Source organism: Lacticaseibacillus parahuelsenbergensis (assembly GCF_030770265.1).
Classification (GTDB): domain Bacteria; phylum Bacillota; class Bacilli; order Lactobacillales; family Lactobacillaceae; genus Lacticaseibacillus; species Lacticaseibacillus casei.
In genome coordinates this window covers 1902101-2824846 of sequence record NZ_CP132482.1, presented here as the reverse complement: position 1 = coordinate 2824846, position 922746 = coordinate 1902101, and the positions used below count along the sequence as shown (strand labels likewise).

Below are 922746 nucleotides of genomic sequence, written 5' to 3'. Positions count from 1 at the left end.
GGTTCATTGTCTTACTTGGGTACATTTTGGAACGCAAGCCGTTGTATGAATCAATCGCCGGTTTTCTCAAAGCGGTGATCGGTTACATGATCCTGATGGTCGGCTCAGGCGGCTTGGTCAATAGTTTTCGCCCGATCCTGACTGGCTTAAAAGATAGATTTAACTTAACTGCGACTGTCATTGATCCGTATTTTGGGCAAAATGCGGTGACGGAAGGCTTGGAAAAAACGTTTGGGCGAACCTTTGGCGATGTCATGCTGCTGTTGCTGTTTGCCTTTGTCTTCAATATTTTACTGGTCCGCTTCCAAAAATGGACAAAATTGCGGGCGGTTTTCACTACCGGTAACGTTCAGGTGCAACAAGCTGCCACGGCCTTTTGGATTCTGCTCTTCTGTTTCCCGCAGATGGGACGGATTGAAGTGTTAGTGGTAATGGGCGTTATGCTGGGGCTTTACTGGGCTGTCGGGTCTAATATGACAGTGCGGTATACCCAGGATTTGACCGATGGCGGCGGCTTTGCGGTTGCCCATCAACAAATGTTCGGCATTGCGTTTGTATCTTGGCTGGCTGATAAGTTCAAAGCACATGAAGTCAAGGCGCAGAAAAAAGCCCGGCGCTTGGAAGACATCGAATTGCCAGGCTTTCTCAAGATTTTCAATGAAAACATGGTAGCAACTGGAATTCTGATGCTGTTCTTCTTTGGGATTATCATGTTGATTCTCGGACGCCCGTACTTCAATGGTGTCTTTGCTGCGACAAAAGGTGCTTCGGGATTGGCACCGAATGGCAGTTTTCTGTTTTACATTATGACGACATCGCTAGGCTTTGCCGTCAACCTGACAATTTTGCAGCTCGGGGTGCGGACATTCGTTGGTGAACTGACGGAAAGTTTCACCGGTATTTCCGACCGGTTATTGCCTGGTTCGGTTCCGGGGATCGATGTTGCGGCCACCTTTGCGTTTGGTGAGCCTAATGCAGTGACCATCGGCTTTCTGTTTGGCGCACTGGGGCAGTTTTTGGCAATCGGGGCATTGTTGCTGTTCCATTCACCCACAATTATCATTGCCGGCTTTATCCCGCTCTTCTTTGATAATGCCGCTTTCGGGGTTTTTGCCAACCGACGTGCCGGCGCCAAGGCAGCTATGATTCTGCCGTTCTTGAGCGGTTTGATTCAGGTCTTTGGCGCAGCACTGATCGCCACGTGGATCGGATTGTCGAAATTTGGCGGTTATCTGGGAATGTTCGACTGGGACACAGTATGGCCATTCTTCACCGTCTTAATGAAGTTCCTTGGCATTGTCGGTATCGTTGCCGTTGTGATCATTTTGATTTTGATCCCGCAACTTGAATACCGGCATGATCCGAAGAATTACTTCTTGATGGTAACCGACTATGAACAGTACAAAGAGAATATGACGAAGAAAAAAGCATCGTGACATGCTCACAGAACATTAGGAGGAGATTTGATGAATATCTTAGTATCGTGTGCCAATGGATCAGGGACCAGTTTGATGATGATGCGCAGTGTTCAAAAGGCCTTCAAACGGCTGAATATTCCTATTTCTAAAATCGAACATACTAACTTGGCAGAAGGTAAAAGCACTGCCAAACAATATGACATGGTGTTTACCACCACCAATTTTGTCGACATGTTTAAAGATGCCAAGGACAAAGGCGTGCAGGTGATCGGCGTTAAAAACGTGATGAGTGATAAAGAAGTCGAACAACGGGTACGTGAAGAGACAGACCTTGTAGGGTAATGGTTGTAAATTTTGAGTGTATGGTGGCGAGTTTGTCACCAAGAATTTTCGGTTGGGCGTACAGGAGGAAAACATTTTGACGAAACCAAACTTACAGGTGGCACTAGACAATAATACGTTAGCCAGTGCCTTGGCGGATGTTCGGGAAGTTGGCCCGCTGGTTGATATTGTGGAAGCAGGCACGATTCTGATCTTGCAGGAAGGGACGATTGCAGTGCGGGCATTGCGCGCCTTGTTCCCGGACAAAGTCGTGATTGCCGACACCAAGTGTGCCGACGCAGGATCCACGGTTGCCAAGAATATGGCTGATGCCGGTGCGGACTGGATGACGTGCATCTGCTCAGCGACCATTCCGACCATTCAGGCAGCACAACAAGAAGTGGCCGACATTCAAATCGAACTTTATGGTCAGTGGACCAAGGAAGATGCCCAATCATGGCTGGACATTGGCGTCACCCAGGCGATCTATCACCAGAGCCGGGATGCCTTGCTTTCCGGTGGGTCATGGGGTGCCGCGGATCTGGCCAAAGTGCAAATGCTGGTCGATATGGGCTTTCGGGTTTCGGTGACCGGCGGCTTGAGTATTGACACGTTAAAACTGTTTTCCGGCGTGAATGTTTATACGTTTATTGCCGGGCGGGCGATTACCCAGGCACCGGATCCCGCCAAGGCCGCAGCTGATTTTCAAGCGGAAATTGTCCGAATCTGGGGTAAATAAGCAACGTAGGGTTTGGTTATGGGGTGACAATGGTGAAAAATTCAATGGCGAATGTGCAAGCGCGCCGGGAGAAAGTTCTGGTCGTTGTGGATCAAGCCGAATCGGTGGCGGTTGAAGAATTGGCCCGCCAGTTTGATGTATCGATCACAACGCTGCGTCGGGACTTAAAAGCGTTGTCAGATATGGGTCAGGTCAAGTGGCATCATGGGCTCGTTGAAAAAGCCAAACTGCCCACAACCGCCAATCATACCTCGCGTTCGGGCATCGAATTGCTAAAGGACACGATTGCAGAGACGGTACCAGGCTATATTGTCAAAAATAGCACCTTGTTTGTTAACTCAAGTTCGCTATGCTGGCGAGCGATTAATCAGTTGGCGACAATGCCGCTGACGATTATCACAAACAATATCCGGGCGACAGAATGTGTCCGTCACCCTGAAACATCAATTATCCTGACCGGTGGCGAAATCCGCTATCCCAAGGAATCACTGGTCGGCACCGTGGCTATTCAAATTCTTGAAACCATGCAATCGGATTTTACTTTAATCGGTTGTGATGGCATTAGTGAAGGCGGCGGGGTCACGACGCAAAATATTTTTGAAGCGCAGGTGAACACCACCATGATTGCCCGTACCAAGCAAAAGGTGATTTGCGTGGCGGATTACCGCAAAGTAGGCGTTACCAGCAACTATCATGTGGCCGATTTAACGGCGGTGGATGTGCTCATTACCGATAATTTTGCCAACGAGAAAACGGTTCGTGAACTGCGGCGTCACGGGATTGATGTGGTTCAAGTGGTCAATTAACGCGATTGATGTGGAAATACGCGCTGGCGAAGGCCTGTCGCCTGGCCGATCCAGCCTGAAAAACTGGTTGAATGGGCAACGGACTCAGGAGGTCTCGCCAGTTTTTTGTTGCCAAAAATCGCGTCAAGGAGGGAAATTTTTGAACTCATTGGGAATTTATGAAAAGGCACTACCTAAGACCGATTCTTGGTTGACACGATTGCAACTGGTGCGGGACTTGGGGTTTAACTTTTTAGAATTGTCGATTGATGAAAGCGATGAGCGGTTGGCGCGTCTAGATTGGACCAAGGACGAGCGGGCGGCTGTTCGCGATGCGTGTTGGCAGACCGGCGTGCGGATTCATACGCTGATGTTAAGCGGTCATCGCCGGTATCCGTTGGGCTCGTCCGATCCGGCAGTGCAGCAGAAAAGTTGTGACATGTTGGGTAAAGCGATTGATTTGGCCAGCGATCTGGGCATCCGCAACGTGCAGCTGGCCGGCTATGATGTTTACTACGAACCCAAAACGATCATGTCCCGCGAATGTTTTATTGAAAATCTGCAACGCGGCGTGGCGTACGCAGCGACTAGGGAAGTCACTCTTGCGATTGAGACGATGGATGATCCGTTTTTGAATTCGTTAACGAAAATCCGGGCACTCAAGGAGCAAATTCATAGTCCTTGGTTACAGGCCTATCCCGATGTCGGCAATCTGTCAGCGTGGCCGGAAAACGATGTTGGCCGCGAACTAGAGTTGGGCATTGCCAATATTGCATCCGTTCATCTGAAAGATACTCAGGCCGTCACGGCAAATCATCCTGGCCAGTTTCGCGATGTGCCGTTTGGGGATGGGGTTGTCGACTTCGCCGGCTGTCTGCACACCCTCAAGCGCCTTCATTACGGTGGTGCCTTCACGATTGAAATGTGGACTGAAAAAGCTGCCGATCCGATTAAAGAAGTGAAACAAGCCAAAGCGTTTTTTGATAAGCTATTCAATCAAGTCGGCTTGACGCAGGAACCTGTGAGCGAGGCAAATGTGCGGTCTTAAAAAGGGGTTTGTCTCGCTTCTCATAAAGGCCGGTTCACGCTCACATAAAAAACAGCCGACCCAAGCTGCCGGCTGCCAACTCAATCTATTCTTATAACCGAATTGCGGTTGGACTGATCTGGAAGTAATCGACTAAGTAACTTGCGACCCCATCGTCATCGTTGGATGGCACGGTAATGTCCGCGATTTTCTTAATTGACGGGATGGCATTGCCCATGGCGACACCGATGCCGGCGTACTCGATCATGTCCTTGTCGTTTTCCTCATCGCCAAAAGCAGCAAGCTGCTCACGCGGAATGCGGTAGAAGTTAAGCGCTGCTTTTAAGCCATTCATCTTATTGACGTTTTCCGGCATGATTTCCAGTAATGTTCGGCGTGAACGGGCGACGTTGAGATTCTTCAGCGATTTTGCAGCAGTTGCGGCGGCATCGACCATGTCAGGCTCACCGGCGATCACAACCTTGAAAATCGGCAACTTAGCCGGAACCTTATCAAAGGTCGTGTCTGTAAACGGCATCAGCTTAGGAATCAGCGTCTGATAACTCGATTTACCAAACTCGGTCAGTGAATAAACTTTATCTTCACCGACAATGTCCAGCTTGAAGCCATTTTCCTTAACCAGATCATAAACCGGCTCAACTTGTTCCTTGGTCAAAGCCGTTGCCTTGATCACGGTATGCTCGCGCACGAGCCGAACCAAGCCGCCATTGAAGCAAACGCAGACATCGTCATTTTTGGTGACATGCAGTTCCTCCAAGAATGGCTTCAACGTGGCAAACGGCCGGCCTGAGCAAAGAATAATGCGGATGCCTTTACGATTCAGGTAACGAAGTACGTCGCGATTCGTGACGCTGAGTTCCTTCTTGCTGTTAAGTAACGTGTTATCCATATCAAGTGCGATGGCTTTAAGCATAATTAACTCCCTTTCCAACTTTACGTGGTTAATGCTTATTATATCAGAGTTTCCCAATGTAAAAACGTTTTCAGAACGAACCGGACCAAAATGAATTCATGACAAAGGAGGCAATCATCATGCTCGAACAATTAAAACAAGATGTTTATGAAGCCAATATGCAGCTGCCAAAATTGAATCTCGTCACCTTCACGTGGGGCAATGTTTCCGGTATTGATCGGGAACGCGGCTTATTCGTGATCAAACCGTCTGGCGTTGCTTATGAAGACTTAAAGCCGGCAGACATGGTCGTCGTTAACTTAGATGGCGAGGTAGTGGAAGGCGCGCTGAATCCATCAAGCGACACGCCCACCCACACGGTTTTATACAATGCTTTTCCGGATATTGGCGGCATCGTGCACACCCATTCACCGTGGGCAGTGGCTTTTGCCTCGGCGCATATGGACGTGCCTAATCTCAATACCACGGCGGCGGACACTTTTTATGGAAATGTCCCGGTTTCCGAAGCCTTGAGCCAGCAGGAAATCGAGGACGCCTACGAAGAGAATACCGGCAAAGTGATTGTGAAGACATTCCACGATCGCGGACTCGATTACAATGCGGTACCGGCAGTCCTGGTAAGCCAGCATGGCCCATTCAGCTGGGGTGCGACGCCAGCGAAAGCAGTTTATAACGCAAAAGTCTTGGAAGTAGTCGCGGAAATTGATTATCACGCGCTGACACTGACGCACCAAGACGCCCACTTGCCGCAATACTTATTGGACAAACACTATTATCGCAAGCATGGCGCCAATGCTTATTATGGACAGGATGGCGCGAAGTCGCAGGAGCATGCGGCGAAAGCATAGGTGGGTTAGTTAGTTTTATAAAAGTTAAAAGGAGAACCGGTCGGAATGGTGCATTGTCCATTCTCGCCGGTTCTTTTTATTGGCACAAAAGTGGTGTGGTAAATGGCCTTAGTTGATGAATGGCGACTTCTAACAAGTTGACAAGTCTCTATACCAGTGTTCCTACATAACCTAACACACAATGCCTCCTACCATGGTGCACGATTTTTCATCCACAACGGAAAATCACTGGATTAAGCTGCGTTCAAGTAAACGCTACCATGAGTATCGAAAGATGAAAAGGAGCGATATTTATGACTGATTGGTTAGGCTTGGACGGTAAGACGGTTGTTGTGACAGGCGGTTCGTCAGGAATTGGCGCTGCCATTGTTGAGGAGCTGATTCACAACGGGGCTAACGTCGTCAATGGCGACCTTAAGGAAGGCAACTTCAAAGATCCAAAACTGACTTATGTTGCGACCGACGTGACTGACTCGGCTGAAGTTGAGAAGCTCGCAGCAACTGCCGAAAAGATCAACGGCGAGATTTGGGGCGTTGTCAATAATGCCGGTATTAACAAACCGCGGGTACTGGTTGATCCTAAAGCGCCGCATGGCAAATACGAGTTGGATGTGCCGACATTTGAACAAATCTTCAGCGTCAATGTCAAAAGTGTGTTTCTGGTCTCGCAGGCAGTGGTGCGGCGGATGATCAAACAAGGCCATGGTGTGGTGGTCAACATGTCATCTGAAGCTGGCTTGGAAGGTTCTGTTGGCCAAAGCGTTTACGCTGCCAGCAAGGGTGCGATTAACGGATTTACCCGTTCTTGGGCCAAAGAGCTAGGCAAGTATCACATTCGGGTGATCGGCGTTGCGCCAGGCATTATGGAAGCAACTGGCTTGCGAACACCTAGTTATGAGGAAGCCCTAGCTTATACTCGGGACACAACAGTTGAAGCGATTCGGGCAGGTTATAGTTCCACTTCAACCACCCCACTTGGGCGCAGTGGCAAACTGAGTGAAGTAGCTGATTTGGTTAATTATTTCTTGTCGAATCGCGCCAGCTACATCACCGGCGTAACGACCAATGTTGCAGGAGGCAAATCCAGAGGGTAAGCATTTGTTAGGAGGAGGTCAACCTGATTGAATAGTTTGGATTATCGACTTTTGCGCTATCTTCTGGCAAATGGCACCTCCAGTTTGGATGAATTGGCTGAAAGCGAAAATGTTTCAACCCGAACGATGCAAAAATATATTCATGAACTAGGCGAGTCACTAGGAGACGCAGCGGAAATCCGCATCAACAAAAACGGTTATTTCTTGCATATTTTAAATTACCGCAAGTTTTCGCTGATTCAATCAGGCGTCTTCAAACAAAATATTGACAATAATGACAAGCAAAAGAGGCAGGCAGAAATCTTGTTTCGGCTGATTCAAGAGCGTGAGTTTGTACCGATGGACGACATTGCCGATCAACTAACGGTAAGTCGCGGGACGCTATTAAAGGATTTAGCAGCATGTCGCGTGTGGTTGAAGCCTTATGATCTCAGCATCGAAAGCGCCACTAGTCGTGGAATTAAGCTTCGGGTTGGTTCGACCGTTGATTTAACGATGCTGATTTACAATCGGTTGTTTGACTATCTCCAGGCGCGGTTGTTCAGTGATCAAACGCTTGTGGCAGTTGTCATTGATCGTTTGAATGCAGCCAAAATCAAAACAAGTACGACTCAGATCTTTGAAAAGGTGATGCAAATTGTTGTGTTTCTCAAACAACATCATTATAAACTCAGCGGTATCAGTCCATATTATACGAATTTAATGGAAGCATCGCCGTTGTTCATTAATATCATTGAGGATATCGAAGATCGTTGTCATGTGACGTTTACTCAAGAAGAGTACAATTTCCTGGCTTTCCCATTTAACCTTTATGCCAACAAATTGCTGTCATCGGAAAAGTTAAAGCAAAAAGTCGAGGCTAACAAAGTGATTTTCGATCAGGTTGCTGACGAGATCCGCAATTTGGTCGATGCCAAAATCGATTATGAGCAGTTTTATCAAGCAACCAAGTATCATCTAATCTTTTTGATTAATCGCGGCATTTTCCATATTTCGCCGTCTGATTATTTAACCAATAAAATGTTACAGCGGTTTCAGTTAGCGGCGGACATGGCGATGGTGATGATTGACAAGCTTGAAGAAATTCTAGGGATTCACATTGCTGATGTCGAGATTAATTATCTGACGGTTTACTTTGAAATGGCACTGCAACATGCGGATAGTGTGTCGCCGGATCAGCCACAGGTCGGATTCTTTTCCAGTATGGGGCAAAGTGTTTTGCGTTATTTACAAAATCAACTGGATACGATGTTTGAATCCAAGGTGAGCATTCGCACTTTTCAGGATGAGACGGATATTTTGACGCATCAGGATCAACTGATCATGGTTTTTACCGATCGGCCGCTGGCATTTCGGTTGAAGATTCCAGTGGTGATGATGGGCGATATTTTCCGCGATCGAGTGTTGGAAACGAAGGTGCGGGCTTCGGCGGTACAACATGAAATCGATGCCGGGCGGATTATCTGGCGGGCCCAGACGTATGCGAACCAAACGAATCAATCCTATGAAGCGGTCTTACGGGCGACGTTGAAGGCTGACAGTGAAGCTGGTTTGGTCGACGCCGGGTTTATTGATCGCTTGATTCAACATGAATCCACAACGAAATTTGTGTTGGATAATGGTGCAGCCATTCCACATGCCATCGCTGACATTGATCAAAATCGCCTGTTTTTGCATCTTAGTGTGTTGACGCATGCGATGACGATTGGCGGGAAGTCTGTGAGTTACATTTTTGTGATCGGTATTCCCCGCGTGTTAGGTAAGAAGGCCTTGGAAGATTTATCGATGCTTTATGACTTACTCTTTTTGCTGGCAGTCAATGAAACTGCAATGGCAAATTTACGCAAGATTTCCGATAGCCACGATCCTTTAACCGTTGTGACGGAGGGCTTATAAAATGAATGTTTTGATACTTGGTATTTTCGTTGCCGCAGCATTTTTGTTGCAAGCTTTGATGGGTTATTTTCAAATTCGTAACTTTGCCCATAACTATCATGAGGTGCGCCAAGGCGGTCGCGTGTTGATCGGCAAAAATCCGCGGCGGTTTCGGCAAGGCAGCTTGATGCTAATCGGACTGGATCACGATGATCGGATTCAGGAAATTCGGATTATGAAGGGGCTCACGGTTTTCAGTCGGTTTCGCGAGGTTGACCGGTTCGATGGCGAATCGGTTGCTGAAGTCGGTGCTGATTACACGGCATTGCATAAGCTGAGTCGCACCGAACGGGAATGTTTTCTCAACGCGTATCGCAATTATGTGAATTACAAAACGAACAATCTCAGTTTTGAAGACTTTGACACCAGTCGCGTCAGCATGTTTTCGTTGCCGATTTTCAGCGAAATCAGCATGAAAATGAAAGCGATTCCGCAGACGCTGAAGCATGTATTCAAGAAAAAGATAATTTAGGGGGATGACATCATGCAATATATTTCTGATTTTGCCGCTGGCTTCATGAAGCTGTTTCAAACCGGCGGAAAGACGTTTATTAGCTGGATGACCAGCATTGTGCCAGTGGTTTTGCTGCTGTTGGTTCTGATGAATACGATTATTGCATTCATTGGGGAAGCGCGTATCGAACGGTTTGCGCAAAAAGCTAGCCGTAATGTATTGATGCGCTATCTGGTTTTACCGTTTCTAGCGGCGTTTATGTTGGGTAATCCGATGTGCTTTACATTGGCCCGGTTCTTGCCGGAATATTACAAACCAAGTTATTACGCGGCCCAAGCGCAGTTTTGCCACACCAGTAATGGCGTCTTTCCTCACATCAATCCAGGCGAATTATTTGTCTGGTTAGGGATTGCGCAAGGCGTGCAGAAGCTTGGTCTGAATCAAATGGACCTTGCCATTCGCTACATGTTGGTCGGCATTGTCATGAACTTCATCGGCGGTTGGGTCACTGATTTCACAACAGCCTATGTATCTAAGCAAACCGGAATTACGCTCAGCAAGACGGTTGACTTGTCAACGAGAGCATAAACGCGGCAATTACAGTAGCACTTTCAAATCAAGGAGGCTCGATCAATTATGGCCGAACAAAAATGGCATAGCATTCAAGTGGTCAAAGGATCAGGTGGTTATGGCGGTCCATTGACGATCACACCGACCGAACAGAAGCATAAATTTATCTATGTAACCGGTGGCAACCGCCCCGCCATCGTCGATAAGATTGCGGAATTAACCGGGATGGAGGCCGTAGACGGATTCAAAACGTCCATCCCTGAAGATGAAACAGCGCTGGCGATCATTGACTGCGGCGGCACGCTACGTTGCGGCATTTATCCAAAGAAAAATATTTTAACGATTAATGTTTTACCGACTGGAAAGTCCGGTCCGCTGGCAAAGTATATTGTGCCGAAATTGTATGTTTCAAACGTTGATGTCGATCAGATTACGGCATTGCCTGATGATGCTGTTCCTGATCAGTCCCTAAACGGCGTGCCGTTTGATCAGCGCGGTGAAGCAGGTAAGCAACAGGAAGCCACTGCTGAACCAACCGCTGCGCTTTCTTCGCCGAATACCACGTCAGAAGCAAAGGCAGACGAAGCGGCCGCTGAAGCCCGCGAAGCCAAGTTTGATACCAACAAGACGATTACGGCGCAAATGAAAAAACCTAACTTCATCGCGCGAATCGGCATTGGCGCTGGGAAAGTAATCGCAACTTTTAACCAGGCCGCTAAAGACTCAGTTCAGACGATGTTGAATACCGTTATTCCATTCATGGCCTTTGTTGCTTTGCTTATTGGGATTATTCAAGGATCAGGCTTAGGTAACTGGTTTGCCAAATTAATGACGCCGTTAGCTGGCAATGTTTTTGGCCTGATTGCGATTGGCTTTATCTGCTCACTGCCATTTCTATCACCAATTCTCGGTCCAGGCGCGGTCATTGCTCAAGTTATCGGTACGCTCATCGGGGTCGAAATCGGTCGCGGCAACATTCAGCCACAGTATGCGCTGCCAGCCTTGTTTGCGATCAATACGCAGAACGCGGCGGACTTTATTCCGGTTGGATTAGGACTCGAAGAAGCGGATTCAAAGACGGTTGAAGTCGGGGTTGTTTCCGTTTTGTATTCGCGCTTCCTAAATGGTGTACCACGAGTTGTCGTTGCATGGCTAGCAAGTTTCGGGCTGTATGCAAAGTAAGCAGTATTTTTGAGAGGTGAGGATAGTGTCGTCAGTAGCAGAAAAAACAAAATATGAAACAAAGATTCTAGAGGTTGGTTCAGACGCGCGGGATTTCAAAGATATTAACATGGCTATTCTTTTCGGTGATGAGGCGCCGGATGCGTTGCGCTCGTCTTGCTTCATCATTCAAGTCACCAAAATTCTGGAACCGATCCAGGCGGGAGACGTGATGGTATTTGGCGATCAGGCTTATACCATTACGGCAGTTGGTGATGAGGTGAATACAAATCTAGGCAACCTCGGCCACACAGCAGTGGTATTTGATGGCTCAATCACCCCTGAGCTTGCCGGGTCGCTTTATTTGGAATCCAAACCGTATCCACAACTAGACGTGGGCACTGTCATCAAAATTATGAAGGGGGGTCTAGGCCATGTTCATTGATACAGCCAATCTCGCACAAATTAAGGAAATGTTGGGATTTAACCAATTTGAGGGCGTTACCACAAATCCCAAGCTACTTCTAAAAGAAGGCAATCCACGATTTGAACAATTGACTCAGATTCGGGCGTTAAAACCGGGTGTTCTTTTTGTCCAGCTGGTAGGAGATACTGAAGCAGAATTATTGGCGGATTATCACGAATTACGTAAACGTTTTCCAGACACTGACGACACGCGAATGGCGTTTAAGGTGCCATTATTTGAACCGGGATACAGAGCGATTTCGACAATCCGCTCTGAAAAACCAGATGAGTGTCTATTAGGCACGGCCGTTTATTCCGTTCGCCAAGGTTTCATGGCATGCGTGGTTGACTGCGATTACATTGCCCCGTACGTGAACCGCATGGAGCAGTTGGACATCGATCCATATCGCATGATTGCCGAGACTCACGCTTTTTATCAGAAAACCGACACGCACATTAAGATTATGGGTGCAAGTTTTAAAAATGCCTCACAAGTGATGGCGGCGATTAAAGCTGGCGCGGAAAACGTTACGATCAGCTATGATATTTTCAAACAGTTGATGACTAATGCTGCAGCAGATGATGCCATCAGGGTCTTCAATGAAGAAGGCCGGCAGCTGGATCAAAAAACGGGTGTCTGAAGTATAGACGGATGCGTTAAGAGAAAAAGGATTAAGCACCTGTAAAGCATAAGAAAGCGCCATGGAGTTCCGAGTAGTTGGGACTGCATGGCGCTTTTTGCGTGCCAGCATCAAGTTTAAATGGTCGGATCATATGGGAAAGCGAATGGCGTTATCATCTTTGATAAACCAAATATTAACAACTACTTGATTGATTCCACCTGTTATTTTATAAAATTAAAGCAGAAATTTTGCACGAATTGAACGGTCGCATTGTGAAACCAACAAAGCTGCCAATTTTTAATATTCTAAAACAAAGACAATTCCACCAACCTGTTATACGCCGGTTAAATGCCGTTTTATAAGCATCTTAATAATAAACCGCCGAACCATAATCAGACAGCCACTTTCATAAATGGAACAGACCAATCAATTTTTTGTTGACCCGATCACATATTCTTGCACGATTAATCGTGCAAACATTTCCTGTTGTTTCGTTTGAGAAAGCGCTTTACAGTAATGATAGACATTAACAGCAAAGGGGGTGAACAGATGACATTGAGTAACCGGCAGCGACAACTTGTTTTGCAGTTGTTGAATGCCGAAGGGGCGGTGACCGCTAAGCAATTAGCTGAATCGGCAGGGGTCAGCGTCCGGACCGTGAAGTATGATTTGGCCGACATTCGCGATTGGTTGGCGGCGAAGGGCTCGGCGTTAAAGAGTGCGCCGCGCAAAGGGATTTGGATTGAAGCCGGTGATGCTGCCAGAGCGGCCTTGCGTGAGAAAATCGATGAACAAATTGCCGATCATTATTTAGCGCCGAATGAGCGCATCATCCGCATGATTTTGATTCTTGCGCAAACCGGTGATTATACGACCCAGCAACAGTTTCAAGCGCGGGTGAATGTCAGCCAGACAACCGTCAACAATGATCTTAAGAAGCTGGCGGTTTATCTACAGCAGTTCAACGTGAAGCTGACCAGTAAAAACTACTATGGCTATAAGCTCAATGGCACTGAATTGGACATTCGCCGCTTACTGGAACAGTTGATTACCCAGCAGCTGAATCGGAAGACACTCATGGCGGAACTGGTTGACAGCCTGAGCACCAAAACCGAGCCGAAACGGGCAGTGATTTTAACCGGCGAGGCAACGTTTGACCACGCGTTTAATACGATTTTGAAAGAAGCCATTCGCTTGGGCAAAACGGAAGCACACATGCCGGATCCGAGCGAGCTGATTGCGACGATCATTCGGTTGACGATCGGTGTGATTCGCCAAGGTTTTAATCAACTGGTGAATAGTTATCATCGCGTTGCGCAGTCCCAAGCTGAGCAACACTTTACTGACAAGCTGATCATGAACACGCTAGCCTTTTATAATCTGCCGGCGCTGACAGATGATATCGCATATTACCTTGGCCAGCGTGATCACGACCAGCCGGCTGCTCAGGATCACAATCTGGTGGCGATGACGCATCGCATCATTTTGGCGGTTGGCGCGTTGGTTGATCATGATTTCAGTCATGACAGTCAGTTGCAGGAGAATTTGTACCTGCACCTGAGCCAGTCTTTAGGCAAGCACAGTCAGCTTCTGGAATATAGTCCATTCACGCAAGACATTAAGCAAGAATATCCGGGCTTGTTTGCGGCTATTGAAAAAACCGTCAATAAGGAATTGGCCAATGATCAAGCCGTGTTGAGCGAGGCGTTTGTTTCTTTCATTGCGTTGCATTTCATGGTCTCGCTGAATCGAGACAGTCAAATGCGAACGGTGCGGGTTGCTTACGTCTGTGCGACGGGCATCGGGATTACCAATCTGATTCAGCAACGAATCGCTTCGGCCATTCCAAACATTGAACTAGTCGGCTTTGCTTCCATTGACGATGCGCGGGCCTTGATCGCACGTGAACAACCGGAATTGGTCATCAGCGTTTTTCCACTCAAAAATGTGGATGTTCAGGTGATCGAAGTGCAACCATTGCCTAATGCCACCGACATTGCCGCGATTCGCCAGGCGGTCGCCAAAAAATTACAGGTACCGCTGGCACAAATCAAATCGCAGCATCCCGTCGTACCGATCAAACCGAAGCCGAATCTGGAGCAGCAGACTCAGCAGACGATTTTGACCATGTTCAGCATCTATTCGGAACTCAAGCTGCAGTTGCCGACCAAAATCGATCCGTATTACGGCGATGCGTTCATGATGCACGTTTTCCTGGCGGTGCAACGCATCATGTTTAACAAACAGTATCAAGGTAAGCCGAATCATGATGATCCGAAACTGGTCGGGACCGTCGAGCATGTCTTTTCGGATCATGGGTTGGCGATTAATCGGGCTGAGGTGCATGCGATTCTGGAATATTTGAGCCTAAGTCACGCAACATCTTAGAAAGGGGATGACACCACTGGAAGCCAACGATGAATTACCGGAAGAAGTTCAAACAATGATCCAACAAAGTAGTGATGCGCAGGCGGCGGAAGCGCTGGTTCGTTATGTCATTGGACTAGCAGCAGCCGCGGAGATTCGATTTACCGATGTTCAGCTACAGGTGCTCACGAATCACTTAATCGAAATGCTGAACCGTTCTCAGTCTGGTGAACAACTCCCAGCGGTCGATCCGCAAATGTTTGCCGATGTTTCCCAAAAGTCGCTTGACTTGGCGGATCAGGTTGTTCGGCACATCGGGCATTTGGCCGTCGCCGAGAAGTATATTTTATCGATTCATTTTGAAGCAGCACAGAACAAAATATAGGAGGATTTAACCATGGTTAAAGTCGTTATTGCAGATCGAATGGGTAAAGGTCAAAACGTTGCTAAAGGTGTTGAAGCCGCTGGCGGTACCGCTGTTGTCGTACCGGGCATGGGCGCTGATATGCGTTTGGGTCAGGTCATGGACAAAGAAAAAGCAGATATGGGCATTAGTTTCTGCGGTTCTGGCGGTGCCGGTGCGATCACCGCACATACGCAATATGGCTGGCCGGAACGTCACGGCATGCGCTCAATTCAAGAAGGCGTGACCGCGATTGAAGAAGGCACCAAGGTTCTCGGCTTTGGGTTTATGGATCAGGAAGCATTGGGGAAGGCCTTGGTCGAGGCGTGGAACAAGAAGTATCCAGAAGCTTAAGGAGTGAGCAAGATGACGGTCGTGAATGAAACCAAACGTCAGGTGGTCACCGTTTCCGGCAAAGGCGAAACCAAACAACAGGCATTTGCCGCCGCTTTTAGCAGCATTCAAAAACAGCTGGTTGGTAACGGAGATGAAGCCATTTTACGGATTATTCCGGAAAAAGTTGAGCCGCTTAAGTTAGTTAAATCCAATTATACCGAGAAGTTCCTGTTCTTCTTTTTCAAGCGGACGCGAACGACTTATGCTGTTACGCTGGCCGTGACGGTTGCCGTGAGTGCGATCGATCTTGACGCTTTGGCGTTTGAAGATGTCACGACGCCGTCACCGGATGCACTTTCATTGCCAAATTTGAAAAATATGTTGAAGGGTGTGAAATGAATTGCCAATATTAACAATCTTATTCCAGTCGATCATTATTGGTGGACTGGTAGGTTTTGCGGCAGGCGTTGGGGCAGCGCGGATGTTTACGGCACCGAAAACCCAAGCCTTGGGCGCATTCCGTACTTTGGGGGAAATGAATGCGGCAGAAGGCGATCCGGCTTCGCATTTTAGCTTCGGACTTGGGTTCTTCTTCAATGCTTGGGCATCAACGGTTGGTGCCGGCGCGTTTACCCAGGATATTACCCACCGTGTGATTCCGAACTGGGCAGCGGCTGGCTTGTTGATGAAGAATCGCAATGTCGAGCAGACCATGCATAACCCGAAGAAAATGGGGATTGCAGGTGCGATTGTCGGCGCAGTGGTTGTGGTGTTCCTGAATGTCACTTCCAGCTCGATTCCGGAATCGTTGCAGGTAACGGCGGTTAAGGTGCTGGTACCAGCAGCCAATCAGCTGATCAATCTGATCATGCCGATTCTTTTCTGGCTGGCTGCAATTGATGCAGGCCGCCGCTCAGGATTATTCGGCACGGTCTTTGGCGGACTGTCTGCAATGATCATGGGTAATGCGGTGCCAGGCGTGGTGCTGGGCATTTTAATCGGAAAAGGGGTCGACGAACTCGGCTGGACGCGGATTACGAAGTCCATTTTGGCGGCGGCGATTCTGCTGTTCGTCCTATCCGGCTTCTTCCGTGGCTTTGATCTTAACTTGTTGAAGTCCTTTAACCTGAATGCACCAGGCTGGTTGTCGAATGTCCATCAAATGATAGGCGGAAAGTAGAGGTGTTGACGTATGGCGGATAAACAAACCACCGCAACTGCGGATGAAGAATTAAAGGCAGTTGCAAACGAACATGACTTTTGGCACGCAGACTGGGGCTTCGTTGTGATCGTCGCATTGATGTCGGCAGGGGTCTTTGCCGGGACGTCCATGTATTTCAATTATGGCGTCGGTGCCTTCAACGAAGTCGCGATCGTGGCGATGTTGAAGGCGGGGATGACAGGCGGATCTTACGGTGCCGCCGCGGCGTTTGGCGCCAGCTTCCTGTTTGCCCGGATCTTGGAAGGCTCGCTGGTTGGGATTCTGGATCTCGGCGGCTCGATTTTGACCGGTGTCGGCATCGGGATTCCGGCCATCCTGCTTTCTGTTGGTGCTAAACCTTTGGTGGCCAACTTCGGACTGGCGCTTTTAACCGGCGCTGTGTTGGGCATTATCATCGGGGTCATCATTTTCCTGGTTCGGAAATTTACCATTAATCAAAGTAATGCCACATTTGGCGCGGACGTCATGATGGGCGCCGGGAACCAAACCGGTCGTTTCCTCGGTCCGCTGATCATCCTGAGTGCGGTCACCGCCAGCATTCCGATCGGGATCGGCAGCACAATCGGCGCAGCACTTTTCTACGCATGGAAAAAGCCAATCCCGGGCGGTGCGATCATTGGGGCTATGATTATGGGATTTTTCTTTCCAGTCAAACTTTAGAAGAAGTTTTAGAAAGGCAGGTCATCACTTGTGTTTGATGTTTTAATCAAGAACGGCAAAACAGAACGCGAACAGCCGATTGAAGTCGGCATTAATGGCGATCGAATCGCGGCGATCGCGCCAAAGCTCGAAGGGGCCAGCGGACAAAAAGAAATCGACTTGCATGGCCAGTCGTATGTCAGTGCAGGCTGGATTGACGATCATGTGCATTGTTATGAAAAACTGACCTTATATTATGACGATCCCGATGCCGATGGGTATAAGTCCAGCGTGACAACGGTTATCGACGCCGGGTCAACCGGTGCGGACAATATTCGCGATTTTTACAACATCACCCGGGACAAAAAGACCAACGTTTTCGCTTTGATTAATATCGGGCGTACCGGCATTTTAGCGCAAGACGAATTAGGCGATATGGAGAAGGTCAACAAAGAAGCCTTGTTTGACGCAGTGGTTGATCTGCCTGATTTTATCGTCGGCATCAAAGCACGCGAAAGCCATTCGGTGGTGATTGACAACGACATCAAACCGTTACTGGCAGCGCGGTCATACGCAGCACTGCTCGGGCATCTGCCGATTATGGTGCATGTCGGTGCGAATCCGCCAGAGCTTCAGGACATTTTGCAGGCGATGGGCGCAGGCGATGTCTTAACCCACGCATACAACGGCAAGCCGAACGGGATGATTGACGAAAATGCGGAGATCAAGGATTTCGTCTATGATGCGTATGATCGTGGCGTGGTCTTCGATGTCGGCCACGGAACTGATTCGTTTAATTTTAAAACCATGAAAATTGCCCGCGACCATGGGCTGGATCCGAAGTCGCTGAGCACCGATATTTATCACCGCAATCGGGAAAATGGGCCGGTTTATGACATGGCAACCACGATGGAGAAAATGCTTCAAGTTGGCTACACCTTGCCGGAAGTGATTCGGATGGTCACGTTTGCGCCGGCTGATACTTTCCACCTGCTGAACAAAGGACGCCTGCGCCCGGGCAAAGATGCTGACATTACCATTTACAATGTCACGCCGGGTGATAAAGTATTAACGGATTCTAATGGCAATACGGAAGCCGGCCATCAATTGATCACCCCGATTTGCACCATTGTTGGCGGGACGGTATACGACTTGGAGGCACAGCGAGCATGACAGACTATTACAGCACTTATGATTTAAAACACGTGATTAACGCCAGTGGCAAAATGACCATTTTGGGCGTTTCCAAAGTTCCGGAGGCCGCGATTCAGGCGCAGCAATTTGGCGACACCCACTTTTTTGAAATGAAGGATTTGACCGACAAAACTGGCGCCTTCATCGCTAAAAAGTTAGGGACAGAAGGCGCGCTGGTGGTGAACTCGGCGTCTGCGGGGATTGCGGAAGCGGTGGCCGGCATCATCGGCCAAGGCAGCAAGTATCACGCTTACCATCCGTTTTCACCGCGCTACACCAATCGCGAGATCATTCTGCCAAAAGGCCAAAATGTGGACTATGGCACGCCGGAAGAAGTCATGATCGAACTTGGCGGCGGCCAGGTGGTTGAAGCCGGCTATGCCAACATGTGCACGTCGGAACACGTTGAGATGATGATCAATGAGAACACCGCAGCTATTTTCTACGTGAAGAGCCATCATGCCGTGCAAAAGAGCATGTTGACGATTCAAGAGGCGCTGGAAGTGGCGCATAAGCATGAACTGCCGTTAATTCTTGATGCTGCGGCGGAAGAGGATCTGAAGAAATACGTCGACATGGGCGTTGATGTGGTTCTGTTCTCCGGTGCCAAAGCGATTGAAGGCCCTGCTTCCGGGCTCGTCTTCGGTAAGGAGCCGTATATCAGTTGGACCAAGTTGCAAGGCCTGGGCATCGGCCGCGCGATGAAAATCGGCAAGGAAAATATTCTCGGCTTCACCACCGCGCTCGTTCAGTATCTTGACAACGGTCCGGAATCCGGCGAGGCAATGAAAGCTCGGCTGCACCCATTCGTGGCGGCGCTCAATGATGTCCCGCATCTGAACGTTAAGGAAGTTCAAGACGGTGCCGGGCGGCCAATTTTCCGCGCTGCCGTGACCGTCGAAGCATCCAGTCCTAAAGACGCCAAGCAAGTGACCGCCGAACTCAAAGCCGGCAACCCGGCAATTTACACCCGCGAATATCGCGCCAACGAAGGCATCATCGAGTTCGACATCCGCGCCGTTGATCAAGCAGAAATGGACCTGATTGTTCATCGCCTCAAGGAAATTCTTGCCTAGAAAGGATCGTTCCCATGAATCTAATCCCAAACTATTACAAAAATCGCGTTGCTCTAAACGTTTTGGCTGGCTCCGTTGAAAATGCCAAAGCGATCTACGAAGCCGCAGAAGGTCATGTGGTCGTGGGCGTTTTGACCAAAAACTACGATACCGACGAAGCCGCAATTGACGATATGAAAAAATACCAGGAAGTCACCGACAACGGATTGTCAGTCGGCCTCGGCGCCGGCGACCCGAACCAAAGCACGATGGTCAGCCGCGTTTCCAAGGTCTTGCAGCCGCAGCACGTTAACCAAGTCTTCACCGGCGTCGGCACCAGCCGGGCACTTTTGGGCCAAGCCGACACCGTGATTAACGGGTTGGTTTCGCCAACCGGCAAAGTCGGCGTGGTCAACATCGCCACCGGTCCTAAAAGTAGCCAAAAAGCAGCCGCAGAAGTACCAGTCGAAACTGCCATCGCCTTGTTACAGGACATGGGTGGCACCAGCTTCAAGTTCTTTCCCATGGGTGGTTTGAAACATGAAGCCGAATTCCGCGCTGTCGCTAAAGCCTGTGCGGCAGAAGGCTTCAACCTCGAACCGACCGGTGGTATTGATTTGGAAAACTTCGAAGCTATCCTCCAAATCGCATTGGATGCTGGCGTTAAGCAGATCATTCCGCATGTTTATAGTTCGATTATCGATAAGGCGACTGGTTTGACGCGCCCGGAAGATGTTGCTGCGTTGTGGCGGATTACCAAGCGGCTGGTGGATGCTAGTGAGTTGGTAGCAGCGGAGTAGGAAGTTTTTATTTAGTCATTAGAGAAAGTTAAAAGCCTACAGACCAAAAAAGCGGTCGGTAGGCTTTTTATCTTGTTGATTTTTAGACAGTGTCAGCGCATCTGTGAATAGACAATGTGGTATCGATGCCACATCGGTTGGAAAGTTTTAAGCGAAGTGACATTTTGTTCCATATCTGTTAAAGACTAGTCCGATAATTTACGAAGTGATCGAGATTTTTAGCTTAAGGCCAAGCCCAGCGGCAGAGCTGAGTCGAATGGAGGAGGGGAAACCGTTTACATAACTTTTGTGTTTCTGTACAATCAAAAATAACGACTATAACTTTTCGGCTTATCAAAGCCTGAAATAGTTTATTGGCGAAGAAGAGGAGGATCACTGATGTTTGGTTTATTCAAGAAAGAAAAGCGCGAAGTTTATGTGGCTCCGGTGACTGGTCGACTAATGCCATTGGAGGATCTCAAGGATGGTGTTTTTTCAGAAAAAATGATGGGCGAGGGGTATGTTATTGTACCGGAAGAAAACATAGTTTATGCACCAATTTCAGGTATCATAAGCTCGGTCTTTCCGACTAAGCATGCAATTGGCATAACATCGGGAACAGGATTGGAAGTTTTAGTGCACATGGGAATTGATACCGTTGAGATGGATTGTACGCCGTTTGAAACCAGAATCGCGGCTGGTGATGAAGTTAAAGCAGGTGACGAACTATCCACGATTAACACTACCGAAATCAAAGATTCAGGACGTAATCCGGCAATTTTAGTAGTCTTCACGAATATGAATAAGGTGAAGGATTTTTCGACTATCAGTGCAAAACAGGTGGTGCATGGTGACCCTGTAACAACGCTGACCTACGCCGATTAATTGTCCAGGGTGTCTGATCTTTAGGGAACCTCCTTAAGAGACTATTTTTCGATTAATTACTAGCTTTGTCGAAAGGACAACTGATAAGAGTGAAATTAGAGAAGTTGGTTGCGAGTAAGCATCTGTCCGAAACCGAACTGACAGTATTGCAATACATGATCGCTAACATTGACCGTGTGCTGGACATGGGTGTTCGCGAGGTGGCGAAGGCAAACTATACTTCAGCAACCACGGTGATGCGATTGGCACATAAAATGGGCTATCGTGGTTTTATTGAACTCCAATACAAATTAATGACGATGTTACGTAATGGTGAAACTGGAATTCAGGCGACACACGATTCTCAAGATCCGCTGCTCTCTGAAGCAACCAAGAAAAATAACATCATCAAGTTTCAAACTGTGGCGCAACAGATCGCATCTGTCGACAACAAGTGTCTATACGTTTACGCTGCAGGTTTTTCAAGTGTCATTGGAAATTACATGTTTAAAAAGTTTCAGATTCTGGGGAAGCGTTGTTTCTTCTCGACACCAGGTGACTCTGCAGCCTTGTTAGAAAACTGCTTGGAAGATTTGGGCCTTTTTATCGTTGTTTCAAAATCTGGAGAAACACAAACTGTTATTGATAAAGCGACTTTGGTTAGCAGTCTGTCGGTACCTATTGTGGCTTTTACGGGCAAAGATGATAGCTCGTTGGCGAAAATAGCAAATTGGGCCATCGCGGTTCCAGACGAATTTCCATTAGATGATCTAAATCAACGTGCATCATTGTTTTATCCTAGAATGTTGACGGCGTTTGAATTGGTAATTAGCGAAGTGGAAAAGTTGGCTTGATGTTTAATAGCCGTAGGAAGTTATTAATAGTTGTGTATACGCACTAATTAACCAGACGATAGGGAACCTGTTCCGAGTGAACAAAACGGGTTCCCTATTGTTGTGTAAGGGTTTTCAACAGGGGAACATTTTGCTAAATTAAGGCCATCAACAATGAGGCTTGCTTAGTTGAGAAACTTGTTTAGCAGATTTGAGAGGTGAAAAGAATGAAACAAAAGGTCATGGATGGCTTACAGCGATTTTCGAAAGCGATGTTTGTTCCTGTATTGATATTACCGATTGCTGGTATTTTGATAGCAATCGGTAATATCTTCACGAATCAGAAGCTTCTCGAAGTTGCACCCTTTATGAATAATCCGGTGACCAAAGGATTTGGGCTAATTCTATCAGGTTCCTTGGTATCAATTCTGACGAACCTTGGGGTGATTTTCTGTGTGGGGTTGGCAGTTGGCCTGGCAAAGAAAAAGAAAGCGGAAGCCGGTTTTACCGCATTATTGACGTTCCTTGTCTTCATCAATGCGATGAACAAATTTATGGAATTGCGCGGTATTCTTTCTAAGGCAGAAAATCTTCAAGGAACAGGTCAAGCATCAGTACTCGGTGTTCAAATTTTAGATATGGGCGTTTTCCTGGGCATCATACTTGGTATCACCGTGGGTTACATCCATAACAGGTTCGTCGATATAGAGTTCCGCAGTGCGTTTCAAATATACGGTGGGAGTCGATTTGTTTTTATTGTTCTAATTCCGGTGACCGTTTTATTGGCGGTCGTGCTTACGTATGTCTGGCCTTTCATCCAGATGGGTATTTCCGGATTAGGTGGGGTCATCAATAAGACTGGTAACTTTGGACTGTTCCTCTACGGCTCGTTGGAACGTTTACTAATCCCAACCGGCCTGCATCATTTAATTTATACACCATTCTTATATACCTCACTTGGTGGCGTTCAAGAAATTGGTGGGCATATTTTTGAAGGAGCAAGAAATATTTATTATGCTGAAATGGCGGATCCGAGCATCCACTTGCTGTCCCGCTCCGTTATATGGGATGCTCGGGGAATCTCAAAAATGTTTGGTTTGATCGGTGCATGTTTAGCAATGTATCAGATGGCTAAACCAGAAAATAAGAATAAAGTAAAAGCCATTTTGATCCCGGCAGTAGTCACTTCGTTCTTGGCTGGTGTTACAGAACCAATTGAATTTTCCTTTATGTTCATTGCCCCATTGTTATTTGTTGTACACGCAGCGCTGAGTGGCCTTAGTATGGTGGCTCTGAATATCCTTAATGTCAGGGCAATTGGTCCCAATGGTTTCCTTGATTTTCTACTTTATAATCTGCCATTGGGTATAGGAAAAACTCATTGGCCAATGTACATTCTCGTTGGAGTTGTGTTCTTCTTTATCTACTATTTCACGTTTAGATTCTTGATTAGTAAGTTTAATTTGAAGACGATCGGACGTGAAGATAGTGATCAAGAAACAAGACTTTACAGCAAATCAGATTATCAAGAAAAACAACAGGCAAAACCTGTTCAGACACCAAAAGATGATCGCCGCGTACCAGCTACAACTATTATTGAAGCGCTTGGTGGCGCGGATAATGTTGAAAGCGTCACGAATTGTTACACAAGACTGCGAACCGTTTTGAGAGATCCGAATTTGGTGGATGAGTCTACCCTGAAGAATGTTACAGGTGCCAGTGGCGTCATCAAGAAAGGGAACAACGTGCATGTCGTTTATGGCTTAGCAGTGACAAAAGTGCGAGCTGCAGTAGATGAAGCTTTAGGTATTGATGCAGCAGAAGTTGAATAGGAGTGGTTATAATGAACGAATCAAAGAAGTTTTCAGTTGTTATTGCAGGTGGTGGCAGTACTTATACGGCTGGTATTGTGATGATGCTCTTAGCAAACATAGAGCGTTTTCCGTTGCGAGTTCTAAAACTTTACGATACTGATGCAAATCGCCAGGCAACAATTGCAGAAGCGATTGCGATTGAACTTAACGAGAAAGCCCCGGACATTGATTTTACTTGGACGACTGATCCTGAGTCAGCATTCACAGATGTTGATTTTTGCTTCGCGCACATTCGTTCCGGTGGTTATAAAATGCGTGAACTGGACGAAAAAATTCCTTTAAAGCATCATGTGGTGGGGCAAGAGACATGCGGCCCCGGTGGTATTGCATACGGGATGCGCAGTATTGGCGATATCATTGAACTAATTGACTTCATGGAGAAATATTCACCGGATTGTTGGATGCTAAATTACTCCAACCCAGCATCAATTGTGGCCGAAGCCTGCCGTCGATTACGACCTAATGCAAAAATTATGAATATATGTGACATGCCAGTTGGCACGCAACGGAGAATGTCACAAATTGTTGACTTAAAGCCACAAGACTTGGAGGTGCGCTATTTTGGCATGAACCATTTTGGCTGGTGGACGAGTGTGAAGGACAAAGCTGGGCATGAGTATCTGCCGCAAATTCGCGATTATGTGGCTCATCATGGATACCTGACTCAAGTAGAAGTCGATACCCAGCACATGGATGCGAGTTGGCAAGCAACCCATAAAAAGGCACAGGATTTGCTTGCGGTGGATCCAAATTATTTGCCTAACACTTATTTGAAATATTATTTGTATCCAGACTATGTGGTGGCACATTCAAACCCTGATTATACGCGAGCAAATGAAGTTGAAGATGGGCGTGAGAAACGGGTCTTTACAGCGGCTCAAAAAATCATTGATGCAGGTACCAGCAAGGTTGGAGAATTTCAGATTGACAGTCATGCCTCCTTTATTGTTGATCTTGCACGCGCCATTGCATTTAATACTCATGAACGGATGCTACTGATAGTTGAAAACAATGGTGCAATTGCGAATATTGATGACGACATTATGGTTGAAGTTCCATGTATCGTCGGCAAAGATGGTGCCGAACCATTAACCCAAGGCAAGATTCCTTTATTCCAGCGCGGGATGATTCTCAATCAAGCTATGGTTGAAAAGCTTGTTGTAGATGCGTGGATCAATCATGATTATCAGGAACTATGGCAGGCATTGACATTGTCAAAAACATTGCCCAGTGCTCAAGTTGCCAAGGAAGTGCTAGATGATCTAATCATTGCAAACCAAGCATATTGGCCAGAGTTAAGACATGCCAAACATGAAGTACGGTTGATGAGTGAAGAAGAGGTTGCAGAGGTATAACAATCTTAAAAAAGTCGCGGGAAAAACCGAGGCTTTTTTTGATGCAAACAAGGCACAAATTAGGGGATTTTAAAAATCAGAGATTGCATGCTTACCTGATCACTTTAAAATTCGCCACAGGGTGCTTCTGCTAATGCCAAGTTCTTTTGCAGTTTTCGTTCGGTTATCAGCGTTTTGTTTTAGCAGAATCGTGCAGATTTGCTTTTCGATTTTGGCTAATGTTTCTCCTTTGAACATTGAAATGTTTGATAAATCGCCACGTTGGGTTTGGTGGTATGCAAATTGCGCTTCCTCATTAAGGATCATTCGCTTGACCGAGTTACTTGAGATAAACGGGCCGTTAGTTTGTAAGACAAGTTGTTCCAGAACCCGTTTGAACTGGAAAAGGTTTTCTGGCCACGAATACGATTCAAGGATTGTCATACCATCTTCACTGATACCGACCACACTTTTCTGGTACCTTTTGGAAAATTGATAGAGGTAAAGACTGACCAAAGATCCAATATCAGCTTTACGTTTTCTAAGAGGCGTAGTTGTAATCTGAAAGGTCGTATGGAAGCGACTTGCAACCGAATTTTGATGAGAGCCAGATCGATAAATTAGAAGAAAATGATTGTCGGTTGTTTCTGACATGTCACAGAAGCTCTGGAGAGTTTTCAGATATAAAGCATTCAATTTTTCAACACCAATAATAATGAAGAGAGCATGGTGGTCGAGCAAAGGTGAAGTGGCATTGTTGAATAACGCCCAGAATGCTGATTCTGACTTCATCTTATTTAAGTCAATTTTCCAATAATGATTAGCCTGTATCATTGACGCAAGATGCTCAGCAGCTGTTAACTTTGCCGTCCCTTTTTCGCCTATGAACAAAACATTCCTTCCTGATTTAGCGGCTAATTGGACGTCTTTCGACAAGTTGCCAATGTTAACTGAACTTACATCCTGATTAGAAGCAGGAACAAAGCTTTTGATGGAGGAATCATTGTCAACTAAAGACTTAAGAGGTGTTACGAGAACATACCAAAGCCTATTTCGGAACCTTGCGTTGATTTGATATAGTTGTTCTTCAACACGTGAAAAGAGTGTGAACGCTTTGGTAGAGCCAGACAATACTTGTGGCTTTATTGTGTGAAGAATTGCTTGCTCATGTGCTTTTAAAAGCCCGTTATGATGCTGAGACTGTAAATGACAATTTTGATCAAGAACTAAGACTGACTGATCAAATGCACTCAGGGCATTAACAACCGCTCTATTGCGATCATCTACCTTTTTCAGCTCTGTACCGAGATAGCGTGCTGATGAAAAGGCATTGTAAATACTCTCGTCGCCGGATTCAATCAAAATAGAATTGAGATTTGACTTCCGTGCTTCTTTAAAGGTGATGTTGTCGCCAATGATCATAGAGTAGTCCTGAGCTTTAAGCTGCTTGATGATGTTAGGCAACTCGGCAGACTTTGAAATAGTGACAATGTGCAACTCCTTTTCCAAAATCTGCCCCAGTATCTTAATCTTATCAGTCACGTTAGAGAATCCTATAAATGCATAATTATATTTGTATACTTCAACTAATCGAATGACTCGCAGGATATCCAGTAATGACAAGTCAATTTCGATGAGAGGCTTGTCTAGATTTTCACGAATGAGTTTTGCAGTTCCACCTCGGGAAACAATGACGTCAAAATTCGCACTCTTTTTCTGCGCGATTTCCAATCCCTCCGTAAGATCGCCAACGTAGGATTCAATATAGAGTGTTTTGAACTTCTGCGCGATTTCGTCCATTTTGTTTTTTAAGTTTGGATATGGTGCAATAGCTAGCACTTTAAGCATCGTTAATGCCCCCTGAACGTTTAAAAATTGAACGATTTTTATAATTACAGCTGTTTATTTGAGACGTGTTTCAAAAACGAACACAATCTGACCATATCCCGTTTGTTGATTTTTTGCAAGCGCTTTACATTATAAGAAATGTAAAGGAGGAGGAAGCACCATGAACATCTTAAAAACAGTCAAGAAGTTACCAGGAGGCATGATGGTTGTTCCGTTACTATTAGGGGCATTAACAAATACCTTTTTTCCACAATTTTTTGCATTAGGAGGCTTTACAGAAGCATTATTCAAAACTGGAGCAATGGCGTTGTTAGCCGCATTCTTATTTTGCAGCGGAGCGCAAATTAGTGTTAAGGAGGCGGGTGTCTCAGTTTACAAAGGTGTGGTTTTGCTCGTCACTAAGGTTGGTATTGGGGCTATTTTGGGAGTTCTAGTGAATCATTTCTTTGGACTTGCCGGAGTCTTGGGATTGAGCCCATTAGCAATTGTGTCGTCTATGACCAATAAAAATGGGGGTTTATATGCGGCTTTGGCTGGCGAATATGGGGATGCCACTGATGTTGGTGCAACCTCAATCATTGCATTAAGTGATGGTCCATTTTTTACAATGATTGCTTTTGGCGCAACAGGATTGGCAAAAATTCCTTTGACCGCTTTAATTGCTGCCATCATGCCTATTTTAATTGGATTTATTCTCGGTAATCTGGATTCGGAGATTCGTAAATTTCTAGCACCTGGAACGACACTGCTTATCCCGTTTTTTGCCTTTCCGTTAGGCGCTGCGTTGAATCTCAGTCAACTTGTAGATGCAGGACTGAGCGGTATTATTCTGGGAATATTCTGTACGGTTGTGACAGGCATAGCAGGGTATACTGTCTATAAAGTATTAAAGATGAAATTCCCGCAAGTGGGTGCGGCAGTTGGCGCCACTGCAGGTAATGCTATCGGAACACCTGCTGCAGTTGCAGCTATTGATCCGGTCTTTAAGCAAGTTGCAGCTCAGGCGACTGCACAAGTTGCAGCTGCCATCATTGTGACAGCGCTGCTTTGTCCGTTACTTGTCAGCCTGCTAGATCGCCATGAGAAAAAGATCCATCCCGAGCGACGTGAAGAATCGGCGGCTGAAAAGGAGATGAAGGTGATTGAAAATGAGTAGGGAAAAGTACCTGATTATCGCGGATGATTTTACCGGAGCAAGTGATACAGGCGTTCAACTTAAGAAGAATGGTTATCAAGCAGAGATTCAGCTTTTCCCAACAGGTGGATTAGTTGACCATTCTGTGGTGCTTGATACGGAGTCACGAACAATTTCTCCGGTAGCAGCATCCCGTAAAGTTGCTGAACTGGTTAAAAAAATAACCGAGAAAAATCAGTTTAATCTCGTTTACAAAAAAATAGATTCAACGATTCGCGGCAATATTGGAGAGGAAATTCATGCGATCTCGGACCTTTACCAACCTGATCTGATCGTTGTTGCCCCTGCGTTGCCTAATGCAAATAGAACGACCATTAACGGCATTCAGATGCTAGGAGGGAAACCGTTAATGGCAACTGATATTGCTAATGATCCTTTAAATCCTTTATGGACAGATAACATTGTTGAACTGCTGCAAAAAGAATTCGGTCGTGATGTTGAGCTGGTAAGCTTAAAGACTAATAAAAGGGCATTGCCATCAAAAGCTAAAGTCCTCGTGTTTGATGCCGAAACTGATTCGGACCTGGAGGCTGTTGTAGCAAGTACGCGAGCAAAAGAAAGGCGCATACTTTATGTGGGATCCGCAGGCTTGGCGAGTATATTATTTAAAAAAAGCAAACGCGTTCTTCCAAGCCTAGCTGTTGTCGGGTCAATTAGTGAAACGAGTCTAAGTCAGATGGAATACGCGGCTGAAAATGGTATCCCAATTGTTACGATTCAGCTAAACGACCTCCTAAAGCCAGATAGATTAACGCTTATCTCAAAATATCAAGAACTGGTACACTCGTCACTTAGCAAAGGGGATACCATTTTGACAGTCACCCGAAAGAAAGAAGATTATCAGAAAACAATTGAAGCTTTTGAGAGCTTAGGGACGGTTGACAGATCAGAAATAAGCAGAATTGTTCGTGAAAACCTTGCTGCCATTGCGTCAGAAGTTGTGAAAGCCCAGCGATTGAGTGGTTTATTTTTAACTGGTGGCGATACAGCCATAGAAATGATTCGAGCGCTTGAAGCCAGTGGGTCAGAGATTCAGGAAGAGATCACACCCGGCGTTGTTTTAGGTACTCTAATCGGTGGAATCGCAGATGGATTGAAGATTGTGACGAAAGCAGGTGCATTTGGCCAACAAGATACGCTTTTGGAAAGCATGAAAAGACTTAGTGGAGGAGAATAAGAATGACAAACTATATTGGAATTACAATTGGCGACCCTTCAGGTGTTGGACCGGAAATTTCATTGAAGGCATTGATGAAAAATAAAGACTATCTGAGTGAGAGCATCATCTTCGGCAGTAAAGAAATTATGGCCTATTATGCGGATCTCTTAAAAATAAAGACACCATTAAATTTCATTACAAACGTGGATCAATTCGAACCAGGAAAGATTAATGTTTATAATGTCATGGATATTCCGTTAGAAAAGATTCCAATTGGGAGAGTGAGTCCCATCTCAGGAGATGCTGCTTTTCAGTTTTTGAGGGTAGCCATCGACCTAGCGATGAAGAAAAAAATAGGTCCAGTCGTTACAGCGCCTTTAAACAAAGATGCTCTGCATAAGGGAGGACATAACTTTGATGGACATACGGAAATATTTGCAGAGTTCACTGGCACAAAAAAATATACTATGATGCTCTGGAGCCCAAAATTAGCGGTTGTTCATGTGTCAACGCATGTACCGTTGAGAAAAGCATGTGATCTCGTCAAAAAGAACAGAGTAGAGGAATGCATTGATCTAGCCAATAATGCGATGAAACGGTTAGGCATAAGGGAACCTAAAATAGCGGTTGCAGGCTTAAATCCGCATGCTGGAGAGGACGGGCTCTTTGGTGATGAAGAGATTAAAGAGATTAATCCTGCTGTCAAAGAAAAACAAGCTCAAGGAATCAACGTGAGCGGCGCACTTCCGCCTGACACGGTATTTTTAAAAGCAACGCAAGGTAAGTTTGATATTGTGGTAGCAATGTATCATGATCAAGGCCACATTCCCATGAAACTATTGGCGTTTGACGAAGGCGTTAACGTCACGCTAGGCCTGCCGATTATTCGAACCTCAGTAGATCATGGTACAGCGTTTGATATTGCTGGAAAAGGCATTGCAAATGAATCCTCTATGTTAGCGTCAATTGCACTCGCTATGAAGTTTGAGCACAATGCTTAGTCTTTCGAACAATAATGCGGTATTAATGCTGAATAGACAAGAGACTAGGGTAACAGCGTTGAAATTAAGCAAGCACTTACGTAAAGAGTAGGTGCTTTTTGTTTTGCGGACATCTTGTCCATGTCCAGAAACAGCGTGTCCGAACCTCTGGACACTAGTTTATGTGGATCAATCCAGTACATCCGTATACTGTAACTGTAAGCGGTTGCACAGGTGAGGAGGTGTTTACAGTGAATCACATTGGCGATCTTGATCGGGCATTGTTGGATTACTTGTCCCAGAGTGCCGGATTTGTGAATGCAGGTGAGGTCGCAAAGGCTTTGGGAACATCCACGAAAACTATTTATCGTCACATTGATCAAATTAATGAACGGTCTGACGAGCCTGTTATTCAAATGATTCGGGGTAAAGGGGCACGGCTTTTACCCAGTGCACTGCCGGATCTAAAAGCTCCAAACGAGTCCGCCGATGGGACCAATCAAAGTAGTCTTGAGCGCAGAAATCAAGTTCTAGAGCAGCTGTTGTTTCGGGCACCGCTTAAAATCTCGCTGTCTGACTTGTATGCCGATCAATATGTCAGCGATGCCACGATTGACAATGATCTCCTTTATCTTAAGCGCAGATTGCTTAAGCAAAAATTGCAACTTGTCCGAGTCAACAACACCGTCCATCTCGAGGGTGAGGAGACCCGTATTCGGGAACAACTTAGCAGCGTTTTACAAAATATGTCAGCGATTACAAACGGTGGCAAGATCGAAGGCATTACAGATTACGATCAGCAGTTTATTACGACGCAGGTTCAGGTCATTGAACAAGCCACCGGTGGCAAGCTGGCTTATCCATACAATGTCAACATTTTGTCTCATCTGTATATATTGATTCAACGAGTTCGTCGTCAAGGTAAAGCTGAACAGCTCAAAATTGTCAACGGCGGTGAGGTACGGCGACTGATGTTGAAAAACATGCATCTTTATCGGTTGGCAGAAATCGTGATTAATAATACGGAGAAATATTTAGCCAAAAAGTTGCCACCTGAAGAAACAGACTACCTTTTTCAATATTTGATTTCGTCGCGAATTGATGAAGGAACCCCGAATGTCAAAATGCTTTCATATAGCCAAAAGGTTCATGATGTCTCGCAATTTTTAATTCATTATGTCAATGAACATCTTCCGACCGCGCATATTCAGTTAAAGACTTGGCGAGAGTTGGCTGGACACATCGCCCCGCTCATTAATCGCTTGGAAAACAATATTGCCGTCACAAACGGGTTGTTGACCGACATTCAGCGTGAATATGCCAAGTTATTTGAGGTTTTGACATCGGGAACCCAGGCTGCAGCGAAGAAGTTCCAATTACCTGAGATATCGGCTAATGAAGTTGGCTTTATTGTCATGTATTTCGCGCGTTTCTTGGAACAACAGGATCATAAAATCCAAACGCTCGTCATTTGTTCCAGTGGTATCGGTACTTCAGAGTTGTTGCGGGTGAAGCTAGAGAAAACTTTTCGCGAGTTAAAAATTGATCAAACAGCGACAGGATTGTTGTCTGACATTGATCTCAATTCGCTGAAAAATACGGATCTGATCGTCTCAACGATTGATCTCAAAGATTCCCAGTATGACAAGCTGGCAATTCCTAAAGTGTTAGTTAGTGCAGTGTTGTCGAACTTGGATAAGGAGAAAATTCGCCATGCCATTAAAGAAATCAAGTGATGTGCCATTAGTTAGTTTGGAAGACCCAGTAAATCAGAAGCGCCTATTCGAACTGATTGCCAAGGTGTTGCAACCTGACATACCTGATCTGACGCCTGCCTCAGTCAAAAAGATTGTGACTGAACGTGAACGTGAAGGGGAGACGTATATCGGCTATGGGACGGCCATTTTGCACTTGATTTCGGAGAAGATTGCGCAGACGATGGTGCTCTTGGTAAAAACCGATTCGCCATTGAACTGGCGCTCAGACTACTCTGGCGAAGTGCACCAGATAGATAAATTCGTTGTATTAGCCATCTCACCACATGACCAGAATGGTGAACGTTTTCGTCCAGTCATGCAAAAACTAGCAGACGAAGATTCAATTAATCAATTGTTTGAAATGGAGTGAACGTTATGGAGGAGACACGTATCAATCATTTCTTCTCGGATCAGGTGATTACCTTTAACCAGGTTTTCTCTGATCGAAATGCAGTATTAAAGGCAGTTGCAAGTCGTTTAACTGCCGTTGGTGCAGTTAGACCGACTTTTGGCGATGCCATTATTGCACGTGAGCAAACTTATCCAACAGGGCTGCAACTGAATGATGGTGTGGGTGTTGCGATTCCGCATACTGATGCCGATCAGGTGCTTCACGACCAGATCGGTTTTATCGCTTTAAAAACCCCAGTTACATTTCGACAGATGGCAAGTGCAACTGAAGTGGTTTCGGTTAACTATCTGTTTGTATTGGCATTGAAGACAGCTCACCAACAGTTAGATATGCTCCAGAAGTTAATGGGCTTGTTTGCAGACGACAAAGCTATGGCAGAATTTCAACAAATAACCACGGTAGCAGCGTTCATTAAGTTTATGACTGAACGTGGTATCGGGTAACAGCTGGTATTGAAAACAAAGGAGGAGAGCTCAAATGCAAGTGATTCAATGGATCGTCAACTTAGGCGCAAGCGTCTTCTTGCCCATATTGCTATTTCTTTTCGGACTAGCGCTGCGGATTAAACCAGGTAAGGCATTTAAGTCTGCGTTAACGATTGGTATTGGTTTTATCGGATTAAATCTTGTTATTAACCTACTGACAACAAGCTTAGGACCGGCAACAAAAGCCATGATCAGTAATTATGACTTGCACCTTAGCAGTATTGATGTTGGGTGGCCAGCAGCCTCGGCGATTGCTTATGGTACGGCATTGGGTGCTATGGCGATTCCAGTAGGCGTTGGCACGAATATTATTTTGTTGATTTTGGGCTTAACCAAAACGCTGGACGTTGATATTTGGAATTACTGGCATGTGGCATTTGCTGGCTCCATTCTTTATACGCTGACCGGCAACATGTGGTTAGGACTTGCCACGATGGTTGTCGTTACCATGTTCACTTATTTCTTTGCTGATCTGAGCGCGCCCACTGTTGCCAAGTATTATGGTCTGGAAGGTATTTCGTTTCCTCACGGTTTATCTGCACCAGGTTACGTCTTTGCGCTTCCTTTCAACTGGTTGTTTGATCGTATTCCCGGAATTAACAAAATTCATCTTGATGCCGAAACCATTCAAAAACGCCTAGGTGTTTTTGGCGATACGACCGTTATCGGAGCCATTATTGGGTTGGTTATTGGGTTATTAGCGCAACAACCGATCAATAAAGTATTGAACTTAGCTGTCAGTATGGCTGCAGTCATGATGCTCATGCCACGTATGGTTTCGCTGCTTATGGAAGGCCTGACCCCCATTTCGGAAGGCGCTAACGATATGATCAAAAAGCACTTCCCAGGCCGAAAATTATACATTGGGATGGATAGTGCGTTAGCTATCGGACAAGGTTCGGTTCTATCTTCAGCCTTACTGTTGGTGCCAATCACATTGCTCCTCGCAGTTGTCCTGCCAGGGAATAAGGTATTACCCTTTGGTGATCTAGCAACAATTCCGTTCTTTATTGCGTTGTTTGCTGCTGTGTTCAAGGGCGACATCTTTAGAACCGTCATTGCCGGGACTGTCGATATCGCAATCAGCCTTTACGTTGCCAGTTGGGCAGCGCCACTGATCACCAAACTGGCAAAAGCGGCAAGTTTCAACATGGGCGGTAACAATTCGATTTCTGCATTAAGTGATGGCGGTTTGTGGACGAACTTTATTTACTTGATGATGGGTGAAAAGTTTCAGTGGGTCGGCATTGCAGTTTTGTTCCTGATTGCATTGGGATTACTATTCTGGCTTAACAAGATTCGCGATAAGGGTACAAAAGTAACAGCATAATATCTAGAAAGAGGAGAACAAACATGACCAAAAAATTATTAGTTATCTGCGGTACCGGTGTAGCAACTTCAACTGTTGTAATGGGTAAGCTAAAAACCTGGTTGGATCAACAAGGACTCACGCAGAATGTCAAGCTGTATCAAAGCAAAGTGGCCGAAGAAGTGAACCACATTGATGATTACGACATTGTGGTCTCGACAACGTTGGTGCCAGATTCGATTAAAGAAAAGGTTATTGATGGGGTACCGTTGTTGACAGGTATTGGTGCAGATAAGGTTTATGCCGAAATTAAACAGGACATTGAAGATGGGGAGGCTGCTAAATAATGCTCATTTCTTCAAAAAATTTGTTGCTGACGGCACGCGCAGGTGGTTTCGCGATTCCGCACTTCAACTTTTGGGATGAAATGTCAGCTCGCGCACACGTTGCGGCTGCCGAACAAAAACAAGTACCAATTTTACTCGCGTGGGCACAAAAGCACGAGGCAGATATCGATATTGATGAAGCTTTGAATTTAGGCAAGTTTTATGGTGCTCAGGCAAAAGTGCCGATAGTTTTGCACCTAGACCACGGATTTTCTCCGGATTTAGTGAAATATGGCGTTGACCATGGCTTCACATCCGTCATGATTGATGCTTCGGCAGAAAAGTTCGATAAAAATATCGCAGTGACCAAAGATGTGGTTGATTACGCACACCAACGCGGCGTTGTGGTTGAAGCTGAAATTGGACATGTTGGTACCGGTTTGAGCGAGGACGATGCCAATCAGTATACCGAAGTCGATGCGGCAGTTGAGTTTGTAAAACGTACGCAAGTTGATTCTCTAGCGGTTTCAATTGGGACTTCACATGGTGTTTACAAAAGTGCACAAACACCGCATCTGAACTTTGAGCGTCTTAGCGAGCTTAGAAAGGCGGTTTCTGTTCCTTTGGTTTTACATGGTGGATCTTCATCAGGGGATGAAAACTTGCGTAAAGCAGCAACGTTGGGAATCACTAAAGTCAATATCTATACCGACTTAGCTAATGCTGCACTTCACGCTGCGCAAGCTCAAGAATATGAAAATGTCCTTAAGATGATCGAAGCTGAACAACGCAGCGTTGAGTTGCTGGACGAACACTATATTGATGTTTTTAACACGGTCAAGCTGAATCAGGCTGAACATGCGATCGCACTTGGCACCTTATAGTTGTCATTTTCTGAAAGGGATGATGTTGGTATGACAGGGATCAGAAAACCATTTTTCATTGTGAACCCTAAGTCTTATCTTTACGGTGATGACGTGGTGAAGCTCGCAAAGATCGCGGATAAAGTTGCAAGTCAGAATCAATTGGATTGTTTGTTTACCGGTCAACTGATTGACCTACCGCGCATCAAAGCTGCAACGAGTCACCTAATTATCGCGGCGCAACACATGGATCCGTTGCGACCGGGACGGGGAATGGGCCATGTGTTACCGGAAGCGTTAAAAGCAGCAGGTGTTGAAGCAGTTGTGTTAAATCATGCAGAAAAGCCGCTTGGGATCGGTGTCTTGGATCAAACGATTACTCGTGCCAAGGAGGTGGGTCTCATGACCATTGTGTGTTCAGATACACCATCGGAAAGTAGGGCAATCGCGACACTGCACCCTACAATGATGATCTGTGAACCCACCAGTCTGATCGGTACTGGTAGCATCAGCAATGAAGACTATATCAAGGCAACGAATGAAGCAGTGCGTGATGTTGACGCCAATATTTTAATCATGCAGGCAGCTGGTGTCAGCACCGGCGTTGACGTTAAGAAAGTGCTGCAACTAGGCGCTGATGGTACAGGTGGCACGAGTGGGATCATTAAAGCACCAGATTGGCAGGCAAAACTAGAAGAAATGATGGGTGCAATGGCTGCTTATAAGGAGGCACAATTAGCATGACGGTTAAAAGCGAAGTATTGGACTTAACGTCGAATGGGCATAGAGTTACTTTTCATAATGTGACTGACCAAGTCAAACAGTTTGTTAAGGATAGTGGCGTTCAGAATGGCATATGTGTGGTTCAATCACCCCATACCACTTGTTCGGTCATATTTGAAGAATTTACCCATGATCGCGACTTTAACGGTGATGAATATCTACTGGTTGATATGAGTCGCCTGTTAGACAAAATCGTGCCACGAGAGCTGACCGAAAATACTAATTACAAATATCCAGGCCCGAAGCATATTGATTTTCTACACAGCATTCAAGACAATCCTGCATACAAAGGCGACGACGGAACTGTGCTGAACGGGGATGCCCATATTCGTGCGTCGATGTTCGGTGCCAGTGAAACCTTTGTTATTCGCGATGGTGAGCTTCAAACGGGTACAGTTGGATATATCTATTTTGTTGATTGGGATCAGAATAGAGTTCGGACGCGGCATTGCAATGTGTTGGTGGAAGGCGAAGCGTAAGTGAAAATTTAACTACAAGCACTACACACATAATTACGGTAATGCGGGAAAATTGCGCGCAAATAGACTGTTTCACCGGTTGAGACACGAGAAAAGAACCTTCATAGAATTAAGAACGCCTGAGGTCTGGCCTCAGGCGTTTTGCTTTGAAATAAAAAACGGCTCCCTTTCAAGGAAGCCGCCAACCGTTCGAACGATCTTACTTAATGCAGGTGGTTAATCTGCGGTGACCGTCAAATGGCACGATTCATTTTCATCCTGTAAAGAGCTTATCACTTGTAACACTTTTTGTCACCGCAGTGTTAAATATGGGCATATATCTTGGAGGATTGAGTTAGGTGATTCAAAAGCGATGTAGCCACTTGGACTTTTCGTTGAAAAACTATTTGTTAGTGTATCTTGAGTCGCACTTCAAATGTGAGTTGTTAGTAAGCATTCTCGTCATTGAAGTCATCTGGTTTTGCGCTCTACATTCAGTTCCTGACAACGGGCAGCGTGTCCGTTTCGTATAAGAAATCCAGTTCTTTCAAATCGTTGTAACGGTCTTTACTGACCAAAACAATTCTTCTATCGAAGTCGGTACGTCGGTTGAGGGAAATTTCTATTTCTTCGTTTCCTGTTGCCACTTTGTTCAGCAAATCAAACAAATTTTTTCGCAGAGCTTCGGGGGTATATGTCTTCATAATAATTCTCCTGGTTTGTCAGCTTAGAGAGCTGGTATGGCATCAAGGTTACGGGAATGTGAGCTGATCATCAATTTAAATGTACTGTAAACCGAAAAATTCTGATAAGATTAAAGAGGCAGGTAGCTCGATGTTGCACTATTACATTGACAGAGTGGAGAGAACCGGCGTATTCTACCTATTGTAGAGAGTAATGGTTACTATTTAATTGCTCAGAGTTGAACGCTTTGAAGACGCCCAACTCTAATGGTTGTTTCTGGCGTAAAAGCGGCTAACAAAGCGAGGGTGTTAAAAATGAAGGACTTATTGATCAGGCACCAACTGGAAGAAAGTCACCCGATTCGTGAATATAAGGCACAGATGATCCTGAAGGCATTAACAGCGACTGCAACAATGTCCGAACCCAATGCAAAACTCGAAGCCTTGCGTCAAGCCAATCAACGCACTAATGCAGTCATCGAGAGGGTTGTGGACGAAGTTAAAAAGGACCGCACCGTATTTTGTCGTGAACAATGTGGCCTTTATCAGCTGCGAGAACAGAAGGTAAATCGTATTCTTGATGACCTTACGGCGGAATCAAAGTAACGTGAATAAAAAGTGCGGTGACAGATTTCTTCGTCTTGTGAAGAACGAGGGTAGCTGAACATACCAACATGGAATCACAGGTAAGCGTCAGGAGAAATACTTAGCGGGGAGTCAAGCACGCCTAGAATTGGTGAAATTCTGGGCGTGCTCTTTTTTTGTAAACATGATGACGAAACACCAGCAAACTCCACATGCAGTCTGATAATCGATTATATGCGATGTTGACCCGCGGTCTGGCGGCTATTTGAGCGTAGTGACGATGAGGGGGTAAAGGCGATCGGCTATTTTTTGTCAGTCAGTTGTTGAATGGAGGCGCGTTCAACAATTTTGGGCGGAAATTCAACGCTGCCAACTTTTTGATGGGCAATTTGCTTCAACAGCATTTCGGCAGCGGTACCTCCCATTTTACGTTTAGGGTGACTAGCTGTCGTCAGCTTGGGGGTAATATACGCTGACATGGTGTAATTGTCGAAACCGACAATTGAGATATCTTTTGGAATCACATAGCCTTGGTCTTGCAACCAAGCGATCAATTGAATGGCTAATTGGTCGTTATAAGCGGCAATGGCCGTGGGTGGGTTGGTAGCATTGAGGAAACCCTGCAACTTGAGGGTGAGATTTTCAAATGACTCTTCCGACTGGTAAAGAATCAGGTTGCTGAAGGTGGCTAACTCAGGATGGTCTTGATAGGCCCGGACGAAGCCATGCATGCGGTTAACCCCTTGTTGATCATCAATTTGGAACATGCCGAGAATGTATTTGTGGTTGGCGTTAAAAAGCAGTTGTAATAGATCATACTCCGACTGTTCGTCAGCCGTTTTGATGACTGGCACATCTAGCTCGGGATATTTTGCATGAATAAAGATGATGGGGATGCGACGCCGTAACAGTTCTCGATAGATATCAAGATTCGGACTTGGCGTCGCACTTTTGGTTGGTTCAACGATCAGGCCATTAATCGGGCTATCCAGAAAGGTCATTAAACTTTGACGTTCGCGGGCAACGTCATTATGGGTGTTGCTTAAGATAATCGAATAGTCTTGTTTAGATAGAACCTGATCGATTCCGGAAATAATTTTGGGAAAGATATAATCGGCTAAATGCGTGGTCAAAACACCAATGAGCTTTTGGCTACTGGGCGGGACAATCGGTTGACTAGGATCTCCAACATAAAATCCACTCCCTTGACGGGAAACAATGTAACCTTCAGCTCTCATTTTCTTTAAGGCTTGTCGTAATGAATAGCGCGTCACTTTGAACATGTTTAACAGCTCATGTTCGGTTGGCAATTTGTCTCCAACTTGATAGTCACCAGAAAGAAGTTTTGCTTTTAGCGCTTTTTCGACCTTTGTGATATCTGATTTCATGATTTGATCCTTTCGGAAAAGGTTTATTTTTAATTAATTCGAATTAATTTTAACACAATAAATTAATGCAATAAAGTTGTTGGGTTTCGTAAGCGGTTGCGCAAAATGTTCATATGAGAACGATGTTTCCTGAAGAGAAATGGGTGGTCTATTTGATTGAGATGGTGAGAATCGACGAGCGACTTGTCCACGGTCAGGTGGCGCTTGTCTGGAGTCGCAATTTGGGCGTTGACAATATCTTGGTGGTTAACGATAAAACGGCAGCCAATCCGGTTCAGACTGATATTTTCAATCACTTGGCCATGATCTGGCAGTCTGCCAGCGTCCGGAAGTTACGCGATTGACTTTGCAAGGCTTTCAGTGGGCTGCGCGGTAATTACCCCGCAGCTACACTTAAGTTTTTGTGTTTGCGAATTTATTCGAATTAATTTTAAAAATTATATTTGATTCGAACAAAAAGCTGCGTTAGGATAAATGAAAGTGCTTCAATATTTTTAGTGATGTAGCAGAACTATTGAATATAGTTGCACTTTGATGAACACTGTCGAACGTTTTTCAGGCAAGTTCCGGTACACAGACGTCAATGACTAACGGCAACATTTTTCACGTTGACTGAAGATGTGTACGCAGTTTGCAAAGGCTCGCGTGTAAAGGCTAGCTGGCTAAAGATCCACCACAAAATTGCCGAGTCACATACATTCCGTTACCTCAACATCCTGACTTGCGTTCTAAAAAATGGAGGTTTTCAGTATGATGACATTATCGCAAAACTATGAATTCTGGTTCGTTGTTGGCAGTCAGTCACTTTATGGCGAAGAGACCTTGCGTGAAGTTCAATCTGATGGTCAAACGATTACTGATCGATTAAACAGTGAAGGCAAATTGCCTTATCCGGTAGTCTTCAAAGGTGTCATGACAACTGCTGACGGCATTACCAAGTTTATGAAAGAAGCTAATTATCACGATGAGGTGGCCGGTGTGATCACTTGGATGCACACGTTCTCTCCTGCCAAAAACTGGATTCGCGGTACGGAGTTACTTCAAAAGCCGCTTTTGCACTTAGCGACGCAGTTTCGTAACAACATTCCTTATAGCACGATTGATTTTGATTATATGAATCTTAACCAAAGTGCTCACGGTGATCGGGAATACGGCTATATTAATGCTCGTCTCGGTGTTCATAACAAAATTGTTTATGGTTATTGGGATGATCCCGAAGTTCAGGAAGAAATCGGTCAATGGCAAGACGTTGCCGTGGCTTACGATGAAAGCTTCCATACTTCAGTTGCCCGATTTGGCGATAACATGCGTCATGTCGCTGTAACTGATGGCGACCGGGTTGAAGCCCAAATCAAGTTAGGATGGACCGTTGACTATTATGGAGTCGGTGATTTGGTTCAGGTTGTGAATGCGGTGAGCGACAAAGATATTGATGATGCTTATACCAAGTTGGCTGCTGAATATGACTTTGTACAAGGCGATAACAGTGCTGACAAGTTTACGCATTCGATTAAATACCAGTTGCGGGAATATCTGGGGATTAAAAAATTCCTGGATGACCGCGGCTATAACGCATTTACAACGAATTTTGAAGATTTGTGGGGTCTGGAACAGCTGCCGGGGCTTGCCGCGCAGTTGCTGATGCGAGATGGTTATGGCTTTGGCGCGGAAGGTGATTGGAAAACTGCCGCTTTAAGTCGCATTATCAAGGTCATGGCTCATAATGAGAAGACATCGTTTATGGAAGACTACACGCTTGATCTGCGCAAAGGTCATGAGGCTATCTTAGGCTCGCATATGCTGGAAGTTGATCCGACGATTGCCAGCACCAAGCCGCGAGTTGAGGTTCATCCGCTCGATATTGGCGGTAAAGCTGATCCGGCACGTTTGGTCTTTGATGGTTCTGAAGGGGACGCCGTTGATGTGACGCTATCTGATTTTCGTAGTGGCTTCAAGCTAATCAGTTACCCCGTCAATGCCCACAAGCCTGAAGCTGAAACTCCACACCTGCCAGTGGCAAAACAGTTATGGACACCCAAAGTCGGGTTGAAAAAAGGCGCCACGGACTGGATTCAAAGTGGTGGTGGTCACCACACAGTCTTCTCGTTTGGCATTAATGAACAACAGATTCAGGATCTAGCAACATTGTATGGTATTGATTCGGCTGCCATTGATTAAGCCCAGAGCTTTTGCAACGTTTGTTGGATAGGCGTGTCATCGGAAACATGGTGAGCGGTTTAATGATGTTGAAGATAAAACCATCCATTAACATGCGGTGGCAGTCCACGCACATTGTATGCGTCACATAGCACCGGTACCTATAACTGTTGGAATCTTCCATCTATACTTGGTTTATCAAGAAGATTGGAGGATTTTTTATGACCCAAACCAACGATAAGGTGCCGATCCAAATGGTGAACCGCGATGGTGCCTCGGTTGTCGTAAAGCCAAAACTTGGCGCTAAGGTTAAACTCAAAGAAGCTGAGGTTCTTTTTTACAACGGCATTGATAAGGTGATGGCACGGATTATTCTGCAGGAGTTGATGGCCCATGATCTCCAACCTGTCCAAAGCTAATAGCTACATCGTTTGTGCTCGCATTGACTTACGCAAAGGCATTGACGGTTTGGCGGCGTTCGTCACAGAAGAGTGCAACATGAATGCTGCGGAGTTGTGCGAAATGCACGACTCTTTTTTCTTTTACAATATGATGCGTGGTAAAAACTCCGGATCTTTTCAAGGCTGCTGATAACCGTGAGAAGTGAACTGTCCATCAAGTAACTTGTAAATTAATCAAGCAAATAAAAAATTTGATTTATATTTTCAACAGCCGATGCAATATCAAAGGCATTTTAAATCAACGCAAGCGTCCATATTGTTTGCGCTTTCAACCTCTGCATGTTAACCTCACAAAGGTTATTTCATGACGTTCTCGGTGAATCTAACAGTTGATTCTTATCCTGAGATTGTCGTGAAATAAGATGCTTTTGAAGGACAAACAGGTGGGAGAGGTCTATGAGGAGATACATATTGAGCATAAGCGTGATGGCACTTACGCTGGGTTTGATTGGGTTGCAACCCAGCCAAGCAAGCGCCAGTGACACGCTTGATCAGCAGTCTGCGGTGAATGTGAGCGATGACAATGGCCAGGACACGAAAAAACTGGATCCGAATGTGGCAACTGAATTGCCAAAGCAGACAACAGTTAGCACGAGCGATGAGCAGACAGCACGACCGGAATATGCTTTGATGCGAACGCGCTGGCGGGATCGATTGATGGCGGCACATCCGGATTTGAACAATCCCAATGTTACTGCCTATTTGACCGATTTGGCTAAGCAAAGCCAGACGTTATGGGACACAATGGATCGCAGTGCTGGTCGAACGCGGTTGTGGCCCAAAAAGGCTGCCGATACAACGTCGGCGGATTACACAACAATGTTTACTAACCTCAAACTGCTGACGCTGGGGTACTATAATCCGTTGAGTGCCCAGTATCAAAAGACTGAGGTTTACCAAGCCATTCTTGATGGTATCGATTTCATGATTACGATTAAGAAGTACAATGGCGTGTATTCAACCGGCAATTGGTGGGATTGGCAGATTGGCGCGGCTCAACAACTGGATGATACGTTGATTTTGTTGTATGACGACCTGCATCAACAAGATCAACAAAAATTAGTTAAATTTGTTCAACCGTTGCTAGGTTATGCCAAGGATCCCAATATTCAATGGCCAAAATATACCGCAACCGGAGCGAATCTGACCGATATTTCGATTTCCGTGTTAGCCAGTGGTTTGCTTTTGGAGAATGATACCCGCGTTGCATTGGTCCAAAAGAACCTGCCAAAAGCGATGGGGTTAGTGACGTCCAAAGACGGTATTTATGCAGATGGTTCCTTTATTCAGCATACTTTTTTCCCATACAACGGCAGTTACGGGAATGAAATGATTAAAGGCATTGCCCGTATCTCGTCAACCCTTGTCGGTACGCCTTGGGCCATTAGTGAAGTTCAATTTGCCAATGTTTTTAATTTGATTGACAAAGGATTTTTGCAGCTAATGGTTAATGGGCGGATGCCGTCGATGGTTTCCGGCCGGAGTATTTCGCGAGCACCTGGAACCAATTCGGAAACAACTGAGCTAGAAACAGGCAGGGAGACGTTAGCTAATCTGACATTAATTGCTGATGCCGCACCAGCAACACTAAAACAGAAAATTTATCAGGCAGTCGCAACGTGGGTAGGGCAAGTGGGTAAACAGTATAATTTTTATCACAATCCGCGTGATTACGCTGCCCTTAACGGACTGCAAACAGCACTGAGTCATGCCACTGCGCAACCTGATGATGTGAGCTCGCTGAATGTTTATGGTTCCATGGATCGCGTGATGCAGAAAACGCCAACTCACTCAGTTGGCATCGCGATGTACTCCAAGCGGATCGCCAATTTTGAGTTTGGCAATACTGAAAACGGTCACGCTTGGCACACAGCTGACGGGATGCTTTATCTGTACAATCGTGATTTGAATCAGTTTGGTGAAGGCTACTGGACAACGGTCGATCCTTATCGATTGCCGGGAACTACAGTTGACACTATTAAACTTGCAGACGGTGCCAAGTCATCTTCACGGAGTCCGGAATCCTGGGTTGGCGGTGCGACGGATGGTCTTACCGCCAGTGTCGGTATGGCCTTGAACAAAGTAAATGAAGGCCAAAATCTCAAGGCCAAGAAATCCTGGTTCTTGTTGAATGATCAAGTGGTGAATCTCGGTGCCAATATTACCGGCACCACCACAGCCGATATTGAAACAATTCTTGATCAGCGACAAATTGATCCGGCTGCCACCAAGATAACGGTAGACGGGCATGCCTATACGAGCCAAAAAACGGTAGGGCAGTGGGCCAATTTGAATACTGCCGATCCTGCCAATAATGTCGGGTATATCGTAGCGCCCGGCAATAGTCCGGTTAACATCAGCCAGGCAACGCGCACCGGAACGTATAAGGACATTAACGGGTATTTCCCATCTGATACCGTTTATCGACATCATTATGTCACATTAGCTGCCATGCACGGCTCGGCTGTTAATAACGGTCATTATGAATATGTCACGGTGCCAGGCGCGAGTGATGCCAAAATCGCAGCCCTAGCCAAAGATCCAACCTATCAAGTGCTGGCCAACACTGGTGATGTTCAAGCCATTAAAACGGAAAATCAACTGATGGCTAACATCTGGACCAAAGCTTCACAACTGGATGGCTTGGTTTCTGTTCAGCAACCGGCCGCACTTGTCATTAAGGATCTTGGATCAAATCGTTATCAGCTCACGATTGCGGATCCGCAACAAACCAATCAACCCATTCACCTTGATTTCAAGTATCCTGTACAAATTGACGGAGATGACGCAGCCAACTTTTCCACGAATGGGCATCGGCTCGTTTTTGAAACATCAGGCTTGGCCGGTGCGAGTCGTACCGTGACATTCACGCTGGATGTACCTGCCGATAAAACCGATCTGGACAACGTGATTAAACAGGCTGAACAGATGAAAGCGGCCGATTACACGAAAACCAGCTTTGCGGCGTTCGCATCGGCACTAACAGCGGCCAAAGAGGCTCAGTCATCAGACAATGTTTCCCAAAAAGTCGTGGATGCGGCAAAGGTAAAACTAGTCGATGCCATGAACGCATTGGTCAAGGTTGCTGATAAACGCGCACTTGCAACAGCTTTGGCAGATGCCGCGAAGTTGCATGAGAAAGACTATACCGACGATACATGGCAAAACCTACAAATTGCTATTGCTGCTGCCAACCAGGTGTTGAGTCAGTATGAGCCGACGCAAGCTGAAGTAGATAAGGTCACCCAACAACTGAAGGATGCACAGGCCAAGTTAGTGAAAATTGAAAAAGCCCCGGATATTAATCAAGGGACCGGAGGACAGGCAACGTCAGCCAAACCCCATGCATCACAAAAAGGCCAACATCAACCGAAGAACGGCGATGAAATGCCGGAGACAGGGGAAACAAGTAACGTGAATATGAGCTTTGTCGGCGTGGCAATTCTCGGGTTGATTGCCGGTGCGATGCTATGGCAAAAGCAGCGAAGGGTATGAGCGGGTCAATATTGTTTGAATATCGGAACATTTCCGCATAACTGGTTAAATAAAAATTAATGTGCTTATGCGAGAAATTCCTTGTGAGTGAAAATACAGACGGTGCCACTTCATGAAAATGGAGGGTGCCGTTTTTTAATACCAAATAATGCTTAATAGCCTATTATAACGGAACTCAATGAAAACGTTGGTGCTCAGCCAATAAGATTAAAAAGAAAGATAGAAAGTGACAATCAGCGCTAGAAAAAGGCAGCACATAATGTACGTTATTTCTTTATAAGAAATGAAATTACCAATTTAAACCAATCTAATATAGCACGAAAATAGAAAAATACAAGTGCTGAAATTTAGCATGAATTTGCCCTTGACATTCTGTATGCGCTTGCAATAATATCAAGATGTTTGATAAATAAAAAACGTTATTTCTTTTTAGGAAATATAAGGCCTTTCGGTTTTAAATATAGAAGGCGGCGTCTGCCTTTTCTTGTGAAAAAAGTATCAAGCAAATGCTAACCAGTGTGTCGATAGACAGCTAAAGGAGGTTCAAAAACAGATGGGTGCATATACCAAGAATCAGCTAGAGACAAAAATTGATTTACTAATTGACAATGAGATCCACCTTAGCGATCCAACAGGCGAGTTCTTCGTAAAGGTTGCAGATGGTTCCCTTATAGACAATAAGAGTTTTAACTTCTGGGAATGGACGTCAGGAGTTGGATTGTACGGCATGATGAAATACTACCAGCTTAGTCGCAAACCAGAGGTGCTTAAAGTCATTAAAGACTGGTTTGACAGCCACTTTAAAGAGGCGCCTGTTGAAAAGAATATCAATACCATGGTTCAAATGTTGACATTGGCATACTTGTACGAAGAAACCGGAGATCGAGCCTACTTGCCTCATTTAGAAGCCTGGGGTGATTGGCTTTATTACCGATTGCCGCGGACAGAAAAAGGCGGGTTTCAACATGTCACATATGGCGACCTCAATCCAGGAGAAATGTGGGCGGACACTTTGATGATGAGCGTTTTGACACTCACGAAACTCGGAAAGGTGTTGAAGAAGCCGGAGTACATTCAAGAAGCCAAAAAACAAGTTTTATTGCACATCCAGTTTTTGCAGGATAAGCGGACCGGACTCTGGTATCACGGCTGGTCATTCAAACGGCGGGACAACTTTTCTGGAGCTTTTTGGGGACGAGGTAATTCATGGATTACGATTGCTTTCCCGGAAATCTTAGAGTTGCTGAATTTGCCTGAAGGGGATGCTTTTCGTGAGTTTGTTCGAATGAATCTTCAATATCAAATTGATGCATTGAAGAAGTATCAAGACAAAAGCGGACTTTGGCACACGCTGATTGACGATCCGACTAGCTATCTGGAAGGGTCAGCAACAGCAGGTTTTACTTACGGCATTTTGAAAGCGGTTCATAATCATCTGATTGATAACAGTTATCGGGAGGTGGCGCTTAAGGGTATTGATGCACTTTTCGCTAACATCGACGAAAATGGTGCGCTTGCGATGACGTCTGGCGGAACACCGATGGGCGAAACAAAGGAATTCTATAAGCAGGTCAAAACTTCAGTGATGCCTTACGGACAGTCAATGGCGGAGTTAGCACTGACTGAATATCTGAAGGAATTCTACTAAAAATTTAAAAGCAAGTTTTGCCTGGTCTATTCATAATGACCGGACAAAACGGATGGTAAGGAGTGTTTAATGATGAAAGCATCTTCGATTGACACACCGGCTGATGCGGCGTCCGGGCTTGAAATGGTGCAAACACATGCCCACAGCTTTGATTGGCGCGACAAGATCGGTTACGCATTTGGTGATTTAGGTAATTGTTTTATTCTTGGTTTGGTTAACAGCTTTTTGACCATTTATTATACGAATGCACTTGGTATTTCCGGTGCGATCGTGGGCGGATTATTTCTTTCGGCGCGCTTTATTGATGCCTTTGCGGATGTCACGGTTGGACGTATAGCCGATATAACGCCGTTGACCAAAAATGGTCGGTTCCGTCCTTGGATTAAATGGGTTAAATATCCGTTTTGTGCGATTACTGTCATTCTTTTTCTTCCGTTTGTCTCGAACTGGCCGATGATTTGGCGGGTCGTTTATATTTTCGTCACTTACCTAGTTTATGGGATCTTAAATTCTTGCATCAACATTCCTTATGGTTCAATGGCCAGTGCAATTTCGGAAAATCCTGATCATCGAGCATCATTATCTACTTCTCGTTCAGTGGGTGCAGCGATTGGTGGCGCAGCAACTGGGTTCATCATTCCATTATTGGTTTATCAAACGGCCGCAAATGGTCAAAAAGTGGTTTCAGCGAATCGCTTCTTTATGGTTTCAATCATGTGTGCCGTCATTGCGTTTGCTTGCTACAATGTGATTTATCGGATGACCACGGAAAGGGTTCAGGTCAAGAAAACCGAGCGTGTTTCTGCTTCTAAACTCATCAAAGGCTTGTTTACAAATAAAGCTTTGATGGCGTTGGTCTTCGCCGATTTCTTCCTAGTCATCAACCAGAACTTGTCTGGCACGTTGGCAACCTATCTCTTTACCGATTATTTCCAGAACAGCACGGCACTTTCGATTGCTTTGCTCTTCACTTATGGCACAGTGGTTGTACTGGCACCGTTTGCAACGAAGCTTATCAAGAGTTTCGGTAAGAAAGAGGCAAGTATTGCTTGCTTAGCGTTTGGAACGTTCATGTATTTGCTGATGTATTTCTTGCATCTCACAAATCCTTGGATCTACCTCATTCTTTTGTTCTTGGCAACGCTTGGTTCCGGAATGTTCAACTTGATGGTTTGGGCATTTATTACTGATGTTATTGACTATCATCAATACTTAACCGGTTTTCGGGAAGATGGCACTGTTTATGGCGTTAATTCATTTGCGCGAAAGTGTGCGCAAGCTGTCGGTGGTGGCCTTGGTGGGTTCATGTTAACAGCGATCGGGTATATTTCTTCAACAACCGGTGGGGCTACTCAAAGTGCTGTGGTTATCAATCGGATATACGCGATCGGTAACCTGATTCCGGCTGCCTGCATGTTACTTGGCATGTTGACATTGATTTTCTTCTACCCGCTTAACAAGAAAAAGATTGATGCTGTCGATGCAAAATTAGCCGCCCGGCGCGCTGAAGAATTGAACGCTCAAGACCAAGAGGCCTAGAGAGCTAAAGAAAAGAGGAACTGATGACATGGCGAAAGACAAACTACAAATCGATCGCGAAAAGTTTGCCTACGCGGTTGTTGCAAATTATCAACCGGATGAAAAAACCGATCTTAAGGCTTCCAAGGCTGTCCTTAGACGCTTTTTGATCGCATATTATTTGGCAGACCAGTTTAACACTTTGGAAAGTAATCATTTTGATCAGGATAAAGGCTGGAATTTCAGCCTACTGGCAAAAGGATTAGACCAAATCAGTTTACATTGATATTTAGAAATCGGAGGATAAGCTCCGATTTCTTTGCGTTAGGAAGGAGTTTATCATGCGAAAAGATTTTGCAGTTCGTGCTCACGACATTCCCGGAACAGATGATCTTGAATTGCTAACTCGAAATATTAAAATGCGAAACATCCACACGTTGGCGTTTGCGCCGGCCATTAGTTTAGCGGCAACGACTCACGGAGGTGATAAAGTCAGCACAGGGCTGGCAAATTACGTCCGTCGGCTATTTGCTGCCGACGATATTGAGATTGGCACCTTAAGTTGTTATGTGAACCTGATTGATCCTGACATCAATAAACGGGCAAAGGTTATTAATCGATTTCAACATTACTTACAGCTGGCACCGAGTTTTGGTACAAACATTGTTGCGACTGAAACTGGCTCGGTGGATCCCGCATTTGCGTTCACCGAAGCGAATTTTAAACCAGAACCGTTTGAAACGTTACTTGATACGATCGCCCAACTATTGCCGGTTGCCCACGAATTCGGCACCTTGATCGCTTTAGAACCAGGCGTCAATCATCCACTGTATTCGTTGGAACGAACGGAGCAACTATTGACACATTTCAATTACGATCCGGCATTAGCATTGATTATTGACCCGGTTAACCTGATTTTACCGGAAAAAGATAATGTTGAGGCAATTTTGAAGGAAGCATTTGAACGGTTTAATTCGAGAATTGTTGCCGTACATTTAAAAGATTACGCATGGACACCTGATGCACCCCGTCTGCTTAAAACGGTTATTCCGGGTACGGGTCAGGTTAACTTCCGCCAGATGCTTGAGATAGCCGAGCACTATCAGCCATTCGGGTTAAAATGTTTAGATGAATTACCGAAAGGGCATCTTGACGAGACGCTTGAGTTACCTGTTTTAGCGCCTTATCGAAGCTGAACAGCAGACGCTTGATGGGAGTCGGCAAAACACAAACAGGCACCGGAGATGATGGTTATCTCCAGTGCCTGTTGTCTATTTGTAATAAGGAACAATCAAGTTGTGTGCTTAATTTGGAAGCTCGAAATCTACCGCGTCAGATAACCACCATCAACCGGAATGATCGCACCGTTGATATAATTAGCAGCATCACTCGCCAAGAAGACGGAAACCCCCATTAATTCATAAGGCTCAGCCCAGTGTCCAGCCGGGATGCGGTCGAGGATTTCTTGGTCGCGGGCTTTGTCGGCGCGGATTGGGGCGGTGTTTTCGGTCTTGATGTAACCTGGCGCAATGGCGTTGACCTGAACGTTGTAGGCGCCCATTTCGGAGGCAAAGGCTTTGGTTAAGCCGGCCACGCCGTGTTTACTTGCTGTGTAGGACGGAATGTATTTGCCGCCTTGGAAGGAGAGCATGGAGCCGATGTTGATGATTTTGCCGGATTTTTGCTTGGCGAAGACTTTTGAAACAGCTAGGGACATGTGATAAACGGCGCTGAGGTTGATCGCGATGACTTGATCCCAGTCTTTATCCTTGGATTCGAGAAGGGGATTACGGCGAATCATGCCGGCATTGTTGACCAAGATATCAACGTGGCCCATTTTGTCGACGGCTTCGGCAACGACTTTATCGGCGATGCCCGGTTCGGTTAAGTTGACTTGCATGAATTCAACTTTGTGGCCGCGTTTTTCGATTAAGCGACGGGTGTTGTCCCATTCGGCGGTGCCAAAAGTCGGGATGAAAATATCGGCGCCGGCTTCGGCCATCGCAACGGCGTAACCCTGGCCGAGGCCGGTATTGCCGCCGGTGACAATGGCAACTTTGCCGGTCAGGTCGAATTGCTTCATTTTAAAATGATCGAGTTCGGCTTCGTGTCGTTTGATTTCTTCTTCGGTTTGATGAATTTCTGCCATTTTTTAAACGCTCCTTTAATGAGTTTAAATGTTAACGTAATTCAGACATTGGTACCTGATCCATATCATCGTAGGTTTGGTTTTCACCGCACATTGCCCAGATGAAGGCATAGTTGGTGGTGCCGACACCGCAATGAATAGACCAGCTTGGGTTGACCACCGCTTGTTCGTTAAACAGTGCAATGTGCCGAGTTTCGTTCGGTTCGCCCAGGAAGTGGAAGACGCGGGTATCAGGTTCAGCGAATTCAAAATACATATAAGTTTCCATCCGCCGTGCGTGGGTATGGGCCGGCATCGTATTCCAGGAAGAGCCGGGTTCGAGGACAGTGTAGCCCATCTGCAACTGGCAGGTGTCCATTTGTGAAGCGTCAATGTATTTGTAGATCGTGCGCTTATTCATATGCGCCTGATCGCCCATTGGCTTTGCCAACGCATCGGCAAATGGCAACTTTTTATTCGGATAGGTTTTGTGTGCCGGCGTCGAAACGACATAGAACTTAGCTGGGTTAGCCGGATCGTTTGATTTGAAAATAACATGCTTGGTGCCCATGCCCACATAGTAACCGTCGTGAGTCGTCATTGGCTCTTCGGTTCCGTCGATGGTGATACTACCTTCGCCGCCAATGTTGATGAGCCCTAATTCGCGGCGTTGTAAGAAGAAATCAACGCCTAATTCTTTTGATAGCGCAATTTCCAGTGGCTGATCAGTTGGGGTTACCCCGCCAAAAATCATCCGATCGTTGTAAGTATAGGTGAGTAAAATATCGCCAGGCGCAAAGATCTTTGGCATCAAGAATTCCTCACGCAGCTTATCGGTATCGTAATGTTTAATGTCTTCAGGGCTATGCGCGTAACGCGTGACCATATTGAATGACAATGAAAAAGCCTCCATTTCTTTTAAAGAAACAATGTTTATTATTTTGCACAAGTCCAATATAGCATGACTAGTCAAAAATGCAAGCGCTATTATGAAATTTCGGCCACCGTTTGACAGCACACATTCGCTTGCCATACGATACAGTTGCCTTTTGTTAAAAACGGTCTTTCTTAATCGGAAATTTCGAGCTGGCAAAAGGACATGGTTTGCTGAGCCTAACGTTTGGCTACCGAGTTAGCAGTTAATGACTTTGAGGAGGCACATGATGACTGAAATAACCTTGCAATTAAGACATGAAGATCAAACGCTTAAAACCGCGACGAGTGAGACTAGAACCTATTTGGCCTATCACAAACAGTATGCTTTGGGCGATTACTATCAGGTTCGAGTCAGTGACGCACCCGCTTATGTGTGGGTGCAATTGGATGCGAGTGTGGCACCATCGCTGGTGTATCTGAAACAAACCACGTGGGATTTTCGGATTCCGTTTAACTTGCAGAAGGAATGGCCGTATCCGGATGGGGCATTTTTAGGAACGAACCACTATGCCTGGGTGCGGGTGGCACATGAAGATGAGCTAACTGTTTCACGCAATTTGGCGTTGAACACCTATGACCAGCATGAAGCAACCGGTGCCTATCCCCATGCGTCAGCCAATGCGGAGACGCGGGATGAACTTGTGTTTTATGCCAAGAATATCATTGATGGGGTGATTGCTAACGAAAAGCATGGCAGTTACCCATTTCAGTCGTGGGGAATTGCCGAGCGCCCTGACGCTGAATTGACATTGGACTTTGGCCGGGAAGTTTTGTTGAATCGCCTTGTGCTGATTTTGCGGGCTGATTATCCGCATGATAGTTATTGGCAGGAAGTCACCGTCGAATTTTCCGATGGCAGCAGCGAAAAGCTTGAACTTAAGAAGACGGCAGCACCGCAGCAGTTTGACATCACGCCGCGGAAAGTGACGTGGCTGAAACTTACGCAGCTGGTAAAGGATCAGGATAGCTCGACTTTTCCGGCGCTTACTGAGCTGGAGGCGTGGGGTAAAGAGGCGTTCGCAAAATAGTGACGATCACAATATTCAGCATGAAAAATGGCAGCCACTTTGCTTATGGTGATAAGCAAGGCGGCTGCCATTTTTGCATCTTTAAAGGTCTTAGCTTAAATTTACAGCGTTTGTTCAATAGCATGCTGCGTATTCAGCAACAAGCGGATGAAATTGGATTGACGTTCTTTGTTAACCCGGTATTTAGGTGAACTGATACTGAAAGCACCGTAAATGCGGCCGGCTTTCATGATCGAGGCGCCTAGGCAAAGGACTTCCGGCTGATTTTCCTCGTTGTCGATGGACACGCCCATTTCCTGAATAGTCTTCAGATTCTGGCGGAGTTTCGGCAAGCTGGTGATTGTATTAGGCGTCAGGGGCTTGAGTTTATGTGTCTCAAGGTAATCGTCTAAATGCTTGCGCGAATAGTTGGCCAGCAGCGCCTTGCCCATCGCGGATGAGTACATGTTCATGGTGCCACCGATGATGGATTCCAGTTTGATGCTGTTAGGACTCTCGAGTTTTTCAACCAAGACGATTTTGTCATTGCGGACAATGCCGAGATTAATGGTCTCGTTGGTTTCGTCGCGCAGATTCTCGAGAAACGGGCGCGCGACTTTGGCAATATCAAAACTGTCGAGTGCTTTTTGCGCATAGGGAATCAGCTCAGTGCCGAGATAATAGCGTTTGGTGCTTTCGTCGCGCCGAACGAAGCCGATCATGTCAAGCGTGTTGAGAATTTTCAAAATCGTGGGTTTCGACGAACTTAACGCCGCACTCATATCTGCCAGTGACGGCGGATCGTCAGCTTTCATGAGATAGTCTAAAATATCTTTAGCTTTGATAAGCACAGTGCCATAAGGTTTTTGCTGTTTTGGTTTTACTTGTTCCAATGGAAGGCCTCCAAACGAAATTTTGCGAAGTTTATTATATAGAAATATACAATGGTAAAAATGGTTTGTCCAGTTTTGGTTTGGGTTAGCTCAGGTGAAATTGTGTAAAGCTGTGATCAGCAATCACTGATATGCTGGCGCTTACATGATAAGTTAACAAAACCACGAGACTTTTTAAAATATTTTGTTTCATTTTTGGAAATTGATAGACTGTTATAGGAAAAAGGTCCTGTGATAATCAGAAAACAACTTGTCAATTTGCCGATAAGTCTTGTGACAACCCGCTCATCTTCCGGGGAATCAGATATAATAGAGTTATTAAGCGAAAAGGATGGTTGGCCATGGATCAGAACAAGTTGAAGCAGGAGGCTGCTCAAAAGGCAGCTGAGTTTGTTGAAGATGGCATGACGATTGGCTTGGGCACCGGTTCAACGGTGTATTACTTGGTTGAAGCGATTGCGCAGCGGGTCAAGGAAGAGCACCTGAATCTGACCGGTGTTGCGACCAGCGTGCGGACACGCAAGCAAGCTGAGTCGCTCGGCATTCCTATGAAGGATCTGGATGAAGTTGCGCAAATCGATTTAACGATTGACGGCGCCGATGAAGTGGATAAGCATTTTCAAGGCATTAAGGGCGGCGGACGCGCACATTTGATCGAAAAGATTGTGGCGATTAATTCTGCGCGGAATATTTGGATTGTGGACGAGACTAAGTTGGTGGATACGCTGGGCAAGTTCCCGTTGCCGCTTGAAGTCATTCCGTTCGGCAGCGGCAAGTTGTTGCAACGGCTAAAGGATGAAGGCTTGAAGCCGGCGTATCGCCTAAACGACGATGGCACCAAGGCGCTGACGGATTCAAAGAACTACATTATCGACCTGCACCTTGGCCGGATCGAGCATCCGCATTTGCTGGCGGAATGGCTTAACAAACAGGTGGGCGTGGTTGAACACGGCCTGTTCCTTGATCTCGTCAAAACGGTGGTAGTTGGCACGACACATGGTCCGGAAATTCTGGATGCGCACCGCGGCTAATCGTTAGCCAAAGTAAAAAGCTAACAAGTTGAATAATCTGAATAGCGTCAACGCAAAACCCTCAAAGTTGCAACCTGACTTTGAGGGTTTTAGGTTGGCGTTTTTTGCTGGTCTCATCAGCTGTCTAAAGGGCGAACATCGATAACTGACTTAAAAGTGATTATGAATGTTTATATTTGTCGCTTGTAAATCCCTATAAAAATAGCGTTTACAAGCGCTTATTGGTTTTTGAAGCCGTTAATTTGGGGAAAATTGTTCGTAAATGATTTACATTAAAGCGCTTGCATGTTATAGTCTTTTTGGAAATAAAAAGAAAGGACGTTTATTATAAAGAAATAAATGAGCAGTTCAACAATGTCCTTTGTTTTTAACGGCTTTATGAAAATAGTTAAGTTTCCCTATATGACGGGGCACGAGTGCAACAATTGGATTTTTCAGAAAGCCTTTTTGCCTAGAATGTCACAAGATGGAAACATTATTTCCAAAAAGTATACATACCTATCGATTCCAAACGATTCGTAACAAAGCACCAAGGAGGCAAACATTGAAAATTGAAAATTTAACGAATGCCCAGCGATTTTTCAACGCTGGGATTGTCGACAGGCGCATGGTGACCACGGCGTTGGATAATGTCGTTGCGCATCTTGATTTAAACATTAAGGTGTTCGGCGAGAATTTTCCCGAGCCGTCAACGGTCAACAACCGCTATGCACCGATGAAAAACACGGAATGGACCAATGGCTTTTGGACCGGGATGTTGTGGTTAGCTTATGAATACACTGGCGAGCAAAAGTATCGCGCACTGGCCGAGAAGAATGTCGCCAGTTTTGCCGATCGAATTGACCGCAAGATCTCGGTCGATCATCACGATTTAGGCTTTCTGTATTCGCCGTCAGTTGTCAGCGCGTATCGACTAACGAACAGTCAACTGGCAAAAGACACCGGGATTAAAGCGGCGGATCAATTGTTAACCCGATTCCATGAAAAAGGCGGCTTTATCCAAGCCTGGGGTGCAAAAGGCGCTAAAGATGAAAATCGGCTCATCATTGATGCGTTGCTGAACATTCCGTTGCTGTATTGGGCAACGTCTGTGACTGGGGATGCTAAGTATCGGCAAGTTGCCGATCAGCATTATCAAACGGCATTGAAGACGGTGTTTCGTCCGGATGGCTCCACTTTTCATACTTATTTCTTTGACGATGCCGGCAAACCATTGCGCGGGGCGACAAAGCAAGGGTACGCCGACGATTCCGACTGGGCGCGCGGGCAGGCATGGGCGATCTACGGGACGGCCTTGCATTACTATGACACGCATGATGCGGCCGCTTTTGACAGTTTCAAAGCCGTGACCAACTTTTTCCTGAATCGGTTGCCGCAAGATGACGTGCCGTATTGGGATCTGATCTTCCAAGAAGGCAGTGATCAGAGTCGTGATTCTTCTTCGGCGGCGATTGCGGTGTGCGGGTTGCATGAGATGCTGAAATATTTGCCGGAAGCGGATCCGGATAAGCCGGTTTATCGCGCGGCCATGCATGCCCAGCTGAAGTCGCTGATTCAACATTATGCGACGCCGGTGGATGGACAAACCGCAGAACCGCTATTGGTTCACGGGGTCTATTCCTGGCATTCCGGTCATGGCGTGGATGAAGGCAATCTATGGGGCGACTATTTCTACATGGAAGCGTTGATCAGGTTTTATAAAGATTGGCAACTATATTGGTAGGGGGCTTTTAAAATGACGGAACCAAATATTAAGGCAGTACGTCTGGATGAGCGGTTGATTCATGGACAAGGGCGATTGTGGATTTCCAACCTTGGTGTCAACTTGGTGATTGTTGCCAACGACGAGGTTGCGAAAAGCCATATTCAGCAACAGTTGATGTCCTCGTTAATGCCGGAGTCGGTGGGCATTCGTTTCTTTTCACTTCAAGAGACGATCGATAAAATTTTCAAGGCTTCGCCGCGGCAGACGATTTTCATCATTGTGAAAACGGCGCAGGACGCGTTGACGTTGGCGGAAGGCGGCGTGCCGATCAAGGAACTGAATGTGGGTAACATTCATATGAAGGAAGGCAAAACGCGGCTGACGAATTTTATTGCGGTGGATGCTGATGATCTGCACGCTTTGAAGACGTTGCATGAAAAGTATCACGTGGATTTGAACACGCGCACGACGCCACTGGGTAACGATGTTGGGTCGGATTTTGATCTGAATGATTATGTTGCTAAGCACTAACTGACACTAACGATAACGCGTTCACCGGCGCAGAAAACTGCGTGTAAGGATCTTGGTTGCAATGGCCTAAACCCGGGCCATCACGCCCCAGGCCACTTATACTCCGGTTTCTAAGCGCGCCGGTTCACGCTCAAAGGGGAGAAAAGCATGACCTATTCTATAGTTCAAGCGCTCTTGGTGGGTCTCTGGGCGGCATTTTGTTTTGCTGGTCAACAATGGGGCATTTATACCAATCGGGCATTATTTATTTCATTTGGTATCGGATTGATTTTGGGTGATTTACAAACGGCGGTTGTCTTTGGCGCAACGGCTGAACTGGCCTTCATGGGCTTTGGTGTTGGCCCCGGTGGTTCGACACCGCCTAATCCGTTGGGGCCAGGCGTGGTCGGCACGATCATGGCGATTTCGATTCATGGGTTGAAACCAGCTGCGGCATTATCACTGTCTTATCCATTTGCAATTTTGATTCCATTCGTCATTACCTTCATTTTCTCTGTGAATGCCAATAACCTGGCATGGTCACGAAAAGCGATTGAAGAGGGCAAGTATCGGCGGTTCCATTTCTTGGCAAATACGACCTTGTTAGGCTTCATTTTATTCGCCTTTTGCTTCGGTTTTGCCGCGACCTTGAGCACTTCAGCATTGAAGGTGTTCGTTCAGGCGATTCCGCAATGGCTGATCAGTGGCTTGACCGTTGCCGGCGGGTTGCTTCCGGCAGTCGGGTTCGCGTTGATCATGAGCACGATGGTCAAGAAGGAATACATCCCGGCGCTGATTCTGGGTTACGTCTGCGTTGCCTATCTGAAGATGCCGGTCATCGGGTTAGCCTTCGCCGGTGCCGTACTGGCGTTCAACAATTACTACAACGGTCGCCGTGCCGATAAGAAGGATCATGGGACCAACGGCAACGATGACGGCAGTAACCAGGATGAAGGGGGTATTGAAGATGGCATCTAGTCGCAAACCGGTTTTAACCAAAAAAGATTATTTAAACTCCATTCTCCGTTCGTATGTTCTGCAAAATGCCCAAAACTACGGCACCATGCAGGGAACCGGGATGGCTAACAGTATCATGCCGCAGCTGCGGAAAATTTATAAAGACGATGACGCGGAATTTAAACGGGTCACAACGTCTAACTTGGAATTTTATAATACGAATCCGCAACCTTATCCATTTGTGACCAGCATCATGCTGGCCATGTATGACAGCGGTCAGGATGAAGACGATGTCCGGGCGATCAAGTTTGCGTTGATGGGACCTTTAGCCGGGATTGGCGATGCCCTTTCGCAATTCGGGTTGGCGCCATTGTTCAGTTCGATTTTTGCTTCCTTGGCACTTCAAGGGATGACCTGGGCACCGATTCCATTCATTCTCTGCTTGTTCGGAATCACGTTTGGCGTCCGGATGCTGATGGGGTACTTAGGCTGGAAAGTCGGCACGAGCATTATCGATACGTTGTCGGACCGAATGGCAGCCATTGCCGATGTTGCCAGTATGTTGGGCTTGACTGTGATCGCCGGGCTGTCGGTTTCCTTTGTGAAAGTCAACCTGGCATGGCAGTACACGCAGGTCATTAAAGGCAAAACCCAAGTCGTCGCGATTCAGACGATTCTGGACAAGATCATGCCATACATGCTGCCGATTGCACTCACGTATTTTGTTTATTGGCTGATCACCAAGAAAAAATGGACCATTTACAAGATTGTTATTTTGCTTTTTGTCGCCGGGGTACTGCTATCAGTGCTGGGGATCTTAAAGTAATCAGATGATGAATTCGGCCGTCGCAAACTTTTGGCGACGGCTGTTTTAGAAATAAGCATGGTAAAAAATGGAGGATTTGAACACATGAATTATGCAATGGCAGTTGTTGGGCACGGGCGTTATCCAGAAGGGGTATTGTCCGCCTTGAAGTTATTGATTGGAACCACAGACGGCATGACCGCGTTTAACCTGGATGAAACCACGACCCACGAGCAATTCGAACACAAGGTAAAAACATTTCTTGATGAAAATGACCATGCTTTGGTCTTTGCCGACATGACCGGTGGCGCGCCGCATCAAATCGTTGCGCGGCTGATGCTGGAACAAAATCGTCCGCATCAGTACATTATTTCCAGTGCGCCATTGAACTTGATTCTGGATCTATATGCCAAAAACATGGGCGGCTTTGACGATGCTAACGTTGATGAAACACTCCGGCATACCGTTACCTTGTCAAAAGAATTGATTGAAATTTTACCAGACAGGATGAAGACCAACTCTGACGAAGTGCCGGTGCCGGATATTAAGCACGAAGATGAAGGAGATGGCATCTGATGACAATATGGCAAATTGCATTGATTGTTCTGTTAGTCATCGTATGTGCACTATACTTGGTCGCAATTCCGTTGGCTAAGCGGTCGGCGATGCGCAAACAGGCCAAGATGGTTAATCAGATGCACGCGAACCTGAAACCCGGCGATCAGATTCTTTTGATTGATGGGATTGTCGGCAAAATCAAACATTTGAATCAGGAAGACGTTCAAGTTGAAATTGCGGCGAATACCGTGATCACGGTCAAGCGGATGGGGATTGCTGGTGTTGTGAAGGAGGCGGTGACAAGTGACGGACACGAGTTGGACCACGTACATTCAGCAGTTGAGTCAGCAACAGCATCTCACGGATGATGCCCGTAAAAATGCTGACCGGTTATTAAAGAACCAATTTTTATTTGATAGTCCCTATGCGATGGAGCCGACGCAAGTGAGTTACACCATGAATCCGATTACGTGGCAGCAGACGCCAAATGGTGATCCGGAATGGCTTTATATGTTAAAACGCCAAGAGTATTTGCTGGATCTTTTGGAAGCTTATTACGAAACCGGTCGTAGTGACTATCAGGCGAAAATGAAAGCTTTACTGTTCAGTTGGATTGATGAAAATCTGGCGGTGCCGGCCACCTGGCGAACGATTGATACCGGCATTCGGTTGCTGAATTGGACGGCTGTTGTCGCAAACTTGCTGGAAGATCAGCAGTTAAGCCAGGAAGAGCAAGCTCGTATTGAAGAGGTGGTTAATGTTCAGGCGGCGTACTTGCAACAGAACTATACGGAAAAGTTTGATATCAGTAACTGGGGTGTGTTGATTACCACGGGTATCTTGGTATACGCGGCGCGCTTTCCCAAGGTTTTGCCGCCAACGATTGTCCAGTGGGCGCAGCAAAAATTTGAAACCGAACTGGACTTGCAGGTTGATGCGCAAGGAATGCAATGGGAACAGTCGCCGCTTTATCTGCTTGAAGTTTGGCGGAGTACTTTGGCTGTCATTGCGGCGCAACAACGGGCTGGGTTGGCGGTGGCGCCGGTTGTGCTGACAAAAGCCCGTGCCATGCAGCAGATGATCACACAGTATGTGAAGCCGGATTTGTTGCTGTTGCAACAAGGGGATACCGATGCCATTCGGATTGATAGTCTGTACAATGCGTCAGCGGCTATTTTGCAGCAGGCGTCGCCGTTGCAGCAACGGTTAGCGCCGATTGTTGATTTCGGACTTTTGGAACTCGCCCATCAGCAGTGGCAGCTGCCAGCCAAAACTGAAACTAAAACACCGCTGCCGAAGGAGTTCGCCGCGCATACTAGTGGTAATTACTTCTGGCGCTCCGATTGGGGCCAACATGCGGACTACTGGCATGTCTTTAATGGCGATTTAGGCAGCGGTCACGGGCATGCTGCGCTGGGACATGTGGATTTGACGATCGGAGGTCATGATGTGCTCGTTGATCCGGGTCGCTACACCTACGTTGATGGCACGGAGCGGCGGCAGCTCAAGTCGGTGGATGCGCACAATACGGTGATGCTTGACCATCGGGCGTTTAGCTTGCCGAACGATTCGTGGAAGTATCGGTATGTTGCAACACCGTTGAATCATGCGCTAGTGGATTTTACCGGTGGTCAGGCGGTTAAGCTAACGTTTCTTGATCAATCGCAGGTAGTTCCAGCGGTGGTCACGCGCTTGTTTATTAGCTTAAGTCATGAGCGGTTGTGGCTGATTGTTGATATGATTCATCATCCCGGTCAGCATTCCCTCAAGCGTTTTTGGCAAGTGGCGCCGCAGTTAAGCGTGACGCAGCACGACACTGGGTATCAATTAGGCGACGTAGCGAATTTTGCGATGAGTGATGATCAGGTTTGGGCCAGTCAGCAATTATTTTCACCGCGGTACAACACGCTCGAACATTTGACGCGACTGGAAAGTGAAACGATGTTTACCGACTTCACGGTTCAAGCAGGGGTTTTGTCGCCGCAGCAACAGCCGGTGACTGTCACGCCGATCGCGGCACAGCAGTCTGGTGATCGCGATGCCTTGGTACCGCAGCAGTTGGCGGCTGGGTTCCGGGTAGATTTGGATAACGATCGTAATTTTCTGGTGACGTTGCAACCGGAAAATACGATCGTTGGCCGCAAGCTTTACTGGTTTGACGGGACTGAAGCCTATGGCAGTTTGAACATTTTCGAACGGCAGGGGCAACAGGTGGAACAACATTTTCAGGTGCTTTAGCGATGAAAAAGATGAAAGCGAAGCGATGGATGTGGGTGCCGCTTTTTCTACTCGGCATCCTTGCCAGTTTAATCGGCGGCTGCGATGTGCTTAAACCAGCCGACGCGCTATCCGTTGCGGGTACACCGATGTCGGCAAAAGTTTATCGCCTCTTTTTGCAGAATGAAAAAGCGCTGACGGTCAATCGTTATGTGACGAAATATCACGCTAAGTACAACGCACAATTTTGGCAGACCAAGTACGGGCACCAGACGCCACAGCAGGCTGCTCAAGCCCAAGCCATGAATAAACTGAAGCAGTTTGTGATTGAGGATCAGGCATTGGTGAAGGCCAAGCTGCTGACGAAACCGCTGGCGGAGTTTGATGGCTTGAAGAAGACGCAAGGAACCGGTGCCGATCTGACGGGGATGGCGGCAGCGCAGAAACAACATCGCGAGTTGATGCTCAAGCTGCAGGCGCAATACGTCAAGGCGCATCGCAAGTCGGTGACGGGTCAGCGGCAAATTGCTTTTTATCGGCAAAACAAAAGCAGGTACTGGGCGCGGCCTGATCTGATTCATTATGAGACGCTGACTTTTGAGCGCGGGAAGATTGGCAACCTTAGTGAGTTCACGGATTTGATTCAGCGGTTTAATGGGCAGCAAACCGATCTGGCTAGTGTGCAAAAAGCATTTGGTGACGCAGGTTTTCAAGGGCAGCTTGGGCAAAATGACTCGTTGCATGATGCTGACCAATACTATGGTGCTTACTTGCGGGCAACCAACGATCAGACCGGTCATGTCGGACAGATTTTTGCAGCGTGGTTGTCGGATCAAAAAATGAGTTTGGTGCGGGTCACAGCATCAGCGAAAGGTGGTTTTGTTCCTTTTTCCGATGTGAAAGAAGATGTGACGGCTAAGATTTTACAAGCGCAACTGGCAAAGACGTTAGAAAAACGGGCTAAACGAGTCGAGGTGCAAGGCGATCCGGCGCAGCTTGCCAAGGAAACCCTTGCCTGAAATGGAGGGACATCATGAAACGATGGCGGGTGACACAAGGAAAAGTTTGGGTATTTTTGGTGGCGTTGCTGGGGTTGGCGGTGATGATCAACGGGCAGGCGCCGCAACGTTCGTTAGCTGCCGGGCCGCGAACATTTTATGTGGCCAACAACGGCAGTGACAGTCATGACGGGCTATCTGCCGATCAACCGTGGCAATCGCTGGAGAAGGTTGCGGCGACGAAATTTCAACCGGGCGATCGCATTCTTTTTGATGCCAATAGTGTTTGGAATGGCCAGCTGATTCTGGATGGCGCCAAGAACGGCGATGGCACAAGCACAGCGCCGATTACGATTGGCAGTTACAACCAAGGCAGCACAGGCAAAAAGGCGATTATCAATGGTTTAGGGACGACGGCTAACAAAAATCCCTATCACGAGCGCAAGTTGAGTAATCTCAATTTAATGACCGGGACCGTTGAGCTGTGGAATGCGAATCACTGGACAATTTCTGACTTGGAAGTGACGAATACTGCGGGTGATGGCAATCGGCAAGGGATGCGGATTGGCATTTTGGTCGCGTCAGACATTCAGACCGCATATCCGAGAGGGAACGATGCCGCGGCAGTTCAGCAAAAGCTGGCGATTTTTAAAGCATCGCATCGCACGGGGATCACGATTACCAATAACAACGTGCACAACGTCGATGGTGCTTATCAAAGTGACCTGATTCCCGATCAAACCGGGAAAATGGTAGCGGCCGGTAAGAATTCTGGGGGCATTATCATTGTCGGCAATACGGATGTGACTGCAACACATAACGTGATCACTGACGTTGCCAATGAAGGCCTGCGCAACGATGCCAACGCCTCGGTTTTGCCCGGCGGTTGGGATCAATATTCTTTTCAGGCCAGCGCCAAAACCATTTTTAGACATAATTACATCCGCAACAGCGCCGGTGACGGGATTGTCATTAGTTCCAGTGAAAATGGCACTGCCGAGTATAATACGGTGCAGGCTGCCAATAGCATGCCGAACTCCAAAAACGCAGCCGGTGCCAGCAAAAACTTTGCCGGATTGTGGTTCATGGGCGGGGAATACAATTTAGCCCAATATAATGAAGTGTTTGACATTCCCAACCATTACCTCGATGGTGCGGCGTTTGATTTTGACGGGTTTGCATCCAAAGGGGTCTATCAGTACAATTACTCCCACGACAATTCTGGTGGGTTCACGCTATTTATGGGCGACCACCAAACGGACAATGTTTTTCGTTATAACCTCAGTGTGAACGATGTGAAGGACGTGCCATCGCCTGCATTGAATCATCTGATTTTCGTAGTTTCAGGTAAGGCTGATGGCATCGATGGCTTTCCGCTGTTCAACAACAACACGTTTATTGTCGGCAAAGCCGTGAAGAACCTGATGATTTCCAACAATGGCCAGACCGGAATTCGATTCGTTAATAATCTGGTTTACGCACCGGGTGGCAATGTGCCGCGCTTTGTGGTGAACCAAAATGGCACCAAACGACCGGTCTTTACCGAAGGACGCTTGGATCACAACCTGTTTTACCCACAGGCGCTGATGGACGAGAGCCATGCAGGAACCGTTGATGTGAGTGGGAATATTTTTGCGGATCCGCAGTTGGTGGATGCTGGAGCTAAGCCAAGTGGCGTGATTCAGCAGGCGGATGGCACTTTTGATCGCACTGGATTGGCAGCCTTTATTCCGCAAGCCCAATCGCCGGCCGCCAACGCCGGCATCAATGTCGATGAACTGACGCCAGCGGCAGTGAGGGAGAAGTTCCCGATCAGTCAAGACTTTGCCGGCAAGCCGATCAATTTGCAACATCCGACGATCGGCGCCTTTGAAGCAGCAGAGGCAGTTCCGGTGGTGCAAAAAGATAATTTAAAAAAGTTAATCGATCAGGCGCTTGATGCTAAGAAGACCGATCGTTATTCGTTGGCAAGCGTGGTCAAAAAGCAGGCGTTCGATCAGGCGTTACAGGAAGCTCAGCGGATTTTAGCCGATTCGCAGGCCGACCAGTCAGCTGTTGATCAGGCAGTAAAAGCATTGCAAACCGCATTGGATCAGCTTGACGGTCACCAAGCTGCAGAAGCCTCGTCAGCCTCTCAGGAAGTGTCTTCTGGGCAGAAAACCGGGGATGATAAAAAGTCGAAGCAGGATCATGAAGACCAGTCGTTACCGCAAGCTGGCGACTTGATTTTTAAGAGCCTACCGATCATTGGTGGCGTGATCCTCATGAGCGTCGTGATCGGCGGCTTGTATTTTAAGCATGTTAGAGAAAAGTAAAACCGCAAAATTGCGGTGAATAAAAAACGCCTGTAACCTTTATGGCTGTAGGCGTTTTTGCTGTTCATATGATATGATGGCTGTAACAGAGAAGTTAATATGACGGTTTGGCAAATCCAACGTATTGTGAGGTGGTCGCCTATGCGCGATGATCAAAATCTATACGGAAGGAGGTGTCTCGTTGTCCGTTGCTGACGCATTAATGCTGATGCTGACCTTTGCTATGTTCACGCTAGCACTGGCTGCATTCATCATTGATGTTGTGAAAGCGATTTTAGACAATCAAAAAGACCGTCAATAGATTTTTGGCCCGAAGTCTAACGGTCTTTTGATTGTTTTTACTTTAATGCCAGCTGTCTGAAACAACTGACTCTGCCAGAGGAGGAGTGCTGGGCCTAACCAGTGCTCCTCTTCGTGTTTTATTGTAGCATGAAAATTTGGCTAGGCGCAATTATTCTTGACTACACCTTTGACACTTCCGCTCTCCATAACGCATTCGCAGTCGCAGAAATCTACGTGTAAGCGCTCCTGCTCACGCTCACACAAAAACCCGCTGTCTCAGCAAACAGCGGGCTTTGTTATGTATTGGCCGACCGGCTGGGAAACCGGTCGGCGATTTCTACTTTGGAGGAGTAAAAATGAAAAAGTTGGGTTGGGGTTTGTAGGAATGAGTGGGTGGCTCATTTCTATGTTGTTAATACTACCGAGCAGTTGTGACGAAATTGTGACGTTGTTATGTTGTTTATGTTATTCATGTGGGGTGAAAGCGTGACCGCATACGAAGCAACTTGGCGCGCTTATGCTTCTACCTTCAAGATCGTTGCTCGCCCAGATATGCCTTAACTTCATAAGGCCGTAACGTATCACCGGCGTCATCAGCATAATTGCTAATCAACAACTGGGCAGCTTGCGGCTGGCGTTCGGCGATGTTCCGCGTGAGTGTCTGGTCAGTGAAGTTGCTGACAACCAGCAATTCCTGATCAGCGGCGTGCCGTTGATACATATAGACCTCGGCGTCATCTGGATCGAGTAAGGTGTAGTCGCCATAAACGATCAAATCCGGATACTGTTTGCGCAGGCGGTTGAGTTTTTGATAAAAGAAGAAGACCGAGTCTGGATCGGCTAGGGCCGCAGCGGCATTGATTGTGGTGTGATTCGGATTCACTGCCAACCACGGCGTGCCGCGGGTGAACCCGGCTTGCTTTTCAGCCGTCCATTGCATCGGCGTACGGGCATTATCCCGCGAACGGCGGTGGATTCTTTTCAGCATATCGTCCGGTGCTAGGGCATGTTGCTGTTCAACGAGCTCGTGCCAGGCATTCAGTGTGTCAAGGTCGCGATAATCGTGAATGGACGGAAAAGCGACATTGGTCATACCGAGCTCTTCACCTTGATAAATGTATGGGGTGCCTTCGAGAAAATGCAATGTGGCGGCGAGCATTTTGGCGGAACGTACCCGAAAAGCCGGGCGATCATCGCCAAAGCGGGAGACGGCACGGGCTTGATCGTGATTGTCCCAGTAGAGGCTATTCCAGGCTTTCCCATGCAAGGCGGTTTGCCAATCGGACAAGACGCGCTTGAGGTCAGTCAGTTTTGGCCGATGCAACGACCACTTACCGAATTGCGGATCATTATCGAGGCCGACATGTTTGAATTGAAAGACCATCTCCAGTTCGTGGCGGTCAAAACCGGTATACTTGAGTGCCAGTGCCGGCGTGACACCGGGCGCTTCGCCAACCGTCATGAGGTCATACTTGCTCAGCACCTTTTGATTCATCGCCCGTAAATAATCATGCACGTGCGGACCGTTGGCAATCAGACCGAGCGAGTTGCCGTTGGGCTGTTCAAAGAGGTGCGGATCGTCTTCAAATACGTCAGGTTTGGAGATCAGATTAATGACGTCCATCCGAAAACCGTCAATGCCTTGTTGGCACCACCATGTCATCATATTGAACACGGCGTCGCGTACAGCCGGATTTTGCCAGTTGAGGTCCGGCTGTTTGACGGCGAAAAGATGGAGATAATACTGGCCGACTTCCGGCACATAAGTCCATGCTGAGCCACCAAAATCCGCGCGCCAATTGGTCGGGGTATGCCCATCAACCGGATCACGCCAGATATACCAATCGTGGTGGGGATCCGTGTGGCTTTGCTTGGCCGCCTGAAACCAGGGGTGTTCGTCGGAAGTGTGGTTGACAACCAAGTCCATCATAATCTTCAAGCCGCGCGCATGGGCTTCTTTCAGCAACCGCTTAAAGTCCGCCATCGTTCCAAACTCCGGCATGATCTGCTGGTAATCCGCAATGTCGTAACCGTTGTCGGCATTGGGCGATTTGTAAATCGGGTTAAGCCAAATGACATCGGCTCCGAGTTGCTTGATGTAATCCAGATGTTGAATGATTCCCGGCAAATCACCGACGCCATCGCCATTGCTATCCTGAAAACTACGCGGATACACCTGATAAACCACTGCTTCCTGCCACCAACTTTTATGCATTTAAAAAAGCCTCCTGAGCGTGAGCCAGCCCTTACGCCAGCCCCCCACGTAAATATGTTGTCAATTTCAGTATAAAGGTTTCATCCACCAACGCAGGTAAAAATGGTGTAAAACCAGCTGACTCAAGGCAGTTGCACCGCCAGTCCAAATCTTTTCAAAAAAAATCCGGCAAGCAGCTGGTTAAAACCAGTCCTTGCCGGAACGTTACTTTGCTAATTGAGGGGGCATGTGGCGGGGTGTGACTTGACCGGGCTGAAACAAACAGATAAAACAGTCGGCACCGTCTTAATCACAGGTCTGCGCAGTTTGCATACTAGCAGGTTTTTGTTTCAGCCACCAATCTTAGTGTTTAAGGAGCGCTTGATCAGATTATCCTTGATCGTTATGAAGATGCGGATCGGCCGGCTTGAATGTCGGCACACCGCCCATGGCTTCAGGATCTTCCTGGTAGGTGAACTTTTCGCCATCTTTGGCGACTTGACCTTCAAAGGCCCGCGAGCCGTCACCGTCCGAGAAGTTCATCAACACGTGGGAGAATTTGGTGTGTTCGATGTCTTTCATGTCACCTGGTACCACGACACCGTACTTGTCCTCCAGCTCTTCCTGTGCCTTCATAAATTGCAGCTGATGTTGGGTTTCGCGTGCCAAAAGGAACTTGAGCATATCGCGGATCCCTTCATCGCGGGTCATGTAATACAGGCGGCTAACTTGCAGGCGGGCTTCGGACTCACGGACAACGTTGAATCGCATATCCGCCACTAAGTTACCGCTGGAAGTGGCGTAACCCGCATTCCACGCAGCACCATTGGGGTTGTTCAAACTAGCGGTCAACCCGTGCACAATGGCGTGCTCAGGATCCATGCCGCCCATGACCGCAGCCAATGCCGGATCAGACTTGTACGCATCAGCTTCCGCATAAATCGGGGCGCCTTCCAGCAGCCGCGCGATCATTGTCGAAATCATTTCGACGTGAGCGATTTCTTCGGTACCGGTATCCAGCAGCAGATCCTTATACTTTTCACTGCCGGTAGACGACCAGCCCTGCGACAGGTACGACATCATCCCTGTCACTTCACCCCACTGGCCACCAAGTGATTCCTGCAGCCGGCGAGCCATCAATGGATCCGGACGATCTGGTTTCGCGTTGTATTGCAACTTTCGAGTGTGCTTAAACATGAAATACCCTCTTTCTTGAAAGACCAAGGCAAATGTGAAAAATGTTTTGCGCGACAATACGCGCATGCGATTTTTCACTGCCAAGATGACAGTTGCGTTCAAAAGAAAGCGAAAATTCCCCCGCCACATCATGCACAACGTTTACGCCATTAACATTGTACACAATTAAATATACCGTGTCATATTATGATGTCAATAAGGAAATTATTCATGAATAGCTGAAAAAAGCCGGTGAAGCTTGTTAATCCGGCTTCGGTTTGAAAAGGTTAAAAATATCTAAGGAAGCTAGAGAAACGAGAAAAGGCGAAGACAATTTTCTGCCTTCGCCCTGTGTGTTCGCGTTAATAGTCTGTTAGAAGGAACAGATAATACGTTGAAACTACTTATTACCGAACCTGAGTATCCACTTTTTTAATCCTGTCTCGGCGATTGACCACGGTCACTTTGGGTCCTGCATTTAAAAAAGCGCGCATTTCTTTTACCGATTCTTTATACTCGCGCGTGTCAATTGGACGAATTATTTTAAGCGCCTCTTTAAAGAATTGAGTGTCTTTAAATTTTAAAACATGATTCGCTGGTATTTTTGCCATGAGTGCACCCCGGTTAAAGTTATCTTTCCGTCTTAAATGTCGAACTTAAACATCTAAATTCTCCCACATGGCTTCCGGCGAATGATACTTCTTTAGAAGCTCTGGGTTCTTTGCTTCCTTCAGTGCCTGCAGAGTTTCAGCTGGTAAGCTGGTTGGCGTAAATGGCAAGGCGCGATCTTTGACCATTTTGGCAAGAAACATATTAACGGCAGTGGATAAATCCATGCCCATGTCGTTCGCGACGTTTTGGGCAGCTTCCTTTAATGCCGGATCAATTCGAATGCTTAATCGAGTTTCTCTTTTTTCGGTTGACATCGGTGGTTGCCCCTTTCTGTCTGGTAGCCGTATTGTATCATCTGCATATGCCATCGCAAAGCAATTAGATGTGAAAACTTCGGCAATTATCAGGGAAAATTGATTCATCTGTGCAACATACTGCTATCTCAAATGGCGAAGATTTAACGAAACCCAGATCGCCACTACTTATTAACAAACTTGCTAACATAAGCCGTCACAAACAACAAAACCAAAAAAATCAGGCCCAGCACTAAATCCCGCTTCAGATTAATCTTTTTCCCTGGGGTAAAGACGCGCGCGTCATAAGCAAAGTAAGCGATGAAAGCCAGTCCTGAAATCACCAGTAATCGATATATGTATTGCAACATGGTTAAGCACCTATACCAGTTTTGTGTGAGGTGCCAAAACCGGTCTTCACAGCTAGCAATTGCTGAACTTTGAGTTTTACATTAGCGAGCATAAATCATTGCCTTCGTTAATAAACAAAATTAAAATATTGAACCGATACTAACAAACAAAAATTATAAAAGTCAACCGCAGTCACTAAATAAACAGGAAAATCGAGTCACTTAAATTGACAAAATGAAAGCGCTGTTATAAGCTTCAATTGGTTAGAGAGAAGAAGAGGGATAACCGCTGGTATTTCGTGTATACCAGTTTAGGTTATCTCTCTTTTTTAATGAGCGCGAACCGGCGCGGTTAGGAGCCGGTGAGCGCGTTAATGCCAAAGGTTTAAGAAAGAGGAGGATCATAACCATGGCTAAGTTCAGTAAGGATACCAAGTTGTCGGAACTGTTGGCTGATAAGCGGTACATGAAGGTTGTCGATAAGTATGTTGCCGGCGCATCAACCAACCCTGGTGTTGTAATGGTCAAGAATCTGTCGCTGGAGCAACTGATTGCCATTCCGCAAGTGCACAGTGACGAAGCAAGCATGAACAAATTGATTGATGAACTCAACGAGACATTTGGCTGATTCAGGAGGCGCGAGTGATGCAAATCGATTTGCCGAAGATTTTTATCAGTCCATCGAATTATATTCAGGCTAAGAACATTTTGTTTAACGCGGATCCGTATTTAAGCCGGTACGGTTCCAAAGCGGTGATTGTCGGTGATGAGAATGTGTACGGTTTGGTTGGCGATCGGTTCATTGACTATCTGAAAGACAATGACTATACCGTCACCAAGCTGATGTTCGGCGGTGAGGCTTCACCGGAAGAGATCCAAAAGGCAATTGATGAAATCAAGGATACGCCGGACTTTGTGATCGGTATTGGCGGTGGCAAAACGCTTGATACTGCTAAAGAGATTGGCCAGCATTTGAACATTTACACCGTGATCATCCCGACACTGGCGTCAACGGATGCGCCGATTTCTCGGCTATCAGTGTTGTACAACGAAGATGGTACGTTTAATGCCTACCAGTTCCACACCAAGAGTCCGGATTTGGTTTTGGTCGATCCAGCTGTCATCAGTCAGGCGCCTCCGCGGTTCTTGGCTTCTGGCTTTGGTGATGCGCTGTCGACTTATGTTGAAGCCAAGGCAGTTGGCGACATCCACGGCTTTACCAATGCGCAAGGCATCGGCACGATCACGGCGATGAAAATTGCCCAGGCGTCGACGGATACGATTTTTGAGTTTGGCGCCCAAGCGTTTGAAGCTAACAAAGCCAAGGTGGTCACGCCAGCGCTGGAAGCCGTCATTGAGGCCAACATTTTAATGAGCGGCTTAGGCTTTGAAAGCGGCGGCACCAGCCTAGCGCATGCCTTGCAAAACTCATTCCCGGCGTTGAAGAAGGGTAAGCATTTGATGCACGGAGAGAAAGTGGCGTATTCACTACTGACGCAACTGTTGATGGAAAATGCCGAGACTGCTGTGATTAATCATTATCTGCACTTCTTCTTGCAGGTTGGGCTGCCAACCACGTTAGAAGATCTTGGTTGGGAAGATGCGACCGATGATGAGTTGATGTTGGTGGCCAATGATGCCGCAGCGGCTTGGACTGGCATTGACCAATTGCGGTTTGATACGTCACCAGAGGCAATCGTTGCGGCCATGCGTGCGGTGGATCAGTATTCAAAGGATTATCAGGCTCACGCATTAGCAGAGTAACCACAGTCAGTCATGGGGAAAAGTTTAGCAACGTGGGGTATGCCATTTGGCGGTTTGAAGGGAGCGCATCATGCAACTGCAAGATGTTGTCGCGGCTAATCCGGTGATTGCCGGGATTCAGGATGATAAAGGCTTAAATGCTGCCTTGACCGCAGATGTCAAAGTTGTTTTTACCTTGTATGGGTCAATTCTCAACATTGGGGATATCGTGGCACAGCTAAAATCAGCCAAGAAGATCGTGTTTGTCGACGTGGATCTGGTTGAAGGGCTGGCGAGCCGCTCCAGTGCCGTTGAATTCATTGCCAAAACAACCGATGCAGATGGCATTTTGAGCTCCAAGGGACACTTGCTGGCCGTGGCCCGGCAGAAGAAAATGTTGACCGTTCACCGTTTCTTTTTAATCGATTCGCGGACGCTGTATACGATGCAGCGGCAGTATGATGTCGGGCATGCCGATATGATTGACGTGATGCCAGGCATTATGCCTCAGGCGGTTTCCTGGATTACCCATGAAACCGACGTGCCGCTCATCAGTAGTGGTTTGATTAGCACAAAGGAAGCGATTATGGCCGACTTGGCGGCTGGGGCAACGGGCATTTCCACCACGAATACCACCTTATGGCAAAATTAGCGCAGAGCAAAAAGAGAGCGCGCAATCCTTGAAGATAGGGAGGCGCGCTCTTTTTACGGTTAAAAGCCGAAACGGACTGGCAGATTTGGTAATTTTTACGAGACGTTTGCTGCCGATCGCACATGTTTCGGCTGCATCCGAAAGGGGTGAGTTGAATGGATCGCTATATACTGGCCATTGATCAAGGAACGCAGAGTAACAAACTGACGATTTTTGATTTACAGGGAAACGCATTGTGGCAGGAGCATCAGCCGCTAAAACCGTTGCATACCGCAGCTGGCGGGGTGGTTGAGCATCCTGATGATGATTTATGGACGTCGCTGCAAACCGCCAGCAAAGCGTTGATGGCTAAGTTTGACGGTGACGTGAATGAAATTCTGGCGATTGGCTTAGGCAGCATTCGTTTCAATCGATTGGTTTTAAAGGTAAATGGTGACCTAGCCCAACCGGCCATTAGCTGGATGGACGACCGGGCGCACCAGATCTATGAAAAGACGACCGACGATGCGGTGTATGTGACCGCAAGCACGGGATATCTGGCTTACCGACTGACCGGGAATCGCATTGACACGGCGGCCAGTTATATTGGCACGTGGCCGATTGATATGGACAAATGGGACTGGACCGATGAGGATATGATGTTTGATTTCCTTAATCTACCGCGGACTTCCTTGTTCAAACTGGTTAAGCCAGGTGGCATTTTAGGCAATGTGACGGAAGAAGCAGCCGCGGCAACCGGTTTGCCAAAGGGCTTGCCGGTGATCGCCACTGCCAATGACAAGGCGGTGGAAGCACTGGGCGCAGGGCTGAAAACCGGGCCGGATCTCCTATTGTCGCTAGGCACCTATACCACTTCCATGTTGCAAGGCAATGAGAATCATCCGTTCGGGACAACCCGCTACTACTGGACCAATTTTGCGGATGTGCCAAATGAATATTTGTATGAAAGTAACGGCGTTTATCGCGGTATGTGGACGGTCAGCTGGTTCGCCAAGCAATTTCAGGGGATTGGGGATGCGACTCATGAATCCACTTTGGATGTGCTGACCCGAGAAGCGGCCACGGTTCCGCCTGGCAGTGACGGGTTGTTGACCATTTTGGACTGGCAGCCGGCTGCGGATCGCCCGTTTAGAAAAGGCGCGTTTATCGGCTTGGATGAACGCCATAACCGGGGGCACATGTTCCGTTCGATTCTTGAAGGGCTTGCTTTTAATTTGCTGGATTACTCAACGGCGATGCTGAAGGAATTGGATCGCAAGGTTGATCGGCTGGTAGTCACAGGCGGTGGCGCGCAGAATGACATTTTCATGCAGCTAATTGCCGACATTTTCAACTTGCCGGCGCAGCGCAACGTGATCACCGACGCGGCTGGGTTAGGAGCGGCGATCAATGCGGCAGTCGGCATTGGCGAATATCGCACGTATGACGATGCCATTGCGGCGATGGTGAAGCCGGCCGATAGCTTTGTACCGCAAGCAGATGCGGTGGCGCAATATGCCAAAGTATACGAAAAGTACAAGAACCTGCATCAATTAACCGATCCAGTGTTTAAAGACCTTCAAACCATTAACGGCGTTGCCGAACGCGGCAAGGTCGGCGAACCGTTGATTGCCAGTTGGGATTGAAAGTAGACGAGGTGAATCTAATGGATACCGTTACAAAAGATGCAATTGTGCAACAACTGATTCAGTTAACCAGTCGTGATCAGGTCAATGTGGATCCAGACCAGCTAAACTATGCCAGCCTTGACTTTTACCGGAAATATCCCCGGGCCCGAAAAATTTACCAAGCACCGATCCCGGTCGCGATTGTTTATCCGGAAAATGTTGAACAGGTGGCGGCGGTGTTGAAATATGCCAATGACACAGGCGTCAACGTGATTCCGCGTACGGGCGGGTCAGAGATTGAGCGGGGATTGGAAAGTGCGCGCGAACCGCACATCATTGTGGACGGATCACGCCTAAATCAAATCTTGAAGTTTGATCCGGAAGACATGCAACTAACTGTTCAGGCCGGGGTACCGCTGAAGCAGGCCGAAGATTGGCTGAATGAAAAAGGCTACACCACCGGCCACTTGCCGCAGTCGCAGCCGTTAGCCGATTTTGGCGGTTTGGTGGCCACCCGCAGCATTGGGCAATTATCAACCTTGTATGGCGGAATCGAAGACATGGTGGTCGGTTTGGAAGCCGTCATGCCAGATGGCCGCATCGTGCGGATTAAAAATGTCCCACGCCGATCAGTCGGCCCGGACATTCGTCATGTGTTTATCGGCAACGAAGGCAGCATTGCGTTCATCACTGAAGTCACCGTCAAGCTGTTCCCGTATTTACCGGACACGTATCATTATCTGGCCTATACCGTTGACACCATGCGCGAAGGTTTCCGCCTGTTGCGTGACATTGTAGCAGCCGGCTATCGGCCATCGGTTATTCGCCTTTACGATGCGCAGGATTGGAGTCAATTTTATCCAAAACACGCCGAAAAACCGGTGCTGATTTTCCGAACAGAAGGCCCGCAACCACTTAGCGACGCCACAGCCGGCGCCATCAAGGCCATGGTCGAAGCATCCGATCAGACACAACCATACGAGCCGCTAGATGAAATCATTGATTGGTTCAAACATCTAACGTGGACGCAAAAAGAAGTCGACGCTGAAGTCAACCAACTTGAAAAAACGCCATTCGTCGGCTTCACGACCGAAGTTGCTGCTAACTGGCATGAAATTGCCAACATTTTTGAAGCCGTGACAACACGCGTGAAAAAAGAAATCCCGAACCTATACGGCATCGGCGGTCACTCTTCGCACAGCTACGTCAACGGCACGAACTTGTACTTTGTCTATGCCTTCATCGATGCAGAAGACGACCCCGCCGGCGAAATGGTCCGCTACCACGATCCGATCAACAAAATCATTGTGGAAGAAACCCTCAAACGCGGCGGCACCATGTCCCACCACCACGGCGTCGGAAAAGCCCGCGCCCCATTCATCAAAGAAGAATACGGCAGCTCCTACTGGGTCCTCAAAACACTCCTTAAGAGCTTCGACCCCAAAAACACAATGAACGCCGGCAATATCATTCCGCTAGAATTCTGGAACGAACCAGACTAAGCAAGTCACTGCAAAAACTAGAACAAAAAGCCTGCCATCTCGCAAAAAGATTTGCGAACATGACAGGCTTTTTCGTTGGATTTGGATGAGGGGTAAAAATACAAGGATTAAATGTTTTCGCAGATAGCTAAGAAACTTATCTAAAAGCCCAAGCGCCAAAGCGTAGCAATCGGAGGCCAGAGGGGGCTCAGTGGTGCCCACCACGTTCCAGCCCCCTCTGGCCGGAGATTGCGGAGTTTGGCCCGATGATAGAACAATCAGCCTAAACTGTTATTTCCCAGGCACATAATCCTTATCAATAATCAGCACTGGCTTGATCGTCTTACCAGAACGAGAATCAGCGTTAGCTTCGTTGATCTGATCGAATGAATAGAACTTCTCGGTCTTGTCAAAGTCAAACATGCCTTGCTTGTAGAATTCAATCAACCGCGGCACATCAATTTGCGGAATCGAGTCGCCCATGTTAACCCCGACAATCTTCTTGTCATTGACGCACAAATCGTTCCAGGTATCCACATCAATATGATGCGGCGTAACCGCAATCGTTGCTGTGGTACCGCCTTGAGCCAGCATCTGGATCGTATCTTCCATAACCGCCTTAACACCGGTCGTGTCAACCGCCCAGTCAACCCCGAGGCCGCCTGTCAGCTTCTTAACGGCTTCAACCGGATCCTCTTCCTTGCTGTTAACAACATCCGTCGCACCCAGTTCTTTAGCCAGCTGCAACCGCGAATCAACAATATCGATCGCAATGACCTTAGTGCAGCCAGAAATCTTGCCAGCCATCATGGCAGCCAGGCCAACCGCACCAGTGCCGGTAACCGCAATTGTATCACCAGGCTTTGGCTTCAACGTGTTCAAAACGGTACCGGAACCGGTGACATAGCCGCAGCCCAACGGTCCAAGCTTACGTAAATCGAGATCCTTGTCGACTTTAACAGCGTTCCGTTCGCGAACAACGGTCGTGGTGGTGAAGGAGCTTTGGTCGAACATGTCAGCCACCGGTTTGCCGTTTTCCGTGAAGTGCGCCGAGCCGTCCGGACGGGTACCGGACAGGTTGTTATGCGCATAATTCAAGCACTGTGTTGGAATGCCGCGCAAACAGTTCTTGCAGTTACCGCAAGCATAGAAACTTAAGACAACATGATCGCCCGGCTTGAACTGGGTAACTTCCGGACCGACTTTCTCGACAATACCGGAACCTTCATGGCCAAGAACGATTGGATAACCGATAACCGCGTCACCAATCCGCAACGCTTCGTCAGAATGGCAAATGCCGGTAGCAACCATGTGCACTTGCAAATCATCAGGACCCATCGGCGCTAATTCAACATCATCCCGAATTTCAAAATCGGCACCTTTTTTATCAACAACAGCTGCTGTGATCTTCATAAAAATCGCTCCTTCAATCGCTATAAATTGATTACACGTTCATTCTTTCACAATTCATATTTTTATCAAGAGCAACATCTAAACATATGAGAATATGTTCCAGAATTTAGTTGACTTTTCCCGTTTCACATTGAAAGCGGTTTATAGAGGGCTTTTCGGTACCAAAATGTGAAACATTTCGGAACATATTTACAGAATGGTTAACGGCGGGTTAGTGTGGCTAGGTGAGATGTAGCCATTGGTGTGCTGGCGATCGTCCTTAGGCGTATTGCCGAAAAGATCATGATACTTGTGATAAAAGAAGCTCTTGTTGCTGATGCCGACTTCGAGACAGATTTCACTGATCGGCTTCTTAGTGTTTTGAATCAACCGGCGCGCATTAATGAGCCGCTCTTGGGTCAGGGCTTCGGAAAAAGTTTTGCCAACTTCTTTGGAAAATAAGTTACCCAAATAGTTTTTATTGTAGGCGTATTTGTTGGCAAGGTCTTCCAGGGTCAGGTCGCGGTAATGCTCGTGAATGTCATTAAGCAGCTTAACTGCAAGTTTTTGGGCCGGCGATGGGTCAGCGATAGTCGGCTCTTGACCGCGGACCAGTTCGGCAATCAGCACAGTTAATTCTGCTTGAATAATGGTGTCGGAAAAGGCTCGCGGGCGGAAATATTCTTCAATGATGCGCTCCAGCGATGTACGAATATCGTGCATGCCGCTGCGGAAAATCATGTAGCGCTTCTCGGTTTTCTTTTCCCGTAAGTGGTTAATCATGAAGTCGTAGAGGACACTTTGTTGACTTTGAATTTGGTTAAGAAAATCAAGCGAAATGTTGCGGTCGCGGAAAAGGACGTTAATGAGGATGTCATTTTCGCCAAGTGCGTCAATCGAATGTTCGCTGCCGATGTCCAATAGGAGCACATCGCCTTGTGAGAGATGAATTCGCTCGCCGTTAACGGTTTCGTTGGCGTTGCCTTGCAACATATAGTTCATTTCAAAGAATTGGTGGGTGTGCAGCGGATACGGCGCAAAGCGATTGTGCTTGCTGACGTAAATGGCGTGGTTACGAAAGAAGTAGTCGTTTAAAACCGGAACATTAAACTCTTTTGACTCCTGCAGGTCGATGGCAGTCGGCGGGATATCGTCACTGAAGATCTGCCGGTTTTTTTGCTGCTTTTCGATTGTCGTTAGGCTTTCCAGTTGCTTTAAGACTGATAGTTCCATGATGGCCTCCTGTGTTTATGTTCCACTCCTGATATTTATCTGACATTGTGACCATACCATGTAAGCGGTTAAATGTTAACTGTAAGCGATGACAAAATTATAAATGTTCAGGAGGTAACACAATGGCTTCAGAGAAAAGCTCGTTAAAATCCACGGTTCGTGTTTCGATCACGAACTTCCTGGATTCTGGCAGCATCGTAGCCGGCGCCAGTGGCTTGACACTGTGGACCCAACATTTTGGGCTTAGCAGTTTTCAAGTCGGCTTGCTCGGTGCACTCTCGGCGAATGCGTTCGGGGCGGCACTAGGCGCGCTGATCGGCGGTCCGCTGTCAGATAAGTTTGGGCGTAAATTAATTTACACCTATGACATGTTGGTTTACATGCTTGGAACGATTTTAGTGATGTTTGCAGTTAGTTTTCCAATGTTGCTCACTGGATTTCTGATTACTGGTTTAGCAGTTGGTGCCGGTGTTCCTGCTAGTTGGACGTATATTTCCGAAACATCGCAAAATGATAATCGTGCTAAGAACATCGGGGTATCACAGTTTGCTTGGTCGTTAGGACCAGCCGTTATTTTCATTCTTGGAACCATTCTTGCACCAATGGGTCTTTTAGGTAACCGGATATTGTTTGGCTTGCTAACGGTGATTGCCTTTGTTGCTTGGTTATTACAACGTGGTCTTGGCGAATCCAAGGCATGGCAGGATCGCAAGGCGTTTGAAAAGTCTTCCGGTCAAAAATCCCATCCATATCGGACCCTGTTCTCCAATAAAACTTCGCTTAAGTGGTTGTTCTTCTTAATCGGCGTTTACATGTTCTGGAACTTGGTTGCCGGCGCAATGGGCTTCTTCATGCCGTATGTTTACGAAACGGCGGGCGGCTTGTCCAACCAGGAAGCCAACATGTTGCAGGCAGTTCTATGGATCCTGACCGCGGTTGCAACCTACTTCGGCTTTGCTAAGTACGGCGACCGAGCTAACCACCGAATCTTCTTCTTCGTTGGCGCGGCAATGGCTGCCGCTTCATGGATCATCCTGACTTATGCCGGCATGGCACAGTCATGGAGCTTATGGGCATTCGTTGCTTTATGGGGTATCAGTGCCGGCATTGGTGCTCAGGCATGGTACGCACTGTGGGCAACCGAACTCTTCCCGACCCAGTTCCGGGCAGGTTCACAAGGTGTGATGTTCTTCGTTGTTCGGGCAAGCGCCGGTGTTTGGTCCATTATTTTCCCGGCCATTCTCAGCAGCTTGGGCTTCACCGTCGCTGGTACTTTCATGATCGGCCTGTTGCTCGTTTCCTTGGTCATTGGGACGATCTGGACACCCAAGACGCGTGGCAAGAGTCTTGAAGAAATCACCCGTGAACAATATGGGGATAAATTCCTCACTGATGATGAAAAGGCGAAAGCTGATCGCGATACCGCGGCTAAAGATAAAGCTGCCGGCAACTCGGTCGCTCAGCAGATGATGAATCCAGACAAATAGTTTTGAAAAATGAACGCGTGCCGTAACAAGAAACGCGGTCGTCAATGTTGTTGGTAAGAGAGGTGCAATTTTATGAAAGCATACGTCGCAGTTGACATCGGTGCTTCAAGCGGACGCCTGATGCTCGGTGCTGTCGTTGACGGACAATTAAAAATTAAAGAAGTCCACCGCTTCAAGAACGGTTTTAAAAAGGAAAATGGGCATGATCGGTGGCAAATTGATCACATTATCGATGAAATCTTCGCTGGCTTGGAAAAAGTCAAAAAGATGGGTTATACGCTGATTGATATGGGCATTGATACCTGGGCCGTTGATTACGTCTTGGTTGGGGCTGATGGTAAAAAGATGCACGATCCGGTAAGCTACCGGGATGCGCGAACCAACAGCGCCATCAGTAAGCTCACATCAGAGCTGCCTAAGTCGTATATCTACGAAAAAACCGGCATTCAGTTCCAGAACTTCAACACGCTCTATCAGCTGTACACAGAGGAACGTGACGATCTGGCTAAAGCCGATAAGATTTTGATGATTCCGGATTATATCGGGTACGTGTTAACCGGTAATGCGGTCACTGAAGTCACGAATGCGTCAACCACGCAGATGCTCAACTTGCGCCAAGGCCTGTTCGACAAGGATTTGCTAAAAGAAGTCAACGTCGCGCAAGATCAATTCCCTGAGTTGGTCGAATCCGGCACGCCGCTGGGCAAGATCAGTCATAAGTGGCACATGAAGTATGACATTCCAGACACAGATGTTATTACGGTTGCCACTCATGACACCGCCAGTGCCGTTGTTGGTACGCCAGGTCTTGGTGATCACTGGGCATTCTTGAGTTCCGGCACTTGGTCCTTACTCGGAGCAGAACTAAACACGCCGGAAAATGGTCAGGATGCCTTCAAAGAAAATTACACCAACGAATGGGGCGCCTATGGGACGTACCGGTTCTTGAAGAACATCATGGGCTTGTGGATCGTGCAGTGCATCAAGCGCGAACTCAAGGATCAATACAGTTTCAATGAATTGGCAGAAATGGCTGATAAAGTCGCACCATTCCGAGTTTTCATCGATGTCAACGACAAGCGTTTTGAGAATCCGAAGAGCATGATCAAGGAGCTGCAGCAATACGTTGCGGAAACCGGTCAGGCCAAACTTGAAACGCCGGGCGAACTCACCCGGGCAGTTTATGAAAACCTGGCACTGTACTATGCCAACGAGATTCAGAAACTTAGCACCATCATTGCCGATCCGATCGACACCCTCAACATTGTCGGCGGTGGCTCAAACGTCACGCTGATGAATCAACTGACCGCTGATCTTGCCGGCATCAAAGTGGTCGCCGGCCCTAGTGAAGCAACCGCGATCGGTAATTTGCTGGTTCAAATGATTACGACTGGTGCGGTTAAAGACGTGGTGGCAGGTCGCAAGTTAATCAGGGAATCCTTTGACTTGAAGACTTATCAACCGAATGCGACAGCCTATCCCGATGTGTTGACGAAGTACAAAGCATTTATGAAGACAGCAAAGCCGACAAAGGCAGCTGCAAAATCTAAGGAGGCGGTTTGATCATGGCACGCATTGGCCAAGTCATGTATGTCTATCCTGACAAGTACGACGAATACGAAAAGCGGCACCATGAGTTGTGGCCGGAAATGAAGGCAGCACTCAAGGAATACGGCGCCACCAACTATTCCATCTACTTGAACAAAGCAAACGGTGAATTGTTTGCTTATCTGGAAGTGCCGGATGTTGACAAGTACAACCAGATTGCCAACACCGATATTTGCAAAAAGTGGTGGGCTTACATGGAGCCACTCATGAAGACCAATCCGGATAACAGTCCGGTAGCAGTTGATCTGCATGAAGTTTTCCACTTGGATTAACTCGGTTTTTCATTTTGGTAACAAGTAGTTTCAAATCATTTTCAAAAAAGGAGCGTTTATCACATGGTTAAACCAGAAGAAGTCGATAAGGCATATGAAGTTGCCAAGCAACGTTACGCAGAAATCGGTGTCGACACAGACGCCGCTATGAAGGAATTGGAAAAGGTACCTTTGTCAGTCCATTGCTGGCAAGGCGATGATATTCATGGTTTCCTGTTCCCGAACCAGGCACTGACAGGTGGCATCGGGGTTTCCGGTAACTATCCTGGCATCGCCCGCACACCGGATGAATTGTCCGGCGACTTACACGAAGCTCTGAGCCTGATTCCAGGCAAGCACCGGGTTCAATTGCACGCTATCTATGCCGTTACCGACAAGAAGCGTGACTTGGATACTTTGGAGCCTGAAGACTTCGATTATTGGATTGATTGGGCAAAGCAAGAAGGCATCGGCCTTGACTTTAACGGCACCTTCTTCTCCCACCCAATGGTTAAAGACAACATGACCGTTTCATCACCGGATCCAAAGGTTCGCGATTTCTGGATCCGTCACGGCAAGATCAGCCGGGAAATTTCCAACTACATCGGTGAAAAATTAGGCAGCCAGGTTGTCAACAACTTCTGGTTCCCAGATGGTTTCAAAGACAACCCAATTGACAAGAAGACCCCCCGTCTGCGCTTGTTGAAGGCTTTGGACGAAATCATCAAGGATCCACTTCCGGAAAAGAATACGATTGAATCCTTCGAAGGTAAGCTCTTTGGTACCGGGATTGAATCCTACACCACCGGTTCACACGAATTCTATCAAAACTATGCGATCAGCCGGAACAAACTCTGGACCATCGATGCCGGACACTTCCATCCTACTGAAGATGTGTCTGACAAGTTCAGCGCATTCTTCCCATTCGGCAAAGGTTTGTTCATGCACGTTTCTCGTCCGGTTCGTTGGGACTCTGACCACGTTGTCATCATGGACGATGCTTTGATTCGGATCACCCGTTCCTTGGTTCGTGACGGTTATCTTGATCGCACCCACATCGGCCTTGACTTCTTCGATGCAACGATCAACCGGGTTGCTGCTTGGGTTGTCGGCGCTCGCGCAACGCAAAAGAGCTTGCTGCAGGCAATGCTGGCACCGATCGACCAGTTGAAGAAGAGCGAATTGAACGCTGACTTCACCACTCGTTTGATTGAAACCGAAGAATTGAAGTCCTTCCCATTCGGTGCTGTTTGGGACAAGTTCTGCCAGGATCACAACACCCCGGTTGGCTTCGACTGGATGAACAACATTCATCAGTATGAAAAGGATGTTCAGTTCAAGCGCGACACCAAGTTGGTTCACTAATTCAGCAGATTCTGAAAGGAATACCTCTAATGGATAACAAGAAACAATTTCTGAATCCAGAATATACCCAAAGTTTTACAGAATCCCCTTATGTGACGCAGATGCGTAAAGTGACATGGAATCTCTACCAACACGGTTGGGACGAACGCAATGGCGGTAACGTCAGCTATCGGCTGACCGAAGCTGAAATTGCTCCTTATGGTGATGTTCACGAGGTCAAGCGCAACATTCCGATCAAGTTTGATGCCAGCAAACTTGCCGGCCAGTATTTTCTGGTTACCGGAACCGGGCGCTACTTCAAGAACGTGAAGGACTTTCCGGCACGTGATACCGGATTGGTTCAGATCGCCCAAGATGGTCACAGCGTTAATCTGTTGTGGGGCTTCAATGACGGCGGGCAACCAACCAGTGAGTTCCCGGCACACTTGATGACCCACATTCAGCGCCTCAAGGTTGATCCTAACCAGCGCATCGTGATGCACTGTCACCCAACCAATCTGGTCGCCATGTCCTTCACCTTGCCGCTAGAAGAGAAACTGTTCTCCCGCATTTTGTGGAAGATGCAGGCCGAATCCATCGTTGTGTTCCCCGAAGGCATTGGCGTCTTGCCATACATGACCCCGGGAACCAATGAAATCGGGCAGGCTACGGCCGATAAAATGGCCAAATTCCGCCTCGTGATGTGGCCGCAGCACGGCATCTTCGGTGCTGGCGACTCCATCGACGAAACCTATGGCCTGATCGAAACCGTTGAAAAAGCGGCAACCATCTACACCGCCATTCAGGCGCAAGGTGGCCGCATCATCAACGAAATCACGGATGAAAATCTGGAACAGTTAGCCAAACGTTTTGACCTAACACCAAATCCGGAATTTCTCCATGGTGATACCTTGATCAGCAAGGTGACACTCAAAGTCTGAGCCAACAAGTTTGTTTGCGATACCTCCCATGAATTTAAGAAAAGCACCTCGTTCGCTGCAACGAGGTGCTTTTTGTGCTTTTCTAATGATTTTGATGCGGATACGTGAGCTGAATATGGTGGTTTTCAAACAAAGGTTGATAGGCTGAAGACGGCTGTTTGTCGGTGACGATTTCGTTGATTTGATCCATGTTGGTAATGCGGATGTAATCACTTTGGTCGAATTTAGTTGAATCAATCCCAAAAATCACACACTTAGCAGCATCAATCATGGCTTCTTTGACTGCTGCCTGTTCCGGATCGGCGACGTAAATGCCGTCAGCATCAATTGAACCGGTTGATAGCAGGGCAAAATCAGGGTGAAAACTTTGAATTTCGCGAATGGTTGTCGAGCCGAGTGTCGTAGCCGTTCGTGGCACCATCTTTCCGCCAGCAATGATAGTCTCAACATTATTCAGCGAATTGAATTGGAGACCCATGTTGACGTTATTGGTGATGACGTGAAGACCAACCTGTTCATGGAGTAACTCAGGCAGACTGAAGAAAGTTGAACTGCCATCAATGAAAAAAGCGGCATTGCTGGGGATTCTGGCAGCAATTTGCCGACTAATCGATCGTTTAAGACGCGCGTTTTCGTTGCGTCTTTTTTCATACGTAAATTCAAGGTTATTGCCTTGCAGCAGTTGAATCATCCCATACTGTCGGCGAATGACATTGCTTCTTTCAAGCTCGATCAGATCGCGGCGCAGTGTTGATTTGCTGGTGAACATTTGCTTGCTGAGATCAGCAATGCTAATTTGCGGCGTATCACGCAAAATTTGAATAATTTCGTTTAACCGCTCAAATTTAGCTGGACTTTGTGACATAGTAAACGCTTCCCTCAATTGATTTTTGTTGAATCATTTTGGACCAGTTTGGCTGAGTTTCGTGAACGATTCTCAACCTCGATGAACCTTGCTAAATACCGTAGACATAGGCCTGTAAGCGCTTTAGCATTAATAATGTGATGAGGGGAAAGATTCAAGAAGGTTCAAAACAATTGATTCAACTTTTCATATTGAGGGGAGCTAGTTATGGATTATAGCACAATGATTCACAAAGACTTGATTTTTTTGAATGAGGATGCTGCTGATCGCAAAAGATTGTTCAGAGATGTGGCAAAAAAGATTCAGGCCGCTGGGTACGTTAAGGATACGTATGAGGCGGCACTGAACCGGCGAGAGGACGCTTTTCCGACCGGCATTGTTTTTCCGGAAATATCCGTGATGTTGCCACATGCCGATCCTGTCAACGTCAACCGACCATTTATGGCAATTGTCAAAAATGCCCAGCCGGTGCGGGTTTTACAGATGGGCTATAACAAGCCGGAAGATGCGACCGCGATGTTCTTTCTAGGTATCACGGATTCAAGCCAGCAAGTTGGACTCTTGCAGATCTTCATGGATTTGTTACAGAACGGAAAATTTGTCGCCAAGTTCAAGGCGATCAGTGATCCGGAAGCGATGTATGAGTTCTTTGTTAACACGTTTAAAGCACAAGTTGCAGGAAAATAATTTAAAAAAGGAGCGCAATTATTATGGCAAAGATTGTTGTTGCATGTGGATCAGGCGTTGCATCAAGCGAGGCTACGGCCAGTCGAATCAAGGATTTCTTTGAATCTCATAATGTCAAAGGTGTGTCGGTGGATGCAACCGATTTTAAGCAGTTACCTGAAGTATTGCACAACTACGACGTTTACGTTTGGATCGCCAAGCCGAATCAGCAATTAGAGGACTTAGCTAAAGAAAACCATATTGCGGTGGTTAATGGCATGCCGATTTTTATGAATATGAATCCGGAGAAGTCTTACAAGCAAATCATTCAGGCTTTGAAGAATATGCAAAATGCTGGCAAGTGATGTCTTATGTCATGCGCACGGATGCAGCAGGTTTTGGACTTTTAAGTGAAACGATCAACTGCATCGCGGGTTAAGTTGTGAGGAGGTAAAAATCGTGACGATTCTAAAAGACGTCTTTAATTATATCCTGAATCTCGGGGGACCGGTGTTTGTTCCCTTAATCATGCTGATTCTGGGATTGGTTGCCGGCTTGAAGTTCAAAAAATCGATTGTGGCTGCGTTGACATTAGGGGTTGCCTTTTCTGGGATGACCTTGGTTGTGAACTACATGATGGATGCCATTTCACCAGCCGCCAAATCCATGTCTAAGCTATTCCACCTGAGTCTTAATGCGATTGATGCAGGTTGGACAGGCGTAGCGGCGATCACATGGTCGTATAAATCAGCCTTTCTGTTTTTCCCGTTATTATTAGCCATTAATTTTGTCATGTTGACCTTTAACTGGACCAAAACGTTAAACGTTGATATGTGGAATGTATGGAACAAAATTTTCACTTACGTTGTTGTATTGTACTTTACGCATAATGCCTTCTTTGGTTTTTTGGTTGCCGGGATTCAGATCGTATTTGAATTGAAGGCCGGCGACATGTGGCATCGGCATATCGAGGATCTGACAGGGATGCCGGGGGTCACGGTGCCACATTTCATCACATTGTTTGCGGTGATCTTACAACCGCTGAATAAATTGCTTGATTTTATTCCGATCATGAACAAGCCATTTGATGCTGATGCCTTGCAGAAAAGAATCGGTGTCTGGGGCGACAACACCGTGATGGGTGCGTTGATCGGGGTACTGCTTGGATTTGGTGCTGGGTATTCCATTTCCGGCTCACTCAACTTAGCGGTTAAAGCGGCGACAGCTATGACGCTGTTTCCAATGATTTCCAAACTTTTCATGACGGCGTTGCAACCCATTGCCGATGCGATGAGTGGCTTCATGCAAAAACACTTTAAAGGCCGTGAAGTTTATATCGGGCTTGATTGGCCGATTCTTGCCGGGCGCAATGAGCTGTGGGTCACCGTGATTATCCTCGTGCCGATTATGTTGATTTTTGCGATGATCTTACCGCATAACACAGTGTTACCATTTGCCGGCATCATCAATCTGTCCTTTGTTAATGCGGCTCTGTTACTGACAGGGGCGAATCTGTTACGCATGATTACGTTGGGTATCATTACAACACCGATTTTCCTGTATGGCGCCACCTATTTTGCCCCGGTGATCACGAACCTGGCGAAGACAACCGGAACGGTCAAGGTTCAAGCCGGACAACAGTTGTCATGGTCAACTTTTGAAGGACCTGATTTCCGCCTCTTCTTTGCCCAAGCCTTTAATGGCAAATGGTGGGCGATCGCATTAGCAATTCTGTGGACACTCGGGTTCATCTGGTTGTACCGGGATCAAAATAAAATCAAATTGCCTAGTCAACGTTATGGCACCTTGGCCCCGGCTACTGCGGCGGCAGCACCAGCAGTGTCAGATACGAATGACAATGCCGATGACGTGGATTTGAATGACTTGAGTGGCTTGGACTTCAGTGATGCCAAAGCTTCTAACGAAAGCAAGAAAACGTCATCCCCGCAAAATAATGAAGCAGACGATGTTGATTTAAATGATCTTAGCGGTTTGGATTTCAGTCGAACCAGTCACGAGAAGAATAAGGGTGATAAGCATGAGTAAAACCTCTGCGTCATTACTTGTTTTCCTAGATACAATTGGCGTCTCGATTGCCTTGTTAGGCGGCAATACCCTGTTATGTCTCTTGATGGGCCTCATTACTTTGATTCTGTACAGAAAAGTTAATCCAATCCTGTTCGGTGATTATGATCGAAAACGGGAAAAACGGTTGGCACAGCGTCGCAAAGTTTTGCTGGCGCAACGTGCAAATAACGGAGGAAATACAAAATGACGGAACAATATGTTTTTGAAGAAGAACGGAAGGATTTAGCAGCAGTTGCGCGGGAGATGTTTGTCCGCAAGAACACCAATGTGGCTGGCGGTAATATTAGTGTCCGGATTACCGCTGACAAGGATTTTGACTATGGTTCAATTCATATTAAAGCAGGGAAGGATTATCTGATCATGACGCCAACGATGATGTCAGAAGCTTGGTACGCAAAGCTTCAACCGACTCAGATTTTGGTGGTGGATCTTGAAACCGGTCAGCAGATTGATGGGGTTGGTCGCTTAACCCGCGAAATCAATATGCATGAAGAAGCTTATCGGGCTAATGACAAAATCCGCTGCGTGTATCATTCACACGCCGAAGAGTCGATGTTCTGGGCAACGGCTGGATTGGACATGCCGAACGTTACCGAAGTCACCGGAGAAGTCGGGCCGATCCGCGTGCTGCCGTACGCGCCGGCCTGCTCCAAGGAACTTGCCGATACCGTCTACAATGGACTCAAAGAGGTTGGGGACGCGGCAAAAGAGCATATTTTCCTGCTAAATAGCCATGGCGTCCTGATTACCTCTGAAGACTTGCATCACGCTACCGAAATCTTGGAGACCGTCGAATGGAACGCGAAGATTGCGTATCAACAAACCGTCTTCATGAAGTTGGGTTTGCTGGATAGCTACCAATCATGCGGCAAGCCAAGTGATGGGATGTTGAAGCAGCCGTTAAAAGCTTAGAGTTTTAAAATAATAAATTGGACGAATTAAAAAAAGTCGTTGGCACTTCATTGCGAAGATGCTAACGACTTTTTGTTTTCTTTGTAACGGCACATTAAGAGATACTGATCCAACAACTTGTGACCTCAAACAACAGTATCACCCCAAAAAATTTGGCAATTTTCGGTGAATGTTTAAAACAAACCGGGAATGATCGTGAATGAACCGCGAAACCGAGTATTCGAATGCGTGGCCCTTTTGGTCGTATGCTGTTTGTTCAATGACGAGTACCGGGCTGCCTTTTTTGATATCAAGGGCGTCGGCGGTTTCGGCATCGGCTTCGGTTGCGTATAGAATGCGGCGGGCATCGGTTAGCTGGATGTTGCGGTTGCCGAGATAATCGTAAATCGAGCCTTTCAGAATATCCTTGTCTAACGGCGCGATATTGGTGGGCATAATGGTGTGTTCAAGGCTGTAATAGCGGTCATTGATGAGACGAACCCGTTTGATGTCATAGACAGGTTCATTACTTTTAATGGCAAGGTTTTTCTGCTCGGTTTCGTTGGGCAAGCGCGCATCAAAATACAGCAGTTTACTGGAGATGTTTTGATCGCGGTGTGAATAGGTCGCTCCAATTGGCGCATCAAGCGGTAACAGTTCCTTGTCGTCTTCAGTTGTCCGTGCGCGCACAAAACTACCTGATCCTTGCTGACTGTAAATCAGGCCTTCATCCTGTAAGAGTTTTAGCGCTTTTTTAATGGTTAAACGGCTGGTGTGGTAAGTTTCCGCCAGCTTTTTTTGTGTGGGCAGCGGCTTACCGGCGCGATAGTGGTTCGTTAAAATGTCTTTTTTAATGTCTGAATAAATTTCCGAATAAAGATACAACACCGTCACCTCAATGGCTTACTTGTTAAGCGATTATAACATAAGCGAATGATTTGATAAGCCATATTTTCAAGCTAGTCAAGATTGAGCCAGCGTTATCTGACAGCATCGCATAATTTGTATATATAAAATGTAAATAAGACTTTACAAAAATTAGGGAAACCGGTAAACTGACGATTTTGGAAAACGTTTTCTTTTTAAAACTACTTAGGGGTGATGCATGATGAAGTTCAATGTGGATAAGCTTCAGGAGCCGTTGCTGAAGGCTTCGATGTGGGTGCAGAACAACACGATTCTCCAAGCTGTTAAGAATGCTTTTGTTCGGACGATTCCATTTACGGTGATTGGATCGTTTTCGAACCTGATCAAGATGCAACTGGATGCGTTGATTAAGTCACAACATTTAAATTGGGGTTGGTTGACGAGTCTGAGTCAACTTTTTGGTTATCTCGGCGTCGCTACGCTTGGCATTGTTGGCTTGATTGTGGTGGTTTCCAGCGCCTATTCCTACGCGGTTGAATTAAAGCGGCGTGATGAGAACAAAGGTATGAATGTCATTATTGCCACCTTGTTGGCCTTTTCCGCCTATTTTGTCATGGTACCGAACAACGTCAACTTCGCCGATCCTAAAGCTAAAGTCATTGAAGGATTTGCGGCGTCGCTGTTCAGTTATGAAGGGATGTTTACCGGCTTGATTGTCGGGATGTTAGCCGTTGCGCTGTTTGCTTCCTTCAGCCGGTCCAAGTTCACCATCAGGATGCCGGGGAGTGTCCCGCAAAATGTGTTTGACTCGTTTTTTGCCTTAATTCCAATGTCCGAAGTTTTGCTGTTGTTCGGATTGGCCCGGATCGGTCTTCAGGCCATGGGCTACACCAGTTTAATTCAGCTGATTTCAACGGTCATCATTAAGCCGTTACTGACAGTCGGCACCGGATTACCAGCTATTATTGTTGTCATTTTATTAGAACAGATCCTGTGGTTCCTTGGGTTGCACGGCTTCAACATTGTCTGGGGGATTGTTTCCGCGTTTTGGCTGCCGTTATTCCTGCAGAATGTGGCGAAGTTTGCGGAAACCAAAAGTTTTGCCGGCATCTCGATTGCGCCGAACACGATGACCAACGTTTACGCGATGATCGGCGGTTCAGGGGCAACATTTGGCCTCATCATTGCCATGCTGATTTTTACCAAAAAAGGTGAAAAAGAACGGGAAGTGGCTAAATTGGCCTTGGTGCCGGGGTGCTTTGGGATCAACGAACCGGTTATCTTTGGCTTGTCGATTGTCTTGAATCCGATCATGTTCATTCCGTGGATTTTCGTGCCGCTGTTTAATGCGATTGTGGCTTATGTGGTGACTTCGATTGGCTGGGTAGTGCCGCTCGTGGTTTTAAACTCGGGTAATGAGCCGATTTTTGTCAGCACCTGGATCCTTGGCGGGTTGCATATGAGTCCGGTGATTCTGACGGCCGTTTTAGTTGTCATCGATATTTTCCTCTACGCACCGTTTGTCATTATGAATCAACGCAGTGAACGGCGGTTGGCTGCGGCATAGTTGGTAGACACGGCATGAAGACAGAAAGAAGAATTTGATTAATGCAAAAAGTTCACGTGATTGCCCACACGCACTGGGATTTTGAATGGTACTTCACGCGTCAACAGGCCCGGGTTCAGTTTGCGTATCATATGGCGGAAGTGTTGCAAGCACTTGAGACGAATCAACTGGATGCGTATTTACTGGATGGTCAGATGGCGATTGTCGATGATTATTTGCAGACCAATCCCGAACAACGCGATCAAATGCGCAAATTTATTCAGGCGCGGCGGCTGTTTGTCGGCCCGTGGTATACGCAAATTGACGAGATGGTCACCAGTGGCGAATCCATTGTGCGGAACCTGCAACTTGGCCACAAACTGGCTGCTGATTTAGGCGGCGTTATGAAAGTCGGCTATCTGCCTGATTCGTTCGGGCAGGGGCAGGACATGCCGAAGATTTATCACGGATTTGACATCAGCTCGACTGTCTTTTGGCGGGGGATGCCGCATGAAAAGAACGCGCGTTACTTTTACTGGACCGCCAATGACGGCTCCAAAGTGTTGGCCGCCAATATTAAAAACGGCTACTATGCCGGCGTTGAGCTGATTGAAAATGACGATATGGCGAGTTTACTTCACCGCATTGCCACCGATACGCAGGCGCATGATTTGGTTTTGCCGGTGGGCGGTGACCAGCGCGCAGTTGATTTCAATTTGAAGGATCGGCTGCAAATCGCCAATGCGCAACAAGATGAATTTGACTTGGTAGAAGACAATTATCCGGACTTTTTCAAGGACTTGGCGAAAACGCCGGACTTACCAACTTATCAAGGCGAGTTTGTGGATCCGTCCGCCTCGAAAATTCATCGCGGTATTTACTCATCACGGGCTGATTTGAAAGAGCTGTATGATCGGCTGGAACATCTGATGGTCGATGTCGTTGAACCGCTGATGGCCGTTGCGGCGCATCACGGCATTGAAGCCCAGTCCGGCATCGTCGAAACCATCTGGAAAAGCATTGCCCGCGGTCAGGCGCATGATTCTTCCGGCGGTTGCAATTCGGATGAGACGAATCGCGACATCGCCCAGCGCGGCGTTGATGCCTTACAGTTGGCGGAATCGCTTCGTGACTATTTATTACGCAAGTTGGCTAGCAATGCCCCGGATTCGTTGAACGTTTTCTTTTGGAACTCGACGATTCAATCGGTTCACCAGACTGGCCAGATCACCGTTGCGACGCGAGAGCCGCATTTTACGCTGAAAAATGAAACCGGCGAACCGGTGGCGTTTGAGGTGCTGAAGCAAGAACAAGTCGATAATGCCGTTTTGCGTGGTGATCCCGCTCAAGAGACGCCGGACATCTATTATCGCACGACCATTGCGGTGCCAGTAGTCATTGATGCGCTGGATTGGGTGGGCTTGACGCTTGAGCCGGCGCACCAGCAGCTGCCGTTGCGAACCAAAAGTACCACGATTAGCAACGGGGTTTACACGCTGACTTTTGAGGGTGGCAAGCTCTTGTTGACGGATCATCGCACGCAGCAAACCTTTATCGATCCGCTTCATTTCGAGGATGGCGGCGATGCCGGGGATACGTATGATTACTCGCCACCTGATGAAGACTGGCTGCTTGGCTTGTCGCTTGCGCAGGCCGAGGTGACTGGCCATCAGGGTAAGTTGGTGAGTGACCTGATTTTCCGCGGAAGCTGGCAGTTACCAGGCAAGTTGGCCGATCGCAAGGTGCAAAAGGCCGACGTTGCGATGCCATATACGCTGGTATTGCAACTGGCCGCTGATGATCCCGTGATTCGATTTGATTTGACGGTCGAGAATACGGTACGCGATCACCGGCTGCGGCTGGTGCTTAAGACGCCGATCAAGGCAAAAGATAGCTATGCCGATACTCCCTTTGGCGTGGCAATGCGTCCGGTCGTTGATCCACATCTGAAGGACTGGCAAGCCATCGGTTATCATGAGGAGCCCACTGCGCTGCGACCGCTGATTCATTTTGCCAACAGCCACGACCAAAAGACCAGTTGGACATTCCTTGGCTTAGGTGAAAAAGAGTGCCAAATTGTCGGCGAGCAGTTTGATCAGTTGGCAGTGACGATGTTTCGTGGAGTCGGTTACCTCGGACGGCCAGATTTGAAGCGTCGGCCGGGGGATGCGTCTGGCTTGCAAACCCGGTATGTGCCAACCCCTGACAGTCAGCTGTTGGGAACGCGGCACATGCGCGGCGGTATTTGTTTGGATGCCACCTTTGATCCGGTTGAATTACAGCGCCGGGTGCAGGCACTGGCGATTGGCAGTCTGGGTTACCAAAACCAGACAATTGATCGCTTCACCACGTCGTTGCAATACTTCCCGATTAACGCAAATCAAACGCCACTGCGACATCACTCTGCGATTGAGTTAATCGGTTCGGACTTGGTCGTTTCCAGTGTTAGCGCTACTTCGGATGGTACGGGATATCTCGTCCGGCTTTATAATCCGACCGATCAAACCTGCACGGAAACAGCAACGCTTCATTTGGCCCAACCCGCCAGCGTTCGCTTGTTGAATCTCAATAATGAGGTTCGGCAAACAGTCGCAACGGATGTGACAGCATTCGAGTTGCCTGCATTTAAGCCGGGTGAGATTCGGACTTATGGCATCTACCCGCGCCAATCGCCATCAGTGGCAGAAAAGGAGCACGCATAATATGGAAGAAAAGTCAGCGTTGGCAACAGCCTTAACGGAATATGCTGAAGCCCATCCACTACCGGATACAGCGACCCAGACAATGTTTCGGACATTATTACCCGACGCGCTGGTTAAAGCGACCCGCCGTCAGCCTGATGGTACGTATTTTGTTGCGACTGGCGATATTCCGGCAATGTGGCTGCGGGATGCAACGTTTCAGGTGCTGCCGTATGTGCAACTCATCAAGGACATCCCTGACCTGAAGCCGATACTTGAAGGGGTACTGCGCCGCGAACTGGCTTTTGTGCGGCTTGATCCTTATGCGAACGCCTTTAATGAAACGACTAGTGGCGCGCATTGGCGGGCGGATGACGAAAGCGATCGGCCGATGTCGCCCCAAGTTTGGGAACGAAAATTTGAAATCGATACTCTGTGTGCGCCGTTGCTGTTGGCGGTGAATCTTTACGCCGAAACCGGGGATGCCAGCATTTTTGACATCGACTTTTGGGCCACGTTCACGCTGATTCTGACGATTTTTGAACAGGAGCAGCATCATGAGCGGTCGCCATATTTCTTTCGGCGGTCGGACGCGGATGAAAACGATACGCTTCCCAACAACGGATTAGGCAATCCAATTGGCGAGACCGGCTTGATCTGGGACGGTTTTCGACCCAGTGATAATCGGTGTGAATATGGTTTTCATATTCCGGCCAACCTGTTAGCCAAAACGGTTTTGACCCACTTATTGCCATTGATGCCGGTTGATGAGCGGTTACTGGCCAAGCGGACACAGACGTTGGTGGCAGCGATTGAGCAAGGCGTCATGACATACGCGATTCAAACGTTGCCGAGTGGGGAACAAGGCTTGGCCTATGAAGTCGATGGCCTTGGGCACGCCCGCCTGATGGATGATGCCAATGTCCCAAGCTTGTTGAGTCTGCCGTTTTTAGGCGCCATCGCCGCGGACGACCCACTTTATCTGGCCACAAAGGCATTTGTACTCAGTCCGCAGAATCCTTATTACTATGAAGGAAAAATGTTGACCGGTATCGGTAGCGAGCACACGCCGCCAGAATATGTCTGGCCGATTGCGGTGGCAATGGAAGGCTTGGTCGCAACGACCGCCGCGGATAAAATGGCCAAGCTGTTATTGCTGGTGGCGACAACCGGCGGAACCGGTCAATGTCACGAAGGTGTTCAAAAGGATGATCCGTTGCAATATACCCGCACGTGGTTTTCGTGGGCGAATATGACGTTTTGTCAGTTGGCGCTTGATGTGATTCAGCAACAGGAACAGGAAGGATTGCGATGAGTTTAGCGGTGATCGATATTGGCGGCACCACGATCAAATTTGGTGGCTACAGTGCCGAAACCGGTCTTTTTCAGCAAACCAAGGTTGCAACGCCGAAAACGTTGGCAGCCTTTTATCAGTGCCTGCAACAACAGGTGGCGGCGTTGCGGCAGATGACCGAGGTGACTGGCGTGGCGATCAGTAGTCCCGGCGTTGTTGATCAAGCGGCCGGCATCATTCGGGGTGCCAGTGCGGTGCCTTATATTCATCATTTTCCGATCGTGACCGAGTTAACAAACCGCTTGGAGCTGCCGGTCACAATCGAAAATGATGCGAACTGCGCGGCGTTGGCTGAAGTGCAGGCAGGTGCGGCTGCCGATGTGCGCGATGCGATTTTTCTGGTGCTTGGAACCGGCGTTGGTGGGGCGGTGATTCTGAATGGTCAGCTGCATCGGGGCCGTCATCTGATGGGTGGCGAATTCGGTTATATGTGGCACGGCGATGACGATTCCGTCAGCCATCTTGGCACGCTGGTTAACACGGTGGCACGTTACAATCGGCGCCACGGTACTCACCTGGATGGCAAAACGCTATATGAGCAGGCACACAAGGGTGGTCAGGAAGCCAAAAAAGCCGTTCAGCGCATGTTCAATGTTCTGGCCACGACCATTTTCAATTTGCAATATAGTTTTGATCCAGACTGTTTCGTCATTGGCGGCGGGATTTCCCAAAATCCACATTTATTGGCCGATTTGGAAGCGGCGCTGGATGCGGTCATGGCGCAAACCGAACTGGCACCGGTGCGGCCGGTTATTCGGATTGCCAAGTTTCAAGCCGATGCCAATCTGTATGGCGCGGCGGTTCATTTTCAACAACAACGTCAAGCCGGTTTGATCCGCTAGAAAGGAAGTGATGGCCATCCAATTTGCAGCTGATTTTACCTGGGGTGCGGCCACAAGCGGTCCCCAAGCAGAAGGTACGTTTCACAAAAAGCATGAAAATATCTTTGATTATCATTATCACACGCGGCCGCAGGATTTTTATCACAATGTCGGCCCGGATGTAGCGTCAAACTTTTACAACGATTATGAGCAGGATTTGAAACTGTTGAAGCAGGCGGGGGTTCAGGCGCTGCGGATTTCGATTCAGTGGACGCGGTTGATTGATGATCTTGAAGCGGCCACGGTGGATCCGGCAGGCGCGGATTATTATCGACGCGTGTTTGACGCGATGCATGCGCTGGGGATCACGCCGTATGTGAACCTGCATCATTTCGATCTGCCTATTACCTTGCAACAGCGTTATGGCGGCTGGCAGTCCAAGCACGTTGTTGATCTGTATGTGAAATTTGCCCGGCAGTGTTTTGAACTTTACGGCGATCAGGTGACGCACTGGTTTACGTTTAATGAGCCCAAGGTGATTGTGGACGGCCAGTATTTATATCAATTTCACTATCCCAATCTAGTTGACGGTAAGGCGGCAGTTCAGGTTGCGTATAACCTTAATTTGGCTAGTGCCAAGGCGGTGGCGGCATTTCGCGAGATCAACCAGCATCCGGATGCAACCATTGGCACGATTATCAACTTGACGCCGGTTTATCCGGCTTCCCAGTCCGCTGATGATCGGGAAGCGGCGCGATTCGCGGAGCTGTGGGCCAATGATTTGTATTTGGAACCGGCCATTCATGGGCGTTTCCCGGAAGCGCTGGTCGAACGACTCAGGCAGGATCATGTTTTGTGGGCGTCAACGCCTGAGGAATTGGCGGTCATTGCGGCCAATCACATTGATGTGCTCGGCGTGAATTATTACCATCCTTGTCGTGTGCAGGCGCCGGATGTGGCACCTGACAGCCTACAGCCGTGGTTGCCGGACATTTATTTTGACGAGTACAAAATGCCCGGACGCAAAATGAATCTCGACAAAGGCTGGGAAATTTATCCCGACGCGCTATATGACATTGCGATGACCATCAAAAAACGTTACGGCAATATCGACTGGTTTGTGGCGGAAAATGGCATCGGCGTTGCTGACGAGGAGCGCTTTTTGCAAGACGAGGTGGTGCAGGATGATTACCGGATTCAATTTATGACCAATCACCTGCGTTTCCTGCATCAGGCGATTGAAGCCGGCGCCAACTGCCATGGCTATTTTGTCTGGACCGGGATTGATTGCTGGTCGTGGCTCAATGCCTATAAAAATCGATACGGCCTGATCCGCAATAATTTGCGCAATCAAACGAAATCGTTGAAAAAATCCGGCTACTGGTTCCGCCAAGTTGCGGCCATCGGTTATGTGCCGGACGCCGATTCCTGACAAGCGCGCGTTGAAGAATCGACATAATAGAAAAGAGGAACTTCATCATGGCTGAAAATCCGAAAACAATCATGCTGGTTTGTGCGGCAGGAATGTCGACCAGTATGTTGGTTAGAAAAATGACGGACGCTGCTGAACAAAGCAAGGCGAACGTCAAAATCTTTGCAGCTTCGGCAGCAGATGCAAAAGACAAGTTGGCAGCCGAGCATCCTGACGTTTTACTGCTCGGTCCCCAAGTGCGCTATTTGGAAGGCGACTTTAAAGCAGCTTTGTCGATACCGGTCGCTGTCATCAATATGTCCGATTACGGCTTAATGAAAGGCGATCGGGTTTTACAGACCGCGCTTGATTTAATGGCTTAAGGGGGGACGAGGCTCATGAACGAACAACAACAATTGGTCGTGATGCAGCTGATTATGGCTGGCGGCAATGCGAAGAATGCCGCATTTGAAGCCATTCGAGCTGCGAAAATCGGCGACTTCAACCAAGCAAAAGCTAAACTCAAAGAAGCCGATCACTTCTTAGCCGATGCACATCAAGCTCAGACCGGCATGTTGACCGCGGAAGCAAATGGCCAGCATCAAGCTGTGTCACTTTTGATGGTCCACGGCCAAGATCACGTCATGACTGCCATTACATTTCGCGACTTGGCTGAGGAAATCGTGGCGTTGTACGAACGGTTGGGTGAGAAGTCAGCAAGCTGATTTTGCTTGATTGGGAGGGGCACGACAATGAAAAAGGGTTTTAAGATACGGTGGGTAAGCTGGCTGATCATCGCCAGCGGGATCTTTTTAAGTCTGATGATGAAGCCGCAGTCAGTGTGTGCGTCAGCGGAAACGCCGCAAAAGACGTTCATGGTTTATTATCGCGCGTGGCGGGACCAAGCCATGCACGGGGTTAATACAACAATTTTGGATCCGAATCCGCAAAGCATGCTGGATTTGCCATATGGGATTGATATTATCAACGTGTTCAGCTACGTTCCAGCCGGTCAAGAGGCCAAGGCGCAACCGTTTTTCGATAAGTTGAAAACCGTCTATGCACCGGAAATGCATCGTCGGGGCGCAAAACTGGTTCGCGCTTTGGATTATGGGCGTATGGTCGATGGCTTAATTCAGCAATATGGCAAAAATCCAACCGCAAGCGAGATTGATGATTATGTGCAGACATTGATCTATGAATTGTCCGGTCAATGGGGACTGGACGGCATCGATATTGATATGGAACAGTACCCAGATGCCGAAAAAGTTGCGTTGTCAGATCGTATTATTCAGACAATGGGACAGTATCTAGGCCCCAAAGCGGGAAATGGCACCTTATTGATTTATGATACCAATGGCAGTTACCTTGCCCCGTTTGAAAATGTCATGGGCTACTTTTCCAAGCTCGGGTATCAACAATATGGCAGTGGGCCAAGTCGAACCGAGAAAATGCGCCAAACGTATACGATGGCTGGGTTTCCACAAGATCGGTTGCTGGCTGGATTAAGTTTTCCAGAAGAGGGCGATCATAATCGCTGGTATGACACCGATCCCAATCATTTTTTACGCTCGAACATGCATACGGTTGCAACGTTTTCGCGTGAAAATTTAGGCGGTATGTTTGTCTATGCCGTTGATCGCGATGGCCGAACGTATGAAGAACCGGATTTCAGTCACATTCGCAAGACGACCTATCGCTGGACGAAAACCGCGATTCTAGAAACAAAGGGTTATCCATTAAATGAGATTAAGGCAGCGGCATATCGCCACTTGAAAAAGATAGCGCCGAGGATCTCACCGATACAATATCAACTGCTTCACCGGCAAATTAACCAAGCAACCAATGCTTTTGAAGTTAACAGCGTCTTCATGAAGGATGACTTTAACGGTGCGGTTGATCCTACTTTTGATGCTGTTAAGCAGATTCAGACGGATAGGTGAATGCGTCGACAGTTGTATCCAAGATTACATTTTTAACGATATCGAGTTATTGCTGAGATTGGCGTAACCTTCACATTAGCTTAATAAGACGAGTGAAATTTCTGTAGATCGGAAAATTCACTCGTCTTTTGTTGTCTCAGAGGATAGTTAGTCGACTTCTTTAAATGAGTAAGTGCCAAGGGGGAGCAATCGGAGGCTGGAGGGGGCTCAGCCGTGCAAACAACACAGCGACTGGGCTTGTCGCTGATGTTGTTAGGCGACTTTGAGACAGCGGGTTTCTGGCTCAAAGCGCCGTCACAGCGTTCCAGCACCCTCTGGCCGGAGATTGCGGAGTTTGGCACGGCAAGGAACTCATTGGGCTAGATCTTTAGTGCCTTTTTTCTCCCCAAGCAAAAACCCATAACCACGCGCTTGAGGCAGACATAAGTTCACCTTGAACATTCCGGATCCGAATGGGGTGGACAAAAGCCGGAATGAAAGCGCCGTCATACGGGCGGTTTGTCCCGTACAATTGATATTGGACCTGGAGGTGAGGGTTGAGTGAAGAAACGCAATCTGCAAATCCTTTCAGAAATTATTCGGCATCCTAATTTGAAAAGTGGTGATTTGGAAAAACAATTTAAAATTACGCGGCGCCAACTTGCTTACGCCTTGGCCCAAATTAATCAGGAGCTAGTGGATCATCAGCTGCCCAAGATTACCCGGACCCCGCGCGGTGAGTTTGTTACCCCAAGCGAAGTAGCTGACTTTTTCAACGTCCAGGCAACTGAAGCGCCGCAACCTTATGTATATCGCGAAGAAGATGAGCGCATCTTGCTCATTTGCCTGTATCTACTGGTCAGCGACGAGTTGTTATCACTGGTGCACATCTATGATTTCAGCGGGGTGAGTCGGACAACCACGTCAGCTGATTTAAAAGCAGTTGCCCGATTCCTCGACGAGCGCCAATTGACGCTGAAGTACACGCGGCAGGCAGGCTATTTTATCGCCGGTTCCGAACAGGTGATGCGTAACCTGTTGAATTATCTGGTCACCCAGCTGTTGACGTATGACGATGGTCGCAGCTCAATCGAGCAGTTAGGCAAGGTGCCCACAGAGCAAGTCATTCATTTTATTCACAAAATCGAAAATGTCCGGAATGTCACGTACTCCGATGAATCGTTTAGCTTTTTAATGCTGGCAGTGCTGATGAACGTGACGCGCAATCTATCGCATCGCGCCAAAGATACACCATACTTTGAGCATCAGATCAGCGATACGCAGGAGTTTGCACAGCTAAAACCGCTGATTCCGCAGTCGTGGCTAACGAGTGATTCGGATGCGGAGTGGTTGGTGATTCTGCTGTTATCGGCCAACACGATTCGTGGGGATGTCGGGGTCGCGGATCAAGCGTTGGTTGCGGCGATTCGTACCATGGTTGCCAAATTTGAACAACAGACGTTCATCAAAGTGGCGGATCAGGATGACTTTGTGAAACGGCTCCTCGCCCACTTGCGACCGGCGATCTTCCGCGTCCGCTATGGCTTGCATCTGCGCGATATCGGCGTCGGGCAGGTGATGGCCGCCAATCCCCGTCATCGGTTTCTGGTCGACACCATTGATGCGATTATCGAACCGCTCGAGAAGCTGACGGGCAAAACCATCCCCGAAGATGAGCGCAACCTCATTGCCTTTTATTTCGACGGTGAGCTGGAAAAGTCCGCCGACTTACACGTCAGTAAGGAGCGCGCCGCAGTGGTTTGTACCAACGGCTTGATCGTTTCCAAGCTGATGATTCAGAATCTGCGCCGGTTATTTCCGGAAATCAGCTTTTTATCCGCTACCTCTGCGCGCGAATTCGAACACTTTTCCGGTGACTACGATCTGGTTTTCACCACGGTACCGTTAAAAACGTCGGCGCGGCAATATATCATCCACCCGTTGTTAAGCGAAGATGAGCAAGTTCAATTGCGGTACCGCGTCTTGAATGATATCGGCGTGAAAAATATCCAAACGGGCATTTCGGCATTGACCGCGATTGTGCGTAAACACGCCAAGATTACGGATTCTGCGGGTTTAGATCATGCCTTGCGCCGGTTTTTAGCCGATCAAGGGGTTGAGGAAATGCCGGAAGTTCACCAGCCGCGCTTGTCAGCGTTGACGGCGCCGAATCTGATTCAGATCGGTCAAAGTCGCGATTGGCAAAACGCCTTGCAGCAGGCAATTGAACCGTTGGAACGACTGGATTATGTGACTGATCCGTTTCGCCAAACGTTGATCGACGAGACAGCAGCTGCGGATAATTACAGCTTTATTGGAACGGAGGTCGCCATTCCCCACACAGTTCCGGAAAACGGGGTGCTCAACAATGGCTTTGCCTTTTATATTCTGAAACAACCGGTGATTTATCCAAACGGGTTTCACATTCGCATGATCGTGCCGATCGCCGTTAAAGACACCGATCAGCACCTGCAAGCGATTCAAGAACTATCGGAGATCATTGCTGACACTACCACTTTGAAGCAGTTGTTGAATGCTAAAAGTGGCCAGCAGGCTTATGAAATCTTGCAACGTTACGAAAGCAAATCAGGCGCAAACCTGAAATAAAAAAATTAAGCAACACGTTACGAAATACAAGGAGGGCACCATGGAATTATCTGAATATCCAACTTTTACCGTGATTATGCGCAGTTACACGCCGGAGCAGGCCGATGCGATCATGCAGGCCATGGCCGGTTTTGAAAATCAGTTCGGTGTTGAAGTCACGATGAATACGCCACATGCGCTCGACATTATTGAGAATGGCAATGCCCAATATGGCGATCGTATCCACATCGGGGCCGGAACCGTCACAACGCTGGACGAAGCAAAGGCAGCGATTGCCAAAGGTGCCAAGTTCATGCTGAGTCCGATCGAATTCACGGACGACATTTTCGCTTATGCTAAGGCGCATGACGTCATCACGGTGCCGGCAGCGATGACGCCGACTGAAGTGCACGACATGTTTGAAAAAGGCGCCGACATTGTCAAAATTTTCCCGGCAACCACGGTTGGATCAGACTTCTTCAAAGCGATTCAGGCGCCACTTGGTAAGTTGCCATTAATGGCAGTTGGCGGTGTGTCGCTGGCAAATGCCAAAGACCTGTTGACGCATGGGACCAGTTACTTGGGCATCGGTTCCAAAATGTTCAACGCTGAAGATTTGGCTAACCGGAATGTGGACGGGTTGGCGGCTTCTATGCAAGCCTTTGTCGATATCAAATACGCACTATAGAAAGGGGCTTGGATCTGTGGCGGTTGATTTAGTCATTGATAAAAAATTATTACTGCCTCACTTGGAGGCAACGGACAATCTGGACGCGTTGAGCCAGATTGCCGACAACTTGTTTGCGCAAGGCTACGTCAAGGAAGGGTATAAACAGGCGATTCTTGATCGGGAAGCCACGTATCCGACCGGCCTGCCATCACCGCGACCGACCGTAGCGATTCCCCATGCAAATTATCAGCTGGTGAAAAAGACCACCATTTCGGTCGCCACCTTGGCTCATCCGGTTAAGTTTCACGATATGGGGGATGTCAACAACGTCCTGGACGTAGACGTCATCATCATGATGGCCATTGGCGAACCGCATGGCCAGGTTGAGATGCTGCAGAAAATCGTCGATGTCATTCAAGACGATCAGTTACGCCACGCCATTGCGGACGCAGCGGATGTGGATGGTTTGTATCAATTGTTGGCGAAAACGTTTGAATAAAAAATGGAGGTAAAGAAATTATGGCTGCTCATATTTTAGTTGCATGTGGTAATGGTATCGCAACGTCAACGGTGGTTGCGTCGAAGATTAAGAGTTTTTTGGCAGAAAAAGGGGTTGATGTTGAAACGACCCAGACGAAGTTAATGGAAGTGCCGGGCAAAGTCGAAAACTACGATTTGCTGGTAACGACTGGCCAGTTTGAAGGGCAAACGCACGGGGTTCCGTATATTCATGGTCTGCCATTGTTAACCGGCGTTGGGGCGCAAGAGACTCTCAACAAGATTTACGAGACGGTTAAAGACAAGTGAGCAGGTGCGTCAACAAGGTCGGGTCAATCCGACCGAATTGGAGGGATAACGTTTTATGAATATCGTAATGGACGTCTTTAACTGGTTAATTGCCGCCGGTCCAACGGTGTTACTGCCAGTTATCATCACGATTATCGGCATGATTTTTGGCCTGCGCATCGACAAAGCGTTTAAATCCGGGCTGACGTTGGGAATTGGTTTTGCCGGGATCAAATTGATTCTGGACTTCATGACCACCAATGTCGGACCGGCTGCCAAAGCCATGGTTGAGCGAACCGGTGCCCATCTGACCGCACTTGATGTCGGCTGGGGTTCCATTGCCGCTGTGACTTGGGCATCACCGATTATCGCGATTCTGATTTTTGCTATTTTGGCCGTTAACATTGTGCTTTTGATCATCAAGCGCACGCATACGCTTGACGTGGATATTTGGAACTATCACCACATGGCCATTGTCGGCGTCATGGTTTACTTCGTCACGAAGAACATTGCGCTTGGCGTAGGTTCATCAATTGTCATGGCGCTGGTCACTTTCAAGCTGGCCGACTGGTCACAGCCGATGACCGAAAAATTCTTCGGCATGCCTGGCGTGTCCTTGCCAACCGTCTCGGCACTGTCGTCATTGGTGATCGCATGGCCGTTGAATTGGTTGTTGGATCGCATCCCATTTATGCGGCGCAATAAGTTCTCCATTCGTGATGCCCAGAAGTATTTAGGCTTCTTCGGTGATTCGATGATCATGGGGCTGTTAATCGGGATGGCCATTGGCTTTTTCGCCGGGTATAACCTCATGAAGATTATGCAATTAGGTGTGTCAATGGCGGCGGTTTTGGTCCTGATTCCAAAAATGACCTCGCTGTTCATGGAAGGCTTGATGCCAATTTCCGACTCCGCGCAAAAATGGTCAGAAAAACGGTTCAAAGGCCGCAAGCTGTTTATCGGCTTGGACGCCGCCGTGGTTGTCGGGAATGCCGATGTTATCACGACTGCTTTGATCATCATTCCATTGACCATCCTGATGGCATTGGTTTTGCCTGGTAACCAGGTCTTGCCATTTGCTGACTTGGCGGTTGTGCCATTCCGGGTGGCCTTGGTTGTGGCACTGACAAACGGCAATTTGCTGAAGAACATCATCATTGGCTTGGTCGTCACCGCTTCGCTTTTGTGGTGCGGGACTTCGACAGCGCCGGTTTTGACGGAAATTGCCAAATCAGTCGGCATTAAACTTGGTGCCAACTCGCTGTATATTTCATCATTTGCGGCCACTTCGATGATCCAAAGCTTTGCGGTTTACTTCGCCTTCACTTGGCATCCACTGATTTCGATTCCGGTATTGTTAATTATTTTCGCCGGTGTCTGGTACTTCTTTGACGGGATCAAACATGTCAATGCGGCGATGGACGCCCAGAACCAGAAAAGTGCCCAAGCTTAATCGTTAACGACGTTGAAACTGTTTTGAAGGGAGCATTTTTGAATTGAAACTGTCAGATATTAAAGTTTACAAAGTTAAGCCACGATGGATTTTTGTTAAATTGTCAACCGATGAAGGCATCACGGGCTGGGGGGAAATGATCTCCGGAACCAAAACGGAAACCGTTGTCGCTGGCGCCTATGAAATGGGCAAAAAGTTAATCGGCCGTGATCCGTTCGAAATTGAACGGCTGTGGCAGGAAATGCACCGCTCCTTCTTCCGTGGCGGTCCAATTAACGGCACCATCATTTCTGGTTTGGAGATGGCACTTTGGGATATCAAAGGCAAAGCGCTTAATCTGCCGGTGTATGAACTACTCGGCGGGGCGGCGCGCGATCGCATTCGGGTATACTCCTGGATCGGCGGCGATCGGCCATCCGATGTTGCCGAACAGGCGCAAGCGCGGGTCGACAAAGGCTTCACCGCGATTAAAATGAATGCCACCTCAGAACTGCACTATATTGATTCCTACAACAAGGTGCAGGCCGTCGTTGATCGCGTTGCTTCCATCCGTGATCAGGTCGGCGATAAGCTCGAAATCGGCATTGACTTCCACGGACGGGTTCACCGGCCAATGGCAAAAGTACTGGCGCATGCGCTGGAACCATATCATCCGATGTTTCTGGAAGAAGTCGTGTTACCGGAAAACTGGGATTCGTTTGATGACATTGCCCGCGAAGTTTCCATTCCGCTGGCAACCGGCGAACGGCTTTACACGCGCTGGGACTTCAAGAATCTATTTCGTCAAGGGGCCATTGATATCGTGCAACCGGATGTAGCGCTGTGTGGCGGTATTTTGGAAACCCGCAAAATTGCGGCTATGGCTGAAGCCTTTGACATGGGCGTTGCCCCGCATGCACCGTATGGACCGGTATCACTCGCAGCAACCCTGCAAGTTGACGCCTGCACGCCAAATGTGTTCATTCAGGAACAAAGCCTGGGCATTCACTACAATCAAGGCTTTGACCTGCTCGACTTTGTGAAAAATAAAGAAATTTTCCAATACAAAGACAGTTATGTTCAGTTACCAAAAGGTCCGGGTCTCGGAATTGATATGGACGAAGACAAGATCAAAGAAGTTGCCCAGGAAGGCTTGGTTTGGAACAACCCGTCTTGGAAGAACTATGATGGCACGATTGCCGAATGGTAAAAGTCGCGGATTGAAAGCTTGGGGGCACGTGAGATGACAGATGTAACAGCAACGGCACTCTTGTTAGGCGGACTGCTTTATCTCGAGTGGCAGCAGCAACGACAGCTGCAAATCAAAACCAAGTCCTCTTGGCTTAAAGTCGTGGTCGCCATCGTTGCAGCACTATTAATCGTTGCGCTGTTCTGGTCGACAAACACCATCAGCAACCTCCGCCTCGTGATTTTGGCGATTCTGGTGGCAAGTGTCGGGCTGTATCGCCAGGGGTTAGGCAAAACCAAAGTGATCACGTATGGCTCGGTCGCGCATGCAAGTGACTACCGGCGCTACGATCGGATCATCACTGAAACCATCAAGCAAGGTACCATGGTCACCTTTTGGTCTAAAAAAGGCGGTAGCTACTCCTTGATGTTTGATCAATCTGAGGCCCAGATCCGCCAGTTCTTCAAGAAAAACCTGCCGCAAAACGTGGCACTGTTAACTGCGGAAGAATGGGCCACGTTGGAGAACCGCGACGCTCAAGATGATCGTCAGCGTCAGGCAGACATGTTGGCCGCGATTCGTAATCGGCCGCAGCGGAATCGATTGCCGTGGCAGAAACGAGGACGGCGGTCTGAAGCGACGCGCAAAAGTTGAATAAACAAAGAAAGTCCCGAGTGATCGGGGCTTTTTACGTATTGTGATGAAGATACTTGGATAACATGAGAATTGATTCTCATAAGTAAGCTCAAATTATTCCAGCAACAGCGAATATTTCACATAATGATTCGCCGTCGGCACTAAAAAACTGAATCTCATCTTCTGATTGCGTAACGCATAATTTGCTTGCGTTGTCGTGAAATGCAGCGTGATGGGTTGTTTGGCAGCTAAAAGATGTTCGGTTTTATGAATGCGCTGGTTGTCTTTATCCGTGACATCAGCCGTTGCAGTGCTGATGCTATAGGGGATGTTCAGCCACATATTTTCCAAAAAATTGGGGTTATTTTTCTTATGCCCATAATCGGCCGGGCCGGTTTGTTTGATTGTCAGTTTAATCGGTACCAAGATTTGACTTTTGCCTTTTGAGACATGGGCGCTGCGAATCATGAAGTCGACATTCTTGGCATGAATGAATTGATTTTGATGAATGAAGACTTCTTTGGTAACGCCGAGTGATTTGGGGTTGGCATTGACTTCGTGGTAACGGAAAATACCGATCAACATCACTAAGATTAAGACCAGAAAAGTCATTATCAAAAGTTTATGTTTAGTGCGCATCACTGATCGTCCCTTCCTTCACCAATAGTTTTTGAGTCGCCACCTGCTCCACGAAATCGTGGTCATGCGAGGCGATGATGAAAGTGGCGCCTTTGGCATGATAATCTTGAATGAGTTGGACCAACTTGCCGATGGCGTCATGATCTAACGCATTGGTGGGTTCGTCCAAGACGATCAGCGGATAGCCGCCTAAAAATGCCTCCGCAATGCCCAGTTTCTGCTTCATGCCTAGAGAAAACTTGCGAACTTTTTGCTTGGGAAATCTTGTGAGGTCAAAATAAGTCAGCAAATCCTGAATTTGCGATGATTGGATACTGGGGTCTAGTCTAGCCAGTAATTCCAGATTTTTAGCCGCTGTGAAGTCCTCGATCAGGCTGGGGTTTTCGATTAAGATGCCGGCTTTGATCGGGTAAGCATCTTGCATCCGCACGGTTTTGCCGGCGACCATTACATTGCCGGTGACGGCGATAAGACCTAGCAACGCTTTTAAAATCAACGTTTTTCCAGAGCCGTTGATGCCTTCAAGTGTTGCAATGTTGCCGCGGTCAATGTTGGCATTGACTTGGTGCAAGAGTTGCCGATGCTTGATGACTTTAGCTACCTGATGTAATTCGATAAATGTCATGAAGTCCTCCTCAAGCTAACTTGATGTTGCGGTCAACGATGATGTAACTTAGCGTCATTACGATGGCGATGCCGAGCCAAATCAGAATAGCATTCCATGTTCCTGTGGCTGGAAGTCGGCTGAGCATCAGGAAGCCGAACGGGTTGTGACGATTTGCCGAATAAGCGGTCGCAATGAGGATAGCGGCAGGGATAACCAAAGCGAGTGGTGGGTTAAGTCGATTGACAATGGCCTGAATTAACAAAAGTGTGAAAACGCCTAGCCAAGTAAGGTAAAGAAGTTCGCTGAAGGTCCCTGGGGTGGTGGAAAGCCCCGCTCGCGATGTGGCGATTGAGGCTAGGAACGTTGAGGTCATTGTCGACGCACAATAGGTCGTTGTGATGAAACCCAGCAATAGCAAATTGACATTGGCAAACTTCCGCGGGGGTATTTGTAATCCACGCAGGTGCATCGTGCGCGCCTGCCACAGCTGCTTGAAGCTGTTGAGCGAAATTAAAAGCGGGGCAAAGAAATAAACAAACCACAAGACCGGCAAAACAACATGATGGGTTTCCACCATGGCGTAACTGGTACCATCAAAAAACAGGTTGATGACGGATGTGTGGGGATTGCCAGCGATCTGGAAAGCGAGCGTGATAATGGCGAGGTTCATAAAGATTAACCAGAAAAGCAAGCGAATCCGAATGATGTGCCAGTAAAAGAAAAACTGATTTTGGAACAGTCGCCACACTATAAATCCCTCCTCCCGATAATCTGTGTCATGACTGCAACGAAGAACAAAGTAGCGCCTAACATGATGGTTTCTTTGCCAAGCAAGACGAAATTAGTATCTGCACTGGTAAAGTCGAAGAATAAAGAAGGCATTGTGGCAGTGGCAAGGTAAAAAGATAACGCGCTGATGGAAAAGCTGATAAGAAATGCGATTAACTTACTTTTGGTTGCAAAGGTGAGTGTGATTGCAATTAGCCCTAGCAGAAAACACGCTGTCCACAAATAAACGGCGCGTACCAAAATCGTAAGCCAGATTGCCGCCAAAAAGTAAAAACGGTGGCTGACAGTCATGATCAAAACGGTGCCAACAGTCCAAACGCCAGCCATGATGATGGTGATTAAGCAAAGCCGATATAGCGCTTGAAGAACGACCACTTTTCGCGATTGGTGAAGCAGAATATCTTGTGAACGAATCTGGATAGTGGCGAGTAATACAAGCAGGTAAGTCGGAATCAGTCCGCAAAAGATTAAGTAGCGAGGGAAAATAATTACGATCAGATTTTCCGGTGACATAAGTTCTTGGTTTAAGCTGTTGCCGCCGATTAAACTGATGATGAGCGTGATCAACGCACAGACGACGTAAATTTTGAGAAATGCATGCGTGAGTAGATTCTGTTGACGGATGACATTACGGTACAAGATGCTTCACCCCGATTTGGGAAAAGGCAATGCAATAGATCAGCATCAGCAAAGTGACAATGCCAGTGACCGCGAGACTGACATTGGTTGGGGCCATTTCATGTAAAAAGTCAGCGGGAGAGTAACTGACAGAATTAGGTAACTTGATGAAGCTATTGAGCATCAACACAACAATTTGCGCAACCAGTCCTAGACTCATGGCAACAAAGGCGTTTTTGATCCAAATCGCCGTCACCGTCACAAAGACAGAAAAAAGACCTGCCCAAGTGCTTGCAAAAAGGATAGAGATAGCGGCGTGTAATAATGGGTGGGCGTAGTAAAGACTGACCAACAGCGTGCTTTGGTTAATTAACAGGATATTACTGTTCAACAGGTTGTCCGGTTTTATATTGGGCAAAACGGTAAAGTAAAACGCAAAGTTAAGCAACAATGCCAATGTAATGATGGCAAAACCGGTTAAAAAGGCAATACCAATATAGGACCACATGACCTTTTGCAATGAGGATTGCAATTTAACCTTTGCAAATAAGCCAGAATCAACATCGTTTTTCAACAAGGTTCCGGCGGGGATGCTGGCGATCAAAGGCAACAAAATAAAAAAGATGACTGGTAAAAAACTGAAAGGGTCAATCGACAGCCAACGGGTATAAGGAGAATTGCCGGCGGGGATCGGTTTTAATAGTTGAATCATCTGTAATGCACAGATCGATACGGCGATGACACCGGCTAAAACCACTCGTTTCTTGGGTAAACGCAGCCATAAAAATGCCAATGTATAAACACCTCGTTAGGAACAAACAACGCTCGGCCGAACATTTTGATGAGATCTTGTCCGAGTGCCACTTGCCTAGGTTTTAGATTCACTTGTTGCGGTCTTTTTGCTCGCAAATTTCTTCATTGAAGCGTACGTTTATTGTGAAACGGGTAAATTTTTACTTATCATCAACACGTCCGCGATGCTAAAAGCATACGATGGGACATTGACGATGACAATTTTTTTGGAACTTCGCTTGCATATATGAAAATCTGAAGAGGTGAATGCCGTGACAGATACATTTGCAAATTTTGGGTTGTTGCTGGCAGCTATGCGCAAACGGCGACAGCTGCGGATGGCAGACATTGCCGGTAACACTAGTTTGAGCACCATTTCGCGATTTGAACGAGGCAGTCAGACCATTTCGATTAAGCTTGCCAGCGACTTGTTCCGGCGCGTTCATGCTTCATTGCCAGAAACTGCCGAACTCGTGGATGGCTCAACCGAAATTCCCGAGATGTGGCAAACATTAGCTGAGGCTGCGCTTACTGAAGACACCCGCGAGTTAGACAAAGTGATTGTTGCGTTTGAAGAAAAGCCGGATACTATCAATGCAATGATCGTCACTGTTCTCAAAACATATCGGAGTATGTTCAAACACGAAAAGTTGGATCGCGGTCACGCAATTGCGCCGGTGATTCACTATTTGCTCGGCAATGGCCGGTGGTTCCTGCTAGAGTTCCAACTATTTGCGGCTTCAATTTACTTAGCCAATCCCGAAGATAGCAGGCATTGTCTGATCAGAGCCATTCACGAAATTGAACACGCCCATGCCCACATTTTTCTGGAACCATTCACCAGCGGCTTGTTCTACGCGGCAGTCGCAGCCATTGAAAAGCATGATGTACCAACGGCAAACGTCTTGTTAGGTAACTTGCGCGGACTTGTTGCCACCGCCGACACGATTTTCCTCAAATACCGCATCAGGATGATAGAGGCAGCATTACGGTGTTCACTCCGCAACGAACCGCACGAGTATCAACATATCGTGGAGATGCTCACTTTTCTACATACCATCGGCGCCGATAACTATTGTGTGGCCGATCGTCATTGGTTGCGAAAGATGGGGATTGAGGTTCATTTGAGTTTTGATTAGTGGGTTGACGCATTGTCGGACATTAGGGCTGTCAAACAAAGAGGCGCATGAATTTTCCGTTTTGAAAATTCATGTGCCTCTTTGTTTGATTCTGGCTTAAAGATTAACGGGCCTCGCGAGGAACGATGGATAAATGGATCTTTTTACCCAAGCCTCCTGCATATCGGTTGAGCGTTCTTAACGTTGGTAAAGAATCCAAGCGTTCAATTTTGGCCAGTTGAGGTTGTTTCATGCCAATCATATCTGCAAATTGTTTTTGGGAAATACCACGTTTGATTCGTTCGCTTTCCAATTCTGCCAGAGCTTCGATGATCGCTACTTTATCTGGATGATCGCGTTTCAACTGCTGTGCGTAATCGTCCCACGTTGTCATTTTTCACCTCTTATGAAAATTGTTCTGCGATTTAACTCGGTTTCTATAGAGACTATTACATGATTGCTGTGACAGATGCAACTATTAATTTGAAGTAACCCTCTGTTCAAGACGGTTTCTATTTCGTCTCTTCTTCATCTGATCGCCTCAGACTTCTGGATTGACTATTTAAATGATTGAAAACATGGATAGCACAGCAAAGAAATTCATGAGGGCATGCAGCACAATCGAATTTTGCAGTTTGCCACTTTTCCAGTAGACAAATCCAAGCGCTATTCCCGAAGCGGCGTAAAGCAAGAATCCGAAAATTGTGTTGCTTTCGTGAACGGATGAGAACAAAAGCGCACTTAGTATAATTTTAAGCCAGGCTTGGTTTGAATTGAAAAATAGGCTAAACACCATTCCTCGGAATACCAACTCTTCAACGATGGGCGTTATGAAAATCATGTTGATGATAAGCATACCAACCATTAGCTGATGATGGCTAAATAAAAACCTTTCGAGGACTTGGTTATTTGGGGTTTGCATTTGACTGGACGTTATGTAGTTTAGATATGCAAAAAAAGCATTGCTCACTGATTGAAATACAAAACCGCCAAAAATATATAAAAGGTCATGAAAGCTGGCTTTTTGTAGCAAGTTAGTGTTTGTGTACTTGCGAACAAATCTGTATGCAACAAAAATAATGACCGCATCAGCCACAATGAAGGTGCTCGCAAGTTCAATTAATCCTAAGCTAGTTTTGGCATCAGCCATAAACATCAAAAAAATAACTGGGAGCGGCTCCAAGAAGTACATCAGTGCCATATAGGCGATCCTTTTGAGCAAAGGATCCCTTTGAATCGTCACGGGTTATCACAGTCTCTCATAATTGTTTGTTTTCCAACGCATTAGCGCTTTTTGCTTTCATTTAGTGGCGTGCGGAAGGCACCAAACTCATCAGTAGCGAGCAACACAACTGCCTGTTACACTCTCACGAATCCAGATAACTGCTCAACGTCCCTAATGCTCCGCGATTGGTACCAAAAGGAAGGTTTTGATCATAGAGAACTTGAAAATCATCATAAAATTTACCTGCATCACGTGACAGACCGAACCGCATTGACTCTCTCTGTAAACTAACGAGCGTCTGATGAAGAACCGCAACGTTGTATCTACCTTTTTCCATATCGGCTTTTGCCATGAGCCCGATTTTTCGCTCACGCTCCTTGATATCAGGATCGAGGACAAAATCGTAGAGCTTGTTTAGCATCTCTTCGTTTATTTGAGCATTCTTTTGATGTTTCACTATGTCTACCACCTTTATCAATATAGCTTCGACGTTGACGACCATCTGTATCTGCAATGTTAACAACAGTTATGATACCACTAAAAAGGATTGGTTTATTCTTCACGTATATTTTCCTGCTGGTAAGTGTTGCTTAACTAGCATCCTACTAACACTCAGAAGAATTTATATTAAATAATTTATTTTGAAGTGCTACAAACATTCCTGATACTATCAGCAAATTCACATCAAGAAATCGCCTGTATAAGATACAGTGAAGTGCCATCAGTTTTACAAGCATGAACCCCCCAGCAGCACGCTTCTGATTGAGTCACCCCACCAACCATTTTCTTTTGGTATACCCACCCTAGCGAAGAAAAGTTCACAAGCTTGATGAACTATGACGAAAATTGGCGCTTTTTTTGACGAAGTTTCAATCACTTTGCCAACCCTTGGCGCGTGGAATGAAAGCGCTTATCATAAAAGCCGTAGTCAGCTGATGAAATTAACGAGATGGTAACTAGACAAGCAGCACATGTGGAGGCAAAAACAAATGACAAACATGACATTCCCGAAGATTGGTATTCGTCCGACGATTGATGGTCGGCGGCGTGGCATTCGTGAATCATTGGAAGATCAGACGATGAAGATGGCGCATTCAGTGGCGGATCTTTTAGCGGCGACGCTTAAATATCCGGATGGGTCGCCGGTGCAGACGGTGATTTCTGACACGACCATTGGCGGGGTTAAAGAAGCCGCGATGTCGAAAGAGAAGTTCGATCGCGCCGGAGTTTGTGGCACGATTACGGTGACCCCATGCTGGTGCTATGGCAGTGAAACGATGGATATGTCACCGGACCTGCCGCACGCAATTTGGGGCTTTAATGGTACCGAGCGTCCCGGCGCCGTTTATCTGGCAGCCGTGTTGGCGGCGCATGCCCAGAAAGGGATTCCGGCGTTCGGTATTTATGGTCATGATGTGCAAGACGCGGACGATACCAGCATTCCTGACGATGTCAAAACCAAACTGATTCGGTTTGCCAAAGGTGCGCTGGCGACCGGCATCATGCGCAACAAGAGTTACCTGTCGATCGGTAGTGTTGCGATGGGAATTGCCGGCTCGACCGTTGACCCTGATTTCTTCCAGGAATACTTAGGCATGCGTAACGAATATGTGGACATGACGGAAATTGTTCGCCGCTGGGACGAAGGTATTTACGATAAGGAAGAATTCGAAAAGGCCTTGGCCTGGGCTGAAAAGAATACGCCGATTGGTCCGGATCTTTACAATGAAGACGATCCGAACAAATTTACCGATGAACAAAAGCATGAGCAACTTGTTGCCTGTGTGAAAATGACCATGATTGCTCGTGACCTCATGGATGGCAATAAGAAACTTGCCGACATGGGCTTCAAGGAAGAAGCCGAAGGGCACAACGCGATTGCGGCTGGGTTCCAGGGACAGCGGCAGTGGACGGATCATTTTCCTAATGGCGACTACATGGAAGCCTTCATGAATTCCCAGTATGACTGGAATGGCATTCATCAGCCGCATGTTTTTGCGACCGAAAATGATTCATTGAATGCGACATCCATGTTGTTCAACTACCTGTTGACCAACACGCCGCAGATTTTTGCTGATGTGCGGACGTACTGGAGCCCTGAAGCCGTTGAGCGTGTCACTGGCACCAAACTTGAAGGGGTAGCCAAGAATGGATTCTTGCATCTTTCTAACTCGGGTGCCCAAACGCTTGATGCAACCGGTCAGGAGACAATTGACGGCCAGCCGGCGATCAAGCCGTTCTATGACTTAAGCGAAGAAGAAGCTCAGGCCAATCTTGATCATACCCGCTGGATTCCGGCTAACATTGGCTACTTCCGTGGCGGCGGCTTCTCATCTAACTATGTGACCCGCGGCGGTGAAAAGGGCATGCCAGTCACCATGGCGCGTCTGAATCTGGTCAAGGGTGTGGGTCCGGAATTACAGGTGGCAGAAGGCTATGCCGTTGATTTGCCGGAGAATGTTTTCGACATTATCAATAAGCGGACCGATCCGGGTTGGCCATCAACGTTCTTTGTACCGATTTTGACCGGACATGGCGCGTTCAAATCGGTTTATGACGTGATGGACAACTGGGGTGCCAATCATGGAGCCATCAGTTATGGGCATATCGGTGCTGATTTGATTACCTTAGCTTCGATTTTGCGGATTCCGGTGAATATGCACAATGTTCCTGAGTCCGACATTTTCCGGCCGCGGGCATGGTCGTCACTAGGCACGGAAAATCTAGAAGCGGCAGACTTCAATGCCTGCAAGAACTTTGGCCCGTTATACAAATAGCTGGGGAAATGAGTGATAACCATGGCAATAACAAATTTAATTGCCGTTGATCTGGGCGCGAGTTCCGGTCGCTTGATTTCCGGCCAGTTTGATGGTGACCAAATTCACTTAAAAGAACAGTTTCGCTTTTCCAATCAACCAGTGGCGGTGAATGGTCATCTGTATTGGGATTATCTGAAAATTTTCCAGGAAATCAAGTATGGCCTAGCCATTGCGCGGCGGGATCTTGGGCGGATCGACGGCATGAGTATTGATACTTGGGGCGTTGATTATGGCATCTTGAGTCAACGCGGTGAGCTGTTATTTGCCCCGCACAGCTATCGGGATTCACGAACCGACGCCGTCAAAAAGGCATTTTACCAGCGCATGAGTCCGTGCAAGTTGTTTCTGGAAACAGGTAATCAGGCGGCCATGATCAATACCAATGTGCAGCTTTTTGCTGATGTGACCCGTTATCCGTTTTTGCTGACAGAAGGCGCGGATGTGTTGATGATGCCGAATCTGATTGGGTATTTCTTTACCGGTGTCAAACAGACCGATTTTACGATTGCCAGCACCAGTGGTTTGCTTGATGTTGCCAATCGTGACTGGGATGAAGCGGTTTTGCACAAGTTGGGTATTCCGCGGAACTGGTTTGGTCATCTGGTGACAGGTGGCGCTGTGCTGGGACCATTGCGGCCGGAGATTCAGACGGAATTGCAGTTGAATGATGATACGCAGGTCATCAATGGTGTTGGGCATGATACCGCCGCGGCGGTGTTGGCGCTGCCGCTGACGTCGGAAGATTGGCAACAAACCGCGTTTATCAGTTGCGGTACCTGGTCCATCATCGGCCGCAAAACCGTCAAGCCGATCGTGTCGCTGGCGGCAGCCGATGCCGGCTTGACCAATGAGGGCTGTTTTGACGGCAGCAATCGCCTATTACAAAACGTGACCGGCCTGTGGATCGTGCAGGAGTTACAACGGGAATGGTCGTATCAAGGCGAGATGGTTGATTTTGGCAAAATGACCGCAGAAGCGCAGGCGGCTGAGTCCCTGCACAGCTACATTGACCCGAATCATCCGTTGTTCACCGGTCCGAGTCGGATGGAAGAAAAGATTGAAGCCTTCCTGCACCAAACCGGCCAGCCGTTGCCGCAAAGTCGCGGTCAGTTGGTGCGTATCGTTTTGGAAAGTCTGTCCATGACGTATCGGCAAACTATTTTCAACTTGGAGCAGGCTACGGAAACGCCACTGACGAAGATTCATATGTTTGGCGGCGGGATCCAGAATCAGTTGTTAGTGCAGCTAACGGCGGATCTGACCCAAATGCCGGTCAGCGCCGGGCCGATCGAAGCCAGTGTAACCGGAAACATTGTGTCGCAGTTGCTGGTGCTGAAAAAATTAGCGCCGGAAGACGTGGCCGCAACCATGAAGCGGACGTACACCGTTTCGACCATTCAGCCGCAAGCAGTGCCGGATCTTGACGCGCACTTCAAGGCGTTTCAACAGATGGTAGAAAAAGGCAAGGCAGTAGTGGCTGAGTTACCACCAAAAATGGAGGCGAAGTGATATGGGGACGACATCGAAGCAACCTGTCACCAAACCGGCAACGAAACCGATTGTGTACCTGTTTGCCATTCTGGGCGGCTTTGCAGGGCTGTTATATGGCTACGATTCAGGCGCCATTTCGCTGGCCTTGCCGTCGATAACCACCGCATTCGGCTTAAATTCAGCAGAAAAAGGCCTAGTTGTTTCGTTTCTGCTGTTCGGCGCGTTGCCGTCTATCGTTGTTTTTACCGCGATGGAAAAGAAAATTGAACGACGTAATGTTTTAGTCCTCGGCGGGATCATTTTTATCGCCGGCAGTATTTTCAGCGCGTTATCAACGGATACGGTGATGTTGATGATTGCCCGCTTTGTCCTCGGGGTTGCGGCGGGGATCGCCAATATGTATGGCCTGATCTATCTTTCTGAATTGGCGCCAGCGCATATTCGCGGGTTAATGTCGTCGCTTTACCAATTGAGTGTCAATGTCGGGATTCTGGCGGCTTATGCTGTTGGTGCCTATAACCTGCCGACTGATAGTTGGCGGTGGACGCTGGGTCTCGGGGCAGTGCCGGCAGCGGTTTTTGCGATTGGCATGATGTTATCGCCGCAAAGTCCGCGTTGGTTGATTCGTGATCAGAAAGTTGACAAGGCGCGTAAGGTTTTAAAACGGGTCCGTGCCACTGACGATGAAGTCGAATCGGAAATTCAGGATATTCAAGATAGTTTGAAGTCCCAAGAAGCCGGGATGCGTGAGCTGTTTGGCGCCTTTAGACCAGCGATGTTGTTGCTGTTTACCTTGACCTTTTTCCAGGTGTTTACCGGTATCAACGCTGCGGTGTATTATGCCCCTGAGATTTTCCACAACTTAGGGATGGCTAATGCCAGTATCATTGCCGATTTTGCAGTCGGCAGCGCGTTGGTGATTTCAACCTTGATGTCGCTACCGTTTATTGATCGGTTGGGGCGGAAGAAGTTATTGGAGATCAGTCTCGCCGGTCAAGTGCCGCCTGCCATTGTGCTATGTCTGTGGTCTAACGATGCCACGATTGCGATCATTGCGATCTTCGTGTATGTCTTTGCTTTCGGGTTTGGATTAGGACCGGTCTTTTGGTCATATGTTCCGGAGATTCTTCCATTAAAAGCGCGGGCGTTGGGGATGGGGGTCATTACGTTTACGCAGTATCTGTTTAATGGCCTACTGTCGTTGATTTTCCCGATGATGCTGGAAGCGTTAGGGATTAACGTCTTTTACATTTTTGCGGCGTTGTCGGCGCTGGCGGTGGTTTATATTCACCGGAACGTCTTGGAGACTAAGGGACGGACACTGGAAGATATCGAACATTATTGGGAAACCAAGCATGCGTGAGAGGGTGAAGTGATGCTGAAGCATATTCCAAAGCAGTTGTCACCGGCGCTGGTTGAGGCGCTGATGGAGATGGGGCATGGCGACGAGATTTTGTTGGCGGATGCTAATTATCCGGCGCGAACGAATAATGCGCGGGTGATTCGGGCTGATGGGTTGGCGATTCCGACGTTGTTGCAAGGCATTTTGACGCTGATGCCACTGGATCCGTACGCGGATTATCAGGCGGTGGTTCAAGCGGTGGTGCCGGGTGACAAGAATGTTCCGGAAGGTGAGCCGCCGATCTGGCACGACTATCGCGCTGAGCTCGCCAAGTCGTTTCCGGATTTTCACCTGAAGTCGCTGGAGCGGTTTGACTTTTACGACCATTCCAAGCAGTGCTTCGCCATTGTGCAAACTGGTGAGCAGGCGTTGTACGGGAATTTGATTTTGAAAAAGGGTGTCATTGCGTAGCGGTAAGGTGATGTACTGAAAAGCGTAGGCTGTAGATTACTTGTCGTGCCAAACTCCGCAATCTCCGGCGGGTGCTGGGCTGGAACGTGGTGGGCACGACTTAGAGCCTCTGCAAGCCCGGCAGAGTCTCTAAGCTCGGCCTTGTACTACGCCGGGAAGATCACCCGGCTAGTACAATCTCACCACTGAGCCCGCCCCCGCCTCCGATTGCTTCGCCTTGGCACTACTAGGTCTTTCTAGCTTCTCGAATTAGCAAGTGAAACTTTTGATAATCAAAAAGACCGAACATTTCCATCTGGGAGTGTTCGGCTTTTTGCGGCTTAGCACAATTGAGCCGTTGCCGCTGAATTAAAAAAGCCGCTTCATCCTGGGTGTCTTTTGACACAACTGGGATAAAGCGGCAGTGGGGCTGAATCATCGCCTATTTTACGGTGCTGGCTGGCGTGACTTCGCCTGGCTGCATTTCGCTGGCTGGGCGTTGGGGATTTTTGGGTAGTGGGACTTGCTTGGCTTTGATCGGGATGCCGGGGACGGCGATGGGTGGGACTTCTTTGTAGGGTTTTTGATAATTTTGGCCGCAGGAGTGGTAGTCGTCGAGTAAGCCCAATTTAATGAAGATAGCTTGCTGATAGGCGATGCGGGCGTTCCATTCCAAGGTTTCCATGATGCGTGCCGCAATGTGGAGGTCGGTGCTGGTGATCAAGATGCCGTGGCTGTCTAATAGGAAGACATTCTCCATTGCCTTGTCGCCGATTTCTTTTAAAGCCGTGTAGACGGTGTTGGCGAGTTCCATGGACGTTGCCGGGGCAAATGGCAGCACGCGGATGCGGCCTAACTCGCGGGTGGCTTCGGTGACGTTGGGCATGTCAAGTCCGGCGGTGGCCCAGAACATGGACTCTTCTGCGTGCGAGTGATAGATGCAGCGAATGCCCGGATGTGCGTTGTAGGCTTTCTCATGCATGTTGACTTCGCGCGTCACGTCACCGACACCATCGATTTTTTGGCCGGTTTCGGCATCGATGACCAGAATCTGCGCCGGATGTAGTTCGGAGTAGTAGGTTTCGGACATAAACGTCGGCGTCATGAGGATGTAGGGATGTTCCTGTTCGTCAAAAACCTTGACCGACATGTTGCCGCCTGCGACGTTGGTATCTTTGCGATCGAACATGACTCTGACTGTGTGGGCAAGATCGTCACGTTCCGCCTGAAACATCATTTCCATTTTGAATAACTTCCTTCCATGATTGATTACCGTCATTATAGTTGAAAACGCTGTCGTAGCGGCGCTTGGCGAACATTCTGGCTAAAGCGCGGGAAACGCGTCGAAGAAGCTTCATAATTCGTCACAAAGCGTCATTTCTTGCAACCGCTTTCGCAGCCCTTTAAACTGGTTAAGGGTGAATAGGGGGACGATATTGTGTTTAAAAATGAAAGGCTCAATCGGATCATGACGATTCTGGAGCATAAAAAAGTGGTGAGCACGACGGATTTGGAGAAAACCTTATTTGTCAGCAATTCCACATTGCGCCGGGATTTAATGACTTTAGAGCGATTGGATAAGGTGCATCGTAGTTTTGGTTATGTTGAGTTGGTGAAAGCAGATAATCTGGAATTGCCGTATCTGTTTCGGGGACAGGAGCGAGCGCCGGAGAAGCATCGAATTGCCGCCACGGCGAGTGTATTTCTCGGGGATAATCAGGCTATTTTCATTGATTCAAGCTCAACAGCGTCCTTTTTGGCACCATTCCTTGCCAAGCTGAACCATGTCATCGTGATTACCAATGGGTTGCGGGTCGCGGTTGAACTTGACGGTCTGCCGAGCATCAAAACTTTTGTCACTGGCGGCCGGCTGCGCAATGGTGCGGGCTCGATTATCGGGGATGATGCGATTGGGTTTCTCAATAATTTTCGGGCAAACCTGTTCTTTATGTCGTGTGTCGGGTTGACCAACGATGGCGTCTTCATGTCCAGTCAGGAGCAGTCCAGCGTTAAGCGTGCCATGATGCAACATGCGGAAAAAACGATCCTGCTGTGCGATCACTCAAAATACAATGTGAAAAGTTATTACCGCCTGTGCCATGAAGATGAGCTGGAAGCCGTCGTCTCGGACGCGCGCCCGGATCAACCACTGGCGACGAGTTTGGAAAAAGCGGGTGTTGAGGTGTTGGTTTAAAGGCGCGTGAAAATGCCTGCCAAGCGAGCCGTTTGCTTGAATAATCCTTATCATTGAATAACAATGGTTGTGCACAATCTAATGACTGAATAATAGCGTCTAGCCGGTTTCTAACCGCGCCGGTTCACGCTCACACATTAACGCGTTCACCGGCGCAGAAGTCTGCGTGTAAGGACCTTGATCGCAATGGCCAAGACCGGGCCATCACGCTCAAGGCCGCTTACACTTCGACTTCTAACCGCGCCGGTTCACGCTCAGGAGGGATTTTTAATGACAGATAAACTAACCACAGGCGAAGGTCAGGCGTGGGCGGATAATAATCATAGTTTAACCGCTGGCGAACGCGGGCCGGTGTTGTTGCAGGATTATCAATTGCTGGAGAAATTGGCACATTTTAACCGGGAACGCATTCCGGAACGTGTTGTGCATGCGAAAGGCGCAGGTGCCAAAGGTGTGTTTAAGCTGACGCATGATATGAAGGCGTACACAAAGGCGGATCTGTTTAATGGCGTTGGCAAAGAAACACCGATTTTATTGCGGTTCTCGCAGGTTGCCGGTGAAAGCGGGTATCCCGACACGATTCGCGATGTTCGCGGGTTTGCGCTGAAGTTTTACACGCAAGCCGGTAATTATGACATCGTCGGCAACAACACGCCGGTCTTTTTCGTCAATGATCCGTTGAAGTTTCCTGATTTTATTCATTCGCAAAAGCGGGATCCGCGCACGCATAGACGCGATAACAACATGCAGTGGGATTTCTGGGCGCATTCACCGGAAAGCACCCATCAAGTGACTTATCTGATGGGCGACCGCGGCAATCCTGCGAGCTATCGCACCATGAACGGTTATGGCAGCCACACCTTTAAGTGGGTCAACGCGCAAGGTGAGGCTTTCTGGGTTAAGTATCACTTCATCAGCCAACAAGGGGTTCAGAATATGACCGATGAAGTAGCTGCCAAAATAGCCGGAACCGATACTGATTATCTGCAAAATGATTTGTTTAGTGCCATTGAAACTGGCAACTTCCCCAAGTGGACGGTCTATGTCCAGATTTTGCCGTATCAGGAAGGCCTGGAATATAAGTACGATATTTTCGATGTCACCAAAGTGGTTTCTCACCACGACTATCCGTTGATTGAAGTCGGTGAGTTTACCCTGAATGAAAATCCGGAAAACTATTTTACCGATGTCGAAGAAGCGGCTTTTTCACCGGCCAATTTTGTTCCTGGGATTGAAGCATCTCCGGATAAGCTGCTGCAAGGGCGATTGTTTGGCTACAAAGATGCGGAGCGCTATCGACTTGGGGCCAATTACGAGCAGCTGCCGGTCAATCGGCCGTTGAACCCGGTGCACAATTATGCGCGTGATGGTTTCATGGCTGCCAAGCAGGATCGGTCGGTTAATTACGAGCCTAATTCACATGGCGGTCCTGAAGAAGACCATAGCGCCCAGATCCATCAAGATGCTGTCAATGGCAAAATCGGCAACTATAAACCTTACGACGAAGATAACTTCTCGGCAGCAGGCCGCCTGTATCGCGTCATGAGTGAAGACGAGCGTACCCGCCTGGTCACAACGATTGTCAATAACCTCAAACAGGTAACGAGCCAGGAAGTCCGCGTTCTTGCTGCGCATAATTTCTACCAAGCCGATCCTGAATATGGTAGTCGCATTGCTGAGCAACTCGGGCTGTCGCTGGAAGACGTGAAGGCGGGTAAAGCCGAAGCCTAAAGCCAGGATTTATGCAACCAAGTGTCAGCGAATGATAGCAAAAGAAAAAGCTGAGATAAAAAGTCACACCTGTTCACTTTCGACAGGGAGACTTTTCATCTCAGCTTTCTTTAGCTTTCGAGATTAGCCGCTATGACGATTAAGCATCGTAACTTGCGGCCTGGGTTTGGGCATGTCTGGTTTTTAAGCCGATCGCAATCGCAAGATCACCGATGATTGCCAGGATTAATAAGAACCAAAAGGCGTGTAACCCGCCAACCGCGGTTGTGTGTGCCGTGGTCTTAGGCACCTGCGCCAAGGCAACAATCAAAGAGACACATGCGGTTCCCAAGGCAGCGGCAAACTGCTGCAAGGTGTTGAAAATCGCATTGCCATCTGTTGTTTCGGCTTTGGTTAGCTGCGCTTGGCCACTGGTCATGATATTACCCATGGCAAAGCCGGTCCCTAACATGACAGCTGCATAACCAAGCATTAACATGACCGGCGTGGCAGTCAAGGCAGTGACTAACAAAAGCAGAATCCCAACCAGCTGCAAAGCTAAGCCAATGAAAATCGGCTTGGCCGGCCCCAAATTGTCATATAATTTACCACTCATTGGCGCCATTAAAGCTCCTAATGCCGCGCCGGGAAGCAGGAGCAGTCCGGCGATTAATGAACTTGTGTGGTTGACTAATTGCAGGTAGTTAGGCAACACAAACGCAAAGCCGACGTTCACGATCTGAATGATAAGAAACGTGATAACGTGCCAATCAAACGAGGCGTTGGTCAAAAGGCGTAGATTGATTAAGGGTTCTTTGACATGCAAGGAACGCAAGGTGTAACCGATGAGGCCTAAGATGACAACGACGCCGTAAATCGCAGCCTGGCCGGGATCATTTTCAATGCGGTTAAGGCCTAAAATGGCACCGGCAAAGAAGATCGCGATCAAGAGCCAAGCGATGAAGTCCAAATGAACATGGACCGGTTTGGTGACTTGCGTAATCGAAAACAGCCCGAGAAACAAGGCAATCACCATGACGACTAGCAGGAAAATAAAGATGAGATGCCAATTTAAATCCACTAAAACCCCGCCATAAGTCGGCCCGAGTGCTGGCGCAATGGCCGTTACCAACGTGCCAATGCCCATCAAAAACCCGATTTTATCCAGCGGTGCCTGCTCCAGAATAATGTTGAACATTAAAGGTAAGGCAATCCCCGTGCCGCAGCCTTGAATCAGCCGACCAATCAGTAAAAGCGCAAAATCATTTGCGACACTACAAATAGCTAAACCGAGGATGAAAAAAGCTGTTGCGGTTAAGAAAAGCTGCTTGGTGGTGAAGCGGCGTTTTAAAAATCCGGAAATAGGGACGATGATTGACACGACTAGCAAATACCCAGTGGTTAACCATTGAATTGTGCCCGTATTGACCTGAAATTGTTTCATTAAAGTCGGGAAGGTGACATTCATGGCGGTTTCGATTAAGACACCGCAAAACGCCATGAGGCCAGTGGCGAGAATCGAAAGATACAATTTAGCTGATACTTTTCTTGTCATAAAAACCTCCGTTGTGTATAGTTCTATATAGAACTATATGCTACTATAGCGACTTATTTTTCTGAAAGCAAGTTATTCAGGCAGATGACTGGTTCTGAACCAGTAGCGATTCAGATAATGGAGGATATGATGACAGATTCGATAGGTATCTTGGTCAAGAAATTGAATAATGACCTGCAACGATAAGCAGATCGCGAGGCCAAACAAATGGGATTAACGCAGGTGCAGATGAGCATCATCGATTTTTTGGCGCGCCACGGTTCGCACCGCAGCCTTTACCAAACCGATGTTGAGCGGGAATTCAATATTCAAAAGTCATCAGCGACAGCACTGCTACAGCTCATGGAACGTAAGGCGCTGATCGTTCGAACGGCATCAAAAGAGGACGCCCGGTATAAAACGATTCAGCTAACCCCTAAGGCGCAACATGATGCGGCGCATATTCGTGCGTACTTTGAACAGAATGATGCTTTTTTGCGGGAAGCTTTGGGTGAGAATGCGGATGTCGTGGTGACGGCGCTCAAGCAATTGCAGCAAGTGATGGCCGGTAAGCTTGCGCAGGTGGACGGGTGATAGCCTAAGAGGCAACAGACTGAGATTATCAAAAGAACATTTTAAGCTAGCCGCTTCGCTGGCATTTTCACATATGCAAGTAACGGGTGAAAAAAATTGCAAATATCAATCTGTCATCATAATATTTGAGCATGAAGAAACTGAACCAAGTTTACTGACATGGTGGTATTTTGTGATGGTTATTGATTGGAAAAGGGGGGCAATGAATCATGGCGCGTACGAAGAAAATGCTGCTCGTCGTCGGCGCACTTATTGTGATCAGTGTGGTAGCGCTGCTTTCGATTCACAATGAATGGACGGATCGAATCAATCCGTTTATCAGCGAAGAAACAAGCTTTGCCAAAGTTCCTTTAAAGACCCAGACCTATCAGGACGTTAAGATTTACTCGAAAACGGGTCAAAAGCTTTCTTATACGTTGAAGCATGTCAAAGGCTATGATGCCACGCAGCAATATACTGCCATTCAACACAAAGGCCAGTACGTGAAGCATCTTTCGTACGTTGCTAAAGCGCCGTTTGTCGAATGATTTAAATGGTACATCGGAATGAAACAAGCCCTCTGGTCGAGCGCCGTTACGGCATCTCGATCAGGGGGCTTGTTGCGTTACTTTTGGAGGATTTTCAGGTTGCTGACTTTACTTAAGAACGTTTGCGTTTTTTACCTGTCAGCGCAAAGCCAAACATGCTTAGGATGAACGCACCCAGGGCAGCTAAGCCGGTTGCTGGTTTATCACCGGTTCGCGGTAATGAGGAGGTTGGCGTTAGCGTGGTTGACAGTGAGTGGGTTGTTGTTGGCCGTGGCGTAGTATTCATTGGATCTGGTTTAGGAGCGGAGGTTGGTGATTTTATTGTGCCTGGCACGTACTGGGCATCGATTTTCTTGATACCGTCAGCTAGTGCTGCATTTAAAGCATCGGCGTTAACCGCTTTTGCTAGTGCATCCTTGGCCAGTGCTGCTTCGTGGTCCACATTGGCCTTTTGCGTGGCCTTTTCCGTATCGGTCAGCACTGGGTCATTGTCGATTTGTTGTTTGACTTTTACGGTTTCTTTGTCAATCTCGGCAATGGCAGTCACGCGTTGTTCTTCCAGCGCTTTACCTGGCTGGTGCGCGTTGTTGATGTTTGCTTTGCCGGTTTCAAACGCTTGGTTGATGGCGTTTGCATCCTTGGCGGCGTCAATGGCGGCCTGGCCGTCTTTTCGCGCCTTGTCAACGTTGTCGGTTTGTTGTTGCTTTTCGGTCGTCGTCAACGTTGGGTCGTTTTGGATGTCCTGCTTAACTTTGGCCGCTTCCTCATCCAGTGATTTCTTTTGGGCAGCTTTTTGATCATCGAGCGATTTGCCAGGTTTGTGAGCATTGTCAATGTTGATCTTGCCGGTTTCAAACGCCTGGTTGATATCATCGACATTAGTAGCGGCATCAATCGCAGCTTGGCCATCTTTGCGCGCTTTATCCACGTTATCGGCTTGTTGCTGCTTTTCGGTTGTCGTCAGCGTTGGGTCATTTTGGATGTCCTGCTTAACTTTGGCGGCTTCTTCATCAAGTGACTTCTTCTGGGCGGTTTTTTGATCATCAATCAGTTTGCCCGGCTGATGAGCGTTGTCGATGTTGGTTTTACCAGTGTCAAAGGCCTTGTTAATGTCGTCGGCGGTTTTGGCGGCGTCAATGGCTGCCTTGCCGTCCGTTAGTGCCTTGTCAACATTGGCACTTTGTTGCGTCTTTTCCGCGGTTGTGAGTGTTGGGTCATCTTGAATGTCTTTTTTAACTTTGGCGGCTTCTTCATCGAGTGCTTTCTTGCGAGCGGTTTGCTGATCGTCAATCGCGGTGCCCGGTTGATGAGCCTTGTCGATATTTGCTTTCCCGGTGTCAAACGCCTGGTTGATTTCATCAGTGTTCTTAGCGGCGTCAATGGCTGCTTCACCGTCCTTGAACGCCTTGTCGACATTTTCGGACTGTTGTTGCTTCTCGGCAGTCGTTAGCGTTGGGTCATCTTTGATGTCCTGCTTCACTTTAGCAGCTTCATCGGCTAGTGACTTCTTTTGGGCGGCTTTTTGATCATCGATACTTGTGCCTGGTTGATGGGCGTTGTCGATGTTGATTTTGCCAGTGTCAAAGGCCTTGTTGATGTCGTCAGCATTAGTGGCGGCGTCAATTGCAGCGTTGCCGTCTTTGAGGGCCTTGTCGACATTTTCTGTTTGTTGCTGTTTCTCGATAGCGGTCAAAGTTGGATCGTTTTGAATGTCCTGTTTAACTTTTGCCGCTTCCTCGTCCAGAAGCTTCTTCTGGGCATTCTTTTGATCTTCAATGGATTTGCCTGGTTGGTGGGCGTTGTCAATGTTCACTTTGCCAGTATCGAACGCTTTGTTAATGTCATCGGCATTGGTGGCGGTGTCAATGGCGGCTTCACCATCTTTCAGCGCTTGATCAACATTGGCGGCTTGCTGGTCCTTTTCCGCTGTCGTTAGGGTAGGGTCGTCTTGAATATCCTTTTTAACTTTGGCGGCCTCATCGACCAGTGACTTCTTTTGAGCGGCTTTTTGATCATCGAGACTGGTGCCTGGTTTGTGGGCGTTGTCAATATTCACTTTGCCGGTATCAAAAGCCTGGTTGATGTCGTCAGGATTCTTAGCCGCGTCAATAGCCGCTTCACCATCTTTCAGCGCTTGATCAACATTTTCGCTTTGCTGCTGCTTTTCAGCGGTGGTCAGCGTCGGATCATCTTGAATGTCCTTTTTGACCTTGGCAGCTTCATCAACCAGTGACTTCTTCTGCGCGGCTTTCTGATCATCGATACTTGCCCCTGGTTGGTGAGCGTTATCGATATTGGATTTGCCGGAGTCGAAGGCTTCATTGATGCCGTCCGCATTCTTGGCGGCGTCAATCGCGGCCTTACCATCTTTGAGTGCTTTATCAGCATTTTCAGTTTGTTGCTTCTTCTCAGCACTGGTCAAGGTCGGATCGTCTTGAATCGCTTGTTTGACTTTAACCGCTTCTTCATCGAGTAGCTTCTTCTTAGCGTCCTTTTGGTCATTGATGTCCGTGCCGGATTTGTGGGCTTGGTCAACGTTTTGCTTGGCATCCGTGAATGCTTTGTTGATCTCGTCAGTGTTGGTTCCGGCGTCAATCGCAGCGTCGCCATCTTTGACTGCTTTATCCACCTCAGCAATTTGCTGGTTTTTCTCAGCCGTTGTCAACGTCGGATCGTCTTGAATCGCCTGTTTGACTTTCTCGCCTTCTTCATCGAGGGCTTTCTTTTGATCCTTCTTTTGCTCGTCAAGCGTTCGGCCCGGCTGATAGGCATTGTCGATATTCGTTTTGCCGTCTGAAAATTCCTGGTTGATGCTGTCCGCATCTTTGGCAGCGTCAATGGCAGCTTTGCCATCCTTTAGCGCCTTGTCGACGTCATCGGTTTGTTGCTTTTTCTCGGCAGTGGTCAGCGTCGGATCGCCTTGAATGTCCTTTTTAACTTTGGTGGCTTCATTGTCAAGTTCCGTTTTCTTGGCGTCCTTTTGCTCATCAAGTGGTTTGCCAGGCTGATGGATCTTACCGATGGCGGTGATCGCGGTGTCTGCGGCAGTGTTGATGGCGTCAGCATTGGTTGCGCCGTCAACAGCTGTTTTGCCGTTTTCGGCAGCTTTATCAACTGCATCAGTTTGCTGTTGCTTTTCAGCAGTTGTTAAAGTTGGGTCGTCTTGAATGGCTTTCTTTGCATTGGTTGCGGCATTGTCAATGGCCGTTTTCTGATCCTTTTTTTGGTCTTCAAGCGATTTGCCGGGCTGATGTGCTTTATTGATGTTGGTAATCGCGGCATCAGCGGCAGTTTTGATGTCATCGGCATTGGTTGCAGCATCGATAGCATCTTTGCCGGCCGTGACAGCCTTATCAACCGCATCAATTTGCTGTTGCTTTGTGGCGTTGGTTAAGGTTGGGTCATCTTGAATGTCTTTTTTGACTTTAGTCGCGGCATTGTCAATAGCCGTTTTCATGGCGGCTTTTTGGGCATCAAGCGGGGTGCCGGGTTGGTAGGCCTTATCAATATCAGTGATACCAGCGTCAGCAGCGGTGTTAATGTCATCAGCGGTTTTAGCGTCATTGATTTTTTTTAAGCCATCTGTCAAGGCCTGATCAACTGCGGTAGTTTGCGTGGCCTTTTGCGCTTTTGTCAGCGTGACATCATCTTGAATCTTTTTCTTGACTGCAGTGGCTTCATCCGTCAGCCGTTTTCGTTGGGCGTTTTTCTGATCCTCAAGTGGTTTGCCGGCTTGATGGGCGTTGTCGATGTTGGCTTGACTGGTTGTGGCTGCCTGGTTGATCGCATCAGCTGTGGCGGCGTTATCAATATCTTGGTTACCTTGATTAAACGCATCAGAGGCATTCTTAATTTGTGGTTTTTTCTGTGCGGTCGTCAAAGTAGGGTCATTATTAATGTCGTTAACAACTTGATTGTATTTGTCCTGCAGGGCTTTCTTTTGAGCCGTTTTCTGCTCATCCAAGGAGAGGCCAGGTTGATGGGCTTTTTGAATATTGGCCAAGCCAGTATCGGCAGCGGTATTGATAGCATCGGCGGTGTCGGCCTTATCAATCGCGTCTTTGCCAGCGGTCAAGGCTGTGTCGACGTTATCGGTTTGGGTCTTTTTCTTGGCAGTAGTTAAAGTTGGATCTTTCTGAATGTCTTGTTTAACTTTTATTGCCGCGTCATCTAACGCTTGCTTTTTTGCGGTTTTTTGCGCATCAAGCGTGGCGCCGGGTTGATGGGCGTCGTCAATCGCTTTTTTCCCATTTAAAAATGCTTGGTCAACTTGATCCGCATCAGTTGCACCGTCAATCGCTGTATTGCCATTGGTAAGAGCCGTATCAGCATTACCCCGCTGCTGGTTCTTCTGGTCGGAAGTCAGCGTCGGATCGTTGTTGATCGCGGTGATGATGTTATCGTGTTCTGTTTTCAGCTCCGCCTTTTTATTTGCTTTTCGTTGATCTAGTGGTAGCCCAGACTGGTGAACCGCAATAATGAGTGGCTTATTGGTATCAAAAGCGTTAACGGCATCAGGTGTCGTGGTGGCGGCATCAATTGCATCCTGTCCTGTTTTGAGAGCAGTGTTAATGTCGGTGACTTGTTTTTCACGTTCCGGAGTCGTTAACGTCGGGTCGGTAGTCACAGCTGTTTTTTGAGTATCTGCTTCAGTTACTAATCGGTTTTTCAAATCAGCTTTAACTGCGTCCAGTCCAGGAGTGTACGTGAATGATTCAAAGTCGAACAGATGTTGATTGGACTTTTCGCCGGTTGAACCAATAATAAACATGGAGAGCTGATCGTTTTGAATATATGGTCCAGCATCAAATGAAATTGATTTGCCGCCATAAGTGACCGTTAACCGCTTAGAATCGCCATTGTAATCGACGATCAATGGTAAATATTGGCCCTTGGGATCATCGAGTTTTTGATAAAATTCGCCTTCTGCTCCTTCGATGCTTTTAACTTTACCCAGTGGGCCTACTGTTTGAATAACGCGCATCTGAGGATAGTCGGTTTCAACACCTGGGTCTTTGAAATAAGCACCAGTGTCTTCCTGGCCATTGTAATACTCGTCAAATTTGACCCCAAATGCATTCTTTAATGTGCCGATGCCAAATGCGTTCCCAGCCTTACCGGTTTTACCCGGATCTTCATCAGCAAAGCCGAATGCAACGCCATCTGCCGCGTTAGCTTTGGTGCCAAGAAAAAGCCTGCCTTGAAATTTAAAACTTTTATTCATATCAATTTTCGTCTTTAACGCGGCAGTCCCTATTTGACCTGGTACGTCAGGGGTTAACTGAACCTGAAAACCTAATTGACCTGATGGATAGGCAATGGCAGAGCCTTGGCTTGGATCCGTGCCTCCTCCCAAACGGAAAAAGTTCAAGAACTCATCAGGTTTAACAGTAGCGGTGATATCAGTCGGTGTGGTATCTGCGCACACCGGTACAGCTTCAAAAATCTGCGGAATGGTGATAACCCCAAACGTTCCGAGTGAAATCGAAATCAAAGCGGTCACCCAGAATTTACCGCTCTTATAGCGTTTATAGTGCACTTTACTTTCCATTTTTTCTACCCCTCATTAAAGTTGTGATAATGCGTTGCTGTCTGTTTTTATACAAGTAGAATAGCACATATTATTTTTATATGGAAGCGCTTTATAATATAAAATATTATTAAGTAGTATATTTAGGAAACTATATTATATGCTAATTTCCGAACAGCTTATTTTGCAAAACTGATATATCCGAAAGCTTTCGCAGAACATGCCATTAATGACAATAATGAATAACTATAATCGAATACTGATTAACCGAGTTGCTATAAAAGTAACCATGAGAATCTCGATAATAAATAAGTCAAAATTTTCAGAGCCGTTGACGAAAATTTGCGAGCATGCAATATAATGGCCAGTACGAGAAGCATCTTTCGTACGTTACCAAATCGCCGTTTGTCGAATGACAGAAGCGGTAACTTGGAATGAAACAAGCCCTCTGGTCGAGCGCCGTTATGGCATTTCGATCAGGGGGCTTGTTGGGTTACTTATGGAGGGTTTTCTGGTGTCTTTACGTTAAGAACGTTTACGTTTTTTACCTGTTAGCGCAAAGCCGAACATGCTTAGGATGAACGCACCTAGAGCAGCTAAGCCGGTCGCTGGTTTTTCGCCGGTTCGTGGCAATGGGGAGGTTGGCGCTTGCGTGGTTGATAGTGGCTGGGTCGGCGTCGGGCGTGGATCAACCGTTATCGGCCCTAGTGTTGGATCGGGGGCTGGGGCTGTGCTTGGTACGTACTGGGCGTCGATTTTCGTGATGCCGTCAGCAAGTGCAGCATTGACAGTCTCTGCATCAGTTGCTTGCGCCAATGCTTCCTTCGCCAGTGCTGCTTCGCGATCCACGTTGGCTTTTTGTTCGGCTTTCTGGGCATCGGTTAGCAGCGGGTCGTTGTCGATTTGCTGTTTGACTTTGGCCGCTTCTTTGTCAATTTCGGCGGCTGCTGCCAAGCGCAGGTCTGCCAATGATTTGCCAGGTTGATGCTGAGCATCGATATTGGTTTTGCCGGTTGCAAATGCCGTGTTGACGCTATCGGCATCCTGCGCTTGATCGATTGCCTTTTGGCCGTCTACCAGTGCTTTGTCAACATTTTCCGACTGTTGCTGCTTTTCGGTTGTCGTTAGGGTCGGGTCGGCTTGGATTTCCTTTTTAACTTTGGTGGCTTCATCGGCCAGCGATTGCTTTTGGGCGGCCTTTTGCTCATCAAGCTTGGTTCCCGGTTGGTGCGCGTTGTCAATATTGATCTTACCGGTAGCAAATGCTTGGTTGGCTTCATCGGCAGTGGTGGCGGCATCAATGGCTGCAGTGCCATCTTTGAGCGCCTTGTCGACGTTTTCGGTTTGCTGTTTCTTTTCCGCGGCGGTCAGCGTCGGATCATTTTGGATGTCCTGCTTAACTTTAGCGGCTTCTTCATTAAGTGACTGCTTCTGCGCGGCTTTTTGTTCATCGATCGTTTTGCCTGGTTGATGAGCGTTGTCGATGTTGATTTTACCGGTCTCAAACGCCTTGTTGATGGCATCAGCGTTCGTCGCCGCATCAATGGCTGCCTTGCCGTCTTTGAGAGCCTTGTCAACATCGGCAGTTTGTTGTTGCTTTTCGGCCGTTGTTAGGGTCGGGTCATCAAGGATCGCTTGTTTAACTTTGGCAGCTTCCTCATCGAGGGCCTTCTTCCGGGCGGATTGCTGATCGCTCACAGCGGTGCCTGGCTGGTGGGCGTTGTCGATGTTGATCTTGCCAGTGCCAAACGCTTTGTTGATGTCATCGGCGTTCGTCGCCGCATCAATCGCCGCTTCGCCATCTTTGAGGGCTTCATCAACATTTTCTGACTGCTGTTGTTTCGCCGCGGTTGTGAGCGTTGGGTCATCTTGGATTTCCTGCTTCACTTTAGCGGCTTCATCGGCCAGTGACTTCTTTTGGGCTTCTTTTTGGCCATCGAGACTTGTGCCCGGTTGATGGGCGTTGTCGATGTTGGTTTTGCCAGTCTCGAACGCCTTGTTGATGTCATCGGCATTGGTTGCGGCGTCAATCGCAGCGTTGCCGTCTTTGAGCGCCTTGTCGACGTTTTCTGTTTGTTGCTGTTTCTCCACGGCAGTCAGCGTCGGATCATTTTGAATGTCCTGTTTAACTTTGGTAGCTTCCTCGTCCAGAAGCTTCTTTTGGGCATTCTTTTGATCATCGATAGACTTACCCGGTTGATGGGCGTTGTCAATGTTGATTTTGCCGGTGTCGAACGCTTTGTTGATGTCATCGGCATTGGTCGCGGTGTCAATGGCATCTTCACCATCTTTGAACGCTTGGTCGACATTGGCAGCTTGCTGATTCTTTTCCGCTGTGGTTAAGGTTGGATCATCTTGAATCTCTTGTTTAACTTTGGCGGCTTCTTCAGCAAGTGACTTCTTCTGAGCATCTTTTTGGTCATTGACTGCTGTGCCGGGCTTGTGAGCATTGTCGATGTTGATTTTACCGATGTCAAAGGCTTGGTTGACTTCATCAGCAGTCGTGGCCGCGTCGATGGCAGCTTCGCCGGCTTTGAGGGCGTCAGCAACATCTTGTATCTGCTTTTGCTTTTCAGCAGTTGTCAAGGTTGGGTCGTTTTGAATTTCCTGGGTCACCTTGGCGGCCTCATCGTTCAACGACTTTTTCTGAAGGGTCTTTTGATCGTCAATCGTTTTGCCTGGTTGATGGGCATTATCGATGTTGATTTTACCCGTGTTGAAGGCGTCATTGACTTCATCGGCGTTTTTAGCGGCATCAATAGCAGCTTCGCCATCTTTGAGTGCTTGGTCAACATTGGCAGTTTGCTGGTTTTTCTCCGCCGTGGTTAGGGTCGGATCGTCTTGGATTTCTTGTTTAACCTTGGCGGCTTCATCGGCCAGTGACTTCTTCTGGGCGGCCTTTTGATCATCGAGATTGGTACCCGGTTGGTGGGCGTTGTCGATGTTCACTTTGCCGGTATCAAAAGCCTGGTTGATTTCGTCAGCATTCTTGGCCGCGTCAATGGCCGCTTCACCATCTTTCAGTGCTTTATCGACATTATCGGTTTGCTGCTGCTTTTCAGCGGTGGTGAGGGTAGGGTCGTCTTGAATTTCTTGTTTAACTTTAGCGGCTTCATCGGTCAGTGACTTCTTCTGGGCGGCCTTTTGATCATCGATACTTGCGCCTGGTTGATGAGCGTTGTCGATGTTGGTCTTGCCGGTGTCAAAGGCTTGATTGATTTCGTCAGCATTCTTGGCCGCATCAATGGCCGCTTTGCCATCCTTGAGCGCTTTGTCGACATTATCGGTTTGCTGCTGCTTCTCGGCAGTCGTCAAAGTTGGATCATCTTGAATGGCTTGCTTGACTTTGGTTGCTTCATCATCAAGCAGCTTCTTCTGGGCATCCTTTTGATCATCGACAGCCGTGCCAGGTTTGTGGGCTTGGTCAACGTTATTCTTGGCATCCGTGAAGGCCTTGTTGATCTCGTCAGCGTTTGTTCCGGCGTCAATCGCGTCTTTGCCATCCTTGACCGCTTTATCCACCTCGGCAATTTGCTGGTTTTTCTCAGCAGTCGTCAGGGTTGGGTCGTCTTGAATAGCTTGTTTAATCTTAGTAGCTTCGTCATCCAGGGCCTTCTTTTGATCATTCTTTTGGTCATCAAGTGTTTGCCCCGGCTGATGGGCGTTTTCGATCGTCGTCTTACCGTGTGAAAATGCCTGGTTGATGCTGTCGGCATCTTTGGCCGCATCAATCGCGTCTTTAGCATCTTTGAGTGCTTGGTCGACATTGGCGGTTTGCTGCTGCTTCTCAGCCGTCGTTAAGGTTGGGTCGTCTTGAATAGCTTTCTTGACTGTGGCCGCAATATCGTCCAGCGCCTTCTTTTGATTGGCTTTTTGGTCATCGACTGAGGTGCCAGGCTGATGAGCATTGTCAATATTCGTCTTGCCGGTGTTGAACGCCTGATTGATTTCGTCAGCATTCGTGGCATTGGTAATGGCCGCTGTCCCGTCTTTCAACGCTTGGTCGACATCGGCAGTTTGTTGCTGCTTCTCGGCGGTTGTCAGCGTCGGGTCGTCTTGAATGGCCTTTTTGACGGTGGCTGCTTCATCTTCGAGAGCCTTCTTTTGGGCAGCTTTTTGATCATCGAGCGTTTTGCCAGGTTGGTGCGCCGCGTCGATAGTTTGCTTACCATCGGAAAAGGCCTGGTTGATGCTGTCGGCATCTTTGGCGGCGTCAATTGCGTCTTTTGCATCCTTTAACACCTTGTCGACATTGTCGGTCTGTTGCTGCTTCTCGGCCGTTGTCAGGGTTGGATCATCTTGAATCGCTTTTTTGACGGTGGCGGCTTCGTCTTCAAGTGCTTTCTTTTGAGTAGCTTTCTGGTCATCGAGCGTTTGACCGGGCTGATGTGCCGCGTCTATCTTGGCTTTACCATCAGAAAATGCCTGATTGACGCCATCCGCGTTTGTTGCGGCGTCAATCGCATCTTCGGCATCTTTTAGCGCCTTGCCAACGTTGGCCGTCTGCTGTTGTTTTTCGGCAGTCGTTAGCGTTGGGTCATCCTGAATAGCTTTTTTGACTGCAGCAGCTTCGTCCTCGAGTTTCTTCTTTTGATCAGCCTTTTGGTCGTCAAGCGAGGTGCCGGGCTTGTGGGCGTTGTCGATGTTGGTTTTGCCAGTGGCAGTGGCGGTGTTGATCTCGTCAGCGGTTGTGGCCTTATCAATGGCAGCTTCGGCGTCTTTTAGCGCTTTATCGACGTTATCGGTCTGCTGTTGTTTTTCAGCCGTCGTCAAAGTCGGGTCATTTTGAATGGCCTCTTTGACGGTCTTAGCTTCTTTTTCGAGTGCTTCTTTCTGCGCCTTTTTCTGGTCGTCAATTGAAGTGCCAGGTTGGTGGGCATTGTCGATGTTGATTTTAGCAGCATCAGTAACCGTGTTGATGTCATCGGCGTTAGTTGCGGCGTCAATGGCTTTCTTACCGGCGTCAAGGGCCTTGTCAACTGCATCTAGTTGCTTATTCTTTTCATCGGTGGTCAAAGTCGGGTCGCCTTGAATCGCGGTTTTGATCTTGGCCGCTTCATTGTCAAGTTCCGTCTTCTTGGCGTCTTTTTGTTCATCGATCGATTTCCCAGGCTGATGGATTTTACCGATGGCGGTGATGGCGGTGTTAGCTGCATTGTTGATGTCATCCGCGTTGGTGGCAGCATCGACAGCTTTTTTACCGGCATCGGCGGCGTTATCGACGGCATCAGTTTGCTGCTTCTTTTCAGCCGTCGTTAAGGTTGGGTCGTCTTGAATGGCTTTTTTGGCAACAGCTGCGGCATTGTCGATGGCGGCTTTTTTGGCTTCTTTTTGGTCGGCGATTGATTTTCCTGGCTGATGGGCCTGATTGATCGTGGTGATCGCCGTATCGGCAGCTTTGTTGACGTCATCCGCGTTGGTAGCGGCGTCAATCGCCTTTTTGCCGTCTGTGACAGCTTTGTCGACCGCATCAGTTTGCAGCTTCTTTTCAGCCGTTGTTAAAGTTGGGTCGTCTTGAATGGCTTTCTTGGCAATGGCGGCCGCGTTATCAATCGCCGTTTTCTTGGTGGTTTTTTGGTCATCAAGGGGTGTGCCGGTTTGATAAACCTTATCAATAGCAGCAATGCCGTCATCGCCGGCTGCAATGATGCCGTCAGCGGTGGTTGCGGCGTTGACGGCGTTTAAACCGTCTGTCAGTGCTTTGTCAACGTTAGCGGTTTGTTGGTTTTTTTCCGCGGTTGTCAGCGTGACATCATCTTGAATCTTTTTCTTAACCGCAGTGGCTTCATTGTTCAGCCGTTGTCTCTGCGCGTTTTTCTGATCCTCGAGCGGTTTTCCGACTTTATGCGCATTGTCGATGTTTGCTTGGCTAACAGTCGCTGCCTGGTTGATCGCATCAGCTGTGGCGGCAGTGTCAATGGCAGCATTGCCATCGGTGAGTGCCTGATCCGCATTAGTGATTTGCGTTTTCTTCTCGGCGGCCGTCAATGTTGGATCTAGGGTAATGTCATTGACAACCTGATCGTGTTTAGCTTTTAACGCCTGCTTTTGGATGGTGCGCTGGTCAGCCAAGGACGGACCCGATTGGTGGGCATTTCTAATATTGGCTAAACCAGTATCCGCAGCGGCGTTGATCGTGTCAGCTGTTGTGGCATTGTCGATGGCGGATTTGGCATCGGTTAAGGCTTTATCAACGGCGTCTGACTGGGTTTTCTTTTCGGCTGAGGTTAGGGTGGCGTCATCTTGAATGGCTTGCTTGACCGTGGCCGCTTCTTTATCTAATGCGTCCTTTTTGGCTGTTCTTTGCGTGTCAAGAGTAGCGCCGGTTTTATGAGCGCCATCAATCGCAGTTATGCCATCTGAAAATGCTGAGTCAACATGATCTGCATCGGTCGCAGCATCGACTGCTAAATTAGCGTTAGTTAGTGCTGTATCAGCATTAGTGATTTGTAGCGGCTTCTCCGCAGCAGTCAGGGTTGGGTCGTTCTTGATGTCATTTACAATTTTGTCATGCTCAGCCTGCAATTTGGCCTTTCTATCCGCTTTTCGATCTGCTAGCGGTTGACCGGGCGTGTGTACAGCTTGGATGAGGGGCTTGTTGGTATCAAAAGCGTTAATCGCATCAGGTGTCGTGGCTGCGGCATCAATCGCATCTTGTCCTGTTTTGAGTGCAACATCAATTCTGCCTGTTTGAATCTTGCGATCGTCAGTTGTTAACGTTGGATCAGCGTTAACTGCTGCTTTTTGCGTGTTTGCTTCAGTGAGCAATCTGTTTTTAAGATCGGCTTGAACTGCTTTTAGTCCTGGGGTGTATGTGAACTTTAGAAAATCGAACAAATGCTGGTTAGTGACGCCACCAGTTGAGCCAGTGAGAAACATGGCTAATTGTTCGTTTTTAATATACGGGCCTGCATCGAAAGTAATTCCCACGGTGCCATACTTCACGGTCATCTGTTTAGTTTGGCCATCATAGGTGATCACCAGGTCTACATGTTGTCCATTTGGCGCGGGGATGTTGTTGTAGAACACTCCTTTTGCACCTTTGACTCCCACGACCTGTGTTGGATTGTCACCTGGACCCGTATGAACCACTCGCATTTGAGGGTAGTCACCTGGGTCCAAATCTGCTGCAGCATATTTGTCGCCACCGCCGTTGTAATATTCGTCGAATTTAACCCCAAACGCCCTCGGCAATCCGCCAATACCGAACGCATTACCTGGTTGACCGATATCGCCAGGATTGGCATCGGCAAAACCAAAAGCAACACCGTCACCGCCCTTAGCGTTTTTGCCAAGATAAAGCCGACCTGTAAGTGTGAAACTTTGCGTCATATCGATTTTTGTTTTTAAGGCAACGTTTCCTGCTTGTCCTTGGGCATCAGCGGTAAGCTGAACCTGATAACCTTGTTGCCCGGCTGGATAGGGAATTGCTGGCTGTTTACCCGCTCCTGTAGATCCACCTAATTTGAAATAATTTAAGAAGTCATTAGGATCAACCGTGGCGGTAACGTCAGTCGGGCTGGCATCCGCATAGACCGGTACGGCCTCATAAATCTGTGGAATGGTAATAACCCCAACCGTTCCGAGCGACACTGAAATGAGGGCGGCAACCCAAAATTTGCCGCTCTTGTAGCTTTTGTAGTGTACTTTTCTTTCCATTTCTCTTCTCCTTGTTTAAAGCGAGGGGCAATGTTCATTTATTCACTTTCTCACAAGAAGAGTATCATGTTTCGTTCTTTTTGGTAAAGTAATTTGCATCATAAACAATCTAAAATAGTACTATACAGAAACACATTGGTATCTTAGGTTAATCAAAGTTACAATTGTTAATAATTGTTAATAATGCGGCAGCCTAATTATTTGAAAAGCTCATCATATTATTAGTTAACTATAAAAACGAGAGCGTTCATTGTTAGAAAAATTGACATTGACACATAAAAAACGATTCTACGCATTTTGGCTAATCGTGCAAAATGCGTAGAATCGTTTTTATAAATTTGATGATTTCCGGCTAATATTCGAGAATTTAAGACTTTCCAATAATCCCAAAAGCACCTAAAACAATGCCGAGAATCAACACCAGAACAATGAGGCGTGTTGAATTCATCTTTTTCTTGCCAAGCAGCCAGTAACTTAATGCAACCAACGCCACCGGAACCAGCGACGGCATGATTTGGTTAAGTACCGTCTGTGCCTTCAAAACGACTTTGCCGGTTTTGAAAACAAGTGGCACGTTGGCAGAGACGACGGTGGGAATTAAGGCTCCGACAACGGTGACACCAAGAAGGATCGCTGCATCGGTGATGCGATTGAGCTTATCGCCAGCTGCGTAAATTAATTTTTCACCTTGCGAATAGCCCAGCGGTAGTAAAAAGAAGCGCAGGATCAGGACGGCAAAGTTAACCAATAACCATAAGATTGCACCGGTCGGATTGCCTTTCAACCCCATGTAAGCACCGATAGAACCGAAAATGGTTGGTAGAATGACGCCGACAATGGTATCGCCCACGCCAGCGAATGGCCCCATCAGACCAGCCTTCAGCCCGGCGACAGTTTCTTCGGCTTTGCGGCCTTTCTTTTCCTCGATGGCCATGTCCATGCCAACGATGAAGCCACCAACATAAGCATTTGTGTTGAAAAATTGATTGTGCATCTTCATCATTTCAATGAGATCTTGATCATTTTTGTACAGCTTCTTCAGCGTTGGCAGCATGGTAAACAGATAACCGGTTGACATCATCCGTTCATAATTCCAACAAATTTGGCTGCTCCATAGCCAGCGCCAGTTTGCCTGAAAGAGATCATGTTTGGTTAGTTTGACAGGCTGATCAGTCTTCGTATTCGCCGATGGCATTTTCAAAACCTCCTTTGTGCGTGTCGTGTTGATCGTGGTCATTGCTCGCTGAATGACCGCTTTGCTTGTAGTAAATAATCGCTAGTGCCAAGCCCAGTAAGGCGACACCGAGCATTGGAATTTTGAGATAGGCTGCGGCTAGGAAGCCGATCACTAAGTATGAAATAAATCTTTTTGTTGGTAAGAACCGTAGAAGAATGGCAATGCCGACCACCGGCAAAATGCCTCCCGCCGCTGTTAACCCTTTAGAAAGCCACTCAGGCATGGCATTGACCACTTTTTGGACGACACTGTTGCCAACCAACAGCATCACAAACACTGGGATCGCGCGCGACAAGCCCCAAGGGAAAACGCCGTAGACAATATTCCGGGCAACATGTTTCGTGTCGCCTTTTTCGATGTAGCGATCCACACGGTGCAGGAAGAAAGTGTTCGTGAATCGGGCAAGAACATCTAGTTGAACCATCAGTAAGCCAACGGGAACAGCGAGGCCGATGGCAAAATTGATCCCTTTGCCGGAAATGACGGCGTAGGCGGTACCGATGATGGCGCCAGTCATGAAGTCTGGCATGCTGGCGCCGCCATATGTACCGACACCTAACACCATCAATTGCAACGTTGCCCCGACAACGAGGCCGGTTTTGACATCCCCCATGATGATGCCGGCAACAAAGCCATAAAGTAGGGGGTAATTAGTTAAAATTCCAACAGTTATCTGATCAATGATCATCCAAAACGCGAGCATTGTCAGTAACAGAATCTGCCACCATGCAATTGCCATGTGGCTCACACTCCTTTTTTAAGTAATGGCATGAAATCAACTTTTGGATCATTGGGAACCATTTGGTGATAGAGCTTGACCCCATGAGCGGCCAGGTAATCGAATACGTTGACATCTTCGGTGGTCACTGCAACGCTTTTGGCAATTTGCTTGGCACCTGCAGCCATAGAGAGATTGCCAACATTGACGCTATCGAGCTTGACGCCGGCTGCTACCATTTCTTGTAAAGCCTTGGGGTTGCGCACGATCAGAAAAACGCGTTGTCCTTGATATTGATCCGCTAAAATGCGTTTCGCAGCTCCGGCTGGCGTCAGGATACTGAGATGAACGCCGCCGGGAACTGCGGTTTTCAGAGTCATCTTCTGGACCTCGCTTTTGACGATCTGGTATCAACCACCATGATGCGCGTGGCGTTGAGCGTTCGCGTCCACATCGTTGCAACTTGCCCGTGAATGAGTCGGGCATCGACGCGAATATTGATTAAAGGATTGACAGTATCGTTGACTTCCTTGACCGGATTGGCGGGCGTTTGCTTCAAAAGTTCGGTACGATCGTTGTGCAGTGAAAGTTCTTTGATAATTGCCTTGGACTGTTCAAGTGCTTCTGCAATGGGCGTCCCGGTTGCCAGTGCCAGGACGAGTCCCAGCGACAACCCGGAAAAAACATGAATGTCAGGGTGCTGATGCTTGAACTGTAAAGCGGCGTTCGCAGGCGAGCCATTTGGAATATCTGTCACGATAATGAAGTCAGCAGGATCTTTTACTTTGGAAAAAGCGTTCGCGTATGCCGCGCTCAGATCTGCTACGCTCATTGGATCGTGAAAAGAAATGGCTGTGAAATTAGGCAGTTTGCCTGCAATTATTTCACAACTTGCTAAAGTAGCTTCAGCGTAATTGCCATGACTCACAAGAACATACATATTAATCACCTCGTTTTACTTAATGTGTTAAGCTTGGCTTACGCGCAAATCGTAGCACATTAATTTGCCGACTTCAATACTTTGGACTTGCAGATAAAATACTAAATTTTAGGCGATGCAAGCGATTAACTCTAACAAAGGTATAATAGAACAAAAGCATTAAAAAGTTCAACCTAATGTGTTAGGATATGTACCAAGGAAGACAAATGAGGTGACAAAATGACAGAACCACTACCACGAATCAAACGTTATGAAGATCTTGGTTTAGGGCTGTTTATCCACTGGGGTCTTTATTCCCAATTGGCAGTCGGTGAATGGACGGAATTCATCCATCAACGGCCGCAAAATGACTACGAAAAATTGAAAAACAGTTTTACGGCAAATGAGTTCGATCCAGAAAAGATCGCCCACGCCGCCAAAATGATGGGAGCAAAATACATTGTTTTGACAACAAAACATCATGAAGGCTTTTTCCTATATGACACTAAAGGCTTGAGCGATTTTGATGTCATGCACACACCGGCTAAGCGGGATTTAATCGGCGAGTTTGTGGCAGCGTGTCAAAAAGAAGGGCTATTGCCATTTTTCTACATGGCAACGTATGACTGGCATTCACCTTTATACGAAAAGGACTTTTCGGCGTATTTGCGGTACTTACAGTCGTCTGTTGAATTACTTTGTCAAAACTATGGCCCGATTGGCGGCTTTTGGTTTGACGGCAATTGGAATAAGAAAGACGCAGACTGGCACTTGCCAGAGCTCTATGGCATGATTCGCAAATATCAACCGGATGCCATTATCGTCAACAACACCGGACTCAAAAATCGTGGGCAAGTGAGCGATCCCGAAATTGATGTGGTGACGTATGAACGGCGAACGCCTGATGAGATTTATCACGGTGCGCCTAACGAAAAATATGTTGCTGGGGAAATTTCAATAACGTTAAATCAACACTGGGGCATTGCCACGAATGATCTGAATTACAAATCACCGGCGGAAATCATCGAAACGGTCGCCCATGCGCGGCACATCGGGGCTAACATTCTGGTTAATATCGGACTGACTGGTCAAGGTGCCATCCCGATGACAGCCAAAGCCTACATGGCGTTGTTGGGACGCTGGACGGCGATGGCGGCACCGGTTTTGTACCAGGGACGTCCCACTGAAATTACCTCGGGACATGGCACACGAGATTTTGTTTTGAGAACGCCTCAGCATGATTATCTTTGCGTTTTTGATTTGCAGGTCGTGGGGAACGACAATGTGGTTCTTGGTGGCGAAGGCGTTAATCCGCGGTCCTTTGTTGGTGTTACACGACCCATTAAAGCCATTCACTGGCTGGATAACCAAGAAAAGTTGACGTTTACGCAAGATCTAAACAAAAAGGTTCTCACCGTTGATGCGACAGGGTATCCTTATGGCAGTGACTGGGTTGTTCGAATAGCGCAAATCGATTATGCCGATAGATAGGTGAATTGAAGTGATTAGCAGGCAATGGTTTGGGCATTCTTTGTGTTCTAATTGATTTTCAAATCACTCAGTCCGAAACTGATAGGTTGAAAGGATGCTGACGTGTGGCTAAACCAAAGTATCAGGAAATTGTGGATGAATTGATCAAAGAACTTAATCGCGGCCGGTTGAATCAAGGAGATCGGTTTTATAGCGAAGCGGAAATTAAGGAGCGTTTTGGGGTCAGTTCAACAACTGCCGTTAAGGTGCTTAATTTGCTTCAGTCGGAGAACTGGGTTACCCGAATTAAGGGACGTGGGACTTTTGTAGCCAAAGAGAACCATCGCCGCGTTGTTTATTTAACCGATCTCAATATGGCCAAAACGCAGCCAGAATGGACCAAGGTTTTAAGCGTCGAACCCGGGAACGATCCAGTGGTAAGAAAAAAGATGCACTTGGGTGAAAGTGGCGCTTATGTCGTGATTCAGCGGCTGAGGATGATAGGTGATCAACCGGTTCAATACACGATTAACAACATCAATGCTGCGTATCTCAAGCAAGAATGGTTGCAGAAACTTGATGCTTTTGTATCGGTGTATCAACGAATCCGCGATGACAGTGGCCTTGATCCGTATAAATTGCCTTATGCGCAGCGCAACTTGGCGGGCTCGATTGATGCGGCGTTGGTGAAGCAATATTTCCCTCAACGTCCTGTGAACCAAACCTTCATTCAGCAATTTCGGTTAACGTATTTGCCTTTCGATCGTCCGGGCTTGTTAGAATATGCTGTTAGTTACAAACTACCTGAATTTTGGGGGTTACAGACGGATTCGACTTATGGGTTTATCGGTCAGGATGAGTAGTCGGTAGGTCGTAAGCTATACAGTGTTTTAGAAGGTGTAATAAGGTCAACGCACGCAAACAAAAGAAGCCCTCAGTCACGAACTGTTGCCAGTCCGATTGAAGGCTTCTTTGTTTGGATCAAAAATGCTGACCAGCTTTATGCTGTCACAATGGTCTGATCTTACATACGTTTGCGCTTTTTGCCCAATGTTGTCATGCCTGCAATGCCTAAGATTAGGGCACCCAGGACTGCTAACCCTTGGGACTTGTTGTCACCGGTTTGTGGTAAGGACGCGTTCTGATTTGTTGGTTTGGTCGGATTAACAAGTTCTGGGGATTCTTGAACAGGGAGCCGTTTATGCTTCGAAAGGTTATGGGCTTTGTCGGTCTCAATCTCAGTTTTATGGTGCTCGCTGCTTTTGGGGATGTCTGTTTTCTGGTCTGTTTGACGTTCTTTTATTTCTTTTTGTACCTCTGTCAGCAACGTATTGGTTTTGAGCTGTTTCTTCTTGTTGTCTGTTTCAGTATCAATTGTTTCTACAGGATCGTGTTGTTTATCAGTTGAGGTGCTGTCTAATGAAGGCTGATTAACAAGCAAGATTTTAGCAGATATTTGGTTTTCATGGTTCTGAACCATATCACCTGTGATCCGTTCAGTGACTTGATCGTGTTCGGACTGTGTCACCTTTTCTTCAGCATCTTTTTGGGGAGTTGAGGACGTGATTGGCTGATGCGGCTGATCCGGTGTAGCTTCGCTGACTGTTAGTACTTTGTTGATGGCATCGGCTGTCGGTGTTGCGTCGAGAGCAGCTTCAGCTTGTTGGGCGGTTTGATCAACAGTACTAGACTGTTCGGACTTCTCTGTGACCATTTGCGCAGTGTTATCGGCAATGGCTTGATTGTCTGTGGCGATCGTTGCCACATCAGGCGTCGGTTGTTGGGCCTTTTGATCAGCGATCGGCGTGCCGGCTTGGTGGACATTGTTAATAGCGATGATGCCGTTAGTGGCTGCAATTTTGATCGTGTCGGCGGAGGTGGCCTTGTCGATCGCATTTGCAGCAAGTTTTGCTGTCTCGCCAACAGCCGCAATTTGTTGTGTTTTATCTGCAGCCGTGAGCGTTGGATCGCTTTGGATGGTTTGTTGAGCGTTATTCGCGGCATTGGTTACTGCTTGTTTTTGGTGCGTCTTTTGGATTTCCAACGACTGGCCAACTCGGTGCACACTGTTAATGCCAATTTTACCGATCGTAAAAGCGGCGTTGATGGCATCGGCTTTCTGTGCTGCATTGATGGCCGCTACGACTATTTGATTAACCTGATGAACGTCGTCGGTTTGTGCTTTTTTCTCCGTTGGGGTTAAGGTGACGTCAGTTTGAATGGTCTGAACGGCTTTAGCAGTCACAGCGTCTAGCTCTCGCTTACGTTGTACTTTTTGATCGGTAATAGAGAGGCCGGCTTGATAGGCGTTGGTGCAGTTGGTCATACCTGCAGTAGTTGCTGTGTGCACGGCATCAGCTGTAGCAGCAGTAGTGAGAATGGCTTGGATGGTGTGATCAATATTGTCAACGGCCGCGGTTTGTTGCCACTTGTCCACTATCGTTAACGTGGGGTCGTCTTTGATGCTTCGCTTGGTGCGGTCCACCTTTGAAACCAGCAATCGTTTCATGGCCGTTTTCTGATCGGCGAGCGGGGTGCCAGTCTGGTAACTATTGGTGATCGCAGTCTTGCCAGCATCAAATGCGGCGTTGATGGTATCTGCTGACGTGGCAGCATCGATGTTGGCAAGGACAGTTGCTTCTGCTTTGGCGATAGCCGTGAGTTGCTGCTGTTTCTCCGGTGTGGTTAGCGTCGGATCAGCCTGGATGGCCTTTTTGACTTTAGCAGATACGGAGCTAATGGCCTTCTTTTGAGCAGCTTTTTGGTCAGCAAGGGATGGCCCGCTTTGATGGGCGTTGACTGCAGCAACTGTTCCGGTTGTAGCGGCAGTGTTGATTGCATCAGCGGTGGCCGCAGCCTTAATAGCGACCTGAGTTGTTTTTTCAATCTGGTTGACCGCAGTTATTTGCTGGCGTTTTTCCGCAGTTGTGAGGGTTGCGTCTACCTGAATGGCTTGTTTGACAGTTGCAACTTTATCAGCGATTGCCTGGATCTGGGTGATTTGCTGTTGATCAATCGCGGTGCCGGCTTGGTGAGTATTGTTGATGGCGATGCGGCCGGCAGCCGCTGTTGCGTTAATTGTATCGGCAGTTTTAGCAGCCGTGATGGTGGTTTGCGCCGTTTTCTGAGCATTGGTGACCGCGGTGGCTTGCTGCTGTTTTTCGGCAGTTGTCAAAGTAGGATCTGCTTGAATGGCCTGCGCAGTTTTGGCGGCTGCCTGAGCCAGCGCTTGAATTTGCACGGCCTGTTGATCGGCAATGGCGGTGCCAGGTTGATGAGTCTTGGCGATGGCCGTTTTGCCAGCAGCAAATGCGGTATTGATGTCATCAGCAGTTTTGGCCGCCTCAACGGTCGTTTTGGCCGTTTCTCCGGCTTTGGCAGCGGCATTGGCTTGCTGGCTTTTCTCGGTCGCCGTTAAGGTTGGGTCGCTTTGAATGGTTTGGGTAACTTTAAGAACCTCACTGGCTAGTGAGTGTTTGCGGGTGGTTTTCTGGTCAGCGATAGGTTTGCCGGCTTGATGCGCTTGGTGAATGGCTGTCTTGCCAGTGTTAAACGCGGCGTTAATGTCGTCAGCGGTTTTGGCAGCATCAATGGCGACTTGGGCAGTTTTATTGGCCGTGGTAACTGCAGCGAATTGCCGGTTCTTTTCAGCAGCCGTTAGTGTGGCATCATGCTGAATGGCTTGATGGGTGGTGGCTACTTCCTGGTCAAGCGCTTGTTTTTGGGTAGCCTGTTGCGCGGCGATCGGACTGCCGGGTTGATGAACGTTGGCGATGGTGGCTTGGCCTGCGACGAGCGCTGCCTTGATATCATCAGCGGATTTTGCCGTGTCAATGGCTGCGGCCGTTGCTTGTGCTGCCTTGGCTGCGGCATCGACTTGTCGTTGTTTTTGGGCAGTCGTTAATGTGGCGTCGCCTTGGATCGCTTGGATGATTTTAGCTGCTGCGTTATCTAACGCCTGTTTTTGCGCTGCTTTCTGATCTGTCATGGCTTTGCCTGGGTGATGCGCCTTTTTAATGGCGGCTTGGCCAGCGTTGAACGCGGCACTGATTGCGTCAGCTGTTTTGGCAGCATCGAGCGTTGTTGCCGCCGTTTGACCTGCGTTATCAGCTGAGGAGGTTTGCTGTTGCTTTTCGGCCTTGGTCAAGGTGGCATCGTGCTGAATAGCTTGCTTGATCTTGGCGAGCGTATGATTCAGTGTCTGTCTTTTGGCTGCTTGCTGAGCGGCAATTGCGGCGCCGGGTTGGTGAGTGGTGGCCAGGTTGGCTTTGCCAGCGTCAAACGCGGCGTTGATGGCGTCGGCTGACTTGGCATTGTTAATGGCATTTGCAGCTGCCGTTTTGGCTGCCTCTGCATGATCGCTTTGCTGCTGCTTGTCGGTAGTGGTTAAGGTTGGGTCGGCTTGAATATTTTGCTGAATCTTAGCGAGCTCATTGGCCAGTGCCTGTTTTTGGGCATCTTTTTGATCAGCTAAAGGTGTGCCGAGTTGGTGGACTTTTCCAATATCGACTTTACCGGCATCAAACGCTGCATTGATAGCATCTGCGGTCTTAGCGTTATCGATTGCATCGCTAACCGTTTTGGAGGTACGAGCAACCTTATCGAGTTGTTGCTGCTTTTCAGCGGATGTCAAAGTCACGTCACCTTGGATAGTTTGCTCGGCTTGGGTGACGGCGTTGTTAAGCTGTTTCTTTTTGTTGCCTTTTTGGGTATTCAAAGGAAGGCCAACTTGATACGCTGCTGCGATGTTGTTTTTGCCAGTCGCGGTCGCGGCGTTGATCTGGTCGGCGGTGGTAGCAGCATCGATATTGTTCAGCCCGGTCGTCAAGGCTTTGGCGACTGCGTCAAGTTGGGTAGATTTTTCGGCAGTGGTCAAAGTAGGCGTATCTTTGATGGCTTGTTCAACTTGCTTGGATTGCGCAGTGAGCTGGGCCTTTTGCGCCGCCTTCTGATCATCGATTGCCATTCCGGATTGATGGGCTTTGTCGATGTTGTCTTGACTGACGGTGGCGGCTTGCTGAATCGCATCAGCGGTCACCGCCGCATCAATGGCTTGTTTACCAGTTAAAAGAGCCTGATCAACAAGCGCAGTCTGAGTTTTCTTTTCCGTGGCCGGCAATGTTGGGTCATGGATGATGCGATCGATCACGGCAGCTTGTTTGGCTTGTAGGGCCTGTTTTTGGCGGGCTTGCTGAGCGGCAATGGCAGCTCCGGATTGGTGGGCGTTGGTGATGTTGGCCTGACCCGCCGCTGCAGCTGTGTTGATGGCGTCAGCGCTAGTTGCTGCGTCAATGTTGGCTTCGCCAGTAGCTAGGGCAGCGTCGAGGCTAGTAAGTTGTTGTTGCTTTTGCGCCGTGGTCAAGGTCGGATCACCTTGAAGGCTTTGTTTGGTCTTATCGGCTGCATCGGCCAACACTTTCTTTTGCGCGACTTTTTGATCAGCCAGCGGTGTGCCTGATTGATGAGTTGAAGTGATCTTTTTGAGCCCGTTATCAGCCGCTTGGTTAATGGCATCTGCATCGGCAGCAGCATCAATTGCTGCTTTGGCATCCGTTAGCATCTGATCAGCTTGGCTTATTTGCCGCTTCATTTCTTTGTTCGTTAACGTGAGATCTTTGTTGATAACATCAGTGATTTCAGCGTGTTTGGAAGTCAACGCCTGCTTCTGCGCAGCTTTTTGATCGGCGATGGCGATGCCGAGTTGGTGCGCGTTGCTGATAGACGTTTTGCCAGCGGCCACGGCCTTGTTGATGGCATCAGCTGTTTTCGCTGTATCAACCGCAGTTTCACTATCAGCCAAGGCGGTGTCAACGTTGGCGACTTGCTGGGCCTTTTGCGTGGTTGTCAACGTTGGATCGCCTTGAATGGCTTGCTTAATATTGGCGGCATCATTTGCCAAGGCCTTTTTTTGCGCGGCTTTTTGGTCGGTTAACGGAACGCCGGGTTGATATGCGGCGGCAATTTTTTTGAGGCCGTCTGCGGTTGCTTGGTTGATTGCGTCCGCACTCGCCGCGGCATCAACGATTGTACTGGCATCTGTCAAGGCTTGATCGGCGACGCTGATTTGGTGATTCGTTTCGGTCATGGTTAACGCGAGGTCCTTGTTGCTGACCTCGGCGATTCGATCGCGTTCAGCTTTAAGTGCTTGTTTCTGCGCAACTTTTTGGTCAGCTAATGGCGTTCCCGGGTGATAAGTCGCAGCAATTGCTTTTAAACCATCTTCGGTAGCTTGGTTGATGGTATCTGCATCGGCAGCTGTATCGATAGCCGCCCTGGCGTCAGAAAAAGCCTGATCAGCTTGGCTAATCTGGTGCTTCTGGGCTTCACTTGTCAGTGTCAGATCCTGATTAATGACATCAGTGATTTTATCGTGCTTGGCTTGCAACGCCTTTTTCTGCGCTGCTTTTTGATCGGCAACGGCGACCCCGGATTGCGGGATCTTGTTGATCTTGTCTTTGGCGGCTGCCGCAGCTTTGTTGATCTTGTCGGCATTGCCAACAGCGTCAATGCTCGCTTCGCCATCTGTCAAAGCGGTATCAACGCTCGCAAGTTGCGTTTGCTTTTCTGCGGTTGTCAAAGTCGGATCGGCTTGAATCGTTTGCTTAGCGTTGGCGGCTTCGGTTGCCAGCATTTTTTTCTGTGCGGCTCTTTGATCAGCTAACGGGATGCCGGGTTGGTAGGCGGCCGTGATTTTTTGTAGGCCATCATCGGCTGCTTGCACGATGCCATCCGCATCAGTGGCAGCATCAATGGCCGTTTCGGCAGCTGCTAACGCCTGATCGGCCGTATCCGTTTGGTGAGTGGTTTCAGCCATCGTTAACGTCAGATCTTTAAAACTGATGTCCGCGATCTTATCGCGTTCGGTTTTCAATGCTTGTTTTTGAGCAGTTTTTTGATCGGCGAGGTCGGTTCCGCGTTGATGAACATTTAAAATGGCAGACGCACTAGTTGCTTCGGCTTTGTTGATTTTATCAGCAGTAATGGCTGCATCAATGGCAGCTTCGCCATCTTTTAACACTGTATCAACGCTAGCAAGTTGGGTCTTCTTTTCAGCAGTTGTCAAAGTTCGATCACTTTGAATGAATTGCTTGGCCTTGGTAGCTGTGTCTGCCAATGCTTGCTTTTGCTTGGTTCTTTGGTCTGCTAAGGGAACCCCAGGTTGATAGGCCGCGGCGATTTGCTTCAGGCCGCTAGCGGTCGCTTTGTTGATGGCATCTGCACTTGCTGCTGCATCAACGGCCGCACTGGCATCGGCTAGTGCCTGATCGGCAACGCTGGTTTGTTTATTCGTTTCAGCAAGTGTTAGCGCATAATCTTTATAACTCACGTCCGCAATTCGGTCGCGTTCGGCTTTCAAGGCCTTTTTCTGTGTCGCTTTTTGGTCAGCTAAAGAGGCTCCCGGTTGATAAGCGTCGGTAATCTTTTGTAGCCCGTCTGCTGCCGCTTGATTGACGATATCTGCCTCGGCTGCTGCATCAATGGCTGCATTAGCCGCTGATAGTGCCTTGTCGGCTTGGGCAATTTGATCGTTCGTTTCTTGCATTGTTAGTGTCAGATCTTTGGTGCTAGTGTCGGCAATTTCATCACGCTTGGTTTTCAATGCTTGCTTCTTTGCGGCTTTTTGGTCAGCTAAGGGTACGCCGGATTGATGCACTTGATTGACGCTGATTTTACCAGCTGCAAGAGCCTTGTTGATTTTATCAGCAGTATTGGCTGCATCAATGGCGGTTTCCCCATCTGTCACGGCATTGTCAACGAGGCCGAATTGCTTTTTCCTCTGTGCAGTTGTCAAAGTCGGGTCTTTTTGAATGGTTTGCTTAGCACTGGTTGCTGCATTGGCGAGTGCGTTCTTTTGGGCGGCTTTTTGGTCAGCTAAAGGCACGCCTGGTTGATAGGCCGCAGCAATTTTTTTCAGGCCGTTTTCCGCTGCTTGACTAATGCCGTTTGCATCACTGGCCGCATCAACCGCCGCTGTTGCGTCTGCCAAGGCCTTATCAGCAGCGAGCGTTTGTTGCTTCGTTTCAGCCATCGTTAACGCATAATCTTTATAACTTACATCGGCAATCTGATCACGCTTGGCTTTCAACGCCTGCTTTTGTGTCGCCTTTTGATCGGCTAGGGGCGGACCGGATTTGTGAATGTCGTCAATTTTGGCCTTTGCCGTATCGAAAGCCGCAATGGCATCACCGGTTTTAGTCGCCTGGTCAATCGCGGATTTTCCGTTCTGAAGCGCCTGATCAATCGCATCGCACAATTGCTTGCGTTGCGCATTCGTCAATGTGGGATCTTGATTAATAGCGTTTTTAGGTGCGGTGATCGTGGGGGTCAGATTGTTTTTTAAGTTTTCTTTCACCGTGTCTAATCCCGGGGTAAAGCTAAACGATTCAAAGTCGAACACGTGTTGATTCATTTTGCCGCCAGTTGACCCGGAGATGAACATCGACAGTTGATCGTTTTTGATATAGGGTGCTGCATTGAATTTAATCGTCGCACCGCTTCCAGTGACGGTCATGATCCGGTTGTCACCATCGTAATTGACGATCAACTCGGAGTATTGGCCGTTTGCGCCCTGAATTTTAGCGTGACTCACGCCTTCGCCACCGTCGACGCCAGCTACTATGTTACCCTTTGCGTCGTCCGTGTAGATAACGTTCATTTGGTTGGCGCGATAAACATCTGGCAAAGCTCCCTCTGTCCGAACGCCGTTATAATACACATCGAATTTAACCCCAAAAGCGTTTTTTAGCCCACCTAAGCCAAAAGCATTTCCGGCATCACCAAGCACACCGGGTTTCGTATCGGCGAATCCAAAAGCAACCCCATCAGCGCCGTCCGGGTCATCGCCCAGATACAACCGGCCCTTGAGTGTGAAGCTTTGGCTCATATCAATCTTGGTGTTTAAGGCAACGCTCCCTGTTCGATCGGGTAAGTTAGGCGTGAGTTGCACTTGCGTCTTTGAATCTTTGGGATAAAAAGAGGCTGAACCGCTGAGTTTAAAATACTGGGAAAACTCATTAGGTCCAACCTTAATTGAAACATCTGTTATTGAAGTTGCGTAAACGGGAACGGCTTCGCAAAGCTGTGGAACGGCTAAGCTGCCGATGATGCTAAACGAGACTGAGATCAGTGCGGTTATCCAGAACTTACCGCTTTTGTAGCGTTTGTAATGTACTTTCGAGTCCAATTTTGTTTCTCCTGAATGGTATTAGGTCTGACACATTTTCGCGTTACAACCTGATTTAGCAATTAGCATAGCATATATTATCAATTGAACAAGACAATTTTTGCAATTGGTTGAGACTTGTAGATTAACAAACTTATGTTATTTAAAAATAGCTGCATGTCTGGTATAAAAAGTAGCTCGACTGAATTTTTAGTATGTTGAATGTTCAGTCTTTAAAAACGACAGAACGTGATCAATGCGCCTGCTTCCGCTTCCGCACCACATAACTATCCAGTAAAATCCGACTCATCACTTGCAATGGCAAACGCGAAGCCACTTCATATTTGTCAAAATAGGCGGCCTTTGATTTATAGCCCACAAATAATTCATCAGCGTATTGGACAATGGGCGCTTCGGCGTTGGTCGTCAAAATGATTTGCGGGATGTCGCGTGCTGCCAGCGTTTTGGCGGCGGCGACGAGTTCAGGCGTTTCACCGTTCAAGGTAATCGTGAGGGCGACTGCTTTTGGACTGATCTGTCCGGCAATGGTTTGAATAATGTTGGGATCACTGAAAAATTCGGCATACTTGCCAAGCAGCTGAAGTTTTAGCGTGATCTCAGAAGCGATCGATTCTGACAAGCCGCGGGCGAGTACCAGGACGATCTCGGCTTTGGCGAGCAATTGCACGGAATCTTCAATGACGGAAACTTTTAAATTGTCGAGGGTGTTGTGCACCTCGATTTGATTTTGCATAATCACTTTTTTAATCTGATCATCCACCTGATCAAGGATGCCAAAAGGTTCAGCGTCGCCAATGCGTTTCAACAAGTCATGCCGAAATTCGGTGTAGCCGTTGAAGCCTTTTTTCTTCATGGTTCTGACAATGGTGGCGGGCGACACATTGGCAGCGGCGCTTAACTGTGTGATCGAGGCGTTGACGACTGTCTGCTGGTGGTTTTCGATGTAATCCCAAAGATACGCTTCTGTTGGACTGAGTGTGGCCATAAACAACCTCCTGAAAAACATTTTCGATCCGGTACCAAAATCGCTGAAAGCAGAAAACTCTTTTCGCATGAAAGCGGTTAACATAGAAATAAGCAAAACCGAATGACATGAAGGAGCGGTTAATTTGATTTATACCCTGACGTTAAATCCCGCCATTGATCTTTTTATTAAAACCCAGACAATGGCGCCCAATACGGTGAATCGGACAGATAGTTATGATATTCAGGCGAATGGGAAAGGCGTCAATGTCAGCTGTATCTTGAAGCGGCGCGGAGTAGATAATGTCGCGCTTGGCGTGGGCGGTGGCTTTACGTTGGATTATATTGCCGACTTTTTGACGCAGCAGGGCATTCGCAATCATTTTTATAAAGATGCCGGGTTTACCCGGATTAATGTGTTTACGCGGGTCGTGAGTGACAACACGGAATACAAACTGGTCAATCCTGGTCCCCAAATTAGCGCGGCAACATTAAAACAATTATATCAACAACTGACCACGCTTGGCGCTGAAGATTGGCTCTGCGTCTCGGGCAGTTTTGCGCAGGGCATTGAACCAAGCTTTTTGCTGAAACTGGGCGCCTTGAGTCAGGAGCGAGGTTTTCAGTTGATCATTGATAGTGCCTATCCTGAAGCCGTCAAAGCTTTGGCGTATCGGCCACTGTTAGTGAAGCCAAATGATGCGGAGTTGATGAGCTGGTTTGCTCAATCCGGCGCGGCTGATCTGGCAACCATGGTGGCTTTAGGTCATCGCGCACTGGATGCCGGAGCACAGAACATTTTGGTTTCATTGGGTGCTGCCGGAGCGTTGTTCATGAATCATGAGGTCACGCTGGTCGGTAACGCCCCTAAAATTGACGTGCTCAACACGGCAGGCGCAGGTGACACCATGCTCGGCACCTTTTTAGCCGGGTTGTATCAAAAGCAAGATTTAGCGGCCACTTTGAAATTAGCGATTGCGGCCGGCAGTGACACGGCCCGGCGCGCATGGATTACGGATTTTACCCAGACAGATGAATTATTGACGCAAATTGAAATCAAGCAACTGGAGGGTTAGAGAATGGCAAAATATGATTTGATTGCGGCAACCGGCTGTGCGACCGGCATCGCGCATACTTATATGGCGCAAGAAGCGTTGGAACAGGCCGCCAAAAAGATGGGCCTAACGATCAAAGTGGAAACACACGGACAGACCGGCGTGGATGATCCGTTGACGCAAGCTGAGATCTCAGGGGCCAAAGGGGTTGTCATCGCTTCGGACATTGATGTGGACGCCGATCGGTTTGCCGGTAAGCCGCTGGTCAATGTTCCGGTGGCAGCGGGCATCCGTGAGCCGGACAAACTCATCAAGGAAGCCTTAAGTGACAGTACGCCGGTTTATATGCCAAAAGGCGGGACAGCCAAGGCTAGTGCCGATGAAAACGTTGAAACCAGCACTGCCGGCATTGGCAACAAGATTTATACCAGTTTAATGAACGGGGTTTCGCACATGCTGCCGCTGGTGGTTGCCGGCGGGGTGTTGATCGCTGTTTCATTTTTCTGGGGGATTTACTCGGCTGACCCGAAGAATGCCGAATACAACCAATTCGCGGCCATGCTCAATGCGGTCGGCAGTGCAGCGATGGGCTTGATGGTGCCGGTCTTAGCAGCATACATCGGTGAAGCCGTGGCGAAGCGGTCTGGCTTAATTGTCGGCATGGCAGTCGGGATGATCGCTTACAACGGCGGCAACGGGTCCGGATTCCTAGGCGCAATTGTCGGTGGCTACATGGCCGGACTGGTTATTTTAATGTTACAAAAAGTGTTTGCCTTTATGCCTGACAAGGAATTTCGCGGCTTAAAAGCGATTTTCCTTTATCCGGTATTAGGGGTTTTCATTGCCGGTTCGATTATGTATCTGATCAACACGCCCATGAAGGCGATGAATCTCGGCTTGATGGCGTGGTTAAAAGGACTTGAAAGTTCCAGCCCGATTATTTTAGGTGTCGTGGTCGGTGTCATGTGTGCTGCCGACTTTGGCGGGCCGATTAACAAAGCTGCCTATCTGACAGGTACCGCATTACTCGCACAAGGTAATTACTTTTTCATGGCTGGCGTGTCAGCCGCCTGCATTGCGCCGCCACTGGCAACCACGATTTCGGTTTTGCTGAATCCTAAAGCTTACAATCGTGACGAGCGCAGTGCCGGTTACGTCAATGCTTTGCTAGGGTCGACGCATATTACCGAAGGCGCAATTCCGTTCGCGGCCAAAAATCCACTGATGAACATTCCTGCCTTTATGGTCGGCTCAGCGATCGCGGCAGTGCTGACGTACATGTCGCGCATTCAAGTGCCGGCACCCCATGGCGGGTTCATCGTTTTGCCACTGGTGAACAAGCCGTTTCTCTGGGTCGCCTGGATCTTGGTCGGTGCTGCTGCCTCAGGCGTTCTTTTAGCCATGATTGCCGGGCGCTCTGCTAGAAAACGCGGCGTGAAAACCGGCGTGGTTGAAGCGGCTTTGGCAACAGAAGGCGCTGCAGACGATGCGACGGCGGCACCGGTGAAGGTTGACCCGGCACGCAACCAGCCGGCGCCGGTCGATGATCAGGCCAACGAAACTTTTGACCCGAGTGACATTTTGAGTAAGGAAAATATCGAAGTTGACGTACCTGCGAAAACGCGTGACGATGTTTTACACTATTTGGCGGACATGGCGGTTAAGAATGGCCTTGCTACGGATGCCGATGCCATTTTCAAAAAGTATGTTGCGCGGGAAGAGGAAGGTTCGACTGGGATGGAAAAAGGCATCGCCATTCCGCACGCTCAGGATGCCACGATTAAGCAGTCGGCAATGCTGGTGTTGCATTTGGCACAGCCGGTTGATTGGAAGACTTTTGATGGTAAACCGGTGACAGCCGTGATTTCGTTTTTGATTCCGGAGCATGATAGCGGTAGTCATTTGAAGTATTTGTCGAATACGGCGAAGTTGCTGACGCATGAGGATTTTGTCAAGGCGTTTCAGGCGGCGCGGACGCCGGATGCTTTGTATGCGTTGTTTAAGCGGTAGGTGTGTGTTTGTAGGCGGAAAAGTCTCCCGATGATGTGGGAGGCTTTTTTGCGTTGGGTGATGTTCTATTGGCGGCAAATAAGGAGGTGGACTTTCGTGTTCTATAACGCGTTCGCTGGCGCAGGAGCCTGCGTGTAAGGACCTTGGTCGCAATGGCAAAGAGCGCCATCACGCCCAAGGCCACTTACACTCCGTCTCCTAAGCGCGCCAGCTCACGCTCAAAAAAAGCAGACCGCTGGGTGGGCGGTCTGCTGGGGGTGTCTGATCGTTTGGGGGACGATCGACGATTTCTACTTTGGAGGAGTAAAAATGAAAAAGTTGGGTTGGGGTTTGTAGGAATGAGTGGGTGGCTCATTTCTATGTTTCTTATACTACCGACAGTGTGTGAATGAAATGTGAAGGCAAATGCAATATTCTATTATATCTTTGTGGTGATTGTGTTCACATTTGAATTCACCGCTTGCGTCGCCGAGGTTGGTTAGTTTGGCGGAGGGTTAATTAACGAAACAAACGTTCTTTATGCAAATCCGAACATTTCGTGTTAAACTTTTTTCAGCAGTACAAGTCGCCTTAGGGGCCAAGGTAAGTGGGGTGGTAACATGAAGAAGCAACATATCGTTGTACGGGTTCGCCGTCCGGATGGGTTGGTTTTGGACTTCCGGTTACCAAAAGATGTTACGCATGCAATTAAGGTAAGTCCGCAAACTGACTGGTTTGAGCGGCTGCGCGGTGGACTGATTGTCGCACCAATGGCGCCATACGTCGGTAAAGGGCATACCGCATTTTTCATCGGCCGGATTGAACGGGTTTATTATTCAGGACGACAGTTAAAGCGCTTTACGCGGAGCCAATTTTTGTTGCCAGATGTCTGGCGTGAGCAGGATTTACTTGAGAGCTTCACGTTTTTGCGGCATGACCATGCATGGCTGAATCGTCTCTACATTAAAGACGATCTGCGCTATTGGTATCACGATGCGAACTCACGCGTTTTAGCCAAAATCCGTGACTGGCATTGTAAGATGGTTTATCGGCGTTTTCAAAGCGGCCGGCAAGGATTGATTCCTAATTTCTGATCGGAGCCGCAAAAAAGTAATAGGTAACAGACTATTAAAAAGCAGGTCAAGGCGGCCTGCTTTTTAGATACCTAATTTATAAAAAGTACTGACCAGTCAGAATTGCCAGGAGAACGAGCAACCCTGGCAAGAGATTGGAGATCCGAATCTTGGTGATGTCCATGAGGTTCAAGCCGATGCCCAGAATCATCAAGCCGCCAATCGCGCCGATTTCGCGCAAGGACGTCGCCAGTAAGGTTTTGGGGATGAATTGGACTAAAAAACTGGCTAACAACGTGATGGTACCTTGATACAGGACAACCGGAATGGCGGAAAACATAACACCGACGCCAAGTGAAGCGGTCATCATGATGGCCATGAAACCATCCATGACCGCTTTTGTGTAAAGTGTGGCGTTATCACCGGAAACGCCGGCTTGAATCGCGCCCAGAATGCTCATGGCACCAATGACGGCAATTAAAGTAGCCGTGACGAAACCTTCTGCAAAGTGGCTGTTGCCTTTTGCAAAGCGCTCCTGCAGCTTGAGGCCAAGATGATTCATGCCGTCTTCAATATGCAGCCACTCACCCAGCAGGCCACCAAGACACAGGCTAATGATGATGACAATGAAACTTTTGGTCTGCAACGCCATCTGAATGCCTAGCGCAAACGTGCCAAGCCCTAGACTTTTGGTGATCGTATCCTTGGCGTTGTCGCTAATATTGTGCAAGACCAGCCCAAGCAGACCGCCGCCGATAATGGTTAAGCCGTTGACAATGGAACCCATGAACATCATTGTTTTTCTCCACCTTGTGTGTATGATTGCCATCACTGACCGAACCATCATAGCATGTTTTCAGCAGAGCGTGAGCTTGGCCGCTTAGAAACCGGAGTGTAAGCGGCCTCGGGCGTGATGGCCGGGCTTTGGCCATTGCGCCCGAGGTCCTTACACGCAGGTTTCTGGCCCAGCGAACGCGTTTCAGCAGAGCGTGAGCTGGCGCGGTTAAAAGTCGGAGTATAAGTGGCCTTGGGCGTGATGGCCCGGGCTTAGGCCATTGCGCCCAAGGCCCTTATACGCAGACTTCTGGGCCTGCGAGCGCGTTTCAGAGACGCAGCAGGGAACTCGTGGCCGCTAAACTCAAATGGCTGGGTTTTTGCCATTTGTGTCTAGAGGACCTTACACGCAGACTCCTGCTCCAGCAAACGCTTTTCAACCCATCAATAACAGCAGATTTTTCCCAATCGCCCGGTTGCTTCAGGTAAAATAGAAGGGAAACCAATTTGGCACGCAGAAAAATTCGTTTTGTTGAATGAAAAGCTTGCAAAAAACAAACGCATGTTCGATAATGTAACTAGTGTATTTTAAGCGTTATAGACGCGTAATTAAGGAGACAAGTATGGCGAAGAAAACGACCACAAAGAATGCGAATACAAAATCTGATACCACAGATCGCGAAACCGAATTAGAAAAGGCGCTGCAGAAAATCAAGAAGGCGTTTGGTGAAGGCGCCGTGATGAAAATGGGTGATCGGCCGGAACTGAAGGTTGATGTTGTTTCGACCGGCATTCTTTCACTGGACCTGGCGCTTGGTGTCGGCGGGTTGCCACGCGGCCGGATTGTGGAAATCTATGGTCCTGAAAGTACCGGGAAAACCACGATTGCACTGCAGACGATCGCAGAGTTGCAAAAGTCCGGCGGCAAGGCAGCTTATATTGATGCCGAAAACGCGATGGATCCAAAATATGCGGCTGAACTTGGGGTCAACATTGATGATCTTCTGTTATCCCAGCCAAACTCGGGCGAACAGGGATTGGAAATTGCCGAAATGCTGATCGAATCTGCCGCCGTGGATATTGTCGTGATTGATTCGGTTGCCGCTTTGGTTCCCAAGGCTGAAATCGAAGGCGCCATTGGTGACAGTCATGTCGGCTTACAAGCGCGGTTAATGTCGCAAGCACTGCGTAAAATGGCCGGATCGATTAACAATACCAATACATTGGTGATCTTTATCAATCAGTTACGGGAAAAAGTCGGCGTGATGTTTGGCAATCCGGAAGTTACGCCGGGAGGCCGCGCTTTGAAGTTTTATGCCTCGGTTCGTATTGAGGTTAAAAAGGGCCAGCAAGTCAAAGATGGCAAAGATGTGATCGGTTTTGCCAGCAAGCTGAAGGTTACCAAGAACAAGGTGGCGCCGCCATTTAAGACGGTTGAAACCACGATGTCATTTGGCCATGGGATTGAGCACAACACCGACATGATCAACTTAGTGACGGAAAAAGACAGTAAGTTTGATGTCATCACCAAGTCAGGATCCTGGTATAACTACGGCAAAGAGCGTTTAGGCCAAGGTCTTGTGAACGCCTCCCATTATCTGGATGAACATCCGGAAATTTCTAAGGAAATCGAAGCCAAAATCCGTGAACAGGCCGCACCTAAGAAGCCTGAAGAAACGGACGACGACAAGAAGGACGCTAAAAAAGACGTCAAGTCAACCGACGAAGCCAAGACTGAAAAGCCAGCTGAGGCCGATGAAAAGCAGGATGACAAGAAAGATGATCCATCAAGCTTTGGCGTTGATCGGTTAGTTTAAGCATCACGTTGATTAGTTTCGAAAAGTTATCGGTCCACAACAAAAGGCTCGCTGCCAAAACGCAGCGGGCCTTTTTTGGGGTGATGATCGGATGGGGGCCAATCATCTTTTTCTTTGGAGGAGAAAAATGAAAATTAGGTTGGGGTTTAGGAATGAGTGGGTGGCTCATTTCTATGGTGCTAATACTACCGGCAAAGTATGACGAAAATGTGATGGTTACTTTGTCATTTTGTAAAGTTTACCGCCTAAGCAACACGATTCGTCAGGTGACTAAGCCTGTTCGGCAACCAGAGTAGGCTGGTGCAATGCCATTTTCAAAGCATCGCCTAATGCCTTGATACCGGTGTCAATTTGATCCAAGGTCGGGCCGGTGAAGTTGAGCCGGGCGCCGTTGACTTGCGCGGAGGTCGCATATAGATTGGCCGATGGCACATAGGAGATGTTGTTTTCCGGCAATAGATGCTGCTTCATGAAGGCACCCATGTCAAAACCAGCCGGCATGGTGAGCCATAGGAAGAAGCCACCGTCAGGATTGTTGAAGTGGGCTTCAGCCGGCATATAGCGGGTCATGGCGGCGACCATCGCATCCTTCTTCTCACGGTAGCGATCTTGAATCTGCTTGATGTGCGCATCCAGATCGTTTTCTTCCATGTAATCATTGATGCCGTGCATGGTAAGGTTGCTGGATTCCAGGTCGCTGCCGCCTTTTAATGCGATCAGCTCTTTCAAAAGCTCCGGTGCAGCAACTAACCAGCCCATTCGCAAACTAGGTGAGAGGATCTTGCTGAAGCTGCCAAGATAGATGACCCGACCTTCTGTATCTAAGGATTTAATGGTTGGCAACGGCTTGCCGTCGTAGCGAAGATCGCGGTAAGGATTGTCTTCAAGAATCATCACATCGTATTGATTGGCCAAGCGAATCAGGGCTTTCCGTTTGGCGAGCGACATCACGATGCCGGTTGGATTTTGAAAATCCGGAACCGTGTAGATGAACTTGACGGAACGGCTCATCAAGACTCGTTGCAAAGCGTTGATGTCAATGCCATCGTCCTGCATCGGCACTTCGTAATAAGTTGGCTGATAAGCATTAAACGCAGCCAAGGCGCCTAAATAGGTTGGCGCTTCAACCACCAGGCCGTCGCCAGGATCAAGCATTAACCGCGCGACCAGATCGATGCCTTGCTGGGCACCTTGCGTCATCATGATATCGGCAGCACGGGTTGGCATACCGGTGGCTCGCAGCCGCGCCGCAATCTTTTCCCGGAGTGGCAGGTAACCTTGCGTGCTGGCGTATTGCAGCAACTCGGTATCGCCACTGGTGAAGCTGTGCTTAAAAGCGCGGTTAAGCTGCTGAGTCGGGAACAGGCTGCGATCCGGATAACCGCCCGCAAAGGAAATGACATTCGGGCCAGAAGCCGCGAACAGATCCTCTAAGCCTGATTTACCGGTTTTTTGTGTACGTTTTGCGAATTTCATGATGAAAATCCCCCTTTGGTATCGATGCAAAAAGCGGCGCGATACCTTCGTCGCGCTGGTTCAAAAATCCGATCAACGCTTTCTTATTGACACTAGTGTAAAACGGCTCGTATGATTGAGTAAAGCTCAACTATTTCAGGTTAAGTTGAATATTGTTCACGTTAAAAAGAACGAACACGCTTGGTGACTGATGTGACGGGATTTGTTTCGCTGAAGTGACAAGCGCTGTCACTTCAGCTTCGCGGTGAAAGGGAAGAAAAAATATCATGGGTAATTTTTCGTATGAGGTTTTTAGCAAGGTCGTTGAACGCGGCACACTGGCGCAAGCGGCGGCGGAATTAAATGTCACACCGAGTGCGGTCAGCCACAGCATCAGCCAACTGGAAAGCGAGCTAGGCTTTCCGCTGCTGATTCGCAATCGCACCGGCGTGACCCTAACCGAAGACGGTGCGCAGGTGTTGCCGATTATTCAAAGTATTCAAAATCTTGAGGAGCAACTGTCACAGGTTGCCGATAACATCAATGGCGTCAATACCGGGCGCATTCGCATCGGCGCGTTTTCGTCGGTGTCCACGAATTGGCTGCCCACGATTATTCAGCGGTTTAAAAAGCGGTATCCGCACATTGAAATCAGCGTGGTTCAAGGCACCTTCAATCGCATTGTGGATGCCGTGCGATTGGGAACGGCTGATCTGGGGTTTTCATCACTGCCGGTTGGCCCGGGGGTGGTCGTCGAGCCGTTGTTGAAAGATCCGATTTACTGTATCACGCCGAAAAGCTTCAAGCCCAAGAATGGTAAAACAGTGACGCAGGCGGATGTCGAAAAGCGGAACTTCATTCTTCAACAAATCGACTATGACCGCGACACCAAGCGCGCTTTGGATCGCTATCATGTGTCGACAAACACCATTAACTACTCAATTGATGACCAAAGTATTTTATCAATGGTTGAGTCGGGCTTGGGGCTTGGCATTTTACCGAAACTGGCCTTGCAGAAGCTGGTGGGGGATGTTAATGTTTACCCGTTTTCTGAACCATTTTCCCGGACGTTATGTTTGGTGATTAATCCGACCATTAAAAAATCACCTTCTGTCCAAAAGATGCAGCAGGTGATTAACGGGTTCTTGGCGGAGACCTATGGAGAAGCTTTTTTAGGCCATCAAGGGTAAAATAGTCAGGAGCGATCATCGAGCCGATCCATGGTTTGATTCAACGCCTCATCAACGCGATTGTTGTTATGATTGGTGGCGTGGCCCTTCACTTTATGAAACGTCACGTGATCAAAGCGGTTAACTTGATGCAACAGTGCCTGCCATAGCTCCGCGTTTTTAACCGGCTTGCCGTGATTGCGCCAGCCGTTTTGCTGCCACTTGGCCCACCAGCGCTGTTGCATGGTGTTGATCACGTATGCAGAATCGGAGTAAACGTCAACGGGAATATCGGTGCGCTTGATCGCTTTTAATCCTTGAATCACCGCCATAATTTCCATATAATTATTGGTTCGGCCGTAATCGCCTTCAGAGAGCATTTTCTCGTGCTCCCCATAGATCAGTAACGCCGCCCACGCGCTTTTATCGGTGGGACGGACTGAGCCGCCAGCGTGATTGCCGGTGTTGCGATTACCGCCGTCTGTATAAAGTACAATTGATTCAGCCATCTTGTCCTCGCTTTCTAACTACCTATTGTAGGGGAACGGGTTGCAGATGGCTATCCTTGATCGCTTTCGAAAAATGATTGAAAAGAGGCTGCTGCATGAATCGTTATCTTATCGCACTGGATTTGGATGGTACGACCTTGAACGCTGATGGCCAGTTGAGCGCTGGCACGATCGCTGTTTTGCAGGCGGCGCAGGCAGCAGGCCATTTGGTGGTTATTGCTACTGGCCGCCCGGATGCGATTTCCGAACAATTTTATGATGCTTTAAAGCTACAAGGGCCGATGATCAACTTTAATGGTGCCTTGATTCACATCCCGCACCGCCACTGGCAGTATGAAAAGGAAGTCACGATTCCGATTCCGGTTGCCTTGTCCTTGCGCCAGTTGAAGCAAGAGTTTGCGTTCAAGGTCATGGTGGCAGAAGGCAAGCGCTTGTTGGTGGCGGATCGGCCATACGCCAACATCCCGTTTTTACCGGATCGCCTGCATCCTGATGCCTTGTTGGATGAGCAGGGGTTGCGGCAGGCGCCGATTTCGGTCACCATGTTTATGGAAGCCAAGATCTTCAAGCCGGTTGCCGCACAGGTTGCGGCATTGTATCCGCATCTGGCTGCCAAGACTTGGGGCGCCTGGAGCGGGGAGTACACGGCATTGGAAGTCACCAGCCGCAATACAAGTAAATCCCGGGCATTGGCTTATGTAGCGGGATGTTACGGCATTGATCAGTCGCATATCATTGCATTTGGTGATGATATGAACGATTTGGATATGCTGCAATTTGCCGGTCATGGGGTGGCCATGAAAAATGCGCGTCCGGCCATTCTTGCAGCAGCCGACGCGCATACGCCAAGCGATAACGAGCACGATGGCGTTGCGGATTATTTAGCGGATTACTTGAAACTGGCTTAGTGACAAGTCAACAATGAAAATAACGCGTTCGCCGGCGCAGGAACCTGCGTATAAGGACCTTGGTCGCAATGGTCAAATTCCGGCCATCACGCCCAAGGCCACTTATACTCCGGCTCCTGAATGCGCCGGCTCGCGCTCAACCATAACGCGTTCGCCAGCCCAGAAACCTGCGTGTAAGGACCTTGGTCGCAATGGTCAAAGCCCGACCATCACGCCCAAGGCCACTTACACTCCGGTTTCTAACCGGGCCGACTCACGCTCACAGAAAATAGGGGATTGTAATCATGACAACGCTTTATCTTGTCCGTCACGGGCAAACTGAATTTAATGTTCAAAAACGGGTTCAGGGAATGGCTGATTCTGCCCTAACTCCCAAAGGCATTGCAGATGCCAAAGCATTGGGATTGGGGTTTAAGACAGCAGATATTCGATTTGATGCAGCATTTGCGAGTGATCTGACCCGCGCGATCGACACGGCGCATTTTATTTTAAGTGGACTAGGTGAACCGTTGCCGGTCACAACGCTGATGGGCTTACGTGAAGAAAATTATGGCAAGTTTGAAGGGCAGCTGGCAAATGATTTTTCATTAGCGACCATGGGTGTTGCCAATTTTCACAAAGCCTTGGCCAATCGCGAAATTACCTTGGCGCAAACGGCTGATGCGGCGTTTGCGGCTAATATGGATCAACATCCGAATACTGCCGAGACGAATCGCATGGTTCAGGAACGGCTCAATCGGACTTTGCGTGCAATTGCCGTGGAAGCCGAGACGAAAGATTGGCAGCGAGTTTTGGTGGTGACCCACGGAACTGCTGCGTTGATGTGGTTGAACTACATCCATTACAACATTGATGGCCGGGAAATGCTCGACAATGCCAGTGTTACCAAACTGTCGTGGACTAATGAGCGTTTTCGGGTCACCGATTTTAATGACTTAGGCTTCCTGCATCAGGGCCAGAAAGTGGCTGGGGAAGCCAGCGCTTAATGCAGTTTAATCTGGTCTTGCCAGAAAATGCCGTCAATGGCGATTAGGCATAGTGCCGCGCCTGCCAAAGCATAGGTGCCGATATAGTGGGTGAGGATGCTGGTAATGCCAGCGCCAGCCGCAAAACTCAGGATAATGGTGCCAATCACAGCTGCGGATTCGCGGCTTTTTTGCTGGCCGCGAATGAAGCCATCATAGAGATTCTGAGCAGCTGTCCGGAGATTGCCGGTCATCATTAATGAAGTAAACGGGCCACCACGTAGCCGGCGGAACTCCTGAAGTTGGGCGGCAGCAATGAGCGAGACCATGGCGCTGGCGACCAAGTCAGGTAACCAGCGGCCTAGCAGACTGACGAGCAAAATTAATCCGATTTCGTAACGAACGATCCAACGTTGTTCGCTCAAGGGATGCTGACGTTTATCGGCTCGCAGCTGAATGGCCCGTGCCGCCATCGTGCCGAACATGAAGGCCAGGATCGGTACGACATAGCGAATCGCCGTATACCATTGTGCCTGACTAAGATGCACACCTAATAGAATGACATTCCCGGTCTGCAAGCCAGCAAAAACTTCGCCATGCAGCAAATAGGTAAACGCATCAAAACTGCCAGCAGCGCCGGTAAGCAACGTGCCGATTAATAGACTTTCGTGGATGGGCTGATCTTTGGTTTGCATATGGATTGCCGCCTTTTAATGATAATGTGTGAACCGCGCCACTTATTGTACCCAAATTCGCCATCTTGACAACGAAAATGCCTTGGCAGTCAAGATAGCTACAAGTCGTTTAAACACCTAAGTTAAGTTTTAGCTACTAAAAACCCCGGCTAGCCTAGTTTGCGGGCTGCCGGGGGTAGTTTGTTCTATTGGGATGCGACTAAGTAAACAATAACAACCGGCATGGCCACAGCGTTAGTAAGTCATGCTTGGCTGATCGTTATCGGATGATTATTTTTTCTGATCCTCGGCTGATTCTGGTGGGAATGCCAAGACAGTGCCACCACCAAGGTTTTTAGTCATGGCGTGGAAATTTGCAACAATTTTAAAATTCAGCTCTGAAGCATTCTGTCGGTCTTGCTCTGCATAGTCAGTAATGGTGAGCAATGCAGAGTTTTCGTAAACTTTTTCGATTTTCCCGGTAAAAGGCGCTTCCATGTCTTCCTTAACCTGACAAACCACAGCGTCCCCGAGATGTAATTTTTCTTTTTCCATAATGCCTCCAGCCTTTCAAAAATTCCCAACATAAGTGGCATATTATAACATTCGTTCTCCAATATCAAGGTACTAGAGGCGGAAAGTTTCAAAATCCTAAAAATATTTCTTTATTTTTTGAAAACGGCGACGTTGCCGGTAGAGGGCTTTTCAAAAACGGCCTAAAAGTGGTTATAATGGAATAAAATAGAAAGGACGAAATTAGTCATGGCAGCTAGCAACACAACGATCGATCAACTGAATGAGGCGGCACAACAGACCGCACTGGAAACTTTTGCAAAATTTTACCTTAACCGGTTCTTTGGAGCGGGGTTAGACGTTTTCTCCCAGCTTGATAAGCAAGGTGATTTGGCCGATATTAACCATTATCTCCTCGACAACCGTACTTTAACGCGGGAGGAATTGACGAGCGGCTTGTTGACGCATCGGTCAGGTAATCTGCTGGATCTTCTGAAGCAAGTTAAGGTTAAGTACAATGCACAAGGCGCTCCGGAAACACCATGGCAAGAATGGTATGCTGCGCAGATTGATAAGCTGCCGCAGGGACTTTAGGCAACGATTGCGATAAGCGTTTGGTTTAAGCGGTTATCGGAAACGTATTTGAAATGATTGTATAGATGAGTGTTAAAGAAAATCGGTCATAGAAACTTGTGATGTTTCTATGGCCGATTTCATATAAAGACAGTGGGGGTGGGCTCACTTTAACGAGTTCGCCAACTCAGAAGGAAAGGATCGATTATGGCCAAATACTTAATCGTAAGTGATATTGACGGGACGTTAACGGCCAATCATCATGATGTCACAGCGAACACAGCACAGGCATTGGCAGATGCGGTGGCAGCCGGCGCAGCTTTTTATGTTGCGACTGGGCGCATGCATGCGCTGGCAGAAGTGGTTGCCAAACAGTTTCAGCCGGATGCCAGCATCATCGCTTCTAATGGCGCCGTGTATGATTTTTCCGGTGAGCGGGTGCATCACACACTTGGTGAAGACGCATTGACGGCAGTTGAAGAAGTCAGTGCCGATTTGAATCTTAACGCCTTGTACTTTAGCGATGATACCGTTTATTTCACCGGAACACTGCCGCCCGCCATTGAAGCAGCCGCCCGCAAGTTTGCGCCTAAATCGGTTGAAATTAAGGTGGTCGGCGTGCCATCGATAAAGGAACTATTGACCCACGCCGCGGTGATTACGAACGGCATTATTTTTGGCCCCAATGATACGAAAGCTTTGGATGCCGGAAAAACGGCCTTGGAGGCGCGTGATGTTTTGCATGTCTCGGCCTCTGAGCATACGAACTTGGAATTAATTCCCAAGCATGTCGATAAAGCCAATGCGGTGCACGAACTACAGGAAAAGACCGGCATTGGGCCGGACCACACGATTGCTTTTGGCGACGGCCTTAATGATTTAGGGATGTTGCAGGCCGCTGGTGTGAGTGTGGCCATGGGCAATGCCGTGCCCGAAGTCAAGCGCGTTGCCCGATATGTGACTGATACCAATGTCGATGACGGCGTGGCGCACTTTTTGACGGAATTTTTTGAAAAATAAATTTTTATGGAGAAAACAGGGTTTCCAGTTGCTTGTTTGTTGAACGTTTGCCACCATAGAGATGGTAAATGTTTTGTGAGCGCGAGCTGGCGCAGTTAGAAGCCGGAGTGTAAGTGGCCTCAGACCGCAATGGCCGGTCTTATCCATTGCGGTCTGAGGTCTTTACACGCAGGCTTCTGCGCCAGAGAGCACGTTGATGACAACTAGGAAAGCGGGGGATTTGTTCATGTATCATGCAGCAACAGATCGTTATGCGAAGATGCCGGTTCGTCATGCCGGTAAGACAGGGTTGATGTTGCCGGCAATTTCTTTGGGATTGTGGCAGCATTATGGCAATCTGGATCCGTTTGATTCGCGGCGTTCGGTGATTCTGGATGCGTTTGATCATGGTGTTTTTCATTTTGATGTTGCCAATCATTATGGTAACGGTGATGTTGATCCGGGATACGGTTCGAGCGAAACGCTGTTGGGACAGATTCTGGCAACTGATTTGAAGGATTATCGTGATGAACTGGTGATTAGCACGAAGGTCGGCTATGAAATCCACCCAGGCCCATATGGCATCGGCACTTCACGCAAAGCCGTCATTCAAGGACTGAATGATTCCCTCAAACGGTTGCGTCTGGATTATGTCGACATTTATTATGCACATCGTTTCGATGACACGGTGGCGTTGGAAGAGACCGTCAATGCGCTTGATCAAACCGTGCGGGATGGCAAGGCCTTGTATATCGGCATTTCCAATTATGATACGGAGCAGACCAAAGAGGCCATTGCGATGTTTAAAGACCTGCATACCCCGTTTGTCTTGAACCAGTTCAGTTACAACATGTTCAATCGCGAGGCAGAAACTTCCGGCCTGACGGATGCCTTGAAGGCGAATGGCGCCGGGTTGATTGCGTATGGTCCATTGTCAGAAGGGTTATTGTCCGATCGTTATTTGAACGGCATTCCGGATAGCTTCCAGATCCATCGCACTAACAAAGGCACTTTTGCAAAAGGTAAGGATGCCGTGGTTAAAAAGCTCAACGATCTGAACGAGATTGCCCAAGGACGTGGCCAGACATTGTCCCAGATGGCGTTGGCATGGCTTTTACGTGATCCAGTCGTTACCAGCGTGATTATCGGCACGACCTCAGTTGAGCATCTCGAAGATAACCTCAAGGCGACAGAACATCTGACATTCACGGCTGAAGAGGTTCAGCAAATTGATGATATTTTGAACGCATAAGGCGCGAGCGGGTTGCGCTGGATATAAAAAATCGGCTCTAGAGATGATCTCCGGAGCCGATTTTGTTTGTTCTCATTTAACTTGAAAAGCCGCCAGATGTGCCGCTAAGTATTTGGCGGTTTCGCCGTGGCCTTGACGGGCGATGGCTTGTGGCGTGCCGGCTGCCATGACTTGGCCGCCTTCAGCCCCGCCTTTTGGTCCTAAGTCCAAAACGTAATCGGCGTTGGCAATAACATCTAGGTCGTGTTCAATGGCAATGACGGTTGCGCCGGTTTTTAAAAGGCGCTGGAAAACTGCGACCAACGTTTGAACATCAAGGGGATGCAGCCCAACGGAAGGTTCATCGAAGACGAATAGCGTGTCTTTTTGGGAACGGCCCATGTGTGCGACCAGCTTGAGTCGTTGGGCCTCGCCACCGGATAGTGTCGGTGTGCTTTCGCCTAAATGCAGATAGCCCAGTCCCATGTCGTGGAGTGTCTGCAAGGTATGGGCGATTGCCGGTTCGTCCTTGAACACCTTGAGTGCGGTATCGACGTCGAGATCTAGCAGGTCGGCAATGCTGTGGTCGTGCCACTTGATTTTCAAGACCTCGGGATTGTAGCGGCGACCATGACAGGTAGGGCAGGTTTGCTGCATATCTGGCAAATACTGAATGTCCAGATTAATCACACCGGTGCCGCCACAGGTGGGGCAAGCACCTGCCTTGACGTTATAGGAGAAGTGACTGCTGGTATAATGCTTGGCTTTGGCGTCCGGCAAAGCGGCGAACAGATGGCGCAGGTGATCGAGAATGTCAGTATAAGTGGCAACGGTTGAACGGACGTTTTTGCCAACCGGCGTGGCGTCAATGGCAACCACATGCCGAATGCCGCCGTTTTTGAGATCACGGACAAAAGTCGGTCCGGGTTGATCTTTCGTTGCCGACAATGCCGGGACTAACGCGTCGAAAATGAGCGTTGACTTGCCAGCGCCCGAGAAGCCGGATACAACAGAGAAGCAATTAATCGGGAAGTCGACATGCAAGTTGTGCAGATTGAAGCGATCCGTCACGGTCAGTTGCAATTGCTTGGCCTTGGCAACTGCTTCGTCACCAGCTTGCGGGCGGACGATGAGCTTGGTTTTGCCGGTTAAAAATGGGGCAATTAACGAATGCGGATTGCGGCTAACGGTGGCGGGATCCCCCTGATCGAGAATGCGACCCCCGTCAACGCCGGCGCCCGGACCGATTTCGACGATTTGATCGGCGGCGTTGATGATCGCCGTGTTGTGATCCACGACAACCAGTGAGTTGCCTTGATCAACCAGGCCGTGCATCACTTCCAATAAACCGGCAACATTGGCGGCATGTAATCCGATAGAAGGTTCGTCGAGGACGTACAGGACGCCGGTTGTTTCGGTGCGTAGTGTTCGACTGAGCTGGATCCGTTGCAATTCACCGGTGGACAGTGATGCGGCGGCCCTGCTTAATGTCAGGTAGCTCAGCCCTAGATCCATGATCGGTTTGAGCAGTTGGGTCAGTTCCTTGATGATGTCATGTGCCAATGCTTGCATGTTTTCCGGCAGCCACTGGTAGATTTTCGGGATAAACGCGGACAGCTGCGTCAGGGTCATGTCGCTGACTTGCGCGATATTTTGATCAACCAAAAGTTGTGACAACAGTTTCGGCGCAAACCGGCTGCCATGACAGGTCGGGCAAACGCCGAACTCATAGAACCGATTCAGACGCTGAATCGCGCGTTCGTTCTTGGTGGTGGCTAAAGAGTCTTCGACCGCATTGAAGGCATTTTCGTATTGTGCGTGGTCCATGTGGAAAACTCTGCCTGTTTTGCTGGGGATGTTAATGGCGTATTTTTTCCGTTGACCATGCCAAACCTGTTCCTGTTGGTCTTTAGGTAGATCCTGGAAGGGGGTATCGATGTCAATGCCGATTGCCTGGGCTACGTAAGGCATGAAGTTGCGTCCGGGCAACCGCCATGAGGCAACGGCGCCTTGGCGAATGGTTAGCGTTTGGTCGGGGATGAGGCGATTGGCCGCCAGCGTCCGCGCTTGACCCGTGCCGCCACAGGTTGGGCATGCGCCAGTCGAATTGAAGGCAAAATCCTCTGCCGCGAACGCCATAAAGTGAACCCCGCAAGTTGGGCAGGTGATCATGCCCATCCCGCTTTCGCCATCATTTGGCAGATCCATGGCCTTGGCAATATCAAGTGTCGGCGGAACGCGGTGACCATTTGGACAAACCGGTGAGCCGAGACGGGAAAACATCAGGCGGATCACATTTAAGGCTTCCGTGGCGGTGCCAACGGTTGAGCGAATGCCAGGCACAACCGGCCGCTGTCTGAGGGCGATCGCACTGGGAATATGCTTGACCGAATCAGCCGCCGCCGGACTCGTCTGCCCTAACCGCCGGCGCGTATAAGTCGACAAGGCACTCATATACCGCCGCATACCTTCCGCGTACAAAACGCCCATCGCCAGCGAACTTTTACCGGAGCCTGAACGACCGGTAATCGCCACGAGTTTGTTTAAGGGGATATCCACGTTAAGGTGTTTCAAATTATTGACATAGGCACCGCGAACACTGATATGATCTGGAATTGCCATCGAATCAAACTCCTTTGCCGGAATTAGTAAACTGTTTAAGGTTGAGTGATATGTCACTATGGGTTTATTGTAACGCAGTTGAGAAAATACGAAAAAGGCCTCACGCAAGCACTGCGTAAGGCGGATTGCCGAACATGACCGATTGGCTTATTCTTCGACTGCGACGCCGGTGGCCTGGCTGAGCAGTTTGATGAGCTTAAGGTATTTCTTTTCACCCAATTCGTTGTACAGGCGCTCAAGGTTCCCCATATATTCAGGCCCCAGATCCTCGACAGCGTCTTGTCCCGCTTCGCTGAGGACGAGTTTGAAGCTGCGGTAGTCGTCCGGGTCAGGCTGCTTGTCAAGCAACCCGCGGTCAAGCAACGGCCCGCTGGCTTTGGTGATGGCAGCTTTGGTGACATGCATCTCCTTGGCAAGACTCGTCGGCGTTTTTGGTGTCAGATCCGTGGCCATCCAGAATAGCAGATTTTGCTGATTCAACGGGATGTCCGAAGATGACACTGGTGAGAAAAGTCGATGGAATTGGTTAACCGATTGACTCGCCGACAAACAATGCTTTTTCATTTTAAAGTTCCCCCTTTTACATAACCTCTTTATACTTTAAGTATGAACTCTCGAGGTTAAGCCATGCAACAAATAGGGTAGCTTATCGGTTAATTAGTTCAGGTAATCACATTTGAAAGATTGGAAGGTACGTTACATGATTGATTGGCAGGCGTTGACAGCCTATGCGCGCTCCGTTTCCGCACAGGATCATAGCGGTCACGGATTCGACCATATTGAGCGGGTGATCGCGATGGCAAAGCGGTTAGTCGCCGAAACTCCAAGCGTTGACTCGGCCGTCGTTGTCGCGGCAGCAACGATGCATGACACTTATGATGACAAACTGGTTAACGATGTCGCCGCAGCGAGGTCGGCTGTGCGTCATGCGATGGCAGCAGCCGGTTTGACGGACGAACAGATTCAAGCAATTATCGCAATTATTGACCACATGTCCTTTAAAGCCAATTTAGGGAAGCGCCAGCCTTTGTCCCTGGAAGGTCAGCTGGTGCAGGACGCAGACCGATTGGACGCTATTGGGGCAATCGGCATCGGTCGCGCCTTTATGTACGGTGGCGCACATGGTGGTCGCATGTATGATCCGGAACTGGTACCGCGAACTGCCTTAACGCCAAGCAATTATCGCACGAAGGAAAGCACCGTCATTAATCATTTCTATGAGAAATTGTTGAAGCTGAAGGATCAGCTGAATACCCCAGCAGCCAAGCAACTTGCCGAACATCGACAGCAAGTTATGGAAGACTTCTTGACGGAGTTTAAGGCCGAGTGGGGCGGCGAGCGATGAGAAAAGGGGCACTGACGGCTGTGTTGAGTGAATTTTGTTACTGGCGAGAGTCGGGAAAATGAGCAACGATTGTTATTATGAGAATTCGATGCTATTATTTGCTTATTCTAATATTATGATGAGTTGATTGTGGCACTGCTCGGCGTGTCAATTTGCATTTCTGACATAGACGGAACGTGTCCCTTGTGAGAAGAGGCCTTTTCAGTGACTTTTCGACAGTATCTTTTCCGACTAAAATGGCGGTTTGGTTTGTTTATCTTAATGTATGGCGTCATGATTGCTGCGATGACGGCGGTATCGGTTTTTACCGGGAACATGATTACGGCATTGACGCAATTTAAGGTCAGTGCATTCGTGACTGCGGCAATCGTGATGGTCGTAGCGACAATTTTGCAATTGGTCGTGCAGACGTTGGTCAACATTTATCAGATCTCGCTCCAACGCCGGTTGAACAATGACATTCGCACGGAGATCACCAAGAGCATTGCGACGATGCCGTTTGAACAGTACCATTCTCGGTCGGATGCGGTGTATACCTCGTGGATGACCAATGATGTCAACACCATTAACACGCAGGGGCTACGCAATGTCGCATATCTCATTCAGGCCAGTTGGCAGGTGGTTCTCAGTATTTTCGTTTTGTTAACGTATCATGCTTCGCTGTTTATCACGACACTGGTTTGCGCCGTGCTCTTAATCACGGTACCGATGATTTATCGCAAAAAGCTAAGCGCCGCCGCGGCAACATGGAGTCAGGAAAACGAGAAGTTAACCAATCGATTGACCGACATCCTCGAAGGGTTCAATACGCTCTTCATGGCTAATCGGCGTCACGTCATGGTGGAGCGGGTGCAGCAGGCTTCGGATGACGCGGGCCATGCGCAGGTCGGTTACATTCAGTTCAATATGGCCACTCAGTTTTTGATCAATTTGGTTAACTTGGGGAGCCAGCTATTCTTACTGATTCAGGCCGGGTTACTTGCTTACAATCACATCATTCCGGTTGGCGCAGTGGTGACGATTCATTCTGTCGCAGGAACGACATTTAGCGGCTTGACGTTGATGAGCTTTGCCCTGACCACCGTCAAGTCAGTTGCCCCGATTTTCGATAAGTTTGCCAAGGCAGCGCCAGCTCCACAAGAGGCGAAAACACCTGTGACACCGCTGACCGAAGCGATCAAGCTGCAAAATGTGACTTTTACATACCCGCATAAAAAAGAGCCGGTCATTGCCGATCTGAACTTGACGCTCCAGGCTAATCAAAAAGTGGCGCTTGTCGGGCCATCCGGGCGGGGGAAAACCACGTTGTTGCGACTTATTAGCGATGTGTTGGCCGATTATCGCGGTGAGATCACCTGGGATGGGCACGATTACCGGCAGCTTGATCCGCGTTCTTTACGGGATCAGATTACTTACATCGAACAGGCTCCGTACATTTTTAACGACACGCTGCGATTTAATTTAACGCTTGGGCGGCAAGTGGATGACGATGTGTTACAACAGGCCATCAAAGGAGCGCAATTGACTGAATTTATGAAGCACCAAGCGCAAGGGCTAGATACGGTGTTGAAACACAATGGTGGTGATTTGTCAGGCGGGCAGAAACAGCGCATTGCCTTGGCGAGGGGTCTGATCAGGCAAAGCCAACTCATCATCAGCGATGAAGGCACCGCAGCGCTGGACGCGAAAGCTGGACTCTCCATTGAAAAGCTGCTGGTATCACTGCCGAAAACCACATTAATTATGGTGACCCATAATCTGCGTCGTGAAATTAAAGATCAACTCGACCGCGTGATCACGGTTTGAGGCGATTGTGTCGGGATGGGGATTGAGATGTGTCTGTGCTCGTTGCGACGCTCAACGTTTTCATTTAGGGATTTCGGCCGTCCGCTAAGTCTTGCTTACTTGTACATTTAGTTGTACAATGAATTCAGCAAGTTTTCACGCAATGAATCCCAGAAAGAGGCTGATCTCATGGACGCTGTTTCCTACTCAGTTTTCCGCCGCAATCTCAAGCACTACCTTCAAGCAGTCAATGATGACGCTACGCCACTCTTGATTACTAGCCGTGATAATGCGGCTGATACTGCCGTCTTGATGAATAAACGTGATTTTGATGCTATGCAAGAAACGATGAGGATCTTATCGAATCCTGAACTCATGGCCAAGATCCGCCGTGGCCAAGCGCAGATTGCCGCTGGTAAAACCCGGCAACATGATTTAAAAAATGTCGGTGGCGGGGATGATTAAGCGCTGGACTGACGATGCTTGGCACGACTACATCAGTTGGTTTGAGCAAGGTGATAAAGCCACGGTCAGAAAAATCAATCGACTCATTGCATCGATTGATCGGACACCTTTTGATGGCCTAGGTAAACCAGAACCATTGAAACACGCCTTGTCTGGCATGTGGTCGCGTCGAATCACGCAAGAGCACCGCTTAATTTACGAAATCGAGGCAAACACAATGACAATCATTTCCTGTCGCGATCATTACTAGAAAGCAGGCAGCACTCGGATGATTTACGAGGATGAAATCGGCAAGGAATCGTTTGCAAGCTTGTTGATGATTTTTTCGAAATCATTCCATTCTTAGTCGACAATCCTGACGACTTTTTCCAAAAAAGGCTTGCGAGTGCTGGAGATTTAGTGTACATTAATTAGGCAGTTGTTTTTAAACAACCGAAACATTTGCCGTCTTAGCTCAGTCGGTAGAGCGCATCCATGGTAAGGATGAGGTCGTCGGTTCAAGCCCGATAGACGGCTGCAAATGACGTTGCCTGACAGGTCAGTTGATCTGTTGGGCTTTTTTTCTGCAATTAAACGGGTGGAACGCGAACGAGCCTTATCACGATGTGCGTGAGCAACGAAAGCCCAAGATTTTGGTGCTCGAGAAATTATTGGTATCATGAAACAGTAACGACTCTCCCTTGAAAGGACGTTAACTTTGAAAATATTCCATTCTTTTTTACAGGTATTAGGTGTCGGCATTGGGTTTATTTTATACTCGTTTGCTGAGTTGGCACTGGTTCGCGGGGAAGCGGCTTGGGGTGCTTATGGCGCGATTGGCGCGTTTGTCGTTTCGTTTGGGGTGTTGATTGGGCTGTTAATGCTGATCTATCGCCGGTGGTATCGGCAGCAAGGTCCTTTGACGGTGAAGCACCCGTCTGCTGTCATTTGGCAGGGAATCGGCTTGCTCTTCGTCATTCAACTAACGAATTCGCTACTGATGCATTTGTTACATACCCCGCAAGCAGCGAATCAGAGCAATTTACTTCATCTGGTGAAAACTTATCCTTGGGGCATTAAATTATTGGCCGTGGTCGGGGGTCCAATTGTTGAAGAGTACCTTTTTCGCGGCTTATTGATGAACAGCTTTGGCTCATTACGACGGCGCAAGTGGCAATGGGTTAGCATTCTAGTCAGCGCCTTTACGTTCGGCTTTGCCCACGTTGTCGGGTCACGGATTGATTACAACCTCTTCATTTACGCCGCGCTTGGTGGCGTCTTGGCCTGGACCTATCTGCGAACCCGCGACATGCGTTATTCGATTGGGTTACACATGCTTAATAATGCCACGATCCTGTTAGTTTAGATCGTGTGCGGACTGAAAAACGTTGACGGTCGGCTTTGCGGCTGACTGTCAACGTTTTTTAAGTCTTATTCAGTTTCTGAATATTAACGATGCAATAGATTCATTTAGCTACCACCAGTCATTCTTGTTAGACTCAATGGCATGCGAAGGAGGCTGACATGACAACATTTTTGAAAAAAGTCCCGTTACCAATGGCCGGCTTGACGCTGGGCCTGGCATCGTTAGGGAACTTATATAAATTAGCCGGATGGCAACTGGTGGGGGATGTCACCGGTATTGTGGCGCTTTTGCTGTTTGCGGTGATTTTACTGAAGCTTTGCCTGACCCCGCTTCATGCTGCCAAGAGTTTACAGGATCCGATCATCGCTTCGGTGTCGCCGACATTTTCGATGACGCTCATGATTTTGTGCACCTACTTCACCGCTTGGGGGATGCCTATCCAAGTGGCGACTGTTGTGTGGGTGATGGCGGTGCTCATTCACTTTGGTTTGATGGCATTCTTCCTGTCCCGGCACTTGCTCACGCAGCAAAAAGCCTGGCACATGATTTACCCGAGTTGGTTCGTCACGTTTGTCGGATTAGGCGTTATTCCGGTGACCAGTGCCCAATTTGTGCCTGCTCTGGGGCACCCGCTTTTCTGGATCGCATTTGTCTTGTATGCGGCGTTGTTTCCCGTGGTCGTGCATCGCGTGCGGGTGATGCCATTACCAGAGGCTACCCAGCCACTACTGACCATCATGGCGGCACCGGCCTCGCTGTGCTTGACCGGTTATCTCGCCAGCTTCAATCAGCCTAATTTCTGGTTTGCACTTGGCATGTTGATCTTTGCTCAGAGCTTATATTTTGGCACGTTGTTCAGCATTCGCAAGTACACGCGGTTATCATTTTATCCAAGCTTTGCGGCGTTTACGTTTCCACTGGTTATCTCCGCAACGGCGTTAACGCGTTTCATCGGCATTTTCGCAAAAACCGGTGTTGCCCATAACCTGTTAAGCGTCGTGCAGTGGAGCGAATGGCTAGTTGCAACGTTGATGCTGGTATTCGTTACGGGTCATTACCTGCGTTTCTTACACCTGAATGTTCGCGCCACCTGGCAGACTCAGCAAGCGCCGCGTGATACGACTGATTAATTAGCTGATGGCGATGGCGGTGATTTAGTCGACCTTGTTGGCTAAATGCTGGATCGTGTCCAGCATGGCTTGCTTGTGCGGCCAGTGAACATCGGGATTTTGTAACAAATAAAAATGCCGGCGAAATTTTGCGCCGATGGTTTGCTGTGGTACTTCTTGGGGGACGATCTGATCCGACAGCAACGCCTGACCGACTCTGTTTTGCACCAGCGCTCGTAGCATGCTGTTGTTGTTAACGGTCATGAGATGATCGGGTGTGATGCCGGCTTCTTGTAGATAGGCAGTTGTGTAGTAGCGCATGCCGGAGCCTTCCTCGCGCGTGAGCCAAGTACCGGTAGGCCAGCCTGCCACGACCAATTGATCGGCACAAAGCGTGGTTCTGACCGCACCTTTTAGCGTCAACGGTTGTTCGATAAATCCCAGATCAAGCCGCCGCGCCTCCATCTGCTTCACCACCTGGAGCGAATTCAAAACGGCAACATTGAATTCCAGAAAAGGGAAGGCTGTTTTCAAACCGCGTGCCAAACTCGGGAACAGGACAACGGCAACACTTTGCGAAATGCCGATATTCAGTTCGACTGAAGCGGTTGTCGCTGTGTTTTGCATCGCCTGCTTGGTTTTATCCCAGTCAGCGAGCAAGTTGCTGCTAAACTCATAGAGAATATCGGCCGCCGCTGTCGGAATGGTGGCACTGCGTTTGTTGCGCTCAAAAAGGGAAACATTCAGCTCATGTTCCAGCTGGTGAATATGATGCGAAACAGTCGGTTGGCTGGAAAACAGCTGCTCGGCGGCCAATGAGAAACTGCGGGTTTCATAAACTGCCATGAAGGTTCGAAGGAGATTGAACAAGGTATTGCCTCCAGGTCTTTCATTTAGAAAGTTGATTAAAAATACTTAGCTGATAAACTATCACAATATTAATAACAAAATCAAATCGGCACTAACGAAGTATGATGCGTATCGTTAGTGCCGATTTTTGTGAGTACTACAGAATTGGTATAACAAGAGAATAGTGCCAAAGCGGAGCAATCGTAGGCCAGATGGGGCTCAGCTGTGCCCCCGCTCTAGCTTCGCGGTCGCCAGCCCCAATCTGGCCGGAGATTGCGGAGTTTGGCACGGCATAAAACTCTGAGCCCATCCCTGGACAATCGAAACAACTAAACCCTTGCCTCCGAAGCATCGGCAGCGTGCCGATAGAGATCAGTCGGCAATGCCGTGATTAGTGGACTGGGCTCGTCCAGCGCGACCAGATCCAAATGGTGCAACGCGCGGGAGCACAGGGTATAGAGAATATCGCGATCAGCTTCATTTTGGTAGGTTGATGCGGAGACATCCCAACCGACGACCGCATCGAACTCAAGCCCCTTGGCCAAGTATACCGGCAGAATGACACAACCGCTTTTAAGACTGTGATCATTTGCTGACAATAACGTGACCGGGGTGTCGAGCTTGAGCGTCGCGTAAAGCTGATCCGCAGTCTGGGCGTCTTTAGTTAAAATCGCCACCGTGCCATCAGCCGTCAACAGCCGCGTGACCAACTTGGACAAGGCCGCGGCCGCATCCGCGCGCGGAACCGTTAGAACTTCCGGCTTGTCGCCAGCGCGATTGAAGGCTTGGATATGGTCGTGTTCAGGCAACAAGGCTTTGGCAAAATTCGTAATCGGCTGCGTCGAACGATAGCTCTTGTTTAACGTAATGAGCCGAATTTTATAGCCAGCAAAAACATCTTTGATTTCATGAATGAAGTCACTAGGCTGATAGTTGCTGGTAAAGACGTCCTGCTTGGCATCCCCGAGCAACGTCAACTTTGCTTTAGGGAACGCGTGCTTCAGATACAGCAATTGCGCCATACTGAAATCCTGCATTTCATCGACAAAGACATACTGAATCAGGCTGTTTTGACCGCTACCGGTACTCAGATCGCGCAGATACAGCAGTGGCGCGGCATCCTCCAGACGCAAATGATGTGATTCGATCCCATCGGAAAAGGCTGTGATCATGGTCTGCCAAATCGAGTCGCTGACCGGGGCATCGACTTGAGCCATGAAGTGTTGGTAATCCTGGAACACATCATAGAAGTGATCATTGTAAAGCGCATCGTAAATCGGGGCAAACGCCTTGGAGACAATGGCTTCCGACACGAATTGCTGCTCGTCTTCACCGGTCGCAAATTCATGATCGGCAGTCAGGGTTTCTAATTCACTTTGCGATAAATCCGAAACCTGCAACTGCGCCCAGTCCTGCTTGGCTTCCATATGAATGCGGGCATTCAAGCGTTTGATCAAGGCGTTTTTAGTGGCTGTAAACTTGTCAACTGGCTGCATCAGCGCTGGTTGTGACTGGTAAATCTTGGCAATATTAGCGGCGGAAAAGAAGGTTTCACCATTAAACTCAACATCGATGAAATGCGGCGTGCGGTCCGGGTTTTTGGCAAAGTCATAGATGGCTTCCAAGTAACTTGGGGCTTCTTTGAACCGGCGAATGGTTTCGGCAGCTTTTGGCAAGCCTGCCGCGTCGTGTTCATAGCGTTCGAACAGGGTTTCTACGTGGAGGCCAGTGAAGCGGTTGGCCAAAAATTCAAATAACGTGGCCTGCCGCATGTTCTTTTCACCAAGGCTTGGCAACACTTGGGAAATGTAATTGGCAAAAAGTCTATTTGGCGAAAAGAGCACCATCTGATCGGCGTCCAGATCGCTGCGACTGTGGTACAGCAGGTAAGCAACGCGTTGCAGCACGGCGCTGGTTTTACCGGAACCGGCGACTCCTTGCACCACGAGCAAATCACTGGAAGTGTCACGGATAATGTCATTTTGTTCCCACTGAATCGTCGCGACGATGTTTTTCATGTATTCGTCGGATTGATCGCCAAGAACCGACTGCAGAATTTCATCGCCGACGGTTTCGTTGGTATCAAACATGGTTTTGATATGACCATGTTCAATTTGGAATTGGCGCTTATTTTTCAAAACCGCGTGTTGTTCTCCGGCCGGCGTTTCATAGGTGACATCACCCAGCGTGCCATTGTAGTAAATGGAACTAATCGGCGCGCGCCAGTCATACACCAGAAAATCGCCATTTTCATCAATGAACGTCGCCGTCCCGATATAAAGGGTATCTGGCTCACCATCTTCATCGATGTCAATGCGGCCAAAATAAGGATTGTCTGCCAGTAGCGTCAGACGATCGCCTTCGTGCTTGAGGATCGTTTCGTTTTCAACGGCCCGCGCGACCATGACTTTTTGCTGCTGAACCGCGGCGTTGGTTTCCATTTGGTCATCGACTTCGGTGACGTTGACTTTCGTGTTTTCACCATAAGCCCGTTCAATGCGGCTGGTCTCGCGGTGCGCCGCTTCGATTTGCTCATGAATAGCCGCTAACCTTGCCTTCAGCTTCTCGATAACCGCCGTGACGCGGGCTTGCTCTTCCGCTTTGGTTACATTTTTCATAAAAACGGCGCTCCTCTCCGTGTTTAAAATAGTGTCGATAATCTTACGCCCAGCGGCCTGAAAAGTAAAGCAATGCGACATAACGCTTGTTGTTGCATCGGAAATCAAGGTGGTACACTTATGAATAATTAAAGTAAATGGAGGTTTGACATGGCTGATTTATGGCGGACGGTTTCCGAGCGCCACGTTGAATTGCTCAATGCCTTAGGACAACATATTGAAATATCGCTGATTGCGCTTGTTTTGGCAGTCATCATTGCCATTCCGCTTGCTGTTTGGGTACAGACGCATCCCAAAGTAGCGGCAGTTTTACTTCAGGTAACCGGCGTTTTGCAAACAATTCCTTCATTAGCCTTGTTAGGGTTGTTGATTCCATTCGTCGGTATCGGCACGGTGCCGGCGATCATTGCGTTGGTCGTTTACGCACTGCTGCCGATTTTTCAAAATACTTATATCGGACTGCAGGATATCGATCCGTCGTATGAAGAAGCCGCCGATGCATTTGGCATGAGCCGACTGCGCAAATTGTTCAAAGTCGAATTGCCGATTGCGTTGCCGGTCATTTTATCCGGTGTGCGCACCGCGATGGTTTTGATTATCGGGACCGCCACTTTGGCAGCGTTGATTGGCGCCGGCGGACTGGGGACGTTTATCCTGCTGGGCATTGATCGCAACGATGCTTCATTGACCTTGATGGGTGCGCTGGCGGCGGCGTTGTTGGCGATTGTCTTTTCGTGGCTACTGAATTTACTGCAAAAAGTCAATTGGAAGCTGAGTGTCAGCGTGGTTGGTATTGTATTACTGGGCTTTGCTGGCACCCAGGTTTACAACTGGGCGACCGCACCTAAAGAAACGATCACGATTGCCGGCAAATTAGGCAGTGAGCCGGACATTTTAATTAGCATGTATAAGGAATTAATCCAAAAAGCCGACCCTGATGTGAAGGTGACGCTGAAACCGAATTTTGGCCAGACGAGCTTCTTGTACAATGCGCTGCGAACCGATAAGATCAACATATACCCTGAGTTTTCCGGAACCGTGCTGGAAAGCTTGACGAAGCCGACTGCCGCCCAGAAGACGCAAGTGGCAGCAGGTAAGAACAATTATCCGCTGGCCCAGCAACTACTGGCGAAGCAAGGACTGCGTTATCTGAAACCCATGGCGTACAACAATACTTACGCGCTGGTTGTCAAAGCCAGTTTTGCCAAGCGCTACCAGTTGAAGACAATTAGTGATTTGGCCAAAATTGCCCCGTCGATTCGCGCTGGCTTCGACTTGGAATTCATTGATCGCCAGGATGGGTATAAAGGCATTAAGCAGAAATATGGCCTCCAGTTCAAGGTCGACTCAATGGATCCGTCGCTGCGGTATCAGGCATTGGATCGGGGACAGATTAACCTGACTGACGGCTATACGACAGACGCGCAACTGCGGCAGTATCACCTTGTCGCTTTGAAGGATGACAAAGGCTTGTTCCCGATTTATCGCGGCGCGCCACTCATGCGCAACAGTTTTGCCAAGCACCACCCGCATTTGGTCACGGCGTTAAATAAGCTGGCGAACCACATCACCGAAAAGCAGATGCAGGATATGAACTATGCGGTCAGTGTCCGCCGCGAAAAAGCCGCAACAGTGGCGCATCGTTACCTTGTCCGGCATGGTCTGCTAAAGGAGGCGCGCTGATGGCACTGATTAGCTTGGGAAACGTGACCAAAGCCTACGATGGAAAGCCAGTCGTTGATGACTTAAGCCTGAATGTGGAGCAAGGTGAATTGTTTGTCTTGGTCGGGACCTCCGGCAGCGGCAAAACGACCACGCTGAAAATGATTAATCGCCTAGTTGAGCCAACAAGCGGCACCATTAAATTTGCCGGCAAACCACTCACGGATTATCCGGTTCGCGATTTGCGGTGGAATCTAGGCTATGTGTTGCAACAAATTGCGTTGTTTCCGACCATGAGCGTTGCGCAAAATATTGCCGTGATTCCGGAAATGAAAGGCTGGTCGCGCCAAAAGATTCGCAAGGCAACCGATGAGCTGTTGACGATGGTTGATTTACCGCCGGCCGAATACCGTGATCGCATGCCAAGCGAACTTTCAGGCGGCCAGCAGCAGCGGATCGGTATTTTACGTGCACTGGCTTCACGGCCTAAAGTTGTGTTGATGGATGAGCCGTTTTCCGCCCTTGACCCGATTTCGCGAACCCAATTGCAGGATATGTTGCTGCAACTGCATCGCGCTATGAAAACGACTGTGATTTTTGTCACGCATGACATGGCGGAGGCAATGAAGCTAGGCGATCGGATCGGCGTGATGCACAGTGGGAAACTTTTGCAGGTCGACACGCCGGAAGCGATTGCGACCCAGCCGGCGAATGATTTTGTTGCCGATCTTTTCAAGGGCGCACAGGCCAATCAAGGGCTGCAGGTGACCTTGAGTCAGCTGGCGCCGTTTGCGGTTGCCGAGTCAGCGCGGCACGCGGTGGGCGGCAACCTGACGCTGGCGGAAGCATTGCCGCTGTTAGACGCACATGAAACGTTGCAGGTGAATAGTGACCATGGCACGTTTGTGGTCAATACTCATAGTGTGGTTGCTTATCTGGCAAGTGCATTTGTTGATCAAAATACAGAAACGGAGTGATCGTGATGGCATATGATTATGACACGATTGTGATCGGTGGCGGCCCCGGTGGCTTAGCTGCTGCTTATGGTCTCGCGGCGCAACAGAAGGTATTGGTCATTGAAGGCGATCTGTGGGGCGGCACCTGTCCCAACTACGGCTGTGATCCGAAAAAGATGCTGTATCGCGGTGTTGAAGTGAAAAATGCCGCCTTGCGGATGAACGGTTTTGGGATTAGCGGAACGGCTAAAATCGATTGGCCGTCCTTGATGGCGTTTAAGCGTGGTTATACGAGTGGCATTCCGGCTGGGACTTTGAACGGCTTAACCCGCACCGGCATTAAAACATTATATGGCCGGGCACAGTTGCTCGGTGAACACGCGGTTAAAGTCGGTTCGCAAAATGTCACAGGTGAACATATTGTCATCGCGACTGGCCACACGCCACGCTTTCCGGATATTCCCGGTGCCAATTTGTTGAAAACAAGCCGCGATTTTCTGGATTTAGATGAGCTGCCGACCAGCATCGCGTTTATCGGTGCCGGGTACGTCAGTGTCGAGCTCGCCAATATTGCGGCCGCTGCCGGTGCGGAAGTGCATATCATCGGGCACTCTGATCGCTTGCTGCGGGCTTTCCCAAAAGTCGCCACCGAAGCGTTGAAGCAGCTGTTGATTAAGTCCGGCATTCATTTTCACCCTAATGTTGAACTCACGAAAATCAGTCCGCTTGGCACGATGACACATCTGCATGCGGATGATTTTGACATGAATGTCGATATGGCGATTACGGCCATGGGGCGCATTGCCAACGTTGCTGACCTCGGTCTTGCTAATGCTGGGATTAGGGCGGACACCCGCGGGATTCCGGTGGATGATCATTTGCGCACGGTTGTTCCAAATATCTATGCGCTCGGCGATGTGAATTTGAAGCCGCAACCGAAACTGACACCAGTTGCCGGATTTGAAGGACGCTATGTGGCCAGCCAGATTCTGGGTGATCAGGAGCCGATTCATTATCCTGCGATCCCAACGATTGTCTTTGGACCGACCGAGCTTGCCAAAGTCGGCGTGGCCCTCGAAGACGCAGAAGCTGCGCCTGATCGGTATCAGGTGGTTCATAACGATACCACCCAATGGTACACCTATCACCGTCTGCAGGATCCAGAAGCACAAGTGTGGACGATTGTCGACAAAACAACCGGCCATCTCGCCGGTGCGGTTGTACTCGCCAGCCTAGCCGAAGATCTGATCAATACTTTCGCCGCAGCCATTGACGCAGGTAAACAGCCAGCTGAGCTTAATCAGATCTATGCTTATCCGAGTGCGCAGAGTGACTTGCAGTATTTGTTTTAAGTTGGTTGAGTTGCATGGCGCGAGTTCACGCTCTTGCTGTTGACATCACTGCAATAGTTGGCTAACCTAAACTCATATTCACCCAAACGATGAGTAGTCTATCCAAGTGGTCTCAAGAGAGTCGGCGGTGCTGTGAAGCCGGTGGCCGGGATAGGTAAAGTTGGGTCGTTTGGGTTATGTTCGGTGGGTGCGCCTTAAGCCAAGAGTGGTCCGCAAGTCGGACAAATTAGGTGGTACCGCGCGCAGGCGTCCTATGTTGCAATGACATAGGGCGCCTTTTTTAATTGAAGGAGGTAGCTGACATGGCAAAAAAAGTGATTTTAACTGGTGATCGGCCAACAGGACGGTTGCATATTGGCCATTATATTGGCTCATTAAAGAATCGGGTTGAGTTGCAGAATTCAGGCGACTACGAGACTTTTGTGATGATAGCGGATACGCAGGCGCTGACGGACAACGCGAATGATCCGGAGAAAATCCGGCATTCGCTGCTGGAAGTCGCGTTGGATTATCTGGCGGTCGGGATTGATCCTGACAAGACAACGATCTTGGTCCAGAGCCAGATTCCGGCGCTGTTTGAATTGACCGCTTACTATCTCGACTTGGTGACCGTCAATCGTTTGGAACGCAATCCGACCGTGAAGGCAGAAATTAAACAAAAGGCATTCGGTGATAGTGTTCCGGCCGGCTTTTTCATTTATCCGGTCAGTCAGGCAGCCGATATAACGGCGTTTAAGGCGACAACCGTGCCAGTCGGAGATGACCAGGAACCGATGCTGGAACAAACCCGCGAAATCGTGCGGACTTTTAACCGTACTTATCACAAAGATGTATTAGTCGAACCAGAAGGCTATTTTCCGCCAAAAGGTTTAGGGCGCCTTCCTGGCATTGACGGTAATGCGAAAATGAGCAAGAGCCTCAACAACGGTATTTATTTGGCGGATGATGCCGATACCGTTAAGAAGAAGATTATGTCGATGTATACCGACCCTAATCACATTCATGTGGAAGATCCCGGCAAAGTTGAAGGCAATGTCGTGTTTACTTATCTGGACATTTTTGATCCGGATAAGGCGCAGGTGGCCAAGTTGAAGGAGCAGTATCAACACGGCGGCTTAGGGGATGTCAAAATCAAGCGCTACCTGATCGATGTCATGGAAGCGGTGCTTGAACCGATTCGTACGCGGCGGGCCCATTACGCGGAAGATATGGGTGCGGTTGCGGAAATGCTCAAACAGGGCTCAGCTAAGGCCAATGTGGTCGCCAATCAAACCCTGCAGGAAGTTCGCGATGCCATCGGTTTCAACTACTTCAAATAACCAGATCCGTCTTTAGCCGGATGTCGATTGGTACCGGCATGGTAAAATAAAAGGGAAGTGAAAAACTTGATTACGGACGCGAATTGGCCTAGCGACGATTTTTTGCTGCCGAGGTACGTCCCAGAGGAGAATTGAATGATGAAAACGAAACGACTAAGTCCAGTTGCAGTGACAAGTATCGTGCTTGGCGTGATTGTGGCCATTTGCCTGATTTTTGGCATTGGCACGTATAACTCATTAGCAAAGCAGAATCAGGCGGTTGAAGCGCAATGGAGCCAAGTTGAAAACGTCATGCAGCGACGCGCCGATTTGGTGCCTAACCTGGTCAATGCCGTTAAAGGCCAGATGGGTCAGGAACAAAAGGTTTTTGGTGAAATTGCCGAAGCCCGCAAGTCCTATGCGAACGCAAACACAACGACTGGCAAGGCCAAGGCCGATGACCAGCTGAATAAGAGCGTGGGCACCTTGATTAACGTCATCAAGGAAAACTATCCGAGTTTGCAAAGCAGCAATCAGGTAAACACGTTGATGACGCAGCTTGAAGGTAGTGAAAACCGGATTTCGGTTGAACGTAAACGCTATATTGACCAAGTGCGTGATTACAATCAAAGTGTTGTAACGTTCCCGAAGAACATTTTTGCCAGCATGATGGGCTTGGGTAAGAAGGATACCTTCAAAGCTACCCCGTCAGCCCAGACGGTACCAAGCGTTGATTTTTCAAGTAATAGCTCCAGCTCCGGGAAGTAGGTGGCGCCATGCGCAGGCATTTAGCGTGGTTATTCGCCGCGCTGACGGGCTTGCTGCTGTTTGCCGGTGCAGCCCATCCGGTGGCAGCGGCCGAGGATCTGCCGGCACGACCGACTGACCATTACTACCTGGATCAGGATCAATACCTTGACAATACTACCAAGCAATTAGTCGACCAAAAGAATCGCTACTATCAGGGAACCAAGCAGCAGCCGCAAATTGCGGTCGCTGCTTTGAAGTCCACCCACGGCGATCCGTTGTCGGATTATGCTCCGGATTTATTCCAAAAGTGGGGCATTGGTAAAAAGGGTACCGATAATGGTGTCCTGATTCTGTATGCCGACAATAACGGTAAGCAAAATCTGCGGATCGAAGTGGGCTATGGTCTCGAAGGCGATTTGCCGGATGCCTTGGCCGGACAGATTCTAGACAGCAATCTGAAATCGATTAAGTCACACAACAAGGCGGATTTAAACCGAGCGTTGCGCAAGGTGTTTAATGCCGTTGCGACCGTGATTGATAAGAAATACAAGTTTCCTAAAGACCAGAACACGGTGCCTGATGAAACCATGAATCAGTATCGCAGCACAGGCCACAGTCAAGGTGGCAGTTTATTAGGGAAAATCATTTTAATTTTCCTGGCGGTTGTCGTTGTTGCAGTCATCTTCGGCGGCCGTGGCGGTGGTGGCCGCGGAGGTCGCCGCCGCGATGGCGATAGCGGTTTCTGGCTATGGCTCATCATCGACGCCTTGCTCTCCGCAGGCCGAAGAGGCGGCGGAGGCGGTTTCGGCGGTGGCTTTGGTGGCGGATCCGGTGGTGGCTCAAGCTGGGGCGGCGGCAGCTCCGGTGGCGGTGGCGCCGACGTTTGATTGCAAATATGTTTCATTTACCAGACAGTTATTCAGCTGTCTGGTTTTTTGTGCTATGGTGGTGAAATTGTTAAGCGCGAACCGGCGCGGTTAGAAGCCGGAGCATAAGTGGCCTCGAGCCTAAATGGCTGGTCTTTGGCCATTTAGGCTCGAGGTCCTTATGTGCAGGCTTCTGCGCCGGTGAGCGCGTTATGGGAGTAAGAAAGAAGCTTTGCCTTCCCCCACCCGCAGTCAGACAAACATTACAAATTTTGGAGGTTAGATATGCGCAATTTAACAATTGGCAAACCATTAAAACTCATCGTGTTGTTTACGATCCCACTGTTAATCGGGAATCTTTTTCAACAACTTTACAGTTTTATGGATGCGCTGATTGTTGGCCGGACGATTGGCAAAGATGCTTTGGCAGCTGTCGGTGCAACATCTAGTATTGTTTTTTTAATTATCGGCTTTGCCCAAGGCACAACGGCAGGATTGTCGATCTTAACGGCACAAGCTTATGGTGCTCACGATTATCGGCGGGTGCGCCGGAGTTTTGGGACGAGTGTCTGGATTACGCTTGGTATTTCCCTGATTCTGACGGTCGGCGCGGTCACTATGACCCGGCCGTTACTTGCGGTGATGCAGACGCCGCCGGACATCATGGACGATTCGATTGCCTTCGTGCGGGTCATTTACTTTGGCATCATTGCGTCAATGGTGTTTAATTTGCTGAGCAATATGTTACGGGCATTAGGTGATTCGCGCACACCGCTGATCTTCCTGATTATCGCGACCATCATCAATATTGCGTTGGACTTCTGGTTCATCCTTGGTTTTCATTCCGGGGTTGCCGGTGCCGGTTACGCAACTGTCAGTGCGCAAGTGATCGCGGCATTGCTGTGCTGGGTATATATCCGCTTGCGAATTCCGCTATTGGTGATCCGGCGCCGGGACTTGCGAATCGATTGGCAGGATATTTTACGCCATCTAAAAGTGGGCCTGCCGATGGGCTTTCAAATGTCCATCATTGCCATTGGGGCAGTGATTTTACAGGTCATGCTCAACACACTTGGCACCAACGCGGTCGCAGCGTACACGGCGGCTGGACGGATTGATCAGCTGGCAACGTTGCCTTCCGCTTCTTTCGGAGTGGCCATGGCCACGTTTGCGGCCCAGAACCTGGGTGCAAAAGCCTATGGCCGCATCCGCCGCGGCGTTTACCAAACGCTGGTTGTTAACGTTGGCTTATCGCTGGTTTTAGGGGCCTTGATTATTATTTTCAGTAAACCGCTCGTTAACTTGTTCCTTGGCCCGAATCAGCCAGCGGTCACGGCTTTGGCCCAGACGTATTTCCATTACAATGCCAGCATGTATTGGTTGTTGGCGATTCTGTTCACGATTCGCAATTTGTTGCAAGGTTTAGGCCAGACGCTGGTACCAACTGTTGCCGGCTTCTTTGAACTCGGCATGCGGGCGTTTGCCGCAATTTTCCTAGTCGTCCCATTTGGTTTCGCCGGTGCGTCCGCTGCCAATCCCTTGGCATGGTTCGGCAGCGTATTAGTGCTGGTCAGCTCTTACGTCCGCACCATGCGACGCATTAGGCAACAGGAAGACACCCTTGCCGGTGAGCAAGAGTGAGTTGCCGTTATTCAAGGCTACCAAAAAACAGACAAATGAGTTTCGCAAATACTGCGGCTGAAACTCATTTGTCTGTTTCTATTTACGGGCCTATATCCCAAAATGCTTACCATAAACCTCTAGATCCGCGTGGCCTTCTGGCAAGGTTGCGATCGCCGGTAAGTGACCCCAGTGTTCGTAGCCAAATTTTTGAAATAAGTGGCGGCTTGCTTGGTTGTGGCCGAAGATGCGGGCAATAACGGTGGTCAGGCCGTGGGCAGGGGCTTCGTGATCAACGAAAGCCAGCGCGGCGGTGCCGACGTGATGGCCGCGGGCGGCTTGGTCAAGGTACAAGCTGATTTCGGCCGTCTGGTCATATGCCGTACGGTCGCTGTAAGCCGAGAGCGTCAGCCAGCCGACAGTTTGGTGGTGGTTTTGGATCACCCACGCCGGAAAATGGGCATTGTGCGCGGCGAACCACGCCGACTTTTGCGCCACGGTTTGCGGTTGTAGATCCGCGGTTGCGCGATGCGTCGGAATGGTTTCGTTGTAAATCGCGACTATTTTTGGCAAGTCAGCGGCAGTTGCCGGTTTAAATTCGATCATCGTTCATCATCGACTTTCTTGGCAATTAAAATGTGATGCGGCCAGTAAAAGTTGGCAGGGTAGCGGTCCCATTGTGGTGCATTGCTTCCAGCTGTGGCTTGACGCGATCACGCAAATTGGTACTTAACTTCAGCTCTGTCAGCAAGGCATTGGTAGTCGCGATTTCCCACCGGGCATCATCTAAATCCGGATCTTCGAGGAGGCGGCCGGCGGTATAAGTCCAAGTGTGATCGTGGGCTATTTGGATCAAAGTGTCAGGCGTGATCAACGTGCGAATATTGGCGACATCACTGGGGGCAATCGCATAAAGCAGTCCCTGAACCATCGCCGCCTGCAAGTGACCGATTTGATTAAGCGCCGTGGGCTGAAGCGACCATTCGGCAACATCCACAAAATCACCAATCGTGCGCAGATTGTTCAAGAGCAGCGCCAAAGCATTGGCCGATTCAAAATACCAAAGGCTATGAGCCATAACGATCCGGTCAAAATGCTGATCCGCCAGCGTGCCGAGACTGCTCGTAAGATCCGTATTAAAATGCACCGTTAACCGACTGGCGAGCGGACCATTCAACAAGTGATCCCAAGCCTGTCCCAATGTCAATGGTGCCCCATAATCGCGGGAGGCAATATCGACACCGGTAACGTGGCCGCTGGAACCAACACGATCAGCCAAAACCGCACTCAAGTCGCCTTGGCCGCAACCGATTTCCAGAATATTTTCACCGGCTTGAACTTGCCACGCGTCGGCAATGGCAATGCGATGAGCAGTTTGGCGACGTTTAACGGCATAACTATCAGCGGTAGGTCCAAGCGCCATAAGTTTGGTGATGTCATCAAGGTGATTCTTCATGAGAGACTCCCTTTATGTAAAGTTAAATGTGGACGATGTAGTCAGGCTCTTTTTATAAGGAAAAAGTACAGCCGATATCGCCTTTTCCAGAGTGACGAAGGTTGATCAGCGTCAAAAGTGAGACTTCCTTCAGCGTCGTTTCATGATGGTCTAAGATTATCACAAAAATATTGGCGATTGCGCAAAAAGATGGCGACAATCGCATATTTTTATATAAACCGTGGTCATACTGGGTCACATTGGCCTAGCCTCCATATGATAGCGAAATAATTGGAAGAAGTTGTGAATCTACGCCAAATTCGGCGAAGTATCGGCTAAATATTTGGTAAACTTGAATTGGAGTGGCTAAGCAGATAAATAAGGCTTGGCTAAAAACTCATGCAACCAAAATATGCCGTGCTATGATGGCATTAGGATGAACGGTTCGGTTTTGGTGAATTTAAAAAGAATGGACGGAACGGACATGGCAAATAATATACAGGGATTCGCGATGATCGGTGCACAATCCATCGTTTTTAGCATCACGAATTTAAGGACACTTAAAACAATTGAACGCGGTAAATATCCAGTTGCCATCGGGGATGATTTTTATGCCGAACACGAAATCCTCCCTGAAACCGTTGATACCATTGTGCAGGCGTTTGATGCCATTAATCAGATTTTTAAGGACTATGGCGTGACGACGGTTAACGTTTATGCCAGTACTAGCTGGGCTGAGGCGGACAATGCCGAGTTTGTTCGGGACCAACTTTATACCCGCACCGGTTGGCTGATCCGGACAACTTCATTATCGGAAGAGGCCTTTTTCCGTACGCAGGCCATTATGGTTAAATTCCCACAGTTTGCCTCGATCACGCAAAAAGGAACGGTGTTGATCGATATCAGCTCCGGTTCGGTTGAATTGACAACGTTTTGCCAAGGAACCTTTGGCTTTTCCCGTAACTTGTCCTTAGGGCCGTTGCGGGTGTACGAGATTATGAGCGATGTTCAACGCTCGGTGACGAATTATGTCGAAGTTATGCGTGATTATATCGACAGCCGCTTACTGGACTTCATGCGCTTGCTGCCGCAAGGGGTTGAGTATACCAACATGATTTTGATGGGCAGCAGTTTGTCGATTTTTCAAAATCTGATCCCGGAAGGCAAACGGCAGGTCGAAACCGATCGGCCGGGCTTTGACATGCTTTACGATGAAGTGACGAAAGCGTCCGACCAGTACCTTGCCGATACTTATGATCTGACCTCAAGTCAAACATCGCTGGTGTTGCCAACGGTTTTGCTTGTGTATCGTCTGATCGAAACACTGAATAGCCAATCAATCTGGATTTCGGATCTCAAAGCGATTGATGGCCTCGAAGTCCACGCGGCGCACGCTGGCGGGTTTAAAAAACTCGGCTTCGATCCTGATGAAGAAATTGTCATCAGCGCTAATAATTTAGCCAAACGTTATCAGGTCGACGACAAACATATGGAAGCGACGCGCACGTTTGCGTTGCAGCTTTTTGATCGGCTCAAGAAACTGCATGGGATGGGCAAACGTGAACGCCTGTTGCTGGAAGTGGCGGCGACTGTGAGCGATATTGGCAGTTACATTGAAACCCACAAGCATTATGCCCACTCGAATTACATTATTATGGCTTCAGAAATTATGGGTTTAAACGAGTTAGAAGTGACGATGGTCGCAACGATTACCCGCTTCCACAGCTCGGTGACGCCACAGTCAGACTTGAAGAATTTTCCGATGATGTCAACCGAAAACCGGTTAGTCGTCGCGAAACTGTCCGCGATTTTGCGCGTAGCCGACAGCCTCGATGCCTCCCGCCAGCAGAAAATTCAACAACTGCGCGTCTCAGTGAAGCCAAACAAAGTCTTGTTGTCAGCTAAAGTGAATGATGACATTGAGCTGGAACGATGGACGTTGGCACGAAAAGGAAAATTTTTCTCGGAGGTTTTCGGAGTAGGGCTTGAGTTGAAAGGACGAAACACACTATGAAGAAGCTTGATTTTTCTAAACCACGCTATTTTAATAACCGCGAGCTAAGTTGGCTTGCGTTTAATGATCGGGTGTTAGAAGAAGCGCGAGATAAAAATAATCCATTGTTGGAACGCGTCCGTTTTCTGGGCATCACCCAAAGTAATCTGGACGAGTTCTTCAACATTCGGGTTGCTTCATTAAAGAAAATGGTGACGGTCAATTATGACAAACCGGATGCAGCCGGCATGAAGCCGCAGGAACAACTTGATGCAATTTCCAAAACGGCGCACGCCATGGTGGAAAAGCAATACAACACATTGGTGCGATCGTTGACGCCAAAATTGGCGGCAGTGGATATTCAATTACTGCATCCTAGCGACTTGAACCAGAAGCAGCGGGATTTTGTGTCAGACTATTTTCACTATGAACTTTATCCGGTTCTGACGCCGATGGGAGTCGACCCGACTCGGCCGTTTCCATTCTTGGGTAACAACAGCTTGAACTTGGCGATTCGGCTGGTTCGGCCAGAAGATAGCGAAGATGATAAGTCGCGTTCGTTTGCCATGGTTCAGGTGCCGGATGTGTTTCCACGCGTTTTGCGGCTGCCTGGTGGCGATAACGTATTTATTTTACTCGAAGAAGTCATCCGAATGTTCGTCGGTGAGTTGTTCGTCGGCGCCGATATCAAGGAAACGGCGACATTCCGCGTAACCCGCGATATGGATATGGACGTGGCTGAAGAAGATGCTTCCGACCTGATGAAAGAGATTCAGTCACAACTTAAAAAACGTCAGCGCGGCAAGGTGATGCGCCTGGAAATTGAGGCAGGCATGGGCAAACACCTGCGGAAGCGGCTGACCAAGGCGATGAATGTCAAAGACGAAGACATTTACGAAATTCATGGGCCGATCGATCTGAATTTTCTCAGCAAGCTTGTGAAGCAGGTTCACGGCCATAAAGAGCTTTTGTTTAAACCATTCACGCCTTATATGGATCCGGCGTTTGAGCGCGAATCGATCTTTGACGTCATCAAGGAACGCGATGTGTTTATGCAGCATCCCTATGACAGTTTTCAGCCAGTCATTGATTTTATCCGTGAAGCTGCCCAGGATCCGCAAGTCTTAGCGGTGAAAATGACCTTGTATCGCGTGTCGAGCAAATCGCCGATTATCCGTTACCTGAAGCAGGCCGCTGAAAATGGTAAGCAGGTCACTGTCTTAGTCGAATTGAAAGCTCGATTCGACGAAGAAAACAACGTGCATTGGGCGCAAGAACTTGAACATGCTGGCTGCCACGTCATTTATGGTTTGGTTGGCCTCAAAACCCATTGTAAGTTGGCGCTTGTTGTGCGGCGCGAAGAAGAAGGCATCAAACGTTACATGCACATGGCGACCGGGAATTACAACGACGTCACCGCCCGACTTTACACCGATATGGGATTGTTCACCTGCAACAACGAAATCGGGGAAGATGCATCGAATATTTTCAACATGCTGTCCGGCTTTTCGGAACCACCGTATTTCCACAAGCTGGTCATCGCACCACTTGGCATTCGCGACTATCTGATGGATCGAATTGACGAGGAAATCGCTGCTGCTAAAGCCGGTCGTAAAGCCTTGATCCAGATGAAGATGAATTCGCTGTCCGACACTGCCATGATCGAGAAGCTTTATGAAGCCTCGCATGCCGGGGTCGAAATCCATCTGCTGGTTCGCGGCATTTGCAACTTGAAAGTCGGGATTCCCGGCGTTTCGGATAACATCACCGTTCATTCGATTGTCGGTCAGTTGCTGGAACACAGCCGAATTTATTACTTTTACGCGGATGGTCAGGAAAACGTCTATCTTTCCTCAGCTGATTTGATGAATCGCAATTTAAGTCGACGCGTGGAGCTGCTTTTCCCGATTCTACAAGACGATATTCGCGAGCGCATCATCAAGATCTTCGGGATTATGTGGGACGATAATGTTAAAACCCGCATTCTCCAGCCGGATAGCACTTGGACCCGCGTGCAATTGCGCGGCGTGACCAAGCTTAATGCACAGGCTTATTTCATTAAACATGCTGTCGCCATGGGTGAAGCATTGCGGCGTGAAGAAATCGATCAGGCACCTGAGGATTTGCACGCAACGCACGCATTTATTCCCATGACGGCACCAAAGGAGGATGATGATGCATGACGCATCACTTCGCAGTAATTGACCTTGGCAGTAATTCTGCCCGGATGACGATCTGGTCGATTGATCAGGAAGTCGTGAAACCGGTCAAGCGACTCAAGGAAATGGTGCGCTTGTCTGAAGATATGGGGACGTCGCGAACCCTTCAGCCAGCAGCCATGGACCGAACGTTGAAGGCGTTACAAGGGTTCAAAGCCGAACTGGATAAGTATGAAGATATTTCCTTAAAAGCCGTTGCCACGGCAGCGGTTCGCCAAGCCAAGAACCAAAAGGCCTTTCTTAAGCGGGTCAAAAACGAGGCTGGCTTGACGATTAGCGTGATTCCCGGCACGCGTGAAGCCGAGTATGACTTTTTAGGGGTGGTCAATACGCTGCCGATTCAAAACGCCTTAATCATGGATACTGGCGGCGCATCGACTGAACTGGTTTTGGTGCAGAATCGTAAGCTTCAGCATCTGGTATCGATTCCATTCGGGTCGGTCAATTTGTCCGAACGCTTTTTGAGCCCGGATGTTATTTCGGCAGCGGAGTATTTTTCCTTGAGTACGTTCATTCACCAAACTTTCAATAGCGTTTGGTGGCTGCGGCGAGCCCAGAATCTGCCAATTGTGGCACTGGGTGGGAGTAACCGGACATTAGCCAAAATCGAGCGCCGCAAAGAAAAACTTGCGGATTTCGAAGCGATTCATGGTTATCGGATGCCAACCCAGCAAGCGAACAATATTTTTAAAGAGATTCTGAGTTCTGATCTGGCGACCCGGGAAGCCATTCCAGGATTAGCGAAGTATCGGGCGGACATTATTGTGGGCGGCTTGGTGCCGGTGATTTCCATGATCCGGTATCTTGATTCCGATCGGCTGACCTTTTCCCAGTTTGGCTTACGTGAAGGCGCGCTTTATGATCACCTCAACAGCCGGGCCGTGGCGCAGCGGGAGCATTAGTTAATCATTGCTTAAAAAGCATGCTAATTTGCTGACGGAATGCGTCCAAACAGCGATAATGAAAGTACCAATCTAAAGGATGGTTTTGAGCTATGAAAAAATTGATCAAATGGCTGGGGTTGGCTACAGCCGGTCTGGCATTATTAACAACAGCGCCACGCGTGGTGCGGGCGGATACCTGGTCGCAACCGGTGGCCACGCTTGGCGCCTCACTGACAAGCGATCAAAAAAGCGGGACGCTCAGCACGCTGCAAAATGCCGCGGGTGTTTCCAACGCCAGTCAACTAACGGTCAATGGCGCAACCTTAGTGAAGTATCTCAATCCTTCGGGCAGCTCGTTCACCGAAAATTCCGGCGTTTGGTCGAGTGCGTTGGTGCAAAAAACCAATAATGGCGGGATCAATGTCACCATTGTGCCGTATAACGGTACAAATAACATTACGACCATTACGGCTGACCAATATCGCAATGCCGCGTTAACGGCGGGCGTCAGCAACGCCAACCTGTATATTACCAGTGCCGTTAAAATTGACGGTTCCGGTGCGTTAGCTGGGGTCTATGCGGCGTTTGCCCAAAACGGCGACAACCTCAACAATCAACAAATCAACGCTGCCCAGCAGGAAGTTAACACGCTTAGTTCGATTACCCAAGCCAACAAAGACAAAGACGGCTATTCGGACAAGCAGCTCAATAATGCCGTTGCCGGTGCCAAGCGGCAAATGGCGACCCAAAGTAACAATGGCCAGCAAACTTTGTCCCAGAACCAAATCGGTAATATTGTGGACAGCCAGCTTAAGCAGAATAATTTAACGACCATTATCAACAATAACCAACGTCAATTGATTATTAATTTGCTGGTGAATGTGCAAAAAGCCGGTTCCTTAAAGAATACCGATTTCAAGGCACAGGCAAGCAAATTAGCCAATTCAATTCAAAATTCGGCAAAAGGGCTGTTTGATAAGCTCAATAAAAGCCTAAACACTGAAGAAAACCGGAATTTCCTGCAGAAAATCTGGGATGGCATCGTTAGTTTCTTTAACGGTATTGCCCAGTGGATTCGGAGTCAGTTTTAATAACCGCAACTTGGTAAGTTAGAAACGAGGTGGCCTCATGTTGCCTAATATCTTGGTCAGTGATCAAACTGGCCAAAGCAGTCACACGTTGACAGGCGCCATCACAATTGGTGCCATTGTCGCGGTGATCATTATCTTGTTCTTAGTAATTAAACTGTTAGGTGCGATTTTGCGCCATCCATTTATCAGCTTGGCACTCTTTGCACTCGGCGGCTTTGCCATTTTCAAATTTGCGTTAGTCGGCATCATCGGCATCGGTGTGCTGGCTGCAGTCGGCGCCGGTGCGTTGTGGATGAATACTGGTGACGGTGGGTGAAATAAAAGAGGACAAAGGAAGCTTAGGCTATAAGTTCCATGTCGTGCCAAACTCCGCAATCTCCGGCCATCTGAGCCTGGAACGTGGTGGGCACGACTTAGAGCCTCTGCAAAAGCGGCAGAGTCTCTAAGCTCGGCCTTGTTGTAGGCGGGGCAAAAGGCGCCCCACCAACAACAATGTCACCACTGAGGCTCATCTGGCCTACGATTGCTCCGCATTGGCACTATAATCTTAAACACCGTAACTAATTATTCTTGGTGAAAAAACGGGCATACTTTCCACACTCGATTTGCAGTGCAGAAAGTATGCCCGTTTTTATATTGTATTTGTGAATGGTGTCTTAGCATCTGAGCACGGTTGCCACAGGCAGTCGCTTAAACCCGCGATGGCAAATCAATCTCAGCTTTAGCCAAAACATGGCCTTTCATTGCATGGCGGGCTTCATTCAACCAGAAGCCGGGTTGCAGTGGTAACTTGGTGTCTAAAGCAAAAATCATCAATGTATAATCATGATTCTTGTCTGGCGGCTGTGGCCCTACATAGCCCTGCTGGGTAAATGGATCAGTGTTACCAACCAAGTGCCCTGCAGAAGCATTTTTGCCTTCAACCATTGGAATCTGATCGCTGTGACTCGCGCCAACCGGGATCGACGTGACATTGGCAGGAATGTTTGCCGCATTCCAGTGAATCCACGGCAATCCGCCGACCGGAACCGCGTCATAGTCGAGGAGCCAAAGTGCGAAACTGACAGTGCCTTCCGGAGCATCTTCAATCGTAAATGGAAAACTCGTGATCGGGTAACCATTTTTGACATCGGCGCCAGTGGCATACTTGCCATAACGATCAGCCAGCATCCCATTGACAAGTGGAACGGATAGTTTCATTTGAATTTCCTCCCTTTTATCGCTACCTTTATGATAGTAGATTGAAATTACGAAAGCCAATTTCGGATTAAAAATATTTTTATTGCCGCAAGAAGATCAAACAGACCGAATTGAGCCATAACAAGGAGTTTTGAATAATCATGCAAAAAGATGTCCAGGCATTACTTGATGAAGTTAAAAGTCACTACGATCACCCGCTGGAAGTAGCAATTAACGGTGAAGCAAGCGGCGTGCTGACCCATGATCAAAGCCATCAGCGCCTGAAAAAAGATGGTACGCTAGAGGTGGTTGTGACCGATACAACGAATGTGGCGTACACGTTAAGTCACGAACTGCTTCACTTATTGTTCCAGATGAAAGGCTATCCCCAGTTGCAATTTCATCTGCTGAGCGGCGATCCGCAAGTGGATGATCAGCTTTATGCCACGAGTACCGCTCTGTATAACGCTGCGGTGCATATGCTGGTGGTTGCTTGGCAGCGGGAACATGGCTTGCTGACAGACAAGGTGGTTGCGCAGGTGTTGGCAGGCTTCAAGCAGAATGTGCCAGCCGAAGCTGATGATCAGCTGGTGATTTACCGTATTCTGTCGTTGCTGGATCTTTTAGGCTTTTTGGACGGGCAGCTACCCGATGAGCTGGCAAGCGCGTATCCACAAGCGTTGCCGTATGCCCAAGAACTATTCAGCTTACTAGACGAACAGAAACTTGCTTCACCATTTGGCTTGCGCCGGGCGATTGTGCACCTGTTTGAGCGTTTCGATGCCCAAATTGAGAAGTTAGGCTACCAGCCGACCAATGACCATGAATTTGCCACGGTGTCGCCGGTTTTGTCGAAGCGACAACTGCGGCTCACACTCGATCAGGTTTACCTCATCAAACACAGCAGCTACCGCGATCGGGACACGAAACAACCTGCCTATGTCGCAATGGGGCGCAGCGATGACCAAAATGCGTTTGTGCTGCCACTGCCTGAAAAAGAAACAACGCCAGAAGCTTTCCAACAGCTGTATCAACAGCCGCTAGACAGCGTTCTGACGAAGTATGGTCTCGATTTTACCATCCGTTAATGCCGGCCAAAATTAATGAAGAAGCCGTTAGTCACGGACTGAATACCAAGCATCACAACCTGGTAGAAGACGAAAAGGAAGAAAATGAGGACTAGGATCATAAACAAATAACTAAAAAAGTGCGACCACCGAAAGGACTTCATGGTATTAAGACCCCTTTCTACAATGTTTCTTATAAATAATATTACACCTTTTACGCCTAGGGTGACGAACTTGTTCCAAATCAGCCAGCGCGATAGTGACAGTTTCACTAATTGGTGACTGGCGGGCAAGCTAAACGTTTTGCCTGGTGTGAGGTGAATTTTTCGTTAAGAATGTTGCGCTGTTCAGCGTGTTAGGAGATGGAAACGATGTTTGATTTGCAAACCGCGATTGATCAAGCAAAACGGGTTACGTTTATGACCGGCGCAGGCGTTTCGACAGCTTCGGGAATTCCGGATTATCGATCAAAAGGCGGCTTATATGCCGACAAGGTTGACCCAGAGTATGCGTTATCGATTGATAATCTGCAGGCCCATCACGAGGACTTTCATAAATTTGTCGTCGAGAACATGTATTATCCCGATGCCAAGCCGAATGTCATTCATGAAAAAATGGCGGCGATTACCAATCAAAAAGGTACGATCGTCACGCAAAATGTTGACGGACTTGATCGTAAAGCCGGCGCCAAACATGTGGTGGAATTTCATGGCAATCTTTATCGGATTTATTGTCAAATCTGTCGCAAACAATTTGACTATCAAACGTATTTGAAAAGTGACGTACATGAAGAAGACGGCGGTATTTTACGGCCGGACATTGTCTTGTACGGTGAACCGATTAATCCGGATACGGTAAGTGCGGCGATTAATGCCATTGCGCAGGCGGACTTGCTAATTGTCGTGGGGACAAGCTTTGTTGTCTATCCATTTGCCGGGTTAATTGGCTATGCACAACCGGATGCAACGATTGTGGCCGTGAACCGTGAACGGATTGCTTTGCCGGAAGGGGCGCAGATGGTCTTGGGGGATGCCGTTGACGTTTTTGCCAAGTTGCACGTCTAGTCACGGATAATCATGACAAAAAGGGGATTTGACGGTGAGTAAAGGACGCTTGGAAGCATTTACCGATGCGGTCATCGCGATTATTTTAACGATCTTGGTGTTGGAATTAAATCCACCTCACAGTGGCTCACTGGCGTCGCTTTGGGCATTAAGAGGAAGGTTTGGGATTTATTTAGTTTCATTTCTGACGCTGATTGTTTATTGGAACAATCACCACCATTTGTTCCAGTTGGTGAATCGGATCGACTGGCGTGTGATGTGGGCGAATTCGTTTTTTATGCTGGCCATTTCGATGTTTCCGTTTGCCACCAGCTGGGTCGGTGAAGGGCATGTGGATGCATTCGGACCGGAGCTGATTTATGGTTTTGTTGTACTCATGTCGAATGTCAGTTACCTTCTTTTGGTCGTCACCCTGCGACATGTCAACGGCCCGACCTCGGCGTTGGTGAAGCTATACGGCCATCAGCATGACTGGAAAGCGGTCGGTTCGATTGTCATGGCGTTTATCGCGATGATTTTGGCTTTGCTTTGGCCGCCATTAACGATCATACTGGACTTGTTAATGTTATTGTTGTGGGCAATTCCGGACCAGCGTGTTGAGCGACATCTATTACGTGGTCCAAAAGAGTGAGTGAGCGTGAGCCAGCCCGGTTAGAAACCGGAGTGTAAGTGGCCTCGGGCGTGATGGCCCGGTCTTAGGCCATTGCGACCGAGGTCCTTACACGCAGGTTTCTGGGCTGGCGAACGCGTTATGATGAAAGGAGATTTTTTAATATGGCAAGAACGATTGGTATCATTGGTATCGGCCATGTCGGTGTGACGACGGCATTCAATTTGGTCAGCAAAGGTATTGCAGATAAACTGGTGTTAATTGACCAGAAAGCCGAATTGGCTGAAGGCGAAAGTTACGATTTGAAGGATGCGTTAGGCGGGTTGCCGACGTATACCGACATTGTGGTCAATGATTACGATGCGTTGAAAGACGCTGATGTGGTGATTTCTGCAGTTGGTAATATCGGTGCGATTTCAAATGGCGATCGGATCGGCGAGACTAAAACGTCCAAGGCGGCGCTGGATGATGTTGCACCGAAGCTAAAGGCGTCCGGTTTCCATGGTGTCTTGCTGGATATTACGAATCCCTGCGATGCGGTGACCAGCTACTGGCAGTACTTGCTTGATTTGCCGAAGTCCCAGATTATCGGCACTGGCACATCGTTGGATACTTATCGGATGCGGCGCGCGGTTGCCGAGACGCTGCATGTGAATGTTGCGGATGTTCGTGGCTATAACATGGGCGAACACGGTGAGTCTCAGTTCACGGCGTGGTCAACGGTTCGGGTCAATAATGAACCGATCGCAGAGTACGCCAAAGTGGATTACGATCAGCTGGCTGATGCAGCGCGGGCTGGCGGTTGGAAGATTTACAATGCGAAGCACTACACCAGTTATGGCATTGCAACCATCGCAACCGAAATGACCCAGGCGATCATCAGCGATGCCAAGCGGATTTTCCCATGCGCCAATTACGATCCCGAATTCGGCATTGCGATCGGCCATCCGGCAACCATCGGCAAGCTCGGTGTCGTCAACACACCGGAATTGAAATTGACCGATGACGAGCGGGCGAAGTACGTCCATTCGGCAGGCATCATCAAGGACACACTCGAAAAAATGAAATAATCAACTACGGTAGCAATACCGAAGTCTTTTAAAAGACGCCGACCCGGCGCCTTTTTGCTTCAACTGCCTTAAGCAGATCATTTTTGAAAAGGGGATGCACATGGTCAAGAAATATACATTGGTGACGGTTGAGACGCCCACTGGCTGGCTGTTGATTAACCGCACGAATCCGCCTTATCGTGGCATGTGGAATACGCTCGGTGGTAAGTTTCTGCCTGACGAGACGCCGGCTGTCTGTGCGGCGCGTGAATTGCAGGAAGAGAGCCACATTATCATCCCGGCGCACGAATTGCGCAGTGTGGGGCGCGTTTTTTGGCATGTCGATGGCGAACTTCGCGGTGAGCTCTATGCCTTTCTCGGGAAAACGTCCGATCGGCTTCAGATGCCGCAAGCGACTCGTGAAGGGATTCTGGCGACCTTTTCCAAGGAGTGGTTGCTGGCGGATAATCCGGGATTGGTACCGGATTTGCAGCCGTTATTGCGATACGCTTTGAATGGCGAGAAGCATGATTATGCATCGTATTTTACCGGCGATGTGCTACAGAAATTTCAGATTACGGACGGTGAGCGCCATGATTAACGTCGGCTTAACCAGTGTGGCCGATCATCCGAGCATTGCAGCAAATGGTAAACGCAGTACTTTCGCGGACTATGCCCAATATTTTCCGGTGATTGAGTTGGATACGACTTTCTATGGGTTGAAAACAGTGGAGCAGATTCGGCGGTGGCAGGCGCAGGTGCCAGCGAGCTTTCAATTTATTGTGAAGGCCAGTAAGCTCATGACCAAGCACGAAGCCACACAGGATCTGGTTGCGGAATTTTCGCGTTTTAATGATATGGTGGCGCCCCTAGTTGCAGCGCATCAGCTGCAGGCGGTGCTGTGCCAGTTTCCGCCTTATTTTGGCGTGACGGCGGAAAATGTCCGGTATCTGCAAAATCTCAATCAGTGGCTGCCGGATTTGCCAGTTGCGGTCGAATTCCGGCATGCCAGTTGGTATCTGCCGGCCTATCGTGATGCCACGATTGGGTTATTGCAGGCGGCAGGCGATATTCATGTCGTTGTGGATGAAGCTCAGACAACAAGCGGTTCCGTTCCGCTGGTGCCAATTGCCACGAATCCCGACTTAACGATTCTGCGCCTGCATGGCCGTAATCAGGCATGGGGTCAGAGCGGTGCCAAAACCACAGAACGGACGAATTATCGCTATAGCCAAGCAGAATTGCAACAGTTTGCCACCATTGTGCACCATCTCAAAAGTAAAAACGTCACCGTTATTTTCAACAATAATGGCGGACATGATGCTGCCGCGAATGCCCAAGCATTCATTGACATGCTGGGATTGGATTTTCCCGGATTGGCGCCGCGGCAACTGGATTTGTTTTAGATTTTGTGTGGCAGCGCCGAATTCGGTCTGACAGTCTGGTACTGGTGTAGTACAATCACGGTAAACACATTGTTTTCACCAAAATAGTTCAGCAAATTTTAATCGCTGGCTTTGGCGCATCATTGCTTCGAAAGGCGGATTGCTATGAAGATTACAGAGGGCTACATGCCGTTTCATGAGTACAAAACGTATTATCGGATTGTGGGTGAACCCAGCGCGGATAAGGCACCGCTGTTGTTAATTCATGGCGGGCCCGGGTCCTCGCATAATTATTTTGAACTCATGGACGATTATGCTGCGACCGGTCGGCAACTGATTATGTATGATCAAGTCGGTTGCGGTAAGTCATCGCTGCCAGAGGATCCGGCCGTTTACGTCAAAGAGACATGGGCTGAAGAACTCATTGCGTTGCGCAAATTTTTGCATTTGGACGAGATTCATATGCTGGGGCAGTCATGGGGCGGCATGTTGGAGATGTATTATCTGACGAGCTTTGACCCGCAAGGCATTAAGAGTGTCATGATTGATGGGTCACCGGCTTCGATTAAGCTGTGGGTGCAGGAGCAGCATCGCCTGATCAAGTATCTGAGTTATGAAGACCGGGAAGCAATTGCCGAAGCTGAACGGACCAGGGATTTTAAAAACGTCAAGTATCTGGCCGCCAATGACCGGTACATGGAGAAGTATTGCTGGGATGACCCTGACGAGAACTCGCCTGAGCCGCTGCGGCGCCCGACCAACGGCAAACGGGCCAGTTTGATTGCTGAAGGGCCCAATGAGTTTACCGAAAACGGGACGATTAGCGATTTTGATGTCACCGATCAGCTGCATAAAATTCACGTTCCGGTCTTGGTCACCAGTGGCACGGACGACCTTTGCACACCGTTGATTGCAAAAACAGTAGTGGATCACATTCCAGGGGCAAAATGGCATCTGTTTGCGAATAGCCGGCATTTGGCGCTGCTGGACCAGCACGATGAGTTTATTGATGTGCTGGATCATTGGCTGGCGGCGAATGATTGATGGTAGTTGTGAGGCAGCCACTTATTCGCCATTTTTGAGCAAGTCTGCTCATACTCTGTTATACTGGACTCATTCTGAATTAAAGTACGGGAGGCACCTTGCATGGCAAGCAAACCAACTTTTTATGTGACGACACCGATTTATTATCCATCTGGCAAACTACATATCGGCAATGCGTATACCACGATCGCAGCAGACGTTTTGGCGCGTTATAAGCGATTGATGGGTTATGATGTTTTCTTCCTCACCGGGACGGATGAGCATGGCCTCAAGATTGAGCAAAAAGCCGATAAACTGGGTGTGACACCGCAAGCTTATGTCGATGGCATGGCGGCGCAGATCAAACAGTTGTGGAAGACCCTTGAGATCACCAATGACAAATTCATTCGGACGACGGATAAAGCCCACGTTGAAGCGGTTCAAACCATTGTTGAACGGCTTATTAAGCAGGGTGACGTTTACCTTGGCGAATATACGGGCTGGTACTCGGTTGAAGACGAGGAATATTTCACCGAATCGCAATTGTCAGAAGTCTATCGGGATAAAGACGGCAAGGTTGTCGGCGGGAAGGCGCCATCCGGTCATGAGGTTCAGCTGGTTCATGAGCCAAGCTACTTCTTCAAGATGAGCAAATATACGGATCGCTTGCTGAAGTATTATGACGAGCATCCTGATTTTGTGCAGCCGGCTTCGCGTAAAACGGAAATGATCAACAACTTCATTAAGCCGGGGCTTGAAGATCTGGCGATGAGCCGTACCAGTTTTAACTGGGGCGTTCAGATTCCGTCTGATCCGAAGCACGTGGTTTACGTGTGGGTTGATGCCTTGCTGAACTATATCACGGCACTTGGCTACGGTAGCAACGACCACGCTTTGTTTGACAAGTATTGGCCGGCTAATGTGCAGCTGATCGGTAAGGAAATCGTTCGCTTCCACATCATTTACTGGCCGATCATTTTGATGGCCTTGGGTCTGCCATTGCCGAAGAAAATTTACGCCCATGGCTGGCTGGTCATGCGCGACGGGAAAATGAGTAAGTCAAAAGGCAATGCCGTTTATCCGGATATGATCGTGGAACGGTACGGTCTGGATGCTTTGCGGTATTACCTGATGCGGGCGATTCCGTTTGGCAATGATGGCCTGTTCACGCCGGAAGACTTCATTGATCGCATCAACTATGATTTGGCCAATGACCTCGGCAACTTGTTGAATCGCACCATTGCGATGATTAATAAATATGAAGACGGCGTTTTGCCAACCTTCAAGCCGGATGTGACGCCATTCGACAAAGAGCTTGGCGATGTGGCCGAAGCGGCTTTGACCGAGTATCACAAGCTGATGGACGAGTTGCGCTTCTCGGATGCGTTGGATCAGGTGTGGAAGATCGTTTCCCGTGCCAATAAGTACATCGACGAAACCGAGCCTTGGAAGTTGGCTAAGGATCCGGCCAAAAAGGATCAACTTGACTCTGTCATGGCACACCTAGCCGAAAGCTTGCGGTTGATTGCCTTGTTGATTCAGCCGGTCATGACCCATGCGCCACTGCAGATTTTTGGCCAATTGGGCTTAGACCACGAAAATGATGATCACAAAATCGTCAAGTGGGGTGCATTGCCTGCAGGTGCCAAAGTGGTTGAACAAGGCACACCGATCTTCCCGCGGCTAGATGCTGAAGAAGAAGTTGCCTATATCAAGAGCCAGATGACCCCAGGCACGGCTAAAGCAGCAGTCGATGAGAAGAGCCGCAAGTCGGAAATTGAGTTCAAACAATTCGATAAGAGTGAAATCCGAGTTGCAGAAATCCTCGATGTCGAACCGGTCAAGGGTGCGGACAAGTTGCTGAAATTCACCCTCGATGCCGGCGATAAGGGCACGCGCCAGATCCTGTCAGGCATTCGTGAATTCTACCCTGATTACGAGAAATTGAAGGGCAAGAAAGTCATGGCAGTCGTGAACCTCAAGCCGCGAAAAATGAAGGGCGAGATTTCGGAGGGTATGTTGCTATCAGCCGAAAGCTTGGATGGTAAGAAGATCACCTTGCTGGAAGTTTCCGAGAATTTACAAAACGGCAGCTTGGTTGGTTAAACAAGATAATTCAAAAAGGACACGCGGCAAAAACTTTTGTCGGTGTCCTTTTTGAATGCTTTGCTAACGGCTATAGCACGCGGTTCAAATGTGCTTGAATCAACAGGTTGAGGATTGGAATCATAAAGGTATACGCAGCCAAAGCAATCATGGCAGTGGAGGAGGCGTTCAGACCAGCCAGAACAAACAAGCCAGCTATGTTCAAATACACCAGCAATTTGGTCGCAATGACCGCTGCTTTTCCAATGATCATTTGGTTTCGTTCGTCAGTCATTTCATTTGCAATCCGCTTATCTGAAGGCGAGCCTTGCTGAAATTTTTTTAGTTGTCGCTGCTCAGATTGGCGTTGAGTAGCGAATATGGCGTAACCAACCAATAGCGCTGTTAAAACCAAAAGAATCTTGCCAATATTCTCCGGAACAGAGGTTTTGACGTAACGATACAATATGGCAAATGCGAAAGCGCCTAGCCAAGCAAGCCAACCACTTTTGGGAACTGCGTGTACGATTTTTTTCATAATAAAGTCGCCTCTTTTAACAGGGAAATAAGAGGGATGAGTGGCAGTCTACGGAAGATTACTGTCGGTCAGTGCGTTCATCTGAGAAGATGCGTTCAATAGGTAAGTCAAAAACGCGCGAAATTTTAAACGCAAGTCCCAATGAAGGATTGTATCTGCCGTTTTCCAAGGAACTGACGGTTTGGCGCGATACCTCTAAAAGATCAGCTAGGTCTTGCTGAGTTAATTGATGCTGGTTTCGCAGTGCTTCAATTCGGTTTTTCAGAAATATCACCCCGTTTTTGTAAAGCTTACTTTACATGGTGATCATATTAGCATTTTTGCGAAATGTCAAGTAAGCTTTACACGCTCTTTGTAGTTTTAGTACCGAGATTAAGGTCTAATTCGAAAGGTGCATATCAAAAGAGGCGAGTAACTGGAAGCTCACTCGCCTCTTTTTTCAGTGGCAGAAAAAGTAATGCCAAACGTAAACCGCTAATCCGCCACTGCCGTCGTGGTAGCCGCGACCTTTTTCCGAGCCGCTTTGATGCGGTCTTCCGTGTAATACTGTGCCTGGGCGTTGAATAGTTCCCGGTAAATACCCGGATGCGCCATGAGGCTGGTGTGGGTACCATCTTGGACGATTTGACCGTGATCAAGGACGACGATGCGTTGTGAAAAGCGGGTGGAGCTCATCCGGTGTGAGACATAAATGGCTGTTTTGCCTTCGATAAGTTCGTCAAAACGCTGATAGATTTCATACTCGGAAATCGGATCGAGCGCTGCCGTGGGCTCATCCAGAATCATGATCGGCGCATCTTTGTACCAAGCGCGGGCGATGGCGATTTTCTGCGCTTCGCCGCCGGAAACGGTCACACCATCATCGCTTAAGGCTGTGGTGATCGGCGTGTCGATCGTTTTCGGCATCCGCTTGACGCGATCGGCGACATCCGCAACCTTCAAGGCTTCCCAAACGCGCGCCCGATCTGGATCAGTCGTGGCGGCCACATTTTCCGCAATGCTGTAAGCAAAAAGGCGGAAGTCCTGAAAAACGACACCTAACAGACTGCGGTATTCGTCTTCGTCGTATTTCTGGATGTCAATGTCGTTTAACGTGATGGTGCCTTCAGTGGGTTTAAACAGGCGCACGAGCAGTTTGATCAACGTCGTCTTGCCGCTGCCGTTGCGGCCGACCAATGCGAGCCGTTCACCGATGTTCAGCGTTAGGCTGACGTTACGCAAGGCCCACTGGTCGCTACCGGGATACTTGAAACTGACATCGTGAAATTGAATGGCAAATTCGTTGTCGTTGCGCTTTTCAACCGGAAGTGTGCCGGATTTATCGTGATCCGGTAAAGAAAGAAAATCAGCGTAGAATTGCAGGTAATCGACCATGTTGATGTACATGCCGACTTGCTGTAGAAATTGATAGGCAGCGGTCATCAGTTGCTGAAAATATCCGACGGCGATCATGACGCTGCCAATAGCGATGATACCCATTAACGCTTTGGCGCCAACCAGGATGTACAAGCCAATGACCGACAACGCAATGGCTAGGTTTGGCCAGTGACCGAACTTGGCCATTTGCCAATAACCGTGGCTAAGTTGGCCAAAGAATTCGTTGTTGTCATTGCGTTCATTGTTCATGACTAAGTGGCTTGCTTGATAAAGGCGAATAACTTCATGATTATCCATATTTTCCGTGAAGTGGTAAAAGTACGTAAATCGGCGATTGCTTGGGATGATTTTTCTGATCAGTTCTTGTTGAATCTGATTACTGTGGTGAATACTCCAGCTTCCAACGACAATCGGGAAGATGAGTAGCGCCAAAATCAATAGTGGATAGCGAAAGTCGTTCAGCCAGGTTGTTACATGGTTAGTTGCCCGTGCCAGACTGATCAAAGTAGCAACACCGAAGCCAATCGCAATGATTAGCGAAAAGAAATCTTGCATACCATTTGTCATGAGTGAAGTCATACCGCCATTAAAAGTTTGCCCGGCTTGAGCGCCGGCATACTGTTTACGCATATCTGGATCCTGAAGGGTGGTATAACTCACCGTCAACAATTTCTCGGTTGTTGCGCGGGTGAGCCGCCTGTTAACGCCGCTTTCATGATCTTCGGCTAATTTAGCAAACCATTGACTCGATAATTGAAGCAGGTAGCGAATGGCTAGGAATAGGCCGACAAGAAGCACCATCCGCCGGAACGTTGCGCGTTGCTGTAATTGATTAAGCACCAAGCCAAGGAAAGCGATGTTTAGGTAGGGGATGCCGACAGTTGTCAATGCGCGGAGAAATTCGACCGGGATCGCAAGCGGGTCGAGACTTTGAATCACACGCACCACCCGCAAGGCCCGATGAACAGTTTGTTTTGGCATGGTTTTTTCTGAATCTTTAGAAGTTGTCATTGACTGCGACCTCCTTTGCGTCCGGTTGATAGTACTTACTTTGGATTTGGTACATTTGGGCATAACGGCCGCCCTTTGCCATGAGCTGCTCATGAGTCCCAGATTCGAGTACCTGGCCATGATCCATAAACAGGATGCTGTCACAAAAGCGGGTTGATGCTAATCGATGGGAGATGAACAGAGAAGTTTTACCGGCCGCCAGCTGCGCATAGTCTTGGTAAATCTCATTTTCGGCAATCGCATCCAGTGCGGCAGTTGGTTCGTCCAAAATCAGGACGGGCGCATCTTTATACAGTGCCCTTGCCAGCATGAGCTTCTGCGCCTGGCCGCCGGATAATTCAACGCCGTCATCTCTGGTATAACGGGTCATCGGCGTGGCAGTTGTTTGCGGTAGCGTTTTGACGAAGGTTCCCAAGCCAGCCTCGGCTAATGCAGTTGTGACCCGGTTTAGATCCGGATGCTCGGTCATGGCAACATTGTTGGCTAAACTCTGGGCAAGAATAATGGTTTCCTGAAAGACAGGGGCAAATAAAGCAAAACGTTCTGCTAGTGGCAAAAGATTGGCATTTAGCCCGTTGATGGTGATGGTGCCACTGGTTGGATGCAATAGGCCCATCATGAGGCGGGCGAGCGTTGATTTTCCGGCGCCGTTAATGCCGACGATCGCCAATTTCTGTCCGGCCTGCAATGTGAAGCTGACGTCTTTAAGACTGGCACTTTTGGCTCCTGGATATTGATAGGTGACGTGCGAAAACGTGATGGTGACAGGGCGTTTTGCTAACAGCTTCTGCTCCGTTTCCGTGAGTGTGCGGGTTGGCGTTTGCGGTTGCAGTTTCATAAAATCACGGAGTTCCTGCAAGTCGAGACTGGCATTTTGCAACTTGCCGAAGTCGTCTAAAAGTTGATCCAATAAGGTGATGAAACTATTGGTCATCCCAAACATTAAAGTGAACTGGGCGATGGAAAGACTGCCGCGCATGATTGCCACAATCAAGGTGCCATAGACAATGGCATCGCGTAGCAAGCCGGCAAGTTGACCGATTTGTTCTCCTAGAAAACGACGCAGCGAGTTACGTCGCTGCCAGGCATCTTGCAATTGAATCAAGCGATCAAGGTGGTGATGGTACCAGCTTGCCATGCCAAACATGCGAATATCTTTACCATTTTCCAAAGCGTAGGCGTTGCGCGTAATGTAATCTTGCTGGCGTCCTAGCTTGTTCCACTTGACATTGTTTTGTTGATACCAGTGGCGGTACCAACTCATGCCGGCATAGCTGATGGCGGCACTGACCAGGACCAGTGCAAAGATCCACGGAACGGCAAATGACAACGTCGCTAGGAACACGATTAGCGTTGTGAGGTCCACTAGCGTACCGCGGCCATACAGATAGATAGCTTCGGCTCCGGCATATGTGTTGCTCAGCCCTTTTTCGAATGCGGTGTGGGCTAGCCCTTGGAGTTTGCCGCTGCTGATCTGGTCGTAGTCAAGATCCCATTGCTTTTGATGAAAATCCATTTCGATAACACCGCGCAATACGGAACTTGAGACGCTGTCATGGGTCAGCAACAGGTACTCGATTTCACTGGTCAGAGCGAGTCCCAATCCGGTTAATGTTGCCAGCCAAGCAAATTGGCCTAATGTCGCGTGTCCGGTAATTGCTCCGACCAACAGCGCCGGCGTAAAAACGCCCAGCAAAGCGGCTGCGGCCTTATCAATGGCCAGACCGCTTGCTGTCCAGGCTAAGGAAGGCTTGTCTTTACGCAGATACTTGATGTACCAGCGCAGGTTGTTCCATAAGCTATATTTTTTCATCCCACTCACCTCGTTGATCTTAACCTACCAAAAAACCGACGCGCTGACGCAAATTATGCGTGAGTGGTCGGTTTGACTGCGTGAATGGGAATCGCAATTTCAGTCACGAATACCTCATCCTCATATTGGCGGTTGATCATCCCATCGTACTTGGCGACGAGCTTATTCACCCGCCGAATGCCGAGACCGCGTTTATCGCTTTTGGTAGAGGCATATTGATAGTCAATGACTTGGTCAGCCGGGCGGGTGTTGGTGACGGAAATGTAAAACTGTTGCTTCACAATGCCGATATAAAGGCGCAGCTGACGCTTTTCATCAGCTGGTTGTTCAGTGATGGCTTCAATGGCGTTGTCCAGCAAGTTGCCTAAAATGACCACCAAGTCCACATCTTTGATAAGCGGCGTGTTCCCCACGATCACTTTTTCGTTAACCGGAATCTGCAGGCGTTCTGCTAATGTGAGTTTCGCGTTAACGATGGCGTCGAGCATGGCATTGCCGGAGTGGACGAGCGGATCAACGGCGTCCAGTTTATCTTCCAGTTCATCCAAATATTGGCGCGCGCCGGTCGTGTCTTGGTTGTCTAGGTAAGCTTTTAAAGCCTGCAGGTGGTCATGATAATCGTGCCGCCAGCCGCGCATGTTCGCGTACAGCTCCTGCACTTCCTGCGAGTACTGAGCCATCATTTTATCCAAGCTGCGCGCAAACACTGCATCCTGATCGCTGAGAAATTGGCGAATCAAGACAAATTCCAAGCTGCCTGCCAGAACCGTGCCGACGAAAAGTAAGATGCGCACGATCGGTTGCGGCCAAAGCCACCAGCTGCCAAGTGCAACCGCGACGATGGCGAGATTCAACCAGCGAACGGGCCAGTTTTGCTGGCGGCGAAAGATCCACCATAACTGCCAGCAACAGCCCACTGTTAGCAACAGAAACGCGCCGAGGCCGATCCAATCATTCACTGTCATCTGTCAGCCCCCGGAAATGTTTGAAAAAGGCTTGCTTAACCACCGGCGCCTGTTGTCGGGAAACGGGATAAGTCGTCCCGTCCGCCATTACAACGGTGTGGTGATCGAGTTGAGATAAAAAGTTGAGGTTGATGACGATGGACCGGTAGATTTGAATGAAGTTGTCATCCAGCCGTGGCAATAAGTCCTTTAACTGGCCGCTCACGGTGTACGTCGTTTTCTGGGTATGGACTTGCAGCCGATGGTCGGTCACTTCGATGGCGCTAATGTCGTAAAGCGGCACACGGGTGAGGCCGGTGGACGTTTGCAGCGGCAACAACTTAGGCTGTGTCCGAGCCGCAGTTTTGTCAATCAGATGCTGCAGCTTCTCTTTGGTGAGCGGTTTGATGATGTAGTCGATAGCGTTGACATCATAGCCATCGAAAACGAACTCGTCGTAGTTACTGACAAAAGCGATGGCGGTGTCAGGATCGTGTTGGCGGATGCTTTTGGCAAGCGACATGCCGTCCATCCCCGAGCCGAGCTTGATGTCCAGCAAAAGAAGATCCGGCGGCTGTTCGGCGAAAAGGAACTGTTCCGCACTTGCATAAGCTGCCACCTGCAACGGCTGCGACGGCTGAGCCAATTGTTGAATTAATTTAACGGTTGCCTCGCGGGTCGCTGCTTGATCGTCAATAAGTGCAATGTGCATCTGGAATCATCCCTTTCGCCAATATGCTTTTATTTTACCGCAACTGTGCTGATGTTCTGGTGCATTTGGTTAAATTTCGACAGCCGGGTGGAAATAGCGGAAAGTGTGAAGGCTTGCAAGAAATTCAGTCATGATCCACATCCATAAGAAAAGGACGAACAAAATTTTTGCTCGTCCTCTGTTTCATTATAGGTAATTCGTCAGAAGCTTTAAGATATGAGTGCCAAAGCGCAGCAATTGTAGGCCGGAGGGGGCTCAGCTGTGGAAACAACACAGCGACCGGTTTTTGTCGCTGATGTTGTTAGGCGACTTTGAGACAGCGGGTTTCTGGCTCAAAGCGCCGTCACAGCGTTCCAGCACCCTCTGGCCGGAGATTGCGGAGTTTGGCACGGCATGGAACTAATTGCCTAAAGCGTGTGTATCGTTTGGAGCTCGGTGAATCAAAGCCATTCAACAAGAATGATGACCCGAGCTCTAAAAACAGATGCTTACTTTAAAGCAATCTTCAACGCCAGCTGCTTGTTAGCACCTGCTGACAAGGTGGTGTTGCCAAGCTTGGTGTACCAGTCGGAGGGTTCGCCGGCTTGGTCAGGCAGACCGTCAAATGGCTCAACGGCAATGAATGGTGCCTTTTTATGTTCAGGACTCCAGATGGTGAGGTAAGGGAAGTCATTGATATCGAGCGTGACGCTGTGATCGTGGTGCGGGGATGATAGGGTCGCTTTCATGATTTCGCTGTTGGCGAGGATGACCAGGCCGCCATCTAGCAACTCGTGCGTCAATGGCAGTTTATTACCTTCTGCGCCGGGAATGTCCTCGACTTCGCCATTACGGAACGGCACCGGGCCGATGCCGAACCGCTGCAAGGGACTATTCAGCGGTTCAACCGTAAGATCATAATCATCAAAGCTGCCATCAGCCTTTAACGCCACATTGAATGCCGGATGGAAGCCAAGCGCAAACGGCATTGAATCCTTGTCGTCATTGGTCACGGTGTAATGAATACTGAGCCCGTCTTTGGTCAACATGTAGGTGACGGCTAACGTATATTTAAACGGGAACTTTTTCAACGTCTCGGCGCTTTGATGTTGCGTAAAGGTCACTGCTGAATCGCTTTGATCGCTGACGGCAAAATCATAATCCCGGGCAAAGCCATGTTGGCTCATCGGGAATGTTTTTGCCCCTAAGCGATACTGATCCTCATTCGATTTACCAATCGCAGGGAAAAGAATCGGTGCATGGCGATTCCAAAATGTTTTATCACCATTCCAGATGTACTCGTAATTGTCACTTTTGTTGACTAATGACTGCAACTCGGCACCGCGCTCGGCAATGCCCGCTTTGAATTGATTATTTTCAATTGTGATCAAACCATACTACCTCCTAGTATAAGAAACCGCATTCATGATTAGTCTACCACTGTATCAGTGGGCTGCAATGGTTAGTGAAAATTTTCGTAAATGTGATCGTTCTTTTGCAATGAAAAAGGCTGACCTCAATGCGGCCAGCCTTCTTGCTTACTTATTTATCAGAACTAACCTTCAACTTTGTCCGTCCAAGGGGTGGCAGTTTCAGCCAAGACCTTGTTCAAACGATCGATGTTAGCTTTGCCTTCGGTTTGGAGCCACTTCTTGCCGGCAGCTTCGCCTTCAGCAGCAAATGGCTTAACGCCTGGCTTCCAGGTTGCCCGGCCGCAAAGGACACCATTAAAGGTTGAACCTGCTTCCTTGGCGAATTTGAGTTCTTCAAGGAACAATTCGTTGGAAACACCAGCAGACAAGAAGATGAATGGCAGATCCGTTGCATCGGATTGTGCCTTGTAGTACTTAGCAGCTTCTTCTTTGCTGTAAACCGGGGTCACACCTTCGTCGGTATAGCCTTCAACAAACTTCTGGTCAACCGGAACTTCAAGCTTCAAAACGGAAACATTGTATTGTGGCTTGCTGAATTCCTTGGTGATCTTGATAACCTTTTCTGGCTTAGCCTTAGCCCATGCAGCGGTGCCGGTTTCGTTGGTCTTACCATCGTAAGAAACCAATTCAAGGAACAACGGCAGGTCGTTGGCCTTAGCTTCGGCACCGACACGTTCAACAAAGGCGTACTTGCGATCGTTGATTGAGTCTGGTTCATCCGGATCAATGTACAGCAAGAACTTAACCGCGTCGCCGCCTTCGTTCTTGATGCGCAATGCACTCTGGTTGTCGATCAAATCAGGGAAGCGGCCAGGTTCGGTGGCATCGTAGCCGGTCTTTTCATAAGAAAGTAACAGACCGGACTTAGGATCGCGCACCTTGGCAGCCGGTAAGCCATATTCTGGATCGAGCAGAATGGCACTGGCGTATTTGGTTAATTCTTCAGAAACAGCCTTTTTGAAATCAACGATGGTGGTTTCATCAGCCGGCTTGTTGGCAGCGGCTGCAAGCATCTTCTTCAGGGAACCGCGTTGGTCGATGGCCAACGCTGAGATCACATTGTCATCATTGGACAATTGCTTCAAATGTGCTAACTGACCAGCAGTAAGTTTAACAGACATGTAAAAATACCTCCTAGGTAATCCTTAAATGTTCAGTACAAAATCAGTATAGAACAAAATGACAACAATAGACATTTTTCGCCGAGGATTTTCATGAAACTCCAAGAAAATGGGTGAATAATAGAAGCTTTAATCAAAAGTGAAGCCGATCATGAGGGACAGCAAGCGGCGTGCTATACTCTAACCATATCGAGTTTATGAAAAGATAGGTGAAAAGCTTGGCTGAATTTAGCACAACCCCGTTGGTTTATTTTTTAAACACGCCGACGCAAGAGGACTTTTTTAATGTCATCAGTCACGAGCTCGTGGCCCAAAAAGTGATGCTGCCAGCAGGTAAAGCGGCGCTGATCGCGCGGGAGCAGACGTTTCCATCCGGCATGCAGCTGAATCAGATTGCCGATCGGCTGCCTAATATTGCGATTCCGCATCTGGAAGGCGATTTAGTGCAGCAAGGGCGATTGGTCGTGGTTCACTTTGAGATTCCCGTTGCGTTTAAGGATTTGGCAGACGTTAGCCGCATACTGCCAGTTGAGTGGGCGTTTATGTTAATGAATCCCGTCTCCAAGGAGCAGCCAATGCGCATCGCCCAGTTGATCCGCGCGTTGACCCAGTCACCAGTGGCGCAGTTGCAGCACTTGTTTGCCGCTAAGAAGCCGAGTCAGGTGGTCCGTTTGTTGCTGCCATTAATGGCAGAAGCAGAAAGAAAGCAGTGATTGCATGAATATTTTCGATTCGCATACCCACTTAAATGACACCCCTTATCGCGGCAAGGAAGCCGATTACATTGAGGCGGCGCGGCAACTAGGCGTGAAAAAGATGGCAATTGTCGGCTCCGATACAGCGTTAAATGCCGGCGCTTTGACGTTAGCCCATGAGTATCCCAACTTATACGCCATTGTCGGCTGGCATCCCGAGTCGAGTCAGGATTACGATGCAGCAAAAGAGGCGTTGCTGCTAAAGCAGTTGGCGGATCCCAAAGTGGTGGCGTTAGGGGAAATCGGGCTGGATTATCACTGGGACACCTCCCCGCGCGAGATCCAACGCCGCGTTTTTCGCCGTCAGCTAGAATTGGCTCGTTCCCTGCACATGCCGGTGTCGATTCATAGCCGGGATGCGTTTGAAGATACTTACGATATTTTAAAAGCAGCGCATGTCGAGCAATTTGGCGCGATTATGCATAGCTTCACCGGTGATGCCGAATGGGCGCGACGCTTTTTGGATTTGGGCCTGTACATCTCTTATTCCGGTATTGTTAGCTTCAAGAACGCGCCGGAAGAGCATGCCAGTGCCAAAATCATTCCCAGTGACCGCTTATTGGTAGAAACCGATGCGCCCTACCTGACGCCGACACCGTACCGCGGCCGGCAGAATCAACCGGGTTACACGCGGTATGTGGTTGAAGCTTTGGCAAAATTACGTGGCACCACCTCAGACGTGATTGCCCAACAGACTTGGGACAATGCCCACCGAATTTTCAGATTAAAGGAAGACGCATGACAACCATTAAACAAATTGTGGTCGTAGAAGGCCGCGATGATACGAAAAGATTAAAGGAAACTTTTGGCGATATTGATACCATTGAAACCCGCGGGAGTGCGATTGATGACACCACTTTGGCGCGCATTCGCCAGGCTCAGGCCAAACGTGGAGTGATTGTTCTCACCGATCCGGATTTTCCTGGTGAGAAGATTCGCAAAACGATTTCGCGGGCCGTTCCCGGCGTGACCCATGCTTTCCTGCCGCGAGCTGAAGGCGTCCCGGCACACAAAGGTTCGCTAGGTATCGAACATGCGACCCCGGCAGCATTACGGGCAGCGCTTCAGCATTTATTTACCGAAGTACCGGATGCACCGCAAGTCATCAGCCAGCAGGACCTGTTAGCTGCGCATTTGATCGGCGGCACAGACTCGCGGCAGCGGCGTGAGCAGCTTGGCGAGTTGTTGCACATTGGCTATACAAACGGCAAACAGCTATTACGCCGCTTGACTGAGTTCCGCATCAGTCGGGCTGCCTTTTTTGCGGCACTGGATCAGGTGAATGGAGGCCAAGATGACCATGCATGAAAAAGTCGCACAGCCGGCAGTGACCAATGCCATTTTAAAGCGCCACGGGTTTCGCATGCGCAAAGGCTTAGGCCAGAACTTTCTGACCGATCCGCAGATTTTGCAAAAAATTGTCGCAGCTGCCGATTTGTCGTCACAGGATGATGTGATTGAAATCGGACCAGGCATTGGTGCCTTGACCCAGTTTCTTGCCGAAAGCGCCCATCAGGTGGTGACGTTGGAAATTGACGAGCGCCTGCTGCCGATTTTGGCCGAAACGCTGGCCGATTATCCTAATACCGCAGTGGTGAATGAAGATGTTTTGAAAACCGATTTAGGCGCGCTGGTGGCTGAGCATTTTGACGGGAAGCATACCCTGAAGGTGGTTGCCAATTTGCCGTACTACATCACGACACCGATTTTGTTGCACTTGCTGCGGGCACGGTTGCCGCTGCACAGCATGACTGTGATGATGCAAAAAGAAGTAGCAGCGCGGCTGAGTGCGGCCCCAGGGTCAAAAGATTACGGCAGCTTGAGCATTGCCGTGCAGTTGGTGGCAGATGTGACGACAGCCTTTACGGTCAGCCGCCATGCCTTTGTCCCGGCCCCTAATGTCGATTCGGCGATTGTGACGTTAACCCAGCGATCCGAGCCGTTAGCAGCCGTTACGAACCCAGACAGTTTCGATCGCTTGGTGCGTGGCGCCTTTGCATCCCGACGGAAAACGCTTTGGAACAACCTTGTTGCATTATTTGGCAAGGACAACAAGCCAGCGATTCGTAAAGCACTGGCAGCTGCAAACATTGCGCCGGAAACGCGCGCCGAACAGTTGGCAATTGCCGACTTTGCCCGGCTGGATACGGCGTTGCGAGGAGAAGGGCTCGGCGTGCGCGCTGACGCCTGACGTGACGCATTTGCTACGCGTTTATTATTGCTTGCGATTAATAAGAGTGCGTGGTATAATTGCAAATTTCTTGCTTTCGTGTTAGAATGCTATTTAAGAGGTGAAGCGCATGCCAATCACACTAGCAAGCATCAAACGGAAGCTCGATGGGAAAATCGGTGAGAACTTAACGGTCGTTGCACAAGCTGGACGCAAGAAAGTGACGCGGCGGCGGGGGACCTTGAAGGAAACCTATCCGGCTATTTTTGTGGTCGATCTTGACCAAAGTGAGAATGCGTTCGAGCGTGTCTCTTACAGTTACGCAGATCTTTTGACCAAGTCAATCAAGATCACCTTCGAAGGCGAAGAGAAAGCGTCATAATTTCAGATAGTAACCGACGATTAAATCGTTTATTTCAGGAGGCCTTGGTGCATTTGCATCAGGGCTTTTTGCTTGCTGTTAACTTCTAACGCCCTTTTTAAAATCCGGCAATGAAAATCACAACGCAAAACAGTATACTAAAAATAACTATACGGTAGATGCATGCAACGGCGCTTGTAGCTAGGCTTTGGTAGCTATAAAGGTATGCATCGCCAAAGACTGGTGGTTAGCATGGAACTAATCGAAAAAGCACCCGCCAAGATTAATCTCAGTTTGGATGCCTTGTATCGCCATGCTGACGGCGAACATGAGTGGCAGATGGTGATGACATCAGTCGACTTGGCTGATTATGTGACGATTCAGCCGAGCAGCACGATCAAGGTTTCCACGGACAGCGGTTTTTTACCGGAGGATCCGCGCAATCTGGCTTATAAAGCGGCACTGGCGTTACAACGTCATGCCAATATCCGCCAAGGTGCGCGGATTCATATCGAAAAACATATTCCGGTTGCGGCTGGACTGGGCGGTGGATCAAGTGATGCCGCTGCTGTGTTGCGCGGCCTGAATTCACTTTGGGAGTTAGGCTATAGTCGTTCGCAATTGGCGCGTATCGGGTTGAGTGTCGATAGCGATGTCCCGTACTGTGTTTATTCAGAGACGTCGCTGGTTACGGGACGCGGGGATGTCGTGACGCCGTTGGGAAGTTTGCCCAACTTTTGGGTGGTGTTAGCTAAGCCGCGCGTATCAGTGTCAACGCCAACCATCCTCAATGCGATTGACTATCAAGCCGGGCTTGAACATCCGGATACCCAGCGTGTTGTGGCTGGGATTCAGAATCATGATTTTAATCAAATGATCAGCGGTATGGGGAATACTCTGGAGAAGATTACGGCTAGTCGGTACCCCGAGATGACGGCGCTTAAACATCGGTTAGAGAAGTATGGTGCCGAGATTGCCCAGATGTCCGGCAGCGGCCCGACCGTGTTTGGCCTTTGCCAGAAACATTCGCGGGCGATGCGCGTTTACAACAGCATGAAAGGCTTCTGCCGCGAGGTTTATTTGTTGCGGCCGTTTTGTCTGCCCGCAAATGGTCGTGGGCTTAGGGGTTGATTTTTAGGGATCACTAAACCATGATGGATGAGGAAATGAGGCATTGACGATATGGAACAGGTTCAGCCAAACAAGGCGTTCTTTTGGGGTATTTTGCTTAATCTGGTTTACATTATTGCGGAGATTGCTTTTGGGATCGGGATCGGTTCGGTTGCGTTGGTCGCGGATGCGATTCACAATATGAGCGATGTTTTAGGCTTAGGGTTGGCGTGGTTTGCCGAGTGGCTGTCGAATCGCCATCCGACGGTACAGCGTACATACGGTTACAAAAGTTCATCGATTCTGGCCGCTTTGGCGAATGCAGCCTTTTTGTTAGTCGCAATGGGCGCGATCATTGTCGAAGCGATTACCCGGCTGTCGCAAAATGCGCCGGTTGAAGGCGGATGGATGATGCTGGTTGCCGGTGTCGGGATTTTGGTCAATGGCGCGACGGCAGTCCTTTTCCACAGTGGTTCGCAGCACGATCTGAATATTCGCGGCGCGTTCATGCATATGGCGGCCGATGCGGGCGTTTCGCTGGGTGTTGTGTTAGCCGGGGGCTTGATCATGCTGACAGGCTGGGAATGGCTTGATCCGGTCATGTCGATTGTGGTCGCCATTGTGGTCTTGGTTGGCACGTGGAACTTACTGCGGGATGCGGTCAACCTAGCCATGGCGGCCGTTCCCAAGGAAATCGACCCGATTGCCGTCAAAACCTTGGTCAATGCGTACCCGACCGTTGCTTCGTGCCACGATCTGCACATCTGGGCGCTTAGCACAACTGATGTGGCGCTGACGGTCCATGTGGTTCGGACAACACCAGAAGGCAACGACGCCTTTCTAGACGCCTTGAGCCTGTCGTTGCGGGAGAGCTTTGACATCGCGCATACGACCATTCAAGTCGAATATGGCCCGTACTTGCCGGATAACAAGATGGAAAATCCTTACTGAACGATCGGTATTTGGAAAGCAAAAAAAGTTGTTGCAGAAGTAAAACACATTACTTCTACAGCAACTTTTTACGCTTGTTTGATGCGAACTAGCCAACGATCACCGTAACTGCTTTTGCTCATTATAAAAGCGTGAATAACTGCGATAAACGGCAATGAAGCTGCCGAGGCTTGTGGCGCCAAGTAACATGAAGGTGACCATGATCTGGTACATAATGGCTTTTGTTGGATCGATGCCGGCAAAGATCAGACCGGACATCATGCCGGGTAAGCTGACGAGTCCGACCGTTTTCGCCGAGTCGATCGTTGGCGCCATGCCGGTTTTAATGGCATTGACGATGAGTTTTTGACTAGCCTGTTTGAGGGTGGCGCCCAAAGCGAGGCGTTCAAGGACTTGCGGGCGCAAATCCGTGAATTCGGTGTTCAGACTGCGGTATGCCAAACCTGTCGCCACCATGACATTGCTGGCAATCATGCCGCTGATCGGGACGATCTGTGCGGGAATGAAGCGGATGGCGCGGACAGAAACTAGCATGATCAGCGTGAGTCCGGTTGCTGTGGTGACGGCGAGCAAGCTGGTGACAAAGGCATCGGGGATGGTGCCAGCCCGCTTTTTGGCGTTCCATGCAGCATTGAAAATAATGATGGCCACCATAGCTAGCGTTAACCAAACTGTGTTGACTTTAATGATATAGGTCAAGACAAAACCGACAACGGTTAGCTGGATGACGGCACGCACGACACCAACGATTAAGTCTTTGGTCATCCCCAACTCTTCTTTTAAGTTGATCGTTAACGCAATGACCACTAAGATTAACGCCAACAAAAGCGCTAAGGGTGATACAATTAACTGACTATTCATGCGGTTGGCACCTCCTCAAATTGGCCATCTACCAGTGTCATGAGGTTCTTTGCCATGTGCAGTTCGCCTTCGTCATGGGTCACGCTAACGAGGGTGATTCCTTTTTTATTTTGGCGGTCCAGCAGGTCGTGAATCACGGCTTTGGTGTCCGGGTCCAGTCCCGTTGTCACCTCATCCAGCAGCAGGACTTTAGGTGGAAAGAACAGGTGGCGCAATAAGGCAACACGCTGGCGTTCACCGCCGGACAGATTTTGTGTCGGTGCGTCAAGCATGCTCTTCGCCAGGTCGACGCTTTCCAGTGCCGCTTCAGCTTGTTCACGCGGCAGTTCAGTGTTGCGAATTGCGAATGGAAAACGCAGATCATCGGCGACGGTCGCACCAAACAAGGCAGGTTGCTGGGCGCAATAAGATACCTCCCGCCGATACAGAATCGGATCGTAATCAGACTGAGGCTTGCCATTATACAAAATCGTGCCACTTGTCGGCGTCAATAACGTAGCAAGCAAGCGCAGCAAGGTACTTTTACCCGACCCGGAATGCCCGGCAATGGTAAGATCAATCCCCCAAGGAATGTCCAGATTGATATCATTCAGGATAGCCGTTTTTGTCGGCGCGAAAGTCATGTGGTGTAATTCAAAAGCATTCATACTTTTCCCTACCCTTCTTTATAACCATTCTAATATAGAATAAGGTGGGAGGCCACTGATACGACTCGCGAGGCGGCAGGGGTCAAAATGAACAAATGCGAACATTCGGTGAGAAAATCGAGTCAAAGGGTCGAAATTTTCGGTAAAAGCATTTATACTGGGTAAGATTATCACGTAATGTTAACACAGAGCTAAATATTCGGAGTTAGGAGCGGGATTAATGAAAGTAAGACGCAGTGATCGCTTGATTGATATGACGAGGTACTTGTTAGAACGGCCGCATACGCTGATACCGTTGACGTTTTTTTCTAAGCGGTATGAAAGTGCCAAATCCTCGATTAGTGAAGATTTGGCAATCGTAAGACGAACCTTCGCGCAACGTAAAACCGGGATTCTTGAAACGGTTCCGGGAGCGGCAGGCGGTGTGCGGTACATCCCGATCATGGGTGAAGATGAGGCAGAAAACTTTATTTCCGCCATGGCTAAACGGTTGTCGGAAACCGATCGCCTTTTGCCAGGTGGCTATGTGTATCTTTCGGATTTGCTTGGAACGCCAAGTGTGTTGCGGCAAATTGGCCGGTTGATTGCCACCCAGTATCGCGATGCCAAGGTTGATGCGGTGATGACCGTCGCGACCAAGGGTATTCCCATTGCCCAAAGTGTTAGCCAGTATCTGAATGTGCCGTTTGTCATTGTGCGGCGTGATTCCAAGATTACTGAAGGCTCGACAGTCTCCGTCAACTACGTCTCCGGATCGTCGGCGCGGATCGAGAAAATGGAGTTGAGTAAGCGCAGTCTTCCGGCAAATTCGCGGGTACTGATTGTCGACGACTTCATGAAAGGCGGCGGTACGGTCAATGGCATGAAGGCGTTGATTGACGAATTCAATGCTGAAATGGTTGGCATCACCGTCTTTGCGGAAGGCAAGTTCGATGGCGATCGGATGGTGAATGAATATACATCACTGATTCGGGTTGATAAAGTCGACACCAAGGCGAACACGCTCCATGCCACTGCCGGGAACTTTCTTAGTCAGAATCAGCAGCTGCTTGAGGTGAGCCATCAATGAGTGCTTACCTCGGGCCGGTTAAAACGGCACTGATTACGTTTCCGTTTTTAGCATTGGTGCTTGCACTACCGTTTCTGGTGATTGTTTATCGGCGCTACGGTGCGTTTAGCTGGTGGCGGGCGATTGTGATCTATTCGTTCATATTTTACCTATTATCGGCTTATTTTTTGATTATATTACCGCTTTCATCACGCGAGGCGGTGGCGCAGTTTACCGGGCCAAAATATAATCTGACCCCGTTCATGGCTTTGCGCTACTTTATTCACACGACGGTCTTTTCCCCGACCAACCCGCACACGTGGTTAGCGGCGTTGAAACAATCCGCGTTTATCCAGCCCTTCTTTAACGTCGTCTTGACGATCCCGTTCGGCTTTTATCTGCGCTATTATTTCAAGCGCAGTGTACCGCAGATCATCATGATGAGTTTTGGCTTGAGTCTTTTCTTTGAACTGACCCAATTGTCAGGGCTATATGGCATCTATGTGCGGCCGTATCGACTGTTTGATGTGGACGATTTGATTCTTAACACCACCGGCGGCTTGATCGGCGGCGTTTTGGCCCCGATTTTCATGCGGGCGTTGCCATCTCGGGATACGATGGATGCCAAAAGTCAGGCGCGTGGCGTTCGAGTGACGTTGATGCGCCGCCTGGTTGCTTTTTTTATTGATTTTATAATATTAAGCACCATCGTCGGCTTGATGATCAGGTTCCTGTTTCATTTGCTAGGGTTAGCGCAGTTGCCGGACTTTTTGAGCGAAATGGTTTTACCGCTGCTCTTTGTTTTCGTTATCTGGCCCGCCTTTAATGATGGGCAAACCTTAGGCAAGGGGCTGGTTCGGATTAAAATCGTTCGTACCGATGGCCGGCCGGTTGGTTTTTGGCGGCTCTTATTGCGAGAAGGCTTGTTATATGGTGTGGCCTATTCAAGTCTGATTGGGTTCAGCAACTTTCTCATCGAGTATTTTGGAGAGGGACATCGAACCGAGATCAATCTTGCTGCGCTGGGATTTTTCGGCATTTTGGCGATGTTGTTTATTCTCAACTTTATTTGGGAAACGATCACCCGGCATTATCGGTTCTTCTATGATGCGTGGGCGGACACGACTCAGATTAGTACGTTGAAAGTGTCGGATGATGTTAAGCAACATGCGGCTGAGAATGAGCAGTAAGGGTAGTTTTTTAGGCAGATCCGTTGTGAGGCGGGTCTGTTTTTGTTTGGAGTTTGAGAGTGCGGATGGGGGTTGGTCTCAAAAAGTGTTTACTGGACTAGGGAGCTTGCACATAAGGGTCTTAGTCGCAATAGCTTAAGCTTGACGTAGTATGTTAGAGGCTATTGGGTTCTCTGCGGCTTTCTCAAACGCGCTCACCGGCGCAGAAGTCTGCGTATAAGGACCTTGGGCGCGATGGCCTAAGCCCGGGCCTGAGTTTTCCGATACAAAAACGCGCTCACAGTCGCAGAAATCTCCACATAAGGACCTCAAGCCTAAATGGCCAAAGACCAGCCATTTAGGCTTGAGGCCACTTATGCTCCGATTTCTAAGCGCTCCTGCTCGCGCTCTACATAACGCGCTCACTGGGCCAGAAACCTGCACATAAGGACCTTGGTCGCAATGGCCTAAGCCCGGGCCATCACGCCCAAGGCCGCTTATGTTTCGGTTTCTAACCGGCCCAGTTCACGCTCACTTGTTGTCACCGCATTCGCGCTGGTCTATTATGAAATAAGACAATTAGGAATGGAGCTTTAGCATGTCAAAGAAATTCACCATCATTCTTGCGGCCGGTAAGGGGACGCGGATGAAGTCGAAGTATTATAAAGTTTTACAGCCGGTTTGTGGTAAGAGCATGGTTGAGCATGTGGTGAGTCAGGTTGAAGCAATTCATCCGGACGCCATTGTGACGATTGTGGGCCACGGTGCCGAAGCAGTTGAAAAAACGCTTGGTGACCGGACTAAATTCGTTTTACAAGAAGAGCAACTTGGTACTGGCCATGCGGTTTTGCAGGCTGAGCCGTTATTAGGCCAAAAAGACGGTGCCACGTTGATCATCAGCGGTGACACGCCACTGTTTACCGCGAAAACGTTAAATGACTTGTTTGCCTATCATGAAGCTAAGGGCGCAAAAGCCACTATTTTGACGGCCAATGCACCTGACCCGACTGGATATGGCCGGATTATTCGCGACGCTGATGGCAATGTCATCAAGAACGTCGAGCAAAAAGATGCCACCCCAGAAGAGGCACTCATTTCTGAAATCAACACAGGTGTTTACGTTTTCGATAATCAGTCGCTGTTTAAGGCACTGCATTCGGTTAAGAACAACAATGCGCAAGGCGAATATTATTTGCCGGATGTTCTCGGTATTTTGCGTGAAGCCGGTGAAAAGGTAGCCGCATATCAAATGCCGGATTATACCGAATCGCTAGGCGTCAATGATCGGGTCGCGCTGGCCAAGGCGACTCGGATCATGCAACAACGGATCAACGAACAGCATATGCGCAACGGCGTTACCTTAATCGATCCGGCAACCACCTACATTGATTCAGATGTTCAAATTGGCGCCGACACCGTGATCGAACCGGGCGTTTATTTGAAAGGTAAGACCGTGATCGGCGAAGATTGCCACATTGGCACGCATTCCGAACTCGTCGATGCCACTCTGGAAAATGATGTAACGGTCACGAGTTCAACGATCGAACACGCCATCATGCATGCCCACAGCGACATCGGTCCGAACTCTCATTTGCGGCCGGATGCTGACATTGGCGAATATGTCCATTTGGGCAACTTTGTGGAAATTAAGAAGGCCAAAATCGGTGCACGCACTAAGGTTGGCCATCTCACATATGTCGGCAACGCAACACTCGGTACTGACATTAACGTAGGGTGCGGCGTGGTATTCGTCAACTATGACGGGGTCAAAAAGTGGGAAAGTACCATCGGCGATCATGCATTTATCGGCTCCAATTCGAATATCGTTGCGCCGGTTGAAGTGGCAGACCACAGCTTTATCGCGGCCGGATCCACTATTACCAAAGACGTACCGTTTCACGCAATGGCTATCGCTCGTGCCCGGCAAACAACCAAAGAGGATTACTGGAAACGGTTGCCGGTCGCGAATGATCCAGATTGGAATTAGGTTATAATTCGTCTCATGTGCTTGCTTTTTTCCGTCAATCCGCTAAGCTTTTTGTGGAACAATTTTTCGCAGCCTATAATATTTCGTGGAGGAACATATGTCTGAGCAATACGGTGACCCGAGATTAAAGATTTTTGCCTTGAATTCGAACAAGCCGTTAGCAGAAAAAATTGCTGCTGAGGTTGGTGTCAAGCTGGGGAAGTCCTCAGTGAAACGTTTTAGCGATGGTGAGATTCAGATCAACATCGAAGAAAGTATTCGTGGGGATGATGTGTATCTGATCCAGTCGACATCCAGCCCAGTGAATGACAACTTGATGGAATTGCTGATTATGATTGATGCGTTGCGGCGGGCATCTGCCCACACCATCAATGTTGTAATGCCTTATTACGGTTACGCGCGGCAGGATCGCAAAGCGCGTTCACGCGAACCGATTACGGCGAAACTGGTAGCCAACATGCTTGAACGCGCGGGTGCGACCCGTGTGCTGGCACTTGACTTGCACGCTGCTCAAATTCAAGGCTTCTTCGATATTCCGGTGGATCACCTTGTGGGCGCGCCTTTGTTGGCTGACTACTTCTTGCGTAATCATTATGACGGTGCCGATACGGTTGTGGTTTCGCCCGATCATGGCGGTGTTACCCGCGCCCGTAAGTTAGCGGAATTTCTTAAAGCACCAATTGCCATTATCGACAAGCGGCGTCCGCGGCCAAACGTTGCCGAGGTCATGAACATTGTCGGTAATGTGACCGGCAAGCAATGTATCATCATCGACGACATGATCGACACTGCCGGCACCATCACGCTGGCGGCTCAAGCCTTAAAGGATGCCGGCGCAACTGAAGTGCTGGTTGCCGCAACCCACGCCATTTTCTCTGGCCCGGCGGTTGAACGCTTGACCCACTCGGCCATTGAAAAGGTCGTTGTCACTGACTCAATCAATTTGCCAGCTGACAAGCACATGGACAAACTCGACGTTGTTTCGGTTGGCCCATTGATGGGTCGCGCCATCATGCGGATTCAGGAGAACCGTTCCGTTACGCCGTTGTTTGAGAATCGGTTTACGAAATAATTTGAGAGACTACACAAAAACCGCACCTTCACATTTGAAGTGCGGCTTTTTGTTTCTTGAATTATAATTTGGGAAATAACTAACTTGAATGCTCTTATCTAAGAGAGATATACAGCCTGATGAACTTGGCTACAAGCTTAGATTCGCACCGATTTTCACGAAAGATGGTGACAATTTGAAAATGGGGCTCATGCACGATCAATTTGAGCTGGTACGAGAAGGCAGCAAAACCATTGAAATCAGATTAAATGACCAAAAGCGCCAACAATTGCGGGTGGGCGACCCAATTGTATTTGAAGATCTGACCACGCAGCAGCAAATGAACAAGCGGGTTGCTAAACTTGAAAAATTCGCCAGTTTCGCGCAGTTATACGATCATTATCAAGGAACCGTCGTAGGCAGTGCCCCAACAGATTCAGTGGTTAAGATGGTTAGCGATGCTTACCAGATTTATTCGAAACAGCAGGAAGCCGAACATGGTGTTTTAGCGATCCACTTGGAATGAGCAGCATGATGATGTCTTTTGGCGTATGCTAATAGCAAAAATATGGACCTGTGCAGCCTTGGTGTCAGAGATAGGATTGTTGCCTATGCAAAAACGGATCAGATTATTTGCGGCATATGCCTTATTAACGCTATTTTTCCACTTGAAAAAGACGAGTGGACTTAATTTCGGATTGACACTCGGCGACGTTTATTTATTAGTAAGCTGGTTAGGCGCGGCACCGAATTTTCTCGATAAAATCGAACGTAATGCGCAACGATTGGCGGCGACTGGCCGATCGACCAAAGATTACGTCGCAGAAATGAAAAAGGACATGAATGTCTATCAGAATTTCATTTACAGTACCACGCCTGTCATGGCATCAATACTAGAAAGCGGCGGGATGGATCGTGTCGGTGCAGTCATCGTTAGATTTGCTTTTCAGTTATTTCTGGTTTTGACTGCCCCGGTGATTTGGATCGGAGTGCTGCTCATCAAATGGTTTAAGTACGTTTGGCAGCGACTCAATTGAGACACTTTTTGCAGAATAATAGTGAAGACCAAAAAACCGGATCAAGTGAGCTTTGCAACTCACCTGATCCGGTTTTTGTTCCGCTAACGAATGTTCATATGATCAGTCGTTAATTTTTAGCCTTAGTATCCTGGTCCTTCAAGAGATCGCGAATTTCTTCAAGCAATTCGGTTTGTGTCGGGCCGGCGGGTTTTGCCGGCTTAGCAGGGAGGAAGCGATTGACGCTGCGCACGATTAAGAAGACGACAAAGGCAATGATCAAAAAGTTGATCACATCGTTCAGAAAATCGCCATATGTAAACTTGGCGCCTAACAGCGTGAACGACAAACCGCTCAGATCGGTTTTGCCGGCAAACATGGACAGAATCGGGTTGATCAGATTCTTTGTCAAGGACTTGACTAGGCCGGTAAAAGCACTCCCGATGATAACCCCGACAGCAAGATCCAAGACGTTGCCGCGCATGATGAATTTCTGGAATTCTTTTAACATGGCTCACACCCCTCATGGTTTAAACGCGTTATCGTTGAATTCAGTATATCGAAACAACCAGACTTCGTGCACGTAAATGGCTCGCGGCGGTTACCATCCCCGCAGCAGCTGGGCAAGTGCCATGAGCACAATAATGCCAAACGCAATGGCATGCCGCCGTTTGTAGAGTACAACCAAGGCGAGGTATTCGCGGATAACCGCATTAGGCAGGAAATAAAAGGAAGTGTTACCGCCAACGCCATTGGCATCAATGCCCGCCATGCGCGCATAGATACCTGCGCGGAAAAGGTGATAATTGTTGGTAAAGAAGCTAGCTTTATACGGTGCTTCGCCGATTTCCTGCGTAATCAAGCGTTTGGAAAAAGTCATATTTTCCAGCGTTGTTGTGGACTTGTCCTCTAGCAAGGTATCTTTTTCAGGAATGCCTTTTCCCAAAGCATAGCGCTGCATGGCCAGTGCTTCGGAGATTGTCTCATCGCCACCCTTGCCGCCGGAAAAAATAATCCGCGGCGCCGGGCGGCCTTTTTTAATCTGCTTATGATAAAACTTGATGGCTGTGTCGATGCGGCTGGCGAGCAATGGCGAAACCTGGTCACCATGCAGCAGGCCAGCGCCCAACACAATGAGAAATGTGCGATTGTGCGGCTGGGGACGCAGATTGTATAAGACTAGTACTGTCAGGAAGTTATAAAGTGTCAATAAGACATACAGACCGCCGAAGCTGAAGAAAACAGCTAAAGTGATGTAGATCGGCTCTGGAATAAAACGGCGCCCGAATGAAGCGGCGATTTCCAGCAAAAGTAATCCGATGGCGATGTAAAGCGTCAGCATGTTGCTCAATGAATGGCCTTCACGCCGCCAAACCAAGATGGCGTTCCACAACAGCCAGAACAAGTGTAAGGTGAATATGAGAATGACGATCAACACTGTGATGATGAAGAGGGTACCCGTAACCGAAATCAACAGAAGATTACTTGACCCTAAAATAGCTAAGGCGAGCGCGAATAAAAAGGCAACCGCAAACAGATTGAACAGCCAACCATTAATCAGGCGGCGCGGCTCAACCGTGAAGCTGATGGCGAAGACAATTCCCAGCACGATGGGGATTGAAAAAACAAATAATGTTTCCTGAACAGTCATCGAAAGGACTCCTTGTGTAGAGGTTAGAAATTGATTAGGGTATAATGTGATCAAAAGCGGAGGGATGCCATATGATTGATCCAGTGTTTGGTCGAAAAGATCCTAAGTTAGATTATCACACCCGAATTGGCGCGTATGGCGTGATTCCGGACCACAGCGGTGCACGATTGCTGATTTTACAAGCCCCGAACCATGCGTTGTTTTTACCGGGTGGCGGAGTTGAAAAAGGCGAAACGCCTGAAGCAACTTTGGCGCGCGAGTTGCTTGAAGAATTTGGTGCAACGGTTCACGTGACTAAAGAACTGGGCAAGTCGTCGGAATATTTTTATTCCCACCATCGGCAAACTGCGTATTATCATCCGGCAACCTTTTTTGCCTGTGATGAGCTGGCATTTGTCCAAGATCCCTTGGAAACGTTCAATACGTTGATGCTGATGCCCATCGATCTGGCACTGGCGGAACTCAAGCGCCCCACGCATCGCTGGGCCGTTGCCAAATGGCTGGCACAACAGCCCAAGCGCTGAAGACGAAAAGGCTAATCATGTAAGTGGGGGTCAATAACGCCGCCATTTAGTAGGTAATGCTGAAATTTTTCATAAATCGATGAAAAGAGATTGCTGTCCTCAGTGGCAAGCATTTCTTTTGGAAAATAGAATCGTTTATCACCGGTAGCCCGACCACTAAGCGCCGCCACCAACGGGGATAAAGTCGACAACTCCTCGAGGGTGCCGTCTTTTTGCATGATTTCGATTTGGGTTTTCGGATTGGCAGAGGCAGGATCGTATTGATCGTATGGTAAATCGAAGCTGTCATTTTCCGCCGTGTAGTATTGGGCATCAAAGCCGGCTTCTGTCACTAGGTGGCGCAGTTTCGGCAGCAGTTCAGCCGTTTGATCGGTGAAGGTGACTGACTTAAGCGGCCGCCGGTTCAGAAAGCGATCGGCAAAGTCACTCAGAATGCTGTCTGGATAATCGAGCCAGTAAGTAAAGTAGGTATTGAGCACGCCGTCATCCAACTTGAGATAATCGCTTAAGGTAAATGACTGTTCAAAGAATGGCACTAATAATCGTGGCGAAAAACCCGGTTCGAACTGGCCAGACTCATAAAGAAACTTGGCGCGTTTCAGCAAGTGGGACAAGATAACTTCCATCCCGCGCGATACCGGGTGGAAATAGACTTGCTGATACATTTGAAAGCGACTGACAACATAGTCTTCAACCGCATGCATCCCATTGGCTTCGTAAGCAATTCCGTCCGAATAAGGCCGCATGACCCGCAAAATGCGAGACAAATCGAACAAACCATATTTAGTTCCGGTATAGTAAGCATCATGCAACAGATAATCCATCCGGTCGGCATCGATTTGACTGGAAATCATCTGGACGACTTGTGGATTCGGATAAGTATGGTTGATGACCGAAGCCACGCGCTCTGGAAAATCGGAACTAACACTGCGCAAAATACGGTTGACGTTGGTATGCGGATCCGTAAGAATGGCGCGGGTAATGGCTTCGTGATCAGTATTGAAGATATGCTCAAAAGTGTGGGAATAGGCGCCATGGCCAATATCGTGCAGCAGTGCGGCACACAGAACAACGGGGCGCTCCCGATCATCCCAAAGGCCGTCTCCCGGCGTTTTGCTAGGGTAATTCGTGACAAAATTGTCGCACATTTCCCGGGCAATCTCATAAACACCTAACGAATGTGCAAACCGGGTATGTTCGGCTCCTTGGAACACATAGTCCGATACGCCTAGCTGTTTAATCCGCCGCAAGCGCTGAAACTCCGGCGTATTGATTAGATCAAGAATCACGCGATGTTGCACGTGAATATAATTATGAACCGGATCGCGAAAGACTTTTTCACGCGGTAATTTTTCAAATTGCATGGTGTTCCCCCATTTTTCTTAAGTGAGCGTGAGCCGGCGCGGTTAGAAGTCGGAGGGTAAGTGACCTTGAGCGTGATGGCCTGGGTTTAGGCCATTGCGACCAAGGCCCTTACACGCAGACTTCTGCGCCGGGGAGCGCGTTATGATAAATGACGATTGCGATTGCGCAGATCCGCAGTGGCCGCAGCGAGTGCCTTGTGGTAGGCAGGATCGCGTAAAATTGCCGGCATCGAGTTCATATCTGCGGCAATGCCATTAGCAGCCAGAGCATTTAACAGTGCTAAAATGGCTTCGTTGCGGGTCAGCGGACGACCCAGCAAATCGCTGAGCGTGGTCATGGTTTCAGAACGAATAATTGGAAACTTGAAGTGCGGACTGGCGCTGGCATGTCCTGCCCGATAGAAGCGGCGTAATAAGTCGCACCGGGCATTTTGATCGCCGAAGATGCTGCAATACAGCATGACGACGACACCAGCATGATTGCGTCGCTGGGCCATCCCGGCAAACTTTCGCCCGTGAACACTGAGGTCGTATTTGCCAGGACAATACGAATGAATAATTTCGCTGGTGGCAATGGGCAGGCTCGGGAACGCTGTTCGAAAAAGAGCGGTCATCATATCGTAGGCAGTGTCGATGGACAGATTGTCTTCATTAGGTAAAAAAAGTGAGACATTCAAGACGCCGCTATCGGCAATCACTGCCAAACCGCCGGAATTACGAACAAAGACGCCGTAATGATCACTGGCGAGGACTGGCAAGCCGTGCCCGAATTGCGGTAATTTTAAATCCTGCATTCCAAGGATCACGGTTTGCTCGGCTGTCCAAAAATGCAGCATTAGCGGTGGGTGCAACTCAGGATGTGCTAACAGGGCATTGGTATGGGCAAAGCTGAGCGGAGCTTCTTCTTTGGTGAAATCCTGTTGGAAAATGGCGGCTTGTTGTCCAGCCAGCGACGTCAGGTCCATCGTGCGCCCTCTTTCTTAATAGTAGATTACCTATATTATAACGAAGGTGACAGGGCACGTCAGTCACAAAGACATTTTCCCTGCTTAAACTCGACCGAGTTGACCCGTGAGCGTACAATACGTTATAGAAAGGATTGACATTATGGATCTTTCACAAGGAGTGCCGATTCAAATTCACCTTGAGACGTTTGTCACGCAAGGTGATGATACTGAGACACATGTTTTTGATGAACCCGGGACGTTGGTTCAAATGGGTAACGCGCTTTACATTCGGTATCAAGAAGTCGATGAAGACGCTGGAACCAGTATGCCGGTGACGATGAAGCTGCGCGATGACGGCGACATTCAGCTTTCGCGCGGCAGCAGCAATGGCGATACGCAATTGAAGCTTTTCTTTGCCAACGAAAAGCGGGTTTTGACGCGCTATCGAACACCATATGGGATTATTCCGGTGGAAACAGTCACCCCGCGTATTGATGCCCGCATGACAACCGATCCGGTAGCAGGGGAGATTTACGTTGAGTATGAGTTGTTCGCAAATCACCAACATCTGGGAAATTATCGGTTAAGATTGCAATTCAAGGCATGAGCGTGTACTATAAGAAACAGACTGTAAAGACTTGGAAAGGGCGTGTATCGGTTGAAACTCAAAGCATTTGCCAATGCCGATAAATCAGAATTATCAATGATCGAAGTAGCCCATGAGATCCTCGAAGAAAAAGGGGATACCATGGCGTTCGTTGATCTGGCCAACGAGATCCAGACTTATCTCGGTAAAAGTGACGAAGAAATTCGTGAACGTTTGCCGCAATTTTACACGGATCTGAACGTGGATGGCAGTTTCATTTCTTTAGGCGATAACGTTTGGGGCCTGCGCGCTTGGTATCCATACGATTCCGTCGATGAAGAAGTTAACCATCCGGAAGATGAAGAAGAAGTACCACGTCGCAAGAAGCGCAAGAAGGTTAATGCCTTCTTGGCTGACGTAGCCGATGACGATGATGTCATTGATTACAACGACGATGATCCCGAAGATGAAGATCTCGACGCCGATAACGATGACGATGATTTTGACGACGATGATCATACCGGTTTTCATGATAAGATCGGCAAAGCTGCCGCAACTGACGATGACAGCGACGACGACCCTGACGATGGGTTGCCAGATGGCATTGAAGGCCAGCTAGCCGAGTTCGGAGACAATGACAGCGACGATGATGACGATAACGACGACATCACGGCTGACTTCTCCGGTGATGATGACAGCGATGACGATGATAGTGATGATGACGACAGTGACAGCGATAAGCACTAGTCGTTTAGGCCGTGCCCTTTAAAAAGGCGCGGCTTTTTTGGTTCGGTGAGCGCGTTATAGATCGATCGCATCAATCTTGATTTTACTCAATTCACTTTAATGCTTGACGAACCTCTTACAATTGGTTAATATACGTTTTGGGCGCTTTACAAAAGTGTAAAGCCAATACGGTTCAAGCTCCCTGTTCGTATGAATAGGGAGCTTGTTTTTGTTTTTTCCCGATTATTAAAAAAGGAGACTGAGTATGACCAAGTATATTTTTGTTACCGGTGGGGTCGTATCGTCATTAGGTAAAGGGATCGTTGCCGCATCCCTAGGTCGTTTGTTGAAGAATCGTGGTTTGAAGATCACCATTCAAAAATTCGATCCGTACATCAATGTTGACCCAGGCACCATGAATCCTTATCAGCATGGTGAAGTGTTCGTCACCGATGATGGCGCCGAGACTGACCTCGACCTTGGCCATTATGAACGGTTCATCGATATTAACCTGAACAAGTATAGCAATGTCACAACCGGGAAAATTTATTCTGAAGTTTTGCAACGTGAACGCCGCGGCGAATACCTTGGTGCGACCGTTCAGGTAATCCCCCACATCACCAACATGATTAAGGAAAAGATCATGCGTGCCGCTAAACACAGCGATTCCGATGTGATCATCACGGAAATCGGCGGAACGGTTGGCGATATCGAATCTTTACCATTCCTCGAAGCAATTCGGCAGATGAAGCGCGATGTCGGCTCGGATAATGTTTTCTACATCCATGCCAGTCTGGTGCCTTACTTGCGGGCAGCCGATGAAATGAAAACCAAGCCGACCCAACACAGTGTCAAAGAACTCCGCAGTATCGGTATCCAGCCGAACATGCTTGTTGTTCGGACCGAAAAGCCGATCACCGAAGACATGAAGAAGAAAATCGCGTTGTTTACCGATGTGCCGGAAAACGCCGTGATTGAATCCCGTGACGCCAAGACGCTTTACTCCGTGCCATTAGCATTGCAGGCGCAAAAAATGGATCAGATCGTCGTTGACCATTTTGGCTTTGATGTGCCGGCTGCCGATATGACCGAGTGGATGAAGCTTGAGCATAAGGTTCAGCATTTGACCCACCACACCAAAATTGCGTTGGTCGGTAAATATGTCGCCTTAAAGGATGCCTATATTTCCGTTGCCGAAGCGCTTAAACATGCCGGCTATTACTGGGATTCCGATATTGATTTGGAAATGTTTCAAGCAGAAGATGTCAATGATGATAACGTCGAAAGCCTGTTGCAAGGCTTTGATGGCATCTTGGTTCCTGGCGGCTTCGGTGATCGCGGCTTAGAAGGCAAAATTGCAGCCATTCGTTACGCACGCGAAAATGATATTCCATTCTTGGGCATTTGCCTCGGCATGCAGATGGCATCAATCGAATTTGCCCGGAATGTTTTGGGACTTAAAGGTGCCGGCACGACCGAAACCCATCCTGATGTCAAGGATCCGGTCATTGACTTGATGCGCGACCAGGTTGGCGTGAAGAATCTCGGCGGGACGCTGCGGCTTGGCCTTTATCCATGCGTGCTTAAGCCAGGTTCCGTTGCAGCTAAGGCGTACGACAACGTTCATGAAATCCAGAAGCGTCATCGTCATCGTTATGAGTTCAACACCAAGTATCGCAAGCCGATGGAAGACAAAGGCTTAGTATTTTCCGGTGTTAGCCCGGACAACCGCTTGATGGAAATCATTGAATATCCGAAGAACAAATTCTTTGTTGCTTCCCAGTATCACCCGGAATTCCAGTCACGTCCGAATAAACCTGAAGGCTTGTTTAAGGCCTTTATCCAATCGGCTGGCGATTTTAAAAATTAATCGTTGATCATTGCTGCCTTGAAGCGGGATGCTTTGGGGCGGCTTTTTTGTTGCGATGGCTTGGTCAAAGCATGGCGCAGAAGTTTGCGTGTAAGGGCCTCAAGCCTAAATACCAAAAGACTGAGGTCGTTAGAGTTCTCTGCAGCTTCTCTCAAACGCGTTCACCGGCGCAGGAGCCTGCGTGTAAGGACCTTGGTCGCAATGGCCAAAGACCAGCCATCACGCCCAAGGCCACTTACACTCCGGCTCCTAAGCGCGCCGGTTCACGCTCTCTCCAAACGCGTTCACTGGCGCAGAAGTCTGCGTGTAAGGACCTCAGTCGCAATGGCCAAGACCGGGCCATCACGCCTGAGGCCACTTACACTCCGACTTCTAAACGCGCCAGTTCACGCTCTCATCTTTTTACTCCTTGTTTTTTCCTCTGGGATTCATTAAACTTGTTTATTGAGTGCATGGCGGATGAGTCATGGGCTTGCCTACCAGAAATCGCGTTTTATATTTGAAGCAAAAGATGCAGGTCAGCTTCAGCCTACTTGAAATGAACGACCTTAAGCGAGGATTTAAGTCAAATGGAAAAAATGCTGATCCACGGCGGAAAGAAATTGTCCGGTGAAGTTGTGATCGGCGGTGCGAAGAACAGCACGGTTGCTTTAATTCCGGCTGCAATTTTGTCGCGCACCCCGGTGACACTCGATTCAGTGCCGCACATCCAGGATGTCTATAATTTGATGGCCATTTTGGATGATATGAACGTCAAATCTGATTTTACCGAAAATGTTTTGACGATTGATCCAACAGAAATTCACGATGTACCGTTGCCAAACGGTAAGATTAAGAGTCTGCGCGCTTCCTATTATTTTATGGGGGCGTTATTAGGGCGGTTTGGGAAAGCCATTGTTGGATTGCCTGGTGGCGATGATATCGGTCCGCGGCCGATTGATCAACATATTAAGGGGTTTGAAGCGTTAGGGGCTTCCGTGAGTAATGAACACGGTGCAATGGCGATTAAAGCACCTGCTGAAGGCTTACACGGCGCCCGGATTTTCTTGGATATGGTTTCTGTCGGCGCCACGATTAACGTGATTTTGGCGGCAGTGACGGCGAAAGGCCGCACAGTGATCGAAAATGCTGCCAAAGAGCCGGAAATTATCGACTTAGCGACTTACTTAAACAATATGGGCGCCAAGGTGCGGGGTGCTGGCACGGATGTGATCCGGATCAGCGGTGTGCCGACGCTTGAAGCACATAACTCGCATACCATTATCCCGGATCGCATTGAAGCCGGTACTTATTTGGCCATGGCCGCAGCGGTTGGCGAAGGCGTGAAAGTTAAGAACATCATTTCGGAGCATTTAGATGCCTTTTTGGCTAAGCTGGAGGAAATGGGTGTCGTCATGGACGTGGGCGAGGATAGTATTTTCGTCTATCCGTCAGGCGATTTGAAAATGGTTCAAATCAAAACGATGCCCTATCCCGGCTTTGCGACCGACTTGCAACAGCCAATTACACCATTGATGTTGAAAGCACATGGCGAAGGACTCATCATTGATACGATTTACCCTAAGCGTGTCCGCCATATCCCGGAATTATTGCGGATGGGCGCGGACATTACGATTGAAAATGATGTGATCATCCTGCATCATTGCGATCATCTGCAAGGAACCGAGGTCGCGGCTGAGGAAATTCGCGCCGGCGCCTGTCTCATGATTGCCGGGTTGATGGCTGAAGGGACAACGACGATCACCAAGGTCGATAATATCCTGCGCGGCTATGATCGAGTCGTGATGAAACTGCGTGGTTTAGGCGCGGATGTCGAATTGGTTGATTGAGATTGCGTTTATAGGTTGCGCGTGATAGACTATTAGAGTTGTAGTCATAGTATCTCTAGATCAGGCAATGATTTAGGGCAAAAGGAGTAATTGATTATGAAGCAAGGCATCCATCCAGATTATCATCCAGTTGTTTTCATGGATTCAGCAACTGGCTTTAAATTTATTTCCGGCTCCACCAAGACTTCCAAAGAAACCATCAAGTGGGAAGACGGCAAAGAATACCCATTGGTTCGGGTAGAAATTTCGTCTGATTCTCATCCGTTCTACACCGGCAAGCAGAAGTTCACGCAGGCCGATGGGCGGGTTGATCGCTTCAACAAGAAATACGGCTTGGATAAGAAATAATAACAAAAAGCAGTCCGCTTGGGCTGCTTTTTTGTTAGCCATAACTTATAATAATATAAGTCGATTTATTAATTAAAGGGATAACTTGTCGAAAATGGAATCACGGAGTCGTTAAGAAGTTGTTATACTGATGTCAATGAGGCGGAGGTATTTCTGCCTTAGGCTTACACATTAACTTACACTCCCAAAAAAGTTCCCCCAAACTTTTCCACCGTTATGGTGGTTTTTTTATTGGAAAAAATGGCGCCAACCCATGTCTGGTCTTGTGCTAGCGGTGCCTCGGGCTGCCAATATTAGTAAGCAATAATAAAAAGCAGCCAGACTTGGCCACTTTCGATTTTGTCTTCTTAGACTTATTTGGCGTTGGGAATGACGTGCTCGATCAAGTCCTCGACTTCAGGACCCGAGAGAATTTGTTGTTCTAGCTTGAGGTTTTGAACGACTTTGCCATCGTGAATAATAATGAGATAAGAATCTTTATATCCGTCATTCAGATAAATAAACGTAATGCCGGCTGCTACAACGACTTGCGCCGATGCGGCACCGCCCATAATCGGGTCAGCATCCGCATCGCTGTAAAAACTAATCGTGCGATCAGGGTCGGGATCATTTAGCAGCGTGAGTTCGAATTCGAGCTTGGTTGCAGTGTGATCGGTGTCAAAATTTGCGTCATGCGTTAAATCATTGACATAATAAGGGAAGGCAAACGCTTGGGCGACTTCTTTGACGACGGACTGACTCATGGCGACCAGTTGATCTTCAGGCAACGTTTTGATTGGCATGGGACCACCTCCTAAAACTGAGTCTACACCAAGCGCTTACAAAAATATAATAATTGCATCGGTGCCTGGAACCCTTGAGGAAAAGAGGAAACGTCATGACTAAACGATCGAATTTTTTATATTGGTTAAATATTGGTGGCGATCTGCTTTACCTGCTGATTGTCGGCGGGCTTTTCATAAGTGGGCGGCCATTATTCCATGGACAGGCAATGTTGCTGGCCCAAGTTGCGTCAGGAATCTTAATTGTCAGTCTGCCTAGGTTAATGGAACACTGGTGGCATTTTCGCTTTCCGCCGCTTTTGATTTACTTATTTGAAATCTTTATTTTGTTGAGCGTTTTGTTAGGCACGGGGTTGCAGTGCTACAGCGTGCCATATTGGGACAAGTTTGAGCATCTCTTCAGTGCAGCCATGTTAGCCGGATTGGGCTTTGCCATTTTTGCTGCGTTAACGCCCGCAAAACGGTTAGCGACGACGAGCCCGTTGTTGATGGCGTTATTTGCACTCGCATTTGGTACGACCATCGGCGTTTTGTGGGAATTTTACGAATTTACGTTTGACGGCTTGCTGGGCATGAATATGCAACGGTATATGGCTGCAGGCGGCGTGTTGCTGCGCGGTCGGGCCGCGTTGATGGATACCATGGGCGATTTGTTCATGGACTTCTTTGGCTCGCTAGGCTTGGCTTTGTTTGGGTATTTTGGGATTAAACGCGACTTGCGGTGGTTAGATACGTTTACATTCCAACCTGAAGATCGCGGCACGCGAAATGAGGGGAAATAACTCAGGACAACAATTTTCGCAATTCGATTGTTGTATTCGGCGTCAGAAAGTTTGGCTGATAACGGCTAAGAAAATGATATTCTTCGGCAGCGGCCTGACGTTTCGCTAAGTCAGCCGAAGTTGCCAGCCAAATGAGCCACGGGCCAATTTCCGCGCCGGTCATGAACGTCCGCGCATGGTCGAATAAAGCCGGCCAGTCATCGGCGGTAGCAATGACCGCCATGTGGCCAAAAACTTGCGGATCGACTGGCAGTTCCGGTAGACGGATCGGATGTGGCTGCAATTGTTTAAGAAACGTATCAAAATCTGGCGCGATCGTGAGCCATTGGTCGACTTCGGTATCAATGTAGCGAATCCGTCGCGGGTCATGACTTAAATCAAAGCCAAAATATTGATGACCAGTGTGGGCAAACGGCAAAAAGTCCGCCGGTAGATCGTCTGCGGTGATGGCGGCTCCCGGTGTTGCGAAGGCGTGAATGCCAACACCGTCCAAGCCATCACTGGTCGGCTCAGAAGTTGGCAGCCACCATCTTTTTGGCAGGCAGCCGGTTTTAATTGTGGAAAAATAAGTCGAAGGTATGAGGTCAGTATGTGGAACTGTTGGTAAATTAGGTTGTGGGATCTTGTTTGGCCAGGGTAACATACGCAGAACTCCTTTTTTGATTGAAGGGTCAAGATTGCCGCTGAAAGTCGTATAATGGTTGTGGGAGTTATAAGGGGTTTTAATCATGCGAAACGCAATGATTTATGTTCATCACGAACCGTTGGCACATTTATTTTTGACTTATGGTATTTCGGCAAGTGATTTGCTGAACAGTCAGCAAAAAATCCCAAATCATCTGCTGTTATTGCCACCGGTTAACGAACAGGAACAGATTGATCCGCATACTTGGTTTAATATTATCAACGGACGGGATCAAGTGCGCGAGTTTCTGCGGAGTAAAGAGGGTCAAACACGGTGTTGGTTAGATTATGCCCGTCCGCGTTTTTTGCAGGAACTGACCCCTAACGAGATTGCAGAACTGCTATACTTAGGACATGTCAAAACGCATCTCAGTTCACCTTTTTATTATAAACTACAAAATGAATTGGTTTACTTGCCGTTGCGTAATGGCATGGTGAACATGTATTTGCGGCATGAGGCGTTGTTCGAAGCCTTTTTGGCCGCAGCAATTAACAAATATTTGCGACGCATTGCCAACGAGCAACCATTTTGGTTACGGTTGCGGCAACAGCACTTTTCACCTTTGTCAGATGAAGCCTATACCCAGCTGTTTCCATTAATGGAGGATGGGGTGCTTTTTGATTTTCGCAATGTGCGGTTTTCCCGTGAACAAATCAGAATTCCGTTACTGGAGCCAAGCAATCGGTTTATCCCAGATAGCGCGTTTCCTGACAATGCCGTTCGGAAGCTTGGCAAACTGGTTTTGATGCGTCAGAAAAATCAGTGGCAGATGGTGCCGACTGAAACTGCCAAAAAAGCGTAACTTTAAGAAACTGCCTGCAAAAGGGCAGTTTCCTGCTTATAATGAATATGTTTGACTGGAAAAGGGTTGATGTGGCCTTTTTTCTGTATGTTGAAACGCGTTCGCTGGCGCAGGAGTCTGCGTGTAAGGACCTCGGTCGCAATGGCCAAGATCAGGCCATCACGACCGAGGCCACTTACACTCCGGCTTCTAAGCGCGCCGGTTCACGCTCTGTTGAAAACGCGTTCGCTGGGCCAGAAACCTGCACATAAGGACCTTGGTCGCAATGGCCAAGGTCGGGCCATTACGCCCAAGGCCGCTTATGCTCCGGTTTCTAACCGGCCCAGCTCACGCTCTACGTTTAAGAATTGGAGTCGAGTTAATGATGAAAATGACATTGGCAGAGATTGCGCGTGTCGTTAAAGCCCAACCGCTTTCTGAGGCGGATGGTTCGCGCGTGGTTACCGGACTAACCTTTGATTCGCGTCGATTGAAGCCAGGGATGTTATTTGTTCCCTTACAAGGTGAACGTGATGGTCACGAGTTTATTCCGGCTGCCGCTGCTGCGGGGGCAGTGGCGACGTTTGTTGCGGCGGATCATGCACCGATCGAGACCAAACTGCCAGCCTTGGTTGTTCCGGATCCGTTGGCGGCCATGCAACAGCTGGCCCAGTATTACTTGTTGATGAAGGTCAATCCCAAGGTCGTTGCCATTACCGGCAGCAATGGGAAAACAACGACCAAAGATATGACCGCAGCGATTTTGGCGACGCAATATCATGTTGTGAAAACGCCAGACAATTATAATAACGAAATTGGCGTACCGATGACGATTTTGAGTATGGAACCCAATACCGAGGTGCTGGTCCTTGAGATGGGCATGGATCATCCGGGCCAATTGCACGCGTTGTCCTCCTTAGCCGAACCGGATGTTGCGGTCATCACTATGATTGGCGAAGCGCATATCGAGTTTTTCAAAACCCGCGCTAAAATTGCCGATGCCAAAATGGAAATCACCGATGGACTGAAAGAAGACGGTACTTTTATCTATAACGGGGATGAGCCATTGCTTATGGAACGTGCCAAAAAGATTACTCAAAAGCAGGAGACTTTTGGGTTGCATCCGGAAAACACCTTGTTTGCACATTCCATTAACGGCCATCGCAATCATACCGAGTTTACGGTAGAACAATGGCCGGATCTGACTTTCTCGATTCCGATTATGGGTGAATATAACGTGGTGAATGCATTGGCGGCGTTGTTAGTTGGCCGACAATTTCATGTTAAGCCCGAGGTCATGCAAAAGGCACTCGCGCATTTTCAGGTGACTGCCAATCGGACGCAGTGGCTGATCGGTGATGCTGGCGAACAAATTCTCAGTGATGTTTATAACGCCAATCCAACGGCGATGCGGGCGGTGATCCGCGACTTTAGTGAATTTACGGCAACCGGCCGCCACATCGCAGTGTTAGGCGACATGCTGGAACTTGGCGATCAAAGCCAGGCGCTGCATGCAGGCTTGGCCGATGCCCTTGATCCTCATGAAGTACAAGTTGTCTATCTATATGGGTCGGAGATGCACGCACTGGCCGATGCTTTGGCCGACAAGTATTCACCCGATAACCTGCATTATTACCCGCTATCAGCCAAAGATCAGATGATTCGCGATTTGCAAAATGACGTCGGCCATGACGACATGGTGCTGTTAAAGGCAAGTCACGGCTTGCATCTGGAAACGGTTTTGGCCGCGCTGATCGCTGGGGGTCATGCCTGACACGGGTGCGTTTTCTAAATGAAAATTTAATTGCATTGAACAAAGGCGAACAGCAGCTAATGTGTTCGTCTTTTATTATCTTGTAAATTTTCATAAAATAAACAGTCATACCTCAGTATCAAAGCGCTATCATCGCGACACCGCCGCGTTTGGTCGGAAATTGTAAGTCCATTACCGCCACAATTCTGCAGTGACACTTGTTCTTGTTTTTCAATTGTGAACGTGCTATTGTTGTTGAGATATGTTTTTTTGTCATTTACTGAAAATGCACGTGATGCCCGCGGATTCCTTGAAAACACGCTTGGGTAAACGCGTGCAGGAATTCTCAAGGAGGAACTCATTTGAAGTTTAAAGAACTAGGTTTGGATCATGATCTCTTAAAGGCAATCGCACAGTCAGGTTTTGAAGAAGCGACCCCGATTCAAGCAGAGACGATCCCACTGGTTCTGGAAGGCAAAGATGTGATCGGTCAAGCACAGACCGGTACCGGGAAAACGGCAGCATTTGGTTTGCCGATTCTGCAACACATCGATAAAGCTGACCGGAGTATCCAAGCACTGGTCATTTCCCCAACCCGGGAATTGGCGATTCAGACCCAAGAAGAACTTTATCGTTTAGGTCGCGACAAGAAGATCAAGGTGCAAGCTGTTTATGGTGGCGCTGATATTCGCCGCCAGATTCGTCAGCTTGCTGACCACCCGCAAATCGTGGTTGGAACCCCAGGACGGATTCTTGATCATATCGGGCGTCATACCTTGAAACTGGAACATCTTGATACCTTGGTATTAGATGAAGCCGATGAAATGCTCGATATGGGCTTTATTGACGACATTGAAAAGATTGTTGAACAGATGCCAACAGAACGTCAGACGTTGCTGTTTTCTGCCACCATGCCGGCAGCGATCATGCGCTTGACCAACAAGTTCATGAAGAGCCCGGTTGTTGTTAAGATTAAGGCCAAGGAACTGACGGCTGACACCGTTGAACAATACTATGTTCGCGCAAAAGACTATGAAAAGTTCGATGTAATGACGCGCTTGTTCGACGTTCAGGATCCTGATCTGGCATTGATTTTTGGCCGGACCAAACGCCGCGTTGACGAATTAACCCGCGGCTTGAAGGCACGTGGGTATCGCGCTGAAGGGATTCATGGCGATTTGACGCAGCAAAAGCGCATGAGCGTGTTGCGCCAATTCAAGAGTGGCCAATTGGACTTTTTGGTGGCGACGGATGTTGCGGCGCGTGGATTAGACATTTCCGGCGTGACGCATGTTTATAACTATGACATTCCGCAAGATCCTGATTCATATGTGCATCGTATCGGCCGGACCGGTCGTGCAGGGCACAAAGGGGTTTCGGTAACATTTGTCACACCGAATGAAATTGAATACCTGCACACGATCGAAGACTTGACGAAGAAGCGGATGTTGCCGATGAAGCCGCCTACCGCTGAAGAAGCGTTGATGGGCCAGATTTCCAGCGGCTTATCCACGATCAAAGAACAAGTCGAAGCCAACGACACCGAAAAGTATGAAGCCATGGCGGAAACGCTTTTGGAAAACTATACCCCGCTACAATTGGTTTCTGCCTACCTCAAAGCAGTCAGCCCGGATGATGCCAGTGCGGTTCCGGTCAAAATTACACCAGAACGGCCACTGCCACGTCGCGGTCGCAACAATCATGGTCACGGTAATCGTGGCGGCGGTTATAAAGGCGGTTACAAAGGTAAGCGGCGCGAAGGCGGCTATCAAGGCAACCGTGACGGCCGGCGCAACTATGACAAGAAGCGCAACTTCGGCGACAAACGTAAGAATGTCAAACGTAACTTCAAAATTCGTTCAGGCGAATAAGCTTTCACGAGTCAAAGTTCCTAACACGAAAATTGACGGTTAAAATAAAACAGGCACCGGGGCTGATATCGTCTCGGTGCTTTTTTAATGGAAAGAAAGTTGGTTTTCTTCATGGCGACATGTAGCGCCGGAGGGACAGATTATTTGTAGCTAAACAAACAGATGTAGCAGGCAATTTGCCGAACATGGCCGATTTTTAATCAAAGCATGCTAAAATGACTTTATCAAATGTATTGGAGGCCAAGTATGATTTATGGCATCGGGGTTGATGTGACAGATTTAGACCGAATTCAAGCCGCTCAGGAAAAGAACCATGGATTCGCCGCGAAGATTCTGACACCCGTAGAATTAGCAAACTATCAACAATTGGATGGCCGCCGTGCTGTTGAGTATCTTTCTGGCCGGTTTTCGGCTAAGGAATCTTATTCCAAAGCTTTTGGCACTGGATTGGGCAAAGTCGCATTGCAGGACGTTGAAATTCTGAATAACGAACTTGGCAAGCCGATTCTGACGAAACACCCATTTGCCGGCAATGCATTTGTTTCCATTTCCCATAGTGAGACTTTGGTGTTCACCGAGGTAATTTTAGAAAAAGAAGGTCCTGAACGTGACGATCGGTAACTTCCGACCAGCAACAGTTTTGATTGATGAAACAGCTATTTTGCATAATGTCCAGCATGAGGTGGCGCGGTTAAAAAAGAAGACCCAACTTTTTGCCGTTGTCAAAGCCGATGCTTATGGTCATGGTATGTTACGGGTAGCACGGGTTGCGAAGGCTGCTGGCGCAAGCGGCTTTTGTGTGGCGCTGCTTGACGAAGCGTTAGATTTACGAGATGCGAATTTTGTCGAGCCAATTCTGGTTTTAGGCATTGTGCCAAGCCAGCACGCTGCGGTTGCTGCGGCACAAACGATTTCGTTACCGATTAGCAGTGTCGAATGGCTCGAGCAGGCGTTACCGGTGTTGGAAGCCCAACCGGAGTTGCCGCCTTTACGCATTCATCTTGCGTTGGATACCGGCATGGGGCGGATTGGCTTTACGGAAGATCAGGCACTTTTGGATGCCCTTAAGTTCATTCAGGCGCATCCGAAGCAATTTATGGTTGAGGGCATTTTCACCCATTTTGCCACAGCTGACGATCCAGATGATGCTTACTTCAAACAGCAAGTGGCCAAGTTTAACCATATGGTGGACTTATTGCCAACCCGGCCCCGGTACGTGCACGTCTCGAACTCGGCGACCAGTCTGTGGCATGCAGCATGTAATGGCAACATGATTCGCTATGGTGTGGCGATTTATGGCCTGAACCCATCTGGTGATGCGATTCCGACAACACCTTTCCCGCTGGAACCTGCCTTGTCACTGGAAAGTGAATTGACTTACTGCAAGCAGGTTCATGCCGGTGACGGTATTTCCTATGGTGTCACCTATCGCGCTAAAGGTGACGAGTTTATCGGTACCGTTCCAATTGGGTATGCTGATGGATGGCTGCGGCGGCTGCAAGGGTTCCATGTGTTGGTTGATGGCCATGCCTGCGAGATTGTTGGCCGAATTTGCATGGATCAGTTCATGATTCGTCTACCAAAAGCCTATCCGGCAGGCACCAAAGTCGTCTTAATCGGGCAAAGCGGCGATCAGGAAATCACGCTCTTAGATGTCGCCAAGTATAGCGACACGATTCATTACGAAATTGCCTGCAATTTGACGCCGCGGTTAAAACGGCAAAGCATCAATCCGATCGGCAAATAACAAGGCAGTTTTTCAGATGATTGGCTAAGTGCGGTAGCTCCTGAATCGATTTTGTGATAAAGTAGCAACATGAACTTGGGAAGTTGGAGGAAGTTGTCATGAAGAAGCAAACGTCAGTAACGGTAACGTTTGATGCTGCTATTAAGGCGCGGTTAGATGCCTATTGTGAGTTGAATGACACGGATACTCAAGATGTGATCACAACAGCAGTGGCTAAATTTTTGCAGTCACAAGCACCCGATATCAACCAGCTGATTTCCGGCTATGTTGCCATGGGACAGATCAATACAGAGATCAGTCATGCTTTCTCCGCCTGCGAAAGTGAGGCATACGCCCATATTCGATAAGCAACGAGGGGGCAAAAGCATGGATGTAACCGTAAAACGCGGAGATGTCTTCTTCGCCGATTTATCGCCGGTTGTCGGATCCGAACAGGGTGGCAATCGACCTGTACTTATTATTCAAAACAACGTTGGCAACCACTATAGTCCTACGGTTATTGTGGCGGCCATTACCTCCAAGATCCAAAAACCCAAGATGCCCACTCATGTTGGCTTACGGGCAAAGCAAGACGGGGTTGAACGTAACTCGGTGATTTTGCTAGAACAGATTCGCACCATCGATAAGCAGCGATTACAGGCGCGCGTGACAGCTTTATCAAGCGCAAAAATGGCGGCCGTTGATCGTGCGTTGGCAATTTCAGTAGGGCTCGTTAGTTTGCCCAAACCAAAAACATACAATAAAAATTAACGCAATATTTTGGCAAAAAGCCGCACCCACCTCAGTGATAAATTGACTGAGATGGGTGCGGCTTTAGGTTTATTCGACAACAACTGGCGTACCAGTTGGGACGGTTTCGAAAATCCACTTGGCATCCGGAATACTGAGGCGTACACAGCCATGTGAACCGGGTTTCTGGCCCAACTTTGCCGCTTCAGATTCAATATATTGACCGTTGACGTCAGTCGGCACGGTGTGGAATAAGTAGGTCCCGTGTAAGTAAAAGCTCGTGTAATAATGCGCGCCCATTTGTTCTTCAGGATTGAAAAAGTCATAGCCGCGTTCAGACTGAATCTTAAAGTGCCCATGCGGTGTCGAGTCGTCGATACCAGTTGAAGCATACATGGTGTAAAGGGTTTTAGCACCATCTTTAACAAATACCCGTTGCTTGTTCAAACTGACAACCAAGGAAAGATTAGGGTGTTGCGTCAAGTCAGGATAAGGCTGATTTTCGGAGGGAGCTTGCCAGTCGATTTTCTTTGTCACGTTGAGCGCAACTTTGCTAGTAGGCTGATGTGAAGACTGGTTAACCTTGGCGAGTGTTGTTCCGGTGCGAAAAATGGTGGCAGCAGGAACCGGTTTTTCTACTTGTTGGCCGGTGATGATGGTCACCAAACATACTGGTACCAAGACAGCGAAGAAAAACAGCTGTTTGCGAAATTTAGGTTTGAAATGATGGCTACGAAGGAAACGAATAGTGAAGACGATTCGATCCCAAAAATGCGTCAGAGTTTTCATGCGAGGTTTTCCTCCCCGTGTGACGATCATTAGATCTGGTTACTTATGCCAACGTATTATAAAGGATCTGAACTGCTTAAACCAGTAAATCGAATTGACGCCAACGCTAATAGGCGATATAAGCAGCAATGAACGCCCACCATAACGCGTTCACCAGCTTCTGACCGCGCCAGTTCACGCTCACCATATAAAAAAGCTCGACAGTAGTCATAACGTTGCCGAGCTTTTTAAAATCGGATTACAATTCTTCGTCTACCCGAATCGGCTGTCCGGATTGCAGATCGTCGATTTCAACTACGCGGAAACTCTTTTTCTCTAAGCGTGAGACGATTTCGTTGAGCGTATTTTCATCGGTCCCTGCAGGCAACGTGAACAAGGTTCGGCGGACGAATTCGTCGCGTTTGGCATCCAAGGTGATACAGCCGGAAATGGACACATACTTAGCCAAAATCTTGCTCATTTTTGCCAAGTCGCCGCGTTCACCGGTGGACATCACAGTCAGAACATAGGAGCCAACGTCAACGTTCCAAGCTTCAGACAGCATCCCAAGCAATTTGGCATGCGTGAGGATCCCGTAAAAGTTGGCATTTTCATCCAAGACCGCAATGTAAGGCAGATCCTTGATGTTGAAGAAGACTTTGAAGAATGGGGCATTCACCGGAATCGTCTTGGTTGCATTCTTCAGCAGATAAGTAACCGGCAGACTCATATCGCCGCCTTGGGACTTATGGCGATAGATATGCATCTTGTAAATATTGCCGCGGAAGATCGTGCCGCTTTCATCCAAGATCGGCACACAACGAAAGCCGGAGTCTTCAAGGATCTTCAATGCTTCTTCAAGGGTGACTGTTTCCTTGACAGTGGTCAGGAATTCCTTTTTTAATACTAACGACTTAATTAACATTCGTTTTCCTCCATCAAAGGTGCACACTTTATTAAAATGTTCTAATCTTGTCCTATGATACCATAGTTTTTTGACGGTGTAACGGTCTTTCCGGGTAAAAAGTCAGCGCCGGATATTGCTTAGCAGTTGGGTACAAAAAATCGGCTCAAGGGACGGGTTCGCCTTATGAGCCGATTTCTTGTTGGTTAAGATGTTACTGACTGAAAACTAATAAACGATAACCGGCGTTCCTTCATCAACTGCGGCATATAACTTGGCCATGAAATCAGGCGGGTTATTGACACAGCCATGGGAGCCGTGTTCTTTGTACCAGTCGCCGCCGTATTTAGGTTGCCATGGGCTGTCGTGAAGACCGACACCCGTGTAATCGATGGGCATCCAGTAAGAAACCGGGCTGGCATAGGAGCTACCATCATCGTTTTTGCCGCGCAACGTTGCATTGCGTTGCTTCGACCAAACGTAGAAGACACCCGATGGCGTTTCCTGGCTCGGCTTACCGGTTACAATATCGGAATCCATGACGACTTTGCCATCCTTAATGAACCATTCGTGTTGTTTCTCTTTTGAAACTTCAACGTAGGTATTGCCGATGTCACCGTCAGTCGCATAACCAGAACCGCTGTGGATGATTTCTTTGTTAAGATCCTGTCCGGCTTTGACACTGGCAAGGATCATCGCTGCAGTGGCGCTGACATTAATGCTCCAGCCATACGTACCAGCGGGAACCGAAACCGTCCCTTGCTGTTGCGAGTTAAACTGCCGGGTCTTATTAATGGTGCTGTACTGCTGTGATAGCGTTGAGACATAATTGGTGATGGCCTGACTGGAGACTGTTGCCTTGCCGTTGTCGTTGGTAACCCAGCTCATCACGGTTGCTTGAGGAACTGTGACGGTCTTGGACTGAATCTGCAAGGATACTTTGGTTCCGGCAAGCTTATTCATATCCCGTTCTGTCGTTTGCAGACTACTGTCAGACGCCTTAACGGTCGGCTTTTTGTACGTATCCGTTAAATTAACGGTTTGCCGATGATTATCCAAGGCGGTCGTCACCGTTTTAGCAAGTTTATCAGCGTCAATCTGATTACCGTTGACTTCTTTTTGAATCTTGAACTGGGTGCCATCTGCAACGAGTTTGGCATTGACCGGTTCTTGGCGTCCTTGGTTCAGTTTATTGGCAGTGGTGTCCGCAAACTGTTTTAGGGCAACACTGTTAATCGAAGGATCCTCATCAGCATGAGCCTTTTGACCCGCAAAAATCGAAGTGGTCCACAACCACGGATTTTGCTTATTCAGTGCCTGATTGAGACCCTTTTTGAAATCCTGGCTTAAGCCCAGGGCGCGGCCTTTGACCTTCATGACTTTTTTATTGCCTTCAACAAACGTATATTGGCGCTCATTGAACTGTTGTACCAGCTTCTTATTGGCCGCATTAACCGATTGACCAGACACATCAATTCCCAGAATTTCCGTGTTAGGCAAAAAATGATCGCGATAGTGCATGCTCCGGACGATATAAAATCCGCCTAGAAGAACGACTAGCGCGCCGACAACGAGGAGCCACCGTTTATTCTTATTCACTGATCGCTGCCTCCTGCTCCTTGTTTGTTCCTGTTTCGTAGCAAGCACTTCCTCAAAAAAATGACATTGTTCTTGCCCATTATAAGGTAACAAGCCCAGAATTAAAAGCGGTACGCCTCGTTCAGCTATAGGCATTTCGGGTGTGTTAACCATTAGCGGAGCGGCATCTGACAACTTTAAAAAAACATTATACTTTCAGGATGCTGCCAAGCGAGAGAAATGTGCTAAAGTCCCTAATCATTTTCGAGATTAAAAAAAGAACAACCAGGCAGTTGCCCAGCTGTTCTATAGTCAGCCATGATGACGATTACTGACGGGTTTCGATGTCGTTCTTGGCGAAGGCATCGGTCAGAACCTTCTTCAATTGTGAAGCAGATTTCTGCATGGATTCCTCTTCGTGGTCGGTCAATGGGATTTCCAGAATGTTCTGGATACCATTGCGGTTGATCACAGCTGGGGTACCGATGTAGATGTCGTTCAAGCCATATTGACCATCCATGTAAACGGACAGTGGCAGAACAGCATTTTCATCGTTCAGGATAGCCTTGGAGATACGTGCCAAAGCAGTTGCGATACCATAGAAGGTTGCGCCCTTGAGTTTGATGATTTCGTAAGCAGCGTCACGAACGTCTTCAAACATCTTAACAAGCTTGTCTTCCTTGATTTCCGGATGTGCTTTAACCCATTCGGCGATGGTAACGCCACCGATGTTAGCGTGTGACCATACAGGGAATTCAGTGTCACCATGCTCACCCATGATGTAAGCGTGGACCGAACGTGCATCAACGTTAACCATTTCAGCAATGGACTGACGGAAACGCGCGGTGTCCAATGAAGTACCTGAACCAACAACGCGGTTCTTCGGGAAGCCGGAAAGCTTCCAAGTTGCATAGGTCAAGATATCAACTGGGTTGGCAGCAACCAAGAAGATACCGTTAAAGCCGGAATCCACAATCGGATCAACAATGGACTTCAAGATCTTCAAGTTCTTGTTAACCAGATCCAAGCGGGTTTCGCCTGGCTTCTGAGGAGCACCAGCAGTGATAACAACCAGATCAGCATCCTTGGCATCGCTGTATTCAGCTGAATAAATCTTCTTTGGGCTGGTGAATGGCAGCGCGTTGCTTAAGTCAATCGCGTCACCCTTCGTCTTGTCCTTAAAAATGTCAACGATCCCGATTTCTTGTGCAATACCTTGCAATACCATTGCATAGGCATAACTTGAACCAACGGCGCCGTCACCAACGAGAATAACTTTTTGGTGATCCTTATCCGTAATACTTGCCACGGTGATATCATCCTTTCTTATGTGCATGCAAACTGCATTTCATTGTGAGTATAACACATTATCAATTCGCCGAAACAAAATTGACAGACTTTTTCATAATTTTGCCATGGTTAAAAAGTCGCGCTCAGCCTTACAATAGCAAGGCTTGTGAATCCTGTGACAAGCTCGCTTTCAGGAACGAAAACGCTTGCATGAGCGATTTTCACGAGGGCCAAAAGCTTAACAGTTCACAAAATGAATGTGCACAGTTAATCAGTCCTGATGTGTTATACTGCATACTAATAGAAATTCACGTCCCAGTATGTGGATGACGGTGTATAGCGAAGTGACACCAAGCGCTTAACCTTGTGATGTTGGTTAGTGTTTGGTGTCCTTCGCTTGGCCTGGTTACGCAAGAATACACACGGTTAGAAAAGCAACTGTAGCTTGTCACTGTTGCCAAAAGGGTGCCAACCACAGGCAACCGGGGTTGTTGAAAAAAGCACTAATTTAAGGAGACAAAATGAAAATGATCGTTGGTCTGGGTAATCCCGGACGAAAATATGCAGGTACCAAACACAACATGGGTTTTATGGTCGTTGACGAACTGGCTAAACGTTTGGGACTCAAACTTGATAAGCTTGAATTTGATGCTGCCACGGCGACTACCCGGATTCATGATGAAAAAGTGTTTTTGGTGAAGCCCCAGACTTATATGAATGCTTCAGGGCGGGCCGTACGCGAACTGATGATGTTTTATCAAATTCGGTTAGACGAAATCCTGGTGGTTCATGATGACATGGATCTGACGCTCGGCAAATTACGGTTGCGGCAACGCGGGTCAGCAGGCGGCCATAACGGGATCAAGGATATTATCAGCGCAACCGGCAGCGATGAATTTTACCGGTTGAAAATCGGTATTCAACACCCTCAGCGCCAGCGGGTTGTTGACTGGGTGCTGACACCCTTTTCCCAAGCCGATCAGCCAACGATCGATGATGCCATTGCCAGAGCAGATGATGCGTTGGAAGACTGGCTGAATGGCATGCCGTTTCCGCAACTGATGAATAAGTTTAATTAAAAGTCGGTGGCTTGATCGTGATCGCACGCGGCTGATTAGGTAAACTTAGTAGAAGAAAGAAGTAGGTGAAGCGATGAATTTGATCGACATGGTGCAGGCAGATCCAGAACTGTCGGCATTATGGCCTAAACTCAAAACCGGCCGTCATTTGGTGACAGGGCTTTCGGGTTCCGCCAAGACGGTCTTTTTTGGCGCGCTCTTGCAACAACGTCAACAACAGCTTCTGATTGTCGAGAATAATCGTTTTCACGCTGACGAATTAGCGGCAGACTTGAGCAGTTTGTTAGGCGATGCGCTGGTTTATGATTTTCCGGTTGAAGACGTGCTGGCTGCCGAAGTTGCAGTGAGCTCACCGGAGACCCGCAATGATCGGATTAATGCACTAACTTTCTTGCAAAGCGGTAAGCCTGGCATTATTGTGACCAGCCTGGCTGGGTACAAGCGTATTTTGCCGGCGCCAGCGGTTTGGGCGGCTAGTGAGCTGGTCATCGATATGGATTCAGAGCTTGAGCCACAAGATGTTGCTAAGCAATTGATTGCGATGGGGTATCGCCGCGATTCACTGGTTAGCGCGCCGGGGCAATTCGCTATTCGCGGTGGCATTATTGATATTTATCCATTAAATCAGGATGATCCGATTCGCATTGAATTATTTGATACGGCCATCGATTCGATTCGTACGTTTGACATTGCCACGCAACGTAGTTTGAAAAAGCTAACGCGCATCGTGATTTCACCGGCGACCGATATGATCGCATCAGATCAGGTACTGAGTGCGACTGGTGAGCGTCTTGTCAAGCAGGCAACGGCTTACAAGGCCAAGGTTAAAGATGCTGATACCAAGCAAGCGATTACCGACGGACTGTTAACCACCGGCCAGCAGTTGCAGGCACTGGAGCGGCCAGAGAATCTGGCTCTGTATGCACCGGAACTTTATCCGGAACATCAGCGCATCACTGACTACCTCACACCGGATGCACTCGTTGCCTTTGACGATTACAGCAGGTTACTGGATAGCGATGCCCATTTAGTCCAGGAAACCGCAGAGTGGTACGCTCAATTGCAAACGGAAGGTCGGCTGCTGCCTAAGACACCTAATCCTAAAATTCAAGAACTCAACCAACACGAACCGCACCCACGGCTGTATTTAAGCCTTTTTCAAAAAGGAATGGGACAATTGCGGCTGGATAGCCTGACCAATGTTCCAAGTCGCAATGTGCAACAGTTCTTTAGTCAGATGCCGTTGCTCAAAACAGAAACCGATCGCTGGGTGAAACAAAAACAAACTGTGGTCTTTCTGATTGCGGACAAAAATCGGCTAGATAAGCTGAGCGGAACGTTGAAAGATTTTGAGATTAGCAACGTTCTGACCGAACCCAATCATTTACTGCCAGGTCAGGTTCAATTGACGGAAGGCAGTTTGAAGAATGGCTTCGAACTGCCGGACATGAAGTTGGTCGTTGTCACCGAGCACGAGTTGTTCAATGCACGGCAGCGACGGCGGGCACGGCACCAAACACTGGCCAATACGGAACGACTGCGCAGCTACAATGAGCTGAAGCCCGGCGATTATGTGGTGCATGTTAACCATGGGATTGGGCAGTATACCGGTATGGAGACGATGGAAGTCGACGGTGTTCACCGCGACTACATCACCATCGTTTACCGCAATAACGATAAGCTCTTTATTCCGGTTGATCAACTAAATCTGGTGCAAAAATATGTCTCCGCTGACGGCAAGGCGCCAAGCGTCAATAAGTTAGGTGGCACCGAATGGCAGAAGACCAAACGCAAAGTGGCGGCCCGCATTGAAGACATTGCGGATGAGTTGATTGATTTATACGCCAAACGTGAAGCAGAAAAGGGCTATGCATTTGGCCCGGATGATGACTTGCAGCAAAAATTTGAAGACGAGTTTCCTTATCCGGAGACGCCGGATCAGTTGCGGTCAGCCAAAGAAATCAAACGCGACATGGAAAAACCGAAGCCAATGGATCGCTTGCTTGTCGGGGATGTCGGCTTTGGTAAAACCGAAGTTGCGTTGCGGGCAGCATTTAAAGCGATTGATTATGGCAAGCAGGTGGCCATTTTGGTGCCCACGACGATTTTGGCGCAGCAACATTTTGACACCATGAAAGAACGCTTTGCCGATTTTCCGATTAAAGTCGGGTTGCTGTCCCGTTTTCAGACGCCGCACCAAAATAAAGAGACCATCAAAGGCTTGAAGAATGGCACGATTGACATTGTCGTCGGGACACACCGGTTGTTGTCAAAAGATGTGGCTTTTCGTGATCTTGGTTTGCTGGTCATCGATGAAGAGCAGCGTTTTGGTGTTAAGCATAAAGAACGCATCAAACAGCTAAAAAGCAACGTAGATGTTTTGACGCTGACGGCGACCCCGATTCCGCGTACCTTGAATATGTCGATGCTGGGCGTGCGCGATCTGAGTGTCATCGAGACACCACCGACCAATCGTTACCCGATCCAGACATTTGTCATGGAGCAAAATCCCGGGGTGATTCGCGAGGCAATTGAACGCGAAATGGAACGCGGCGGCCAAGTCTTTTACCTGCATAATCGGGTGGAAGATATGGAGCGCACGGTGAGTCAGTTGGAAGAGCTGGTGCCAGATGCCAGTATCGGCTACGCGCATGGGCAGATGACCGAAACGCAGCTGGAAAACGTCATTTATGATTTTCTGCACGGTGCCTATGATGTGCTGGTCACAACGACGATCATCGAAACCGGCGTTGATATGCCAAATGCAAATACGTTAATTATCGAAAATGCCGATCATTACGGCTTATCTCAGTTGTATCAACTGCGGGGACGGATCGGTCGTTCGAGTCGGGTAGCGTATGCCTACTTCATGTATCAGCCGATGAAGGTGCTTAATGAGGAGGCGGAAAAACGACTGCAGGCGATTAAAGATTTTACGGAATTAGGCAGTGGCTTCAAAATTGCCATGCGTGACCTGTCGATTCGCGGAGCCGGCAATCTGTTGGGCAAGCAGCAACATGGCTTCATCGATTCGGTTGGTTACGATCTGTACACCCAGATGCTCCAAGAAGCGGTGAATAAACGGCGTGGCATTAAGACGGCACAGAAAACCGATGCCGAAATCGATCTGGGCTTGGAAGCTTATTTGCCGACCGACTATGTGGCTGATTCGCGGCAAAAGATCGAACTGTATAAACGGATTCGTGAAGCCAATAGCGATGAAGCCGAAACGGAAATCAGCGAAGACTTGATTGATCGGTTTGGTGACTATCCGCAGCCGGTGACCAACCTGCTGGCGATCGCGCATCTCAAACGGTTTGCCGACTTGGCATGGGTCAATAGCGTGCAAAAGACGGATCAAAAAATTGCGGTTGTGTTATCGCCGCAAGCAACCACTAAAGCGCAAGGCGAGCCGATTTTTAAGGCGTTGGCCGCAACAACGCTTAAAGCTCAGGTTGCGATTGCTGATGGTAAGCTGACCGTGACGTTGACAATTCCTAAAACCATGCAGGCCGAGACCTGGTTGGCGCAACTGACAGCTTTTATGCAGAGATTGGTGAACGTTGTCAATCCCCAGCCGGAGAAAAAGCCGGCAGCTTAATGCCTTATGATTGGCCAGCAAGGGTTTCGCGAATCGAGCGGTCAGCTGTGACCATGTTAACAGGAGACCACCATGCATAATCAACAAATGAAGTATTTAATGCGCGGTGCATGGATCTTGAGCCTCAGTTCGCTGATTGCCAAGATCCTCAGCGCAGTTTACCGGGTGCCATTTCAGAATATGGTTGGCGACACGGGATTTTACGCCTATCAGCAAATCTACCCTATCTACGGGCTAGGGATGACGTTTGCGTTGTCCGGATTTCCGGTTTATATTTCCAAACTTGTCGCGGAAGCTGACGGTGACGAAGCAAAGTTAACGGTGGCTCACCAGAGCAACGTGATTTTGAACTGGGTTTCGTGGGCGTTGTTTTTGGGGCTTGAATTTTTTGGTCAGGAAATTGCCCGCGCGATGGCTGATCCCGAATTGTTACCGTTAATCCAAATCGTGGCGTTTATGTTCCTGACGATGCCGGTTTTGGCGACGGGACGCGGTTATTTTCAAGGCACTTTTGATATGGTGAAAACGGCCACGAGCCAAGTGGTTGAGCAGATTGTTCGGGTTGGCGTGATTTTACTAGCCGCATGGTGGTTCGTCCAATATCATTGGAGTGTCTACCAGATGGGGGCTATTGCCATGAGCGGGGCCTTTTTTGGCGGCTTGGCAGCAGTGCTGACATTGTGGCGGCCGTATCACCGGATTTTTGGTCGCCGCCGCTTTCGTTTTCCTGGCGTTCAGGCATATGCCCACCTGATTAGTCGCTTCGTCAGGGAAGGCGGCGCGATTACACTGTATGCCGCACTGTTGATTTTGTTACAACTGGTTGACAGCTTCACAGTGACAAAAGGCTTGACCAGTTCCGGTATTGCCATGGCAACGGCCAAAAGTTTAAAAGGGATCTATGACCGTGGCCAACCCCTTGTCCAGCTAGGGCTTGTGGTGGCGGCTTCACTGTCCACAACTTTGCTGCCTAGTCTGACCCAGGCGCGCCAGCTACAGCAACGTCGGCAATTCATTCAACGTGGCGCAGAATTGGTGCATTTTAATTTGGCTTTTGCACTTGCGGCGACTTCCGGGTTGGTTGTTTTGATGCCGGCAATTGATTTATTGCTTTTTGGCGATACCGCCGGCGCATTTGTTTTACAACTGTATGCCATTGCGATTGCCGTTGTTGCCATGATTAATGCGTATAACGCCATCTTGCAGAGCTTGGATCGGTATAAGGGCATTAGCGTGGCGCTGCTGATCGGTATTTTGATCAAGGCCGGGATTAACCAGCCGCTGGTTGCCCGGTTTGGGACGGCCGGCGCCAGTGGTGCGACAATTCTGGCATTGGGCGCGATCCTTTGCTTGATTTATTATGCCGTTCCTGAGACGATCAAGGGCAGAAGTGCGCTGCGGCTGTTTGTGCCAAAATTGCTTGCGGTGACCGGTCTCATGGTGTTGGCGGTTTACCTGGCAGTTGGGTGGATTCCGCTGAGCTCACGGCTGGTTGCGCTTGGTGTTACCTTATTAGGCGTGGTTCTCGGCGTCATCGTCTTTTTACTGACAGGTACCTGGTTCAAACTTTTGACGTTGCGCGAAATGCTTGATCTGCCCGGCGGTAAAAAGTATTTAAAATTTGTACGAAAAATAAAAGCGAGGTAAAGATATGCGGTTAGACAAGTTTCTCAAAGTTTCCCGAATTATCAAACGACGCACCGTGGCAAAAGAGATTGCCGACAAAGGACGCATCACGATTAATGGTAAAGTGGCCAAATCCAGTAGCGACGTCAGTGTAGGCGACACGCTGGTCATTAACTTTGGCAACAAAACACTGACGGTGCGCGCCGATGATTTGGTCGAAACAACCAAGAAAAACGATGCGGCAGACATGTACACGGTGCTGAAAGAAAATTATAAAGAAACATTTTAATGCGGATTTGTTGGTCTGTAGCCCCTTTGATTTGTTATACTTGACTTACTGAAGTCGTAACACGTGGCTGGTGAAAACGAGGGTGCGATCAGATGGCAAAGAATAATATCAGTCAATTAAATAATGCGTATACGCGTGAACACACAGCAAAAAAGCAGCGTGCGCCCAAGTCCCGGGCACACGCGGTACATATGAAACGCATTCGGAATTTGCTGATTCTGATGGTGGTAATTTTGGGTCTGGGGGGCTTTAGTGTGGTTCGGACGCAAATGACACTGGGTGAAACCAATCATGCCGTGACGAAAGCCAAGGCTAACTTGGATAAACTAAAGGCCAACAAAGCCGCACTTAAAGTCCAGGTTGATCAGCTCCACAATGATGACTACACGGCCAAATTGATTCGGGAGAAATATCTGTATTCAAAACCCGGTGAGGTGATTTTCAACTTGCCGGATAAAGCCAATAAGATTCCGAATCTGAACGTCAGTCAATGAGCTTTTTGGCCCTGATTGGCGCAGCTTTTGTGTCGGCGAATGGATGTTGTCAGGTTTCGGTAGTTTGTTGGTTTGTGATTGAGTGGTATGCTTGAAGCGTGCGCGAGTGGCATACAGTTTTGATTGTGACAGGTTCACGCGCTGCTTGCGTGTCTTGTTACCCATGCTATACTTATAGACACATTTAATTAGGAGGACTTCTTTTTTTATGGCAGTTGAAGTTGGTACGAAAGTGACTGGTAAGGTCACCGGGATCACGAAATTCGGTGCATTCGTTGAGTTAGGCGATGGGAAAACCGGATTGGTGCATATCAGCGAGGTCTCTGATGCTTATGTCAAAGACATTCATGATGTGTTGCATGTTGGCGAACCGGTGACGGTTAAAGTTCTTTCGATCCAAGATGGTAAGATTGGCCTGTCTATCCGGAAAGCGGTTGATAAGCCGCAACAGCGTGAACATGAGAATAATCATCATGAAGGCCGGCACGCGCCATCAGCGCATCCGGGCAATAATCGGTTCCAGGGTGGTACCCGCAATGGTGGCAATCACTTTGGTCATAAAGCCCAACAACCGGCTAAAGGTGATTTTGACGCGATGATGTCCGGTTATTTGAAAGAAAGCGAAGATCGGTTAAGTGTTCTTCGTCGTAATACCGAAGGCAAACGCGGCGGCCGAGGCGGTCGGCGCAGTTAGAAATCGGGTCTGGGACAAATTATGATTTGTTCTGGGCCTATTTTCTTGGATTGCCTTTTTTGACTGACTTAATGCTGAAACGAGGTTAACGTGGAGGAGACGTATGAGCCCGAAACTTTTTCAAACATTCGGTTTCGCACCGCATACCCGTGTGCTTGTGGCCGTTTCCGGCGGCGTTGACTCAATGGTGCTGTTGGATCTGGCGGTTCGGGCACCGGATCTGGATGTAATTGTGGCCACTTTTGATCACCGCTTGCGGCCGGAAAGTCGCCAGGAACAAGCATTTGTGGTGGCGGCTGCAGCGCAGTATCATGTTCCCGTTGTCACCGGTGTTTGGCACCGCGAGTCGACGGATACTGCGAACGAAGCGGCGGCGCGTCAGGCACGCTATGAGTTTTTGGCTGCAAGTGCCGAGACACAGCATGCGACCGTGGTCATGACTGCCCATCATGCCGATGACCAACTTGAAACAGTCTTGTTTCGGCTAGGGCGTTCCGGTGATCCGGCCGCGCTGGTTGGCATTCGGGCAGATCAGTCGTGGCATGGGAAACGGTTGGTTCGCCCCTTGTTAGGTTATAGTAAGGCCGCGCTTCGGGCATATGCTCAGGCGCACGACATTGAATTTCGTGATGATGCCTCGAATAACGATACCCGTTATGCTCGCAATCAATTGCGCCACGAGGTTATTCCCGCCTATAAGAAGCAAAATCCGCAATTGTTGGCGCACATTCAACGGTTTACGGTGGAGCAGGCAGGGATGCTGGCACTGGCAGATGCTGAAGTCAATCGATGGCAGCAGCGGTTGCAAGTGGATCCGGTGACGATTGACTGGCAAGTAGCGACGCGTCTGCCAAAAGCGGTGCAGTTTGTGCTTTTAAAAAGGATGTTGCGTCAGTGGCAGCCCGAAGTTGACGAAAAACTACTGCCAGAGGTTATGCACCATTTGTTTGCTCAAAATGAACACCACTTTGACCTTGGCGCCGGCGTTAGCATTGTCGTTCAGAACGGCCGGATCAGGGAGCTAGTTTTGCAACCGGCAATGACCCCAGTGACGTTTACGCAGATTGGGCAGACTGTGAAAACCCCGCGTGGAACGTTTAGTTTACAAACAGCGGCATTGCATTGCGAAGGCGTGCCGGTACAGGTGCGGTTGCCGGTGACATTGCGTACCCGTCAAGCCGGTGATCAAGTTCGGCTGCCCAATGGCGTGACCCAGAAATTGCGGCGGTTTTTTATTAATGAAAAAGTGCCAGCAAGTCAACGCGATCAATTACTTTTATTGGCGCAGGACCATCAGGTTTTTTGGATTGAAGGTCAGCCTTTAGAACGATTGTCGCCCCCAGCTCAAACTGATATACTCCATGTTGTACTGGTGCACTCGCCAGATGTTGACAGAAGTGAGGATAGATGATGAATCCCGATATTTTAAAGGTGTTGTACTCTCAAGACGACATCCATGCCATCACGGCGCGGCTCGGCGCTGAACTCAAGCGCGATTACGCAGGGAAAAATCCCTTAGTGGTGTGCATCTTAAAAGGTGCCATTATGTTCATGACTGATCTTGTCCGTGAGATTGATGACTATATGGAACTTGACTTTATGGATGTGTCTAGCTACGGTGACGCGACCGAATCTAGCGGCGAAGTCAAGATTATCAAGGATCTTGATGCAAGTGTGAAGGATCGGAACGTTTTGATCGTAGAAGATATTGTCGATACCGGTCGAACCCTGAAATACTTAACCGATATCTTTAAAACCCGTAAAGCGAAGTCTGTGCGGATTTGCGCCTTGATGGACAAGCCGGAGGGACGCGTGGTCGATGTTCAGGCAGATTACGTGGGAACCACGGTGCCTAATGAGTTTGTGGTCGGTTATGGTTTGGATTACGCAGAACGTTATCGTAATTTGCCTTATATTGGGGTATTAAAACCAGAAGTCTACGCGGCAAAATCTTAATCTGTGCGCCGTGTTTGTGGTAGTATATAAGGTACTAATTGAATGTTGCCGGAGGTTCTAAATGAAGAAAAAACAAAACGGCCTGTTCAGTAGCACACTAACGTATATCATCATTTTTGTGCTGCTGGTCACCGGTTTTGCGTATTATATGCGCGATAATGGGACAACATCGTCCCAAGAAATTGAAACAAGCACCTTCATGTCCGAATTAAAGAAGGACAATGTCAAGAGTTATTCGCTCCAGCCATCTGGCGGCGTCTACAAAGTCAGCGGTGAATATAAGAAGGCCCAGAAGTCTTCCGGTGCGAATAATTCACTGAGTTTATTTGGCAATCAGACGACCAAGGTGACGAAGTTCTCCACCTATATTCCGACGAACGACGCGACTTTGAGCCAGATTCAGAAGATGACCAGTGCTAACAATGTTAAAACGGATACCAAGGAAGAATCACAGTCCGGGGTCTGGTTTAGCTTACTGATCACGGTCGTGCCGATTGTCATCATGATGATCTTCTTCTATATGATGATGAATCAGGCTGGCCAAGGCGGCGGCTCTGGTCGGGTCATGAGTTTTGGCAAATCACGCGCTAAGCAGGCAGATAAAAATGCCAACAAAGTGCGGTTCTCCGATGTTGCCGGTGCCGAAGAAGAGAAGCAGGAACTGGTTGAAGTGGTTGAGTTCCTAAAAGATCCGCGGAAGTTCTCGGCATTGGGTGCCCGCATTCCAGCCGGTGTGCTGCTTGAGGGTCCTCCTGGTACTGGTAAAACCTTGCTAGCCAAGGCGGTTGCCGGTGAAGCCGGTGTACCGTTCTTCTCGATTTCCGGTTCTGACTTCGTTGAAATGTTCGTGGGTGTCGGGGCTTCCCGTGTTCGTGATCTTTTTGACCAAGCCAAAAAAGCAGCGCCTTCGATCATCTTCATCGATGAAATTGATGCGGTTGGTCGTCAGCGTGGTGCCGGAATGGGCGGCGGCCATGACGAACGTGAGCAGACATTGAACCAGTTGCTGGTTGAAATGGACGGGTTTACCGGTAATGAAGGCGTGATTGTCATTGCCGCAACCAACCGTTCTGATGTCCTTGATCCGGCGTTGCTGCGTCCAGGCCGATTTGACCGGAAGATTCTGGTTGGCCGTCCGGATGTTAAGGGCCGTGAAGCGATTTTGAAAGTGCACGCGAAGAACAAGCCGCTTGCGCCGAATGTTGACCTTAAAGAAATTGCGCGGCAAACGCCTGGTTTTGTCGGGGCTGATTTGGAAAACCTGCTGAATGAAGCGGCCTTGGTTGCTGCAAGACGAAGCAAGAAAGCCATTGATGCTGCCGATGTGGATGAAGCGGAAGATCGAGTCATTGCCGGTCCGGCGAAGAAAGACAGGGTCATCAGTCCAAAAGAACGCAACATGGTGGCCTTCCACGAAGCGGGGCACGCAATTGTCGGTCTGGTCTTAAGCGACTCGCGAACTGTGCGTAAAGTCACGATTATTCCGCGGGGTCGTGCTGGCGGATATGCGATTATGCTGCCAAAAGATGATCAATTCTTGCTGACCAAGAAAGAATTGACCGAACAGATTGTCGGCTTACTTGGTGGTCGGACCGCCGAAGAAATTATCTTCGGGGTCGAATCCACCGGAGCGTCCAATGACTTTGAACAGGCAACCCAAATTGCCCGGAGCATGGTCACTCAGTACGGGATGTCCGATCGCCTGGGAACGGTTCAACTCGAAACCGAGGGCCAGCCATTCCTTGGTGCTCAGTATGGCCAGACACCACCTTATTCTGAGACGACAGCAACAGCGATTGATGATGAAGTGCGGCGGATCATTGACGAAGCCCATAAGCAGGCTTACGAGATTATTCAGGCCCACCGTCAGCAGCATAAGCTAATTGCCGAAGCCTTGCTCAAGTACGAAACGTTGAACGAAAAGGAAATCCTCAGCTTGTTCAACGATGGCAAGATGCCAGAACGCGATCAAGACGAATTTCCAAGCGAAAAGGCAGCTACTTTCGAACAATCCAAAGCAGCACTTGAGCATAAGGATAAAGAAAAGCAAGCAGACGAAGAAGCCAACGCCAAGTCCGAATCTGATTCCCAGGCAAGTCAAGATCAGGCCAGCCAGGATGATGATACAGGCGGCGTTGAAAAGCCAGATGATACGTCGGCTGACAGCGGTTCTTCAGACAACAATGAACATCAGGATCCGCAAGCGTAACAAAAAAAACACCGCCCAAGTTGGTGGTGTTTTTTTGTTACGCATTATCATGAAAAATTCCAGAGGTCAGCTGTGGTTTGAGTCACTTTGTTGCCGAGGTTTGGTTAGCTGCAGTCTCGCTGCCTAGTGGTTGGTACGGGTGTTCCTTAAGTAGGCGTGTGTAAAAGCCAATATCGTGCATCGTCTCGTGCAAGCGGCGGGCAAAATGCTGGCTGTTCTCGGCAGCGGAATTGATCTGCCCGTTTTCGTCAAAACAAGGATCGGCCGACCAAAGTAACGTCGGGGTGGGCAGAACGATCATTTTCAGCATTTGTAAAATCGGCACTAAACTGGCTGCTGCCAGCATCCCGCCATCAGAAAAATGCGAATACCCAATGATTTGAACCGGCTTATACGCAACTTCCGGACCGATTAGATCCAAGGCATTTTTCAAACCGCCGGGTAGCGCGTGATCGTATTCTGGCGTTAATATCACGTAACCATCCTGGTTGGCCACCGCAGTTAACCATTTTGTTTCGATTGGGGTTAGCTCTTGGATCGGATCTTCGAGTGGCGTTTCGGGATGGTCATAAAGTGGCAACGGATAATCCCGAAGATCAAGCCACGTGTAATGAACCTCTGATGTGTCGGGAAATGCTTGTTTTAAATAATTGAAAATACGGGCACCTAGCGCATTTTTTCGAGTTGTACCTAGGATAACGCCGATATGACTGATCAAAAATACCAAGTCCTTTCCAAGTTAATTAATAATTTTATTTTACGCGTTTTTCGAAATCAAGAAGGCATTCGGCGCAATTTTCGTGATGAAGATTGACATAGTGCGCATAGGCATCGCCAATTGGGAAAATCGTGTAAACCCGAAACCTACTTTGACTTAAATGGTGCCGTTGGGCTTCAATCGGGCATACTGATGAGTACACTGACTTTTCAATAGCGCACAATTTTGGTAGAATAGCCACGTTTAACTTTCAGAAAAGAGGACCCAACATGAGTGACTATATCGCGAGCGCATTGTCGCGTGATACCCATTTTCGAATTTTCGCTGTCGATGCGACGGAGACAGTACGCGAGGCGCAACGCCGTCATGATACCTGGAGTGCGGCGTCGGCGGCACTGGGGCGGACGCTGGTTGCAACGGCGTTATTGTCCGCTTCTGGATTAAAAAACCGTGATGACATGCTAACAGTGCGCATTAAGGGAGATGGCCCGGTTGGTTCTATCATCACCGATGGCACAGAGATCGGCACGGTTCGCGGCTATGTGCAAGAGCCGCACGTCAATTTGCCGCTCAACCTTGTCGGAAAAATCGACGTCGCCCGTGCTGTCGGTAAACATGGCATGCTTGCAGTCACCAAAGATATCGGGATCGGTGAACCATTTACCGGCCAAGTGCCGCTGGTATCAGGTGAATTAGCCGAGGATTTCACGTATTATCTGGCAAAATCCGAACAAATTCCTGCCGCAGTGGGATTATCCGTTTTCGTCAACGCCGACAACTCGATTCAGGTCGCTGGCGGCTTCATGCTACAGGCGTTGCCGGGGGCCGATGATGCAGAATTGTCCGCACTGGAAGCCAACGTCAAAACATTGCCGCTTGTGTCGGAACTTTTAAAAAGCGGCCTGACACCAGAGCAAATTATTCAACGTATCGCTGGGGATGCACCGGTGCAATTCCTGGATACCCAGTCACTGCGGTTTGCATGTAATTGTTCTAAAGCCCATTTTGGCGATATCATGGCAACCTTGCCGCATGAACAATTACAGGAAATGATTGATGAAGATGGCGGTGCGGAGACGACCTGCAAGTTTTGCGGTAATCAGTATCATTACAGCGTTGCGGATCTTGAAGCATTAATAGCCCGACACGAATAGTTGCGATTTTTGCTTATTTTAAGTAAAGTTAGCATCGCGAAAGCAAGAAAGAGGTGGCTTGTATGTGGCATATTGCCAATGTTGAAATTCCCAATCGACTCGTTGTTGCCCCGATGGCCGGGGTTACCAATGCGGCCTTTCGGGTAACCGCCAAAGAATTCGGTGCGGGTCTGGTTGTGTGCGAAATGATCAGTGACCGTGGAATTATGTACAAGAATAAGAAAACGTTGAGTATGATGTTTGTGGATCCGCGGGAACATCCAATTTCGATTCAGATTTTTGGTGGGACCAAAGAAACCTTAGTTAATGCGGCGAAATTCATCGACCAAAATACCGCGGCTGATATTATTGACATTAATATGGGCTGCCCAGTTCCTAAAGTCACTAAAACTGACGCAGGTGCTCATTGGTTGCTGGACCCGGAAAAGGTTTATGAAATGGTTGCGGCAGTCACCGATGCCGTTTCCAAGCCGGTCACCGTCAAGATGCGAACCGGCTGGGATGAAGACCACATTTATGCGGTTCAAAATGCGCTGGCGGCCGAGCGTGGTGGTGCAGCAGCGCTGGCGATGCATGGTCGTACGCGTAAGCAGCTTTATTCCGGACATGCGGATTGGAATATTTTAAAAGAAGTTAAGCAACATCTGACGATCCCGTTTATGGGCAACGGCGATGTACGGACACCTCAAGATGCCAAACGCATGCTTGAAGAAGTCGGTGCCGATGCCGTGATGGTCGGTCGCGCAGCGTTAGGGAATCCTTGGGTCTTGAAACAGATGGCAGCATATCTGGATGACGGCGAGTTGATCCCGGAACCGACACCACGGGAAAAAATTGCAACTGCCAAGTTACAGCTACAACGGCTGGTTGACTTACACGGTGAGCATCAGGCCGTGCGCGAATTCCGGATGCAGGCAGCTTATTATTTGAAAGGCATCCCGCGTTCAGCGAAGACCAAAGCAGCCGTTAACATGGTTGATACGCAAGCTGAAGTAAATCATATTTTTGACGATTTTGTTGAGCAGACCGAAGCGCGCGCCCGCGAGCGTCAGCGCAGTCATTAACTTACTAGAGCTTTAGACGAAAAAGACGTTCTGCGATGATTTGTTGGCCAATCAATCATTGAGAGCGTCTTTTAATGCTTAGAAGGTTGCTTTTTCGCAGTAAAATTGTCATCATCAAAGAGTGCTATAAATTGGAACGGAGGAACATGTGTTGGCTAAGGAAAACGGACAGCAACCAGAAATGAACGATCAGATGATCGCGCGGCGGGAAAAGATGGAAGCCTTGCGCGAAGCAGGGATTGATCCATTCGGTCATCGGTTTGATCGAACCCACTCGGCAGCGCAAGTGCGCGAAGACTTCGGTGAAGACGACAAGGAAACGTTGCTTGAAGAAAAACCGAAAGTGACGATCGCAGGACGCATGATGTCCAAACGTGGCAAGGGTAAAGTCGGATTTGCAGATATCCGTGATCGTAGTGGCAAAATGCAGATCTACGTTCGTAAAGATGTTGTCGGCGATGAGAACTACATGATTTTCAAGAAGGCCGATCTTGGCGACATTCTTGGTATCAGTGGCGAAGTCATGAAAACCGATTCCGGCGAGCTGACGGTCAAAGCCAACCACGTTACCCACTTGGCTAAAGCATTACGCCCATTACCGGACAAGTGGCATGGTTTGACGGATGTTGAGCAGAAGTACCGCAAACGTTATTTGGATCTTATTTCCAACCCTGACAGTTTTGACCGGTTTGTTAAACGGACCAAAATTGTGAGTGCTGTTCGTGAATATTTAGATAACCACGGCTTCCTTGAAGTCGAGACGCCGGTGTTGCATAACCAAGCCGGTGGCGCCAATGCCCGTCCGTTCATCACGCATCACAATGCACTGGATATCGATCTTTATCTACGAATCGCGCTTGAACTACATCTGAAGCGGCTCATTGTCGGTGGGATGGAACGAGTTTACGAAATTGGTCGGGTTTTCCGTAATGAAGGCATTGATACCAAACATAATCCGGAATTCACCGAGCTTGAAACCTACGCAGCCTATTGGGACTTGACCGATGTCATGACTGAAACTGAAGGCATTTTTCGATTTGCTGCCCACAAGGTTCTTGATTCCGGTAAATTAACGTATCAGGGAATGGACATCGACCTAGATGCGCCGTTTGCCCGCATTAACATGGTCGATGCCATTAAAGACAAAACCGGCGTGGACTTTTGGCCGGAAATGAGCGTTGATGATGCGCGCAAGTTGGCAGACGAACATGATGTCCATTACGAGCCTTATTGGAAGGTCGGTCACATTATCAGTGCCTTCTTTGACCAGTTCGTTGAATCAACGCTGATTCAACCGACTTTCATTACCGGGCATCCAATCGAAGTGTCCCCTCTCGCAAAGAAAAACCCTAAGGATCCCCGCTTTGTCGAGCGGTTCGAACTTTTCGTCGGCGGTGGCGAATACGCCAATGCCTTCACCGAATTAAACGATCCAATTGACCAGCGCCAACGGTTTGAAGCCCAGGCAGCAGAAAAGAACGCAGGCAATGAGGAAGCGCAAGGTATCGATGATGATTATGTTGAGGCATTGGAATACGGCATGCCGCCAACCGGTGGCTTAGGCATCGGTATCGATCGTCTTGTCATGCTGTTGACAGATGCGCCTTCAATTCGCGATGTCCTTTTGTTCCCGACATTGCGCCCATAACCTAAACTTATGTGTCGCCATTTTGGCGGCACTTTTTGTTTTCCGAAAGATTGCGCTGTGAGTAAGTTTATTATAGGCTTATTCACGAATGAAAATCATAAATGGCACACATAATATCCGGATAGTATTTTTATTTAAAAAAGTTGTTGACGATGGCGCAAACCGTTGGTATGATAATAAGCGTCGTAAATGAGCAACGCTGATGTGCTTCAAAGCATCAGAAAAAGTTATTGACAGGTATTGCTTGCCTGTGATAATATATCAAAGTTGTCTTTTGACAAGGTCGTCCTTTGAAAACTGAACAAAGTTTCGTTTAAATGTGCAGGGTCCTTGATACTTCGGTATCGAGGCAAAAAGTAACATTTGCGAAGTCAATTCGCTAGAACAACAAATCGAGCTATTCGAACAGCTCATATTTATATGAGAGTTTGATCCTGGCTCAGGATGAACGCTGGCGGCGTGCCTAATACATGCAAGTCGAACGAGTTTTGGTCGATGAACGGTGCTTGCACTGTGATTCAACTTAAAACGAGTGGCGGACGGGTGAGTAACACGTGGGTAACCTGCCCTTAAGTGGGGGATAACATTTGGAAACAGATGCTAATACCGCATAAATCCAAGAACCGCATGGTTCTTGGCTGAAAGATGGCGCAAGCTATCGCTTTTGGATGGACCCGCGGCGTATTAGCTAGTTGGTGAGGTAACGGCTCACCAAGGCGATGATACGTAGCCGAACTGAGAGGTTGATCGGCCACATTGGGACTGAGACACGGCCCAAACTCCTACGGGAGGCAGCAGTAGGGAATCTTCCACAATGGACGCAAGTCTGATGGAGCAACGCCGCGTGAGTGAAGAAGGCTTTCGGGTCGTAAAACTCTGTTGTTGGAGAAGAATGGTCGGCAGAGTAACTGTTGTCGGCGTGACGGTATCCAACCAGAAAGCCACGGCTAACTACGTGCCAGCAGCCGCGGTAATACGTAGGTGGCAAGCGTTATCCGGATTTATTGGGCGTAAAGCGAGCGCAGGCGGTTTTTTAAGTCTGATGTGAAAGCCCTCGGCTTAACCGAGGAAGCGCATCGGAAACTGGGAAACTTGAGTGCAGAAGAGGACAGTGGAACTCCATGTGTAGCGGTGAAATGCGTAGATATATGGAAGAACACCAGTGGCGAAGGCGGCTGTCTGGTCTGTAACTGACGCTGAGGCTCGAAAGCATGGGTAGCGAACAGGATTAGATACCCTGGTAGTCCATGCCGTAAACGATGAATGCTAGGTGTTGGAGGGTTTCCGCCCTTCAGTGCCGCAGCTAACGCATTAAGCATTCCGCCTGGGGAGTACGACCGCAAGGTTGAAACTCAAAGGAATTGACGGGGGCCCGCACAAGCGGTGGAGCATGTGGTTTAATTCGAAGCAACGCGAAGAACCTTACCAGGTCTTGACATCTTTTGATCACCTGAGAGATCAGGTTTCCCCTTCGGGGGCAAAATGACAGGTGGTGCATGGTTGTCGTCAGCTCGTGTCGTGAGATGTTGGGTTAAGTCCCGCAACGAGCGCAACCCTTATGACTAGTTGCCAGCATTCAGTTGGGCACTCTAGTAAGACTGCCGGTGACAAACCGGAGGAAGGTGGGGATGACGTCAAATCATCATGCCCCTTATGACCTGGGCTACACACGTGCTACAATGGATGGTACAACGAGTTGCGAGACCGCGAGGTCAAGCTAATCTCTTAAAGCCATTCTCAGTTCGGACTGTAGGCTGCAACTCGCCTACACGAAGTCGGAATCGCTAGTAATCGCGGATCAGCACGCCGCGGTGAATACGTTCCCGGGCCTTGTACACACCGCCCGTCACACCATGAGAGTTTGTAACACCCGAAGCCGGTGGCGTAACCCTTTTAGGGAGCGAGCCGTCTAAGGTGGGACAAATGATTAGGGTGAAGTCGTAACAAGGTAGCCGTAGGAGAACCTGCGGCTGGATCACCTCCTTTCTAAGGAAACAGACTTTAAGTCTGACGGAAACCTGCACACACGAAACTTTGTTTAGTTTTGAGAGGACGACCTCTCTTTTTACGCCTATCGGGCCTATAGCTCAGTTGGTTAGAGCGCACGCTTGATAAGCGTGAGGTCGATGGTTCAAGTCCATCTAGGCCCATCAAGCGTTCGCTTGTTAATTGAACAACCCTTATGGGGGATTAGCTCAGCTGGGAGAGCGCCTGCTTTGCAAGCAGGAGGTCATCGGTTCGATCCCGTTATCCTCCATTGGCCGTCAGGCCAATTCACCGACGCAAGTCGGCGACTTTGTTCTTTGAAAACTGGATATCATTGTTGTAAATGTTTTAAATTGCCGAGAACACAGCGTATTTGTATGAGTTTCTAATTTAGAAATTCGCATCGCATAACCGCTGACGCAAGTCAGTACAGGTTAAGTTACAAAGGGCGCACGGTGGATGCCTTGGCACTAGGAGCCGATGAAGGACGGAACTAATACCGATATGCTTCGGGGAGCTATAAGTAAGCTTTGATCCGGAGATTTCCGAATGGGGGAACCCAGTACACATCAGTGTATTGCCTGCAAGTGAATTCATAGCTTGTCGGCGGCAGACGCGGGGAACTGAAACATCTCAGTACCCGCAGGAAGAGAAAGAAAACTCGATTCCCATAGTAGCGGCGAGCGAAGTGGGAAGAGCCCAAACCGAGAAGCTTGCTTCTCGGGGTTGTAGGACTGGACATTGGAGTTACCAAAGTTCGACGTAGTCGAAGTCAGCTGGAAAGCTGCGCCATAGAAGGTGAAAGCCCTGTAAGCGAAACGGCGGACCCTCCGTCCAGGATCCTGAGTACGGCGGAACACGTGAAATTCCGTCGGAATCCGGGAGGACCATCTCCCAAGGCTAAATACTCCCTAGTGACCGATAGTGAACCAGTACCGTGAGGGAAAGGTGAAAAGCACCCCGGAAGGGGAGTGAAACAGTTCCTGAAACCGTGTGCCTACAATTAGTCAAAGCCCGTTAAAGGGTAATGGCGTGCCTTTTGTAGAATGAACCGGCGAGTTACGTTTGCCTGCGAGGTTAAGATGAAAAGTCGGAGCCGGAGCGAAAGCGAGTCTGAACAGGGCGAATGAGTAGGCAGATGTAGACCCGAAACCAAGTGACCTACCCATGACCAGGTTGAAGGTGTGGTGAAACACACTGGAGGACCGAACCCATGTATGTTGAAAAATGCTGGGATGAGTTGTGGGTAGCGGTGAAATTCCAAACGAACTTGGAGATAGCTGGTTCTCTCCGAAATAGCTTTAGGGTTAGCCTCGGAGGATGGATCATGGAGGTAGAGCACTGTTTGAACTAGGGGCCCATCAAGGGTTACTGAATTCAGATAAACTCCGAATACCATCGATCTTACTCCGGGAGTCAGACAGTGAGCGATAAGGTCCATTGTCGAAAGGGGAACAGCCCAGATCACCAGTTAAGGTCCCTAAATTTATGCTAAGTGGAAAAGGATGTGGCGTTGCACAGACAACTAGGATGTTGGCTCAGAAGCAGCCACCATTTAAAGAGTGCGTAATAGCTCACTAGTCGAGTGGCACTGCGCCGAAAATATACCGGGGCTAAGCATAATACCGAAACTGTGGGTGCACCCGTCAGGGTGCGCGGTAGGAGAGCGTTCTAAGGGCGTTGAAGGTCGATCGTGAGGACGGCTGGAGCGCTTAGAAGTGAGAATGCCGGCATGAGTAGCGAAAGATCAGTGAGAATCTGATCCACCGTATGACTAAGGTTTCCTGGGGAAGGCTCGTCCTCCCAGGGTTAGTCGGGATCTAAGGCGAGGCCGCAAGGCGTAGTCGATGACAAGCAGGTTGAGATTCCTGCACTAGTTTATTTTGTTTAAGCGATGGAGGGACGCAGGAGGCTAAGGAAAGCGCACGGCTGGAAAAGTGCGTCCAAGCCGCAAGTCTGGTGGCGAGTGAAATGCTTGCGACCATAAGGACAAGCGGTGATGGGGAGCGAAATTAAAGTAGCGAAGTTCCTGATGTCACACTGCCAAGAAAAGCTTCTAGTGAGAAATAAACTACCCGTACCGCAAACCGACACAGGTAGTCGAGGAGAGTATCCTCAGGTGAGCGAGCGAACTCTCGTTAAGGAACTCGGCAAAATGACCCCGTAACTTCGGAAGAAGGGGTGCTGACCGCAAGGTCAGCCGCAGTGAATAGGCCCAAACAACTGTTTATCAAAAACACAGGTCTCTGCTAAATCGAAAGATGATGTATAGGGGCTGACGCCTGCCCGGTGCTGGAAGGTTAAGAGGATGAGTTAGCGCAAGCGAAGCCCAGAATTGAAGCCCCAGTAAACGGCGGCCGTAACTATAACGGTCCTAAGGTAGCGAAATTCCTTGTCGGGTAAGTTCCGACCCGCACGAAAGGCGTAATGATTTGGGCACTGTCTCAACGAGAGACTCGGTGAAATTATAGTACCCGTGAAGATGCGGGTTACCCGCGACAGGACGGAAAGACCCCATGGAGCTTTACTGTAGCTTGATATTGAGTGTTGGTACCGCTTGTACAGGATAGGTAGGAGCCGTAGAGATCGGAACGCTAGTTTCGATGGAGGCGTTGGTGGGATACTACCCTAGCTGTATGAACACTCTAACCCGCGCCACTAATCGTGGCGGGAGACAGTGTCAGGTAGGCAGTTTGACTGGGGCGGTCGCCTCCTAAAATGTAACGGAGGCGCCCAAAGGTTCCCTCAGAATGGTTGGAAATCATTCGCAGAGTGTAAAGGTAGAAGGGAGCTTGACTGCGAGACTGACAAGTCGAGCAGGGACGAAAGTCGGGCTTAGTGATCCGGTGGTTCCGTATGGAAGGGCCATCGCTCAACGGATAAAAGCTACCCTGGGGATAACAGGCTTATCTCCCCCAAGAGTCCACATCGACGGGGAGGTTTGGCACCTCGATGTCGGCTCATCGCATCCTGGGGCTGTAGTCGGTCCCAAGGGTTGGGCTGTTCGCCCATTAAAGCGGTACGCGAGCTGGGTTCAGAACGTCGTGAGACAGTTCGGTCCCTATCCGTCGCGGGCGCAGGAAATTTGAGAGGAGCTGTCCTTAGTACGAGAGGACCGGGATGGACGTTCCGCTGGTGTACCAGTTGTGCCGCCAGGCGCATCGCTGGGTAGCTATGAACGGAAGGGATAAACGCTGAAAGCATCTAAGTGTGAAGCCCCCCTCGAGATGAGATTTCCCATTCCTATATGGAAGTAAGACCCCTGAGAGATGATCAGGTAGATAGGCTGGAAGTGGAAGTGCAGCGATGCATGGAGCGGACCAGTACTAATCGGTCGAGGACTTAACCAAGTAGAGCGTGAGCAGGAGCGCTTAGGAACCGGAGCATAAGCGGGCCTGAGTTCGTTGGCCGGGTTTTGGCCAATGGACTCAGGGTCCTTATGAGGAGGTTTCTGCGACTGCGAACGCGTTTCGATGAAATACGCCGATTCTCAGCAAAGCAAACCAGCAACAATGATAGCCAGTTTTGAGAGCGCAAAGTTCTCATAAGTGTGGTGGCGATAGCAAGAAGGATACACCTGTTCCCATGCCGAACACAGAAGTTAAGCTTCTTCACGCCGAGAGTAGTTGGTGGGAAACTGCCTGCGAGGGTAGGAAGCTGCCACGCTTACATATGGAGGATTAGCTCAGTTGGGAGAGCGTCTGCCTTACAAGCAGAGGGTCACAGGTTCGAGCCCTGTATCCTCCATTGAGCCGTTAGCTCAGTTGGTAGAGCAACTGACTTTTAATCAGTGGGTCGACAGTTCGAGCCTGTCACGGCTCATTTAACCCACCTTTTGCGGGTGTGGCGGAACTGGCAGACGCGCTAGATTTAGGTTCTAGTGGTTTTTGACCGTGGGGGTTCGAGTCCCTTCACCCGCATCGTATCTTGAACGGAATGCTCGGGTCTTTGAAGGCCGCTCCTCGGTCATAATTGAATAGGTTTGATATGCGGAAGTAGTTCAGTGGTAGAACATCACCTTGCCATGGTGGGGGTCGCGGGTTCGAATCCCGTCTTCCGCTTTTCACTTTATGCCGGGGTGGCGGAATTGGCAGACGCACAGGACTTAAAATCCTGCGGTCAGTGATGACCGTACCGGTTCGATCCCGGTCCTCGGCATTTTGTTGAAGCACCCATAGCGCAACTGGATAGAGTGTCTGACTACGAATCAGAAGGTTGTAGGTTCGACTCCTACTGGGTGCATCGTCGATCGCCTATGAAGCTAAGCTGGCGCCGATCAATTTAATATGCGGTATGCGGAAGTAGTTCAGTGGTAGAACATCACCTTGCCATGGTGGGGGTCGCGGGTTCGAATCCCGTCTTCCGCTTTACCGGGAAGTAGCTCAGCTTGGTAGAGCACTACGTTCGGGACGTAGGGGTCGCAAGTTCGAATCTTGTCTTCCCGATTCTTGGATCACGAAAAATCGTGGTCCTTTTTTCGTTTTCAAATGCAGAAATTTGTATAAACTGACCAATGCCAGTATAATGTGTAATAGTCAAGATTGGTCAAAGTCAAAAAGGATTGAACGACATGCAGCGTGAGAATATTTCGGACATTATTGAGGCTTATCTAAAAACGATACTGGCACAGGAGGCCGCCGTTGAAATACGGCGAGCCGAGATTGCGCGTCGTTTTAATTGCGTTCCTTCGCAAATCAATTATGTCATTAAGACCCGGTTCACACCGGCTCGCGGCTACATTGTTGAGAGTAAACGTGGTGGCGGGGGCTACATTCGCATCGTGAAGGTCAAATTGACAGATGATCAGGATTTCATTCAAATCATGCGGCAGCACATTCCCAAGCGCTTGCGGTTACGCGATGCACGTGATTTGATTCAGGAACTGTTTGACAATGGCCTTATTTCCCAGCAATCAGGTAATTTGTTGTTGGCGGTCATGAATCATGAGACTTTGGGCATTCTTGATCAAGGGACAGAAGAGCATTTACGGTCGCGCATGTTCCTTGCATTTTTGGATCGTTTGCGGTATGAAAGATAGAACAGTTTATAATTAGTTTTCTAAAAAGGAGCGTGCTTATGGACAACTTATTTACCCCTAGTGCTAAAAATGTTTTGCTTTTAGCCCAGGAACAAGCGAAGTATTTCCATCATCATGCTGTAGGCACTGAACATTTGCTTATGGCGCTGGTTATGGAAAAAGATGGAATCGCTGGTAAGACGCTGCGTCAGTTAGGGGTCACAGAGAATGATGTCCATGACGAGATCGAGCGCTTCACAGGGTATGGAACTGTTGATGCCGCCGGTCAAGCTAGCGATAGTTATTTGCCTTATTCACCAAAGGGTAAGGAAATTCTGGCGTTTGCCGGCGACGAAGCAAAGCGCTTAGGTGCTTTGAAGATCGGCACCGAGCATATTCTGCTGGGGTTGCTTCGTGAAGACGATATTTTAGCCGCGCGGATTCTCCAGAATCTGGGCCTCAGTCTTTCGAAGACACGACAAATGGTGTTTAAGAAAATGGGCATTGCGGACACCGCTGCCAAACGCCGGCCAATGGCGCGTGGTGGTGCCCGCCAAGATAGCCAAGGGACCCCGACACTTGATGGCCTTGCGCGCGATTTAACCCAAATGGCGCGGGAAAATCGGATGGATCCGGTGGTCGGCCGCGAAAAGGAAGTTCGGCGTCTGATTCAGATTCTGGCCCGGCGCACCAAGAACAACCCAGTGTTGATTGGTGAACCAGGTGTCGGGAAAACCGCGATTGCGGAAGGCTTTGCCGAAAAGATTGTCGCGGGCAAAGTTCCGGATGACATGCTGAATAAGCGACTGATGATGCTTGATATGGGCTCACTGGTTGCAGGCACAAAGTATCGTGGTGAATTTGAAGATCGCCTGAAGAAAATCATTGATGAGATTTATAAAGATGGCAACGTCATTTTGTTCATTGATGAATTGCACACGCTGATCGGTGCCGGGGGTGCTGAAGGGGCCATTGACGCTTCCAACATTCTCAAGCCGGCCTTAGCTCGTGGCGAGTTGCAGTTGATCGGGGCAACAACCTTAGACGAATATCAAAAGTATATTGAAAAAGATGCTGCTTTGGAACGGCGGTTTGCGACCATCCAAGTCGATGAACCAACGGAGGAAGAAGCAGAACAGATTTTGAAAGGGCTGCGTCCACGGTATGAGGCGCATCATGGCGTCACCATTACTGATGAAGCTTTGCATGAAGCAGTTGTTTTGTCCTCACGTTACATTACAACGCGCTTCCTGCCTGACAAGGCGATCGATTTAGTTGACGAAAGTGCTGCCAAGGTACGATTGGACAAAGCTAATGTCGAAACCAAGTCTGACAAGCTTCAGGACGAATTGGCTAAGTTAGTTGCCGACAAAGAAGACGCGATTGATCATCAAGACTTCGAAACAGCGGCTACCATTCGCACCAAGGAAGCGGACGTTAAGGCCAAACTTGCTGATACGCCGGAACCCGTGAACGAAAGTGGCGTTCGAACCGATATCAAAGTGACAGGTGCCGATGTAGCAGAAGTTGTGTCACAATGGACTGGTGTGCCGGTTACCCAGTTGCAAAAGAAGGAGTCCGAACGTTTGGTCAACCTGGAGAAGATTCTCCATCAACGGGTTGTTGGTCAGGATGAAGCTGTTTCCGCAGTTGCACGGGCCATCCGCCGGGCACGTTCTGGATTGAAAGATCCTACCCGCCCAATTGGTTCCTTCATGTTCCTTGGGCCAACTGGTGTCGGGAAAACCGAGCTGGCGAAAGCCCTAGCTGAAGCGATGTTTGGATCAGAGGATGCCATGATTCGGGTTGACATGTCCGAATACATGGAGAAATTCAGCACCAGTCGTCTGATTGGCGCGGCACCAGGTTATGTCGGTTACGATGAAGGCGGCCAGTTGACGGAAAAGGTTCGCAACAAGCCATATTCCGTTGTGCTGCTGGATGAAGTCGAAAAGGCGCATCCGGATGTCTTTAACATTTTGCTTCAAGTCTTGGATGATGGCTACTTGACCGATGCGAAGGGGCGTCGGGTTGATTTCCGTAATACGATTTTGATCATGACCAGTAACATCGGGGCAACTGCCATTCGCGACGATAAAACGGTTGGGTTTGGCGCCAAAGATCCAACCGCAGACTTCAAAGCCATGAAGAGTCGGATGTTAGATGAATTGAAGAAGAGTTTCCGTCCTGAATTCCTGAACCGAATTGATGAAACGGTTGTCTTCCACAGCCTGAACAAGGAAGAGCTGCATGAGATCGTCAAGATCATGACCAAGACCGTGCTCAGTCGCATTAAGGATCAGGGAATCGATGTCAAAATTACGCCAGCAGGCATTGATGCCATCGCGGCTGCCGGATTCGATCCTGAATACGGGGCACGTCCGATCCGACGGGCTTTGCAAACGGATGTTGAAGATCAACTGAGCGAACTTTTGTTGACAGGCCAAGCGAAGACTGGTGATTTGATTCAAATCGGTGCCAAAAAAGGCAAGCTAACGTTTACTGTCAAGGAAAACAAAGGCAAGCATAAAGAAAATGGTGCATCGAAGGAACCGGTTAAGGCGTAAGCGATAGGTCATTGACCTTTCGTAACACTGAAACTGGTCGGTAATTAAGTAGAAAATTAAGAGGCTCCAAGATCCCGAATACTAACGGGATCTTGGAGCCTCTTTTTTTGTCTTTGCGGGTTAGCGATTGCGGTCTTCTTCCGTTGCCTCTAGCCGGCTGATAAACACACGATTACGATCACGGCGCGCTTTGCGAGCGGTACGACGCTCAGGGTAGCCACTGAATAAGAGTCGTTCTTCTGCAGTTACCGGAGTGAAACTCGGCAGCGGTGTTGTTTGACCATCAACGACCACATAGGTGCTAAAAGCTGTGGTTGCCAAATAAGTCTTTCCGGTCGTTAACGTTTCTCCCATGACTCGACAGAAAACCTCAATTGATCTGGTACCGACTCCGGAGACGAATGCTGTCAGTGTGACGCTATCATTGGCAGCAATTGGATGGCGAAAATCTACCGAGTCAGTCGAAGCCGTAACCACAATTCGCTGACTGTATTTAACCGCCGCAATTGCGGAAACATCATCAATATAACTTAACAACTTACCGCCGAACAAGGTGTTATGAGCATTGGTGTCGCCAGGCAACACCAAGCGGGTCTGAATCACTTGGCGATCAGTCAAAATGCACCCCCTTTAGCGAAATGAGCTTACTTGGATAACCGCGAACCAGCAGTCAAACATTACGCAGTCGCCTCTGCAGTTTCTTCGTCTGGAATCATCTCATAAATGCCGGCTGCTCCCATGCCGCCACCAATACACATCGTGACCAACCCATAACGGCCGCCGGTGGCCTGCAAGTAGGAAAGAATCTTGCAGGTCAAAATCGCACCGGTTGCTCCCAACGGATGGCCAAGTGCCAAGGCACCGCCTCGTGGGTTGACTTTGTCGACAGGCAGATTGAGCTTATCAATGCAGACAAGCGACTGAGAGGCAAACGCTTCGTTTAATTCGATACTGTCCATGTCATCAATGGTTAAGCCTGTCCGGGCCATCACTTTTGGCACCGCATAGATCGGGCCAAGTCCCATAACGGCCGGATTGACGCCAGCTACGGCATAACCGACAAAACGGGCAATTGGCTTAACCCCTAACTCGGCAGCTTTGTCTGCTGACATCAAGATGACAAAGGCGGTCCCATCACTTAATGGTGAAGAAGTACCGGCTGTGACCTGACCACCATCTTCTTTAAAAGCGGGCGGCAAAGCGGCTAGTTGATCCATCGTTAGATTGCCACGGACCCCTTCATCTTTGTCGAAGACTTTAGTGTGACCTTCGATGTCGCCATAGTGAACAGGAATAATCTGATCATCAAAAGCATGAGCTTCCTGAGCCGCTGCAGCTTTATGATGACTGTGCATAGCAAATTCGTCCATTTTTTCGCGTGGCACCTGGAATTTTTCGGCAACTACTTCGGCGGTTAGCCCCATTGGCATATAGTCTTGAGGCTTTTCAGCTCGTAATGTCGGATTGATACCGGCCATATCAAAGGACATTGGTACCTGGCTCATGGATTCAACCCCGCCCGCAACAATGATATCAGCTTGATTAGCCATAATGGCGTTGGCCCCGGTTGCGATAGTTTGAATTCCTGATGAACAGAAACGATTAATGGTTTGAGCGGGTACCGAGTCTGGCAGGTTGGCGCGTTGAGAGATCATTCGGGCTACATTGAGTCCTTGAACATCTTCAGGTAATGCACAACCGACCATAACATCATCAATATCGTTGACGTCTAGTTGGGGAACTTTATTCAAAACTCCAGTCAAAACTTCTGCGGCATAATCAACCGGGTGTTCATTCGTCAAAGCACCTTTCAATGAGCGCCCTACGGCAGAGCGACCATAAGCGACAATGACAGCATCTTTTGTTTCAGGCATTTTATTTTCCTGCTATATAAAACGTGGAAGAATGTCTCTTTGACACCAATAAAGGTTTTATATATTTCCTTTCTTGATTGACAATCCTACATTTCATTTAGTCCCGTCAACAACGGTATTCCCACTCTGAAATAATTCATCATGACAGTGACCGTCTCCTGAACTTTAAGGGTATAGCCTACCCCGTAACCTTTGATTTCGCATAAGCTATCAGATTTTCAACCGCATTTTCGTCTCGCCGCAACTTCACCCCGCACTGGTAACAATGATAATCATCGTGACCGGTCCGGTATTTCAAGTTGCCACTCAGCGTGATGCGTTCATCAGCGGTTTTCACATAACCGCAGCGGGAACAGCGCTGGGTGCTGGGATAAAACCGATCCGCTAGCACCAACGTATTCCCATACCAGTCAGCCTTGTACTGCATGATCACCCTGAACTTACCAAACAGTGATCGATGCAGGTTCTTCGCGAGACGTTTATTCATACGCATATGGTGATTGTCTAAATCTTCAATCCCAATTAGGTCATAGTCAGTGATAAGCTTCGTTGTAAACTTTTGCAGCAAATCCGTTTGAATCCGTTCAACTCGTTGGTATTGGCGCTTCAACTTGGTTCTCGTTATGCGATAAGCCGCGGAGTTAAAACGTTTGGGATTTACTTTCCGTTTGCGGGCTAATTGGCGCTGATAATGAGCAATGCGGCCATAAATTCTTGGTAATCGCTCAGGTAAGGTGGACTGGGTCGCATAGCCAGTGGCCGTTTGATAGTCAAACTTGCCGATGTTGACATCAACCCCAGTAACCGTTAGAACCGGCCGCTTTTCAATAGAAGTTGGAACCTCAATTGAAAAGGAGGCATAGTAACCATCGGCATCTTGAACGACGCAAACTTGTTTCAATTCGCCTTGCCAGCGCGGTTGCTCAGCCAGTTTGATGTCGTACCACGTTCCAGCACCATGAGGTTTATCTAAACGTAACCTGCCATTCACAAGTTGCGCCCGATCCGTCTTGAAAGTTTTGCGGGATCGTTTCTTAGATTTCCAGTTGGGCTTATCGTGATCTGGCATCTTCGGATTGAAGTAGTTCTTCCATGCCTTACCTAGATCCTTTACAGCAAGCTGCAGAACTCGGGCTGACTGCTCGTACTGCCAGTCGGCTTTATTCCAAACCAGTTCATTACGCACTTTGCGTTCATTAGGACGCAACGTTTTATCGGCCATCACTAGGGACGCATCGTACATGGCATTCCACGTTTCGAGGGCTTGATTCCAGCAAAACCGGCGATAGTTAAACAATCGCTCCAGTTCACACCGCATGGTTGCATTGGGATAGAGTTTAATCTTATGCGTTTTAATCAAAAGTTGTCACCTCCTCTCAATCAGCCGGTTAAACGCCACTTGAGAGGAAGCTCAGAGTAAGCGTTCAAACCAATATTGGCTAGCGGAACTTTGGTAAGAACCATCATACAGTACCGATTCAGGCTCTTGTCAATACATTTCGCTAGTTAACTTGGTTTGAACACACGGACAGCTTCCACTTAATTATTTTGTCCATGTTGTACCGCTTGATTCCATACTATTCGACATATTTGAGTGCTGTTAACATCCTCCTTGAGTGAGCGTGAACTGGCGCGGGTAGAAGCCGGAGCGTAAGCGGCCATGGCCAGGTTTAGGCTGGCTTCTGCGCTGGTGAGCGCGTTATAAATAGATGCACTCCAATTAAACTTCAACAGCTTCATCAGCAATTTGGCTGACTTTCAGATTATCTGCAACGTTAAAGTGTGCTCCTGTTTTGGCCCGCACTTCATCTAGTGTTGTTTTAGGTGAAATTTCGGTCAGAACCATTCCGTGATCCGTAATATGGAAAACAGCCAGTTCCGTGATGATCTTGCTGACGCAATGTGCGCCGGTTAATGGGAAGGTACATTCGTCTAAGATTTTAATTTGACCTTTGGCGGTGTGTTCCATCGCGACGATGACTTCCTTCGCGCAAGTGACCAAATCCATCGCACCGCCGAAGCCCACCAACATCTTGTTCGGGATGATCCAGTTGGCGATGTTACCTTGGGAGTCGACTTGCACTGCGCCGAGAACTGTGACGTCTACCTTGCCACTACGGATCAAACCGAATGCTTTGGCACTGTCGATGAATTGGCCGCCTGGCTTGATCGTTGCCGGCGAACCGCCAGCATCAAAAATATTGGGATTTTCCGGTTCGCCTGGTTTTGGTGCCGGACCGATATTAATGATGCCGTTTTCGCTTTGGAAGATAATGTGTTTGTCATCACTGATGAATTTTGGTATCAAGGTCGGAATGCCAATGCCTAAATTGACAATCTGACCATCTTCTAACTCATCGGCAACGCGTTTGGCGATATAAGTTCTACTGATCATGACGCATCCCCACTTTCACAATGCCATCGATGTAGATTCCTGAAACCGTGATGAGCTCAGATGGAATATCGCCCACCGGAACAATTTCTTCTGCTTCGACCACGGTATACTTCGATGCGGCCGGAACAAGTGCGCCAAAGCTCTTCATGGCACCTTCGATATAACAGTTGCCGTCGTAGTCGACTTTGGTGGCTTGCATGAAACCTACATCAGCATTTAAAGCTTCTTCCAGTAAATACTGGCGGCCGTTGAATTCTTTGACCTCTTTGCCTTCTGCCACCATCGTTCCGATGCCGACGGGGGTATAGAATCCGGGAATACCAGCACCGGCTGCGCGCAGACGCTCTGCAAATGTTCCTTGTGGCGTTAGCGTTAACTTGCCTTCTTTAAAGAACTTGGTTGCTGCGCGACTTGTGCGGACAAAAGTGGTGGTTAAGTGGCTTGCTCGTTCTGCAATTAACCGATCCAGCGTCGGCAGATACATGCCATTAGGTGCGTTTAAAGCAATATGCAAATCTTTGGCATCGCTGAAAAGATACAGCGCTTTCACCAGCTGAGCCGGATAACCCAGCGGTCCGAATCCGCCGAGGACGACAGTATCGCCGTCTTTAACTGGTTGGATGGCTTCAATTGGCCACATCAATTTATCTGTTTTTGTTTCGACAGCCATAACGAGACTCCTTTCTAAAAAAGCTTGCTTTCTTATTTCCATGGTTAGCATATGGAAAAGGCTTTAGTCATGGAATGACAAACCAAAATGAATGTTCAAAAATGGACATTTGTTTTTTCTGTGTGTTTAAAATCGGTGTTTCACAAGATCTGACAGCGATCAGGAAACAACGGTGCGATGATCGAGCAGCTGTTGCAATTCGGCTCTAGCCACTTCGAACGTCGGAATTGTGTGTGTTCTTTCAGCTTCGGTAATCAGTTTGACCACTAAATCATTAAACGGTGTTGCAACCCCGTGATCGCGAGCAGTAGCGGTGATTAAACCATTGATATAATCGACTTCGGTTTTGCGCTGTTTGTATAAATCCTGTAGCATACTGGCTTTGAGTTTAGCGCTAGCGCCGGTCATCAAACGGAGGGTTGCAATCTGCGTATCAGTAAAGTCGTCACCGGTTAAGCCAAAAGTGGCCGCCAAATCAACCCCTGACAACGATGTGAAAGTGATACCGTCTGCTTGCCCGACATTGAGACCTTCATTGAGGATGTGCAAAGCACTTTTCACACCGACGTCATCTTGAGCGACTTCCCCAAAAGTTCGATTCATGATGGTTGATAAGCCGCTAAAGGCAGCATTGACCAGCAGCTTCGACCATTTCGTTCCCATAAGGTCATTTGAAATCGGCGTCATTCCTACATGAGAGAGAATCGTTTGTACCAACTCCGTGCGCGGTGTTATGGTGCCGCCAATTTCACCGATCTGATAGGCGTGGGCTTTAAAACTATCGTAGGCGGTTGTCAGTTCAGTCACCCCTGGGCCAGCACCGGTCGCACCGAAAACAACCGACCCGGCAATTAGATTTTTCGCCGGAATATGCGTCAAAATATACTTTTCCGGAACGCCATTTTGTAAGGAAACTAAAGTGCCATCAGGCTTCAAAAGCTGCTTGACTGCTGGAATGACTGTCGCGTTGTCGACCTGTTTGGTATGCAACAGGATGAGATCGAATTGATCGGCCACTTCATCTGCCATCACCGCGGTAACAGGTGTGGTGAAGTCTGTTGTTCCGATGACATGTGCCCCCTCTGCATTTAAGGCAGCAACATTTGCTGGCCAAGTATCAATCAAGGTGACGTGATCTTTGCCATACGCCGCAGACAAGTAGGCGCCGGAAATGGTTCCGATCGAGCCCGCACCGTAAATGGCAATCTTTAATGTATCCATGGTTACATGTCCTCCTGTATTTTTGTCTCGATTAAGCCGCGTATTGCTCACTTATGCACAACGGCTGATATCAATTCATTAACACAAAGTCTATTATGATAGTAATGTAAGGGTTTACATTTTTTAATACCAGTGTTACGCTGAATGTGCGAATTTGGACACTTATGGGCGAACTGTACATAGCAACGCGCTTAATGCTATGGCGATTTTTTCGGCTGCTTCGGTTAGATAGCGTGAGCAGCCTGTTATGATGCCGATTCATGCTGCGAAACGAGGCATTAGGGGAGGTCAATCATGGGCAAGCAGCAAAAATATATCAAGCGCGCTTTTCTGGATCTTCTGAAAGAGAACGATCTGCATAGCGTGTCCATTCGCCAGTTGGTTCAAAAAGCTGATGTGAGTCGATCCTGTTTTTACAGCTATTACTCGGATAAATATGAGTTGTTGCAAGAAATTGAGGATGAATTGATCGCTGGGTTTGTGGTCATCATGAAGAAAGTTCGGCAACATTCGGTTGGCTATTTCTATGAAGGCATTACGCATCGTAATTACCCGATATACACGGAATATTTCACGTATATCAAACAACATCAGGAAGTCTTCACCATTCTTTTCTCGGCGCGAATGGGGGATGATTTTACCAATCGTTTCTCGCGTGCGATTGCCAAAACCCGGCATGACACGTTGCGCTACTGGCATTTAGACCCGGAGCCGAATCCGTGGTTAGCATTTCAGGAGAATCTGTTAGCAGCTTCCTATGTCAGCATCATCAAGACCTGGCTGAATCAGGACTGTCAGCCTAGTATTGAAGAGATGGGCGCCTACCTAAGTACCTTATGGCGTCCGGGATTCTTTTATAACGAAACCCAGTATCAGCGTGCGGTGCAGTATATGGATGACAATCGGGCTGCCGTTTTGAGTAGCTGAGGGTTGTAGCGTGGGTAAAAGAAAACCGCCGCGTCAGTCATCTTGATGTGGCGGGTGATTTGATCTAAATTGGGTGGCAAGGGTGATGTGGTCGCACAGATGCGACGAAAATTTTGCACACGTACAAGAAATTTTGCCGCTTGACTTTCTTGACACCACCGCGTATTATTAAGTCAATCGCATTTCGGGTTGGACAGGCTGTCAGGACGATCTATTGTCCGTTCTGGCTAATGGAAAAAGCAAAAACAGCAGGCTGGTTGAAGGCTGATCTGTTTTTGGTTTTTTTTTGCTCAAAATGTCTGCGAGATCGTTATTGTCATGTAAATTTAACAATATTTACATTATTTTTACAATCGACCAAGCCGGAAAATCTTACAAGGGGTGAATAATTTGGCAGGACACTTAGTGAATTATGGTAAGCACCGGACACGCCGGTCTTATGCCCGGATCAAGGAAGTTTTGGATCTTCCTAATCTGATCGAGATCCAAACGAATTCTTACCAATGGTTCCTCGATGAAGGTCTTAAAGAAATGTTCGACGATATTATGCCGATCGATGACTTTCAAGGGAAACTGTCACTGGAATTTGTCGGCTATCAACTGCTGGAACCGAAATATACTGTCGAGGAAGCACGCCAACACGATGCAAACTACTCTGCACCTTTGCATGTAACCTTACGTTTAACGAATCATGAAACCGGTGAAATCAAGAGCCAGGATGTTTTCTTTGGCGATTTTCCACTGATGACCAAACAAGGGACTTTCATCATTAACGGGGCGGAACGGGTTATTGTTTCCCAGCTGGTTCGTTCACCTGGTGTTTATTTCCATAGCGAAACCGATAAGAACTCACGGGTTACCTATGGCACGACTGTCATTCCTAACCGTGGTGCTTGGTTGGAATATGAAACAGACGCTAAGGATATTGCTTATGTCCGGATCGACCGGACGCGGAAGATTCCGTTGACTGAACTGGTTCGTGCTTTGGGCTTCGGGTCTGATCAAGATATCATCAACATGTTCGGCGATAACGATTCGCTGATGCTCACTCTTGAAAAAGATGTGCATAAGAACACGGATGATTCCCGTACCGATGAAGCCTTGAAGGATATTTATGAACGCCTACGCCCAGGCGAACCAAAAACCGCTGATTCGTCACGGTCACTTTTGTATGCGCGTTTCTTTGATCCGAAGCGCTACGATTTGGCTTCAGTTGGCCGCTATAAGGTTAACAAGAAGTTGAGCTTGAAGACGCGCCTGTTGAATCAGGTCTTGGCTGAAACGTTGGCTGATCCGGATACCGGTGAAGTTATTGCCCAAAAGGGAACCAAAGTTGACCGTCAAGTGATGGACAAATTAGGGGCTTATTTGGATCGCGATGATTTCAAGACCGTCACCTATCAACCTTCCGATCAAGGCGTTGTGACGGATCCGATTGTGCTGCAAAGCATTAAGGTCTACTCACAAGTAACACCGGATAAAGAAATCAATTTAATCGGCAACGGCCACATTGGCAAGAAAGTTAAGCATATTGTTCCGGCTGATGTGTTGGCATCCATGAACTATTTCCTTAACTTGCAAGAAGGCCTTGGCTCAGTTGACGATATTGACCACTTGGGTAATCGTCGGATTCGTTCCGTCGGTGAATTGCTGCAAAACCAGTTCCGGATCGGGCTTTCCCGGATGGAACGGGTTGTGCGTGAGCGGATGTCGATTCAGGATACTGCCACCGTGACGCCGCAACAATTGATCAATATTCGTCCGGTTGTTGCTTCGATCAAGGAATTCTTTGGCAGTTCCCAGCTGTCACAGTTCATGGATCAGACCAACCCGCTTGGCGAATTAACCCACAAGCGTCGACTTTCTGCCCTTGGACCTGGTGGCTTAACGCGTGATCGTGCGGGTTATGAAGTTCGAGATGTTCATTACACCCATTATGGCCGGATGTGTCCGATTGAAACACCTGAAGGCCCGAACATCGGGTTGATTAACAGCTTGGCTTCTTATGCGGTGGTTAATCCTTATGGCTTCATCGAAACCCCGTATCGCCGTGTTTCTTGGGATACGCATAAGGTTACCGATAAGATTGACTATCTGACCGCCGATGAAGAAGATAACTACATCGTTGCGCAGGCAAACTCGCCATTGAACGATGATGGTTCTTTCGTTGACGATACCGTTTTGGCGCGTCACAAAGATAACAACATTGAAATTTCTCCAGACAAAGTTGACTACATGGACGTTTCGCCTAAGCAGGTTGTTGCGGTTGCGACGGCATGCATTCCATTCTTGGAAAACGATGACTCCAACCGTGCCTTGATGGGTGCGAACATGCAGCGTCAGGCGGTGCCGTTGATCAATCCGCACGCCCCACTTGTTGGGACCGGGATGGAATATAAGGCAGCGCATGATTCCGGGACAGCGGTTCTGGCTACGAATGCCGGGACGGTTGAATATGTTGACGCTAAGCAAATTCGGGTTCGCCGTGAAGATGGTGCCTTGGATTCCTATAACTTAATGAAATTCAAGCGTAGTAACGCCGGCAAGAACTACAACCAGCGTCCGATTGTCACGATTGGCGATCACGTTGATGTTGATGAAATCATCGCCGACGGACCAGCCATGCAAAACGGCGAACTGGCATTGGGCCAAAACCCAATCATCGCCTTCATGACTTGGAATATGTACAACTACGAAGACGCGATTGTGCTGTCTGAACGGTTGGTTAAAGATGATGTTTACACGTCTATTCATATTGAAGAATATGAATCCGAAGCACGTGATACCAAACTTGGACCTGAAGAAGTGACTCGCGAAATTCCAAACGTCGGTGAAGAAGCCCTCAAGGATCTTGACGAGTTCGGTGTTGTTCGTGTCGGCGCCGAGGTTCGTGATGGCGACATTTTGGTCGGCAAGGTGACACCTAAAGGGGTTACCGAGCTATCTGCCGAAGAGCGGTTGTTACACGCTATTTTCGGTGAAAAGGCTCGTGAAGTCCGTGATACTTCATTGCGGGTACCTCATGGCGGCGGCGGGATCATTCAGGACGTCAAGATCTTCACTCGTGAAGCGGGCGATGAATTGTCTCCTGGTGTCAACATGATGGTTCGTGTCTACATCACCCAGAAGCGGAAGATTCAGGTCGGCGATAAGATGGCCGGTCGTCATGGGAACAAAGGGACGGTTTCCGTCGTGGTTCCTGAAGAAGACATGCCATACTTGCCAGATGGGACACCGGTTGACATCTGCCTATCGCCAATGGGTGTGCCAAGTCGTATGAACATTGGTCAGGTGCTTGAATTGCATCTGGGCATGGCCGCACGTAACTTGGGTATTCACGTGGCAACCCCTGTTTTTGATGGTGCCAACGATAAAGATCTGTGGTCAACCGTCAAGGAAGCTGGCATGGCCTCCGATGGTAAGTCAGTTCTGTATGATGGCCGTACCGGTGAACCATTTGAAAACCGGGTATCTGTAGGGGTTATGTACTACATGAAGCTGTCACACATGGTTGACGATAAGATCCACGCTCGTTCAATTGGACCTTACAGTTTGGTTACCCAACAGCCACTTGGTGGTAAAGCACAATTTGGTGGCCAGCGGTTTGGTGAAATGGAAGTTTGGGCCCTTGAAGCTTATGGCGCGGCTTACACCTTGCAAGAAATTCTGACCTATAAGTCAGATGACGTTGTCGGGCGGGTCAAGACCTATGAAGCCATTGTCAAAGGCGAACCGATTCCAAAGCCAGGTGTACCGGAATCCTTCCGTGTGCTTGTTAAAGAATTGCAAGCCTTGGGTCTGGACATGAAGGTGCTTGGCGCGGATAAGAAAGAAATTGAATTGCGGGACATGGATGACGACGAAGACGACGTTGTTTCAGTCGATGCTTTGGCGAAGTTCGCAGCCCAGCAAGAAGAAAAGAAGGCACACGAAGCCGCAGCTCAAGCGAGTGACGGTAAGCCTGCCGATAACAGTACCGACGATAAAAAATAGGAGGTTAGCCCTTTGATTGATGTCAATAAGTTTGAAAGTATGCAAATCGGCTTAGCCTCGCCGGACAAGATTCGCAGCTGGTCGTATGGGGAAGTCAAAAAGCCTGAAACGATCAACTACCGAACCTTAAAGCCTGAGCGGGACGGCTTGTTCGATGAACGCATCTTCGGACCGACTAAGGACTGGGAATGTGCCTGTGGTAAGTACAAGCGGATCCGCTATAAGGGGATTGTTTGTGATCGCTGCGGGGTTGAAGTCACACGTTCCAAGGTTCGGCGTGAGCGGATGGGCCATATCGAATTAGCCGCACCGGTCACCCACATCTGGTACTTCAAGGGCATCCCAAGTCGGATGGGTCTGGTACTGGATATGTCGCCACGGTCACTTGAAGAAATTATCTATTTTGCTTCTTACGTTGTGATTGATCCAGGCGATACGCCAATGGAGAAAAAACAACTTCTGACCGAACGCGAATATCGTGAAAAGCGCGAAGAATACGGCAAAACCTTCAATGCCAAGATGGGTGCTGAAGCCATCAAGGAATTGTTGCAGGATGTCGATCTCGACAAAGAAGTTACCGAACTAAAAGATGACCTGAAGTCGGCGCAAGGCCAAAAACGGACACGCGCGATTCGCCGGTTGGACATTTTGGATGCCTTTAAGGAATCCGGTAATGATCCGGCCTGGATGGTCATGGATACGATTCCGGTTATTCCACCGGATCTGCGGCCAATGGTTCAGCTCGAAGGTGGCCGGTTTGCGACGTCTGATCTGAACGACTTGTATCGGCGGGTCATCAACCGTAACAATCGTTTGAAGCGGCTGCTTGACCTGAATGCACCAAGCATCATTGTTCAAAATGAAAAACGGATGCTGCAGGAAGCGGTTGATGCTTTGATCGATAATGGTCGGCGTGGTCGTCCGGTTACCGGCCCAGGCAATCGTCCGCTTAAGTCCCTGTCACACATGCTGAAAGGGAAGCAAGGTCGGTTCCGTCAGAACTTGCTTGGTAAGCGGGTTGACTACTCTGGTCGTTCCGTTATCGATGTCGGCCCATGGTTGAAGTTTTACCAGTGTGGCGTGCCGCGTGAAATGGCTTTGGAACTCTTTAAGCCATTCGTGATGCGCGAACTGGTTAAGCGGGACATGGCAAGCAACATCAAGAATGCCCGGCGCAAGATCGATCGTCAGGATGATGACGTTTGGGATGTGCTTGAAGATGTTATCAAGGAACGGCCGGTACTCTTAAACCGTGCGCCTACGTTGCATCGACTTGGTATTCAGGCATTTGAACCTGTTTTGGTTGATGGGAAATCCATCCGTTTGCACCCTCTGGTCTGCGAAGCGTATAACGCGGACTTTGACGGTGACCAAATGGCGATTCACGTGCCGTTGTCTGATGAAGCGATGGCTGAAGCACGGATGCTCATGCTTGCGGCACACCACATTTTGGCGCCAAAAGACGGCAAGCCAATCGTTACCCCTTCGCAGGACGTTGTGTTAGGTAACTATTACCTGACCATGGAGCAAAAGGGTCGCGAAGGCGAAGGTATGATCTTCAAAGACACCAACGAAATCCTGATGGCATTGCAAAATGGCTACGTTCATTTGCACAGCCGCGTTGGCGTCGCAGCTAATTCCTTCACTAACAAACCATTCACTGACGATCAGAAGCAAAAGATCATGGTGACAAGTGTCGGCAAGGCGATCTTTAACGAGATTATGCCAAAAGACTTCCCGTATCTGAATGAGCCGACGCAAGACAACATCGTCAATGGTGTGCCAGATAAGTACTTCATTGATAAAGGTGAAGACATTCACGCTTATCTCGCGGATGCACCTTTGATCGATCCGTTTAAGAAGGGCTTCTTATCCGATATCATTGCGCAGGTCTTCAAGGTTTATAAGGTTCAGCGGACCAGTGATTTGTTGGATGACATGAAGACTTTGGGCTACACGGAATCAACTAATTCCGGGTTAACTGTCGGAATTTCCGACATCACTAACCTGAAGGAAAAGCCGGAAATTGTGGCTGCTGCCCATAAGAAGGTTGCAACTGTTTCTAAGCAGTTCCGGCGTGGGTTGATCACCGATGATGAACGCCATGATCGGGTTATCCAGATTTGGAACGATGCCAAAGATGAAATTCAGCAAAAGCTGGTTGACTCTTTTGACCCGAATAACCCAATCTCCATGATGTCCGATTCCGGTGCCCGTGGTAATATCTCAAACTTCACTCAGCTTGCCGGTATGCGTGGTCTGATGGCTGCGCCTAACGGTGGGATGATGGAAGTGCCGGTTATCTCGAACTTCCGTGAAGGTTTGACCGTTATGGAAATGTTCATGTCCACTCACGGTGCTCGTAAAGGGATGACCGATACGGCGTTGAAGACGGCTGATTCAGGTTACCTGACCCGGCGGCTGGTTGATGTGGCGCAGGATGTCATTGTTCGTGAAGAAGACTGCGGCACCGATCGTGGTTTGGTCGTTCGCGCTATCCGTGAAGGTAACGAAATGATTGAGCCACTGTATGATCGACTTGTCGGTCGGTTTACCATGAAAGACGTTCTTGATCCTAAGAGCGGCAAAGTCCTGGTTAAGCGCAATACCTTGATGGACGAAGATATGGCACAGAAGATTGTGGATGCCGGTGTTGAAGCCGTCACTATCCGTTCGGTCTTCACCTGCAATACCAAACACGGTGTTTGCCAGAAGTGCTACGGTCGTAATATGGCAACCGGCGAACAGGTTGAAGTCGGCGAAGCAGTCGGAACCGTTGCTGCCCAGTCAATCGGTGAACCAGGTACCCAGCTGACCATGCGTAACTTCCATACCGGTGGTGTTGCCGGTGGTGAAGATATTACTCAAGGGCTGCCTCGTGTTCAGGAAATTTTTGAAGCACGGAACCCTAAAGGTGAAGCTGTGATCACGGAAGTAACCGGTGAAGTAACTGCTATTGATGAAAATCCGGCTGAGCATACGCGTGAGATTACGGTCAAGGGTGAAACTGATACCCGAACCTATAGCGTACCGTATGCATCCAGTGTGGCAGTTGCGGAAGGTGATCACGTTAACCGCGGCGAACGACTGACAGGTGGCTCAATTGATCCTAAGCAGTTGATCAAAGTGCGCGATGTGATGGCTACCGAAAACTACCTGCTTTCTGAAGTCCAGAAAGTTTATCGTATGCAGGGTGTTGATATTGGTGATAAGCACGTTGAAGTCATGGTTCGGCAGATGTTACGCAAGATCCGCGTCATGGATCCGGGCGATACAAACATCTTGCCAGGAACATTGCTCGACATTGCGGACTTCAAAGAGAAGAACACGCAAGCGATCATCAGTGGTGGCATTCCGGCTACCGGCCGTCCGGTGCTGTTAGGGATTACCAAAGCTTCCTTGGAAACCAACAGCTTCCTGTCAGCTGCTTCCTTCCAGGAAACAACGCGGGTTCTGACCGATGCTTCTATTCGCGGCAAGAACGATCCGTTAGTTGGCTTGAAGGAAAATGTCATCATCGGGAAGATCATTCCGGCTGGTACCGGGATGGCAACGTATCGTCACGAAGAACCAAAGAGTGTCGGTACCGTTTCCGACAGTGTCTATTCGATTTCTGACATTGAAAAGCAAATGAAGGAAAAAGACAGCCAGCAAAAAGACGACCAACAGGATGATACTGACAACAAGTAGTCATCATGTCAGCTGCCAAGCTAATCGAATAATCTAGGTACAAACAAGCACGGCGTAAGTGTCCTTTAAGGGCGTTTACGTCGTGCTTTTTTGTTGTGAGCGTGAACCGGCTCGCTTAGGAGTCGGAGCGTAAGTGGCCTTGGGCGTGATGGGCCCGGTCTTGGCCATTGCGACCAAGGCCCTTACACGCAGACTCCTGCTCCGGCTCGCGCGTTATGGATGGCCACGTTTTGCGGCACTTATCATCATCTCAAAACAGCCAACCACTTGCTAGCTGCACACAGCCATAACCGACCGCTAAATGACTGATGAACGGTAGGGATGGCGGATGGGCTACCAACCAGTGGATGACAGCGCTGAAGCACGCCATGCACGTGATGATGAGTGCAATTTCAAGTTGCAGGATGCCACCGAATACGGCAATGAGGAGCACATCGGCACTGCCTAGCCCGTGTGAGACGACCGCGAGCCCACCAACCAAAGCTGCCAGCAAATACACGTTAAACCAATCGCAAGGAAACAGGAGAAGGAGCAGGAAACACCAGCTGCCAAACCAAACGGCAGACACCGCCCGCTCCCGCCAATCTACCACACTAAAAACCAACAAACCCACACTCAACACCATCGTCAGCCAAGTTTGGGCAACCATCCCTAAAAGCACAGCCAGGCAACAGTGGAAATACCGGTTATCTGCCGTCAAGTCCATGGTGAACTTCGCAACACTAAGTAACATTAGTCCTGAAATCATAGCGGCCATCCTCCTTCATAAAGTAGATTCCGCTTAAAAAAGTAAAAGAACCTAGAAAATAATAATGACACTAACTTTTAGAAAGTAAGTAAGGCGTTTCGGTGATGATAAGTAAGCAAAATGACGTACTTATATTTAGTTAAGGGATTATATTGTTTCTTTTTGAGATTATGCGCCTTGTTTTAAAAAATAAATCTATAAACACTCAAAAAATTAAATGTATATTTGATGAGGATTTTTGTTAACCGCTTCAATATTTATGGCAATGTTATACAATGACAGTGGGTGTAGTTTTAGTTAATGTATTCATAATTCACAAGTTAATGGTTTCGCGGGGGAGTGGCCATGAAAGTCTTTTAGAAGGAGGAGTGGGAACATCATGAAGGAGTTGGGTGTCAAAAAAGTCAGGCACAAGCTGTTCAAGATTGGCGTTTATTTTACTGTCATTCTTGGCATGATTGTGCAGTTGCTTTCGCCAGCGCTGACCCTTGCCGCCGAGAATCCGACACAAGCAGAGACTGGTACACTGACGATTAAGAACCAGGATGAGCAAGGCAAGTCGCTGAATGGCGCAAAGTATGAGGTTCATAATGAATCCCATCAGGTTGTGGCTAACAGCGCCATTAGCAAAGACGGCCAGACAACTATACCGAATCTGCCCGTCGGAAATTATATGGCTACCGAAACGCAGTCTGCTTCTGGTTATACGGCCATTGAGCAGACCAAGAATGTGAGTGTCACGGCGTCAGGTACTGAAACGCTGTTGTTTAAGAGTCGTGCATCCGCAACGATCACAAGCAGCAGTAGCAGTAGTGTTGTGGCGTCATCAGCAGCGCAGACAGCCAGTGCGCAGGAACCGGCTAAAAGTGCCACGCCAGATGCAAAGACTGACACGACATTGCCAAACATTTTCACGAAGGTCGTATTAAAAGACGGCAACGGGCAACCGTTGGGTACGGAAGTTAATCAACAAAGTACCGTGAAAATGGAATTAACGTTCACGTTACCGGAAACCAGCACGCCGTTTCCGGCAGGCGCTTCGTTTACCACGCAGCTGCCGAAAGATCAAATTGATTTTCCGCCAAGCAGTACAGGTGTCTTTGACGGCGGTGTTGCAGCGTATCAGTTTGATCAAACAACCGGAAAGTTGACGATCAAGCTTTTGAAGGCCACGGATAATGGCTCATGGCGGGTCAATATTACTGCAAGTTTTAAAGCACTGACCGCCAATGACTCATTGAATCAAACGTTGGTTTTCCATACAAAAGACAATGATACCAAGTTTCCAATTACGTTTCGGTCGAACGCAAAGCCGGTGGTGGTGAATGCGCCAAAAGTCACACCACAGAACTTGAATCCAACCGGTATTTCCGGAAGTGCCAAGTTTAATTTGAACGGGGCCGAAAGTGATAAAACGAACCCGCCTAAGTGGGATAGCGATCCGGCCAAGCGTTCCAAGAATGCCGACATGGAGTTGACCGTCACTGCGCAAGGTAGCGGGACGACTTATCCGAAGTCGCTGACGTTTAGCGACAGCGATCTGGCAAAAATCAAAGTTTCTTCTGCTCCGGTCAATGTCTTAGGCGACTTTTCCGAAGCGTTGAAGCCATTGGTTGCTGGTCGGGATTACCATGCGGTTTTATCGGATGACAAACGCACAGTCAAAATTTATTTGACTGACGGCCTCAAAAAATCAACCGGCTATCAGGTCGATTACACAGCCAGCATTGATCGCTCTTTAGACGATACCGGTAAAGTCGGTAGCGCTTTGGTTGAGGGCTATCGCTATTTAACTGGCACTAAGAGCTATGATGGCTATGATTACAGCAGCGTGACCATGCGTAACTCCGGGGTCGCGATCACCAAGGCCGGGGACATTACGAATAACTTCCGCGCGTTAAAGTGGAAGATTAATTGGAACTATAGCATGGACACCATGAAAGCCGGTGCGACCTTAACCGACCATTTTGGTAAGCAAATTGGAGGAACCGACGATCACAATCAGCCAAAAATCGAGCAGGATGCTAATCAGTCACTCGATACCAGTTCGCTGAAAGTCTTCCAGGTTACTTTTGACCAAAATGCCTCGCCAACAGTTTCTGAAGACAACATTGCCAAATACTTCAAGCTGACGGATAAAGGCAATGGCACTTTCACGTTGACGTATCTCGGCGGTGCAAAGCTGCCGGACAATGCGTCATTCCAAGTGCAATACCAAACCAAGCTGAAAACGACGCCAGCTAATGGGACTAAGCTAACCAACATTGTCAATGATCAGAAGGACCATTATGCCAATGCGACTTATCAGGTGAGTCTACCGAATAGCATCGACAAGACAGCCGGGAACATTGATACCTACAATGCTCAAATGATGTGGCGGATCAATGCTAACCAAACGTTCCGCGAGATGCGTAACGGCAAGATTTTTGATTTGTTCCCTGATGGCGTTGATAAACTTGGCGACGATCCAACCGCTGCCGATATCAACACGATCAATGGCGAAAATGCGTCAACCGATGATCAGGATGGCAGCAATGACGGAATTTTGGTTTATGCGCAGGATCCCGATGGCAAGCGCACGCTGTTGAAGTCTGGCACCGATTATGCGATGAGCACAAGTGATAACGATGTTCAGACGGCAGTTAAGCAGTATAACGCCAAAGACAAGGAAAATCCGATTGATGCTGATGGCCAGACCAAAGGCATTCGCGGGTTTGTCGTGACGCTTAAAGGCAAGTATGCAGACACCGATTCCCAGATTGTGATCTACACGCACACCAAATTGGACATACTAAAACTGGGCCAAGTTGCCAATGACCCGGATGCATTGAAAAAGGCTTTGAACAACCGGGCCTTCTTCTTCTTTGATTTACCACCGGGCAGCGATGATACTGCCAGTGGTTCCAGCAGCAATACGCCAACTCCTGAAGAGGGTGCGTTTAGCGGTGCCTTGAAGAATTCGTGGAGTGATACACCGGATACCCAGTATTGGGGCGTTTTGGTGAACCGCTTGGGCGTCAAATATGGGCATTTGCATTTGACGGATATTTTGCCGAGATTTGACGGGGTCAATTATGAGCTGATTCCTGATTCGATCAAGTTCTATGAAGTGACCGGGTCAAATGGTATCGATCCTTCAAACACTGGCGATCCGACCACATCGGGTGACGTCAAAGAAATTAAGACCAACCCTTATTACGGCACCAGTGGCTGGTCAACAACCGCGCTGAAGGCGGATGACGCCGCGCAGCAAAATCTGTTACCGACCAACACACCGAATACTTGGTTGACGGACAATAAAGATTTAGCGCAACAGTTAGATTTTGATTTTCCTAATATCGGTAACGGCCGCGTCTGGGTTGTCTTTGAAACGAAACGGGCCAATCAGTGGAGCTATAACGACCCTAACTTCACCAATACAGCGACCGTGACGGACAAGAACCAAGCAACAACCGTCATTCCGAAGTTCACGCCGTCTGCTTCCAAGTCGGCGCAGAGCTATTGGACGCCAATTAACAAAACTGTTAGTCGGGACTCAGAGCTGAAAAATGTCCTAAACTGGCATGTCCAACTGGAGAATATCCAAGACAAGTACCGGCCGATGGTGAATCCGGTTATTGAAGATACGCTTGATCCAGCTGGTACTGGTGCGGAAATCAATGCCACTAGTTTCAAGGTTACCTTGCAGGTTGGATCAGCCAATGAAGTCACGTTGAAACAAGGCAAGGATTACGATCTTGCCTTGAACGGCGACAAATTCACCGTTACGTTCCACCGGACTTTTGGTAATCTGACGCAAACCGATGGCAGTCCGCTAAATAATTATCACGTCAACGTTTACTACGCCACTAGCAGCAAGAATGCCGGTTGGGTTTACAACACCAGCAAAGTTTCGTGGAGTGGCGATGAGACCACCCATCAACCTAGCGACGGTGTTCCTGAAAGTGGCCGAACGGCGTCAACGCAGGGCTATCTATCATCTTGGGACTCTGGCATAAGTGGTGAAACCATCACGCAGCTGGCTAACTTAGTGGTTGAGAAAAAAGATAAAGTCAGCGGCGCACCGATTCCGGGTGTCAAGTTCCGGTTGAGTGACGGTACCCATACTTTTGAAGCAACTACCAAACTCGATGATCAAACGCACAAGGCAACCGCAACTTTCCAAGGCTTGCCAATCGGCGTGGATTATACCTTGACAGAACTCAACACGCCTGCTGGCTACAAGCCGTTGGCGCCACAGAAAATTCGACTGAAAGCGACTTCTGATACCGGCACGGCGATTCAGAATGAAGCAGTTGAAAATGAGCCTTATCAAATTACCCTTTCGAAGTATGACAATCGCGCAAAAGGTCAGTTGGCAGCCGACAGTAAGCAATATCGCTTGTCTGGTGCAACCTATGACCTCATCGACACTGATAACCAGCAGACATTACTGTCAGGTCTGAAGACTAATGATGACGGCCAAATCACGGTTGGTACGGCAACCAGTTTTGCTGGCAGTTATACTGATGACAAGTTCAAGCCTGATCTGAAAGCCGGGCAATACGTTCTTGAAGGGCTAAAACCCGGTCACTACCGGTTGGTTGAACGGGAAGCACCGACCCATTACCGGGGAGATGCGCATGATCAGTCAACCGTGACAAGCGGGCCTGAAAAGCAACTCTGGATTGATAGCCTCAACGCTGGCAGTGTCAATACCACCATTGATGACAAAACGCCAAACGCGCAAGTTACGGCTTACAACCAAAAGAAGCCCGGTCAATTGGCCATCAAGAAGCAGGCAGAAACCATTAAGGATGATCATTTTCCGGATCGCCAGCCAATGACCGGTGCGACCTTTAAGCTTTATCGGTATGGCGATGACGGCAAGCTTGACTATGACAAATCATGGGAAGCAACCGTCACGAACAATGACGGAACCGTTTCGTTTTCTGATAATGACTTATATGAAGGCAAGTATCAGCTGATCGAGACGAAGGCACCTGAAGGCTATGTCATTCCTAATGACTTGGCTAAAGGCGTTGACGTCAACATAACCGGCGATCAAACATTGACGTATCCAACGATTGAAGAACCGGTTTTTCGACGCACAGTCGTTTTGAAAAAGAGTGATGGCAATTTTGGCAATCCGATTGCCGGGATTACCTATGCACTCTACCAAGAAGACGGTACCGAACTTGCCAAGGATCTGGTCACCAATAAGGATGGCGAGGTTGCTTTACCATTTGACTTGCCAGCCGGACAATATTATTTCAAGGAAACCAAGACGCTGCCGCCTTATCGGCTGAATACCGATAAGCATGCGTTTACCATTAAGCAAACGGATCAAACGCAGACCGCAGCCGCATTAGCCAGCGATAACAAGCAGAAGCCCGTAACCGTGAACGTTACGAACTATCAAGTCAAAACCTTGAACGTGAAGAAGGTTGACCGCACTTATGCCAAACATGCATTACCAGGCGCCGTCTTCCGGCTCACGAACAGCACTGGCTACAGTCGCGATGTCACCACGGATGAAAATGGCGTTGCCTCATTTGGCGATTTGCTGTTGGGTCACTATTCACTGACTGAAGTAAAAGCACCAGCAGGCTACCGACTTGATACCACGATCTATCCGATTACGTTAGCATCCGCGGCCACGCCTAGTGCGATCACGGTCAACAAGGAAATCGCTGATGATCCATATCAAGTCACCTTAACCAAGTACGACAACCGGGTTAAGAAGACTGACGATGCCGCCACGCTTAAGAAGTATCTGTTGCCAGGCGCAACGTATAAACTTGTCGATGAAGTCACTGGCAAGATGCTGAAAGCCGACATGAAGACAGATGCGGACGGACAGTTAACCTTTGGTGCCGCAAGCAGTTTTGATATGCCACTTAAGGCTGGCCAATATGCGATTGAAGGCTTGAAGCCGGATAACGCTTATCGTCTGGTTGAAACCCAAGCGCCTAAGCACTACGAAGGCGATGCGACTGATCAAGCTCGTGACACAAACGGTACCGCTAAACAGTCGTGGCAGCAAAGCCTAGAAGCTGGCAGCGTCGATTTCACGTTGACAGCCAATCAGGCTCAGCTTAAGTTAACGGCCACCAACCAGAAGAAGGCCGGCCAAGTCGTTATTACCAAGAAAGCAGCCACAACGCATGATGACCGCTTCCCAGCCAAAACGACGATGATTGGCGCTCAGTTTGCTCTTTATCGTTATCGCGACGACGGCACGGTTGATCACAGCCGGTCATGGAAGGCAACGATTACCAACCAGAACGGCATTGTGACCTTCAACAATCACGATCTTTACGAAGGTAAATATCAGCTAGTTGAAACCCAAGCGCCACGCGGGTATGTCATTCCGGATAACCTAGCTAAGGGGATTGATGTGAGTGTGAAAGGCGACCAAAAGATCGACCTGGATCCGATCATCGAACCAGAATTCAAGCGTACTGTTCAATTGCAAAAGACCGATGGCGATTTTGGCAATCGACTAGCCAGGATTACCTTCAACTTGTACGGTAGCAGCGGGAATATCCTGGCCAAGGATCTGGTAACCGACAAGAATGGGCAGATTGATTTGCCATTTAACTTGCCAATCGGTGATTATTACTTTGAAGAGACGAAGACCTTGCCGAAGTATGCATTGACCACCGATAAGATCCGCTTCAAGGTTGAACAAACCAGTTTGACCCAGACAGCCAGTGCCTTAGCTACCCAAAATAAGCAGCAACCGATTACCGTTCAGGTTGCCAATTATCAGATTAATTCGCTTATCATCCAGAAGGTGGACGCGGCCGATCAGCAGAAAGTATTGGCCGGCGCAGTCTTCCGGTTGACCAACGATCAAGGCTACAGCAAAGAAATCACGACTGACGCAAAAGGCTTAGCAACCTTTGACAATTTGAAGTTGGGTCGTTATTGGCTCACTGAAATCAAAGCACCGAGTGGTTATACGATTAATTCGGATTATGCGAAGCCGGTCGCTGTTGAAATCAAGAGCGGTGATGCCGTCCGAATGACCATCGCCGATCAACCGCACAAAACGTTGCCGGATACAGGCGGCAATGGCGGAAACAACGGTGGTGCGACTAACCCGAGTGGCACGCCAAGTACCCCAAGCAGCCCGAGTGCTCACAGCAACAATGTTCGGCACGAACAACCGTCACGACGACTGCTCTTTGGCAGCTTTGGCGATCGGGACGCTATGACGTTGATCCTTGCAGGTGTTGTGATTCTTATCATTGCTGGCAGCACGGTCATCCTGCGGCGGCGTAAGCAGTCGTAATGGGTGAGATGCTAGTCAGTTAGTATCAGATTGAAAAATAGTTCCGCGAAGTAAGCTCTGATGAGGGCTTGCCTTGTGGGACTATTTTTGTGCTGAAACGCGCTCACTGGCGCAGAAGCTTGCGTGTAAGGACCTTGGGCGTGATGGCCTAAGCCCGGGCCATCACGCTCAAGGCCACTTACACTCCAGCTTCTAACCGTGCCAGTTCACGCTCTTGCTCTGAGTCAAGGTGCTTGCTTTGTAGAACAATTTTGTTATGATTAGGAGTTGTTAGTTAACCTGATCTAGTTCAGGTTACGCTTGACACTGATGCGTACAGGATAGTACACTATCAAAGGTGCTTTTTTCCAGTTTATTCGGGTTATCCGGACGTGCTGACTGGGTTAAGAGCCGTCGCCGTTCGGTTGGCCATTTTTTTATCAGAAAAAATGAACCGCCTGGATGTGTGGACTTAAAAATGATGCAAAATAAGGAAGGAGAAGCTTAATGCCTACTATTAATCAATTAGTTCGCCAAGGTCGTAAATCCAAAACAACCAAGTCAGACTCTCCTGCGTTGAACTTCGGTTACAACAGCAAGAAGAAGAGCCTTACCAGTAATCCAGCACCGCAAAAACGTGGGGTTGCTACACGTGTCGGCACGATGACACCTAAGAAACCTAACTCTGCTTTGCGGAAATATGCCCGTGTTCGTCTGTCCAACTTGATCGAAGTGACAGCTTATATTCCGGGGATTGGTCACAACCTGCAGGAACATAGTGTTGTCTTGATCCGTGGCGGCCGTGTTAAGGACTTGCCAGGGGTTCGTTATCACATTGTTCGTGGTGCGCTTGATACTGCCGGTGTTGACGGCCGGATGCAAGGTCGCTCCAAGTATGGTGCAAAGCGCCCTAAGAAGAAGTAAAACATTGATCGCGGTTTAAACCGCAGATGATCATGATAAAAATTTTCTAGTGCCGCTTTGTGCGGTTATAAGGAGAGCGTGATCGGGAAGTTTGGGTTTCCGAGAGCGCGTTTAAAGAGGAGGCCAAAATACATGCCACGTAAAGGCAGTGTTGCAAAACGCGATGTATTACCTGATCCAGTTTACAATTCAAAACTGGTGACTCGCTTGATCAACCACTTGATGATTGACGGCAAGCGCGGTAAGGCATCAACAATTTTATATGATGCATTTGATATGATTAAGAAACAAACCGGGAACGAACCGTTAGACGTTTTTGAAGAAGCAATGAAGAACGTTATGCCGGTCTTGGAAGTTAAGGCTCGCCGTATCGGTGGTTCTAACTACCAAGTGCCGATCGAAGTTCGTCCGGATCGTCGGACCACACTTGGTCTTCGCTGGATCGTTCAGTATTCCCGTCAACGCGGTGAACATACGATGGACGAACGGTTGGCTAAGGAAATCATGGACGCCGCTAACAACACCGGCGCCGCAGTGAAGAAGCGTGAAGATACCCACAAGATGGCAGACGCCAACCGGGCATTTGCACATTATCGTTGGTAAGATGATTTGGCTATTATATCCGCGGCTTGGTATATAGTAGCCATTCTTTGTATAAAGCCAGTTGAAACAAGAGAGGAGCAATACGCCACATGGCCAACAAACGTGAATTTCCGTTAGACCGTACCCGTAATATCGGGATCATGGCTCACATCGATGCCGGTAAAACGACCACGACTGAACGGATTTTGTATTATACCGGTAAAATTCATAAAATCGGTGAAACTCATGAAGGAGCTTCACAGATGGACTGGATGCCACAGGAACAGGAACGTGGGATCACCATCACCAGTGCTGCTACTACGGCTTTCTGGAAGGATCACCGGGTCAACATCATCGATACCCCAGGGCACGTTGACTTCACCATTGAAGTTGAACGTTCGCTGCGTGTGTTAGATGGTGCGATCACCGTTTTGGATGCCCAATCCGGTGTTGAGCCGCAGACTGAAAACGTTTGGCGTCAAGCGACAACTTACGGCGTTCCGCGGTTGGTTTTCGTTAACAAGATGGATAAGATCGGTGCGGACTTTAACTATTCTCTGCAGACTTTGCATGACCGTCTGCAAGCCAACGCCCACGCTGTTCAATTACCAATCGGTGCTGAAGATAAGTTCGAAGGGGTCATTGACCTGATCGACATGAAAGCCGATTTGTATGACGAAGACGAACTCGGTACCAAGTGGGATACGGTTGACATTCCTGATGACTACAAGGAAGCAGCCCAAAAGGCTCACAATGAACTGATTGAAGCCGTTGCTGATGTTGATGATGGCATCATGGATAAGTACCTTGAAGGCGAAGAAATTTCCAATGCTGAATTAAAGGCAGCGATTCGTAAGGCTACCATCAACTTGGAATTCTACCCGGTTCTTGCCGGTTCTGCTTTCAAGAACAAAGGTGTTCAGATGTTACTGGATGCCGTTATCGACTACTTGCCATCACCGCTGGATGTTCGGCCATATCACGCAACCGATCCTGAATCCGGGGATGCTGTTGAGTTGACGGCGGGCGACGACAAGCCGTTTGCTGCCTTGGCCTTCAAAGTTGCGACTGATCCGTTCGTTGGCCGTTTGACCTACATCCGGGTATACAGTGGCACACTGGAAGCCGGTTCGTATGTCTTGAATGCAACTAAGGACAACCGTGAACGTGTCGGCCGTCTGTTGCAGATGCACAGTAATCACCGGGAAGAAATTCCTGAAGTATTCTCCGGTGATATTGCTGCGGCGATCGGCTTGAAGAATACCACAACCGGGGATTCCTTAACCGACGTCGATCATCCGTTGATTCTTGAATCCTTGGATGTTCCGGATCCGGTTATCCAGGTTTCCATCGAACCTGATTCCAAGGAAGACCAAGACAAGCTGGATGTTGGCTTGCAGAAGCTTTCCGAAGAAGATCCGACCTTCAAGGCTGAAACCAACCCTGAAACCGGTGAAACTTTGATTGCCGGCATGGGCGAACTGCATTTGGATATCATGGTTGATCGTTTGAAGCGTGAATTCAAAGTGGCTGCCAAAGTCGGCGAACCACAAGTTGCTTATCGTGAAACCTTCACGAAGGAAGCATCTGCTCAAGGTAAGTTCGTTCGTCAGTCTGGTGGTAAAGGTCAGTATGGTGATGTTTGGATCCAATTCACACCAAACGACGAAGGCAAAGGCTTTGAATTCGAAAACGCGATCGTCGGTGGGGTTGTTCCGCGTGAATATATCCCAGCCGTTGAGCAAGGTTTGAAAGAAGCAATGGCCAATGGTGTTCTTGCCGGTTATCCATTAATCGACGTTAAAGCCAAGCTTTATGATGGTTCTTACCATGAAGTCGATTCTTCTGAAGCTGCCTTTAAAGTGGCTGCTTCCATGGCGCTGAAGAATGCTTCAAAGAGTGCCGGTGCGGTTATTCTTGAACCAATCATGCACGTTGAAGTTGTCGCACCTGAAGAATACCTTGGCGATGTGATGGGCCAAATCACGGCACGTCGCGGTCGTGTTGAAGGTATGGAAGCTCGTGGGAATGCTCAATTGGTTAACGCCATGGTGCCGCTTGCCGAAATGTTCGGTTATGCAACCACCTTGCGTAGTGCGACCCAGGGCCGTGGTACCTTTACCATGACCTTCGACCACTACGAACCAGTACCAAAGAGCATCCAAGCAGAAATCATCAAGAAAAATGGCGGCGGTGTCGCAACCAAGGAATAATCCTTGAATGCCCAACGTCAACATTGAATAAAAGCACGGCAGACAGTCAACTGAACAGGTTGACATGTCTACCGTGTTTTTTTGGTTGTGGACTGATATGATAAAAGCGAGCGGTGCCAGGACTTTTTTTCAGACAATAGTGTCCCACTGAGAAAAGCCACTGAGGAGGTGTGTCAGCATGGATCTCGATGAAGTTTTGAGCGAACTGACAAAATTGCGCGATGAAATGCAACAATATCGCCCGTTAGATGCCACCCAGGCTAAAATGTTGCGGCAGCAGATCAAAGTTGACCATGTCTGGTCGTCAAATGCGATCGAAGGCAACAGTTTGAGTCAGGCGGAAACCGAGTCGATTCTCGATGCAGGTCTGACGATCCATGGTGCGCTGGTGAAAGATATTCTGGAAACGCTCGATCTCAGTGAAGCGTATGATTTTGTTGAGAAGCTGGCCATTGGCAATGAACCGATTAGTGAACGGGATATTCGCGACATTAGCCGCATTGTGACCCTGCAAACAGTCAGACAGCGCAGTGAGGCCGGTCAGTTCCGGACGCTACTCGTTTGGCCGAGTGGGGCAAAAGACCGACCATATCTTGAACCGTTCGAAATCAAACCGGCGATGGCGGCGTTGATTCAATGGATGAAGCAAGCTGAAAAAGAGTTGCATCCGGTTTTGTATGCTGCCCAACTTCATGCCAAGTTTGTTGCGATTCACCCGTTCTTGGATGGTAATGGTAGAACAGCGCGTCTGCTGATGAACATGGCCTTGACGCGACACGGCTATCCGGTGATTAATATTCAGCCGGATCCAAAGGCGCGATCGGCGTACATGGATGCATTAGAGATAAGCCGCAGCAAGCACGATATGGACCCATTCGCACGACTGGTCGCGACGTATGTCAAAAAGGCTTTGCAGGAGCGAATCGCCATCTTGAAATTGCATGAACAGAATGTCGCCGATGCGAAAACAGCGGAAAATCAGAGCCCGCTGAAAGATCTTTTTAAGCGACTTGAAGATGATTAGGCTACCATCACAAGCGTTCATGACCTGCGATGACAGGGATGCCGCCAGTTTCGGATGATCAACTGCAAAAATCACCTCCCGCTCTGTTCGGCAGTATAGTATACTCGACGTTATATAATAACCTTTGTATTGGAGGCAGGTTGGGTGTCGAGTCAGGAACGGATTGTCACGATTTTGTTACGCTTGTTGCGCGGGGATGTGTTGACCAAGCAAGATTTGATGGCAGAATTTGGAAAAGACGAATCAGCCATTCGCCGGGATATTGCCGCGATCAGACGGCTGTTTGACCGGGAGCTGGACGAACCCGATGCCTTTGCCAAAATGCCAGCCGGCCACTATCGTCTGCAGTCGGGCTTGCGTGCTCAAGGGACCAAGTTAACGGACGGCCAGTTAATGGCGGTCGGCTTGATTTTAACGGCTAGCCGCGGCTTGGCAACAGAGGAGATGAAAACGTTGTTGCGACAGCTCATGCCGACCGGTGCCGATCATAAAGGCAGCGATGCGGTGATGCGGAATCCGATCTTTGAATATCGCGGTGTCCCGAAGATGCTGTTGAGTGACCGGTTGGAACGACTCAGCCAGGCGATTGTCAATCATGAACTGATCCGTTTCGACTTCACGTATCATGGCGAGCAGCATCATTTTGACCATAAACTGCCGACAGGACTCTTCTTCGGCGACCTGTTCTTCTATCTGATTGTCGATGGCAGCGACGAACAATTTGAAAATCCCGATCACGGTAAGTTCGCCAAGTTTCGCTTGGATGCCATCAGCAACCTGAAATTCTATGGCCATCATCCGACCCACAATCACGATGACCGGTTCCAAGGTGGGCGGCTGCAAGTGCACACCTGGTATCCTTATCTGGGCAAGCCCATCAACCTGGAAATCGAATATGCTTATGACCCAGCTTATGTGACCGATCGCTTCCCGCAAGCCAAAGTCGACCCCAAGTCGATTCGCGTAGATCCGGACAACGGCAATCCTTACGCACGACGGGTTTACCACATTGAAATTGCAGTCAACGACGGCTTCGGCATTCGCATGTGGCTGTTAGGCCAAGGCGCACTGGTCAAAATACTGGCGCCAAAATATCTGCGCGACTATGTGGTCTGGGTTTTTGCCACGTCACTCAAAGAGCGTTATGGCATTTCCGACCTGTCACATTACCACCTATCAGATAACATGTAGCCAGCCGCAACCAGTGAAAGCATCCAAACTGGTTGCGGTATTTTTATGCCATTTAAACCGCCATTGCCCAAAAACGCCCTTGTCAAAAACCGAGCAAACGGCTATCCTTAATATGTAGATGATAATCATTCTAATATTGGAGGTAATATTATGAGCTTTATTGGACAAAAATTACCGGCGTTCAGTTTGACCGCCTATCAAAATGGGGATTTTCACACGGTGACCGATCAAGACATGCGCGGTAAGTGGGCGGTGATCTGTTTCTATCCGGCTGACTTTTCCTTTGTTTGCCCAACCGAATTAGGCGATTTGCAAGATCATTATGATCAGTTCAAGTCAGTCGGCGCTGAAGTCTATTCAGTTTCCGAAGACACCGAATTTGTGCATATGGCTTGGGCAGAAGCAAGCCCGACCATCAAGAAGGTTGCGTATCCGATGGTCGCCGATCCGGCCGGCACCTTAGCCAGTGCGCTTGACGTACGCGATGCCGCAAGCGGCCAGGCCTTCCGTGGCACCTTCATCGTTGATCCGGATGGCGTCATCCAAACCTATTCCGTCAACAACTTCGGCATCGGTCGCAATGCGAATGAAATTCTCCGCACCTTGCAAGCAGCCCAATTTGTGGCAGCTCATGGCGACCAAGTATGCCCGGCAAACTGGCAACCAGGCGAAAAGACATTGAAGCCGGGTGCAGCGCTGGTGGGGAAGATTTAATCCCCAGTTACCTGTCTTGAATTAAAAAAGCCGTTTATGTCACCAACACCTAAACTGAGGTGTCTGGTGACATAAACGGCTTTTTGTTGTCTTACGAGGCTTTGCTGTTATCAATGACGTGGCTGGTTTGGACGAAATTAAACTGTATATCGCAAGAAGAAGAAGGAACAGCAGTGAGCACTGGTGAGGGCGATCGGTTGCTGCAATAGGATTCACTTAAAAAATGCCCATCTAAGCTTCACTAGGTATAACACGCCTAATGTGTTTATATAATTTTAATGTTAACAGAACCACGAGTACATACCTAAATTGGAGGGGACATCATGTTATACAATCGATTTGCACAACATGTGGTAAATGATAAGAAGAAAATGTACAAACGCGGCAGCCAATGGGTGGTTGCTTCAGCATTTGCCTTAGCAATCGGTGGCTTCGGCGTAACCCAGACGCAATCCGTTCACGCTGCGGAGACCCAACCGCAGTTAACGGTGCAGTCAGCAACGTTGGTCAATAAAACTGATGCCACAACGCCTTCTTCAGCTGCGGTAAGTCAGGCAGCACAGGCTCAAGCAGCGACGGTCGTCACATCACAAGCTGCAGCACCGGCACAGCAAAAGGCTACATCCACAGTTTCGGTTCAGGCTGCCCAACCAGCTAGTGCGGCGGCCAAGACTGCGAATGATGCGGTGCAAACGAATGCGCCGGCACCGTCTTCAGCTAGCATGACGGATGAACAGTGGAAAGCTGCTAAGGCTAAGTATGATCAGGCTAAGGCGGATGCGGCGAAGCAAGAAGCAGCTGCGAAGAGTCAGGCTGAGGCTGCGAAGAGTGCGTATGAAGATCAGATTGACAAGCAACTTAACGATCAGAAGGCCAAAGATACAGCCGATTATTATCAATATCAAAAAGACGGCTGGTCAGATTTGATGACGTTACGGAATTCCCAAGCCGACAGCTATGCTGCTGCAAGTCAGGCTGCTACTAAAGAAATTGCGGATTTGAATGCCGAGCGAGTAACACCAAACGTTCAAGTTGGTAATGGTGGCACGTTTAATTTTATTGCTCGAACGGGTGCTTGGAACAATATTGTTACGTATGCTGATAGCAAGAGTAAGACGTGGAATGGCAACTACTTGGTTGAACATTTACCAGAATTTACTGATAAAGATGTACTTGCTACAGTTACTTTATCATCACATTCGGATGAATGGTTTTCTCCTGCTGGTGACAGTGTGCACATTCCTAAATGGGCACTGACCGATGTTGTACAGAACAATCAGTTAAGCCAAGCTCAACGGCTTGAGGTTAATCAATATGCCATGATGCTTGTGAATAATTATCGTGCATTTCTTGGCTTAAGCCCATTAAAGTCGACAGAGGAGTTTCTGTCTCTAGTACAAAAAAGAAGCGATTCGCTAACAGGTATGACGCACGACTCGGATATTCTTGATCAAATTTTCGGCGGTAGTTGGGCTGAGACATTGAGTGGCGTATCTCCGGACTATATTGTTGATGGGAAAACCACGATGCTCGGTATTCTGGATGGAGTTGCATCATCAATCGATGGCCTTTTTAATGAGGACGGATCAAGCGACACCTATGAGGGCGATCATAATTGGGGACATAGAAAGATACTCCTGAGTGAAAGTTATGGAACGACGTCTGGTGGCTGGGCACTTAAGTATTTTCCGGGCCAAGATGGTAGCAACGGCGGCTGGATGCTTAATTTTGATACAAGTGGAGATCTTGAAGGAAAGAATATCGCTACCGTTCCAGAAAAGGATTCATCGCTACCAGTTGATAACAATTATGAGATAGATGTGAAGGTTGAACAAGTTCAAAGCAAAATTAACAATCTTAAAACTCAGCAACAAAAAGATTACCAGGCTGCCTACGACAACTATTCTGACAAACTTTCAAGCATTGCTGAAAAAATTAATGCCGATTACGATGCTATTCGACAGATTCCACAAAAGATTCAAACCTTCAACGAGCAACAGGATGCATCTGTTCAAGCTTTAGCTAAAAAACTAGATGCAGCAGTAGCTCAGCTTGATCCGGGCCCAGAACCGAATGCGCCAGCAAGTGGCGGCAGTTCTTCAGCCTCTAGCGCCAATAGTTCGAGTGCGTCAAGTGCTGCCAGTTCTGCGACCTCCAGTGCTACAAGTTCGGCTAGCTCAGGTGCGTCCAGCTCTGCGGCATCCAGTGCCAATAGTTCAAGTGCATCAAGTGCAGCCAGTTCCGCTACTTCCAGCGCCGCCAGCTCGGCTGTCTCTAGTTCATCAAGTTCTGCAGCATCTAGTGCCAATAATTCTACCGCGTCAAGCGCGGCCAGTTCTGCTGCCTCCAACGCTTCCAGCTCCGCAACCTCCAGTGCAGCTAGTTCAGCTGCCTCAAGTTCCGCTGCTTCCAGCGCGGCTAGTTCTGCTGCATCTAGCGCAGCCAGTTCCGCGACCTCCAGCGCCGCAAGTTCAGCTTCATCAAGTGCATCGAGTTCTGCTACGTCCAATGCCAATAGCTCAGCTGCTTCCAGTGCCACGGGCCCAGCTGCTACTACGCCGGCAGGTTCGAATGCTCCTAAGAATAAGATACCTGCTACCGGTCCTGCTAAACCTGCAACAGTGACACCATTAGTCAAGACGGAGCCTGCTAGCACGCAACCACTTAGTCGCATGACCCAAAAGTATGGCAAACATGCTTATCCAGCAACAGGTGAGAGTCAAAGCGGTGTCGTTTTGGCCGAAGCTGGCGCGCTGATCATTGCGGTTCTGGGCTTTGCTGGTGTTCGTAAGTATCGCCACGCAAAATAGCGACAGACCATACTACAGTAGTTGACAATCTTGTTAGTGACGATCGTGGGGATGGCCACTGGCATTGATACATCATCTAGGTTGGCTAGTTTAATGAGTCGGGTAAACACAACGGATGTTTGGATGCGAATCATCCATGATGAAGTGATTTTGGGGATTGCGTCACTATAGAGATGACTTCACGTTCAACATAATGCAAGATAAGCTGCTGAGAAATTTGTCGTGGGGATAAGGTTCTCAGCGAACGGAACAGAATCATGGCGGCGTTGTACTGCCAAAAAGTAAACAACAAAAGAAAGCACGACAGACCGTCAACTAAGATCAGTTGATGTGTCTGTCGTGCTTTTTTAAATAGAGCGAGACTTTCAGAAGCTTCTTCAGCAGATAGATCAAAATTAACGGCCAGCAGAGACACTAAGCTCTAAAAATGCTGGTCAATATCCACATCTTTTTCATCGCGCGAATGCTTGAAATCGCCGCTGACGTATGAGAAAACGGTCAGGACCCCAGCTAACACGAGAATGGCGAGCGTCAGCAATAAAGTTTCCGTGCCGCGGTCGTGGAGGACGAGCAGCTGACGCAGAATGGCCGTCATCGAGATCAGGATAAGGTAGCGAATAGGGATGTGGTGGCCTTCCTCAATGTAACGAATGAGCATGATCACGAACTCGAACAGCATGAAGAAGCTGGTGACTTCCTGAATGACCTTGCCAAATAGGTCGGCTGAGAGTGGCCGGAGGATCATGCTGCCGATATCGATGATGTAACGGAGCATGAAGACAACGACAACGATGGCAAGCAAGCCGAGTAGAACGTCTAAGGCTGCGTTGACGATTTTTTTATAATGATCAAATTTCATGAGTGGTCTCCAATCCGTTGTGAAAATAAACTTACTTGAATTGAATGTAGCACAGACGGCTTCTTGAGAAAATAAGTTTGCTCAGATCAATGTGTTACGCGCTGGCGGAGCCAAAAGAGCTACCGATGAAATGATTGACACGTATTATGGAAGAAACGGATTGCAGCGCGCATGTTTTTTCTGCAAACCTCAAGAAATGCTGTCAAGCGATTTTCGACTTTGACAGTAAATTCCATAAAACATGCGTCCGAAAACTGGACGCGAGATGATCCTAATTAGACTTGAATCGCTTGTGAATTCTTGTATGGATATCGTTCGGCGATCAACTGTTTAACCCTTGTCCTGTTAATGCCAAGAGAATCAAGGTAATCGCGATAGTTAGCGCGGCGCCACGGATGCGTGATTGCCGGGATTTTCTTGGTTCGTTTAGGAGTTGGTGCCGCAGCTGGCGTAAGATCGAATTTGGCTGACATGAACTGTTCTTTTGGCACACAGAAAAGGTCGTACACCTGGTCATCATCAGTGGTCATATAAAGTCTGCCCGTGAAGCTTTTGATGACTAAGACCTTTGTATGCGGGGGTAAATAAACCAATTCGCCATTCCGGTGTGGCAGATAGCGTTTGTTATCAAAGCGAACACAATGTCCGTGGCCGATGCTGCGTTCATTGGCAATGATCAAAATATTGTCAATTTCCTTGGGTGTTAGTTGCTTATCAAACACCGACATGCTACTTTTGATGGTAGATGCGAAGCGGTCATTGTAACGCTTGATAAAGCCGACCAAAAACCGATTGGCATCTGCGATTGTGGTGATGTTATGCAACCGCAGTTCACTTGTGAGCCGATCTTGAAAAGTCTCCAGAAGACGTTCTATGCGGCCTTTGGCTTGCGGAATACTGGTGACCGAAAGTTCTGTTCCAAGTGTCTGGCAGGCATAACCGAAACGTGTAAGAGGGTTCTCGGTCGAAGGTGAGCCCTCTTTTTTGTTGCTGTTAAACACGGTGCGCCGATCCGTTAGGAATTCTGCTGGAGCGCCATAATCGCGAAGGACTTGGGCAAACACATGATAATAGCCGCTGAGTGTTTCTTGTTTGGCAAAGTAGCCGCCGACAACGTTCCCGGACTGATCATCAATGGCTGCGTGTAAGGTGGTTTTTTGAGTACCAAACCAATACTCCCAGGAAGCATCCATTTGTACCTGTTCACCAGAATAATGTTTCCGAGGACGTTCTGGATGGGCTTTGATGTTTTCAACGACCTCGATGGCTGACAAGGTGGCTTCATCACGTTTGGATAGGAGCTTGGACTTCTTTTCTTTTTCTTTTAATTCACGCTTGACTCGGCGCTTGGTGGCTTTATGGGCTTTGGGTGAGAGAATGTGGTGGTGTCTGAATAAGAGCCGGAGTGAGGATTCGGAGATGGCGATTTGTTCGGCAGTGGTTAAGAACTCGTGAAAATGGGCGATGTTGAATCCGGCATACTTGTTGGTGTACAGACGAATAATCTGGCGTTCGAGTTGCGCGTTGCGTTTGTTGGCGGGCTCACGACCGGCATTGCCATGGATAAAGCCGTCTTTGCCTTGTTGCTTGTAAAGCTTGATCAATCGGTAGATGGTTCGTTCGGAGCGCTTGAGCTTAACGGCTGCGCGTTGCACGGAGGTCTTACCATTGACCACTGCTTTGATGACTCGGTAACGTTCTTCTTCTTTCATTGTTAAGACAACCTTCTTCATGTGATTCCTCCTAGATGTATCTTCTAAGAGGTTACAGTTTTTGTGACACTTTGGCTAACTGCTTACTTAAGACAATATCGCTTGCGGTCGACAGTTTTTTCTGCAAACCTCAAGAAATGCTTGTAATGGCATGAATGTTTTTGTATACTATCAAGAGTGCTGTTTCTCGAAGGGGATAACTGTGCACTTGGTTCAAAAGGTGAACCAGAGTAGCGTGGATGTGAGAGGTTGCGACACGCCCGGCCGCTTTGCCACGGTGGCGAGTTGGTAATTTTCACGGAGCTAGTCTACTAACTGATAATAGACGAAGGAGGTCACACAATGGCAAAACAAAAGATTCGGATCCGGCTCAAGGCTTACGAACACCGGATTCTCGATCAATCCGCAGACAAGATCGTGGACACTGCAAAGCGCACTGGCGCAACAATTTCAGGTCCGATCCCACTGCCAACAGAACGCACAATCTATACGGTGCTGCGTTCCCCGCATAAGTACAAGGATTCACGTGAACAATTCGAAATGCGGACACATAAACGTCTGATCGATATTGTGAACCCAACACCGAAGACAGTCGATGCTTTGATGAAGCTCGACTTGCCAAGCGGCGTCGATATCGAAATCAAATTATAATCTATAGAAAATAGGAGGTGTACCCATGGCACGTAAAGGAATCTTAGGCAAAAAAGTTGGCATGACGCAGGTCTTCACCGAAAACGGCGAACTTGTTCCCGTTACCGTCATCGACGTAACGCCCAACGTTGTAATGCAAGTCAAGACCGTTGAATCTGACGGTTATGAAGCAGTTCAACTGGGCTACGGCGATATGCGTGAAGTCTTGACGAATAAGCCAAGCGTCGGTCACGCCAAAAAGGCTGACACGACCCCTAAGCGCTTCGTTCGCGAAATCCGCGATGTAGCGCTTAGTGATTATGAAGTCGGCAGCGAAGTTAAAGCTGACGAATTCGCAGCAGGCGACATTGTGGACGTCACCGGTACTTCCAAAGGTCACGGTTATCAAGGTAACATCAAGAAAGATGGTCAGTCCCGCGGTCCTATGGCTCACGGTTCTCGTTACCATCGTCGTCCAGGTTCTCTTGGAGCCATCATCAACAAGGTCTTCAAGGGTAAGAAATTGCCTGGCCGGATGGGTAACCGTACCCGCACCATGCAAAACCTGCAAGTCGTTGCTGCTGACACAGATCACAATGTTCTGTTGATCAAGGGCAATGTTCCAGGGGCAAACAAGTCCTTTGTTACGATCCGTTCTGCTGTTAAAGCAGCTAAATAATACGAAGGGAGGACAATAACTAATGGCTAACGTTACTTTATATAAGCAAGATGGCTCAGAAAACGGCACAGTTGAACTCAACGATGCCATCTGGGCAGTCGAACCAAATGAAAACGTCGTGTTTGACGCAGTCGTGATGCAACGAGCTTCCCTTCGTCAAGGTACTCACGCCGTTAAGAACCGTTCCGCTGTTTCCGGTGGCGGTCGCAAGCCTTGGCGCCAAAAGGGTACCGGTCGTGCCCGCCAAGGTTCAATCCGCAGCCCGCAATGGCGTGGCGGTGGGATCGTCTTCGGACCGACCCCACGCAGCTATGCTTACAAGCTGCCTAAGAAGGTTCGTCGTTTGGCGATCAAATCCGTACTTTCACAAAAGCTTCTTGATAGCGACCTTGTCGTTGTTGATGGCTTGAACTTTGACGCACCAAAGACTAAGGCATTCCAAAATGTTTTAGATGGCCTCAAGGTTAATGAAAAGGCATTGGTTGTGCTCGAAGACGGCAATGAAGTTGCTGCCAAAGCGGCACGCAACCTGCCGAATGTGAAAGTTGTTCCTGCAGAGGGTATCAACGTCTTGGACGCTGTTAATTACAAGAAATTGATCTTAACCCAATCTGCGCTCCAAAAGATTGAGGAGGTGCTTGCATAATGGAAGCACGCGATATCATTTTACGTCCGATCGTCACCGAGCAATCGATGGCTGAAATGGATAACCGTAAATACACATTCGAAGTTGCACTGCATGCAACGAAACAGCAGGTTCGCAAGGCTGTTGAAGAAATCTTCGGCGTGAAAGTGGTTAATGTTAACATTGCCAACGTTCGCGGTAAGAAGAAGCGTCAGGGCCGTTACGAAGGCATGACGCGTCGTCGTCGCAAGGCCTTGGTTGCCTTGAGCGCCGATTCCAAAGAAATCAAGATCTTCGCTGATGAAGATAACGATAACAAGTAACAAAAATTCGTTATAGGAGGTAAAACACGTGGCGATTAGAAAATACAAACCAACAAGCAACGGCCGGCGTAACATGTCCGGTTCCGACTTTGCTGAAATCACCAAGACGAAGCCTGAAAAGACTTTGCTGGTCAGCCAAAGCCATACGGCAGGACGCAATGCCCACGGCCATATCACGGTTCGTCATCGTGGCGGCGGCCACAAGCAATTCTACCGTGTGATTGACTTCAAGCGGAATAAAGATGGCATGGCCGCAACGGTTAAAGCCATTGAATACGATCCAAACCGGACCGCAAACATTGCTTTACTGCATTATGAAGACGGGGTTAAGTCCTACATCTTGGCACCAAAAGGTCTCAAGGTTGGCGATAAAGTTTACTCTGGCGAAAATGTTGATATCAAAGTCGGCAATACGCTCCAGTTGAAGAATATCCCAGCAGGTACCACGATTCATAACATCGAATTAAAGCCAGGTAAAGGTGCTCAGTTAGCACGTTCAGCCGGTGTTTCAGCTCAGTTACTGGGTAAAGACAACGACAAGTACGTCACCATCAAGCTGGCTTCCGGCGAAGTTCGCTTGGTTCTGGGTGAAAACCGTGCCACAATCGGTGCTGTCGGTAATGAACAACACGAATTGATCAGCATTGGTAAAGCTGGCCGTAAGCGCTGGTTAGGCTTCCGTCCGACGGTTCGTGGTTCTGTTATGAACCCTAACGATCACCCGCATGGTGGTGGTGAAGGTAAAGCGCCAATCGGCCGTCCGTCACCATTATCACCATGGGGCAAGAAGACCTTGGGTAAGAAGACCCGGGATCACAAGGCTAAGTCCGAGAAGTTCATCGTTCGTCACCGCAAGACGAAGTAAACACATTAATGTGTTACATCGATTAAAGGAGGTCACACAATGGGTCGCAGTCTTAAAAAAGGACCTTTTGCCGACGCTCATCTCCTGAAGAAGATTGAAGCGCAGGCAGATAACGACAAGAAGACCGTTATTCGTACATGGTCCCGTCGTTCCACAATTTTTCCAAGTTTCATTGGTTACACCATCGCGGTTTACGATGGTCGCAAACATGTCCCAGTTTTGGTGAGTGAAGACATGGTTGGTCACAAGTTGGGCGAGTTTGTTCCTACGCGTACCTTCCGCGGTCACAACACCGATGACAAGAAGACAACAGCACGCTAGAAAGGAGCACAACATTCATGGCTGATCAAATTACGTCTGCAACGGCAACGGCCAAGACAGTTCGGATTGCTGCTCGCAAAGCGCGCTTGGTAATCGACTTGATTCGTGGTCGCGATGTTGCTGAAGCTCTGGCAATTCTTGAGTTTACCCCTCGATCTGGTTCACCGATCATCGAGAAAGTGCTCAAATCTGCTATTGCAAATGCAGAACATAACTATGACTTAGATGCACAAAACCTTTATGTAAGCAAAGCTTATGTCAACGAAGGCCCGACCCTCAAGCGGTTCCGTCCTCGTGCCAAGGGAAGCGCATCACCGATCAATAAACGGACAAGCCACGTCACCGTGGTCGTATCCGAAAAAGAAGCATAAGGAGGGATAACGCGTGGGTCAAAAGATTAATCCAACCGGTTTCCGTGTCGGTGTCATCCGTGACTGGGATGCCAAGTGGTATGCAGACAAAGACTTTGCTGACTACTTGCATGAAGACATTGAAATCCGAAACTTCATCAATAAGAAGCTGTCAGAAGCTTCCGTATCACGTATCGAAATCGAACGTGCCGCAAAGCGTGTCAACATTTCCATTCATACTGCTAAGCCGGGTATGGTTATCGGTAAAGGCGGTTCTGAAGTTGAAAACTTGCGCAAGCAGCTTAACAAGCTGACCGGTCGTCAAGTTCACATCAATATTATTGAAATCAAGAAACCTGATCTGGATGCCAAGCTTGTCGGCGAGAACATCGCTCGTCAGCTTGAACAGCGGATTGCATTCCGTCGTGCAATGCGTCAAGCAATGCAACGGACCATGCGGGCAGGCGCCAAGGGGATCAAAACCCAGGCTTCCGGTCGTTTGAATGGTGCCGATATTGCTCGTCGCGAACATTACAACGAAGGCTTAGTACCGCTGCACACCTTGCGTGCCGATATCGACTATGCATGGGAAGAAGCAGCTACCACTTATGGCCGGATCGGGATCAAAACCTGGATCAATCGTGGTGAAATTTTACCTGAAAAGCCACAGCAAAATAGTGCGAAAGGAGGGAAATAATCAATGTTAGTACCTAAGCGTGTCAAGCATCGTCGTGAATTCCGTGGGAAGATGCGCGGTGCAGCCAAGGGCGGTAAGAACGTTGACTTCGGCGAATATGGTTTGGAAGCATTGGAATCCCATTGGATCACCAACCGCCAGATCGAAGCAGCGCGTGTTGCGATGACCCGTTATATGAAGCGTGGTGGGAAAGTATGGATCCGCATTTTCCCTCACAAGTCCTACACCAGTAAAGGTGTCGGCGTCCGGATGGGTAATGGTAAAGGTGCACCTACCGGATGGGTTGCAGTCGTTAAACGTGAGAAGATCATGTTTGAAGTCGGCGGCGTATCCGAAGCAGTCGCAAAGGAAGCTTTGCGCTTAGCATCCAACAAACTCCCAATCCGCACCAAGATCGTTTCACGCGAGGAAGTAGGTGGGCAATCAAATGAAGGCTAAAGAAATTACTGCATTAACCACTGCTGAGATGCTCGACAAAGAGAAGCAATATAAAGAAGAGCTGTTCAACTTGCGCTTCCAACAGGCGACTGGCCAATTGGAAAACACCGCTCGCTTGAAGCAGGTTCGCAAAAACATTGCACGGATCAAAACGGTCCTTCGACAACAGGAACTCAATAAATAATCGGAAAGGAGACATTTACCTTGGCAGAACGTAATTCTCGTAAAGTTTATCAAGGCCGCGTGGTCTCGGATAAAATGGACAAGACCATCACCGTGGAAGTCAGCACATACAAAACACACCCTGTTTATGGCAAGCGTGTTAAGTATTCCAAGAAGTTTTATGCGCATGACGAAGACAATAGCGCTAAAGTTGGCGATATTGTGCAAATCGCGGAGACTCGTCCTTTATCACGCAATAAGCGTTTCCGTTTATTGAACATTGTCGAAAAGGCAGTTATCATCTAATCATTTTTAGAATGAAAGGAGGACCAAATCCGTGATTCAGCAAGAAAGTCGTCTTAAAGTAGCAGATAACTCAGGCGCGCGCGAAATCCTTGTTATCAAGGTACTTGGCGGCTCATACCGCAAGACCGGTAACATCGGTGATATCGTTGTCGCAACTGTAAAACAAGCAACACCAGGTGGCGTTGTCAAGAAGGCTGATGTTGTTAAGGCTGTCATTGTTCGTACCAAGTCCGGTGCTCACCGTGCCGACGGTTCCTACATCAAGTTCGATGAGAACGCAGCTGTCATCATCAACGCTGACAAGAGCCCACGTGGGACTCGTATCTTTGGACCTGTGGCACGTGAATTGCGTGACGGCGATTTCATGAAGATCGTCTCCTTAGCGCCCGAAGTGCTTTAATCATTCTGACCAAATAGGAGGTGCGATACATGAAGTTCAAAACTGGTGACAAAGTGCGGGTTATGCGCGGCAAAGATGCCGGCAAAGAAGGCCAGATCACAAAGGTCCTGAAAGACGCTGATAAAGTTGTCGTTGAAGGCATCAACATGATCAAAAAGCACCAAAAGCCGAACAACGCCAATCCGCAAGGCGGTATCATCGATAAAGAAGCACCTATTCACGTTTCCAACGTGATGCTTCTGGATCCTGAAACCAACAAGCCGACCCGGGTCGGTTCTGAAGTTAAAGATGGCAACAAAGTGCGGATTGCTAAGAAGTCTGGCACCGCAATCGATAAATAATAGGGAAGGAGGACAAACTTTTTCATGGAGAATCGTCTTGAAGAACGTTATAGCAAAGAAATCGCCCCTGCATTGGTAAGCAAGTTCAACTATAAGAGCACCATGCAGGCACCTAAGATCGAAAAGATCGTGTTGAACATGGGTGTTGGTGATGCAACTCAGAATGCTAAGTTGCTGGATGAAGCTGTTGATGAATTGACACTGATCTCTGGCCAGCATCCGCTGATCACCAAGGCCAAGAAGAGTATCGCGGGCTTCCGTCTGCGTGAAGGCATGCCAATCGGCGCAAAGGTGACCCTGCGCGGCGAACGCATGTATGATTTCTTAGATAAGCTGATCAATGTCTCCCTGCCGCGTGTGCGTGACTTCCATGGTATTTCCCCTAAGTCCTTCGACGGCCGCGGGAATTATACGTTGGGTGTTAAGGAACAACTGATTTTCCCAGAAATCGATTACGATAAGGTTAATCGGGTTCGTGGATTGGATGTTGTTATTGTCACAACGGCAAATACTGATGAAGAAGCACTCGAATTGCTTACGCAAGTCGGGATGCCATTCGCCAAATAAGGGAGGTCCGCTACTTGGCTAAGAAGTCAATGATCGCTAAAAACAATCGGCCTGCAAAATTTGCAGTCCAAGAATATACGCGGTGCCAACGGTGTGGCCGTCCGCATTCCGTATATCGTAAATTCAAACTCTGCCGGATTTGCCTTCGTGAGTTAGCACATGCCGGCCAAATTCCAGGCATGCGCAAAGCTAGCTGGTAATCACTAGACAAAGGAGGTTAAATCAATGGTCTTGACCGATCCAATCGCAGATTACTTGACCCGGATCCGTAACGCTAATATGGTGCGTCACGAGTCCTTGGTCGTACCTGCATCAAAGATGAAGAAAGACATTTCTGAGATTCTTAAACGTGAAGGGTTCATCCGTGACTACGAAGTTATCGATGATGACAAGCAAGGCATGATCCGCATTTTCTTGAAGTATGGTAAGAACAATGAACGGGTTATCTCTGGCTTGAAGCGGATTTCCAAACCGGGTCTGCGCTCATACGTTAAGAGTGATGCGGTTCCTAAGGTTTTGAATGGCTTAGGGATTGCAATTATCTCAACTTCCGAAGGTGTTATCACCGATAAGGAAGCTCGCGCCAAGAACGTCGGCGGCGAAGTACTCGCTTACGTTTGGTAATTCATTACATCAAAAAGGAGGTGCCGATAAGTGAGTCGTATTGGTTATAAAGTCATTAAAGTCCCGGCCGGTGTTACTGTCACCAAAGATGGCGACAACATCACGGTTAAGGGTCCTAAAGGCGAATTGACGCGTCATTTTGTCCCGGAAATCGAAATGCATCAAGAAGGCGACGAAATCAGTTTCACCCGTCCTGATGATTCGTATAAGGCTATCCACGGTACCATGCGTGCCAACTTAAACAATATGGTCGTCGGTGTTACCGAAGGCTACAAGAAAGAAATGAAACTGGTCGGTGTTGGTTATCGTGCCCAAAAGCAAGGCGAGAAGCTTGTTTTGAACGTCGGTTACTCACACCCAGTTGAAATGACCGCACCAAAAGGGATTACTGTTGAAGTTCCAAGCACCACCCAGATCATCATCAGTGGGATCTCAAAACAGGTTGTTGGCCAATTCGCAGCCGTTGTTCGTTCCGTCCGTGCACCTGAACCTTATAAGGGTAAAGGAATTCGTTACGTTGACGAACATGTCCGTCGTAAGGAAGGTAAGACTGGTAAGTAGTCGTAACCTTCAACAAATTTAACAAGAGGTGAACATTGTGATTTCAAAGCCAGATAAGAACAAGACTCGGCAACGGCGTCACGCCCGCGTACGAGGCAAGATTTCTGGTACGAGCGAGCGCCCACGCTTGAACGTTTTCCGTTCCAATAAAAACATCTACGCGCAATTAATTGATGACGTAGCGGGTGTGACGCTAGCAAGTGCCTCCACTCTTGATAAGGACATTAAAGATCCTGAAAACAAGACCGACGCTGCTGCACAGGTTGGCGCATTGATTGCCAAGCGCGCTGTTGCTGATGGTCATAAAGTTGTGGTCTTTGACCGTGGTGGTTATCTGTACCATGGTCGCGTTGCTGCGTTAGCTGAAGCAGCACGTGAAAATGGCCTCGAATTCTAGTAAAAAGGAGGATAACCAACACATGGCATCATTTATCGATCCAAACCAATTGGACTTAGAAGACCAGGTTGTTGCCATCAACCGTGTTACAAAGGTTGTTAAAGGTGGTCGGCGCCTGCGTTTTGCTGCAATTGCAATTGTCGGTGACAAGAACGGTCACGTCGGCTTTGCAACCGGTAAAGCCCAAGAAGTACCTGAAGCAATCCGTAAAGCTGTTGACGCAGCCAAGAAGAGCCTCATCGAAGTACCGATCGTGGGAACAACCATTCCTCACGAAGTTATCGGTCACTTCGGCGCTGGTGAAGTGCTGTTGAAGCCGGCTGAAGAAGGTTCCGGGGTTGCTGCTGGTGGCGCTATCCGTTCCGTCATGGAACTTGCCGGCATTGCCGATATCACCAGCAAGTCCCTCGGCCGGAACACGCCAATCAACATGATTCGCGCAACAATGGACGGCCTTTCACAATTGCGGACTCGGGAACAAGTTGCTGAATTGCGCGGCGTTTCTGCGTCATCGCTTGAAGACTAGGAGGTAAACACATGGCTCAATTGAAGATTACTTTGACCCGTAGTGCTGCCCACCGTCTTCCTAAGCAACGTAAGATTGTGAAGGAATTAGGTTTAAACCGGGTAAATAGCTCGGTGATTAAGCCAGACAACGCAGCCACTCGCGGTGCGATTTTCCAAATTTCACACTTGGTTTCTGTTGAAGAAATCAAGGATTAATACATTATTTCGACAAGGAGGTGCCCAAGAGTATGCAATTGCACGAATTAAAGCCGAGCGTCGGCTCCCGTCATGCCCGCAAACGTCTGGGCCGCGGTACTTCTAGCGGTCAAGGTAAGACAGCCGGTAAAGGGACAAAGGGTCAATTGGCACGTCAGGGCGGCAAGACGCGTCTTGGCTTCGAAGGTGGCCAGATGCCATTGTTCCGGCGGATGCCAAAACGCGGTTTCAACAACATTAACCGCAAAGAATACGCAATCGTTAACCTTTCCGATCTTAACCGTTTCGACGATGGTGCCGAAGTAACGCCAGCAGCCTTGATCGACGCTGGTATTGTTAAGAACGAAAAGAACGGTGTCAAGTTGCTGGCAGACGGCAAACTTGAGAAAAAATTGACCATTAAGGTTGCAAAAGCTTCAACCGCAGCAAAAGCTGCTGTTGAAGCAGCTGGCGGTTCGATTGAGGTGATCTAATGCTGAGGACCCTAAAAAACGCGCTCAAGGTTAAAGACATCCGTAACAAGATCCTCTTCACTTTAGCGGTTTTATTGGTCTATCGATTAGGTACACTGATCGCAGTGCCAGGCGTTAACGCCAAAGCACTGCAGTCAATTGGCTCGACAGGCTTGATCTCACTGCTGGATACTGTCAGCGGTGGCGGACTTGCGCAATACTCCATCTTTTCGATGGGTGTTTCGCCGTATATTACGGCGCAAATTGTGGTTCAGCTGCTGCAAATGGATATCGTTCCGAAATTTGTTGAGTGGAGCAAGCAAGGGGAAGTCGGTCGGCGCAAGCTGAATCAGGTCACCCGTTATCTAACCATCATTTTTGGGTTCTTTCAGGCAATTGGGATTACAGCCGGCTTTCAAACGTTAAGTTCGATGGGCTTGGTCAATAATCCGTCTGTTAGTACCTACATTACGATCGGGATCATCCTCACCGGCGGTACTATGTTGCTGACCTGGATGGGTGAACAAATCACCGATAAGGGGCTTGGTAATGGTGTTTCGCTGCTGATCTTCTCAGGGATCGTTGCACGCCTGCCTTCAGGTCTTCAGGAGTTATATCGGGACAATGTTCAGGTATACTCCGGCGCCGAGATCTGGAAAGGAATTGCGTTCTTGGCCGCCTTGGCAGTGATTGTGATTATCGTGATCACTTTCGTTACTTGGGTACAACAAGCAAACTACAAGATTCCAATTCAGTATACCCGCCGCGTTACCAGTGCAGGTAGCAATAGTTACCTGCCACTTAAGGTGAACGTTGCTGGTGTTATTCCGGTTATTTTTGCGAGTTCTTTCATTGTAACGCCGCAGACAATTTTAATGGCTTTTCAGAAGAGTCATGGTAGTGATGGTTGGTATCAGGTCATGACCAACATCTTCAATATGCAAAAGCCTGCCGGAACTGCGATCTATACGATTTTGATTATCCTGTTCACATTCTTCTATGCGTTCGTTCAGGTCAATCCCGAAAAGGTCGCAGAAAACCTAACCAAACAAGGCAGCTACATTCCCGGTGTTTGGCCGGGTAAGGAAACTGAGAATTATATCTCGCGACTGCTTATGCGCTTGTCAACAGTCGGGGCATTGTTCCTTGGTTTGGTTGCCTTACTACCGCAACTGGCCGCTAACATTTGGGGGCTGCCACAATCAATCGGGCTTGGTGGAACCAGTCTGCTGATTGTTGTCATGACCGCAATTGAATTAGTTCGGCAGTTAGACGGCTTGCTCATGAAACGTGAGTATGTCGGCTTTATCCGTGGTGATTTGGTTAAGGATGATCAGAAGAAGTAAAAAAATCGTACGTTAACCGGTTCAATTTTTGAATCGGCTAACGCGGCAAAAGCAGTGTATGGGCTAGTGCACCCGGCAATCAAAAGATTCAGGCATTTAGTTTGAATCCAAGACTTTGCTGCTGCGCTGGCGTGTATATTTAGAGGAGGATGCAACGTGAATCTCATTTTAATGGGACTTCCCGGTGCAGGGAAAGGCACGCAGGCAGAACGGATTGAGGATACTTATCCGATTGCACATATTTCTACTGGGGATATGTTTCGAGCTGCAATGGCTGCTGGCACGGCATTGGGTAAAGAAGCAAAGGGGTTTATTGATAAGGGACAGTTGGTACCGGATTCCGTGACCAACGGCATTGTCAAAGAACGTCTTGCTGAATCTGATACCGACGCCGGTTACATGCTTGACGGCTTTCCGCGCACCATTCAACAAGCAGAGGCACTCGAAACGATCACAGCTGATCTCAAGAAGCCGTTAGATGCTGTTATCAACATTGATGTTGCGCCTGCAAAATTGGTTGACCGTTTGTCTGGCCGGTTTATCTGCAAGACATGCGGAGCAACTTATCACAAAATCTACAACCCGCCAAAGGTTGCCGGCACTTGTGATCGTTGCGGCGGTCACGAATTTTTCCAACGTGAAGATGACAAGCCGGCAACGGTTAAGAATCGACTTAAAGTAAACATCGAGATGAACACGCCGCTATTGGACTTCTATAAGAAGAAGGGCCTGCTGCACACGGTTAATGGCGACCAGGACATCGATAAGGTGTTTGCCGATATCAAAGCGATTTTGGCGACTGTGGCAAAATAAGTGCTTGGACGATTGCACGCCCCTCATGACTGTTTTCAAAGTCGAAGAATTATGGTACAATATCGCGGTATGCGGTGAGTGCCAATCGGCCTCACCCTTTTCGCGCGTTAATAGAACCAATAATTTTTAGGAGGAAACACTTCGTGGCAAAAGACGATGTAATTGAGATCCAAGGCACCGTGACGGATACCTTACCCAACGCGATGTTCAAAGTCAAACTTGAAAACGGTGCGGAAATTCTCGCTCATGTTTCCGGTAAGATTCGGATGCACTATATTCGAATTCTCCCAGGGGACAAGGTAACGGTTGAATTGTCACCATACGATTTGACCAAAGGCCGGATCACCTACCGTTTCAAGTAGTTGCCAACTCAAGGAGGCTAAATTCTCATGAAAGTACGTCCATCTGTTAAAAAGATGTGCGAGCACTGCAAAGTGGTCCGTCGTAAGGGTCGGGTCATGATTATCTGCTCTGCAAACCCAAAGCATAAACAGCGTCAGGGATAATACAAACTAAAACAATAGGAGGTGTCATTGTACATGGCTCGTATCGCAGGTGTCGACTTACCACGTGGTAAGCAAATCGTCATTGCCTTAACCTATATTTATGGTGTTGGCAAGACAACCGCTCAAAAGGTTCTCAAGACTGCCGGTGTTCCGGAAGACGTTCGTCAAGATGACCTGACCCCAGAACAAGAAGACAAGATTCGTGCAGCTTTGGATTCATACAAAGTTGAAGGCGATCTCCGTCGTGAAGTGAACCTGAACATCAAACGTTTGATGGAAATCGGTTCATATCGCGGCATCCGTCATCGTCGTGGCTTGCCGGTTCGTGGGCAAAACACCAAAAACAATGCTCGCACCCGTAAAGGGAAGAAAGCAAGCATGGCAGGTAAGAAAAAATAATTAAAGGAGGTCATTGATCGATGGCAGGTAGAAAAACTACGCGGAAGCGCCGTGTCCGCAAGAACGTTGAATCTGGCGTGGCTCATATCCACTCAACCTTCAACAACACCTTAGTAATGATCACGGACCCTCGCGGCAATGCGATCGCTTGGTCCTCTGCTGGTGCACTCGGTTTTAAAGGTAGTCGTAAGTCAACGCCGTTTGCTGCGCAGATGGCAGCTGAAGCGGCTGCGAAGGAATCAATGGAACATGGCATGAAGTCGGTTGAAGTTGCGGTTAAGGGCCCTGGCTCTGGTCGTGAAGCTGCAATCCGTTCGCTTCAGGCAACAGGTCTTGAAGTTACTGCGATCCGTGATGTTACACCGGTTCCGCATAACGGTTCTCGTCCTCCAAAGCGTCGTCGTGTTTAATTGTTACCCTTCGACCGTTATGGCGGTCAGGCAGACAAATCTTCACTTCTCGTTTTGAAAGGGGTACAAACTAGATGATCGAATTCGAAAAGCCGAACATTACCAAAGTTGATGAAAGCACCAACTATGGCAAGTTTGTGGTTGAACCGTTGGAACGCGGCTACGGTACTACGTTAGGTAACTCGTTGCGGCGGATCCTTCTTTCTTCATTGCCGGGCGCAGCTGTCAGCAGCATCCAGATTGACGGGGTACTTCATGAGTTCTCGACAATCGATGGTGTGCTGGAAGATGTCACCCAAATCATTTTGAATATCAAAAAATTGGCACTCAAGATGAATATCGATGAAGACAAGAACATCGAAATTGATGTCAACGGTCCGGCTAAGGTAACTGCTGCTGATATCGTCACTGATCCTGATGTTGAGGTCTTAAATCCTGAACAGTATATCTGTACTGTTGCAGACGGCGGGCACTTCCATGTACGTATGACTGTTAAAAAGGGTCGCGGGTATGTGGCAGCTGACCAGAACAAGTCTGATGACATGCCAATCGGTGTTTTGCCGATCGACTCGATTTTCACCCCGATCAGCCGGGTTAACTATCAAGTTGAAAGCACCCGTGTTGGCCGTCGGAATGATTTCGACAAGTTAACGCTGGATGTTTGGACTAATGGCTCAATCTCACCACGTGAAGCCATCAGCTTAGCAGCGAAGATCCTGACCGAACACCTGGATATTTTCGTCAATCTGACGGATGAGGCTAAAAACGCCGAAATCATGGTTGAAAAAGAAGAAACACACAAGGAAAAGATGCTCGAGATGACCATCGAAGAGCTTGACTTGTCGGTTCGTTCTTACAACTGTTTGAAGCGTGCCGGGATCAACACGGTCCAGGAGTTAACCAACAAAACAGAAGCCGATATGATGAAAGTGCGCAACTTAGGCCGTAAGTCACTTGAAGAAGTTAAAAACAAGTTGGCTGATCTTGGCTTAGGTTTGCGTAAAGAAGACTAAAATTTCGAAAAGGAGGCCAATCCATGAGTTACCGTAAATTAGGGCGGACCAGCTCACAGCGTAAAGCAATGTTGCGTGATCTGACAACTGATCTGCTGATCAATGAACGGATCGTCACAACCGAAGCCCGCGCTAAGGAAGTTCGTTCGACTGCTGAAAAAATGATTACTTTGGGCAAGCGTGGCGATTTACATGCACGCCGCCAAGCAGCAGCTTATGTCCGCAACGAAATTGCAAGTGTCGAGGAACAAGAAGACAGCGTTATTGTGAAGTCCGCTTTGCAAAAGTTGTTCAGTGACCTGGCACCAAAATACGCAGATCGCAATGGCGGTTACACCCGCATCTTGAAGACTGCGCCACGTCGCGGTGACGGTGCCCCAATGGTTATCATTGAGCTCGTCTAAACACAGTTAAAAACCGGCTGGCCCTTGAAGGTCAACCAACTTTGATCATTTGATCGATGGAGCGTTACGATGGTGGCAGGCTCAGTCCTGCTTAGTCTAGCTTGAGAGCACCGGGCAACCGGTGTCTCCATCATTAAATGATTTTTTTGTGTGAGCGTGAACTGGCGCGGTCAGGAGCCGGAGTGTAAGTGGCCTTGGGCGTAATGGCCGGGTTTTGGCCATTGCGCCCAAGGTCCTTACATGCAGGCTCCTGCGCCAGTGAACGCGTTATAGAAAGCGGAAGCTAAGCCTCCACAAGCCCCAAATAGCACAGGTGTCAAAGAATAGGTCTTTGGCCATTTAGGCTTGAGGTCCTTACACGTAGATTTCTGCGACTGCGAGCGCGTTATAGAAAACGGAAATCAAGCCCATACTTTGCCTTCAATAGAACAGACTTTCAGTACCGGGTGGAGGGCTTTGCCCATTGCGCCAAGGGTCCTTACATGCAGGCTTCTGCGCTGGCGAGCGCGTTATAGAAAGCCAAACCTAAAATCCACACCTGCCGTCAATAGAACTTCCTATTGACCAAACAACCACACCCAAGTGGCAGTAAAAAGCAATCGCCCAGACCTGAAGCGATTCCTTTTTACCGCCACTTTTCTTATAGCCCGGTCGTCTGCGACCTGTCCATATTCAAGATGCAGGCGGCTAATAAAAAAAGTCACCGCCGATCCAGCACAGCCGTCATTTTTCCTGTATACTGCACAATATCGGAGGTGAATGGCATGCACAATTGGCTAAAAGAACGAACACCATGGCAGATTGGCTTGCTGGTTGTTGGAATTTGGTTAACGTTCACAGTTATTCTTGTCGCCTTGGTGATCAGTTTGACGCCTAACGTAGGAAGTTTCGGCGGCCCCTTTATTCCGAGCGTGTATCGAGATACCAATGGCAACGCAACCGTGAGATGGCTAAGTGACGTGTGGATTATTGCGATTATTTGTGGCTTCTTAACTGGTAGACAATACCGAAAACACAAAAAAAGTCCACATTTGATTCAAACTTTTATCCCACTCCTTACACTTTGGATCGCTGTGGTTGGCTTGGCTCAATGGTACCCTCTTGCAACCCAAACATTCCCCAAGTCTACGGCCGGTATTCTATTACTGATGATGCTGAGCTTTTTAAGTATCTTTCCGGCTGGCATCATATCTGCCTATGTCGGATTGTTTAAAAAAGGCGGTCGTATGATTTGGGCAGTCTTCTTCATTTTCCTTGTGCAAATGTTGCGCCCGAACTTGTGGATTGTGAATGGTGAAAGTCACTTCGGCATTGCAATGCTTCATACTGATCCGACAAGGTGGGAAGCGTGGGTACTGATGATACTTGGCGTGATCGTTGTTGCCGTCTTTGCCTTTTTAAGTACGAATGATGATATTGTTAAAAGAAAATTCTAATGGTCCGTCTTTTTTACATCTGTTTTACTGCTTAATATCGGTGACAGCGTAAGTGCTTATTCCCAACAACTCAGTAAAATATGGTATTATTGTTCGGTATACAAAGCGTAGGAAGAAGGGTCGTCGTGGGCAACGTCATTCGTGTTCAACACTTGAATTACACTTATCCCGAGGCAAAACATCAAGCACTGACGGATGTTTCTTTTGATGTGGCTAAGGGTGAATGGCTCGCCATTATCGGGCATAATGGCAGCGGCAAAAGTACGCTGGCGAAGAATCTGAATGGGTTGTTGGCGCCTGAGTCGGGTACGGTCGAAGTCGCCGGAATGACGCTCAGTGAAGAAACGGTCTGGGATATTCGCGCCAAAGTCGGCATTGTTTTCCAAAATCCCGATAATCAGTTTGTCGGTGCAACAGTGGCTGATGATGTCGCGTTTGGTTTGGAAAATCGGGGTGTTCCCCGTGATGAAATGGTCAAACGCGTTGATGAGTCACTGAAACGGGTTGGTATGACGGCGTTTGCCGATCGCGAGCCGGCGCGGTTGTCGGGTGGTCAAAAGCAGCGGGTCGCAATCGCCGGGATTATTGCCCAGCGGCCGGAGATTATCATTTTGGATGAATCAACGTCAATGCTGGATCCGACTGGTCGCCAGGAAGTGTTAGGGGTCATTCGTGAGTTAAAAGACGAACTTAACCTGACTGTCTTGTCGATTACACATGATATTGACGAAGCCGCGGTTGCTCATCGGATTATTTTGCTTAACGATGGTAAAATCAACGAAATTGGAACGCCAAGCGACATCTTTGCCCATGGTACGGACTTGTTGCGCTTGGGATTGGACGTTCCGTATTCGGAAAAGCTGAAAGATGCCTTGATTCAGCGTGGGGTGGCAATGCCGAAAGCATATTTGGATAATGAAAGGTTGGTAGACTACCTGTGGACATTACATTCGACCATGTGAGCTTTACCTATCAGGCAGGTACACCTTTCGCCGGTGACGGCATTAAAGATGTTTCCGGCACGATTCATGATGGCAGTTATACCGCGATCATTGGCCATACAGGTTCTGGGAAGTCAACGATTCTCCAGCACTTAAATGCGTTGCTAAAACCGACATCCGGTACGGTGACGATTGGCGACAAGGTGATCACCAACGAAACGAATAATAAGAATTTAAAACCATTGCGGCAAAAAGTCGGCATGGTGTTTCAGTTTGCCGAAAACCAGTTGTTTGAACAAACCGTTGCCAAAGACATTGCGTTTGGTCCGCAGAATTTCGGTGTGAGTGAACAGGATGCTTTGGCATTGGCTGACAAAATGGTCGCCATGGTTGGATTACCACATGATGTGCTAGAAAAGTCGCCTTTCGACTTATCCGGGGGGCAAATGCGGCGGGTTGCCATTGCCGGAGTATTGGCCATGCAGCCTGAAGTCTTGGTTCTGGATGAGCCCACAGCTGGATTGGATCCGGCCGGTCGCCACGAGATGATGACGATGTTTGAACGGTTGCATCGAGAACAAGGACAAACCATCGTCCTTGTGACCCACCAAATGGACGACGTAGCTGATTATGCCGACACCGTCTGGGTGATGGCAAAGGGACGCCTGATTAAAACGGGCACGCCGCGGGAAATCTTCAGTGATCCAGAATGGTTGAAAGCCAACCAGTTGGGACTACCTAAAACCGCCCAGATGGCGCAACAGTTGACAGCAAAGGGGTTCCATTTTGATCCGCAGCCGTTGACCGAGACCGAGCTGGCTGATCAGCTGTTGCCGCAGATTGGGGGTGGCCAGCGTGGATAAGCTTCTGCTTGGCCGGTATATTCCGGGCCATTCATGGATTCATGAGTTGGATCCGCGGACTAAACTGATGGCGAGTTTCTATTATATTGGCATTGTTTTTCTCGCCAACAACTGGCAGACATATTTAATGATGTTTGTTGCCACCTTATTCATGATCTGGCTATCCGGTATTCGGATTGGGTTTTTCCTGCGTGGTGTGCGGCCGTTGATTTGGCTGATTCTGTTTACCGTTGCCCTCCAGGTTTTGTTTGTGCGTGGCGGTACAGTCTACTGGCATTGGGGCTGGTTATGGATCACGAAGCTTGGGCTGATTAATGGTGCCTTTATTTTCGTTCGGTTTGTGTTGATCATTTTCATGTCGACCTTATTAACCTTGACCACGCAGCCATTGTCGTTGGCGGATGCGGTTGAAAGCTTGCTCAAACCATTACGCGTGATTCGGGTACCGGTCACCGAACTGGCACTGGTTTTGCAAATTGCCTTGCGCTTCGTACCAACATTAATGGATCAGACAACGAAAATTATGAATGCGCAGCGTGCGCGCGGCGTTGATTTCGGTGAAGGTAACATTTTCCAACAGATGAAAGCTGTCGTACCATTGCTGATTCCGCTGTTTGTTTCCAGTTTTACCACTGCGGATGAACTGGCCACGGCGATGGAGGCACGTGGCTACCAAGGTGGCGATGATCGCACGAAGTATCGAATCTTACGTTACCATCAGCGCGATTGGATTGCTGCAGGCGGGATGGCTGTTTTGACTGGGCTGTTGCTTTTGCTGCGGGCGTATTAGAAAGGAAACATGGTTTTTGACGCATTATAAAGTGACATTAGCTTACGATGGCACCAACTTTGCCGGCTATCAGGTTCAGCCAAAACAACGGACGGTTCAAGGCGTGTTGCAAAAAGCCTTGACCAAAATGACGAAGGGCCAGCCGGTGCATGTAGACGGATCGGGGCGGACCGATTCAGGCGTTCATGCTTTAGGTCAGGTGATTAGCTTTGATTACCCGGGAAATATTCCTGCCGAGTCAATGCTGCGGGCGATGAATTCATTGATGCCTTTAGATATCGAGATATTGAAGGCAGAAATTGTCGCCGCGGACTTTCATGCGCGCTACTCGGCTAAAGGCAAGCGTTACATGTATCGGGTTGCGCGCGGCTATTATACGAATCCGTTTAATCGGCTTTATACTGGCCACTATCCCTATAAGCTGGATGTTGCCCGAATTGGAGTTGCTCTGAAGGATCTCGTCGGCACACATGACTTTACGAGCTTCGCTGCCAGTGGTGGTGTGATTAAGGATAAGGTCCGGACGATTTACGAGGCGACGGTTCGCGAAGATACAGCGACAAATGAACTCATTTTTGAGTTTTATGGCAATGGGTTCTTGTACAACATGGTACGGATACTGGTTGCCACGGCGCTTGAGATCGGCAACGGCCGACGCGAAATCCATGACTTTCAACGGTTGTTTGAAGTTAGAGATCGGCAGCAGGCAAGAGGGACAGCGCCTGCTTCGGGATTGTACTTGAAGGAAGTTTATTATTAAGCTTAAAAAAGGCGGTGACACAGTGTCACCGCCTTTTTTGTTAAGCTTGATTTTTCAATTGCGTTTGATGAACTATTTCCGCATTCAGAAGACATGCTTGCCGAACTTTTTCAATTTACCGTGTATAGTGGCGAATAATGGCATTTAGCGTTTCAGCAGCACCATTTTTGCCGGTTCCATCTTCATAGTACTTGCTGAAACGTGGATCTGAGACGTACAGGGCGGCAAGGCTACGATGGGCTTTTGGCGAGTATTGTTTGGATGGCCAGGTGAGCTGCAAAAATTGTTTGTGCAGTTTGAAAAGGTGTTTGGCTTCTGGCGTGTTGAAGTCGTTTGTGCCAACAAGGGGTTTTAATTCATCTAGAATCTTTTGTTGCAATGCAGTGAGCTGTGCCACTTGTGCTTGCGACATTTTGCGGAATTTCTCGTTACTGGCGTTCACAATGTCCTCACCGTATTGTTCGCGGACTTCTTTGCCAAAAGTTTGTTCATTATCATTGATTGCCCGATTTTTAAAGGCTGCGAATTTCTCATCGTCTGTCATAGTGTCGACCCCTTTCTCTAAAGTTTGATCCAAGGTTTGCAGCAATAAGCTCAGTTGGTCGCGTTTTGCCATGATCAGTTCGCGCTTACACCAAAAGAACCGCGGCCCGGGGCTGCGGTTCGCGGTTCATGATGTTCAGTTTTTGATTACTTCTTGAGAACCTTTTCTGCGAGTGCTTTGACTTCATCGTCGGACATGTCGAGGACTGGTTTCATTTCTTCCTCGGTCTTGATGGTGTCGCGGCTGTTCTTTTCCATGTAATAATCCCACAGCGCGTCACGAACGGGTGCTTCGCTGTCGCTCCAGTCAAATACCTTGTTCATTGGTTCATCGAGAAACAATGTCTTTTCAGGATCTACTGATGCCATAATGAATTACCTCCATGATTTAGACTCAATTTTGATACAGGTTCATTATAAGCCTTTTACCGGTTAATGATGCAAATTTTTAGCACTGTTTTTAATTGAGTGCTAAAAATTAAATAATTTTGACTAAATCGCAGTTTCCTGAATTTTTTCCAAGCTGGACTTAGGAAGGGCTCTGAGGTGGCCGTCGCGCATTTCATAAACGGTGTCGACGGGATCGAGTAATCGGGTGTCATGAGTGATCATGATGACGCCACGGTCGGTATTGTGCGCAATATCGGCGAGTTGTTGTACGACTTGCAGCGCACGCTTGGTGTCTAGGCTGGCGGTCGGCTCATCGGCCAAGACGATCGGCGGGTCATTGTACAGTGCCCGAGCGATGGCCACCCGCTGCCGCTCGCCGCCGGAAAGTGCCGCTGGGTAGTTGCCGGCAAGGTCGGTGATGCCCAGCATGTCAAATAACTCGCTTTTCGACATTTTGTGCTGTTTATGGTGATTGAACCGATCGACTAACGCCAGCTGATCTTTGACAGTTAAAAAGGGGATCAGATTGCTGGCTTGCAAGATGAAGCCGAATGTGTTGAAGCGCAGTTCAGTGCGTTGATGCTCCGTGAAATGTGTGGTGTCTTGATGATTAATGATGACCTTGCCGCCACTAGGACGCTGCAAATTACCGATAATGGTGAGCAGCGTGGTTTTTCCCGAGCCTGAAGGACCGATAATCGCGGAAAATTCACCGGCTTTCAAAACGAAATCGGTTGGTTGCAAGGCCGTGACTGCAGTGCGGCCGCTGCCGTATATTTTCGTTACTTGGGTTAATTCAACGAGATTGGTCATGCTATTCTCCTCCTCCGATGGCAGCTAATGGGTCGACTTTAATAATGCGTCGCAGCGAGAACAGGCCACCGACTAATGACATCACAATCAAAGCAGCGGCAATACTCGAGAAGAGTGCCGGGTTAGCATAGAACGGCATCGTTTTTGGCAAAATGAACTGCGTGAGTCCTAGCAATCCGGCGCCCATGCCAACTCCGACGACGGCAAGAATCAGAATCTGCCAGAACAACGCAGCGATAATGGAGCGGGTACGAATACCTTGCGCTCGCATGACGCCGTACATCGAGATTTTTTGAATCGTCAAAATATACATAAAAATGCCGATAATCAGTAGCATAATCCCGATCATGGCGCCAATCATCAGCGCAAAGGTGGACGTTTCGGCGGTATAACCAGGGATGTTGTTAATCAAGGTTGCCCGATCAATTTGTTGGGTTTTGGCGGGAATCGTCTTAAACGGGCGGGTACTGATGACGATTGAAACATTGGCCGCGTTGGCTTGGCCATATTTTAATTGGCGAAAAGTCGTCAAAGTTGTATAAAATACAGGTACAGTGTAGAAGCGGCGATCATGGGTGAAGCCGACAATTCGGTACTTTTGGTCACTACCATTGAGCGTAATGCGGTCACCTTTGTGCAGGCCTTCATTGGTCACACTATCGTCGGCCAGAACCTCATGATTGTTTCTTGGCATGCGGCCACTGGTGACAGTCGGCTTCAACTTGCCGGCGAGGTTAATCCCAAAAACGTTGCTATTGACTTTCTTATCCGTGCTAGTATTCTCGGCGACCACAGAAACTTGGCCGAGCACGGCGGTGTGCTTGTTAGCAACTTTATCGACCTGCTGTTTGGTCAGGCTGGAACTCAGCAGGTTTTTGTTGGCATATTTAGACATGAGTACATAATCACCAGGCAAGGCGTCAATTGCAGTGCGGTTGTTGCGCGCCAGTCCGGTTGCCAGACCCGTCAGGAAGAAGACCAGGTAGGCAATGAGGACAAACGTGACGACAACAAGAAGATAACGCGCCTTGTTATGCAGAATTTCTTTAATGGCAAGAAACATTTCGATCACCTCCACTTGAATTTTGTAAAATCATTATAGCACTCGTTTATCAATTGATAAATAAAAAGGGCTTGGTAAAAATGAATCAACGAGAACAGCAAAAGAAGGCGACCATTGCACGCATTTTGGCCGCAGCACAGACATTATTTATGACTAACGGCTATGCCAGCGTCACGACGCGGATGATTGCTGAAGCCAGCAACGTGCAGCAACCGTTGCTGTATCACTACTTTGGCACCAAAGAAAAACTGTACCTGGCAGTGGTGATGCAGGTGAGTGACAGCATGGCGGCCAAAATTGCGTCGGCGCAAACTGGCAGTGGCAGTCTAGCCGCTAAGGTGAACCATTTAGGGCATGTTTTGACCGATGACAATGATATGAACCTGCAGATGGTGATTCACGATATCGCCAGCTTGAAGGCCAGCGCGCGCGGACGGGTTTTCAAGGCATGGCAGGACAGTCTGCTCGCGCCGTTAGATCGCTTTTTTGCGGGTTTTCAATCAGAATTACTGAAGGTGTATCAGCCTCGCGAAGTCACGTTATATTTTTTAAACGTTCTGGCTGTTTATTTGCGACCGTCTAATACTGCAGAAAACGGTGGCTTCCAACAACAACTGCCACTTGATCGGGCGTTGCAGATGTTTTGTACGGGTGTTAGCCGAACGGACGAAAAAAAGTGATGTGGGGACTTCTTTTGTTCATGAGATTAACGGCCTCATTCCTCTTTTAAATAACAAACATTTTAATTTTTGTGATAAGCTTAGTATTAATTAAAGGTTGATCAAGCATAGCAACAAGGAGAGCACGCGCATGAGGGTTACCGGGGATTTTTGGGTGAGACATGTCAATCGGTGTGACTATGTGCCACAAGCTGACCCGCGAGAAAGCGGTGTTGCAGCTTTGAGCATGGTTTTGAAATTTTATGGGGCAGAGATATCACCGACGCGTTTGCGGGCACTGGCTGAAGTGGACCAGACCGGGACGACATTAGATGACCTGATTCATGCTGCCGAGGCGCTTCATTTCACAACGAAAAGTGTTATCAACATCACGCCGAAGCACTTAAACGAAACCCCGCTTATTGTGGCGAACCGAGACGCGCAGGCCGGCCAGCAACGTTTTGCCGTTGTGTTCAAAGTCACCAAACGGCATTTGTTGGTAGCGGATCCTGATGTGACGGTTGGTGTTAAGTGGTTATCGTATCAACAATTCAACCAAACCTGGGCTGCAGCCGGCGCCATTATTAAACCGAGATTGAACCATACAGCCGTTAAAATGCCTTCATCACCTTTACAGACGATTAAAGCGTTGATTTTGCAGCAAAAAGTGGCCTTGGTGCATTTAATACTTGCGATGCTAGCGACGACAGGTATCAGTGTTGCAGGAGCTTTTTTCCTTCAGATCATTGTGGATACTTATCTGCCGAATGGATTAATGAGGCCGTTAGCCATCATGGCGCTTGCACTAATGGGAGCAGGGCTTTTTGAAGCAGTGCTGACCTGGGGCCGTGAGCTTTTGTTGGGGATGTTGGATCAGCGGCTCATGATTGATGTGACCTTGGCCTACGTGCGGCGGTTATACGCCATGCCCTTACCTTTTTTGAATCGCCAGCGACAAACACTCACTGCCCAAGTGGTCGAAATGAATCGGCTCATTGGGGTTGCAGCCAAAACGCTTGTAACTCAGTGGCTTGAGACGCTCGCAGCGACAATATTACTTGTTTTACTGGTTGGCATGAACTGGAAGTTGGCGCTACTAGCCGTTCTGGCTATATTCGGGGATGCCTTACTGATGTGGTTTTTCCGTGATCGTTTGCGAGCAGTCGGTTACGCTACGAGTCAGTCCGATGTGGCGGTTAACACCGAAATTACTGAAGGCCTTCGTGGCGTTGAGACAATGCAGGCATTACGTGCCGAACCGGATCTTTTTCGGCGGGTTGATCAGGCCTTTGCCGATGATTTACATAAAAAGTTTGCTCAGCTGCAGTTTGTGCAACTTCAACGGGCGGTGCAGCGGACGTTTCATTTCATTTTAACAGTCGGCCTCTTATGGCTAGGTGCCGGCATGGTCTTAACACAACAACTTAGCCTCGGCCAATTGGTAGCATTTGCTGCCTTGTTCGTTTACTTTATCGGCCACTTGACACAGGTGGTGCGGTTGCAGCCGCAACGGCAATTGATTGGCGTTGCCGACAGCTGCTTGCGTGATCTTCCGTCAAGCAGTGCGGCTGATCAACAACGGCGCGTCAGTGATTCGCAACAAATTGCCGGGACGATTAAATTAAGCCAAGTAACGTTTGGCTATCGGCAAAAGCAGCCGGTTTTACAAAAGATTGATTTAACGATTATGCCAAATCATAACGTGGCAGTCGTTGGCGCAAGTGGCGCTGGTAAAACGACTTTGGCACGTTTGATTGATGGCATATGGCCACTCGACGCCAGAAGTGGAACGATCACTTTTAACCAAACGAATATTAATGACATTCGCTTGTCGCTACTACGCCAATATGTTGCCTATGTTCCAGAACGGCCGGTGATTTTTTCCGGCTCCATCCTGGACAACCTGCGTCTTGGCAATCGATCTGACGTGACCGATGATGATATGGATGCTGCTTGTGAAACGGCCGAAATTGCCGATGACATTACAAACCTGCCAAACCTAGTCTACACACTGGTTGATGCCAATACCGAAACGCTGACAGCGAGTCAAAAGCAGCGGCTGGTAATTGCCCGGGCGTTATTATCGCCGGCAAAAGTACTCATTTTTGACGGGACTTTTAGCCAGATCGAAAGTGCCATGGCTGAGCGAATTCTTAATCGCCTGTTTGCGATCAAGAATCGAACGATTATTTTAATGACGCAACAACCACAGCTAGCGCGTAATGCCGATAAAATTGTTGTGTTGGTTAATGGCCGCATCGTTGAGCGGGGAAGCTATCCGATTTTGTTTGCCAAGCACGGGTATTATGCCCAAATGCTGAGGAGGTAGTCGCCATGAGTCAAAAAGAAAATCAATTGGTGACGGCTACTGATTTTACCCGGCGTTTCAAGCATTTTAAGCGTTGGATCGCTTTACCATTCATCGTGTTTATTTGTCTCCTCGTTCTGTTTTTGGCCTTTACCAAACAAGAAAAAGCCATTCAGGCAAATGGCACCATGGCTACCAGTCAGCGAGGCCGGGCGCTTTATGTACAAGGCCCGGCGACTATCACCCGAGTCATGATGCAGTTCGGCCAAAGGGTTCGCAAAAATCAGCCTATTTTGGTTTATCGCGTAATCGCTGATACTGATCGAATTGACGATCTTGCCAGTCAGATAACTGACCTGAAAAAACAGCAAAAGCAATTGCAAGTTTTCGGACAAAGCGTTGATCAAAATAAGAATCTTTTTTCAAAAGCCGATCAATATGGCTATCAACAAGCGGTACAGACTTATTTAAACCAACGGCAAAAGGTGACGCAGACGTTATCTGGAAATGCGGCGGCGAGTGACAACCAGGCGCTTGACAACAAAAAGCAGGAGGTTGCCCAGCTGCTGACAACGATAATCGCTCAGACGGCGACCGAGATCGGCCAGATTCAAGTTGCTGAAGCTGCCATTCACGGTCAAGGAAGTGTTGCCGCTGACAATCCTTATGCTGGCTTTTATCAACATTACCAGCAGGCAGTCGCCACCGCAGATGCAGCGGAGAAGGCGGCCATTCAAACCCAAGATCTTGCTCAACTGCAAGGTCGATTAAATGATCGGCAAAAACAACTGGCTGCCTTGCAAGCACAGCAGCAAGAGAATCAACAAACGACAGGAACTGGTCAGGCCAGTGCAGAAACGTTGCTAACGACTTTGCAAACCATAACTGAGCAAACAGTTGCAGCGGACGCGAAACGCATCCAGCAAACCCTTGGAAAGCTTGAGGCAAAAGACAATGATTTAAGGCACGCCAGCCAACCGCAAACCATTAAAGCACCAGTAACAGGGTTGATCTATTTTCGCCAGTCAGCGGTGGCTGATCAGCAAATCGTTGCTAAAAGACAGGTAATCGGCCGGATTTTACCTGAGCAAAATCACCAATCTTCAATCAGCTTCAACTTGAAGGTCGCAAAAAAGGACGTTTCTAGCGTTAAACGTGGTCAGCAGGTGCGTGTAAAAGTCGAACCAAATGCTGGGGACACACTTATACTTACCGGAAAAGTCACGCAGATACCATCAACAAACCAGCTGCAGCAAGGAGCCTTGCAGATAACGGTTCAGAGTCGGGTTAGTCAATCGCAACTTGCCCGGCTTCATGACGGAATAACGGTACATGCTTCGATTGTTACCGGCTCGCAATCTTCCTGGCAGGCATTGGTGCGGAAGCTTGGGGTCTAACGGCAGAAGTTTTGTGATGATGCTAAAAACCCACCGACAAACTCGCTTGTGTTGTAATTTAACATTGACTTGAGCCTGAATCGTTGGTATTCTAATAGCTGGTATTGTTTGCCCCACGATAAGCCCCGGAAACTTAACGTGTTCAAACAAGCACAGAATTATGGAGGAAACAAATCGTGCGTACAACATTTTTGGCTAAGCCAGGTGAAATCGAACGTAAATGGTATGTGATTGACGCAACGGATATCGCGTTGGGTCGTCTGTCATCTGTCGTTGCTTCGATCTTGCGTGGTAAGAACAAGCCGCAATTCACCCCAAACGTTGATACCGGTGACAATGTGATCGTTATCAATGCTTCCAAGCTAAAGTTGACTGGCAAAAAAGCCTCAGACAAGATTTACTATCGTCACAGTCAGCATCCAGGTGGTTTGAAACATGAAATTGCTGGGGATCTCTTGCGGGACAACCCGGCACGTCTGGTTGAATATTCTGTTAAGAAGATGCTCCCGACCAAGAATACACTTGGCCATCAGCAATTCTTGAAGCTTCATGTCTATGCTGGGGAGGAACACCCGCATTTGGCACAGAAGCCAGAAGTACTCGACATTTCAAACTTAATCTAAGGAGGCAATTACTGTGGCACAAGTACAATACGCAGGTACAGGTCGTCGCAAGAACTCCGTTGCCCGGGTCCGTTTGGTCCCCGGCACCGGCAAGATCACGATGAACGGTAAAGACGTTCGCGACTACCTTCCATATGAAAACCTGATCACCGATTTAACTCAGCCATTTGGCATCACCGAAACCACTGGCAGCTACGACGTTCTTGTTAACGTCAATGGCGGCGGCTTCTCTGGCCAAGCTGGCGCAACTCGTCACGGCATTGCCCGTGCCCTGTTGACCGTTGATCCTGACTTCCGCGGCCCACTTAAGAAGGCCGGCATGCTGACCCGTGACCCTCGTATGAAGGAACGGAAGAAGTATGGTTTGAAGAAGGCTCGTAAAGCTTCACAATTCTCCAAGCGTTAATCATTCGATCAATATTTGGAGCATCGACACTTTCCCGAAGTTTGGGGAGGTGTTTTTTTGTGGCAAACAAATGCACCAAAGCTTTACGATGCGCTTGGATATGGATAATGGCAGTGTTTCTGACGATGAAATGGCAAAATGTGTATTAGTAGGAGGGTCAGTCGATCTTTAATTAACTAACACATTCAAACACAGTTTCATGCTATAATGGTGTTTGAATGTGGGAGATGAGGATATGCGATTTGATCCTATAAGAAAAATACTAGAAACAAATAACGGGCAAGTTACTCGCCGACAAGTTGACCAGGCTGGACTTGACCCACATATACTTGTGGAACTAACTAGATCTGGAAAGTTGGAACGAGTAGATCGGGGTGTGTACATCGATCCAGCTATTTTTGAAGATGACATGTATATTTTACAGTACCGGTTTAGCAAAGGAATTTTTTTTAAAGATACAGCATTGTTTTTACATGACATGATTGATCGGACGCCGGGAACGTATGAGATGAATTTCCCGCAGGACTATCATCCAACTAAGATTGATCAGTATCCAGTCAAGGTCTACCGACAAAAAAACGCGTGGTATGAACTCGGTGTAGAACTTGTTAAAAGTCCAGGGCAGCATATGGTACGAACTTATAATATTGAACGTACATTGTGTGATATTCTAAGAACGCGCGATCGATCTGATGCAGAAACCATTCAACAAGCGATGGTATCGTTTTCAAGGATGAAGCATAAGAATTTGCATCGCTTAAGTGAATATGCGGATATTTTTAATGTGAAAGATAAGATCAGCCCCTATATGGAGGTGCTTTTATGAAACTTGGCTTCAATAATGGTCAGCAGTTTAAGACAAAAGTTAGAAACCTAGCTAGGCAAAACCACATTGACCCGCAGCTATTGATGCAGGAGGTTGTGTTGGACGAGATTGTCTACAGAATTTCTAGATCAAGATATCGCGATAACTTGATTCTAAAGGGCGGGTTCTTGATTGCCTCTATGTTGGGTGTTGATACCCGTTCCACACGTGATATTGACACATCAATCAAGGGGTTGCCAGTGACTAAGGATGAGGTATTTAAGGTTTTCTCGGAAATTGCAGATATGAATGATCTTGATAGTGACATTGCGATTCAAATCATTAAAATTAATGAAATCCGTGTTGCAGCTGACTATGCAGGTTTTCGCATTCAGGTGTTGGCTAAGATCTTTGCCAGTGAGATTGTCACTAAGATTGATGTTTCAACGGGGGATGTGATTACGCCGCGTGAAATTTCGTGGCACCATCGTACCATATTCAACGATCAGGATATTACAATCATGGCATATAATGTCGAGACAATTCTATCGGAAAAGTTGGAGTCATTGGTAGCCAGAAAAGACTTGAATACAAGGCTCAAGGATTATTATGATTTGTACTTATTTGATAAAGTGCAAATTCAAAACATTGATTTTGCAACATTAAAATCAGCGTTATGGGCGACTGCTAAGCTCCGAGGAACGGAGATGTTGTTGCCGAATTACATATCAACTATTGAGTCTCTTCGGGTCAATAATAGCCTGAAAATCTTGTGGAAGAAGTATCAAGAACGTAACGAGTATGCATGCGGTATAAAGTTTGAGGCCACGTGTGATGCCGCCATTGATTTGGTTAGTCGTGCTGAGATATAGGTTGTAGAAGATGATCGAACGCACTCGCCCACACATTCAAACATAGTCCAGCATGTTTGAACGTGTGCACGTGCTCAGTTGGTCAGATAAGCGCCGCTCTGTGTCATCTAGCAAAGAGATGGTGGTCAACAACCTTGAAACTTCAATTCCTCCGAACACGGGCATATGCCGTCATTTTACACAGTTGTTATCGGAGTGTGTGTAAAACGGCGGTATATAACTTGAAAAAGTAAAAGGGTCTCTTGACCAGCCATGGTAGGGAGAATATCTTAAATTTAACAAAATTGATTTTTGATATGTAGCCTAATTCAGACAAAACAAGGGAGCATGACATGTTCACGCTTTTACTCGGTTTTCTTTTAGCTTTTAACGGTTGCGTGTTTATCGCTGCCTACTTTAAGCTTCGTGAAAACGATACTCGCGAGATACTTGAAGTTTCACCATTTGGTATCGTCCTGTTTGTCTTATTGGCAGGAGAAGTTGCTAAGCTCCTTGGCGTAAACAATCCTTACCGCCGCGCTTCGTTAGTGGGTGGCATTGTTTTGATGCCTACTTCGCTTGTCTTAATTGCGATAGGACTGGGAGAAATTATGGCTTAAGGTCTTTCATTTCGGACTTTGCTTGTAAAACGGTCATTTAGTGCCTGGTTTTTAAAATTCGGTAACGTCAAATATTTCTTGAATCGCATGGTTCATATTTGTGAAAGGATCATTTAGGAAAAGCGGTTCAGAATATCCATTTTCTAGAGCATCAGCATTCATCTTAGCTGTTTTCACCTTGTCATAAAGAAGGTCATCGTAAGGCTTTCCCTTAAAACGTTCGTAATTTGTGTTGAAGAAAGCAGGACCTGACAGAATACTGTTTAACTTAGTTGGCGTGTATGGGCGCCGGACGGATTGAAAATGCATCAAGATCCAGATTTCAAGATTGACATTTGAGAAAATGATAGACATGTTGTGTTGCATGGCGAACCTGCGACAATCCGCAATTTCACTTGGGCCTAAACTGTCTCTATCAAATACGACATAGACTTCTTCTGCCTGCTCATTGTTTTTTAGCCGCTGAACTTTTTGGAAGGCTTTTTTAAGTAGCGACATGCCACTCAGGCCAACGGAAGTGATGACCAATTTAGGTGAGTGGACGTGTACATTGGCTGCATGATACTTTCTTTTTAACATTTTGAAATAAGCTTTTTCTGACTCGCCTTCGCAGTAAATTGCGATGATCTTTTTATAAGGTATCTTCCGTGATTTTCGGGGCATCATTACTTCCTCGTTGGTGGATTGCTGGCATTTAATGCGTTGAGCATCTCGTCGACATCAATTTGCGGCAGGGAGCCGAATCGGCCTTCAATATAGCGCTTCATATATTGAACGTCATGGCGGGCTGTGTTTTTACTGTCCTTGAAATCAAAAACAGAGTAAAGCGAACTTCTGCCTTGAAAATCTTTCTCAACCAAATAAATTTGATCCGTTCGCAATTCTGAATTGAGCAGTTGCAGTTCGTGGGTGGTCAAAATGAACTGGTTTCTATTTTGCTTAGAGTTGAAGATTTCGATTAACGCTTTTGATAATTCGAAATGTAGGGAATCATCAAATTCGTCGAAGAGAATTGTTTTACCATTGCCGTTAAGATGGGCATTGATGATAGAGAGTGCAATCAGAAAAATCTTTTGGGTGCCCCGTGATTCTTGAGTAAGTGGGATTTCCTCAGTGCCAATAACGTTGCCGTTATCATCGTATTGTTTGTGGGAAGCATAGAGTTCTTTTCGAGTATCAGGAAGGTCAATCTCTGGTTGCAAAGTCGCCATGATTTTTTTGATCTCTTCCGGGAGGCTCAAAGGAATATCTCTGACTTTAACATCAACAATATTGAAGTCAGCAAAGCGAAGAAAGCGTAGAAATTCATTTTTGATTCGTTTGTCATCCATTAACTCGGTTAGCTGGTCAGGAATAATGTTCTTGCTATTGACGAAAACAAGATCCTTTTGAAACCATTCGAGAACTGTAATTGCCGCGGAAATATTTGCCTTTTGTGCATTGAAAAGAAAAAGTGAGTTCTTTTTGGTATTTGCGGCAACTTTCTTAAGCTCCTCATCCAGCACCGGATAATTTTGACCCTCCCTAGCAAAAATCGTCCGTTCAGTTGTTTTGAGAACCTGGGTTAGTTTCTCGGCAACGATTGCTTTGGAAACGTAAGAGAAGGAATATTGAAAGGTTTGATTTCCATAATTGAATTTAACTTGAAATTTGGTCGGTGTTTTGGCATTAAGCGGATTTAACCTAAATGGATTATACGGCAATGATGTAGTGATTTTATCAGGGTCGTTTAAGACCATGGATCGCATCAATTTAAGTGCATTGATGATATTTGTCTTGCCAGAGCCGTTTGGACCAATAATTATGAGATTTTTTAGCAGCGAACTTTTGTTTTCCCTGATGGTATTGGTTTCCTTGAGGCGGCTGAGACGTTCACCTGTTTCAGCTGAAAGGATCATTTCGTCTTTGATAGAAGTAGCATTCTGGACGGAAAATTCAATAAGCATGATGGTAACCCTCCTTTGTGCTTTATATAGGCAGTATATCATGGTTAGATTGAAAAGTCTTAGCAGATGCATAAAAAGTGTGAACTGCAATTCGTGGCTCTTTGCGTGCAACTTTTATTATCTAATTTAGCGAGATATTTATGAGAGTTATCTTCGTTATGACATTCATCAGTTCACGCCTTTATGTGTTTAATGTCATTATGGAGGTGTCTTTCAGTGTGAGATACTACAATGAGATCATGAATCATTTGCCTCATGCACTGCCGTAAAACGTTCCCTATAGCGTGACAATCACAAACAAAAATCCGCCATCCTCTTCATATTCGTAATTAACAAAGACCATGTTAAAATGATAACAAGTATGGTCTCTCAATTAACCAAAGAAGGCGGAAGTTTGAATCATGATACATTTAAAGAATATGTGATATCCCATTGCCATGCTGTACGTGATTTTCGGCGGCGCGCGGTTGTCTACCAGCGGCTGAAGCACGCGCAGGGATGCGCGGCGGACCAGCGAGATCCCGTGATAGAAGAAAAGGCTGTTGAGGTGATGGTGGAGCGGTTTGTGTGCAGCGCTTATTGCAACTTGAAACGCTACATTAAAGAAGAGGATCAAGACTCGCGGCAGGCTTGGATTGCTTTCATCGAACAGCAAGACGTCTTGGCTAGCTTGGAGGCAAGTGCCAGCCAGATAGTTTTGCACGACGAGTGAGTGAAGGTTAGCTGTGCTTTGTTGACGGTCAATTAGCATTCAAGTGGTTAGCATATGCCCGCTGGTGCGCCGCGCTATTGATCTGCACGGATTTTTTTCCTGTCGAAAAGTCGTAAAAGTGAACTTGCTTACAAACCCGTTAGTTACGCCTTGTGATTTGTTAGACAATTCTATTTCCAACATAAACGCCCACTTGATAAACTATCTGAAAGCTTGGCAGCTATGGAAACAAGCATCTCTTTGAATAGCTGGCGGCTGGAAATTAAAAAAGGGGCGAAACGACATTGAAAAAAATGCTAATAGGATTGGTTGTCCTGATTGTGCTGGGATTCGGTGCCATGAAAGCTTATCAACATTTTAGCTACGGCGGTCCGAGCTACTATACGAAGATTACGGAAAAAGGTAAAGAATCAAATGATAGTGAAGGCAACAAGCAGTATGACTATAAGTTGACCGGTTATGATGAAAAGGGTCAAGCCAAGCAACTCAAGTTTAAAGTTTATCGTGACCGGCCTTTGAAGATGAATGCGTACCTAAAAATGACTTACAACAAAAATCGCGGCGTTACCCGCTGGCAAAGTGTTCCGTCTAAAGATGTGCCAAAAGCGGCAAGAGAGAAATTAGATTAAGCGACTGCTCTTTGGTCAATAGCGCGAGTATTAAGAAGCGACAAGGTTTCGGTTGATGGGATTTAAAAGATCAAAGCCTTGTTTTTCTTTTGCCACGATATGCTCATTGATACACGACTGCCTCCTCATTAACAGGCGGTACACCAGCAACTTTCTTGTCGCAGCTGTCGGAACAGTCGTAGGTGCAAAAAATCAGAAGTAAAGAAAAGTTAAAGTGGCTTACAAAGACGTTAGCTTGAAAAGGCTGTTTGTTAGCCCATTATCAGGAAATGCCGGTCTAGAGCCGGTATGATGACATTATTCAAAAAAGCAAACACGCAAATGGAGGATTATCATGGACAAACAACCAGTTGTAACGGTTGAAAATGTGACCAAAACTTATGGCAAACGCGGTGAAAAGCAGACGCCAGCATTGAAAGGTGTTAGTTTCCAGGTTGAACCCGGTGAATTCGTTGGCATCATGGGGGCGTCTGGTTCAGGGAAGACGACCTTGCTGAACATTCTCAGTACACTTGATCGCCCGACTTCTGGTGCTGTTCGCATTAAAGGCGAAGATGTGACCAAGTTAAAAGGTAATGCACTTTCGGATTTTCGGGCCAAGAAAATCGGCTTCATTTTCCAGGACTTCAATTTATTGGAGAACCTGACAGGCCGGGAAAATATTGCCTTACCGCTGGCGCTACAGAATGTCAGTGCCAAAAAGCAACAGGCAGCGGTTGATCAAATTGCGGCAACGCTTGGCATTGCTGCGGTGTTGGATCATTATCCGACCGAGTTATCCGGCGGCCAAAAACAGCGGGTGGCTGCAGCACGGGCCTTGGTTCAACAACCGGACATTTTGTTTGGGGATGAACCGACAGGCGCCTTGGACTCCAAAGCAGCGCGCGAGTTGCTACACACAATGGATGATTTAAATAAGAATCACGGGGTTTCGATTTTACTCGTGACGCATGATCCGTTTTCAGCGAGTTATGCAAGTCGGATTCTTTTCATTAAAGACGGGCAAATCGGATCTGAGTTGGTGCATGGGGATAAGAGCCAAGAAGCGTTCTATCAGGAAATCCTGGAAACACTTGGCACATTTCAAAAATAAGGAGCGGCATCTATGTTAAGCAAACTTGCACTTGGCGGCTTAAAGAACCGCTTCCGCGACTATGCGGTGCTATTTTCTGGACTGGTGATTGCCAGTGCCGTCTTTTATATGTTCATGGCGCTGGCAACGAACACCAGCTTCTTAAAACAAAATTCGCCGATTAGCTACACGCCGTTTATTTTTGGCTTTGGGGCAGTGTTGCTGGCGATCATTACGTTTGTCTATATTGTTTACGCCAACAGTTTCCTGCTGAGCATGCGGCAGCGCGATTATGCGATGTTTATGATGCTCGGAGCAAAAGGGCGGAAGATCGGACAGCTCATTTTTCTTGAAACAGTTGCGATTGGGATTTTCGCAACGTTTGCGGGCGTTTTGATTGGGTTAGTCGGCACCAATTTTATTGGTAAATGGTTGATTAATGCCCTGCACGCCCAAGCAACCGGCTTCTCCGCTATCTGGGTACCGGCGATTTTATGGACGTTCGGATTCTTCGTTGTCTTGTTCATTTTATCGGCGATTTACAATACGGCTAAGTTGCTAAAAATGCCGATGATGCGGCTATTGCGGCAAGCGCAAACGCCGAATCGGGTTAAACAGAAGAAGATCTTTTTCGCTTTGCAAATCGTATTAGGCTTAATTTTACTGGCGATTGGCTATTACTGTATGGGTAATGCGCTTCATATTGGCATTAAAGCCATCCCGACTGCATTGGTTACCATCGTGATGGGGACATATTTCTTATTCAACGCTGTCTTTGTGGCCTTGATTGCCTTGTTGAAGCGCAACCATTCCTTTGCTTCCAAACAGCTGCACACTTTTACATTGTCGCAATTGAGTTTTCGGATTCGCGACTATACACGGATCCTGTCCGTTGTATCCATTTTGGTAGCCTTGGCATTAGGGGCGATCACTGTTGGACTAGGGTTTACCCACGATATTCCGGTGCTGGCAAGTCAATACACCGCTTATGATTTGACGGTTGCATCACCAAATGCCCAAACGCAAGCTGAGATCAAAAAGTTGCAAGGCGTCACTGAGAAGCAGCAGTATACGCTCAAGTCAGATGCCAAAACGGTTTATATCAGCCAGCGTGCACTTGACGCTCATCCGTTAAAGGTTCAGATCCGTGATCAGAGTAAGAGTGGCAAGTTGCGCTCGGTCACGTTAACAAGCCGCAACTTTAACAAAATCGCAACGCAATACTCAGGCGCTATTGGGATCTTTATTGGTAATAACCGCGGAAAACAAATGCGGGTTGCAGATGACGCGACCTTTGCCAAACTCGGGAATGCCGAAACATTGACGACATTTAGAGTCAAAAACTTCAACCAAAATTATGACACCATTGAAAAGATTATAAACTTGCAAAATAAACAGTATCCCAAGCTGTGGGGACATGAAAGCGATCAGAAATTCGTGTCGTATTCCATTCTCAATGGGATGTACTCTGGCCTTGCCTTTATGGGCTTCTTCTTAGGGCTGTCGTTCTTGGCAATGTTGGCTTCGACCTTGATGTTTAAGATTTTATCCGGCGCTAACTACGACAAGCGCCGCTACCTGATGTTGCAGAAAATCGGCGCACGTCCCCAGGTGCTACGTCGCTCCATTCGGCAAGAAATCGGCGTGCTCTTCCTTCTACCAGGTATCGTCGGCATGATCCACGTTTTGTTCGGATTACAATTGTTCAAAATGATTCTGCAGGCACCTTATGACAACCTAATCGTGCCGTTCGGCGTATTCATCGTACTTTATGGTTTATACTATCTGATCACCACTTGGATGTATCAGAGTATCGTGATCAACAAGGATCTGGCTACTAAAGGTTAAAACTGAGATTTGGTCCCAATCAGTCAGATCAACTATTAAGGGCGTTAGTTTTCGACTTAGGAAAACTAGCGCCCTTTTCGCGGTGTCTTTCACTTAATGATAGCTTTATCGCAAGCGTTGCGTTGATGTTCAGCGACTTTTGACGGCATGCCGTTGATCGGTTGTTATCAGTGTTTCCATAAACTTCAAAACGCCCTGTTCTTCGTTACTTGTCGTCGTGGCATCAGCGACAGCGGTCACGCGTGGATCGGCATTGGCCATGGCCACACCTAAACCGACTTCTTGCAGCATCTCCAAGTCATTACCGCCGTCACCGAAGGCACACATTTCGGACAAGTCAATCCCAAGCTTTTGCCCAAGCAGCGCAAGCCCTTGCGCTTTGTTCACGTTTGGACGAATCAAATCAATGTCGCCGTGACCGCTGCTAGTCGGAGTCGCAACGCCAGCCAGCGCACTGCGCAATTCAGCAACAATCGCATCTGTACGCTCCGGTGGACAGCCGATGGAGAACTTAAGGATTTTGTCGTCGAGTTCATGGTAGTCATGTAGTAACGTCAGCTTAGGATAATATTTTCGCATGATCGCCAAATGATCTGGATCCATGGTGTCCAGTGTGTAGGCGCCGGCTTGACCACTGACGGAGATTTTTAAATCAGGAATCTGTTCAAGGTGCGTTAGGATCGGATGGATAATCGAGGGAGCAAAGGCATTCAGGGCATAAATGTGGTTGACATCGCGAATGTAGGCCCCATTTTCCGCGACAAAAATGGTTTCGGGATAGTCTTCAAAGAAAGACCGTAACTGAAAGTACTGGTTGCCGCTTGCGATGACCCAATAAATGTGGCGTGCTTGCAGCTGGTGATAGAGTCGGTCGAACCAGTTGCGATCGTAGCTCATGTCATCCCGCAAGAAAGTGCCATCCATGTCGGTTGCGATTAGTTTAATCATCATCAATCCTCCGTCAGTCTTGTGCGTTGATTCCGGCAGGTGACCGTTATCAACGTTGTTAACCAGCCATTTATCATTGAAAGTTGTTGTAGTTCTGCGTTGATACTTCTATGACAATAGTACCTTATTTGCCGATGATTAAGCTAGAGCCGACTTAACTCGGAAAGGCGGCTGATAAACAATCGCATTATTCATTAACCACTTTTTCAACTAAATAAAATTTGCAAATTTGTAATAGACTATATTCAAATTAGATAGGCACAGGCAAAACTAAACGCCGTCTGGATTGCGCCCTTTTTCCTTAACCGACTGCAACATATACCTATCTTCCCCAACGGCCTGCTTAGCGCCTTGTTGCCAAAGCCGCCCATTGACGTGATGCATCAATATCTTGGCAGTCTGATGATCCACCAGCACTGTGTGTTCATGCTGCGGATCGTCAGCTAACGGTGCGTGACCTGCGCTGATCCGCGCCAGTTGTTCCGTCACATCCATCAAAAGCCGACTGCCTGCCAAAATTTCCGAAAAATGCGCGGCATGATAAGTCGTCGGTAAAGTCATTTTCATATTCCCGCAAAATTTGACCGTAATGATCTGCTTGCCTCCGCGACGCTGAATGGCATGGTCAACTAGGTGATGGGAAGCAACCCAAATGACACTGCGATGATCAGGAGCAGATAACGGAATAAACGCATAGCCGGGACCGGCAAGCATCTTCGGCAACTTTTCCGCGTTACCATGATATAATTTCGTCACGATAACTTGATGTACCGATTGCGAATAAATAGATTCGTCTTCGTGATAACGGACAAAGCTTAAAGAGGTATTCGGCAACAGATAGTTGGCAGTTGCTGTTAGCGCCAGCATTTTCCCGGACAGAAAATCGGCTGGCAAGGGAAGAATCGCAATAATTTCCCTTAGCGGCAACTGTACGCCATCCGAAACCAAAGCCTCCGCGGCAAGTCGTTTAACGAAACATTCATGTTCTTCATTTATGGCTTCGTCCATAGAGCGTTATGTATAGCTTGAATATTATCGTAAACGTTTTCAAAAAGAAAGCCAAACGACTTACCGAGTTAACATATTGGTCCGCTTTAGAACGCTATCCATAGGAAAACTATTTGACGCGCGGCATTATCCGATTACTGCCACCGCAAGACAATCAAGCCAAGTTGGTGGTGATCAAGTTATGTATAGGTTGATCCAGCGTGAGCGGTAAACGTGAGACATCAAGTAAGCGGTGGATAGTTGATCAGGCACAATGATCTTAGGATCGTTGTGTTTTTGTTCGCCGATCGATTTCCGTGACGCAGATGATGCCGTTAAAATTATCCGACTTAAAAATAAACAGTCGTAACCTCTCGCAGTCATTGAACTGACGAGTAGGTTACGGCTGTTTTATGATTTCCAATCACTAATGTTCAGGCAAAATGCTCTAAACGGTTAAAGGCAGGTACATGATCCGATCCATGTAATGCGGCCGATGGAAGAACCAGCCTTCTTCACGATAAGTCTTTGCGCCACTTTCGAAGATAAGGAGCAACTCATTTTGATCAGGGTTAAAGCTGATTTCCTCAACTGAGTTCGGTACATTGATCATTTTATCGCCAGCTTTTGGCGATTTAAAATCTAACTTTTCCCACCCTTTATCCACGGCCATGCGGATCCAGATTTTGCCTGGCGCACTGCCATTTGACTGGCTGAACAACGTCACGCCATCTTTGGCAATCGCAACGCCTTGCAGTCGATCCCACGCCGGATTGTAAGAGTTGATGATTTTCTTTTTGATGAGGGTTTTGAAAAGAATGTCTAACATTTGGGTCGTGCTTTTATGTTGCGTCTGCGGGGCGAGGTCGGTGACGATCTTGTCAAACTGTTTTTGCGTGATCGCATTTGGCAGGTTCTCGTCATTTAAAGGCAAGGCAATCAGCGAGCGGCCGGTGGTCTTTTTGCCGTACTTCACCAAGACCAATTGATGGTTGTAAAGGGTCATGGCCGAGGTGCGGTTAGCCAGGTGGAATGGAATCCGTGTCGAAGCCAGCGGTGCCTGGTTGACTTGCGGCTGATAAGCGTCAATTTCGCGTTGCGCGGCATAACTGATCCCGGCGCCGCCTGCTTTCGAATTGTCATCCGACCAAAGCAATCGCTGCTTGTCGAGATCGTAAGTAATCCCACCGACATGTGCCTTGGAGCGCAAAATAAGCGTCTTATTGTAACGACCAGTTTTGGCATCAATTTCGATAATAATGGAGTTTAGCCGATGATCACCATCATACATGCTGACATAGAGCGCCTTCTTAGACTGCGTAACCCCTTGTGGCACCCAGTTGGTTCCAAAGGCTGCTTGCCGAGTTTTGTTGTTGATTGACCACGCGCCTCGCAACCCCGGAATCACCGCCATCTTGGTTTTCTTTGCCAGGTGCACTCCAGACGACGGTTGCCGAATTTCGGTAATTCGTTTTTGCGCTTCACTTTCAGACTGCAAAGGCCGTGGATCTGCCTGCCATTTTTTGACGTCGGTAGGCTGATCAACCAGATGCTGATAATGATAATGGTCAATTAGCCACCATCCGCCGATGCCAAGCACCGCCACACTTACAAGGGTTCCGATTGTCAGCCAACTCCATTTTTTCAAAATACTCCGCTCCTCAGCTTTAAGATTGCTAATAAACATCTTTATTTATTGATGCCATAGTGGCGAAATCAAGTCAAACATTTTGCTGGACTACTCTCATTGCGGCAAATAAACTGGTTAACCTATGCGTTTGTTGACGAGTTGTTAACGCTGTTCTAAACTGTGTGCTGTAATCTGTTATTTATTTACTGTTAGGTCTTCTGTATGGGAATAAGTGGGTGATGCTGACTGTTTGATTGAATGAGCCTTTTGGTCTACTGGGAGGAGCAGAGACCCAGAGTTACTGTTTTAACGAGTCATTTCCTGAGCATGAGAACAGGCAAACTGTGTGTATCACGTGATTTGATTCAACTTTTAAGGAGTGATAATGATGGTTGGAAGTCATGCAAAAAGCACTAATAGAATTGTTAATGTAGTTGTGATTATATTAATGGCAATGGCGTTTTCCGGTTCTTGGTCAAGCCTGCAGACATCATTGATGCCTCAGACGGTTCAAGCTGATGAAAAAGAATCGAATATTTTTAAAAATGGCCCTGCCTATGATTCACCAACAGCTACAAAGGTTAACTATCAGGCAGTCGTGAAGCAGGACTGGAACTTGGTTGATAAGCCTTTTACAGAACCTGGGTATCAAACGATTGGATATTACAGCTCGGTGATTGGCCCCAATTACATAGGGACAAAGGTGACAATTAGTGAACGTGCCAAGGATTTCGCAACGTATGCGGACCTTATTACGCTGCCATCAGGAAAATCTTACTGGGTGGATGAGCACAGCCTAACGATCACCTCGGATATTTATCAAAATGGCCCTGCATTGAATTTACCTAACGCGAAAGTTGTTAACTATAAGGCAAAAGTCGTTTCTGACTGGAACTTATGCTCACAACCCTGGGACACCTTAGCTTACTATTCTGACGTGAATGGTAAAAATTATGTTGGACAAACAGTAACAGTTACTCGTGAAATTGATCGCGGTAACGGTGTAACAGCTGTTTTAGTCACACTGCCGAACAACTCTTCGTATTGGGTAGACAAAAGTTCATTAGCAGTTACTTATCAAGTTTTGTCCCAGGAAAAATACCAAGTTGACAAGTCGGATCCGACGTACTGGCAAGATTTTCGGAGTGATGGTAGTAGAATATATACGATAAAACCAACAGCAACCGACTATCCAATATATGAAGACACATTTGGTAGCGGGCATGTTTTGGATGACTCAAGCAACTTGGTAGGAACCTATTATTTGGCCAATGAAGAAGAAACCGTCTTAAATCCAAGCGGCGAAAAAATTACAGCTGTCCATATTTCGAATGACAACGTGAATTGGTACTGGGTTGACAAAAATGCGTTGAGTTTGGGTCAGGATGGCTACAAAACTGCCTATGAAGGTCTCACTGGAAACGGTTCGAATGGAGCAATCAAATACTGGATTGGCAGCGATGATCCGTTAGCTAATGAGATTCAAACTGCCATTGATAAATGGAATTCAGAGATTCCGGGTCTTTTTGAAAAAACCGACTCCCCATCGAATGTAAATATCAATTTTGAAGAAAAAAGTCTGGATAACCCTAATTCTTGGGCATCAACGGTGCATGATGGTGCGGCAAATACTGTTACCATAGAGCTTAATACCACGGGTTCGGCAAGTCTTACAGTCAATAAATATATTGATAGCCAAGGAACTGCCAACATCATCGAACATGAAATTGGACATGCGCTTGGCTTGGGTCATTCTGGTGCTGACGGTGCATCATGGTCATTTTATACGACCCCATCTAACTTAATGTATATAGCCTCAGATGGCAGGAGTGATAATTACAACACAATTCCTAAGACGATGGTTGATGCGATTAAATTCATTCGAAGTTTAGGATGGACATACGTTGGCCAGCCAAATAGTGAACAGTTCAGTCTCCGTCCGTTTAATGGTAACAGATGGTTTGTCATTGACTGATGATTAAATTAATGTACCCGAGCTTTTTGCTAGAACCTCACAATTCCTCTGTGCCATAATGAAGTTGTTGTTGCAAACCATGTGCCAAACACAAGGAGGAATGATTGATGTCTGATGTTAAGTACCCGCAAACCATTGACCAGCTTAACCAATTGATTGCGGATTTGATGCAGCTTCAAACAAATGTGCAACAGATTCACTGGTATATGCGCGGGCATAACTTCTTTCGTCTTCACCCATTGATGGATGATTACAAAGATCAACTAGCCGAAGCGTTGGATGCAATTGCAGAGCGGCTCATTGCTTTAGGCGGCTCACCGTATGCGACCACCCATGAGTTCATCGAACATACCGGTCTGCCCGATGAAAAAGTGGCATTTGGCCAATATACGTTGGTCGAGTTGATGCAACGTCTCGTCAAGCAGTTTAAGTATTTGGCCGATCAGTATCAGAAAGCCATTGAAGTCACCGATCAAGAGCGCGACTTTCCAACGCAAGACATGATCAACGGGTACAAAGAAGAAACAGACAAAAACATTTGGATGTTAAACGCGTACCTTGGGAAAGGCCCGTTAGATGATTAGTTTGCCATAGCGGCTTTTGATGATGACGACATAAAAACGCCGGCATACTTTTCACACGTTTATTGTGGAAGGTATGTCGGCGTTTAACATTGGGTTCAAATGGCTAGTGAGCTCTGTTTCGGCATAATCCGATCCAGTGTCCATTGCATGGTTTGGCGACGTCGCCCAGTCAATAACCAAACAGTCAACCCAATCATGACGACTTCCACAATAGTTTGGAATAAATAGACCGTTATTGATCCGGTGATTGAAGCCTCAGTGTTGCTGACGACCATGCTGAGAATATCAATGGTCGCGTGGACAAGCATCGGGATGCTAAAGGAACCAACGTAAAGATAAACGGCGGCAATAAACCACCCGAAGACAGCAGCAAACTGAATCTGCGAAAGCGTATCAAACCAATTTTGTTCACCCAAAACGTTGATCAAGTGGGAGGCGCCGAAGAGCAGACCACTTATGAAGATACTGCCTGATAATGCCAACCGATGCCGGCTCAACCAGACTAGCAACAAAGTTAAGACCATATAGCGGTACTCCCATTCCTCGGCAATCCCCGGCTCAAGTCCTTGAGCAAACCAGTTAAATGTTAGGGGATTTGAATGCCATGACCAGATGAACAGGCTTTGAAACGAATCGTTCGTGCTAAAAGCATTCCAGAGCGTAAAGTAAATGATAAAGACAACCAAAACAATCAAGACACCGGCTTGCATATTCGGGTTGAACCGCCAACTTGGAAGCGGCAGGCCCCACTGATGCATCGCGATGGCGCCGACTAGCACTGAAACAATCGCCGCCAAAACGCCTGCTTCGGCAAAGCTCCAAAGCGGCGAAGCAAAAGCTGATTTAGTCAAACCTTCAGTAAAAGTTGTTCCTGCGTAAATAACCATAAACGCAACCAGCATCGTTGTGATAACCCGCGTCAAATAGTGCTGGTCCGGCGTGAATAGAACTTTCGCAAAAGGAATATGAGCCAGTAAAATTAGCGCCGCAATCAGAATCAAACTTAAATTGCCTGGCAAAACACGCAAGAATTGCTGACCACTGTAGAAAACAATAAGCGGATACACAATAAGTTGAATCAAAACAGCCAGCAGCTTGAGTAAGCGACTGATCCAATGCTTGGGTGCCGAAATGGCGCTTACCAGTAACAAGCCACCTTCGATAATGGTTAAGACAAGCGCCCATAACCAGAACTGTGCGCCTTGGGCCGCTAGCAAATAACCGGCCGTTAATATAAGCCCCTGGACAAAGTACCACCAAAACCAGGGGGAGCTGTATGCTTTCATGTGATTAAATACCTCCTGTTGTTGTTGGTATAAATGGTAGCACAAGTCTGTAGAAGAACGGTAAAATTAGGCATTGAATTCTTTATATTAAGCATAGCGCCATGTGTTAGTAACCGTGTCGACGCGTCATATTTATTAAAATATTTAACTACTTTTTGATCTTTGAATGCCTTGCTAGGTCAAGAAGACGGTGCCAAATTAGCCAAGAACTTCAGTGCCGACTATCATTATAAAATATTGAATATAATAACTTTATTAAACGTTATTTTTGGGTTATGATGTAGGCTGTTACAACATATTTTGGAGGAGGGCTAAGATGATACATTACGGCCTTATCGGTACTAACCAGGCAACCGACGATTTTGTCCAGGCGGCGAGTATGACAAAGAAGTGGGAGCTTGGCGCTTTGTATGCTAATGATGTTGATCAGGCTGACAAATACGCTAATAAGTATGGGACAAACCAAACTTTCTTCGACCTTGCTGACTTTTTTAAAAATGGCAATTTCGACACGGTTTTCATTGCTTCTCCTAATGCTGAACATTTTAGCCAGATTAAGCAAGCGATCGAGGCCGACAAGAATGTCATTGTGCAGCCACCAGCGTTAACCAATCCAGCTGAGTTCTCGGAAGTCGAGAAACTTTTGCTGGATCATCCCCGTGTCTTATTTTTTGAGGGAGCCTACCCAATTCATATGCCGAATTTCAAAAACATTGAAGCGGCTGTTGGCAAGATGGCTATGGTTCAAGGCGCAACTTTCGTGTCAATGCGTGAACGGCCAGCATACGATGCTATTTTAGAGGGCGGCAAACCTGAAGGATTTACTTTGGAATCCTATGGGGGCGCTTTACAGCAACAGGGGATTTATGCAGTTTATGCTGCATTAAAGCTGTTTGGTCGGCCAAGCTCAGCAACGTATTTTGCCACCGCTGTTGAAACTGGCGTTGATGGTGCGGGTGTTGCCTTTTTGCAATATGAACATTTTTACGTAACGCTTCACTTCGGATTTATCACCGATTCATATATGCCAACGGAAATTAACGGTCATCATGAGCTTATTCAGGTTGATGATCTAACCGAAATCCATCTGGTTCAGCATTATGACGCGCAAAAGAAAATTACCCCGCTGATGACGGCGGATTATACGTATCATTTTACTGGCGAGCTGTTAGACTTCACTGAGATTTTGGAACACCCATTTAAAGCCGAAAACCGAAAGCAATACGGGGAATGGTTGCAACTGGCAGAAGATGTCAATAACTTGGTGTATCATTTACGCAAAATGGTTGGCATCAAGTTTCCCACTGATTAGTAACGGTGCGCCATTTCGATGGTTTAACATTTGTGGATGGCAAAGATGAATGGCCCCCGCGTGACAAGTTTATTTATAATGTTGGGGTTCATGATTTTGCTGATAGTGTGGATATGTTATATTAAGTTTGTGCTATATGAGAATAGCTATTGTTATATCGTAATGTTTGGCTTGGGGAACGGATGAAAATTGAAGGATCCTAAATAGTTGAGCATATGTCGCTTTGTCTATATTATTGTGGGATGGTGAAGAACAAAATGATTTTTTTTCTAGATGAATATCTGTTACAGAAAAACTCGAGCGTTGAGCATGCAGCAATCAAACGTTTGGCGCTGTTCAAACGATTCAAACAACCGGCAGTCATTTTGACCCGTGACTTTGACCGTTTGAGCGTCCGCACCCTTAAAAAGATGAATATTGCGTCAACGGATGTGTTGAATATGTTTGATTACTTTCAGCATATTCCGAGTGATATGCCGGAAAAATCGGTATTGAATGATGAAATGAATTTGCCGACGCTTGACGAGGTGTCAGTTGATGCTAATCAAAGCCAGGTAACAGATGGTGATCGGCTTCGACGCCAAGTGGGTTACATACCAGAGACATATGGGCGCGTCTTTTACCAGAATTATTTGGATGATCAAGGCAATGAAGTTGAACGCGATTTATGGGATGCCCGAGGCTTTAGATCTGCTACACAGTATTTTGGCCGTGACGGTCTGCTGACGTTTGAACGATACTACGATTTGCATGGCAAGTCGGTTATTGAGATTTATTACCTAGGTAACAAGGCGGACAACATGCGGCCTTCGCGAGTCGTCTTGAAAGGCGAGAGCATTTTGAAGGATCGTGAGTTTGATGATCTGGATGGCTTATTTACGTATTTCTTAGATGAATTGGCGGATGCAGATCCGGGCGAGACAATCTTCATCAGTGATCGTCCGGGTGTCGGCGTATTACCACTGAAGAATATGCAGCAACCTGCCAAAAAGTTTATTTATATTCCAATTAATCACGTCATGAACAATGGCAATCCGCAAACAGATCCTTTAGATGGATTCCTGAAGCCTGCATTTGCTGATCCGACCAAGACCGATGGCTTCATCGTTCAGACACCAAGTCAAAGGGATGCCATTGCGAAACGGTTCCCAACCGCTAAAGTGACGGCTATTCCGGCGGTAACAGTCGATCCAAATGAGTTGCCGCACGACGCATCGAAAGCTACGACCAGCCCTGACAATAAGAAATTGATGTATGTTGGTCGCATAGCTGAAGAACGGCAGCTTGATCAGATGATCCGAGCATTGGATCTGGTTAACAATAAGGTTGCTGGCGTCGAACTGGATCTCTATGGTTATGGTGATCCTGACTATCAAAAGAAGCTTGAAAATTTGGCTAAGGATCTGAAAGTCGATAAGCAGGTTCATTTCAAAGATTACGTGACGGATTTGGATGAGCGTTATGGTCAATACACGATGTTGCTGAATACTGCTGCTACTGATGGGGGTCCCCTGTCTCTGCTGGAAGCCCAGGCGCATGGTCTGCCGGTTATCAGTTATCGTTTTCACTACGGTCCCAGCGATGAGATTGCCAATAAAGAAGACGGTTATTTGGTTGCCAAAAATGATTTGGCGATCATGGCGAATCTCATTGTTGATTTATTGCAGCAGCCGGAGAAACGGGCGGAATTTGGCAAAAAAGCACTTGAAAATGTCAGCCAACGTTTAGATGAAGCCAAGGTTTACAAACAATGGCAGCAGGTTTTAGGTCTGTAATGGAGGTCAGGTCATGTATTATTTTTTAAATGAAAACATGCAGTTCGCTAAATCAGGCATTGAAGGTGCGGAAATTCAGCGACTAAACTTATTCAATCAGCATCAGGTGCCGGCAAAGATCGTCACCCGTGTTTTTGCTATGAATTTGCACGATGTGACTGCTGATGCCAAGATCAGTGATGATCACTTCGTTAATCTGTTTGATTATTTCTGTGGCACAACCAACGTTGAAAAGAAAGTGACAACGGTTGACGATGTTGTTCCTATCGGTGACAATATCACCCAGAAGTCGGAGGACAACAAGATTACTTATCTGAAGAACAACAAACTTTATCAAATTGCGTATTTACGCCAAGGTGCAGCTAATCCACGTGAAATCAGTAATGTTCAGTATTTTGATGCAACGGGTCGCACCATCAAAATGAGCTGGTGGGATTCACGGGGTATCCTTTGCTTAAACCAATATTTTGATAACGCGGGGAACATTTTTCAGGAACATTATCTAGATTTAGATGGCAATGTTAAAATTGAAAAATTGCATTATCTCAATCGGGCAAATAAGGATAAGTTTTCCTATAAGCTAGACGATTTTGAGGGTGTAGATTATCTGTTTGACGGCATACATGATTTAACACGGTTTTTCTACGACCAGCTGAACAAAGTCGACGGCGGATACAATGTGTTTATTAGCGATCGGACCACTGAAACAGGTTGGGGACTGCGGCATATGGAGACGCCGGCATTTAAAGTGTTCCATCTGCATAACAATCACTTAGCTGATGACAAAGATATCATGCATGATCGGTTGAACAACTTCTATGCAAGTTCATTAAACAACTTGGACAGGTGGGATGGCATTATTGCACCATCTGCGCAACAAACCAAAGATGTGGCAGCACGTTGGGGAACTAAACCGCCAATTTTTACGATTCGGGTTGCATTTGTTAAAGCTACGGACGTCGAAGCTAATAAAGTGCCTTTTACACAACGCGAAAATAATCTTGTTGTGCACGTTGCACGTTTGGCCACAGAAAAACAACAAGACAGTTCAATCAAAGCATTCGCAAAGGTACTCAAGGTCATTCCTGATGCTAAGCTTGAGTTGTGGGGTTATTCTAATGGCGATATGGGGGACAAGATGCGCGCACTGGTCAAGAAAATGCATCTGGAGGATAGCGTTCTCTTTAAAGGATATACCAGTAATATTGCCGAGGTTTATAACCGCGCACAAGTCGGATTGTTACCATCCAGAGCTGAAGGCTTTCCATTAACGTTAATCGAAGCTCAGTCGCATGGATTACCCATGATCGCAAACGATATTCACTATGGGCCGGCAGACATTCTCGAAGATGGTAAAAGCGGCATTCTGACTAAAAACGGCGATATTGATGGCTTGGCAGACGCCATCATTGATTTGCTTACGCATAAGGACAAGCTGGCAGCCTTCAGTGAGGAAGCTTATCAAAATGCGTTGCGCTTTACGGACGATAATACGTTTGAACAATGGCAGACGCTGTTCGACTACGCCGCGAAAAAGCGTGCGAAAGTGTTGGCAGCAGAAGCACTATAATTTCAAAATTTAGGAACCCTTAGAATTGAATTGTTAACGTATGGAAGAGATGGCGATGACCATCTCTTTTTTTACCTTAAAATTTGAGGCGAATGAGTAAGCAACTAGAATTCGAAAGCAGCTAGATTGAATGCATCAAGAATTCCAGATAGTCAAAAAATTGAAAAAATAACATTCAGTTAAGATTCTGATATTTTAGATTTTGAAATATTAATAATTATAAAATAGTGGCGTTAATGGACTTTTTAAGAATCTTTGAGAACTCAAAAAATCGTAAAAGATTCATAAATAGCCAATAAAAGGCTGCCATTGTCAACTTTTGGCAATATTTTTTAAAGTAAATAACACGTTGTCAAAATACTAAAAAATCTTTTTATAACATTGGAGTTGTGATGGTATGAGAAATGTTATAACATGTGAATGTGTCAAAATAACAGGCATAATATCTGGGGGTGATCGTAATTACAGGCAAATGAATAGTGACTTGCCTGTCATCAAATTTTAAGCGAAACCACAAATGCAATCATCAAGCTGTCTGACGTATACCAGCTCTTGGGTGGGTTGCTGTGGGCTTGCTGATCGCCAAATGCTAGCAATATTGGTCATTCTAGAACGCCAATACCTGACTAGCCTTTTTCGGATTTTAAAACATCACGTAAGACTAATGGTGGTCGGCCAGCTTAAGTCGGTATTTCAGCAGCTTTTGTAAAAAATGGTAAATCGAACTTGAGACTCGATTTTGCCACTGGACCACAGATTTATGCGACATCGTTTTCACATTTTTAATCAAGAATGTGGTCAATGGTGTCCCAATTTTTTAATTAAGTGGGGCGAGCAAATGGAAAAGTTCAATAAAAAGCAGAAGCTCGTAAAGAAAAATACGAACTTCAAAATGTATAAGGCGGGGAAGCGATGGGTATTTGCTTATAGTATCCTTGCGTTCTTAGCCGGCGGTGCTGGCGTCGCTATTTCTGAATCGGCGCCGGTTCATGCGGACTCGAATGTTGAGCAGTCCATTGCGGCAGCGGCGGCACTCAGCAATACTTCGACGCCAACATCATCTGTTGCACAACAATCAGCAGCTTCCAGCGCGCAGAGTAGCGAGCCGCAAAGTGCGGTTGCCCAACAGAGTCAGGCTAATGATGCCGCGGTTCAGGCAAGTGTTCAGGTTGCTTCCCAAGCACAGGCGGCCGCACCAAGTTCAGCAGTTGCTACCAATGTGCAGACACAAAGTACGGCGTCACAGGTGCAAACAGCAACGACTCCGGCATCTGCGTCGGCTTCATCAGCAGCTGCAAGTTCAGCAACTGCAAACCCAGCAGCCGCAAGCTCGGTTACGCTGGCTTCGGGGTCTGTCGCGAGTGATAGCGGTGATTTTCCCAAATCGCTGACCATGGATCAAAATGGCGATAAGTCTGTTTTGATGACTGCCAACAACTTGACGATTCATGCGGGGGACGCAGCTTTCAAGAGCGCCTTTCCTGACAATGCGGTCGCGAGTGCTGCAACACAAGGCGAACAACTTGTAACCTTTGACTTAGGTAATGGGGTGACGCTCAGTGCAAGCTTAGCGGAAGGTGTCATTGACTATTCACAGACAACCGATGTCGGGGATGGCCAGTTTCATGGGCCATTTGCGGCAATCACGCCTTTACCTAAGATCAGCACAGAGCTTGCCAAGCAAGTTGGCCGTCCGGAGACGGATGCCAATATTCCCGTATGGAACAGTGTTGAAGACTATAACAAGCCGGGGACGTATGCAGTTGTTTATACCGTTCAAGCTGCACAAGCAACCGGTGCAACAGAATTTGTCGGAGCCTTTACTGGGTATTTCTTTATTCGGGTTATCCCAGCTGCAGATACAACGAAACCAACTTCTGATGCTTCTACAGCAAGCACTTCAGCAAGCCAAGCAACGGTGACGGCAAATTCGGCCGCTGATATTGCAAACACGGCAAGTACAGCTGCCAGTTCTGCGTACGTCTATACCTCTGGCGCTACATCAAGACATCCAGATAACAAGGACCTAGCAGATCTCAATAGTGTTGCGTCTGCTGCTAACACTAAGACAGCAGGACTTGCGTCAGCAGCAGCTAGTGACGCTGCAGGCGCTAAGGGACTGGCTACTTCGGTTGCGGATGCAAATAAGGCGGTTGAGAGTGCAGTTGCTCAAGTAGACGCGGCCAATAAAGCCGGCGACTATGATGCTGCTGGTTCGTATGCTAACGCAGCAGCAAAAGCAGCAAGTAACGCCTCGTCACTTGCTGCCAAAGCAAACGAACAAGCTGCAAAAGCTTTGCAAGAAGCTAATGATGCATCTGATGCCGCCAAGGTTGCAACCGATGCTATGAACAAAGCTAAGACAATTGCCGCAGCTGCAGATGCAAAAGATTTTGCAAGTAATGCTAAGAAATCTGCAGAAGCGGCATCGGATTCAGCAAGTCAAGCAAGCACTGACGCTAAAAAGTATCCTTCCGATACCTTGATTTCTAATGCGGCAAGTACCGCATCTTCTGCAGCGGCAAAAGCTTCTGATGCTGCAACCCAAGCTTCTGATGCGGCAAGGAACGGCAACGAATCAGCAGCATCTAATGCAGCGAGTGACGCGGCGAGCGATGCAAAAATTGCTTCTGATGCAGCTGCCACGGCCCATAGCCAGGCAAATGCCAATGAGGCGCGAGGCTATGCCGACAATGCTAAAGCTTCTGCAAATCAAGCCTCGGCATCTGCAAGTCAGGCAGATGATTTTGCCAAAAAGTATCCTTCTGATGCGAAGGTTTCCGCAGCTGCTGCCAAAGCAGACGCCGCTGCCAAGGTAGCTTCTGATGCAGCTAAGGCTGCTGATGAAGCCGCTTCAAAGACCGATCCGCATACTGCATTCAGTCAGGCTGCTATTGCTTCCCAAGCGGCCGCAACCGCATCTGATGCAGCGGCTGAAGCGGCAAAAGCAGCGTCTGCAGCATCAGATGCGAACAGCAGTGCTGCCGTCACCGATGCCGGAAAATTTGCAGATGCAGCTAAGAAGTCTGCAGATGATGCTGCTACCTCCGCTAAGCAGGCAGGATCAACGAAAGATAAGTATCCAAGCGATCCACTGATTGTTCATGCTGCGGATACCGCAAGCAGTGCTGCAGCTAAAGCTTCCGATGCTGCTACAGCGGCTGCAACCGCCGCCAAGAACGGCAATGTTTCCGGAGCATCTGACGCGGCTAATCAGGCTGCTGGATTTGCAAAAGATGCTTCCGATGCCGCAAGCTTGGCTACAAGTGAAGCTAATGTGGTGCGAGCAAAAGAATTGGCTGGTCAGGCAAAGAATTCTGCTGACCAAGCCGCGGCCTCTGCGACTAAAGCAGAAGGTTATGCAAAACAATATCCTTCCGATGCCGCAATTTCTAAAGCCACAAGTACTGCGACCTCTGCTGCCGCTGTTGCATCCACTGCAGCAAGTGATGCAGCAAACGCCGCAAAGAGTGGTGATGTGCCAACCGCACTTGAGAAGGCTTATGAGGCTGCCAATGCTGCTCAGGTAGCTAGTGCAGCTGCCAGTGACGCTGCGAAGGCAGCTGCTGCATATGGTGGCGGTGGCAATGATAGTGGCGGCAGCAGTTCTAATTCGCAGGCAGGTATCTATGCCGATGCTGCTCGAAAGGCTGCCAGTGCCGCATCTGATTCTGCAAAGCAGGCGGAAGCAAATCATAACAAGTACCCTTCTGATAGCACTGTCTCTACTGCAGCAAGGACAGCAAGTTCAGCGGCTGCCGACGCTGCAAAAGCAGCTGATGCTGCAAGTGATGCTGCCAAAACGGGGGATGTTGCAAAAGCAAGTAATGCCGCAAGTACAGCAGAAAGCGATGCGCGCATTGCTTCCGATGCTGCTAACACAGCGGCTAAAGCTGCAGAAGCTGCAAGCCAGGCTGCTTCTAAAGCTGCCAGTGATGCTGCCAAAGCAGCGGCAAATGATGCTGCCAAGGCCAGTGACGCAGCCAAGAATGCTGCGAACGATGCCGCCAACAACAGGTCTGATGCCAATATCCAAAGTGATGCAGACAAAGCAAGCGCAGCAGCAAGCCAAGCAAGCACCGCGGCAGCCAAAGCAAGTGACGCCGCAAGCAAAGGCGATAGTTATACGGCTTCAAAAGCAGCTACGGACGCTTCAAATGCTGCCAAGACAGCAAATGATGCAGCCAGTGATGCTGCATCGCGTGCTGCAAGCAATGCTGCAAAGGCCGCAGCCGATGATGCCGCAAAGGCAAGCGACGCGGCAAAGAGCGCAGCCAGTGATGCTGCCAACAATAAGTCTGATGCCAATATCCAAAGTGATGCGGATACGGCAAGCACAGCAGCTAGTGCCGCAAATTCAGCAGCTGCAAAGGCAAGTGATGCCGCAAGCAAGGGTGACAGTGCAACTGCCTCAAAAGCGGCCGCGGATGCTTCAAACGCCGCCAAGACGGCACGTGACGCAGCCAGTGACGCTGCATCACGCGCAGCAGCCAATGCGGCGAAAGCAGCGGCAGATGATGCTGCCAAAGCTAGCGACGCGGCTAAGAAGGCTGCGAGTGACGCTGCAGGCAACAAGTCTGATGCCAATATCCAAAGTGATGCAGACAAAGCAAGCGCGGCAGCAAGCCAAGCAAGCACTGCAGCAGCCAAAGCAAGTGATGCCGCAAGCAAGGGCGATAGTGCAACTGCTTCAAAAGCGGCTACTGACGCTTCGAATGCTGCTAAGACAGCAAGCGACGCAGCTAGCGATGCTGCATCACGCGCGGCAAACAATGCAGCAAAAGCAGCGGCAGATGATGCAGCCAAAGCTAGCGATGCAGCTAAGAAAGCTGCGAGTGACGCTGCGAACAACCCGTCTGATGCCAATATCCAAAGTGACGCGGACAAAGCAAATGCAGCAGCAAGCCAGGCAAGTACAGCAGCAGCCAAGGCAAGTGACGCTGCAAGCAAAGGTGACAGTTCCACGGCTGGCAAAGCAGCCAATGACGCTTTAAACGCTGCAAAGACAGCGAATGAAGCCGCAAGTGATGCTGCATCACGCGCAGCGAACAATGCAGCAAAAGCAGCGGCAGATGATGCAGCCAAAGCTAGCGATGCGGCCAAGAAGGCTGCGAGTGACGCTGCGAACAACCCGTCTGATGCCAATATCCAAAGTGACGCGGACAAGGCAAATGCCGCGGCAAGCCAGGCAAGTACAGCAGCTGCCAAGGCGAGTGACGCTGCAAGCAAAGGCGATAGTTCTACGGCTTCAAAAGCGGCCACGGATGCTTCGAATGCTGCCAAGGCAGCGACTGACGCGGCTAGTGATGCTGCATCACGTGCAGCAAGCAATGCCGCTAAAGCTGCAGCCGATGACGCAGCCAAAGCGAGTGATGCTGCTGCCAGTGCCGCTTCAAATGCTTTTGATAATCCGTCAGATGCCAATATCCAAAACGATGCAAATAACGCAAGCGCTGCAGCAAGCACAGCAAGTTCAGCAGCTGCCAAAGCGAGTGATGCCGCTCGTAATGGCGATAGTTCGACAGCTGCTAAAGCGGCCACGGATGCTTCAAACGCAGCTAATGCTGCAGTGAAGGCTGCGAGTGACGCTGCATCGCGTGCGGCAAACAATGCCGCATCCGGTGCTCACAAATCGGCTGACGCAGCCTCTGATTCAGCGAGTCAGGCAAGCGACTTTGCAAATAATTATCCTGACAATGCTGCTGTTTCAAATGCTGCCAAGAAAGCGGCTGATGCCGCAGCCGATGCTGCAAAAGCAGCTAAAGATGCTGACAGTGCTGCCAAGAACCATGATGCAGCTAGTGCTTCTGAAGCGGCCAAACGCGCAGCAAATGCTGCCGCGAAAGCAGCAAATGCTGCAAACGACGCAGCAAAAGCAGCACAACGAGCTTCTGAAGCAGCTTCTCAGGCAGCTACAGAATATGCTGATGATGCGCATAGTTCAGCAAACGATGCCGCAGCCGCTGCAAGCCAGGCAAGCGATTACGCCAACAAGTATCCTGATGATGCGGCTGTTTCAACTGCTTACAAGAAAGCTTCTGATGCTGCGACCGATGCCGCCAAAGCTGCTCAAGCAGCTGACAAGGCAGCTAAGAGTGGTAATGTTTCAGACGCATCTGATGCAGCAAGTCGTGCAGCGGACGATGCGTTGAAAGCATCCAATGCCGCAAACGACGCGGCCAAGGCAGCCGCCAAAGCCTCTGAAGCAGCATTGAATGCTGCAAAAGGTTACGCGGATAATGCACACAGTTCAGCGAATGATGCTTCCGACTCAGCAACTCAGGCTAATGATTATGCAAGCAAGTATCCTGACGATTCTGCTGTTTCAAATGCTGCCAAGAAAGCATCTGACGCTGCAGCTGATGCGGCCAGGGCTGCTCAAGCCGCTGACACAGCTGCCAAGAGTGGCAATGTGGCGGAAGCATCCGATGCAGCAAGTCGTGCCGCGGCTGATGCTGTGAAGGCATCTAATGCTGCAAGCGACGCAGCCAAGGCAGCCGCCAAAGCTTCTGAAGCAGCATTGAACGCGGCCAAAGGTTACGCGGATAATGCACACAGTTCAGCGAATAATGCTTCCGACTCGGCAACCCAGGCTAACGATTATGCAAGCAAGTATCCTGACGATTCTGCTGTTTCAAATGCTGCCAAGAAAGCATCTGACGCTGCAGCTGATGCGGCCAAGGCTGCTCAAGCCGCTGACACAGCTGCCAAGAGTGGCAATGTGGCGGAAGCATCCGATGCAGCAAGTCGTGCCGCGGATGATGCTTTGAAGGCTTCTAATGCGGCAAATGATGCAGCCAAGGCAGCCGCCAAAGCTTCTGAAGCAGCATCGAACGCAGCAAAAGGTTATGCAACCGATGCTCATAGTTCTGCAGATAAAGCAGCAGATTCAGCAAAACAGGCTGCCAACTACGCGAATGAGTATCCTCAAGATTCGGATGTTTCAACCGCGTATAAGAAAGCTTCAGACGCAGCGACCGATGCCGCCAAAGCTGCTCAAGATGCTGACGTGGCTGCTAAGAGTGGCAACGTTGCTGATGCGTCGAACGCGGCAAGTCGTGCAGCAGATGATGCTGTAAGGGCTTCTAATGCAGCAAATGATGCGGCCAAGGCAGCAGCCAAGGCCTCTCAAGCTGCATTGAACGCGGCTAAGGATTACGCAGCTAACGCCCACAGTTTTGCAAATCAGGCATCTGATTCAGCAAATCAGACAAGTGATTACGCTAATAAGTACCCTGATAATGCAGTTATTGCTGATGCGCTCAAGCAGGCGTCCGCTGCCGCCGCTGATGCTGCCAAAGCGGCACAAGATGCTGATACAGCTGCCAAGACTGGCGATGTATCAGCTGCCTCAAACGCAGCAAGTCGTGCTGAAGCCGATGCTGTGAAAGCAGCCAATGCGGCAAAGGATGCCGCGAAGGCCGCTTCGTCAGCCGGCGATACTGGCACAAGCACAGCCGCAAATGGTTATGCCGATGCTGCAAATAAGTCTGCTAAAGATGCAGCTGATTCTGCTAAGCAAACTGGTTCATATGCAAATGAATATCCAAATGACAAGACGATTGCGGACGCAAACAAGACTGCTTCCGATGCTGCCAGTCATGCGGCTGATGCTGCCAAAACTGCTGAACAAGCAGCTAAAGCAGGCGATGCAAGCAAGGCTAGTGATGCAGCGAATGTAGCAGCTAGTGATGCCAAGACGGCAAGTGATGCGGCACGGACAGCTGCTCAGGAGGCAGCTAACAATGCTGCCAAAGCTGCCGCCAACGATGCCGCGAAGGCAAGCGATGCCGCGAAGAATGCTGCAAATGATGCGAAGAACAACCCTTCTGATGCGGCCATCAATAGTGACGCCGCTAAAGCGAGTGATGCCGCCTCAAACGCAGCAGATGCTGCCGCTAAAGCGAGTGATGCAGCATCTAAGGGTGACGCATCTGCAGCTTCTCAAGCAGCAAGTGACGCAGCTCAGGCAGCAAGTACAGCAACCGACGCGGCGAATGACGCCGCCTCTAAAGCTGCTAGCAATGCTGCTACGGCGCAAGATTATGCTGGCGCAGCAGCCAAGGCTGCAGAAACTGCTAAACAGTCCGCGGCCTTGGCCTCTGATGCAGCAGCGTCTACTGCCGCTATTGCAAAGAATGATCCGAATAATAAGCAAATCGCATACCTGAATACTGATGCATCGACAGCTAGTTCAAATGCTGCATCTTATGCAACAGATGCCGCGACCAATGCAAATTCAGCCAAAATTGCTCAGTCCTTAGCTGGCGTCTTTAAAGAAGCTGGCAAGGCTGATGAAGCTGCTAAGTACACAGCAGCTGCTAAGCGGTACGCCGATGCTGCGATTGCTGATGCTAACAATGCTGCAAATGCGGCAAGTCGTGCTGAAGCTGATCGCGATCTTGCTAAGGATCTGGCTACTCAAGCTAACAATGGTGCACTTCCTGATACTAATGGCAATGGTAGTGGTACGAATAGCGGTGGCAATAATGCCAATGGTAACGGGAATGGTACAAATGGTTCCGGTACTAATAGCAACGGTTCGAACGGTAATGGTAACAACGGCCAAGGGACTGGTACTAACGGTACAGGTACCGGCGCTGACGCTAATCACAACGGTAGCAATGGCACTAATAATGGCAACGGTTCGAACAGTAATGGCAACAATAGCCAAGGAACTGGTCTGAATGGCAATGGCACGAATGGTAGTGGTTCAACAACCGGTGCCAACAGTGTGGGTAAATTGTCAGCAACCGGTGTTACGAATGGATCAACCGCAAACAATGGAAATCAGTTTGGCAATGGTTCTACTAGTGGCGACCATTCACTACCACAAACAGGCGAAGACGAAGCTACAGGCGCTATTGCGTTAGCCGGCGTTAGCTTGATGGCTGCATTATCTCTTTACGGTGCAACACGTCACCGTCGTCATGAAGCGTAATGTGGTCTGAATTTGCTTGAATGAACTAAGGGCAAACAATGAAAAAGTGGGGCCGAATTATATGAAGAAAAATTTACAAAGACAAAGGGGGAACGAAAAAGCGCAGATTAAAAATACGCATTTTCGTTCTTGGAAGAAAGGCAAGAAGTGGTTATTCGCTTCTTCGCTGGTGGTTTCGATTATCGGTGCGGGTGCCTTAGAATCAGGGAAAACAGTTAAGGCCGACGTCACAACCGACACGATTCAAGTGGCACAGCAAGTCGACCAGGCTGCAGCAAGTGCTAAAGCTGCTTCATCGGCGGCTGTCCAAAGTGAGGCTTCAGCGGAGACAACTAAAAACGTTGAGCAGCCTTCTGCGCCATCAGTGGCAACAGAGACAGTCAAAGCAGTGGAAAGTTCTGCAGCAGCGCCAGTCGCAACTTCGACACAGGCGCCGAGTGCAGCAGCTTCACAAGCTACTGTTGCAACGGCTGCAACACCTGCACCTGCAAACAGTGGCGCAGCAACCACGACCAATGCGGCATCCTCCGCTGCTGCGGTTGCCGCTACAAAGGCAGGAATGGACTTTGCAGCATCAATTGATGCCACAACAGCAAGTTCCAGTGCACCAACTTCGCAACAATTTGCTGATCTCTTATCATCAGCGGCATCTTACGCGAAAACACCGGCTGGCAGTGCTGCTTTTGCCCAGCTTGGCGATAAACTCAAGAGCGCGGCAAGTCTTTTGAGTGAAGCTGGCTCGTTGGCGAATGATCCTGCTGTTTTGGCTTTTAAGAAACAACTTTCAGATGCAGCTGCTGATCCTGCCAAGCAACGGGCATTGATTGCTGAATTTAACACAACGTCGCAAGGCAAGACGTTAAATTCGTTAGCGGCGGTCAAAGCATCGTTAGAATCATTGGCAAGTAAGCCCGAAGCAAAAGCAATGCTGAACTCATTGTCATCGAGTATTTCAGCAGCATCTGCTAATGCTACAAAAAAAGCAGCCGCTAATTCTGCTGCTGTCGCTGAGTTCATGAAAACCGATGCCGGCAAGAAACTACTTGATGAAGCTAAGCTGGCAGCCGATTCGGGTGCTGCTCAGAGTTCTGCAGCGGTGACGGCTTATCTGCAGACTGCTGATGGTAAGGCATTATTGGAAACCTTGAAGTCATATGCGGACATTCCTGAATTTGCTGCATTTAGCAAGGCTATGACGGCGGCAGAAAAGGCTTCCGATGCGACAGCGATTCAATCCTTAGCTGCATCGTTCTTTGCAACAGATATTGGTAAGGCTTTTGCTGATGATTTGCAGAAATACGAAGCCAAGGATTCTTACAAGGCGATGACCAAGCAAATTAATGACGCACAAGATGCTGTTGCCAATGAGCTGAAATCATCCATCTCGAAGGCAAGCATGTCAACTTCACTCGCTGGTTTTGATTTAGGTAGCATTACAAGTGGCATTACCGGAACGATCTGGAACGTGGTTTCATGGTTGGCAACGAATATTAACCCAGTGCGACTTGTTCCGGATCTGACGGGACTTGGTGAAATCGGTAAGTTTATTGAATCGTTGGTTGGTGGTGCAATTGGTAGTACGTTCTATGGCACAATCGCAACGGCTGTAGGGGGCTTTGGTGCTTATCTGGTTGCGGGGATTCCCGGGACCATTCTGAACTCAATCCTTGGATTAATTCCGATCGTTGGGATGGTTGCCAATCCAAGTACGGCCGGTGACCTTGGTTGGGCTCCTGGTATCACGGGCTGGCTAACCGGGTTGATTGGTGCTCCACTTGGTGCTTATTATGGGGCCACCTCAGGGCCAGGATTAGCTGATAAAGATGGCAATCTTGATACTGTTGTCAGCGGGACAGCCTTAGGATCTGCCATCGGTGCACTTGTCGGTGAAACTTTAGGCGACTGGATTATCTCATTCCCTATCGGCACGCTTGTTGACGGGATTGCAGGTTTCATCGGTGGTGTTATCGGTGTTATCGGCCTTGGGATTATTGTTGATCCAATCATGTTCTTTGTAGTTGGTTGGGTCACTGCCTTGACGGATACGATTGCAACGCTGGTTGGGACACCAATCGGATCAGTTATAGGCGGTGCCATTGGTGGTGGAATCGGTGCGGTCGCAAGCCTACTTGGTTTGAATCTTCATTTGCCAAACCTTCAGTTGTTGATCAAGGATGTCGGCTCATTGCCAGGAATCTCTGATTTGATCAACACGGTCCAAAGTCTTGCCTCTAAGGCTGGCAAGTTGAAGACGAAGGACATTAAGCTGTTCCGTGGTGCACGCTTTAATCCTTTTGATGCGATTGTCAGCGCTCAGGATGGTAATGGTAAGGATATTTCAAAATCTAACATCAAGGTTGAGGGAAATATCTATACTAATTTGCCAGGTAAGTTTTATGTTAAGTACTCCTTCGTTAATGAAATGAACGATAACGAGGTTGTTACCGGTTACGCGACAGTCACGGTCGCCTAGGTGATATTTATGCAAGAAGAATTGAGACTAAAACCAATCTCGCTGCCAGTTGGATTGCGGTTTGATCCAAGCGATGTCGTTGTAAACGCTACGTATTCAGATGGTGCCAACGTACCATCAGCTAAGCTTGAATACGAAGGTCAGGTTTGGCCTACTAATCCAGGTTTCTATCCTGTTAAAGTTGCATTTTATGACGAGGTATCTGGTAAGAGAGTTGAAGAAAAGACAATTGTCACAGTCCACGAAGTTGAGTAAGAAAGTTTTTATGTGAACAGTCACATCAGTTCACTGAAGGCGGGAAAGAAGTTAATCCGAGCTTTGGGGTTGACTTCTTTTTTTAAGTTTCAGTGCAAAAGATCATGAATCGAACAAGGAGACTGTTTTTGCGGTTATGAGCGAACTGCTTAAACGTTGACGCTGGCAATTATGGAGAAGGAGATTAGATAATGGGGAACCAAAGTGGGCAAAGGTGGCTTAATCAACAAACCAAGATCACCCGGTTTAGAAGATGGAAATCTGGCAAAAAGTGGTTGTATGCTTCAAGTGTGATTGTAACTTTTGCAAGCGGGGCGTTTTTGGCGGATGCAGTCATGACAAATCACGTCAATGCAGATACACAATCAGATATAGAAACAGCTATTAAAGTGACGGATCAGGTTCAGAAGGCGACAACTCAAGCTGCTAATTCACAGAATTCGGAAGCAACAGAGGGTATTAAGGCTGATTTGCAAGCGACTCCGGACCAAAATAATCGGTCAACTGTTGATGCTCAAGAAAAACCAACAGTATCGCCGCAGCAGGAGGCGCAACAAATCTCGTCAGCTAAAGAGGAATCGTTGGTAAATGCAGCTGTCTCGCAGCAAAAAAATGACACGGCCGCAACAACGACAGAACAGCCGGTTGTACACTCGGCATCCACAGCTTCCGAGAACAGCCCAAGTCGCAACGCACAAAACGTTTCGCAATCTGCTGCCACGGTTGGATTAACACAAAGTGATAAATATGGTGAAGAGGGATCTTCGATGAGTCCTGAACGTCAAAGTATCGCTGAAAGTGAGACCAAGACTAGTTCTAGTGGCAGCCAAGATCCTATATCAATCACTTACAACGCAACCAATGACGAAACGGAAAAAAATCAAGAAGCCCGGATTCGTCAAGCCATCAATGCCAGTCTTCACATCGACCAGTACGTATCCAGTATCAATCAGGGTCAGGATGAAGCAAAGTTAGAAGAAGTCACATCATCATCAGTTGCTGATCACGCGTCAGCAATCATACTGGGCGCAACGAGTACGTCAGCGGCGCAACCGTGGCTTACGGCTCCGGACCTGAGTCAACTGGTTAAGCAAATTAGTGACGTCTACAATTTGACACTTGGAGATGCGGTTAAGTGGGCCATCAAAAATGGCGTTAACGGTGCTCTAGATGGACTTTCCGCAATCGTTTCCGGGTTGCGGTCCGTAGCAGGATCGCTGCCAATTGTTAATGTGATTTTGCCACTTGCCAGTGGTGCAATCAAAGCTGCTCAAGATGCAGTTACTGTTGCTAATTCACTTGGCATTGACCCAACCGGTTTGGTTTCCGGCGCGCTAAACCTTGGCATTAACACGATTGGTAAAGCGATTCAAGGTGTGATCTCACCGGTATTAAAAGCCATTCCATTTATTGGTCAGAATCTGGCAAACTCCATTAACCCACTTTTAGATACTGCGACGAATCTAGGACCAGCTTCGATCGTCAAGGCGGTGGCGGGGGTTGTTGGACTTTCAGGTGTTTTGACCGGCGTTTCAAACATCACGGCCACAGTTGCACCAACAATCATTAACGCACTGCAAGGCGTTTTGAATATCAGCGTGTCAGTGGTCAATGGGATTGCTTCGTTTGCCGGATCGGCAATGAAAATGTTTACAGATGTTCTGGGTGGCATCATGGCACCGATTCAATGGGTGATTAACCAAGTGAAAACAACGATCCAAGGATTGTTTCCGGGTTCATCCAGTACCGGTGCAGCGACAAATAACAATAATGGCAAGGACCATCAAAATGGTGACTCAAAGACGCCTGCCCCTAAAACCCCTGACGCCACCGATAGTGACAGTACAGACACATCGAAGAGCACCACGCTAACACCATACATTAATCTTTTCGATATGAGCATTCCCTTGGGCACGCGTTGGAATCCAACTAAAATGTTAATAGCTGCTGTCAATTCCACCGGGAAAGCGGTTAGCTTGTCAGACATCAGAATTGATGGTACGGTTCCGGTAACATTACCAGGAATTTATTTTCAACGTTTCGAATTTACCGATCCCAACGGCACTATCGTTACCAAAATGGGAAAAGTCAGAGTGGGAGGTAAAGAATCGTACACCATCCCTTCTGACAGTGCCACACTTGCTAGTATAAAGAATGCTATCCAATCCTTACCGCACTCTGACAGCAACCCTGCCTCCAGATTCACTTCCACCACTAACTATCCGAGCAAAGAAGCAGTTTATCTTGCCGTTAATCCGGACTTTAAGCCGGACGCCAAAGAAATCGCTGGTGAATTTCTACAATATGTGAATCAGTTGCGCACGTCAAATGGCCAGAAACCGCTGAGTTATTCAGCCAGTGAAGAGGCTTTTGCCACTAAGCGGGTTCAAGAGATTATGACGAACTTTAGTCACGATGGTTCTCACGGATCGACTGAAGATATTGGTGCCAGCAAGGGGATTATCGAGGGCATGCACTCTAATCAGGAAATTGCCTATTATCTGGTCATGGATTGGTATGATGAATCGGATAATCCGGAGCCAATTGGCGATGGGCATTATGGACATCGGGCAAATTTGCTGTATGGCGGTCCGACGATGGGGTTGGCATTTACCCAATCACCGAGCGAAAAAAATCAGTACAGCTATTATTACGCTTTTGAAGCCCCAACCTACAGTGATAAAAGTCTGTATGATAAAGCTTTGGCAATGGCCAATGCGAAAACTAATCCCCAGACGGTGCCGCTTCCAGACATAACTTTTGTTTATGTTGACTCGCCGAAATTTGCAAGCCTTCAAGCACAATTGAAGCAGTTGCAAGCTGACCAAAAAGCGACCACGCCGAATGCTGACCCTGCGATTAAAACCGTGGCGGTCGCGTAATTTGGCTATTTGCTGCAAAAAATTGACGTTGCGAGATAATCTCACACGTCATTGCTTTAAAAATTACTGACAATGAAACGTGTGAACCGATTTTAGAAAGGAAGATGAAGATGGGCCTATTTGCTAAGAAAAAAACGTCAGATCAGGATGATCTTCTCGGTGCGTTGGAGAAGCAATTGCGTAGGGCTGGGGATGACGGTCTCGCAGGCCTTGCGGAGTTGTTGCCTCGAACGGACGCCAACGGTTTACAGACAGGGATTGCAGGGACAGCGACAGCCAGTGAATCAGAGCCATCCGGTAACGCGGAACAGGCTCAGGCGGATGACGTTCCTGAAAAGTCTGAAGTAGTGAAAAGCAAAAACTGGACAATGAGCATTTCCAAAGGTGCGCAACTGAGCTTTGCTAACGATCAGTTAACACTTTATGTTGATTCTGAACAATCTGCGAGCAGTCAATCGGTATCTTCGGTTTCAGCGGCTGATGCAAATGATGCTGCGGATTTGAAAGTAATTGCTACTGAAAAAGAGAAAAAAGAAGGCGAAGCGTCAACTCCGGCAGCAGGTATGGCCTTTAAACCGGACAATGTGATTGACATTGATCATTTCAATCATAAAAGTCTCTCTGAAGCTGATGCGCAAGCTTCCGATGCTGCGGCCATTGCATCAGCAGGTGATACTCGGACCGAGATAGCTGCAACCGCCTCATCGGATCCGGCAAAAACACCACAACAGCCTCAGGATGGGGAGAATGGCTCGACGCCGGAAATGAATGTAGCCAAGTCAGCTTCACAAGCCGCAGTTGAAAAAGTTATCGAAGTCTCATCAGAAAAGAATGAAGAATTGAGTTCTACAGCAAACTCAACCCATTCACAGGCTCCAACTGAGGGTGACGCTGGCGCATCTGTACCTAACCAACAGATGACACAAGTTTCGGAGAATCAATCGAGTGTTGAGCATGTCACTACTGAAAAGCCAAAGGTATCAGACCAAACTTCCGACTCAACTGAAGTGCATAGTGCTACAGGTCGCAGCTCAGAGACAGAGACCGCTGTGATGGTCGCCATCAAAGCACTTCAGCAACAAAGCCAAATGAACCAAGAACAAGTGGCGGCTCTATCCACAAAACTTACGCAACACTTGGATGCTTCCGCTGAATTCGAGCGCACACATAGCAAGACAGTCAATAAACTCAGTGAGATTTTAATCAACCTGATTGTGACTAAGAACGAGCTGGAAAACACCAAAAAGGATTTAAATGATACGAATGAAGCGCTTGGCAAGATTCGCGAGCAGGTCAAACAAGCACATGAAGAGGTGCTTAATCGCCAAAACGTTCAAAACGAAAGCCAACATGCGCTTGTGACAGAATTGCAGGCCAAACTCCAAGAGGCACAAAAGTCGATCAAGGCATTAACCGACAAGTATGCAGAAAGTCAAGAGCAAACAAAGACACTGAAAGATAAGGTCAACAATCTGCGTTTTGAAAATTTGCAGTTACAACATCAGATTGAGGACAGTAAAATGATTCAAGCTGAATAAACGATCTTTTCGGTCAGTACCAGAAGAAACAACAATAAGAACCCAGCGCTGGCGCTCACTTGGATGAGCTCGCCGCGCTGGGTTCTTATTACGACCGGCTTGCAGCCGAGTCCTTTTTCTATGGAATTTTTGGTTAATGATCAATCAGCGGGCATCGAAAGTTGAACCGGTAATGGTGCCTGATTGAGAACATTAACATAAAGTGGCAGCTTGGCCTTTTTGGCTAAGGCACTTTGTGTCGTGACGTTGTTGGTGATAAAGGCCTGTTGCTTGTGATCGGCCATCCAGCGAGTAAAGTCGTCCGTGTCGACAACGGCTTCATCGACAAATGGCACTAACTTGACGCCGGATTTGGCGGTCAAATCACGGTAGGCTTTGGACTTGAAGTTGCCGATCATAGCGCCTTCCTGCGGGAATGACTTTTGTAGCCACCAAACGTTGAGAGCCGTAAGGGAGTCGAAAGAGTTGATTTGCAGACCGGCTTCATTGAAGACACTAATGTCGCTTAACTTCTGACCTTCATAAGTTGCTGAAACGACGAGCAAACCGTCACGACGGTAGAACTCTTTGCGTGTGATCCCGTTGGCAACGTCATAGAATGTGTTGGCCGATAGCACACCATTCTTACGGAAGAAACTTTCTTTCGTGAGTTTGTCACCTTGGCGATAGGCAATCTTTGCAATGAGCTTGGTCGGCTTCTTTTGGGCGTCGAGTTGATAGGTGACAAGCATGTTGGTTTGACCATCCGGCATGGTGATGGTTTCGGCCGTGTGGTTTTCATTCCATTGGCGATTTTTGATATTAGCAGGTAACGTTGCGGCATTCTCGGCGCCCTCGCCAGCATTTTGCAATTGATAAAGGCAGTTGATGATTTGGATTTCATCCGGATTGAAGTTGTTAGCCGTTGACCAGGCATCGATGGTCGGAACCAAATCGATGTTGAAATAGGTCGTGAAAATACCGACCTGTTTCTTTGGCATTGATTGTAACATGTCACTTAATGGGGCCAACGCTTCAAAATCATGTGCAGAGAACGAATCAATATCCAGAATTAATGGTGCATAATCAGCTTCACCCAAAGCATGAACCGGCTCCGAGAAGTTCAACCATGCGGTGATGCCATCACTGAGCGTATGCAACTGGTCATGCAAACGTTTAGACTCGTCTGTTAAATCGGCCTGTTGATGCTCAAGTTTGTCTAATTGGGCTTTGTCGTCAGCCTGATCACTGGCCACTTTAGCTTTCAATGAATCAAGCTTGCGTTGCGCATTGGTGATGGCTTGGCCATTGGCATTTTGTTCGCTATTGATTTTGGTGATTTCATCTTTAGCTTGGTTAATTTCATTGATAATATCTTCAAGCTGCTTCTTCAAGCTGAGCTGCGTTGCGGTTAGCTTTTTTTCACCGGCCTTAATGTCATCGATTTGCTTACGATGAGCATCGGCAAAGGCGAGGACTTTTTCCGGATCTTTGATGCCGGAAAAAGCGGCCATGATTGCCTCTTCATCCTGCTTGAATTTCTTACCCTGCTCAAGGGTCATTTGCGCTTGCTTTTCTAGAGATCGGCGTTGGCGGTTGAGATCGTCAAGGATGCCTTGTTTGGACTTGAGTTGGCTCGCAATTTTATTGGCTTGGTTTTGTAAATCGCTAATTGTATTTTGCGCAGGAACTAACTCGCTACCATCATTTTGGGCCATGCGTTTTTGCATGACTTTGATGTCGCGTTGTGTTTGGGCCAACGTCAACTTGTTTTGGGTTAGGGCGGCCTGCAAATCGGCACGTTTAGCAAACATATTCGTTTGAAGCGTTCGCCGTGCCTCATTGTATGTAGAAATCGCTTGTTTCAAGGTGTTCTTGGCATTGTCAATTTTAGCCGAACTGGCGGTGATGTTTGTTGCTTCGGTTTTTGGAGCCGAACTTGGTACCTCTCCTGATTTGCGCTCGCTCTGGGTTGGTTTTGCCATCGCCGGTTTGCTAGCCTCTGGTGACTTAGCTGACATCGTTGACTTTGCAGAAGTTGCCACACTGGTGCGTGAAGCGGCTGACGATGATTGCGAGCCTGTCTGCATGTTAGAGGTTGATGTTGAGGCAGATTGCGTTAGTGACGAAGATGTCGACTTGGCAGTAGTCGTCGTTGTGGTAGACGCAGTCGCAGAACGCAAATTGGCAACCGGACGATCCGTCACTGCGGTTTTCGTCCCGGTTGCCGGAAGCACACGCGGTTTGGAGGCAGCTTCTGGTTTGGACTTAACAGATGATGCAGACGAAAACAGACCAGTATAGCTATCTCCTGTCGCCGCGCTCGAGTTTTGTTCGCTTTCCTGTTGGAGCTTGTTTGGCTGATTGCGCAAAAACTGGATCCGCCCTTTTTTCCCAAAGATACTCATTTTTAAACCACCCCATAAATTAAGTTTTCTATTTCTACTAAACAATTGAAGCATTATTTCTCACCTGCTAATTGTCTTGTTCTTTGTGCCAGTCCGGCATCGTTTTCGCCCAGATTGCTGATTCCAATTGACACATTACCTAATCTCAATCGTATTATAAGGCATAATTGCATGACCGATGCACGTATTTATTAAACTTGCTGCCTTTAATCTCCAGAGGTTCTGGCAAAACATTAGCATCAAGCAACAACATTGTCTGATTAACCGGCGTGATGACGATCAGCCAAATAAAAGCGTTCATTTAAGTACAATTAAATAATGAGAAACAGGCAAAATCCCATGTGCCTATTTTACAGCAAAGAGCCAATTTAAAAAAGAATTTTATTGTTGAATATTAATTATCCTAAAATTGAAAATTCTTTTCGATTTTTTGATCTTGACCGGTGTTTCAAGAAATATCCAATCCTAAAGTGGGTGTAGAAGTGCGTTCTGGATCACGACCATGTTATAATTATTAGTGTTGTTGACTTTTGCCATTCACTGTGACAGGCGCAAAACATTTCTTTGTTCACAGACATTAAGGAAGGTTTCCAAATAATGAATACATAAGTGTCTTTTGGCTTTTTTGTTTATGACGGGACCATGTGCGTCTGGTTTGTTTCACCAAAGAACACTCATTAAATGAAGGTAGGGTGCAGTCATGGGCTGGTTGTCGAATCGATCAAAAAAGAAACAGGAAACAACGAATGCGACTGAAAAAATGAATGATTTCATAATAAGCGATGATAAGCAAGACTTTTTTTACTTAGAGACTTTGCCAGAAGATATGTCACAGCAGCTGTGGGCAAAGATTGCAACGGTGATGAATTATTTTAAAAATAAAGGGTTGGCCCCAGCGATCATTGATGGCGGGTTCGGTTTTGGCAAAGTTTCCCGGTTCATGCGTTATCGTGACAAAGAAAAGCTGTTTTTACCGCCAACGTCATACCATAATTTTTATACATCCTTACACCAACGCGGCAGTGACAGTCGCGCAACGGCCACATTTGGTAGTGAATTCACCAAGGAACTGACGCCTAAGCAAACTTTGGGCAGTCATGTGACGCGTTATGTCGATCAAGATGGGCAAACTGCGATTAAAGTCGAACGTGATGACCAGGAGCGGGTGCAGGTTGTTAGTTATTTTCGCGATGGTAAGTTGCGTCGCGAAGATAGCTACGATCACCAAGGGCGCTTGATGATGACTGAACGTTTCGCTGAAATGCCGAATATCCATCGGCAAAATGCAACAGATCCGTTTTTTGTGACGACTTCGGTGCACCGTATGCTGGTTGACATGAGCGGGCGTCCGGTCATTGTGGCATTGCCGACTTTTAATCAATTTTGGGTAGAGTCGGAAAGTGGGGAGCCAATTAAGGCATTAGATGATCAGGATGAACTAATGGTTTGGTGGTTGTTGCAAAACTTTCAGCATACAAAACGTAAACTTTATATCGATGCTGACAGTGACCTGTTTGCGCAACTTATTGACGAGCCGGCCATGCATCCGCATTTGGTGCCAATTGTTTATGACAAACCTGACACTGCGCTGCTGGCGAATGTGAAGGCACAGGCGTATTTAATCAGTCAGCAATTTGTCGATCAACCGGATGTTAAGAGGTTGGCAGGCGAGGTGTTGCCGATCTTGAGTTGGCATGAATATATGCCTCATTGAGCGGGTTGGTATCGGTAGAATGAATGCGGAGGAGAATCATGGTTTATTTTTTAACATATCGATTTGAAGGCGATACACCTAGTGGTAAAGAGCAGGTACAACGACTCCAATTATTTGCGGATCACCAATTGCCGGCAAGTATCATTGTCGTGAGCGCGCAAGAAGATCTGGATGAGCAGGTTCAAAAGGCCCATTTACAGTCGGATCAGGTTATGTCACTGATTGATGCTTTGCGTGGCGTTGATACTAGTGAAGGGAAACCACTTTACACGATTGGCGACATTATGAAGCTGAACGATTATCAAACCAAGACGGTCGACCACCATTTACAATTTTTGAATGGTGACCATCTGATGTATGATGTCACAACTTTTGACGATGAAGCTGAGTTGACCGCACAGCGGATTCATACCATTACGTTCTTTGGCGCTAACAACCGTAAAAGTTATGCCGAGGTTTATGATCGTCAAGGCAATAAGGTGAAAACCGTGTATTTCCAAGCGAATGGGCAAGTGCGACTAGCCGTGTATTTTTATGCGAATGGAATGCCACTTTTGTTTTGTCAATATGATGGTAACGGCATTTTGCAACATCTGACCGTGTTGGACTTGGCTGGACAATCAGCTGAGTTTACGGATTGGACGTCGTTTGCCAAATACTGCTTAGCACATGTGATGAAGCAACATCCGGGTAAACTATTAGTGGATCAACCAAGCCGCGTTTTTCCCATGTTAGGACAAGAAATGATGACTGATTCTGTGCCAGTTGTCAGAACCGAAGATGATGTTAGCGTCGTCAAGCAAGCCGAGCAGTCAAACGGCGGTCGTGCTACTTTTGGACAATTAATTGCTGATCCTCAGGCGTCCTTTACGTCGTCTTTAACCCAATATGCAAAAGTTGTGCCCATTGCGGCAGCAGTGAGCCAGCAGTCCGCCGTTCCTGAGGTGAAGCCATGGTCACAGCGCTTGCCAGGCCGAGTGGCGATGGAGCTGGACAATCAAAACTTGGCGATTTTTGAACAGCTACTGAGCACGTTAGCAATGGTTAAGGTCAAAGAAAATCAAGTGAAGCTTGATCTTTTCGTCAAGCATCAAGATCAAGCGCTGGTTCAGCAATTACAAGAAAGAATTGAGACGCTTGGATTATCTTCGCTTCTAGATATTCAAACCCAATCATTAGCAGATTCAGGCGATTTGGCGCGGGTCTTGGCATTTATCGTGGCGGATCTAGGCAACTTGGGGGATGCTGATTTGTTGAGCTCGCTCACTTATGGCACGCCGGTCATCACGTTTGCAAAAACTGCCGATCAGATGCTGAATGGCGCAACCAATGGCGAGCTGGGAATTGTCAAGCCAAGTGAGCAAGTGCTTGAGGCGGCGACTGACATACTGAAATTATTGACGGATCAAACTTGGTGGCAGGAAGTCAGTGATCATGCGCTTGCAGCGGCGAAACCATTACAGGGCTTGACTGGCTGGGAGCTATGGAAAATGGTATTGTAGCCATTGACATGGTGAAACTATCAGGCATGCAGGAATGACAACGCATTGGAGGAATGGAACGTGCGAAAATTAATGAGCTTATTGGTCTTAATGGTGACGATTGTCGGCATTGCTGGCTGTCAGTCAAAATCGTCGGATTCGTCGGCAAAAAAATCTTCGACGATGGTCACAACCAATAAGTTTGACCAAAAGGCACTTCAGAAACGCTACACCAAGATCTCGGATACCGTGATCCAAACCTTAACCAAAATCACGGTGAAAGACGACCAAAAAGATATTATGGCGTCGGCTAAAAAAGGCGTTGACGATTTAGATAAAATTACCTTGGAATTGCAGAACAATCAGCCCGCGTCGGGGATTGGCACAAAAAATACCAATGGTGACTTAACCAAAGCGCTGATTACATACAGCCAAACCGCCACCGATGCCTTGAAGAGCCTGCAAGGGAATGATTCCAATGCTTTTCAGTCGGACGTCAAGAACTTCTTCAGTCAAGCTGCCAGCATCGGCAAGCAGTACTTTAACGGCCAATTGCCGGTCTCCATTCAAAACTTTTCCCAGAATCGCCAGGCCGTTACAACGATTCCAAGCAAATAAGGGGCTTCTACAGAGATATGATTAGAAGCTAAATTTGAGTTTGATCGGAAGATGGCGCTATTTAAAAAGTTCCTATTTTGCGACATTGACTTTCCGTAACTTTGACACTAGTATAAAAGCAATTTAATCCTTCAAAAATGCAGAGAAGAGTAGCGGCGATGCAGGTGTGCAGCGAGTCCGGGAGATGGGAAAGGATAACCGAGCGAGCCGTGAAGATGAGCTTTGCGATATTGTTAGCTTGTTGACGCAGACTAGCCGGTCGGAACCGTTAACTTTCCGGACCTCACAATGGGTGCTGCAGCGGCACGCTATTGCGGCGTCGTTGAGGCATTGCTTGCGAAGGTAATGTAAATTTGGGTGGTACCACGTGACAGCACTCGTCCCTTTGATGATAGGGGATGGGTGCTTTTTTGGTGTGAGCGTGAGCCGGCGCGGTTAGAAGTCGGAGTGTAAGTGGCCTTGGGCGTGATAGCCCGGGTTTAGGCCATTGCGACCAAGGTCCTTACACGCAGACTTCTGCGCCGGGGAGCGCGTTATAGAACACAAAAGTAGCAGTTAACCGTTCTCCCAATCTGCGCAAATATCCCCACAACGCAAAAAGAAAGAGGCCATTCATATGAACTTTATCGTAGATCCCAGAGTATTGGCGCTTGGTGTTAAAATCCGCGGCGTTGAATTAACCAGCGTGGATAACCACGCGTACCCGCAGGCGCTAAAAGAAATGATTGCCAACGAGATTAAACAAGTCCTGACAACGCTGGATCGCGACCAAATTAAAACGGATCCGTTCATTCAAGGCTTTTGGGATTTGCATCGCGCGGTGCATTTGCCTAAACGCAATAACACGCCGGCACCGGCAACGTTGCTGAAGCTCATCCTGAAACGTGGTGAGTTGGCACCGATTAACCCGGTCGTTGACTTATATAATTTGATTTCGATTCAAAGCCATTTAGCGCTTGGTGCCCATGATATTGACCGCATTGATGGTAATGTTAACTTGCGACTCACGACCGGCACCGAGAAATTCGTCCCCATCGGTGCAAATGGTCAACCCGAGCCCGTCAAGGCAGGCGAATATGCTTACATTGATGACAGCAACGAAATCATCTGCCACTTGGAGACGCGCCAGATGGAAAAGACAAAGGTGACGGCAGAAACAAATCATCTGTACTACATTGTGCAAGGCAATCAACAGACCAGCCAAGAGTTTGTGGATCAAACGGCTGAACGGGTTATCGCCTTGACGACCAAGTATCTTGGCGGACAGGGGAAGTTGCTGAATTAATTGTGGCAGTGACCGGTTTGCTGGCGGAACCGCTCGTTTAAAATGATCGAATAAACTTCAAAAAGCTGAACAGTGGCAAAAAGTCTGGCATGACCGGGGCTTTCTGTCACTATTCAGCTTTTCTTTTTTACTCCAGGACTTCATATTCCTTCAAAAACCTTCTCCGCGACACCACACGCTGATTCGTTGCGTCCAAAAAATCGCCTGTATACCCATACGCGTAAACGCCAAATCCAGCATCAGTGTCATTGGCGGTAAAATTTATTTTCTTAATGATTGGCGGTCTCAACGCTGCCATCAGAATGCGAACGCGGTTGTCTAACCAGTAGATTTGATTTTTGGCTAAAGCATCCTTTACCCAATCAGGACGTTCACTGGTTTGACTGATCTCCCAAACAGAGGCCGGTTTGCCTTTATAGAGGACTCTTATGATTGTCACTATCCTTGCTGATCAAGTGAAAAAAGTGGTGGACTCGGGGTAACTAAATTAACCCACGTCACGATAACATCCCACCTCTTCGGTAGCAACAGATTTCTTCAGCAGAACCCAAATATCGACAACTAATCCTCTGATGACGACCTAATCGCGATCGTGCGGGAGCATTCCTTGGCCACCAGCGGATCATGGGTCACGATAATGACAGTTTTTCCTAGCCGATTAATGTTCTTGAGTTCGTTTAAGATGAGGCTGCGATTGTCGCCGTCCAGTGAGCCGGTTGGTTCATCGGCAAGGATGAGCTTGCTGGGTTTGATGAGGCAGCGGGCGACAGCAACGCGTTGTTGTTCGCCACCGGACAATTCGAATATTTTGCGGTCAGCGTAGCCGTTCAATCCGACTGTTTGAAGCGCATCGTCAATTTGTTTTTGCCGTTGCGCTTTATTTAGCTTGAGGTATTTCTGGGCGATTGCCAGGTTTTGCCCGACTGTTTCGTCATCGATCAGGGCAAAATCTTGGAAGATATAGCTTATTTTCTCGCGAATAGTGCGATTGGCTTGGCGGCTGTTGGGCTTAATATTCTTGACGCCATCGAATTCGTAGGTGCCCGAGGAAAAATCGTCAATCAACCCGATGATGTTCAGTAAGGTTGACTTGCCTGAACCACTTGGCCCCATAATAGCAACCATTTCACCTGTCTCAATGTGGAGATTGAGGTTATCAAAAATTGTTTTGGAAGCGAACGTCTTGGTGACATTGGTCAAGTCGATCATGGCTTATTCCCCCTTCAGAACCTGGACGATATTTTTATTTTCTTCGTGATAGAGCATGGCGAAAGACACGAGTAGATCACAAGCAGCCAAAATGAGGCCAACAACGATGGCGAGCGCTGATTTCTGAAGCATAAAGGCGACGATGATTTGCGTCACATACATCAGAAGAAGGAAGCCGATAATCTGCTGGTAGCGGTCAACTAACTTGATACCTAGCACGCGCAGAACCGATAATTTGAACTTGTGCGTTTCGAAGTACAAAAAGCTGGCAAAGGCAGAGACGATAAGCGAGATCAGGAAGGTGATGATTAGCAGGCCAGCAGAAATTTGCAAGCCTAGGCGTGAAGAATCGGTTTCGTTGTTTAAGATCGAGCCGATCGTGGCAAAGCGCAGTTCGATGCCGCCAAGCTTTTGCGCGTTTGTCATGGTCTTGAGTTTTTGCCGGTTTTGTTTGGTGTTCGTGATTCTCAGCGGGCTTGAAACGTCTGCAGTTAGCAATTGATTTTGGCTTTTGTAATCAATTTTTTGCGGGTTAATCACTTCGAAAATGGGGTTCGAAGTGGCGTGCCATTTACCATCACTGGAGAAGTATTTAGCCTTTTCACTGGTCGGCGTGTAGTACTGGATAGTGACTTTTAACTGGCTAGGCGTCGTTTTCTTTTGTTCAGCTTCGGACAGTCGATCGTAGGCGAGTAGCTGACTCAAAAGCTTGATATGCCGATCATTTTTGCGAGATATTGGGGCCAAAAACTGGTTAGACAAATGCTTTTTAGTAGAAAGATTAAACGAACGTAAGGCATTTTGATTAACCTGAACAACTTGATAGGCGTCTTGGAGTTTGAAGGTACTTGCTGCGGGGTACCTAGTCAAATTTCGGCGCGGATACACAGTGCCTCCGGATATGAATTCCGCGCCAAGTTGCTTGTCCAATTGCGAGAAAACGGCGCCGAGTCTGGCTTCGTTTTTGCCGTTGTTCAGCTCGAAGTTTTTCAGTGCTTCGCCTTCGAATCCCAACGAGTTAATGGTAAGTTTTTTCCCGACTTCAGCCACCTGATTGTAGCGCTTCGTTGCGGCAACAATGTCTTTGATGTTGGCCAGACTGCCAATCAAGAGAACAGTGGTCAAAATAATCATCACGGCTTTCAAAATGGCAAGGAGGCCAGTGCCGAGTTTGAAGCTAATCGCATTTTTAAGAAATTGAACGACTTTAATACTGCGGATCAGTACGAGGACAATAAGAATGGCAATTACAAAAATCGATAGAACAGCTATCTGGGAGGCGCCCAACAATGTCCAAAAACCTTTGGGAAAATAGTCAAAGTAGAAATAGCAAGCCGCCAGCACTAGCACACTTGATGCAAGTGTCGTGATGAGTGGCAGTTGATAGAGTTGAAGCAAAATATCGCGTGTTGACAGCCCGACAATCTTCCAAACGCCAATCGGTTTGATTCGGCCCATGGCTAAGGCGAGCATGCCTAATAAAGACAGCAGCGCCAAAACACCAAAAGCAATCGCGTACATTAACAAGTCACGATTAACATATTCTTTTTCAGATTGTGTTTTTGGTGTCAGCAACTCTGACTCGGGAACGTCGAAAAATACCGCAAATTCCTTGGTGATGGCATCTTTGGAAGCGCCAGTGGCGGGGATGATAGTGTAAATACCGTTTGCCGATTTGTCACCGTTCTTAAAATAAGCTGCCATGCTTTGGAGGCGAATGTTGATGCTTTTTCCGAAAACCGGAATATGCGGCTGACCTTTAGAAGAAGCAGTCTGGGTATAAGTGGCATTGGGCTTTTCGAAAAGCTTAACGGGTTGAGGATTCTGGAAGAAGTTGGTGTAAGGGAAACTTGACTGATTAACAACGGCGGATTTTAAAACAGTTTGGTTCGGAAAGTCAGTTCGCACAATTGAGGCGTGCTGTCTTTTGGCCAATTGCTCGAAAAAGCTTAGCGTTGCTTGGGAGCTTTTAGTGGCGTTGGCCAGATAGACCTTAAATGAAGTCGCCGTTGACTCAATGTTTTCGACCCGGATCTGATCGTTAGTCTGGAAAATATTAATAACGAATAAAGACGCCAGTAAAACCATGAATGAAAGAAAAACACTGACAATCCGTTTCATGAACGTGCTCCCCCTTAAATGCAGTTTGACGCTGCCATAAACGCAAGTTCGAAGTATAGCGATCACCCTGATTACCCCAACAGCAAGACATTTCCCTTAGTGTACTTCAGGTTTTATGAAAGCGTCTACAAAAACGAACTGCCACAAAATCTTTTGGCTCTTCGTGATTTAGCAAAACGGCTTTTAAGGGATAAAACCGTTATTTTCGTTTCCTTCAACCCGCTCATTTACTGGCCCAACGCCGTTTCCCGCCCGAAAAGACATTTTTTCATGATGGTTTGGTCATAAACTCTTCAAATTGACTTAAGTCAGCTTTAAGTCGCTGCCCGTAGTATGAACACCATCAACTTAAAGGAGATGGCGCTGATGCAAGAAGTAACGACACTGACGCAACAGCCAAAAAAGCGGACGAGACGATCCGTGAATTGGTTGAAGGTACTGCCATGGATCGTGCCACTGGCGGTGCTGATTGGCTGGCAGGCTGCAGTCAGTTTTAACTGGGTCACCAGTTCATTGATCCCGGCCCCGACGACCGTTATCCAAGATGGCATCAAGTTGTGGCAAAACGGTGAATTGCCAAAGAACATTGCGATTAGCCTATATCGGGCCACGGCCGGTTTTGCCATCGGCGGCAGTGTCGGCTTTGTGCTTGGCCTCATCAACGGCTTGGTCAAACCGATCCGCGCGCTGCTGGATAGTCCCATTCAGATGTTGCGCAATATCCCGCATCTGTCATTGATTCCCTTGATGATTATTCTGATGGGGATTGGCGAACCCGCTAAGATCGCGTTGGTGGCGATCGGGGTCATGTTCCCGATGTATATCAATACGTATCAAGGGATTACCGGCGCTGACCCGGAGCTACTGGAAATGGGCCGAGCTTATGGACTTTCCAGACGGGCATTGTTCACCCGCGTGATTTTCCCGGGTGCCTTGGCCAACATTCTGATGGGTGTTCGCTACGCACTTGGTGTCATGTGGACGACTCTGATTGTTGCCGAGACGATTTCGGCCACTTCCGGTTTAGGATACATGGCCACCAACGCCCAAGAATTTATGCGCATGGATACGGTTCTACTTTGTATTTTGATTTACGCCTTGCTAGGAAAACTTTCTGATGTGATTGCTAAGAATCTGGAACGACTTTTCCTCAGCTGGCGACAAGGAGGCGTTGACGCATGACCAACCCAATTGTGAAACTGCAACATGTGGAAAAAGTATACGGTGACAAAACCGTCCTGAACGATATTCAGCTCAACTTGTACCCAGGTGAGTTCCTGGCCTTGGTTGGGATGAGCGGCGGCGGAAAAAGCACGATTTTACGCTTGATCGCTGGGCTTGAAGCGCCGACAGCCGGTCACCTAAGTCGTGAAAAAGGCTTAGTGATGCGGGTGATGTTTCAAAATGACCGTCTGTTACCGTGGCTGACCAATCTGGATAATGTCTCGTTTAAGAATCGGGATCCGGAGGTCATCAGCGAGGCGAAGAGCCTCTTGCATGCAGTTGGCTTAACGGATAAAAGCACCGGTTATCCGGCCCAGCTTTCCGGCGGGCAGAAGCAACGGTTGGCGTTGGCCCGGGCGTTATTGGCTAAGCCACAATTGCTACTCCTTGATGAACCGTTGGGCGCGTTAGATGCGTTGACGCGGCAACGGATGCAGGATCTCATTTTGAAAATTTTTACCGAACAAAAACTGAGTACGTTGCTCATCACCCATGATGTCAACGAAGCAGCCCGGATGGCGGATCGGATTATCGTCGTCAGGGATGGCCAGTTGGCCGCCGAAACGACCGGTGCCCGCGGACAGTCACCTGAAGCAGTGGCCCAAACCGCTGCCCGGGTATTGCAAGCGATCCTGTCAGAAGAGCCGGTGACCTCATGAAAGAGCCAGTATTAACCGCTACTGCTGCCAAGCCTGCTAAGAAACATCGTTACCTATATGAAATTGACTTGATGCGACTGATTTTCATTGCCGGGGTCTTGTTGAATCATACGACAACCGCGTTTGAGCATCAGCTGTCCTCCGGATTCGCAAGCACCGCCTTACTTGCTACGCACTTGATGATCCACTTCACGCGGATGGGCTTCATGTTCATGACCGGACTGGTTTTGACCATGGTGTACTATTCGCGGAAACGTAATTGGCCGTTGTTCTTCAAAAAACGGTTCACAACTGTCGGCATTCCCTATGTTTTGTGGAATACGTTGTTGATGATCGGATCCATCTTGCTTGGTATTGGCGGTTTCACCATTGCTAATTTCTGGCCGGACTACCTCAGCGCTATCCTGCATGGCGATCAGTTCTATCTATACTATGTCTTGGTCACGATGCAACTGTATCTGGTCTTTCCGGCGATGCTCTGGTTGTTCAAAAAGACAGAAGGGCATCACGGCGTCTTGGTACTGGCCAGTTTTGGCTTACAACTGCTGATTGTGGCCGGAATTAAATACGGACTGCCCCACATCGATACCAGTGGTTGGCTATGGTGGTTCCGTGCTTATGGCGTCAATGTTTTCACGTATCAATTCTTCTTCATTGCCGGCGGTCTTTTCAGCTTACATGCTAAGGCAATCAAGAATTGGTTGCTGGATCATCAACTGCTCATTGGCATCAGTACACTGATACTCAGTTTTGGCACAATTGGACTTTATGTCTTTAATAAACAGATTTTAGGCATGACCCATAGCGCAGCCGTTTCACCGCATCAACCTTATATGTTGGTCTATGACGTGGTGATGATTGCTTTTGTTGCACTGCTTGGCCAAAAGTATGCTACCTGGCATGCCAAGCAGCCCACACACTGGTTCGCCCGCTTAGTTGGTAATGGTGCCCAAGTTTCTTTTGGGGTCTATCTTTGCCAAACGATCGCACTGTCGTTATTAAGCGGGGTGCTGGGATTGATGCATCTTAGCAATCTGACCCTGATGTTACTGTTGCCGCTTGGTTATCTCGGTATTCTCGGCGTCTCTTTTGGGATCGCCTGGTTCTGTTACAAAGTTTCACCGTTTGGATGGTTAATAGGCCGTCCGCAATCGTTGTCGTTATCTGCGAAAGGAGTCTTGAATCATGAGCAAGCTCACCGATCAGTTATCTCAGAATCTCATCAATCATCGTGATTATCCCTTAGTTAAGTCCGTTGCTTCCAATACGTGGTACACGGGGCGCGACTTAGAAGAAGATGTTGCCGCCTTACGCGAGCAATTTGCCGAACAGAAAATCGGTGCCGGGGATCAGGTATTGATCGTCTTGCCGAATTCACCGGTCTTCCTGCCGCTTAATCAGGCACTTTGGGAAATTGGTGCGGTCGCCCATCCGATCGCGGCTAAAACGCCGGTACCGGAATTGCTTGACGAGTGGACCACTTATCACTATCAAGCGGTCATCACCCTGCCAGCCTTGGGAGAAGCCATGGAAGCACCCTTGATCCCATGGGCGCGGGTTCGCTTGCATACCATGCCGGAATTGGCGATTCTAACCGATGCAGGCCAGCTGGCTTATCGCATCAACGCCCCGCAAATGGCGCCGCGCGAAGATGATCTGGCCTTAATTCTGAACACCTCAGGCACCACCGGTAAACCGAAACGTGTCGGGCTGACACACCGAATGTTGGTTAACGCCGCCCACTATGACATTGTGAGCCACGCACTAACGCCAGATGACACGGCAATGGTCGTGATGCCGATGTTTCATATCAATGCGCAGGTGATTTCGGTTTTGGCCACCCGACTATCCGGTGGTAAGTTGGTCATTGCGCCTAAGTTTTCGGCAAGTGCCTTTTGGCCAACTATCGAAGACAATCACGTGACCTGGGTGTCGGTGGTTCCGACGATCATTTCGATTCTGCTCATGAACCAAAATGCCTTAAAAGCGTATCACGACAATATCCATTTGCGGTTTGTCCGCAGTTCTTCTTTCGCCTTGCCGGAAGACAAACTCGTGGCGTTTCAATCGCGGTTTCACACCCAAGTCTTAGAAGGTTACGGCATGACGGAAACTGCCAGCCAAAGCACCTTGAATCCGATTCAGGCACCTAAAATCGGGTCTGCGGGCAAACCGGTTGGCACGGACCTCCGTATCAGATTGGCAGACGGCACGTTGACCAAAAAACCATTTGTCGAAGGTGAGATTGTCCTTCGCGGCGACCACGTGATTCATGATTATCTCGAGCCCCATCCTGATTCATTTGCCGATGGCTGGTTCTTGACCGGCGATATTGGCTATCTGGATCAAGAAGGCTACCTGTTTGTCAAAGGCCGCCGCAAAGAGATGATCAATCGTGGCGGCGAAAAGGTGGCACCGGCCAAAGTCGAAAATGTGCTTAATGAACTGGACTGGATCGCACAAGTGGCGGTCATTGGATTACCGGACAATCTGTACGGAGAGGCCGTCACGGCTGTGGTCATTCGGCAGGATCCAACTGCTGATCCGCAAAAAGCCAAGGCTGACTTACTCGATTTTGCCCGCCAGCACCTTGCTGCTTACGAATGTCCGACCGAAGTCGTGTTTGTCAAAGCTTTTCCAGTGAATACCACTGGCAAGGTTTTGCGACCGAAACTACGCGACCAACTCATGCGAGGCGGGAAACTTTATGAAGCGTAAATTTCGATTCATTTTACTGTTAGTCGGGCTCATTGCGTGGTTTAGCGTTGCCGTGTATGGCTATACCCAAACCACCACGGCTTCGACCAATCAGGAAACCGTCACGATTGGCTACCAAAAAGCCGACCCGGTGGACATCTCCCGCCAGCGCGGCGAACTAGCCAAGAAATTAAAGGCAAAAGGCTATCAAGTAGTCTTCAAGGAATTTTCGGATGGCGCAGCACTGATGACCGCTCTTAAAAGTGGCGCCATTGACTATGCGCGAGTTGGCGACACGCCACCGGTCACGGCTAAAGCGTCCGGTACCGACATTGCTTTGATTGCGACAGGCGCCACGAAAGAATACGGCAGCGGCATTCTGGTTGGCAAAAATAGCGGCATCACCAGTCTCAAGCAACTCAAAGGCAAGACGATTGCTTATCAAAAAGGCACTGCTGCCCAGTATCTGATCATCCAGGCGCTCAAGAAAGCTGGATTATCAACCAATGATGTCAAGTTGGTGAATATGGATCAGAGTTCGGCGTCGGTTGCTTTTGCTAAAGGCAGTGTGGATGCCTGGGTCACCTGGGATCCGTACACGGCAACCGCGCAAGTGAACAACAATGCCAAGTTGCTGACCAATGGCACCGGCCTGTCCAAAAACCGGGATTTCCTGATTTCGACGCAAAGCTATGCCAAGAATCACACGTCGTTAAGCAAGTTGTTGACCACAGCGTTGAATGACGACATGACGTGGGCGAATGCGCATCATACCCAACTGATTGCCATGCTAAGCAAGACCCTCAAGCTTTCGGATGAGGTGATCCAAAAAATGGTCGAACGGCGAACCTATTCCATGACGCTTATTGACGGCAACAGCACAATTGTCGCCGAAGAAAACGCCATTGCCAAGGCGCTGTATCAAGCTGGCGTTGTCACTAAGGAAGTGGATATGAAAACAACGTTAGTCGATGAATAGACCTTATATGTGAAAGTTTACGATAAATCGCAAAATATCATTAAGCGGCCAATCCCTTTGTTATGAAGGAGTTGGCCGTTTTTTCGTGCTTATAACTGTCAAAGAGTTTGGTCTTTTTTTCCTAGCTTTCTTGCATATGATATTATATGACGTATAATATAGGCGGTGATGTAATAAGGAAGGAGGTTGGGTTCATGAGTATGCCGCTCAGTGCGGAACTATTAGATGGCATTGTGCTCGCCGTGTTGCAACAATCCGATGCATACGGATACGCACTGACCCAACAAATACAAGCGGTGATCAGCATTTCCCCTTCCACGTTGTATCCGGTGTTGCGACGCCTAAAAGCTCAAGGTGCGTTAACGACTTACGATCAGCCATACGAAGGGCGCAATCGTCGCTATTATCGGATTACGCCTGCCGGAACCAAGTTGTTACAGGAAACCGAAACCAATTGGCAAACTTTCAAGCAGCAGATTGAGCATTTTCTGCCCGAAGCAGGTAATCAAGCGAAGAAGGAGGACCAGTCATGACGAGTGAAGCTTATTTTCAGGCACTAACGCAAATACTGTCACCGCTAACCAGCGATGAACGGGCAGAAGCCGTTGCCTTTTTTCAGGATTATGCCGAAGATGGCGGCTTGACGGACGGTGATGCAATTACCAAGGCGCTCGGCACACCGCAGCAGCTTGGTCGTCAGATTTTGGCAGATTATGCGATTAAAAGCAGCACGGCTTCTGGCTCCGCGGCGTCGCCTAAAGTAAATGCGCGGCAAATCAAGACCATTGTATTGGCGATTTTGTCAGCACCGATGACGGTTCCGGTTGCCATTGCGTTGTTTGTTATCGTTTTGGCACTGCTGATTGTGATTGTCGCAGTCAGTTTGGCGATTCTGCTGGTGCTTGCCGGTGCCACTGGCCTAGGCTTGGGCGTCGGTGCCTTCTCGATCTTCGCCGGACTGTTCCTGCTGGCTCATCCCATGGTGGCGTTGAGCTACGTGGGCTTAGGGATCGCAGCGATTGGCGTGGGACTATTCCTGATACCGTTATTGAAATGGACGACGCAAGGCATGTTTAACGTGGTGGCCCGCTTCTTCCGGTGGATTTATCGACACATCCGCAAGCAACATTTGGAGGTGACTCAGCCATGATGAAAAGATTCCTGGCAATTGGCGCGCTGCTAATTGTGCTTGGCTTGGCCATGCTTGGCATCGGTGCTGCCCATGATGGGTTGCAGCCAATTGCGGTGGTACATGGGCAGCCCATTATCGCCAACCCGACGACCAAAACGCAACAGGTCAAACCGTTCTCACGACTCTCGGTGACTGCTAATGATATGGACGTGGTCGTGAAAACCGGCGCGCAGTATTGCGTTGAAGTCACCTCAGTTGGATCAGGACACGTTATGCAGACGGTTCGTTCCGGCCAGCTCAAGTTAACGCAAAAAGGAAAGCCGATTTTTGGCATGATGCTCGGCCAGACACGCGCACCGCAAATTACGATTACAGTTCCGCGCGATCAAGCCATCACAGCGGCAACGGTCCACACTAGCTCCGGTAACTTGACGTATGCCGTTGCCAAAACCACTCGACTTAACCTCAGTGCAACCAGTGGGGATATGACGGTCAGCCATGTTCAGCAGGCGCAGTTGCAATTGCAGTCCGATTCCGGCAATGTTCGCGTGAAGAATTTGACATTGCGTGAGCCAAAAGTCATGACGAAATACGGCGATCTGTTTGTCACCGGCAGCACGATCACCCAAGGACAATTCACCTTGAGCAGTGGCAATTTTCACATGGCGCACACTGAGCTGAAAGGGAAAAATCAGGTTAACAATACCTATGGCGATAATGTCGTCACTGGGGCAGATAAGCAGAGTGGCTATGAATTACGCACCGGTTCTGGCGATAACAAAGTATTTACACGTGCCACAACTGAAAACAACGTCACTTATAACCGACGAGCAGATACGCAGCTCCGCTTAGTCACGCACAATGGCGACAATCAGGTGAAATAACGCGTTCGGAGGTTGATTTTTATGAAACTTACAACAAAAAATTTGACCATGCAATTTCACAATAAAATGGCATTGAATCATGTTTCGGTGACGATTGAAAGCGGCGGTTTGGTTGGCTTGATTGGGCCAAATGGCGCAGGCAAGTCGACGTTTATGAAAATTTTGGCGACGTTAATGCGCCCCACGGCTGGGGATGTTTTGCTGAATGGGCAAAGCATTTTACGGCATCCTGGCAAAATGCGGCGGGTATTGGGTTATATGCCGCAAACCGTACCGATTATTCCCCAGTTGACCGCAACGGAGTATTTGCAATATTTGTCCGCACTCAAAGGGTTGCCAACGACCAAGGCTAATCGCCAAATCAAGGCATTGTTGCAGCAAATGCATTTGCAAGGTGCTGCCCATGCACGTTTAGGCGGTTTTTCCGGTGGTATGCGGCAACGTGTGGGCTTGGCGGCCGCACTGTTGGGCAATCCGCAAATCATTATTGTCGATGAGCCGTCTGCCGGACTTGATCCAATTGAGCGGATTATGATGCGTAATTTGTTAAGTGAACTGGCCCAAACACGGATTGTCTTGTTGTCAACGCACATTGTTTCAGATGTCGAAGCCGTTGCCAGTCAATTATTGTTGCTAAAAGACGGGCAGTTGGTCTTCCAAGGCACTGCACCGGCGCTGATTCAAGCCGCAACGGGTCACGTGTGGGAGTATGTGCTGCCGCAAGGGACGGAACCGCAGACCGATCAGGCGATGAGCGAAATGCGGCAAGCCACTGATGGCATTCATATTCGGACCGTTGCCAAGCAATCACCAACCCCTCAGGCAGTAGCGGTGACGCCCACGTTGGAAGATGCAACGTTAAGTGCTTTGGAAAGCCGGTGATCAGCATGTTAACCATGATCAAAACATCGTTCAAAGAAAGAGTCCGCCAGCACTCATTCTGGCTGATGATCGGGACAGTGGTCGTGTTAGCGATTCTGTGTACCCCGCGGTTTAACACCGGTATTAAAGTCCTATCGTTAGATCCTAAGATTTTTCGGCAGGCGGATAATCCGACTTGGTTGCCAATCTGTGCTGCGCTGATTTTCGGCTTCACGTTGCCGTTTTTTGGCATAGGCGCGGTTGAAAATGCGCTGCAAACCGATCGCACCAGTGGCGTATGGCCATGGATTGCGACAACGCGGTTTGCGCGGCTATCGTATGGACTGGCTTTATTTGTTGGCAACTTTTTGGTGTTGCTGTCAATGTGGTTCGTAACACTGCTGGCTACCGGTTTGATGGTAGTGATTCGGTTTCCAGGACAAGGTATAAGTTTTGCCACCTTCTTGTCGCCGTTTCTGGCTTTGCTGCCGAGTATGGCCTTGATTGCGGCGCTGGCGTTGCTCGTCGAAAGCGTCACGGCTAAACGCAGCAGTGGGTTAGTCACAGTCTTTATGTTCGGCCTCTTGTATGTGTATGCTACTCAGTTATCGGAGCCGCACGCATTTTGGCATCGCTTGTTGAGTCTCAGCGGATTGACGTCACTGCAAGATACGGTCAGTCGCGCTAGTGAACATGTCATCGGTCGCCCGATCGATGGGATTCAAATGTTCAGCAGTTATGCAGGGCAGCAAGGCAAGCTGTCGCTACATTTTGGCCCCGTTGCATTTGACCGGACAACACTGGCCTTTATGCTTGGTGAGGTGTTGATTGCGGTAGGCATTGCGCTGGTGGCGGCATTGCTGATGCACAAGGCGCGGCAAACCGGTGGACTAAAAGTAAGGCATCAAGTCCAAGCACCAGCATCTAGCGCTTCAGTACCAGCGGACTATTTTCCCATTCAGGCTGGACATTTTCAGTGGCCGCAACTCCTGCAAGTGGAAGCAAAACGTCAGTGGCACATCGGTTCGTGGCGTTATCGCGCGCTTTTGCTAGGCAGTTGGTTGCTTGTCTGGTTTGTTCCCACCGCAGCACAACAAGAAGCGGGTTTGCCGATCGTATGGCTTTTGACCTTGCCATGGCTGAGTGCATTAGGCTCATCACCACGCGGCTGGCAGTCATGGCTGCATACGGTTCCGGCAGCAAATCAGCACCAAAAATGGGCTGAATTGTTAGTCAGCGGCGGATTGGCACTGGTCATCATGTTACCTTTCATCGTCCGGACGCCTAGTGCTGCGCTTCAGCTAGTGCTCGTGGCCTTAGCGACAGTCGCATTGGCGCAGGGGATGGGAAGCTTGCTGAACTCAGGGCATTTGCTAGCGTTGCTGATGGCGCTATTCTGGTTTTTCTACATGAATGGTCTTACCGGAATGATCAGCCCAACGCACTTTTCCTTGATCGTTTGCGTTGTCTTTGCAGGGTTGTTCATTGTTGGCTTGGCGTTGACGCAGTTTGCGAACCGTCGGCGAGGTTTGGCTTGATGGTGTGAATATTGGGAAGTGGAGAATGCCTAATATGATGTGCTTGCAAGGTGGAAGCCCTCTCGCCTAAAGCTATCTTCACGCCGCCTTCTAATTGCGTCGGTTCACGCTCACCATAACGCGCTCCCCGGCGCAGAAGCCTGCGTGTAAGGACCTTGGTCGCAATCGCCAAATAGTTTCAGTGGAAGATGGTTCTATTTTAGGCAAATGTGAGACCAGACTTCCGCTTTCTATAACGCGCTCACAGTCGCAGAAATCTACGTGTAAGGACCTCAGACCTAAATGGCCAAAGACCAGCCATTTAGGTCTGAGGCCACTTACACTCCGATTTCTAGGCGCTCCTGTTCACGCTCACAAAAAAGCAACCCCATCCAAAAGGATAAGGTTGCCACTGTGGCTTGTTTATCAAGCCACAGAAATGCCTTTCGCCATCATTATGGCAGGCATCAAGTATCGTTGCCGATACTACGGACTCGAAGTCCAATAAATTTACACGGAGTCTGTGCTCCGATAAATTTATGATAACGCTTTCGGGACGAAATTGGAAGCTATTCGCCTCGAGAAGTTTAGAATCAAAAATCATTAAATTGAGGATTGCCTCCTAGTGTTTATTTATACTCAAAAAGTAGTATACAATCAGTGTAAAACGCAAGAAGGTGATGTTCACCATGGCTAGTCATGAGAAGAGGCGGATACAGGTACAAGTTGATAAGGAACTAGCTGACAATACAGAGCAGGTCCTACAGCGGCTCGGATTGACGCAAACGACAGCAATCACGATGTTGTATAAGCGAATTGTTGCTACTGGTGCGATACCGTTTGAGCTAGCTTTAACCGAAAGTGAGAAAGCAACTTTACATTTTCTCGAAAATACTGAGGATACACCAGCGACCGCTTTTAAGGACGCGAAAGCAGTTGAAGAGTGGCTTAATGAAGACGAATGATCCTGTCATTCTCTATCGGCGAAGTTTGGCTTGATAGTTGTTAGATGAAAATACGTCCTATTGACAACTACGCAATTCTTCTATACGATAATACCGTATTAGGGAAGGAATTGGTTTGTGGCTATCATTCGATTTGGGTATGCACCGTCTTTTGATGATGACTGGTATTCTTATGGGTTAACAGACGGCGACAAGGAAGACTTAGAATCCTCTATTGTAGCGTTTGTCAAAGATCCACCGGAAAACAACGGTGGCAAAAAGTTCCCAGGAACCATCATTAGTGGCGTGTCTGGGGCGTACAAAATTAGGTTTGCTTCTGAAGTAGATCCAGCTGGGAAGAGTGGCGGTTACCGCTTGCTTTACATTGCAGTTCACAGAAACCAAGTGTATTTTTTGACTGTATTTGCCAAGGGTGACAAAGCGAACATTACGGCACGAGAGAAAAACGATCTGAGAAAGGTAATCAAAAAGCTGAAGGAGCGTTTGAAATGAGCAACAAAGTAAAATCAACCAGCAAAGTTCAGCGAGGAATTGACGAGCTTGATGCGCTACTGGATGGCAATGACCCCGGCTTTGTATTCCACACACGGAAAATCCCAACACCGCCTAATTATTCTGCTGAGGAAATCAAAAACATCCGGAAACGAATCCCGGCAACGCAGCGTGTTTTTGCACAAATTATCGCAGCTTCGCCAAGAACTGTTGAAGCATGGGAGTCCGGTAAGAGTCACCCAACAGGTCCAACTCGTAGACTTATTCAGATAATCGCACAGAATCCCAAAGAAGCAAGAAAGTTCATCTGACTTTTTTGAAACAGGGCTTTCTATGAATCTAGCAAAGGGTTGTTTCATAAAGCCTGCTTCAAACTAAAATGCCCTGAAATTCCAGATCGTTCGGAATTTCAGGGCATTTTTATGCAGATATAGAGACTACGGCCTTCGATAACTTGCAAGACATATGGACTGCAGTCGAAGCGGTTGATTTAGTTTCTTGTAAAAGAGGAAACTGAGTCAATTATTGTGGGAATAAGCTCAAGGGTTAAAGCCAAGATGTCAAATCATCAGAAAATAAATTCTTAAAAATAACAATAACAAGTATTTGAAATTTCGGAACACTGCTGAGTAAACACTCACAAATACGATTTCTAAAAGCGTGCAAAGTTTTTGACATTTATGCTGCTTTGGATTTAAATTTCGTTTGTGAAGGCGAAGCAAAATCACCTTCATGGTTTTCTGATTTAAGATGCCCGGCCGGCGTCAATCTATTACTTCTCGTACTCCCCTTGTCTATCTCGAATAGGAGAGAAAAGAAATGAAGAGCATGTTAATTGGTATTGTTCTCGTTGGAGCATCCTCTCTGGCCCTTGCTTCATCCAACACGAGGGTTTCAGCAGAACAAAATAATCCTAACAGTGATACGTCGAACTGGTCAGCAAGTCAGGTTACCAATTGGTTGAACTCAAGTCAGGACAAGCAGGCGGACGCGCCAGCAACACCTGACACAAGTGGGATTGTAGCGTTGGATCCATATGTACAAGTTGTTAATAATCAGTTCAAGTTAAGTATTCCAAGCGGCGTTAAAGTGGACCCGACAGAAGTTAAAGCGGCTGAGGAAGCTATTGCTGCAACAAACAAAGATATTAGTCAAAATGAGGGGACGATTGACGTTAACACAAAGGAAGTCAATATTCCCCAAGTTGAGACAAGAGCAGCTGAGTATTGGGAGCGACGGCAATATTGGTGGGGTAACCGACTGATTTTTCGGTCAAACGCTCAAGTTAACACCTTCGTGCATCTTCTTCGAAACGGTGGAAACGGGCTTGGGGCAATTCATATACCTTACATTGACGTGTTCTCTGTGATTACAAATCATTGGCGGGATATTGCAAACGCAATTGAAAGTTTTAACAATAGTCATCAGAATGATAAGATCTACATTGACCTTCACAATAGCTGGGCCGATAACTGGGTGATCGGTGTCTGGCACGATTAACATGCGAGGGAGGCTGATTTAGATGACTTTCTGGGATATCGTTCAAATAGTGTTTACCTCAGTTGTGATTATCTGGATTATTGCGACATCGAAGGGCAAAATTGATCGCAGAACTAAGGAACTCATTTGGATTGTTGTTCTCTTGGTGATTGTTGGAAATGTTGCAGGTTATATCATTGCGACTGAGCGGAGCCAGTGGGCAATTGCCTATAACTACACATTTGCCTTTATCCAGTTAGTCATCATGTGGTCGTTTGCACGAAACTTCTAAAGAATTTGTGCAAGAAGCTCGGCTATCTTCAGCAGTCATCCCATGAGCTGAATTTCATCCTTTTTGCACCAAGACTCAAAAGAAAGACATCAGAATCTCAAACTCGAGACTCCGGTGTCTTTTTTTGATTACGTTCCCTTTTTCAAACGCATGCGCATTACTTACCCGCAGTATCTTGTTGATAAGTAATCCGATAACTGCCGGCCGGGATGGTCAAGGTCTGATCATCGTGCTGGACAGCAGTTGTCCAATCTTTGCCGAATTGATCCTGCACGGCCACTTGGTGTGCTTGGGCGGGGAGTTCGACTTGTGCTTTTGCATTCATCGGTATGGCAACTTCCAGGGTTTGGTTGCCTGCGTCTTGCTGATAATGAACGGTGATGAGGCCCTTCACGGACGGGGTGGTGAGGTTCAGGTGGGTCAGGTTGCCCGCACGAACTTTGATTCTGAATGTAGAAAATCCGGGTTCGATTGGCATGATGCCCGCAATGCCCTGAACGATGGTTAATCCCGGGGTGGCACCCCACGGATGGGACAGCGTCAAGTTCGGCTTGTAGTGATTGCTCCAAGCTTCCGGGGCGATGGTGGCTTTCAGACTGTCGAGAATCGCGGCGAATGATTTGTGATCCTTTTGATCGTTCGGGTCTGTCAGCAAAGTGATCGCGTCTGCTGCATGGCCGGATTCGAACAGGCCCTTGAGCATGAAGTAGATAAAGTAAATGCTGCCGACGAATTGGCCGTCGTTAGCGACAAACTGGCTCAAACGATCAGCCATTGCTTGATCAGTGTAGACGCCATAGCAAAGCGCATAGGCCGAAGCGTGGTGTGAAGTATGGCGGTTAATGGTTTGGTCAGCATTCAGTGAATCAAAGAATCGGCCTGTCTGGTCATCGTACAACTTATCGATCAGATTCTTTTTAATCGTTGCTGCCCGATCTTGATAGTGCACTGCGTCGTCGTCATGATGCAGAACCTTGGCAATTTTGGCCATGGTCGAATAAGCACCGTAGAAAATGGCGTTGAACGGGGTATTATAGGTGCCTTCCACAAAGCCATCGCGTTCCGAAATTGGCCAATCGACCAAGCCGTCGTTAGTCACCAATCCGACTTTTTCATCGAAATTGTCGACACCTTTGATATTTTTTAGTGAACCTTTGAAACTCTGCGATGCGCCGTCAAAACTTTCGGCGGATTTGCCGCGGTTCAACTTGTACTGCAAGGCCGTGTAACGGGTCTTGAGTAGCGTATCATCGCCAGTGTAAAGAAAATCAAGCCAAGCCATTTCAATTGCGAACAGCTTGTAATCTTCCGGCCAGGTCGGGTTGTCGATTAAATAATCCAAGGAATGGCGGGCCAATGAATAATTCGCGGATACCGTGTAGCTTGTATTCGCGTTAACCAACAAGTCACCTTCATACGGCCGCCGTTCACGGGCCTGCGAGTCAACAAAAACATCCTGATTAGTGGCCTTAATCGTGTACTTAGATAGCTCGTATTCACGGTTTAGCAGGTCGCTATCGCTTTGGAAGTTGCCTTCGTTGTCCGGGAAACGCTGCTGCATGGCCCAGCCGTTAATGGCATCGAGGTGTAGGTCACCCTCGAAGCCAAGCAGTTCAACATAACGGAAATTTTTCATCTGTAATGTGGTGAAATGATTTTCACCCTTGACCAGTGTCCAATTTTCAACGTAGTCAGGGCCGCAAGCCATGTTGTGACGGACGTGACCGTTGTCTTCGAGTTGTTCACCCATCAGCACAGTCACGCGTTGATCCGTGTCACTGGCAAGATCAACGGTCAGGCCGCCGATAATTTCTTTACCTAGATCGATTAACCGATTTTGCGGTGAAAAAGTGACGATACGTTTATTGGCGTCATGGACCTCAATGCGCTCGGTATTTTCACTGCGATAGGGAACCAACACTTCGTCATCAGCGATCATCGGTTGCGGGTTGCGCCAAGCAGCTGTCCAATCATGGTCATCGAAGGTCTTGCTTGCCCAGTTTTGTGGGTAGTAGCGCATATCGATATTTTCACTGACCATGCCAAAATATTGGGAGCGGATTTTGATCCCGAAGTCGCCAAAAGCACTGCTGCCGTCCAGCGCCCGCCAGCTAGGATCAGCTGTGGTGACGACTTCTTTGGTACCGTCATGTTTGTACACAATCAACTGGCACCAAAAAGCGCGTCGGTCTGAACTGCCGGTTGCCAGCGCTGCTACCGTATTGGTGCCACTTTCCAGGTAATCAGTGGCGTCGTAGACATTATAGTAAACTGCCGTGCGGTCCGTGCCGTGATCGTGTTCTTGCTGACGCGCGGAACCGACCCCGAGGCAGTGGCCATTAACGTATAGGTCAAAGCTTTGGGCAAAAATCGGTTCATTGCCGCGCGCGAAGGCAACCACAACTGCCGTGTCGACATCGTTCGTGTCAATGGTCAACTGCGGACTGCGAAGAAAGACGACGTTGCCGATATGGGCTAGTTCTTCACCAGATTTTGGTTGCGATTGCCGCCAGATGCCTTGCTGAACGGGCAGTGCGGGGTCAGCACAAATGAATTTCGCCAGCTGTGAGAAATCACTGGTGTGGCCAAGATTGTCTTTAATCCGGACCTGCCAGTAATAGAGATCGCCAGGATGCAAGCTGTCTGCCAAGTCTGCGGCAGTGATGGCTGAGTTTTGTGCTGAATGGACCCAGCCGCTGTCGTATAGGTAGGTTTGGTGATCGCGATCCTGAAGCCGCTTGAAGACAACTAGCTGATAGTCCGTTTGGGCGGCGTCAGAGAAACTACTATGATTCCACCAACTGAAGCGGGGATGTTGCTGAACGTTATAGGCAAAGTGCTGCAAGTTAACGCTTAAATGATCTGGCGCGTACAATGCTGCTGTTATGTTTGACATGATTTAACTTACTCCTTTATAAGTAAAGAACCCTTTTTCTTAGCGTACGTTGTAAATATTGAAAAATCAATATGGCGTTTAAGCGTTTACTAAAAATCAAAGCGACTAGGCGAGCATAAATTGCGTGATATCACCTATTCTCGAGAATAGTAGGATTGGCAAAATGTGTATTTGTTCCAAACTTAGTATTTCATTGTCCCAAAGTGAAAATACGCGACCAAAACAGGCGCTTTTTTTGACGAACAGCGTGAAGAGAAACTTCGAAACAATGGTCGATATCGATAAATTCCGGGTCATTCTAGTAAAAAGGTCTATGTTTTAAGAAGCGCTTGCCGCATGTTTCACAAGTTTTCGCGGCAGGGATTATAAACCCTGCCGATTGGACAGATGGCTATTAGTGAGTAAGTGGTATCGATTTTTGGCTAGTCGTCATTGTTAAACAAATATGAAGACAGATGGCTCAAAATGAACGGACCCTGTAGATTTGTTCCGGTTTTGGGACATATCAATAGCAATCGCATCTCTTTTACTAAAATCTCCTAATTTTGGTAGCGGTTTTACGAAAACGATGTTAATCTCATTTTTGTAAACGTTTACGAAAAGCGGATTCGGATTCATATTTGTTGTTAATCAAACAGGGAGGTCTTTCATCGTGAAGAGGAAAGTCCGGTGGCGTAATGTTATTGGTTACGGTGCCGCAGATTTATTTGGTAATGGGGCGCTAACGGTTGCCTCAACGTGGATGCTTTTCTTCTACACATCCTTTGGTGGCTTGTCACCAGTCCTTGGTGGTACGATTCTTGCCATTGCTCGTGTAGCTGACTCATTAATTAGTCCATTGATGGGGTATTTAACCGATCATTTTGGCGCAACTAAAATGGGACGGAGATTTGGACGCAGACGATTCTTCCTGCTGATCTCCATTCCGTTAATGTTTATCTACGTTGTCATCTGGGTTTCACATATGGGCTTCTGGTATTATCTGTTTACCTATCTGCTCATGGAAGCATTCACGGCGCTGGTCATGATTCCTTATGAGACCTTAGCTGCTGAAATGACAGATGATTACGATATGAAAGCTCGTTTGTCCAGTTCCCGGATGCTTTGGTCAGCGCTTGCAACGTTCCTTGCATCATGGTTGCCAGGTCGGATCTTTGCTATTATGGGTAAAAACAATCCCAACGCGTTCTTAACGCTTGGTATTGTCCTAGCCATCATCTTTATTCTTGCGATCGGCTTAACCTACTTCTCCACTTTCGAGCGGGAAACTGACGGTACGCCTGAAGAACGTAAAGCGATCATCGAAGAAAGCCGCAACAAAGGCGAAAATCCTTTGGTAACGCTTTGGAACATGATTAAGGATATGGGTTCGGTTTTCCGAATCAAGTCCTTTGCACTTCACTTAGTTATTTATCTTAGTTCATTTACCGCCCGCGATATTGTGGGTGCGACGTATGTCTTCTACATTGTTTATGCGATGCAGAGTAACCCAACCGAAGCTTCGAACATCCTGACAGTTGGTTCAATCATTGGTATTCCATGTAACCTGTTCTGGCCGAAGATCATGAGCAAACTTGGCCCGTCTAAGTTATTGCGGATTATGTACTTAATGATGTTCTTTACGGTTGCTTGCTATGCCGGTCTTTATTATGGTTCGGCTGCAGGTACCAGCTGGGGCATCATGACCTTGTACGCACTTCAGGTTACGTGGGGCATTTCAAACTCTGGTACCGGTTATGTTCCGTGGACGGTTTACACCTTCATTCCTGATGTGGATGAAATGGTCACCAAACAACGGCGCGAAGGTATTTTTGCCGGCATCATGACGTTTGCTCGCAAGACCACTTCTGCACTGGCACCGTTCTTAACCGGGATTGTGCTATCAGCATTTGGCTTCAATGAATCAGCCAAAAGCCAAAGTGCAGGTGCGTTAAACGGTTTGATCTTATGGATGCTGCTTGGTACCGCCCTCATGCTGCTCTTGGCATTTGTCACTTCTTACTTCTTCAAATTGGATCGTGAAAGTCACAAGGTTCTGCGTGACGAAATCGATCGTCTGAAGGCCGGTGGTAAGATGTCCGATGTTGATCCGAAGGTTAAAGCGCAAGTTGAAAACCTAACCGGATTTAAGTATGATCATCTTTGGGGTCACAACAACATCGTCTGAGGTGTTCACGCAGCTACTCAAAAAAGGCTTTAGAGAGCGTTGTCATTTGATTCACTCCCAATTCAATCAATTCTGCCGCAACGAGCGGAACAACGCACAACGTAAACCATGGCCACCGGAAACATAAATCCGATGTACATGGCAAAATGAAAAACCCGTGTTCAGGTGAATGCGGGTTTTTTCGTGGAGAAAAGTTTGCTATAATTTTTTTGAATTGAATGGCGATGGTGTTCGCCTATACGTTTAGTTGATGACACCTACCTTGGGATATATGACAGGGTGGGTGTCTTTTTATGTATGCATGACAGAAAGCTGGCAGGAGACGCACGAAAAGGAGAATGAACAGTTTATGATACAGCGAGAACAAGTACGGTTTGGCTGGCTGGTAGGTATTTTTGTTGGCGGTTTTTTCGGTGGCGTTTTGCGTTACTGGATTAGCGCAGTAACAACAGATCAAGCAACTATGATGGGAACAACGATTGTGAATTTGCTAGGAAGCTTTTTGTTGGCAGTAACCACTTATGGATTGGACTTGAAGTTTGATTTGCCTGAATGGTTACTGTTAGCGATTGGAACAGGCTTGATCGGGGGGTTCACAACATTTTCCACGCTTATGTTGGACTTCGTAAGTCTGATCAGAACGAATATGCTTGCGGCTATCTTGATGCTAAGTGTGAATCTTTTGGGAGGGATGCTAGCTGTAGTGGTAGGCGTACTAGTCGCCAAATTCACGGTTGGAGAGGATCATGGCGCTTTATGGTAATACTGATTGGGATCGGAACAGGATTGGGAGCAGTGTGTCGCTACGGGTTGACCGTGTTGGGACGAACTTTATGGCCAGGTAAGCCATTTGCTACGTTGTTGATTAATGTTTTGGGTGCATTTTTAGCTGGCCTTCTGGCGGGATTGCCAGTATTGTCGAATTTCCGACTATTTTTATTGACTGGCTTTTGTGGTGGATTTACAACATTTTCAACTTTCACGACGGACACGTTTATTTTGCTGAGGAATCGTCAATGGCGATTGGCAGCACTTTATGGTCTGAGTAGTGTGCTGCTAGGGATACTGGCAATGGTAACAGGATTGACATTGTCTGGAGCTTAAGTGTGCAACTTTTGCGCATAAAAAAAGCCGCCTCAACCAACGTCGAGACAGCCACAACTGTGGTAACCATCAATCAAAATCTTGCATTTGTTTTTGGTTGTAGGCTACTGAGATTTGTGTAGAACAAGTCAGCCTGCAAACGGGCTTGTTCTTCTTCGTGGGGATCGCGTGGTGTGGCGATCAGATGCTCAACGCGTTTAAAAGTATGCTTGATCAGTGACATTAGAAACATCTCCCCTTTGGTTGCTCCTGTTTACAACTACATTGTAGGAGCTATGTCAAAGAAATTCAATCGGTCTAGGGCAAATGAAAACGCATTCATTGCAAAAAGTTTACGAAAAGATTGCAGATGTTACAATGTTTCACAAGCGACCAAGAAAAGTTCCTAAAATAAACAGTGAAATCGGAGCGATTGGTGGTCAAAATTACTTAGCAGCTATTTGGTTTTGAATCTTTTCTAACTGCTGATACTGACTGAGCATCCAGCTGCGATAGTTTTTGCCTTTAGGTAAGGTTTCGGTGACATTAAGAACCGGAACCTTATTTTCTTTTGCGAGTTTAATGAAACTATCGACAACTTTAGAACTGGCTTGACTATTGTTAACGAAAAAGGCAATTTTCTTTGTCTTAATGTCTTCTTCGACGCTATGAATATCTTTAGCGCTATAATCGGTACCTTCTTCAGTCGCCTGGGCAAAGTGGCGGTTGTTAATCTGATAGCCGAGGTAATCGAGCGCATAACCGAAGACCGGTTCGGAAACATCTACTTTCTTGCCTTTGGCGTTTTGCCTAAGTTTTCCGATCAGGTCATTGAGTTTACCGAGTGAAGCAATATAGTGCTTGGCGTTAGCTTTAAACGTCGCCTTTTTGTCCGGATTCTGTTTTGCAAATCTGGCAGCTAGCGCGTTTGCGAGTTTCGGCATGGTTCGCGGATCGTACCAGATGTGCTCATTGTCGCCTTCATGTTTACCCATGATATCTTCCGCGACCCGTAAAGACTGTTTAGACTTGTTCTCGGACTTGATCAATTTGGTCATCCAGCCGTCGTAGCCGATGCCATTAGCAATCACCACATTGGCAGTCGCTATCTGCTTGCCGACTTGGGTGGTTGGTTCATAATCGTGGGGATCAATTGCCGGGTTGTCAATAATCGAAGTGACTTGCACTTGTTTGCCGCCGACAGCTTTGGCGACCTCACCATAAAAATCTACAGAAGCGACAACTTGAATTTTATCATTGTCACCGGACGGCTTAGCGGTTGTGCCACAAGCGCCTGCCACAACCGACAACAATAGTAGACTGATGACTGTCAATACTCGTTTCATCATTCGTAAAACCCCTTTAACCGTAATCGTTACGAGCATAAGCGTAGCGTACTGAGGGCTATAGACGCAAGTAAAATATTCGTTTGATCAGCTGTCAGTCTTGAGGGATCCATAATCGAATCAAGGATGACCGCGGTTTTGTTCTAAAGACGAGAAAAAGAATAAGCCCTTGATTTGGCCCTATTCTTTTCAGTAAAAGCGTTTGAATTGATGTTTATCGATGATTCTTAAAGAACAGAACGCTACCGAGTACAGTTAACACGATGCCGATCGCAGTGGACAGGGCGCTTACAAGGCGTTCACCTGTCTTGGGTAGGATCATCCATCGCTTGGAGGCGTGCTTGCTGTGGGGATTAATTGTTTCAGTTGAGGAATCGTCTTGCCCGAATTGCGTGTTCGTGTCTGAGTCCGTTGGCAAAGCTGTATCGGAACTGGCTACCGAAGAAGTTACTGCAGATTTGGCTGGCTGAGACGTATGACTTTCAGAGGTCGAACTGGCGGATTCTCTAGTAGGGGCTGATGAAGAAGCGCCCATTGATGGCTTAAGACTTGCTGATGAATCACTTGACCCAGTACTGGAAGCTGATTCAGGAACTGACGAACTCGATTTAGAAGAGGCAACCTGATGGCTTGAGGAAGATGCAGACGACTGCGCGCTTGATGGCGTTGACGGCGGGTTAGACGGCTTGGTGCTGCTGCTCGGTGCTTTAGATGAAGGTTCTGAAGGTTCTGAACTGCTGGATGCCTTAGATGAAGGTTCTGAAGGTTCTGAATTGCTCGATGCCTTAGACGAGGGCTCTAATGGTTTTGAACTTCTTGAGGCTTCAGACGAAGGTTTTGATGGCTTAGAGCTGCTCGATACTTTAGAAGATGGCTTTGCCGATGATGCAGACGAATTGGAAGTGCTCGATGAATTTGATGATGAAGCAGGTGCTATCGGCATATCCGCCGACTTGACGGCCACTCGCGGATGATCTTTGGTCAAAGTGAATTTAATTGGCTGTCGGTTGAGGCGGTAGCCAGCGAGTGCTTTGGTTTCGACAAACTGATACTGACCAGCCAGTAACTGAGAAATTGATAAGCTGCCATTCTTGTCAGTCGTCAGCCCGTTTTTAACAAGTTTGCCATCATTGCGGTAAAGTGCAAAAGTTTCCCCTTTTAATGGTTGCGGCGGTCTTGTCGCACCTACTTTAGTTAGCTTCACCTGACTGACTGAGCCAATACCAACACCAGTGTTATTCCAAGTGATTTTACCCTTGGCAGTTGGATTCAACCCGCTATCTTGCGAGCCTGTTGCCGTGACCTGATTGTTCCAGGTGTTCTTGTCACCGCTAAAACTTCCAAAACTGGTTGAAAGCGGATTGGTCCATAAGCTGACTTCAACGGCTGTGGTAATGGTGCCTAAGGGGATCGTCATTTCCCGATCGTTTACTTGAGGAGTAACTTTAATCGTACCATTTTGATGAAAGGCGTTCTGACTGTATGTGCCAGTGGCTACGGTCAATGCATGCGAAGCATCAAATGTCTGACCTGCATCCAAAGTATCATGCAGGACAACATCGTGGATAGTTTTGCCTTGAGGGTTTAACGTGATTTGCCATTGAAAGAGTTTTGGTCTGCCCAGTGAATCGACATATTGGTTCGAATCCGCTGCATGATTACCCTTAGGCGGCGTCACCACCCAGCCGGCTTTATTGATATACCAGCTAACCTGCTGGTGATCGGGATCGTTAAAGCGGCCATTGACTTGGAGTTTTAAGGTGCCTTCGCGTTTAACCGTCTTTTGGCTGAAAAAGTCGGTAAAGGTGATGAGCCCTTGGGAGCTGCCTGCTTTAACAAAAACATTGCCAATCGTTTCCTGGGTGCCGGGGTTTAATATTTTGAAGCTAATGTCGGATTGCGGCAACACCGATGATGGCAGTGAAAATTCGGCAGTGTCGCCGGCATTAACGGTGACCCCATCGGAAATTTGCCAACGGTACGTTAAGTAATAAAGCTGGCCTCGTGAAAGACGCGCTGTATGGGTCACATCTTTTTGATTAATGTCGGTAATCGTTGCATCATTGCGATTTAAACCAGAAACCGGGACATTCTTTCCCGCATCAACGACGGTCGGCGGGCTGATTAGCGGGCTGAACAAGAACGTTAGACTTGCAAGCAGCAGCGTTAACAGTAACCAACTCGACGTATATTTTCGGATGCGGTTTTGAATTTGCATAGATACATTCCCTCTTAAAAATTAGATTCCAATTTATTTATATCAGATCGCGGTTTATGGAATTAATAATATAAAAAAAATCGCCGAGTCCTCTTAAAAAGTTGCTACCTACTGAGTAGGCTTCCGGTGAAATCTTTTTTTAATTGGCAAAGAACGGGTTTCAATAGAAGGAAGGTTTGTCACCTTGCGTATTCGGTTGGTCAACCCCAAGTGATTGACCAATGTGCTGGCTAGGATCGTTGATTAAATTGACGACTAGATCCGCGATGCTGCGACGTGAAACCTCTGTTCCCTTGAACGGCTCACCTTTTTGGGTGATCTCGTAGCTCACGATATTTTTGTTGGACAGCCATGCCGGACGGATAATCGTATAAGCTAAATCAGACGTCTCAATGACTTTAGCGGCCGCCGCATAAGTTTCCAGATAGCCACCGTCTAACATTTTGTGATTCCAGCGGCCAAATGCACCGGGAACTTCATCATAAATGCCCAGCGTTGAAATCCAGATTAACCGTTTAATGTTGTTGGCATCCATGGCTTGGACCACTGACTTGGCTTGGTTTTCAATGCCTTTGTTGCCTAGATTGGCATAGACAAGATCACTGCCGTTCATGGCTTTTGTCAGAAGGGGAGTGTCGGTGACATCTCCGTCAACAACGGTTTCCCGCTGTTCATTAACGTCTTGCAGCCGCTCAGCGTGACGCAGAAACAAGTTAAGATGATGCTGAGTTTCTTTCAACAGGCGCTGGCGTACCAATGTTGCAATTTGTCCGTGGGCGCCTAGAATCATGACATTTGCCATGGTCATCTTCCTTTCTTGTTCGTAAGTCAATTTCATTGTAACACTGTCGATTTTGGGTGGAAGGCGGCGGAAGGGAGGTGTTGGCTTCTATAACGCGTTCGCTGGCGCAGGGGTCTGCGTGTAAGGACCTCAGTCACAATGAGCAAGCCCGGGTCATCGCGCCTGAGGCCGCTTACACTCCGACCCCTAAACGCGCCGACTCACGCTCACACAAAAAAGCACGCCATTTCTGGCGTGCTTTCCTTCTGGCCGGGGTTGTCCGGTGCTTTTGACCCGGAGCTATGGTTTGTCATGTAATCAAAGCTAAGCGATTGACGAATTCGACAGGGGATGTGTCTTGCCGAAATTAAAAGTAAAGGAGAAAAAGTGTGGCAAACCCTCGTGGCCAGAAAGAGGTTATTTGCTTACCGAAGTGGCGCTGGATGATGACTGATCCTGGATTTTTTCAAGCTGCTCATATTGGCTTGTCATCCAAGTGCGGTAGTTTTTACCTTTTGGCAGCGTTTCGGTAACCTTTAAGACCGGAACATTGTTCTGTTCGGCTAATTTAACCAAACGTGTGACAGTCTTGGAAGATGCCTGGATGTTATTAACGAAGAAGGCAATCTTCTTTTCTTTAATGTCGGTTTCGATACCGTGGATATCCTTGGCACTATAATCGGTACCGTCTTCAGTAGACTTGGAGAAGTGTTCATCGTTGACTTTATAACCCATGTAATCCAAGGCATAGCCGAAGACTGGTTCGGAAACGTCAACGAGTTTGCCATTTGCATTAGCCTTTAGTTTGTTGATTAAAGCGTTGAGATCATCCAAGGAAGCGATATACTTCTTCGCGTTGGCTTTGAACTTAGCCTTGTCAGCCGGGTCCTTCTTGGCGAACTTGTCGGCTAAGGCATTAGCCAACTTCGGCATGGTTCGCGGATCATACCAGATATGTTCGTTGTCGCCTTCCTTTTTGCCCATCAGATCGTCAGCAACTTTTAAGTAATTTTTCGACTTGTTTTCGGACTTGACGACTTTGTCCATCCAGCCGTCATAGCCGATACCGCTGGCAACCACTAAGTCAGATTTTGCAACTGACTTGCCGACTTTAGTAGTTGGTTCATAATCGTGCGGATCCACGGCCGGATTGTCGATAATCGACTGAACCGAAACTTTATTACCGCCAACCGCTTTGGCGACCTCACCATAAAAATCGACGCTGGCAACAACCTGAATTTTGCTGTTGCTAGTGCTGGATTGCTTTGCGGCACCATTATTACCGCACGCTACGCCGAAAATGGCTAGCAGTACGACACTGATACCTGCAAGTAATCGCTTCATCATAAATACCCGCTTCCTTCCAAAACGTAATCATTACGCTTTAAACCATAAAGCAAGCGGAGCAAATTGACAAGCAAAATTTTTAAATTCTAATCCGAAATCAATTGCTGCCAAAATTTCATTGACAGCAAAAAGGCCGGCATGATAAGGTTAACTTCGTCGTTTAAGCGTAATGATTACGATTAAAAGGAGCTGAAAAATTTTGGAGAAAACCGATTTGGCGAGTGCACGGCGGCGTATGAAAAGCCCAAACATTAAAACCCGTAAGCGCGCCTTGAAGATTTTACATGAGGCAAAACGCAAACAACAAAAGAATCGATAAAAGGAAGTATACGCCTGTCAATTTGCGAAACCAACAATGACAGTGTGGTCACTTCATAACAGAAAGAGGTAAGCGAATGGCAAAAAAATCAAAGATCGCCAAGGCCGAGCGCCAGGAAAAATTAGTTCAACAGTATGCGGCGAAGCGTGCGGAACTCAAAGCAAAAGGTGATTACATCGGACTTAGCAAATTGCCGCGTGATTCGAGTCCGGTTCGACTACACCATCGTGATGCATTGGATGGCCGACCACATGCGTATATGCGTAAATTCGGCCTTTCCCGACTCAACTTTCGCGAGTTGGCACACAAAGGACAGATTCCGGGTGTCCGCAAAGCCAGTTGGTAGTAGTGGCGTACCGCTGAAAAGATTCATTGCTTTTAGCGAGACATTGAGCCGTGAAAATGCTTAAAATAACATAGTGATAAACACAGTCCTATGAACAATCAATGAGATTGCTCATGGGACTTTTTTTATGGCTAATAGCGATGAATTTATGTATTCGATTTTATTGCTTATTAATTTAGCTTAATCAGCAGTCATCACGAAGAAATTTGGTTAACGAGTTATAACTTTAAATGGGTTGCCAATATTTTTTAAGTACGCCTTAAAAAACACTTGTCAGTAGGCGCGGTTTTCTGTAAGCTAAGGATGAAAGCAAATTAGGTCACCCTAAAATTGGAGGTTCTTATGTTAACAGTCAAGAACCTGACCGTTGCCTACGCTGACACACCGGTGTTTGCTGATGTTGCCGTTCATTTTAACGCAGGCAAGATCACCGGGATCATTGGGCCTAACGGAGCAGGTAAATCGACCCTGATCAAAGCCATACTGGGCTTGATCAAGGTCCAATCAGGAACAGTGGACTTTTCTGGCAAAACACTCAAAGAAGTCCAGCAAGCCATTGCTTATGTTGAACAGCGTAAAGATCTGGATCTGACATTTCCGATTAATGTTCTGGATCTGGTGCTGACCGGGACGTATGGGCGCTTGGGTTTATTGAAAAGTCCCGGGAAAAAAGAACGTCAGGCAGCCTATGATGCGCTTGAACAAGTGGGATTGGAGGAATTTACCAAACGTCAAATCAGTCAGCTGTCCGGTGGTCAGTTGCAGCGGGTCTTTGTTGCGCGGGCGATCGTTCAACAAGCTGACATCATGATTCTCGACGAACCGTTTGTCGGGATCGACATGAAAAGTGAGCAAGAGATCATGACGATTCTGAACCAGTGGCGGGATGCCGGTAAAACGTTAATCGTCGTGCATCACGATTTGAACAAGGTGTCGAATTATTTTGATGAACTTGTGGTCATGAACCACGGCATTATTGCTGAAGGACCGGTTGAAGAAGTTTATACGGCCCGGAATATTGAACGGGCATTCTCGGCGGACCTTTCCAATGTATTGTTTGCAACTAAGGAGGGGGCGAGCGCATGAACTCATTGATTGAATTTTTTAACGCGTTAGGCAAGTATGACTTTCTGCAAAGCGCATTAGTAACCGCGATTATGGTCGGGATCATGTCCGGCTTGATCGGTAGCTTCATTATTCTACGCGGTATGTCGTTGATGGGCGATGCGATCTCCCATGCGGTGCTTCCGGGTGTGGCGGTTGCCTATATGCTGGGCGTCAACGTGATGATCGGCGCTTCAGTATTTGGAATTATTGCCGCCCTATTAATCGGTTTTGTAGCCGCTAACAGCAAGATTAAAACCGATACCTCGATTGGCGTCGTGTTCAGTGCGTTTTATGCCTTAGGATTCATTTTGATTTCAATGGCAGAAAGCGCCACGAATTTACACCACATTTTGTTCGGTAATATTTTGGCGGTTAGCGATAGCGACATCATGACCACCGCGATCGTCTTAGGCATCGTCGTCCTGTTCGTGGTTCTGTTTTATAAGGAATTGTTGATCACGTCCTTTGATAATACCTTCGCCAAGACGTATGGGTTAAACACCACAGCAATTCATTATGCCTTGATGCTCGTTTTGACTTTGGTGACAGTTTCAGCCTTGCAGACAGTCGGGATCATTCTGGTGGTTGCGATGCTGATCACCCCCGCGGCAACGGCGTTCTTGTGGACCGACCGCCTCGAAACCATGCTTGTCATGGCAGCTAGTGTGGGTGTGATCTCATCCATCACGGGCCTGTACTTCAGCTTTACTTTGAACTGGGCATCCGGTCCGGCCATCGTGCTCGTAGCCGCCGTCCTATTCGCTATCTCATTTATTTTCTCGCCAAAACAAGCATTCTTTAGTTTTAGCAAGCGTCAGCGGACCAAGGAAGCCGCGACGACTCAGACAGCGGAGGAGATTGTTCGATGAAAAAGATTTTAATCACAGTTGGCGCGTTAATTGTTATGATCGGTGGCGTATTTTGGTTCGTCAATAGCCGCAGTAATGCGCAAAAAGACGCTGCCAGCACCGGCCAAAAGTTACGGGTTGTGACAACCAACTCGATTCTCGAAGATATGGTGCAAAATGTCGGTGGTGAGCGGATCAAGCTTTATAGTATTGTGAAACGCGGTACCGATCCGCATGAATACGAACCGCGACCGACCGATGTGGCGGCGACTAGCGAAGCCAATCTTGTTTTCCACAATGGCTTGAATCTCGAAACCGGTGGCAATGGCTGGTTCAAAAAACTGGTAAAAACATCACACAAAGCTTTTGGTAAGGACGTCTTTTCCGCAAGTGCCGGGGTTACACCAGAACATTTGACAACCAACGTCAAGGAAGAAGATCCGCATGCGTGGCTGGATTTGGCTAACGGGATTCAATACGTTAAGACTATCACCAAGGTGCTTAAGGAAAAAGATGCCAAGAATGCCGATTATTATCAGAAGAACAGCGATCAGTATGTAGCCAAGTTGCAAAAACTGCATAAAACGGCGCAATCACGCTTCCTGGACATTCCGGAAAAGCAACGCGTTTTGGTAACATCAGAAGGTGCCTTTAAGTACTTTTCCAAGGCTTATCACGTGACTCCGGCCTATATCTGGGAAATCAACACCGAAGCTCAAGGGACGCCAGAACAGATGCAAACGGTTTTGGCTAAGATCCGGGCGTCAGAGGTTAAACACTTATTCGTTGAAACATCGGTATCACCGAAGTCAATGAATAAGGTGGCTAAAGAAACCGGGCTTTCGATCTACTCCAAGATCTTCACCGACTCCCTTGCGGCGAAAGGCAAGCAAGGCGACACTTATTATACGATGATGAAGTGGAATCTCGACAAGATCCACGATGGCTTGGCGGGGTAGCGCTCGAAGCCTTTGATAAAGTACAGAGACATGCTCATGTGTGAAGTCGGCTAGTAATTGGTCGGATTCACATCAAAAACAGCGCTGCTCGCGGATTTTCGTAAAGGAATCTGCGGGTGGCGCTGTTTAGTTGGCATAAGGGGGCCTTGCTACGCGTGTTGTTACTCACCATGTCGTTTACCACGGGCGACGTGGTCGCCGTGGGCGAGCATGGCGTCGATCACCGTGATAATGTGAGGATCGTCCAAGCGGTAGTAATTCGCCTTGCCCACTCGCTTGGCGCTGACCAGCTGATGCTTACGCAGGAGTGCCAGCTGATGGGAGACAACCGATTGTTCGAGCCCCAATAAGTCGCCGAGCTTGCTGACGTTGAGTTCCTGCTGTTCGAGTAACTTCAACATCTGTAGTCGGATCGGGTTGCTCAGCAGCTTAAAAATGCGTTCGGCTTCAGCAAGCTTAGCTGATTCGACTAATTTTAACGAGTTGGCAGTCATAAATGTCATCGCTCTTTTCTGAAATGGGTTTGGCGGATTGTTTTTTGAATATAAAACGACCTTAAAGCAAGATGTCTTAACATTCAAGACATGTTACTTTAAGGTCATTTTGATTCGAGGTGGTAATGAACCATGAATTCAATCACGGTCTAATCCCGTTTGTAGGCTTTCCCAACCTTCACTCGCAACAAAGTAAACCAGAATCAAGGCAGCCACTGAATCAGCCCACCACCAATTAAGCAGCCAGGTTAACAAACTGCCAAGCAAAACCGTAGCGGCCATATACGCACAGGTGATGTTGCACATGCCGTCTTCGACTAATGCTGCAGAAGCCAGCTTTTGGCCAAGATGGCGTTTTTTCAACGTCAGAATCGGCATCAACAACACAGAGGCAATGGCAATTCCAATCCCGCTAAAGCTGCTTTCGGCCGCAGCATGGGTCACAAGGTTGAAGCCGGAAACACCGATCACATAAAGACTCAGCAGTAGCAAAACGCTGCCGACCACAAGACTCGAGCGCCGTTCAGCCGCGGCTACAACTGCCGCGGGTGCACTGCTGTTTTCTTTTTTAAGTCGCCAGATTAAGGTTGCTCCCGAAATGATTTCAAGAAAACTATCTAGCCCAAACGCGATTAATAGAATCGAACCGGCTTGAAGACCTGACCATAAACCGATGATGAATTCAAAAGCCATCCAAGCCGTCGAGAAGTATTCAACCCGAATGGCTGCGGTCATATCATGCTTTTCAGTAATGGAAAGTGGCTGCATGCTCATCCCCCCTTGTTTATCTTGATTGCTAACACATGATACATTTAACATATGTATGTGTCAACATATATAACTGATCGAGGGGTTCATCGATGGCCGAAATCGGACAGCTGGTTGGGCACATTAATGTTGCGGAGCGTGGCCTTGATGATGCGTTTCGCGGTCAGCGTGATAGGCTGAGATTAACCCCGAGATGGCATCAAGCGACATGATAATACCCATTAACCACATCGCAGCCATGTTGTGCATGGTAGCAATTAGCACCAGCAACACGACATTGAGGGCCAGCATGAACCAGCCCATTGACTTTGACATTGTTTGCATGTTCATTTCCTCCTTTTTCAAAAAAAGTTCCCCAAACGACGCTGATGGATACGCGCCTAGTTTAGATTAATTCTAAATTGTATTTATGGCAACCCTAAAAAGTGCTAAAATTCAAATTAAGGGGGGGGACCGATGATGAAAACCTATACCGACTATTTCTTTGATGAGCCGGCGTTTGACTTGCACGATGGCGGCTATGTGCCGCTTGAGGTAAGCGATGCGCCAGCCAAACCCTTGAACGTACCGCCTTTGTTGAAGCCTGACAAAGAAACGGCAACTGATGTTTATTACACAGTCACGGCAGAAGCGGGTGAGACGCAACTGTTGCCGGGACCCAAGACCAAGACTTGGGGATACAATGCCAGCTTGTTGGGGCAGACCATTGTCTATCGCCGTGGTCAGCACGTTCACGTCACGCTGAAAAATGCGTTGCCAGAAGTGACAACTTTTCATTGGCATGGGGCTGATGTGAGTGGCCCGTATGTGGACGGCGGTTGCCACGCGCCGGTTTATCCTGGTGAAAGCAAGCAAATTGATTTCACGCTGGATCAACCGGCTACAACGCTGTGGCTGCACGCTCATCCGTGTCCGGAAACGGCGGAGCAGGTATGGCATGGGCTTGCGGCGATGGTCATTGTCAAAGATGACCATGAGGAGCGTCTGCCACTGCCACGGAATTATGGCGTGGATGACATTCCGGTCATTTTGCAGGATCGGCGCTTTCATGAGAATAATCAGTGGGATTACCGCGCTGATTATGATCCTGATGGAGTTGCCGGCCCGACTGTTATGATCAACGGGACGGTTAATCCTTATTTTGACGTGACGACGCAAAAAGTTCGGTTACGCTTTTTGAACGGTGCCAATCGCCGTGAATGGCGTCTGCATTTTTCCGATGATCTGCCATTTACCCAGATTGGCGGGGATGGTTCATTATTGCCCGAACCAGTTTCATTGACCCATTTGATGATGACGTGTGCCGAGCGGGACGAGGTCATCGTTGATTTTGGTCAATATCATGAAGGCGACGAGGTGACCCTGTTCACGGATGACGTGCCAATCTTAAAGTTCCGGATTCATGCATTTAAGCCAGATCACAATCAGTTGCCGGATAAGTTATTTACCGTGAACGCACCGGCAGTGGATCCTGCTTTGCCAATTCGGCACGTGGTCATGCAGGGGATGGATGAAAGTGTCGCCATTGACGGCAAGAAATTTGAAATGCAGCGAATTGACGCTACTCAACCGATTGGCAAGGCCCAGTATTGGGATGTCACCAACAGTAATGAGGCACCGGGTATGGTTCACCCGTTCCATGTGCATGGCACGCAATTTTTGGTTCTGTCACGCAACGGTCACGCACCTTATCCGAATGAGCATGGCTACAAAGATACCATTGGCGTTAACCCAGGTGAAACGGTTCGGCTACTGGTTCGGTTTGATTTGCCCGGCGTTTACATGTATCACTGCCACATCCTCGAGCATGAAGATGGCGGCATGATGGCGCAAATCGAAACGTTTGATCCGAATAAGCCAAAACAGGAATATAAGTTGATGGACATGGATACGTTGATGAAGGCGTTGGCAAAAGAGCGCGGCATCAAGCCATCTGAATTATGGATGGGCGGTATGCAGTCCTATGAAAAAATGGGCATGAAAATGTGAGGCTCCAACCATACTAAATAGAAATCGATGATGTTATGAGTGTTTCAACGATAAGACATCGCGGTGCGTTTGTGGCAACTTTGCTGACAGGAACGTTCTCGATGTCAATTTCGCAGTCTTCTTTGAGTACCGCGTATCCGGCGTTTATGAAGGCATTTGGCTTAGGCGCGGATACGGTCGCGTGGCTGACAACCGGTTTTATGCTGGTGATGACGTTAATGATTCCGGTTAGCCCGTGGCTTTTGCATAACGTTCCGTTTCAACGGTTATTTCAGGCGATTGAACTGATTTTTGCGATCGGGACCGGGCTATGTATCTGGGCGCCGAATTTTACCGTTTTGATGATCGGGCGGTTGCTTGAGGCAGTTGCTGTCGGGATTATTTTTCCTAGCTTCCAGACGGTCTTGTTGACGATTACACCGCATTCGGAACGGGGCAAAGTGATGGGCACCGCCGGCTTGGTAATGGGCTCAGCGTTGGCAGTCGGCCCGATTATTTCCGGGGTACTGCTGACTTGGTTTCCATGGCAGGCACTGTTTTTATTCTTCCTGATCGTGTCGCTGTTGGTGCTGGCAGTTTCGACGGTGACGATTGCTTCGGTGATGCCGATGTCGCCAACCCGATTGGACTGGGTTTCGTTTATTTTGTCTGCCAGTTTTCCAATCCTGTTGTACGCTCTGAGCGCTTGGTCAAAACAAGGCTTACATGCCGGGGTTGTTGGCCTGTTGATTCTAGGCATTTTAGCGGCAGGTATTTTCGTGGTCCGACAGTTAAGCCGGCAGCCACCGATGCTGCAAATGCGCGTGTTTGCGACCGGAATGTTTACTAAAGCGGTGTTCTTAACCGGCATTTCCTATATCGGGTTAATTGTCACGACAATTCTAATGCCGCTTTACTTTCAGACGCTGTTAGGCTTATCGCCACTGGTTTCGGGACTGTCCTTGGTTCCGGCAGCGGTTTTGTTGAGTCTGCTTAACCCGGTTAGCGGTCGGTTGCTTGATCGCTTTGGGCCGCGACTGGTTGCGATGATCGGGATGGTTCTGATTACCGGCGGCTTTGGCTTGCTGGCTATTTTTGCCCGCCATCTACCGTTAATCGGCGCTATCGTGCTGGCGATGGCGACGGAAGCCGGTAATGCGTTTGTGATGATGCCATCAGTGACAGCTGGTGCAAACGCCTTGCCGAATGACTTGGTGGCGGATGGCACCGCCGTCACCACGACCGCCCGGCAGCTGTTCGGTTCGGCAGGCGTCATGTTTGCAACGGTCCTGCTGGCTAACATGCAAACGACGCTGCACAGCAATGCTGGCGGGTTCGTTGTCACCTTTGCTGTCTTTGCCGGTGTGGGACTCATCGGCTTGTTACTGGCGTTGACGTTGCCGAAAACGGTCGCAAAGGCGCAATAAGACGACAAAGACGGCTTCCTTTCACGAGGGTAACATCCCTGCGCAAGAAAGCCGTCTTTACGTATTGTAAAACCTAGACTTAAAAACATTTTCATACCTGTATGAACAAAACGCCGCCTAACCCGAAAAAGTTAGGCGGCGTTTTGTTGCAACTAAGCTGCTTGACTGAATGACTTAGCCGCAGTGATCAGGAGAGAAGCCGTGATGCGACTAGGAAAGGAGGTAACGCGGTTGCTTCAGTCAACAAAAACCAACTCGATTTCCGCGTCGGCCGGTTTAATATTGACTGACAAATGACGGTTGAGGTCGGCAACCAGTTTGCGTGCAAATGCCATTTTTTCATCGAAATCAGTCATATGCGAGGTGAAAGGAACGCTTTGATAATCGAAATTTTCACCGATGAACGCCGGATCAGTCACATAACGCAAATTATTTTGGTCATGCCGACTGCCTGGCCTTAAAACGGTATCCAAATACTGATACAAAATCGTTGGCTCGTAGTTCAGCGATTTATCAAGGGTCGTGGTAATCTTATAGCCACTTGCTTCACCAGCAAATTCTTCGTTAATTTGGACTTGCGTGAGACCTTGGTACAATTTCAAAACGATCAGCTCCTCTTCTTTTCACCTACAGTATACCAGCTGTATTTTTATTTAAAAGGCCGAATTTAGGATTGCCTGAAATATTTTTCGGCAACACGATGCGGATGTGCTCAACCTCGTCACTGGCACTGAAAAGAAAGAAACACTCAAAAAACCCGCTAAGTCGGGGGATAATTAACCAACTCGGCGGGTTTTCTGAATACGCATAAGGTTTGTTAGGGAAACCTTACTTATATTATTACCATTGTTATCGCAAAAAGAAAAGAAAAAGTTTAGGGCGTCCGAACATTATTCATTGGTTTTGGAAACAGAAGGGAAGGTACCATGTCCGTGCAGCCGGTCCCATCGGATGCGAATGATTTTATCGATTTCCGTGACGATCAGGATAATGGATCCCGCCGCAACTGCCAAGCCCCATTCCCGCCAAGACATAGGCGCGGTTTGGAAAATATCCTGCATAAACGGTACGTAAGTCAAGAAGCATTGGAGAGCCAACATGACCGCGATGATGACAAACGCCATAGGGTTACTGAAGAAGTTCTTGGAAAGCGCCAAGGTGTTGGTGCGGATGTTGAAGAGGTAGAAGATTTTACCTAAGACAATCATGTTGACCATCATGGTGCTGGCAGTTACGCGGTCGGTCAAATGGTTGGCAGTCAACCAATCAAACGCCCACAGTCCGATACCAGCGATCATCATGGCGACATACGCAATCTGGAAAACATCGTGCTTGTGCATCATCGAAGCGTTCTTCTTTCGCGGCGGACGATCCATCGTGCCGGCTTCGGCGGGTTCGAAGATGAAGGCAAACTGGATGGTAATCGCGCTGACCATGTTAATCCACAATAGTTGGCTGGCACGCAATGGCATGGCTTGTTGCGTCAGAATGGTGAACACGATCACCAAGCCTTCAGCAAACGATGTCGGCAGCAGGAACAAAATACTTTTCTTGATATTTTGGTAAATCCGGCGGCCTTGAGCAATCGCCGTTTCCATGCGGGCAAAGCGATCATCGGTCAAAACCATGTCGGCCGCATCTTTGGCGACATCGGTTCCGGATTGGCCCATAGCAACGCCGACATCTGACTTTTTGAGGGCCGGTGCATCATTGACGCCGTCGCCAACCATGGCGGTGACGTTGCCGGCATCTTGTAAGGCGGTCACAATCGTTAGTTTATCTTTTGGCGTGGTTCGCGCAAAAACATCGGTGTCCAGAATGGCTTGTTGCCGCTGTTCATCTGATAGTGCGGCTAACTGAGCGCCAGTCATGGCTTTTGGAGAATCGGCCATATCCAGTTTCTGTGCAATTGCCAGCGCCGTTTCTGGATGATCGCCGGTAATCATTTTGACTTTAACGCCAGCACGCCGCATTTGTTTGATCGCGGAGATGACCGATTCACGCGGCGGATCAATGATCGCGGTGAGCCCCAGAAAATCGAGCCCTTGGTTTAATAGCGCTGGCGTAATTTCGGTTGTGTCAGGCGCGACGATACTTTCGGCAACGGCAATGACACGCTGGCCTTGGACACTGAACTGACTGGTTAACTTTAAATAATGGTCGGTGTCAAAATCCGGATGAGCAATTGCCACTAAGGGCAGCAGCTTGTCTGGGGATCCTTTAACGAATAAGCGGGTTTTCCCGTCAGCACATTTCGTCAACTTGGCCATATAGCGATTGTTGGAATCAAACGGCATTAAATCGCGTTCAGTATTGTCCGGATCCTTTTCAAAGACTTTGTAATAGGCAGTGAGAAAAGCGCCATCAGTAGGCTCGCCGTTGATCACATACCGGCCGTCTTCTTGATGCAGCTCGGTGTCGTTCGCTTCAAAACCGGCCGTCAACAAAGCAATTAAATCCGGATGGGCGGTCGGCTGAATCGTTTTGCCTGCAAGGGTAAAGGTTCCTTTCGGCGTGTAACCCGAACCACTGACCTCATAGGTAGCCTTTGGCGTGACAACGGTGGTAATGGTCATCTCGTTTTTGGTCAGCGTACCGGTCTTGTCAGTACAGATGACATCAACGGAGCCTAAAGTTTCGGCAGCCGGTAACGTTTTGACGATGACGTGCTGCTTTTTGGCCATGTTGGAAACACCCATGGCCAAGATAACAGAAGTGGTGGCCGGCAAGCCTTCTGGCATCGAGCCGACGACCATCGTGACAATGGCGAGTGCCAACACAGGCAGGCTGTACTTGCCGATGATCAGGCCGAAAATGAAGAGCAGAACCGCCGCAGCGATGATCGCATATGAAATGCCTTTCCCGATGCCATCAATTTCACGCATCATCGGGGAGCGGCCTTTGCGAACGTCAGAAACGGCTTGGGAAATTTTACCGAATTCCGTGTCGTGGCCAGTGGCGACCACGATCCCGATGCCGCTACCACCTGCAACGGCTGTCGAAGCAAAAGCCATATTGCTTTGATCGGCAAGCGGCGTATCAGCCGGCAGCGTGGCAGTGGTCTTAATGACAGAATTGGCCTCACCGGTCAAGACGGCTTCTTGAATGGTGAGGTTGTCTATATCAACGAGGCGCAAGTCGGCAGGTACATTGTCGCCGGCTTCTAAGAACACAACATCGCCAACCACTAAATCCGCACTGGGGATGTCGAGACGCTCACCATCCCGATAGACAGTGGCTTCAGGTGCCAGCATTTTTTTGATTTTCTCAAGCGAATCGCTGGCATTGCTTTCCTGATAGTAGCCAATGATCGCGTTGACGATAATCACCAAAACAATGACCGAAGTATCGGTAACATCGCCAATAACCGTGGTCAAAATCGCGGCAATGATCAGAATATAAATGATCAGGTTGTTGAACTGCCGAAGAAAAATCAGCCATTTGGGCGTCGGATGCGATTCAATGGCATTTGGGCCATTGGCTTTTAAACGTTCAGCGGCCTCGGCTTTAGAGAGACCGTGGTCAAGGGATGGGACCTGCAACTGCTGCTGCAGATCCTTGATACTGTGTGCCGTGGCGGGCGGTTGCGCGTCAGGAACTTCTTCCATACGTAATTCCTCATTTCGTGATATAAATTTTCTGTTACTATCCTTATCATATGGGATGCCTAAACCTGATGCAATAAATTTGTATAACTGATTTAATACGCAGGAAAATTTTCGCATTTTTCAAATTTTAAAAAAGGGTCACGGTGAAATTGAAAAAAGTTTTCTGAAAGCAAGCTGGGCAAGGAAAAGCCGTGGAATGCCCATAAATCGGCATTCTTGAGGTAGCATTATTAAATTAACTAATCACAATTTGTTCACTGAAAATACAAATTATTTTCATGAAACGGTTGACGATATCAGCTTCAAGGCATATTCTATTAGAGGATTAAGTTAGGGAGACCTAAAAGGCCTTGTTCCCCAGGGACTTAACTTTTTTCAGAGCGTGAACCAGCCCGGTTAGAAACCGGAGTGTAAGTGGCCTTTGGCTTAAATGGCTGGGCTTTGGCCATTTAAGCCAAAGGTCCTTACACGGAGGTTTCTGGGCTGGTGAACGCGTTTTAAAGAAGAGAGCGTGAACTGGCGCGGTTAGAAGCTGGAGTGTAAGTGCCCTCAACCGCAATGACCCGGGGCTTAGGCCATCGCGGTCAAGGTCCTTACATGGAGGTTTCTACGCCAGTGAACGCGTCTACAAAAAGCACTTACCGGCGCAATCTCCTGCACCAGCAAGCGACTTCAAGAGGGGGAGACATATTGTGAGTGATGATCACAAGAAGAAACATTCCATGAAGCTCATCCAATACGCGAATGGGCCATCATTGGAAGAAATTAACGGTACTGTCGAGGTACCGCACGGGAAAGGCTTTTGGCGCACGCTATTTGCTTATTCCGGGCCAGGGGCGCTGGTTGCCGTTGGTTACATGGATCCAGGTAATTGGTCCACTTCCATTACCGGGGGACAAAACTTTCAGTACCTATTGATTTCCGTTATCCTAATGTCAAGTTTGATTGCGATGTTGCTGCAATACATGGCAGCTAAACTTGGCATTGTGAGTCAAATGGATCTTGCCCAGGCGATTCGGGCAAGAACTTCGAAGACATTAGGGATTGTCTTATGGATTCTGACAGAGTTAGCGATCATGGCGACTGATATTGCTGAAGTTATCGGTGCCGCCATCGCGCTTTATCTTTTGTTCCACATTCCGCTAGTCATTTCGGTGCTGATTACGGTGCTCGATGTCTTGGTATTACTGTTACTGACCAAGATTGGGTTCCGCAAAATCGAAGCCATTGTTGTTGCACTTATTCTTGTCATCCTGTTCGTGTTCATCTATCAAGTTGCCTTATCGGATCCGAACATGGGGGCATTGTTAAAAGGTTTCATTCCGACAAGCGAAACTTTCGCCAACTCACCTTCAGTGAATGGCATGAGTCCAATTCAAGGGGCGTTGGGAATCATTGGTGCGACGGTTATGCCGCATAACCTATACCTGCACAGCGCGATTTCCCAGACACGGAAAATCGATCACCACGACCCAGATGATGTGGCCCAAGCGGTTAAGTTCTCCGCATGGGATTCCAATATCCAGTTATCATTTGCGTTCGTTGTTAACTGCTTGCTGCTGGTCATGGGGGTTGCGGTCTTCAAGAGCGGTGCGGTTAAAGATCCTTCCTTCTTCGGTTTGTTTGAAGCATTATCAGATTCCTCGACCCTTAGCAATGGGGTTCTGATTGCCGTTGCCAAGTCCGGTATTTTGTCCATCCTGTTTGCGGTTGCACTGTTGGCATCAGGTCAAAATTCAACCATTACCGGTACGTTAACTGGGCAGGTTATCATGGAAGGCTTCATTCACATGAAGATGCCGTTGTGGGCACGCCGTCTGGTTACCCGGATTATCTCCGTCATTCCGGTTATTGTCTGCGTTATGTTGACTGCCAGAGAAACACCGATTCAGCAACATGAGGCACTCAATACATTGATGAATAACTCGCAGGTCTTCCTGGCCTTCGCGCTACCGTTCTCAATGTTGCCACTGTTAATGTTTACCAATAGTAAAGTCGAAATGGGTGATCGGTTTAAGAACACTGGCTGGGTCAAAGTGCTTGGCTGGATCTCCGTTCTCGGCTTGACCTATCTGAACCTTAAAGGCCTGCCAGATTCAATCGCCGGATTCTTCGGTGACCATCCAACGGCTACGCAAACTACCATTGCGAACGACATCGCGTATGCTCTGATTGTTGCGGTGCTTGCTTTGTTAGCTTGGACTGTCTGGGATCTTTACAAAGGGAACAAGCGCTACGAAGCGCATCTGGAAGCTGTAGCCGATGCAAAAGAGGCGAAGGCAAGTGATGACGTACAATAATCTCGTTGCATCTTTGGTGATGAGTTGCGATGGAATTGAAGAGTCAGTAGGTTACGATCCGTGGCTATTTGCCATTCTCGGATTGGAACATACGCGAACCCAAGTCCATGCGCATGAACGTGTTTAATCGACCTGATCATGGCACTTGATCGTCATGGTTAAAGCCCGGCCATTTCGCTCAAGGCCCACACACTCCAAATCCTAATTGGGTGGGTTGATACGTTAACGCCAAAAGATCGTTGAGATAGTTGTTAAGCATTGTTGTATATTCAAAAAGCCGCCTTGATCTGCTCAACGTGATCAGGGCGGCTTTTTGAATGATGCAGGATGAAAGTGGGGATGGAATGGAATCGTCGAAAGAATTAGGGAATGATGTTGAAACAGACGAAGGGACAGCTATGTTGTCGCAACACGCAACGGATTTGCTGATTGGGTTGATGTATGCTGATCATCTCGATGTGGAGAGTAGTTACGAACAGCGTACGATTTTTCGTGGTGGCAAGGATTTTTTTGCTACCTTTGCGCCACTGACAGGGATCAAAAATCGCACCACCTTAAAAAGAGCGCGGTGGGAGCTTCAGGCTTGTGGGGCGTTGCTTTCGGATCAACAGCAAACTCACAAGCACTACCACTTAGCGCAAACGCCTTGGCAGATTTTCAAGCAATTTAACGGCATCATGGCGTCACCGGTGCGGGCCAGCCGAACCTATGATGCTGGCACGTTTGCCGAATTATTGAAGTTGAGCGGGGTGGATCGCAAGAATTTTCCGCTTCATACAGAAGGCGTGGTCATGCTGCAAGCCGCAACATTCGGCAGTGACCAGCCGCTCATGTACGCCGTTTCGCAATTAGCTTATGACCGCTTGTTGAAAGCCGAATTAGCGCTCAAAATTGCGGGTTCAACGCCGGATTATCCTGATCGCCGCGTGGTTAGCATTCAGACCTGGTCAACCGACCCAGCCTTGGTTAGCCGCTGGTTGCACGCCGGAATGCCAACGCCGCAAGCTGATCCGCTTCATTATTATTTATCGGTTTTATCCTCGTCCTCCGTTGAATTAAAAAAAGATGCCGCCCAGCTCGTTGCGGCACTATTACACTGAAATTATTTGTAAAAGTACGCCTGAAGTCTGGAAAAATCAGCTTCTGCGGCGCACTTTTTTGCTTACTAGGGTTCGCTTGGTGGGCGGATCGTGTAAAATAGGACTATCAATCTCGCGACAGGCATGGTGGCGATGCAGACGGAGGCAAGGATGACAAAAACACGCACCGAATCAGATACACTAGGACCAGTTGAAATTCCAGAGACTGCTTTGTGGGGGCCGCAAACCGAGCGTAGCAGGCACAATTTTCAGGCGGGTCCGCTGATGCCGCTGGCGGTGATCAAAGCGTTGCTGCAAATCAAAAAAGCGGCAGCACGCGCCAATGTGGCGGCCGACGTTTTGCCTGCGCCTAAGGGTCAACTCATTACCCGCGCGGTGGATACGCTACTGGCCTTGCCGGATAGCCAGTTACGTCAGGACTTTCCGTTGCATGTTTACCAAACCGGTTCCGGTACGCAGACGAATATGAATGTGAATGAGGTTGTCAGTCATCAGGCAGCAAAGCTCAATCCCGATTTGCCGATTTTGCCTAACGACGATGTGAATCGCAGCCAAAGTTCCAACGATACCTTTCCAACGGCCATGAACATCACGGCAGCCTTGGCTGTGGATGAATTGCTGAAGGCAGTCGCAGAATTACACGCAGTTTTGCAAACTAAGGCCACCGAATATGCCAAGACAGTCAAAATCGGCCGCACCCATTTGCAAGATGCAACGCCAATGACGTTTGGCCAGGAAGTCAGTGGGTGGGCGGCCATGCTGGACCATGATCAGGCGGCAATCAAGCAGTTGCAGCCGACTCTTTTTCGGCTAGCCATTGGCGGAACCGCGGTGGGAACGGGACTAAATGCAGCGCCAAACTTTGGGCGAATCGTTGCTGGCCGGTTGAGCGATGTTTATGGGTTGCCGTTGACAGCGCAGACCAATAAGTTTGCGGCTTTGGCGGCGCATTCCGAAATCAGTCTGGTTCATGGCGGCATCAGAACTTTGGCTGCTGACTTGTTGAAAATTGCTAACGACATTCGGTTTCTGGCCAGCGGTCCGCGTGCAGGCTATGGGGAGCTGACCATTCCGGCCAATGAACCAGGCAGCTCGATCATGCCAGGCAAGGTGAATCCAACCCAGGCCGAGGCGTTGACCATGGCGGCTGTGCGCGTGTTGGGCAACGACGCCACCATTGCCGTCGCGGCTTCCCAAGGTAACTTCGAACTGAATGTTTATAAACCGGTGATCATCAGCACTTTCCTTGAATCAACCACGCTGCTCACCCAAACCGTGACGAGTTTTACGACCAAGCTGGTAGCTCAGCTAGCCGTGAATGCGCCACGAATGAAAGCACTGGTGGCGCACTCGCTGATGACAGTAACGGCCCTCACGCCGCACATTGGGTATGAAAAAAGCGCTGAAATTGCGCAGCTAGCTGAACGTGAAGGAACCGACCTCAAAGCCGCCGCGCTTAAATCCGGCTATGTCACTAGCGACCAGTTCGATGCTTGGGTGGATCCTGCTAAAATGACCGGCATCTGACACGCGTCATGACGATTGCAACGATTACTAGCGGCACATATGGAGGACAATATGAAAAATCAAAAAATGGGTTGCGCCGGTCTTTTTGCCATTCTGGTTGTCATCGCCATTCTGATTCAATTTTGGTACATTGTTTTAGCCGTTGTCGTCTTGGGCGTTGCGCTTTACTTGTACTACCACCGCAAGCAGCAGGAAGCGGCAGCCCAGGCAGCCAAAACGGCCCAGGAACAAGCAGATGAGCAGGCAACGATCGCTAAGCTGAAAGCGTATAAGGACCTGCTCGACACTGGGGCGATTACGCAAGACGAATACAACAAGAAAAAAGCCGAGCTATTACGGCTCGACTCGCATGATGAACTTAAATTTTAAATTGCAACGGCTTAGTGGTCGTCAGCTAGTGCGGTGGTCAAAGGAACACCCTTGGCGCCGCCGGAAATACTTTCGATGAAGTCAAGGAAAGTCGGGGCAATCCCTAACTCATCGAGATCTTCAGGGGCGATCTGGTAACGGATCGCTTTTTCGTCGTGGGCCAGTACCTTTTGGACCCAGTGTGGCTCGCGGATCAGCTCGTGGCCGATAGCGACAAGGTCAAATGCTTGCGCAGCTTTTTCGGCATCAGCAGGGGTTTTGACATCGCCGACCACGATGATCGGGAAGGCGCCGGCAACGTGATCCCGAATGACTTCGTTCACAATTGCGGGGTAATTCGGCTGACGCAGCGAAGTTCGCCAGACATCGGATTGTGAAACATGCAGATAATCAATCTTGGTGGTTTTCAAGGCGTCAATAAGGGCGAGCGTATCATCCAACGTAATGCCCGGCTCTTCCAATTCCTCGGGTGAAATCCGGTAGCCCAGCAAAAATGGCCGATCAGCGGTTGCCGCAATCACTTTTTCGGCTTCATGAACAACAGCCAACGGGAAGCGCATCCGCTTGTCCCGATTGCCGCCCCATTCATCGGTTCGGCGGTTAGAGTGCGGGGAAAAGAATTGCTGAATCAGATACGTGTTGGCACCATGCAATTCCACGCCATCAAATCCGGCGAGAATCGCGCGCCGCACCGCCTGACCAAAATCATGAATCGTTGCTTCGATCTCGGCAGTCGTGAGTGCGCGCGGCGTTTCATAACCGGGACGTGGGGCGGCGACGGCACTGGCGCTGACCGGTTGCTCGCCGCGCAAAATCTTGCTGCTGCTCATGCGGCCGGCACTGAAAATCTGCGGAACCGCCTTGGTGCCACCGGTTTTCATGGCAGCGGCCAGTTTACTGAGACCGGGAATGAACCGATCGTCCGCAACACTTAATTCGCCTTCAAAGCCTTTACCCAGCGGATTAACGTTGGCGGTTCCGGTAATAAAAAGCCCCACACCGCCAGCACGTTCTTGGTAGTAGCGAATTTCATCACTGGTGACCGTGCCATCTTCAAACGACAGACGCGTGGTCATCGGTGGGATCACAATCCGATTTTTCAACTGAATTGCTTGATGTTTAAAAGTGAATGGTTTCAAAAAAGAATACTCTGACATGTGAAACTCCTTTTGCAAAAGACAAGGGTACGGTTTACCGCTGTTGGGTAACTGGGCGCATCAGAACCTCATTAACGGCAACGTTGGCTGGTTGATCGATGGCATACAAGACGGCATTGGCGACATCGGTTGCACTGAGGCCGTTATTCTTTTCATCGGACTCAACTGCTTCGCGCCGTTTAGGATCACTGATGGTGCTGAACAGCTCGGTGTTAACAGCACCTGGGGAGATCATCGTCGTTTTGATATGGTTGGCAGCCTGTTCTTGCCGCAAGCCATCCATAATTGCCTGAATGGCCCACTTGGTTCCGGAATAAACTGCGGTGCCGGGATGAACGATGTGGCCGGCAACCGAATCAGTCGTAATAATCTGCCCGCTATGCTGAGCGATCATATGTGGCAAGACGGCGGCGATCCCGTAAAGGACGCCTTTGATGTTGACGTCGATCATCCGCTCCCATTCGTTGACCTTCAACTCAGAAAGTTCCGACAGCGGCATGAGGCCGGCGTTGTTATACAGCACATCAACGTGGCCGAAGGTGTTAATGGCCAAATCAACTAAGGCTTTAACTTGTTGCTGATCGGTGACATCGGTTGCTTGATAACGAACCTGATCGCCAAAAGGCTTAGCCAATTCGGCGAGCCGCTCCGTGCGCCGTGCCCCAATCACCAATTTGGCACCGGCTTGCGCCAATACTTGCGTGGTCGCGGCACCAATGCCGCTGGATGCACCGGTAATAACAACGACTTTATCTTTAACAGTCATGAAAATTGACCTCCTAATAAGGGACTTTTGCTGATAAAAAATAAGTGACTATATATTTAAATTACCGCGCGAAAAAGATGATGACAAGTCGTTATATTGAAATTCTAATAATGGCTTGACCTCAAGTGGACTTTAGGGGCTAAACTAGAGGCGGTTACGGTTGTGATAGATGATATCACGATGGTTAAGTTTGCATTGAAAGGGGTTTTTAAGACATGAAACAAGTGCGATTAGGCGGTTCTAACTGGCAGGCTTCAAGCGTGGCACTGGGCATCATGCGCATGAATGTACTTTCGCCGGAAAAAGCTGCGATCGTTTTAGACAGTGCGTATAATGACGGCATTAACTTTATTGATTCCGCGGATATTTATGGTCAAGGCAAGTCGGAAGAAGTTTTCGGTGAAGCCTTGAAGCAATCCGGTGTTAACCGCGATCAACTCTATATTCAGTCGAAGATCGGTATCGTGGTTGACCCAGATCGTTCACACGGCAGTCTTGTTTTTGGACGGCGCTATGACTTTTCAAAGGAACACTTGCTGGGCGCAGTTGATAAGATCTTGGAGCGCCTGCAAATCGACTATCTCGATTCAGTGTTATTGCACCGGCCGGATCCATTAATGGAAGTGGACGATGTGGCGGCGGCATTTGACGAGTTGCAGCAAAGCGGCAAAGTTCGTCACTTCGGCGTTTCAAACTTTAATCCCGAGCAAATTGCCTTACTACAAAGTGGCATTCACCAGCATCTGTTAATCGACCAAGTGCAATTCTCGGTCGCTCATACTGGCATGGTCAACGCAGGCATGCACACGAACATGGAAGACGATCGGTCCATCGACCATGATGGCAGTCTGTTGCCTTATCTCCAGCGCAAACAGATGACATTACAGGCATGGTCACCGTTCCAATACGGAATGTTTGAAGGCACCTTCATCGACAGCCCGAAGTTCAAGGATCTGAACGATGAACTGCAAAAAGTCGCCGACCACTACCACACCAATAAAAATGCCATCGCCGTTGCCTGGCTCTTACGCCATCCGGTTGGTGTCCAGGTTATCCTCGGCTCCATGAATCCTGAGCATATTAAGGAAAGTGCAGCTGGCGCGGACATCACGCTGACGCGGCAAGAGTGGTACAACATTTACTTTGCGGCAGGCAATGATTTGCCGTAAACATCAGCTAGCGTGTTAAGGGCACGCAACTGAAGTATTTTAATTTTACGTGGCTCGTTAAAAAGTCCGACAAAATTTGACTGAGTGTCAAAATCTTGTCGGACTTTTTGGCTCGTTGGAATCCCTTAGCAAAATGGAAATTTGCAACCGTACATCAATTCTTACGCGGCAAAAAGCTATGCGTTGATCTTTTCATTCTTCATCGATTGATGAGGCAAAATATGAAATCAGGGCTGATAACAATAGCATCGGGACGACAAAATCAGATGAAGGCAGCCATTTGAACGCGGCAGCAACGATATACAGCACCAAGGAAATGGCGCTGATCCATGTAATCACTCTTAGTACCATATCTGCGGTTATGATCATTTGAAAGTTCCTCCAGACTTCTTTACACCCAGTATACGATGACAGCATGACTTCAGGAATCAAAAAAGTTTAACGTAGGTAATTTGGCAATTTTCGTCGTGTGAGGTCTTTAAAATGTCAAGTGACGACGAAAAAAGGAGGTTTTACTGCGTTAAAAAAGTTAATATCTCGTGCCTGCTTAAGAGCGCTGAGGTTGGGCTTGCAATCATTAACTTCCCGGAGCATCCTATGGGTACTTGGAAAGTAGACAAGATTTCAGAAGAGTGAAATTACGCAAGCCGATTTTCGTGAGGAAGTGCAAGATGCCAGACAAACGTGAAACCTTATTAGACTTGTTAAGCAAGGCTTATTCGAGTCCAACGATCAAAGCACAGGCAGATTTACAGGCGCTAATCAAAATCAATGCCAAGAAACTTGATGAAGGCGATGATGACAAAGCTTATGTGACTGCGGTGACCCAATTGTCCCACGATATTTCAAAGTATTATCTCATTCATCATACGATGCCAAAAGAGCTGGTGGACATTTTCAACTTCATTAAGAAAGATGTCGCCATAAGCGAGGCTGACGCCGCCCGTTATCGAAAACAGGCGCTGGCAGCGGGATTAGGTGCCATGCCGATTGTTTGGGGTGGTCATTAATACTGGTGTGAGATCCGGGGTAAACTGACTGGGGAATCGTTGAAAATGACAACCTTACCCAAATAAATCATTGCTGCAACTGGCCGTGGAGTAGTCCGCGGCTATTTTCATACAAAAAAATTTGCAATATTAGTATATACGGAATATACTAATTGAACCAAGGAAGGGAGAATCGCATATGAATAAAACAGAAGACAAAGAGGTTGCGGCTGCAGATAGGCTGGTAGCTGATGAATCACTTGAAGATACGGACTTGACTGAATCCAAGCCGATCAAAACTAACGCCATGTCGATCACAGAGCGTATCATTTTAGGACTCGCGCTGATCGGTGCTTTTCTTGGGGTACTTGATACCTCGATTGTTTATACAGGAACGGTTAAGATGGCGGCACAATTACAGTTGAATGCCAATGCCTTGTCATGGGTGCAGGTTGCATATGCCTTGACTTATGCGGGGTTCATGCTTGTAGGCGGGAAATTAGGCGATATTTATGGACGTAAGCCGCTTTTTATTGCAAGCTTAATCATTTTTGGCATTGGTAGTCTTGTTGTCGGAGCGGCAACCAATGCGCCGATCATGATCGGTTTTCGCGCGATTCAAGGGATTGGTGCCGCAGTACTTGCTCCGAATTGTCTCGCGCTCTTGACCGATACCTTTCAAGGAAAAGCACGCCAGCGGGCAATTGGCTATTATGCGTCTGTTATTGGCGCTGGCGCAGCAGTCGGTTTGGTGATCGGTGGTTTTTTTTGCCACTTTTGCTTCATGGCGGGTCGGTTTTTACATTAACGGACCGATTGCGTTGCTGATGGTGATTGTTGCAGCGCGGTATTTACCTAGTGCTAAGTGCCAAAGTGGGAAGATTGACTGGATTGGCACAATTTTATCAGTTTTGGCGATGACCTCGATTTCATATGGTCTTGATGGCAGTCCTTGGCCAGTAGTGACATTGTTGATTTCATTGGTGTTATGGGGCGCATTTATTATCAGTCAAGGACGCGTTGCTCATCCGACAATGCCATTGGAGATTTTTGCGGATAAGGAACGGATGGCATCTTACGTCAGCTCACTGTTATTTAGTGCCGCGGCGATCGGCTTTTGGTTCTATACGCCGCAGTTTATGCAAAAAGCGCTTGGACTGACACCGTTCATGACAGCGCTGGGTATGGTGCCAATGGCAATCTTACTGTTCATTGTGGCAGTTAGGGCCCGAACATTCGTTGATCGCTGGCATAATTCGAGTGTCATGCTTTTCGGATTCGTGGTTGTTTCACTTTCTCTGGCAGAACTCGTAGTTGTCTCACGCTTTGCCAATTATTGGTTACTGTTGCTCGGAACACTGGGATTTGCTGTTGGGTTTGCGCTGGCTTTCGCGACATTAGCCACCTCAGGCTTAGCTAGAATTCGGCCGCAGATATCAGGTGCCGCATCAGGCGTCTACAACACAGCGCGTCAATTCGGCGGTGCTTTGGGATTGGCTGTTTTTGCGGCAACGACTGGAAGGCTGACGAATATCGCCGATGTTTTTGGTCAGGCCATGTTAATCGGCGTCGGGATGACCCTTGTCGGCATTGTCCTCGTGCTGACTTTGATCATTCCCGCAGAAAAGCGCAGCGCTTGATCAGATAATTGGTATAATGGAATATACTTAATCGATTAATTGGAGGGTATATTCGATGGCCTTTTCCGTTGCATTTTCGCAAGCGCTCGACATTGCTGCCTATGTCAATGCGAAGTCACAAGATCAGCGTGACGAATATTTATCGATCCAAAAGATTTCCGAAATGTTGAATATCCCGGTGCCCAGCATTAAGAAAATATCGGCAACACTTAAAAAGAATGGCATCTTGAGCTCCAAAACCGGTCTCAATGGTGGACTGCGATTGGCCAAACCTGCTGACGCGATTACCATTTACGATATCTTGATCGCCATTGAAGGCAGAACACCGCTATTTAAAATTCATGAAGCAGTGGATCCAAGTGCTTTTGTCAATGGAACAAGGGTTGAGCGCTGGCTTGATGCTAGCTCAAAGGTATTGAACCAAGCCGAAGAAGCGATGCTGAAGGTGTTAAAAAATACCAGCCTCGCTGATCTGGCTAAGGGCTCAGACCGCGATTAGTCGAAACAAATCGTTACAAATAGCCACTTTATTCAAACCCCCCGTACATGTTGGGTTTGGATGAAGTGGCTTTTTCGATCTTATGGCAAATTTAGAAATTGAGGATGGTGAATCTACTTTTCAATGAAGACTGTTTAGACGGAATCTGATGAACCGCTTAGAAGCCGAGTTTCAGGAAAGATGGTGCCTTATCAGCGGACGAGGCAAAATAATTAAAAGAAAAAACGTTGCATGATACAATGGTAGTCCAAGTAGTTAACCCCATTGCCTAAGTAGACAAGGAGTAAGACCATGAAGTTTTTCGCTAAAATCGCACTGATTTTTTTCATGATGACGGCTGGTTGGTTTGGACTTCAATCAAATCGCCAATCTTCAGTTGCACAAGGTCAAACAGGTAAGACCAATCAAGTGCCGACTTTATTTGTCCATGGTTTTGGCGGCAGCTATGCCTCGGAAAAGGGGATGATTGACGGGCTTAGTCAGTATGCCGGCTTTCAGGAAGTGCTTTATTACCTGATTAAGAGGGATGGCAGGTTGGCGGTTAAGGGAAAATGGCGGCCAAACGTGAAGCATCCGTTAATTGCGGTTGTTTTTGAAAGCGGCAATCCAGAAGATGCCTCGGCACTCGGCAAAATTCTCAAACAACTGAAGACTCGTTATGGTGTCAGGTATTTTAACGCGGTTGGCCATTCTGCTGGTTCGCTGGGATGGACATACTGGGCGACGCAAGCGAATAAGACGGGTATGCCAAGTTTGAAAAAATTTGCGGCCGTTGGTGGCCCGTTTAATGCCATTCCGGGAATGGGAGCCAATAGCGGTAAGACAGTTACCAAAAATTCGAAGGGGCAGCTTCAAAAGATGTCGAAGCAGTATGCCGATTTTTACCGCAACCGCCAGCTTTTCCCCAAAACAGTCAAGGTGCTCAATCTCTTTGGCAATCTTGGTGACGGCTCCGATGGCCGAGTACCAATTGGCTCGGCCAAGTCACTAAGGTACCTTGTAGCTGATCGGGTCAAAGAATACACGGAACATGAAATCAGGCATCGAGCGCAGCATAGTCAGTTGCATCAGCGGAATAAAGTTGTGAATGCGCATCTTTATAAATTTTTGAATCAGAAATAGGATTTTGATTTGTGTTTTGAGTTGTGTTAGTTCAGCAGATTAGGCAAAGTCGGTGTCAGTCGAAGATGGATTTATTCTAAAAATTTTAGGCGTATAGCATGGTCACAAAATAAACGCCGTGAAAGTCACTTTTTTCGTCTTTTTTTTGCATTTTTTGAAAAGAAAGTAACGAAAAAACGGCAATTTTGAACGTTTAAAATTTAAAAACCTAAAAATACTCTTCAGCATGTATATTGTGTGTAAGGTAGCTAGCACCTATTGGTTTGATTTTAAAAGACGTTGTTGTCGTGGATGGATTTAAACTTGGAGGTTTTTATGGATATAAAGGATTTAGCATTAAATCGGTTTAATGATCTTTCAAAAGATGATTTGGCAAATGTTAGGGGTGGCCTGTTTCCAATTGTTATTGCGGGGGTTGCTATTACTAAAGGAATGGCATGGGGTGCCGGTGCCCTTGCAGCAGGAATCGGAACAGGGTACCTAATTAATAAACATTAGGAGGCGGAACTTTAATGAAAAACAGTAATTTAAACGCTTTAGGTGTCAGTGATAAATTTCAAGACCTCACAGACAAAGACATGAAAACTGTCGTTGGAGGGATTGGGCCAGCCTTAATTGTTGCAATTTTTGCGCTGGGGTACACCATGGGCAAGGACATTGCTAACCGTAAATAACGGAGAATGCCTATGAAGATAAGAACAGCCAGCATCGTTCTAGGTTGGACCGTGTTTTTAGCCGCGACTATGTGGTTAATACTAAGTGATTTAAAAATATTGCCGCGGGTTTCATTAATCGATCGCTACTATTGGCTTCTACTCGTTCTGTTCATCCTTATAGCTGGGACGAATCTGATTAATAGATTAAAAAGATGAGCCGTATGCGAATGATGGTCGAGCGATGACATTTAACGCTGCAGATAGCAGTGGATAGAAAGTGACAATCTGGTCGGCTAAGAGACACGAACTAAGGCTATTACCTTAAAACGCCCTTTAGTCTGCAATATCTCTAATTTTGAGGAAGGTGATTTAAAATGACTAAAATGAACAGTGAACAATTTTATGTGTTAACACAAAGTACACTTGAGAAGGTTCTGGGTGGCAATGCGTTCATGAAATTTGACGATCTACTATGGAATAAGACCTTAATAGAACCAATCCATGTGCCAGGGAAAAGATACGGGTTGCCAATTGTTCATCCAATTTTGCAGGAGAGTTAGCGGTCGAATTGCCAAGTTCAATCACGGACCGGTAATATTTTGTTGGAAAAACGCTAGATTGGGGAATTTTTTTATGGAAATCTTAAACGGGTATTTAAAAAACTGGCGTTGCATGTGGTCGTTTGCGAACTTGCGATTACCGATCGGCAAGCGTGCCTTCCTACAAGTCACTGTGACAGAATTTTTGCTTTATTTTGTCTGTGCGCTAGTTGCCAATACTATTGGTGTATTATATGCTCCGTTATCGCTCCTGATCGGACTGTCGCTTTTTGCATTCGCACTGTTCTCGATGCGAAGATTCATTTCTGTTGGAATTCCGCGAATACTAGCGGTTCCGATGTTTATTGTGCCGTTTTATCTTTTCAAATACCTAGGAACTTTTGGCTTGATTGCTGGATTCATCCTACTTGGACTTCATTTTTATATCACGGTATTTTTAAAGCCGAGAAAAAAGAAAATATAAAGATGAAAAATGAAGAGCTAATTTGAATGCATTTAGCCACAAAAGCGTTCGCAATGCCGGCTGCCGACATGTGAGCGCCTTTTTTATGGAAGGGGAAGCGTCGTTGAACCCAAGGATAGATTCTCATGGTGGAGTACGCAATTTAAGATTTTCAATATGGTTTGGGCTAGTTTTGCCGCAAGTAGCGCTATGGTTTATTGAACTTATTCGTCCGAATAATCAGATCTTTTTGGTTATTTGGTGTGTGGTCACTTTCTTTTATATGTTCGTTTCATATAAGTATATCGCTGCAGCGTCTTATTTAAGGCCTTCTCCCTCGAAAATATTCATCGGTTTGCTTGGCGGTGTACTCGTCTTAATCCTAGAGGTGATCTTTGCTGAACTTTTTCCAAATATCCAAGGTTCGCAATTGAGTCCCAACATGGTACCGTTTATTCCGCTATACGCATGTGTTTGTGGACCGGTTTGGGAAGAAGTTTTGTTTAGAGGCATTTTGAACAAAAGAATCTTTAACGGATCAGGGGTAGGACTCATCATTTCGTCACTTGGCTTTTCCTTGCTACATGGATATCTTTCTCCACTCATCATCCTGTATTTTTTAATGGCGTTGATTTTCAGTTTCTGTAATCGCGGTAAGGCAGATGTCAGTGCATCGATTGTTGCCCACATAGTTGTCAACACAGTCGTATTTTTCCTTAACTTTTAGGCACTTATAGGAGTTGCCTACCTGAAAAAGTTAAGTGACTCGTTATTGCCATGGCAAACCTGGCTGTCGATAGTGTCTAATCCCTGATGGTTCTGTTGTGCTACGGCGCATTATACCAACAGCATGTTCGTTGAAAGCGGCGATTAATTCCAGCAAGGCGTTACCTGCTTGTCGAATTAATCACCGCTTTTAATGCTCTGGCGGCGACTAAAGATGATCCAGCCAAAAAATAAACGTCGCAAAATCGGCTTTTTTCGTTGAATTTTGTCGTCTTTGGTTAAATTCACTACGAAAAGTTCAAAAATACCGACGTTTAAAATTAATTAATCAGATGAACTCAAGCCTATCGTATATTGTGTTTAGGGAAGCTAGCACCCTAAAAGTTTAAATATATCGGCTGTGAACAAGTCGAAGAAATGGAGGAAACGCCATGCAACAATTCGTGACGTTGGATGATAGCCGCCTGGAACGGATCAGTGGTGGCGGTACTGATAATTTTTGGACTTACATCGGCATGGGACTGGGAGCAATTGCACGAAGCTGGGCTCAAGGTGGTTTTGTGGCACCTGCAATGAGCCTTAGCATCGATGTCCTTAACGAGCTCAAACGAAAAGAAAACTTGCCATAGGATCAGTCAAAAGAAAGGATGAGCGTCATGACCAACTTAAAAGATTTCGAACTTTGCCAGATTACAGGTGGCTTTTTACCGTTCGCGATTCCGGTAGCAACGATTCTAGGTATTCTGGCGACAGATGCATTTAATCATGCTGACCAGCTGATTGATGGGTTTAAACAAGGCTGGGAGAGGCCATAACAAAGTCATGATAAATGTGCTTTTCAGGGAGACAGGGTGTAGCCGTTTAGGAAAACGTAGCTCTACCACTGCAGAAGCAGTAGCTGTTAGGTTTTCCCTTCCGGTGAATCTCTCGGTCTCTCTTTAGGTTTGTGGGCACTGTTGCACGAGCAGTTATTGGCGAAATCGAAGGTGAATTCACTTATATGTATGCGAAAAATGGCTGTATTTGATCATAAGCGACTTAGACAGCCGCTTTTTATGTGGATAGTCCAGATTTGTTTGTTCACACTACTGTGGATCATGTCTAATGATGCGAGTTGGCAGGTGCATGCGATTATCCTCATTGCAATTCTATCCAATTCGTACGATTTTTTAAGAAAACTGTTCACAATGACAAGAGCGTATGATCGACAACGAAACAACAAGAAATGACCATATTTAAAAGTGTGTTTATAAAGGCAGCAGAATCACGCAACTGCGAGTAGGAGCAGAAGAATGCCATCTAAAGATGAGATAATTGTTGCAATGGAGAAGCTAGCCATTAAGTTGAGTATGTGTCATAAAAACTCTGAAACAGCACTGTTTGTTGACCGAGAATTAGAAGTGTTGAAAACGTGCGATGGTCTTGCATTCCACAACAAGCTCCAATACTTCTTTAACACCGCACCGGTTATCAAATTGTCTGACAGTATTTCTTTCAGTGAGTCAGAAAAAACACTTTGGGATGCTGTCTTTGAGTACAAACAATTAGGCAACTATGATTGGATCGCAAGTGAATGAGTGGCTGTTGTATTCCTTAATATGCTTTTTCAGCTGTTCTTTGAATCAGCGACCAATAGCCCGAGAATCGGCGAAAAGTCAGCTCAGTCGACAAGCTTTCTAAAGGCCCAGAAATTCCTTCGAAAATGGAAGAATTTCTGGGCCTTTTTTGCACTTGCCGCGAGGGTGACGGGCGTTTTTTTAAGCGTCATCCGCCAGATTGTTAGCCTCAGCATGTGAACGATTAGCCGCTGCCATGAGTCTACGTAAAGCTGAAACTTTACGAATGCTGACGTCAAGCTTATCCTGATTGTCCATGTAAACGAACCGACCAGAAGCGTTCAATTTATGAACGTGAAGGGGGTTAAGTAGGAAACTTCGATGGCATCGAAATAAGGTTGGATATCGACTTGCAACTTCTTTTAAGTTCCCTGGGAAAGTGGTTGTTTCATGTTTAGCGTGCAATTCGAGCGTGCTAGGTGTGCCAAGCACGGTTTGAATATACAGCACGTCGTCTAGCGGAAGTGAAAAGAGATTGGCTCCAATCTGGTAGCTGAATAGCCGTGGGGATTCGAGTTGACGTGACCGTAATCGCTTTATCCCTTGAACAAGATTGATACGCAGCCGCGTTTCAACTTCTGCAGGCACGCTTTTATCCACTAAGTCTAAAGGCAGAATCTTTTGGGACAGAATGGCCAGTGCTTGTTCGGTGTGGCTGGTAATGAACATGATGTCTGCATATAGGGAATGCTTCCGGACAATGTTGGCAATATCAATGCCATTGATAGAGGATCCGGGAATATCAATGTCCAGCAGAAAGAAGCTGTCATTAATTTGCTGTAGATCAATGGCGTTTAACAGATCTGTAGCAGATTGTGTAGCAATTTTAATTTCCGCATGTAATTCTTCAATCATAATGTAATTGCTGAGCGTTTTTTCAATGAACCTCAGGAAGGTATCGTCGTCTTCCAAGATGAAGATTTTCAAGGTCGTACGGTTAGTGATCATATAATGAATCTCCTATGAATAAAGTGATTTTCAGCTGTTGGCTAATAACCGATTTTCTGATAAGAATATTTTTGTTTTGTTGCATGAGCTCATTGATGATGGACAGGCCATTGCCATGTCCGTCGCCCTTAGTCGTAAAGTTCTTCTTTTCAAGATCTGCCAGATTGAAGTCAGGACCGACATCGTTCATGACGCTGACTTCTAGACCTTGCTTTAAGGCAATTAACGTGACGTCGAAGCGATGATGTTTAATTCTGACGGTTTCCTCTAGCGCATTGTCGATCAAGATGCCAAGCGCTCTGATAATGGCAAAACCAAGGGCACTTTCTAGAGGATGAATGATTCCTTTAGTTTGGACATTCATGATGACATTGTGGTTCATTGATTCAGCCCATTTTAAATAAAGCAAGCTTTTTAAAGGATCACTTTTAATTGATGTGAATGAACTTTTGCCTAGTTCTGCCTGATTTAGCGATGCCTGGGCTCGAGAAAGGATGGCTTGGGTATCCGGCGAGATGGTTGAAGAGGATTGCTGCAGAGACAGTTGAAGCGATGCTAACAGATTTTTGTAGTCGTGTAGAAGTTTGTTCGTGTTTTTTTGTTGTTGGCTCAGGGTGGTGTAATACGCCCGCTGAGAAGCCTCGGCTCGCTTGATCCAGGTGAGTTCAACATAGTAACTAAACGACTTCAAAATCAAGAAAAGTGAATATAGGTTGATGATGACTGACAGCGTAAAGATACCAAGAATAAGCAAGTCCAACATGATGCCGATGTTGACTAAATTAGATATCGCCTCAAAGCAGTACAACGAAACGCATGTGGCACCTGTATAGAGAATAACTGATTTCTGGAGATGGTTTTGCTCTCTAATAAGCGTTCGCAACTGTTCAAGCTGCTTTTGCTTTTTTACTAGTAGCCAGATCACAATCGCTGCTAAAGCTGTAGTGAGGATAAGTGTAATAACCACACTAATTAAAGCCAGGTTTTGCGTACCTGCCGCCGCAAAAATTCTTATGACACAGGTTTGAATCGTGATGATGATGAGATTAACTTCCATGAAGATAAAAACCCAGAATTTGTCGGAACGTTGGTTCGTTTTGGATATATACCACGCATATATTAAGCAGAAGCCAATTTCTCCATAAGTTAGTAAGAACAGTGAGAGTGTCGTTCCAGTCATTGACCATAAGGCCACGTGAAGCGGACGGATACGGCAAAAGAAGATATATGAAAGAAAACCAATCCCAAAAATAAAGATTGGTAAATTCATAAAAAAGTATATATGACTCGGAAGAATGACCATATCAAAAGCTCCAATTTTCTTGAAAATAGGCCAAGTTATTTTTGCATTCGTCTTATCATACGACGTTAATTGGCCAAAACACGACGTTAATTTTTTTTTGAACAATAGTTGTACCTTGCATGGTAGGCTGATGTTATCAAAACAAATCGTCTAGGAGGAACTTACCATGACTGACAAAAAGAGTAGTAAGAAAGAGGCAATCATGTCGGATTCCAGTCTTTCACATGTACGTGGAGGTACCAATCGTGTCACAAACCAGTCATTTGAGGATTTGAAGAGTTGGATAGCGGGTCTTTTTCGAGGAAAACATTAAGGCGTGCAGGAAAGAAAACTGCGTGAGGACCTGATATCTTCGGCAAAGACGCATGAATGTAGCAACGGACAAACAGGTTTTTATTAAATAAAAAGTAAACTCCGATTTTTATTTAATATTAAATTCTCTATTTTAAGGTGCTATTGATTCTCAGCAGAGTCATATTACCATAGATTTGTCTTTGCGACAGTTAATATGCTCAACCTTAACATCTGTGATAAAAGACTAAGCTCCGAGCAAGCTTGTCGCATCTGAGCCCGCGAACTGTGGACGTTGCATGTTTTACAATCTGAAATCCAACATGAGGAGGCTTTAATGGTTCAGTACAAACTAAAACTAGGTCAAGCAAAATACTACAAACGCTATTACACGCCTCAGGTGGATGAGCGTGATTGCGGCGTTGCGGCGCTTAATATGTTGCTGAAGTTTCATGGGTCCGACTATTCACTCGCACATTTACGGCAACTGGCGAAGACTGATCAAGAAGGAACGACGGCGTTAGGCATTGTTCGCGCTGCCCAGGAACTTCATTTTGAAACCAAGGCAGTTAAGGCGGATATGACGTTGTTTGATTTGGATGATGTTTCATATCCGATCTTGGTGCATGTTTTGAAGCGCGGCGAGCTGTTGCATTATTATGTCGTGTTTAAGGCGACGAAGGATCATATCTTAATCGGTGATCCTGACCCTTCAGTCGCGATGACCTGGCTTTCAAAAGATGAGTTTACCAAGGAGTGGTCGGGGGTCGCTATTTTCATTGCGCCTGAACCGCAATATCAACCGCACAAAGAGGACAAAGGCAGTTTGTTTGCCTTCGTGCCGTTGCTCGCGCGGCAAAAAGTGATTATTGCCAATATTATTGTTGCGGCTTTGTTGATCACGGTGATTAGCATTGTTGGGTCGTATTTTCTGCAATCGATCATTGATACCTACATTCCAAGTGCTATGCGGACAACTTTAGGGATGATCGCCAGTGGGCTGATTCTCGCCTACATTCTCCAATCCGTTTTGACGTATGGCCAGAATTTCTTGATGGCGGTTTTAGGCCAGCGATTGTCGATTGACGTTATTTTAGGTTACGTTCGGCATCTGTATGAATTACCCATGTCCTTTTTTGCAACGCGCCGGACAGGGGAGATTGTGTCGCGGTTTTCGGACGCCAATAAAATTATTGATGCCTTGGCGAATACGATTATGACTCTGTTTCTTGACGTTTGGATCGTGCTTATTTTAGGCATTGTTTTGGGCATTCAAAATACTACATTGTTCCTGGTGTCCTTAATTGCGGTGCCTTGTTACTTGGTGATTGTTTTCGCGTTTCAACGTCCTTTCAATCGGCTGAATCAAGAGACAATGGAAAGCAATGCCATTTTGAGCTCATCGATTATTGAGGATCTGAACGGTATTGAGACCATTAAGTCGCTGACAGGCGAAAAAGTCAGTTATGAACGGGTTGACCGTGAATTCGTTACGTATTTAAAAAAGTCATTCAATTACGCGAAAGCTGACCAACTTCAACAAGCCATCAAGGGGTTGCTGAAACTCGTCTTGAATGTGGTGGTGTTGTGGATTGGGGCGAGTCTGGTGATGGCTAACAAGATGAGCTTGGGGCAGATGCTGACGTTCAATGCCTTGCTGTCATACTTCACCAATCCGTTAGAAAGCATCATTAACTTGCAACCAAAATTGCAAATGGCTAAGGTGGCGAATAATCGGCTGAATGAGGTTTATTTGGTTGAATCTGAGTTTAAAGAACAGCGCCATCTGACCGATCGCAGCTTGATCGATGGCGCCATCATTGTGAATGACGTTTCTTTCAAGTATGGATTTGGTCAGGATATTTTGAAGCATGTCCATCTTGAAGTGCCCGCAAACGCTAAATACACGATTGTCGGCATGAGTGGGTCAGGTAAATCAACTTTGGCCAAATTATTGGTCGGTTTTTACCCGGTCGAAACAGGCAGGGGGAAAATCACTTTTAATGGCGCGCAGATCGATGATGTGGCGCTCACGACGCTGCGGCAATATATCGAGTATGTGCCGCAAGAGCCGTTTATTTTTTCCGGATCGGTGATGGAAAACTTAACGTTAGGCAGTCGTGCCGATTTGACGCAGGCGCAACTTGAAGACGCATGTGCCGTTGCGGAGATTGCCACGGATATTATGAATTTGCCGCAAATGTGGCAGACCAAGCTCACGGAAAGCGGGAGCATTTTATCAGGTGGTCAGAAGCAGCGCTTGGCGATTGCGCGGGCGTTGTTGTCGCCGGCCAAAGTGCTGATTTTTGATGAGTCGACTAGCAGTTTGGATACCATTACGGAGCGGCGGATTGTGGATCGGTTGTTGGCAATGAAGGATCGAACGATTATTTTTGTCGCCCACCGACTCACCATCGCGGCTAAAACCGAACAGATTGTGGTGATGGATCATGGAGAAATTGTTGAGCAGGGCAATCATGCCGAACTGCTGGCGAAGCAGGGATATTATGCGCGGTTGGTGAGTGAATAAGGAGGTTGACGATGATTGATCTTAAGAAACTAGAGACCACCGAGTTTTATAACCATCGTTACCGCAATTTTTCGACCATGATTATCTTGCCGACAGCGATTCTGTTTATAGGCCTGTTGCTCTTTTTCATTTTTGCTAAACGCGAAGTGACCGTGACAACGGCGGCGGAAATTGCCCCAGTTAAAACGGCCGTGACCATTCAGGGGACAACAGCGAATCGGATTGTGACGAATCATATGAAGGAAGGCAAGCGGGTCAAAAAAGGCGAGACGCTGCTGGTGTATCACGATGTAGCCAATCCTGCACAATTAAAGGTGTTGAACCAACAGTTGGCCACGCTAAAAGATCAAAAAGACCAATTGGACACACTCAATCGGAGTATTGCCGCCAATAAGGATCTTTTTACCACTGCCGACAAGTTCGGCTATCAACAACAAGTGCGCGATTATTTCAATCAGCGCCGAGTTTACGAACTAGAGTCGGAGGCCGTGAATGCGACTCAAAACGTGGCGAATGCCAAGAACAAAGAAATTGATCAATTGTTACGGACCAGTATGCAGGCTAGTGAGGACAAAATAGCGGCGATTCGTGAAGCTCAAAACGCCATCCGAACTGATCAGCCGCTAAAAGCCGACCATGCTTACGGTTATCTTTATGGGCAATATCAAGCCGAAGCCAAAAACACGGAGGCGGCCAATCTCGCTAACTTAAAAGGCCAGTACCAGTCACAGTTGCAAAATCTGCTGACAAGTGAAAAAGAGGCGCTCGCTGCACTGAAAACCCAACGCGCCAACCAAAAGCAAGCCGATCTTTCTACGCAACAAACAGGGCAAAATGAGGCAAAGTTAGCTTCTTTGCAAAACAAAATGCAGCAAACCATCGCGGCGGAGCAACTGAAGGTGCAACAGGCCATTCAGGAAGGCGAGGCAAAGCTGACGGCACTCCAAGATCAGCGCAATAACTATCAGGTCAAAGCGCCAGCCGACGGGATTTTGCATCTTGAAGCAACTCTAAGTGGCAACAAGTACATTCCGACCGGCACTGTCTTAGCACAGATTTTACCGGACTTGGCTAAGCAAAAAGAAGCTGATTTGAAGCTGGCAATTTCGCCGGCCGAGGTCATGAGCCTGAAACGTGGCCAAAATGTGCGCTTACGAATCGCTCGGAACGTACCGACGCCTATGACGATAACCGGCCGGATTTATGCAGTTGACGTTGCACCAACCGTGAATCCCAAAACCGGCAACTACTTTAAAGCCCAGGCTAGGGTGCACTTGTCTAAAACACATCAACAGTCGCTCTACTATGGCATCGCTGGAGAAGCAACCGTCATTACCGGAACAAAGACATATTGGCAGTACTTTGTTGATAAAATGTTCAATCGCCAGTAACAAGTGCGGCGATATTTTAAAATAAGCCAGCTAAAGTTGTGCTAAAATAGTGAATGTTTCTTTTCATTTTTCAAAACGAATATTCCTATAAGAAGAAGGATTGGCACAAGTTATGACGTCAAAAAGTAATCAGGCGGCGCAGGGGAATCCACCGCTTTCAGAAAAACACCATATGCAGATTCCTTGGTATGACGTCATCGTTAGCGAAGAACGTCAGGCGGATCATGCAACGCTTGAGGAACGGGCATCGCTTGTTGGCCGGGTTGGTATTATGTTGCTGGCGTGTGGCACAGGGGCGTGGCGAGTTCGGGAAGCCATGAACACGGTGGCGCGAGCCTTGCGGATGTCGTGTTCGGCTGACATTGGCTTAATTTCATTGTCGTATACCTGCTTCAGCAATAACCACGCTTATTCCGAAGTATTGTCGTTGCCGCAAAGTGGCGTGAATACGGACAAGCTGGATGCGCTGGAACGATTTGTGCGCGAGTTTGATGCGCAGTATGCCAAAGAGACGGTACGAGATATTCATCACCGGCTTGATCAGATTCAGAAAATGTCTGGCAACTATGATCCGCTTCGTGCTGGCCTTGCCGCGGCATTGGCCTGCTGTGCCTTCGTTTTTCTGCTTGGTGGCGGTCCGATTGAGATGATTTGTTGTTTTGTCGGTGCGGGTATCGGTAACTGGCTGCGCGGGATCATGATTCGGCGCAATTGGACGTTGCTGGCGTGCATCGGGGTCAGTGTTGCGGTTGCCTGTCTGGTTTACTTTCTTGTTTTCCGAGGCCTGGAAATGAGCTTGGGAATTGCTGCACGGCATGAGGCTGGCTATATCGGTGCTATGTTATTCGTCATTCCGGGCTTCCCGTTTATCACCAGTATGTTGGATATTTCCAAGCAGGATATGCGCTCAGGCATGGAGCGGCTGTTATATGCTTTGATGATCACGATTGTCGCTTCATTGGTTGGGTGGTTAGTGGCCATGGTGGTGCACTTGCGCCCGGAGAATTTTGCCGATTTAGGCCTTAATCCGGCACTTTTACTGGTTTTCCGGCTCATCGCCAGCTTTTGTGGGGTTTTCGGTTTCTCCGTGATGTTCAACAGCCCGCGGCGCATGGCAGTTCAGGCTGGTTTGATCGGGGCCGTCGCCAACACGTTGCGGCTTGAACTAGTGGATTTAAATACGATTCCGCCAGCTGCGGCAGCGTTTATCGGTGCCTTGGTGGCTGGTTTGATTGCCTCGGCGATCAACCGGGTTGACGGCTATCCGCGAATTTCGCTGACCGTGCCATCAATTGTGATCATGGTTCCGGGCCTTTATATTTATCGGGCTGTGTATAATATCGGTCTTAACAACATTGGCGTTGGCGCGGAATGGATGACCCGCGCGGCACTCATTATTATGTTTTTGCCACTGGGCTTATTTACCGCGCGTCTGATTATGGATTCGCGGTGGCGGAAAAGCGATTGAGCCTCTAGTCATCCGAAGCACACAAACAACCCCACTTTGCCAGGCAAAGTGGGGTTGTTGCGTTGTTTGTTTGAATGATTTGATTTGTCAGCAATGAAACAAATCGTTATGTCGCAACAGCGCTGTTGCCAAAGAAAGCTGCCGGCAGCAATGAGTGGTGCATAAATCCTGATGCCGCCTAGCTAACGTGTGAGCTGGCCTTGATCACACTCTGGTGGCGTGTAAATGTACCCTTACATCGATATAAATCGGTGAGCGGTAGCTTTTGACAACAGTGATGAAGCTGTTACCATTCGTATCCAACTGGATTTTTGATGAGGCGATCATACACATCTTTGACCACTGCCATCTGTTCAGGCGTCAGTGGCGGCACGTCCGCAGCATCGGTGTTGCGTTCGATTTGGGTAGGGTTGCTGGCGCCCGGGATGACGGCTGAAACAGCATCATACATTAAGATAAAACGCAATGCGGTTGCGGCGAGATTGTCGGAGCCGAGGCGTTCCTTAAGTTCACGGGCAGCTTTAACGCCGGTTAGATAATCAACGCCGGAGAAAGTTTCACCTTTGCTGAAGTGCTCGCCGTGACGATTGTTGGCTCGTTGATCGGTCGGGGCAAATTTGGTGTTTTCATCGAACTTGCCGGTCAGTAAGCCGCTTGATAATGGGACGCGAGCGAGAATGCCAACATCATGTTGTTTGGCCAGCGGGAAGAAGGTTTCGGCAGGGCGCAGACGGAACATGTTGAAAATCACTTCAACGACAGCCGTGTCATAGTCCAAAGCTTTAATGCCTTCCTCGGCGCGCTCGATGCTGACGCCGTAATGTCGGATCTTGCCGGCTTTTTGCAAGGTGTCTAGTGCAAAGAACGTCTCAGGTTGGTAATAGACCTGCATTGGCGGACAATGCAACAAGACAATATCCAGACTGTCCAAGCCCATATTTTGTAACGATTCATCGACATAGCGGCGTACATGATCAGGATCAAAATGCTCGGCAGTCAATGGTTCTTCTTTACGGCCGATTTTGGTCGTGAAATGAACGTCAGAATGCTGTTTGACAAAGGCGCCGACCATTTTTTCGCTTTCACCGCCTTGATAACCATCGGCAGTATCAAAAAAGTTGACGCCATGAGCATAAGCTTCTTCCAAAGTTTCGCGCGCAACCTTGGCATCAAACGGCGCACCCCACTTGCCGCCTAATTGCCAAGTGCCGAGGGAAACTTCACTGACTTTGTAACCGGTTTTGCCTAATAAACGATATTTCACTTGAAAGATCCTTTCTTAACCTGAATACGATTTCCAATTTTTGCAAAAGCAGGCGCGACACTGATTAAAAGTGGATCGCGCTGGCTTGGTGGCTATCCATTGCACTAAGGTTCGTCCCCCCAAAACTTCACAAAGCGAGACGTAACACCATCTCAACTTTACAAATAATTTTGTGTCGATGCAATATGGATTTGATAGGATTGGCTGCACGAGGATTAGGGAGTTTCGGGCAGACACCAGAATTGGACATTCAAAAACCCATCGCAATAAAATCCGCGATGGGCTCAGGCTCGAACAAGATTTACGCCTCCTTATGGAATAGGTATCCCGAAATCCAGACGATCAAAAAGAACACGACTCCAGTAAACAGATTTCTGAAGACCTGAAAGTGGCCACCTAAAAATAAATCAACGCCAAAAAGGAAAACCGTGAAAACACAGGTACTGATAAGCGCTTCTTTTGCGTTCATGATGAGCAGCCACCTCGTAAATTTTGCCCTAGGGTTGGTTCGACAGCGAATTTGTAGGTTGAATCGGTCATATGCGCCCTCCCGTTGCTTTGCAATGAATGCTTTTACTAACCCTCAGTTTGCAACAAAACCGCCGCGTTGTGACAAAATTTAAATAAACGTTGGGTTTTCCCAAATAAACGTTGCGTTATTTTTCAAGTTGTCAAAACGACACGTTCTTCTAGACAAAAAGCGATGTAACATTGCATCAAATACAGTAACGCGCTAAACTGCATTCATCCTGGAGGTGCCCAAAATGAATAAAAAAGAAACCCAGTTATTTCAGGCGATCGATACAGCTTATAACGATCCTGAAATGACGGCCTACCCACAAATTCGGCGTGACTTATTAATGGCGGCTCAAGAATTGTAAAACGGGACGGCTTATCAGATAGTTGCGGTTAAGTTGAAGCGGACGATTTCGCGGTACGTTTTGCTTAACCATTTGCAAATGCCGGCTGCTGCGGGACGACTCTTTACAGCAATTGGACCGATGGGTGAACGCTATAACGGCGAGGCGAGTGCTTTTAGTTTATTTTTTAGATAAAGATGGGAAATGGCGACTAAGAATGGATGCTAGTGCCGTTTGTTGACGAATGCAACGGATCGGGCCGGTAGAAAAGTAATCCGAGCGTGCAGAGCATCCCGGTGATGCCCAAGATGACTGTCAATTCAGAAGAAGGCAAAGCAAGGCCGAGCGCGGCGATTAGCCATACGCCGGTCCAGCCGAGGAAGATGAGAAAAATAGGCCGTAACCACAGTGCACAGACTAGATTAAGGGCACAAAGAATGACTGAAAACTTGATGAGTGTCGGACTTGAAATAGCAAAGGCCGACATGCCACGGAACAAGTAGCCGGTTAAAAATGGTCCGACCAGAATGAGCACTACGAATGCCCATAATCCAACGATTGTTTTGCGCGAGAGTTTGTTAAAGAAAATGCCGCGGGCAAACGATGCGCCAATCATGAGTAAAGCAACCAAATTGATGGAGATTACATCGCTCAGGCTGAAACGCAGACTCAGGCTGATTAACATCATCAATATATTTTGAATGAGCAGAAACATGAGCAGTGGCCAATACATCGTGAAAAGGTAAGTGATTGAGATGTGTGGCAGCTCTTTTAAAATATTGTCGGCTGCCGCCTGAGGATCGTCACTGAAGAAGTCTGCTACTTTATGACCATTCTGTTGTGCGTCGATCAACGTTGCCAATAAGTCGCTAATAGCCTGTTCAATGGCATAAGGGTCTTTGCGTAGATCACCGCGTAAATATTGGATGACTGTTTCGGTGTAGGTGTAGTCCGTACCGTGAATCTTTTTGAGTTGTTGATCATTGGCGGTGCGAAGTTGGGTTAATTTTTTCATGAGGTGTCGCCTCCTTGAAACTTGGCTGAGTTAGACAGGTAACTGTGATTTCGGCTCAGGATGATAGAACAACAAAAGGGTGGCAACGAGCACGCCGGTAATCGCGATGCCAACAGTCAGTGGCGAAGTGGGCAACATCATACCAATGAATGCCAGCAACCACACACAGGTCCATGCGAGAAACAAGTGAGCAACCTTGCGAAAACTCAAAGCACCGATTAGATTTAGCACGAGGAAGCTAACGCAGTAGAACGTGAGCGTTGATCTGGAAACTGAAAAAGGAGAGATTCTCGCCGTCAAATAGCCGAGGCCCACAAGCACCATCAGTATCAAAATAAACCAAAATACGATATTATAAACGGTTTTGCGTGAGAGTTTGTTGAATGAGAGGCCCCGGGTAAATGGAATGTTGACGAAAGCAACGGCAAACAGGATTGGTCCGCCAACACTTACTAAGGACAGCTGGCTTCTCTGACTAATTGTAGGGAAGATGCTAGCGGCAAAGAGAAACATGAACACTGGCCAATACTGATTCAGGAGGTACCAAACCGGAACATGTGGTAACTCCATTAGAATATGATCCGCAGCCTTTTGCGGGTCATCGCTGAAAAAGCTTGCGACGCGGTGGCCAGACTCTTGGGCGTCAATGAGAGTCGCCAGTAAGTCGCTAATAGCCTCTTCAATGGCATAGGGATCTTTACTTAACTTGCTGCGTAAATAGATGATGACGGATTCCGTGTAACTATAGTCTGTACCGTGAATCTTTTTGAGTTGTTGGTCATTGGCAGCTCGGAGTTGGTTTAGTTTTTTCATCACGATTCGCCTCCTTGATTGAGATTTGCCATGGCTTGAACCAATTGATGCCATTGTTGTTGAAAAATGGTGAGTGTCTTTTCTCCTTCATCGGTGAGATGGTAGTATTTGCGATCAGGGCCATTGCCGGTTGGTCGGCGGACACCGATGATGAGTTTATTTCTCTGCAGCTTCAACAGTAAAGGATAGATGGTGCCTTCAGGAATGTCGCCAAACCCAAGCGCGGCCAACTTTTCGTGTAAAGCGTAGCCGTAAATATCGCCTTGCTGAATAATTTTCAAGATGGCGCCTTCTAGAATGCCCTTCAGCATTTGCGATGAAGGTTGCATGGCCTCGCCTCCCTTGATACCTTGTTAAGCATAGTATAATCATGACAAGATACCTTGTAAAGCAAGATATCTCAGTTAAAAAAAAGCCAGCGCAATTGGCTGGCTTGGGAATGCTGTGAATGCCGGGGGATTAAGGCTTTTCTTTGAGTTCGGCGAAGCCAAAGATCATAAAGCAGATGCTAAAGACTCGTAACACGCAACCCAATAAAATTCCTGTATAAAAACCGACTAAAGAGGCCAAGTGGTTTGTTTCTGGATACAATTTAGGAACCAAACCAGAAGCGTTGAACTGCATCATCAAAATGAGAATACCCAGCGTAAGGATGATACCTAACAACATTCGGTGATTTAACCCTTCGATCCAAGCGTGGTAGTTGGGATAGTGGGTCGCTAAGACCATTAAATTGATAATTGATGCAAGTAAAACCCACCTTGATGCAGTCTCTAGGTTATTCGGAATGGTTTTTAAAGCCAAGGTGCTTAAAACAAAGATGACATTTAGATAATATGTAATTTTGAAATACCATTTGTCTCTTTGTGCCTGTTTGCTGATTGTTTCGTAATGCTCCATCATTGTACGGTCCTCCCTAAGTAATTGATCCAAAGAAATGTTATAAAAGTCACTGATACTGACCAAAGTTCCGACGTCGGGGAAGCTACGCGCATTCTCCCAGCTGGAAATTGTTTTTGCTGAAACATGTAGTTGCTCGGCAACTTGGGTTTGGGTCAAGTGCTGTTGTTGCCGAGCCAATTTCAGCTTGTCGCTAAGCTGCATATTCTTCACCACCTGTTGCTATTGTTAAGGTGTGACTAAAAATGTACAAGTCTTTTTGTGAAATAGTGGCTCTAAGAATCGTAGAGTTGTTGGTGTGACACGGATTATGAGCCACCCATCAAAAAATCATCTCAATTGATAATCAACTAAAAAAGCTTGGTTCAAGACCAAGCAAGAAACAGAATTGTGATTTTTGTGCGCTAGGTATGCTATGAATAAAACCCTAATTTTTGTCCAAGATCTCTTCAGAACCGAAGACGATGAAGATGGTACTGAAAGTCACTGCTATGCCGCGTAAGACAATGCCCATCTTTGAACCGGCTATATAAGCTTCCTGAGCATACGAGTTATCGCCACCGGGGACTGTAATTGGTTCATATAAGCCAATAAAAATTAAGGTCGTTGTGAGTCCCACAAGAAGTATGAGGAATAAGGCTAGTCTCGGTCGTGAACGAACCCACTGATGATAATCAGGATAGTGTGTTGCTAATACAATCAGATTCACAATGAATATCAAGCTTAACCCGATAGCATATTGACGCACCCAAGGCAGCATAACAGTGAGCATTTTCAAACTCACGATACCCAAAAGAAGTATAAGGTTAACGAAGTAAGTGACCTGAAAAATCCGCTTATCGCGTAATGCATGTTTGTCGATAGCTTCATAATGATCCATCATGGTTCGATCCTCCCGTAATAGACGATCCAATGAGATATCATAGAGATCGCTGATTTTGACGAGTGTGCTAATATCAGGAAAACTGCGCGCGTTCTCCCAACTGGAAATGGTTTTTGGTGACACATGTAATTGCTCGGCGACTTGTGTCTGCGTATAATGCTGTTGCTGTCGTACTAGTTTCAGCTTGTCGCTAAGTTGCAAGTTTTTCACCACCTGTTTTATTGCTAAGGTATAGCTAAAAATGTACAGTATTTTTGCAAGTTAGGGCGTATAAGGGTCGTAGGGTTGTTGATACGGTATGGTTTGTGTTGGCTTCTAAAATCAAGAAGTAACAAAAAGCTCGGTCAAACACCGAGCTTGAAGGTCAGCGCAGCGAACAAAACGGTTATGATTAAAAGTTAGTTCTTATCTAAAACACTTTCAAAACCAAAGACAGCAAAAATGGTACTCAAGGTTTGGATGATAGGAAACGTTACCATGCGAAGCTGTGCGCCAGCCGCGTAACCGTTTTGGTAGTAACTGTCTCCCGCGGGAATAGTTATCGGTTCCTGGTTAATAAGGAAGAAGATTGTCGCAAAGCCAATAGTGAGAACGATTAACAAGATTCTCCGTGGCCATGAGCGGGTCCATAGCCGATAGTCCGGATAATGTGTCGCCAAGACAATCAGATTGACGAAGAATGCCAACATTAACCAACCGCCAATTTGCTGCAAAATGGGTGGGGTGTAGCTGAGTATACGAACAATCACAAACCCAAAAATAAGCACAAGATTAAAGAAATAAGTGACCTGAAAAATCCGTTTGTCGCGTATTGTTTGTTTGTCGATAGCTTCATAGTGTTCCATCATGGTCTGATCCTCCCTTAGTAAGCGATCCAATGAGATATCATAGAAGTCGCTGATTTTGACGAGTGTGCTAATGTCAGGAAAACTGCGGGCGTTCTCCCAACTGGAAATGGTTTTCGGTGACACGTGTAATTGATCGGCGACTTGTGTCTGCGTATAGTGCTGCTGTTGGCGTGCCATTTTGAGTTTGTCACTGAACTGCATACCTTTACCCCCTTGAGAACATTGTCAAAGCATTTTTGATTTTGCACAAGCCTTTTTTGCTCAGCACGGGTCTAAGAATCATAGAGTACTGGTGTGATGCGGTTTGTGTAATTTTTCTGAGCGGTCGATAGTCGCACATGTTCCAAAAATGTCAACACAAACAAAAACGTTCCGCAAGACGGTTGCTTGTCTGGCGGAACGTTTTTTCTTAGACATCTTGTGGGACAGTCATACCAATTTGCTACTTTTAATGGGTTTGCACCAACGATCCCGCCATTGCGCCGAGCAGACCGCGGAATGAACGGCCTAGCTGTTTGCGATGATGTTTGTCCAAACTACGGAAGGCGTGGAAATAGTGGCGCCAGTGGTTTTTGGTTTTCGCCAGATCATCGAGTGTAATGGCGTTGCCGCTGCGCAGGATTCGGTACAAAGCGTCAACCGTGATGGCAGTTGCCTTAGCATCAAGGCCGGCTAACCACAGGGCGAAGGTTTTTTGAAAATAGCGCGAAACCCACGTCGTTGTCGGCAAGTGCGTGAAGGTGTCGTCTGCAATGCTCCAGGTGAGCACATCATGCTGACCGAATAATTTGACGCGGCTTTTAACGACTTCAAAGTTGGTTGCCGGATCCAAACTGACGCCGATGAGCGAACTTTGCGGTACAAGCTTGGTCACGCGGTCGCGATGGCTGGGATCGAGTGGGACGCCACTTGGCCCATCAAAGCTATAGACATGTGCAACTTGATCGGCGAGCGGTTCTGGCAGGTGGTCAAACGCGTAAGTGGCGAGGCTGCCGCCCTTGGAGTGCCCAGTTAGATAATAGGTGCCAGGGTGGCGGCTGATTTGCTTAGTCAAATAACTTAAAGCCCGTCGCTGCGCCGGAATGGTTGGCATGAAGCTCATATTGAGATCTTCTTTCCAACCGACCAGTTTATTCGTCGTGCCACGGAAACTAACGCAATACTCATCCGGTGCCAGCGTAAAGGTGATGGCCGCAAAGTCTTCTTCATTGCGGTGGCTGCAGGTTTCGAGCCAGTTGGTCCATGCAACGCGGGCAAATCGCTTACTCTGATGCATCGCATGCAGCATGGCTTGGTGTGTTGGGATGGCCCATGTGGTTAAAGTCGCCTTATGCAGCCGCATACTGTCATTTAAATCGGCAAACCGGGCATACGGCTGGCCAATGAGGTAATTAAAATTCAAATAACCAAGCTGCGCAAATAAACCAGCGTCCAGCTCAGTCAATGGAGATTGTTGAAATGACGCCAAACTCGGGCGTTGTGGGTAATCAGCAATTGAAGGCATATGAAGTACTCCTAGTTCTTGAATAACAGTTCAAACTTGTTACTTATAGTTTAACCGCTTTATATGAATAAAGTGTGTGATTTGCTTTACAGATAGGTTTCTTTTAGTGTTCTTTTTGAAAAGTCATTCCGATTAACTAACTGGCGAAGACGTGTGGCAACTTAATTTGAAAATGCTATATTAATTTCGGAGGTGCTCATATGCCGGACTTAGCGCAATCAACGTTTATTTTGCCACAGGACGCGGCTTTGACTTCAGCACAGGCTGCCTTGAAGCAACACATTCATGACTTCATTATCACCAATTATCCAACGAATCAAACGCATCTGCTGATCATTTCAGGGGATGCGGGATCCGGTAAAAGTGTGGTACTGGATGCGGCGTTTGCCCAGTTGCAACAAGCCGCGCGTGCAGATAGTGGGCCACTTGCAGGAACGGACAATAAGCTGTTGGTGAATCACAATGAAATGCTGAAGATTTACAAAGAAATTGCCGGAACTAAAGCCTATTTCCACAAAAAGGATTTCATGAAGCCCACGCCTTTTATCAACGCTTATCGAAAAGCAGGTAAAAAGGCTGATATTGTGTTCATTGACGAAGGCCACTTGCTTTTGACCGCGCCAGACCCGTATAACAATTTTCGGGATACCAATCAGTTGGCAGATATCCTTCGCTTGGCGAAACTGGTGGTGCTGGTCTTTGATTTTCATCAACTGGTAAAACTCAAAAGCTTTTGGACCCCAGCGCTGCTCAAACGAATTACGCGCGATTATCCCGTGACGCATTATCGGCTAACCGAGCAGATGCGGGTAGGGGATGCGGCGGTGACTCGCTGGATTGATCATTTTGTCCGTGGGCGGATCATGCCATTGCCGCAACCGGCAAACTTTGACTTCCGAATTTTTGCTGATGGCCGGCCGATGTATCAACTGATTCAGCAACGCGATGCGGCGGTGGGATTGTCGCGCATGATTGCGACCGCAGACTATCCGTTTACGGTATTGGACAACAAAACCTGGTATGTCACTGCGGGATCCTTGCGTCTGCCATGGGACAAAATCAACTTCACCGATCGACCATGGGCGCAACGGCCGGAAACGCTCCATGAGGTCGGCTCGATTTATACGATTCAAGGATTTGACTTAAATTATGCCGGCGTGATTTTGGGACCAAGTCTCGGCTACGATAAGCAACGCGATCGCCTGACCGTCAACTTGGCACAGTACCAAGACAAAGAAGCCTTCAAAAAGCGGCCGGATCTGGCAGACACGCAGGACGCCAAGGCCGCGATTATGATGAATGCCATTAACATTTTGCTGAAAAGGGCAAAGCATGGCTTGTACCTTTATGCGGCTGATCCGGCACTGAGGGAGCGACTGTTGGAGGCTGCAAAGCGATGAAAAAGTAAAGCTATGTCAGTTTTTCAAGTTGAATGGTGCGTATCTTGGATTTCCGTAGATAAAAAATACTGATCAAGATTTCTAAAACGTCTGCGATCACGATTGCGCCCGTAAGAGCCACGGGGATATTGAACAAACTGGGGCGTACGAGATTTAAAATAAAATCCCATAGGCCGTGCACAATCATCGCCATCAAGATAGTGCCCGTTCGCAAATAAACCGCACTATAGAACACACCACCAAGACATGCGGAAATCATTTGCAAAATTGTGTCGTTCAGTGATTGGTAGCTGAGATTGATGGCATGCAATAACCCAAATAGCAAACTTGAGATAAGCACTGCCGTCCAGATCTGGGTGACTTTAGAATATCGATTAAAGGTTTTCAGCAACAGTCCTAAGAGCAACCCGCGACAAAGATACTCTTCAAAAGGGCCGGCAGCGAGCCCCACGGAAATGGCAAAAGGCCAATCGTAGTCCAGATGAAGTTGTTGCGAGCCTATATACGTGACATAGCAAACAAAGAGATAGGTCGGAATTCCCAGTAGCAAAGCCTTGAAGATGGTTAAGCTTGGCTTCCAGCTAACTTTTTGATGAATGAACAGCCAGTTGAGGAGCAGCAAAATGCCAAACAGAACCAAGCCACGGTATATATTTTGCAGCATATCGTTCAACCTAATGTGCTCACCAAAAGCATCAACCAAATACATAGCACCAATCGCAATCAACCACACGCTAATTGCCTTCCAGAAAAAGTATTTCGGTTTGTGAACTAACATTGGACTCCCCCCGTTCAGTCGCGAGTAAATTTAAAATCAGTATAATCGCATATGATTAAGAGCGCATGTTTAAACCCTTTTCGGGACTCTTTTTAGCCGAATGAATTACTCGAAACAAATGCCGTGGGAAGCCACCCTTTAAAAATTTTCTTTTAAAATTTGAGCAATTAAAAAATAAACGTTATTCTAAGGGTGTTCCAAAAATCATAACAGGAGCTGATTTATATGGCTGAGAAATACACGGCAGAGATTGTACCGCTGAATGCAGAGAAAATCGGTACGAAGCCGCATGGCACCGCTGAATTTACGGTTGATGGTGCGCAACTGCGGATCCACATTGAGATGTTTGATACACCAGCAAACGTCCAGCATTGGGAACACTTCCATGGTTTTCCTGATGGGAAGCCAGCGGAAATTGCTACGGCGGCGCAAGATGCTAACGGTGATGGTTTCGTTGATTTGCCAGAAACAGAGCCAGTTTCCGGTACGACCATGGTGCCGTTTGATGCTGAACCTGCCAAGATGCATGTGCCAAATGACAGTTATCCGGTTGCTGATGCGGAAGGGCATTACGCCTATGAGAAGCTCGTTGATTTGAAGGAACTCCAACAGGCTTTCAAAGCCGCATTTGGCAGTGAAGATTTGCAACTCGACAAACGTGTGATTTATATTCACGGTGTTCCGGATTCACTGAAGTTGCCTGATACGGTCAAGGGCACGGTCATGAACTACGATGCGCACGTGACCCTGCCAATTGCGGTTGGTAAAATTGTCCGCGCCTAGTCGCAGTTTATAAATAAACAGCATATTTTAATCCTGATCCATCTTTGCCATAAGCGCATTGACGGATCGGGATTTTTTGATGTCGTTAAAAGATGACGAATTCGGGGAAAAGAGGTTCTGGTAGCGTAATTCTACCTGTTTTGAAATTACAGCGCTGCAGTATTTTGTGAGTTGCAGAATCATTTTTAATAACACGTGTATTGTTAGCAAATCATCTAGTCAAACTGATAAACTTATTGTTAATATATTTAAAAATTAATACATGGAGGTGGGGAAATGCGGGGGAAACACATCATCATTAAAATTTTGATTGCGGGGGCAGCCATTTTGGCCGTCATGGGGTTGCAAGGTGCTGGCGTCAAGACCAAACCAATATCACTTACAACGCAACAAACAGTTGTGACGCAGCAGTCGCAAAAGTCGGTGCCGCTATTTCAACAAATGGCGGTTTTTCCGGATGGGTGTCAGCGACCGCTTGCCGGCGGAATTTTTGCTTTTTACCGCTTCGACATTAAAGGACGCAAACAGTACCGAATGAAAAACGGCGATTGGCAGCTTGTCGGCAACCCGCTGACGGCTAATGGAGTTTACCTAGCTCAGGCTGATCAATTAGGTGTTGTCGGTATTACCCGGAAGCTGAATGATGGTAGGTTTTACGTTGAAAGACTAAAACTACCGGAGCGTTATGCAGTGAGACTACCTTCACCAGTAAAAGTATCCGTGAAGCAGGGGGCGTTAACAGTCAATGGCCAACCGGTACGTGGCCGCGACTCATTACCGCGAATTTATGCATTGCGCGTGCCGGTGACACGGCAGTAAGTGCTTTACGTTAAAGAAACGAAGCGCTTGACTTTTACCCTCCCGCCGCATACAATTCACTTCATCAAGTCATAGTAGCGGCTCACAGAGATCAGAACACTTGCTGAAAGTTCTGAATGGTTCGCGAATCCAAGCTTGAGGTTAAAGCTCAAATTAATTAAATCATGAAAAAGCGCAAAGCACTGCTTTGAACGAGAATGGTACCGCCTTAACGGGTGTCTCGATCAAAACGGTGCTTTTTTGAATGCTGAGAAAGTTGTAGTGTGCGGAGGTAACGATGGTAAAACGGGCAATGCATTGTAAACGGATTGTGGTCAAAATCGGAACAAGCAGTTTGATTCACCAAAATGGCAAGGTGAATTTACAGACGATCGATCGGCTGGCGTATGCCTTAACTGCGCTGAATAATCAAGGCTATGAATTGGTTTTGGTTACATCTGGTGCGATCGGGGTCGGGATGGCGAAGCTCGGGGTGAGTGCGCGCCCTGCCGCGATCGCCCATCAACAGGCGCTTGCGGCAATCGGCCAGTCAGAGCTGATGACCTTGTATACGCAACGGTTTAGCGATTACGGCGCCAAAATCGGTCAATTATTGCTGACGCATGATGTGTTTGATTATCCGCAAACTCGCCAACATGTGCTTGATACGATTGATGCTTTGCTTGCCCAGCAGGTCATTCCGATCATTAACGAGAATGATAGTGTGGCTGTGGATGAGTTGGATCATCGGACAACTTTTGGCGATAACGATCAGCTTTCGGCCTTGGTCACAAAGCAGATTGATGCGGATTTGCTGATGGTACTTTCCGATATTGACGGGCTTTATGATCAGGATCCTAACCGGCATCCGGATGCGGCGCTGATTCCGGAAATCACCCATTTGTCTGCCAAGGTTTTAGCCAGCGCCGGTGGCAGTTCGACGCGTTTTGGGACCGGTGGAATGGTGACGAAACTAAAAGCCGCGCAAACGATGATGCGTGCCGGCAAACAGATGGTGCTGGCAAGCGGCCGTGATCCGCGGATCATCCTGCGCATCGTCGCTGGTGAGCCAGTCGGAACGTGGTTTGGCAACGTTTTGGAGCAGGTGTCGTCTGATAACCAAGCTTCAAATAGTTGAATTCAAAACCACACGTATAAGAGGACACGAGGAAAAAGGCAGCCATTTTGGCAGCTGTTGCGGCTCACAATCGGCAAAGGAGACAATTTAAATGGATACAACGACGATCGATCTTGAACAAATGGGCAAAGCTGCTAAGGCGGCCGCAGCTATTCTTGGCCAATTAACCACGGCGCAGAAAAATGCCGGCTTACTGGCCATGGCTGATGCACTGGAGACGCACACGGAAACGATTTTGGCAGCTAATCAAGCAGATCTGAAAGCTGCCAGCACGATGCCGAGCAAATTCAAGGATCGGCTGGTGTTGACGGAAGCACGGATTGCTGACATGGCGGCAGGCGTGCGGCAGGTGGCAGTCCTAGACGACCCCACTTCCCAAACGGATCGCGCATGGGTGAATCATGCTGGGCTGACGATTGCTCAAAAACGGGTTCCTTTAGGCGTTGTCGGGATGATTTATGAAGCGCGGCCGAACGTGACGGTGGATGCTGCGGCGTTGACATTTAAAAGTGGTAATGCCGTCATTCTACGCGGCGGCAAGGAAGCCTTGCATAGCAATATGGCATTGGCAACGGTTTTGCAAGATGCATTGGCGGCGCACGGGTTGCCGAGGGATGCGGTTCAGTTGGTGACGGATACGCGGCATGAAGTGGCCAATCAATTAATGCATCTCAACGATTACCTCGATGTGTTGATTCCGCGAGGCGGGCGCGGCCTGATTAAAGCAGTTGTGGAGCAGGCAACGGTCCCGGTGATTGAGACGGGTGCTGGCAATTGCCACATTTATGTTGATGCCCAGGCGCAGCTGGACATGGCGGTGGCGATTGTGGTCAACGCCAAGGTTCAGCGGCCATCTGTTTGCAATGCTGCCGAAAAGCTCTTGATTCATGCGGATGTGGCTGACGAGCAGCTACCGGTGATTGCCAAAGCGTTGCAGGAACACGGCGTTGAACTGCGCGGCGATCAGCGAGCGCGCGCCATCGTGCCAAGCATGCACGCGGCGACGGACGAAGATTGGGACACGGAGTATAATGACCTCATCATGGCAGTCAAAGTCGTGGATTCCGAAGAAGCGGCAATCGCGCATATCAACGCGCACAACACGAAGCACAGCGAGGCCATCATCACGGATAATTATCAAAACATTCAGCAATTTCTCCAACAGGTTGATACTGCGGTGGTGTATGTGAATGCTTCAACGCGGTTCACGGATGGCTTTGAGTTCGGTTTCGGTGCCGAAATCGGCATCAGCACCCAAAAGCTGCACGCCCGTGGGCCGATGGGTTTGGCTGCATTGACGACGATTAAGTATCAGGTGCTAGGCAATGGCCAGGTGCGTGAAGATTAGCGTATTGTTTTACCAATAAATATGTCGTCATCAAGTGGCTTTTTATATATTCAGCATCAGTCGGCGGTTTTGGCGTGCAACCAGCGTTTAACGGTCCCACGATGGCCGAACAAGGTTGGAATGAGTAACAACAGTGCCAACAAGCCGCAGGAAGGAAATCCCCATAAGCCACCAGCAACGTCCATGAGGCCTCCGACATACAAACTGCCAATTGGCGTTGAGCCTTGGTTGAGTAAAACATAGACACTCATGATGCGACCGCGCAGCTCGTTGGGAATCGAAAACTGAAACGCCGCATTGGACTGATTCAGAAAAACCATATTGCAAAAGCCAATGACGATCATAAAAATCATGGCTAACCAGTAAACGTGGATAAAAATCATCAACGTTTGGATCAAAGCTGTTCCTAGTGCGACTAACAGATATAAATCGCGACGAAGACCGAATCGGGCAAGGTAACTCATGAGAAATGCCGCGATAAGTGACCCAATACCAGTGGCTGACAACAGGTTGGCATAGCCTTGGGCACCGCGGCCCAGAACTTCCTGGGCATAAATGGGGATGATGACATTATTGTTGAAATTTAACGTGCAAATAATCAGCATGAGTTCGGCACTCAGTTTGACATTGTCATGATGCACAATATAAACAAGTCCCTCTTTGACATCGGCAATGATGTGGCGCGGCGTGTGCCGGGCAACCGGATGTTCCTGGTGAATCATAAACAAGCCAATAATAATCGCAATATAGCTCAAGGTGTCAATCAGAAAACACGGTGCCACGCCGATCGTCACCATGAGGATCCCGGCTAAAGACGGACCGGCAATTTTGGCCAGATTGAAAATAGACGAATTCAGCGAGATGCCGTTCATAAGATCTTTTCTGCCGACAAGTTCGATGACATATGATTGCCTAGTGGGCGTGTCAAAACTCTGAAGAATCCCATAGCCTAAAGCGATCGCAAGGATCTGCCAGTATTGAATGATTTTTAAAAAAGTCAGGGTTGTCATGATGGCGCCCAGCACCAAAAAGCCAAACTGTGTCAGCAAAAGGATCTGACGTTTGGGATAGCGGTCGATCAGCGTGCCGGCAACTAAAGTGAGCGCCATAATAGGAACAAATTGGGCCGCAGCCAGTAAGCCGACCAGAAAAGCGGACTTGGTCATCTGGTAAACCAGCCATGTCTGGGTAGTTCGTTGAATCCAAGTCCCCATGACCGAAATACACTGTCCGATCCAAAATCGGCGGAAGTTGGTTGAACGTAGTGAAGAAAAAGTTGCTCCAAAAACGTGCCTGTCCACAAAAATCATCGCCTTGCCAAGAGTTTACTGCACATCATCGTTGGCTTTTTTAGTGCGAATGTCAATATTGAAAATTGCAGATTAGGTGATCTATCTTTTGCTTGGCATTCTTAAAAACGGTTTGTTGTCAAGATAAATCCGGGACAAAAAAGGGCCTAATTGACGTCAAAACAACGTCACAATCGCTTGCTACTGCGGCAATTTGTGACGAAAGCATGAATATTTATATATAAAATAATAACTATGTTGACAATAAGATATTCGTGTTGATAATCTTAACTAAATTCATTAACGCGTGCGCTGGCGCAGGAGCCAGCACACGCTCACAAGGAGGCAATTAAGATGAAACACGCAAAAACAGGAATGACCGTTTTGTGCCAAGCCAATGGAAATATGGAACATGCTTTCATCGGTCAAATCGAAAAATGTTACGAAAACGCGGCGCTCGTGAAGATTCTGGATTATGACAGGCGCGATCGGTTCAACGTGCAGGATTTGATTGGCCGGACCGTCATTGCGTTCAATAAAATGAAGCAGAGTAAAAGTGATCGTCTGGACACAACATATGACAAGCCGCTTCAAAGAGATGTCGGGTAGCCAATCGACTCTTAAAAGAGAAAGAATCATAGTCGCTAAACCATTGATGTTACTGGGGTCCAGTGAACTGCGGACAACTGTAACATCTTTTTTCGCTGAAGTGGTTGAAACGGAACCGATTAGGGTGTATAAATGCATCTTGTGATACAAATACGCGTACCGAGTCATGGTACAATTAGAAAAGGTGGTTAGGGGAATCATGTTATTTGCAGCGCATCTTCGTGATTATGCAGTTGTAGGTCAATACACGGACAAATGGGGTCATCGGCACGATTCTTCGCGGATCTGTCACCAGATGACCAAGAAGGAAGCACGTGAAGCCATGCAACGCTACTTGTTGCAGCATTACAGTGATTCGGTTGATCTGAACGCACCAATTAAGGTCAAGGTGCAGGCAACTAAGTGAATCTCCCCACCTTAACTTAGTTTATTTAAGTTTTTGTCCCAGTGCGATGTTTCTCAGCCAACTGATGGGTTCAAAACACCGCGTTCAAGAGGAGGTTTTTGTGTGTCACAAGATATCGTTGTAGGCGACAAAGTTTCAGTGCGCAAGACCAAGGATGTGCCATTGAGTTTCAAAGGAACCGTCGAAAAGCTATACGCCAATGCAGCGATGCTGACCATTGACAGTTTTTCGCCTGATGACGCTTCGTTAGTTGAAGATATGAAGAACAAAACGGTTGTGAACTATAAGCATATTAAAAAAGGCGGTAAGGCGGTTATCCCGCCAGCGCCTGAAGAAAAGCGACCGGGTGCACGGCACTAATGATTAGAGGCTCTCTGTGTGATACACAGAGAGTCTTTTTTTGAATTCAAAATTGAATGATTTACATTTACATAGATTCAATTCAGCCATTGATCTAGACCATTATGGCCTAATGCTTTCCTTGCCTAAGTGTCTGTATAATCACAGCAACGTATAGTCTGAATTTGTCATCGGTTTTCTGATAATCAAGGCCTGTGCGAGTGGTAATCTCTTTCAATCGATAGCGAACGGTATTTGGATGAGTATATAGTTGCCGGCTGGTCTCTTTAATGGATTCATTGTTTTGAAAATAAGCTGCTAAAGTGTCGAATATTTCGGCACTCTTAAAAATATCTTGTATTTCTTGTGATAATAATTCGGATTTTTTTGATTGGAGACTATTGTTGATGAGCGACCACAATGCAATGGTGTTAAAAGAAGTGACTTGATTTCGCTGGTTAAAAATTTTAGCAATTTTGATACTGAAGACTGCTTCTTGATAAGATTCATGTAATTGCTTAGCGGGGTGCAGATTTGAAAGACCAACGTATAATGCTTTGTCTGGAATACGAATTTGGGATGTTACCTGGGAGTAACGAGCTTTAGTATCCTCATAGTTAATCCCTTCATTGGTAAATAAGACAACATTTGCGCCAGTAGAGGTTGGTAGGATGAAGTGGCTAAGTAACAATTCACTGTGGATGAAGACATCAAAAATGGATTGTAACTGTGTGGTTAGCGCGAACAAATCGCGAAGTCGCTTATCAGGACTTGACTGTGTCATAAGCACAAACTGCATGACGCATACTTGTTGTTTATAGAGATCAATATTTTTCAAACTTGAAATATAATCAAAGTCGCTGTCGTGCGGATAATCCGTTTTCAAAAGATGGTTGAGATCTAATTCCGCTAAACGAACACTTTGCCGGTCTTTAAAGAGCATTGTGTTCACATCGTTCATTAATTCTAAGTAGGTTACATTTGTGGCTAGTTGAAAGACAGGCAAGTCAATTTTTTCGGAAAAATGGATTAAAAACTCCTGATTAGCAGTGAATGGAACAACATGTTTGATTATTAGACAACATGCTTGGTTTATTTTGAGCTGAGACAAAAGCTCTTTTAACTTATTTTGGTCATTTGGTAACGTATGTGATCCTACGAGTACGATTTCGCCACCTCTTAGCCATTGTTCAACCGCAATGTTGTCCATAATTGTGATAGCGCTAACCAATCGGCTTGCAGGATTTGCTCGATTAATTGGAGTTATTCGCTGATGTTGGCTATTTAAAACTGATTTGAGATCAATCATATTATTTTGGCTCCTTTGTAGGGATGGACATAAAATCGAGAAGACTTTTGTAGCATACCACAAAATGAAGCGTTTACAAATATGATAAGCTTTTTCTGTCAAAGAACATTAGGAGGTTTTAAGGGTGGAAGAACGTTTAAGTCCAGCTAATCGTGAACAACGACGAGCATTATTTGTAGGAGGAAGTGGTCTTTTTTCCCAGTCTGCTAGCACGATGCTTTTGTCATTTGTTTTGGCAAGCATGATGACAAGCTTTCACATCAGTGGAACAGCGGGCGGCTTTATTTCAACAATCACTAACCTTGGTATGTTGGTTGGTGGTTTGATCTTTGGACCGATGGCAGACCGAAACGGGCGGGTAAAGATTTACGCTATAACAACAGTCATTTACGCGGCAGCTACAGGAATGATGGCATTCGCTAATAGTATTACTATGGTGTATTTCTTCCGGTTCTTGGTTGGCGTCGGCGGTGGCGGTGTTTATGGTGTTATTATGTCAATGGTCGCGGATGTTTTTAATAGCGAACAAAGAGGTCGCGTTACATCGTACGTGACGATTCTGGGCCAGGTTGGTAGTATCGTTGCCGCTTTGGCTGCGGCGATCATTATTCCGATTTCGGGGTGGCGGGGGTTATTCATTTTTGGCGCTTTACCTATTTTCTTGGGTATCTATGTTTACTTTAAAATGCCAGAGTCAGCAGAATGGGTGAAAGTAAACAAAGAAACTTCAAAGCGCGAGGATGATAAGCCAGGTTTGCTAGATTTGTTTAGAAACGGTAATGCTAGCAACACTATTAAACTAACAATTATGGCAACCGTTCAGATAGCTGGCTATTTTGGCTTGATGAACTGGTTACCCTCAATTTTACAAAAGAAGTCAGGCTTGTCAGTTTCCAGTTCATCAATTTGGATGATTGCAACGATTGTTGGGATGTCATTAGGTATGTTAGTCTTCGGACAGATCATGGATAGAATTGGTAGTAAAGTTGCTTACTCTATTTTTTTATTTGCATCTGCAGTTTCGGTTTTTCTGTACAGCTTCGCAGATACACAGGCTGCGTTACTAATTGGTGGAACGGTGGTTGGCTTCTTTGCTAACGGGATGAATGCCGGATATGGTGCTATTGTGGGTAATCTTTACGAGACAAAAATCCGCGCAACAGCTAATAATCTGATTTTTAATATTGGTCGGGCAATTGGAGGATTCTCATCAGTGGTGATTGGCTTCTTGCTTGATCATTCAAGTTTAGTTGTGACCATGGGCTTTTTATCAGTTCTCTATATTGTTTCTCTGTTAACAGTTCTTACATTAAAAGGTAAAGAAGGTCGAGTCGCATGAGCAGTGAACATTTAACACACCTTCAAAAAGGTGACTTAGGAGAAGTAACCTTGATAGTTGGTGATCCCGGTAGAGTTGATTTGATTTCTAAAGACTGGGAGTCGAAACGTAAAATAGAAGATAGCCGCGAATTTGTTTTGGTTGCTGGGAAATTTAAAGGTCATCAAGTTTCCATCTGTTCGACGGGAATGGGTGTTGGATCGACAGAAATATGTATTATTGAGCTTATCGAAAATGGTGCAAAGCAAATTATTCGTTGCGGCGGCTGTGGTTCATGGCGTGATGATATTCATCCCGGAGACATCATTATCAATCGTGCAATGGCGCGTACGTCTGGGTTGATGAGAGACTACGTGCCAGATAGCTATCCTGCCGTTGCTGATCCTCTGTTAGTCAATAAAATTTACCAAGGCGCGCTAGAAAGTGGGTTTAGGGTTTATACCGGGATTGGTTTAACCACTGAAACTTATTTTTTGGGTCAGTATCGGCAGCCCAATATCGTAGGAAGCCAACTCAAGGCAGATAAAACCAAAATGCAGTTCTGGCAGGAACGAAACATTATTAACGCAGAGATGGAATCCGCAGTTCTGTTTTTATTAGGGTCTCTTTACAATATTCCTGTGGCTAACTGTCTTGTTGTTCATTTGAGTCGTGCAACATATCAGTGGGAGGAGCCTGAAGATTATAACCGAATTCATCAGAAGTCTGCAGAATCTGTCTTAAATTCTGTCTTAATATGATTCTTTAGAAAGGGGCATTGTAATGCACGAAACCGGATCATATCAGAAGAAAATATTGGTTTCATCTATGCTAGGACTGGGCCTTGAAGGTATGGATGTTCTATTGTTATCCTTTGCACTTAGTTCGATCATCAATGAATTCCATATTTCTTCTGCAGCAGGAGGAGTTTTACCTTCAGTCACAAATATTGGCATGATGGTCGGCGGTGTGATTTTTGGGTATTGGGCAGATAAGAAAGGCAGAATTAAAGTCTTTACCTATACGATCTTTGTCTTTGCAATCGCGACCTTATTGATGGCTTTTGCCCGAAATATTTTTGAAATCTATATATTAAGGTTTTTAGTTGGATTAGGCGCGGGTGGAGAATATGGAATAGGCATGGCATTAGTTGCAGAAGCCTTTCCAAAAGATCGTCGAGGTCAAATGTCATCTTGGATTACCGTTGGCGGACAAATGGGAACCCTGGTTGCTGCGTTAATAGCAGCAATTGTTATTCCGCTAGCAGGATGGCGTGCTGCTTTTATATTTGGTGTTATTCCTGTATTTTTAGCTTATTTTGTTCGTCGCCATCTTCCGGAAACTAAGATCTGGCAACATGCACATGCGGAGGATGTAGAGAAAACAACGAGTCCACGAATAAGCTTGCTTTTTAGGCGGCCTAAAGTTGCGTTAATTACGCTGGGATTGACGATTATGTCAGCCATTCAAGTTGCGGGATATTACGGTTTAATGAATTGGCTACCTTCATTGCTTGAAAAGAAGCAGGGTTTGTCAGTTTCCGGGTCGTCTTTATGGATGATTTCAACCATTATTGGGATGTCACTCGGCATGCTGTCTTTTGGCAAATTGTACGATAAATTTGGATCCAAGTTGACTTATTCAGCATTCTTGATTATGTCTGGATTGTCGGTGACCTTATATATATTTGTACACAGTTCTTTTCTAATGCTAATTATCGGAGCAGTTGTTGGATTTTTTGCCAACGGTATGAATGCCGGCTACGGGGCACTCATCAGTAGCTTTTATCCAACGGAAATAAGAAGTTTTGCCAATAATGCCATTTTTAACACTGGCAGGGCGATTGGCGGGCTTTCGCCAATTCTTATTGGATACATGATCGATCGAAGCGGATTTTCAGCAGCATTATTATTGCTAGGATCCTTGTATTTTGTTTCGCTCATTGTTGTTAATCTCATCCCTAATCCGCTAAAAAAAATTAAACCTGAAAGTCGGGAGCGTGTTGCTGAGTGAGAAAATTTGAACGAATTATTACAATTGTATTGGATTCAGTTGGGATTGGTTCGGCACCGGATGCCACAGCGTTTGGCGATCAAGGAGCAGATACACTGGGACATCTTTGCTCGTATTGGGAAGGTGAATTAGCGCTACCTCAATTAACGGAATTGGGGCTTGGCCGTATTTGTCGTGATGAACCACTAAAGGGCATTAAAGCGCGAAGTAAATTATCAAGTGCAGTTGGAAAGATGCGTGAAATTTCGGCTGGAAAGGATAGCATGGATGGACACTGGGAAATGATGGGAGTTCCTGTTAAAGAGCCTCTGGATACTTTTCCCAATGGATTTCCATATGAATTAGTCGACAAAATTGAAAAGTTCTCAAATCGCAAGGTGCTTTTGAACCAACCTTATTCCGGAACTCAGGCTATTAAAGATTACGGCGAGAAACAGATTGCTGAAGGTGGTTTGATCGTATATACGTCAGGAGATTCGGTAATCCAAGTGGCGGCTCATGAAGCTATTGTGCCGGTCGATGAACTATATCGAATTTGCCGCTTCATACGATTTACGCTTGATGATAGTAGTTGGAACGTTGGCAGAGTCATTGCACGTCCATTTGTTGGCCAGAATCCTGATGATTTTGAGCGGACAGCCAATCGACACGACTTTTCGATGGTACCTAAACAAGCGACAGTGTTAGATCTACTAAATGCAAATGGAGTTCCCGTCTGCGGCATCGGCAAGATTAACGATATTTTTTCTGGAAGAGGCATTGATTCTCAAGTTCATACAACAAGTAATCTGGATGGACTAAATCAAATTCTGGCTGCTCTTGACAATCAAAAATATAAGTTTGTTTTTGCTAATCTGGTTGATTTTGATTCTAATTATGGACATCGTCGTGATGCAAAAGGGTACGGTATAGAACTAGAACAAGTCGATCAAAAATTGCGTGACGTGGTCTCCAATATATCAGAAACGGATTTACTGATTGTGACAGCAGACCATGGCAACGATCCGACATTTAGAGGTAATGATCATACACGTGAGTATGTGCCTTTGCTTGTGTATTCCACGAGTTTATCTAACGCTGATCTTGGAATCAGAGAGACCTTTAGTGATCTTGGTGCGACGATTCTTGATAATTTTGGAATAGAAGATAACTTGATAAATGCTACTAGCTTCCTTAAACAGCTGAGATGAATCTTGCTTGATCTTTTGGGATGCAAGCCAATCGGCCCGCTTCGTCATTAAAATAGCGGATCAAAAATAAGTTATTTGTTTATGAGCTTAATAGTGGAACAATGATCAGTCAACTTGGTACACTTAAAGTAAGTAAAAAAGAAGGGACTGATCATATGGCAGATTTTGATGCAGCAAAAGACAAAGTTAGCGGTAAAGTAAAGGAAACTGCTGGCAAGGTGACTGGTGACGAATCAACCGAGGCTAAGGGCAAGACCGAACAAATGGTAGGCGAAGCGAAAGAAAAGCTTAGCGATGCCAAGGACAAGATTGCCGAAAAGTTCAATGACGTGGTTGATAAGGCCAAAGGGAAAAAAGAAGATTAACGGCTGAAACAAGACGGCCGATAGTTACTTAAGGAGAAGACGCAGTAGCGGGCTTCTCCTTTTTGCTTTTCGTTAGGCGCCTGCACGTTGATTTTTAAGCCTTTGCATCTTCACTTACAAAAAATCAGCAAAACGCCTTTACTTACTAATTATAAGTGTTACACTAATAAGTGTTCTAATAAGTAAGCAATTTGGGAGGCTTTTTGACACATGACAGTTGTTAATGGTTACGAGCAGAGCGATGCAGAGAAAAAACTGAATATTTTGAATTTGCCGTCATTGGCGGATGAAGCAAAGAAGATTATTCCAACAGGCGGCTTCGGGTACATTGTTGGCGGATCCGAAGATGAATGGACTTTAGCCGAGAACACCAAGGCTTTCAATCATGCACAGATTGTTCCGAAGGCGTTGTCGAATATTGACTCACCGGACTTGTCGACCAGCTTTTTGGGCATTGACCTGAAGACACCAGTCATGATGGCGCCGACAGCGGCTCAAGGACTGGCACACAGTCAAGGTGAAAAAGATACCGCCCGCGGTGTGGCTGCAGTTGGTGGCTTGATGGCCCAAAGTACCTATAGTTCAACATCAATTGCTGACACAGCAGCAGCCGGCAATGGTGCGCCGCAATTGTTCCAGCTATACATGAGCAAGGATTGGGACTTTAACAAGAGCTTGCTTGATGAAGCCAAAAAGGCCGGTGTCAAGGGGATTATCCTCACCGTTGATGCGACCGTTGATGGCTATCGCGAAGAGGATATCATTAATAACTTCCAATTCCCAATCCCAATGCCAAACTTGGAAAAGTATTCCGAAGGCGACGGCAAAGGTAAGGGTATCGGCGAAATTTATGCCTCTGCCGCACAAAAGATCGGTGAAGACGATGTCCGCCGCATTGCGGAGTACACGGACTTGCCGGTGATCGTTAAGGGCATTCAGTCACCGGAAGATGCTTTGCGGGCAATTGGCGCAGGTGCAGCTGCTGTCTATGTTTCTAACCATGGCGGCCGGCAGTTGAATGGTGGCCCGGCTTCCTTTGATGTTTTGCCGGCTATTGCCAAGGCTGTCAACAAGCGCGTTCCGATTATCTTTGATTCCGGCATTCGCCGCGGCAGCCACGCTTTCAAGGCGTTAGCAGCCGGTGCCGACCTGGTTGCATTTGGCCGTCCGGTTATTTACGGCTTGGCTTTAGGCGGTGCTCAAGGGGTTCAAAGCGTGTTCGAGCAAATTGACCACGAACTTGAAATCATCATGCAGCTTGCCGGAACCAAGACCATCGAGGACGTTAAGCATGCACCATTAACCCATTTTAATTATGGCCGGCCGGAAATCCAGTGACTTTAGTCATGGGATGGATCGGCCCGCTCTCAACGCCTGTTAGGGCGTTTTTTTAGTTCGTTGTATTTTTGGTTGTTGATGTAATGCTCAACGACGCCCTTGCTCATGTTGCCAAGTGTACTCATGTAGTAGCTGGGTGACCATAAATGCCCACCCCAATCCTGAGAGTGACGAATTTCCGGATGCCGTTTGAGAAAAAAAAAGGCGCTTCTACCCTTGAGCGCCTTGATGGCACTGGTTGGCGCCTTGCTAGGCGGAAAACTGATCAAGACATGGACATGATCGGGCATGACTTCCATTTTTTCGATCACAATCTTATTATCATCGGCAACCTTTTGCAGAATGCTTTTCATTTCATCTGCCAGTTCCTTAGTTGCAAAAGTTTGATTGCGATATTTCGTGACCCAGATCAAATGGTAATGAAAATTATAGATATAGCGTCTGGTATAAACCGCGTCTTGGATTTTTTCTTTAGTCATAAAAGTCACCTCAATTGTTGTAGTCATTGACGAATGCTATAATACCATTATAGCAAGAAAAAAGGTGAGATAAAATGAAGTCAATGGCACAATTAGAATATCATTATGGCTTGAAGGTTCGCATCTACCCGAGTGATCGCCAAAAGAAATTGATTAAGCTTAACAGCGATGCCAGTCGCTTCGTCTATAACGAGATGGTTGCGATCGGTAAAGAACTCTGGCAATTAAAACAAATTAAGTTATCAATTGATATGGTTCAAGATCGAATCAAGCAGCTTAAACTACGCCAAAATGCCAAGCAGCTGTCAAATCATTTCCAATTCTTAGAAGACAAGCGAATTGACAGTCTTGCTAAGGCTAACGCTATCCGAAACTACCGCAAGGCATGGAAAGCCTTTCGAAAGGTTCATGGTACTGGCATTCCAAAATTCCACCGTAAGAGCTATGCTTGGAGTTATCAAACTAATTGTCAATATATCCAGCAGAAAACGACGCAGCTAACCAACGGGACCGTCTGCTTTGAAGATGGTAAGCACGTCTTAGTGCCTAAGTTAGGTCGTCTGCGCATTAAAGGCTCCCACAAACGATTACTGAATCGGAAAGCAGAAACTCGTATTGGCACTGTCACGATTACTAAGGACGCTGCCGACCGTTTCTTTTTATCCATGCAGCTGGGTTCTGATACACCCTTCATGACGAAGCCTGCCAAGACCAACCGGCAAACTGGCATTGACCTCAACACGGAAAACTTTTTGACTACCAGTAATGGCAAAGTCGTTGCCAATCCGCGCTACTATCGAACAATTAAGGGACGATTGGCTAAGGAACAACGCATTTTGTCACGCCGTGCTCGAAGGGCAAAGAAAGAGCATCGGCCGTTACGGAACAGTAAAAATTACCAAAAACAGCGCTTGGTAGTTGCCAAAATTCATGCCAAGGTTCTAGATCGCCGTAAGAACTTCCTGCACAACGTCTCAACCACACTCATCAAGAACCACGATTTGGTGGTTGCAGAGGAATTGCGAAGTAAGAACTTACTAAAAAATCATGCCTTGGCCATGAGTATCGCAGACGTAGGCTGGCGTACATTCTTAGGCATGCTAACTTACAAAGCTGACCTTTATGGTCGCCAGTTTGTAACGATCAATCCTAAGAATACCACGCAAACCTGCCATCATTGCGGCTTCGTCATGGGAACAGAAGGCACTGATAAGCTGACGCTTGCTGATCGAGAATGGAACTGTCCTAAATGCCAGACCCATCACGTTCGCGATCACAATGCCGCTCAGAACATACTGATCAAAGGTATTGCTAAATTAGCCTGATTAGGCTCGTCCCTATGGCAACCTGGGGACGCTAAAGGCACTGGTAATTGCCGTGTAAGACAAGCAGTTCGTAGAACTGCCTGCAATGGTGTATCTGTGCAAATTGTGATTCAAGCGCTCGTAACAGGGGTGTTTGCTCACAAGCCACTGACTTTAGTCAGTGGTGGTTGACCTACGCTGACTAGTTTCGGTGTCAGTAGATCCTTAAGACGCAAAAAAGAATCCGCTTCGGCTCAAAGCCAAAGCGGATTCTTTTTTGACTTGCTTGTGATCAAGCAAGCCCGCTATATGTTAAATTGTCATCAAAACCACGTCATTCAATGATCGGGTTTCAGCAATCCATCTACAGGCCGATTTGACTCAGTGTGTACATGGCGTTGCGGAATTCATCGCGTCGATTAGCGCGTTTTTCGATATCACTTGGCAGTTCCGTCATATCGATTCTGACCACGGCTCGCCGCAGTAGGCTGACCATTGTCTTGTCATTCATTTTGATGTAAAGGTGATCAGCGTCAAACCGTTCCACCGCGTCTTCCCAAACTCGGGCATTTTCGTGGTCGCTTTCGACGTTACGCTTGATCAGTGATTTGCCATCAACCGTGTTGAAGGTGACATCATAGGTTGTCATGTGGAGCTCCCCTTTCTTGGATGCATTTATCAGTTCAGAGTGAACTGGTTTACACTCTTTAATTATACATCCTAATAGGTCGGTCCATTGGGATGTAAGATGAATTGCCAAAGATAAAGCGTGTCGGCGAGGAGGTAGGCGGTCAAGCCAAGCAGGAAGGGCAGCGGCATAACCGATGTCATCAAGCTGTAAACGCCGAAGATCAAAAGTGAGAAACCCAAGTAGAACCAGCGCTTGAAGCCAATGTCAATCCGCTTGACCGGGTAAGCACTTAGGTAACCGATGAGGCTAAAATAGTAGACAGCCAAAGTGAGGGTGATAGCAAAAGCAAACCACTGCGGATCAAGTAAGTGCGCCAACCATAAGTGGATCAGCGTACTGAGACTGAGAATCGCGGCCATGAGCGGATAATGTAGATGGATCACCGCTAACCCGCCATTTTTCTGCCGGCGATTGAGGCCGTTATCATAGACGAGTTGATAGGCCACAAACAACAGCATGACGACCAGGAAGAAAAGTGCTGCCGGGAAGGAAAGACCGGCATAGACTGTGTCCGCCACGCCAATAATCGATTCACCGAAGATCAACAAAACCAGTAACGCGTACCGTTCGCTTAAATGGGCGAGATCGGTCAGTGGGGCTCTATTTGGTCGCCAAACCAGGGATGGCATCAGGGCGGCGCCGATAATTGCCACAAAAAAGACAACGAACGAAAGGGTATAGGGCTTTAGAAAGAGCGATATCAAAGCAATCACGCTACCGGTCGCAAGTGTCAGTCCGGATATTTTGGCGAGGGTCGCATGACTTTTTCGCCAAGTCAGGCCATATTCGCTTGCCAGACTCAAAAATAGAACTGCCATACTCAACTGAAACGGCCACTTGGTTGTAGCGAGATCGCTGGTGATGGCGGTGCTTAAAACGATGACCCAGAACATGTTGAACAGGCTAAAAAGGTTGTGGCGCCATTGGGGATGGGAAAACTGATTCGTTAAGACGGTCTGGTAGGTCCAAATCACCCAAAACACCAGCAGCATCAATAAAAATTCCCCGATTATTTGCGGTGCGATCCTGCCATGCACCGGCAAAGCCAGGGTTTGCGCCATGCGACCAACAGCATAGGCAAAAATCAAATCATAAAAAAGCTCGACCATCGTGACCGATCGAAGCGACTTGGCCATGAGCATCCTTCTTTCTAAAAGCTAAGGCAGTGCTCGCCTTGCTTGTCTCAATATATAGTAGCCTATCATTTTCGTGACTTGGCGGCAAAGCAGTTGCTGCCAAGCCGGATTCGGATTCGGTCGGACTACCCTAATTCTGCTGAGATTGTTATACTAGTTTGGTTAGGGAGGTTGCGATTTGGTCAAACTAGTCCTTTTACGCCATGGCGAAAGCATTGCCAATCAACAAAATACTTATACCGGCTGGTCCGATGTGGGGTTAACCGCGCATGGTAAGGCGCAAGCAGCCGAGGCCGGGAACAAGATCGCGACAACCGGGATCCTGTTTGATCATGTCCATACTAGTGTGCTATCACGTGCCATCATGACTGCCTACATTGTGCAGGACAAGATCGGGCAGAATTACCTGCCGATTACCAAAAGTTGGCGACTGAATGAACGGCATTATGGGGCACTGCGCGGGATCAACAAAGACCTGACCCGCAAACTTTTTGGCCCGGATCAGGTTGCCAGCTGGCGGCGCAGTTTTTACGCGCATCCGCCGTTGCTGGCGCATCCCAGTCGTTCGCGACGGTACCACCAGTATCCGGCCACTATTATTCCGCGGGGTGAAAGTCTTGCGGATGCGAGTGAACGCTTGCTGCCGTACTGGAGTGCCGAGTTGGCGCCGCGGCTCATGGCAGGCAAGAATCAGCTCATCGTGGCCCATGGATCAACGCTACGGGCGCTGGTTAAGTACATGGAAGACATCAGCGACGCCGGTATCAACAAAGTCGAGATCGGCAATGCGCAGCCGATTGTCTATACACTTGATGATCACTTGAAGATTCTTAAAAAACAAACGCTTTGAAGATAATTCCGGCAAGGTCGGTTTACCCGATGTGCCGGATTTCTTTTGGCATATTCCAGCTTTTTAAGGTTGAATATCACGTCATATATCTCAAAAATGTTATACTGTTGATTATAAAAAGGAGGGGGCACCTACGCAACTTACCAAACGTCAACGTAAAATTGTTCAGCTGTTGAAAGCTGACAGCCCCATGACCGGGGAAACATTAGCGGCCAAGTTAAAAATCAGTTTGGCCACGATTCGGGCCGATTTGCGTCTGCTGACAACGATTGGCATTCTGGATGCCCGGCCTAAAGTAGGTTACGCTTACCAGGGTGCCAGCATTTTACCGGCCGGCAATGAGGCGTTGTTTAAAACGGCCATTGCCAAAATCCTGCTTCCACCAACGGAAATCAAGCTCACGACCTCGATGGAAGAGGCGGTGACCAAGCTTTTTATCGCCGATGTTGGCTCCTTGTATGTGCTGGATGATGACGGCGCCTTGGTTGGCTTGATTTCGCGTAAAGATTTGCTGCGGGCCAGCTTTACCGATCGCGATACGACATTGCCTGCCAGTATCGTGATGACTCGGATGCCCAATGTCGTCACCGTGACGGCTGATACCACGATTATGGACGCCAGCAAGTTGCTGCTTAAACACAACGTTGATTCATTGCCAGTAGTCCAAAACCGTGGTGACACGCATGTCATTGGAAAAATTACCAAGAATCGCATTTTTAAATATCTGATCGAAACCCTTGCCCCATAGGCTGTTTGGCGAATACTGCCAGCAGCTTTTTTCTTGCTTTAAAAAAATTAAAAGAAATAGGCCAATTTTTAGGTGTAAACGCTTGCAATTTTCGAAACTAAATAATACATTATATAGCGAACATATATAACGTCATATTTAACGAATGGGAGGATTTGTGATGAAACAAATCTATGCGTTTGCAGAAGGCAACATGGAGATGCGGGCTTTATTGGGCGGCAAAGGCGCTAACCTTGCCGAAATGACGAATCTTGGTTTACCGGTTCCTCCGGGATTCACCATGACAACAGCGGCCTGCCATGACTATCAGCAGCAACATGGCCTGTCGGATGCCTTGTTGGCCGAGCTGGACGAACATTTGCAGGCATTGGAACAGGCTACCGGGAAGCGTTTTGATGACCCGACCGCGCCACTGCTGGTTTCGGTTCGTTCCGGCGCACCGATTTCGATGCCTGGCATGATGGACACGATTTTGAATATCGGATTGAACGACCAAACCGTGCAGGCGCTGGCAACGCTGACGGCGGATACGCGTTTCGCCTATGATAGTTATCGCCGGCTGCTGGCCATGTTCGGGAATGTCGTCTACGGCCTGTCCGAAAGTGCGTTTGATGATGTTTTGACCGCGATCAAACAGGAAAAGGGGTACACGTCCGATCTGGCGTTAACCACCGATGACCTGAAGCGGATTATCCAGGCCTTCAAGCAGCTGTACACAGACGCAGGCAAATCGTTCCCTCAATCGCCCAAAGCTCAAATCTTAGCGGCGATTGTTGCAGTGTTTGAATCGTGGAACAATCGGCGCGCAGTGATTTATCGGCGCGAAAATCATATTCCCGAAGACTTGGGCACAGCCGTTAATGTGCAGACCATGGTTTTCGGCAACGCCGGTGAAGATTCCGGTACCGGGGTGGCCTTTACCCGCGATCCGGCGACCGGCGACCGCGCCTTGTTTGGTGAGTATCTTTTAAATGCCCAAGGTGAGGATGTTGTCTCCGGCGTGCGGACGCCGCAACCGGTTGCGGTTTTGCATGAGCAGATGCCGGAAGTTTACGATCAGCTGGCAGCGATCGCCACGACTTTGGAGCAGCATTATCGCGACATGCAGGATCTTGAATTCACGATCGAACACGGCGAACTCTATCTCTTGCAGGCGCGTAACGGAAAACGGACGCCGGCTGCTGCGGTTAAAATTGCCGTCGATTTGGTCAATGAAGGGCTAATTGATCGGCAGGAAGCCTTAATGCGGATTGAGCCGAAATCGCTGAGTGACATGTTGCATCCGGAATTTGACCCACAGGCATTGGCCGCCCATGACGTTTTGGCCACCGGGTTGCCGGCATCACCCGGAGCGGCAACCGGTGAAGTTTACTTCACCGCTGCGGAGGCCAAAGCTGCGCACGAAGCCGGTCATCAGGTTATTTTAATGCGGCAGGACACCTCACCGGAGGACATTGAAGGGATGATCGTCAGTCAGGCGATTGTCACCGCTCGCGGCGGCATGACCTCACACGCAGCAGTGGTTGCCCGCGGCATGGGAGCCACCGGCGTCGTGGGGATGCACGCGCTGAGTGTCGATGAACACGCCAAAACAGCCACAGTTGGCGACATCGTGCTTCATGAAGGCGATTGGGTATCGGTCGATGGCACAACCGGGCACCTTTATCGCGGGCGCATCACAACCACCGCCGCCATGGTTAAGGAAAGCCTGGCCACCTTGCTGGATTGGGCCAAGGCGGCGAGTCGGATGGGTGTTTACACTAATGCCGACACGCCCAAGGATCTGCAGCAGGCGCTCACTTTTGGTGCAGATGGCATCGGACTAACCCGAACCGAGCACATGTTTTTCCAGCCGGAGCGGTTGTTGCAAATGCGGCGGCTGATTTTGGCAAAAGATGCGGAAGGCCGCAAAGCACCGCTGGCTGCCTTAGAGAAAATGCAGGAACAGGACTTCTATGATTTATATCGTCTGGCAGCAGGTAAAAGTGTCACGATTCGCTTACTGGATCCGCCATTACATGAATTTCTCCCGCATGATTTACGTGAAATTAGCGAAGTTGCTAATGAACTGGGACTGGAACAGAACCAGTTACGCGAGCGGATGGCGGCGCTGAAAGAAGTCAATCCGATGTTGGGCCATCGCGGCGATCGCTTAGCCGTTACCTTCCCGGACATCTACGCCATGCAGGTTCGGGCGATGATGCATGCGGTCTTCCGGTTAGCCGATGAAGGCGTCACGGTGGCCCCGCATATCATGATTCCGCTCACCAACTCGGAAACCGAATTGCGTTGGGTACGCCGACTGGTGATCAACGAAATCGAACAGATGGCCTCCGCTAAAGGCATTCAGGTGACGTATGAAGTCGGAACGATGATCGAAACACCGCGCGCATGCGTCACCGCTGACGCTATCGCCAACGCCGCCGATTTCTTCAGCTTCGGCACCAACGATCTCACCCAGTTGACGTTCGGCTACTCGCGTGACGATGTCGGCTCATTCCTGCCAGCCTACCTGGAAAAGAAAATCCTGCCAGCCGATCCATTCCAAACGGTTGATACAGAAGGCGTTGGCACGTTGATGAAGATGGCAATCGACAAAGGCCGCACGACGAAATCGCAGTTGCCGATCGGCGTCTGCGGTGAAGTCGGTGGCGATCCAGATTCCGTTGCCTTCTTTGACAGCATCGGCGTTAGCTATGTTTCCTGCTCACCATACCGCGTCCCCGTTGCGCGACTGGCCGCAGCCCAGGCAACGTTGCGGGCCACGACAAAGGCAAAGGCCCGTTCGTAATCCGCAATGACCGATATAAAAATAATCGCGATTCAGACCATATAAAAAGATGCACCCAAGTCAGCAGCGAAATTTTGCTTCATGACTTGTGGGGCACCTTTTTAATTAATTTGGCTTCGACTTAATCGTCTTCGTCTTCAGCCTGAGCATCAACCTGCGACCGGCTTAGTCGCGTTAATTTGGTAATCGGAATCTTCCCCAGCACAAGCGGTACAGTTTCATCTAGTGTATCGGCATATTCCAGGCCGAACCACTGAGCTGGCGAAACGGTCACGCGCTGGAGCCACAGCCGCGCCTGAATGATGGTTTTCTGGAAACCTTTGATTTGAGTTTGCGGTGACAATTCTTCATGCAAAAGTACAAACGTCCAGTCACCGACCTGCCGATCCGGAATTGTGGTGTATTTCTGCGGCTGGGTTGGCAATTCGCCTTCGCGCATCATGTCATTAACAATCTGCCGCAGGAAAACGTTGACCTGTTGCTCCATCCGGAAGCCTAGGAACAGCTGGACATTGACCATGTAGTCGGTGCCGTAAGTGTCAGTCGTGTATTCGGCTGTGTAGGGTTCATCGGTAACGTTGACCGTTACAAACCAATAAACCTGGGCACGTTTTGGCCGTTTATCCAGAATCGAGTACAGGATTTCTTTTTTGATGTAGTGGTCATTGGCAATCTGGGTCATATACACCAAATTGGTGGTATAAGTCGGATAGTTCGGATCGCTACGTAATTCGGAAAGCTGTTTTTTATAAGCGAATAGTGAAGCCATTTCTGCCCGGTACGTGTTGTCGTCGCGAATCCGACCGCCGTATTGCCAGACAAACATAATCGCTAGGATCACAAAGGCAATCATTGCGGTGACATAGCCGCCATGGAGAAACTTAACGGCACTGGAAATGAAGAAGACCGTTTCGATGGCGCCAAAGAAGATCAAGGTACCCAGTGCGATCACAGTCGGCGCGTGGTGGACCCGTAAGTATTGATACAGCAGCAAGGTGGTCATCAACATGGTAATCGTGATGGCCAATCCGTAGGCGCCTTCCATTTCGGCACTGGTCTTGAAGTAGGCGATGATTGCCAGGCACGCTACCCACAAAATGGTGTTAACAACCGGGATGTACAGCTGGCCTTTAAGCCGGGTTGGATAAACAATGTGCAACCGCGGTAGGAAGCGCAGTTTAATGGCTTCGGAGACTAACGTGTAAGAACCGGAAATCAAGGCCTGTGACGCAATAATCGCAGCTAAGGTTGCCAAAATAATCGCACCCAGCCGGATACTTTCTGGCAACATCTGAAAGAACGGGTTGAAATCACTGATTTTATTGAACGCTGTCACGTGCGAATTGCGGTCCAGCCACACTGCCTGGCCAAAGTAGTTCAACACCAGACAGATATTAACATAAGGCCAGCTTAAGTATATGTTGCCACGCCCCACATGGCCCATGTCCGAATACAACGCTTCAGCCCCGGTGGTCGCCAGGAAAATGCTGCCTAAAATAAACAGACCCATTTTATTATCCGGGCTAACCAGCAAACGCAGTGCGTAGTATGGATTCAAGGCGCGTAACATTGACCAGTCTTTTGACAATGCGAGAAAGCCGGCAACGCCTAAAAAGGTGAACCACACAAACATAATGGGGCCGAACGCCTTACCGATGAGATCAGTACCAAAGCGCTGAATGAAGAACAAAAAGGTAATGATGAAAATCGTAACCCAAATGACTTGTTGCTGATTGTCAATCAGAATATTGCCATTGATGTGGACGCCTTTGAGCCCTTCGATCGCCGTTGTCACCGTCACAGCCGGCGTCAACATGCCATCAGCCAACAAAGCAGCCCCGCCGATCATGGCTGGCAGGACTAACCAACGGGCACGCTGGCGAACCAGCGTGTACAAGGCAAAAATACCACCTTCACCGTTGTTATCAGCCCGCAATGCGATCAAAACATACTTGATCGTCGTGATGATGAGCAAGGTCCAGAAGATCAACGAAACAGAACCGACCAAAAAATCGGTATCAAAATGTCCCATGCCGCCGTTTCCGGCAACGATTGACTTCATAACATAAAGCGGCGATGTTCCGATATCTCCATAAACAACACCGAGTGTTACAAGTAAAGCCGCGGCAGAAATTTTATGCTTCAGCTTCTTATTAGCAGCCAAGCCTGACGCCATTCGTGCACCCCCTGAAAAGTAATAACGCCATTGTAGCAGAAACATGCGCCAATGTAAGGCAGATATGCTTAATTCATTTTACGAAATTCCGCGTGATCATTGTCATTAAGTAACGAAAGCCGCGGGTAAGCGGTTTTGGGTCATTAGGACAAACTGTCAATTAACGCTCGGCTTCGTAAAATTCATTGAAGTAAGTGTCAAGATCCAGCGGCGCCAATTTAAAGGCAATGTGATGTGCGGCAAGTCCCAACAACAGTTGATTGAAATGTTGGCCGGGAAGTTCATTAACCGGCAAAACCAATAGGCCATTCGGGTAATGTTGCCATGGCATTCGCGGCAGACGGTTGGCGTTGTCGGCCGCCACTTGGATGTACAGCGGCTGCTGCTCGTGCTGATCAATCGTTTTGATGATTTTGCCATCACGCATAAAGTAGATCAGGTCGGCATAGCCCTGCAGATTGTTCAATAAGTGCGACACGGTGATAATCAGCTTGCCTTCCGCCCGCAAGCCGCGCAGAATTCGCGACATGCGCGCGACGTTGATCGTATCCAGACCGTTCATGAACTCGTCCAGCAGCATAATCGGCGTGTTTGCCGCCATGACCATGCCGAAGCAAAGCCGCTGTTTCATCCCCATCGAATAGGTACGCACCGGCTGACTGACATAATCGTGCATATCCAGTGCCGTGATGATTTGCTTGACGCTTTTTTTCCGGTTATGCCAAAGTCGGGCGTAATATTCCAAATGTGCTTTGCCAGACAAGTCGGGATAAAGGTCGTCTTGAACCGGGAAAAGACACATTTGGCGATGCATCGCAAGGCTTTGCTTTTGACTGCCATAGGTTTGCCCGTCTAAGACAACCTTACCGGATTGCGGCTTGAGGTCATTCAAGATCAGGCGCAACAAGGTGGTTTTACCTGTCCCATTAGGCGCCACGATGCCCACAATCGAGCCACTGCTCATGGTGAGACTGATGTTGTCAATGACATGCGGCTTATTTTTAAAACTCAAAGCGAGACTTTGTAATTGCAGTTCCATTGTGAGACCTCCGTTTACTTGATAATGGCGGCGCACCGGCGATGCGTGACGATGAACAGCACGAGTTCAAGAATGAGAATCATACTGCCAATAACGACGACTGCAGCCAGCGGACTCATGCGACTGGTATCGTAACGAAAATTCTGTAAGCCGCTAACGATTGCCGCCGGATTCATGTAACCCGGCAAGTAATACGCCGTTTGCGGAACCGAAAAGGCAATGCCGTGCATGAAATAAAGTGGCTCGCCAAATAGTAACAAGGCACTGACGACCAGCCCGACCAACTCGTTATGGAAAAGCAGCTGGCACAACAGGTTCAGGCGAATGAACAGCCACATTAACAAGAGGGTTAGACCAAGAATCGTCGGCAACGCAATGCCAAGCGCTAAGGGATCCAATTTAATCGACATGCCGTCTTTAGCATAATACGCAATCGCGGCCGACAATGACCCCAGACCGTGTTGGGGGATGACAAAAGCCGCAATGATGGCGACGGCCGCCACTAAAAAACCGGATAACGCCGTGAAAACCGTGAATGTTTTGGCATTGACAGCATGCCAGGGACTGATCGGCAACAGGCGGGCAATGCTGCGATGGCGTTGTTCGCGCGTCAGCAAGTCGTTGGCAAACAAAATCGTGACGATCAATAACGCTGTTAACCAGCCACCGGCCGCACCGCGAAACAGGGTTTGCCAAAAGGTCTGTTGCTTAACCATGGCCGTGTCGGGATGAGCCTGTTTAGCTAGCGGTTCCAGCGAACGGTACATGGTCGCATTGGCAAAGGCCGCGTCGGCATCAGGGTACTGGCGATTTTCAAAGTAATAGGAAAGCGGATAGTGAAACGGGCTGGTCTGAGCATCGGGGTTGGCAGCATTTTGGGCTAAAAACGCAAGGTAGTGCAGCGTTGCCTTCACATACGCCTGAGTGTGCTGCTGCTTTTGGGCGTTTAACATGCGTGTCTCGATGTTGGCAAACTCACGGGTAGCTGGTACCCACTTAGCTGTCAGGGGACCATGAGGCTCATTGACAAAAGCCACATTTTTATCGCGATCGCGGGTCAGCGCATTTCTTGTCGGCAGCTCGGCAGGCACGTTGTTGGGTGGAAAAAAGACAAATTGACACAGTAGCGCAACCAAGGCAATGCCGATGACGGCTAAGTTTTTGCGGTTGGTGAGCAGTTGGTGGAGTTGAAACCGAAAATAGCGCATCAGGCATCCTCCTTTTTAACGCGATAGCCAAAAAGCCCCAGATTGACGATGGCCCAGCCAAGTAACAGGGCTGCACCGACGCCCACGCTGGCAAGCGGCTGATTGAGCCGGTCAACCAGCGTGCCGCTTAAAGTGGCGTAACTATCGAGATAAGGAAACGGGAGGAACCAAAGAAAATGGAAGAGTTGCGGCAACATCAGTGGCGAGATGGCAACTGCCGCCACAATGAAGGTTGTCAGATAGGCATTCGTGACCCATGTGTTAAGCAGCATACAAAAACTAATGATCCAGATGCCGGCTAGTAGTGTCAGTCCGCCAAACAGAAGAAGGTACTGCCATAACGGTAGCAACGTTTGACTCATGACGGCCAGCGGATAGTCAGTATCACCGATGCCGTTGAATAATGCCGGCAACGCAACGATCGCCAGCAAGCCGACCGTCAGAATCAGCAGATAAAATCCGGTTAACGTCAGGAGTCGACTGCTGCCGGCCACGCCAGCCGTCAACGGGCGCGCGGTCATGAGTGTCTGGTGACGCCGCCGTTCGACCCAACTATCGCAGGCAAGCAAAATAGCCGCCACACCGGTGAGCCAACTGAGATAAGGCAAGATAGTGACTATGTAAGCAGTGCTGGTTGTCACCCCGGTAACGGCAGGTTTGTCATCATTCTTTAGTCTTGTGAGCGTCAAAACATCGCCTTTTAGCTGATGAAGCGGCGGCAATGGCATCGTGTTGATCGCTTTAAAATGTCGCTGCCGCATCTCCAGCTGCGCATTGCGTAAGCTCAGCAAGCCGTTCCGCGTTGTATCGGGCTCGCTAAGCTTAATCCCCAAGCCAATCACGCCGGTTGCCGAATTCTGCGCGTCCAGATTCGCCAGCAACGGCTTCTGTGATTTACTCAACGTATCCAGATTATATTCGGCATAATTAGCCACCGCCGCATTTGCTGTCGCCTGTGCCGTCTGTCCGACATCCAAACGATGCGTCCACATCAAAGCAAAAAAGCCAATGATAAAAGCCGCAACAAACAACCCTGCCAAGGCAAGATTCTTCCGCGAATGAACCATTTGACGCCAATCAAAACCCAACTGTGTCCCCATACCCGGCCTCCATTTCGAAAAATGACTTTAATTCGGTTGCCATCAGAATACCACAATTCAGGCAGAGCGCGAACGGGCCCGCTTAGAAACCGAAATGTAAGGGCCTGTAAGCGCGTTTCAGTGCCAGACAAAAAAGGACAGAAGCTCTTCGACCATCCCCATGTGCCGAAAAACTTCTGTCCCTATTTTTATCGCCGCCAGTTCAATTCACTGACACTATCTTGATGCCAGAGCACCCATTGGATCCCAAGGTGCCAGAACGGTTGGCTTGGCGTATTCGTTTTTGATGACGTCCTGCAATTCGGTTGGCAGGTACTTCTTGGAAATAACGACTTGATAGACAAATTGATCGAACCAGTCGTCGCTTGCCACGAAGTAACCTTTTTCGCCGACCTTGTCACCCCAAGAGTTTTCGACCTTCCATTTGGTTGGCTTGCCGTCAACAATGTCAACGCCAGTCAGAACCATGGCGTGGGTCATGAGACTTTCGCCATAGTCGAGGCGTTCTGCTTTTGTCATGGTGAAGTCGGTGTTGAAGAGGTCATCTTTCTTGTAGATGTTGGTGTCCAGAATACCGAGTTGACGATCAGAACTTTGACCAACATCGGAGCCGAACCAGACGGACTCACCGGCCTTGAGCTGCTTGATGGCCAAAGCCTTGAAGGTATCGATGTCGAGGTTCAGGTGGCGGACTTCGCGACCGCCGACCACGTTGCCAAGCATTTCTACGGTATAAAGGTGGTTGTATGGCTTGTCGGCCGTTGGTGCGTTGATAATACTTTGATAGTCGTCAAGGTTCCAGCCAACATACTTCTTGAAGAAAGTTTGCGGGGTCAGTTCGCGATCGATATGGTAGTTTTTATCATCGTCGCGATATTCAAAGTCGAATTTAGTTGGCGGGTTGCCTAAAGCGTAAGCCAAAATCCGGTAGTCTTCTGCCAACATCTTTTGCTTAGCTGCTTCGATATCGGCATCGCTGGCTTTGTCGGCCACTAACTTGCGCAGTTTAACCGCGTCTTTGCGCAACTTCAGGTTGAGTAAGCCGTTTAATTCGTTACTCTTACTTGAGTTGTATGTTTCCGGCATCACTGACTTCGGCACGATGCCGTATTTTTCGATCAATGCGGACAACATGTCCCATTGGCCGCCGTCTTGTTGCGGGGTGGCCAAGAGGAACGCAACTTTACGGCTGTCCAGTGGTTGATCAGCGGTTTTTAAAACATTTTCATAAAAATAATTGGACTTTTCAAATTTATCCCAGAAGTTGGTATAGTTTTGGGAAAGTTCAAAGTCTTTGATCTTGAACTGGGCCTGGATGCCGTGGCGCATCGTATTGAGCGCGGCAAACATCCAGCAGCGGCCGCTTTGCTTTTGGTTGGCAACGGCGCCAGTCTCAAGTTCGATCGAGAAAGTCGGCGTCATGGCCACTTTGCTGTCGGTGTTTTCAGCCGTGGCGTTGATGCCATTGTTCATAACCGCTTTTTGTAAGGCAGCGGCACCGGGTGTGGCTTGCAGATCCTGTTTGAACTGATCCAGATCGCCAGAAGTAATTTCTGCAGACATTAAGATAGACACTCCTTTTTATTAAACATTTGATGATGAAGCAGTCGGCAGTCAAAAGGTTGCAATATCCAGTTGGCTGCCCTTGCCGCCTGAATGAAGCGACAAGCATAGTCTAGCATATAACCCGTGTTTAATTCAGAAAATCCCACACAGGCAGGTTGATCGGCGTGGTTTGAAGGGCGGCTTGCTCCGCTTCGGTCAGGAGGCTCTTGCGAACGACGATTTCATAGACGTACTGGTCAAACCAACTCGCATCGGCAACAAAGTAACCGTCATGGCCGTTGTCTTTGCCCCACGAATTTTCGACTTTCCATTTTGTTACCTTGCCATCAACGACATCTGCACCGGTGAACGTCATGGCGTGCGACATTTCGGCTTCAGTGGTCACGATTCGATCTGCTTTGTCCACGTGAAAATCAACGTCGAACAAGTCGTTGTAGTTGAAAAGGCCACCTTTGAGCGTACCGGATTTTCGGTCCATATCGGCCAGGACATCATTACCGAACCATACGACCTCACCGGCTTGCAGTTGCGCCAATGCCAGTTGCTCCAGGCGTTCAGGCGGGAGGTTCAGGATCGTTAAAGGATGGCCTTCAACCACGGTATTGGCCGCCTTGATGGCATAGAGCTGTTGATATTTTTTGCTTGGCTCAGGATCGCTGGCAACCACGATGTAATCATCAAAATGCCACTTGACGTACTTTTTGAAGAAAGTTTGCGGGGTCAAGCCGGTATCACGGTGATATTGTTTCTTGTCATCGCGATATTCAAAATCGAAAGTCGTCGGCGGGTTGCCGAAAGTATAGGCCAGGATGCGATAAACCACACTGAGTAGTTCACGTTTTTTAGCGGCAATCGCGTCTTCACTGGCATGTTGCTGCTTCAGCGTGCGCAAGACTTTGGCGTCTTTGCGCAGTTTCTCGTTCAAGACACTGTTTAATTCAGCCGTTTTGTCGCTGTTGTATGTTTCCGGCATGACGGACTTTGGAACCAAGCCATACTTTTCAATGAGCGCGGCTGCTTGGTCGTAGTGGCCGCCGTCTTGATCCGGTCCGCTGAGGTAAGTGGCGACTTCGCGATCGTCGAGTGGCTTATCGGCCGTTGCCAAAATATTTTCATAGAATAAGTTGGCTTTCTCCAGCCGGTCGAAAAAGGCATTGTAGTTTTGCGAGAATTCGAAATCTTTCAGGCCGAATTCATCCGCAATGCCGTGGCGAACCGTGTTTAATGTAGCAAATAGCCAGCAGCGGCCGCTTTTCTTCTGGTTGGCAACACTGCCGGTGTCAAGGTCGAGCGAGAATACTGGCTTCATGTCCTCGCCGTCGATGGCTTCGCGACTAGCCGCCTGTGGTCCGACGTTTTGGACCGTGCGACTGCGGGCAGCGGCGGCGGGATGATGCGCGAGCTGCTCTTGAAACGCCTTAATCTGATCAAATGTAATTTCTGACATAGCGAGCCCCTTTTCTTAGTGCATTAAAGAAACCTTACCTCAATTTAATTTGAATTTAAAGATGGAAAGGGGGATGTAATTAAAATTGGCGCAAGCAGATAAATGTTATGCTAGGAGTTCCATGCCTTGCCAATCTCCGGCCAGATGGGGCTGGAACGCTGTGGGCACGACTTCGAACCCGCAAAGCCCGCGGTTTCGAAGCTCGGCCTTGTTGTAGGTGGGGCAAAAAGCGCCCCACCAACAACAATTCCACGGCTGAGCCCCATCTGGCCTACGATTGCTCCGCTTTGGCACTAGGATTTTTAAAACTTGAATCATCTATATTACCCGAAACCAAAAGAAAACGCACTTCCAATTTTTAACAATCGGAAGCACGTTCGCTTCTGTAAGCTTGACGTTTTGACCGTGAGTTATGCTCTGGCCTCACTCAACATTCAGTTATCCTTCACCGGCCGCAAAACATCGGCATATTCCGGATGGTTGTGAAAGGCATGCACTGCGTATGAGCAAAGTGGTTCAATGGTTTTGCCTTCTTGACGGGCGGCGGCAACGACCGCTTCGATGAGTTGGCCGGCGATGCCTTGACCGCGAAGGCTTTCGTCAACAAAAGTATGATCGACCGCCCATGCTTGGCCGTCGTCAATTGATTGATACGTTAATTCGGCCAGCAGTCGGCCATCCCAGTCGGTATTGAAAATCCGGCCCGGTTCGTGTTGAAATTCCATCTTAACCTCCTTGGTAAAAGTGCGTGAGCGTGAACTGGCGCGTTATGGTTGAGCATCCAACGCATTGCACCGTCAGCGCTACTTTTACCGAATCCAGTCACCGTGACGCTCGGGTCAATTTTGTTAATGCGATTGACCAGCCGCGTCCGCACTCCAAATTTAGCAAGAAAACGGTATAATTACAAGAAGGAAAGCCTTTTCAGCATGGTTGTCAGCTGGTGCCGCGTGTTATGATACCTTGGACACTACTTATATGGAGGTTCATTATGAAGACCCGTGGTTTTGAAATTGTTTCAAAGTATCAGGATGACGACCTGACCCTGCCAACGCGCCAAACCAAGCAGGCAGCAGGGTATGATTTTTACGCGCGTGAGGATTTCTTGCTGAAAAGCATCTGGCGGTATGATTTTATTCGGCTTTTTCGTCTGATTAAAAATGAACGCCCGCTGACCAACAAGGATTTCGAACGGGCTGAGCAGATCTTGAAACCGTATTTGGTGCCAACAGGTATAAAGGCGTATATGCAGCCTAATGAAGTACTGGTTTTGGCTAATCGCTCCAGCAATCCGCTTAAGCACGGCCTGACGTTGCCCAATGGGATTGGCGTGATTGATGCCGACTATTATGACAATCCGGACAACGAAGGCGAAATCTATATTCAGCTACTGAATTTCTTCCCCCGCGACGTGATGATTAAAAAAGGCGACCGCATCGGGCAGGGCATCTTCATGCCATTTTTACTGGCCGATGGTGATCAAGGCGGGCTGGCTCAGCGGCAGAGCGGTTTTGGGTCAACCGATCACTAGTTAATATTGAAGGGATAATATGGCGAAAGCAAAAACACAGTACGTATGTCAAAATTGTGGTTATATTTCAGCCACTTATTTAGGGCGCTGTCCGAATTGCGGTGGTTGGAATACGTTGGTTGAAGAAACCGTCAGTTCAACCAAGTCGGCACCGCGGCAGACGCGGGCAGGCAGTAAAGTCAAGCCGATGCGGATGGATGAAGTGACGGTTGCCAAGGAAACGCGGGTTAAGACCGGTCTGGCGGAATTAAACCGTGTGCTTGGTGGCGGCGTGGTGCCGGGATCGCTGGTTTTGATTGGCGGGGATCCCGGAATCGGTAAATCAACCTTGCTATTGCAGGTGTCCGGACAGTTAGCGAGCACTGGCGGTACCGTTTTATACGTGTCCGGCGAAGAAAGTGCCAGTCAGATCAAAATGCGTGCCGGGCGCTTAGGGGTTGCCAATTCGGGGATGTACCTGTATCCGGAAACCGACATGCCCAGCATTGAAGGTGTTATTGACCAGATGCAGCCGGATTATGTCGTGATTGACTCGGTTCAAACCATGAATGTACCGGATATGAACTCGGCAGTCGGTTCGGTTGCCCAGATTCGCGAAGTCACGGCCGAACTGATGCGCATTGCCAAATCCAAAGGTGTAACCATCTTCATCGTCGGCCACGTCACCAAGGAAGGCGCGATTGCCGGCCCTAAAATTCTTGAGCATATGGTCGACACCGTGCTTTATTTTGAAGGCGATATGCACCACACTTACCGGATTTTACGGTCGGTTAAGAATCGGTTCGGCTCCACCAATGAAATCGGCATTTTTGAGATGCACCAAAATGGCCTGCAGGAAGTCGCCAATCCCTCGGAAATCTTCTTAGAGGAACGGCTGGCTGGGGCGACCGGTTCGGCGGTGGTGGTATCGATGGAAGGCACGCGACCGATTTTGGTGGAAATCCAGGCCCTGATCAGCCCCACAATGTACGGCAATGCCAAACGTACTAGCAGCGGATTGGATCATAATCGCGTCAGCTTAATTATGGCGGTGCTGGAAAAGCGCGCCAATCTCATGCTGCAGAATCAGGACGCTTACCTGAAAGCCACTGGCGGCGTTAAGTTGGATGAGCCGGCGATTGACTTAGCGATGGCCGTTGCGATTGCCTCGTCATATCGCGACAAAGAGATTCCGCCGACGGATTGTTTTGTCGGTGAAATCGGCCTGACCGGTGAAGTGCGCCGGGTGAACCGCATTGAAGATCGGGTCAAAGAGGCGGCCAAGCTAGGTTTTAAGCGGATTTTCGTGCCGCGTAACAACCTGCAAGGCTGGCACGCGCCCAAAGATATTCAAGTCATTGGGGTTACAAGCATTGCCGAAGCGTTGCATAAGGTTTTTAATTAGAAGAAGAGAGGAGGCATACCATGAAGAAACGAATTGTTTATTTGATTTTCGGCTTGATCGGCATCGGGGTCGGCATGGGAGCATTACCGGCGCTTTGGGAAGCCATTGGTTGGCAGCATCACCTGATTGTTAACAACCTGCTGACCAACGGTTTAATCGGCGCCATCATTTTCCTACTACTGGCCAGTCTCAGCGTCAACTGGATTCTGGGACGGTTAAAAGTGCTGGAAAAGACGCTGAACACCAAATCACCAAGCTACTTACTGTTTGGTAGCCTGTCGACCACGATCGGCTTGATTCTGGCCGCAATTATTTCGATTCCGTTGTATCGGTTCATCGCACCGCTGAATATCTTCCTACCACTCATCATCATGCTATTATTCGGTTACTTGGGTTTTCGGGTGGGTACGACACGCAGCGAAGAATGGCGGCGGCTATTGAATTTCCGCAACCGCCGGACAGCAGATACGGACAACGACCAGGTCCTCGAGCGTAAAGTCGGCGATCATTTTCGCAAATACAAGCTGCTCGACACCAGTGTCATCATTGACGGCCGGGTTCAGGCCATTGCCAAGACCGGGTTTATCGAAGGCACGATGCTGGTTCCGAACTTTGTTTTGCATGAACTGCAACTGATTTCAGACTCGGCGGATTCGATGAAAAGAATGCGTGGCCGCCGCGGATTGGACATTTTGAATGCCATGCAAAAGGATAAAGACATTCATATTGAGATGTACGAAGGCGATTTTGACGATTTAACCGAAGTCGACAGCAAGCTGCTCAAGCTCGCTAAATTGCTCGATGGCATCGTCATGACGAATGACTTTAACCTCAACAAGGTCGCACAATTTCAAAATGTACCGGTGCTCAACATCAACGCATTAGCCAATGCCCTAAAGCCCGACGTGATCCCCGGAGAAAACATGACGGTCACCGTCATCAAATCCGGCTCCGAACGGCAACAAGGTGTTGCATATCTCGACGATGGCACGATGGTGGTGGTCGAAGACGGCAAGTTCTACATGAACAAACCGCTCGAAGTCATCGTCACCAGCGCGCTGCAAACGGCCGCGGGGCGCATGATCTTCGCGAAGCCGGCACACCAGCAAAAGGCGATCCGGGATAAGGAAAAGTAAATATTGTGGATGTTAAAAGGCGTTGTCCCGAGTTGGGGCAGCGCCTTTTGAGTATGCACTTTTTTCAGAGTATGTTCATTTGCCTACTTCGCAAATGAACAAGGCTAATGCTCATCAGTAATTGGCTCCTGAAAAGAAAAATCAACCTTCCATCTACGGCCAAACGCTGGGCTTATTTTGGAGATCACTTTAACCAAGGCATTCAGTTCATTGGCGGCGTTTGAATTACCGGTAAGCTTGTAGGTACATAAAAGTTTGAGCAGGCGCAACTGAATGCGAAGAAAAAAGAGGTTATCCGGGACGCTTTGTTCCTGTAATCGGTTGAGTGTTTGAATGGCTTTTGCATATTCACACCTGTAATACAGCGAAACACCGACATTATAGAATGCAGAGAAAAACAAATCGAGATAGTTATGACGTTGATGAAAATCAAAGTGAATGGCCAAAAATTTGGCGTATAGCCGATTAAAGTCAGCAGGCTGTAAAAATGGCACACAATCGCCATACAACGCATATTCCAAGGCATACCAGGTATCGCGGCCCATTAAATAATCGTTGATGGTTTTAGAATCGGTTTTAGAGAGGAGAGCATGAACATCTTGGGTGTCGAGAATGATAGCGGAGACCATAATTTCTCTCAGTTTATACAGGCGGGTGTGGGTCTTTTTAAATTTCGACGAGAAAGATTGCCGGAATTGTTTGAGCCCCTCAACATCTTGCTCCATCGCGTATCTGAGCATACGCTTGTCCATCGCCCTTTGCGAAAGATCGGCTGGCGAGGCATTTGTATCATGATTTTGGTTGAGAATTTCAAAAAATTCGGTCGTATCCATTCCCACGTTATCTAATAGGAGACACAACTTCTCTACAGAAATGTCAGTATGGCCATTTTCGAATTTTGACACAGTGCTAGCACTCAAAGAACCTGCCACATCTGAGATCCTTAAACCGCGTTCAAGGCGAATCTTCTTAAACATATACCCAGCATCGCATACACCCATAGTGTCTGACTCCTTGTTTTCTTAAAATCAACTACCGATTCATTATGACCTGAAAAATTCGCTTTTGTCAAAAAGCACAGTTTGTTTCTTTTGCTGTGGTAAGTTAACACCATTAAAAGATGTCAAAATCAAGTCTGGCAATTAAGGCAAAGTGTCAGATGAATTTTGTACGTATCTCCAAAGTTGATGGAATTTTATATTTCTTATATCTAGAGTGGATGTTTAAAGCAAATGAAGCTGACACTCATCAATCTCATCAAGAAAGTTGTGGTATGACTTAATGCTAACAGTTAATAACCTCGATAAATGGTTTGGGAAGAAACAAGCGTTGCACCAAATTTCATTTAAAATCAAACCGGGACGGGTCGTCGGCCTGATTGGGGCAAATGGCGCAGGAAAAACAACCATTATGAAAACCATCTTGGGTATTTCGAGTTTTACCGGCGACATTTGGCTGAATGACCAAAAGATCACCGTTGACAGTCACGATGCCTTAAAAAATGTAGGCGCCTTGATTGAGTATCCGGGCTTATATCCTTATTTAACTGGTCGAGAACAACTGCATCTTTTTACGAGAGGCAGTGACCGACAAGCTAAAGTGGACAAAGTGATTGAAGAGATGCACTTGACTGCCTATGCAGATGCAAAAGCCAAGCATTATTCGCTAGGGATGAAGCAGAAGCTCGGAATTGCGCTGGCGTTGGTGAACCAGCCAAGTCTGGTGATCCTTGACGAGCCAATGAATGGGCTTGATCCCAAGGCAACAAGAGAACTGCGCGAATTGATCCTTCAGAAAAAAGCAGAAGGCACTTCATTCCTCATATCAAGCCATATCCTGAGTGAGTTGCAAAAAGTGGCGGACGATGTTGTGATTATTAATCACGGCCATCTTGTCACAAACAATACCATGAACGCGGTGTTAGCCAGAAATGAAAGTTATCTCTTGCTGAGAACGGATCAGAACGACCGCGTGGCTCAACTTTTAGCGCAAAAAGGTTATCAAGCTGCGGTTGAAGAAGGCAGCATTAAGATTGCCAGGAGTTCAATTCAAAATATGACGTCTTTGTTGCGTGCGGTGCTGGATCAGAATATTGCGATCCACGACATTCACGAACAACAGGATGACTTGGAAAACTCACTGTTAGGCATCATTGAGTGATCGCGAGGATACGGAGGATTTTATTTTGCTAACACTGCTTAAACAGGAAACCTACAAACTCTTAAAAAGACCATCGTTCACCATTTTCTGGTTATTTCTCATTGTGTTTCAACTGGCAATGGCGATTTTCGGAAAAGCTTATCCACAGACGCTTCAGCCTGAGAACTTGTTCCTCAATGATTTTTATGCGCCGGTGATGATTGTCTTTTATATTATTGCAGTCGGCAGTACGCAGCTGTCATCAGAAAATCAGTATGGCACGCTGAAGGCCTTACTGTATCGGCAGTATTCAAGTAGCAAAGTTTTGGTTAGTAAGTGGTTAACCTTGCTGAGCTGTGCACTTTGCTTTTATGGCAGCAGCCTCGTGATGACTTTTCTTTTGAAAGTCATCTTTTTCCAAAATAAATTTAGTCTGACTTTGCAAGTTAGCACGCATCAGCCGATTTGGCAGGCGATGTTGATGAATGCGGTTAGTGAATTTTTGACTTTACTTTTTCTGGCAGCTTTTGTGTTGCTGCTGGCCACTTTATTTGATAACTCAACGCCTGCAATCATCGTCGGCATTAGTGCCTACTTTGTTGTCTCGGTCTTTAACCAACTAATGTTTATGCTGATTGATCAACATGACTGGCTCAAATGGAACCCGGTGAATATGTTGAACTTCGGTGCACAACTGAATTCACCAAAACTTTCGAGTCTGACTCACCTAGGCATCAACCAGATGATGATCGGCTACATTGCTTATGGTAGTATCTTCTTAATCCTTGGCTTGCTTGTCTTCCGCAGACGCAATTTGCGGTAGCTCGATGGTATTTACGAAAAATAAAACGCCCCTTTAAGTGTCATTTTCTGCGTCCAAATCAGTTATCCGAATGCTTCAAAGTGGATCTTTTCTCAGCTTGAGAATCCATTCGAAAGTTTTTATACCAATACCACGTGTTATAATTTGTGTGTAAATTAAAATAATTATTTTAACAAGATTTGGTTGAAGGGCTTTTGGCTTGGTTTCTGAAGGGAGCAATTGCATTGAGACCAATTGGAGAAGAAAAAGTTCATAGCAAACTGTATAAAGATGGCAAGTTGTGGGTGGTGATGCTGATCGGCTTCTTCTTGATGGGTGGTACGAGTTCCGCGCATAAAGTGGCGGCCAAGTCCATCAATGAAACCTCTCAATTGGCACAACGATCGAGAGTCAATGCAGCATTGACTCGTCAACAAAAAAAGTATTTGAGTAATCCCGTTGTCTCACCAATTACAGAGACAGGAAAAGCTGCTGAAGATCCTGCTACACAAGGAACCGTTGATATCAAATTTGTCGATGACCAAGGCAATCAACTTGCCCCGGATCAGACGTTTAGTGGCAAAGTCGACGATCCATATACCATCTCGCCAATCAGCATCAAAGATTACCAATACGCCCATTTGGCCACAAATAGCGCACCGGCAAGCGGCACGTACACCAATGGCACCGTCACTGTCATCATGGTTTACACCAAGACGCCAATCCCTCAAGGCAGTGTTAACGTGAAGTACGTCGACGATGCAGGCAACACGCTTGCACCTGATAAAGTGCTCACCGGCCAGCCCGGCGATCCTTATGAAGCCCGCCCGATCGATATTGCGAATTACCGATTCACCAGTCTTGCGCCAGGCAGTGCACCGGAAAACGGGACCTTTAGTACCGGCACTTTGACTGTCACGTTTGTTTATAGCAAGAATCCAGCGGCTCAAGGAACCGTCAATGTTCATTATGTTGACGAAAATGGAAACACACTCGCGCCAGACAAAGTTTTGACTGGAAACGCAGGAACACCTTATACCACAGCGCCAACAACCATTGCGGGATATCAGTATCTGCGCATGGCGCCAAACAGCGCGGCTGATTCAGGCACATTCACCAATGGAACGTTAAATGTCACCTTTGTTTATGCGAAGACGAGCACGCCGGTCACGCCAAGTACGCCGACAAATCCATCCACGCCAAATCCGCCAAGCAACGTGTTGCCATCAATGGGTGGCAACAATGGCGCGACAACAACGATCATAACGCCAACTAATAAAGCTAAGCACACATTGCCGCGGACACACGAAGAAGAACAGATCGGCTTGACGGCCCTTGGCGTTGTTCTTCTAGCTTTGGCTGGCTTCTTAGGCATTCGCTGGCGTCGGCGAGCGAAAAAAGTGAGTCATAAAAATTAACTCGTACCATTTTCAATTGTGTAAATTGAGTTGAAAAATGGAATGGAAAAGAGCATCATTCACTGTAAATGATGCTCTTTTTATACCTAAAGAATTGAAAACGACCACAACAGATCGTTTTCTGAACAATCGAATGTGAGGTCGCGCGTATGTCAAAAATTGTGAACAGCACTGTCAGTCAAGCAGCCATCGTGATGATGGTCATCGAGATCATTGTTTGCTTGGTTTTGCCGATCGCCTTGGCCGTGTGGATGATTCAACGGCGCAGTCATCCGAAAAAAGGGGCGACGCCGGTGTTCTTTATCGGCATGGCCATTTTCATCCTCTTTGCCGGTATCCTGGAAGGACCGTTTCGCGGTATTGCCCGGCAATTTCAGCATACCCCGTGGTTGTACGCACTTTATGGTGCACTGCTGGCCGGCGTTTTTGAAGAAGTCGGCCGGTGGTTCGGGTTCAAATGGATTCAGCGGCGGATCCCGCAAAAAGCCAAGACGCCGGAGACCCCGTTTTTGTATGGTTTAGGTCATGGCGGCATTGAAATGATGCTGGGCGGTGGTTTGGCAATGTTCAGCAATGTGCTTTTTGCCACGACCATCAACAGTGGCGCGTTGGCTAAATTAATGACCAAAACTCCTGCAAGCGCGCGTGCTGGCATTATCACCGCAGTGAAGCAGTTGACTGGAATGAGTGGCTGGACGGTGTCACTAAGCTTGCTTGAACGACTGTTAGCCTTGACTATTCAGATTGCCCTTTCGCTGGTTGTCTGGTTGATTGTGGTCAACCGCAAGCAGTGGTTCTGGATGTTAGTGCCGGTTGGGTTGCATGCTTTTATTGATTTCCCGGCTGGATTGAGTCAAGCGGGGGCTTTAAGCGTCACCGTGACGGAATTGCTGTTGGTCGTACAAACAGCTATCGTCGTGGCGTTTGTTTACTGGCTATGGCGCCGAGAAAAGCCGAGCAGCACTGTCAGCGCATAATGTCTCAATAGACAGAGCAAATAACGACGGGCCGGCAACTGGTAAGAACTCCAATCTCGTTCTTACCAAAAGTGATGTTGATACCAAAAAGTTGATTGCAAGAATTTCTTTTGAACTTTGGTCTGATATTCCCGGACAAAATGGCAGAAACTTCATACAGGGGTGACGGATGCTGCTGGTAGTGTCACATGTAACAATCTTAAATCTGGAAAGTACATTTGCGACCGCTGAGGCGACTCAGTTTAGTTAGGTCAGTCTGCTTAAAGACATGGCCTATTTTTATTTTTCAGGCATCACGCCTGCTACCAGTCCAGCGATGCTATTGGCGCTGGGCCGATGCACGACTTCGATCCTCAAGCCGAGATCAATTATGCGATTTCAACAAGTATTCTGAAGTTAACGATCAGCAGTTATTTAGAAATTTGATCACCAGTTCAGATGTAATCGTTATGGTAACGGGGAGCAGCGTTAGTCGATAAAGACGAATGAACAAAAAATGTTGACTGATCTTTTGGTAAGCGCTAACATTACTAGTGGCATCTAAGATTTTAATATATCAGTTATCCGAATTGGATACTCGCCCAAAACTTAGTGCTGTTCAATTTATTCAGGAGACTCTTAACGATTGTGTACAAGCCTTCCGGAATTTAGCATTCTGGAGGCAATTGCGTCGTCTTTCCTATCATTGTCATCAGATTCAACAAACATTAGACAGATCCTTAGTATTTTAATTTAGGAGGAGATTGTTTTGACCGCTGATTTGCTTTCATTACTGTGGGTCATTATAGGGATTGGTATCCTAGTTTTCATGATTGCCAAGCTCAAGCTGCACAGTATTCTGGCATTATTACTTTCAGCTTTATTCATTGCTTTTTGCGAAGGCATGTCCATCACCAAAATAGTTCCCACCATTCAGGCTGGGCTAAGTAGTGTTCTGGGCACCCTTACCTTGATTCTGATTTTTGGGGCCATCATTGGTAAATTAATGACCGATTCGGGGGCTTCCCAACAAATTGCCGACACGATTGTTTCCAAGATGGGCGTTAAGTTACTTCCGTACGCCCTGCTAATTATTGGAACAATCTTTGGAATGGCGATGTTTTACGAAGTTGCCTTCTTGATTGCTGCTCCTTTGGTAATTAGCATCGCCAAGGAAGCAAAAGTGCCTTACATGCGCCTCATTGTTCCAACCGTTGCCGGAGCCACGATGGGTCACAGTATTTTTCCACCCCAACCGGGTCCAATGGCATTGGTTACTGCCTTTCACGCCGACATTTCCCAAGTCTATATCTTTGGGTTAATCGTTATTATCCCAACAATCATTTGTTCCGGTGTCTTGATCCGTCGATTCATACCCGGATTAGATAAGATGCCTTTGGGGAACGTCATGAAACCAGCCGAAAAGAAACCCGCTTCTGAATTGCCAACTTTTGGTATCAGTATCTTGGTCCCCATGCTTCCCGCTATTCTGATGGTTGGTTCATCATTAGCTAAGCTAGCAGTTTCCACTCATTCATTTCTGTACAAGTTTGCCGAATTCATCGGAAGCGCCGAAATTAGTATGTTACTAGCTGTTTTGGTTGCAGTATGGGTATTTGGATACCGTCGTCGTCAAACCGGTGCGCAAATTACCAAGCAATTGACAAGTGCCATTGAGGGGATTTCCAACGTATTGTTGGTTATTGCTGCTGGCGGGGTCATGAAAGAAGTTATCATCAAAACTGGGATTGGTGATACGCTGGTCTCTTTTGTAGGGAAGTTACCTGTGTCCCCGCTAATTCTGGCCTGGATTATTACCGTTCTTATTCGAATTTTAACAGGTCAAGGAGCGGTCGCTGCTATTACCGCTGCCGGAATTGTGGCACCAATGATCGCTGCCTTTAATGTCAATCCAGTTTTGATGGTGCTTGCATGTGCCGTTGGTAGTAACACAATGACCTTAATGTACGACGGTGGGTTTCTACTGTTCCAGCAATCGTTTGGTATTTCAATCAAGGACACCTTCAAAACATGGGGCGCACTTGAATTCACCAATTCGTTCGTTGGTCTTATCGTCATTTTAGGTTTAAACATGATTATTTAGTAATGAACTAGCTGGCCATTTTTGATTCGGATCTCATCATTATTGTTGTTGTGCTTGATGATATTGTTCTTGCAAAGGAACAAGACTTCCTTGAAGTGATACCTCTCCATCGCTTGCCCTTCTGTGGTACACTAGCATTGCATGTTTACAGAAAATGGAGGCTAAGACATTGGCAGATCGACCAATTCGGGTGCGTTATGCACCAAGTCCGACCGGGCATTTGCATATTGGCAATGCACGGACGGCACTGTTCAATTATTTGTTCGCACGGCACAACAAGGGAACGTTGGTGCTGCGGATTGAAGATACCGATACAAAGCGGAACGTTGTAGATGGCGAGAAGAGTCAGATGGAGAATCTCCACTGGCTCGGGATTGACTGGGATGAAGGTCCTGACAAAGGTGGAGATTTTGGCCCTTACCGCCAGTCTGAGCGTAAAGACATTTATGACAAGCTGATCAAGCAACTTGTCGATAAGGGCTTTGCTTATGAATCTTATCGGACCGAAGAGGAACTGAAAGCCGATCGCGAAGCCCAAAAAGCCCGTCACGAAATGCCCCATTATGAATACGAATATGAAGGCATGAGTGAAGCCGAAAAGGCAGAGGCCATTGCTGCGGCGAAAGCCAAGGGGTTACAACCGGTCATCCGGTTCCACATCCCGACTGATAAGACTTACGAATGGGATGACATTGTCAAAGGCAAGATTTCGATTGATGCCAACACGCTTGGCGGCGATTTTGTCATTCAAAAGCGCGATGGTATGCCGACGTATAACTTTGCGGTGGTGGTCGATGATCATCTCATGGAAATCAGTCATGTGTTGCGCGGCGATGATCACATTGCCAACACGCCTAAGCAGCTGGCAATTTATGACGCTTTTGGCTGGGAGCCACCGATTTTTGGCCATATGACCTTGATCATCAATGGCGCAACCGGCAAGAAGCTGTCCAAACGTGATGAAACCGTCTTGCAGTTCATCGAACAATATCGTGAGCTCGGCTACTTGCCGGAAGCGATGTTTAACTTCATCACGCTGTTAGGCTGGTCACCGGTTGGCGAAGATGAGATTTTCACCAAAAAGGAATTCATCAAGCAGTTCGATCCAAAGCGCTTATCCAAGAGTCCGGCACGCTTCGACCAGAAGAAGCTGGAATGGGTTAATAACCAGTATATTAAAGCCAAGCAAAAGACGAACCCGAACGAGCTGATGAGCATGTCGTTGGCAAACCTGATTGAAGATGGCTTGATTCATAGCGATCCGGATCCGAAAACCATCGAGTGGGCCCGTCAACTGATTAGCCTGTATACGGACCAGATGAGTTACACCGCGCAGATTAGCAAGCTTGCCGATATTTTCTTCGACAAGGCAACTGATCTGACGGATGACGAGCGCAAGGAGCTGGCTGACGACCATGCCAAGCCGGTTATTGAAGCGTTCGCTAAAAAGATTCGGACACTGGACACGTTCGATGCGTATTCCGTTGGCCGCATTGTCAACGAAGTCAAGCAAGAAACCCAGGTCAAGGGTCGCAAGTTGTACATGCCGATCCGTATTGCCGCAACGCTGCGGATGCATGGCCCGCAACTGGCTGAAACGATTGAGCTCATGGGCCGCGATCAGGTGTTGAAGAACGTTGATTTGGTCACATCACAACTTTAATTAGCAGCAAAAATCCGCGTAATGTCGCGGATTTTTTGTATGCACCACGTTGAATGGGGAGAGATCGCGTTTTCCAGACTAAATTAACCCAGCCTTTTGGAAATAGGTTCATAATGAGGATAAGGATTTTTATAATGAACCCAGCAATCAAAGCAATGGAGGTCTGGATAATGGCAATTTTTACTGCTTATGACAACGCGGAGATCCTTGCAGCTTTACGTGCCGCCGCACCGCACGCGGAGATTCATACAGATGATCAGGTTGCGCGCGAACACAGCGCCAATGGCAATGCTCAGCTGGAAATTGACGGCAGAATTTTGGCCTATGTAGCGGCTGGCGATGTTGCGGATATTCAAGGTGTTTTGAAGATAGCGCGGCAATATCACATTCCGGTCGTTCCTCAAGGCGCGGATACCAGTACTGTCATCGGGGCGGATGGCCTGAATGGCAGCATTATCCTCTCAACGGTGCGCATGAATCGGATTAAGGAAATCAGCAAAGGTGACTTGTTGGCGGTTGTAGAGCCGGGCGTGATCAACGGTGACTTGGATAAAGAAGCCCGCAAGCAAGGCCTGTTTTATGCGCCTGATCCGGGTTCTAAGCCGATTTCCAGTATTGGCGGTAACGCAGCGACCAATGCCGGTGGGATGAGCACGGTTAAGTATGGCGCGACAACGGACAATGTGCTGGGCTTGAAAGTCGTGCTTGCAGATGGTAGAGAAATCAAACTCGGCGGCCGCACTTATAAGCACGCCTTTAGCTATGACCTGACCCATCTTTTTGTGGGATCTGAAGGCACATTAGGGATCATTACCGAAATCACCGTTAAGTTGAACCCGATTCCGATCGGGACGCCTGTGGTCGGGGTGGCTTATTTTGATAATATGACGGCCTTGGCAAAAGGGGTCGAGGATTTGCGGTTGTCGGGGATTTATCCGGTAACGCTCGAAGCATTGGACGGCTTGACCGTTGCGGCGTTGGATCGGTATGAAGGCACGCACTATGCAGAAGGTGCTGAGGCGATGCTCATTTTCCGGCTAGATGCAGGCGGCGAAGCCAGTCTGAAAATGGCAGAACAGATTTTAACGGCCGATCACGCCAAGAATATCAAGGTAACCAGCGATCCTGATGAAGCAGGCGCCATCATCAAATTGCGGCAGGATATGTTGCCGGCGGTTTTCGCGAACGGTCAACACATTATGGAAGATATGGCCGTGCCGTTATCCAAGCTGCCGGAGATGATGGACTACATTGCCGAGGTTGCCAAAGATTTGAATGTTGAAATTTACACTGCCGGCCATGCCGGTGACGGCAATGTGCATCCAACAGTTATCTGGCCAGCCGACCAGACGGAACCGCCAAAAGAAGCGCTCCAAGCCATCCGCATGATGTTCCGCAAAGCACTGGCATTGGGCGGCACAATTTCCGGCGAGCACGCTGTGGGGATGAGCAAGAATCAGTGGAATAATGAGGAGCTCGGCTTTGATGTTGATGAAATTCAGCACCAGATCAAGGACTTGTTTGATCCGCTGAATATCTTGAATCCGAAGCGGAAGATTGATTAAGTGTTAAAAAATTGAGATGATGGGTTAAAAAGAAGGGGGCAGTTCTGTGTCCACTTGGAATGAAGTTAAGGACAAAATTGATTCTATTCCTGACGAAGCATTGACCATCATCGATGCATTAACTGAACTTGAAGCGGAACGGATTCGTCGCGGGATCTCACAAAAGCAATTCGCCGAAACAATTGGTATGAAGCAGTCGCAGTTTGCAAAGATTGAGCGCTTAGACTCTGTTCCATCGCTGACGACATTGTCACGGTATGCTAAGGGACTGGGAAAAAGGATTCGTTTATCGATCGTGACGCGTTAACAACGAGTAGAAATTTTGGGCTTCCTTGCTGGTATGTAAGGGAGTCTTTTTGGTTCTATGCGGCGAGTAAACTGGGACCGGAAGTCTGCGTGTAAGGACCTTAGCGTGATGGCCAAGGTTGGTTACTTGTTAAGTTGAAACAGTAAAGATTGGGAGGCAATCCGGTTCCCAATCGCGTTCGCTGGCGCAGAAGTCTGCGTGTAAGGACCTCAGGCGCAATGGCCAAGACCGGGCCATCACGCCTGAGGCCACTTACACTCCAACTTCTAAACGCGCCAGCTCACGCTCTTTCCTTTATAATCCTCCCATTTTCCTGTAAAATGCAGGTAAGACGCTACAGGAAGGAAATGAGCCGATGTTAACGTTATATAATACGATGTCCCGGCAAAAAGAGCCGTTCACGCCACTGCACCCTGGAGAAATTCGGATGTATGTCTGCGGACCGACTGTCTATAATTATATCCACATCGGTAATGCGCGCAGTGCGATTGCGTTTGATACGATTCGCCGCTATTTTGAATACCGCGGTTATCATGTCACTTATGTTTCGAATTTCACAGATGTTGACGATAAAATCATCAATGCCGCGCATAAAACCGGCGAAGCACCGCTTGATTTGGCGCAGCGGTTTATTGATGCCTTCATGGAAGATACCACGGCGCTGGGAATCGAACCGGCGACTGCCCATCCACGTGCGAGCCAAATGATTCCGGACATTATTGATTTTGTTCAGGATCTGGTCGCAAAAGGCTATGCTTACGCCATCGACGGTGACGTGTATTATCGGGCGCGCAAGTTCAAACATTATGGCGAGTTAAGCCATCAAAATGTCGACGAACTCGAAGAAGGCGCCAGTCAGCACATTACACAAGAAGAACTGGCTAAAAAAGAAGATCCAATCGATTTTGCATTGTGGAAGGCTGCCAAGCCCGGTGAAATCAGCTGGGATTCTCCTTGGGGTAAAGGCCGACCGGGGTGGCACATCGAATGCTCGGTCATGAGCACCCAACTTCTCGGCGATACGTTTGACATTCACGGCGGCGGTCAGGATCTTGAGTTCCCACATCACGAAAATGAAATCGCTCAGAGTGAAGCCAAAACTGGCAAGCAGTTCGTCCGTTATTGGATGCACAACGGCTTTGTGACCATTGGCGAAGATGACGAAAAAATGAGCAAGTCGCTTGGCAACTTCATTACGGTTCATGACATTTTGAAAACGGTCGATCCGCAAGTTCTGCGATTCTTCATGGCTGGTACTCAATACCGGATGCCGATCCGATACTCCGATGCCAACCTCAAGAACGCAGCGAACAGCCTTAATCGCTTAAAAATCGCCCGTGAAAATCTGGTTTATCGCCGTGGCAATGCTGTCCCAGGCGTCGATCCCAAGATCACTGAACAACTGCAAACGTTGAAAGACCAGTTTATTACCGCCATGGACGACGATGTGAACGTCCAAAACGGGTTGACCGTCCTTTTTGACTTGGCTAAATTGCTGAACGAATATGCCAACGAAGATACAGTTAAACGTGAAAGCCTCGACGACTTACTGAATCTCTATGATGCGTGGCTGCAGATTTTCGGCGTGGTTTTTGCCGATCAGACCAATCTCGATGCCGATATTGATGCATTAGTGAAAGCGCGCGATGTTGCCCGGGCAGCGAAAGACTTTGCCAAGAGTGACCAGATTCGTGATCAGCTGGCAGCACAAGGCATTATTTTGGAAGACACTCCTCAAGGAACGCGGTGGCGCAGAAAATGACATTTGATCCAAAACAATTGAACGGCATCGCATTGGCCTATATGGGTGATGCGGTTTATGAAGTCTACGTTCGGGAACATCTTCTCAAACGCGGGTTGGTGCGCCCGGCTGCCTTACAGCGCGCGGCCAAAGATTTTGTTTCTGCGAAAGCGCAGGCGGCCTTAATCGCGGGGATGGAAGACGAACACCTGCTCAACGACGAGGAGGTCGCGGTTTTCAAACATGGGCGTAATGCCAAAAGTTACACGCATGCCAAGAATACCGATGTCGTCACGTATCGCGTTTCGACCGGCTTTGAGGCCTTGTTTGGCTATCTGCATCTCGAGAAGCACGACAAGCGGGTTGCGGAATTAGCCGCATGGTGTATTCAATACGTTGAAGAAGGGAAGACGGGTCATGGCAAAACAGCCGCAAGCAGCACCAAATGAACACGATCCGGACGAGTTTGTCTTCGGCCGCCATGCCGTTGAAGCCGCACTCAAAGCCGGCACCGCCGCAACCATTAACAAGCTCTTTGTTCAAACCGATCTAAAAAGCGAGCCGATTCAGCATTTAATCGGCATCGCGCAAAAAAAGAAAATTCTGGTCGCTACCGCACCGAAGCAAAAACTCGATCTCATGAGTGACCATGGCAATCATCAAGGCGTTTTACTGGCAATGACGCCCTATGCTTACGCAAGTGTGGATGATCTTTTTCAACATGCAGCGGATAAAGGCGAAGATCCGTTCTTCTTGTTGTTGGACAACTTAGAAGATCCGCACAATTTGGGCTCGATTCTGCGAACTGCCGATGCTAGCGGCGTGCATGGCATTATCATTCCCAAGCATCGCGCCGTGGGTCTCACCAGTGCGGTCGCCAAAGTCAGCACCGGTGCAATCGAATACGTTCCGGTTGCCCGGGTCACTAATCTGGCGCAGACCATCAAACAGTTAAAAGACCGCGGCATGTGGGTCTTCGGCACCGCGATGGATGGTCAGGATTATCGCCAGTGGGATGCAAAAGGCAGTACGGCGCTTGTGATTGGCAACGAAGGCAAAGGAATTTCGCCCGGAATTGCCAAACTCATGGACGCCACGATTGCTATTCCAATGGTGGGCCACGTGCAAAGCTTAAATGCCAGTGTTGCGGCTGGCATCTTGATGTATCAAGCATTTGCCAGTCGTCACGAGGGCAAATAACCATGCGCGAACACATTTTGATTGTCGACGGCTATAACGTCATTGGAAACTGGCCGGAGCTGGCCAAGTTGAAAGCGGAAGACCACTTCGATGTTGCCCGCGATCGGCTGCTGGACATCCTGGCAGAATACCGCAGCCACGAAAATGCCAAAATCATTGTTGTCTTCGATGCCATGTATGTACCTGGTATCGGCAAAAGCTATGCGAAGTGGGATCTGCAAGTGGTCTTCACCAAAGAAGACGAAACTGCTGATAGTTACATCGAACGGTTAGCCCAGGAAATGAACTCGCCCCTCGTCCAACTCGTGGTTGTCACCAGCGATCAGGCGGAACAGTGGACCGTGTTCTCCCGCGGCGCCCTCCGGATTAGTTCGCGCGATTTCCTCAAAGAGGTTCAGCGTTCTGATCGTGAATTCAACCATGATACAGCCAACTATGCTGCTCATCTCGCCCGCCGCAACAGCCCATGGAATAATGACCAGTTATTTCTGTTGGATAAAATGCGCCGGCATTTGGAACGGCGGCCGAAGCCGAAGGAGTAAGATATTTTGGCTGCTGGCACTAGATTTATTTTGGACTGAGAAATTCATATTAAAGAGTGGAGAAACTTTGAAGCGTTCTAGATTGCTGTACCAGTATTCGCTTATCTCGTTATGAAACCTGCCAGCTCTGATCGAGCATTTGGCAGTTTTTTTTTGCGGTCGAAATTAGTAGCTGATATGATCGTTGACAAAAAAGAGGTAGAGAATAATCTACCTGCAGCTATTTTCGTGATATTAGGTGTAAGTTGGATATATGATGTTGAAAGGAGAAGGACATAAATTCATGTTCATAGACTAGTAGAGAAGGGTGGCCTCATATTGTTAGTTGGCATGTTAACAATGCTTTATTCGTTTATTTCGTTAATCGCCATTCTATTGATACTAGTCATGCGGCGCTTTAAATATCCAAAGACAGTTCTGAAGATTTATATACCGATATCTGTAGCTTTTTTCATTTTCAGAATTTTGTATATCTCTCAGGGATGGCTAAGCGCAATTTTACTTGATTTGACAATATTATTTTTGACTGTGCGTGGCTACAAAACAATACATGAGAGAAATCAATAAGCGAGGTGAACAATATGATGATGGCAGTTGTCTGTATACTGATTATCATGTTGGCGTGGATTATTGGCAAAGTATATCATGATACTTTAGTTATCAAATGGCTAAGGAAGCACCGCGGTCCGCTAACAATAGTTGCAACTTTGTTAGTCATATTTAGTCAAAGCCGTGATCTCCGCTTTACGGCATTAATGATGCCAGGCGTTGTGATGCTTCTTAGTGGTATTGTCTTAACAATACATGACCATTGTCAAAAGCAACGTACAGCTTTAAATTAATTTTCTAGACAAAGCCATTTAGCAATCAATCTAAGAAGGTTCCGAAAAATCGGAGCCTTTTTTGATACACAATAATCAACTAATACACTGTTAACAGAAATAAATCAAGATAGCTCACTCACGCTCCAAATCAAGCGACTCCGGATCGATGTGCAAGGACTCTAACCAGTTGATGTTCACAGCATATAAAGTCGGATCAATAATCTTTGTGCCTTTTAACAGCAACGATAGCTCCTCACGCGCCTGTTTGGCACTCTTGTTGGATAAGATAGCGGCGGCTAGGCGGACGAATGCGATGTGGTGGCGCATATAAAGAACGTTGGCTTTGAGCTTGTCCATGTTGACCAGATTCAACATGGACAACGCTTCTTGGTAATCACCGCGTTGAAGGTATTTGGTCGATAGATTATAGAACGCACCGAAAAATAGCTCATCGTAACTACTCAGATGAAAGGTGTCATACTGACGAATCATTTGCTGAACGAGACGCTCATTAGCTGTTTTGGACAGGGAAAAACAGACATTCGAATAGACGTAATATTCAAAGAAAAACCATGGGCCGGCCTTTAGCAAATAGTCTTGCAAGTAGTCTTCTTCTTCATTGGAGAAAACTGGTTGCTGATGTTTTAAGTCAGATAGAAAGTTTTTGATGACTAGCTTGAGCAGATACCTAGGCGGGTTGTCCTTTTTTGCATTGGTATATCGGGCTGCAAGTTGCGACAACGTCACGGTGTCCATCTGCTGATAGGCATTGCTGATCTTAATGCTTAAGGCGCGCAAACGATTGTTGGTGTGATCAATCAGCTCAAAAAATTCTTGCGGCATGGTGTATGTCGGCTTCAGAATGGTCATAAGATTGGTCATCCGGATATCCGAACCGATATTCTCAAAATGAGAAACCGCTGTTTTATGCAGATTGCCGTGGACTTGACGGATAGTTAAGCCACGCCGGTTGCGAATGGTGCGAAAAAGTTCACCAGCATCATCGTATGTATCATCAGTCATCGTGGTCACTTCCTTTAAGTCGAGCATACGCTAATTGTGATGGAATGAATAGTTTTAAGTAAGTGGGTTTCCACTAGGCGTTGATGCTGGTCTGTTTGGGTAAGCGCATGATTACGATGATTTCGTCCTGCGTTAAATCCTTCCATGCTACTTCTCCTTCAAGTAGTCCAGGCCGATTCTGTACTGCTTTTGCAGGTGCCGAATCGTCTCGATCAACTTTTCTTCGTTGGCTTCATCTTTTTCATGAACGATATGTAAAGTTAAATCGCCATCCGGCCGCGTCCTGAATTCTAGTTGGGTGTTTTTCTTGATGCCACGTTGCCGGCGTATTTCTGAGGGGATTGTGACCCGCCCCTTGCTAGACACAGTTGCGCGAAAAGAAATCCTTTTCATCCTCTCATATTCAGCTCTCCTCTTATTTTTCCTTACACCTAAAAGCCTATCACATTGTAATGAGAAACTGGGACTATACGGTGCCTTGTGCACTAGCTCCTGTGATTTTTTCAAGGAAGTCTGATGCTCAGTACATATATTCAGCCACGACATAGCTGATAATGTTGCTAGTCTGGAAGGTGCAACAGCCTATAGAACAATGATCAGCAAGATGCGGCGGCTAACACGGGATAACGTCCGTTTTAATGCTGTTGGGGCGAATGGAGCTGATGTAGCTAAAAATAAACGTCGCAAAATCGGATTTTTTCGTTGAATTTTGTCGTCTTTGGTTAAAACCACTACGAAAAGTTCAAAAATACCGACGCTTAAAATTAATTGATCAGATGAACTCAAGCCTATCGTATATTGTGTTTAGGGAAGCTAGCACCCGAAAAGTTTAAATATATCGGCTGTGAATAAGTCGAAGAAATGGAGGAAACACCATGCAACAATTCGTGACGTTGGATGATAGCCGCCTGGAAAGGATCAGTGGTGGCGGCACTGATAATTTCTGGACTTACATTGGCATGGGACTCGGAGCGATTGCACGAAGCTGGGTTCAAGGTGGTTTTGTGGCACCCGCAATGAGCCTTAGCATCGATGTTCTCAACGAGCTCAAACGAAAAGAAAACTTGCCATAGGATGAGTCAAAAGAAAGGATGAGCGTCATGACCAACTTAAAAGATTCCGAACTTTGCCAGATTACAGGCGGCTTTTTACCGCTCGCGATTCCGGTAGCAACGATTCTAGGCATTCTGGAGACAGATGCATTTAATCATGCTGACCAGCTGATTGATGGCTTTAAGCAAGGCTGGGAAAGGCCGTAATAAACCTATGATGGCGTGCCATTCACAAGAGGCAGGGTGAAAGCTGTCAAAGATGTTTAACAGCTTTGGCGATGAGACCATGGTCTATCAGACTTCCGTGGCTTTACTGCCATTATTCTTGTTGAAGGCTACTATCTCGATTTACAACGGTTCAGTCTAAACATAAAAGGAGAAAAATATGAGTCATATGGTTTTGCGTCATCGCAAAGCGGCGATTGTCTTGGCAGTGGCTGCGTTTGCTATCGTGCTTGTGGTTGCAGTTAGGTCCAACGCAATTGTCGCTGATATTGCTGCAGCAGTTCCTTTGAGTCGAGAGACTAGGAAGACTATTGAAATGTTTTTGGATGCCGGTATGGGTGCAGCAGCGATTATTACATTATTAGGTAGCGGTGGCCTAATCGCGTATATTGTGCGGCAAGCGTTTAAAAGTGGGGGCAAGAAGTTAATTCTTGCAGCTTAATTAGTTGTGAAAAAGTCCAAAGTGTTTCTGATAAAGAAAACGGCAATTTTGTGTCCGCTTTCTTTATTTATATTCACCGCAATTACTATTTCAATTGCAATCAGCCTTTTTCTATCATCGTATCACTTTCCCCAAAACTTGCCTGTTGATTTGAAAAGTCAGGTTATTGAATTTAGCTTTTTTAAAATCCTTGTAAAAAATATTTTCGTTTCACTCTTATTAATAAGTGGGTTCTTCTTGTATAAAGTATCAACAGTGATTGTATTGTTAGCAAACGCAGTGTCTATTTCCCTTGTGCTAACGCTGAATATCTATACAACTGGTGAAGTCTGGTACTTTCTCGGTCTGATAAGTATTCACGGATTAGTTGAACTTAGTGCGCTAATGATTGCGGCAAATATAGGATTTCAGCGAATTAATCTCAAGATTCGGGCACAGAGGTTGGCATTTAGAAATACAATAGTGCTCATACTGATATTATTCATTATTTCAGCCAGCCTAGAAATGTTTGTAACGCCCTTGTTTTGGAGATGACGTAAAATGATTGAGGTATTGGCGGTTTCGTTAAAAAGAGGTCTTTCTGGCGTTCCTTTTGTTGATACATTATCCGCTAGAAAGACAGTTTGGTTTTGGGGAGTTATCAACTTATCCGGCTTGGCCGCTTCAATAATTATTCTTAGAGAAATCTTGATATCAGGAGTCCTTCTTGACGATATCAAGAAAATTATGATGGTGTGGTCTGGGTTCACTTTAAATGTTCCTGAAATACTTGGAATTCTTGTTGCGGCCAACGCCGTCATTTATTATCAGGATTTAAAGTCGCTTTGCCTCATGTCCTTGAATCAACCAATAATAAGATTCGGAGTGCGTTCGGGCATTTCCTCAAGTTTGTTGAAGGCTGCATTTTGCATAAGAGCAGTCATCTCCATGACGCGAATACCTTGTTTGCTCTTTCTTATAACGCTGACTATAGAAAATCTTCGCGGCGTTCGTTGGCTTTCTGGCAGTCTTTTTCTGGCGACATTGGGCATTGCTCTCATTACTTTTATGCACTTTTCATTGGAGAAGTGGCTGAGGAACGAGCTTGTAAAGAATGTATTTGTACTTATTTTTGCATTTGTATTCACAGCAAGTGTGGGGAAAAGTTTATGCGTCGAGTTTATAAGAATTTTTTTAAATGGAAAAATTTTGACTGCTGCATCCTTTTTCAGTTTTGAACCGCAGTACGTGCTATTTTTAGTATTGATTTTGATAGTCTTTTTTGGACTTTACAAATATCGTAAGTCAATTAGTTTCAAGTGGTCTTACATGAAGGATCCAGCGAAAAATGCCATTTCCTTAGCGATCAAAGATACTGGACAGATTGGCACATGGTTTTACTTTATCAGCAGTAGTGGGCTTGCACTTCTAATGAGCAGCGTAGATGAAAGATACTCGTTGTTGGTCGTGTTTATCACAATTTATTACAGCACCATGGTTTTGTATCAGACGACTATTAATAATCTTCCGGGTTATTTTGAAATAAATGTTCATAAACAAATATTTATTTGGAATCATCACTTAGAGGTGCTTGTACGTCGGTGTCTATGCTCCTTTCTGGTGTACCTCACCGTTAAATTAATGCCCTTAGTCTTTTTGATCCTACTTTTCAGCTGGATTAAAGGACTTTCATTTTTGGAAGTGGGATTACAAATTCTGGCCACCCTTAGTATCTCTTACTTAATGGCAGTAGTTTATCAATTGACGGGTTTACTGGGATATACGAAAAATCATGATACCAATGCTTTTGAAATTAGAGAGCAGCTTCGTGTAAAATCTTTCAGAACGATTATTGAGGGTATCTCTTTGGCTTTTGTTGCGCCTTGTAGTGCTTTGCCGTTGACGCTACTTGTTGTCGACAGAATCAATATACAACTATTCATCATTTTGGAAACTACAATGACGATCACTGCAACGCTGAGTGTCTTAGTTCTGCTAACAGTGGTCTCATTATGTATAAAGAGGGGAAGATATGGGCAATCAGGTTCGGGTAAAGAACGTTAGCTTTTCTTACGATGATAATGTACTATTTCGAGACCTTTCTTTGCATTTTTCCTCGGGAAGCATCTATAGAATCATGGGGTCGAACGGGGTTGGAAAGACAACGCTCCTTAAGTTACTCGCGTTTGACCTATTACCAAACGAAGGGGTAATCGACACTGATTTAATGCGAGAGGAGATCATTTATCTTCATGACGGGAATATACTGGATCCCAACTTAAGCGCCAAAGAACATGTGGATTTTTTGATTTCCTTTGACAAAATCAATCGACAAAGGCTGGCAAAATTGCCGTATTTACTGGAAAAGATGAAACTTGAAGCATATTACAACGAACTAACGTCGGCGCTGTCGCTAGGCACAGTTATGAAATTAACATTTCTCTTGTTTTGGCTTCAAGAGCCCAGAATGTTGATGCTTGATGAGTTCTTTTCTGGAATTGATACGAGTGGCATGCGATGCATTGTAGACTTGATAAATGAAATGGCTACAGAAGGCGTGGTGATTCTTTTCGTTACCCATGTTGACCAGAATGCTGATTTATTGGCTTATCATCCAGTGCAAATCTGCGAGTAAAGGTCGATTGGCAAGTTGGTTATGTTTCTCTTGGCTAGGCGCATTAGGGGTGGTAAGTATCACAAGAAAAGGTAAGGCTTTTCTGTTCGGCGTCGCGGTTTGGGCACTCGTCATTCTTTTCAACATGCTCATGGATCGCGTTCTATACGGACATTTAATATGGGGCGAGTATTTAAAGATGACTGGATGGATCCTCATTGCTGTCATATTGGGAAGAATTTATTTTTCCAAAACCAAGTAATCCACGCGGTGAGTTGCTTGGCTTGCACCAGGGACGCGTTTAAAACTACGAACCTGGCGGAGTTAATGCCGTGCTTCTTCGGGTTAGCAATGCGTTGCCAGCCCAATCGCTGGGCAGCTAAGTCGTATCAACAATCTTTCAAGAACTTAAGGAGAAAAGACAGCGAAACCGCAATTTCGTCGTCTTTTCTGTTTGAAATGGGATGAAACTTAGCCTCAAATTGTAAGATTTGGCGTGTCATTGGATGTGCTATATTTTGACTTTTCCAAAGTTGGGACTGGGGAACCTGATAAAATCTCTTAGTTGCTTTCTCGCGTAAAATATTCTATGATGTCGTTACCAGCTTACAAAAAGTAAGTAAAACGCATGGGAGGCTTTTTCGATGGTAGACATTGAGCATTTACAGTTTGGACTTGAAACTTTTGGTGACATTGTGGCAAATGAAGACGGCAGCTTGCAGACCGCCGCTGCATCCATTCGTCAGATTGTGCGCGAAGGTGAGCTGGCCGATGACTTGGGCATTCAGGTCTTCGGGGTTGGCGAACATCACCGTCCGGACTATAGCGTTTCGAGTCCGGAAACGGTTTTGGCGGCGATTTCAGCAGTGACCAAGCAGATCAAGTTGGCAACGGCGGTCACCGTGCTCAGCTCCGATGATCCTGTGCGGGTTTATGAGCGGTTCGCGACTTTGGATGCGCTGTCCAATGGGCGAGCGCAGGTCATGCTGGGACGCGGCTCGTTCACCGAGTCTTTTCCCTTATTTGGCTATGACTTAACCGATTATGACGACCTATTTAATGAGAAGCTGGGGCTATACGACGCCTTGCGCAATGAAAAGGCAGTGACCTGGTCGGGCAAGTTCCGTGCCGCTTTGAAAAATCAGGAAGTTTATCCGAAAACCGAAAACGGCAAACTTGAGACTTACATTGGCATTGGCGGCTCGCCGGAATCCGTGATTCGCGCGGTTAAGTTCGGTTACAAAGTCATCATTGCGATCATTGGCGGGCAAGCCAGCCGGTTCAAGCCGTATATTGAGCTATATCACGCAGCTGCTAAAGAACTCGGCAAGCCGGAATTCCCAATTGCCGTGCACTCGCATGGATTCATTGCTGATGACGAGAATGAAGCTGTCGAAGTGGCGTTTAAAAATATCAAAGCCAACTTTGATCGCATTGGGCTGACCCGTGGCTGGGCACCGATGAGTCGTGAACAGTTTGACGGTGAAACCAAGGTAGGTTCATTCTATGTCGGCAATCCTGAAACCGTTGCGCGACGCATGGCCGAAACAATTGACCTGCTCGATCTCGGCCGCTTCGATCTCGTTTATGGTGCCGGCAACCAGACCGCAGCTCAGCGCGAGCGGATGATTGAGTTGTATGGTACGAAAGTCATTCCGCGGGTTAAAGAAATTTTGGCAGAAAAGGCGGCGGTGAAATAATGGCCATTCAACGCGTAGGCATTCTTGGGGCAGGAAAAGTCGGCATCGTGCTGGCTGGTTTGGCGCTGGATGCCGGTTACACAGTGCGGATTTCCGGTTCGGGCTCCGTCAAGAAAATCGCCTTAACTATCAAAACCTTAGTACCCGGCGCCATTGCGTCAGAGAATGCGGATGTCGTTGCCAACAGTGACATCATCCTGCTAGCGATCCCGCTCAGTCGCTACAGGAACATCGATGCTGACTTATTGAAAGGTAAACTGGTCATTGACGCCATGAATTACTGGTGGGAAACGGACGGCATTCGCGAAGAAGTCTTAGATCCAGACACGACTTCCAGCGAACAGGTTCAGGCTTATTTCAAAGATGCCAAAATCGTCAAAACGTTCAATCATATGGGCTACCACAATCTGCAAGAAGAGGCGCGGCCAAAAGGCGATCCGAGACGGAAGGCACTTTTCGTCACCGGCAACGATCCTGACGCTGTCGCCACAGTGGCCGCTTTTGTCGATACAATGGGCTTCGACACGGTTGTCCACAACAATCTGGCAGATGGCATCATGACCGAACCGGGCAGTCCGCTATTCGGCGCCAGCCTGCGCTACGCTGAAGTCAAGGACATCATCGATCATTTTGATCAGACCGAGTTCGGTAAGCGGATAGCGGCGAAAGTTCATAGTCATTAATAGGTGACGGGAGTTTGGTATAAAAGCAAGGCATGCAGCTTCTTAAAGGCTGAGGTGCCTTGCTTTTTTGCTTCTATAATTGATTGTTTAAATGAAATGCAATTGTTAGACTGACAATAACAAGCAAGATCTTTGGATATCTGGGGTGTCTACTGTGTTGGGGGAGAAAGAATGAAGAACAAGAGATCAACCAATAAGACGGCTGTTTATATTTCGCTTTTCCTAGGCGGTATTGTTGTTGGCTTGATAACTTCACCAATTATCCAAGATTTGTTACGGGTAATTTTTAAGTAAACGATTTTATATTTATAAGAAGTACACAGGCTTATCCCTATATCGCAGTAATTCAGTATAGGTATAAGCCTGTGCGCTTTTTTGATCTGCGATTGCTGGTATAAAGAACATCAAATGTACTGAGTAGAATAACGAACGTTTTATGGCACATAAGCAACGTTAATTTTTAACTTGGCTATTCTTGCAGTTCATGTAGTAGCCTACTTGTAGAGACGTTAAGCCTTGCATGGAGGGAGAAACTAATGAACTTACCCTTGCCCGTCAGAATTGCCCTTTTCACCTTCATTATGGTGATTGTGTTTACAATTCTTGGGGTTATTGACACAGCTTGGTTAAAGTATCGGAGACGCTCGGAGATGATCAAACAACGGAGGCTTGGTCTTATTAGTCTAGGAATTGTTTGTATCATAAGCGGCATCGGTCAAATCTTGGGTCTGTGGCCTTAAATGGTCCCATGGAAAAAGCTGTTAGTCTCTTAAGCTTTGCTAGCTAAACGAAATTCTACCTGATAGCCTTTACCTCTGCGTTACCAATTGCCTAACGTTCTAACCGGTTACAATCTTACTAGTAGATTGATCGAAGCTTCGAAAAAAACCCACAACGTTTCCTCATCCGCCAATTGGCATGGTGAGAAAGCACTGTGGGTTTTTTTTTTGCGTTCAATCAAACCTGTCTAAGCTTTCCGGTTCAGCAAACTTCCTGTCAAGCGAATCAGATCGTCCTGCGCCGGCCCGGCCGGCAACTTCTTTAAACCGGCGATGGCTTGATCGGTATGTTGTCGGGCCATGGCGTAGGCTTGCTTGATGCCTTCATATTGGATGACCAAATCACGGAGCGTATCCATTTCCGCATCAGCGATTTGATCCTTTTTGGCAAGCAACGGCAAAAAGGCTTGGCGATCGCGCTGCATGGCTAGAATTAACGGAGCGGAATACACCCCGCTGCGGACGTCCTCGCAAACCGGCTTGCCAAGGGTGTCGCCGCTGCTTGTGTAGTCGAGGATGTCATCGAGCAATTGAAAGGCAATGCCGATGTCCATGCCGATTTTTTCGGCAGCTTTGGCGAAGTTGGTACTACCGCCGCTTTCGTAGGCCCCGACAAAGCAGCTTAAGGCAAAAAGCTGACCGGTCTTGCCGGAAACCTGTTTGAGGTAGTCATCAATGGTGATGTCGGTTTGGTAGCGGGTGGCCATTTGATCCAGTTCACCTTTGAGAATTTTCTCCATGCTGCCGCTGTCTTGTTGAATGCTGCGGAGGCTTGAGGCGTAATGGGCCAGGAGCTTGAAGCAGACTACGAAGAGATAGTCGCCGGCATAAACGGCAGTCTCTGGCCCAAATTGTTTTTGAATCGTGATCTGGTTGCGACGGGTTGGTGATTTGTCGATGATGTCATCGTGAATAAGCGTTGCCGTGTGCAAGGTTTCGATCGCTGCTGCCAAGGCGATCATTTTCTCCCGATCCGTATCCTGAAAACGCGAAAAGAGCAGACAATAGGCTGGACGCAACAGCTTGCCGCCGCCGTTGATCATTTCCAGGATAGCTTCAGCCACTGGCGTATTGTTGGTGGTAATCTGTTTTTCAATTAACGTTAGTGCTGAGGATAATTCAGGCGCCAACGTCGGGTATTCATGCCACATGGGATGAATTTTCATGAAGTCGCTGCTATATAAAACGTGGAAGAATGTCTCTTTGACACCAATAAAGGTTTTATATATTTCCTTTCTTGATTGACAATCTTACATTTCATTTAGTCCCGTCAACAACGGTATTCCCACTCTGAAATAATTCAGCATGACAGTGACCGCCTCCTGAACTTTAAGGGTATAGCCTACCCCGTAACCTTCGATTTCGCATAAGCCACAAGATTTTCAACGGCATTTTCGTCTCGCCGCAACTTCACGCCACATTGATAACAATGATAGTCATCGTGACCAGTCCGATGTTTCAAGTTGCCACTCAGCGTGATGCGTTCATCAGCGGTTTTCACATAACCGCATCGTGAACAACGCTGAGTACTAGGGTAAAACCTATCCGCCAGCACTAACGTATTCCCATACCAGTCAGCCTTGTACTGCATGATCACTTTAAACTTGCCAAACAAGGATCGATGCAAGTTCTTGGCGAGACGTTTGTTCATACGCATGTGGTGATTATCCAGATCCTCAATCCCAATGAGGTCATAATCAGTGACGAGCATCGTCGTAAACTTTTGCAGCAAATCCGTTTGAATCCGTTCAACTCGTTGGTATTGACGCTTCAACTTGGTTCTCGTTGTGCGATAAGCCGCGGAGTTAAAATGCTTGGGATTTACTTTCCGTTTGCGGGCTAATTGGCGCTGATAATGAGCAATGCGGGCGTAAAGTGGTGGCAGACGTTCAGGCAAGGTGGGTTGAGTGGCATAGCCGGTTGACGTTTGATAGTCAAACTTGCCGATATTGGCATCAACCCCAGTGACAGTTAGAACCGGTCGCTTTTCAACGGAAGCCTGAACCTCAATTGAAAAGGAGGCATAGTAACCGTCAGCGTCTTGAACGACACATACCTGTTTAAGCTGACCTTGCCAGCGCAGTTGCTCAGCCAGTTTGATGTCATACCAGGCACCAGCACCATGAGGTTTATCTAAACGTAACTTGCCATTCACAAGTTGTGCCCGATCCGTTTTGAACGTTTTGCGGGATCGTTTCTTAGATTTCCAGTTGGGCTTATCGTGATCTGGCATCTTTGGATTGAAGTAGTTCTTCCATGCCTTACCTAGATCCTTTACAGCAAGCTGCAAAACTCGGGCTGACTGTTCGTACTGCAAATCGGCTTTGTTCCAGACCAGTTCGTCCCGCACTTTGCGTTCATTAGGACGCAAAGTTTTATCGGCCATCACTAGGGACGCATCGTACATGGCATTCCACGTTTCGAGGGCTTGATTCCAGCAAAACCGGCGATAGTTAAACAACCGCTCCAGTTCACGCCGCATGGTTGCATTGGGATAGAGTTTAATCTTATGCATTTTAATCAAAAGTTGTCACCTCCTCTCAATTAGCTGGTTAAACGCCACTTGAGAGGAAGCTCAGAGTAAGCCGTTCAACCCGAGGCTAGCTAGCGGAACTTTGGTAAGAACCATCATACAGTACCGATTCAGGCTCTTGTCAATACATTTCGCTAGTTAACTTGGTTTGAACACACGGACAGCTTCCACTTAATTATTCTGTCCATGTTGTACCGCCTAATTCCATATGGTTCGTCATATTTGAGTGCTGTTAACATCCTCCTTTTTTACGCCGCTTGCTTCGGTCGTAGCGCAGGCGACGTAAGATATCAATGTGTTCAAAAAGGAAATTAGCCGCAATGCCGACTGCGATGCCGGCGAGAATGCCCATAAACGCCAGGATCGGCAGGTAGAGCATCACCGTCCAGCTTTGGGCGATCAACGATGCCACCAGTAGCTGGCCGACATTGTGCAAAATGCCACCAGCGGCCGAGATGCCGATCATGCTGACGCGTTTTTCACCGAGTTGTTTGATGAGCAGCATTCCCAGCCAAGACAAGAGGGCCCCGGCCCCGCTGTATAGGAACGTTGAGAGGGTTCCACCTAGCAAAGTGGTGAGCAAAAGGCGCAGCCACAGCAAGACGAAGCTATCCGAAATGGACATCGTAAACAGCGAGATGATGGTGATAAGGTTGGCTAAGCCTAGTTTGGCACCGGGTGCAAACGCAAACGGGAAGGGAATCATGCGCTCCAGTAAGCCGATAATGACGCCTTGGGCACAGAGCAAGGCAATATAAATATATTGCCGGGTGCGGTCGGCTTTATAAATGCTCATTCGGTCACCATACCTCCCGTGTTGTTACTGCCGCCTTTGTTGGATTTGATTTCAATCAACAACTTGTGCGGCAGGCAGACAATGGTTTGTCCGGGTTTGGTAATTCGGCCGCGACGGACGCAAACCTGATCCTGACAGTTGGCTTCGGTAATCGCAACGCCGGCACCTTGAACTTCGATCTTATTCCAGTCGCCGTCTTTGGCGCGATAAGTGAATTGGGTCGTGCCGGTGTGGCCGGTTAACCTTTTCCGATAGACTTCGTGGCCATCATGGGTCACCACGGCTGTTAAAACGCGCTGCGAGGCTTCTTGTTGCTGCTGATTTTCCTGAATGCCGAAGATGAGGTAGGGGATGAAGGCTGCAAGAAACAGGCCGCCGACAATGATCCAGTCAAAAGGGCGAATCATTTTAAGATAGCGTTTGAACGTATTCGGCCGTTTCATAGTCAAGCTCCAATCTAACAAAAATCAAGTTGTCCGAATCGGTCAATGAAAAGATGGACGTGAACGTCAAGGACGGGGAGCACTGCACCCCACAGAACATGGCCGCAGCAGCTTCCCGCTCTTGAAAAAAGACTCTAGGCAAAATCCACCCAGAGTCTTCTGCGCCGGTAAACGCGTTATCGTGACAATTATTTGAGTGCATCGGTACCGTAAAGTGATTGCGGTGTTCCATAGCGCCATTTGCCAAAGACTTTCTGGAGATAAGGGACAACCCATTTATCAAGCCCGAACGCGCGGCCGGAGCCGTTCATGCAGGCAAAGGCCATCGGAATCATCCAAATGTTGACCCAGTAGAACATGCCACTTAAGCAGAACACACCGACAAAAGCAATGGTGGCTGCCGAGGTTAACCAAGTGAACAGACCTGCAATCAAGGCGAGGCCAATCAGAATTTCCATGATCGTCATCGCTTTTTGCATGAAGAACGCCACTTGCTGGTTAGGAATCAAGGTCTTGGTAATGCTGTAATACCAGTTCGGCATCTTATCAAAGACCATCATCGGATCATTCCCATATTGATAAGAAAGTGAAAAGACAGTCTTGGTGGCCTTGGCCGCACCGGCTGCCGCACCGGAAGCGGCACTGGTAGCATCGGCACCGGCGGCAGAAGCACCGCTGGTTGCGGCTGGCTGCAGCCAACTAAATGGCAGGCGCAGCTTATCAATGAACCATGACTCCTTGCCTTGAATCTTCGGCCAGCAATCGATCAGCCACATCGCGCCTAACGTGAGCCGGGCAGGTACCGTCCATAGTACGTTGCCTTGACGGGAAAGATGGCCGCGGAACATATTACGTTCGTTGCGGGTCCGGAAGAATTCGTGCATGAAGTATTGGAATAAATAATAACCGGAATAAATTTGGATGAAGTAGAGCATGTTGACTAAGTGCTTCATCAACATCGCAAAGAAACCGGAGAGATGCAGCCAGCCCATAATGTTGGCAACGCCATACTTGGAACCCAAGCTGACCATGAAGCCGGAATAGTTGGCTTTATATTCAATCTGGTCCTTGTTTTCCAGCTTGGCTTCAATGTTGGTCAAGGCAGTATGAGCGGTTGCTTCGGCGCCTTGCACGATTTGCGGTTGGCCGCGGCCGGTGCCGTCTTGATCAACCAGTGAGACATCGCCGACAACGTAAATACTTGGATCGTCTTGCGATTCCATGTTGTTCTTAACCAGGATTCGGCCAGCACGACCTTGCTTCAAGCCGAAATCTTTGGCTTGATCCGTTGCCTTGACCCCTGCTGTCCAAACCAGCGTGCAGGTTGGAAAAGTGGAGTCGTCTTTCAGATCGACATGGTCTTCATGAACGCCGACAACGCCGGTATTCTTCATGACCTTGATGCCGCGTTTTTCCATGTAACGTTCGGCTTTGTTCGCGTCTGAACGATCCAGCATATTCATGATCGTCGGCGCCATTTCCATCAGGCTAAACTGGATTTCGTTCGGATCTAGCTTGTACTGTTTGGCGAGGGTATCGCGCCAGTCACGCAGCTCGCCAATCGTTTCGGTACCGGTAAAGCCGGAACCGACAATGACAATGGACAAAAGAGCTTTGCGCTTAGCCGGATCGTGTTCTTCGGAACCGCGCCGCACGACATCTTCAATGTGGCGCTTCAACCGAATCGCGTCTTCCCACTTACCCAAAGTGAAACCGTGTTCGGCAACGCCTGGTGTTCCGAAATCATTTGGCTGTGATCCGATCCCCAAGATCACATAGTCGTAAGGGAAGCGGCCGTTTTCCGTGACCACTTCCTTCTTATCGCGGTCAATACCTGTCACGTTATCGGTGACAATCTTGACGTTCTTACGTCGATTGAATAGCCGCTGCAAATCGTATTGAATCGCATCTTCCGGAACACGATCCGCTGCGATTTCGTGCAGTTCGGTGACATAAGTGAAGTACGAGTGGCGATCGATCAGCGTGATCGTCACGTCTTTGTTGCGTTTGTAGTGCTTGGCCAGGTGCTTTGTCGCATAAACCCCGGCAAACCCCGCGCCAACCACGACGATATTGGTTTTCGCCATGCATAACACTCCTTACCATTTGCAATATCCATACTTTTGTGAAGTATGTATCCAAGTCATTATAGCCTTTAATTTCGCTTAATGTCTAACGTTCTAGCTCTCTTTTTCCAAATCCGGACATTTTTGTGTAAAAAGACACAAAAATACGTTTTCGCAACCAATCTAAGAAAATGAGAAAGCGCTTATAATACCTGAGTTTAGTTGATTTTTTTGACTTGACTGGCTAAACTAAATATGTGATTGAGAACACAATATCGCAGTAATGAACTGCAAAAGGGGTAAATGTCATGAAGTTAAGTAAAGTTGTGACGGGGACAGCCGTTGTTGCACTGTCCACTTTGGTTTTAAGTGCATGCAGCAGTAGTTCAAGCAGCAAAAATTCGTCCAGCAGTAAGGCTTCCAGCAGCAAAGTGGTGAAGAAGTCATCAACCCAAAAGCAAGTTGCCGGCGGTCCGCTGAAGGATGGTACTTACAAGCTGAATGAAACCGGCTATGACCATGGCTATAAAGTTGAAATGGCCATGACAGTCAAAGACGGGAAGATTACTTCTACTAAGTATGACTACGTTGACAAGAATGGTAAATCCAAGACCAAGGACGCTGCCTATGAAAAATCAATGAAGTCCAAGGTTAAGGTTGGGCCAAAAGAATATATTCCTGAATTGAACAAGTCGTTCCAGAAGAACGGGACAAATGTTGGGGCAATTGATGTGATCTCAGGTGCGACTGACTCCAGCCTGACCTTCAAGAACTATGCACAACAATTGATTCAGGCTGCCCAAGCCGGTGACACCAAGCCGATTGAAGTGAACAATACCGGCAAGATGAAAGACGGTACCTACACCCTTGAAGAAAAGAACTACTTCAATGGCTATCGGGTTACCTTCTCCATCACCGTCAAGGACGGCAAGATTACGCAAAGTAACTATGACAATGTTAATAAAGATGGCAAGTCCAAGACACTTGATACCAAGTACGAAGCTAATATGAAGAAAGTCAACAAGGTTGGCCCGAAGGAATACATTCCGGAACTGAATAAGTCGTTGGTTGCCAAGCAGTCACCAGCCAAGGTTGATGTGGTTTCCGGCGCGACCCACAGTTCCGATACCTTCATCTTATATGCTGATCAACTGGTCAATGCTGCACAAAATGGCAACACGAACAAGATCGAAGTTGACAACATTGTTTACAACAACTAATTTGTTGGTTTCACGATCGAAGCGTTTGGACTGATTGTTAGTCTAATAGCTTAAGTAAGGACTTGTTCGGAATACTTCTTCTGAGCAGGTTCTTTTCTTATGCCTACAAAACCCCGTATAATGGCTCTGCGACTAATTGGAGGACTATATATATGAAGAAAAGAGTTGTCGTCGTTTTACTGATGCTGCTGACATTGGTAGCGACTGCCTGTTCCGGCAAGCCTGCAGCGAAGCGCACGTTGGTCGAAGGCGACCCTTATTCGGATACCCAGTTTTTGATGGGTACGGTTGTTACAGTTAAAATTTATGACAAGGGCAAGCAAGGGGCGTTAGATGCTGCTTTTTCCCGGGTTCAACAGTTGGCCGATCAGCTGACGGTCAATCAAAAAGGGTCGGAAGTTGATAAGATCAACCAAAACGCCGGGATCAAGCCGGTTCACGTGACGCCGAGTGTTTATCGCGTGATCGCGGCGGCCAAACACTACAGCGAGAATTCCAATGGCTCGTTTGATTTGGCAATTGGGCCGATCACCAGTCTGTGGCACATTGGCTTTGCCGATGCGCGCAAACCGGTGCAAAGCGAAATTGATGCCAAGTTGCCGTTGGTGCATTACCAAGATGTCATTCTTAATAAGAAGCAACAGACCGTTTACCTGAAGAAAAAAGGCATGGCCATTGATCTTGGCGGCATCGCGAAGGGGTTCATCACCGATGAAGTCGTTAAGACACTCAAGAAACAACATGTCACCACGGCTATTATTGACTTAGGCGGTAATATTTTCGTCATGGGTAAGAGCCCCAAGGATGCGAAGAAAGACTGGAATGTCGGCATTCAGGATCCGAAAAAGCCACGGGGAACGGCCATTGGCACTTTGCCTGCCAGTAACAAAACAATTGTAACTTCCGGAATCTACGAGCGCTATCTCAAAGTTAATGGTAAAGTTTATATGCACCTTATGAATCCCAAAACCGGCTACCCGTTTGACAATGAACTGATGGGCGTGTCGATCGTCACCAACAAAAGTGTCGACGGCGATGCTCTGTCAACCGCGACGTTTGATAAGGGGCTAGTCGATGGGATGGCATATATCGAAAAGCTGAAATATGCCGATGCCATTTTTGTCACCAAAGACAAAAAAGTTTACGTCAGCTCGGGATTGAAAGACAGTTTCAAACTGTTCAAAAATTCCGGATACACGCTGGCAAGTTTAAAGAAGTAGAGCGTGAACTGGCGCAGTTTCTGGGCTGGCGAGCGCGTTAAAGGGGGAAGTCGATGACGCTGCCGATTTTCTTGGAATTGGTGGAAATTCGCACGAAACTGGCAAGTATTTTGCCGTTTGCGATTGGTACGTTATTTGCAGTGAGTTACTTTCACGACTTTAATGCTGTGAACACGGGGTTATTCTTGGTGGCGATGTTGCTTTTTGATATGATGACTACCGCGCTGAACAACTTGATGGATTATCGCAAAGCCAAAGATGAACATTATCAGCAAGCCGTTAATGTGATCGGGCGGGAAAAGTTAAATCCGAAGTTAGTCAGCCGAATCATTATCGGGATGCTGGCAGGCGCCTCGCTGCTTGGAATTATTTTGGTTGTGCGGACTGATTGGCTTGTGTTGTTAATGGGGATGGCCTGTTTTGCAATTGGTATCTTATATACTTGGGGACCGTTGCCATTGTCGCGGTTGCCACTGGGAGAAATCTTTTCCGGTGTCGTGATGGGCTTGGGCATTCCGGTGATTGCCACTTATATTAATATTGCCCCTGGAAAATTGATCGCACTGGACTGGGGGTGGCCGACCATCGTCTTGCGCGGCGATTTTATTGCCATCATCGCTTTAGGCTTGACCTGCATTACGCCAATGGCCACCATTGCCAACGTCATGCTAGCCAACAACATGGCTGACTTAGAGGAAGATGAGCGGAACCACCGGCATACGTTGCCCATGTACCTGGGTCACTGGTGGGCGCCGCGGGTTTACGCCTTGTTAGCCTACGTCGGTTTCCTCGCGGTCTTGTTAGCAGTTGTGTTTGGCGCCTTGCCGAGCTGGGCATTGCTGATTGAGTTGGCGTGGCCATTGGTCATTCGCAACGTCCATCGCTTTATTCGCGACCCAAGCAAGCCGCGAACGTTCCACACCGCTGTCGTGAACCTGGTTCTGGAAAATGGTTTATTAACCCTCGGCTTGGGAATGGGGGTCTTGTTATGACGCAACCATACAAACACCTAACCTGGCCGCTGTTCCTTGAATTTATTCGCTTACCGGCAAAAGCCGCGAGCATGCTGCCGTATGCGCTAGGTATTAGTTACGCCGCGTGGGCTTTTCAGCAATTTTCCTGGGTCAACAGCCTGCTTTATGGTCTTGCCCAGCTCGCCATTGCTTTGTTTGTCACTGGCTTCAACAACGTGCAAGACTACTTCAAAGCCAAAGACCATAGTTATCAGCAACAACAAAATATCATCGGCCGCGAGCATCTTTCACCTTGGGGGATGTTGGCGTTGACGATTCTGATGCTATTAGTGAGTGTCGTTCTTGGCCTGCTTCTTGTGATGCGCACGAATCTCAGCCTTCTGGTCATCGGTGCCGTTGGTGTTGGCATCGCCATTTTATATACATTTGGTCCGATTCCCTTATCCCGGCTCCCACTTGGCGAATTGCTGGCCGGAATCGTCGAAGGCTTCGGCACATTCACGATTGCCGTGCTAATCAACATGCAGGCACCGCAACCTTTGGATCTCGTCTTGGGCCGCCGCACATTTGCGTTTTCACTGAATCTCGGGTGGTTGTTGCAGTTATTCATCGCCGTTCTCCCGATTGTCATCCTCAACGCGGCAGTCATGTTTGCCGACAACATCGCCGATCTGGAACAAGACGTGAAAAATGAACGCTACACATTGCCCTATTACCTCGGGAAAAAGCGTGCCTTGCGTTGGTACCGGCTGATTCCGTTTACCACCTTTGTCACCTTATTACTTGGCATCGTTACGAGCATCCTGCCGATTTGGAGTTTGCTGGTACTGGCGACGTGGCCACTGGTGCTCCACAACACACGGACCTATACCGCTTCGCCTAGTAAAGACAAAACTTTTATTTTTACCATTCGTTCGCTCTTGAGCTTTGGTGGGGCGCTGTTGGTGACGTTGTGGTTGGGAATCTGGCTCTAATCTATATTCACGATTGAGAATAAATATAACGATTTAGCCTAGCTGAAAATCAGGGATTTTCAGCTATTTTTATGCACCTTTTAAGCTTATTAAGCTCTATAAAATCTTATAAAGCCCTGCGTAAAGGCAACAAGGCCGCGTTGGTTAGCACTTAAACAGCTTGAGTGACAAAAATATCCATGAAAATATTAATGGAATTTAAAAATAAATGTTGTAAACTAATATAACGTTATGGTAATATAACAATATCTTAAATGGAGGTGTCAATTATGGCCCAGATTTCAGTAACACCAGAAGAACTCATATCGCAAGCAGAAGTTTACACACAGGCTCGCGACGGTATCCAGGAACAAATTGCAAAAGTGGAACAGATGAACAATACCATTCATGAAGAATGGAAGGGCTCCGCTTTTGAAGCATACTTAGCTCAGTACCAAGAATTAAAAAGTCAGGTTCAAAAGTTTGAAGAGTTGTTAACCAACATCAACAGCCAGCTAAAGAAATATGCTCAGACCGTTCAAGAACGCGATGCAGCAGATGCAAAGAGCTTTGGCCTGAATTAGTAGTAATTATGGCGTTAGGGAGGCTTTGCAGCCGAACTAGCGCTATTTTTATCATTACCTGAAAACGGGTGTTATTCAAGGGGTTACGTGGCTCAGAGGCGACGAGGAGAAAGGCAAGCACATGAGAAATAAATTTTGGCGATGGGCATGGGTTCCGGCAACGGTACTATCGATGCTGGCCATCATCAGCTTAGTATACATAGGCTTAAAGGATCCGAATGTTGGTAAGGTGGATAGCAGTCAGCGTTTGCGATATGTCTTGGTTAATCAGGATGAAGGCGCAAGCTTTAATCAGACAAAATATCGACTTGGTGATGATTTCGTTGACTTGATTAATCAAGACAAGACCAGTCAGTGGCAGACTGCTTCGGCCGATATTGCCGAGGCTGGCTTTGAAAACGGTAATTATGACGCCATTATCACCATTCGGCCTGATTTTTCCCGTAAATTGTTGTCGCTACAGGCTGCCTCACCTGAAAAGGCAGATATTAGCTATCAAGTTCGGCCTGACCAAAATCGCATCAGTGCAACGCAACTTTCCAGTCAGGTTAACGAATTGATGTTCACGTTCAACAAAAAGGTTGTCAGCATGTACTTCTCAAGCGTTTTGAACAACCTCCTTAACGCGCAACAGAATGCGACAAACATCGTTAATGGCGATAGCGTTAATCTCACAACTTTGAATCAACAGGTTAAGAGCCCACTCAATCCCACAGCAGAAGGCTTTACGCGTGCATTGAGCGACAACAATGCGATGTTGCAGCAATCCGATTCTTGGGAACAGCAACAGGCCAATTTCACCAAGTTGACAACCGATTTGTTGCACAGCAATGCTAAAGAGCTGCAGGAAAACGCCTTAACGCTGTCCGACTATATCGCGTTTCAGGAAAAGATTACCAAAATCAATGAGGCTAATATCAAGGCAGACATTAAGGCGCAAGCCAAGAATGATGAAACTGGCTATCAAAAGCAGTTTGACGCGTTGAATAAAACCATGAATGCTCAGATGAACAACCTCGGCGGTAAAAAAGGGACTTCGGCATTGCTAGGGCAGCTACATCAGGTTGGCGACCGCTTTGCTAAGAATCAAACTCGGATTCAAGACAGTATCAAAGACCAGATTAACCAGGCGCAAGCCACGAAAAAATCGCTTGCTGATCAGCGCCGGGCCATTATCGAACAATACACCGGAGATCCTAATTTTAATGTTGCCAAGGCATCGGACGACGATCTTAACCTTGCCTTAGCAGCCACCTTGTCAAAGAAGATGAAGATGGCTGATCAGAATTTTCCAATGACTTACTTTGATTCAATCAAACACGATCTGCAGACAATTCCAGCCCCAGCACTTAAACGACTGTTGACACAGTTCAAGAATCAACACTTGTTGGATGACGACACTTATAAGAATTACATGAACCAAATCACGGTTGTTCAACGAGAAGCTGATGACCAGAAGATTGATTTAAAGGATCAAAATCTAATTGGCGATCAGTCGAAAGCCTCAGGCAAGACGGATTATGAAGGTAGTTTGCAAGTAACCTTAACGGATGGTGCGCCTGGCAAAATTACGTTTAGCCCGCTAAAGAGCGGTACCTCCGTTAAGCTTAACAATATTCAAGAACTGCTTAATCAAGTGAATCAGGTCATTCGTGCCAAAAAATTAAATTTAACCGCTAAGTTGGATGGCCAGCAGACCATTGTCTTAACGCAAACTAAGACAACAGATAAGACAGATCCGGATAAGAAGCCAAGTAAGCCTGTAACACCTGAGTCGACAACTAAAGCACAGACGACTACGGAAGCAGCGGCAACGACTGCAGAATCTGTCAGCAGTTCAGATGACAAATCAGCTGAAAGCAGCTCGTCTTCGTCATCATCTTCGTCCTCGTCCTCTGCTTCATCATCGTCATCGGAAACAGAGCAGACTGGTACCTCGGCAACCACCAAGCCGGACGGCAGGCCAAGTGCCAATCCAGCCAAACCGGCCAACCAAGCAACGGTTACACTGCATCCCAAGATGACCTGGCAGGAAAAGCTCGACTCAACAACTCCTTACAAGACTGCTGACTGCCTCTTCGCATATACCACTGAAGCAACCGACAAGCAGAAGACACCAAGTGCGCAAACTTATGACTTCACGTTAACAAAATATATTGCTGATTTACCGGCTGATAAGTTGCCTGACTTCATGAAAATGGTGCTTGGCCAGACTTCCCAGTTGACGCAAACCGCCACAGCGATTGCGGCAGTCTACAGCCCGACAAAAGGCGCAGACACAGAAAAGGTTAACTGGTTAGCAGATGCGGCGAATAAAGCGAAAGACAAGCATTTGGACATTCTGGCCGACAATAGTTCGCTTTATAAAAAGTTCTCACGAGAGGCTCTAATCGCCCTCACGCAAAAAGCGTTACTGAAGAGTCTGCGAACGGAAATGAACCAATTGTTAGCGAAAAATCAGGACTTATCCGATCAGCTAACCTAAACCATTGGCAGTGATGATCAAACCAACAGTCTGACCTGGATGCTGGCTCATCTACCGGCAGCTAATCAAATCAACATCCAATACAACCAGCTATTTGACTGGTTTAACCAAGCCCAAAAGGCAGTTAATGCCGCACACGCTAGCTGGCGAGTTGAGCCGACCAAAAAGATCGAGCAAAAGCAAGCAGGCAATGACAACGATGGCCAATCCGTCTACTTTGATACGATCAAAGGCGCAGACCTAAATCAGAAATTCCATTCATTCGCTGATAATTCAACTAAGACCGCAACCTCTATTACCGAAGATGCTGCGAAGATTAACAGCTTACACGATCAGATTAATAGTATTTCCTCGCAGCTCAAGAGCTTACAAAGCAACACCAACAAAGCGGCATCAAATACCGAACAGCTTGCCAAAACAGCTGATAAACAACTCTCGAGCAACACTAACTATGTTAAGCGATTCAATCAGGTCTTTAGTAATGCCCATAATGGCCAGACCGGTAATCCAAAAGTTTTTGATTTTCTCGCCAGTCCATTACGGGTTGCCGATAAGAGTTCAAAAGACCATGGCAACTCATTAGTCGCTTATATGCTAACGATCATGACCGCACTGCTCATGTTATTGGCAGCTTGGTTATTTAGTTGGAGCAGCAAGCGGCGTCAGTTGAAGAACAATGCGTTAGCACTTCGCGGTAACTTTGTGACTGCCAACATCAAACCGACTGCTATTTTGATTGTCGTGAGTGCATTTGCTGCAGGTGGATTTGCGTTTATCAGTCGAATGAACTTGCCAATGACCAATGTAACGGCATGGTGGCTCTTCACTGGCTTGATTATTATGGCGGGCATTATTGGCTTTAGCTATTTGTTCCGTCAAGCCTCACCGCTTGGTTTGATCATTTGGGCCATTCTGTTTGGACTTTATCTCATCCTGACACCTACGATCGGTGTTTCCGTACAACAAGGATCGTTGATTGGCCAGATCTTCCGCTTCTCGCCATTCCAAATGGTCGAAAACGGTTATTCTACCTTGCTCGGCGGTGCAACGTTAAGTCTTAATGCAACGCTATTGTTGGTCGTAGCCAGCGGTATTGCCGCTATTCTGAACCTGTTTGTCTACCATCGCAAAGGAGATGTTTCTGTTGACGAAGACAGCCAAAAAGCTGATCAAGCGACTGATGATCAGTAGTACGGCTTTAACAATATTGCTCTTTCCCGCTGTCTCTACCCATGCCGCAGATGGGGACTTAAACATTGATAATGCTGCAATCACTCAGAAAGTTAATGGGAATAACCAAGGCGTTGTGACGCAAGATACTGCGAACTTGTTCTTGCCTAGCACAGATCAACACCTTAAACAGATTGATCAGGCGCAACACCAACAACTTGAAAAGATCCGCGAAGCCGCTTTTCGGAAAAAAGAAAAGCAAACGGCCGATGCGGTTCTGACGAAGGCTAAAGCGAAAGTCTTTGTCACCAAGTCAACGAATTCGGATAACGCCCAGGTAGACACCACGGACAACGATCAGCAGCAACTCCTTTCGATTCTGAAATGGCCGCTGATTGGTGTTGGGGCAGTTATTGCCGTCACGATTGGCATCTTGTTGGGGCGCCGGTTTTCCGGCATTACAAAGGAGCGAGCTAATGGCTAAAAAGCAAGAAGCAATCAACATTGAATTAAAAACCGGGAACCAGTTACTGGATCTCCGCGTTCCAAAATATGTGACGGTATCCCGGCTTAAAAAACTGTTAGTGCCGATATTGCAGGCGAAACATTTAGTGTTACCGGCTAGTTGGCGACTGGTGCAGACAACAAAGCATCTTGTCATGGATGAACGAACGTTGATTGCCAATTATCCAATTGCAGATGGTGATCGGTTTGAGATCGAATTCTTGGAGGAAACAAAGTGAAGAATATCAGCGATGGCTTTATCAAAGTCGGCTTTGAACAAGCAAATAATCAGGTGACCGTTACCCTAAGCCCGGATCAATACGATCCAGATGGGTTGGGATTAATCAGCGCCTTCATGCAACCGACGACAGTTTTGCTGGCGGGTTCAGCGACATCACAGGCTTCGGGCGAACTTGCGACGGTTTACACGGTGCCAGAAGGTTTTGTTGCTTTAAGCCAGTTTGTCAAACATGCCGGCTTAGCGGATCGGATTGCCTTAAGCTTACGGCTCTTACATTTGGCAGACTTTCAACAACAAAGCGTGACCCCGTTCATGCATCCGGACAATATCTTCGTCAACGGCAACGACTTCCGCGTGGCCCATCGTGGCGTTCCTAAGGTTATGGCGCCAGCTCAGCCAAATGAAGCTGATTTCTTGAAACAATTAAAAGCCATGGTCGTTGCCACGGTGCTGCCTAAGTATCACTTTGAACCGCTGATTGAGGGCTTAGACCAGATTCGCGACCGCTTCGTGCGCAAGATCGCCGAAGCCCAGACGATTGATGACCTAACGGATCTGCTCAATCAGGCTTACCGCGACAACACTAAGGACATTACGCCGGTAGCGAGAAGTCGTTATCGCACGTTCAAATGGCTGGGTATTGTCATGACAACACTGGCCGTGATTGCAGTTGGTGGCGTGATTTACTTGGCCGGGGTGGCGTTACCCAAACAGAACCGCGTCATTGCCAGTCAAAACGCCTATGCCATTCATGACTACACGGATACCGTCCAGGCACTCAAAAATGACGATCCCAAAACCTTATCCAATTCAACCCGCTATGTCTTAGCGACCAGCTACATCAACCTCGATAACCTTTCCCAGAAGCAAAAGTCAGGTATTCTGAGCAATCTGTCGCCAAAATCCAGCGAAAACAACTTATTGTACTGGATTTACACCGGCCGCGGGGACTTCAAAGCCGCTTTGAATCTGGCGCAAGGTATTGGCGACAATCAGCTGATCCTGTATGCCTACACCAAACTCTACGATGCCACCAAAGCCAACAACAACCTTGACGGCGCCAAGAAGCAACAGTTGCTGAAAACATACGGCGATAACATTACGAAATATGACAAAAAAGTAGGAGGCAAAGCCAATGCCAACACAGCTCAATAAGACAATGACCCAGCAATACCCGGCTGTGCCGAACTTTGATGACCAGATCGTACCGCGTGATGCCGTCCAGTATGACGTTTTCAGCTATGGCCCAACGTTTGAACATGTCGAAATCACGGATCCCAGTCGCGCCGTCACCCTAAACCAAGGCCAGCTGCAACAACACGATGGTCAGTGGACATTAGACGGCACCAACCAGACCGTGAAGCAGCTCCACAAACAAGGCATCATTGTCATCAGTCACGATCAGCTTCAGCTGTTGACCACCACGCTGCCAGTCAATGACTGTTTAATTGGTGATGTCCCTTCTGCCGGCATTCGGTATCAGACAGAAGCAACGGTCTACCTGGTTCGCCGTACCGATGGCGAGTTTGACTTTTATGTCACCCAGAAGAAAGCGCCGGTTTACCTTAACGACCGCCGCCTCACGTCAGAACAAGGCCAGCTTCATCGCTATGATCGGTTGGTGGTCGATGGTCTCCTGCTGGTCGTTGAGAAGCAGCAATTCAAACTGGCTTCCTTCGATCAACGGGATATCAGCCTGAATGCCGGAGTTGTCCGGGAAGAAGCCTTTCAGCCGATTTATCCGGTTGACTTTCCGAAGTTCCACCGCAGCCCGCGGATCATGTTGACCCCGCCAACGGATAAGATTTCCCTGAACCAGCCAGAATCGGTCGGTGAAGAAACCAAGAATAGCCTGGTGCGGGCCATCCTGCCACCACTAACCATGGTCGCGGCGAGTTTGGCCACCAGTGTCCTGAGCGGCGGCAATCCTTTGATGAGTGTCGGGATGGGCGGTGCCAGTCTGGTCACCGGCGGACTCACCGCCTCGGCCTATTTCACCAATAAAAAAGAAAGCCGCAAAAAGCATCAGAACCGCACGGCCGATTACGAAGCTTACCTGATTAACCAAACTGCTAAACTGGCCAAGCTGGCGGAACAGCAACGTCATGCCGCCACTTACCACTATCCGACCACCGACAGCATTGCCGAAATGATCGCCACCTATAACAGTCGGCTGTATGAAAAAACCACCAACAATGCCGACTTTCTCAGCTTCTCGCTGGGCACCGGCTATGTGCCGGCCAGTTACAAGGTGGAATGCTCGGCCAACGATAGCAAACAAGACGATCTCGTCAAACGCGCGCAAAGTCTCGCGGCTGATTATCAAACCTTGGCACATATGCCGATTACCACAACATTAAATCAAACTACCTTGGGATTGGTCGGACGACCAGTCATCACCAACGAAGCCATTCAGGCGCTGTACCTGCAATTGGCCGCCTTTCATTCGTATCGCGACGTGCAATTCATCACGCTGGTTCCGGAGAAAGATTACGCAGATGTCTGGGCCAAATGGCGCTGGTTACCGCACAATCAGATTCAATCGCTGAACCTGCGCGGCATCGTTCATGACACCCAGTCCAAGGATATGGTGCTCAACAGTTTCTACCAGCTCATCAATAAACGTAAACAAGCACTCAAAGAAGCCGGTCATGAAGGCATTCAATTTGCGCCGCATTATGTCTTGACGATTCTGGATGAAAGCTGGCTCAACGGCCATCAGCTCAATGAATTCCTGGCCGAAGACATGTCACCTTATGGCGTCAGTGTCATCTGGGTCAAAGAAGACGAAGCCATGTTACCGGAAACCGTCACATCGTATGCCAAATATGACAACAAGGATGCCGCGGAACTGGTGAACGAACAAGGCCATTACGTGGCCAAGAAGTTCGCCCCGCTGCGCCTGCCGCAACAACACGATCTGGCGCAGACGATTCGGCGCTTGGCTAACCTGCATCACGTTGAAGCCGAGAAAAATGCGATTCCCGAATCCGTTAGTTTCCTAGAGCTTTACAAAGTCAAATCCGTTGATCAACTCGATGTCGAATCACGTTGGGCCAAAGCCAACACCTCCAAGTCACTGGCGGTGCCACTGGGTCTACGTGGTAAAGACGATATCGTTTATTTGAACCTGCACGAACGCGCCCATGGCCCGCATGGACTGGTCGCCGGCACCACCGGTTCCGGGAAATCCGAAACCATCCAAAGCTACATGCTCAGTCTGGCGGTCAACTTCGCTCCTGAAGATGTCGGCTTCCTGCCCATCGACTTTAAAGGCGGCGGCATGGCCAACCTGTTTAAAGACCTGCCGCATCTGCTCGGCTCCATCACCAACCTGGATGGTGCCGGTTCCGCCCGCGCCCTCGCCAGCATTCGCGCCGAACTGCAAAAGCGTCAGCGCCTCTTTGGCCAATACGGCGTCAACCACATTAACGGCTACACCAAACTCTACAAAAAAGGCAAAACCATCACTGATCCCGAAGAAAAGCAAAAGTATCCGGATAAACCGTTACCGCATCTCTTCCTGATTTCCGACGAATTCGCCGAACTGAAAGCCAATGAACCCGACTTCATGGCCGAACTGGTTTCCACCGCCCGCATCGGTCGTTCCTTAGGTGTGCACCTGATCCTGGCCACCCAGAAACCCAGCGGGGTTGTCGACGACCAAATCTGGTCCAACTCGCGCTTCAAGCTGGCCCTCAAAGTCCAAGACGCCGCCGACTCCAACGAAATCCTGAAAACGCCAGACGCCGCCAGCATCGTTGAACCCGGCCGAGCCTACCTGCAAGTCGGCAACAACGAAATCTACGAACTCTTCCAAAGTGCGTGGAGCGGTGCGACTTACGGTCAACGCAGCGAAGAAGCCAACAAAGTCGACGAACGCATCTGGAGCATCAATAACCTCGGCCAGTACGAACTCCTGACCACTGACCTGTCAAGTAACGATGACGTCAAGGAACAGGACACCACCGAAAAACGCACCGAACTGGACGCAGTGGTCGATTACATCGCCAAAACGGCCAAAGCCGATCATGCGGTGTTGCCGGATAAGCCGTGGCTGCCGCCGTTGGGGACTGAAATTGTTTCACCAGCGATTGATTTCAAAACAAAGTGGGCGAAGCATCAGTTGGACACACAAGTAGCGGTCGGGGAACTGGATATTCCTTCAAGACAGGAACAAAAACCGTTTGTGCTGGACTTTCAGAAGCTGAGTCATACTGTTATTTTTGGTAGTGCCGGTTTCGGGAAAAGCACCGCGCTACAAACACTGATTCTGAACTTAGCCAAGATGAACTCACCTGAAGAGCTTAACTTTAATCTCTTTGATTTTGGTACCAATGGCCTCTTGCCCCTGGCTAAACTTCCGCATGTCGCTGACACAGTGACACTGGACGAAACCGACAAACTCATGAAGTATCTTCGCCGAATTGTTGCTGAACTTGACAGGCGCAAAGACTTATTCAAAGAAAATGGTGTGACGTCACTGGAACAGTATCGGGAGAAGACACATAAACAGCTGCCTTTGATCGTGAATGTTTTAGACGGTTTTGATCCTGTACGTGAAGATGCGAAACAAGAACCAATTGAACTGGTCATTAATCAGGTCCTGCGTGAAGGCGCCAGTCTCGGTATGTATATGATTATGACTGGTTTGCGAACCAACACCTTTAAGTACAGCATGTTAAGCAACGTGCCAACTAAAATTGCGCTATTTATGGTTGATGAGGGTGCCGCTAAGGAAGTTGTTGGCCGCGATGCATTACCGCAACAAGAAATTGTTGGTCGTGGGCAAATCAAACTCGATCAAGTGACTGCCTTGCAGTTCTATCTTCCTGCCGCCGGTCAAACCGATATTGAACGGCTCAATGCACTGGACAAAGAGGTGGAAACTCTCGCAAAAGCCTGGCAAGGTTCTGTGCCGGCGCCAGTGCCGATGGTACCCAAGACGCTGACAAAAGCAGCCTTCTTTGCGAACCCGGCTGTGGATGAACAACTGGCCAAAGCGATATTGCCACTTGGTCTGGATAAGGAAACGACAGATGTGCTTGGCTACGACTTGAATAAGCACCCATTCTTTACAATTGTCGACGATCTGGGATCGCAAACAGCTTCAATTACAGACACTTTGTTGACCGACTTCAGTAAGCTTGATGAGAACTATCAGAAGTATCTGATTGATGTCAACAATACGCTGGAAGACCAACATGATCAGTTCGATGTGATTGTCGATGGTGATGAATCAGCCACGATCATGGATGAATTCAATGAAGAACTTGCAGCCCGTAAAGAAGCACCAAAAGATAAGCGTTTCTTGATTTACATTCCTGAGTTTGTTGAATTCTTTAAAAACAAAGTCCCATCAGAAGATAAAGTGCGTGATCTCTTACGTGAAGGTTACAAATATGGCATTCACATCATCTTACAAACGGATAAAGGGAAGATTGATGCGGCTTTCGATGCAGCAACCAAGTATGTCAAAAACAATATGGTTGCCGGTATGGTGGGTGCACGCATTACCGACCAGCAATACATTAAAGCTAAGGCAGATTACAAAGAACCGATCATGGCAGACGATGAAGACAACTTCTTTATCGGTCGCGCTTATCAGCGGATTAAATTGATTGGAGGAGAAGACGATGGCTGATATGGACATTCTACAAGCATTGCTTGGCAGTACACAAAGCTCGACTTCAGACGCAAAAGCAAAAATCCGAAAGTTGAAGGAAGCCAAGTCGAAATTGGAACCGCAGATAGAAGAATATGAAACGCTAGCCCATTCATTAACAAGCCTCAAGACCAGCACAAGCCACAGCACTTTCAAGGGCACTCGCCGGGAAAAGTTTGACAGCAACCTGCAGGAAATGACCAGTGCCTTAAAGTCTGAAATCGCCAAACATCATGATGCGATCCAAAGTATCAATACTAAAATCGGACAGTTGGAGATGCAGGCCGACAGTATGGACAGTCAGATCGGTCAGTTGATTGAACAGATTGCCAAACTGGCGACAGATTAGGAGGTGCCATGATGGCAGGGAAAATCAGTTATTCATCAGATGAATGGCAGTCGGTTGTAGCCAAAGCATCGAATGGCAACTCGTCAATTGCACCGGGAAAAGGCAGTTCAATTTCGAAAACAACCCTTTCAAATTTCCGGAATTTGTACACCGAGCAAGAGACGATTCAAACATTAGTCCAGCGTTACCGTGAATATGCGGAACAAGACACCCAAAAGATGAGCCGTGTTGGCCATAAGAAGCAGGCCGACGATGAAGCGGATGCGCGCGAAACTATGGCAGGCGTGAATGACAGGAGGAGTCGTTGATGGATAAAGGACAAGGCAATGACAATCTTGAAATGTTGCGCGAACTGCTTACGGCACATACCTTTGACGATGAGGTTCAGGTAGATGACCAGCTATTGTCGTTCTTAGTCCAAATCGGACATACTAGTCAACTGCTACGAAATGTCTACCACGCTCTTTCTCAAAAAAACGAAGCATACACCTATAAACCGTTGCTTGGTAGTCCAATCGAATTTCGGTTTAATCATAACCTCCAACAAGTGACGGTTCATAAAGCAACTATGAATAAACAGTTCGCAATGGATGATTTCTTATTTCTTTTGGGATCAGCCGATGCGGTGTATGCGCCCGTCTTACCCCTTGGTACCGTCCTGGTTCTGGATAAGGAAATGCTTGCTCCTGAAATCTCCAAACCATTTGAGAACAAGGACTTTAAAGTCCTGATTACTGGCAGGAAGATCCCTTTATCAGGTGATTATAAAAATTACCTTATTGATTACGTCACACGACTGTGGCCGTATGGGGAATTGCCGGAAACGGATCCGCTCATGGTTTCAAATATGATGATCGAACGAGTCGACCAGTTAGGGCCGACAGATGAATTTGCCGATGGATTTTCAGAGAACATTCTGCACACGAATCAGTTGGTGGAAGGGCGACTGTCAACGGCATTTATGGCCTCAGCCTTGGCCAAGAAACTAGTTGCAGCCATCCAAAATGAAGGGAATGAAACAGCCTAATGGGATTTCATGTTGATTTAAAAGAAGTGACTGAAGCAGGCAAAAGCTATCAAGCTAAAGCTAAAGCAGTGACGGAACAGATCAATCAGAGTGGTATTGCTTTGGGCCATGTTGCCGATTCAAAGGCGTTGGAAGGGGCGACCGGCCGGGCGATCGGTCAGGATATTCGCAATATCCATTTACCGATTGCGACGGCCTTGGTTGATTTGTATCGGGCACTTGATCTGGCTTTTCAGCAAGAGCAGGAACGCTTTGCCGCAACGGTCAAAGAAACCGATACCAGTGCCGTCATTGATGAAGATACGCTGGACAGTCTCAGTCAGCGGTTGGATCAATTGCGACAGGAGAAAGACCAACTGGACAGCCAAACCAAAAACATTTACCGCGATGTCGAAGACATCGTCAGCCTCTCGTTTCCCTCAACCAGCAAATTTGATCACGAAGCTAACGACACACACGATGTCCTGCAACATACGAAGACGTGGGTGCATGAGTTTGAGGGGCAACAAGGAACTTTGGACAATCTTCATGATATTGAAAGTAAAGTCCAAAGTAAGTTGGGAGAAGCGGAAGGCATTGTGGGGAATGCTTTCTCGAGTTCCAAGTTGATGAGTGTGGCCTTCTCCACCAGCTTTAGGACTTATGTCAAACAGAAGCAGGGAAGTCTGGAGCGGCAGGTCGAGAAGATGCGGCGGATGGACCAGCAGAAGAAGTGGATCAAGGGAGTTGGACAAGGCCGCGAGTTTTATGAAAAGGGACATGTCGATAATTGGCCTGATTTGCTTTCTATTACTGGCCAAGGTGTTTTCAGGGAAGGCCAACGAAAGGTGATTTCTAGCGGATTGATGACCACTGGTAAAAATGCTGGTGTCATGATCGATGAATCATCGCGCGGTTTTAGTCTCGGACAGGCGCTAATTAGGAATGGACAAAAGATGGCAGGCATCGGAGAGAAAATTGGTAAGTGGATGCCTGGGGTTGGTTTCACTATTGAGACTGCGGACGATTATTTTAGTCAACGCAGAACTTTGGGAAATGCGGTCGCATATAATGGCGTGGTGACAGGAGTTGGTGCTTTAGCGACGTGGGGGGTAGGTGCGCTAATGACTGCGGGGGCACCGGAGATAGTGGCAGGTATGCTAGCAGGTATTACTGCAACGCTTATATTCGATGAAGCTTATAAGCATAATTTTCTTGGGACAAAGAACCTTGTTGATGGGATAGGAAAATTTCTAGACCCAGTACTTGCAAAACTCCCAGAATCCGTTACTTATATTTCTTCCGTTTATTAAGATGTTAGATTCTTATTTGGTGAAGCAAAGGGGAATGTATGGAAAGCGCTAAGTTTAAATATGTTTCAACGAATTTTAACTTTGAAGTTGTTGAGTTATCTGACGGCTCGAGTTATCTCGTTGACATGGGAACGCCAGTAATCGCGTGGTTAACTTTAATAATGGGCTGTTTTATACCAAGGAGATGTTATGCCATATCCGACGAGGACAAGATCAAGATTTTGGGACAGGAGCGAAAGAGAAATTATAATACAGGGCTCATAGCTGGTATTGCTATTATTATAAGTGCGTTCATTAGAAACGGGGAAAACGCTTTATTGTTTCATTTTCCGCTGTTCTTCCGAATCATGCTTATTATGATTTCTCTGATCGCGGCTTTCGGATTAAGGCTCTTCTTTGTTCATAGAGCTGAGGAGATGATCAGTTCGAGGGGAGTTTCATTAAATGATAAGAGGCAGTTTACTATTCGTTTTTCCGTGAAAGGGATTAAGCCTTTACTAAAGCAAGCTTTAATGGCGATAATCGTTTGGAGTTGTTTACTGTTTTTTTTCTTCTTTATATTACAGGCAAGCACAAATATCGCCTACGTTCTATTGTTTGGTATGATGATGTTTGCGTTACTGGGTCTTACTAGTTATTGTTTTCGTGAAGACGTAACATATATTGTTCTTAAGATTGAGAAGCTCTCACGATAAGAACCTTTTTATGTTTTGGTTTTGTGAATAAAACTTTAAGGAGTGATATCATGCCACACTTGTATCCGCTAGGTTCGATTGTAACGCTTAAAGACGGCACCCAGAAAGTCATGATCATTGGTCGCGGCGTTGTGACGAACGGTGACGAAGGCAAGGAGTTCTATGATTACGTTGCTTGCTTGTATCCTGCCGGTATCTTCAATGACCAGATGATCTACTTTAACCAAGAGAACATTGACCACTGTTTCTTTAAAGGCTTTTCTGACGAGGAAGAAGCGGCCTTTGATAAGGTTTACCCGTCACTGGTTGAAAAGTTACCTAAAGACGTTAAGCGGGGAGAGGTCTGAGGGCTTCTTTACATAGGATGTACTGTTTGGAATTCTTCGGAATTTGTTGGAAATTGTACGATCCAAGGCATCAACACCAAGACCGGACTGTAGGAAATACAGACTGACGTGGTGGAGGTTAGCCAACTAATCGAGCAGCTTGCGAAGCTTGCAGCGGAATAGGAGGGACGACGATGGCAGGAAAAATCAGTTATTCATCGGATCAATGGTCTAAAGTGGTCAGTCAGGCCGCTAGTGACAATGAAGCGGTGGCGCCGGCAAAAGGCAGCGAAGTTTCGAAAACCACCAGTCGAAATTTTAAGGCCCTTTATGATGAAGAAGCCGTCCTCGGGCAGCTTTTGAAGCAGTATACAGTCTATGCGATGAACGATACGACCAAGATGCTAAATGTCGGTAAAAAGATTCAGACCAATGACGAACAAGACGCCCAGGCAATCAGTCATGCTAGTGTTCGGAGGAGCAAGTAATGGCAGATACCGTCAGGTTAGACAATCAGAAGATGCTTCAGGAGTTAATGGCAAACCACGATTTTGCGTCTAAAACGGTCGTTGATGAAAAGCTGCTTAATATCCTGATGCGACTGGGTAACAGTGGCCAGCAATTGCGTCGGTTGTATAAGAGTCTCGCTAAGGGTGCCGATGCCTATACGTATAAAACCTTAGTTGGCGATGATATGGTCTTCAGGTTTCGTTATCAAGGCGATCAAATCGAAATCGTCAAGGGCAACGAACACGTTAGCTTAAATGGCAATGATTTTATGTTTCTTCTAGGCTGTGTTGATGCGGTGTTTAGTCCCATTTATCCGATCGGCACGGTGTTGATCCTCGATAAAGATCTTTTGGCTTCAGAGCTGACCGAACCGTTTGTGGATCGGCCGCTTGAAGTGGTGATTACCAGTCGCAAGATTCCCCTTGAGGGGGAGTTTTCCAACTATTTAATTGATTATTTGGCAAGGTTCTGGCCGTACGGGGAAGTTCCGCATAGGGATCCGCTCTTTATCACGAATATGATGATTGAACGCGTTGAGATGATGGGGCCTGCCAATCAGTTCGAACATGACTTTTCAGAGAAGGTATTACGGACCAATCAGCTTGCCTTGAATAAACGATCCGCTGCGTTTATGGATAGTGAGGCGGCAAGGAAATATGTTGGCGCCATTCAAGACAGGAAAGAAGATGAGGGTTAATGGGATTTCACATTGATATGAGCGAGGTTCACGAAGCTAAGGACACCTTCGCGGACAAAGTGAAGGCCTTATCGAAGAAACTCGATGATTCAAGCGTATCATTCGCTCGAATCGCTGATTCTAAAGCGCTTGAAGGCAAAGTCGGTGACGCGATTGCCGATGACGTGAATAACATTCACCTGCCGATCAGTGTCGCGATGCGTGATGCTTACAAGTTACTGGTTGATGGCTTCACCAAAGAAATTGAAAGCTTCGCTTCAACGGTTGAAGAACATAGTCAGAGTGCGGTCTTGGATGAGGACACGCTCAGTTCGCTCAAGCGCCGACTGGATCAACTGGCCCAGGATAAAGACAGTCTTGATAGCAAAACCCGGAGTATCTACACCAGCATCGATAATATCGTTGATATCTCGATGCCGAGCCACAGTGAGTTCACTCGTGAATTATCCGACACGAACGAAGTGCTGACGCACACCATTAATTGGGTGCATAACTTTGAAAGCCAATTCGACGGGTTGAGCGCGCTTCAGGATCTGGTTTCGGCTACCCAGTCCAAACTAAATGCGGCCAACCAGATTAAGGGACTGGCCTTCGGAAGTTCTAAGTTCAACAGCGCCGTTGGCAATACCGATTATCGAAACCTCGTACAAGCGCGGGATAAAAAAATGCGGCAACTTGAAGAAGTTAAGACAGAGAAAGCCGCGCGTTTGCGAGGCGAAAAAGAGTTTGCCAAACAGCATCATCTGGATTGGGGAGGCTATGTTTCTCTTCTAGAGAAAGGGCACGTCAGTGACTTTAGAGAGTACTTGAAGATGGTCGGTTTGTTACAGGAGTACCTCGGATCGAATTACGCCATGAAGAACGCGACAATGGGGCCGAAAACAGCATCGGGTGACCCCGGTTTTGCGATGACAGACACAGTTGATCCTGCAAGAGATGTTGGTACCAAAGTTGCCCAACGCGGGAAGACACTTGCAGACCTCGGAGAAAAGCTGGGTCACGGTAAGATTGGCGGAGGGATCACAATGGCCACGACAGGTTTGGGTATGGCTAACGATATAATGAATGAGCATAAGAATTTGGGCCAGGCGATTGTGCATAATGGGGTATCTCTCGCTATAAATACCGCTGCAACATATTTGGGCGAACATGCTGTAGCTTCCCTTTTTGCTGGGGTTATAGGTGGTCCAGCAACTTTAGCAGTAATGGGCGGGATAGGTCTTGGTATGTTAATTAGTCTTGGTTTTGACAAGTTATATGGCAGTAACTTTATGGGTATACAAACAACCTCTGATAAAATTGGAAATGCGTTACAAAGGGTAGGGGGCGATATTTGGAAAAATATAAAAGCAAACTCAGAGTTTAGTTATGTGGAATCTTACAGTCATCTAAAAAAAGCTAAATAGACTATTATCAGCAAAGTGATAACGATATTAAAAAGTATATTAGGATGTGAATGATTTGGAAGCAACAATAAAAAATCTCGTTGGAAATTATCGCTACAAAGTCGCTGAGTTACAGGATAATACAGGCTATCTTGTAGACTTAGAAGCGAAAGCTCAGGATTGGGTTAATCCTTTCGGGGATATGTTTATTAAAAGGAAGTGTTATATGCTCAGCCATGAACAATTAAAAAAACTTAATCTTACAGGAATTGTTGTGAAAGGAAAGGATTATACTGGTGTTGCCATTGGTATAACGCTATCAGTGATGACATTCTATAGGATTAACGAATCCATTTTTATTTTTAATGTGCCTACACTTTTTCGCATTTCTACTATTTCTCTGATATTTTTAGCTCTTATTCTCTTTAAAGTTAAGTTTATGATATCTAGAAAGAAAAGAATTGAGAAAGAAATAGGACCCATAAGAAAAATGCGAGTGAATTACATTAAGTTGCGTGGACATAATGTTAAATATTTTTGGCTTAAGATGTTCTGCGCAATCATTTGCTGGGGAGCCGTTGTTTCCCTTGCACTCTTTATCGTCCTACTAGACTTTGATATCATGGCGCTCTTTCTTTATATGCTATTCTTGTTTTTTACATTGAATTTATCGTTGGCTGGACTTTCTATTGGGAAGACATATAAAATTAGCTGACATAATACGAAGCTGTACCTCTAAAAGCAGTGCAATCGGACAGTTGGAGATGCAGGCCGACAGTATGGACAGTCAGATCGGTCAGTTAATTGAACAGATTGCCGAACTGGCGACAGATTAGGAGGTGCCATGATGGCAGGAAAAATCAGTTATTCATCAGATGAATGGCAGTCAGTTGTAGCCAAAGCATCGAGTGGCAACTCGTCAATTGCGCCGGAAAAAGGCAGTTCGATTTCGAAAACAACTCTGTCAAATTTCCGGGATCTGTACACCGAGCAAGAGACGATTCAAACATTAGTCCAGCGTTATCGTGAATATGCGGAACAAGACACCCAAAAGATGAGCCGTGTTGGGCATAAGAAGCAGGCCGATGATGAAGCGGATGCGCGCGAAACTATGGCAGGCGTGAATGAAAAGAGGAGTCGTTGATGGATAAAGGACAAGGCAATGACAATCTTGAAATCTTGCGCGAACTGCTTACGGTCCATACCTTTGATGCTGAGGTTCAAGTATTTGATCATGAAGCTAACGACACACACGATGTCCTGCAACATACGAAGACGTGGGTGCATGAGTTTGAGGCGCAGCAAGGTGCTTTGGATAATCTTCATGACATTGAAAGTAAAGTTCAGAGCAAACCTGGGGAAGCCGAAGGCATCGTTGCAACGCCTTCTCGAGTTCCAAGTTGATGAGTGTGGCCTCCTCCACCAGCTTTAGGACTTATGTCAAACAGAAGCAGGGGGGTCTGGAGCGGCAGATCGAGAAGATGCGGCGGATAGACCGGAAGAAGAAGTGGATCAAGGCGGTTAGAAAAGGCCGCGAGTTCTATGAAAATGAACATGTCGAGAACTATGGTGACCAGTTTCTGCGTCAGGTCAGTACTTTATTTCAAAAGGTAAAACTAAGATGCATACAAGTGAATATGCAACTGGATTAAGAACTGATTCAATTGCGTATGATACGAATACGCGCGCGTACAGGATAGGGCAGGCGGCTGTCGATAAAGGGAAGGTTCTTGATGGTGTTGGTAAATATTTAGGCAAAGGACTAGCTCTTGCTGGTTTTGGAATTAATACAACTGAAGATATTTTGAATCACCATAAGTCTTTAGGACAAGCAGTAGTTTACAATGGTGTATCTTCAGGAATAGGCTACCTAGTTGGATCGTTAGCTTTTACAGGTTTAGCGGCAGCTTCCATACCTGGTGTCATAGCGGTTGGGGCCGCCGCTGCATTATCTGTTGGCGCAGCATGGTTTTACGGAGAAGCTTACAAAAACAACTATTTTGGGACAAGAGATATAACAAGATTCTTTGGAAAGAAATTTGATGGGCTCTATAATGGCGCTAAAAATATCTTCAATGAGTTCCGGAAATCTGGAGGTCATATCACTTACAGGGAGGAATCATTGTGACAGTTCGATTTCAAGTCATTTATAAGAACTTTCGATATGAGATTGCTCAAACAAATACCGGAGATTTTTATTTAGTTGATATGGGATTACCGGTAATTGCATGGTTTATATATCTGTATGGCTACTTTTTTCCTCGTCGATGCTATCCGATTTCAAAGAAGACTGCAAAGCTGCTTCTGAATCAGAAGAAAACAAGCACCGGATCAGCGGCTTTAGCCGTGGGACTCGGCGCACTCTTAACTATAATTATTCGTCAAACAAATGATATTCTGTCAGTCAGATTAGGAGTCGGAGTAAAAATAGTCGTCATGCTGCTAATCATGACCTTACTTACGTTAGTTCGTTTTTATTATATGCAAAAGGCGAGAAACGGGGCGCTAGATGCAGGTGCTATTATGAAACCGGAAGCCTGCAAGCTCATTCGGTTTACGCCAGCTGAGTGGAAGTTAACTGCACTGGTGCTTGGCATTATGCTAATGATGATGGGTGGATTAGTTGTGTTTGTATTTATGATTCTAGCGCCATCTGTTAATATAATTTCTTTCTTATTATTTGCAATAATATTCTTTTCGACAATTATTATTTCATCGATGATTTTGCCTCTTAATTGGGAGTTTTCTATGCACGATTACAAGTGACAAAATATGCTTTTGTTCACATCCAAGCCAGTTGCGACAATGCTGAGTAAACTTTTAAAATTAAAAAACGGCACGTATATCCAATCGTATTGGTAAGAATTGAGCAATTGCTATTTTAAAGGGGCATACAAATGGAAGAAGTAAAGATCAAGACCATCAAAGGTAACTACCGTTATAAGATGGCGGAAAATTCAGATGGAACTGGATATTTAGTGGATCTGGAAGCAAAGGTTCAGCATTGGCTCAGTCCTTTCGGGGATCACTTGATTAAACGAAAATGTTTTATTTTAGATAAAGATCAAGTAAAGAAAATTGGTGCCGTTGGAATTAAATATAACTCTGCGTTTCCCCGAAGTTCAGTAGCTATCGGACTATTCTTGGCTGTTGTCTATCGGATTGTTGGTCGATATATAAGCATAAATTTATCGGAACACCAGCGCATTATAGTCATAGCTATATCCTGCATACTTGCGGTTGGCCTCAAAATATTTATGATGATAAAAAACGGCAGGAAAATAGAATCAGAAATAGGATCGCTACAAAAGCTAACGACCGCACATGTAAAGTTTAAAGGGCATAACCCTAAAGTTTTTCGTGCAAAGCTATTTATGCTGTTGTTTTGTATCATTGCAGTTTTATTCTGTACGTATTCCTTATTATCATGGACTTTTGATGTGGTAATCTTGTCGCTGGGCGTTTTTTTCTTCTATTTCCTGATCAACTTTTCCCTTTTCTCTTTAACTCAAAACTCTGAATATCAAATTTCAAAGTGATTTAATCTTTAAATGGGTTCGAAACCTTGGAGGCTATGAATTACCTTCACTGCCAATATACTGCGATCAATTCGCTACCTTTAACCTAGCGGTGGATTACCGAGAACAACAACAAGCGTTAAAAAAATCGCTAATAACATTATCTGCGTTTTTTTCAGAAGCGTCCAAGTACTGCTTACGATGTTTCAAACAACTAACTGATCGCGGTGCACAGTTGCAATATCTGATAAAGCCACTTTAAGTATGAAAAAGAGGTCTTTCAGCATACGTTCGGTTGCATGTTGGCGTTGTTGCCACGCCAACAGATCGTAAGCTCTCTGCTTAACCCGATATAAGAAATATGCAAGGATGTGAAAGTAATGGAAGTAACAATAAGGAATCTTGTTGGAAATTATCGTTATAAAGTCGCTGAGTTGCCAGATAATACAGGCTATCTTATAGACTTAGAAGCAAAAGCGCAAGATTGGTTCAGCCCATTTGGAGACGGATATGTTAAGAGAAAAAGTTATCCATTAAAGAAAGAACAATTAGACAAACTAAAACTTGAGGATCCCAATCCAACTCCAAGAAAAATTGTAACTGGAGTGCCCTTTGTTTTAACAATAACTATTGGATATCGTTTTATTAGGCAATATCTCACGTTTGACATTCCTCAAAGTTTAAGAATGTCCATCTTGGGTTTCATATTGTTGCTCCTGGTATTCGCAAAAGTAAAGTTGATGACTTCGAGACGGGAAAGGATGGAATCCTTGATCGGACGACTACAGGAGCCGCGGAATATTCGCTTCCAGCTAAAACAAATAAATCTGAGGATCTTCTTTATAAAGTTGGCCGCATTTCTTATCTGTATAGGAAGTGTTATTATCTTGGGTCTCATTTTAATGTATATCAGTTTTGATTTGCTAAACCTGATTTTGTATTCCGTAATTCTGTTCTTTTCGTTAAACCTATCACTGATAAGCTTTGCAATTAATAAAGATTATTATGTTTATTTACCTAAAGCTGTGTGAAAAAGACTGATACGGAATGATCTTATAAATAAATGCTAGAAATGAAGAAGGCTCTTGAACGGGATCAATCCATGAATGAAGATCATTAGTTATTTACTGTTGTTTTGTTGATTTAAAAGGAAGTGACATAATGTCAAACTTATATCCATTAGGCTCAGTTGTAACCCTCAAAGATGGAACACAGAAGGTCATGATCATTGGTCGAGGCGTTGTGACTAACGGTGACGAAGGCAGGGAGTTCTTTGATTACGTTGCCTGCTTGTATCCTGCAGGTATCTTCAATGACCAGATGATCTACTTCAACCAAGAGAACATTGACCACTGTTTCTTTAAAGGCTTTTCTGACGAAGAAGAAACGGCTTTCGATAAGATTTACCCCTCGCTCGTTTCGAGGTTACCTAAAGATGTTAGTAAGGGAAAGGCCTGAGCATTTTACACATTAAGTTTCACTGGTGATACATTGCGGTTATGTTGAATTGCACTGCACTGTTACAAGCCACTGAGAGCAGAAGCAATCAACGAAAGCCCATCTATAAAGTGCGAACACGTGATGAAAACCGAATCAGGAGCAACACTGCGAGTTGATGGTGTCCAGATGATAGCAGAAACCTATGTGTCTGGTTGGGAGGAGTGAGAAGTATGGCAAAGAGAGCGTGCTTGAAACCTACAAGTTATGGAAGGAGGCTGATGGATCCAGGATAGGAACCCAGACAGCAATCTTTTCGGCTCAAAACAACATAAGAACCATACACCGGTCTGCATCGCTTTCCAATGATGCCCATATTCTCCCTCAGTTGACAGAAACGGCAAAACAAAACATGGCTGAGGTCAGATGGGAAGTTGCTAAAGATTACGGGATCGTTACAGCAGAAGAGGGAAGAAAAAAGTATATTGACCAGAACATAGATGATAGCGTCTCTAATTCTATGCTCAGGCATATTCATGGCTTTGGGAACCAGTTGGTTTTCCAGTCAGCTATTAAAGTCTCTAAAGATAAGGGTGAGGACAAAGCTATTAGTACTATTTCAGGAGAATAATTGGGAGGATGAAATGACAGAATTTATAGCTTCTGAGTCAAGCTTTTTTGTACTTTTGGCGGTTTACTGTATCTTGGGTCTCTTTACATTCCCAGTTACGTCAGTAATGGTGATAAACGATAGAATAAGCAAGAGAAAAGCCATTACCTTACTCATCATTTCGTTCTTGGTTATTTCATTTGTACCATTTGGGGTGGCATTTCCTTTAACGAAAAGATTAAACTTCTTTACGGGGAAACTAGGACAACCTTCTTTCTCTATTTTTTGGTGCTTCATGGTCTTTGTTCCATTAGTGATAGGAATCGTCTCGAGCTGGCTGACCATTTTAAAATTAAGAAAAAAACGTGATATGCACATTCGATATTTTGGAACAACGGGCATTTTTTTTATTTGGGTACGTACGGTCTTTTACGTTTTTGCAGCATTGGTTTATCTCACATTTTGCAGCTTTTACTATGTGTCAGGAATCATTCTTCAAAATAGAGCAGTTTGGGGAACGGTATTTCTAGTCTCTTTTGTGGCATATCCATACATTGCAACGAAGCTTGGCAACCGTTTAACTAGATTTGTACAGGACCTTGTGCAAGAATAGCTATTTTTGAACACACTTGAATTGAAAAAAGGAATGGTGGAAAACATGGACTTATATAAATGGATTGAACTTATTATTCTCATTGCTCTTGTTATCGCATTGTATCCAACGTGGCGGAAAAAGGTGGCAGAGAATCCTGACAAAAAGGCCTCACAAATGTGGTTTACATATGTTTATTGGTTTTTTGTCGGTCTAGTGGCACTCCGAACAGTTGCTTCCATTTTGTTGGCGGCAATGACCGGTATGGTTTTTTAAAGTCACTTAGGAAAAGACAACAAGTAGGCGGAGAAGAACAATGTCGGCGATTTGCCTGGTAAGATTTGGAAATTCGAAGGTTTGGGCATGCCAACGTTTGGAGGAACGAATATGGATTTAACAACGTAGCTCAAATTAATTTTCATGATAGGTCTAATGATTACGTTGTACGCAGTTTGGTTCGCTCGCTTGGATAAGCGTCTCGGGCCGGCAACTAGTTGAAGGCAAATGCCAACAAAAAAGGAAGTTTTATACATGAAGCAATCAAAAATTTGGAACAACATCATCCGCATTGTCTTGCTTGTCGCGCCCCTGTTTCTATTCGGGACCTCATTTATTCAAGTTAACACAATGTTCAGCCTGATCATGTCATTTCTCGCTATCTGGGGCGGACTTGCATGTTACTTAGTTCTTCTGCTTCTGGGGAAGGCACGCGGATTAACGGACGGAATCGGAGGCCTCCTGTTTGTTTTCAGCTTGGTTTGGCACATTGTTGTGAGTCTCAATGGTTATGAAGATGCTCTTTTACCGGTGTGGATCACGATTATCATCCCTCTGTTAATGTTTTTGGGCGGGCTGACCTATTTAATACTCGATATTATCCTTCGGTGGCAACGAACCGCCATTACTGAGAAGGTTTCATTAAGGGATAACATCATCGTCGCTGTCACGATGATCGTGGCGCTGTACCCGATCATACACTTAAGCCGCTGGACGTTGCCCTATGTTGATCAAGGCCAAGCCATTCCTTACTTTACGGGTAAGTTTCTGTTCAGTTCAATTGCCATCATCCTGTTGATCGGCCTCGCGGTCTATACGCTCATCACCACAATTCGCTCAAAGCGTGGGATTGGTTCGGTTACTGGCTCGATGCTTGCCATTCTTAGCAGCCTTACTTTCGCATTTGGGTACTTTTTCATGCCAACTCTTTTTTGGACAGGGATTCAACAAGTTGCGTTATTGGTTGCCGTTATCAGTATCGTTGTCACGACACCGCCAAGTAAGAGGGTCAGATTTGCGACAACAGCCAAGGCGCAGGGCTGAAGGGGAAGCATCTCGTCCACTACTAATGATAGCTGTCGCAGGAATTGAACAGTAAATGTGTCAAAGGAGGAAGACAATGGGACTTTTCGATCGCTTCAAAAAGCAAACTGCTCCAACGAACTTTTTTAAGGGGCCTAGGAATGAAAAAGGGTTTCAGCAAGTCATTGATTGGCTTAAGCAGGCAAATGAAATCATTCTGGTTTTAAGCCATGACCGCAAGATGAAGATTGGCAAAGACGGACAAGGTGCCTTGTTTTTGAATGCCTATACCGATGTCAGTCAAATTCAGCCGATGCTTAAAAAAGGCGATGTCATTGCCACCATGACTTTTGAAGGGCTCCAACGAATCTTTGAAGAAAATGGAGACTTATCCTACCTTTGGTTAAATCCGCATTCTGATAGTGCCCAAGTTTACCGTTCACTTTTTACGCCAAGGCACACCTTTTCTGAAGGAGAGGCTATCAATATCGGTTTACCTGCAACCCCACCAAAGCCGATTATTGATTTACTGAAGGACTATGCTCGGCGTGACAGCAGCGTTGCGGCAATCTATTTCGGCTTGATGCAGTCAAATAATGAATTTAGCTATCTGGTCTACATTGATAGCCCGAATAATCACGAGATTGTTACGAAGCTGGGGCCGCAGATTAAAGCACTTTATCAGTCCAACAACATCTTATATTCAGTGGATTTTACCTACGAGAATTTTATGGATGATGCGAAGTACTTGATCTATCAACAGGTTTGAAGGTGTTGATCCTTGTTTCGAATTTTCTAGGATCTAAGAAAGGATTGTTATGGCTAAGCATGATCTGAAATCGCCGCGAGTCTCAAAAATAACATTAACCCTCTTATTCATTGTATGGTTTATTGCGAAAGCTGCAGTATTAGTACTGTGTATTTTAATCATCTCTAAAGGCAGTTCTGGTATTGGCCTTTTCTTTGCTCCTGTTGTTTGGCAAGCTATGACTGAGATTGGCTATTACTGTGCCTACTATTTGGGATATCATGCTTTGCCAGAAGGAACAATCTATCGAGGAGTATCGAGTCCTGTTTTCATTTCTAACGACGATAAGTATATCAATGATCGTAAAAAAATGACACGTTCCGAAAACGTGTTGCGACTTATATGGGCTTTATCCGATGCATTTATGCTCGGGTTTATTGGCATAATGGGATCGGTGTTCGTGCAGATAACATTGGAAAACAAAGATGTACCCCTATTTCTCTTCTCGTTGTTTTTCTTGCTTTTCGTCTTGATGAGCTTTCATCATCACTCTCAAAAGTGGTTTGCCAAAGTTTTTGGGCTCAAAATTGCCTGGCGTGAAAATCGTCGGCCTTTCTTTAAAAAAGTGACACAACAATCGGATGATGACCGGCCGGATTCGCCGCAACCACCGATCCGTTATCATTTCTGAGATTAAGATTGCCCCATTTTGCAAAAGGTACGGGTTGGCAGAATATTGACCTCAAGCTTTTAAAGAAAGCGAATGCCGACAGCTCGCTAACCACGGAGCAGAAACGGACTCAAATCGCAAAATCAAGAGTCGATTACCTATTATTTGAAGAGGCTGAAAGGGTCAGCTACCGACCTTGGTAAGTAAACCAGCCAGGTGGTTAGTGTTCTAGTTGACCTTGGTAAGTGTTAGCTACTATTAAGGCCAATGCTCTTACGGATGGTTAAGGTAAGGACATGATGGTGCCACTGCATCCTACCGGCGATTGATTGTTTCTATGAACAGGTTTTAGGCACGAACCATAAAGAAGGAAATCCAATGAAAGACGATAACAAGAAAAGAAAATTAACCTACGCGGAACGCGCCAAACATAGGAAAAGGATGGCGTATAGCGTTCAGAAAAAAATTGTTTATAGCGAACGTGTCAATAATGTGAGAAAAGATTTCGATATTACAAGGTTTATTGTTGGTTTAATTGTGTGCGCTGTTTGTTTGTTCTCGTTCATATCATACATAAAAAGAAATGATGCTAAATCAAGAGCTGATAGTCAGATTAAAGTGTCCCAATTTGATCAAACACAGATTGCGTCTCTTGACAAAGAAGAATCCGCCTGGCACGAGCAATTTCTTGAAACGCATGCTTCTTTTCAGGCACGTATGAGTTCTTCACAGGCCGGCACCGTCTCTTCACAAACAGAGGCCGCTTCTTCGCAAACAGAGGCCAATTCTTCACAGGCCGGCACCGATTCCTCTCAGGTAAGCGCTAGCTCCTCTCAGGAAGACACCAGCTCCTATGACGAAGCAACAGACTCAGTTGATAGCCTGCACCCGACTTTGGGCAGGTTTTATTATGATTATGCCGGCATTCTGGATCAAACCACTAAGCATCAGGTGCAAGCGGCTAATCCCTTAAATTCAGATAAATCACCAATCAAAGGCAATCCGCAAATTGTCCTTATGACGATCCCTACTACAAATGACGAGTCGATTGCATATTGGACTGATGAGTTGCTGGATCGATCCGAGTGGAAGATTGGCGATGCAGATAAAGACAATGGCGTATTTTTGTTGTTTGCCCAAAACAATGGCAAAAACAATGTCCGAATATCAACAGGCTACGGTGTCGAAGATGTGTTGCCAGATGCCATGGCACTTGACATTCTGAACACATATAGAAGTGATTTGAAATCTCATAATCAAGCACGAATCAATCGAGGGTTACGAGCCGTGCTCTCAGACGTTAAAGCTGTTATTACCACAGAATATCATACGCGCAAAAAAGGCACTTCGGGCATGAATCCGATTCTGAAAAATGTTCTGATGATTCTTCTTGTCCTGATGATGCCGTTAGACTGGTTTATCTTGGCACCGCGTCGGCGTCAATATTCAGAACAGGAAGCAGTCAGAAACCTTATACTCGTTCAGGGTCTCATGCTTTTGGACTTATTGTCAGCTATGGCCATTGTTCTTTATAAGATATTCTTTAAGTCTTCTGGTTCAAGTGGTAGTGGTGGTTTCTTTGACAGTGGCTCATCTAGCGGTGGTGACTTCTCCGGTGGTGGTTTCTCTGATGGCGGTGGCAGTAGTTTTGGCGGTGGCGACTTCGGTGGCGGTGGTGCTGACATCTAGTTTTTTGAGTCAGAGACGGCGTGTCACGCAGACATGAAATTGGCTAAAACATGAATGAAAAATTGAGAGGGAAGGCACATGGCAAAAGCAGAACGAAAAAAACGGGGCAAACAATCTTTGCCAGCATACTCGGTGCCAATGTCAGACTATGTGTTAACTGAGCGGCAGCGAAAAACGATGCCACTAGTCAGTTTCTTTATGCGGTATCTCGGCGTATTAGTAGGCATAGCGGCCGTTATCGTGATCGTGGTTGAGGGTATCCCTACCTATGTGACCAATGGGGTACACATTGATCCTAGTAATATTTTTGTCTCTGATAATGCTCATTTGCTGTCTGATGAGACGAAGGAAGCTATCCATGCACAGAACGAGGATTATCGACAGTTAACCAAAAAACCACAGCTGATGATTATCACGGTGAACAAGATTCCAGATGATCAATCAATCGAGACGTATACGATTGACGTGGCATCAAGACTGGGGGTTGGTGATCGTGATCACGATAGCGGCGTCGTCTTTTTAATTAACAAGGGCACGCGGCAGACACGGTTGGAAGTCGGGTATGGCATGGAGGATCAAATCCCTGATGCAGCAACCGAGCAGGTCGTTGATGAGTCAGTCAAGAATGATTTCAGGAGTGGCCATTTTGATCAAGGCGTTCGATTGGTCACAAAGCGGCTGGATAAATTGATTCGGACTAACAGTGATGATACCGATGATATGGATGAAGATGACGGCACACAACAAGATGGTGTCGGATTTGTCACGTTGTATATCGGTATGGTGATCCTGGTATTTACTATAGAAGGTTATAGTAAATCGGGGAAAAAGTGGGTATATCGGTTGCAACTGGATGCACTGATTCAACACTATATACAGGATATGCAAAAGATAGATCCTGAGTTGCCATTAGCCGCGATTATTGACAATGGTGCTGAAATTATTGATGCCAAGCTCATTCTTAGGGAGAAACTCATCGCATCGGCCAGGACGGCTTCTGGGGATATCGACAAGCTTAAGGTGCCGGATTATTACGATTTGAGTTTTGCATTCGGTCAAATTAATCCGGAACAATTTTGCGATGATAAGTTTCGAACTGATTGGCATTTCAAACAAAGCAGCATGTATTTGCAGCACTGGCACCAGTGGACTGTCGGGAAGCTTTGGCCGGGGCGGGTATTCAATCAGATTACCGGCAGGGCAATGGCCCAGGCGCCTGTTGGGACGCTATCGTTTAAAAATAAGCGGGCTATGGAACCGTGGCTGTTAAACCCACTACAGATATTGTTTTATCAGTTAGTTTGTTTCTTCACGGTTACTTGGTGGTGGTTCATACTGTTTTGGCTTGTGAATCGATACTTTGCTTTGGGATCACTGTTGCATTTTTGGCAACCAGGGGTGTTAGCGGATCACCTTTCAATGATCGATGCTTTCTTTAATAATATCGGATTCCTTATTGTTAAAAAGCCGCTTTTGTTGCTGGCTATCGCCGAGATGGTCGTTCCGATTAGCGGCTTTGGATCATGGCTAAAGGAGATTCGCCAGTTTGTTCTAAACCATCTGCGGCTGAATACGCTGATTCGTCAATTTTGTCAGGACTTGCGAAGCGTTCTTCCGGAGCTTGGCGATGATCGTAGTCTTGCTGCAATGCTGGACTCTTCAGCTGAAAATACCCTGGCAGAGGTCGCTAAGACTAAGTGGCAAAAAATGATTTCGAATAAGCAGTATCAGCGACACGCAAAGGATAATCTGCTCGTTAAGTTGCGGAAGCACAGGATCGCTTCAAAAAAGCAAGGAGATCCTGCTTATGAGTTTCGCCAGTCTCGTCAGCCAAGGCCGGATTATATGGATATGGCTTTCGCGTATGGTGCGACCACTAATGCGGAATTTTTATCCGCAGACGGTAGCGATGAATATTATCGATTGACATCAATGTACCGCAACCACGAGGCTGATTGGTACTACGCAGCGATTAAGGCAGGCTTCTCCAAATCTGCTAATTCCGACCCCGGCACCGGCTTTTTCGGCGGAGGCGGCAGTGGCGGCGGAGATTCATTCGGCGGCGGCAGTTTTGGTGGTGGCGGTGGTACTTCGAGTTATTGAGAAATTTCTTAGCAAAGGAGGCAGACAATGGGATTTTTCGATCGTTTTAAAAAGCATAAGACGCCAACAAATTTTTTTAACTTTCCTCAAAATGCAGAGGGCATTGAACAGGTTATCAGTTGGCTTAAGCACGCGATAAAGTGATCGTAGACGTGAATGAGAAAGGACATTTATTCGTTCAAACTGATCAAATGGGCGAAGTTTTCTTGATGGCATACACTGATGCCGGTCAGAATCTAATGCCGTTTCACCAGCGGAATTTTTTTGACACCATCACTTTTGTCGGGCTACAAAAGATTTTTGAGCAGACGGATGATCTGGCCTATTTGTGGCTCAACCCGGGCTCAGATAGTGTCCGATTAAATCGGAATGTGTTCACGTCTAAGAAGTTGGCTGCTGGTCATGCTGTGATAGGCCGAATTGAACTCAAACCCGGCGATTTGGTGGATATGTTCGGGAACGAAGATGAGGTTTATGTTTTCCCGGTCATAGATGGCAAACCCTTTAACTATGAGCAGCGGGCATCACCCTATGTCGAGAACCCTACCTTATATCATCAATACAAGGTTATTCAGCACTTTTCGGAGTTGGATAACTTGATTCAAAACGCAGAACCAGCGCTCACGCAGAAAATCAGGCAGTTTATGCGCCAAGCCGGTCTGGGTGCTGATGGTCTGGTGGCTGTGCAAAGCCGTATCGGGCCACGCTTTGGATCTGCAGGTGGTGCACTTCAAATAAAGTTGCCGCTGCCGGTCGGTCTTTTGAAGCAACTGGGCGTCTTACAAGAGGTTGAGGCGAAGTGGCCAGTGTGAACCGGTTAGAATAGCTTTTGGCTTGATGTTTTATATGATGCCGGATCTTCAAAGATCGAATTATGTGCGGTGGGTACGCGCTTGACGAATATTTCTAAAGATTGACTAGAAGCCGGCACTGCTTGCTATTCAAACATAATCTTGGTATCATATTGAACGTGACTGGAGGGAACAAGATGTCAGTAAAGAAAGTTGCTTTAGCTTGTTCGGTTTGTGGGCAACGGAATTATTTTGTTCCCGAAAACCCGAAGCGAACGGAACGGTTAACTTTAAGAAAATTTTGTAAACATTGTGGCCGGGTAACGGTTCACCAAGAAACCAAGTAATAATGGAAGGAGCAGACTGATGAAATTTATCAAAAGTGTTTTTGCGGAAATGAAGGCTGTTACGTGGCCGACCGCGAAACAGACACGGCGTGATACGTTTACCGTCATCATGACTTCCATTATCTTTGCCATTTATTTTGCGGCGGTTGATTGGGTCATTAACATGATCTTTCAGGCGTTCTTGTATTAAAGCCTGACAAACCGCTTCATCTTTGCTATACTATGAGCAGCGCAAAACCGCCTTCGATGACGGTTTTTTATTTTGACTCAAAACACAAAAAGGAGACGCATTATGGCTGAAACAGTAACATCGGCAGAGAAGCATTGGTACGTGTTGCACACTTATTCCGGTTATGAGAATAAGGTGAAGACGAACCTTGAACAGCGGACGACCAGTATGAATATGGATGATTATATTTTTCGGGTGGTCGTTCCTGAAGAAGAGGAACATGAACAAAAGAATGGTAAGGATAAAGTTGAGATGAAAAAGACTTTTCCTGGCTATGTGTTGGTTGAAATGGTCATGACTGATCAGTCTTGGTTTGTGGTCCGGAATACGCCGGGAGTTACGGGGTTTGTCGGTTCGCATGGGGCCGGTTCAAAACCAGCACCATTGCTGCCGGAAGAAGTTGCCAGTGTGCTGCACTCGATGGGCATGAGCACGCGCCATCAGAACGTTGAGTTTGATGTGGGCGAGCCAGTGACGATTATCGATGGTGCCTTTACCGGCATGCATGGTAAGGTGACGGCGGTTGATAAAGATAAGATGAAGTTGAAAGTTGTTACGGAAATGTTTGACCGTGAAGTAACCGCCGAACTGGACTTTGATCAAGTCGACAAGCTGTAGGTAACGCCTATGAGCGGCTGGTTCTGGATTCTTGTGACGCTGGGCGTGATTGTCGTTGTGGGCGTGATGACCGACTATTTTCTATTGGCGCGGACTGGCTATGCGCCGGTGCCGCTCGTGATGGATCCGACACCGACGTTGTTTATTCCCGGACATCTGGGAACACGGTATTCGTTTGGCCATATGTTGTGGCGTATGCAGCGGCGTTATGGCTTAAGTAAGGATGTCGTGGCGATTGTCGCCCCGGATAGCAGCGTTCATTTGCGCGGGCAGTTGAATTTAAATCATCACGCTGCCGTTCAGGTGTTGTATACGGACAAAACGGTGCGGCCCGCTGCCCAGTTGCGCGGGTTGAAGCATGTGATCGCTGCTTTGCAGGCGCAACAGGCGTTTACCCGGGTTAATTTGGTCGCGCATTCGATGGGCGGCGTAACAGCAGCACTGTATTTGTTGAGCCAACCTGCTGTTCCGGTGGCGAATCTGGTGACGATTGCCGCACCGATGAATGATGTGGAGGTTGCGCGGCGTTCGCCGATTCTTAATTGGCCGTTGACCCGTCAAGGACCGGAGCACACAGCGCCGATCTATCAGTATTTTCAACGTTCGATTGCCAACTTGCCGACAGACTTACGGTGGTTGAATATTGCCGGCGATTTGATGTTAGGTGGGCGCCACGATGGTGAGGTGGCGATCAGCAGCAGCTTTGCCGTGCGGTATTTGGTGAAGGATCGGATCAAAGACTATACCGAGGTTGTGATTCGCGGACCGCGGGCAGCCCATAGTCTACTGCACGAGAATCGGTTGGTGGATCATGATATCGCCGAATATTTATGGCAGCGCCAACGCGATTTTTAGGTGTTGCTGAGTTAAAGATTTACGGACAGAAGCCGCCCAGGAGGAAATGAACATGGCAGAAGTATATTTGGCTGCACCGTTTTTTGATCCTGCTCAGATTGAGCGGCTTGATCAGGTTGTAGCAGCTTTGCATGCAAATGAATCGGTCACCGCCATTTTTTCACCGCGCGATGACACGAACAAGGCGGGCTTAACGCCGAACTCGCCAGGGTGGCAGCGGCAGGTGTTTGGTGAAGATATTCAGGGACTGCACCGCTCAACGGTCTTAGTCGCCATTCTGGACTATGTCGGCGAGAACCCCGATCCGGGAACGGCGTTTGAAATTGGGTACGCCTATGCGCACCATATGCCGATCGTGGCGCTTCAGCTTGGCGAGATGAAAATGAATCTGATGTTGGCAGGGTCGATTACCTGCTTTGTGAATGATTTGGCCGAGCTTAAAAGTCTTGATTTGGACCATGTGTTAGTGCGGCCGTATGTCGGACCGGTCTTTTAAAACCACGGATAGATCAGATGTCGCCAGCGATTTCTTGCGCTGGCGATTTTTTAATTTCGCCATTATTTTTAAAAAGCCGTGCATCCCGCGTTGGGCAGGTGGTTGCCGACATTAACAATTTGTTATTGATTAATCTATATCTTGATATTGGTTTCGTTTGGCTATACCATATCTTGTATACGGGAGGTACAGCTATGCAAGTTATGATGAAACCGATCACCTTGGCACCTGATTTTATTGCCGAGGTCAAGAAAGAAATTAAGCCACACTGGGGCGAACTGGGGTGGGTCACGTATAAGCGGACCTATGCCCGGTGGTTGCCGGATCAACAACGGACCGAGAATTGGGATGAAACCGTCAAACGAGTGGTTGAGGGGAATATTAACCTTGATCCGCGGTTACATACAGCCAATCCCGATTCAGAAGTCGTGGACCAACTGCAAAAAGAGGCACGGAATCTTTTCAAGCTTATATACGGGTTGGCCGGCACGCCATCTGGCCGCAATCTGTGGATTTCCGGAACCGATTATCAAAAGCGTAATGGCGATGCCTTGAATAATTGCTGGTTTATTGCCATTCGCCCGCAACCCTATGGTGAGTCGCATATCGTGCCAACGGATTTTTCGGCTGACCAACCTGCTGTCTCGATGCCGTATTCCTTTATGTTTGATGAATTAATGAAAGGCGGCGGCGTCGGTTTTTCCGTCACCAAAGACAACATTGCCAAGTTGCCGCCGGTCGCAAACGCCGTTGACCTGACGATTGTGATTGATCGCAGCAGTGCTAGCTACGCGGAATCGCTGAAAATGGGCGCGGTTGATCGCGAAGCCTGGGAACAGGCGCATGCAGCCGAACATAATGATCGCTACGTTTTACCTGATACCCGTGAAGGCTGGGTTTTAGCCAACGCCAAGGTGATTGACCATCATTTTGCGACGACTAATCCTAGTGGTCAGACCAAACTGGTGCTGGATATTAGTCGGATTCGGCCAAAAGGCGCGCGGATTCATGGCTTTGGCGGCACGGCTTCCGGCCCGATGCCATTAGTCGAGATGTTGCTGGATATTAACAAGGTGCTCAATGCGCGGGTTGGCCAGCGGTTGACCGCGGTTGACGCCACGGATATCGGCAACTTAATCGGCAAGACAGTGGTGGCCGGCAATGTGCGGCGTTCCGCGGAAATGTCGTTAGGCTCGGCCGATGATGACGCGTTCATCACGATGAAGCAGGATCAAAAAAAGCTTTATCATCACCGCTGGGCATCTAACAACAGTGTCGCGATTGATACGCAGTTTGACGCTTATGCACCGATTGCGACAGCCATTGCCAAAAACGGTGAACCGGGCGTTGTGAACCTCGATTTATCACGCCGCTTCGGCCGGATTGTCGATGGTGAAAATGCAGCTAACGATCCGGATGTGGAAGGCACCAACCCATGTGGCGAGATTTCGTTGGCCAATGGTGAACCATGCAACTTGTTTGAACTCTTTCCGGTCGTTGCGGTGCAACAAGGTTGGAAATTGAAGCAGGCCTTTGCGTTGGCAACGCGTTATGCCAAGCGAGTAACCTTCAGCAATTACGACTGGCAGGTTTCCCGTGATATTATTAGGAAGAATCGCCGTATCGGCATTTCGATGTCCGGGATTCAGGATTGGTTCCTGGATGATTTCGGTCATCGCGTCGTGTCCGGATTTGAACCGGTTGTGGATCCGCACACCGGTAAAATGCTTGAGAAGCCGATTTATAATCCGGAAATCAAGCAAGCGGTGGATGGCTTATATCACGCGGTTGTTGATGCGGATCAGGCTTATTCCGATGCATTGGGCTGTGAGCCTTCCCGCAAACACACCACGGTTAAGCCATCCGGTACCGTTGCTAAGCTGGCAGGGGTTTCAGAAGGCATGCATTTCCATTATGCCGGCTACCTGATTCAGCGCATTCGGTTCCAGGCCAACGACCCGTTGCTGCCGGCTTTGAAAGCATGCGGTTATCATATTGAGCCGGATGTTTACACCAAGAACACGATGGTCGTCGAGTTCCCGATTCGCGCGGCGCACGCTGACGATCCGGCATTTGCTTCAGCCGGAACGGTTTCGATTGCCGAACAGATTGCGACCCAAGCATTCTTGCAGACATACTGGTCTGATAATGCGGTCAGCTGCACGGTCACCTTCCAGCCGGAAGAAGCCGATCAGATTGCCGGCTTGTTGTCACAGTATCGGCACGTGATCAAGTCAACATCCATGTTGCCGTACGTTGGTTCAGGTTTCAAGCAGGCGCCAAAAGAGCCGATTGATGCTGACACCTATACGCAAAAGTGCGCCAAGATTCACGGATCGGTCGCAGCTGTTTTTGCCGCCCAAAATGCCAATCATGATCAAAAGGATCTGGAATTAGTTGACCAGACGGATTGTGCTGGCGGCGCTTGCCCGATTAAGTAAAAAATGCGGAGGAAATTGAAGGTTATGTTGAAGAAAGCTTTACGTTCACTGGTTGTCTTTTTTGCAGTAATGTTTGTGCTGGCTGGTTGCAGCAACAGTTCGAACAGCGCTGCCAAATCCAGCAGCAAGCCGAATCAGATTGTGGTCACTTACCAGCTGAAGGAAAATGGCAAGGCGTTTGCCAAGAAAAAGATTACCCAACCGAAAAAGTCAGTGGTGATGACCGGTCTGAAAAAAGGTTGGTCGGTCAAGGCTTCGAAAGGGTTTATCACTGAGATTGCCGGCAAGAAGCAAAATGTTGCCAAGAAGACCTACTGGCTATACACCATCAATGGCAAGATGGCGAAAAAAGGCGCCACAACGCAACCGGTCAAGAACCACGATAAAGTCGTTTTTGACCTGAGTGTTACCAAATGAAGCTGCCAACGTCAGCCAAAAAGCCATCGCCTGTTAGGGCGGTGGCTTTGCTTGGTCTATTGACGGCTTTGTGCACGGTTTTGCGGATCGTTAAAGTGCCGATTCCCAATGTTCAGCCAATGACAGATATTTTGATGGTCGTGACGTTGTTACTCGGACTGCGCTGGGGACTCGGTTTAACTGTCAGTACGCTGGTGGTCTCCAACCTTGTTTTAGGATTTGGCTTGTGGACGCTGCCGCAAATCGCGGCTTATATGATTTGTATGCTCGTGTTGCAGGCAATCGTGCTGATGTTGCCGGTCGTCCGGCGCCTGCTCTGGCTCCAAATCGGCTTAGCCGGGTTACTTGGGTACCTTTATGGATTTGTCGTCAGTCTAGGCATGGCAGTGATCGGCAGTTTGAATGGGCTGGGCTTTTGGGCGTATTATATCAGTGGTTTGTTGTTTGATACTTATCATGCGATCGGTAATCTTGTTTTTTACCCAATCGTTCTGGTGGTGTTGCAGCAAGGGTTGAAACGGTTTAACCGCGGATAACGCGCTTACGGAAAAGAGGACTAGTCATGAAACTTTACACAAAAGTCGGCGATCACGGTGCCACGAAACGGATTAATGGCAAGAAAGTGCCGAAATATGACCCGCAAATTATTGCATTGGGCGACTTGGACGAGCTTGATTCATGGCTTGGCTATGTCGCTTCGCAGGCAACGGCGACGCCGGAGTTTGATTGGCTTGCGCAGGCGTTGGAAGACCGGCAGCGGGAACTTTATGAGTTACTGGCTGACGTTGCGGTACCGCGGCACCACACCATTACCGAAGCGCATGTCAAGGCACTGGAAGATGCGATTGATGACATGATGGCACAGGTGCCGCGCATCACCGCTTTTGTGTTACCCGGCGGCCATCCGCTGGCAGCAGCGTTGCAATATGGCCGCGCCGTGGCACGCCGGGCGGAGCGCTCGCTGGATCTGCTGGCTGAGGGAGATAAGACTGTTACTGCGGTGGTTTTGCAATACAGCAATCGGCTATCTGATTACCTTTTCGCATTAGCTCGTTACGTCAATTTCAAGGCAGGCGTTCCTGAAGTGAAGAGTAAGTAAGTGCATGGGTGATAACAAAAAAGTGCCAAGGTCATAACGACCGGTGACAATACAAAAGCGCATTCGTAATAAGAGTGCGCTTTTGTTTTCCCTGAAAATAGTTCGGAAGGATTAATTAAGATGTTAGTGCCAAAGCGGAGCAATCGTAGGCCAGATGGGGCTCAGCTGTGAAGTTGGTCTTAAACGGGCGGTTTTCCCGTTTTAGACCAAGGCCGAGCTTTGAAACCGCGGTTTTTGCGGGTTCAAAGTCGTGCCCACAGCGTTCCAGCCCCATCTGGCCGGAGATTGCGGAGTTTGGCACGGCTCGGAATTTATGGTCTAAAACTTTTCTATATTGTTCGCCATTCATTAAACTAAGAACATTTTCGCGGAATTATTATTTAGAATCATTAGCTTCGATTAGTGGATACATTTGCAGCAGATTGTGCTGCTCGAACCAATAGCCAAGCCGCAGTAACCGATCTTCGCGACCCTTGGCAGCCACAAACTGAATGCCCAGCGGTAGGCCGTCCGGTGATATAGCAGTGGGGAGGCTAATGGCCGGGGCGCCGGTTAAGTTGGCCTGTTGCGTGAACGGCGAGTATGCGAGGCTGGGCTCGAACAAATCCCAGACGAGCTGCTTTTGCTCATCCGGCGCAAGATCGGCTGCGTGTTTCATTTTATCGACGATGGCAGGTGATTGTAACTCGGCATCAATGCGCGGCGCCGTTTTGGCTGTCGTTGGCGTTAACAGCAGATCATAGCTGTCGTGGAAATGACTGTAAGCTTCGGCTGCCTGATCCCAGACGCCCAGCGAACGGCTGTAATCAGCGGCCGTCGTGTGCAATCCGGCTTGATAAATGTCCCACGTGACGGGTTCGACGTCTTCCGCAGTGACCGCGCGGCCGGATTGCTCGGTATAGGCTTGGAACATGGCCGCGGTTTCGCCGCCGTTCATCAAATAATAAGCCTTCATTAATGCCGTGCCATCCACATCCGGCTGCGCTTCAACAACCGTGTGCCCAGCCGCCCGTAACGCATCCACGGCTAACTTGACTGCCTTGACCGCCGTGGCGCTAACCGGCGTACCGACAGGCGATTGCGTGGTGTAGGCGATTTTTAACGGTCGCGGGTCATTGACGTTTTCGAGGTGCAACGGTGGCGCATTAAACGGTGCGGCTAACTGGGTCGTTGCCAGTCCGCGCAGTAAGGCCTCAGTATCAGCCATGGTGCGGGTCAAGGCGAAGTTAATGGAAGCACCTTGCCACCCGCGCCACTCACCCGGCCCGGTCGGCACGCGACCACGGGTAGGTTTTAAGCCGATTAAGCCGGAAAAAGAAGCGGGGATTCGAATCGAACCGCCACCGTCAGATCCGGCAGCAAGCAGACTGATGCCAGCCGCGACCAACGCCGCCGCGCCGCCGGAAGAGCCACCTGGCGAATAGTCCAGATTCCATGGATTCCGAGCCGGACCGTAAAGCGTAGCATCAGTGATATTTTTGAAGCCGAACTCCGGTACATTACTTTGGCCGATAATCACAAAACCCAGTGCCTGTAATGCCTTGACAAAGTTGTTGGTGCTGGTAGCTTTGGCATCTTTGAATAGCCGACTGCCGGCTGTGGCTGGTGCACCGGCGAAGTTTTGCCCCAGACCTTTCAAGACCAGCGGCACACCCAAGAATGGTTGGCCGGTGTCTTTCAGTTGCGCGGCATCGTGTTTGGCAGCCGCAAACCTTGTCCAGGTGATGGCATTCAGTTTGGGATTGAGCTTGGCAATTTTATCGGCTGCCGCATCGATTAAGTCAGCGCTGGTAATGGCGCCGGCACGAATCGCGGCAGCTTGGGCTAATGCTGAAGAAATCATTAATTTTTCCTCCAAAAGGGTCTTCCTGACAACAATGCTACTTTAGTTATCTTTGACAACCATCTTACTGTCAAGTTATTCTTTGAGTAAAGCTAATTGCCTGCAATGATTCGTGATTTTTTTGCCAGGCATACAAAAAGAGGTGAGAACAAGCGGCTTATGGAACAAGATAATAGTGACGAAGCACCCACGAAGACATGAACGCAATAATTAAGTGGAAGGTGCTCATGTGGTTATCATCGTGAAAATAGCGAAATGTATTCATGACTAGCTGACAAATGTTTTCTGGAAACCATCTGTCCGCTGGCCGGCCTTGCGTCATCACGAGGCTTAATGAAGACAGCCACTCAATCAAGAAAGGAACGATATAAAAGTTTATTAATGCCAAAGCGGCATGCTTCCACATTTTATATAACAAGAGATGATGTTCAAGAAAACCATAACAAGGCATAACGCTTCCACCCAGGAAAAAACGGCCGCGTTGATGCAGTATAGCCAGCAACAGCCACAGGAGGTTCTGGCGACACTGAGAACCCGTGAAGCAGGTCTGAAGCCTGCCGAGGCCGCCGATCGTCTGGAAGAAACGGGATCCAACACCGTCGTGACCCAACATCCGCGGCCGTGGTATTTAATTTTGTTTGCAGCATTTAATGAACCGTTTGTCTGGGTGCTGCTTTTATTATGCATCGTTTCCATCATGACAGCGGATTATGACGGTGCCCGAATGATGGGGCTGATGATTACGCTCTCCGTCTCGATTCACTTTTGGCAGGAATATCGGTCGCAAAAAGAAAGCCATGCGCTGGCTGCCTTGATTGCCAATACGACAGCGGTGACGCGTGACGGGCGAACGCAGGAGCGGCCGATGGATGAAGTCGTGCCTGGCGACATTGTCCAGCTGGCGACGGGAGATATGATTCCGGCTGATGCTTATTTGATTGCGACGCATGATTTGTTCGTCAATCAATCGTCTTTTACCGGTGAAGCGATGCCGGTGGAGAAAACGGCCGGCAAAGCCACTTTAGATACGGATCAAAGTCTTTTTGATGCGCCGAATCTGGTTTTCATGGGAACGGACGTGATTTCCGGTTCCGGTACCGCGGTGATTTTGAAAACCGGGGATGCCACTTATTTTGGTGATATGGCGAATCAAATCGGCCATAAACCCGCGCCAACGAGTTTTGAACAAGGGATGCGGGCCATCAGCCGGGTTTTGATCAGCATGATGCTGGTGTTGGTGCCGGTGGTGTTCGTGATCAACGGCATCACCAAGCAGGATTGGTCACAGGCGTTCTTTTTTGCGATTGCGGTTGCGGTGGGGCTGACGCCGGAAATGTTGCCGATGATCGTCAATAGCAATCTGGCAAAAGGCGCGCTTGCCATGTCGAAACGAAAAGTTATTGTGAAACGACTGCATGCGATCCAAAATCTCGGGGCCATCGATACCCTTTTCACCGACAAAACCGGGACAATTACCGAAGATCGCGTGGTCGTGATGCGGTACGTCGACGCGACTGGGGCCACTGATCCGGCGGTGCTGCGGATGGCGTATATGAATGCCAATTATCAGACCGGGTGGCACAACCTGATGGATACGGCAGTGGTGAATTACGCGCATGAGCACGAGGCGATTTTGGCGGATTTGCCCGCGGGATTAACCAAAATCGATGAAATTCCGTTTGACTTTGAGCGCCGGCGACTCACGGTGGTTGTCGCTAACGAGGACCACCAGTGGATGATCACCAAAGGGGCATTTGAGGAAATGCTGGCGGTGTGTGATCGGGTCGAACTGCATGGCGAGGTGCTGCCGATTACCCCGGAACGGCTCAAGCAACTTCAACATACAAACGCGGCCATGAGTGGTCAGGGGATGCGGATGATTGTGGTGGCCTACCGTCAGGATGTCCATCAACAGGAAATTTATACGACCGCTGACGAACAGCATATGGTGATCGCCGGTTTTCTGGGCTTTCTGGATCCAGCCAAACCGGATGCCAAAGAAGCGGTTGGCTTATTGCGGAACCACGGCGTTCGCGTGAAAGTTTTGACCGGTGATAACGCCATTATTACGCAACATGTTGCCGAAGAAGTGGGCATTGCCAATCAGCTTGTTGTCACAGGAAATGATGTCGAGAACATGGACGACAAGGCATTACGGCAGGCTGTCGAGTCGACGGATCTGTTCGTGAAGCTCAGCCCGTTGCAAAAAGCGCGGATTATTAAAACCATGCGGGCAGCCGGACACACAGTAGGGTACATGGGCGATGGCATCAATGACACCGCCGCACTGCGCGAAGCCGATGTCAGCATCAGTGTGGATACGGCTGCGGACATCACCAAAGACGCAAGTGGCATTATTTTATTAGAAAAAAGTCTGCTGGTGCTTGAGGATGGCATTCTTGAAGGACGACGGGTCTATGCCAACGCCATGAAGTACATTAAAATGACGAACGCCTCGAATTTTGGGAATGCCTTTTCGGTTTTGGTTGCCAGCATTTTTCTGCCATTTTTGCCGATGTTGGCGATTCAGCTGCTGGTTCAAAATCTGATTTACGATACGTCGCAAATGACCATTCCCTGGGACAATGTGGATGATGCCACGTTAGCCGAGCCGACGCCATGGCGCGCTAAGGGTTTGTTGCGATATACGTTGACATTTGGGCCGTTAAGTTCGCTTTTTGATATCACAACGTTCCTATTCTTATGGTTTGGGCTCGGAATTGGCGCCCATGCGGCCAGTTTGCCGGCACAGCATGTTTTTCAAGCAGGCTGGTTTGTTGTCGGCCTGTTCACCCAATCATTAGTCGTGCACGTTTTGCGGACGCGGGTAACCCCGTTTTGGCGGTCTCCGGCATCGGCCATCGTCATCCTGTCGACCATGCTGGCCTTGTTGGTGGGGTTGTTCCTCATCCTCTCGCCGCTGCATCGTGCCTTTGACTTTGCGGTGTTGCCACTTGGATATTGGCCGGGGGCGGCGCTCATCGTGTTGACTTACCTAATTGTTGTTGAATGCGTTAAGCGGGTGTATTTAAAGCGCGGCTGGCCGTGGCTGTGAAAAGCCATTCGGGGTGTTTCCCAAACTGAATCTTACTTGCCTTTTACGAGACAGCGTGCTACGCTACTTAAGTATGTTTTCAGCATACGCGTGGGAGGCCAAAACTTCTGGCCATCATAACCACATCACGGACTTAAGGAGGTATGTCTCGTGGCTAAAAAAGTAGCAAACATTGTCAAACTCCAAATTCCTGCTGGGAAAGCAACCCCAGCTCCTCCGGTTGGCCCTGCACTTGGGCAAGCCGGTATCAATATTATGGGGTTCACCAAGGATTTCAATGCACGTACGGCTGATCAAGCCGGCATGATTATCCCGGTTGTCATCACGGTTTATGAAGATCGTTCATTTGATTTCGTAACCAAGACCCCGCCGGCTGCAATTCTTTTGAAGAAAGCTGCTGGTGTTGAACATGGTTCCGGCGAACCGAATACCAAGAAGGTTGCTAAAGTAACCAAGGCTCAGGTCAAGGAAATCGCCGAAACAAAGATGCAAGACCTTAACGCTGCCGATGTTGAAGCGGCTATGCGCATGGTTGAAGGAACGGCTCGTTCGATGGGCTTCGAAGTCGAAGACTAAGACGCACTGTTCGGATTCTCAGTGAAAACTGAGGTAATCAGGTGGAAGGGAGAAAACTGATCTCCCAGTGACCACATTTGCAAGGAGGAAAACCCAGAATGGCTAAAAAAGGTAAAAAGTATTTAGAGGCTGCTAAAGCGGTTGATTCAAACAAGCACTACACCCCTGAAGAAGCGGTTAATCTGCTGAAGAAAATCGACTATGCCAAGTTCGACGAAACCGTTGAAGTTGCCTATCGTTTAAACGTTGACCCAAAGCAGGCTGACCAACAGATCCGTGGCGCAGTTGTGCTGCCAAACGGAACCGGTAAGACGTCGAAGGTCATTGTTTTTGCCCAAGGCGACCAAGCCAAGGCTGCCGAAGACGCCGGTGCTGACATTGTTGGTGCCGAAGATTTGGTACAAAAGATTCAAGACGGCTGGTTGGACTTTGATGTTGCGGTTGCAACACCACCAATGATGGCCCAGGTTGGTCGTTTGGGCCGGGTACTTGGCCCGAAAGGCTTAATGCCTAACCCGAAGACCGGCACCGTTACCATGGACACTGCCAAAACTGTCAATGATATCAAAGCCGGCCAGGTTGCTTATCGTGTTGACAAGGCTGGTATCATCCATGCCCCAATCGGCAAGAAGAGCTTCGATGCTGACAAGCTGCTTGAAAACTTCAAAGCCATGAACGACATCGTTTTAAAGGCACGCCCAGCAAGTACGAAGGGTATCTACATCAAGAGCCTGACCCTGACGTCCACCATGGCGCCTGGTATCAAGGTTAACCCGACTGACTTCTAAAATAATGATTATTTTGAGACTCGCTGAAACTGGCGGGTCTTTTTATTTTGCGTTAAATTAAAGTCGGCGTACGCCTTTGGGCTGCAAGGAATTTGCCGATTTGACTGTCCGTGCGAACGGTATGCAGTTGGCATCTATCAAGGGAATACGCTATGATTAAGTAAGGACACGAAGGGAGCGTTTACAAAAATGGCTTATCAAACCGTTGATCCGAACACGAACACTTTAGAGAAGACTTATGCGAACACAACGCCTGCGCAAATCGGCGAAATGCTGACAACCGGGCATGCGTTTTATAAGGAACAGCGTAATCTTGATCCGGCAACGCGGTCCGCAACGTTACACGCAGTTGCCGCTTATTTCCGGGATAATGCAGATGAAATGGCTGCGATTATCACCAAGGAAATGGGCAAGCGCACGGAAGAGGCTTTAGGTGAAGTCGAACTTTGTGCTGAAATTGCGGACATGTATGCTGATCGGGCGCCGGCACTGTTGAAACCGCAGCCGATTGACAGCACGGCTGGCGCTGCAGTGACGAATCACGTTGCTACCGGAATCGTGTTTGGTGTCGAACCCTGGAACTTCCCGTATTATCAGTTGATGCGGGTTTTTGCACCGAACTTCATGGTTGGCAATGCCGTCATCATCAAACCTGCAAGTAACGTACCGGCCAGTGGACTCGAATTTGAAAAGGCTGTACTGGCAGGCGGTGCGGACAAAGGCGCCTTCCAAATTGCCTTAATCGGCCACGATGATACCGAGACCTTCATCAAGGATCCCCGGGTTGCCGGCGTTTGTTTGACAGGTTCTGAAGGTGCCGGTTCGCATGTTGCGGCGCTTGCAGGCAAATACTTAAAGAAATCGTTGATGGAATTAGGCGGGATGGATGCCTTTCTGGTTTTAGACGGCGCCGATCTTAGCAGTGTCATTCCGGAAGCGGTCAAGACGCGACTGATGAACTGTGGCCAGGTCTGCACCAGTTCCAAACGGTTTATTGTGCTAGATAAGTACTATGACGATTTTGTAGCCGGGTTGAAGAAGGGCTTTGAAAGTGTCAAAATCGGCGATCCAAGCGATCCTTCAGTTGACGTTGGCCCATTGAACAGTCAAAAGGCCAAGGATAAGCTTCAAGGTCAGGTTGACACGGCGATCGAGCACGGTGCCAAGGTCGTTTACGGCAATACGCCAGTAGATCTGCCGGGCGCCTTCTTCCAACCGACAATTTTGACAGAGATCGACAAGGATAACCCTGCTTACCACACCGAATTATTTGGCCCAGTCGCCTGTGTCTACAAGGTACATTCTGAAAAGGAAGCCATTGAGCTTGCCAATGATGTACCTTATGGCCTTGGCGGTGCAGTCTTTGCCGGCGATACCAATCACGCTGCAGAAGTTGCCGCGCAGATTGAAACCGGTATGGTCGGTGCTAACCAAAGTCAGAGTTACAATGCCGAATTGCCATTTGGCGGCGTCAAGAATTCCGGTTACGGTCGTGAACTTGGCGATTTGGGGCTGTTTACATTTGTTAATGAACAAACCGTTACGCGGGCACTGCGCAAGTAATCGTTGTTTTAGTATGTGCGCTAGGTGGTCATTGCACCGTGGCAGGTTGAGCCAAAGAAGCTTTTAAATATTTCCAGAAAACGCCATCGCAATTTTGTTGCAATGGCGTTTTTGCTTGTGAACATGGGCCGGATTCGGATCCACAACGTGTGAAAGTCAGCATGAAAGTTAAAAAGTCAAAAATTGGAACCGTTTTCATGACAGTGGTGTGTTAATATTTTTGACAATAATAGTATTATATAAATGCATTGTGTGTGTAAGAATTTAAATATTTATAAAAGTAAGTCCTTTGAAAGATTGGTCTAGTGGCTTTCACAGGACTTTCGTTGCCTTTGGCAGGAGAGCATATAATCACATTTTTAGATATTTTTGACTGTATTTGCCCTTTTACTGACGGAGGAGCTTTTCAAATGAGCAGTGGTTGTGCATGAATTATTTCATCAACTTTTTCAAGTCAATAGCCAGGTAGCCATGTGCAGCTTGATCCGGAAAGGAGATGGTGCCACGGGGGAACTGCTTTAAGAAAATGGGTTGGAAACTAACCAATTGGGTTACTCAATTATTTTTGAGAGGATCTTGAGTATGAAAAAGGTAAAGAGAACGAATGTTTTGATGGAGAAGAAATGATACAAGATGTTCAAGTCGAAGAAAAAGTGGTTAATCGCACCACTCTTCTTCCTTGGCGTCGGGTTGGGAACAGCCTTCGAACCAAATGAAGTTAAAGCTGATGTTCAAACACCAAGCAGTTCCACCTATACTGAGGCTTCCTCATCAGGTGCCAGTAGCGGACAAAATAGCGCCAGTAGCAGCGCTGCAACAGATACACAAAGCAGTGCAACTAGCGCTAGTCAAAGCAAATCAAGTGTTGCTAGTACTGATAGCAGTAGTGCTGCGAGTGACAGCCAAAGCAGCAGCGTAGCGAGCGCCAGCCAAAGTAGTAACAGTGCCGCCAGCGCCAGCCAGGGCAGTAAGAGCGCCTCAAGCGCCAGTGCTTCAAGTAGCAGTGAAAGCAACGCCAGCGATGGCAGTGCCAGCCAAGGTAGCAGCAGTGCCGCCAGTGCCGGTAGCGCGAACAGCAGCAGTGCCAGTCTGGCTAGTGCCGCTGCAAGTGCTGCGAGTTCCGCTAGTGCATCAAGTGCCAGTTCATCAAGTTCAAGTGCATCAAGTTCAAATGCCAGCGCAAGCAGTGTCAGTGCAGCAAAGGCCACACAGAGTGCACTTGCAGCAAGCTCGGCCGCAGCTACTTCCGGCTCCAGCGTTGACGTCAGCACGGCTTCTGATTTTAACACGGCCATGGCGAACTCAGCTGTCAGTGAGATTAACGTTCAGGCTGATTTCGTTGATGATGTATCGGGTGCTGATCGGCAAACATATGCTTATCGGCCGAACCTAGTTATTAATGGTAATGGCCACACAATTGATTTTCGTAAGCACTGGTACGAGCAAGATGCTACGGCTACCCAGAATGAAAGCCTTACGATCAATGACTTGACCATGTATGGCTACAGTTATTGGGGCCCGGTTACCATCATGGGGGTTAACCCTAACTCCGGTTATGATCATTCCGTGACCTTTAATAATGTCACATATACTGGTGCCCAGTTAATGTATGGCAGAACGACGAAGGTTTACATTAAGGGAAAGACAACGGTTAATTCCGTAAAATCCTACACTTCACCGTTTGATAATTCGACTCAGCTTGCACAGCCAGGTGATGGCAGTCAGCAAAACTTTGAAGTCAGCTATATGGAAGTCGAAGCCGGCGCTACTTACACAGGTACTACTTATAGTGGGACGGCCGTTCAAGTTCACAATGGTGGCTCGTTTATTGTCGATAAAGGTGCGACCGTTGATCTGCAAAGAACAAGTGCGACCGGTGCCAATGAAGACGGCTTTAATGCACTGATTTATACAAGTGGATCGGTTGAGTTTAAAGAAGGATCGAAGGTTACTCTCAATAAGAATAAACTTGAAGAAAGTAACTTCTCACCGATTTATATTGACACTGGCGCTAATTTAACAGTCGACAAAGATGCGGTTGTTAATATTTATGGTGCGGAAGGCAATACTCCGGTTAGGATTGCCGGCAGTGGTACAGTCAACCTCAATGAAGGTTCATCAATGACCATTAACCAAACCGGGGATACGTTTGGTACTAATGGTGTCATTAATATCGTCGGCACTGGTGGCTTTTATGTTGCAAGTGGCAGTACCCTTGCCGTTAATGTGACGGACACAGGTGCAGCTTCGATTAATGTCATCAAGACGACCGGTAGTAGCCAGTTGAGCTTTGCCCAGGATGCAACTGCCAAGCTGACGGTTAATGGTGGCACAGGTATTGCCCATGTACTTAACATTGGCAATAACTCGAAGATCAATATTTATATGCCAAAGTCAATTCTTTTCAGTATTGACGGTAATACGAATAGTGCTTCCAGTATCTTCGATGTTACTGGCAGTGGTACGTTAACCGCCCAATATGTCAAGATCAACCCTGACAATGGTAAGAGTCCTTTTGGTCCGTATAAGTCCGTTTCTTACACATTGAAAAATGACGGTTCTACGTCAGCAACGGCAACGGTTCAAGGCTTAACTGAAGCTGCCGAAACTTCAGGCAAAGATCTTGCTGATGATTTTGCAACTGATACCAGCCTGGAATTCGTAACAGCTGCAGACAATTTTGTCACCGTTGATCCAGTCACTGACGAAACGACAACCCTCACTGGTAAAACCGGTGCGGATGGTTATGTAACGATTACCGGATTAGATGGAATTCCTGACGGCACTCTGACGGCAAACCCATATGATTCAACTAAGTATTTGGTACAAGCCGATGACAATGGGAACTGGAGTTATAAACTGCCTGATGGCGTTAAATTAACACCGAACACTTCCTTTAAAGTGGTTTCAAGCGATGCCTTCATCGTTAAAACCGCAACGGTGGTTGTTAATGATGCCGAAACACCAAAACAGGCTTCCAGTGCTGCCGATAGTTCAAAGACGACCGGTAGTGCCGCTGATGCAACGGATTCACAGGCCGCTGTGACAAACAGTGCTGCCAGTGCTGCAGCAAGTTATGCGAGTGAAGCTGCAGCGATTGCCAAGAGTCAGGCTTCCAATGCGACGATTCAGTCACTGGCAAGCGATGCCCAAAAGCAGGCAAGCTTAGCATCTGATGCTAAAGTCGCGGCCGGCAAGAGCTCAAGTGCCGCCGCTGCGGCAGCAAGTACTGCAGCCAGCGCTGCCAGTGAAGCTTCATCCGCTGCTGCTGCTGTAGCCAGTGACGATGCCTTAGCAAGTTCTGCCGCTGCCGCGTATGATTCTTACGCAGCGGAAGCAAATGCTGCTTCTGCAGTTAATGATTCTGCGGGTTATGCAACGGCATCAACCGCTGCTGCATCTGCTGCTAGTCAGATGAACAATTCATTGTCGGATGCTCAATCAGCTGCAAAAGTTGCTGCAAGCGATGCAGCAGTTGCAAGTAACGCTGTCAGTGCTGCGGTTGAAGCTCAGAGTGAAGCTACAACACAAGCGGCTGCTGCATCAGCTGCAAGCAGTCAGGCACTTGAGGATCTGAATAAGATTAAGGCGGCAGTGAATAGTGACGCTAATGGTGCCAGTTCCAGTGCCAGTGAGGCTAATATTGCTTCAACTGCCACCTCGAGTTATGCAAGTGCCGCAAACTCCAGTGCTAGTGAAGCCGGTTCTTATGCATCTCAAGCAAGTTCGAGTGCCAGTGACGCAGCCGGTCAGGCAAGCACGGCTGATCAGCATGCAAGTACCGCTGCATCGGCTGCTTCCGAATATCCGAACGATAGTGGAATCCAGTCATATGCCAGTGCAGCTGCCAGCGATGCCTCTGAGGCGGATAGCAACGCAAGCATGGCACATAGTGCTGCTGCTTCCGGTGCGGCTGCTGCCAGTGATGCCAGCGACCAAGCCAAGACAGCCGATAGTGCCGATGCCGTAGCCAGTGGTGCCGCCAAGGCGGCCAATAGTGCGGCCGATGCTGCCAAAAGTGCCGCAAAGGCCGGCGACAGTAAAGCTGCCGCTAGTTACTCCAACGCTGCCAGTGTTGCCGCAAGTAACGCCAAACAGGCTGAAAGCCAAGCTAAGGCAGCCGCAAGTGCTGCCGCATCAGATGCCGCAACTGCATCAGATGCCGCCAGTGCTGCAGCCGGTTATGACAAGGCTGCCAGTGCTGCCAACGCTGCTGCAAGCAGCGCCGCAGATGCTGCTTCTAGTGCTGCCGCAGCCAAGCACAATCCAAGTTCCAGCGCCAGTGAGGCTGATATTGCTTCGACTGCAACGTCCAGTTATGCAAGTGCCGCAAACTCCAGTGCGAGTGAAGCCGGTTCCTATGCATCACAGGCAAGTTCCAGTGCCAGTGACGCTGCCGGTCAGGCAAGCACGGCCGACCAACATGCAAGTACCGCTGCATCAGCTGCTTCCGAATATCCGAACGATAGTGGAATCCAGTCATATGCAAGTGCCGCAGCCAGTGATGCTTCTGAAGCGGATAGTAATGCAAGCATGGCACATAGTGCCGCTGCTTCCGGTGCGGCTGCTGCCAGTGATGCCAGCGATCAGGCTAAGACAGCTGATAGTGCCGATGCCGTAGCCAGTGATGCCGCCAAGGCTGCTAACAGCAACGCCGATAAGGCCACTAGTGCCGCAAAGGCCGGTGACAGCAAGGCTGCTGCTAGTTACTCCAACGCTGCCAGCGCTGCTGCAAGCACCGCCAAGCAGGCTGAAAGCCAGGCTAAGGCAGCCGCCAGTGCTGCCGCGTCAGATGCCGCAACAGCATCAGATGCTGCCAGTGCTGCAGCCGGTTATGACAAAGCTGCCAGTGACGCCAACGCTGCCGCAAGCAGCGCCGCAGATGCTGCTTCTAGTGCTGCCGCAGCCAAGCACAATCCAAGTTCCAGCGCCAGTGAGGCTGATATTGCTTCAACCGCAACCTCTAGCTATGCGAGTGCCGCGAACTCCAGTGCCAGTGAAGCCGGTTCTTATGCATCACAGGCAGGTTCCAGTGCCAGTGACGCCGCCGGTCAGGCAAGCACAGCTGACCAGCATGCAAGTACCGCTGCATCAGCTGCCTCCGAGTATCCGAAGGATAGCGGGATCCAGTCATATGCTAGTGCGGCTGCCAGTGATGCCTCTGAAGCGGACAGCAATGCAAGCATGGCACATAGTGCCGCTGCTTCCGGTGCGGCGGCTGCCAGCGATGCCAGCGACCAAGCCAAGACGGCCGATAGTGCCGATGCCGTAGCCAGTGATGCCGCCAAGGCTGCTAACAGCAACGCCGATAAGGCCACTAGTGCCGCAAAGGCCGGTGACAGCAAGGCTGCTACTAGTTATTCCAACGCTGCCAGCGCTGCAGCAAGCAACGCTAAGCAGGCTGAAAGCCAAGCTAAGGCAGCCGCCAGTGCTGCCGCATCAGATGCCGCAACGGCGTCAGATGCCGCCAGTGCTGCAGCCGGTTATGACAAAGCTGCTAGTGATGCCAATGCTGCTGCAAGCAGCGCCGCAGATGCTGCCGCCAGTGCCGCAGCAAAGCACAATCCAAGTTCCAGTGCCAGTGAGGCTGATATTGCTTCGACTGCAACATCCAGCTATGCAAGTGCCGCAAACTCCAGTGCCAGTGAAGCCGGTTCTTATGCATCACAGGCAAGTTCCAGTGCCAGTGACGCAGCTGGTCAAGCAAGCACGGCTGATAAGAATGCAAGCACAGCTGCATCAGCTGCTTCCGAATATCCGAACGATAGCGGGATCCAGTCATATGCCAGTGCTGCCGCTAGCGACGCTTCTGAGGCGGATAGCAACGCAAGCATGGCACATAGTGCCGCTGCTTCCGGTGCGGCTGCTGCCAGTGATGCCAGCGATCAAGCTAAGACGGCTGATAGTGCCGATGCCGTAGCCAGTGATGCAGCCAAGGCTGCTAACAGCAACGCCGATAAGGCCACTAGTGCCGCAAAGGCCGGTGACAGCAAGGCTGCTGCTAGTTACTCCAACGCTGCCAGCGCTGCTGCAAGCACCGCCAAGCAGGCTGAAAGCCAGGCTAAGGCAGCCGCCAGTGCTGCCGCGTCAGATGCCGCAACAGCATCAGATGCTGCCAGTGCTGCAGCCGGTTATGACAAGGCTGCCAGTGATGCCAACGATGCCGCAAGCAGTGCGGCAAGTGCCGCGTCTAGTGCTGCCGCAGCCAAGAGCGATGCCAGTGGTGCTAGCTCCAGTGCCAGTGGGGCAAGTTCCAGTGCGAGTGAGGCTAATACAGCTTCGACCGCAACTTCTGGTTATGCTAGCGCTGCAAATTCCAGTGCCAGTGAAGCCGGTTCTTATGCATCACAGGCAAGTTCCAGTGCCAGTGACGCAGCTGGTCAGGCAAGCACAGCTGACAAGAATGCAAGCACAGCTGCATCGGCTGCTTCCAAGTATCCAAAGGATAGCGGGATCCAGTCTTATGCGAGTGCGGCAGCCAGCGATGCTTCTGAGGCGGATAGCAATGCAAGCATGGCACATAGTGCCGCTGCTTCCGGTGCGGCGGCTGCCAGCGATGCCAGCGACCAAGCCAAGACGGCCGATAGTGCCGATGCCGTAGCCAGTGCTGCAGCCAAGGCGGCCAATAGTGACGCCGATAAGGCCGCAAGTGCCGCAAAGGGCGGCGACAGTAAAGCTGCTGCTAGTTACTCCAACGCCGCAAGTGCTGAAGCAAGCAGCGCCAAACAGGCTGAAAGCCAAGCTAAGGCAGCCGCCAGTGCTGCCGCATCAGATGCCGCAACGGCGTCAGATGCCGCCAGTGCTGCAGCCGGTTATGACAAAGCTGCTAGTGATGCCAATGCTGCTGCAAGCAGTGCGGCAAGTGCTGCTTCCAGTGCTGCCGCAGCGAAGTCCGATGCAGCGAAGTCTGATGCTAGTGGTGCCAGCTCCAGTGCTAGTCAGGCTAGTGATGCATCATCGGAAGCTTCAGACTACGCAAGCAACGCAAGTTCCAGTGCTAGCGAAGCCAACTCTTATGCATCACAGGCAAGTTCTAGTGCCAGTGGCGCAAACAGTCAGGCAAGCAATGCCGCGAGTGATGCCAACAATGCTTCATCAGCTGCTTCCGAGTATCCAGATGATAGCGGAATCCAGTCTGATGCAAGTACGGCATCAAGTGCTGCAAGCATTGCAAGCAGCGCCGCAAGCCAGGCAACAAGTCAATCATCGATTGCTTCTTCAGCTGCCAGTGATGCAAACCACCAGGCAAGTATCGCTTCCAGCGCGGCATCAGCCGCAAGCAGTGCGGCAAGTACTGCAAGCAGCGCTGCCAGTGCTGCATCAAGCGCCGCCAACTCCGGTGACAGTAGTGCCGCAAGCAGTTACTCCAACGCCGCAAGCTCGGCCGCAAGCGATGCATCGAGTGCTGAGAGTCAGGCAAGCGATGCCGCGAGTGCTGCAGCTTCCGATGATTCGGTAGCTTCCAGCGCTGCCAGTGCTGCTAGTTCCTATAGCTCAGCAGCATCCAATGCGGCAAGTACCGCAAGCAGTGCCGCAAGTGCTGCTTCCAGTGCTGCCGCAGCGAAGTCCGATGCTGCGAAGTCTGATGCTAGTGGAGCCGGTTCAAGTGCTAGTCAGGCTAGTGATGCATCGTCGACAGCTTCAGACTACGCAAGCAACGCAAGTTCCAGTGCGAGTGAGGCCAGTTCTTATGCATCACAGGCAAGTTCCAGTGCCAGTGGTGCAAACAGTCAGGCAAGCAATGCCGCGAGTGATGCCAACAATGCGTCATCAGCTGCTTCCGAGTATCCAGATGATAGCGGAATCCAGTCTGATGCAAGTACGGCATCAAGTGCCGCAAGCCAAGCAAGCAGTGCTGCAAGCCAGGCAACGAGTCAGTCATCGATTGCTTCCTCTGCTGCCAGTGATGCAAAGAGCCAAGCAAGTATCGCTTCCAGCGCGGCCTCAACCGCAAGCAGTGCGGCAAGCATTGCAAGTAGCGCTGCCAGTGCTGCATCAAGCGCCGCCAACTCCGGTAACAGTAGTGCAGCAAGCAGTTACTCCAACGCCGCAAGCAATGCCGCAAGTGACGCATCAAATGCTGAGAGTCAGGCAAGCGATGCCGCGAGTGCTGCAGCTTCCGATGATTCGGTAGCTTCCAGCGCCGCCAGTGCTGCTAGTTCCTATAGCTCAGCAGCATCCAGTGCGGCAAGCACCGCAAGCAGTGCCGCGAGCGCTGCCTCCAGTGCTGCCGCAGCCAAGAGTGATGCTAGTGGTGCTAGTTCCAGTGCTAGTGGTGCCAGCTCCAGTGCTAGTCAAGCCAGTGATGCATCATCGACAGCTTCAGATTACGCAAGCAACGCCAGCTCCAGTGCTAGTGAGGCTAACTCTTATGCGTCACAGGCAAGTTCTAGTGCCAGTGGCGCAAACAGCCAAGCAAGCAATGCCACGAGTGATGCCAACAATGCGTCATCAGCTGCTTCTGAGTATCCAAGTGATAGCGCGATCCAGTCTGATGCAAGCACGGCATCTAGTGCCGCAAGCGAAGCAAGCAGCGCCGCAAGCCAGGCAACGAGTCAATCATCGATTGCTTCTTCTGCTGCTAGTGACGCAAACCACCAGGCAAGTATCGCTTCCAGCGCGGCTTCTGCTGCAAGCAGTGCGGCAAGCATTGCAAGTAGCGCAGCCAGTGCTGCATCTAATGCTGCCAATTCCGGTAACAGTAGTGCAGCAAGCAGTTACTCCAACGCCGCAGCTTCAGCTGCAAGTGCTGCAACGAGTGCTGAAAACGCCGCAAGCAATGCTGCGAGTGCTGCAGCTTCCGATGATTCGGTAGCTTCCAATGCCGCAAGTGCTGCTAGTTCCTATAACGCGATAGCATCCAGTGCGGCAAGCACCGCAAGTAGCGCAGCCAGTGCTGCAGCCAGTGCGGCAGCAAGCCATCACAACTTACCTGATACCGGTGGCAATGGCTCAGATTCGAACTCATCGTCAGGTGCGGCCGGCAATGGTGGTAATGGTCCATCGTCAGGCTCATCATCGAACGCAGCCGGCAATGGTGGTAATGGTCCATCATCAGGCTCATCATCGAATGCAGCCGGTGGTAGTGGTAGTGGTACGCAGCCAGGAAACGGTGGCAATGGTGGCAACTCCGCGAATGGTGGAGGTTCATCATCGCAAACCGGCAATGGTGGTAGCAACACATTACCAGCAACTGGTAGTACAACGGGTCAGTCATCGAATCAAACAGGCTCATCATCGGAAAATGGCAATAGTGGTAAACACACATTGCCGCAAACCGGTGAGGCAAGCGATCAAGATGCTCCTGTTCTCGGTCTGCTTGTAGCTAGTCTGATGGGATTGTTTGGCCTTGCAGGAACCAGACGCCGCAAGGATGACAAAACATCAAAGTAAAGCTGAGTAACGATGGTCACTAAACACTGTTACGCGACTAAACTTTGACACAAAGAGAGTGGTGTGAGGAACGTTTACACGTTTCTTGCACCACTCTTTTTGCTTGGCATTAAAAAGAGGGCAGCCGAAATGGTTGTCCTCTTTTTTTAATTATTCTAGATGCCGGTACGCGTAAAGGCGTTTATTATGACTTTGACGGCGCTGTCTCAATCGAATCAACTAACTTGACCCCCATGGTTTCCTGTCCCAAAAAGATGATGGCGACGATAGCGATGAGGATGGATGCGGTAAAAATGGCAAAGATACTAGTGACTGACCAGTTGGCGCCTAACAGGTGGCCGACAAGCAGTGGACCAACGATACCGCCGATGCGGCCGATGCCGGCTGCCATGCCTGAGCCGCTGCTGCGGACGATGGTTGGGTATTGTTCCGGTGAGTAGGCGTAGAGGGCACCCCATGCACCGAGGTTGAAGAATGAGAGCAACATGCCGGCAGTTAATAGCATTGGCAGACTCGTTGCCATTCCGAAGGCCAGTGCACTGGCGGCAGTGCCGAGGAGAAACAGGCTTAAGACGAGCTTACGGCCCCATTTTTCGATTAACCATGCGGCTACAAAATAACCGGGCAATTGTGCTAACGTCATGATCAGCACATAACCAAAACTGTTGATGAGGCTGAAGCCTTTGAGGACCATCACGCTTGGTAGCCACAGGAACATGCCGTAATAGGAGAAGACGACCATGAACCAGACGATCCACAACATGATGGTTGAGCGCACGTAAGGCGGGTGCCAGAGTGTCGTGAGCGTTTTGATCAAGCCTGGTCGGGCTACTTTTTTGAAGGCGCGTGATTCGTTGATGCCTTCGCGGAAGTAGAAAGCGTATAGGCCGGCTAAACCAGTTGCAAAAACGGCCACGCGCCAGCCCCAGACCGGCATGATGAAGTAAGAGATAATGGCTGCTAGTAACCAGCCGGCCGCCCAGAAGCTTTCTAACAATACAACGCTGCGGCCGCGTTTTTCGACCGGCACACTTTCGGAGACCAGCGTAGAAGCCACTGGCAGCTCGCCGCCCAACCCAGCGCCGATGATAAAGCGTAAAACAAGAAAAATACCATAACCTGTTGCAAAAGCGGAAATGCCGCTTCCAATTGAAAAGACCAAAAGTGTGAGAATGAGAATGGCTTTGCGGCCAAAACGATCGGCCATCATTCCGAACAAAATGGCGCCAACCGCCATACCGATCGAACTGACGCTGCCGATCCACCCCATTTCAACAGTACTTAGTTGCCATTCCTTATGCAAGGCTGCGATAACGAAACTCAGCATCCCCACATCCATCGCGTCAAATAGCCAGGCAATGCCAATGCCGACGATCAACCGCGCATGACTCGGTGCTTTCTTTGTCATTTGTCTCCTCCTTGATGAATTCCTCACAAGTTGGGTGTCTTGACACCCGTTTGCATGATCTTAATTTCATCAAAAAAGGGGGATTCTGTCAATAAGAATTTTCATGAGATGCATCACAAGCGGATAAGACCTCAATGATTTCAAGTGTTTAGAAAGCAAAATAATTTTCAAAACTTGTATCAACCTTGGGGAATGAACGATGCTGCATGTTAAGATGGAACAACATAGCAAAAAGCGAGGAAGGCAAAGTTTTATGAAGAAAATCACAGAATGGTATTACGGCATTTCACTTAAGGATCGCTTCAAGCAACGAACTTATGACGCGATCATGGGCCGCAACATGCTGACAGCAGAGTTAATGCTGCTGATTGCCAGTGCGACGGCCATTTTTATTGATGCCAATAGTTTGAAAATGATCACTGCAAGCACATGGATTCTGTTGCTGGTGACGGTGATCATTGGCTTGATGAACACGGTCAGCTTACATTACTACCGACTGCAGGTGATTGAAGTTGATACGCCTGAAGCTTATCACCAGTACGTTTGGCTGGCAGTTGCCCGCGGCGTTTTGTCTGCGCTGGTACTGGCAGTCGCGATTTTTGCGATTGAAATGGCTTATGAAGCCGCGATGGACATGAACCCGCTACCGCAATATTACCTGACAAATCATTTCTGGATCGGCGTGATGTTGCCAATCGCGTACGGCATTTGCCGGTTTGGCTACGGGTTCCTGCATTTGCATGGTACTTGGGATCATAAAAAGGATACTGAGGACAATGATTAATTGGCAGCCAGGAGCGGGGCGAAGTGTCACGCCAGCGGAATTGCAACCTTTGTTAAAAGGCGGAGATCAATGGACGAAGCAGCTTTTTGGTAACAAAGCAGCAATCATCCGTGGCTTTCCTCAAGCGGGGCCTCTACAATATGCGGTGGCTGTGTGGCAAAATACTTATCATAAGCGTGCGCTCTATTTCAATGTGGTCGGCCGAAACATCCGGTTAGCTGAGCTGATCCCAATGCTTAAGCAATTAGCGGGTCAACACGATCGGTTGCAATTTAGCAGCTATGATTTTTCGTCAGATATTACGCAGCAATTGCGTCAGGCAGGTTTTCAGGTCATTCGCCACACCGCCATGGGTACTTATCGAACGTTGCGACCAACAGCGACGATCCCTGGCATTAAATCACGTTCTCAATTAACGGCAACCCAGTGGCAGGCTGTGGTTCAGCTAAGCTTTCAAAATTACGTAAGTGCACACACAGTTAATCCTGCCACGATGACGCAAGCTCAATTTGAGAAGGAACTGAGTGATGCTGATTCGCAGCAGCCCGGTTTTTGGGTTGTAGGCAATAGGGTCCGGGCTTATGCGTTCTGGTTTGAAGATGAGCCTGGTGAATTGACAAGTGCCTGGCTCGGCGGGGTCAAGCAAGCTGATACCTTACGACTGATGCAGGCCGTTTTACCGCTGGTTCAGGCAAATTATCGAGTGGTTAACGGTGAATTTGATGATACCGATCCGCATGCTTGGGCAGTCTACCGCCGACTAGCGATTCCTGATCCGCATCCTCTTGTTACATGGCAGCTAATGTTGCGCTAGTATTTGTTGGCACTGAAAAGCAGACACATTAAAAAGACGCTGGGTCATAATTTACATTGGCAATATAAAAACGAACACACACGCAAAACAGTAAATTGCGAGTATGTTCGTTCTTTGTTTTCCCTAGAATAATTTGTTAGTATATCGAGATGATAGTGCCAAAGCGGAGCAATCGTAGGCCAGAGGGGGCTCAGTGGTGAGATTGTACTAGCCGGGCGATCTTCCCGGCGTAGTACAAGGCCGAGCTTTGAGACTCAGCCGGGTTTGCTGAGGCTCAAAGTCGTGCCCACCACGTTCCAGCCCCAGCTGGCCGGAGATTGCGGAGTTTGGCACGGCAAGGAACTTATTGCCTTTGCCACACTAAGCGATTATTCCTGCTGCTGCGGCCGGCTGGACCAGATGTGCGGAATGAAGGTCCAGACCATCACAAGATCAAGCGCCAGGCACAAAGCGGTGAAAATGAAAACGCCGTTGTAGTCGAAAATATTGGAGATGAAACCACCAGCCAGTGATCCGGCCATGGAACCAAATGCCTGGGCGCTTTGATTCCAACTGAAAACCGTTCCGGTATAGCTCACCGGTGTCAGTTTGGAAAGCAGGGTCTGGATGGTTGGGAAAAGTGCGCCATCCGAGATGCCGATCATGAGCCGGAGAAAGCCTAGTGCCCAGATGCTGCCGACAATGCCTTGAGGAATGTACATGATGACGGCAAAGATCAGGCCGCTGACCAGAATTTTACCGGAACCGATGCGATCACCTAACTGACCTAAACGCGGGGCCGCCATTAAATTCGAGATCCCGGGTAGTGCCGCGATAATGCCGGCGACAACCGTGATTGGCCCAACGTTGTGCATTAATTCTTTGACATAAAGACTGATGATCGGGTAGATCGACATGTTGCCTAGCTGAATGATCGCGGTTGAGATGAGGAGCACCATAATCGCTTTAGGGTTGCTGACTTGGGTAAGCAGCCCCGGCCGTTTTTCCTTTTTCAACAGGCGCGGATCAGGCGTATAGTGTTCGTGAACCATGGTGAGACTTAGAACAAACACGATCAGCAGCAACGCGCCGGTGATGATGAACGTCAGCCGAATCGAGAATGTCTGGGCGAGAAAACCGCCGAGAATCGGGCCGATTAAATTACCGGAAACATAACCGGTCGTCAGGATCCCAATCGCTGTGCCACTTTTGGCTTTCGGTGTTTCGGTCGCAATTAACGCGCTGGCATTAGGAATATAGCCCGCAGCCAGTCCTTGCAGAAAACGCAGCGCGATTAACGCGTAGACATTGTGCACGAATCCGCAGGCACCAATGATAATCGCCATGCCAAAACTGGAACGTAATAACATGAGCTTACGGCCGCGGCGATCAGCCAGTCGGCCCCAAAGCGGACTGACAATGGCAACGACCATGAAGGTAACCCCAAAGGTAATCCCGGAATAAATACTGAGTTGGCCTTTCGTAAAATTGCCGAGTTGGTCGACATATAATGAGATAAACGGCGAGACCTCACTGAAGCCCATGCCGGCGATGAAGGTACCAAGCCATAAGACAGCGAGATTTTGCTGCCATGGTTCGAGACTTTTAAGTTTACTTGGCAAAATCGCCAACTTCCTTTCAGAAAAATAGTTACCCAACTAATATAACGCAATCAAAAAAGGGATACAATTGGCGCGACTGCAGAAAAAACAAAGTTGAAAATTTAGCCGGATTTAAAATACACACCAAATAATTTTGACATGGCTTGGCGACCATGGTATTCTACTCGTTGTGATTAGTCACTCTGCCTAAGACTCAGGGGGCGTAAAAGCCTTAATCATCCTGCCGAGGTGGTATCGGAAACATAAGATACCTCTATGTCTTGGTAGGCATGGAGTTTTTTTATTGCTAAAAACTTCAACCAAACTAATGGAGGTGAAAAACATGAGTGAACAAGCTATCGCAAAAAAAGCTGAACTCGTTAAGACGATTTCTGAACAATTCAAGAATGCTACCAGTGCTGTCGTTGTTGACTATCTGGGCTTAACGGTTGAGCAAGTAACCGCATTACGTAAGGAACTGCGCGAGGCTGGTGTTAAGATGGAAGTCCTGAAGAACACCTACCTGCGTCGTGCCGCTGATGCCAACGGTTACGAAGCATTGGACGATGTTTTCAAGGGCCCTACAGCCGTTGCCTTCTCCAATGACGATCCTGTTGCTCCGGCACGTATCATGGCCAAGTACGCTGACCAATTTGATGCATTGCAGATCAAGGGCGGCATCATCGAAAATAAAGTTGCTTCTTTGGACACCATTATGGAAATGGCCAAGATGCCAGATCGCGAAGGTCTGTTGTCGCAACTTGCTTCTGTCTTGCAGGCACCTGTCCGCGACTTTGCACTTGTTGTTAAAGCAGTTGCAGAAGCCAAAGACGAAGAACCTGCTGCATAATATGACGTTACAAACTATTTAAAAAACGGAGGAAACAAAACATGGCTTTAGATGTAGATGGCATCATTGCACAACTTAAAGATGCTTCCATTTTGGAACTCAATGACTTAGTTAAGTCAATCGAAGATGAATTCGGTGTTAAGGCAGCTGCTCCTGTTGCTGCCGGTGCCGCTGCTGGTGGCGACGCTGCAGCTACTAAGGATACCTATGACGTTGAATTGACCGAAGCCGGCCAAGAAAAGGTTAAGGTTATCAAGGCTGTTCGTGAAATCACTGGCCAAGGTCTGAAGGATGCCAAGGGTCTGGTTGACGCCGCTCCTAAGGTTATCAAGGAAGGCTTGTCCGAAGACGACGCTAACAAGATCAAGGAACAGCTTGAAGAAGTTGGCGCAACGGTAACTTTGAAATAATTAAGTTTCATTTTCAAAAAGGCACCCCGCTCAACACAGTCGTTAAGGCTGTGGTTGAGCGGGGTGCTTTTTTGATGTGTATAAATTGATTGGTCTTGTGGAATCGATACCATAAACCTCGAAGCAAAAGAACCCTGCTTTAACAGGATCCATATGAAACTAATCCTTCGCGACATTTTGCTTGTAACTATCCAGCGCGTCTGACAGATCTTTATCTTTGATCGTCACGTGCTGGTCTTTCAACACCTGACTAATCACCCGCTGCATGACGCTGGAGTTGCGCGACCATTTTGCGTAAACGCTGGCTGTCAGCGCTTTTTTATTGTTTTCAAAAGAGCCTTTAGCCGGATGGTTGACCATCTTAATAACTTCATAGCCGTTGGTTACTTTAACCGGTGACTGGGTATAATCGCCATTTTTTAACTTGTATGCTGCATCTTTAAAGGTCGAATCGAAACTTTTGCTGCTGGCTTCAAAGCTGGCTTTCCCGCCGTTGTCTTTGGTTGCGGTATCGATTGAATATGTTTTGGCTAATGTCGTGAAATCTTTGCCAGCTGCTAAATCGCTGATGACTTGCTTGGCCGTCGCTTCATCGCTGGTCAAAATATGTTGAACGGTGACTTTGGGTTGATAGGTTTTCCACGCTTCTTTAAGTTGGCTGTTGGTGACTTTCTTAAGCTTTTTAAGTGCGACTTCGCTTAACAGGTTGGTACGAATGCTTTGCCGAAAGCTGGCTTTGCTGAAGCCGTTTTGCGTTAAGAAGCTGGTGAAGTTTTCACCGTATTGGTTTTTATAGCTGTCGTAAGTGGTGTTGACGGCTTTGGCACTGACGGATTTGCCGTATGCATGGTCTAGTGCGCGGTAAATCAATAAATTAGCCAGAACGGTTTTCGTTGTTGGCGATTGTTTGAGTTCTTTGTATAAACTCGCTTGGGTAACTTGTCCACCTGAATAAGTTGCAACAGTCGGATCATCCGCCTGTTTGGTTTGGCATCCGGTTAGTAGCACGAGTGATGCGGCCATCGTGGCTAACAAGCCTTGAACGCGCAGTTTATTTTTCATTTCATTGATCCCCCTCTGACAAGCTGACGGCATAACGTGGCTACATCTTAACGTTTAAAATTAAAAAACTCAATATATTTCCTCATAATCACATAATCTAATTTTTGAATCGAGAAAATGAATTCTGATTCCTTGATATGACAATGATAGATGAAAATTTACAGATAAGAAAATTAAGTTAAGATTAAGAAAATTGTTGAAAGTCTTTTTTAATCGTATATAATCCTAACTATATCGAGCAGGGTTTTGATTGGTTGTGGAACTACCGGGAATTGGAGGGTATTGGATGCAAACGAAAAAGAAAGGGCTATCTATTCTCTTAGCCAGCACTGTTGCATTGGGCGCGCTGGCGGTTTTACCGGTCGGCGAGGTCCAGGCTAAGGCAGCTATCTCGCAACAGACCAAGGAAAAGTCACTGGCAAAGACCGTTGCGGCCGGGCAAACGGCGACCGATACAACAAGCGCCGTCACGAATCAGGCCATTGCAACCCAGTTAGCGGCAAAAGGCATTGATTATCACAAGCTGAACAAGGTGCAACAGCAGGATACTTATGTCGATGTGATTGTTCAGATGAGTGCAGCACCTGCATCTGAAAATGGCACCTTGAAGACGGATTACTCCAGCACCGCCGAGATTCAGCAAGAGACGAACAAGGTCATTGCCGCGCAAGCAAGCGTGAAAGCCGCGGTTGAACAGGTGACCCACCAGGCAGCCGGGGAAAGTTATGGCTATGTGGTCAATGGCTTTACCACGAAGGTCAGAGTGGCGGACATTCCGCAGTTGAAGCAAATTGCCGGTGTCAAAACCGTCACACTCGCTAAGGTTTATTATCCGACCGATGCCAAGGCCAATTCGATGGCGAATGTCCAGGCGGTTTGGTCCAATTACAAATACAAAGGTGAAGGAACCGTTGTTTCAGTCATCGATACTGGCATTGACCCGACGCACAAGGATATGCGGCTGAGTGATGACAAAAAGGCCAAGCTAAAGCGTGCGGATGTCGAGCAATTTACCAAAACCGCTAAGCATGGCCGGTATTTTACCGACAAAGTACCGTATGGGTTTAACTATGCGGATAACAATGACACCATTACCGATGATACCGTCGACGAGCAACACGGGATGCATGTGGCAGGGATCATCGGCGCAAATGGTACCGGAAGTGACCCGACCAAATCCGTTGTCGGCGTGGCTCCGGAATCACAATTGCTGGCGATGAAGGTGTTCACCAATTCGGATACTTCCGCAACGACAGGATCATCGACGTTGGTTTCGGCAATTGAAGATTCGGCCAAATTAGGGGCGGATGTGTTGAACATGTCGCTTGGTTCGGTTTCCGGCAACCAAACGCTTGCAGATCCGGAAATTGCCGCGGTGCAAAATGCCAATGAATCCGGCACGGCGGCGGTTATTTCTGCCGGCAACTCCGGCACATCCGGCTCGGCAACCGAAGGCGTCAACAAAGATTATTATGGCTTGCAGGATAACGAAACGGTGGGCAGCCCCGGAACGGCGCGTGGCGCAACCACTGTGGCGTCGGCGGAGAATACCGATGTGATCGGGCAAAGCGCGACAATTACCGATGGCAGCGGGCTGAAACTCGGACCGGAGACGATTCAACTTTCAAGCAATGATTTTATCGACAGTTTTGACAAGAAGAAGTTCTACGTGGTGAAAGATGCCACTGGTAAACTCAGCATCGGCGGCGCCAGCGATTACACGGCCGACGCCAAAGGAAAGATTGCCATTGTCAAGCGCGGCGACATTGCATTCACCGACAAGCAAAAGTATGCCGAAGAAGCAGGCGCGTCCGGTTTGATCATTGTCAATAATGACGGGACAGCTACTGCGCTAACCTCGATCAAACTCGATGCGACCTTCCCGACATTTGGTTTGTCCAGTGTCACCGGCCAGAAGCTGGTTGATTGGGTAACGGCGCACCCGAATGATGAATTGGGTGTCAAAATCGGGTTGGCCCTGTTACCTAACCAGAAATACAACGCCGATCGGATGTCAGACTTTACTTCCTATGGCCCGGTTTCTAATCTGGCTTTTAAGCCGGATATCACGGCGCCAGGCGGTAATATCTGGTCCACACAAAATAACAATGGTTACACTAACTTGTCTGGAACCTCGATGGCGTCGCCGTTCATCGCCGGCTCACAAGCTTTGTTGAAGCAAGCACTCAACAACAAGGACAATCCGTTCTACGCTGACTACAAACAGTTAAAAGGCACGGATTTGACCGATTTCCTTAAAACGATCGAGATGAACACCGCTCAGCCGGTCAACGACATCAATTATAACAACGTCATCGTCTCGCCGCGGCGGCAAGGGGCAGGGTTTGTCGATGTTAAAGCCGCCATCGATGCGCTGGAAAAGAATCCGTCGACGGTTGTATCCGAAAACGGCTATCCGGCGGTTGAATTAAAAGATTTTACCAGCACCGACAAGACGTTCAAGCTGACCTTCACTAACCGCACCAAGCATGAGCTGACTTATCAAATGGACAGTAACGAAGATACCAATGCTGTCTATACTTCCGCGACCGATCTAAATTCTGGTGTGCTTTATGATAAAAAGATCAATGGTGCGGCGATTAAGCCAGATGGCGAAATCGTGGTACCGGCAGGCCAGTCAGTTCAGGTGGGCTTCACGTTATCGTTGCCTAAATCTTTTGACCAACAGCAATTTGTCGAAGGTTTCCTGAATTTCAAAGGCAGTGACGGTTCACGATTGAATCTGCCATATATGGGCTTCTTTGGTGATTGGAATGACGGCAAGATTGTCGATAGCATTAACGGCCAGACTTATGCGCCTGCCAGTGGTAACTACGGGACCGTGCCTGTCATTACCAGTCGCAAAACAAAGAATCAGTTTATTGGCGGTCTGGTGAACGATGCCAGTGGTAACCCGACGATTGATGAGAAGGCCATCGCTATCTCCAGTAGCAAGGATGCTATTTATAACGGAATTAGCATGCAGTATTATCTACTGCGCAACATCAGCAATGTTCAGGTTGACGTGTTAGATGGGCAAGGCAATAAGCTGACAACGCTTAGCAGCTCGACCAATCAGACGAAGACTTATTATGATGCGAATGCTGGTATGTACATTTATTATCAGGCGCCGACTTGGGATGGCACTTACTACGATCAGCGTGATGGCAACATTAAGACTGCTCAAGATGGAAGCTACACGTATCGACTTTCAGGTGTTCCTGAAGGCGGCAACAAGCGGCAGACTTACGATGTGCCGTTCAAACTTGATTCCAAAGCGCCGGATGTTCGCAACCTGTCGTTAACGTCCAAAAATGAAAACGGGAAAACGGCGTACTATCTTAAAGCCGAAGCCAAGGATGAGCTCAGTGGATTGGATGCAGCAAAGGATATCAAAACATCCATTAATGACGTCACCAATCTGGAAGGGACGTTCACAACAACCGGCACGACTGCTGACGGTTACACACAACTCGAAGTGCCTTTGACGGATAAACAGGCGCAGGCTTTAGGCGAAGGTGATAATCAGGTTGAAGTTTACCTCACTGATAACGCATCGAACCCGACGTATCAATCGGCCGCGGTTCAGAAACCGGGATCAACGACCTTCAGTCTGATTGTCAATGGCGGCGGGTTACCGGATAAGATTTCAAGCACAACCGAGAACTATGAAGCGGGCAAGCAAGGCGGTAAGTATACCTTTAGTGGCACGTATCCTGCGCCGGTTTATGGCACCTACACCGATGCACAAGGCAAAAAGCATGACCTGACGACCTCGTATGATGCTGCAACTAATAGCTTCACCGCCTCTATGGCATTGACGGCGGATGATTATGTCACCAAGGTTGATCTGTATGCCGACAAGGCGCACACACAGTTGCTAAAGCATTTTGACACCGATGTTCGCCTGACCTCTCCGACTTTCCGCGACTTGAAGATCAACAATAACCAAGACCAGACCTCTGAAAGCACGGTTAAAGTCACCGGAACCGCCAGTGCGGATACGAAGCAAGTCACGATTACGAACGGCAGCACCAAAACACCGGTAACGTTGGATAACAAGCATCAGTTCAGTGTCGACGTGCCGGTCAATTATGGTGACAACACGCTGAAAGTGACAGCTGAAGATGAAGATGGCAACACCACGGTTAAAGAGCAAAAGGTAAACTCGACCTATGACGCTGACGTGCTAAAGGACGCAGTGACCTTCGATGAAGGTGTTCACTTCGGGGCGAACGATCTGTCGAACATTAAGCAGGTCAAATACTATGATCCGAAGACCGGGATCGCGACCATCACCGGTAAAGTCAAGCATCCAACCACGACACTGCAGGTTGATGGGAAGCAGGTACCGATTAAGAATGATCTGACCTTCAATTTCACGCTGAATTTAGGCACCGCGGGACAAAAACCGTTTGGCGTTGTTGTCGGCGATACGACCCAAAACAAGACTTTCCAAGAGGCTTTAACGTTCACTTTGGACGCGATCGCACCAACGTTGTCCTTGGATCAGCCAACCGACAAACCGGTTTACACGAATGATCCTAATTTCGGGATTACCGGAACAGCGACTGACAATGTGAATTACCTGGAACTTGCGATCAACGGCAGCAATGTTGCCAGTCAGTACGCCGATGTCGATATGAACAGCGGTAAACCGGGACATATGGCAATTGATCAGACTGTCAAACTCCTTGAAGGGAAAAATGTTTTAACGGTGGCTGTCACTGACAGTGGCAAGAATGTCACGACCAAGAAACTGACAGTGTACTACGAGCCGAAGAAAACATTAGACGCACCAACTGTCACGCCAAGTACGACCGATCCGGCTAAGCAGGTGACGTTGACCGCCAAAGCCGCAGCAACTGGCGAAACCGTTCAATACAGTGCGGATGACGGCAAGACGTATCAGGATCTTCCGGCAAATGGTCTAAATGTGACGGCTAATGGCACCTTTAAGTTTAAGGCCGTTGACTTGTATGGCAATGAATCGCCGGCGGTAGACTATGTTGTTAAAAATATCAAGACGGATGATCCGGCTCAGTTACAGCAGGCGAAAACAGCCTTGCAGGATCTGATCGCCAAGGCAAAGACAATAGCCGCAACCGGCAAGTATCTCGACACTTCGGTTACAGCGCTGAATTCCGCGGTTGCGACGGCACAAACGGCGTTGGATCAAGCTGATGCAACGATCGACTCTCTGACAACTGCTACCAATCAGTTAACAACAGCGCTCAACCAGTTAACGCTTAAATTGCCAGCAGATCAACAGGATGCGCTGCTTAATAAACTACAGTCGGCTAAAGATGTTCTAGGAACAACGTTTGGTGGTCAGACAAATTCAGCAACCGGAATGACATTCAATGCCGAGTTAGACGCGTTGACTGCAGAAACCAAGGCCGGCACGAGCACCGCCGACCAACTTGATGCCAACTTCAATAAGATGTTGGATGCGGCCCTGACGCAATTGGCGAAAACAGTTAAAGACGGCACCCCGGCATCGGTTGGCGATACTAAGGACACTACCACTGGTCTGACTTGGTACGCAGAGATTGATTCCGCGTTGAAAGCTGGGACGACAGCAACCACTGACACACAGAAGATTGCTCAGTTACAAGGCTTGTTTGGCTTAAAGACCAAAATTGCTGCGGCGGTTGAGGCTGCTAAACAAGCTGGTGACAACGGTAGCAATTCGAATAACGGTGGCACAACTAACGGAGGCAGCGGCAGTAGCTCCAATAATGGTGGTTCAAGTGGCGGTGATACCGGCGGCGATTCGAACAACGGTGGCGCAACTAACGATGGCACCGGTAACGATTCGAATAATGGTGGTGGCGAAACGCCGAATCCAGGAACCGGAAAGGGCCAAACGCCAGGTGATGGCGGTGGCACGCCATCTGACATAAAACAACAACCATCGACACCAACCGGCGACGGGACGCAACCACTAGGAACGGCTGGGAAAGATGACACGACACCGCAACCACCGACATCAACTGGTCAAGGTGGTGGCACTTCCTCACACGGTACAAATCAGCAAGCATCCAAGAAAGACACCTTGCCGAAAACGGCCGAAGTCGCTCAGACAGCCGGGTTGGCATTCCTCGGCGCTTTCATCACAAGCATCGTCGGGTTTCTTGGGGTTAATCGTCGGCGTAAAGAACATTAACGACGGGCACTGAGCTCAGTGATTCTCGATATTAACTGATCGTCACGAAGTTCAGGTTCGTGGTTCCATTTTCAACAAAAGCGGCACGCAATCAGGGTGGTCCCTGTCATTGCGTGCCGTTTTTGAATTGTTTTATATGCTGATGAGCGCTGACGAGTTAAGGTTAATCTCGAAGAATTAAATCCGACTGAATCACCGTTTGCGCGACTTCAGCACGTAATGCCAGCTTTAAAGCCGCTGCACCGATTGCTGTGACATGATGATCAATGGTACTCATGTTCAGCAGATGGCTGGAAAGTTGATTTTCCTGACCCATCAGTGGTGGGACCGGGAGATGGTGATCAACAAAATATTGGCGCACGCCAGCGGCAATATCATCCCCATTGCCGAGAATAAAATCGGGATGCTGCGGCGCCAATTCAGCGCCGGCGTGATAGCCATCCTGAAAGGTCCGCATTTGATAAACGACCAGCGAATGTGGGGGACGTTGCCCGAAAACGTCTACGTAGCTGTTGATGGTCAGTTTACTGGTAGCACTTTGCGCGTACGGACGGCTTAGCAGCAAAGCAATTTTGAGATAACCTTGTGCTTGCATCCATTTAAACGCTTTTCGATAAGCGGGCGTCCGCTCGGCGTATGCAGCTGCCAATTTGACACGGCCGGGATTTTCACAAACGACAATAGGACCATATTTTTGGTAAGCGGCAATCGTTGTCAAACTGAGCCCATGGGAGGTGAAAATAAGTCCATCAAAAGCATGGCGGCGTAAGGCTTCCAGATAGGTTTCTTCGAGGTTCTGGTCGTAACGCGAAGGCAGAATGACAGCGTGATAGTTGCCAGCCATGGCGGCATTGAGTATGCCTGTGACCAATTGTTGGAAATAAGGATGGTCGGTGTGCGGCAGAATAACGCCGATTGTGCGCGTTTTGCCAGCGCTTAGGTTTTGCGCCATGGTGCTGGGCACATAGTCTAGCTGATCAATGACGGCTTGGATTTTAGCGCGTGCCGAAGCCGAGACGTAGGGATGGCGATTCAAGACACGGGAAACCGTTGCCGTTGAATAGCCTGAAAGCCGCGCAATATCGTGAATATTTGCCACATTATCATCTCCCCATTCAGTATAACAGAGCCTGTTTTTGTAACAGGCAAAAGCCGGCATGCGCGTGGTGGATAACGCTACCCGGCATGTCGGCCTATGGTAATGCACACATTTTAGGCAATCGCGGCAGTCGCACTTTGGGTCATGCTTTCTAGGCTTTGATCGGGATCATTAGCTGCTGCAATGGTTGCCAGCCACTCGTGGATCGTAACATCATCGGTTGCCACTGGGACGAGCAAGACCACAGCACCGCTGATCTGATGGTTACCGGCCCATGGTAAGGACTTGCCAAAGTCAAAGCCGATGACAATCGGTTCAGTCAACTTGCTGACATGACCATACGTCAGTACCACTTGATCGCCCATCGTTTGCGTCGGCTCCGCGGCACTGGCCAGCAACGAACTCAATACTTCTTGATAGTCAAAATCATAATCATTGGTTAGTTTCAGTGCAATACCTTTCAAAGCACCGATTTGTGTGTCTTGATAAACGGAAAGTTCTGGGTAAAAGTGTGCTTGCATTAACATGGTGCAACCTCCTTTAGTGAAACGTTCAGGGACCTTCATTAACAAGTGTGATTTGTATCGGTGGAACAGTCGCGAAAACAACTGATGTAACAATTGATTTCTTAATGGTGATCACACATATTTGTTATTTCCTAACTGCAAACACAGTGTAATTTGTGTAACGCGTTTCAGGTCAAGCGTTTTTATTCAAAAATTTTTGGCGTGCTTTCAGATGTCAGCGCAACCTTACACCGTCTTACAAAAAAGTCAGAATGAGTGCGGTCGAGGCGGGTTTTCCCTATAATGAATGAGAATACAGGCACGGAGGACGCAGAAAAAATGAAGAGACTCTTTCGAGAAGTCGGAACGTTTTTAAAAAAACATCTCACAACGCTAAAGGTGCTATTTGTGTTGGCAGTCCTGGTGTTTGTGATTGTTCAAGTCGGACGGATCAGTCAGGATCTCAGTGGCGAGCAAATGCGAGCCAGCCTGGCAACCCAAAGTCCGGTTTCGTTACTGATTTTGTTGGTGGTGGGCTTAATCGCCGTCACACCAATGCTGATTTATGATTTTGTAATCACGGAACTGCTGCCGGGCCATTATAAACGCAGGTATGTTGTGAAGTCCGGCTGGATCGTCAATACTTTTACCAATATTGCCGGTTTTGGCGGCTTATTGGGTGCTAGCTTGCGCGCCAATTTCTACCACGAAAAGGCGACCCAAAAGCAGGTTCTATTTGCCATTTCGAAAATAGCATTGTTTTTGTTGGCGGGACTGTCATTGTGGTCGATGATTGGCATCGTGGTTATTTTCGTGTTCGGGATTGGTCAGGAATTCTCGAATTACTGGATTTGGCTAGTTGGCGGTGCCGCTTATTTTCCGTTGTTGATGTTGGTCACCCATTTACGAAATAGCGAATTTTTTGCGGATATGCCGTTGAAGCGGCAACTGCGCTTGACCTTGGGCTCGTTTCTTGAGTGGGGCAGTTGTGCTGCATTCTTCTTGTTGATCGGGTACTTTCTTGAAGTGCATGTGCCGTTGCTGTCGATTTTGCCATTGTTCATGGTGGCTAATGTTATCGGGGTCGTTTCGATGGTGCCCGGCGGCTTGGGTTCGTTTGATGTCCTGATGATTGTCGAGCTTGGTCAAATGGGACTCGATAGCAATGTTGCGGTTGTTTGGCTGCTTTTTTATCGGTTGTTTTATTATGTGATTCCGTTTCTGATCGGCGCTGGTTTGTTTGCGCAGGATGCAGGGAAACGACTGAATGCTTATCTTGAAGGTTTGCCGGTTCAGCTGATTCGAAAGGCAGCCTTTGGTTTTCTGGTCGTCTTCCTGTACTTTTCGGGGATTATGTTGCTATTGCGCGGAGTTGCGCCGGATCTTGCTTTCAGTAACACGCTTTATCAACGGCTTTATCCATATACCTTCCTGTTTTTGGATCGGGTTACCAATGTGGTTGTCGCCTTTTTGATTCTTGGGTTCGGACGCGGCATTGCCAGCCGGGTGAAGCGGGCTTATTGGCCAACCGTGATCGTTTTGATCGTTGCGATGGTAGCCTCCTTGCGTGAAGATAATCATCTGCGGTTCATTATTTTCCTGGTGCTCGTTGTCTTGGCGTTGATACTGACGCGTCGTGAGCTGACCCGCGAGCGGCTCGCCTTATCGTGGGGCAACAAGTTGATCGACGGCGCAGTGTTTGGCATGACGTTTATCTTCTATGCATTTGCCGCGTTTTATAATGCGCCGGCAATTCATCATCGCCGGGTGCCGGATGTGTTCCTTTTCCCATCAGAGCGCATGTTCTTTACAACCCTGATTGGTGTCATGCTGGCAGCGTTGACGGTTTATTTGATCTTTCGATATCTGTCGGCGCCGACCAAAGATTTGGCTGATCCTTATGACGAGGAGCGGTTGAAGGCAGTGGTTGAAAAATACGGCGGCAATGAAGTCAGCCACCTGGCCTTGATGCGCGACAAATCATTGCGGTTTTATCAAGTCGATGGCGAAGATCGGGTTTTCTTCCAGTTTAAGAAAAAGGCGGACAAGCTGATTATCATGGGCGAGCCGATTGGGGATGAGACCCAGATGGCCGCTGCGATCGGCGATTTCATGAAAGAAGCCGATAAGCAGGATATGTCGCTGGTGTTCTATGAAATCAATGAAAACCTGACGATGAAGCTGCATGAGTTCGGGTTTGATTTTATGAAGTTTGGCGAGGAAGGCTATGTCGATGTGACAACCTTCACGCTGGCCGGCACAAAGCGCAAAGGTGAACGGGCCTTGATGCATAAGTTTGAGCGTGAAGGCTATACTGTTGAGCTGCTTAAGCCGCCGTTTGATGACACTTTAATGCACGAATTAAAGGCCGTGTCTGACTCTTGGTTAGACGGGCGCAGTGAGAAAGGCTTTAGTCTGGGATTTTTTGACGAGCATTATCTGAATGAGGCTCCAATTGCAGTGGTGCATAGCCCGGAAGGCAAAATTGTGGCATTTGCGTCAGATATGCCAAGTGGTAATCATGAAGTCACGAGTATTGATTTGATGCGGTCAAGTACCGATGCACCGTCTGGCATTATGGACGAGGTCTTTATCAATCTGTTCCGATTGGCAAAGGAACGCGGCTACAAGTACTTCAATATGGGGATGGCCCCGCTGGCAAACGTCGGGACATCGAATTATTCCTTTGTCGAAGAAAAGATTGCCCATTTGGTGTACGAGTATGGCTATCGGTTTTACGGATTCCAGGGGTTGCGCTCCTATAAAAACAAATATGTAACGGAATGGGTACCAAAGTACGTTGCTTATCGCAAGCGGACGTCATTACTCTTTACACTATTGCAAATCATGATGGTGGTGAGCCAAAAGGTGACCTTGACGACTTCTAACAGTTGGTGGCCAAAACGATTGGCTTGGGTCAGCCGTCTTGGTCAGGGGATTGATAAGTAGCCGAATGATACGAATAAAGGTGCGAAAAAGCGCCATTAACGTGTAAAATACTGGTAGTGCCAGGCAAATAGGAAGGCGGCTTATCAATGCAGCATTATTATACGAACGATCCTGATTTAGCCCATGATGAACACAGCTTTGATTTTGAGCTCGGCGGTCACGTTTTGCACTTGACGACCGATAATGGCGTTTTTTCAAAACACACCGTTGATTTTGGCAGTCGGGTTTTGATTGCTAGCGTTTTAGCGGCATCTCTGCCTGACGGGCCGATTCTGGACGTGGGAACGGGTTACGGGCCGATCGGACTTGCCTTGGCCAAATATTTTCCTGAGCGGCAGATTACCATGAGCGATGTGAATGAACGGGCGCTTGCGTTAGCCAAGAAAAATGCTGCCGACAATGAGATTACCAATGTGACGATCCTCGAAAGCTCGATGTACGACCAAATTGATGGCCAGTTCGGCGTCATCGTGACCAATCCGCCGATTCGAGCCGGCAAAGCAATTGTTTCCGGAATTCTCGCCGGAGCAGCCGAGCATTTATTGCCTGGTGGCCAGTTATATGCGGTGATCCAAAAGAAACAAGGTGCGCCATCAGCCTTGAAGCTAATGAAAGCGACTTATAAAACGGCGGAAGTCATTAAAAAAGAGCATGGTTATTACATTCTCAAGGCGAGTCAATAACAGTTTCAATACTTGACGTGGTAAACTCGTAGTAAGGATAGAAAGGAGCAGATTTAGATGACAAAATCGAAGTACTTAGCAGCAGGTGCCATTGCGGCGGCTGTCCTTGCAACCGGTGCGTTTGTTTGTGCCAAAAATCTGACGGAATATTTTGAACGCAGGCAACAACGCAAACAGGTTGAAGGCTTTGTGAAGAAGATTTTCGGTGACAGCGATCGGGTTCAGAGCATTCTGGATAAACTGAGTGACGAAGACGTTGCCAGTCTGCTCCGGGTCAGCGACAAGCTACGCAGCCTCAAAGACAGCGCCAGCGAATACGCCGGATCGGCACGTGAACAAGGCATGGCCGCGCTTGATCGGTTGAAGAGCGCTTTGAATCGCTAAACAATTGAATGGCGATTAGAAAAGCGTGGGCAATAATATGTTCCGTGCCGTGCCAAACTCCGCAATCTCCGGCCAGAGGGGGCTGGAACGCTGTGGGCACGACTTTGAACCCGCAAAGTGCGCGGTTTCAAAGCTCGGCCTTGTTGTAGGCGGGGCAAAAAGCGCCCCACCAACAACAATTTCACAGCTGAGCCCCCTCTGGCCTCCGATTGCTACGCTTTGGCACTGGAATTTTAATGTTCTGACAAATTGACCTTGGATATGAAGCGAGCGATATTAATTTCGTTCGCTTTTATATTTGTCTATGAGTCGGTTTTTAACAAGATTCTTACAATCCAAAAATGGAGGCAGATTTTCCGTGGCCGAGACCGAAGAAACAGACATCAACCAATATATGGAGGCCGCACTAGCCGAGGCCAGAAAAGCCGCTGCGATTGGCGAAGTGCCGATTGGTGCTGTGGTTGTTCATGATGGCCAGATTGTCGGCCGGGGCCATAACCTGCGTGAGACTTCTCAAGATGCCACGCAACATGCCGAAATTATTGCTATTCAGGCAGCCTGTCGCAAACTTGGCACCTGGCGCCTGGAAGATTGCCAATTATTTGTCACACTGGAGCCTTGTCCCATGTGTGCCGGCGCGATGATCAATGCGCGGATTGCCACGTGCTATTTTGGCGCAACCGATCCTAAGGCAGGCGTTGCCGGGACCTTTTACAACTTGCTGGAAGATTCGCGGTTTAACCACCAAGTTGCCGTGGTTGGCGGGATTAAAGCTGAGGCCAGTGCCGCATTGTTGCAAAGCTTTTTCCGAACCATTCGCGCAAAACGAAAAGCCGCTAAACAGGCTGGTCAAACGCGTGAAAATCAGGTATAATGGTTTTTGCCGAAAGGCCTTAAGGCAATGGTGACTTTCCAAATTGTGTCAGGTCCGGAAGGAAGCAGCACTAAGGTAAGTTCGTCATGTGCCTTTTGTTATTGAGAAATTGACCGGTCGCTTTCATCACGAAGCGGCCGTTTTTGTTGTCATCATGTCAGGCAATTTTGTTCCGAGCTATGGTAAACTAGAACGAGGTTTTGACGTCCATCACGATGAAGGTAGACGTCAATAGTCAACAAATCGTTTAAGTGAACCTGTGGCATCTGCAACAGGTTGAAAGGGGCGTTAAGGTGAGTTATCAAGCGTTGTATCGGGTCTGGCGCCCGCAACAGTTCAAAGATGTCATTGGCCAAGATGCGATTACCAAGACGCTGAAGAATGCGTTGATCACCGGACAGACAAGTCACGCCTATCTTTTTACCGGCCCGCGCGGCACCGGGAAAACGTCCGTTGCCAAGATCTTGGCGAAGGCGCTAAACTGCCTGAACCTGAAAGATGGCGAACCGGATAATACCTGTGAAATCTGTCAGGCGATTAATGATGGCAGTCTGACTGATGTGATTGAAATCGATGCGGCCTCTAATAACGGGGTCGATGAAATCCGTGATATTCGGGACAAAGCGAAGTATGCGCCGACCCGTGCGCGCGTTAAGGTTTATATCATTGATGAAGTGCACATGCTTTCAAGTGGTGCCTTCAATGCTTTGCTGAAAACGTTAGAGGAACCACCGGCACACGTGGTCTTCATTCTGGCGACCACTGAACCGCATAAAATTCCGGCAACGATTATTTCCCGAACACAACGCTTTGATTTTCGCCGCATTACGCCGGAAGACATTGTCAAACGCATGCGTTTTATCCTGGACGATAAAAAGATCACTTATGACGACGCTGCGCTTAAGGTCATCGCCAAGGCGGCTGAAGGCGGCATGCGTGACGCTTTGTCCATTTTGGATCAGGTTCTGAGTTTTGGCGATAATCATGTTACCACCGAAGATGCCTTGGATGTTACCGGTGGCGTGACAACCGCGGTGCTCGGCAAGTATCTGGCAGCGGTGCTGGCCAAAGATCATGCCCAGGCATTGAAAATGATCGAGGATTTGCTAGCGGCCGGTAAAGATGCTGGCCGACTCATTGAAGACTTGATCGAATATTTACGCGACTTACTGGTCAATCAACAGGCACCATCCTTACTAGGAGACTTGGAAAAGAGTCTGCTAGACGATCAATTCAAAATTTTAAGTGAAAATTTCAAGCCGGCGCAGATTTATCACATGATTGATGTGTTGAACAATACGCAGCAACAGCTACGAATGACCAATCATCCGGAAATCTATCTGGAAGTGGCCACAGTTCGGCTAAGCGAAACCGCCGCGCCTGCCGCTGCCCCCGTGGCTGCGGAGCCGGCCGACTCGCCGAAGCTGGACCAGCTTTCGGCTAAGATCAAACAGTTGAGTGATCAACTCAAACGGGTTGAGGCAAATGGCGGCACAGTACCACCGCCGACCCGAACGCGGAAGCATGTGAAGGCCAAAGCCAGCCATGTCAACCGCAAGGCGATTTATCCGATTCTTGGCGCGGCCACGAAGCAAGATTTAACCAATCTGAAGGATGTCTGGCCGGATTTGTTGGGGATGTTGAGCATCACCAAACGCGCCATGATGAAAGTCAGCGAGCCGGTCGCCGCCAGTCCTGACGGCGTGATTGTCAGCTTTGATTACGATATTTTGGTTGAACGCGCCATGAATGATGCCGCATTGATGACCGAGTTGGAAAACGGCTTACAGAAGCTGACCGGCAAGCAGCCTAAGATCGTGCTGGTTCAAAGCGATGTCTGGCCAACGATTCGTAAGGATTATATTCAGGAACTTAAAGCACCGGCGGCCAAAGGAAAAAGCGCCGACACCAAGCCAAAAACGCCACCGGTTGTCAACAAGATGACTGAGCTTTTTGGTAAAGATGCACCTAATGTTACGATCAAAAATGACTAGAAAAGGATGATCAAATATGCGTGGAATGGGCAATATGCAAGGTATGATGCGTCAAATGCAAAAGATGCAAAAAGAAATGCAGGCGGCACAGAAAGAACTTTATGCAACGGAATTCGAAGGCAAGTCAGCTTCCGATATGGTCACCGTCAAATTCACCGGTGAAAAGGTCATGAAAGATATCCAGATCAAGCCGGAAGCCATTGATCCTGACGATCCTGATATGTTGCAAGATTTGATCCTTGAGGCAGTTAATCATGCGATGAGTGAAATTGATAAGCAAACTCAGGACAAGTTAGGTAAATATACCCGCGGCTTGCCGATGTAGCGTGCCGCGCCAGTCTATCCAATCTGGTAGGATGACGACTGCCGCCACATAATGTTTTGAACGTTTTCAACAAGAGGGATGACTATGCAATATCCGGAACCAATCAGTAAATTGATTGACAGTTACATGCGTTTGCCCGGTATCGGGGCGAAGACAGCCACCCGACTGGCTTTTTACACGATTGATATGGACAAGGATGATGTGACGGCTTTTGCCAAAAGTCTGGTGGCGGCTAAAGAAGACCTGCATTATTGCTCGATTTGCGGCAACATTACCGATGAAGATCCTTGTTCGATCTGTCGGGATAAAAGTCGCGACCAAAGCACGATTCTGGTCGTTGAGCAGCCTAAAGATGTGATGAGCATTGATCGGGCTCAGGATTATCACGGCCTCTACCACGTCCTTCATGGGGTGCTTTCGCCGATTGAAGGTCGGGGACCGGAAGACCTGAACATCGAAAGTCTGTTGAAGCGCTTGAAGACGAACACGGCTGTCAAAGAAGTGATTATTGCGACGAATGCAACGCCTGAAGGGGAAGCTACGGCGCAGTACCTTGCGCGACTCATCAAACCGGCCGGCATTAAGGTGACGCGGCTTGCTCACGGGCTGGCAGTCGGCAGTGACATTGAATATGCCGATCAAATGACGTTAATGAAGGCCGTTGAAGGAAGGACTGAACTGTAATGTTTGGACGCAAGCGGATCAAGGTCAAAGAGGAAAAAGACGAAGAACTCATGATGCTTGTTTACCGAGTTCGTGACCAGATGGCAGCTCAGCGCAAACTTGTTGCGACTTTCCGCGAAGTCGACGAAGAGACGAAATCACAGGTGGCGCTTGAAGCTGCCTTATTTGATTTTCTCTACCGCGAGGCACGCACTCGTAAGATCAAAGGTGAGGTCGTTGCTAAGGTCGCTGCCGAGCAGATTGCGGAGTTTAGGGATTTGTAAAAGCGCCGACTTAGTTATGGACCGCGTACCATGTTAAATAGATCATAAGATGATTCTGATTCACTGAATATAGCTTTTCGATTGACGGCAAATGGTGATGATCGCACGATAAGATCGGCCATGGCCGTTTTTCTTTTTTCAGTATCATCGTTGGGGCGTTTTGAATGTTCACCGGCGCAGATAAATTTTTAATTGTGAAACATATCAAGTAAAATAGACTTAATTCTAAAAAAGGAGCAGCATATCGTGACAGGGACGTTTATCACATTTGAAGGCCCGGATGGTGCAGGAAAAACCAGTGTCTTGGAAGCATTAATTCCAAGGCTTAAGGCGCAATCACAGGCCGCCTTGCATCTCACCAGAGAACCCGGAGGCGCCAAGATTTCCGAAAAGATTCGTGACGTGATCCTCGATCCAGCTAATACAGAGATGGATGCACGTACCGAAGCATTGCTGTATGCGGCTTCTAGGCGGCAACATTTGGTCGAGGTGATCCAACCGGCGCTTGCACAAGGTGATATTGTTATCTGTGACCGGTTTGTCGATAGTTCTGTTGCCTATCAAGGTGGTGGTCGGCAAATCGGTACACAGGCGGTTTTGCAAATGAATCAGTTTGCGACAGCCGGGCTTGAACCGAATTTAACGATTTACTTAGACGTGCCGGTGCAGGTCGGTTTGGATCGGATTGCGGCCCATCAACATGAGCGCCAATATGATCGACTCGATCAGGAAAGCCTAGCCTTTCACGAACGAGTTCATTCGGCCTATATGAAGTTGGTGGCGGATAATCCAACGCGAATTGTCACGGTTGATGCCACTCAGCCGCTTGCAGCAGTTGTCACGGCAGCAGAGGCAGCGATTACGAAGCGGTTCCCATCGTTGTTCGGATGATGGTGGCGGGCTGGCTCACCATAACGCGTTTGCCAGCCCAGAAACCTGCGTGTAAGGACCTTGAGCGCAATGGCCTAAGCCCGGGCCATCACGCTCAAGGCCGCTTACACTCTGGTTTCTAACCGGGCTGGCTCACGCTCACTCTCATAAGGAGGACATACCATGAAACTCATTCTCGCAATTGTTCAAGATAAAGATAGTAACTTACTCAGCAGTCAATTTATTGATGCCAACATTCAGGCGACCAAGTTGTCTACCACGGGCGGTTTCCTGAAGGCGGGGAATACGACGTTTATCATCGGGGTTGCGGATGAACGGGTCGATGACGTGTTGAAGATTATCAAGGAAACTTCGCAGACACGGCAACAGTTTATGACGCCGCCGGTTAATCTTGACGCGACATCAGACAGTTCCATGGCTTATCCAGTTGAGGTTCAAGTCGGCGGCGCCACCGTCTTTGTCCTGCCGATTGAATCTTTTCACCGCTTCTAATGGCTAAGTTTTTGATTGATTCGTTGCAGCCTAAGTTAGTCGCCCAATTTGCCCGAATCATTGACCGCAAGCAACTGGCCCAATCCTATTTGTTTGTGGGACCAAAAGGTGCCGGCAAGTTGGAACTGGCTGAATGGATTGCCTTGCGCCTATTTTGCCAAAATGTCCAAGACGGTGCTCCTTGTGGCGAATGTCCTGAGTGTGAGCGTATTTTGAATCACAATCATCCGGATGTGATGGTGCTCAAAACCAGTACCCAGAGCATTAAGGTTGATGATATTCGCAACTTGAAACAGGAAATGAGCAAAACCGGCGTGGAAGGCAACCGACGCGTGTTTATTGTTGAAGATGCTGATAAAATGACGGCAGGAGCGGCTAATTCGTTACTGAAGTTTTTTGAAGAGCCGGTTCCGGGCATGACGGTGATTCTCACCGCATCATCGAAAAATCAACTTTTGCCAACAATTTTATCGCGGGCGCAGGTGATTACATTCCAAAGCCCTGATCGGCAGGCAGTCATTGCCAAATTAGAAGAAGACGGTGCCAATCCGCAATTGGCGCGGGTGGCTGGCCGGTTAACCGGTAATGTCAGCGAAGCTCAGGAATTATTGACTGCCGAGGACTTCCAGGATCGGGTCAATCGCGTGTTTCAGTTGTTGGACCGTTTGGCTGACCATGATCCTGAAAGCTTTGTGCGGGTGCAGACCCAATTGTTACCGGTTGCCAAGGATGCTGCGGCACAACGTCAGGTTTTAGCGCTGATCGGCTTGGCGTATGCCGATGCCTTGAATCGCCATTTTGAAATTGCGGCGACGCAACAGCTGGATATTCCGGCGGTTGCTGAGTTAGCGAAGTTATCGAGTCGGCAACTGACCGATGCTTTGCAGGCCATTTTGACGGCCCAGGTGCGCTTGAACCAAAATGTGACGTTTCAGTCGGCAACAGAACAGTTAATGCTTAAACTCTTAGAAGGGTGATCTTGTGGAAAAGAAAGAACTGTACGATGGTTTCTTAGTCCTTGAGAAACACGCCCAGCAGATGCTCAAGGAAATTGCGGCGATGAAAGACGATATGGCGGAGACGCTAGAACGTAACGCGGAACTTGAAATCGAGAATAAGCATCTGCGTCAGCACCTGGCAGAGCTGGAAAAAGATGACAACAAAACCAGCGATGGCGGCGTTGAGTTATCCAAGTCGAAGCAGAACCTGGAAAGCCTCTACAATGAAGGATTCCACGTTTGCCCGATGTTTTATGGCCAGCGCCGGGTTAATGACGAGCCATGCGCCTTTTGTCTTGATATTATTTATGGGGAGAATTGATTTGGAGCAGCAACGAAGCTTTGGGTCGCATACCACCGGGACTTTGTATTTGGTGCCGACACCGATCGGAAATTTGGATGATATGACTTTTCGAGCGGTGGCGATTTTAAAAACGGCTGATTTAATTGCCGCGGAAGATACGCGCCATACGCAGATGTTGTTGAATCATTTTGCGATTACGACCAAAACCATTTCATTTCACGAACATAATACCCAAATGCGCATTCCGGAGTTGTTGGCGAAACTGGAGGCCGGGCAGACGATTGCTCAGGTGAGTGACGCGGGGATGCCGTCGATTTCCGATCCCGGCAAGGAATTGGTCCATGCGGCGATTGAACATGGTGTGCCGGTGGTTCCGCTGCCAGGGGCCAATGCTGCGACAACGGCCTTGATTGCCTCCGGATTGCCACCGCAGCCATTTTTGTTTTATGGGTTTCTACCGCGCAAAGCCGGCGAAAAGCAACGCATTTTGGCTAAACTGGCTACCGAACCGGCTACGCTTTTGTTCTATGAAAGTCCGCATCGGGTCGGGAAAACCCTTGACGCGATGTTGGAAGCATTTGGTGATCGCCAGGCCGTTTTGGCGCGGGAATTGACCAAAAAGTTCGAAACCTTCATCCGCGGCACAATCACGGAACTGCAAACGTATGCAGAGAATGAGTTGAAAGGCGAATTTGTGATCATGGTAGCAGGAGCACCGGATAAGCCAGTTGTTAAAAGGGAGGTACCGTTCAAAGACCAAGTGGCCGCCATCGTTGCCACCGGCGCTAAACCGAATGCGGCGATCAAGCTGGTCGCCAAACAAAATGGGGTTGCCAAGCAAGTGGTCTATGATGCTTATCACGAATTAAGTAAGTGAGTGGATTTACTGACTAACAGGAACAAGTCGAAACGAAAGAGAAGGGATTTTCATGGGAAAAGTCTATGAAGAAGATTATCGCATTCCAGGCTTTCTGGGTGATCGGTTTGGCCGTGCGGGCTTAGCCAATATGATGAATGTGATGCTAGAAGTGTCTGAACGTCAGTTGGAGAAGCTGCATGCCGGCATTGATGCCATCAGTGAATTTCATGCGGGTTGGGTGATTACCCAGTATCACATGGAAATCCAGCGTATGCCGAAAATCGAAGAATTGTTGCGGGTCGGGACCGAAGCTACGACTTACAATAAATATTTTACTTACCGTGATTACTGGATTGACGATGCGCAAGGTAACCGGCTTGTTTCCGTCAGCAGCAATTGGGTTATTATGGATTTGCGCACGCGTAAAATCGTCGATGTTATTCCCGAGCTCGTTGAACGGGTTGGTGCGGTTTCCGATCGCAAAATTAAACGCTTCCCGCGATTCAAAAAGGTCGATCACCCGGATGGCGAAGAGACTTTTCATGTGCGCTATTTTGACATTGACAGCAATGGCCATGTGAACAATGCCCATTATCTGGAGTGGATGGAAAACAGTCTTGGATATGACTTTTTGAGTTCACATACCTTGCGTGGTGCCGATATTCGCTACGAACGCGAAGTGGCGTATGGGACGAGTCCCAAAGCCCAGTTTCAGGCCGATCCGGATGACCCCATGCGAACCTTACATCGGGTTATTACCGATGGTGAAGTGAACGCCGAGGCCCAGATGATTTGGGATGACTTTAAAGCGTAAGTTTTGTATGACTCATGCTAAAGTGCCAAAAAAGCAGTTCTAGGGACAAAATCTGTCGCCTAGAACTGCTTTTCATTCATTAGCTCAATTAACTCACGGCATTATCAACGAAGTCAGCGAGTGCCTGGCCGCGTTTACCATCACTCAGACCAACTTGCAGCTTGATGCGCGCTTTCTGGCCGTTGAGTCCCTGACAGAAGATGATGCCCATTTTTTTGAGTTGGACACCGCCGCCTTCGTAATTGTAGACGGCTTGAGCAACCCCATTGAAGCAGCGGGAGACCAGCACGATCGGCACGTGCCGGTCTAGTAGCCGCTGGATAGCCGGCAAGGTGGCTGGTGGGAGATTACCGGCGCCGAGCGCTTCAATGGTCAGACCGTGGATATTTTCCGGGAGTGCGTTAAACAGCGTGCCGTCCATCCCTGCGTAGGCTTTGATCAAGAAGACGTGGTCAACAAGGTGGTCAATGGCACAGACTTCCTGGTTGATCAATTCCTGGAAGAAACGCACGCCATCTTTGGTGACCAGCCCAACCGGCCCGAATGTCGGCGTCCGAAAAGTTGCGACGTTAGTGGTGTGGGTTTTGGTCACAAAACGGGCGGTATGGATTTCATCATTCATCACGACCAAGGTGCCCTTGTTCCGCGACTCGTCGCTGGCAGCGGTTTTAATCGCGCTTTGCAGATTTTCCAGCCCATCGCTGCCAATTTCGTTACTGGAACGCATGGCGCCGGTGACAACGACCGGCATGGCGGAATCCAGGGTGAGATCCAAAAAATAGGCGGTTTCTTCTAAAGTATCCGTGCCGTGGGTGACGACCACGCCGTCAGCACCGTCTTTTTCCGCTTGGCGGATGCGTTTGACCAAGGTGAGCATCCGCTCGGGAGTCATGTGCGGCGATGGTAGATTAAAAATCTCCTCACTAGTCAGTTCGACGCCGGCTGGCACAAAACTATCGGCGCCGAGCAAGGGATTATGCTTGCTGGGCATGATGTCGCCGTCTCTGGTTTCGGTCATGGAGATGGTGCCGCCAGTATGTAAAACGAGAATATGTTTAGTCACGGTCAAAGCTTCCTTTCAACGGTTATTGAAACTTATTATACGAGATTTTGGGCGTGAGCGTGAGCCAGTGCGTTATAGGTGTGAGAAGGAGCAGGGGCGCTCAGATAAAACTAGCGGTGCACTCATAGTTCTGAGTACACCGCCTTTGAGGGAATCCCTTTGTCAGGGAGTTTTGAGCAACTAAGAAAAATTTGCTTACGAGGCACCATTTTAGCGGACCAATCTGGTAGCAGACTTGGTGTAGCGCTAAAAAATACCGAGAAAGTCGTGAGATAATTTTCACGATGATGTCAAGGGTTGAGTGTGCCTTTAAATACTGATGCGAACGTTCAAGGGGTTCCCTTTGGTTAACTTTCGGTGTACGATAGAACTCGTGACAAAATCTAGGAGTAGGAATCTGCGCGTTAAGTGCTGCTGGAACGGAATGTGAACGGCAGACGAAGACAAAAGTCGCGGTGCAGATGCCGCATTCGCCTGATATTTAGGCGTCTCCGCAAAAAAGGAGATTGCAGCTTATGCAAGTTTTATCGTTTAGTAGTCCCAAGCTTTCCACTCGGAACATCGTGTATATGGCCATGTTGATGGCAATGCAGATTGTTTTGGGTCGTTTTTCTTTTGGTACGCCATGGCTTAAGATCAGTCCGGCGTTTTTCGCTACCATTTTGATGGGGTATTATTTCGGACCATGGCTGGCCGCGGGTGCCGCTGCTTTGAATGACCAGTTGTCGATTATGGTCTTCAATCCGGGCGCCAATTTTCCCGGGTTCACGCTTAGTGCCGCAATTGCTGCAATGATTTACGGCATGTTCTTCCACGGCAAGAAGGTAACGGTTATGCGGACGTTACTTGGTGTCGGATTGGTGTTGCTGATCAGTAATGTCATTTTGACAACGCTGTGGCTGAACATGATGGGGACGCCTTGGCAAGGGATTATCTGGCCACGAACGATTAAAAACGTGGTCATGTTACCGATCCAGACGGCACTGTCTTATGGGACATTAAAAGCCGTCGAACGGATTCGGCCGCATCTTTAATTGACAAAAGTCGTTTTAACACCGACTAAGTAAGTAGCAGCAAGTTTCTCGGTCATCTTCGCGGTGACTTGGAAGTTTGCTGCTGCTTTTTGCATGCTGGCGTGAACCCGCTGGCACAACCTAGCACCCAGTTCATCTAACTGGTCACTCACCGGATTAATTGCTAAAATAGGCGAATCAAAGTTTCTGGAAAGGAAGGCGGACAATGGATCTATTGTTGCTTGGATTGATAGCGGTGGCACTGGCCGGAACCGGTTTATGGGCGTGGTCCTTGGAGCGTAAAATTGTTGCTATGCAGCTGACGACGCACAAGATGATGTACCCGAATCAGGTACGTACTGGCCGGAAAACGTATGTCCGCAACTTATATCGTGAAAATGCTTTGGCGCAGCGGATTCGCCGTGTCGGACTGACAGGCAGCTGGATCAGCGGCCTAGCTTTTGCTTTTGCGATCGGGAATCAGTTTTACAACGAACTGAGTCACTTGCCGCTTATTAGGCGATTTTATATTTTTACGGCAGATTATTTAACCACCCGCAATCAGGCATTGTGGGTGCTGGTCATCAGCGCGGTAGTTGCCGGGTTTGCCTGGATGTGGCTGGCAAAATGGTTGCATGATCAGTTGCTGGCTGCCAACGAGGCGACCGGGATTCAGAGTGCCGCGGACTTGTATTGGACGCCGGAAAGTATCATTCATCAACGTTTATGGCTTAAGATTTTATTACAGATTCTGTTGATGATTGGTAGCATTCTCATTTTGCTTGCCGCGTTGAACGGGGAGCTGCCTAATCCCGGCGAAGCGTGGTTATCCCTGTAGTTGATGGCGCTTATTTGGCCCAGCGCGAGACGGCTGACTAGCGGTTTGTATGCAGCCACACGAATATACCACTCACGCTCTAAGGCCATTTGTGATAAACTATTGCCATGATTGTATCGCCGAAGGGAGGCCTGAATTATGCGATTATTAGCACTTGATACCTCAAATGAGGCGATGTCGGTTGCCGTGCTGGACAATGATCGGTTATTGGCGCAGACGACTATTAATCATGAGCGGACTCATAGTGAACAGTTATTACCAACGATTGACGATTTGGTTGCTGCAAGTGGCTTACAACCCGAAGATCTTGATAAAATTATTGTTGCGGACGGTCCGGGTTCCTACACGGGCATTCGCATCGCCGTGACTACCGGAAAAACTCTGGCATACACGCTGAACATCGCATTGGTCGGCGTCTCCAGCCTGGAAGTGTTAGCGGCAAACATCACGGATACTAAAGCTATGATTGTTCCGATTATGAATGCACGGCGCAACAATGTCTTCACAGGTGTTTACCAGTGGGACAAGGGGAACCTGATTAATGTGGTTACGGATCGCCACGTTCCGCTGACGCTTTTGCTCACCGAGTTGACAACGTTACGGCAACCGGTTATCTTTGTCGGAACCGATGCAGCGATGTTTCGCGGACAGATTATCGAGGCATTGGGCGGTTTGGCTCATTTTGCCCCAGACTGGTTAAATCTGCCGCAAGCGTTGCGACTTGGTCAGCTAGGCAAAGATTTACCACCGGTTTCTGTCTATGATTTTGTGCCGCGCTATTTACGCTTAACGGAAGCCGAAAACAACTGGCTTAAGGCGCATCCCGGCAAAGGACATGATGTTTATGTTGAGAAAGTTTAGGTCGTGGTTTGACCGCACGACGCCTGATGAACTTCAATTTGAGTCACGCACGATCAATGTCCGCAATAAGGAATATTTACTGCGGCGCATGACGGAAGCCGATGTTGACGCGGCATTGGCGATTGAGCGGCGGATCTATCATGATACGCCGTGGGATCGCTATGCGTTTTTCTCTGAATTACGCAAAGTGCGTCATTCATTGTATCTTGCGGTTGAAGATGCCGGCCAACTGGTTGCTTTTGTCGGGACTTGGTTTACCATGAGTGAAGCTCATGTCACGAATATTGCCGTTGATCCAGCTTACCAGCATATGGGACTGGGTCGCTTTTTGATGCAGTTTATGATTGGCCGGGCCATTGAATACGGCAGTGAAAAGGTCACGCTTGAGGTTAGAATAAATAATGATATTGCTAAGCGGCTTTATCATTCGCTCGGTTTTCAAGATGGCAAAGTTAAAAAAGGTTATTATGTCAGCAACCATGATGATGCACTGGATATGTATCGGCCTTTGCCGTAACATCCGGAACCATCATGTTTGTAGAGGAGAACAATGTGGCAGCAAGGGAATTGATCTTAGCATTTGAAAGCAGCTGCGACGAAACCAGTGTGGCTGTCGTTGAGAATGGCAACAAAATTTTATCGAATATTATCGCGACACAAATCAAGAGCCATCAGCGTTTTGGCGGCGTCGTTCCGGAAGTCGCCAGTCGGCACCATGTCGAACAGATTACGCTGGTAACAGACGCAGCACTGAAAGAAGCCGGGGTGACCTACACCGACTTAACGGCCGTGGCAGTCACTTATGGTCCAGGGTTGGTTGGCGCACTGCTGATCGGCGTGACGGCTGCCAAAACGATTGCTTACGCCCATCACTTGCCGCTGATTCCGGTCAATCATATGGCTGGACATATTTACGCTGCCCGCTTTGTTAAGCCGCTGTCCTATCCATTGTTGGCGTTGGCGGTTTCCGGTGGTCACACCGAGCTGGTTTACATGAAAGCTGCCGGTGAGTTCGAGATTATTGGTGATACTAGAGATGATGCCGCTGGTGAAGCCTATGACAAAGTGGGACGGATTTTGGGCATCCCATATCCGGCAGGGAAAGAAGTCGATCGTTTGGCACATTTGGGCCACGATACCTTCCATTTTCCGCGCGCCATGGATAAAGAGGATAATCTGGACTTCAGTTTCAGTGGCTTGAAGTCCGCTGTGATCAATACGGTGCACCATGCCAATCAAATCGGTGAAACGCTTAGCCGAGAAGATCTTGCGGCCAGTTTCCAGGCGGCGGTGGTGGATGTACTGGTTCACAAAACTCAGAAGGCTCTGACGCACTATCCGGTTAAACAGCTGATTGTGGCAGGCGGGGTAGCAGCCAATCAGGGACTCAAAGAATCCATGAACGAAGCGCTGGCCGTGCATTTTCCGGATGTGGACGTGATCGTTCCGCCGTTGCGCTTAACCGGCGATAACGGTGCCATGATCGGTGCAGCCGCACACATTGAATTAGCCAAGCGCCATCTAGCCTCCGAGAATCTTAATGCGGACCCAGGTTTGAGCTTTGCCCATACTTAGGGTCTCGAGCGAATCATCAGCACTTTCGTTGACGGGGGTTCGTTGATTTAGTTAAACTTAACTTATCGATAAGTTTGTTAACGAAAGGATGATTCCCATGGCTGAAAAAACAATTATGTTAGTGTGCTCCGCTGGTATGTCCACCTCGATGTTGGTGCAACGAATGAAAAAAGCTGCTGCGGCAGATGGTATGGATGTTGATGTTTTTGCCACCGCGGCTGCAGATGCCGACAATAAATTGGCATCGGAGCCAGTTTCGGTACTGATGCTTGGCCCGCAAGTCCGCTTCATGGAAAGCCAGTTCAAAGCCAAAGCCGACGCTAAAAAAATCCCGATGGCCGTCATTGACATGAAAGCCTATGGGATGATGGACGGCGAGAAAGTTTTACAGCAGGCAATCGGGTTGCTGGATCAAAAGGTTTAATCGCGACAGTTAAAAAATGTAAAAAGCTGGCACCGGAAACAAGTTATTGATTCCGGTACCAGCTTTTTTGCGGTTAACTGACCTTGATTGAGGCTAATTTCGTTGCCTACTTGTCAGCAGTTTGCATGTCTTCGAGCTCAATACTTTTTTCTTCCCAAGCATTTTCAATGTCCGTGGTTTGTTTCTGAACTGCTTCGAGCTTAGTTTGCAATTTTTGCATTTTGACATAGTCGCTCAAAACATCCGGTGCAGTCATTTCTTTTTGGATCGTGGTCGCTTGGTCGCCAAGTTTCTGCAACTGTGCTTCTAAGTCAGTAACTTCCCGCTGCAACTTACGGGTTGCGCGGGCATCTTCTTTGGATTGCTGGTACGAGGTAGCGCCTGCAGTTTCGGTTTTCGCAGTCGGCTGTTCAGCAGCCGCAGCTTCAGCCTCTGCCTTAGTTTCGGCTAGTTTTTCCTGATAGTAGTCCCAGTTGCCGAGGTAGGTTGTGCTGCCGGTCGGGGCGATGGCAATGACGTTGGTTGCCAGTTCGTTGATGAAGTAACGGTCATGGGATACGAACAAAACGGTGCCATTAAAATCTTTTAATGCCTGCTCAAGAACTTCCTTGCTGTTAATGTCCAAGTGGTTGGTCGGTTCATCAAGCACCAGAAAATTATCATGTTTGAGCGCTAACTTGGTCAACTCCAACCGCGCTTTTTGCCCGCCGGATAAGGCACTGACTGGCTTTTGAATATCGTCTGGGCCGAACAAAAAGGCAGCCAGAACAGAACGGACGTCTTTTTCCGGCATCATCGGGTGCTCGTCCCAGATTTCGTCAATCACGGTATTTTTGGGATTGAGTTGTTGGATTTCCTGGTCGTAGTAGCCGACATCAACGTTAGCGCCGAATTTTGCCGATCCAGCCAGAAACGGGATTTTGCCTAAAATACTTTTGAGTAAAGTCGATTTACCGACCCCATTTGGTCCGATAATCGCGATTCGATCGAATTTATTGACTTGGAAATCGATGGGGCCGGCCATCGGGTGATTAGCTTCATAACCCAACGTCGCCTGGTTGACTTTGAGCACCTCATTGCCGCTGGGACGATTGGGGGTGAAGTTAAAATGCACACTTTTGTCGTCACCGGTCGGTTTTTCCAGAACATCCATTTTTTCCAATTGCTTCCGGCGCGCCTGGGCCTGCTTGGTGGTGCTGGCGCGGACAATATTCTTGTCCACGAAATCCTGGAGTTTGGCAATTTCTTCTTGCTGCTTGGTGTAGGCTTTCCAAGCCTGGGCCTGGCGCTCGGCCTTTTGCTTGAGATAACCGCTGTAATTGGTTTTGTAATGGGTCGCGTGGTGGTGATCCAGTTCATAAATCTCGGTGACGACATGATCAAGAAAATATTGATCGTGGCTGACCGTTAAAATGGCGCCGGGATAGGTTTTAAGATAGCCTTCCAGCCAGCTCAGTGTTTCGATGTCAAGGTGGTTGGTCGGCTCGTCGAGGATGATCAGGTCATGCTTTTCCAGTAAGAGCTTGGCCAAGGCCAGACGGGAGCGTTCGCCGCCGGATAAGGTGCCGACTGGCTTGTCATAAGTGTCTTCACCGAATTGGAAGCCGTGGAGAACCGAACGAATTTCGGCTTCATAGCCATAACCGTTTTGTTCATTAAAATCGTGTTGCAACTGATCATATTGTTTCATGGTTGCGGCAAACGCCGGCTTGTCGGCAATGAGTTTGGGATCACCGAGTTTGGCCTCTAATGCGTGGATTTGCCGGGCCATTGCTTGCAGCGGTGCGAAGACCGTCAACATTTCTTTGAAAATCGTTTTATCTGAATCTAAGCCGGAGTTTTGGGCCAAATAGCCAATGGACAGATTCTTCATGGTTGTTACCTGGCCGCTATCCGGAGGCGCAATCCCGGTCAGGATTTCCAGCAGGGTGGTTTTACCAATCCCGTTGGGGCCAACAAGGCCGATGCGCGCGCCGTCTTGGACTTCAAGGTTCACGTTGGCAAATAATTCGTTCCCGTTGAAGCTGCGGCTAACTTGTTGTGCCTGCAAAATGATCACAGGAATACCTTCTTTCACAATAATCGTTAAGACCTAATATACCATAGTTTTGTTCATGGGCGTGCGTTCCCTGATGATGCATTCGCACAATAAAATATGTTTGTGAAGATGTATCCGCTTGCGTTCAGGCCATAAACCAGCTAATATTAGCAGAAGATACTATGTTGGACAGTTCACATGTTCTGCATGGGAATACTTCTACAGGAGGCTTGCTTACATGGCGGAAACAATCATCCCCAAAGCAACGGCGAAACGCCTACCCGTGTACTACCGATATTTGAATTTCTTGGCGAATTCCGGGACAACCAAGATCAGTTCAACTGAACTGTCGGACGCGGTGAAAGTTGACTCGGCAACGATTCGGCGTGATTTTTCTTATTTCGGTGCATTGGGCAAACGCGGCTACGGCTATGACGTCAACGATTTGCTGAAATTCTTTAAAAAGATTCTGAATCAGGATCGGCTAACCAATGTCGGGCTGGTTGGTGTCGGTAATCTTGGCCATGCCTTGTTGAATTATAATTTTCGACAGGCTAACAACATTCGGATTAGTGCCGGATTCGATATCAACCCTGATTTAGCCGGAACCATTCAAAGTGGGGTACCGATTTATCCCATGGACGAAATGATTAAGCAAATTAAAGATCAGCAGATTGAAATCGTGATTTTGACGGTGCCAATTGATGCCGCCCAGCATATCACCGATGATTTGGTTAAAGCCGGGATTAAAGGGATCATGAACTTCACCCCGATTCGCATTTCGGTGCCTAGCTACGTGCGGGTACAAAATGTCGATTTGGCAACGGAACTACAGACCTTGATTTACTTCCTGGAACATTATGGGCCAACGCTCAACGAACCGGAAGCTTAACTGAAAAAAAGAAAATGCGTCGTCCATGACAGATGGACGGCGTTTTTTCTTGCGTTGTTGAGTGTACTATGTATAATAGTACACGTAGTACGAAAGGGGGCGCCTGAATGGCAACCGAGTCATATACTCATTTGGCGTACTATGAACGCTTGGTGTTGCAGATTAAGACCCGGATTTTACAAGGCATTATGCAGCCGGGCGATAAGTTGCCATCGGTGCGGGAAATGGCGAAGCAAGAACAGCTGAATCCCAATACCGTCGCCAAAGCCTACAAGCAACTGGAGGCGGACGGCGTGATTTACGTTGAACCCGGGCGCGGCACATTTGTGGCTGAGCCATTAAAACATGCGAATTCAAGAGCAGTGGCGGCGTTCCGCCCAAAGTTTGATGCAATTGTCGTGGAAGCACAAAGCCTGGGCATCAGTTTAGCGACATTGCAAGCATGGTTAACTGAAAAGGAGGAGCATCGTGTATGAGTTTAATCGTGACTAAATTGCAAAAAAGAATCGCCAATCAGGAAGTCCTGCGCGATATCACGTTTTCGCTGGATCGCGGCCAGGTTGTCGGATTGGTCGGCCCAAATGGTATCGGCAAAACCACGATTTTTCGTACCGTCACCCGCCAGTATATCGCTGACGGCGGGACGGTCACGTTGGATCAACATGATCTGACAAAAGAATCAACGCAACAAGCAGCCATTTTTTACTTAGATCAGCAACATTTATTTTTTCGCAAGTATGCATTAGCCAAGATTGCAACAACCTATGCGCTGCTTTATCCCTCATTCGACCAGGCGGCGTTTCTGCATCTGATCGAAAAATTCAGGTTAACTGGCGGCCAGCGGTTTCAGGGGCTATCCAAAGGGTATCAGGCACTGGTTATGGTGGCGATGGCTTTGGCAAGTCAGGCACCATATGTTTTTCTCGATGAACCATTCGATGGGCTGGATGTCCTGATTCGCGAACGCATCGTGAATCTGGTTGTGGATGCAGTAGCTGATGGTCAGCGAACCTTTCTAATTGCGTCTCACAATCTCGCCGAATTAGACGGTTTATCCGATCGCATTTTATTCGTCAAAGATGGGCGCATCAGCCGTGATCTCACCTTGGAAAACGTACGCCAGCAAGCGGTGAAATTGCAATTGGTATTCCGAACCAAGGAAATTCCGGCGGTGATCAAACGGCATGGCCGCATTTTGAACATCCGTGGGCGCGTCATCGAAGTCGTTTTCCCTGATTTCACGCCAGATGTGCAAGCGGCACTGCAAGCTGAGCAACCGGTTTTGAACGAAAGCCTGCCATTGTCATTGTCGGATTTGTTTAAAGTCGAATTTCGAAAAAAACATGCGGAGGTGAGCTAGATGGGTGATCATCAGCTGTTGAAACTTGTTCGGATAAGGCATAAAGCGCTTGTTCGTGTGATGTTTGTTTTTGTTGTGTTATTGGCGCTGCTTAATTTAGGCAATACACTACAGAACTATCACAATCAACAGAAATACATCATGAGTCCCGCAGAGTTTATTTCGACTAAAAAGCAAGCGGCTAAACATAAAGATGATTTTTACGTGAACAAGAGTTATGCGGATTATCGTGAGGATCAGCGTTATTTAGTTGAACCGCAACGAGATAAGCTTTATTCATCTTCTCTGGTGGGACTAGCTATAACGATTATCCATTATGTAATTCCATTAATATTCGGGCTAGCTATGGCTGGGATGGATCAGGCAAGCAATTTCAATGCGGCTATATTTAAAAGTCGATTTAAACGGAGGCAATTGTTTACCACTCGCTACTGGTACGGGCTTGCGTGCCTTTTGGGGGCTACGACGATCGGTATTTGTATCACTTTGCTTGGCTATAACGTTGGTGTTCCAGCTGCATATGTCGGAATCAGTGGCTTAAATATTTTGGGACTGTTCATGACCAATCTAGCGGTTAATAGTTTTATGTTCACTGCTGGTGTTGCAGTTGGCAGTATCTTTGCCTCCTTATTTGGCATGTTTGTCTTTGGACTTCTCGGAGGTTGGCTTGGCATGAGTGCCGTTCAGCGCTTTTTAATTAAGACGGTGATGACTAACCAGTCTTATCGGTCACTCTGGTCACATGGCGATCAGTTCTTTCTTTTCCTATTTGCTATGGCATTAGTAGCCAGTGCTGCCGGGTACTGGATCACCCGGTGGTTGTTTGACCGCATTTCGTTGGAAAACGAAGGCGACATCCTATTGTTACCAAAACTCCGCTGGGTCATTTTTGTCTATGCCTTGATTGTTGTCCCTTACAATTTTGGGGATTGGCTGTTCCAAAATGAATTGCTGTCCTACAGTGTCTCCATTATCGGTGTTCTCGCGCTTGGTCTTTGGTGGCTGCATCGTGAGCGTGCGCAAGAACAGCTGATGGTTCGATAGCACTGAGCAGGCAGAAGCAAATTTTTACGCCACTAAAAAACCGCCGCCGACGAAAAAAAGTCGGCAGGCGGTTTTTACTTGCAGGGATGTTAACGGTCATACGGTGTGAAGATAATGTAATTTTGATCGGTCGTCGCCTTGAAATCAAACTGAGTATTCTTGGCATTTTGTTTGGTTTCTTCGTTGCTGATGGTTTCGGTTTGCAGGCCCAGTGCTTTGCGCAGTTTATCGGAAACCCGCTGCATTTCGGCATCGGATGCGATTTGATAGGCACCGTCGCCGACCCAGGCGTTAACCCCTTTGAGATGATCGGTTGTGATGGTTTTGGCAGCGCCGCGATAGTTCATGAAAATGCTTTGCATATCGGCAAAACTCAGATTAGTTGCAATGTTTTTAGAAATCGTGTCCATGAGTTTGGTGAAGTTACCAAGCGATCCGACAGAAACGGCTTTTTTCAAAATTGCCTTGATGACTTGTTGCTGGCGCTTTTGCCGGCCATAGTCGCCTTCCGGATCAGCGTGGCGCATTCGTGAGTAGGCAAGTGCCATGTTGCCATTTAAATGCATGCGACCCTTTTTGAATTTCTGGTTACCGGTGTAAGGATCCTGGAATGAAAACGGAACATCAACGTCAATCCCACCGACCGCATTGACGACTTTTTCCAGCGCGCCCATGTTGATCGTCAGATAATAAGAAATCGGCACATTCACAAGTTTAGAGACTGTGTTGATGGCCATATCAGAACCGCCGACATTGTATGCAGCGTTGATTTTCTGCATATTGAACTCTTTGGTGCCAATCAATTCAGCAGCCGTATCGCGGGGAATGCTGACCATGGTGGTTTTGTTGGTCTTCGGATTGACGACGGCCACAATCATGGTATCGGAGTTGCCCTTTTCAACGCGTCCTTCAGCACCGGTGTCGACCCCGAGCAGGAGTACTGCAAATGGTTTCTTTTGGGCGATGTCCGTGCTGACGTGTTTGGTGGCATGGTATGTATTGTCGATGGCATATTTTGCCTGGCTATAGAGGCGCAGGGCATAGGCGCCAACCGTAAACAGGCCGACAATGACGATTAAGCCGATGAGGCGTCCCCAGCGAAAACGTTTAGGCGGTTGACGGTGGCGGTGATTTGAACGGGTCTCCATTTTTGAACGGCTCCTTTATAAAAACATTATTTCCATTATAGAAGATTGAATGCGCCAACGAGATTAATATTCGATTACGTTTACAGCGCGTGGGCAATGTAATATAGCCAGACCACCCATAGTGCACCGACATGGGCGATGATGGCAGTGCTGATGGCGCCGGTGTGACGGTAATCATAGGCCAGAACCAATCCGACTAAGGTCGCGCTGAGCCAGTGGCCGCCTGGTTGAGTCACGGCAAATAACAGACTGGCGATCAAAGCGCCACCGAAAACGCCAGTGACATTAACCAGATTACCGAACAATACTTTACGAAAAGCCAGCTCCTCCAGAACGGGAATGGCGAGGCCGATTGCCAAAAAGTACCAGGGATTGGTGGTCATACTGGAAAGCTGCTGATGAATCTGGCTATTGGTTTGCGGCATTTTAAAAAGGATCATTTCAAGCCATGAGCCGACTAACTGAGCAGCCAAGACGCCGGCAATGCCGATGACACCCCAGAAAACGCGCTGTTGTGGTGCGAGGACGCCAGGGGCTTCAATCGCGTTGGCAATGACCAGTTGCCGTTCGCTATACGCCGCAGCAATCATTGCGATGACACTGATTAAGGTCACAATACCAAGGCTGAGCCGCCCAACCGGCATGAATTGGAAAATCAAAAGGTTAGCGATAAACGTGACGAGGTAAGCACCGACAACGGAAAAGGCATGTTTTTGCAGTGACATATAGGGGACTCCTTTGAAAAAATATCTGAAATTAGTATAACATTCCCGGGTTTTGGGGTTGCATTCACCCGGAAAACTCGTTATAGTTACTTTTGTAGTTAGCACTTAGACATAGCGAGTGCTAAATCAAAAAATGTAATGTGGAGGGATTGCCTTGTTAAAACCATTAGGAGATCGCGTGATTGTCGAGGTCGTTGAAGAAGAGGAACAGACTGTTGGCGGCATTGTTTTAGCCAATAATGCCAAACAAAAGCCGCAAACCGGCAAAGTTGTCGCAGTAGGTGAAGGCGCTTTGACACCGGAAGGCAAGCGTCTGCCAATGGCCGTTAAAGTTGGCGATACTGTATTATACGACAAATACGCCGGCTCTGAAGTAAAGTATGAAGGTCAAGACTACCTCGTACTGCACGAAAAAGACATTATGGCAATTGCGTAAAAAATAATCGATCAATTTTGAGGTGAATAAAAACAATGGCAAAAGAAATTAAGTTCTCTGAGGATGCACGTACCGCCATGCTGCGTGGCGTGGATCAATTAGCAAACACAGTAAAAACAACTTTAGGACCAAAAGGCCGCAACGTTGTTTTGGATAAGAGTTATGGCGCACCGGAAATCACCAACGACGGTGTTACGATCGCCAAGTCAATTGACTTAGAAGACCATTACGAAAACATGGGCGCTAAGTTGGTAGCGGAAGTTGCATCCAAGACAAACGATATCGCCGGTGATGGTACCACAACCGCAACGGTTCTGGCACAAAGCATCATTCGCGAAGGTATGAAGAACGTGACTGCCGGTGCTAACCCTGTTGGCATTCGGACAGGTATCGAAAAGGCAACCAAGGCAGCGGTTGACGAACTGCACAAGATCAGCCACAAAGTTAACGGCAAGAAGGAAATCGCCCAGGTTGCTTCGGTTTCATCTTCCAATGAAGAAGTCGGCAATCTGATTGCGGACGCCATGGAAAAAGTTGGCCATGACGGTGTTATTACCATCGAAGAAAGCAAAGGGATCGACACTGAACTTTCTGTTGTTGAAGGGATGCAGTTTGATCGCGGCTATCTGAGTCAATACATGGTAACCGACAATGATAAAATGGAAGCTGATCTGGACGATCCATATATCCTGATTACCGATAAGAAGATTTCCAACATTCAGGACATCCTTCCACTATTGCAGGAAATCGTTCAACAAGGTAAGGCACTGTTGATCATTGCTGACGATGTTGCCGGCGAAGCATTGCCAACCCTGGTTCTTAACAAGATTCGTGGTACCTTCAATGTTGTTGCAGTTAAGGCCCCTGGCTTTGGCGATCGGCGCAAGGCACAACTGGAAGACATTGCAACCTTGACCGGTGGCACCGTGATCAGTTCCGATCTTGGCTTGGATCTGAAGGATACCAAGATTGAACAATTGGGTCGTGCCGGCAAAGTTACCGTTACCAAGGACAACACCACGATTGTTGATGGCGCAGGTTCCAAGGATGCCATTGCTGAACGGGTTAACATCATCAAGAAGCAAATTGACGACACAACCAGCGACTTCGATCGTGAGAAGTTGCAAGAACGTCTGGCTAAGTTAGCCGGCGGGGTTGCGGTTGTCAAGGTCGGTGCTGCAACCGAAACCGAATTGAAGGAACGTAAGTATCGGATCGAAGATGCTTTGAACGCGACCCGTGCTGCCGTTGAAGAAGGCTACGTTGCCGGCGGTGGTACTGCCTTGGTTGACGTCATCCCTGCAGTCGCTGCTTTGAAAGAAGAAGGCGACGTTCAGACCGGGATCAACATCGTTCTGCGTGCCCTTGAAGAACCTGTTCGCCAGATTGCCGAAAACGCTGGCCGCGAAGGTTCTGTCATCGTTGAACAATTGAAGAAGGAAAAGCAAGGCATTGGTTACAATGCTTCAACCGGTGAATGGGAAGACATGGCTAAGTCAGGTATCATCGACCCAACCAAGGTTACCCGTTCCGCATTGCAAAATGCTGCATCAGTTGCTGCTTTGATGCTGACCACTGAAGCGGTTGTTGCTGACAAGCCAGAACCAAAGGATAACAACGCGGGTGCTGCAGGTGCAAACCCGGCAGCCGGTGGCATGGGCGGCATGATGTAATTTCGTCCTATCCTTAAAAAGAAGAACACAAATAAAACACCAGCGAACTTTGCTGGTGTTTTTTATATGTGAGCGTGAGCCAGCCAATTTCTGGGCTAGCGAACGTATGATGGCACGTCTTTTGTACCCTTCAAACTCGTGCCAAGCGTTATCATAGGCATTGACCACCTTTCCTTGTTAAAATAAAATTGGTAAACAGTTAACGTTGCTATTTTCCATGTCAAATAAGAGGGGACGAGTTATATGAAATTGATTCAAAATCCCATTCGGCTTAATGCCAGTTTACACAAGATGCTTCCGCACACCATGCGCTTTTTATACAGTCGCAAGCCAGTCAAGTATTTCGAACTTTACACGCTAGGATCGGTGCATGTTTATTATGTGGAAGGTTTCGACCAAATCGATATTGTCCTGACTCATGACAAGCGCACCATCAAAGATGCCGAAATTGATTTTGTCCTCGAGAAACTATTGCCAGACACACCAAAAACCGAGCTAAAAATCGACCACGCCGCCAAAAGCGAGATCGAACATGAAGTCCATCGTAAATTGAAAGTGCATGATGTGGTTATTATCGAGAAGTGAGCGTGAGCCAGCCCGGTTAGAAACCGGAGCATAAGTGGCCTCGAGCCTGAATGGCTGGGCTTTGGCCATTCAGGCTCGAGGTCCTTATGTGCAGGTTTCTGGGCTGGCGAACGCGTTATGGTCGAGCGTGAGCCGGTGCGGTTAGAAGTCGGAGTGTAAGTGGCCTTGGGCGTGATGGTCGGGCTTTGACCATTGCGACCAAGGTCCTTACACGCAGACTTCTGCGCCGGCGAACGCGTTATGGTCGAGCGTGAGCCGGTGCGGTTAGAAGTCGGAGTATAAGCGGCCTTAGGCGTGATGGCCCGGTTTTGGCCATTGCGCCTAAGGTCCTTATACGCAGACTTCTGCGCCGGCGAACGCGTTAAAGTGAGCGTGAACCGGTGTGCTTAAATAAAGCGTAAGTAGTCTCAACCCCAATGGCGGTTTTTGCCATTGGGGTTGAGGTTCTTGCACCTGAATTTCTGGGCTACCAAACGCGCTACAGAACTTAGCAGTCAACGGAACCCCTTAGCTTCTTTATAGAGCAGTGCCTGATCGCGGCTTTTTCCGAACCATACCCGCTGACAAATATCAATCCAACCGGTGTTTCTGGCGACACATATAAGTTAAGATGAAACAAGGTAGGCGTAAGCCGAAATTTAGAGTACACTAATGCATGTTTGTTTACGATTCATTAAAATTTTTGAACCGGTGTGGGTTAATAGGAGTTTAGAAAATGATGCACTTGAAACGGCTGTTCATTGGGCGGCCTTTGAAATCTTCCGAGGAAGGTGGTCAACAGCTTAACATCTTCAAAGCGCTGGCGATGTTGTCGTCAGATGCTTTGTCCAGTGTGGCTTATGGGACCGAGCAGATTGTCTTGGTCCTTACGACACTGTCGGCTGCGGCAATTTGGTATTCGTTACCGATTGCGGCGTTTGTTTTAGTCTTGCTGATTTCACTGACACTTTCATATCGGCAGATTATCCACGCATATCCTAGTGGTGGCGGGGCCTATGTTGTTGCTAGCGAGAATCTGGGTCGCAACGCCGGTTTAACGGCCGGCGCTTCGTTGCTGATTGATTACATGCTGACGGTATCGGTTTCGGTTTCGGCCGGCGCCGAGGCGATCACCAGTGCGATTCCTGCGCTGTATGGCCATCAGGTGGCGATTTCGCTGATCATCATTTTTATCTTGATGGGCATGAACTTACGCGGCATGAGCGAATCGGCTAACTTCCTGATGATTCCGGTTTATCTATTTGTGCTTGTGATGACCGTGATGATTGTCTGGGGACTTTATCAGGTTGTCAGTGGCGCCATCCCATATAAAGCAACCTCGTTAGTCGGTGCAGCCATCCCCGGCGTGTCGATGGCGTTGATCTTCCGGGCGTTTTCCAGCGGGTCCAGTTCACTGACCGGGGTTGAAGCGATCAGTAATGCGGTGCCGTTTTTCAAGTTGCCTAAGGAAAAGAATGCAGCTAAAACGCTAGCGATTATGGCCGGCATTCTGGGCTTCTTCTTTGCCGGGATCACGTTCTTGAACTACTGGTACGGTTTAGTGCCGATGGCGAAGGTGACGGTACTTTCACAGGTTGCCAAGGAAACATTTGGTGGCACCGGCATCATGTATTATGTCGTTCAATTTGCGACCGCGTTAATTTTGGCGGTTGCTGCCAACACAGGGTTTTCGGCTTTTCCGGTCTTAGCGTTTAACTTGGCTAAGGACAAGTTTATGCCGCATATGTACCTGGATCGCGGTGATCGGCTGGGTTATTCCAATGGGATTTTGACCTTGGCGCTGGGCTCGGCGGCGTTGATCACCATTTTCCAAGGCTCCACGGAACGCTTGATTCCGTTGTATGCGGTAGGCGTGTTCATTCCGTTTACGTTGTCGCAAACCGGGATGATCATTCACTGGTTCCGGCACCGCGGCAAGGGCTGGATTGGCAAAACGGTCGCCAATCTTTCTGGCGCATTAATTTCGTTCGCGATTCTGGTCATCTTATTTGCTTATCGGCTGTTTGATATCTGGCCGTTCTTCATCGTGATGCCGCTTGCGATCTTTATGTTTTACAAGATTCATGATCATTATCGTAAAGTGGCCGCGCAGTTACGGTTGCCGGCAGATGTTGAAGAGCATGAGTACGATGGCAGCACCGTCATTGTGCTTGTCGGCAATGTGACGCGGGTGACCCGCGCCGCGCTGAATTACGCGCAGTCCATCGGCGATTATGTCATTGCGATGCATGTTTCGATGGATGAGAATCCGAACAAGGAAAAAGAAACGCAAAGCGAATTTCGCGCAGATTTTCCGGATGTCCGGTTTGTCGATATTCACTCGTCATATCGTTCAATTGAAGCACCGACAATTCGCTTCGTCGACATCGTGGCGCGGAATGCTGCTAAACGCAACTTTACGACCACGGTGCTGATTCCGCAATTCGTACCGCGCAAAAAGTGGCAAAATATTCTCCACAACCAAACTAACTTCCGTTTACGCGCTGCGTTTGCAAGCCGCGAGAACGTGATTATTGCCACTTACAGTTATCATTTGAAGAAGTAACCGTTTAGGCAGGTTGAAAAGATATGCAATAGAGGCGGATGAATTCCATAGGTGTGGGTTCATTCGTTTTTTGATTTCTTCTAGACAGTTTTGAACGGGTTTGGCGTGAAGTTGACGCACCTGTTAAAATATAGGTTATAGAACGTCAGAGATAGTCAAAGACAAAGGGTGAAGTTTGTGCCGCAAAAAACCAGTGATACGCCAATGATGCAACAGTATAATGCGATTAAGGCGCAGTATCCGGATGCATTTTTATTTTATCGAATTGGCGATTTTTATGAATTATTCAACGATGATGCCATTAAAGGCGCACAGTTGCTTGAGCTGACGTTGACGGCACGGAATAAGAGTGCGGATGATCCGATTCCGATGGCGGGGGTGCCGCATCATGCGGTGCAGAGTTATGTCGATATTCTGATTGATCATGGGTATAAAGTCGCTATCTGTGAGCAAATGGAAGATCCTAAAAAAGCCGTGGGGATGGTCAAGCGCGCCGTGATCCAGCTGATCACCCCAGGGACCAATGTCGACATCAAAGCAGGTGCCGCAAAGACAAATAATTACATTACTGCTGTTTTGCCACACGCAGGCGGCTATGCCTTTGCTTATGGTGATGTTTCCACCGGCGAGCTGAAAGTGACGGATCTCAAAAGCAAATTCGCTTTGCAAAATGAGCTGAGTGCCCTCGCAACCAAAGAAATCGTGGTGCCAGAAGACCTGACTGATGATGACGCAGCCATGTTGAAAAAAGGGGAGCGTTTGTTGTCGGTTCAGCCTGACAGTCAGCCAACGAGTGAAGGCAGTTATGTGTCGCAAGATCTGACCGATCCCGCTGAAGCCGCGGTTGTGCAAATGCTGATGGCTTATTTGTTAAACACGCAGAAGCGCAGTCTGGCGCATATTCAAAAAGCCGTGGCCTACCAACCATCTGCGTATCTGGAAATGGATCAGGATGCCCGCAGCAATCTTGATATTCTGCAAAACAGCCGCACAGGGCGCAAAGGCGATACCTTGCTGTCTTTGCTGGACGCAACGAAAACCGCGATGGGCGGCCGCTTGCTGAAGCAATGGTTAGAGCGGCCGCTGTTGGATATTGGCGCAATCAGCGTGCGGCAAAATCAAGTTCAGGACTTGCTGGATCACTTTTTTGAACGCAGCGAGCTTCAGGAGCGACTAACCAAAGTTTATGATCTGGAGCGGTTAGCCGGTCGCGTGGCTTTTGGTACGGTTAACGGGCGCGACTTGATTCAGCTGCAAACTTCACTTGATCAGGTGCCGGCGATTCAGGATGTCTTAAGCAAGCTTGATGATGGCAGTTTTAAGGCACTTCGCGGTAAAATCGACCCAGTCAGTGATGTTGCCGGGTTGATTCGCCGGGCGATCGAGCCGGAGCCGCCGATTTCGGTGACCGACGGCGGCCTGATTTTACGCGGCTACAATAAGAAGTTAGACGAGTACCGTGATGCCATGAAGAATTCCAAGCAGTGGATTGCGGAATTGGAAGCGTCAGAGCGCAAGGCCACCGGTATCCACAATTTGAAAATCCGGTATAACAAGGTGTTTGGCTACTTTATCGAGGTTACTAAGTCCAATTTGGACAAGGTACCGGAAGGCCGCTACGAGCGCAAACAGACGCTGACAAATGCCGAACGGTTTATCACGCCTGAGCTGAAGGAAAAAGAAACCTTGATTCTTGAAGCACAGGAAAGTTCAACCGCGCTGGAGTATGATCTTTTTCAGGATATTCGCGATCAGGTCAAAGCTCAGATTAAACGACTCCAAGCGTTAGCAGCACAGATTTCCGCACTGGATGTCTTGCAAAGTTTTGCGACAGTGGCTGAAAACAATCACTATGTCCGGCCGACGATGCATGCCGGCACCCACGACATTAATGTTAAAGGCGGCCGACATCCAGTTGTCGAACACGTTTTGGGGCAAGACAGCTATATCCCTAACGATGTCATCATGGATCAGGATACGGATATGCTGCTGATTACCGGTCCTAACATGTCCGGGAAAAGTACCTACATGCGGCAGTTGGCGTTAATTGTGATCATGGCACAGGCTGGATCATTCGTCCCGGCTGATGCTGCGGATTTACCGATTTTTGATCAAATCTTCACCCGCATTGGCGCGGCGGACGACTTGGCGAATGGGGAAAGCACCTTTATGGTCGAAATGCTTGAGGCCAACGCGGCACTGAGTCATGCAACGGCTTCGAGTCTGATTCTCTTTGATGAAATCGGACGCGGAACGGCGACTTATGATGGCATGGCGCTGGCACAGGCGATCATCGAATATCTGCATGATCACGTGCACGCCAAGACGCTATTTTCCACCCATTATCATGAACTGACCAGTCTGTCGGATTCATTGGCGAAGCTCAAGAATGTGCATGTCGGTGCGGTTGAAGAGCATGGCAACCTGGTTTTCCTGCACAAAATGATGCCGGGACCGGCAGATAAAAGTTACGGGATTCATGTGGCCAAATTGGCTGGCCTGCCGTCAGACTTATTGAATCGTGCCGATGCGATTCTGAAGCAGCTTGAAGCCGCCACGCCGGAGAAAACGGTGCCTGCAGCCCCAAGCCAGGTGACGGACCAACAATTGTCGCTTTTTGAAGAGCCTAAACCGCAACCGAAGAACAGTCCGATTTTGGCGAAACTAGCTAAGTTTGATTTGATGGATGCGACGCCAATGGACGCCATGAATTTGATTTTCGACCTTCAGAAACGTTTAAAGAAGAAGTGATTTTATGCCAAAAATTCATCAGCTATCGGCCACGTTAAGTAACCAGATTGCTGCCGGGGAAGTCATTGAACGCCCGGCCAGCGTGGTCAAAGAATTAGTGGAAAACAGCATCGATGCCCAGGCCACCCAGATTGACGTGAAGGTGTCAGCAGCTGGCTTGCAGAAAATACAGGTCAGCGACAACGGGATCGGGATTGATTCTGACGATGTTGCGACCGCCTTTTTGCGCCATGCGACGAGCAAAATTCTGACGACGCGGGATTTGTTTAATGTGCATTCGTTAGGGTTTCGTGGTGAAGCTTTGGCCAGTATTGCGGCGGTTGCCGATGTCACGTTAACGACCGCGACAGACTCTGGCATCGGCGCCAAGATTCACGTGAAGGGTGGCAAAGTCGAGGATCAAACAACGGCGGCGCATCGCCGGGGCACGGATGTTGAAGTGTCAGATCTGTTCTTCAATACGCCAGCGCGCTTGAAGTACATGAAGTCACAGCAGACGGAGCTAGGGAAAATTGTCGATATCGTCAGTCGGCTGGCCTTGGCTAACCCTGGCATTGCCTTTACGGTGTCGCACGATGGCAATATGGTCGTCCGGACTGCCGGTCAAGGTGACCTGCGACAGACACTTGCGGGAATCTATGGCTTGCCGGTTGCGCGGTCGATGGTTGACTTTCAGGCGCAGGATCTTGATTTTCAGGTGAGCGGCTTGACCAGTTTGCCGGAGACTACGCGGGCCTCCCGCAATTACTTGAGCCTAGTCGTCAACGGCCGCTATATCAAGAATTTTCAGCTCACCAAAGCCGTGATTGCCGGCTACGGCTCCAAACTCATGGTCGGGCGGTATCCGATGGGTGTCATCACGATTCAGATGGATGCAGCCTTGGTTGATGTCAACGTGCATCCGACGAAAGCGGAAGTGCGTCTGAGCAAGGAAGATCAGCTCAGCCATCTGCTGAGTGAAGCGATTCGGAGTCGGTTAGCAAAAGAAAATCTCATTCCAGACGCGTTGGATAACCTGCCTAAACGCGAGCACTATGATCTGGATCAACTGGAATTAACGCTGAATAAAATCAGCCCGAGAACAGCTGCGCCAACGCCGCCGCAAGGAACTGAATTGCGTGAAGACACCAATGATCAGCCCGTGAATACGTCGCAAGTGGCATCAACGCCGGCTGCCGAGACAGCACCAGACTTAACCATGGACGATCTGGATGATCAGCCAATTTTCAGCGAACCACAGCGGCTGGCGGCGTGGGATCAGCGTTATCAACATTTGGATGCCAATGTGGCGCCAGCGCTGGTGGAGGACTTGCCAGCGCAAGATTTGAAGCGGAACGAACCGGCTGAGCGATTTCCCGATTTAACGTATCTGGCGCAGGTTCACGGCACTTACTTGTTAGCTGAGTCCAGCGACGGTCTGTATATTTTGGATCAGCATGCCGCTCAGGAACGGGTCAACTACGAATTTTATCGGCAGGAAATCGGCAAAGTCAGCACCGATCAGCAACACTTGTTAGTGCCGATTGTCCTGGATTACTCCGCCGCCGATGCGATTGATATTCGGACGCACCGCGATGTTTTGGAATCGGTCGGCCTGTATCTGGAAGACTTCGGCCAAAATAGTTTTGTAGTTGAACATCACCCGACTTGGTTTAAAGCCGGCCAGGAAGAGGATACGATCAAGGAAATGGTGGATTGGGTGCTGCGCGACGGTAAAATAACGGTAGCGGCGTTTCGGGAAAAAACCGCCATCATGATGAGCTGTAAACGGGCCATCAAGGCTAATCATCATCTTGACGACAAGCAGGCGCGCGCACTGATTCAAAAGCTGCCGCAATGCGAGAATCCGTTTAATTGCCCGCATGGTCGGCCGGTTCTGGTGCACTTTTCCAATACGGATCTGGAGAAAATGTTCAAACGGATTCAAGATAGTCATGAAAGTGGGGAAATGCAGGCATGATCATATTGGCAAGTCACTCACCGCGGCGGCAGGAATTGCTCAAGCGAATTATTCCCAGTTTTGAGAGCCATCCGGCCGCGATTAATGAGCGGGCGCTGCCGGTTTTAGCGCCGCCGGAATATGTCCAGAGTCTCGCGAAGGCAAAAGGCGAATCGTTGGTGCCCAGCTATCCTGGTGCTACGATCATCGCGGCAGATACCATGGTGGCGTTTCAGGGCAAATTGCTGGGCAAGCCGCATAGCCGGCAAGAAGCCAAGCAAATGATTACCGCACTTGGCGGCCAAACCCATCAGGTGTATACCGGCTTATGGGTGCGCTTGGACAATGGTACGGTGCGTCAACAAGTCGTGGGCACCGACGTCACCTTCTGGCCACTTGAGGAAGCAGAAGTCGAGTCCTATTTGCAAGAAGATGCTTATCAAGACAAGGCCGGTGCCTACGGGATTCAAGACGCCGGAGCCTTGCTGGTTAAGTCCATTCATGGCGACTTTTACAATGTGATGGGTCTACCGATCAGCACGTTGTATCGCATGTTGTTGGCTTAATCCAAATGGGTTAGACGAATCAAAAATACAAAATGACCGAGTTGCCATATTCTTTTATGGCAGACTCGGTCATTTTTGATTCATTCAGTTAGAACATTACATCAAGAATAAATAGTTGAACCTGGTTAGAGCGCTCAGAAATTAACGCTTAGGTGATTTAACAACCTGCCAGTTGCTTGGTAGGGTGAAGGTGTAGACTTTGCCGATGGTTTTGCCTTGTTCGCCGGAGCCGGCAAACATGATGGCGGCAAAGACGTTGCTGTATTTGAGTTTCTGCTCGGTTACGGCGACCTGTGGAATGGTGCCGCGTTTTAGCCTTGTCTTGATGGTGGCACTTGGCTTGACCGTGTGATCAATGGCGTCGCCGGAAATCCGGTAGCGGTAAGCAATGTGCTTTTTAGAAGTACCGATGGGCTGGCTGACAATCTGTAATTGGTCATTCATGGGCGCCAGTGGTTGCAGCTCCGTGGTTTCATCAATCGTAAAGCCAATATGGTAAAGATCATTCACACTTAATAACGCAATCGGGCCTAAAACCAGCAAGCCGCTCACAATAATGGCTAACGGCCGCTGACGACTGGGTTTCATCAATACGACAGCCCAGAAAAAGGCGATGGCACCGATGATCAACAATAAGATAATCATGAGGCGTCCCTCCGATCCATGGCGTCATTTTTCAAGAAAAAGCTCAGTATTAAGCCTAGCGCTGCCATGACCAACGAGACGGCAAAAGCAGCTCGGTAGCCAGCCAGGGTTGCCTGATGTAGCGCGTTGACATAATCAATCGGATCAAGGGCCTTGCCGCTAGCTGCCGGCGTTGCACCCTTGGTGACGACCGATAAAACAGAGACCAGGATCGCGGTCCCAATTGATGCCGCTACCTGCCGAATCGTGTTGTTCACAGCGGTCCCGTGGTTAATTAAATGCGTCGGTAAGGCGTTCATTCCTGCAGTCGTGACCGGCATGGTGACCATGGTGATCCCGAACATCCGCACGGTATAAACTGTCGTGATATAAATCAGCGGCGTGGTTTCAGTTAACGTCATCAACGGCAAGGTGCCGGCGACCAGCAGAAACAGCCCAGCGACAGCCAAACGTTTGGCGCCAATTCGATCGAAAATCCGGCCGGTGATCGGGCTCATGATCCCCATCATAATTGCCCCCGGGAACAAAATCATCCCGGAATGAAAGGCACTTTCGCCACGAATTGTCTGAATATACATCGGCAGCACCATTTCAACCCCGACCATCGACATGAAGGCTACCGCGGTCAAAATAACACTTAACGTGAAGGTCTTGGATTTAAAGACTCGCAATTCCAGTAGCGGTGTTTTGAGATGCAGTTGTCGCCAGCAGAACAAGGCGACAAAGATAATGCCAATCGCGAGACTGATCAGAACCTGGGTGTCCGTCCAGCCGGCATCGCCGACTGTTGAGAAGCCATACAATAAGCCGCCAAACCCAAGCGTCGATGCAATAATCGATGGCACGTCAATCTTGGGATGTGATGTTGGCAAAACTTTCCGCATGCTGTAAGTGGCCAGTAACACAACCCCGGCAGCAATTGGCATGATGACGGCGAATAACGCACGCCAGGTATGATGCAGCAAAATCCAGCCGGAAAGCGTCGGACCGATTGCCGGCGCCAAGCCAATGACGATGCCCGCTAAGCCCATGGCGCTGCCGCGTTTTTCCGGTGGGAAGATGGTGAACATCACGGTCTGGAAGGTGAGCATGGACATGCCGACACCAATTGCCTGGATGAGGCGGCCGGCCAGCAGCATCTGAAAATCGCCGGCAAGCCAGCAAATCAGCGAACCTAAGAAGAAAATGGTCATGGCCGTCAAATAAAGGTGTTTGACGTTGAATTTGTCCAACAGCCACGCGGAAACCGGAATCATGATACCCATAATTAACATGAAGCCAGTTGTCAGCCACTGAACCGCGCTGGCGCTAATATGAAAATCAGCCATCAGTGTCGGATAAGCCGTGGTGAGAATGGTTTGAGTTAAGAAGGTCGTAAACGTGCCGATCAATAGGGTGATGACAAGTAGCAAACGATTATATGGATGCCCATTAACATCAGTTGGTGTCAACAAAATCGTGTCCTTTCTAAAAACGTTATAATCCAGTCTAGCACGTCAACAGCAGGTTTGGGTGAATGGCCTTCACAAAATCTTTAAAAAGGTATCAAAAAAACATCGTTGCGACTTGTTAGCCTAAAAGTAAGTTAATGAATACGGAAGGGGCGTTTCAAAACGTGAAAGTCCAATCGACGCATCAACGCATTGAATGGATTGATGTTGCCAAAGGCCTCGGAATCATTGCAGTTGTGTTGGGGCATTTCTATCCGCGCAATACAACGTTTTATGAAAGCTTATATTGGTGGCATATGCCATTGTTCTTTATGATTGGCGGTTTCTTTGTTAAGCCGACAACCCTGTCGACGCTACAAGATTTTCTGAAGCGGCGGTTCTGGCCGATGTTCAAGCAGTATTTTGGCTACGGCGTGGGTCTGATTTTGCTGAATTTTGTGGTTGAGCAACGCACGCCTGCATTTACCTTGGATTATCTGCGACGGCTGCTTTACGGTGGCACCGAGTTGAATGGTTATTTGTCGGTCTTTTGGTTTATGACAGTTTATGCCTTCAGCAGTCTGTTGTTTAGTCTATTACGTGGCTATATGCCAAAAGTTTGGCAAGAAGCGGTTTTAATGGCCGGACTTTTCTGGTTAGGCTTCAGTTATCCTAACGCTGAGGCAGCTTTAGGATTTCCGATTCCAGGTAACCTTGATTTAGTTCTTGTCGCTTTGCCGTATATGTTTGTCGGGTGGTGGCTGTTCCATTATGCCCGGCAAATTGTCACAAAGCCGTGGTTTATGGTGGTTGCTCTCGGCATTTTCGCAGCGCTATTCGCTGCCCAGTCGCGCGGGCAAATTGACTTTTTGCTTTATATGAAATCCCATCACTTAACGGATCCACTTCTGGCAGGATGGGCACCGGTAATCATATGCGGCGGCTTATTCGCCGGAGCTAAAAGTTTGTCAGGAACCTTTGTAGGGGACTGGTTAGATCGCATTGGCCGTAGTACACTACCTATAATGTATGGTCATAAAGCGGTCGGTTATATTTTGGAGAAGATCGGTGATCCCAATATACTTGTTTTGGTGATTGCCGGTGTCACAATTCCTCTTTTCCTTGCTTATGCGGGCCGTTATGTTCGGGAACGTTGGCAAGGCGGGGGATTATATGCGTTTAATTAAACGGTTATTGCTGATCGTGGTGATTTTACTGATCGGGCTGGCACCAAGCACACAATTGGTGGAAGCGGACACGACACCGACCATTTTTGTTCACGGTTATCGGGGCACGGCTTTTTCGACCAATCAGCTGATTGAAGGTGCTGAGGCTGCGGGGGTGGCTAAGCGCAGTATGGTGATTACGGTGAGTCCGACCGGGCAGTTAGATGTTCGTGGGACGTTACACACCACTGCCGCGCCGATTATTCAGGTGATTTTTCAAAACAACACCGCTGGCGAGGAAGTAGACAGTCAATGGCTGGCTAAAATTTTCACGATGCTGCATGAGCGCTATGGCGTGGTGAAATTAAACGCCGTGGGCCACAGTATGGGCGCCTATGCTGTCATTGCGGCGGCGATGGCGCAAACGCCGATTGAATTGGAAAAAGTCGTTGCGATTGCCGGCCCGTATGACGGCTTGCTCGGTTGGAATGACCAGCCACATCAGCTGCAGCTGGCAGCAGACGGGCGGCCGAACCTGATTCGGCCTGAGTATGCGCGGCTATTGAAGAACCGCACGCATTTTCGCGCTAAGTCGGTGTTGAATATTTACGGCAATGTTCAAGACGGTACGGATACCGATACTGTTGTGAGCGTCAACTCCGCCTTGAGCTTAGGCTATCTGCTTCGTGGCCTCACCAAGTATCAGACACTTGAAGTCACTGGCCCCCATGCCCAACACAGCCAGCTCCATGAACACAATGTGACGGTTGACCGCGCGATGTTGCAGTTTATCTGGGGAAAGTGACTTTGGTCGTGCCAAACTCCGCAATCTCCGGCCAGCTGGGGTGGCGACGCGAAGCTAGAGCGGTGGGCACAGCTGAGCCCCATCTGGCCTACGATTGCTCCGCTTTGGCACTAAGATCTCAATCCCTATACAAACAAGAATCGTTCATGAAAAAAAGACCAATTGATCGCAATGTACGGTCAATTGGTCTTTTTTACACTTTAGTCATGAATATTAGACTGTTTAAACACATGTTAGTTGCAATTTGTGAGCTTAACGCTGAAAACTAATCCTGCTTCTTATCTTTTGCCTCTTTAACTTCCTCAGCAACGGTTTGCTTGACCGGCTTTGGATCCTGGGTGACGTCAAACCAGTTGGCGAAGCCGCGGGAGAAATCAGCGACGGTGAAGTTGAAGTGATCGATTTTGACTTTGTCATGCAACTTCAGATCGGGATGCGTTTCCATGATAAAGCCGGCAATGGTGATGATCTCGGAATCCGTGAACGCTTTGATATTAGTGTGGAAGAAACGTTCAAAGTCCCAGAGTGTCGTCTTGCCGCTGACCCGAAAGACTTTGGGATCGTCGGTTTTCCGAATGTACTCGTCGGAGACATCGTCGATTTCATCTTTAACCGTACCAAACAGCTCTTCATAAATATCTTTATCAGTGACGATGCCGCTAGTGCCACCGTATTCATCGACGACCACAACAATTGGCGTTTGTTTCTTGATCATTTGCGTCAAAATATTGTGAATCGGGGTAACTTCAGGCACATTGATAATCGAACGCAGCAGCTTGGAGACTTTCACGGATGGATCGACTTGCCCTTGCTTGACGAGATCATAGATGTAGACATACCCCAGAATCTTATCTTTGTCACCGTTTGCCACAACCGGGAACCGGCTATAGCCTTGAGTTAGATAGTCGCGCAAGGCTTCCTTAACGGTGGTATTAATATCGATCACAAACAGGCTGGTACGGTCAACCATGATGTCTTTGGCCGTTTTGTCATTGAGCTCAAATGCCCGCTGCATATAAATGACATCATTTTGTTCCATGTCGCCGGAAGTAACAGCATTCTTACTAAGGTTCAGAATTTCGGCTTGGGAGAAGGCCTCGTTACCTTCATCGGCTGGTTTCATGCCCATCATTTTGACAATGCCGGTGGCGCTGACGTTCAGCAACCAGACAAATGGGAAGAACAAGATATGGAAGTAATGTAGCGGCGTCACAACCAGCATTAACGTTTTAATTGGATAATCAATAGAAATGTTTTTCGGAACAATTTCGGTGAGCACCACTTCCAAGTAGGTTAAAATAATAACCCCCAAAATAGCGCCGACCGCATGCAGGCTGCCATTTGGCAAACTTAAGTGGGTCAGGCCAAACAGATCAACCAGCAAGAATTCAACGGTGGTTTCCCCGATCCACCCTAAAATGATGCCGGCCAGCGAAACACCAACCTGGGTCGTTGACAGATACTCATTTAAGTTGTGAACCATACGCAAGGCGCGCTCAATTTTCGCTTTGCGCCCAGTGCCTTTGTCGATCATTTCCTCCAAGGCACTTGGACGACTTTGAACCAGTGCAAATTCACAGGCAACAAAAAACGCTGCGAAGAAAAAGGTGACAAGCATCACCAATAAATTGGGGACGATTTGGCCACTTTCCATGTATTCCATTCCTCATTTCATGTAGCTTTACAAACTTAATTTTAACATTGAATGAGCCAAATGAACGATAATTCATCGATTGCTTCTATATTATGCGTTATGCTGGTATCAACGAGTATGCGATTCGAGGGGAGAAGCCGAAATGGAACAAGTCAAAATGTATTGGGAAACAATGAAGGTTTTTAAAGCCGAGCCGGAAATGCCCAAAACCCAGCTGATTAGCAAACCGCTGCCACGGACACCGGCAACAGGGACGGAAATGCCGCAGATTGCGATTCGCAACGTGGATGTTTTTCAACTAATGAGTGAGTTGACTGGCAAAGTCGGCGTGATGAACTTTGCCAGTCCGGTTCATCCAGGCGGTGGTGTGGCGTTTGGCGCGCGGGCGCAGGAAGAAGCGATTGCGAAGGGAACATTTTTGGTGCCGGCGCTGGAACAGCACATGGCGGATTATTATGATCAGAACTGCAAACAGCCTAATCGCGGCCTGTTTAGCTCAAAGCTCATTTATGCGGAACACGTACGGCAGGTTTTTGACGATCAGGGACGCCGCTTGCCAAAAAAATATGTCGATATCGTCACTGTCGCGGCACCTGATCGCCGCGTTGATCCGCAGCTGGATGACGCGACGGCTATGAATGACATTGCGTTTAAGGTTTTACAGACGCTGCGGGCGTTTAAGGCGCATGACGTTGATCAGTTAATTCTGGGCGCATTCGGTACCGGCGTTTTTGGTAATCCAATCAAGCCAGTTGCCCGCGTTTTTCGGAAGGCGTTGTTGTTACCGGAGTTTGCCGGCGCATTCAAACGCGTTTATTTTGCAATTTACGACCCGCAGATGAGGTCGATTAAGTCGTTTGCTGCCGCTTTAAAAGGTGACGATGAATAAAGAAAGGAATTAACCGATGAAACTCACAGTCATGCAACACGCAGATGCTGAAGGCTTAGGGGTCATTCAAGACTGGGCCGATAAGCATTCAATTGAAACTGTCACTTACCGGCCTGATCAAGGTGATCCGATTGCGCAACTGAATCCGGCAGACATTGATGGCTTGATTGTGCTTGGCGGCCCCATGAGCGTCAATGACGATCTTGCTTGGCTAGCAGCCGAACGGATTTTGATTCGCAGTTTAAACAAACTGAACCGGCCAGTCCTTGGCATATGCTTGGGGGCTCAGCAGATCACTAGGGCATTTGGTGCCAACGTCTACCCGATGGAAAAGCCAGAAGAAGGGATCGGCACGGTCAAGGCGAGTGACGGAACGCTGCTTAACGTTTTCCATTGGCATGGGGAAGCGATGAGCCGTTTGCCGGGCAGCCAACTGTTATACGAAAATGACCAGGCACTTCAAGGATTTAAGTATCACGATCGGATCGTCGGATTGCAATTTCATCTGGAAGTGACGCCGACCATGATTACAGCGATGGGGGCGGCCGCCGGTAAACCACAAGGCCCGGTTAATGAAGCCATTTTGGCACCCGGACACAAGGTTCTTAATGGGATACTTGAGCAACTTTTTGGCTAAAAATGCGTAAAAACAACTTTTTATTGACGATTGACGCGAAAAATCAAGGTTATTCGCAAAGATTTTTTGAAGTTACGCTGAAAGAAAAACCGCGCTACAGCAGGGGTTTACGGGTTTTAATGTTAAGGATGTAACCTAATGTAATCTTTTGTCATAGAACTTAACGTAACCGCAACACCGCGAATACATGTTCGTAATACTGACTGACTATACTAAGCCACAGTTAGTTAAGTCACCACATGAAATCAGGAGGAATTACGAACATGAAAAAGCTCTTAAGTACAGTATTATTCTCAGCCGTTGCTTTATCCGCCGTTGCTTTGTCCAAACCTAGTCACGTTAGCGCAGCAACGAAAGATACTGAATCGACAACCGTCAGTGCACCAGCTAGTGATAAGACGGAAGCCGACGTCACTTATAACGGTGGCGCAACAACTGTTTGGACTTCACCGACAGTGGGACAACAAGCAAAACGTTACGTTACAACTGGCGAACATCTTCAATTTGTTAATAGTAAAAAAGTTTATTCAGAAATTTGGTATGAAACTGCCGATCATGGTTGGGTTCCAGAACGCTACTTGAGCATCAATACCTTGCAGCAACTGGCACCGTTAACCCAGAAGGCTGACGCAAGCGCCGCACCGACACAGACAACGTCACCAGCTGAACAGGCCGCTCAGTCAACTTCCAATAATGCTCAGGCTTCATCGGACGCGGCTGCTCAAAGCGCTGCAGCATCCAGCGCAGCCGCAGCAAGTGCAGCTCAGGCCGCTGCCCAGCAACAAGCACAACAACAGGCTCAGCAAGCTGCTGCCGCTTCACAAGCCGCTGCTCAGCAACAAGCCCAGCAATCGGCCGCTGCCCAACAGCAAGCACAACAAGCAGCCGCTGCTTCGCAAGCTGCGCTCCAGCAACAACAAGCTGCTGCATCTAAGGCTGCCGCTCAACAACAGCAGGCACAACAACCTGCCAGCCAGGCAACCGTTCAGACAACGCAGACAGCGGTTCAGACAGCTCAACCTCAACAGGCAACCCAACAACAAGCAACTAGCAACCAAGGCACCTTCAAGATCAGTTTCTATGATCCGTCTGTTATGGGTAGCAGCTTAGGTTATGGTGGTGTTGCCGCCAACTTAAGTGTCTTCCCTAAAGGCACCCATTTACGCATCACGATGTCAAATGGTCAGGTGCTAGACCGCGTTGTTAACGACACAGGTTCATTTGCAGCAGGCAACCCACGTCAGCTTGACGTAGCAATGCCAAACAACCAGATTCCTTCAGCGGGCATTCTCTCTGCGACAGTTGAAGTAGTTGGCTAAAGCGATTCGCCTTTAACATGAAACAAAATTAAACGCACTCGCAGTTTCCCAATACAGGGAAGCAGCGAGTGCGTTTTTTTGCAGAGCGTGAACTGGCGCGGTTAGAAGTCGGAGTATAAGTGGCCTTGGGCGTGATGGCCCGGGTTTAGGCCATCGCGACCAAGGTCCTTATACGCAGACTTCTGCGCCGGAGAACGCATTTATGGTCGTTCATGGACTATCTGGGTCTCTGTCACGTTTTTGCGAAGAGTCACCGCACACGGGAACTCAGTAGCAAATAAAGTTGCGCAGTTTGAGTCAGCCGTTTATCGGTGACCTGAAACCAGCGATTAATCACCAGCTGGGAACTAATCAGTTCATCAACAGCAAGCTGGTCGCCAGTTGGCTGTTTAGGCGGCGCCACCGCTGCAATGAGCTGCCCTTTAGCGCTAAGTAATTGACTAAGTACATGGGTGATGGTGCGCAGCTCGGCAGGGGATTGGTTAAACGCGCCGACAATCAGATCGTAAGGGCCGGTCAGCAGTTTCAACCAATGATCAGGCATGATGCGATAACGCAGCCGATCGGAACTGGCCACTGCGCGGGCACTTTGGATGGCGGCGGTATCGGTATCAATGCCCAGTACGGCAGCCGCACCATGGTTCAAGGCATAGCGGCAAAACCAGCCGTCACCACAATGAATCACAAGCACACGCAGATCCGTTACTGGCGGCATTTTCTTAACGAGCGCCTGCCACACCGGTTGATCGTCACCTGATTCGAATGGCATGTTGGGATTATCTTGCATATTAGGATATGGCGTGTCCATAGTTTCACAACCCTTCACATTCATTATAGAGGAAAAAGACCCAAGATGTCGGTTGATCTTGCAGGTTTGTCGACGATGAGCTAACAGCGTAACGAGGCCTGATTTAACGCGGCGGGGAGCTTGTCTAAGGAAACACTGAAAAAAGTTTGGAAAAGTTAAACAAAAGTATTGCATTCTGCTAAGAAACATGAGAATATAATAGACATGTTAATTGCCCAGTAGTTCAGTGGTAGAATGCTTGACTGTTAATCAAAGGGTCGCTGGTTCGAATCCAGCCTGGGCAGGCTAAAAGTCGTGAACTGACAATGTTCACGACTTTTTTAATGCGTTTGATCGTGCAAATTTTAGTTGCTGGTTTTAGGATCAATAGAGACGATGCCAGACGATTAAAGCTGAAATATGTAGCCGGAACGGGAACAGTTTGCTGAGCAAAAGATGAGGTTTCTTTAAAAGAACACCAAAGAAACATTTTGCCAATCAATTTCACCGTTGTCGCGTGCTGTAATGTGCTATTCTAAATAAAACAAATCGAACGAGAGGTGACGTCATGCAAACAAAAGCGTTGACACGAATGGGTTTATTACTGGCAGTTCTAATTGGATTGGCTTTTGCTCCGCCGATTACGATCGGTTTCCTCGGAGTACCGATTGTCCTGCAGAATATGGGCGTTATGCTAGTGGCATTGTTACTGCCTACACGACCAGCAACGATCACAATCGGGATGCTATTAGCTTTGGCGGCACTAGGACTTCCTGTATTAACTGGTGGTCGCGGCGGTATCGCCGTCTTCATGGGGCCGACTGCCGGCTTCATGTATGGCTGGTTGCTGACACCGCTGGCCTATGCCGGCATTACCCATTACCTTAAGCAAGATTCTTGGGTGACCAAAGCCCTTGGGATGACGTTGGGCGGCGTGCTGCTGACGGAATTGTTGGGCGCCGCGTGGTTGGCTGCGACGACGAGTATGACATTTGTTCCGGCACTTTTGAGTGTTTTGATCTATATTCCAGGTGATTTGCTTAAAATGGCACTCAGCGTTTTGGTGGTTCAACAATTAACGGCTGTGATGCCTGCCTTGAATTCAAAGTAAGCTAGTACAAAAAAGTACCTTGATTACCACCGCAGTGTCAATGCATGGTGGGGAATCAGGGTACTTTTTTTGAACGGAGCTATGTTTTTGCAGGCTTTTAATCAACGAACAACAGTTCAAAAGCATGATCTTTTGTATTAATATTAACCGAAACGTGGCGATTGAGGTCACTCACGAGATTTCGGGCAAATGCCATTTTAGACTCAAAATCTTTCAATTTGGCCGTGAAAGGTACCGAATTGAAATCAAAGTTTTCGCCGATGAACGCGGCATCCGTGACATATTTAAGATTATTTTGATCGTGACGGCTGCCAGGTTTTAGAACAGCATCTAAATAACGGTACAATTCCGATGGCGAATAGTGTAACGGTTTAACCAGATCGGTTGTAATGTTGAAGTCTGGCGCATCATCGGCCATCTCTTCGTTGACCTGCACCTGTGTCAGTCCTTGATATAATTTCAATGTGGGCACCTCTCATCCTTATACTTTATTATAACATGCTCAGCGTTGGACGATTCGATCAATTGCGTTTTGAAACTCGGTGCGAGCTTCTTCGGTGGTTTCCTTAGCCTGGGCATTTTTCAAAAATGTCGTGAGTTCAGCTGTGGGAGCCGCGGCCAGTTCGCTAATAGCCCACGCGGCCGTTGCCCTGATCATGGGGCGGGGGTCGTTTTCAATGACCTCAAGTAGGCGCGGAACAGCACTGCGATCATGAAGGTTAACTAATGCAATGATGGCGTTACGCTGCAGTGGCTTTTTCCCGCGCCATGCCCCGGCCAGTTTACCGAAGCGGGTCTTAAAGCCTTTATTGCTTAGCGTTAGCATGGGAATTAATTCCGGCATCACGGTGTCGGGATCAGGTTCCATTTCGGGATGTATATGAAAATCTTTGCCTTTATTAAACGGGCAGACCTGTTGGCAGATATCACAGCCGTACAAGACATTGCGAATCATCGGCCGAAATTCCGGATCCATGTAACCCTTTGTTTGAGTTTGGTAAGACAGGCACCGCTGACCATTCATCCGCCCATCACCTAGCAGTGCCTTGGGCGGACAAAAATCAATACAGCGGGTACACGTCCCACATTGACAAGCCATCGGTTCATCCGGTGCGAATTTAATATTCGTGATGATTTCGCCTAAATAGACATAGGAACCAAATTCAGGCGTGATTAGCAGGCCATTTTTGCCGATAAAACCAAGCCCGGCGCGCTGGGCGACGGCGACATCGATTAATTCTCCAGTGTCGACCATGGGTTTGAAGCGGATGGTTGTATCCGTCGCAGCCGTGTCTTTGATAAATTGCATTAATGCGTCCATCTTGCGATCCAAAACGGTGTGATAATCAATGCCCCAACTAGCCCGCGCAAAGCGACCGCGTTTAGGACCGGTGCGAGGTGGACGGTCATGAATTTTGGATGGATAAGCCAGCGCAATGGCAATGATACTCTGCGGCTGGTCAAAGATCTTGTCAGGATATAACCGTTCATCCAGATTTTGGTGTTCGAAACCGGTTGTATGGCCAGCGGCTTTTTGAGCCAGCAAACTGGGTTTTAATGCAGCAAAATCATCGGCTGTGGTAAAGCCGATTTTATCGATCCCCAAATCCTTCGCGTGGCTTTTGATCGTTTCCTTAAGATCCATGCCGCCAACCTCCTAACATTGATGATGTCATTATTTTAGCGAAACGGTGGCGGGAAAGCAAAATTGCAGAACGCTCCAAAGCCCATTAACACGTTTACCGGCGCAGAAACCTGCGTGTAGAGGCTTCGGGCGTGATGGTCAAACGCCACTTTTTGCCACTCGTACTATTGAGGACCTTGTAAGGGTTTGCTTCCGATTTCTAAACGCTCCTGTTCGCGCTCACAAAAAAACGTTACCCAGCCATTGCCAGACAACGTTTTTCGCTAAAAGAACAGGAGGCGGAACATCGCTTTTTCACGACGCTGCTAACATATCGGAAAAATGTGAACAGATTGTGACGAATTTATCGCTAATTACTGAAGATAGAGTTCCCGGAGGTCGCGCTTTTCCGCCGGCGTGAGTTGCAGAGCGTCTTGCAGATAATTTTTCATGCCGCCGTACTCTTCGTCGATGGTCGCCAGTGCACTGTCGAGAAAGGCACCAGAAACGGTACCGAGGTCACGAATGTTAGCGAGCAACGCATCCGTTGCGCCGCGTTTGCGTGCCGCAGCAAGATTCTTTTCGACCATCGGCTGAATCAGGTCGTTGGTTGCCAAATAATCTTGCCGAATCGTATGACCATCGACCCCCAAAGCCGATAGCAGATAAACGGCGCCCATACCGGTACGGTCTTTACCTGCTGTGCAGTGGAACAGCACAGCGCCGTTTTTGCTGTCGTTACTTAACAGAATATCGAAAAATTGACGATAGGCTTTTTGGGCGGACGGCATTTTGACAATATCGGCGTAAGTTTTGACCATATTCTCGAAACCAGCGTGCGGATCGCGGGAGAAACTCTTTTGCAGGGCATCAGCCTGTTCGCTGCTTTTGGTTTCGTCGGTTGGGAAGACAGGGACGAAGTGGTATTCAGCGACGTTCGGATAGCGATCGGGCTCGGCCGCTTGTTCCTCGGGCGAGCGAAAGTCCACATCGGAAATCAGTCCATAATCGGCCAAATAATCCAAATCCTCATCAGATAATTCACTTAGTTTTGCCGAGCGGATAATTTTGTGAGATTTAATCACCTGGCCGGATTTGGTCCGATACCCGCCAAGCTCGCGAAAATTTAAGCCGTGTTTAATATTAAGAACATAAGGTGCCAAATTTAATTCCTCCATCGTGAAAACGTTTGACCCTAGTATACGCGACATTGATGGTGACCGGCAACGGGCTGAAGCGTTTTCATAATGACTAGATAAAAAGAGCCGCCCGCAGACGACTCCTAGTGTAACGCAAAGCAACTATTCTTCCGGTTGAGAAATAATTAAACCGGTAATGAAGGCTGCCACAAGGGACTTGGTTCCGGAACTAAGCGGGGAACCATTGTAGGTCAAAACGGAATTATTACCGATCAGATCTTCAATCCGAATGGTCGAACCCTCTGCAGCTGCTTTTTCCTGCTCTTTTTGTTTCGCGTACTTGTCAGGATATGCAACGCCTAACAAATCAAGCGGATCGACATCATAGTATTCAGCAAGCTTTCGAATGCTGCGTTCGCTTGGAATTGTCTGATCGTTCTCCCACTTGGTAAAACTTGCAGGGGACGTGTGCGTTGCCTTGGCAACTTCAACAATTGATTCGCCACGACTCTTACGGATTTGCCGCAAGACACTGCCAACACCATTTGTAATCATAAATTTCACCACGCTTCTTTTTTTCTTGTGTGACGCCGAATTCTTAAAAATTAAGAATACAAGCTTACTCACTATAATATAGCATCATTACGTATTAAATCAATCATTGAACCGCAAAATCAAAATATATTTAAATAAATTTTGATTGACGGTTCTTTGACCTGCCACGTTGACGCCTCAAGGTTGGTACTGATGTATATTTTACATGGTATGGTGATCGATTACCATGTTAAGACCAAATTTATTTCTTGTATTCGTTTCCTCACCGTTCTATGCTTAAGTTAATAAGAAAGTTAGGATGTGAGCGGAATGGACCAAGAATATGATCGCTTACTTGTACTCGTAGATGGGTCAAAGGAAGCCGAGTTAGCTTTCAGTAAGGCTGTTAAAGTTGCGATGGCCAATCAAGCCCACTTGGATGTTTTGAATGTGCTTGACACCAAGCAGTTTATTGGCAGCTATGGCGGTATGATATCCGGTGATGCGGTTTATCAGCTGACGCAAGATGCGCAGGAATACTTAGAGAATTTGAAGGAACAAGCCAAGAGTACGGGATTAACCGACATTGATATCCATATTCGTTTTGGTAATCCCAAGACGGTCATCGCCACCGACTTTCCACACGACCACCACAACGATCTAATCGTCATTGGCGCAACCGGATTGAATGCAGTTGAGCGAGTGCTGGTTGGTTCGGTAACCGAATACGTTAACCGCACCGCACCATGCGATGTGCTGATCGTTAAAACTAAATAAGCTTTTTGTCAGGTAAGAATCGGTGATATTACATCGCCGGTTCTTGCCTTTTTTGATGCACATCATATTTCGGAAAGCGTTACAAATAAATCTAATAACCCGAGGACGACTGCTGGCATTCTTTAAGATCACGGCGTAATGTATCTATAACCAACCAGCAAAGATTTGGAGGTCATTGAAATGGCAGATACAAGCGATCGGACGGCACAGGCCAAGACGGAAGCAGCGTTGCGCCGCTACCAGGAACGCAAACGCTATACGGATTGGGTTGCCAAAATGTCACCGGAATTACGCGCTTATCATGATCATGAATGGGGCGTGCCGGTTCACGATGATCAAAAACTATTTGAGTTGTTATCGTTGGAAATTTTTCAGGCAGGGTTAAACTGGGAACTCGTGTTACGCAAGCGGGCTGCCTTCAATGATGCTTTCCATCATTTTGATATTAAACAAGTGGCAGCGATGGATGAGCCAGATGTTGACGTATTGTTAAAACGTGCCGATATCATTCGTAACCGCATGAAAATCGAGGCGACGATTACCAATGCCCGCGCTATTTTAAAAATTCAGGCCGAGTATGGCAGCTTAAATGATTATTTGTGGGGCTTTGTTGACGGCAAGCCGTTGGTTAACCGTCCGAAATCACTGGCGGAGATACCGACTAAGAGCGCACTGTCGGTGAAAATTGCCAAAGATATGAAAAAACACGGCTTTGCCTTCGTCGGCCCAGTAATCGTGTATAATTATTTGCAAGGCGCAGGATTAATTGACGATCATGTTGTTATGGAAGACTGATCCAATCAGCGCAAGAAGGGGCAAGGGCGTTGAAACGCATCCGCTTGTGGGGGATTTTTCTGGCCATTATGGGGTCAAGCTTCTGGGGCATTTCCGGCCCGGTAAGCGAGTCCCTGTTTGATAAAGGCATCAAGGTGTCTTGGTTAATTAGCTCGAAAATGCTGATTGCCGGTGTTGTGTTGATGGCGGTGGCCTTTTGGAAAGATCGGTCGGCCATCATGGCACCGTGGCGCAATCGGCGTGATGCGTTGCAGCTGATTATTTTTGTGTTATTTGGCATGATCGGCATGCAGTATATTTATTTTAAGGCCGTTGCCGTGGCGAATGCCGCAACCGCGACGATTTTACAGTATCTTTCACCGGTCGTGGTCTTGGTTTTTCTTGCACTTCGATTGCGGGAAAAACCGCGTCGGATTGATTTACTGACGATTGGCATGGCTATGCTGGGGACAGCACTAGTTGTGACTAAAGGCCGGCTGACACATTTGGCGATTTCCCCGTCAGCTTTCTTTTGGGGCATCATGGCCGCCTTGGCTGCAGCCGCGTATACGTTATTGCCGGCAGGACTTTTAAAACGGCACTCACCAATTGTGGTGACAGCCTGGGCGCAATTGTTGGGCGGATTCCTGGTTGATGCGTTTGATCCCTTTTGGAAACAAATACCGCATCTTGATGCCGCTGGCTGGGCCGGTTACTGGTTTATTGTGATTTTCGGAACGATTATCGCTTATTCGGTGTACCTTGCCAGCCTACAGTTTATTTCGCCAACAGCAGCAACCTTACTGGATGCGTTCGAGCCGTTGGGCGCAACACTTGTATCGGTAGCCTTCCTGCATATGCATCTAGGGTTTGCCGAAGTGCTGGGCGGGGTGCTGATTATTTTGACAGTTGCCATGATGGCAATTGTGACACCACGTGGACCTAAGCTGGAAAAACGACCCGATGAATGAACTATTTTGGTTTGAGAGTCAGTTGGTGATCAACAGCGGCTAAAACGTAAACGACCCTAGAGACTTGTTTTGCCTCTAGGGTCGTTTGATCTGAAGGCGATTGGACGAATCGATATCGCCAGTCGACAACTTTAACTTGCGTGTTTGACTAGGAGATTCGGCAGTGCCTGTTGGTGTTGGTTACGACGTAATGCCAGGATATAGCCATTTTTTATGCGTAATCGGTACGTGACAAATAATTGCAGTCGGATAGGGCGGCCTAAATAATCAATGATCGGATACGGTTTTTGATTGCTTAGCATCGTGCTCATCTCCCGACTCCATTATATAACTTGAAATGTCACAGGTTTATGACAATCACCTACATTAGATGGCGCGTCCATGCTATACTGGCGTATGAATCAGCAATGAAGATGGAGGCACAGTATGGATCAGTTTAGTATCAGTAATTTAGCAGACTGGCTTGAAGCGCATAACGATGAGCTGATGGCCAAAACCACCCAACTGGATCCCACGAAGGTATATGCCATTGTGGATTATTTGAAAGTGCTCAAAAAGCCGGCTGAGAAATACCTGCACATGAAACAGACCGACTATTACACAACTGAGTCAGATCACAAATTGAATCTACCAGACGATCAGGCACCCCTGACGGCTACTCACGATCGCATTATGGTCAATCACGTTGATGGCTCCATTAAAGATGATCAACTGAATTTTACATATAACCACGAACCGGTTTTCGATGGTGGTTATGCTCCTCAGCGGGATCTCAATATCGTGAAGTATGGGCTGGAGGTCATCGGAGCAGTAGCAACCAGCGGGCACATCGAGACGGTCAGCAAGGCCTTATCCCCAGACGCCGTTCTCACACTTGTGCTGGCAGCCACCGCATTCGCTAACCACCAGTCTTAAGACTACGCAGGCGTTGCCAGCCAGTCATGGTCGGTTAACTCATGATATTTTTTCGAAACCGGAACCCAGAGATGGGCTCTTAAAATAGCGCTGATGCTTTGCCAAAATGCAGGGTCGTCGCGCTGTTTTTTATTCGTTGTAATCGTAATGGGAACGCCGGTTTCAGTGATGGCGTTAATGTTAGGGTAAACAATTTGCTGCAACTGGGTTGCAATAAAGTCAGTTTGGTTAATCAACATAAGAATCATCCTTTCATTTGTTGATAAAACCAGCATAACCAGACCATGTGGTGATATCACGAATCAACCGGGATGAATCTGGGGAAAATTGATGATGAAGTTGTGGCTTTTCCCTTAAGTAATGGTTAAAGGCTTTAAGGAACAGACTGGCGGAGTTTGCGGTCTTAACCCAAATGCCTATCAACCTACAGAAAAGCCGCATAATCCTGCTGCAACCGATTGCGCAATGTTTGCTTGGCCGGTTCGGAAATGAACGCGGCGTTAATGCCGTTTAAATTGAAGGCCAAGAAGTCTGCAGCGGTGGTTTTAAAGTAGGTTTGATACAGCTCGTACTCGTGGGTCAGAGTCGTATTGGAAACAGTGCGGTTGTCGGTGTTGATGGTGATAGCAGCACCGGCAGCTTTGAGCGCTTGATACGGGAACTTATCTAGCGACCGGGCAGCTTTGGTTTGCAGGTTGCTGGTCAGGCACAGTTCGATCGTGGTATGGGTCTGGACAATCTTTTGAATGAGGTCTGGTTGATCGAAGCAGGCAGTGGCGTGACCAATTCGCGGAATGCCAAGGAAGATAGCTTCGGCAATATTTTGCGGACAGTGACATTCGCCGGCGTGAAAAGTTAATGGAACGCCGAGCGCTTGCGCAGTTTTGATCGCAGGAGCGCACACGCTGGTGGGAAAATCAGCCTCGTTGCCGGCAAAATCGCCGCCGACCAACCCGTTACCTAGCAGCGCAGCATTGGCACGAAACATGGCTTGATTATCAGCATTGGGCAACTGGCGCATGCCACAGACGAGCGCTTTAGCAACAATGTCGAACTTGGTCATGGCCTGGTGCAGACCTTCGATGACAGCCTCGGTTGCTTCACTTAAAGACAAGCCGCCGCTGATTGAGAACGCTGGGGCAAATCTGATTTCGATATACCGAACATTTTCTTCCGCCGCCTGGGCGACAACATCGAAAGCCGCCAATTGTAAAGCTTTTTTGGTCTGGAGCAGTGGGGCAACAAAGTCAAAAGTTTTGAGATAATCAGCCAGATTTTCAGAATCGGCCGGCGCCTGAACGAGTTGGCGCAAGGTGTCATCGGAGGCCGGCAAAGGGCGATTGATCATTTTGGCGAGTTGGCGAATGCAGCTTAGCGATAATGAGCCGTCAAGATGGCAGTGCAGTTCCGTTTTACCTAAAGCATGTAGCGTGTCGAAGTCCATCGGTTTCTCCTTTGTTAAAGCCTAGAATGACTTGAGTTTAACATAGGCAGCAGCTAACGCGTTACAATAGTTATAGGAACCGAATTAAAGGTAAGGGTGATAAAAGATGCGCATGGTCGATTTGATCACGAAGAAACGCGATCGAGGTGAGCTAACGAATGAAGAGCTGACCTGGATGATTGAACAATATACCGCTGGCAGCATTCCTGACTATCAGATGAGTGCCTTTTTGATGGCGGTTTACTTCAATGGCATGACGGATGCCGAACGCAACCATTTTGCGTTTGCAATGCTACATTCCGGTGACGTGCTTGATTTAAGCGACATTCCTGGCATTAAAGTCGACAAACATAGCACTGGGGGCGTGGGTGACAAGATCAGTATTCCACTAGCGCCGTTGGTGGCCTGCTTAGGGGTTCCCGTGCCGATGATTTCCGGTCGCGGGCTTGGCCATACAGGCGGGACGCTGGATAAACTCGAAAGCATTCCCGGTTTCAACGTGAATGAGTCTGAAGCACAATTCAAAAAGCAGGTGCGAACAATTCACGAAGCGATTGTCAGCGCCAGTCGCGAAGTTGCGCCAGCGGACCGTCGGATTTATGCAGTGCGTGATGTGACCGGCACTGTGGAATCGATACCACTTATTGCCGGCTCCATTATGAGCAAAAAACTGGCCAGTGGCACTAATGCCTTGGTCTTCGATGTCAAAGTCGGCAATGGCGCGTTCATGAAAACCATCAAAGATGCGCGCGCCTTAGCCAAGGCTTTGGTCAGCATCAGTCAGACCGCCGGCGTTAAAAGCGTCGCGTTGCTGACCGACATGAATCAGCCTCTGGGTATTACGATCGGCAATAGTCTGGAAATTGCCGAGTCCATTGCGGTGCTGAAGAATCGGGGGCCACGAGACGTGCATGCTCTGACCGTCGCTTTAGCAGCGCAAATGCTGGTACTGGGCGGCAAGGCTCCCAGTTTGGAAATTGCCAGCGGTTTAGCCGAAGACGCTTTGCGGGATGGGCGCGCTTTGACTGCGTTTAAGCAATTAATTCAAGCACAAGGCGGCGATCCCGCTGTCGTTGACGATCCGCGAAAATTACCGCAAGCCAAGTATCGGATTCCCGTGACTGCAGATCAAAGCGGCGTTGTCGATCAAATTGACACCAATACGCTTGGCCTGGCAGCGATGCAGCTCGGTGGTGGCCGGGCCAAAAAAGATGATGTCTTGAATTTGGCAGTCGGATTGGTTTTGCACAAGAAACTGGGAACACCGGTGTCGAAAGGCGATACGCTTGTGATGTTGCATGCGGATACGAAAGATGTCGCCGATATTGTTGGACTAGTCCAAAAAGCCTATCACATTGGCCCCTCAGCGCCGAAAAAGTCACCGCTCATTCATGAAATTATTCGCCCGTGACATTTATTTTCACAAACAGATGGATTATTTCTACAGTCGTGAAAAAGATAGAAAACAGAACGTCTGGGAAGCGTTTGCGGACGGGCGTGTCGGCCAATATCATAACACCCTTGTGATTTGAAAAAATGTGAGAAGCATGATTTCCATCTTGTTTTTTGGGTTTTTGGTTTTTAAAAAATAAATATCGGGGTATACTTAGATTGTAATGAATCTATTGAAGGAGGAGAAACATATGCTAATGGCAATGGACGTATTATCGCTTGCACGTTTTCAGTTTGCGATGACGACCGTTTTCCATTTCTTTTTCGTACCGTTTTCCATTGGTATGGGCCTTGTGACCGCCATTATGGAAACGCTATATGTGCGCAAAAAGAATGAGACATATAAGAAGATGGCCAAGTTCTGGGGCAAGATCTTCTTGCTCAGCTTTGCCGTAGGGGTCGTTACCGGCATTATTCAAGAATTTCAGTTCGGCATGAATTGGTCGAACTATTCACGATTCATGGGGGACATCTTCGGGGTGCCACTGGCGATTGAAGCCTTGTTGGCATTCTTTATGGAATCGACGTTCATCGGTTTGTGGATGTTCACCTGGGATCGCTTCAAGCCAGCTGTACATGCTATCTTTATTTGGATGACTTGGTTAGGCACCACGTTATCGGCAATCTGGATTCTTTCAGCGAATGCCTTTATGCAGCACCCAACCGGCTTTGCGATCAGTCAAACCACGGGTCGCGTCAAGTTGGTTGACTTTGGTGCCGTGATCACCAATCCGCAGTTGTGGGTTGAATTTCCGCATGTTATCTTTGGTGCCTTTACCACAGCCGGGTTTGCCGTTGCCGGCATGGCTGCTTGGCGGTTACTGAAGAAGGATCAGGTCGACTTTTACAAGAAGTCACTTAAAGTCGGTTTGGTTGTCGGCACCATCGCTTCTGCGTGCGCGATTGGCTTTGGTGACTTGCAGACGCAATTCATTATCAAAGATCAGCCAATGAAGTTTGCGGCTACCGAAGGGATTTACAAAGATACCAGTGATCCGGCGCCGTGGACGTTGGTTGAGTTAATCAATACCAAAGATCACACGACAAGTGGCAATATTGAAGTGCCATATTTGTTGAGCCTGCTTTCCTACCACAAGATGAACGGTTCGGTTAAAGGCATGGAGACGGCTAACAAAGAACTTCAAGCTAAGTATGGTAAAGATAAAGACTACTATGTACCGGTTAAGACCTTGTTCTGGAGCTTCCGGGTCATGGCCGGTGGCGGTGTTCTGCTGTTCCTGCTTGGTGTCTTAGGTCTTTGGTTCGGTCGCAAGAAGAAGGATACGTTGTTAAATCAACGTTGGCTGCTATACATTCTCGGCTTTGCACTATGGCTGCCATTCATCATTAACACGGCTGGCTGGTTTATCACTGAGTTAGGCCGTTATCCGTGGGTTGTTTACGGATTGTACACGATCGCAGATGCGGTTTCGCCAACCACGACAGCCGGTCAATTGCTGTTCACCAACATTTGCTACTTCCTGATCTTCACCTTACTCGGCGGTGTCATGATTTATTATTCACACCGTGTCTTGAAGAAAGGACCAGAAGGCGATTTGAACACCGATTATGGGGTCAACAGCGATCCGTTAGCTAAGGAGGCGTTCGCAAAATGAGCTGGTTACAGATTTTATGGTTCTTTTTATTGTTCGTCCTGTTCAGCGGTTTCTTCGTACTTGAAGGCTTCGATTTTGGCGTTGGCATGTCAACCAAGCTGTTAGCTCGCAACACGAGCGAAGAAGATCAGCTGGTGGCAACGATCGGGCCGCATTGGGATGGTAATGAAGTTTGGCTGATCACCGCTGGCGGTGCGATGTTTGCTTCTTATCCAATGTGGTACGCAAGCTTGTTCTCCGGCTTTTACATCATGTTCTTCATCGTTTTGTTCGGGCTGATTGTTCGTGGTGTGTCCTTTGAATTTGCGGCACACGCCGAGACCAAAACCGGTCGCAATATCTGGCGCTGGGCGTTGGCTTGCGGCAGCTTGATTCCGCCGTTTGTCTTAGGGATGATTTTCACTGCGATTATCCAGCCGCTACCAATTACTAAGGCTGGCGATGTTTATCCGACGTTGGGCAATCAGATTAATCTTCTGACCATCGTTGGTGGCGTCGCGGTTACATTGATGATGCTGATGCACGGGTTGAACTTCATTCGCCTGAAGACAACCGGCGATTTACGCAAGCGTGCGCGCGATTGGAATAGCAAGCTGTATTATCTGCTATATGCCGGTGAAGTTGTATTCGCAGTTCTGCTATTCTTCATGACCGACTTCTTCAAGGAGCGTCCTATCAGCACGTTGCTGATTTTGGTTGTGATTGTCGGCTCAACTGTCGCTGCCCATATCGGGGTATTGAAGGATAATGAAGTGCTTTCCTTTGTCGGAAGCGCGATTGGATTGGTTGGCGTCGTTGGCGTCATCTTCAATGGCTTATTCCCACGTGTGATGATCGGGCAGGATGCAGCAATGTCCATTCTTGCAAAAGATGCCAGTGCCAGCTCCTTGACCCTGACGATCATGACCATCGTGGCAGTTATCCTGTTGCCAATTGCCTTAATCTACTTCATCTGGAGTTACGTTGTCTTCCACAAACGCATTCAAGCAAAAGGGGCGGTTAGTGAATGATCGATAAGACGCTCATGCGCTTATCGGGAATGAAGAAAACAATGACAATGCTTGCCGGGTTTGCACTCGTGCAAGCTTTTGTTATTTTATTGCAAGGGAAGTTTCTTGCAGAAGGGATCGTCCATTCCTGGAATCGTCAAAGTTTAGCCGGGTTATGGAAGCCTTTGGGGCTGTTTGCACTGGCATTTACCGTGCGGCAGCTCATTGTGTGGGTGCGTAATCGTATCGGTGCCCGCTTTGCCATGAACGGGTCTGCGTGGTTGCAAGAACAATTGCTGAAGCACTTGTATGCATTAGGACCAGCGGCAGTGGCAAAAGAAGGTACCGGTAATCTGGTCACCATGGCGCTCGACGGCATTCCCGAAGCCGAAAATTATATTGAACTGATCTTAAACAAAATCCTCAACATGAGCATTATTCCGTGGGTTTTGGTCGCTTATATCTGGTACGAAAATTGGTTGACTGGCTTTACTCTGCTGATTATGTTTCCGATCATCATCTTGTTCATGGTGATTTTGGGACTGGCAGCCCGTGACAAGTCGGAAAGTCAATATGCCGGTTTTCAAAAAATGAGCAACCATTTCATTGATTCGCTGCGGGGACTCAAAACGCTGCAATTGATGGGCATTAGCCGCCAGTACGCCAATAACGTTTATGAAGTTTCGGAAGATTACCGGAAGCAGACCATGGGCGTTTTACGCATTGCCATGTTGTCCACTTTCGCGTTGGATTTCTTTACTACGTTATCGATTGCGGTTGTTGCGGTTTTTCTTGGCATCAAGCTGATGGACGGCGGCATTCCTTTATACCCAGCGATGGTGGCGTTGATTCTGGCGCCGGAGTATTTCATGCCGATTCGCGATTTTGGCACGGATTACCACGCAACGTTAAACGGTAAAAATGCGATGGCCGCGATCTGGAAAGTAATCGACCAGCCGTTGCCGACTGATACTAAGGTGCTGCCGGCGTTTGATGGCTGGCAGGATCAAGATACTTTGAGCATGCAGCATCTTGATTTCACGTACAACGATAAACGCGCAGGGATTCAGGACGCCAATCTGCAATTCAATGGTCCGGAAAAAGTGGCTATCATTGGTGCCAGCGGCTCAGGTAAGTCGACATTGTTAAATTTGATTGGCGGCTTTTTGCAACCGCAATCCGCAACGATCACCGTCCGAGGAACCAAGGTGCCGCATTTGACGCAGGCTGCCTGGCAGGATCATTTGAGTTATATTCCTCAGGATCCGTATTTATTTGCGGATACCATTGCGGCTAACATTCGCTTTTATCGGCCGAGTGCTTCAGATGACGAAGTTCGGCAAGCAGCAGCGGCGGCAGGTTTGAGTCACTGGATCGAAACGCTGCCGGATGGTTATGCGACCCGCATCGGTGAAGGTGGCCGGGGAATCTCTGGCGGCCAGGCCCAGCGAATTGCGTTGGCGCGGACATTGGTTGATACCAACCGGTCGATTTGGCTATTTGACGAGCCGACTGCCCATTTGGATATTGAAACCGAAGCCGAGCTGAAAGAGACACTGGTGCCGCTTTTTAAAAACCGGCTGGTCATCTTCGCCACGCACCGACTGCACTGGCTCAACCAAATGGATCGCGTGATTGTGGTTGATGGCGGACGGATCGTTGCTGAAGGAACACCGAGCGAGTTAGCAGCCCACTCTAAGCCATATCAGGCACTTGTACACGAAATGCGAGGTGAATTCAATGCATTGGTGGAAAAATGAACACTGGGTCCGGCCTGATCTAAAACGCTACCGGTGGCTGCTGTTTTGGTCGCTGGTTCTTGGGGTCATGACGTTCGTGTTTGCCGGCGCGTTAATGTTCACCTCAGGCTTTTTGATTGATAAAAGTGCTACCAAACCGTTATTTGCGGCGATTTATGTGACTGTTGTCCTGACCCGTGCCTTTGGGGTTGGGCGCCCGGTCTTCCAATATGTTGAACGTTTAACCAGTCACAACTGGGTGTTGCGGATTACCAGCCATATGCGGCGCAAGTTATACAAAGTACTGGAAACCGATGCGGCATTTGTCTCGGAACACCACCAGACCGGTGATATTTTGGGATTACTGGCAGATGACATCGGCCACATTCAGAACCTCTATTTGCGGATGATTTTTCCGACCGTGGTTGGCGCTGGCTTAACAGTGATTGCCACGTTACTATTGGGCTGGTTCAACTGGGGCTTTGCGTTATGGATCTGCTTGTTATTGCTGTTCCAGATCCTGATTCTTCCTTGGTGGGGGCTAGTGGTTGAACGCTTCCGCAAGGCTGAGCAAAAGCAGCTGAACCATGATGCCTATGTATCACTGACAGACTCGGTGCTTGGCCTATCCGATTGGGTCATCACCCATCGCGGTCAGGAGTTTTTGGATCAAAGCTTGGCAGCACCGAAAAAGCTGGCTGCCTCGACCGCAAAATCCAAACGGTTCCAGTGGGGACGGGACTTTGTCGGTCAGTTACTGTTCGTGTTGATTACGATCAGTATGCTAATTTGGACGAACCTTGAATGGACTGGCAGTCAGGCAAGTGCCAACTGGGTTGGTGCCTTCGTCCTGGTTGTTTTCCCGCTTGATCAAGCCTTTTCTGGGATTGCCCAGGGCGTCGGTGAGTGGCCGACTTATCGAGATGCGATCCGGCATCTCAATGATCTGCACCCAGTGACGCGGGCATTGCCCAAACAGCAGCCGGTACCGACTAGTTTTAAAACCATTCAGCTAAAGCAGGTCAGCTTCCGTTACACGCCAACCGATCCTGAATTGATTACCGATATCGATTTAACTGTTCACGCCGGCGAAAAGATGGCGATTCTCGGTCCTAGCGGGATGGGGAAAACGACCTTGTTGCAACTGGTCTTGGGTGACTTAACACCGACAACCGGTCAAGTTTTGATTGACGGGCAGGACGTACTGACTTATCAGCAAAATCGCACGAATCTATTCGCGGTGCTGGATCAGAGCCCATTTCTGTTCAGCACGTCGATTATTAATAACGTCCGTTTGGGCAATGAAAATGCCAGCGATGAAGAAGTCGCTGCGGCGTTGAAAGCCGTCAAGCTGGACAAGCTCATTGCCCAACTGCCCAATGGTATGGACAGTAGTGTCGAAGAAGCCGGCTTTGCCTTTTCCGGTGGTGAGCGTCAGCGGTTATCGTTAGCGCGGATTCTTTTACAGGATGCACCGATCGTACTCCTGGACGAACCTACCGTTGGCTTGGATCCGATTACCGAACAGGCGCTGCTGGATACGATGTTCTCCGTTCTAAAAGGAAAGACCATTCTATGGGTCACCCATCATCTGCAAGGTGTCAGTCAAACTGATCGCGTTGTTTTCCTAGAAGATGGCCGGTTGACGATGAACGACACGCCGCAGCATCTGGCGGAACAGAATCAGCGGTATCAGAATCTGTATGCGCTGGATGCGGGGTTGCGGTGATTATAGCAGTAAAAAATGCATCTAAACTTATGAGCACAAAACAGCCGTATCCCGGGATTTGGGGGTACGGCTGTTTTCAGCATATTCTCAGTCGTTAACGGGTACAATAAGAACCTGAAAACCGATTCGAGGCGAAACAAAATGCGCTGGTTAAAAAAATATGTACGGCCGTTGGATTACGTTATTGTCGTTCTATTATTCATAGCATGCTTCATTCCGCTGGGCATTTTTTCAATGACCGAAGCGCATGTGAATACGGATCAAAAAGTGGCCGTTATTTCGATTAATGGCCATGTCAAACGGCGCATTAAGCTGGATGAGCATGCGGGCCACCAGCAGTTTACGCTGTATCCGGCAAAAGGGCAGTACAATGTCATCGAAGTTGATGGCACACGCATTCGCGACAAGGAAGATAATTCGCCGGATCAGATTGCGGTGCACACGGGCTGGATTAGCCAAATTGGGCAGCAAAGCATCTGCCTACCGCATAAATTGCTGATTGAAATCAAGCCGGCGCAAGGGAATAAAGGCACTAGCGGCGATGATGGCGGACTGGTACACCCTTAATCAGTTGACTTAAACGTTTACAAGCTGCTAAATGTGGTGCAGTATTTCAAAAATAGCTGCTTAAATGTGTTTTTCTCATGGTAAACTGGAAAAACAATCTGTTGTTTCGCAGGTGATTTCATTGCAGTGGCCGTACGTTAATTGAAAGAAAAGAGGAAAGCCTTTATAATGCTGGGATTACTGAAATACGGACGTGACAAGCTTGGGGCTGGGGTTATTGAAGCAATTTTTGATTGGTTACCGACAGTCTTGCCGGTCATCATTGCGCTTGAATTGGCGGCAAATCGTGCGATGGAAGCAATCGTGGTGGCCGGGGTACTGGGGATATTTTGGCTTCTGTATATTACGATTTACGAGCGACATCACCGTCATGACTGGGCCATGAGTGCCAAGCGTGAGCTGCGTGATCGTTATTTCGAGGCGCTTTACCAACGCAATGATGCCGCGGCCGCAACCGGTGCAGACAATGCGGTGATTCAGCGTGATTTGGGCGGACTTAACAATTTGGATATGTTTTATAGCACGTTGTTTCCCACTTCCTTGCAGGCGATGATGACTTACCTGTTGTTGATCGCGCTGTCGATTTGGTATCGTTCATGGTTAGCTTTGCTGCCGCTTGCCTGTGTCTTGTTGATCGGCTTTGCCATGATGTTTCTTGGCAAGCAAATGTCGGCACAAAATAAGACTCATCTGGCTGGCTTTTTAAAAATGGGTGGACGCTTTATTAATGACTTGCGCGGGATGAATATCTTGGTGATGTACAATGCTGCCGACCGTTACGGGCAAAAGTTCGCGGACGATAGCGAATATTTTCGGCAGGCAACGATGAATCTGTTGAAAACCCAGTTGCAGGTGCTGTTCGTCATCAATGGTTTTGTTTACCTAACTGTATTCATTGGTGGTTTTGTGACTGCTCTTCAATTGATTGGCGGCCAGTTACCAGCTGCCGGTGCATTCGCCACCTGGTTTACTTTGGCTATGATGATGGTCAATGCCCGGCAACTCGGCTATTTCGTGCATGTTGTCAAATCAAACGGCCCATCACTGGCGGCAATCCTCGGAACAATTGCCAAGGCCAAAGCGACGCCGGCGACGGTTCGGATTACCGATAATCGCCCGCTCAAACAAATCGCGCTTGATCAGGTGACGATTGGTTATGCGCCCGATAAACCACTTGTGACGGCAATCGATGCCAGGCTGGAACCAGGCCAGTTATACGGCTTGGCAGGGGAAAATGGCACCGGTAAGAGTACGCTCATTCAAGCCATTTTAGACCGCTTGGAACCCTTATCCGGAACGATTATGGCCGACAACACGGCTGTCACTGCGTTGAGCAACGCGCAGAAAGCTGCAGTATTTGGGTATGTTACGGCAGATGAATACCTTTTTTCCGGCACCGTTCAGGAAAATCTGCTGTTAGGGAATCGGTTTGGCGACACATGGCAACAGAAACTTGATGATTTGGGACTGATGCAGTTTGTCCCTAAGCTGGAAAAAGGGTACGACACGCAGGTGGGCGAAGGCGGTCGGCTGCTTTCGCCGGGGCAGCGGCAACAGTTGGCGTTTGCGCGGATGCTGTTGGCGGACAAGACCGTTTACCTGTTGGATGAAATGACGTCTAACATTGATAAAGTCAACGCTGCAGCGATTTTGGCAGCCATTAAAAAACTGAGCCAAAAGAAAATTGTTCTATTTATTTCTCACAACCTCTCCGCCATGGCGCAGGCTGATGTGGTGTGGTTTATTCATGATCGTCACTTAATCGTTGCCACTCACGCGCAGCTTTACCAAGAGCAGCCGGCGTATCGGCGGCTGGTGGATAATCCGGAGACGATGCAGAAAGAGGGTGCACGCTGATGATCAGAGGGTTGTTAAAGTACACCCATCATTTGACTGGCGCCATTGTGATTAGTTTCTTGATTGGCATGGTCGCCGAACTGGCCAAAGCCGTTGTCTTGATTCTTGCGGCGATGATGTTGTTTGATCCACAACACGCGTCAGAGTTGCTGCTACCAGGCGTCATCGCGGTTATTCTCTTAGGTCTCGGAAGTTTCGGCGAGCAATATGCCGGACATTTTGTGGCTTTTCATGTACTGGCTGACTTGCGCGGCGCCGTTTATCAGCAACTGGTGCGCTTGGCACCGGCAAAACTGGATACGCAATCGAGCGGTAAGTTACTCAAGTTAATCGGCAGCGACATCGAAGCGATGGAAATCTTTTATGCCCATACCATTGTGCCTGTGGCAATCGGCGTAACATATGGCCTTTTAATGACAGCAGTTTATAGTCGTGTCAGTATTTTGGCGGCAGTGGTCGCGCTGGCCGGCTATGCGGCCGTGGGCGGGCTGATTCCGTATGCGCGCCATCAGCAATTGACTGCTAAGACTCAGGCTGCTGATCAGCTGAAGGCGGCCAACCAGCAGTACTTGTTAGAATCAGTTCGTGGGATGGGGGCGGTGCGCCAGCTGGGCATTGCAAAAGAACGCATGGATCAAGGCAATGTCGGGTTTGACCGTGAAGCTGCCGCGTTTCAACAAGCGCAATTCAGTCAATTATTAAAAAATGTCGCTGCAACGTTCGTCATGGTCGCAACGTGGTTGGTCATGGTCTGGATAAGCGGCTGGCAGCAGGCAACCGCCTTGCAACAAGCGGTTCTTGCAGTCTTCCCGCTGACGTTCGGCCCGTTGCTCGCACTAAACAATCTTCCCGGGTCGTTACTTAACGGGTTTGCGGCGGCTAAAAATCTATTCAACTTACTGCAGGAGCAGCCGTTAATGGCAGCGCCCGCAACTGCAAGTCAGACAGTCGATGCGATTAAGCAGATTCAGGTGAAGCAGGTTTCATTTAGTTATCCAGCGCGTCCCGAAGAGGTTTTAAACGACGTGACGCTGACCTTAAAGGCTGGTGAAATCGCCGGTTTTGTGGGTGCGAGCGGGTCGGGTAAAAGTACGTTGGCTAAACTAATCATGGGGTGGTATCCAGTCACAAGCGGCCAGATTTTGGTCAATGGCACAAAACTTGCGACCATCAGTCCTCAATCGCTGCGGGCACAAATTAATTATTTGCCACAGACCGCGATATTTTTCTCCGAAACGGTCCGTGATAATCTGACGTTACATGATCCAACGATTACGGATGATCAAATTTGGACGGTGTTAGCACAAGTTAAACTGAGTGACCGGTTAAAACAGCTTGCTAATGGACTGGATACGCAGATTGCTGCCGGACATGTGCCTTTTTCCAGTGGTGAACAGCAACGGCTCGAATTGGCCCGCGCCTTACTGCATCCTAGCAGCGTCTTGGTCTTAGACGAACCCACCAGCAATCTCGATACTGAAAATGAGCGGCTGATTCTGGATACGATCAAAGCCTATTATCATGGCATCGTCATTTTGATTTCACACCGTGCAGAATCGGCAGCTTATGCGGATCGGATTTATCGCTTCAATAATCGGCAGGTTGTGGAAGAAAAGTAATTTGTGACCTGTTTTGCATCGAATGCTCATCGTGCTTCACTGGTCTTTCATAGAAAACAAAAATTCACCCCTTTGAGATAAGTTTGCCTTAGGGGGTGATTTTTTTAATGATTCAAAAGGATTTTTAGGACAATTTCGCACACTCTCAAAAATTCATATGAGATTCAGGACTCATCAAACTTCTTGACCCAAGCTTGAAAAACTTCGCTAATTCCTGTGCTAAAAAGGTTGAAGAATAACGCATATCATTGGCAAGCCACCAGCGAATGACGCTGAGATAAACGGCAGGCACAATGTTTAACAACAGATCACGTTCAACGAGGGTCTTTTGCGGCAAACATTCGATGAGATGTTGTTGTAAAGCGTCTTCAGCCTGTTGTCTTAGGCCTAAATGGTTGGGGTCATTTAAGATAAATGCATAGAGACGGGGTTCATTTGCCACAACTTTTAGCGCTTGTCCTAGGTCGTCGGTAAAGGCGGCTTCTTTAAAGGTGTTTTTAGAAAAGTAAAGTTCGGGTGCCATCGCAGCAATGATTTTAGTCATGCCGACTGCTGTCATTTGTTTGAGCAAATCGTACTTGTCGACATAGTGAAGATAGAATGTCGAACGATTGATTTTGGCTGCGTGCGCAATGTCATTGATGGTGATATTTTCAAATCCCTTTTGATCGATAAGGGAAAGAAAGGCCGTGTGGATAGCATCATTGGTTTTAACAACACGCAAATCAGTTTGATGCGACATTTAAGACACCTCTGTTGATTAATTCTGACTTGGACAACATTGACAAACCATTTGTTGTATAAACAACAAATGGCCGTCTGTTAAGCATTGTAGCCGTTTTATAACGGCATGTATAGTGGATTCAGCATCAAGAAAGGAACTTTATAATGCCAAAAAAATGGACGGTATCAGATTTTCCAGTCGGTCTTTATCAAGTAAATCATGATCAGAGTATCAATTTCCAAATGAACCGGTTCTTCAAGTGGTCGAATGATCGCGAAATGTTGCAGCAGATGAAGCGTCTTGATGATCCTAAGCAAACTTATCCCGACCTTGTTACAGCGTTTGAAAGCCTTGGCAAATCAGCACTAAAAAAGGATGAAAAGTTACGCGCTGCGATGTATTTTAGACTAGCCGAATTTTACCTGCCTTCAACCGATTCAGGAAAAATCAACCTGCGTCATCAATTTATCTCATTGAGCAATGCTTATTACGGCATTAATGAAAAACAGCACTTCTTGATTCCTTATGAAAATGGGCACCTGTCTGCCTATCGGATAACACCTTCAAATCCGCGGGCAACCCTTTTATTTTTAAATGGCTTTGATGGTGACATTGAGGAGGTGACCCGGCTCATGCTGGTCTTGCGGGACGCGGGATATGATGTCATTTATTTTGATGGCCCTGGCCAAGGTTATTGTTTGGAAGAGGAATATTTGCCGATGACGCATCGATGGGAGAAACCGGTAAAAACGGTGCTTGATTATTTTCATGTCGACAAGGCAACTGCTATCGGTATGTCGTTGGGCGGCAACCTTGCTTTGAGGGCGGCGGCGTTTGAACCGCGCATCAACCGCGTTATTTGTTATGATATTTTTCCTGACTTTTTTGATTGCTTGATGAATCAGTTACCAGCTGAGCTAAGAAAGAAATTCAACCGATCATTAGTAACCGAAGAGAATAAAGATCAAATTAATGGAATGGCTGGCCAGCTCATGAAAAAGAGTCTAATGTTGCAATGGGCATTTCAACAAGGTATGAAGGTGATGGGAGTTGAGACGCCATTCGATTTTATCCAGAAAACGCTCAATTATACGACTGATAAGATTTCACCATTAGTTAAGCAGGATGTTTTATTGCTGGCTGGAGCTAATGATCATTATGTCGCAAATGATCAGTTGCCACGGCAAATCAGTACCTTAGAACATGTACATTCGCTAACGGCAAGGAGATTCACGGCACAGGAGTTTGCGAGCAATCATTGTCAGCTTGGCAATGTCGGGCTTGCATTGACAACCATGTTGAACTGGCTTGATCAGTTAGACCAAGAAGAAGTCGACCTTAGTAAAATGAATTAAGATGTTTCCGTTGTCATTTTCCCCAAAGATTGATAGCCTGAATTTGAACACGGATCAGCAAATGGTCTGACCGTCTTGGAGGAGGGCTTGCGATGATCATTGAAACGATTCTGAACAATAATGCGGTTGTGGTTCGGCATGAGCAGCGCGAGACGATTATCGTTGAACGCGGTATTGGGTTTCATGCCAAAAAAGGGGAGACACTGACATTGCGGGACAGCATGAAGGTGTATGTTCCGGAAGACCAAACCAAGTTGAAAATTGCTGCGGAGACGATTGCCAGCTTACCAAGTGAGTATTTGACGGTGGCCGCGCAGATTGTGCAAGAGGCAGAAGTTCAGTTGCAGACAACATTTAACAGTTATTTGCTGATTGAATTGGCCGATCATCTGCATTTTGCGGTGATGCGGTTGCATGACAATTTGTTATTGCACAACAGACTGTTGTGGGAAATTCAGATGGCCTATGAGCAGGAATATCGAATGGGCAAGTGGGCGCTCGAGACAGTAGCTAAGCAGTTAGGCGAAACATTGCCAGAAGACGAGGCTGGGTTCATCGCATTGAAGTTTGTCAGCAACGATCTCAATCATCAGCAGCCGGTTGATTCGCTGGCGTTTACGCAGATGCTGGCGAATGTTACGAAAATAATTTTCTATCGCTTAGGACTGGACATGAACACCAAAACGCCGGAGTACCAGCGACTGGTGATCCATCTCAAGTTTTTCCTTCACCGGGTTTACGCGCACACAGATAAGCAGGAAGCGACTTACGACCATGCCCTATTAGCACATTTGCAAGAGGATTATGTGCAAGCTTATCAGTGTATGGAGGATGTTGTTCAGTTCATTGAGCAGAAGGTCAACGTACCTGTTTCCAAAAACGAGCAGATTTATTTAACACTGCACATTTCTCGGTTAGCTGCCAGTCACGGACAGAACTTAAAAAGTAGTGTCAAGCGATTTTCGACTTTGACAGTAAATTCCATAAAACATGCGTCCGAAAACTGGACGCGAGATGATCCTAATTAGACTTGAATCGCTTGTGAATTCTTGTATGGATATCGTTCGGCGACCAACTGTTTAACCCTTGTCCTGTTAATGCCAAGAGAATCAAGGTAATCGCGATAGTTAGCGCGGCGCCACGGATGCGTGATTGCCGGGATTTTCTTGGTTCGTTTAGGAGTTGGTGCCGCAGCTGGCGTAAGATCGAATTTGGCTGACATGAACTGTTCTTTTGGCACACAGAAAAGGTCGTACACCTGGTCATCATCAGTGGTCATATAAAGTCTGCCCGTGAAGCTTTTGATGACTAAGACCTTTGTATGCGGGGGTAAATAAACCAATTCGCCATTCCGGTGTGGCAGATAGCGTTTGTTATCAAAGCGAACACAATGTCCGTGGCCGATGCTGCGTTCATTGGCAATGATCAAAATATTGTCAATTTCCTTGGGTGTTAGTTGCTTATCAAACACCGACATGCTACTTTTGATGGTAGATGCGAAGCGGTCATTGTAACGCTTGATAAAGCCGACCAAAAACCGATTGGCATCTGCGATTGTGGTGATGTTATGCAACCGCAGTTCACTTGTGAGCCGATCTTGAAAAGTCTCCAGAAGACGTTCTATGCGGCCTTTGGCTTGCGGAATACTGGTGACCGAAAGTTCTGTTCCAAGTGTCTGGCAGGCATAACCGAAACGTGTAAGAGGGTTCTCGGTCGAAGGTGAGCCCTCTTTTTTGTTGCTGTTAAACACGGTGCGCCGATCCGTTAGGAATTCTGCTGGAGCGCCATAATCGCGAAGGACTTGGGCAAACACATGATAATAGCCGCTGAGTGTTTCTTGTTTGGCAAAGTAGCCGCCGACAACGTTCCCGGACTGATCATCAATGGCTGCGTGTAAGGTGGTTTTTTGAGTACCAAACCAATACTCCCAGGAAGCATCCATTTGTACCTGTTCACCAGAATAATGTTTCCGAGGACGTTCTGGATGGGCTTTGATGTTTTCAACGACCTCGATGGCTGACAAGGTGGCTTCATCACGTTTGGATAGGAGCTTGGACTTCTTTTCTTTTTCTTTTAATTCACGCTTGACTCGGCGCTTGGTGGCTTTATGGGCTTTGGGTGAGAGAATGTGGTGGTGTCTGAATAAGAGCCGGAGTGAGGATTCGGAGATGGCGATTTGTTCGGCAGTGGTTAAGAACTCGTGAAAATGGGCGATGTTGAATCCGGCATACTTGTTGGTGTACAGACGAATAATCTGGCGTTCGAGTTGCGCGTTGCGTTTGTTGGCGGGCTCACGACCGGCATTGCCATGGATAAAGCCGTCTTTGCCTTGTTGCTTGTAAAGCTTGATCAATCGGTAGATGGTTCGTTCGGAGCGCTTGAGCTTAACGGCTGCGCGTTGCACGGAGGTCTTACCATTGACCACTGCTTTGATGACTCGGTAACGTTCTTCTTCTTTCATTGTTAAGACAACCTTCTTCATGTGATTCCTCCTAGATGTATCTTCTAAGAGGTTACAGTTTTTGTGACACTTTGGCTAACTGCTTACTTAAGACAATATCGCTTGCGGTCGACACAGTCACGGACAGAACTTAAAAAGTAGTTGACGACGGCTAATGAATCAGATAAGATGTGGTTATTGAAAGCGAATACAGTACCATCTGGCTTGTTACTATTGAATTAGGCAAAACCAGAAAGACTTAACTTAGGCACACCCTAGGTTTCGTCTTTCTGGTTTTTTTATTGCCCAATGTCTGGAGGAAAGAAAAATGGGAGAAGCAACACTGGCGAAGCAACTGTTGCAGTTGGTTGGCGGCAAGCAGAATATTGAACAGGTTTGGCACTGTGCGACGCGGCTGCGTTTCACATTGAAGGATCCGCAAAAGGCGACCGCGGCCAAACAGAAAGTCGAGGCGTTGGACGGGGTCATCACGGTCGTGGAAGCAAGCGGCCAGTATCAAGTGGTTATTGGCAATAACGTAAGTGATGTTTATCAGGCAATTATTAAACTTGAACCGAGTTTAGGTGACAGTGCGCAGGCGGCCAATGACCAGCCGAAGGAGAAAATGACATTCAAACGCGCTTTCAATGGCTTATTGACCTTTATTTCCGGCGTTTTCACACCATTTCTAGGTGCGATGGCCGGTGCCGGGATTCTAAAAGGCTTACTGTCGCTGGCCGTGGCGGTTGGCTGGTTGACGACCAAAAGCGGTGCCTATCAGATTTGGTGGGCAGCGGCGGACGGCATTTTCTACTTTTTACCGATCGCATTAGCCTTTACGGCCGCGAAACATCTGAAGGTGAATCCATTTGTGGCGATGGCAATTGCTGCCGCGATGGTTTATCCCAACATCGTCGGACTCGTTGGCAAACCGAGTATTGATTTCTTCGGTATTCCAGTTGTGGCGGCTAATTACACGGCCACGGTCTTGCCGATTCTGTTGGTCGTCGTGGTTCAGAAGTTTCTGGAACCATTTTTCAACAAAATTTGGCATCAGTCGGTTCGGAACATTTTGGCACCGTTATGTCTGTTAGTGATCATTGTGCCGCTGACCATGTTGGTGGTCGGGCCGGTCAGCTCCATTCTCAGTAATGGCCTTGCTACGGAGATTGTGTCACTGAACAAGAGCGTGCCGGCTTTAGCGGGGATGGTTCTTGGCGGCTTCTGGCAGGTGTTTGTGATTTTCGGCGTTCACTGGGCATTGGTGCCGGTCATGATGAACAACATTGCCCAGTATGGGACGGATCCGATGACGCCGATTCTTTTGCCGGCAGTCTTAGCGCAGGCCGGTGCGGCGTTCGCGGTATTCCTCAAAACCCGTGACGCTAAAATGAAAAGCTTGGCTGGCTCAAGCACGATTACGGCACTTTTCGGGGTCACGGAACCGACTATTTACGGGATCACCTTAAAATTGAAAAAGCCGTTTTATTGCGCGTGTGTTGCCGGAGCAGTTGGCGGGATTATCGTGGCTATGTCCGGCGCCGGTTCGAATGTGGCATCATTGGCCAGCATCTTATCGTTGCCGACTTATCTCGGTAAAGGGTTCGGCGTTTCGGTGATTGGCGATATTGTGGCATTCGTCCTCGGCGTTGCGCTTACCTTGGTGTTTGGCGGAATTAACGCCGGTGTTAAAGAAGACAAGCCGCAAGCAACCCAGATCGCAGCGGATCATGCAGAAACATTGGCCGCACCGGTTAAGGGAACCCTGGTGCCGCTCAGTGAAGTGCCGGATGAAGTTTTTTCCTCGGGCACCATGGGGCAAGGCATCGCGATTGAACCAGAGGATAACTTGGTCAAGGCACCAGTCGCGGGAACGATCAGTCTGGTGTATCCAACCGCGCATGCTATTGGGATCACGTCTGAAAAAGGGGCAGAGATTCTGATTCACATCGGTATCGACACAGTGAATTTAAAAGGCAAGTATTTCAAACCCTTGATTAAACAAGGACAGAAGGTGGATGTCGGTACGCCGTTGGTTGAATTTGATTATCAAGCGATTAAAGCTGCAGGGTATGCGCCAACTGTGCTGATGATTGTGACGAACTCCGACCGTTATCAGATTGAAACCCGAGCGGACGGGACAGCCGCAGACGATGCGTTAATGACGCTAGCTTAGAAAGGATGAACATTTAACCATGACTTATTTGAATTTTCCGAAACAATTTATGTGGGGCGGTGCAACCGCAGCCAATCAGCTGGAAGGCGCCTATCGTGAAGACGGCAAGGGATTGTCGATTGCCGATGTCCTGCCCCAAGGAAAAGCACGGTTTGATCTGGTGAATGAGCCGGATTTTGACTGGACCATCGATGAAAGCAACTATCGGTACCCGAATCATCAGGGCATCGATCATTACCACCATTTTAAAGAAGACATCAAGCTGTTTAGTGAAATGGGCTTTAAATGTTATCGCTTTTCGATTGCCTGGTCACGAATTTTTCCGGAAGGTGATGAAAAGACACCTAACCTGGCTGGTCTGGCGTTCTATGATGCAGTGATCGCGGAGTGTTTGAAATATGGGATTGAACCGATTATCACAATTTCCCATTATGAGATGCCACTGCACCTGGTTACCAAATATGGCGGCTGGAAGAACAAGCAACTCATTGGCTTTTACAAGCGATTTGCCGAAACCGTCTTGACCCGTTATTTCAAACAGGTAAAGTACTGGATGACTTTTAACGAAATCAACAGTGCACTGGCATTTCCGGTGATGAGCCAAGGCTTGGTGACCAGTAACGGTGCGGCTGATAAGCGCAACATTTTCCAAGCCTGGCACAATCAATTTGTGGCTGGTGCCGAGGCGGTTAAAATCGGGCACCAGCTGGATCAGAATCTTCAAATTGGCTGCATGTTGTTATACGCCACCACTTACAGCTATGACGCGAATCCGGTCAATCAGCTGGCGACGCTGCAACAAAATCAAGCGTTCAATTTCTTCTGCGGCGATGTTCAGGTGCGCGGTGAGTATCCGGCATACACGGATGCTTTGCTGGACCAATATGGCATCAAGTTGACCGATCTAGACTTTTCGGCTGCTGAGTTGGCACTGTTGAAACAGTATCCGGTTGATTATATTGGCTTCAGTTATTACATGTCTGCTGTTGTCGAAACGGTTCAGAAGGATCATGCCAAGGTCGGCGGAAACTTGCTAAGCGGCATTAAGAATCCTTTTCTGGAAGCGAGTGAGTGGGGCTGGCAGATCGACCCGATCGGCTTGCGCATTGCCTTAAACCAGTTATACGACCGTTATCGCAAGCCGTTGTTCATCGTGGAAAATGGCCTCGGGGCAGTAGACCAGCCGAATTCAAACGGCGAGATTAACGATGATTACCGGATTGACTATCTAAAGCAGCACATCGAACAGATCGGTGCAGCCATTCATGATGGCGTTGATGTGATGGGCTATACGTCATGGGGATGCATCGATTTGGTCAGCGCGTCAACCGGCCTGATGTCAAAGCGTTATGGTTTCATTTATGTCGATCTCGATGATGCCGGTCAGGGAACGCTCAAACGATCCAAAAAGAAATCTTTCGACTGGTATCGGCAGGTGATTGCGTCTAATGGGGCTGATTTAGATTATTAATCGACAGCTGACGTTAGGGTACCTGAGTCCAACTTGACAAGGTTAACGGTGTTATGTTTTAATATTAGCTATAGTGAATAGCAACGAATCGGTTGAGCGTATGCTTCAAGATGCCTTTCCTGGGGAAGAAAGGGCGTTGAGGCGTGCGCTCTTTTTGTGAGCGTGAGCAGGAGCGCTTAGAAATCGGAGTGTAAGCGGCCTTGAAGCCTAAATGGCTGGGCTTTGGCCATTTAGGCTTCAAGGTCCTTACACGGAGATTTCTGCGACTGCGAACGCGTTATGGAGTAAGGAACGTTTCAAGCAGCCTAAGTAAGCAAAAAAAACGCCGCCAACCGAATTCGAGAACTTATATCAAGAAAGGGATGACCATGAACAAAGTTTATTTAAAGCACAAAGAAGAAGTTTTGACCGCACTGACAACGAATCGGACACATGGCTTAACCAGCGCAGAGGCTGAGGCGAGACTGGCAAAGTTCGGCCCGAACGCATTGAAAGCAGCACCGACGATCCCGGCCTGGCGCCAATTTTTGCTGACCCTCAAGGAACCACTTGTCATTATTTTATTTGTTGCAGTCGGCTTGGCATTGTTGAGTGCGGCTTATGATTTTTTTGTAACCGGCAATCGTAAACATGGGATGGCGGCAATTTATGAAAGTATTGCGATCTTAATTCTTATCGGTGTCAATTCCGGTTTGGGCTGCTGGCAGGCGCAATCAGCTAAAAAGTCGATGGACGCGCTGCGTAACATGGCGGATCATCAGGCGCGGGTGTTGCGCGATGAAGTTTGGGAAGATGTGCCGGTTGCGGAGCTGGTACCAGGCGATATCGTTCGGGTGCAGACCGGTGACTTTTTGGAAGCCGATGTGCGGTGGCTGCGGGTGGCGAACCTGCAAACATCTGAGGCGCACTTAACCGGCGAAGCAGAACCGGTGAGCAAGCAGTCCCATGCCTTGACCGAAAAAGTCGAACTCGGCGATCAGACTAACATGGGCTTTGCCGGTTCGATGATAACTGCCGGGAACGGGTATGGCGTTGTGGTCGCTACGGGGATGGAAACCGAACTCGGCAAAATCGCCAAGTTAATGAATGACGTGCAAACGCAAAAGACGCCGATTGAGCGGGTCGTTCACAGTTTGAGCAAAAAACTGATGATCGTTGCGATCGGGATTGTTTTCCTGACATTAGGATTGGCTTTGTTTAAAGCCTATCAGCAAACCGGTAACCTCTCCTTTGAAATACTGGCAGCGTCATTGTCCACCGCGATTGCTCTTGCCGTGGCGGCGATCCCTGATGCTTTGCCCGCCGTTTTGTCGATTGTTTTAACCATTGGTGCGACTAAGTTGGCCAAGAATCAAGGCTTGATTAAGTCACTGAACTCGGTTGAAACTCTAGGTGCTACGAATTATATTGCGTCCGACAAAACCGGTACCCTGACGAAAAACGAAATGACGGTGACGCGCTTTTTTGCTAACGGCGCGCATTATGAAGTCGAAGGCAATGGCTATGACACAACCGGTGACTTTTTACCGGTAGATGACCAGGACACCCCTGCATTTCAACGATTTTTGCAGGCAGCGGTGTTAAACAACGAAGCCAATGTGACGCAAGATGAAGATGGTCGCTTCCAGCCGTTTGGCAATCCGACCGACGTGGCGTTGGTCGTGGCTGGCGCAAAAGGCGACATTGACCGGGCAACTTTGCTGGAAAAAACCGACCAACGCGACATCGACATTTTACGGGTGTTGCCGTTTGATTCAACGCGGAAAATGATGAGCGTTGTCATTAAAGAAAACGGTCAATTCAAAGTGTTAACCAAAGGTGCGCCGGATGTTATTTTGCGGAAAACGGACCAAGTGGTGGACCATGATCAGTTGGTGCCGATTGCAGACGCGCGGGCGACGATGGAAAAAGTGATTCTGGACTTTGCCAATGATGCGTTGCGAACCATTGCAATCACGGAACGGGCCATTGATGAATCGCTGGCGTTGCACGGTGAGACGGCCGAGCTGGAGCAACATCTGACACTGCTTGGAATCGCCGGTATCATTGATCCGCCACGCCCGGAAGTGAAGCGTTCGATCCAGACATTACACGCGGCTGGGGTGAATGTCGTCATGATTACCGGCGACCACGCAGCCACTGCGCGCGCCATTGCCTACAAACTGGGAATTGTTCAGAAAAAAGACGCTCAGGTTATTGAAGGCGCCATGTTAGACAAGCTGCCTGATGCAGAGTTAGATGACGTGGTCTTGGAAGCGCGGGTTTATGCGCGCGTGTCCCCAGAGCACAAGCAACGGATCGTTAAAGCTTTGCAACGGCGCGGCCAAGTAGTTGCCATGACTGGTGACGGGATTAATGATGCACCGGCGTTGCGGGCCGCAGATATCGGCATCGCTATGGGCATCAATGGCACTGAGGTCACCAAAGACGCGGCTGATTTGATTTTGCTCGATGATAAATTCACCACCATCGAAAAGTCAGTGGCAGCTGGCCGGACGATCTTCGGAAACATTAAGAACTTCATGCGCCATGAATTGACGACCAACGTTGCGGAAGTGCTGGCGTTACTGCTAGGCGTCATCTTGATGACCGGTCCCATTGGTCACGTCAGCGTCACCACACCAACGCTGACCGCACTCATGGTTTTGTGGGTGAACATGATTTCGGACGCGTTACCGAGCTTTGCCTTAGCGTATGATAAACCGCAAGCAGACCAGATGAAGCAAAAACCGCGCGATACTGATGTTTCGATTCTAAAAGGCATGGTGGGCCGCATCTTCGTTCGCGGGACCGTCATGGGTGGCACGGTGTATGTTGCGTTTATCTGGGCAGCCAGTGCCGGTTTACCCGCTGCTGCAGCCCAGACGATCGCGTTCCTGACACTGGTGTTTGGCCAATTATGGCATGTCTTTGATGCCCGGAGCACGACGACTTTATACCGACGCAATCCATTCAGCAATATCAAGTTACTCGCGGCGGTGAGTTTCGCTGCCGTGAGTTCACTATTAGTCACAACCTTGCCGTTTTTCAACGTGGTGATGGGTACCCAAATGCTGACATGGCAACAATATTTGCTAGTCACTGTGCTGCCGGCGATTCCTACGCTTGTACTTTCGGGAATTAAAGAGGCTTGGTTGGCAGTGGCTAAGAAAAAATGATGTCTTTTCAAATAAACCGGTGCTGATTGCGTTAAGCTGCTCATTCAATGGGCGGCTTTTTTCGTTAGCGCTCGCGGCTTCTACACCGGCGAACAGCCTATGGTGCAGAATTCAACACGTGATTGATTTTCATATTTCCAAAAATAAAATTGACTTTTTCCAGAAAACAGCAGTATTATATAGACCGGTTGTTATAATCTGGAGGTTAGCAATGAACACACGTGAAAAGTTAGTCGCGACGGCTGCAGATCTTTTTCAGGAAGAAGGGGTCAGGGCGACGGGATTATCAAAAATTCTGGCCGTCAGCGGGACCCCGAAAGGATCACTTTATTATTATTTCCCAGAAGGCAAAGTGCAGCTGATTGAAGCCGCGATTGAGTATGCGGGTGCACAAATTTTGGCGCGGGTTCAACAAGCGCTTGAACGGGATGCGGCGCCGGAAATTGCCTTGACCGGACAGCTGGCGGAAATGGCGGAGGAGATGCAACAGCATGGTCGGCTCAGCAGCCATTCAATCAGCCTGATCGCACTAGAAACACGCGATGATCCGAAACTGCAGGCAGCTTGCAGTGCGGTTTATACGCAACTTGAAGATTTATACACCGACAAACTGGTTTCAGCGGGGATGTCAGTGGTCCCGGCGCGGCAACTGGGACAATTCGTTCAGGCAACGATCGAAGGCACCATTATGATCGCGACTACCAAAGCGAATCCTGACTTGTTACGGCAAACCGCGGCGCACCTGTCTTACCTGATTAAACAGGCACTGACGTCTTGAAAATGCCTGCCAATTGTTGATTGATTCGAAAGTAGAAAAGGAAGTTATTCATGCAATTATCACAAACAAAAGCAATGCCACAAGCACGCGTTCATATCGCGCATCCGGCCTTGGCCATGATTGGGCTGATGATCGGGGCATTTGTCGGCATGTTTTCAGAAACATCACTTAATATCGCATTACCTAGTCTGATGACGGCACTGAATGTGTCACAAGGCACGATTCAATGGCTCGTCACCGGTTATATGCTGGTCATCGGGATCTGCATGCCGATTTCCAGTCTTTTGTCCAAATGGTTTAATACCAAAAGAATTATTTTATTCGCATTAGGTGCCTTCATTCTTGGCTCCGTTGTTTCCGCAATGGGCGCTAGTTTTGCCGTTGTCTTAATCGGTCGCCTTATTCAGGGCATTGGGACTGGCTTGATTCTGCCGCTGATGTTTTCGGTAGCGATGCAGATTTTCCCGCCGTATAAACTGGGAACAGTGATGGGATTGGCAGCACTGGTGATCATGTTTGCGCCTGCGATCGGCCCGACCATTACCGGACTCATCCTGGCCAAGTTTACCTGGCATGATATTTTTTGGTTATTTGTCCCGTTCTTGGTATTGGCATTTATTTTCACCTTAACGTCAATGGAAAATGTCTATCACCAAACCAAAACACCGGTCGACTGGATCTCGATTGTTGCCTCATCGATCGGTTTTGCCGGGATTGTCGTTGGCACAACCATGGCGAGTGATTCGGGTTGGTTATCGCTCACCGTGGCGGTTTCACTGCTGATCGGTATTGCCGGTTTGGCGTTTTATACCCGGCGACAGTTGACGTTGAAAAAACCGATGTTGAACTTGCGGGTCTTCGCCAATAAGCAGTTTACGGTTGGTACCTTACTGGTCATGCTTGATTTTGGCGTGATTCTGGCTTCGATGTATTTGTTGCCAATGTACCTGCAGCGCGTTATTGGCTTGCCAGTCGCGATGACCGGTCTCGTGATGTTGCCAGGTGGGATTGTCAACGCCGCGGTTTCGGCAATTGCCGGGCGGATGTATGACAGTCATGGCGCGAAGTGGTTAGCCCGTGGCGGCTTTGTGATTGCCATTCTCGGGATCCTGATATTGCTGAGTAGTGGGGCACAAAGTCCGTTGTGGTGGATCATTTTGGGACATGTGACCTTAATGATTGGAGCGCCGCTTGCGATGTCACCGGCGCAGACACATGGCTTAAACAGTTTGAGCGGCGCCGAAAGTGCAGACGGCAGTGCCTTGCTGAATACCTTGCAGCAAATTGTCGGTGCGGTTTCAACGGCGGTTGCCACAAGCATGCTCGCCTTGGGTTCCGCTCAAGCAGCCGGACAATCAGGACTGACAATCGGTTCGCACTATGGCTTCGTGTTTGTCTTAATCCTTGCCGTGGTTGGTCTGATTGTTGCTCTCCAAGTTAAAAAGCCCCAAGTGAGTCGCGATCTTTAGTTTCATAAAAGCATTTAAGAGTTCCGGTAAGTGATTGCGAAAACAGTCGCCCTTACCGGAACTTTTTTACTATCAAGTCAACATGTTGTGAAGAGTGCTATGTCTAAAGGCTTCAAAAAATGTTTCCGTCGCTAAGCATTGTCCGTGACTAATTTGTATACCATCTGTTATGCTTACTTCGTTGTTAGTAGGCAGTGTCATAAGGAGGATGATAGTTTGAAGAATCCATATGATTTTGATGTCTTGTACTTAGGTAGTGGGCATGGCGCGTTTGACGGGGCCGGCCCATTGGCAGCTTCGGGAAAAAGAGTAGCTGTGGTTGAAGGCGACATGATCGGCGGCACTTGCCCGAATTATGGCTGTAACGCGAAAATTACGCTTGATACGCCGGTGGTTTTGCAACGGCTGGCGGAACGGATGCAGGGTGTTGTGTCTGGCAATATCAAGATCAACTGGTCGGCGTTAGTCGCTCACAAACAAACTGTGATTAAGCCGTTACCGGATGCTATCGGTACGGGATTAACCCAAAACGGCGTGACGATCATCCATGGCTATGGAAAATTTCAGGATGCACATACGATTGTTGTGGGTGAAAAGACTTATACCGCAGACAAAATTGTCATTGCGACTGGCCAGCGCCCGCATCGCCTTGATGTGCCGGGAACTGAATTAGCGCATGACAGTCGGGCCTTTATGGATTTGGACGTCTTGCCGAAGCGGATCGGTATTTTGGGATCAGGCTACATCAGCATGGAATTTGCAACGATTGCCAATGCGGCAGGCGCCGATGTCCATGTGTTGATGCATCATGATCGTGCTTTGCGGGAATTCCACCAGCCGTTTGTCGAAGATGTGATGGCCGACATGACGAAACGGGGCATTCAATTCACGCCGAACGCGGCGGTGACGGCGCTTGAGAAGACCGCTGATGGCATTGTGATTCATTATGGCGACAAGGAACAGTTAGTTGTCGATTGGGTGCTGGACGCAACCGGCCGAATCCCGAATGTTGAGCAACTGGGGTTAGAAAATGTCGGCGTTGAGTTTAACCAGCACGGTATTCCCGTGGACGACTATCTGCGAACGAACGTGACCAATATTTATGCGTCGGGCGATGTTTTAGACAAGCCACAACCTAAATTGACGCCAACAGCCACGTTTGAGTCCTATTACCTTTACAAGTTACTGAGCGGCCAAACAACTGCGCCGATTGATTATCCGGCGATTCCGTCAACTGTTTACACCTCGCCAAGAATTGCCAAAGTCGGTGTGGCACCGGAAGCGGTCAAGGATGATACTTACAAAGTCGTTCACAACCACATTCCGGATGACTGGTATCATCAAACCGATCAGGAAACGGTGGGTGATAGTCTTTTGGTGTTCGATCAGGAACATCATCTTGTCGGCGCCACGGAGTACAGTGCTCAAGCCGAAGACGCGATCAACACGTTATTGCCGGCGATTGTCTACCATCTGAGTCGTGATCAGATGTGGCAAATGGCGCACATTTTCCCGGCGGAGGGTGCAGCAGCATGGCATAAGATTCGGTAGTCTCTCGGCTTTGAAAAAACAAACGTAAGCTATTGGCTTTCAATCTGTTTAGTTCAGTGCACTGTTGGGGGGAAAAATTAGGCAATAAGTTCCAAGCCGTGCCAAACTCCGCAATCTCCGGCGGGGCCTGGGCTGGAACGTGGTGGGCACGACTTTGAGCCTCTGCAAAACCGGCAGAGTCTCAAAGATCGGCCTTGTACTACGCCGGGAAGACCGCCCGGCTAGTACAATCTCACCACTGAGCCCGTCCCCGCCTACGATTGCTCCGCTTTGGCACTAGTATCTTAGCAAACCGACTGAATTATCCTCTTGGACCCAAAAACGAACGCACTCCTTGCTACTTTTTGGAGTACGTTCATTTTATTTTGGGATCGTAAATTATGACCCAGTCTTTGCCGTAACGGATTTTGTTGCAAACTTGTCTTCAGTCGTTCGTGAGTTTGCAGTATACCGCGTCACAACTTAACTACAGCGCTAGAGATTCGGATCCATTTTAAAAGTCAGCTTCGATAAGCCGGTTCCCATCGTGATTAGCTTAAACAACAACTCGCGAGTGGCGTCGTTGTAGTGTTGCGCAATCAGATGGTTTTGCTCGGTGAGGTATTGGGTTAGATCCGAGCCGCTCATTTTGGCGGTGGCGGCGTCGACCTCAGCGATTTTGCGGCGGGCCCATTCATTGAGCTCTTTTTGGTAGGCTAAGTCGTCTTCGATAAAGTCGGCGTAGTGGGACTCGACGACCATCGCTAGCGCTTCGTAAAGCCAGTATGCAGCGTTGAGATCCGTTTTGGCCGGTAGTTCGCGGTAACTTTCATCGGTGTCATTGGCATCGGTGAAGAAGGGAACGTGCGGACAGAAGGCGGGGATGCCAAAGCCGACCCACTGGACACCGGCAGCGGGGTGCTGATCGGCCGGGCGCATTTGCAGAATGTGAGAGTTGGCGGTGCGGGATAGCGAAATGGCGCGATATGTTTTGCGGTCATGTTCACTACCGCTTCCTAATGGGTCGAACTGGGTTTCATTGAAGTGTGACTTGAGCACATATTGAATATCTTCAATCGAAATCTTGCGGTTAGCTTTGCGGATAAAAGGCAACTCCGGTGATTCCGGATCTTGGATGGTTTCGGGATTGAGGTAGCGTTGGGCGAACCAGACCCGCGGCGTGTTGTAGTGATGATCCTTTTCGGTGTCGGTACCGAAGATGTGGCGGAAGTTCCATTGATCAGTGTCGGGATTCAGGTTATGGCGATCAACAAAATCCTGGATGCCGTCTGCCCACATGTAGTTGTCAGGATCGTTGAAATCGATCGTTTGAATGGCAACCTGATTGGCCGCAACTGCATAACAATCGTCAGGGATGCGCACGGCGACCCATTGATGCCCGGTCACGATTTCCATGTACCAGACTTCGTTTTGATCGTTAAACTGCACGCCGTTACCTTCAGCTGAACCATATTGTTTCACGAGTTCGCCGAGATACCGGACGCCTTCACGTGCACTGTTGATAAAAGGCAAAACCAGGGTCGTCATGGAGTCCTCAGCCAAGCCATTTTTGACAAAGGGATCATAGGCGAGAACGCGTTCATTGGCATAAACACTTTCTGTGGCACTTTCGCCGACATTTTTTTCGTTAAAGCCGTCTTCTTCGTTTGGCCCGGCACTTTGATCGGCATCCGGCGTTGCGGTGTAGCGATAGCCGGTTTCCGGCAGAGGAACTGTCAGCTGATTGTATGGTGAGACATAAGTTTCTTTGCGTCCAGTGACGGCTGGCTGGACGATGAAACGCTTGGGATAGATGGCAACAAGCCGATCTTCGTTGCGGGAGATATAAGTGGCACCGTCAAGTGAAGCTTTTTTGCCGACCATCATTGAAGTACAAGCAGACATTTCGATTCGATCAATCATTTTATTTCCTCCATTTTTTGAGTGAGCGTGAGCCGGCGCGGTCAGGAGCCGGAGTGTAAGTGGCCTTGGGCGTAATGGCCCGGGCTTAGGCCATTGCGACCAAGGTCCTTACATGCAGGTTCCTGCGCCAGGGAACGCGTTAATGTGAGCGTGAGCCGGCGCGCTTAGAAGCCGGAGTATAAGCAGCCTTGGGCGAGATGGCCCGGGCTTAGGCCATCGCGACCAAGGTCCTTACACGCAGACTTTTGCGCCGGGGAACGCGTTATAGAAAGTTTGGGTGGTGATCCAACCGTTGAATTAAATGATCCTTTTCAGCGATTTGATTGAGATAAAGGGCTAACCGCGCGTCCCGCTGATCGTCGGCCTCTGGGAATTTCTGGGCGAGTTCTTTGCCGATCATGGCGGCGGTTCGGCGGCCATTGATTTTGCTAAAAACGAAGCTGCCATAAGCATCAAGATGCAGATAGCTGACTTCAGGAATCTTCATATGCAGCACTTTCCGACAAAATCGCTGAATAGCGTGGTTTTGCGGACGGATAATGGTGATTTTTCCGTTCTTTTTGGTGTACTGCACCTGGGGATTTTTTCGATAAATGACCGTGGTGAGCATGTCAGTCTGTGTCATTGTTTAGACGCCTCCTACTCAGCTTGCTTCTTGGCTGTAGGGTGTTTGATGGTCATCAATGGCACAATAATCGCTGCGGCCATGATGATGAGTAATACGACTGCCATGGCGTTGCTACCGGCGAAACCAGCAGGGACCCGGTTTTGCAAAACGCCGGTGACATGTAAAATGATACCGATCAAGCCAATGATGGAACCGCCGGCAATCAAGCCGCTGGAAAGGGAGACCCCAGCGGATAGACGCGTTTCGCGAAGTTTCTTGTTTTGCGTGGTTTTTTGGATGAAAAGCTTCAACAGCGCGCCGACCAAGATAATCGAAGTTGTGGAGATCGGGAGATAGAACCCTAAAGCAACGGTCATGATCGGCAGATTCAGCATCCAGCAGACAAGCGCCATGACAATGCCGACAATGATCATGATCCAAGGTAGGTTACCGGATAAAATGCCGGTGGTCAGCGTGGCAATGAGGTTGGCTTGCGGCAGGCCGAATGGCGGATCGGCACTTTTAACGGCCAGTTGTGGCGAGAGAATCACCGTGGTGCCGACGACAACGACGACCCCGATGAGTGCGGCGAGCAGAAAATACTTCATCATTTCGGAGCGCCGACCGCCGACTAGGTAATTGACTTTTTGCGTTTGCATATAGGCACCGCCGACAGAAATCGCGGTGACAATGAAAACGCCGAACAACAGGAGAATCTCGTTGTGGGTATTGGACGTCCAGCCCATGAGTGCAAACACCAGCGTCATGACAACCAGACTGGCGATAGTCATGCCGGAAACCGGGGCGTTCGAGCAGCCGATCGTGCCGGCGAGCCGGGCTGAAACAATGACAAACAACAGGGCCAAGACGAGGGACATGATACCGGCCAAGATGGTGATCACCATGTTGCCGGTCAGAAAAGCACCGACGATGAAGATCGCGATGGTGGCAACCAAAAGTGCCATGATGCCAAGTGAGTTCTTTTCTTCGCCACTGTTATTGCGGGCGTTGAGCGTTTTCTTGATGGACGTTACGATGACCGGAATTAACTTGATGGCGCCGATAATACCACCGCAGAGCATCATCCCAGCACCGATGTACTTGGTATAGGAACCGGCCACGGTATCGATGTTCATCTGTGACATCAACATGTGGGCGTCATTCCAGACATGGGCGTGGCCGCCAGCCATCTGCGTGAAGTAAGCAATTAATGGCGTGATGCCAAAGTTAGCCAATATCGAACCGGCAAACATAGTCAAGGACACATCCAAGCCAACGACAAAACCAATGCCGGCCAACATCGGATTGACTTCGGTCGAAATTTTCCAGCGATAGGATGCACTACCCACGAACGTCATCACACTGTTGACCCACCCGAAAACCTGCGTGGTGAGCAACGTGATCACGCCGCCGATGCCAAAACCGATCCCCATATGTTTCAGCGCATCGCCACCGGCTTCACTGGCATCCAGCGCTTCGGAGATGGCAGTCGATTCCGGATACATGAGTTTACCGTCTTCTTCAACTAACAAATAATTCTCGACAAGGCTAGCCATGCCGACTGCGAATAAAACCGCCAGCGCACCGACAGCAATGCCGGCAAAAAAGTTGACCCGGCCGCCAATGATGATAATGGCTGGCAAGACATAAATCATCCCGCTGGCAATCGACTCACCGCCGGAACTCATCCCTTGCAGCAGGTTCTTGCCAAAAAGTCCTTTTTTCTTAGCGAAAACGCCGACCAGCCCTGATCCGATAATCGACCCGGGAATTCCGGCGGCAACGGTCAAGCCAGCCTTCATGCCTGAATAAGCCGTAGAAGCGGCAAAGATGGTCGCCAAAACGGCACCGATGATGAAAATAGCCGTGCTTCCGCCACTATTTTCCTGTGTGCGTTCCGTGGCATACGGCACATATTTCGTCTTAGCCGCGGTTCGCTTCGAGATCGTCTTTTCCATTGTGTTACCCCCAATTAACGCGGATTCTGGCGCCACAACATTTGTACATTAGCCGTGATGAAAAGATTTTCGTTCAGCTCAAGGCTAATTTTTGACAGATGCTTACTGGCACCCTGATAAAAACATTAGCCGACAAAATGGCCGGTTGGATCATGGTCGAAGAAATGTTCGATATTTTGGGCGACTCGTTCCAAATCAACATTGCCACCTGATACCAAAGCAACGACTTGCTTGTCGGTGAGCCATTTGTCATCGATTTTGTGGGCTTCGAGCGCCGCGGTTGGCAATGCGCCTGCTCCCTCGGCAACGGTTTTAGCGCGTTGCAGGAGATCCTTCATGGCTTCGGCAATTTCTTCTTCCGAAACCAATACCATCTCGTCGACAAGGTCGCTAGCGAGGCCAAAGGTGATATCACCAGGCATTGCCACGGCAGTTCCATCGGCCAATGTCGAGCCGGCGCATTGCCGTGTCAGGTGACCGGCTTGCAAGGAAGCGGTCATGCCGTGAACGTTTTCGGATTGCACCCCGATAATGTGAATCTGAGGATTGGCATGCTTGAGAGCCACGGCGATGCCAGAGATTAACCCGCCGCCACCAACTGGCACAATGACAGTATCGATGGTTGGTAGTTGATCCAACAGCTCGAGGCCAATTGAGCCTTGGCCAGCAATGACGAGCGGATCGTTGTAAGGATCGACAATCGTGAGGCCGTCAGCGGCCGCCTTTTTTTCCATAAAAGCGCGCGCTTCATCAAACGTTTGGCCAGCCAGGATCACGCGGGCACCATAGCCGCTGGTTGCCTGCTGTTTGGCGAGCGGGGCGGTTTCCGGCATCACGACGGTGGCGTTGATTTCCAATAAATGTGCAGTCAATGCGACACCTTGGGCATGATTACCGGCGCTGGCGGTGATAACGCCTCGCTGCTTTTCACTATCGGTAAGGTGGTGGATCTTATTGTAGGCGCCGCGAAACTTAAACGAACCGGTCAACTGCATATTCTCAAGTTTGAGATAAACATCGCCGTGCGTGACGGTGCGACTGAGAAACATGGATTGAATCAGTGGCGTCACGCGGCCGACCTTGTGAATGAGCTGACTTGCTTCCCGAATATCTTTTATCGTGACGGGTGGGGTCATCGTTAGCATCAAAACCACCTCCTAATTTCTGACCAGCACTTCTGTCAACGGTGTGAAAGGTTGTGATAACGAGTTGGCAAGACTTTGATTCGTGATCTTGCCATGGTAAAGATTGACGCCGGATGCCAAGGCAGGATCCGTCGCAATTGCCTGGTCAATACCCTGAGTCGCAATCGCCAGTAGGTAAGGGATGTTCCCACTTGCCAGCGCTAGCGTTGCAGTTCGTGGTACCGCACCGGGTTGATTCGGGACCGCGTAATGGATCACGCCATATTTGGTAAACACAGGTGATTCAATCGTTGTCGGCGCGTCAATGGTTTCGACTGTGCCACCCTGATCAATGGCAACATCAACCAAGACGCTACCCGGTTTCATGGACTGAACCATCGCCGTTGTCACAAGCTTGGGTGGTTTAGCCCCCGGAATCAAAATCGTCGAAATGAACACATCAGCCGTTTTAATCGCAGCGGCAAGGCTTTCCGGTGTGGAAGCCAATACAGTCAGGTCTTGACCCGCAAACTTTTGCTCAAGCCATGTGCGCCGCTCTGGCTTTAATTCGATAATGGTGACGTGGCAACCCATGGCCAATGCTAAGGTAGCTGCATTGAACGCTGCCGTGCCGCCGCCAAAAATGACGACATTGCCGGGCGCTACTTCTGGTGTGCCAGGGAGCAAAATACCTTCGCCACCATGTTGCGCTTCAAGATAAAAGGCACCCATGATCACCGAACGCCGCCCAGCAATGGCACTCATCGGTTTTAGCAAAACCAGTTCACCATCTTTGGCAATCGTCTCGCCGCCAATCGCCGTGACGCCAGCAGCTTGCATGGCCTGGACGGTTTCCGGTGCAGATGCTAAGTGCTGAAAACCCCAAATCACCTGACCGGACTTGAAATACTGGTACTCTTCGGCATCCGGTTCCTTTACCTTAACCACCAAGTCGGCATCCCAGCTGGCCGCATGGCTAACCAGCTTACCGCCAGCGGCTTCATAATCGGCATCCGCAAATCCGGCCCCGATCCCGGCAGCATGTTCAACCCAAACTTCTGCGCCATCCGCGGTTAGTTTCTTCACATTGGCAGGCGTTACAGCAACACGGCCTTCGCCAGCCTTTTGTTCCTTAACAACCCCAACACGCATGATGATCCTTCCTTTCTCTTACATTCATATGTTAAATACTTCACAGTTGCTAAAACAACAGCTATGTGACAACTCTCACAAAATGAATGTCAGCGCTTACGAATTTCCGCGGAGAATCTCATGGATCACTTAATTGGGATTTTGAGAAGTGCTCATAAAAAAACAGAAAATAAGGGTAATGTTTGCTAAATGTAGTGTTGATATTAAGCTGGAAAGTAAGAGACCTTGATGACTAATAACTTTAATTGATATTGAAGTAATTTAAAGTGAGGCAAGGGCGGCAAAATGAGACAGCAATATGATGACATTTAAAACGGAAAGAAGACGGAGATATGAAATTCAAACATATTGTGATTTTTTGAATAAACGAAAACAACGATCACGTGCCGATTTTATTTTCAATCTTGAAAAGACACCTGTTTACAAATGTTGAACCATTCTCATAATGTTCTTTTGACTCATTTTTAGGTTTTATAAGTGCACATTTACAAAGCCCCGTTTAAAATGCCGCATGGATGCAAGCATCAAAAAAGTACCGGTGTCTCCACTGAAATCGGAGATCTCGGTACTTTTGGAAAAGGCGGCAGTTTGTCAATAACAATGAGACATTAAAATTCTCTTTTGTCGTACAGCACAGTACTTATCCACCAAGAAAATGCAAACAGAAGTACTAGCACAACGGCCATTAACCCAAGCCATGGGCGCATCGAAGTTAAGGTGAGGTTCAGGCTTCTTTCCAGGAAAATGACGATGACCAAAATTAATGTGACAGGCAAATAGGCGGCGAGTGGTGCTCGTTGGTAACCTAAGAAGATCATGATCGGGAATGATAACATTATTTGAAACAAGACAAGACCAGTCCCGAAAAGTAGTATCCCCCAAAAGGATTGAGCGTCGCGAACAGGATTGAATCGAGCTATGGTGCCAACGCCGATAATTAACATAGCTAATCCATCAATCAGAATGGTAACGATTAAGCCAAAGAGGTAATGACTTGCGACAATCGTATGGCGCTGAATCGGCAGCATTGCATATAACTTTTCCAAGCCACTGCGGTCAGTGCTGATAAATGGCAAGATCAGAATACCAATGCTGGCGCCAATAATGCCGCCAGCTAGTGGCGTGGACAAGTCACCGTTTAAAAAAACCAGTCCCAATGTGATGACTAGGGCGAGCATTGACCCCCACCGATATCGACTGTTACCAGCAAACAACGAGCTCAAATCCAAGCTGACAAGTTTAACAAGATCATGCATGCGGCCGACCTCCTTTACCAAAGGCAATCATCAAGGACTCCAAGTCAACCGGTTCCTGAATGATGCTGGCAGGCAGGGCAGCAGTTTGATCGGTTGGCCAGATACCAGCAAAACCGACCACGCTGCGTTGAAGGCCGATAATATTAACTTGAATGGCCGGTGTTAAGTCATTTGGCCCGCCTTTGATCATGACATAACGGTCGAGAAGTTCGTCTAGTGAACCGGTAAACGTGACTTTACCCGCTAATAAATAAGTGACATAGTCGGCCACCTTCGCCAGTTCAAGGACATCGTGAGTCGAGATCAGAATACTTCGTTGCCCATCACTAATGAAATCCTGCAAAATGCCGATTAATTCATCGCGGGCAATCGGATCCAGCCCCGAAGTCGGCTCATCCAGGATCAGTAAGCGAGGATGATGAGCGAAGGCTGCTGCTAATTGGAGTTTGATTTTGGCACCCGTGGATAAATCATGATATTTGGGTTTGGTAGGGATCGCAAAATCTTGGAGGAGTTCCTTAAACTTGTCTGGGTCCCAGCTGGGAAAGAAAGGACCGACATACCGGCTCACGGTTTCTGCGCGCCATGAGTCAGGATAAACCGGACCGTCTAAAACAATCCCGATTTGATCCCGAACGGATTCCCGGCCTTGCGGTGTTGTCTGACCAAGCAAATCAATCTGTCCGGTATCCGGACGAATCATATCCAGAATGGCTTTGATGGTCGTTGTTTTCCCCGCACCATTGGGACCGATGAACCCCATGATATAACCGGCAGGAAGCTGAAAGCTAACATCGGCCAGCTGAAATTCTGCATATTGTTTGTTCAGATTTGTGACGGTAAGTAAATCAGCGCCCATGATCGGTCTCCTCCGCTTGTAATAAGGTATCCAGCATGGTGTGTAGCTCGCTGGGGGCAATATGCGCCATGTTGGCAGTATCAATTGCCTGATTGAGTGAAGCTTCAATATCTCGTAGGGCATTTTCCCGAACCAGCGAGCTGTCTTGCCCTAATACATAGGCACCTTTTCCCTGGACATTGGTGATAAAACCGGCTGCTTCAAGTTCGTGATAAGCCCGCGTGGTGGTGATGACGCTGATACGCAAATCCCGTGCAAGGCTGCGAATGGATGGCAGCTGCTCATTGACTTTTAACTGACCAGAAAGGATCGCGGCTTTAACCTGATCTTCGATTTGCTCATAGATCGGCTTGCCCGATTGATTTGAGATGACGATCCGCATGGCTGACCTCGTTTCATGACTTGATCGGATTATTTTTGCGGGCGGTCCGTTGCAATTGCAGCGAGCGCTTGAACGCTTTTAAAATGCCGCCATCTGAATAGCTTAACACATTCGTCTGATAAAGCTTGACCGTCAGCCAAGTGAAGATGATTAAAAAGATCAGATTAATGCCGAATGCCGACCATGCGGCGAGCGCACTGACTTGACCCGCGCCAAGGCGTACCGGCATCATCATGGTGGAAAGGAACGGGACATAGCTGGCGATATTAAGGATAGGTGAGGTGCCGGAACTAACAATTAAGGCACCGAAGTAACCGACCATGCCAAGCATCACAATTGGCGTTGTTGCCTGGCCGATTTGTTCCTGATTCGCGACCAGCGAGCCGGTGAGTGCAGCTAACACGGTATACGTCAGCGTGCCTACAAAGAAGAAGGCAAGACTGAAAATCAGCATGTTCGGAGTAATGCTACTTAGGTTTATTTGACCGATCAGTGAAGACAGCGGGTTTGAAGGCAACTGGCGCAAGATGACCATGCCGGCGAGTCCCACCACTGCGTAAATTGCGATTTGAGTTGCCATTAACGCCAAGATTCCCAGCAACTTACCGAAAAATTGTGCTTGCGGGGTAATGGCCGTTAAAATCGACTCTTCAATTCGCGAGCCTTTTTCAGTGCCGATTTCCTGGGCCATCATGGAGGCGTAGCTGATCACGAACGTATAAATCAAGAGACCGACAATGAATCCGGCTGCCGAGCCTGACGCTTGGCTTTTAGCCGAGCGTGTCACCAATTTACCGTTGTCAACCGTGACATTGTTAGTGGTGAATTTCGGTGTGGCAAAAAGCTGCTGCAACTGGGAAGGCGTTAGGTTCAGCTGCGTTGCGACTTCCTTGGTATGTGCCTGGGCAAGAATCGACTGCAACTGGGTACGATCGATACTTTCTCCGTCTGTCCGTTTCATTAGGCTGGCTTCCAAGGTCGGATGACTGGTAATGGTTAAAACCCCATCAAGTTTTTCATCGGCTAAAGCACTTTTGGCCGCGCCGGGTGTCTTGTAACTGATGTATTTTTGATCGTCATTGCTGTTGGCTTTAAAAGTCTGTGTCAGCGCAGGACTGGACGTTACCACGCCGATACGGGTCGTTTGGTTGGTTTGGTTCATAAGCCAGAAAACGCCGCCAAAAACTGCTGCCAGAACTAGCGGACCAAGAACGATCCAGAGCCAGGTTTTACTTTTGAGATTTTTGAAGAAAACTTGACGGAAAATGACATCCATTTTTTTCATGGCTTAGGCCTCGACTTTCATGCGGAAAATTTCGTCTAGAGAAGGTGCTTGTTGGCTAAACTCGGGAATGTAACCTTGATGGGTTGCAGCGGCGAAAATATCCCGGCCAACTTGCGGATCATTGAGTTTCACCAAGAAACCGCGCGATTGCGGGGTGACGGACACAACGCCCGGGAATGCTTGGAGTTCTTGCTGCGTCAGGGGTGATTGGATGTGTAGCCGGGTTTGGCCAAATTGTTCGCGAATGGCGTCAAGTTTGCCGGATAAGACGACTTCACCATTTTTTAACATGACTAGCTGATCGGATATTGCCTCGACGTTGCCCATATCATGACTTGAATAAATAATGGCACTCCCGGCATCCCGCAGCCGCCGAATCCCGGCTTCGAGTAAGCTAGCATTCACGGGATCCAATCCTGAGAATGGTTCGTCTAAAATGATGAACTTTGGCACGTGGATCATGGCAGCAATGAGTTGGACCTTTTGCTGATTCCCCTTAGACAGATCTTTGATGAGATCGGTCGGTTTTCCCTTGACCTGAAACTGTTCAAGCCACTGATCAAGGCTAGCCATTGCTTCAGTACGTTTCATGCCATGTAGTTCAGCGAAGAAGCTAATCTGATCAGCCACTGTCATTTTCGGATAAAGCCCGCGTTCCTCAGGGAGATAGCCGATCATTTCCCTGTTGAGTTGCGTCAGTGGTTGATCTTGCCAGGTCACCGTGCCGCTATCTGGCTGCAATAAATTTAGCAGCATTCGAAAAGTGGTTGTTTTGCCGGCACCGTTTTGACCGATCAGACCCAGGATTTCCCCTGGGCGAACGGACAGAGAAACGTTGCGAACGGCCGTTGTTTTGCCAAAATGTTTGGTTAAGTTCGTGACATTGAGCATGGCGCGCATCTCCTTTAATGTGTCTATACTGTATATGTATGATATGCACAGTATAGGCAGTGGGCTGATAAAATGCAAGCTCTTATTAGTTTTTATACAAAAATATCCCCAAAAGCCGAGACTCAACTTTTGGGGACAGATTCATTTAAGCGAAAATCATTGACACTTGGTCAGTAGAGGCCTTTAATCACTATTCAGCTTGCTGAGCAGCATGTGATAGCGACATAACATCACGGACGATCATCAGTTCTTCATTAGTCGGAATGACCAGCGTTTTAACTCGCGCGCCTGGCGCCGTGATGTCGCCAGCCTGATGACAGGTTTGCTCATTGCGTTGCAGGTCAATGCGGGCGCCGAGGTAGTCGAGTGATTGCATGACCCGAGCGCGAACGGCACTGCTGTGTTCGCCAATGCCGGCAGTGAAGACCAGCGTATCAACGCCGTCCATCAAAGCGGCATAGGCACCGACATATTTCACAATGCGATTGACGAAAATATCCAGTGCAAGTTTGGCACGGGGATGTTGTGGCGCCGCTTCTTCAAGATCGCGCACGTCATGGCTAATGCCGGAAATGCCACGCAGGCCAGACTGGGTATTCAGAATGTCAATCATTTGATCAACATCGGTAATGGCCAATTTTTTCATCAGGTAGGCGATCAGCGAAACATCAATGTCGCCGGAGCGTGTACCCATTGTGACGCCGGAGACCGGAGTGAAGCCCATTGACGTGTCGATGGATTTTCCATTTTGAATGGCGGTAATGCTCGAGCCGGCGCCAAGGTGCATGACAATCATGCGCATTGATTCAAGCGGCTTGCCAAGCATTTTGGCTGCATGAGCGCTGACATAGCGAACACTGGTGCCGTGCGCACCGTATTTACGGACGCCGAACTTTTGGTAATATTCATAGGGAATGCTGTAGAGATAATTAACGGGTTTCATGGTTTGATGGAAGGCTGTGTCAAAAACGGCCACTTCAAGCGCCCACGGCATCATGGTGCGGAAAATCTCGATGCAGTCCGCTTCGACCGGGTTATGCAGCGGCGCATAATCGCGCAGGGCCCGAATCTGCGCCAGCACCCGGTTATCGATTACAATTGGCGCGGAAAATAGTTCGCCGCCAGCCACAACTCGATGACCGATGCCGGTAATTTCATTAAGGTGATGCACGAGGCCAAGCGATTGAAGGTCGGACAGCGTGTTTGCGACTGCCTCCCGGTAATTGCGGATCGGGGTCGTGCTTTCATACACTTGATCAGTGCCATACTTAATTTTGACAGTAGAGTTTCGTAAAATATCAGTCGCGCCTTCTGCAAGTTGGCGTTCACTTGGCATGTCAAACAGTTTCCATTTAAGGGATGAGCTGCCGGCATTGATAGAGAGGATTTTTACCATGTTTGATCACTCTTTCACGATTGCTATATCAGTATCATACCACTGAACGGGTGTTATGTTTGTGAAATATTACGCAAATTTGGTTTTTTAGATACATCTTCGTTCCATATCACATGTTTAAAAAGACTAAACAATGAGCTGTAACCCGCCAAAAAGTGTCTCTCAACCTTGGCGGGTTACAGCTCATTTTCTGTTTTAATGGTCAATTTTTTAGAATTGGCTAGGCATCAATGTTGGCATGAACGATTCAAAAGCACAACGCAGCCAACGAAGACTTAATGCTTTTTGAAAACTTGGATATGGTGTCCGGTGCTCGGCGAGATGCCGCAGCCGCAACGACTAATGGCTCCGCTTCAACATTTGCTGAGTCAGTTTAACCAGCGCCGATTTAGTGGCTGATGTCGGGAAAGGCGCCAGTGCCGCAACGGCGCGATTGGTATAAGTAGCCGCCATTTGTTGGGCTTGCGGCAAGCCGTGGATGCGCACGATCGCGGCGATTTTCTCTGCGTTGGCCGCAATGTGGGCGGCATCTTGGGTTAGCGGCGCCAGTTGCTCCGGAACGATCTGGTAAGCATAGATTAATGGCAGTGTGACGATGCCATTATGTAGATCCTCAAGTGCCGGTTTGTTGAGCGTTGAGCTTGTCTGCGTGTAATCCAACAAGTCGTCGATCATTTGGAAGGCCATGCCGAGTTGCCGGCCAAAACGATAGGCGGCCTTTTTTTGCTCTAGCGACAGATGGCCGATGACGGCGCCTGTGTAAGTTGATAACGCAAATAAGGCGGCGGTTTTGCCCGCGATGGCACTGAGGTAAGCGTCGATGGTGGGAATCAACGGCGCGCTTGGCCCATTTTGATCCACTTCGCCCATGAAAATGCGCTTCATAATGCGGGCATTGGCGCCAAGGTCGACAACTTCCGGATTTTGTTCGCTGAGCAGCTGAAAATAAATGGCAAACAAAAAGTCGCCGGCATAGATGGCTTCGCGATTGCCGGATTCAGCAGAGACGGTGGCCATGCCCCGGCGAATGTCGGCATGGTCCAAAACATCATCATGGACAAGGGTAGCCAGATGCAGTGCCTCAATTGCCACGCCAGCCGTCACAAGATCACCGTTGTCAGGTTGGCCGAAACGCGCTAGCATAAGCATTAGCCCGCTGCGCAACATTTTACCGCCAGCGTTGATTTGTTGCTGAATGAGGGTATGTACTTGCGGCTCGCGCAAAACGGCGACCTGCTCCAGTCGTTGTTGGATTTGTTCGAGTTGGTGATAGACCGTGGGGAATCGGTGCCACAGGGGATGAATCATGCATTTTCTCTCTTTCCTTAAAGACATATTTACTCTACTGTACCTGATTCTTAAAAGTCAATTATTGGAGGTTGGGTTATGTCATTATCTGTATTTCTTGAGTTGGTTGAGATTAAGGCGAAAACGGCATCGGTGTTTCCTTTTCTCTTGGGGACGTTGTATGCCTGGTATCACTATCATACGTTACATATTCCAGAGTTGCTGGTCTTCTTTGTTGCGATGCTTTTGTTCAACATGTCAGTCGATGCTAATGACAATTATCAGGATTATCGGCGATCGGAGCGGACGGAAGCACTGCATTTTCGCGAAAAGACCAACATCATCGGGGTGCATCATTTAAATCCTAGCATGATTGGCTGGATGGTTGTTGCCATGATGGCTACCAGTGCCGTTCTGGGTTTGTGGATGGTTAGTCGTACCGGTTGGCCGCTGCTGGTGATGGGGTTGTTTAGCTTTGCGGTCGGTTACGGCTATGCTGGTGGGCCGCGGCCGATTTCGGCGACACCTTATGGCGAGTTTTTCTCCGGGTTTACGATGGGCTTTGTAATTTTTCTGATCGCGGTTTATGTCAATGTCTTTAATGTCGCGGACTTTTCATGGCCGTTGATTTTGTCGGTTTATCTGGCCAGCGGTTTGGCCCAGTGTGCGATTTCGGCGCTGCTACTGGCAAACAATATTGCGGATCGGGAAGAAGACGAGACACTCAAACGTCGAACGATCGTGCATTACCTCGGTCTCGATCGCAGTATCATTTTTTTCTATGGTTTGTACACGGTGGGTTTCCTGATGCTCATTGCGTCGGTGCTGCTTGGTCTATTGCCGAAGCTGACGTTACTCACCTTGATAACCATTCCATTTGTGATTAAAAATGCGCGGGGCTTTGCTGCTAATCCAGTGAAAAAACTGACTTTCCCCAATGCGATCAAGAATTTATTTGTAACGACCTTGGCCCAAGTCATCTTCTTGGCATTAGGTGTCTTTTTAAATATTTGAAGCTCACACTCGGTTCTTGAGGGGAGGCCGTCATGAGTATCACGATTCGTCCATTTGTTAAAAAGGATCTCGGTCGCTTTATTAACGCAGTGGCGCCATTATTACCGGCATCAGCGGTGAATTTTGCTTTGATCACCGATACGCACGACAAGGCTAAATTTGCGACCACTTATTATGGGCCAACCGGTTATTGGCATGTGCGGGAACAAGGGTGGCTGAGCACCCAGTTGCCGCTTGCACTGCGGGTTCACTTAGGCGATTTGGTTGATGGGTCGGAATCGCCGTGGCTGACAAAATTGCGGCTGCGCAATATTATGGCCGATTATCGCCGCGGCCAGGTGCCGTTTCTGGTCACCAAAGGCAATCATGATGACAATGATAAGTTTGCCGAAAAGCAGCCGGGTCATCGTGGCAGCTTTTTGCCGGAGGTGGCGCAGCAGTTGATTTTTGCGGCCGATGCGATCCAGCGCCATGTTGCGGTTTCGCGTGAAGGTTTGCTTGTGCAAGACTTTCCCGGACTGCGCATTATTGTTTTAAATACGGCAGACGTGCCTTTGCATGACGGGCGTAAAATTTATGACGTCAAAAAGACATTAGCCGTCTCGTTTGCACAGTTGCGGGATTTTGCCTTAGCGCTAAAGGATGCTCAAAGCCGCGATGTCCTGATTATGAGCCATGCGCCGGCCATGAAGCAAAATGGACAGCCGGCCTTGAAGTTCAACGGCCGCGCGGTGCACGAGTTGCTGCGGGCGTTCAATTTACATGCCAGTGGCTTGCTAAACACAGGCAAAACGCCTGAGTTCGGCGGGCAGTTACGCTTTGATTTTACCCAAACAACTGGCAAAATCATTGCTTATCTGGCGGGACACTACCATCTGGAAGCTGATTATCAAGTGAATGGCATCCATTATAGCCTGCAGAATACCAGTGCCTTGATGGGGCGGCATCATGGGCTCACCACTAAATTCAATCGCCGTTATGACCGGCGCTTTGGTACGCCGAGCGAATATGCCGGGTATGTTGTCAGTGTTGATGTACAGCGGCGTCTGCTGAGTCTTTATGGCTATGGAGCAGCGAGCCGTGTCCGCCGGTTCGTTTACTAAATCTTTAGAAATTTTTGCCGAAAAATCTGGCCATTTTGGTTGTCAAGATAACGCTTACATGGTACACTGTATTTGAAGTTAAGGAAGAACCAAAGGTCGATGCAGGAACCGAGAATCACGATCCTTTGTCTAGCAGCACAAAGACGAACCGGCTCGAAAGTGTGTGTCGCAAAGCACGAGAAAAGCGAATAGAGCACTGGTGCAGTAAGTATCTGCGCCACTTATCGTAAGATTCATGTTCCACAAGATCCAAAGATGAACACACATGGAGGTATGAGGCTTATAAACAGACTCAGTAATCCAAGCGGGACAATGAGCTTCCCATAGATGTTCAATCGGGTGTGTCATAGGACCACCAAACAACGCCAAGTTATCTGGCAACATCATTTCAACACTCGTCGTTCCGTACAAGTGAATAAGTTTTTTGTAGAGGTGTCGCAGTATTAGATTTATTGAAGAGGGTTTTACAATTAGCACCAGTAAATGTAACAAAACTGCTGCATCGGTCAAATCCTTAACTTAGGAGATCCAGGTTCACCTGTAGGAATCTGGATCTCTATTTTTTTGCCTTTTTCTTAATTTTCAGAAACTGCCATCACATTGTCTGAAAGATTTGAATTTTGTTTGCGCCCGCAATTACCAGTCAGCAGTTGTCCATATGTCCCGATTAAGCCGATCTGCCGATGTCGCTCAGGCTCCCTTTTACCGGCGCGCTTCAATTGACTTGCGCCGCCAAATCTTTATACTGAAACAAGTAATGATGGTCATTCACGTGAAAAGGGGTTAACTGTATGTGCGGAATCATCGCGTTTGCGGACAAGACAATTTTAAACAAAAAGCCAGTTATTAATGGCATGATGGATATGATCAAGCACCGGGGACCGAATTCTAGCGGTGAATATATCAATGACGATGTCGCCTTAGGGTTCCGTCGGTTGTCCATCATTGATTTAAAGGGTGGCTCACAACCGATCCTAAACGAAGATGGCACGGTTGCCATTATCTTCAATGGTGAAATCTATAACTTCCAAAGCATTCGCAAAGATTTGATCGCTGCCGGACATGTATTTAAGACCCACAGTGACACTGAAGTTCTGCTCCACGGTTACGAAGAATATGGCATGGAAGAACTGCTCAAGAAGATTCGCGGCATGTTCGCCTTCCTGATTTGGGATGACAATAAAAAAGAAATGTTCGGTGCCCGTGACTTCTTTGGCATCAAGCCAATGTATTACTATCACGATGGCGATACGTTCATCGTTGGCAGTGAAATCAAGGCATTTTTGAAGCACCCCAAGTTTAAAAAGCAATTGAACAAAGAAGCGTTGAAGCCGTATTTGACCTTCCAATATTCCGCCTTGGATGAGACGTTCTTCAAAGGCGTCTATCGCATTCCGGAGGGTCATTACTTCACGTTGAAGGATAACAAGCTCACGATCAAGAAATACTGGGATATGGACTTCAAGGCCAATCATCTCAGTTTCGACGAGACCGTTGCTGCGATTGACAAGAGCGTCTCCGAATCGGTTGAAGCGCACCGGATTTCTGATGTTGAAGTTGGCTCATTGCTTTCATCAGGCGTTGACTCTTCGTATATCACCGCGCTGTTGCGGCCGGAGCATACTTTCTCGATTGGTTTTGACAACAAGAAATATCACGAAGGAACGGCAGCCAAAGAGCTGAGCGACAAACTCGGCTTAGACAACACCAGCGATATCGTGACGGAAAAAGAAGCGCTCGACAACTTCCCGCTAATCCAATATCATCTGGACGAGCCGGATTCCAATCCATCCTGCGTGCCGCTTTACTTCCTGACGCGGATGGCGCATAAAGACGTTACCGTTATCCTGTCTGGCGAAGGGGCCGATGAGCTGTTTGCCGGTTACGCCAACTATGGGTTCCACACCCGCAGCCATGCGATCCGCGTGTTTGCGGATGGCTTACGGAAGTTGCCGCGTGGCGTGAAGTACCGAATCGCCCATGGCTTAAAGAAAATGCCTAACTTCCACGGCCGCCTGCATTTGTATGAATCCACGGCTCCGGCAGAAGAATTCTTTATCGGTGAAGCACTCGTGTTCCACGAAGGTCAAGCCGACAAGATTCTGCAGCCTGAATTCCGGCAAAGCAAGAGCGTACGCGACATTGTTACCGAATCCTATAAGAAGGTTCGCCACTACGACGATGAAGTGAAAAAGATGCAGTACCTCGATATCCATCAGTTCATGCCTAAAGATATTCTGTTGAAGGCTGACAAGCTCTCGATGGCAAACTCGATGGAATTGCGGGTACCGTTCTTGGATAAAGAAGTGGCCAAAGTCGCCGCGGGTATCCCAACCAAGTATCTGATCAACTCCCATAACTCCAAATATGCGCTGCGTGAAGCGGCCAACCGCCACTTACCGGAAGAATGGGCCAGCCGTGAAAAGCTTGGCTTCCCGGTTCCGGTCAAGCAATGGCTTGAAGACGAACCATTCTACAAAGAAGTGCGCAAAACCTTTGAACAGGATTGGGTCAAGGAATTCTTCGATCAGGATGCGATTCTGGACATTCTCGACAAAACGTATCGCAAAGAACGTGATGACCGGCGGAAAGTCTGGACCATTTACACCTTCTTGGTTTGGTATAAAGTTTACTTTATCGACACCGAGATTCCGCATTACATTGCCGATTCGAATAAAGATAAGATTGAAGCTTAGTCCGGTTTAATGAATAATAAGCACAAGGCAACTGGCAGCATCATGCTGTGGGTGCCTTGTGCTTATTTTTTTCAGGGTGTTTGAGAGGGGAAGTCATCATGCAGCACACCGATTGTATCTTTTGCCAGCTTCCTAAGTCTAAGGTAGTCCTCAAGAACAATTTGGCGATTGCTTTTTGGGATATTCATCCCGTGAGTCGAGGTCACCTACTTATCATTCCACGGGCGCATCGGCAAGACTACTTTGAACTCAGCCAAGAGGAATTGATAGCCATTAATGACCTTATTCATGCCGGTAAGAAGCTGATTGATCGGCAATTTCATCCCGATGGCTACAATATCGGGGCTAACGTTGGGCAATATGCCGGCCAAACGGTGATGCACTGCCATATACATTTGATACCAAGATATCAAGGCGATGACCCTAATCCTGCTGGCGGTGTCCGGAAACTTTTGCGAAGAAGATGAAGATTAGACTCTTTGTCAGAAATCGGTGATCGAACTAGAATGGCTTCCAGATAATCGCTTGAGGCTGTGCGCTGGCACTTTTGGGAGCGGGTTTGACCTGAATACAGCAGTAAAGGACCGGAAAAGAAGCTTGCAGGATCTGCTCAATGCTCTTGCAAATACGGTAAGACTTGGTCAGGCTGTCATCATTAGCTAAAGTGATTTCTGCTTCGATAATAATATTATTACCTGAGTAACGACCATCAACAAAAGTAACATCCATCACACCACTGACAGTGAGTATTTTGTCGATGATGTCTGTGCGCAGCTTTGGACTGAAGCCATTGGATAGCTTTTCGGCGCTTGTGCTGAGAATCTGGCATCCATTCCAGATGATAAAGCATCCTAAAAGAAGCGCTGCAACCGGGTCAATCCAGTGAATACGGAACAACGACGCGCCGATAATCGCCAACATGGTGCTAGTGGAGGTGAGTGCATCACTTAGAAAGTCCCTGGCGGATGCTGCTAAGGAACTGCTTTGGGTTTTGCGGGCGATAAAATGATTAAACGCACATAGCGATAGCATTGTGACACCGGAGATGGCTGCCATATAAGCTGCCTGGCCTTTAAGTGGCGCCGTGTAGTGGCCAGCCAAAAAACCGAACGTCTGCGTGATGCCTTCCCAGACACAGACGAGACCCACTAAGAACATCCCGAGCCCGGCTAGAAAAACAGCCAGACTTTCAAACTGCCAGTGACCTTCAAGATGAAAATCATCGGAGGGTCTCTTTGAAAAGGTTAAGCCTACAATTAAAGCTGTTACGGACACAATACCTGTTAGATTGTTCTGACCGTCGGCAATCAATGCGGTTGAATGATCGGCTGTACCGATCACTAACTCGGCTCCGGCAATCAGGATATAGACAATTAAATTTAAAAAAAAAACTCTTCGCGAAGTCTCGATTCGTTGATGACTAGCTTTTGTAATCAAGTTCGAGATACTGATGGGTTTGATGTTTTTTAACATGATTCGACACCTTCTTCAATTATCTTCGGCGGCAGTTTCAATTTCAATAAAGCTTTGATGGAGTCCGATCTGGAAGCGAAGGATCATCGCAAGATTAAAGCCAACAATGAGGGCTATCATAACCCAAATGTTAGTCGTGATGGCTTGGTGGGTTGAAATCAGACTTCTCAAAGCATCAATTAGATAGGTCATTGGCAACCAAGCATTGATGGCTTTAGCAAAACTGTTGACTAAATAAGTTGGATATAAGCCACCGGAGCCGGCCAGTTGCAAAACTAGAACAATAGAAACCAGCCAGGTGCCAAAACCGCCAAGCAGCAAACGAAGACAGAAAATAAGCGATAGAAACAGCACTGATCCAAGCAAAATCGTTCCGAAAAACGCACCTTGCGAAGTGACATGTAAATGATTGCCTGAAGTCAATGTCCAATAAAGCAGGATTGCTTGTAATAAACCAACTGATCCGATAACCGATGCCTTACTAGCCCACCAAGTCAATGCATGGCGAGGCTTCTTGTGTGGTAGAAAGCCTTCGTACATGGTTCCTAGTGCGATGCCACCAACGTAAAGGCCAATTGCAATTGCAAATGGTGCCATGCCAGTACCATTGTTTGGGATTTTGGCAATATCACTTGTGACCTCATGGACTGGTGTTGCCAAAGCCGATGCATTTCCTGCCTTCGTATGAATGACGCCTAGTTTTTGAACTGCGGCAGTGAGGCTCTCTGCAAGTGTTTGGCTGCCTTGACTAAGTTGCTGTGAGCCACTCAACAAGGACGACACGCCGGTATTCAGTTTTTCAGTGCCGGATTGCAAAGCAGGAAGATTAGTTTGTACGGTTGCAAGTCCCTGGGCAATTGCCTGATTACCAGTTGCGAGTGCACTAACACCATTCGTATACGCGGTTAGCCCATTGTTTAACGTTGCGGTGCCTGTGGCTAGTTTTGAGCTGCCGCTGTCAATTGCTTGCGAACCGCTTGTCATGGATTGAAGTCCACTCGTAAGTGCAGAAGATTCTGCAGCAAGTTGTTTTTGGTCAGTGGTTCCGGAGGTTAGCTGTTTTTGCATGGTTTGGGCTAATTGTTTCAGCTTGACAGTTCCTTGTGCTAAGGCAGGCGATTTCTGTGCCAACTGATTTAAACCGTTTTGGATTTGATCAAGACCAGTGGTAAGAGTTGCGGCGTGATCTTCTAACTGATTGAATCCGTTTGTCATCGTTGTGTTGCCGGCGATGAGCTTGGTATTACCAGCCGCGAGTTTATCGACGCCGGCAGATAAAGCTGTCGTCCCTGTCAGTAGTTGCGACTCACCTGTTGTTAATTTTTGTGCCCCGCTGGCCAGTGCTTGACTGCCATTTGCTGCTTTCGCCAACCCTTTAGTTGCCTGGTGCAATGCGTTTAGAACAACAGCCGCATCCAGCTTAGTGACCTGCGCTGAGACCTTTGCCTTAATTGCCGTTGCCGCGCCGGTTGTCATTTTGGAGACAATGAAATTCTGTCCGGAGTTAAAACGAAAATAAAGATTCATTTTTTGGGGCTTAGCAGTCAAAATCGTGGTTGCCATTTTCGAGAAATTCTTGGGGATCGTTAGAACCATGTAATATTTTCCTTGCCGTAATCGACGATCAGCTGTTTTGGCTGAAACATGATGAAAGTCAAGCGAGTTGGACTTGTCCAAGTTTTTGGTCAAAGTTTTGCCGATAGTAATGTGGTTGCCATGATAAGTCACAGATTGATCGTGATTAACGATTGCAACTGGTATGTCGTCCATTTTGCCATAGGTGTCCCACATTGAGGACAGGTAGATAAAACAGTAGATTGCTGGAATTAATGCAATTGCAATCAACACAACCAGCATCATCTTGTGTTGAAACAGATAGCGCCATTCGCTTTTTAACATTTTATGACCGCCTTTCAAATTGACATCCTGTTCATTAGCGATCATAGGGGCTTCTTAGACCTCAAGCAAGCGACAATCTGGTGAATTTGTTCAGTCAAAAATCGCCTTGTTGTGGGCAAGTTCTTCTAAAAATGTGACCAGAACAATATTGTTTGTATGAACATTTGAGACGAATTTGTCAATTGTAAATATTTAATATTTATTGTTAAATGAAGTTGGAAATTGACAACCTGTCAATGGAGGCGAGCTAGCTTGGCAACAAATACAAAGATGGTTGAAACAGAAGTTAAGATTCAAAAGGCGTTTATTCAACTGTTGCAGCAAGAAGGTTTTGGAAAAATCAGCGTGCAACAATTGGTCAAACTTGCCGGTATCAGTCGCGGCACTTTTTACCTGCACTATTTTGATAAGTATGACTTACTGAATCATTACGAAGATGAAATTGTCAGCCATGTCAACAGCATCTTCGAACGTTTTCCCAAACCGTTTACCCAAAACGACCGGTCAAAAACGACTCATGAAAATGATGCGTTTTTCCAGTTGTTTAAATATCTTTATCACCAGCGCGAGTTGGCAGCCTTGCTGTTAAATGAAGGTGGCACGCAACTGGTCACCAAGGTCAAACAATTGATTGTGGCAGTTTTACGCCAAGGCGCAGGGGATTCAGTTGAACAATCAAAACAGGTGCCGAGTGACTATGCGCAGGAAATTGTGAGTCAGGGAGTCTTAGATATCATTGTCTATTGGTTGAATCAATTGCCGGTTTTGCCTCCGGAAGATGCTTATCGTATTTTTCGCCAAACCCGAATGTTGACGCCGGAAGAACTGACACGGCAGATCAAGTAACAATTATTGATAGATTCGGTAACGCAGAACATTCATGTCGTCTATTTGTAGGGCATGGCATTATCAGCTTTCAAATTCTGATCTCTAAGGCGGCAAACCGATGAACGGAGGGAAGACATGAAATATTGGCTGAGTTTCATCTTAACGTTTGGCGTTGCAATGTTACTGGCGTTTATTATTTCAATCTGGGTGAGAGGCCCATTTCGATGGTGGGTCTTTGTTGCTGGCGCGTTTGGAAGTCTGATAGTTGATTACTGGTTCGGACAACGGAAGAAAAAGCATAAACATTCCGCAGATTGAATCATACCTCCGCATTAGAAGTTTGATTGAATCGTTATATTCAACTGTATGCATCTATATGAGCATGGCATCCATCGAGACACAATAATTGCTTGAAACCTTTCATGGCCTTAGAATGGCTGTACTGAAATGAATAGGGGATGTGTCATAGTGGCAAAATTGAATCAAGCAATGAAAGATATGATTGCTGGTGAGTTGTCCTATATTTCAACCGTTGATGCGGACGGCAACCCGGATGTTGGGCCCAAGATCTCAATGCGGGTGTTGGACGACGAGCACCTTATTTACAACGAAATGACAGGTGGCCAGACCCAAGCCAACATTAACGACAACGGGAAAGCGATCGTCGCCGTCGCTAATGCCAAGGCTTTGAAAGGCTTCCGTTTTGGCGGCACCGCCAAGCTCTATACGGACGGTCCTTATTATGATCAAGCGGCAAAGTGGGCTGAAGGCAAGTTCCCAGTGCCAAAAGGAGCCGGCGTGATTACCATTGATAAGATCTGGACATTGGATCCCGGTCCTAAGGCAGGCAAGCTTTTTGAAGGATAAGCGATTGCTTCTATCATAAAATGTGGGGTCATTCACAGCCACAAATAAGACGACTGACATTTCCGATTTTGCATTCACTGCGAAATGTCAGTCGTCTTTTTGCTTTTTCTTCAAGATACTTGGTCGCGCATCAATCACTCTTAGTCGGAATAAATGGCTTAATCAGGTTAGCCAAAGCTTGAATGTTCCGTGTCTGGATGTAAACCGTTCCTGTTCCGGTGAAGCGATTGACCAGGCCTTCGCCGGTTGTGAAGCCGATGACGCCGCTAGCCGGCTGAATGTTGTAATCCAGCTGACTATCCCATGCAACCACATGGCTATTGTCAACGACATATTCGTGGCTCCCGTCGAGTTGGATCGGAATGATATCACCATACGCCGAAACCAGCATGGTACCTGTGCCGGCCGTTTCCATGATGAAGAAACCGCCAGTACCGCCGAACAGCGCGCCGCCAACCTTCTGACTGGCCATGTGATAGCTGGCAGAGCTGTCCATGGCCAGAAAAGCACCGGTATTCAGCCGATATTGATGGCTGTCATCAAGCGTTAATTCTTTAATGACCCCTGGATTACCGGGTGCGATGGCCAATTCGGCATTAGGTGCTGTGCCGGTGGCGGTGGTGATGAAAAAGCTTTCGCCGCTTGTCACAGAGCGGCCAATCGCACTCATGAGACCGCCAAGACCTTTCTTGCCGTTGCTGTTCATATGGCCGCTTAGTTCCACTAAGCCGTTGTGATAAATCATGGAACCTGATTCGATCTGGATCGTTTCATCCTGTTCCATCGCAATATCCACAACCGGGAAAGTGTTGTTGGCCGTGATGGTATATTTCATCGATAAAAACTCCCTTCTTGATTAATTTAATTGTAGCGTACACATCCGTAGAATTGCGGTATTTTTCCTCGGAAAAGTCAGTGGAGACTTGAAACAAGTCAAATAATTTAACCCGAATTAGTTGACAAATGCACAAGTAACCGGTAATCTTTAGCTAATCCAATTCTTAGGAGGTTCTCATGATGACGATGAAGCTGACTCAAAGCGCACAATCATTTTATTTCTGGTTTTTCAGACGCAATCTGTGAGACCAGTTACCTTTGAGTGAGCGGTCACACAGATCAAGCAATTGACTGTGTGGCTGAAATCAGGAGAATCATTCCCAATTCCTTGCCCCGCAGTCGATATGTGACTGCGGGGCTTTTCGTTTGTTGCGTTTACCGCTAAGAATACTGGCAAAAAATACTGGAGGTAAGAGATATGGCATTAGTTGATCGTATGAATCAAGAAGTTCTACAGCTTCAGCCGAGCGATATTTTACAGTTTAATGCGGAAATCAGCAAAATCGACGGCATTGTCAAGCTGACGTTAGGCGAACCGGATTTTCCCACGCCGGAACACGTTAAGGCAGCAGGTATCCGCTCGATTGAAAATAACGAAAGCCACTATACCCAGAGTAAAGGGTTGCCGGGATTGCGGGCTGCAGCCAGTCACTATCTGGCGACTAAGTACAACACGAAGTATGATCCCGAGACCCAGATTCTAATCACAGCTGGCGCGACTGGCGGGATTTATTCGAGTTTGACGGCGATGCTGAACAAAGGCGACACCGTGATTATTCCGACACCGATTTTCCCGTTGTATATTCCGATTGTGATGTTGAATGGTGCCAAGCCGATTTTTATTGACACCTCGGCAGACGGCTTCATTTTGAAACCGGAAAAGCTGCAGGCGGCGATTGAAGCGAATAAAGATACTGTGAAAGCCGTGGTGTTGAATTACCCCACGAATCCAACCGGGGTAACTTATAGTCGCGCCGACCTCGAAGCGCTGGCAGCGGTGATTAAGCAGTATGAGATTTTCGTGTTGAGCGACGAGATTTATTCCGAATTAACCTACACCGGTATCCACGTTTCGTTAGGCGAAGTTTTGCCGAATCAGGCGATCGTTCTGAATGGGGTGTCGAAATCCCATGCGATGACCGGTTGGCGCGTGGGGATCACGGCCGGGCCAGCGGATGTCATTGCCCAGGTCGGAAAAGTCAGCGAGTTCACGATGACCAGTGTGACCACGAACGCGCAACGGGCCGCTGAAGAAGCACTGAAAAATGGTATGAACGATGCGCAGCCGATGAAGGAAGCTTACATGAAGCGGCGGGACTTTTTGATCAAAGCCTTGACCGATGCCGGATTGACGGTGCCACATCCGGATGGAGCCTTTTACATTTTTGCCAAATTACCAGAGCGCATGCATGACAGCTGGAAGTTTGTTTACGCGTTGGCGCGCGAGGCAAAAGTGGCGGTTATTCCGGGTGCCAGTTTTGGTCCCGGTGGTGAAGGTTATGTGCGGATTTCTTATGCGGCGTCAATGGAAGATCTTAAACTAGCGACAGATCGCATTGCCAAGTATATGGCAAGTCATTAATGGGTAGATAGGTAAAGCTATGACAAACAACATGGAGGCAAAGATGACAAAAATTTTGATGTATTCCGTTCGTCCTGATGAGCAAGCTGCAATTGATGATTGGGTTGCCGCAAATCACATCGAGGTGGACACAAACACTGTGGAACTCGATCCCAAGACAGTTGATTTAGCTAAAGGCTATGATGGCGTTGTGATTCAGCAACACGCAGCCATTCCTGATGAGGTTGTTTACCAAAAACTGAAGGCATTTGGTATCAAACAGTTGGCCCTGCGAATTACCGGATATGACATTGTGAACCTTGACGCCGCGACGGCTAACGGGTTGGCTGTGACCAACGTGCCGGCATATTCTCCGCGGTCGGTTTCCGAATTGGTTTTGGCGCAGGTGATGCGGCTGATTCGCCACTTAGGGAAAGCAAGTGCCCGTGAAGCGAAGGATGATTACAGCTGGGGTGGTTTGGAAGCTGCGGAAATTCACAATCTGACCGTCGGCATTATTGACGCAGGCAAAATCGGCAGTGCGGTGGCGCGGATTTTCCGTGCGTTGGGGTCAACGGTCATTGTCAGTGATCCGGTGACGCGGCCTGAGCTGGCGGATACGGTTAGCTATGTAGATTTGGACACGTTGCTGACGACAGCTGATATTGTGACCGTGCATACACCGCTGGATGCAATCACCACCCATTTGATTGATGCAGATGCATTGAAAAAAATGAAGTCAACTGCGTATTTTATTAATGCGGCGCGCGGGCCAATTGTCGATACCGAAGCATTGATTCAGGCTTTAAAACATCATGAGATTGCCGGAGCCGCCTTGGATACGATTGAAGGCGAGGCTGGTATTTTTGGGGTCGACCGTAGCCAAACGCTGGTTGATAATCCGGCGCTTGAAACGCTCGAGGCGATGCCGAACGTTGAAGTAACGCCACACATTGGTTTTTATACCGATGCCGCGGTGAAAAACATGGTCGATATCTCCTTAGATGACGTCAAACTCATTCTCGAAGGCGGCCATTCACCACGTCAAGTGAACTAAATTGGAGGGGAACCTATGAAACAGGACGCAAAAACAGTGACGATGAACATTCTGAACGGTTTGTCGGTTGGGATCATCGTCGCATTGGTACCAGGGGCCATTTTAAATGCCATCGTGAAATTGCTTTTGCCGAGTTTTCCGCAACTGGCGGTGGTGACGTATATGACAACGGCCGCCATGACCCTGTTGCCGGCATTGTCGGCGGTTTGTGTGGGGATGATCGCGAAATTTACACCGATTCAGACGAGTTCGCTAGCGTTGGCCGCGATTATTGGCGCTGGAAATTATCACTTAACCAAAACCGGTTTGACGGTTGCCGGAACCGGAGATGTTATCAACCTCGCGATCACACTTGCCATAGGCTATTTGGTGATTTTATTGCTGGGGAATGCGCTGAAAGCCTACACGATTCTGTTGATTCCGTCGCTGGTTTTACTCATTGCCGGCGGTGCGGGGATGTTGACGCTGGGGCCGGTTTCAGGAATTACCAAGTACATCGGGGTGCTCGTGCATGACATTACCGCGTTGCAGCCGATCGTGATGGGCGTTTTGATGGGGATCATTTTTGCGGTTTTAATCGTGACCCCGATCAGTACGGTTGGAATTGCCACAGCCATTTCGTTAAGCGGGATCGGTGCCGGTTCGGCGAATCTGGGGATTGTCGGGGCAAGTTTTGCGCTGGCAGTTTACGGTTGGAAGGCGAATCCGCTTGGCACGTCTTTGGCGCACTTTCTGGGATCGCCTAAAATGCAGATGGCCAATATTTTGTCTAAACCCAAGCTGTTCTTACCGATGGCGATCAACGCCGGTATTCTTGGTGGTGTTGGGGCGGCATTGAACATTCAAGGCACCCCGGCCAGTGCCGGATTTGGATTTTCCGGGCTGGTGGGACCATTGGCGGCCTTAGATGCGATGAAAGCCATAACAGTAGGCAATATTCTGGAGTTGACACTGCTATTCTTTGTCTTGCCAATCGGATTGGCTTACGTTAGTTATTTATTATTTACCAAAACGCTGCGCTATCAGGTGCCGGAAGATTATGCGCTGCATTATGACTGATCATTTTGACAAAATCAATTGCGCAAAATAAAACGCTCGTTTCGCTTCGATTGGTATAGGCTGGGAATCGTTTGCATGGTAGAATAAAAGAGACGTTTGTACCTGTTGAAAGCGAGGCGATCGGAATGATTACTTGGTGGACCCAACAAGGATTGGGTTTGCAATTGGTGGTGGGCGTAGTTGCGTTGGTGATCGTTGCCGGTCTTTTATGGATGTTGCTCTCGTTGGTGTTGTTACCGTTGCTGGCTGTCTTGCAGCGCGTTTTGTCATCGGTAGAGAACACAACGTCTATGAGCACTCAGGATTATTTACTGGGTACGTTGACGCTGGCAGTCACCCCTGATCATACGGGCGAAGTCATGGTGACGGGTGGCGGCCGAGCGCGGCAAACTTACCCGGCTAAATTGTGGTCAGGCACGCATCGCCCACTTGAGCAGGGAACCAAAGTCGTGATCATCGAACTCACACAAGGCGTCGCATATGTTGATGCAGTCGCCGCACATAACCAACCCTAAGGAGGGGACGAATGGAAATTTTAGCTGATTATATGCCATGGATCATTGTCATCGTTGTCTTACTGCTACTTTTTATTTTCTTGGCAACGCACCGCAAGACCGCATTACCTAACGAGGTCCTGATCATTTCCGGGGCCTTGATCTCCGGTAAGCATAGCTTCCGGGATATTAACGGGAATCGGGTGAAGCTGATCACGAATGGCGGGTCGTTTATCCTGCCGATTCTGCAGCGCTGGGATGTTTTAAGCCTCAACACGCGTACGATTGAGGTTGCGACCCCAGAAGTTTACACGCAGCAGGGCGTTCCGATTATCGTCAACGGAACGGTTATTTTAAAAATCGGTTCCAGTCAGGAAGAAGTCGCGACCGCTGCCGAACAGTTTTTAGGCAAAAATGACGAACAGATCAACGCCGAAGCAACCGAGATTCTGGAAGGCCACTTGCGGGCTATTTTAGGCACGTTAACGGTTGAGGATACTTACCAAAACCGGGATGCGTTCGCTGAGAAAGTCCAGGACGTGGCGAGTTCCGATTTAGCCAAAATGGGCCTGCAGATTATCTCATTTACGATCAAAGATATTGCCGACAAGAACGGCTATCTTGATTCATTAGGTAAGAAGCAGATTGCCGAGGTCAAGAAAAACGCGGCAGTTGCTGAAGCGGCGGCTAACCGTGACACGCGGATTCAGCAAGCCCAAGCCGATCAGGAAGCCAAACAGCAGGAAATCGAGCGGCAGACTCAGGTGGCGGATGCCGAACGCGAGCAACAAGTCAAAATGGCCGACTTCAAGAAGCAACAGGAAATTGCCCAGGCCGATCAGGCAGCGATTGTTGAGCAGATGAAGGCCAAGCAGGTTCAAAAGGAAAAAGATATTGAACTGGCCCAGAAGAACGCGGAACTGCAGGAACAGGAACTGAATGCCACCGTCCGCAAACAGGCGGATGCTGACTTGTATAAAGCTCAGCGCGCGGCTGAAGCACAGAAGGCGACCCAGATTGCTGCAGCCGAAGCGTCAGCCAAGCAAGTTGAATTGGCTGCTGAAGCGAATGCCAATGCTACGAAAGCAATTGGGGAAGCCGAAGCCGGAAAGACCCGGGCAATCGGGCTGGCCCAGGCGGAAGCGATCGCGAAGCAGGCTGAAGCGGCTCGCCAATTGGATGAATCCGGTCGCTTCAAGATGACTATCGAGGCAATGCCGAAGATTATTGAAGCTGCCATGAGTCCTTATGCTAACGTTGATTCGATTAAGCTCTATGGTAACGGCGACCTCACCAAGCAAACCAGTGGTAGTTTGGTGAAGGAGCTGGACATGCTTCACGAAGTGGCAGGCATTGACATTCGCGGGATGTTAAATGGTGCTCTCATGCATCAAGCCGGCAATCAGCCAGTGGTCGATGCCATCAAGGGTCGACACGCGAACGCTGCCGACAAGGGGCTGCAAAAACAGTCGGAAGCGCCGCAAAAGCAACCGGCAGCACCAGCAGCACCGGCAACCTCCGCCGCTAAGCCAGCCGATGCCAGTCAATCGGCAGCAAGTGCGCCAACAAAAGAGGCAGATAAGCCGTGGAAGAAATAGCGACTGCGTAACGTAAAAAAGGCTCCCGCTTCTCAGTCATTGAACTGGGAAGCAGGGGCCATTTTTTGATAGATCAGCAAACACCATATACCTCAAGCAATGCCTTCAATATAAGGTGCTGGCCGGTGAAAGTTCTGGTGGATACTGCTGTATATGACGCGGACGGCTTTGTCGTAATCCTTATCATTGACGCCGATCAGTAAGTTGATATCGTCGTTGGTTTGACTGACCAGCTGAACATTTAACAGGTTGTCATCCAAATAAGCGAGCACTTTTCCGGCAATCGCCGGTCGTTTCCGTAGTTGGCGGGAAACCATCGCAATTAAGGCGACATTTTCGGTGACTTCCAGTTTATCCGGCTGACAGGCAGTTTTAATCGCTGTTGTTAACTCACGAACCGAGATTTGGTGGCGGGGTTCCCGAATCAACAAGCTGAAGCTGTCGATCCCGGTTGGCAGGTAGTCTACGACTAGATGATGGGCAGCAATGACGCCCAATGCGCGTTGAATGACTTCCAAGTGTAAGGCAAGCTGGTATTGACGAATAGTAATGACGAGATAATGTTTTCGCCCAGCAATGCCGGTGATAATGCGCAGCTCATCGCTGGGGTCGTCATCATGAATGATCAACGTTCCCGGATCCTGTGGTGCATTGGTATTGAGAATGCGGGTGGGAATTTTACATTCACGAACCGGCTGGACGGCTTCTTCCTGAAACACGCTAAAGCCCATATAGGTCAATTCGCGCAACTCATCATAGCTCATCACGTCAATACTGTCGGCATCCTTGATAATGCGCGGGTCCGCCATTTTAATGCCAGATACATCAGTCCAGTTTTCATATAAATCTGCCTGAGCCAGCCGTGCTAGCCATGCGCCAGAGATATCGGAGCCGCCACGGGGCATGAGTTGAACATGTCCGGCTTGATTCTGTCCGTAAAACCCGGGGATGACCAAGCCATGATGCTTAGGAAGCTGACGATAAGCCGCCTGAGTTTTGGCTTCGTCAATGGCGCCGCTTTGATCAAAGAAGAATAAGTCGGTGGCATCCACAAAGGTATAACCCAGATACGCCGCCATCAGCCGAGCGGTCAAAAATTCGCCGCGGGATACCAGATAATCGCGCGAGTAACGCGTGGCAAGCCGATGACGGATCGTGTTCATTAATTTAATTAAAGGCACGTGTAACTGTAATGCGTGATTGATGGCTTCCAATCTGGCCTCTACCTGAGCGAACATCTGCGTCACATCGCGGCCGGCTTCCATGCCGTCAGCAATAAGGTAGAGGGTGTCTGTGAGTTTTTGGGTGGCCGGGCCATATTTACCGGCGGCGCTGACGACCACAAGCTGACGCTGGGGATCCTGATCGATAATGGCTTTGACTTTTTGAAATTGATCGGCGGTGGCAACGGAACTGCCGCCAAATTTTGCGACTTTCATCCGATGACCTCCTGATCTAATTGCTGTTTGACATCGCGCGCGACGAGTTCGCTATCGCCAATCGCCGCCATGAATGCATGGGCGTCAATTGCCAAAACACCGCGCATGAGTCGATGCATTTCGCCGACTGGGATTTGCTTAATCAGCAGCCGGTGATCGATCACTTCGGTTTGCTTGTCGTTAAACATGGCAAAGGTCAATGGATCAGCGCGCAACAGATAGTCGGCAACACTGAGGTCAGGATCAAATTGTAAGGTTTGCTTGAAGTCTCGTTTTAGATGGGTGACGTTTTCCAGAATATCAAAAAGATCTTGTACAATGGCGTTGGCCGTCGGATATTTACCTGCGCCCTGGCCATAAAACTGCAAATCGCCAATGGTTTGGCCGTGCAGGCGAATGAGGTTGAAGTTTTCAAAAGTATTTGCGGCCAAAGCGGTGGCTGGATAAAGCCGCGGCTCAACGACCATACTATAATGATCACCGATTCGCTTACTTTTACCGATTAAACGCAGCACTTGATGGTGTTTGGCGAAAAAGTCGATGTCGGCCTTGCTGACGTGACGGATGCCAAACTTAGGCACATCACGCGGCGGTACCATGTTGTAAGCTAAAGCTGCAGAGATTTTGAGTTTATTAACAATATCATCGCCGTCAATGTCGGCACTCGGGTCGGCTTCGGCATAGCCCATATCCTTGGCCGCCAAAAGAACAGGATCGAAATCGAGGTGGGCGCGTTGCATCTGGTCTAAAATGTAATTGCTAGTGCCATTAAAAATGCCTTCGATTGTATCGACTTGATCAATCCGCGCCGCCCGTTCCAGATTACGGATCCAGGGAATCCCACCGCCAGTCGTTGCTTCAAAATAGAAGCGAACATGATGCTGTTTGGCAGTGGCAATAATTTCAGGCAGATAATGGGCAACAACCGCTTTATTGGCCGTCACGACATGCTTGCCATGGCGCAAGGCCCGAAGAATATAATCGTAAGCGGGATGTAGCCCGCCGATTGCCTCAACCACCACATCGATAGAAGGATCCGCAAGAATGGCATCGAAATCAGTTGTCATCTCAGGCATGGTGGCAGGGTGGGTTGGGCGAATAAAAATCGCAGTGACCCGCATTCGGCGATCACCATTCGCAACAATATCGTAAACGCCGCTACCGACAGTACCAAAACCTAAGATGGCAATATTCATATTTCTCAGCTCCTTGTTTATAAAATATAGACACTTGTTTTTCTAATGCGAACAGATTATCATATCCATATCGTAAAAACAAGTCGGATCAGATAGGAGAATCGTTCACATGCGATACACGAGCACACGGGATCAACGAGTAACCAAAACGAGCCAGCAAGCCATTAAGCAAGGTATTTCCGAAGAAGGCGGCTTATTCGTTTTGCCGCATTTAACGGATTATCGGATTGCGCTTCAGGATTTACTGGGAGCAGATTATGAAACGATCGCTCAGCATGTTCTCATGACCCTGTTGCCTGATTTTAACACTGCTTCACTGAAAAAAGCGATCCATTTAGCATATCGGCAAAATTTTTCCGACAAACGCATCACACCGATTCGAAAAGTCGGCGATTTCCACGTGCTTGAATTGTTTCACGGCCCGACCAGTGCGTTCAAAGACGTGGGGCTGCAATTATTGCCCCAGTTGATGCGGTTGGCCCTTGATCCGGAAGATCGCATTATGATTCTGGCGGCAACCAGTGGGGATACCGGCACCGCAGCCTTGCAAGGGTTCAAAAATGTGCCGCAAACGGGTATTACGGTTTTTTATCCCGATCATGGGGTTAGCCCGATTCAGGAGCAGCAGATGCTGACAACAACTGGTAAGAATACGCGGGTGTTCCCGATTGCCGGTAACTTTGACCAAGCGCAGAGTGCGGTCAAAGCATTGTTTACCGATACGGGTTTTGCAGCCCGGCTGCAGGCAGAACAGGTTACGTTATCGGCGGCTAATTCCATTAATATCGGCCGACTAATTCCGCAAGTGGTTTATTATTTTGCTGCTTATCTGCAACTGGTTAACAGCCATGCAATCCAGTTAGGGGAACCGGTTAATTTCACAGTGCCGACCGGAAACTTTGGCGATGTGCTGGCTGGTTTTTATGCCAAGGCACTGGGCTTGCCGATTCATAAACTGATCGCTGCGGCCAATGCCAATCGCGAGATCGCAGACTTCCTGGATACCGGCATCTATGATCGTAACCGGCCGTTTTTAAAAACCGTTGCTCCAAGTATGGATATTCAGATTTCAAGTAATCTGGAACGCCTGCTGTATTATAAGAGCGGCGAAGATAGTGCCTATGTGGCCATGCTGATGAAAGATTTGGCAAAAACGGGACGCTATCAAGTCCGTTCTGATGTACTGGCGACGATTCAAGCCGATTTTGCCGGTGGCTTTGCGACTGACGAACAGGTAGCAGGAGCGATTGCCAAAGTCTGGCAGCAAGATGGTTACCTGATGGATCCGCATACAGCGGTCGGTTATAGTGTCATGCAACAGTATCGTGCCACGGGAGATGCCACGCCGAATGTCTTGTTGGCAACGGCGAGTCCCTATAAGTTTCCGCGCGCGGTGGCTAAGGCACTTGACTTGCCGGTGTCAGGCGACGATTTTTCGTTGATGGCACAATTGCAACAGCTGAGTGGCGTTGCAATTCCAGCAAATCTGGCCCGTTTGGCAACGATGACGCCTCAACCTAAACACGTGGTTGCACCAGCAGCAATGGGTGCCGCCATTCTCGATGCGGCAAAGGAGGTTTTTGACGATGATTCGCGTGTCCGTTCCGGCAACAACCGCTAATTTAGGCGTTGGTTACGATGTGTTGGGGATGGCCCTTGATCTCAAAGCTCGGTTTACTTTTGAACCGAGCACCCAAAAGCTTGAAATCATCGGTGATGAGCCCGCTTTCGCTACCCCGGAAAATTTAATTTATCGCGCCTTTGTCACGTTTGCGGATGCCATTCATCAACCGGTTCCCAATTTACGCATCACCGTTGATTCGGATGTTCCTAGTGCGCGGGGATTAGGCAGTTCGGCAACGTGTGTGGTCGGCGGTCTTGCTGCGGCGAATGCCTGGTTTCACGCCGGCTGGGATCAGGCCGCACTTTTGAAGTTGGCGACTCAGTTGGAAGGGCACCCGGATAATGCGGCGCCGGCCATTTATGGACAGGTTTGTGCGACTATTTTGGTAGGTGACGAGCCGATTGTCCGACAGTATCCCGTCAGTCAGCAGCTGCACTTTGTTGTGTTGATTCCGCCATACGCGGTTAGCACTGAAGAAGCTCGCAATATTTTGCCGGCAACCATGAGTTATGCGGATGCGACTTATCAAATGGGCCGCTGCGTTTTGATGACCCGCGTATTGGCGGACGGTGATTTATCGCTGTTACGCCAGGTGGCTCAGGATCGAATGCACGAGCCGTATCGCGCCACGCTGATTCCAGATTATCAGGCAGCGCGCCAAGAGACGGCCGCACACGACGGGGTCTTATTGATTTCCGGTTCGGGATCGACCATGCTGGCCATTGTTGGCGATGCTGCCGGAGCCGAACAACTGCAAAAGGCAGCCGCGCAACGGTGGCCGGAATGGCAAGTTAGAATCGTGACGCCGAGTGAACAAGGCGTACAGGTGGTAAAAACGGGGGAACTTTCAAAAAAGGCCGAGCATTGAAGCTTGGCTTTTTTTACGCGCCATGATTGTTTTTTCTACGCCAAATGTGGTTATATGGCGAGAAAGATCGTTAGAGGGCAGGCAACAAGATATCATCGTCTCGTTTGACGGCTATTTTTGGTAATATAAAGGCAGACAACTGTCATGATCAAGACCAGAAAGGACGGAACGGATGGAGCGGATTAAGTCTAACGAGCGGGTACTGATCAACATCGGCCAGCACTGGTATTACACGACCGCGAGTCGCCTGTCGCAGGTTATTCATGACACGATTAAAGCGGCGTTGGGGCCTGATCAGCATGAATTGTTATTCGTCTATTCGTTTACCACCAACAGCCGGTACAGCCTGATTACTGATGGCAAACGGCTTTGGCACTTGAGAATTAGCGATCATCGCCAAGCCGGTTACCAAGGTTTCAACTTTGATCTGCGAAATACTGCTAACTTCGGCGAACTCCGTGAAATGATTCGGGGCTGCCTGGCCAGCCCCAACAATACGTTGCGAGTGGGTGGCCTTGCTTACATGCTTTTGCTTGTCAAGCATACCGGGGTGATAGAAGACGAGCAGCACAACGTTCAAATAGCGGTTGGCGATCAAGTCATCAGTTTGTCTCTAAAGCGTCTGTCTATGCTGCTGGACCAGCTAAAACAACTGAAATTGATCACGGCGGAAGAAACGGGGGCCGCCGTTGCTACTGCGCTAGGTGAGGGCGTGATAAAACGCCTGACGACGCCAGAAATTTTACAACTGTGGCACGGCGACGGGGCGCTTGACTTTTCAGTCCGAACTATCCTCGAAGTGTTTGCAACCGGTTTGCCAAAAGAAGAGAAACTCAATATGATCAGCCCTTATAACACGGTGGTTGCGGTGGGTCTAAAAGGCAAACCGCATCGTTTTAGTATTCCGGGGCGGCTTAGAGGTGAATTGAAAGTCGGGCAAATCATCGCGGTAAGGGCCTCGTATCGGCAGCGCGCACTTGCCTGCATCACGGAATTAACAACTGTCCCGAAGGAAGAACAATTAGCCGTTCACATGGGGTGGGTCAGTAAGCATCCACCCACGGAAGAAGAGATCGCTGCGTATCTGGCTGAGAAAGCGGACCAAGCAGAGATGTCTGACTAAAGGAGTATAGCCATGAAAAAAGAGCCTATCAAATCATCGGTTCTAGTCTATCCAACCATTTTCACCGAATTTAATGATGAAGACGGCCATTATTTTACAGTCACCAGCCCAAATATTAAAGGAATGGTGACCGAAGGAACAACGCGTGAAGAAGCGGCCATAGAGGCTGTGGATGCCATCGCAACCATGCTGGATGGTGAACCTTATCCACCAGTTCAAGATCCGTCGAATTGGTTGTTGGCAGCTAATCAGAGCATTGTGTACATCACGGTCGATATGGCGCAGCTGAAACAGTTTTGAACCACACTACCAGTATCTTCATGAATGCATATTGCCAGTATGGTATAATTCGAGAGCGACGAGCGAAAAGTTGAACCGCTTCAACCATCGCTTCGGGAATGTCATATGCAGCCGGCAACAACCACGTCACTGATTGCGGCTGCATTTTCAATGAAAATTTCAAGGCGCAGGCGTAATGAGCCTGAACCTATCGAACGAGGAGATTATCATCCAGATGAAAGATGCACCCAGTTTTACCCCCATTCTGCTTGGCAGTGATATGAACGTGTACGGGATGGCGCGTTCGTTCCACGAGATGATCGGCGGTGCGATTGATGTTTATGCACGTGAACAGCTTGCGCCGACGCGTTTTTCGCGTATCGTGAATGTCCATCTGATTAAGCAGTTTGATTCCGACCCCACGTTCATCGAAAAAATGCGTGAAATCGCGCACCTGCATGCGGCTTCGGCAGGTCGACTACTCTTAATTGCGTGCGGCGATACATATGCGCAACTGGTATCCAAACATAAAGACGAATTGAGTCAGTGGTTCATCTGCCCTTATGTTGACTATGATTTGCTGAAGCGTCTGAATAGCAAGGAAAGCTTCTATCAGGTATGCGAGGAATATCATCTGCCGTATCCTGCGACCAAAATCGTCACCAAGTCGATGTACGAAAGCAACGCTACGATTACGGCACCGTTTGAATTTCCGGTGGCGCTTAAACCGACTGATTCGGTGGAATGGTTGAACATCCATTTTGAAGGACGTAAGAAGGCGTTCACGATCCACTCACAGGTTGAGCTGACCAACACGATTGCCAAAATTTATGACAATGGCTACACGTCGGATCTGATCTTGCAGGATTTTGTTCCCGGCGATGATAGCAACATGCGCACCATGAACTGTTACGTGGATCAATATCATCACGTTAAAATGATGTGTCTGGGACACCCGTTGCTGGAAGATCCGACGCCGGCTTCAATCGGTAATTATGTGGCGATTATGCCGGCGTTCGATCAGAAGCTGTACGATCAAATCAAGGATTTCCTGGAAGCCATCAAGTTTACGGGTTTTGCCAACTTTGATATGAAATATGATCACCGCGACAACACCTTTAAGTTGTTTGAAATCAACATCCGCCAGGGACGCAGCAGTTTCTTTGTCACGTTAAATGGCTACAATCTTGCCAGCTGGCCGGTTCGCGATTATATTGTCGGTGATCTCAAGGATGCTCCGACGGTTTTCGGTAATGCTGACCGCAGCAAATACAAGCTATGGCTGGGCGTGCCGGAGCGGGTCTTCAAGCAATATTCCGCCGATAATGAAGCCAAGCGGGAAGCGTTGCAGCTCATCAAAGAAAAACGTTACGGGACGACGGTCTTTTACAAGCCGGATATGACCTTCAAACGCTGGATATTGCTTAAGTACATGTTTCACAATTACGTTGGCCGGTTTAAGCAGTATTTTTCGGAAAACAAAGGTAATGTGTGATAGAATAGTTTTGTTAGGGATACCTAAACTTGCAAGGGGGCATTTCTGTTGGTTACTGAAAATGATTTAACGATTGAATCCGTGCATTATAATCGACTGCTGTTGGCGGTCGATGATGATGACGACGACTCCTCGCGCAAGGCATTGAACTACGCCTGCACGGTCGCCAAGATTTACGATATTCCGCTGGGGATTGTTTCGGTTCTGGAAACCGGCGATTTGAACATTTTCCAATCATTGACACCTGACGATGTTGATGCAGCACGGGAAAAGATGGCCAAGAACCTGAATACTTATGTTGAAAAAGCGCGTGATTTCGGCGTTCAAAAAGCCCAACCGATTGTAGCAGAGGGCCGTCCGGCGGCAGCGTTGCTTGATGAAGTCATTCCTGCATTCAAACCAGACTTAGTCATCATGGGTTCGCACGTGCGCCGTGGTCGGTTACGTCTCGGACACGTGGCAAGTGAAGTGGCACGTGATGCGTCGGTATCTGTCATTATCGTTCGCTAATATTGTAAAAGCATCACACATCACAACAAGCAGCCGTCGCGACTCCAAAAAAGAGTTCGGGGCTGCTTTTTGAGCGCAGACTGGCGACGGATAGCAAGCAAACAGTCCAGCGTACGCTCGACGCAATTGCTGGAAGACCACCCCTTAACTAACAGAAACGAGGCATCCCATGCATTATCAAAACGTCAGCGTCGGCAAACTTATTCGCCGGGTTAGCCGTTTCACGGTCGAAATTGAATTAGAGGGCGTGACGACGCCAGTTCACATGAACAATACCGGCCGCAATAAGGAAATTCTGATTCCCGGTTCGCTTGCCAGTGTTCGCCATGTGGCCAACCCTAACCGCAAAACGCACTACGATCTTTTAGCCGTGCAGCGGCAAAATCGCTGGATCAATATTGACAGTCTGGCACCGAACCATGTGGCCAAGGAATGCTTGGAAACAGGAACCTTGATACTGCCGGGGTTGACGTTGCCGTATACGGTTCATCCGGAGACGACTTGGCGGGATTCCCGACTGGATTTTGCCGGCACAGCTGCAGATGGGCAGCCATGGTTTGTCGAAACCAAAGGCGTGACGTTAGCGAATGGCTCGTTAGCCGCATTTCCCGATGCCCCGACGACTCGCGCATTGAAGCATGTCCATACCTTGATGATGGCGCAGGCAGAAGGCTACCAGGCGTTTTTGGTGTTCATCGTACAGTTGCCAGATATTCAGGAGATGACCATTTATCGGGATCGTTTTCCCGAGCTGGTCACCGCGATCACCAACGCTAAGCAAGCCGGCGTTCGGGTGTTGGCATATGATACGGTAACCGGTCCCGATGCCATTACGTTAGGACACAAAATTGCCTTTGATGAACAGCTTCCGTTTACAGAAATCGACTTGGCGAGTTTGTGAAAAATGAAAACTCGTTCATAAAAATTTCATTTTGACTTGACAATTTTATTTAAGCATTGCTACCGGGTCATTAATCGTCCCTAGCCCTCAATCCTATGCAGATGAGGGCTTTTTTGATGGCGGAAAAATCGTGGACTCGAAGACGCTGAGTTCTTGGCGAAAAATGAAAATGAGATTCCGTGATTTGAATCACACACAAATGATCTTTACAATGGTTAGCATTGTTTCAATTCGATGACAACTGTTTCTTAAATAAGACGCCAAGTAACACAAGGCATAGCAAATAGCTTTAAGCAAACAGTACTGGGTACACGCTTGTCAAAAAGCGGTGACCCCGAGAGGAGAAGTGAACGGATGCAACACAAAATTGAAAGTGATGCAGAAACCAAAATCGAAGTCCGCGGGTTGACCAAGATTTTTGGTAAACGAATTAACCGCGCTAAGGAAATGCTGAAAAATGGCAAAACCAAGCCGGAAATTTTAAAAGCAACCGGCGCAACGGTCGGCGTTGATCGGGCGGACTTTTCGATTAAAACCGGCGAAATCTTCGTGATTATGGGACTTTCCGGATCCGGGAAATCAACGACTTTGCGGATGTTGAATCGGTTAATTGAACCGACTGCCGGTCAGGTGCTGATTGACGGTGACGATATTGCCAAAATGGACAAACAAGGTATTCGCGAGATTCGGCGTAAGAAACTCAGCATGGTGTTCCAAGGGTTTGCACTCTTGCCGAATCGAACCGTGTTGCAAAATGCCGCCTTTGGTTTGGAAATTCAAGGTATGGATAAAGATGAACGCGAAACCAAAGCCAATAAAGCGCTCGACCTGGTTGGCCTGAACGGGTTTGCCGATCAGTATCCGGATCAATTATCTGGCGGGATGCAGCAACGGGTTGGCTTGGCGCGTGCCTTGGCCAGTGATGCCGAGATCCTGTTGATGGACGAAGCCTTTTCCGCGCTTGATCCGTTGAATCGTCGGGATATGCAAGATGAACTGCTGGATTTGCAGGAAGACATGCATAAGACGATTGTGTTTATTTCGCACGACTTGAACGAGGCGTTGCGGATTGGCGATCACATTATGATCATGAAGGACGGCGAAATCGTCCAGATCGGTACCCCTGAAGAAATCCTGAGTCAGCCAGCTGACGATTACGTTGAGAAATTTATCGAAGGCGTGGACCGCAGTCAGGTTTACACGGCGGCTAATGTCATGATTCGGGCCAATACGGTCAACATTGACAAGGATGGTCCGCGGTTGGCGGCACGGCGCATGCGGGATAACGAGATTTCTAGTCTGTATGTGGTGAATACCCAACGGAAACTGGTCGGGATTCTGGATGCGGATGATGTACGAGCGGCGATTGATGCCGGCAAGAAGGATCTGAAGGATATCGTTAAAACCGATGTGCCGACAACCAAAATGGATACGCCACTGGCCGATCTGCTTGACGCGGTTTCCACGACTTCGGTTCCGTATGCCGTTATCGACGATCGTGACCGGTTACGCGGCATCATCATTCGCGGTGCCGTGTTAGGGGCACTGGCAGGACAGGAGGTCAATGTCAATGTTTAATCTTTTCATGAATATTCCGACTTTACCGTTGGCCCACTGGATCGATTCGTTCGTGGCCTGGTTAACCCAGTTTTCCGGGTTCTTCGGGGTGCTGACGAACTTCATCGGCAGCATTGTGAACGCTTTTCAGGCCGTGTTCGATTTAATTCCGATTTGGCTGTTCATCGTGCTGATTATGGCGTTGACATGGTATCTGAAACGGGATCAGAAGTATCGGAGTCTGTTGATTTTTGAACTGCTGGGCTTACTGCTGATCTGGAATCTCGGTTTCTGGCGCGACATGACCCAAACGCTCACCCTTGTGTTAACAGCCAGTCTGTTAGCCATTGTGATCGGTATTCCCCTCGGTATCTGGGCCGCGGAAAGCAAAACGGTGTCTGCCATCGTGAAACCGCTGATGGACTTCATGCAGACCATGCCAGCCTTTGTTTATTTGATTCCGGCGGTTGCGTTCTTTGGCATCGGGATGGTGCCCGGGGTGGTTGCCTCGGTGATTTTTGCCATGCCGCCAACCGTTCGGATGACCCAGCTTGGCATTGATCAGGTACCGGCCGATCTGAACGAAGCAGCCGTTGCGTTTGGCGCAACTAGTTGGCAGCAGCTCATCAAGGTGCAGCTGCCGTTTGCCCGCGGGACGATTATGGCCGGCATCAACCAAAGCATGATGCTGGCGCTGTCGATGGTCGTCATTGCGTCCATGATCGGGGCGATGGGCCTGGGAACCAAAGTCTATTTTGCCGTTGGACGTAATGATGCTGGCGGTGGCTTTGTCGCCGGCCTTGCGATTGTCATTTTGGCGATCATTTTGGACCGGATCACCCAAAGCCTCAATCGCACGCGCTAGGAGGTGGTCGTTTGCGTTTTTATAAAAAGATCATCGCAACCATGGCGATGATGGCAAGTGTCTTGCTGCTGGCGGCATGCAGCAGCACCCAGCCTAAGTACGATGCCAACAAGCCATTAGGGCCGCAGATCAACTATACGATTACAGGGATCGATGCCGGTGCCGGGATTATGACCAGCACGGATAAGGCGTTGAAAGCTTACGGACTGGCGGATAAAAATTGGCAGCTGCAGCCGAGTTCAACCGCAGCCATGACCAGCACGTTGAAAAAGGCGATTGCCGACAAACGGCCGATTGTGGTCACCGGTTGGACGCCGCACTGGATGTTCACGAAGTTTCCGTTGAAGTTTCTGAAGGATCCTAAAAATGTTTATGGTAAAACCGAGCAGATCCATACGATTGTGCGTAAAGGACTCAAGCAGGATGATCCGCAAGCCTATCAGGTATTGGATCAGTTTCACTGGACGCCAAAAGAAATTTCCAGCGTGATGCTCGCCGTCAACAATGGCCAGGATCCGGCTGATGCTGCCAAAGACTTCGTTAAGAAGCATCCTAAGCAGGTCGCCGAATGGACGAAAGGTGCGAGTCATGTCAACGGACATCCTAAGTTGACGTTAACGTACATTGCCTGGGATTCGGAAATTGCCTCCACCAATGTTGTGGCAACGGTCTTGCGCCAAGTCGGCTACAAGGTCACGATTCGCGCGATGGAGCCGCAACCGGTCTGGGCATCGGTGGCGACTAAGGCCGCAGATGCGCAGGTTTCCGCGTGGTTGCCTAACACGGCTGCCAAGTTATACGCCGATTACAAGAATCAAGTCGTTGATCTTGGCGTCAACATGGACGGTGCTCGCGTTGGGTTGGCTGTGCCGAAGTATATGAAGAACATTAACAGTATTGAAGATTTGAAGAAATAGAAGATCGTTAACGCCAAGGGAGTCGCTCGCAAGATTGCGGATGGCTTCCTTGGTTTTTTTGTTGGGTGGGTTAATGAGCAGATGGCTTGCCTTCTAGGCTTTTAATGACTACGATAACCGCGAAGAAGTATCTAATGTTATGAAAAGTTAACTCATTCGTAACAGTTTTTCTTGAAGTGTTCACCATAACGCGTTCATCGGCGCAGTTTCATATACGCACCGGTTCACGCTCACTTAAATGAGGAGGGTTTCTGATGGTTGAGACGATAAAAGCCGGAATTGCTGCATTGCGGACTTTGGAAAGTTGGGGCGTGACGCATCTTTACGGCATTCCCGGCGGTACGTTTAATAACATGATGTATGCGCTGGATGAAGAGCAGGCGCGGATCAAATATATTCATGTCCGGCATGAAGAGGTCGGGGCACTGGCAGCTGTTGCTGATGGTAAGCTCACCGGTCATATTGGCGTGGCATTTGGATCAGCCGGCCCCGGAGCGACGCACCTTTTCCAAGGAATCTATGATGCCAAAATGGATAAAGTGCCGACGCTATTCTTGGTGGGACAGGTCGAGCAGCGGTTTATGAACGCCGATTTCTTCCAGGAATTGGATGAGGATCCGATGTTTCAAGACGGCGCCGTTTATGCGCGCACTGTGACCACCGCGCGCAGTCTACCCCATGTGATCGATGAAGCCATTCGCCGTGCTTATGCCGCTCGTGGTGCTGCTGTGGTGATCATCCCCAACGACTTACCGGCAGAATCGATCCCGGCTGACGGGTATTATAGCGCGGCTGAAACGCATGCAACGCCGGTTTTGGCGGCCGGCAGTGATGAGCAGGTTGATGCAGCTTTGCGGCTAATCGGTGCGGCTTCCCGGCCAGTGTTGTATGTCGGCCAAGGAGTTCGCGGTGCGGCCGATACCGTCATGACGCTAGCCAAAAAGTTACAGATGCCAGTCATTACCACCGCACTCGGTAAACCGATCATTCCGTATGAGTTTGAAGCGTTGCTGGGATCGGCTGCTCGGGTTGCGTCGAAGCCGGCTAATGAAGCGTTACGAGTTGCGGACCTCATCATGTTCGTAGGCTCCAACTATCCATTTGCCGAAGTGATGTTCTCGCCTAAAGCAAAGTTCATTCAGATTGAAGCGGATCCAAAAACGCTTGGCAAGCGTCATCACACCGATGTGGCCATTTTGGCAGATGCACCGGCAACGCTGGAGAAAATGATTGCCCGCAGCGATGATGCCCCAAGCAGCGGCTGGTATCAGGCGAACGTCGACAACGTGAAAAACTGGCATCAATACAACGATGACATGATGCAGCGGACCACTGGTGACATGCGGTTTGAACCAGTCTTCGGTCAAATTAACCGGTTAGCGACGGATGATGCGATTTTTGCCATTGATGTCGGCGATGTAACGCAGAATGCCGTGCGGCTGCTGAAAGTCACGGGCCGTCAAGCTTGGACTACCAGTGGTTTGTTTGCCACCATGGGCGCTGGCTTGCCAGCAGCTTTGGCGGGACAGTTGAGTTTCCCTAAGCGGCAGGTATTCAATTTGACTGGCGACGGGGCGGCAGCAATGGTCATGCAGGATCTTGATACCGAAGTGCGGTACCATTTGCCGATTATTAATGTGGTGTTCTCGAATAATGCGCTAGGCTATATCGAAGACGAGCAGGAAGATGACGGCCATGAGTGGTTCGGTATCGACATGCCGCCGATTGATTTTGCGACGGTCGCGAAAGGCATGGGGATGACGGGCATCACGGTGACGCAGGTATCGGAACTTGCCGATGCATTTGATGAAGCCGAGGCTAATCGCATTGCCGGCAAACCGACGCTGATTGATGCCAAAATTACCAATGAACGGCCAATTCCGGTTGAGCACCTGCAACTGGATCCTGACCGCTTCGATGCCCCGACCATTGCAGCGTTCAAGAAGCGTTACTATGCGGATAAGCTGGTGCCGTTCAGTGAGTTTCTGCAGGCGCATCACGTTCCGATTGGATAATTGTGTGAGTAGGAGAAAAACTCAGGCAATGAGTTCCGTGCCGTGCCAAACTCCGCAATCTCCGGCGGGACTGGGCTGGAACGTGGTGGGCACGACTTTGAGCCTCAGCAAAACCGGCTGAGTCTCAAAGCTCGACCTTGGTCTAAAACGGGAAAACCGCCCGTTTAAGACCGATTTCATCACTGAGCCCGCCCCGCCTACGATTGCTCCGCCTTGGCACTAGTGATTGAACAGTTTGACAAATTGCTTGTATGTGGACATTAAACGAACGTGCGCTGCTATTGTGTGCGTTCGTTTTTATATCCTGACCGCTGAAGGCGTGTTAGATTGTATTCATTACCACGTTCATGAAGCACAATCAATGGTCACCGAGCCCGAAAATGGTATCATGTGACATAACCGGGCAATTCGTCTATGGCATGAATTGTCTCGTGACTTAAATGACAGGATGGCCTAACCGGATGTTTTCTGCTGAAATTATTATGAATCCAAGTGCGGGTAATGCACGCTGGAAGAAGGAGTTGCCGGCGTTGTTGGTGCTGCTTAAATCGCACTTTGCGCCGTTGCGGGTGAACCGAACCCAACAGCCAGGTGATGCGCAGATTGTGACCGAGAAATTGCTTAAAGCCTATCATGGTCGTCTTGACGAACTACAACTGATTGTCATCGGTGGTGATGGCACGTTGCATGATGTTGTGAATGGATTACAACGCTGCGGTCATCCCGAAGTGGCCATTGGTTATGTTCCGACGGGTACGGGCGATGACTTTGCGCGCGCTCAGCAAATACCCTTGGATCCGAAAAAAGCCGCGGCGGTTCTGGTCACCGCCATGCCGCGACCGGTGCGGATCGGGGTTGCGACTTCCGCCAAATATGGGACTCAGTATTTCATCAATAATTTTGGGATTGGCATGGACGCGCAGATTGTTTACCAAACCAATCATTCGCTGCACAAAGGAACGCTAAATGCCCTCAAGTTGGGCCAATTTGCTTACGGCGCCAGCATTTTAAAAGCGCTGCGGGTGCAGAAAGGTTTCGCGGCAACGTGGCAAGTCGCCGGGCACTCTGAGAAACACGCTGATAACGCCTATTTGAATGTTTTTACCAACCATCCGTTTCTCGGCGGCGGTATTCGCCTTTTCCCGGACGCAATGGATCAACGCCAGCGGTTATCACTGGTCCAGGTTCGCCGCGAAAAGCTTGGCACCTTGCTTCAAGTCGCGGCTGCCATTTTAAGCGGTCGGTCGGTTCATCGTGCCATCCACCATTTCGAAGCCGATCAATTTGACTTTGCCACGGAGGCCACGGTGCCGATTCAAATGGATGGTGAAGAGTATACGACGCCAATCGCGGTTACGCTGCAGCAAACGACGCAAATGTTTCTATTGCCAACGAATAAGTAAAAAAAAGTCCCCATCGACAGCCTATGTTTCAGACTGTTGATAGGGACTTGTGATTTTGTTAAAGCGCTGGTGGCATTGGTTTTCCGGTCGGTTAACGCTTGCGCACGAAAATTAATTTTGAGAACAGATAATTGGCCACCACGATAATAACCTGATCGAGAATTTTGACCAGAATCTCATTGCCATGCAGCCAGTCAACGCCGACGATCATGATGAAGTTGTCTAGCAGCAATGACACGCCGCGAAGAATCAGAAAGCTAGTCAGTTCAAACCAAAACTTTTTCTTACTTGAATAATCGCTGTGGAAGACGACACTTTTATTGGCAAAAAACGCAAAGATAACACTCACGATATTCGCGGTGGTATTGGTTAACACCAAGCCGATGCTAAAGTAGCGCATCACGAAAAAAGTGACAAAGTTAATAAGGGTCGTGAGGCCGCCAATGAATAAGTAGTTGATGATCATTTCATAGCGGCGGTAAAGTTGAATCAGGGTTTTCAAGGGAAATACTCCTCTAGTATTAGGTTTGGCACGCATGCCGGGCCGAATGATGGCAACTCGTCACAGTATACCATGCATCGCAGCGGTGCGTCAGCCGGCGAATGATCAAGTGACTTGCACTTTTGTACGGGTATGACTTACAATTAATAAGTCACATTGAAACGTTATTTTTGTACGATAGGTGTGCTGTCAAGCGATTTTCGACTTTGACAGTAAATTCCATAAAACATGCGTCCGAAAACTGGACGCGAGATGATCCTAATTAGACTTGAATCGCTTGTGAATTCTTGTATGGATATCGTTCGGCGACCAACTGTTTAACCCTTGTCCTGTTAATGCCAAGAGAATCAAGGTAATCGCGATAGTTAGCGCGGCGCCACGGATGCGTGATTGCCGGGATTTTCTTGGTTCGTTTAGGAGTTGGTGCCGCAGCTGGCGTAAGATCGAATTTGGCTGACATGAACTGTTCTTTTGGCACACAGAAAAGGTCGTACACCTGGTCATCATCAGTGGTCATATAAAGTCTGCCCGTGAAGCTTTTGATGACTAAGACCTTTGTATGCGGGGGTAAATAAACCAATTCGCCATTCCGGTGTGGCAGATAGCGTTTGTTATCAAAGCGAACACAATGTCCGTGGCCGATGCTGCGTTCATTGGCAATGATCAAAATATTGTCAATTTCCTTGGGTGTTAGTTGCTTATCAAACACCGACATGCTACTTTTGATGGTAGATGCGAAGCGGTCATTGTAACGCTTGATAAAGCCGACCAAAAACCGATTGGCATCTGCGATTGTGGTGATGTTATGCAACCGCAGTTCACTTGTGAGCCGATCTTGAAAAGTCTCCAGAAGACGTTCTATGCGGCCTTTGGCTTGCGGAATACTGGTGACCGAAAGTTCTGTTCCAAGTGTCTGGCAGGCATAACCGAAACGTGTAAGAGGGTTCTCGGTCGAAGGTGAGCCCTCTTTTTTGTTGCTGTTAAACACGGTGCGCCGATCCGTTAGGAATTCTGCTGGAGCGCCATAATCGCGAAGGACTTGGGCAAACACATGATAATAGCCGCTGAGTGTTTCTTGTTTGGCAAAGTAGCCGCCGACAACGTTCCCGGACTGATCATCAATGGCTGCGTGTAAGGTGGTTTTTTGAGTACCAAACCAATACTCCCAGGAAGCATCCATTTGTACCTGTTCACCAGAATAATGTTTCCGAGGACGTTCTGGATGGGCTTTGATGTTTTCAACGACCTCGATGGCTGACAAGGTGGCTTCATCACGTTTGGATAGGAGCTTGGACTTCTTTTCTTTTTCTTTTAATTCACGCTTGACTCGGCGCTTGGTGGCTTTATGGGCTTTGGGTGAGAGAATGTGGTGGTGTCTGAATAAGAGCCGGAGTGAGGATTCGGAGATGGCGATTTGTTCGGCAGTGGTTAAGAACTCGTGAAAATGGGCGATGTTGAATCCGGCATACTTGTTGGTGTACAGACGAATAATCTGGCGTTCGAGTTGCGCGTTGCGTTTGTTGGCGGGCTCACGACCGGCATTGCCATGGATAAAGCCGTCTTTGCCTTGTTGCTTGTAAAGCTTGATCAATCGGTAGATGGTTCGTTCGGAGCGCTTGAGCTTAACGGCTGCGCGTTGCACGGAGGTCTTACCATTGACCACTGCTTTGATGACTCGGTAACGTTCTTCTTCTTTCATTGTTAAGACAACCTTCTTCATGTGATTCCTCCTAGATGTATCTTCTAAGAGGTTACAGTTTTTGTGACACTTTGGCTAACTGCTTACTTAAGACAATATCGCTTGCGGTCGACAAACGTTATTTTTGTACGATAGGTGTGCTTGAATCTCGGCAAATTTCAGGGTATCCTTTTCCCAAGGAGGGTGACGATGACAAAATCTAGTAAGCAACAACCGCCGCGCAAGCATCGTTGGCTTTGGCGGACGATTTTCACGCTCGGTATCCTTCTTGGCTTAGCGCTGGTCTTCAATGAACCGATTAAGTTATTTGTGGTTGATCATTTAAGTCAGACAACGATGGCGCATATTGATCGGGACACGGTTGACAAAAATGAAAAGAAGCAAGCGACGTTTGACTTTAAAGGCGTCAAGGCGTTGGATATCAATACGGTCGGTAATGCGGCGATCACGCGTAATCTGCATCCCATCGGCAAAATTGCGATTAGCAGCGTTAACCTGAAGCTGCCGATTCTCAAGGGTTTATCCAACGATAACCTGAGTGCCGGCGCCGGAACGATGAAGGCCGATCAAAAGATGGGCGAAGGGAATTACGCGTTAGCCGGTCACTATATGACTAATCAAGGCATCCTCTTTTCGCCATTAAAGAACGTTAAAAAAGGCGATACGGTTGTTATCACGAATATGAAGCACATCTACACGTATAAGGTGACGACTAAACAGATTGTTAATGAGACCCAAGTCCAATGGATCGATGATGTGGCGGGCAAGAAACTGATCACGTTGGTCACATGTGCGTCACCGACTGAAGGCGAAGTGGATCGGATCATTGTTCAAGGCGAGCTGCAATCGGTTAAAGACGCCAACAGTCAGAATTTGAAAATTTTCTTATAATTTAAGCAAGTGTGAGCGAATGCTTGCACTTTTTTTCTTTTTGCGGCAGGCTAAAGTTTAATGAGTAAAGAATGTTAAATGGGGGAGACTATGTCAGCTTACGAAAAATTTATCAACAACGTGCCGGTTCGGCGTACCGTTGTTTTATTCTCGGTATTTCTAGTCTTATGGTTCGCACGCAGTATTATGAGCGATATTTTGCTGACATTTATTTTTGCCTTTTTGGTCAGCCGCTTGGTTCATGCGGTGCAACGGCATGTTCATATTCGCCCGTTTATCATTGTGGTGCCGGTTTACATATTGGTTCTTTTGGGGCTGGTTTATGCGGCTGTGCATTATGTACCGGCAATTGTCCGGCAAACCATCACGCTGTTCAACTCGGTGCAGGACTTTTATAACAGCGATGCGTTTGCGAATAATCAGGTCATGCAATGGATACTGTCAAGCACCAAGAGTCTGAATCTGACCGAGCAGCTTAAAACCGGGCTGTCGACGGTTCTCGAATATGCTGGCAATATTGGTGCCATGGGGTTGACGCTGGTTCTGTCATTTATTTTAAGTTTTTTCTTTACGATCGAGCTGGACAGCCTGCCTGAGTTCGGTCAGCTGTTCCTGGATTCGCCGTTTGGCTGGTACTTCGAAGACTTGCGCTATTTTGCCATGAAGTTCATCAATACCTTTGGCGTGGTGATGGAAGCCCAGATTTTTATTGCGGTGGTCAACACGGTCATTACGACGATTACCTTGTTATTCCTGAAGATGCCGAACATTCCTAGTTTGGCCATTATGGTCTTTCTGTTGTCACTGATTCCGGTGGCGGGGGCGATCATATCGTTGATTCCGCTGACCATTATCGGCTATACTGTCGGCGGCTGGCAGGATGTGATTACCATTTTGATCATGATTGCCGTGATCCATGTACTGGAAGCCTATGTGCTGAATCCGAAGTTTATGAGCAGTCGGACGCAGTTGCCGGTATTCTTTACGTTCGTGATTCTGCTAGTTGCCGAACGACTTTTTGGCACATGGGGTCTGATTGTCGGTATTCCGATTTTTACGTTCTTCCTCGATGTGTTAGGCGTCAAAAAGATTGCCGGAACGAAATCCAGTCACTCGACATATGCCAGCATCCCGCAGCCAAAGGAGCACGACGGCGATGGCGCATAAAAAACGTTGGTTGATCGTGATCGGGGTGCTCGTGGCGGTGCTTGCAGCAGGTGGCTTGACAATGGTGTGGATACAACATCAACGCGATGCCCGCAAAATCACGGCGCGTCCGGTTCCCCAGGCACAATTAGGTAAAAGTGCCCGCAAGCTCATTCGCGAGACTGACTTCAGAGGCAGCATCGCATTGATCAAACAGGGGCGAATTGTGTATAGCGGTGGCGTTGGCGAGGCAAATCATGATCGCAAGCTGGCCAATACCGGTGACACCATGTTTCCGTTGGCGTCGGTTGAAAAGTACCTGACCGCCTTGCTGATCGGCCGGTTAGTGGCCAATCACCAGTTGAAGCTGACGACGAAGCTGGCGAAGTTTTATCCGGAGATTGCCCATAGCAAGGACATCACGGTTCGCCAACTGCTTGATCACCGTTCCGGGATTCAGATGGATGAGTTAACGCCAGACAATGTTTTGACGTCGGAATCGAAGTCACTGGATTGGAATTTACAGCAACTAGGATCGACCGGTCAGCATGACTTTTTCTATACAAATGCGAACTATGCGCTGTTGGCCGGCATCATTCGCAAGGTAACCGGCAAAAGTTTTGCGACGACATTGCGAGAAACGATCCTGACGCCGTTAAATCTTCAACACACCCGCAATTTTGATGAACTAACCGCAAAAATGCCCGTAGCACAAGGCTATCTCACCGAAGACGATGACCGCTACCAGCCTGATGATCTTAGCCCGGCACTCTTGTCGAGCCTACTTGGCAGCGGCAGCGAGTACATGAGTGTGACTGACCTGGCGAAAGTCATCATTGCCGCGGAAACCGGGAAAATTATCCCGCCCAAAGTGTATCGCGAGCTGATCACCGCCAATTATGCCGACGGTAATCGGTATGCCAGCGGAGTGGCCTGGCTAGATGATCAGCGGTTATTGCAAGGCATGTACAACGACAATCCAGAAAGCTTCAGTACGTTAGCTTATTTCCGCGCCAATGCAACAAGTGGCGTTGTGTTATTCGGTAATCACACCATGACTACAGATACGGTGACGTTAGCCCAGAATCTGGAAGCATTGGTTCGATAGTGCGACAAAAAGACGACACTAGAGGAAAAAATCCAGTGTCGTCTTTTTTGCAACATTAAATGAAACTGCTAGTAGTTGAAAGAGCGGCCGATATCGTTGATGCCTTGGTAAAGGCTGCTAATGATACTTGAGAGTCCAAGCATGCCAACCACCATGAAGACCAGGAAGAGTAGCGCGCTGGCAATTAAGTACGCATAGATTTTATCGAACTGATTCGTTGGTTGCGCGGTGAATAGCATATAGGGTCCGGCCAAGAGGAAGAGCCCGAGACTTAACGCGACGAGCAATGTGAGCAGCATGGCCGATCCGATGTTGATAAGACCCACAATCTGCATCAGCAGCGTGAAAAGCGAGAAGAACACCATCCAGTTAGCGTGGAAGGCATAGTCGGTGGTGAACTCAAGAAAATTGCGCCGCCGATCGCCTAGAATGCCGCGGATCGCCAGATAATAAATCGCAATAATGGCAACTGCAAGAATGGCGACCATGACAAACAGTTTGATGAAGGTGCTCAAAACGATATTGGCAACACCACCCGGAAGTGACGATAGCGTACTGCTAACCCGCAACGCGATCGTTAAGGCCAGACTGATAATGGTAATGGCCAAGCTAGTGAAGCCAAAATAAGGGTGATACGACCGTTCAATGTGCGCAGGATGCTTGATGCTGTCAACTAGATAACGCCAATAACTGCCGGCATACTTCTTGCCTGCCTCAACCGTTGGATTAGGCTGTTTGGATGCTGTTGAGGCTGAATTAGCCGTTTCGTCCTTCACCGCTTCTTTTGCAGCTGAAACTGGTGCGGCAGACTGATTGGCTGAACTTGTGGTCGGCTTTTCAGCAGATTCAGTATGAGATGCCGTATCAGTCTGCGCTTGCGTTACCGCAACGTCAGCTAAATTAGTACCACATTTGACACAGAAGTTGGCGGTTACCAGATTATGGGCACCGCAATTAGGACATATTTTAAACATAGAATGACCTCCAAAGTAAAAGTGAGCGTGAACCGGCTTCTGCGCCGGTGAACGCGTTATGGTGAACGGGTCCTTTCCGACCCAGTTCACGTATGAAACCAAACCACCAGTTATGAAAACACCCGTCACCTAATCATACCAAATGAATTGACGAATGCCTTAAGCTACCACCAAAAATCACCTGCGATGGAAGAGCCGATAAAGACCACCGGCAACCAAGGCAAAGGTGGTGCCGAGTAAAATCAAATCCATGACCCCGTGAACCAAGGACAAGAAGCCGTTTTCATTAACGGCTGCTTGAAAGGCAGCGGTGCTTACATAGACCAAAAAATAAATCACACTGATCAGCCAGAAGCCGCCGATTGTTAACCAGATTTTTTTCAAGATAACCTCCAAGCAGTGGGTTGTCGCCGCAATGCAGTGGGCACACTGGACGATGGTCATCACCACCGGAGCGCGACCCACTTTTACACGCCGTTCAGGTGACCTCAATCATTTTCTTTTCCCTTATGTTTCCAATATACCAGAGAAAGCGGGTGCGAACTTACTGAAAATGGTGTAACATGAGATTCTGTAAACAGACAGAAAACTGTCAAATCATAAAAGCGAGGTATTCTCTGATATGGCGAAATTAGTATTGATCCGTCACGGGCAAAGTGAATGGAACCTGTCCAACCAATTCACCGGCTGGGTGGATGTTGATCTGAGTGAAAAAGGTGTCGAAGAAGCAAAGCATGCTGGGCAATTGGTCAAGCAGGCCGGCCTTGAATTCGATCAGGCTTACACTTCAGTTTTAACCCGTGCGATCAAGACCCTGCACTACGTCTTGGAAGAATCCGGCCAATTGTGGATTCCGGAAATGAAGACCTGGCGTCTGAACGAACGTCACTATGGCGCATTACAAGGCTTGAACAAAAAGGAAACGGCTGATAAATATGGTGCCGACCAAGTTCACATCTGGCGCCGTTCGTATGACGTTTTGCCACCACTGTTGAAAGCAACTGACGAAGGCTCTGCTGCTAAGGATCGTCGTTACGCCAACCTTGATCCACGGATCATTCCTGGCGGCGAAAACCTGAAAGTCACGCTGGAACGGGTTATCCCATTCTGGGAAGACCATATCGCACCGGATCTGTTGGATGGCAAGAACGTTGTCATTGCGGCACATGGTAACTCACTGCGCGCTTTGACTAAGTACATCGAAAACATTTCCGACGCTGACATCATGAACTTGGAAATGGCAACTGGTGAACCGGTTGTTTATGACTTTGATGAAAAGTTAAACGTTAACAGCAAGACCAAGTTGGATTAATTCTGGCTTGATTGGCTAAAGAATTCGTATAAGACGGGCATTGTTCGTGCAGATTTTGTATTTGTGCGAGAGTGCCTGTCTTTTTTGTCGTTTAATATCTAGCGAACGGGGTTTAAAGCTGATTAAGTTTGTAGTTTGGCAAAGATAAGTTATAATAGTTGTATGATTATTGAACTAAGTAGCGCGCAAGTTGATGAAATTCAGGTTAAGGTTTTTAAAGCATTGGCTGATCCAGTTAGACTGGCTATTATTCGCTATTTAAAAAAGGTGAACAAGGAGGTCACCTGTGGCGAAGTCGGTGAGGCAATTAAAATGAGCAAGTCGGCGGGATCCTATCATTTTCGCTTGTTACGTGAAGCTGGATTGACGAAGACGCGAAAATCTTCGCGTGAGAAGTATGTTTCGCTTAATGCTGAAAATTTTGATCTCTATGTAACGAATTTTTATAAAAATTTGTAGATGGCCGGTAGATGTCTACCGGCTATTTTTATACAAAATAGTTCAAAAAGATTTGAACTGTGTATTGCAATTTACGAAAGCAAGCTTTAAGGTTTAATAGTTGAACAATCGTTTAACTATTAAATATTGAGGAGCGTGCTCGTATGTTAAATGCTGAAAAGGCAAAACCAAAGACAGGCTGGATCTTATTTTTGACATCGCTTGGCTTTTTTATGTCAATGATGGATTCAATGATTGTGACGACTGCTTCAACGGCTATTAGAAGTGACTTTTCTATTTCTGTTGATCAATTGCAGTGGGCTTTAAATGCCTATAATATTGCGATTGCTGCCGTATTACTGGTCGGTGTGGCGATAGGCGATCGACTAGGACATCGCAAAGTTTATGAACTGGGACTACTCATCTTTGTTATTGGATCGATTCTCTGCGCCTTGTCCGGAAATATTATGTCGTTGATTGTTGCCCGGGTTGTTGAAGGTGTTGGCGCATCGGTTATCACGCCAATGTCAATGGCCATCTTGACAGCAAACGTACCAGTGGAAAGCCGCGGCAAAGCGCTAGGTATTTGGAGTGGTATTGGCGGACTGGCGCTCATTGTCGGACCGGCATTAGGTGGGATTATCGTCGCCAAGATTGCTTGGCAGTGGATCTTCTGGATTAATGTGCCAATTGGCTTAATTTGCATCTTATTATCACAACAGAAGCTTCCTGAAACCAAAGCCGGATCCCAAAAGATCAATATTCTTGACTCACTTTTAGTGGTTTTAACTTCAGCAGGTCTGATTTGGGCGCTTTCGGCAAGTAAATCAGTCAAAATCCCCACAGCAGCTATCATTGTGGCAGTTTTAAGTATTTTGTTTGCGTTGTTACTCGTATGGCGACAAAAACGCGAAGACTTTCCCTTGATTCCTTTAAGCTTTTTCCAGCGGTGGCAATTTACCGGTGCTAATCTTGCGACGGCGCTTCTATATGCCGCAATGTACGGAGTCGTGTTCTTCCTTCCTCAATTTTTCCAGGTGGTTGGACATGTCAATGCCATGATTGCCGGAATGGAAATGCTGCCATGGACGGGCATGCTGGTTCTTGTTGCCCCGTTTGCGGGTCGCGCCGTGGATCGTTTTGGAGAACAGCTTATTGCGATCTTTGGGCTATTTCTGCAAGGGCTTGGTTATTTGCTTATTGGATTAATCGTTCACGATGGTTATACATATAGTTTAACGATCGTGCCGCTTGGTCTGGCAGGTATTGGTCTTTCAATGGCAGGGCCAGCATTGCAAAAAGCGGTCTTGGGTGCTGTCAGCCCAAAGAATCTGGGAAAAGCTTCAGGTTTGTACAATATGTTTCGATTGTTTGGCGGTGCCATTGGGGTCACTATCTCAGTCTTGATTTTCTATGCAATTGGCAGCGCAGACACATCGCTCGAATTCTCCAGAGGGTTTCAAGCGGCCATGATCGGCGCAGGCGGCCTTTCATTAATCGGTATTTTGTCCGCATTAAGATGGCGTCAGAATGCTTAAGCGTCAGTGAAGGTATGTGGCCTAATCTTGCACCTGAAGCTCAACTGTCTGATAATCAGTTTAAACAGTTCATGAAAAGAGGCAGTTAAGTGGCAAACTATATTAAAGAAATTCGCAGCAAGGTCGGGCATATGCCCATTTTTCTAAATGCAGTGGCTGGTGCGGTTGTTAACGATCAGGGGCAGTTATTGTTGCAGCAGCGGACCGATGCCGGCAATTGGAGCGTCCCCGGCGGCATGATGGAATATGGCGAGTCGTTTCTGGAGACGCTAAAACGTGAGATGAAGGAAGACTCCGGTCTGCTGGTTGAGCCGATCAAAGTCTTGCATACTTTCGACCGTGGATTTACGACCTACCCGAATGGTGATCAGGCGCAGATCGTCTGCCGATTTTACCTGGTCAATCCTGTTGACGGAAGTTTGGAAGATGCCGATCCTAAGGAAACTTTGGCGTTACGGTATTTTGATTTTAATGCGTTACCGCCATTGTTTAGTCAGCAAACGCGCGATATGATCGATTGCGTCCGGGATTACTTGAAAACACAGGCTGAATAATAATTTGGTCTTGATTGACACGCTGTTATAGAGAAAGCGAGCTGAGGATGGTGTCTCAGCTCTTTTTTTATGGGCGGTGGATTATTCGTTAGCTTTTGTTGACACGAACTAACAAATGAGTTATTATCTAGTCAGTTAGTTTTATATTTTAATAACTAACTATGAAAATTCTAACCATCAAAGGAGCACGCATAACATGACACAAACATCAGAAGCTTTATTAAAAGCATTCGGCCAACTAATCCAAAAGCGGCCGTTTATGGGCGCCGTTGCCAGCAGTTTACGGTTTGGTGATCGTCAGCGGCAACCGAACCAACTACGATTATTGCGCTTACTGGACCAAAAAGGTGAGATGACCAACTCGGATTTGGTAGAGGCTTTGGATATCCGTCCTAGCTCGGTTTCCGCGTTAGTGCAGAAGTTAGAGGAACTTGGTCTGATCAGTCGCCACGAGTCGGAAACTGACAAGCGGGTGCAGCTGATCGGGCTCACAGATGACGGTCGCAAATTTATTGAAACCACTGGTAAGCTTCGAACTGATTTGCCTGATCAAATTTTCAGCGGTTTATCTGAAGATGAACAGGCTGAATTATTGAAGCTAATCAACAAACTATCGGAAGATCTCGCCAACCGCGATGATTTGAGTTGGCCAGAAGGTAAACAGTTCGATGATATGCGGATTTGGGCAGAACGGTTCCATCACGGTCATCATGGCCCTCGCCGCGGCTATCCGGGCAGTTTTGGCGCCGGTGGTCCGCGGGGCTTTGATCGGCGGTTTTAAAAATCAAATTTTGCAAATGGTAATATCACTGGTTTAAGAAGGATTTCGCTGTTGTATTTTGCTAAGCGTACTGTGCTTGATATTGTATTTCGTTAATTGTGCTGAAGAATCGACTTTAAGGGCGAGTTTTGTCACTAAAGCCGATTTTTTGTATGCGCATCTACCAATCTTAGGGGACACTACATCTACAAATACTTTAGCTTCTTATCAGTGTAAATGTAGAAGCTAAAAGCATCACTTGAAAAAATTAGTGTTTTCAATGAGCGAAGTTGTTGTAAGATTGTCTTGCCAAACCTTTTAGGCCGATACATTAAGCTGTAGATATCTACGAAGTCTTCTGGAAGAACGCCGGAAAAGTATTAGCTAAAATAACGGAGGGGTTATTTGAAAATGAAATACTGTCCAAATTGCGGGGTGCGGGTTGGTTCTGAAGAACTTTTTTGTCATAATTGTGGTTTTAATTTGGCTCAGTTTCGAGCTAGAAGAACTTCGACATCAGTTAATCAACAAAAGCAGCGGCAATCACAGCTGAAGACACGAACTCATCAACAAACAAGCGAGGATTCAGCAAGTCAAATGCTTCCGCCACAGCGGTCTAATCGGCCGAACAAGAATCGTCCATGGGTGATGGGTGCTATCGTGATTGGTATTTTTGTTTTGCTCTTATTAGGTGTGTTTTATTCGCAAAAACGCCTTGATCGTGTAAGCAACGCAACTGATTCATCTAAAAGCGGCGAGTATTTTGACGTGTCTTCATTCATGAAAGAGGCTAGCAAGGATTCTGCCCAATCACGCTCTGCTGAAAAAGCTTCCACAATGGCAGAGAATTCTCGAAATTCAGAAGTAGAGGCTAATGAATCTGCCATAGATGCTAGTGAATCTGGAAATGCAAATCTAACAGATCACGATCTTGACAACGACCAGATAGCACAAACTATAGCAGAGTATGGCGGCTTCGACTTGCAAGATTACCGGGTTAAATTCAGTGTGCCAGCCAGCAGTATGACAGAAGTTGATGTTTACGATAAAACCAATGGCAGCCTCTATGGCAAATACCGTTATGATGAAATTCATGGTCAGATAAGCCAGTATCGTGATGAAACTGGCAAGTGGGAGTTGATCAAGGATGGTGATAACTGATACTATTCGTTGCGATATCAGGCAACTGTATGTCAACAGAAGCGATAGTTACTTAAGGTAAACATACACTGCCATCAATCTCTCTAGTGATGGACAACCTAATTTTGAGAATGATAAAACTCTGAATCATTCGAGAACGAGGCTCTTATACTTGAACTTTTAATAAACCTTTTGCGGGAACTTTACTATTTCACCCCAAGCAGGCAATATGGAATTAAACATATCGGAATGGAGGTCACCGATTTGGCTGAAAAAATGCGGTACTGTCCAAATTGCGGCTTTAGAATACCGGCTGGGGTGAAGTTTTGTCCGAATTGCGGTATGGATTTGGTGCAATTTGATGCGCGCTTAGCCGCTCAATCAGCGACGCAGCAAACGCAAAGCCGTCCGACAATGCAGCAGACAACGAGCGATACAACGCGTGCGGCGCAACGGGAAACAGCAGGCCGATCACGGCGCCAGCAGGAGAAAACATCGAACGTTAAAAAAAGCCTTGTGTTGACAGACGATAGCTTCCAGCATTTTCTTGACTGGCTGGCAACGCATATCGTGTATACCTTGATCGGGGCGCTGGTCCTTTTTTGCGTCTTTAGTTTTTCTGTTTGGATTGGTTGGCTGCTGGCGGTCATTAGCACGATCGCAGTTTATGTCGTAGCCAATCGTCGAGTGGTGGGGCCTTACCAAAGCAAATTCAGTAATGAGTCGCCAGATGATGATGATATTTGGACGATGCCTCAATCCGCTGCGCCGGGGCAAGGTGCAAACTATACTGCAGCAGCGGGTGGTCAATCGACAACCTCGCCGTGGCCACAGGGGATGACGACGAATGGGCCGCAACACTGGTGGACACGGCTAGCCGGAAAACCGCGACGACGCGGTGGCGTGATTTGGATTGCTTATTTACTGGCTGCTTTTGTAGCTCTGATTGCTGCCTATGTGTGGCCATTTGGTGCCAGCGGTGTGGGAACCACTGCAGTTGGCGGGAGTCTGTATGATTTGGTGCGCAGTGCGAATACGTTAGCCGAGACTGCTGCAGCTGCCGGTACCGTCAGCTCGGCGAAGGCTAATTTGCCTTATCTGGCCTTGGTGTTAGCAGGCTTGGGTCCGGCATTGGGCTTGTTGTTTGGTTTCTTCCGGTCACGCGGCATGATGCGATTCGGTGGCATGTTGGGCTTGCTTGGCTATGCATCACTTTACTTTGCGTACGCGCCGTTGATGAGCAGCGGCAGTAATCAAATCCAAGGATTATTGAGCCCAGGTATCGGTTATTCGATTGGGATCGGGGCGGCTTTGGTCATGTTTGTGACAGCGCGGTTACTGCCAAGAGACTAATATCCAGAGTTGAAGAGTCCGGATGGATCAACCAGGCGATTGATCGATCACCATAACGCGTTCGCCGGCGCAAAAGCCTGCGTATAAGGACCTTGGTCGCAGTGGCCTAAGCCCGGGCCATTACGCCCAAGGCCACTTATACTCCGGCTTCTAGGCGCGCCGGCTCACGCTCACAATCAAAAAGGGGAAACAATCATGGCGTTTTGTCCAAATTGCGGCGCGCAAGTCAGTGCCGACGAAACATTTTGTCATCAATGCGGGTTTAATCTCGCTCAGTACCGGTCACAACATCAGGGAACAGACCCGGAAAATGGATCAAGCAATGCCAATGCATCTTCGGTCGGCCCAACGCCACAGCCAACAGGGCAAGGGGCAGTGTCGCCAAACACAAGACGGCAGCGCAGTAATGGCAGTGCGCCAAATGGACCGCGCCGCCCGTGGCTGATGGTTAGTTTGGTTCTGGCTGCAGCTGTTATCGTTGTCATCGCGGTGCTATTTTTCCAGAATCAAAGTCAGCAAACGCAAGAGGCTGCGGCAAGTTCCGCCAGCGCCTCAGCCGCGAATGCTTCGTCAGCCTCATTTGTCTCAGCGTCTGCATCAACTTCGCAAGCGTCCGCATCAAGTTCACTCGCGGCCTCGCAAGAAGCAGCCAGTGAATCACTTGCCAACGCGAGTGAATCGGCAGCAGCGGAGAGTCACGAAAGTACCACAACAACGGGCGGTAGTGACTTGAGCAATCGCCAAGTTGCCAAAATGGCTGCGGATCTCGACGACTTCGACCTTGATGACTATCGCGTGGAAGTAACATCACCGGCGACCAATATGAAAGAAGTCGATGTTTACGACAAAGATGATGGTGAGTTGCATAATAAATACCGTTATGACGAAATTCATGATCAGATGAGCAAATATGACGATGATTCCGGTAAGTGGGAACTGATTCAAGACGATGATGATTAATTTCTAAAGAGGTGTTTCGCAAAGTCTGCTTGTGAAATGCCTTTTTGTTACCTTGAACCAAGGTAGATTTTAAATTGGCTAAAAAGTCGGCTGAAGGAGCGCTAATGAAACTGTTGCATTTAAAACCAAAAAGCGTATGTTAGTAGACATGGGGGTTATGTATGCAAACCGAATCGAATATTTCCGGCTTAATTTATCAGCTGGCAAAGTTACAGAAGTACTTTTTAAACCAGCACCTAAGCGATTTAGACTTAAATAGTGATCAAGCCAAGGTATTGACGTTTGTTGCCGCTCATCCTGGCACAAATCAACGCCAAATCAGTGTCGACTTGAGCCGCGGGCCGGCCAGCGTGTCAAATTTGGTGAAACGGCTGATCCAACAAGGCTTACTGGAGAAGCGAATGGCGCCGCACAGTGATCGTGAGCGGCAGCTTTTTTTGACGGAAGCGGGCAAAGCCGCGGCGACAGAAGTCCACGAGCTATTTCAGGTGCTGGAGAAGGCTTTTGCAACGAACGTTAAGGACCCTGAGGCGCTTACGCAGACGCTAAAGCAACTTTTAGTAGCCTTACAGTGAGACCGACTAAGGGGCCAATTACAACTATCAGATACGGGGCTAAAAGACGGACTAGCGTTTATTTGTCTACTTTGTTTGGGAAGAGACTTGTTGACGAATTGGCCAGGTTTAACGTATAATTTAGGAGTTGAAGAGAGGCCACCGGGATGGACCCCCGATGACCTCGACGCGGCTCAGATGACAAGGGTGAAAGCTAACTTTGACGGTTAGCTTTTTTGATTATCGCATACGTTTTAGCACTACTGGTGATCAGTAGGCTTAGCGCGATGATAATCGACGCCACATCCAACGCGGCGAACCCCTTTCCTCTCCTGAATTTAGCATAGCTGACACCTCCACTGCTAGAAAAGTGTTAAGGGGTGTGCCATCCAATCCGCTAGACCAAGAAAATGGGTGATTAGTCCTTTTCTAGGTCGTAAACATAGTCTATAGGTTGATGCGTATACCGTTAATAAGAATCAACTAGGCCACAGGTGTTGTTATAAATACCCAGTTAAAATGACGTCACAGTTGCTAACCGAATTTGAATGATGGAAGCTGTTTCTAAATCTTTGAACAAAGTTAAGAAGCTCAATATATTGAAGATTTGCAGGATGTACCTACTGTAACACCGTTGTTAGCAGTATGTGATTAACTTAAATAACAAAAAACTCAAATACCCCCTTGGCGCTTGCAAAGAAACATGCTAAACTATGCACAAATTCAGCAAGCAGAAAGGTGTCCCTTATCATTGATTGGCGCGTCGAATGAAGCGTTATTTGCACTATTATTTCCTAAAGACTTTCCGACACTGCTAGTGGCCAAACAGGCACGGCGCATGTTGTGTATTCGTGCCGCGCATGGCAACCAGGAAGCAGCCCGACTATTACGTGTCCGGTCAACGCCGATACATGTGGTTTATGCCGTCAAAGTCAGCCATTAAGACGAGTTTTACCTCTGAGTCCGACTATTTGGTTGGGCTTTTTTTGAGCCTGAATCAGCCAGGTTTCTGGGCTGATGAACGCGTTATAGAAAATGAAAGTCAGCCCAATATCTGCCGACAATAGAACAAGGCGGAATCGCCTAACTATGGCAATCATAATTGAACTTTATGTCACTGAACGCGGTAAATAAGACAAATTTAAAAAGATGACACGCAAACTTTTCCGTCATGCTTGACACGATGAACAATATAGCAGATAATTATATTGTTAGCCGGCTAACAATATAGGAGGATGACTTGTGAGTTTTGATTTTACTGACCGACCGGATGTACATCGGCTTGAGCTTATGCGCAAAGCTTATCCCGATGTAGATACGCAATCGGTTTTAACTTTTTTGAATTTTCGTGCCTGTTTTCGTGCAGTTGCTGCCGATTACCAACGGGTTTTGGATCGCTTTGGTTTGTCTGAGTCGCGATTTTTGATTTTAATGTTTCTCTATCACAATCAGCCACAGGCGTTGGGTATTACAACGTTAGCAACCAAACTTGGTGCAACAAAGGCGACGACAAGCAAACTGGTCGGAGGAATGGTCAAAAGCGGCTTGGTTGAGAAAGTATCAACAGCTGCAGACAAACGTGCGACGCTCATACAGATGACACATGCAGGTGCGGAATTGCTCGATCGGTTTTTACCAGTGAATTATCAAGCTGTCAATCACCTATTCAGACGTTTGACTCATGATGAACAGGTTCAACTCAATCACTTATTGGATAAGTTATTGCCAGATGCGCAATAACAGGCAGAAAGGGGCTCATCTCCATGGAACAAGCTAAAATTGATTTACTAAAAACATACCTAAGTCTTTATATTGACCATTTCACCGTCCTTAAAGCTTTGAACTCAGGAGACGCCACTTATGAAATTTTAGATGTTCGAAATGCGCCTGCTCAGGCAAAAAAGTTCAAATTAAAGGGGCACATGCGTTACCTGCAAAAGATCTCGCAAGTCAGGTTGATCAACTTGATCATGACAAAACATATGTCGTTTACGACTGGACAGGCGGAACGACTTTGGGCAAACAAGCCTTGCTTATTTTGCTGACACATGGATTTAAGGCATTTGAACTCGCAGGTGCCCTAGAAGGATGGCGAGGGATGAACTTACCAGTTGAACCGGTTCAATAAAAGTGAATTTTTAAAGCACCATCAACATTTCTATTTCATTCGCAATAAAGGTACAATTAAATTGATAACAGGTGAAAGAAATGGAGATGGCACTGTGAAGAACTTTCGGTTTAAAAATCCCACTGACATTCGCTTTGGGACAGGGCGGCTTGACGTTGAACTGCACGATGCTGTGAGTCAATTTGGTTCGCGAGTTCTTTTTGTTTATGGCGGACATTCAATCAAAAAATCCGGACTTTACGATACGGTAAAAGGTTTGCTGGCGGATTTGCAGCTCACCGAATTGCCGGGGATTGAACCTAATCCTAAAATTGCTTCGATTCGCGACGGCCAGAAACTGGTTAAAGATAACGATGTTGAAGTGGTGCTGGCAGTTGGCGGCGGCTCGGTAATTGACGCAGCCAAAGTCATCGCCAGTGCAAAGTTTTACGACGGTGATCCATGGGACTTGGTCAAAGATCGCGGCGTGACCCGGCACAAGTTGCCCCAGTTGCCAGTCGTGGACATTTTGACCTTGGCCGCAACCGGTAGTGAAATGAATAGCGGTTCGGTCATTTCCAATCCGGAAACCCACGAAAAGCTAGGCACGAACGGACCGAATACGCCCGCAGTGTCGTTTCTTGATCCGACACTGACATATACCGTTCCGCATCGCCAAACCGCAGCCGGTTCGATGGATATTCTCAGCCATTTGCTTGAACAGTATTTTGATCGTTCCAAAAATAATGACGCTAGTAAAGGTATGATGGAAGGCCTTATGCGAACGGTGATTAAGTGGGCACCGATTGCGGTTAAGGAGCCGGACAACTTCGATGCACGCGCTAATTTGATGTGGAGTGCGACGATGGCGCTTAACGGTGTGATGAGCGTTGCCAACGAAAATGGTTGGACCGTGCACAGCCTTGAACACGAGCTGTCGGCTTACTATGACATTACCCATGGTGTCGGTTTGGGCATTTTAACCCCGCGGTGGATGGAATATGCATTGACCAAGGATTCAACAACGGCTGAGATGTTTGCCCGCTTTGGCCGCCATGTGTGGGATCTTGAAGGGGACGAAGCTTATGCCGTGGCGCAAGCGGCAATTGATGAGATCTTTGACTGGATCCAGCATTTAGGCTTTCCAATGACGCTGCCGGAAGTCGGCATTGCCGATGAACGCCACTTTGATGCAATGGCAACGGCTGCTGTGGCCAATGCCAGACTCGAGACGCGTGCGTATGTGCCGTTATCGGAAGAAGATGTCAAAGCCATTTATCAGGCCGCGATGACTGACGGCTTAACGGCATAGCTGATGGCTTTAGTTTGATTTTTTTGATGATTGACGAGGGGGAAAGTTTGTGACGCAACCGATTCTTGAACATGATTCCGTCGCTTTTCAGGCAGCGCGTAACGCCGAAAACCAACTATGGGCTGATTTTAACCTGAAACCCAAGGCGCGCTGGTTTAAATTGCCGCCAGACGATTTGCGGGTCAGGGTGGTTGAATTTGGCCGTGGGGATCCTGTGCTTATCATTCCGGGCAATACCGGTGATCCTTACCCGTTTGCGCCGCTTTTACCACAACTGGCCGGTTATCACTTGTTTGTGCTGGCACGACCAGGTGGCGGCTTAAGCGACGGATTTGACCATGAACAGGTGGACGTGCACCAATTTGCGGTTGATTTAATCGGCCAAATCATGGACAAGCTTGATCTGAAGTCAGCGCCGATCATTGCGCATTCCATGGGCGCACATTGGGCAACCTGGTTTGCATTAACGCATCCGGAACGCGTCGATCAGTTGATTCTTTTGGGCAACCCGGGGCGGATGTTAATGACCAAAACGCCGGGCATGCTCAAGATGGCAATGATGCCGGGCTTGGGGCAGTGGTTTATGAAGCGGCAGATTCCTAAGTCTGCCAAGCGTGCCTGGGGACCGCTGCACCGCATGGGCACCGATCCAGTGGCGGTCAGCAAGCTGCCACAAAGTTTTGCGGCGTGCGTCTATGCCTTTGACCACTTACCGAATTACGCGGTGTCTACCTTGTCCCTATTGCGCAGCATGAACTCAGAGAAAAAGCATAATGGCCTCGGTGAAGATCAACTACGGCATCTTTCCGTACCCACCACGCTTATTTGGGGGACGAATGACGCGTTGGCCAAACCGGAGCTTGGCCAGGAAATTGCCGCAGTGGTGCAGCGCGGCGAACTGGTGACCATTAATGGTGCTGGCCACGAGCCGTGGATTGACGAACCCGAAAAAGTGGGCACCATTATCCGCTTGAAGTTAAAGGATAGTCGGTTACGCGCCGCTCTTGGCCGTCAATAATTGATCGGGTACCAGAGTTCCAACAAAAAAATTATATTTTTAGCGATGATCGGATGCCTGCCAACGGTCATCGCATTTTTTTGTTTCAACCAAAATAGCGGTCGCAAAAACTCAATTTTTCAAAAATTATTTTTTGTATCCGTTCACAGTTTATGGCATGCCTTAAATCCCGCAACAAAGTTATCTGGGACCGCCTTCATTCGCTTGTGCCTATATTCTCACAAAAGAATATAGGCGAAAAAGGTTTGACAATCAAAACAGTTCTGCATATGCTTTGAACATCCAATTAATCTGGTTGGACAAAAGAGCGAAAGCATGTGAGCACCTGATACAAGTGGGAATTTTTATTTCGTTTCGTGATGAGATGATTTTTTCTGCAAGTGCTCAATTGCAATCGTGGTTAAAGGAGGCGAGGCTATGACAACTTTGGATACCTCAACCATACAGACGCTGATTCCGAATCGTTATCCGTTGTTTTATATCGATCGGGTCACCGAATTAGTACCGGATGAATCCATTGTCGCGGAGAAGTATGTGAGCGTGGCAGAGGATCATCTGGTTGCTTATCTGCCGGGTGAGCTAACCATGCCGCCGACGTTGATTATTGAGACGCTGGCCCAAGCGGCATCAATCCTGATTTTGAAATCACCAAAGTTTGCCGGTAAAACCGCTTATCTGGCAAGTATCGGCAAAACAGAATTCCTGAAGCCTGTCCCGACTGGCAGCGTTTTGACACTGGCAGTCAAAATGGGCAAGGTTCGGGCGAACATGGGGGTGGTCACAACGACCGCCAGTATCGGTGATGAGCTCGTCTGCCACGCAGAATTGCATTTTGTGGTAGAAGCAAATGCTTAGTTCACTTGACAGGCTTTTTTTTTCAACTGATACTTTGAATATCAAATCAGTTGTACACGGAGGCACACCAATGTCCCAAAAGCCAAGCGTCAAGCGGATTAATGATAAACTCATTCGCGTTTATTCAGATATCCTACGAATGGAAGAAGAGGAACTGCGCAAAAGTCAGTTCCGGGATTTAGGTATTAAAGAAATGCACACCATTGATGCGATTGGTATTCATGCGACGCCCAGCTCAAGTGATGTGGCCAAAAAGCTGCATGTGACGCAAGGAACCCTAAGTGTGGCGATTAACAATCTGGCACGCAAAGGGTATGTCGAACGACTGCATCTTGAGTCGGACAAACGAGTCGTGAATCTGCGACTCAGCCGCAAAGGGCGCCTAATGTATCGCGCCCACCTTGCCTTTCACCAGAAAATGGTTGCAAGTTTTGTTAAAGGATTTACCGAGCCGCAAATCGAGTTAATCGAACGCGCGCTGGATAATCTCAATGAATTTATTGACGAATATCGTCATTAGAAAGAAGGCCCCGTCTTGGAGATTCTGGCCAGTGCTTATTCGGTACCTGCCACGCGTGTTGAAAATGAGCAGTTACGTCAATTTATGGATACATCCGACAGTTGGATCAGAGAACGTACGGGGATTAAAACCCGCCACGTGGTCACCGATCAGCGTAACTTTGATCTAGCGTATGATGTTGCCCAGCAACTTTTGACGAAGTCGGCCACAACTGCCGACCAGCTTGACTTCATCATCGTGGCGACCATGAGCCCGGACTATGCAACCCCGGCCGAGGCAAATCGCCTGCAAGCAGCACTGAATGCGGATCATGCATTTGCGTTTAATCTCAACGTTGCCTGCGCCGGTTTTGAGTATGCGTTGCATGTTGCCGATCGACTGATGACCAGTCCAACGGTTCACCAAGGCTTGGTCATCGGAAGCGAAGTGCTTTCCCGATTGGTTGATTGGCATGATCGACGCACAGCAGTGTTATTCGCTGATGGTGCTGGCGGTGTTTTGATCAGTGATCAAGGCGCGCCGGTCCAGGCAGTCGATCTCAAAAGCTTCGGCGATACCGAGATGGTACTGTCAGCTGGGGCTCAAGGCAATCAAAGTCCGTTTGCGGATGCGGTTGAAGAACCTTCAGCTTATTTCAAAATGAACGGCCGCGCGGTTTACCAATTTGCCATCAGTGAAGTCCCACGGTCAATTCAGCGAGCGCTGGATCAAGCGGAGATGACCACGGATGATATCGATTGGTTCCTGCTTCACCAAGCAAACGCGCGCATTGTTCAATCAGTAAACAAAAAACTGAAAGTCACTGCCGACAAGTTTCCCATCAACATTGATGAGTATGGCAACACCAGCGCAGCCAGCGTGCCGATTTTGTTGGCGCAACTGGCTGAAAGCGGTCAGCTGAAACGGGGCCAGAAATTGGTCCTCAGCGGTTTTGGCGGCGGCTTATCAGTCGGCTCGCTGATAATGACGTATTAATTCGAATTTCCCTGTAGACTGACCGAAAAAACGGTCAAACCACTTAATTTAAAGGAGAACATTTAAACATGACTAACGAAGAAGTATTGCCTAAGGTACAAAACATCATTGCTGACCAATTGGACAAAAACGCTGAAGATGTGACTTTGACCACGAACTTCAAGAATGATCTGGATGCAGATAGCCTGGACATTTTCGAAATTATCAACGAAATCGAAGACGAATTCGACGTTAAGATCGAAACCGATGAAAGCATCGAAACGGTTGCTGATCTGGTAAACTTCATCACTGAAAAGACCGAAGCTTAAGACAACTGGAGAGGAGTGGGCCAATGAGTCCATTAATGGAACGCTTAGGCGTTAAGTATCCGCTTTTTCAAGGCGGCATGGCATGGGTTGCTGACGGTAAATTAGCTGCGTCGGTTTCTGAAGCCGGTGGTCTTGGTATCATTGGCTCCGGTCATGCCCCTGCTTCGTGGGTTAAGGAACAGATCGAAGTTGCAAAATCAATGACAGACAAGGCATTCGGTGTGAACGTAATGCTATTATCGCCTTTTGTCGAACAGGTTATTGATGTCATTGTTGATGCCAAGGTTGCCTTGGTAACCACAGGCGCCGGCGATCCTAGTCGTTATCTGGAACGGCTCCAACAAAATGGCACCGTTGTGATGCCGGTCGTGCCGTCTGTTGCCATGGCCAAGCGCATGGCGCGTGATGGCGTGGACGGTGTGATTGCTGAAGGCATGGAATCCGGCGGTCACATTGGCAGTATCACGACCATGGCCTTGGTGCCGCAAGTCGTTGATGCCGTTGATATTCCGGTCGTTGCGGCTGGTGGGATTGGCGATGGCCGCGGTGTTGCCGCAGCGCTCAGTCTTGGTGCGATCGGCGTTCAAATGGGCACTCGCTTCCTGACATCAACTTCAAGCCGGATTCACCAAAACTATAAGAATGCGGTGATCAAGGCGAAAGACGTGGATACGCTGGTTACCGGCATGTATGTCGGCCATGCAGCCCGCGTGCTGAAAAACCCGATGAGTCGTAACTACCTGAAACTGGAAAAGGAAATCGCACTGTCCGATACGACTGACTATACGGCAGTTGAAGAGCTGGGTAATGGTAGCTTACGGAAGGCGGTTCTAGAAGGCGATCGCGACCATGGTTCATTCATGGCCGGCCAGATTTCCGGTTTAGTCAAGCGCGAAGAGAGCAGCCAGGACATCGTTGAAGAAGTCATGCAGCAGGCAAAAGAGATTTTGGCCGGTTCCAAAATGGCAGATCTTCTCACGAGTTCGACTGCAGATGCATTTCCACGTCAGTAAACACATGACAAGGAGGTAAACCAGCTGGTGCAATTTGCTTATGTGTTTAACGGCCAAGGTGCCGAGGTCCCCGGAATGGGGATCGATTTTTACCAGAATACTTTGATATTCAAAGAGATTATTGACCGGGCTGACGCCGTTTTGGACTTTGACTTGCCTGAGTTTTTGGCCAATGGCGATTTTGCCGCGCATCCGGATGATTTGCAGCCGGCGTTGGTGGCCTATAGCGTGGCGATGCATGAAGTGGCGTCAGCCGAATTGCCGCCAGAAACGGCCTTGGCCGGATTGAGTCTGGGCGAGTACAGTGCTTTGATTGCTGGTGGCGGATTGAGTCTGGAAGACGGGCTTAAATTGGTCGCGGCGCGCGGTAAAGCGATGGCGGCGGCTTGTCAGAATCAGCCTGGCGGTATGTTGGCGGTCATGAGCGGTGATCAGGCAGTCATTCAGGAAGCCTGCGAACAGGCACCGGATGTTTGGCCGGCTAATTACAACGGTCCCAAGCAAACGGTTCTGGCCGGCACCCATGATGCTTTGGCCGTGGTCGAAAAATGGCTAAAAGCACAAGGCGTTCGCGCCATTCCGCTGCATGTGGCTGGCGGGTTTCACAGCCCCTTGATGGCAAGTGCCCAACCACAGTTGCAGGCAGCGTTGAAACAGGCCAATGTGTTTGAACCGGTCATTCCGGTGATCAGCACGACCGCGCTCAAGCCGTTTACGGCTCGCAATATGCGTTCCGTGCTTGCAGCCCAGGTTGCGGAACCAACCAAATTTGCGACGGTTATCGCGCAACTGAAGGCTGAAGGCGTCGATACGATCGTTGAGTTGGGTCCCAAACCGGTGCTTAGCAAGATGATTAAACGGATTGACCGCAAGATGACGACCCATCTGATTAGTGATGCAGCGAGCCTCAATGAGGTCGCCGATTTGAATAACGGAGTGAAGGCAGATTGAAATTAACTGATAAAACTGCGATCATCACGGGTGCCTCACGTGGTATCGGTGAAGCGATTGCCAGAAATTTTGCGCAGGCAGGGGCCAACTTGGTGCTGAATGCGCGCCATGAATTTCCGGAAACTTTGATCAAAGAATTAGAAGGCTTTGGGCACGGGGTCGTCACCGTCTTAGGTAGTGTCGACGATCCGACAACCGGTGAGCAGCTGGTAGCAGCGGCCTTGGATCAATTTGGCAGTGTGGATATTTTGGTCAATAATGCCGGCATCAATGATGACATGTTGGCGATGCGGATGAAACCGGCCACTTTTGCCAAGGTCGTCCAAGTTAACTTAGATGGCACTTTTTATGTGACCCAACCTGCCTTCAAGAAAATGATGAAGGCGCGTGCCGGGGTCATCATTAACCTTGCCAGTGTGGTCGGATTGACCGGCAACATCGGACAGGCAAATTACGCTGCCAGCAAGGCCGGCATTATCGGCTTGACCAAAACACTGGCACGTGAAGGGGCGATGCGCGGCGTGCGCGTGAATGCGATTGCGCCGGGGATGATCGCCACGGATATGACCGCAGCATTGAGCCAATCCAGTCAGGACCAGATCTTAGCGGAAATTCCGTTGAAGCGCTTCGGCCAGCCCGAAGAAATTGCGCACACGGCCCGCTTTCTGGTCGAAAATGCCTACATAACCGGACAGACTTTGACAGTCGCCGGCGGGTTAGGTTAAGGACATGAACGGAGGAATGACATTGCAACGAGTAGTCGTAACCGGAATGGGTACCGTGAATCCACTGGGTCATTCAGTCGCTGAAACCGTAGCGACGATGGACGCTGGCAAAGTCGGTATTCAACCCATCACCAAATTTGATGCTGAAAAAACCGGCATCACAGTCGCTGGTGAAGTAAAAGATTTCAAACCTGAAGCACGCATGCAAAAGCGTCTCAGCAAGCGATTGGATCTGTTTACCCAATATGGTCTTTACAGCGCTATTGAAGCCTACGAGCAATCCGGGCTGACCAAAGACGCCGTTGATGCTGATCGTATGGCCGTTATTTTCGGATCAGGGATTGGTGGTTTGACAACCATTCAGGAACAAGTGACGAAGATGTATGTAAAAGGCCCGGATCGGGTGAGTCCACTGTTTGTGCCTGAAGCCATTAGTAACATGGTTGCCGGAACCATTTCCCAATATTTTGGTGCCCACGGTCCTAGTTATGTGGTGGTCACAGCTTGTGCCTCTGCCACGAACGCCATTGGCGAAGCAGCGATGCGGATTCAAGCTGGCAAAGCCGATGTTGTGATTACGGGTGGCGCCGAAGCATCCGTCAACGAAATCGGAATTGCGGGATTTGCGGCGCTGTCAGCTTTGTCCAAAACCGCAGACCCGACCCAAGCAAGTTTGCCATTTGCGGCCGATCGTAACGGTTTTGTGCTTGGTGAAGGCGGCGGTACGCTGATTCTTGAAAGTCTTGACCATGCCCAGAAACGCGGCGCCAAGATTTTAGGCGAAGTGGTAGGTTATGGTGCAACTAGTGATGCGTATCACATGACTGCTCCTGATCCGAGTGGTGCCCAAGCCGCCCGCGCAATGCAGCTGGCTGTTGAAGAAGCCGGCATTCAGCCTAGTGACGTGGGTTACATCAATGCGCACGGTACGGCCACCAAAGCCAATGATGCCATGGAAAGCAAAGCTATTCATGATCTTTTCGGCGACAACGTGCTGGTCAGTTCGACTAAAGCACTGACAGGTCATCTGTTAGGTGCGGCCGGTGCCATTGAAGCAATTATGACTTTGAGCGCGTTGCAGGATGGTCGGTTACCGATGAACGTCGTGGACGCGGCCCAAGATGAAGACTGCCCCGTCACCTTGGTCAACCAAGACAATCGCGATACCACAGTCGATTATGCCTTGAGCAATTCCTTTGGCTTTGGCGGCCATAATGCAGTCTTGGCCTTCAAAAGGTGGTGAGTGTCATGGACACCAAAATGATCGAATCCTTGATTAAGCAGTTGGAGCAAAGTTCTTTGAACGAGCTAGAACTGACGCTCGGCGAGGATTCCCTGCACCTCGTCAAAGCAGGTCCTGTCACACCGGCACCAGCTGCTCCGGCTCCCAATACCGTGCCAGCCACACCGGTCAACCCGGCCCCGGCTACCCAGCCTGAAGAACCCGCTGGCACCGCCATCAAGGCACCGTTGGTCGGTATCGTTTATCTAGCCCCTAAACCAGGCGCTGATCCGTATGTCAAAGTCGGCGATCACGTCAAAAAAGGCGAAGTTGTCTGCATCATCGAATCGATGAAAATGATGAACGAAATCAAAAGCACCGTGAGCGGCACGCTCAAGGCTGTCGAAGTCGATAACGAGAGCTTGGTTGAATACGATCAGCCGTTGTTTACGGTCGAAGAATAATCGGTATAGGCAAGGGCGTAGTTCATTACAGAAAAATTGTAAGGGATCTAATAATCCTAGCGCCAAGACGGAGCAATCGTAGGCCAGATGGGGCTCAGTGGTGAAATTGTTGTTGGTGGGGCGCTTTTTGCCCCGCCTACAACAAGGCCGAGCTTTGAGACTCTGCCGGTTTTGCAGAGGCTCAAAGTCGCGCCCACCACTCTAGCTTCGCGGTCGCCAGCCCTCAGCTGGCCGGAGATTGCGGAGCTTGGCACGGCATGGAACAAATTGCCTAAGATTCTCTGTATAAGCAGAACTATTCCCCGCCCTTGATTATTGCGCTTAGGAAAACGTTGAGCGCTGCTGCTAACCTAACAAACGCGTTTTAAGGAGGAATTTTATTCCATGCTCGAAACCAAGAAAACACTTGAAGCACAAGAAATTCAGCAAATTCTACCGCATCGCTATCCGATGCTCATGATCGACCGGGTACTGGATCTTAAACCCGGCGAATCAGTTGTGGCCCAAAAAAATGTCTCCATCAACGAACAGATTTTCCAAGGCCATTTTCCGGGCAACCCGATTTTCCCGGGCGTCTTACAAATTGAAGCCATGGCGCAGGCCGGGGCAATTGCCCTGTTGTCAATGCCAGACTTCAAAGGCAAAACCGCATATCTTGGCGGCATTAAAAAAGCCAAGTTCCGCCACATGGTTCGCCCAGGCGACGTTTTGCGGATCGAAGTCACCTTGGAAAAACTGATTGACCACGCTGGCTTAGGTAAAGGCAAGGTATACGTCGGCGAAGATATGGCCTGCAGTGCCGAACTCGTTTTTGCCATTGGCTAAAATTCGCCGGATTCAGACTCGTGTAAGGAAGTGGAACTGTGTTCAAAAAAGTACTCGTTGCCAACCGTGGCGAGATTGCGGTCCGCATCATCCAAACCTTGCGGGAAATGGGCATCACCTCGGTGGCGGTATTTTCGAATGCCGATCGCCACAGCCTACATGTCTCGCTGGCAGATGAAGCGATTTGCATCGGCGGTCCGCGGGCAACCGACTCTTATCTGAATATGCGCAATGTCGTCAGCGCCGCCATTTTAAGCGGGGCTGAAGCTGTGCATCCGGGTTTCGGTTTCTTATCCGAAAATGCCGAGTTTGCCAAGTTGGTGACCGATGCCGGCCTGGCTTTTATCGGCCCTAAGCCAACCGCGATTGAGCAAATGGGTGATAAAGCGGTTGCCCGCCAGACCATGATTGATCTTGGCGTGCCAGTTATTCCGGGGAGCCGTCCGCTACAGGATGTCGATACGGCGTTGGCAGCGGCTCAGGCAATCGGTTATCCGCTGATGCTTAAAGCCAGTGCTGGCGGCGGCGGTAAAGGGATCCGTAAACTGACCGACGCCGATGCGCTGACCGCCGAATTTGCCGGTGCCCAGGCAGAAGCTCAGGCTGCGTTCGGCGATCCAACGATGTATCTGGAAAAGGTGATCGTGCCGGCGAAACACGTCGAAGTGCAGGTGCTGCGCGATCAGCAAGGCCATGTAAGCGTGTTCCCGGAACGTGATTGCAGCTTACAACGGCACAGTCAAAAAATGATCGAAGAAAGTCCGTGCCCAGTGTTAACATCCGCTGAGCGAGCCAAGCTGTTGCAGTTGGCAGAAACCATTGCCAATGGCGTTGATTATCTCAATGCCGGTACCATTGAATTCTTGATGGACAAGCAACATCATTTTTATTTCATGGAAATGAACACGCGGATTCAAGTTGAACATCCGATTACCGAAATGGTAACCGGTGTCGATTTGGTTCGCGCGCAGTTGCAGATTGCTGCTGGTGAAGACGTTGAGTTGACGACACCGGAGCCATCTGGTGTTGCGATTGAATGCCGCCTTAACGCCGAAGATCCCGACCATCAATTCATGCCCGATGTTGGCACGCTGAATCAGTTGCGGTTCCCGACCGGTGGCTTAGGTTTGCGGGTTGACACCGGCGTAGCGCCTGGCGATAAAATCAGCCCATACTACGACGCGATGATTGCTAAGATCATCGTCCATGGGCAAACCCGCCAAGAAGCATTGGCAAAAATGCACCGCGCCTTGACCGAACTGGATGTTCAAGGGGTTAAAACCAACCGCGACTTTGCGCTGGCACTTTTCCGGACACCCGTTGTATTGGCCGGTAAAGCCGATACCGCTTATCTTAACCGCGACTTTTTGCCGCAATGGCAGGATGAAAGGAAGGATGCTGCATGTTCCAACCACAACTAACCCAAGAAGCGCTTGCTCGTGAAGCGGCCTTGCCCGAAAACCTGTGGATTCAATGTCCATATTGTAAGCAAGGCAGCTATCGGGAAAGTTTAGGCGATGCGCAAGTTTGTCCGCATTGCCACTACGGCTTTCGCATCACGGCCAAGAAGCGGTTAGCGCTGGTGGCAACCGAGACAACTGAATGGGACGCCGATCTGGTCACAACCGATCCGCTTGATTTTCCTGGCTACGACGAAAAGCTCGCAGCGGGACGGCAGGCGACCGGCTTAAAAGATAGCGTCTGGACCGGTCAGGCTAATATTGGCGGTCAGGTCTGTGGTCTGGGTATTATGGATCCTAAGTTTATGATGGGTTCACTGGGAACCGTCACCGGCGAACGCTTAACTCGTTTATTTGAAAAAGCCACAGAAGCCAGCTTGCCGGTTGTCTTGTATTGCGCAAGCGGTGGTGCCCGGATGCAGGAAGGGATTCATTCACTGATGCAGATGGCCAAGGTCAGTGCGGCGGTCAAAAACCATAACAATGCTGGTCTGCTATACATCAGTGTTCTCACTGATCCAACCATGGGCGGCGTGACCGCCAGCTTTGCCATGCAAGGCGACATCACCTTGGCCGAACCCCACAGCTTAATCGGTTTCGCTGGCCGTCGTGTCATCGAACAGACCATCAACCAAAAACTTCCGCAAAACTTCCAACGCGCCGAAACTTTGCTGCAAAGTGGCTTCATTGACGCCATCGTGCCGCGGAGTGAGCAGGAAGCTTATGTGGGGGATTTGTTAAAAATGCATAGAGCGTGAGCTGGCGCGGTTAGGAGCCGGAGTGTAAGTGGCCTTGGGCGTGATGGCCCGGGTTTAGGCCATTGCGACCAAGGTCCTTACACGCAGGCTCCTGCGCCAGTGAACGCGTTTGTGCGCAAGAAAGCCACAGGCTGGGCTTTGGCCATTTAGGCCTGAGGTCCTTACACGTAGATTTCTGCGACTGCGAACGCGTTTTGCATCATAGAATGTTCCGTCCCACCCATTTCCACCCAAGCACCAATCGAATCAAGGAGGCCCTTTTCGCATGCCAAAAAAAGAAACTTCAGCCTACGCAACCGTTCAAGCGGCCCGGGCGCCGCGGCCGTATCAAACTCGTGAGCTCATCAATGGTTTGGTCACCAATTTTCATGAATTCCACGGTGATCGGCAGAGCCATGATGACCCGGCAGTGATCGGCGGCATCGGCTGGCTGGATCAGCAGGCCGTGACTGTCATTGCGACCGACAAGGGCAATGACCTGACGGAGCGGTTGCAGACCCATTTTGGTAGTCCTGAACCATGGGGATACCGGAAAGCGTTGCGCCTCATGAAACAGGCTGCCAAGTTTCATCGGCCTATCATCACCTTGATCAATACGCCGGGTGCTTACCCAGGCAAAGAAGCCGAAGCGAACGGGCAAGGAGCAGCGATTGCTGACTTGCTTGTGGCCTGTGCGGATTTGTCGACGCCGATTCTGGCTATTTTAGTCGGCGAAGGTGGTTCAGGTGGCGCACTTGCCTTGGCGTTTGGGGATGAAGTCTGGATGACCGATAAGAGTATGTATAGCATTTTGTCACCGGAAGGCTTTGCCGCGATTTTGTGGAAAGATGCCAGTCGCGCGAAAGAAGCAGCAGAAGTGATGCAGCTGACACCGCAGGATCTGTTGGCAAAAGGGGTCTGTGACCGGATCGTTCCCGATACCGGTGCGGATTTTCCGGCAGCGCTCAAAGCCGCAGTGAAGCCCAAACTGGCGGAGCTGACGGCCATGGATCCGCAAAGTCTGGTTGCCAAACGCCAGGCGCGGTTCCGACAATTCTAATGAAAACGGCACCACACCGTCCATTTTTACGGCGGTGTTTTTTCTTTGGTTAAAAAGTTTTATAATTACTTTTGTAACTTTTCGAAACGGAGGCCATCATGCTCGAAAAAAAGTTCTACCATACCATGTTCAGTCAATCTTTTAATATTCCGGTCCGGGTTGAATATTGGGACCATACCGAAGAGACCTTTGGCACCGGCGAGCCAACGATTACGATTAAAATGAAAAAAGCCATTCCCGTCCGTCAGCTGATCAAGAATGCTTCGCTGGCTTTGGGTGAAGGCTATATGCGTGGTGACATTGAGGTGCTGGGTAGTAACCGACCGTTGCAGCGCTTGATTGCGTCGGCTTATGTCAATGCCGGCAGTTTTATGCGCAGCAGCAAACTCAGACACTTTTTGCCTAAACAAAGCCACACCGAACGTAAGTCGAAGGAAGACATTCATTCGCATTACGATCTCGGCAATGACTTTTATAAATTATGGCTGGATCCGACACTGACGTATTCCTGCGCTTATTTTGAAAACTGGGATGACGATCTGGAAACCGCTCAGCTGAATAAAATTGACCATATTCTGCGTAAACTGAATCCGCAGCCCGGGCGTACCTTGCTGGATATCGGCTGTGGCTGGGGAACGTTGATGTTGCGGGCAGCTAAGATTTACCATCTGCATGTTGTCGGCATTACCCTGAGCAAGGAACAATTCAAGCTGGTTTCCGATCGCATTGAAGCCGAGCATCTGACGGATGTAGCTGAAGTGCTGTATATGGATTATCGCGAACTCGATCGCGAGCCGTTTGATTACATTACGTCTGTCGGCATGTTTGAACACGTCGGCAAGGAAAATCTGGAAGGCTACTTCAAAGATGTTGCTAAACTACTTAAAAATGATGGTGTTGCCTTGATCCACGGCATCACGCGGCAACAAGGCGGCGCATCAAATGCCTGGATTGATAAGTACATCTTCCCGGATGGCTATATTCCAGGCATGACGGAAAATCTGGGTCATATTATCGATGCAGGGATGCAGCTGGATGATCTGGAACCGTTACGACGTCATTATCAGCGTACGCTCGAAATCTGGGACACGAATTTCAACAATCACCGGAATCCGATTCAGCAAAAGTTCGGTTACGAGTTCACCCGGATGTGGGATGTCTACCTGCAGGCCGCAGCTGCCAGTTTTGAGGCCGGCAATATCGACGTCATGCAGTATTTGATCAGTAAAGGCCCTTCAGGCAAGGACCTGCCGGCGACCCGTGACTATATGTACGATTAATGAGTCGGTTGTAGCGACTTTTTTGGCCGGACATGGGCGATCTGAAAGCTGGAATGATGCTTAACACAAAGAACAACTTAGCGTCACAAAATGTTCAAACATGGTCGGTAGTATTAACAGCATAGAAGTGAGCCACCCACTCATTCCTAAACCCCAACCAACTTTTTCATTTCTACTCCTCCAAAGTGAAGTCGCCGATCGGACTCCATCCGATCGGCCAAGCCCGAATCCCGTAGCAAGCAGCTGCGGGGTTTTTGTTTGGTGAGCGCGAATTATTGAGTTATATTACGAATGAACTCTTAAAGGGTTAGGCATGATGTTCCAAGCCGTCACATTTTTACCGCTAAATCCCAGCACATCAAGCACAGTGGAAAAACTAAAGTTGTTTTGTTCACGCTTTCATTGACATTGCCATTAACTCAGATAAGATAAGGGTATTATTTCAAACACAAGGTGGTAAGTACATGACCGATTCAATTGAGCATATGGCAAAGCGTTATCAGCCGTATTCAGCTTGGACACCGGAATACGTGGCTAGCTTGAAAGCTCAAGTCGCCGCAAGTAAGTGGCGGACCAAAACCCATATTCAGCCAGACACCGGCTTAATCAACGATCCGTGTAGTCTGAACTTTTTCAATGGTAAGTGGCATCTTTACTACCAGCAGTTTCCATTTGGGCCGGTGCATGGCCTGAAGTCGTGGGCGCATGTCGTCTCAAAAGATTTATTTAACTGGCGACGGGTGCCGGGGGATCTTTTGCCGGAGGACGAGCATGATGCGCAAGGGGCTTATACTGGCTCTGCGCTGGTGACGCATGGCACGCTACGGATCATGTACACTGGGAATGTGCGTGACGAACAATGGCATCGGCATGCGACTCAACTGGGTGCGGTGTTGGGTGCGGATAGTCGGCTGTTTAAAGATCCTAAGCCGTTGATTGCCGCGCCACCAGCTGGGTATACCCAAGAGTTTCGCGATCCGTTTCTTTTCAAATATCAAGACAAAACCTATGTCCTAGTGGGCGGCCAGCGTGCTGACCACACCGGCGCCATTTTGTTATATGAAAAACAACCGGACAAGACTTGGCGTTTCGTGGCGCCGCTCGGGATCCCGGACGAGTTTTGCGGTTACATGGTTGAGTGCCCTAACATCGCCTTCATTAACGGTAAGGTTGTGTTGGTTTATTGTCCGCAAGGGTTGGATCAGGACTTTTTCGAATATGAAAATGTTTTCCCTAACATTGCGCTTGTGGCCGATAGTTTTGATCCTGAAACCGGTGCCTTGACGCATCAGCACTTGCAGAACATTGATAAAGGCTTTGACTTTTACGCGACTCGGCTGGCCAATACCGAAAAGGATGGCACGCTTGCGATTTCGTGGTTAGGCTTGCCGGACACGAGTTATCCAACTGATGACGATGGCTGGGAAGGTGTTTTGAGTTACGTGCGGAAGCTGGATCTCCGCGATGGGCATGTTTGCCTGGTGCCGCATCCAAACGTTGAGACGTTGCGTGAGACTACGGATGATAGCTTGCCAACTGTCACACAGACGACCGACAACTGGTCAGTGGCAGACTTAACGGGTGCCTTCGAACTCACGCTGACGCTGGCGGCCGGGCAGAAGACGACGCTGCATATTCCTGACGGCGATCATGATCAGTTGCTGATTAACCTTGATTCCGATAGCGGGCAAGGCATGGTGCAGCGGGAGAATCGCAACAATGGCGGTAGTCTGCGGCAATTTGGCTTTCCAGCAGGTAAGACCGTGACGATTCGGTTGTTCATTGATGTTTCCGTTTTCGAGCTTTTCATTGACGATGGCTATCGCGTGGTCTCCGGTCGGTTCTTTGGCGACACCTGTCCCAGTGCCGTGCGCGTCACCCCGGCAGCTGCGGTCAGCGCGGTGCAGGCGTGGAATTTGCGTAAGGATAACGGCGGGTTGTGAGGCCGGTGAATGCTTGATTAAAAGAAGTCATGTCCTTTCTCCAGTTATGTGGCCTTAATTGGTCATGTGGCTGGAGTTTTTGTTTGCCTCGGCGTGGTGTTTAGTGAGGACAGTCCTGCGCAAAGTGCGCGGAAAATTTCCGGATAACAACTTGACATTCTCTGAAAGCGCTGTATACTCGTTTTATGAAATCGATTCCATAAAAAGGAGAGCAAGTCCATGGCGACGATTCGGGAAATTGCAACAGCAGCGGGGGTCGGCGTGACAACCGTGTCGCGGTACTTAAATCATCATCCGTATATTTCCGCGGACAAGAAGGCGCGGATCGAAGCTGCGATTCAGACGCTTGGCTATACGCCGAGTGCGGCGGCCACCTCTTTACGGGCCCAAGCCACTGGCAATATCGGCGTTTTGGTCTCGCGGGTGACGAATCCGTTTTTCGCTGGGCTGTTTGATGCGATTGAGCGGACGCTGCATGAGCAAGGCTATCAAGTGATGATTTCGCAGACATATGATGATCCGGATGCCGAGGAGCGGTTTTTGGATCAATTGAAAAGTCGGAAACTGGATGGCATTATTTTGGCCTCAGTTGAAGCACCGGAGCGGGTTGCAGCCGTTGCCAAAGCTTTTCCCGGCCGCGTCGTAGTGGTGAATGCCGATGTGCAGATTCCACATGCGACTTCCTTGGTGCTGCCGCATTATCAGGCAACGCGGGATGCACTCGACTACTTGTATGAAAAGGGGCATCGCCGATTTGCCTATGTGACAGGTGGTGCCATTCAAAGCGCGCGGCACGGCCAGACGCGAACGCAGGCGTTCTTTGACTTTATGGCGGTACATAAGCTTGTGGTCGAGCCAACGTTACTTTTCGATCATGTGCATACCGCCGCAGAGGGTCAAGAGATTGGCAAACAACTAGCCGCATTAGCCCCTGCCAAGCGACCCGACGCCATTTTTACCAACTCGGATGAAGTGGCAGTTGGCGTGCTGGACAGTTTGCTGGCGGCGGATCTGAAGGTGCCGGATGACATCGCGGTGATGGGCTATGATGACCAGCCGTTTGCGCCATTTGCCCGCGTGCCGCTGACCACCGTCCATCAACCGGTGACCGAGATGGCGCAGGTTGCCACCGATATGTTGTTGCACGGACTTGGCCGCGGCGACCACAAAAAGGAACCGGCAACATTAGCGTTATCATTAAAAATCAGGCAAAGCGCCTGAGTTTTATTTTTAAACAATATGGAATCGATACCACATTTTGAACATTGACGTATCAATCAGCAGGAGGGAACAGTCGTGACGAATCCAAGCAACCGCACCTGGTGGCAACAGGAGATCTTTTATCAAATTTATCCGGCGTCATTCAAAGACAGTAACGGCGATGGCATTGGCGACTTGCCTGGCATCATTGAAGAATTGCCGAAGCTCAAGGAATTAGGCGTGACGGCGATTTGGGTGTCGCCGATTTATAAAAGTCCGATGGTGGACAACGGCTATGATATCTCGGATTATCAAGCCATCAATCCGCAGTTTGGCACCATGGCCGATTTTGACCGGCTCATGGCAACGGCCAAGGCGCTCGGCATTAAAGTCGTGATGGATCTAGTGGTGAATCACACATCGGATCAGCACCCATGGTTCCAGGCGGCGTTGAAAGATCCAAACTCGCCGTATCGGCAGTTTTATATTTTTCGCCAAGGCCACGATGGTCAGCCGCCGAACAACTGGCGCTCGAACTTCGGCGCCGGCTCTGCTTGGACCGCGGTGCCGGGTGAGCCGAACACACACTACCTGCACGTCTTTTCCCCGCAACAACCGGATCTCAACTGGGAGAATCCTAAGTTGCGGCAAGCCATTTACCAGATGATCAATTGGTGGCTGGCAAAAGGGTTGGCCGGTTTCCGCATCGATGCCATCACGTTTATCAAAAAAGATCAGGACTTCGCGGCATTGGCCCCTGATGGCAGCGACGGTCTTGGCAAGGTCAAGCGTAAGGCAGAAAATCGCCCGGGTCTGGGTCGATTCCTCAAAGAATTAAACGCCGCGACTTTTGGCCCGGCCAATGCTGTTACCATCGGCGAGGCTTCCGGAGTGGCTTACGATCAGCTGGCTGATTTCATCGGTCCCAACGGCTACTTTTCCATGATTTTTGATTTTCATTATGCCGATATCGATGTGGCTTCCGGTTCCGAGTGGTTCAAGCAAACGGACTGGACGCCAAAAATGCTGGGTGATGCCATTACCAAAAGTCAGATGGCGATTCAGAAGGTTGGCTGGGGCGCGAACTTTTTGGAAAATCACGACCAGCCGCGGAGCTTGAGCAAGTATATTAAGGATCCGGCTTATCGCAATGCCATCGGGGCGAAAGCGTTGGCGTTGTTGTACTTTTGCTTGCGGGGATGTCCGTTCATTTATCAAGGGCAGGAATTAGGGATGGTCAATGCGACGCGAACCAGTATCGATCAGTTTGACGATCTGCCAACGCATGATAACTATCAGCGGGCGCTTGCAGAAGGCTATTCCCAAGCGGAGGCGCTGGCGTGTGTTAATCGGCGGTCGCGCGATAATGCGCGCACGCCGTATCCTTGGAACAATCAGGCTAATGGCGGCTTCAGCACCCATCAGCCGTGGTTGCCGATCGCCCAGCAGGCACCTGGTGTCAACTGGCAGGACGAGCATGCGGATCCGAACTCGGTCTGGCACTTTTACCAAAATCTTTGCCAGTTGCGCAGCGATTCGCCATTGCGGACGGATCTGATCGAAGGCGACTTTGCTCCGATCAAGGTCGCAGACGATCATGTTATCGCCTATGCCCGCGGTCGGCATGTGCAGATTTTTGTAAACTTAAGCGCGCAAACAGCCAAGGTCGCATTACCGACCGGGCGGATCTGGCTTAATAATTACCCGGATGCCGCACCAACGTTGCAACCTTACCAAGCGATTCTCATTGAGGTGAATTAAGATGGCAAGAAATTATGAACAAGAAGCAAAAGCAATTCTGAAGCTGGTTGGCGAGAACAACATTGATTCCGTGACTCACTGCCAAACCCGGCTGCGCTTTGTGGTCAAGGATCGCAAGGCAATTGACGACAAGGCACTGGAAAAATTGCCGGAAGTCAAAGGGGTGTTTTACGGCTCCGGCCAGTATCAAGTCATTATCGGCACTGGCGTTGTCAACGATGTGTATGCAGCCATCGCCAAGCTGGGCACGGTGAATGCCATTTATGGCAAGGACGACGCCGATACGACTGCGGCGGCAACAGGTGAGCACAAAACGCTCGTGCAACGCTTGATGGCGATGCTATCTGGCATTTTCATTCCGATTATTCCGGTCATTGCTGCAACGGGTCTGTTTTTAGGGTTGAAAAGTGCCGCCACGAACGCTCAGGTCTTGAAACTTTTCGGCGCAGTCCCCAGCGATATTCCCGCGAGCCTAACCTCGGTGATTTCCGTTTTGACCGACACGGTTTTCGCGTTCCTACCTGCGCTGATCGTCTGGTCAACGTTCCGGTATTTTAAAGGGACGCCGATTATCGGGATCGTTATCGGCTTGATGCTGGTGTCGCCGATTTTGCCGAATGCGTATTCAGTCGCAGATGGCAGTGCCAAGGCGATTATGCTGTTTGGCTGGTTGCCGGTTGAAGGTAGTCAGGGATCGGTGTTAACCGCACTAGTGGCTGGCTTTATCGGGGCAAAATTGGAACTCTTTTTCCGGCGGCACATGCCCAATGTGTTGGAGCAGATCCTGACGCCGTTTCTCACCATGCTGGTCACGTTTGCTATTATGATCCTGGGTGTCGGTCCCATTGTCCATGCGATTGAAAGTGGGATGTTGGTCGGCGTTGAAGCGGTTATCCACTTGCCATTTGGGATTGGCGGCTTCCTGATCGGGGCGGCGTATCCGCTGATGGTGCTGATCGGGATCCACCAGACCATGATTGCCATCGAAACATCTTTGCTGGCGTCAACCGGGTTGAACCCGTTGATCACGTTGGAAGCTATGTATGGATTCGCGAACTTAGGCGTGGCGCTCGCTATTTTCCTGCGGGCCCATTCCAATAAGGCAAAAGCCACGTCAATGGGCGCGTTCACTTCGCAGCTATTCGGCGTTTCGGAACCGACGTTGTTCGGGGTTCTGATTCGTTACAACTTCAGGCCACTGATTGTCACGGTTCTGACGTCCGGGCTTGGGGCAGCGATTCTCAGCATGCTCAACGTCGCGGCTAACTCATACGGACTCGCAGTGGTGCCGTCTTACCTGATGTACATCTATAACGGCCATGCATTGTTATGGTACACGGTGGTGTCGCTGGGGACAGTGGTGGTTGCCTTCGTCGCCACGAACGCCTTCGCAATTCCTAAAGAAGTTCTGAAGCCTGACGAAAACGTCGAGACGGCCAATGCCGTGATTTCTTCCACCGTCAGCGACGACAAAGTCTATGCACCAGTCAGCGGGGAAACGGTGGCCTTGGCCAAGGTCAGCGATCCGGTTTTCGCTTCCGGCATGATGGGCGACGGACTGGCGATCCAACCGTCAGAAAAAGGCGTCAACAACGTCTATGCCCCGCAAACCGGTACGTTATCGGTGGTTGCCGATACCGGCCACGCGTATGGCATGACAACCGACGATGGCATGGAAATTCTGGTCCATCTAGGTATCGACACCGTTAACTTGAAAGGCGCGCCTTTCACGGTGGCGGTCAAAGCCGGCCAGCATGTCAACAAAGGCGACTTACTCGGAACCTTTGACCAGGCGGCGATTAAGAAGGCTGGACTTGATCCGACGACCATCGTGCTGATCACGAACAGTAAATCCTACGCCCGTATCGAGCAGGTTGCCGATACAGCGGTTCAAGCCGGCGCGGATCTTCTCGCGGTACAGCGGGAAGATGTGAAGGTTGAATCGGTTTCGCCGGCGTCGTTGTAAGAAAAATTGCATTGAAATAAGCCTTAATGCTACCCTGGGTGTTTGGTTGCCTGATAAGGTAGGGTTAAGGCTTTTTTATGTTGTTTGAATGCTGGTTTCAGAAAAAATCAAAAACAGCCCGCGTAAACGGACTGTTTAGGTCAACATATAATTGCTGTCACAGGTCACTTTTTGCGGTTAGTGTGTTTTGTGGACCGTTTATTCTCAGATGATCTCTCTTTCTTTTTCAAAAAAAGATTCCAGATGATAACATAGCCGTTAAACAAGATGAGAAAGCCGCCGCCGAGAACGATTTCGGTTCGTAGAAAGCCTTTTAAAGCGTGCTCGAAAGAAACAGCACCAATAAAGTAAGGGCCAAAGTCATAGTAGCCAAATTCTAGGCCGATGAGAATTAACGCAACGATATTTGTTAGCAATAAGGAGACAAAGACGGGCCCCTTTTTAGCTTTCGTTGCTTTGTGTCTCGCCATTAGCGATTACCATCTGCTTCCGATTAATTTTCTCGAATTGTAAGGGATACCATTGAAGATGAGAAAATCATATCATTGTGTCATGACTTATAACAAGACCTAACTGCTTTATTTTTTCTTTTATCAAAAACAATAAATAGTGCGAATGTAAAAATGATTTTCAAGTCCATAGAAACATCGGATAAGTTGTTTTAAAAGTCGGCTTATGTTTAAAAAATAGATGATGCTCATCAGCTAGTCTTCAGTATAGCGTGGTCGCGGCTTTACATTCGCCAACCTGCGGACTAACAAATCTTTGCAGCAATTTTATTTGGAGCGCTTCGAAACCCAACACATCCCGTATTTTGTCCAATGGCGTAAGCAAACGCGTGTGATATAATCGACCAATATTTCAATCTGATATTCGGAGGAAGTTATGCGTAACATTGGTAAACTAGTTGCTTTGGACTGGAAACGGATTGTGAAAAGTCCGTTCGCTTTTCTACTGATCGCAGCACTGGTCATCATTCCCAGCCTTTATTGCTGGTTTAACGTGTGGGCGCTGTGGGATCCCTACAGCAATACTCAGGATCTGACGGTCGCGGTGTACTCGGCCGATCAGCCGGCGACTTTTCGCGATCAGAAAATTGCGGTCGGCGATGAGTTGATGGATCAGCTGAAGCACAACAAACAGCTTGGCTGGCGGTTTGTGGATTCTAAGAAGGCTGTCCAAGAAGGCGTCAAAAGCGGCAAGTATTACGCCGGTGTCGTGGTGCCGAAGCATTTTTCCACTGATTTGCTGAGCTTTGTTGACGGGAAGATCCATAAGCCTAAGCTGGATTATTATGTAAATGAGAAAATCAATGCGATTGCCCCGAAAATCACCAGCACCGGCGCCAGCACGCTGCAAAACACCATCTCGGATGAATTCGTCGCAACCGTCGCCAAAACGCTGGTTAAAACGTTTAATAAAGCCGGCATCAAGCTGGATCAAAACCTGCCGATGATTCGGCGTTTCGCCAGTCTGGTCACGAATACCAATGATCAGTTGCCGACCATTGAAAAGTACTTAACCGAAGTGGGTGACTTGCAAGGAAAAATGCCGGCAATTCGGGCGAAGTTACAGACGGCAAATGAAATCGCCGGGTATCTCCCAGAAGTCAATCAAATGGCGCAGAAGCTAACCGCCGTGAATGGTTATTTGCCCATGGTTCAAGATGCTGGCGAACTGGCAACTGCGGTAAAAGGAAAGTTGCCGGAAGTTCAGCAAGCCGGCGCGCAGCTGAACACGGTGGTCACCAATTTTGACCAATTGGAAAGCGGCGTCAGTCAAGCGGTGAAGGTAACCGATCAAGGGATCACGGTGATTAATCAGGTTGATGGCACGTTACCAGCGCTGACGGATTTTGGCCGAAAAGCGCAGGCGGCGGTGGGAACCACGAAGGATGAGGTACTGCCGAAAATCAGTACCGCTCTGGATGTCGTGCAAAATGCCACCGATGCCGGATTGACGCTGATTGCGGCGGCCAACACCAGCCTAAGTGCGGATTTAACGACCTTACAGAATCAGCTTCAGCAACTTGACAATAGTCAGGATACGGCCGCCGTCAAGCAGGCCATGGTCGAGCGGCTGACGGCCTTGGCAAAACGGCAGGGCAAGGTGGCGGACAACGCGACTAGTTTGGCCGAAATGCTCGAACGGGTGCAGGCCAGCCTTAACAAGCTTACCGGTAAGGACGACCAGGTCTTGGCCGGCGCCATTGCCCAGCTGAAAGAAGTCGCGGCAACGGCAACTGCGGTGAAAGATGGTGCCGAAGCGCTGGCCAAGGACGCGCCTAATTTGAGTACCAGTGAGATCCAAACACGCTTGGGAGCGCTAGCCAAAACGGCTGACCAGTTTGCCGCCGCCGCCAATGCGCTCAAAGCACTTGATATCGGCACCAGTGTCAAGCAAGTGTTAAACGACTTTAAAGCCGCACTTGAGGACGCCAGCACCACGCTTGCCACCATCAACAATCAGATTCTGCCAGAACTACCATCGCTCCTCAGCGGCACCAAAGATTTGCTCACGCAGGCGCATAGCTTTTTGGTCAAGGCTCAGCAACAATTGCCAGCGCTGAAGCAGGAACTAACCGATGCCAACACCTTACTGAATGGGCACATGAATCTGATCACGAGTGGCGTGACGACCGTTGCCGATTTGTACCAAAATGATTTTCCTAGCCTTAAAGCCAAATTGACCAAGGCAACCGACTTTATTAACCAGGATCTGCCGGGCATTGAAAAGGATCTGGCCAACACCTTGGCGCTGGCAAACGAAAAAATGCCGCAGCTGCAGAGTGGGCTTGATGAGGCGCATACGTTCATCAAAAACGACTGGCCGACACTAAAAGATGCCATTCAAAAAGGCGCTGCCGCCATCAAAAAAGGTGAAAAGTCGGTTGACTTATCGCAACTGATCAAGCTTTTGCGCCGGGATGCGACGAAAGAGGCCGGGTTCTTGGCTAAGCCGGTCGAACTTAAGCAACAAAGTTTCTACGCGATTCCGACGTACGGATCGCAAAGCGCGCCGTTCTATCTAGCCTTGTGTATCTGGGTTGGAGCATTGTTACTCGGGGCGATTTTGATCACCGAATATCAGTTGCCGGCAACACTCAGCGATGCCACGGTCAAACAAATGTACGTTGCTCGCTGGCTGACGTTCGTCGGGCTGGGGATGCTGCAAGGCCTCATCGCGGCACTGGGCAATCTTTTCCTGATTGGCACTTACGTCGTCGACAAGCCGCTTTACTTGCTATTTTCCATGATGCTAAGCGTGGTCTTCGTTTCGATTCTCTACATGTTGATCTCGCTATTCGGCAACATCGGAAAGGGCATCGGCATCATCATTTTGGTCTTATCCATTTCCGGAGCCGGCGGGAACTTCCCGGTCGTACTTTCTGGCAAGTTCTTCCAGATGATCAATCCGTGGCTGCCATTCACCTACGCCGTCAACCTCTTACGGGAAACGGTCGGCGGCATCTACTGGCCTAATCTCTGGCTTGACCTCGCCGTTCTGGCCGCATTCGGCGTTAGCTTCTTCCTGTTGGGCCTCTTCTTGAAGGAGCCGATTCACCCGTGGATTGAGAAAATGCACACTATTACGCGGCGGTCGAAGATTATTGAATGATTTTTTGGAACTGGGTATAACTGCTTCATAACAACCGAGTTAATGGGTGACCGACAAAAGGCAACCTGACTGGCGATTTGCTGGTGAGGTTGTTTTTTACATAGAGGCCAGTCACAGTATATTTTGGGTGCGCCAACGATGGGTACAGCAGTTCAAGGTGTCGGCGATTGAAGCAAAATAAAATGGCGAACTTCAGTTTATGTGCTGAGGTTCACCATTTGATGTCATTTCTATGCCGATTTTTCAGATGACTTCTCTTTTCCACTCGTCACCGTCACGACGAAGGTGGATTCGTCTTTTTGATAAAGCCGGTGGATGTTTTGCAGTAGCAGCATGATCCATGACATGGCCAGCGCGAAGGCGATCATCTCGAACGCGGTCAGCGACAGGTAGTGCACGAATTGGAAAAGGATGGCGGCGAGGACGATGATGCCGCCGATGGTGTAGCTGGTGCTGAGAAATTCGCGTGATACGCCCGGCAGCAGCCAGCGCACGGCGATAATCATGCCGATCAGGAAGTAGTTTAGGAACCACGCGCTTTGGGTGTGCAGGACATGCAGGATGCCGCGATTATTCGGGAACAGGCCGACCCCCAGCAAGGCGATGGCTGCGACGGTCAGTAAGATGCGGAGCGTGATCAGCCGCCAGTCGTTTTTGCGATGCGCCATCAATGGCACGAATAGGTAGTCCACCAAGGCGATCCACAGCAAGGCCGACACCGCGATGGTCAGATTGAACTGCCACGCGTTCAGCGCTTTGCTGGTCCCTAAAAAACTGACATTGTGTTGCCACCACTGGCGCGAACTGTTGGTCACAATCGCGCCCACCACGCCGCCGACAAACGTTGATAGAAACAGCGTGGTGATAAACGACGTCGAAATCGACAACGCCGAATAAATCATCAGGTAGTTCACAATACTGATAAAAATAAGGAACAGCCCAGTCGCCGTGTAAATATCAAAACTGACGCCTTCAAACATATAGCCAATCGCCCAGAAAAACACCGACGCCACGAATGCAAGAATAATCGCAAACGACAGCAGCAACGTCGGGAAAATCCGCCAATAGCGCCGTCGATGATCACGCCCATGAATCTGCCGGTGATTGCGAATATATGTCACCGCAAACGTCCCCATGCCACTTAATTCGCCAAGGACGATCACCATCTGCGCAATCGAATTCTTGCCCGTCATCGGTACCTGCAAGATGTTAAAGTAGAAGAAATACGCTAGAAAAACGATTCCTGCCAGAACAGTAGGAATCAGAAAGAACCGCAGCGAAATCGTCTGTGTCCCCGTATCCGCCCGCTTCGGCCGAATCACTGCTTCCTTATCTTTTAACGTCACCTCGACTTGTTCGCCATCTTTAATATCCAAATCATCCATGATAGCGTCTGGAATGACGACGTGATGTGTTTGTTTGGTCAATTTTTTTCTGCTCCCTAAAGATTCTTAATGATACGTCTATACAGAACCTAACTGTAGCACATCCAGCGCGAAGGGGAAAAGGCAACTTACCCGTCGTCATCGGTAAGTTTTGTTCAGAACTTTTTCGTTAACACAAGTTGGCTAAGATCATTTCGTTAACCTCGCAATTTAGTTGGATTCCGTTTAAAATCAAACTATGCCGGCACACAGGGGCAAAATAGGCAGTAAGCAGACCACAATGGGCGACGGTTCTGACTGGAAAATGTGTGCCCGATACTTTTGCAAAGGAGTTATGCTATGGCGCAAATTGATGCGATCAACCAGGTCATCAACCTCGTCAGCCTGGTCGTTTTGTTATTTGCTATCGTCAAGACATACCGGCAAGTCCGCTCTCTGAACCTACTGGACTACATCATCATGTACTTAAAATACCGGCAAACCATCTACGAAGAAATGCAAAAAAATCCGCAAATCCGCCAAAAGCAGTTACTCTCCATCGCTGTCACGCTGCTCATCGCCACCTTCTGGGTCATCAGCAGCCTCCAACACCTCATGGCACAATGGAATTTCAGCAACCTCCTAAACGCCATCACCACCCTCGGACTGCTAGGCCTCTTCTTATTCCAAACCTGGCAAACCAAACACCTCAACGAAGACAACCGCTACCTAACCTTCGCCAACCACTACCAACGCCGCCACTTCGACGACGTCCTCCGCATCTTCCAGAAAAAGCTAGACGAATGGACCCCGCAAGACGACGCCGACCAACGCGAATGGGACAGATTCCACGAACTCCTGGAACGCGTCAAAGCAGAGGCTGAACACAATCGCCGCGCAGCCATGTTCAGCGATGATCTATACGCGTTGTTCGATGACAAGTTGCTCCTGCACGAGGGAAGCGAGCCGTTAACTTTCCGCGAAAAAGGCATTCTTAGCTACTATGTCGGTTATTGGGACGCCGGGCCGTATAATGACTATACCCTTGGCATGTTAGAAGACATGAATGAGCGCGAGCGGCGGATTGCGTCGCGGGTGGTGAATGTTTCGATGGGACTGATGGCTGCTGGGTTGATTTGGGTGGCGGTTAGGCAGGTTGTGGGGTGAAGGGTGGTATAAAATGAACTTTGAAATTTGCCGTTGCAAAGCGCGAATGTTGCTTACTTTTTAACTAAAATATTTAAATGGAGATTGCTTAATGATAACCGAGTTCATATCCCAATACGTATCTGTAACTAATCTTGGAGCAATTGTCAGCTTGTTTATAGGAGTCCTTCTGCCTGTAGCCATTCTTTTGCTAGAAACAGTTACAGATAATGTGATCGATCGCGCTGTTATTTTGAAAGATGTTGTTAATCTAAAAAAGGTTCTTTTTGGTCTTGGTTTAATTGCGCTATGTTTTCTGTCTTGGAAAATTAAGTTAATTCGTCCAGTTTTCTTCGTTTTATATCTTGTTGGTTTAGCAATTTTAATAATGGTTTTATTGAGAGCGGTTTCGTGGATTTCGGATTGGAGCGAAAGTTCTCCAGATGGCGTTAGGTATAAATGGCGTCGTCAGATTTTGTCTGATAAAAAGATTGATGAAGACAAACGGTTGAAACTTTGGGAAGTTTATTTGGATTCTTTCAAAAAACAAAATAAGGATCATATGGGACTTTCAACAAATCTTGTGACCGGGGAACAATTTTTAGATTTCTTTAAGTCATATTATGAAGATTCCAAGATTGACAAATTTGTACTATTGACCTCAATAAGTAATCATTTAGACTCGATTTTTTCGTTTCCTAGGAGTTATGAAGGAAAATTCTTGAAGTTGGGTTTAAGCGAATTGTCAAAACTTAAAGATCATCCGGAAGTTATGTTTGCTTGGAAAAGTCTAATTCAGGAAGAATGCCATCTAGTTGTACACAATGATCTAAGAACTCATATCTTTTTAGAGGCTGTTCAAGAATTAACGCCGAAACAGGCCACAAAAGAAAATAGCTCGTTTTATAGAACATTGGCACAACTAATTTGTGATGTGATATGGGAACAAAATCAAAAATTCCAGGATGACGACCTGCTAGCCAATTCTGTGTGGCGCATCTCAAGTAATAATATTTCATTAGATAATCCCCCTGGAGCAGCTCAAACGGCTCTTTTGAATGCTTTTTGGCAGAAAGTGGATCAGGTCAAAACAAAAGCAGCATTAGAAAACAATTCATTTAAAACTGGGATGAGATTAGACTCTTTGGTTAGGACCATCTTTTCCGAAGCAGATCCACTGGTATTAGGTCAGTTATACGAAATTTTTCAAATTCGTCCTATTCCATCTTTTGAAAGTGATTGGAGCAAGTCAGTATTCGATATGTTTGATGGACATCCTTTATTTGGTTATATACCAAGAGGAACAGCGGTTTGGTCTGTTCAAAAAGAGGACAGCAAAGAAGATGAGAAGGCTGCTAACACTTTTTTTGTTGAGCAGTTACGGGAGCAGGAGCGAGAAAGCATTGAAATTGTAATGAAATCATCGCCCCTGTTTTCGGACCCTGTATTGGCAAACAAATATTGTGAAAAAATTTTAGGAACTTTAAATTCCACTTCCTTTTTGAAGTTAGTTAAAAGCGACAGTTCAAGTATTAGTCAGAGCAAGGTTAAAGCGTTAAAGAATCTTATTACAGAAGTCAAAGAACGTTTGGATGAAGAAGATTTTGCTGAAGAATAATAGGCTGACATAACCACCTCTAGACGAGCTGTTCTGTATGCCCCATAATAGAGAAAGTTATATTTACGCTGGAACGCAACGATAATGTCTTGGGTAGATAAGTTTCAATCGAACTATGAATTTTGAAGATACGGAGCCATTAACACAATCGGTTTCGTCAGTTGATTTGCAAATTAAAAAGGTGGAGGAACACCTTCACTCTCACGATCTTTGCAATGACAACAGGAGGAGTCAATATGGGTACGACGTTGGAGTCTACATTAGAAAAACGCTTAATAGAGCAGTTAACAAGGGGAATCTCACAGTGGACGTATCGTCCAGAATTAAAGACAGAAGAAGATTTATGGCGTAATTTCCGGCAAAAGCTTGAACAGAACAATGTTGCGGTTTTGGATGGACACCCATTAACTGAACAAGAATTCCGTCAAGTTCAGAACCAGCTTCAATTTGGGACATTTTATGAAGCTGCGAAGTGGCTGGCTGGCGAAAATGGTGTGGCTAAAGTTCAAGTGCAACGAGAAGATGCCACGCTTGGGACAATTCGCTTGGAAGTTGTTCGTCGCGAAGATGTTGCCGGTGGTACTTCTTCCTATGAAGTCGTGAATCAGATCGAAGTGCCAAAAGTTTACTCTGATTATCAGAATAGACGGTTTGATGTTTCTCTGCTGATTAACGGATTACCTTTAATCCACATCGAATTAAAGAATGCCGATCATTCATACATGGACGCATTTCGTCAGATCAAAAAGTATCTTAACGATGGCATGTTCAGTGGCATCTATTCAGTGGTTCAGATGTTTGTTGTCAGTGATCCTTATCACACGCGGTACATTGCCCCTGCGTCTGGCACAAAAATGAATGAGCGTTTCTTAACAAACTGGGTGGATGAACAGAACCAACCTGTAGAGTCATTGATTGACTTTACGGACCAGGTACTATCGATTCCTCAAGCTCATAAGATGGTCACGCAGTACACGGTGATTGATTCGCTTCGTAAAGCTTTGATTTTATTGCGACCTTATCAGATCCACGCTATTGAACGAGTTCGTGAGGCAACCAAGCGTCAGGTATCAGGCTATGTATGGCATACCACAGGTTCGGGCAAGACCCTGACCGCGTACAAGGTTGCGCGCAATCTTTTACAAATTGCTAGCATTGATAAGACCATATTTATAGTTGACCGAATTGATCTTGATCAACAGACCACGAGTTCTTTCATGGCTTACGCTGAAAATGACACGATTGATATTGACGAAACAGAACATGTTCGCGATCTAATTAAGAAGCTAAAGAGCACAGATCGAACGGTTATTGTCACAACGATTCAGAAACTTAATTATGTCATGCGTCGTTACGCTGACAAGCAAGGTACTCGAGACTATGACCGATTGACAAAATTAAAAATTGCATTTGTTGTTGATGAATGCCATCGATCCGTTTCGCCTCGAAAGCAGTGGGAAATAAACGGGTTCTTTCATCATGCACTTTGGTATGGTTTTACGGGCACGCCTATCTTTGAGCAGAATGCTCGTCCAGAAGAAGGAAATTTGCCACGAACAACTGCCCAACAGTACGGTGATCGTTTGCATGAATATACGGTTAAAGAGGCCATGCATGATGGTGCAGTTCTAGGATTCCAAGTCCAATCTGTAAGCACAATTCCCGACGATCAATTTTTTGAGTTGGTAGCAAGTCGAACTGGACGATCAATCGATGAAGTTGCAATAATGGATCCGGTAGAACGCGAAAAGAGCCTTCTGCCTTCTGATTATCTTAAGGAAGGACACATGTGGAAGGTTATCGAAGGAATCGTGAACCATTCGCAAAATAAGCTTGGATTATTTAAAGGTCGCGGTAATTCATACACGGCGTTATTGACCACAAGCTCAATCGCTCAAGCGCAAAGATATTACCGCTTATTTCAAAAGTTGCGAGCTGGAGATGCTCCTTTTTCGATAAGCAAGAAAACCAAAGAACAACTTCCTGATTTTCCTAAAGTGGCTATCACTTATTCGGTGACTGAGAACGACATTGATTCGACTCTAAACCAAGATGAAATGCGCCAGTCGATCCGGGACTATAATGACATGTTTGGCACGAGTTACAGTTTGGAGAACATCAATTTATATAATGCCAATATCAATGACCGTTTAGCACGTAAACAAGCACGCTATCTTTCGCGCGAAGAGCAAATTGATTTGGTTATTGTTGTTGACAGGTTGTTGACGGGATTTGATGCCCCGTGCTTGTCAACTCTGTTTATTGATCGTCAACCTATGCAGCCTCAAAACATCATTCAAGCCTTTTCGCGAACCAATCGAATCTTTGATAAGGCAAAGCAATTCGGACAAATTGTTATCTATCAACAGCCACATACTTTCGAAAAAAAGATTGAAGAAGCGCTGGTCCTTTATTCTAATGGCGGTGAGAATGAAGTACTTGCTCCCGAATGGAAAGTGGCGCATACGCGACTAAAAAAGGCAGCTTCTAGTCTTAAAAAGTTCCAGCTCGTCGCTTCTGGTCCTCCGCTTAGCGAACTGTCTGATGCAAAACTGAAGCAGTTTGCCAAAGCGTTCCAGGGATTCGATAAGGGGTTGGCAGCTGCACAGGTCTATACAGAATATGATCCAGACACAATTCAAGAAGAGATAGCCATTGATGAAAACGATATTGAAGCCTATACCAGTGTCTATAATAACGTCATTGATGAGCTGAAACGTCGTAAACAAACTGATGACGGCCCTGAAGAAGACGATCTGGATATCGAGTATGAATTAGAAACTGTACGACAGGACACTATAAATTACGATTACATCGTTAATTTAATTCAAGCATACGTCAGTGATTCTCGTGATGAGAAACCCGTCGTTAACAAAAAACGGATTGAGGAAATCTCAAATTACGTTGATCGTCTAAAGAAAAATAACGAAAAGCTTGGCTCTTTAATGGAAGAGCTCTGGCAAAAGATCCAAGCTAATCCGACTAAATACCAACAACAGAACGTGCAGACGCTGCTGCGGAACATGAAACGTGAGACCATCCAGCATTTGGTCGGCCAGGTGGCAGAAGAATGGGGCGCGGATCCTGAAGAAGCACTCTTCTATGCTGAAAACTTTGACCCGAAAAAAGAATCCAATCCAGGTGAAGAAAGCTTGAAACGCCATATGGACTACGATTCATACAAGACACACAACGCTAATCCTGTAAAGAAGATTTCTTACTGGCGAGAATTCAAAAATGCTTATTCAAACCTAATTCAAGAGGAAATCTTGCCACTTAATCAGGACTAATTTGGAGGAACTATAGTAATGGCTCAAATGACATCTAAAACCCTGTACCAAGCATTATGGAATTCCGCGGACATTTTACGGTCAAAAATGGATGCCAGCGAATATAAGAACTACCTGTTGGGTTTGATTTTTTATAAGTACCTTTCTGATCGCATGATAGTTTACGCTTCAGATCAATTAGAAGAAAAGACCACAGATCTGCATAAAGCTCAACAGATCTATGCAGATGCGTATGAAGATAAGGATATACATGATGATCTCGTCAGCAACGTCACCGATGAGTTTGGTTACCACATTCAACCTGATCTGACCTATACGGCGTTGGTCGACAAAATTGATCATGGCACTTTTCAGCTCGAAGACTTAAGTCAAAGCTTTCGTGATATTGAACAGTCCAGCGAGTTCTTTTCTGGTTTGTTTGAAGATGTTGATTTGTATTCGCGAAAGCTGGGGGCAACGCCGCAAAAGCAGAACCAAGTGATTTCAGACGTGATGAAGCAGATCTCAACACTGGATCTTGTTGGACAGAATACGAATGACATCCTGGGCGACGCATACGAATATCTGATTGGTCAATTTGCTTCAGATTCGGGTAAAAACGCTGGCGAATTTTATACGCCGCAGTCCGTATCACGCCTTATCACGCAAATCGCCATGCATGGCAAGGAGGATGTTCGTGGTTTTACGATTTATGATCCAACGATGGGATCAGGATCGTTACTGCTGAATGCCCGCCGTTATTCGCATGAGCGACTTTCAATCAACTATTTTGGACAAGAGCTGAATACATCAACGTATAACCTCGCGCGTATGAACATGATCCTACATGGCGTGCCAATCAGTAACCAGCACTTACACAATGCGGATACTTTGGACCAAGACTGGCCGATTGAAGAGCCGACAAACTTTGATGCAGTCGTGATGAACCCACCGTATTCTGCTCACTGGAAGCCGTCTAAGGGAACCGAGAATGATCCACGATTTGTTAATTATGGAATAGCTCCGAAGTCCAAGGCTGATTTTGCTTTTCTACTACACGGGTATTTCCATTTGAAAGACACAGGTGTGATGTGTATCGTTTTGCCTCACGGTGTTCTTTTTCGTGGGGGAGCTGAAGGCCGCATACGTAAAGCCTTACTTGAAAACGGTGCTATTGACACAGTTATTGGTCTACCTGCAAATATCTTCTTTAACACAAGCATTCCAACCACGGTTACCGTCTTGAAGAAGTCGCGAACCACTCGGGATGTTCTCTTTATCGACGCCTCTAAGGAGTTTGAAAAGGCCAAGAATCAGAATCATCTGACAGATGACAACATTAAGAAGATTCTGGAAACATACATTAATCGCAAAGACATGGATAAGTATGCACACCTTGCATCCTTTGACGAGATAAAGGAGAACGATTTTAACTTAAACATTCCACGATACGTTGACACAACTGAGCCAGAGAAGCCAGTTGATGTTGTCAAAGTAGTCGCAGACATCAAAGAAACCGATAAGCAGATCGCAAAATTATCTGCAGAATTAGCCAAGGATTTCGATGATTTAGTGGCTAATAACGACGAAGCTGCTGAGCAACTCGCTGCTTTAAAGGAGCTGTTTAAAAATGAGTAAGGATGTTAAAAATGTCCCTGCACTGCGATTTAAGGGGTTTTCTGACGCTTGGGAAAAGCGATATTTGAAGGACGTTATCTATGTAAACTCAGGAAGAGACTATAAGCATCTTTCTCCCGGAATGATTCCAGTTTATGGTACAGGAGGTTACATGCTGAGTGTTAATGAGGCTCTTTCATATGAAGATGCTATTGGAATTGGCAGAAAGGGAACAATTGACAAACCCTATCTCTTAAAAGCTCCATTCTGGACGGTTGACACGCTGTTTTACCTTACAGTACAGGACAACATGGATATTTCGTTTGTTTTCCCGCTTCTCCAGACAATCAGATGGAAGCAGCTTGACGAATCAACTGGTGTGCCAAGTCTGTCCAAGAAAACTATAGAATCCGTAATGGTACACGTTCCCAAAAAGGAAGAACAGAAGAACTTAGGTAACCTTTTTCTATTCGTTGACAACCTTATCGCTGCAACTCAGCAAAAACTTGATAATCTACGGCAGGTCAAGAAGTCAATGTCACAACATCTTTTAGGCAAGTCAATACGTTTCCGAGAGTTTTCTGCAACCTGGGAGAAGCGCAAATTGGGGGATTTATTAAAAGAGAGAAATGTTCAACATCCTCAAAGCTCAGAATATCCTTTGGTATCCTTTACTGTTGAAAACGGTGTTACCCCAAAAACCGAAAGATATGAAAGGGAACAATTGGTACGAGGAGACAAACAGGCAAAACGTTATAAAGAGACACGACTTGATGATATTGTGTATAATCCTGCAAATCTAAAATTTGGTGCTATTGCTAGAAACAGTTTTGGCAAGGCTGTCTTCAGTCCTATTTATGTAACCTTTGAAGTCAATCAAGAGTTAGCATTAGCTAAATATGTAGAGTTGCTTGTTACCCAAAACAGTTTTTTGAGTAGAGCTTTAAGATATCAGCAAGGAACTGTCTACGAACGACAATCGGTCAGTCCACGAGATTTGTTAAATCTGAGCGTTGCGTTGCCAGACAAAGAGGAACAAATGAACATATCTTTAGTGTTTTCGCGTCTTGACAAACTTATTATGACAACTCAGTCTCAGCTCTCAACCTTTAAGATTCTAAAGAAATCCTTGTTGCAAAATCTCTTTGTGTAACGAAGATGCAGTGCATTTAATTGCCATTAAGGTGCCAACAGCATTGGACACTTACAAAGCTTTGAAGATCTTTCTTTGCTGAAATACAGCAGTTGTCAGGTTAACTAGAATGTTTTTAAATTCGCACGATTTTACTAATTCCTCTCCCTTGGTTCGTTCAGCTGACTTTTCCTAATCCGTATGATAAAGATTTAATTGCCCAACAGGGTGACTAAATCCAGGAGGTGCGGAATGAAACAACGCACGCAGAAGTTCCACATGTATTTCAAGCAATGGATCGAGCTATACAAGGAAGGCGCAGTTCGGCCTGTTACTTACCAGAAGTATCAGATGTCGCACAAGCATCTAGTGACACTTGCACCGGACTTGCACATGGACGAGCTGAAGCGACGAACCTATCAAGAGTTAATCAACGAGTTCGCCGCTAATCATGAAAAGCAGACGACATTGGACTTTCATCATCACTTGAAAGCAGCCATTCTTGACGCGCTTGATGAAGGGTTACTTGAACAGGATCCAACGCGCAAAGTCGTGATCAAAGGCACCGTTTCCCGCATGCATAAGGTCAAATTTTTGAACCAGCATGAACTCACGAAGCTATTGGCGCTGCTTGATCTGGATGGCGGTTTAGGGTGGGACTACTTCCTCCTGTTGATTGCAAAAACCGGCTTGCGGTTTGGCGAAGCGCTTGGAGTAACACCGGCAGACTTTGACATGGCTAAGTTGACCTTAACCATCAACAAAACTTGGGATTATAAGAGTGCTACAGGCAGCTTTGCCGAAACCAAGAACACCGCCTCTGTTCGTAAGGTGCCACTTGACTGGCAAGTTGCGATGCAGTTTGCTACCTTGATCAAGCATCTGCCTCAAGATCAACCAATCTTCGTTGCTGCTGGACAACGCGTGTACAACGAAACCGCTAATGACATCCTAGAGCGCAAATGCAAGCGCGCAAGCATCCCCGTCATCAGCATTCATGGCCTTCGCCACACGCACGCGTCTCTGCTTCTATACGCAGGTGTTTCGGTTGGTTCGGTGGCAAGACGCCTCGGTCACGCCAATATGAGCACGACCCAGAAGACCTACCTCCATATCATCCAAGAATTAGAAAACCAAGACAACGATAAGATTATGCGCTACCTCACCTCATTGATGTGACATAAAAGGATCGCTTCACGCATGTTTACCGCGTTAGACGATCCCGTTCAAATGAAAAGTCCTTGTAACAGGGCTTTTTTTAATGATTCGAGGCTAGAAAGTTTGGATTGAGTTGCAGCGATAAGGTCATCTAAGACTTTGAAAAGCTGCCATATTCTTTTCTGCTCAGAAACATCAGGTAGTAAAAAATGTGACTCTGCAACTGTTTTCCAATCTGATCTTGGCATCTTAGTCCCAGACGAAATATTAGCAATACTTTGAAATCGAGGGGCTTGAACAAGCTGAAATAGATAACCGGGGAAAACATTTGAATTGGCTCTCAGTACCCAAAAGTCGCCAACAGCCCTGCCGTGGAAATTTGGAAATAGCCAATTATGTAAATACGGTCGTAACTTCCCAAAAAGAACATCTCGGGGTTGGAAAGATATTCCTTTTTTGGTATTAAATTTTAGATGCGCACTTTTTCTTAAACGTCCTTGTCCGGAAACGATATCTTCAAATTCAACACTTGGTAATTTTGAATCATTTGACATTTGATTAACCCGAGTGACGATATCTTTAAACTTACGCTTTTCCCACGGGTCAGAGTACCCTTTAAACCGCATTGACTGGTCAAAAAGATGCTGTAATAGAGCCTTTTTGACCATTTGAAGTTGATCAAGTTTACCTTGAGTTGCAGCGATAAGGTTGTCTAGCTTGAGAAGAATCTTTGAAACCTGTTCTTGCTCATCTCTTCTCGGGAGTCTAATTTCCAGATTTCTCACTAATTCTGAATTAAGATTTACTTGTGATCCAGGCTGCCCAAATCGCATCCATTGAGGCTGATATTTCTCTAAAAAATAAAACATAAAATCAAGATCGAATTTTGGATTCATAAATACAATGAATCCGTCGTGAATACCGAGTGCAGTATAGTTCTGCACCGGCTTTCCAACAGTGGCAGCAATACTTAGGATTAAATGTCTTTTTGTCAGCACTAATGTCTTTTTTTGACCCTTTTCAGATAGATGCTGGGCTACAGAATAAACTCTTCCATTTTGCTCAGTAACATCTGAAATCCTTAGCCAACCGACGGAAGAAGTGCCGCTGAACCATTTGGGGCTACTAATCGGTCTCGGACTCGCTCCGCGCCGAATAGTTGAAAGATCCCCCAACTTACGCTTTTCCCAAGCGTTCATTGTATCTAACCAGAAAGTTATCCACAGGTCCCAAAGTAGCGATCAGCCAGACAACAGCTTTTCTGGTATGATTGTTCTTGGTATTCAAATCGTACATAGACGGAACAAATACAAACAAATCTTGGGGTGACATTCATGAAGGGCAATGCAGATTTAATCGTCAGTGAGACGATTGCTAACAACAAGACAATTAACATTCCAGTTTATCAACGGCGGTATAGTTGGCGGCGAGAGCAACTTGAGCGATTGATTAGCGATTTGAAGGCGGCATACGAAAATAATCAACAGCGTTATTTTCTGGGGAGTCTTATTCTTGATGCTACAAGCGGCATTAGTACAGTCGCTGTCATTGATGGACAACAGCGATTAACAACAATATCACTGTTTTTAATTGCTATTCGTGATTTTCTTGGGAAGGATGATCCAGATTATGAGCGGATCAATGAAGAGTTCCTAATTAACAAGTACGATCGCGATTCGGTTGCTAAAAATCGATTGCATCCGGTTCCTGGTGATGAAGCGCAGTACGTCGATGTCTTGATGAACGGGATGGCAGCTGAGGATACAATTTTTAAGACCACATATGCGTTCTTTTGGAATGAATTAAGCCAAGACAGGTTGAGCGCGCACGAGTGGTTGGATTTACTTGAACGCCGGCTTCAGGTGATGGACATTGTCGTTGATCAAGATGATGATGCCCAGCTGATTTTTGAAAGCTTAAATTCGACTGGTATGAATCTGACAGAATCAGACAAGATTCGGAATTTCCTATTAATGGGCTTGAAAGGCGACAAGCAAGCTACTGCCTTTCATATTTGGCAACAAAATGAACGCTTGGTGGGTAGCGATGGGCTATCGAAGTTTTACCGCCATTATTTGACTTCATTGGCTCGCAATTCCAAGCCTGTAAAGGAAAACGAGATTTACACCGATTATCGTCGGTATGTTGGTCTTGCCAAGGGATTTAATCGAATCGAACAGTTGAAGCAAGAATATGCTGCTGCTCAGCTTTTTGCTAAGATTACGGCGCCAGAGGTAATGTCTATCACTGACTCACGGATTAAATCCTTATTGATCCGGCTTGGACATTTGAAAACTGACATTTTGACACCGTACCTATTGCAAGTTTTTGCTAAAGAGCGTGATGGCGCATTGGACAACGATCAGGTTGTTGAGATCTTAAAGGTATTGCTTGCTTATATGGCGCGGAGACTTTTTATTGGTGTCCCAACAACTGGCTTAAACTTGCTTTTTGCATCACTGAATCGCCAGGTTGAGCATGCAATTGAAAAGTCAAAAATATCTTATGTGGACGCATTAAAGGTTGTGCTAACACAAGGGGTTAAGGCAAATAAACGTTTCCCGACTGATGAAGCGTTGCAAGAGGCTTTGAACGAGAAAGATTATTATCACATGAATTCGGCTTCGCTTTGGTTTATTTTGGACGAACTGAACAATGTTGATGGGGAACCGCAAGACTTGTTTGATGCCGCCGCAAATGGTGATTATTCGATTGAGCATATTATGCCAAGAGTTCTGAATACTAGTTGGCATCATGCATTAGGGTCTGATTGGCGTCTAATGCATACTGTTTGGTTGAATCGGTTGGCTAATCTCACACTAACTGGTTTTAATGGACAGATGAGCAACCGAACTTTTGTCGACAAGCGGGATATGGCTGATGGTTATCGCAAATCAGGCATTAAGCTGAATCAATGGCTGGCACACTTTGATCGTTGGGATGAAAAAACACTACAAAAACGGCAGGCTGATCTGTTTGCTCGTGCATTGAAGGCTTGGCCAAGGCCTGACGTTCAAATTCCAGTAAGCAGCGATGATCCCAGCACGTGGGATACTCTTGATGCTATTTTTGAAGCCAATCCAACAGGGACAAAACCAGTGGCATTTAGTTTTGGCGATTATCAAGTGGTTCCGGTAAAGAGTTGGACTGATCTTTATAATCAGTTAATTGATTTGTTATGGGATGCTGATCCGTCGAACTTCTTTGCTTTGGCAAATAGTGATGACAGCCTCGTGAAACATGTTAATGAGGTTGAGTCTGATCAGAAGTATCGGCAATTGGGTACCGCAGATGTAGCTGTCTATGCAGGCGGGGATAGCGCATGGAGTCGGGTGCAGCATATTAAGCGGATTTTGGCTGGGAACGGGTTTGAGTTGGCGGATATTAATGTCAAGATTCGGACAGTTAATCAAGATTGAAAGCATTGTTCAAAATAGTTTAGTGGCCGAACAATCAAGAACAGTGTATCGTACAACATGAAAAGTAGACTTTTTGTTAAACTTTTTAAAAGAGGAAGTGCAATCGATCTTGGGGGAGGTTATGAAAATTGGCAACAGTCACGCAACGTATTAAACAGATTAAACAGCCAAGGGGTGGCTATATCAATCCAAAAGTTATGCAGGCCAAAGAGTACGATGATGGTCGCTCATTAAGCGATAAGGAAAGTCTTGCGGCAACTACCATGGGTCTTGTAGTTGATTATATGACACGTTTTATGCTTACTCATGATGCATTGGGCGCTTTTGACATTCCAATTCGCGGTGCAAGAATTTTTGGAAAGGAAAACGTTGTGATGCAGCAGCTAAACTTGATTAAGGGGCTGGATGACGTCTCAATCAAAGCGGCTGCAAGAATAATTCTCGTATTTGATGCTTCTTATCGAATTGGCTTAACCCCTCAATTTGCATTGGCAGAACGCTCAATTGACGAATTGACTTTAAAAAATGTCAAGATTATGGTCGAAAGATCGCTTACTTTTTTCGAAAGTGTTGGGCCTGTTATAGCCACAGAGTTCACTTTTGAGGGTGGATATACAAATGTTGTTACTAATGCAGATGCAGATTATTTAACCAAGAATACGATTTGGGATATGAAGGTCTCAGTTAAATCGCCAAAGAAGGAGCATACTTTGCAGCTTATACTGTATTATTTGCTTGCCAAACGATCTGGCCAGGAGAGGTTCAAAGAAATTGACAGTTTGGGGATTTTTAATCCGAGACTGAATACGTCATATTCATTAAATGTCGATGAAGTAGATCCGGAAGTTTTGGAAGAAATAAGCACGAACGTACTGGGAGTTTAAAGTTAGTACGTTTAAGGGTATTCATTTTGGTTGCCTTCACCTATGAAAGGAATCTTGATTGTCTCTTTTTGTTAAAAAGTGTGGAATATACTTTGTTCCGTCTTTGAGCTTTAACCAATACTCTTATCAATAATCGCCCTAAGCACCTTCTCCTTCAACGCCAACGCATCAACATGATTCACCTGCTCATATCCCTCCGCCAAAACATTACAAATATACAACTGGGACACGCGCCCAGCCACCGAACCGCCATTGAGGAACTCTTCAATGGCGGTTTGTAGTGTTACGTCCGCTAACTGTGCAATTGGGGAGACGGTGGCGTTGGTGATGGCGATGACTTTGGCGCCGTTGTCGTGGGCGATTTTTAGTGAATCGTAGGTGTCTTTGGTTTTGCCGGATAGGGAGATGCCGATGACTAGATCGGTGGGGCTGAGGAGCGAGGCGATTTGGGCTTGGAAGTGGGGATCGGCTTCTGGCGTGCATTTTAGTCCAGAGCGGAGGAGGATCGAGGATAGCGAGTGGGCGATTTCGCCGCTGCCGCCGACGCCGAAGATCCAGATGCGGGTGGCGTTGGTCATCATTTGAATGGCTGTTTGGAGGGTTTCCGGTTTGATGAGGGCGGCGGTTGCCTTGATGGCGTCGCTTAAATGCTGGGCGATGTGGTCGTAGTAGTGGTCGGATGGCGTCGGTTTGGTTTTAGGGAAGTCTTCTTTGGCGATTTCGATTTTGAAGTCGGTGAAGCCGGAATAGCCGAGTTTTTGACAGAATCTGACAATGGTCGCGTCACCTACATGGGTGGCTTTTTTTATGTCTGTCATCGTGGCGTAGATGACTTTTTGCCCAACCGAAAGGACATAATCGGCCACTTTTTTCTCCGATTTGGTGAGCTCGTTGTAATGCTTGTGCATGATGTCTGCGTATGCCATAGGTATGGAAGCCTCCTCCATTTTCTTTTCAAATTTTGGCACTTTTTGGAGAAAATGTCCAATTAACCGTTTACATTGGTTGTCGGAGATGCTACGATTCTTTTGGAATTAAAATCCAAAAATATAATAAATGGAGGAGAATGGAGAATGGAAAAGACAGCGTTCATTCAAAAAGTGCATCATGGACTGATCGTTTCTTGCCAGGCGTTGCCTGATGAGCCGATGTATCGTCCGAACGGTGGGGTGATGCCGCTTTTTGCCAAAGCTGCTGCACAGGCGGGAGCGGTTGGGATCAGGGCAAATTCGGTCCGCGATATCAAAGAGATTCAGGCGGCGGTTGATTTGCCGATTATTGGCATTATCAAAAAGGATTACTTGCCGGAACAGCCGTTTATTACGGCCACAATGACAGAAGTGGATCAGCTGGTCGCAACGGGTGTGGCCGTGATTGCGTTAGATGCCACGCTGCGGCCGCGGCATGACCGCCTGACGATTAACGAATTCATTCGGCAGATTAAAGAAAAATATCCGCAGCAGTTGTTTATGGCTGATGTTTCAACGTTTGAAGAAGGGGTGAACGCTTGGAATGCGGGTATTGATTTTGTAGGGACAACGTTGAGCGGCTATACGCCGGAAAGTGGCAAGCACGATGGACCGGATTTTGAACTCATTCAAAAGTTGGTTGACGCAGGCATTGATGTGATTGCGGAGGGACATATCAATACGCCGGAGGAAGCGCAGCAGATTCAGCAGATGGGCGTGACGAGCATCGTGGTTGGGAGTGCGATTACCCGTCCGCTGGTAATAGCCCGGCGATTTGTTGCGGCACTGGACGCAACTACTAAAAATTAAACAAACGGAGGACGTAAAATGTTTAAGCAGTTTTCGAAACTCGGCAGAGCGTTTATGCTGCCAATTGCGATTCTGCCAGCAGCAGGTTTGCTGCTTGGGTTGGGTGGGGCATTAACCAATAAAGGCGCGTTGGCCGCTTATCCGTTTCTGGATCAGGCGTGGTTGCAGACAATTTTAAAAGTCATGAATCTCGCCGGGAATGCTGTCTTTGCCAACATTGCGTTGATTTTTACTATCGGTGTGGCGGTTGGTCTTGCGAAAGGTGATCGCGGAACAGCAGGCCTGTCTGGCGCGGTGGCATTTCTGGTTTATACCGCCACAATTAGCGGCTTACTGCAAATGTTTTCGGCCAAAGATGCCACGATTGACACTGGCGTCTTGGGATCGATCGTGGTCGGCGGTGTGGTCGCTTATCTGCACAATCATTTTCGGAAAATCGAATTGCCGCAGTTTTTGGGGTTCTTTGGTGGTTCGCGGTTTATTCCGATTATTTCGTCGATTGCGGCGATTTTGCTGGGTGTGACTTTTTATCTGATCTGGCCGCCAATTCAAGGCGTTTTGACATCGGCGGGAAAAGGCATTGCCACCATGGGGAGCATTGGGACGTTCTTTTACGGCTTTCTGCTGCGGTTGACCGGTGCGGTGGGGTTGCATCACACCATCTATCCGATGTTTTGGTACACTTCTTTGGGTGGCTCGGAGGTGGTCGCGGGGCATGCGGTTAACGGCGCTCAGAATATCTTTTTCGCGCAATTGGCGGATCCTAATCATACCGGATTGTTTACTTATGGAACGCGGTTCTTTGCCGGCCGGTTTGCGACCATGATGTTTGGGCTTCCGGCGGCTGCTTACGCGATGTATCGGTCATTGCCAAAGACGCGGCGTAAGAAAAATGGCGGTTTGTATTTTTCCGGTGCCTTGACGTCATTTTTAACGGGGATTACGGAACCACTTGAGTATGCGTTCCTGTTTGTCGCACCGTGGCTTTATGTGATTCATGCTTTTCTCGATGGGCTGTCCTTCTACTTTGCCGATATTATGAACATCCGGATCGGCAATTCATTCTCCGGCGGGCTGATCGATTATCTGTTGTTTGGCGTATTGCAAGGGCAAGACAAAACTCACTGGATGTTGATTATTCCATTCGGCCTCGCTTGGGCAGTGATTTACTACGCAGTCTTCCGGTTCTGCATCACGCATTTTCGGGTGATGATCCCGGGTATGGGCGACGATGCGGAAGTGGCTTTGGACGACGAATCAGTGCCTTCACCAACCAGCAGTACGGTGGATTCGCCAAAAACAACATCGACCGATCAGGGACTGGCGGCGCAGTCAATGCAGATCATTCACGCGCTCGGCGGCCATCAGAACATCGAGTCCGTTGAAGCTTGCGCGACCCGATTGCGCGTGGCGGTTGCTGACAGTGCGAAAGTCGATAAGGCGAAAATGAAACAACTTGGCGCGATTGCAGTGTTGGAAGTCAGCGGCGGTGTCCAGGCGGTCTTTGGCGGTAAGTCGGATTTATATAGTCAGGAGATTAATATGATTTTGGGGATTGATGGTTAATGGTAAGGCCGTGAGTTGTTAAACTGTAGCCCTGCCTTTAATTTGCCATCCGAAAAACGCACTTTCACTCTGAACATTGCAGTGGCGAATGAGTTAACATTCTGTCACTCCAGTTATCCTCATACCAAAATTAAAATTTAACTGTCTGAATTTGCAAAATTCATATGCAAATTCGGGCTTTTTTAATTTATGCAGAATCTTTCCGACACAGAACCTTGGCGCACACAAGATCTCTCGGCGATCCCAATCACCACCAGAACACCCTTAAACACACGCACATCAGCCAAAACCTCACCCAAGTTTTAACCTAAAAATCCAATGAACCCATTGACAACGAATCTCATGATTTTATAATCAAACCATTACATTTCAGCCGGACTTCCGAATCTACCCGAGAATCCAGCTGAAAAATCCGCAATTATTAGAAAAATATGTGAGGTGCCGAGTATGGAAGAAAACAAACGTGATCAAACTTGGTTCGGTTTAGCCATGATTCTTTGTGGGGCGTTGGTCTCGATTCCCAGCCTGATTCTGGGTGGCAGCCTGGTTTCCGGGATGTCGCTTCCGGCCGCGATTTTAACCGGGTTGGCCGGCTATGGGTTCATCGTTTTGATGATGGTGTCGCAGGGGATGCAGAGTGTTGATCAAGGTAAGCCGGCGGTCGTGGTGGCCCAACAGGTGTTTGGAAAAGTTGGGTCGTCGAAAGTGATTTCGATTATCATTGCGATTGCGGCTTTGGGGTGGTTTGGCATTCAGGCGAATGTTGGCGGTTTGGCGGTGGCGAACTTGCTGAAGTATCTGGGTTTGCCGATTCCCGCTTGGCTCGCTTCGCTGCTGACAGGGTTGTTGATGGTGGTGACCGCGATGTATGGCGTGAAGCTGATTCGGCTGCTTGCCTACGTCGCCGTTCCGTATTTGGTGATCGTCATTCTGTATGGCTTGTGGTTCGCGTTTGCTAAGCAGGACGCTGCGGCGACGATTGCGGCGTATCATCCGAGCGGCACGGTGTCGTTTGTCAATGGCTTCTCGTCGACGGTTGGCTCGTTTGCGATGGCTGGCGTCATTGTCGGGGATTACGCGCAGTTTTCCAAAAAGCGTAGCGATGTGGTGAAGGCGGCGATTTTCGGCGTCATTCCCGCGGGCGTTTTGATGATTGCGGTTGGCGCGGTGTTGACGATTGCGTTTAAGTCGAATGACATTAGCAGCCTTTTCATGAAAATCGGCTCGCCGGTCATCGGTGGCTTGGCGCTGATTTTAGGCACGTGGAAAGTTAACGTGGTGAATGCGTATTCTGGCGGAATTGCCGTGGCGAATATTTTCAACATCCCAGAAAAGTATCGCAAGTTGACCCTGTTTCTGGTCGGTGTAGGCGGTACGATTTTGTCGATCATCGGCATTTTGAATTATTTCGAGCCAGTGATGAACATCTTTTCTGCCATGATTCCGCCGGTGGCTGGTGCGATGGCGGCGTCTTATTGGGTGATTCATCATGGTGACTTGCACAGCTGGCAGCCGGTGCCTGGCGTGAACTGGCTTGGCTTGGCCGCGTGGGCATTAGGTGCGGTTGTTGGCGTTTTGCCGGTTGTGTGGCCGGCGATCCCGAATATTCCGGTGTTGGGCATCATCCTCGCGTTTGTGCTTTATTACGCCGGCGCGAAGTTGCATCCGGAGTGGGATAAAGCTTCTGAATTGGACTAAAACGTGTACTGGTGAATGTTTAGGAGGCAATTATGCGGTTATTAGACGAAGAATCAATTGAAAACATCGCGACTGGCGCGGCCTTTTTTGGCGCAGGCGGTGGTGGCAATCCCTTTCTAGGCAAGTTGATGGCGCTGGAAGCTATTAAGAAAAATGGTCCCGTGAAGCTGCTGGACGTGTCCGAAATCAGCGATGATGATTATTTTTGTCCCGCGGCGATTATGGGGGCGCCGGCTGTGATGATGGAGAAGATTCCCAAGGGTGACGAGTTTGAGCGGGTTTTCACCATGCTGAGTCAGTATACCGGGCACCGGTTCGTCGGCACGTTTCCCATGGAGGCAGGCGGGGTGAACTCGATGGTGCCGATTGCACTGGCGGCGTCGCTGGGCATCCCCTTGGTGGACTGCGACGGTATGGGGCGGGCGTTTCCCGAGTTGCAGATGGTGACGTTCTACCTAGGCGGCGTGGCAGCCACGCCCATGGTGATCACGGATGAAAAAGGGAACGCCGGCGTGATCAAAACGATTGACGCGAAGTGGGCGGAACGCTTGGCCCGGGTCCAAACCGTGGAGATGGGCGGCAGTGCGACGGTGGCCTTGTATCCGTCAAGTGGCGCGCAGATTAAGCAAAACGGGATTCGCGGCATTGTGACACTGTGCGAACAGGTTGGTTTGCGGATTCGTGATGCCCATCTGAATCCGGCCAAGGCGCTGGCGGAAATTCTTGAAGTCACGAATGGACATTTAATTTTTGAAGGAAAAGTCATCGATGTTGAGCGGCGCACTGAACGCGGTTTTAACGTTGGCGATATTAAAATTGATGGCTTTAACGATTTTCAGGATCAGCATCTCAGTGTCTTGATTCAAAACGAGAATCTTTTGGCATTACGCAACGGGAAGCCGCTGGTGATGACGCCTGACCTGATAGAAATTGTCGATGCGGATACGTTATTGCCGGTCACGACCGAGGTCATTAAATACGGTAAGCGCGTGAAAGTGTTGGCCACCCCGGCAGATGCGCGCTGGCGGACGGAAGCAGGCATTAAAACGGCCGGGCCACGTTATTTTGGCTTCGATTATGATTATCGACCGGTTGAAGAATTAGTGAAGGAGGGGTAGCATGTATCGATTAGGCATTGACGTTGGCGGCACGAATACGGATGCGATTCTTTTGGACGACCAGCATCACGTGATTAATTCGGTTAAGCGCCACACGACCAAGGACATTCAAACCGGTATTAGCAACGCCATTCAAGCGGTGCTGGCCAATCAGCCGCTTGACCGCGATCAAATCAGCAAGGCCATGCTTGGAACGACCCAAATTACCAATGCGATTGTGGAACGCAAGCATATTGCCCGCGTCGGTGTGTTGCGCCTGGCGTATCCAGCGACCGAGGCGATTCCGCCGTACACGGCCTGGCCGGAGGATTTGGTGAACAAATTGTCAGGTGAGTACGCAATCGTCAAAGGTGGTTACGAGTATGACGGACAGATTCTGAACGAACTCGATCCTGCTGAAATCAACGCGGTGTTGGAGCAGTGGCGCGGGGAAGTCGACTCGATTGCCATCATCGGGGTGTTTGCTGCTTTACGGGTTGATCAGGAGCAGCAAGCCGCCGATCTCGTGCACGCAGCTTATGGCACCGATTTTCCGGTCACGATGTCGCATGAGGTCGGGTCACTTGGTTTAATCGAACGCGAAAATGCCGCGATCCTGAACGCCGGCCTTTTCCGCGTCATCGAAAATACCGTGGACGGCTTCGAGCAGGCGCTGGCGGCATCGGGCATTAAGCATGCTTCGTTATATCTGACCCAAAATGACGGCACCTTGATGACGGCGGCGTATGCTCGGCATTTTCCGATTCTGACGATTGGCTCCGGGCCGACGAACAGTATTCGCGGCGCGGCGTATCTGTCGCACCTGAAAAATGCGATTGTGGTCGACATTGGCGGGACGACGACTGACTTAGGCGTGCTGCAAGCCGGGTTCCCGCGCGAGTCGTCGATTGCGGTGACCGTTGGCGGCGTGGCAACCAACTTCCGGATGCCGGATATTATGTCAATCGGCTTAGGCGGTGGTTCGATCGTCCGCCAGCAGCGCGATGGTAGTGTCACGGTCGGGCCGGATTCGGTCGGCTACCAAATTACTGACAAGGCGTTGACGTTTGGCGGCAATATTATCACGGCGACCGACATTGCTGTGCGCCTCGGTTTGTCAGAGGTTGGCGATCCCGAGCTGGTGAAGCAAATTCCGCTTAAGTTTGCCCAAGCTGCGTTAAAGACCATCGGCGAGATGATTGCGGTGGCGATTGATAAAATGAAAACCAGCGCCGAGCCGGCCACTGTCATTTTGGTTGGCGGCGGTGCGATCATTGCGCCGCGGCATCTGGACGGCGTCGGCAAGCTGGTGCGCGATCCGCTCGGCGGCGTGGCCAACGCGATCGGCGCTTCGATCAGTCAGGTCTCCGGCGAATACGGCCGCATTTATCCATACAACCAGATTCCGCGCGATCAAGCCATGGCCGACGCTAAGAAAAAGGCGATTGCCGCGGCCATTGAATCAGGTGCAGATGAAGCCACGATTGAAGTGGTCGAAGTCGATGAGGTGCCGCTGGCCTACCATCCGGAGAATGCAAATCGGGTGAAGATTAAAGTGGTGGGGAATTTGGCGCGGTAAAAAAGGCTATTGCGAAGGTAGCGCCAAAAATTCGTATTAGAGACTTAATAAGCCTTGTCATTAATTGATTTGCAATTGATCAATGATTGGGTTTTTAAGACATTAGCCTTTATGAAGGCACTAATAATACTGGCAAGAAAATAAGCGGTTCATTTACACAATCGATATTCAATTTTTGCAAAACCACCACAGTTCCTTTACAAGCCGCGCGTATAAATAAACTGATAGCCAACGATCAGCGGCTGGCAGTTAGGACGGTGGATGATGGTTAGAAAAAATTGGAAATTAGCTGGAAGCCTGCTATTGATAGCAACGTTGATACTTGTTCGGTGGTTGACACCTGCCAAAGTCGCGAACAATCTAGCAAGCGGCCTCCTTGGCTTCACGCTCGTCATCGCCAGCGCTGCCACTTATCTCATCAGTGGTTATCGGCGAACAAGGTAGGTTACCACAAAATTTGATAAGCCATTAAAAAGGATGGCAATGAGCAAGACTGTTAGAAAAGTCTTCTTTGGAACACAGATCACCACAATAAGTTAACATTTACTGCTTATATGGGATTAGAACGCCACATTATGGCGAATATATGCTGAAAAGTGGGATTGAAGACCACACAACTACCTAACTTGCATTTTATCGAGTTCTTCAGCAGCACCCAATGATCCGTTGTTTTTGTTCTCCCAAAAATGTCCACTTTTACATCCCCGAAAATTGATCTATTTGAAATCTCGTGATACTATATTTGTCGCGACAAGACAAAGAATTCTAATAGTCATGAGAGCACAATAGCCGTATCCCGGCCACGGGATACGGCTATTTTTTTCACCCGCTGCAACTGACGGGCGTGTGGGTGGATGAGGCCACTGCATGGCTACCCGTCGTCCGTTCCACTTAGAGGAGGGCTTCCGGTTATCGTTTTTGTTATCACGAAGCAAGCCGCCTCCCTAACAACCTGTGGTAAACTTGCTTTAGTAGTGCTATTGCCAGTTATCCTTGCACTGACACAACCAATGTCGCTTCGTGTGGGAAAGAAGGAAAGACTCTTGAAAATCATCGCGATCGGAGACAATGTCGTTGACCTTTATCCAGCGGACAAGAAGATGTTTCTTGGCGGTCATGCTGCCAATACGGCCGTTTTTGCTACTATGATGGGGCTTGAGGCTGCTTACCTTGGCACGTTTGGTAATGATGCGCGCGGAGATTTTGCGCGGCGAACGCTTAGTGAGCTGGGTGTCGATATTAGCCATTCGCTGCAGTACGACGGCCCTAATGCCTTCACGACCATGCGACTCAGTGACGGCAAACGCCAGAAAACAGTTGGCGAACCGGTTCAGGAGCTTCAGTTGAGCCCTGATGATATCGCGTACATTAATACTTTTGATTTGGTTTACTTGAATAATGAAAGTGGTGCGGATGCCTTTTTGTCAGCCATCACGGCGCCTAAAATTTATGACTTTTCAACGATTGATGACGATCGTGTGTTCAAAAAAATTGCGCCGCAGATTGACCTTGCGTATCTTTCCGGGAAAGCCAAGTCTGATGATGATGTGGAGGCTCTGTGCCGGCGGGTTGCGGCAGCTGGTTGCGATCAGGTGGTTTGCTCGCGGGGACTTCGCGGCTCGGCGGCGCTGGTCAAGGATACGATGTCTTGGCAGCAGGCGCTTGGCGTTAAAGCGGTGGATGCGTTAGGGGCAGGGGATGCGTATATTACTTCGTTTGCGGCTACGCTATATTCCTCGAAAAAGCCGACACTTGATGCGAAAGTTTCGGAGTCGTTGAGTCATGCGACGAAGTTTTCGTCGGCACAGGTGCGTGTGCCAGGGTCGTTTGGGCATGGGGCGGCGTTGATTGCGTGACGCCGCGAGTGTGGACGTGTTTATTTACGTAAAATTTCCTCCAGACTGACCTTTAAATATCTTTGTGCAGACGAAAGAGCCGCCGACTTGTAATCGGCGGCTCCTTTGTAGCTTGACGTGGTTAGTCTGTGATCATTTTTAGATTTGATCAATATAGACTGCGAGCGTCTCAGTCGTGGCCTGACCAAGTTCTGTTGACGGCGTGTTAGTCTTGATCTAACTTTTGTCGCAACTTGGCAGCCACGGAGGAAGGCGGGTGGCCAACCTTAAGCTGAGCATTAACTTAACTATTTTAATCTTGTTCCTAAAACCCCATGGCCATCCTCGGCTCCCCAAAGCCGATTCGGCGGTCCAGAGGAAATGTGAGAAAGTTTACCCTAAACCTTTACCAACAGTTAGGTCGATTGCGGTCTCAAAGGCGGGTTTGGCTGACGTGATCAGGATCAGCCCCGCGCCTGCTTTAAAATATTGATGCATTGCGGTCGCCGGTGACCACCTCCCTTCTGTTCAAGGCAGATCATCGGGGGGAATGGGCGTGACTAAACGTCTATCCCTTCATTAATCAGTCGTTGCGGTCGCGTTTTTACGGAACTGGATTGGACGTTGCGGCTTGTGCCGGCTGGCCGGGTGTCAGTGTAAAGGTGATCACGCCGCTGTAATTGCCAGCTTTAACATCATTATCCTCAGGTACGTCCAATGTGACTTTGTTGAGGTCATAACTCGTGATCCCGCCGCCGTCCTGGCCCGTGCCGGTCGCAAATAGCGGCTGATCGCTTGTTGCCAAATCAACCGACTTTGTCCATGCTGGTGCCGCAGCGTTAGGCGTTACCAAAGTGTCCGGCACCATTTGAACAAAGGCGCCTTTCAATGTCGCACCACTACCATTCGTAATCGGCGATTCTTTTGCCGAAACCGTATAGCCCGCGCCGGTACCGCGAAAATCGCTCACCGTCAGCAGTGAACTATCAGCAGTGGTAACTGGGTCATTCAAATTGCCTTTTACAATACTTTCAACCGTGACACCTGGAAAAGCGAGCGCGCTTGGTGCGGAAAGCCCAATGGTGCCACCGGTTACTGTGACTGACGTATTAGTCGTTCCGGTATCTTCGTCTGCAGCTAAAACGACGGAGCCGGTTGTCAAACTCCCTACTAGAAGGCCAGCAAAAGTGATTCCGCTGATCCAACGTTTCTTTGACATAAAAGTCCCCCCAGACAATGTCAAAATGAAAAACTTTCTGGAACACTTTTAATTGTATGCAAGATACTTGTTAAGTTAATTAATCTGTTTCGTTAATATTGTGAATAATTACCCAAAACCGGTCTAGCAGCAATTTTCTGCAAACCATGATGGAGATTAAAACTGAACAGCGCAAAAAAGCCGTTAATTGTCTCAAATTTGGTAAAATAATTGTCAAAAATTGCGACTTGCAGTGAGAAACAAGAACAAATTCGCAGATTTATTAAAAAAGTGATGGAATGCTGGCGTGCGACTAAAGATTGCCGCTGAGAAACATGGCGTTTACATGTGAGCCGAGTCAAAAAGAATGTTGCCAAGTCGAGAATTCAGTCTGTTCGAGAAAAGGACACCGAAAAAGCACGTTTGGAAATTGGCTCAGGCAAAATAGGCCGATTTAAAAACGCCATATGGTAGACTGATTTTACGGCTGAAAAGGGAGGCGGGACGAACTCAGATGTTGAAAATTAATCGCAGTGGCTTTTGTAACTTTTTGACCGGAGCTGCCCGCATACTTGATCTTCTTGGGACCATCAATCGACGGGAGTGGGCTGACAGACAGGGGATTAAATTTGAAGATACTGATGATGTAATTAATGATGCATGGGAAACTGTCGGCAAATTGATGGCCGGTCAGTTTGGTGATTCTGAAAATGAATTTTGCGATGAGTTGCACTGACCACAAGAAGTTTTGATAGAAATGGAAAGCTGGCAAAAATCCGTGGGTCGATTCATGGATCGCTCACTCTGACGATCAACAGCTTATTCAAAAAATAGTGAAGGACTGTGATAATTTGTGAATAGCAGCAAAGATTCTCTGGTTAAACGAATGGCGTACGTTGTATTACTTTATTTTTTGTGGCAGGTTCCTTCGATCTTCTTAGAGATCATGCCAAACATACTAAGGATCTCGTCATCAATGATGCTGGCCGCTGCATTTATTTTGTCAAGTGCGGTCGTCATTTACATTACGTATCGGATTGTCTTTAAATATACGCGGAGAAGAATGATACAAAAGGTTGAGCTTCGCGACATTTGGTACATTCTTGGTGGATATGTCATTACTGTAATCGCGGACGAAGGGCTATTGGCTTTAAACGATCTGATTTACCATCAGTCAGAAACGCCTAACAACCAAATGATTAGAGAATCTTTTATGGACGCTAACTGGACAGTCACGGTTCTGCTTATTGTTGAAATAATTCTAATCGCACCGATTACGGAAGAGTTGATTTTCCGAGGCGTTGTTTTCAACTTGTTTTTTAGCCCAAATAGAATCGTGCTTAGAACATTGTTAAGTGCCGGCTTGTTTGCCGCGGTTCATGCGACCGATACCGTCTTTGGTTTCTTGGTATACGCCTTTTCTGGCATTGTATTTGCAACTGTCTATTCAAAAACCGGTAAGCTGCAGAACACCATTGTCCTTCACGTTCTTAATAATATCGTCGGAACACTAATAATCCTTCTTTTCTAAGAAGTACTTTTCTAAGAAGTACTTTAAGCTCCTGAGTTGTTCAGGGTTCTTAGATCACTACATATTTTCAGACTATTAATTCAAAAACTGCCTTAATCCCGTTTGCATCCCACCGCCTGCGCAGGTAAGCTTATTGAGAAGTGAGGCAATGATGACAGAAAAGCATGAACAACCCGATCAAACATCGCCTGAGCACCAGCAGCTGATCAAATTGCCGAATGGCGTGACGGCAAAAGGTGTTTTGCTGCAGCGCGGGATGGCGAATCTTCAAAAAGAAGCCGAGAAGGCGGATTTTCCCGCCCAGACGAAGGCTTATTTGGCGTGGATGAATGATTTGAATGGCAATCGGTTTGGCATCAAGGTAACCGATGCAGCGGACCACGTATTAGTGCGGCATACGCAATTTTTGGATGATGCGATTAAGGAGCTGGCGTATGCCGATGCGCCAGCCAATGCTGAGTTGACGCCGGATGATTATAAACCGGCGCGTAATTTCTACGTTCCTTCCGCTGGGCTGGTCGCGTTGGTGGCGGCGTTGCAGTGGGCGGCGCAGCATGAACGCCAAGATGTGGTGGTTTACAGTACCCACCGGCGTGACTTAGTGTTCTACCAACCGCGCCATCAAGCCACATTTCTCCAGCAATGGGCGCAACAACAACTCCAGTCACTGCCACCTGACTTTCGGTTTCGCATTGCCACCAAACTGGATCGTGATGCCACCCATGAAACGACCAAGCTACGAATGCAGTTGTGACAATCACTGCGAAATCTAATTGAAAGGAGGCTGGTGTACCGTGGAGCAAGCCCAAGTTTATGAAAATGTCGACCTGCAGATTATCAAGTTACTTTTTAACAGCGATAGCAGCGATTATAAAGTGTATGCCATGCGAATTTTAAATTCGAATCCTAAGTTGAAAATGACGCTGACGCAGGAAGTCACTGTGACTGGCGATATGGGCTATTACAATCGCCGGGCCATCATCACGGCTGACTTGGTTTATGATGACGCGGATTCCCTGCGTTATCGCAAACCTTCCTATAAGGTTGCGCGGCTGCATTTTGGCTTGCCCAAAGAACCGCGGCGGCAGTGGCAGCTGATCGACACGCTGCTGGTACATCAGCCCACGGTTTTGCGCCGGCTGCACGATTATTTTGCGGATGACGCGCCGATTTTGACCCTTTTTTCAAAAGATGAGATTAAGACAGCGAAAATTCCCGGCGTTGGGCCGGCGACGATTCAAAAAATTGCTACTGCCATTCGCGGCAAACTTGAAGTCGCGGTGTTGGCGAACCACTGGGGCAAAGCGCTCAGTTCCATGACGTACGAAAAAATCTGGTTGGCGTATAAAGATGCCGAGTTGGCCATGCAACACGTGGATGCCAATCCGTATGTTTTGATGCAGGTGGCGCAACTCGAGTTCAAGAAGGTCGATGCCTTCGCAAAAAGTCGCGGGGTGGCGCCGAATGATCCACATCGACTCGCGGCGGGGCTGCAATATATTTTTCGGACCGCGGTCCTGACGCAGGGACTGACTTACATTACGATTACTTGGTTTAAGGAGCAGGCGGCTACCTTATTGGGCGTCAGTACGGATGACTTAACCATGTTTGCTGATCCCAAACAGGCGTTGGCGTATGGCTTTTTGTTAAACGAGCAATACGATCTGGTCACCAGTTGCGACATGTTTGCGACAGAAGGTTCGGTGGCCAGGATCATGGCCGTGGCGCAGAAAACGGCCGAACCCTTGATTAAGCCAGCGGAACTGGATGAAAAATTGGATAAGTTTCTGGATCGCCACCAGCTGGTCATCAACGATCAGCAGCGGGCCGCTTTTCAAAACGTTAACCAACATGGATTAAGTGTGCTCAATGGCAGTGCCGGCACTGGGAAAACCTGGCTGACGAACTTGCTGGTGCACTTTTTCAATGCGCAGGCTAAAGGAAAAAGTGTGCTGCTGGCGCCAACCGGTCGCGCAGCAAAGGTGCTGGCGCGCTATACTCACGAACCGGCGGCGACGATTCACGCGTATCTGCATCTTTTGCCTGGTGAAGAACTCGATCGGTTTGATTCTGAGGCTGACTGGGAGACGTTTGGCGATGCGCGGTTGATTATTGTGGATGAGAGTTCGATGTTAACGACGCCGCTTGCGTATACGGTGTTGAAAAATGTGAACTTCAAGAAGTCGCACGTCCTGTTCGTGGGTGATGTGTTTCAGTTGCCGCCGATTGGTCCGGGAAACTTTTTGAAGGATTGTCTGGCAGATGAGCACGTCGCGGCAACGACGCTGACCCGGGTTTATCGGCAGGACAGCCAGTCAGGTGTGTTGGCGCTGGCTAACCGCATTCGTGATCGGTTGGCGTTGCCTTTTGGGCCGGATGACGATCGATATGTGAGTGGTAATGTGGCGCTATACAATCAGCGCGATGCAGGCCGGGTTTTCGACGCCGGCATCAAAGCGTATCAAGAGGCGCTTGCCAAGCATGGCCACCTGCCGGATTCGCAGTTGCTGATAGTCAACAAGAACATCGGTGCGACCGGGCGTTTGCGGTTTAATGCGGAACTGCAGGCGTTGGTTAACCCTGCCAAGGCGGGCGAGCCCGAGTACGTCAGCAGCTACGTTGATCCGGTGACCAATCAAAAACACCACCTGCGTCTTAACGACCGAGTGATGATTCTGAAAAATGACAAACATGTGGCCTTGGTTGACCCGAAAACCTGGGAACGCCGCGCTGTGTTAGGTGAAAATGGCCTCCAGAAAACCGATGAATTCGGAACGAAGCGCTGGCGTGAGACGATCATGGCGAATGGCGATACGGGTGTTGTGGCACATATCGATCCCAAGCGGCATTTTCTGGTGGTTCAAGTCGGCGATCAATATTGTTATTACAGTTTTGGCAGTGTACCGCGTGCCTTGACGCTGGCGTATGCGATTACGGTGCACAAGGCGCAGGGTGGTCAAGCCGATACGGTGATTGCGATCGTCAACGGCGCGGATCACATGCTAAATGCGCAGAGTTTTTATACAGCGCTGACGCGAACGCAGTCGCAGTTTATCTTTTTTGGCGATTTCCGAGTCTTGCTGGCGCGCACCAAAATATATCCGATTGACTCGCGCCACGACCTGCTCGGCAGTCTGCTTTCCGGGCAATTAACGGTGGACACGTTCAGTCGTTTCACGTTCGAACAGATCCTGGCCTGGCTGGATCATCAGCGGCACCAAGGCATTCAGCCGCGCGCTGCCGTCACCGCCGCCAAACCCGAAGCCGCCATCCAGCCATTTGCGGTGCGGTATGCCGAGCAGTTGGATATTCTTAATCAGGTTGTTCTGGAAACTACTAAGTTGCCGATGAAAAAGGCGACAGGGGAACGTTGATACTGATTTAAAAATGTGTCGTGCCAAACTCCGCAATCTCCGGCAGTTTGGGGCTGGAACGCTGTGGGCACGACTTCGAACCCGCAAAGTACGCGGTTTCGAAGCTCGGCCTTGTTGTAGGCGGGGCAAAAAGCGCCCCACCAACAACAATTCCACTGCTGAGCCCCAAACCGCCTACGATTGCTCCGCCTTGGCACTTGGAATTTGATCGCATTCTCAAGAATATAAATGAACCAGACAAAGGACTGCCGCATATTGCCAAATCATTTGACAATACACAGCAGTCCTTTAGTTTATCAACTCGTTTGTGCACGCCATGGCCTATTTCGCCACAAAAACCAATTCCGTTTCCGTCGCACGCTCCGGGTCGTAACGATAAGTCGGCGAATCAAACTGCGTCAATTCCGCGACTGTCGAAACTTGATGCATCGCCGCATAGCGGATCATTTCCCCGCGGGCTATTTTGGCATAAGTGGCACGGGTTTTGAGCTTGCCCTTAACTAAGTGAGCAAAGCGGACGTCGATGAAGGTGTCATCCGGCTGTAAATAAGGGCGGATGATTTTGGCGTATTCATCGGAGGCTAAGTTAATGATCGGGCCGGGGATGGCTGCCAGCGCTTGATAAAGCCGATCGCCCCAGAAATCGTATAAGTGACGGTAAGGCGGCATGGCCAAGCGCGTTTGCATTTCCAGACGGTAAGGGACAATGCCGTCGAATGGTCGCAGAATGCCATACAGGCCGGACAAAATGCGCAGATGTTGCTGAATGTAGGCCAAACCCGCATCATCTAATAAATCAGGTGCCATGTATTGGTATTGAATGCCGACGTAGCTGAAAATTGCCGGTGACTGCTGGCGCGTGACGTCACTTGTCTGCAACTGTTGATAAGCCTCCTGCGTCAGGCGGTCACTGGTTTGCCACAGCGCCTGCATTTCCGCTTGAGAAAGTTGTTGCATCCGCTTAAGCAATGCTGCGGCCTGATCACGAAACTGCGGCTGGCTCTGGACCGGGAAATCGTCTTGGGCAACCACCATTTTCTTGGCCGGTGCAATGATGAACTTCATAGAGAAAACCAAACTTTCTAAGTAGGATGAGCCATTTTCAAAAAATGGCAGCAAAGAAACCTTTAAAATGGCAGCTTAGCAATATCACCATTCGCTTGTGTCGTTGTTTGCGGCAGATGGCTGACGGCTTGCAACGTCATCAAGGTTGCGGAAAAGTCGCCATGCGCCAGCGGCAAGGTCACGCCGGCAAAATTTAGCTCTGCACCGGTTGCGGTCTTTTTGTCGTTAATCTGATACGACATGGTCGGGCGCAGATAATGCAGCAGGACATGCTGATAGTGCGGAATCGGCGCAATGACCCCAGCTGATGTCAGAACGATGGCTTTGGTTTTCGCCTCGTCGGTGATGAGCCAGCAGACCTGATCCTGATTCGGATGGCTGGGATGGAGGCGATAAAGGCTGCCATTTTGCAATTCGGCACGATTGGCTTTGTAAAAGGCAAAGCTCGCTTTGACCGCTGCGGCTTCAGCCGGACTGAGTTGGCTCGGCGGACATTCAATGCCAGTCACACCGACCAGACTCAGCAGCGCCCGTGTTCGCAGCGGCGTCACCCGCGAATCCTGCAGGTTGGGTGACATCGTAAAGTGGGAGACAAACGTTTTAAGCGGGAAGAATAACGAAAAACCGTTCATAATCTTCATGCGATAAACCGGATCGGTGAAATCGCTGGTCCACGTCTGATCGGTGTACGCCAGCATCCCGCCATCCAACCGACCACCACCGGAAGAGCAGTTTTCGATGATGAGCTTAGGAAAAGTGGCGCGTAACGTTTTCAACACGCGATACAAGCCGCGAGTATAACGGTAACCCACTTCACCTTGTTGATCCGGCGGCAAAACCGGGCTGCCGGGCTGACTGAAGTGGCGATTGTAATCCCATTTTAGATAGTCGATGTGATTCGTGCGGACCAAGTCAGTCAACACGGCAATTAAATGATCCTGCACGATGCGCTGACTGAGGTCCAACACCAATTGATTACGCGACCGCAGCGGCTTTTGCCCGACATATTGCATGGCCCAATCCGGGTGTGCCGCATACAGTTCGCTATTTTCGCTGATCATTTCCGGCTCGACCCACAAGCCGAACGCCAGCCCCCGCGCATGCAAGGCATCGGCAACTGGTCGCAAGCCGCGTGGAAACTTAACCGGATCCGGCACCCAATCACCGAGCTGGCCAGCATCGTTGGGGCGATTTTTAAACCAGCCATCGTCCACCACGATCAGTTCAACGCCCAGCGCCTCCGCCTTGGGAATCTCCGCCAGCACCTTGGCTTCGCTCACGTCAAAATAAGTCGATTCCCACGTGTTATATTCAATTAGATTCTGTCGCGGCACCGGCATGACGTGATTGGCGAAGAATTGATGGAAAATATGGCTCAGATCATTCAGGCCTTTAGTCGTATACGCAACCGCAGCCTCGGGAGTGACAAACGGCTTACCGGGCTTAAGCTGCCAGGAAAAGAGTTCCGGATTCAAGCCCATCACCAGGCGACTATTGCCAAACTGATCTACTTGCGCCGTGTAATTAAAATTGCCACTCCACAAAAGCGTAGCCCCCAGCGCCTCACCCGCAAAATCATCGGTCGCCGGTGCCGCCAAAATCGTTGCCGGCACGCCTTGAGGTCCGCTCGCCCCATAATTGCTGGCAATTGATTTTTTACCGGGTGTCAACGGTTGACGAGTAACGCTGGCCTCGCTCAGATGTGCGCCGGTCAAGGTAATGAGGTCGTACGCATGATCGTCAAAATCAAGCTGAAGACTGGCAGCATGGGTAATCGTCAGGGTGTTGTCACTCAGATTGCGGTAAGCCACTTGCTTCAGCAGCACCGGCAGATCGCCGACAATCGTGTACTTAAGGTGAACCGCCAACGTATCGGTTTCATCATGCATGGTAATAATCAACGTCTGACCATGCGGCGTCCGCGCAGTCGGCAGCGTGCCGTTAAAGTTTTCATTACCGGCCAGAATCTGAAAATCGTGAAACTTGAGATTGCCGATCAACTGGCCATGTGCATTCCGCACGGCATAAGCAGGCGTGCGATAGTCGCCACCCATCAGCGTGCTGTATTCAAGCGGCAGGGTCGTCAGCGAAAACGGCGCGGCATCATTTTGAATGTTAAACGCATGGCTGAAATCTTCCAGCTTCGCCGTCCCCGAAAACTGTTCCAGCGCCAAACCGCAATAACGCTTCACAAGGTACCCGCGAATTACCTGAATAATGTAGCTAAAAGTGGCGTTATGCAGGTGAAAAAGCTGGCGTTGCGGATCATATTCAATATTTGCCATGGGGAACCTCCTGAGAAATCTCTGGTTTTAATCTATTATAAGCAAACGGCCGGTGATTTGCTTGGCATCCTTAGCCAAACAATGGTTGACATTTTGAGATTCTGCGATGACTAAGTGGCTCCCGATACGCCAAGCTGGCTACGCGGCGATTGGGCTGGAACGTGGTGGGCACGACTTTAAGCCTCAGCAAAACCGGGCTGAGTCTTAAAGCTCGGCCTTGTACTACGCCGGGAAGACCGCCCGGCTAGTACAATTGCACCACTGAGCCCATCGCCGCTCCGCCAGCTTGGGATCTTTGCGAACTGATAATTCCAATAAGGACCGCACAGTGCAGCAGCGCGATCATTACTAACGCCCTCTGCCAGAAATCATTGTTGATAAAGTCAAACATTTTGCTTATAAAAATTATAAACAATAACTACTATAATCTTTGACCCGCCATCGGGCACTCCCGTAGAATTTTAATTGTAGTTAAGCACTAATAACGACATTATAAAATTTTTGAAGGGAGTGCATAGTATGAATGCATTTATTGGTTGGCTGAACCGGCATATTGTCCCGGTAGCAGCAAAGATTGGATCGATTCGCTGGTTAGTCGCATTACGTGACGCGTTTATCGCGATCATGCCGGCGATGATGGCCGGCGCGGTATCCACCGTCTTGAACGTTTTAATTCGGGACATCCCGACCCAGTTCAAGTGGATGGGAATCGTCGACAGCATGCAATGGCTCATCGGCATCAACGCCATGGTGTGGACCGGAACCCTGGCCATTTTAGGCCTGCTATTCGCCTTTACGTTCGGGTACCACCTAGCCGTTCAGTACCAAGTAGAACCGGTGACCGGGGGGATCGTTGTTCTCGGCACGTTCATCATGAGCCTGCCGCAAAACTTCACCTTAGCGTTAAAAGGGACGCTCGGTAAGGGCGCGACTAAACTCATCACCGATGCTGGTGGCGTTGTAGACGGCAAGAACGTCAGCATGTGGGGCTTCTTCAACTTCAACAAGTTCTTCGGCTCCTATGGTTTCTTTACCGTCATGATCATGGGCGCCCTTGCCATGACCCTCTACATCTGGTTAATGAAGAAAAACGTTACGATCCGCATGCCGGAATCGGTACCGCCAGCCATTGCCAAGGCATTCACCGGGATCATTCCCGCGACCGCCGCGTTATACCTGGCCGGCGTTGTGAATTACCTGTTCAGCGTCAACAAGACCACCGTCATCGAGTTCATTGCCACGATTGTTCAGGAACCACTTTTGAACATGTCCCAAGGTTTCTGGGCTGTGTTATTGATGACGTTACTGGTGCAGATTTTCTGGTTCTTCGGTCTCCACGGCACCAACGTCTTGGGCCCGGTTTTGGACTCGATCTGGCTAACCGCCCAAATCGCCAATATGAATGCATTCATGAAAGGCGAAGCACTGCCGTTTGTCTGGACCCGTAACGCCTTCGATCTGTATGCATGGATCGGTGGGGCCGGCAGTACCTTACTATTATTGATTGCCATCCTCATGTTCTCCAAGCGTGACGATCAGCGCACCGTGGCGAAACTCTCAATTGCGCCTGGCTGCTTTAACGTCAACGAACCAGTGATGTTCGGGCTGCCAATTGTGCTCGACCCGATTTACTTCATTCCATTCATCGCGGCACCGGTTGTCATGGTCTCAATCGCATATGGTGCACACATGTTGGGCTGGGTATCGCCGGTTAAGAACCAAATCGTGTGGTCCATGCCACCGTTTGTGAACTCAATCATCGCTACCATGGACTGGCGCGCACCGATTCTGCAAGCCGTGAATATGGTCATCGGCTTCCTGATTTATGTACCGTTCGTCAAGGCTGCCAATAAGCTGGATCCGGAACTGCACATGACCGAACCGCCAGTAGAAAAAACCAAAGAAGCAACCGATGACGATCGCAACCTAGAAGGTGATGCGATTTGAAAACCGCAACCACCGCGCTAATTCTAATTAACATTAGTATGGCAATCATCGTTTTCAGCGCGTTGATGCCGACACCATGGCGCATTGGCGGCTGTTTTCTAGGCGTCATCGCCACCATTTTCTGCACGCGCAGGTACGTCGGTCTGGTTAAAACAAAATAAATTAACGCAGTCACGATCTGGGTTGATTCACCACGCTGCATCGTGCCAAAAGGAGGCCAAGATGAAAATTATTATGAATTTACCGGTGGCACCGAACGTCTTTTTCAATCAATTGCAACAATCTGCCTTAGCCGATATTCGCCAGCACACCGGGCGTGAACCGTTGCCTAAAAGTCTGCGCGGATACAGTTATGCCAAAAATTGGCCGAATGGACGCACGGCACGGTTGACCATCACCGAGTTCGAACCTAATTCAGTCTATGCGTATGAATTGGCAACGCCGCGGGATGATTTTAAAGTCCGCTATCAGTTAACCCCACTGGAAAGCGGTAAAAGTCGGCTCGTCTATGAAGAGTCACTTGTCGCCAAAAGTGCGCGCGGTGCCGCCAATAATCGTGCCAGTGGGTTTTTGCTCGGCTGGTTCCGCAAACGGCGCTTTAAAAAAATGGCCCGCCAGATGTGTGCTACCTGAGGGCCTAACTAGTCACTGTAAAATGGAGCGAGATCTTTTGTGCCATAATCGCTGAAAGATCACGCGCAACAAACGCTAAAAGGAGGAACTATGGGCAAACTTGGCATCAGCCTCTATCCGGAACAAACAACGGTCGCGCAGGCAACTGCCTATTTAGAAACTGCGCAGCAATTCGGTTACCGCCGGCTTTTCACGTCACTGCTACAACTGTCAGGGGATCACGGTCGCGATCAGCTTGCGGTCTTCAAAGCCGTGGTGGCCAAGGCCAATCAACTCGGTTTTCAAACCATTGTCGATATTGCGCCGCCGCTGTTTAAAGAACTGGGCATTGACTATCATGACCTGAGTTTCTTCCATGACTTAGGCGTTTGGGGCTTGCGTCTTGATGAAGGCTTCACCGGTCAAGAAGAAGCCTTGATGACGCATAATCAATACGGTCTGAAAATCGAACTCAACATGAGTGCCGGGACGAATGCAATTGATGCGATCATGTCCTTTGGTCCGCGGCGGTCGAACTTACTGGGTTGTCACAACTTTTATCCGCAAGAATACACTGGCTTAGGCGACGACCGGATGATCGCCTATTCCCAAAAGTTTCGCCGGTATGGACTCCGAACAGCGGCTTTTATCAGTGCGCCGAGTGCGGATCACGGGCCGTGGCCGGTCAGCGAAGGCTTGCCGACATTGGAAAGTGACCGTCACCGCTCGATTGCCAGTCAGGTACATCATCTGCGCTTAACCGAAGTGATTGATGACGTCCTCATTGGCAATGCACTGGCAAGTGAGGCCGATTTAAAAGCAGCGGCATTGGCATTCTTTTGTCCTTATCCGACATTGCGGATGACCACTGAGCCATCGCTTGCGGATCTCGAGGCCAAAATTGCGTTCAGTGAAGCTCACCTGTATCGCGGCGATGCGTCTGACTACCTGATTCGCGATACCCAACCGCGTGTGCGTTACGCCGGGCAACCGCTTCCTGCACACGATGCCACCGGAACCTTGCGCCGCGGGGATGTCGTGGTGGTCAATGAAACTTACAAGCGTTACGCAGGTGAGTTGCAAATCGTGTTGCGTGATCTGCCCAACGATGGGCGCCGCAATAAAATCGGCCAACTGACCGATGAAGATTTGACATTGTTGCCATTGTTGAAGCCATGGCGGACGTTTATGCTAAAACGTGTTGCCAAGTAGCAACTTATTCAAGATTAATCCGAGGAGAAATTAAATTTATGCATGAAGTAAACGAAGAAACGATTATGGGCTTGATTATGGCCGGTGGTAACGCTAAAAGTGAGGCCTTTGAAGCCATTCAGGCAGCGAAAACCGGCAACTTCAGTGAAGCTGATCTTCATTTGAAATTGGCTGATGAAGCATTGGTGACGGCTCACAATGTACAGACCGAATTGCTAACGGCCGAGGCAAGCGGCGAGCATGCGGCGATTTCGTTGCTGATGGTACACGCTCAGGATCATTTAATGAATGCGATCACGTTTCGCGATTTAGCTGGCGAAGTCGTGGCGGTGTATCAGCGCTTGGCGGAAGTAACCGCAGTGACTGATTAACAATAGTGGTACGTGAAGTATCATTCATGTCCAGGAAGATAGCGCGTTAGGCCTCATTAAGTAGCAACATGGTAATATAAATCGAATCACTATTCAGCAAAAGGCTGGAGCAACGCACACCTGAGAACTCAGCAGGCGCGTTGTTCCAGTCTTTTTAAATTAACGTGTAGGACACGATAACTCGATTGCTAGTCAGGAAAGGAATTAACCCATAACTTTCCGCAGTTTACCAACCGCAATCGGCAAAGTAAGATATGGCTTGCTTTCGTCTAGATCACTTGCCACGGTCTTGGGCAGAATAACATCACTTTGCACGCCGTTGACATAGATAACCGTGTTGTCGAGGTTGAGCACGTCGCGGCCATAACGCTTGCGCAATTGGTCGCGCAGCGCGGATACGACGACGCGCTGTTGATAAATGTAGAAGCCATTGTCATCGGCCTCGGGATATTTGCTGCCGACCAGTTTCAGCTTATCCGGTGCATTGTCGAGCGGCACAAAAACCTTGCCGGAAACTTGCTCGGCTTCTTCTTCGTCAACCACACCGTCATGATTCTTGTCTTGGGCGCTAGTGGCCGGCACTACCGGCGCATCCGATCCGGTACTTTCCAATACTGCCATATGGTTCATATCCGCTGGCGTATTGAACATCTCGATTCGGATTTGCAAAGCGTCATCATCGGTGACCTCAAAATTTGCAAATCCGTGCGCTTGGCGGCCAATGCAATCCGAGTTAAGTGCCCGCAACGTTGCCCTATATCGCTTACGCATAAACCCGCCTCCATTTTTGAGTTATTTTAGGTAAACCTAACTCACCTTTAATGTTAGTCCTTTTAGACAAAAAATCAAGGCCGTGAAACATCGGGAAACATTGATATATCAATGTGGAACAGGGAAAATATGCAAGTCTGTTCGTCAAAATCGATATTATTGTAAAAGAAACGAATATTGCGCGCAAAAAAGTTAGTGATCGTTAACACCCAACATCCCAAGTGTCTTCATGTGGCTCGATCGGAACAACCCGCTATACTCGTCCTGATTTAGAAATGGATGCAACAGAGGAACAGGGATTTTGACAGAGGAAAAGAGGTCATCAACTTGGAAAAAGTTAAAGTGCTGACCATCCTCGACACGACCAGCGCCATTTAAATAATTGTGATTTTATATCATTGAATTGACCACAACCAATCATTGCTTATAATTGCATAAGCGTTGTACGATAAAAACGGCATAAGGCTAGGCCGAATCTGGCTTTAACCTAAGTGGCGTATGTCACAATAACGCGGTATGGCCAAGGCGTTTGCCGACTGTCTTGGCAGGAAAACTTGATCACAAAATAACAATTTGCCATTTTGGAAGCGTTTTCGGTGTTGCATTTAGCGCCACTGGTGTATAGTTAAATTGGAATCATTGTAATATGGGAGGTGCATTATGAGAGTCGTTATTTTCTCCACCTGTATCGTGGATCTTTTCTTTCCCAATGTCGGGGCGGCGATGACCGAAGTGCTTGAGCGGTTTGGGTGTGAAACGTTTATGCCGGTCAAACAGATTTGTTGCGGTCAGCCAACCTATAACTCTGGCTATGTGAAAGCCAGCCAGAAGGTGTTCCGCAACGAAATCGATGCGTTGTTGTCGGTGGACGCCGATTATATTGTCGGGCCAGCCGGTTCTTGTGTGAACATGTTGCGGGAATACCGGATTTTGTTAAAGGATGATCCCGAATATGCGGAAAAGGCTAAGCAAGTCGCGGACAAGACGTACGAATTTTCCCAATTTCTATATCGCGTGCTGAATGTCATCGATGCCGGAGCCGAATTGGATGCCAAGGCCACTTATCACCGTTCCTGCCACATGACGCGGTTACTTGGTGAGCGCACGGCGCCGTTTAAGCTGCTGGATCATGTGAAGGACTTGCAGATGGAACCGTTGCCGCACATCGAAAACTGTTGTGGCTTTGGCGGGATGTTCTCTGCTAAGGAGCCGGAAATTTCCAAGCAAATGGTTGATGAAAAAGTCAACGATGTGTTGAGCACAGGCGCGCAGGTTTTGATTTCAGCCGATCCGTCTTGTCTGATGAACATTGCCGGCCGTTTTTCCCGGCGAAATGAAAAGATCAAGATCATGCATATCGCGGAAGTTTTGAACCACAATGTTAATCCGGAGCGGATCAAATTCCATGAACCGCTTGGGGTCGAACAGGAGGTGCGGCCATGAGTATTTCAACCAGTGACAAGCCGTTCTTGGAGCGGGTTAAGGAATCAGAACAAGACAAATTCATGCAAGCCAGTGTCGCCAAGTCGCAAGATGCCCAGTGGGACAAGCGGGAAGCCTCGCGTAAGGAGCTCGGCAACTGGCCGCAATGGCGGGATCTAGGCGAACAGATTCGCCAACATGTCATTAAGTACTTACCGGATTATCTGGAAGAATTTAGCGATAACATCGAAAAGCGTGGCGGTCACGTTTATTTTGCCAAAACCGACAAAGAGGCGGCTGCGTATATTACGAAGCTCGCCAAGGAAAAGCAGGCACATAAAATTGTGAAGTCCAAGTCAATGGTGACCACCGAGATTAATCTTGATAAGGAGTTATTGAAGATTCCAGGCACCCAGTTGATGGAAACCGATTTGGCAGAATTTATTCTGCAAGAAGACGATTGGGCCGAGCCGACGCACATTGTCTTTCCGGCATTGGCCAAAAACCGCGATCAGGTCAAAGAAATTTTTGACAAACTCGGTTATGAAGGCGACAACGATCCGGAACATCTGGCGCGGTTTGCCCGGGAATACCTGCGTCGTTACTTCTTACAGGCAGACTTCGGGATTACCGGCTGTAATTTTGCCATCGCCGACTCCGGGTTGATTAATTTGGTAACGAATGAAGGTAACGCTGATCTGACCATGGCTATCCCGAAGACGCAGGTGGTTGTGATGGGAATGGAACGGATCGTGCCGAGTCTGAAGGAAGCCGAGACGCTGGATAACATGTTGTCGCGGTCGGCGGTTGGCCAGAAGCTGACCAGTTACTGTTCCTTCTCTGGCAAGCAAGTCGAAGGTGAAGCTGACGGCCCCGAAGACTTTCACGTGGTCATTGTCGACAACGGCCGCAGCAATGCGCTCGGTACGCCGTTTGAACCAGTGCTGCAGTGTATCCGTTGTGGCGCGTGTCTCAATGTCTGCCCGGTTTATCGTCACATCGGCGGACACGGCTATGGCTCGATTTACCCCGGACCGATCGGCGCAGTGTTGTCGCCAGTGCTTGACGGCTATGAAAAGTTCGGCGACTTGCCGTTCGCTTCCAGCCTTTGTGCCGCCTGCACCGAAACCTGCCCTGTCCGCATTCCGCTGCACCATCTGCTGATCAAGCACCGTGAAGTCATGATGGACAAGCTGAAGATGGATCATAGTTTTAGCGATAAGATTATGAAAATGGTCGGTGTCGGCACCAGCGCGCCGGTTCTCTTCAACATGGCGCTTGATATGGATCATGCGATGATGGGCGTTTTGGCCACTAAAGACCAAGGCAGCGTTGAAAATGAATATAACAGCGGCCGGATCAAACAAACCGGCATGATGCCAAAGCTGGCGCGCGGGTGGACCGATGTGCGTGACTTGCCGCGGCCGCCGAAGAAGAACGAGAACTTCCGCCACTGGTTCAAACAACACAAAGCAGCATTGGAGGCGCAAAAACATGATTGATCACAGTAATCGCGAAGACTTTTTAAATGCTATTGCCGAAAAAGCCGGTCGCCCGCGCCACCAGCTTCAGGATCATCCGTTTGAGCCGCTGAATGATCTGCCGGAAACCACGTTGTCTGGCCATTCACAAGACGAGCTGGAAGCAATCGCCAAGAAAAATAGCGAGGCCGTGCATGTGACTTTTTCCACGACGGACAAGGCTGGGCTGGCGGATGCGTTGAATGCCTACATTGAACACGACGCGCCGAAAACGCTGATTCTGCCGACAACGGATCAGTATGATGATTTTGGCCTGCGTGACTGGACGGAAACCGTTGCGCCGAAGCCGATGTATTGGACGCCGGGAAAAGGCCGCGACTTCAACTTGAAGCAGGCGGCTGCGGCTGATGTTGCAATTGGCTTTGCCGATTACCTGCTGGCTGAATCCGGGACCATTACCATTGCGACAACGTCTGGGCAGGGCCGCGGGTTCCACTTTTTGCCAACGCATTATCTTGCCATTGTTAAGAAAAGCAACATTTTGCCACGGTCACGGCAGGCGATGGATCGTTACGATGCCGCCATCAAAGCCGGTGAACTGCAGACCAGTAACATTAACTTCATCACCGGGCCATCGAACTCGGGCGATATTGAAATGACGTTGGTTGTTGGGGTGCACGGGCCGCTGGATATGACTTATTTGGTGGTTGAAGATATGTAGCAGGTAGCTCGTTAATGCGAGATGCCTGAATGAAACGGTCTTAGGGACAGCAGTTGTCTCTGTGGCCGTTTTTTGGTGCGGCGGTGTTTATGCCACTTTTCGCAGCCAAGCGACAGTTCATGCGGATATGGTATACTTGCTGATGAAACGATTTGTACCGGTGCTTAGTGAACACTTAGGTTGTAAACGCGCTCACACATTTTGCTGGCGCCGGTTTGCTCATAATAAAGGGGATAGCTCAATGACAGAAGCAATCGATTTGAAGGCCGGAATGGTCTTTGTTAAGGACGGCAAGTTGATTAAGGTTTTGGAATCGAATCATCATAAGCCAGGCAAGGGTAATACCGTGATGCAGATGAAGTTGTACGATGTGCGTTCCGGTGCCAACGTGACTACGACGATGCGGCCGAGTGAAAAGGTCGAAATTGCGATCATGGATCGTAAAAAGGCCACTTATCTGTATACGCAAGACGACACGGCTTATTTCATGGACAGCGATACTTATGAGCAGTATGAGGTTCCAACTGCCAGCATCGCGCGTGAGCTTAAGTATATGCTGCCAAATGTGCCGGTCGAAATTGAGTTCTATGGCGATGAAGTGATTGGCCTTGAGCTGCCGGGAACGGTTGAGCTTGAAGTTACCGACACGCAGCCAGCGGTTAAAGGCGGCACAGTGGCAGGAGGCGGCAAGCCAGCCACACTTGAAACTGGCTTAGTCGTTACCGTTCCCGATTTTGTTAAAGCCGGGGAAAAGATTTTGGTTACCACTGACACTGGTACTTACAAGGGTCGTGCCCAGAAGTAAATAGATTCAAATAACAAAGTGCGTCCAATCAAAATGGACGCTTTTTTGATGATCTGAAACAGTTGATTTGCTCGCAAATGGGAAGAGTGGTGCGCATGGTAACGTCGCCGGGCTGATTAATTGTAGCGATTAAACGATGGGCATAGAATACACTCGAAAGGGTGTGGGGACGATGGAGATGTCACGAGCGCAACGCATTAAAATTCTGATTGTTTTAGGGATGATGTCGTTACTGACGGCGTTGTCTGGATCGAGTACCAATCTGGCCATGCCCAGGATTTCCGAAGACTTGATGATTTCCAGTAGTGCGGCGACCTGGATTGTGTCCATTGGTCTCATCACGACAGCGGTTTTGTTGGTGATGTTTGGGCATATCGGCGATTTAGTCTCCAAGAATCTGGTCTTCCTGATTGGCGAAGTCGTGTTTATCGTTGGCTCACTTTTAACAGGGATCGCACCGACCTATCTGACTATCATGGCAGGTCGGGTGGTTCAGGCAGTTGGTTCGGCGATGATTATGGCCAATTCAATGGGCATCATTAGTCAGTATTTTCCAGACGCAAATCGCGCAGAAGCTCTTGCTGTGATCTCGATGTTCGTGTCGCTGGGATCGATTTCCGGCCCGGCATTCGGTGGTATCCTCATTACTTGGGCGAGTTGGCGCTGGATTTATTTGTTCAATGTACCGGTGGGAATCATGATTGTTTTGGCCGGTATGCGTTTGTTGCCGTTACGACGGCCAGCGCATGGTGAGATCAGGCGCGTCTGGCAACAAGCTAACTGGACCGGACAGAATCTGTTCACCGGTGGGATGATTTTGATGTTCGCCAGTGGTTACTGGCTGCAGCAGCCAAAACAGCTTTGGCTAGGTGTAGGCATTTTGGCAGGCGGCATTCTGTTGACGATTCTGGCATTTATTCAGGACCAACGCTCGCGCTCGCCATGGATTGCGCCGAGCATTATGCACAATCCCGACTATCTGATTTCCGTGAGTGTGCTGCTCATCGTGATGCTGGTCAATTCGGTATCGAATATTCTCCTCCCATTCTACCTGCAGAGTTACGGCGGCATTTCCGCGTTCGCCAGCGGCCTGTTGATGATGTTGCAGAGTGTCACAATGCTGATGATTACGCCATTTGCTGGTTGGCTGGCCGATCACTGGAATCGCTATTACCTGACGATTCTCGGCCTATTCGTCCTGATCATTTCGCAAATCGGGTATGCCAGTTATCCCGCCAAAATAACCATGGCGCCGATCATCTGGCCGATTGTTGCCAATGGTGCGGGTATGGCCTTGTTCCTGTCGCCGAATAACGCCTTAACCATGGGTGCCGTGGACAGCAGCCTCTCCGGGGTTGCCGGTTCCATGAACTCACTGGCTCGTACGATCGGGTTGACCATTGGCATCAGCTTCGGCGCTACCTTGCTATTTGCCCAGTTGCCTGGCGTGACCCGCATCTCGCCACAATCCGGTGAGCCATTTTTACACGCACTGGCTACGGTCTTTTGGTTGGCCACGTTGGTTTCCGTCGTCGGCCTGGTGATTGTGGTGTTCCGAAGCATCCGCAGCCGCAAAAATGGTAAGACACTCACTAATAATAAGTAATTACTTTGAAAATAATTAGCAAGAACTGAGCAACTGCCTTGGTTCTTGCTCTTTTTGTGAGCACATGACTAGCAAGCTGTTTGACAGAAGCGAAAATTATTCGAACAAAACAAACAATTTCATGAAAACTGGAAGAAATTATGCCAAAAGTGCGTGTTATTTAATATTTGGGTTGCTGCAGCTTCCAATATTGCAGCGAGTTTTCAATGTCACTCCTTGCCAGTGAGACAAACTTTGCTACTTCTGGATTTAATGCGCTATCTAAAACATTCGTATAAGCCTTGTACGATTTGTTATTTGATACCAGGCTTACTCTTTTTACGAGACATTTTCTGACATCGCGGTTTTTTTATCCAAAATTGAGGGTTTACTTATTTACATTAATGAGATTCTAATGTAAGGTAAGTTCAATCATTTTAGGAGGGAACAAGATGAAATTTAGAAAAACAATGGTTGCGGGCACAACAATTGCGCTCGCCGGGGTGTTAGCAGCCTGTGGTTCTAATTCAGCAAGCAGTAACGGCAAGTCCATTACGCGGATGGAATCTGATGTTATTTCCACGATGGATCCCTCAACCAACACGGACGTCATTGGTGGCCAAGCGTTGATTGATACGATGGATGGGTTATATCGCTATTCAGGCAATAAACTGAAACCGGCAATTGCCAAAAGCGAGCCAACGGTAACTGACGGCGGTAAAACCTACACCTTCAAGTTACGCAATGCTAAATGGAGCAACGGCGACCCGGTAACGGCTCAAGATTTTGTTTTTGCATGGCGACGGACGGTTGAGCCAAAGACCAAGTCGCAATACGCTTACTTATACTCCGGTGTGAAGAATGCCGATGATATTACGGCCGGCAAGAAAGCACCTAGCACGTTAGGCGTTCAGGCAGTTAACAAGACAACCTTGAAAGTCACCCTGGAACATCCGATTCCTTATTTGAAGACGATGTTGGTTAACCCGGCATTCTTCCCGCAAAATCAGAAGTTTGTTGAGAAAGCTGGTAAGAAATATGGGACGGCTTCTAAGTATCTCTTGTCCAATGGCCCTTACGAGTTGAAGAACTGGAACGGAACTGGTAACACTTGGAAGGAAACCAAGAACAAGACTTACTGGAACGCAAAGAACGTGCATATTGATACCATTAATGGCCAAGTGGTCAAGGATTCCCAGACGGCATTAAACCTGTATCAGTCCAAGAAGCTGGATCTTGCAACAAAGATTAGTGGACAACAGGCGGCTCAAGCCAAAACGATGGCAGATTATCGTGGGCTCAAGCAAAACGGAACTTTCTATCTTGAGTTAAACGAGAAGAAAGATCCGATTTTCAAGAATGCCAAGATTCGTCAGGCAATTTCCTTAGCCATCAATCGTAAAGAATACATCAAGAAAGTTCTTAATGATTCTTCAATTCCTGCCGCCAACGCAACACCAGAAGGTTTATTCACCAAAAACGGTCAAGACTTTGCCAAGGAAGCTGCGAAAAACGATGGGTCTGCTACCAAGTATGATCCGGCGAAAGCCAAGCAGCTTTGGACAGAAGGTTTGAAGGAAACTGGCCAGTCAGCACCGACCTTGGAACTATTAACCGATGATACGACTGGTGCTAAGCGTTCTGCAGAATACCTTCAGAGTGCTTTCCAACAAGCATTGCCAGGCTTTAAGGTCAATATTTCGACGGTGCCGTTCAAGACACGTCTATCACGAGCCCAAAACGGTCAGTTCGATATGGTTTACTCCGGTTGGAATGCTGATTTCCCAGATGCCATTTCCTTCTTGGATCTGTTCACCACTGACAACACTTATAACGATGGTAAGTGGTCTAACGCACAATATGATGCGTTAATCAAGCAGTCCAAGACAACGGATGCGACTAATCCGACTGCTCGTTGGAATACGTTGTTGAAAGCCCAAGAAATCCTGACCAAAGAACAGGGTGTTGTGCCACTGTATCAACGGGTTGAAACAACCTTGCAACGTAAGACAATTTCTAATTTGAAATACAACCCAACAGGTGCTTACGACTTCGTTAATGCAACGGTCAAGTGAGGATCGGCAGAAGCTAAGATGAGCTCAAACCTCATTTCTAGTACTGTGAGTTGTCGGCTCAATAACTAATTCTTCACAAACGGCGTTGTCACGTGTTTTGCGGCGGGACAACGCCGTTTGAGTAAAAACCCAAAAAACAGGAGTGAATCATGGCTAAATATATTTTAAAACGGATCGGCTTCCTGCTCCTGACACTGTTTCTTGTTGCTACCATTACTTTCTTCCTAATGAAGCTACTGCCGGGGACACCGTTTAATAACCCTAAGATCCCCGCAGATCAACTGGCAATTTTAAAGAAACAGTATGGACTGGATAAGCCGGTTTGGATGCAATATCTCACGTATATGGCAGGGATCACGCATGGTGACTTCGGGATGTCGTACCAGTATCCCGGTCAAACCGTGTCCGGCCTGATCGTTTCGCGAATGGGACCGTCACTGCAAATCGGTGCGCAAGCCATGGTTGTAGGCACGCTTGCTGGCATCGTGCTCGGTGCGATTGCGGCGATTCGGAAGAATACCTGGGTGGATGCCACCGCGACAATTTTCGCAATTCTCGGTCGGTCCATCCCTAACTTCGTGTTCGCTGCCTTGTTGCAACTGTTCGCTTATAAAACCGGTGCTTTCCCAGTCGCATTGTGGGGCGGATTTACGTACAGTATTTTACCGACGATCGCTCTTGCCATTGCACCACTGGCTCAGACGGCGCGGTTTATGCGTACCGAAATGGTGGATGTGCTGAGTTCGGACTATATCGAGCTCGCGCGGTCCAAAGGCGAATCACGCTGGCAGGTCGTTGCCAAGCATGCGCTGCGTAACTCCATGATTCCGATTGTTACCATCATCGGACCAATGGCGGTTGACTTGATGGTCGGCTCACTGGTTGTCGAGAATATTTTTGCGATCCCCGGCATTGGTGAACAATTCGTCAAGTCGATCACGACCAACGACTATCCGGTTATCATGGCTTTGGCAATTCTTTACAGTGCAATGTTGACCGTCATCATCTTAATCGTTGATATTCTCTACGGCTTCATTGATCCACGAATCCGACTGAGCGGGGAGGCAAACTAATGGCAACAACAAAATTAAGTCCAGACGCATTCAAGCATGTCAAAGTGAATACGGCTGAACAGGAACGCATTGCCAAGCCTGCGCTGACGTTCTCACAAGATGCGATGCGGCGATTGAAGAAGAACAAAGCCGCGCTCATCTCACTTTGGATCTTGATTATTATTGCGGTCATTTCGATTCTATCTTTGTGGCTGTCACCTTCGAATCCTAACAAGCAGAACCTGAACTATTCCAATTTGCCACCAAAATGGCCAGGCGTTGATTTGCCAGGATTAAACGGTTACCTGAATGGCCAAAATAAATACGCCGGCATGGGCAAAAATGTTTACTACCTGCTTGGCACGGATTACCTCGGCCGTGATCTGCTATCCCGTATTATGGTCGGCACCCGCGTTTCACTGTTCATCGGGATTGTCGCAACCTTCTTCGATCTGACCATCGGGGTTTTCTACGGCATCATCTCCGGATGGCGCGGCGGCATGACCGATACCTTGATGCAGCGTGTCATTGAAATCATCTCCAGTGTGCCAAACCTGGTTGTTGTTATCTTGATGCTGCAGGTGTTCAAGCCAGGGATGACGTCCATCATTTTGGCAATTGCGTTGACTGGCTGGGTCACCATGGCCCGCCTGATTCGGGCGCAAACACTGCAGTTAAAAGATCAGGAATTTGTCTTGGCGGCTAGAACACTTGGTGAATCGAGTGTCAAAATCGCGTTCAAGCATCTGATCCCGAACCTGAGCTCCATTATCATTATTCAGACCATGTTCACGATTCCAACGGCCATCTTCTTTGAAGCCTTCCTGAGTTACATCGGGATCGGGCTGCCAGCGCCAACTGCCAGTCTTGGGACGTTGTTATCCGATGGACAGAAGAACCTGCAAGTTCTACCATATCAACTGCTGTATCCGGCGATTGTCATCGTTGTCCTGATGCTAGCGTTTAACTTATTGGCTGATGGCTTGCGCGATGCTTTTGATCCGCGTAGTGAACATTAGGAGGTGGCAAAATGACTAAAATTCTGGAAGTTAAAGATTTGGAAATCGACTTTGCCACTTATGCCGGACCGGTGCACGCGATTCGGGATGTCAGTTTTGACCTTAACAAAGGCGAAACGCTGGCGATTGTTGGCGAGTCTGGTTCCGGGAAATCCGTTACCGTGCGTACCGTGATGGGGTTGTTGGCGCCCAATGCCAAAATTACCCACGGCGAAGTGCTCTTTGATGGCGTCGATATTCTCAAAAAGTCCGAGAAACAGCTGAATGCCATGCGCGGCAATGATGTTGCCATGATTTTTCAAGATCCGATGACATCGTTGGATCCGACCATGACCATCGGCAAACAGGTGGCTGAGCCATTAATGCTGCACAACAAGATTAGCGAATCCGACGCCTTGAAAGAAGCAGAACGTGTGCTCGAACTGGTCGGCATCAAGGACGCAGGTGGCCGATTGAAAGATTACCCGCATCAATTCTCCGGCGGCCAACGCCAACGGATCGTCATTGCGATTGCGATCATCAATCATCCGCAAATCCTGTTAGCCGATGAACCGACAACAGCGCTGGACGTGACGATTCAGGCACAGATCATTCATCTGTTAAAAGAAATCCAGTCCAAAATCGATACGTCAATCATTTTCATCACTCATGACCTCGGCGTTGTTGCCGGGATTGCTGATCGCGTGGCGGTTATGTATGCCGGTAAAATTGTCGAATACGGCACCGTTGACGAAATCTTTTACAATGCCCAGCATCCGTATACTTGGGGCCTGCTGGAAGCAATGCCGACACTGGAAACAAAGAGTGATCGGCTGTACGCAATTCCCGGTACACCACCGGATTTGCTTGATCCGCCAAAAGGAGACGCGTTTGCTCCGCGTAATCCGTATGCGATGGCCATTGATCTTGAACAGGAACCGCCTTTCTTCAAGATCTCGCCAACGCATTCAGCTGCGACCTGGCTGTTAGCGCCGGGTGCGCCGAAAGTGGAGTTGCCCCCGGAAATCGCGCGGCGGCATGCACTGTGGGCAAGCAAGCATCCAAACGAAAAGGTGGTGAACTGACATGGCCGACGATAAGAAAAAAGTCCTTGTTTCCGTTAAGCATCTGGTTCAAACGTTTAACGCCGGCAAGAAAGACGAAGTTAAAGCGATTCAGGATATTTCGTTTGATATCTACGAAGGCGAAACGCTTGGCCTTGTTGGCGAATCCGGTTCCGGGAAAACCACGACCGGCCGTGCCATCATTCGGCTGTACGATCCAACGAGTGGCGAAATTCTGTACAACGGCCAGGACATCGCCAAGCTCAAAAATGGTTCCAAGCAGATGTTGGCTTTCCGCCGGGACACACAGATGATTTTCCAGGATCCGTATGCATCGTTGAATCCGCGGATGAAAGTCAAAGATATCATTGCAGAAGGCATCGACATCCACCATCTTGCCAAGGACAAGGCGGATCGCGATCACCAAGTCGAACAGTTGCTGGAAGAAGTTGGCTTGAACGCCGACCATGCGACCCGTTATCCCCATGAATTCTCCGGCGGTCAACGCCAGCGGATCGGCATTGCCCGAGCGCTTGCGGTGCAGCCTAAGTTTATTATCGCGGACGAACCGATCAGTGCGCTGGACGTGTCCATTCAGGCTCAGGTGGTTAACTTGCTGAAGGACATTCAGGATCGCCAAGGGCTGACCTATCTGTTCATTGCCCATGATCTGTCGATGGTGAAGTATATTTCCGATCGCATTGCGGTCATGCACTATGGCCGTCTGGTCGAACTGGCCAGTGCCGACGAAGTTTATTCCCATCCGCTTCATCCGTACACGAAGAGCCTGCTGTCCGCCATTCCTGTCCCTGACCCAGATGTCGAGCGAAAGCGTATCCCGATTCCATACGACGCCAGCAAGGTCGAAGGTGACAACAAGCAACGTAAAATGGTCGAGGTTTATCCCGATCATTACATCTTTGCCGCTGACGACGAGGTGGCAGCGTACAAGGCTGAGGCTGAAGAGGACCATAAGACGCCAGCTGGGACAGCTGCGGACTAAAAAAATGCATTTTCACTTGCGCCAGTCTTGTCTGCGGCAAGTCTTATTAAAGTGGCGTTTGATTTATAAAAGTCGGGAGCACGTAAAAGTGTTGCCGGCTTTTTGGCGTGAGCAGGAATGACTTAGAAATCGGTATGTAAGTTAATCGCAAGGACGTGGGTTCGCCGGTTTACGTAGCTTTTGCAATTGTGAGCGCGCTAATACGGCATCCCGAAACTTGTTAACATTCGCTAAATATTGCCAAGGCTGAATCGAATTTTGACTTCAAGATGGCGCTTTCTGGTCGCGGGTCTGCTACACTATCCTCAAAGGAAGTGTGCAAGGAATGACCAAGTTTTATTTTGTGCGGCATGGACAGACCGAGACGAATCTGGCACGCCGCTTTAACGGTGGGCGTACTGACACGCCGCTGACGCCGTCTGGCCGCGCTGGGGCGATGGCAGTGGGACGTTTTTTTGAAACAACTGGGTTTGCTGGTATTTATGCCAGTCCGATGCCGCGGGCACAAACCACCGCAAAGCTGATTGTGGCTCAAAGCAAGGTGGCGCAACCGGCGATCATCACCGAAGAAGATTTACGTGAAGTCGATTTGGGACAGTGGGATGGTCGACCTTTGGCAAAGGTCCAAGATGATCCCCAAATCGATAATTATTATCATAACCTGCAGGCATTTGATTATAAACGAATCGGCGCTGAGTCGTTTGAGCATGCGTTGACTCGCGGACGGCGCGTGATCACGCGAATTTATGACCAACATCCAGATGGCAAGGTGCTCGTGGTTGCTCATGGCTTGCTGGGGATGCTGCTGCTGAGCACTTATCTTGGCGCAGACCTCAACAACGCTCGCGATGAAATGGCCATGCCACCGAATAATAGTATCAGCGAAATCGATACTGATGACGGCGAAGAATTTACCCGCGGCACCTTGTGGGCATTTGTCCCGAGCGCGTTATAGAACACGAAGGATCAGTTAATCATTTGTCCCCGCCGGAATGTGCTCTTTTTTCCCGCTTATCAAGCCAATATTTGGCGCTTCCCCCACGTGAGCGCTTACAATAGTAGTGGAGATGTATTGGCGCGTTAATGTGGGGTTCGTACACCAGCGTTGTGTGAGAATAGGCCGTCTTTAGATTATTAAATAATAATATAAAATCTTTTGATGGTCGCTCGTTTCATTTAATGTTAAAGCATAACGCCGTACATTAAAGGTGGGGGACATGATGTTAGATAATATCGGAAAATTAGTACATCAACAACGCCGTAGTTTGAACCTGACGATTGAAAAGCTGGCCGAGCGTTCGGGGGTCTCAGTAAGTCTGATATCCCGTATGGAACGCGGTGATGTCAACAACATCAGCGTTAAGAAGTTGACTGACATTGCACAAGCCTTAGACATGGAGGTCGGTGACTTCTTTATCGCACCGGAAATGAGCGACATCAATACGTTAGCGTTGGTGAAGTACTTGACTGGCTTGCCGGAAACCGAGCGAGCACGCGTTTCCGAGGTACTCATGCAGGTGATTAATCTTTGAGTGCGGTCATAGGTTGAAAATACGCCAGTTGCGGTTAAGTGGCTGGGTAATTAGAAAATCGGTGCTAGCGGCAATTGTTGCTAGCACCGATTTTCTTTGTTGTTGATTGGCAGCGTGCAGGTAGTGTCAAAAGGATGAGCGCTCTTGATGGCCGTTCCCCCAATCAGGCATTTTGTGCTCGGGGCTGTTCGCTAATCAAAAAATCGCGTATACTTAGTGCACTGAATTCACATCCAAGGTAGCTAGCTAAGCCACACATGGGCTGTGGGCTGCCTGCCAAGTAAAAAGGAGGAAATAACTTCATGACATTCGAAGCAGTTTTACCATCACTGAAAAAAGGCAAGAAAGCCGTTCGGACTGGCTGGGAAGGCACCGAGTTGTATGTTCAGCTAGTTCCGGAAGGCAAATTTGAAGGTGACACGTTAAATCCGTATTTTCTGATCAAAACCGCGGATGAAGCGTTCAGCTTGTGGTCACCGACTGACTGTGACATTCTCGCTGAAGACTGGCAACTTGTTGACGCATGATAGCATTCGATTTTAGCGGTAAAACCGTTGTCGTGACTGGTGCGGCGTCAGGCATCGGTGCGGCTCAGGCAGCGGCATTTACAGCGGCGGGCGCGCGGGTTATTGGCGTCGATCTTCAGCCGATGACTGGGCTAGCCGTCACCATTCAGGCAGATGTCAGTAAGGCCGCGACAGCAGAAAACATCGCTCGTGACTATGCGCCCGACATTGTCTGCAACACGGCGGGCATTCTGGATGGCTACCAAGAAGTTACCGCCACCGATCTGGCAACCTGGCAACATATTCTCGATGTCGACCTCACTAGCCAGTTCCTGATGATCAAGGCACTGTTGCCGGGAATGCTCAAGCGTGGGCACGGCATTTTTATCAACATGAGCTCCATCGCCGGACTGGTCGGTGGCGGCGGAGGCGTGGCGTACACAGCCGCCAAGCACGCCGTTATCGGGCTCACCAAGCAGTTAGACCTCGACTACGCCGCAAAAGGCATTCGCGCCAACGCCTTAGCGCCAGGCGCCATCGACACGCCCATGAACGCGGCTGACTTCGCCGGTGATGGCAAAATGGCCACGTGGGTAGCTGAGGAAACGCCGGCCAAGCGCTGGGCCAAACCAGAAGAAGTCGCCCAGTTATCCCTTTTTCTGGCCAGCGATGCCGCCGATTACATTCACGGCACCGTCATTCCTATTGACGGCGGTTGGTTAGAAAAGTAAACTTGAAACATTGTTAAGATGATGTTAATTGAATCGGAAGCGCACACCGCTTCCACGACGATACTTATTTCCTTTGATCGTCGTTATTACTGGCAAAGCCACAAAGGAGAACAATATGCAAACAACATCAATGTCCCATCGTTCAATCGTCAGTCTCACCAAAACCGCGATCGTCGCCGCAATTTATGTGGTCATGACCCTGATGCTCAGCCCGCTAAGCTTCGGGGTCGTACAAGTCCGGTTCTCCGAGATGCTCAACTACACGGCGCTCTTCAATCGCCGGTACGTCTGGGCGGTTACGTTGGGTGTTTTTTTGGCCAATTTAGCCTCGCCAACCGCACTACTCGACGTACCAGTCGGCACACTAGGCACTCTTGTCTTCATCGTGATCAGTCGCTGGGCAGCCAAATTCGTCCATCAAAAATGGGCCAAATTCGCCATCATGGGTGTGCTCTTCGCCTTTTCGATGTTCACAGTCGCCGGCGAGCTCACAATCATGAGCAAGGTACCATTCTGGGCCTCCTACGCCACCATTGCGCTAGGTGAGGCAGTCTCAATGGCAGTCGGCGGCGTTGTGATGATGGTGCTGACACGGTATGTGGATTTGGATAAGTAAACTAAGCTGAAAACAGCTGGCTAGCGATGTGAAGCAAAAAGATCACACTGATCGCCAGCAAATTTAAGAATCAATCAAAAATAACACCGAGAAGATTTCCGTCGTCTCGGTGTTATTTTTAAAATTGAGGCTTATGTGAAACACGCCTGTAGGTAAAAACAGATGGCACGCTACTTCTTAAGCGTCTGCATGACATCCTTGGCAATCAACGTGTAATAATGCACACGTCCGGCATCGTTAGGGTGAACCCCGTCGTCGGCAAACCAGTCATCATTGCCGCCAGCCAGATAATACCAGTCAATCACATGCAGATTGCTATGCGACTTAGCCGCCGAATGAATCAACTTATTCACCGGGTCAATCCACGCTTTACCCGGCGCATACGCTGTCACCCAAAAGACTTGGCGATTGCTGCCCAGCTGGTCCAAAATGCCATTAATGTCCGATTCCGTCATCGGACCATTCGTACCAAGGCTAATCACGACAGTATCATCTAACTTGCCTTCGGACTTGAGTTGACTGATAATCGCGGGCGCTGCCTGCACTTGCCGGCCAACTTCGGCATCAATCGACATCTTCGGGAACAACACCTTGAGGTAAGCCGAACTACCTAGCATGACCGAGTCGCCAATGGCTGTGACAGGTAAGTCCTTAGCCGCTGTGATATCGCTATCGGTTAGCCCAAAAAGTCGGTACTGATTCAGCACCTTCTCTTTTTTGACTTTAGCTTTGGAATCGTTTTGAATGCGTTGACGCGTCTGCTGGTTAACGGCAATCGCCTGTTCAGATTGATAGTGGCGGAAATAAAAGAAGCCACCAACGCCGGCAATCAACAAACCTAACGCGATACACAATATCCAGTCCCGCAAACGCAGCGTATGTTTTTTCATGATCAGTAAGCCCCCAAAAGTTACGTTGCTTTTATTTTAAACTAAAATCCAGATGAGTCTGGTTACAAGTTAGGGTCATTCTGGCGGGTTTGGGGGAAATTGTAAAGAGATTGTAATAAAAGCGACTATATGTTGTCACAGGGCTAAAAGTTGTGTCTATTCAAGGCATGCCCTTTTACAGACAAATTTTCAAGACGATTTCTTACTCTAAAAATTGGGTAGACTTTAGTGACCATGCTAGGGTATTATTCTTTGGAGTGGAGTTTTAAAAACTTTGAAAAGAAGTGGCTGCGCTGTGGGCAGTCTTTTTTTGATTAAGGTAACTATTTTTGAATTAGGTGGGGAAGAAGTTCATGAACAAACAATTTGACTTTTCACAACTGTGGAACGTTTTTAAACGCAGCTTTATCCCAATGATCATCTTTGGGATTATTGGAATGGCAGTTGCATATTTTGGAGCACAGACATTTATTGCGCCTAAATATGAATCAGATACGTCTTTGCTTGTTAATCGCAAACAAGATAATGATCCGAATATGCAATTGAATGCCCAACAGGCTGATATCCAGCTAATCAATACTTATAAGGATATTCTGACACGTCCGGTAGTTCTACAAGCTGTTGCTGATGATTTAACAAGTCCTCGCAAGGTTATGGTAAAAAAACCAACGAAGGCAGTTTATGGTACGCGATATAATGCCACAACAGGTTTAAGAGAACAATATGTTACAAAAAAAGCTCAACCTGCCAAATATAAATTGGAACCAGCTCGTTATTCGAACATTTCTGCAGATGATCTCGCAAAGATGGTTTCGGTTTCCACCCAACAAAACTCACAAGTATTCACTGTGAGTGTGAGAGATGCAAACCCTGTTAGGGCACGAGACATAGCTAACGAAATTGCAAAGGTGTTCGAAAAAAAGATTGCCACTATCATGAGTATTTCAAATGTGTCAGTTGTTTCAAAAGCGACAGCTAACTCTAATCCAGTCTCGCCGCGATTAAAGATTTTTGCATTAGTAGGCTTGTTTTTAGGAGTTCTTATTGCATTTGCTTGGGGACTGATTCGTGAGTTGACAGATAGAACAATTAAAAATGTCGATTTCATTACTGATGAATTGGGATTAGTTAATTTGGGCGTTGTCAATTATGTTCGGCATATGAAAGATATGGGGCAAGCTATTGAGGATGTAAAACAAAGTCACAGAGATGATCCAGAACCGGAGGGCCTGAGCTCTTCTAGTTTTCCACAACGTAGTCGACGTCGAATCTAAGGGGGAAGAAGAAAAGATGAACTGGTCGTTAAAAAATGTTTTACATCCTCATCGAGAAGATCATGAGACTCAAAAAAATGGTGTGATGTTGGTAACATTTGCCGAACCAAAGCATGTTGTTTCGGAACAATTTCGGACTGTCCGCACCAACATTGAATTTGCAGGAGCTGCCTTAAATCGTTGTCAGGTTGTAATGTTTACATCTTCAGCAATGTCGGAAGGTAAATCGACAGTATCTGCTAATGTAGCTGTGACGTGGGCACAGTCTGGGAAGAAAGTGTTGTTAATAGATGCGAATTTACGTCGTCCGACCGTACATGCGACGTTTAGAAAGCTGAATCTTGATGGGGTTACGACTATATTAACGGGGAAAGCTGCCCCGGAGGACGTGGTTGAGGATACATTCGTTGAGAACCTGGATGTTCTAACTTCAGGACCTATACCACCAAATCCTTCCGAGCTGTTAAACTCTGGAAAAATGGGAGGCATCTTAAAATGGGCTAGAGATGCGTACGATATCATTGTCTTAGATGCTCCACCAATTTTAGCGGTTTCAGATGTACAAGTTTTAGTACCAAGAACCGACGGGGTGGTTATAGTTGCTAATATTGGAAAGACCACAAAAGAGGATTTAAAACGTACAGTTGAAGTCTTAAAGCTTGCCAAGGCAAAAATTCTCGGTTGTGTTGAACGCGTTAGAACTAAGCATGGTGATCGTGGTTATGGGTATGGTTATGGCTACGGGTACGAAAACGACAATAGCTAATCTGATTTTTAAATCTTAAGGAGAGTTAAGTTAGTTAACATTTAGAAACATAGGTCTTATTTGCGTGGTTTGGAATGAGTTTAGAAATATGAATTACTTTGACAAAATTGGGTTTTGGGGTGACCTTCGTAATGAAACAAAGCAGGAAGTTAAGAATCGCTGTATTGGTTGCGACATACAATGGTGAGAGGTTTATCGAACAGCAACTTGATAGCATTCTTAAGCAAAAAGGCATCACTAATTACGATTACCAAGTTTTTGTTTATGATGATGGTTCACAGGATGGCACAGGCAAGATTTTAAGGAAATATGGTGATGACATTCGAATCATTCCAAAAGATCCAAAATATCAAGGTATTAAGAGTGCTATTTATTCGCTTTTACACCAAGTTGAAGCGGATATTTATTACTTTTCAGATCAAGATGATGTTTGGGCACCTGATAAGGTGATTCAAATGCAGTCGGCATGGAAAAAATTAAAGCAAACGGAACCTGGCGGCGTATATTCGGATCTTTTACTTGTTGATGGTCAAAACCACACTCTGGGGAAAACAATGATGAGTGCGAATGGATGGGGTTCGGATGAAGAGCGGGATCTTTCTTTTCTAATTCTGAATCCAAGAGTGACTGGTGCAGCTTTTTCGATTAATCGAGCAGCGAGAGACCTAGTACTTCAATTGCCAAAATCGGAGTTTCTGAAAGTTACAATGCATGATTCATTTCTTGCCTTACTTACAAGTTCATTTAATAACTTGGCTTTTTTGCCGAAACCTTTAGTTCGGTACCGGCAACATGGGAGCAATCAGATTGGTGCAAAGCGAACGATTTGGCAAGAAATCAACGTTTTAAAACGGTTGGCATCTCTGCAAAAGCGATTAGAAGATATTGCGATTCTTCAAGAGCTAATATCAGAGCTTCCTACTTCAGTGCAAAGCAGAGTTAAAATTTATGCCAATTTTGCAATGAGGAAAAATCCCTTTACTCGAATTGCTTTGGTTCTAAAAAACAGGGTGTGCTGGGAACACACACCTATTTTAAAAATTTTAATCATTCTGTTTACTGGTGTTTCTGCAAGGAGAATTCTTTAAAATGAGAATTGCGTTTATATTACCTACCTTCTCTCGGCATCCAGTTGGTGGTTATCAAATGGTTTATAAGTATGCTAATGCTTTGGTATCCCGAGGCTGGCACGTTGATGTTTATTATTTGGCAGAAAGATATGTAGTGACGCCCCTAATTTGGGGAGACTTTAAGATGGTTACAAAAAGAGTTGTTGAACGTTTCAACAAAAACAGGCTTAAATTGGACTGGTTTGAATTAGATCCTAGGGTCTCTGAACATTTCCATCAATTAGGGCCAATAAGCGAGTCATACGATTGTATTATCGCCACAGCAGCTGAGACAGCAAGATTTGTTGTTGATCAAAGTCCTCGCCAAGGTCAAAAGTATTATTTCATTCAAGCGCTGGAGGATTGGATACAAGGTGGTGAAAAGAGGGTATTTTCAACGTATACGTTACCACTACATAAAATAGTGGTCGCAAATTGGCTGGAAAAATTGATTTTTAAAAAAACGGGTCAGCACAGTGATGTTATACCAAATTCCATTGATACAACCGAGTTTTACCCCTCTCATTCATTAACAAATCGAAAAAATCAAGTAGCGATACTTAACCACATATTACCCGATAAAAACACAAAATTCGGAGTAGAGGTTCTAAAAAAGGTTAAGGAAGAGATACCTGATTTGGAAGTTCTTATGTTTGGCGTTCCTCAAAGGCCAAGTGATTTGCCCAGTTATTTTCATTATTTTCGAGCAGCAAACGTTGAACAATTAAGAGATCAGATTTATGGAAGAGCTAAGATTTACCTCATGCCTGCTAAAAAGGAAGGGTGGGGGTTGACTGGTATGGAAGCGATGGCATGCGGTGCAGCTCTTGTTGCAACTGAGAGTAATGGTATTAAAGAGTACGGAAAGAATGGAACCAATGCATTGCTGCTACCGGTTGATGATGAAGCGGCCTTTGTTGATAGTATTATTAAGCTTTTCAAGGATGAAAACAAACGCCTTGACCTTGTTAGTGCGGGTCTTCATGACATTAAGAACTTTTCTCTAGAGAAATCGACAAATGAGTTGATGACAATACTACAAAAAACAAAAAGGGATCTTAGTTAAATCACGGGGGACTAATTATTTATGCCGAAACAAATGGGAACTTCTACACAAGCTGTGCTATGGAGTTATATAGGGACCTTCTTTTCACTATCAAGTGGGTTCCTTATGCTCCCATTTATCCTGTTGAAGCTTTCTGGCAACGATTTAGGACTATGGTATGTTTTTCTGGGCATTAACGGTTTATTAGTTCTTTTTGACTTTGGCTTTGCACCTACCTTTGCTAGAAACTTTGCTTATATATGGAGTGGAGCTAAAAAACTGTCGCGACAAGGAATGGCTGAGCAAACTGAGGGAGAAGTCGACTCGAATTTATTTAGGCTTCTCTACCAGTCTTGCAAAGTTTTATACTTGGTCCTGAGTGTAATAGCACTTGTTTTGTTGTTAAGTGTTGGATCTTTGTATATAGCTCATATAACTGCCAATTTTTCTGGTGAACATTACTTGACTGCGTGGATTGTTATGTGTCTGTCCTTTTTTCTTAATTTATACTTTGATTATTACGCTAGCATTTTACGTGGGATTAATGAAATCAAATCCATCAACGTCGCTCTTGTCATTTCAAAAGTGTCTCAGATTTCAATTTCTGGAATACTTCTAATGATGGGTATTGGGGTATTAGGCGCAGTCCTCGGATTTTTAGCGCAAGGACTCATTTTTAGACAATATTGCAAAGCTACTTTTTTTAAAAATATAGAAGTACAGCGAATATTCCGACAGACTAAAAGTGATGTTCAACTCAAAGCGGTTCTAGATACAATTCGCACAGTATTGCCAAACTCAGTTAAAGATGGCTTCGTTTCAATTGCCAATTATGCAGCGACACAAGGAAGTTCGCTTATCATTTCACTGAAGGTATCGTTAACGGTTGTAGGACATTACTCGCTTGTTTTACAATTGATAAATGCTGTGGCTAGTGTGGCCGTCGCTATTAATAACGCATATTTGCCAACTATTCAAAATCGTATGGTTTCACGAGCAAAAGAGAGTCTTCAAATAATCATTGGACGTTGCCAAATAGCTTATATCTCAGTCTTTCTTGGCGGTTCGTTGGGCGTATACTTTGTAGTCATGCCAATTGTGGGATTTTTAAGGCCAGGATTTTCTTTCTCTGTCATAACGTTCTTGCTTATGATCATCTATTATTTCTTGTTTAATCAGCAATCTGGCTATGCGACTTATATTGCAGCTGCTAATGAAATCCCTTATGCTAAAGCTTTTGTCGTGAGTTCAGTCATATCGGTTGTATTAATCTTTATCTCTTTGCAATTTTTCCCAAACAATCTAACATTAGTCATTGTAGCTCAAATTCTTGCGCAGGCTTGTTTTAATAATTGGTATTGGTTGCGGTATTTTTATAAGCGAGAAGGTTTTACGTTTGTTAGAACTCTCAACATCGGACTTAGTAGTTGGATTAAAACGATTTTGAGAGCATAGTTGTGTTATAGAGCGAAAGGAAGAGATGCACGACATGGAAAGATTAAGTCAAAAAACCTTGTTACTTGGATATGCGGCTTTTGTATTTGCATCTATTATGTCCTTGAGCAGCTGGAACCTTTTTTATTCAAAAAGCATAAATTTTACTGCAACAATGCTCACCGTCATGCTAGTAGCTCTGGCTATAATCTCACTTCTTAGTGACTGGACGGTTAAAAGGATAGTTGTTCTTCTTATTTTTGGGACACTTCTGTTGATATACTTTTATCTATTTAAGCTGACTTACATGTTACCGATACTCCTTGCTTTAATTGTTGGAACTGGGCTGGACTTTAAATCTATACTCAAATATGACTTTTTCAGTCGGTTATTTTCTGTTTTGTTCGTCGTTATTTTGAGCCTGTTCTCTATTTTACCAAAGTCCGGTTATGGCGCGGACATTTCGGATTTCCATTTTACGATCTTTTGTTATGGCTTTACATATACAAATATTTTGGCGTTTGAAATAGGGGTTCTATTTATTGAATCTTTACTAGTGCTGAAAGTTCGTGAGATCTATCGCGTTTTACTAATGCTTTTGACAACTTGGCTTGAAATTAAAATGGGTTATGAGACGGGAGCGGTTTTTTGCTTAGTTGGCTATACTATTTTTGCAACTACAAAAAAAAGGTCAACTCGCATACCGAATCTTTATCTAATGATGTCAGCTTGGCTTGTACCTTTTTTTAGTTTCTTATCAATTTATGTAGCGAGCAACTTTTCGTCAACGGATGATTTTTGGAATCGCGTTAATGATCTCTTGTCTGGACGAGCAGAGATATGGCAGTTCTATTATCAAGCCATGCCGATTAAGTTGTTAGGTAATTTGCAGACCATTAATCAGAAGACAATGGGAGTGGTTGGATTTGGTGCCTTTGATGGAGCATTTATCCAGTTTTTATTGACGTTCGGAGTTGCTAGTATTTTTCTGATATTTTGCCTCTTTATACTTACTTCAACCAAGAAAGGTCATTTAAGTGATAAGAGAATTCTTTCAATTATAATTCTACCAATTGTGCTAAGTGGATTTACTGAAACAAACGGTTTCTTAGTCACCTTTAGTCCACTTTACTTCATGGTGAGCTCCTATCTATTTTCTGTAAACAAGCTTGGATTAAAACCTGTGACAGATCCGCGTCAAGAAAGTTTGGAGGAGGTTAACTAGTGGGAAACGAAAACAAACAACGAGTTGGAATTTTTGTACCAACCTTAAATGCAGCCGGTCAAATCAATAGAATAATTGCGACTGTGGAGGAGAGCTCAGTACCATTGTCCAATCTATTCGTTATCGACTCAGAGTCCTCTGATGGGACAACAAAAGCTTTACAAAATCAACATATTACGTACCAAACGATTTCGCGAAAGGACTTTTCGCATGGCCTTGTTCGCAAGAAAGCTGCAAATTATTTTCGGAACAAGGTAGATTTTCTATTAATGTTTACACAGGATGTCATTTTTACGAAAGAATCCATTGATAGTCTAATTCAAGGGATTGTATCAAAGCCAAATGTAGGAGTTTCGTACGGCAAGCAGAGAAGTACACGGCAGAACAGCGCTGAATATTATGATCGTTACTTTAATTATCCAGATAAATCGCGTGTCAAGAAAAAAAGTGATATTCCCAAATTAGGCCCGTCAACGTATTTTTCATCTGACGCTTTTTCGATATATAGGCTCTCTGCTGTATTTGACATTGGTAATTTCCCGGAAGAAATTAATTTTGCGGAAGATGCGTATATGTCTGCAAAGTTGATTTTGACTGGTTGGGATGTTTACTATAATGCACGTGCCGAAGTTATCCATAATAATTTGTCTGGATACAGGGATCTTTATCTTCGTTACCGATACATTGCGAAGTTTTACCACAGCCAAAAGTGGATCGGAGATCACTTTGGAACAAACTACGACAAAGGAAAGAAATTAGTCCTCTTCGAGCTCAAAGAATCTTGGCGAAACATGTCTCCCCGCCTTTTTTTTGACGTGATCATTTCAAGTGCAATTAAATTTGTGGCTTATCTTCCTTCAAAATAAAATTGAACGGAAATATAAAAGAAATATGTGGACTTTGCTCACCTTCCTACTGGCATGTTAAGAATCGCTCGACGTTAACTATATTTGCCTAATGTCATCAGTGCTTTTGTTCAAATTTCAATTAATTCGGTTTGGTTTCATGGTGTGCCAATATAGTATGCAGACAATTATTGTTCATGACGTACTTTGGCTCAACAATAATGGAGCACTGATTTTAAGAAAGCAGAACAGAACTGCTCTATTTGATAGCCGTTGTCACCTTGTTTCTCTTGATCATTTATTAAGGATGATTTAAACTAACGGCTGTATAAGCTTTGGAGGAGCTGGCTCAAAACGTAATTAATTGGGGAGGAATGTATTTTGGAGAAACGAATTCAATCGGCAAATGAGGCAGCCAAAATCTCAGGAAAAAAAATAGGCGCTTCAGCAGCTTACCTGGCAGAAAAAAGAATATTCGATTTTTTCTGTGGTTTATGCGGGTTATTTTTGGTTGGGGTTATGAGCCTCATTCTGTTTCCGTTTTGCCTCTTTGGAAAAAATAAGGGACCATTATTTTTTAAACAGGTACGAGTTGGCCAAGGCGGGAAGAAATTTAAAATATACAAATTTCGAAGTATGGTTGTGGGTGCTGAAGCTAAACTTAAGGAAGATCCTGTGCTTTATGCTAAGTACGTTGACAATAATTATAAAATTCCAGCGAACGAGGATCCTCGAATTACAAAGTTGGGCGCTTTCATAAGGAAGTCTTCTCTTGATGAACTTCCACAGTTTATAAATGTACTTAAGGGCGAAATGAGTATGGTGGGCCCGCGCCCCGTTGTTGAAAAGGAATTGGCCGAGTATGGTGAAAGTGTGAGTCTGCTTCTCACTGCTAAGCCTGGGGCGATGGGGCTTTGGCAAGCAAGTGGGCGGAGTGATATAGGCTATCCGGAACGCGCTGAACTGGAACTCTATTATGTGAATCATCGGTCTTTTCACTATGATCTATTTATTTTAGCTAAGAACATTGTTTCAATAATAAAAAAAGATGGCGCATTTTAAAATCGCTTATTTTTTGAAGCGACGGACCATTTGGAATTAAATCCTAGTTTAGAAAGTTGATTAAGAGGGCTTCGATTCCTTAATCTGATAGGGATACCGGAGCCATTCTTTATGAAAGATTTTAACGAAGCTATACATTTTAAAGCAGCAAAATCGAACTTTCTTTGTTACTAGATAACTAATGAGGCTTAGGCACATGGTTTGCAGTCTATTCAGAATGGAGTTATTAATTGTTGGATGAATATATTTCAAGGCTACCTGTATAATTTTTCGGGTTTTTGATTGTGTTCCACTGAGTTTTGAATCACGCAATACAAAGAGGAGATATTTTAATGAAGGGAATTATTTTAGCGGGTGGGTCTGGGACTAGGCTTTATCCAATAACTAAGGCAACCAGTAAACAATTAGTACCTATTTACGATAAACCGATGGTGTATTACCCTTTTTCCGTTTTAATGCTGTCTGGAATCAAAGAATTCTTAATTATATCAACACCAGAATTCTTGCCACAATTTGAAAAGCTCTTTGGTGATGGACGCGATCTTGGGTTAAACATCCAGTACAAAGTTCAGAATGAGCCTAATGGGCTTGCTGAGGCATTCATCTTAGGTGCAGACTTCATTGGTACTGACACCGTTGCATTGGTTCTTGGGGACAATGTTTTTTACGGTGCAGGTCTCTCTAAATTGTTACAGGATGCTGCTGCGAAAAAATCAGGCGCTACTGTCTTCGGTTATCAAGTCACTGACCCAGAACGTTTTGGGGTAGTTGAATTTGACGACCAACAACATGCCATTTCAATTGTTGAAAAGCCTAAGCATCCGCGTAGCAATTATGCGGTCACGGGATTATATTTCTATGATAACGATGTCGTGAACATTGCAAGGAATGTCAAACCTTCAGCTCGTGGTGAATTAGAAATTACAGATATTAATGAAGAATATCTTCGACGAGGACAATTAGATGTCAAAGTCATGGGTAGAGGATACGCATGGTTAGATACAGGAACTCATGATTCGCTTCTAGATGCTTCAAGTTTTGTGGCAACTATCGAAAAACAGCAAAATTTAAAAGTGGCTTGCCTTGAAGAGATTGCTTATCGTATGGGATACATAGATCTTAATCAGCTCAAGAAACTGGCACAGCCGCTCAAAAAAAATGATTACGGTCAGTATTTGCTGCGGCTCGTTAAGGAGGAACTTAAATAATGGCTTTGAAAACAATACCTACTAAGTTAACAGATGTTAAGTTAGTTGAAACTGATGTATTTGGCGACAATCGTGGATTCTTCACGGAAACCTATACACGTGAAAAGTTTGTGGAAGCCGGCATCAAGAATGATTTCAATCAGGATAATCAGTCCCTATCGGCGGAGGCAGGGGTTCTCCGAGGGATGCATTATCAGATGGCACCTTACGCTCAAACTAAACTCGTACGCGTTGTAACTGGTGTCGTAGAGGATGTTTTGGTTGATATCCGCAAAGGTTCACCTACTTATGGTCAATGGGAAGGCTATATTTTAAGCCAATATAATCATCGACAATTGTTGGTGCCTAAGGGTTTTGCACATGGTTTTATTACCTTGACACCAAATGTTAACTTTGTTTACAAGGTTGAAGGTTACTATGCACCTGAAGCTGATCGAGGTATTGCGTTTGACGATCCTGATATCGGTATCGAGTGGCCGATGTCAACCGCCCACCTTATTATGTCGGAGAAAGATCAGCATCATCCACAGTTAAAGGATGCTGAAAACAATTTCGTTTATGGGGAGATTTGATAATGAAACTAATGATTACAGGCGGTGCGGGCTTTATTGGCTCAAACTTTGTTCGTTTTGTTTATAATAACCATCCGGATGTTCAGATTATGGTTTTGGACAAACTAACTTATGCAGGAAACAAGGCAAACATTGAAGATGTTTTAGGCGATCGGGTGAAGTTGGTAGTCGGCGATATTGCTGATAAAGAGCTCGTTGATAAACTGATGGGTCAAGTTGATACTGTTGTTAACTTCGCGGCTGAAAGCCACAACGACAATTCACTGATTAATCCAGACCCATTTTTACATAGCAACGTAATTGGCACGTACACATTGCTTGAGGCCGCCCGCAAATACGATGTGCGCTTTCACCATATCTCAACGGACGAAGTATATGGTGATTTGCCTTTGCGCGAAGACTTGCCTGGCCACGGAGAAGGCCCTGGTGAGAAATTCACGGTCAACAGTCGGTACAATCCGTCAAGTCCATACTCTTCAACTAAAGCAGCGAGCGACATGTTGGTTCATGCGTGGGCACGCTCTTTTGGCGTACGAGCTACGATCTCAAATTGCTCGAACAACTATGGCCCGTATCAACATATTGAAAAGTTCATTCCGCGACAGATTACCAATATCCTGAGCGGTATCAAACCAAAGCTTTATGGAACCGGGAAAAATGTTCGTGACTGGATCCATACAAATGACCATTCATCAGCTATTTGGGATATTCTTACCAAAGGCAAAATCGGTGAGACTTACCTGATCGGTGCTAATGGCGAAAAGGACAACAAGACGGTTCTTGAATTGATCTTGAAGTTAATGGGCAAACCGACCGATTACTATGATCAAGTTAAAGATCGTCCAGGTCACGATATGCGCTATGCGATTGATGCGTCCAAGACTCGAGAGGAGCTGGGCTGGAAGCCAAAGTACACAGACTTTGAAGAAGGCTTGGCGGACACAATTAAGTGGTATACCGATCATCGCAGCTGGTGGCAAGATGAGAAGTCCGCTGTTGAAGAAAAATATCAAAGAAATGGTCAATGATGGATGATGGTTCCTAAACAAGATCATTGATGCGAGATATCAATTGATTGACATGTAAGAGGTCGAGGAGAAGATACATGAAGATTTTGATTACTGGTGCGCAAGGCCAGCTTGGTACGGAATTACGTCACTTGTTAGATGCTCGGGGGATTTCTTACCGGGCAACTGATGCAAAAGATCTTGACATTACTGACGAAGCTGTTGTTGATCAGTATGTTAAGGAATACCAACCGGACGTCATTTATCATTGTGCTGCGTATACAGCCGTTGATAAAGCTGAGGATGAAGCTAAGGCGCTTAATCAACTGGTTAACGTTGATGGCACTCGAAACTTGGCAAAGGCTGCGGCGGCCGTTGACGCGACGTTGGTTTATATTAGCACGGACTACGTTTTTGATGGTGACAGCAAGGAAATTTATACTGTTGATGATCAGCCTGCCCCACGTAATGAATATGGCCGGGCAAAATACGAAGGCGAACAGGAAGTTCAAAAATACCTGAAAAAGTACTATATTATTCGGACGTCTTGGGTTTTTGGGGAATATGGACACAACTTCGTCTACACGATGTTGAATCTTGCAAAGACACACAAAGAGTTGACAGTGGTCGATGATCAGTATGGCCGACCGTCTTGGACCAAAACGTTAGCAGAGTTTATGACGTTTGCAGTTGATCACCACCTGGATTACGGCATTTACCATTTATCTAACGACAACAGTTGTAACTGGTACGAGTTTGCCAGTGCAATTTTAGCTGATAAAGATGTGACAGTTAAACCTGTCTCATCAGCTGAATACCCGCAAAAAGCATGGCGACCGCGGCACTCTATCTTAGACTTAAGCAAGACGAAGGCAACTGGTTTTAAGATACCGACGTGGCAAGATGCTTTGAAGGAGTTCATAGCAACTATTAATAAATAGAATGCGCAATTCGGAAGGGTAAACAAAAAGCAGTGATGCAAGGCATCACTGCTTTTTGTTTACTTTGCGTCCAACGCATCCTGAATCACGTTGTGTCCGCGTGTTAGTTCAGTGTCTGACATTACTTCATAATCCTGACCATCGATATTCTTTCCGGTACCATGCAGTTGGTCACTCTTGATCGTATTACCGGCGTCCCGATAGGCAGTTGCCAGGTTTTTAACTGATCCAAGAGAAACATCAGTGCGGACGTTCTTACCAACAGCATTTAAGAATTTCTGACTAAGCACCGTAGTTGGATTCTTCTTCAACTTACCGATAATTGAAGTGAGGATCAACTGTTGCCGCATCTGCCGGCCATAGTCGCCTTGCGGATCGTCATAACGCATCCGCGAGAACTTCAGCGCATCGCTACCAGAGAGGTCATAGGATTGTCCCTTAACGAAGGACTTGCCTTCATAGTCGAAACTCAGCGGTGAGGTGACGGTGACGCCGCCAACGGCATCTACCATCTGTTCTAGGCCCTTCATGTTGACGAGTAGATAGCCATCTAATTTGATGTTTAGGAGCTTCTCAACAGCTTCCATGGCGGTGTCAGAGGAGCCGTATGAATAGGCAGCGTTGATTTTGATGGTGACATCATCGAAATTGACTTTGGTGTCGCGCGGTACTGAGAGCATGGTGGTTGTCTTGGATTTCGGGTTTAGAACCATCACAATCATGGTATCGGTGCGGCCTTTGTAGGAGCGGCCGAGCTCACCGGTGTCGGTACCGAGTAATAAGTATGCAACGGGTTTTTTGCTGGTGGTTTTGTCATCAGAAGATTTGTTGGTCTTCTTATTGTATGAATATATTTGTGATGTTGAATTATGAACCATATAGTACACGAAACCGCCAAACCCCAGAGCGGCAACGAGTACGACGAGCAGAACGCGTACTAGGATCTTTTTCATTTCTAAACCTCATTTCCTCCGTAATCTTTTGATATTATACCGCAAAGTGTGCTATCTCGCTGATCTATTGCGAATCGTTAACAAACTGTTATAAAAAACAATTTGACGTTGGCAGCGCTTCATTAGATACTAGGTAGTATTGGAAGGGGAACTGAATGATGATTGACGTGCATTGCCATATGTTACCAGGCATTGATGATGGCTCAAAAGATTTGACGACTTCACTGGAATTAGCGAAAGCGGCGGTTGCCGACGGGATTACGCATGCTTTGATGACGCCGCATCATATGAATGGACATTATACGAATCATGCAGCGGATGTGATTCGGTTAACGGACGAGTTTCAAAATGAGCTGGAAAAACGCGATATTCCGCTAACGGTTTTTCCATGCCAAGAGGTCCGCATTAATGGCGACCTGTTAGAAGCGATTGACCACCACGACATTTTGACTTGTGACGTAACCGGCCACTATGTCTTGATCGAATTTCCGTCTGATGATGTGCCGCTTTATACGCAGAATATGTTGTTCGAAGTGATGCAACGCGGGATGGTGCCTGTGATTGTGCATCCGGAACGGAACACTCGGCTGATGAAGCATCCGGGTTTGCTATATCAAATGATTGAACGTGGTGCGTTTGCGCAGGTGACTGCTAGCAGCTATGTCGGAACGTTCGGCAAAAAGGTTCAGCAATTTTCAGAGGACATTATTGACGCAGGCCTGGCGCATGTCTTTGCATCTGACGCGCATCACTTGCCTGGTCGTAGTTATGAGATGTCCGCAGCCTTCAAGCGTCTGGCTCGTAAACGTGGCGAAAAGAAGGCTAAGATTTTCGAAGACAACGCACGGGCGCTGGTCAATGGCGATCCGTTGGTACGATTTAATGAGCGGAAAGTCGAAAAACGGTTGCTGTCGCGGTATTGATACTTTAAGTTGTTCCCATAAAAATATTTCTGAATAATTAGCACTCACCTTGTTCGAGTGCTAATTTCGTGCTATAATACATTATGTAAACAAGGAAAAGGCGCAACGGCATCAGTGCCATTAAGTGAATAAGCTCGACACGAAAGTACTGCCAGTGCGTCTGGGAGTACTTTTTTGTAGAGCGTGAACTGGCGCGGTTAGAAGTCGGAGTGTAAGTGGCCTCAGGCGTGATGGCCTGGGCTTAGGCCATTGCGCCTGAGGTCCTTACACGCAGACTTCTGCGCCAGTGAACGCGTTTCAGAGAAGTATCAAACTTCTCCGCACAGAACCACGCCAAACACATCGCCTTTTCCCCGCACATTCCCAACAAGGAGGAATTCAGCTATGGCAAACTTTAACGATCCGTTTTTCAACAATCATGACATGGACGATATTTTTAATCAGATGCTTCAAGGAATGGGTAAAGGTGAATCAGCCCGGTATGTGGTTAACGGCCACGAAATGACGCCTGATGAATTTGCCCAGTATCGTGCGACTGGCCAGTTGCCGAAGCAGGGCGATGAAATTCCGGTTGCGACCACTGGTGAACAGGCCGTCAAAAAAGGCGGCATTCTGGAAAAGCTTGGTCGCAATCTGACGCAGGAAGCCAAGGATGGTTTGCTTGATCCGGTTATTGGCCGGGAGCACGAAATTCAAGAGACTGCCGAGATTCTGAGCCGGCGCACGAAGAATAATCCAATTTTGGTCGGAGATGCCGGTGTCGGCAAGACGGCGGTTGTTGAAGGCTTAGCGCAGGCAATTGTGAAGGGTAACGTGCCTGAAGCGATTAAGGATAAGCAGATTTGGTCGATTGATCTGTCGAATCTTGAAGCCGGCACGCAATATCGCGGCAGCTTTGAAGAGAAGATTCAGAATCTGATCAAAGAAGTGAAAGCTGCTGGCAATGTCATTCTGTTCTTTGATGAAATCCATCAAATTCTCGGTGCCGGTGCAACTGGCGGCGAAGAATCCGGCGGCAAAGGCCTGGCTGACATTATCAAGCCAGCATTGTCTCGTGGTGAGATTACCGTGATTGGCGCCACGACCCAAGACGAATATCGCAATACCATTATGAAGGATAGTGCCTTGGCACGCCGGTTCAATGATGTTACCATCAACGAGCCAAGCGCTGCGGACACGGTCAAGATTTTGGAAGGCGTCAAGAAGCTTTACGAACAACACCATCACGTTCAGTTGCCGGAAAATGTTTTGAAGGCAGCGGTGGATTACAGCATTCAGTATATTCCACAGCGTTCTTTGCCTGACAAAGCGATTGACCTGATCGATATGACCGCGGCACACTTGGCAAGCAAACATCCGATTGTTGACAAGGTTGAACTGGAAAAGCAAATCAAGGATCTGAACGCCCAAAAGGATGCAGCGGCGAAGGCTGAAGACTTTGAAAAAGCCGCCAACCTCAAGAAGGAGATTGCCGACAAGCAACATCAGCTTGAAGGAACGAACGACGAGAAGCCTGTTGTGGCAACCCCGAATGATGTCGCTGCGGCGGTTGAGCGGTTGACCGGCATTCCGGTATCGAAGCTTGGTGCGTCTGACATTGAACGTCTGAAAGACATTGGCAAGCGCCTGAAGGGCAAGGTCATTGGCCAAGATGAAGCCGTTGATATGGTGGCTCGGGCCATTCGCCGGAATCGGGCTGGTTTCGATGAAGGCAACCGGCCAATTGGCAGTTTCCTGTTCGTTGGACCAACCGGTGTCGGGAAGACTGAATTAGCCAAGCAGTTGGCGTTGGATCTTTTCGGCAGCAAAGATGCGATTATCCGCTTAGATATGTCTGAGTACAGCGATCGTACCGCGGTATCCAAGTTGATTGGTACTAGTGCCGGGTACGTTGGCTACAACGACAACAAGAACACGCTGATTGAGCAAGTACGCCGGAATCCATATTCGATCGTTCTGCTCGATGAAATCGAAAAGGCTGATCCACAAGTCTTGACGTTGTTGTTACAAGTTTTAGACGATGGTCGGTTAACCGATGGCCAAGGCAATGTCGTGGACTTCAAGAACACTGTCATCATTGCCACTTCCAATGCTGGTTTCGGTAACGAAGCGTTAACGGGCAAGAAGGAAAAGGACGAAGACTTAATGAAACGGTTGGCGCCTTACTTCCGTCCTGAATTCCTGAACCGGTTCAACGGTATCGTTGAATTCAGTCACTTAACCAAGAAGGACTTAGGCAAGATTGTTGACCTGATGCTTGAAGACGTCAACAAGACCTTAGCTAAGAAAGGCATCACCTTAACAGTGACTGCGGCAGCCAAGGATTGGTTAATTGCCCAAGGTTACGATGAAGCGATGGGTGCACGACCATTACGGCGGGTCATTGAACGTAATATTCGTGATAAGGTAACCGACTTCTATCTGGATCATCTCAAGGCGAAGAAGTTGCAAGCGGATTTGGTTGACGACACCATCGTCATCAGCGAAGCCCAGCCGACCAGCGGCAAGCCTAAGAAAGAAGCCGTTGGCGCAAAGTAATCGTATCTCGCCAAACCATTTAAATTAAAACCGTCCGTTAGATTGGGTATGCTTCATAGTCGTCAAGTGCGAAAACGCTTGGCGGCTTTTTTTGGTCTCAAAAAAGTTGTATAATAAAATTTAAAATAAATTGTGCACGTCCTTTTTCGAGCAAGAATCTTACCTGTTGCCTGCTTGAGGTAGTGCAAAAGCCTTGTGCACAAGGCTTTTAAGGGACTGATATTTGGCCAAAATATTTAAATGTTAGTAATCGAAAATTATTTTTTTTAAAAATTGTTATTGAAAGCGATATAAGCTTGTGCTAAATTTGATGTAAGCCAACCGGTGATGTGAAACTGAAATATCAGATTTCATGCTAAAAATTCACAATTGAATCAAGCCCTCGTTCAGGCACCATCAGTGTTATTTAATTATTTTAGGTCAGGACTTTGACTTCAACCGTTCATTTTTTAACGACCTGATTCATTTTGGTCAGCATGTCTGAATGATTGAAACCCCAGTCACATAGCATGAGAGTGTCTTTATTGTCATAAGTGTCTGAATGTGTTAAATTATTATTAGGATAATAAAATGGTGTCGTAAGTAAATCACCATAGGACTTGTGAACGTTGTTAGCATTGAACACGTGGGTGGTATTAGCAGAGAAACGATAATGATATATTATCGTTTTGTTGAGGGGTGATTGGATGATCAAGTTGTATACATCAGGTTCGTCAAAATCGAGTCGCGAAGCTAGAGCGTGGTTAGAAGCCAACGGACTGCCGTTTGAGGAGATTTCGTTGTCGAAACAAGGCATCAGCAAAGCGCAGATTTTGGAACTGTTGGCCCGATCGGAAGATGGCATCGATAGTTTAGTCTCACGGCGTTCAAAGGCGTTTCAGGCCCTTGATGTTGATTTTGATGCATTGTCACTTAAAGAAGCGGTTGATTTGTTATCTAAGCAGCCAGCCATTCTCCGTCGGCCGATCATTGTGGACGATCGGCGCTTATTGTTCGGGTTTAACCAAGATTCAGTCCGCGTCTTCTTACCGCGCGAAGTTCGCCGGCAAAAGTTGTGGGCAGCGTTGCTGAACACTTCGAGTGTGTGAAGGGTTCGGCAACGAGCAATTTTGATAAGTTAGGTTTATGCATTAAAGAGTCCCGTCTGTGACATTGGCAGATGAGACTTTTTTTGTTTGCGTACGCTTTTGAAAATAGCGGATCAACAAAGCTTAGCGACTGAGCTTGGAATCGTTGGTATAGTTTTCGGGTTACCTTAATCAGCTTATCTTTCGAAAAGTTCCAATTAAAAAGCAGTGGTTATGTTCCGGTTGCTAATGGCGCTACCACCGTCACATGATGAATTTCCTTCAAAAAGTGGTGAAACCGTATACAAAATCCTGAAATATGCTATCATATTGCCATGAGCCAAAAATTGGTCTACGTGAAAGGAAGCTATTTCATGGATTTGTACAGTGAGCTGACGGCAAAATATCAAACGATTCCAGCCATTGCAACCGAGATTATCAATCTAGAGGCAATTTTGAATCTACCGAAGCCGACCGAGGCGTTTATGAGCGACATCCACGGGGAATATAATGCGTTTCAGCATGTTTTGCGCAATGGCAGTGGCAATGTCAAAAGCAAGATTCGGTCCTGTTTTCGGGATGAGATGACCGAGAAGACGTTGCAGCGCTTTGCGTTTTTGGTGTATTACCCGTCTGAACGGTTGGCTGCGATTCATCAAGAGATGGATGGTGACGATCTGCAGCAGTGGTATCTGACCACTTTTCGGCGCTTGATCCGGTTGTTGGCCTTTACGGCGACGAAGTATACGCGGTCGAAGGTGCGTAAGGCAATGGCGCCGGAGTTTGTTTATATTACCGAAGAGCTGCTGTATAACGATGCTTCGATGCAGGACAAGTTGGCCTATTATTGGCAGATTATTCATAACCTGATTGTTTTGGAGCAGGCAGATGAATGGATTGAAGCAACTTGCCGAACGATTCAGCGGTTGACAGTCGATCATTTTCATATTGTCGGCGATATCTATGATCGGGGACCGGCCCCGGATCAGGTTGTTGAAAGTCTGATTCGGCGCGATCAACGGCATTCGGTCGACATTCAGTGGGGCAATCATGATATTTTATGGATCGGCGGCGCAGCGGGATCGGCGTTGTGTATTGCCAATCTTGTGCGGATTTCGGCGCGGTATAACAACCTGAGCATTCTGGAAGATGTTTATGGGATTAATCTGCGGCACCTGGCGCGGTTGGCGGAGCAATATTATCAGGATAATCCGGCATTTTCGCCGAAACTAGGGCGGTCAGATCGCCCAATTACCGAGGCGGAGCGCCTGCAGATTACCCAAATTCATCAAGCAATCTCGATGATTCAGTTTAAGCTTGAGGGTCCAACGATTAAACGGCGACCCGAGTTCGAGATGGATCATCGCCTGCTGCTGGACAAACTCGCACCAGACTTTGCCACGATCGAGCTGAATGGGCATACTTATCCGATTGAAAATGGCTGCTTCACCACGGTCGATCCCGCCGATCCTTACCGTTTATTGCCAGAGGAAAAGGAAGTCATTGATTCGCTGGTGGAGTCGTTCACGCATTCCGAAAAGCTGCATCGTCACATGGATTTCCTGATCAATCGCGGCAGTATGTATTTACGCTACAATCGCAATCTGCTGTTGCATGGGTGTGTGCCTGTGGACGAAGATGGCAATTTTATCGGCTTGACCATTGATGGCACCACTTATGCCGGCCGCCAATTATTTGACATGCTGGAAGCCAACTTGCGCCTAGCGTACAGTCAACCGAATGAAAAGGCCGATTTGGCGACTGACCTGTTATGGTATTTGTGGACCGGACCGAATTCACCGTTATTTGGCAAGCATGACATGACGACGTTTGAACGGTACTTTATCAAGGATCCTGCGACCCATGTGGAGGGCCGCAATCCTTATTATCATTTGCGCAAGGATCCGGATTTTATCAAGAAAATTTTGGAGGAGTTCGTCCTCGATCCGGAAGTCGGGCACGTGATTAATGGCCACACGCCGGTGAAAAAGGGTACCGATCCGATTATGGCGAATAACAAAATGATTGTCATTGACGGTGGCTTTTCCAAACCTTATCAAAAGACGACTGGGATCGGTGGCTATACCTTGCTGGACAATTCCTATGGGATGCAGCTGGTGACGCACCAACCGTTTACCACGAAGGCGGATGCCATTGCCAATCTGACCGACATTATTTCCACACGGCGGGTTGTTGAAACAGAGGCGCGCCGTCGCACTGTGGCAGAAACCGATATTGGGACCGCCCTTCAAGCGGAAGTCGAAGTTTTGAAACGGCGGTTGGCGGAACTGCGTAACGGAGATTAAACAAAACTCGTCTATCAGCTAAGAAAACGCACATGCTGGCGCTCTTAACAATTGCGTTTGTCAACAAGTTACTTTTCCCGTATATTATTAATATGATAAGAAACGGATGAAACCCAAAAGGAAAGGGTGGCTTGATGCAGAAAACGATGCGGCATCCAGTGCTGAAATGGTTGTGGATTATGCTTGCGCTCGCGTTGATTGCGGTGAGCATCAATATGTTTTACGCGCCGCATGCGGTGGCAGCAGGTGGAGCAACCGGTATTGCCATTCTGGTGCAGGAAGTAGCCGGTGTTCAGGTGGGAATCACCACGATGGGCGTCAATTTGTGTATGCTGGCGTTGGCATGGTTTTTCCTTGATCGCAGCACGCTTAAGCGGATTCTATTCGGCAGCTTTATGTTGCCGCTGTTGTTGTGGCTCACGCCTGAGATCAACCTAGTGACCGATCGCTTGCTGGCCATCATTGTTGGCAGTGTCGTTTTCGCGTTCGGCGTTGGGTTGCTGTACCAAATGGATGCCTCAAGCGGCGGGACCACGGTGCCGCCGCTGATTTTTAAAAAATACTTCGGGCTGAAACCGTCGCTGATGTTGTTAGTCACCGATGTTGTTGTGTCATTGTTTAACATCCCGGTTTCAGGCGTCGAAGCGTTTATCTTGGCAGTGTTTGCCTTGACGATTACCAGCCTGGTTATGAATTATGTCGAGACCGGTTTTGATCGAAAAAAGGCGGTCTATGTCATGAGCGACCAACTGCCACTGATCAAACAGCAGATTCGCGATGAAACGTCCCATGGCTTAACCGTTCAGCAAGTTGTTGGCGGTTTTTCCGATGAAGCTAAAGAAATGCTGATGGTGGTGGTCGAGCAGAGCGATTTTAGGCAGCTGATTGAATTGGTCCATGCAGTCGATCCGCATGCATTTATTTTAACCGTCGCCGCGACTGAAGTGCACGGCGGCAGTATCTGAGCAAGCAGCTTATGGGCACGATATCAACAAGAATGGGACTCCCAAAGACAAATTCGATTGTCATCTGGGAGTTTTTTCGTGGACAGATAACGCCAACCTTTGTCTGCACCAAAAACACACCTGTACCCGAAAAACAACGGCCGTTAGTCAACACCCATAACCAACTTTCGAAAATATTTCTTTTATAATATGGTTAAATAAAACGAAAATAGCGAAATGTTGGGTATTATTTTGATTATAAATAACAAAGGCACTTTTAAAAGGTAAGCGTATTTGTTTACCCGCTATATTAATTTGTGCATAATCTAAAACAAGAGATGGCCATCTCTAAAAAAGAATTTATGTGGTAAGTCAGTTTCATAATATGGACTGGGGGAGTCTATATGTTACGCAAGAGTCTGATGACTTTCGCTCTTGTGGCAAGCGGACTGGTGGTAACATCAGCTGTCGGCTTTCACATGCAGCACCAAGACGTGGCCGGATCGCGTATCACAACAAGGGAGAAAGTTAATGCTGTAAGTGCTTCAAGCGATTTGCTCAATGCTAAACTGGCGGCGCTGCCTGTTGGACAGACAGGGGCGCTGGCGCACGGAGCAAGTGGTTCGGGCGTTACAACGAGTCAAGCATCGTCTCAGACGCAAGTTAAGGCGACACCGCAATATCATGTACCCATTGTTAAAAACGCACCGGTAAGTTCACTCAAGTATTTTGGTTTACAGGTTTCAAATTCAGCAGCAGGTAAAACCGAAGCAAAGACAACGGCAGTTAAAACAACAGCTGTCACCACCAAGGCAAGCGCAACGACCGCATCTACAGCCGCCACTGGCAAGACAACAGCATCGACCGTATCTGCCGTTAAAACTGTAGATGTCAAACAAACAGCTACCGCAGCGGCTAAGAAGACGACAGTTGCCGTTGATTTACTTGACGCGACTGCGGCTGTTCAACCAGCCGGACAAGCAGTTGCCCATCCGAAGTGGTCCGTTGTCGCCAGTGTTACTAGCAAAACAACGACCAAGCAGCCTGCTGCAACTTCAACGCAGGTTTCGACTAGCAAAGCAACCGCTTCTTCCGCTGTCGCTGTGACAACGACCAAGGCGGCAACCGAGACCCAGGTTTCAAATGCACCTGCAGCTCCAGCCAAGGTAACCACCTCGGCACCAGCCGCAAGTACGACGACAGCGCCAGCTACGAAAGCTCCTGCGCCGGCAGCAAAAGCATCAACACCAGCCGCAACGAGTTCATCGACAAAGGTTGATTTGCTCAATAGCACAGCAGCTTCACAACCGGCTAATCAATCGGTTGCCCATCCGAGCTGGTCAGTTGCTTCAGGTACCGTTGCTAGTCAACAGCCAGCTGCCCAAACCGCAGTCAAGGCTTCGACACCAGCACCGGCAGCTTCAAAGGCATCAGTTGCTTCCACACCAGCACCAGCCGCTAAACCAGCTGCCGCACCGTCGACAACGCAAGCCTCTGCACCGGCAGCAACACCAGCACCGGTTCAACAGGCAAAACCAGCACCTGTTGTGACGCCAGCGCAACCAGTTAAACCGCAAGTTCAACCCGCACCAACTTATGCGAGTCGGGTCTTGATGTTTGCTGGGGTGACCGTACCGTATATTATTGGTAACGAAAGCATGGATGCTGCGCCGGCTAATGGCGCTGCTACTTGGGGCGGTCAAGCTAACTACAGCAATAACAGCGGCGAAAATACGCACTTTATCGGGCACAACCCTGGCGCATTTGCCGCAATGTTGTCATTAGGCATTGGTTCGCCGATTACCGTTACGGATGCAGCCGGCCAAGCCCGCACGTATCACGTTTATCGGTTAGCAACCGTTAACCCGAACGCGGTCACCGCGGATGGTCAGGATCTGTGGGATGACATCACCGGTACTGGCGGTGGTCAACGCATCACCTTACAAACATGTGTCGGTGACTACTGGCGCCTGATTGCCTTTGCACGCTAATAAAAAGCGCTGCACAGACATCGGCATCAAAATATGACAGGAAATTTAGGCAGTTATTTTAAGCCTTCATCATTAGAAAGATCGCGATACTCATGAATTAAAAAGCAGCCGTTAAGTTAAAAACTTGACGGCTGCTTTTAATTTGGCCGGAGATTGCGTAGTTTGGCACGGCACGGTGATGACAAGTTCAAAAACTCAGCTAGTCAACCGGCACGTCCACAATCCAACCTTCCGGAGCCGGGACATCCCCAAACTGGATGCCGGTCAGCTCATCGTAAATTTTCTTAGTGTAAGGACCGACTTCAGTTTCGGAATAAAAGACATGCTCATGGCCATTGTAAGTGATGCTGGCAATTGGCGTAATGACTGCGGCGGTGCCACACGCGCCGGCTTCGCCAAATTGATCTAAGTCTGTAATGGCAATCTTGGTTTCCTCGGTCTTCATGCCGAACCGGTCATGCGCCAGTGTCAAAATGGAGTACTTCGTGATACTTGGCAAGATCGAAGGAGACTTTGGCGTTTTCAAAGTTTTACCGTCTTTGGAAATGCCAAAAAAGTTAGCCGAACCGACTTCTTCGATGTACTTATGCTCAATTGGATCCAGATAGATCGCATCGCCATAGCCGTGTTCATGCGCAAACTTACCGGCTTGCAAGGAAGCCGCATAGTTGCCGCCGACTTTAGCCTGACCGGTGCCATAATGGGCGGCGCGGTCATGTTGATCGGCCACAATAAACTTGGTTGGCACCATGCCGCCTTTAAAGTAAGGACCAACTGGCATGGCAAAGACGTCAAAAATGTATTCTTTTGCCGGTGCAACGCCGATATTGGGACCAACCCCAATGAGCATTGGCCGCAAGTAGAGCGTGGCGCCGGTACCATATGGCGGCACGTAGTCATGGTTGGCAGCTACAACCTGTTTGACCGCGTCCACAAACCGGTCTTCCGGGAACGGTGGCATCAATAACTTTTCCGCAGAGTTATGTAGCCGGTGGGCATTTTGATCAGGGCGGAAAAGTTGGATTTTTCCGGACTTGGTACGGTAAGCTTTGAGTCCTTCGAAGGCGCCTTGGCCATAATGCAGAATCGGGGAGCCTTCATTGAGACTTAGATTTGGGTCAGTGGATAGGGTGCCTTCATCCCAGGCACCGTCCTTCCAGTGGGCAACATAGCGATACGGCAGTTGCATGTAATCAAATCCTAGGTTGTTCCAATCTATATCGACGCTCATCGTCATCCCTCCAGTGGTTGGGTGTTTAACTAGACCAGCAAATTTGGTCAGTTTGGTTAACATTGCGATTCCATTAAATAATATAGGTTCCATCTTAGGCGATTCTCACAAATAACTCAACCGAAAAAATTGTATTTACTGTTAATATCTACCGTAAGCGGTTACAATTAGGTGCGTAAGGGGATTATATTCCTCTTGGCAGTGGCTAATCGTTTTATTTATAAAAGTGTTCAGGTGAGCGTTTCTTGAGCCTTTTGAATGTCTTGCTGTTACACTTGGGGCGATAGGGAATATTCGCGATACGTGATGTAGGTGGAGCAGGCCGAAGCATAACGCGTTCACCGGCGCAGAAACCTGCGTGTAAGCGCGCCGGCTCACGCTCACGTGATTGGGGGAGTGATCATGATCCAAGGATTAAAAGATTGGTTATATCTTTTCAACACAGGACAGGATTTTCAAAGTTACAACCGGTTTGGGGCTCATGAAGTGGAACCAGGTAAATGGTCATTCCTCGTTTGGGCGCCGCACGCCAAGCAGGTCCAGGTTGTCGGCGATTTTAACGATTGGCATGGCAGCCAGCTGAAGCTCCAAGGACAAACCGGTTGTTGGTACGGTGAATTGCCTGCCCAGAAACATCAGTTATATAAGTATCAGATCGTTGGTCCGGACGGCGCGACCCACGAAAAGATTGATCCTTATGGCTTCGGTTTTGAACGTAAACCCGGCAGTGCCGCGCGTCTGGTCGATGTCCCCCGGATCACTTGGCATGACGATGCCTGGCTGGCCAAACGCAGCAAGTGGCGGCCGTATGACGAACCCCTGACGATTTACGAAGTGCACCTAGGCTCGTTCATTCGCGACACCAACGCCGGCCCGGATGGCGGATATATGACGTATCAGGATGCCATTGATAAGTTGATCCCGTATGTGAAGGATTTGGGCTACACCCACATCGAGTTTCTGCCATTAATGGAACACCCGCTCGATGCCTCATGGGGCTATCAGTTGATGGGCTATTTTGCCCCGACCAGCCGCTTCGGCGAGCCAGAAGACTTTCTGCGATTCATCGATGCCGCGCATGAAGCCGGGCTTGGCATCATCATGGACTGGGTACCAGGCCATTTCATTAAAAATACCGATATGCTGGCACAATTCGACGGGACGCCGACCTTTGAATACACCGACCCGCACCGTGCCGAAAATGTTCGGTGGGGTACCTGGAATTTTGACTTAGGCAAGGCTCAGGTTCAAAGCTTTTTAATTTCCAGCGCCATGTACTGGCTGGATCATTGCCACCTCGATGGGCTGCGCGTCGATGCCGTTTCCAACATGCTGTACATGGATTATGACGCCGGCAAGGAAAATGATCGCAATCAATTTGGCGGCCGTGACAACCTCGAAGGCATTGCCTTTTTGAAGCGGTTGAATACCAAAGTGTTCGCTAAGCATCCCGATGTCCTCATGATGGCCGAAGAAAGCTCGGCTTATCCAAAGGTATCGGCGCCGATCAACACTGGCGGCCTAGGGTTCAATTACAAGTGGAATATGGGCTGGATGAACGACACGCTCAAGTTCTTTGAAGAAGACCCGGTTTATCGCCACAGTGATATGAATTTATTGACGTTCTCATTCATGTATATGTACAACGAACAATTCGTCTTACCGTTTTCACATGATGAAGTGGTGCATGGGAAGAAGAGCCTAATGCACAAAATGCCAGGCGACCGATACAATCAGTTCGCTAATTTACGCACCATGTATGTCTGGCAAACGACATTCCCCGGGAAAAAGCTATTATTCATGGGCAGCGAATGGGGACAGTTTCTCGAATGGCGTGACTGGAGCCAGCTTGAGTGGGTCGACTTGAAGGACCCGATGAATAAGAAGATGCAAGGGTTCACGAAGACACTGAATCATCTATACACCGCCCGCCCAAGCCTGTGGCAACAAGATCACCAACCGGCCGGCATCAAGATCACCATGGCCGACGAACCCGATGTCATGAGCTACATCCGCTACGGTAAGCAACCAGACGATTTCACGGTGGTCGCGATGAATTTCGTGCCAGTCCAAAAAGACCACTTCAAGATTCCGGTACCAAGACTAGGCACGTACACCGTGCTTTTGAACACAGAAAACATCGACTTCGGCGGCACCTGGACCAAGTGGCAAGCAACCCTGACGGCAAAAGAAGGCAACACCCACGGCGAACCGGCCTGGCTCGACGTCATCTTACCAGCCATGGGCGCCTTGCTCATCGCACCTAAAAAACTGGCACCACTGCCCAAGCCACCAAAACAACAAAGCAAGCACCAGCCAGCAATCACCGGCAGCCCATCACCCAAAGCCATCGCCACTCAAAAACGCGAGGCGATCAGTCACCACAAAGATTGGGGAACAACCCCAGCGCGGGCCCAGCCGCCAACAACGTCGGTGACGGTTAAGAAAGATAAAACTTTCTGAGTTTGTCGGTTAAAGCCTATGAGCCGGGTTGTTCAGCCGGCGTAAAGTTGTTTGTCTAATGGGAATATCAAGCTGCAGATCACCCCGATACTCAGTGCCAAAGCGGAGCGATCGGAGGCCAGATGGGGCTCAGCTGTGAAATTGTTGTTGGTGGGGCGGTCTTTGCCCCGCCTACAACAAGGCCGAGCTTTGAGACTCTGCCGGTTTTGCAGAGGCTCAAAGTCGTGCCCACAGCGTTCCAGCCCCGATCTGGCCGGAGATCGCGGAGTTTGGCACGACGCCGGATTAATTGCCGAACTTGCCGGCTCTACTAAGTTGATGATTGCAGGATTTGACACGACAGACATCGTAACAGTTTTCAGATCTTTTTATATAAAGAAGTAAGGGGGGAAGGCGCACCACATGCGCCGCAATCATGAGTACTGAAATGTTGGGAATCATTCTAGCCGGAGGTCAAGGCACGCGTTTAGGCAAATTAACCAAAACCACTGCCAAGCCATCCGTGCCGTTCGGAGGCCGTTACCGCATCATCGATTTTACCCTGAGCAACTTAGCCAACTCCGGGGTAAACACCGCGGGGGTCATCACCCAGTACCAGCCGCTTGAACTGAATCGCCACATTCAAAACGGTGCTAGCTGGGGCTTGAACGAACGCGGCGCCGGCGTCACGATCCTGCAGCCATATGCCTCAAGCGAAGGCGAAAAGTTCTTCGAAGGCACGGCGCATGCGATCTACCAAAATATTGCGTATATCGATTCTTATAATCCGCAATACCTTTTAATTCTATCCGGCGATCATATTTATAAAATGGATTACCAAGCCATGCTGGACTACCATAAAGCCAAGAAAGCATCCCTGACTGTGGCCGTCATGCCCGTCGCCAAAGACGAAGCAAAGCGTTTTGGCATTATGAACACCGACGACACTGACCGGATTATCGAATTCGAAGAAAAACCGGCCAAGCCAAAGAGCAACTTGGCATCCATGGGGATCTACATCTTCAACTGGCCAACGCTCAAGCAATACCTGACAGAAAGTTATGCGACAGATGGGGCAATGGAAGACTTCGGTCATGACGTCATTCCAGCGTATCTAACCCATAACGAAGCCAGTTATGCTTACGCGTTCCGGGGTTACTGGAAGGATGTCGGGACGATTCAGAGCTTATGGGAAGCTAACATGGAGTTTCTGAATCCAAACAACCCACTCAACATCGGCAATCGCAACTGGCGCATTTTCAGCCAAAATGAAGCATTGCCACCGATGTTCCTGACCAAAACCGCCAAAGTCTCCGGCTCGATGATTGTGGACGGCTGCTATGTTGCCGGTGCCATTGAGCACAGCATCTTGAGCCAAAATGTCAAGATTGGGGAAGGTTCGGTCATTAAAGATAGTATGATCATGCCAAACGCTGTCATCGGTAAGAACGTCACCGTCGATCACGCGATTGTCGGTGAAAATGCGATCATCGGCGACAATGGCAAAGTTGTCGGGAAACCAAATGAAATTAGTGTTGTCGGTTACGGGGAAGTTTTAGGAAGGACTGAAAAAGAATGAGAAAAGGCGATTTAGCAGCAATCATTGATCTGAATGAAAAAGACGACCAAATTCAGCCATTGACGGCAGCCCGCCCGATCGGCACCCTGCCATTTGCAGGACGCTACCGGCTCATTGATTTTCCGCTGTCATCACTGGATCACGCGAATGTTCGCAGTGTGGCGATTTTCCTGCCTAAATCTGGGCGCAGTGTAACCGACCATATTCGCAGTGGATCCACCTGGAACATGGATCAGATCACGGGCGGTATTTTCACGTATCCGTATATGGCCGGCCGCGATTACGAAGATCCGCAACTGCGGGCCCGTTATTATGATGACTATCTGCAATTTCTGCGCAAGAGCAGCGCCCAATACACGATCATTATGGGCACCCAAAATGTTGCCAATGTCGATGTGGACGCGATTGTGGCTTACCATCAAGCCGGTGAAAGTCCCGTCACCGCCGTTTACAAGAATTTGCCGGAAACGGCGATGCAGCCTGATGATCTCACGTTGGACATGACCGAATTGGGGACTGCCAGCTCAGTTGTGCCAGCATCGGAAAACCGCGGTCACCTTAAAGAAGGTAAAATCCCGGCGTTCATGGACATTTACCTCATCGGCACCATTGACCTGATTGATTTACTGATCGACGCTTCCGAAGCACCGACCTTCAAGCGCCTGCCGCAGATCATGCGCGAAGCCGTGTTGCAAAATAATGCCAATGCGTTTGAATACACCGGCTTTTTGGCGAAGCTCAATACGATTCAGCGTTATTATGACGCGAACATGAGCATGCTGGAGGATCAGAACTATCAGGCATTGCTGTACAGTGCCAACTCGATTGAGACCAAGAATAAGAACGAAATTCCAACGTACTTCTCAACCGAATCGAAAGTGACGAACAGCTTGCTCGGCACCGGTGATTTCATTGAAGGTGACGTCAACCATTCGATTCTTTTCCGCAATGTCCATATTCATCGGGATGCGTTGGTTGATCACAGCATTGTCATGCAAGGCAGCAAGGTTGGCACTGGCTCCAGCGTGAAGTATGCGATTCTGGACAAAGGCGTGATCATCGGGCCGAACCTGGCTTTGGAAGGCACCCCGGAAGAACCGCTTGTATTCGCCAAGAATCAGAAAGTCTTTCAGCCAGATGGTAAGGGAGTGACGGCTCGTGCTTAAAGTTCTTTTTACTGCTGCAGAAAGTGCTCCGTTTTATAAAACCGGGGGCTTAGGTGATGTCACGTATGCCTTGCCAAAAGCAATTAAAAAGCAAGGCGTCGACATTCGGGTTGCCATTCCATTTTACGAAAAAAAGTTTCCAGCTAAGTATCTGCCTAAGGTTAAGAATCTGACCCATTTTACGATCGAGATGGGTGGTCGCCCGGTTTACGTGGGTCTTAAAACGATTAAGCTGGGGGATGTGACGTATTATCTAATCGATAACCGCCAGTATTTTGATCGCGATGGCCTGTATGGTTACTGGGATGATGGCGGCCGGTTCGGGTTCTTCCAGATGGCTGTGATCGAAATGCTGCAGGTCATTGAGTGGATTCCGGATATCATTCATGCCAACGACTGGCACACGGCGTTTATTCCGGTGCTGTTGAAGGAGAAGTATGGCTGGATTCGCCCGTATCAAAATATTAAAACCCAATTGACCATCCATAATCTGCAGTTTCAGGGATGGTTCCCGCCATCAATTCTGGACACGGTCTTTCAAATTGGCCGCCAGAGTTTTAATGACAATGGGTTTGCCCAGGATGGTTCGGTCAACTGGCTTAAAGGCGGCATCAATTTTGCCGATTTAGTGTCAACGGTGAGTCCTAGTTATGCACAGGAAATTCAATCACCGGCGTTTGGCGAGCATTTGGATGGCACGTTACGCAAACAAAGTGGTAAATTAGTCGGGATCCTGAATGGGATCGATGCGGAAATGTATGATCCGGAAACCGATCCGCATCTGGCGTATCATTACAACGCCAAGAATTTAAAGGGCAAAGCCAAGGACAAACGCGTTTTGCAAGAAGAGATGCATTTGCCGAAGCGGTCCGATCCGTTGTTTGCGATGGTCAGTCGACTAACCCGGCAAAAAGGTGCCGACTTACTGGTTGACGCCTTGGAAAACTTCCTGGTGCAGAATAATGTCCAAGTTGTGATCTTGGGAACTGGCGATCGCGATCTTGAAGAAGATTTACTGTCGATGCAGGATCGCTTCCCGGGGCAGTTAGCCGTGCGGATTAATTTTGACGAAGCGATGGCGCAGCGGATTTATGCTGGGGCCGACTTCTTCATGATGCCGAGTGCGTTTGAACCCAGCGGCTTAGCGCAAATGATGGCGATGCGGTACGGAACGTTGCCAATCGTGCATGAAACCGGCGGACTGCGGGATTCGGTGACGCCATACAACGCGGAAACCGGTGCCGGCAACGGCTTTAGTTTCTGGGAGTACAATGCTGGTGTCTTTGCGAAAATCTTACGAATGGCCAAAAATGTTTACGCGGATCAGCCTAAGGTTTATGCTCGACTGCAGCAACAAGCCATGGCCATGGATTTTGACTGGCATCATTCGGCGGCTGCGTATTTGAAGGGGTATGACCGAATTTTAGGTAAAGCATGAGGTGGCAATTAACGAGGTCGGGTCGAATCGCACGCAAAGCAGGTAAGGCGGGCAACGTCTAACCCAAGATGGCGGAGATTTGATTGGACCTCGTTATTCATGTTTAGGCGAACGATTACGGTTGTTTATTTTGATGAGGTGTATATTTGATGTCATTAACGAAGGAACAATTCATCACGGAATTCAAAGATATGGCCTTGAAATTGTATGCGGCGCCGATTGAAGATCTGTCTTCGCAGCAACTTTATCAGGCGCTTGCGTTACTGACACGGTCATATATCGCCCAGCCTTGGGCTAACACCAAGGAGCGTTATGACGAGGAAGAAACCAAACAGGTCTTTTATTTCTCGATTGAATTTTTACCGGGCCGTCTGCTGCAATCAAATTTGCTGAATCTCGGGATTCTGGATGAAGTTGAAGCTGGTTTGGAAGAGTTGGACCTGCATCCGCAAAAGATCTTTGCTGCGGAAGCGGATCCCGGCTTAGGTAACGGCGGGCTGGGCCGGCTGGCTTCGGCGTTTATGGATGCCATGGCCAGTGTTGGTATGGCCGGCAACGGGAATGGTATTCGCTATCAATATGGCTTGTTTAAGCAGGCGTTTGTGAATGGCTATCAGGTCGAGTTGCCGGATGACTGGATGCGCAATGGTTTTCCTTGGGAGACCCGGAAGGAAAACCGCGCCGTCACCGTGAAGTTTGGCGGTTGGGTCGAATTGCGGCCGAGTCGCAGCGGGCATTTGCGGGTGATTTATCATAATACCGATGATGTCTTGGCCGTGCCTTATGACGTGGCGATGGTTGGGTATCGCAATGGCGTTGTCAATAATCTGCGGCTGTGGTCGGCTGAGGCACCGATTAATGCTGGCCCGCATTTTACCTTGGAGCAGCGCGAACGGATTAATCAGATCACCCAGATTTTGTATCCGGATGATTCGGATAATGCCGGTAAGGAACTGCGGCTGCGGCAGGAATACTTCTTCACGAGTGCCGGTATTCAAAGCATTGTTCGCCATTATCGCCGGACTCACAACAGTATGGCCGGGTTTGCCGATCGGGTGGCGATTCATATTAACGATACCCACCCGGCGATGGCGATTCCCGAGTTGATGCGCGTGTTGATGGACGACGAGCATGTGGGCTGGGATGAAGCCTGGCGCATTACGCTCAAAGTGATGAGTTATACGAATCACACGTTGCTTTCCGAAGCGCTGGAAGTATGGCCGATTGATATGTTCAGCGGGTTGTTACCACGGATTTACCAGATTGTGCAGGAAATCGATCGCCGCTTCCGGTTAGCCTTTGTACCCCAGTTTGGCCAGGCCATGATCGATCGCATTGCGCCGCTCGGTAACGGGCAGGTGCGTATGGCGTATCTGGCAACCATCGGCTCGCATGCGGTGAATGGGGTCGCACCGCTTCACAGTGAATTGCTGAAAAAAGATGTGCTGCATGATCTTTTCCAGATTTTCCCAGAGCGGTTTAACAATAAAACCAACGGCATTACGCCGCGGCGCTGGATTCAAATCGGCGATCGGCCGCTGGCGCACTTGTTGGATAAGAAAATCGGAACGGCGTGGCGGCAGAATCCATTGGCGCTGCGTAAATTACATGACTACATTGACGACACGCACTTTTTGGCTGATTTAAATGCGACCAAGGCGGAGAATAAGCGGGAATTGGCTAAATATATTGACCAAACCGTGCACGTCAAAGTCGATCCCGATGCCATCTTTGACGTGCAGATTAAGCGTCTGCATGCTTACAAGCGTCAGTTACTGCATCTTTTAGGAATTCTGGACGCATACTTGGCGATTAAGCGTGGCGAGAAGCGACCGAAGCGGCTGCATATTTTTGGAGCAAAAGCTGCGCCTAGTTATGTATATGCCAAGGAAATCATTAAGGTTATGAATGCGGTTGCCGATATGGTCGATAGCGATCCGGATGTCAGTCCTTATTTGCAGGTAGTCTTTTTGCCGAACTATGGCGTGTCGATGGCTGAAAAGATTATTCCGGCGGCGGATATTTCCGAGCAGATTTCGACTGCCGGCAAGGAAGCCAGCGGTACGAGTAACATGAAGCTGATGAGTGCCGGGGCGTTGACCTTGGCGACGTTGGATGGAGCTAATATCGAGATTAAGAATGCGGTTGGCGATGATAATATCGAGATCTTCGGGTTAACCGAAAAAGAGATTGCCGGGTACTACCAGCGTGGCGATTATCGGTCGCGGGACTTTTATGAAAAGGATCCGCGGTTGCATGCCGTGTTGGATATGCTGGTGAATGGGAAGATTCCGGGGATTGAGACGGAAGGCCGCGATATTTACAATGCGTTGTTGATGTACAATGATGAGTATTTCGTGCTGGCGGATTTTGAGAGTTATCTGGCGGCTAATGCGCGGTTGGATAAGCTTTATCAGCAGCCGGAGCTTTGGGCGAAGAAGGCGTTGGTTAATATTGCGGAGAGTGGCCGGTTCTCGGCGGACTTTACGGTTCAGCGGTATGGCCGCGAGATTTGGCATGTGGTTCCGCAGACGCCTGAAGATGATGGCACGGATACTGAAGGCTAGTTTCACTTGTTCTCTGATGCTCCGTGCCAAACTCCGCAGTCTCCGGCGCTTTGGCACTGGCAACTCAGCTTGGTGTGTGTGACAGTGCTACCCTATACTCCGCGCCAAACTCCGCAATCTCCGGCCATATGGGGCTGGAACGCTGTGGGCACGACTTTGAGCCTCAGCAAAGCCCGCTGAGTCTCAAAGCTCGGCCTTGTTGTAGGCGGGGCAAAGGGCGCCCCACCAACAACAATTTCACAGTTGAGCCCCATATGGCCTCCGATTGCTCCGCCTTGGCACTCTGCGTTTAATCGCTCGTTGCCTTAGTATGTTAACAGGAGGTTCACATGTTTCAATTCGATTCATTTACCGATCGGCGGCCGTTTGGGGCTGTTCGGGAGGGGACGCTGGTGCATTTTTCGGCTAAGGCTGATGGTGCTGTGACGCAGGCGTCGTTGGTGATTGCTGCGGATGGTCAGTGGGATCAGGCGCAGTCGTTGCCGATGACGCAGAGTCCGAATGGTTATACGGTTACTTTTACCCCGCCGTCTTCGGGGTTGTGGTTTTATCATTTTGAACTGCAAACTGATGAAGGTCGTCAGCGGTTTGGTGCGGTTGACGGTGGTTATGGCGGCTTGGGGCAGACTTATTCGGACAATGCGGATGTGGTTAGCTATCAGCTGACGGTGGTGCACGCGTTTGATCCCGTGCCGGATTGGTACAAGAATGCCCGCTTTTACCATATCTTTGTGGATCGGTTTCAGAATGGCAACGCCGATGGGCATGTGAATGCTCCGAAGGCTAACTCGTTTATTTATGGGCGGCAGTCGGATCGGCCGATGTATATTCGTGGGAATAACGGCGAAGTTCTTAGGTGGGATTTTTATGGCGGTAATTTAGCTGGTATTCAGCAAAAGTTGCCGCTGTTGGCCGCGCGTGGGATTAATGCGTTGTATCTCAGTCCGATTTTTCAGGCGCGGAGCAATCATCGTTATGACACCGGTGATTATTACGCGATTGATGAAGTCTTGGGTACGTTGCATGACTTTAAACAATTTTTGGCGGCGGCGCATCGGCAGGGGATGCATGTCATTCTCGATGGCGTCTTTAACCATGTCGGTGCGGATAGTCGATATTTCAATGCGGTGAATGAATACAATGATGTCGGGGCGGCCAACAGTTTGGACTCGCCGTATGCATCGTGGTTTTCGTTTAAACGCTTTCCAGACGATTACAATAGTTGGTGGGGCGTGAAGGATCTGCCAGCGATTAATAAAGACAATCAGGATTTTCATAACTTTATTGCCGCCAAAAAGGATTCCGTGATCAGTTACTGGACGGATATGGGTGTTGATGGCTGGCGGCTGGATGTTGCTGACGAACTGACCGATGGCTTTATTCGGCAGATTCGAAGTACTCTTGATCAGTTCCCGGAGCGCGTTTTGATTGGCGAGGTGTGGGAAGATGCGTCTAACAAGCAGGCTTATGGCAAGCGGCGCCAGTATTTTGAAGGTGGCGAACTGAATGCCGTCATGAACTACCCATTGCGGTCGATGCTGATCGATTTTGTCGGTGGCAAGCTCAACGCGGCCGGTTTTGTTCGGCAATTGATGACGTTAAAAGAAAATTATCCGCCGAATGCGTTTGATTTTAATTTTAATAACATCGGGACCCACGATACGGCGCGGATTTTAACGGTTTTGAATGGCGATCGCCAGAAGCTGAAATTATTGGTTTCGCTTTTCTACTGGTTGCCAGGGGTGCCGTGTCTGTATTACGGCGACGAAGCCGGGCTGACCGGTGGGAAGGATCCTGATAATCGTGCCTTTTATCCTTGGGGGCATGAAGATCAGGAGATTATGGATTTATATCAGATTGCGATTCAGACCCGCATCGATCAACCGGCATTGGCGGCAGATGCTGCATTCTTTCCGTTTACTTTTGAGGACAGCTTCGGCTTTGTCCGTCAGAATGAAGAGCAGACGCTGGTGGTGTTGGCCAACCCAACCTGTTCACCGCAAGCGTTACAGGACGCCAATACCAAGCTAGTTCCGGCAAACCTGCGCTCGTTGTTACCGGTGGGAACCATGGTGCCGCCGTGCAGTGTGATTTGGCAGGAACTTTAGAGTCGGTTTAGGTTTTGATAACCGATCCAGACATTAAAAAAACAGCAACCCAGCTTTTCGGCAGTTGGTTGCTGTTTTTGTGTTCTAATGTTGTTTCGGCGCACTATACCGTAATGGCCAAGGTTTCGCGTAGGCCGCTAGTCTGATAAACGCGGGTTTCTTTGGTGACGAAAATGGCTTCCTGACCTTCTGCCTCGACGGCGTCATACCCAGCCGGAATGCCGGCGTAAAAGCCGATGGAGGACAGCACATCCCCCAGGAGGCCATTATCGGCAACCACCGTGATGCTGGCCATGTTGGATTCAACCGGATAGCCGGTGTTAGGGTCGATTAAGTGGTGATATTCCTTGCCGGCAATTTTGGATTGGCGTTCAAAAATGCCGGTCGTGACCACCGCTTTTGGTTCGGTTGTCAAGGTCGCGATACTGCGCTTTTCAGGATACCGCGGATCGGCAATTGGCCACTGCCATAGCGGAATACCGCTGGCTGCTTTGCCGACCAGTCGTTGGTTGCCGCCTAAGTCAATCAGACCGCCTTCGACACCGGTTTTGTCCCACAAATCGTAAACCTGATCCACAATAAACCCTTTGGCAATCCCGCCCAGATCAAGCGCCATGCCTTCTTTGGGTAGAAAAACGGTTTGATTTTCCGAATCCAGTTCAACCAGATTCGGATCGGTTAAGGCTAAAGCAGCGCTGACTTCACTGGCCGATGGAATGCGGGCATCAGCAAAACCGATGCGCCACAGCTTAACAATCGGACCGATCAACGCATTATAACCAAGTCCGCGCTTGCTCCAGGCAATCGCTTGGGCAATAAGATTGAAGACCGGACGGACAGGGATGTGAACCGGCGTTTTGCCGGCCTGATTGTTGATCATGACGAGCAGGGATTCTTCGTCATAAAGCGACAGTAAATGGGCATAAGCGCGAATCATGCTGACACTTTGATTCAGAAGTTCATTGGCGCCGTCTGTGTAAATGGTCAGCGTGTTATCCGCCCCTAAGCCGTGAAAGGTTGTGGTCGTTGTCATAGTGCACCTCCAAAGTCGTTGATAGTTCTTGGTTACAGTATGAACGGTTTGCATATTTGTTGCAATCGTTACGATTTCAGGTAATATTCGATGTGAATGGTAACGGATTCATCTGGGGTTCCATAATGCGTTCACCAGCCCAGAAACCTGCGTGTAAGTATCTTGGACGCAATTGGCCTAAGTCACTTCACTTACACTCCGGTTTCTAACCGGGCTGGCTTACGTTCATTGTGACATCACGAGGAGGAAATCATGGCGTACAGTTCGGCACAACAGGAAGCGCTAAAAGAATTCAAGCAAGACATCGGTCATCTCAACGCATTGTCAAATACGAATCGTCAAAGGCTCATTATGATGCTTGGCGCCGCTAAGAATAACTCCGGCGTTAAGGTCAGCGATCTGGCCGATGCGATTGGGTTGTCGCAACCGGCAACGTCGCATCATTTGAAACGGCTGAAGGACATCGGTATGGTCGCATCCCGGCATGAAGGGAATATGATCTATTACTACTTAACGTTAGACGACACCATTGCGCGGTTGGAACGTCTGGCCAGTGCGTTAAGGCGGCAGACGGAAGAATATGAGACAGGTGAATCACAGGATAGCTGAGAGGCTGATCCGCGTTTTGGCGTGATGAATGTAAAAGTTTTGTAAGAAAACGCTTACGTCATTTAAAGCAAATATTTTACGGTGGTACGGCCACATTGATGCTTTATAATAGTTATTAAATAGTCTGTTCAACAAGGGGGATTAGCATGGATGCTGGCCGCAATATTTTAAAAGATGAACAGCGCCGATTTGCGCGGCTTAAAAGCGCCCAGCATGCCGCCGCGTTAAATTTATTTGTTTATGGTGGTTTGACGGTGGCTGAACTGTGGATTGCCCAGTTGGCCCATTCTCGAGCCTTGGCCGCGGATGGGTTGAATAACCTGACGGGGGTGGCCTCGGCACTTATTTTGCTTTGGGGCCTACAAATCTCCCAACAGCGACCGGATAGCGAGCATCGTTTTGGCCACTGGCGGTTTCAAACGATTGCGACCTTATTTTCTGGCTTGATTATGCTGGTGGTTGGCGCGGATGTTGTCTTGGATGGGTATCACGGCTTGCAGGCTTGGGCCCAGGGCAAAGTCCAGGTTCCAGGCATACTGGCGGTTTACGTGAGTCTGGCGGCCGGAATAGCCATGGGTGCCATCTCGTTAATGAATCATATTCGCGCCAAACAGCTGAATAGTAGTGTTTTGCGAACGGCCTCCAAGGACAGCTTTTCAGACGCTGCAACCAGCACGGGGACTTTGCTGGCCATATTGGGGGCCAAAGCCGGTTGGTTATGGCTTGATGGCGGTGCTGCGCTTGCTGTCGGGATTTTGATTTTGTATGCAGCTTGGACCATCTTGCGGGATGCCATTTTTGAACTGACAGATGGCTTTGACACCAAGAAAATTGCGGCGTATCGGCAAACGATTACCCAAGTGCCCGGCGTTCTCGGTGTTCAAAGTATTGAAGCCCGGTACGCTGGCGACGCGGTTTTGCTCACGATTGGCATTCGGGTTGATCCCAAGATGACCGTTGCCGATTCTTATGAGTTAGGCGAGCAGGTTGAGCGGAAGCTGATGGATAAGTATGATATTCTCGATGCCGATGTCAAAACGTATCCGGCCGACTTGCCGCCGAATGATGCGCCGCAAGATCCGCAGAATTAATACGGCGATCAGAATGATATCAGCGAGTTGAAAAATAAATTTAAAGAATCACGTTTGAGTGACTAGTAACTATAGGAGATTTGCCGTGAAGTTTATTTTTGATGTTGATGGAACGCTCAGTTTTGACGGACAAAAAATTGATCAACGTATTCTAATGTTGCTTGAACGGCTCAAACAACGGCATCATGAAGTCGTTTTTGCATCTGCACGACCGATCCGGGACCTCATTCCTATTGTGGGGCCCTTCGCTAATGATTCATTAATTGGCGGTAATGGTTCCATTGTCTCTCAACATGGGAAAATCACCTTTTGTCGAACAATCGACAATGATGATTATCAGTACGTAAAAACGCTTATTGCAAAAGAAAAACTAGATTACATTGTTGATGGGTCATGGGATTACGCGGCACGCTTAAGTTCGATTAGTCCCATTTTTAAACAGTTAGACCCAGGCCACTTGGCGCATAGACGCCCTTTAAAGGATATCCTACAGCCGATCAAGATTATCCTCCTAAATCTAACTGACCAACAGATGGTGCAACTTTTTGACAGTCTGCAAACTGAGACATCGTTATCTATAGTGGCTTCTCTCGGTGAACATAACCTTGATTTAACCACTCGCGACGTAAATAAGTATACGACTGCACAATCACTGTTTCCTGGTGATTATGTGGCATTTGGTAACGACTCAAATGACCAGGCTTTATTGCTGCACGCTAAAATAAGTGTTTGGATCGGTTCGTTATTGACTGCTAAGCGCGCAGGCATCGATCATCCTGATCAGTGGTATCCTGCATCAAATGAGGGCGTTCTAAAAGCTATAGACGGATTGCTCAAAGACGAGTCTTTTAAAAATTTGGCAGATTGAGGAAAGTGCTCAGCTTAGAATGTCTGGTCTGTACAAATCATGAACCTGTGGTAAAATTTGACATATCATTTACCAGTTGAGCCGCAGTAGTGGTGTTAAGTAGGCTTCAGAAAAACGGTGGTTGCTGCGAACCGTTGCGCTTAACAGCATGAATTACAACTCAAGAAACACTGGCCGCGGGTCATGCCGATATCCATGAGAGTGATGCATAGCATAATTTGGGTGGTACCGCGGTGAAAGTCGTCCCTGATCTTATTGATAAGATCAGGGACGATTTTTTTTGAGTGTGAACCGGCTTCAGTGCCAGCGAACGCGTTATGAAGAAGCGTGAACATTGCGGCTCGCGCACATGAAAAATAGGAGGAAATCGACTGATGACAGAAACACAACGAGGCAAGATTTTAGACGAATTAAAATGGCGCGGAGCACTGAATCAACTGACAGATGAAGATGGCTTGCGCAAGCTGACCCAAGAGAAGGCGGTCAGTGTTTATTGCGGGACGGATCCGACCGGCGATTCTTTGCATGTCGGCCATTTGATCCCGTTTATGATTCTCAAGCGTTTTCAGCTGATGGGTCACCGTCCAGTGATCGTTATCGGCGGTGGGACCGGCTCGATTGGTGATCCGTCCGGGCGTAATTCTGAGCGGGTTTTGCAGACGATGGACACTATCGCCACCAACAAAAAGAAATTGACTGCCCAAATGGAGAATCTGTTTGGCACGGAAGATTTCCGGATTGTCGATAATTATGATTGGTTATCGAAAATCTCGATGCTGGACTTTTTGCGGGATTACGGGAAGCTATTTTCTGTCAATAACATGTTGAACAAAGAAGTTGTGGCCAGTCGTCTGGAAACCGGGATTTCATACACTGAGTTCACATATCAAATTCTGCAGTCGGTTGATTTTCTGCATCTGTTCAAGCACGAAGACGTTCAGCTGCAAATTGGTGGTGCCGATCAGTGGGGCAACATCACAGCGGGGATTGACCTGATTCATCGGATCGAAGGCCCGGATGCCCGTGCTTACGGCCTCACGAATCCACTGATGCTCAAGGCGGATGGCACCAAGTTTGGTAAATCCGCAGGCGGAGCGGTTTGGCTTGATCCGGAAAAGACCTCGCCGTATGAGTTCTATCAATTCTGGTTCAACCAGGATGATGCCGATGTTGAAAAGTTCCTCAAGTTCTTCACGTTCCTGTCACGGGATGCCATTGCGGAATTGGTTGAAGCGACTAAAACGCATCCGGAAAAACGCGAAGCACAACGGGAATTGGCCCGTTCCGTTACGAAGTTTGTTCACGGCCCAAAAGCGGTGGATCAAGCCGAAAGCATCAGTACCGCCCTTTTCTCCGGTGATGTCGCGGACTTAAGCGCGGAAGAAATCAAGCAGGGATTTGAGCAGTTTCCAACGGTGGAAGCGCCGAAAACTGCAGAGAATATCGTTACTTGGCTGGTAGATACCACTAAAATCGAACCGAGTCGTCGCCAGGCGCGTGAGGACATTCAGAATGGTGCGATCACAATTAACGGGACCCGCCAACGCGAACTTGATTTTGAAGTTGATCCAAGCACCCATTTTGACGGTCAGTACGTCATTGTTCGGCGCGGGAAAAAGCGTTACTTCCTGGTTAAGATCAAATAAACGATGTCGTTGATGGTTGCGTCAGCTAAGTAAACGCTGCCAACTAAAAAGCTCAACAGTAAAAATTAAATGACAGGCATTGCAAAAAGTCAGGGATGAAGCCGCGCTTTGTTCCTGTTTTTTTGCATGCAAACGCGAAAATATAACTAGGGCGTAAACTAATTATCAATATGATCATAAAATAATGTTGATTTAATTGCGAAAGTATTCTGATGGTAACGGCCTTGTAACAAGCCTGTAATAGTTCAGTGTTAATGTGACAATTGTGAACAAAATGAAAGCAGGAGTGGCGATAAAGATGAGATTACGGCAATTAGTTACGGGCGCTATCACCGTTGCAACATTAGCTGGTGTTGGGGTTTCGGGTGTAGCAGCAACAACCGTTCGCGCGGCAGACGACAAATCAAGTTTGCAAGCGAAGAACGATGATTTGATGAAACAGCTTCAGGCAGCTAACGATAAAAGCGCGAAGCTGAGTAATGACGTTTCCAACAAGGTTTTGGCGATTCAAAAGGCCGAGGCTGAGATCAAAGATAGCCAAGCTAAAATCACTGATCTTGACGGCCAGCTGACGAAAGCCAATCAAGAAGTTAACCAACGCAAGAATAATTTGAAAGATCAATTGATCTCCTTGCAAAAACGGGTCGGCAATTCGGTTACCGGCAATGTCTATTTTGATTTCATTCTGAATTCAAGTAGTTTGACTGACTTAGTGGGTCGTTCCTTTACTGTTAGCAAGTTGAGTCAGGCTAGCACCGAAGCTTTGCAGGCAGTCAAGGATTCAGAGGCGAAAGTCAAGGATCTGAAAGCTAACCAGGAAGCTAAGCAAAAGAGCCTGGTTGCAACCAAGGCGCAACTTGAAAGCGATAAGGCCAAGATTGATGGCTTGAAGGCAGATGCTGACAAAGCGGCTGCCGACGCACAAAAGATGATTGATGCCAATAAAGACAAGTTAGCTGAATTGGCCGCAGAAGAAGCTGCCAAGACTGCCGCTGCACAAAAGGCCGTTAGTGACGCAGCAAGCACCACTTCGACGTCAACAGCATCAAGTACAAGCACTGCTTCTGCAAGTAACAATGCTTCCAGCACAAGTGTGACTTCCTCTACGGCACCTGCTTCAGCTGGCAGCAGTACGGTTTCCGTTTCCGGTGGCAGCATCGCAAGTAACGCTGCTAAGTATCTCGGTGTGCCATATGTTTATGGTGGCACTTCACCTTCAGGCTTTGACTGCTCAGGTTTGATTTATTACGCTGCTAAAGAAGCCGGCGTTAGCCTGCCACGGACTTCGCAAGCCCAAAGCACGCTCGGTTCTTACGTGGCAGTTTCTGATCTTCAGGCCGGCGACTTAGTCTTCTGGGGCGGCGTTGGCAGTGCCTATCACGTTGGCATTTACATCGGCAATGGCCAGTACATCCATGCGCCGGCACCGGGTCAGAATGTCACTGTTCAAAGTATGGCTTACTTTGCACCTGAATTTGGCCGTCGTCTTTAATTAGTTGTTCACATCCTGCAAAATATATATTTAAAAGATCGGTCATGGTGGCCGGTCTTTTTCTTTTAAAATAAATTCAAAATAATCGGACGAGTCGCAAGCCTATTATGCGCAATCTATGCGACAATATGATCAAACTGATAATTGTGGATGAATTTTTGCTTGAGTTAAGCAGTGATTCAAGCTCACTAGGAGGGGACAAAGAATGATCAAGATTGACAATCGCAAACTTGATGACGAAGCTGTATTGGCCTTATATCAAGCCGTTGGATGGGTGATGTACACGCGCGATCCAGTAAAACTAAAACGAGCCTTGGCACAGTCGCTCAAGGTTCTGGGTGCCTTTGATGGGGACCGGTTAGTCGGGTTGATTCGGGCAGTGGGCGACGGTGAAACGATCCTTTTTATTCAGGATCTGCTGGTGCTTCCCAACTATCAACGTCAAGGGATTGGCCGCCAATTGGTGAAGGCATTGGTTGATCACTATCCGGAAGTGCGGCAGCGGGTTTTGTTGACGGATGATCAACCAGACACACGCGCCTTTTACGAGAAGATTGGGTTTGTGTCGAGTGATCATTTTGGGGTGGTCGCTTTTTACCAGGACTTGTCCTGAAGCTTCGAGTAAAAAAGACTAAATTGATTTCATTTTTAAATACCGCTCAATGTTGATTTTCAGCTGACGAATCGGCGCTGATTTGGTACAATCGAGGCAATATTCAAGGAGGCGGATCATGAAGGCGGCACATAAGTTGATTGTGATCACAGGGGCAACAGGTACCGGCAAAACAACGGTGAGTGCGTATCTGCGCGATAACTACCGAATTCACCGCGTTATGACGCACACCACTCGTCCGGCTCGTAAGGGTGAAAAGAATGGCGTCGATTATTATTTTGAAACGCCGGCAAGTTTTGCAACGAAACATTTTATCGAAAAGGTCACTTATGCTGGCTATGAATATGGTTCTTCACATGAATCGCTCGAGAAAAATTGGGCGAAGCATCCTTTTTTAAGTATTGTCTTGGATACTAAAGGGGCGATCACTTATGTTCAGGAGCTCCCTAAAGAAGTCGTGGTGTTATTCCTCACCATTGATGATCCGACTGTTTTAAAAGATCGTTTACTGGGTCGCGGCGATGATCCGGCGATGGTGGCAGCACGGCTGAAGAGTCCTGAATATAAGCGGGATTTAACCTTGCCGGATGAACTCAAGCCGTTTGCGACGGTGATCAAAAATGACAGTTGGGATGAAGCGCGGGAACAGGTTGATCGGTTCATGAAAGATCTGGCGCTTAAAAGTTGTGGCTTAATATCGCTGAATCCGGAAAAAAATAAAACGTGACCCTTCGCCATGCACTGGCAAAAGGTCACGGTCAGTCTATTTGAATATCTGTCAATGGTTATTTAGTCGGTTTCTTAACGGCCTTAATCACACGTTTAGCGCGTGAACGGGTCTTGGGATTCTTACTTTTTAAACGACGTGCGGCAGATGCATAATCGGTTTTTTCAGCCATATTGCTTCCTCCTGTCAGGCGTGTTACACTAAATGGTACTAATCGTAATCAGTACGATTTGATACATTACACGTCTTAAGTTAAAGTGTCAAGCCAAAGGAGCTTATTTCCATGGATAACACAACAATTGCATTAAAGCAGTTAAAACAGCACGGTTACCGGGTCACCAAACAACGTGAGTCAATGGTGGACTATCTGGGCAGGAACCAGCATCGGTATACGGCCGTCACGATTCTGGATCGGTATATGCGCACGCAATTCCCCGGGGTGTCGCATGATACGATTTATCGCAACGTCAAATCGTTTATCGAAATGGGCATTCTGGAAAGTCGCATGCAAGACGACCAAATCGTGGTTAAACTGCAGTGTGATTTCCAGCATCCGCATCATCACCATTTCATCTGTACGAACTGTGGTAAGGTGATTGAACTTAAAATGTGTCCGCTGAATTACTTTGAAGATCAGGTTCCGGGCGCTAAAATTCAAAGCCACAATTTTGAACTTTATGGTTTGTGCGCGGAATGCCAAAAGCGGGCGAACAGTTTAAAAGAAGCTAATGCCTAACGACCAGTTGCAAGTAAATCACGCAGATGTGCTCCGTAGATGTATCGGCACCAGAGATAGCCATTCTCTGATGTCTTTTTTAGTTATGCGTCGTGATGCATGTTTCAAATCTGGCCAACGCGTCAGTAAGTATATCCTGACTGTTAAAAGGAACGCCACTTTGGCCAACGCTATAAATAGCGTATAATTTTAGCGGTAACTTAAGGTGTTTCCTGCTACTTTTGGGGTAAAATGAAACGATGAATGAAAGGAGCTGGCTACATGGCTTATCGAACACCGCCATTATTACCGCCGACTGCGATTGTTTCACTGATTGTTTTGATTAGTGCGTATAACATTGTGAATACAATTAACCCGGTCAATCAGCCTAAATCGGCAACCGATCAGAGTTCGTTGGTATCCAAAATAAAATCCGAATCGGCTTCTAAGGCTGCGCGTTCAGCCTCGTCAAAGCCGGAACCAAGTCAAACTTCGGCGTCCCAGCCGTCTGCTGCTAGCCAGTCGCAGACGCAGCCGAGTCATGAGGAGAACAATAACGAAACGACCAGTACCGCGAGTGCAACGTCGACACCAAGTTCGGCAACTTCGACCTCAAAGGCATCAACATCCTCTGTGACCTCCACGCCAAGCACTGCTTCCACCAATAACGGGCAAACCACTGATCAGAACCAGACAAGTACTGACCAAGGAACTGACACAACCGGCATGAATGGCCAATAAGCCGCGGAAAGGATGAAATCATGTTAACTGTTATTGATATTATCAACCGCGTGCTGGGCTACTTTAACATTGCCGATAAACCCAAAGGCAAGGCCTTCACGTGGGTGGCATTTTTCGCTAATTTTTACTTGCTCTATGTTGCCATTGAAAATCTGCGCTATCCGGACTTTCGGATTCGCGGTGCATTGTTCCTGTTGGCGTTTGTTGTCTTTTTGTATTTTATTGCGTTGAACTTCCTGTATTACTTCACAAACAAGACAACGCGATTTGATATTTCGCCAACCGTTGAAAAATGGTTGGGCAGCAATGGCGCGAAGAAAACCGCTGTCGAAAATGAGCTGAAAACGCAATTAGGCGCTGCACCAGCTAACGGCGTTTTTTCCCAAGAGCAATTGTTGACAGCTGATGTCACATTAACCGATGACCAACAAGCCAATCTAGATGCGTTGGTTGCCAGTTTGGTTAAGCAAGGCGTTTTGAGTTTGAATTATCAAGGCTTGGACGACAAAGCGATTGAGCGAGTTGCGCAGGAGACGCAGCAACCGGTTCTCGCTATTGGCGCACCCTATCCGTTGCCGTTTTTTGATTTGCAACATGTCAACGATCAGCTGATTATTACCGGTGGCTTAAACGCGCTGACTGCCAAACCCATCGCAACTGTGGAGCGGGTGGGTTTGTTGCCGGTTGAAAAAGCGGCGCAGGACTATCATCTGGTGGCGGCCAACGTTTTTCTGATTGGCGGCGAGCAGAAGCTTTTGGGACGTACCGGATTGCGCAAAGAATCGCAGCCCTACAGTTTGACCGTACAGCTGGCGTATCAGGATAAGTCGCCAGCCGCATTACAGGAGAAGGATGTTACCGACACGTCTCCCGTGGAGGAACGGCCGCCACACGCACCGCAGGAGACTAGGGAAGGACGCCACGCGCTTGATAACGATGCAACCAGAATAGCGCCGCACCAACCGGAGCAACTGCCGACTCGAGAAAGTAGACGGCATCAGAAATAAGGTAGTGATACGGTGTCACCGTTCATACCAAAATAGTGTCAGCAAGTCACGGTATTTCACATTGACAAGCAGTCAAGGTGAAATGCCGCGGCTTTTTGCTTGGCTTTGTTTGTGATTACAGATAAAATATTAGTTTACGTGCGAAAGCCTTTTCGTCATGCCGAGAAACAAGCCATCCGTTTCTGCAATATCTGCACACCAAATTCCCACATCGCGGTCCCATCCGCAAAAGTCCCAAAAACCGGCATTTTTCGTTTTTTCCACCGAATAAATGCTCAATTTTTAAAAGAAATATTTGCGCATCATTATTTTTCTATGTAAAATCCATGATAAGAGCTAGTGAACCCAAGGAGGTCCTCCAAAATGTCAATGATTGAGTTTCATGACGTTAACAAGTATTTTGGCAAATTCCAAGCATTAAAAAATATTAATCTAACAGTCGATCGTGGTGAGGTGGTCACGATAATCGGGCCTTCCGGGTCTGGTAAAAGCACCTTGTTGCGCTGCATCAATGGACTCGAGCGGATTACGTCCGGCCAGCTGATTGTCAATGACTTTGATTTAGCCGACAAGAAAACCGATATGAACCGTATCCGTAAGAATGTCGGCATGGTTTTTCAGCATTTTAATCTGTATGCCAACAAGAACGTGTTGCAAAATGTCACGCTCGGGCCTGATCTGGTGTTGAAGCGTGATAAAGCCGAAGTTGAACAGGAAGCCCGCGATTTGCTTAAAATGGTCGGACTGGAAAGCAAAGCGGACAGTTTTCCGGGTGAGTTATCCGGTGGTCAGCAGCAGCGGGTTGCCATTGCCCGTAGTCTTGCCATGAAGCCGAAAGCCATTTTGTTTGACGAACCGACTAGTGCGCTGGATCCGGAAATGATCGGTGATGTGCTGGATGTTATGCAAAAAATTGCTGAGCAAGGGATGACGATGGTCGTGGTCACCCATGAAATGGGCTTTGCCCGCCACGTCGGCAACCGCATCGTTTTCATGGATGATGGCCAGATTCTGGTCGACTCCAGCGATGTCAACCAATTCTTCGATGATCCGCAAGAGCCGCGGGCCAAGGAATTCATCAGTAAGATCATCAATCATTAGCCCAACAAGACCAGTTACGGATGGGATACTTTATGAAAGCAGGTGTGTTAAATGAAAAAGATGTGGAAACGCATGCTCCTGCCGCTGGTGTTGTTGCTACTGATGATACCGCTTAGCAGTTGCGGGAAAAGTGTCGCGGATCGGGATATTTTGAGCCATGCCAAGGCGACCAATACCATTGTATGGGGCGTTAAAGCCGACACCCGACTTTTTGGTTTGATGAATATTAAAACCGATAAAATCGAAGGCTTTGACGTTGACATGGCCAAAGCCGTGACCAAACAGATTTTAGGCAATAAGGGGAACGCCCAGCTGGTTCAGGTGACTAGTGATACCCGGGTACCTATGCTCAAAGGCGGTAACGTTGACGCCGTGATCGCTACCATGACGATTACCCCGGAGCGTCAGAAGATTCTGGATTTTTCCGATGTTTATTTTAACGCCGGCCAAAGTCTTTTGGTTAAAAAAGGCAGTCCCATCAAAACCGTGAAGGACCTGAAGAAAGGGACGAAGGTCATTGGCGTGCAGGGTTCCAACTCGGTCGACAACGTCAAAAAAGCTGCACCTGAGACAACCGTGCTTCAGCTGGCGGATTATGCTCAAGCGTTTACCGCTTTGAAGTCTGGGCAAGGGGATGCGCTTACCACCGACAACGGGATTTTGTACGGGATGTCTGAACAGGATAATCGCTACATTGTTACTGGTGGCACCTTTACCAAGGAACCTTATGGGATTGCCATTAACAAAGGGCAGCGGCCATTTGTCAAGGCAGTCAACAAGGCGATCAAACAACTCAAGCAAAACGGCACCTATGCCAAGCTAATCAAAAAGTGGTTTGGCGATGTGCCAGGGTTCAGTCTTAAGGAGGTGGAATGATATGTGGTCGATTCTTACCAATAACTGGAACACCTTTCTTTCCGGACTTGGCTATACCTTGGCGGCCAGTATTCTTGCATTGATCGGCAGTCTGATCATCGGCACCTTGTTTGCGTTGATGGAAATTTCCCCATTCAAGGCGCTGCGGATCATCGGCCGAATTTATGTCGAGGTGGTGCGGAACATTCCGTTGCTGGTCATCACGTTGGCTTTCTATGTGATCGTGCCGCAGTTTATCGTCAAAATCGATGGCTTCACCGCCGGCACCATTGGCCTGTTAATCTATACGAGTGCGTTTATCGCCGAAACCGTACGCGCAGGGATCGAAGCGGTTCCCAGCGGCCAAATGGAAGGTGCTCGCAGTATCGGAATGAGTTATACGCAAGCGATGACGCAGATCATTTTCCCGCAAGCATTTAAAATTGTGATCCCGCCGCTGGGCAATCAGTTCATTAACTTGGTTAAAAACAGTTCGGTTCTGGCCTTCGTTGCCGGCTTCGATCTGATGTATCAAGGCAAACTCATTGCGGCAACGACCTTTTCGACCTTTGATACTTACCTGATCGTCGGGATCCTTTATCTCATCTTGACCATGCCGTTAAGTTATCTGATGCGTTATCTTGAGAAAAAATGGGTCACCGCATAGAAAGGAGCAGGACTGATGCATAATTTTATCGACGCGTATTCTTGGATCAACTTACGCTACCTGCTTCAGGGACTAGGCGTGACCTTGGAAGTTTCTGTCGCTTCCATCTTCTTTAGCTTCGTTCTCGGGGTGATTTTAGGCTTAGCGCGTTATGTCAACATTAAATATTTTTCCGCGATTGTCGGCTTTGTTATTGATGTGATTCGGAATTTGCCGCTGCTGCTGATCTTGTTCTTCACGTACTTTGCGTTGCCGGAAATCGGCATTCGCCTGAACGTCATCATTGCGGCCATTGTGGCGATGAGCATTTTCGAATCGGCGATGCTGGCCGAAATCGTCCGGTCAGGCATCAATGCCGTCCCGCGTGGGCAAATGGAAGCAGCTCGCAGCAATGGCCTGACATTTTATCAGGCGATGCGCTATATCATCATGCCTCAGGCGCTGAAGAAAATGATTCCGCCCATTGTCAGCCAGTTCATTTCACTGGTCAAAGACACATCACTGGCCACGATTATCCTGTTGCCAGAAGCGACGTACCATGCGCAAATCATATATGGGCAGAACATTAACTACATGATTCCAATGTTTGTTGCGTTAGCTGTGATGTATTTTGTTGTCAACTATGCCTTGTCGTTGGCAAGTCGCTGGTTGGATCGGCGATTGGTGCAGTCGAACTAGGTTTTTAAGCAGGTGAACATCACCAAAATCGACTCTGACAGCACATCAATGTGTGCTGCCAGAGTCGATTTAGTATATGGGGATGGATTCAATGTTGCGTGTGCGGTATTGGCAAGCAGGGTGCCATTTGGAACGGTTCTTATCATTTTCCTAACATTTGGTATAAGCTGCGGTGGTTGGGGCGCGGCTGTGATACCATAGGAGAGAAATAAAACCAGCAAGACGGAGGAAATTATCTTGAGTAGTTACTTAGTGACCGGTGGCGCCGGGTTTATCGGATCCAATTTAACCGAGCTGTTGTTAACGGATCCTGATAATACGATCACCATTGTCGATGATTTATCGATGGGCTTGCGAACCAATATTCCTGATTCCAGCCGGATTACATTCTATGAACATAGCATCACCGATCATGCCTTCATGTCCCAACTTCTGATGGAAGGCCAGTTCGATTACATCGTGCTGTTGGCAGCCATTGCCAGTGTTGCCGATTCCGTTGAACGGCCATACGCAACCCACCAGGTTAACCAGGAAGCCAATTTAAATATCATTGAAACCTTGCGGACACAAAAGATCGCCTACAAGAAACTTTTCTTTGCCAGTTCAGCCGCTGTTTATGGCGATTCGCCTGAACTGCCAAAGAAAGAGGACATGGCGGTCAAACCGCTGACCCAATATGCGGTCGACAAGTTTGCGACCGAACGCGCGGTCTTAAACTACGGGCGCCTATACGATATGCCAATGGTCTGCACCCGCTTTTTCAATGTTTACGGGCCAAAGCAAAATCCAAAATCGCCATACAGCGGTGTTCTGTCGATTATGATGGACGCCTTGAAGGAGGACAAACCCTTCACGTTCTTCGGTGACGGTGAACAAACACGCGACTTCATCTATGTCGGCGATGTGGTGCATGCCATTCGCGGCTTGCTAGAAACGCCAAGCGCGCGCGATGATGTCTTCAACGTGGCAAATGGCAAGCAAACAAGTCTAAATCAAGTGGCTAAGGAACTCGAAAAGCTCACTGGCAAAACGCTTCACGCGACGCACAAAGCGCCACGTTTAGGTGACATTCGCGATTCGTATGCCCAAACAGCTAAGCTAGATCAGTTTGATTTCATGACCCATACGCCGCTTGCTGAAGGGCTGGCGAAGTATGTGGCGTCGGTTCAATAGTAAGATTGATCGGTCATCGCGTAACGGATGGCTGGTCATTTTTCGTGTTGTTTGCTTTAATTTATGCTTGTAGGAGAGATATTTTGGTTAAGACACCAGTAGTTTCCGTTGTGATGCCAGCTTACAATGCTGCAGCGTATCTTCCGAAGACCGTGCAGTCAGTTTTAGACCAGACTTTTAAAGATTTTGAATTGCTCATTATTGACGATGATTCGACTGATCAGACAGCGGAAGTCGGTCAACAGTTGGCCGCTAGCGACAGTCGAATCCGGTTTGTTCACCTCGATGACAATCAGGGTGTTGCCAATGCCCGCAACGTTGGTGTGGCAAATGCTGAGGGGCAGTACGTTGCTTTTTTGGACAGCGATGATTTGTGGCTTCCCGATAAATTAAAGCTTCAGGTCGCATTTATGCAGCAGCATCAAGCAGCCTTCTCTTATTGCTCGTACGATGTGGTGGACGATCATGGCACTAAAATCGGCGAGCGTAAGATTTCTGAAGCCCGTCTGGATTACCACGAAATGCTAAAAGGCAATCGGATCGGACTATTGACCGTCATGTTGACTCGGAAAATTGCCCAAAAGTATCCATTTCCTAAAATAAATCATGAAGATTACGCTTGCTGGTTGTCGATTGCCCGTGGCGGAACGCTTGCCTACCTTGCGTCTGACCGAATCTTGGCTCAATATCGGAAGCATCAGACATCGCTGAGTTCAAACAAATTGCAGGCGGCTCAGTGGACATGGACGATTTATCGGCAGCATGAACATCTCAATATTTTTAAAAGTTTATATTACTTTTTGCATTATTCACTGATGGGTATAACCGACAAACGCTGACATTTAAAGAGGGGGAAGCCTATGATACCTAAGATTATTCATTATGCCTGGTTTGGCAGCACACCGCCATCGTTTATCGAGGATCGGGTTCAGGAGTGGAAAGAGAAGCTGCCGGACTGGGAATTTAAGTTTTGGAATGACAAAAACTTCGATTTGAAAAAATATGCATTTTCTGAAAAAATGTACCAAGCGGGCAAACTTGGCTATGCTGCGGATGAATTGCGATACGCGGTTTTGTATCAGTATGGCGGGTTTTATCTTGATACGGACATGATTATCAAGAAGGATCTTGCGCCATTTTTGGATCATAAGATGGTCTGGGGTTTTCAGTACGATAATAGTATTTTGACATCATTTATCGGCGCTGAAGCCAAAACACCGCTGCTAGCCGAAATTCTAGATGTCTATGCTGGACGGAAATTCCCTGAGTTACAGGATGATATGCAGAAAATGACCAGTAATCCGGTTGTGACAAAAATTCTGATGCGACTTTATCCTGATTTTAGGATGAATGGTCAGCGTCAAGAGTTGGAATCGGGGATCATCGTTTATCCGCGTGATTATTTTACATATGCAAGTCGGAATCAAGATGCTAACTACATGGAACATCTGTTCGATAATTCTTGGGGAAGTGCCAATGCTGGCTTACGTGGTCGGCTAAAGCATCTCTTTAAAGTGCTGTTTCCTTATTGGTGGGCGGACATTTCTGCGCGGCGTGGGATTAAAAGCGCTGAACGAGATGGCATTCCTTATCAACGATGATGTTGCACCATTCGTTTCGGCGCAGGTGCCTTGCCAATCGCTGTTCACGGCAGCAGACAAATACCGAACATATGCTATAATGAGTGAGCTGTTTTCAACCAAAGATATTTACTGAGAGGGTTGCTGTATGAAACAAAGTGCCGAATGGAACGGTCTTAAACGGCTGTTGACGATGATCGGCGATGTCGGTCTTTTTAATTTAAGTATATTACTCGCCTTTTACTGGCGATTTGGTGCGGAGATTCCCGAATGGAACTTTAAGATGTACGAAGGTTCGGCGATTTACATTTCGCTGCTCTTTCTGTTTGTTAACTTTTTCCTGGGCGTCTACGTCTACTATAATCGGCGAATCAGTGACATTATCTTCAATACGGTATTGGCCCAGACGATTACCATATTGGGATTAACCATGATTACGTTCATGGGGCGGTTCTTTGCATTTCCAAGACTGGTGCTTGCATATTCGTTTGTGCTTAGTATTCTGATTCTTGGTATTTGGCGCGTTTTCATATATTACATGTACATCCACTTTACGAGTAACTACAAGGTGGCCGTGCTTTCGTATGAACATGAATTACCTGCTGTTTTGGAAAACTTCCATTCTGCTAAGAACAACAAACATAAAGTAACCTACGTTATCTCAGATCACTTTGTTGAGAACGCCAAAAAGATTATTGATAAGGTGGATATTTTCTACCTTACCAAGAGCTTACCGGATGAACAACGGCGGGAAATCATCGATATCATCATTAAAAAAGAAAAGACCATCCTGTTACCATCAACGTTTGATAACTTGATGATGTTACGGCCAAATCTAATGAATTTCGAAGATGAAAGTGTCATGGGCATCACGCAATTTCGCATTAAGCCCGAAAGCGCCGTCCTTAAACGGATTTTTGACATTGTCGTTGCCTTGTTAATGCTAATCGTTGCATCACCTTTTATGTTGATCACGGCTTTATTGGTGAAATTAACTTCACCAGGTCCGGTGATTTATAAACAGACGCGGATCACCTTGAATCAAAGAGAGTTTAAGATCTTGAAGTTTCGCACGATGTCGGCAACTGCCGAAGCGAAATCTGGTCCGGTGTTGGCTAAAGCGCATGATTCGCGGATTACACCGGTTGGCAAGTATTTGCGGAAGTTTCGCCTGGATGAGTTGCCTCAGATTTTCAATGTTTTAAAAGGTGACATGTCCATCGTTGGGCCGCGTCCAGAACGTCCGTATTTCGTCAATCAGTTTAACCAACAGGAACCGCATTACTATCTGCGTCATAATGTTCGCGCCGGGATTACTGGTTACGCGCAGGTTTATGGCAAATACGCTTCCGACTACCACAGTAAATTGAAGTTTGATCTGCTGTATATCAAGACTTACAGCATTTTTCTAGATGCCCGTATTTTGCTACAAACCATTAAGGTCTTATTTGACAAGGTTTCCTCGCAGGGACTTGAGGAAGACACGGAACCGGAACGTCAGAAGTTGCATGACTTGGTGGTTCAGCAGGATATCACGCACTTGTCGTAATAGCACATTCGAATGAATCGGTTCCGGGAAGACAAGTTTGTTATTCCGGAGCCGATTTTTGCATACGTTCAAATGTTTAACGAATTTCTTAATAACTTACTTCCCCCCCGCCAGTTGGCGCGTCAATTAAGTGAACTATTTATAATTAAAGCATATACTTGAGTTATATTAAGGGGGAGGCGTTTTAAATGAAGAAGACGCTGTTAGTACTACCGGTGTTGTTGTTGGTCTTTGCTGCGGGTTGCGGGCAAAGTAATCAGAGCAGTAACAGCCAAAAAGAATCTGTTAAGACTAGCCAGACAAGTCATAAGGCCAAAAAAGCATCAGCAAAAAAGCCTAGCGCCAAGGCTAGTGCAAGTCAAAGCTCCACGCAATCGAGTAGTCAGACTGCTGCTTCAACTACCAGCCAAACTGGTCAAAAAGCTGCAACAGCGGCCTCGAGTGGCACAACGTCAAATGACCAGAGATTGGCAACACTGAAACGAGCTGTATTTAACCAGATTCCAAATGCCAAGTGGCCTGCTTCATACCCGGTTGCAAACTCACAGCATTTAAATATCTTTGCAACTGGTGATCAAGCGAATTATTCGATTTTCTTCAGTCCAGGGCAGTCAGCGTTACCATATAACGATCCAACTTTGCAGAATATCAATGCCGAGTTGGCCATTCAGAAGAAAACGTATGCGAGTGCAGCTGACGCACAGGCGCAGGTGGCCCCAGCACGATCGACGCAGGGATTGCGCCAAGTCGCCATTGGAGATGGTATTTATGCCGCGAGTCAAGGTGCAGCCGGATCGTCTTATCTGACTTGGAATGAGGGTCGTTGGACTGTGACTGTTAAAGCCTCTGCTGTTAACGGTGAAGATCCGCTGCCGCTTGCTAAGCAGGCAGTCGCATGGTTTGCCAAAAATGCCTTGCCGGTACCTGATACACACGGGACGGTCGATTTAGCTGTGACGGATGCGAACACTCGACAAAATCAAATTACGTGGACAGAAGGCAATGCCTTGTATATGATTTCTGGACTCGAACCTATGCACACCATTCAAGTAGGTACAGCAACCCGCTAGTATTGGGAGCTGTTAGGGCCGATGGTTCAGGTAGCTTAGATTCCAACCCGATAATCTGTTATACTTTTTTCTGAGTTTAAAAATATTTGTCGCAGTCTAGCGACGGTTTTTAATTAAGAAAAAGAGTGAGGTGCCAACTTGGCAAAGATCAAAGTTATGACGGTATTCGGAACCCGACCGGAAGCAATTAAAATGGCGCCGGTGGTTCTGGGACTTAAACGGCGTAGTGATGAGTTTGAGGAGGTCACCGTGGTTACCGGCCAGCATCGCGAAATGTTGGATCAGGTGTTGACAATTTTCCATATTCAGCCAAGCTACGACTTGAACATCATGAAATCACGCCAGACATTGGCAGATATTACTAGCAGTGTTTTGTTAAAGCTTGGACAGATCATTGCTAAGGAACAGCCGGATATTGTGTTGGTTCATGGCGATACGACTACGACATTTGCGGCTAGTATTTCGGCCTTTTATCAACAAACCAAAGTCGGTCACGTCGAAGCGGGGTTGCGCACGTGGAACAAGTACAGCCCGTATCCGGAAGAAATGAATCGCCAGTTAACCGATGTTTTGAGTGATCTGTATTTTGCGCCGACAGCTCAGAGTCGCGCGAATTTGTTACAAGAACATCATCCTGACAAGCAGATCTTTGTGACCGGCAACACGGCGATTGATGCGCTCGATCAAACCGTCCAGGATGATTATCATCACGAGGTTTTGGACTTGATTGATCCCAACAAGAAAATGATTCTAGTCACCATGCATCGCCGGGAGAATCAAGGCGAGCCGATGCGCCGCGTCTTCAAAGTGATGCGGGATGTGGTTGAAAGCCATCCGGATATCGAGATCATTTACCCCGTGCATTTAAATCCGGTGGTTCAGGAAGCAGCTGATTCGATTTTAGGGCATCACCAACGGATTCATCTGATTGAACCGCTGGACGTGGTCGACTTCCATAACTTAGCCGCGCGCAGCTATTTCATCATGACCGATTCCGGTGGAGTGCAGGAAGAAGCCCCTTCGTTGGGCAAGCCGGTTTTGGTGTTACGCGACACTACCGAGCGGCCGGAGGGGGTTCAGGCTGGGACCCTGAAGTTGGTCGGTACCGATCCGCAGACGGTTAAAACGGCGATGTTGCAGTTGCTGGATGATCATGCGGAATACCAACGCATGGCAGATGCCAAGAATCCATATGGCGATGGCCATGCGTCGCAGCGGATTTTAGATGCGATTTTGTATGAATTCGGAAAACGTGAAACGCGACCAGCACCGTTCAAGTAAATGAGTTACATGCATGTCATACTCGCCACCACAGATTCTTGTGGTGGCGAGCGTGTGTCAAGGGGGTATATAAGATGGCACTTCCGGTGTTGTGGATCGTGATTCCTTGTTACAACGAAGAAAAAGTCTTACCTATCACGGCACCACGATTTCTGGCCAAGCTTTCTGAATTTATCGAAACGCAAAAGATCGCGGCAAATAGCCGGGTTCTGTTTGTAGACGATGGCTCAAAAGATCAAACTTGGCCATTAATTCAAAAATTTGCCCAAACGGATCCGCATTATTTAGGGATTCAACAAAGTCGCAATCGCGGGCATCAGAACGCGGTTTTAGCCGGACTGATGGTCGCTAAAGATCGCGCTGATGTGACAATTTCTATTGATGCTGATGGTCAGGACGATCTTAACGCGATGACAGATATGCTGGCAGCGTACGCAGACGGTTGTGAGATTGTTTATGGCGTTCGTTCAGACCGCAAAAGCGATTCGTGGTTTAAACGCGTCAGTGCCCAGGCTTTTTATCGGTTCTTGCGGGTGATGGGAGTGGATGTTGTTTACAATCATGCTGATTATCGGTTGGCCAGTAGCAAGGTGTTGCAACATTTAGCCGATTTTAAGGAGGTAAATCTCTTCCTGCGCGGCATGTTCCCCCTTGTTGGTTTTAAAAGTACGTCAGTCTATTATGAAAGGCACGAACGTTTGGCAGGTAAGAGCCATTACCCTCTGTCAAAAATGATTGCCTTAGCGATTAATGGCGTTACGAGTCTGTCAATCAAGCCGATCGTATTTATCGCCGAACTGGGTGCCGTCGTCAGTATCTTAGGCTTCATCGGTACGATCTGGGCTGTCATCATGGCAATTAAGGGTGCTACTGTTGCTGGCTGGGCTTCAATTGTTTGCATTGTTTCATTTTTGGGCGGCATTCAGCTGCTCAGTTTAGGCGTGATCGGTGAATACGTGGGGAAAACGTATCTGGAAACCAAGCATCGCCCGCGGTTTATTATCAGTGATCAGACTTGGCATGATGAACCATCTAAGCAGCCAAAAGTAGACAAAGATGTTGAAAAGCAGCGGAAACCATAAACTGTTTTTTAAAACGAGCAAAATAAAAAGGCCATAAGTCGGCCTGAATTGTTTCTGCTTGCTTACTTATCAAGCAGTTCTTGATGCCAGTCGTTTGGACCTCAGTTGTTTGATGGTAACTTGTACATAGGCAATGATTCCGGCAACGAAATAGCTTAATAAGATCACCATGATTGAGTAGACGACGCTATGGGCACCAATCGCGGGAATCGTATGTAACCAGCTGGCGATGAAGGGATGATACAGATACAGGTTTAGCGACCATGCGCTGCTGATTAAAAAGAGCTTGCTCGAAAACTCAACGCGATAGCTGACCATCATGACAGCTAAAGCGAAGAAGATTTCGCTAAAGAATCGGAACCTTAACTGATTATGCATTTCATCTAGAGTGAAAAAAAGCGCAAATGCCGTCAGCGTCCCTAACATGATCGGCAAATAGAAACGGCGGATAAGCGGCATGAAGTGGTCTTCATAAAAAGCAAAGAGGACACCGGTCGGAAAGACAAAGGCTGCGTTGACTAACCATTCGCCCATACCTTTATCCCAAATATAAATCGTGTAAAGACCGGTCAACAAAAACAAAATGGCAAATAATGGTAGCGAGTGACCACGCGAGATTTGCATACCGAGCCAAAATGCAAAGTAGAAAAAAATAATTGCTAAAACAAACCAACTGTCATTCACGAACGGCGCGCCATTGGTCATCGAAATGGCAGCTTGGCTAAAAGTCAGTCCCATCAGCTGGTGTTTGATCGGGAAGATAAGCAGCATTGCCAGTAGATAAAGTAAAATAATGGGCAGCAGACGATGGGGTAGGAAGTTCTTTAAGTAAGATGGCCCCTTGATCTGATACTGCCGCATAATACCGTAACCGGAGACAAAAAAGAAAATGGCAACGCCGAGTCGACCGGCCATGGTTAGTCGCGAAGCAAAGAAAGTACCGCTAACACCATTGAGCTCTTGATTGATGTGATGCAGAATGATAAAGATGATGCTGATGCCTTTTAGGTTGTTAGTGGCACTTTTTCCCAGGTGGCCTTCTTCAAGGTTCTGACTTGGACGTATGCTAGCAAATAAAAAGCCGATGAATGGTAATAGAATAAGATCCAAAGTAAACGTTCCTCCGTTAACTGAATCGCTACAATTTCATCATTCAGTATAACATGAGATATTCATTGTTTCGAAACCGTTTTACTTGAAATTGGCTGTATGGTACCGCATTCAGTGACGGATGTTCTTTAAAGCTTAATCGTGAAACGACTTGCGTTATAGTCCTATCAACGATTTTTACATACAATTGGTAACGGACTTTGCTGGTCAGAGGGGAAGAAAAATAAAGTAAAAGGGGAATAACTAGAGAATGAGACAACGCACAATGATGCTACTAGAAGGTGCTGACAGGCTGATTAATAAGCTGGGAAGATATCTGCTTGTTGCGGTTTTTGCTTTTTGTTTGCTGTGCCTTTTTAAAATACAGGTTATCCAAGGAGCTAGTTGGGAGACGCCTGCTTTTGTTTTAGGGAGTATGGGCGTTCTGATCGGTTTGTTTTTGCTCTTTAAACTAAGCTTGCTGAAGCTCTCAGATCGTCAGGCGTTGTTGCTATTGACCGTGCTCGCCCTCGTTTTTTTTAGTTTCTGGAACTTTGTCTTTCGACCGGTTCCAGTCAGCGATTATAAAGTTTTGTTGGAGGGTGCTCGGGATATTGTCGATGGCACATTTAAAAGCCAGGCGGCCCAGCCTGATAACTATTTTAGATATTATAATTTCCAGATTGGTTACGCTTATTATCTATCGCTCATCATGCGGTTGTTTGGTGATCGGCTGCTGTTTTTTAAAATAATTGAAATGCTAGTTATGACAGCAACAACGCTTGTACTATATAAAACATTTAGATTATTTTGTGATGTCCATCGGTCCGTTTTTGGGGCGGGAGTATTCACGTTTTTCCCATACGTGTTTATCGGCGTAGGCATCATCAATAATCAGCATGAGGGGCTGCTGCTAGAGGCACTGGCCATTTATTTTATTCTGAAGCGCCGGTCTTGGCCGAATTTGTTAATCGCTGCAGTCTGCATTGCGATTGCTCAGGTGTTGCGGCCAACAGCAGTCGTGGTTGCAGCTGCGATTATTGTGACCCTCATGATTCAGACGATTCAGCAAAAGAGCCGACAGCGTTTGCTTGAAACCGCGGCTTTTATAGTGACTTGTTGGGGTCTGGGCTGGATCACCAACAAGTTATTTATTCTCTCGGGAGTGGCTCCGTACGGTATTAAGGTCGGCAATCCGTATTTTAAATTTCTGATTGGACTGACAGGAAAAGGCGTGAGCGGAAAATATACGACCAGTGCACGCAAGACCCAACTTTACTATGATTTGAAAGAATATCATTTTAATTATGCCCTCTATAAACAGGCAGCTGCGGAAAAACTGAAAAATGTCTTGATACATGGCGTGAACTTGCAGGACATCATGAATCGTTTTACCGGCTTTATTGGCAATGTCGATAATCAGTATTATCTGGGGGGCAATGAGCAATTTAAGAATCGGCACCCGGTCTTGATTTCATCATTGAATTTTGCCGGCATGGTCGTCTATGGTGGAACGGTTCTTGGAACCTTCAAACGGGTTATAACCGAAAAATGGATAACGAGTCGCACCAGTTACCTCTTGCCAGCGGTCGTTTTCGGCATGTTCTTCTTTGCCTATATCTTCATGGAAACTCAGGCACGGTACCGATTTGAATTGTATTATGTCCTGTTCTTACTGGCAGTACCGACAATTTATGGGTGGCTCACAACCTTGCAGAAAAAAATGTTTACACTTGATTCGTCCAAAGATTCCCGCTGATCCAAGGTGCTCAGACGCCTGTCGTATAAATGACATGGTAATTTGTCATCATTTTGTTTCTTTAAATGCGGTTGATCTCCATGTATAATGAGCCTGTTATGAAATTTGAAAAATTTGGGGAGGAGTTTACTTATGGGGAAAAAGGAGAAAAAAATGAAGAATAAGTTATTTTGGGCATCTGCGGCAATTGCATCGTCAATTCTGTTTTCGCAACTTGTTTTAGGAACACCGGTATCTGCAGCTGATGAAGGCACAGGTGCAAACGCCCAAACAAGTCAGACGAGTCAGGGTCAAACCGTATCGTTTCACGATATGAACGAACATTCTAATGTTGGAGGCGCCACTTTACCTAGTGCAAATACAGTGGCAGGTGCTCAATCATACTCTAGCGCACAAGCTGGCAGAGCAACATTACAGGCAGCACCGCAGTCAAATGTACAGACATTCGCTGCCAAAGCACAGACGATGATGAGCTTTACCATTGGGGATCAATCAGTTCCACGAACGGACGTTGTGGATGTCTCTTCCTACCAAGGATGGATGAATCAAAACAATTTTAATACTCTCCATTCGTTAGGCGTCAGAGGTGCCGTTGTTAAAGCATCAGAAGGTACCTTTTATGAAAACCCGTTTGCGTCATCGCAGATTCAATATGCACGTAACGCTGGCATGACAGTTTCGGCATATCACTATAGCCACTTTGGTTCAAGTGCCGAAGCAGTGGCTGAGGCTAATTATTTTGCCAATACACTCGATAAATTGAATGTCGGCAAAGAGGTCAATGTTGTTGCCGATGTCGAAGGTTCTGATGTAAGTGGGGATGTCGGGGCGAGTTTAAATGCATTCTGGCAGACACTTAATCAGCGCGGTTATACGCATCATGTGTTGTATACCGGTAAGTATTACGCTTACTCGAATGCTGCAATTGCGACAGTCGGTAAAAACCGGACATGGGTTGCGGATTATCCGTATACACCGAGCGCAAACTCAATGTGGAATCAAGATTTTGGTGCATGGCAGTATTCTTCACTAGCGTATTTGCCTGGAGCATCTAAATCAGTCGATGTTTCAGTTGATTATACGGGTCTGTTCACACAGCCGAATACAGATACTGCACCGGCACCTTCGTATGATCCAATTCTGTCAACCAAATCTGTGAGTTATGACGTCACCATTGTTAATCAGGATACCCGTAAAGACGGCATTTATTTTGATGCACCGTATCATACCAGTGCTTCCACTGCTATTTCTAACTTTAATGGTGTCAATTACAACAATCAGAATGTCCACGTTCAAGCTGAAACTGTTACATCGCGTGGCACTTATCTCCAAGTTAAAGCCCAAGATGGCAAAGTTTTCTGGATTGATAAGAATGGTACCGCACAATTTTCGTTTGACAGCATTGTTTCGCAACAGACAGTGGACTATCCGGCCACAATTCAGCAACAAGGGCGCGGTGACGGCATTTATACAGCTGGCCCTTACCATACCTCTGCCGCAACATCTGGTGGTAACAGTGATGCAACTAAGTATGACGGTCAAAAGGTTCAGGTTATTGCTGAAGCCACTACCAGCAGAGCTGGCGGCACGACTTATGCCCAGGTACGTTTACCTGATGGTCAGACCTTCTGGATTGATAAACGTGGTTTGCAAACCGGCGATAATTCAGGGTATGACAAGGTTCTTCTCAAAAAATCCGTGAACTATCTTGCTATCGTTGATCAAAGTCATCGTGCTGACGGGTTGTATGCAAACGGTCCTTATCACACCTCAGCTACAACCGCAATCGGTAATGACAACGCTAAGTCATTAAACGGTCAGTTGGTTCAGGTGCTTACCGAAGCAACGACCTCTCGTTCAACGCATTCGACCTATGTACAGATTCGTTTAACAAACGGTCAGACTTATTGGACGGATAAACTCGCCCTTACAAGCTTCTCGTCATTAAGCCCGATTCTTTCGACGAATAATGTTAATTACGATGCGACGATCAATCAAAAGGACCGTGTGGATGGTCTTTACAGTGATGGACCATATCACACCAGCATCAGTACACTTGTCGGCAACGATAATGCCAAGCAATACGATGGCCAGAAGGTTCACGCCTCGGTTGAGCAAAAGACAGATCGCGGAACCTATGTCAAGGTTCAGTTTACTGATGGACATGTCTATTGGATTGATAAAGGCGGCTTAACCGTTAAATAGTCCCGATCTTTATTAACGAACAAAAATATCTCTCAAAGCCTTGTATTTGCTAGCCCGCTTCGTCAGCTAGTGAGTGCAGGTTTTTTTTCATTTATAGGACGAAGCAACGATGGTGCATCTTGGCAAAAACGTGTAAAATATTCAGGTGGTCATTTTGTGGAGAAAATTATAAAAATTATAAGGGATAGACAAGGAACAGAAGGAGAAAAACGTGAAGAGAGAAATAAAGCGGGATTGGAAGCCTGATCTGATGTGGCTTTTGGGGATTGCTGTCACGGCACTGGTTGTTTTGGCGCCGCAACTTACTTATCATGCTTTGGCAGTTGGGGATGACTGGGAATTTCACTGGAATCGGTTCTATGAAGCCGCCATGCAAATTAAAACCGGTAAATTCAATTTTTTCCAATCGTTGTACTCGTTTCGCCAATCCGGACGTATCGTCAATGCTGTTTATGGCAGTGTGTTTGCCTACCTGCACGGATTGATTTTAGTTTTCGTGAAAACCTGGTTCAGGGCAGAGATAATATCCAGTTTTCTCTGCCTGTTTACGGCTGGTAGTGGCATGTATTATTTGACCCGCTACTGTCAGGTTAAGCGTCAGTTGGCCTTTGGGGCGGCTGTTTTATATATGGGAACACCTTTGGTCATCTTTTATGTCACGGATTCAGCCCTTAGAGGATGGGGCGCTGCACTGTTACCCCTGACAACGATTCCATTGATCCGAATGGTTGTGAATCACCGCAAACCAATCAATCCGGTTTTGTTCGGTTTATCTGCTGCGGTTTTGATGGCCGTCCAAAACTTTACAGCATTGTTGTACGTTCTAAGTGCTGTCGTCTTCTTTATTCCAGGATTGTATCTGGCTAAGAATCGTTGGCGAACCATTCTCGATGCATTTGGAGCTGTTGCCATTGCCATTGGATTAAACGCGGCAACATTGGCGGCTATTTTGGACTTACGTAGTGAACATCTCGTCATGCCTTACCGAGTCGCTGATCTGCTCGGTAGTGCTTCAAGATTATCGTTGGGAAACATGACACGGCTTGACTTTGGCCTGATTTTTTCAGTGATCATCGTTTTCCAGCTGGTTTTTGCTTGCTTAAGTTGGAAACAGTTAACCACTGTGGAAAGGCTTATTAACCTTGATGGACTGTTTTTTTTGTGGCTGAGTTCGGCGTTCTTCCCGTGGAATTTTCTTGCAGAGCATTTTCAAATACTTCAGACAGTTCAATTTCCGCAACGTTTTAATGTTGTTGCGTTCACCATGGTGATTTTAGGAGCAACTTTATCCATTCAGAAATTTGAACCAAAAGCTGATTTCCAAAAGTCAAAGTTAATAACATCTGTTTTCCTTGGAGTGGCTGGCTTGAATTTAGTTAACGGATACACGTGGGTCAACGAGAAAGCAGTTGCTTGGAAAGGCGACCAAGTGGCAGTTGCGGGTGAAACGACGGTGCGAACGCAAGCAGAGATTCGAGAAATATTTGACCATGCATATGATGAGTCTCATGTCTTTAGTGCCGTTACCAAGAATACTTCGGATTATTTACCTGTGCCAAAGAATGTCCAGGATACTAGCTATTCATACAATTCTTACAAAAAGCAAATTCTACATAATCCGTTAAACGTTAAGAAAACAGTTAATAAAGAAAATCAACTCGTACTTAGCTGGCAGTCAAAGAGGCAAAAGCAGACGCTTGTGCCGGTTATTGTCTATAAACACTCGACAGTCAGATTAAATGGTCAGCGGCTAGATCCTTCCCAATATAAACGTAGTGACATCGGTACGCTGATCATCCCAGCACGTGAAGGCAAGAATACGGTCACAGTGGGGTACGAACCATCTAAGTTATTTTGGGTTGCAGCCATTATCAATGTGTTAACGGTTGGTTATCTTTTGGTTTATGGCGGGTTCAAGCTAAAAGGGCACTGCACAAGGAAATAACCAGACATCAAAAAGTGATTAATTAACAAATGCCTAGGAGACGCGCCACACTCCTAGGCATTTGTTATAAACGAATTTGAATGTCATAAGATTAATCTTTAATCTTGGGTTATTGCTTTTCCACGGAGAAATACCGACCAACAGCATTTCTGACGTAAAGGCTAGACATGCATAGAAAAATCAGACTCAAGACTGCAATTAAAATAAATACTAAGAGAAATTTCGGGTAATCGTACGAAATGGTAATGGTTGACTTGCCGTTTGGGATGTTGAGAAGTGTCGTACCTGCTGCCGAGATTCTTGAAGGCGCAGGTTGATTATTGACGGTGACAGTTTGGCATGAATACCAAAATGCGGGCACTTTTAACGTAGCTTCTTGGCCAGTTTTATTTGTCGCCTTTATTGTATAAACGCTGTCCGTATACTTGACGCTCGGCTGAATTGGCTGGCCATTCAAGAAATATCTTTTTTGGAGAACTTGCTGCAGATTCTTTTGGTTGGTAACCTGCTTGGGGGCGTAATCGCCATAAAAGACATTTCTTACCGTCTTAGCAATATCTGGGTCGCGCAGTGTCTTCTCAGCCTTGTTCTTGGCAAAAGTGGTCAATGAACTACTGCTACTGATGATCAAAGCAACCGTAAGTCCTAAAAGTAAAATTGGTTTTAAGGTCACCGACGCCTTGGGAATGACCGTCCCAAGCAAGAGACTGAAGCTAACTAGGATCAGGAGTGACGTATAGGTGTTTAAACGCCAGACAAATTGGATTTTGCTGAAAAGCGTTTGGTTTGCGAGTGCCCAAGGGAAGATAGATGACGTCAGTAACATGCTTCCCATGCCACTAAACAAGCAAAATGTATTAAAAGGTGTACGTGCTCTTTTAAACAGTACAAAGATAATTAAAGCTATCACTAGCGCAAGAACAACGGACGCGCCAAGGCTACTTCTGACGTCAGGATTTGGATACATTTGGTTGCTTAGTGAGTTACTAAGCCATTGCCAAAGCGGCAGTCCCTTTAACGGTTGGGTCCAAATCATATAAAGATCGTTTTTTGAAGAAGTATTCGCTACCAAAACCAAATACGGCGAGCATAGCAGGATGGCCCAAAAGCCCGCTTTAAGCAGACTCATCAGTCGTTTGGTTTTGGCATCGATAAATCCAGTCATCACAACCGCGGCAATGAGAACGAATGCGCTTGTTAAAAATAATGACAAGGCGTGAGAATAACCAATCAGTGCCATGCCAATCGTAAGGATGCGCCACTTCTTAAAGTTTTCGAAAAGGATGTAATAGAGTCCCAACAAAACTAGCGGCAGAAAAGTCATACTGACAACTTCACCTAGCGCAGCACGAATGAAGAAGTTTGAGATTCGATAGAATGAGAAAATATAGAGCGTGGCAAAACACAGGGCACTGAAGGTATCTTTGGATATTTTGAAGATGCACCAATAAGCTAACAAAGCTGTGATCAATGTCAAAAGAAAGTAGAATAGTTTATAGCTGAAAATAAAATTGCTAGTTGCTGAATAGATGAGATGGAGGGGATAGACGGTTTCCCAAGGATAGAACACATTAGCCAAACTAGCAGCATGCCCGAACGTATTGAAATTGACCGGGCTTTGAAATATGTTGCTTAGTGCTAAGACTCTTTCAATGTGGAAAGAAAAATCATCACCCAAAAAGGCCGTTGAAAAATCAAGCCTTAAAATTGGTAGTACGTTGAACAGGCTGATCAATGATAGGATCAATAAGATGATGAGGCTTTTGATTAGCCGACTACTACGAGTTGTCATGACTGAAGGTAACCCCTTATTATGTAAAGTGTTTTCTAAATGTAGGACAAAGATACTATTGATGGACTCTGCGACGAATCCGGCCGTGGAAATCACATTATGTATAACTAGTCTGATGGATCTTCGCCCGCGATCAATCATACGACTAGGCCATTTTACCATAATCACTGTTTGGCTTAAGGAGAGTTCAACTTGAAGACGAGAGTGTTTTCATGCGAATACCGTTAAAAATCATTGGGTGAGACGAAGACAGCAAGTTTGTCTAAGAAGGGATGCTAACCTGTGGTATAATGCTCGGGAAAGTCACGAGCTATTTTGGCAGTGTCGTTACTGCCAGTGTACACGGCTTTATTTTTATGGCGTCATTTGACACTATGCGTTTGCCCAATGCCAGTCACATGGTCATCAACTCAAAGACGCTAGAACAATCAACGGAGGGCAGTATGAACTACCAACTGAGTATCGTCATTCCGGTATTTAATAGTGAAGCGTATTTACCGCGCCTTTTTAAAAGTTTAGGTACAATTCCGCCAAGCGTGGAAGTTGTGCTCGTTAATAATGGTTCTACCGATAATAGCGCTAGGCTGCTTCAGCGTTACCATGAAAGCCACGCGAATAGTTCATTGATTGATGAAGTCCATGGCGGTGTTGCATTTGCGCGTAATGCTGGACTCGAACGCGCTCACGGCAAATATATCTGGTTTGTAGACGCTGATGATACACTTCAGCCAAACGCCATCAATAGAATTCTAAAAGTTATTAATGACATTGATTTTGACCTACTGATTTTTGACTACCGTTCATTAACTGAACAGGATACCGCTTCATCTGACGATCAAACGCCAAAGACTGCGCAGAAGGCCGATTTAGCTGCAGTTCTCCATGAAATGCTGACTGGAGCGCATGATCCGATTGGAGGCTTTCCGCATAACAAGATTTTTGCAAGGAGTCTAATTGGAGCAGATCGTTTCCCCGATTTTAAATCTGCCGAAGACATGGCTTTTTTTGTCCCGATTTTGTTTCGTGCCAAGCATATTTACCGATTACACGAAACTTTGTATGATTACTATCAGCATGCCAATTCCATTGTGCATAAAATCAGGGCAGACAAACTGATAGATTATGCTAAGGTTATGGATTTGGTTGAACAGCGACTTCGTTCAAATGGCACAGCTCCTAAGAACGATGTTGATGAGTACATACTCCGCAGGCGGCTGTCGATTTATTTTCAAAATCTTGCCGAAGCAAAGGATCCATGGGTTAAGAAGCATATTCGCAAAAAAATGAAGCAGTACTCTTGGAAACAACTGCTATCATTCAGCCACGACAAAAAATTGATGGTCAAAATATTACTATATAAATTCAGAATATTAGATGTTTTCCCGTTCTTGTTAAAATACTTCTATTAGACAGATACTGCTTGCTGGGAGAATAAAGTGAACGGATCAGGAGGAACCATGAAGATATTGTTTGTGTCGACCGGACACGTCGATGACGATTCAAGATTACTAAAGGAGAGTGCGGCGCTGCAAGCCGCTGGGCATGACGTTACGATTCTTGGCTGGCGCGAAGACCCGCATGGCCGAATGACGACAGATACCTTTGAATTCGATGGTCAGCGTCTGAAGGCAATCTTCACGGGCATCAAGCTGTCATATTCTTTTAAATATTTTAAGGTTTACGCATTTATGCGGTTTGAGGCCTTTTTGTATCGTTGGCTTCGTAAGCATTTACGCGAGTATGACGCGGTTCAGGCATGTAATGTGCATACGGGCTATGTGACGGCTAAGGTTGTGGCGAAGACCAAAACTAAATTTGTTTATGATATCTTTGACTATGCGCCTGACACGCGAAACTATCCGGGATGGTATCGCAAAATGGTCGTTCATTGGGAAAATATAGCGATGGCGACAGCCGATTGGACGTTAATTTGTTCGGAGGATCGCCGCCGCCAAATTGAACCGGCCAAGCCGAAAAATTTGGCAGTGATCTATAATTCACCGTTAGATAGTCCTATTGCAGCAGATGCCGAGAAATTTGATCCGGCGCAAAAGAATTTTAAAATCGTCTATATTGGCGGGCTGAGTCCATATAGGTGTCTGCCAGAACTATTAGGCGCGGTTGAGGCAAATCCGGCATTATCCTTAACTGTAGCCGGTCAGGGTCAATATCAGGAGATGTTTGCCGACGCCGCAAAACGCTCATCACGAATTGACTATTTAGGCGTTGTGCCCTATGAAAAGGTGAATGGCATCGAGAAGACAGCGGATATTTTGGTCGCGCTCTATGATCCGGTGCTTAAGAATCACCTATATGCTTCTCCGAATAAATTTTTTGAAGCTATGGAACTTGGCAAGCCGCTGTTAATGGTCGAGAAATCCGGCATGTCAAATTGGTTAACCAAGTATGGTTTTGGAGCTGTTTGTGGAACCTCTGAGAAGAGCATTGGTGCTGGCCTCCAGCAACTGATTGACAAGCGTCAGGACTGGGCCAAAGAAGCCGATCTAATGCGTAAAATATATCAAAAAGAGTTCGCGTGGCCATTGATGCAACAGCGGTTATGCCATATTTATGCAAGTTTTGAAACTAAGTGAAATGAGGGAACGAGTTGCCAAATCGGTTTGAAGTGACCAGAAAAAGTATTGTATGGAGTTATGCGGGGACCATTTTTTCGATGGCAAGCAATTTTCTCCTACTGCCGATCATCTTTCATTTCCTTAATCCTCAAGAGATTGGCTATTGGTATTTAATTTTAAGTATCAACGGTCTCATCGCGTTGTTTGATTTTGGATTTGACCCAGCATTTGCCCGCAACATTGCGTATATTTGGTCTGGTGCGAAAACATTGAAATCGCGCGGAGTTGATAAAGAACATGATCACACCGTTGTGAACTACCACTTGCTGGCTTCGACAATTCACGCTGCTAGGGCTATTTACATGATTCTGGCGATTGTTGCTGTTGTCTTAGTCGGCATCTTCGGCACGATCTACATGAACGCTTTTGTGTTTAGTAAATTACCTGCCGCCGAATATAAGTGGACTTGGCTGGTTTTCTGTTTCTCGCTTTTCCTTAATTTGTATTTTGGCTACTTTTCGGCGTTGCTCCGCGGCTCCGGCAAAATCGACTCAGTCAACAAAGCGCAGGTATTTTCCCGTTCATTACAGATTCTGCTGACACTTGGTGGCTTCCTAGTCTACCCGTCGATTTTGTCGCCGGTCATCGGCTTGGTTATGTATGGCATTATTTTTCGAACGATCTGCAGTCATTTTTACTGGCAGGATGATGAGGTGCGGGCTCATCGCAAAGAGCTTAAATCGCCAATGAACTGGCACGAAATTAAAGAAATTTTTCTGTTCATTTGGCCGAACACTTGGCGCGACGGATTGGTCAGCATGTCGAATTATGTCACTTCCCAAGGTATGTCACTAATGGCAGGTGCGTTCTTGCCGCTGTCGGTGACAGGTGTCTATTCGGTCGGCGTCCAGTTTGCTTCGGCTATCGGGACAGCTTCTTCAGCAATCAACGGGGCATATAATCCGATTTTGCAATCAAACTTTGTTAAGCAGGATTTTGATTCGATCCGAGAGAAAACATCGAAAGCAGTTGCTGCTTATGTTTGGCTTTTTGGCATTGCCTCTGTTGGAACCTTGTTAGTGATCTTCCCGCTACTGAAGTTGATAAAGCCTGAATCAGTTCCGACGTTACAGGTGTTTTTGCCGTTAATCCTTTACTATTTTCTTTACCAGCAACACTCAGTGCATGCATCATATATTGCTAATGCCAATATTATTCCGTACACAAAAGCATTTCTCATCTCGGCTGGTGTTAACTTAGTCGGGTTATGGCTCGGTCTCAAGCTGACCGGGGGGAATATTTATTTCCTGCTTTTCTTCCCGATTCTGGTTCAGGGGCTGTACAACAACTGGCGATGGCCAACATATTACTATAAGATGATTGACAGTACGCTATTGGCCTCCATCAAACGAGGTACGATTGCGTGGGGAAAAACCTTTGCAAATTTCTTTAAATCCGGTTCAAAAGTATGACTTTTCCCGTCTCTGCGGTATGATAAAAACGCAGCAGACATGACCGATATCTGTTGATCAAGAAATGAGTTTATGATGGAGGAATCATGGATAACTTACTGAGTATGAAAGAACTAATGGTTTCGCTTCGAAAGAATTGGTGGCTGGCACTTTGCACTTTATTGGTGGGTGCTGTGTTAGCTGGTGCTTTTGCTTTTGGAATGATGAAGCCTTCTTATTCGTCGACGGCGTTAACCGTCATCAATCAGCAAAAAAACAACACCGAGTCCCTTAGCCAGATGTTGAACCAGAATCAATATGATTCGGAGCTGCTGGCCACTGGCAAATCCCTTTTTAAAACAGCTGCAGTTTTTGATGAGGCCTCAACGCAGCTAGCACAAAAAGACCATCTCAATATCACAAGTGGTGATCTTCAAAAGCAGGTTAAAGTTGACAATGAAGACAATTCAAGAGCCTTCTCAATTCATGCAACATCTAAACATGCCAAGGATGCTGCTTTGATCGCAAATGAAGTTGCAGCTGCTTTTCAAAAGACAGTCGGTACGATCACCAACCACACGGACACGGTGACCATTTTGGCAAAGGCGACGCCGAGTGATGTGGCAGCCGGTACGAAACCGGTTGTTTTGGTTGTGATTGGCGCAATAATTGGCTTTTTGGTTGGGTTAGCTTGGATTGTTCTCAGAGAAATCAAACAGGCAACGATCAAGACTAAAGAAACGCTTGTACAGGTCGCCAAAGCACCTGTTCTCGGGGTTATTTCTGCTAAGAAACTGTAAGCTTTGCAGTCGTTGATATTGCTATGTTGACTTGAGCACATCCAATTTTGAAGGAGTTTTCCATGACAAACGAACTTGCACATCAATTTGTTAGTGATACATCCGTTTCTAGTCAGGAGTTTCGGACGCTTAGAAACAACCTGTCATTACAGACGAGTCGTCACGATGTCTCTGTTTTGCTGATCACCTCTGCCACTGCTGGTGAAGGTAAGTCCTATGTTGCGGCGAATCTTGCTGCTAGTTTTGCAGTGGAAGGGAAGCGGACGTTGCTGGTTGAAGGTAATCTGCATCGCCCAATTTTGGCAGCGGTTTTTGATCTTCAGCCTAATAAAGGTCTTTCATCCTTGGTAGGCGCAGACGCCGCATCAGTTAAAGCTGATGATTTGATTATAGAAACCAAGATTCAAAAGTTAACGGTTGCACCTGCAGGCGAATCCCTTGCCGATCCGGCAACGTTGTTGGCTGGTTCAGCATTCAAAGCATTCCTTGATCAAGTTAAAGATAAATTTGATGTCGTCTTGATTGATGGGCCGGCGATGGCAGACGCGAGTGAAGCAGGACTTATTGCGGAACTTGCTAATGGCGTCGTAGTTGTTGCGAAGGCTGATGGGCCATCGAAGCGTGATGTCGCGCAAACGATCGCACAGGTTCGACAACTACCGGCAGCCTTAATCGGGACTGTGTTGAATCAGGCCTAGTGTCGAAACTTGGAAGAGAAACGGCTTCGCCGCCGAAACTATGAGACGCTGGGTGCATAAAGGCAATAGGAGAATGATGTTGTGGCTTTTTATTTAGGTCTCTTTGCAATTATGATCATTTTCATGCTACTCGGACGTGTCACAATGTCGTCTGTCTGGGCATGGCTAGGTGTTATAATGCTCGCGCTGGTTGCCGGATTACGCTATGAAACCGGTAACGATTTTTTGCCATACAAGACCATTTATGCAGGTGATTATTCGGCAGGACAGGTTGAACCTGGATTTTTGCTTTTACGAAATATTTTTAACGGATTGCATGCCCCTTTTTGGCTTTTTTTACTGGCATGGGCAACAGTGACCTTAGTGCTGTTTTATTTCTTTGCAAGGGAATATTTCCGTCCGGCAATCATTCCGATTGCTTACTACATGAGCCGCTTTTTCTTCATGCGGGATATGGGACAGATTCGGGCTTCGCTTGTCTGCGTGACCTGTATGCTGGCATTAAAGTTTGTATATGACGAGAAGCCGCTTCCTTTTGTACTGATTGTTGGCTTGTCGGCTACGATCCATATTTCAGCGTTGTTCTTCTTGTTAATTTACCCATTCTGGTTACTGTTCCGTAAAATCAACTTTAAATGGGTGATCGGATTCTTAGCCCTTGGTGCAGCTGTGGGCTTCGTTGCACCTAAGATTCTGAGTGTCATTATTGTCCACACGTTACCGAGATATGCACCTTATGTGACAAACGCGAGTTATCTCTCGTCGGGTTTATTTGATCCGGTGACGCTCATGCAGGTATTGATCTGCGTCACAGGATTCTATATCTTAAAGCGTGGTATGATTGCGGATACCTTAATTGGCGGAAGCGCTAAGTTTAAATTCTTGATGATTGTATACTTATTTGCCACCCTGACGCTGTTGTCACTTTCGCAGTTATCAACCATTGGGGGCCGTCTGTCGACTATTGGTACAACGACCGAGACGATTGTGCTGCCAACGATTGTGTTTTCGATTATGCCAAAACGGACGCGGACTTTGGCGATGGTTGGTGTGTGCGGTGTGATCTTCGTCCTCATTTTCTTAATCAGTGGGGCCTATAAGACGTTTATTCCTTACCAGATGGCGTTTTAGTGGCTTATCAGAAACGGTTGCCTTTAAGAAAGGTAATCGTTTTTTTGTGTTTTCAAAAATAATATTTTAGATAGCGGAGCGCCCGAGGTTTTCTGTGTGTCTGAACGTTTTGTCGTTTTTGGATAAGTCAGGTGGGCCAAGATATCGGCATCATGTGACAGCTTTAAGAGTTGCAGTACCTTTTGCAAGATGAACATGATATGATTATTTTCATATACTGTCTACGCTTCTTTTATAAAATTATTTATAAAGGCCGCTGGGGGACGGCCGTCTTTTATGGGAGGTTCTGTTAAGTGATTGATCTGGATACGCGTTTCAATCGATTGAATGTTAAAACTGCGATGCTTACCTTTTACTTGCGCTATAAGCCGTGGCGATTCTGGATTATCTTTCCCATGCTAATCACTAGGTTGCTTTTTTGGTTGCATCGGTTAGATGAACTGGATTATCAGGTCAAATACTGGCGCTATTTCATAAATGAACCATTGCCGGAAAAAAAGTGGCGACAATTTGGACGGCGATTAAGCAACCGCAGTCGACGCCGCGTCAAAGCTACTACTTTTATTGTTGCCGATGTGCCGGTATTCATGTTGAATTGGCTAGTACCAGATTCGCGCATCGTTGGTTTGGATATTGATGAGAAAGGTTTACGCTTACCAAAAGCCCGAACTCTCAGCGCTAAAATAGCTTTTTTACAGCCGGAATCGTTAGTTGTGTCGCCGCGTTTTTTTAAAACGTTCGTGCACCATACATCGTTTGAGAATAAAACCCGAATCTATGCAAATCAGCATTTCTTTACCAGTTTTAAAGGCTTCAACCGCTATCAAACTGTTCTGTTTTTAAGAAACGTGGTGGCTTTATTTGCTATGGCAGCCTTCACTGCTGTGGTCACGATTTATATGGCTTCAGCCGCCTATAACCTCGATCTCACTAATGTTGTCTTTAAGAGCCTGCGTTTAATTTTATTAAACATTCTGCCTATTTTTGGTTTCATGCTGATAGGATATTTGCTATTTAATCGCGTAACAATCGCAATTCTTGTGGGGCAGGTTCTAGCGATCGTCGTTGCGCTCGTTAACTATTTTATGTTGCAATATCGCGATTATCCATTTGAGTATTCGGATATTTCGTTGGCGTCAGAGGCTAGTAACATGGGTTCAAGATACAGCTATATTCCACCCGTCAAATACTTTTTGGTTATAGCTGTTTTGTTGATTCTGGCAGTAATTGTAAGTCGTTTTTTGAAAACAACAACGCTTCGCTGGTGGGTTCGCCTGCTGACGCTTGGTTTTGTGTTTATAAGCTCCGTATTCATGATGAATCATTATTACCTAGTCGATGATTATTACACTTTAGCTAACAACGATCCATGGGGGCCAGACGCTGATCGGTATGTGGTCAACGGATACATGTTCTCGTTTATCCACTCGATCAAAAATGACTGGGTGATTGTGCCAGAAGGTTATAATGCCGCCACTGCAAAGAAGGCATTGAGCGCTTATCAGTACCAAGATATCCCTGCAGATAAACGGCTCAATGTGATTACGATTCAGTTGGAAGCTTTTCAAGATTTTTCGAAATGGTCAGATTTGGATATTGATCCCTCTGTTTATGCTGGACTTCATCAGGTGGCCTCTGAAGGAATGGCAGGTCAATTAACAACAACCATCTTTGGTGGTGGCACTGTTGATACTGAACGTAAGGTATTGACCGGTTTTTCTGAACTAAGCCCAATCAATGGCATGACCAATTCTTTTGTTCAGTATTTTAATGAACAAAAATATGTCACTAGATTTATGCATCCTGGCGACGCATGGTTCTACAACCGGCAGAATATCGACCGCTATCTAGGCTTTCAAAAGACATTGTTCAGGGATAACTACTATGACCAACATGTTGCTGACGTCGATGTTGTTCCTGACACGAAGGTTTTCAATGATCTGGTCAAACAACTGAAAAAGGTGAATGCGAGTGGTAAGCAGTTCTTCAATCAAACTGTGACCATGCAAAATCATGGCCCGTATTCAACTGAGTTCGATGGTGATCCTTTGTTGCCGTGGAAGAAAGGGTACAACAAAGACGATTATGCCATCATCAACAATTATCTAACCGGCGTTAAAGAGACGTCGGATGCACTTCTAAAGCTGACAAATAAACTTGATCGGTTAAATCAACCCGTGGTTCTGGCATTTTGGGGAGATCACAATCCGTGGGGTGGCGACCAAAATTCGACTTACAAAATGCTTGGCATTAATCTAAAGCAATCCACCCAAGAGGGCTATGAGAATTACTACAACACGCCTTATGTGATGTGGGCCAATGAAGCCGCAAAGAAAATAATGGCGAAAGACTTTTCGGGCACTGGTCCAACCATCAGTCCAATGTACGTATTGCCCGAAATCTTTACCCATGCCGGTTGGAAAGGTTCGCAGTACATGCAGGTTTTGCAGAATCTTGAGGGACAGGTTCCGGTATTTGGTCAGAAGAATCATTATATGATCAATGGCAAGCTGACTACCAAGCCAGGGAAGAGCCAGAAAAAGGCCATTAAAAAGTTTGACGATATTCAATACTACATGAAGTCGAATTATATGATGAATCAAAAGCAGCTCAAGTGATTTTTGGCTAAACTCGCGGTTAAAGTGAAAATCCGATGATCTCACTATTAAAATCCAGCCTTCCGCTACCCCATACCCCCAAGCTTCATGGTAAACTCAAAACCGGATATCGTTTTAAAGATAGGCGGGGTAAACATGAAAAGCAGCTTCAAATGGCAGTGGTGGTTGGTCGTTCTCGGTTTGACGTTGATTGCTGCAGGTGCGCTTTCCGTTAAGTCATTGGTGGACCGGCATGCAGCTGAGGCGCGGGCACGCCAGGCGAGTCATGAACGTGCTGTGGCTGACAGCATCAGCACATCTAAAGCGCAAGCATCGTCTCGGCGGGCATCTTCAAGCAAAAAGCAAAAAGCAGCGGAACAAGCTGAACGAGAACAAGCTTCAGCTGAATTGCCGTCAAACATCGGTCAAGCCCACATTCCTGCCGCCACCGCTTACGCCTATCCCGTCGCCGAAGTTAAAAAAGAAATGACGGCACCTTATACCAGCAACATCAAGAAGAAAGTGGTGTTTTTAACCTTCGATGATGGCCCGAACACGGTCAATTCGCCGCAGGTTTTGAACATCCTTAATCAAGCTGGCGTTCATGGTACGTTTTTTGTGGTGGGTCGTCAGCTTTCGCCCGAGACGGCACCGGTGTTGAAGGCAGAATATGACGCCGGCAATAGCATCGGGTTGCACAGCATGACGCACAATTACAATTTGCTTTATCCGGGACGAACCGGCGCCGCTTCGGTTATTGAGAATGAGGCCAAAACGGAGCAGGCAGCCGTGAAGCAGGTGTTAGGTGCTGATTTTGAGACGCATCTGTGGCGTTATCCCGGTGGCCATTTTAGCTGGAAGGGATTGGCAACTGCTGATACTGGTTTGACACGGCTGGGGCTTGATTGGGTTGATTGGAACGCGGCGGTCGGCGATGCGTTGAGTCCGGCGCAGGAGCCGAAAACGGAAGATGCGATGTTGCAATATCATTTGCGGTCGCTGGCGGTTTATCCGACTAGCAATGTGCGGGTCGTGTTGATGCATGATGCTATCGGGAAGGATATGACTGTGAAGACGCTGCCGAAGATTATTGATTATTACCGCAGTAACGGGTATGAATTTGGTGTTTTGTCATAATGTTTGGCATTCCGTAAAATAATGTGCACGAAAGAATCAAATCGACTAAAAAGAGCCTCGTCAAGCCGCTTGAACATTCAAGCAGCAATAGCGAGGCCTTTTTATATTCTATATTAGCTCAGGTACTTCAAACTTCTTCCTTAACCGCGAACTTAGCCAGCTTACCTTTCTGAACCGGATTGACGACCGCGGTGATGCGGGTGCCGTCTTCCGTGTAGTCGGTGGCTTTAACCACTGTTTCTTGATTCAGATAGTTGACGAGTTGTCCTTGATCGAATGGGATCAGGTACGTGTGTTCTTCGTCCTGGCCGAATAAATCAGCTTTGATGAGTTGCGTGAGTGCCTGAAGCGAGCGCTTGTCGCGGGCCGAGTAGATGAGGCGTTGGCCGGTGACTTCCGGATACCGCGTGCCTTCACGTAGATCGGCTTTGTTGTAAGCTTCGATCATCGGGATGTTGTGGATGCCAACTTCTTTGAGGGTTTTCTCGGTGATGGCCATCATTTCTGGATAGTTTTCATCGGAGTAGTCGACAACCTGAATGAGGAGGTCGGCGTTGGCGGCTTCTGCTAAGGTGGCTTTGAAGCTGTCAATCAGGTTGTGTGGCAGTTTGGAGACGAAGCCGACTGTGTCGCTGAGCAGGAACTTGCGATTGTCTGGCAAGGTGATTTGCCGCACGCTGGTGTCCAGCGTTGCAAATAGCATGTCCTTTTCAAAGACCTGTTTGCCTTCCGGACGATCGGCGAAAAGTTGCAGGAGTCCGTTCATCGTGGTGCTTTTGCCGGCATTGGTGTAGCCAACCAAGGCGACCACTGGAATTGCATTGTCTTCGCGCCGGGCGCGGCGAACCTGATCGCCAACACTGGCTTCTTTGAGTTCCTGACGCAGGTGGCTAATGCGCTTATTGAGCACTCGGCGATCGAGTTCAAGTTGCGTTTCGCCGGAGCCACGAGTTGCAAAACCGGCACCGCCGCCGACCTGCTGATCGAGACGATTAGCGCTGGGATGCAGTCGTGGCAAGGCGTATTGCAGTTGCGCAATTTCGACTTGCGTTTTGGCTGCTTTACTACGGGCCCGGTCAGCAAAAATATCGAGAATCAGCTGCGTGCGGTCGATGACGTGCAATTTGGTTTGCTTCTCAAGGTTGCGCAGTTGCGATGGTGAGAGTTCATCGTTAATGACCACCGTGGTGGCGTCACGAACATTGGCGAGCTCGCGGATTTCCTCGACTTTGCCGGAGCCAAAATAGGTAGCGGCAACGGCCCGATCAAGGTTTTGCCGGATTTCGCCGACAACCTTATAGTTATCGGCCTTGGCCAATTCGCCGAGTTCGGTCATGGTGTAATCGAAATCAGCCTGCTGGCGGGAAATGCCTGCAATCAAAACGTTTTCAGAGGTTACTTCATTGGATATTTGTTCAGTCATAAATTCCTTTCATAGATCCGGGCGTCATCGCCGCGGATCGGTGCTAACGGATCATCAGTCATGGTGCAACCTTGCGTAACCGCATGGCGATTCACCCCTTTCAATTGAATAAGACTAGTGTAACACGCGGTATTTTAGCTGGCGAGCGAATTGCGCTGTGAAAAGTTTTGTTTGCAGTTATACGCGTCGTTCGTTTATTTAAGTGGCGGCGCCAGCACCTGAATATGATCGGCAATTACGGCCAGCTTCAGCGGGGTCTTCGCACTCGGATCGCCATCAACACGGCTTTGCAGGGTTTTAGGTGCCTGAATCGTGAGCTGTTCAGTCTTAAAATAGGTCATGCCCGGCAGTTTCTGAAAGTTGCCGGTGATGAAGTAAGGGATTGCTAGCAGCGAACGCCACCAAGCCAGTTTAGGCGCGATGAAGACATGTAGATGGCCGTCATCAGGCGTCGCATCCGGAACGGCATTGGTGAAACCACCAACTGAATTGGTCATGGTCACCAGCAGAAATTGGGTGTCCTTTTTCCATTGGTGATGGGCGGTGTCTAGTTGCAACTGCCAGTGCTGGTGCTGCGCCAGAACTTTAAAGCCTTTTAGTAAGTAGATGATGGGACCGAAGTGGCGTTTTTCTTTTTGCGTGACTGACAGCGCGGCATTGGCCAAAACGCCAAGCGTCAGCGTACTGACCATGTAGCGATCATTGACTTGCGCGATGTCAAGCGGCTGGGGTTTAGCTTCGAGGATGTTCTTGATAGCCAGAGGTAATAGTAAGGGAATATGCAGCACCTTGGCCAGGTTGTTGACGGTTCCTTCTGGCAAAATGCCTAGGATTGGCGGTTGTTGTCGTGGCGCTAGGCCGGCGACGACTTGATTAATCGTGCCATCACCGCCAACCGCGACGACAACATCCGAGTGTGCTCTCGCAGCAAATTCACGGGCATCATCGGCGCTTTTAGTGGGTTTCATTGTGACCAGCCGCTGGCGATCTTCGAGTTTTGCTTTGAGCACTTCTGCCGCTGTTGGGCCCTTTGCGTGACCTGAAGCGGGATTATAAATGATCGTGTAGCTAAGCATAGCAGCCTCCTACCTATCAAGACATGCGGCGATTGTTAAAAGAAATGGCATCGTCACAAATTAAAAACAGTATCGCTCTTTACTATTAATCTTATCACGCCGCGACAGTGATCACCGTGTTGACAGCTAAATCAGTGGAAACCATCATAACAGCGAGCAAGCCTTGCTGCCCCAAATGTCTGACCGGCAAGCAATCAGATTAAAAAACTCCGAAGATACGGAATTGTCTCCGGAGCATGATTTTTTAAAGTTGTTTGCACTTAAAAAGGTCAGCAAGCAGTTTTACGCTTCGTCGTCCGGTGTCGCCAACAGTTGATGCCGTCCGTTTGCCGTGACTTTGATCACCACAGCAGCAATGGCCAGATCAACAGCAATAATAATGGCCCACTGAATGACCGGCGTTAAGTGGTTAAGCAAGTTGACATGCATGCCATAGGTCGCGGCGGCAATTAGCCCAACCAGACTAAGCGCCGTAAAGACGAGCCAGGCATTGCGACTGAAGGCGAGGCCGCTAACAGTATTGCGCTGCCGTTTGGCAATCCACGGCATCAAGACGCCGAGCGCCACCATCCCGATTGGCACCACAATGTTCAGCACCAGCATCAAAGCAAAAGTATCAGCCGTCGCATCGGTTGGGAAGAAGCCGAGGGTGCCGAGCAGAAAAGTAATGCCAAGCATCCAGATGCCGACTACCAGTCCGACTTTACGATTCTTGAGGAACGTATAATCCGGCGTCGGGAAGCGATCCTGATGCAGGCGAACCATCGTGTAAGACCAGAATAGGAAGCAGGTTGACAAGGGACTCACAATGCCATTGAGGTTCAATAACCAGTTGAAAATATCGTTGATTTTCGGCAGCAAAGCACCCAATGCCATGATCAACGCGCAGAGAATCGTCGTCATCCAGTACCCGTTAATCGGCAAGCCGTCTTCGTTCATTTTAGTTAACTGCCGCGGCATGAAGCGTTTGGCCACATCAGACAGGAAAACCCGGGTGGAGGCATCCAGAATGACAGCCAGTTGGGCGAGCATGTAGATGCCTTGAACCACGGCGAAAAGATACATGAGACTGTTGCCGAGGCCGAATTGGCGACCGATCGCCTGAAACGCATAGTAGGAACCGTTCATTTTCAAATCATTCGGCAGGTGATGGGCGTTGAAGTAGACCCCTAGTGAGAAGGTGCCGAATAAGGTCAGAAACATGGTCATAATGGCAATCATTTTCAGCGCCTTGGGGAAGTCACGCGCGGGATGGCGCATGTCCTTGGTGTAAGGTGCAGCGAGTTCCGAACCGTTCATGGCAAAAACGAACAGGCCAAAAGTCGACAGGAAACTCAACGAGAAGAAGTCTTTGGGGATGAAGGCCTTGAAGTCAAACGGCCGGGTGGCGATCGGGGCTCCTTTGGACAAGCCGATGAACGTCATCACCACAAACAAAATGGTCATGATGAACATGGCACCGCCGCCAATGGTTGACATAATTTCAAGACTTTTATTTTTGAAGAAGTGCTGAAGCCAGATAAAGATCACGAAAATAACCGCGGTGAGAATGCCGAACCATGCGTTACCGAGATTGGCTTGAATGTTGCCGTTACCGTTGGTGATCCAGCCAAACGAAATAACGACGGAATTGGCGACGTCCACCACGTAAGGCAGGCCGGTAATCCAGTAGAACCACGCAGCATAGTAGCCAACCGTATCGCCGTTGGTCTCGCGCATCCAGCTGGTGATCCCGCCGCCGTGTTCGGAAAAAGTCGACCCCATGTGCGCCACGATCAGGTTATACGGGATAACATAAAAGAAGGTCATGATGATCCAGCTCGTGAAGGCGACTAAGCCTTGATTCTGGAAGTTATAGATGATGTCGTCGAACCCGATCACGGTCACAAAATCCATGAGGCCGACAACCATCCAGGGAATATATTGTTTCTGTGGTTTTTCTAAATCGTTCATATAAAACAAACTCCTTTGCTAGGTTGAGTGCTGAACTAACTGCGAACCTAGACCCGGAGCTTTGTTGCGAAATTTTCCCACGACGAACCAACTTTCATAAGTATTTTCATGAATCAATAGTGATTATAGCAAGGATTGAGTGCTTTTTGGTGGAAAAAGTAAAGAAAAGCTAATGGAACTAACAAACCCGTTAGTTTTCAAAGGCCAACTGTTAGCGCAGGGACAGGAGAAATCGATTAATAACTACTATTATTAAATTAATCAAGCAACCGCCGTGACTTGGCGAATGGAGGGTTCATCATGGCTAAACAACAACCAATTGTCACCGTTGAAAATGTGACTAAGACTTATGGTAAACGCGGGGAGAAGCAGACTCCTGCGTTAAAAGGCGTCAGTTTTGAAGTTGAACCGGGAGAATTTGTCGGCATTATGGGCGCTTCCGGCTCGGGGAAAACCACCCTATTAAATATTTTGAGCACGCTCGACACCCCAACATCCGGTTCCGTGCGGATTAAAGGGGATGACGTAACCAAGCTTAAAGGTAACGCCTTGTCTGACTTTCGCGCGAAACGTATCGGTTTTATTTTCCAGGATTTCAACTTGCTGGAGAATCTGACCGGACGGGAAAACATTGCGTTGCCGCTGGCGTTGCAGAACGTGAGCGCCAAGAAGCAGACCGAAGCGGTGGATAAGATTGCGCAAACGTTGGGCATCGAAGCGGTGTTGGATCATTACCCGACCGAGCTTTCCGGTGGCCAGAAGCAGCGGGTGGCAGCAGCGCGGGCGTTGGTTCAACAGCCGGACATTTTGTTTGGCGATGAGCCGACGGGCGCGCTTGATTCCACTGCGGCCCGTGAATTGCTGGATACCATGGCTCATCTGAATCAGGATGAAGGCGTGTCGATTTTGCTGGTGACGCACGATCCGTTCTCGGCTAGTTATGCCAGTCGAATTTTGTTTATTAAAGACGGGCAGATCGGCTCTGAACTGAAACATGGGGACAAAAGTCAAGAAGCCTTTTATCAGGAGATTCTTGAGACACTCGGAACATTCCAGAAGTAGGAGGCGAAAATGATGTTAACAAAGCTCGCACTTGGCGGTTTAAAGAACCGTTTTCGCGATTATGCGGTGCTATTCTCTGGCTTGGTGATTGCCAGTGCCGTGTTTTATATGTTCATGGCATTAGCCACCAACACCAGCTTTTTGACGAAAAATTCTCCGGTCGCCTTTACGCCATTTATCTTCGGGTTCGGCGCCATTTTACTGGCGATCATTACGTTGGTTTATATCGTGTATGCCAATAGTTTTCTGCTTAGTATGCGGCAGCGTGATTACGCCATGTTTATGATGCTGGGAGCAAAAGGGCGTAAGATCGGCCAGCTGGTTTTTCTTGAAACCGTTGTGATTGGCTTACTTGCCACGGTTGCCGGCATTGCGATTGGCATGGTTGGGACGACCTTTATCGGCCAATGGTTAATCAAAACGTTGCATGCCCCGGCCACCGGTTTTTCCGCAATTTGGGTGCCGGCGATTTTATGGACGCTCGGCTTCTTTATTATTTTGTTTGTTTTCTCGGCCATCTACAATGCCGGAAAATTGTTGAAAACGCCGATGATGGCACTGTTACATCAAGCCCAGACACCCAATCGGATCAAGCAGCGCAAGGCTAGCTTTGCCATTCAGATTGTACTCGGATTGGTGTTGCTGGCGATCGGTTACTATAGCATGGCCAACATTGCCGTTTTCCAGTTAATGGCGATTCCGATAGCGCTAGTAACGATCGTGGCGGGGACGTATTTCTTGTTTAATTCCGTGTTTGTGGCGTTGATTAGTCTCATGAAGCGCAATAAAACATTTGCCGCCAAGCAGTTGCATACTTTTACGTTATCGCAGCTAAGTTTTCGAATTCGTGATTATACCCGGATTCTATCGGTCGTGTCGATTTTGTTCGCGTTGGCGTTAGGCGCGATTACGGTCGGACTTGGTTTTACCCATGACATTCCGATGTTGGTCAATCAAACCACGGTTTACGATGTGACGGTGACCTCACCGAACGCCGCAACCCGCGCGGAGGTCAATAAGTTACAAGGTGTCACCGCCAAACATCAGTACACGCTCAAGTCGGATGCCAAAACGGTTTACGTCAGCAAAGCGGCGATTGATGCCCATCCTCTGGAAATCAAAGCGAATGACAAAGGACTTAACGCGCCTGCCATCAAAATTACCAGCCGCAACTTCGATCGGGTTATCGAGCGTTACCCAACTGCTTTTGGCGTGTTCATCGGCAATAATCGCGGCAAGCAATTAAAAGTGGCAGACGCTGCAACGTTTGCCAAGCTTGGCAACGCACAGACATTGACGACGATCAAAGTCAAAGATTTTAACCAGAATTATGATACGATTCAAAAAATTGTGACGATGCAGCAGCATCAATATCCGCGGCTTGGCGATAGTAACACCGATCAAAAGATTGCCTTCTACGACATTATCAATGGCATGTATTCCGGGCTTGCGTTCATGGGCTTCTTCCTGGGCATTGCGTTCTTGGCGATGCTGGCGTCCACGCTCATGTTCAAAATCCTGTCTGGTGCCAATTATGACCAGAGCCGGTATCTCATGTTGAAAAAAATCGGTGCCCGTCCGCAAGCACTACGCCGTTCCATTCGCCAGGAAATCGGCGCACTATTCCTGCTGCCGGGACTGGTCGGCATTGTGCACGTCTTATTCGGTCTCCAGATGTTTAAGACCCTGCTAAGTCAACCTTACGCGAATTTGTTAGTCCCGTTTGGTTTATTCATCGTCTTGTACGGTCTTTATTATTTGGCAACTGTCTGGATCTATCAGAGCATTGTCAGTAACAAGGATTTGGCGGATAAAGCTTAACCAGGGCTGTGACATCATTTATGGTCAAAATAAAAGCAATCGCATTTTCAAAAATGATGCGGTTGCTTTTATTTCTGCTTAGAAATTTTATTAGGCATATTAAATTCGTAGTGCCAAAGCGGAGCAATCGGAGGCCAGATGGGGCTCAGTCGTGCCCACCACTCTAGCTTCGCGGTCGCCAGCCCCGATCTGGCCGGAGATTGTGGAGTTTGGAACGGCTCGGAACTTATTGCCGAAGCCTCTCAATATGTATATCTGTTCCGTTTTGGCTATTTTGATGCGTACATTTGGTCTGGTCGAGCGCTTACATTGCTTCGTAAAATAGGGGTTGTAAGAAAGATAAACAACAAATCAAACCGAGAGTGCTACTGGTTCAGTGCGGTTGACCATTTCTGACAAGGGTCGAAGCGGTTCATCTGTTCATTTGTCACTGTTTTCATAAGCAATCGGCGCGATGACCATAAGGAAAGAAGGAACGTTTTCATGGCAGATTCAAAAAAGGATTTCTTGAATCCCGAATATACGCAGGCATTTATTGATTCACCATTTGTACAACAAATGCAAAAGGTGACCTGGAACCTTTATCAACATGGCTGGGACGAGCGTAACGGCGGCAATGTCAGCTATCGGTTGACTGAACAGGAAGTTAGTCAGTATGGTGATGTGCATGAAGTTAAGCGCAACATCCTGATCAAATTCGATGCCAGCGAATTGGCCGGCCAATACTTCTTGGTAACCGGCACTGGCCGTTATTTCAAGAATGTTAAGGATTTCCCGGAACGTGACACAGGGCTTGTTCGCATCGCCGAAGACGGCCACAGTGTTGACTTACTGTGGGGCTTTTCTGACGGCGGCCAGCCAACCAGTGAGTTCCCGGCACATTTGATGACTCACATCCAGCGGCTCAAGAAGGATCCTAACCAGCGCGTTGTCATGCATTGCCATCCAACCAACACGATTGCCATGACCTTCACGTTGCCATGGAAAGAGAAACTCTTCAGCCGGATCTTCTGGAAGATGCAGGCTGAATCAATTGTTGTCTTCCCTGAAGGTGTCGGCGTTTTGCCATACATGACCCCGGGCACAAATGAAATCGGCCAAGCAACCGCTGAAAAAATGGGCACCTACCGCATCGTGCTCTGGCCACTTCACGGCATCTTCGGCGCAGGCGATTCCATTGACGAAACCTATGGCTTGATCGAAACCGTTGAAAAAGCCGCGACCATCTACACCGCCATTCAGGCGCAAGGCGGCAAGTTCGTCAACGAAATTACCGATGAAAATCTGGAGCAATTGGCACAACGCTTTGACTTAACCCCGAATCCGGAATTCATTCACGGCGATTCATTGATTAAGGAAAAGGAATTGGTACACTAGCATCCGCTTGTTCAATAGTAAACAAGAAGGCTACGCACTTGCAATTGATGCGTGGCCTTTTTGTATGCCTGAGGGAGGCTTGATTGTTCTTTGCCAAGTCGACCGGTGTCTGGGAGTTAAAAATGTGGCAATCAATGGCACGAGCGAAATAGTTTTGAAATCACTGAAAAATAATAATTTTTCTTGATAGCGATCTTTATGAGGATCATTATATAAATTGTAAGGGCTAGCCGATGAAGCGCAAACAACAAGGACGGACCTCTCTCGCATCGAAAGAGGGGACTCTGGATCCTACAACAGCTTGGCTGATAGATTTTGCTCACTTGATTGGCTATACAACCGAACTGCACTTTATCAAATGGGACGGAGGAGAGAAATGAAAACCACGATCAAGGCCGGTGGGGCCATCATCTTATCAGGACTACTTTTAGCAGGGTGCGGTGGTCAAGCAAAAGTGTCACAGACCAAGCCATCATCGGCGTCACAACTGACGCTGATGACGAAGCAAATAAAGAATCTCTACGCCGATAGCAAGTATGAGATGCCGGCAAAAGGTCTCAGCAAGTCAATGTTGGCCAAAGCGGATAACCAAAAAGCCAAAGTGTACAAACTGCGCGGAGATTTATCAAAAGCTCAAAAGAAGACTTTTAGGGTCAATCAAGAACAACTTATTGCTGCAAAAAGAATTTTTTCAGTTCAGAGCGTGTTAAACACTCAGCTCGGCAAGGATCAAATACTTAAAGATGAGGGGTTGGAAGCTCAGAAGCTCAACACCGATTTTGCTTATCTCCAGAAGCATAAAGCGAAGTTTGCGGAAACGATCAAAGATAAGGTGAATCTGCTGAACAGTGAAGTCAAAGCAGTTGCGCTGGTAAAATCGACTCTTAGCGGTGATCCCGTCCAAGACAAGATCGATCAGGCACGTGACGCCATCAACGCTGTTAATGTTAAGGCGTTCAAAGATAAGTACCTACCGCAACTGGATGAAGCCATCAAAAAACTACCTAAAGATCAGCAGGCCGAACAAGCGAAGAAACAAGCTGCGGCTGGTGATCCACAACAGGCCACTGTTGCAAAGGCGGCAGCTGCTTCCAGCAGCAGGGCTCAAGCTGCAGCAAGTAGTCAGACAGTTACCCAAGCGGCTGCAACTCGCAGCACAGCTAGTACCAGTGCTCCGCAAAACCAGACTAGTAATAGCAACGGCGGAACTGCAATCAATAGTAATGCTGCAGCCCAACCAAGCAGTAGTAAAGTACTGGGCGTCCATTTTATCAGTCAGGAAGCGGCGGGAGCACCAATGGGTTGTGAGGCTGCGAGTGCACTAGAGGCGCTTCATTATAAGGGACGTGCAGCTGGCCATAATCTTGCGACCTTCTTAAAGACAATGCCGATTGCCACAAACGGTAATCCGTATCAAGGCTTTGGTGGCACCCCGTACGCTGTCGTCAACGGTGTTTATCAATCCATTTTCCCAAGTGCGTTCACGCCGTGGGCTAGTCAATTTGGCGGCGCAAGTAACATCAGCGGCAGCAGCCTAGACGGTATTATCAGTCAAGTTGCTGCTGGAAACCCAGTTGTGGCTTGGGTCACATTAAATTATCAAGCGCCACAGTGGCATCATTACGACTGGGGCAATGGTATTGACAACGCACATGTCGTGACAGTAGACGGTTACAATACCGGGTCAATGCACATTGTCGATCCAGAAAATGGCACTTATTGGATTAGCAAATCAGCATTTAATGCGGCGTACAGCTACACGAAATTTGCCGTTGCCATTCAATAACTCAGCAATGGCATTAAGGAGATGAAACTGGACCGGATGCATAGATTTCCAGTGACTGATAATTTGTTGTTGGGTAAGCGTCAAAACAAGAAATAGTAAGAAAAAAGATCACACACCAGAACTGATATGTGGTCTTTTTTGATGTTTAAGTTGAAAATAAAGTAAAGTCCTCGTTGCATTTAGAAACGTTGGTGAATAATGATGGACGTAATACCAAGGCTGAGCAACCATATGCTAGATGGGACTGGAGATTGCAGAGTTTGGCAAGACAAGGAACAATCAAGCCTCAAACTCATTATAACTCAAGATTTTAATCCCCGTGTCAGTCAGCAAAATCTTGCTAATCGATCCATTACGCGGCGAATCGGTGACCACGAAGCCGTCATTTTTGCCGAACTTATCGACAATGCTGCGAATGGTGGTGCCGTGGCTGACCATGAGTACCTTGTCGCCTTCCTTGTTTTCGGACCGCAACTGGCGGAAGCCTTTCATAAGGCGGGTCCAGTAAGTCCGCGCGTCTTCGGCTTCATGGAATGGATCGGCATCGTGCATGAAATCTTTTGAAGCATCAACGCCATATTGTTCCAGAATTTCCGGATACGTCTTTGCCCCATGCGGAAAGCCAACCATGTACCAGGTTTGGCCGGAATCTTCGCCTTCAAAATAGCCGTAAAACTGCTCCCGGAAAAATGGCGTAACTGTCAGCGGAATCTTGCCAGTTAGATTCTTGCTTAAAATCAAATCAGCTGTTCGCGTTGCCCGCATCGTGTCACTGCAATAAGCATGGGTAAACGCGACATTGCGCAAAATAATGCCTGTGTTAGTGCCGTCTTTGATGCCGTTTTCGGTCAGTGGTGAATCGCACCAACCTTGCATTTTATTGAAATGATTGAACCATGTTTGGCCGTGACGCACCAGATAAACGGTAATACCCTTCGTAGCCATCCTGCTGCCTCCTCGAAAGTTTACTTCTAAAGATAGTTTAGCATAGAAACACGGGGAGGTTAGTTTTGAAAGGGTGCTTACAGGCAAGAAAACGCCCTCAGAAGAACGCGCACTGTGTTATTCTTAATTTATGATTTTGACGCATGATGGGGGCAGTAAAATGGCAACAGGGTTGTTAATTGTAAATCTGGGTTCGCCGGTTTCGCCGAGTACGCGGGATGTGCGCCGCTACTTACAGGAATTTTTAAGTGATCAGAATGTTATCACGATACCTAAAATGTTGTGGCAACCGATTTTACGCGGTTTCATTCTGCCTTTTCGCAGTTGGCGATCAGCAACCTTTTATCAGCATGAATGGACCAAAGCCGGGTCACCGCTGATTGCTTATACCCAGGTGACACGCGATCGTTTGCGAAAGAAGTTGCCGGATTGGGATGTTCAAATGGCGATGACTTATGGCGGTGAATACCCCATTGGCGAGACGTTGCAGAATATGGCGGCGCGCGGGGATCATCCGATTGTGGTCATTCCGTTGTTTCCCGAGTATACGCAAAGCACGACGAAGACCATTTTGGACAAAGTGGCAGCGTCCGGGGTTAAGACGCTGGTCATTGATCAATTCTATGATCAGCCGGCTTATTTGCAATTGCTGGCGAAACAGCTAGACGACGCCTACAGCCAAGATGACTATGACACCGTGATCCTGAGCTACCACGGGATTCCAACATCTATGGTGCGTCATGGCGATCCTTATCAGCAAGCCTGTGAAGCCACAACTACAGGCGTTAAACGCTATTTAAAGAAAGTACCACAGGAGAAGGTCGAAATGTGTTACCAATCCAAATTTGGCCCGGTCCCGTGGTTAAAACCTTATTTGCGCAACCGTTTGATGGCGTTAGCGGCGTTGGGCAAGCGGCGGGTACTGGTGACCACGCCGAGCTTTGTGGCAGATTGTCTGGAGACCCTAGAAGAAAATGACGTTCAAAACTACCAGACATTTCGGGCTAATGGCGGCAAAGTCTTTAAATCAGTGCGACCGATGAATGGGTGTGCACCGTTTTGTGATGTACTGGCATCGCTTGCAAAGGAAAAAGTTGCAGCGGAGGCCCAAGACGATGAAACAAGATGACCGACTGCGGGCGCAACAGGCCAAGCGCAGTCTAGATGATATTAATCGCAGTGTGCAGGTGCCGGGTGTTTACGAAACTTCTTTTTTCCAAAAGTTTCTGGCATATAGCGGTCCCGGCGCGCTGGTGGCGGTTGGCTACATGGATCCGGGGAACTGGCTGACAGCGTTGGAAGGTGGCAGTAAATACCATGATGCGTTGTTGTCAGTGTTGTTGATGACGATTTTGGTTGCCATGTTTATGCAGAGTCTGTCGATCAAGCTCGGGGTCGTCGCGCGGTTGGATCTGGCGCAGGCGATTGCGGCCTTTGTGCCAAAATGGGCGCGGATTTGCCTGTGGCTGATTAATGAAGCGGCGATGATGGCGACGGATATGACCGGTGTTGTGGGAACTGCGATTGCGCTAAAGTTGCTGTTCGGGCTGCCCTTAATGTGGGGCATGTTGCTGACGATTGCCGATGTGCTGGTTGTCTTGTTCTTTTTGCGTTTTGGCATTCGGCGTATTGAATTGATCGTTTTGGCCTCGATTTTGACGGTAGGCATTATTTTCGGCATTGAAGTGCTGCGGGCACATCCCTCAGTCGGCGGGATCGTTGGTGGTTTTGTACCGCATACGGAGATTTTAACGAATCACGGGATGTTGGTGCTTAGCCTGGGAATTATGGGAGCGACGATTATGCCGCACAATATTTACCTGCATTCCTCGCTAGCGCAAAGCCGCAGGTACGATGAACATATTCCGGCGCAGGTGACCGAGGCGCTGCGGTTTGGCAAGTGGGACTCCAACGTGCATCTCGTGGCGGCGTTCTTGATCAATGCCTTGTTGCTGGTGTTGGGTGCAACCTTGTTCTACGGCGTTGGCGGTCACGTGACGGCGTTTCAAGGCGTTTACAACGGGCTGAAAAATCCAGCCATTGTCGGCGGTCTTGCCAGCCCGATTATGAGCACTTTGTTCGCGTTTGCCTTGCTGATTACCGGATTGATCAGTTCGATCGCCAGCACCTTAGCCGGGCAGATTGTGATGGAAGGCTACCTCAATATTCAGATGCCACTGTGGGAACGACGCTTGCTGACACGGGCGGTGACCTTAATTCCGATCATGATCATCGGCTTCATCATGGGATTTAGCGAGCATAACTTTGAACAAGTGATTGTCTATGCGCAGGTGGCTTTAAGCATCGCGCTGCCGTTTACACTCTTTCCATTGGTCGCCTTAACCGATCGACGAGATTTGATGGGGGATCACGTCAATTCCCCAGGAGTCCGCTGGGTCGGGTATTTGCTGACTGGGTTGATCACGTTGCTCAATCTGCAGCTGATTGTGTCCGTCTTTGTGCCGTGACCCAATTAAAAACGCTTGCTGTCCAAGCAGCTTGAATTTTCAAGCTACTGGCAGCAAGCGTTTTTTGCATTAAATGATCGTGAAGCAATTGACGATAAATTCAATAACTGCCTTTAATCACGAAAAAGGAACCGCGAATCGTGCCGGCAAGTTTTGATTTTTGGCGGGCAAACTTGAACTTACCGGCGAGCTCATCGGGAACAGCCATGCCCTCACTGAGTTTGAAGCCGACTGCCCGTTTTTTCGGGTCCGTTAACGAATACATGACATTAACAACAAGTCCGTCTTGATAATAGGCTTCGACCCAGCGCATGTCGGGCAATGCCAAGTCGCAGATTTCCAGCGGCTTGGCCGCAAAAGTCAACGCCCGTTCGGCTAAAATCGTTTGCAGCCAAGCAAGACTGTCCGGCTTTTCAGCAATCGGATACGTCACATAAGGCACTTTGAATTTGTTCCAAATGTAGCGCGCTTCATTGGCACGTAAACCAGCCAGCGATTGGGCGACAGGCGAACTTTCGAGGCCAGTCGTGCTGACGGTTTTAAAATCAACGGTATAGGCCATCAGAAGGCTCCTTTATATAAAAAGCGGTGCCGCAGATGGCAAACCGCTTTTTACAACTAATCATTAAAAGTGTCATTTTCAACATCGGAAATGAACTGCTTTAGGTGCTTAAAGTAAACCGGCGCATTGTCGATCATGTGATGGTGGCCGCCATTAGGAGTGGTGACCAGACGTGCATGTGGAATGACTTCGGCCATGCGTTGCGCAGCTTTTAGCGGCATGGTTTCGTGTTCGCCAAATGTCAGCAGCGTTGGTACCTTGATGTTGTGGATTTGATCGCTGATGTCCCAGTCTTTCAGCTTGCCGGTGACAACGAATTCGTTATCGCCTTGAAAAGCGTTATAAACGGGTGTCGCCATCGTGCTAATTAAATGGGAAATAGCAGGCGGCTGCTTGCGATCAACATACCCTCGGTTGAGAACATCGACATACTTCTGGTATTGCGGATCATCCCATTTGCCGGCTTTTTCGATTTTCTTCATGTATTTAACGGCTGAAGGCGGCAATGCCTCTTCGCGAACCAAGTTGATGTGCTCCACGTACTCATTGATGTTATCCACCATTGAGGAAATGATGGCACCTTTAAGATGTTGGCCGTATTTCAGCGCATACAATTGGGTCAACGCGCCGCCCCAGCTTTGACCGATTAAGTAAAAATGGTCCAAGCCCAGCTTCTTGCGCACTTCTTCGACTTCACCCAAGAAATAATCCGTGGTGAGGTACTTTTTGGCAATTTCCGGATCAGAATAGTCAGGCTGATCCGAATAAAACGATCCGAGCTGATCATACATATGCACTTGAACACCGAGATCAGCGAGCTCTTCGCCAAAATTCTCCCAGTATTCGTGGGTGCCACCAGGGCCGCCGTGCAAGCACAGCAGATGAATATCGCCTTCACCCTGCGTGTTGGTCCACAGGTGGTAGCCGTTGTCTAAGGTCAGGATCGTTGTTCCTTGTTTCATTTGATCACCTTTTTTTCTTAGAATAATCTCATTGTACCACGTCAGGAAGCGAAAACCTGATTGAAAATGATCGCAGGGGAGGTTAAAACTTAGGCTAAAAGTTCTGTGCCGTGCCAAACTCCGCAATCTCCGTCCAGATCGGGGCTGGCGACCGCGAAGCTAGAGTGGTGGGCACGACTTAGAGCCTCTGCAAAACCGGCAGAGTCTCTAAGCTCGGCCTTGTACTACGCCGGGAAGATCGCCCGGCTAGTACAATCTCACCACTGAGCCCCAGCTGGCCTACGATTGCTCCGCTTTGGCACTGATATCCTAATAAGCCCAACGAATTGTCCTTAGAAACCAACAAACAAACTATATCTTGGACAATTTTATATTATGCCTGCGCACTACGACCCTACTTCAACCAGCTAATTAAGCTTTTCCACCTGCGTCCGAATGTTGCGGATCAAGTGTTTGTCGCCAGAGAAGATGAGGTGATCGCCCAAGTATAACTGGGTGTCGCCGTGCGGTGCGATGAACTTTTTGTTGCGGTAGATCTGGCTGACGGTGATGTCGTCGATGAATGGCAGGTTCTTGAGTTCGAGACCGGCAAAGCGCGAGTTGCGGATGGTCACTTCGTAAATTCCGGCAATCGTATCGTCTAGAATCTGCAGCGTCGACGGCGTTTCGATCAGGCTGCGGAGAAGGGCGATGTTGGCGTCAAGCGCATTGAAGACTTCGACACCTTCGTCCCGCAAGCGATCATAGCGATCAGTGGTAGCATCCTTGGCGGCAAACCGGGCAATGATACACGGCACTTTTTGGGCGAGCGCCATTTTGGCAAGCGCATAGTTGGTGTCCGCGTCGAAATCACCGAGCACGATGATGTCACAGTCAAAAGCGCCAGCCGCCTTCAGTGCATCTTCCTGATAATCGGCTAGAGAGATGGCGACTTCAGAATTATAGGTGCGGAAGTTTTCCGCCTTATCGGTAAACAGTTGGACGTCATATCGGTCCGAACTTAGATGTTGGGCAATTGGGACAGTCAACAGATTGCCGCCGATAAAAGTGACGCGCGTCTTCTTGAACGTTTCCGGTTCCGGTTTGAAAAGCCGATTGAAAAGAATGGGTCCACTGACACAGGCGATCACAGCCGCCAGCGTGAAGGCGCCAGATTGCTGTTCCGTCACAATGCCAAGGTTGCGGCCAACGGTTAACGTCGGGATCACCAACGTAATGGTAGCACTTGATAAGAAAGTACCGGCCAATGCATTTGATACCTTGAAACGGCGGCGCAATACCGGATAGAGGCCAATTTTGGTGATAAAGAAGCCGACTAGAACTAAGGGAATCAATGAGAGGCTTTTAGGATCGGCAATTAAGGCCTTTAAATTCAGATTGGCGCCGGTGACGATGAAGAAAATCGGGATAAAGAACCCGTAGCCAATGGATGTCAGCTTATCTTGGGTTTCCTGTCGCGGTCCGAGCAGCTTCATCACCATCCCGGCAAGAAAAGCCCCTAAAATAGATTCAGCCCCGACTTGTGAAGCAATCGTGACTAAGGTGAAGACTAAGAAGAAGGCCAGGCGAATGTCTAATTGCGTGGTGCTTTTATCGATCGCTGCAAAAAAGCTGTAGACCCGTTTGAATCGCGCCAACAACACCAAAGCTGCCAGTAACAGTAACAGCAGCAGCCAAAGATTGCTGTCGCTACTGCCATTCACAGCGGAGTATATCGTCAAGCTAATAAGAGGAATCACTTCGCCTAAAGCTGCAATCAACAAAATCGTTTGGCCAAGCGGTTGGTGCAGCAGTTCTTTTTCTTTTAACGCCGCAATGACAACGCCGAGTGCGATCGTTGTAAAAAGGATGGTCGCAAAAATCGGATAGCTAAAGAAATGAATCAATTGCAGCAGGTAACTAAAGCCAAGGCTGAGCAGCACTACCGTCGCAAATCCCACTGCAGCAAGTATCACGGGATTGGCTGGCTGCGGTCCTTTTGTCGTCTTAGGCTGCGGCTTGAACAAGGAGAAATCGATTTCCATCCCGGATAGGAAAATCAGGATGGTGACCCCGAGTTCACTCAACGATTGCACGTTGCCGCCGGTGTGCACCCACCCCAAGAGGCTTTTGCCTAATACAATACCAACTAGAATCTCGGCTACCGCAGTCGGGATACTATTAATGTGAAAATGCGCCATGAACAGCGGGGTTACCAGGGCAGCTGTCAGGACAATTAAAAGTGAAATAGATTCCATAATGACCTCCGATCAGCGATAATGGATGAGTCAATCGTAACGAAAAGTATGGATAAATGAAAGGAATGCGTATGATACAAAATCAAAAGCCGCCACGTCAAGGAAAATCTTTCTTCAATCGCCGCGCCGTCATTGTTGGTACTTGCGTCTTAGTCGGACTATTAGTCAGCCTGCCATTCAAACGCATTTTACTGGGTGTCGCCATCGGTCTGGCAGTGGGGTATGTACTCGAAGCGTGGACACCGTTGTTGCGCGGAAAGTTAAAATAAAACCTGATATTAGATGACATGTCGCTTTTGCGGCGCCGGCCCATAAGTGATAAGATGTTATAACGATTATTTGATAACCGTTAAGGAGATGATGGCGTGGTCGAGAATGAGCAGGCTAAAGAGCAGCAACATTTAGATGGCATCATGAAGGAGCTCTCCAGTGCCGAGGTTCGTCTTTCAAAAGAGATGGCCAAGACCAAGACTGAAGAGAAAAGCATTAGCGACAACTTCTTCAATGATTTTTCTCTCAACTTCAGTAATGACGCGGAAACCATTGAAACGGCTGCTTCGATCCAACAACAGCAACGCGTGCTTGATGAGCGCACCAATGCATGGAAGCAAAGCGCTCAGCAACTTGCAACTGTCAAACGATTGTTGGGCAATCCGTACTTTGCCCGGATTGATTTTCAGGAAGGCCAGGAAAAGCCGGAAACAATCTACATTGGCCTTGGTTCATTTACCAATGAGGCTGGCAAGTTTCTCATTTATGACTGGCGGGCGCCGATCAGTTCCATCTACTATGATGGCGGTTTGGGCAAGGTCACTTACCAAACGCCGGACGGGCCGCAACAGGTCAACGTCTCTTTGAAACGGCAATTTGTGATCAAAAACGGGCGGATTCAGACCATGTTTGATACCACCGAGACCATTGGCGATCAAATGCTGCTTGAAGTCTTGGGCGAGAAGTCCGATACGCAGATGAAAACCATCGTCACCACCATTCAGCGCGAACAAAACCAGATCATCCGTGACACCAAAGCCGATTTGCTGTTTGTGCAAGGTGCTGCCGGTTCCGGTAAAACCAGCGCCGTTTTGCAGCGGGTCGCGTATCTGCTGTATCGCTACCGCGGCAATCTGACCAGCAGCCAGGTAATCATGTTCAGCCCGAACCAGCTTTTCTCCGACTACATCAGCAACGTTTTGCCGGAATTAGGCGAGCAAAACATGGTGCAGTTCACTTACTACCAATATGTCACGCGCCGGTTGCCGCACATTGACGTCCAAAATCTCTTTTCCCAGTTCGAGCAGCAACTGACGCCGGTGCAAAAGAAAATCGCCCGCGTCAAAGGCAGTCTGGATTTCTTCAACGCAGCTAAAACATACGCTACCAGCCTAGAACGTTCCGGCTTGCGTTTCCGCGATATTCGTTTCCGCGGCGAAGTGTTCTTTTCCCGCAAGCGTATCCGTGAAATTTTTTATAGTTACAACGAAAATTATCATATGGGCAATCGCCTGAACGCCACCAAAGAGCGGTTGATCAAAATGCTGAATCGGAAAATTGAATCCGAAACTAAAGCACAGTGGGTTCAAGAAGCAGTGCAGAATTTAAGCGACGAAACGATTCGCTCGATGCAACAGGATGGCCCGAAAGAATTTAAAAATAGCGATGATGAATATCGCTTCTTTGCTCGGCAGCTAGTCATGAAGGGCTTTGACGAGATTCAGCAGGATATTGTCCGCAATCGGTTCATCAACATTCGCGGCCAGTACGTCAGCTTTTTGCGGGAAGTGCCGGCGATTTATGATTTAGCGGCAGAAGGTATTTCCGAAGATGAATGGCAGGCGGAAGTCGATCATTTCATCGACGTGTTCAAGCAGCGACAGTTGCCAATGGCCGACGCAACGCCGTACCTGCATCTTTACGACTTAATTACTGGCCGACACGGCGAGCGCGAGATGCGGTACGTGTTTGTCGATGAAATTCAGGATTACACGCCGTATCAGCTGGCTTACCTTAAGGACAGTTTTCCACGCGCCAAGTTTACGTTGTTAGGCGATCTGAATCAGGCCATTTTCACCAAGGATGATTCACGGACGCTGATCAACGAAACCAGCAAGTTGTTTGATCCGGAGAAGACCCGGGTCGTGCAATTGACGCAAAGTTATCGGTCAACCAAGCAGGTGACGGACTTCACCAAAGCCATTTTGACCTCGGGGCAGAAAATCGTGGCCTTCAATCGCCAAGGACCGTTGCCTAAGTTGGTCGTGCGGCCTGACGAAGCTGGACTGATGACGGCGCTTAAGGAGCAGCTAAAAGTAAACAATGAAGCCAAGCAGACAACCGCGGTCATTGCCAAAACGCTCGAGGATGCCGAGGCGATTTACGAGCAGATGAAAGCGGCGGGCATTAAAGTGACGCTCATCAAGTCCGAAAATCAGCGGTTAGCAGCCGGCGTGATTGTGGTACCGAGTTTCCTGGCTAAAGGGCTTGAATTCGATGCCGTGGTCCTTTGGCAGGTCAACGCGGCGAACTACCACGAAGAAGACGAGCGGGAATTACTGTATACGGTCGCGTCTCGGGCGATGCACCGGCTGACGATGCTTGCCAGCCCGGATGTCACACCGTTGTTGGATAAGGTTCCGGCAGATCTGTATGAGCGGGGGTAAAGTTGATGGTTAAAATGCGCGACACTTTGGCAGTTTCGAGTTATCGGGTCTTTCCCGGCATGTTAAATGACCACAAGACACTGTTTGGCGGCCAGATTTTTACCTGGATTGATGATGTCAGTTCGATTGCGGCGCAGCGATTAGGCCGTCGCGGGTTGGCGACCGGTTCGCTTGACATGGTGCGGCTGGATGCACCGGTCACTTTAGGGGATGCGTTGATAATTAAGTGTATGGTCAGCGGCGTGGGTCACCGGTCCCTGGAAGTGTTTATTCATTTAATTGGCGAACATCTGGCGACCGGCGAACGGTTTCAGGTCGGTACGGCCTTTGCAACTTTCGTGGCGCGCCACAAAGAAGACGGCCCGCTGCCAGCGCTTGAAGCGGAGTCGGATTTTGAAAAGCGGTTGTTAGCGGGTTACGATGAGCGGCGTGCGGACTATCGGAAGATTAATGCCAGCTTTGGCGAGGTGCCATTGGATTAGCAGGCTGAGAAACATATTGCCGTGCCAACCTCCGCTATCTCCGGCCAGCTGGGGTGGCGACGCGAAGCTAGAGCGGAGGGCACGACTTCGAACCCGCAAAAACCGCGGTTTCGAAGCTCGGCCTTGTTGTAGGCGGGGCAAAGAGCGCCCCGCCTACAACAATTCCACTGCTGAGCCCCATCTGGCCTCCGATAGCTCCGCCTTGGCACTAGTTCTTTAATCTGTCGCCACTGTTTACTTCAGGTAGTTCCGCAACAAGGCAAACGAGAATCATGTGCCATCTAACTTAAAATAAATTTCAAGCTAAAATATTAATCGCCTGTTCTGAGAAAAATCATCTCAAACAGGCGATTTTGTTTACCTAGGTTTCCTGCCAACTATTGGCAAACCCGTTTTTGCGCGGTAAAGTTAACTTTAAATCAAGCCTGAGGGCGTTGTGCAGGCGAGACTATTTTGAAAGAAGGACGATTATTTTGGCAAAACGTTATGTCGGCTCGTGTACCACGGTGTTAGTAGGTAAAAAAGCTTCGATTGACGGCTCGACGATTATTGCGCGTAACGAAGACGGCGAATCACCGTTGCATCCGCAAAAGTTTGTCTATGTCAAACCTGAAGATCAGCCGCGTCAGTATCATTCCGTGCTTAGCAAGTTTTCGATTGACCTGCCTGCTGATCCGTTGGGCTATACGTCCACACCGGAAGCCGAAGATGGCCACGGCATTTGGGCCGCTGCCGGGATTAATAGCGACAATGTGGCGATGACGTCGACCGAGACGATCACGACCAATAGCCGGATTCTGGGCGTTGATCCGTTGGTACCGGCTGGAATTGGCGAAGAAGACATGCCGACCATCGTATTGCCGTACATTCATAGCGCACGCGAAGGCGTTCAGCGCTTGGGCAGTCTTCTTCAGCAATATGGCACCTATGAAAGCAATGGCATCGCGTTTGCTGACAAGGATGAAGTCTGGTACTTCGAAAGCATCGGCGGCCATCACTGGGCAGCAATTCGGATTCCGGACGACGCCTACGTGATCGCTCCGAACCGCTTCAACATCACCGATTTCGATTTTACCAGCGATGACACGATGAGCAGCGCGGATTTGCGTGACTTGATCGAGACGTATCACCTCAATCCGGACGCGGAAGGCTACAATTTGCGGCACATTTTCGGCTCAGCCACCATCAAAGACACCCGCTACAACAATCCGCGGGCATGGTACGGCCAAAAGTATTTCAATCCGGAATTTGATACCACCCCGATCGATCAGGACCTGCCGTTCATCTGCCGCACCTCCAAAAAGATCAGCATCGAGGACGTGAAGTTTGTCGAAAGCTCACATTACGAAAACACGCCTTACGATGTTTACGGCACGACCGGCACGCCGGCGCAGAAAAAGCTGTATCGGCCGATCGGTATTAACCGCAATCAGGAACTCCACATTTTGCAGATTCGCAATGACGTGCCAGCTGCAGTCGCCGGCATTCACTGGCTCGCATTCGGCCCCAACACATTCAATGCCGTTGTGCCGTTTTATGCCAACGTGAATGACACACCGGCGGCTTATCGCGACACCGGGGATCACTTTGATGTTTCCAAAATGTACTGGCTGAGCAACCTGCTGGCAACGTTTGGCGATTACGACTTCTCTTTGTTCAAGGATCAGGAAGACGTCTTTGAACAAAAGACCGTTGCGGCTTGTCGCCATCTGCAACTGCAAACCGACAAGCAAGTTCAGGATGCCAAAAACATCCGCGAACACCTGACCACAGCAAACGAACAAATGGCTGATTTGGCCATGGCTAACAGCAACGAGCTACTGGGACAAATGGTCGCAGCTGCGGCACCGAAGATGAAGTTGCAGTTTACCTTGCACGATTAATGATTGGCAGCAAAAAAGCGCTCGGGTTCGGGCGCTTTTTGTTTGGAGATTGAATGATTAGCAAAATTGGAGATGTATCAAAGTTTTTGATAAGGCATTTCTGCTTCGATTTTAGCGAGGCGCTGGCGTCGATAGTCCATAAAATCGATGACAGCACGGCCAGCTGGGATACCGCCTGATGCTAAGAGTAGCAATCCGCCAAACAGGGCCACTGGATTAAGGGAATCCGTCAGTAATTGAAGCAAAAGCCAAATGCCAGCACCAGCAAAAACTCCACTGACTGCAAGCGTTAGTAAAAAACGAAACCAGTTAAACTTAGTCGACGCTTCAAGGTTAAATTCTGGCCTAAAAATCGGTATGAAAATCGACTCGAGAACAACTTCTGGAATAAGCGACAAAAGAGATTCAAACATAGCAACCCTCCGATGGTGGTGAGTACACGATGGTAAGCGGTATGAACTGATTGCTCTCATTGTGCACAACCTTTTCCCAGCTGTCAAGCAAAACCGATTGGTCGAAATAACCGGTCGTTTCTATGCTAAAATAAAACCATTAAACGCAAGGACACGGTAAGTTATGCAATCCGAAATGAATTTTTATAAGTTTGATCGGGCAGAATGGTCCCAGTTTCACTCGCAAAATTTTACCAGCGTGACCGATGCCGAGCTGGCACAGTTACGTTCACTGAACGATGAAATCAGTCTTGATGATGTTAAAACCATTTATTCACCATTGCGCCACCTGATTCATATTCGCTATGAGGATTACCAAGGCGATATGTTTACCTTGAGCCGATTTTTGGGGATGCAACGCAATCCGCACACGCCGTTTATTATCGGTATCGCCGGTTCGGTGGCAGTCGGAAAAAGCACGACTGCCCGCTTGCTACAGTTGTTACTGAGCCGGGCGTATCCAGACAAGCGCGTCCAGCAAATCACCACGGATGGTTTCCTCTATCCCAATGCCGAACTAGAACGACGCGGCATTTTGGATCGAAAAGGGTTTCCCGAAAGCTACGATATGCAGCTGCTGATTCACTTTATGAACAACGTCAAAAATGCTAGCGGCGTGGTGCGGGCCCCGAAATATAGTCACCAGATATACGATATTGTGCCTAACGAGTACGAGGTTATTGACCGGCCGGATATTCTCATTGTGGAAGGCATCAATGTCTTGCAGCTGCCAAGTAAGCAACCGATTTATGTCA

The 922746-nt window shown here is 48.0% G+C and carries 813 protein-coding genes, 12 tRNA genes, 3 rRNA genes, 1 other RNA gene, 12 pseudogenes, 3 riboswitches and 1 other annotated feature (2 of these 845 only partly in view); of the genes and pseudogenes, 635 read left to right on the top strand and 206 right to left on the bottom strand.

From position 1 onward, the window contains the following. The 5 genes from ulaA to LACPH_RS13145 form a co-directional block, all read left to right on the top strand. Positions 1-1436, top strand: partial view of a PTS ascorbate transporter subunit IIC gene (gene ulaA / locus LACPH_RS13165; protein WP_274785216.1) — the 3' portion only. 82 nt of this gene lie to the left of the window's left edge; 1436 of the gene's 1518 nt are visible here — the last part of the coding sequence; the start codon falls outside the window, past its left edge; it ends in the stop codon at positions 1434-1436. Positions 1437-1466: 30 nt separating this feature from the next. Further along, positions 1467-1760: a PTS sugar transporter subunit IIB gene (locus tag LACPH_RS13160; protein ID WP_274785215.1), complete on the top strand. Its 294-nt coding sequence runs from the start codon at positions 1467-1469 to the stop codon at positions 1758-1760. Between the two features lie 76 nt (positions 1761-1836). Then, positions 1837-2478 carry a 3-keto-L-gulonate-6-phosphate decarboxylase UlaD gene (locus tag LACPH_RS13155; protein WP_274785214.1) on the top strand — a complete coding sequence of 214 codons (642 nt, stop codon included), beginning with the start codon at positions 1837-1839 and terminating at the stop codon, positions 2476-2478. Positions 2479-2507: 29 nt separating this feature from the next. Next, positions 2508-3284, top strand: a complete 777-nt coding sequence (locus LACPH_RS13150; protein ID WP_049169334.1) for a DeoR/GlpR family DNA-binding transcription regulator — start codon at positions 2508-2510, stop codon at positions 3282-3284. Positions 3285-3423: 139 nt separating this feature from the next. After that, complete coding sequence (locus LACPH_RS13145) at positions 3424-4311, top strand: L-ribulose-5-phosphate 3-epimerase (RefSeq protein WP_274785213.1); 888 nt, start codon at positions 3424-3426, stop codon at positions 4309-4311. A 91-nt stretch (positions 4312-4402) separates the two neighbouring features. Here LACPH_RS13145 and LACPH_RS13140 read toward each other — a convergent pair whose 3' ends face one another. Continuing rightward, the gene (locus LACPH_RS13140) at positions 4403-5224 is read right to left on the bottom strand and encodes a Cof-type HAD-IIB family hydrolase (protein ID WP_274785212.1); all 822 of its coding nucleotides are present in this window, start codon (positions 5222-5224) and stop codon (positions 4403-4405) included. Between the two features lie 119 nt (positions 5225-5343). Here LACPH_RS13140 and LACPH_RS13135 point away from each other — a divergent pair, with 119 nt between their 5' ends. From LACPH_RS13135 to LACPH_RS13035, 21 genes are all read left to right on the top strand, one after another. Further along, complete coding sequence (locus LACPH_RS13135) at positions 5344-6072, top strand: L-ribulose-5-phosphate 4-epimerase (RefSeq protein ID WP_274785211.1); 729 nt, start codon at positions 5344-5346, stop codon at positions 6070-6072. Positions 6073-6365: 293 nt separating this feature from the next. Beyond that, positions 6366-7166, top strand: coding sequence for an SDR family oxidoreductase (locus LACPH_RS13130; RefSeq protein WP_274785210.1), 801 nt, complete (start codon positions 6366-6368; stop codon positions 7164-7166). Positions 7167-7193: 27 nt separating this feature from the next. After that, positions 7194-9062: a BglG family transcription antiterminator gene (locus LACPH_RS13125; protein ID WP_274785209.1), complete on the top strand. Its 1869-nt coding sequence runs from the start codon at positions 7194-7196 to the stop codon at positions 9060-9062. Position 9063: 1 nt separating this feature from the next. Next, the gene (locus LACPH_RS13120) at positions 9064-9573 is read left to right on the top strand and encodes a transcriptional regulator GutM (RefSeq protein WP_274785208.1); all 510 of its coding nucleotides are present in this window, start codon (positions 9064-9066) and stop codon (positions 9571-9573) included. Between the two features lie 12 nt (positions 9574-9585). Beyond that, positions 9586-10143, top strand: a complete 558-nt coding sequence (gene srlA, locus LACPH_RS13115) for a PTS glucitol/sorbitol transporter subunit IIC (RefSeq protein WP_047106950.1) — start codon at positions 9586-9588, stop codon at positions 10141-10143. Positions 10144-10191: 48 nt separating this feature from the next. Next, entirely contained in the window at positions 10192-11307 is a 1116-nt protein-coding gene (gene srlE, locus LACPH_RS13110; protein ID WP_306387054.1) for a PTS glucitol/sorbitol transporter subunit IIB, read from the top strand. A gap of 25 nt (positions 11308-11332) precedes the next feature. Further along, a complete protein-coding gene (locus LACPH_RS13105) occupies positions 11333-11731 on the top strand; it encodes a PTS glucitol/sorbitol transporter subunit IIA (RefSeq protein WP_274785206.1) in 399 nt (132 codons plus the stop codon). Further along, entirely contained in the window at positions 11721-12392 is a 672-nt protein-coding gene (locus LACPH_RS13100; RefSeq protein WP_274785205.1) for a transaldolase family protein, read from the top strand. The genes LACPH_RS13105 and LACPH_RS13100 overlap by 11 nt, the downstream gene beginning before the upstream one ends. A 531-nt stretch (positions 12393-12923) precedes the next feature. Continuing rightward, positions 12924-14762: a BglG family transcription antiterminator gene (locus LACPH_RS13095; RefSeq protein ID WP_274785204.1), complete on the top strand. Its 1839-nt coding sequence runs from the start codon at positions 12924-12926 to the stop codon at positions 14760-14762. 7 nt (positions 14763-14769) lie between these two features. Then, complete coding sequence (locus tag LACPH_RS13090; protein WP_047106955.1) at positions 14770-15126, top strand: transcriptional regulator; 357 nt, start codon at positions 14770-14772, stop codon at positions 15124-15126. Positions 15127-15138: 12 nt separating this feature from the next. Then, entirely contained in the window at positions 15139-15498 is a 360-nt protein-coding gene (locus LACPH_RS13085) for an SFCGS family glycine-rich protein (RefSeq protein ID WP_005687737.1), read from the top strand. A 12-nt stretch (positions 15499-15510) separates the two neighbouring features. After that, positions 15511-15879 carry a DUF4312 family protein gene (locus LACPH_RS13080; RefSeq protein WP_274785203.1) on the top strand — a complete coding sequence of 123 codons (369 nt, stop codon included), beginning with the start codon at positions 15511-15513 and terminating at the stop codon, positions 15877-15879. A 1-nt stretch (position 15880) separates the two neighbouring features. Beyond that, positions 15881-16660, top strand: a complete 780-nt coding sequence (locus LACPH_RS13075; protein WP_049169341.1) for a DUF4311 domain-containing protein — start codon at positions 15881-15883, stop codon at positions 16658-16660. A 12-nt stretch (positions 16661-16672) separates the two neighbouring features. Further along, complete coding sequence (locus LACPH_RS13070; RefSeq protein WP_049169342.1) at positions 16673-17362, top strand: DUF4310 family protein; 690 nt, start codon at positions 16673-16675, stop codon at positions 17360-17362. 30 nt (positions 17363-17392) lie between these two features. Beyond that, positions 17393-18514, top strand: a complete 1122-nt coding sequence (locus LACPH_RS13065) for an amidohydrolase/deacetylase family metallohydrolase (protein ID WP_306387053.1) — start codon at positions 17393-17395, stop codon at positions 18512-18514. Next, positions 18511-19611 (top strand): DgaE family pyridoxal phosphate-dependent ammonia lyase, encoded by a 1101-nt coding sequence (locus LACPH_RS13060; protein WP_274785201.1) that lies wholly within the window; start codon positions 18511-18513, stop codon positions 19609-19611. Before LACPH_RS13065 ends, LACPH_RS13060 begins: the two co-directional genes overlap by 4 nt. A gap of 14 nt (positions 19612-19625) precedes the next feature. After that, positions 19626-20390, top strand: coding sequence for a 2-dehydro-3-deoxy-phosphogluconate aldolase (gene dagF, locus LACPH_RS13055; RefSeq protein WP_274785200.1), 765 nt, complete (start codon positions 19626-19628; stop codon positions 20388-20390). Between the two features lie 378 nt (positions 20391-20768). After that, a complete protein-coding gene (locus LACPH_RS13050) occupies positions 20769-21254 on the top strand; it encodes a PTS sugar transporter subunit IIA (protein ID WP_274785199.1) in 486 nt (161 codons plus the stop codon). Positions 21255-21343: 89 nt separating this feature from the next. Next, positions 21344-22087 carry a MurR/RpiR family transcriptional regulator gene (locus LACPH_RS13045; protein WP_306387052.1) on the top strand — a complete coding sequence of 248 codons (744 nt, stop codon included), beginning with the start codon at positions 21344-21346 and terminating at the stop codon, positions 22085-22087. Positions 22088-22293: 206 nt separating this feature from the next. After that, entirely contained in the window at positions 22294-23898 is a 1605-nt protein-coding gene (locus LACPH_RS13040) for a PTS transporter subunit EIIC (protein WP_087913008.1), read from the top strand. Positions 23899-23909: 11 nt separating this feature from the next. Then, on the top strand, positions 23910-25295 hold the full coding sequence (locus LACPH_RS13035; protein WP_274785198.1) for a 6-phospho-alpha-glucosidase: 1386 nt from the start codon (positions 23910-23912) through the stop codon (positions 25293-25295). 99 nt (positions 25296-25394) lie between these two features. On the opposite strand, the gene LACPH_RS13030 is transcribed toward LACPH_RS13035, so the two are convergent. Then, entirely contained in the window at positions 25395-27122 is a 1728-nt protein-coding gene (locus tag LACPH_RS13030) for a sigma-54-dependent Fis family transcriptional regulator (protein WP_274785197.1), read from the bottom strand. Between the two features lie 160 nt (positions 27123-27282). Here LACPH_RS13030 and LACPH_RS13025 point away from each other — a divergent pair, with 160 nt between their 5' ends. The 11 genes from LACPH_RS13025 to LACPH_RS12975 all read left to right on the top strand — a co-directional run bounded on the left by LACPH_RS13025 (position 27283) and on the right by LACPH_RS12975 (position 36870). Beyond that, a complete protein-coding gene (locus tag LACPH_RS13025; RefSeq protein WP_274785196.1) occupies positions 27283-28278 on the top strand; it encodes a 2-keto-3-deoxygluconate permease in 996 nt (331 codons plus the stop codon). Further along, positions 28271-29494: a four-carbon acid sugar kinase family protein gene (locus LACPH_RS13020; RefSeq protein ID WP_274785195.1), complete on the top strand. Its 1224-nt coding sequence runs from the start codon at positions 28271-28273 to the stop codon at positions 29492-29494. The genes LACPH_RS13025 and LACPH_RS13020 overlap by 8 nt, the downstream gene beginning before the upstream one ends. A gap of 2 nt (positions 29495-29496) precedes the next feature. Beyond that, on the top strand, positions 29497-30477 hold the full coding sequence (pdxA, locus tag LACPH_RS13015) for a 4-hydroxythreonine-4-phosphate dehydrogenase PdxA (RefSeq protein WP_274785194.1): 981 nt from the start codon (positions 29497-29499) through the stop codon (positions 30475-30477). A gap of 230 nt (positions 30478-30707) precedes the next feature. Next, positions 30708-32192, top strand: coding sequence for a BglG family transcription antiterminator (locus LACPH_RS13010; protein ID WP_274785193.1), 1485 nt, complete (start codon positions 30708-30710; stop codon positions 32190-32192). Then, positions 32170-32583, top strand: a complete 414-nt coding sequence (locus LACPH_RS13005; protein WP_274785192.1) for a PTS sugar transporter subunit IIA — start codon at positions 32170-32172, stop codon at positions 32581-32583. The genes LACPH_RS13010 and LACPH_RS13005 overlap by 23 nt, the downstream gene beginning before the upstream one ends. A 5-nt stretch (positions 32584-32588) precedes the next feature. Then, positions 32589-33068, top strand: coding sequence for a PTS sugar transporter subunit IIA (locus tag LACPH_RS13000; RefSeq protein WP_274785191.1), 480 nt, complete (start codon positions 32589-32591; stop codon positions 33066-33068). A gap of 34 nt (positions 33069-33102) precedes the next feature. Continuing rightward, complete coding sequence (locus LACPH_RS12995; RefSeq protein ID WP_274785190.1) at positions 33103-34440, top strand: PTS galactitol transporter subunit IIC; 1338 nt, start codon at positions 33103-33105, stop codon at positions 34438-34440. Between the two features lie 23 nt (positions 34441-34463). Beyond that, on the top strand, positions 34464-34766 hold the full coding sequence (locus LACPH_RS12990; protein WP_087912998.1) for a PTS sugar transporter subunit IIB: 303 nt from the start codon (positions 34464-34466) through the stop codon (positions 34764-34766). Beyond that, a complete protein-coding gene (locus LACPH_RS12985; RefSeq protein ID WP_274785189.1) occupies positions 34766-35629 on the top strand; it encodes a class II fructose-bisphosphate aldolase in 864 nt (287 codons plus the stop codon). Before LACPH_RS12990 ends, LACPH_RS12985 begins: the two co-directional genes overlap by 1 nt. Before the next feature lie 30 nt (positions 35630-35659). Then, entirely contained in the window at positions 35660-36352 is a 693-nt protein-coding gene (locus LACPH_RS12980; protein WP_274785188.1) for a triose-phosphate isomerase, read from the top strand. Beyond that, positions 36349-36870, top strand: a complete 522-nt coding sequence (locus LACPH_RS12975; protein WP_087912995.1) for a YjbQ family protein — start codon at positions 36349-36351, stop codon at positions 36868-36870. Before LACPH_RS12980 ends, LACPH_RS12975 begins: the two co-directional genes overlap by 4 nt. 473 nt (positions 36871-37343) lie before the next feature. Here the strand turns inward: LACPH_RS12975 and LACPH_RS12970 are convergent, their stop codons facing one another. Next, positions 37344-37553, bottom strand: coding sequence for a type II toxin-antitoxin system Phd/YefM family antitoxin (locus LACPH_RS12970; RefSeq protein WP_274785187.1), 210 nt, complete (start codon positions 37551-37553; stop codon positions 37344-37346). A 294-nt stretch (positions 37554-37847) separates the two neighbouring features. On the opposite strand from LACPH_RS12970, the gene LACPH_RS12965 reads away from it, so the two are divergent. Beyond that, a complete protein-coding gene (locus LACPH_RS12965) occupies positions 37848-38138 on the top strand; it encodes a hypothetical protein (protein ID WP_274785186.1) in 291 nt (96 codons plus the stop codon). A gap of 281 nt (positions 38139-38419) precedes the next feature. On the opposite strand, the gene LACPH_RS12960 is transcribed toward LACPH_RS12965, so the two are convergent. Further along, positions 38420-39505: a substrate-binding domain-containing protein gene (locus tag LACPH_RS12960; protein ID WP_274785185.1), complete on the bottom strand. Its 1086-nt coding sequence runs from the start codon at positions 39503-39505 to the stop codon at positions 38420-38422. 113 nt (positions 39506-39618) lie between these two features. Here LACPH_RS12960 and LACPH_RS12955 point away from each other — a divergent pair, with 113 nt between their 5' ends. The 8 genes from LACPH_RS12955 to LACPH_RS12920 all read left to right on the top strand — a co-directional run bounded on the left by LACPH_RS12955 (position 39619) and on the right by LACPH_RS12920 (position 49980). Beyond that, entirely contained in the window at positions 39619-39849 is a 231-nt protein-coding gene (locus LACPH_RS12955) for a PTS sugar transporter subunit IIB (protein WP_306387051.1), read from the top strand. A gap of 409 nt (positions 39850-40258) precedes the next feature. Next, complete coding sequence (gene araA, locus LACPH_RS12950) at positions 40259-41683, top strand: L-arabinose isomerase (protein ID WP_087913305.1); 1425 nt, start codon at positions 40259-40261, stop codon at positions 41681-41683. 200 nt (positions 41684-41883) lie between these two features. Then, on the top strand, positions 41884-42081 hold the full coding sequence (locus tag LACPH_RS12945) for a hypothetical protein (RefSeq protein WP_306387050.1): 198 nt from the start codon (positions 41884-41886) through the stop codon (positions 42079-42081). A gap of 438 nt (positions 42082-42519) precedes the next feature. After that, positions 42520-45618, top strand: a complete 3099-nt coding sequence (locus tag LACPH_RS12940; RefSeq protein ID WP_306387049.1) for a polysaccharide lyase family 8 super-sandwich domain-containing protein — start codon at positions 42520-42522, stop codon at positions 45616-45618. 553 nt (positions 45619-46171) lie between these two features. Beyond that, the gene (locus tag LACPH_RS12935) at positions 46172-47266 is read left to right on the top strand and encodes a glycoside hydrolase family 88/105 protein (protein ID WP_274785183.1); all 1095 of its coding nucleotides are present in this window, start codon (positions 46172-46174) and stop codon (positions 47264-47266) included. A gap of 123 nt (positions 47267-47389) precedes the next feature. Further along, positions 47390-48805, top strand: coding sequence for an MFS transporter (locus LACPH_RS12930; RefSeq protein ID WP_231956503.1), 1416 nt, complete (start codon positions 47390-47392; stop codon positions 48803-48805). A 28-nt stretch (positions 48806-48833) separates the two neighbouring features. Next, on the top strand, positions 48834-49070 hold the full coding sequence (locus LACPH_RS12925; protein ID WP_274785182.1) for a hypothetical protein: 237 nt from the start codon (positions 48834-48836) through the stop codon (positions 49068-49070). 55 nt (positions 49071-49125) lie between these two features. After that, a complete protein-coding gene (locus LACPH_RS12920) occupies positions 49126-49980 on the top strand; it encodes a sugar phosphate isomerase/epimerase family protein (RefSeq protein ID WP_274785181.1) in 855 nt (284 codons plus the stop codon). A gap of 128 nt (positions 49981-50108) precedes the next feature. Here the strand turns inward: LACPH_RS12920 and kduD are convergent, their stop codons facing one another. Together kduD and kduI are read right to left on the bottom strand one after the other, a co-directional pair. After that, positions 50109-50933, bottom strand: coding sequence for a 2-dehydro-3-deoxy-D-gluconate 5-dehydrogenase KduD (gene kduD, locus LACPH_RS12915; protein ID WP_274785180.1), 825 nt, complete (start codon positions 50931-50933; stop codon positions 50109-50111). Between the two features lie 31 nt (positions 50934-50964). Next, complete coding sequence (kduI, locus tag LACPH_RS12910) at positions 50965-51810, bottom strand: 5-dehydro-4-deoxy-D-glucuronate isomerase (protein ID WP_049169228.1); 846 nt, start codon at positions 51808-51810, stop codon at positions 50965-50967. Positions 51811-52075: 265 nt separating this feature from the next. On the opposite strand from kduI, the gene LACPH_RS12905 reads away from it, so the two are divergent. Further along, positions 52076-52876: a hypothetical protein gene (locus tag LACPH_RS12905; protein ID WP_274785179.1), complete on the top strand. Its 801-nt coding sequence runs from the start codon at positions 52076-52078 to the stop codon at positions 52874-52876. Positions 52877-52977: 101 nt separating this feature from the next. Here the strand turns inward: LACPH_RS12905 and LACPH_RS12900 are convergent, their stop codons facing one another. Continuing rightward, entirely contained in the window at positions 52978-53748 is a 771-nt protein-coding gene (locus LACPH_RS12900; RefSeq protein ID WP_010490706.1) for an IclR family transcriptional regulator, read from the bottom strand. Between the two features lie 341 nt (positions 53749-54089). On the opposite strand from LACPH_RS12900, the gene rpiA reads away from it, so the two are divergent. The 11 genes from rpiA (at position 54090) to LACPH_RS12845 (ending at position 65145) form a co-directional block, all read left to right on the top strand. Continuing rightward, positions 54090-54779 carry a ribose-5-phosphate isomerase RpiA gene (rpiA, locus tag LACPH_RS12895; RefSeq protein ID WP_010490710.1) on the top strand — a complete coding sequence of 230 codons (690 nt, stop codon included), beginning with the start codon at positions 54090-54092 and terminating at the stop codon, positions 54777-54779. Positions 54780-55323: 544 nt separating this feature from the next. Then, the gene (locus tag LACPH_RS12890) at positions 55324-56502 is read left to right on the top strand and encodes a glycoside hydrolase family 88 protein (protein WP_306387048.1); all 1179 of its coding nucleotides are present in this window, start codon (positions 55324-55326) and stop codon (positions 56500-56502) included. 12 nt (positions 56503-56514) lie between these two features. Then, positions 56515-57015, top strand: a complete 501-nt coding sequence (locus LACPH_RS12885) for a PTS sugar transporter subunit IIB (RefSeq protein WP_010490713.1) — start codon at positions 56515-56517, stop codon at positions 57013-57015. A 147-nt stretch (positions 57016-57162) separates the two neighbouring features. Further along, positions 57163-57972 (top strand): PTS mannose/fructose/sorbose/N-acetylgalactosamine transporter subunit IIC, encoded by an 810-nt coding sequence (locus tag LACPH_RS12880; protein ID WP_070651303.1) that lies wholly within the window; start codon positions 57163-57165, stop codon positions 57970-57972. Further along, positions 57962-58777: a PTS system mannose/fructose/sorbose family transporter subunit IID gene (locus LACPH_RS12875; RefSeq protein ID WP_010490717.1), complete on the top strand. Its 816-nt coding sequence runs from the start codon at positions 57962-57964 to the stop codon at positions 58775-58777. Before LACPH_RS12880 ends, LACPH_RS12875 begins: the two co-directional genes overlap by 11 nt. Before the next feature lie 84 nt (positions 58778-58861). Further along, complete coding sequence (locus tag LACPH_RS12870) at positions 58862-59332, top strand: PTS sugar transporter subunit IIA (RefSeq protein ID WP_274785176.1); 471 nt, start codon at positions 58862-58864, stop codon at positions 59330-59332. Further along, on the top strand, positions 59332-59682 hold the full coding sequence (gene yajC, locus LACPH_RS12865; protein ID WP_274785175.1) for a preprotein translocase subunit YajC: 351 nt from the start codon (positions 59332-59334) through the stop codon (positions 59680-59682). Before LACPH_RS12870 ends, yajC begins: the two co-directional genes overlap by 1 nt. Continuing rightward, positions 59618-61552: a heparinase II/III family protein gene (locus tag LACPH_RS12860; protein WP_274785174.1), complete on the top strand. Its 1935-nt coding sequence runs from the start codon at positions 59618-59620 to the stop codon at positions 61550-61552. Before yajC ends, LACPH_RS12860 begins: the two co-directional genes overlap by 65 nt. Before the next feature lie 2 nt (positions 61553-61554). Beyond that, entirely contained in the window at positions 61555-62550 is a 996-nt protein-coding gene (locus LACPH_RS12855) for a hypothetical protein (RefSeq protein WP_274785173.1), read from the top strand. A 14-nt stretch (positions 62551-62564) separates the two neighbouring features. Beyond that, positions 62565-64844 carry a right-handed parallel beta-helix repeat-containing protein gene (locus LACPH_RS12850; protein ID WP_274785172.1) on the top strand — a complete coding sequence of 760 codons (2280 nt, stop codon included), beginning with the start codon at positions 62565-62567 and terminating at the stop codon, positions 64842-64844. Positions 64845-65025: 181 nt separating this feature from the next. Continuing rightward, positions 65026-65145: a putative holin-like toxin gene (locus LACPH_RS12845; RefSeq protein ID WP_049169218.1), complete on the top strand. Its 120-nt coding sequence runs from the start codon at positions 65026-65028 to the stop codon at positions 65143-65145. A gap of 510 nt (positions 65146-65655) precedes the next feature. On the opposite strand, the gene LACPH_RS12840 is transcribed toward LACPH_RS12845, so the two are convergent. The 5 genes from LACPH_RS12840 to LACPH_RS12820 form a co-directional block, all read right to left on the bottom strand. After that, positions 65656-67341: a glycoside hydrolase family 13 protein gene (locus LACPH_RS12840; protein ID WP_274785171.1), complete on the bottom strand. Its 1686-nt coding sequence runs from the start codon at positions 67339-67341 to the stop codon at positions 65656-65658. A 369-nt stretch (positions 67342-67710) separates the two neighbouring features. Further along, the gene (locus tag LACPH_RS12835; RefSeq protein WP_049169355.1) at positions 67711-68517 is read right to left on the bottom strand and encodes a manganese catalase; all 807 of its coding nucleotides are present in this window, start codon (positions 68515-68517) and stop codon (positions 67711-67713) included. A gap of 386 nt (positions 68518-68903) precedes the next feature. After that, entirely contained in the window at positions 68904-69107 is a 204-nt protein-coding gene (locus tag LACPH_RS12830; protein WP_274785170.1) for a hypothetical protein, read from the bottom strand. Between the two features lie 45 nt (positions 69108-69152). Continuing rightward, a complete protein-coding gene (locus LACPH_RS12825; protein ID WP_274785169.1) occupies positions 69153-69422 on the bottom strand; it encodes a type II toxin-antitoxin system RelB/DinJ family antitoxin in 270 nt (89 codons plus the stop codon). A 164-nt stretch (positions 69423-69586) separates the two neighbouring features. Continuing rightward, complete coding sequence (locus LACPH_RS12820; protein ID WP_274785168.1) at positions 69587-69772, bottom strand: hypothetical protein; 186 nt, start codon at positions 69770-69772, stop codon at positions 69587-69589. A 388-nt stretch (positions 69773-70160) separates the two neighbouring features. On the opposite strand from LACPH_RS12820, the gene LACPH_RS12815 reads away from it, so the two are divergent. The 5 genes from LACPH_RS12815 (at position 70161) to LACPH_RS12795 (ending at position 75255) form a co-directional block, all read left to right on the top strand. Then, a complete protein-coding gene (locus tag LACPH_RS12815) occupies positions 70161-70379 on the top strand; it encodes a hypothetical protein (RefSeq protein WP_010490734.1) in 219 nt (72 codons plus the stop codon). A gap of 17 nt (positions 70380-70396) precedes the next feature. Next, a complete protein-coding gene (locus tag LACPH_RS12810; protein ID WP_087912972.1) occupies positions 70397-71515 on the top strand; it encodes a glycerol dehydrogenase in 1119 nt (372 codons plus the stop codon). A gap of 70 nt (positions 71516-71585) precedes the next feature. Next, on the top strand, positions 71586-72146 hold the full coding sequence (locus LACPH_RS12805; protein WP_306387047.1) for a glycerol-3-phosphate responsive antiterminator: 561 nt from the start codon (positions 71586-71588) through the stop codon (positions 72144-72146). 155 nt (positions 72147-72301) lie between these two features. Beyond that, entirely contained in the window at positions 72302-73771 is a 1470-nt protein-coding gene (locus tag LACPH_RS12800; protein ID WP_274785166.1) for an FGGY-family carbohydrate kinase, read from the top strand. Between the two features lie 20 nt (positions 73772-73791). Beyond that, on the top strand, positions 73792-75255 hold the full coding sequence (locus LACPH_RS12795; RefSeq protein ID WP_274785165.1) for an FAD-binding oxidoreductase: 1464 nt from the start codon (positions 73792-73794) through the stop codon (positions 75253-75255). 270 nt (positions 75256-75525) lie between these two features. Here the strand turns inward: LACPH_RS12795 and LACPH_RS12790 are convergent, their stop codons facing one another. Beyond that, a complete protein-coding gene (locus LACPH_RS12790) occupies positions 75526-76647 on the bottom strand; it encodes an NAD(P)-dependent alcohol dehydrogenase (protein WP_047106997.1) in 1122 nt (373 codons plus the stop codon). Between the two features lie 189 nt (positions 76648-76836). Then, complete coding sequence (locus LACPH_RS12785) at positions 76837-77859, bottom strand: AraC family transcriptional regulator (protein WP_274785163.1); 1023 nt, start codon at positions 77857-77859, stop codon at positions 76837-76839. Between the two features lie 122 nt (positions 77860-77981). Here LACPH_RS12785 and LACPH_RS12780 point away from each other — a divergent pair, with 122 nt between their 5' ends. The 5 genes from LACPH_RS12780 (at position 77982) to rhaD (LACPH_RS12760) (ending at position 83490) form a co-directional block, all read left to right on the top strand. Continuing rightward, positions 77982-79346 carry an MFS transporter gene (locus tag LACPH_RS12780; protein WP_049172779.1) on the top strand — a complete coding sequence of 455 codons (1365 nt, stop codon included), beginning with the start codon at positions 77982-77984 and terminating at the stop codon, positions 79344-79346. A 72-nt stretch (positions 79347-79418) separates the two neighbouring features. After that, positions 79419-80909 (top strand): rhamnulokinase, encoded by a 1491-nt coding sequence (gene rhaB / locus LACPH_RS12775; RefSeq protein ID WP_087912967.1) that lies wholly within the window; start codon positions 79419-79421, stop codon positions 80907-80909. Positions 80910-80911: 2 nt separating this feature from the next. Then, complete coding sequence (rhaM, locus tag LACPH_RS12770; protein ID WP_047107002.1) at positions 80912-81226, top strand: L-rhamnose mutarotase; 315 nt, start codon at positions 80912-80914, stop codon at positions 81224-81226. A gap of 63 nt (positions 81227-81289) precedes the next feature. Further along, complete coding sequence (locus LACPH_RS12765; RefSeq protein WP_087912966.1) at positions 81290-82570, top strand: L-rhamnose isomerase; 1281 nt, start codon at positions 81290-81292, stop codon at positions 82568-82570. 29 nt (positions 82571-82599) lie between these two features. Continuing rightward, a complete protein-coding gene (gene rhaD / locus LACPH_RS12760; RefSeq protein ID WP_025013738.1) occupies positions 82600-83490 on the top strand; it encodes a rhamnulose-1-phosphate aldolase in 891 nt (296 codons plus the stop codon). An 82-nt stretch (positions 83491-83572) separates the two neighbouring features. Here rhaD (LACPH_RS12760) and LACPH_RS12755 read toward each other — a convergent pair whose 3' ends face one another. Next, positions 83573-84355, bottom strand: a complete 783-nt coding sequence (locus tag LACPH_RS12755) for a DeoR/GlpR family DNA-binding transcription regulator (RefSeq protein WP_306387046.1) — start codon at positions 84353-84355, stop codon at positions 83573-83575. Between the two features lie 207 nt (positions 84356-84562). Here LACPH_RS12755 and LACPH_RS12750 point away from each other — a divergent pair, with 207 nt between their 5' ends. The 5 genes from LACPH_RS12750 (at position 84563) to LACPH_RS12730 (ending at position 88021) form a co-directional block, all read left to right on the top strand. After that, the gene (locus tag LACPH_RS12750) at positions 84563-85042 is read left to right on the top strand and encodes a PTS sugar transporter subunit IIA (protein WP_087912964.1); all 480 of its coding nucleotides are present in this window, start codon (positions 84563-84565) and stop codon (positions 85040-85042) included. A 23-nt stretch (positions 85043-85065) separates the two neighbouring features. After that, positions 85066-85386 (top strand): PTS sugar transporter subunit IIB, encoded by a 321-nt coding sequence (locus LACPH_RS12745; RefSeq protein ID WP_025013320.1) that lies wholly within the window; start codon positions 85066-85068, stop codon positions 85384-85386. 94 nt (positions 85387-85480) lie between these two features. Then, on the top strand, positions 85481-87067 hold the full coding sequence (locus LACPH_RS12740; protein WP_274785159.1) for a PTS galactitol transporter subunit IIC: 1587 nt from the start codon (positions 85481-85483) through the stop codon (positions 87065-87067). Further along, positions 87060-87296, top strand: coding sequence for a hypothetical protein (locus LACPH_RS12735; RefSeq protein WP_274785158.1), 237 nt, complete (start codon positions 87060-87062; stop codon positions 87294-87296). Before LACPH_RS12740 ends, LACPH_RS12735 begins: the two co-directional genes overlap by 8 nt. Next, positions 87293-88021, top strand: coding sequence for a class II aldolase/adducin family protein (locus LACPH_RS12730; protein WP_274785157.1), 729 nt, complete (start codon positions 87293-87295; stop codon positions 88019-88021). The genes LACPH_RS12735 and LACPH_RS12730 overlap by 4 nt, the downstream gene beginning before the upstream one ends. Before the next feature lie 138 nt (positions 88022-88159). On the opposite strand, the gene LACPH_RS12725 is transcribed toward LACPH_RS12730, so the two are convergent. Continuing rightward, positions 88160-88885, bottom strand: coding sequence for a GntR family transcriptional regulator (locus LACPH_RS12725; protein WP_274785227.1), 726 nt, complete (start codon positions 88883-88885; stop codon positions 88160-88162). A 223-nt stretch (positions 88886-89108) separates the two neighbouring features. On the opposite strand from LACPH_RS12725, the gene LACPH_RS12720 reads away from it, so the two are divergent. The 16 genes from LACPH_RS12720 to LACPH_RS12645 all read left to right on the top strand — a co-directional run bounded on the left by LACPH_RS12720 (position 89109) and on the right by LACPH_RS12645 (position 105919). Next, complete coding sequence (locus tag LACPH_RS12720; RefSeq protein WP_306387716.1) at positions 89109-90434, top strand: PTS sugar transporter subunit IIC; 1326 nt, start codon at positions 89109-89111, stop codon at positions 90432-90434. A 41-nt stretch (positions 90435-90475) separates the two neighbouring features. Beyond that, on the top strand, positions 90476-93115 hold the full coding sequence (locus LACPH_RS12715; protein WP_274785156.1) for a glycoside hydrolase family 38 N-terminal domain-containing protein: 2640 nt from the start codon (positions 90476-90478) through the stop codon (positions 93113-93115). A 1-nt stretch (position 93116) separates the two neighbouring features. Then, entirely contained in the window at positions 93117-94409 is a 1293-nt protein-coding gene (locus tag LACPH_RS12710; protein WP_274785155.1) for a glycoside hydrolase family 125 protein, read from the top strand. Further along, on the top strand, positions 94406-95290 hold the full coding sequence (locus LACPH_RS12705; RefSeq protein ID WP_274785154.1) for an ROK family protein: 885 nt from the start codon (positions 94406-94408) through the stop codon (positions 95288-95290). Before LACPH_RS12710 ends, LACPH_RS12705 begins: the two co-directional genes overlap by 4 nt. 10 nt (positions 95291-95300) lie before the next feature. After that, positions 95301-96701 (top strand): glycoside hydrolase family 1 protein, encoded by a 1401-nt coding sequence (locus LACPH_RS12700; RefSeq protein ID WP_274785153.1) that lies wholly within the window; start codon positions 95301-95303, stop codon positions 96699-96701. Positions 96702-96748: 47 nt separating this feature from the next. Further along, complete coding sequence (locus tag LACPH_RS12695) at positions 96749-97063, top strand: PTS sugar transporter subunit IIB (protein WP_274785152.1); 315 nt, start codon at positions 96749-96751, stop codon at positions 97061-97063. A gap of 15 nt (positions 97064-97078) precedes the next feature. Next, on the top strand, positions 97079-97405 hold the full coding sequence (locus LACPH_RS12690) for a PTS lactose/cellobiose transporter subunit IIA (RefSeq protein ID WP_274785151.1): 327 nt from the start codon (positions 97079-97081) through the stop codon (positions 97403-97405). A 27-nt stretch (positions 97406-97432) separates the two neighbouring features. After that, positions 97433-98623, top strand: a complete 1191-nt coding sequence (locus LACPH_RS12685) for an EndoS/ChiA family endoglycosidase (protein ID WP_274785150.1) — start codon at positions 97433-97435, stop codon at positions 98621-98623. Between the two features lie 213 nt (positions 98624-98836). After that, positions 98837-98986 carry a hypothetical protein gene (locus LACPH_RS12680; protein WP_274785149.1) on the top strand — a complete coding sequence of 50 codons (150 nt, stop codon included), beginning with the start codon at positions 98837-98839 and terminating at the stop codon, positions 98984-98986. A gap of 177 nt (positions 98987-99163) precedes the next feature. Further along, a complete protein-coding gene (locus tag LACPH_RS12675; RefSeq protein ID WP_274785148.1) occupies positions 99164-101209 on the top strand; it encodes a BglG family transcription antiterminator in 2046 nt (681 codons plus the stop codon). Positions 101210-101249: 40 nt separating this feature from the next. Continuing rightward, positions 101250-101876 (top strand): bifunctional 4-hydroxy-2-oxoglutarate aldolase/2-dehydro-3-deoxy-phosphogluconate aldolase, encoded by a 627-nt coding sequence (locus tag LACPH_RS12670; protein ID WP_274785147.1) that lies wholly within the window; start codon positions 101250-101252, stop codon positions 101874-101876. A gap of 16 nt (positions 101877-101892) precedes the next feature. Continuing rightward, positions 101893-102357 carry a PTS sugar transporter subunit IIA gene (locus LACPH_RS12665; protein WP_010490815.1) on the top strand — a complete coding sequence of 155 codons (465 nt, stop codon included), beginning with the start codon at positions 101893-101895 and terminating at the stop codon, positions 102355-102357. Positions 102358-102377: 20 nt separating this feature from the next. Beyond that, complete coding sequence (locus LACPH_RS12660) at positions 102378-102665, top strand: PTS sugar transporter subunit IIB (protein ID WP_010490817.1); 288 nt, start codon at positions 102378-102380, stop codon at positions 102663-102665. 55 nt (positions 102666-102720) lie between these two features. Next, positions 102721-104097 carry a PTS galactitol transporter subunit IIC gene (locus LACPH_RS12655; protein WP_010490819.1) on the top strand — a complete coding sequence of 459 codons (1377 nt, stop codon included), beginning with the start codon at positions 102721-102723 and terminating at the stop codon, positions 104095-104097. A gap of 43 nt (positions 104098-104140) precedes the next feature. After that, on the top strand, positions 104141-105286 hold the full coding sequence (dgoD, locus tag LACPH_RS12650) for a galactonate dehydratase (protein ID WP_025013330.1): 1146 nt from the start codon (positions 104141-104143) through the stop codon (positions 105284-105286). Between the two features lie 33 nt (positions 105287-105319). Continuing rightward, positions 105320-105919, top strand: coding sequence for a hypothetical protein (locus LACPH_RS12645; protein WP_274785146.1), 600 nt, complete (start codon positions 105320-105322; stop codon positions 105917-105919). A 96-nt stretch (positions 105920-106015) separates the two neighbouring features. Here the strand turns inward: LACPH_RS12645 and LACPH_RS12640 are convergent, their stop codons facing one another. The 5 genes from LACPH_RS12640 to LACPH_RS12620 are packed head-to-tail and all read right to left on the bottom strand — an operon-like array spanning position 106016 to position 109347. After that, entirely contained in the window at positions 106016-106540 is a 525-nt protein-coding gene (locus LACPH_RS12640; RefSeq protein ID WP_274785145.1) for a hypothetical protein, read from the bottom strand. Next, positions 106530-107165 carry an ATP-binding cassette domain-containing protein gene (locus LACPH_RS12635; RefSeq protein WP_274785144.1) on the bottom strand — a complete coding sequence of 212 codons (636 nt, stop codon included), beginning with the start codon at positions 107163-107165 and terminating at the stop codon, positions 106530-106532. Before LACPH_RS12635 ends, LACPH_RS12640 begins: the two co-directional genes overlap by 11 nt. A 10-nt stretch (positions 107166-107175) precedes the next feature. Next, positions 107176-107895 carry an LPXTG cell wall anchor domain-containing protein gene (locus LACPH_RS12630; RefSeq protein WP_274785143.1) on the bottom strand — a complete coding sequence of 240 codons (720 nt, stop codon included), beginning with the start codon at positions 107893-107895 and terminating at the stop codon, positions 107176-107178. Continuing rightward, complete coding sequence (locus LACPH_RS12625; protein ID WP_274785142.1) at positions 107895-108575, bottom strand: hypothetical protein; 681 nt, start codon at positions 108573-108575, stop codon at positions 107895-107897. Before LACPH_RS12625 ends, LACPH_RS12630 begins: the two co-directional genes overlap by 1 nt. Beyond that, on the bottom strand, positions 108565-109347 hold the full coding sequence (locus LACPH_RS12620) for a hypothetical protein (protein WP_274785141.1): 783 nt from the start codon (positions 109345-109347) through the stop codon (positions 108565-108567). The genes LACPH_RS12625 and LACPH_RS12620 overlap by 11 nt, the downstream gene beginning before the upstream one ends. A gap of 271 nt (positions 109348-109618) precedes the next feature. Here LACPH_RS12620 and LACPH_RS12615 point away from each other — a divergent pair, with 271 nt between their 5' ends. Then, complete coding sequence (locus LACPH_RS12615) at positions 109619-110485, top strand: helix-turn-helix domain-containing protein (protein ID WP_274785140.1); 867 nt, start codon at positions 109619-109621, stop codon at positions 110483-110485. Between the two features lie 103 nt (positions 110486-110588). On the opposite strand, the gene LACPH_RS12610 is transcribed toward LACPH_RS12615, so the two are convergent. The 3 genes from LACPH_RS12610 to LACPH_RS12600 all read right to left on the bottom strand — a co-directional run bounded on the left by LACPH_RS12610 (position 110589) and on the right by LACPH_RS12600 (position 112110). Next, positions 110589-110858, bottom strand: a complete 270-nt coding sequence (locus tag LACPH_RS12610; protein ID WP_274785139.1) for a helix-turn-helix domain-containing protein — start codon at positions 110856-110858, stop codon at positions 110589-110591. Between the two features lie 168 nt (positions 110859-111026). After that, positions 111027-111665: a CPBP family intramembrane glutamic endopeptidase gene (locus LACPH_RS12605; protein ID WP_274785138.1), complete on the bottom strand. Its 639-nt coding sequence runs from the start codon at positions 111663-111665 to the stop codon at positions 111027-111029. A gap of 166 nt (positions 111666-111831) precedes the next feature. Then, on the bottom strand, positions 111832-112110 hold the full coding sequence (locus LACPH_RS12600) for a bacteriocin immunity protein (RefSeq protein WP_274785225.1): 279 nt from the start codon (positions 112108-112110) through the stop codon (positions 111832-111834). A gap of 568 nt (positions 112111-112678) precedes the next feature. Between LACPH_RS12600 and LACPH_RS12595 the strand changes: the two genes are divergently transcribed. From LACPH_RS12595 to LACPH_RS12580, 4 genes are read left to right on the top strand one after another with little or no spacing between them, the layout of a single operon-like run. After that, a complete protein-coding gene (locus LACPH_RS12595; protein WP_274785137.1) occupies positions 112679-114466 on the top strand; it encodes an L-fucose isomerase in 1788 nt (595 codons plus the stop codon). Positions 114467-114487: 21 nt separating this feature from the next. Then, positions 114488-116017 carry a rhamnulokinase gene (locus LACPH_RS12590; RefSeq protein WP_274785136.1) on the top strand — a complete coding sequence of 510 codons (1530 nt, stop codon included), beginning with the start codon at positions 114488-114490 and terminating at the stop codon, positions 116015-116017. A 1-nt stretch (position 116018) separates the two neighbouring features. Beyond that, positions 116019-117362 carry a sugar porter family MFS transporter gene (locus tag LACPH_RS12585; RefSeq protein WP_274785135.1) on the top strand — a complete coding sequence of 448 codons (1344 nt, stop codon included), beginning with the start codon at positions 116019-116021 and terminating at the stop codon, positions 117360-117362. A 12-nt stretch (positions 117363-117374) separates the two neighbouring features. Then, positions 117375-117812: an RbsD/FucU family protein gene (locus LACPH_RS12580; RefSeq protein ID WP_274785134.1), complete on the top strand. Its 438-nt coding sequence runs from the start codon at positions 117375-117377 to the stop codon at positions 117810-117812. 421 nt (positions 117813-118233) lie between these two features. On the opposite strand, the gene LACPH_RS12575 is transcribed toward LACPH_RS12580, so the two are convergent. Further along, complete coding sequence (locus tag LACPH_RS12575) at positions 118234-119034, bottom strand: class II aldolase/adducin family protein (RefSeq protein WP_274785133.1); 801 nt, start codon at positions 119032-119034, stop codon at positions 118234-118236. A 195-nt stretch (positions 119035-119229) separates the two neighbouring features. Here LACPH_RS12575 and LACPH_RS12570 point away from each other — a divergent pair, with 195 nt between their 5' ends. Together LACPH_RS12570 and LACPH_RS12565 are read left to right on the top strand one after the other, a co-directional pair. Then, the gene (locus tag LACPH_RS12570) at positions 119230-119985 is read left to right on the top strand and encodes a DeoR/GlpR family DNA-binding transcription regulator (protein ID WP_087912935.1); all 756 of its coding nucleotides are present in this window, start codon (positions 119230-119232) and stop codon (positions 119983-119985) included. Between the two features lie 270 nt (positions 119986-120255). Continuing rightward, a complete protein-coding gene (locus tag LACPH_RS12565) occupies positions 120256-121716 on the top strand; it encodes a catalase (protein ID WP_306387045.1) in 1461 nt (486 codons plus the stop codon). A 139-nt stretch (positions 121717-121855) separates the two neighbouring features. Here the strand turns inward: LACPH_RS12565 and LACPH_RS12560 are convergent, their stop codons facing one another. After that, positions 121856-123250, bottom strand: a complete 1395-nt coding sequence (locus tag LACPH_RS12560; protein ID WP_274785131.1) for an MFS transporter — start codon at positions 123248-123250, stop codon at positions 121856-121858. A gap of 207 nt (positions 123251-123457) precedes the next feature. Here LACPH_RS12560 and LACPH_RS12555 point away from each other — a divergent pair, with 207 nt between their 5' ends. Both LACPH_RS12555 and LACPH_RS12550 read left to right on the top strand, forming a co-directional pair. Next, complete coding sequence (locus LACPH_RS12555; protein ID WP_306387044.1) at positions 123458-123823, top strand: MarR family winged helix-turn-helix transcriptional regulator; 366 nt, start codon at positions 123458-123460, stop codon at positions 123821-123823. Positions 123824-124032: 209 nt separating this feature from the next. After that, positions 124033-124350 carry a YxeA family protein gene (locus tag LACPH_RS12550; RefSeq protein WP_274785129.1) on the top strand — a complete coding sequence of 106 codons (318 nt, stop codon included), beginning with the start codon at positions 124033-124035 and terminating at the stop codon, positions 124348-124350. A gap of 112 nt (positions 124351-124462) precedes the next feature. Here the strand turns inward: LACPH_RS12550 and LACPH_RS12545 are convergent, their stop codons facing one another. The 5 genes and pseudogenes from LACPH_RS12545 to LACPH_RS12525 form a co-directional block, all read right to left on the bottom strand. Further along, positions 124463-129901, bottom strand: coding sequence for a DUF1542 domain-containing protein (locus tag LACPH_RS12545; RefSeq protein ID WP_306387043.1), 5439 nt, complete (start codon positions 129899-129901; stop codon positions 124463-124465). 504 nt (positions 129902-130405) lie between these two features. Then, complete coding sequence (locus tag LACPH_RS12540) at positions 130406-137539, bottom strand: DUF1542 domain-containing protein (RefSeq protein ID WP_274785127.1); 7134 nt, start codon at positions 137537-137539, stop codon at positions 130406-130408. 367 nt (positions 137540-137906) lie between these two features. Further along, the gene (locus LACPH_RS12535) at positions 137907-138734 is read right to left on the bottom strand and encodes a PTS system mannose/fructose/sorbose family transporter subunit IID (RefSeq protein WP_070651396.1); all 828 of its coding nucleotides are present in this window, start codon (positions 138732-138734) and stop codon (positions 137907-137909) included. Continuing rightward, complete coding sequence (locus LACPH_RS12530; protein WP_087912927.1) at positions 138709-139515, bottom strand: PTS mannose/fructose/sorbose/N-acetylgalactosamine transporter subunit IIC; 807 nt, start codon at positions 139513-139515, stop codon at positions 138709-138711. Before LACPH_RS12530 ends, LACPH_RS12535 begins: the two co-directional genes overlap by 26 nt. A gap of 5 nt (positions 139516-139520) precedes the next feature. Next, positions 139521-140434: pseudogene (locus tag LACPH_RS12525) on the bottom strand (PTS sugar transporter subunit IIAB). A gap of 219 nt (positions 140435-140653) precedes the next feature. Here LACPH_RS12525 and LACPH_RS12520 point away from each other — a divergent pair. Further along, entirely contained in the window at positions 140654-141904 is a 1251-nt protein-coding gene (locus LACPH_RS12520; protein ID WP_306387042.1) for an alpha-L-fucosidase, read from the top strand. Between the two features lie 104 nt (positions 141905-142008). After that, on the top strand, positions 142009-142746 hold the full coding sequence (locus LACPH_RS12515) for a GntR family transcriptional regulator (protein ID WP_274785125.1): 738 nt from the start codon (positions 142009-142011) through the stop codon (positions 142744-142746). Positions 142747-142907: 161 nt separating this feature from the next. Here the strand turns inward: LACPH_RS12515 and LACPH_RS12510 are convergent, their stop codons facing one another. Next, the gene (locus LACPH_RS12510) at positions 142908-151067 is read right to left on the bottom strand and encodes a DUF1542 domain-containing protein (RefSeq protein WP_306387041.1); all 8160 of its coding nucleotides are present in this window, start codon (positions 151065-151067) and stop codon (positions 142908-142910) included. 232 nt (positions 151068-151299) lie between these two features. Then, positions 151300-152052 (bottom strand): MurR/RpiR family transcriptional regulator, encoded by a 753-nt coding sequence (locus LACPH_RS12505; protein ID WP_274785123.1) that lies wholly within the window; start codon positions 152050-152052, stop codon positions 151300-151302. Positions 152053-152176: 124 nt separating this feature from the next. On the opposite strand from LACPH_RS12505, the gene pfkB reads away from it, so the two are divergent. From pfkB to LACPH_RS12485, 3 genes are all read left to right on the top strand, one after another. Further along, a complete protein-coding gene (gene pfkB, locus LACPH_RS12500; RefSeq protein ID WP_274785122.1) occupies positions 152177-153106 on the top strand; it encodes a 1-phosphofructokinase in 930 nt (309 codons plus the stop codon). A gap of 3 nt (positions 153107-153109) precedes the next feature. Continuing rightward, positions 153110-155095 (top strand): fructose-specific PTS transporter subunit EIIC, encoded by a 1986-nt coding sequence (locus LACPH_RS12495; RefSeq protein ID WP_274785121.1) that lies wholly within the window; start codon positions 153110-153112, stop codon positions 155093-155095. A 599-nt stretch (positions 155096-155694) separates the two neighbouring features. After that, the gene (locus LACPH_RS12485; protein ID WP_274785120.1) at positions 155695-156168 is read left to right on the top strand and encodes a DUF7679 family protein; all 474 of its coding nucleotides are present in this window, start codon (positions 155695-155697) and stop codon (positions 156166-156168) included. A 76-nt stretch (positions 156169-156244) separates the two neighbouring features. Here LACPH_RS12485 and LACPH_RS12480 read toward each other — a convergent pair whose 3' ends face one another. Further along, on the bottom strand, positions 156245-156943 hold the full coding sequence (locus LACPH_RS12480) for a DUF554 domain-containing protein (RefSeq protein WP_047107059.1): 699 nt from the start codon (positions 156941-156943) through the stop codon (positions 156245-156247). 601 nt (positions 156944-157544) lie between these two features. Here LACPH_RS12480 and recA point away from each other — a divergent pair. Further along, entirely contained in the window at positions 157545-158738 is a 1194-nt protein-coding gene (gene recA, locus LACPH_RS12475; protein WP_274785119.1) for a recombinase RecA, read from the top strand. A gap of 270 nt (positions 158739-159008) precedes the next feature. Here recA and LACPH_RS12470 read toward each other — a convergent pair whose 3' ends face one another. Further along, positions 159009-160214: an aminotransferase-like domain-containing protein gene (locus tag LACPH_RS12470; protein WP_274785118.1), complete on the bottom strand. Its 1206-nt coding sequence runs from the start codon at positions 160212-160214 to the stop codon at positions 159009-159011. A 266-nt stretch (positions 160215-160480) separates the two neighbouring features. Here LACPH_RS12470 and LACPH_RS12465 point away from each other — a divergent pair, with 266 nt between their 5' ends. Continuing rightward, positions 160481-161383: a LysR family transcriptional regulator gene (locus LACPH_RS12465; RefSeq protein WP_010490878.1), complete on the top strand. Its 903-nt coding sequence runs from the start codon at positions 160481-160483 to the stop codon at positions 161381-161383. A 5-nt stretch (positions 161384-161388) separates the two neighbouring features. Here the strand turns inward: LACPH_RS12465 and LACPH_RS12460 are convergent, their stop codons facing one another. Next, positions 161389-161871: a ribonuclease H family protein gene (locus tag LACPH_RS12460; RefSeq protein ID WP_274785117.1), complete on the bottom strand. Its 483-nt coding sequence runs from the start codon at positions 161869-161871 to the stop codon at positions 161389-161391. Positions 161872-161966: 95 nt separating this feature from the next. Between LACPH_RS12460 and LACPH_RS12455 the strand changes: the two genes are divergently transcribed. Both LACPH_RS12455 and LACPH_RS12450 read left to right on the top strand, forming a co-directional pair. Next, the gene (locus tag LACPH_RS12455) at positions 161967-162779 is read left to right on the top strand and encodes a Cof-type HAD-IIB family hydrolase (protein ID WP_274785116.1); all 813 of its coding nucleotides are present in this window, start codon (positions 161967-161969) and stop codon (positions 162777-162779) included. A gap of 284 nt (positions 162780-163063) precedes the next feature. Continuing rightward, the gene (locus tag LACPH_RS12450) at positions 163064-163765 is read left to right on the top strand and encodes a histidine phosphatase family protein (RefSeq protein ID WP_070651421.1); all 702 of its coding nucleotides are present in this window, start codon (positions 163064-163066) and stop codon (positions 163763-163765) included. Here LACPH_RS12450 and LACPH_RS12445 read toward each other — a convergent pair. Next, positions 163762-164439: a YoaK family protein gene (locus LACPH_RS12445; RefSeq protein WP_274785114.1), complete on the bottom strand. Its 678-nt coding sequence runs from the start codon at positions 164437-164439 to the stop codon at positions 163762-163764. The genes LACPH_RS12450 and LACPH_RS12445 overlap by 4 nt on opposite strands. A 270-nt stretch (positions 164440-164709) precedes the next feature. Then, positions 164710-164973: a DUF2187 domain-containing protein gene (locus LACPH_RS12440; RefSeq protein ID WP_274785113.1), complete on the bottom strand. Its 264-nt coding sequence runs from the start codon at positions 164971-164973 to the stop codon at positions 164710-164712. A 207-nt stretch (positions 164974-165180) separates the two neighbouring features. On the opposite strand from LACPH_RS12440, the gene LACPH_RS12435 reads away from it, so the two are divergent. The 3 genes from LACPH_RS12435 (at position 165181) to LACPH_RS12425 (ending at position 167755) form a co-directional block, all read left to right on the top strand. Then, positions 165181-165525, top strand: a complete 345-nt coding sequence (locus tag LACPH_RS12435; RefSeq protein WP_010490885.1) for a hypothetical protein — start codon at positions 165181-165183, stop codon at positions 165523-165525. Positions 165526-165711: 186 nt separating this feature from the next. Beyond that, positions 165712-166524 (top strand): Cof-type HAD-IIB family hydrolase, encoded by an 813-nt coding sequence (locus tag LACPH_RS12430; RefSeq protein ID WP_274785112.1) that lies wholly within the window; start codon positions 165712-165714, stop codon positions 166522-166524. Between the two features lie 226 nt (positions 166525-166750). Further along, a complete protein-coding gene (locus LACPH_RS12425) occupies positions 166751-167755 on the top strand; it encodes an aldo/keto reductase (protein ID WP_049170975.1) in 1005 nt (334 codons plus the stop codon). 72 nt (positions 167756-167827) lie between these two features. On the opposite strand, the gene LACPH_RS12420 is transcribed toward LACPH_RS12425, so the two are convergent. Continuing rightward, a complete protein-coding gene (locus LACPH_RS12420) occupies positions 167828-170356 on the bottom strand; it encodes an excinuclease ABC subunit UvrA (protein WP_274785111.1) in 2529 nt (842 codons plus the stop codon). Between the two features lie 147 nt (positions 170357-170503). Next, the gene (locus tag LACPH_RS12415) at positions 170504-170920 is read right to left on the bottom strand and encodes a MarR family transcriptional regulator (RefSeq protein ID WP_010490890.1); all 417 of its coding nucleotides are present in this window, start codon (positions 170918-170920) and stop codon (positions 170504-170506) included. Positions 170921-171056: 136 nt separating this feature from the next. Between LACPH_RS12415 and LACPH_RS12410 the strand changes: the two genes are divergently transcribed. The 7 genes from LACPH_RS12410 to LACPH_RS12380 all read left to right on the top strand — a co-directional run bounded on the left by LACPH_RS12410 (position 171057) and on the right by LACPH_RS12380 (position 176426). After that, positions 171057-171701 (top strand): HD domain-containing protein, encoded by a 645-nt coding sequence (locus tag LACPH_RS12410; RefSeq protein ID WP_274785110.1) that lies wholly within the window; start codon positions 171057-171059, stop codon positions 171699-171701. Between the two features lie 204 nt (positions 171702-171905). Further along, positions 171906-173507 carry an ABC transporter ATP-binding protein gene (locus tag LACPH_RS12405; RefSeq protein WP_274785109.1) on the top strand — a complete coding sequence of 534 codons (1602 nt, stop codon included), beginning with the start codon at positions 171906-171908 and terminating at the stop codon, positions 173505-173507. Positions 173508-173675: 168 nt separating this feature from the next. Further along, entirely contained in the window at positions 173676-173951 is a 276-nt protein-coding gene (locus LACPH_RS12400; protein ID WP_274785108.1) for a type II toxin-antitoxin system Phd/YefM family antitoxin, read from the top strand. After that, the gene (locus LACPH_RS12395) at positions 173944-174201 is read left to right on the top strand and encodes a Txe/YoeB family addiction module toxin (protein WP_274785107.1); all 258 of its coding nucleotides are present in this window, start codon (positions 173944-173946) and stop codon (positions 174199-174201) included. Before LACPH_RS12400 ends, LACPH_RS12395 begins: the two co-directional genes overlap by 8 nt. A 193-nt stretch (positions 174202-174394) precedes the next feature. After that, positions 174395-174467 (top strand) — tRNA-Thr (locus LACPH_RS12390). A 181-nt stretch (positions 174468-174648) separates the two neighbouring features. Then, positions 174649-175296 (top strand): CPBP family intramembrane glutamic endopeptidase, encoded by a 648-nt coding sequence (locus LACPH_RS12385; protein WP_274785106.1) that lies wholly within the window; start codon positions 174649-174651, stop codon positions 175294-175296. A gap of 158 nt (positions 175297-175454) precedes the next feature. Beyond that, positions 175455-176426: a TDT family transporter gene (locus LACPH_RS12380; protein ID WP_274785105.1), complete on the top strand. Its 972-nt coding sequence runs from the start codon at positions 175455-175457 to the stop codon at positions 176424-176426. Between the two features lie 24 nt (positions 176427-176450). Here the strand turns inward: LACPH_RS12380 and LACPH_RS12375 are convergent, their stop codons facing one another. Further along, positions 176451-177275 (bottom strand): LysR family transcriptional regulator, encoded by an 825-nt coding sequence (locus LACPH_RS12375; protein WP_274785104.1) that lies wholly within the window; start codon positions 177273-177275, stop codon positions 176451-176453. Between the two features lie 308 nt (positions 177276-177583). Then, positions 177584-179872 (bottom strand): RNA polymerase recycling motor HelD, encoded by a 2289-nt coding sequence (helD, locus tag LACPH_RS12370; protein WP_274785103.1) that lies wholly within the window; start codon positions 179870-179872, stop codon positions 177584-177586. A 150-nt stretch (positions 179873-180022) separates the two neighbouring features. Between helD (LACPH_RS12370) and LACPH_RS12365 the strand changes: the two genes are divergently transcribed. The 7 genes from LACPH_RS12365 to LACPH_RS12335 all read left to right on the top strand — a co-directional run bounded on the left by LACPH_RS12365 (position 180023) and on the right by LACPH_RS12335 (position 188397). Continuing rightward, a complete protein-coding gene (locus LACPH_RS12365; RefSeq protein WP_274785102.1) occupies positions 180023-181555 on the top strand; it encodes an ABC transporter permease/substrate-binding protein in 1533 nt (510 codons plus the stop codon). Next, on the top strand, positions 181555-182511 hold the full coding sequence (locus tag LACPH_RS12360; protein ID WP_274785101.1) for an ABC transporter ATP-binding protein: 957 nt from the start codon (positions 181555-181557) through the stop codon (positions 182509-182511). The genes LACPH_RS12365 and LACPH_RS12360 overlap by 1 nt, the downstream gene beginning before the upstream one ends. 5 nt (positions 182512-182516) lie before the next feature. Further along, positions 182517-183842 (top strand): dihydrolipoyl dehydrogenase family protein, encoded by a 1326-nt coding sequence (locus LACPH_RS12355; RefSeq protein WP_274785100.1) that lies wholly within the window; start codon positions 182517-182519, stop codon positions 183840-183842. Between the two features lie 302 nt (positions 183843-184144). Continuing rightward, complete coding sequence (gene trpS / locus LACPH_RS12350) at positions 184145-185161, top strand: tryptophan--tRNA ligase (protein ID WP_274785099.1); 1017 nt, start codon at positions 184145-184147, stop codon at positions 185159-185161. Positions 185162-185299: 138 nt separating this feature from the next. After that, positions 185300-185908 carry a LemA family protein gene (locus LACPH_RS12345; RefSeq protein WP_049172817.1) on the top strand — a complete coding sequence of 203 codons (609 nt, stop codon included), beginning with the start codon at positions 185300-185302 and terminating at the stop codon, positions 185906-185908. 8 nt (positions 185909-185916) lie between these two features. Then, positions 185917-186777, top strand: a complete 861-nt coding sequence (locus tag LACPH_RS12340; protein ID WP_274785098.1) for a TPM domain-containing protein — start codon at positions 185917-185919, stop codon at positions 186775-186777. A 264-nt stretch (positions 186778-187041) separates the two neighbouring features. After that, on the top strand, positions 187042-188397 hold the full coding sequence (locus tag LACPH_RS12335; RefSeq protein ID WP_274785097.1) for an MATE family efflux transporter: 1356 nt from the start codon (positions 187042-187044) through the stop codon (positions 188395-188397). Positions 188398-188487: 90 nt separating this feature from the next. Here LACPH_RS12335 and LACPH_RS12330 read toward each other — a convergent pair whose 3' ends face one another. Genes LACPH_RS12330 through LACPH_RS12320 form a run of 3 tightly spaced genes read right to left on the bottom strand, consistent with a single transcriptional unit; the run spans position 188488 to position 190070 of the window. Then, positions 188488-188982 (bottom strand): GNAT family N-acetyltransferase, encoded by a 495-nt coding sequence (locus tag LACPH_RS12330; protein WP_274785096.1) that lies wholly within the window; start codon positions 188980-188982, stop codon positions 188488-188490. Positions 188983-189007: 25 nt separating this feature from the next. Beyond that, positions 189008-189832: a class I SAM-dependent methyltransferase gene (locus LACPH_RS12325; protein WP_274785095.1), complete on the bottom strand. Its 825-nt coding sequence runs from the start codon at positions 189830-189832 to the stop codon at positions 189008-189010. A gap of 52 nt (positions 189833-189884) precedes the next feature. After that, positions 189885-190070, bottom strand: coding sequence for a hypothetical protein (locus LACPH_RS12320; protein WP_039639913.1), 186 nt, complete (start codon positions 190068-190070; stop codon positions 189885-189887). A 225-nt stretch (positions 190071-190295) separates the two neighbouring features. On the opposite strand from LACPH_RS12320, the gene LACPH_RS12315 reads away from it, so the two are divergent. The 5 genes from LACPH_RS12315 to LACPH_RS12295 all read left to right on the top strand — a co-directional run bounded on the left by LACPH_RS12315 (position 190296) and on the right by LACPH_RS12295 (position 196314). Beyond that, a complete protein-coding gene (locus LACPH_RS12315; RefSeq protein WP_087913302.1) occupies positions 190296-191825 on the top strand; it encodes a Ppx/GppA phosphatase family protein in 1530 nt (509 codons plus the stop codon). Further along, complete coding sequence (locus LACPH_RS12310; protein WP_274785094.1) at positions 191822-193987, top strand: RNA degradosome polyphosphate kinase; 2166 nt, start codon at positions 191822-191824, stop codon at positions 193985-193987. Before LACPH_RS12315 ends, LACPH_RS12310 begins: the two co-directional genes overlap by 4 nt. Beyond that, positions 193984-194925 (top strand): exopolyphosphatase, encoded by a 942-nt coding sequence (ppx, locus tag LACPH_RS12305; RefSeq protein ID WP_049172805.1) that lies wholly within the window; start codon positions 193984-193986, stop codon positions 194923-194925. Before LACPH_RS12310 ends, ppx begins: the two co-directional genes overlap by 4 nt. A gap of 92 nt (positions 194926-195017) precedes the next feature. Then, on the top strand, positions 195018-195998 hold the full coding sequence (locus LACPH_RS12300; RefSeq protein WP_274785093.1) for a DUF1002 domain-containing protein: 981 nt from the start codon (positions 195018-195020) through the stop codon (positions 195996-195998). Positions 195999-196035: 37 nt separating this feature from the next. Further along, the gene (locus tag LACPH_RS12295; RefSeq protein WP_049172801.1) at positions 196036-196314 is read left to right on the top strand and encodes a hypothetical protein; all 279 of its coding nucleotides are present in this window, start codon (positions 196036-196038) and stop codon (positions 196312-196314) included. Between the two features lie 374 nt (positions 196315-196688). Here LACPH_RS12295 and LACPH_RS12290 read toward each other — a convergent pair whose 3' ends face one another. Further along, positions 196689-197198 carry a YbhB/YbcL family Raf kinase inhibitor-like protein gene (locus LACPH_RS12290; RefSeq protein WP_010490934.1) on the bottom strand — a complete coding sequence of 170 codons (510 nt, stop codon included), beginning with the start codon at positions 197196-197198 and terminating at the stop codon, positions 196689-196691. 140 nt (positions 197199-197338) lie between these two features. Between LACPH_RS12290 and LACPH_RS12285 the strand changes: the two genes are divergently transcribed. The 8 genes from LACPH_RS12285 to metG all read left to right on the top strand — a co-directional run bounded on the left by LACPH_RS12285 (position 197339) and on the right by metG (position 205481). Beyond that, positions 197339-198265 (top strand): hypothetical protein, encoded by a 927-nt coding sequence (locus tag LACPH_RS12285; RefSeq protein ID WP_049172903.1) that lies wholly within the window; start codon positions 197339-197341, stop codon positions 198263-198265. Between the two features lie 350 nt (positions 198266-198615). Continuing rightward, positions 198616-199308, top strand: a complete 693-nt coding sequence (locus tag LACPH_RS12280; RefSeq protein ID WP_274785092.1) for an NAD-dependent protein deacylase — start codon at positions 198616-198618, stop codon at positions 199306-199308. Positions 199309-199342: 34 nt separating this feature from the next. Next, a complete protein-coding gene (locus LACPH_RS12275; RefSeq protein WP_306387040.1) occupies positions 199343-199939 on the top strand; it encodes a TMEM175 family protein in 597 nt (198 codons plus the stop codon). 143 nt (positions 199940-200082) lie between these two features. Beyond that, complete coding sequence (locus LACPH_RS12270; RefSeq protein WP_025012808.1) at positions 200083-200988, top strand: lactate/malate family dehydrogenase; 906 nt, start codon at positions 200083-200085, stop codon at positions 200986-200988. A 100-nt stretch (positions 200989-201088) separates the two neighbouring features. Next, positions 201089-201568 carry an NUDIX hydrolase gene (locus tag LACPH_RS12265; RefSeq protein WP_274785090.1) on the top strand — a complete coding sequence of 160 codons (480 nt, stop codon included), beginning with the start codon at positions 201089-201091 and terminating at the stop codon, positions 201566-201568. Then, a complete protein-coding gene (locus LACPH_RS12260; RefSeq protein WP_274785089.1) occupies positions 201561-202373 on the top strand; it encodes a DUF72 domain-containing protein in 813 nt (270 codons plus the stop codon). The genes LACPH_RS12265 and LACPH_RS12260 overlap by 8 nt, the downstream gene beginning before the upstream one ends. A 144-nt stretch (positions 202374-202517) precedes the next feature. After that, complete coding sequence (gene pepI, locus LACPH_RS12255; protein WP_274785088.1) at positions 202518-203396, top strand: proline iminopeptidase; 879 nt, start codon at positions 202518-202520, stop codon at positions 203394-203396. A gap of 102 nt (positions 203397-203498) precedes the next feature. Continuing rightward, positions 203499-205481, top strand: coding sequence for a methionine--tRNA ligase (gene metG / locus LACPH_RS12250; protein ID WP_274785087.1), 1983 nt, complete (start codon positions 203499-203501; stop codon positions 205479-205481). 70 nt (positions 205482-205551) lie between these two features. On the opposite strand, the gene LACPH_RS12245 is transcribed toward metG, so the two are convergent. From LACPH_RS12245 to LACPH_RS12210, 8 genes are all read right to left on the bottom strand, one after another. Then, the gene (locus LACPH_RS12245) at positions 205552-205998 is read right to left on the bottom strand and encodes a hypothetical protein (protein ID WP_274785086.1); all 447 of its coding nucleotides are present in this window, start codon (positions 205996-205998) and stop codon (positions 205552-205554) included. Positions 205999-206056: 58 nt separating this feature from the next. Next, positions 206057-206263, bottom strand: a complete 207-nt coding sequence (locus LACPH_RS12240; protein ID WP_306387715.1) for a helix-turn-helix transcriptional regulator — start codon at positions 206261-206263, stop codon at positions 206057-206059. 209 nt (positions 206264-206472) lie between these two features. Continuing rightward, positions 206473-208386 (bottom strand): ABC transporter ATP-binding protein, encoded by a 1914-nt coding sequence (locus LACPH_RS12235; protein ID WP_274785085.1) that lies wholly within the window; start codon positions 208384-208386, stop codon positions 206473-206475. Further along, positions 208373-210199 carry an ABC transporter ATP-binding protein gene (locus LACPH_RS12230; protein ID WP_274785084.1) on the bottom strand — a complete coding sequence of 609 codons (1827 nt, stop codon included), beginning with the start codon at positions 210197-210199 and terminating at the stop codon, positions 208373-208375. Before LACPH_RS12230 ends, LACPH_RS12235 begins: the two co-directional genes overlap by 14 nt. Before the next feature lie 53 nt (positions 210200-210252). Continuing rightward, on the bottom strand, positions 210253-211164 hold the full coding sequence (locus tag LACPH_RS12225) for a sensor histidine kinase (protein ID WP_274785083.1): 912 nt from the start codon (positions 211162-211164) through the stop codon (positions 210253-210255). Further along, positions 211151-211855 carry a LytR/AlgR family response regulator transcription factor gene (locus tag LACPH_RS12220; RefSeq protein ID WP_274785082.1) on the bottom strand — a complete coding sequence of 235 codons (705 nt, stop codon included), beginning with the start codon at positions 211853-211855 and terminating at the stop codon, positions 211151-211153. Before LACPH_RS12220 ends, LACPH_RS12225 begins: the two co-directional genes overlap by 14 nt. 488 nt (positions 211856-212343) lie before the next feature. Next, the gene (locus tag LACPH_RS12215; protein ID WP_274785081.1) at positions 212344-213225 is read right to left on the bottom strand and encodes an aldose 1-epimerase family protein; all 882 of its coding nucleotides are present in this window, start codon (positions 213223-213225) and stop codon (positions 212344-212346) included. Positions 213226-213389: 164 nt separating this feature from the next. Beyond that, entirely contained in the window at positions 213390-214388 is a 999-nt protein-coding gene (locus LACPH_RS12210) for a tagatose 1,6-diphosphate aldolase (protein WP_138131385.1), read from the bottom strand. Positions 214389-214606: 218 nt separating this feature from the next. On the opposite strand from LACPH_RS12210, the gene LACPH_RS12205 reads away from it, so the two are divergent. The 7 genes from LACPH_RS12205 (at position 214607) to LACPH_RS12175 (ending at position 219735) form a co-directional block, all read left to right on the top strand. Beyond that, entirely contained in the window at positions 214607-215101 is a 495-nt protein-coding gene (locus tag LACPH_RS12205; protein WP_274785080.1) for a PTS sugar transporter subunit IIA, read from the top strand. Positions 215102-215105: 4 nt separating this feature from the next. Further along, on the top strand, positions 215106-215885 hold the full coding sequence (locus LACPH_RS12200; RefSeq protein WP_274785079.1) for a TatD family hydrolase: 780 nt from the start codon (positions 215106-215108) through the stop codon (positions 215883-215885). After that, positions 215882-216451, top strand: coding sequence for a ribonuclease M5 (gene rnmV / locus LACPH_RS12195; RefSeq protein WP_274785078.1), 570 nt, complete (start codon positions 215882-215884; stop codon positions 216449-216451). Before LACPH_RS12200 ends, rnmV begins: the two co-directional genes overlap by 4 nt. Further along, positions 216438-217334 (top strand): 16S rRNA (adenine(1518)-N(6)/adenine(1519)-N(6))-dimethyltransferase RsmA, encoded by an 897-nt coding sequence (gene rsmA, locus LACPH_RS12190; protein WP_274785077.1) that lies wholly within the window; start codon positions 216438-216440, stop codon positions 217332-217334. Before rnmV ends, rsmA begins: the two co-directional genes overlap by 14 nt. A 109-nt stretch (positions 217335-217443) precedes the next feature. After that, positions 217444-217695: a Veg family protein gene (locus LACPH_RS12185; RefSeq protein ID WP_010490958.1), complete on the top strand. Its 252-nt coding sequence runs from the start codon at positions 217444-217446 to the stop codon at positions 217693-217695. A gap of 231 nt (positions 217696-217926) precedes the next feature. After that, positions 217927-218805, top strand: coding sequence for a 4-(cytidine 5'-diphospho)-2-C-methyl-D-erythritol kinase (gene ispE / locus LACPH_RS12180; protein ID WP_274785076.1), 879 nt, complete (start codon positions 217927-217929; stop codon positions 218803-218805). Positions 218806-218856: 51 nt separating this feature from the next. Further along, entirely contained in the window at positions 218857-219735 is an 879-nt protein-coding gene (locus tag LACPH_RS12175; protein ID WP_049169303.1) for a cation diffusion facilitator family transporter, read from the top strand. 99 nt (positions 219736-219834) lie between these two features. On the opposite strand, the gene LACPH_RS12170 is transcribed toward LACPH_RS12175, so the two are convergent. Then, positions 219835-220596 carry an ABC transporter permease gene (locus tag LACPH_RS12170; RefSeq protein WP_010490961.1) on the bottom strand — a complete coding sequence of 254 codons (762 nt, stop codon included), beginning with the start codon at positions 220594-220596 and terminating at the stop codon, positions 219835-219837. Continuing rightward, positions 220593-221243, bottom strand: a complete 651-nt coding sequence (locus LACPH_RS12165) for an ABC transporter ATP-binding protein (protein ID WP_274785075.1) — start codon at positions 221241-221243, stop codon at positions 220593-220595. Before LACPH_RS12165 ends, LACPH_RS12170 begins: the two co-directional genes overlap by 4 nt. A 220-nt stretch (positions 221244-221463) precedes the next feature. Here LACPH_RS12165 and purR point away from each other — a divergent pair, with 220 nt between their 5' ends. From purR to LACPH_RS12135, 6 genes are all read left to right on the top strand, one after another. Continuing rightward, on the top strand, positions 221464-222312 hold the full coding sequence (purR, locus tag LACPH_RS12160; protein ID WP_274785074.1) for a pur operon repressor: 849 nt from the start codon (positions 221464-221466) through the stop codon (positions 222310-222312). Continuing rightward, positions 222309-223481 (top strand): VanZ family protein, encoded by a 1173-nt coding sequence (locus LACPH_RS12155; protein WP_306387039.1) that lies wholly within the window; start codon positions 222309-222311, stop codon positions 223479-223481. The genes purR and LACPH_RS12155 overlap by 4 nt, the downstream gene beginning before the upstream one ends. Before the next feature lie 577 nt (positions 223482-224058). After that, entirely contained in the window at positions 224059-225447 is a 1389-nt protein-coding gene (gene glmU / locus LACPH_RS12150; RefSeq protein WP_049169003.1) for a bifunctional UDP-N-acetylglucosamine diphosphorylase/glucosamine-1-phosphate N-acetyltransferase GlmU, read from the top strand. Between the two features lie 97 nt (positions 225448-225544). Then, entirely contained in the window at positions 225545-226519 is a 975-nt protein-coding gene (locus LACPH_RS12145) for a ribose-phosphate diphosphokinase (protein WP_003567718.1), read from the top strand. A 175-nt stretch (positions 226520-226694) separates the two neighbouring features. Continuing rightward, positions 226695-227024 carry an ASCH domain-containing protein gene (locus tag LACPH_RS12140; RefSeq protein ID WP_274785073.1) on the top strand — a complete coding sequence of 110 codons (330 nt, stop codon included), beginning with the start codon at positions 226695-226697 and terminating at the stop codon, positions 227022-227024. 85 nt (positions 227025-227109) lie between these two features. Next, positions 227110-227535, top strand: a complete 426-nt coding sequence (locus LACPH_RS12135) for a hypothetical protein (RefSeq protein ID WP_010490972.1) — start codon at positions 227110-227112, stop codon at positions 227533-227535. A 109-nt stretch (positions 227536-227644) separates the two neighbouring features. On the opposite strand, the gene mscL is transcribed toward LACPH_RS12135, so the two are convergent. Continuing rightward, complete coding sequence (gene mscL / locus LACPH_RS12130) at positions 227645-228025, bottom strand: large-conductance mechanosensitive channel protein MscL (RefSeq protein WP_274785072.1); 381 nt, start codon at positions 228023-228025, stop codon at positions 227645-227647. A 90-nt stretch (positions 228026-228115) separates the two neighbouring features. Further along, entirely contained in the window at positions 228116-229165 is a 1050-nt protein-coding gene (locus LACPH_RS12125) for a YdcF family protein (RefSeq protein ID WP_274785071.1), read from the bottom strand. A 71-nt stretch (positions 229166-229236) separates the two neighbouring features. On the opposite strand from LACPH_RS12125, the gene LACPH_RS12120 reads away from it, so the two are divergent. Next, positions 229237-229689 (top strand): NUDIX hydrolase, encoded by a 453-nt coding sequence (locus LACPH_RS12120; RefSeq protein WP_010490975.1) that lies wholly within the window; start codon positions 229237-229239, stop codon positions 229687-229689. A gap of 11 nt (positions 229690-229700) precedes the next feature. Here the strand turns inward: LACPH_RS12120 and LACPH_RS12115 are convergent, their stop codons facing one another. Together LACPH_RS12115 and LACPH_RS12110 are read right to left on the bottom strand one after the other, a co-directional pair. After that, positions 229701-231053: an HD domain-containing protein gene (locus LACPH_RS12115; protein ID WP_010490976.1), complete on the bottom strand. Its 1353-nt coding sequence runs from the start codon at positions 231051-231053 to the stop codon at positions 229701-229703. A gap of 140 nt (positions 231054-231193) precedes the next feature. After that, positions 231194-232018, bottom strand: a complete 825-nt coding sequence (locus tag LACPH_RS12110) for a lipoate--protein ligase family protein (protein ID WP_087912854.1) — start codon at positions 232016-232018, stop codon at positions 231194-231196. 142 nt (positions 232019-232160) lie between these two features. On the opposite strand from LACPH_RS12110, the gene LACPH_RS12105 reads away from it, so the two are divergent. The 5 genes from LACPH_RS12105 (at position 232161) to LACPH_RS12085 (ending at position 237359) form a co-directional block, all read left to right on the top strand. Further along, a complete protein-coding gene (locus tag LACPH_RS12105) occupies positions 232161-232607 on the top strand; it encodes a YwiB family protein (protein ID WP_010490984.1) in 447 nt (148 codons plus the stop codon). 51 nt (positions 232608-232658) lie between these two features. Next, positions 232659-233333 (top strand): DNA-directed RNA polymerase subunit delta, encoded by a 675-nt coding sequence (gene rpoE, locus LACPH_RS12100; protein ID WP_087912853.1) that lies wholly within the window; start codon positions 232659-232661, stop codon positions 233331-233333. Positions 233334-233577: 244 nt separating this feature from the next. Continuing rightward, positions 233578-235182, top strand: a complete 1605-nt coding sequence (gene pyrG, locus LACPH_RS12095; RefSeq protein ID WP_025012785.1) for a CTP synthase — start codon at positions 233578-233580, stop codon at positions 235180-235182. Between the two features lie 569 nt (positions 235183-235751). Continuing rightward, positions 235752-237011: a UDP-N-acetylglucosamine 1-carboxyvinyltransferase gene (gene murA, locus LACPH_RS12090; protein ID WP_087912850.1), complete on the top strand. Its 1260-nt coding sequence runs from the start codon at positions 235752-235754 to the stop codon at positions 237009-237011. Positions 237012-237107: 96 nt separating this feature from the next. Then, the gene (locus tag LACPH_RS12085) at positions 237108-237359 is read left to right on the top strand and encodes a type B 50S ribosomal protein L31 (protein WP_025013790.1); all 252 of its coding nucleotides are present in this window, start codon (positions 237108-237110) and stop codon (positions 237357-237359) included. A gap of 353 nt (positions 237360-237712) precedes the next feature. Here the strand turns inward: LACPH_RS12085 and LACPH_RS12080 are convergent, their stop codons facing one another. Then, the gene (locus tag LACPH_RS12080) at positions 237713-238141 is read right to left on the bottom strand and encodes a hypothetical protein (RefSeq protein WP_274785069.1); all 429 of its coding nucleotides are present in this window, start codon (positions 238139-238141) and stop codon (positions 237713-237715) included. Positions 238142-238236: 95 nt separating this feature from the next. Between LACPH_RS12080 and LACPH_RS12075 the strand changes: the two genes are divergently transcribed. Beyond that, positions 238237-238923 (top strand): DUF2238 domain-containing protein, encoded by a 687-nt coding sequence (locus LACPH_RS12075; protein WP_274785068.1) that lies wholly within the window; start codon positions 238237-238239, stop codon positions 238921-238923. Between the two features lies 1 nt (position 238924). On the opposite strand, the gene LACPH_RS12070 is transcribed toward LACPH_RS12075, so the two are convergent. After that, positions 238925-239566, bottom strand: a complete 642-nt coding sequence (locus LACPH_RS12070) for an SMI1/KNR4 family protein (protein WP_274785067.1) — start codon at positions 239564-239566, stop codon at positions 238925-238927. An 85-nt stretch (positions 239567-239651) separates the two neighbouring features. Between LACPH_RS12070 and LACPH_RS12065 the strand changes: the two genes are divergently transcribed. The 7 genes from LACPH_RS12065 (at position 239652) to LACPH_RS12035 (ending at position 246510) form a co-directional block, all read left to right on the top strand. Further along, positions 239652-240410 carry a hypothetical protein gene (locus LACPH_RS12065; protein ID WP_274785066.1) on the top strand — a complete coding sequence of 253 codons (759 nt, stop codon included), beginning with the start codon at positions 239652-239654 and terminating at the stop codon, positions 240408-240410. 364 nt (positions 240411-240774) lie between these two features. After that, on the top strand, positions 240775-242163 hold the full coding sequence (locus LACPH_RS12060; RefSeq protein WP_274785223.1) for a UDP-N-acetylmuramoyl-tripeptide--D-alanyl-D-alanine ligase: 1389 nt from the start codon (positions 240775-240777) through the stop codon (positions 242161-242163). Between the two features lie 341 nt (positions 242164-242504). Further along, complete coding sequence (gene cshA, locus LACPH_RS12055) at positions 242505-244013, top strand: degradosome RNA helicase CshA (protein ID WP_274785065.1); 1509 nt, start codon at positions 242505-242507, stop codon at positions 244011-244013. A 246-nt stretch (positions 244014-244259) separates the two neighbouring features. Next, positions 244260-244634: a holo-ACP synthase gene (gene acpS / locus LACPH_RS12050; RefSeq protein ID WP_039639939.1), complete on the top strand. Its 375-nt coding sequence runs from the start codon at positions 244260-244262 to the stop codon at positions 244632-244634. Next, positions 244621-245760 (top strand): alanine racemase, encoded by a 1140-nt coding sequence (gene alr, locus LACPH_RS12045; RefSeq protein ID WP_306387036.1) that lies wholly within the window; start codon positions 244621-244623, stop codon positions 245758-245760. Before acpS ends, alr begins: the two co-directional genes overlap by 14 nt. Positions 245761-245858: 98 nt before the next feature. Further along, complete coding sequence (locus tag LACPH_RS12040; RefSeq protein ID WP_010491246.1) at positions 245859-246107, top strand: antitoxin; 249 nt, start codon at positions 245859-245861, stop codon at positions 246105-246107. A gap of 19 nt (positions 246108-246126) precedes the next feature. Then, on the top strand, positions 246127-246510 hold the full coding sequence (locus LACPH_RS12035; protein WP_005686631.1) for a type II toxin-antitoxin system PemK/MazF family toxin: 384 nt from the start codon (positions 246127-246129) through the stop codon (positions 246508-246510). Between the two features lie 69 nt (positions 246511-246579). On the opposite strand, the gene LACPH_RS12030 is transcribed toward LACPH_RS12035, so the two are convergent. The 4 genes from LACPH_RS12030 to LACPH_RS12015 form a co-directional block, all read right to left on the bottom strand. Further along, positions 246580-247278 (bottom strand): L,D-transpeptidase, encoded by a 699-nt coding sequence (locus LACPH_RS12030; RefSeq protein ID WP_087912844.1) that lies wholly within the window; start codon positions 247276-247278, stop codon positions 246580-246582. A gap of 238 nt (positions 247279-247516) precedes the next feature. Further along, entirely contained in the window at positions 247517-248182 is a 666-nt protein-coding gene (gene cbpA / locus LACPH_RS12025; protein WP_010491258.1) for a cyclic di-AMP binding protein CbpA, read from the bottom strand. Positions 248183-248389: 207 nt separating this feature from the next. Then, a complete protein-coding gene (locus LACPH_RS12020; protein ID WP_070650653.1) occupies positions 248390-249760 on the bottom strand; it encodes a L,D-transpeptidase family protein in 1371 nt (456 codons plus the stop codon). A 307-nt stretch (positions 249761-250067) separates the two neighbouring features. Continuing rightward, on the bottom strand, positions 250068-251075 hold the full coding sequence (locus tag LACPH_RS12015; RefSeq protein ID WP_003662706.1) for an L-lactate dehydrogenase: 1008 nt from the start codon (positions 251073-251075) through the stop codon (positions 250068-250070). 475 nt (positions 251076-251550) lie between these two features. On the opposite strand from LACPH_RS12015, the gene pth reads away from it, so the two are divergent. The 9 genes from pth (at position 251551) to ftsH (ending at position 262977) form a co-directional block, all read left to right on the top strand. After that, positions 251551-252108: an aminoacyl-tRNA hydrolase gene (gene pth / locus LACPH_RS12010; RefSeq protein ID WP_274785062.1), complete on the top strand. Its 558-nt coding sequence runs from the start codon at positions 251551-251553 to the stop codon at positions 252106-252108. Positions 252109-252181: 73 nt separating this feature from the next. Continuing rightward, on the top strand, positions 252182-255709 hold the full coding sequence (gene mfd / locus LACPH_RS12005; RefSeq protein WP_274785061.1) for a transcription-repair coupling factor: 3528 nt from the start codon (positions 252182-252184) through the stop codon (positions 255707-255709). Positions 255710-255781: 72 nt separating this feature from the next. Beyond that, a complete protein-coding gene (locus tag LACPH_RS12000; RefSeq protein WP_274785060.1) occupies positions 255782-257356 on the top strand; it encodes a putative polysaccharide biosynthesis protein in 1575 nt (524 codons plus the stop codon). Between the two features lie 4 nt (positions 257357-257360). Then, complete coding sequence (locus tag LACPH_RS11995; RefSeq protein ID WP_010491289.1) at positions 257361-257624, top strand: RNA-binding S4 domain-containing protein; 264 nt, start codon at positions 257361-257363, stop codon at positions 257622-257624. 92 nt (positions 257625-257716) lie between these two features. Next, the gene (locus LACPH_RS11990) at positions 257717-258118 is read left to right on the top strand and encodes an FtsB family cell division protein (RefSeq protein ID WP_025013382.1); all 402 of its coding nucleotides are present in this window, start codon (positions 257717-257719) and stop codon (positions 258116-258118) included. A gap of 208 nt (positions 258119-258326) precedes the next feature. Next, complete coding sequence (locus tag LACPH_RS11985; protein WP_274785059.1) at positions 258327-258812, top strand: S1 domain-containing RNA-binding protein; 486 nt, start codon at positions 258327-258329, stop codon at positions 258810-258812. Between the two features lie 103 nt (positions 258813-258915). Then, complete coding sequence (gene tilS / locus LACPH_RS11980; protein ID WP_274785058.1) at positions 258916-260223, top strand: tRNA lysidine(34) synthetase TilS; 1308 nt, start codon at positions 258916-258918, stop codon at positions 260221-260223. Continuing rightward, a complete protein-coding gene (gene hpt / locus LACPH_RS11975; RefSeq protein WP_087912839.1) occupies positions 260223-260768 on the top strand; it encodes a hypoxanthine phosphoribosyltransferase in 546 nt (181 codons plus the stop codon). Before tilS ends, hpt begins: the two co-directional genes overlap by 1 nt. A gap of 61 nt (positions 260769-260829) precedes the next feature. Next, positions 260830-262977, top strand: coding sequence for an ATP-dependent zinc metalloprotease FtsH (gene ftsH, locus LACPH_RS11970; RefSeq protein ID WP_306387035.1), 2148 nt, complete (start codon positions 260830-260832; stop codon positions 262975-262977). Positions 262978-263059: 82 nt separating this feature from the next. Here the strand turns inward: ftsH and LACPH_RS11965 are convergent, their stop codons facing one another. Next, the gene (locus LACPH_RS11965) at positions 263060-263695 is read right to left on the bottom strand and encodes an NADPH-dependent FMN reductase (protein WP_306387034.1); all 636 of its coding nucleotides are present in this window, start codon (positions 263693-263695) and stop codon (positions 263060-263062) included. Between the two features lie 269 nt (positions 263696-263964). On the opposite strand from LACPH_RS11965, the gene hslO reads away from it, so the two are divergent. The 18 genes from hslO to LACPH_RS11875 all read left to right on the top strand — a co-directional run bounded on the left by hslO (position 263965) and on the right by LACPH_RS11875 (position 277131). Continuing rightward, on the top strand, positions 263965-264849 hold the full coding sequence (hslO, locus tag LACPH_RS11960; protein ID WP_274785055.1) for an Hsp33 family molecular chaperone HslO: 885 nt from the start codon (positions 263965-263967) through the stop codon (positions 264847-264849). A gap of 62 nt (positions 264850-264911) precedes the next feature. Beyond that, on the top strand, positions 264912-265913 hold the full coding sequence (dusB, locus tag LACPH_RS11955; protein WP_049170387.1) for a tRNA dihydrouridine synthase DusB: 1002 nt from the start codon (positions 264912-264914) through the stop codon (positions 265911-265913). A gap of 148 nt (positions 265914-266061) precedes the next feature. Continuing rightward, positions 266062-267561, top strand: coding sequence for a lysine--tRNA ligase (lysS, locus tag LACPH_RS11950; protein WP_274785054.1), 1500 nt, complete (start codon positions 266062-266064; stop codon positions 267559-267561). A 416-nt stretch (positions 267562-267977) separates the two neighbouring features. After that, positions 267978-269547, top strand: a 16S ribosomal RNA gene (locus tag LACPH_RS11945). Between the two features lie 90 nt (positions 269548-269637). Further along, a tRNA-Ile gene (locus LACPH_RS11940) sits at positions 269638-269711 on the top strand. Positions 269712-269745: 34 nt separating this feature from the next. Continuing rightward, a tRNA-Ala gene (locus LACPH_RS11935) sits at positions 269746-269818 on the top strand. A gap of 161 nt (positions 269819-269979) precedes the next feature. Continuing rightward, a 23S ribosomal RNA gene (locus LACPH_RS11930) occupies positions 269980-272897 on the top strand. Positions 272898-273096: 199 nt separating this feature from the next. Further along, positions 273097-273213, top strand: a 5S ribosomal RNA gene (gene rrf / locus LACPH_RS11925). Together the 16S, 23S and 5S rRNA genes with 10 tRNA genes alongside form the textbook arrangement of a ribosomal RNA operon. An 8-nt stretch (positions 273214-273221) precedes the next feature. Then, positions 273222-273294: transfer RNA gene (locus tag LACPH_RS11920), tRNA-Val, on the top strand. 2 nt (positions 273295-273296) lie between these two features. Beyond that, a tRNA-Lys gene (locus tag LACPH_RS11915) sits at positions 273297-273369 on the top strand. A gap of 15 nt (positions 273370-273384) precedes the next feature. Next, positions 273385-273467: transfer RNA gene (locus tag LACPH_RS11910), tRNA-Leu, on the top strand. 69 nt (positions 273468-273536) lie between these two features. After that, positions 273537-273608, top strand: a tRNA-Gly gene (locus LACPH_RS11905). A gap of 11 nt (positions 273609-273619) precedes the next feature. After that, positions 273620-273705 (top strand) — tRNA-Leu (locus LACPH_RS11900). 10 nt (positions 273706-273715) lie between these two features. After that, positions 273716-273789, top strand: a tRNA-Arg gene (locus LACPH_RS11895). Positions 273790-273842: 53 nt separating this feature from the next. Continuing rightward, positions 273843-273914: transfer RNA gene (locus LACPH_RS11890), tRNA-Gly, on the top strand. 4 nt (positions 273915-273918) lie between these two features. After that, positions 273919-273992: transfer RNA gene (locus LACPH_RS11885), tRNA-Pro, on the top strand. 125 nt (positions 273993-274117) lie between these two features. After that, the gene (locus LACPH_RS11880) at positions 274118-274585 is read left to right on the top strand and encodes a CtsR family transcriptional regulator (RefSeq protein WP_049170416.1); all 468 of its coding nucleotides are present in this window, start codon (positions 274118-274120) and stop codon (positions 274583-274585) included. Between the two features lie 38 nt (positions 274586-274623). Next, the gene (locus tag LACPH_RS11875; protein WP_047105387.1) at positions 274624-277131 is read left to right on the top strand and encodes an ATP-dependent Clp protease ATP-binding subunit; all 2508 of its coding nucleotides are present in this window, start codon (positions 274624-274626) and stop codon (positions 277129-277131) included. Positions 277132-277251: 120 nt separating this feature from the next. Here the strand turns inward: LACPH_RS11875 and LACPH_RS11870 are convergent, their stop codons facing one another. The 6 genes from LACPH_RS11870 to LACPH_RS11845 all read right to left on the bottom strand — a co-directional run bounded on the left by LACPH_RS11870 (position 277252) and on the right by LACPH_RS11845 (position 283291). Beyond that, positions 277252-277749, bottom strand: coding sequence for an acyl-CoA thioesterase (locus tag LACPH_RS11870; protein ID WP_274785051.1), 498 nt, complete (start codon positions 277747-277749; stop codon positions 277252-277254). Positions 277750-277808: 59 nt separating this feature from the next. Beyond that, entirely contained in the window at positions 277809-279005 is a 1197-nt protein-coding gene (locus tag LACPH_RS11865) for a thiolase family protein (protein WP_049170419.1), read from the bottom strand. 178 nt (positions 279006-279183) lie between these two features. Beyond that, a complete protein-coding gene (locus LACPH_RS11860; RefSeq protein ID WP_274785050.1) occupies positions 279184-280365 on the bottom strand; it encodes an RNA-guided endonuclease InsQ/TnpB family protein in 1182 nt (393 codons plus the stop codon). 360 nt (positions 280366-280725) lie between these two features. Beyond that, the gene (locus tag LACPH_RS11855; RefSeq protein WP_274785049.1) at positions 280726-281400 is read right to left on the bottom strand and encodes a 3-oxoacid CoA-transferase subunit B; all 675 of its coding nucleotides are present in this window, start codon (positions 281398-281400) and stop codon (positions 280726-280728) included. After that, entirely contained in the window at positions 281390-282070 is a 681-nt protein-coding gene (locus LACPH_RS11850; RefSeq protein ID WP_047105389.1) for a CoA transferase subunit A, read from the bottom strand. Before LACPH_RS11850 ends, LACPH_RS11855 begins: the two co-directional genes overlap by 11 nt. A gap of 159 nt (positions 282071-282229) precedes the next feature. Next, positions 282230-283291: a ketopantoate reductase family protein gene (locus LACPH_RS11845; protein ID WP_274785048.1), complete on the bottom strand. Its 1062-nt coding sequence runs from the start codon at positions 283289-283291 to the stop codon at positions 282230-282232. A gap of 294 nt (positions 283292-283585) precedes the next feature. Here LACPH_RS11845 and LACPH_RS11840 point away from each other — a divergent pair, with 294 nt between their 5' ends. From LACPH_RS11840 to rpoC, 3 genes are all read left to right on the top strand, one after another. Beyond that, on the top strand, positions 283586-284218 hold the full coding sequence (locus LACPH_RS11840; protein ID WP_274785047.1) for a TetR/AcrR family transcriptional regulator: 633 nt from the start codon (positions 283586-283588) through the stop codon (positions 284216-284218). Positions 284219-284608: 390 nt separating this feature from the next. Next, positions 284609-288211: a DNA-directed RNA polymerase subunit beta gene (rpoB, locus tag LACPH_RS11835; protein ID WP_010492660.1), complete on the top strand. Its 3603-nt coding sequence runs from the start codon at positions 284609-284611 to the stop codon at positions 288209-288211. A gap of 12 nt (positions 288212-288223) precedes the next feature. After that, complete coding sequence (rpoC, locus tag LACPH_RS11830; RefSeq protein ID WP_306387033.1) at positions 288224-291901, top strand: DNA-directed RNA polymerase subunit beta'; 3678 nt, start codon at positions 288224-288226, stop codon at positions 291899-291901. Positions 291902-292151: 250 nt separating this feature from the next. Here the strand turns inward: rpoC and LACPH_RS11825 are convergent, their stop codons facing one another. Next, positions 292152-292649, bottom strand: a complete 498-nt coding sequence (locus tag LACPH_RS11825; protein ID WP_274785045.1) for a peptidase — start codon at positions 292647-292649, stop codon at positions 292152-292154. Between the two features lie 379 nt (positions 292650-293028). On the opposite strand from LACPH_RS11825, the gene LACPH_RS11820 reads away from it, so the two are divergent. The 9 genes from LACPH_RS11820 to LACPH_RS11780 all read left to right on the top strand — a co-directional run bounded on the left by LACPH_RS11820 (position 293029) and on the right by LACPH_RS11780 (position 309536). Then, positions 293029-299928, top strand: coding sequence for a SpaA isopeptide-forming pilin-related protein (locus LACPH_RS11820; RefSeq protein WP_306387032.1), 6900 nt, complete (start codon positions 293029-293031; stop codon positions 299926-299928). A 486-nt stretch (positions 299929-300414) separates the two neighbouring features. Continuing rightward, complete coding sequence (rpsL, locus tag LACPH_RS11815; protein ID WP_010492654.1) at positions 300415-300831, top strand: 30S ribosomal protein S12; 417 nt, start codon at positions 300415-300417, stop codon at positions 300829-300831. Between the two features lie 132 nt (positions 300832-300963). Continuing rightward, positions 300964-301434: a 30S ribosomal protein S7 gene (rpsG, locus tag LACPH_RS11810; protein WP_003567577.1), complete on the top strand. Its 471-nt coding sequence runs from the start codon at positions 300964-300966 to the stop codon at positions 301432-301434. 89 nt (positions 301435-301523) lie between these two features. Beyond that, on the top strand, positions 301524-303626 hold the full coding sequence (fusA, locus tag LACPH_RS11805; protein ID WP_010492653.1) for an elongation factor G: 2103 nt from the start codon (positions 301524-301526) through the stop codon (positions 303624-303626). Positions 303627-303804: 178 nt separating this feature from the next. Continuing rightward, entirely contained in the window at positions 303805-304650 is an 846-nt protein-coding gene (locus LACPH_RS11800; RefSeq protein ID WP_306387031.1) for a Fic family protein, read from the top strand. Between the two features lie 144 nt (positions 304651-304794). Further along, positions 304795-305841, top strand: coding sequence for a helix-turn-helix transcriptional regulator (locus LACPH_RS11795; protein ID WP_306387030.1), 1047 nt, complete (start codon positions 304795-304797; stop codon positions 305839-305841). 150 nt (positions 305842-305991) lie between these two features. After that, a complete protein-coding gene (locus tag LACPH_RS11790) occupies positions 305992-306555 on the top strand; it encodes a redoxin domain-containing protein (protein ID WP_010492650.1) in 564 nt (187 codons plus the stop codon). Between the two features lie 323 nt (positions 306556-306878). Next, positions 306879-309365 carry an SEC10/PgrA surface exclusion domain-containing protein gene (locus tag LACPH_RS11785; protein ID WP_306387029.1) on the top strand — a complete coding sequence of 829 codons (2487 nt, stop codon included), beginning with the start codon at positions 306879-306881 and terminating at the stop codon, positions 309363-309365. A gap of 21 nt (positions 309366-309386) precedes the next feature. Then, positions 309387-309536, top strand: a complete 150-nt coding sequence (locus LACPH_RS11780) for a hypothetical protein (RefSeq protein WP_306387028.1) — start codon at positions 309387-309389, stop codon at positions 309534-309536. 250 nt (positions 309537-309786) lie between these two features. Here LACPH_RS11780 and psiE read toward each other — a convergent pair whose 3' ends face one another. Together psiE and LACPH_RS11770 are read right to left on the bottom strand one after the other, a co-directional pair. Continuing rightward, positions 309787-310224 carry a phosphate-starvation-inducible protein PsiE gene (psiE, locus tag LACPH_RS11775; RefSeq protein WP_047105400.1) on the bottom strand — a complete coding sequence of 146 codons (438 nt, stop codon included), beginning with the start codon at positions 310222-310224 and terminating at the stop codon, positions 309787-309789. A gap of 275 nt (positions 310225-310499) precedes the next feature. Next, on the bottom strand, positions 310500-311957 hold the full coding sequence (locus LACPH_RS11770; RefSeq protein ID WP_306387027.1) for an ISNCY family transposase: 1458 nt from the start codon (positions 311955-311957) through the stop codon (positions 310500-310502). A 321-nt stretch (positions 311958-312278) separates the two neighbouring features. Between LACPH_RS11770 and rpsJ the strand changes: the two genes are divergently transcribed. The 34 genes from rpsJ to truA all read left to right on the top strand — a co-directional run bounded on the left by rpsJ (position 312279) and on the right by truA (position 331078). Beyond that, positions 312279-312587, top strand: coding sequence for a 30S ribosomal protein S10 (rpsJ, locus tag LACPH_RS11765; protein WP_005686699.1), 309 nt, complete (start codon positions 312279-312281; stop codon positions 312585-312587). Positions 312588-312612: 25 nt separating this feature from the next. Beyond that, on the top strand, positions 312613-313245 hold the full coding sequence (rplC, locus tag LACPH_RS11760) for a 50S ribosomal protein L3 (RefSeq protein WP_010492633.1): 633 nt from the start codon (positions 312613-312615) through the stop codon (positions 313243-313245). Positions 313246-313267: 22 nt separating this feature from the next. Continuing rightward, positions 313268-313891, top strand: coding sequence for a 50S ribosomal protein L4 (gene rplD, locus LACPH_RS11755; protein ID WP_306387026.1), 624 nt, complete (start codon positions 313268-313270; stop codon positions 313889-313891). Continuing rightward, complete coding sequence (gene rplW / locus LACPH_RS11750; protein ID WP_010492629.1) at positions 313891-314193, top strand: 50S ribosomal protein L23; 303 nt, start codon at positions 313891-313893, stop codon at positions 314191-314193. Before rplD ends, rplW begins: the two co-directional genes overlap by 1 nt. Before the next feature lie 28 nt (positions 314194-314221). After that, positions 314222-315058, top strand: coding sequence for a 50S ribosomal protein L2 (gene rplB, locus LACPH_RS11745; RefSeq protein WP_039639959.1), 837 nt, complete (start codon positions 314222-314224; stop codon positions 315056-315058). A gap of 39 nt (positions 315059-315097) precedes the next feature. Further along, entirely contained in the window at positions 315098-315379 is a 282-nt protein-coding gene (gene rpsS / locus LACPH_RS11740; protein WP_306387025.1) for a 30S ribosomal protein S19, read from the top strand. Positions 315380-315396: 17 nt separating this feature from the next. Continuing rightward, positions 315397-315750, top strand: a complete 354-nt coding sequence (gene rplV, locus LACPH_RS11735; protein ID WP_003567555.1) for a 50S ribosomal protein L22 — start codon at positions 315397-315399, stop codon at positions 315748-315750. Positions 315751-315763: 13 nt separating this feature from the next. Next, positions 315764-316426 (top strand): 30S ribosomal protein S3, encoded by a 663-nt coding sequence (gene rpsC / locus LACPH_RS11730; RefSeq protein WP_010492622.1) that lies wholly within the window; start codon positions 315764-315766, stop codon positions 316424-316426. Between the two features lie 3 nt (positions 316427-316429). Then, positions 316430-316864 carry a 50S ribosomal protein L16 gene (rplP, locus tag LACPH_RS11725; RefSeq protein ID WP_005686719.1) on the top strand — a complete coding sequence of 145 codons (435 nt, stop codon included), beginning with the start codon at positions 316430-316432 and terminating at the stop codon, positions 316862-316864. Beyond that, positions 316854-317048, top strand: a complete 195-nt coding sequence (rpmC, locus tag LACPH_RS11720) for a 50S ribosomal protein L29 (RefSeq protein ID WP_005686721.1) — start codon at positions 316854-316856, stop codon at positions 317046-317048. The genes rplP and rpmC overlap by 11 nt, the downstream gene beginning before the upstream one ends. 20 nt (positions 317049-317068) lie before the next feature. Next, positions 317069-317332 carry a 30S ribosomal protein S17 gene (gene rpsQ / locus LACPH_RS11715; RefSeq protein WP_005699404.1) on the top strand — a complete coding sequence of 88 codons (264 nt, stop codon included), beginning with the start codon at positions 317069-317071 and terminating at the stop codon, positions 317330-317332. 31 nt (positions 317333-317363) lie between these two features. After that, the gene (rplN, locus tag LACPH_RS11710) at positions 317364-317732 is read left to right on the top strand and encodes a 50S ribosomal protein L14 (RefSeq protein WP_010492614.1); all 369 of its coding nucleotides are present in this window, start codon (positions 317364-317366) and stop codon (positions 317730-317732) included. A gap of 29 nt (positions 317733-317761) precedes the next feature. Then, positions 317762-318073: a 50S ribosomal protein L24 gene (rplX, locus tag LACPH_RS11705; protein ID WP_010492612.1), complete on the top strand. Its 312-nt coding sequence runs from the start codon at positions 317762-317764 to the stop codon at positions 318071-318073. Between the two features lie 24 nt (positions 318074-318097). Beyond that, a complete protein-coding gene (gene rplE, locus LACPH_RS11700; RefSeq protein ID WP_003567542.1) occupies positions 318098-318640 on the top strand; it encodes a 50S ribosomal protein L5 in 543 nt (180 codons plus the stop codon). Positions 318641-318654: 14 nt separating this feature from the next. Further along, positions 318655-318840, top strand: a complete 186-nt coding sequence (locus tag LACPH_RS11695) for a type Z 30S ribosomal protein S14 (protein ID WP_003567540.1) — start codon at positions 318655-318657, stop codon at positions 318838-318840. Positions 318841-318865: 25 nt separating this feature from the next. Further along, positions 318866-319264: a 30S ribosomal protein S8 gene (rpsH, locus tag LACPH_RS11690; RefSeq protein WP_010492608.1), complete on the top strand. Its 399-nt coding sequence runs from the start codon at positions 318866-318868 to the stop codon at positions 319262-319264. Positions 319265-319294: 30 nt separating this feature from the next. Continuing rightward, positions 319295-319825, top strand: a complete 531-nt coding sequence (gene rplF, locus LACPH_RS11685) for a 50S ribosomal protein L6 (protein ID WP_025012539.1) — start codon at positions 319295-319297, stop codon at positions 319823-319825. A 37-nt stretch (positions 319826-319862) separates the two neighbouring features. After that, positions 319863-320222: a 50S ribosomal protein L18 gene (gene rplR / locus LACPH_RS11680; RefSeq protein WP_005686733.1), complete on the top strand. Its 360-nt coding sequence runs from the start codon at positions 319863-319865 to the stop codon at positions 320220-320222. A 22-nt stretch (positions 320223-320244) separates the two neighbouring features. Further along, complete coding sequence (gene rpsE / locus LACPH_RS11675; RefSeq protein WP_010492603.1) at positions 320245-320748, top strand: 30S ribosomal protein S5; 504 nt, start codon at positions 320245-320247, stop codon at positions 320746-320748. A gap of 11 nt (positions 320749-320759) precedes the next feature. Next, on the top strand, positions 320760-320945 hold the full coding sequence (gene rpmD / locus LACPH_RS11670) for a 50S ribosomal protein L30 (protein ID WP_005686735.1): 186 nt from the start codon (positions 320760-320762) through the stop codon (positions 320943-320945). A 32-nt stretch (positions 320946-320977) separates the two neighbouring features. Further along, positions 320978-321418 carry a 50S ribosomal protein L15 gene (rplO, locus tag LACPH_RS11665; RefSeq protein WP_005692118.1) on the top strand — a complete coding sequence of 147 codons (441 nt, stop codon included), beginning with the start codon at positions 320978-320980 and terminating at the stop codon, positions 321416-321418. Next, complete coding sequence (gene secY, locus LACPH_RS11660) at positions 321418-322743, top strand: preprotein translocase subunit SecY (RefSeq protein WP_306387024.1); 1326 nt, start codon at positions 321418-321420, stop codon at positions 322741-322743. Before rplO ends, secY begins: the two co-directional genes overlap by 1 nt. Before the next feature lie 156 nt (positions 322744-322899). Then, entirely contained in the window at positions 322900-323556 is a 657-nt protein-coding gene (locus LACPH_RS11655) for an adenylate kinase (RefSeq protein ID WP_010492594.1), read from the top strand. Between the two features lie 143 nt (positions 323557-323699). Then, on the top strand, positions 323700-323918 hold the full coding sequence (gene infA, locus LACPH_RS11650) for a translation initiation factor IF-1 (RefSeq protein WP_003567521.1): 219 nt from the start codon (positions 323700-323702) through the stop codon (positions 323916-323918). A gap of 27 nt (positions 323919-323945) precedes the next feature. After that, the gene (gene rpmJ, locus LACPH_RS11645) at positions 323946-324062 is read left to right on the top strand and encodes a 50S ribosomal protein L36 (protein ID WP_003567518.1); all 117 of its coding nucleotides are present in this window, start codon (positions 323946-323948) and stop codon (positions 324060-324062) included. A 33-nt stretch (positions 324063-324095) separates the two neighbouring features. Further along, positions 324096-324461, top strand: coding sequence for a 30S ribosomal protein S13 (rpsM, locus tag LACPH_RS11640; RefSeq protein ID WP_010492591.1), 366 nt, complete (start codon positions 324096-324098; stop codon positions 324459-324461). A gap of 20 nt (positions 324462-324481) precedes the next feature. Next, a complete protein-coding gene (gene rpsK, locus LACPH_RS11635; RefSeq protein WP_003567514.1) occupies positions 324482-324871 on the top strand; it encodes a 30S ribosomal protein S11 in 390 nt (129 codons plus the stop codon). 74 nt (positions 324872-324945) lie between these two features. Further along, entirely contained in the window at positions 324946-325884 is a 939-nt protein-coding gene (locus tag LACPH_RS11630) for a DNA-directed RNA polymerase subunit alpha (RefSeq protein WP_306387023.1), read from the top strand. Positions 325885-325907: 23 nt separating this feature from the next. Continuing rightward, a complete protein-coding gene (gene rplQ / locus LACPH_RS11625; protein ID WP_010492577.1) occupies positions 325908-326288 on the top strand; it encodes a 50S ribosomal protein L17 in 381 nt (126 codons plus the stop codon). 560 nt (positions 326289-326848) lie between these two features. Continuing rightward, on the top strand, positions 326849-327724 hold the full coding sequence (locus tag LACPH_RS11620) for a hypothetical protein (protein ID WP_306387022.1): 876 nt from the start codon (positions 326849-326851) through the stop codon (positions 327722-327724). Between the two features lie 125 nt (positions 327725-327849). Next, entirely contained in the window at positions 327850-328686 is an 837-nt protein-coding gene (locus tag LACPH_RS11615; protein ID WP_306387021.1) for an energy-coupling factor ABC transporter ATP-binding protein, read from the top strand. After that, on the top strand, positions 328662-329528 hold the full coding sequence (locus LACPH_RS11610; RefSeq protein ID WP_010492570.1) for an energy-coupling factor ABC transporter ATP-binding protein: 867 nt from the start codon (positions 328662-328664) through the stop codon (positions 329526-329528). Before LACPH_RS11615 ends, LACPH_RS11610 begins: the two co-directional genes overlap by 25 nt. Further along, a complete protein-coding gene (locus LACPH_RS11605; protein WP_010492569.1) occupies positions 329521-330318 on the top strand; it encodes an energy-coupling factor transporter transmembrane component T family protein in 798 nt (265 codons plus the stop codon). The genes LACPH_RS11610 and LACPH_RS11605 overlap by 8 nt, the downstream gene beginning before the upstream one ends. 16 nt (positions 330319-330334) lie before the next feature. Next, positions 330335-331078, top strand: coding sequence for a tRNA pseudouridine(38-40) synthase TruA (gene truA / locus LACPH_RS11600; RefSeq protein WP_306387020.1), 744 nt, complete (start codon positions 330335-330337; stop codon positions 331076-331078). 115 nt (positions 331079-331193) lie between these two features. Here truA and LACPH_RS11595 read toward each other — a convergent pair. The 4 genes and pseudogenes from LACPH_RS11595 to LACPH_RS11580 form a co-directional block, all read right to left on the bottom strand. Next, positions 331194-331709, bottom strand: a pseudogene (locus tag LACPH_RS11595) (TipAS antibiotic-recognition domain-containing protein); the annotation flags it as partial. A gap of 59 nt (positions 331710-331768) precedes the next feature. Beyond that, positions 331769-331990 carry a P8 family protein gene (locus LACPH_RS11590; RefSeq protein ID WP_003567496.1) on the bottom strand — a complete coding sequence of 74 codons (222 nt, stop codon included), beginning with the start codon at positions 331988-331990 and terminating at the stop codon, positions 331769-331771. Between the two features lie 123 nt (positions 331991-332113). After that, positions 332114-332824: an ABC transporter ATP-binding protein gene (locus LACPH_RS11585; RefSeq protein WP_306387019.1), complete on the bottom strand. Its 711-nt coding sequence runs from the start codon at positions 332822-332824 to the stop codon at positions 332114-332116. Position 332825: 1 nt separating this feature from the next. After that, complete coding sequence (locus tag LACPH_RS11580; protein WP_306387018.1) at positions 332826-333887, bottom strand: ABC transporter permease; 1062 nt, start codon at positions 333885-333887, stop codon at positions 332826-332828. Between the two features lie 80 nt (positions 333888-333967). Here LACPH_RS11580 and LACPH_RS11575 point away from each other — a divergent pair, with 80 nt between their 5' ends. The 8 genes from LACPH_RS11575 to LACPH_RS11540 all read left to right on the top strand — a co-directional run bounded on the left by LACPH_RS11575 (position 333968) and on the right by LACPH_RS11540 (position 341556). Further along, positions 333968-334567, top strand: a complete 600-nt coding sequence (locus LACPH_RS11575; protein WP_025012548.1) for a TetR/AcrR family transcriptional regulator — start codon at positions 333968-333970, stop codon at positions 334565-334567. 130 nt (positions 334568-334697) lie between these two features. Next, on the top strand, positions 334698-336875 hold the full coding sequence (locus LACPH_RS11570; RefSeq protein ID WP_306387017.1) for a peptide cleavage/export ABC transporter: 2178 nt from the start codon (positions 334698-334700) through the stop codon (positions 336873-336875). Positions 336876-336880: 5 nt separating this feature from the next. Continuing rightward, positions 336881-338251 (top strand): HlyD family secretion protein, encoded by a 1371-nt coding sequence (locus LACPH_RS11565; RefSeq protein ID WP_306387016.1) that lies wholly within the window; start codon positions 336881-336883, stop codon positions 338249-338251. 176 nt (positions 338252-338427) lie between these two features. Beyond that, the gene (rplM, locus tag LACPH_RS11560) at positions 338428-338874 is read left to right on the top strand and encodes a 50S ribosomal protein L13 (protein WP_005686771.1); all 447 of its coding nucleotides are present in this window, start codon (positions 338428-338430) and stop codon (positions 338872-338874) included. A 13-nt stretch (positions 338875-338887) separates the two neighbouring features. Continuing rightward, positions 338888-339280 carry a 30S ribosomal protein S9 gene (gene rpsI, locus LACPH_RS11555; RefSeq protein ID WP_010492533.1) on the top strand — a complete coding sequence of 131 codons (393 nt, stop codon included), beginning with the start codon at positions 338888-338890 and terminating at the stop codon, positions 339278-339280. Positions 339281-339515: 235 nt separating this feature from the next. Further along, entirely contained in the window at positions 339516-340106 is a 591-nt protein-coding gene (locus LACPH_RS11550; RefSeq protein ID WP_306387015.1) for a type IV toxin-antitoxin system AbiEi family antitoxin domain-containing protein, read from the top strand. Next, positions 340103-340957 (top strand): nucleotidyl transferase AbiEii/AbiGii toxin family protein, encoded by an 855-nt coding sequence (locus LACPH_RS11545; protein ID WP_087912814.1) that lies wholly within the window; start codon positions 340103-340105, stop codon positions 340955-340957. Before LACPH_RS11550 ends, LACPH_RS11545 begins: the two co-directional genes overlap by 4 nt. Before the next feature lie 332 nt (positions 340958-341289). Continuing rightward, positions 341290-341556, top strand: a complete 267-nt coding sequence (locus LACPH_RS11540; protein WP_087912813.1) for a hypothetical protein — start codon at positions 341290-341292, stop codon at positions 341554-341556. Positions 341557-341607: 51 nt separating this feature from the next. On the opposite strand, the gene LACPH_RS11535 is transcribed toward LACPH_RS11540, so the two are convergent. After that, the gene (locus LACPH_RS11535) at positions 341608-342222 is read right to left on the bottom strand and encodes an RloB family protein (RefSeq protein WP_087912812.1); all 615 of its coding nucleotides are present in this window, start codon (positions 342220-342222) and stop codon (positions 341608-341610) included. Beyond that, entirely contained in the window at positions 342222-343502 is a 1281-nt protein-coding gene (locus LACPH_RS11530; RefSeq protein WP_306387014.1) for an AAA family ATPase, read from the bottom strand. The genes LACPH_RS11535 and LACPH_RS11530 overlap by 1 nt, the downstream gene beginning before the upstream one ends. 394 nt (positions 343503-343896) lie before the next feature. Between LACPH_RS11530 and LACPH_RS11525 the strand changes: the two genes are divergently transcribed. The 4 genes from LACPH_RS11525 (at position 343897) to LACPH_RS11510 (ending at position 347763) form a co-directional block, all read left to right on the top strand. Then, positions 343897-344214, top strand: coding sequence for a hypothetical protein (locus LACPH_RS11525; protein ID WP_306387013.1), 318 nt, complete (start codon positions 343897-343899; stop codon positions 344212-344214). A 284-nt stretch (positions 344215-344498) separates the two neighbouring features. Then, the gene (locus tag LACPH_RS11520) at positions 344499-344843 is read left to right on the top strand and encodes a YxeA family protein (protein ID WP_306387012.1); all 345 of its coding nucleotides are present in this window, start codon (positions 344499-344501) and stop codon (positions 344841-344843) included. Positions 344844-345177: 334 nt separating this feature from the next. After that, positions 345178-345936, top strand: coding sequence for an ABC transporter ATP-binding protein (locus LACPH_RS11515; protein WP_306387011.1), 759 nt, complete (start codon positions 345178-345180; stop codon positions 345934-345936). A gap of 12 nt (positions 345937-345948) precedes the next feature. Beyond that, positions 345949-347763 (top strand): FtsX-like permease family protein, encoded by a 1815-nt coding sequence (locus LACPH_RS11510; RefSeq protein ID WP_306387010.1) that lies wholly within the window; start codon positions 345949-345951, stop codon positions 347761-347763. 129 nt (positions 347764-347892) lie between these two features. On the opposite strand, the gene LACPH_RS11505 is transcribed toward LACPH_RS11510, so the two are convergent. From LACPH_RS11505 to LACPH_RS11495, 3 genes are all read right to left on the bottom strand, one after another. Continuing rightward, positions 347893-348711, bottom strand: coding sequence for a Cof-type HAD-IIB family hydrolase (locus LACPH_RS11505; RefSeq protein ID WP_306387009.1), 819 nt, complete (start codon positions 348709-348711; stop codon positions 347893-347895). 270 nt (positions 348712-348981) lie between these two features. Beyond that, positions 348982-349719, bottom strand: a complete 738-nt coding sequence (locus LACPH_RS11500; RefSeq protein ID WP_306387008.1) for a hypothetical protein — start codon at positions 349717-349719, stop codon at positions 348982-348984. 427 nt (positions 349720-350146) lie between these two features. Then, positions 350147-351349, bottom strand: a complete 1203-nt coding sequence (locus LACPH_RS11495; RefSeq protein ID WP_306387714.1) for a YncE family protein — start codon at positions 351347-351349, stop codon at positions 350147-350149. Positions 351350-351716: 367 nt separating this feature from the next. Here LACPH_RS11495 and LACPH_RS11490 point away from each other — a divergent pair, with 367 nt between their 5' ends. Further along, on the top strand, positions 351717-353303 hold the full coding sequence (locus tag LACPH_RS11490) for a GW dipeptide domain-containing protein (RefSeq protein ID WP_306387007.1): 1587 nt from the start codon (positions 351717-351719) through the stop codon (positions 353301-353303). 107 nt (positions 353304-353410) lie between these two features. Next, on the top strand, positions 353411-353887 hold the full coding sequence (locus tag LACPH_RS11485) for a Dps family protein (RefSeq protein WP_306387006.1): 477 nt from the start codon (positions 353411-353413) through the stop codon (positions 353885-353887). 95 nt (positions 353888-353982) lie between these two features. Here LACPH_RS11485 and LACPH_RS11480 read toward each other — a convergent pair whose 3' ends face one another. Next, a complete protein-coding gene (locus tag LACPH_RS11480) occupies positions 353983-355173 on the bottom strand; it encodes a CPBP family glutamic-type intramembrane protease (protein ID WP_306387005.1) in 1191 nt (396 codons plus the stop codon). A 316-nt stretch (positions 355174-355489) separates the two neighbouring features. Here LACPH_RS11480 and LACPH_RS11475 point away from each other — a divergent pair, with 316 nt between their 5' ends. From LACPH_RS11475 to LACPH_RS11440, 9 genes and pseudogenes are all read left to right on the top strand, one after another. After that, the gene (locus tag LACPH_RS11475) at positions 355490-356485 is read left to right on the top strand and encodes a Gfo/Idh/MocA family protein (RefSeq protein ID WP_306387004.1); all 996 of its coding nucleotides are present in this window, start codon (positions 355490-355492) and stop codon (positions 356483-356485) included. Positions 356486-356742: 257 nt separating this feature from the next. Beyond that, positions 356743-358260 carry a glycosyltransferase gene (locus LACPH_RS11470; RefSeq protein ID WP_306387003.1) on the top strand — a complete coding sequence of 506 codons (1518 nt, stop codon included), beginning with the start codon at positions 356743-356745 and terminating at the stop codon, positions 358258-358260. 13 nt (positions 358261-358273) lie between these two features. Next, positions 358274-359830 (top strand): glycosyltransferase family 4 protein, encoded by a 1557-nt coding sequence (locus LACPH_RS11465; RefSeq protein ID WP_306387002.1) that lies wholly within the window; start codon positions 358274-358276, stop codon positions 359828-359830. 838 nt (positions 359831-360668) lie between these two features. Then, on the top strand, positions 360669-368771 hold the full coding sequence (locus tag LACPH_RS11460; RefSeq protein ID WP_306387001.1) for a Ser-Ala-175 repeat protein: 8103 nt from the start codon (positions 360669-360671) through the stop codon (positions 368769-368771). 61 nt (positions 368772-368832) lie between these two features. Further along, positions 368833-371244 carry a KxYKxGKxW signal peptide domain-containing protein gene (locus tag LACPH_RS11455; protein WP_306387000.1) on the top strand — a complete coding sequence of 804 codons (2412 nt, stop codon included), beginning with the start codon at positions 368833-368835 and terminating at the stop codon, positions 371242-371244. 9 nt (positions 371245-371253) lie between these two features. After that, positions 371254-371499 (top strand): bacterial Ig-like domain-containing protein, encoded by a 246-nt coding sequence (locus LACPH_RS11450; RefSeq protein ID WP_010492501.1) that lies wholly within the window; start codon positions 371254-371256, stop codon positions 371497-371499. A gap of 191 nt (positions 371500-371690) precedes the next feature. Further along, positions 371691-371798: pseudogene (locus tag LACPH_RS14320) on the top strand (KxYKxGKxW signal peptide domain-containing protein); the annotation flags it as partial. 36 nt (positions 371799-371834) lie between these two features. Then, positions 371835-374381 (top strand): CAP domain-containing protein, encoded by a 2547-nt coding sequence (locus LACPH_RS11445; RefSeq protein ID WP_306386999.1) that lies wholly within the window; start codon positions 371835-371837, stop codon positions 374379-374381. Between the two features lie 110 nt (positions 374382-374491). Next, positions 374492-375919: a hypothetical protein gene (locus tag LACPH_RS11440; RefSeq protein ID WP_306386998.1), complete on the top strand. Its 1428-nt coding sequence runs from the start codon at positions 374492-374494 to the stop codon at positions 375917-375919. Between the two features lie 140 nt (positions 375920-376059). On the opposite strand, the gene LACPH_RS11435 is transcribed toward LACPH_RS11440, so the two are convergent. Then, a complete protein-coding gene (locus LACPH_RS11435) occupies positions 376060-378306 on the bottom strand; it encodes a coiled-coil domain-containing protein (RefSeq protein WP_306386997.1) in 2247 nt (748 codons plus the stop codon). Between the two features lie 154 nt (positions 378307-378460). Next, positions 378461-378607, bottom strand: coding sequence for a hypothetical protein (locus tag LACPH_RS11430; protein ID WP_306386996.1), 147 nt, complete (start codon positions 378605-378607; stop codon positions 378461-378463). A gap of 459 nt (positions 378608-379066) precedes the next feature. On the opposite strand from LACPH_RS11430, the gene LACPH_RS11425 reads away from it, so the two are divergent. The 4 genes from LACPH_RS11425 (at position 379067) to LACPH_RS11410 (ending at position 383404) form a co-directional block, all read left to right on the top strand. Then, the gene (locus LACPH_RS11425; protein WP_306386995.1) at positions 379067-380020 is read left to right on the top strand and encodes a hypothetical protein; all 954 of its coding nucleotides are present in this window, start codon (positions 379067-379069) and stop codon (positions 380018-380020) included. Positions 380021-380058: 38 nt separating this feature from the next. Beyond that, the gene (locus LACPH_RS11420) at positions 380059-381522 is read left to right on the top strand and encodes a hypothetical protein (protein ID WP_306386994.1); all 1464 of its coding nucleotides are present in this window, start codon (positions 380059-380061) and stop codon (positions 381520-381522) included. Between the two features lie 60 nt (positions 381523-381582). Beyond that, positions 381583-382119 (top strand): hypothetical protein, encoded by a 537-nt coding sequence (locus LACPH_RS11415; protein WP_025012840.1) that lies wholly within the window; start codon positions 381583-381585, stop codon positions 382117-382119. Positions 382120-382735: 616 nt separating this feature from the next. Then, entirely contained in the window at positions 382736-383404 is a 669-nt protein-coding gene (locus LACPH_RS11410; protein WP_306386993.1) for a B3/B4 domain-containing protein, read from the top strand. 127 nt (positions 383405-383531) lie between these two features. On the opposite strand, the gene LACPH_RS11405 is transcribed toward LACPH_RS11410, so the two are convergent. The 3 genes from LACPH_RS11405 to LACPH_RS11395 form a co-directional block, all read right to left on the bottom strand. After that, on the bottom strand, positions 383532-383834 hold the full coding sequence (locus tag LACPH_RS11405; protein ID WP_047105596.1) for a hypothetical protein: 303 nt from the start codon (positions 383832-383834) through the stop codon (positions 383532-383534). A gap of 131 nt (positions 383835-383965) precedes the next feature. Next, positions 383966-384613, bottom strand: coding sequence for an ABC transporter ATP-binding protein (locus tag LACPH_RS11400; RefSeq protein WP_306386992.1), 648 nt, complete (start codon positions 384611-384613; stop codon positions 383966-383968). A 3-nt stretch (positions 384614-384616) separates the two neighbouring features. Next, positions 384617-386734, bottom strand: coding sequence for a DUF1430 domain-containing protein (locus LACPH_RS11395; RefSeq protein WP_306386991.1), 2118 nt, complete (start codon positions 386732-386734; stop codon positions 384617-384619). 366 nt (positions 386735-387100) lie between these two features. On the opposite strand from LACPH_RS11395, the gene LACPH_RS11390 reads away from it, so the two are divergent. The 15 genes from LACPH_RS11390 (at position 387101) to LACPH_RS11320 (ending at position 399915) form a co-directional block, all read left to right on the top strand. Beyond that, the gene (locus tag LACPH_RS11390) at positions 387101-387916 is read left to right on the top strand and encodes an ABC transporter permease subunit (protein WP_306386990.1); all 816 of its coding nucleotides are present in this window, start codon (positions 387101-387103) and stop codon (positions 387914-387916) included. Continuing rightward, positions 387913-388617 (top strand): ABC transporter ATP-binding protein, encoded by a 705-nt coding sequence (locus tag LACPH_RS11385; RefSeq protein ID WP_306386989.1) that lies wholly within the window; start codon positions 387913-387915, stop codon positions 388615-388617. Before LACPH_RS11390 ends, LACPH_RS11385 begins: the two co-directional genes overlap by 4 nt. Then, positions 388614-389852, top strand: a complete 1239-nt coding sequence (locus LACPH_RS11380) for an acyltransferase family protein (RefSeq protein ID WP_306386988.1) — start codon at positions 388614-388616, stop codon at positions 389850-389852. Before LACPH_RS11385 ends, LACPH_RS11380 begins: the two co-directional genes overlap by 4 nt. Further along, a complete protein-coding gene (locus tag LACPH_RS11375) occupies positions 389803-391335 on the top strand; it encodes an AMP-binding protein (RefSeq protein WP_306386987.1) in 1533 nt (510 codons plus the stop codon). Before LACPH_RS11380 ends, LACPH_RS11375 begins: the two co-directional genes overlap by 50 nt. Next, positions 391325-392293 carry an aliphatic sulfonate ABC transporter substrate-binding protein gene (locus LACPH_RS11370; RefSeq protein ID WP_306386986.1) on the top strand — a complete coding sequence of 323 codons (969 nt, stop codon included), beginning with the start codon at positions 391325-391327 and terminating at the stop codon, positions 392291-392293. Before LACPH_RS11375 ends, LACPH_RS11370 begins: the two co-directional genes overlap by 11 nt. A 194-nt stretch (positions 392294-392487) precedes the next feature. Continuing rightward, positions 392488-392826: a PadR family transcriptional regulator gene (locus LACPH_RS11365; RefSeq protein ID WP_306386985.1), complete on the top strand. Its 339-nt coding sequence runs from the start codon at positions 392488-392490 to the stop codon at positions 392824-392826. After that, positions 392823-393443, top strand: coding sequence for a DUF1700 domain-containing protein (locus LACPH_RS11360; RefSeq protein ID WP_306386984.1), 621 nt, complete (start codon positions 392823-392825; stop codon positions 393441-393443). Before LACPH_RS11365 ends, LACPH_RS11360 begins: the two co-directional genes overlap by 4 nt. After that, a complete protein-coding gene (locus LACPH_RS11355; RefSeq protein ID WP_306386983.1) occupies positions 393440-394309 on the top strand; it encodes a DUF4097 family beta strand repeat-containing protein in 870 nt (289 codons plus the stop codon). The genes LACPH_RS11360 and LACPH_RS11355 overlap by 4 nt, the downstream gene beginning before the upstream one ends. 21 nt (positions 394310-394330) lie before the next feature. Then, the gene (locus tag LACPH_RS11350; protein WP_306386982.1) at positions 394331-395191 is read left to right on the top strand and encodes an ATP-binding cassette domain-containing protein; all 861 of its coding nucleotides are present in this window, start codon (positions 394331-394333) and stop codon (positions 395189-395191) included. A gap of 5 nt (positions 395192-395196) precedes the next feature. Continuing rightward, positions 395197-396708 carry a hypothetical protein gene (locus LACPH_RS11345; protein ID WP_306386981.1) on the top strand — a complete coding sequence of 504 codons (1512 nt, stop codon included), beginning with the start codon at positions 395197-395199 and terminating at the stop codon, positions 396706-396708. 668 nt (positions 396709-397376) lie between these two features. Beyond that, a complete protein-coding gene (locus tag LACPH_RS11340; protein WP_306386980.1) occupies positions 397377-397652 on the top strand; it encodes a type II toxin-antitoxin system RelB/DinJ family antitoxin in 276 nt (91 codons plus the stop codon). A gap of 117 nt (positions 397653-397769) precedes the next feature. Beyond that, on the top strand, positions 397770-398144 hold the full coding sequence (locus LACPH_RS11335; protein ID WP_306386979.1) for a type II toxin-antitoxin system RelE/ParE family toxin: 375 nt from the start codon (positions 397770-397772) through the stop codon (positions 398142-398144). Beyond that, on the top strand, positions 398141-398455 hold the full coding sequence (locus LACPH_RS11330) for a helix-turn-helix domain-containing protein (protein WP_306386978.1): 315 nt from the start codon (positions 398141-398143) through the stop codon (positions 398453-398455). The genes LACPH_RS11335 and LACPH_RS11330 overlap by 4 nt, the downstream gene beginning before the upstream one ends. Positions 398456-398963: 508 nt before the next feature. Further along, positions 398964-399644: a hypothetical protein gene (locus tag LACPH_RS11325; protein WP_306386977.1), complete on the top strand. Its 681-nt coding sequence runs from the start codon at positions 398964-398966 to the stop codon at positions 399642-399644. A 22-nt stretch (positions 399645-399666) separates the two neighbouring features. Beyond that, complete coding sequence (locus LACPH_RS11320) at positions 399667-399915, top strand: hypothetical protein (RefSeq protein ID WP_306386976.1); 249 nt, start codon at positions 399667-399669, stop codon at positions 399913-399915. Positions 399916-400072: 157 nt separating this feature from the next. On the opposite strand, the gene LACPH_RS11315 is transcribed toward LACPH_RS11320, so the two are convergent. Next, entirely contained in the window at positions 400073-402811 is a 2739-nt protein-coding gene (locus LACPH_RS11315; protein ID WP_306386975.1) for a family 78 glycoside hydrolase catalytic domain, read from the bottom strand. Between the two features lie 652 nt (positions 402812-403463). Here LACPH_RS11315 and LACPH_RS11310 point away from each other — a divergent pair. The 3 genes from LACPH_RS11310 to LACPH_RS11300 all read left to right on the top strand — a co-directional run bounded on the left by LACPH_RS11310 (position 403464) and on the right by LACPH_RS11300 (position 406082). Then, positions 403464-404978 carry an MFS transporter gene (locus tag LACPH_RS11310; RefSeq protein ID WP_087912778.1) on the top strand — a complete coding sequence of 505 codons (1515 nt, stop codon included), beginning with the start codon at positions 403464-403466 and terminating at the stop codon, positions 404976-404978. 211 nt (positions 404979-405189) lie between these two features. Next, positions 405190-405245: riboswitch (Fluoride riboswitch) on the top strand. Next, positions 405229-405741, top strand: a complete 513-nt coding sequence (locus LACPH_RS11305) for a fluoride efflux transporter FluC (protein ID WP_370531181.1) — start codon at positions 405229-405231, stop codon at positions 405739-405741. It overlaps the preceding riboswitch by 17 nt. Beyond that, entirely contained in the window at positions 405735-406082 is a 348-nt protein-coding gene (locus tag LACPH_RS11300; protein WP_010492455.1) for a fluoride efflux transporter FluC, read from the top strand. Before LACPH_RS11305 ends, LACPH_RS11300 begins: the two co-directional genes overlap by 7 nt. Positions 406083-406155: 73 nt before the next feature. Here LACPH_RS11300 and LACPH_RS11295 read toward each other — a convergent pair whose 3' ends face one another. From LACPH_RS11295 to LACPH_RS11275, 5 genes are all read right to left on the bottom strand, one after another. Beyond that, positions 406156-406305: a hypothetical protein gene (locus LACPH_RS11295; RefSeq protein ID WP_041084771.1), complete on the bottom strand. Its 150-nt coding sequence runs from the start codon at positions 406303-406305 to the stop codon at positions 406156-406158. A gap of 202 nt (positions 406306-406507) precedes the next feature. Next, complete coding sequence (locus tag LACPH_RS11290; RefSeq protein WP_306386974.1) at positions 406508-407410, bottom strand: metal ABC transporter solute-binding protein; 903 nt, start codon at positions 407408-407410, stop codon at positions 406508-406510. Between the two features lie 211 nt (positions 407411-407621). After that, entirely contained in the window at positions 407622-409625 is a 2004-nt protein-coding gene (locus LACPH_RS11285; RefSeq protein ID WP_306386973.1) for a SpaA isopeptide-forming pilin-related protein, read from the bottom strand. 160 nt (positions 409626-409785) lie between these two features. Next, a complete protein-coding gene (locus tag LACPH_RS11280; protein WP_306386972.1) occupies positions 409786-410427 on the bottom strand; it encodes an NAD(P)H-binding protein in 642 nt (213 codons plus the stop codon). A 396-nt stretch (positions 410428-410823) separates the two neighbouring features. Beyond that, positions 410824-411753 carry a metal ABC transporter solute-binding protein, Zn/Mn family gene (locus tag LACPH_RS11275; protein ID WP_010492449.1) on the bottom strand — a complete coding sequence of 310 codons (930 nt, stop codon included), beginning with the start codon at positions 411751-411753 and terminating at the stop codon, positions 410824-410826. Between the two features lie 199 nt (positions 411754-411952). Here LACPH_RS11275 and LACPH_RS11270 point away from each other — a divergent pair, with 199 nt between their 5' ends. From LACPH_RS11270 to LACPH_RS11250, 5 genes are all read left to right on the top strand, one after another. Next, positions 411953-412072, top strand: a complete 120-nt coding sequence (locus LACPH_RS11270; protein ID WP_010492447.1) for a putative metal homeostasis protein — start codon at positions 411953-411955, stop codon at positions 412070-412072. A 76-nt stretch (positions 412073-412148) separates the two neighbouring features. Beyond that, positions 412149-412418 carry a 30S ribosomal protein S14 gene (gene rpsN, locus LACPH_RS11265; protein ID WP_025012864.1) on the top strand — a complete coding sequence of 90 codons (270 nt, stop codon included), beginning with the start codon at positions 412149-412151 and terminating at the stop codon, positions 412416-412418. Positions 412419-412760: 342 nt separating this feature from the next. Then, complete coding sequence (locus tag LACPH_RS11260; RefSeq protein ID WP_010492443.1) at positions 412761-413504, top strand: metal ABC transporter ATP-binding protein; 744 nt, start codon at positions 412761-412763, stop codon at positions 413502-413504. Continuing rightward, on the top strand, positions 413501-414394 hold the full coding sequence (locus tag LACPH_RS11255) for a metal ABC transporter permease (RefSeq protein WP_049171910.1): 894 nt from the start codon (positions 413501-413503) through the stop codon (positions 414392-414394). The genes LACPH_RS11260 and LACPH_RS11255 overlap by 4 nt, the downstream gene beginning before the upstream one ends. After that, positions 414391-415332: a metal ABC transporter solute-binding protein, Zn/Mn family gene (locus tag LACPH_RS11250; protein ID WP_087912771.1), complete on the top strand. Its 942-nt coding sequence runs from the start codon at positions 414391-414393 to the stop codon at positions 415330-415332. The genes LACPH_RS11255 and LACPH_RS11250 overlap by 4 nt, the downstream gene beginning before the upstream one ends. Positions 415333-415493: 161 nt before the next feature. Here the strand turns inward: LACPH_RS11250 and LACPH_RS11245 are convergent, their stop codons facing one another. From LACPH_RS11245 to LACPH_RS11235, 3 genes are all read right to left on the bottom strand, one after another. After that, positions 415494-415826, bottom strand: coding sequence for an ArsR/SmtB family transcription factor (locus tag LACPH_RS11245; protein WP_306387712.1), 333 nt, complete (start codon positions 415824-415826; stop codon positions 415494-415496). Between the two features lie 138 nt (positions 415827-415964). Next, positions 415965-416594 carry a cation efflux transmembrane domain-containing protein gene (locus LACPH_RS11240; RefSeq protein WP_306386971.1) on the bottom strand — a complete coding sequence of 210 codons (630 nt, stop codon included), beginning with the start codon at positions 416592-416594 and terminating at the stop codon, positions 415965-415967. A gap of 123 nt (positions 416595-416717) precedes the next feature. Further along, the gene (locus LACPH_RS11235) at positions 416718-416918 is read right to left on the bottom strand and encodes a hypothetical protein (RefSeq protein ID WP_010492431.1); all 201 of its coding nucleotides are present in this window, start codon (positions 416916-416918) and stop codon (positions 416718-416720) included. 135 nt (positions 416919-417053) lie between these two features. Between LACPH_RS11235 and LACPH_RS11230 the strand changes: the two genes are divergently transcribed. Together LACPH_RS11230 and LACPH_RS11225 are read left to right on the top strand one after the other, a co-directional pair. Then, complete coding sequence (locus tag LACPH_RS11230; RefSeq protein WP_306387711.1) at positions 417054-418583, top strand: multicopper oxidase family protein; 1530 nt, start codon at positions 417054-417056, stop codon at positions 418581-418583. A 35-nt stretch (positions 418584-418618) separates the two neighbouring features. Beyond that, on the top strand, positions 418619-419989 hold the full coding sequence (locus LACPH_RS11225) for an MFS transporter (protein WP_306386970.1): 1371 nt from the start codon (positions 418619-418621) through the stop codon (positions 419987-419989). A 236-nt stretch (positions 419990-420225) separates the two neighbouring features. Here the strand turns inward: LACPH_RS11225 and LACPH_RS11220 are convergent, their stop codons facing one another. Then, entirely contained in the window at positions 420226-420591 is a 366-nt protein-coding gene (locus LACPH_RS11220) for a hypothetical protein (protein ID WP_306386969.1), read from the bottom strand. A gap of 288 nt (positions 420592-420879) precedes the next feature. After that, positions 420880-423597, bottom strand: a complete 2718-nt coding sequence (locus LACPH_RS11215) for an HAD-IC family P-type ATPase (protein ID WP_306386968.1) — start codon at positions 423595-423597, stop codon at positions 420880-420882. Positions 423598-424289: 692 nt separating this feature from the next. Between LACPH_RS11215 and LACPH_RS11210 the strand changes: the two genes are divergently transcribed. From LACPH_RS11210 to LACPH_RS11190, 5 genes are all read left to right on the top strand, one after another. Continuing rightward, positions 424290-425897, top strand: coding sequence for an Nramp family divalent metal transporter (locus LACPH_RS11210; RefSeq protein WP_049171922.1), 1608 nt, complete (start codon positions 424290-424292; stop codon positions 425895-425897). After that, entirely contained in the window at positions 425884-426024 is a 141-nt protein-coding gene (locus LACPH_RS11205) for a hypothetical protein (RefSeq protein ID WP_306387720.1), read from the top strand. Before LACPH_RS11210 ends, LACPH_RS11205 begins: the two co-directional genes overlap by 14 nt. A gap of 217 nt (positions 426025-426241) precedes the next feature. Beyond that, complete coding sequence (locus tag LACPH_RS11200; RefSeq protein WP_306386967.1) at positions 426242-426997, top strand: hypothetical protein; 756 nt, start codon at positions 426242-426244, stop codon at positions 426995-426997. A gap of 150 nt (positions 426998-427147) precedes the next feature. Continuing rightward, entirely contained in the window at positions 427148-428524 is a 1377-nt protein-coding gene (locus tag LACPH_RS11195; RefSeq protein ID WP_306386966.1) for a class II fumarate hydratase, read from the top strand. A gap of 51 nt (positions 428525-428575) precedes the next feature. Continuing rightward, on the top strand, positions 428576-428893 hold the full coding sequence (locus LACPH_RS11190; RefSeq protein ID WP_306386965.1) for an SHOCT domain-containing protein: 318 nt from the start codon (positions 428576-428578) through the stop codon (positions 428891-428893). Positions 428894-428904: 11 nt separating this feature from the next. On the opposite strand, the gene LACPH_RS11185 is transcribed toward LACPH_RS11190, so the two are convergent. Then, entirely contained in the window at positions 428905-430050 is a 1146-nt protein-coding gene (locus tag LACPH_RS11185) for an NADH-dependent flavin oxidoreductase (protein ID WP_306386964.1), read from the bottom strand. A gap of 34 nt (positions 430051-430084) precedes the next feature. Next, positions 430085-430816, bottom strand: a complete 732-nt coding sequence (locus LACPH_RS11180) for an SDR family oxidoreductase (protein ID WP_047105472.1) — start codon at positions 430814-430816, stop codon at positions 430085-430087. Positions 430817-431031: 215 nt separating this feature from the next. On the opposite strand from LACPH_RS11180, the gene LACPH_RS11175 reads away from it, so the two are divergent. Further along, the gene (locus LACPH_RS11175; RefSeq protein WP_010492394.1) at positions 431032-431985 is read left to right on the top strand and encodes an aldo/keto reductase; all 954 of its coding nucleotides are present in this window, start codon (positions 431032-431034) and stop codon (positions 431983-431985) included. A 192-nt stretch (positions 431986-432177) separates the two neighbouring features. On the opposite strand, the gene LACPH_RS11170 is transcribed toward LACPH_RS11175, so the two are convergent. Beyond that, the gene (locus tag LACPH_RS11170) at positions 432178-432354 is read right to left on the bottom strand and encodes a hypothetical protein (RefSeq protein WP_306386963.1); all 177 of its coding nucleotides are present in this window, start codon (positions 432352-432354) and stop codon (positions 432178-432180) included. A gap of 302 nt (positions 432355-432656) precedes the next feature. Here LACPH_RS11170 and LACPH_RS11165 point away from each other — a divergent pair, with 302 nt between their 5' ends. The 11 genes and pseudogenes from LACPH_RS11165 to LACPH_RS11115 all read left to right on the top strand — a co-directional run bounded on the left by LACPH_RS11165 (position 432657) and on the right by LACPH_RS11115 (position 440196). Next, a complete protein-coding gene (locus LACPH_RS11165) occupies positions 432657-432995 on the top strand; it encodes a bacteriocin immunity family protein (protein WP_087912758.1) in 339 nt (112 codons plus the stop codon). 286 nt (positions 432996-433281) lie between these two features. Beyond that, positions 433282-434614: pseudogene (locus LACPH_RS11160) on the top strand (MFS transporter). A 55-nt stretch (positions 434615-434669) separates the two neighbouring features. Continuing rightward, positions 434670-435113 (top strand): RrF2 family transcriptional regulator, encoded by a 444-nt coding sequence (locus LACPH_RS11155; RefSeq protein ID WP_306386962.1) that lies wholly within the window; start codon positions 434670-434672, stop codon positions 435111-435113. Between the two features lie 291 nt (positions 435114-435404). Then, entirely contained in the window at positions 435405-436235 is an 831-nt protein-coding gene (locus LACPH_RS11150; RefSeq protein WP_306386961.1) for an alpha/beta hydrolase, read from the top strand. A 315-nt stretch (positions 436236-436550) separates the two neighbouring features. Further along, positions 436551-436733 (top strand): class IIb bacteriocin, lactobin A/cerein 7B family, encoded by a 183-nt coding sequence (locus LACPH_RS11145; protein WP_306386960.1) that lies wholly within the window; start codon positions 436551-436553, stop codon positions 436731-436733. 14 nt (positions 436734-436747) lie between these two features. Next, positions 436748-436909, top strand: a complete 162-nt coding sequence (locus LACPH_RS11140; RefSeq protein WP_306386959.1) for a hypothetical protein — start codon at positions 436748-436750, stop codon at positions 436907-436909. A gap of 615 nt (positions 436910-437524) precedes the next feature. Next, positions 437525-437914 carry a hypothetical protein gene (locus LACPH_RS11135; protein WP_306386958.1) on the top strand — a complete coding sequence of 130 codons (390 nt, stop codon included), beginning with the start codon at positions 437525-437527 and terminating at the stop codon, positions 437912-437914. A 22-nt stretch (positions 437915-437936) separates the two neighbouring features. After that, positions 437937-438620 carry a CPBP family intramembrane glutamic endopeptidase gene (locus LACPH_RS11130; RefSeq protein WP_306386957.1) on the top strand — a complete coding sequence of 228 codons (684 nt, stop codon included), beginning with the start codon at positions 437937-437939 and terminating at the stop codon, positions 438618-438620. 430 nt (positions 438621-439050) lie between these two features. Continuing rightward, the gene (locus LACPH_RS11125; protein ID WP_010492355.1) at positions 439051-439248 is read left to right on the top strand and encodes a hypothetical protein; all 198 of its coding nucleotides are present in this window, start codon (positions 439051-439053) and stop codon (positions 439246-439248) included. A gap of 27 nt (positions 439249-439275) precedes the next feature. Next, the gene (locus tag LACPH_RS11120; RefSeq protein WP_306386956.1) at positions 439276-439434 is read left to right on the top strand and encodes a bacteriocin leader domain-containing protein; all 159 of its coding nucleotides are present in this window, start codon (positions 439276-439278) and stop codon (positions 439432-439434) included. Positions 439435-439911: 477 nt separating this feature from the next. Further along, complete coding sequence (locus LACPH_RS11115; protein WP_306386955.1) at positions 439912-440196, top strand: hypothetical protein; 285 nt, start codon at positions 439912-439914, stop codon at positions 440194-440196. 180 nt (positions 440197-440376) lie between these two features. On the opposite strand, the gene LACPH_RS11110 is transcribed toward LACPH_RS11115, so the two are convergent. Beyond that, positions 440377-441183 carry a response regulator transcription factor gene (locus LACPH_RS11110; RefSeq protein ID WP_306386954.1) on the bottom strand — a complete coding sequence of 269 codons (807 nt, stop codon included), beginning with the start codon at positions 441181-441183 and terminating at the stop codon, positions 440377-440379. After that, the gene (locus tag LACPH_RS11105) at positions 441173-442486 is read right to left on the bottom strand and encodes a GHKL domain-containing protein (protein WP_306386953.1); all 1314 of its coding nucleotides are present in this window, start codon (positions 442484-442486) and stop codon (positions 441173-441175) included. Before LACPH_RS11105 ends, LACPH_RS11110 begins: the two co-directional genes overlap by 11 nt. Before the next feature lie 166 nt (positions 442487-442652). Between LACPH_RS11105 and LACPH_RS14315 the strand changes: the two genes are divergently transcribed. The 4 genes from LACPH_RS14315 to LACPH_RS11090 all read left to right on the top strand — a co-directional run bounded on the left by LACPH_RS14315 (position 442653) and on the right by LACPH_RS11090 (position 448166). Continuing rightward, complete coding sequence (locus LACPH_RS14315; RefSeq protein WP_370531180.1) at positions 442653-442799, top strand: bacteriocin-like peptide, LSEI_2386 family; 147 nt, start codon at positions 442653-442655, stop codon at positions 442797-442799. A gap of 315 nt (positions 442800-443114) precedes the next feature. After that, a complete protein-coding gene (locus LACPH_RS11100) occupies positions 443115-445307 on the top strand; it encodes a peptide cleavage/export ABC transporter (RefSeq protein ID WP_306386952.1) in 2193 nt (730 codons plus the stop codon). Positions 445308-445318: 11 nt separating this feature from the next. Next, entirely contained in the window at positions 445319-446698 is a 1380-nt protein-coding gene (locus LACPH_RS11095; protein ID WP_306386951.1) for a bacteriocin secretion accessory protein, read from the top strand. Positions 446699-446810: 112 nt separating this feature from the next. Next, entirely contained in the window at positions 446811-448166 is a 1356-nt protein-coding gene (locus tag LACPH_RS11090) for a threonine/serine exporter family protein (RefSeq protein WP_306386950.1), read from the top strand. A gap of 286 nt (positions 448167-448452) precedes the next feature. On the opposite strand, the gene LACPH_RS11085 is transcribed toward LACPH_RS11090, so the two are convergent. Both LACPH_RS11085 and LACPH_RS11080 read right to left on the bottom strand, forming a co-directional pair. Further along, a complete protein-coding gene (locus LACPH_RS11085) occupies positions 448453-449430 on the bottom strand; it encodes an aldo/keto reductase (RefSeq protein WP_306386949.1) in 978 nt (325 codons plus the stop codon). A 301-nt stretch (positions 449431-449731) separates the two neighbouring features. Next, the gene (locus LACPH_RS11080; protein WP_155807535.1) at positions 449732-449899 is read right to left on the bottom strand and encodes a hypothetical protein; all 168 of its coding nucleotides are present in this window, start codon (positions 449897-449899) and stop codon (positions 449732-449734) included. 295 nt (positions 449900-450194) lie between these two features. Here LACPH_RS11080 and LACPH_RS11075 point away from each other — a divergent pair. Next, a pseudogene (locus tag LACPH_RS11075) lies at positions 450195-450485 on the top strand (bacteriocin immunity protein). A gap of 16 nt (positions 450486-450501) precedes the next feature. Here the strand turns inward: LACPH_RS11075 and LACPH_RS11070 are convergent. The 7 genes from LACPH_RS11070 to LACPH_RS11040 all read right to left on the bottom strand — a co-directional run bounded on the left by LACPH_RS11070 (position 450502) and on the right by LACPH_RS11040 (position 456253). Further along, complete coding sequence (locus LACPH_RS11070; RefSeq protein WP_306386948.1) at positions 450502-451305, bottom strand: hypothetical protein; 804 nt, start codon at positions 451303-451305, stop codon at positions 450502-450504. A gap of 30 nt (positions 451306-451335) precedes the next feature. After that, positions 451336-452118, bottom strand: coding sequence for a hypothetical protein (locus LACPH_RS11065; RefSeq protein WP_306386947.1), 783 nt, complete (start codon positions 452116-452118; stop codon positions 451336-451338). Further along, a complete protein-coding gene (locus LACPH_RS11060) occupies positions 452118-452447 on the bottom strand; it encodes a PadR family transcriptional regulator (RefSeq protein ID WP_306386946.1) in 330 nt (109 codons plus the stop codon). Before LACPH_RS11060 ends, LACPH_RS11065 begins: the two co-directional genes overlap by 1 nt. A gap of 130 nt (positions 452448-452577) precedes the next feature. Further along, positions 452578-453222, bottom strand: a complete 645-nt coding sequence (locus tag LACPH_RS11055; protein WP_306386945.1) for a helix-turn-helix domain-containing protein — start codon at positions 453220-453222, stop codon at positions 452578-452580. Positions 453223-453445: 223 nt separating this feature from the next. Beyond that, positions 453446-454102 carry a helix-turn-helix domain-containing protein gene (locus LACPH_RS11050; protein ID WP_306386944.1) on the bottom strand — a complete coding sequence of 219 codons (657 nt, stop codon included), beginning with the start codon at positions 454100-454102 and terminating at the stop codon, positions 453446-453448. 197 nt (positions 454103-454299) lie between these two features. Beyond that, the gene (locus LACPH_RS11045; RefSeq protein ID WP_306386943.1) at positions 454300-454950 is read right to left on the bottom strand and encodes a helix-turn-helix domain-containing protein; all 651 of its coding nucleotides are present in this window, start codon (positions 454948-454950) and stop codon (positions 454300-454302) included. Positions 454951-455197: 247 nt separating this feature from the next. Then, complete coding sequence (locus LACPH_RS11040; RefSeq protein ID WP_306386942.1) at positions 455198-456253, bottom strand: Mbeg1-like protein; 1056 nt, start codon at positions 456251-456253, stop codon at positions 455198-455200. A gap of 200 nt (positions 456254-456453) precedes the next feature. On the opposite strand from LACPH_RS11040, the gene LACPH_RS11035 reads away from it, so the two are divergent. After that, on the top strand, positions 456454-457653 hold the full coding sequence (locus LACPH_RS11035; RefSeq protein WP_306386941.1) for a DUF2075 domain-containing protein: 1200 nt from the start codon (positions 456454-456456) through the stop codon (positions 457651-457653). 10 nt (positions 457654-457663) lie between these two features. Here the strand turns inward: LACPH_RS11035 and LACPH_RS11030 are convergent, their stop codons facing one another. Beyond that, positions 457664-458431 carry a CPBP family intramembrane glutamic endopeptidase gene (locus LACPH_RS11030; RefSeq protein WP_306386940.1) on the bottom strand — a complete coding sequence of 256 codons (768 nt, stop codon included), beginning with the start codon at positions 458429-458431 and terminating at the stop codon, positions 457664-457666. 225 nt (positions 458432-458656) lie between these two features. Here LACPH_RS11030 and LACPH_RS11025 point away from each other — a divergent pair, with 225 nt between their 5' ends. The 4 genes from LACPH_RS11025 to LACPH_RS11010 all read left to right on the top strand — a co-directional run bounded on the left by LACPH_RS11025 (position 458657) and on the right by LACPH_RS11010 (position 462498). Next, positions 458657-459214, top strand: coding sequence for a hypothetical protein (locus tag LACPH_RS11025; protein ID WP_010492305.1), 558 nt, complete (start codon positions 458657-458659; stop codon positions 459212-459214). Between the two features lie 276 nt (positions 459215-459490). Further along, positions 459491-460033: a hypothetical protein gene (locus LACPH_RS11020; protein ID WP_306386939.1), complete on the top strand. Its 543-nt coding sequence runs from the start codon at positions 459491-459493 to the stop codon at positions 460031-460033. A gap of 277 nt (positions 460034-460310) precedes the next feature. Then, positions 460311-461150 carry a glutamate 5-kinase gene (gene proB / locus LACPH_RS11015; RefSeq protein ID WP_306386938.1) on the top strand — a complete coding sequence of 280 codons (840 nt, stop codon included), beginning with the start codon at positions 460311-460313 and terminating at the stop codon, positions 461148-461150. Between the two features lie 91 nt (positions 461151-461241). Beyond that, entirely contained in the window at positions 461242-462498 is a 1257-nt protein-coding gene (locus LACPH_RS11010) for a glutamate-5-semialdehyde dehydrogenase (protein WP_306386937.1), read from the top strand. Between the two features lie 56 nt (positions 462499-462554). Here the strand turns inward: LACPH_RS11010 and LACPH_RS11005 are convergent, their stop codons facing one another. Next, positions 462555-463799 carry an MFS transporter gene (locus LACPH_RS11005; protein ID WP_306386936.1) on the bottom strand — a complete coding sequence of 415 codons (1245 nt, stop codon included), beginning with the start codon at positions 463797-463799 and terminating at the stop codon, positions 462555-462557. Between the two features lie 342 nt (positions 463800-464141). Between LACPH_RS11005 and LACPH_RS11000 the strand changes: the two genes are divergently transcribed. The 3 genes from LACPH_RS11000 to LACPH_RS10990 all read left to right on the top strand — a co-directional run bounded on the left by LACPH_RS11000 (position 464142) and on the right by LACPH_RS10990 (position 465162). Beyond that, positions 464142-464396 (top strand): hypothetical protein, encoded by a 255-nt coding sequence (locus LACPH_RS11000; RefSeq protein ID WP_049168996.1) that lies wholly within the window; start codon positions 464142-464144, stop codon positions 464394-464396. Positions 464397-464595: 199 nt separating this feature from the next. Beyond that, complete coding sequence (locus LACPH_RS10995) at positions 464596-464802, top strand: hypothetical protein (RefSeq protein ID WP_010492293.1); 207 nt, start codon at positions 464596-464598, stop codon at positions 464800-464802. A gap of 102 nt (positions 464803-464904) precedes the next feature. After that, a complete protein-coding gene (locus tag LACPH_RS10990) occupies positions 464905-465162 on the top strand; it encodes a hypothetical protein (protein ID WP_010492291.1) in 258 nt (85 codons plus the stop codon). 109 nt (positions 465163-465271) lie between these two features. Here the strand turns inward: LACPH_RS10990 and LACPH_RS10985 are convergent, their stop codons facing one another. Further along, on the bottom strand, positions 465272-466450 hold the full coding sequence (locus tag LACPH_RS10985; RefSeq protein WP_306386935.1) for a helix-turn-helix domain-containing protein: 1179 nt from the start codon (positions 466448-466450) through the stop codon (positions 465272-465274). Positions 466451-466574: 124 nt separating this feature from the next. Between LACPH_RS10985 and LACPH_RS10980 the strand changes: the two genes are divergently transcribed. The 6 genes from LACPH_RS10980 to LACPH_RS10955 all read left to right on the top strand — a co-directional run bounded on the left by LACPH_RS10980 (position 466575) and on the right by LACPH_RS10955 (position 472674). Then, positions 466575-467789 carry an MFS transporter gene (locus LACPH_RS10980; RefSeq protein WP_306386934.1) on the top strand — a complete coding sequence of 405 codons (1215 nt, stop codon included), beginning with the start codon at positions 466575-466577 and terminating at the stop codon, positions 467787-467789. Next, positions 467786-468529 carry a nucleoside phosphorylase gene (locus LACPH_RS10975; protein ID WP_306386933.1) on the top strand — a complete coding sequence of 248 codons (744 nt, stop codon included), beginning with the start codon at positions 467786-467788 and terminating at the stop codon, positions 468527-468529. Before LACPH_RS10980 ends, LACPH_RS10975 begins: the two co-directional genes overlap by 4 nt. A 22-nt stretch (positions 468530-468551) precedes the next feature. Next, positions 468552-469781 carry an MFS transporter gene (locus LACPH_RS10970; RefSeq protein WP_306386932.1) on the top strand — a complete coding sequence of 410 codons (1230 nt, stop codon included), beginning with the start codon at positions 468552-468554 and terminating at the stop codon, positions 469779-469781. Beyond that, positions 469778-470971, top strand: coding sequence for a phosphopentomutase (locus LACPH_RS10965; protein WP_306386931.1), 1194 nt, complete (start codon positions 469778-469780; stop codon positions 470969-470971). The genes LACPH_RS10970 and LACPH_RS10965 overlap by 4 nt, the downstream gene beginning before the upstream one ends. A 155-nt stretch (positions 470972-471126) precedes the next feature. Further along, complete coding sequence (locus tag LACPH_RS10960; RefSeq protein WP_025013314.1) at positions 471127-471336, top strand: CsbD family protein; 210 nt, start codon at positions 471127-471129, stop codon at positions 471334-471336. 210 nt (positions 471337-471546) lie between these two features. Further along, the gene (locus tag LACPH_RS10955; RefSeq protein ID WP_087912721.1) at positions 471547-472674 is read left to right on the top strand and encodes a lactate oxidase; all 1128 of its coding nucleotides are present in this window, start codon (positions 471547-471549) and stop codon (positions 472672-472674) included. Positions 472675-472703: 29 nt separating this feature from the next. Here LACPH_RS10955 and tnpA read toward each other — a convergent pair whose 3' ends face one another. Then, complete coding sequence (gene tnpA, locus LACPH_RS10950; RefSeq protein WP_306386929.1) at positions 472704-473153, bottom strand: IS200/IS605 family transposase; 450 nt, start codon at positions 473151-473153, stop codon at positions 472704-472706. Positions 473154-473227: 74 nt separating this feature from the next. Here tnpA and LACPH_RS10945 point away from each other — a divergent pair, with 74 nt between their 5' ends. Next, positions 473228-474478 (top strand): RNA-guided endonuclease InsQ/TnpB family protein, encoded by a 1251-nt coding sequence (locus LACPH_RS10945; RefSeq protein WP_306386928.1) that lies wholly within the window; start codon positions 473228-473230, stop codon positions 474476-474478. Positions 474479-474821: 343 nt separating this feature from the next. On the opposite strand, the gene LACPH_RS10940 is transcribed toward LACPH_RS10945, so the two are convergent. Both LACPH_RS10940 and LACPH_RS10935 read right to left on the bottom strand, forming a co-directional pair. Further along, positions 474822-475106, bottom strand: coding sequence for a chromosome partitioning protein ParB (locus tag LACPH_RS10940; protein WP_047105507.1), 285 nt, complete (start codon positions 475104-475106; stop codon positions 474822-474824). Between the two features lie 71 nt (positions 475107-475177). Beyond that, a complete protein-coding gene (locus tag LACPH_RS10935) occupies positions 475178-476284 on the bottom strand; it encodes a low temperature requirement protein A (RefSeq protein ID WP_306386926.1) in 1107 nt (368 codons plus the stop codon). Between the two features lie 178 nt (positions 476285-476462). Between LACPH_RS10935 and LACPH_RS10930 the strand changes: the two genes are divergently transcribed. The 3 genes from LACPH_RS10930 (at position 476463) to ppdK (ending at position 480673) form a co-directional block, all read left to right on the top strand. After that, complete coding sequence (locus tag LACPH_RS10930) at positions 476463-477134, top strand: 2,3-bisphosphoglycerate-dependent phosphoglycerate mutase (protein ID WP_087912717.1); 672 nt, start codon at positions 476463-476465, stop codon at positions 477132-477134. 160 nt (positions 477135-477294) lie between these two features. After that, a complete protein-coding gene (locus tag LACPH_RS10925) occupies positions 477295-477882 on the top strand; it encodes a CBS domain-containing protein (protein ID WP_087912716.1) in 588 nt (195 codons plus the stop codon). Between the two features lie 160 nt (positions 477883-478042). Beyond that, complete coding sequence (gene ppdK / locus LACPH_RS10920; RefSeq protein ID WP_306386925.1) at positions 478043-480673, top strand: pyruvate, phosphate dikinase; 2631 nt, start codon at positions 478043-478045, stop codon at positions 480671-480673. Between the two features lie 121 nt (positions 480674-480794). On the opposite strand, the gene LACPH_RS10915 is transcribed toward ppdK, so the two are convergent. From LACPH_RS10915 to LACPH_RS10885, 7 genes are all read right to left on the bottom strand, one after another. Continuing rightward, entirely contained in the window at positions 480795-482849 is a 2055-nt protein-coding gene (locus LACPH_RS10915; protein WP_010492273.1) for a KUP/HAK/KT family potassium transporter, read from the bottom strand. Between the two features lie 160 nt (positions 482850-483009). Next, positions 483010-483888 (bottom strand): ATP-binding cassette domain-containing protein, encoded by an 879-nt coding sequence (locus LACPH_RS10910; protein WP_306386924.1) that lies wholly within the window; start codon positions 483886-483888, stop codon positions 483010-483012. A 14-nt stretch (positions 483889-483902) separates the two neighbouring features. Next, positions 483903-485096 carry an ABC transporter permease gene (locus tag LACPH_RS10905; RefSeq protein WP_306386923.1) on the bottom strand — a complete coding sequence of 398 codons (1194 nt, stop codon included), beginning with the start codon at positions 485094-485096 and terminating at the stop codon, positions 483903-483905. Then, positions 485096-486196: an ABC transporter permease gene (locus tag LACPH_RS10900; protein WP_306386922.1), complete on the bottom strand. Its 1101-nt coding sequence runs from the start codon at positions 486194-486196 to the stop codon at positions 485096-485098. The genes LACPH_RS10905 and LACPH_RS10900 overlap by 1 nt, the downstream gene beginning before the upstream one ends. A 216-nt stretch (positions 486197-486412) precedes the next feature. Further along, positions 486413-487759: a C1 family peptidase gene (locus LACPH_RS10895; RefSeq protein WP_306386921.1), complete on the bottom strand. Its 1347-nt coding sequence runs from the start codon at positions 487757-487759 to the stop codon at positions 486413-486415. Between the two features lie 130 nt (positions 487760-487889). Then, entirely contained in the window at positions 487890-489209 is a 1320-nt protein-coding gene (locus LACPH_RS10890) for a C1 family peptidase (RefSeq protein WP_306386920.1), read from the bottom strand. Between the two features lie 434 nt (positions 489210-489643). Next, entirely contained in the window at positions 489644-489934 is a 291-nt protein-coding gene (locus tag LACPH_RS10885; RefSeq protein WP_025013303.1) for a GNAT family N-acetyltransferase, read from the bottom strand. Between the two features lie 266 nt (positions 489935-490200). Here LACPH_RS10885 and LACPH_RS10880 point away from each other — a divergent pair, with 266 nt between their 5' ends. Genes LACPH_RS10880 through LACPH_RS10870 form a run of 3 tightly spaced genes read left to right on the top strand, consistent with a single transcriptional unit; the run spans position 490201 to position 493260 of the window. Then, the gene (locus LACPH_RS10880; protein ID WP_025013302.1) at positions 490201-490740 is read left to right on the top strand and encodes a dCTP deaminase/dUTPase family protein; all 540 of its coding nucleotides are present in this window, start codon (positions 490201-490203) and stop codon (positions 490738-490740) included. 19 nt (positions 490741-490759) lie between these two features. Next, a complete protein-coding gene (radA, locus tag LACPH_RS10875; RefSeq protein ID WP_010492253.1) occupies positions 490760-492124 on the top strand; it encodes a DNA repair protein RadA in 1365 nt (454 codons plus the stop codon). A 20-nt stretch (positions 492125-492144) separates the two neighbouring features. Next, on the top strand, positions 492145-493260 hold the full coding sequence (locus LACPH_RS10870) for a PIN/TRAM domain-containing protein (protein WP_010492251.1): 1116 nt from the start codon (positions 492145-492147) through the stop codon (positions 493258-493260). 104 nt (positions 493261-493364) lie between these two features. Here LACPH_RS10870 and LACPH_RS10865 read toward each other — a convergent pair whose 3' ends face one another. Further along, positions 493365-494261, bottom strand: a complete 897-nt coding sequence (locus tag LACPH_RS10865) for an Rgg/GadR/MutR family transcriptional regulator (RefSeq protein ID WP_306386919.1) — start codon at positions 494259-494261, stop codon at positions 493365-493367. Between the two features lie 280 nt (positions 494262-494541). Between LACPH_RS10865 and LACPH_RS10860 the strand changes: the two genes are divergently transcribed. The 13 genes from LACPH_RS10860 to LACPH_RS10800 all read left to right on the top strand — a co-directional run bounded on the left by LACPH_RS10860 (position 494542) and on the right by LACPH_RS10800 (position 508539). Beyond that, positions 494542-495420, top strand: a complete 879-nt coding sequence (locus tag LACPH_RS10860; protein WP_306386918.1) for an ATP-binding cassette domain-containing protein — start codon at positions 494542-494544, stop codon at positions 495418-495420. 25 nt (positions 495421-495445) lie between these two features. Then, positions 495446-496222, top strand: coding sequence for an ABC transporter permease (locus LACPH_RS10855; protein ID WP_306387710.1), 777 nt, complete (start codon positions 495446-495448; stop codon positions 496220-496222). A 224-nt stretch (positions 496223-496446) separates the two neighbouring features. Continuing rightward, the gene (locus tag LACPH_RS10850; protein ID WP_306386917.1) at positions 496447-497619 is read left to right on the top strand and encodes a MucBP domain-containing protein; all 1173 of its coding nucleotides are present in this window, start codon (positions 496447-496449) and stop codon (positions 497617-497619) included. A 149-nt stretch (positions 497620-497768) separates the two neighbouring features. Then, positions 497769-498596, top strand: a complete 828-nt coding sequence (locus LACPH_RS10845; protein ID WP_306386916.1) for a YhfC family intramembrane metalloprotease — start codon at positions 497769-497771, stop codon at positions 498594-498596. 748 nt (positions 498597-499344) lie between these two features. Next, a complete protein-coding gene (locus LACPH_RS10840) occupies positions 499345-500679 on the top strand; it encodes a gluconate:H+ symporter (protein WP_306386915.1) in 1335 nt (444 codons plus the stop codon). 169 nt (positions 500680-500848) lie between these two features. Continuing rightward, positions 500849-502342, top strand: coding sequence for a glutamate--tRNA ligase (gltX, locus tag LACPH_RS10835; RefSeq protein ID WP_306386914.1), 1494 nt, complete (start codon positions 500849-500851; stop codon positions 502340-502342). Positions 502343-502512: 170 nt separating this feature from the next. Next, the gene (locus LACPH_RS10830) at positions 502513-503907 is read left to right on the top strand and encodes an FAD-binding oxidoreductase (RefSeq protein WP_306386913.1); all 1395 of its coding nucleotides are present in this window, start codon (positions 502513-502515) and stop codon (positions 503905-503907) included. 46 nt (positions 503908-503953) lie between these two features. Continuing rightward, positions 503954-504214 carry a helix-turn-helix domain-containing protein gene (locus tag LACPH_RS10825; protein WP_370531179.1) on the top strand — a complete coding sequence of 87 codons (261 nt, stop codon included), beginning with the start codon at positions 503954-503956 and terminating at the stop codon, positions 504212-504214. A 355-nt stretch (positions 504215-504569) separates the two neighbouring features. Beyond that, positions 504570-505976 carry a cysteine--tRNA ligase gene (gene cysS / locus LACPH_RS10820; RefSeq protein WP_306386912.1) on the top strand — a complete coding sequence of 469 codons (1407 nt, stop codon included), beginning with the start codon at positions 504570-504572 and terminating at the stop codon, positions 505974-505976. Then, positions 505973-506404 carry a Mini-ribonuclease 3 gene (locus tag LACPH_RS10815; protein ID WP_025013696.1) on the top strand — a complete coding sequence of 144 codons (432 nt, stop codon included), beginning with the start codon at positions 505973-505975 and terminating at the stop codon, positions 506402-506404. Before cysS ends, LACPH_RS10815 begins: the two co-directional genes overlap by 4 nt. Next, entirely contained in the window at positions 506373-507155 is a 783-nt protein-coding gene (gene rlmB / locus LACPH_RS10810; protein WP_010492226.1) for a 23S rRNA (guanosine(2251)-2'-O)-methyltransferase RlmB, read from the top strand. Before LACPH_RS10815 ends, rlmB begins: the two co-directional genes overlap by 32 nt. 2 nt (positions 507156-507157) lie before the next feature. After that, a complete protein-coding gene (locus LACPH_RS10805; protein ID WP_010492225.1) occupies positions 507158-507697 on the top strand; it encodes an NYN domain-containing protein in 540 nt (179 codons plus the stop codon). A 581-nt stretch (positions 507698-508278) separates the two neighbouring features. Beyond that, a complete protein-coding gene (locus LACPH_RS10800) occupies positions 508279-508539 on the top strand; it encodes a hypothetical protein (RefSeq protein WP_306386911.1) in 261 nt (86 codons plus the stop codon). 114 nt (positions 508540-508653) lie between these two features. Here LACPH_RS10800 and LACPH_RS10795 read toward each other — a convergent pair whose 3' ends face one another. Next, positions 508654-509544 (bottom strand): Rgg family transcriptional regulator, encoded by an 891-nt coding sequence (locus tag LACPH_RS10795; protein ID WP_306386910.1) that lies wholly within the window; start codon positions 509542-509544, stop codon positions 508654-508656. Between the two features lie 147 nt (positions 509545-509691). Further along, on the bottom strand, positions 509692-509937 hold the full coding sequence (locus LACPH_RS10790; RefSeq protein ID WP_306386909.1) for an AbrB/MazE/SpoVT family DNA-binding domain-containing protein: 246 nt from the start codon (positions 509935-509937) through the stop codon (positions 509692-509694). Between the two features lie 482 nt (positions 509938-510419). Between LACPH_RS10790 and LACPH_RS10785 the strand changes: the two genes are divergently transcribed. The 8 genes from LACPH_RS10785 (at position 510420) to LACPH_RS10750 (ending at position 516239) form a co-directional block, all read left to right on the top strand. Then, the gene (locus tag LACPH_RS10785; protein WP_049169071.1) at positions 510420-510617 is read left to right on the top strand and encodes a hypothetical protein; all 198 of its coding nucleotides are present in this window, start codon (positions 510420-510422) and stop codon (positions 510615-510617) included. Positions 510618-510644: 27 nt separating this feature from the next. Next, positions 510645-510803, top strand: coding sequence for a bacteriocin leader domain-containing protein (locus tag LACPH_RS10780; protein ID WP_306386908.1), 159 nt, complete (start codon positions 510645-510647; stop codon positions 510801-510803). Between the two features lie 178 nt (positions 510804-510981). Continuing rightward, on the top strand, positions 510982-511263 hold the full coding sequence (locus LACPH_RS10775) for a hypothetical protein (protein WP_306386907.1): 282 nt from the start codon (positions 510982-510984) through the stop codon (positions 511261-511263). A 6-nt stretch (positions 511264-511269) separates the two neighbouring features. Further along, positions 511270-511797, top strand: a complete 528-nt coding sequence (locus tag LACPH_RS10770; RefSeq protein WP_306386906.1) for a stage II sporulation protein M — start codon at positions 511270-511272, stop codon at positions 511795-511797. Between the two features lie 6 nt (positions 511798-511803). Further along, entirely contained in the window at positions 511804-513306 is a 1503-nt protein-coding gene (locus LACPH_RS10765; protein ID WP_306386905.1) for a hypothetical protein, read from the top strand. Further along, a complete protein-coding gene (locus tag LACPH_RS10760; RefSeq protein WP_306386904.1) occupies positions 513275-513877 on the top strand; it encodes an ATP-binding cassette domain-containing protein in 603 nt (200 codons plus the stop codon). Before LACPH_RS10765 ends, LACPH_RS10760 begins: the two co-directional genes overlap by 32 nt. 623 nt (positions 513878-514500) lie before the next feature. Then, a complete protein-coding gene (locus LACPH_RS10755) occupies positions 514501-515556 on the top strand; it encodes an LLM class flavin-dependent oxidoreductase (protein WP_049171228.1) in 1056 nt (351 codons plus the stop codon). Further along, entirely contained in the window at positions 515553-516239 is a 687-nt protein-coding gene (locus LACPH_RS10750) for an NADPH-dependent F420 reductase (RefSeq protein ID WP_306387708.1), read from the top strand. Before LACPH_RS10755 ends, LACPH_RS10750 begins: the two co-directional genes overlap by 4 nt. 967 nt (positions 516240-517206) lie before the next feature. Here the strand turns inward: LACPH_RS10750 and LACPH_RS10745 are convergent. From LACPH_RS10745 to LACPH_RS10725, 5 genes are all read right to left on the bottom strand, one after another. After that, positions 517207-518184, bottom strand: a complete 978-nt coding sequence (locus tag LACPH_RS10745; protein WP_306386903.1) for a polyprenyl synthetase family protein — start codon at positions 518182-518184, stop codon at positions 517207-517209. Between the two features lie 176 nt (positions 518185-518360). Then, entirely contained in the window at positions 518361-519542 is a 1182-nt protein-coding gene (locus tag LACPH_RS10740) for an RNA-guided endonuclease InsQ/TnpB family protein (protein WP_306386902.1), read from the bottom strand. A 241-nt stretch (positions 519543-519783) separates the two neighbouring features. Then, a complete protein-coding gene (locus LACPH_RS10735) occupies positions 519784-520347 on the bottom strand; it encodes a Gx transporter family protein (protein WP_070650316.1) in 564 nt (187 codons plus the stop codon). Beyond that, positions 520344-520790 (bottom strand): NusG domain II-containing protein, encoded by a 447-nt coding sequence (locus LACPH_RS10730; RefSeq protein WP_049171238.1) that lies wholly within the window; start codon positions 520788-520790, stop codon positions 520344-520346. Before LACPH_RS10730 ends, LACPH_RS10735 begins: the two co-directional genes overlap by 4 nt. Positions 520791-520978: 188 nt before the next feature. Next, on the bottom strand, positions 520979-522877 hold the full coding sequence (locus tag LACPH_RS10725; RefSeq protein ID WP_306386901.1) for an NAD(P)/FAD-dependent oxidoreductase: 1899 nt from the start codon (positions 522875-522877) through the stop codon (positions 520979-520981). Positions 522878-523164: 287 nt separating this feature from the next. On the opposite strand from LACPH_RS10725, the gene pplA reads away from it, so the two are divergent. From pplA to LACPH_RS14310, 47 genes and pseudogenes are all read left to right on the top strand, one after another. Continuing rightward, entirely contained in the window at positions 523165-524076 is a 912-nt protein-coding gene (pplA, locus tag LACPH_RS10720; RefSeq protein WP_049171243.1) for an extracellular electron transfer flavoprotein PplA, read from the top strand. 152 nt (positions 524077-524228) lie between these two features. Then, positions 524229-525296, top strand: coding sequence for an FAD:protein FMN transferase (locus tag LACPH_RS10715; RefSeq protein ID WP_306386900.1), 1068 nt, complete (start codon positions 524229-524231; stop codon positions 525294-525296). A gap of 53 nt (positions 525297-525349) precedes the next feature. Next, positions 525350-526288, top strand: coding sequence for a 1,4-dihydroxy-2-naphthoate polyprenyltransferase (gene menA, locus LACPH_RS10710; RefSeq protein ID WP_306386899.1), 939 nt, complete (start codon positions 525350-525352; stop codon positions 526286-526288). Beyond that, positions 526285-527244, top strand: coding sequence for a UbiA family prenyltransferase (locus LACPH_RS10705; protein ID WP_306386898.1), 960 nt, complete (start codon positions 526285-526287; stop codon positions 527242-527244). The genes menA and LACPH_RS10705 overlap by 4 nt, the downstream gene beginning before the upstream one ends. A 269-nt stretch (positions 527245-527513) precedes the next feature. Further along, positions 527514-527807 (top strand): WXG100 family type VII secretion target, encoded by a 294-nt coding sequence (locus LACPH_RS10700; protein ID WP_075761008.1) that lies wholly within the window; start codon positions 527514-527516, stop codon positions 527805-527807. A 121-nt stretch (positions 527808-527928) separates the two neighbouring features. Then, on the top strand, positions 527929-530292 hold the full coding sequence (gene esaA / locus LACPH_RS10695) for a type VII secretion protein EsaA (protein ID WP_306386897.1): 2364 nt from the start codon (positions 527929-527931) through the stop codon (positions 530290-530292). A gap of 39 nt (positions 530293-530331) precedes the next feature. Next, entirely contained in the window at positions 530332-531483 is a 1152-nt protein-coding gene (locus LACPH_RS10690; RefSeq protein WP_306386896.1) for a DMT family transporter, read from the top strand. Next, positions 531437-531946 (top strand): type VII secretion EssA family protein, encoded by a 510-nt coding sequence (locus LACPH_RS10685; RefSeq protein WP_306386895.1) that lies wholly within the window; start codon positions 531437-531439, stop codon positions 531944-531946. Before LACPH_RS10690 ends, LACPH_RS10685 begins: the two co-directional genes overlap by 47 nt. Continuing rightward, positions 531939-532205, top strand: coding sequence for an EsaB/YukD family protein (locus LACPH_RS10680; protein WP_306386894.1), 267 nt, complete (start codon positions 531939-531941; stop codon positions 532203-532205). The genes LACPH_RS10685 and LACPH_RS10680 overlap by 8 nt, the downstream gene beginning before the upstream one ends. Further along, positions 532202-533362, top strand: coding sequence for a type VII secretion protein EssB (gene essB, locus LACPH_RS10675; RefSeq protein WP_306386893.1), 1161 nt, complete (start codon positions 532202-532204; stop codon positions 533360-533362). Before LACPH_RS10680 ends, essB begins: the two co-directional genes overlap by 4 nt. Beyond that, positions 533343-537851 (top strand): type VII secretion protein EssC, encoded by a 4509-nt coding sequence (gene essC, locus LACPH_RS10670; RefSeq protein ID WP_306386892.1) that lies wholly within the window; start codon positions 533343-533345, stop codon positions 537849-537851. The genes essB and essC overlap by 20 nt, the downstream gene beginning before the upstream one ends. Further along, positions 537844-538221 (top strand): YwqH-like family protein, encoded by a 378-nt coding sequence (locus tag LACPH_RS10665; protein WP_087912664.1) that lies wholly within the window; start codon positions 537844-537846, stop codon positions 538219-538221. Before essC ends, LACPH_RS10665 begins: the two co-directional genes overlap by 8 nt. Positions 538222-538232: 11 nt before the next feature. Next, positions 538233-538529: a hypothetical protein gene (locus LACPH_RS10660; protein WP_306386891.1), complete on the top strand. Its 297-nt coding sequence runs from the start codon at positions 538233-538235 to the stop codon at positions 538527-538529. After that, positions 538529-539248, top strand: coding sequence for a DUF4176 domain-containing protein (locus LACPH_RS10655; RefSeq protein WP_306386890.1), 720 nt, complete (start codon positions 538529-538531; stop codon positions 539246-539248). The genes LACPH_RS10660 and LACPH_RS10655 overlap by 1 nt, the downstream gene beginning before the upstream one ends. Further along, the gene (locus LACPH_RS10650; RefSeq protein WP_306386889.1) at positions 539248-540540 is read left to right on the top strand and encodes a T7SS effector LXG polymorphic toxin; all 1293 of its coding nucleotides are present in this window, start codon (positions 539248-539250) and stop codon (positions 540538-540540) included. Before LACPH_RS10655 ends, LACPH_RS10650 begins: the two co-directional genes overlap by 1 nt. 38 nt (positions 540541-540578) lie before the next feature. Beyond that, positions 540579-541235: a DUF443 family protein gene (locus LACPH_RS10645; RefSeq protein ID WP_306386888.1), complete on the top strand. Its 657-nt coding sequence runs from the start codon at positions 540579-540581 to the stop codon at positions 541233-541235. A 50-nt stretch (positions 541236-541285) separates the two neighbouring features. After that, positions 541286-541582, top strand: coding sequence for a DUF4176 domain-containing protein (locus tag LACPH_RS10640; RefSeq protein ID WP_306386887.1), 297 nt, complete (start codon positions 541286-541288; stop codon positions 541580-541582). Positions 541583-541755: 173 nt separating this feature from the next. Further along, positions 541756-542049, top strand: a complete 294-nt coding sequence (locus LACPH_RS10635; protein WP_306386886.1) for a hypothetical protein — start codon at positions 541756-541758, stop codon at positions 542047-542049. Beyond that, positions 542049-542768 carry a DUF4176 domain-containing protein gene (locus tag LACPH_RS10630; protein WP_306386885.1) on the top strand — a complete coding sequence of 240 codons (720 nt, stop codon included), beginning with the start codon at positions 542049-542051 and terminating at the stop codon, positions 542766-542768. Before LACPH_RS10635 ends, LACPH_RS10630 begins: the two co-directional genes overlap by 1 nt. Beyond that, positions 542768-544174 carry a T7SS effector LXG polymorphic toxin gene (locus LACPH_RS10625; protein WP_306386884.1) on the top strand — a complete coding sequence of 469 codons (1407 nt, stop codon included), beginning with the start codon at positions 542768-542770 and terminating at the stop codon, positions 544172-544174. The genes LACPH_RS10630 and LACPH_RS10625 overlap by 1 nt, the downstream gene beginning before the upstream one ends. 55 nt (positions 544175-544229) lie before the next feature. Continuing rightward, entirely contained in the window at positions 544230-544868 is a 639-nt protein-coding gene (locus tag LACPH_RS10620) for a hypothetical protein (RefSeq protein WP_306386883.1), read from the top strand. 132 nt (positions 544869-545000) lie between these two features. After that, positions 545001-545297 (top strand): hypothetical protein, encoded by a 297-nt coding sequence (locus tag LACPH_RS10615; protein WP_306386882.1) that lies wholly within the window; start codon positions 545001-545003, stop codon positions 545295-545297. Next, complete coding sequence (locus tag LACPH_RS10610) at positions 545297-545557, top strand: hypothetical protein (RefSeq protein ID WP_306386881.1); 261 nt, start codon at positions 545297-545299, stop codon at positions 545555-545557. The genes LACPH_RS10615 and LACPH_RS10610 overlap by 1 nt, the downstream gene beginning before the upstream one ends. Positions 545558-545774: 217 nt before the next feature. Further along, positions 545775-546281 (top strand): hypothetical protein, encoded by a 507-nt coding sequence (locus LACPH_RS10605; RefSeq protein ID WP_306386880.1) that lies wholly within the window; start codon positions 545775-545777, stop codon positions 546279-546281. Next, a complete protein-coding gene (locus LACPH_RS10600; RefSeq protein ID WP_306386879.1) occupies positions 546278-546919 on the top strand; it encodes a DUF443 family protein in 642 nt (213 codons plus the stop codon). The genes LACPH_RS10605 and LACPH_RS10600 overlap by 4 nt, the downstream gene beginning before the upstream one ends. Positions 546920-547050: 131 nt before the next feature. Beyond that, positions 547051-547692 (top strand): DUF443 family protein, encoded by a 642-nt coding sequence (locus LACPH_RS10595; protein ID WP_306386878.1) that lies wholly within the window; start codon positions 547051-547053, stop codon positions 547690-547692. A gap of 359 nt (positions 547693-548051) precedes the next feature. Next, a complete protein-coding gene (locus LACPH_RS10590) occupies positions 548052-548702 on the top strand; it encodes a DUF443 domain-containing protein (RefSeq protein ID WP_306386877.1) in 651 nt (216 codons plus the stop codon). A gap of 130 nt (positions 548703-548832) precedes the next feature. Beyond that, complete coding sequence (locus LACPH_RS10585) at positions 548833-549129, top strand: DUF4176 domain-containing protein (RefSeq protein ID WP_306386876.1); 297 nt, start codon at positions 548833-548835, stop codon at positions 549127-549129. Positions 549130-549355: 226 nt separating this feature from the next. Next, the gene (locus LACPH_RS10580) at positions 549356-549739 is read left to right on the top strand and encodes a hypothetical protein (RefSeq protein WP_306386875.1); all 384 of its coding nucleotides are present in this window, start codon (positions 549356-549358) and stop codon (positions 549737-549739) included. Between the two features lie 13 nt (positions 549740-549752). Further along, positions 549753-550331: a hypothetical protein gene (locus LACPH_RS10575; RefSeq protein ID WP_306386874.1), complete on the top strand. Its 579-nt coding sequence runs from the start codon at positions 549753-549755 to the stop codon at positions 550329-550331. Positions 550332-550337: 6 nt separating this feature from the next. Continuing rightward, positions 550338-550586: a hypothetical protein gene (locus LACPH_RS10570; RefSeq protein WP_306386873.1), complete on the top strand. Its 249-nt coding sequence runs from the start codon at positions 550338-550340 to the stop codon at positions 550584-550586. A 255-nt stretch (positions 550587-550841) separates the two neighbouring features. Beyond that, a complete protein-coding gene (locus LACPH_RS10565; protein ID WP_306386872.1) occupies positions 550842-551630 on the top strand; it encodes a hypothetical protein in 789 nt (262 codons plus the stop codon). A gap of 76 nt (positions 551631-551706) precedes the next feature. Further along, positions 551707-552378 (top strand): enhanced serine sensitivity protein SseB C-terminal domain-containing protein, encoded by a 672-nt coding sequence (locus LACPH_RS10560; protein WP_306386871.1) that lies wholly within the window; start codon positions 551707-551709, stop codon positions 552376-552378. 49 nt (positions 552379-552427) lie between these two features. Beyond that, the gene (locus LACPH_RS10555; protein WP_306386870.1) at positions 552428-553048 is read left to right on the top strand and encodes a hypothetical protein; all 621 of its coding nucleotides are present in this window, start codon (positions 552428-552430) and stop codon (positions 553046-553048) included. 357 nt (positions 553049-553405) lie between these two features. Then, positions 553406-554716 carry a TPM domain-containing protein gene (locus tag LACPH_RS10550; protein ID WP_306386869.1) on the top strand — a complete coding sequence of 437 codons (1311 nt, stop codon included), beginning with the start codon at positions 553406-553408 and terminating at the stop codon, positions 554714-554716. A gap of 78 nt (positions 554717-554794) precedes the next feature. Then, positions 554795-556819, top strand: coding sequence for a TPM domain-containing protein (locus LACPH_RS10545; RefSeq protein ID WP_306386868.1), 2025 nt, complete (start codon positions 554795-554797; stop codon positions 556817-556819). Positions 556820-557010: 191 nt separating this feature from the next. Further along, positions 557011-557631 carry a glycohydrolase toxin TNT-related protein gene (locus tag LACPH_RS10540; RefSeq protein ID WP_306386867.1) on the top strand — a complete coding sequence of 207 codons (621 nt, stop codon included), beginning with the start codon at positions 557011-557013 and terminating at the stop codon, positions 557629-557631. Between the two features lie 176 nt (positions 557632-557807). After that, positions 557808-557957: a 50S ribosomal protein L33 gene (gene rpmG, locus LACPH_RS10535; RefSeq protein WP_075760979.1), complete on the top strand. Its 150-nt coding sequence runs from the start codon at positions 557808-557810 to the stop codon at positions 557955-557957. A gap of 19 nt (positions 557958-557976) precedes the next feature. Then, positions 557977-558147: a preprotein translocase subunit SecE gene (secE, locus tag LACPH_RS10530; protein WP_010492112.1), complete on the top strand. Its 171-nt coding sequence runs from the start codon at positions 557977-557979 to the stop codon at positions 558145-558147. Positions 558148-558249: 102 nt separating this feature from the next. Further along, positions 558250-558804, top strand: coding sequence for a transcription termination/antitermination protein NusG (gene nusG / locus LACPH_RS10525; protein ID WP_025013288.1), 555 nt, complete (start codon positions 558250-558252; stop codon positions 558802-558804). Positions 558805-558813: 9 nt separating this feature from the next. Continuing rightward, positions 558814-559659 carry an alpha/beta fold hydrolase gene (locus tag LACPH_RS10520; RefSeq protein ID WP_306386866.1) on the top strand — a complete coding sequence of 282 codons (846 nt, stop codon included), beginning with the start codon at positions 558814-558816 and terminating at the stop codon, positions 559657-559659. Positions 559660-559711: 52 nt separating this feature from the next. Then, positions 559712-560155: a nucleoside 2-deoxyribosyltransferase gene (locus LACPH_RS10515; RefSeq protein ID WP_306386865.1), complete on the top strand. Its 444-nt coding sequence runs from the start codon at positions 559712-559714 to the stop codon at positions 560153-560155. A 194-nt stretch (positions 560156-560349) separates the two neighbouring features. Further along, positions 560350-562596 carry a ribonucleoside-triphosphate reductase, adenosylcobalamin-dependent gene (gene nrdJ / locus LACPH_RS10510; RefSeq protein ID WP_306386864.1) on the top strand — a complete coding sequence of 749 codons (2247 nt, stop codon included), beginning with the start codon at positions 560350-560352 and terminating at the stop codon, positions 562594-562596. A gap of 27 nt (positions 562597-562623) precedes the next feature. Further along, positions 562624-563013, top strand: a complete 390-nt coding sequence (locus tag LACPH_RS10505) for a DUF4430 domain-containing protein (protein ID WP_306387707.1) — start codon at positions 562624-562626, stop codon at positions 563011-563013. Then, positions 563010-563625, top strand: a pseudogene (locus tag LACPH_RS10500) (ECF transporter S component). The gene LACPH_RS10505 and the pseudogene LACPH_RS10500 overlap by 4 nt, the downstream one beginning before the upstream one ends. Then, a complete protein-coding gene (locus LACPH_RS10495; protein ID WP_306386862.1) occupies positions 563576-564112 on the top strand; it encodes a cob(I)yrinic acid a,c-diamide adenosyltransferase in 537 nt (178 codons plus the stop codon). Before LACPH_RS10500 ends, LACPH_RS10495 begins: the two are co-directional and overlap by 50 nt. Before the next feature lie 126 nt (positions 564113-564238). Next, positions 564239-564426 (top strand): annotated as a pseudogene (locus LACPH_RS14310) (hypothetical protein); the annotation flags it as partial. A gap of 62 nt (positions 564427-564488) precedes the next feature. Here LACPH_RS14310 and LACPH_RS10490 read toward each other — a convergent pair. Continuing rightward, the gene (locus tag LACPH_RS10490) at positions 564489-565955 is read right to left on the bottom strand and encodes an amidase (protein ID WP_306386861.1); all 1467 of its coding nucleotides are present in this window, start codon (positions 565953-565955) and stop codon (positions 564489-564491) included. Positions 565956-566379: 424 nt separating this feature from the next. Between LACPH_RS10490 and mgtA the strand changes: the two genes are divergently transcribed. The 5 genes and pseudogenes from mgtA to LACPH_RS10465 form a co-directional block, all read left to right on the top strand. Then, positions 566380-569010 carry a magnesium-translocating P-type ATPase gene (gene mgtA / locus LACPH_RS10485; RefSeq protein ID WP_306386860.1) on the top strand — a complete coding sequence of 877 codons (2631 nt, stop codon included), beginning with the start codon at positions 566380-566382 and terminating at the stop codon, positions 569008-569010. 150 nt (positions 569011-569160) lie between these two features. Continuing rightward, complete coding sequence (gene rplK, locus LACPH_RS10480) at positions 569161-569586, top strand: 50S ribosomal protein L11 (RefSeq protein ID WP_005688081.1); 426 nt, start codon at positions 569161-569163, stop codon at positions 569584-569586. A 98-nt stretch (positions 569587-569684) separates the two neighbouring features. Next, positions 569685-570374 carry a 50S ribosomal protein L1 gene (gene rplA / locus LACPH_RS10475; protein WP_306386859.1) on the top strand — a complete coding sequence of 230 codons (690 nt, stop codon included), beginning with the start codon at positions 569685-569687 and terminating at the stop codon, positions 570372-570374. A gap of 189 nt (positions 570375-570563) precedes the next feature. Next, positions 570564-571937: an NAD-dependent succinate-semialdehyde dehydrogenase gene (locus tag LACPH_RS10470; RefSeq protein WP_306386858.1), complete on the top strand. Its 1374-nt coding sequence runs from the start codon at positions 570564-570566 to the stop codon at positions 571935-571937. Between the two features lie 627 nt (positions 571938-572564). Beyond that, positions 572565-581330: pseudogene (locus LACPH_RS10465) on the top strand (pectate lyase-like adhesive domain-containing protein); the annotation flags it as partial. Positions 581331-581514: 184 nt separating this feature from the next. On the opposite strand, the gene LACPH_RS10460 reads toward LACPH_RS10465, so the two are convergent. Further along, positions 581515-582738 (bottom strand): MFS transporter, encoded by a 1224-nt coding sequence (locus tag LACPH_RS10460; RefSeq protein ID WP_306386856.1) that lies wholly within the window; start codon positions 582736-582738, stop codon positions 581515-581517. Positions 582739-582991: 253 nt separating this feature from the next. Between LACPH_RS10460 and LACPH_RS10455 the strand changes: the two genes are divergently transcribed. Together LACPH_RS10455 and LACPH_RS10450 are read left to right on the top strand one after the other, a co-directional pair. Continuing rightward, positions 582992-583522, top strand: a complete 531-nt coding sequence (locus LACPH_RS10455) for a hypothetical protein (protein WP_049171676.1) — start codon at positions 582992-582994, stop codon at positions 583520-583522. Beyond that, complete coding sequence (locus LACPH_RS10450) at positions 583515-584336, top strand: hypothetical protein (RefSeq protein ID WP_306386855.1); 822 nt, start codon at positions 583515-583517, stop codon at positions 584334-584336. Before LACPH_RS10455 ends, LACPH_RS10450 begins: the two co-directional genes overlap by 8 nt. Positions 584337-584704: 368 nt before the next feature. Here the strand turns inward: LACPH_RS10450 and LACPH_RS10445 are convergent, their stop codons facing one another. Further along, positions 584705-585937, bottom strand: a complete 1233-nt coding sequence (locus LACPH_RS10445; protein ID WP_306386854.1) for an MFS transporter — start codon at positions 585935-585937, stop codon at positions 584705-584707. Between the two features lie 167 nt (positions 585938-586104). Further along, positions 586105-586228 (top strand) — a sequence feature (ribosomal protein L10 leader region). Between the two features lie 31 nt (positions 586229-586259). On the opposite strand from LACPH_RS10445, the gene rplJ reads away from it, so the two are divergent. Next, positions 586260-586766: a 50S ribosomal protein L10 gene (gene rplJ, locus LACPH_RS10440; protein WP_010492058.1), complete on the top strand. Its 507-nt coding sequence runs from the start codon at positions 586260-586262 to the stop codon at positions 586764-586766. Between the two features lie 41 nt (positions 586767-586807). Continuing rightward, positions 586808-587176: a 50S ribosomal protein L7/L12 gene (rplL, locus tag LACPH_RS10435; RefSeq protein ID WP_010492057.1), complete on the top strand. Its 369-nt coding sequence runs from the start codon at positions 586808-586810 to the stop codon at positions 587174-587176. A gap of 159 nt (positions 587177-587335) precedes the next feature. Here the strand turns inward: rplL and LACPH_RS10430 are convergent, their stop codons facing one another. Continuing rightward, positions 587336-588238, bottom strand: a complete 903-nt coding sequence (locus tag LACPH_RS10430; protein WP_306386853.1) for a peptidylprolyl isomerase PrsA — start codon at positions 588236-588238, stop codon at positions 587336-587338. A 286-nt stretch (positions 588239-588524) separates the two neighbouring features. Here LACPH_RS10430 and LACPH_RS10425 point away from each other — a divergent pair, with 286 nt between their 5' ends. After that, on the top strand, positions 588525-594407 hold the full coding sequence (locus tag LACPH_RS10425; protein WP_306386852.1) for a S8 family serine peptidase: 5883 nt from the start codon (positions 588525-588527) through the stop codon (positions 594405-594407). 163 nt (positions 594408-594570) lie between these two features. Here the strand turns inward: LACPH_RS10425 and LACPH_RS10420 are convergent, their stop codons facing one another. Beyond that, positions 594571-595506: a LacI family DNA-binding transcriptional regulator gene (locus LACPH_RS10420; protein WP_087912641.1), complete on the bottom strand. Its 936-nt coding sequence runs from the start codon at positions 595504-595506 to the stop codon at positions 594571-594573. Between the two features lie 113 nt (positions 595507-595619). Further along, entirely contained in the window at positions 595620-596033 is a 414-nt protein-coding gene (locus LACPH_RS10415) for a hypothetical protein (protein ID WP_049171660.1), read from the bottom strand. A gap of 318 nt (positions 596034-596351) precedes the next feature. Here LACPH_RS10415 and mprF point away from each other — a divergent pair, with 318 nt between their 5' ends. From mprF to LACPH_RS10340, 15 genes are all read left to right on the top strand, one after another. After that, positions 596352-598961: a bifunctional lysylphosphatidylglycerol flippase/synthetase MprF gene (gene mprF, locus LACPH_RS10410; RefSeq protein WP_049171657.1), complete on the top strand. Its 2610-nt coding sequence runs from the start codon at positions 596352-596354 to the stop codon at positions 598959-598961. 86 nt (positions 598962-599047) lie between these two features. After that, positions 599048-599644, top strand: coding sequence for a class I SAM-dependent methyltransferase (locus tag LACPH_RS10405; protein WP_306386851.1), 597 nt, complete (start codon positions 599048-599050; stop codon positions 599642-599644). A gap of 57 nt (positions 599645-599701) precedes the next feature. Next, the gene (locus LACPH_RS10400) at positions 599702-600028 is read left to right on the top strand and encodes a hypothetical protein (protein ID WP_010492041.1); all 327 of its coding nucleotides are present in this window, start codon (positions 599702-599704) and stop codon (positions 600026-600028) included. Positions 600029-600422: 394 nt separating this feature from the next. Continuing rightward, positions 600423-600902: a tRNA adenosine(34) deaminase TadA gene (gene tadA, locus LACPH_RS10395; protein ID WP_306387706.1), complete on the top strand. Its 480-nt coding sequence runs from the start codon at positions 600423-600425 to the stop codon at positions 600900-600902. 16 nt (positions 600903-600918) lie between these two features. Beyond that, positions 600919-601005, top strand: an RNA gene (gene ffs / locus LACPH_RS10390) — signal recognition particle sRNA small type. Positions 601006-601195: 190 nt separating this feature from the next. After that, a complete protein-coding gene (dnaX, locus tag LACPH_RS10385) occupies positions 601196-602896 on the top strand; it encodes a DNA polymerase III subunit gamma/tau (protein ID WP_306386850.1) in 1701 nt (566 codons plus the stop codon). 16 nt (positions 602897-602912) lie between these two features. Continuing rightward, on the top strand, positions 602913-603221 hold the full coding sequence (locus LACPH_RS10380; RefSeq protein ID WP_049171649.1) for a YbaB/EbfC family nucleoid-associated protein: 309 nt from the start codon (positions 602913-602915) through the stop codon (positions 603219-603221). 84 nt (positions 603222-603305) lie between these two features. Then, positions 603306-603905: a recombination mediator RecR gene (recR, locus tag LACPH_RS10375; RefSeq protein ID WP_010492034.1), complete on the top strand. Its 600-nt coding sequence runs from the start codon at positions 603306-603308 to the stop codon at positions 603903-603905. Then, positions 603905-604168: a YaaL family protein gene (locus LACPH_RS10370; protein ID WP_025012716.1), complete on the top strand. Its 264-nt coding sequence runs from the start codon at positions 603905-603907 to the stop codon at positions 604166-604168. The genes recR and LACPH_RS10370 overlap by 1 nt, the downstream gene beginning before the upstream one ends. Positions 604169-604414: 246 nt before the next feature. Then, a complete protein-coding gene (gene tmk / locus LACPH_RS10365) occupies positions 604415-605059 on the top strand; it encodes a dTMP kinase (protein ID WP_306386849.1) in 645 nt (214 codons plus the stop codon). 162 nt (positions 605060-605221) lie between these two features. Beyond that, positions 605222-605551, top strand: coding sequence for a cyclic di-AMP receptor DarA (gene darA, locus LACPH_RS10360; RefSeq protein WP_010492028.1), 330 nt, complete (start codon positions 605222-605224; stop codon positions 605549-605551). Next, positions 605551-606528, top strand: a complete 978-nt coding sequence (gene holB / locus LACPH_RS10355; RefSeq protein WP_306386848.1) for a DNA polymerase III subunit delta' — start codon at positions 605551-605553, stop codon at positions 606526-606528. The genes darA and holB overlap by 1 nt, the downstream gene beginning before the upstream one ends. A gap of 4 nt (positions 606529-606532) precedes the next feature. After that, positions 606533-606871 (top strand): DNA replication initiation control protein YabA, encoded by a 339-nt coding sequence (locus tag LACPH_RS10350; protein ID WP_005687107.1) that lies wholly within the window; start codon positions 606533-606535, stop codon positions 606869-606871. A gap of 1 nt (position 606872) precedes the next feature. Continuing rightward, positions 606873-607730 (top strand): 16S rRNA (cytidine(1402)-2'-O)-methyltransferase, encoded by an 858-nt coding sequence (gene rsmI, locus LACPH_RS10345; protein WP_306387705.1) that lies wholly within the window; start codon positions 606873-606875, stop codon positions 607728-607730. 52 nt (positions 607731-607782) lie between these two features. Next, positions 607783-608526 (top strand): acyl-[acyl-carrier-protein] thioesterase, encoded by a 744-nt coding sequence (locus LACPH_RS10340; protein WP_306386847.1) that lies wholly within the window; start codon positions 607783-607785, stop codon positions 608524-608526. 88 nt (positions 608527-608614) lie between these two features. Here the strand turns inward: LACPH_RS10340 and LACPH_RS10335 are convergent, their stop codons facing one another. Beyond that, positions 608615-609595, bottom strand: a complete 981-nt coding sequence (locus LACPH_RS10335) for an asparaginase (RefSeq protein WP_306386846.1) — start codon at positions 609593-609595, stop codon at positions 608615-608617. 377 nt (positions 609596-609972) lie between these two features. Further along, positions 609973-610067: riboswitch (THF riboswitch) on the top strand. A 37-nt stretch (positions 610068-610104) separates the two neighbouring features. Between LACPH_RS10335 and LACPH_RS10330 the strand changes: the two genes are divergently transcribed. Further along, on the top strand, positions 610105-610623 hold the full coding sequence (locus tag LACPH_RS10330) for a folate family ECF transporter S component (RefSeq protein ID WP_039639299.1): 519 nt from the start codon (positions 610105-610107) through the stop codon (positions 610621-610623). Here LACPH_RS10330 and LACPH_RS10325 read toward each other — a convergent pair. Continuing rightward, positions 610620-610775: a hypothetical protein gene (locus LACPH_RS10325; RefSeq protein ID WP_306386845.1), complete on the bottom strand. Its 156-nt coding sequence runs from the start codon at positions 610773-610775 to the stop codon at positions 610620-610622. The two genes, LACPH_RS10330 and LACPH_RS10325, sit on opposite strands and share 4 nt — an antisense overlap. Positions 610776-610828: 53 nt before the next feature. Between LACPH_RS10325 and LACPH_RS10320 the strand changes: the two genes are divergently transcribed. The 5 genes from LACPH_RS10320 to LACPH_RS10300 all read left to right on the top strand — a co-directional run bounded on the left by LACPH_RS10320 (position 610829) and on the right by LACPH_RS10300 (position 614300). After that, positions 610829-611440, top strand: a complete 612-nt coding sequence (locus tag LACPH_RS10320) for a hypothetical protein (protein ID WP_370531178.1) — start codon at positions 610829-610831, stop codon at positions 611438-611440. 138 nt (positions 611441-611578) lie between these two features. Beyond that, positions 611579-612301, top strand: a complete 723-nt coding sequence (tsaB, locus tag LACPH_RS10315; protein WP_049171633.1) for a tRNA (adenosine(37)-N6)-threonylcarbamoyltransferase complex dimerization subunit type 1 TsaB — start codon at positions 611579-611581, stop codon at positions 612299-612301. Next, positions 612285-612818 carry a ribosomal protein S18-alanine N-acetyltransferase gene (rimI, locus tag LACPH_RS10310; protein ID WP_306386844.1) on the top strand — a complete coding sequence of 178 codons (534 nt, stop codon included), beginning with the start codon at positions 612285-612287 and terminating at the stop codon, positions 612816-612818. Before tsaB ends, rimI begins: the two co-directional genes overlap by 17 nt. Before the next feature lie 35 nt (positions 612819-612853). After that, positions 612854-613876 (top strand): tRNA (adenosine(37)-N6)-threonylcarbamoyltransferase complex transferase subunit TsaD, encoded by a 1023-nt coding sequence (gene tsaD, locus LACPH_RS10305; protein WP_306387703.1) that lies wholly within the window; start codon positions 612854-612856, stop codon positions 613874-613876. 97 nt (positions 613877-613973) lie between these two features. Further along, positions 613974-614300 (top strand): PTS sugar transporter subunit IIB, encoded by a 327-nt coding sequence (locus LACPH_RS10300; RefSeq protein WP_010491995.1) that lies wholly within the window; start codon positions 613974-613976, stop codon positions 614298-614300. A gap of 106 nt (positions 614301-614406) precedes the next feature. Here the strand turns inward: LACPH_RS10300 and LACPH_RS10295 are convergent, their stop codons facing one another. Next, entirely contained in the window at positions 614407-616359 is a 1953-nt protein-coding gene (locus LACPH_RS10295) for an ABC-F family ATP-binding cassette domain-containing protein (protein ID WP_306386843.1), read from the bottom strand. A 217-nt stretch (positions 616360-616576) separates the two neighbouring features. On the opposite strand from LACPH_RS10295, the gene LACPH_RS10290 reads away from it, so the two are divergent. The 4 genes from LACPH_RS10290 (at position 616577) to LACPH_RS10275 (ending at position 619634) form a co-directional block, all read left to right on the top strand. After that, entirely contained in the window at positions 616577-617230 is a 654-nt protein-coding gene (locus tag LACPH_RS10290; protein ID WP_010491991.1) for a redox-sensing transcriptional repressor Rex, read from the top strand. A gap of 107 nt (positions 617231-617337) precedes the next feature. Then, complete coding sequence (locus tag LACPH_RS10285; RefSeq protein ID WP_047106338.1) at positions 617338-617706, top strand: GntR family transcriptional regulator; 369 nt, start codon at positions 617338-617340, stop codon at positions 617704-617706. After that, positions 617703-618590 carry an ATP-binding cassette domain-containing protein gene (locus LACPH_RS10280; RefSeq protein WP_306386842.1) on the top strand — a complete coding sequence of 296 codons (888 nt, stop codon included), beginning with the start codon at positions 617703-617705 and terminating at the stop codon, positions 618588-618590. The genes LACPH_RS10285 and LACPH_RS10280 overlap by 4 nt, the downstream gene beginning before the upstream one ends. Next, positions 618591-619634 (top strand): sodium/glutamate symporter family protein, encoded by a 1044-nt coding sequence (locus LACPH_RS10275; protein WP_306386841.1) that lies wholly within the window; start codon positions 618591-618593, stop codon positions 619632-619634. An 89-nt stretch (positions 619635-619723) separates the two neighbouring features. On the opposite strand, the gene LACPH_RS10270 is transcribed toward LACPH_RS10275, so the two are convergent. Both LACPH_RS10270 and LACPH_RS10265 read right to left on the bottom strand, forming a co-directional pair. Beyond that, a complete protein-coding gene (locus LACPH_RS10270) occupies positions 619724-620782 on the bottom strand; it encodes an LCP family protein (protein WP_025012729.1) in 1059 nt (352 codons plus the stop codon). An 80-nt stretch (positions 620783-620862) separates the two neighbouring features. Continuing rightward, on the bottom strand, positions 620863-621507 hold the full coding sequence (locus tag LACPH_RS10265; RefSeq protein ID WP_047106341.1) for a CPBP family intramembrane glutamic endopeptidase: 645 nt from the start codon (positions 621505-621507) through the stop codon (positions 620863-620865). A gap of 154 nt (positions 621508-621661) precedes the next feature. Here LACPH_RS10265 and groES point away from each other — a divergent pair, with 154 nt between their 5' ends. The 7 genes from groES (at position 621662) to LACPH_RS10230 (ending at position 632002) form a co-directional block, all read left to right on the top strand. Then, positions 621662-621943: a co-chaperone GroES gene (groES, locus tag LACPH_RS10260; protein WP_003567052.1), complete on the top strand. Its 282-nt coding sequence runs from the start codon at positions 621662-621664 to the stop codon at positions 621941-621943. A 35-nt stretch (positions 621944-621978) separates the two neighbouring features. After that, positions 621979-623616 carry a chaperonin GroEL gene (gene groL, locus LACPH_RS10255; protein ID WP_010491955.1) on the top strand — a complete coding sequence of 546 codons (1638 nt, stop codon included), beginning with the start codon at positions 621979-621981 and terminating at the stop codon, positions 623614-623616. A gap of 243 nt (positions 623617-623859) precedes the next feature. After that, positions 623860-624201 carry a DUF1827 family protein gene (locus LACPH_RS10250; RefSeq protein WP_049171614.1) on the top strand — a complete coding sequence of 114 codons (342 nt, stop codon included), beginning with the start codon at positions 623860-623862 and terminating at the stop codon, positions 624199-624201. 715 nt (positions 624202-624916) lie between these two features. Next, a complete protein-coding gene (gene kimA, locus LACPH_RS10245; RefSeq protein WP_047106343.1) occupies positions 624917-626746 on the top strand; it encodes a potassium transporter KimA in 1830 nt (609 codons plus the stop codon). 177 nt (positions 626747-626923) lie between these two features. Further along, a complete protein-coding gene (gene mutS / locus LACPH_RS10240) occupies positions 626924-629497 on the top strand; it encodes a DNA mismatch repair protein MutS (protein ID WP_047106344.1) in 2574 nt (857 codons plus the stop codon). Positions 629498-629501: 4 nt separating this feature from the next. Then, a complete protein-coding gene (gene mutL, locus LACPH_RS10235; protein WP_306386840.1) occupies positions 629502-631457 on the top strand; it encodes a DNA mismatch repair endonuclease MutL in 1956 nt (651 codons plus the stop codon). Beyond that, entirely contained in the window at positions 631454-632002 is a 549-nt protein-coding gene (locus tag LACPH_RS10230) for a Maf family protein (protein WP_010491945.1), read from the top strand. The genes mutL and LACPH_RS10230 overlap by 4 nt, the downstream gene beginning before the upstream one ends. 141 nt (positions 632003-632143) lie before the next feature. Here the strand turns inward: LACPH_RS10230 and LACPH_RS10225 are convergent, their stop codons facing one another. Next, positions 632144-632647, bottom strand: a complete 504-nt coding sequence (locus LACPH_RS10225) for a DUF4811 domain-containing protein (protein ID WP_306386839.1) — start codon at positions 632645-632647, stop codon at positions 632144-632146. Continuing rightward, positions 632644-634101, bottom strand: a complete 1458-nt coding sequence (locus LACPH_RS10220) for an MDR family MFS transporter (protein WP_306386838.1) — start codon at positions 634099-634101, stop codon at positions 632644-632646. The genes LACPH_RS10225 and LACPH_RS10220 overlap by 4 nt, the downstream gene beginning before the upstream one ends. Positions 634102-634262: 161 nt before the next feature. On the opposite strand from LACPH_RS10220, the gene LACPH_RS10215 reads away from it, so the two are divergent. Further along, positions 634263-635264 (top strand): acyltransferase family protein, encoded by a 1002-nt coding sequence (locus LACPH_RS10215; RefSeq protein WP_306387702.1) that lies wholly within the window; start codon positions 634263-634265, stop codon positions 635262-635264. Beyond that, positions 635251-636048, top strand: a complete 798-nt coding sequence (locus LACPH_RS10210; protein ID WP_306386837.1) for an alpha/beta hydrolase — start codon at positions 635251-635253, stop codon at positions 636046-636048. The genes LACPH_RS10215 and LACPH_RS10210 overlap by 14 nt, the downstream gene beginning before the upstream one ends. 265 nt (positions 636049-636313) lie before the next feature. Here LACPH_RS10210 and LACPH_RS10205 read toward each other — a convergent pair whose 3' ends face one another. After that, a complete protein-coding gene (locus LACPH_RS10205; protein WP_047106347.1) occupies positions 636314-637702 on the bottom strand; it encodes a hemolysin family protein in 1389 nt (462 codons plus the stop codon). Positions 637703-637844: 142 nt separating this feature from the next. Here LACPH_RS10205 and LACPH_RS10200 point away from each other — a divergent pair, with 142 nt between their 5' ends. The 3 genes from LACPH_RS10200 (at position 637845) to LACPH_RS10190 (ending at position 640547) form a co-directional block, all read left to right on the top strand. Beyond that, entirely contained in the window at positions 637845-638591 is a 747-nt protein-coding gene (locus tag LACPH_RS10200) for a TIGR02452 family protein (RefSeq protein WP_306386836.1), read from the top strand. Between the two features lie 16 nt (positions 638592-638607). Next, on the top strand, positions 638608-639228 hold the full coding sequence (locus LACPH_RS10195; protein WP_306386835.1) for a type 1 glutamine amidotransferase: 621 nt from the start codon (positions 638608-638610) through the stop codon (positions 639226-639228). A 263-nt stretch (positions 639229-639491) separates the two neighbouring features. Then, on the top strand, positions 639492-640547 hold the full coding sequence (locus LACPH_RS10190) for an RlpA-like double-psi beta-barrel domain-containing protein (protein ID WP_049169197.1): 1056 nt from the start codon (positions 639492-639494) through the stop codon (positions 640545-640547). 250 nt (positions 640548-640797) lie between these two features. Here the strand turns inward: LACPH_RS10190 and LACPH_RS10185 are convergent, their stop codons facing one another. After that, positions 640798-641355 (bottom strand): class I SAM-dependent methyltransferase, encoded by a 558-nt coding sequence (locus tag LACPH_RS10185; RefSeq protein WP_025012737.1) that lies wholly within the window; start codon positions 641353-641355, stop codon positions 640798-640800. 212 nt (positions 641356-641567) lie between these two features. Here LACPH_RS10185 and LACPH_RS10180 point away from each other — a divergent pair. Beyond that, a tRNA-Asn gene (locus LACPH_RS10180) sits at positions 641568-641639 on the top strand. 263 nt (positions 641640-641902) lie between these two features. Further along, positions 641903-642445 carry a biotin transporter BioY gene (locus tag LACPH_RS10175; RefSeq protein WP_306386834.1) on the top strand — a complete coding sequence of 181 codons (543 nt, stop codon included), beginning with the start codon at positions 641903-641905 and terminating at the stop codon, positions 642443-642445. Positions 642446-642542: 97 nt separating this feature from the next. Here the strand turns inward: LACPH_RS10175 and LACPH_RS10170 are convergent, their stop codons facing one another. The 4 genes from LACPH_RS10170 to LACPH_RS10155 all read right to left on the bottom strand — a co-directional run bounded on the left by LACPH_RS10170 (position 642543) and on the right by LACPH_RS10155 (position 645763). Then, positions 642543-642908 (bottom strand): hypothetical protein, encoded by a 366-nt coding sequence (locus LACPH_RS10170; protein ID WP_010491917.1) that lies wholly within the window; start codon positions 642906-642908, stop codon positions 642543-642545. A 39-nt stretch (positions 642909-642947) separates the two neighbouring features. Then, positions 642948-644090, bottom strand: coding sequence for a tRNA epoxyqueuosine(34) reductase QueG (gene queG, locus LACPH_RS10165; protein WP_306386833.1), 1143 nt, complete (start codon positions 644088-644090; stop codon positions 642948-642950). Positions 644091-644443: 353 nt separating this feature from the next. Next, positions 644444-645232 (bottom strand): tyrosine-protein phosphatase, encoded by a 789-nt coding sequence (locus LACPH_RS10160; RefSeq protein WP_306386832.1) that lies wholly within the window; start codon positions 645230-645232, stop codon positions 644444-644446. A 138-nt stretch (positions 645233-645370) separates the two neighbouring features. Further along, on the bottom strand, positions 645371-645763 hold the full coding sequence (locus LACPH_RS10155; protein ID WP_010491911.1) for a helix-turn-helix domain-containing protein: 393 nt from the start codon (positions 645761-645763) through the stop codon (positions 645371-645373). Between the two features lie 309 nt (positions 645764-646072). On the opposite strand from LACPH_RS10155, the gene LACPH_RS10150 reads away from it, so the two are divergent. From LACPH_RS10150 to LACPH_RS10140, 3 genes are all read left to right on the top strand, one after another. After that, positions 646073-646519 (top strand): universal stress protein, encoded by a 447-nt coding sequence (locus tag LACPH_RS10150; RefSeq protein WP_306386831.1) that lies wholly within the window; start codon positions 646073-646075, stop codon positions 646517-646519. A 180-nt stretch (positions 646520-646699) separates the two neighbouring features. Then, positions 646700-647314: a DNA-3-methyladenine glycosylase I gene (locus LACPH_RS10145; RefSeq protein ID WP_306386830.1), complete on the top strand. Its 615-nt coding sequence runs from the start codon at positions 646700-646702 to the stop codon at positions 647312-647314. A gap of 29 nt (positions 647315-647343) precedes the next feature. Then, a complete protein-coding gene (locus LACPH_RS10140) occupies positions 647344-648264 on the top strand; it encodes a DMT family transporter (protein WP_010491905.1) in 921 nt (306 codons plus the stop codon). A gap of 131 nt (positions 648265-648395) precedes the next feature. On the opposite strand, the gene LACPH_RS10135 is transcribed toward LACPH_RS10140, so the two are convergent. Further along, positions 648396-648575, bottom strand: coding sequence for a hypothetical protein (locus LACPH_RS10135; RefSeq protein WP_032958531.1), 180 nt, complete (start codon positions 648573-648575; stop codon positions 648396-648398). Between the two features lie 115 nt (positions 648576-648690). Here LACPH_RS10135 and LACPH_RS10130 point away from each other — a divergent pair, with 115 nt between their 5' ends. Further along, positions 648691-649179, top strand: coding sequence for a hypothetical protein (locus LACPH_RS10130; protein ID WP_010491900.1), 489 nt, complete (start codon positions 648691-648693; stop codon positions 649177-649179). Positions 649180-649181: 2 nt separating this feature from the next. Here the strand turns inward: LACPH_RS10130 and LACPH_RS10125 are convergent, their stop codons facing one another. Together LACPH_RS10125 and add are read right to left on the bottom strand one after the other, a co-directional pair. Beyond that, complete coding sequence (locus tag LACPH_RS10125; RefSeq protein ID WP_010491898.1) at positions 649182-649418, bottom strand: hypothetical protein; 237 nt, start codon at positions 649416-649418, stop codon at positions 649182-649184. Between the two features lie 185 nt (positions 649419-649603). After that, the gene (gene add, locus LACPH_RS10120) at positions 649604-650623 is read right to left on the bottom strand and encodes an adenosine deaminase (protein WP_306386829.1); all 1020 of its coding nucleotides are present in this window, start codon (positions 650621-650623) and stop codon (positions 649604-649606) included. Positions 650624-650729: 106 nt separating this feature from the next. Between add and LACPH_RS10115 the strand changes: the two genes are divergently transcribed. From LACPH_RS10115 to LACPH_RS10080, 8 genes are all read left to right on the top strand, one after another. After that, entirely contained in the window at positions 650730-652034 is a 1305-nt protein-coding gene (locus LACPH_RS10115; protein WP_306386828.1) for a pyrimidine-nucleoside phosphorylase, read from the top strand. A 232-nt stretch (positions 652035-652266) separates the two neighbouring features. Continuing rightward, complete coding sequence (locus LACPH_RS10110; RefSeq protein WP_010491892.1) at positions 652267-653691, top strand: cytochrome ubiquinol oxidase subunit I; 1425 nt, start codon at positions 652267-652269, stop codon at positions 653689-653691. Next, complete coding sequence (gene cydB, locus LACPH_RS10105) at positions 653688-654701, top strand: cytochrome d ubiquinol oxidase subunit II (protein WP_047106359.1); 1014 nt, start codon at positions 653688-653690, stop codon at positions 654699-654701. The genes LACPH_RS10110 and cydB overlap by 4 nt, the downstream gene beginning before the upstream one ends. Beyond that, complete coding sequence (gene cydD / locus LACPH_RS10100; RefSeq protein WP_306386827.1) at positions 654698-656440, top strand: thiol reductant ABC exporter subunit CydD; 1743 nt, start codon at positions 654698-654700, stop codon at positions 656438-656440. Before cydB ends, cydD begins: the two co-directional genes overlap by 4 nt. After that, positions 656421-658148 (top strand): thiol reductant ABC exporter subunit CydC, encoded by a 1728-nt coding sequence (cydC, locus tag LACPH_RS10095; RefSeq protein WP_306386826.1) that lies wholly within the window; start codon positions 656421-656423, stop codon positions 658146-658148. Before cydD ends, cydC begins: the two co-directional genes overlap by 20 nt. Positions 658149-658289: 141 nt before the next feature. Beyond that, the gene (locus LACPH_RS10090) at positions 658290-658715 is read left to right on the top strand and encodes a NusG domain II-containing protein (protein ID WP_306386825.1); all 426 of its coding nucleotides are present in this window, start codon (positions 658290-658292) and stop codon (positions 658713-658715) included. A 168-nt stretch (positions 658716-658883) separates the two neighbouring features. Next, complete coding sequence (locus LACPH_RS10085; protein WP_306386824.1) at positions 658884-660572, top strand: ATP-binding cassette domain-containing protein; 1689 nt, start codon at positions 658884-658886, stop codon at positions 660570-660572. After that, on the top strand, positions 660572-662191 hold the full coding sequence (locus LACPH_RS10080; RefSeq protein ID WP_306386823.1) for an amino acid ABC transporter ATP-binding/permease protein: 1620 nt from the start codon (positions 660572-660574) through the stop codon (positions 662189-662191). Before LACPH_RS10085 ends, LACPH_RS10080 begins: the two co-directional genes overlap by 1 nt. A 145-nt stretch (positions 662192-662336) precedes the next feature. On the opposite strand, the gene LACPH_RS10075 is transcribed toward LACPH_RS10080, so the two are convergent. Next, positions 662337-662933 (bottom strand): TetR/AcrR family transcriptional regulator, encoded by a 597-nt coding sequence (locus tag LACPH_RS10075; RefSeq protein ID WP_306386822.1) that lies wholly within the window; start codon positions 662931-662933, stop codon positions 662337-662339. 146 nt (positions 662934-663079) lie between these two features. On the opposite strand from LACPH_RS10075, the gene LACPH_RS10070 reads away from it, so the two are divergent. Together LACPH_RS10070 and LACPH_RS10065 are read left to right on the top strand one after the other, a co-directional pair. Further along, positions 663080-664270 carry an alpha/beta hydrolase gene (locus LACPH_RS10070; RefSeq protein ID WP_306386821.1) on the top strand — a complete coding sequence of 397 codons (1191 nt, stop codon included), beginning with the start codon at positions 663080-663082 and terminating at the stop codon, positions 664268-664270. A gap of 92 nt (positions 664271-664362) precedes the next feature. Then, positions 664363-665196: pseudogene (locus LACPH_RS10065) on the top strand (PRD domain-containing protein); the annotation flags it as partial. Between the two features lie 98 nt (positions 665197-665294). Here the strand turns inward: LACPH_RS10065 and LACPH_RS10060 are convergent. After that, positions 665295-666752, bottom strand: a complete 1458-nt coding sequence (locus LACPH_RS10060; protein WP_306386520.1) for an ISNCY family transposase — start codon at positions 666750-666752, stop codon at positions 665295-665297. 286 nt (positions 666753-667038) lie between these two features. On the opposite strand from LACPH_RS10060, the gene LACPH_RS10055 reads away from it, so the two are divergent. From LACPH_RS10055 to LACPH_RS10030, 6 genes are all read left to right on the top strand, one after another. Next, positions 667039-668886 carry a beta-glucoside-specific PTS transporter subunit IIABC gene (locus LACPH_RS10055; RefSeq protein WP_306386820.1) on the top strand — a complete coding sequence of 616 codons (1848 nt, stop codon included), beginning with the start codon at positions 667039-667041 and terminating at the stop codon, positions 668884-668886. Positions 668887-668905: 19 nt separating this feature from the next. Beyond that, on the top strand, positions 668906-670357 hold the full coding sequence (locus tag LACPH_RS10050) for a glycoside hydrolase family 1 protein (protein WP_306386819.1): 1452 nt from the start codon (positions 668906-668908) through the stop codon (positions 670355-670357). Between the two features lie 368 nt (positions 670358-670725). Continuing rightward, positions 670726-673515: a cation-translocating P-type ATPase gene (locus LACPH_RS10045; protein WP_306386818.1), complete on the top strand. Its 2790-nt coding sequence runs from the start codon at positions 670726-670728 to the stop codon at positions 673513-673515. A gap of 211 nt (positions 673516-673726) precedes the next feature. After that, on the top strand, positions 673727-674293 hold the full coding sequence (locus LACPH_RS10040) for a TetR/AcrR family transcriptional regulator (RefSeq protein WP_306386817.1): 567 nt from the start codon (positions 673727-673729) through the stop codon (positions 674291-674293). Positions 674294-674343: 50 nt separating this feature from the next. Continuing rightward, positions 674344-675762 (top strand): DHA2 family efflux MFS transporter permease subunit, encoded by a 1419-nt coding sequence (locus LACPH_RS10035; protein ID WP_306386816.1) that lies wholly within the window; start codon positions 674344-674346, stop codon positions 675760-675762. Positions 675763-675978: 216 nt separating this feature from the next. Then, complete coding sequence (locus tag LACPH_RS10030) at positions 675979-677313, top strand: dihydrolipoyl dehydrogenase family protein (RefSeq protein WP_306386815.1); 1335 nt, start codon at positions 675979-675981, stop codon at positions 677311-677313. Positions 677314-677787: 474 nt separating this feature from the next. Here LACPH_RS10030 and LACPH_RS10025 read toward each other — a convergent pair whose 3' ends face one another. From LACPH_RS10025 to LACPH_RS09970, 12 genes are all read right to left on the bottom strand, one after another. Next, positions 677788-679215 carry a C69 family dipeptidase gene (locus LACPH_RS10025; RefSeq protein ID WP_306386814.1) on the bottom strand — a complete coding sequence of 476 codons (1428 nt, stop codon included), beginning with the start codon at positions 679213-679215 and terminating at the stop codon, positions 677788-677790. A gap of 262 nt (positions 679216-679477) precedes the next feature. After that, on the bottom strand, positions 679478-679840 hold the full coding sequence (locus LACPH_RS10020; protein ID WP_087912596.1) for a PqqD family protein: 363 nt from the start codon (positions 679838-679840) through the stop codon (positions 679478-679480). 14 nt (positions 679841-679854) lie between these two features. Continuing rightward, positions 679855-681780, bottom strand: coding sequence for an OPT/YSL family transporter (locus tag LACPH_RS10015; RefSeq protein ID WP_306386813.1), 1926 nt, complete (start codon positions 681778-681780; stop codon positions 679855-679857). Between the two features lie 125 nt (positions 681781-681905). Continuing rightward, positions 681906-682925 (bottom strand): bifunctional threonine ammonia-lyase/L-serine ammonia-lyase TdcB, encoded by a 1020-nt coding sequence (gene tdcB / locus LACPH_RS10010; protein ID WP_306386812.1) that lies wholly within the window; start codon positions 682923-682925, stop codon positions 681906-681908. 12 nt (positions 682926-682937) lie between these two features. Then, positions 682938-684056, bottom strand: coding sequence for an alanine dehydrogenase (gene ald / locus LACPH_RS10005; protein ID WP_306386811.1), 1119 nt, complete (start codon positions 684054-684056; stop codon positions 682938-682940). A 608-nt stretch (positions 684057-684664) separates the two neighbouring features. After that, positions 684665-685312, bottom strand: a complete 648-nt coding sequence (locus LACPH_RS10000) for an ABC-2 transporter permease (protein WP_306386810.1) — start codon at positions 685310-685312, stop codon at positions 684665-684667. After that, positions 685305-686171, bottom strand: coding sequence for an ABC transporter ATP-binding protein (locus LACPH_RS09995; RefSeq protein ID WP_306386809.1), 867 nt, complete (start codon positions 686169-686171; stop codon positions 685305-685307). The genes LACPH_RS10000 and LACPH_RS09995 overlap by 8 nt, the downstream gene beginning before the upstream one ends. Further along, on the bottom strand, positions 686161-686553 hold the full coding sequence (locus tag LACPH_RS09990; protein WP_306386808.1) for a GntR family transcriptional regulator: 393 nt from the start codon (positions 686551-686553) through the stop codon (positions 686161-686163). Before LACPH_RS09990 ends, LACPH_RS09995 begins: the two co-directional genes overlap by 11 nt. 13 nt (positions 686554-686566) lie before the next feature. Then, entirely contained in the window at positions 686567-687838 is a 1272-nt protein-coding gene (locus tag LACPH_RS09985; RefSeq protein WP_306386807.1) for an ABC transporter permease, read from the bottom strand. 3 nt (positions 687839-687841) lie between these two features. Beyond that, positions 687842-688729 carry an ABC transporter ATP-binding protein gene (locus LACPH_RS09980; RefSeq protein ID WP_306386806.1) on the bottom strand — a complete coding sequence of 296 codons (888 nt, stop codon included), beginning with the start codon at positions 688727-688729 and terminating at the stop codon, positions 687842-687844. 190 nt (positions 688730-688919) lie between these two features. Next, on the bottom strand, positions 688920-690125 hold the full coding sequence (locus LACPH_RS09975; protein WP_306386805.1) for an acetate kinase: 1206 nt from the start codon (positions 690123-690125) through the stop codon (positions 688920-688922). A 339-nt stretch (positions 690126-690464) separates the two neighbouring features. Beyond that, positions 690465-691433 carry a polyprenyl synthetase family protein gene (locus LACPH_RS09970; protein WP_306386804.1) on the bottom strand — a complete coding sequence of 323 codons (969 nt, stop codon included), beginning with the start codon at positions 691431-691433 and terminating at the stop codon, positions 690465-690467. A 78-nt stretch (positions 691434-691511) separates the two neighbouring features. Between LACPH_RS09970 and LACPH_RS09965 the strand changes: the two genes are divergently transcribed. The 4 genes from LACPH_RS09965 (at position 691512) to LACPH_RS09950 (ending at position 696692) form a co-directional block, all read left to right on the top strand. Then, the gene (locus LACPH_RS09965) at positions 691512-692426 is read left to right on the top strand and encodes a 1,4-dihydroxy-2-naphthoate polyprenyltransferase (RefSeq protein WP_049169163.1); all 915 of its coding nucleotides are present in this window, start codon (positions 691512-691514) and stop codon (positions 692424-692426) included. Positions 692427-692458: 32 nt separating this feature from the next. Further along, complete coding sequence (locus LACPH_RS09960) at positions 692459-693529, top strand: metallophosphoesterase family protein (protein ID WP_306386803.1); 1071 nt, start codon at positions 692459-692461, stop codon at positions 693527-693529. A gap of 791 nt (positions 693530-694320) precedes the next feature. Then, positions 694321-696225, top strand: a complete 1905-nt coding sequence (asnB, locus tag LACPH_RS09955) for an asparagine synthase (glutamine-hydrolyzing) (protein ID WP_047106392.1) — start codon at positions 694321-694323, stop codon at positions 696223-696225. Positions 696226-696323: 98 nt separating this feature from the next. Further along, positions 696324-696692 (top strand): HIT family protein, encoded by a 369-nt coding sequence (locus tag LACPH_RS09950; protein WP_306386802.1) that lies wholly within the window; start codon positions 696324-696326, stop codon positions 696690-696692. Positions 696693-696726: 34 nt separating this feature from the next. Here the strand turns inward: LACPH_RS09950 and LACPH_RS09945 are convergent, their stop codons facing one another. Next, positions 696727-697698: a cation diffusion facilitator family transporter gene (locus LACPH_RS09945; RefSeq protein ID WP_306386801.1), complete on the bottom strand. Its 972-nt coding sequence runs from the start codon at positions 697696-697698 to the stop codon at positions 696727-696729. Between the two features lie 15 nt (positions 697699-697713). Further along, positions 697714-699597: a YhgE/Pip family protein gene (locus LACPH_RS09940; protein ID WP_306386800.1), complete on the bottom strand. Its 1884-nt coding sequence runs from the start codon at positions 699595-699597 to the stop codon at positions 697714-697716. A gap of 252 nt (positions 699598-699849) precedes the next feature. Here LACPH_RS09940 and LACPH_RS09935 point away from each other — a divergent pair, with 252 nt between their 5' ends. The 3 genes from LACPH_RS09935 to LACPH_RS09925 all read left to right on the top strand — a co-directional run bounded on the left by LACPH_RS09935 (position 699850) and on the right by LACPH_RS09925 (position 701292). Continuing rightward, complete coding sequence (locus LACPH_RS09935) at positions 699850-700443, top strand: TetR/AcrR family transcriptional regulator (protein WP_087912582.1); 594 nt, start codon at positions 699850-699852, stop codon at positions 700441-700443. A gap of 117 nt (positions 700444-700560) precedes the next feature. Next, positions 700561-700743: a hypothetical protein gene (locus LACPH_RS09930; RefSeq protein WP_306386799.1), complete on the top strand. Its 183-nt coding sequence runs from the start codon at positions 700561-700563 to the stop codon at positions 700741-700743. 147 nt (positions 700744-700890) lie between these two features. Continuing rightward, positions 700891-701292, top strand: coding sequence for a pyridoxamine 5'-phosphate oxidase family protein (locus tag LACPH_RS09925; RefSeq protein WP_029345580.1), 402 nt, complete (start codon positions 700891-700893; stop codon positions 701290-701292). Positions 701293-701422: 130 nt separating this feature from the next. On the opposite strand, the gene LACPH_RS09920 is transcribed toward LACPH_RS09925, so the two are convergent. Then, positions 701423-702127 (bottom strand): TIGR00266 family protein, encoded by a 705-nt coding sequence (locus LACPH_RS09920; RefSeq protein ID WP_306386798.1) that lies wholly within the window; start codon positions 702125-702127, stop codon positions 701423-701425. A gap of 420 nt (positions 702128-702547) precedes the next feature. Between LACPH_RS09920 and LACPH_RS09915 the strand changes: the two genes are divergently transcribed. The 5 genes from LACPH_RS09915 to LACPH_RS09895 all read left to right on the top strand — a co-directional run bounded on the left by LACPH_RS09915 (position 702548) and on the right by LACPH_RS09895 (position 707898). Next, positions 702548-703711 (top strand): aminotransferase class I/II-fold pyridoxal phosphate-dependent enzyme, encoded by a 1164-nt coding sequence (locus tag LACPH_RS09915; protein WP_306386797.1) that lies wholly within the window; start codon positions 702548-702550, stop codon positions 703709-703711. A 43-nt stretch (positions 703712-703754) separates the two neighbouring features. Continuing rightward, positions 703755-704747, top strand: a complete 993-nt coding sequence (locus tag LACPH_RS09910) for a D-2-hydroxyacid dehydrogenase (RefSeq protein WP_306386796.1) — start codon at positions 703755-703757, stop codon at positions 704745-704747. Positions 704748-704762: 15 nt separating this feature from the next. Further along, a complete protein-coding gene (locus tag LACPH_RS09905; protein ID WP_306386795.1) occupies positions 704763-705806 on the top strand; it encodes a PTS sugar transporter subunit IIC in 1044 nt (347 codons plus the stop codon). Between the two features lie 125 nt (positions 705807-705931). Then, a complete protein-coding gene (locus LACPH_RS09900) occupies positions 705932-706321 on the top strand; it encodes an NfeD C-terminal domain-containing protein (RefSeq protein ID WP_306386794.1) in 390 nt (129 codons plus the stop codon). An 11-nt stretch (positions 706322-706332) separates the two neighbouring features. Further along, a complete protein-coding gene (locus LACPH_RS09895) occupies positions 706333-707898 on the top strand; it encodes a flotillin family protein (protein WP_306386793.1) in 1566 nt (521 codons plus the stop codon). Positions 707899-707990: 92 nt separating this feature from the next. Here the strand turns inward: LACPH_RS09895 and LACPH_RS09890 are convergent, their stop codons facing one another. Further along, positions 707991-709337 (bottom strand): aspartate kinase, encoded by a 1347-nt coding sequence (locus tag LACPH_RS09890; RefSeq protein WP_306386792.1) that lies wholly within the window; start codon positions 709335-709337, stop codon positions 707991-707993. Continuing rightward, on the bottom strand, positions 709334-710533 hold the full coding sequence (locus tag LACPH_RS09885) for a homoserine dehydrogenase (protein ID WP_306386791.1): 1200 nt from the start codon (positions 710531-710533) through the stop codon (positions 709334-709336). The genes LACPH_RS09890 and LACPH_RS09885 overlap by 4 nt, the downstream gene beginning before the upstream one ends. A gap of 109 nt (positions 710534-710642) precedes the next feature. Between LACPH_RS09885 and thrC the strand changes: the two genes are divergently transcribed. The 12 genes from thrC (at position 710643) to LACPH_RS09825 (ending at position 724090) form a co-directional block, all read left to right on the top strand. After that, positions 710643-712154 (top strand): threonine synthase, encoded by a 1512-nt coding sequence (thrC, locus tag LACPH_RS09880; protein ID WP_306386790.1) that lies wholly within the window; start codon positions 710643-710645, stop codon positions 712152-712154. Next, a complete protein-coding gene (thrB, locus tag LACPH_RS09875; RefSeq protein ID WP_306386789.1) occupies positions 712120-713025 on the top strand; it encodes a homoserine kinase in 906 nt (301 codons plus the stop codon). Before thrC ends, thrB begins: the two co-directional genes overlap by 35 nt. Positions 713026-713197: 172 nt before the next feature. After that, complete coding sequence (locus LACPH_RS09870) at positions 713198-714148, top strand: hypothetical protein (protein WP_306386788.1); 951 nt, start codon at positions 713198-713200, stop codon at positions 714146-714148. Positions 714149-714160: 12 nt separating this feature from the next. Beyond that, positions 714161-714448, top strand: coding sequence for a type II toxin-antitoxin system HicB family antitoxin (locus LACPH_RS09865; protein ID WP_306386787.1), 288 nt, complete (start codon positions 714161-714163; stop codon positions 714446-714448). Positions 714449-714662: 214 nt separating this feature from the next. Further along, complete coding sequence (locus tag LACPH_RS09860) at positions 714663-715922, top strand: carboxylate--amine ligase (protein ID WP_047106406.1); 1260 nt, start codon at positions 714663-714665, stop codon at positions 715920-715922. A 48-nt stretch (positions 715923-715970) separates the two neighbouring features. After that, positions 715971-716432, top strand: a complete 462-nt coding sequence (locus LACPH_RS09855) for a universal stress protein (RefSeq protein ID WP_087912570.1) — start codon at positions 715971-715973, stop codon at positions 716430-716432. 169 nt (positions 716433-716601) lie between these two features. After that, the gene (sfsA, locus tag LACPH_RS09850; protein WP_049169144.1) at positions 716602-717333 is read left to right on the top strand and encodes a DNA/RNA nuclease SfsA; all 732 of its coding nucleotides are present in this window, start codon (positions 716602-716604) and stop codon (positions 717331-717333) included. Between the two features lie 354 nt (positions 717334-717687). Beyond that, positions 717688-718911, top strand: a complete 1224-nt coding sequence (locus LACPH_RS09845; protein ID WP_049169143.1) for a quaternary amine ABC transporter ATP-binding protein — start codon at positions 717688-717690, stop codon at positions 718909-718911. Beyond that, positions 718904-719755 (top strand): ABC transporter permease, encoded by an 852-nt coding sequence (locus tag LACPH_RS09840; protein WP_010491791.1) that lies wholly within the window; start codon positions 718904-718906, stop codon positions 719753-719755. Before LACPH_RS09845 ends, LACPH_RS09840 begins: the two co-directional genes overlap by 8 nt. 11 nt (positions 719756-719766) lie before the next feature. After that, the gene (locus LACPH_RS09835) at positions 719767-720672 is read left to right on the top strand and encodes a glycine betaine ABC transporter substrate-binding protein (protein WP_306386786.1); all 906 of its coding nucleotides are present in this window, start codon (positions 719767-719769) and stop codon (positions 720670-720672) included. A 254-nt stretch (positions 720673-720926) separates the two neighbouring features. Then, the gene (gene spxB / locus LACPH_RS09830; RefSeq protein ID WP_306386785.1) at positions 720927-722687 is read left to right on the top strand and encodes a pyruvate oxidase; all 1761 of its coding nucleotides are present in this window, start codon (positions 720927-720929) and stop codon (positions 722685-722687) included. 461 nt (positions 722688-723148) lie between these two features. After that, complete coding sequence (locus LACPH_RS09825; protein WP_306386784.1) at positions 723149-724090, top strand: diacylglycerol/lipid kinase family protein; 942 nt, start codon at positions 723149-723151, stop codon at positions 724088-724090. A gap of 91 nt (positions 724091-724181) precedes the next feature. On the opposite strand, the gene LACPH_RS09820 is transcribed toward LACPH_RS09825, so the two are convergent. Both LACPH_RS09820 and LACPH_RS09815 read right to left on the bottom strand, forming a co-directional pair. Next, positions 724182-724592 carry a GtrA family protein gene (locus tag LACPH_RS09820; RefSeq protein WP_306386783.1) on the bottom strand — a complete coding sequence of 137 codons (411 nt, stop codon included), beginning with the start codon at positions 724590-724592 and terminating at the stop codon, positions 724182-724184. 262 nt (positions 724593-724854) lie between these two features. Further along, on the bottom strand, positions 724855-726312 hold the full coding sequence (locus tag LACPH_RS09815; protein WP_306386520.1) for an ISNCY family transposase: 1458 nt from the start codon (positions 726310-726312) through the stop codon (positions 724855-724857). A 168-nt stretch (positions 726313-726480) separates the two neighbouring features. Between LACPH_RS09815 and LACPH_RS09810 the strand changes: the two genes are divergently transcribed. The 3 genes from LACPH_RS09810 to LACPH_RS09800 all read left to right on the top strand — a co-directional run bounded on the left by LACPH_RS09810 (position 726481) and on the right by LACPH_RS09800 (position 729436). After that, a complete protein-coding gene (locus LACPH_RS09810; protein ID WP_306386782.1) occupies positions 726481-727182 on the top strand; it encodes a class A sortase in 702 nt (233 codons plus the stop codon). A 90-nt stretch (positions 727183-727272) separates the two neighbouring features. Then, the gene (locus LACPH_RS09805) at positions 727273-728349 is read left to right on the top strand and encodes an AI-2E family transporter (protein ID WP_306386781.1); all 1077 of its coding nucleotides are present in this window, start codon (positions 727273-727275) and stop codon (positions 728347-728349) included. Further along, a complete protein-coding gene (locus LACPH_RS09800; RefSeq protein ID WP_274785007.1) occupies positions 728339-729436 on the top strand; it encodes a serine hydrolase domain-containing protein in 1098 nt (365 codons plus the stop codon). The genes LACPH_RS09805 and LACPH_RS09800 overlap by 11 nt, the downstream gene beginning before the upstream one ends. A 68-nt stretch (positions 729437-729504) precedes the next feature. On the opposite strand, the gene LACPH_RS09795 is transcribed toward LACPH_RS09800, so the two are convergent. Both LACPH_RS09795 and LACPH_RS09790 read right to left on the bottom strand, forming a co-directional pair. Then, entirely contained in the window at positions 729505-730410 is a 906-nt protein-coding gene (locus LACPH_RS09795) for a zinc ribbon domain-containing protein (protein WP_274785006.1), read from the bottom strand. Positions 730411-730587: 177 nt separating this feature from the next. Next, entirely contained in the window at positions 730588-730794 is a 207-nt protein-coding gene (locus LACPH_RS09790; RefSeq protein WP_087912559.1) for a hypothetical protein, read from the bottom strand. A gap of 238 nt (positions 730795-731032) precedes the next feature. On the opposite strand from LACPH_RS09790, the gene LACPH_RS09785 reads away from it, so the two are divergent. The 32 genes and pseudogenes from LACPH_RS09785 to LACPH_RS09630 all read left to right on the top strand — a co-directional run bounded on the left by LACPH_RS09785 (position 731033) and on the right by LACPH_RS09630 (position 762721). Beyond that, on the top strand, positions 731033-731722 hold the full coding sequence (locus tag LACPH_RS09785; protein WP_047106419.1) for a 2,3-diphosphoglycerate-dependent phosphoglycerate mutase: 690 nt from the start codon (positions 731033-731035) through the stop codon (positions 731720-731722). A gap of 162 nt (positions 731723-731884) precedes the next feature. Next, a complete protein-coding gene (locus tag LACPH_RS09780; RefSeq protein WP_010491770.1) occupies positions 731885-732181 on the top strand; it encodes an ArsR/SmtB family transcription factor in 297 nt (98 codons plus the stop codon). A gap of 143 nt (positions 732182-732324) precedes the next feature. Further along, positions 732325-733698, top strand: coding sequence for an MFS transporter (locus tag LACPH_RS09775; protein ID WP_306386780.1), 1374 nt, complete (start codon positions 732325-732327; stop codon positions 733696-733698). 89 nt (positions 733699-733787) lie between these two features. After that, positions 733788-734252, top strand: coding sequence for an NUDIX hydrolase (locus LACPH_RS09770; protein WP_274785004.1), 465 nt, complete (start codon positions 733788-733790; stop codon positions 734250-734252). A 196-nt stretch (positions 734253-734448) separates the two neighbouring features. Next, on the top strand, positions 734449-735033 hold the full coding sequence (locus tag LACPH_RS09765; RefSeq protein WP_087912556.1) for a MarR family winged helix-turn-helix transcriptional regulator: 585 nt from the start codon (positions 734449-734451) through the stop codon (positions 735031-735033). Positions 735034-735417: 384 nt separating this feature from the next. Continuing rightward, a complete protein-coding gene (locus LACPH_RS09760; protein WP_274785003.1) occupies positions 735418-736173 on the top strand; it encodes a zinc ribbon domain-containing protein in 756 nt (251 codons plus the stop codon). Positions 736174-736401: 228 nt separating this feature from the next. Continuing rightward, the gene (locus tag LACPH_RS09755; RefSeq protein WP_428279661.1) at positions 736402-737505 is read left to right on the top strand and encodes a zinc ribbon domain-containing protein; all 1104 of its coding nucleotides are present in this window, start codon (positions 736402-736404) and stop codon (positions 737503-737505) included. Between the two features lie 195 nt (positions 737506-737700). Further along, a complete protein-coding gene (locus tag LACPH_RS09750) occupies positions 737701-738465 on the top strand; it encodes a zinc ribbon domain-containing protein (RefSeq protein ID WP_274785001.1) in 765 nt (254 codons plus the stop codon). 161 nt (positions 738466-738626) lie between these two features. After that, the gene (locus LACPH_RS09745) at positions 738627-739040 is read left to right on the top strand and encodes a MarR family winged helix-turn-helix transcriptional regulator (protein ID WP_274785000.1); all 414 of its coding nucleotides are present in this window, start codon (positions 738627-738629) and stop codon (positions 739038-739040) included. 730 nt (positions 739041-739770) lie between these two features. Then, positions 739771-739962 carry a hypothetical protein gene (locus LACPH_RS09740; protein WP_010491756.1) on the top strand — a complete coding sequence of 64 codons (192 nt, stop codon included), beginning with the start codon at positions 739771-739773 and terminating at the stop codon, positions 739960-739962. Positions 739963-740261: 299 nt separating this feature from the next. Continuing rightward, a complete protein-coding gene (locus tag LACPH_RS09735; protein WP_274784999.1) occupies positions 740262-740759 on the top strand; it encodes a MarR family winged helix-turn-helix transcriptional regulator in 498 nt (165 codons plus the stop codon). Between the two features lie 23 nt (positions 740760-740782). Next, a pseudogene (locus tag LACPH_RS09730) lies at positions 740783-741147 on the top strand (rhodanese-like domain-containing protein). A 94-nt stretch (positions 741148-741241) separates the two neighbouring features. Then, on the top strand, positions 741242-742438 hold the full coding sequence (locus LACPH_RS09725) for an iron-containing alcohol dehydrogenase (RefSeq protein WP_274784998.1): 1197 nt from the start codon (positions 741242-741244) through the stop codon (positions 742436-742438). 49 nt (positions 742439-742487) lie between these two features. Next, on the top strand, positions 742488-743456 hold the full coding sequence (locus LACPH_RS09720; protein ID WP_306386779.1) for an alpha/beta fold hydrolase: 969 nt from the start codon (positions 742488-742490) through the stop codon (positions 743454-743456). 417 nt (positions 743457-743873) lie between these two features. Further along, complete coding sequence (locus tag LACPH_RS09715) at positions 743874-744311, top strand: 3-hydroxyacyl-ACP dehydratase FabZ family protein (RefSeq protein WP_049169124.1); 438 nt, start codon at positions 743874-743876, stop codon at positions 744309-744311. A 70-nt stretch (positions 744312-744381) separates the two neighbouring features. Continuing rightward, complete coding sequence (locus tag LACPH_RS09710) at positions 744382-744831, top strand: MarR family winged helix-turn-helix transcriptional regulator (RefSeq protein ID WP_005684753.1); 450 nt, start codon at positions 744382-744384, stop codon at positions 744829-744831. Between the two features lie 15 nt (positions 744832-744846). Then, positions 744847-745806 carry a beta-ketoacyl-ACP synthase III gene (locus LACPH_RS09705; protein ID WP_274784996.1) on the top strand — a complete coding sequence of 320 codons (960 nt, stop codon included), beginning with the start codon at positions 744847-744849 and terminating at the stop codon, positions 745804-745806. 68 nt (positions 745807-745874) lie between these two features. After that, positions 745875-746114, top strand: a complete 240-nt coding sequence (locus tag LACPH_RS09700) for an acyl carrier protein (RefSeq protein ID WP_010491736.1) — start codon at positions 745875-745877, stop codon at positions 746112-746114. 23 nt (positions 746115-746137) lie between these two features. Beyond that, complete coding sequence (locus LACPH_RS09695; RefSeq protein ID WP_274784995.1) at positions 746138-747127, top strand: nitronate monooxygenase; 990 nt, start codon at positions 746138-746140, stop codon at positions 747125-747127. A gap of 27 nt (positions 747128-747154) precedes the next feature. Then, on the top strand, positions 747155-748078 hold the full coding sequence (locus LACPH_RS09690; protein WP_274784994.1) for an ACP S-malonyltransferase: 924 nt from the start codon (positions 747155-747157) through the stop codon (positions 748076-748078). Beyond that, on the top strand, positions 748075-748803 hold the full coding sequence (locus LACPH_RS09685) for a 3-oxoacyl-ACP reductase family protein (RefSeq protein ID WP_274784993.1): 729 nt from the start codon (positions 748075-748077) through the stop codon (positions 748801-748803). The genes LACPH_RS09690 and LACPH_RS09685 overlap by 4 nt, the downstream gene beginning before the upstream one ends. Positions 748804-748825: 22 nt before the next feature. Further along, positions 748826-750046, top strand: coding sequence for a beta-ketoacyl-ACP synthase II (fabF, locus tag LACPH_RS09680; protein WP_052767555.1), 1221 nt, complete (start codon positions 748826-748828; stop codon positions 750044-750046). A gap of 5 nt (positions 750047-750051) precedes the next feature. Next, the gene (accB, locus tag LACPH_RS09675; RefSeq protein ID WP_274784992.1) at positions 750052-750489 is read left to right on the top strand and encodes an acetyl-CoA carboxylase biotin carboxyl carrier protein; all 438 of its coding nucleotides are present in this window, start codon (positions 750052-750054) and stop codon (positions 750487-750489) included. A gap of 384 nt (positions 750490-750873) precedes the next feature. Beyond that, positions 750874-751314 (top strand): 3-hydroxyacyl-ACP dehydratase FabZ, encoded by a 441-nt coding sequence (gene fabZ, locus LACPH_RS09670; protein ID WP_010491726.1) that lies wholly within the window; start codon positions 750874-750876, stop codon positions 751312-751314. 38 nt (positions 751315-751352) lie between these two features. Continuing rightward, a complete protein-coding gene (locus LACPH_RS09665) occupies positions 751353-752735 on the top strand; it encodes an acetyl-CoA carboxylase biotin carboxylase subunit (protein WP_274784991.1) in 1383 nt (460 codons plus the stop codon). Further along, entirely contained in the window at positions 752717-753532 is an 816-nt protein-coding gene (gene accD, locus LACPH_RS09660) for an acetyl-CoA carboxylase, carboxyltransferase subunit beta (RefSeq protein WP_274784990.1), read from the top strand. Before LACPH_RS09665 ends, accD begins: the two co-directional genes overlap by 19 nt. 250 nt (positions 753533-753782) lie before the next feature. Further along, positions 753783-754571 (top strand): annotated as a pseudogene (gene accA / locus LACPH_RS09655) (carboxyltransferase subunit alpha); the annotation flags it as partial. A 98-nt stretch (positions 754572-754669) separates the two neighbouring features. Beyond that, positions 754670-755851 (top strand): SAM-dependent methyltransferase, encoded by a 1182-nt coding sequence (locus LACPH_RS09650; RefSeq protein ID WP_274784989.1) that lies wholly within the window; start codon positions 754670-754672, stop codon positions 755849-755851. Positions 755852-756315: 464 nt separating this feature from the next. After that, positions 756316-757794 (top strand): sucrose-6-phosphate hydrolase, encoded by a 1479-nt coding sequence (locus LACPH_RS09645; protein WP_306386778.1) that lies wholly within the window; start codon positions 756316-756318, stop codon positions 757792-757794. Positions 757795-758013: 219 nt separating this feature from the next. After that, on the top strand, positions 758014-759015 hold the full coding sequence (locus tag LACPH_RS09640) for a LacI family DNA-binding transcriptional regulator (protein ID WP_274784987.1): 1002 nt from the start codon (positions 758014-758016) through the stop codon (positions 759013-759015). Positions 759016-759090: 75 nt separating this feature from the next. Next, positions 759091-760755 (top strand): glycoside hydrolase family 13 protein, encoded by a 1665-nt coding sequence (locus tag LACPH_RS09635; protein WP_306386777.1) that lies wholly within the window; start codon positions 759091-759093, stop codon positions 760753-760755. Between the two features lies 1 nt (position 760756). Further along, positions 760757-762721 (top strand): PTS sucrose transporter subunit IIABC, encoded by a 1965-nt coding sequence (locus tag LACPH_RS09630; RefSeq protein ID WP_274784985.1) that lies wholly within the window; start codon positions 760757-760759, stop codon positions 762719-762721. 164 nt (positions 762722-762885) lie between these two features. Here LACPH_RS09630 and LACPH_RS09625 read toward each other — a convergent pair whose 3' ends face one another. Then, entirely contained in the window at positions 762886-763191 is a 306-nt protein-coding gene (locus tag LACPH_RS09625; protein WP_274784984.1) for a hypothetical protein, read from the bottom strand. A gap of 415 nt (positions 763192-763606) precedes the next feature. Between LACPH_RS09625 and LACPH_RS09620 the strand changes: the two genes are divergently transcribed. Then, positions 763607-766339, top strand: a complete 2733-nt coding sequence (locus LACPH_RS09620; RefSeq protein WP_306386776.1) for a YhgE/Pip family protein — start codon at positions 763607-763609, stop codon at positions 766337-766339. A 230-nt stretch (positions 766340-766569) separates the two neighbouring features. Here LACPH_RS09620 and LACPH_RS09615 read toward each other — a convergent pair whose 3' ends face one another. After that, positions 766570-767766, bottom strand: coding sequence for a DUF998 domain-containing protein (locus LACPH_RS09615; protein WP_274784982.1), 1197 nt, complete (start codon positions 767764-767766; stop codon positions 766570-766572). A 297-nt stretch (positions 767767-768063) separates the two neighbouring features. Between LACPH_RS09615 and LACPH_RS09610 the strand changes: the two genes are divergently transcribed. From LACPH_RS09610 to LACPH_RS09585, 6 genes are all read left to right on the top strand, one after another. Next, complete coding sequence (locus LACPH_RS09610) at positions 768064-768870, top strand: hypothetical protein (RefSeq protein WP_274784981.1); 807 nt, start codon at positions 768064-768066, stop codon at positions 768868-768870. A gap of 91 nt (positions 768871-768961) precedes the next feature. Next, a complete protein-coding gene (locus LACPH_RS09605) occupies positions 768962-770467 on the top strand; it encodes a hypothetical protein (protein WP_274784980.1) in 1506 nt (501 codons plus the stop codon). Positions 770468-770703: 236 nt separating this feature from the next. After that, the gene (locus tag LACPH_RS09600) at positions 770704-773757 is read left to right on the top strand and encodes a type I restriction endonuclease subunit R (protein ID WP_306386775.1); all 3054 of its coding nucleotides are present in this window, start codon (positions 770704-770706) and stop codon (positions 773755-773757) included. A gap of 18 nt (positions 773758-773775) precedes the next feature. Further along, complete coding sequence (locus tag LACPH_RS09595; protein ID WP_274784978.1) at positions 773776-775374, top strand: type I restriction-modification system subunit M; 1599 nt, start codon at positions 773776-773778, stop codon at positions 775372-775374. Next, entirely contained in the window at positions 775367-776506 is a 1140-nt protein-coding gene (locus LACPH_RS09590; RefSeq protein ID WP_306386774.1) for a restriction endonuclease subunit S, read from the top strand. The genes LACPH_RS09595 and LACPH_RS09590 overlap by 8 nt, the downstream gene beginning before the upstream one ends. Positions 776507-776737: 231 nt before the next feature. After that, on the top strand, positions 776738-777664 hold the full coding sequence (locus LACPH_RS09585; RefSeq protein ID WP_075760762.1) for a site-specific integrase: 927 nt from the start codon (positions 776738-776740) through the stop codon (positions 777662-777664). 47 nt (positions 777665-777711) lie between these two features. On the opposite strand, the gene LACPH_RS09580 is transcribed toward LACPH_RS09585, so the two are convergent. Beyond that, complete coding sequence (locus LACPH_RS09580) at positions 777712-778842, bottom strand: restriction endonuclease subunit S (protein ID WP_306386773.1); 1131 nt, start codon at positions 778840-778842, stop codon at positions 777712-777714. A 135-nt stretch (positions 778843-778977) separates the two neighbouring features. Between LACPH_RS09580 and LACPH_RS09575 the strand changes: the two genes are divergently transcribed. Beyond that, positions 778978-781062, top strand: a complete 2085-nt coding sequence (locus LACPH_RS09575) for a DUF262 domain-containing protein (protein ID WP_274784975.1) — start codon at positions 778978-778980, stop codon at positions 781060-781062. Between the two features lie 128 nt (positions 781063-781190). Next, complete coding sequence (locus LACPH_RS09570) at positions 781191-781946, top strand: hypothetical protein (protein ID WP_274784974.1); 756 nt, start codon at positions 781191-781193, stop codon at positions 781944-781946. A gap of 110 nt (positions 781947-782056) precedes the next feature. On the opposite strand, the gene LACPH_RS09565 is transcribed toward LACPH_RS09570, so the two are convergent. Next, positions 782057-782872 (bottom strand): MurR/RpiR family transcriptional regulator, encoded by an 816-nt coding sequence (locus LACPH_RS09565; protein ID WP_274784973.1) that lies wholly within the window; start codon positions 782870-782872, stop codon positions 782057-782059. Between the two features lie 147 nt (positions 782873-783019). Here LACPH_RS09565 and LACPH_RS09560 point away from each other — a divergent pair, with 147 nt between their 5' ends. The 7 genes from LACPH_RS09560 to LACPH_RS09530 all read left to right on the top strand — a co-directional run bounded on the left by LACPH_RS09560 (position 783020) and on the right by LACPH_RS09530 (position 791520). Further along, positions 783020-783724, top strand: coding sequence for an N-acetylmannosamine-6-phosphate 2-epimerase (locus tag LACPH_RS09560; RefSeq protein ID WP_306386772.1), 705 nt, complete (start codon positions 783020-783022; stop codon positions 783722-783724). Between the two features lie 18 nt (positions 783725-783742). Further along, positions 783743-785290, top strand: a complete 1548-nt coding sequence (locus tag LACPH_RS09555) for a PTS transporter subunit EIIC (RefSeq protein ID WP_306386771.1) — start codon at positions 783743-783745, stop codon at positions 785288-785290. 447 nt (positions 785291-785737) lie between these two features. Beyond that, positions 785738-786988: a cytosine permease gene (locus LACPH_RS09550; RefSeq protein WP_306386770.1), complete on the top strand. Its 1251-nt coding sequence runs from the start codon at positions 785738-785740 to the stop codon at positions 786986-786988. 32 nt (positions 786989-787020) lie between these two features. Beyond that, entirely contained in the window at positions 787021-788106 is a 1086-nt protein-coding gene (locus tag LACPH_RS09545) for an S-methyl thiohydantoin desulfurase family protein (RefSeq protein ID WP_274784972.1), read from the top strand. A 1-nt stretch (position 788107) separates the two neighbouring features. Beyond that, a complete protein-coding gene (locus tag LACPH_RS09540; RefSeq protein ID WP_274784971.1) occupies positions 788108-789664 on the top strand; it encodes a hydantoinase/oxoprolinase N-terminal domain-containing protein in 1557 nt (518 codons plus the stop codon). A 264-nt stretch (positions 789665-789928) separates the two neighbouring features. Next, positions 789929-790108: a hypothetical protein gene (locus tag LACPH_RS09535; RefSeq protein WP_306386769.1), complete on the top strand. Its 180-nt coding sequence runs from the start codon at positions 789929-789931 to the stop codon at positions 790106-790108. Positions 790109-790707: 599 nt separating this feature from the next. Next, positions 790708-791520: a PfkB family carbohydrate kinase gene (locus LACPH_RS09530; RefSeq protein ID WP_274784969.1), complete on the top strand. Its 813-nt coding sequence runs from the start codon at positions 790708-790710 to the stop codon at positions 791518-791520. A 583-nt stretch (positions 791521-792103) separates the two neighbouring features. On the opposite strand, the gene LACPH_RS09525 is transcribed toward LACPH_RS09530, so the two are convergent. Continuing rightward, on the bottom strand, positions 792104-792718 hold the full coding sequence (locus LACPH_RS09525) for a WxL domain-containing protein (RefSeq protein WP_274784968.1): 615 nt from the start codon (positions 792716-792718) through the stop codon (positions 792104-792106). A gap of 493 nt (positions 792719-793211) precedes the next feature. Between LACPH_RS09525 and LACPH_RS09520 the strand changes: the two genes are divergently transcribed. The 4 genes from LACPH_RS09520 to LACPH_RS09505 all read left to right on the top strand — a co-directional run bounded on the left by LACPH_RS09520 (position 793212) and on the right by LACPH_RS09505 (position 797602). Next, the gene (locus LACPH_RS09520) at positions 793212-793433 is read left to right on the top strand and encodes a hypothetical protein (protein WP_306386768.1); all 222 of its coding nucleotides are present in this window, start codon (positions 793212-793214) and stop codon (positions 793431-793433) included. Positions 793434-793673: 240 nt separating this feature from the next. Continuing rightward, positions 793674-794228 carry a CPBP family intramembrane glutamic endopeptidase gene (locus LACPH_RS09515; RefSeq protein WP_274784966.1) on the top strand — a complete coding sequence of 185 codons (555 nt, stop codon included), beginning with the start codon at positions 793674-793676 and terminating at the stop codon, positions 794226-794228. Between the two features lie 148 nt (positions 794229-794376). After that, positions 794377-794982 (top strand): hypothetical protein, encoded by a 606-nt coding sequence (locus tag LACPH_RS09510; protein WP_274784965.1) that lies wholly within the window; start codon positions 794377-794379, stop codon positions 794980-794982. A 40-nt stretch (positions 794983-795022) separates the two neighbouring features. Beyond that, a complete protein-coding gene (locus tag LACPH_RS09505) occupies positions 795023-797602 on the top strand; it encodes an ATP-dependent DNA helicase (RefSeq protein WP_274784964.1) in 2580 nt (859 codons plus the stop codon). Positions 797603-797923: 321 nt separating this feature from the next. Here LACPH_RS09505 and yaaA read toward each other — a convergent pair whose 3' ends face one another. Beyond that, positions 797924-798667, bottom strand: a complete 744-nt coding sequence (gene yaaA, locus LACPH_RS09500) for a peroxide stress protein YaaA (protein WP_274784963.1) — start codon at positions 798665-798667, stop codon at positions 797924-797926. 62 nt (positions 798668-798729) lie between these two features. Continuing rightward, positions 798730-800952: an alpha-galactosidase gene (locus LACPH_RS09495; protein WP_306386767.1), complete on the bottom strand. Its 2223-nt coding sequence runs from the start codon at positions 800950-800952 to the stop codon at positions 798730-798732. 519 nt (positions 800953-801471) lie between these two features. Here LACPH_RS09495 and LACPH_RS09490 point away from each other — a divergent pair. The 5 genes from LACPH_RS09490 (at position 801472) to LACPH_RS09470 (ending at position 805094) form a co-directional block, all read left to right on the top strand. Continuing rightward, entirely contained in the window at positions 801472-802899 is a 1428-nt protein-coding gene (locus LACPH_RS09490; RefSeq protein WP_274784961.1) for a PTS sugar transporter subunit IIC, read from the top strand. Continuing rightward, the gene (locus LACPH_RS09485; protein WP_274784960.1) at positions 802896-803060 is read left to right on the top strand and encodes a hypothetical protein; all 165 of its coding nucleotides are present in this window, start codon (positions 802896-802898) and stop codon (positions 803058-803060) included. The genes LACPH_RS09490 and LACPH_RS09485 overlap by 4 nt, the downstream gene beginning before the upstream one ends. A 61-nt stretch (positions 803061-803121) precedes the next feature. Beyond that, a complete protein-coding gene (locus LACPH_RS09480; protein ID WP_274784959.1) occupies positions 803122-803532 on the top strand; it encodes a DUF3284 domain-containing protein in 411 nt (136 codons plus the stop codon). Positions 803533-803622: 90 nt separating this feature from the next. Continuing rightward, on the top strand, positions 803623-804723 hold the full coding sequence (locus LACPH_RS09475; protein WP_274784958.1) for a DUF871 domain-containing protein: 1101 nt from the start codon (positions 803623-803625) through the stop codon (positions 804721-804723). A 38-nt stretch (positions 804724-804761) separates the two neighbouring features. Next, a complete protein-coding gene (locus tag LACPH_RS09470; protein WP_274784957.1) occupies positions 804762-805094 on the top strand; it encodes a PTS lactose/cellobiose transporter subunit IIA in 333 nt (110 codons plus the stop codon). 204 nt (positions 805095-805298) lie between these two features. Here LACPH_RS09470 and LACPH_RS09465 read toward each other — a convergent pair whose 3' ends face one another. After that, positions 805299-805865, bottom strand: a complete 567-nt coding sequence (locus LACPH_RS09465; RefSeq protein WP_274784956.1) for a hypothetical protein — start codon at positions 805863-805865, stop codon at positions 805299-805301. A gap of 660 nt (positions 805866-806525) precedes the next feature. On the opposite strand from LACPH_RS09465, the gene LACPH_RS09460 reads away from it, so the two are divergent. The 15 genes from LACPH_RS09460 (at position 806526) to LACPH_RS09390 (ending at position 821456) form a co-directional block, all read left to right on the top strand. Beyond that, positions 806526-807308 carry a (Fe-S)-binding protein gene (locus LACPH_RS09460; RefSeq protein WP_087912513.1) on the top strand — a complete coding sequence of 261 codons (783 nt, stop codon included), beginning with the start codon at positions 806526-806528 and terminating at the stop codon, positions 807306-807308. Beyond that, on the top strand, positions 807305-808789 hold the full coding sequence (locus LACPH_RS09455; RefSeq protein WP_274784955.1) for a LutB/LldF family L-lactate oxidation iron-sulfur protein: 1485 nt from the start codon (positions 807305-807307) through the stop codon (positions 808787-808789). Before LACPH_RS09460 ends, LACPH_RS09455 begins: the two co-directional genes overlap by 4 nt. Then, entirely contained in the window at positions 808782-809489 is a 708-nt protein-coding gene (locus tag LACPH_RS09450; RefSeq protein WP_274784954.1) for a LutC/YkgG family protein, read from the top strand. The genes LACPH_RS09455 and LACPH_RS09450 overlap by 8 nt, the downstream gene beginning before the upstream one ends. Before the next feature lie 241 nt (positions 809490-809730). Then, positions 809731-810294, top strand: a complete 564-nt coding sequence (efp, locus tag LACPH_RS09445; RefSeq protein WP_010491634.1) for an elongation factor P — start codon at positions 809731-809733, stop codon at positions 810292-810294. Positions 810295-810466: 172 nt separating this feature from the next. Next, on the top strand, positions 810467-811900 hold the full coding sequence (locus tag LACPH_RS09440) for an MFS transporter (RefSeq protein WP_306386766.1): 1434 nt from the start codon (positions 810467-810469) through the stop codon (positions 811898-811900). 431 nt (positions 811901-812331) lie between these two features. Next, positions 812332-813954, top strand: a complete 1623-nt coding sequence (locus LACPH_RS09435) for a peptide ABC transporter substrate-binding protein (RefSeq protein WP_049169257.1) — start codon at positions 812332-812334, stop codon at positions 813952-813954. A gap of 149 nt (positions 813955-814103) precedes the next feature. Further along, on the top strand, positions 814104-815027 hold the full coding sequence (opp3b, locus tag LACPH_RS09430) for an oligopeptide ABC transporter permease (protein WP_010491629.1): 924 nt from the start codon (positions 814104-814106) through the stop codon (positions 815025-815027). Beyond that, a complete protein-coding gene (locus LACPH_RS09425; protein ID WP_025012999.1) occupies positions 815027-816025 on the top strand; it encodes an ABC transporter permease in 999 nt (332 codons plus the stop codon). The genes opp3b and LACPH_RS09425 overlap by 1 nt, the downstream gene beginning before the upstream one ends. 11 nt (positions 816026-816036) lie before the next feature. After that, entirely contained in the window at positions 816037-817089 is a 1053-nt protein-coding gene (locus LACPH_RS09420) for an ABC transporter ATP-binding protein (RefSeq protein WP_010491625.1), read from the top strand. Position 817090: 1 nt separating this feature from the next. After that, positions 817091-818071 carry an ABC transporter ATP-binding protein gene (locus LACPH_RS09415; RefSeq protein ID WP_049169261.1) on the top strand — a complete coding sequence of 327 codons (981 nt, stop codon included), beginning with the start codon at positions 817091-817093 and terminating at the stop codon, positions 818069-818071. A 325-nt stretch (positions 818072-818396) separates the two neighbouring features. Further along, positions 818397-819026: a histidine phosphatase family protein gene (locus tag LACPH_RS09410; protein ID WP_306386765.1), complete on the top strand. Its 630-nt coding sequence runs from the start codon at positions 818397-818399 to the stop codon at positions 819024-819026. Positions 819027-819291: 265 nt separating this feature from the next. After that, the gene (locus tag LACPH_RS09405; protein WP_010491620.1) at positions 819292-819603 is read left to right on the top strand and encodes a helix-turn-helix domain-containing protein; all 312 of its coding nucleotides are present in this window, start codon (positions 819292-819294) and stop codon (positions 819601-819603) included. A 302-nt stretch (positions 819604-819905) separates the two neighbouring features. Continuing rightward, positions 819906-820130, top strand: coding sequence for a DUF2829 domain-containing protein (locus LACPH_RS09400; RefSeq protein ID WP_025013754.1), 225 nt, complete (start codon positions 819906-819908; stop codon positions 820128-820130). Beyond that, entirely contained in the window at positions 820127-820840 is a 714-nt protein-coding gene (locus LACPH_RS09395) for a 3-oxoacyl-ACP reductase (RefSeq protein WP_306386764.1), read from the top strand. The genes LACPH_RS09400 and LACPH_RS09395 overlap by 4 nt, the downstream gene beginning before the upstream one ends. 19 nt (positions 820841-820859) lie before the next feature. Further along, positions 820860-820958: riboswitch (PreQ1 riboswitch) on the top strand. Continuing rightward, a complete protein-coding gene (locus tag LACPH_RS09390; protein WP_306386763.1) occupies positions 820956-821456 on the top strand; it encodes a QueT transporter family protein in 501 nt (166 codons plus the stop codon). (Overlaps the previous riboswitch by 3 nt.) A 170-nt stretch (positions 821457-821626) precedes the next feature. On the opposite strand, the gene LACPH_RS09385 is transcribed toward LACPH_RS09390, so the two are convergent. Then, entirely contained in the window at positions 821627-822346 is a 720-nt protein-coding gene (locus LACPH_RS09385) for an acyltransferase (protein WP_151466730.1), read from the bottom strand. Between the two features lie 353 nt (positions 822347-822699). Here LACPH_RS09385 and LACPH_RS09380 point away from each other — a divergent pair, with 353 nt between their 5' ends. The 12 genes from LACPH_RS09380 to rfbD all read left to right on the top strand — a co-directional run bounded on the left by LACPH_RS09380 (position 822700) and on the right by rfbD (position 834834). Next, a complete protein-coding gene (locus LACPH_RS09380; protein WP_306386762.1) occupies positions 822700-823620 on the top strand; it encodes a YveK family protein in 921 nt (306 codons plus the stop codon). A gap of 16 nt (positions 823621-823636) precedes the next feature. Further along, positions 823637-824386, top strand: coding sequence for a CpsD/CapB family tyrosine-protein kinase (locus tag LACPH_RS09375; RefSeq protein WP_306386761.1), 750 nt, complete (start codon positions 823637-823639; stop codon positions 824384-824386). A gap of 98 nt (positions 824387-824484) precedes the next feature. Then, the gene (locus tag LACPH_RS09370; protein ID WP_306386760.1) at positions 824485-825474 is read left to right on the top strand and encodes a glycosyltransferase family 2 protein; all 990 of its coding nucleotides are present in this window, start codon (positions 824485-824487) and stop codon (positions 825472-825474) included. Position 825475: 1 nt separating this feature from the next. Then, positions 825476-826561 (top strand): glycosyltransferase family 4 protein, encoded by a 1086-nt coding sequence (locus LACPH_RS09365; RefSeq protein ID WP_306386759.1) that lies wholly within the window; start codon positions 825476-825478, stop codon positions 826559-826561. Between the two features lie 21 nt (positions 826562-826582). Next, entirely contained in the window at positions 826583-827995 is a 1413-nt protein-coding gene (wzx, locus tag LACPH_RS09360; protein WP_306386758.1) for an O-unit flippase-like protein, read from the top strand. Positions 827996-828029: 34 nt separating this feature from the next. Next, on the top strand, positions 828030-829199 hold the full coding sequence (locus tag LACPH_RS09355) for a hypothetical protein (protein WP_306386757.1): 1170 nt from the start codon (positions 828030-828032) through the stop codon (positions 829197-829199). Next, positions 829199-830065 carry a glycosyltransferase gene (locus tag LACPH_RS09350; protein WP_306386756.1) on the top strand — a complete coding sequence of 289 codons (867 nt, stop codon included), beginning with the start codon at positions 829199-829201 and terminating at the stop codon, positions 830063-830065. Before LACPH_RS09355 ends, LACPH_RS09350 begins: the two co-directional genes overlap by 1 nt. A 360-nt stretch (positions 830066-830425) precedes the next feature. Beyond that, positions 830426-831106 (top strand): sugar transferase, encoded by a 681-nt coding sequence (locus LACPH_RS09345; protein ID WP_306386755.1) that lies wholly within the window; start codon positions 830426-830428, stop codon positions 831104-831106. A 332-nt stretch (positions 831107-831438) separates the two neighbouring features. Then, positions 831439-832314 carry a glucose-1-phosphate thymidylyltransferase RfbA gene (rfbA, locus tag LACPH_RS09340; protein WP_025012899.1) on the top strand — a complete coding sequence of 292 codons (876 nt, stop codon included), beginning with the start codon at positions 831439-831441 and terminating at the stop codon, positions 832312-832314. After that, the gene (gene rfbC / locus LACPH_RS09335) at positions 832314-832886 is read left to right on the top strand and encodes a dTDP-4-dehydrorhamnose 3,5-epimerase (protein ID WP_138426619.1); all 573 of its coding nucleotides are present in this window, start codon (positions 832314-832316) and stop codon (positions 832884-832886) included. Before rfbA ends, rfbC begins: the two co-directional genes overlap by 1 nt. A 2-nt stretch (positions 832887-832888) precedes the next feature. Then, entirely contained in the window at positions 832889-833914 is a 1026-nt protein-coding gene (gene rfbB, locus LACPH_RS09330) for a dTDP-glucose 4,6-dehydratase (protein ID WP_306386754.1), read from the top strand. 77 nt (positions 833915-833991) lie between these two features. Then, entirely contained in the window at positions 833992-834834 is an 843-nt protein-coding gene (gene rfbD, locus LACPH_RS09325; RefSeq protein ID WP_306386753.1) for a dTDP-4-dehydrorhamnose reductase, read from the top strand. Between the two features lie 59 nt (positions 834835-834893). Here the strand turns inward: rfbD and LACPH_RS09320 are convergent, their stop codons facing one another. Beyond that, the gene (locus tag LACPH_RS09320; protein WP_306386752.1) at positions 834894-835787 is read right to left on the bottom strand and encodes an LCP family protein; all 894 of its coding nucleotides are present in this window, start codon (positions 835785-835787) and stop codon (positions 834894-834896) included. A 158-nt stretch (positions 835788-835945) separates the two neighbouring features. On the opposite strand from LACPH_RS09320, the gene LACPH_RS09315 reads away from it, so the two are divergent. The 6 genes and pseudogenes from LACPH_RS09315 to LACPH_RS09285 all read left to right on the top strand — a co-directional run. Further along, a complete protein-coding gene (locus LACPH_RS09315) occupies positions 835946-836710 on the top strand; it encodes a tyrosine-protein phosphatase (RefSeq protein WP_306387701.1) in 765 nt (254 codons plus the stop codon). A 384-nt stretch (positions 836711-837094) separates the two neighbouring features. Beyond that, positions 837095-839248 (top strand): AAA family ATPase, encoded by a 2154-nt coding sequence (locus LACPH_RS09310; protein WP_306386751.1) that lies wholly within the window; start codon positions 837095-837097, stop codon positions 839246-839248. A 686-nt stretch (positions 839249-839934) separates the two neighbouring features. Next, the gene (locus LACPH_RS09305) at positions 839935-840336 is read left to right on the top strand and encodes a Spx/MgsR family RNA polymerase-binding regulatory protein (protein ID WP_010491576.1); all 402 of its coding nucleotides are present in this window, start codon (positions 839935-839937) and stop codon (positions 840334-840336) included. A gap of 353 nt (positions 840337-840689) precedes the next feature. Then, positions 840690-842621 carry a fructose-1,6-bisphosphatase gene (locus LACPH_RS09300; protein WP_306387700.1) on the top strand — a complete coding sequence of 644 codons (1932 nt, stop codon included), beginning with the start codon at positions 840690-840692 and terminating at the stop codon, positions 842619-842621. A gap of 134 nt (positions 842622-842755) precedes the next feature. After that, positions 842756-843586, top strand: coding sequence for a YitT family protein (locus tag LACPH_RS09295; protein ID WP_306386750.1), 831 nt, complete (start codon positions 842756-842758; stop codon positions 843584-843586). Positions 843587-844749: 1163 nt separating this feature from the next. Next, a pseudogene (locus LACPH_RS09285) lies at positions 844750-845556 on the top strand (sortase domain-containing protein); the annotation flags it as partial. Between the two features lie 199 nt (positions 845557-845755). Here LACPH_RS09285 and LACPH_RS09280 read toward each other — a convergent pair. Continuing rightward, a complete protein-coding gene (locus LACPH_RS09280; RefSeq protein ID WP_049169294.1) occupies positions 845756-846787 on the bottom strand; it encodes a branched-chain amino acid aminotransferase in 1032 nt (343 codons plus the stop codon). Between the two features lie 402 nt (positions 846788-847189). On the opposite strand from LACPH_RS09280, the gene glgB reads away from it, so the two are divergent. The 6 genes from glgB (at position 847190) to LACPH_RS09250 (ending at position 858087) form a co-directional block, all read left to right on the top strand. Next, the gene (glgB, locus tag LACPH_RS09275) at positions 847190-849250 is read left to right on the top strand and encodes a 1,4-alpha-glucan branching protein GlgB (RefSeq protein WP_306386749.1); all 2061 of its coding nucleotides are present in this window, start codon (positions 847190-847192) and stop codon (positions 849248-849250) included. Between the two features lie 415 nt (positions 849251-849665). Continuing rightward, positions 849666-850808, top strand: coding sequence for a glucose-1-phosphate adenylyltransferase (locus LACPH_RS09270; RefSeq protein ID WP_010491565.1), 1143 nt, complete (start codon positions 849666-849668; stop codon positions 850806-850808). Next, positions 850805-851974 carry a glucose-1-phosphate adenylyltransferase subunit GlgD gene (gene glgD / locus LACPH_RS09265; protein ID WP_306386748.1) on the top strand — a complete coding sequence of 390 codons (1170 nt, stop codon included), beginning with the start codon at positions 850805-850807 and terminating at the stop codon, positions 851972-851974. Before LACPH_RS09270 ends, glgD begins: the two co-directional genes overlap by 4 nt. Beyond that, positions 851967-853412 (top strand): glycogen synthase GlgA, encoded by a 1446-nt coding sequence (gene glgA, locus LACPH_RS09260; protein WP_306386747.1) that lies wholly within the window; start codon positions 851967-851969, stop codon positions 853410-853412. Before glgD ends, glgA begins: the two co-directional genes overlap by 8 nt. 149 nt (positions 853413-853561) lie before the next feature. Then, positions 853562-855979: a glycogen/starch/alpha-glucan phosphorylase gene (locus LACPH_RS09255; protein ID WP_306386746.1), complete on the top strand. Its 2418-nt coding sequence runs from the start codon at positions 853562-853564 to the stop codon at positions 855977-855979. A 329-nt stretch (positions 855980-856308) separates the two neighbouring features. After that, positions 856309-858087, top strand: coding sequence for a glycoside hydrolase family 13 protein (locus LACPH_RS09250; protein WP_306386745.1), 1779 nt, complete (start codon positions 856309-856311; stop codon positions 858085-858087). Positions 858088-858190: 103 nt separating this feature from the next. On the opposite strand, the gene LACPH_RS09245 is transcribed toward LACPH_RS09250, so the two are convergent. After that, on the bottom strand, positions 858191-859120 hold the full coding sequence (locus LACPH_RS09245; protein ID WP_049170161.1) for an FAD:protein FMN transferase: 930 nt from the start codon (positions 859118-859120) through the stop codon (positions 858191-858193). Between the two features lie 249 nt (positions 859121-859369). Here LACPH_RS09245 and LACPH_RS09240 point away from each other — a divergent pair, with 249 nt between their 5' ends. The 7 genes from LACPH_RS09240 to LACPH_RS09210 all read left to right on the top strand — a co-directional run bounded on the left by LACPH_RS09240 (position 859370) and on the right by LACPH_RS09210 (position 866166). After that, positions 859370-859729 (top strand): ArsR/SmtB family transcription factor, encoded by a 360-nt coding sequence (locus LACPH_RS09240; RefSeq protein ID WP_049170163.1) that lies wholly within the window; start codon positions 859370-859372, stop codon positions 859727-859729. 146 nt (positions 859730-859875) lie between these two features. Continuing rightward, on the top strand, positions 859876-860820 hold the full coding sequence (locus LACPH_RS09235; protein ID WP_138130361.1) for a cation diffusion facilitator family transporter: 945 nt from the start codon (positions 859876-859878) through the stop codon (positions 860818-860820). Between the two features lie 85 nt (positions 860821-860905). Beyond that, positions 860906-861688, top strand: a complete 783-nt coding sequence (locus LACPH_RS09230) for an HAD-IIB family hydrolase (protein WP_306386744.1) — start codon at positions 860906-860908, stop codon at positions 861686-861688. A gap of 374 nt (positions 861689-862062) precedes the next feature. Next, positions 862063-863334, top strand: a complete 1272-nt coding sequence (gene tyrS, locus LACPH_RS09225; RefSeq protein WP_306386743.1) for a tyrosine--tRNA ligase — start codon at positions 862063-862065, stop codon at positions 863332-863334. Positions 863335-863632: 298 nt separating this feature from the next. After that, positions 863633-864826 (top strand): C40 family peptidase, encoded by a 1194-nt coding sequence (locus LACPH_RS09220; protein ID WP_306386742.1) that lies wholly within the window; start codon positions 863633-863635, stop codon positions 864824-864826. 205 nt (positions 864827-865031) lie between these two features. Continuing rightward, positions 865032-865439, top strand: coding sequence for a GNAT family N-acetyltransferase (locus LACPH_RS09215; protein ID WP_306386741.1), 408 nt, complete (start codon positions 865032-865034; stop codon positions 865437-865439). Between the two features lie 118 nt (positions 865440-865557). Beyond that, positions 865558-866166 carry a nucleoside/nucleotide kinase family protein gene (locus LACPH_RS09210; RefSeq protein ID WP_306386740.1) on the top strand — a complete coding sequence of 203 codons (609 nt, stop codon included), beginning with the start codon at positions 865558-865560 and terminating at the stop codon, positions 866164-866166. A gap of 58 nt (positions 866167-866224) precedes the next feature. Here the strand turns inward: LACPH_RS09210 and LACPH_RS09205 are convergent, their stop codons facing one another. Continuing rightward, positions 866225-866338, bottom strand: coding sequence for a putative metal homeostasis protein (locus tag LACPH_RS09205; protein WP_010491550.1), 114 nt, complete (start codon positions 866336-866338; stop codon positions 866225-866227). A gap of 111 nt (positions 866339-866449) precedes the next feature. Between LACPH_RS09205 and LACPH_RS09200 the strand changes: the two genes are divergently transcribed. The 3 genes from LACPH_RS09200 to LACPH_RS09190 all read left to right on the top strand — a co-directional run bounded on the left by LACPH_RS09200 (position 866450) and on the right by LACPH_RS09190 (position 868629). Further along, the gene (locus LACPH_RS09200) at positions 866450-866902 is read left to right on the top strand and encodes a Fur family transcriptional regulator (RefSeq protein ID WP_010491549.1); all 453 of its coding nucleotides are present in this window, start codon (positions 866450-866452) and stop codon (positions 866900-866902) included. A gap of 261 nt (positions 866903-867163) precedes the next feature. Next, complete coding sequence (locus LACPH_RS09195) at positions 867164-867622, top strand: hypothetical protein (protein ID WP_306386739.1); 459 nt, start codon at positions 867164-867166, stop codon at positions 867620-867622. A gap of 20 nt (positions 867623-867642) precedes the next feature. Continuing rightward, entirely contained in the window at positions 867643-868629 is a 987-nt protein-coding gene (locus tag LACPH_RS09190) for a DUF6681 family protein (protein WP_306386738.1), read from the top strand. A gap of 129 nt (positions 868630-868758) precedes the next feature. On the opposite strand, the gene LACPH_RS09185 is transcribed toward LACPH_RS09190, so the two are convergent. Then, positions 868759-868893: a hypothetical protein gene (locus LACPH_RS09185; RefSeq protein WP_306386737.1), complete on the bottom strand. Its 135-nt coding sequence runs from the start codon at positions 868891-868893 to the stop codon at positions 868759-868761. A gap of 99 nt (positions 868894-868992) precedes the next feature. On the opposite strand from LACPH_RS09185, the gene LACPH_RS09180 reads away from it, so the two are divergent. The 11 genes from LACPH_RS09180 (at position 868993) to LACPH_RS09130 (ending at position 879665) form a co-directional block, all read left to right on the top strand. Further along, positions 868993-869730, top strand: coding sequence for an amino acid ABC transporter ATP-binding protein (locus LACPH_RS09180; protein ID WP_025012879.1), 738 nt, complete (start codon positions 868993-868995; stop codon positions 869728-869730). A 51-nt stretch (positions 869731-869781) separates the two neighbouring features. After that, positions 869782-870606 (top strand): glutamate ABC transporter substrate-binding protein, encoded by an 825-nt coding sequence (locus LACPH_RS09175; protein ID WP_306386736.1) that lies wholly within the window; start codon positions 869782-869784, stop codon positions 870604-870606. 1 nt (position 870607) lies between these two features. Further along, positions 870608-871252 (top strand): amino acid ABC transporter permease, encoded by a 645-nt coding sequence (locus LACPH_RS09170; protein WP_047105698.1) that lies wholly within the window; start codon positions 870608-870610, stop codon positions 871250-871252. A gap of 15 nt (positions 871253-871267) precedes the next feature. Further along, a complete protein-coding gene (locus LACPH_RS09165) occupies positions 871268-871930 on the top strand; it encodes an amino acid ABC transporter permease (RefSeq protein WP_010491536.1) in 663 nt (220 codons plus the stop codon). Between the two features lie 237 nt (positions 871931-872167). Further along, on the top strand, positions 872168-873103 hold the full coding sequence (locus LACPH_RS09160) for an NAD-dependent epimerase/dehydratase family protein (protein ID WP_025012875.1): 936 nt from the start codon (positions 872168-872170) through the stop codon (positions 873101-873103). An 83-nt stretch (positions 873104-873186) separates the two neighbouring features. Next, positions 873187-873942, top strand: coding sequence for a glycosyltransferase family 2 protein (locus tag LACPH_RS09155; RefSeq protein WP_306386735.1), 756 nt, complete (start codon positions 873187-873189; stop codon positions 873940-873942). A gap of 21 nt (positions 873943-873963) precedes the next feature. After that, positions 873964-874704, top strand: coding sequence for a glycosyltransferase family 32 protein (locus tag LACPH_RS09150; RefSeq protein WP_306386734.1), 741 nt, complete (start codon positions 873964-873966; stop codon positions 874702-874704). Positions 874705-874831: 127 nt separating this feature from the next. Further along, positions 874832-876232 (top strand): sugar transferase, encoded by a 1401-nt coding sequence (locus LACPH_RS09145; RefSeq protein ID WP_306386733.1) that lies wholly within the window; start codon positions 874832-874834, stop codon positions 876230-876232. Between the two features lie 188 nt (positions 876233-876420). Next, positions 876421-877302, top strand: coding sequence for a hypothetical protein (locus LACPH_RS09140; protein WP_306386732.1), 882 nt, complete (start codon positions 876421-876423; stop codon positions 877300-877302). Between the two features lie 138 nt (positions 877303-877440). Then, positions 877441-878583 (top strand): non-hydrolyzing UDP-N-acetylglucosamine 2-epimerase, encoded by a 1143-nt coding sequence (gene wecB, locus LACPH_RS09135; protein ID WP_087912469.1) that lies wholly within the window; start codon positions 877441-877443, stop codon positions 878581-878583. Positions 878584-878657: 74 nt separating this feature from the next. Further along, on the top strand, positions 878658-879665 hold the full coding sequence (locus LACPH_RS09130; protein WP_306386731.1) for a glycosyltransferase family 2 protein: 1008 nt from the start codon (positions 878658-878660) through the stop codon (positions 879663-879665). A gap of 69 nt (positions 879666-879734) precedes the next feature. Here the strand turns inward: LACPH_RS09130 and LACPH_RS09125 are convergent, their stop codons facing one another. After that, a complete protein-coding gene (locus LACPH_RS09125; protein WP_087912467.1) occupies positions 879735-880775 on the bottom strand; it encodes an acyltransferase family protein in 1041 nt (346 codons plus the stop codon). Positions 880776-881025: 250 nt separating this feature from the next. Between LACPH_RS09125 and LACPH_RS09120 the strand changes: the two genes are divergently transcribed. The 3 genes from LACPH_RS09120 to LACPH_RS09110 all read left to right on the top strand — a co-directional run bounded on the left by LACPH_RS09120 (position 881026) and on the right by LACPH_RS09110 (position 886663). Next, positions 881026-882513, top strand: a complete 1488-nt coding sequence (locus tag LACPH_RS09120; protein ID WP_306386730.1) for a glycosyltransferase family 39 protein — start codon at positions 881026-881028, stop codon at positions 882511-882513. A gap of 132 nt (positions 882514-882645) precedes the next feature. Next, positions 882646-884718 (top strand): GW dipeptide domain-containing protein, encoded by a 2073-nt coding sequence (locus LACPH_RS09115; protein ID WP_306386729.1) that lies wholly within the window; start codon positions 882646-882648, stop codon positions 884716-884718. Between the two features lie 211 nt (positions 884719-884929). After that, on the top strand, positions 884930-886663 hold the full coding sequence (locus LACPH_RS09110; RefSeq protein ID WP_370531177.1) for a putative glycosyltransferase family protein: 1734 nt from the start codon (positions 884930-884932) through the stop codon (positions 886661-886663). 109 nt (positions 886664-886772) lie between these two features. On the opposite strand, the gene LACPH_RS09105 is transcribed toward LACPH_RS09110, so the two are convergent. Further along, entirely contained in the window at positions 886773-888455 is a 1683-nt protein-coding gene (locus LACPH_RS09105) for a putative glycosyltransferase family protein (protein ID WP_087912464.1), read from the bottom strand. Positions 888456-888898: 443 nt separating this feature from the next. Between LACPH_RS09105 and LACPH_RS09100 the strand changes: the two genes are divergently transcribed. The 8 genes from LACPH_RS09100 (at position 888899) to LACPH_RS09065 (ending at position 898845) form a co-directional block, all read left to right on the top strand. Continuing rightward, positions 888899-889864, top strand: a complete 966-nt coding sequence (locus tag LACPH_RS09100; protein WP_087913279.1) for a glycosyltransferase family 2 protein — start codon at positions 888899-888901, stop codon at positions 889862-889864. Between the two features lie 48 nt (positions 889865-889912). Next, the gene (locus LACPH_RS09095) at positions 889913-891049 is read left to right on the top strand and encodes a glycosyltransferase (RefSeq protein ID WP_306386728.1); all 1137 of its coding nucleotides are present in this window, start codon (positions 889913-889915) and stop codon (positions 891047-891049) included. A gap of 14 nt (positions 891050-891063) precedes the next feature. Next, complete coding sequence (gene wzx, locus LACPH_RS09090) at positions 891064-892503, top strand: O-unit flippase-like protein (RefSeq protein ID WP_306386727.1); 1440 nt, start codon at positions 891064-891066, stop codon at positions 892501-892503. Between the two features lie 86 nt (positions 892504-892589). Beyond that, positions 892590-893282, top strand: a complete 693-nt coding sequence (locus tag LACPH_RS09085; protein ID WP_025013850.1) for a YveK family protein — start codon at positions 892590-892592, stop codon at positions 893280-893282. 62 nt (positions 893283-893344) lie between these two features. Further along, positions 893345-893980, top strand: coding sequence for a CpsD/CapB family tyrosine-protein kinase (locus LACPH_RS09080; protein WP_306386726.1), 636 nt, complete (start codon positions 893345-893347; stop codon positions 893978-893980). Between the two features lie 81 nt (positions 893981-894061). After that, a complete protein-coding gene (locus tag LACPH_RS09075) occupies positions 894062-895111 on the top strand; it encodes an EpsG family protein (protein ID WP_277848152.1) in 1050 nt (349 codons plus the stop codon). Between the two features lie 293 nt (positions 895112-895404). Next, positions 895405-897729, top strand: a complete 2325-nt coding sequence (locus tag LACPH_RS09070; protein WP_306386725.1) for an LTA synthase family protein — start codon at positions 895405-895407, stop codon at positions 897727-897729. Positions 897730-897864: 135 nt separating this feature from the next. Further along, on the top strand, positions 897865-898845 hold the full coding sequence (locus tag LACPH_RS09065) for a polysaccharide deacetylase family protein (RefSeq protein WP_306387698.1): 981 nt from the start codon (positions 897865-897867) through the stop codon (positions 898843-898845). A gap of 127 nt (positions 898846-898972) precedes the next feature. On the opposite strand, the gene hflX is transcribed toward LACPH_RS09065, so the two are convergent. The 3 genes from hflX to LACPH_RS09050 form a co-directional block, all read right to left on the bottom strand. Beyond that, the gene (gene hflX / locus LACPH_RS09060) at positions 898973-900268 is read right to left on the bottom strand and encodes a GTPase HflX (protein ID WP_306386724.1); all 1296 of its coding nucleotides are present in this window, start codon (positions 900266-900268) and stop codon (positions 898973-898975) included. Positions 900269-900462: 194 nt separating this feature from the next. Then, entirely contained in the window at positions 900463-901344 is an 882-nt protein-coding gene (locus LACPH_RS09055) for a diacylglycerol/lipid kinase family protein (protein WP_306386723.1), read from the bottom strand. 282 nt (positions 901345-901626) lie between these two features. Beyond that, positions 901627-903297, bottom strand: a complete 1671-nt coding sequence (locus LACPH_RS09050) for an APC family permease (protein ID WP_306386722.1) — start codon at positions 903295-903297, stop codon at positions 901627-901629. A 300-nt stretch (positions 903298-903597) separates the two neighbouring features. Here LACPH_RS09050 and LACPH_RS09045 point away from each other — a divergent pair, with 300 nt between their 5' ends. From LACPH_RS09045 to LACPH_RS09030, 4 genes are all read left to right on the top strand, one after another. Continuing rightward, a complete protein-coding gene (locus LACPH_RS09045) occupies positions 903598-904359 on the top strand; it encodes an ABC transporter ATP-binding protein (RefSeq protein WP_306386721.1) in 762 nt (253 codons plus the stop codon). A 12-nt stretch (positions 904360-904371) separates the two neighbouring features. Beyond that, entirely contained in the window at positions 904372-906180 is a 1809-nt protein-coding gene (locus LACPH_RS09040) for an FtsX-like permease family protein (protein ID WP_306387697.1), read from the top strand. A 483-nt stretch (positions 906181-906663) separates the two neighbouring features. Beyond that, on the top strand, positions 906664-907557 hold the full coding sequence (rhaD, locus tag LACPH_RS09035) for a rhamnulose-1-phosphate aldolase (protein WP_306386720.1): 894 nt from the start codon (positions 906664-906666) through the stop codon (positions 907555-907557). Positions 907558-907933: 376 nt separating this feature from the next. Further along, the gene (locus LACPH_RS09030) at positions 907934-909343 is read left to right on the top strand and encodes a C39 family peptidase (protein WP_306386719.1); all 1410 of its coding nucleotides are present in this window, start codon (positions 907934-907936) and stop codon (positions 909341-909343) included. A gap of 279 nt (positions 909344-909622) precedes the next feature. Here the strand turns inward: LACPH_RS09030 and LACPH_RS09025 are convergent, their stop codons facing one another. Further along, positions 909623-910288 carry a histidine phosphatase family protein gene (locus LACPH_RS09025; RefSeq protein ID WP_025013443.1) on the bottom strand — a complete coding sequence of 222 codons (666 nt, stop codon included), beginning with the start codon at positions 910286-910288 and terminating at the stop codon, positions 909623-909625. Between the two features lie 160 nt (positions 910289-910448). Between LACPH_RS09025 and hemH the strand changes: the two genes are divergently transcribed. Together hemH and LACPH_RS09015 are read left to right on the top strand one after the other, a co-directional pair. After that, positions 910449-911417, top strand: a complete 969-nt coding sequence (gene hemH, locus LACPH_RS09020; RefSeq protein WP_306386718.1) for a ferrochelatase — start codon at positions 910449-910451, stop codon at positions 911415-911417. Further along, a complete protein-coding gene (locus LACPH_RS09015; RefSeq protein ID WP_306386717.1) occupies positions 911404-912756 on the top strand; it encodes an Nramp family divalent metal transporter in 1353 nt (450 codons plus the stop codon). The genes hemH and LACPH_RS09015 overlap by 14 nt, the downstream gene beginning before the upstream one ends. A gap of 100 nt (positions 912757-912856) precedes the next feature. On the opposite strand, the gene LACPH_RS09010 is transcribed toward LACPH_RS09015, so the two are convergent. The 3 genes from LACPH_RS09010 to LACPH_RS09000 form a co-directional block, all read right to left on the bottom strand. Continuing rightward, the gene (locus tag LACPH_RS09010) at positions 912857-913318 is read right to left on the bottom strand and encodes a DUF8821 family protein (protein WP_306386716.1); all 462 of its coding nucleotides are present in this window, start codon (positions 913316-913318) and stop codon (positions 912857-912859) included. A gap of 56 nt (positions 913319-913374) precedes the next feature. After that, entirely contained in the window at positions 913375-914280 is a 906-nt protein-coding gene (locus LACPH_RS09005) for a proline-specific peptidase family protein (protein ID WP_306386715.1), read from the bottom strand. A gap of 407 nt (positions 914281-914687) precedes the next feature. Then, positions 914688-916517 (bottom strand): monovalent cation:proton antiporter family protein, encoded by a 1830-nt coding sequence (locus tag LACPH_RS09000; protein ID WP_306386714.1) that lies wholly within the window; start codon positions 916515-916517, stop codon positions 914688-914690. A gap of 71 nt (positions 916518-916588) precedes the next feature. Here LACPH_RS09000 and LACPH_RS08995 point away from each other — a divergent pair, with 71 nt between their 5' ends. The 4 genes from LACPH_RS08995 to LACPH_RS08980 all read left to right on the top strand — a co-directional run bounded on the left by LACPH_RS08995 (position 916589) and on the right by LACPH_RS08980 (position 921539). Continuing rightward, positions 916589-916786: a Tat pathway signal protein gene (locus LACPH_RS08995; protein WP_306386713.1), complete on the top strand. Its 198-nt coding sequence runs from the start codon at positions 916589-916591 to the stop codon at positions 916784-916786. Positions 916787-916882: 96 nt separating this feature from the next. Continuing rightward, on the top strand, positions 916883-919174 hold the full coding sequence (gene helD / locus LACPH_RS08990) for an RNA polymerase recycling motor HelD (protein WP_306386712.1): 2292 nt from the start codon (positions 916883-916885) through the stop codon (positions 919172-919174). 5 nt (positions 919175-919179) lie between these two features. Further along, on the top strand, positions 919180-919656 hold the full coding sequence (locus tag LACPH_RS08985) for an acyl-CoA thioesterase (RefSeq protein WP_306386711.1): 477 nt from the start codon (positions 919180-919182) through the stop codon (positions 919654-919656). A gap of 473 nt (positions 919657-920129) precedes the next feature. Further along, positions 920130-921539 (top strand): C69 family dipeptidase, encoded by a 1410-nt coding sequence (locus LACPH_RS08980; RefSeq protein WP_306386710.1) that lies wholly within the window; start codon positions 920130-920132, stop codon positions 921537-921539. A gap of 77 nt (positions 921540-921616) precedes the next feature. Here LACPH_RS08980 and LACPH_RS08975 read toward each other — a convergent pair whose 3' ends face one another. Then, positions 921617-921952, bottom strand: coding sequence for a hypothetical protein (locus LACPH_RS08975; protein ID WP_306386709.1), 336 nt, complete (start codon positions 921950-921952; stop codon positions 921617-921619). 163 nt (positions 921953-922115) lie between these two features. On the opposite strand from LACPH_RS08975, the gene coaA reads away from it, so the two are divergent. Beyond that, a protein-coding gene (gene coaA, locus LACPH_RS08970; protein WP_306386708.1) for a type I pantothenate kinase crosses the window boundary here: on the top strand, positions 922116-922746 show its 5' portion. The gene runs 296 nt beyond the window's last position; 631 of the gene's 927 nt are visible here — the first part of the coding sequence; it begins with the start codon at positions 922116-922118; its stop codon lies off the right edge, out of view.

Excerpts from the sequence above, each read along its gene's own strand:
- LACPH_RS13160 (WP_274785215.1), top strand. The coding sequence starts at position 1,467 with ATGAATATCTTAGTATCGTGTGCCAATGGATCAGGGACCAGTTTGATG.
- LACPH_RS13150 (WP_049169334.1), top strand. The coding sequence starts at position 2,508 with ATGGTGAAAAATTCAATGGCGAATGTGCAAGCGCGCCGGGAGAAAGTT.
- LACPH_RS13140 (WP_274785212.1), bottom strand. The coding sequence starts at position 5,224 with ATGCTTAAAGCCATCGCACTTGATATGGATAACACGTTACTTAACAGC.
- LACPH_RS13135 (WP_274785211.1), top strand. The coding sequence starts at position 5,344 with ATGCTCGAACAATTAAAACAAGATGTTTATGAAGCCAATATGCAGCTG.
- LACPH_RS13130 (WP_274785210.1), top strand. The coding sequence starts at position 6,366 with ATGACTGATTGGTTAGGCTTGGACGGTAAGACGGTTGTTGTGACAGGC.
- LACPH_RS13120 (WP_274785208.1), top strand. The coding sequence starts at position 9,064 with ATGAATGTTTTGATACTTGGTATTTTCGTTGCCGCAGCATTTTTGTTG.
- srlA (WP_047106950.1), top strand. The coding sequence starts at position 9,586 with ATGCAATATATTTCTGATTTTGCCGCTGGCTTCATGAAGCTGTTTCAA.
- srlE (WP_306387054.1), top strand. The coding sequence starts at position 10,192 with ATGGCCGAACAAAAATGGCATAGCATTCAAGTGGTCAAAGGATCAGGT.
- LACPH_RS13100 (WP_274785205.1), top strand. The coding sequence starts at position 11,721 with ATGTTCATTGATACAGCCAATCTCGCACAAATTAAGGAAATGTTGGGA.
- LACPH_RS13095 (WP_274785204.1), top strand. The coding sequence starts at position 12,924 with ATGACATTGAGTAACCGGCAGCGACAACTTGTTTTGCAGTTGTTGAAT.
- LACPH_RS13090 (WP_047106955.1), top strand. The coding sequence starts at position 14,770 with ATGACACCACTGGAAGCCAACGATGAATTACCGGAAGAAGTTCAAACA.
- LACPH_RS13085 (WP_005687737.1), top strand. The coding sequence starts at position 15,139 with ATGGTTAAAGTCGTTATTGCAGATCGAATGGGTAAAGGTCAAAACGTT.
- LACPH_RS13080 (WP_274785203.1), top strand. The coding sequence starts at position 15,511 with ATGACGGTCGTGAATGAAACCAAACGTCAGGTGGTCACCGTTTCCGGC.
- LACPH_RS13070 (WP_049169342.1), top strand. The coding sequence starts at position 16,673 with ATGGCGGATAAACAAACCACCGCAACTGCGGATGAAGAATTAAAGGCA.
- LACPH_RS13060 (WP_274785201.1), top strand. The coding sequence starts at position 18,511 with ATGACAGACTATTACAGCACTTATGATTTAAAACACGTGATTAACGCC.
- dagF (WP_274785200.1), top strand. The coding sequence starts at position 19,626 with ATGAATCTAATCCCAAACTATTACAAAAATCGCGTTGCTCTAAACGTT.
- LACPH_RS13050 (WP_274785199.1), top strand. The coding sequence starts at position 20,769 with ATGTTTGGTTTATTCAAGAAAGAAAAGCGCGAAGTTTATGTGGCTCCG.
- LACPH_RS13040 (WP_087913008.1), top strand. The coding sequence starts at position 22,294 with ATGAAACAAAAGGTCATGGATGGCTTACAGCGATTTTCGAAAGCGATG.
- LACPH_RS13035 (WP_274785198.1), top strand. The coding sequence starts at position 23,910 with ATGAACGAATCAAAGAAGTTTTCAGTTGTTATTGCAGGTGGTGGCAGT.
- LACPH_RS13030 (WP_274785197.1), bottom strand. The coding sequence starts at position 27,122 with ATGCTTAAAGTGCTAGCTATTGCACCATATCCAAACTTAAAAAACAAA.
- LACPH_RS13025 (WP_274785196.1), top strand. The coding sequence starts at position 27,283 with ATGAACATCTTAAAAACAGTCAAGAAGTTACCAGGAGGCATGATGGTT.
- LACPH_RS13020 (WP_274785195.1), top strand. The coding sequence starts at position 28,271 with ATGAGTAGGGAAAAGTACCTGATTATCGCGGATGATTTTACCGGAGCA.
- pdxA (WP_274785194.1), top strand. The coding sequence starts at position 29,497 with ATGACAAACTATATTGGAATTACAATTGGCGACCCTTCAGGTGTTGGA.
- LACPH_RS13005 (WP_274785192.1), top strand. The coding sequence starts at position 32,170 with ATGCCATTAAAGAAATCAAGTGATGTGCCATTAGTTAGTTTGGAAGAC.
- LACPH_RS13000 (WP_274785191.1), top strand. The coding sequence starts at position 32,589 with ATGGAGGAGACACGTATCAATCATTTCTTCTCGGATCAGGTGATTACC.
- LACPH_RS12995 (WP_274785190.1), top strand. The coding sequence starts at position 33,103 with ATGCAAGTGATTCAATGGATCGTCAACTTAGGCGCAAGCGTCTTCTTG.
- LACPH_RS12990 (WP_087912998.1), top strand. The coding sequence starts at position 34,464 with ATGACCAAAAAATTATTAGTTATCTGCGGTACCGGTGTAGCAACTTCA.
- LACPH_RS12985 (WP_274785189.1), top strand. The coding sequence starts at position 34,766 with ATGCTCATTTCTTCAAAAAATTTGTTGCTGACGGCACGCGCAGGTGGT.
- LACPH_RS12980 (WP_274785188.1), top strand. The coding sequence starts at position 35,660 with ATGACAGGGATCAGAAAACCATTTTTCATTGTGAACCCTAAGTCTTAT.
- LACPH_RS12975 (WP_087912995.1), top strand. The coding sequence starts at position 36,349 with ATGACGGTTAAAAGCGAAGTATTGGACTTAACGTCGAATGGGCATAGA.
- LACPH_RS12970 (WP_274785187.1), bottom strand. The coding sequence starts at position 37,553 with ATGAAGACATATACCCCCGAAGCTCTGCGAAAAAATTTGTTTGATTTG.
- LACPH_RS12965 (WP_274785186.1), top strand. The coding sequence starts at position 37,848 with ATGAAGGACTTATTGATCAGGCACCAACTGGAAGAAAGTCACCCGATT.
- LACPH_RS12960 (WP_274785185.1), bottom strand. The coding sequence starts at position 39,505 with ATGAAATCAGATATCACAAAGGTCGAAAAAGCGCTAAAAGCAAAACTT.
- LACPH_RS12955 (WP_306387051.1), top strand. The coding sequence starts at position 39,619 with ATGAGAACGATGTTTCCTGAAGAGAAATGGGTGGTCTATTTGATTGAG.
- araA (WP_087913305.1), top strand. The coding sequence starts at position 40,259 with ATGACATTATCGCAAAACTATGAATTCTGGTTCGTTGTTGGCAGTCAG.
- LACPH_RS12945 (WP_306387050.1), top strand. The coding sequence starts at position 41,884 with ATGACCCAAACCAACGATAAGGTGCCGATCCAAATGGTGAACCGCGAT.
- LACPH_RS12940 (WP_306387049.1), top strand. The coding sequence starts at position 42,520 with ATGAGGAGATACATATTGAGCATAAGCGTGATGGCACTTACGCTGGGT.
- LACPH_RS12935 (WP_274785183.1), top strand. The coding sequence starts at position 46,172 with ATGGGTGCATATACCAAGAATCAGCTAGAGACAAAAATTGATTTACTA.
- LACPH_RS12930 (WP_231956503.1), top strand. The coding sequence starts at position 47,390 with ATGGTGCAAACACATGCCCACAGCTTTGATTGGCGCGACAAGATCGGT.
- LACPH_RS12925 (WP_274785182.1), top strand. The coding sequence starts at position 48,834 with ATGGCGAAAGACAAACTACAAATCGATCGCGAAAAGTTTGCCTACGCG.
- LACPH_RS12920 (WP_274785181.1), top strand. The coding sequence starts at position 49,126 with ATGCGAAAAGATTTTGCAGTTCGTGCTCACGACATTCCCGGAACAGAT.
- kduD (WP_274785180.1), bottom strand. The coding sequence starts at position 50,933 with ATGGCAGAAATTCATCAAACCGAAGAAGAAATCAAACGACACGAAGCC.
- LACPH_RS12905 (WP_274785179.1), top strand. The coding sequence starts at position 52,076 with ATGACTGAAATAACCTTGCAATTAAGACATGAAGATCAAACGCTTAAA.
- rpiA (WP_010490710.1), top strand. The coding sequence starts at position 54,090 with ATGGATCAGAACAAGTTGAAGCAGGAGGCTGCTCAAAAGGCAGCTGAG.
- LACPH_RS12885 (WP_010490713.1), top strand. The coding sequence starts at position 56,515 with ATGACGGAACCAAATATTAAGGCAGTACGTCTGGATGAGCGGTTGATT.
- LACPH_RS12880 (WP_070651303.1), top strand. The coding sequence starts at position 57,163 with ATGACCTATTCTATAGTTCAAGCGCTCTTGGTGGGTCTCTGGGCGGCA.
- LACPH_RS12875 (WP_010490717.1), top strand. The coding sequence starts at position 57,962 with ATGGCATCTAGTCGCAAACCGGTTTTAACCAAAAAAGATTATTTAAAC.
- LACPH_RS12870 (WP_274785176.1), top strand. The coding sequence starts at position 58,862 with ATGAATTATGCAATGGCAGTTGTTGGGCACGGGCGTTATCCAGAAGGG.
- yajC (WP_274785175.1), top strand. The coding sequence starts at position 59,332 with ATGACAATATGGCAAATTGCATTGATTGTTCTGTTAGTCATCGTATGT.
- LACPH_RS12855 (WP_274785173.1), top strand. The coding sequence starts at position 61,555 with ATGAAAAAGATGAAAGCGAAGCGATGGATGTGGGTGCCGCTTTTTCTA.
- LACPH_RS12850 (WP_274785172.1), top strand. The coding sequence starts at position 62,565 with ATGAAACGATGGCGGGTGACACAAGGAAAAGTTTGGGTATTTTTGGTG.
- LACPH_RS12840 (WP_274785171.1), bottom strand. The coding sequence starts at position 67,341 with ATGCATAAAAGTTGGTGGCAGGAAGCAGTGGTTTATCAGGTGTATCCG.
- LACPH_RS12835 (WP_049169355.1), bottom strand. The coding sequence starts at position 68,517 with ATGTTTAAGCACACTCGAAAGTTGCAATACAACGCGAAACCAGATCGT.
- LACPH_RS12830 (WP_274785170.1), bottom strand. The coding sequence starts at position 69,107 with ATGGCAAAAATACCAGCGAATCATGTTTTAAAATTTAAAGACACTCAA.
- LACPH_RS12825 (WP_274785169.1), bottom strand. The coding sequence starts at position 69,422 with ATGTCAACCGAAAAAAGAGAAACTCGATTAAGCATTCGAATTGATCCG.
- LACPH_RS12820 (WP_274785168.1), bottom strand. The coding sequence starts at position 69,772 with ATGTTGCAATACATATATCGATTACTGGTGATTTCAGGACTGGCTTTC.
- LACPH_RS12815 (WP_010490734.1), top strand. The coding sequence starts at position 70,161 with ATGGCTAAGTTCAGTAAGGATACCAAGTTGTCGGAACTGTTGGCTGAT.
- LACPH_RS12810 (WP_087912972.1), top strand. The coding sequence starts at position 70,397 with ATGCAAATCGATTTGCCGAAGATTTTTATCAGTCCATCGAATTATATT.
- LACPH_RS12805 (WP_306387047.1), top strand. The coding sequence starts at position 71,586 with ATGCAACTGCAAGATGTTGTCGCGGCTAATCCGGTGATTGCCGGGATT.
- LACPH_RS12800 (WP_274785166.1), top strand. The coding sequence starts at position 72,302 with ATGGATCGCTATATACTGGCCATTGATCAAGGAACGCAGAGTAACAAA.
- LACPH_RS12795 (WP_274785165.1), top strand. The coding sequence starts at position 73,792 with ATGGATACCGTTACAAAAGATGCAATTGTGCAACAACTGATTCAGTTA.
- LACPH_RS12790 (WP_047106997.1), bottom strand. The coding sequence starts at position 76,647 with ATGAAGATCACAGCAGCTGTTGTTGATAAAAAAGGTGCCGATTTTGAA.
- LACPH_RS12785 (WP_274785163.1), bottom strand. The coding sequence starts at position 77,859 with ATGGAACTATCAGTCTTAAAGCAACTGGAAAGCCTAACGACAATCGAA.
- LACPH_RS12780 (WP_049172779.1), top strand. The coding sequence starts at position 77,982 with ATGGCTTCAGAGAAAAGCTCGTTAAAATCCACGGTTCGTGTTTCGATC.
- rhaB (WP_087912967.1), top strand. The coding sequence starts at position 79,419 with ATGAAAGCATACGTCGCAGTTGACATCGGTGCTTCAAGCGGACGCCTG.
- rhaM (WP_047107002.1), top strand. The coding sequence starts at position 80,912 with ATGGCACGCATTGGCCAAGTCATGTATGTCTATCCTGACAAGTACGAC.
- LACPH_RS12765 (WP_087912966.1), top strand. The coding sequence starts at position 81,290 with ATGGTTAAACCAGAAGAAGTCGATAAGGCATATGAAGTTGCCAAGCAA.
- rhaD (WP_025013738.1), top strand. The coding sequence starts at position 82,600 with ATGGATAACAAGAAACAATTTCTGAATCCAGAATATACCCAAAGTTTT.
- LACPH_RS12755 (WP_306387046.1), bottom strand. The coding sequence starts at position 84,355 with ATGTCACAAAGTCCAGCTAAATTTGAGCGGTTAAACGAAATTATTCAA.
- LACPH_RS12750 (WP_087912964.1), top strand. The coding sequence starts at position 84,563 with ATGGATTATAGCACAATGATTCACAAAGACTTGATTTTTTTGAATGAG.
- LACPH_RS12745 (WP_025013320.1), top strand. The coding sequence starts at position 85,066 with ATGGCAAAGATTGTTGTTGCATGTGGATCAGGCGTTGCATCAAGCGAG.
- LACPH_RS12735 (WP_274785158.1), top strand. The coding sequence starts at position 87,060 with ATGAGTAAAACCTCTGCGTCATTACTTGTTTTCCTAGATACAATTGGC.
- LACPH_RS12730 (WP_274785157.1), top strand. The coding sequence starts at position 87,293 with ATGACGGAACAATATGTTTTTGAAGAAGAACGGAAGGATTTAGCAGCA.
- LACPH_RS12720 (WP_306387716.1), top strand. The coding sequence starts at position 89,109 with ATGAAGTTCAATGTGGATAAGCTTCAGGAGCCGTTGCTGAAGGCTTCG.
- LACPH_RS12715 (WP_274785156.1), top strand. The coding sequence starts at position 90,476 with ATGCAAAAAGTTCACGTGATTGCCCACACGCACTGGGATTTTGAATGG.
- LACPH_RS12710 (WP_274785155.1), top strand. The coding sequence starts at position 93,117 with ATGGAAGAAAAGTCAGCGTTGGCAACAGCCTTAACGGAATATGCTGAA.
- LACPH_RS12705 (WP_274785154.1), top strand. The coding sequence starts at position 94,406 with ATGAGTTTAGCGGTGATCGATATTGGCGGCACCACGATCAAATTTGGT.
- LACPH_RS12700 (WP_274785153.1), top strand. The coding sequence starts at position 95,301 with ATGGCCATCCAATTTGCAGCTGATTTTACCTGGGGTGCGGCCACAAGC.
- LACPH_RS12695 (WP_274785152.1), top strand. The coding sequence starts at position 96,749 with ATGGCTGAAAATCCGAAAACAATCATGCTGGTTTGTGCGGCAGGAATG.
- LACPH_RS12690 (WP_274785151.1), top strand. The coding sequence starts at position 97,079 with ATGAACGAACAACAACAATTGGTCGTGATGCAGCTGATTATGGCTGGC.
- LACPH_RS12685 (WP_274785150.1), top strand. The coding sequence starts at position 97,433 with ATGAAAAAGGGTTTTAAGATACGGTGGGTAAGCTGGCTGATCATCGCC.
- LACPH_RS12670 (WP_274785147.1), top strand. The coding sequence starts at position 101,250 with ATGGAATTATCTGAATATCCAACTTTTACCGTGATTATGCGCAGTTAC.
- LACPH_RS12660 (WP_010490817.1), top strand. The coding sequence starts at position 102,378 with ATGGCTGCTCATATTTTAGTTGCATGTGGTAATGGTATCGCAACGTCA.
- LACPH_RS12655 (WP_010490819.1), top strand. The coding sequence starts at position 102,721 with ATGAATATCGTAATGGACGTCTTTAACTGGTTAATTGCCGCCGGTCCA.
- LACPH_RS12645 (WP_274785146.1), top strand. The coding sequence starts at position 105,320 with ATGACAGATGTAACAGCAACGGCACTCTTGTTAGGCGGACTGCTTTAT.
- LACPH_RS12640 (WP_274785145.1), bottom strand. The coding sequence starts at position 106,540 with ATGCGCACTAAACATAAACTTTTGATAATGACTTTTCTGGTCTTAATC.
- LACPH_RS12635 (WP_274785144.1), bottom strand. The coding sequence starts at position 107,165 with ATGACATTTATCGAATTACATCAGGTAGCTAAAGTCATCAAGCATCGG.
- LACPH_RS12610 (WP_274785139.1), bottom strand. The coding sequence starts at position 110,858 with ATGACAACGTGGGACGATTACGCACAGCAGTTGAAACGCGATCATCCA.
- LACPH_RS12605 (WP_274785138.1), bottom strand. The coding sequence starts at position 111,665 with ATGGCACTGATGTACTTCTTGGAGCCGCTCCCAGTTATTTTTTTGATG.
- LACPH_RS12600 (WP_274785225.1), bottom strand. The coding sequence starts at position 112,110 with ATGCTAAACAAGCTCTACGATTTTGTCCTCGATCCTGATATCAAGGAG.
- LACPH_RS12595 (WP_274785137.1), top strand. The coding sequence starts at position 112,679 with ATGACAAACATGACATTCCCGAAGATTGGTATTCGTCCGACGATTGAT.
- LACPH_RS12590 (WP_274785136.1), top strand. The coding sequence starts at position 114,488 with ATGGCAATAACAAATTTAATTGCCGTTGATCTGGGCGCGAGTTCCGGT.
- LACPH_RS12585 (WP_274785135.1), top strand. The coding sequence starts at position 116,019 with ATGGGGACGACATCGAAGCAACCTGTCACCAAACCGGCAACGAAACCG.
- LACPH_RS12580 (WP_274785134.1), top strand. The coding sequence starts at position 117,375 with ATGCTGAAGCATATTCCAAAGCAGTTGTCACCGGCGCTGGTTGAGGCG.
- LACPH_RS12575 (WP_274785133.1), bottom strand. The coding sequence starts at position 119,034 with ATGGAAATGATGTTTCAGGCGGAACGTGACGATCTTGCCCACACAGTC.
- LACPH_RS12565 (WP_306387045.1), top strand. The coding sequence starts at position 120,256 with ATGACAGATAAACTAACCACAGGCGAAGGTCAGGCGTGGGCGGATAAT.
- LACPH_RS12560 (WP_274785131.1), bottom strand. The coding sequence starts at position 123,250 with ATGACAAGAAAAGTATCAGCTAAATTGTATCTTTCGATTCTCGCCACT.
- LACPH_RS12555 (WP_306387044.1), top strand. The coding sequence starts at position 123,458 with ATGGGATTAACGCAGGTGCAGATGAGCATCATCGATTTTTTGGCGCGC.
- LACPH_RS12550 (WP_274785129.1), top strand. The coding sequence starts at position 124,033 with ATGGCGCGTACGAAGAAAATGCTGCTCGTCGTCGGCGCACTTATTGTG.
- LACPH_RS12545 (WP_306387043.1), bottom strand. The coding sequence starts at position 129,901 with ATGGAAAGTAAAGTGCACTATAAACGCTATAAGAGCGGTAAATTCTGG.
- LACPH_RS12540 (WP_274785127.1), bottom strand. The coding sequence starts at position 137,539 with ATGGAAAGAAAAGTACACTACAAAAGCTACAAGAGCGGCAAATTTTGG.
- LACPH_RS12535 (WP_070651396.1), bottom strand. The coding sequence starts at position 138,734 with ATGCCATCGGCGAATACGAAGACTGATCAGCCTGTCAAACTAACCAAA.
- LACPH_RS12530 (WP_087912927.1), bottom strand. The coding sequence starts at position 139,515 with ATGGCAATTGCATGGTGGCAGATTCTGTTACTGACAATGCTCGCGTTT.
- LACPH_RS12520 (WP_306387042.1), top strand. The coding sequence starts at position 140,654 with ATGACAGAACCACTACCACGAATCAAACGTTATGAAGATCTTGGTTTA.
- LACPH_RS12505 (WP_274785123.1), bottom strand. The coding sequence starts at position 152,052 with ATGGCCACACTCAGTCCAACAGAAGCGTATCTTTGGGATTACATCGAA.
- LACPH_RS12495 (WP_274785121.1), top strand. The coding sequence starts at position 153,110 with ATGGCAAAATATGATTTGATTGCGGCAACCGGCTGTGCGACCGGCATC.
- LACPH_RS12485 (WP_274785120.1), top strand. The coding sequence starts at position 155,695 with ATGAAGAAGCAACATATCGTTGTACGGGTTCGCCGTCCGGATGGGTTG.
- LACPH_RS12480 (WP_047107059.1), bottom strand. The coding sequence starts at position 156,943 with ATGATGTTCATGGGTTCCATTGTCAACGGCTTAACCATTATCGGCGGC.
- recA (WP_274785119.1), top strand. The coding sequence starts at position 157,545 with ATGGCGAAGAAAACGACCACAAAGAATGCGAATACAAAATCTGATACC.
- LACPH_RS12470 (WP_274785118.1), bottom strand. The coding sequence starts at position 160,214 with ATGAAATTCGCAAAACGTACACAAAAAACCGGTAAATCAGGCTTAGAG.
- LACPH_RS12465 (WP_010490878.1), top strand. The coding sequence starts at position 160,481 with ATGGGTAATTTTTCGTATGAGGTTTTTAGCAAGGTCGTTGAACGCGGC.
- LACPH_RS12460 (WP_274785117.1), bottom strand. The coding sequence starts at position 161,871 with ATGGCTGAATCAATTGTACTTTATACAGACGGCGGTAATCGCAACACC.
- LACPH_RS12455 (WP_274785116.1), top strand. The coding sequence starts at position 161,967 with ATGAATCGTTATCTTATCGCACTGGATTTGGATGGTACGACCTTGAAC.
- LACPH_RS12450 (WP_070651421.1), top strand. The coding sequence starts at position 163,064 with ATGACAACGCTTTATCTTGTCCGTCACGGGCAAACTGAATTTAATGTT.
- LACPH_RS12445 (WP_274785114.1), bottom strand. The coding sequence starts at position 164,439 with ATGCAAACCAAAGATCAGCCCATCCACGAAAGTCTATTAATCGGCACG.
- LACPH_RS12440 (WP_274785113.1), bottom strand. The coding sequence starts at position 164,973 with ATGGAAAAAGAAAAATTACATCTCGGGGACGCTGTGGTTTGTCAGGTT.
- LACPH_RS12435 (WP_010490885.1), top strand. The coding sequence starts at position 165,181 with ATGGCAGCTAGCAACACAACGATCGATCAACTGAATGAGGCGGCACAA.
- LACPH_RS12430 (WP_274785112.1), top strand. The coding sequence starts at position 165,712 with ATGGCCAAATACTTAATCGTAAGTGATATTGACGGGACGTTAACGGCC.
- LACPH_RS12425 (WP_049170975.1), top strand. The coding sequence starts at position 166,751 with ATGTATCATGCAGCAACAGATCGTTATGCGAAGATGCCGGTTCGTCAT.
- LACPH_RS12420 (WP_274785111.1), bottom strand. The coding sequence starts at position 170,356 with ATGGCAATTCCAGATCATATCAGTGTTCGCGGTGCCTATGTCAATAAT.
- LACPH_RS12415 (WP_010490890.1), bottom strand. The coding sequence starts at position 170,920 with ATGAAAAAGCATTGTTTGTCGGCGAGTCAATCGGTTAACCAATTCCAT.
- LACPH_RS12410 (WP_274785110.1), top strand. The coding sequence starts at position 171,057 with ATGATTGATTGGCAGGCGTTGACAGCCTATGCGCGCTCCGTTTCCGCA.
- LACPH_RS12400 (WP_274785108.1), top strand. The coding sequence starts at position 173,676 with ATGGACGCTGTTTCCTACTCAGTTTTCCGCCGCAATCTCAAGCACTAC.
- LACPH_RS12395 (WP_274785107.1), top strand. The coding sequence starts at position 173,944 with ATGATTAAGCGCTGGACTGACGATGCTTGGCACGACTACATCAGTTGG.
- LACPH_RS12380 (WP_274785105.1), top strand. The coding sequence starts at position 175,455 with ATGACAACATTTTTGAAAAAAGTCCCGTTACCAATGGCCGGCTTGACG.
- helD (WP_274785103.1), bottom strand. The coding sequence starts at position 179,872 with ATGAAAAATGTAACCAAAGCGGAAGAGCAAGCCCGCGTCACGGCGGTT.
- LACPH_RS12365 (WP_274785102.1), top strand. The coding sequence starts at position 180,023 with ATGGCTGATTTATGGCGGACGGTTTCCGAGCGCCACGTTGAATTGCTC.
- LACPH_RS12360 (WP_274785101.1), top strand. The coding sequence starts at position 181,555 with ATGGCACTGATTAGCTTGGGAAACGTGACCAAAGCCTACGATGGAAAG.
- LACPH_RS12355 (WP_274785100.1), top strand. The coding sequence starts at position 182,517 with ATGGCATATGATTATGACACGATTGTGATCGGTGGCGGCCCCGGTGGC.
- trpS (WP_274785099.1), top strand. The coding sequence starts at position 184,145 with ATGGCAAAAAAAGTGATTTTAACTGGTGATCGGCCAACAGGACGGTTG.
- LACPH_RS12345 (WP_049172817.1), top strand. The coding sequence starts at position 185,300 with ATGAAAACGAAACGACTAAGTCCAGTTGCAGTGACAAGTATCGTGCTT.
- LACPH_RS12340 (WP_274785098.1), top strand. The coding sequence starts at position 185,917 with ATGCGCAGGCATTTAGCGTGGTTATTCGCCGCGCTGACGGGCTTGCTG.
- LACPH_RS12335 (WP_274785097.1), top strand. The coding sequence starts at position 187,042 with ATGCGCAATTTAACAATTGGCAAACCATTAAAACTCATCGTGTTGTTT.
- LACPH_RS12330 (WP_274785096.1), bottom strand. The coding sequence starts at position 188,982 with ATGATCGAATTTAAACCGGCAACTGCCGCTGACTTGCCAAAAATAGTC.
- LACPH_RS12325 (WP_274785095.1), bottom strand. The coding sequence starts at position 189,832 with ATGAAGAATCACCTTGATGACATCACCAAACTTATGGCGCTTGGACCT.
- LACPH_RS12315 (WP_087913302.1), top strand. The coding sequence starts at position 190,296 with ATGGCAAATAATATACAGGGATTCGCGATGATCGGTGCACAATCCATC.
- LACPH_RS12310 (WP_274785094.1), top strand. The coding sequence starts at position 191,822 with ATGAAGAAGCTTGATTTTTCTAAACCACGCTATTTTAATAACCGCGAG.
- ppx (WP_049172805.1), top strand. The coding sequence starts at position 193,984 with ATGACGCATCACTTCGCAGTAATTGACCTTGGCAGTAATTCTGCCCGG.
- LACPH_RS12300 (WP_274785093.1), top strand. The coding sequence starts at position 195,018 with ATGAAAAAATTGATCAAATGGCTGGGGTTGGCTACAGCCGGTCTGGCA.
- LACPH_RS12295 (WP_049172801.1), top strand. The coding sequence starts at position 196,036 with ATGTTGCCTAATATCTTGGTCAGTGATCAAACTGGCCAAAGCAGTCAC.
- LACPH_RS12290 (WP_010490934.1), bottom strand. The coding sequence starts at position 197,198 with ATGAAACTATCCGTTCCACTTGTCAATGGGATGCTGGCTGATCGTTAT.
- LACPH_RS12285 (WP_049172903.1), top strand. The coding sequence starts at position 197,339 with ATGCAAAAAGATGTCCAGGCATTACTTGATGAAGTTAAAAGTCACTAC.
- LACPH_RS12280 (WP_274785092.1), top strand. The coding sequence starts at position 198,616 with ATGTTTGATTTGCAAACCGCGATTGATCAAGCAAAACGGGTTACGTTT.
- LACPH_RS12270 (WP_025012808.1), top strand. The coding sequence starts at position 200,083 with ATGGCAAGAACGATTGGTATCATTGGTATCGGCCATGTCGGTGTGACG.
- LACPH_RS12265 (WP_274785090.1), top strand. The coding sequence starts at position 201,089 with ATGGTCAAGAAATATACATTGGTGACGGTTGAGACGCCCACTGGCTGG.
- LACPH_RS12260 (WP_274785089.1), top strand. The coding sequence starts at position 201,561 with ATGATTAACGTCGGCTTAACCAGTGTGGCCGATCATCCGAGCATTGCA.
- pepI (WP_274785088.1), top strand. The coding sequence starts at position 202,518 with ATGAAGATTACAGAGGGCTACATGCCGTTTCATGAGTACAAAACGTAT.
- metG (WP_274785087.1), top strand. The coding sequence starts at position 203,499 with ATGGCAAGCAAACCAACTTTTTATGTGACGACACCGATTTATTATCCA.
- LACPH_RS12245 (WP_274785086.1), bottom strand. The coding sequence starts at position 205,998 with ATGAAAAAAATCGTACACGCAGTTCCCAAAAGTGGTTGGCTTGCTTGG.
- LACPH_RS12235 (WP_274785085.1), bottom strand. The coding sequence starts at position 208,386 with ATGACAACTTCTAAAGATTCAGAAAAAACCATGCCAAAACAAACTGTT.
- LACPH_RS12230 (WP_274785084.1), bottom strand. The coding sequence starts at position 210,199 with ATGAAAAAATATAGCTTATGGAACAACCTGCGCTGGTACATCAAGTAT.
- LACPH_RS12225 (WP_274785083.1), bottom strand. The coding sequence starts at position 211,164 with ATGACAGTGAATGATTGGATCGGCCTCGGCGCGTTTCTGTTGCTAACA.
- LACPH_RS12220 (WP_274785082.1), bottom strand. The coding sequence starts at position 211,855 with ATGCACATTGCACTTATTGACGATCAAGCAGCGACCCGCGAGGCAACC.
- LACPH_RS12210 (WP_138131385.1), bottom strand. The coding sequence starts at position 214,388 with ATGTCTGTTAAACTTACTGCTGGTCAGTTAGCACATTTGAAGCAATTG.
- LACPH_RS12200 (WP_274785079.1), top strand. The coding sequence starts at position 215,106 with ATGAATATTTTCGATTCGCATACCCACTTAAATGACACCCCTTATCGC.
- rnmV (WP_274785078.1), top strand. The coding sequence starts at position 215,882 with ATGACAACCATTAAACAAATTGTGGTCGTAGAAGGCCGCGATGATACG.
- rsmA (WP_274785077.1), top strand. The coding sequence starts at position 216,438 with ATGACCATGCATGAAAAAGTCGCACAGCCGGCAGTGACCAATGCCATT.
- LACPH_RS12185 (WP_010490958.1), top strand. The coding sequence starts at position 217,444 with ATGCCAATCACACTAGCAAGCATCAAACGGAAGCTCGATGGGAAAATC.
- ispE (WP_274785076.1), top strand. The coding sequence starts at position 217,927 with ATGGAACTAATCGAAAAAGCACCCGCCAAGATTAATCTCAGTTTGGAT.
- LACPH_RS12175 (WP_049169303.1), top strand. The coding sequence starts at position 218,857 with ATGGAACAGGTTCAGCCAAACAAGGCGTTCTTTTGGGGTATTTTGCTT.
- LACPH_RS12170 (WP_010490961.1), bottom strand. The coding sequence starts at position 220,596 with ATGAATAGTCAGTTAATTGTATCACCCTTAGCGCTTTTGTTGGCGTTA.
- LACPH_RS12165 (WP_274785075.1), bottom strand. The coding sequence starts at position 221,243 with ATGAATGCTTTTGAATTACACCACATGACTTTCGCGCCGACAAAAACG.
- purR (WP_274785074.1), top strand. The coding sequence starts at position 221,464 with ATGAAAGTAAGACGCAGTGATCGCTTGATTGATATGACGAGGTACTTG.
- LACPH_RS12155 (WP_306387039.1), top strand. The coding sequence starts at position 222,309 with ATGAGTGCTTACCTCGGGCCGGTTAAAACGGCACTGATTACGTTTCCG.
- glmU (WP_049169003.1), top strand. The coding sequence starts at position 224,059 with ATGTCAAAGAAATTCACCATCATTCTTGCGGCCGGTAAGGGGACGCGG.
- LACPH_RS12145 (WP_003567718.1), top strand. The coding sequence starts at position 225,545 with ATGTCTGAGCAATACGGTGACCCGAGATTAAAGATTTTTGCCTTGAAT.
- LACPH_RS12135 (WP_010490972.1), top strand. The coding sequence starts at position 227,110 with ATGCAAAAACGGATCAGATTATTTGCGGCATATGCCTTATTAACGCTA.
- mscL (WP_274785072.1), bottom strand. The coding sequence starts at position 228,025 with ATGTTAAAAGAATTCCAGAAATTCATCATGCGCGGCAACGTCTTGGAT.
- LACPH_RS12125 (WP_274785071.1), bottom strand. The coding sequence starts at position 229,165 with ATGACTGTTCAGGAAACATTATTTGTTTTTTCAATCCCCATCGTGCTG.
- LACPH_RS12120 (WP_010490975.1), top strand. The coding sequence starts at position 229,237 with ATGATTGATCCAGTGTTTGGTCGAAAAGATCCTAAGTTAGATTATCAC.
- LACPH_RS12115 (WP_010490976.1), bottom strand. The coding sequence starts at position 231,053 with ATGCAATTTGAAAAATTACCGCGTGAAAAAGTCTTTCGCGATCCGGTT.
- LACPH_RS12110 (WP_087912854.1), bottom strand. The coding sequence starts at position 232,018 with ATGGACCTGACGTCGCTGGCTGGACAACAAGCCGCCATTTTCCAACAG.
- LACPH_RS12105 (WP_010490984.1), top strand. The coding sequence starts at position 232,161 with ATGGATCTTTCACAAGGAGTGCCGATTCAAATTCACCTTGAGACGTTT.
- pyrG (WP_025012785.1), top strand. The coding sequence starts at position 233,578 with ATGACCAAGTATATTTTTGTTACCGGTGGGGTCGTATCGTCATTAGGT.
- murA (WP_087912850.1), top strand. The coding sequence starts at position 235,752 with ATGGAAAAAATGCTGATCCACGGCGGAAAGAAATTGTCCGGTGAAGTT.
- LACPH_RS12085 (WP_025013790.1), top strand. The coding sequence starts at position 237,108 with ATGAAGCAAGGCATCCATCCAGATTATCATCCAGTTGTTTTCATGGAT.
- LACPH_RS12080 (WP_274785069.1), bottom strand. The coding sequence starts at position 238,141 with ATGCCAATCAAAACGTTGCCTGAAGATCAACTGGTCGCCATGAGTCAG.
- LACPH_RS12075 (WP_274785068.1), top strand. The coding sequence starts at position 238,237 with ATGACTAAACGATCGAATTTTTTATATTGGTTAAATATTGGTGGCGAT.
- LACPH_RS12070 (WP_274785067.1), bottom strand. The coding sequence starts at position 239,566 with ATGTTACCCTGGCCAAACAAGATCCCACAACCTAATTTACCAACAGTT.
- LACPH_RS12065 (WP_274785066.1), top strand. The coding sequence starts at position 239,652 with ATGCGAAACGCAATGATTTATGTTCATCACGAACCGTTGGCACATTTA.
- LACPH_RS12060 (WP_274785223.1), top strand. The coding sequence starts at position 240,775 with ATGAAAATGACATTGGCAGAGATTGCGCGTGTCGTTAAAGCCCAACCG.
- acpS (WP_039639939.1), top strand. The coding sequence starts at position 244,260 with ATGATTTATGGCATCGGGGTTGATGTGACAGATTTAGACCGAATTCAA.
- LACPH_RS12040 (WP_010491246.1), top strand. The coding sequence starts at position 245,859 with ATGAAGAAGCAAACGTCAGTAACGGTAACGTTTGATGCTGCTATTAAG.
- LACPH_RS12035 (WP_005686631.1), top strand. The coding sequence starts at position 246,127 with ATGGATGTAACCGTAAAACGCGGAGATGTCTTCTTCGCCGATTTATCG.
- LACPH_RS12030 (WP_087912844.1), bottom strand. The coding sequence starts at position 247,278 with ATGAAAACTCTGACGCATTTTTGGGATCGAATCGTCTTCACTATTCGT.
- cbpA (WP_010491258.1), bottom strand. The coding sequence starts at position 248,182 with ATGTTAATTAAGTCGTTAGTATTAAAAAAGGAATTCCTGACCACTGTC.
- LACPH_RS12015 (WP_003662706.1), bottom strand. The coding sequence starts at position 251,075 with ATGCACATAAGAAAGGATGATATCACCGTGGCAAGTATTACGGATAAG.
- pth (WP_274785062.1), top strand. The coding sequence starts at position 251,551 with ATGAAAATGATCGTTGGTCTGGGTAATCCCGGACGAAAATATGCAGGT.
- mfd (WP_274785061.1), top strand. The coding sequence starts at position 252,182 with ATGAATTTGATCGACATGGTGCAGGCAGATCCAGAACTGTCGGCATTA.
- LACPH_RS12000 (WP_274785060.1), top strand. The coding sequence starts at position 255,782 with ATGCATAATCAACAAATGAAGTATTTAATGCGCGGTGCATGGATCTTG.
- LACPH_RS11995 (WP_010491289.1), top strand. The coding sequence starts at position 257,361 with ATGCGGTTAGACAAGTTTCTCAAAGTTTCCCGAATTATCAAACGACGC.
- LACPH_RS11990 (WP_025013382.1), top strand. The coding sequence starts at position 257,717 with ATGGCAAAGAATAATATCAGTCAATTAAATAATGCGTATACGCGTGAA.
- LACPH_RS11985 (WP_274785059.1), top strand. The coding sequence starts at position 258,327 with ATGGCAGTTGAAGTTGGTACGAAAGTGACTGGTAAGGTCACCGGGATC.
- tilS (WP_274785058.1), top strand. The coding sequence starts at position 258,916 with ATGAGCCCGAAACTTTTTCAAACATTCGGTTTCGCACCGCATACCCGT.
- hpt (WP_087912839.1), top strand. The coding sequence starts at position 260,223 with ATGAATCCCGATATTTTAAAGGTGTTGTACTCTCAAGACGACATCCAT.
- ftsH (WP_306387035.1), top strand. The coding sequence starts at position 260,830 with ATGAAGAAAAAACAAAACGGCCTGTTCAGTAGCACACTAACGTATATC.
- hslO (WP_274785055.1), top strand. The coding sequence starts at position 263,965 with ATGAGTGACTATATCGCGAGCGCATTGTCGCGTGATACCCATTTTCGA.
- dusB (WP_049170387.1), top strand. The coding sequence starts at position 264,912 with ATGTGGCATATTGCCAATGTTGAAATTCCCAATCGACTCGTTGTTGCC.
- LACPH_RS11880 (WP_049170416.1), top strand. The coding sequence starts at position 274,118 with ATGCAGCGTGAGAATATTTCGGACATTATTGAGGCTTATCTAAAAACG.
- LACPH_RS11875 (WP_047105387.1), top strand. The coding sequence starts at position 274,624 with ATGGACAACTTATTTACCCCTAGTGCTAAAAATGTTTTGCTTTTAGCC.
- LACPH_RS11865 (WP_049170419.1), bottom strand. The coding sequence starts at position 279,005 with ATGCCTGAAACAAAAGATGCTGTCATTGTCGCTTATGGTCGCTCTGCC.
- LACPH_RS11855 (WP_274785049.1), bottom strand. The coding sequence starts at position 281,400 with ATGATCAGTAGAACTTATATCGCCAAACGCGTTGCCGATGAGTTAGAA.
- LACPH_RS11850 (WP_047105389.1), bottom strand. The coding sequence starts at position 282,070 with ATGGCTGTCGAAACAAAAACAGATAAATTGATGTGGCCAATTGAAGCC.
- LACPH_RS11845 (WP_274785048.1), bottom strand. The coding sequence starts at position 283,291 with ATGGATACATTAAAGATTGCCATTTACGGTGCGGGCTCGATCGGAACC.
- LACPH_RS11840 (WP_274785047.1), top strand. The coding sequence starts at position 283,586 with ATGGGCAAGCAGCAAAAATATATCAAGCGCGCTTTTCTGGATCTTCTG.
- LACPH_RS11825 (WP_274785045.1), bottom strand. The coding sequence starts at position 292,649 with ATGATTTCAGGACTAATGTTACTTAGTGTTGCGAAGTTCACCATGGAC.
- LACPH_RS11820 (WP_306387032.1), top strand. The coding sequence starts at position 293,029 with ATGAAGGAGTTGGGTGTCAAAAAAGTCAGGCACAAGCTGTTCAAGATT.
- rpsL (WP_010492654.1), top strand. The coding sequence starts at position 300,415 with ATGCCTACTATTAATCAATTAGTTCGCCAAGGTCGTAAATCCAAAACA.
- rpsG (WP_003567577.1), top strand. The coding sequence starts at position 300,964 with ATGCCACGTAAAGGCAGTGTTGCAAAACGCGATGTATTACCTGATCCA.
- fusA (WP_010492653.1), top strand. The coding sequence starts at position 301,524 with ATGGCCAACAAACGTGAATTTCCGTTAGACCGTACCCGTAATATCGGG.
- LACPH_RS11800 (WP_306387031.1), top strand. The coding sequence starts at position 303,805 with ATGGATCTCGATGAAGTTTTGAGCGAACTGACAAAATTGCGCGATGAA.
- LACPH_RS11790 (WP_010492650.1), top strand. The coding sequence starts at position 305,992 with ATGAGCTTTATTGGACAAAAATTACCGGCGTTCAGTTTGACCGCCTAT.
- LACPH_RS11785 (WP_306387029.1), top strand. The coding sequence starts at position 306,879 with ATGTTATACAATCGATTTGCACAACATGTGGTAAATGATAAGAAGAAA.
- psiE (WP_047105400.1), bottom strand. The coding sequence starts at position 310,224 with ATGAAATTTGATCATTATAAAAAAATCGTCAACGCAGCCTTAGACGTT.
- LACPH_RS11770 (WP_306387027.1), bottom strand. The coding sequence starts at position 311,957 with ATGAAGAAGGTTGTCTTAACAATGAAAGAAGAAGAACGTTACCGAGTC.
- rpsJ (WP_005686699.1), top strand. The coding sequence starts at position 312,279 with ATGGCAAAACAAAAGATTCGGATCCGGCTCAAGGCTTACGAACACCGG.
- rplC (WP_010492633.1), top strand. The coding sequence starts at position 312,613 with ATGGCACGTAAAGGAATCTTAGGCAAAAAAGTTGGCATGACGCAGGTC.
- rplD (WP_306387026.1), top strand. The coding sequence starts at position 313,268 with ATGGCTAACGTTACTTTATATAAGCAAGATGGCTCAGAAAACGGCACA.
- rplW (WP_010492629.1), top strand. The coding sequence starts at position 313,891 with ATGGAAGCACGCGATATCATTTTACGTCCGATCGTCACCGAGCAATCG.
- rpsS (WP_306387025.1), top strand. The coding sequence starts at position 315,098 with ATGGGTCGCAGTCTTAAAAAAGGACCTTTTGCCGACGCTCATCTCCTG.
- rplV (WP_003567555.1), top strand. The coding sequence starts at position 315,397 with ATGGCTGATCAAATTACGTCTGCAACGGCAACGGCCAAGACAGTTCGG.
- rplP (WP_005686719.1), top strand. The coding sequence starts at position 316,430 with ATGTTAGTACCTAAGCGTGTCAAGCATCGTCGTGAATTCCGTGGGAAG.
- rpmC (WP_005686721.1), top strand. The coding sequence starts at position 316,854 with ATGAAGGCTAAAGAAATTACTGCATTAACCACTGCTGAGATGCTCGAC.
- rplX (WP_010492612.1), top strand. The coding sequence starts at position 317,762 with ATGAAGTTCAAAACTGGTGACAAAGTGCGGGTTATGCGCGGCAAAGAT.
- rplE (WP_003567542.1), top strand. The coding sequence starts at position 318,098 with ATGGAGAATCGTCTTGAAGAACGTTATAGCAAAGAAATCGCCCCTGCA.
- rpsH (WP_010492608.1), top strand. The coding sequence starts at position 318,866 with ATGGTCTTGACCGATCCAATCGCAGATTACTTGACCCGGATCCGTAAC.
- rpsE (WP_010492603.1), top strand. The coding sequence starts at position 320,245 with ATGGCATCATTTATCGATCCAAACCAATTGGACTTAGAAGACCAGGTT.
- rpmD (WP_005686735.1), top strand. The coding sequence starts at position 320,760 with ATGGCTCAATTGAAGATTACTTTGACCCGTAGTGCTGCCCACCGTCTT.
- rplO (WP_005692118.1), top strand. The coding sequence starts at position 320,978 with ATGCAATTGCACGAATTAAAGCCGAGCGTCGGCTCCCGTCATGCCCGC.
- secY (WP_306387024.1), top strand. The coding sequence starts at position 321,418 with ATGCTGAGGACCCTAAAAAACGCGCTCAAGGTTAAAGACATCCGTAAC.
- rpmJ (WP_003567518.1), top strand. The coding sequence starts at position 323,946 with ATGAAAGTACGTCCATCTGTTAAAAAGATGTGCGAGCACTGCAAAGTG.
- rpsM (WP_010492591.1), top strand. The coding sequence starts at position 324,096 with ATGGCTCGTATCGCAGGTGTCGACTTACCACGTGGTAAGCAAATCGTC.
- rpsK (WP_003567514.1), top strand. The coding sequence starts at position 324,482 with ATGGCAGGTAGAAAAACTACGCGGAAGCGCCGTGTCCGCAAGAACGTT.
- LACPH_RS11630 (WP_306387023.1), top strand. The coding sequence starts at position 324,946 with ATGATCGAATTCGAAAAGCCGAACATTACCAAAGTTGATGAAAGCACC.
- rplQ (WP_010492577.1), top strand. The coding sequence starts at position 325,908 with ATGAGTTACCGTAAATTAGGGCGGACCAGCTCACAGCGTAAAGCAATG.
- LACPH_RS11590 (WP_003567496.1), bottom strand. The coding sequence starts at position 331,990 with ATGGCATCAGTAGATCCTGAAAAGACATTGTTTCTCGATGAACCAATG.
- LACPH_RS11585 (WP_306387019.1), bottom strand. The coding sequence starts at position 332,824 with ATGACCAATCTCGTTGAATTAACCCAAGTAACGAAAATATACGGCAGC.
- LACPH_RS11580 (WP_306387018.1), bottom strand. The coding sequence starts at position 333,887 with ATGTTTCTTGCCATTAAAGAAATTCTGCATAACAAGGCGCGTTATCTT.
- LACPH_RS11575 (WP_025012548.1), top strand. The coding sequence starts at position 333,968 with ATGAATCAACGAGAACAGCAAAAGAAGGCGACCATTGCACGCATTTTG.
- LACPH_RS11570 (WP_306387017.1), top strand. The coding sequence starts at position 334,698 with ATGAGGGTTACCGGGGATTTTTGGGTGAGACATGTCAATCGGTGTGAC.
- LACPH_RS11565 (WP_306387016.1), top strand. The coding sequence starts at position 336,881 with ATGAGTCAAAAAGAAAATCAATTGGTGACGGCTACTGATTTTACCCGG.
- LACPH_RS11550 (WP_306387015.1), top strand. The coding sequence starts at position 339,516 with ATGCGATTTGATCCTATAAGAAAAATACTAGAAACAAATAACGGGCAA.
- LACPH_RS11545 (WP_087912814.1), top strand. The coding sequence starts at position 340,103 with ATGAAACTTGGCTTCAATAATGGTCAGCAGTTTAAGACAAAAGTTAGA.
- LACPH_RS11540 (WP_087912813.1), top strand. The coding sequence starts at position 341,290 with ATGTTCACGCTTTTACTCGGTTTTCTTTTAGCTTTTAACGGTTGCGTG.
- LACPH_RS11535 (WP_087912812.1), bottom strand. The coding sequence starts at position 342,222 with ATGATGCCCCGAAAATCACGGAAGATACCTTATAAAAAGATCATCGCA.
- LACPH_RS11530 (WP_306387014.1), bottom strand. The coding sequence starts at position 343,502 with ATGCTTATTGAATTTTCCGTCCAGAATGCTACTTCTATCAAAGACGAA.
- LACPH_RS11515 (WP_306387011.1), top strand. The coding sequence starts at position 345,178 with ATGGACAAACAACCAGTTGTAACGGTTGAAAATGTGACCAAAACTTAT.
- LACPH_RS11510 (WP_306387010.1), top strand. The coding sequence starts at position 345,949 with ATGTTAAGCAAACTTGCACTTGGCGGCTTAAAGAACCGCTTCCGCGAC.
- LACPH_RS11505 (WP_306387009.1), bottom strand. The coding sequence starts at position 348,711 with ATGATTAAACTAATCGCAACCGACATGGATGGCACTTTCTTGCGGGAT.
- LACPH_RS11500 (WP_306387008.1), bottom strand. The coding sequence starts at position 349,719 with ATGGACGAAGCCATAAATGAAGAACATGAATGTTTCGTTAAACGACTT.
- LACPH_RS11490 (WP_306387007.1), top strand. The coding sequence starts at position 351,717 with ATGGTTGGAAGTCATGCAAAAAGCACTAATAGAATTGTTAATGTAGTT.
- LACPH_RS11485 (WP_306387006.1), top strand. The coding sequence starts at position 353,411 with ATGTCTGATGTTAAGTACCCGCAAACCATTGACCAGCTTAACCAATTG.
- LACPH_RS11480 (WP_306387005.1), bottom strand. The coding sequence starts at position 355,173 with ATGAAAGCATACAGCTCCCCCTGGTTTTGGTGGTACTTTGTCCAGGGG.
- LACPH_RS11475 (WP_306387004.1), top strand. The coding sequence starts at position 355,490 with ATGATACATTACGGCCTTATCGGTACTAACCAGGCAACCGACGATTTT.
- LACPH_RS11470 (WP_306387003.1), top strand. The coding sequence starts at position 356,743 with ATGATTTTTTTTCTAGATGAATATCTGTTACAGAAAAACTCGAGCGTT.
- LACPH_RS11465 (WP_306387002.1), top strand. The coding sequence starts at position 358,274 with ATGTATTATTTTTTAAATGAAAACATGCAGTTCGCTAAATCAGGCATT.
- LACPH_RS11460 (WP_306387001.1), top strand. The coding sequence starts at position 360,669 with ATGGAAAAGTTCAATAAAAAGCAGAAGCTCGTAAAGAAAAATACGAAC.
- LACPH_RS11455 (WP_306387000.1), top strand. The coding sequence starts at position 368,833 with ATGAAGAAAAATTTACAAAGACAAAGGGGGAACGAAAAAGCGCAGATT.
- LACPH_RS11450 (WP_010492501.1), top strand. The coding sequence starts at position 371,254 with ATGCAAGAAGAATTGAGACTAAAACCAATCTCGCTGCCAGTTGGATTG.
- LACPH_RS11445 (WP_306386999.1), top strand. The coding sequence starts at position 371,835 with ATGACAAATCACGTCAATGCAGATACACAATCAGATATAGAAACAGCT.
- LACPH_RS11440 (WP_306386998.1), top strand. The coding sequence starts at position 374,492 with ATGGGCCTATTTGCTAAGAAAAAAACGTCAGATCAGGATGATCTTCTC.
- LACPH_RS11435 (WP_306386997.1), bottom strand. The coding sequence starts at position 378,306 with ATGAGTATCTTTGGGAAAAAAGGGCGGATCCAGTTTTTGCGCAATCAG.
- LACPH_RS11430 (WP_306386996.1), bottom strand. The coding sequence starts at position 378,607 with ATGAACGCTTTTATTTGGCTGATCGTCATCACGCCGGTTAATCAGACA.
- LACPH_RS11425 (WP_306386995.1), top strand. The coding sequence starts at position 379,067 with ATGAATGATTTCATAATAAGCGATGATAAGCAAGACTTTTTTTACTTA.
- LACPH_RS11420 (WP_306386994.1), top strand. The coding sequence starts at position 380,059 with ATGGTTTATTTTTTAACATATCGATTTGAAGGCGATACACCTAGTGGT.
- LACPH_RS11410 (WP_306386993.1), top strand. The coding sequence starts at position 382,736 with ATGAACTTTATCGTAGATCCCAGAGTATTGGCGCTTGGTGTTAAAATC.
- LACPH_RS11400 (WP_306386992.1), bottom strand. The coding sequence starts at position 384,613 with ATGATCGACTTGACCAATGTCACCAAGACGTTCGCTTCCAAAACAATT.
- LACPH_RS11395 (WP_306386991.1), bottom strand. The coding sequence starts at position 386,734 with ATGAAACGGATTGTCAGTGTTTTTCTTTCATTCATGGTTTTACTGGCG.
- LACPH_RS11390 (WP_306386990.1), top strand. The coding sequence starts at position 387,101 with ATGCAAGAAGTAACGACACTGACGCAACAGCCAAAAAAGCGGACGAGA.
- LACPH_RS11385 (WP_306386989.1), top strand. The coding sequence starts at position 387,913 with ATGACCAACCCAATTGTGAAACTGCAACATGTGGAAAAAGTATACGGT.
- LACPH_RS11380 (WP_306386988.1), top strand. The coding sequence starts at position 388,614 with ATGAAAGAGCCAGTATTAACCGCTACTGCTGCCAAGCCTGCTAAGAAA.
- LACPH_RS11375 (WP_306386987.1), top strand. The coding sequence starts at position 389,803 with ATGAGCAAGCTCACCGATCAGTTATCTCAGAATCTCATCAATCATCGT.
- LACPH_RS11370 (WP_306386986.1), top strand. The coding sequence starts at position 391,325 with ATGAAGCGTAAATTTCGATTCATTTTACTGTTAGTCGGGCTCATTGCG.
- LACPH_RS11365 (WP_306386985.1), top strand. The coding sequence starts at position 392,488 with ATGAGTATGCCGCTCAGTGCGGAACTATTAGATGGCATTGTGCTCGCC.
- LACPH_RS11360 (WP_306386984.1), top strand. The coding sequence starts at position 392,823 with ATGACGAGTGAAGCTTATTTTCAGGCACTAACGCAAATACTGTCACCG.
- LACPH_RS11355 (WP_306386983.1), top strand. The coding sequence starts at position 393,440 with ATGATGAAAAGATTCCTGGCAATTGGCGCGCTGCTAATTGTGCTTGGC.
- LACPH_RS11350 (WP_306386982.1), top strand. The coding sequence starts at position 394,331 with ATGAAACTTACAACAAAAAATTTGACCATGCAATTTCACAATAAAATG.
- LACPH_RS11345 (WP_306386981.1), top strand. The coding sequence starts at position 395,197 with ATGTTAACCATGATCAAAACATCGTTCAAAGAAAGAGTCCGCCAGCAC.
- LACPH_RS11340 (WP_306386980.1), top strand. The coding sequence starts at position 397,377 with ATGGCTAGTCATGAGAAGAGGCGGATACAGGTACAAGTTGATAAGGAA.
- LACPH_RS11330 (WP_306386978.1), top strand. The coding sequence starts at position 398,141 with ATGAGCAACAAAGTAAAATCAACCAGCAAAGTTCAGCGAGGAATTGAC.
- LACPH_RS11325 (WP_306386977.1), top strand. The coding sequence starts at position 398,964 with ATGAAGAGCATGTTAATTGGTATTGTTCTCGTTGGAGCATCCTCTCTG.
- LACPH_RS11320 (WP_306386976.1), top strand. The coding sequence starts at position 399,667 with ATGACTTTCTGGGATATCGTTCAAATAGTGTTTACCTCAGTTGTGATT.
- LACPH_RS11315 (WP_306386975.1), bottom strand. The coding sequence starts at position 402,811 with ATGTCAAACATAACAGCAGCATTGTACGCGCCAGATCATTTAAGCGTT.
- LACPH_RS11305 (WP_370531181.1), top strand. The coding sequence starts at position 405,229 with ATGACACCTACCTTGGGATATATGACAGGGTGGGTGTCTTTTTATGTA.
- LACPH_RS11300 (WP_010492455.1), top strand. The coding sequence starts at position 405,735 with ATGGTAATACTGATTGGGATCGGAACAGGATTGGGAGCAGTGTGTCGC.
- LACPH_RS11295 (WP_041084771.1), bottom strand. The coding sequence starts at position 406,305 with ATGTCACTGATCAAGCATACTTTTAAACGCGTTGAGCATCTGATCGCC.
- LACPH_RS11290 (WP_306386974.1), bottom strand. The coding sequence starts at position 407,410 with ATGATGAAACGAGTATTGACAGTCATCAGTCTACTATTGTTGTCGGTT.
- LACPH_RS11285 (WP_306386973.1), bottom strand. The coding sequence starts at position 409,625 with ATGCAAATTCAAAACCGCATCCGAAAATATACGTCGAGTTGGTTACTG.
- LACPH_RS11280 (WP_306386972.1), bottom strand. The coding sequence starts at position 410,427 with ATGGCAAATGTCATGATTCTAGGCGCCCACGGACAAATTGCAACATTG.
- LACPH_RS11275 (WP_010492449.1), bottom strand. The coding sequence starts at position 411,753 with ATGATGAAGCGATTACTTGCAGGTATCAGTGTCGTACTGCTAGCCATT.
- rpsN (WP_025012864.1), top strand. The coding sequence starts at position 412,149 with ATGGCAAAAAAATCAAAGATCGCCAAGGCCGAGCGCCAGGAAAAATTA.
- LACPH_RS11260 (WP_010492443.1), top strand. The coding sequence starts at position 412,761 with ATGTTAACAGTCAAGAACCTGACCGTTGCCTACGCTGACACACCGGTG.
- LACPH_RS11255 (WP_049171910.1), top strand. The coding sequence starts at position 413,501 with ATGAACTCATTGATTGAATTTTTTAACGCGTTAGGCAAGTATGACTTT.
- LACPH_RS11250 (WP_087912771.1), top strand. The coding sequence starts at position 414,391 with ATGAAAAAGATTTTAATCACAGTTGGCGCGTTAATTGTTATGATCGGT.
- LACPH_RS11245 (WP_306387712.1), bottom strand. The coding sequence starts at position 415,826 with ATGACTGCCAACTCGTTAAAATTAGTCGAATCAGCTAAGCTTGCTGAA.
- LACPH_RS11240 (WP_306386971.1), bottom strand. The coding sequence starts at position 416,594 with ATGCAGCCACTTTCCATTACTGAAAAGCATGATATGACCGCAGCCATT.
- LACPH_RS11235 (WP_010492431.1), bottom strand. The coding sequence starts at position 416,918 with ATGCAAACAATGTCAAAGTCAATGGGCTGGTTCATGCTGGCCCTCAAT.
- LACPH_RS11230 (WP_306387711.1), top strand. The coding sequence starts at position 417,054 with ATGAAAACCTATACCGACTATTTCTTTGATGAGCCGGCGTTTGACTTG.
- LACPH_RS11225 (WP_306386970.1), top strand. The coding sequence starts at position 418,619 with ATGAGTGTTTCAACGATAAGACATCGCGGTGCGTTTGTGGCAACTTTG.
- LACPH_RS11215 (WP_306386968.1), bottom strand. The coding sequence starts at position 423,597 with ATGGAAGAAGTTCCTGACGCGCAACCGCCCGCCACGGCACACAGTATC.
- LACPH_RS11205 (WP_306387720.1), top strand. The coding sequence starts at position 425,884 with ATGACGTACAATAATCTCGTTGCATCTTTGGTGATGAGTTGCGATGGA.
- LACPH_RS11200 (WP_306386967.1), top strand. The coding sequence starts at position 426,242 with ATGGAATCGTCGAAAGAATTAGGGAATGATGTTGAAACAGACGAAGGG.
- LACPH_RS11195 (WP_306386966.1), top strand. The coding sequence starts at position 427,148 with ATGACAAAAACACGCACCGAATCAGATACACTAGGACCAGTTGAAATT.
- LACPH_RS11190 (WP_306386965.1), top strand. The coding sequence starts at position 428,576 with ATGAAAAATCAAAAAATGGGTTGCGCCGGTCTTTTTGCCATTCTGGTT.
- LACPH_RS11185 (WP_306386964.1), bottom strand. The coding sequence starts at position 430,050 with ATGTCAGAGTATTCTTTTTTGAAACCATTCACTTTTAAACATCAAGCA.
- LACPH_RS11180 (WP_047105472.1), bottom strand. The coding sequence starts at position 430,816 with ATGACTGTTAAAGATAAAGTCGTTGTTATTACCGGTGCATCCAGCGGC.
- LACPH_RS11175 (WP_010492394.1), top strand. The coding sequence starts at position 431,032 with ATGAAACAAGTGCGATTAGGCGGTTCTAACTGGCAGGCTTCAAGCGTG.
- LACPH_RS11170 (WP_306386963.1), bottom strand. The coding sequence starts at position 432,354 with ATGATCATAACCGCAGATATGGTACTAAGAGTGATTACATGGATCAGC.
- LACPH_RS11165 (WP_087912758.1), top strand. The coding sequence starts at position 432,657 with ATGCCAGACAAACGTGAAACCTTATTAGACTTGTTAAGCAAGGCTTAT.
- LACPH_RS11155 (WP_306386962.1), top strand. The coding sequence starts at position 434,670 with ATGGCCTTTTCCGTTGCATTTTCGCAAGCGCTCGACATTGCTGCCTAT.
- LACPH_RS11150 (WP_306386961.1), top strand. The coding sequence starts at position 435,405 with ATGAAGTTTTTCGCTAAAATCGCACTGATTTTTTTCATGATGACGGCT.
- LACPH_RS11145 (WP_306386960.1), top strand. The coding sequence starts at position 436,551 with ATGGATATAAAGGATTTAGCATTAAATCGGTTTAATGATCTTTCAAAA.
- LACPH_RS11140 (WP_306386959.1), top strand. The coding sequence starts at position 436,748 with ATGAAAAACAGTAATTTAAACGCTTTAGGTGTCAGTGATAAATTTCAA.
- LACPH_RS11135 (WP_306386958.1), top strand. The coding sequence starts at position 437,525 with ATGGAAATCTTAAACGGGTATTTAAAAAACTGGCGTTGCATGTGGTCG.
- LACPH_RS11125 (WP_010492355.1), top strand. The coding sequence starts at position 439,051 with ATGCAACAATTCGTGACGTTGGATGATAGCCGCCTGGAACGGATCAGT.
- LACPH_RS11120 (WP_306386956.1), top strand. The coding sequence starts at position 439,276 with ATGACCAACTTAAAAGATTTCGAACTTTGCCAGATTACAGGTGGCTTT.
- LACPH_RS11115 (WP_306386955.1), top strand. The coding sequence starts at position 439,912 with ATGCCATCTAAAGATGAGATAATTGTTGCAATGGAGAAGCTAGCCATT.
- LACPH_RS11110 (WP_306386954.1), bottom strand. The coding sequence starts at position 441,183 with ATGATCACTAACCGTACGACCTTGAAAATCTTCATCTTGGAAGACGAC.
- LACPH_RS11105 (WP_306386953.1), bottom strand. The coding sequence starts at position 442,486 with ATGGTCATTCTTCCGAGTCATATATACTTTTTTATGAATTTACCAATC.
- LACPH_RS14315 (WP_370531180.1), top strand. The coding sequence starts at position 442,653 with ATGACTGACAAAAAGAGTAGTAAGAAAGAGGCAATCATGTCGGATTCC.
- LACPH_RS11100 (WP_306386952.1), top strand. The coding sequence starts at position 443,115 with ATGGTTCAGTACAAACTAAAACTAGGTCAAGCAAAATACTACAAACGC.
- LACPH_RS11095 (WP_306386951.1), top strand. The coding sequence starts at position 445,319 with ATGATTGATCTTAAGAAACTAGAGACCACCGAGTTTTATAACCATCGT.
- LACPH_RS11090 (WP_306386950.1), top strand. The coding sequence starts at position 446,811 with ATGACGTCAAAAAGTAATCAGGCGGCGCAGGGGAATCCACCGCTTTCA.
- LACPH_RS11080 (WP_155807535.1), bottom strand. The coding sequence starts at position 449,899 with ATGAACGCAAAAGAAGCGCTTATCAGTACCTGTGTTTTCACGGTTTTC.
- LACPH_RS11070 (WP_306386948.1), bottom strand. The coding sequence starts at position 451,305 with ATGAAAAAATTAACCCAACTTCGCACCGCCAATGATCAACAACTCAAA.
- LACPH_RS11065 (WP_306386947.1), bottom strand. The coding sequence starts at position 452,118 with ATGAAAAAACTAAACCAACTCCGAGCTGCCAATGACCAACAACTCAAA.
- LACPH_RS11060 (WP_306386946.1), bottom strand. The coding sequence starts at position 452,447 with ATGCAACCTTCATCGCAAATGCTGAAGGGCATTCTAGAAGGCGCCATC.
- LACPH_RS11055 (WP_306386945.1), bottom strand. The coding sequence starts at position 453,222 with ATGCAGCTTAGCGACAAGCTGAAATTGGCTCGGCAACAACAGCACTTG.
- LACPH_RS11045 (WP_306386943.1), bottom strand. The coding sequence starts at position 454,950 with ATGCAGTTCAGTGACAAACTCAAAATGGCACGCCAACAGCAGCACTAT.
- LACPH_RS11040 (WP_306386942.1), bottom strand. The coding sequence starts at position 456,253 with ATGCCTTCAATTGCTGATTACCCACAACGCCCGAGTTTGGCGTCATTT.
- LACPH_RS11035 (WP_306386941.1), top strand. The coding sequence starts at position 456,454 with ATGCCGGACTTAGCGCAATCAACGTTTATTTTGCCACAGGACGCGGCT.
- LACPH_RS11030 (WP_306386940.1), bottom strand. The coding sequence starts at position 458,431 with ATGTTAGTTCACAAACCGAAATACTTTTTCTGGAAGGCAATTAGCGTG.
- LACPH_RS11025 (WP_010492305.1), top strand. The coding sequence starts at position 458,657 with ATGGCTGAGAAATACACGGCAGAGATTGTACCGCTGAATGCAGAGAAA.
- LACPH_RS11020 (WP_306386939.1), top strand. The coding sequence starts at position 459,491 with ATGCGGGGGAAACACATCATCATTAAAATTTTGATTGCGGGGGCAGCC.
- proB (WP_306386938.1), top strand. The coding sequence starts at position 460,311 with ATGGTAAAACGGGCAATGCATTGTAAACGGATTGTGGTCAAAATCGGA.
- LACPH_RS11010 (WP_306386937.1), top strand. The coding sequence starts at position 461,242 with ATGGATACAACGACGATCGATCTTGAACAAATGGGCAAAGCTGCTAAG.
- LACPH_RS11000 (WP_049168996.1), top strand. The coding sequence starts at position 464,142 with ATGAAACACGCAAAAACAGGAATGACCGTTTTGTGCCAAGCCAATGGA.
- LACPH_RS10995 (WP_010492293.1), top strand. The coding sequence starts at position 464,596 with ATGTTATTTGCAGCGCATCTTCGTGATTATGCAGTTGTAGGTCAATAC.
- LACPH_RS10985 (WP_306386935.1), bottom strand. The coding sequence starts at position 466,450 with ATGATTGATCTCAAATCAGTTTTAAATAGCCAACATCAGCGAATAACT.
- LACPH_RS10975 (WP_306386933.1), top strand. The coding sequence starts at position 467,786 with ATGAGCAGTGAACATTTAACACACCTTCAAAAAGGTGACTTAGGAGAA.
- LACPH_RS10970 (WP_306386932.1), top strand. The coding sequence starts at position 468,552 with ATGCACGAAACCGGATCATATCAGAAGAAAATATTGGTTTCATCTATG.
- LACPH_RS10960 (WP_025013314.1), top strand. The coding sequence starts at position 471,127 with ATGGCAGATTTTGATGCAGCAAAAGACAAAGTTAGCGGTAAAGTAAAG.
- LACPH_RS10955 (WP_087912721.1), top strand. The coding sequence starts at position 471,547 with ATGACAGTTGTTAATGGTTACGAGCAGAGCGATGCAGAGAAAAAACTG.
- tnpA (WP_306386929.1), bottom strand. The coding sequence starts at position 473,153 with ATGACTAAAGAAAAAATCCAAGACGCGGTTTATACCAGACGCTATATC.
- LACPH_RS10945 (WP_306386928.1), top strand. The coding sequence starts at position 473,228 with ATGAAGTCAATGGCACAATTAGAATATCATTATGGCTTGAAGGTTCGC.
- LACPH_RS10940 (WP_047105507.1), bottom strand. The coding sequence starts at position 475,106 with ATGACAACCTATGATGTCACCTTCAACACGGTTGATGGCAAATCACTG.
- LACPH_RS10935 (WP_306386926.1), bottom strand. The coding sequence starts at position 476,284 with ATGGCCAAGTCGCTTCGATCGGTCACGATGGTCGAGCTTTTTTATGAT.
- ppdK (WP_306386925.1), top strand. The coding sequence starts at position 478,043 with ATGAAACAAATCTATGCGTTTGCAGAAGGCAACATGGAGATGCGGGCT.
- LACPH_RS10915 (WP_010492273.1), bottom strand. The coding sequence starts at position 482,849 with ATGGCGTCAGGCTTGGCTGCTAATAAGAAGCTGAAGCATAAAATTTCT.
- LACPH_RS10910 (WP_306386924.1), bottom strand. The coding sequence starts at position 483,888 with ATGGAACTGCAATTACAAAGTCTCGCTTTGAGTTTTAAAAATAAGCCG.
- LACPH_RS10905 (WP_306386923.1), bottom strand. The coding sequence starts at position 485,096 with ATGCGCTATTTTCGGTTTCAACTCCACCAACTGCTCACCAACCGCAAA.
- LACPH_RS10900 (WP_306386922.1), bottom strand. The coding sequence starts at position 486,196 with ATGGGGACACAGTTGGGTTTTGATTGGCGTCAAATGGTTCATTCGCGG.
- LACPH_RS10895 (WP_306386921.1), bottom strand. The coding sequence starts at position 487,759 with ATGTCTGCAGAAATTACTTCTGGCGATCTGGATCAGTTCAAACAGGAT.
- LACPH_RS10890 (WP_306386920.1), bottom strand. The coding sequence starts at position 489,209 with ATGTCAGAAATTACATTTGATCAGATTAAGGCGTTTCAAGAGCAGCTC.
- LACPH_RS10885 (WP_025013303.1), bottom strand. The coding sequence starts at position 489,934 with ATGGAATTTCAACACGAACCGGGCCGGATTTTCAATACCGACTGGGAT.
- LACPH_RS10880 (WP_025013302.1), top strand. The coding sequence starts at position 490,201 with ATGAAGACCCGTGGTTTTGAAATTGTTTCAAAGTATCAGGATGACGAC.
- radA (WP_010492253.1), top strand. The coding sequence starts at position 490,760 with ATGGCGAAAGCAAAAACACAGTACGTATGTCAAAATTGTGGTTATATT.
- LACPH_RS10870 (WP_010492251.1), top strand. The coding sequence starts at position 492,145 with ATGAAGAAACGAATTGTTTATTTGATTTTCGGCTTGATCGGCATCGGG.
- LACPH_RS10865 (WP_306386919.1), bottom strand. The coding sequence starts at position 494,261 with ATGGGTGTATGCGATGCTGGGTATATGTTTAAGAAGATTCGCCTTGAA.
- LACPH_RS10860 (WP_306386918.1), top strand. The coding sequence starts at position 494,542 with ATGCTAACAGTTAATAACCTCGATAAATGGTTTGGGAAGAAACAAGCG.
- LACPH_RS10845 (WP_306386916.1), top strand. The coding sequence starts at position 497,769 with ATGTCAAAAATTGTGAACAGCACTGTCAGTCAAGCAGCCATCGTGATG.
- LACPH_RS10830 (WP_306386913.1), top strand. The coding sequence starts at position 502,513 with ATGGCAATTTTTACTGCTTATGACAACGCGGAGATCCTTGCAGCTTTA.
- cysS (WP_306386912.1), top strand. The coding sequence starts at position 504,570 with ATGTTAACGTTATATAATACGATGTCCCGGCAAAAAGAGCCGTTCACG.
- LACPH_RS10815 (WP_025013696.1), top strand. The coding sequence starts at position 505,973 with ATGACATTTGATCCAAAACAATTGAACGGCATCGCATTGGCCTATATG.
- rlmB (WP_010492226.1), top strand. The coding sequence starts at position 506,373 with ATGGCAAAACAGCCGCAAGCAGCACCAAATGAACACGATCCGGACGAG.
- LACPH_RS10805 (WP_010492225.1), top strand. The coding sequence starts at position 507,158 with ATGCGCGAACACATTTTGATTGTCGACGGCTATAACGTCATTGGAAAC.
- LACPH_RS10800 (WP_306386911.1), top strand. The coding sequence starts at position 508,279 with ATGATGATGGCAGTTGTCTGTATACTGATTATCATGTTGGCGTGGATT.
- LACPH_RS10795 (WP_306386910.1), bottom strand. The coding sequence starts at position 509,544 with ATGACTGATGATACATACGATGATGCTGGTGAACTTTTTCGCACCATT.
- LACPH_RS10790 (WP_306386909.1), bottom strand. The coding sequence starts at position 509,937 with ATGAAAAGGATTTCTTTTCGCGCAACTGTGTCTAGCAAGGGGCGGGTC.
- LACPH_RS10785 (WP_049169071.1), top strand. The coding sequence starts at position 510,420 with ATGCAACAATTCGTGACGTTGGATGATAGCCGCCTGGAAAGGATCAGT.
- LACPH_RS10780 (WP_306386908.1), top strand. The coding sequence starts at position 510,645 with ATGACCAACTTAAAAGATTCCGAACTTTGCCAGATTACAGGCGGCTTT.
- LACPH_RS10775 (WP_306386907.1), top strand. The coding sequence starts at position 510,982 with ATGAGTCATATGGTTTTGCGTCATCGCAAAGCGGCGATTGTCTTGGCA.
- LACPH_RS10765 (WP_306386905.1), top strand. The coding sequence starts at position 511,804 with ATGATTGAGGTATTGGCGGTTTCGTTAAAAAGAGGTCTTTCTGGCGTT.
- LACPH_RS10760 (WP_306386904.1), top strand. The coding sequence starts at position 513,275 with ATGGGCAATCAGGTTCGGGTAAAGAACGTTAGCTTTTCTTACGATGAT.
- LACPH_RS10755 (WP_049171228.1), top strand. The coding sequence starts at position 514,501 with ATGGTAGACATTGAGCATTTACAGTTTGGACTTGAAACTTTTGGTGAC.
- LACPH_RS10745 (WP_306386903.1), bottom strand. The coding sequence starts at position 518,184 with ATGAAAATTCATCCCATGTGGCATGAATACCCGACGTTGGCGCCTGAA.
- LACPH_RS10735 (WP_070650316.1), bottom strand. The coding sequence starts at position 520,347 with ATGAGCATTTATAAAGCCGACCGCACCCGGCAATATATTTATATTGCC.
- LACPH_RS10730 (WP_049171238.1), bottom strand. The coding sequence starts at position 520,790 with ATGAAACGGCCGAATACGTTCAAACGCTATCTTAAAATGATTCGCCCT.
- LACPH_RS10725 (WP_306386901.1), bottom strand. The coding sequence starts at position 522,877 with ATGGCGAAAACCAATATCGTCGTGGTTGGCGCGGGGTTTGCCGGGGTT.
- pplA (WP_049171243.1), top strand. The coding sequence starts at position 523,165 with ATGAAGTTAAGTAAAGTTGTGACGGGGACAGCCGTTGTTGCACTGTCC.
- LACPH_RS10715 (WP_306386900.1), top strand. The coding sequence starts at position 524,229 with ATGAAGAAAAGAGTTGTCGTCGTTTTACTGATGCTGCTGACATTGGTA.
- menA (WP_306386899.1), top strand. The coding sequence starts at position 525,350 with ATGACGCTGCCGATTTTCTTGGAATTGGTGGAAATTCGCACGAAACTG.
- LACPH_RS10705 (WP_306386898.1), top strand. The coding sequence starts at position 526,285 with ATGACGCAACCATACAAACACCTAACCTGGCCGCTGTTCCTTGAATTT.
- LACPH_RS10700 (WP_075761008.1), top strand. The coding sequence starts at position 527,514 with ATGGCCCAGATTTCAGTAACACCAGAAGAACTCATATCGCAAGCAGAA.
- esaA (WP_306386897.1), top strand. The coding sequence starts at position 527,929 with ATGAGAAATAAATTTTGGCGATGGGCATGGGTTCCGGCAACGGTACTA.
- LACPH_RS10690 (WP_306386896.1), top strand. The coding sequence starts at position 530,332 with ATGCTGGCTCATCTACCGGCAGCTAATCAAATCAACATCCAATACAAC.
- LACPH_RS10680 (WP_306386894.1), top strand. The coding sequence starts at position 531,939 with ATGGCTAAAAAGCAAGAAGCAATCAACATTGAATTAAAAACCGGGAAC.
- essC (WP_306386892.1), top strand. The coding sequence starts at position 533,343 with ATGCCAACACAGCTCAATAAGACAATGACCCAGCAATACCCGGCTGTG.
- LACPH_RS10665 (WP_087912664.1), top strand. The coding sequence starts at position 537,844 with ATGGCTGATATGGACATTCTACAAGCATTGCTTGGCAGTACACAAAGC.
- LACPH_RS10660 (WP_306386891.1), top strand. The coding sequence starts at position 538,233 with ATGGCAGGGAAAATCAGTTATTCATCAGATGAATGGCAGTCGGTTGTA.
- LACPH_RS10655 (WP_306386890.1), top strand. The coding sequence starts at position 538,529 with ATGGATAAAGGACAAGGCAATGACAATCTTGAAATGTTGCGCGAACTG.
- LACPH_RS10650 (WP_306386889.1), top strand. The coding sequence starts at position 539,248 with ATGGGATTTCATGTTGATTTAAAAGAAGTGACTGAAGCAGGCAAAAGC.
- LACPH_RS10645 (WP_306386888.1), top strand. The coding sequence starts at position 540,579 with ATGGAAAGCGCTAAGTTTAAATATGTTTCAACGAATTTTAACTTTGAA.
- LACPH_RS10640 (WP_306386887.1), top strand. The coding sequence starts at position 541,286 with ATGCCACACTTGTATCCGCTAGGTTCGATTGTAACGCTTAAAGACGGC.
- LACPH_RS10635 (WP_306386886.1), top strand. The coding sequence starts at position 541,756 with ATGGCAGGAAAAATCAGTTATTCATCGGATCAATGGTCTAAAGTGGTC.
- LACPH_RS10630 (WP_306386885.1), top strand. The coding sequence starts at position 542,049 with ATGGCAGATACCGTCAGGTTAGACAATCAGAAGATGCTTCAGGAGTTA.
- LACPH_RS10625 (WP_306386884.1), top strand. The coding sequence starts at position 542,768 with ATGGGATTTCACATTGATATGAGCGAGGTTCACGAAGCTAAGGACACC.
- LACPH_RS10615 (WP_306386882.1), top strand. The coding sequence starts at position 545,001 with ATGGCAGGAAAAATCAGTTATTCATCAGATGAATGGCAGTCAGTTGTA.
- LACPH_RS10610 (WP_306386881.1), top strand. The coding sequence starts at position 545,297 with ATGGATAAAGGACAAGGCAATGACAATCTTGAAATCTTGCGCGAACTG.
- LACPH_RS10605 (WP_306386880.1), top strand. The coding sequence starts at position 545,775 with ATGCATACAAGTGAATATGCAACTGGATTAAGAACTGATTCAATTGCG.
- LACPH_RS10595 (WP_306386878.1), top strand. The coding sequence starts at position 547,051 with ATGGAAGAAGTAAAGATCAAGACCATCAAAGGTAACTACCGTTATAAG.
- LACPH_RS10590 (WP_306386877.1), top strand. The coding sequence starts at position 548,052 with ATGGAAGTAACAATAAGGAATCTTGTTGGAAATTATCGTTATAAAGTC.
- LACPH_RS10585 (WP_306386876.1), top strand. The coding sequence starts at position 548,833 with ATGTCAAACTTATATCCATTAGGCTCAGTTGTAACCCTCAAAGATGGA.
- LACPH_RS10575 (WP_306386874.1), top strand. The coding sequence starts at position 549,753 with ATGACAGAATTTATAGCTTCTGAGTCAAGCTTTTTTGTACTTTTGGCG.
- LACPH_RS10565 (WP_306386872.1), top strand. The coding sequence starts at position 550,842 with ATGAAGCAATCAAAAATTTGGAACAACATCATCCGCATTGTCTTGCTT.
- LACPH_RS10560 (WP_306386871.1), top strand. The coding sequence starts at position 551,707 with ATGGGACTTTTCGATCGCTTCAAAAAGCAAACTGCTCCAACGAACTTT.
- LACPH_RS10555 (WP_306386870.1), top strand. The coding sequence starts at position 552,428 with ATGGCTAAGCATGATCTGAAATCGCCGCGAGTCTCAAAAATAACATTA.
- LACPH_RS10550 (WP_306386869.1), top strand. The coding sequence starts at position 553,406 with ATGAAAGACGATAACAAGAAAAGAAAATTAACCTACGCGGAACGCGCC.
- LACPH_RS10545 (WP_306386868.1), top strand. The coding sequence starts at position 554,795 with ATGGCAAAAGCAGAACGAAAAAAACGGGGCAAACAATCTTTGCCAGCA.
- LACPH_RS10540 (WP_306386867.1), top strand. The coding sequence starts at position 557,011 with ATGGGCGAAGTTTTCTTGATGGCATACACTGATGCCGGTCAGAATCTA.
- rpmG (WP_075760979.1), top strand. The coding sequence starts at position 557,808 with ATGTCAGTAAAGAAAGTTGCTTTAGCTTGTTCGGTTTGTGGGCAACGG.
- secE (WP_010492112.1), top strand. The coding sequence starts at position 557,977 with ATGAAATTTATCAAAAGTGTTTTTGCGGAAATGAAGGCTGTTACGTGG.
- nusG (WP_025013288.1), top strand. The coding sequence starts at position 558,250 with ATGGCTGAAACAGTAACATCGGCAGAGAAGCATTGGTACGTGTTGCAC.
- LACPH_RS10520 (WP_306386866.1), top strand. The coding sequence starts at position 558,814 with ATGAGCGGCTGGTTCTGGATTCTTGTGACGCTGGGCGTGATTGTCGTT.
- LACPH_RS10515 (WP_306386865.1), top strand. The coding sequence starts at position 559,712 with ATGGCAGAAGTATATTTGGCTGCACCGTTTTTTGATCCTGCTCAGATT.
- nrdJ (WP_306386864.1), top strand. The coding sequence starts at position 560,350 with ATGCAAGTTATGATGAAACCGATCACCTTGGCACCTGATTTTATTGCC.
- LACPH_RS10495 (WP_306386862.1), top strand. The coding sequence starts at position 563,576 with ATGAAACTTTACACAAAAGTCGGCGATCACGGTGCCACGAAACGGATT.
- LACPH_RS10490 (WP_306386861.1), bottom strand. The coding sequence starts at position 565,955 with ATGATTTCTTCAGCATTAGCCCAAGCTGCCGCGATTCGTGCCGGCGCC.
- mgtA (WP_306386860.1), top strand. The coding sequence starts at position 566,380 with ATGTTCAAGAAAACCATAACAAGGCATAACGCTTCCACCCAGGAAAAA.
- rplA (WP_306386859.1), top strand. The coding sequence starts at position 569,685 with ATGGCTAAAAAAGGTAAAAAGTATTTAGAGGCTGCTAAAGCGGTTGAT.
- LACPH_RS10470 (WP_306386858.1), top strand. The coding sequence starts at position 570,564 with ATGGCTTATCAAACCGTTGATCCGAACACGAACACTTTAGAGAAGACT.
- LACPH_RS10460 (WP_306386856.1), bottom strand. The coding sequence starts at position 582,738 with ATGACAAAGAAAGCACCGAGTCATGCGCGGTTGATCGTCGGCATTGGC.
- LACPH_RS10455 (WP_049171676.1), top strand. The coding sequence starts at position 582,992 with ATGAAGAAAATCACAGAATGGTATTACGGCATTTCACTTAAGGATCGC.
- LACPH_RS10450 (WP_306386855.1), top strand. The coding sequence starts at position 583,515 with ATGATTAATTGGCAGCCAGGAGCGGGGCGAAGTGTCACGCCAGCGGAA.
- rplJ (WP_010492058.1), top strand. The coding sequence starts at position 586,260 with ATGAGTGAACAAGCTATCGCAAAAAAAGCTGAACTCGTTAAGACGATT.
- rplL (WP_010492057.1), top strand. The coding sequence starts at position 586,808 with ATGGCTTTAGATGTAGATGGCATCATTGCACAACTTAAAGATGCTTCC.
- LACPH_RS10430 (WP_306386853.1), bottom strand. The coding sequence starts at position 588,238 with ATGAAAAATAAACTGCGCGTTCAAGGCTTGTTAGCCACGATGGCCGCA.
- LACPH_RS10425 (WP_306386852.1), top strand. The coding sequence starts at position 588,525 with ATGCAAACGAAAAAGAAAGGGCTATCTATTCTCTTAGCCAGCACTGTT.
- LACPH_RS10415 (WP_049171660.1), bottom strand. The coding sequence starts at position 596,033 with ATGTTAATGCAAGCACACTTTTACCCAGAACTTTCCGTTTATCAAGAC.
- mprF (WP_049171657.1), top strand. The coding sequence starts at position 596,352 with ATGAAGAGACTCTTTCGAGAAGTCGGAACGTTTTTAAAAAAACATCTC.
- LACPH_RS10405 (WP_306386851.1), top strand. The coding sequence starts at position 599,048 with ATGCAGCATTATTATACGAACGATCCTGATTTAGCCCATGATGAACAC.
- LACPH_RS10400 (WP_010492041.1), top strand. The coding sequence starts at position 599,702 with ATGACAAAATCGAAGTACTTAGCAGCAGGTGCCATTGCGGCGGCTGTC.
- tadA (WP_306387706.1), top strand. The coding sequence starts at position 600,423 with ATGGAGGCCGCACTAGCCGAGGCCAGAAAAGCCGCTGCGATTGGCGAA.
- LACPH_RS10380 (WP_049171649.1), top strand. The coding sequence starts at position 602,913 with ATGCGTGGAATGGGCAATATGCAAGGTATGATGCGTCAAATGCAAAAG.
- recR (WP_010492034.1), top strand. The coding sequence starts at position 603,306 with ATGCAATATCCGGAACCAATCAGTAAATTGATTGACAGTTACATGCGT.
- LACPH_RS10370 (WP_025012716.1), top strand. The coding sequence starts at position 603,905 with ATGTTTGGACGCAAGCGGATCAAGGTCAAAGAGGAAAAAGACGAAGAA.
- darA (WP_010492028.1), top strand. The coding sequence starts at position 605,222 with ATGAAACTCATTCTCGCAATTGTTCAAGATAAAGATAGTAACTTACTC.
- holB (WP_306386848.1), top strand. The coding sequence starts at position 605,551 with ATGGCTAAGTTTTTGATTGATTCGTTGCAGCCTAAGTTAGTCGCCCAA.
- LACPH_RS10340 (WP_306386847.1), top strand. The coding sequence starts at position 607,783 with ATGGGAAAAGTCTATGAAGAAGATTATCGCATTCCAGGCTTTCTGGGT.
- LACPH_RS10330 (WP_039639299.1), top strand. The coding sequence starts at position 610,105 with ATGCAAGTTTTATCGTTTAGTAGTCCCAAGCTTTCCACTCGGAACATC.
- LACPH_RS10320 (WP_370531178.1), top strand. The coding sequence starts at position 610,829 with ATGGATCTATTGTTGCTTGGATTGATAGCGGTGGCACTGGCCGGAACC.
- tsaB (WP_049171633.1), top strand. The coding sequence starts at position 611,579 with ATGCGATTATTAGCACTTGATACCTCAAATGAGGCGATGTCGGTTGCC.
- rimI (WP_306386844.1), top strand. The coding sequence starts at position 612,285 with ATGTTGAGAAAGTTTAGGTCGTGGTTTGACCGCACGACGCCTGATGAA.
- LACPH_RS10300 (WP_010491995.1), top strand. The coding sequence starts at position 613,974 with ATGGCTGAAAAAACAATTATGTTAGTGTGCTCCGCTGGTATGTCCACC.
- LACPH_RS10290 (WP_010491991.1), top strand. The coding sequence starts at position 616,577 with ATGGCGGAAACAATCATCCCCAAAGCAACGGCGAAACGCCTACCCGTG.
- LACPH_RS10285 (WP_047106338.1), top strand. The coding sequence starts at position 617,338 with ATGGCAACCGAGTCATATACTCATTTGGCGTACTATGAACGCTTGGTG.
- LACPH_RS10280 (WP_306386842.1), top strand. The coding sequence starts at position 617,703 with ATGAGTTTAATCGTGACTAAATTGCAAAAAAGAATCGCCAATCAGGAA.
- LACPH_RS10275 (WP_306386841.1), top strand. The coding sequence starts at position 618,591 with ATGGGTGATCATCAGCTGTTGAAACTTGTTCGGATAAGGCATAAAGCG.
- LACPH_RS10270 (WP_025012729.1), bottom strand. The coding sequence starts at position 620,782 with ATGGAGACCCGTTCAAATCACCGCCACCGTCAACCGCCTAAACGTTTT.
- LACPH_RS10265 (WP_047106341.1), bottom strand. The coding sequence starts at position 621,507 with ATGTCACTGCAAAAACATGCCTTTTCCGTTGTCGGTGCTTACCTCGTC.
- groL (WP_010491955.1), top strand. The coding sequence starts at position 621,979 with ATGGCAAAAGAAATTAAGTTCTCTGAGGATGCACGTACCGCCATGCTG.
- LACPH_RS10250 (WP_049171614.1), top strand. The coding sequence starts at position 623,860 with ATGAAATTGATTCAAAATCCCATTCGGCTTAATGCCAGTTTACACAAG.
- kimA (WP_047106343.1), top strand. The coding sequence starts at position 624,917 with ATGATGCACTTGAAACGGCTGTTCATTGGGCGGCCTTTGAAATCTTCC.
- mutL (WP_306386840.1), top strand. The coding sequence starts at position 629,502 with ATGCCAAAAATTCATCAGCTATCGGCCACGTTAAGTAACCAGATTGCT.
- LACPH_RS10230 (WP_010491945.1), top strand. The coding sequence starts at position 631,454 with ATGATCATATTGGCAAGTCACTCACCGCGGCGGCAGGAATTGCTCAAG.
- LACPH_RS10225 (WP_306386839.1), bottom strand. The coding sequence starts at position 632,647 with ATGATTATCTTATTGTTGATCATCGGTGCCATCGCCTTTTTCTGGGCT.
- LACPH_RS10210 (WP_306386837.1), top strand. The coding sequence starts at position 635,251 with ATGCGTTTAATTAAACGGTTATTGCTGATCGTGGTGATTTTACTGATC.
- LACPH_RS10205 (WP_047106347.1), bottom strand. The coding sequence starts at position 637,702 with ATGGAAAGTGGCCAAATCGTCCCCAATTTATTGGTGATGCTTGTCACC.
- LACPH_RS10200 (WP_306386836.1), top strand. The coding sequence starts at position 637,845 with ATGGAACAAGTCAAAATGTATTGGGAAACAATGAAGGTTTTTAAAGCC.
- LACPH_RS10195 (WP_306386835.1), top strand. The coding sequence starts at position 638,608 with ATGAAACTCACAGTCATGCAACACGCAGATGCTGAAGGCTTAGGGGTC.
- LACPH_RS10190 (WP_049169197.1), top strand. The coding sequence starts at position 639,492 with ATGAAAAAGCTCTTAAGTACAGTATTATTCTCAGCCGTTGCTTTATCC.
- LACPH_RS10185 (WP_025012737.1), bottom strand. The coding sequence starts at position 641,355 with ATGGACACGCCATATCCTAATATGCAAGATAATCCCAACATGCCATTC.
- LACPH_RS10175 (WP_306386834.1), top strand. The coding sequence starts at position 641,903 with ATGCAAACAAAAGCGTTGACACGAATGGGTTTATTACTGGCAGTTCTA.
- queG (WP_306386833.1), bottom strand. The coding sequence starts at position 644,090 with ATGGATCTTAAGGAAACGATCAAAAGCCACGCGAAGGATTTGGGGATC.
- LACPH_RS10155 (WP_010491911.1), bottom strand. The coding sequence starts at position 645,763 with ATGATTACAAATGGTGTTGGCAGTGTCTTGCGGCAAATCCGTAAGAGT.
- LACPH_RS10150 (WP_306386831.1), top strand. The coding sequence starts at position 646,073 with ATGGACCAAGAATATGATCGCTTACTTGTACTCGTAGATGGGTCAAAG.
- LACPH_RS10145 (WP_306386830.1), top strand. The coding sequence starts at position 646,700 with ATGGCAGATACAAGCGATCGGACGGCACAGGCCAAGACGGAAGCAGCG.
- LACPH_RS10135 (WP_032958531.1), bottom strand. The coding sequence starts at position 648,575 with ATGAGCACGATGCTAAGCAATCAAAAACCGTATCCGATCATTGATTAT.
- LACPH_RS10130 (WP_010491900.1), top strand. The coding sequence starts at position 648,691 with ATGGATCAGTTTAGTATCAGTAATTTAGCAGACTGGCTTGAAGCGCAT.
- LACPH_RS10125 (WP_010491898.1), bottom strand. The coding sequence starts at position 649,418 with ATGTTGATTAACCAAACTGACTTTATTGCAACCCAGTTGCAGCAAATT.
- add (WP_306386829.1), bottom strand. The coding sequence starts at position 650,623 with ATGGACTTCGACACGCTACATGCTTTAGGTAAAACGGAACTGCACTGC.
- LACPH_RS10115 (WP_306386828.1), top strand. The coding sequence starts at position 650,730 with ATGCGCATGGTCGATTTGATCACGAAGAAACGCGATCGAGGTGAGCTA.
- LACPH_RS10110 (WP_010491892.1), top strand. The coding sequence starts at position 652,267 with ATGCTAATGGCAATGGACGTATTATCGCTTGCACGTTTTCAGTTTGCG.
- cydB (WP_047106359.1), top strand. The coding sequence starts at position 653,688 with ATGAGCTGGTTACAGATTTTATGGTTCTTTTTATTGTTCGTCCTGTTC.
- cydD (WP_306386827.1), top strand. The coding sequence starts at position 654,698 with ATGATCGATAAGACGCTCATGCGCTTATCGGGAATGAAGAAAACAATG.
- cydC (WP_306386826.1), top strand. The coding sequence starts at position 656,421 with ATGCATTGGTGGAAAAATGAACACTGGGTCCGGCCTGATCTAAAACGC.
- LACPH_RS10090 (WP_306386825.1), top strand. The coding sequence starts at position 658,290 with ATGCGCTGGTTAAAAAAATATGTACGGCCGTTGGATTACGTTATTGTC.
- LACPH_RS10085 (WP_306386824.1), top strand. The coding sequence starts at position 658,884 with ATGCTGGGATTACTGAAATACGGACGTGACAAGCTTGGGGCTGGGGTT.
- LACPH_RS10080 (WP_306386823.1), top strand. The coding sequence starts at position 660,572 with ATGATCAGAGGGTTGTTAAAGTACACCCATCATTTGACTGGCGCCATT.
- LACPH_RS10075 (WP_306386822.1), bottom strand. The coding sequence starts at position 662,933 with ATGTCGCATCAAACTGATTTGCGTGTTGTTAAAACCAATGATGCTATC.
- LACPH_RS10070 (WP_306386821.1), top strand. The coding sequence starts at position 663,080 with ATGCCAAAAAAATGGACGGTATCAGATTTTCCAGTCGGTCTTTATCAA.
- LACPH_RS10060 (WP_306386520.1), bottom strand. The coding sequence starts at position 666,752 with ATGAAGAAGGTTGTCTTAACAATGAAAGAAGAAGAACGTTACCGAGTC.
- LACPH_RS10055 (WP_306386820.1), top strand. The coding sequence starts at position 667,039 with ATGGGAGAAGCAACACTGGCGAAGCAACTGTTGCAGTTGGTTGGCGGC.
- LACPH_RS10050 (WP_306386819.1), top strand. The coding sequence starts at position 668,906 with ATGACTTATTTGAATTTTCCGAAACAATTTATGTGGGGCGGTGCAACC.
- LACPH_RS10045 (WP_306386818.1), top strand. The coding sequence starts at position 670,726 with ATGAACAAAGTTTATTTAAAGCACAAAGAAGAAGTTTTGACCGCACTG.
- LACPH_RS10040 (WP_306386817.1), top strand. The coding sequence starts at position 673,727 with ATGAACACACGTGAAAAGTTAGTCGCGACGGCTGCAGATCTTTTTCAG.
- LACPH_RS10035 (WP_306386816.1), top strand. The coding sequence starts at position 674,344 with ATGCAATTATCACAAACAAAAGCAATGCCACAAGCACGCGTTCATATC.
- LACPH_RS10025 (WP_306386814.1), bottom strand. The coding sequence starts at position 679,215 with ATGATTGATCGAATCGAAATGTCTGCTTGTACTTCAATGATGGTCGGC.
- LACPH_RS10020 (WP_087912596.1), bottom strand. The coding sequence starts at position 679,840 with ATGACACAGACTGACATGCTCACCACGGTCATTTATCGAAAAAATCCC.
- LACPH_RS10015 (WP_306386813.1), bottom strand. The coding sequence starts at position 681,780 with ATGGAAAAGACGATCTCGAAGCGAACCGCGGCTAAGACGAAATATGTG.
- tdcB (WP_306386812.1), bottom strand. The coding sequence starts at position 682,925 with ATGCTAACGATGACCCCACCCGTCACGATAAAAGATATTCGGGAAGCA.
- ald (WP_306386811.1), bottom strand. The coding sequence starts at position 684,056 with ATGCGTGTTGGGGTTGTTAAGGAACAAAAGGCTGGCGAAGGCCGTGTT.
- LACPH_RS10000 (WP_306386810.1), bottom strand. The coding sequence starts at position 685,312 with ATGCATGATCTTGTTAAACTTGTCAGCTTGGATTTGAGCTCGTTGTTT.
- LACPH_RS09995 (WP_306386809.1), bottom strand. The coding sequence starts at position 686,171 with ATGGGCGCTGATTTACTTACCGTCACAAATCTGAACAAACAATATGCA.
- LACPH_RS09990 (WP_306386808.1), bottom strand. The coding sequence starts at position 686,553 with ATGCGGATCGTCATCTCAAATCAATCGGGCAAGCCGATCTATGAGCAA.
- LACPH_RS09985 (WP_306386807.1), bottom strand. The coding sequence starts at position 687,838 with ATGAAAAAAATGGATGTCATTTTCCGTCAAGTTTTCTTCAAAAATCTC.
- LACPH_RS09980 (WP_306386806.1), bottom strand. The coding sequence starts at position 688,729 with ATGCTCAATGTCACGAACTTAACCAAACATTTTGGCAAAACAACGGCC.
- LACPH_RS09975 (WP_306386805.1), bottom strand. The coding sequence starts at position 690,125 with ATGGTAAAAATCCTCTCTATCAATGCCGGCAGCTCATCCCTTAAATGG.
- LACPH_RS09970 (WP_306386804.1), bottom strand. The coding sequence starts at position 691,433 with ATGATTCATCCCCTGTGGCACCGATTCCCCACGGTCTATCACCAACTC.
- LACPH_RS09965 (WP_049169163.1), top strand. The coding sequence starts at position 691,512 with ATGTCATTATCTGTATTTCTTGAGTTGGTTGAGATTAAGGCGAAAACG.
- LACPH_RS09960 (WP_306386803.1), top strand. The coding sequence starts at position 692,459 with ATGAGTATCACGATTCGTCCATTTGTTAAAAAGGATCTCGGTCGCTTT.
- asnB (WP_047106392.1), top strand. The coding sequence starts at position 694,321 with ATGTGCGGAATCATCGCGTTTGCGGACAAGACAATTTTAAACAAAAAG.
- LACPH_RS09950 (WP_306386802.1), top strand. The coding sequence starts at position 696,324 with ATGCAGCACACCGATTGTATCTTTTGCCAGCTTCCTAAGTCTAAGGTA.
- LACPH_RS09945 (WP_306386801.1), bottom strand. The coding sequence starts at position 697,698 with ATGTTAAAAAACATCAAACCCATCAGTATCTCGAACTTGATTACAAAA.
- LACPH_RS09940 (WP_306386800.1), bottom strand. The coding sequence starts at position 699,597 with ATGTTAAAAAGCGAATGGCGCTATCTGTTTCAACACAAGATGATGCTG.
- LACPH_RS09930 (WP_306386799.1), top strand. The coding sequence starts at position 700,561 with ATGAAATATTGGCTGAGTTTCATCTTAACGTTTGGCGTTGCAATGTTA.
- LACPH_RS09920 (WP_306386798.1), bottom strand. The coding sequence starts at position 702,127 with ATGAAATATACCATCACGGCCAACAACACTTTCCCGGTTGTGGATATT.
- LACPH_RS09915 (WP_306386797.1), top strand. The coding sequence starts at position 702,548 with ATGGCATTAGTTGATCGTATGAATCAAGAAGTTCTACAGCTTCAGCCG.
- LACPH_RS09910 (WP_306386796.1), top strand. The coding sequence starts at position 703,755 with ATGACAAAAATTTTGATGTATTCCGTTCGTCCTGATGAGCAAGCTGCA.
- LACPH_RS09905 (WP_306386795.1), top strand. The coding sequence starts at position 704,763 with ATGAAACAGGACGCAAAAACAGTGACGATGAACATTCTGAACGGTTTG.
- LACPH_RS09900 (WP_306386794.1), top strand. The coding sequence starts at position 705,932 with ATGATTACTTGGTGGACCCAACAAGGATTGGGTTTGCAATTGGTGGTG.
- LACPH_RS09895 (WP_306386793.1), top strand. The coding sequence starts at position 706,333 with ATGGAAATTTTAGCTGATTATATGCCATGGATCATTGTCATCGTTGTC.
- LACPH_RS09890 (WP_306386792.1), bottom strand. The coding sequence starts at position 709,337 with ATGAAAGTCGCAAAATTTGGCGGCAGTTCCGTTGCCACCGCCGATCAA.
- LACPH_RS09885 (WP_306386791.1), bottom strand. The coding sequence starts at position 710,533 with ATGAATATTGCCATCTTAGGTTTTGGTACTGTCGGTAGCGGCGTTTAC.
- thrC (WP_306386790.1), top strand. The coding sequence starts at position 710,643 with ATGCGATACACGAGCACACGGGATCAACGAGTAACCAAAACGAGCCAG.
- thrB (WP_306386789.1), top strand. The coding sequence starts at position 712,120 with ATGATTCGCGTGTCCGTTCCGGCAACAACCGCTAATTTAGGCGTTGGT.
- LACPH_RS09870 (WP_306386788.1), top strand. The coding sequence starts at position 713,198 with ATGGAGCGGATTAAGTCTAACGAGCGGGTACTGATCAACATCGGCCAG.
- LACPH_RS09865 (WP_306386787.1), top strand. The coding sequence starts at position 714,161 with ATGAAAAAAGAGCCTATCAAATCATCGGTTCTAGTCTATCCAACCATT.
- LACPH_RS09860 (WP_047106406.1), top strand. The coding sequence starts at position 714,663 with ATGAAAGATGCACCCAGTTTTACCCCCATTCTGCTTGGCAGTGATATG.
- sfsA (WP_049169144.1), top strand. The coding sequence starts at position 716,602 with ATGCATTATCAAAACGTCAGCGTCGGCAAACTTATTCGCCGGGTTAGC.
- LACPH_RS09845 (WP_049169143.1), top strand. The coding sequence starts at position 717,688 with ATGCAACACAAAATTGAAAGTGATGCAGAAACCAAAATCGAAGTCCGC.
- LACPH_RS09840 (WP_010491791.1), top strand. The coding sequence starts at position 718,904 with ATGTTTAATCTTTTCATGAATATTCCGACTTTACCGTTGGCCCACTGG.
- spxB (WP_306386785.1), top strand. The coding sequence starts at position 720,927 with ATGGTTGAGACGATAAAAGCCGGAATTGCTGCATTGCGGACTTTGGAA.
- LACPH_RS09825 (WP_306386784.1), top strand. The coding sequence starts at position 723,149 with ATGTTTTCTGCTGAAATTATTATGAATCCAAGTGCGGGTAATGCACGC.
- LACPH_RS09815 (WP_306386520.1), bottom strand. The coding sequence starts at position 726,312 with ATGAAGAAGGTTGTCTTAACAATGAAAGAAGAAGAACGTTACCGAGTC.
- LACPH_RS09810 (WP_306386782.1), top strand. The coding sequence starts at position 726,481 with ATGACAAAATCTAGTAAGCAACAACCGCCGCGCAAGCATCGTTGGCTT.
- LACPH_RS09805 (WP_306386781.1), top strand. The coding sequence starts at position 727,273 with ATGTCAGCTTACGAAAAATTTATCAACAACGTGCCGGTTCGGCGTACC.
- LACPH_RS09800 (WP_274785007.1), top strand. The coding sequence starts at position 728,339 with ATGGCGCATAAAAAACGTTGGTTGATCGTGATCGGGGTGCTCGTGGCG.
- LACPH_RS09795 (WP_274785006.1), bottom strand. The coding sequence starts at position 730,410 with ATGTTTAAAATATGTCCTAATTGCGGTGCCCATAATCTGGTAACCGCC.
- LACPH_RS09785 (WP_047106419.1), top strand. The coding sequence starts at position 731,033 with ATGGCGAAATTAGTATTGATCCGTCACGGGCAAAGTGAATGGAACCTG.
- LACPH_RS09780 (WP_010491770.1), top strand. The coding sequence starts at position 731,885 with ATGATTATTGAACTAAGTAGCGCGCAAGTTGATGAAATTCAGGTTAAG.
- LACPH_RS09775 (WP_306386780.1), top strand. The coding sequence starts at position 732,325 with ATGTTAAATGCTGAAAAGGCAAAACCAAAGACAGGCTGGATCTTATTT.
- LACPH_RS09765 (WP_087912556.1), top strand. The coding sequence starts at position 734,449 with ATGACACAAACATCAGAAGCTTTATTAAAAGCATTCGGCCAACTAATC.
- LACPH_RS09755 (WP_428279661.1), top strand. The coding sequence starts at position 736,402 with ATGGAGGTCACCGATTTGGCTGAAAAAATGCGGTACTGTCCAAATTGC.
- LACPH_RS09750 (WP_274785001.1), top strand. The coding sequence starts at position 737,701 with ATGGCGTTTTGTCCAAATTGCGGCGCGCAAGTCAGTGCCGACGAAACA.
- LACPH_RS09745 (WP_274785000.1), top strand. The coding sequence starts at position 738,627 with ATGCAAACCGAATCGAATATTTCCGGCTTAATTTATCAGCTGGCAAAG.
- LACPH_RS09715 (WP_049169124.1), top strand. The coding sequence starts at position 743,874 with ATGACAACTTTGGATACCTCAACCATACAGACGCTGATTCCGAATCGT.
- LACPH_RS09710 (WP_005684753.1), top strand. The coding sequence starts at position 744,382 with ATGTCCCAAAAGCCAAGCGTCAAGCGGATTAATGATAAACTCATTCGC.
- LACPH_RS09700 (WP_010491736.1), top strand. The coding sequence starts at position 745,875 with ATGACTAACGAAGAAGTATTGCCTAAGGTACAAAACATCATTGCTGAC.
- LACPH_RS09695 (WP_274784995.1), top strand. The coding sequence starts at position 746,138 with ATGAGTCCATTAATGGAACGCTTAGGCGTTAAGTATCCGCTTTTTCAA.
- accB (WP_274784992.1), top strand. The coding sequence starts at position 750,052 with ATGGACACCAAAATGATCGAATCCTTGATTAAGCAGTTGGAGCAAAGT.
- fabZ (WP_010491726.1), top strand. The coding sequence starts at position 750,874 with ATGCTCGAAACCAAGAAAACACTTGAAGCACAAGAAATTCAGCAAATT.
- accD (WP_274784990.1), top strand. The coding sequence starts at position 752,717 with ATGTTCCAACCACAACTAACCCAAGAAGCGCTTGCTCGTGAAGCGGCC.
- LACPH_RS09650 (WP_274784989.1), top strand. The coding sequence starts at position 754,670 with ATGCTCGAAAAAAAGTTCTACCATACCATGTTCAGTCAATCTTTTAAT.
- LACPH_RS09645 (WP_306386778.1), top strand. The coding sequence starts at position 756,316 with ATGACCGATTCAATTGAGCATATGGCAAAGCGTTATCAGCCGTATTCA.
- LACPH_RS09640 (WP_274784987.1), top strand. The coding sequence starts at position 758,014 with ATGGCGACGATTCGGGAAATTGCAACAGCAGCGGGGGTCGGCGTGACA.
- LACPH_RS09630 (WP_274784985.1), top strand. The coding sequence starts at position 760,757 with ATGGCAAGAAATTATGAACAAGAAGCAAAAGCAATTCTGAAGCTGGTT.
- LACPH_RS09625 (WP_274784984.1), bottom strand. The coding sequence starts at position 763,191 with ATGGCGAGACACAAAGCAACGAAAGCTAAAAAGGGGCCCGTCTTTGTC.
- LACPH_RS09620 (WP_306386776.1), top strand. The coding sequence starts at position 763,607 with ATGCGTAACATTGGTAAACTAGTTGCTTTGGACTGGAAACGGATTGTG.
- LACPH_RS09610 (WP_274784981.1), top strand. The coding sequence starts at position 768,064 with ATGGCGCAAATTGATGCGATCAACCAGGTCATCAACCTCGTCAGCCTG.
- LACPH_RS09605 (WP_274784980.1), top strand. The coding sequence starts at position 768,962 with ATGATAACCGAGTTCATATCCCAATACGTATCTGTAACTAATCTTGGA.
- LACPH_RS09600 (WP_306386775.1), top strand. The coding sequence starts at position 770,704 with ATGGGTACGACGTTGGAGTCTACATTAGAAAAACGCTTAATAGAGCAG.
- LACPH_RS09595 (WP_274784978.1), top strand. The coding sequence starts at position 773,776 with ATGGCTCAAATGACATCTAAAACCCTGTACCAAGCATTATGGAATTCC.
- LACPH_RS09590 (WP_306386774.1), top strand. The coding sequence starts at position 775,367 with ATGAGTAAGGATGTTAAAAATGTCCCTGCACTGCGATTTAAGGGGTTT.
- LACPH_RS09585 (WP_075760762.1), top strand. The coding sequence starts at position 776,738 with ATGAAACAACGCACGCAGAAGTTCCACATGTATTTCAAGCAATGGATC.
- LACPH_RS09580 (WP_306386773.1), bottom strand. The coding sequence starts at position 778,842 with ATGAACGCTTGGGAAAAGCGTAAGTTGGGGGATCTTTCAACTATTCGG.
- LACPH_RS09575 (WP_274784975.1), top strand. The coding sequence starts at position 778,978 with ATGAAGGGCAATGCAGATTTAATCGTCAGTGAGACGATTGCTAACAAC.
- LACPH_RS09565 (WP_274784973.1), bottom strand. The coding sequence starts at position 782,872 with ATGGCATACGCAGACATCATGCACAAGCATTACAACGAGCTCACCAAA.
- LACPH_RS09560 (WP_306386772.1), top strand. The coding sequence starts at position 783,020 with ATGGAAAAGACAGCGTTCATTCAAAAAGTGCATCATGGACTGATCGTT.
- LACPH_RS09555 (WP_306386771.1), top strand. The coding sequence starts at position 783,743 with ATGTTTAAGCAGTTTTCGAAACTCGGCAGAGCGTTTATGCTGCCAATT.
- LACPH_RS09550 (WP_306386770.1), top strand. The coding sequence starts at position 785,738 with ATGGAAGAAAACAAACGTGATCAAACTTGGTTCGGTTTAGCCATGATT.
- LACPH_RS09545 (WP_274784972.1), top strand. The coding sequence starts at position 787,021 with ATGCGGTTATTAGACGAAGAATCAATTGAAAACATCGCGACTGGCGCG.
- LACPH_RS09540 (WP_274784971.1), top strand. The coding sequence starts at position 788,108 with ATGTATCGATTAGGCATTGACGTTGGCGGCACGAATACGGATGCGATT.
- LACPH_RS09535 (WP_306386769.1), top strand. The coding sequence starts at position 789,929 with ATGGTTAGAAAAAATTGGAAATTAGCTGGAAGCCTGCTATTGATAGCA.
- LACPH_RS09525 (WP_274784968.1), bottom strand. The coding sequence starts at position 792,718 with ATGTCAAAGAAACGTTGGATCAGCGGAATCACTTTTGCTGGCCTTCTA.
- LACPH_RS09520 (WP_306386768.1), top strand. The coding sequence starts at position 793,212 with ATGTTGAAAATTAATCGCAGTGGCTTTTGTAACTTTTTGACCGGAGCT.
- LACPH_RS09515 (WP_274784966.1), top strand. The coding sequence starts at position 793,674 with ATGATGCTGGCCGCTGCATTTATTTTGTCAAGTGCGGTCGTCATTTAC.
- LACPH_RS09510 (WP_274784965.1), top strand. The coding sequence starts at position 794,377 with ATGATGACAGAAAAGCATGAACAACCCGATCAAACATCGCCTGAGCAC.
- yaaA (WP_274784963.1), bottom strand. The coding sequence starts at position 798,667 with ATGAAGTTCATCATTGCACCGGCCAAGAAAATGGTGGTTGCCCAAGAC.
- LACPH_RS09495 (WP_306386767.1), bottom strand. The coding sequence starts at position 800,952 with ATGGCAAATATTGAATATGATCCGCAACGCCAGCTTTTTCACCTGCAT.
- LACPH_RS09490 (WP_274784961.1), top strand. The coding sequence starts at position 801,472 with ATGAATGCATTTATTGGTTGGCTGAACCGGCATATTGTCCCGGTAGCA.
- LACPH_RS09480 (WP_274784959.1), top strand. The coding sequence starts at position 803,122 with ATGAAAATTATTATGAATTTACCGGTGGCACCGAACGTCTTTTTCAAT.
- LACPH_RS09475 (WP_274784958.1), top strand. The coding sequence starts at position 803,623 with ATGGGCAAACTTGGCATCAGCCTCTATCCGGAACAAACAACGGTCGCG.
- LACPH_RS09470 (WP_274784957.1), top strand. The coding sequence starts at position 804,762 with ATGCATGAAGTAAACGAAGAAACGATTATGGGCTTGATTATGGCCGGT.
- LACPH_RS09465 (WP_274784956.1), bottom strand. The coding sequence starts at position 805,865 with ATGCGTAAGCGATATAGGGCAACGTTGCGGGCACTTAACTCGGATTGC.
- LACPH_RS09460 (WP_087912513.1), top strand. The coding sequence starts at position 806,526 with ATGAGAGTCGTTATTTTCTCCACCTGTATCGTGGATCTTTTCTTTCCC.
- LACPH_RS09455 (WP_274784955.1), top strand. The coding sequence starts at position 807,305 with ATGAGTATTTCAACCAGTGACAAGCCGTTCTTGGAGCGGGTTAAGGAA.
- LACPH_RS09450 (WP_274784954.1), top strand. The coding sequence starts at position 808,782 with ATGATTGATCACAGTAATCGCGAAGACTTTTTAAATGCTATTGCCGAA.
- efp (WP_010491634.1), top strand. The coding sequence starts at position 809,731 with ATGACAGAAGCAATCGATTTGAAGGCCGGAATGGTCTTTGTTAAGGAC.
- LACPH_RS09440 (WP_306386766.1), top strand. The coding sequence starts at position 810,467 with ATGGAGATGTCACGAGCGCAACGCATTAAAATTCTGATTGTTTTAGGG.
- LACPH_RS09435 (WP_049169257.1), top strand. The coding sequence starts at position 812,332 with ATGAAATTTAGAAAAACAATGGTTGCGGGCACAACAATTGCGCTCGCC.
- opp3b (WP_010491629.1), top strand. The coding sequence starts at position 814,104 with ATGGCTAAATATATTTTAAAACGGATCGGCTTCCTGCTCCTGACACTG.
- LACPH_RS09425 (WP_025012999.1), top strand. The coding sequence starts at position 815,027 with ATGGCAACAACAAAATTAAGTCCAGACGCATTCAAGCATGTCAAAGTG.
- LACPH_RS09420 (WP_010491625.1), top strand. The coding sequence starts at position 816,037 with ATGACTAAAATTCTGGAAGTTAAAGATTTGGAAATCGACTTTGCCACT.
- LACPH_RS09415 (WP_049169261.1), top strand. The coding sequence starts at position 817,091 with ATGGCCGACGATAAGAAAAAAGTCCTTGTTTCCGTTAAGCATCTGGTT.
- LACPH_RS09410 (WP_306386765.1), top strand. The coding sequence starts at position 818,397 with ATGACCAAGTTTTATTTTGTGCGGCATGGACAGACCGAGACGAATCTG.
- LACPH_RS09405 (WP_010491620.1), top strand. The coding sequence starts at position 819,292 with ATGTTAGATAATATCGGAAAATTAGTACATCAACAACGCCGTAGTTTG.
- LACPH_RS09400 (WP_025013754.1), top strand. The coding sequence starts at position 819,906 with ATGACATTCGAAGCAGTTTTACCATCACTGAAAAAAGGCAAGAAAGCC.
- LACPH_RS09395 (WP_306386764.1), top strand. The coding sequence starts at position 820,127 with ATGATAGCATTCGATTTTAGCGGTAAAACCGTTGTCGTGACTGGTGCG.
- LACPH_RS09390 (WP_306386763.1), top strand. The coding sequence starts at position 820,956 with ATGCAAACAACATCAATGTCCCATCGTTCAATCGTCAGTCTCACCAAA.
- LACPH_RS09385 (WP_151466730.1), bottom strand. The coding sequence starts at position 822,346 with ATGAAAAAACATACGCTGCGTTTGCGGGACTGGATATTGTGTATCGCG.
- LACPH_RS09380 (WP_306386762.1), top strand. The coding sequence starts at position 822,700 with ATGAACAAACAATTTGACTTTTCACAACTGTGGAACGTTTTTAAACGC.
- LACPH_RS09375 (WP_306386761.1), top strand. The coding sequence starts at position 823,637 with ATGAACTGGTCGTTAAAAAATGTTTTACATCCTCATCGAGAAGATCAT.
- LACPH_RS09365 (WP_306386759.1), top strand. The coding sequence starts at position 825,476 with ATGAGAATTGCGTTTATATTACCTACCTTCTCTCGGCATCCAGTTGGT.
- wzx (WP_306386758.1), top strand. The coding sequence starts at position 826,583 with ATGCCGAAACAAATGGGAACTTCTACACAAGCTGTGCTATGGAGTTAT.
- LACPH_RS09355 (WP_306386757.1), top strand. The coding sequence starts at position 828,030 with ATGGAAAGATTAAGTCAAAAAACCTTGTTACTTGGATATGCGGCTTTT.
- rfbA (WP_025012899.1), top strand. The coding sequence starts at position 831,439 with ATGAAGGGAATTATTTTAGCGGGTGGGTCTGGGACTAGGCTTTATCCA.
- rfbC (WP_138426619.1), top strand. The coding sequence starts at position 832,314 with ATGGCTTTGAAAACAATACCTACTAAGTTAACAGATGTTAAGTTAGTT.
- rfbB (WP_306386754.1), top strand. The coding sequence starts at position 832,889 with ATGAAACTAATGATTACAGGCGGTGCGGGCTTTATTGGCTCAAACTTT.
- rfbD (WP_306386753.1), top strand. The coding sequence starts at position 833,992 with ATGAAGATTTTGATTACTGGTGCGCAAGGCCAGCTTGGTACGGAATTA.
- LACPH_RS09320 (WP_306386752.1), bottom strand. The coding sequence starts at position 835,787 with ATGAAAAAGATCCTAGTACGCGTTCTGCTCGTCGTACTCGTTGCCGCT.
- LACPH_RS09315 (WP_306387701.1), top strand. The coding sequence starts at position 835,946 with ATGATTGACGTGCATTGCCATATGTTACCAGGCATTGATGATGGCTCA.
- LACPH_RS09310 (WP_306386751.1), top strand. The coding sequence starts at position 837,095 with ATGGCAAACTTTAACGATCCGTTTTTCAACAATCATGACATGGACGAT.
- LACPH_RS09305 (WP_010491576.1), top strand. The coding sequence starts at position 839,935 with ATGATCAAGTTGTATACATCAGGTTCGTCAAAATCGAGTCGCGAAGCT.
- LACPH_RS09300 (WP_306387700.1), top strand. The coding sequence starts at position 840,690 with ATGGATTTGTACAGTGAGCTGACGGCAAAATATCAAACGATTCCAGCC.
- LACPH_RS09295 (WP_306386750.1), top strand. The coding sequence starts at position 842,756 with ATGCAGAAAACGATGCGGCATCCAGTGCTGAAATGGTTGTGGATTATG.
- LACPH_RS09280 (WP_049169294.1), bottom strand. The coding sequence starts at position 846,787 with ATGAGCGTCGATATAGATTGGAACAACCTAGGATTTGATTACATGCAA.
- glgB (WP_306386749.1), top strand. The coding sequence starts at position 847,190 with ATGATCCAAGGATTAAAAGATTGGTTATATCTTTTCAACACAGGACAG.
- LACPH_RS09270 (WP_010491565.1), top strand. The coding sequence starts at position 849,666 with ATGAGTACTGAAATGTTGGGAATCATTCTAGCCGGAGGTCAAGGCACG.
- glgD (WP_306386748.1), top strand. The coding sequence starts at position 850,805 with ATGAGAAAAGGCGATTTAGCAGCAATCATTGATCTGAATGAAAAAGAC.
- LACPH_RS09255 (WP_306386746.1), top strand. The coding sequence starts at position 853,562 with ATGTCATTAACGAAGGAACAATTCATCACGGAATTCAAAGATATGGCC.
- LACPH_RS09250 (WP_306386745.1), top strand. The coding sequence starts at position 856,309 with ATGTTTCAATTCGATTCATTTACCGATCGGCGGCCGTTTGGGGCTGTT.
- LACPH_RS09245 (WP_049170161.1), bottom strand. The coding sequence starts at position 859,120 with ATGACAACGACCACAACCTTTCACGGCTTAGGGGCGGATAACACGCTG.
- LACPH_RS09235 (WP_138130361.1), top strand. The coding sequence starts at position 859,876 with ATGGATGCTGGCCGCAATATTTTAAAAGATGAACAGCGCCGATTTGCG.
- tyrS (WP_306386743.1), top strand. The coding sequence starts at position 862,063 with ATGACAGAAACACAACGAGGCAAGATTTTAGACGAATTAAAATGGCGC.
- LACPH_RS09220 (WP_306386742.1), top strand. The coding sequence starts at position 863,633 with ATGAGATTACGGCAATTAGTTACGGGCGCTATCACCGTTGCAACATTA.
- LACPH_RS09215 (WP_306386741.1), top strand. The coding sequence starts at position 865,032 with ATGATCAAGATTGACAATCGCAAACTTGATGACGAAGCTGTATTGGCC.
- LACPH_RS09210 (WP_306386740.1), top strand. The coding sequence starts at position 865,558 with ATGAAGGCGGCACATAAGTTGATTGTGATCACAGGGGCAACAGGTACC.
- LACPH_RS09205 (WP_010491550.1), bottom strand. The coding sequence starts at position 866,338 with ATGGCTGAAAAAACCGATTATGCATCTGCCGCACGTCGTTTAAAAAGT.
- LACPH_RS09200 (WP_010491549.1), top strand. The coding sequence starts at position 866,450 with ATGGATAACACAACAATTGCATTAAAGCAGTTAAAACAGCACGGTTAC.
- LACPH_RS09195 (WP_306386739.1), top strand. The coding sequence starts at position 867,164 with ATGGCTTATCGAACACCGCCATTATTACCGCCGACTGCGATTGTTTCA.
- LACPH_RS09190 (WP_306386738.1), top strand. The coding sequence starts at position 867,643 with ATGTTAACTGTTATTGATATTATCAACCGCGTGCTGGGCTACTTTAAC.
- LACPH_RS09180 (WP_025012879.1), top strand. The coding sequence starts at position 868,993 with ATGTCAATGATTGAGTTTCATGACGTTAACAAGTATTTTGGCAAATTC.
- LACPH_RS09175 (WP_306386736.1), top strand. The coding sequence starts at position 869,782 with ATGAAAAAGATGTGGAAACGCATGCTCCTGCCGCTGGTGTTGTTGCTA.
- LACPH_RS09170 (WP_047105698.1), top strand. The coding sequence starts at position 870,608 with ATGTGGTCGATTCTTACCAATAACTGGAACACCTTTCTTTCCGGACTT.
- LACPH_RS09165 (WP_010491536.1), top strand. The coding sequence starts at position 871,268 with ATGCATAATTTTATCGACGCGTATTCTTGGATCAACTTACGCTACCTG.
- LACPH_RS09150 (WP_306386734.1), top strand. The coding sequence starts at position 873,964 with ATGATACCTAAGATTATTCATTATGCCTGGTTTGGCAGCACACCGCCA.
- LACPH_RS09145 (WP_306386733.1), top strand. The coding sequence starts at position 874,832 with ATGAAACAAAGTGCCGAATGGAACGGTCTTAAACGGCTGTTGACGATG.
- LACPH_RS09140 (WP_306386732.1), top strand. The coding sequence starts at position 876,421 with ATGAAGAAGACGCTGTTAGTACTACCGGTGTTGTTGTTGGTCTTTGCT.
- LACPH_RS09130 (WP_306386731.1), top strand. The coding sequence starts at position 878,658 with ATGGCACTTCCGGTGTTGTGGATCGTGATTCCTTGTTACAACGAAGAA.
- LACPH_RS09120 (WP_306386730.1), top strand. The coding sequence starts at position 881,026 with ATGAGACAACGCACAATGATGCTACTAGAAGGTGCTGACAGGCTGATT.
- LACPH_RS09115 (WP_306386729.1), top strand. The coding sequence starts at position 882,646 with ATGGGGAAAAAGGAGAAAAAAATGAAGAATAAGTTATTTTGGGCATCT.
- LACPH_RS09105 (WP_087912464.1), bottom strand. The coding sequence starts at position 888,455 with ATGACAACTCGTAGTAGTCGGCTAATCAAAAGCCTCATCATCTTATTG.
- LACPH_RS09100 (WP_087913279.1), top strand. The coding sequence starts at position 888,899 with ATGAACTACCAACTGAGTATCGTCATTCCGGTATTTAATAGTGAAGCG.
- LACPH_RS09095 (WP_306386728.1), top strand. The coding sequence starts at position 889,913 with ATGAAGATATTGTTTGTGTCGACCGGACACGTCGATGACGATTCAAGA.
- LACPH_RS09085 (WP_025013850.1), top strand. The coding sequence starts at position 892,590 with ATGGATAACTTACTGAGTATGAAAGAACTAATGGTTTCGCTTCGAAAG.
- LACPH_RS09080 (WP_306386726.1), top strand. The coding sequence starts at position 893,345 with ATGACAAACGAACTTGCACATCAATTTGTTAGTGATACATCCGTTTCT.
- LACPH_RS09065 (WP_306387698.1), top strand. The coding sequence starts at position 897,865 with ATGAAAAGCAGCTTCAAATGGCAGTGGTGGTTGGTCGTTCTCGGTTTG.
- hflX (WP_306386724.1), bottom strand. The coding sequence starts at position 900,268 with ATGACTGAACAAATATCCAATGAAGTAACCTCTGAAAACGTTTTGATT.
- LACPH_RS09055 (WP_306386723.1), bottom strand. The coding sequence starts at position 901,344 with ATGCTTAGCTACACGATCATTTATAATCCCGCTTCAGGTCACGCAAAG.
- LACPH_RS09050 (WP_306386722.1), bottom strand. The coding sequence starts at position 903,297 with ATGAACGATTTAGAAAAACCACAGAAACAATATATTCCCTGGATGGTT.
- LACPH_RS09045 (WP_306386721.1), top strand. The coding sequence starts at position 903,598 with ATGGCTAAACAACAACCAATTGTCACCGTTGAAAATGTGACTAAGACT.
- LACPH_RS09040 (WP_306387697.1), top strand. The coding sequence starts at position 904,372 with ATGTTAACAAAGCTCGCACTTGGCGGTTTAAAGAACCGTTTTCGCGAT.
- rhaD (WP_306386720.1), top strand. The coding sequence starts at position 906,664 with ATGGCAGATTCAAAAAAGGATTTCTTGAATCCCGAATATACGCAGGCA.
- LACPH_RS09030 (WP_306386719.1), top strand. The coding sequence starts at position 907,934 with ATGAAAACCACGATCAAGGCCGGTGGGGCCATCATCTTATCAGGACTA.
- LACPH_RS09025 (WP_025013443.1), bottom strand. The coding sequence starts at position 910,288 with ATGGCTACGAAGGGTATTACCGTTTATCTGGTGCGTCACGGCCAAACA.
- hemH (WP_306386718.1), top strand. The coding sequence starts at position 910,449 with ATGGCAACAGGGTTGTTAATTGTAAATCTGGGTTCGCCGGTTTCGCCG.
- LACPH_RS09015 (WP_306386717.1), top strand. The coding sequence starts at position 911,404 with ATGAAACAAGATGACCGACTGCGGGCGCAACAGGCCAAGCGCAGTCTA.
- LACPH_RS09010 (WP_306386716.1), bottom strand. The coding sequence starts at position 913,318 with ATGGCCTATACCGTTGATTTTAAAACCGTCAGCACGACTGGCCTCGAA.
- LACPH_RS09005 (WP_306386715.1), bottom strand. The coding sequence starts at position 914,280 with ATGAAACAAGGAACAACGATCCTGACCTTAGACAACGGCTACCACCTG.
- LACPH_RS09000 (WP_306386714.1), bottom strand. The coding sequence starts at position 916,517 with ATGGAATCTATTTCACTTTTAATTGTCCTGACAGCTGCCCTGGTAACC.
- LACPH_RS08995 (WP_306386713.1), top strand. The coding sequence starts at position 916,589 with ATGATACAAAATCAAAAGCCGCCACGTCAAGGAAAATCTTTCTTCAAT.
- LACPH_RS08985 (WP_306386711.1), top strand. The coding sequence starts at position 919,180 with ATGGTTAAAATGCGCGACACTTTGGCAGTTTCGAGTTATCGGGTCTTT.
- LACPH_RS08975 (WP_306386709.1), bottom strand. The coding sequence starts at position 921,952 with ATGTTTGAATCTCTTTTGTCGCTTATTCCAGAAGTTGTTCTCGAGTCG.